Annotated in this window: 763 protein-coding genes, 1 tRNA gene, 10 pseudogenes and 4 riboswitches (1 of these 778 running past the window's edge); of the genes and pseudogenes, 420 read left to right on the top strand and 354 right to left on the bottom strand. The window is 69.0% G+C overall.

Features of this window, described 5'->3' with window-relative positions:
* Positions 1–364: 364 nt before the first annotated feature.
* The 3 genes from IG75_RS0108840 to IG75_RS0108830 form a co-directional block, all read right to left on the bottom strand.
* The gene (locus IG75_RS0108840) at positions 365–967 is read right to left on the bottom strand and encodes a GNAT family N-acetyltransferase (protein ID WP_210436766.1); all 603 of its coding nucleotides are present in this window, start codon (positions 965–967) and stop codon (positions 365–367) included.
* Positions 968–1,281: 314 nt separating this feature from the next.
* On the bottom strand, positions 1,282–2,013 hold the full coding sequence (locus IG75_RS0108835) for a dienelactone hydrolase family protein (protein ID WP_030520692.1): 732 nt from the start codon (positions 2,011–2,013) through the stop codon (positions 1,282–1,284).
* A 217-nt stretch (positions 2,014–2,230) separates the two neighbouring features.
* Positions 2,231–2,647 carry a phosphotransferase gene (locus tag IG75_RS0108830; RefSeq protein WP_051714343.1) on the bottom strand — a complete coding sequence of 139 codons (417 nt, stop codon included), beginning with the start codon at positions 2,645–2,647 and terminating at the stop codon, positions 2,231–2,233.
* Positions 2,648–2,776: 129 nt separating this feature from the next.
* Here IG75_RS0108830 and IG75_RS37255 point away from each other — a divergent pair, with 129 nt between their 5' ends.
* Positions 2,777–3,556: an aspartate racemase/maleate isomerase family protein gene (locus tag IG75_RS37255; protein ID WP_051714342.1), complete on the top strand. Its 780-nt coding sequence runs from the start codon at positions 2,777–2,779 to the stop codon at positions 3,554–3,556.
* Positions 3,557–3,785: 229 nt separating this feature from the next.
* Here IG75_RS37255 and IG75_RS39550 read toward each other — a convergent pair whose 3' ends face one another.
* The gene (locus tag IG75_RS39550) at positions 3,786–4,232 is read right to left on the bottom strand and encodes a YybH family protein (protein ID WP_162183780.1); all 447 of its coding nucleotides are present in this window, start codon (positions 4,230–4,232) and stop codon (positions 3,786–3,788) included.
* A gap of 166 nt (positions 4,233–4,398) precedes the next feature.
* A complete protein-coding gene (locus IG75_RS0108815; protein ID WP_030520688.1) occupies positions 4,399–4,935 on the bottom strand; it encodes a PadR family transcriptional regulator in 537 nt (178 codons plus the stop codon).
* 45 nt (positions 4,936–4,980) lie between these two features.
* On the opposite strand from IG75_RS0108815, the gene IG75_RS0108810 reads away from it, so the two are divergent.
* Positions 4,981–5,553 (top strand): peptide deformylase, encoded by a 573-nt coding sequence (locus tag IG75_RS0108810; protein ID WP_030520687.1) that lies wholly within the window; start codon positions 4,981–4,983, stop codon positions 5,551–5,553.
* Here IG75_RS0108810 and IG75_RS0108805 read toward each other — a convergent pair.
* Complete coding sequence (locus tag IG75_RS0108805) at positions 5,547–6,461, bottom strand: cutinase family protein (RefSeq protein ID WP_030520686.1); 915 nt, start codon at positions 6,459–6,461, stop codon at positions 5,547–5,549. The genes IG75_RS0108810 and IG75_RS0108805 overlap by 7 nt on opposite strands.
* 175 nt (positions 6,462–6,636) lie before the next feature.
* Positions 6,637–7,878 (bottom strand): oxygenase MpaB family protein, encoded by a 1,242-nt coding sequence (locus IG75_RS0108800; RefSeq protein WP_030520685.1) that lies wholly within the window; start codon positions 7,876–7,878, stop codon positions 6,637–6,639.
* Positions 7,879–8,584: 706 nt separating this feature from the next.
* Between IG75_RS0108800 and IG75_RS0108795 the strand changes: the two genes are divergently transcribed.
* Entirely contained in the window at positions 8,585–9,283 is a 699-nt protein-coding gene (locus IG75_RS0108795) for a class I SAM-dependent methyltransferase (protein WP_030520684.1), read from the top strand.
* A gap of 104 nt (positions 9,284–9,387) precedes the next feature.
* Here the strand turns inward: IG75_RS0108795 and IG75_RS0108790 are convergent, their stop codons facing one another.
* Both IG75_RS0108790 and IG75_RS0108785 read right to left on the bottom strand, forming a co-directional pair.
* Positions 9,388–9,987, bottom strand: a complete 600-nt coding sequence (locus IG75_RS0108790; protein ID WP_030520683.1) for a hypothetical protein — start codon at positions 9,985–9,987, stop codon at positions 9,388–9,390.
* 50 nt (positions 9,988–10,037) lie between these two features.
* The gene (locus IG75_RS0108785) at positions 10,038–10,946 is read right to left on the bottom strand and encodes an oxidoreductase (protein ID WP_030520682.1); all 909 of its coding nucleotides are present in this window, start codon (positions 10,944–10,946) and stop codon (positions 10,038–10,040) included.
* Between the two features lie 52 nt (positions 10,947–10,998).
* Between IG75_RS0108785 and IG75_RS0108780 the strand changes: the two genes are divergently transcribed.
* A complete protein-coding gene (locus IG75_RS0108780) occupies positions 10,999–11,607 on the top strand; it encodes a TetR/AcrR family transcriptional regulator (RefSeq protein ID WP_156058717.1) in 609 nt (202 codons plus the stop codon).
* Between the two features lie 65 nt (positions 11,608–11,672).
* On the opposite strand, the gene IG75_RS0108775 is transcribed toward IG75_RS0108780, so the two are convergent.
* Positions 11,673–12,179, bottom strand: a complete 507-nt coding sequence (locus IG75_RS0108775; protein WP_030520680.1) for a carboxymuconolactone decarboxylase family protein — start codon at positions 12,177–12,179, stop codon at positions 11,673–11,675.
* A 21-nt stretch (positions 12,180–12,200) separates the two neighbouring features.
* Here IG75_RS0108775 and IG75_RS0108770 point away from each other — a divergent pair, with 21 nt between their 5' ends.
* Both IG75_RS0108770 and IG75_RS0108765 read left to right on the top strand, forming a co-directional pair.
* Entirely contained in the window at positions 12,201–12,749 is a 549-nt protein-coding gene (locus tag IG75_RS0108770) for a MarR family winged helix-turn-helix transcriptional regulator (protein WP_245713442.1), read from the top strand.
* Between the two features lie 34 nt (positions 12,750–12,783).
* Positions 12,784–13,107 carry a hypothetical protein gene (locus tag IG75_RS0108765; protein WP_156058715.1) on the top strand — a complete coding sequence of 108 codons (324 nt, stop codon included), beginning with the start codon at positions 12,784–12,786 and terminating at the stop codon, positions 13,105–13,107.
* A gap of 85 nt (positions 13,108–13,192) precedes the next feature.
* On the opposite strand, the gene IG75_RS0108760 is transcribed toward IG75_RS0108765, so the two are convergent.
* A complete protein-coding gene (locus IG75_RS0108760; RefSeq protein WP_030520677.1) occupies positions 13,193–14,908 on the bottom strand; it encodes an aldehyde dehydrogenase family protein in 1,716 nt (571 codons plus the stop codon).
* A gap of 168 nt (positions 14,909–15,076) precedes the next feature.
* Between IG75_RS0108760 and IG75_RS0108755 the strand changes: the two genes are divergently transcribed.
* The 3 genes from IG75_RS0108755 to IG75_RS0108745 all read left to right on the top strand — a co-directional run bounded on the left by IG75_RS0108755 (position 15,077) and on the right by IG75_RS0108745 (position 17,810).
* Positions 15,077–16,300, top strand: coding sequence for a PucR family transcriptional regulator (locus IG75_RS0108755; RefSeq protein WP_051714340.1), 1,224 nt, complete (start codon positions 15,077–15,079; stop codon positions 16,298–16,300).
* 191 nt (positions 16,301–16,491) lie between these two features.
* On the top strand, positions 16,492–17,280 hold the full coding sequence (locus tag IG75_RS0108750; protein WP_030520675.1) for a crotonase/enoyl-CoA hydratase family protein: 789 nt from the start codon (positions 16,492–16,494) through the stop codon (positions 17,278–17,280).
* A 95-nt stretch (positions 17,281–17,375) separates the two neighbouring features.
* Positions 17,376–17,810 (top strand): hypothetical protein, encoded by a 435-nt coding sequence (locus IG75_RS0108745; RefSeq protein ID WP_030520674.1) that lies wholly within the window; start codon positions 17,376–17,378, stop codon positions 17,808–17,810.
* A gap of 16 nt (positions 17,811–17,826) precedes the next feature.
* Here IG75_RS0108745 and IG75_RS0108740 read toward each other — a convergent pair whose 3' ends face one another.
* A complete protein-coding gene (locus IG75_RS0108740) occupies positions 17,827–19,164 on the bottom strand; it encodes a lipase family protein (RefSeq protein ID WP_030520673.1) in 1,338 nt (445 codons plus the stop codon).
* Positions 19,165–19,615: 451 nt separating this feature from the next.
* On the opposite strand from IG75_RS0108740, the gene IG75_RS0108735 reads away from it, so the two are divergent.
* Positions 19,616–20,533, top strand: coding sequence for a hypothetical protein (locus IG75_RS0108735; RefSeq protein WP_245713441.1), 918 nt, complete (start codon positions 19,616–19,618; stop codon positions 20,531–20,533).
* Between the two features lie 80 nt (positions 20,534–20,613).
* On the opposite strand, the gene IG75_RS0108730 is transcribed toward IG75_RS0108735, so the two are convergent.
* The 4 genes from IG75_RS0108730 to IG75_RS0108715 all read right to left on the bottom strand — a co-directional run bounded on the left by IG75_RS0108730 (position 20,614) and on the right by IG75_RS0108715 (position 24,117).
* On the bottom strand, positions 20,614–21,057 hold the full coding sequence (locus IG75_RS0108730) for an SgcJ/EcaC family oxidoreductase (RefSeq protein ID WP_030520671.1): 444 nt from the start codon (positions 21,055–21,057) through the stop codon (positions 20,614–20,616).
* A gap of 101 nt (positions 21,058–21,158) precedes the next feature.
* Entirely contained in the window at positions 21,159–22,223 is a 1,065-nt protein-coding gene (locus tag IG75_RS0108725; RefSeq protein ID WP_081876690.1) for a fused (3R)-hydroxyacyl-ACP dehydratase subunits HadA/HadB, read from the bottom strand.
* A gap of 117 nt (positions 22,224–22,340) precedes the next feature.
* Positions 22,341–23,414: an alpha/beta hydrolase gene (locus tag IG75_RS0108720; RefSeq protein ID WP_081876689.1), complete on the bottom strand. Its 1,074-nt coding sequence runs from the start codon at positions 23,412–23,414 to the stop codon at positions 22,341–22,343.
* A 154-nt stretch (positions 23,415–23,568) separates the two neighbouring features.
* On the bottom strand, positions 23,569–24,117 hold the full coding sequence (locus IG75_RS0108715) for an SRPBCC family protein (protein WP_210436765.1): 549 nt from the start codon (positions 24,115–24,117) through the stop codon (positions 23,569–23,571).
* A gap of 163 nt (positions 24,118–24,280) precedes the next feature.
* Here IG75_RS0108715 and IG75_RS0108710 point away from each other — a divergent pair, with 163 nt between their 5' ends.
* Complete coding sequence (locus IG75_RS0108710; protein ID WP_030520667.1) at positions 24,281–24,919, top strand: TetR/AcrR family transcriptional regulator; 639 nt, start codon at positions 24,281–24,283, stop codon at positions 24,917–24,919.
* Positions 24,920–25,166: 247 nt separating this feature from the next.
* On the opposite strand, the gene IG75_RS0108705 is transcribed toward IG75_RS0108710, so the two are convergent.
* Positions 25,167–25,583 (bottom strand): RidA family protein, encoded by a 417-nt coding sequence (locus IG75_RS0108705; RefSeq protein ID WP_030520666.1) that lies wholly within the window; start codon positions 25,581–25,583, stop codon positions 25,167–25,169.
* A gap of 21 nt (positions 25,584–25,604) precedes the next feature.
* Here IG75_RS0108705 and IG75_RS0108700 point away from each other — a divergent pair, with 21 nt between their 5' ends.
* Positions 25,605–27,101 carry a carotenoid oxygenase family protein gene (locus IG75_RS0108700; RefSeq protein ID WP_373863791.1) on the top strand — a complete coding sequence of 499 codons (1,497 nt, stop codon included), beginning with the start codon at positions 25,605–25,607 and terminating at the stop codon, positions 27,099–27,101.
* A 4-nt stretch (positions 27,102–27,105) separates the two neighbouring features.
* Positions 27,106–27,981 carry a TetR/AcrR family transcriptional regulator gene (locus tag IG75_RS0108695; protein WP_030520664.1) on the top strand — a complete coding sequence of 292 codons (876 nt, stop codon included), beginning with the start codon at positions 27,106–27,108 and terminating at the stop codon, positions 27,979–27,981.
* Between the two features lie 87 nt (positions 27,982–28,068).
* Here IG75_RS0108695 and IG75_RS0108690 read toward each other — a convergent pair whose 3' ends face one another.
* Positions 28,069–28,401 carry a histone-like nucleoid-structuring protein Lsr2 gene (locus IG75_RS0108690; protein WP_030520663.1) on the bottom strand — a complete coding sequence of 111 codons (333 nt, stop codon included), beginning with the start codon at positions 28,399–28,401 and terminating at the stop codon, positions 28,069–28,071.
* 129 nt (positions 28,402–28,530) lie between these two features.
* On the opposite strand from IG75_RS0108690, the gene IG75_RS0108685 reads away from it, so the two are divergent.
* On the top strand, positions 28,531–29,499 hold the full coding sequence (locus IG75_RS0108685; RefSeq protein WP_030520662.1) for an MsnO8 family LLM class oxidoreductase: 969 nt from the start codon (positions 28,531–28,533) through the stop codon (positions 29,497–29,499).
* 3 nt (positions 29,500–29,502) lie between these two features.
* On the opposite strand, the gene IG75_RS0108680 is transcribed toward IG75_RS0108685, so the two are convergent.
* Both IG75_RS0108680 and IG75_RS0108675 read right to left on the bottom strand, forming a co-directional pair.
* The gene (locus IG75_RS0108680) at positions 29,503–30,414 is read right to left on the bottom strand and encodes an alpha/beta fold hydrolase (protein WP_245713439.1); all 912 of its coding nucleotides are present in this window, start codon (positions 30,412–30,414) and stop codon (positions 29,503–29,505) included.
* Positions 30,415–30,669: 255 nt separating this feature from the next.
* On the bottom strand, positions 30,670–31,560 hold the full coding sequence (locus tag IG75_RS0108675; RefSeq protein ID WP_030520660.1) for an alpha/beta fold hydrolase: 891 nt from the start codon (positions 31,558–31,560) through the stop codon (positions 30,670–30,672).
* 166 nt (positions 31,561–31,726) lie between these two features.
* Between IG75_RS0108675 and IG75_RS0108670 the strand changes: the two genes are divergently transcribed.
* A complete protein-coding gene (locus IG75_RS0108670; protein ID WP_030520659.1) occupies positions 31,727–32,638 on the top strand; it encodes an LLM class F420-dependent oxidoreductase in 912 nt (303 codons plus the stop codon).
* A 27-nt stretch (positions 32,639–32,665) separates the two neighbouring features.
* On the opposite strand, the gene IG75_RS0108665 is transcribed toward IG75_RS0108670, so the two are convergent.
* Positions 32,666–33,571 (bottom strand): universal stress protein, encoded by a 906-nt coding sequence (locus IG75_RS0108665; protein ID WP_030520658.1) that lies wholly within the window; start codon positions 33,569–33,571, stop codon positions 32,666–32,668.
* 162 nt (positions 33,572–33,733) lie between these two features.
* Here IG75_RS0108665 and IG75_RS0108660 point away from each other — a divergent pair, with 162 nt between their 5' ends.
* Positions 33,734–34,234 (top strand): GNAT family N-acetyltransferase, encoded by a 501-nt coding sequence (locus IG75_RS0108660; protein WP_030520657.1) that lies wholly within the window; start codon positions 33,734–33,736, stop codon positions 34,232–34,234.
* A gap of 6 nt (positions 34,235–34,240) precedes the next feature.
* On the opposite strand, the gene ku is transcribed toward IG75_RS0108660, so the two are convergent.
* Positions 34,241–35,152 carry a non-homologous end joining protein Ku gene (gene ku / locus IG75_RS0108655; RefSeq protein ID WP_030520656.1) on the bottom strand — a complete coding sequence of 304 codons (912 nt, stop codon included), beginning with the start codon at positions 35,150–35,152 and terminating at the stop codon, positions 34,241–34,243.
* Complete coding sequence (locus IG75_RS0108650; protein WP_036512330.1) at positions 35,152–36,258, bottom strand: lycopene cyclase family protein; 1,107 nt, start codon at positions 36,256–36,258, stop codon at positions 35,152–35,154. Before IG75_RS0108650 ends, ku begins: the two co-directional genes overlap by 1 nt.
* A gap of 140 nt (positions 36,259–36,398) precedes the next feature.
* On the opposite strand from IG75_RS0108650, the gene IG75_RS0108645 reads away from it, so the two are divergent.
* Positions 36,399–37,898: an MFS transporter gene (locus IG75_RS0108645; RefSeq protein WP_030520654.1), complete on the top strand. Its 1,500-nt coding sequence runs from the start codon at positions 36,399–36,401 to the stop codon at positions 37,896–37,898.
* 41 nt (positions 37,899–37,939) lie between these two features.
* Here IG75_RS0108645 and IG75_RS38150 read toward each other — a convergent pair whose 3' ends face one another.
* From IG75_RS38150 to IG75_RS0108630, 3 genes are all read right to left on the bottom strand, one after another.
* Positions 37,940–38,827: a DUF4564 domain-containing protein gene (locus IG75_RS38150; protein WP_051714339.1), complete on the bottom strand. Its 888-nt coding sequence runs from the start codon at positions 38,825–38,827 to the stop codon at positions 37,940–37,942.
* A gap of 168 nt (positions 38,828–38,995) precedes the next feature.
* The gene (locus tag IG75_RS37250) at positions 38,996–39,871 is read right to left on the bottom strand and encodes a hypothetical protein (protein ID WP_051714338.1); all 876 of its coding nucleotides are present in this window, start codon (positions 39,869–39,871) and stop codon (positions 38,996–38,998) included.
* 78 nt (positions 39,872–39,949) lie between these two features.
* Positions 39,950–41,428: an NAD(P)/FAD-dependent oxidoreductase gene (locus tag IG75_RS0108630; protein ID WP_081876688.1), complete on the bottom strand. Its 1,479-nt coding sequence runs from the start codon at positions 41,426–41,428 to the stop codon at positions 39,950–39,952.
* Positions 41,429–41,699: 271 nt separating this feature from the next.
* Between IG75_RS0108630 and IG75_RS0108625 the strand changes: the two genes are divergently transcribed.
* Positions 41,700–43,184, top strand: a complete 1,485-nt coding sequence (locus IG75_RS0108625; protein ID WP_030520650.1) for a cytochrome P450 — start codon at positions 41,700–41,702, stop codon at positions 43,182–43,184.
* 70 nt (positions 43,185–43,254) lie between these two features.
* On the opposite strand, the gene IG75_RS0108620 is transcribed toward IG75_RS0108625, so the two are convergent.
* Both IG75_RS0108620 and IG75_RS0108615 read right to left on the bottom strand, forming a co-directional pair.
* Positions 43,255–44,133, bottom strand: a complete 879-nt coding sequence (locus tag IG75_RS0108620) for a serine hydrolase (protein WP_245713438.1) — start codon at positions 44,131–44,133, stop codon at positions 43,255–43,257.
* Positions 44,134–44,209: 76 nt separating this feature from the next.
* Positions 44,210–44,419: a hypothetical protein gene (locus IG75_RS0108615; protein ID WP_030520648.1), complete on the bottom strand. Its 210-nt coding sequence runs from the start codon at positions 44,417–44,419 to the stop codon at positions 44,210–44,212.
* 324 nt (positions 44,420–44,743) lie between these two features.
* On the opposite strand from IG75_RS0108615, the gene recC reads away from it, so the two are divergent.
* From recC to recD, 3 genes are read left to right on the top strand one after another with little or no spacing between them, the layout of a single operon-like run.
* Positions 44,744–48,175, top strand: a complete 3,432-nt coding sequence (gene recC, locus IG75_RS0108610; protein ID WP_030520647.1) for an exodeoxyribonuclease V subunit gamma — start codon at positions 44,744–44,746, stop codon at positions 48,173–48,175.
* A 37-nt stretch (positions 48,176–48,212) separates the two neighbouring features.
* On the top strand, positions 48,213–51,578 hold the full coding sequence (locus IG75_RS0108605; protein WP_030520646.1) for a UvrD-helicase domain-containing protein: 3,366 nt from the start codon (positions 48,213–48,215) through the stop codon (positions 51,576–51,578).
* Positions 51,575–53,506, top strand: coding sequence for an exodeoxyribonuclease V subunit alpha (gene recD / locus IG75_RS0108600; RefSeq protein ID WP_051714337.1), 1,932 nt, complete (start codon positions 51,575–51,577; stop codon positions 53,504–53,506). Before IG75_RS0108605 ends, recD begins: the two co-directional genes overlap by 4 nt.
* A gap of 55 nt (positions 53,507–53,561) precedes the next feature.
* On the opposite strand, the gene IG75_RS0108595 is transcribed toward recD, so the two are convergent.
* Positions 53,562–54,269, bottom strand: coding sequence for a TetR/AcrR family transcriptional regulator (locus IG75_RS0108595; protein WP_030520644.1), 708 nt, complete (start codon positions 54,267–54,269; stop codon positions 53,562–53,564).
* Between the two features lie 180 nt (positions 54,270–54,449).
* On the opposite strand from IG75_RS0108595, the gene IG75_RS0108590 reads away from it, so the two are divergent.
* Together IG75_RS0108590 and IG75_RS0108585 are read left to right on the top strand one after the other, a co-directional pair.
* Positions 54,450–56,021 (top strand): succinic semialdehyde dehydrogenase, encoded by a 1,572-nt coding sequence (locus IG75_RS0108590; protein WP_030520643.1) that lies wholly within the window; start codon positions 54,450–54,452, stop codon positions 56,019–56,021.
* Positions 56,022–56,063: 42 nt separating this feature from the next.
* Positions 56,064–56,891, top strand: coding sequence for an SDR family NAD(P)-dependent oxidoreductase (locus IG75_RS0108585; RefSeq protein WP_030520642.1), 828 nt, complete (start codon positions 56,064–56,066; stop codon positions 56,889–56,891).
* Here the strand turns inward: IG75_RS0108585 and IG75_RS0108580 are convergent.
* The gene (locus tag IG75_RS0108580; RefSeq protein WP_030520641.1) at positions 56,875–57,681 is read right to left on the bottom strand and encodes a putative protein N(5)-glutamine methyltransferase; all 807 of its coding nucleotides are present in this window, start codon (positions 57,679–57,681) and stop codon (positions 56,875–56,877) included. The two genes, IG75_RS0108585 and IG75_RS0108580, sit on opposite strands and share 17 nt — an antisense overlap.
* Before the next feature lie 59 nt (positions 57,682–57,740).
* On the bottom strand, positions 57,741–58,367 hold the full coding sequence (locus IG75_RS0108575; protein WP_030520640.1) for an NUDIX hydrolase: 627 nt from the start codon (positions 58,365–58,367) through the stop codon (positions 57,741–57,743).
* A 106-nt stretch (positions 58,368–58,473) separates the two neighbouring features.
* Here IG75_RS0108575 and IG75_RS0108570 point away from each other — a divergent pair, with 106 nt between their 5' ends.
* On the top strand, positions 58,474–59,244 hold the full coding sequence (locus IG75_RS0108570; protein WP_030520639.1) for an SDR family NAD(P)-dependent oxidoreductase: 771 nt from the start codon (positions 58,474–58,476) through the stop codon (positions 59,242–59,244).
* A gap of 20 nt (positions 59,245–59,264) precedes the next feature.
* Here the strand turns inward: IG75_RS0108570 and IG75_RS0108565 are convergent, their stop codons facing one another.
* A complete protein-coding gene (locus IG75_RS0108565; RefSeq protein WP_081876687.1) occupies positions 59,265–60,596 on the bottom strand; it encodes an adenylosuccinate synthetase in 1,332 nt (443 codons plus the stop codon).
* Positions 60,597–60,627: 31 nt separating this feature from the next.
* On the bottom strand, positions 60,628–61,566 hold the full coding sequence (locus tag IG75_RS0108560; RefSeq protein WP_030520637.1) for a hypothetical protein: 939 nt from the start codon (positions 61,564–61,566) through the stop codon (positions 60,628–60,630).
* A 222-nt stretch (positions 61,567–61,788) separates the two neighbouring features.
* Here IG75_RS0108560 and galT point away from each other — a divergent pair, with 222 nt between their 5' ends.
* On the top strand, positions 61,789–62,910 hold the full coding sequence (gene galT, locus IG75_RS0108555; RefSeq protein WP_030520636.1) for a galactose-1-phosphate uridylyltransferase: 1,122 nt from the start codon (positions 61,789–61,791) through the stop codon (positions 62,908–62,910).
* 85 nt (positions 62,911–62,995) lie between these two features.
* Here the strand turns inward: galT and IG75_RS0108550 are convergent, their stop codons facing one another.
* A complete protein-coding gene (locus IG75_RS0108550; protein ID WP_245713437.1) occupies positions 62,996–63,874 on the bottom strand; it encodes a YdcF family protein in 879 nt (292 codons plus the stop codon).
* A 264-nt stretch (positions 63,875–64,138) separates the two neighbouring features.
* Between IG75_RS0108550 and IG75_RS0108545 the strand changes: the two genes are divergently transcribed.
* The 3 genes from IG75_RS0108545 (at position 64,139) to IG75_RS0108535 (ending at position 66,811) form a co-directional block, all read left to right on the top strand.
* Positions 64,139–64,990 (top strand): bifunctional 5,10-methylenetetrahydrofolate dehydrogenase/5,10-methenyltetrahydrofolate cyclohydrolase, encoded by an 852-nt coding sequence (locus tag IG75_RS0108545; RefSeq protein WP_030520634.1) that lies wholly within the window; start codon positions 64,139–64,141, stop codon positions 64,988–64,990.
* A gap of 137 nt (positions 64,991–65,127) precedes the next feature.
* The gene (locus tag IG75_RS0108540) at positions 65,128–65,610 is read left to right on the top strand and encodes a cation:proton antiporter regulatory subunit (protein WP_030520633.1); all 483 of its coding nucleotides are present in this window, start codon (positions 65,128–65,130) and stop codon (positions 65,608–65,610) included.
* A 10-nt stretch (positions 65,611–65,620) separates the two neighbouring features.
* Entirely contained in the window at positions 65,621–66,811 is a 1,191-nt protein-coding gene (locus IG75_RS0108535) for a cation:proton antiporter (protein ID WP_030520632.1), read from the top strand.
* A gap of 305 nt (positions 66,812–67,116) precedes the next feature.
* Here IG75_RS0108535 and IG75_RS0108525 read toward each other — a convergent pair whose 3' ends face one another.
* The 10 genes from IG75_RS0108525 to IG75_RS0108480 form a co-directional block, all read right to left on the bottom strand.
* Positions 67,117–68,133: a DUF5914 domain-containing protein gene (locus IG75_RS0108525; protein WP_030520630.1), complete on the bottom strand. Its 1,017-nt coding sequence runs from the start codon at positions 68,131–68,133 to the stop codon at positions 67,117–67,119.
* 5 nt (positions 68,134–68,138) lie between these two features.
* Positions 68,139–69,719 (bottom strand): FAD-dependent oxidoreductase, encoded by a 1,581-nt coding sequence (locus tag IG75_RS0108520; protein ID WP_030520629.1) that lies wholly within the window; start codon positions 69,717–69,719, stop codon positions 68,139–68,141.
* Positions 69,716–70,048 carry a lycopene cyclase domain-containing protein gene (locus IG75_RS0108515; protein ID WP_030520628.1) on the bottom strand — a complete coding sequence of 111 codons (333 nt, stop codon included), beginning with the start codon at positions 70,046–70,048 and terminating at the stop codon, positions 69,716–69,718. Before IG75_RS0108515 ends, IG75_RS0108520 begins: the two co-directional genes overlap by 4 nt.
* Positions 70,045–70,395, bottom strand: a complete 351-nt coding sequence (locus IG75_RS0108510; RefSeq protein ID WP_030520627.1) for a lycopene cyclase domain-containing protein — start codon at positions 70,393–70,395, stop codon at positions 70,045–70,047. The genes IG75_RS0108515 and IG75_RS0108510 overlap by 4 nt, the downstream gene beginning before the upstream one ends.
* A 128-nt stretch (positions 70,396–70,523) precedes the next feature.
* Positions 70,524–71,834 carry a glycosyltransferase gene (locus IG75_RS0108505; RefSeq protein WP_063834119.1) on the bottom strand — a complete coding sequence of 437 codons (1,311 nt, stop codon included), beginning with the start codon at positions 71,832–71,834 and terminating at the stop codon, positions 70,524–70,526.
* A gap of 564 nt (positions 71,835–72,398) precedes the next feature.
* Positions 72,399–73,382 (bottom strand): phytoene/squalene synthase family protein, encoded by a 984-nt coding sequence (locus IG75_RS0108500; protein ID WP_051714336.1) that lies wholly within the window; start codon positions 73,380–73,382, stop codon positions 72,399–72,401.
* A 4-nt stretch (positions 73,383–73,386) separates the two neighbouring features.
* Positions 73,387–74,901, bottom strand: coding sequence for a phytoene desaturase family protein (gene crtI, locus IG75_RS0108495; RefSeq protein WP_030520624.1), 1,515 nt, complete (start codon positions 74,899–74,901; stop codon positions 73,387–73,389).
* 15 nt (positions 74,902–74,916) lie between these two features.
* On the bottom strand, positions 74,917–76,041 hold the full coding sequence (locus IG75_RS0108490) for a polyprenyl synthetase family protein (RefSeq protein ID WP_174561230.1): 1,125 nt from the start codon (positions 76,039–76,041) through the stop codon (positions 74,917–74,919).
* Positions 76,042–76,117: 76 nt separating this feature from the next.
* Complete coding sequence (locus tag IG75_RS0108485; protein WP_030520622.1) at positions 76,118–77,005, bottom strand: MerR family transcriptional regulator; 888 nt, start codon at positions 77,003–77,005, stop codon at positions 76,118–76,120.
* Positions 77,006–77,127: 122 nt separating this feature from the next.
* Complete coding sequence (locus IG75_RS0108480) at positions 77,128–77,625, bottom strand: DUF6764 family protein (protein ID WP_030520621.1); 498 nt, start codon at positions 77,623–77,625, stop codon at positions 77,128–77,130.
* A gap of 249 nt (positions 77,626–77,874) precedes the next feature.
* Here IG75_RS0108480 and IG75_RS0108475 point away from each other — a divergent pair, with 249 nt between their 5' ends.
* Positions 77,875–78,540 (top strand): fasciclin domain-containing protein, encoded by a 666-nt coding sequence (locus tag IG75_RS0108475; protein ID WP_030520620.1) that lies wholly within the window; start codon positions 77,875–77,877, stop codon positions 78,538–78,540.
* A 576-nt stretch (positions 78,541–79,116) separates the two neighbouring features.
* Here the strand turns inward: IG75_RS0108475 and IG75_RS0108470 are convergent.
* Positions 79,117–79,467, bottom strand: coding sequence for a hypothetical protein (locus IG75_RS0108470; RefSeq protein WP_030520619.1), 351 nt, complete (start codon positions 79,465–79,467; stop codon positions 79,117–79,119).
* Positions 79,468–79,788: 321 nt separating this feature from the next.
* On the opposite strand from IG75_RS0108470, the gene IG75_RS0108465 reads away from it, so the two are divergent.
* The 3 genes from IG75_RS0108465 to IG75_RS36180 all read left to right on the top strand — a co-directional run bounded on the left by IG75_RS0108465 (position 79,789) and on the right by IG75_RS36180 (position 84,534).
* The gene (locus IG75_RS0108465; RefSeq protein WP_030520618.1) at positions 79,789–81,345 is read left to right on the top strand and encodes an AIM24 family protein; all 1,557 of its coding nucleotides are present in this window, start codon (positions 79,789–79,791) and stop codon (positions 81,343–81,345) included.
* A gap of 40 nt (positions 81,346–81,385) precedes the next feature.
* Positions 81,386–82,951 carry a phytoene desaturase family protein gene (locus IG75_RS0108460; protein WP_030520617.1) on the top strand — a complete coding sequence of 522 codons (1,566 nt, stop codon included), beginning with the start codon at positions 81,386–81,388 and terminating at the stop codon, positions 82,949–82,951.
* A gap of 131 nt (positions 82,952–83,082) precedes the next feature.
* Positions 83,083–84,534, top strand: coding sequence for a three-helix bundle dimerization domain-containing protein (locus IG75_RS36180; RefSeq protein ID WP_051714418.1), 1,452 nt, complete (start codon positions 83,083–83,085; stop codon positions 84,532–84,534).
* A 49-nt stretch (positions 84,535–84,583) separates the two neighbouring features.
* Here IG75_RS36180 and IG75_RS0108450 read toward each other — a convergent pair whose 3' ends face one another.
* Positions 84,584–85,504 (bottom strand): LLM class F420-dependent oxidoreductase, encoded by a 921-nt coding sequence (locus IG75_RS0108450; protein ID WP_030520615.1) that lies wholly within the window; start codon positions 85,502–85,504, stop codon positions 84,584–84,586.
* A gap of 57 nt (positions 85,505–85,561) precedes the next feature.
* Positions 85,562–85,780: a hypothetical protein gene (locus IG75_RS0108445; protein WP_030520614.1), complete on the bottom strand. Its 219-nt coding sequence runs from the start codon at positions 85,778–85,780 to the stop codon at positions 85,562–85,564.
* A gap of 303 nt (positions 85,781–86,083) precedes the next feature.
* Between IG75_RS0108445 and IG75_RS0108440 the strand changes: the two genes are divergently transcribed.
* Positions 86,084–88,189 carry an AMP-binding protein gene (locus tag IG75_RS0108440; protein ID WP_051714417.1) on the top strand — a complete coding sequence of 702 codons (2,106 nt, stop codon included), beginning with the start codon at positions 86,084–86,086 and terminating at the stop codon, positions 88,187–88,189.
* Between the two features lie 222 nt (positions 88,190–88,411).
* Positions 88,412–89,782 carry a metallophosphoesterase gene (locus IG75_RS0108435; protein ID WP_030520612.1) on the top strand — a complete coding sequence of 457 codons (1,371 nt, stop codon included), beginning with the start codon at positions 88,412–88,414 and terminating at the stop codon, positions 89,780–89,782.
* Positions 89,783–89,899: 117 nt separating this feature from the next.
* On the opposite strand, the gene IG75_RS0108430 is transcribed toward IG75_RS0108435, so the two are convergent.
* Positions 89,900–91,141, bottom strand: a complete 1,242-nt coding sequence (locus tag IG75_RS0108430) for a phthiocerol/phthiodiolone dimycocerosyl transferase family protein (RefSeq protein WP_051714334.1) — start codon at positions 91,139–91,141, stop codon at positions 89,900–89,902.
* 151 nt (positions 91,142–91,292) lie between these two features.
* Here IG75_RS0108430 and IG75_RS0108425 point away from each other — a divergent pair, with 151 nt between their 5' ends.
* Complete coding sequence (locus IG75_RS0108425) at positions 91,293–92,069, top strand: siderophore-interacting protein (protein ID WP_030520610.1); 777 nt, start codon at positions 91,293–91,295, stop codon at positions 92,067–92,069.
* A 16-nt stretch (positions 92,070–92,085) separates the two neighbouring features.
* On the opposite strand, the gene IG75_RS0108420 is transcribed toward IG75_RS0108425, so the two are convergent.
* Complete coding sequence (locus IG75_RS0108420) at positions 92,086–92,862, bottom strand: M50 family metallopeptidase (RefSeq protein ID WP_036512318.1); 777 nt, start codon at positions 92,860–92,862, stop codon at positions 92,086–92,088.
* A gap of 239 nt (positions 92,863–93,101) precedes the next feature.
* On the opposite strand from IG75_RS0108420, the gene IG75_RS0108415 reads away from it, so the two are divergent.
* Complete coding sequence (locus IG75_RS0108415) at positions 93,102–93,566, top strand: RsbRD N-terminal domain-containing protein (protein WP_030520608.1); 465 nt, start codon at positions 93,102–93,104, stop codon at positions 93,564–93,566.
* 3 nt (positions 93,567–93,569) lie between these two features.
* On the opposite strand, the gene IG75_RS0108410 is transcribed toward IG75_RS0108415, so the two are convergent.
* On the bottom strand, positions 93,570–94,787 hold the full coding sequence (locus IG75_RS0108410) for a PucR family transcriptional regulator (RefSeq protein ID WP_030520607.1): 1,218 nt from the start codon (positions 94,785–94,787) through the stop codon (positions 93,570–93,572).
* A 165-nt stretch (positions 94,788–94,952) separates the two neighbouring features.
* Complete coding sequence (locus IG75_RS0108405; RefSeq protein ID WP_030520606.1) at positions 94,953–95,477, bottom strand: DUF3558 family protein; 525 nt, start codon at positions 95,475–95,477, stop codon at positions 94,953–94,955.
* 269 nt (positions 95,478–95,746) lie between these two features.
* On the opposite strand from IG75_RS0108405, the gene IG75_RS0108400 reads away from it, so the two are divergent.
* Positions 95,747–97,186, top strand: coding sequence for an MDR family MFS transporter (locus tag IG75_RS0108400; protein WP_030520605.1), 1,440 nt, complete (start codon positions 95,747–95,749; stop codon positions 97,184–97,186).
* Here the strand turns inward: IG75_RS0108400 and IG75_RS0108395 are convergent.
* The 4 genes from IG75_RS0108395 to IG75_RS0108375 all read right to left on the bottom strand — a co-directional run bounded on the left by IG75_RS0108395 (position 97,170) and on the right by IG75_RS0108375 (position 102,421).
* A complete protein-coding gene (locus IG75_RS0108395; RefSeq protein ID WP_030525791.1) occupies positions 97,170–98,153 on the bottom strand; it encodes a hypothetical protein in 984 nt (327 codons plus the stop codon). The two genes, IG75_RS0108400 and IG75_RS0108395, sit on opposite strands and share 17 nt — an antisense overlap.
* 257 nt (positions 98,154–98,410) lie before the next feature.
* On the bottom strand, positions 98,411–98,962 hold the full coding sequence (locus IG75_RS0108385) for a DUF8020 domain-containing protein (RefSeq protein ID WP_030520602.1): 552 nt from the start codon (positions 98,960–98,962) through the stop codon (positions 98,411–98,413).
* A gap of 257 nt (positions 98,963–99,219) precedes the next feature.
* Complete coding sequence (locus IG75_RS0108380) at positions 99,220–101,022, bottom strand: hydroxysqualene dehydroxylase (protein ID WP_030520601.1); 1,803 nt, start codon at positions 101,020–101,022, stop codon at positions 99,220–99,222.
* A 13-nt stretch (positions 101,023–101,035) separates the two neighbouring features.
* Positions 101,036–102,421, bottom strand: a complete 1,386-nt coding sequence (locus IG75_RS0108375; RefSeq protein ID WP_036543822.1) for an NAD(P)/FAD-dependent oxidoreductase — start codon at positions 102,419–102,421, stop codon at positions 101,036–101,038.
* 267 nt (positions 102,422–102,688) lie between these two features.
* Here IG75_RS0108375 and IG75_RS0108370 point away from each other — a divergent pair, with 267 nt between their 5' ends.
* Positions 102,689–103,354, top strand: a complete 666-nt coding sequence (locus IG75_RS0108370) for a TetR/AcrR family transcriptional regulator (RefSeq protein ID WP_030520599.1) — start codon at positions 102,689–102,691, stop codon at positions 103,352–103,354.
* Here the strand turns inward: IG75_RS0108370 and IG75_RS36175 are convergent.
* Positions 103,309–103,941: a TetR/AcrR family transcriptional regulator gene (locus IG75_RS36175; RefSeq protein ID WP_051714333.1), complete on the bottom strand. Its 633-nt coding sequence runs from the start codon at positions 103,939–103,941 to the stop codon at positions 103,309–103,311. The two genes, IG75_RS0108370 and IG75_RS36175, sit on opposite strands and share 46 nt — an antisense overlap.
* Positions 103,942–104,032: 91 nt before the next feature.
* Between IG75_RS36175 and IG75_RS0108360 the strand changes: the two genes are divergently transcribed.
* The 6 genes from IG75_RS0108360 to IG75_RS0108335 all read left to right on the top strand — a co-directional run bounded on the left by IG75_RS0108360 (position 104,033) and on the right by IG75_RS0108335 (position 108,154).
* Complete coding sequence (locus IG75_RS0108360; protein ID WP_030520597.1) at positions 104,033–104,500, top strand: DUF4334 domain-containing protein; 468 nt, start codon at positions 104,033–104,035, stop codon at positions 104,498–104,500.
* A gap of 2 nt (positions 104,501–104,502) precedes the next feature.
* Positions 104,503–105,591: an NAD(P)-dependent alcohol dehydrogenase gene (locus IG75_RS0108355; protein ID WP_030520596.1), complete on the top strand. Its 1,089-nt coding sequence runs from the start codon at positions 104,503–104,505 to the stop codon at positions 105,589–105,591.
* 157 nt (positions 105,592–105,748) lie between these two features.
* A complete protein-coding gene (locus IG75_RS0108350) occupies positions 105,749–106,000 on the top strand; it encodes an acyl carrier protein (RefSeq protein WP_030520595.1) in 252 nt (83 codons plus the stop codon).
* 563 nt (positions 106,001–106,563) lie between these two features.
* Positions 106,564–106,875: a hypothetical protein gene (locus tag IG75_RS0108345; protein ID WP_030520594.1), complete on the top strand. Its 312-nt coding sequence runs from the start codon at positions 106,564–106,566 to the stop codon at positions 106,873–106,875.
* 124 nt (positions 106,876–106,999) lie between these two features.
* A complete protein-coding gene (locus IG75_RS37245) occupies positions 107,000–107,461 on the top strand; it encodes a hypothetical protein (protein ID WP_030520593.1) in 462 nt (153 codons plus the stop codon).
* Between the two features lie 81 nt (positions 107,462–107,542).
* Positions 107,543–108,154, top strand: a complete 612-nt coding sequence (locus tag IG75_RS0108335; protein WP_030520592.1) for a DUF305 domain-containing protein — start codon at positions 107,543–107,545, stop codon at positions 108,152–108,154.
* A 162-nt stretch (positions 108,155–108,316) separates the two neighbouring features.
* Here IG75_RS0108335 and IG75_RS0108330 read toward each other — a convergent pair whose 3' ends face one another.
* From IG75_RS0108330 to IG75_RS0108305, 6 genes are all read right to left on the bottom strand, one after another.
* Entirely contained in the window at positions 108,317–108,904 is a 588-nt protein-coding gene (locus tag IG75_RS0108330) for a TetR/AcrR family transcriptional regulator (RefSeq protein WP_051714332.1), read from the bottom strand.
* Positions 108,901–109,224, bottom strand: a complete 324-nt coding sequence (locus IG75_RS0108325) for a DMT family transporter (protein WP_030520590.1) — start codon at positions 109,222–109,224, stop codon at positions 108,901–108,903. The genes IG75_RS0108330 and IG75_RS0108325 overlap by 4 nt, the downstream gene beginning before the upstream one ends.
* 258 nt (positions 109,225–109,482) lie before the next feature.
* Entirely contained in the window at positions 109,483–110,154 is a 672-nt protein-coding gene (locus IG75_RS0108320) for an SRPBCC family protein (RefSeq protein WP_030520588.1), read from the bottom strand.
* A complete protein-coding gene (locus IG75_RS0108315; RefSeq protein WP_051714331.1) occupies positions 110,151–110,681 on the bottom strand; it encodes a (2Fe-2S)-binding protein in 531 nt (176 codons plus the stop codon). Before IG75_RS0108315 ends, IG75_RS0108320 begins: the two co-directional genes overlap by 4 nt.
* Positions 110,674–111,549, bottom strand: a complete 876-nt coding sequence (locus IG75_RS0108310) for an FAD binding domain-containing protein (RefSeq protein WP_030520586.1) — start codon at positions 111,547–111,549, stop codon at positions 110,674–110,676. The genes IG75_RS0108315 and IG75_RS0108310 overlap by 8 nt, the downstream gene beginning before the upstream one ends.
* Entirely contained in the window at positions 111,546–113,882 is a 2,337-nt protein-coding gene (locus IG75_RS0108305; protein WP_030520585.1) for a xanthine dehydrogenase family protein molybdopterin-binding subunit, read from the bottom strand. The genes IG75_RS0108310 and IG75_RS0108305 overlap by 4 nt, the downstream gene beginning before the upstream one ends.
* Positions 113,883–114,160: 278 nt before the next feature.
* Here IG75_RS0108305 and IG75_RS0108300 point away from each other — a divergent pair, with 278 nt between their 5' ends.
* Positions 114,161–115,327, top strand: coding sequence for an XdhC family protein (locus IG75_RS0108300; RefSeq protein WP_051714330.1), 1,167 nt, complete (start codon positions 114,161–114,163; stop codon positions 115,325–115,327).
* On the opposite strand, the gene IG75_RS0108295 is transcribed toward IG75_RS0108300, so the two are convergent.
* The 4 genes from IG75_RS0108295 to IG75_RS40180 form a co-directional block, all read right to left on the bottom strand.
* Positions 115,258–115,818: a nucleotidyltransferase family protein gene (locus IG75_RS0108295; RefSeq protein ID WP_030520583.1), complete on the bottom strand. Its 561-nt coding sequence runs from the start codon at positions 115,816–115,818 to the stop codon at positions 115,258–115,260. The genes IG75_RS0108300 and IG75_RS0108295 overlap by 70 nt on opposite strands.
* Before the next feature lie 20 nt (positions 115,819–115,838).
* Entirely contained in the window at positions 115,839–116,444 is a 606-nt protein-coding gene (locus IG75_RS0108290; protein WP_245713046.1) for a TetR/AcrR family transcriptional regulator, read from the bottom strand.
* A gap of 79 nt (positions 116,445–116,523) precedes the next feature.
* Positions 116,524–117,321, bottom strand: a complete 798-nt coding sequence (locus IG75_RS40185) for an ABC transporter ATP-binding protein (RefSeq protein WP_030520581.1) — start codon at positions 117,319–117,321, stop codon at positions 116,524–116,526.
* A complete protein-coding gene (locus IG75_RS40180; RefSeq protein WP_030520580.1) occupies positions 117,318–117,989 on the bottom strand; it encodes a FadR/GntR family transcriptional regulator in 672 nt (223 codons plus the stop codon). Before IG75_RS40180 ends, IG75_RS40185 begins: the two co-directional genes overlap by 4 nt.
* Before the next feature lie 176 nt (positions 117,990–118,165).
* Between IG75_RS40180 and IG75_RS0108275 the strand changes: the two genes are divergently transcribed.
* Entirely contained in the window at positions 118,166–119,923 is a 1,758-nt protein-coding gene (locus IG75_RS0108275; protein ID WP_036512306.1) for a 2-isopropylmalate synthase, read from the top strand.
* A gap of 12 nt (positions 119,924–119,935) precedes the next feature.
* Here the strand turns inward: IG75_RS0108275 and IG75_RS0108270 are convergent, their stop codons facing one another.
* Both IG75_RS0108270 and IG75_RS0108265 read right to left on the bottom strand, forming a co-directional pair.
* Positions 119,936–120,454 carry a DinB family protein gene (locus IG75_RS0108270; RefSeq protein ID WP_030520578.1) on the bottom strand — a complete coding sequence of 173 codons (519 nt, stop codon included), beginning with the start codon at positions 120,452–120,454 and terminating at the stop codon, positions 119,936–119,938.
* Positions 120,455–120,503: 49 nt separating this feature from the next.
* Positions 120,504–122,300: an acyl-CoA dehydrogenase gene (locus tag IG75_RS0108265; RefSeq protein ID WP_030520577.1), complete on the bottom strand. Its 1,797-nt coding sequence runs from the start codon at positions 122,298–122,300 to the stop codon at positions 120,504–120,506.
* Between the two features lie 334 nt (positions 122,301–122,634).
* Positions 122,635–122,722: riboswitch (Fluoride riboswitch) on the top strand.
* On the opposite strand from IG75_RS0108265, the gene IG75_RS0108260 reads away from it, so the two are divergent.
* The 3 genes from IG75_RS0108260 to IG75_RS0108250 all read left to right on the top strand — a co-directional run bounded on the left by IG75_RS0108260 (position 122,706) and on the right by IG75_RS0108250 (position 124,154).
* Positions 122,706–123,227: a fluoride efflux transporter FluC gene (locus IG75_RS0108260; RefSeq protein ID WP_030520576.1), complete on the top strand. Its 522-nt coding sequence runs from the start codon at positions 122,706–122,708 to the stop codon at positions 123,225–123,227. (Overlaps the previous riboswitch by 17 nt.)
* Entirely contained in the window at positions 123,227–123,592 is a 366-nt protein-coding gene (crcB, locus tag IG75_RS0108255; RefSeq protein WP_030520575.1) for a fluoride efflux transporter CrcB, read from the top strand. The genes IG75_RS0108260 and crcB overlap by 1 nt, the downstream gene beginning before the upstream one ends.
* Before the next feature lie 13 nt (positions 123,593–123,605).
* Positions 123,606–124,154, top strand: a complete 549-nt coding sequence (locus IG75_RS0108250; RefSeq protein ID WP_030520574.1) for a universal stress protein — start codon at positions 123,606–123,608, stop codon at positions 124,152–124,154.
* Between the two features lie 160 nt (positions 124,155–124,314).
* Here the strand turns inward: IG75_RS0108250 and cysC are convergent, their stop codons facing one another.
* Genes cysC through IG75_RS0108235 form a run of 3 tightly spaced genes read right to left on the bottom strand, consistent with a single transcriptional unit; the run spans position 124,315 to position 128,029 of the window.
* Complete coding sequence (cysC, locus tag IG75_RS0108245; protein ID WP_030520573.1) at positions 124,315–126,153, bottom strand: adenylyl-sulfate kinase; 1,839 nt, start codon at positions 126,151–126,153, stop codon at positions 124,315–124,317.
* Entirely contained in the window at positions 126,153–127,085 is a 933-nt protein-coding gene (gene cysD / locus IG75_RS0108240) for a sulfate adenylyltransferase subunit CysD (RefSeq protein ID WP_030520572.1), read from the bottom strand. The genes cysC and cysD overlap by 1 nt, the downstream gene beginning before the upstream one ends.
* A 32-nt stretch (positions 127,086–127,117) precedes the next feature.
* On the bottom strand, positions 127,118–128,029 hold the full coding sequence (locus IG75_RS0108235; RefSeq protein ID WP_030520571.1) for a helix-turn-helix domain-containing protein: 912 nt from the start codon (positions 128,027–128,029) through the stop codon (positions 127,118–127,120).
* 81 nt (positions 128,030–128,110) lie between these two features.
* On the opposite strand from IG75_RS0108235, the gene IG75_RS0108230 reads away from it, so the two are divergent.
* The 3 genes from IG75_RS0108230 to IG75_RS0108220 are packed head-to-tail and all read left to right on the top strand — an operon-like array spanning position 128,111 to position 131,247.
* Positions 128,111–129,274 carry a hypothetical protein gene (locus IG75_RS0108230; RefSeq protein ID WP_030520570.1) on the top strand — a complete coding sequence of 388 codons (1,164 nt, stop codon included), beginning with the start codon at positions 128,111–128,113 and terminating at the stop codon, positions 129,272–129,274.
* Positions 129,274–130,050, top strand: coding sequence for an SDR family oxidoreductase (locus IG75_RS0108225; RefSeq protein WP_030520569.1), 777 nt, complete (start codon positions 129,274–129,276; stop codon positions 130,048–130,050). The genes IG75_RS0108230 and IG75_RS0108225 overlap by 1 nt, the downstream gene beginning before the upstream one ends.
* Before the next feature lie 12 nt (positions 130,051–130,062).
* Positions 130,063–131,247, top strand: a complete 1,185-nt coding sequence (locus tag IG75_RS0108220; RefSeq protein WP_030520568.1) for a sulfotransferase family protein — start codon at positions 130,063–130,065, stop codon at positions 131,245–131,247.
* Between the two features lie 117 nt (positions 131,248–131,364).
* Here the strand turns inward: IG75_RS0108220 and IG75_RS0108215 are convergent, their stop codons facing one another.
* The gene (locus IG75_RS0108215) at positions 131,365–132,033 is read right to left on the bottom strand and encodes a PaaI family thioesterase (protein ID WP_030520567.1); all 669 of its coding nucleotides are present in this window, start codon (positions 132,031–132,033) and stop codon (positions 131,365–131,367) included.
* A gap of 224 nt (positions 132,034–132,257) precedes the next feature.
* Here IG75_RS0108215 and IG75_RS0108210 point away from each other — a divergent pair, with 224 nt between their 5' ends.
* The 3 genes from IG75_RS0108210 to IG75_RS0108200 all read left to right on the top strand — a co-directional run bounded on the left by IG75_RS0108210 (position 132,258) and on the right by IG75_RS0108200 (position 135,055).
* Positions 132,258–132,719, top strand: a complete 462-nt coding sequence (locus tag IG75_RS0108210; protein ID WP_030520566.1) for a thioredoxin family protein — start codon at positions 132,258–132,260, stop codon at positions 132,717–132,719.
* Positions 132,716–134,134 carry a serine/threonine-protein kinase gene (locus tag IG75_RS39815; RefSeq protein ID WP_051714329.1) on the top strand — a complete coding sequence of 473 codons (1,419 nt, stop codon included), beginning with the start codon at positions 132,716–132,718 and terminating at the stop codon, positions 134,132–134,134. Before IG75_RS0108210 ends, IG75_RS39815 begins: the two co-directional genes overlap by 4 nt.
* Before the next feature lie 99 nt (positions 134,135–134,233).
* Positions 134,234–135,055: an IclR family transcriptional regulator gene (locus IG75_RS0108200; RefSeq protein WP_030520564.1), complete on the top strand. Its 822-nt coding sequence runs from the start codon at positions 134,234–134,236 to the stop codon at positions 135,053–135,055.
* 33 nt (positions 135,056–135,088) lie between these two features.
* On the opposite strand, the gene IG75_RS0108195 is transcribed toward IG75_RS0108200, so the two are convergent.
* The 3 genes from IG75_RS0108195 to IG75_RS0108185 form a co-directional block, all read right to left on the bottom strand.
* A complete protein-coding gene (locus tag IG75_RS0108195) occupies positions 135,089–136,789 on the bottom strand; it encodes an FAD-binding dehydrogenase (RefSeq protein WP_245713047.1) in 1,701 nt (566 codons plus the stop codon).
* A gap of 68 nt (positions 136,790–136,857) precedes the next feature.
* Positions 136,858–137,544: a biliverdin-producing heme oxygenase gene (locus IG75_RS0108190; protein WP_030520562.1), complete on the bottom strand. Its 687-nt coding sequence runs from the start codon at positions 137,542–137,544 to the stop codon at positions 136,858–136,860.
* A 142-nt stretch (positions 137,545–137,686) separates the two neighbouring features.
* Entirely contained in the window at positions 137,687–139,774 is a 2,088-nt protein-coding gene (locus IG75_RS0108185; protein WP_081876683.1) for a threonine/serine exporter family protein, read from the bottom strand.
* A 282-nt stretch (positions 139,775–140,056) separates the two neighbouring features.
* Here IG75_RS0108185 and IG75_RS0108180 point away from each other — a divergent pair, with 282 nt between their 5' ends.
* A complete protein-coding gene (locus tag IG75_RS0108180) occupies positions 140,057–141,988 on the top strand; it encodes an acyl-CoA dehydrogenase family protein (RefSeq protein WP_030520560.1) in 1,932 nt (643 codons plus the stop codon).
* Positions 141,989–142,012: 24 nt separating this feature from the next.
* Here the strand turns inward: IG75_RS0108180 and IG75_RS37240 are convergent, their stop codons facing one another.
* The 4 genes from IG75_RS37240 to IG75_RS0108160 all read right to left on the bottom strand — a co-directional run bounded on the left by IG75_RS37240 (position 142,013) and on the right by IG75_RS0108160 (position 147,197).
* Positions 142,013–142,798 carry a phosphatase PAP2 family protein gene (locus IG75_RS37240; protein WP_245713048.1) on the bottom strand — a complete coding sequence of 262 codons (786 nt, stop codon included), beginning with the start codon at positions 142,796–142,798 and terminating at the stop codon, positions 142,013–142,015.
* Positions 142,799–143,064: 266 nt separating this feature from the next.
* Complete coding sequence (locus IG75_RS0108170) at positions 143,065–143,955, bottom strand: hypothetical protein (protein WP_030520558.1); 891 nt, start codon at positions 143,953–143,955, stop codon at positions 143,065–143,067.
* Positions 143,956–144,042: 87 nt separating this feature from the next.
* Positions 144,043–145,446, bottom strand: coding sequence for a DUF2252 domain-containing protein (locus IG75_RS0108165; protein WP_030520557.1), 1,404 nt, complete (start codon positions 145,444–145,446; stop codon positions 144,043–144,045).
* Between the two features lie 68 nt (positions 145,447–145,514).
* Entirely contained in the window at positions 145,515–147,197 is a 1,683-nt protein-coding gene (locus IG75_RS0108160; RefSeq protein ID WP_030520556.1) for a GMC oxidoreductase, read from the bottom strand.
* Between the two features lie 112 nt (positions 147,198–147,309).
* Here IG75_RS0108160 and IG75_RS0108155 point away from each other — a divergent pair, with 112 nt between their 5' ends.
* The 7 genes from IG75_RS0108155 (at position 147,310) to gcvP (ending at position 154,536) form a co-directional block, all read left to right on the top strand.
* A complete protein-coding gene (locus IG75_RS0108155; RefSeq protein ID WP_245713049.1) occupies positions 147,310–148,011 on the top strand; it encodes a CDP-alcohol phosphatidyltransferase family protein in 702 nt (233 codons plus the stop codon).
* Between the two features lie 43 nt (positions 148,012–148,054).
* A complete protein-coding gene (gcvH, locus tag IG75_RS0108150) occupies positions 148,055–148,453 on the top strand; it encodes a glycine cleavage system protein GcvH (RefSeq protein ID WP_030520554.1) in 399 nt (132 codons plus the stop codon).
* 150 nt (positions 148,454–148,603) lie between these two features.
* A complete protein-coding gene (odhI, locus tag IG75_RS0108145; RefSeq protein ID WP_030520553.1) occupies positions 148,604–149,089 on the top strand; it encodes an oxoglutarate dehydrogenase inhibitor Odhl in 486 nt (161 codons plus the stop codon).
* 62 nt (positions 149,090–149,151) lie between these two features.
* A complete protein-coding gene (gene ftsR, locus IG75_RS0108140) occupies positions 149,152–149,958 on the top strand; it encodes a transcriptional regulator FtsR (protein ID WP_030520552.1) in 807 nt (268 codons plus the stop codon).
* Between the two features lie 200 nt (positions 149,959–150,158).
* Positions 150,159–150,632 (top strand): bifunctional nuclease family protein, encoded by a 474-nt coding sequence (locus tag IG75_RS0108135; RefSeq protein ID WP_030520551.1) that lies wholly within the window; start codon positions 150,159–150,161, stop codon positions 150,630–150,632.
* A gap of 175 nt (positions 150,633–150,807) precedes the next feature.
* A complete protein-coding gene (locus tag IG75_RS0108130; protein WP_051714328.1) occupies positions 150,808–151,386 on the top strand; it encodes a MerR family transcriptional regulator in 579 nt (192 codons plus the stop codon).
* 101 nt (positions 151,387–151,487) lie between these two features.
* A riboswitch (glycine riboswitch) is annotated at positions 151,488–151,587 on the top strand.
* A 1-nt stretch (position 151,588) separates the two neighbouring features.
* Positions 151,589–151,694: riboswitch (glycine riboswitch) on the top strand.
* A 46-nt stretch (positions 151,695–151,740) separates the two neighbouring features.
* On the top strand, positions 151,741–154,536 hold the full coding sequence (gene gcvP, locus IG75_RS0108125) for an aminomethyl-transferring glycine dehydrogenase (protein WP_030520549.1): 2,796 nt from the start codon (positions 151,741–151,743) through the stop codon (positions 154,534–154,536).
* Positions 154,537–154,614: 78 nt separating this feature from the next.
* On the opposite strand, the gene IG75_RS0108120 is transcribed toward gcvP, so the two are convergent.
* Positions 154,615–155,967: a cation:dicarboxylate symporter family transporter gene (locus IG75_RS0108120; RefSeq protein WP_036513016.1), complete on the bottom strand. Its 1,353-nt coding sequence runs from the start codon at positions 155,965–155,967 to the stop codon at positions 154,615–154,617.
* 125 nt (positions 155,968–156,092) lie between these two features.
* On the opposite strand from IG75_RS0108120, the gene IG75_RS0108115 reads away from it, so the two are divergent.
* Together IG75_RS0108115 and IG75_RS0108110 are read left to right on the top strand one after the other, a co-directional pair.
* The gene (locus IG75_RS0108115; protein WP_030520547.1) at positions 156,093–157,646 is read left to right on the top strand and encodes a sensor histidine kinase; all 1,554 of its coding nucleotides are present in this window, start codon (positions 156,093–156,095) and stop codon (positions 157,644–157,646) included.
* Positions 157,643–158,356: a response regulator gene (locus IG75_RS0108110; protein ID WP_030520546.1), complete on the top strand. Its 714-nt coding sequence runs from the start codon at positions 157,643–157,645 to the stop codon at positions 158,354–158,356. Before IG75_RS0108115 ends, IG75_RS0108110 begins: the two co-directional genes overlap by 4 nt.
* A 7-nt stretch (positions 158,357–158,363) precedes the next feature.
* On the opposite strand, the gene IG75_RS0108105 is transcribed toward IG75_RS0108110, so the two are convergent.
* The 4 genes from IG75_RS0108105 to IG75_RS38995 all read right to left on the bottom strand — a co-directional run bounded on the left by IG75_RS0108105 (position 158,364) and on the right by IG75_RS38995 (position 161,206).
* Complete coding sequence (locus tag IG75_RS0108105) at positions 158,364–159,986, bottom strand: VWA domain-containing protein (RefSeq protein WP_245713050.1); 1,623 nt, start codon at positions 159,984–159,986, stop codon at positions 158,364–158,366.
* 158 nt (positions 159,987–160,144) lie between these two features.
* Positions 160,145–160,393, bottom strand: a complete 249-nt coding sequence (locus IG75_RS0108100) for a WhiB family transcriptional regulator (protein ID WP_030520544.1) — start codon at positions 160,391–160,393, stop codon at positions 160,145–160,147.
* The gene (locus IG75_RS0108095) at positions 160,390–160,974 is read right to left on the bottom strand and encodes an HNH endonuclease (RefSeq protein WP_036512293.1); all 585 of its coding nucleotides are present in this window, start codon (positions 160,972–160,974) and stop codon (positions 160,390–160,392) included. The genes IG75_RS0108100 and IG75_RS0108095 overlap by 4 nt, the downstream gene beginning before the upstream one ends.
* Positions 160,975–161,041: 67 nt before the next feature.
* On the bottom strand, positions 161,042–161,206 hold the full coding sequence (locus IG75_RS38995; RefSeq protein ID WP_156058709.1) for a hypothetical protein: 165 nt from the start codon (positions 161,204–161,206) through the stop codon (positions 161,042–161,044).
* Positions 161,207–161,540: 334 nt separating this feature from the next.
* On the opposite strand from IG75_RS38995, the gene IG75_RS0108085 reads away from it, so the two are divergent.
* From IG75_RS0108085 to IG75_RS0108070, 4 genes are all read left to right on the top strand, one after another.
* Positions 161,541–163,730, top strand: a complete 2,190-nt coding sequence (locus tag IG75_RS0108085; RefSeq protein ID WP_030520542.1) for a malate synthase G — start codon at positions 161,541–161,543, stop codon at positions 163,728–163,730.
* A 129-nt stretch (positions 163,731–163,859) separates the two neighbouring features.
* Positions 163,860–164,618 (top strand): NAD(P)H-dependent oxidoreductase, encoded by a 759-nt coding sequence (locus tag IG75_RS0108080; protein ID WP_030520541.1) that lies wholly within the window; start codon positions 163,860–163,862, stop codon positions 164,616–164,618.
* Positions 164,619–164,773: 155 nt separating this feature from the next.
* Positions 164,774–166,468, top strand: a complete 1,695-nt coding sequence (locus IG75_RS0108075; RefSeq protein WP_030520540.1) for a hydrogenase maturation protein — start codon at positions 164,774–164,776, stop codon at positions 166,466–166,468.
* Positions 166,469–166,624: 156 nt separating this feature from the next.
* On the top strand, positions 166,625–167,458 hold the full coding sequence (locus IG75_RS0108070; RefSeq protein ID WP_030520539.1) for an MHYT domain-containing protein: 834 nt from the start codon (positions 166,625–166,627) through the stop codon (positions 167,456–167,458).
* A 314-nt stretch (positions 167,459–167,772) separates the two neighbouring features.
* On the opposite strand, the pseudogene IG75_RS0108060 reads toward IG75_RS0108070, so the two are convergent.
* Positions 167,773–167,976: pseudogene (locus IG75_RS0108060) on the bottom strand (hotdog domain-containing protein); the annotation flags it as partial.
* 109 nt (positions 167,977–168,085) lie between these two features.
* Between IG75_RS0108060 and IG75_RS37235 the strand changes: the two are divergent.
* Positions 168,086–168,652, top strand: coding sequence for a hypothetical protein (locus tag IG75_RS37235; protein WP_051714327.1), 567 nt, complete (start codon positions 168,086–168,088; stop codon positions 168,650–168,652).
* Between the two features lie 34 nt (positions 168,653–168,686).
* Here IG75_RS37235 and IG75_RS0108050 read toward each other — a convergent pair whose 3' ends face one another.
* Both IG75_RS0108050 and IG75_RS0108045 read right to left on the bottom strand, forming a co-directional pair.
* On the bottom strand, positions 168,687–170,264 hold the full coding sequence (locus IG75_RS0108050) for an LVIVD repeat-containing protein (protein WP_030520536.1): 1,578 nt from the start codon (positions 170,262–170,264) through the stop codon (positions 168,687–168,689).
* Positions 170,265–170,526: 262 nt separating this feature from the next.
* On the bottom strand, positions 170,527–170,739 hold the full coding sequence (locus tag IG75_RS0108045) for a DUF397 domain-containing protein (protein WP_030520535.1): 213 nt from the start codon (positions 170,737–170,739) through the stop codon (positions 170,527–170,529).
* Between the two features lie 428 nt (positions 170,740–171,167).
* Between IG75_RS0108045 and IG75_RS0108040 the strand changes: the two genes are divergently transcribed.
* Positions 171,168–172,025, top strand: coding sequence for a phosphotransferase family protein (locus IG75_RS0108040; RefSeq protein WP_030520534.1), 858 nt, complete (start codon positions 171,168–171,170; stop codon positions 172,023–172,025).
* A 110-nt stretch (positions 172,026–172,135) separates the two neighbouring features.
* Here IG75_RS0108040 and IG75_RS0108035 read toward each other — a convergent pair whose 3' ends face one another.
* A complete protein-coding gene (locus tag IG75_RS0108035; protein ID WP_030520533.1) occupies positions 172,136–173,059 on the bottom strand; it encodes a phosphotransferase in 924 nt (307 codons plus the stop codon).
* Positions 173,060–173,470: 411 nt separating this feature from the next.
* Here IG75_RS0108035 and IG75_RS0108030 point away from each other — a divergent pair, with 411 nt between their 5' ends.
* On the top strand, positions 173,471–174,127 hold the full coding sequence (locus tag IG75_RS0108030; protein ID WP_051714326.1) for a GNAT family N-acetyltransferase: 657 nt from the start codon (positions 173,471–173,473) through the stop codon (positions 174,125–174,127).
* A gap of 57 nt (positions 174,128–174,184) precedes the next feature.
* Here IG75_RS0108030 and IG75_RS0108025 read toward each other — a convergent pair whose 3' ends face one another.
* On the bottom strand, positions 174,185–176,086 hold the full coding sequence (locus IG75_RS0108025) for a CASTOR/POLLUX-related putative ion channel (RefSeq protein WP_210436764.1): 1,902 nt from the start codon (positions 176,084–176,086) through the stop codon (positions 174,185–174,187).
* A gap of 256 nt (positions 176,087–176,342) precedes the next feature.
* On the opposite strand from IG75_RS0108025, the gene IG75_RS0108020 reads away from it, so the two are divergent.
* The 3 genes from IG75_RS0108020 to IG75_RS39805 all read left to right on the top strand — a co-directional run bounded on the left by IG75_RS0108020 (position 176,343) and on the right by IG75_RS39805 (position 177,760).
* Positions 176,343–176,678, top strand: a complete 336-nt coding sequence (locus IG75_RS0108020) for a hypothetical protein (protein ID WP_030520530.1) — start codon at positions 176,343–176,345, stop codon at positions 176,676–176,678.
* Positions 176,679–176,972: 294 nt separating this feature from the next.
* On the top strand, positions 176,973–177,317 hold the full coding sequence (locus IG75_RS39810; RefSeq protein ID WP_030520529.1) for a hypothetical protein: 345 nt from the start codon (positions 176,973–176,975) through the stop codon (positions 177,315–177,317).
* On the top strand, positions 177,314–177,760 hold the full coding sequence (locus IG75_RS39805) for a MerR family transcriptional regulator (RefSeq protein ID WP_030520528.1): 447 nt from the start codon (positions 177,314–177,316) through the stop codon (positions 177,758–177,760). The genes IG75_RS39810 and IG75_RS39805 overlap by 4 nt, the downstream gene beginning before the upstream one ends.
* A gap of 95 nt (positions 177,761–177,855) precedes the next feature.
* On the opposite strand, the gene IG75_RS0108005 is transcribed toward IG75_RS39805, so the two are convergent.
* Positions 177,856–178,329, bottom strand: coding sequence for a DUF3592 domain-containing protein (locus tag IG75_RS0108005; RefSeq protein WP_030520527.1), 474 nt, complete (start codon positions 178,327–178,329; stop codon positions 177,856–177,858).
* Between the two features lie 356 nt (positions 178,330–178,685).
* On the opposite strand from IG75_RS0108005, the gene IG75_RS0108000 reads away from it, so the two are divergent.
* Positions 178,686–179,330 carry a class I SAM-dependent methyltransferase gene (locus IG75_RS0108000; RefSeq protein WP_030520526.1) on the top strand — a complete coding sequence of 215 codons (645 nt, stop codon included), beginning with the start codon at positions 178,686–178,688 and terminating at the stop codon, positions 179,328–179,330.
* A gap of 167 nt (positions 179,331–179,497) precedes the next feature.
* Here IG75_RS0108000 and IG75_RS0107995 read toward each other — a convergent pair whose 3' ends face one another.
* The 7 genes from IG75_RS0107995 to IG75_RS0107965 all read right to left on the bottom strand — a co-directional run bounded on the left by IG75_RS0107995 (position 179,498) and on the right by IG75_RS0107965 (position 187,311).
* Positions 179,498–180,397, bottom strand: coding sequence for a hypothetical protein (locus IG75_RS0107995; RefSeq protein ID WP_030520525.1), 900 nt, complete (start codon positions 180,395–180,397; stop codon positions 179,498–179,500).
* Positions 180,394–181,458: a hemolysin family protein gene (locus IG75_RS0107990; protein WP_030520524.1), complete on the bottom strand. Its 1,065-nt coding sequence runs from the start codon at positions 181,456–181,458 to the stop codon at positions 180,394–180,396. The genes IG75_RS0107995 and IG75_RS0107990 overlap by 4 nt, the downstream gene beginning before the upstream one ends.
* Positions 181,451–182,845, bottom strand: a complete 1,395-nt coding sequence (locus IG75_RS0107985) for a hemolysin family protein (protein ID WP_030520523.1) — start codon at positions 182,843–182,845, stop codon at positions 181,451–181,453. Before IG75_RS0107985 ends, IG75_RS0107990 begins: the two co-directional genes overlap by 8 nt.
* Before the next feature lie 260 nt (positions 182,846–183,105).
* Positions 183,106–184,542, bottom strand: a complete 1,437-nt coding sequence (locus IG75_RS0107980; protein WP_030520522.1) for a GuaB1 family IMP dehydrogenase-related protein — start codon at positions 184,540–184,542, stop codon at positions 183,106–183,108.
* 49 nt (positions 184,543–184,591) lie between these two features.
* Positions 184,592–185,950, bottom strand: coding sequence for a DEAD/DEAH box helicase (locus tag IG75_RS0107975; RefSeq protein ID WP_245713051.1), 1,359 nt, complete (start codon positions 185,948–185,950; stop codon positions 184,592–184,594).
* Positions 185,943–186,881: a M56 family metallopeptidase gene (locus IG75_RS0107970; protein WP_030520520.1), complete on the bottom strand. Its 939-nt coding sequence runs from the start codon at positions 186,879–186,881 to the stop codon at positions 185,943–185,945. The genes IG75_RS0107975 and IG75_RS0107970 overlap by 8 nt, the downstream gene beginning before the upstream one ends.
* Positions 186,882–186,933: 52 nt before the next feature.
* On the bottom strand, positions 186,934–187,311 hold the full coding sequence (locus IG75_RS0107965) for a BlaI/MecI/CopY family transcriptional regulator (protein WP_030520519.1): 378 nt from the start codon (positions 187,309–187,311) through the stop codon (positions 186,934–186,936).
* A gap of 269 nt (positions 187,312–187,580) precedes the next feature.
* Between IG75_RS0107965 and IG75_RS0107960 the strand changes: the two genes are divergently transcribed.
* Both IG75_RS0107960 and IG75_RS0107950 read left to right on the top strand, forming a co-directional pair.
* Entirely contained in the window at positions 187,581–188,288 is a 708-nt protein-coding gene (locus IG75_RS0107960; protein WP_030520518.1) for a hypothetical protein, read from the top strand.
* Between the two features lie 219 nt (positions 188,289–188,507).
* Positions 188,508–188,921 (top strand): PaaI family thioesterase, encoded by a 414-nt coding sequence (locus IG75_RS0107950; RefSeq protein ID WP_030520517.1) that lies wholly within the window; start codon positions 188,508–188,510, stop codon positions 188,919–188,921.
* A 75-nt stretch (positions 188,922–188,996) separates the two neighbouring features.
* Here IG75_RS0107950 and IG75_RS0107945 read toward each other — a convergent pair whose 3' ends face one another.
* Positions 188,997–189,761, bottom strand: a complete 765-nt coding sequence (locus IG75_RS0107945) for an SDR family oxidoreductase (RefSeq protein ID WP_030520516.1) — start codon at positions 189,759–189,761, stop codon at positions 188,997–188,999.
* 193 nt (positions 189,762–189,954) lie between these two features.
* On the opposite strand from IG75_RS0107945, the gene IG75_RS0107940 reads away from it, so the two are divergent.
* On the top strand, positions 189,955–191,586 hold the full coding sequence (locus IG75_RS0107940) for an ABC-F family ATP-binding cassette domain-containing protein (RefSeq protein WP_030520515.1): 1,632 nt from the start codon (positions 189,955–189,957) through the stop codon (positions 191,584–191,586).
* Positions 191,587–191,668: 82 nt separating this feature from the next.
* A complete protein-coding gene (locus tag IG75_RS0107935; protein ID WP_030520514.1) occupies positions 191,669–191,902 on the top strand; it encodes a helix-turn-helix domain-containing protein in 234 nt (77 codons plus the stop codon).
* Between the two features lie 82 nt (positions 191,903–191,984).
* Here IG75_RS0107935 and IG75_RS0107930 read toward each other — a convergent pair whose 3' ends face one another.
* The 4 genes from IG75_RS0107930 to IG75_RS0107915 form a co-directional block, all read right to left on the bottom strand.
* Positions 191,985–192,947 carry an MvdC/MvdD family ATP grasp protein gene (locus tag IG75_RS0107930; RefSeq protein ID WP_030520513.1) on the bottom strand — a complete coding sequence of 321 codons (963 nt, stop codon included), beginning with the start codon at positions 192,945–192,947 and terminating at the stop codon, positions 191,985–191,987.
* A 12-nt stretch (positions 192,948–192,959) separates the two neighbouring features.
* Positions 192,960–193,400 (bottom strand): hypothetical protein, encoded by a 441-nt coding sequence (locus tag IG75_RS0107925; RefSeq protein ID WP_030520512.1) that lies wholly within the window; start codon positions 193,398–193,400, stop codon positions 192,960–192,962.
* Between the two features lie 201 nt (positions 193,401–193,601).
* Positions 193,602–194,018 (bottom strand): acyl-CoA thioesterase, encoded by a 417-nt coding sequence (locus IG75_RS0107920; RefSeq protein ID WP_030520511.1) that lies wholly within the window; start codon positions 194,016–194,018, stop codon positions 193,602–193,604.
* Positions 194,019–194,057: 39 nt separating this feature from the next.
* Positions 194,058–194,555 (bottom strand): cupin domain-containing protein, encoded by a 498-nt coding sequence (locus tag IG75_RS0107915; RefSeq protein WP_030520510.1) that lies wholly within the window; start codon positions 194,553–194,555, stop codon positions 194,058–194,060.
* Positions 194,556–194,625: 70 nt separating this feature from the next.
* On the opposite strand from IG75_RS0107915, the gene IG75_RS0107910 reads away from it, so the two are divergent.
* Positions 194,626–195,132, top strand: coding sequence for a MarR family winged helix-turn-helix transcriptional regulator (locus IG75_RS0107910; protein WP_030520509.1), 507 nt, complete (start codon positions 194,626–194,628; stop codon positions 195,130–195,132).
* A gap of 27 nt (positions 195,133–195,159) precedes the next feature.
* Here the strand turns inward: IG75_RS0107910 and IG75_RS0107905 are convergent, their stop codons facing one another.
* Positions 195,160–195,726 carry a TetR/AcrR family transcriptional regulator gene (locus IG75_RS0107905; protein WP_030520508.1) on the bottom strand — a complete coding sequence of 189 codons (567 nt, stop codon included), beginning with the start codon at positions 195,724–195,726 and terminating at the stop codon, positions 195,160–195,162.
* Positions 195,727–195,978: 252 nt separating this feature from the next.
* Positions 195,979–198,813 carry an aconitate hydratase gene (locus IG75_RS0107900; RefSeq protein ID WP_030520507.1) on the bottom strand — a complete coding sequence of 945 codons (2,835 nt, stop codon included), beginning with the start codon at positions 198,811–198,813 and terminating at the stop codon, positions 195,979–195,981.
* A gap of 348 nt (positions 198,814–199,161) precedes the next feature.
* Here IG75_RS0107900 and IG75_RS0107895 point away from each other — a divergent pair, with 348 nt between their 5' ends.
* The 7 genes from IG75_RS0107895 (at position 199,162) to IG75_RS0107860 (ending at position 206,247) form a co-directional block, all read left to right on the top strand.
* Complete coding sequence (locus IG75_RS0107895) at positions 199,162–199,761, top strand: Rv1476 family membrane protein (RefSeq protein ID WP_174561154.1); 600 nt, start codon at positions 199,162–199,164, stop codon at positions 199,759–199,761.
* A 369-nt stretch (positions 199,762–200,130) separates the two neighbouring features.
* Positions 200,131–201,291: a chaperone MoxR1 gene (gene moxR1 / locus IG75_RS0107890; protein WP_036512284.1), complete on the top strand. Its 1,161-nt coding sequence runs from the start codon at positions 200,131–200,133 to the stop codon at positions 201,289–201,291.
* Between the two features lie 32 nt (positions 201,292–201,323).
* On the top strand, positions 201,324–202,277 hold the full coding sequence (locus IG75_RS0107885; RefSeq protein ID WP_030520504.1) for a DUF58 domain-containing protein: 954 nt from the start codon (positions 201,324–201,326) through the stop codon (positions 202,275–202,277).
* Positions 202,274–203,275 carry a VWA domain-containing protein gene (locus tag IG75_RS0107880; protein WP_030520503.1) on the top strand — a complete coding sequence of 334 codons (1,002 nt, stop codon included), beginning with the start codon at positions 202,274–202,276 and terminating at the stop codon, positions 203,273–203,275. Before IG75_RS0107885 ends, IG75_RS0107880 begins: the two co-directional genes overlap by 4 nt.
* A gap of 225 nt (positions 203,276–203,500) precedes the next feature.
* Complete coding sequence (fabG1, locus tag IG75_RS0107875) at positions 203,501–204,217, top strand: 3-oxoacyl-ACP reductase FabG1 (RefSeq protein WP_030520502.1); 717 nt, start codon at positions 203,501–203,503, stop codon at positions 204,215–204,217.
* 114 nt (positions 204,218–204,331) lie between these two features.
* Positions 204,332–205,165, top strand: a complete 834-nt coding sequence (gene inhA / locus IG75_RS0107865; protein WP_030520501.1) for an NADH-dependent enoyl-ACP reductase InhA — start codon at positions 204,332–204,334, stop codon at positions 205,163–205,165.
* 23 nt (positions 205,166–205,188) lie between these two features.
* Positions 205,189–206,247 carry a ferrochelatase gene (locus IG75_RS0107860; RefSeq protein WP_030520500.1) on the top strand — a complete coding sequence of 353 codons (1,059 nt, stop codon included), beginning with the start codon at positions 205,189–205,191 and terminating at the stop codon, positions 206,245–206,247.
* Positions 206,248–206,294: 47 nt separating this feature from the next.
* Here the strand turns inward: IG75_RS0107860 and IG75_RS0107855 are convergent, their stop codons facing one another.
* Positions 206,295–207,080, bottom strand: a complete 786-nt coding sequence (locus IG75_RS0107855) for a GTP-binding protein (RefSeq protein ID WP_030520499.1) — start codon at positions 207,078–207,080, stop codon at positions 206,295–206,297.
* Positions 207,081–207,186: 106 nt separating this feature from the next.
* On the opposite strand from IG75_RS0107855, the gene IG75_RS0107850 reads away from it, so the two are divergent.
* On the top strand, positions 207,187–207,642 hold the full coding sequence (locus IG75_RS0107850; protein WP_030520498.1) for a Zn-ribbon domain-containing OB-fold protein: 456 nt from the start codon (positions 207,187–207,189) through the stop codon (positions 207,640–207,642).
* Positions 207,626–208,828 carry a lipid-transfer protein gene (locus tag IG75_RS0107845; RefSeq protein ID WP_030520497.1) on the top strand — a complete coding sequence of 401 codons (1,203 nt, stop codon included), beginning with the start codon at positions 207,626–207,628 and terminating at the stop codon, positions 208,826–208,828. The genes IG75_RS0107850 and IG75_RS0107845 overlap by 17 nt, the downstream gene beginning before the upstream one ends.
* A gap of 98 nt (positions 208,829–208,926) precedes the next feature.
* On the opposite strand, the gene IG75_RS0107840 is transcribed toward IG75_RS0107845, so the two are convergent.
* Both IG75_RS0107840 and IG75_RS0107835 read right to left on the bottom strand, forming a co-directional pair.
* Positions 208,927–209,742 (bottom strand): hypothetical protein, encoded by an 816-nt coding sequence (locus IG75_RS0107840; protein WP_030520496.1) that lies wholly within the window; start codon positions 209,740–209,742, stop codon positions 208,927–208,929.
* A gap of 64 nt (positions 209,743–209,806) precedes the next feature.
* Entirely contained in the window at positions 209,807–210,634 is an 828-nt protein-coding gene (locus tag IG75_RS0107835) for a DUF3097 domain-containing protein (RefSeq protein ID WP_030520495.1), read from the bottom strand.
* 102 nt (positions 210,635–210,736) lie between these two features.
* Here IG75_RS0107835 and IG75_RS0107830 point away from each other — a divergent pair, with 102 nt between their 5' ends.
* The 5 genes from IG75_RS0107830 to IG75_RS0107810 all read left to right on the top strand — a co-directional run bounded on the left by IG75_RS0107830 (position 210,737) and on the right by IG75_RS0107810 (position 217,277).
* Positions 210,737–211,168, top strand: coding sequence for an NfeD family protein (locus tag IG75_RS0107830; RefSeq protein WP_030520494.1), 432 nt, complete (start codon positions 210,737–210,739; stop codon positions 211,166–211,168).
* On the top strand, positions 211,168–212,400 hold the full coding sequence (locus IG75_RS0107825; protein ID WP_030520493.1) for an SPFH domain-containing protein: 1,233 nt from the start codon (positions 211,168–211,170) through the stop codon (positions 212,398–212,400). Before IG75_RS0107830 ends, IG75_RS0107825 begins: the two co-directional genes overlap by 1 nt.
* A gap of 118 nt (positions 212,401–212,518) precedes the next feature.
* The gene (locus IG75_RS0107820; protein WP_030520492.1) at positions 212,519–213,802 is read left to right on the top strand and encodes an ABC transporter substrate-binding protein; all 1,284 of its coding nucleotides are present in this window, start codon (positions 212,519–212,521) and stop codon (positions 213,800–213,802) included.
* Entirely contained in the window at positions 213,799–215,601 is a 1,803-nt protein-coding gene (locus tag IG75_RS0107815) for an ABC transporter permease family protein (protein ID WP_030520491.1), read from the top strand. The genes IG75_RS0107820 and IG75_RS0107815 overlap by 4 nt, the downstream gene beginning before the upstream one ends.
* Positions 215,598–217,277 carry a tetratricopeptide repeat protein gene (locus IG75_RS0107810; protein ID WP_156058703.1) on the top strand — a complete coding sequence of 560 codons (1,680 nt, stop codon included), beginning with the start codon at positions 215,598–215,600 and terminating at the stop codon, positions 217,275–217,277. Before IG75_RS0107815 ends, IG75_RS0107810 begins: the two co-directional genes overlap by 4 nt.
* A gap of 69 nt (positions 217,278–217,346) precedes the next feature.
* On the opposite strand, the gene IG75_RS0107805 is transcribed toward IG75_RS0107810, so the two are convergent.
* Positions 217,347–218,006, bottom strand: a complete 660-nt coding sequence (locus IG75_RS0107805; RefSeq protein WP_307686645.1) for a TVP38/TMEM64 family protein — start codon at positions 218,004–218,006, stop codon at positions 217,347–217,349.
* 290 nt (positions 218,007–218,296) lie between these two features.
* Here IG75_RS0107805 and IG75_RS0107800 point away from each other — a divergent pair, with 290 nt between their 5' ends.
* From IG75_RS0107800 to IG75_RS0107780, 5 genes are read left to right on the top strand one after another with little or no spacing between them, the layout of a single operon-like run.
* Positions 218,297–220,171 carry a methylmalonyl-CoA mutase family protein gene (locus IG75_RS0107800; protein ID WP_030520488.1) on the top strand — a complete coding sequence of 625 codons (1,875 nt, stop codon included), beginning with the start codon at positions 218,297–218,299 and terminating at the stop codon, positions 220,169–220,171.
* Positions 220,171–222,456, top strand: a complete 2,286-nt coding sequence (gene scpA / locus IG75_RS0107795; RefSeq protein ID WP_030520487.1) for a methylmalonyl-CoA mutase — start codon at positions 220,171–220,173, stop codon at positions 222,454–222,456. Before IG75_RS0107800 ends, scpA begins: the two co-directional genes overlap by 1 nt.
* Positions 222,453–223,445, top strand: a complete 993-nt coding sequence (meaB, locus tag IG75_RS0107790) for a methylmalonyl Co-A mutase-associated GTPase MeaB (RefSeq protein ID WP_030520486.1) — start codon at positions 222,453–222,455, stop codon at positions 223,443–223,445. The genes scpA and meaB overlap by 4 nt, the downstream gene beginning before the upstream one ends.
* Positions 223,446–223,502: 57 nt before the next feature.
* Entirely contained in the window at positions 223,503–224,138 is a 636-nt protein-coding gene (locus tag IG75_RS0107785; protein ID WP_030520485.1) for a TetR/AcrR family transcriptional regulator, read from the top strand.
* A gap of 1 nt (position 224,139) precedes the next feature.
* On the top strand, positions 224,140–225,732 hold the full coding sequence (locus IG75_RS0107780; RefSeq protein WP_051714324.1) for an FAD-dependent monooxygenase: 1,593 nt from the start codon (positions 224,140–224,142) through the stop codon (positions 225,730–225,732).
* Positions 225,733–225,772: 40 nt separating this feature from the next.
* Here IG75_RS0107780 and IG75_RS0107775 read toward each other — a convergent pair whose 3' ends face one another.
* From IG75_RS0107775 to IG75_RS0107765, 3 genes are all read right to left on the bottom strand, one after another.
* Positions 225,773–226,594 (bottom strand): amidohydrolase family protein, encoded by an 822-nt coding sequence (locus tag IG75_RS0107775; RefSeq protein ID WP_081876754.1) that lies wholly within the window; start codon positions 226,592–226,594, stop codon positions 225,773–225,775.
* A 123-nt stretch (positions 226,595–226,717) separates the two neighbouring features.
* Positions 226,718–227,785 carry a nucleoside hydrolase gene (locus IG75_RS0107770; RefSeq protein WP_030520482.1) on the bottom strand — a complete coding sequence of 356 codons (1,068 nt, stop codon included), beginning with the start codon at positions 227,783–227,785 and terminating at the stop codon, positions 226,718–226,720.
* 106 nt (positions 227,786–227,891) lie between these two features.
* Positions 227,892–228,659, bottom strand: a complete 768-nt coding sequence (locus IG75_RS0107765) for an MHYT domain-containing protein (RefSeq protein WP_030520481.1) — start codon at positions 228,657–228,659, stop codon at positions 227,892–227,894.
* A gap of 438 nt (positions 228,660–229,097) precedes the next feature.
* Between IG75_RS0107765 and IG75_RS36155 the strand changes: the two genes are divergently transcribed.
* From IG75_RS36155 to IG75_RS0107730, 7 genes are all read left to right on the top strand, one after another.
* On the top strand, positions 229,098–229,328 hold the full coding sequence (locus tag IG75_RS36155; RefSeq protein WP_051714323.1) for a hypothetical protein: 231 nt from the start codon (positions 229,098–229,100) through the stop codon (positions 229,326–229,328).
* Positions 229,329–229,383: 55 nt separating this feature from the next.
* Positions 229,384–230,286, top strand: a complete 903-nt coding sequence (locus IG75_RS0107755) for a Sir2 family NAD-dependent protein deacetylase (protein ID WP_051714322.1) — start codon at positions 229,384–229,386, stop codon at positions 230,284–230,286.
* 11 nt (positions 230,287–230,297) lie between these two features.
* On the top strand, positions 230,298–230,711 hold the full coding sequence (locus IG75_RS0107750) for a secondary thiamine-phosphate synthase enzyme YjbQ (RefSeq protein WP_030520479.1): 414 nt from the start codon (positions 230,298–230,300) through the stop codon (positions 230,709–230,711).
* A 28-nt stretch (positions 230,712–230,739) separates the two neighbouring features.
* Positions 230,740–231,828 carry a Gfo/Idh/MocA family protein gene (locus IG75_RS0107745; RefSeq protein WP_051714321.1) on the top strand — a complete coding sequence of 363 codons (1,089 nt, stop codon included), beginning with the start codon at positions 230,740–230,742 and terminating at the stop codon, positions 231,826–231,828.
* 82 nt (positions 231,829–231,910) lie between these two features.
* Positions 231,911–234,115: a molybdopterin oxidoreductase family protein gene (locus IG75_RS0107740; protein WP_051714320.1), complete on the top strand. Its 2,205-nt coding sequence runs from the start codon at positions 231,911–231,913 to the stop codon at positions 234,113–234,115.
* Between the two features lie 342 nt (positions 234,116–234,457).
* The gene (locus IG75_RS0107735) at positions 234,458–234,706 is read left to right on the top strand and encodes a hypothetical protein (protein ID WP_156058701.1); all 249 of its coding nucleotides are present in this window, start codon (positions 234,458–234,460) and stop codon (positions 234,704–234,706) included.
* 28 nt (positions 234,707–234,734) lie between these two features.
* Positions 234,735–235,724, top strand: a complete 990-nt coding sequence (locus IG75_RS0107730; RefSeq protein ID WP_051714319.1) for an oxygenase MpaB family protein — start codon at positions 234,735–234,737, stop codon at positions 235,722–235,724.
* A gap of 48 nt (positions 235,725–235,772) precedes the next feature.
* Here the strand turns inward: IG75_RS0107730 and IG75_RS0107725 are convergent, their stop codons facing one another.
* Positions 235,773–236,396 (bottom strand): TetR/AcrR family transcriptional regulator, encoded by a 624-nt coding sequence (locus tag IG75_RS0107725; protein ID WP_051714318.1) that lies wholly within the window; start codon positions 236,394–236,396, stop codon positions 235,773–235,775.
* A gap of 144 nt (positions 236,397–236,540) precedes the next feature.
* On the opposite strand from IG75_RS0107725, the gene IG75_RS0107720 reads away from it, so the two are divergent.
* Together IG75_RS0107720 and IG75_RS37230 are read left to right on the top strand one after the other, a co-directional pair.
* Entirely contained in the window at positions 236,541–237,497 is a 957-nt protein-coding gene (locus IG75_RS0107720; RefSeq protein WP_030520473.1) for an oxygenase MpaB family protein, read from the top strand.
* A gap of 35 nt (positions 237,498–237,532) precedes the next feature.
* Positions 237,533–238,429 carry an oxygenase MpaB family protein gene (locus IG75_RS37230; protein WP_051714317.1) on the top strand — a complete coding sequence of 299 codons (897 nt, stop codon included), beginning with the start codon at positions 237,533–237,535 and terminating at the stop codon, positions 238,427–238,429.
* A gap of 129 nt (positions 238,430–238,558) precedes the next feature.
* On the opposite strand, the gene IG75_RS0107710 is transcribed toward IG75_RS37230, so the two are convergent.
* The gene (locus IG75_RS0107710; RefSeq protein ID WP_051714316.1) at positions 238,559–239,527 is read right to left on the bottom strand and encodes an SDR family oxidoreductase; all 969 of its coding nucleotides are present in this window, start codon (positions 239,525–239,527) and stop codon (positions 238,559–238,561) included.
* 122 nt (positions 239,528–239,649) lie between these two features.
* Between IG75_RS0107710 and IG75_RS0107705 the strand changes: the two genes are divergently transcribed.
* Positions 239,650–240,240, top strand: coding sequence for a TetR/AcrR family transcriptional regulator (locus IG75_RS0107705; RefSeq protein WP_030520470.1), 591 nt, complete (start codon positions 239,650–239,652; stop codon positions 240,238–240,240).
* Positions 240,241–240,548: 308 nt separating this feature from the next.
* On the opposite strand, the gene IG75_RS0107700 is transcribed toward IG75_RS0107705, so the two are convergent.
* Both IG75_RS0107700 and gndA read right to left on the bottom strand, forming a co-directional pair.
* Positions 240,549–242,294 (bottom strand): N-acyl-D-amino-acid deacylase family protein, encoded by a 1,746-nt coding sequence (locus IG75_RS0107700; RefSeq protein WP_030520469.1) that lies wholly within the window; start codon positions 242,292–242,294, stop codon positions 240,549–240,551.
* A gap of 84 nt (positions 242,295–242,378) precedes the next feature.
* Positions 242,379–243,824: an NADP-dependent phosphogluconate dehydrogenase gene (gndA, locus tag IG75_RS0107695; RefSeq protein ID WP_030520468.1), complete on the bottom strand. Its 1,446-nt coding sequence runs from the start codon at positions 243,822–243,824 to the stop codon at positions 242,379–242,381.
* A gap of 385 nt (positions 243,825–244,209) precedes the next feature.
* On the opposite strand from gndA, the gene IG75_RS0107690 reads away from it, so the two are divergent.
* Positions 244,210–245,127, top strand: coding sequence for an alpha/beta hydrolase (locus IG75_RS0107690; protein ID WP_030520467.1), 918 nt, complete (start codon positions 244,210–244,212; stop codon positions 245,125–245,127).
* A 25-nt stretch (positions 245,128–245,152) separates the two neighbouring features.
* Here the strand turns inward: IG75_RS0107690 and IG75_RS0107685 are convergent, their stop codons facing one another.
* Positions 245,153–245,347 (bottom strand): hypothetical protein, encoded by a 195-nt coding sequence (locus IG75_RS0107685; protein WP_030520466.1) that lies wholly within the window; start codon positions 245,345–245,347, stop codon positions 245,153–245,155.
* Between the two features lie 426 nt (positions 245,348–245,773).
* Between IG75_RS0107685 and IG75_RS0107680 the strand changes: the two genes are divergently transcribed.
* The 3 genes from IG75_RS0107680 to IG75_RS0107670 are packed head-to-tail and all read left to right on the top strand — an operon-like array spanning position 245,774 to position 249,170.
* The gene (locus tag IG75_RS0107680) at positions 245,774–246,169 is read left to right on the top strand and encodes a hypothetical protein (RefSeq protein ID WP_030520465.1); all 396 of its coding nucleotides are present in this window, start codon (positions 245,774–245,776) and stop codon (positions 246,167–246,169) included.
* A complete protein-coding gene (locus IG75_RS0107675) occupies positions 246,166–247,077 on the top strand; it encodes a universal stress protein (RefSeq protein ID WP_030520464.1) in 912 nt (303 codons plus the stop codon). Before IG75_RS0107680 ends, IG75_RS0107675 begins: the two co-directional genes overlap by 4 nt.
* A gap of 56 nt (positions 247,078–247,133) precedes the next feature.
* Entirely contained in the window at positions 247,134–249,170 is a 2,037-nt protein-coding gene (locus IG75_RS0107670) for an erythromycin esterase family protein (protein WP_030520463.1), read from the top strand.
* Positions 249,171–249,383: 213 nt separating this feature from the next.
* Here IG75_RS0107670 and IG75_RS0107665 read toward each other — a convergent pair whose 3' ends face one another.
* Positions 249,384–250,256, bottom strand: a complete 873-nt coding sequence (locus IG75_RS0107665) for a universal stress protein (protein ID WP_030520462.1) — start codon at positions 250,254–250,256, stop codon at positions 249,384–249,386.
* 123 nt (positions 250,257–250,379) lie between these two features.
* Complete coding sequence (locus IG75_RS0107660) at positions 250,380–251,303, bottom strand: lysylphosphatidylglycerol synthase transmembrane domain-containing protein (protein WP_162183779.1); 924 nt, start codon at positions 251,301–251,303, stop codon at positions 250,380–250,382.
* 372 nt (positions 251,304–251,675) lie between these two features.
* On the opposite strand from IG75_RS0107660, the gene IG75_RS0107655 reads away from it, so the two are divergent.
* The 7 genes from IG75_RS0107655 to IG75_RS0107625 all read left to right on the top strand — a co-directional run bounded on the left by IG75_RS0107655 (position 251,676) and on the right by IG75_RS0107625 (position 257,665).
* Complete coding sequence (locus tag IG75_RS0107655; protein WP_030520460.1) at positions 251,676–252,257, top strand: CBS domain-containing protein; 582 nt, start codon at positions 251,676–251,678, stop codon at positions 252,255–252,257.
* Between the two features lie 393 nt (positions 252,258–252,650).
* Complete coding sequence (locus IG75_RS0107650; RefSeq protein ID WP_030520459.1) at positions 252,651–253,781, top strand: 4Fe-4S dicluster domain-containing protein; 1,131 nt, start codon at positions 252,651–252,653, stop codon at positions 253,779–253,781.
* The gene (locus IG75_RS0107645) at positions 253,768–254,259 is read left to right on the top strand and encodes a Crp/Fnr family transcriptional regulator (protein WP_051714314.1); all 492 of its coding nucleotides are present in this window, start codon (positions 253,768–253,770) and stop codon (positions 254,257–254,259) included. The genes IG75_RS0107650 and IG75_RS0107645 overlap by 14 nt, the downstream gene beginning before the upstream one ends.
* The gene (locus tag IG75_RS0107640; protein WP_030520457.1) at positions 254,256–255,110 is read left to right on the top strand and encodes an FAD/NAD(P)-binding protein; all 855 of its coding nucleotides are present in this window, start codon (positions 254,256–254,258) and stop codon (positions 255,108–255,110) included. Before IG75_RS0107645 ends, IG75_RS0107640 begins: the two co-directional genes overlap by 4 nt.
* Positions 255,107–255,880 (top strand): NADH-quinone oxidoreductase subunit B family protein, encoded by a 774-nt coding sequence (locus IG75_RS0107635; RefSeq protein ID WP_030520456.1) that lies wholly within the window; start codon positions 255,107–255,109, stop codon positions 255,878–255,880. The genes IG75_RS0107640 and IG75_RS0107635 overlap by 4 nt, the downstream gene beginning before the upstream one ends.
* Positions 255,864–257,156: a Ni/Fe hydrogenase subunit alpha gene (locus IG75_RS0107630; RefSeq protein ID WP_030520455.1), complete on the top strand. Its 1,293-nt coding sequence runs from the start codon at positions 255,864–255,866 to the stop codon at positions 257,154–257,156. Before IG75_RS0107635 ends, IG75_RS0107630 begins: the two co-directional genes overlap by 17 nt.
* The gene (locus IG75_RS0107625; protein WP_063834098.1) at positions 257,153–257,665 is read left to right on the top strand and encodes a hydrogenase maturation protease; all 513 of its coding nucleotides are present in this window, start codon (positions 257,153–257,155) and stop codon (positions 257,663–257,665) included. Before IG75_RS0107630 ends, IG75_RS0107625 begins: the two co-directional genes overlap by 4 nt.
* Here IG75_RS0107625 and IG75_RS0107620 read toward each other — a convergent pair.
* The gene (locus IG75_RS0107620; protein ID WP_030520453.1) at positions 257,638–258,240 is read right to left on the bottom strand and encodes a mycothiol-dependent nitroreductase Rv2466c family protein; all 603 of its coding nucleotides are present in this window, start codon (positions 258,238–258,240) and stop codon (positions 257,638–257,640) included. The genes IG75_RS0107625 and IG75_RS0107620 overlap by 28 nt on opposite strands.
* Positions 258,241–258,412: 172 nt before the next feature.
* On the opposite strand from IG75_RS0107620, the gene IG75_RS0107615 reads away from it, so the two are divergent.
* The 3 genes from IG75_RS0107615 (at position 258,413) to IG75_RS0107605 (ending at position 261,331) form a co-directional block, all read left to right on the top strand.
* Complete coding sequence (locus IG75_RS0107615) at positions 258,413–260,560, top strand: MMPL family transporter (RefSeq protein WP_030520452.1); 2,148 nt, start codon at positions 258,413–258,415, stop codon at positions 260,558–260,560.
* A 65-nt stretch (positions 260,561–260,625) separates the two neighbouring features.
* Positions 260,626–260,892: a metal-sensitive transcriptional regulator gene (locus IG75_RS0107610; RefSeq protein WP_030520451.1), complete on the top strand. Its 267-nt coding sequence runs from the start codon at positions 260,626–260,628 to the stop codon at positions 260,890–260,892.
* A 31-nt stretch (positions 260,893–260,923) separates the two neighbouring features.
* The gene (locus tag IG75_RS0107605) at positions 260,924–261,331 is read left to right on the top strand and encodes a DUF302 domain-containing protein (protein ID WP_030520450.1); all 408 of its coding nucleotides are present in this window, start codon (positions 260,924–260,926) and stop codon (positions 261,329–261,331) included.
* 16 nt (positions 261,332–261,347) lie between these two features.
* Here the strand turns inward: IG75_RS0107605 and IG75_RS0107600 are convergent, their stop codons facing one another.
* The 8 genes from IG75_RS0107600 to IG75_RS0107565 all read right to left on the bottom strand — a co-directional run bounded on the left by IG75_RS0107600 (position 261,348) and on the right by IG75_RS0107565 (position 271,395).
* On the bottom strand, positions 261,348–261,911 hold the full coding sequence (locus tag IG75_RS0107600; protein WP_030520449.1) for a CBS domain-containing protein: 564 nt from the start codon (positions 261,909–261,911) through the stop codon (positions 261,348–261,350).
* A 134-nt stretch (positions 261,912–262,045) separates the two neighbouring features.
* Positions 262,046–264,757 carry a cation-translocating P-type ATPase gene (locus IG75_RS0107595; RefSeq protein WP_051714313.1) on the bottom strand — a complete coding sequence of 904 codons (2,712 nt, stop codon included), beginning with the start codon at positions 264,755–264,757 and terminating at the stop codon, positions 262,046–262,048.
* Between the two features lie 10 nt (positions 264,758–264,767).
* Complete coding sequence (locus IG75_RS0107590; RefSeq protein WP_081876676.1) at positions 264,768–265,709, bottom strand: universal stress protein; 942 nt, start codon at positions 265,707–265,709, stop codon at positions 264,768–264,770.
* Positions 265,706–266,419 (bottom strand): DUF2267 domain-containing protein, encoded by a 714-nt coding sequence (locus IG75_RS37225; protein ID WP_081876675.1) that lies wholly within the window; start codon positions 266,417–266,419, stop codon positions 265,706–265,708. The genes IG75_RS0107590 and IG75_RS37225 overlap by 4 nt, the downstream gene beginning before the upstream one ends.
* Before the next feature lie 246 nt (positions 266,420–266,665).
* Complete coding sequence (locus IG75_RS38990; protein WP_051714311.1) at positions 266,666–267,697, bottom strand: Acg family FMN-binding oxidoreductase; 1,032 nt, start codon at positions 267,695–267,697, stop codon at positions 266,666–266,668.
* Positions 267,698–267,934: 237 nt separating this feature from the next.
* Complete coding sequence (locus tag IG75_RS0107575; RefSeq protein ID WP_030520444.1) at positions 267,935–269,674, bottom strand: sensor histidine kinase; 1,740 nt, start codon at positions 269,672–269,674, stop codon at positions 267,935–267,937.
* 68 nt (positions 269,675–269,742) lie between these two features.
* Positions 269,743–270,387, bottom strand: coding sequence for a response regulator (locus IG75_RS0107570; protein WP_030520443.1), 645 nt, complete (start codon positions 270,385–270,387; stop codon positions 269,743–269,745).
* Between the two features lie 141 nt (positions 270,388–270,528).
* The gene (locus tag IG75_RS0107565) at positions 270,529–271,395 is read right to left on the bottom strand and encodes a GyrI-like domain-containing protein (RefSeq protein ID WP_063045186.1); all 867 of its coding nucleotides are present in this window, start codon (positions 271,393–271,395) and stop codon (positions 270,529–270,531) included.
* Positions 271,396–271,811: 416 nt separating this feature from the next.
* Between IG75_RS0107565 and IG75_RS0107560 the strand changes: the two genes are divergently transcribed.
* A complete protein-coding gene (locus IG75_RS0107560) occupies positions 271,812–272,249 on the top strand; it encodes a pyridoxamine 5'-phosphate oxidase family protein (protein ID WP_030520441.1) in 438 nt (145 codons plus the stop codon).
* Positions 272,250–272,260: 11 nt separating this feature from the next.
* Complete coding sequence (locus IG75_RS0107555) at positions 272,261–273,256, top strand: zinc-binding alcohol dehydrogenase family protein (RefSeq protein ID WP_030520440.1); 996 nt, start codon at positions 272,261–272,263, stop codon at positions 273,254–273,256.
* Between the two features lie 105 nt (positions 273,257–273,361).
* On the opposite strand, the gene IG75_RS0107550 is transcribed toward IG75_RS0107555, so the two are convergent.
* Positions 273,362–274,228, bottom strand: coding sequence for a universal stress protein (locus IG75_RS0107550; protein ID WP_030520439.1), 867 nt, complete (start codon positions 274,226–274,228; stop codon positions 273,362–273,364).
* 320 nt (positions 274,229–274,548) lie between these two features.
* Between IG75_RS0107550 and IG75_RS0107545 the strand changes: the two genes are divergently transcribed.
* Positions 274,549–275,541, top strand: coding sequence for an Acg family FMN-binding oxidoreductase (locus IG75_RS0107545; RefSeq protein WP_030520438.1), 993 nt, complete (start codon positions 274,549–274,551; stop codon positions 275,539–275,541).
* Between the two features lie 132 nt (positions 275,542–275,673).
* Entirely contained in the window at positions 275,674–279,702 is a 4,029-nt protein-coding gene (gene otsB / locus IG75_RS0107540) for a trehalose-phosphatase (protein ID WP_051714310.1), read from the top strand.
* On the opposite strand, the gene IG75_RS36140 is transcribed toward otsB, so the two are convergent.
* From IG75_RS36140 to IG75_RS0107515, 5 genes are all read right to left on the bottom strand, one after another.
* Positions 279,681–279,938, bottom strand: coding sequence for a DUF1918 domain-containing protein (locus IG75_RS36140; protein ID WP_036512272.1), 258 nt, complete (start codon positions 279,936–279,938; stop codon positions 279,681–279,683). The genes otsB and IG75_RS36140 overlap by 22 nt on opposite strands.
* A gap of 200 nt (positions 279,939–280,138) precedes the next feature.
* The gene (locus tag IG75_RS0107530; protein ID WP_051714309.1) at positions 280,139–281,164 is read right to left on the bottom strand and encodes a 1-phosphofructokinase family hexose kinase; all 1,026 of its coding nucleotides are present in this window, start codon (positions 281,162–281,164) and stop codon (positions 280,139–280,141) included.
* Positions 281,161–282,666 (bottom strand): bifunctional aminoglycoside phosphotransferase/ATP-binding protein, encoded by a 1,506-nt coding sequence (locus tag IG75_RS0107525; RefSeq protein ID WP_063045193.1) that lies wholly within the window; start codon positions 282,664–282,666, stop codon positions 281,161–281,163. The genes IG75_RS0107530 and IG75_RS0107525 overlap by 4 nt, the downstream gene beginning before the upstream one ends.
* Positions 282,663–284,957, bottom strand: a complete 2,295-nt coding sequence (gene ppsA, locus IG75_RS0107520) for a phosphoenolpyruvate synthase (protein WP_030520433.1) — start codon at positions 284,955–284,957, stop codon at positions 282,663–282,665. The genes IG75_RS0107525 and ppsA overlap by 4 nt, the downstream gene beginning before the upstream one ends.
* 30 nt (positions 284,958–284,987) lie before the next feature.
* Complete coding sequence (locus IG75_RS0107515; RefSeq protein WP_030520432.1) at positions 284,988–285,542, bottom strand: flavodoxin domain-containing protein; 555 nt, start codon at positions 285,540–285,542, stop codon at positions 284,988–284,990.
* A 292-nt stretch (positions 285,543–285,834) separates the two neighbouring features.
* Here IG75_RS0107515 and IG75_RS0107510 point away from each other — a divergent pair, with 292 nt between their 5' ends.
* A complete protein-coding gene (locus tag IG75_RS0107510) occupies positions 285,835–286,815 on the top strand; it encodes an Acg family FMN-binding oxidoreductase (RefSeq protein ID WP_030520431.1) in 981 nt (326 codons plus the stop codon).
* Between the two features lie 332 nt (positions 286,816–287,147).
* Here IG75_RS0107510 and IG75_RS0107505 read toward each other — a convergent pair whose 3' ends face one another.
* Complete coding sequence (locus IG75_RS0107505) at positions 287,148–288,035, bottom strand: universal stress protein (RefSeq protein ID WP_030520430.1); 888 nt, start codon at positions 288,033–288,035, stop codon at positions 287,148–287,150.
* 337 nt (positions 288,036–288,372) lie between these two features.
* On the opposite strand from IG75_RS0107505, the gene IG75_RS0107500 reads away from it, so the two are divergent.
* The 3 genes from IG75_RS0107500 to IG75_RS0107490 all read left to right on the top strand — a co-directional run bounded on the left by IG75_RS0107500 (position 288,373) and on the right by IG75_RS0107490 (position 292,528).
* Positions 288,373–289,797 (top strand): wax ester/triacylglycerol synthase domain-containing protein, encoded by a 1,425-nt coding sequence (locus IG75_RS0107500; RefSeq protein ID WP_063834096.1) that lies wholly within the window; start codon positions 288,373–288,375, stop codon positions 289,795–289,797.
* The gene (locus IG75_RS0107495) at positions 289,794–291,182 is read left to right on the top strand and encodes a wax ester/triacylglycerol synthase family O-acyltransferase (RefSeq protein ID WP_063834095.1); all 1,389 of its coding nucleotides are present in this window, start codon (positions 289,794–289,796) and stop codon (positions 291,180–291,182) included. Before IG75_RS0107500 ends, IG75_RS0107495 begins: the two co-directional genes overlap by 4 nt.
* A gap of 242 nt (positions 291,183–291,424) precedes the next feature.
* On the top strand, positions 291,425–292,528 hold the full coding sequence (locus IG75_RS0107490; protein WP_162183778.1) for a GGDEF domain-containing protein: 1,104 nt from the start codon (positions 291,425–291,427) through the stop codon (positions 292,526–292,528).
* 91 nt (positions 292,529–292,619) lie between these two features.
* On the opposite strand, the gene IG75_RS0107485 is transcribed toward IG75_RS0107490, so the two are convergent.
* Positions 292,620–293,606, bottom strand: a complete 987-nt coding sequence (locus IG75_RS0107485) for an ABC transporter substrate-binding protein (RefSeq protein ID WP_051714307.1) — start codon at positions 293,604–293,606, stop codon at positions 292,620–292,622.
* A 363-nt stretch (positions 293,607–293,969) separates the two neighbouring features.
* On the opposite strand from IG75_RS0107485, the gene IG75_RS0107475 reads away from it, so the two are divergent.
* Positions 293,970–294,617, top strand: coding sequence for a LysE family translocator (locus IG75_RS0107475; RefSeq protein WP_030520425.1), 648 nt, complete (start codon positions 293,970–293,972; stop codon positions 294,615–294,617).
* Between the two features lie 271 nt (positions 294,618–294,888).
* Here the strand turns inward: IG75_RS0107475 and IG75_RS0107465 are convergent, their stop codons facing one another.
* Entirely contained in the window at positions 294,889–295,509 is a 621-nt protein-coding gene (locus IG75_RS0107465; RefSeq protein ID WP_030520423.1) for a TetR/AcrR family transcriptional regulator, read from the bottom strand.
* 87 nt (positions 295,510–295,596) lie between these two features.
* Here IG75_RS0107465 and IG75_RS0107460 point away from each other — a divergent pair, with 87 nt between their 5' ends.
* Together IG75_RS0107460 and ligA are read left to right on the top strand one after the other, a co-directional pair.
* Positions 295,597–296,559: a zinc-binding dehydrogenase gene (locus IG75_RS0107460; protein ID WP_030520422.1), complete on the top strand. Its 963-nt coding sequence runs from the start codon at positions 295,597–295,599 to the stop codon at positions 296,557–296,559.
* A 142-nt stretch (positions 296,560–296,701) separates the two neighbouring features.
* Positions 296,702–298,693 (top strand): NAD-dependent DNA ligase LigA, encoded by a 1,992-nt coding sequence (ligA, locus tag IG75_RS0107455; RefSeq protein WP_030520421.1) that lies wholly within the window; start codon positions 296,702–296,704, stop codon positions 298,691–298,693.
* 86 nt (positions 298,694–298,779) lie between these two features.
* Here ligA and IG75_RS0107450 read toward each other — a convergent pair whose 3' ends face one another.
* On the bottom strand, positions 298,780–301,023 hold the full coding sequence (locus IG75_RS0107450) for an ATP-binding cassette domain-containing protein (protein WP_030520420.1): 2,244 nt from the start codon (positions 301,021–301,023) through the stop codon (positions 298,780–298,782).
* 63 nt (positions 301,024–301,086) lie between these two features.
* On the opposite strand from IG75_RS0107450, the gene IG75_RS0107445 reads away from it, so the two are divergent.
* The 3 genes from IG75_RS0107445 to IG75_RS0107435 all read left to right on the top strand — a co-directional run bounded on the left by IG75_RS0107445 (position 301,087) and on the right by IG75_RS0107435 (position 303,790).
* Positions 301,087–302,091: a helix-turn-helix transcriptional regulator gene (locus IG75_RS0107445; protein ID WP_051714408.1), complete on the top strand. Its 1,005-nt coding sequence runs from the start codon at positions 301,087–301,089 to the stop codon at positions 302,089–302,091.
* 301 nt (positions 302,092–302,392) lie between these two features.
* Complete coding sequence (locus IG75_RS0107440) at positions 302,393–302,758, top strand: hypothetical protein (protein ID WP_156058699.1); 366 nt, start codon at positions 302,393–302,395, stop codon at positions 302,756–302,758.
* A gap of 120 nt (positions 302,759–302,878) precedes the next feature.
* Positions 302,879–303,790 carry a D-alanyl-D-alanine carboxypeptidase family protein gene (locus IG75_RS0107435; protein ID WP_030520417.1) on the top strand — a complete coding sequence of 304 codons (912 nt, stop codon included), beginning with the start codon at positions 302,879–302,881 and terminating at the stop codon, positions 303,788–303,790.
* On the opposite strand, the gene IG75_RS0107430 is transcribed toward IG75_RS0107435, so the two are convergent.
* A complete protein-coding gene (locus tag IG75_RS0107430) occupies positions 303,768–304,184 on the bottom strand; it encodes a hypothetical protein (RefSeq protein ID WP_051714306.1) in 417 nt (138 codons plus the stop codon). The genes IG75_RS0107435 and IG75_RS0107430 overlap by 23 nt on opposite strands.
* 227 nt (positions 304,185–304,411) lie before the next feature.
* Here IG75_RS0107430 and IG75_RS0107425 point away from each other — a divergent pair, with 227 nt between their 5' ends.
* The 8 genes from IG75_RS0107425 to IG75_RS0107390 all read left to right on the top strand — a co-directional run bounded on the left by IG75_RS0107425 (position 304,412) and on the right by IG75_RS0107390 (position 311,641).
* A complete protein-coding gene (locus IG75_RS0107425; RefSeq protein WP_156060975.1) occupies positions 304,412–305,095 on the top strand; it encodes a GntR family transcriptional regulator in 684 nt (227 codons plus the stop codon).
* Positions 305,095–305,880 (top strand): LamB/YcsF family protein, encoded by a 786-nt coding sequence (locus IG75_RS0107420; RefSeq protein ID WP_030520414.1) that lies wholly within the window; start codon positions 305,095–305,097, stop codon positions 305,878–305,880. Before IG75_RS0107425 ends, IG75_RS0107420 begins: the two co-directional genes overlap by 1 nt.
* On the top strand, positions 305,880–306,512 hold the full coding sequence (locus tag IG75_RS0107415) for a 5-oxoprolinase subunit B family protein (protein WP_030520413.1): 633 nt from the start codon (positions 305,880–305,882) through the stop codon (positions 306,510–306,512). Before IG75_RS0107420 ends, IG75_RS0107415 begins: the two co-directional genes overlap by 1 nt.
* Positions 306,509–307,426, top strand: a complete 918-nt coding sequence (locus IG75_RS0107410) for a 5-oxoprolinase subunit C family protein (RefSeq protein ID WP_245713054.1) — start codon at positions 306,509–306,511, stop codon at positions 307,424–307,426. The genes IG75_RS0107415 and IG75_RS0107410 overlap by 4 nt, the downstream gene beginning before the upstream one ends.
* A gap of 56 nt (positions 307,427–307,482) precedes the next feature.
* Positions 307,483–307,932: a VOC family protein gene (locus IG75_RS0107405; protein WP_030520411.1), complete on the top strand. Its 450-nt coding sequence runs from the start codon at positions 307,483–307,485 to the stop codon at positions 307,930–307,932.
* A 192-nt stretch (positions 307,933–308,124) separates the two neighbouring features.
* Entirely contained in the window at positions 308,125–309,444 is a 1,320-nt protein-coding gene (locus IG75_RS0107400) for an MFS transporter (protein ID WP_063834093.1), read from the top strand.
* Entirely contained in the window at positions 309,441–310,217 is a 777-nt protein-coding gene (locus tag IG75_RS0107395) for a D-glutamate cyclase family protein (RefSeq protein WP_030520409.1), read from the top strand. Before IG75_RS0107400 ends, IG75_RS0107395 begins: the two co-directional genes overlap by 4 nt.
* Positions 310,214–311,641 (top strand): aspartate ammonia-lyase, encoded by a 1,428-nt coding sequence (locus tag IG75_RS0107390; RefSeq protein ID WP_030520408.1) that lies wholly within the window; start codon positions 310,214–310,216, stop codon positions 311,639–311,641. Before IG75_RS0107395 ends, IG75_RS0107390 begins: the two co-directional genes overlap by 4 nt.
* A gap of 81 nt (positions 311,642–311,722) precedes the next feature.
* Here the strand turns inward: IG75_RS0107390 and IG75_RS0107385 are convergent, their stop codons facing one another.
* Both IG75_RS0107385 and IG75_RS0107380 read right to left on the bottom strand, forming a co-directional pair.
* Positions 311,723–312,190: a hypothetical protein gene (locus IG75_RS0107385; protein ID WP_030520407.1), complete on the bottom strand. Its 468-nt coding sequence runs from the start codon at positions 312,188–312,190 to the stop codon at positions 311,723–311,725.
* Positions 312,191–312,563: 373 nt separating this feature from the next.
* Positions 312,564–313,910 (bottom strand): MFS transporter, encoded by a 1,347-nt coding sequence (locus IG75_RS0107380; protein ID WP_081876671.1) that lies wholly within the window; start codon positions 313,908–313,910, stop codon positions 312,564–312,566.
* Between the two features lie 792 nt (positions 313,911–314,702).
* On the opposite strand from IG75_RS0107380, the gene IG75_RS0107375 reads away from it, so the two are divergent.
* Positions 314,703–315,602: an NAD(P)-dependent oxidoreductase gene (locus tag IG75_RS0107375; RefSeq protein WP_245713055.1), complete on the top strand. Its 900-nt coding sequence runs from the start codon at positions 314,703–314,705 to the stop codon at positions 315,600–315,602.
* Entirely contained in the window at positions 315,599–316,891 is a 1,293-nt protein-coding gene (locus tag IG75_RS0107370) for an MmgE/PrpD family protein (RefSeq protein ID WP_051714303.1), read from the top strand. The genes IG75_RS0107375 and IG75_RS0107370 overlap by 4 nt, the downstream gene beginning before the upstream one ends.
* A 34-nt stretch (positions 316,892–316,925) precedes the next feature.
* On the opposite strand, the gene IG75_RS0107365 is transcribed toward IG75_RS0107370, so the two are convergent.
* Complete coding sequence (locus IG75_RS0107365) at positions 316,926–317,729, bottom strand: SDR family NAD(P)-dependent oxidoreductase (protein WP_051714302.1); 804 nt, start codon at positions 317,727–317,729, stop codon at positions 316,926–316,928.
* A gap of 333 nt (positions 317,730–318,062) precedes the next feature.
* On the opposite strand from IG75_RS0107365, the gene IG75_RS0107360 reads away from it, so the two are divergent.
* From IG75_RS0107360 to IG75_RS38130, 3 genes are all read left to right on the top strand, one after another.
* The gene (locus IG75_RS0107360) at positions 318,063–318,749 is read left to right on the top strand and encodes an isochorismatase family protein (RefSeq protein ID WP_030520402.1); all 687 of its coding nucleotides are present in this window, start codon (positions 318,063–318,065) and stop codon (positions 318,747–318,749) included.
* A 152-nt stretch (positions 318,750–318,901) separates the two neighbouring features.
* Positions 318,902–319,276: a substrate-binding domain-containing protein gene (locus IG75_RS0107355; RefSeq protein ID WP_030520401.1), complete on the top strand. Its 375-nt coding sequence runs from the start codon at positions 318,902–318,904 to the stop codon at positions 319,274–319,276.
* A gap of 264 nt (positions 319,277–319,540) precedes the next feature.
* Positions 319,541–320,065, top strand: coding sequence for an ATP-binding cassette domain-containing protein (locus IG75_RS38130; protein ID WP_081876670.1), 525 nt, complete (start codon positions 319,541–319,543; stop codon positions 320,063–320,065).
* On the opposite strand, the gene IG75_RS37220 is transcribed toward IG75_RS38130, so the two are convergent.
* Positions 320,056–320,535 (bottom strand): hypothetical protein, encoded by a 480-nt coding sequence (locus IG75_RS37220; RefSeq protein ID WP_051714301.1) that lies wholly within the window; start codon positions 320,533–320,535, stop codon positions 320,056–320,058. The genes IG75_RS38130 and IG75_RS37220 overlap by 10 nt on opposite strands.
* 913 nt (positions 320,536–321,448) lie before the next feature.
* The gene (locus IG75_RS0107340) at positions 321,449–322,225 is read right to left on the bottom strand and encodes a methyltransferase domain-containing protein (protein WP_030520398.1); all 777 of its coding nucleotides are present in this window, start codon (positions 322,223–322,225) and stop codon (positions 321,449–321,451) included.
* Positions 322,226–322,410: 185 nt separating this feature from the next.
* Between IG75_RS0107340 and IG75_RS0107335 the strand changes: the two genes are divergently transcribed.
* The gene (locus IG75_RS0107335; RefSeq protein WP_156058695.1) at positions 322,411–324,987 is read left to right on the top strand and encodes an ATP-binding protein; all 2,577 of its coding nucleotides are present in this window, start codon (positions 322,411–322,413) and stop codon (positions 324,985–324,987) included.
* A 372-nt stretch (positions 324,988–325,359) separates the two neighbouring features.
* Here IG75_RS0107335 and IG75_RS0107330 read toward each other — a convergent pair whose 3' ends face one another.
* Positions 325,360–326,169, bottom strand: coding sequence for a FadR/GntR family transcriptional regulator (locus tag IG75_RS0107330; RefSeq protein ID WP_081876669.1), 810 nt, complete (start codon positions 326,167–326,169; stop codon positions 325,360–325,362).
* 130 nt (positions 326,170–326,299) lie between these two features.
* Positions 326,300–327,031: a FadR/GntR family transcriptional regulator gene (locus IG75_RS0107325; RefSeq protein WP_030520395.1), complete on the bottom strand. Its 732-nt coding sequence runs from the start codon at positions 327,029–327,031 to the stop codon at positions 326,300–326,302.
* A 287-nt stretch (positions 327,032–327,318) separates the two neighbouring features.
* Here IG75_RS0107325 and IG75_RS0107320 point away from each other — a divergent pair, with 287 nt between their 5' ends.
* The 11 genes from IG75_RS0107320 to IG75_RS0107270 all read left to right on the top strand — a co-directional run bounded on the left by IG75_RS0107320 (position 327,319) and on the right by IG75_RS0107270 (position 338,013).
* Positions 327,319–327,537, top strand: a complete 219-nt coding sequence (locus IG75_RS0107320) for a hypothetical protein (RefSeq protein ID WP_156058691.1) — start codon at positions 327,319–327,321, stop codon at positions 327,535–327,537.
* Positions 327,534–328,763 carry a CaiB/BaiF CoA transferase family protein gene (locus IG75_RS0107315; protein ID WP_030520393.1) on the top strand — a complete coding sequence of 410 codons (1,230 nt, stop codon included), beginning with the start codon at positions 327,534–327,536 and terminating at the stop codon, positions 328,761–328,763. The genes IG75_RS0107320 and IG75_RS0107315 overlap by 4 nt, the downstream gene beginning before the upstream one ends.
* Positions 328,760–329,551, top strand: coding sequence for an enoyl-CoA hydratase/isomerase family protein (locus IG75_RS0107310; protein WP_030520392.1), 792 nt, complete (start codon positions 328,760–328,762; stop codon positions 329,549–329,551). The genes IG75_RS0107315 and IG75_RS0107310 overlap by 4 nt, the downstream gene beginning before the upstream one ends.
* Complete coding sequence (locus IG75_RS0107305) at positions 329,548–330,771, top strand: acyl-CoA dehydrogenase family protein (RefSeq protein ID WP_030520391.1); 1,224 nt, start codon at positions 329,548–329,550, stop codon at positions 330,769–330,771. The genes IG75_RS0107310 and IG75_RS0107305 overlap by 4 nt, the downstream gene beginning before the upstream one ends.
* 64 nt (positions 330,772–330,835) lie before the next feature.
* The gene (locus tag IG75_RS0107300; protein WP_030520390.1) at positions 330,836–331,588 is read left to right on the top strand and encodes an SDR family NAD(P)-dependent oxidoreductase; all 753 of its coding nucleotides are present in this window, start codon (positions 330,836–330,838) and stop codon (positions 331,586–331,588) included.
* Between the two features lie 16 nt (positions 331,589–331,604).
* Entirely contained in the window at positions 331,605–332,483 is an 879-nt protein-coding gene (locus IG75_RS0107295; RefSeq protein ID WP_030520389.1) for a 3-hydroxyacyl-CoA dehydrogenase family protein, read from the top strand.
* Between the two features lie 9 nt (positions 332,484–332,492).
* Entirely contained in the window at positions 332,493–333,380 is an 888-nt protein-coding gene (locus IG75_RS0107290; RefSeq protein ID WP_030520388.1) for a 3-hydroxyacyl-CoA dehydrogenase family protein, read from the top strand.
* A 1-nt stretch (position 333,381) separates the two neighbouring features.
* Positions 333,382–334,158: an enoyl-CoA hydratase-related protein gene (locus IG75_RS0107285; protein ID WP_030520387.1), complete on the top strand. Its 777-nt coding sequence runs from the start codon at positions 333,382–333,384 to the stop codon at positions 334,156–334,158.
* Positions 334,155–335,222 carry an acyl-CoA dehydrogenase family protein gene (locus IG75_RS0107280; protein ID WP_030520386.1) on the top strand — a complete coding sequence of 356 codons (1,068 nt, stop codon included), beginning with the start codon at positions 334,155–334,157 and terminating at the stop codon, positions 335,220–335,222. Before IG75_RS0107285 ends, IG75_RS0107280 begins: the two co-directional genes overlap by 4 nt.
* Complete coding sequence (locus IG75_RS0107275) at positions 335,219–336,886, top strand: AMP-binding protein (RefSeq protein WP_030520385.1); 1,668 nt, start codon at positions 335,219–335,221, stop codon at positions 336,884–336,886. Before IG75_RS0107280 ends, IG75_RS0107275 begins: the two co-directional genes overlap by 4 nt.
* Positions 336,883–338,013, top strand: coding sequence for a CaiB/BaiF CoA transferase family protein (locus IG75_RS0107270; protein ID WP_030520384.1), 1,131 nt, complete (start codon positions 336,883–336,885; stop codon positions 338,011–338,013). Before IG75_RS0107275 ends, IG75_RS0107270 begins: the two co-directional genes overlap by 4 nt.
* A gap of 106 nt (positions 338,014–338,119) precedes the next feature.
* Here the strand turns inward: IG75_RS0107270 and IG75_RS38985 are convergent, their stop codons facing one another.
* Positions 338,120–338,284, bottom strand: a complete 165-nt coding sequence (locus tag IG75_RS38985; protein ID WP_156058689.1) for a hypothetical protein — start codon at positions 338,282–338,284, stop codon at positions 338,120–338,122.
* A gap of 29 nt (positions 338,285–338,313) precedes the next feature.
* Between IG75_RS38985 and IG75_RS0107260 the strand changes: the two genes are divergently transcribed.
* Together IG75_RS0107260 and IG75_RS0107255 are read left to right on the top strand one after the other, a co-directional pair.
* Positions 338,314–339,513, top strand: coding sequence for a thiolase family protein (locus IG75_RS0107260; RefSeq protein WP_030520383.1), 1,200 nt, complete (start codon positions 338,314–338,316; stop codon positions 339,511–339,513).
* Positions 339,510–340,352: a 3-hydroxyacyl-CoA dehydrogenase family protein gene (locus tag IG75_RS0107255; RefSeq protein ID WP_030520382.1), complete on the top strand. Its 843-nt coding sequence runs from the start codon at positions 339,510–339,512 to the stop codon at positions 340,350–340,352. The genes IG75_RS0107260 and IG75_RS0107255 overlap by 4 nt, the downstream gene beginning before the upstream one ends.
* An 81-nt stretch (positions 340,353–340,433) precedes the next feature.
* On the opposite strand, the gene IG75_RS0107250 is transcribed toward IG75_RS0107255, so the two are convergent.
* Positions 340,434–340,892, bottom strand: coding sequence for an SRPBCC family protein (locus IG75_RS0107250; RefSeq protein WP_030520381.1), 459 nt, complete (start codon positions 340,890–340,892; stop codon positions 340,434–340,436).
* A 163-nt stretch (positions 340,893–341,055) separates the two neighbouring features.
* On the opposite strand from IG75_RS0107250, the gene IG75_RS0107245 reads away from it, so the two are divergent.
* Together IG75_RS0107245 and IG75_RS0107240 are read left to right on the top strand one after the other, a co-directional pair.
* A complete protein-coding gene (locus IG75_RS0107245) occupies positions 341,056–342,159 on the top strand; it encodes a spore photoproduct lyase family protein (RefSeq protein ID WP_030520380.1) in 1,104 nt (367 codons plus the stop codon).
* Between the two features lie 26 nt (positions 342,160–342,185).
* Positions 342,186–342,389, top strand: coding sequence for an SDR family oxidoreductase (locus tag IG75_RS0107240; RefSeq protein ID WP_030525788.1), 204 nt, complete (start codon positions 342,186–342,188; stop codon positions 342,387–342,389).
* 68 nt (positions 342,390–342,457) lie between these two features.
* Here IG75_RS0107240 and IG75_RS0107235 read toward each other — a convergent pair whose 3' ends face one another.
* The 9 genes from IG75_RS0107235 to pcaH all read right to left on the bottom strand — a co-directional run bounded on the left by IG75_RS0107235 (position 342,458) and on the right by pcaH (position 351,432).
* Positions 342,458–342,904, bottom strand: coding sequence for a 6,7-dimethyl-8-ribityllumazine synthase (locus IG75_RS0107235; RefSeq protein ID WP_030520379.1), 447 nt, complete (start codon positions 342,902–342,904; stop codon positions 342,458–342,460).
* Between the two features lie 77 nt (positions 342,905–342,981).
* Positions 342,982–343,147: riboswitch (FMN riboswitch) on the bottom strand.
* A 68-nt stretch (positions 343,148–343,215) separates the two neighbouring features.
* Positions 343,216–343,962 (bottom strand): histidine phosphatase family protein, encoded by a 747-nt coding sequence (locus IG75_RS0107230; RefSeq protein WP_162183777.1) that lies wholly within the window; start codon positions 343,960–343,962, stop codon positions 343,216–343,218.
* A gap of 92 nt (positions 343,963–344,054) precedes the next feature.
* Complete coding sequence (gene ligD, locus IG75_RS0107225; RefSeq protein ID WP_030520377.1) at positions 344,055–344,993, bottom strand: non-homologous end-joining DNA ligase; 939 nt, start codon at positions 344,991–344,993, stop codon at positions 344,055–344,057.
* Positions 344,994–345,449: 456 nt separating this feature from the next.
* Complete coding sequence (locus tag IG75_RS0107220; protein ID WP_030520376.1) at positions 345,450–346,661, bottom strand: acetyl-CoA C-acetyltransferase; 1,212 nt, start codon at positions 346,659–346,661, stop codon at positions 345,450–345,452.
* 18 nt (positions 346,662–346,679) lie between these two features.
* Positions 346,680–347,459, bottom strand: a complete 780-nt coding sequence (locus IG75_RS0107215) for an IclR family transcriptional regulator (RefSeq protein ID WP_030520375.1) — start codon at positions 347,457–347,459, stop codon at positions 346,680–346,682.
* A complete protein-coding gene (gene pcaDC, locus IG75_RS0107210; protein ID WP_036512258.1) occupies positions 347,456–348,688 on the bottom strand; it encodes a bifunctional 3-oxoadipate enol-lactonase/4-carboxymuconolactone decarboxylase PcaDC in 1,233 nt (410 codons plus the stop codon). The genes IG75_RS0107215 and pcaDC overlap by 4 nt, the downstream gene beginning before the upstream one ends.
* A 42-nt stretch (positions 348,689–348,730) precedes the next feature.
* A complete protein-coding gene (locus IG75_RS0107205; RefSeq protein WP_156058687.1) occupies positions 348,731–350,089 on the bottom strand; it encodes a lyase family protein in 1,359 nt (452 codons plus the stop codon).
* Positions 350,090–350,093: 4 nt separating this feature from the next.
* Positions 350,094–350,717 carry a protocatechuate 3,4-dioxygenase subunit alpha gene (pcaG, locus tag IG75_RS0107200; RefSeq protein ID WP_030520372.1) on the bottom strand — a complete coding sequence of 208 codons (624 nt, stop codon included), beginning with the start codon at positions 350,715–350,717 and terminating at the stop codon, positions 350,094–350,096.
* A complete protein-coding gene (pcaH, locus tag IG75_RS0107195; protein ID WP_030520371.1) occupies positions 350,710–351,432 on the bottom strand; it encodes a protocatechuate 3,4-dioxygenase subunit beta in 723 nt (240 codons plus the stop codon). Before pcaH ends, pcaG begins: the two co-directional genes overlap by 8 nt.
* Positions 351,433–351,580: 148 nt before the next feature.
* Between pcaH and IG75_RS0107190 the strand changes: the two genes are divergently transcribed.
* A complete protein-coding gene (locus IG75_RS0107190) occupies positions 351,581–352,327 on the top strand; it encodes a CoA transferase subunit A (protein WP_030520370.1) in 747 nt (248 codons plus the stop codon).
* A complete protein-coding gene (locus IG75_RS0107185) occupies positions 352,324–352,980 on the top strand; it encodes a CoA transferase subunit B (protein ID WP_030520369.1) in 657 nt (218 codons plus the stop codon). The genes IG75_RS0107190 and IG75_RS0107185 overlap by 4 nt, the downstream gene beginning before the upstream one ends.
* A 25-nt stretch (positions 352,981–353,005) precedes the next feature.
* Here the strand turns inward: IG75_RS0107185 and IG75_RS0107180 are convergent, their stop codons facing one another.
* Complete coding sequence (locus tag IG75_RS0107180; RefSeq protein WP_030520368.1) at positions 353,006–353,914, bottom strand: LysR family transcriptional regulator; 909 nt, start codon at positions 353,912–353,914, stop codon at positions 353,006–353,008.
* A gap of 124 nt (positions 353,915–354,038) precedes the next feature.
* Between IG75_RS0107180 and IG75_RS0107175 the strand changes: the two genes are divergently transcribed.
* The 3 genes from IG75_RS0107175 (at position 354,039) to IG75_RS0107165 (ending at position 358,086) form a co-directional block, all read left to right on the top strand.
* Entirely contained in the window at positions 354,039–355,280 is a 1,242-nt protein-coding gene (locus IG75_RS0107175) for an MFS transporter (protein WP_051714298.1), read from the top strand.
* The gene (locus tag IG75_RS0107170; protein ID WP_030520366.1) at positions 355,277–356,458 is read left to right on the top strand and encodes a 4-hydroxybenzoate 3-monooxygenase; all 1,182 of its coding nucleotides are present in this window, start codon (positions 355,277–355,279) and stop codon (positions 356,456–356,458) included. The genes IG75_RS0107175 and IG75_RS0107170 overlap by 4 nt, the downstream gene beginning before the upstream one ends.
* Before the next feature lie 161 nt (positions 356,459–356,619).
* Positions 356,620–358,086, top strand: coding sequence for an aldehyde dehydrogenase family protein (locus IG75_RS0107165; protein ID WP_030520365.1), 1,467 nt, complete (start codon positions 356,620–356,622; stop codon positions 358,084–358,086).
* Between the two features lie 22 nt (positions 358,087–358,108).
* On the opposite strand, the gene IG75_RS0107160 is transcribed toward IG75_RS0107165, so the two are convergent.
* The 5 genes from IG75_RS0107160 to IG75_RS0107135 all read right to left on the bottom strand — a co-directional run bounded on the left by IG75_RS0107160 (position 358,109) and on the right by IG75_RS0107135 (position 364,347).
* Positions 358,109–359,554 carry an ABC transporter ATP-binding protein gene (locus IG75_RS0107160; RefSeq protein ID WP_051714297.1) on the bottom strand — a complete coding sequence of 482 codons (1,446 nt, stop codon included), beginning with the start codon at positions 359,552–359,554 and terminating at the stop codon, positions 358,109–358,111.
* Positions 359,551–360,354, bottom strand: a complete 804-nt coding sequence (locus IG75_RS0107155; protein ID WP_051714296.1) for an ABC transporter permease — start codon at positions 360,352–360,354, stop codon at positions 359,551–359,553. Before IG75_RS0107155 ends, IG75_RS0107160 begins: the two co-directional genes overlap by 4 nt.
* Entirely contained in the window at positions 360,351–361,280 is a 930-nt protein-coding gene (locus IG75_RS0107150; RefSeq protein ID WP_036512254.1) for an ABC transporter permease, read from the bottom strand. Before IG75_RS0107150 ends, IG75_RS0107155 begins: the two co-directional genes overlap by 4 nt.
* Entirely contained in the window at positions 361,277–362,812 is a 1,536-nt protein-coding gene (locus IG75_RS0107145; RefSeq protein ID WP_030520362.1) for an ABC transporter substrate-binding protein, read from the bottom strand. Before IG75_RS0107145 ends, IG75_RS0107150 begins: the two co-directional genes overlap by 4 nt.
* 218 nt (positions 362,813–363,030) lie before the next feature.
* The gene (locus tag IG75_RS0107135; protein WP_030520361.1) at positions 363,031–364,347 is read right to left on the bottom strand and encodes a ferredoxin reductase family protein; all 1,317 of its coding nucleotides are present in this window, start codon (positions 364,345–364,347) and stop codon (positions 363,031–363,033) included.
* A gap of 163 nt (positions 364,348–364,510) precedes the next feature.
* Between IG75_RS0107135 and IG75_RS0107130 the strand changes: the two genes are divergently transcribed.
* The 4 genes from IG75_RS0107130 to IG75_RS0107120 all read left to right on the top strand — a co-directional run bounded on the left by IG75_RS0107130 (position 364,511) and on the right by IG75_RS0107120 (position 367,675).
* Complete coding sequence (locus tag IG75_RS0107130; RefSeq protein WP_245713056.1) at positions 364,511–365,233, top strand: GNAT family N-acetyltransferase; 723 nt, start codon at positions 364,511–364,513, stop codon at positions 365,231–365,233.
* A 509-nt stretch (positions 365,234–365,742) separates the two neighbouring features.
* Positions 365,743–366,165, top strand: coding sequence for an Hsp20/alpha crystallin family protein (locus IG75_RS0107125; RefSeq protein WP_030520359.1), 423 nt, complete (start codon positions 365,743–365,745; stop codon positions 366,163–366,165).
* Positions 366,166–366,319: 154 nt separating this feature from the next.
* Entirely contained in the window at positions 366,320–366,502 is a 183-nt protein-coding gene (locus IG75_RS38980; protein ID WP_156058685.1) for a hypothetical protein, read from the top strand.
* 222 nt (positions 366,503–366,724) lie between these two features.
* The gene (locus IG75_RS0107120; protein ID WP_030520358.1) at positions 366,725–367,675 is read left to right on the top strand and encodes a helix-turn-helix domain-containing protein; all 951 of its coding nucleotides are present in this window, start codon (positions 366,725–366,727) and stop codon (positions 367,673–367,675) included.
* Positions 367,676–367,944: 269 nt separating this feature from the next.
* On the opposite strand, the gene IG75_RS0107115 is transcribed toward IG75_RS0107120, so the two are convergent.
* The gene (locus IG75_RS0107115; RefSeq protein WP_030520357.1) at positions 367,945–368,415 is read right to left on the bottom strand and encodes a MarR family winged helix-turn-helix transcriptional regulator; all 471 of its coding nucleotides are present in this window, start codon (positions 368,413–368,415) and stop codon (positions 367,945–367,947) included.
* 86 nt (positions 368,416–368,501) lie between these two features.
* On the opposite strand from IG75_RS0107115, the gene IG75_RS0107110 reads away from it, so the two are divergent.
* Entirely contained in the window at positions 368,502–369,071 is a 570-nt protein-coding gene (locus IG75_RS0107110; protein WP_030520356.1) for a YceI family protein, read from the top strand.
* A gap of 76 nt (positions 369,072–369,147) precedes the next feature.
* On the opposite strand, the gene IG75_RS0107105 is transcribed toward IG75_RS0107110, so the two are convergent.
* The 5 genes from IG75_RS0107105 to IG75_RS0107085 form a co-directional block, all read right to left on the bottom strand.
* Complete coding sequence (locus tag IG75_RS0107105) at positions 369,148–369,489, bottom strand: DUF3140 domain-containing protein (RefSeq protein WP_036512923.1); 342 nt, start codon at positions 369,487–369,489, stop codon at positions 369,148–369,150.
* A 17-nt stretch (positions 369,490–369,506) separates the two neighbouring features.
* On the bottom strand, positions 369,507–369,725 hold the full coding sequence (locus IG75_RS0107100; RefSeq protein ID WP_063045197.1) for a hypervirulence associated TUDOR domain-containing protein: 219 nt from the start codon (positions 369,723–369,725) through the stop codon (positions 369,507–369,509).
* 70 nt (positions 369,726–369,795) lie between these two features.
* On the bottom strand, positions 369,796–371,754 hold the full coding sequence (locus tag IG75_RS0107095; RefSeq protein WP_030520353.1) for an acetoacetate--CoA ligase: 1,959 nt from the start codon (positions 371,752–371,754) through the stop codon (positions 369,796–369,798).
* Positions 371,755–371,793: 39 nt separating this feature from the next.
* Positions 371,794–372,540: a 3-hydroxybutyrate dehydrogenase gene (locus IG75_RS0107090; RefSeq protein WP_030520352.1), complete on the bottom strand. Its 747-nt coding sequence runs from the start codon at positions 372,538–372,540 to the stop codon at positions 371,794–371,796.
* A complete protein-coding gene (locus IG75_RS0107085) occupies positions 372,537–373,937 on the bottom strand; it encodes an MFS transporter (protein ID WP_030520351.1) in 1,401 nt (466 codons plus the stop codon). The genes IG75_RS0107090 and IG75_RS0107085 overlap by 4 nt, the downstream gene beginning before the upstream one ends.
* A 141-nt stretch (positions 373,938–374,078) precedes the next feature.
* Here IG75_RS0107085 and IG75_RS0107080 point away from each other — a divergent pair, with 141 nt between their 5' ends.
* Positions 374,079–374,993 carry a LysR family transcriptional regulator gene (locus tag IG75_RS0107080; protein ID WP_030520350.1) on the top strand — a complete coding sequence of 305 codons (915 nt, stop codon included), beginning with the start codon at positions 374,079–374,081 and terminating at the stop codon, positions 374,991–374,993.
* 399 nt (positions 374,994–375,392) lie between these two features.
* A complete protein-coding gene (locus IG75_RS0107075) occupies positions 375,393–376,637 on the top strand; it encodes a cytochrome P450 family protein (RefSeq protein WP_030520349.1) in 1,245 nt (414 codons plus the stop codon).
* Between the two features lie 51 nt (positions 376,638–376,688).
* On the opposite strand, the gene IG75_RS0107070 is transcribed toward IG75_RS0107075, so the two are convergent.
* The 4 genes from IG75_RS0107070 to IG75_RS38975 form a co-directional block, all read right to left on the bottom strand.
* Complete coding sequence (locus IG75_RS0107070; RefSeq protein ID WP_051714294.1) at positions 376,689–377,909, bottom strand: styrene monooxygenase/indole monooxygenase family protein; 1,221 nt, start codon at positions 377,907–377,909, stop codon at positions 376,689–376,691.
* Positions 377,910–378,269: 360 nt separating this feature from the next.
* Positions 378,270–378,342 (bottom strand) — tRNA-Glu (locus tag IG75_RS0107065).
* Between the two features lie 280 nt (positions 378,343–378,622).
* Complete coding sequence (locus IG75_RS0107060) at positions 378,623–379,357, bottom strand: DUF7873 family protein (protein WP_030520347.1); 735 nt, start codon at positions 379,355–379,357, stop codon at positions 378,623–378,625.
* Positions 379,358–379,509: 152 nt separating this feature from the next.
* Positions 379,510–379,668 carry a hypothetical protein gene (locus IG75_RS38975; protein WP_156058681.1) on the bottom strand — a complete coding sequence of 53 codons (159 nt, stop codon included), beginning with the start codon at positions 379,666–379,668 and terminating at the stop codon, positions 379,510–379,512.
* A gap of 561 nt (positions 379,669–380,229) precedes the next feature.
* Between IG75_RS38975 and IG75_RS0107050 the strand changes: the two genes are divergently transcribed.
* From IG75_RS0107050 to IG75_RS38970, 9 genes are all read left to right on the top strand, one after another.
* On the top strand, positions 380,230–381,486 hold the full coding sequence (locus IG75_RS0107050; protein ID WP_051714292.1) for a sensor histidine kinase: 1,257 nt from the start codon (positions 380,230–380,232) through the stop codon (positions 381,484–381,486).
* Positions 381,483–382,109 (top strand): response regulator, encoded by a 627-nt coding sequence (locus IG75_RS0107045; RefSeq protein ID WP_307686493.1) that lies wholly within the window; start codon positions 381,483–381,485, stop codon positions 382,107–382,109. Before IG75_RS0107050 ends, IG75_RS0107045 begins: the two co-directional genes overlap by 4 nt.
* 223 nt (positions 382,110–382,332) lie before the next feature.
* A complete protein-coding gene (locus IG75_RS0107040) occupies positions 382,333–383,448 on the top strand; it encodes an XdhC family protein (protein WP_051714291.1) in 1,116 nt (371 codons plus the stop codon).
* Between the two features lie 28 nt (positions 383,449–383,476).
* Positions 383,477–383,995 (top strand): 2Fe-2S iron-sulfur cluster-binding protein, encoded by a 519-nt coding sequence (locus IG75_RS0107035; RefSeq protein ID WP_030520342.1) that lies wholly within the window; start codon positions 383,477–383,479, stop codon positions 383,993–383,995.
* On the top strand, positions 383,992–384,990 hold the full coding sequence (locus IG75_RS0107030) for an FAD binding domain-containing protein (protein ID WP_030520341.1): 999 nt from the start codon (positions 383,992–383,994) through the stop codon (positions 384,988–384,990). Before IG75_RS0107035 ends, IG75_RS0107030 begins: the two co-directional genes overlap by 4 nt.
* Entirely contained in the window at positions 384,987–387,080 is a 2,094-nt protein-coding gene (locus IG75_RS0107025) for a xanthine dehydrogenase family protein molybdopterin-binding subunit (protein WP_030520340.1), read from the top strand. Before IG75_RS0107030 ends, IG75_RS0107025 begins: the two co-directional genes overlap by 4 nt.
* A gap of 328 nt (positions 387,081–387,408) precedes the next feature.
* The gene (locus IG75_RS0107020) at positions 387,409–388,731 is read left to right on the top strand and encodes a cytochrome P450 (protein WP_030520339.1); all 1,323 of its coding nucleotides are present in this window, start codon (positions 387,409–387,411) and stop codon (positions 388,729–388,731) included.
* 50 nt (positions 388,732–388,781) lie between these two features.
* A complete protein-coding gene (locus tag IG75_RS0107015) occupies positions 388,782–389,627 on the top strand; it encodes a helix-turn-helix domain-containing protein (RefSeq protein ID WP_030520338.1) in 846 nt (281 codons plus the stop codon).
* A gap of 172 nt (positions 389,628–389,799) precedes the next feature.
* Positions 389,800–389,958 (top strand): hypothetical protein, encoded by a 159-nt coding sequence (locus IG75_RS38970; RefSeq protein ID WP_156058679.1) that lies wholly within the window; start codon positions 389,800–389,802, stop codon positions 389,956–389,958.
* 168 nt (positions 389,959–390,126) lie between these two features.
* Here the strand turns inward: IG75_RS38970 and IG75_RS0107000 are convergent, their stop codons facing one another.
* From IG75_RS0107000 to mbp1, 4 genes are all read right to left on the bottom strand, one after another.
* The gene (locus tag IG75_RS0107000) at positions 390,127–390,777 is read right to left on the bottom strand and encodes a hypothetical protein (RefSeq protein ID WP_030520337.1); all 651 of its coding nucleotides are present in this window, start codon (positions 390,775–390,777) and stop codon (positions 390,127–390,129) included.
* A gap of 83 nt (positions 390,778–390,860) precedes the next feature.
* A complete protein-coding gene (locus IG75_RS0106995; protein ID WP_030520336.1) occupies positions 390,861–391,361 on the bottom strand; it encodes a metallophosphoesterase family protein in 501 nt (166 codons plus the stop codon).
* A gap of 58 nt (positions 391,362–391,419) precedes the next feature.
* The gene (locus tag IG75_RS0106990; protein ID WP_030520335.1) at positions 391,420–392,112 is read right to left on the bottom strand and encodes a PhzF family phenazine biosynthesis protein; all 693 of its coding nucleotides are present in this window, start codon (positions 392,110–392,112) and stop codon (positions 391,420–391,422) included.
* A 205-nt stretch (positions 392,113–392,317) separates the two neighbouring features.
* Complete coding sequence (gene mbp1 / locus IG75_RS0106985; RefSeq protein ID WP_030520334.1) at positions 392,318–392,560, bottom strand: microaggregate-binding protein 1; 243 nt, start codon at positions 392,558–392,560, stop codon at positions 392,318–392,320.
* Between the two features lie 335 nt (positions 392,561–392,895).
* Here mbp1 and IG75_RS0106980 point away from each other — a divergent pair, with 335 nt between their 5' ends.
* Entirely contained in the window at positions 392,896–393,582 is a 687-nt protein-coding gene (locus IG75_RS0106980) for a DUF3159 domain-containing protein (protein ID WP_030520333.1), read from the top strand.
* A 78-nt stretch (positions 393,583–393,660) separates the two neighbouring features.
* On the opposite strand, the gene IG75_RS0106975 is transcribed toward IG75_RS0106980, so the two are convergent.
* Both IG75_RS0106975 and IG75_RS0106970 read right to left on the bottom strand, forming a co-directional pair.
* Positions 393,661–393,963 carry a hypothetical protein gene (locus tag IG75_RS0106975; RefSeq protein WP_030520332.1) on the bottom strand — a complete coding sequence of 101 codons (303 nt, stop codon included), beginning with the start codon at positions 393,961–393,963 and terminating at the stop codon, positions 393,661–393,663.
* Positions 393,964–394,032: 69 nt separating this feature from the next.
* Positions 394,033–394,836 (bottom strand): TetR/AcrR family transcriptional regulator, encoded by an 804-nt coding sequence (locus IG75_RS0106970; protein ID WP_051714290.1) that lies wholly within the window; start codon positions 394,834–394,836, stop codon positions 394,033–394,035.
* A 158-nt stretch (positions 394,837–394,994) separates the two neighbouring features.
* On the opposite strand from IG75_RS0106970, the gene IG75_RS0106965 reads away from it, so the two are divergent.
* From IG75_RS0106965 to IG75_RS0106955, 3 genes are all read left to right on the top strand, one after another.
* Positions 394,995–395,792, top strand: a complete 798-nt coding sequence (locus IG75_RS0106965; protein ID WP_030520330.1) for an ABC transporter ATP-binding protein — start codon at positions 394,995–394,997, stop codon at positions 395,790–395,792.
* A complete protein-coding gene (locus tag IG75_RS0106960) occupies positions 395,792–397,123 on the top strand; it encodes an ABC transporter permease (protein WP_030520329.1) in 1,332 nt (443 codons plus the stop codon). The genes IG75_RS0106965 and IG75_RS0106960 overlap by 1 nt, the downstream gene beginning before the upstream one ends.
* Before the next feature lie 62 nt (positions 397,124–397,185).
* Positions 397,186–398,445 (top strand): saccharopine dehydrogenase family protein, encoded by a 1,260-nt coding sequence (locus tag IG75_RS0106955; protein WP_030520328.1) that lies wholly within the window; start codon positions 397,186–397,188, stop codon positions 398,443–398,445.
* A 35-nt stretch (positions 398,446–398,480) separates the two neighbouring features.
* Here IG75_RS0106955 and IG75_RS0106950 read toward each other — a convergent pair whose 3' ends face one another.
* Together IG75_RS0106950 and IG75_RS0106945 are read right to left on the bottom strand one after the other, a co-directional pair.
* Positions 398,481–399,479: a HEAT repeat domain-containing protein gene (locus IG75_RS0106950; RefSeq protein ID WP_246872146.1), complete on the bottom strand. Its 999-nt coding sequence runs from the start codon at positions 399,477–399,479 to the stop codon at positions 398,481–398,483.
* Positions 399,480–399,487: 8 nt separating this feature from the next.
* A complete protein-coding gene (locus tag IG75_RS0106945) occupies positions 399,488–400,171 on the bottom strand; it encodes a HEAT repeat domain-containing protein (protein ID WP_030520326.1) in 684 nt (227 codons plus the stop codon).
* 200 nt (positions 400,172–400,371) lie between these two features.
* Between IG75_RS0106945 and IG75_RS0106940 the strand changes: the two genes are divergently transcribed.
* On the top strand, positions 400,372–401,184 hold the full coding sequence (locus IG75_RS0106940) for an SAM-dependent methyltransferase (protein ID WP_245713057.1): 813 nt from the start codon (positions 400,372–400,374) through the stop codon (positions 401,182–401,184).
* 74 nt (positions 401,185–401,258) lie between these two features.
* Here the strand turns inward: IG75_RS0106940 and IG75_RS0106935 are convergent, their stop codons facing one another.
* Positions 401,259–402,272, bottom strand: coding sequence for a YihY/virulence factor BrkB family protein (locus IG75_RS0106935; protein ID WP_162183776.1), 1,014 nt, complete (start codon positions 402,270–402,272; stop codon positions 401,259–401,261).
* A gap of 9 nt (positions 402,273–402,281) precedes the next feature.
* Positions 402,282–403,088, bottom strand: a complete 807-nt coding sequence (locus tag IG75_RS0106930) for an SDR family NAD(P)-dependent oxidoreductase (protein ID WP_030520323.1) — start codon at positions 403,086–403,088, stop codon at positions 402,282–402,284.
* Positions 403,089–403,246: 158 nt separating this feature from the next.
* Between IG75_RS0106930 and IG75_RS0106925 the strand changes: the two genes are divergently transcribed.
* Complete coding sequence (locus tag IG75_RS0106925) at positions 403,247–403,750, top strand: thioesterase family protein (RefSeq protein ID WP_030520322.1); 504 nt, start codon at positions 403,247–403,249, stop codon at positions 403,748–403,750.
* A 55-nt stretch (positions 403,751–403,805) separates the two neighbouring features.
* On the opposite strand, the gene IG75_RS0106920 is transcribed toward IG75_RS0106925, so the two are convergent.
* The 3 genes from IG75_RS0106920 to IG75_RS0106910 all read right to left on the bottom strand — a co-directional run bounded on the left by IG75_RS0106920 (position 403,806) and on the right by IG75_RS0106910 (position 407,041).
* Entirely contained in the window at positions 403,806–404,885 is a 1,080-nt protein-coding gene (locus IG75_RS0106920; protein ID WP_030520321.1) for a saccharopine dehydrogenase family protein, read from the bottom strand.
* 63 nt (positions 404,886–404,948) lie between these two features.
* Positions 404,949–406,223 carry a SpoIIE family protein phosphatase gene (locus IG75_RS0106915; protein WP_245713058.1) on the bottom strand — a complete coding sequence of 425 codons (1,275 nt, stop codon included), beginning with the start codon at positions 406,221–406,223 and terminating at the stop codon, positions 404,949–404,951.
* Positions 406,220–407,041 (bottom strand): alpha/beta fold hydrolase, encoded by an 822-nt coding sequence (locus IG75_RS0106910; protein ID WP_030520319.1) that lies wholly within the window; start codon positions 407,039–407,041, stop codon positions 406,220–406,222. The genes IG75_RS0106915 and IG75_RS0106910 overlap by 4 nt, the downstream gene beginning before the upstream one ends.
* A 1,186-nt stretch (positions 407,042–408,227) precedes the next feature.
* Between IG75_RS0106910 and IG75_RS37210 the strand changes: the two genes are divergently transcribed.
* A complete protein-coding gene (locus IG75_RS37210; protein ID WP_156058675.1) occupies positions 408,228–409,643 on the top strand; it encodes a hypothetical protein in 1,416 nt (471 codons plus the stop codon).
* 27 nt (positions 409,644–409,670) lie between these two features.
* Here IG75_RS37210 and IG75_RS36130 read toward each other — a convergent pair.
* Together IG75_RS36130 and IG75_RS0106890 are read right to left on the bottom strand one after the other, a co-directional pair.
* Positions 409,671–410,553: pseudogene (locus IG75_RS36130) on the bottom strand (LLM class flavin-dependent oxidoreductase).
* Between the two features lie 11 nt (positions 410,554–410,564).
* A complete protein-coding gene (locus tag IG75_RS0106890) occupies positions 410,565–411,149 on the bottom strand; it encodes an LLM class oxidoreductase (protein ID WP_030520316.1) in 585 nt (194 codons plus the stop codon).
* 133 nt (positions 411,150–411,282) lie between these two features.
* On the opposite strand from IG75_RS0106890, the gene IG75_RS0106885 reads away from it, so the two are divergent.
* Positions 411,283–413,592, top strand: coding sequence for a M28 family peptidase (locus tag IG75_RS0106885; protein WP_030520315.1), 2,310 nt, complete (start codon positions 411,283–411,285; stop codon positions 413,590–413,592).
* Between the two features lie 50 nt (positions 413,593–413,642).
* Here IG75_RS0106885 and IG75_RS0106880 read toward each other — a convergent pair whose 3' ends face one another.
* Positions 413,643–414,227, bottom strand: a complete 585-nt coding sequence (locus tag IG75_RS0106880) for a TetR/AcrR family transcriptional regulator (RefSeq protein WP_030520314.1) — start codon at positions 414,225–414,227, stop codon at positions 413,643–413,645.
* Between the two features lie 116 nt (positions 414,228–414,343).
* Between IG75_RS0106880 and IG75_RS0106875 the strand changes: the two genes are divergently transcribed.
* The 3 genes and pseudogenes from IG75_RS0106875 (at position 414,344) to IG75_RS0106870 (ending at position 416,436) form a co-directional block, all read left to right on the top strand.
* On the top strand, positions 414,344–415,123 hold the full coding sequence (locus tag IG75_RS0106875; RefSeq protein ID WP_030520313.1) for an SDR family NAD(P)-dependent oxidoreductase: 780 nt from the start codon (positions 414,344–414,346) through the stop codon (positions 415,121–415,123).
* A 55-nt stretch (positions 415,124–415,178) separates the two neighbouring features.
* Positions 415,179–415,715, top strand: a pseudogene (locus IG75_RS38115) (DUF1275 family protein); the annotation flags it as partial.
* 253 nt (positions 415,716–415,968) lie between these two features.
* Entirely contained in the window at positions 415,969–416,436 is a 468-nt protein-coding gene (locus IG75_RS0106870) for a nitroreductase/quinone reductase family protein (protein WP_030520312.1), read from the top strand.
* A 63-nt stretch (positions 416,437–416,499) separates the two neighbouring features.
* On the opposite strand, the gene IG75_RS39695 is transcribed toward IG75_RS0106870, so the two are convergent.
* Positions 416,500–416,655 (bottom strand): hypothetical protein, encoded by a 156-nt coding sequence (locus IG75_RS39695; protein ID WP_168165612.1) that lies wholly within the window; start codon positions 416,653–416,655, stop codon positions 416,500–416,502.
* Between the two features lie 145 nt (positions 416,656–416,800).
* On the opposite strand from IG75_RS39695, the gene IG75_RS0106860 reads away from it, so the two are divergent.
* The 3 genes from IG75_RS0106860 to IG75_RS0106850 are packed head-to-tail and all read left to right on the top strand — an operon-like array spanning position 416,801 to position 419,665.
* Complete coding sequence (locus tag IG75_RS0106860) at positions 416,801–417,310, top strand: SRPBCC family protein (protein WP_030520311.1); 510 nt, start codon at positions 416,801–416,803, stop codon at positions 417,308–417,310.
* Positions 417,310–418,479 carry a zinc-dependent alcohol dehydrogenase gene (locus IG75_RS0106855; RefSeq protein ID WP_030520310.1) on the top strand — a complete coding sequence of 390 codons (1,170 nt, stop codon included), beginning with the start codon at positions 417,310–417,312 and terminating at the stop codon, positions 418,477–418,479. The genes IG75_RS0106860 and IG75_RS0106855 overlap by 1 nt, the downstream gene beginning before the upstream one ends.
* 31 nt (positions 418,480–418,510) lie before the next feature.
* Entirely contained in the window at positions 418,511–419,665 is a 1,155-nt protein-coding gene (locus tag IG75_RS0106850) for an NAD-dependent epimerase/dehydratase family protein (protein ID WP_063834092.1), read from the top strand.
* Here the strand turns inward: IG75_RS0106850 and IG75_RS0106845 are convergent.
* Positions 419,609–420,064, bottom strand: a complete 456-nt coding sequence (locus IG75_RS0106845) for an SRPBCC family protein (RefSeq protein ID WP_036512239.1) — start codon at positions 420,062–420,064, stop codon at positions 419,609–419,611. The two genes, IG75_RS0106850 and IG75_RS0106845, sit on opposite strands and share 57 nt — an antisense overlap.
* A 221-nt stretch (positions 420,065–420,285) precedes the next feature.
* On the opposite strand from IG75_RS0106845, the gene IG75_RS0106840 reads away from it, so the two are divergent.
* Positions 420,286–420,774 (top strand): DUF4383 domain-containing protein, encoded by a 489-nt coding sequence (locus IG75_RS0106840; RefSeq protein ID WP_030520307.1) that lies wholly within the window; start codon positions 420,286–420,288, stop codon positions 420,772–420,774.
* A 14-nt stretch (positions 420,775–420,788) separates the two neighbouring features.
* A complete protein-coding gene (locus tag IG75_RS0106835) occupies positions 420,789–421,952 on the top strand; it encodes a hypothetical protein (protein WP_156058673.1) in 1,164 nt (387 codons plus the stop codon).
* Between the two features lie 42 nt (positions 421,953–421,994).
* Here the strand turns inward: IG75_RS0106835 and IG75_RS0106830 are convergent, their stop codons facing one another.
* Together IG75_RS0106830 and IG75_RS0106820 are read right to left on the bottom strand one after the other, a co-directional pair.
* A complete protein-coding gene (locus IG75_RS0106830; RefSeq protein ID WP_030520305.1) occupies positions 421,995–422,834 on the bottom strand; it encodes an SDR family oxidoreductase in 840 nt (279 codons plus the stop codon).
* Between the two features lie 924 nt (positions 422,835–423,758).
* On the bottom strand, positions 423,759–424,034 hold the full coding sequence (locus IG75_RS0106820) for a helix-turn-helix transcriptional regulator (RefSeq protein ID WP_030520303.1): 276 nt from the start codon (positions 424,032–424,034) through the stop codon (positions 423,759–423,761).
* A gap of 266 nt (positions 424,035–424,300) precedes the next feature.
* Here IG75_RS0106820 and IG75_RS0106815 point away from each other — a divergent pair, with 266 nt between their 5' ends.
* Together IG75_RS0106815 and IG75_RS0106810 are read left to right on the top strand one after the other, a co-directional pair.
* Entirely contained in the window at positions 424,301–425,104 is an 804-nt protein-coding gene (locus IG75_RS0106815) for a peptidoglycan recognition protein family protein (protein ID WP_156058671.1), read from the top strand.
* A 39-nt stretch (positions 425,105–425,143) separates the two neighbouring features.
* Positions 425,144–425,479 (top strand): hypothetical protein, encoded by a 336-nt coding sequence (locus tag IG75_RS0106810; protein ID WP_030520301.1) that lies wholly within the window; start codon positions 425,144–425,146, stop codon positions 425,477–425,479.
* A 100-nt stretch (positions 425,480–425,579) separates the two neighbouring features.
* Here IG75_RS0106810 and IG75_RS0106805 read toward each other — a convergent pair whose 3' ends face one another.
* Complete coding sequence (locus IG75_RS0106805; protein ID WP_030520300.1) at positions 425,580–427,517, bottom strand: potassium transporter Kup; 1,938 nt, start codon at positions 427,515–427,517, stop codon at positions 425,580–425,582.
* Between the two features lie 147 nt (positions 427,518–427,664).
* Positions 427,665–428,915 carry an MFS transporter gene (locus tag IG75_RS0106800; RefSeq protein ID WP_036512236.1) on the bottom strand — a complete coding sequence of 417 codons (1,251 nt, stop codon included), beginning with the start codon at positions 428,913–428,915 and terminating at the stop codon, positions 427,665–427,667.
* A gap of 482 nt (positions 428,916–429,397) precedes the next feature.
* On the opposite strand from IG75_RS0106800, the gene IG75_RS0106795 reads away from it, so the two are divergent.
* Both IG75_RS0106795 and IG75_RS0106790 read left to right on the top strand, forming a co-directional pair.
* Entirely contained in the window at positions 429,398–430,411 is a 1,014-nt protein-coding gene (locus tag IG75_RS0106795) for a hypothetical protein (protein WP_030520298.1), read from the top strand.
* Between the two features lie 109 nt (positions 430,412–430,520).
* Positions 430,521–430,802: pseudogene (locus IG75_RS0106790) on the top strand (hypothetical protein); the annotation flags it as partial.
* A gap of 26 nt (positions 430,803–430,828) precedes the next feature.
* On the opposite strand, the gene IG75_RS0106785 reads toward IG75_RS0106790, so the two are convergent.
* Positions 430,829–431,179, bottom strand: coding sequence for a hypothetical protein (locus IG75_RS0106785; RefSeq protein ID WP_030520296.1), 351 nt, complete (start codon positions 431,177–431,179; stop codon positions 430,829–430,831).
* Positions 431,180–431,492: 313 nt separating this feature from the next.
* Between IG75_RS0106785 and IG75_RS0106780 the strand changes: the two genes are divergently transcribed.
* The 4 genes from IG75_RS0106780 (at position 431,493) to mug (ending at position 434,344) form a co-directional block, all read left to right on the top strand.
* Complete coding sequence (locus IG75_RS0106780) at positions 431,493–432,605, top strand: serine hydrolase domain-containing protein (protein ID WP_030520295.1); 1,113 nt, start codon at positions 431,493–431,495, stop codon at positions 432,603–432,605.
* A 160-nt stretch (positions 432,606–432,765) separates the two neighbouring features.
* Positions 432,766–433,089: a hypothetical protein gene (locus IG75_RS0106775; RefSeq protein ID WP_030520294.1), complete on the top strand. Its 324-nt coding sequence runs from the start codon at positions 432,766–432,768 to the stop codon at positions 433,087–433,089.
* A gap of 38 nt (positions 433,090–433,127) precedes the next feature.
* Positions 433,128–433,670 (top strand): carboxymuconolactone decarboxylase family protein, encoded by a 543-nt coding sequence (locus IG75_RS0106770; protein ID WP_245713059.1) that lies wholly within the window; start codon positions 433,128–433,130, stop codon positions 433,668–433,670.
* Positions 433,671–433,756: 86 nt separating this feature from the next.
* Entirely contained in the window at positions 433,757–434,344 is a 588-nt protein-coding gene (gene mug, locus IG75_RS0106765; protein WP_030520292.1) for a G/U mismatch-specific DNA glycosylase, read from the top strand.
* 17 nt (positions 434,345–434,361) lie between these two features.
* Here the strand turns inward: mug and IG75_RS0106760 are convergent, their stop codons facing one another.
* From IG75_RS0106760 to IG75_RS0106750, 3 genes are all read right to left on the bottom strand, one after another.
* On the bottom strand, positions 434,362–434,634 hold the full coding sequence (locus tag IG75_RS0106760; RefSeq protein ID WP_030520291.1) for a MoaD/ThiS family protein: 273 nt from the start codon (positions 434,632–434,634) through the stop codon (positions 434,362–434,364).
* A gap of 4 nt (positions 434,635–434,638) precedes the next feature.
* Positions 434,639–435,736, bottom strand: a complete 1,098-nt coding sequence (locus tag IG75_RS0106755) for a WD40/YVTN/BNR-like repeat-containing protein (RefSeq protein WP_030520290.1) — start codon at positions 435,734–435,736, stop codon at positions 434,639–434,641.
* A 106-nt stretch (positions 435,737–435,842) separates the two neighbouring features.
* The gene (locus tag IG75_RS0106750; protein ID WP_051714287.1) at positions 435,843–436,841 is read right to left on the bottom strand and encodes a LysR family transcriptional regulator; all 999 of its coding nucleotides are present in this window, start codon (positions 436,839–436,841) and stop codon (positions 435,843–435,845) included.
* Between the two features lie 219 nt (positions 436,842–437,060).
* Here IG75_RS0106750 and IG75_RS0106745 point away from each other — a divergent pair, with 219 nt between their 5' ends.
* On the top strand, positions 437,061–438,308 hold the full coding sequence (locus IG75_RS0106745) for a Glu/Leu/Phe/Val dehydrogenase dimerization domain-containing protein (protein WP_081876665.1): 1,248 nt from the start codon (positions 437,061–437,063) through the stop codon (positions 438,306–438,308).
* 33 nt (positions 438,309–438,341) lie between these two features.
* On the opposite strand, the gene IG75_RS0106740 is transcribed toward IG75_RS0106745, so the two are convergent.
* The 3 genes from IG75_RS0106740 to IG75_RS0106730 form a co-directional block, all read right to left on the bottom strand.
* Positions 438,342–438,815, bottom strand: coding sequence for a DUF4760 domain-containing protein (locus tag IG75_RS0106740; RefSeq protein WP_030520287.1), 474 nt, complete (start codon positions 438,813–438,815; stop codon positions 438,342–438,344).
* A 196-nt stretch (positions 438,816–439,011) separates the two neighbouring features.
* On the bottom strand, positions 439,012–439,932 hold the full coding sequence (locus IG75_RS0106735) for a universal stress protein (RefSeq protein WP_030520286.1): 921 nt from the start codon (positions 439,930–439,932) through the stop codon (positions 439,012–439,014).
* Positions 439,933–440,135: 203 nt separating this feature from the next.
* Positions 440,136–441,047, bottom strand: coding sequence for a LysR family transcriptional regulator (locus tag IG75_RS0106730; protein ID WP_030520285.1), 912 nt, complete (start codon positions 441,045–441,047; stop codon positions 440,136–440,138).
* Between the two features lie 101 nt (positions 441,048–441,148).
* On the opposite strand from IG75_RS0106730, the gene IG75_RS0106725 reads away from it, so the two are divergent.
* Together IG75_RS0106725 and IG75_RS37205 are read left to right on the top strand one after the other, a co-directional pair.
* The gene (locus tag IG75_RS0106725) at positions 441,149–441,514 is read left to right on the top strand and encodes a YybH family protein (RefSeq protein WP_030520284.1); all 366 of its coding nucleotides are present in this window, start codon (positions 441,149–441,151) and stop codon (positions 441,512–441,514) included.
* Positions 441,515–441,867: 353 nt separating this feature from the next.
* Positions 441,868–442,175, top strand: a pseudogene (locus IG75_RS37205) (amino acid ABC transporter permease); the annotation flags it as partial.
* A 41-nt stretch (positions 442,176–442,216) separates the two neighbouring features.
* Here IG75_RS37205 and IG75_RS0106715 read toward each other — a convergent pair.
* The 4 genes from IG75_RS0106715 to IG75_RS0106700 all read right to left on the bottom strand — a co-directional run bounded on the left by IG75_RS0106715 (position 442,217) and on the right by IG75_RS0106700 (position 446,016).
* Entirely contained in the window at positions 442,217–442,690 is a 474-nt protein-coding gene (locus tag IG75_RS0106715) for an RDD family protein (RefSeq protein ID WP_030520282.1), read from the bottom strand.
* 139 nt (positions 442,691–442,829) lie between these two features.
* Positions 442,830–443,942 carry a CNNM domain-containing protein gene (locus IG75_RS0106710; RefSeq protein ID WP_081876663.1) on the bottom strand — a complete coding sequence of 371 codons (1,113 nt, stop codon included), beginning with the start codon at positions 443,940–443,942 and terminating at the stop codon, positions 442,830–442,832.
* On the bottom strand, positions 443,935–445,299 hold the full coding sequence (locus IG75_RS0106705; RefSeq protein ID WP_030520280.1) for a hemolysin family protein: 1,365 nt from the start codon (positions 445,297–445,299) through the stop codon (positions 443,935–443,937). The genes IG75_RS0106710 and IG75_RS0106705 overlap by 8 nt, the downstream gene beginning before the upstream one ends.
* A 141-nt stretch (positions 445,300–445,440) precedes the next feature.
* Positions 445,441–446,016 (bottom strand): TerD family protein, encoded by a 576-nt coding sequence (locus IG75_RS0106700; protein WP_030520279.1) that lies wholly within the window; start codon positions 446,014–446,016, stop codon positions 445,441–445,443.
* Between the two features lie 291 nt (positions 446,017–446,307).
* Here IG75_RS0106700 and IG75_RS0106690 point away from each other — a divergent pair, with 291 nt between their 5' ends.
* Complete coding sequence (locus IG75_RS0106690; RefSeq protein WP_030520278.1) at positions 446,308–446,706, top strand: MerR family transcriptional regulator; 399 nt, start codon at positions 446,308–446,310, stop codon at positions 446,704–446,706.
* 18 nt (positions 446,707–446,724) lie between these two features.
* On the opposite strand, the gene IG75_RS0106685 is transcribed toward IG75_RS0106690, so the two are convergent.
* Positions 446,725–447,426 (bottom strand): M24 family metallopeptidase, encoded by a 702-nt coding sequence (locus tag IG75_RS0106685; protein ID WP_030520277.1) that lies wholly within the window; start codon positions 447,424–447,426, stop codon positions 446,725–446,727.
* Positions 447,427–447,634: 208 nt separating this feature from the next.
* Entirely contained in the window at positions 447,635–448,372 is a 738-nt protein-coding gene (locus IG75_RS36120; RefSeq protein WP_245713060.1) for an alpha/beta fold hydrolase, read from the bottom strand.
* Positions 448,373–448,428: 56 nt separating this feature from the next.
* Between IG75_RS36120 and IG75_RS0106675 the strand changes: the two genes are divergently transcribed.
* Complete coding sequence (locus IG75_RS0106675; protein WP_051714286.1) at positions 448,429–448,887, top strand: winged helix-turn-helix transcriptional regulator; 459 nt, start codon at positions 448,429–448,431, stop codon at positions 448,885–448,887.
* A gap of 68 nt (positions 448,888–448,955) precedes the next feature.
* Here IG75_RS0106675 and IG75_RS0106670 read toward each other — a convergent pair whose 3' ends face one another.
* The gene (locus IG75_RS0106670; RefSeq protein WP_030520275.1) at positions 448,956–449,780 is read right to left on the bottom strand and encodes a helix-turn-helix domain-containing protein; all 825 of its coding nucleotides are present in this window, start codon (positions 449,778–449,780) and stop codon (positions 448,956–448,958) included.
* Positions 449,781–449,864: 84 nt separating this feature from the next.
* Here IG75_RS0106670 and IG75_RS0106665 point away from each other — a divergent pair, with 84 nt between their 5' ends.
* Positions 449,865–450,746: an NAD(P)H-binding protein gene (locus IG75_RS0106665; protein ID WP_030520274.1), complete on the top strand. Its 882-nt coding sequence runs from the start codon at positions 449,865–449,867 to the stop codon at positions 450,744–450,746.
* 43 nt (positions 450,747–450,789) lie between these two features.
* On the opposite strand, the gene IG75_RS0106660 is transcribed toward IG75_RS0106665, so the two are convergent.
* A complete protein-coding gene (locus IG75_RS0106660) occupies positions 450,790–450,981 on the bottom strand; it encodes a DUF4177 domain-containing protein (RefSeq protein WP_030520273.1) in 192 nt (63 codons plus the stop codon).
* A gap of 738 nt (positions 450,982–451,719) precedes the next feature.
* Here IG75_RS0106660 and IG75_RS40170 point away from each other — a divergent pair.
* A complete protein-coding gene (locus tag IG75_RS40170; RefSeq protein ID WP_245713072.1) occupies positions 451,720–452,049 on the top strand; it encodes an SbtR family transcriptional regulator in 330 nt (109 codons plus the stop codon).
* Between the two features lie 27 nt (positions 452,050–452,076).
* Here IG75_RS40170 and IG75_RS0106650 read toward each other — a convergent pair whose 3' ends face one another.
* Complete coding sequence (locus IG75_RS0106650) at positions 452,077–452,448, bottom strand: MmcQ/YjbR family DNA-binding protein (RefSeq protein WP_030520272.1); 372 nt, start codon at positions 452,446–452,448, stop codon at positions 452,077–452,079.
* An 84-nt stretch (positions 452,449–452,532) separates the two neighbouring features.
* Positions 452,533–453,282 carry a TetR/AcrR family transcriptional regulator gene (locus tag IG75_RS0106645; RefSeq protein ID WP_030520271.1) on the bottom strand — a complete coding sequence of 250 codons (750 nt, stop codon included), beginning with the start codon at positions 453,280–453,282 and terminating at the stop codon, positions 452,533–452,535.
* 50 nt (positions 453,283–453,332) lie between these two features.
* On the opposite strand from IG75_RS0106645, the gene IG75_RS36110 reads away from it, so the two are divergent.
* Positions 453,333–454,292 (top strand): NmrA family NAD(P)-binding protein, encoded by a 960-nt coding sequence (locus tag IG75_RS36110; RefSeq protein ID WP_081876662.1) that lies wholly within the window; start codon positions 453,333–453,335, stop codon positions 454,290–454,292.
* Positions 454,293–454,506: 214 nt separating this feature from the next.
* Here IG75_RS36110 and IG75_RS0106630 read toward each other — a convergent pair whose 3' ends face one another.
* Both IG75_RS0106630 and IG75_RS0106625 read right to left on the bottom strand, forming a co-directional pair.
* Positions 454,507–455,376, bottom strand: coding sequence for a sulfurtransferase (locus IG75_RS0106630; RefSeq protein WP_030520269.1), 870 nt, complete (start codon positions 455,374–455,376; stop codon positions 454,507–454,509).
* A gap of 303 nt (positions 455,377–455,679) precedes the next feature.
* Positions 455,680–456,669, bottom strand: a complete 990-nt coding sequence (locus IG75_RS0106625; protein WP_036512231.1) for an endonuclease/exonuclease/phosphatase family protein — start codon at positions 456,667–456,669, stop codon at positions 455,680–455,682.
* Positions 456,670–457,026: 357 nt separating this feature from the next.
* Between IG75_RS0106625 and IG75_RS40165 the strand changes: the two are divergent.
* Together IG75_RS40165 and IG75_RS0106610 are read left to right on the top strand one after the other, a co-directional pair.
* Positions 457,027–457,269 (top strand): annotated as a pseudogene (locus tag IG75_RS40165) (ABC transporter substrate-binding protein); the annotation flags it as partial.
* A 59-nt stretch (positions 457,270–457,328) separates the two neighbouring features.
* Positions 457,329–457,874 (top strand): annotated as a pseudogene (locus IG75_RS0106610) (ABC transporter permease); the annotation flags it as partial.
* 28 nt (positions 457,875–457,902) lie between these two features.
* Here the strand turns inward: IG75_RS0106610 and IG75_RS37200 are convergent.
* Positions 457,903–458,499, bottom strand: coding sequence for a TetR/AcrR family transcriptional regulator (locus IG75_RS37200; RefSeq protein WP_051714285.1), 597 nt, complete (start codon positions 458,497–458,499; stop codon positions 457,903–457,905).
* A gap of 102 nt (positions 458,500–458,601) precedes the next feature.
* Here IG75_RS37200 and IG75_RS0106600 point away from each other — a divergent pair, with 102 nt between their 5' ends.
* Positions 458,602–459,588 carry an SDR family NAD(P)-dependent oxidoreductase gene (locus IG75_RS0106600; protein WP_030520264.1) on the top strand — a complete coding sequence of 329 codons (987 nt, stop codon included), beginning with the start codon at positions 458,602–458,604 and terminating at the stop codon, positions 459,586–459,588.
* A 116-nt stretch (positions 459,589–459,704) separates the two neighbouring features.
* Positions 459,705–460,181: a hypothetical protein gene (locus IG75_RS39795; protein ID WP_030520263.1), complete on the top strand. Its 477-nt coding sequence runs from the start codon at positions 459,705–459,707 to the stop codon at positions 460,179–460,181.
* 48 nt (positions 460,182–460,229) lie between these two features.
* Here the strand turns inward: IG75_RS39795 and IG75_RS0106590 are convergent, their stop codons facing one another.
* The gene (locus IG75_RS0106590) at positions 460,230–460,841 is read right to left on the bottom strand and encodes a TetR/AcrR family transcriptional regulator (RefSeq protein WP_030520262.1); all 612 of its coding nucleotides are present in this window, start codon (positions 460,839–460,841) and stop codon (positions 460,230–460,232) included.
* A 101-nt stretch (positions 460,842–460,942) separates the two neighbouring features.
* On the opposite strand from IG75_RS0106590, the gene IG75_RS0106585 reads away from it, so the two are divergent.
* The 12 genes from IG75_RS0106585 (at position 460,943) to IG75_RS0106530 (ending at position 468,705) form a co-directional block, all read left to right on the top strand.
* On the top strand, positions 460,943–462,322 hold the full coding sequence (locus IG75_RS0106585; RefSeq protein ID WP_081876661.1) for a cytochrome P450: 1,380 nt from the start codon (positions 460,943–460,945) through the stop codon (positions 462,320–462,322).
* Between the two features lie 389 nt (positions 462,323–462,711).
* Positions 462,712–463,281, top strand: coding sequence for a hypothetical protein (locus IG75_RS0106580; RefSeq protein ID WP_156060969.1), 570 nt, complete (start codon positions 462,712–462,714; stop codon positions 463,279–463,281).
* Between the two features lie 6 nt (positions 463,282–463,287).
* Entirely contained in the window at positions 463,288–464,529 is a 1,242-nt protein-coding gene (locus tag IG75_RS0106575) for an SRPBCC family protein (RefSeq protein WP_030520259.1), read from the top strand.
* Complete coding sequence (gene gvpJ, locus IG75_RS0106570; RefSeq protein WP_030520258.1) at positions 464,526–464,927, top strand: gas vesicle protein GvpJ; 402 nt, start codon at positions 464,526–464,528, stop codon at positions 464,925–464,927. The genes IG75_RS0106575 and gvpJ (IG75_RS0106570) overlap by 4 nt, the downstream gene beginning before the upstream one ends.
* Entirely contained in the window at positions 464,927–465,718 is a 792-nt protein-coding gene (locus tag IG75_RS0106565; protein ID WP_030520257.1) for a GvpL/GvpF family gas vesicle protein, read from the top strand. Before gvpJ (IG75_RS0106570) ends, IG75_RS0106565 begins: the two co-directional genes overlap by 1 nt.
* Before the next feature lie 4 nt (positions 465,719–465,722).
* A complete protein-coding gene (locus tag IG75_RS0106560) occupies positions 465,723–465,989 on the top strand; it encodes a gas vesicle protein GvpG (RefSeq protein WP_030520256.1) in 267 nt (88 codons plus the stop codon).
* Entirely contained in the window at positions 465,986–466,315 is a 330-nt protein-coding gene (gvpO, locus tag IG75_RS0106555; RefSeq protein WP_030520255.1) for a gas vesicle protein GvpO, read from the top strand. The genes IG75_RS0106560 and gvpO overlap by 4 nt, the downstream gene beginning before the upstream one ends.
* Positions 466,312–466,704 (top strand): gas vesicle protein GvpJ, encoded by a 393-nt coding sequence (gvpJ, locus tag IG75_RS0106550; protein ID WP_030520254.1) that lies wholly within the window; start codon positions 466,312–466,314, stop codon positions 466,702–466,704. The genes gvpO and gvpJ (IG75_RS0106550) overlap by 4 nt, the downstream gene beginning before the upstream one ends.
* Entirely contained in the window at positions 466,701–467,489 is a 789-nt protein-coding gene (locus tag IG75_RS0106545) for a GvpL/GvpF family gas vesicle protein (protein ID WP_030520253.1), read from the top strand. The genes gvpJ (IG75_RS0106550) and IG75_RS0106545 overlap by 4 nt, the downstream gene beginning before the upstream one ends.
* Entirely contained in the window at positions 467,486–467,677 is a 192-nt protein-coding gene (locus tag IG75_RS0106540) for a gas vesicle protein (RefSeq protein WP_030520252.1), read from the top strand. Before IG75_RS0106545 ends, IG75_RS0106540 begins: the two co-directional genes overlap by 4 nt.
* Complete coding sequence (locus IG75_RS0106535; RefSeq protein WP_030520251.1) at positions 467,674–467,979, top strand: gas vesicle protein K; 306 nt, start codon at positions 467,674–467,676, stop codon at positions 467,977–467,979. The genes IG75_RS0106540 and IG75_RS0106535 overlap by 4 nt, the downstream gene beginning before the upstream one ends.
* 81 nt (positions 467,980–468,060) lie before the next feature.
* Positions 468,061–468,705 carry a LysE family translocator gene (locus IG75_RS0106530; RefSeq protein ID WP_030520250.1) on the top strand — a complete coding sequence of 215 codons (645 nt, stop codon included), beginning with the start codon at positions 468,061–468,063 and terminating at the stop codon, positions 468,703–468,705.
* A gap of 158 nt (positions 468,706–468,863) precedes the next feature.
* On the opposite strand, the pseudogene IG75_RS36095 reads toward IG75_RS0106530, so the two are convergent.
* The 3 genes and pseudogenes from IG75_RS36095 to IG75_RS40740 form a co-directional block, all read right to left on the bottom strand.
* Positions 468,864–469,657: pseudogene (locus tag IG75_RS36095) on the bottom strand (SDR family NAD(P)-dependent oxidoreductase).
* A 56-nt stretch (positions 469,658–469,713) separates the two neighbouring features.
* A complete protein-coding gene (locus tag IG75_RS0106520; protein ID WP_030520249.1) occupies positions 469,714–470,031 on the bottom strand; it encodes a DUF2795 domain-containing protein in 318 nt (105 codons plus the stop codon).
* A 91-nt stretch (positions 470,032–470,122) separates the two neighbouring features.
* Positions 470,123–470,836, bottom strand: coding sequence for a VldE C-terminal domain-containing protein (locus IG75_RS40740; protein ID WP_030520248.1), 714 nt, complete (start codon positions 470,834–470,836; stop codon positions 470,123–470,125).
* Positions 470,837–471,128: 292 nt separating this feature from the next.
* Between IG75_RS40740 and IG75_RS0106510 the strand changes: the two genes are divergently transcribed.
* The 5 genes from IG75_RS0106510 to IG75_RS0106490 all read left to right on the top strand — a co-directional run bounded on the left by IG75_RS0106510 (position 471,129) and on the right by IG75_RS0106490 (position 476,519).
* Positions 471,129–471,839 (top strand): TenA family protein, encoded by a 711-nt coding sequence (locus IG75_RS0106510; protein ID WP_030520247.1) that lies wholly within the window; start codon positions 471,129–471,131, stop codon positions 471,837–471,839.
* Positions 471,840–471,892: 53 nt separating this feature from the next.
* Positions 471,893–472,933 (top strand): ABC transporter substrate-binding protein, encoded by a 1,041-nt coding sequence (locus IG75_RS0106505; protein WP_208641726.1) that lies wholly within the window; start codon positions 471,893–471,895, stop codon positions 472,931–472,933.
* A complete protein-coding gene (locus IG75_RS0106500) occupies positions 472,911–473,765 on the top strand; it encodes an ABC transporter permease (RefSeq protein ID WP_030520245.1) in 855 nt (284 codons plus the stop codon). The genes IG75_RS0106505 and IG75_RS0106500 overlap by 23 nt, the downstream gene beginning before the upstream one ends.
* Positions 473,758–474,567, top strand: a complete 810-nt coding sequence (locus tag IG75_RS0106495) for an ABC transporter ATP-binding protein (protein WP_030520244.1) — start codon at positions 473,758–473,760, stop codon at positions 474,565–474,567. Before IG75_RS0106500 ends, IG75_RS0106495 begins: the two co-directional genes overlap by 8 nt.
* A 398-nt stretch (positions 474,568–474,965) precedes the next feature.
* Positions 474,966–476,519: an AMP-binding protein gene (locus IG75_RS0106490; protein ID WP_030520243.1), complete on the top strand. Its 1,554-nt coding sequence runs from the start codon at positions 474,966–474,968 to the stop codon at positions 476,517–476,519.
* A gap of 23 nt (positions 476,520–476,542) precedes the next feature.
* Here the strand turns inward: IG75_RS0106490 and IG75_RS0106485 are convergent, their stop codons facing one another.
* The 5 genes from IG75_RS0106485 to IG75_RS0106465 form a co-directional block, all read right to left on the bottom strand.
* Complete coding sequence (locus IG75_RS0106485; protein WP_030520242.1) at positions 476,543–476,905, bottom strand: cupin domain-containing protein; 363 nt, start codon at positions 476,903–476,905, stop codon at positions 476,543–476,545.
* A gap of 248 nt (positions 476,906–477,153) precedes the next feature.
* Positions 477,154–478,407, bottom strand: a complete 1,254-nt coding sequence (locus IG75_RS0106480) for an FAD-dependent oxidoreductase (RefSeq protein WP_030520241.1) — start codon at positions 478,405–478,407, stop codon at positions 477,154–477,156.
* A gap of 12 nt (positions 478,408–478,419) precedes the next feature.
* A complete protein-coding gene (locus IG75_RS0106475) occupies positions 478,420–479,046 on the bottom strand; it encodes a maleylpyruvate isomerase family mycothiol-dependent enzyme (RefSeq protein ID WP_030520240.1) in 627 nt (208 codons plus the stop codon).
* Entirely contained in the window at positions 479,043–479,873 is an 831-nt protein-coding gene (locus tag IG75_RS0106470; RefSeq protein ID WP_030520239.1) for a fumarylacetoacetate hydrolase family protein, read from the bottom strand. Before IG75_RS0106470 ends, IG75_RS0106475 begins: the two co-directional genes overlap by 4 nt.
* The gene (locus IG75_RS0106465; RefSeq protein ID WP_030520238.1) at positions 479,870–481,027 is read right to left on the bottom strand and encodes a cupin domain-containing protein; all 1,158 of its coding nucleotides are present in this window, start codon (positions 481,025–481,027) and stop codon (positions 479,870–479,872) included. The genes IG75_RS0106470 and IG75_RS0106465 overlap by 4 nt, the downstream gene beginning before the upstream one ends.
* Positions 481,028–481,090: 63 nt before the next feature.
* Between IG75_RS0106465 and IG75_RS0106460 the strand changes: the two genes are divergently transcribed.
* On the top strand, positions 481,091–481,900 hold the full coding sequence (locus IG75_RS0106460) for an IclR family transcriptional regulator (RefSeq protein ID WP_051714282.1): 810 nt from the start codon (positions 481,091–481,093) through the stop codon (positions 481,898–481,900).
* A gap of 48 nt (positions 481,901–481,948) precedes the next feature.
* On the opposite strand, the gene IG75_RS0106455 is transcribed toward IG75_RS0106460, so the two are convergent.
* Both IG75_RS0106455 and IG75_RS0106450 read right to left on the bottom strand, forming a co-directional pair.
* The gene (locus IG75_RS0106455; RefSeq protein WP_030520236.1) at positions 481,949–483,295 is read right to left on the bottom strand and encodes a DUF2252 domain-containing protein; all 1,347 of its coding nucleotides are present in this window, start codon (positions 483,293–483,295) and stop codon (positions 481,949–481,951) included.
* Between the two features lie 206 nt (positions 483,296–483,501).
* Positions 483,502–484,518: an alpha/beta fold hydrolase gene (locus tag IG75_RS0106450; RefSeq protein ID WP_030520235.1), complete on the bottom strand. Its 1,017-nt coding sequence runs from the start codon at positions 484,516–484,518 to the stop codon at positions 483,502–483,504.
* Positions 484,519–484,628: 110 nt separating this feature from the next.
* Between IG75_RS0106450 and IG75_RS0106445 the strand changes: the two genes are divergently transcribed.
* Positions 484,629–485,231 (top strand): helix-turn-helix domain-containing protein, encoded by a 603-nt coding sequence (locus IG75_RS0106445; protein WP_030520234.1) that lies wholly within the window; start codon positions 484,629–484,631, stop codon positions 485,229–485,231.
* 207 nt (positions 485,232–485,438) lie between these two features.
* On the opposite strand, the gene IG75_RS0106440 is transcribed toward IG75_RS0106445, so the two are convergent.
* Positions 485,439–486,812, bottom strand: coding sequence for an alpha/beta hydrolase-fold protein (locus IG75_RS0106440; RefSeq protein ID WP_030520233.1), 1,374 nt, complete (start codon positions 486,810–486,812; stop codon positions 485,439–485,441).
* A 522-nt stretch (positions 486,813–487,334) separates the two neighbouring features.
* Between IG75_RS0106440 and IG75_RS0106435 the strand changes: the two genes are divergently transcribed.
* Positions 487,335–487,643: a PepSY domain-containing protein gene (locus IG75_RS0106435; RefSeq protein ID WP_156058667.1), complete on the top strand. Its 309-nt coding sequence runs from the start codon at positions 487,335–487,337 to the stop codon at positions 487,641–487,643.
* A 180-nt stretch (positions 487,644–487,823) separates the two neighbouring features.
* Here the strand turns inward: IG75_RS0106435 and IG75_RS0106430 are convergent, their stop codons facing one another.
* The 10 genes from IG75_RS0106430 to IG75_RS0106385 all read right to left on the bottom strand — a co-directional run bounded on the left by IG75_RS0106430 (position 487,824) and on the right by IG75_RS0106385 (position 497,837).
* Complete coding sequence (locus tag IG75_RS0106430; protein WP_051714281.1) at positions 487,824–488,648, bottom strand: Mut7-C RNAse domain-containing protein; 825 nt, start codon at positions 488,646–488,648, stop codon at positions 487,824–487,826.
* A gap of 230 nt (positions 488,649–488,878) precedes the next feature.
* The gene (locus IG75_RS0106425; protein WP_081876660.1) at positions 488,879–489,796 is read right to left on the bottom strand and encodes an alpha/beta hydrolase; all 918 of its coding nucleotides are present in this window, start codon (positions 489,794–489,796) and stop codon (positions 488,879–488,881) included.
* 219 nt (positions 489,797–490,015) lie between these two features.
* On the bottom strand, positions 490,016–490,864 hold the full coding sequence (locus tag IG75_RS0106420; protein WP_030520229.1) for a mycofactocin-coupled SDR family oxidoreductase: 849 nt from the start codon (positions 490,862–490,864) through the stop codon (positions 490,016–490,018).
* Positions 490,839–492,461, bottom strand: coding sequence for a class I adenylate-forming enzyme family protein (locus tag IG75_RS0106415; RefSeq protein WP_081876659.1), 1,623 nt, complete (start codon positions 492,459–492,461; stop codon positions 490,839–490,841). The genes IG75_RS0106420 and IG75_RS0106415 overlap by 26 nt, the downstream gene beginning before the upstream one ends.
* Positions 492,461–493,162 carry an ATP-binding cassette domain-containing protein gene (locus IG75_RS0106410; RefSeq protein WP_030520227.1) on the bottom strand — a complete coding sequence of 234 codons (702 nt, stop codon included), beginning with the start codon at positions 493,160–493,162 and terminating at the stop codon, positions 492,461–492,463. Before IG75_RS0106410 ends, IG75_RS0106415 begins: the two co-directional genes overlap by 1 nt.
* Positions 493,159–493,953 carry an ATP-binding cassette domain-containing protein gene (locus IG75_RS0106405; protein ID WP_245713061.1) on the bottom strand — a complete coding sequence of 265 codons (795 nt, stop codon included), beginning with the start codon at positions 493,951–493,953 and terminating at the stop codon, positions 493,159–493,161. The genes IG75_RS0106410 and IG75_RS0106405 overlap by 4 nt, the downstream gene beginning before the upstream one ends.
* Positions 493,950–494,942, bottom strand: a complete 993-nt coding sequence (locus IG75_RS0106400; RefSeq protein WP_051714278.1) for a branched-chain amino acid ABC transporter permease — start codon at positions 494,940–494,942, stop codon at positions 493,950–493,952. The genes IG75_RS0106405 and IG75_RS0106400 overlap by 4 nt, the downstream gene beginning before the upstream one ends.
* Positions 494,942–495,817, bottom strand: coding sequence for a branched-chain amino acid ABC transporter permease (locus IG75_RS0106395; protein ID WP_030520224.1), 876 nt, complete (start codon positions 495,815–495,817; stop codon positions 494,942–494,944). The genes IG75_RS0106400 and IG75_RS0106395 overlap by 1 nt, the downstream gene beginning before the upstream one ends.
* Positions 495,814–497,016, bottom strand: coding sequence for an ABC transporter substrate-binding protein (locus tag IG75_RS0106390; protein ID WP_030520223.1), 1,203 nt, complete (start codon positions 497,014–497,016; stop codon positions 495,814–495,816). Before IG75_RS0106390 ends, IG75_RS0106395 begins: the two co-directional genes overlap by 4 nt.
* Positions 497,017–497,132: 116 nt before the next feature.
* Positions 497,133–497,837, bottom strand: a complete 705-nt coding sequence (locus IG75_RS0106385) for a TetR/AcrR family transcriptional regulator (RefSeq protein ID WP_051714277.1) — start codon at positions 497,835–497,837, stop codon at positions 497,133–497,135.
* 145 nt (positions 497,838–497,982) lie between these two features.
* Between IG75_RS0106385 and IG75_RS0106380 the strand changes: the two genes are divergently transcribed.
* On the top strand, positions 497,983–498,426 hold the full coding sequence (locus tag IG75_RS0106380; protein ID WP_030520221.1) for an RrF2 family transcriptional regulator: 444 nt from the start codon (positions 497,983–497,985) through the stop codon (positions 498,424–498,426).
* Positions 498,427–498,513: 87 nt separating this feature from the next.
* Here the strand turns inward: IG75_RS0106380 and IG75_RS0106375 are convergent, their stop codons facing one another.
* Entirely contained in the window at positions 498,514–499,734 is a 1,221-nt protein-coding gene (locus IG75_RS0106375) for a lipase family protein (protein WP_156058665.1), read from the bottom strand.
* A gap of 689 nt (positions 499,735–500,423) precedes the next feature.
* On the opposite strand from IG75_RS0106375, the gene IG75_RS0106365 reads away from it, so the two are divergent.
* Positions 500,424–501,944: an alpha/beta hydrolase gene (locus tag IG75_RS0106365; RefSeq protein WP_081876748.1), complete on the top strand. Its 1,521-nt coding sequence runs from the start codon at positions 500,424–500,426 to the stop codon at positions 501,942–501,944.
* Between the two features lie 175 nt (positions 501,945–502,119).
* On the opposite strand, the gene IG75_RS0106360 is transcribed toward IG75_RS0106365, so the two are convergent.
* From IG75_RS0106360 to IG75_RS0106335, 6 genes are all read right to left on the bottom strand, one after another.
* Positions 502,120–503,097, bottom strand: a complete 978-nt coding sequence (locus IG75_RS0106360; protein WP_245713062.1) for an ATP-binding protein — start codon at positions 503,095–503,097, stop codon at positions 502,120–502,122.
* A gap of 394 nt (positions 503,098–503,491) precedes the next feature.
* A complete protein-coding gene (locus IG75_RS0106355; protein ID WP_030520217.1) occupies positions 503,492–504,031 on the bottom strand; it encodes a GNAT family N-acetyltransferase in 540 nt (179 codons plus the stop codon).
* Positions 504,028–505,002 (bottom strand): ABC transporter substrate-binding protein, encoded by a 975-nt coding sequence (locus tag IG75_RS0106350; protein ID WP_081876656.1) that lies wholly within the window; start codon positions 505,000–505,002, stop codon positions 504,028–504,030. The genes IG75_RS0106355 and IG75_RS0106350 overlap by 4 nt, the downstream gene beginning before the upstream one ends.
* A gap of 28 nt (positions 505,003–505,030) precedes the next feature.
* Positions 505,031–506,110, bottom strand: coding sequence for a FecCD family ABC transporter permease (locus IG75_RS0106345; RefSeq protein ID WP_030520215.1), 1,080 nt, complete (start codon positions 506,108–506,110; stop codon positions 505,031–505,033).
* Positions 506,107–506,925, bottom strand: coding sequence for an ABC transporter ATP-binding protein (locus tag IG75_RS0106340; protein WP_051714275.1), 819 nt, complete (start codon positions 506,923–506,925; stop codon positions 506,107–506,109). The genes IG75_RS0106345 and IG75_RS0106340 overlap by 4 nt, the downstream gene beginning before the upstream one ends.
* Before the next feature lie 28 nt (positions 506,926–506,953).
* On the bottom strand, positions 506,954–508,234 hold the full coding sequence (locus tag IG75_RS0106335) for an MFS transporter (RefSeq protein WP_051714273.1): 1,281 nt from the start codon (positions 508,232–508,234) through the stop codon (positions 506,954–506,956).
* 434 nt (positions 508,235–508,668) lie between these two features.
* On the opposite strand from IG75_RS0106335, the gene IG75_RS38960 reads away from it, so the two are divergent.
* From IG75_RS38960 to IG75_RS0106315, 4 genes are all read left to right on the top strand, one after another.
* A complete protein-coding gene (locus IG75_RS38960) occupies positions 508,669–509,175 on the top strand; it encodes an alpha/beta fold hydrolase (protein WP_051714271.1) in 507 nt (168 codons plus the stop codon).
* Positions 509,176–509,944: 769 nt separating this feature from the next.
* Complete coding sequence (locus IG75_RS0106325; protein WP_307686587.1) at positions 509,945–511,069, top strand: cytochrome P450 family protein; 1,125 nt, start codon at positions 509,945–509,947, stop codon at positions 511,067–511,069.
* Positions 511,070–511,461: 392 nt separating this feature from the next.
* Complete coding sequence (locus IG75_RS38955; protein WP_030520211.1) at positions 511,462–512,592, top strand: radical SAM family protein; 1,131 nt, start codon at positions 511,462–511,464, stop codon at positions 512,590–512,592.
* A gap of 26 nt (positions 512,593–512,618) precedes the next feature.
* Positions 512,619–513,836, top strand: a complete 1,218-nt coding sequence (locus IG75_RS0106315; RefSeq protein WP_030520210.1) for a cytochrome P450 — start codon at positions 512,619–512,621, stop codon at positions 513,834–513,836.
* A 276-nt stretch (positions 513,837–514,112) separates the two neighbouring features.
* Here IG75_RS0106315 and IG75_RS0106310 read toward each other — a convergent pair whose 3' ends face one another.
* From IG75_RS0106310 to IG75_RS0106280, 6 genes are all read right to left on the bottom strand, one after another.
* Entirely contained in the window at positions 514,113–515,369 is a 1,257-nt protein-coding gene (locus IG75_RS0106310; RefSeq protein ID WP_063045203.1) for a patatin-like phospholipase family protein, read from the bottom strand.
* A 483-nt stretch (positions 515,370–515,852) separates the two neighbouring features.
* The gene (locus tag IG75_RS0106305) at positions 515,853–517,091 is read right to left on the bottom strand and encodes a globin domain-containing protein (protein ID WP_030520208.1); all 1,239 of its coding nucleotides are present in this window, start codon (positions 517,089–517,091) and stop codon (positions 515,853–515,855) included.
* A 421-nt stretch (positions 517,092–517,512) separates the two neighbouring features.
* On the bottom strand, positions 517,513–517,992 hold the full coding sequence (locus tag IG75_RS0106295; RefSeq protein WP_156058659.1) for a hypothetical protein: 480 nt from the start codon (positions 517,990–517,992) through the stop codon (positions 517,513–517,515).
* Positions 517,993–518,021: 29 nt separating this feature from the next.
* On the bottom strand, positions 518,022–518,498 hold the full coding sequence (locus tag IG75_RS0106290) for a GreA/GreB family elongation factor (RefSeq protein WP_030520206.1): 477 nt from the start codon (positions 518,496–518,498) through the stop codon (positions 518,022–518,024).
* Positions 518,499–518,828: 330 nt separating this feature from the next.
* Positions 518,829–520,364 (bottom strand): PucR family transcriptional regulator, encoded by a 1,536-nt coding sequence (locus tag IG75_RS0106285; protein WP_030520205.1) that lies wholly within the window; start codon positions 520,362–520,364, stop codon positions 518,829–518,831.
* Positions 520,365–520,449: 85 nt separating this feature from the next.
* Positions 520,450–521,064, bottom strand: a complete 615-nt coding sequence (locus tag IG75_RS0106280; RefSeq protein ID WP_030520204.1) for a TetR/AcrR family transcriptional regulator — start codon at positions 521,062–521,064, stop codon at positions 520,450–520,452.
* Between the two features lie 266 nt (positions 521,065–521,330).
* Between IG75_RS0106280 and IG75_RS0106275 the strand changes: the two genes are divergently transcribed.
* On the top strand, positions 521,331–521,921 hold the full coding sequence (locus IG75_RS0106275; RefSeq protein ID WP_156058657.1) for a hypothetical protein: 591 nt from the start codon (positions 521,331–521,333) through the stop codon (positions 521,919–521,921).
* Between the two features lie 118 nt (positions 521,922–522,039).
* Here the strand turns inward: IG75_RS0106275 and IG75_RS0106270 are convergent, their stop codons facing one another.
* The gene (locus IG75_RS0106270; RefSeq protein ID WP_210436759.1) at positions 522,040–522,399 is read right to left on the bottom strand and encodes an SbtR family transcriptional regulator; all 360 of its coding nucleotides are present in this window, start codon (positions 522,397–522,399) and stop codon (positions 522,040–522,042) included.
* Positions 522,400–522,449: 50 nt separating this feature from the next.
* On the opposite strand from IG75_RS0106270, the gene IG75_RS0106265 reads away from it, so the two are divergent.
* The 8 genes from IG75_RS0106265 (at position 522,450) to IG75_RS0106230 (ending at position 530,956) form a co-directional block, all read left to right on the top strand.
* Positions 522,450–522,866: an SDR family oxidoreductase gene (locus IG75_RS0106265; protein ID WP_307686595.1), complete on the top strand. Its 417-nt coding sequence runs from the start codon at positions 522,450–522,452 to the stop codon at positions 522,864–522,866.
* A gap of 186 nt (positions 522,867–523,052) precedes the next feature.
* Entirely contained in the window at positions 523,053–524,039 is a 987-nt protein-coding gene (locus IG75_RS0106260; RefSeq protein ID WP_030520200.1) for a phosphotriesterase family protein, read from the top strand.
* Positions 524,040–524,083: 44 nt separating this feature from the next.
* Positions 524,084–525,037 carry a phosphotriesterase family protein gene (locus IG75_RS0106255; RefSeq protein ID WP_030520199.1) on the top strand — a complete coding sequence of 318 codons (954 nt, stop codon included), beginning with the start codon at positions 524,084–524,086 and terminating at the stop codon, positions 525,035–525,037.
* 108 nt (positions 525,038–525,145) lie between these two features.
* Complete coding sequence (locus IG75_RS0106250) at positions 525,146–526,258, top strand: FAD-dependent oxidoreductase (protein ID WP_030520198.1); 1,113 nt, start codon at positions 525,146–525,148, stop codon at positions 526,256–526,258.
* A 13-nt stretch (positions 526,259–526,271) separates the two neighbouring features.
* The gene (locus IG75_RS0106245; protein WP_030520197.1) at positions 526,272–527,204 is read left to right on the top strand and encodes an alpha/beta hydrolase; all 933 of its coding nucleotides are present in this window, start codon (positions 526,272–526,274) and stop codon (positions 527,202–527,204) included.
* Entirely contained in the window at positions 527,201–528,142 is a 942-nt protein-coding gene (locus IG75_RS0106240; protein WP_030520196.1) for an MBL fold metallo-hydrolase, read from the top strand. Before IG75_RS0106245 ends, IG75_RS0106240 begins: the two co-directional genes overlap by 4 nt.
* A 23-nt stretch (positions 528,143–528,165) precedes the next feature.
* Complete coding sequence (locus IG75_RS0106235; protein WP_030520195.1) at positions 528,166–529,896, top strand: CocE/NonD family hydrolase; 1,731 nt, start codon at positions 528,166–528,168, stop codon at positions 529,894–529,896.
* Positions 529,897–529,993: 97 nt separating this feature from the next.
* Positions 529,994–530,956 (top strand): hypothetical protein, encoded by a 963-nt coding sequence (locus tag IG75_RS0106230; protein WP_030520194.1) that lies wholly within the window; start codon positions 529,994–529,996, stop codon positions 530,954–530,956.
* Positions 530,957–530,977: 21 nt separating this feature from the next.
* On the opposite strand, the gene IG75_RS0106225 is transcribed toward IG75_RS0106230, so the two are convergent.
* Positions 530,978–531,955 carry an alpha/beta hydrolase gene (locus IG75_RS0106225; RefSeq protein WP_245713063.1) on the bottom strand — a complete coding sequence of 326 codons (978 nt, stop codon included), beginning with the start codon at positions 531,953–531,955 and terminating at the stop codon, positions 530,978–530,980.
* A 216-nt stretch (positions 531,956–532,171) separates the two neighbouring features.
* On the opposite strand from IG75_RS0106225, the gene IG75_RS0106220 reads away from it, so the two are divergent.
* The 3 genes from IG75_RS0106220 to IG75_RS0106210 all read left to right on the top strand — a co-directional run bounded on the left by IG75_RS0106220 (position 532,172) and on the right by IG75_RS0106210 (position 535,152).
* Positions 532,172–533,224, top strand: a complete 1,053-nt coding sequence (locus tag IG75_RS0106220; RefSeq protein WP_030520192.1) for a hypothetical protein — start codon at positions 532,172–532,174, stop codon at positions 533,222–533,224.
* Positions 533,221–534,063 carry an SAM-dependent methyltransferase gene (locus IG75_RS0106215; RefSeq protein WP_081876653.1) on the top strand — a complete coding sequence of 281 codons (843 nt, stop codon included), beginning with the start codon at positions 533,221–533,223 and terminating at the stop codon, positions 534,061–534,063. Before IG75_RS0106220 ends, IG75_RS0106215 begins: the two co-directional genes overlap by 4 nt.
* Before the next feature lie 213 nt (positions 534,064–534,276).
* On the top strand, positions 534,277–535,152 hold the full coding sequence (locus IG75_RS0106210; RefSeq protein WP_030520190.1) for a phytanoyl-CoA dioxygenase family protein: 876 nt from the start codon (positions 534,277–534,279) through the stop codon (positions 535,150–535,152).
* Between the two features lie 5 nt (positions 535,153–535,157).
* Here the strand turns inward: IG75_RS0106210 and IG75_RS0106205 are convergent, their stop codons facing one another.
* Positions 535,158–536,051: a class I SAM-dependent methyltransferase gene (locus IG75_RS0106205; protein WP_030520189.1), complete on the bottom strand. Its 894-nt coding sequence runs from the start codon at positions 536,049–536,051 to the stop codon at positions 535,158–535,160.
* A 656-nt stretch (positions 536,052–536,707) separates the two neighbouring features.
* Between IG75_RS0106205 and IG75_RS0106195 the strand changes: the two genes are divergently transcribed.
* From IG75_RS0106195 to IG75_RS0106180, 4 genes are read left to right on the top strand one after another with little or no spacing between them, the layout of a single operon-like run.
* Complete coding sequence (locus tag IG75_RS0106195; RefSeq protein ID WP_051714265.1) at positions 536,708–537,694, top strand: ABC transporter ATP-binding protein; 987 nt, start codon at positions 536,708–536,710, stop codon at positions 537,692–537,694.
* Complete coding sequence (locus IG75_RS0106190) at positions 537,691–538,503, top strand: ABC transporter permease (RefSeq protein WP_030520187.1); 813 nt, start codon at positions 537,691–537,693, stop codon at positions 538,501–538,503. The genes IG75_RS0106195 and IG75_RS0106190 overlap by 4 nt, the downstream gene beginning before the upstream one ends.
* Complete coding sequence (locus IG75_RS0106185) at positions 538,443–539,642, top strand: sensor histidine kinase (RefSeq protein ID WP_081876652.1); 1,200 nt, start codon at positions 538,443–538,445, stop codon at positions 539,640–539,642. Before IG75_RS0106190 ends, IG75_RS0106185 begins: the two co-directional genes overlap by 61 nt.
* Positions 539,639–540,256 carry a response regulator transcription factor gene (locus tag IG75_RS0106180; protein WP_030520185.1) on the top strand — a complete coding sequence of 206 codons (618 nt, stop codon included), beginning with the start codon at positions 539,639–539,641 and terminating at the stop codon, positions 540,254–540,256. The genes IG75_RS0106185 and IG75_RS0106180 overlap by 4 nt, the downstream gene beginning before the upstream one ends.
* Positions 540,257–540,262: 6 nt before the next feature.
* On the opposite strand, the gene IG75_RS0106175 is transcribed toward IG75_RS0106180, so the two are convergent.
* The 4 genes from IG75_RS0106175 to IG75_RS0106160 form a co-directional block, all read right to left on the bottom strand.
* Complete coding sequence (locus tag IG75_RS0106175) at positions 540,263–541,270, bottom strand: NAD(P)H-dependent flavin oxidoreductase (protein ID WP_174561155.1); 1,008 nt, start codon at positions 541,268–541,270, stop codon at positions 540,263–540,265.
* A 109-nt stretch (positions 541,271–541,379) separates the two neighbouring features.
* The gene (locus IG75_RS0106170; RefSeq protein WP_030520183.1) at positions 541,380–541,823 is read right to left on the bottom strand and encodes a MarR family winged helix-turn-helix transcriptional regulator; all 444 of its coding nucleotides are present in this window, start codon (positions 541,821–541,823) and stop codon (positions 541,380–541,382) included.
* Between the two features lie 61 nt (positions 541,824–541,884).
* Positions 541,885–542,634, bottom strand: coding sequence for a class I SAM-dependent methyltransferase (locus tag IG75_RS0106165; RefSeq protein WP_030520182.1), 750 nt, complete (start codon positions 542,632–542,634; stop codon positions 541,885–541,887).
* 138 nt (positions 542,635–542,772) lie between these two features.
* The gene (locus IG75_RS0106160) at positions 542,773–543,798 is read right to left on the bottom strand and encodes an ABC-2 transporter permease (protein WP_036512219.1); all 1,026 of its coding nucleotides are present in this window, start codon (positions 543,796–543,798) and stop codon (positions 542,773–542,775) included.
* A gap of 491 nt (positions 543,799–544,289) precedes the next feature.
* Between IG75_RS0106160 and IG75_RS0106150 the strand changes: the two genes are divergently transcribed.
* Complete coding sequence (locus IG75_RS0106150; RefSeq protein WP_030520180.1) at positions 544,290–544,799, top strand: nuclear transport factor 2 family protein; 510 nt, start codon at positions 544,290–544,292, stop codon at positions 544,797–544,799.
* A 63-nt stretch (positions 544,800–544,862) separates the two neighbouring features.
* Complete coding sequence (locus tag IG75_RS41000; RefSeq protein WP_345703654.1) at positions 544,863–545,165, top strand: fluoride efflux transporter FluC; 303 nt, start codon at positions 544,863–544,865, stop codon at positions 545,163–545,165.
* 72 nt (positions 545,166–545,237) lie between these two features.
* Here IG75_RS41000 and IG75_RS0106140 read toward each other — a convergent pair whose 3' ends face one another.
* Positions 545,238–545,807, bottom strand: coding sequence for a helix-turn-helix domain-containing protein (locus IG75_RS0106140; RefSeq protein WP_030520178.1), 570 nt, complete (start codon positions 545,805–545,807; stop codon positions 545,238–545,240).
* 55 nt (positions 545,808–545,862) lie between these two features.
* On the opposite strand from IG75_RS0106140, the gene IG75_RS0106135 reads away from it, so the two are divergent.
* Complete coding sequence (locus IG75_RS0106135) at positions 545,863–546,837, top strand: alpha/beta hydrolase family protein (protein WP_063045207.1); 975 nt, start codon at positions 545,863–545,865, stop codon at positions 546,835–546,837.
* A 72-nt stretch (positions 546,838–546,909) separates the two neighbouring features.
* Here the strand turns inward: IG75_RS0106135 and IG75_RS0106130 are convergent, their stop codons facing one another.
* Both IG75_RS0106130 and IG75_RS0106125 read right to left on the bottom strand, forming a co-directional pair.
* Positions 546,910–547,995 carry an NAD(P)H-dependent amine dehydrogenase family protein gene (locus IG75_RS0106130; RefSeq protein ID WP_030520176.1) on the bottom strand — a complete coding sequence of 362 codons (1,086 nt, stop codon included), beginning with the start codon at positions 547,993–547,995 and terminating at the stop codon, positions 546,910–546,912.
* Positions 547,996–548,044: 49 nt separating this feature from the next.
* Positions 548,045–549,070, bottom strand: coding sequence for a Rieske 2Fe-2S domain-containing protein (locus tag IG75_RS0106125; protein WP_030520175.1), 1,026 nt, complete (start codon positions 549,068–549,070; stop codon positions 548,045–548,047).
* A gap of 172 nt (positions 549,071–549,242) precedes the next feature.
* On the opposite strand from IG75_RS0106125, the gene IG75_RS0106120 reads away from it, so the two are divergent.
* The gene (locus IG75_RS0106120) at positions 549,243–549,863 is read left to right on the top strand and encodes a TetR/AcrR family transcriptional regulator (RefSeq protein ID WP_030520174.1); all 621 of its coding nucleotides are present in this window, start codon (positions 549,243–549,245) and stop codon (positions 549,861–549,863) included.
* 201 nt (positions 549,864–550,064) lie between these two features.
* On the opposite strand, the gene IG75_RS0106115 is transcribed toward IG75_RS0106120, so the two are convergent.
* Positions 550,065–550,961 (bottom strand): NAD(P)H-binding protein, encoded by an 897-nt coding sequence (locus IG75_RS0106115; RefSeq protein WP_030520173.1) that lies wholly within the window; start codon positions 550,959–550,961, stop codon positions 550,065–550,067.
* A gap of 70 nt (positions 550,962–551,031) precedes the next feature.
* On the opposite strand from IG75_RS0106115, the gene IG75_RS0106110 reads away from it, so the two are divergent.
* From IG75_RS0106110 to IG75_RS0106100, 3 genes are read left to right on the top strand one after another with little or no spacing between them, the layout of a single operon-like run.
* Positions 551,032–551,874, top strand: a complete 843-nt coding sequence (locus IG75_RS0106110; protein ID WP_030520172.1) for a LysR family transcriptional regulator — start codon at positions 551,032–551,034, stop codon at positions 551,872–551,874.
* Between the two features lie 33 nt (positions 551,875–551,907).
* A complete protein-coding gene (locus IG75_RS0106105) occupies positions 551,908–552,744 on the top strand; it encodes a metalloregulator ArsR/SmtB family transcription factor (RefSeq protein WP_030520171.1) in 837 nt (278 codons plus the stop codon).
* Positions 552,741–553,340, top strand: a complete 600-nt coding sequence (locus IG75_RS0106100) for a dihydrofolate reductase family protein (RefSeq protein WP_030520170.1) — start codon at positions 552,741–552,743, stop codon at positions 553,338–553,340. Before IG75_RS0106105 ends, IG75_RS0106100 begins: the two co-directional genes overlap by 4 nt.
* Positions 553,341–553,466: 126 nt before the next feature.
* Here the strand turns inward: IG75_RS0106100 and IG75_RS0106095 are convergent, their stop codons facing one another.
* The 7 genes from IG75_RS0106095 to IG75_RS0106070 form a co-directional block, all read right to left on the bottom strand.
* Entirely contained in the window at positions 553,467–554,294 is an 828-nt protein-coding gene (locus IG75_RS0106095; RefSeq protein ID WP_081876744.1) for a MerR family transcriptional regulator, read from the bottom strand.
* 394 nt (positions 554,295–554,688) lie between these two features.
* Positions 554,689–555,027, bottom strand: coding sequence for a hypothetical protein (locus IG75_RS0106090; protein WP_030520168.1), 339 nt, complete (start codon positions 555,025–555,027; stop codon positions 554,689–554,691).
* Positions 555,028–555,210: 183 nt separating this feature from the next.
* Positions 555,211–555,951 (bottom strand): sterol desaturase family protein, encoded by a 741-nt coding sequence (locus tag IG75_RS0106085; RefSeq protein ID WP_081876650.1) that lies wholly within the window; start codon positions 555,949–555,951, stop codon positions 555,211–555,213.
* Positions 555,948–556,670: a FadR/GntR family transcriptional regulator gene (locus IG75_RS0106080; RefSeq protein WP_030520166.1), complete on the bottom strand. Its 723-nt coding sequence runs from the start codon at positions 556,668–556,670 to the stop codon at positions 555,948–555,950. The genes IG75_RS0106085 and IG75_RS0106080 overlap by 4 nt, the downstream gene beginning before the upstream one ends.
* A gap of 41 nt (positions 556,671–556,711) precedes the next feature.
* Positions 556,712–557,020 (bottom strand): hypothetical protein, encoded by a 309-nt coding sequence (locus tag IG75_RS40145; protein ID WP_245713064.1) that lies wholly within the window; start codon positions 557,018–557,020, stop codon positions 556,712–556,714.
* Positions 556,980–557,387, bottom strand: coding sequence for an LLM class flavin-dependent oxidoreductase (locus IG75_RS40140; RefSeq protein ID WP_245713065.1), 408 nt, complete (start codon positions 557,385–557,387; stop codon positions 556,980–556,982). Before IG75_RS40140 ends, IG75_RS40145 begins: the two co-directional genes overlap by 41 nt.
* 4 nt (positions 557,388–557,391) lie before the next feature.
* The gene (locus IG75_RS0106070; protein ID WP_030520165.1) at positions 557,392–558,210 is read right to left on the bottom strand and encodes a DUF1684 domain-containing protein; all 819 of its coding nucleotides are present in this window, start codon (positions 558,208–558,210) and stop codon (positions 557,392–557,394) included.
* 421 nt (positions 558,211–558,631) lie between these two features.
* Here IG75_RS0106070 and IG75_RS0106065 point away from each other — a divergent pair, with 421 nt between their 5' ends.
* Complete coding sequence (locus IG75_RS0106065; RefSeq protein ID WP_036512834.1) at positions 558,632–559,699, top strand: enoyl-CoA hydratase/isomerase family protein; 1,068 nt, start codon at positions 558,632–558,634, stop codon at positions 559,697–559,699.
* A gap of 214 nt (positions 559,700–559,913) precedes the next feature.
* The gene (locus IG75_RS0106060; RefSeq protein ID WP_030520163.1) at positions 559,914–560,654 is read left to right on the top strand and encodes a FadR/GntR family transcriptional regulator; all 741 of its coding nucleotides are present in this window, start codon (positions 559,914–559,916) and stop codon (positions 560,652–560,654) included.
* Positions 560,655–560,831: 177 nt separating this feature from the next.
* On the opposite strand, the gene IG75_RS0106055 is transcribed toward IG75_RS0106060, so the two are convergent.
* Together IG75_RS0106055 and IG75_RS0106050 are read right to left on the bottom strand one after the other, a co-directional pair.
* Positions 560,832–561,752: an enoyl-CoA hydratase gene (locus tag IG75_RS0106055; protein ID WP_036512211.1), complete on the bottom strand. Its 921-nt coding sequence runs from the start codon at positions 561,750–561,752 to the stop codon at positions 560,832–560,834.
* Between the two features lie 32 nt (positions 561,753–561,784).
* Positions 561,785–562,816, bottom strand: coding sequence for a phosphotransferase family protein (locus tag IG75_RS0106050; protein WP_030520162.1), 1,032 nt, complete (start codon positions 562,814–562,816; stop codon positions 561,785–561,787).
* Between the two features lie 236 nt (positions 562,817–563,052).
* On the opposite strand from IG75_RS0106050, the gene IG75_RS0106045 reads away from it, so the two are divergent.
* Genes IG75_RS0106045 through IG75_RS0106025 form a run of 5 tightly spaced genes read left to right on the top strand, consistent with a single transcriptional unit; the run spans position 563,053 to position 568,699 of the window.
* Entirely contained in the window at positions 563,053–564,546 is a 1,494-nt protein-coding gene (locus tag IG75_RS0106045; protein ID WP_030520161.1) for a class I adenylate-forming enzyme family protein, read from the top strand.
* A gap of 39 nt (positions 564,547–564,585) precedes the next feature.
* Entirely contained in the window at positions 564,586–565,764 is a 1,179-nt protein-coding gene (locus IG75_RS0106040; protein WP_030520160.1) for a thiolase family protein, read from the top strand.
* A 39-nt stretch (positions 565,765–565,803) separates the two neighbouring features.
* Positions 565,804–566,565 (top strand): SDR family NAD(P)-dependent oxidoreductase, encoded by a 762-nt coding sequence (locus tag IG75_RS0106035; RefSeq protein WP_030520159.1) that lies wholly within the window; start codon positions 565,804–565,806, stop codon positions 566,563–566,565.
* Positions 566,566–566,591: 26 nt separating this feature from the next.
* Positions 566,592–567,356, top strand: coding sequence for an SDR family NAD(P)-dependent oxidoreductase (locus IG75_RS0106030; protein WP_030520158.1), 765 nt, complete (start codon positions 566,592–566,594; stop codon positions 567,354–567,356).
* Between the two features lie 41 nt (positions 567,357–567,397).
* A complete protein-coding gene (locus IG75_RS0106025) occupies positions 567,398–568,699 on the top strand; it encodes an acyl-CoA dehydrogenase family protein (RefSeq protein ID WP_030520157.1) in 1,302 nt (433 codons plus the stop codon).
* Between the two features lies 1 nt (position 568,700).
* Here IG75_RS0106025 and IG75_RS0106020 read toward each other — a convergent pair whose 3' ends face one another.
* Positions 568,701–569,888 carry a thiolase family protein gene (locus tag IG75_RS0106020; RefSeq protein ID WP_030520156.1) on the bottom strand — a complete coding sequence of 396 codons (1,188 nt, stop codon included), beginning with the start codon at positions 569,886–569,888 and terminating at the stop codon, positions 568,701–568,703.
* A 1-nt stretch (position 569,889) separates the two neighbouring features.
* On the bottom strand, positions 569,890–570,318 hold the full coding sequence (locus IG75_RS0106015; RefSeq protein WP_030520155.1) for a Zn-ribbon domain-containing OB-fold protein: 429 nt from the start codon (positions 570,316–570,318) through the stop codon (positions 569,890–569,892).
* Between the two features lie 300 nt (positions 570,319–570,618).
* Between IG75_RS0106015 and IG75_RS0106010 the strand changes: the two genes are divergently transcribed.
* Both IG75_RS0106010 and IG75_RS0106005 read left to right on the top strand, forming a co-directional pair.
* The gene (locus IG75_RS0106010) at positions 570,619–571,209 is read left to right on the top strand and encodes a TRAP transporter small permease (protein ID WP_081876649.1); all 591 of its coding nucleotides are present in this window, start codon (positions 570,619–570,621) and stop codon (positions 571,207–571,209) included.
* Positions 571,206–572,714, top strand: coding sequence for a TRAP transporter large permease (locus IG75_RS0106005; protein ID WP_030520153.1), 1,509 nt, complete (start codon positions 571,206–571,208; stop codon positions 572,712–572,714). Before IG75_RS0106010 ends, IG75_RS0106005 begins: the two co-directional genes overlap by 4 nt.
* Positions 572,715–572,773: 59 nt before the next feature.
* Here IG75_RS0106005 and IG75_RS0106000 read toward each other — a convergent pair whose 3' ends face one another.
* The gene (locus IG75_RS0106000; RefSeq protein ID WP_030520152.1) at positions 572,774–573,994 is read right to left on the bottom strand and encodes a CoA transferase; all 1,221 of its coding nucleotides are present in this window, start codon (positions 573,992–573,994) and stop codon (positions 572,774–572,776) included.
* 112 nt (positions 573,995–574,106) lie between these two features.
* On the opposite strand from IG75_RS0106000, the gene IG75_RS0105995 reads away from it, so the two are divergent.
* The 8 genes from IG75_RS0105995 (at position 574,107) to IG75_RS0105955 (ending at position 582,607) form a co-directional block, all read left to right on the top strand.
* Positions 574,107–575,291: an acyl-CoA dehydrogenase family protein gene (locus IG75_RS0105995; RefSeq protein WP_030520151.1), complete on the top strand. Its 1,185-nt coding sequence runs from the start codon at positions 574,107–574,109 to the stop codon at positions 575,289–575,291.
* Position 575,292: 1 nt separating this feature from the next.
* Positions 575,293–576,498, top strand: a complete 1,206-nt coding sequence (locus IG75_RS0105990; protein WP_030520150.1) for a CaiB/BaiF CoA transferase family protein — start codon at positions 575,293–575,295, stop codon at positions 576,496–576,498.
* 29 nt (positions 576,499–576,527) lie between these two features.
* Positions 576,528–577,280 carry a 3-oxoacyl-ACP reductase FabG gene (fabG, locus tag IG75_RS0105980; protein WP_030520149.1) on the top strand — a complete coding sequence of 251 codons (753 nt, stop codon included), beginning with the start codon at positions 576,528–576,530 and terminating at the stop codon, positions 577,278–577,280.
* Positions 577,281–577,425: 145 nt separating this feature from the next.
* A complete protein-coding gene (locus IG75_RS39690; protein WP_168165610.1) occupies positions 577,426–577,575 on the top strand; it encodes a hypothetical protein in 150 nt (49 codons plus the stop codon).
* 27 nt (positions 577,576–577,602) lie between these two features.
* Positions 577,603–577,743 carry a hypothetical protein gene (locus IG75_RS38950; protein ID WP_156058655.1) on the top strand — a complete coding sequence of 47 codons (141 nt, stop codon included), beginning with the start codon at positions 577,603–577,605 and terminating at the stop codon, positions 577,741–577,743.
* Positions 577,744–577,828: 85 nt separating this feature from the next.
* The gene (locus IG75_RS0105965; protein WP_051714255.1) at positions 577,829–580,192 is read left to right on the top strand and encodes a CaiB/BaiF CoA transferase family protein; all 2,364 of its coding nucleotides are present in this window, start codon (positions 577,829–577,831) and stop codon (positions 580,190–580,192) included.
* Between the two features lie 3 nt (positions 580,193–580,195).
* Entirely contained in the window at positions 580,196–581,455 is a 1,260-nt protein-coding gene (locus IG75_RS0105960) for an acyl-CoA dehydrogenase family protein (RefSeq protein WP_036512208.1), read from the top strand.
* Positions 581,456–581,503: 48 nt separating this feature from the next.
* On the top strand, positions 581,504–582,607 hold the full coding sequence (locus tag IG75_RS0105955) for an acyl-CoA dehydrogenase family protein (RefSeq protein WP_030520145.1): 1,104 nt from the start codon (positions 581,504–581,506) through the stop codon (positions 582,605–582,607).
* Between the two features lie 38 nt (positions 582,608–582,645).
* Here IG75_RS0105955 and IG75_RS0105950 read toward each other — a convergent pair whose 3' ends face one another.
* Both IG75_RS0105950 and IG75_RS0105945 read right to left on the bottom strand, forming a co-directional pair.
* Positions 582,646–584,037, bottom strand: a complete 1,392-nt coding sequence (locus IG75_RS0105950) for an amidohydrolase family protein (protein WP_030520144.1) — start codon at positions 584,035–584,037, stop codon at positions 582,646–582,648.
* Positions 584,034–585,245 (bottom strand): CoA transferase, encoded by a 1,212-nt coding sequence (locus IG75_RS0105945; RefSeq protein WP_245713066.1) that lies wholly within the window; start codon positions 585,243–585,245, stop codon positions 584,034–584,036. Before IG75_RS0105945 ends, IG75_RS0105950 begins: the two co-directional genes overlap by 4 nt.
* Before the next feature lie 178 nt (positions 585,246–585,423).
* Between IG75_RS0105945 and dctP the strand changes: the two genes are divergently transcribed.
* Positions 585,424–586,710: a TRAP transporter substrate-binding protein DctP gene (gene dctP, locus IG75_RS0105940; protein WP_030520142.1), complete on the top strand. Its 1,287-nt coding sequence runs from the start codon at positions 585,424–585,426 to the stop codon at positions 586,708–586,710.
* A gap of 199 nt (positions 586,711–586,909) precedes the next feature.
* Here dctP and IG75_RS0105935 read toward each other — a convergent pair whose 3' ends face one another.
* Both IG75_RS0105935 and IG75_RS0105930 read right to left on the bottom strand, forming a co-directional pair.
* Positions 586,910–587,701, bottom strand: a complete 792-nt coding sequence (locus IG75_RS0105935) for an SDR family NAD(P)-dependent oxidoreductase (RefSeq protein WP_030520141.1) — start codon at positions 587,699–587,701, stop codon at positions 586,910–586,912.
* Between the two features lie 28 nt (positions 587,702–587,729).
* A complete protein-coding gene (locus IG75_RS0105930) occupies positions 587,730–588,755 on the bottom strand; it encodes a MaoC family dehydratase (protein WP_030520140.1) in 1,026 nt (341 codons plus the stop codon).
* A gap of 407 nt (positions 588,756–589,162) precedes the next feature.
* Between IG75_RS0105930 and IG75_RS0105920 the strand changes: the two genes are divergently transcribed.
* The 5 genes from IG75_RS0105920 (at position 589,163) to IG75_RS0105900 (ending at position 594,646) form a co-directional block, all read left to right on the top strand.
* Positions 589,163–590,317, top strand: a complete 1,155-nt coding sequence (locus IG75_RS0105920) for an acyl-CoA dehydrogenase family protein (RefSeq protein WP_030520139.1) — start codon at positions 589,163–589,165, stop codon at positions 590,315–590,317.
* Positions 590,318–590,348: 31 nt separating this feature from the next.
* Entirely contained in the window at positions 590,349–590,819 is a 471-nt protein-coding gene (locus tag IG75_RS0105915) for a MaoC family dehydratase (protein ID WP_030520138.1), read from the top strand.
* A complete protein-coding gene (locus IG75_RS0105910) occupies positions 590,816–592,012 on the top strand; it encodes an acetyl-CoA C-acetyltransferase (RefSeq protein ID WP_030520137.1) in 1,197 nt (398 codons plus the stop codon). The genes IG75_RS0105915 and IG75_RS0105910 overlap by 4 nt, the downstream gene beginning before the upstream one ends.
* A gap of 222 nt (positions 592,013–592,234) precedes the next feature.
* Entirely contained in the window at positions 592,235–593,050 is an 816-nt protein-coding gene (locus IG75_RS0105905) for a DUF1206 domain-containing protein (RefSeq protein ID WP_030520136.1), read from the top strand.
* 144 nt (positions 593,051–593,194) lie between these two features.
* Entirely contained in the window at positions 593,195–594,646 is a 1,452-nt protein-coding gene (locus IG75_RS0105900; RefSeq protein ID WP_030520135.1) for an MFS transporter, read from the top strand.
* 188 nt (positions 594,647–594,834) lie between these two features.
* On the opposite strand, the gene IG75_RS0105895 is transcribed toward IG75_RS0105900, so the two are convergent.
* On the bottom strand, positions 594,835–595,170 hold the full coding sequence (locus IG75_RS0105895; RefSeq protein ID WP_030520134.1) for a MerR family transcriptional regulator: 336 nt from the start codon (positions 595,168–595,170) through the stop codon (positions 594,835–594,837).
* 408 nt (positions 595,171–595,578) lie between these two features.
* On the opposite strand from IG75_RS0105895, the gene IG75_RS38945 reads away from it, so the two are divergent.
* From IG75_RS38945 to katG, 3 genes are all read left to right on the top strand, one after another.
* Complete coding sequence (locus tag IG75_RS38945; RefSeq protein ID WP_245713067.1) at positions 595,579–595,866, top strand: cold shock domain-containing protein; 288 nt, start codon at positions 595,579–595,581, stop codon at positions 595,864–595,866.
* Positions 595,867–596,012: 146 nt separating this feature from the next.
* Positions 596,013–596,417: a Fur family transcriptional regulator gene (locus IG75_RS0105885; protein ID WP_036512825.1), complete on the top strand. Its 405-nt coding sequence runs from the start codon at positions 596,013–596,015 to the stop codon at positions 596,415–596,417.
* A 35-nt stretch (positions 596,418–596,452) separates the two neighbouring features.
* Positions 596,453–598,684, top strand: a complete 2,232-nt coding sequence (katG, locus tag IG75_RS0105880; protein ID WP_030520131.1) for a catalase/peroxidase HPI — start codon at positions 596,453–596,455, stop codon at positions 598,682–598,684.
* A gap of 154 nt (positions 598,685–598,838) precedes the next feature.
* Here the strand turns inward: katG and IG75_RS0105875 are convergent, their stop codons facing one another.
* The 3 genes from IG75_RS0105875 to IG75_RS0105865 all read right to left on the bottom strand — a co-directional run bounded on the left by IG75_RS0105875 (position 598,839) and on the right by IG75_RS0105865 (position 603,590).
* A complete protein-coding gene (locus tag IG75_RS0105875) occupies positions 598,839–599,723 on the bottom strand; it encodes an aldo/keto reductase (RefSeq protein ID WP_030520130.1) in 885 nt (294 codons plus the stop codon).
* Between the two features lie 191 nt (positions 599,724–599,914).
* Positions 599,915–603,142 carry a protein kinase domain-containing protein gene (locus tag IG75_RS0105870; protein ID WP_307686636.1) on the bottom strand — a complete coding sequence of 1,076 codons (3,228 nt, stop codon included), beginning with the start codon at positions 603,140–603,142 and terminating at the stop codon, positions 599,915–599,917.
* A gap of 217 nt (positions 603,143–603,359) precedes the next feature.
* A complete protein-coding gene (locus IG75_RS0105865; RefSeq protein ID WP_245713068.1) occupies positions 603,360–603,590 on the bottom strand; it encodes a PhlB family protein in 231 nt (76 codons plus the stop codon).
* A gap of 1,344 nt (positions 603,591–604,934) precedes the next feature.
* Here IG75_RS0105865 and IG75_RS0105855 point away from each other — a divergent pair.
* Entirely contained in the window at positions 604,935–605,507 is a 573-nt protein-coding gene (locus IG75_RS0105855; RefSeq protein ID WP_036512205.1) for a hypothetical protein, read from the top strand.
* Positions 605,508–605,537: 30 nt separating this feature from the next.
* On the opposite strand, the gene IG75_RS0105850 is transcribed toward IG75_RS0105855, so the two are convergent.
* Positions 605,538–606,305 (bottom strand): IclR family transcriptional regulator, encoded by a 768-nt coding sequence (locus IG75_RS0105850; protein ID WP_030520126.1) that lies wholly within the window; start codon positions 606,303–606,305, stop codon positions 605,538–605,540.
* A 67-nt stretch (positions 606,306–606,372) separates the two neighbouring features.
* Here IG75_RS0105850 and IG75_RS0105845 point away from each other — a divergent pair, with 67 nt between their 5' ends.
* From IG75_RS0105845 to IG75_RS0105820, 6 genes are all read left to right on the top strand, one after another.
* On the top strand, positions 606,373–607,377 hold the full coding sequence (locus IG75_RS0105845) for a 2-dehydro-3-deoxygalactonokinase (protein ID WP_030520125.1): 1,005 nt from the start codon (positions 606,373–606,375) through the stop codon (positions 607,375–607,377).
* 38 nt (positions 607,378–607,415) lie between these two features.
* Positions 607,416–608,039, top strand: a complete 624-nt coding sequence (locus IG75_RS0105840) for a 2-dehydro-3-deoxy-6-phosphogalactonate aldolase (protein ID WP_030520124.1) — start codon at positions 607,416–607,418, stop codon at positions 608,037–608,039.
* A gap of 48 nt (positions 608,040–608,087) precedes the next feature.
* Positions 608,088–609,236 (top strand): galactonate dehydratase, encoded by a 1,149-nt coding sequence (dgoD, locus tag IG75_RS0105835; protein ID WP_030520123.1) that lies wholly within the window; start codon positions 608,088–608,090, stop codon positions 609,234–609,236.
* Between the two features lie 11 nt (positions 609,237–609,247).
* Positions 609,248–610,576 carry an MFS transporter gene (locus IG75_RS0105830; RefSeq protein ID WP_030520122.1) on the top strand — a complete coding sequence of 443 codons (1,329 nt, stop codon included), beginning with the start codon at positions 609,248–609,250 and terminating at the stop codon, positions 610,574–610,576.
* A 95-nt stretch (positions 610,577–610,671) separates the two neighbouring features.
* Positions 610,672–611,238 carry a DUF2165 domain-containing protein gene (locus IG75_RS0105825; protein WP_210436757.1) on the top strand — a complete coding sequence of 189 codons (567 nt, stop codon included), beginning with the start codon at positions 610,672–610,674 and terminating at the stop codon, positions 611,236–611,238.
* A gap of 101 nt (positions 611,239–611,339) precedes the next feature.
* Positions 611,340–612,428 carry a methyltransferase gene (locus IG75_RS0105820; protein WP_030520120.1) on the top strand — a complete coding sequence of 363 codons (1,089 nt, stop codon included), beginning with the start codon at positions 611,340–611,342 and terminating at the stop codon, positions 612,426–612,428.
* A gap of 34 nt (positions 612,429–612,462) precedes the next feature.
* On the opposite strand, the gene IG75_RS0105815 is transcribed toward IG75_RS0105820, so the two are convergent.
* Positions 612,463–612,972, bottom strand: a complete 510-nt coding sequence (locus IG75_RS0105815) for a CGNR zinc finger domain-containing protein (RefSeq protein ID WP_030520119.1) — start codon at positions 612,970–612,972, stop codon at positions 612,463–612,465.
* Positions 612,973–612,997: 25 nt separating this feature from the next.
* Here IG75_RS0105815 and IG75_RS39685 point away from each other — a divergent pair, with 25 nt between their 5' ends.
* Positions 612,998–613,162 carry a hypothetical protein gene (locus tag IG75_RS39685; protein WP_168165609.1) on the top strand — a complete coding sequence of 55 codons (165 nt, stop codon included), beginning with the start codon at positions 612,998–613,000 and terminating at the stop codon, positions 613,160–613,162.
* Positions 613,163–613,314: 152 nt separating this feature from the next.
* On the top strand, positions 613,315–613,959 hold the full coding sequence (locus IG75_RS0105805; protein ID WP_030520117.1) for an HhH-GDP family DNA glycosylase: 645 nt from the start codon (positions 613,315–613,317) through the stop codon (positions 613,957–613,959).
* Positions 613,960–614,021: 62 nt separating this feature from the next.
* Here IG75_RS0105805 and IG75_RS0105800 read toward each other — a convergent pair whose 3' ends face one another.
* Complete coding sequence (locus IG75_RS0105800; RefSeq protein WP_030520116.1) at positions 614,022–615,554, bottom strand: FAD-dependent oxidoreductase; 1,533 nt, start codon at positions 615,552–615,554, stop codon at positions 614,022–614,024.
* A 160-nt stretch (positions 615,555–615,714) separates the two neighbouring features.
* Between IG75_RS0105800 and IG75_RS0105790 the strand changes: the two genes are divergently transcribed.
* Together IG75_RS0105790 and IG75_RS0105785 are read left to right on the top strand one after the other, a co-directional pair.
* A complete protein-coding gene (locus IG75_RS0105790; protein WP_030520115.1) occupies positions 615,715–616,455 on the top strand; it encodes an SCO6745 family protein in 741 nt (246 codons plus the stop codon).
* A 268-nt stretch (positions 616,456–616,723) separates the two neighbouring features.
* Entirely contained in the window at positions 616,724–618,298 is a 1,575-nt protein-coding gene (locus IG75_RS0105785; protein ID WP_081876743.1) for an MFS transporter, read from the top strand.
* Between the two features lie 113 nt (positions 618,299–618,411).
* Here the strand turns inward: IG75_RS0105785 and IG75_RS0105780 are convergent, their stop codons facing one another.
* From IG75_RS0105780 to IG75_RS0105765, 4 genes are all read right to left on the bottom strand, one after another.
* Complete coding sequence (locus IG75_RS0105780) at positions 618,412–619,044, bottom strand: VOC family protein (RefSeq protein ID WP_030520113.1); 633 nt, start codon at positions 619,042–619,044, stop codon at positions 618,412–618,414.
* Between the two features lie 333 nt (positions 619,045–619,377).
* Positions 619,378–619,890: an OsmC family protein gene (locus IG75_RS0105775; protein ID WP_030520112.1), complete on the bottom strand. Its 513-nt coding sequence runs from the start codon at positions 619,888–619,890 to the stop codon at positions 619,378–619,380.
* Positions 619,891–620,108: 218 nt separating this feature from the next.
* The gene (locus tag IG75_RS0105770) at positions 620,109–625,574 is read right to left on the bottom strand and encodes an ATP-binding protein (RefSeq protein ID WP_030520111.1); all 5,466 of its coding nucleotides are present in this window, start codon (positions 625,572–625,574) and stop codon (positions 620,109–620,111) included.
* A 446-nt stretch (positions 625,575–626,020) separates the two neighbouring features.
* On the bottom strand, positions 626,021–626,743 hold the full coding sequence (locus tag IG75_RS0105765) for an IclR family transcriptional regulator (protein ID WP_030520110.1): 723 nt from the start codon (positions 626,741–626,743) through the stop codon (positions 626,021–626,023).
* Positions 626,744–626,871: 128 nt separating this feature from the next.
* Between IG75_RS0105765 and IG75_RS0105760 the strand changes: the two genes are divergently transcribed.
* The 10 genes from IG75_RS0105760 (at position 626,872) to IG75_RS0105715 (ending at position 636,502) form a co-directional block, all read left to right on the top strand.
* Positions 626,872–627,318, top strand: coding sequence for a nuclear transport factor 2 family protein (locus IG75_RS0105760; protein WP_030520109.1), 447 nt, complete (start codon positions 626,872–626,874; stop codon positions 627,316–627,318).
* Positions 627,319–627,368: 50 nt separating this feature from the next.
* Complete coding sequence (locus IG75_RS0105755; RefSeq protein ID WP_030520108.1) at positions 627,369–628,205, top strand: SDR family NAD(P)-dependent oxidoreductase; 837 nt, start codon at positions 627,369–627,371, stop codon at positions 628,203–628,205.
* Positions 628,198–628,980, top strand: a complete 783-nt coding sequence (locus IG75_RS40130) for an SDR family NAD(P)-dependent oxidoreductase (protein WP_030520107.1) — start codon at positions 628,198–628,200, stop codon at positions 628,978–628,980. The genes IG75_RS0105755 and IG75_RS40130 overlap by 8 nt, the downstream gene beginning before the upstream one ends.
* A complete protein-coding gene (locus IG75_RS0105745) occupies positions 628,980–630,419 on the top strand; it encodes an FAD-dependent oxidoreductase (RefSeq protein ID WP_030520106.1) in 1,440 nt (479 codons plus the stop codon). Before IG75_RS40130 ends, IG75_RS0105745 begins: the two co-directional genes overlap by 1 nt.
* A 19-nt stretch (positions 630,420–630,438) precedes the next feature.
* Positions 630,439–631,755, top strand: a complete 1,317-nt coding sequence (locus IG75_RS0105740; protein WP_051714393.1) for an MFS transporter — start codon at positions 630,439–630,441, stop codon at positions 631,753–631,755.
* Positions 631,756–631,850: 95 nt separating this feature from the next.
* The gene (locus IG75_RS0105735) at positions 631,851–633,047 is read left to right on the top strand and encodes a homogentisate 1,2-dioxygenase (protein WP_030520104.1); all 1,197 of its coding nucleotides are present in this window, start codon (positions 631,851–631,853) and stop codon (positions 633,045–633,047) included.
* Entirely contained in the window at positions 633,044–633,907 is an 864-nt protein-coding gene (locus IG75_RS0105730) for a hypothetical protein (RefSeq protein WP_030520103.1), read from the top strand. Before IG75_RS0105735 ends, IG75_RS0105730 begins: the two co-directional genes overlap by 4 nt.
* A complete protein-coding gene (gene fahA, locus IG75_RS0105725) occupies positions 633,904–635,088 on the top strand; it encodes a fumarylacetoacetase (protein ID WP_030520102.1) in 1,185 nt (394 codons plus the stop codon). Before IG75_RS0105730 ends, fahA begins: the two co-directional genes overlap by 4 nt.
* A complete protein-coding gene (locus IG75_RS0105720; protein WP_030520101.1) occupies positions 635,085–635,843 on the top strand; it encodes a CoA transferase subunit A in 759 nt (252 codons plus the stop codon). Before fahA ends, IG75_RS0105720 begins: the two co-directional genes overlap by 4 nt.
* Entirely contained in the window at positions 635,840–636,502 is a 663-nt protein-coding gene (locus IG75_RS0105715; protein WP_030520100.1) for a CoA transferase subunit B, read from the top strand. The genes IG75_RS0105720 and IG75_RS0105715 overlap by 4 nt, the downstream gene beginning before the upstream one ends.
* 49 nt (positions 636,503–636,551) lie before the next feature.
* On the opposite strand, the gene IG75_RS0105710 is transcribed toward IG75_RS0105715, so the two are convergent.
* Both IG75_RS0105710 and IG75_RS0105705 read right to left on the bottom strand, forming a co-directional pair.
* Complete coding sequence (locus IG75_RS0105710; protein WP_345703653.1) at positions 636,552–637,793, bottom strand: RNA polymerase sigma factor; 1,242 nt, start codon at positions 637,791–637,793, stop codon at positions 636,552–636,554.
* Positions 637,790–638,185: a YciI family protein gene (locus IG75_RS0105705; RefSeq protein WP_030520098.1), complete on the bottom strand. Its 396-nt coding sequence runs from the start codon at positions 638,183–638,185 to the stop codon at positions 637,790–637,792. The genes IG75_RS0105710 and IG75_RS0105705 overlap by 4 nt, the downstream gene beginning before the upstream one ends.
* A 128-nt stretch (positions 638,186–638,313) precedes the next feature.
* On the opposite strand from IG75_RS0105705, the gene IG75_RS0105695 reads away from it, so the two are divergent.
* From IG75_RS0105695 to IG75_RS0105610, 18 genes are all read left to right on the top strand, one after another.
* On the top strand, positions 638,314–638,682 hold the full coding sequence (locus tag IG75_RS0105695) for a hydrogenase maturation nickel metallochaperone HypA/HybF (protein ID WP_030520097.1): 369 nt from the start codon (positions 638,314–638,316) through the stop codon (positions 638,680–638,682).
* On the top strand, positions 638,646–639,521 hold the full coding sequence (gene hypB, locus IG75_RS0105690) for a hydrogenase nickel incorporation protein HypB (protein ID WP_051714253.1): 876 nt from the start codon (positions 638,646–638,648) through the stop codon (positions 639,519–639,521). The genes IG75_RS0105695 and hypB overlap by 37 nt, the downstream gene beginning before the upstream one ends.
* Positions 639,522–639,602: 81 nt before the next feature.
* Positions 639,603–640,658 carry an NADH-quinone oxidoreductase subunit B family protein gene (locus IG75_RS0105685; protein WP_030520095.1) on the top strand — a complete coding sequence of 352 codons (1,056 nt, stop codon included), beginning with the start codon at positions 639,603–639,605 and terminating at the stop codon, positions 640,656–640,658.
* A gap of 13 nt (positions 640,659–640,671) precedes the next feature.
* Positions 640,672–642,468, top strand: coding sequence for a nickel-dependent hydrogenase large subunit (locus IG75_RS0105680; RefSeq protein WP_030520094.1), 1,797 nt, complete (start codon positions 640,672–640,674; stop codon positions 642,466–642,468).
* 27 nt (positions 642,469–642,495) lie between these two features.
* The gene (locus IG75_RS0105675; RefSeq protein ID WP_030520093.1) at positions 642,496–643,410 is read left to right on the top strand and encodes a NifU family protein; all 915 of its coding nucleotides are present in this window, start codon (positions 642,496–642,498) and stop codon (positions 643,408–643,410) included.
* Positions 643,407–644,036, top strand: a complete 630-nt coding sequence (locus IG75_RS0105670) for a DUF5947 family protein (protein ID WP_030520092.1) — start codon at positions 643,407–643,409, stop codon at positions 644,034–644,036. Before IG75_RS0105675 ends, IG75_RS0105670 begins: the two co-directional genes overlap by 4 nt.
* Positions 644,033–644,680, top strand: a complete 648-nt coding sequence (locus IG75_RS0105665) for a DUF6084 family protein (protein WP_030520091.1) — start codon at positions 644,033–644,035, stop codon at positions 644,678–644,680. The genes IG75_RS0105670 and IG75_RS0105665 overlap by 4 nt, the downstream gene beginning before the upstream one ends.
* On the top strand, positions 644,677–646,002 hold the full coding sequence (locus tag IG75_RS0105660) for a hypothetical protein (RefSeq protein WP_030520090.1): 1,326 nt from the start codon (positions 644,677–644,679) through the stop codon (positions 646,000–646,002). Before IG75_RS0105665 ends, IG75_RS0105660 begins: the two co-directional genes overlap by 4 nt.
* A 13-nt stretch (positions 646,003–646,015) precedes the next feature.
* Complete coding sequence (locus IG75_RS40860; RefSeq protein ID WP_373863719.1) at positions 646,016–646,135, top strand: DUF6893 family small protein; 120 nt, start codon at positions 646,016–646,018, stop codon at positions 646,133–646,135.
* Between the two features lie 22 nt (positions 646,136–646,157).
* Complete coding sequence (locus tag IG75_RS0105650) at positions 646,158–646,475, top strand: hypothetical protein (RefSeq protein WP_051714252.1); 318 nt, start codon at positions 646,158–646,160, stop codon at positions 646,473–646,475.
* A complete protein-coding gene (locus tag IG75_RS0105645; RefSeq protein WP_051714250.1) occupies positions 646,435–646,953 on the top strand; it encodes a hydrogenase maturation protease in 519 nt (172 codons plus the stop codon). Before IG75_RS0105650 ends, IG75_RS0105645 begins: the two co-directional genes overlap by 41 nt.
* Before the next feature lie 3 nt (positions 646,954–646,956).
* Positions 646,957–647,199, top strand: coding sequence for a HypC/HybG/HupF family hydrogenase formation chaperone (locus IG75_RS0105640; RefSeq protein ID WP_030520087.1), 243 nt, complete (start codon positions 646,957–646,959; stop codon positions 647,197–647,199).
* Complete coding sequence (gene hypF / locus IG75_RS0105635) at positions 647,196–649,466, top strand: carbamoyltransferase HypF (RefSeq protein WP_030520086.1); 2,271 nt, start codon at positions 647,196–647,198, stop codon at positions 649,464–649,466. The genes IG75_RS0105640 and hypF overlap by 4 nt, the downstream gene beginning before the upstream one ends.
* Before the next feature lie 19 nt (positions 649,467–649,485).
* Entirely contained in the window at positions 649,486–649,809 is a 324-nt protein-coding gene (locus tag IG75_RS0105630) for a HypC/HybG/HupF family hydrogenase formation chaperone (RefSeq protein ID WP_030520085.1), read from the top strand.
* Entirely contained in the window at positions 649,806–650,918 is a 1,113-nt protein-coding gene (hypD, locus tag IG75_RS0105625; RefSeq protein WP_030520084.1) for a hydrogenase formation protein HypD, read from the top strand. The genes IG75_RS0105630 and hypD overlap by 4 nt, the downstream gene beginning before the upstream one ends.
* A complete protein-coding gene (gene hypE, locus IG75_RS0105620; RefSeq protein ID WP_030520083.1) occupies positions 650,911–651,990 on the top strand; it encodes a hydrogenase expression/formation protein HypE in 1,080 nt (359 codons plus the stop codon). Before hypD ends, hypE begins: the two co-directional genes overlap by 8 nt.
* A gap of 93 nt (positions 651,991–652,083) precedes the next feature.
* Positions 652,084–653,145: a Nickel transporter NicT gene (gene nicT / locus IG75_RS0105615; RefSeq protein WP_210436781.1), complete on the top strand. Its 1,062-nt coding sequence runs from the start codon at positions 652,084–652,086 to the stop codon at positions 653,143–653,145.
* Positions 653,142–653,918: a DUF6390 family protein gene (locus IG75_RS0105610; RefSeq protein WP_030520081.1), complete on the top strand. Its 777-nt coding sequence runs from the start codon at positions 653,142–653,144 to the stop codon at positions 653,916–653,918. The genes nicT and IG75_RS0105610 overlap by 4 nt, the downstream gene beginning before the upstream one ends.
* Here the strand turns inward: IG75_RS0105610 and IG75_RS0105605 are convergent.
* Entirely contained in the window at positions 653,888–655,225 is a 1,338-nt protein-coding gene (locus IG75_RS0105605; protein WP_030520080.1) for an MFS transporter, read from the bottom strand. The genes IG75_RS0105610 and IG75_RS0105605 overlap by 31 nt on opposite strands.
* Between IG75_RS0105605 and IG75_RS0105600 the strand changes: the two genes are divergently transcribed.
* Positions 655,219–655,620 carry an ArsR/SmtB family transcription factor gene (locus IG75_RS0105600; RefSeq protein ID WP_245713073.1) on the top strand — a complete coding sequence of 134 codons (402 nt, stop codon included), beginning with the start codon at positions 655,219–655,221 and terminating at the stop codon, positions 655,618–655,620. The genes IG75_RS0105605 and IG75_RS0105600 overlap by 7 nt on opposite strands.
* 46 nt (positions 655,621–655,666) lie before the next feature.
* Here IG75_RS0105600 and IG75_RS0105595 read toward each other — a convergent pair whose 3' ends face one another.
* Positions 655,667–656,029, bottom strand: a complete 363-nt coding sequence (locus IG75_RS0105595; RefSeq protein WP_030520078.1) for an ArsR/SmtB family transcription factor — start codon at positions 656,027–656,029, stop codon at positions 655,667–655,669.
* Between the two features lie 93 nt (positions 656,030–656,122).
* On the opposite strand from IG75_RS0105595, the gene IG75_RS0105590 reads away from it, so the two are divergent.
* The gene (locus IG75_RS0105590) at positions 656,123–658,099 is read left to right on the top strand and encodes a heavy metal translocating P-type ATPase (RefSeq protein ID WP_030520077.1); all 1,977 of its coding nucleotides are present in this window, start codon (positions 656,123–656,125) and stop codon (positions 658,097–658,099) included.
* Between the two features lie 103 nt (positions 658,100–658,202).
* On the opposite strand, the gene IG75_RS0105585 is transcribed toward IG75_RS0105590, so the two are convergent.
* A complete protein-coding gene (locus IG75_RS0105585; protein WP_051714391.1) occupies positions 658,203–659,177 on the bottom strand; it encodes an acyl-CoA thioesterase in 975 nt (324 codons plus the stop codon).
* A 341-nt stretch (positions 659,178–659,518) separates the two neighbouring features.
* Here IG75_RS0105585 and IG75_RS0105580 point away from each other — a divergent pair, with 341 nt between their 5' ends.
* Positions 659,519–659,692, top strand: a complete 174-nt coding sequence (locus tag IG75_RS0105580) for a CsbD family protein (RefSeq protein ID WP_030520075.1) — start codon at positions 659,519–659,521, stop codon at positions 659,690–659,692.
* A 109-nt stretch (positions 659,693–659,801) separates the two neighbouring features.
* On the opposite strand, the gene yczE is transcribed toward IG75_RS0105580, so the two are convergent.
* On the bottom strand, positions 659,802–660,473 hold the full coding sequence (gene yczE / locus IG75_RS0105575) for a membrane protein YczE (RefSeq protein WP_051714248.1): 672 nt from the start codon (positions 660,471–660,473) through the stop codon (positions 659,802–659,804).
* A 461-nt stretch (positions 660,474–660,934) separates the two neighbouring features.
* On the opposite strand from yczE, the gene IG75_RS0105570 reads away from it, so the two are divergent.
* The 3 genes from IG75_RS0105570 to IG75_RS0105560 are packed head-to-tail and all read left to right on the top strand — an operon-like array spanning position 660,935 to position 686,449.
* Positions 660,935–685,381, top strand: a complete 24,447-nt coding sequence (locus IG75_RS0105570) for a non-ribosomal peptide synthetase (RefSeq protein WP_082853945.1) — start codon at positions 660,935–660,937, stop codon at positions 685,379–685,381.
* Positions 685,375–686,157, top strand: coding sequence for an FkbM family methyltransferase (locus tag IG75_RS0105565; protein WP_030520072.1), 783 nt, complete (start codon positions 685,375–685,377; stop codon positions 686,155–686,157). Before IG75_RS0105570 ends, IG75_RS0105565 begins: the two co-directional genes overlap by 7 nt.
* 55 nt (positions 686,158–686,212) lie before the next feature.
* Positions 686,213–686,449, top strand: a complete 237-nt coding sequence (locus tag IG75_RS0105560; protein ID WP_030520071.1) for an MbtH family protein — start codon at positions 686,213–686,215, stop codon at positions 686,447–686,449.
* Between the two features lie 72 nt (positions 686,450–686,521).
* Here the strand turns inward: IG75_RS0105560 and IG75_RS0105555 are convergent, their stop codons facing one another.
* Entirely contained in the window at positions 686,522–687,721 is a 1,200-nt protein-coding gene (locus IG75_RS0105555) for a lipase family protein (protein WP_425594449.1), read from the bottom strand.
* Between the two features lie 179 nt (positions 687,722–687,900).
* Positions 687,901–691,161 (bottom strand): arabinosyltransferase domain-containing protein, encoded by a 3,261-nt coding sequence (locus IG75_RS0105550; RefSeq protein WP_030520069.1) that lies wholly within the window; start codon positions 691,159–691,161, stop codon positions 687,901–687,903.
* Between the two features lie 462 nt (positions 691,162–691,623).
* On the opposite strand from IG75_RS0105550, the gene IG75_RS0105545 reads away from it, so the two are divergent.
* Positions 691,624–692,274, top strand: a complete 651-nt coding sequence (locus IG75_RS0105545) for a class I SAM-dependent methyltransferase (protein WP_030520068.1) — start codon at positions 691,624–691,626, stop codon at positions 692,272–692,274.
* Between the two features lie 12 nt (positions 692,275–692,286).
* Here IG75_RS0105545 and IG75_RS0105540 read toward each other — a convergent pair whose 3' ends face one another.
* Positions 692,287–692,925 (bottom strand): HD domain-containing protein, encoded by a 639-nt coding sequence (locus IG75_RS0105540; protein ID WP_030520067.1) that lies wholly within the window; start codon positions 692,923–692,925, stop codon positions 692,287–692,289.
* 314 nt (positions 692,926–693,239) lie between these two features.
* Between IG75_RS0105540 and IG75_RS0105535 the strand changes: the two genes are divergently transcribed.
* Together IG75_RS0105535 and IG75_RS0105530 are read left to right on the top strand one after the other, a co-directional pair.
* Complete coding sequence (locus IG75_RS0105535) at positions 693,240–694,439, top strand: cytochrome P450 (protein WP_210436779.1); 1,200 nt, start codon at positions 693,240–693,242, stop codon at positions 694,437–694,439.
* A gap of 44 nt (positions 694,440–694,483) precedes the next feature.
* On the top strand, positions 694,484–695,302 hold the full coding sequence (locus IG75_RS0105530; RefSeq protein WP_030520065.1) for a mycofactocin-coupled SDR family oxidoreductase: 819 nt from the start codon (positions 694,484–694,486) through the stop codon (positions 695,300–695,302).
* A gap of 21 nt (positions 695,303–695,323) precedes the next feature.
* On the opposite strand, the gene helR is transcribed toward IG75_RS0105530, so the two are convergent.
* The 3 genes and pseudogenes from helR to IG75_RS40120 form a co-directional block, all read right to left on the bottom strand.
* A complete protein-coding gene (gene helR, locus IG75_RS0105525) occupies positions 695,324–697,528 on the bottom strand; it encodes an RNA polymerase recycling motor ATPase HelR (RefSeq protein WP_030520064.1) in 2,205 nt (734 codons plus the stop codon).
* A gap of 394 nt (positions 697,529–697,922) precedes the next feature.
* Positions 697,923–698,342, bottom strand: a pseudogene (locus IG75_RS40125) (MmyB family transcriptional regulator); the annotation flags it as partial.
* A 12-nt stretch (positions 698,343–698,354) separates the two neighbouring features.
* Entirely contained in the window at positions 698,355–698,759 is a 405-nt protein-coding gene (locus tag IG75_RS40120) for a helix-turn-helix domain-containing protein (protein ID WP_245713076.1), read from the bottom strand.
* Between the two features lie 101 nt (positions 698,760–698,860).
* On the opposite strand from IG75_RS40120, the gene IG75_RS0105515 reads away from it, so the two are divergent.
* Both IG75_RS0105515 and IG75_RS0105510 read left to right on the top strand, forming a co-directional pair.
* Positions 698,861–699,406, top strand: coding sequence for a YceI family protein (locus IG75_RS0105515; RefSeq protein ID WP_030520063.1), 546 nt, complete (start codon positions 698,861–698,863; stop codon positions 699,404–699,406).
* Positions 699,407–699,585: 179 nt separating this feature from the next.
* Entirely contained in the window at positions 699,586–700,398 is an 813-nt protein-coding gene (locus IG75_RS0105510) for a thioesterase II family protein (protein WP_081876640.1), read from the top strand.
* Here IG75_RS0105510 and IG75_RS0105505 read toward each other — a convergent pair.
* On the bottom strand, positions 700,369–700,971 hold the full coding sequence (locus IG75_RS0105505; protein WP_030520061.1) for a phosphotransferase-like protein: 603 nt from the start codon (positions 700,969–700,971) through the stop codon (positions 700,369–700,371). The genes IG75_RS0105510 and IG75_RS0105505 overlap by 30 nt on opposite strands.
* A 90-nt stretch (positions 700,972–701,061) precedes the next feature.
* Positions 701,062–701,928, bottom strand: a complete 867-nt coding sequence (locus tag IG75_RS0105500; protein ID WP_051714245.1) for an SDR family NAD(P)-dependent oxidoreductase — start codon at positions 701,926–701,928, stop codon at positions 701,062–701,064.
* A gap of 45 nt (positions 701,929–701,973) precedes the next feature.
* Here IG75_RS0105500 and IG75_RS0105495 point away from each other — a divergent pair, with 45 nt between their 5' ends.
* The 3 genes from IG75_RS0105495 to IG75_RS0105485 all read left to right on the top strand — a co-directional run bounded on the left by IG75_RS0105495 (position 701,974) and on the right by IG75_RS0105485 (position 705,623).
* Complete coding sequence (locus IG75_RS0105495) at positions 701,974–702,426, top strand: MarR family transcriptional regulator (RefSeq protein ID WP_051714243.1); 453 nt, start codon at positions 701,974–701,976, stop codon at positions 702,424–702,426.
* Between the two features lie 188 nt (positions 702,427–702,614).
* Complete coding sequence (ilvD, locus tag IG75_RS0105490) at positions 702,615–704,294, top strand: dihydroxy-acid dehydratase (protein WP_051714242.1); 1,680 nt, start codon at positions 702,615–702,617, stop codon at positions 704,292–704,294.
* A 96-nt stretch (positions 704,295–704,390) separates the two neighbouring features.
* Positions 704,391–705,623 carry a cytochrome P450 gene (locus IG75_RS0105485; protein ID WP_081876638.1) on the top strand — a complete coding sequence of 411 codons (1,233 nt, stop codon included), beginning with the start codon at positions 704,391–704,393 and terminating at the stop codon, positions 705,621–705,623.
* A gap of 43 nt (positions 705,624–705,666) precedes the next feature.
* On the opposite strand, the gene IG75_RS0105480 is transcribed toward IG75_RS0105485, so the two are convergent.
* Positions 705,667–706,749 (bottom strand): fatty acid desaturase family protein, encoded by a 1,083-nt coding sequence (locus tag IG75_RS0105480; protein WP_081876637.1) that lies wholly within the window; start codon positions 706,747–706,749, stop codon positions 705,667–705,669.
* Positions 706,750–707,075: 326 nt separating this feature from the next.
* Here IG75_RS0105480 and IG75_RS39545 point away from each other — a divergent pair, with 326 nt between their 5' ends.
* Positions 707,076–707,390 carry a hypothetical protein gene (locus IG75_RS39545; protein ID WP_168165608.1) on the top strand — a complete coding sequence of 105 codons (315 nt, stop codon included), beginning with the start codon at positions 707,076–707,078 and terminating at the stop codon, positions 707,388–707,390.
* Positions 707,391–707,465: 75 nt separating this feature from the next.
* Complete coding sequence (locus IG75_RS0105470; RefSeq protein WP_030520055.1) at positions 707,466–708,347, top strand: LLM class flavin-dependent oxidoreductase; 882 nt, start codon at positions 707,466–707,468, stop codon at positions 708,345–708,347.
* A 9-nt stretch (positions 708,348–708,356) separates the two neighbouring features.
* Here IG75_RS0105470 and IG75_RS0105465 read toward each other — a convergent pair whose 3' ends face one another.
* Positions 708,357–708,707, bottom strand: a complete 351-nt coding sequence (locus IG75_RS0105465) for a cupin domain-containing protein (protein WP_210436756.1) — start codon at positions 708,705–708,707, stop codon at positions 708,357–708,359.
* Between the two features lie 71 nt (positions 708,708–708,778).
* Between IG75_RS0105465 and IG75_RS0105460 the strand changes: the two genes are divergently transcribed.
* Positions 708,779–709,753 carry a GlxA family transcriptional regulator gene (locus IG75_RS0105460; protein ID WP_051714240.1) on the top strand — a complete coding sequence of 325 codons (975 nt, stop codon included), beginning with the start codon at positions 708,779–708,781 and terminating at the stop codon, positions 709,751–709,753.
* A 173-nt stretch (positions 709,754–709,926) separates the two neighbouring features.
* Positions 709,927–710,847 carry a DUF5995 family protein gene (locus IG75_RS0105455; RefSeq protein ID WP_245713077.1) on the top strand — a complete coding sequence of 307 codons (921 nt, stop codon included), beginning with the start codon at positions 709,927–709,929 and terminating at the stop codon, positions 710,845–710,847.
* Positions 710,848–710,919: 72 nt separating this feature from the next.
* Here the strand turns inward: IG75_RS0105455 and IG75_RS0105450 are convergent, their stop codons facing one another.
* The gene (locus IG75_RS0105450; RefSeq protein ID WP_030520051.1) at positions 710,920–711,411 is read right to left on the bottom strand and encodes a beta-class carbonic anhydrase; all 492 of its coding nucleotides are present in this window, start codon (positions 711,409–711,411) and stop codon (positions 710,920–710,922) included.
* 631 nt (positions 711,412–712,042) lie between these two features.
* Complete coding sequence (locus IG75_RS0105440; protein ID WP_036512194.1) at positions 712,043–712,657, bottom strand: TetR/AcrR family transcriptional regulator; 615 nt, start codon at positions 712,655–712,657, stop codon at positions 712,043–712,045.
* Between the two features lie 302 nt (positions 712,658–712,959).
* Here IG75_RS0105440 and IG75_RS0105435 point away from each other — a divergent pair, with 302 nt between their 5' ends.
* From IG75_RS0105435 to IG75_RS0105390, 10 genes are read left to right on the top strand one after another with little or no spacing between them, the layout of a single operon-like run.
* Positions 712,960–713,760 carry an SDR family NAD(P)-dependent oxidoreductase gene (locus tag IG75_RS0105435; protein WP_081876739.1) on the top strand — a complete coding sequence of 267 codons (801 nt, stop codon included), beginning with the start codon at positions 712,960–712,962 and terminating at the stop codon, positions 713,758–713,760.
* Positions 713,757–714,365 carry a carboxymuconolactone decarboxylase family protein gene (locus IG75_RS0105430; RefSeq protein WP_030520047.1) on the top strand — a complete coding sequence of 203 codons (609 nt, stop codon included), beginning with the start codon at positions 713,757–713,759 and terminating at the stop codon, positions 714,363–714,365. Before IG75_RS0105435 ends, IG75_RS0105430 begins: the two co-directional genes overlap by 4 nt.
* Positions 714,366–714,367: 2 nt before the next feature.
* Complete coding sequence (locus tag IG75_RS0105425) at positions 714,368–715,648, top strand: aromatic ring-hydroxylating oxygenase subunit alpha (RefSeq protein WP_030520046.1); 1,281 nt, start codon at positions 714,368–714,370, stop codon at positions 715,646–715,648.
* The gene (locus tag IG75_RS0105420) at positions 715,641–715,976 is read left to right on the top strand and encodes a hypothetical protein (RefSeq protein WP_030520045.1); all 336 of its coding nucleotides are present in this window, start codon (positions 715,641–715,643) and stop codon (positions 715,974–715,976) included. The genes IG75_RS0105425 and IG75_RS0105420 overlap by 8 nt, the downstream gene beginning before the upstream one ends.
* 31 nt (positions 715,977–716,007) lie before the next feature.
* The gene (locus IG75_RS0105415) at positions 716,008–716,850 is read left to right on the top strand and encodes a TauD/TfdA dioxygenase family protein (RefSeq protein WP_030520044.1); all 843 of its coding nucleotides are present in this window, start codon (positions 716,008–716,010) and stop codon (positions 716,848–716,850) included.
* Between the two features lie 38 nt (positions 716,851–716,888).
* Positions 716,889–718,163 (top strand): aromatic ring-hydroxylating oxygenase subunit alpha, encoded by a 1,275-nt coding sequence (locus tag IG75_RS0105410; protein ID WP_030520043.1) that lies wholly within the window; start codon positions 716,889–716,891, stop codon positions 718,161–718,163.
* On the top strand, positions 718,160–718,489 hold the full coding sequence (locus tag IG75_RS0105405; protein ID WP_030520042.1) for a hypothetical protein: 330 nt from the start codon (positions 718,160–718,162) through the stop codon (positions 718,487–718,489). Before IG75_RS0105410 ends, IG75_RS0105405 begins: the two co-directional genes overlap by 4 nt.
* Complete coding sequence (locus IG75_RS0105400) at positions 718,486–719,799, top strand: metal-dependent hydrolase family protein (RefSeq protein WP_030520041.1); 1,314 nt, start codon at positions 718,486–718,488, stop codon at positions 719,797–719,799. Before IG75_RS0105405 ends, IG75_RS0105400 begins: the two co-directional genes overlap by 4 nt.
* Positions 719,800–719,803: 4 nt before the next feature.
* Positions 719,804–720,124, top strand: a complete 321-nt coding sequence (locus IG75_RS0105395) for a hypothetical protein (protein WP_030520040.1) — start codon at positions 719,804–719,806, stop codon at positions 720,122–720,124.
* 12 nt (positions 720,125–720,136) lie between these two features.
* Complete coding sequence (locus IG75_RS0105390; RefSeq protein ID WP_030520039.1) at positions 720,137–721,579, top strand: aldehyde dehydrogenase; 1,443 nt, start codon at positions 720,137–720,139, stop codon at positions 721,577–721,579.
* 70 nt (positions 721,580–721,649) lie between these two features.
* On the opposite strand, the gene IG75_RS0105385 is transcribed toward IG75_RS0105390, so the two are convergent.
* On the bottom strand, positions 721,650–723,206 hold the full coding sequence (locus IG75_RS0105385) for an MFS transporter (RefSeq protein WP_036512190.1): 1,557 nt from the start codon (positions 723,204–723,206) through the stop codon (positions 721,650–721,652).
* 114 nt (positions 723,207–723,320) lie between these two features.
* Between IG75_RS0105385 and IG75_RS0105380 the strand changes: the two genes are divergently transcribed.
* On the top strand, positions 723,321–724,379 hold the full coding sequence (locus IG75_RS0105380) for an Lrp/AsnC family transcriptional regulator (RefSeq protein ID WP_030520037.1): 1,059 nt from the start codon (positions 723,321–723,323) through the stop codon (positions 724,377–724,379).
* 45 nt (positions 724,380–724,424) lie between these two features.
* Here IG75_RS0105380 and IG75_RS0105375 read toward each other — a convergent pair whose 3' ends face one another.
* The gene (locus tag IG75_RS0105375) at positions 724,425–725,309 is read right to left on the bottom strand and encodes an LLM class flavin-dependent oxidoreductase (protein WP_063834113.1); all 885 of its coding nucleotides are present in this window, start codon (positions 725,307–725,309) and stop codon (positions 724,425–724,427) included.
* A gap of 357 nt (positions 725,310–725,666) precedes the next feature.
* Here IG75_RS0105375 and IG75_RS0105370 point away from each other — a divergent pair, with 357 nt between their 5' ends.
* The 3 genes from IG75_RS0105370 to IG75_RS0105360 all read left to right on the top strand — a co-directional run bounded on the left by IG75_RS0105370 (position 725,667) and on the right by IG75_RS0105360 (position 728,964).
* Positions 725,667–726,887, top strand: coding sequence for a PP2C family protein-serine/threonine phosphatase (locus tag IG75_RS0105370; protein ID WP_051714389.1), 1,221 nt, complete (start codon positions 725,667–725,669; stop codon positions 726,885–726,887).
* 68 nt (positions 726,888–726,955) lie between these two features.
* A complete protein-coding gene (locus IG75_RS0105365; protein WP_081876737.1) occupies positions 726,956–728,524 on the top strand; it encodes a sensor histidine kinase in 1,569 nt (522 codons plus the stop codon).
* On the top strand, positions 728,521–728,964 hold the full coding sequence (locus IG75_RS0105360; protein WP_030520033.1) for a response regulator: 444 nt from the start codon (positions 728,521–728,523) through the stop codon (positions 728,962–728,964). Before IG75_RS0105365 ends, IG75_RS0105360 begins: the two co-directional genes overlap by 4 nt.
* A 22-nt stretch (positions 728,965–728,986) precedes the next feature.
* Here IG75_RS0105360 and IG75_RS0105355 read toward each other — a convergent pair whose 3' ends face one another.
* Complete coding sequence (locus tag IG75_RS0105355) at positions 728,987–729,355, bottom strand: STAS domain-containing protein (protein ID WP_051714236.1); 369 nt, start codon at positions 729,353–729,355, stop codon at positions 728,987–728,989.
* A 388-nt stretch (positions 729,356–729,743) separates the two neighbouring features.
* On the opposite strand from IG75_RS0105355, the gene IG75_RS0105350 reads away from it, so the two are divergent.
* Complete coding sequence (locus IG75_RS0105350; protein ID WP_030520031.1) at positions 729,744–730,163, top strand: ATP-binding protein; 420 nt, start codon at positions 729,744–729,746, stop codon at positions 730,161–730,163.
* Between the two features lie 456 nt (positions 730,164–730,619).
* Here IG75_RS0105350 and IG75_RS0105345 read toward each other — a convergent pair whose 3' ends face one another.
* The 3 genes from IG75_RS0105345 to IG75_RS0105335 are packed head-to-tail and all read right to left on the bottom strand — an operon-like array spanning position 730,620 to position 733,188.
* The gene (locus IG75_RS0105345; protein ID WP_030520030.1) at positions 730,620–731,282 is read right to left on the bottom strand and encodes a methionine ABC transporter permease; all 663 of its coding nucleotides are present in this window, start codon (positions 731,280–731,282) and stop codon (positions 730,620–730,622) included.
* A gap of 11 nt (positions 731,283–731,293) precedes the next feature.
* The gene (locus IG75_RS0105340) at positions 731,294–732,322 is read right to left on the bottom strand and encodes a methionine ABC transporter ATP-binding protein (RefSeq protein WP_051714233.1); all 1,029 of its coding nucleotides are present in this window, start codon (positions 732,320–732,322) and stop codon (positions 731,294–731,296) included.
* Complete coding sequence (locus tag IG75_RS0105335) at positions 732,319–733,188, bottom strand: MetQ/NlpA family ABC transporter substrate-binding protein (protein ID WP_030520028.1); 870 nt, start codon at positions 733,186–733,188, stop codon at positions 732,319–732,321. Before IG75_RS0105335 ends, IG75_RS0105340 begins: the two co-directional genes overlap by 4 nt.
* Before the next feature lie 133 nt (positions 733,189–733,321).
* Between IG75_RS0105335 and IG75_RS38090 the strand changes: the two genes are divergently transcribed.
* On the top strand, positions 733,322–733,777 hold the full coding sequence (locus tag IG75_RS38090; RefSeq protein ID WP_030520027.1) for a MetQ/NlpA family ABC transporter substrate-binding protein: 456 nt from the start codon (positions 733,322–733,324) through the stop codon (positions 733,775–733,777).
* Positions 733,778–733,844: 67 nt separating this feature from the next.
* Here the strand turns inward: IG75_RS38090 and IG75_RS0105325 are convergent, their stop codons facing one another.
* On the bottom strand, positions 733,845–734,774 hold the full coding sequence (locus IG75_RS0105325; RefSeq protein WP_030520026.1) for an NAD-dependent epimerase/dehydratase family protein: 930 nt from the start codon (positions 734,772–734,774) through the stop codon (positions 733,845–733,847).
* 127 nt (positions 734,775–734,901) lie between these two features.
* Here IG75_RS0105325 and IG75_RS0105320 point away from each other — a divergent pair, with 127 nt between their 5' ends.
* Positions 734,902–735,585, top strand: coding sequence for a TetR/AcrR family transcriptional regulator (locus IG75_RS0105320; RefSeq protein WP_030520025.1), 684 nt, complete (start codon positions 734,902–734,904; stop codon positions 735,583–735,585).
* A 72-nt stretch (positions 735,586–735,657) separates the two neighbouring features.
* On the opposite strand, the gene IG75_RS38085 is transcribed toward IG75_RS0105320, so the two are convergent.
* The 4 genes from IG75_RS38085 to IG75_RS0105300 form a co-directional block, all read right to left on the bottom strand.
* Entirely contained in the window at positions 735,658–735,867 is a 210-nt protein-coding gene (locus tag IG75_RS38085) for a Rossmann-fold NAD(P)-binding domain-containing protein (protein ID WP_305781591.1), read from the bottom strand.
* A gap of 140 nt (positions 735,868–736,007) precedes the next feature.
* Positions 736,008–737,453 carry an MFS transporter gene (locus tag IG75_RS0105310; protein WP_051714232.1) on the bottom strand — a complete coding sequence of 482 codons (1,446 nt, stop codon included), beginning with the start codon at positions 737,451–737,453 and terminating at the stop codon, positions 736,008–736,010.
* A complete protein-coding gene (locus tag IG75_RS0105305; RefSeq protein ID WP_030520022.1) occupies positions 737,450–737,773 on the bottom strand; it encodes a hypothetical protein in 324 nt (107 codons plus the stop codon). The genes IG75_RS0105310 and IG75_RS0105305 overlap by 4 nt, the downstream gene beginning before the upstream one ends.
* Positions 737,774–738,068: 295 nt before the next feature.
* Positions 738,069–739,109, bottom strand: a complete 1,041-nt coding sequence (locus IG75_RS0105300) for an alpha/beta hydrolase (protein ID WP_051714231.1) — start codon at positions 739,107–739,109, stop codon at positions 738,069–738,071.
* Positions 739,110–739,365: 256 nt separating this feature from the next.
* Between IG75_RS0105300 and IG75_RS0105295 the strand changes: the two genes are divergently transcribed.
* Entirely contained in the window at positions 739,366–739,866 is a 501-nt protein-coding gene (locus IG75_RS0105295; RefSeq protein ID WP_030520020.1) for an SRPBCC family protein, read from the top strand.
* A gap of 50 nt (positions 739,867–739,916) precedes the next feature.
* Here IG75_RS0105295 and IG75_RS0105290 read toward each other — a convergent pair whose 3' ends face one another.
* Positions 739,917–740,309 (bottom strand): hypothetical protein, encoded by a 393-nt coding sequence (locus IG75_RS0105290; protein WP_030520019.1) that lies wholly within the window; start codon positions 740,307–740,309, stop codon positions 739,917–739,919.
* A gap of 131 nt (positions 740,310–740,440) precedes the next feature.
* On the opposite strand from IG75_RS0105290, the pseudogene IG75_RS38080 reads away from it, so the two are divergent.
* Positions 740,441–740,732: pseudogene (locus tag IG75_RS38080) on the top strand (Ohr family peroxiredoxin); the annotation flags it as partial.
* An 18-nt stretch (positions 740,733–740,750) separates the two neighbouring features.
* On the opposite strand, the gene IG75_RS0105280 reads toward IG75_RS38080, so the two are convergent.
* On the bottom strand, positions 740,751–741,740 hold the full coding sequence (locus tag IG75_RS0105280) for a hypothetical protein (RefSeq protein ID WP_156058647.1): 990 nt from the start codon (positions 741,738–741,740) through the stop codon (positions 740,751–740,753).
* Between the two features lie 72 nt (positions 741,741–741,812).
* Positions 741,813–742,037: a hypothetical protein gene (locus IG75_RS0105275; protein ID WP_030520017.1), complete on the bottom strand. Its 225-nt coding sequence runs from the start codon at positions 742,035–742,037 to the stop codon at positions 741,813–741,815.
* 171 nt (positions 742,038–742,208) lie between these two features.
* Here IG75_RS0105275 and IG75_RS0105270 point away from each other — a divergent pair, with 171 nt between their 5' ends.
* Complete coding sequence (locus IG75_RS0105270; RefSeq protein WP_036512183.1) at positions 742,209–743,405, top strand: hypothetical protein; 1,197 nt, start codon at positions 742,209–742,211, stop codon at positions 743,403–743,405.
* A 46-nt stretch (positions 743,406–743,451) separates the two neighbouring features.
* Here the strand turns inward: IG75_RS0105270 and IG75_RS0105265 are convergent, their stop codons facing one another.
* The 3 genes from IG75_RS0105265 to IG75_RS0105255 all read right to left on the bottom strand — a co-directional run bounded on the left by IG75_RS0105265 (position 743,452) and on the right by IG75_RS0105255 (position 746,584).
* Positions 743,452–745,026 carry a DHA2 family efflux MFS transporter permease subunit gene (locus tag IG75_RS0105265; protein ID WP_051714229.1) on the bottom strand — a complete coding sequence of 525 codons (1,575 nt, stop codon included), beginning with the start codon at positions 745,024–745,026 and terminating at the stop codon, positions 743,452–743,454.
* The gene (locus IG75_RS36065) at positions 745,023–745,505 is read right to left on the bottom strand and encodes a MarR family winged helix-turn-helix transcriptional regulator (RefSeq protein WP_162183775.1); all 483 of its coding nucleotides are present in this window, start codon (positions 745,503–745,505) and stop codon (positions 745,023–745,025) included. Before IG75_RS36065 ends, IG75_RS0105265 begins: the two co-directional genes overlap by 4 nt.
* A gap of 155 nt (positions 745,506–745,660) precedes the next feature.
* On the bottom strand, positions 745,661–746,584 hold the full coding sequence (locus tag IG75_RS0105255; protein WP_030520013.1) for an alpha/beta fold hydrolase: 924 nt from the start codon (positions 746,582–746,584) through the stop codon (positions 745,661–745,663).
* Between the two features lie 205 nt (positions 746,585–746,789).
* On the opposite strand from IG75_RS0105255, the gene IG75_RS0105250 reads away from it, so the two are divergent.
* On the top strand, positions 746,790–747,116 hold the full coding sequence (locus IG75_RS0105250; protein WP_030520012.1) for a histone-like nucleoid-structuring protein Lsr2: 327 nt from the start codon (positions 746,790–746,792) through the stop codon (positions 747,114–747,116).
* 3 nt (positions 747,117–747,119) lie between these two features.
* On the opposite strand, the gene IG75_RS0105245 is transcribed toward IG75_RS0105250, so the two are convergent.
* The 3 genes from IG75_RS0105245 to IG75_RS0105235 all read right to left on the bottom strand — a co-directional run bounded on the left by IG75_RS0105245 (position 747,120) and on the right by IG75_RS0105235 (position 749,697).
* On the bottom strand, positions 747,120–747,998 hold the full coding sequence (locus tag IG75_RS0105245) for an SAM-dependent methyltransferase (RefSeq protein ID WP_051714226.1): 879 nt from the start codon (positions 747,996–747,998) through the stop codon (positions 747,120–747,122).
* Between the two features lie 292 nt (positions 747,999–748,290).
* Entirely contained in the window at positions 748,291–749,175 is an 885-nt protein-coding gene (locus IG75_RS0105240; RefSeq protein ID WP_051714224.1) for an SAM-dependent methyltransferase, read from the bottom strand.
* 66 nt (positions 749,176–749,241) lie between these two features.
* On the bottom strand, positions 749,242–749,697 hold the full coding sequence (locus IG75_RS0105235) for a hypothetical protein (protein ID WP_051714222.1): 456 nt from the start codon (positions 749,695–749,697) through the stop codon (positions 749,242–749,244).
* A 755-nt stretch (positions 749,698–750,452) separates the two neighbouring features.
* Between IG75_RS0105235 and IG75_RS0105230 the strand changes: the two genes are divergently transcribed.
* The 3 genes from IG75_RS0105230 to IG75_RS0105220 all read left to right on the top strand — a co-directional run bounded on the left by IG75_RS0105230 (position 750,453) and on the right by IG75_RS0105220 (position 753,503).
* Positions 750,453–751,346 (top strand): helix-turn-helix domain-containing protein, encoded by an 894-nt coding sequence (locus tag IG75_RS0105230; RefSeq protein ID WP_030520008.1) that lies wholly within the window; start codon positions 750,453–750,455, stop codon positions 751,344–751,346.
* A 249-nt stretch (positions 751,347–751,595) separates the two neighbouring features.
* Complete coding sequence (locus IG75_RS0105225) at positions 751,596–752,954, top strand: M20/M25/M40 family metallo-hydrolase (RefSeq protein ID WP_030520007.1); 1,359 nt, start codon at positions 751,596–751,598, stop codon at positions 752,952–752,954.
* A gap of 21 nt (positions 752,955–752,975) precedes the next feature.
* Positions 752,976–753,503 (top strand): YbhB/YbcL family Raf kinase inhibitor-like protein, encoded by a 528-nt coding sequence (locus IG75_RS0105220; protein ID WP_030520006.1) that lies wholly within the window; start codon positions 752,976–752,978, stop codon positions 753,501–753,503.
* Positions 753,504–753,558: 55 nt separating this feature from the next.
* Here the strand turns inward: IG75_RS0105220 and IG75_RS0105215 are convergent, their stop codons facing one another.
* The 3 genes from IG75_RS0105215 to IG75_RS0105205 form a co-directional block, all read right to left on the bottom strand.
* A complete protein-coding gene (locus tag IG75_RS0105215) occupies positions 753,559–755,391 on the bottom strand; it encodes an AMP-dependent synthetase/ligase (protein WP_030520005.1) in 1,833 nt (610 codons plus the stop codon).
* Between the two features lie 185 nt (positions 755,392–755,576).
* Positions 755,577–756,179 (bottom strand): GTP cyclohydrolase II, encoded by a 603-nt coding sequence (locus IG75_RS0105210; protein WP_051714220.1) that lies wholly within the window; start codon positions 756,177–756,179, stop codon positions 755,577–755,579.
* Positions 756,180–756,419: 240 nt separating this feature from the next.
* Entirely contained in the window at positions 756,420–757,922 is a 1,503-nt protein-coding gene (locus IG75_RS0105205) for a carbohydrate kinase family protein (RefSeq protein WP_030520003.1), read from the bottom strand.
* A 374-nt stretch (positions 757,923–758,296) separates the two neighbouring features.
* On the opposite strand from IG75_RS0105205, the gene IG75_RS0105200 reads away from it, so the two are divergent.
* On the top strand, positions 758,297–758,677 hold the full coding sequence (locus IG75_RS0105200) for a hypothetical protein (RefSeq protein WP_063834088.1): 381 nt from the start codon (positions 758,297–758,299) through the stop codon (positions 758,675–758,677).
* 13 nt (positions 758,678–758,690) lie between these two features.
* Here IG75_RS0105200 and IG75_RS0105195 read toward each other — a convergent pair whose 3' ends face one another.
* From IG75_RS0105195 to IG75_RS0105185, 3 genes are read right to left on the bottom strand one after another with little or no spacing between them, the layout of a single operon-like run.
* Positions 758,691–759,767, bottom strand: a complete 1,077-nt coding sequence (locus IG75_RS0105195; protein WP_063045237.1) for a quinone-dependent dihydroorotate dehydrogenase — start codon at positions 759,765–759,767, stop codon at positions 758,691–758,693.
* Between the two features lie 5 nt (positions 759,768–759,772).
* A complete protein-coding gene (locus tag IG75_RS0105190) occupies positions 759,773–760,039 on the bottom strand; it encodes a DUF5703 family protein (protein WP_030520000.1) in 267 nt (88 codons plus the stop codon).
* Positions 760,039–761,106, bottom strand: a complete 1,068-nt coding sequence (locus IG75_RS0105185; protein ID WP_245713078.1) for an NHL repeat-containing protein — start codon at positions 761,104–761,106, stop codon at positions 760,039–760,041. Before IG75_RS0105185 ends, IG75_RS0105190 begins: the two co-directional genes overlap by 1 nt.
* A 125-nt stretch (positions 761,107–761,231) precedes the next feature.
* Between IG75_RS0105185 and IG75_RS0105180 the strand changes: the two genes are divergently transcribed.
* Genes IG75_RS0105180 through IG75_RS0105170 form a run of 3 tightly spaced genes read left to right on the top strand, consistent with a single transcriptional unit; the run spans position 761,232 to position 764,299 of the window.
* Entirely contained in the window at positions 761,232–761,582 is a 351-nt protein-coding gene (locus tag IG75_RS0105180; RefSeq protein ID WP_036512174.1) for a hypothetical protein, read from the top strand.
* 20 nt (positions 761,583–761,602) lie between these two features.
* Entirely contained in the window at positions 761,603–762,163 is a 561-nt protein-coding gene (locus tag IG75_RS0105175; protein WP_030519997.1) for a WKL family lipoprotein, read from the top strand.
* A gap of 15 nt (positions 762,164–762,178) precedes the next feature.
* On the top strand, positions 762,179–764,299 hold the full coding sequence (locus IG75_RS0105170; RefSeq protein WP_030519996.1) for an MMPL family transporter: 2,121 nt from the start codon (positions 762,179–762,181) through the stop codon (positions 764,297–764,299).
* A gap of 4 nt (positions 764,300–764,303) precedes the next feature.
* Here IG75_RS0105170 and IG75_RS0105165 read toward each other — a convergent pair whose 3' ends face one another.
* The 4 genes from IG75_RS0105165 to IG75_RS0105150 all read right to left on the bottom strand — a co-directional run bounded on the left by IG75_RS0105165 (position 764,304) and on the right by IG75_RS0105150 (position 768,398).
* Complete coding sequence (locus tag IG75_RS0105165; protein ID WP_030519995.1) at positions 764,304–765,185, bottom strand: heme ABC transporter ATP-binding protein; 882 nt, start codon at positions 765,183–765,185, stop codon at positions 764,304–764,306.
* On the bottom strand, positions 765,182–766,264 hold the full coding sequence (locus tag IG75_RS0105160) for a FecCD family ABC transporter permease (RefSeq protein ID WP_030519994.1): 1,083 nt from the start codon (positions 766,262–766,264) through the stop codon (positions 765,182–765,184). Before IG75_RS0105160 ends, IG75_RS0105165 begins: the two co-directional genes overlap by 4 nt.
* 70 nt (positions 766,265–766,334) lie before the next feature.
* Positions 766,335–767,372, bottom strand: a complete 1,038-nt coding sequence (locus IG75_RS0105155; RefSeq protein WP_030519993.1) for a heme/hemin ABC transporter substrate-binding protein — start codon at positions 767,370–767,372, stop codon at positions 766,335–766,337.
* 51 nt (positions 767,373–767,423) lie between these two features.
* On the bottom strand, positions 767,424–768,398 hold the full coding sequence (locus IG75_RS0105150; RefSeq protein WP_030519992.1) for an aldo/keto reductase: 975 nt from the start codon (positions 768,396–768,398) through the stop codon (positions 767,424–767,426).
* A 257-nt stretch (positions 768,399–768,655) separates the two neighbouring features.
* Here IG75_RS0105150 and IG75_RS0105145 point away from each other — a divergent pair, with 257 nt between their 5' ends.
* From IG75_RS0105145 to IG75_RS0105120, 6 genes are all read left to right on the top strand, one after another.
* Positions 768,656–769,591 (top strand): undecaprenyl-diphosphate phosphatase, encoded by a 936-nt coding sequence (locus tag IG75_RS0105145; RefSeq protein ID WP_030519991.1) that lies wholly within the window; start codon positions 768,656–768,658, stop codon positions 769,589–769,591.
* A gap of 136 nt (positions 769,592–769,727) precedes the next feature.
* Entirely contained in the window at positions 769,728–770,429 is a 702-nt protein-coding gene (locus tag IG75_RS0105140) for a histidine phosphatase family protein (protein ID WP_030519990.1), read from the top strand.
* Positions 770,430–770,552: 123 nt separating this feature from the next.
* On the top strand, positions 770,553–771,137 hold the full coding sequence (locus IG75_RS0105135; RefSeq protein WP_030519989.1) for a DUF3090 domain-containing protein: 585 nt from the start codon (positions 770,553–770,555) through the stop codon (positions 771,135–771,137).
* Entirely contained in the window at positions 771,134–771,940 is an 807-nt protein-coding gene (locus IG75_RS0105130) for an SCO1664 family protein (protein WP_030519988.1), read from the top strand. The genes IG75_RS0105135 and IG75_RS0105130 overlap by 4 nt, the downstream gene beginning before the upstream one ends.
* Before the next feature lie 165 nt (positions 771,941–772,105).
* Positions 772,106–773,347 (top strand): cysteine--1-D-myo-inosityl 2-amino-2-deoxy-alpha-D-glucopyranoside ligase, encoded by a 1,242-nt coding sequence (mshC, locus tag IG75_RS0105125; RefSeq protein WP_030519987.1) that lies wholly within the window; start codon positions 772,106–772,108, stop codon positions 773,345–773,347.
* A gap of 164 nt (positions 773,348–773,511) precedes the next feature.
* A complete protein-coding gene (locus tag IG75_RS0105120) occupies positions 773,512–774,075 on the top strand; it encodes a TetR/AcrR family transcriptional regulator (RefSeq protein WP_030519986.1) in 564 nt (187 codons plus the stop codon).
* A gap of 32 nt (positions 774,076–774,107) precedes the next feature.
* On the opposite strand, the gene IG75_RS0105115 is transcribed toward IG75_RS0105120, so the two are convergent.
* Positions 774,108–774,686: a TetR/AcrR family transcriptional regulator gene (locus IG75_RS0105115; RefSeq protein WP_030519985.1), complete on the bottom strand. Its 579-nt coding sequence runs from the start codon at positions 774,684–774,686 to the stop codon at positions 774,108–774,110.
* A gap of 184 nt (positions 774,687–774,870) precedes the next feature.
* Here IG75_RS0105115 and IG75_RS0105110 point away from each other — a divergent pair, with 184 nt between their 5' ends.
* Complete coding sequence (locus IG75_RS0105110; protein ID WP_030519984.1) at positions 774,871–775,536, top strand: class I SAM-dependent methyltransferase; 666 nt, start codon at positions 774,871–774,873, stop codon at positions 775,534–775,536.
* Between the two features lie 12 nt (positions 775,537–775,548).
* Here the strand turns inward: IG75_RS0105110 and IG75_RS0105105 are convergent, their stop codons facing one another.
* Positions 775,549–776,184, bottom strand: coding sequence for a response regulator (locus IG75_RS0105105; protein WP_030519983.1), 636 nt, complete (start codon positions 776,182–776,184; stop codon positions 775,549–775,551).
* Positions 776,181–777,386, bottom strand: a complete 1,206-nt coding sequence (locus IG75_RS0105100) for a sensor histidine kinase (protein ID WP_030519982.1) — start codon at positions 777,384–777,386, stop codon at positions 776,181–776,183. The genes IG75_RS0105105 and IG75_RS0105100 overlap by 4 nt, the downstream gene beginning before the upstream one ends.
* 213 nt (positions 777,387–777,599) lie before the next feature.
* Here IG75_RS0105100 and IG75_RS0105095 point away from each other — a divergent pair, with 213 nt between their 5' ends.
* Together IG75_RS0105095 and IG75_RS0105090 are read left to right on the top strand one after the other, a co-directional pair.
* Complete coding sequence (locus tag IG75_RS0105095) at positions 777,600–778,637, top strand: ABC transporter permease (RefSeq protein ID WP_218028249.1); 1,038 nt, start codon at positions 777,600–777,602, stop codon at positions 778,635–778,637.
* Positions 778,634–779,320, top strand: coding sequence for an ABC transporter ATP-binding protein (locus tag IG75_RS0105090; RefSeq protein WP_030519980.1), 687 nt, complete (start codon positions 778,634–778,636; stop codon positions 779,318–779,320). The genes IG75_RS0105095 and IG75_RS0105090 overlap by 4 nt, the downstream gene beginning before the upstream one ends.
* Positions 779,321–779,422: 102 nt before the next feature.
* On the opposite strand, the gene IG75_RS0105085 is transcribed toward IG75_RS0105090, so the two are convergent.
* From IG75_RS0105085 to IG75_RS0105070, 4 genes are all read right to left on the bottom strand, one after another.
* Positions 779,423–781,024: an acyl-CoA synthetase gene (locus IG75_RS0105085; RefSeq protein WP_030519979.1), complete on the bottom strand. Its 1,602-nt coding sequence runs from the start codon at positions 781,022–781,024 to the stop codon at positions 779,423–779,425.
* A gap of 41 nt (positions 781,025–781,065) precedes the next feature.
* Entirely contained in the window at positions 781,066–782,316 is a 1,251-nt protein-coding gene (locus tag IG75_RS0105080) for a hypothetical protein (RefSeq protein WP_030519978.1), read from the bottom strand.
* A 5-nt stretch (positions 782,317–782,321) separates the two neighbouring features.
* Positions 782,322–782,873, bottom strand: coding sequence for a nuclear transport factor 2-like protein (locus IG75_RS0105075; RefSeq protein ID WP_030519977.1), 552 nt, complete (start codon positions 782,871–782,873; stop codon positions 782,322–782,324).
* A 136-nt stretch (positions 782,874–783,009) separates the two neighbouring features.
* Positions 783,010–783,210 carry a ferredoxin gene (locus tag IG75_RS0105070; RefSeq protein ID WP_030519976.1) on the bottom strand — a complete coding sequence of 67 codons (201 nt, stop codon included), beginning with the start codon at positions 783,208–783,210 and terminating at the stop codon, positions 783,010–783,012.
* Positions 783,211–783,588: 378 nt separating this feature from the next.
* Here IG75_RS0105070 and IG75_RS0105065 point away from each other — a divergent pair, with 378 nt between their 5' ends.
* The 5 genes from IG75_RS0105065 (at position 783,589) to IG75_RS0105045 (ending at position 787,971) form a co-directional block, all read left to right on the top strand.
* On the top strand, positions 783,589–783,990 hold the full coding sequence (locus IG75_RS0105065) for a carboxymuconolactone decarboxylase family protein (protein ID WP_030519975.1): 402 nt from the start codon (positions 783,589–783,591) through the stop codon (positions 783,988–783,990).
* 70 nt (positions 783,991–784,060) lie between these two features.
* Positions 784,061–784,936, top strand: a complete 876-nt coding sequence (locus tag IG75_RS0105060) for an LLM class F420-dependent oxidoreductase (RefSeq protein ID WP_030519974.1) — start codon at positions 784,061–784,063, stop codon at positions 784,934–784,936.
* A complete protein-coding gene (locus IG75_RS0105055; RefSeq protein WP_030519973.1) occupies positions 784,936–786,198 on the top strand; it encodes a glycosyltransferase family 4 protein in 1,263 nt (420 codons plus the stop codon). The genes IG75_RS0105060 and IG75_RS0105055 overlap by 1 nt, the downstream gene beginning before the upstream one ends.
* Complete coding sequence (locus tag IG75_RS0105050; RefSeq protein ID WP_030519972.1) at positions 786,192–786,923, top strand: class I SAM-dependent methyltransferase; 732 nt, start codon at positions 786,192–786,194, stop codon at positions 786,921–786,923. The genes IG75_RS0105055 and IG75_RS0105050 overlap by 7 nt, the downstream gene beginning before the upstream one ends.
* Positions 786,910–787,971, top strand: coding sequence for a glucosidase family protein (locus IG75_RS0105045; RefSeq protein ID WP_030519971.1), 1,062 nt, complete (start codon positions 786,910–786,912; stop codon positions 787,969–787,971). The genes IG75_RS0105050 and IG75_RS0105045 overlap by 14 nt, the downstream gene beginning before the upstream one ends.
* Before the next feature lie 21 nt (positions 787,972–787,992).
* Here the strand turns inward: IG75_RS0105045 and IG75_RS0105040 are convergent, their stop codons facing one another.
* Positions 787,993–788,859: an LLM class F420-dependent oxidoreductase gene (locus IG75_RS0105040; protein WP_030519970.1), complete on the bottom strand. Its 867-nt coding sequence runs from the start codon at positions 788,857–788,859 to the stop codon at positions 787,993–787,995.
* A 365-nt stretch (positions 788,860–789,224) separates the two neighbouring features.
* Between IG75_RS0105040 and IG75_RS0105030 the strand changes: the two genes are divergently transcribed.
* From IG75_RS0105030 to IG75_RS0105005, 6 genes are read left to right on the top strand one after another with little or no spacing between them, the layout of a single operon-like run.
* On the top strand, positions 789,225–790,007 hold the full coding sequence (locus tag IG75_RS0105030; RefSeq protein WP_030519969.1) for a GntR family transcriptional regulator: 783 nt from the start codon (positions 789,225–789,227) through the stop codon (positions 790,005–790,007).
* Complete coding sequence (locus IG75_RS0105025; protein ID WP_030519968.1) at positions 790,008–790,235, top strand: 4Fe-4S dicluster domain-containing protein; 228 nt, start codon at positions 790,008–790,010, stop codon at positions 790,233–790,235.
* Positions 790,236–790,242: 7 nt separating this feature from the next.
* Positions 790,243–791,622, top strand: coding sequence for an ABC transporter substrate-binding protein (locus IG75_RS0105020; RefSeq protein ID WP_030519967.1), 1,380 nt, complete (start codon positions 790,243–790,245; stop codon positions 791,620–791,622).
* Positions 791,619–792,467, top strand: a complete 849-nt coding sequence (locus IG75_RS0105015; protein WP_030519966.1) for an ABC transporter permease — start codon at positions 791,619–791,621, stop codon at positions 792,465–792,467. Before IG75_RS0105020 ends, IG75_RS0105015 begins: the two co-directional genes overlap by 4 nt.
* On the top strand, positions 792,464–793,231 hold the full coding sequence (locus IG75_RS0105010) for an ABC transporter ATP-binding protein (RefSeq protein WP_051714218.1): 768 nt from the start codon (positions 792,464–792,466) through the stop codon (positions 793,229–793,231). The genes IG75_RS0105015 and IG75_RS0105010 overlap by 4 nt, the downstream gene beginning before the upstream one ends.
* A complete protein-coding gene (locus IG75_RS0105005) occupies positions 793,228–795,930 on the top strand; it encodes a fumarate reductase/succinate dehydrogenase flavoprotein subunit (RefSeq protein WP_030519964.1) in 2,703 nt (900 codons plus the stop codon). Before IG75_RS0105010 ends, IG75_RS0105005 begins: the two co-directional genes overlap by 4 nt.
* Before the next feature lie 48 nt (positions 795,931–795,978).
* On the opposite strand, the gene IG75_RS0105000 is transcribed toward IG75_RS0105005, so the two are convergent.
* Together IG75_RS0105000 and IG75_RS0104995 are read right to left on the bottom strand one after the other, a co-directional pair.
* Positions 795,979–797,652, bottom strand: a complete 1,674-nt coding sequence (locus IG75_RS0105000) for an FAD-dependent oxidoreductase (RefSeq protein WP_030519963.1) — start codon at positions 797,650–797,652, stop codon at positions 795,979–795,981.
* Between the two features lie 6 nt (positions 797,653–797,658).
* Entirely contained in the window at positions 797,659–799,014 is a 1,356-nt protein-coding gene (locus IG75_RS0104995; RefSeq protein WP_030519962.1) for a cytochrome P450, read from the bottom strand.
* A 189-nt stretch (positions 799,015–799,203) separates the two neighbouring features.
* On the opposite strand from IG75_RS0104995, the gene IG75_RS0104990 reads away from it, so the two are divergent.
* From IG75_RS0104990 to IG75_RS0104965, 6 genes are all read left to right on the top strand, one after another.
* Complete coding sequence (locus IG75_RS0104990; RefSeq protein ID WP_030519961.1) at positions 799,204–800,100, top strand: SDR family NAD(P)-dependent oxidoreductase; 897 nt, start codon at positions 799,204–799,206, stop codon at positions 800,098–800,100.
* On the top strand, positions 800,097–801,182 hold the full coding sequence (locus IG75_RS0104985) for a TIGR03857 family LLM class F420-dependent oxidoreductase (protein ID WP_030519960.1): 1,086 nt from the start codon (positions 800,097–800,099) through the stop codon (positions 801,180–801,182). The genes IG75_RS0104990 and IG75_RS0104985 overlap by 4 nt, the downstream gene beginning before the upstream one ends.
* The gene (locus IG75_RS0104980) at positions 801,179–802,240 is read left to right on the top strand and encodes a phosphotransferase (protein ID WP_030519959.1); all 1,062 of its coding nucleotides are present in this window, start codon (positions 801,179–801,181) and stop codon (positions 802,238–802,240) included. The genes IG75_RS0104985 and IG75_RS0104980 overlap by 4 nt, the downstream gene beginning before the upstream one ends.
* 419 nt (positions 802,241–802,659) lie before the next feature.
* Positions 802,660–803,835 carry an LLM class flavin-dependent oxidoreductase gene (locus IG75_RS0104975; RefSeq protein ID WP_030519958.1) on the top strand — a complete coding sequence of 392 codons (1,176 nt, stop codon included), beginning with the start codon at positions 802,660–802,662 and terminating at the stop codon, positions 803,833–803,835.
* Positions 803,832–804,284 (top strand): MarR family winged helix-turn-helix transcriptional regulator, encoded by a 453-nt coding sequence (locus tag IG75_RS0104970; protein ID WP_030519957.1) that lies wholly within the window; start codon positions 803,832–803,834, stop codon positions 804,282–804,284. The genes IG75_RS0104975 and IG75_RS0104970 overlap by 4 nt, the downstream gene beginning before the upstream one ends.
* Positions 804,281–804,985, top strand: coding sequence for a CE1759 family FMN reductase (locus IG75_RS0104965; RefSeq protein WP_030519956.1), 705 nt, complete (start codon positions 804,281–804,283; stop codon positions 804,983–804,985). The genes IG75_RS0104970 and IG75_RS0104965 overlap by 4 nt, the downstream gene beginning before the upstream one ends.
* 60 nt (positions 804,986–805,045) lie before the next feature.
* On the opposite strand, the gene IG75_RS0104960 is transcribed toward IG75_RS0104965, so the two are convergent.
* Complete coding sequence (locus IG75_RS0104960; RefSeq protein WP_036512748.1) at positions 805,046–805,921, bottom strand: alpha/beta fold hydrolase; 876 nt, start codon at positions 805,919–805,921, stop codon at positions 805,046–805,048.
* 88 nt (positions 805,922–806,009) lie between these two features.
* On the opposite strand from IG75_RS0104960, the gene IG75_RS0104955 reads away from it, so the two are divergent.
* From IG75_RS0104955 to IG75_RS0104930, 6 genes are all read left to right on the top strand, one after another.
* A complete protein-coding gene (locus IG75_RS0104955; protein ID WP_051714217.1) occupies positions 806,010–806,597 on the top strand; it encodes a CGNR zinc finger domain-containing protein in 588 nt (195 codons plus the stop codon).
* Positions 806,598–806,663: 66 nt separating this feature from the next.
* Positions 806,664–807,386: a trimeric intracellular cation channel family protein gene (locus tag IG75_RS0104950; protein ID WP_051714215.1), complete on the top strand. Its 723-nt coding sequence runs from the start codon at positions 806,664–806,666 to the stop codon at positions 807,384–807,386.
* Positions 807,387–807,418: 32 nt separating this feature from the next.
* Positions 807,419–808,741: an amidohydrolase gene (locus IG75_RS0104945; RefSeq protein ID WP_081876633.1), complete on the top strand. Its 1,323-nt coding sequence runs from the start codon at positions 807,419–807,421 to the stop codon at positions 808,739–808,741.
* A gap of 65 nt (positions 808,742–808,806) precedes the next feature.
* Positions 808,807–809,187, top strand: coding sequence for a helix-turn-helix transcriptional regulator (locus tag IG75_RS0104940; protein ID WP_210436775.1), 381 nt, complete (start codon positions 808,807–808,809; stop codon positions 809,185–809,187).
* Positions 809,188–809,192: 5 nt separating this feature from the next.
* The gene (locus IG75_RS0104935; protein WP_030519950.1) at positions 809,193–809,603 is read left to right on the top strand and encodes a VOC family protein; all 411 of its coding nucleotides are present in this window, start codon (positions 809,193–809,195) and stop codon (positions 809,601–809,603) included.
* A gap of 129 nt (positions 809,604–809,732) precedes the next feature.
* Positions 809,733–812,123 carry an ATP-binding cassette domain-containing protein gene (locus IG75_RS0104930; RefSeq protein WP_030519949.1) on the top strand — a complete coding sequence of 797 codons (2,391 nt, stop codon included), beginning with the start codon at positions 809,733–809,735 and terminating at the stop codon, positions 812,121–812,123.
* Positions 812,124–812,131: 8 nt separating this feature from the next.
* Here IG75_RS0104930 and IG75_RS0104925 read toward each other — a convergent pair whose 3' ends face one another.
* On the bottom strand, positions 812,132–813,730 hold the full coding sequence (locus tag IG75_RS0104925) for a serine hydrolase (RefSeq protein WP_030519948.1): 1,599 nt from the start codon (positions 813,728–813,730) through the stop codon (positions 812,132–812,134).
* A gap of 261 nt (positions 813,731–813,991) precedes the next feature.
* Here IG75_RS0104925 and IG75_RS0104920 point away from each other — a divergent pair, with 261 nt between their 5' ends.
* On the top strand, positions 813,992–814,738 hold the full coding sequence (locus tag IG75_RS0104920) for a hypothetical protein (protein ID WP_156058643.1): 747 nt from the start codon (positions 813,992–813,994) through the stop codon (positions 814,736–814,738).
* Between the two features lie 558 nt (positions 814,739–815,296).
* Here the strand turns inward: IG75_RS0104920 and IG75_RS0104915 are convergent.
* Together IG75_RS0104915 and IG75_RS0104910 are read right to left on the bottom strand one after the other, a co-directional pair.
* Entirely contained in the window at positions 815,297–815,653 is a 357-nt protein-coding gene (locus IG75_RS0104915; RefSeq protein ID WP_030519946.1) for a hypothetical protein, read from the bottom strand.
* Positions 815,654–815,894: 241 nt separating this feature from the next.
* Complete coding sequence (locus IG75_RS0104910; protein ID WP_030519945.1) at positions 815,895–817,067, bottom strand: epoxide hydrolase family protein; 1,173 nt, start codon at positions 817,065–817,067, stop codon at positions 815,895–815,897.
* A 103-nt stretch (positions 817,068–817,170) separates the two neighbouring features.
* Between IG75_RS0104910 and IG75_RS0104905 the strand changes: the two genes are divergently transcribed.
* Together IG75_RS0104905 and IG75_RS0104900 are read left to right on the top strand one after the other, a co-directional pair.
* Entirely contained in the window at positions 817,171–817,746 is a 576-nt protein-coding gene (locus IG75_RS0104905; RefSeq protein WP_030519944.1) for a CGNR zinc finger domain-containing protein, read from the top strand.
* 256 nt (positions 817,747–818,002) lie between these two features.
* Positions 818,003–818,554: a dihydrofolate reductase family protein gene (locus tag IG75_RS0104900; RefSeq protein ID WP_030519943.1), complete on the top strand. Its 552-nt coding sequence runs from the start codon at positions 818,003–818,005 to the stop codon at positions 818,552–818,554.
* Between the two features lie 177 nt (positions 818,555–818,731).
* Here the strand turns inward: IG75_RS0104900 and IG75_RS0104895 are convergent, their stop codons facing one another.
* Together IG75_RS0104895 and IG75_RS0104890 are read right to left on the bottom strand one after the other, a co-directional pair.
* Complete coding sequence (locus tag IG75_RS0104895; RefSeq protein ID WP_030519942.1) at positions 818,732–819,154, bottom strand: RNHCP domain-containing protein; 423 nt, start codon at positions 819,152–819,154, stop codon at positions 818,732–818,734.
* Positions 819,155–819,159: 5 nt separating this feature from the next.
* Positions 819,160–819,504 (bottom strand): RNHCP domain-containing protein, encoded by a 345-nt coding sequence (locus IG75_RS0104890; RefSeq protein ID WP_030519941.1) that lies wholly within the window; start codon positions 819,502–819,504, stop codon positions 819,160–819,162.
* A gap of 619 nt (positions 819,505–820,123) precedes the next feature.
* Here IG75_RS0104890 and IG75_RS0104885 point away from each other — a divergent pair.
* Positions 820,124–821,347: a cytochrome P450 family protein gene (locus IG75_RS0104885; protein WP_030519940.1), complete on the top strand. Its 1,224-nt coding sequence runs from the start codon at positions 820,124–820,126 to the stop codon at positions 821,345–821,347.
* A gap of 149 nt (positions 821,348–821,496) precedes the next feature.
* Here the strand turns inward: IG75_RS0104885 and IG75_RS0104880 are convergent, their stop codons facing one another.
* From IG75_RS0104880 to IG75_RS0104870, 3 genes are all read right to left on the bottom strand, one after another.
* Positions 821,497–822,774 carry a cytochrome P450 gene (locus tag IG75_RS0104880; RefSeq protein WP_245713082.1) on the bottom strand — a complete coding sequence of 426 codons (1,278 nt, stop codon included), beginning with the start codon at positions 822,772–822,774 and terminating at the stop codon, positions 821,497–821,499.
* Between the two features lie 295 nt (positions 822,775–823,069).
* Positions 823,070–824,851 carry an acyl-CoA dehydrogenase family protein gene (locus tag IG75_RS0104875; protein ID WP_030519938.1) on the bottom strand — a complete coding sequence of 594 codons (1,782 nt, stop codon included), beginning with the start codon at positions 824,849–824,851 and terminating at the stop codon, positions 823,070–823,072.
* A 634-nt stretch (positions 824,852–825,485) separates the two neighbouring features.
* On the bottom strand, positions 825,486–838,232 hold the 3' portion of the coding sequence (locus tag IG75_RS0104870) for an amino acid adenylation domain-containing protein (protein WP_030519936.1). It continues 5,448 nt past the right edge of the window; only the last 12,747 of its 18,195 coding nucleotides appear in the window; the start codon falls outside the window, past its right edge; its stop codon occupies positions 825,486–825,488.

Here is an 838,232-nt window from a genome sequence, read left to right as displayed (position 1 = left end):
CGCCGGGCGGGTGTGACCGCGTTGCGCGATTCGCTGTCGCGATGAGGAATCGATAGGTACGACCGGCGATCGGTGGCCCGGCCACCGATCGCCGGTCGTGCGTGCTGGGGTCGATCGCCTGTCGGGTCGGCGGCGATCGATCACACGGCCATCTGGTTCGCGGCACCGGTTCGGGTGTCGCACCGGATGGCCGTCGTCGCGTCCGGCCGTGAGCGACTCACCGATGCCACGCGCGAAGGGCGCTTTCCGGAAAGGTGCCGGGTGTGTGAGGGACGACTCGGCATGACTTTTCTCGACAATGTTCCCGGACCCCGGGACGCCACCGTGCGCTCTCGGCCGCCGGCGACCCCGCGACCGCGTCTCGTCACCCGAGTGTCTTGATGGCGTCCTGTGCAAGTTTCATCGACACGAGCTCGGTGAATCCGGCGCGTCGAGCGAAACGCACCTTTTTGCGCTTGTACACCGTGAAGCCGAGCTTGGTGTAGACGTTGAGCGCCGCCGCGTTGGTGTCCTTGATGTCCTCGAGCACATACTCGCGATATCCGGGCAGGGCCAGCAGATGGCGTAGCAGCGCGGTCGCGACGCCGTGCCCCTGATAGGCCGGCTCCGTGGCGACGAACCCGATCTCGGCGAGGCCCGGTCGGGCGCCGTCGGATGCGGCCATGAACCATTTCCGGATGACCACATAGCCGAGCAGCCCGCGCACCGGCCCGAGGTGACGCCGGATCTCCCGCCAGCGCGGCGCGAACAGCGTCTGGTCACCCTCGGTGAGTGAGGCGAGGCCGGCGGGCTCGCCGTCGACGAGCGCGATGTAGAACCGTTCGAGCAGCAGCATGTGCTCGAACGCGTCGGCCAACTTATCGGTGTCGCGCGAGAACGCGATGAAATCTTCGGCGAAGGCGCGCACGTACACCTCGGTGATGCGGCGCCGGTATTTCTCGCCGAGCCTGTCTCCCCGTTCGACCACGACCATAGTTTCGACCATCTCTGCCCACTCCGCTTGTCGCACATCCGCATCGGGCCCGGACCGTATCCCGCGGCGCCACCGATATGGTCCCATGCCGGATATCGGCGACACCGAACAGCGGTGCCGGGAGCTGCCGTCGTCGGTGGGGTCCGGCCGTGGAGGTTCGGCTGATCGGAGCGTTGGTGGTCCGAGCGCCGGCCGGGATGGTTGTTCAACTGCCGGTCACCGCCGTCGAGGCAGGCTGGACCTGTTCTCGGTGAGGGGCCTCCCGGCCGACAGCTGCTATCGTCTGCTGCCGGCCCGGGGAGCCGGCGTCACTTCAGGTGCCGGGCGAAGAACCGGTTCCCGGCGTCCCCCTCGAACTGTGGGACGCCGGTGTGCCCGCCCATATTGGCGTGCAGCGTCTTCTCTGTGGAGCCGAACGCGTCGAACAGGTCCAGGGCCTGTTGCCGGTCGTTGTGTTCGTCGTCCCACTGCAGCAGGACCTGCAGCGGAATGGTGACCTGCCGGGCCTCCTCGAGGATGCTGCGGGGCACGAAACTCCCGGCGAACAGCAGAGCGGCCGAGATACGCGGCTCGACCGCCGCCAGCCGGACACCGATGGAGATCACCCCTCCCGAGTACCCGACCGGGCCGCCGATCTCGGGCAGCGAAAGGAGGGCATCCAGGGCTGCCTGCCATTCCGGGACCGCTCTTTCGACCAGCGGGAGAACGAGCCGGTCGACGATCTCGTCGCCGACCGCCTCGCCGGCTTCCAGCGCCCGGCGAAGGTCGGCGCGGGCCTGCTCGGCGGCGGCGGAACGAGGCCGGTCACCGCTCCCGGGGAGTTCGATGGTGGCCGCGGCGTAACCCTCCGCCGCGGCGTGCCTGGCCCGGCCCACCAGTCGGGGATGCATCATGCGCAATCCGCCGGGGTGGCCGACCAGGATCAGCGGCGCCGGTCCGGTCGCGGATCCGGGCGTCCACAGGATGCCGGGGATCTCGCCCAGCGTGAATTCGCGTTCGAGGACGCCGTCGTCGAGGCGTTGTTCGGAAGTGAATTGCATTGTCGTGCCTTTCGGGAGTGCTTTCGCGCGGCGCTCCCGGACGACCTATCGCCCGACCGTGACCCCGGAGGGGAGCACCCATGTCGATACTGTGTTCACGGGTACCACCTCCTCGTTCTCCTGCACGGCTTCCGGAAAGATAGCAGCGTTCGCCGTGGCCGGCCAACAGGTTTTCCGGAGGCCGGATTCCGTCCATGACTGTTCCCTTTCCGGACGCTCAGGTTTCCTCGGCGAGGATGTCGTCGATCAATGCCCGTGCTCGCTGATCGACGGGGTCGTGAGCGAGGGTGAGAAGCGTTTTCCAAGTGTCCCCGGGAATCCAGCGGCGCACCGACCACGGGAACGGATAGCCCGAGCCCGGTGCGCCGTCGGCCGGTACTACCGGAATCCGCAGGGGCAGCGCGGGCCCCAGCGCCGGCAGCCACCTGCTCTCCTTGGTGATGCCTGACGCGTAGGGTGCGGCGGTCGGCAGGCGTACGGTCAGTTCTTCGCCCAAACGGTAGGTGCGGTTGTCGTGGCCGTCGTGTGCGACCGGAGTGACCGGGAGCCGGCTCCACTGTGGGAACCGTGTCGCGATGAGCTGTTCGACCAAGCACACGTCGATACCGGCGCGGCCGTCGGATGAGTCGGTCACCAGGACATCGTCGGCCGTAGATCCCGCTGCTGTCACCTGGTCATGCGGGGAAGACAGGTGGTGTCGCCCTCGGAATGGAGGCGGGCGGGGGTCCAGCGCCCGCCGATCCGGGTGTGCGACCGTGGGGTGATGGCGACGTTGCGTTTCGGTGCGCTCTTCCCCACGGCGAATGCCGACATCGAGGACTTTCAGCGGCTGTTGGGGCGGGTGACACCGCCGGCGAGACTGGATGTAGTGGATCTGCGGTGGCCACCCGGCGTGGCCGCCGGCCTGGCGGACATGTCCGATGATCATCTGGCGGCCGCGGCGGCCGGGCTGGGCGATCCGGCGTTGCTCGCGAGCGCGCTGGATGGTTCCGCGGGCCGGTTCGACGCCGTCGCTCTCGCGGTCACCTCTGCCGGCTTCCTGCGCAGCGCCCACGACCACACCCGCCAACTCACCACCCTCGCCCGAGTCGCTCGATGTCGCGGCACGACCACACTGCGCGGCTTCCAGGATGCGGTCCGCCATCTCGGAGCCACCCGGGTCGGTGTGGCGTCGGTCTATCCCTCGCATTTCACCGACAAGTTCATCAACCACCTCGGTGAGGCGGACGCGACAGTCGTGCACCGCGTCGACGCGAATGCCCGCACCGACCACGACCTGGCCCGCTGGGGAGACGACCGCATCATCGACTTGGTGACCCGAGCCGCACATCCGGCGGCCGAGGTTGTGTTGCTGCCCGAAACCGCGTTGCACACCGACCATCTCACCGCGGCTCTCGCGGAGGCCGCCGGGGCACCGGTGCTGACCGCGACTCAGGTCACCATCTGGTCGCTGTTCCGAGCCCTCGGCCGCACTCCGGCCGCGACCGCCGCCGGACCGCTGTTCGGCCACGATGAACTCTGTCAGCGCATAGCATGTCCATGATCCGCGCTGCTTCTACCGCCTGGAACCGGAGCATTCGACACGCAACCATGCCTCGTGCCGGGTCGCCACCGAGTCCGGTTATCTCTCGGAGGGCACCAAGCGCAGCACCGCCGTGCACGACGGCGGCCGACACGATAGGCACCTCCACGCCCGTATCCGAGGCGACTGAGGCCGGAATCTTTGTCGCCGTGCCTTCGACCTGCTCAGGCGGTGGTGGGGAGGTGGCCGATCAGACCTCGACCGTTCCGGCAACGTTGGTGTTGTGCACCGAACATGCCCACCATGTCCCGTTGCGCTCGAGCAGGACCCAGGTGCCCCTGTTGGTGACGGAGAACTCCGGGGTGTGCAGTGTTTGCTCGACGTTGACGACTGCGTGTTCGGGTGTGAGGAGGCGTAGGGCGAGTATCTCGAAGTGGGCTCGCGCGTCCGGGCTGTCACCGAGGCGTTCGCGATGGTAGCCGTGCAGTTCTTCCCAGCCGCGGTAGATCGCGCCCGCCGGCGTGATGAAGACGATGTCTTCGGTGAACGGCTGGTCGAAGGCTGCTGCGTCTTTGGCCTCCAACGCGGATTCCAGTGTGCGGAACAGGGCTTCGATCTCGCCGGTCGTGGCCGTGTCGACATCGGAGATCCCGGCCGTGGGGCGGGCGATGGCCGGGGCATGCGCGCGAGAACTCACTCGCCGCACGCTACGCTGCCGCGTTCCACATCTGGTGTTCGGGCGACCCACACGATGGGCTGTCGGGGCCGCCCACCGCCGGGCGACCTGCCTCCCGGACCGCTGATCCGGGGTAACCGACGGGAAGAGCGTGGGGCCTGGGCGTCGTGGTCGGTATCCGCACCGATCAGCCGGGCTTGCCGATACCGGCCAGCACCTTTTCGTGCCATTCGATCTCGGTCCGTATCCGCAGGCGAGCGTGTTCGGCGATGAGATCGTCGGCGGCGCTCTGGTCGGGCCAGCGGCGGTCGAGCTGATGCTCCATCCGCGAGCCGATCGCACGGAGCGCGGCGATCCGGTCCTCGAGGTAGCCACGCAGCAACTCCGGATCGAGGTCGTCGCCGACGGCCAGCGCGAGATCGACCGGATCGGGCCGGATATCGACCTCGGTGAAGGCTTCGTCGCGTAACGCACGCAATTCCCGCAGGCCTTCGTCGGTGATCTCGTAGATGGTGCGCGCGGGAAGCGCGCCCTGCTGTTCGGTACGCAACGGGCGGACCAGGCCCTCGCTCTCCATCCGGTGCAATGCGCCGTACAGCGAGCCGGGTTTGACGCGCGACCACAGGTCGGCCCGATCCAGGCGGGCGTCCCGGCGCAATTGGTGGCCGTGCATCGGTCCGCGCCGGGCCAGGGCGGCCAGGACGAACAAGCGGGTCTCGTTCACCGAACCAGTCTGACACGAGTACTCGTATTTGAGTAGTCTGCCCGCATGACTGTGCGACCCATCCTCATCGCCGGCGACCCGCGGCTCACCACTCCCGCGGTTCCGGTGACCGTGTTCGACGACGAGCTCGCCGCCTTCGTCGCCGACCTGTTCGATACCAACACCGCCGCCGCCGGTGCCGGATTGGCGGCCAACCAGATCGGCGACCCGCGCGCGGTGTTCGTCTACGACCTCACCGATTCCGGGACCCGCTACCGCGGCCACGTGGTGAATCCGGTGCTGCGAACCTCCGAGCTGCCGGAGACCATGCCCCACCCGGAGGACGATCTCGAAGGGTGCCTTTCCGTTCCGGAGGAATGGTTTCCCACCGGCCGGGCGCACCGGGCCGAGGTGACGGGCGTGGATATGACGGGAGCACCCGTCACGGTCACCGGCACCGGATACCTGGCCCGCTGTCTGCAACACGAGACCGACCATCTCGCGGGAACCCTGTACCTGGACCGGCTGATCGGCCGGAATCGGCGGGCGGCCCGCAGGATGATCAAGGACCGGCGGTGGACCGTGCCCGGCAACAGCCGGCTTCCCGGCGCGCCGGACCGCGCCGCCGGTGCTCAGTAGTTCGTCGCCTCGATCAGGCGCTGCCGCAGCCAGGTCAGGGCGGTCGCGCCCGCGGGGTCGACGACATAGGCGGGATAGCTCTGGTGCGCACCGGATTTCAGGAAATCGTCGATCTGTTTCCGGCGCTGCTCGTAGGCGGAGGCATCGAACTCCTCGGCCAGCAGGCCGAGACCGCCCGCGGCCAGCGCGTCGCCCAACAGTGCGGCCACCTGCCGCTGATAACTGCCGATATCGGCCGGATCGGGATTCGACATCTGGACCACCAGTCCGGCCAGGCGCCCGGCGATATCGCCGTCGGGCATCGCGCAGTACAGATCGCCGTCGACACAGAAAGTGTACGTGCGCGGACCGAGTGCACCGAAACCGCCCGGCCGCGCCCCGACCGCTCCGGCGCCGGGCACCGCCGGGCCGATGAGGGTGTCCGCGGGCGAACGCCGGGGGTCGGCGATCAGACCCACCAGTGCGATTCGTTCCGCCGGCGCGGTGGCGGACCCGGCACCGATCTCGGCAGCGAGATCACCGGCCGCGTGCGCGCCCTGGCTGTAACCGAGGATCGCGATACGTGTCGCCGGGCAGGCCCGGGCCGCGGCCGCGACCATATCGCGCGCTCGATCGGTGGCCTCCTGCTTGGAGCGGCCGTATACCTCTCCCTCCCAGGGGAAGGCCGTCGCGGCGTAGGTGACATAGTCGACCGCCACATTTCCCGGCAGCCGGTCGACCGTCGCCGCCAGCATGCCGGTGCCGGGCTCGGTATCGGAGGTCTCCCAGGTTCCGGGGATCGCCACGACGTACAGATCGGGGCACGGGGTGGGTGTGGCCGCCGCCGACGGGGTTCCGCCGGCCTGGACAACTGCGGCTACGAGCGCGAACACGCAGGCGGCGACGCCTGATTTCCATCGTGTGGGCACGACTGCTCCATCCGGTCACACCGAGGGTGTAGCTGATCGAGTGAGGCGGGAGGCCGCGTCGGCGGAACTCCCGTGAGATGAGTCCGGCTCGGGTCCAGGGGTGGATGCCGGGGTGGCGTACACGCCCGCTCGCCCGCACGGAGAGGGTCCGTGCGGGCTCGACCGGGCTGCCGGGTCAGCGCGGTGGTTGGCTCATATCCCGGTTCATCATCGGGAGCTCGATACTGATCGGCATCCGGAGTTCGGCCAGATACCACAGGGCGAACTGGCGCAGGAACTCGTCGAACAGCCAGTACGCCTCCTGCGTCGGCGGGGCGACGGTGAGTATGCCTTCCCGGACCGCGATGAACGGGCCCCAGCTGAACCGCAGCAGCGGATCCCAAACCGGTTCACGGGCGATGGCCAGCTCGTCGGCGATCTTGTCGCCGAGCAGGAAACGCGTGAAAGAGCCGAGGACCCCCTTGCTCAGAATGGCGAGGTCGAGGTTTGTGCCCAGCCGCAGCAGCCGGTCGGCCAGTTTCACGCCCTCCGGGGTCGGCGCGAGGATCGGATCCAGGACCTGCGCGGCCTGGGAGTTCGCCTGATCCCACGAATTAGGGATGTACTCGTCGCGGACGCCGAGCAGATGCGCGGCGACCTGCCAGGAATGCAGGAAGGCGTCCGATTCGTGGACGGGGATCGGCACCTTCCATGCCGTGAGGTGACGCATCACGGTGGTGGGCAGGCTGTGCCAGGTGACCATGATGTCGTTCTGGCTGATCGGGATGTCCTCGTCGGCCGAGTTCACCCAGTGCGGCGACTGGGGCAGCAGATGTCGCACCGCGGCATGCACCAGCCGCGTTTTGACGCAGGTGACGACCATCTGCCCGTCCGGGCCGTAGGCGTTGCCGCTGCCGATGTCGTAACCGAGTTTGGCGGTTTTGGAGATCCGGTCCTTGAGGTCGTGGCCGCCCTTGGAGTAATAGACCGAGCGCGCCTCCTTGGGGATGACCGTGCTCATCATGCCGCTGGCGAGGCCGTACAACACGCCGAGGTAGAGACCGCGTTTCTTGTTGAAGTCCACAGCGGTGGCCAGTTTGCCGGGATCGGTCCACTGGGGGAGCTGCCGTGCGTATTCCATGAAGTCCCGCAGGTCCGGAGGTAGCCCGGCGGGTAACGGCTGACCGTTGCGGGTCCAGGTGCGCAGCAGATCGTTGACGGCGGGTACCGCACCGCGGTCGAGCAGGGAGGCGACCAGCTCATCGGCTTCGGGGTCCCAGACGCCGAGCGGGTCGACACCCGCGCCGCTGCCCGCCACCGACCCCTGCGGCGACCATGTCCACGGTTGCGCTCTGGCCGGGGTCGCGATGGCGAGTGCGCCGAACGCGCCCAGCACCCCGCCCGCTTTCAACGCATCCCGTCTGTTGAGTCGGTCCATGTCGCCACTCCTCGTCGAGTTCGAGCATCGCGGTGGCGCAGATGCGTCACCGGGTTGATATCGGAAGAATACTCAGTAACTTAGCAACTGTACAAGTGTCTTGTTCGCTGATTCGGTGATTTGCGTGGACTGTGGCCGTCTACGGCCATTGGCGAAACCGGTCGACCGATAATCGCCCGGTTTCCTGCAGATATGTCTCGTTCCAGGTCGGGCGCGTGGGTTCGACTACACCCGAGCGGGTTGGTCGGACCAGGGTGGTCGATCTTGCATCGAAGGGAGAATATTCGATAACCGCAGGTCACTGACTCAGACGGAAGGCTGGACACGTGGGCTCCCGCTCCTCCTCTGCGCTATTCGGCCATCGGCCTGAAGGGGATTCCGGCGGCGTTCTACCTGATCACTTCATAGTTGCGCGATACGTATCGTCCGCGTTCTCGGGGCGCGACCGGCCCAGCCAGTGGGTTCCACGTCGGTGGACCACCGGCCGGTACAGGCCCCCCGGGAGATCCCCATCCGGGTTTCGTGTCACCCGCCGGGAGGAATCGGCGGCCGTCGGCGTGCCGCGCGGCGTCGGTCGCCGGTGCCCGAGGCCACGCGGCACCACCGGCACAGGCGGCCGGGTCGTGGGGACCGGCGCTCGGTCGACCCCCGTTCTCCCGGCGGCGGTTACATGTACATGCGCCGAATCGGCTGCTAGTCGTGGAGTATGACGACACCCGGTGATTTCGAGTTCGAATCCGTTTATCGCGGTACCGGCCCGTTCGGGCCGGACGTGGCGCCGCCGTGGAGTATCGGGGAACCGCAGCCCGAACTCGCGGCGCTCATCGACCAGGGCAGATTCCACGGCGACGTACTCGACGCCGGCTGCGGTGAGGGCGCCATCTCGTTGTATCTGGCCGAGCGTGGTTTCACCACGGTGGGCCTGGACCTCGCGCCGACCGCGATCGAATCGGCCCGGGCCGAAGCCGAACGACGCGGCCTGGGCACCGCCACTTTCGAGGTCGCCGACATCACCTCGTTCACCGGCTACGACGGCCGCTTCGGCACCGTGGTGGACAGCACGCTGTTCCATTCGATTCCGGTGGCGGCGCGGGAGGGCTATCTGCGGTCGATCGCGCGGGCCGCCGCTCCGGGCGCGGCCTATTTCGCGCTGGTGTTCGACCGGGCCGGGTTTCCGCAACTCCCCGATGCGGGACCCGCGCCGGTCACCGCCGACGAACTCCGCGACGCGGTATCGAAATACTGGGTGATCGATGAGATCGCCCCGGCGCGGATCCACGCGAATCTGCCGGAGCGTCTCGATTCTCCGGCCGGCGAACCCCTGCTGCGGTTCGAGGACCTGCGCGACGAACCGAACGGCCGCAAATCGGTTCCGGCCTGGTTGCTCTCGGCGCATCTGGGCTGATCGGCCCGCGTCGCCCGCCGGTGCGCGATCCGGTGGCGCCGGGCGCGGCGCCACCGGATGCGGCCGATCGTGGCCGTGACCGGAACGCGGCCGGCCGACCGTGCTCAGAGCCCCTGCGGGCCTTCCGTGCGGAGGTCTTCGACCTTGCGCATGGCGGTGCGCAATTCCTCCAGCCAGCTCTGTGTGTGCTCGCCCGCCAGTTTCACCGTCCAGGCCAGCGCGTCGGCCCGGGATCGTGCGACGCCGGCATCGACGAGCGTATCGAGAACCTTGCGTTCCGGCTGGCGCAGGCGCGTCATCACCGGTACCGCCAGATGGGTGAACAGAATCCGCTCACCGTCGACCGAGACGCCCCAGGCCACACTGCGGCCGTAGCGCTGCTGGGCCTCGTCGGCGATCTGCATCCGCGCGGGCCGGGTGGTTTCCCGGAAGCGTGCCACCGCCCCCTGTTTCGTCGCCTCCGGAACCGTGCGGGTGGTCTCGTCCCCGCCGGCCGTCGTATCGGCCGCGGTAGTGTCCGGCAGGGGGAGTTCGCCGACCACCACGATCTCGTCCCGGTCTATCTCGATGGCGGGACTGCCGGTGAACCAGTCGCCGGGTAGCCGCCCCGCGAACCAGTCCGTGGCGTCCGCCGCGTCCGGTAGGTCGGCCTGCTGCCAGCCGCCGGGCCGGCCGAATCCGCGCCCTCGATGTCCATGTCCCATGGTGCACCTTCTCAGCTACAAGGATTACTTGATTACAAGATTACGCCGTTTCAGCTACCGGCGGTTCCGCTCACAGCGAACCGCACACCGGTCAGTTCTTCGGAGGCCGACCAGAGGCGTTCCTGCCGGCGACGGTCGTGTGAATGGGCGCTGGACCGCACCTGATCGGGATGGCCGCGGATCTCGAAGAGCCCGGCGGGGCCGTAGTAGTCGCCGCTTGCGGCCAGCGGATCGGTGGCCGCGCGCAGCGTCGGCAGCGCGCCCATGGCGGGGGTGCGGCCGAAGAGGCGGGCGATGGCGAGGTTCGGCAGCCGGAACGCGGCGGGGGAGTAACGGAACACCTCGGTGCTCGCCCCGCCGGGATGGGCGGCCAGAGCGCTTGCCCGGGTGCCGGTGAGGCGCCGGGCCAGTTCGTAGGTGAACAGCAGATTCGCCAGTTTCGATTTGCCGTAGGCGTTTCCGCCCGGCGCGGCCGGGTCGGCCGGGTCGATCCGGCCGAATCGGTGGCCGATACTGCTGACGGTCACCACGCGCGCGGCCGGCGCCGCGACGAGGCGGTCGAACAGTAGTCCGGTCAGCGCGAAATGGCCGAGGTGGTTGATGCCGAACTGTGCCTCGAATCCGTCCTCGGTCACGCCGGTCAAGCCGGTCACACCCGCATTGTTGATCAGCAGGTCGAGGTGGACGTAGCGGTCGCCGATCAACTCGGCCGCCGTCCGGACCGACCGGAGGGACGCCAGATCGAGTGGCACGGTATCGACCCGGGCGTCCGGTGTCCTCGCCGCGATCCGGTCGGCGGCCGCGGCGGCGCGGTCGGTATCGCGGCAGGCCAGGACGACGGTGGCGCCGTGCTCGGCCAGTGCGCGGGCGGTTTCGAATCCGAGTCCGGTATTGGCTCCGGTGATTACGGCGGTCCGGCCGCTCAGATCGGGGATATCGGCTTCGGTCCACATGGTCATGGCTCCCTTCTAAGATGAACGAGTCGTTCACATAAAAGTGAACCATTCGTTCATGTTGTCGGCAAGGCGAAGGGAGCTGGTGCGAATGGCCGGCAAGGGCAGGCGCGCGGATGCGTTGCGCAACCGCGAGGCGATCGTCGCGGCGACGCGGGCGCTGGTGGTCGAGTGCGGGCCCGGGATCGGTATGGACGAGATCGCCGCCGCCGCGGGGATTGCGGTGGGCACGCTCTATCGGCACTTTCCGTCCAAGAAGGATCTGATCGACGGCGCGGTGGCCGATCTCGCCGAGGCGATCGCCCGATCGCTGGACGCGGCGTCGGCCCGGGTCGAGACCGGTGCCGGGCCGGCCATCGACGAGTTGCTGGCCCTGCTGCGGAGTGTGGTGCTCGATATGAAACAGGAGCGGCTGTTCCGGTTCGCGGTCGCCGCGCTGGCCGAGGATGCCCTCGGGGAGATCCGGGATCGCGGTCGTCTCGGGGTGGAGCGACTGGTCGCGGCGGCGCATCGGGACGGCTCGCTCTACCCCGATATCACCACCGACGATGTGGTCCTGCTGTTGGCCACCGCGCCCGCCGATACGGCCCCGGAGCAGGACCGGCTCCGGTGGCTCGAATTGGTCCGGCGAGCGCTCACTCCCATTTCCCCGCGAGGGGGCGCATAACGACACGTCGACGGATGCGGCGAGTGTCTCCCGGCGGTGCTCGGTCAGCGCCGGGAGACCGGCGGTCATTCGGCGCGTATGAGGCGGTTGGCCAGTGTCGACATCGTGTAGGTGCCGATTCCGAACACGACTTCCAATGCGTTGCGTTCGGTGTACCCCTGCGTCCGGAGGGCGGCGAGGGCGTCCTCGTCCACGCCGCCCGCGGCCGCGAGGACATCGAGGGTGAATATCCGGATCGCCTCGAGGCGCGCGTCGGGAAGCGGTGCGGCCGCACGCAGTGCGGTGACGATCTCCGGGGCCGCGCCGAGTTTGCGGAGTTTGCCGGTGTGCATGGCGATGCACACATGACAGTCGTTGCGTACGGCGACGGTCATGATGACGACCTCCCGGGCCAGTGGATCCAGGGTGCAGCGTTCGAAAGCGGCGCTCATGGCGAGGAATCCGTTGAGCAGTTCGGGGGATTCGGCCAGTCGGCGGACCGCGTCGGGGATCGTGCCGGTATTGCTCTGCAGGGCCCGCATCGCCTGTCGGGCGGCGTGCGGAGCGGTCTCCAGGGTGTGGGCGCGGAACATGTCTCTCCTAAGATGGACAACATGGTTGACGATTACAAGCAGATGGTAAACCAGGTTGACGGTTATGCCAAGAGTGCGCCGGAGAGCTCGGGAGCGGACGGCCCGCCGCGCGCGGGTTACGAACTCGCACTCCTGCTGTTCGCCGGATTCCGGACGCTGATCGACGAATTGCACGCCGAACTGGCCCGACAGGGGCATCCGAATATGCGGCCTGCCCACGGTTTCGCCATGCAGGCGATCGGTGCCGGCGAGACCTCGGCCAGCGATATCGGCCGTCGCCTGGGAATTTCCAAACAGGCCGCCGGCAAAACAGTCGACCGGCTGGTCGCTCTCGGGTACGCCGAACGAGCGGAAGACCCGGCCGATACCCGGCGGCGCATCGTCCGGCTCACCACGCGGGGCTACGACGCGCTGGCCCGCTCGGCCGAGATCTTCCAGCAACTGCGTGGGAACTGGGCGCGTGAGCGCGGAGAAGATCGAATCCGTGCCATGGAGGACGATCTCCGTGCCCTGACGCCGCCGGTGGCGTTCCGGCTCGACGCCGCCGGGTGGCTGGGCCGACTGATCTGACGACCTGCTCCGATCCGTGGGTACCCTCGCGGTGATGCCGATGGCCGACCGATTACCCCAGCAAGGCACTCCGCTGTGCGACCTACCCGCCGATTCCGCGAGCGTTCTCGGTCTCGGATCCGGCGATCTGTGTATCCCGTATCGCCGCAGCCACGACGGAAGCTGGGGTTATCTCTGGGTCGACGGTTCGGCGTTCTCTTCGCATGGGGGCATCCCGCGCCTGCCCACGCTCTACGGGGGTTACATCCACCCGGGTTCAGCGGCACCCTCGCACCTGACCATGATCATCAGCCGCTGGAACGGCACCGCGGGCGCGCGTCCCTACACCGTTACGCAGTGGACGGGTCTCGCCGCCTGATGTCCGGGCGGCCCGGACGCAGCGCCGGACCCCGTACGGCGACCCGTGCCGCGGCGCATCCGCGGCGCGGGTCGCCCGGGAGCGATCAACCGCGCAGTGCGGAGGCGAAAATCGCGGGCAGGCGTGACCAGCGCGGATCGGCGGCGAAGTCGGTGAGCAGTCGCCCGGTCCGCGCGGCGGTCCGGTTGGAGACGAACCACGGTGGTTTGGGGGTCAGCGACCACTCGCCGTGTAGCACCGACCGCGGCGCGGGCCGGAACGGACCCCGCACCACAGTGCGCTCGATCCCATCGATCAACCACGCGTTGTGCACCACGCCGATCCCGCTCTGTACATCGTCGAGGGTATGACCCGGGTAGGCACCCCAGCTCGCGGTGGGAGTCAGATAGCCGACCGCGGTCCACGCGTTCACGGCGACGGTGCCGTACCGCAGCCGCTCGATCATCGTGTCGAATTCCGTGCCGAGCGCGTCGACGGTGCCCGGGTGCGCCACGATGTTCACGCCGAGGGTGCCGGTGAACTTCTCATTGGCCGTATCCACCGCGGCGCGGGCGAAGGCGGCCCCGCTGCCGGGCAGTTCCACGATGCCGAGGACAGGCGCGAAGTACTCCGAGGTGAACAGCGTTTCGTCCGTGTCCGGATCCAGCCCGGCCACCAGGAGCCGCTCGCCCCGGCGGCCGAGCCGGCGAGCGTCGGGATAGCTGGTGCGTGCCCCGGCGACCCGGTGGTCGCTACCCGGGTAGTAGGCGTGGCGGTTCGGCGCCCGATCGACGGCCGCGGTGAGGGCGGCCAGGAAGGCGTCCTTCTGCGGCCAGTCCGCGGATACGATCACCGCCTGCGTGGCCACACAGTTGTAGCCGCCGTTGTGCAGGCGCTGGGTAGCAATGTGTTCGGCCTGGAATTCCAGGTCTGCGGAACTCCATTCGCCGGGCAGCACGATCGTCGGGGACACTCCGCCGAGCTCGCTGGTGATGGGCTTGTCCAGCAGCGGGGTGCCGGCCTTCTTCCGTTCCGCCGCCTCCGGCCCCGTGCCCCACACGATGGCGTCGTGCGTCGCGGCGCTGCCGGTCATGTGGACGTGGGCGACCCGCTCATGGGTCACCAATTGCCCGCCGACATCGGGGCCGCCGGTGAGCACCCGAACCACGCCGAGCTCGATCAGCGGCGCGAAGATCTTCTCGAATACCGGCAGCAGCGGATCGGTGACCGGGTTCAGTTTCAGCGCCACCACGCGGTTGTGCGCGATGAGTTCGTAGATCGTGTCCAGCGGTGCGATCGAGGTGATGTTCCCCGCGCCCAGCACGGCGCCGATGCCGTGGGTGCGGGCGGGGTCGAGCTGGGCGAGGCCCGCGCCGGCCCGGGCGGTGGCCACGTCGACGCCCCGCTGCAGCCACACCTCGGCCCGGAAACCGCTGAGCAGGAGTTCGTCGTAGAGCCCCGCGGGGAGCGCGCGTACGGTCACCCGGCCGCCGGCGCTGCCGAACGTCGCGTTCGCGAGCGGGCTCACGCCGCGCTCCAGCGATTCGAGGGTCCGTGACACCGCGGTGAGGCTCGTCGCGAAGACATAGGGTCCCGACAGCCATTCCTCGCCCACCAGCGGGGACGCGGGAACGAGTCCTTTGATCCGGACCGCGGCCTCGACCCATTCACGGGCGTGCCGGCCGGTGAGCGTGCGCATCCGGTCGAGGAGGGCCCGCCGTCCCGCCAGCGGCAGGCGGGACCATTTCTGTTCGCCCGTGGCGAGTTCGGCGAGGGCGGTATCGATGACCGTATCGGCCGCGACGGCCTGTTCTGACTGCACGTGGGCACACTCCGTAGCTGAGATCCGGTGATCCGAGTACTGAACAGTGTGGCTGTGCCGGTGCCCGAAGGAAATGTGTCGGCGTTGCGTCATCCGCGGCTCGTCTTTGTGCACGGGCACAAATCAAGCGTGGTGCGGGTCACGCTCGGGTGACTAGACTGTTCCGGTATGAGTACGCCCGCGCCGCCGGCGGCACCCTTGGCCGCCGCGCTCGCCGATTCCGTCGAAGCGCTGACCGATGTTCTGGTCGGCCGGATCGCGGCGGCCGACCCGTCCTACGGGGAGTCCGGGCTGCTGACCGCGGATCAGCTGTACCGCACCTGTCTGGAAAACCTGACCGCGGTGATCGGGGCGCTCGCCGGAACCGGCCCGTTGCGGCTACAACCGGCCCGCGACGCCGGACGCCTCAAAGCCGAACAGGGGATTCCGGTCGCGAGCCTGTTGCACGCCTACCGGCTGGGCGGCCGGCTCATCTGGGAGGAACTGACCAACTGGTCGGCCGGTCCAGGGGATGCCCGGCTGCACGAGCTGGCGACGCGACTGTGGGAGCTCGTCGACCTGTACTCCGACGCGGCCGTCGAGGCCTACCGGGAAACCGAAGTGCTGCTCGCGCATACCGACGCGCAGATCCAGAGCCGGCTGGTCCGGACCCTGTTCGACGACCATTCCGGCAACCCCGCCCGTGTCCTCGACGTCCTGCGCACCCTCGGACTCCCGGAACGCGGTGCGTTCGCGGTGGTCGCCATCGATACCGAACCCACCGCGCCGCTGCCGGGGAGACTCACCGCGGCGCTGCGTGATATCGGCATCCGGTCGGTCTGGGATGCCCAGATCGATGCCTATATCGGGTTGCTGTCCGCGGCCTCCCCGGAAGCGTTCGACCGCGCCACGGCCACGATCTCGGCGAGCGTCACCGACCGGGTGGGTCTCAGCGCCGCCTTCACCACACCGCATGCCATCACGGCGGCGCTGACCGAGGCACGTCTGGCGTCCCGGTCGGTGCGGCCGGGGTCGGCCGCCACGGTCCGCTTCGGCGACGAACCGGTCGCCCATCTTCTCGTCGCCGTGCCCGAGGCCGGGCGACGGGCCGCAGCGCAGATCCTCGGCCCGCTGCTCGATCTTCCGGTCGCCGAGCGGGACGATCTGATCGGTGCGCTCGAATCCTGGTACCGATGCGGCGGTTCGGCCGCGGCCGTCGCCGAAATCATGCACTGTCATCGCAATACGGTGCGCTATCGGCTGCGCAAGATCCGTGACCTCACCGGCCGCGACACCACCGATCCCCGCCAATCGGCCGAACTGTATCTGGCGCTCGAAGCATTCGGCCTGCTCGGCGCCGAGTCCACCGGCGGCCGGGACCGTTTCCCCGGATCCGGCACCGTGGTGCGATGACCGAGCGTCCCCGGTCGGCCGTCGCATAGCGGAACAACACCGAACTCCCTCCACATCCGCGGTACCGCGGATGTGGTCCCGCGGCGCGTCGAGCACGTGCGGACGGAATGGGGACCCGATCGGTGTGGAACGGCCCGGGAGCACGCCAGAGGTCATAGGCTCGAGCGGTGACCGCCAATGAAGCGACAACCATGACCGGCGCACCCGTGCGAATCGAAAGGGACGGACCGGTGTTCACCATCGTCCTGTCCCGGCCGCAGGCCCGTAACTCGGTCGACGGACCCACCGGTACCGCCCTCTACGACGCGTTCACCGCCTTCGAGAACGACGATTCGGCGGCGGTGGCGGTGCTGTGGGGCGAGGGCGGGAACTTCTGCGCCGGAGCCGATCTCAAGGCCGTCGGGACCGACCGGGCGAATCCGCTGTCGGCGAAGGGCCGCGGGCCCATGGGCCCGACCCGCATGCAGTTGAGCAAACCGGTGATCGCCGCGGTCGCCGGTCACGCCGTGGCCGGTGGGCTGGAACTGGCGATCTGGTGTGATCTGCGGGTGGCTGCCGAGGACGCGGTGTTCGGTGTCTTCTGCCGGCGCTGGGGGGTGCCGCTCATCGACGGCGGTACGGTGCGGCTGCCGCGGCTGATCGGTACCGGGCGGGCGATGGACATGGTGCTCACCGGGCGGCCCGTGGCCGCGGCCGAGGCGCACGCGATGGGTCTGGCCGACCGTGTCGTCCCGGTCGGGGAGGAACGGCAGGCCGCCGAAGCGCTCGCCGCCGAGATCGCGCGTTTCCCGCAGACCTGTCAGCGGCACGACCGGCTCTCGCTGCTGCAGCAGGAGGGGTTGGGCGAGCAGGAGGCGATCGCCAACGAATGGGAGCACGGAGTCATCTCCCTGGCCGAGGCGGCCTCGGGTGTCGAGCGATTCACCGCCGGGGCCGGGCGCGGCGGCTCGTTCACCGATCTCGGCGCTCCCTCCGCCTAGATACCGCGTCCGGCGCAGCGGACGCGGTCAGGGCATCCCGGAACAGGGGCCCACCACCTCGGCCAGGCACCTGCCGGTGCATCCCCCACAGATCCGTGCGGTCACGGGCGAGGCCTCCGCACGGCCAGGACAAGGGTCTCGGCCTGGCGGTACTGCGCGCCTACAACGACTGGCATATCGACGAATGGTGCGGTGCGTACCCCGGCCGGATGATCCCGCAGGTCAACACCAATGCGCTCGATCGTTTCGGTGACGAGTTCCGTATTCAGTTGGCCTGGATGCGGCCTCGGACCGCGCGCCTCGCAGATTCATGTGCGCGATACCGTGCTGCGGGGAGTCGTCCAGCGCGCGGAATGAAGGGCGGGGTCGATCGAAGACCAGACGACGATCTGGCGCGGGTCTCGGCCGCGGTGCTGTCGGCGGCCATCGCCGGCTCGGTGGTCGATCCGCTGGTCACCGATCTCGACGACGACACCCTGCGGGCCACGCTGATCCAGCTCACCCGGCGGATGCTCGAGCTGCCGGAGTGACCGTGTCGACCGGCCGTCAGTTCATGGTGCACCCGGAGATCGGAATGCCGGCCAGGCGATCCAGGAGGTAGGTGATCGCATTGTCGGGACCGAAGCCGTCGATCATCTCCGGGCCGAAATGGTTCGGGATGGTGGTCCCGGGCAGCAGCGGCGGCAGCTCGTTGGTCCGGAAGGTGATCGTCGCGCCCTTGGCGCACCAGTCGTCGGCGAGTTGTCGGGCCTGGTCGTAGGGCACGGTGTCGTCGTTGCGGCCGCTGGTGACCAGCACCGGCGAGGCCGGGGTGAGGGTGCCCACCCGGAGCTCGGCCAGCGCCGGGGCCGCCTCCGGAATGGCTTGCAGGTGGGCGCTGAGCGGTCGGCCGTCGTTGGTCAGCGAACTGGTCTTCAGGAACGGGTAGTGGGTCATGACGTCGCCGATACAGGCATCGCTCAGCGCCGCCAGGGTGTCCCGGCCGTTCTGGGTGGTCACCCGGTCGACCGCCTTCTCCAGGTCGGGGTACCGCGCGAGCAGCCCGTTGATGGCGAAGCCGATCGCGCCGCCGATCAGGGCCCCGTCGATCCGTTCGAGGATCGCGGCGAGGTCGGCCACCGGGCCACCGGCCCACGTTCCTTTGAGGTTCAGTTCCGGTGCGTAGGCGGGCTGCATCTCCGCGGCCGCCGCGACCGCGCCGCCGCCCTGGGAATAGCCCCAGAACACCAGCGGGGTCTCGGGGCCGGTCCCGGCCAGGTTGTTGGCCGCCCGCGCGCCGTCGAGAACGGCGTGTGCCTCCTCGATCCGGTTCGCGTAGGTGTGGATTCCCGGGGTGCCCAGCCCGATGTAGTCGGTCACCAGGACGCGGGCGCCCAGGCGGCTCCACACCGCCGAGGAGGGGAGTTCCTGATTCGCCGACAGCGACGGCGACGGATCGGTGGTGATGGTGATACCGGTCGAGAAGGCCTTCGACATGGCGCACCGGTCACCCTGGCCCGAGGTGCCGGGCCCGATCACCACGGTCGGCCGCGGCCCCGCGCCCAGCCACGGGCCCGCGGCGTCGATGTAGGTTCCGGTGACCGCGACCGGTGAGCCGTCCTGCAGCCGGGTGGTGTACATGAGGTGTTCGGCCTTGCCCGGCCACCCCTGATCCGAGGGAAGGGTGGCCAGCAGGGACATCGGCTGGGTCCGGATGACCGTGCCGGGCTCGGCCGGGATCTGCTCGGGCGGGGTGTAGAACCCCTCGGGCGCCGCCGCGGCCTCCGGTCGATCGGTCGCCACCGCAGCTACCGCGGTGAGACAGGCCACGGCCACCGCCGCCGCGGTGACACGGCCGGTCCACCCGCGCAGTCCGGGCCGGAAACGCCGTCGTTCTCCGAACATCGATAACTCTCCATGCTGTCCGCCCCGGAACCCTTCTCCGAGTGCTGGGTCACCGCCGCGCCTCGTTATGATCTGCGTCATGCTGTGACTTACTGGACAGTAACATGCTTGTGGCGGTGCGGATACCGGTCGGTAGGCGAGTGGGCCCACTTCGGGTCGGTGGGTGCCTGGTGGGTTGAAAAGACTTGGTGCGCAATGTAAGTAAACCGCGGGGCCGCGGTCGTATCGGGTGCGACACGGGCGCTCGCGAACCCGGCCGTCGAGGGTGGGGCGGAACGCTCGTGACCGTCCGGTACGCGTTCGTACGCTCGTCCGGATGCGCCGTGCGGTGGACGCGACCACCCGTGGCCACCGGAAACCGGCCCGCCCGGCGCCGAACTCGGACCCATCCGAATCGATGCACGGATCCGAATGTGAAATGACAGCATCTCTTTCAGGCGGAAGGTGATAGATGGGCACCGGCAAGCACAGAGCAGTCAGTCCGCGTCGAACCCGGATGGGGTCCATGGTGGTGGCGGGTGCCGTTCCCGTCGTGCTCACCCTGGTGGGAACCGGCAGCGCCGGCGCCGAAGCGGACCATTACCGCCCGGCCGATTCGAGCGGGCACCTCGCCCCGGTCGCGGACGACGCGAGCCCGGCCGATCCCACCGCCGGCACCGGAGCGACAGGGCAGCCGGCCGACTCCGCGCAGTGGCCCGGCGCCGAAGCGCCGAATGTGCGTCCGTACCAGGGCGTCCGGATTCCCGACGACGTCCTGTCCTCGCTGCAGTGGGCGCGGCCGGCCCCCGCGAGCGACTATCTGGCGCCGGTGGACGCCCTGCACGCGCCGGCACCTGTCGCGCCCGTGCCCCCGATCGCGCCCCCGCCCGGCGCCTTGCGTTTCGGCGATGTTCAGGTCGACTCCCCCGAATGGCTGCCCCGGGAACAGGCCATCCAGATCAACGACGGCTCGGCGTCGGCCGAAGCGAACCTGGCCACCTTCCTCGATTCGGTCGGTATGGAACGCACCAGATCCGACCGGGTCGCCGGGCAGACCCTCGGTGCCGCAGCGATCGGCGCGGCCGCCGGAGCGGCTTTCGCGAGCCCGTTCGCCCTCATCGGCGCAGGTGTGGGCGGAGCGATGGGGCTGGCCATCGGAGCGCCGTTCGCGCCGATCGGACTCGCCGCGGCACCGCTGGGCGCCGCCTACGGTTTCGCCCTCATGGCCGCGCCGCTCGCCGGGATCGGGGCGGGCATCGGGGCGGGAATCGGGGCGGCCGCGGCGCTGAGCGCGCCGCCCCGGGCGCTCGGTCCCGCGCCGGAAGCGCTCGCCACCGCGCCGGAGGCGGGCCACCCGGAACCGGCCGCGGGCACACCGGTAGCCGGCTGAACGGCGCTCGGTTCGAAGTCGCCCGGATGCCGGTGGGTGCCTCGCCGATATCGTGCCGGGGTTGCGCGCCGCCCGGTTCGTCAGCCCGCCGCGGGCACCGGTGTGTTGTGCCGGGCGGCCACCCACCAGCGTCCCTGCTCCGCGACCAGGACATAGAGCGCGACCATCGCCGGATCCCGGTCGAGGAGGACACCGTCGGCGGTGCGCGCGCGGGCGGCCTTGTGGGCGATCGCGATATCGGGGCGCAGGAAGACGATATCGGTGACTTCGTACTCGACGTACTCGTCCTTCAGGAACCCGGACAGTCCGGCACGGGCGGCCTCCAGCAGTGCCGCACGGCCGGTGATCACCGTGCCCACGGCATTGCCGGCAGCGGCGTCGGCAAGGAAACCGCTGACCATGAGTTCGGCGTCGTTGGTGTTGTAACCGGTTTCGACATCCTTGATCAGCTGCTTGATCGCCGCGATATCGGCGGTGTGGTCGGTCCCGGAATCCGCGACGGCGGGTATTTCGTTCGTGCTCATGGCACAATCCTCGAACCTCGAGTCGACTCGAGGTCAACTCGTCCCGCCGGGGTGGCCGCACGCCGGTCGGCGCCTCCGAGGCGACGGCCGCCGGACCCGTCTCAGCGGAGCCGGACCACCGCGGTCGCGCGCCCGAAGATCCGGCGGCCGCCGTGCCGGGCGGTGAGTGCGACGGTCGCGGTCCGCTGTGCCGGATCCACCGCCTTCACCCGGCCGGAGTATTCGACCTCGGCCCCCTCCTCGGTGACGTGCACCGGACTGGTGAGGCGTACGGCATATTCCCGGACCGCGCCCGGATCGCCGAGCCAGGAGGTGACGAATCCGGCGCCGATACCGATGGTCAGCATGCCGTGCGCGACGGGGGACTCCAGCTCCGCCAGCCCGGCGACCTCGCCACTCCAATGGATCGGATTCGGATCGCCGGATACGCCGGCGTAGTTCACCAGATCACCCGCGGTCAGCCGCACGGCCCGGGGTGGGAGTTCGGTACCGACGGCTACGGTTTCGAACGCCCGGGTGTAACGGCTCACCGGTGCGGCCGGTATCGCGTCGACGGCCAGCTCCTCCCACAGGTCACCGGTCACCGGGGGCGGTGCGGGCCGGGCGCTTTCCGTATCGCCCGGCCGGAAACCGTGCATGAGAACCCCCGCGCCGATATCGGCGAGGTTCGACTCGACGCCGGTGCGGCCCACGATGCTGGTGTGCGAGACGAGCACCGGTTCGTCGTGACGGTCGGTGACCAGCGTTCGGAATCCCATCAAATCGCCGCCGAATGCCCGGCGGAACGATTCCAGGCGCACCTCGAAGAACAGCGCATCGGTGTGGCGGATCGGCCGGTAGTAGCGGACCACCTGATCGGTCTGCATGATCTGGCTCAGGTCGTAGCCGGTCATCACGGAGGCGAACATCTCCGATTGGGCGAGAAACCCCGGCACCGAGAAGAATGTCAACGGTGCGATGAGGCCGCCGTATCCGTACTCCGCGCCGGCGTCCTCGGACCAGTGGACCGGATGATGATCCTGGACCGCGCGGGCGAATTCACGGATCTTCTCCCGGCCGACGACGTAGTGGTCGCGGGGGCGGTACCGATATCCCAGCGGCAGTCCCGGTCCCGGTGCGGAAGGAGATTGCCGAGTTTCGGAAACGGCCGTATCGTCAGCACTCACGACGGCTCACTCTACCGATTTTCCGGGCGTCCGCAGGGTCCGCGAGCGGGGACGGCCGGACCCGGGGCACCGCCGATTGTGTGCTCGGCCGGGCGATTTCGCGTATCGGCATCGCCGTCAGCCGATATTCGCGGAGAGATCGGGAAGCATCCGCAGGGCTTGGTCGGCCCAGTTGTTCCACGCGTGGATACCGTAGGCGGGGAAGTCGTAGTGCACGTTCTGTGCGCCCAGGGTCGCCATCCTGATCTGGAAGGCGCGCGTATTCACCAGCGCCAGCGCCTCGAGGCCCATCCCGTTCACCGTGGTGATGCTCGGGCTGTCGGTCGCGGTGGGCAGGCCGCTCGCCGCCGACACCCAGAGCCGGGTGTTGTTCGCGACGAGGCGGGGTGCGGCCACGAACGGGTCGATCCGGAGCCATTTCGGATCCCAGGGCGCGGCCATCGAGTCCACGTTGTAGCCGCCGGCGTCGATCATGGCGACCCGGATCGCCTCCCGCATCCCGGGTGCGGAGATGTTCAGGTAGCCGGAGTAGGAGCCGGCGAAACTGAACTGGCCGGGATGGTCGCCGGCCAGGGTCAGGGCGGCGCTGCCACCCATCGACAGACCGAACACGCCGTTGCGCTGGGTGGCGAAACCGAGCCGGTCGCGCAGTGCGGCGGGCAGTTCACGGGTCAGGAAGGTTTCCCATTTATAGGTGTAGGACTTGCCGGGGCCGCCCGACAGCGCCTGCAACCCGCCGGAGCCCGACGACGAACCGGAGGCCGATCCGGCGGCCGAACCAGAGCCGGGTGCTACACCGAGAAAGGAACTCGGCGCATTCCAGTCGGTATAGAAACTGGACTGTCCACCGACCGGCATCACCACGTTGATATTCCATTTGGTGAATTCCCGGGCGATATCGGTATCGATCTCCCAGCCGCTGAGATCTTCGCGGGCGCGCATCCCATCCAGCGCGTAGACCACCCGGGAGGTATTGCCGTCGGCGGCGCGGAACACCCGCGATTTGATCGGGCCCATACTCGAGTCGACCCAGAAATCCGCTCCGGCGGGATCGAAGGCGGCCCGGGCGGGCGCGGTGCTGCCGCCGATCAGGAAGAGAGTTTGGGCGATGACCGCGAACGCGGCGGTGATCAGCCAGAGGGCGCGGCGGTTCAGGGCGTCCACCGGCGCCGGAGACAATCGGGTTCGCATCGCGGAGCAGGGCCTTTCGTCCGGGTGAGCACAGGGTCGAGGTGACCGGCCGGTGCCGGTCACGCGGATCCCGACCGGTGCCGAACAGCGCGCGGCCCCCGCCACGGTCTCGGCATACCGATCGGTCCGTCGTCGACGGAGGCGGGTTCGTTACCTATCTGTGATCTGATTCGCTCGGCGCGGGTCCCGGTATCACCGGTGACGGTCTGGTGTGAGCGGCCGTCACGGTGGCGATCCGGCGCAGTAGGCGGACACGGCGGGCCCATCGGGCGGGGTGGGCAACGGAGCCGGTGAGGGCGTGTTCTGCACGATCCAGGCAATCTTCCAGGAGGGCGTCGTGCAGCCACCGGTAGGCCAGGGGCCATGTCAGTCGCGCCCGACCTCGAGCATTCATGGCGAGCAGGTGAATCAGATCAGTGCCGCCGGGAGTGGGGTGGACGGTGAATTCGTGGAAGCCGTCGAAGCCGCGGGGTCCGGTGAAGCGGAAGCGCACCCAGTGGCCGGGGATGTAGTGCTCCACCGTGTACCGGATAGGGCCGTGCCCACCGACCGCGCCCGCTTCGAGCGGGCGGTCGAGCCGCATCGCCGGCCAGCAGTGCACCGGCCAGAGTGCGTCGTCCTCGTCGGCGAGGCTGTCCACCAGTGCGCCGACCGCGCTCACCGGTACAGGCAGGTGACGTCGGTGGATGTTGACGACAGCCATATTTATCTCCTGGTTTCGGGTCGGCACGGCGTAGCGGCCCGCCGACGCGCGGGGCCGGGGCGCGGGAGATCGACCGGGGGAGCCCGGTTCGGGCAGTCGGCTTCCGGCCGCCGAAGTTTTAGAGAGGCAACTCTAAAACGAATTAGAGCATATCCTCTACTACATGGGAAGGCCACCGAGGCACGATGTCGACCGGCTCCTGGACGCCGCCGCAGAACTCCTGGCCGGAGGCGGACCGGCCGCTGTCACCATGTCGGGGGTCGCCAAAGCCGCCGGCGCACCGAGCGGGTCGGTGTATCACCGCTTCCCGGATCGCCCCGCATTACTGGCCGCACTGTGGTCACGCGCGCTACGGGGATTCCACGACGAACTGTTCGCCGCGCTGAGTCTCGGAGAACCGCAGGAGGCGATCCGCCGCAGTGCCCGCGCGAGCCTCGAGTGGGCGCGGCGCAACCCCCGCGAAGCGCGCGTACTGCTCGCCGGAGCAAAAGAGCTGGATGAGCAGAACTGGAGCGAGCAGGCGCGCAGGGACACCGCGCGAGCCGACACCGCGCTCCACGACGCCCTGAGTGCCCTGATCGAGAAGAGCGGCGATACCGCTCCGGACGCGGCCGACCGGGCACTCCTCGCGGTAGTCGACCTGCCCTACGCCATCATCAAGCGATATCTGAGTGTCGGCCGGCAGATCCCCGACCACGCGCCCGCGCTCGCCGAGCAGGCAGCGGCAGCGTTGTTCGCTCTGAGACGGAGCCGGACAACCAACACCCGCTCGGTGCACCACAGCCACGAAACCGCGCAGTAGAGCAATCGGCTCCCCGGAAGCCGTGCGCTCGTCGACGTGACCGGCCACACATTGTTCGTCGGCCCGCAACCGTGACGACGTGGGCCATCCGGGGAAATCGGTGCGTGTCGTGTACGGCCGGCCGTAGGTCACCGTGTCGGCGTACCAGGCGTCCATGAAGTCGGGCAGCGCCGGCCGTGCGTAGGAAAACACCATTTCACTGCCCGGCCGCATCGCTCGGCGCCGCCCTCGGGACTGCAGCGGCCGCTCAGTCCTCGGTATCGCGGACCGCGGCGACGGCCTCGATCTCGACGAGTTGGTCGTCGTAGCCGAGGACGGTCACGCCGAGCAGGGTGCTCGGAACATCGTGTGCTCCGAAGGCATCTCGCACGACCTCCCAGGCCGAGACGAGGTCTGCCTGCGCCGCCGACGCCACGAGGACCCGGGTGCTGATCACATCCTCGAGCGAGGCGCCTGCCTCGTCGAGGGCGGTCCGCATGTTTTCGACGGCTTTGGCGGCTTGGCCGGCGTAGTCGCCGATCGCTGCGGTGGTGCCGTCAGGGTTCAGCGGGCAGGCGCCGGCGAGGAAGATCAGGCGTGAATCGGCGGGAGCTGTGGCGGCGTATGCGTATTCGGCCACGTCGGACAACGCATTCGATCGGATGAGGGTTACTGCCCGCGGCATGACGGCGCACGACCTTTCAGGATGAGATCGGTGATCACCGACCACGGTATAGGCCTCTTCCGAAAACCGGGCGCCGCTCGACCGGGCTATGCGGGCAGGCAACCATCGCGCTGCCACATGCCCAGGCGACCGACAGCGCCACCGATCTCCTGGGCAACGAGCGCGAGGCCTGCACTAGTACACAGCGCTGTTTTGGTGTCGTGCGAGAACGCCTTTGCGGTATCGGTTCCTACGGTGTTTCTCATGAGGTATCTGGAAGGTCATTTCGCGCCTGTAGAGGTAGAGGTCACGGCTTACGATTTGCCGGTGACCGGGCGTATCCCGGCCGAACTCGGTGGCCGGTACGTGCGCAACGGTCCGAATCCGATGGGAGTAGAAGACCCGGGCACCCATGTCTGGGGGATGGGTCCGGGCATGGTGCACGGCGTGCGGCTGCGCGACGGGCGGGCCGAGTGGTATCGCAACCGTTTCGTGCGTGTGCCGGGGTTCGCGCCCATGGTGCATGTGATCGGGCATGCGGGGCAGGCATTCGCCATGGCGGAGGGCGGCCTGCCGCCGGCCTTGTTGGACGACGAGCTGAACACCGTAGGATTTTGCGAGCTGGGAGCGACGGCGGAGGGGTTCACCGCGGGCGCGCATTCCAAACACGACCCACACACGGGGGAGTTGCATTCCCTGTCCTATATGCCCGGCCGTGAGTTCGTGCAGTACATCGTGACCGATACCGCGGGAGCGGTGGTTCGCGCCATGCCGATTGCTATGACACGGACCCCATTTCTGCACGATTTCGCGCTCACCGGCGACCACGTAGTGCTCTGGGATACTCCACTGGGTTTCGACGGATTCGAGTGCCGATGGCTGCCGGGGCACCCCACACGTGTGGGCGTGATGCCGCGGACGGGTGGTGAGGTGCGCTGGCACGAAATCGACCCTGTGCATGTCAGTCATACGCTCAATGCCTACGACGACGGTGATTCGGTCGTCGTGGACCTGGTCACCGCGCAAGGGCCGTTCGATCCCGCCGATCCCGGTGCGATCCGGCCGGTGCTGGATCGTTGGACCATCACCACCGGCACGGTCCAGCAACAACGCATCGATGACCGGCCGCAGGACTTTCCCCGCATCAACGACGCCTACGCCGCACGCCCGCACCGCTACGGCTACTCCGCCGCGACGGCACTGTACGGGATACCGTTCGCACCCGAGGGCGCGGCTTCGGACGAGGCCTTCACCAACGCGCTGGTCAAACACGATTTTCAGCGGGGTATCGCGGAGGTGCACGCGTTCGGGGCAGCAGAAGCGGTGGGCGAGGCGGTGTTCGTGGCCATCGGGCCGGGCGAAGACGAGGGATATCTACTCACCTACGTACACGATCCGCGCCGCAACGCCGCCGATCTGGTCGTGCTGGCCGCTCAGGACTTCACCGGTGAACCCGTCGCGCGTATCCATCTGCCCGCCCGCGTACCACTGGGCCTGCACGGCAACTGGTTGCCCGACCACCGACCCATGCCAGCATGATGGTGTGACCGATCCCCGACCGCCCTACCTCCGCATCGTCGCCGAGATCGAGCGGCGCATCGCCGCAGAAGAGCTGCGGCCGGGCGACCGGGTTCCCACCACCAGGGCCATCGCGCGCGAATGGGGCGTCGCCATCGCCACAGCCACCAAAGCCCTGGCCGCGCTCAAACACTCGGGCACCATCGAATCCGCCTCCCGCGTCGGTGCCGTGGTCGCTACGCGTCGGCTGCCCTCGCGAACCACCGCGGGGCTCGAACGTGAGCGGATCGTGCGCGCGGCGATGCAGATCGCCGACAGCCGCGGTCTGGCCGCATTGTCCCTGCGGGCAGTGGCCGCCGAACTCGGCGTCGCGACGATGGCGCTGCGCCGCCACCTCGACGCCGACGCCGAACTCACCCAACTGCTCGCGGATGCCGCGTTCGCCGAGATCGACTACCCCGAACCGGCCCCGGGGTGGCGTGCACATCTGCGCGTGGCCGCGCAACTGCAATGGGGTGTCTACCAGCGTCATCCGTGGGTGCCGCCGCTGGTATCCATCACCCGCCCGGCCACCCTGCCGGCAATGATCGCCTACGGACTGTGGACGCTACGCGCCTTCGACGGCCTGGAACTGGATTCCTCCACTCGGCTCCACGTCTATGCCACCGTGGTCAACTATGTGCGGGGCACAGCGATGAATATCGAAAGTGAAGCCCGCGCCGAAATGGACACCGGAATGACGAGCAAACAATGGGGCGTCGCCCGGCTCGCCGTCGACCGGCCGTTGATCACCCAGCTCACGGAACCGACCACCGAGGTCGACCTGGAATCACTGTTCGCGTTCGGACTGGAACGGCTGCTCGACGGCCTGACCGTCGTGATGACACCATCGAAGACTTGACGACCGCGGTCTTGAACGCGGCCCCGGGGGCCAACCGCGAACCGCTATCCGCGGCACCGAAGCCGGATCGCCCGAGACGGTGACGGGTTACGGGTTCGCCTTCTGATATGCCTCGGCGATCTCCGCCGAGATCCGACCCCGGCTCGACACTTCCAGCCCGTTCTTGCGGGCCCATTCGCGAATCGTCTGGGTCCGGGCATTGTTGCCCGCGGCCTGCGGCCGCTGTTTACTCTTCGCCCGGCCGCCGACCCGGCGCGCATGCGCAGACCAGGAACCGATTGTGTCGCGCAGCTTTTCGGCATTGTCCGCCGACAGGTCGATCTCGTAGGTGACACCGTCCAGAGCGAGCGTGACAGTTTCCTCGGCGATGGAAGTTCCGTCGTAGTCGTCGACCAGCTCGACGATCACCTTGCGCGCCATGCAGTCCTCCGAACAGTGGGCAAACTATCCGGACAATGGTAGCCATAGGGGCCTGCCCGCCCGGAACCCGGCAGCGGAGTCCGTTCCGGCGAACCGGAAGACCAGGGACGACTCCGGTGTTCCACAGACGTGGAATTGTCGTTGCTGGATCGGTCGCGGACCCGGGTGGGGGAACCCGAATCGGCCGCGTTGTCCCATACCGTCGAACGAGCTGTGGCGGCCGAGAAGTCGGGATATCGGCGCTTCTGGGTGGCCGAGCACCACGCCGTGCCCGGGATCGCCTCCGGGTCGCCGCCGGTCCTGCTGGCGGCGCTGGGTTCCCGGACATCGACGATCCGGATCGGATCCGGCGGCGTAATGCTGCCGCATCATCAGCCACTGGTCGTGGCGGAGCAGTTCCTCATGCTGGAGGCGCTGTTCCCGGGCCGTATCGATCTCGGCCTGGGCCGCTCGCCGGCGTTCACCGCCCCGGTGCGCCGGGCCATGCGGCAGGACGAGAGCGCACCCGACCGGTTCACCGCCGACCTGGCCGAACTACGCGACTATCTCGACGGCACCGGTCCGGTCACCGCGCATCCGGTGAGCGACCGGTCGATCCCCATGTTCGTGCTGGCCACCGGACAGGGATTGGCGGTGGCCGCGCGGCTGGGGCTGCCGGCGGTGCTCGGCGGTCCGCTGCTGGACAGCCCGGAATCGGCTGCGGCTCTGGCCGGTTACCGCCGGGAATTCCGGCCGAGTCCGCGGGCCGAACGTCCGCGGGTGACGATCGCGCTGGAGGTCACCGTCGCCGAAACCGATGAGCAGGCCCGCGCACTCGTCCTGCCCGAGGCCTGGGCGATGGCGCGGTCCCGGTCCACCGGCGTATTCCCGCCCTTGGAGCCGGTCGGCGAGAGCGCGTCGTGGACCGACCAGACGCGGCGCCGCGTCGAGGCGGCGGTGCGGCGTGCGGTCGCGGGTACACCGCAGACGGTGCGGCGCCGGATCGAGCAGCTCGCCGACCGGACGGGCGCCGAGGAACTGTTGGCGACCACCTCCACCTACGACCGCGCCGCGCTGGCCGCCTCCGATGCCGAGCTGGCGCGGATCATCGCCGGTTGAGTGTCAGGGCCGGGCGGGAATCGATCGGTTCCCGGCGATGCGCCGAATCTCCTCGACCACCAGTTCGGGTTCGGTGATCGGGACGTAGTGGCCGGAGGCCGGCGCGAGGACATGGCGACCGGCAGGCGATACCGCGGCCCGGTGGGCGTGGGCGGCGTTCGCCGCGGCACGGATCCGGGTGGTCATCCCGTCCCCGGCACGGCCGCCCGAGATCACCGTCACCGGGATGGCGCCGAGTTCGGGCGGATCGTCGCGCCAGGTGGCGAGGTCGTCGAGGAAGGTGCGGGCCTGGACCGACTGCGTGCGGACGATACCCGGGGCGAATGCCTCCCGTTCCATATCGCGCCGGACGTCCGCGGGGACCGCGTTCAGCATCGAGCGGTACATCAACCCGAGCAACCCGAGGCGCGCGAGGGCGCCGTGCACCGTCAGGGTGATGCGTTCCACCCGGCGGATGGCCGCGCTGAACAGCAGTTCGGCCGCCTCGTCGGTGGGGTCGACCAGAACGAGTCCGCTGATCCGTGCCGGGCGGCGAGACGCGGCGAGCCGGGCGATGACACCACCGGCACTGTGCCCGACCAGGACGAACGGGCCGGGTCCGAAGTGATCGAGGACCTCCACCAGATCGCCGGCGATCCGGTCCAGGGCGCGGCCGGCGGGGTCGGCCGGGCTGCGACCCAGCCCGGCCCGGTCGTAGACCACGGCCCGGGCGAACCGGCCGACCGCGGGCTGCACGAGACCCCACGACGACCGGGTCGCCGCGGCACCCGCCTCGAAGACGACGGTGGGCGCTGTCGTCTCCGGCGGACCGGGCAGGACCATGGCGTGCAGCCGCCGGCCCTCCCGCGTGGTGATCCGCTCCGGCACACCCTGGGTGTGCTGATCGGGTTCGGAAACGGAGTCCGTCTCGAGCAATTCGGGGGCACCTCATCGATTCGGCACCGCGGGCCGGACGACCCGGAGCGGCTGACAGCGGAGTCGGGAGCGCCGGTGGGGCGCGGAGGCGACGCTATCATTCGCCGGCCGCCGGCCGGGTACCTTCCTCGGCGCTGCCCTGCCCGGTACCACGCCGGTGACCGGTTGCGGCGCACGCTTTTCGATTCACCTGCTCCCGAATCGCGCCGAGGTATCAGCTGCCGAGCGGGCCGCTCCGGGTGGAGAGCCCGGGCGCTACCCGACGCGGGACGCGAGGAACTCGCGGAAGGCGCGCAGCGTCTCGGTCGGCGCCTCGAGCTGCGGGTAATGCCCGACGTCGGGCAGTTCCACCACATCGGGCTCGGCAACCACCTGGCGGTACCGGCGCACCATGCGCACGCCGGACACCGGGTCGCGCAGTCCGTCGATCAGCCGGACCGGCACCTGCGGGCGGATCAGCGCACCGACCCAGCGCTGCCGATGGGCGCGCCGCTCGGCCATATAACCCATGAGTTTGTGGCCGTTGCGCTTGCCGTGCTTACTGCACCACAGCATCCAGAACTGGTGCATCTGCTCGTCGTCCGGCCGCGACTCGGCGGCGAACACCGCGCCCAGGCTGTGGGCGAAGGTTTTCTCGTTGCCGAACCGGCCGACCAACGGTCCCAGCGGGCTCGCGAGCAGGTTCTGGATGGGCCGCGGCCGATGGGCTTCGGGGAAGAGGCCACCGTTGAGCAGACAGACCGATTCGATCACCAGGGACCGGTCGCCGGCCGCCCGGCGTTCGGCATCCCGGGCCAGCATTTCCTGGGCCACCGTGTCGCCGTAGTCGTGGGCCAGGATGTGGAACCCCTGCACCCCTTGTTCCCGGAGCAGCTGTTCGGCCAGGTCGGCCTGATCAGCGATCGTATAGTCGTAGTGCTGGGGTTTGGCCGACCAGCCGAAACCGATCAGGTCCGGAGCGAGGACCCGTTCGAACTGCTCGCACAGCTCCGGCCACAGGGCGTGCCAATCCCAGGAGGCGGTGGGAAAACCGTGTAGGCACAGTAGGGTCCCGGACGATCCGGTACCGCCCGCGCGCCAGAAGATCTGGTGTCCGCGATGGGTGAAACGCGCTCCGCTCGACCGCCAGCTCGCAAACTCGTCCATAGTCCCAGCATGCCCCGCCGCGGGGCGCCGGTCGAGTATGTCGCGGGCGCGTCGGCGCGACATCGCGACGCGCGGAATCCGCGGGATACAGAGGTAGGCTCGACGCCCGGAGGAGCCGCCGGCTCGGCCGGAGATCCGATCCGATCACTCGACGAGGAGGCACACCGTGCGTATCGGCATTCTGCTCAGTGAACGGTCCGGAGCCGACGCGCTGCGCCTGCTCGCCGACGATCTCCGCCGGGTCGCCGAGGAGGGGTTCGCTTCGGCGTGGCTCTCACATATCTTCGGCGTGGACGCGCTCACCGCGCTGGCGGTCGCGGGTAGTCAGGTGCCCGATATCGAACTCGGTACCGCGGTGGTGCCCAGCTACCCGCGCCATCCCGGGGCGCTGGCCCAGCAGGCGCGGACCACGGCGCTCGCGGTCGGCCCGGACCGGCTCACCCTCGGTATCGGCCTGTCGCACCAGGTGGTCATCGAGAACATGTACGGGTACGGGTTCGAGCGGCCGGCTCGTCATATGCGCGAATACCTCGCCGTGCTGGGCCCGCTGCTGGAACGCCGACCGGTGTCGTACAAGGGCGAAACGCTGAGCGGCAATCTGGAACTCGGGATCCCGGACGAGGGCCGGATTCCCGTACTGCTCGCCGCGCTCGGTACCCAGATGCTGCGGCTGGCGGGCCGTCGCGCCGACGGCACCGTGCTGTGGATGACCGGCCCGGCCACCATTCGCGACCATATCGCGCCGACGATCGGCGCCGCCGCCGCCGACGCGGGCCGGCCGCCGGCGCGTATCGTCTGCTCGCTTCCCGTGCTGGTGACCGATGATGTCGACGGCGCCCGGGAACGGGCGGCCACCACCTTCGCGATGTACGGCACCCTGCCGTCGTATCGAGCGATGATGGACCGGGAAGGCGCGGCCGGGCCGGCGGATCTGGCGATCATCGGATCCGAGGAGCAGGTGGCGGCCCGTATCCGGGATGTCTTCGACGCGGGAGCCACCGAATTCGTCGCCTCGGTCTTCGCCGGCGGGGCGGAGGCAGGTCGCACGCGCGCACTGCTGTCGGAGCTGGCCGGCTGACCGCTCGCCCCGGCCGGCGATGTCGCGTCAGGCCGGCCGGGTGATCATGACCGGGCACGCGGAGTGCTGGATGAGCGACTGGCTGGTCGAGCCGAGCAGCAGTCCGCGGAATCCGCCACGCCCCCGGCTGCCGACCACGACGAGTTGCGCGCGCTCGGACCATTCACGCAGATGCTGTGCCGGTGTGGAGGGGTACACCTCGCGCCGCACAGTGACCTCCGGATAGCGCTGCTGCCAGCCCGCCAGCCGTTCGGCAAGCACCGCCTGTTCGGCGGTCTGCAGATCCTCTGCCGGTATCTCGATCAAACCGGTGCTCGCGAATTCGGTGAAGGTCAGGTCGCTCCAGGTGTGGACGGCGACCAGATCGGTTTCGCGTTCGGCGGCCTCGGCGAAGGCGGCGGCGACCGCGGTGTCACTGACCGGGCTGCCATCGACACCGACGACCACCGGTCCGCCGGTGATCTCGTCCCCGTCCTCGCGGACCGCGACGATCGTGCCGCTGCCGTGCGCGGCGACCGCCAGAATTGTCGAGCCCAGATGGGAGACCGCGCCACCGCGCCGGGAGCCGAGAACCACCATATGTGCGGATTCGGAGAGTTCGATCAGCATCTTCGCCGGGCTGTGCTCCGAGAGTAGAGTGTCGACCTGCACCCGCGGCGCTGCCTCCCGGGCCACCTGCGTTCCGGTCGCCAGCGCCTGCTCACCGTGGGTTCTCAGCATCTGCACGGCTTCGTCGACCATGGGCTGGTAGGCAACCAGCCAGGTCTTGGCGGGGGTCGAATTCATCGCGTAGGCGAGGACCAGGCGACGGCTGCGCCGCGCCGCGACCGCCGCTCCCCAGCGGATGGCCGAATGTGCGTCGGGAGTACCGTCCACACCCACTACGACGGCAGCGGATACGAGCCGGTGTGGATCGTCTTCGTGTGCGGTCATAGGCCGAGTATCCCTCCGGCGGACAACCGCGGCGATATCCGCCGGGCGTGTCCGGCGAAACGGAATATGCTCGCGTCACAATATGCGCCACCTGGGTTTTCGTTCGCGGCGCGCCGTGGCGAAGGCTTGTCGAACGCGGCGGGATGTGCAGATCATGATCGCGTGCTGATATCGGATGGGGTGATCGGGCTACGGCCGATCGAGGTGGCCGATGCCGCCGCGCATCTGGCGGCTCAGGACCGGGAATCGATGCGTCGCGCCCCGGGCCCCGGAACCCCGAATGTCGTGGCCGATTTCGAACGCTGCGCCGACCAGTGGGCGCAGGATGGCCCGTGCAAGACCTTCGGCGTGGTGGACGCGCTGACCCATGCGCTGGCGGGGACCCTGGACCTGGCGGTGGAACAGGAATTCCTGGCGAAACGTCAGGCCGATATCGCCTTCGGCATCTACGCGCCGTGGCGGGGGCGGGGGGTCGCCGGCCGCAGCGTCGTGCTGGCGTGCCGATATCTGGCCCGGCACGATCTGGCAGACGAGGCGGTACTGCGGATAGATCCGGACAACAGCGCGGCGATGGCGCTGGCCCACCGGCTCGGATTCCACTACCACCACACCAGCGTGGGCCCCGAGGGCCACCGCCTCGACTGGTTCATCCAGGCGGTCTGATCCGGGTCACGCGCCCTTGCGGGTTCTCTTCTGTGCGGTCTTCCGGGTCTTCGGCTCCGCGGTTTTGCGCGGTTGCGCTTTCCTGGGCTGCGACTTCCGGGCCTTCTTCGGGGCCGCGGATTCCGTGTCCCCGCCCGCGCCGCTGGCCTCCAGACTGCGCTGCAACGCGGCCACCAGATCGACCACCTCGGCATCGGACTCCGCGGCGGCCGTCTCGGGGCGTTCGGGAGCCTTCCCGTCACCGCTGGCGACGGCCTCGTCCAGCAGGCGCTGCAATTCGACCTGGTATTCGTCGGTGTACTGGTCGGGGTCGAAATCGTCGGACATCGACTCGACCAGTGTCTCGGCCATCTTGATCTCCTGGGGCCGGGGTGTGCCGGCTTCCTCCAGCGATTCGAAGGAGACCGCGCGTACCTCGTCGGGCCACAGCAGGGTCTGCAGCACCAGCATGCCGTCCCGTACCCGCATGGCCGCGAGCCTGGTCTTCTGGCGCAGCGTGAAATGCACGAGCGCGGTGCGGTCGATACGTTCGAGGGTGGCGGCGAGCAGCACGTAGGCCTTGGGGGTATTCGAATCCGGTTCCAGATAGTAGGTCTTGTCGTAGAGGATCGGATCGATCTGATCGGACGGGACGAATTGCAGAACCGGGATCTCGTGTTTCTCGGCCACCGGCAGTTTGGCGAAATCGTCGTCGGTGAGGACGACTTTCTCACCCTCCGGTGATTCGTATTGTTTATCGATATCGGCGAATGCGACCGATTTCCCGCATATCGTGCAGACGCGGTCGTATTTGATCCGTCCGCCGTCTTTGGCGTGGACCTGATGGAATTTGATGTCGTGGTCCTCTGTGGCGGTGTAGACCTTCACGGGGACATTCACCAGCCCGAACGCGATCGAGCCTTTCCAGATTGACCGCATCACTCCATGATGACCGACCCGGACCCCCGGGGCGAGATCGGTCGCAGTCCGAGTGTCGCCGCCGCGAGCCGGGTCCGCACGGGGCCCGGAAGCCCGAAAAAGAGCCCGGACATGGCGGTGAGCATGCCGATCGGATCGTCGCGCCGCGAGAGATAGGCGCGTTGCAGTTCGATATCGAGATCGAAGAATGCGTCGAAGAAACGCGGGATCTCGGTCGGCGGCAGCGCCAGCAACGACCGCAGCCCGGCCTGCCGGAGCCGGTGGACCGCGCGCGCCGCGGTGGTCCATCCCGAGCCGCCGGCGGCGACGGACTCGGCCGCCGTCAGCGCGGCCGCGACGCTGTAGCCGGTGGCGGGATGCAGATACCCGCCCGCCGCGCCGAAGCGGCCGGCGCCGGGCCTGCCGCCGGCGACCGGGAAGCGCACCCGCTCGACCGGTTCGTCACCCGCGGTCGCGATATGCCGGGCCCGCAGCCGGCGGTGCAGGCGTCGCGCGAGTTCCTCCTGAGTGAGGGCGGGTGCGCCCACCAGGCAGGTTTCCTCGTACAGCACGGCGTCGGCACCCAGCGGTACCGCGTAGAGAAACGAGGGGGTAGCGCCCGGCGCGGCACCGTTGTCCGGTCGCCAGTCCATGAACAGTGCGGGCTCCGACGCGGTATCGCGGGCCAGTTTCAGGCCGTAGGCGGTCTGCTCGGCCCGGCCCGGACGACGCCGTAACCCGCGCGCGTCGACGACCCGGTCGGCGCGCAGGACCCGGCCACTGTCGAGCGTCACCGTGCGCCGGTCGAGTGCCACCGCCCGCCCCGGCACCACCGTGGCGCCGGTGAGATCGAGGGACTGCTGGAGCAGGGCGGTATCCAGTACGGAATACGCACGCGAGATGGTGTGATCGCGCAGGCCGTGCGCCCGGGGTCGTGCGACGGTGGCCGCGACGACGGAGCCGTCGAGCCAGTCGGGGAGTTCGTCGGACCAGGCGCCATAAGTCGCCCGCCAGACCCGCCGCGGATTCGGGTCCACGACGAGCACGGTCATCCCGCGGGCCAGACAGCGGTGGGCGAGCGCGCGCCCGGCCGGCCCGAGCCCGCAGATGGCGATATCGGCGCTCATCGTCGGATCGAAACACGGCCGCCGCGCGCCGTGCCCGCCGGGGTGGTGGTGATCGTCGCCGCTCGCCGCCGTGGCCAGGAACAGCCGCCGCGGTCACGCGTGTTACGACTGGGTGAACCGACGACCCGGAAGGACAATGGATGACGAACGTGGAGGCGGCACGGGCCGCACCGGATACGAGCGGCGGGCGGCGTGCCTGGTTCGGTCTGGCCGTACTCCTGCTGCCGGTGCTGCTGGTGTCCATGGATATGTCGGTGTTGTTCCTGGCGTTGCCCACTCTCACCGCCGATCTCGATCCGACCGCCGCCCAGCAGTTGTGGATCCTCGATATCTACGGGTTTCTCATCGCCGGTCTGCTGATCACCATGGGCAATCTGGGCGACCGGATCGGCCGCCGCACCGTGCTGCTCGCGGGCGCCACCGTGTTCGGCGCCGCCTCGGCGATCGCGGCCTTCGCGCCCAGTGCGGCGGTGCTCATCGCGGCCCGCGCGCTGATGGGGATCGGCGGGGCCACCCTGCTCCCGTCGAGTCTGGCGCTCATCTCCGACCTCTTCCCGGACCAGCGGCAACGTTCGCGAGCGATCGGGATCTGGACAGCGTTCTTCGCAGGGGGCTCGGCCGTCGGGCCGATCATCGGCGGCGTCCTGTTGCACCACTTCTCGTGGGGGTCGGTGTTCCTGATCAATGTGCCGGTCCTGCTGGTGCTGCTCGCGTTCGCGCCGCTGCTGCTGCCCGAGCACCGGGCCGCCGCGCTGGGACCGCTCGATCTGCCCAGCGTGGCACTGTCCATCGGCGGGATCCTGCCCGCGGTGTACGCGGTGAAGCACATTGCCGAGCACGGGCCCGATGTCGAGGCCCTCATCAGCGCGTTCCTCGGCGCGGCCGTGCTGACCCTGTTCGTACGCCGGCAGCGGCGACTTGCACATCCACTGGTCGATCTGTCGCTGTTCACCCGCGCCCGGTTCTCGGTCGCCATCGGGTCGAGTACCGCCGCGATGATGTCGCTGGCCGGGCTCAGCTATCTGAGCAGTATCTGGTTGCAGTCGGTGACCGGGCGCGACCCCCTGCAGGCGGCCGTGCTCGGGATCCCCATGGCGATCACCGTGTTCATCTTCTCGGTGAGCGGATCGGCGGTGGCCCGGCTGCTCGGCGTGCGGTGGGCGTTCGTCACGGCGCTGGTGACGGCCGCGGTCGGCAACCTGCTGGTGCTCGGTATCGGCGCCGACGGCGGCGCGGGCTGGTATGTGGCCGGGTCGGCGATCGCCGGTATCGGCTACGGCATTGTGTTCACGCTGGTCTCGGAGGTGGCGGTGGCCTCGGTCCCGCCGGAACGGGCCGGTTCGGCGGTCGGCATCTCCGAAACCAGTTTCGAACTCGGTAATGCATTGGGTCTGGCCCTGCTGGGCTCGCTGGCAGCGCTGGTCTTCCGCGCCGGGGGTGAGTTCGCGCCGACCCTCGGGGAGACGATCCAGCGGTACGCGGCCGATTCCGGACTGCTGGCCGCGGCGCGGGAATCGTTCGTCACCGGTGCGCACGCGTCCATCGCGGCCGGCGCCGGCGTGCTGTTGCTGATGGGGGCGATCGCCTTTGTGGTGGGCCGGGGTGACTGCCCGGCCGGTTCGCCGGACGACGACCGTTGAGGGTGGTGGCCGGCGGCCGGTGGACCGCCGGCCACCCTCGATCACTGCGCCGGCGAGGTGCCGTACGGGGTGGCGGCGAAACCGTCCGCCGCGCCGACCGCTCCGCCGATGGCTGCGCCGACGGCGGCCGCCGGCGCCGCGATCACCGCGTAACCGATGGCCGCGCCCAGGACCGGCCCGATGACGAGCCCGATCGGCAGGAACGGGATCCCGGAGATGAAGCCGGCGACCGCGCCGACCATGGCCGAGGTGCCGGCGAGAGGGGAGGCCAGCGTATTGGCCACCGAGGCGCCGATGGCGGCCGAGCCCAGAGTCTGCGCGGCGATCTTGTCCGAGCGGCTGCGTTCGACACCGACCGAGTCCAGGAAGGTGGCCAGCTGTGCCTCGGTCTGCGCGGCGCCGGTATTGATGTCGCGCACATCGAACGGCGCGTCCATTTCGACGTTCCCGATCCGCAGTTTGCCCGGCGGCGCTTCGATCGGCGCGACCGGCGCGACCGGCATGGGGGCGTGCAGTTCACCCTGCGGTGCGAGATAGGCGTGATTCGGCACCGGCCGCGTCGCGAGGGCGGGCATCGGGGCAACCGGGTCCGCGATCACGGCCGGCCGCAGGACCGCGGGAGTCGCGGGCGCGGCGTGGGTGAACGGAGCCGTGGCCGCGGTGAGCGTATCGGTGGCCGACCGGACCGCGACCCGCGCCGCCTCCTGCACGGCATCGGTGGCCGCGCCGAACGGGTCCACCGTGGCGATCGGGGCCGGGGGCAGCGCCGGCAGCGCGGCGGGGATCGGGGATGACGCGGGTGGAGTGGGGAGTGCCTCGGCATTGGCGGTGCCGGCGCCGATCAGTGTCGCGATGAGCGGGATCGCGCCCGCCGCGACGACCGAGCCTGCAGCACGCCGGGACGGACCGGTTGCCCTGTGCTTACCCATGGTCGCCTTTCTCCGGGAATTTGTCGGTTTGCCAGACATTCGTTCCGGAGCGCGGCGCGGATGGGTTCGGTCCGTTCAGCCGCCTTACAACACAGGTAGTGCCGGTTTTCCAGGTGGTGGGTAATGGTTGTCCGGTGGTTCGCCGACGAGCTCTCCGTGGGTGCTCGATTACAGCGGGGGCAGCGGGCCGAACGGCTGCGTGGTGAAACCGTCGGTCGCCCCGAATGCGGCGCCGAGCGCCGCGCCGGCGATCACGGCCGGCGCCGTGACCACTCCATAGGCGAGGGTGGCGCCGAGAACCGGTCCGACGACGAGTCCGGTGGGGAGGAAGGGCAGCCCGACCACGAATCCCGCGGCGGCACCGAGCATCGCGAACGGAATGGCCACCGGTGCCGCGACCGCGGCGCCGATCCCGGCGCCGATCAGGCCGGAGCTCATGGCCTGGGCGGCGACCCGGTCCGCCCGGCTGCGCTCGATACCGGACGAGTCCAGGAAGGCCGTCAGCTGCTCCTGGGTCCGATCGGCACCGGCATTCAGCTCCCGTGTATCGAACGGCAGGCTCATCTCCAGATCGCCGACCCGCAAAGTGCCGGGCGCAGTATCGATCGGTGTGGCCGGGCCGGCGGTGGGCGGTGTCACTGCGGGTGCCGGATTGTCGTCCACGGGCCGGATCCCGGGAATCGCCGCCGGGATCGGGGCCGCGGGCAGCAGCGGTGCCCCGGGGGCCGGATGGATGAACCGGGTGGTAGCCGCGGTGACGGCATCGGTCACCGACCGGGTGGCCTCCCGGACCGCGCCGGCGGCCGCGCCGAGCGGATTCACGGCCGGATCGGGTGCGGGCGGAAGCAGGCCGGGGGGCAGCGCGGGCAGCGGGGGTGGCGCCGGTAGTACCGCGGGAACGGCGGGTGGGGCGAGCGGAGCGGGATGAACATCGGCGTGGGCTGTCCCGGCGCCGATCAGTGTCGCGATGAGCGGGACTGCTCCCGCCGCGACGACCGATCCGGCGGCACGCCGGGAACGAACGGTTGCCCTGTGCTTACCCATAGGCGCCTCTCTGCGGAGATCATCTGGATTGCCAGATGTTAGCTCCGAGGGGGCGCCGAATCGGGGAGGTGAGCCCGGTCAGCCGACTTTACGATCGCCACCCGGTTTCTCGGGCGTGCCGGTGTCGACGGATTCGGCGGTGACGGCCGGAGTGCCGGGGGAGGGCGCCGGGGGCCGGCGACCCGCCGCGCCGCGCACGATCTCCTCGCCCTCTTCGCTGTCGCCGTACACCGCCTCCAGGGCCAGGCGGGCGAAGATCCACTGCTCGGTCGCTGCCATCTGGCCGCGAGTGCGGCCGAGGAAGGTGACGAACCACTGAAAGATCGTGGTGATCCGGCTGCGGTAGCCGACCAGGTAGTACAGGTGCAGGCCCAGCCAGGCCAGCCAGGCGATGAACCCGCCGAATTCCAGTTTGCCCACCTGGCAGACCGCGCTGAAGCGCGAGATCGTCGCCATGCTGCCCTTGTTGAAATAGGAGAACGGCCTGCGTTCCGGCGCTGTCTGCTTACCCGCCAGCTCCGCCTTGATCTGTTTCGCGGCGTAGGTGGCGCCCTGGATCGCGCCCTGGGCCTGGCCCGGAACGCCCGGTACCGACATCAGGTCGCCGACGACGAAGACGTTCGGATGCCCCTTGACGGTGAGGTCGGGTTCCACCACGACCCGCCCGGCCCGGTCGACCTCGGTACCATCGGACTGGTCGGCGATCATCTTGCCCAGCGGACTGGCCTGCACCCCGGCCGACCAGACCTTGCACGCCGATTCGATGCGGCGGCTGGTGCCATCGGAGTCCTTCACCGTGACCCCGTGCGCGTCCACATCGGTGACCAGGGCGTTCAATTGGATCTCCACGCCCATGGATTCCAGGCGCCGCTGCGCCTTGCCGCCGAGTTTCGGTCCCATCGGGCCCAGCACCGCGCCCGCGCCCTCGACCAGGATCACCCGGGCGTCGCGAGGATCGATGTTGTGGAAGGTGCCCTCCAGCGTACGGTCGGCGAGTTCGGCGATCTGCCCGGCCAGTTCGACCCCGGTCGGTCCGGCGCCCACCACCACGAACGTGAGCAGCCGGTCGCGCTCCTCCTGGGTCTGTGCCACCTCGGCCTGTTCGAACGAGCCGAGGATGCGGCCGCGCAGTTCCAGAGCGTCGTCGATGGTTTTCATACCCGGCGCGAAGGTGGCGAACTGGTCGTTGCCGAAATACGACTGCTGCGCCCCGGTGGCCACGATGAGGCTGTCATAGGGGGTCACCGTCGATTCGCCGAGCAGCACCGAGGTGACGGTGCGTTTCTCCAGGTCGATCTCGGTGACCTCACCCAGCAGCACCCGGGCGTTCTTCTGTTTGCGCAGCACGAGCCGGGTCGCCGGCGCGATCTCGCCGACCGACAGGATGCCGGTCGCGACCTGGTAGAGCAGCGGCTGGAACAGGTGGGTGGTGGTCTTGGAGATGAGGGTGACCTCGACATCGGCACGTTTGAGATGCTTGGTGCCGAACAGGCCGCCGAAACCCGATCCGATGACGACGACGCGGCGCCGGCCGTTCCCAACAGGTTGCGTGCTCATGACAGGTTGCGTGCTCATGGTCGCTCCTCGCCGGCGGTGGGGCCCGGTGCTGCCCTGGTGATCAATTGCTGACAACGCACACGGTAGTAGCAGTACCCGGGTACGACACAGTCAGACGCCCGTTGTTCACTCGCGGTGGTGCGGCAACTCACCACGATAGCCATTGCGCTGGGGTCTCGGCGGGAGGCCGGATGATACCGATTCGGTGGATTGGGCTGAGCCGTTGCAACAAAGACAATACGATGGGTGCTGTCTCTCAGGAGGTTTCGCCATGGTCACCGTCGACCGTGTCGCCGCGCATCGTGCGCGAGCGCGCACCGATACCGAGAATTCGGCGCTCATCGAGATCCCGCACCGAAGTGTGGTCGACCGGCTGCTGTTGAAGGTGCCGGATCGGCAGCGGACGCTGGCCACTCCGCCCCGCGGTAGCGACACGGTGGCCGTACGTGGCGACGCGGGCCTGCCGTATCTGGGGCGCACTTTCCACTACATGCGCTGGGGTCCGGCCGAACTGCTGGACAAATACCGCCGCTTCGGGCCGGTGAACATCAACAGTTCCATGGGGATGGACCGGGTGTTCGCCGCCGGGCCCGAAGCCATCGACGAGGTGGTCGGCCGGCGCCGGCGCGATTTCGGGCAGGGCTGGGACTACTTCATCGGGCCCTTCTTCCGCCGCGGGCTGCTACTGCTCGAATTCGATGAGCACATGTTCCATCGCCGGATCATGCAGCAGGCGTTCACCCGGGAACGGCTGGAGGCCCATCTCGCCGAGCTCACCCCGGTGGTACGCGCCAGTATCGGCCGCTGGGTGCCGGAGGGCAGGGATGCGAGCCGGACCGTGCGGTTGTTCCCGGCGATCAAGGAACTGGCCCTCGATATCGCGGGGGAGACCTTCATGGCGGTCGAGGTCGGTGACCGGCGCAAGGATCTCACCGACGCCTTCGTCGCCTGCACCCACGCCGGGCTGGCCCTGATGCGCCACAGTGTGCCCGGTGGGAAATGGCGCGCGGGGTTGCGCGGCCGCGCCGTACTCGAGGAGTACTTCACCGCGATGGTGCCGGAGAAAAGGCGCAGCGATGCCCCGGATTTCTTCTCGGGGCTATGTCACGCGCGCGCCGAGGACGGCTCGGTATTCAGTGACGCCGATGTGGTCAACCATATGATCTTCCTGATCATGGCCGCCCACGATACGACCACGACCACCGCCACGGCCGTGGCCTACTACCTGGGCAAACACCCGGAATGGCAGCAGCAGGTGCGTGCGGAGGTGCGGGCGCTGGATCTGGACAACCAGTCTCCGACGATCGCCGATCTGGACACCTTGCGCACGCTGGATCTGGTGGTGAAGGAAAGCCTGCGTCTCATGCCGCCGGTCCCCGGTATGGTGCGCCGCGCGGTCCGCGATACCGAGATCCTCGGTCACTACATTCCCGCCGGTACTCCGGTGGACCTCGGCTACCAGGTGAACCATCTGCTCGAGGAGTTGTGGACCGACCCCGAGGTCTTCGATCCGTTACGGTTCTCCGAGGAGCGGCGCGAGGACAAATCGCACCGGCTGGCCTGGATGCCGTTCGGTGCCGGTTCGCACAAGTGCATCGGGATGCACTTCGGCACCTTCGAGGTCAAGACGATCATCTCGGCGCTCGTCCGCGATTACGAGTGGAGCTTCCCGGACACCTATCGGATGCCGTGGGGCTTCACCACCATCCCGTTCCCGCGCGACGACGCCCCGATGCGGTTGCGGCGGCTCAACTGAGACATCGCCTGCGAAACGACTCCGGGCCCCCGTTGCGCAACGGGGGCCCGGAGTGCGCCGGTCGCGGTGATCAGCGTCCGGCCAGCAGTTTTTCCGCGATCGTCGTATCGGTTTCGGCGCCTTCCTGGTAGCCGCCCTCACCGTTCATCGCGGTCATGATCGCGAGCGTGTAGCGCTCACCCGGTCCGGCGAAACCGACCGAGTTCACCACCCAGCCGCCCTGCTCCTCCGACCATCCGTTCTTCAGGCCCGGCCGCATGGCCGGGCCGGCGCCCCACACACCCCAGTGCTGGTTGGAATCGACGCGGCGCATCAGATCGGTCAGGTAGCCGCGATCGTCGGGGTGCATCCGGTCCAGCACATTGGACATGAGCCGGTCCAGATCGGCCGCGGTGGTCTTCTGGAAACCCCAGTTCGGGCGCCCGTTGGGCGTCGGCTCGGGCCGGAGGCTGGTCATACCGTTGGCGCGAAAGGCATTGTTGAATGCCTGGCCGTCGAGACCGGAATGCTTGGTCCACAAGATGTCGGTGGCCTGGTCGTTGGAGGTGGACATCATCTGCTCCATGAGCTGCCGATCCTCCGGCGGCAGGGCGATGGCCCCGACCCGGGCACGGTTGAGCAGATCCGAGGCGATGGCCAGTTTGATGGTGGACGCCGTGAACACCATGTCCTCGGCATGCGGGCTGGCGTAGACCGCGCCGGTTTGGCGGTCACGGACGACGTAGCCGGTCACGCCGGGGCGGGAGTCCAGATACGCGTTCACGGATTCGATACGGGCGGCCAGATCGCAGTCGAAGCCGTTCGCGCAACCCTGGGTATGGGCGTGCGGTACGGCATCGGCCGAGGGCAGGCCGGCGGGCACACCGGCGAACAGAATCGCCGCGGCGGCCAGGACAGTGGCGGGTGCGGCCACGCGGGGAGCCGCACCGGTGAGCAGGGGGTAACGCACGAGGAAACACCTTGTCATATCGGCGCTCTGCGCGCACGTTTTCCCCGGACCGCCGGCGGACCCGCTTCCCGGACCGCTAGCGGACCCGCGCGGTGGCCTTCAGGGCGGCGGCGCGGCCGTTGAGGCGATAGCAGTGCTCGAATGCTTCGGTATGTTCCTCGCGCGGCCACGAGTGCAGTACGACCGTGCGTCCGTAGTGCCGGGAGTTGACGAGCTCCCACCGGTCACCGGACCGGCGGACGGTGAATCCGTCCTTCGGTATCAGGGGCACAACCAGCGCTTTCATCGAGGCGAACCAGCCTTTCGTGCGGTAACCGTTCCTCCCGGGGTTGCACTGTGACACAGCGCGTCCCCGAGATCGCGGCCATACGACCGCGTGTCGGTGACTCATGTGCGCTAAATCACTGTGCGCCGGGTGTCGATATCCGGTAAAAGCTGTTGGCGCTAGGGACATTCGGGGGATGATCCCCTGTCCCGGGGTTGTCCGCTCCGTCGTGGGGTCTTGGCGAGCGGTGTCGGACGGCGGGCGTATAAACGGGTGGACGATACGCCCTCCCGAGGAGTGCGGACGTGACGAAGGATGGTGATCGGACCGAGCGGAAGGGCGGAGATGGCGCTGCACATCCACCGTGCCGAACGCGCGGATACGCTGGTCGCCGCGCTGGCCGGGCTGCTCACCGAGCCACTGTCGGATCCGTTCGCCGCCGAGGTGGTCGCGGTGCCCGCCAAGGGCGTGGAACGCTGGCTGACGCAGCAACTCTCGGGTGTGCTGGGGGCCTCGGCGGCTTCCGGTGACGGTGTCGCGGCCAATATCCGGTTCCCCGCCCCGGCCGCGCTGGTCGAGGAGATATCGGCCACGATCAGCGGTTTCGGTCCACACGAGGACCCGTGGTCGTCCGACCGGGTGGTATGGACGCTGCTGCGGGTGATCGACGAATCGGTGCGGGAACCGTGGTGCGCCGTACTGGCCCGCCATCTCGGACTGGACGCCGGCGACCCGGTGCCGGCCGAAGCCGAGGCCGCGTCCACCGCGGGCCCCGAGCACCGGCGCGGCCGTCGGTACGCGACCGCCGCCCGGCTGGCCGCGCTGTTCGAGAGCTACACCGTCCAGCGACCGACCCTGATCACCGAATGGTCGCGCGGCGACGATACCGACGGCACCGGCCGGCCACTGCCCGACGATCTGAGCTGGCAGCCGGCCCTGTGGCGGCGGCTGCGCGAGGCGGTCGGCGCGCCCGATCCCGCCGAACGGCTGCACACCACCTGCGCGCGACTGCGCGCCGATCCGGGGGCGGTGGATCTCCCGCCGCGTCTGTCGGTCTTCGGCGCGCCCCGGCTGCCCGCCGCGCACCTCGCGGTGCTCACCGCGGTGGCCGAGCACCGCGAGCTACATCTGTGGCTGGCACATCCCAGCCCGGCCATGTGGGACGCGCTGGCCGGCACGGATCCACAACCGCAACGGGCGCGCGACGATTCGGTCACCCGGGTCCGGCACCCGCTGCTGGCGGGCCTGGGCCGGGACATCCGGGAACTCCAGCTGCGCCTGCCCGCGGCCGCCACCGACGTGCGGTATCCGGGTCCGGCGGGCGCACAGGTCCGAGCCGGTGCCCCGGCCGCGCACGCGGACGACGCCGCCGGCCGGGACGAGCCGCCCGCGACCCTGCTCGAACAGGTTCAGCGGCACCTCCGTGACGACCGCTGGCCGCCCGCGCCCGGAACCGCCGGGGCGGACGGCAGCGTGCAGGTGCACGCGTGCCACGGCCCGGTCCGGCAGGTGGAAGTACTCCGGGAGCGCCTGCTCGGCCTCTTCGCCGCCGATCCGACGCTCGAACCCCGCGAGGTGCTGATCATGTGCCCGGAGGTCGAGACATTCGCCCCGCTGCTGCGCGCCGCGTTCGGGCATCCCGGTCCGGCGGGCCCGGAAACCCGTGCCGATTCCGGCCATCCGGGCCATCGATTGCGGGTGCGTCTCGCCGACCGCGGCCGGGCGGTCACCAACCCGCTGCTCGGCGTGGTGGCGACACTGCTGGAACTGGCCCGCAGCCGGGTTACCATCACCGAGGTACTGGACCTGGCCGCCGGTGAACCGGTGCGCCGCGCCTGCGGTTTCGACGACGACGATATCGAGCGGCTGCGGGAATGGGCGGTCGAGGCCGGCGCCCGGTGGGGTATCGGCCGGCGGCAGCGGCAGGCCTTCGGTCTCGGCGATTTCGAGCAGAACACGGTGAACGCGGCGGTGGACCGGATCCTGCTCGGGGTCACCGCGGACGAGACCTCCGGAAGCTGGCTGGACCGGGTGCTGCCGCTCGACGATGTGGACAGCAACGATATCGATCTGGCCGGCCGGTTCGCCGAATACGTCGACCGGCTCGCCTCGGTGCTGCGAGATCTGCAGGGGCCCGGACCGGCGGCGCAGTGGACCGCGGTGCTGGACCGGGCCCTGGATCTGTTGACCGATGTGCCGGAGTCGCAGGCGTGGATCCGTACCGAGGCGCGCCGGGAGCTGACGGCCGCCACCGCCCACGCCGGTGCTGTCGAGCTGCGGCTGGCCGATCTCACGGGTCTGCTGCGGGAGCGCCTCGCCTCCGCCCCGAGCCGGTCGAACTTCCGCACCGGTGAGCTCACCGTGTGCGGCCTGTCCCCGATGCGATCGGTGCCGCACCGGGTGGTGGTGCTGCTGGGCGTGGACGACGAGATCTTCCCGCGCGGTGCGGGCATCGACGGTGACGAGGTCCCGGCCCGCGAACCGCTTCTGGGCGAACGCGATCCGCGCTCCGAAGACCGGCAGCTGCTGCTGGACGCGATCACCGCCGCCCGCGACACCCTGGTGGTCGTGCACACCGGCGCTGATCCCGTCACCGGCGCCTACCGGCCGCCCGCCGTGCCGGTCGCCGAACTCCTCGATGTGCTGCGTGCCCATGTCGGTGCCGCCGGAATGGCCGAGGTGCTCACCCGTCATCCGCTACAGGCCCATGATCCGCGCAATTTCGTCGCCGGACGGCCGTTCAGTTTCGACAGCGTCGCCTTCGCGGGCGCCCGGGCGGCGGGTGCGGCACCCACCCCGCCACCGGAACTGCTCACCCGCACCCTGCCCGGTACCGAGACCACCGAGATCGGACTGGCGGAACTGATCTCGTTCCTGGAACATCCCGTGCGCGGTTTCCTGTGGCAGCGGCTCGGTGTGCGGGTCCCCGACCAGGACGACGATATCGCCGACCGGCTGCCCATCGAGTTCGGCGGACTCGATACCTGGGCGCTGGGTGAGCGGATGCTCGCCGCGCGTCTGGCCGGCGCCGACCCGGCCGAACTGCGGGCCGCGGAATGGCGGCGTGGGATCCTGCCGCCCGCCGAACTCGGCCGCGCCGTACTGAACGATGTGGAACGCACCGTCGAAACCCTGGTCCGGGCCGCCGCTCCCGATTACAGCCAACCGCCGCGCGATATCGATATCTCGTTCGACCTGGGCGACGGGCGCCGCCTCACCGGAACGGTCGCCGAGGTGCGCGGGGAACTGCTGGTGCGCACCACCTATTCGCGGGTCGCGCCCAAACACCGGCTCGCGGCGTGGGTGTCGCTGCTGGCGCTGGCGGTCACCGACGAACGGTCGTGGCGGGCGGCGGTCACCGGCCGCGGCCGCTTTCCCACCCCGGCCTGGCGGGCCGAACTCACCGCGCCCGGTGCGGCCGAGGCGACGACGATGCTGCGCACCCTGGTCGCACTGCGCGATGCCGGTCTCACCGAACCGCTGCCCATCTCCACGGCCACGACCGCGGCCTACGCCGAGGCGCGGTACCGGCGGCTGCCCCCGGAGGAGGCGATCGCCGCCGCCGACCGCGAGTTCGGCGGCGGGGACAAGACCAGGGATTTCGCCGAGCACACCGACCGGAATATGCGGTACGTCTGGGGTCCGGCACCCGACCTACGCGACCTCACCACCGCCCCCGCACCGGCCGGGGAACCGATCGAGAGCACTCGTTTCGGGTCGATCGCCCGCCGCCTGTGGGTGCCGCTGCTGCGCGCCGAACAGCAGGGGGCGCCGTGACCGCCGGAGCCGCCCGGAGCCGTGAAAGCGAGCAGCTGTGACCACGACCGCGCCCGCCCCGCCGGCCGAGCCGGGCAATGCGTTCGAGCTCTGCGGCCCGCTGCCGCACGGCACCACCGTCCTCGAGGCGAGTGCCGGTACCGGCAAGACCTACGCCATCGTCGGGCTCGCCGTCCGCTATGTCGCCGAGGCCGGTGTGGACATCTCCCGGCTGCTCCTGGTCACTTTCAGCCGCGCGGCGACCCAGGAACTGCGGATGCGCACCCGCGACCGGTTCGTCGCCGTCGCCGCCGCGCTCGCCGACCCCGAAGCGGCCCGGACCGCCGCCGATGAATTGATCCGCCATCTGGCCGATGCGGAGCCGGAGGAGGTTTCCGCGCGCCGCACTCGGCTGCGCGCCGCGCTCTCGGATTTCGATGCCGGGGCCATCGCCACGACCCACAGCTTCTGCCAGCGCATGCTGGCCGAACTCGGCCTGGCCGGTGACCTCGACCCCGGTGCGCGCCTGGTGGAGGAGGCCGACGACCTCATCCGCACCGTCGTCGACGATCTGTACCTGGGCCGCTTCGCGCGAACCGCGGCGCCGTTCTCGGTGAAACAGGCTCAGCGGTTCGCGCTCGCCGCGGTGCGCGACCGGCAGGCCCGGCTCGCGCCCGATACCGACGAGGCGTCGGCGCAGCGGGTCGCCTTCGCGGCCGCGGTCCGTGCCGAAACCGAACGCCGGAAACGACTGGCAGGGTTGCGGGACTTCGACGATCTGCTGGTGTTACTGCGCGATATCCTCGCCGACCCGGCGCGCGGTCCGGCCGCGTGCCGGCGTATCCGGGACCGCTACCAGGTGGTGCTCGTCGACGAATTCCAGGACACCGATCCGCTGCAGTGGGAGATCCTGCGCCGGGCCTTCCACGGCCACAACCCGCTGGTCCTGGTGGGCGACCCGAAACAGGCGATCTACGCGTTCCGAGGCGCCGAGGTGCTGAGCTATCTGGATGCGGTCGGCCATGCCACCGCGCGCCGCGAACTCACCACCAACCGGCGCAGCGACGCGGGACTGCTCGCCGCGCTCGAACATCTGCTGGGCGGCGCGGCATTGGGCCATGACGAGATCGTGGTGCCCGCCGTCACGCCCACCCAGCCGTGGAGCCGGTTGCACGGTCCCGCCGAGTTGACCACAGCCATGCGATTGCGATGCCTGCCGCGGACCGGCGCGGGCCCGCGCGGCGCTTCCGGGTTCCCGAACATCCACCGGCAGCGGGCCCGGGTCGCGGCCGATGTGGCGGCCGATATCGTCGCCCTTCTCGAATCCGGGACGGTCCTCACGGATTCGCCGGGCACCCGGGCGGGGCGGGCGGCCTCGGACGACCCGGCCGGCGGCGCCCGGGAACGGGCGGTGGGCCCCGGGGATATCGCGGTGCTGGTGCGCACCCATACGCAGCTCGAGGTCGTGCGGGCCGCGCTGGAACGTGCCGGGGTTCCGGTGGTCCTGGCCGGCGGTAGCAGTATTTTCGCGACCCGCAGTGCCACCGATTGGCTGTGGGTGTTGCGCGCGCTGGAACAGCCGCATCGAGCGGACCGGGTCCGGCTGGCCGCGCTCACCCCGCTGTTCGGGCATACCGCCGCCGAGATCGACACCGGGGGAGCGGACCTGGTGGGGCGGGTCAGTGCCGAGCTGCGGGACGCGGCCCGGCTGTTCGCCCGGGCCGGTTTCGCCGCCGTGTTCGACGAACTGGCCACCGGGACCCGGCTGGCACCGCGGTTGCTCGCTGTCGAACACGGCGAACGCCGGCTGACCGATATCCGGCATCTCGCCCAGCTGCTCGACGAGATCTCGGTGACCGAGGGCCTCGGTCTCACCGCGCTCACCCGATGGCTGGCCGACCGGGTCCGTGATCCCGCGTCGGGCTCGGTTCCGGGCCGCAGCCGTCGGCTCGACCGGGATATCGCGGCCGTGCAGATCGCGACCGTCCATGCCAGCAAGGGGCTCGAATTCCCGGTCGTGTACCTGCCTTTCGCCTGGGACAGTTCCGCCGACCCCAAGCCCGCCACCCTGCTGATGCACGAGGACGGCGCGCGGGTGCTGGATATCGGTGGGCCGGATGCCCCCGGGTACGCGGCCCGCAAGGAACGTGCCGACAGTGAATCCGCGGGTGAGGAACTGCGCCTGTGCTATGTGGCCCTGACCAGGGCATGCTGCCAGGTGGTCGCCTGGTGGGCGCCCTCGTTCGGCACCGCGGCCGCACCGCTGCACCGGTTGCTGTTCGGCCGGGCGCCCGGGGCGGCGCAGCCGAGTGCGCGGGCCGCGGTCGCCGAGGACGCCGCGGTGGTCGACCGGCTCCGGGCCTGGGCGGCCGGGGCGGGTGAGTCGATCTCGGTGACCGCCGCCGACCCCGCCGCCGACCCACCGGCCTATCGGCCGCCGGCCGATACCCTGTCCGGTGCGGTGGCCGTCGCCGCTTTCGACCGGGAGATCGACGAGCACTGGCGGCGCACCTCGTATTCGGCACTCACCGCGGCCGCCCATCCGCCGGCCCCGGAGTCCGAACCGGTGGACGCCGCTGGTGTCGGCGACGAACCCGAGGCTCCGGCCGCGCCGGCGGCACCCGAACCCGGCCCCGGCGCACCCTCGCTCATGAACGAACTGCCCTACGGCGCCGAATTCGGCACCCTGGTGCACGGAGTGCTCGAGCATGTCGAGACCGAGGCCCCGGATCTGGTCGCCGAGGTACGCGCGCGGTGCGCCGAAGCGATCGGTGAAATGCTCTCCACCGCCGATCCCGAACTGCTGACCACGGCCCTGGTGGAGGTCCTGCGCACCCCGATCGGTTTCGGCGCCCTCGCCGATATCCCCGGCCGGGACCGACTGTGCGAGCTCGAATTCGAACTGCCGCTCGCCGGCGGTGACCTCCCGTCCGGTGCGGCCGCCACGCTGGGCCGCATCGCCGCCACCGTGCGCGCACACCTGGACCCCGGCGACGATTTCCACGCCTACGCCGACGAACTCGACACCCTCGAGGACGTACCGTTACGCGGATATCTCACCGGCAGTATCGACGCGGTGCTGCGCACCCCGGACCAGCGTTACGTCATCGTCGACTACAAGACGAACCGGCTGGGCACCGGCGACCTCACCGTCGCTCATTACACCCGCGACCGGATGGCCGCGGAGATGGTCCGCTCCCACTATCCGCTGCAGGCGCTGCTGTACTCGGTCGCGCTGCACCGGTACCTGCGCTGGCGGCTGTCCGGTTACGATCCCGCGGTTCACCTCGGCGGTACCCGCTACCTCTTCGTGCGCGGCATGATCGGGCCCGAAACCCCCGAGGGCGCCGGAGTTTTCGACTGGACACCGCCGCCCGGCCTGATCGTCGCCCTGTCGGACCTACTCGCCGGAGGTGCGGAGTGATCCCCATCCGGGTGGCGCAGCGGGGGACCGGGATCCTGCGCGAGTTCAACGAGGCCGGGGTGCTCTCGGCGGCCGATGTGCACGTGGCCGAACGGCTGGGCCGGTTCGGCGGGGAAGACCGGGAACTGGTCCTGTTCGCGGCCGCGCTGGTGGTGCGCGCCGTGCGGTCGGGGTCGGTGTGCCTGGACCTCACCCGGATGCGGGATATCGGTGTGGACGCCGACGAGGAACGGGCGGAGCTGCTGGTCGCGCCCGCGGACCTGCCGTGGCCCGACGAGGCACGAGTTGTCGAGGCATTACGGGAGAGCCCGCTGGTGCTGGGCGGTCCGGCCGGGCCGCTGCGTCCGCTGCGGCTCACCGATCCGTCCCGTGCGGGTATGGGCCCGCTGCTCTATCTGGATCGGTACTACCAGCAGGAGCAGATGATCCGCCGGGTGCTCACCGCCCGCGCCGCCGACCATCCGAGCACCGACCCCGCGGTGGTGCGCCGCGAACTGGACCGGTTGTTCGGCCCACCGGCCGGTGTCGTGGACCGGCAGCGCATCGCCGCCGCGCTCGCCGCCACCCACTGGACCACGGTCGTCGCCGGTGGGCCCGGTACGGGCAAGACGCACACCATCGCCCGGATCCTCGCGTTGCTCGTCGCACAGCACGCCGCGAGCGCCGCGCCACCGCGGATCGCGCTGGCCGCGCCCACCGGGAAGGCGGCCGCCCGGCTGCAGGAGGCCGTCCGGGAGCAGGCACCCGCCCTGGGTCTGCCGGAGCTGTCCGCCGCCACCCTGCACCGGCTGCTCGGCTGGCAACGCGGCCGTACCACCCGGTTCCGGTATCACGAACACAATCGGCTGCCCTACGACGTGGTGGTCGTGGACGAGACGTCCATGGTTTCGCTGACCATGATGAGCAGGCTGCTCGCGGCGCTGCGTCCCGATACCCGGCTCGTGCTGGCCGGCGACCCGGATCAGCTCGCCTCGGTGGACGCGGGCGCGGTGCTCGCCGATATGGTGGCCGCTCCGTTTCCCGGGACCGCCGACCCGTCGTTCGAGGAGGTGCTCGGCGGCGAACTCGCGGCGGCCCGGGACGCCGGGACCAAGGACGCCGACCCGCCCGATGTCGAGGCGCTCACCGAAACGGAGCGGGACCGCTTGCGCGGCGGCATCATCCGGTTGACCCGGGGTCGCCGGTTCGGCGGCCGGATCGCCGATCTCGCCGTCGCCGTCCGGGCCGGCGATACCGAGTCCGCGCTGGAATTGCTGCGGGCCGGCGGCGATATGCTCGAGCTGGTCGGTCCGGACGAGATCGCTGCCGTCCGAGCGGATGTCGTCACCACCGCGCAGCGGGTCACCACCGCTGCCCGCGCGGGTGACGCGGCGGCCGCGCTCGCCGCCTTCGAATCGCATCGGCTGCTGTGCGCCCACCGCCGTGGCCCGTACGGAGTGGAACAGTGGGACCGCACCGCCGCCGAATGGGCCGCGGCGGCGGGTTCGGGCCCCGAGAACCGGTACGGCACCTGGTATCCGGGCCAGCCTCTGCTGGTGACGGCCAACGACCACGAGGCCCGGATCTACAACGGGGACACCGGAGTGGTGGTGTGCCGCCCGGACGGGTCGCTGCGGGTGGCGTTGCAGCGCGGGGACCAGCCGTTCCTGGTCCATCCCACCCAGTTCCCCGCCGTCGTCACGGTCTTCGCCATGACCATCCATCGAAGTCAGGGCAGCCAATACGACGCGGTGACCATCGTCCTGCCGGAACCGGGTTCGAGTCTGCTCACCCGCGAGCTTCTCTATACCGCGATCACCCGCGCCCGCCGGCACGTACGCATTCTGGGTACCGAGGAGGCCATTCGCGCCGCGATCGACCGGCATGTCCTGCGCGCCAGCGGTCTCGGTCCGGACGACGTGAGCGCGGTGCCCGGCCCGGAACTCTGACTTCGCCGACCGGCCGCGTTGCCTCGTGGCGGCGCTCGGCGTGCCGGCGTCGCGGTCAGCTGCCGGGGGTGTCGCCCGGGGCAGCGGGGAAGATTCCGGGCAGGCTCATCGCGTAGTGCAGATCGCCGGTGTCGCCGAGGGTGGCGAGTACCACGCGGATCATGGTCAGCCGCGCCGCGGCCACGGTGTCCGGGTCGGGTTCACTACCCGGTTCGGCGGCGGCCGATATCCGGTAGACCACGTATTCGCACACATGCAGCGCCGCGTCGAGATCGAGGGGCGCGGGAACCGGGCGGCCCAGCTCGGTGAACTTGGTGCGGACGATGGCGCGGATCCCGTCCAGCGCGTTGTTGCGGTACTCCGACACCGGTGACCCCGGGTCGTGGAGTTCGGCGAACAGCGGCCGCAGCATGGGCCCGTGCCCGCGCGCCCAGTCGAGGTAGGCGTCGATGAGCCGGATCCCGAGATCCACTCCCTCACCGGACGCCTCGAGGGCGGCCGCTATCCCGCCGACGAGTTCGGCGTTGGAGACATCGAGGACCGCGTTGAGCGGTTCGGTGGCATTGGCGAAATAGCGGTAGAAGGTCGGGCGCGACAATCCCGCCTGCTCGATGATCTGCGCGACGCTCGACCCCCGGGAGCCGTTGCGGGTGAACACCTCGGCGGTGGCTCGCACGATCCGGGCGCGCACCTGATCGGCCTGTTCCGGCGTCTGCGGTGGCCGGCCGCGCCGCGGTGTCCTGTCGGTGTTCGAGGCGCTCACGCCGCGGCCTCCGGCGGGTCTGTGAAATTCCACAGCCTCCGGTGGTTCCGGACTGTTGCGCGGAACGGAGCCCTTGACACGGCGTACGGCACGAGGATTACCCTAACACCACTGTTCAATTAATCATTTCCGCTGTGGTTCTGCGGCCGCGGCGCGCGAACGCCCAGGAGAACGCCGACCATGACGACCGCCCAGCGTCCCACCGCCACCGGCGCACTGACCCCGGATCTGGTGAAACCGCTGCTCGCGCGGGCCGCGGCCGGCGGCGCCCCGGCCGTCACGGTGCACGCGCCGGCCACGGGGGAGCGGATCGCCGAACTGCCGCAGTCCTCGGTCGCCGATATCGGGGCCGCGTTCGACCGCGCGCGTACCGCGCAGCGCCGGTGGGCGCAGGTCCCGGTCCGTGAGCGGGCCGCGGTACTGCGACGTTTCCACGATCTGGTGCTGGCCGAACAGGACACCGTCCTCGATATCGTCCAGACCGAGACGGGTAAGTCCCGGGCGCACGCCTTCGACGAGGTAGGCGATGTCGCCGTCAATTCCCGGTACTACGCCGCCACCGCGCCCAAACTGCTCGCGCGCCGCAATCCGCGCGGTGTGCTGCCGGTACTCACCGATGTGCAGGTGCATCAGCGGGCCAAGGGCGTGGTCGCGGTGATCTCGCCGTGGAACTACCCTCTCGCGCTCGCCGTCTCCGACGCGCTACCCGCCCTGGTCGCGGGAAACGCGGTGGTCGGCCGCCCGGACAACCAGACCGCGCTCACCGCGCTGTGGGCGGTGGACGCGGCGGTCCGCGCCGGGCTCCCGGAAGACCTCTGGCAGATCGTGCTGGGCCGCGGCTCGGTGATCGGCGGTGAGGTGATCGACCGGGCCGACTACGTCGACTACACCGGTTCCAGCGCCACCGGCCGTACCATCGGCCGCCAGGCCGGTGAACGTCTCATCGGCTGCTCGCTCGAGCTGGGTGGCAAGAACCCGCTGCTGGTGCTGTCGGATGCCGACCCCGTCGCGGCCGCCCGCACCGCGGTCCGGGCCAGTTTCGCCTCCGCCGGTCAGCTCTGCGAATCCATGGAACGCATCTATGTCCACGAGGCCGTCCACGATCGCTTCGTGGACGAATTCGTCACGGCGGTCAAGGCGTTGAAGCTGGGCTCGCCGCTGGACTACTCCACCGATATGGGGTCGCTGACCTTCCCGCGGCAACTCGATACGGTCCGTGCCCACGTCGACGACGCCGTCGCCAAGGGCGCGACGGTGCTCGCCGGCGGCGTCCACCGCCCCGACCTGGGCCCGTACTTCTACGAACCCACCGTGCTCACCGATGTCACCGCCGAGATGACGGTCTACCGCGAGGAGACCTTCGGTCCGGTCGTCTCGATCTACAAGGTGGCCACCGACGACGAGGCCGTGACCCAGGCCAACGACACCCCCTACGGGCTCAATGCCAGCGTCTGGACCCGCAGCGCCGCCCGCGGCCGGGAATTCGCCGCGCGGATCAACGCGGGCTCGGTGAACGTGAACGAAGGGTTCATCGCCGCATGGGGTAGCGCCGACGCGCCGTCGGGCGGGATGGGCATCTCCGGAACCGGCCGGCGGCACGGCCCGGAGGGGCTGCTGAAGTACGTCGACACCCAGACCATCGCGGTGCAGCGGATGCTGCCGATCGCGCCCTTGCCGGGGATGTCGGAGGCGATGTGGGCGAAGACCATGACACTCTACTTCCGGGTCATGAAGACGCTGCGCCAGAAGTAGGCCACTTCCTCAGCTCACTGCGACGACAAGGATCCGAAAGCGATGAAACTGGATACGGTGGCCGGTAAGAAGGTGCTGATCACCGGGGCCGCCATGGGCTTGGGCAAACTCTTCGCCGCCCGGGCGGTGCGCGAGGGTGCTGCCGCCGTGATGCTCTGGGATATCAACGACACCGCGCTGCGCGAGACCGCCGCCGAACTGACCGCGGCCGGTGGCACCGTGCACACCTACACGGTCGACGTCTCCGACAGCGACGCGGTCGCCACGGCCGCCGCCGCGGTGCGGGTCGACGCCGGTGATATCGATGTCCTGGTGAACAATGCCGGAATCGTCCGCGGAAACACCTACTTCTGGGAAACGAAGGACCGCAACGATATCGACAAGACCATGGCGATCAATTCGCTGGCGCCGATGTATGTGACCCTGGAATTCCTGCCGGCGATGGTCGCCGGGACCACCGAGGCCCGGGTACTCACCATCGCCTCCTCGGCCGGGCTGGTGCACAACCCCCGGATGAGTGTGTACGCGGCATCGAAATGGGCGGCGCTGGGCTGGTCGGATTCGGTACGGATCGAACTCGAACAGGCCGGTCACGACCATGTCAAGGTCACCACCGTATGCCCGACCTATATCGATACCGGAATGTTCGCGGGCGCCAAGGGGTTCTGGCTCACCCCGATCCTCGACCAGCACAAGGTCGTCGATACGTCCTGGACCGCGATGAAGAAGGGCACGCCGCTGGTGATCCTGCCGTGGACCTCGCGCCTGAACAAGGCGCTGTCCGGTGTGCTGCCGCTCAAACTACGGGATCTGTTCCTGAACACCGTCGGCGTCTACCACTCGATGGACGAGTTCACCGGCCGGAAGTAGCCGCTGGACGCCTGCCCACGGCCACCGTGGCGTCGAGGTCCGGTGAGCGCACGATCCGGGCGGTGAGCCCACCGGCGGTGAGCAGATCCGTGGCGGCCGGCACCTGATCGATACCTATCTCGATAAGCAGAGACCCGCCCGGTGCCAGCCATCCGGCCGCCGCCGCCGCGGTGCGCCGGGCCAGCGTCAGACCGTCGGGTCCGCCGTCGAGGGCCGCCTGGGGTTCGTGTTCGCGAGCCTCCGGTGGCAGCCGCGCGATCAGGCCGGACGGGACATACGGGGTGTTGGCGAGCAGGATATCGATCCGGCCGCGCAGTTCTTCCGGTAGCGCGTCGAAGAGATCGCCCTGGTGGACCCGGCCGCCGATCGCGGCGAGATTGTCGCGGGCACAGGCCACCGCCACGGGGTCGATATCGGCGGCCACCAATTCCACCGGCCGCGGGCCGAGCCCGGTGCGCAGGGCCAGGCCCAGGGCTCCCGAGCCGCAGCACAGGTCGACCACCGTGCGTACCGGGTGGTCCGCGGCCAGCGTGAGCGCCTCGTCCACGAGCAGGGCCGAGCGTTGCCGCGGGACGAACACCCCGTCCCGGACGCCGATCCGGAGGCCACGGAACTGCACCCAGCCGAGCAGATGCTCCAGCGGAGTGCCTGCGATCCGGCGGGTCAGCAGGGCCGCCAGTTCCTCGTCCGAGGTCGCGGCTTCGCTCAGTAACCGCGCTTCCTCCTCCGCGAACACGCAGCCGGCAGCGCGGAGCCGCCGGGTGATCTCGGCGGTGTCGAAAGCGGTCATGGGCACAGTCTGTCGGCTCCGTACGCCGTGCGCACCGGAAATACCGGTGCGGCGGCCGGCTACCGGTCGGCGGTGAAGGACCAGACGGCGGCCGGCCGGCCGGTGGCCTTGGTACGGCGGCGCTCGTCGGTCTTGTGCAGCCCCGGTATACCGGCGAGCGTGCGGTTGAGGTTCGCCGCATCGGGCCGGGCGCCGAGCAAGGAGGTCGTGAGGTCGACCGCACGGGTTGCCGGGAACTCGTCGCCCAGCAGGGCCCGGGTCAGCGCCAGATCTTTCCAGAGCAGGCCCGACAGCAGGCCGCGCGCCGCGGCCACAATGCTGTCGTGATCGAAGGCCAGTGCCGGGGCGTCGTCGAACGAGGCCCACTGCGCGGGGCCGTCGTGCTGTGCGGTCACCGCCCACATGACGATCGACAGTGTGGGGCCGCGGGGATCGCGAGTGGGCTCGTCGAAGGTGACCAGCTGACCGACCGGGCCGATGGCGCCGCCGGGTACACCGAGTTTGGTGTGCACGGCCCGGCGCGCCGCCTCGGCGAGGCGTTCGCCGCGCCCCAGCAGGACACCGGGTAACGCGACGTGCCCGGTGAAGGGCTCGTGCGGGCGTGCCGCAATTCCGAAGGTGGCCGCGGCGTCGTCGGCCCAGAACCGCAACGCCACGACATCCACCGATACCGCCGATTGGTCCACAGCACCCATACTGCCGTATCCATCTCGACGCCCCGTCCGTGGGGTATTGTCATTCTTGTAATGGAGAATGATATTCTCTCGAGAATCGGGAAGTGAGAACGCGGATATGGGCGCACCCGGACCGGATGGAAAAGTAGCTGTGGTGGCCGGTGGTGCCACCGGGCTCGGCGCCGCGACGGCCGTCCGGCTCGGCGCTCAGGGTTGGCGTGTCGTCGTCGGCGACCTCCGCGAAACCGATGCCGCGGGCACCTCCGAGAAGATCGCCGCGGCCGGGGGCGTCGCCCTCGCGGTGGCCTTCGACCTGGCCGATCCGGTATCGGTCGCCGGCCTGTTCGAGCAGGCGATCCGCCGATTCGGCGGAGTGGACGCGCTGTTCAATGTCGGGGCGGATATGCGCACGCTGCGCCACGACACCGATGTCGTCGATATCGACCTGGAGATCTGGGACCGGGTGATGACGGTGAGCCTGCGCGGCTATCTGAGCACCATGAAGCACGCCATCCCGCTGATGGTCGGCCGAGGCGGTGGAGCGATCGTCAATATGTCCTCGGCGGCGGCCTTCCAGGGCGAGCCGACCAGGCCGGCCTACGCGGCCAGCAAGGCAGGGATCGGCGCGCTGACCCGCCATGTGGCGACACGATGGGGCAGAGAAGGGGTGCGCTGCAATGCCGTGGCACCGGGCTTCACGGCGACCGAGGCGATCCGATCCGCCCCCCAGTGGCCGGACCTGGAAAAGGCCGCTCTGGGCCGGATGCACAGTCCACGGGTGGGGGAACCGGCGGATATCGCCGCGGCGGTGGCCTTCCTGCTCTCCGACGACGGTGCCTGGATCAACGGGCAGGTCATCAATATCGACGGCGGCACGATACTGCGCTGAACGCCCGCGGCGGTGTGCGATCACGCTGTCCGCGCCGGCGTCGGCGCAGCGGTGGGGGGCCGGGCGCCCGGCTCACTCCGGCGCAGCAGTGTCTCGAACGATTCGGTGGCCCGCCGGGCGCGACGGCCCGGACCGTGCGCGGTGAGCACCACCGGGACGCCGAGGTGATGGTGCAACCAACCGGGGACGTCCGCGGGGAGGTCGGTGTACAGCGGGGTGGCGGCCGCGAGGATCTCGGTCAACGCCCGCTGGTGGCCCAGATCCTGCCAGGGGCCCGGCTCGAGTGAGTCCCGGATACCGTCCGCGGTGGCGTAGGCGGTGGCCGCCTTTCCGCCGGCGACCCTGTCCAGATGGGTGACCACGAGCCCGTCGACACCGCCGCAGACGGCTACGGCATATCGCAGCAGAACCGTATCGAGGGAGCCCTGCCGGAAGGCGCCCTGATAGCGACCCGTGCCGTTGTGCGGTTCCCGGTGCCGCAGCCCCGGTTCCTCGGTGGGAAAGGGACCGGCACCGTGCCGGGTCGTATAGGAGCGGGTCACGCCGAGGACGGCCGCGGTGGCGCCGATACCGGCCAGCAGGGTGCGCGCGTTGCGTGGCTCGACCGTCGACCAGGTGGTGTACGGATGGAAGCCTCGCCATTCGTCCAATAGGACCCCTTGCGCGCCCTCGAACACCAGGCGGCCGTGTCGCGCGAACCGCGCCAGTGCCCCGGGGCCGGTGATCCGCACCGCGGCACCGAAAGCCCGATACGCGTCCAGTAGGAGCTCGATCGGTTCGTGGTGGTGCGCGCTCGAGGCGAGCAGCGGTCGGTAGTGCTCGGTGAGCGCCCGCAGTTTCCGCCGGAGTACCGCGGGCCGCAGGCAGTCCGCGACCCGTGGCGCGTCGTGACGCAGTGCGTAGGCCGCGGTTTCCCCGATGCCCATCCCGCACGACCCGTGCCGGTCGGCGCCGCGTGCCTCCTCACGGGCCCGGTTGGCCGCGATATGGACGGGGGTGGTGAGGAGGGCGCGCCCGTCGACGGACAGCAGCGACAGTGGATCCGACACGCCCAGCCGGGCGAGCCGATCCGCTTCCGCGGCCAGCGCCAGTGGTTCCACCAGCATGTGCTCGGAGAGCAGCGTCGGCACCCCCGAGAAGCTTCCCGAGCCGAATTGGGCGAAGGTGTGGTGCCGGCCGGCCGCGACCACATTGTGCGCGGCCTGCGCGCCGCCGTTGAATCGCACCACCGCCGAAACGCCCAGTGCCGCCTCGGGGGAGCACAGCCAGTCGACGGTCGCCCCTTTTCCGGCGTCGCCGAAGCCGAGATCCACCACGATCAGATGCCGGCCGGTCCGCGTCCGGTCCGTCATATCCGCGCTCTTCCTATCCGGTGCGTTTCGTTCAGTGGCTGCCGCCGGGCAATGCCTTCGGCTGCGCGTGCAGCGCCCGGCCGACCACCTCGGCCTCGGCCGCCGAACCGATATCGCGCAGATCGGCCAGCCCCGTGTGCACGTCCACCCGGTTCTCCGACAGCCCGATCGTCAGCGCGATCAATTCGCAGACCGCCGCCGGGTCGTCGAGGCGCAGGAAGTTCTGGCCCAACAGCGCTCGCCAGTGCTCCGCGATCTCGGGATCGTGGTAGTAGGACGACTGGTTCGGCAGGATGTAGTGCACCTGCCAGCGCTGCGCGAGTTCGCGGTAGATCGACTCGACCGTGATGTCGGTGCGGAGGTGATCGCCGATCACGGCCCGGATGTGGCGGGCGGCCAGCCGGGGTTTGTTCAGTTCGTCGCCGATGAGGAACAGGTATCCCTTCTTGCCGCGCTTCTCCCAGGCATCGGTCACCACGTGTTCGGCCATGAAGTACGCCGCCAGCTCGTAACTCTCGGATTTCTGGCCGCCGCCTCCGCCTTCGAGCAGGACGGCCCGCAGCTGTTCGTCCATCCGGTTGTCGGATTCGAACTGGCCCACCTGGAGCGGGGCGCGGTCGGTATCGGCGTCGCCGATGCCGCCGAACAGGATCTGCGGATCGTCGGCATAACCCTTGTCCCGCAGCAGGCCGTGCAGTTTTCCGAGTTTGCCCTGCATGATCATCGGTACCTGCCCCATGGACCCGGTGACGTCGAACAGTACGGCGATCGGCAGCGAATTGCCGTGGTCGGCCGAATCCCGGCATTCGCGCGCCCGTACGCCGAACGGATCCAGGTCCGGGTGGACCTTCCAGGTGTCGTAGGGCTGCTCGCGCAGTTGCGCGGTGTAACCGAAATCGTCCATACCCCGGTGCGTGCGGTAGGCCTTGGCCGCCCGGTAGGCGCTGTGGTCCCAGTTTCCGTAACCCATCTCGAAGCTCCTTCACGTTTTAGTCCTCACGACTATAACGTGGCGGTGTCGACGGGTCCAGGCTTTTCCGAGGGGGCGCGACCACGGCGCCACTCGTTTCGGGCAAGGGCCCCACGGAGCCGATTTGCCGGTGAACCTCTGCCCACTGCGCCGCGCCACCGTGTCCGACCCGCCGATACCACGGACGGCCGGTCGCTGCGCGCGGCTCGTTATCGTGAACAGGTGCCCAGCCGCATCGTGAAGCGCACCGCGAAACTGGCCGACGGCCGGGATCTCATCTACTACGACGACGCCGACACCCGCCTGGGACCCGAACGCCGTATCGACACCCGCCGGCTCGAACCCAGACCGCCGACCGCGGTGATGCGCCAGGACGTCCTCACCGGCGAATGGATCTCCATCGCCGCGGCCCGGCAGAGCCGGGTGGTGCTACCGCCGGCCGATCGTGACCCGCTCGCTCCGCAGACCCCGGGCAACCCGTCGGAGATACCCGATCAGTACGACGTCGCGGTATTCGAGAACCGATCCCCGTCCTTCGGCCCCGCGCCGGCGAACGCGCCGGCCGGTACCCCGCCGGTCCCGGCCGGACCCGACGATATGGCCGCCCTCGGGTTCGACCGGGAACGCGTGGCGGTCGGACGCTGCGAAGTCGTGTGCTTCAGCCCGGCGCCCGAGGGGTCCTTCGGCGATCTCACCCCCGGCCGGGCCCGCACGGTGATCGAGGCCTGGTCCGATCGCACCGCCGAACTGTCCGCGCTGCCCGGGGTCGAGCAGGTGTTCCCGTTCGAGAACCGCGGCGAAGCCATCGGCGTCACCCTGCCGCATCCCCACGGCCAGATCTACGCCTACCCCTATGTCACGCCGCGGACCGCCCGGGTGCTCGATTCCGTGCGACGACTGGGTCCGGATCTGTTCCAGCGCATCCTGGACGGTGAACGCGCGGGCGGACGCGTCGTCCTGGCCGGGGAGCGGTGGACGGCGTTCGTTCCGTTCGCGGCCCGGTGGCCGATCGAGGTACATCTGCTCCCGCACCGGCACATCCCGGACTTCGCGGCCACCGATGAGGCGGAGCGGGACGAACTCGCCACCCTGTACCTGCGGCTGCTACGCGGGATCGACGCTCTCTACGAGGATCCGACCCCCTATATCGCCGCGTGGCATCAGGCGCCCGTCCACACCGGCCGTGAGACAGTCCGCCTGCATCTCCAGCTGACCTCGATCCGGCGCGGCGCGGACAAGATCAAGTACCTGGCCGGTTCCGAATCGGCGATGGGTGCGTTCATCGCCGATATCCCGCCCGATGTATCGGCTGCCCGGATCCGGGCGGCCGTGGCGTCGGTCTGAGTGATCGGGTCCCGGCCGGACCAGGCGGCTATCGGGAGACCGCCCCTCGGCTCGCCGAACCGAGGGGCGGTGCTCATGCGACGGGTCAGCGGCTGGTGCTGAGCTGGAACGTGCGCGTCGCATCGAGGTAGATGCTGTACTGAGCCTGTTTGCCGGGCGGGGGCAGCTGGGAGACCAGCTGGTTCAACGAGGTGGTAGCGCCCACCACCGGAATTCCCGCGACGTACAGATCGGCGACCGCGCGCCGGATATGGTTCGGTGAGGTCACCGCCACCGCGGTCCGGGCGCCCAGACTGTGCAGAATATCGGCACTGAACAGCGCGTTCTGGACCGTCGACCCGGCGCGGTTCTCCACATGGATCCGGTCGGCCGGGATACCCCGGTGGATCAGCCAGCCGGCCATGGCCTGGGCCTCGGTGATCCCGTTGCTCGGATTGTTGCCGCTGACGACGATCGGCGAGAACGGCGAGGCGATGGCCTGCAGCCAGGCGGCCTGCAGGCGTTCGACGAGTTCGGGGCGGGGCGAACCGTCGGGGAGCAGCCCGAAACCGAAGACCACGATCCCGGTCTGCGGCCCGACCAGGGCCGGAAGCGGGTTCGGGAGGGTGGCGATACCCGCGCCGACCGCGTGCAGGACGCCGTCGGTGCCGGCGGCCATCGTGCTGTCGACGGCACGCAGGCGGCCCATGGCATCGTTGAGGGCCGGGATATCGCCCGCGTAATGAGACCAGATCGCCTGAAGGGACAGCGCCTCCGCATCGGTGGGATCCCGCCCGATCAAATCGTGGAGCGCGGCCCGGCCGGCGACGGAATCGCCGTCGGTGAAGTGGCGCTGAGCAGAGTTGTACAGGGCGTCTGTTTCAGGGCTGGCCTGGGCCGGCGCGCCGGCGAACCCGGCGAGCGCGATACTCGTCGCGGCGGCCGCGGCCGCCACCAGATACTGCAAACCTCTTCGACTGTGCACTACGGCGACACCTTTCCACGGGTGGAGCGGGGTTCTCGCAGATGATTCGTTCGATGAAATTCGGGTGCGGCATGTGGCAACCCACCATAGGTCCGGTGTCGGCCGGAACCCGGTATTTGCGGCTGTCCGATCGGGGACATGTCCCGTGAAACCCCTGGCTACAGCTCTGCGGGGCGTATCGGTGCCATCGACACAGTAATAGCCGGCGGTATGCGGGGCCGCGGGTGGGGTCCCCTCGGCCCCCAACCGATAGGGTGGACATCCGTGGATACCGCATCGCTGACCGGGAAAGACCTCGCTGCCGCCATCAACGCCGATACCACCGCGCGGGCGCAGGCGCTGACCGAGCAGGCGGGCCGCGCCCCGCGGCTGGCGCTGGTCGTCGCCAACGCCGATCCGGCCAGTGCCTGGTACGTGAACTCGCTGAAGAAATCGGCCGCCAATCGCGGAATCGATTGCGATACCGTGGATCTCGGTGCGGACGCCTCCGCCGACACCCTCCGCACCGAACTCGCCGTGCGCAGCGCCGACCCCGAGACCGACGCCATCATGCTGCAGACGCCGCTGCCCCCCGGCGTGACGCTCGACGAGGTGTCCCCGGCGATCGTGGCCACCAAGGATGTCGACGGGGTGAGCCCGCTGTCGCTCGGACTGCTCACCGCCGGATCGGCCGGGTTCGCGCCCGCTACCGCCGAAGCGGTGGTGGAGTTGCTGAAACATCACGGCATCGAACTGGCCGGTCGGCACGTGGCCGTCGTGGGACGGTCGAACGTCGTCGGCAAACCGCTGGCGCAGCTGCTGCTTGCGGAGAACGCGACGGTCACCATCTGCCATTCCCGTACCGCCAACCTGCCCCAGGTGACCGCGGCCGCCGATGTGGTCGTCGCCGCCGCGGGCCGGATCGGGCTGGTGACCGGCGCGAATGTGCGGGAGGGGGCCGTGGTGATCGATGTCGGCACCAACGAGGCCGCCGACGGGAAGATCGTGGGCGATGTCGACGCGGAGTCGGTCCGGGGTATCGCGGCCGGGCTGAGCCCGGTGCCGGGCGGGGTGGGCCCGGTGACGACCGCGCTGCTCATGCGCCATGTCGTGCTCGCCGCCGAACGGGCGCGGTGACCCGCGCCGAGAACTGCTGCCGAAGGCGCTGCCGACGCGGGCCGGGCCGTCGTGAAGGTTCGGGGCCGGGCCCTATGGGTAGCGCTAGTGTGTGTGCGGCTATCGGTCCGCCCTCGCAGTCGAGTTAAGGTGACATCGTGAACGTCGAAGTGACACCCTTGCCGGGAATAGGCGTCCGCAAGGATTTTCCGCTTACCGCTGTACGCCGGCGGATCGGGGTCGTCGATCACAAGGACGGGACGATCGATCTGATCTTCACCAGGATCGGCGATCCCGACGCCACCACGCAGATTCCGATGACCGAGGCCGAGGCGGGCACCCTGGCCAACCTCCTGGGCGCCCCGCAGCTGGTGGGTCAGCTGCGTAACGAGCACCGGGATATGGACGGCGTGAACACCCGGCAGTTGCCGGTCAGTGAGAACTCGCCCTACGACGGGCGGACCCTGGGCGAGACGCGGATGCGGACCCGGACCAAGGCCTCCATCGTGGCGGTGATGCGGGCCGGGCAGGCGATGCCGGCCCCGGGGCCGGACTTCGTGTTCACCGGTGGTGACGTGTTGATCGTGGTGGGCACCTCGGAGGGGCTGGACAGCGCCGCGGATATCTTGAAAGACGGCTGAACCTGTAGCGATGAATGCGACCACGCTGGCGATGATCCAGCTGGGGGCGGTGTTCTTCGGGCTCGGAGTGCTCGGACGCATTGCAGCCCGGATCGGCATGTCCCCCATTCCGTTGTACCTGGTGGGTGGATTGGTGTTCGGGGAAGGAGGTTTCTTCGAACTACACGAGGCCGACGAGTTCATCCATCTCGCCAGCGAGATCGGCGTGGTCCTGCTGCTGTTGCTGCTCGGCCTGGAATACAGTGCGGCCGAACTGTTCACCGGGATGCGAAGATCCTGGATGGCCGGCCTGCTGGACCTGGTCCTGAACACCACGCCCGGTGTGGTGGTCGCGCTGCTCCTGGGGCTGGGTCCCACCGGGGCGCTGGCGATGGCCGGTGTCACCTATATTTCGTCGTCCGGGATCATCGCGAAGGTCCTGAACGATCTGGGCCGGCTCGGCAACCGGGAAACCCCGGTGATTCTATCGATTCTGGTCTTCGAGGACCTCGCGATGGCCGCCTATCTGCCGGTGCTGACCGCGGTTCTGGCGGGCCTCGGATTTGTGGCGGGCCTGCAATCGCTGGGCATCGCACTGCTCGCGGTGACCGTCGTGCTCGTGGTCGCGTTCCGCTACGGCAAATATGTTTCCGCGGTGGTGGCCAGCGATGATCGCGAGATCTTCCTGCTCAAACTGCTCGGTTCGGCGCTGCTGGTGGCCGGGGTGGCCTCCGCGCTGCAGGTGTCCGCGGCGGTCGGGGCGTTTCTGCTGGGGATCGCGATCTCCGACACCACCGCGCACAACGCGACCAAGATCCTCGAACCGCTGCGGGATCTGTTCGCCGCCATGTTCTTCGTGCTCTTCGGCCTGACCACCGATCCGCGCAGTATCCCGCCGGTGCTGGGGTGGGCGGTACTGCTCGCGGTGATCACCACGGTCACCAAGATCGCCACCGGCTGGTGGGCCGCCGCGCACGCCGGCTCCTCCCGGCTGGGTCGCGCCCGCGCCGGTGCGGCCCTGGTGGCGCGCGGCGAATTCTCCATCGTCATCGCCGGCCTGGCGGTGGCCGCGGGTGCGGTCCCCGACGAATTCGCCGCTCTCGCCACCACTTACGTGCTGCTGATGGCCTCGGTCGGCCCGATCGTGGCGCGTGTGGTGGAGCCGGTGCTGCGGATCGTCACCCGGCAGCCGAAACCGGAACCCGATACCGCCGACGAGTAGCCCCGGGATCTGATCAGAGCGCGGTGTCGCCGCCGTCGACCAGGTATCCGGTCTCGGTGCCGGAGGAGGCGTCCGCGGCGAGCGGGAACGCGATCGCCGCGGTGACCTCGTCGTCCGAACCGTTCGAGCGGGTGCTTGTTCTCCAGAAACTGGCTTGCGTCGTCGGACATTTCGGTGAGCGCAGTGGTGATGACGCCGGGACGTAGAGCAGCTGTCCGCATCCGGGTCGCCCCGCATTCGACGGCTGCGGCCGTGGTCATTGCGAGAGACATGCTTCCGCTATCCGGGCCGAGACGGCCCTGCCCTCATATTCTGTGAGTACGGAGCAGATATCGGCGTTCGGCGTAGGCCATGTCGTCGCGCCACAGCCGGGCCGCCGTCCGATCCAGGAGCGGGCGCACCAGCGGCAGTACCCGGTGCACATGCCGGAACCCCGGTCGTTCGGAACTCGCGATGGTCGCTTCCACGACCGCGGTGCGCGCTCGGCCCTCGGAATCGGTGCCGAGGGGCGTGGCGTGTGTTTCGACAACGCTACCCGACCCTTCTCCGTCCACGATGCGCATGACGATGGTGCGTGGATCCGGGCAACTGAACTCGGCGCGAACCGGCACGCCGAGCCGTCGGGTCACCCTGAATGTCACGTCTACCAGGAAATGGTGATTGTCGTCGGTGATTCCTTCGCGTGGAGGAGTCCGCGCCACCTCCAGGCGGGCGAACGAATAGGGATGGAACCAGGCGCCGTGCCACGGATCGAGCCGGTTGGCGATGATATCGCGTGGTTCGCATATCCCTACCAGCCGAGTCACCGCGTGGACAGTGGAGTCGGCGGGGCGTGGACCGATCACCGGCGCGTCGGTGGGTGTCTCTGCCCCGAGTGAATCCAATCGCACCCAGGCCAGCACCCCGTCGTCGAAACTCGGATAGCAATGCCACCGGGAGTTGCTGCTCTCGGCGCCCACCCGCAGACCGTGCCAGCGGCAGATCAGCGCGTTGTCGTCCACGTGCGCGGTCGTCAGAGATGCACCCAGATGGGGACAGGTGCCGGGGCCTGAGTGCAGGTTGCCTGCGTCGTCGCGCCAGACCACGATCTCCCGGCCATCGACCCGGGCACCGTAGGGGCGGCCGCGGCGGATCGCCCTGCTCGCGGCGACGGCGTACCAGTTACCCGAAGGGCGCTGTTGCGAGAAACGCAGTGCGGCGTCGATCAAGCCGGGATCGGCGTCGCGATAAGTCGGTTGCTGCCGCGACCACTTCTCTGGTGAAAACCGCTGTAGGGGTGAGTTCTTCGGCCACCTCCCGGCGGAGTCGGGGCGAGGGCTCATCGCCGTTACCTTTCGCGAGTAGCGAGGGCGCGCAGGAATACCGAGCGCCCACGAACGGGAACCGTGTACAGGTCATGTCCGGCAGCACCCCATTGGTGCAGGACGGTGTTGGCCGCCATCCATCCGGTCGTCGCGGCCCGCTCCATCAACGCCACCGGCAGATCGACCCGGATGCCGTCTCCGGCCAGGACCAGCCGTGCATGCGGGGTGGCGATTCCCGGGCGGGAGGCGAAATCCCCCGGGGAGAATCGGGGGCAATCCTGGCGCCACAAGATGGTTTCCCCGACGATATTCGCTGCGGCGGTCTCGGGATATATCGAGTGCAGCCGCATCAGCAACCGGTTGCGCAGTTCGGCCTGAGCGCGTGGCGGTGGTGTCGTATCGGCCACCGCGTAGGCGTGCAGTTCGACAACACTGCCGGCCGTATTACCGGCCCAGTCCGTGGCCTGTCGCTCATAACGGTCCAGCACACTGATGTTGTCGAGCGGTGGCGAACCGCCGGTGCCGAGGAAACACGCTCGCTCGGCACCCACGGGACGATCCAGCCAGAGCCGGTGCACTGCGAATGCCGGGGCGGTGGCCAGCCCGGACACTCGGGCGCGCCACGGGTCGTCCCCGAGCGTCGGTGATGCCGCGACGATACGACGGAGCCCGGCGATATCGGTGGCGAGCACCACCGCATCGGCTCGCAAGGTCGCTCCGGTGCTGTCGGCCAGCCGGAATCCTTCGCCCTCGGTGTCGATGCGGTCGACGGCAACGCCCAGATGGAAATCGACGGTGCCGGGCCGCGTCGACGTGGCCGGCCCGCTCAAATACTCCGCCAGCGGCGCCCACAGAGCCACGTCGAAATTATCCCGGGCGACGTCGAAGACGAGACCCTCGCTGGAACCGAGGAAATAGATGTGGAACATCAGCGCCAGCTCGGCGGCAGACATCCGCTGCGGATCGATGAAGAAGCTCCGGGAGAACACCTCGAACGCCAGATGCCGCGCGGCCGCCGGAAAATTGATATCGCACAGAAACGTCTCCGCGTCGAGGTGATCGAGCCGGGCGTAGATATCGGGCACCGATACCGCGGCCAGCGGCGCTGCGGCGCGCGCGTTCATCCGGACGAGGTCGCGGAGCCGGAAGGTGGGGCTGCGCAGCGCGAATGCCAGCGCATTCCAGGGCGGGGTGTGCGGCAACCCGCGGAAGGTGTCATGGCGGCCGTATGCGTCGACCAGTGGATAGTCCGTCAGCCGGCGCAGCCGTTCCAACGCAGTATCGCTGCGCATCAGCAACTTCCGAAGATTGTAGTACTGGGCGAAGAAGGCGTGGAAGCCGCGGTTCATGCCCACGGTGGTGCCGTCGGCTAGGCGTTCGCTCCACCCGCCCACGCGGCCGCCCAGATAACGCTCCCGTTCGACGACATCGACGTGGCAGCCACGCTCGGCCAGACCCGTCGCGGCCGTCAGACCCGCGATCCCGCCGCCGACGACGACCACTCGGGGCGGCGAGCCGTGCCGGCTGACATCGTGACGGCCCGGCGGCGCCGGGAAGTACACGCGTCGCCGGTCTCGCCCGTCTCCAGGACTTCCCGCAGTCACGACTGTGCGCCTGTCTGTCGCTGTCGTGTGTGTTCCCAGCCCAGTAGGACCGCGGTCACCAGGGCGAATCCGAACAGGAAATCTTCCACCGGAATGTTCCACGGAAACCGGAGTCGGAGAATGTGGTCTGGGTTGTACACCACGACCGACGCGTCGCGCCTGGTGAGCCAGCCGTCCACCAGGACCTGGAAACCGAGGACGATGAGCATCGTCAGCCAATAGGCCGGCCGCCGGAACAGCCCGGTACGCAGCAGCGCCGGCTCGGCGACACATACCACGATCACGGCGGCAACAGCGGGCAGGGTGTATCCGATTCCGGTGAAGTTCATCGCCCGGCCGTGTTCCCGACGTTGTCGAGTAGGCGGTGCCCCTTCGTGAGCAGCGTCTGCACGGCGACAAAGGTGAGCAGGGCGCAGATCGGCACAACGAGAAAGAACAGCAACTCTTCCAGCGGCATCGCGCCGGGCAAGAACACCCCGAGGATGTAGCGGTCGTCGAAGCCCCACACACCCGCGGTGATCGCTACCAGATCCCAGGCGATGAACAGCGCCGCGGCCGGCCACAACGCCCCCAGCAGCAACCGTGGCCGCCGATACACACCGGCGCCGAAGAACTCCAGTGGCGCCGTCGATGCGAGGCAGGCCAGTAGCGCGAGCAGGTAGTGCCAGCGATCCATGCGATCTCCTCAGCGGTGCGTGCGATCCGTCGATATCGGACTGTGGTGGGGGCCGGTTCACACCAGGGTGTGACCGTGCTGCCGCCAGGTGGTCGAAATCGGGGTGGAGGCCGTGGGTGCTGTGTTCATCAGCGTATTCGCCTGCGTGTCGAGCGGAGATCCGGCCCGGCCCCATCCGCGCCGAGTTCAGCGAGGACATCGGAGATGATGTCCAGCGGCGATATCTCCGCCATCTCGCGCGCCAAACCAGCGGCTGCGCAACGATATTCGCTGTTGCCCAGTATTCGGTCGACCGCCGCCGCCACGGCCCCGGGCCGTGGCCGTGCCGTGCCCAGATCGATTCCCGTTCCCGTGTATGCGACCCGTGCCGCGATTTCCGGTTTGTCGGCACTGTCACCGGCGACGATCAGAGGTACCCCGTGACGGAGGGCTTCTTGCACGCCGCCGTACCCACCGTTGGTGATCATCACGTCGACGTGCGGGAGCAGGTGAGAGTAGGGGAGGAAATCGGTGACGTAGGTGTTGGCCGGGATCGATCCGAGCGGGTCCCGCGAGCCACCGGTGCACGCCACGATCACCGTATCTGCTCGCCCGCCCAGCGCCTCGAGTGTGGGCCGCAGCAGTTGGCCGAGGTCACCGTTGTCCAACGTCCCCTGAGTCACGTGCACAACGGTTTTCGCATCGGACAGCACACCGCTCCAGCCCGTCTGCGGTATCGCCTGGGAACTGTCGATCGGTATCGGCCCTGTGAATACCACTGTCTGTGGCAGATCGCTGCGCGGATACTCGAACCCGGGCACCGTGAATTGGAGTAGCCGGTCTGCCAGAGCGGGCCAATCGAGCACGAACTTCGGGGCGGGCCCGAGAGCCAGCTCGCGCAGAATCGCATCGAGTCGTTGTTGAGCACCACGGAACATCATATGCTGGACAAACCAGTTCATCGCTGTGTGGTCACGATTCGGCCGCGGCTGCCATCCCATACCGAACGGTGCGGTGTCCGCGCTCGACAGCATCAGCGGAACGACTCCGCAGCACAGTACCGGAGGACGTGGAGCGGATTCGGACGCCAACAGCGGTATGACGCCGGTGAACATGACGTCGACGAACACGGCGTCGACATCTGTGCGTGCCAGCTCGGTGGTCACCGCCCGGAACTGTCCGACGAGGGGGTCGAGGTAACACGAAGACAATTCCGCGCGTCCCGTGCGCCATCGGCCGAGTAGACCGGCCGCCTCGGCGCGGCGATGCCCGGCCGATATCGCCGGCGCCTCGATCGTCTGATCGGAACACGCGATTCCCTGTAACGCGACGGTGTCCCGGAACAACGCACCGGTCAGAAATCGCACCTGATGGCCACGGCGCTGTAATTCCACTGCCAAGGCCAGCATGGGCCCGATGTGCCCCGGGATCGGAGTTGCCGCAAACAGATACCGTGCCATGCAGTAATTCCTTTGCTGATCATCCTCCATGCAGGCGTGATGCAGATTTCGGACCACCGGTTTGGCCGGACCGCGTGCGTCCGCCCGGACAGCGCGTCCAGGCGAACGTTCGGCCACCAGCGTCACACATCGACTGCGGCGTGTGCCGCACACGACTCACACCCATGGTGACCGTCCGGCCGGAACCGCTGCCGGACCCACTGGCCGTTGCCCGGACTGTCCGGTCGGGAAGTATTTCAGAACTCGATGAGACGACCGATACGACGCGCCGCTGTGGACGGCACACGCGTGTGCGAAGGCGGCACCGATCCTCTCTGCCCGGCGGCCGCTCTCCCCGGCTCCCTGCGCCGGCGCTACCACACGCCGGCCGCGAGTGCCACGAACCATCATGTCTTCCGGAACGGCGGATCCTTGGACGAGCCCGGCGGTGGTGGTGTTTCGTCACCGGAGTGCAAAACCGCCCCGCGTTGACGGTGTCGACGGTCGCGAGCCGGAATTCGCGCGCGGTGAGGCCGGGTGGGCCGGCGGCTACCGGTAGGCACCCGCGGATCGCGGCGGGGCCGGTCATCGAGGACCGATGAGGTCGGCGGCCGCTTGCGGTGCGGAGCCGCGATGATGGGGTCGGGTGGTGGCGTGTCGTGTACGCCAGGCGGTAACCAGTCCGGTCGTTCCGACCGTGATGCGTCGGGGCAGTGGGACGCGGGCGCGCCGGCCGAACACGGCGAAGTCGCTGTCTTCGACCCGGTCGAGTATCTCCGAGTAGAGGGTCAGCGCAGTGGCGACACACGGCCGGGAGCGAGGATCGAGCAACGCGATTCCACGGTGGGCGTATCGATATCGGGCGCGGGTCAGCGCATGCTGGTGGGCCAGGGCGCGCCGCAGCCTCGGGTCGGTCCGGCGGTGGTCGCGACACCAGTGCAACAATTCACGGTCCACGCCATAGGCAGCGAGTTCGTCGGCAGGGAGATAGATCCGGCCGCGAGCGAGATCTTCGTCGATATCCCGAAGGAAGTTGGTGAGCTGGAACGCATATCCGAGCGCCGCCGCGAACGGGGCGGCTTCGTCGCGCGGGGCGATGGTGCCGAGTACCGGCAGCACCTGAAGGCCGATCACTTCGGCCGACCCGTGGACGTAGCGATCCAGGGCGGCACGGTCGGGATAGTCGGTGATCGACAGGTCCATCCGCATGGACTCGAAGAATGCTTCGAACAGTTCCGGGGACAGTTGATAGGTGTCCGCGGTATGTGCGACTGCGGCAAGGGTCGGGTCGGCGACGACGTCGTGGTGGCGGAATCGACGGACCAGGGTCTCCAGGCGTGCGGCGCGTTCCTCGATTCCGAGGTCGGGCCCGGGGGTGTCGAGGATATCGTCGGCGCGGCGGGCGAATCCGTAGAGGGCGTGGATGGCGGGGCGCTGGTCGGGGGCGAGCAGGCGGGTGGCGAGAAAGAATGTTTTTCCGTGGCGGGCGTTGATGTCGCGGCATGCGCGGTAGGAGCGGCGCAGTGCCGGATCGTGGATGTGGGCGGCGTCGAGTTCTTTCCGGGTCATGGCGTCAGCCTTTGCTGGAAGACCGGGGCGGGGCATATGTGTGTGTGAAGCGGGGACCGGTGATACGGTCGGCTGCTAGGCGCCCGGAGATCAGCACCGGGGGGATTCCGACTCCGGGCACGGTGGAGCCGCCGGCGAGGACGACGTTGTCCATGCCGCGGATCATATTCGCCGGACGCAGCGGTCCGGTCTGTGAAAGAGTGTGCGCCAACGCGAATGGAGTGCCGGCGATCATACCCTGGCGGGCCCAGTCCGCCGGAGTGATCGTGTGCAGGATCCGGGTGCCGGTCAGGGGGCGGGGCAGCCGCTGGTTCACGGTGGCGAGTAGACCGTCGACGTAGGCAGGCCCGTCGCGGTCCCAGTCGATCGACCCATGTGCGAGGTTGGGTGCGGGTGCGAGGATCGACACGAGATCGCGCCCGGTCGGGGCGAGGGTGGGGTCGGTGGCAGTGGGCCGGGTGAGCAGCAGTGACGGGTCGCTCATGGGGCGGCCTCGCTCGAGGATTTCGTCGAATGTCTCTGCCCAGGCTGCACCGAACAGCAGGCTGTGGTGGGCCAGCTGCGGGCTGGGGTCGCAGCTGAGGTGTACGACGACGGCCGAGGGCGCGGCGATGGGCCGTTGCGGGCGGCGGGAACGATGGCCCAGCAGGCTGTAGGTGTGGTGGAGTTCGGTGGTACACACCAGCGCATCGCAGGTGACGCGGCGGCCATCGGAAGTGGTGACGGCCTGCACAGATGAGCCGGATCGCTGGACAGAGTCGACGGCGGTGTCGTATTCGAACCGCACTCCGGCCGCGGAGGCGGCGGCGGCCATCGCGTCGGGCAGGGCGCGCATCCCACCGAGGGGGAAGAACACGCCCCGGATGGTGTCCATGTAGGCGATGACCGCATAGGCGGCCAGCGCCTGTTGTGGCGCGACACCGGCGTACAGGGATTGGAAGGTGAACAGTCTGCGGAGGTCGGGGTCGTGCAGGTAATCGGCGACGGCGCTGTCCCAGCGGCGCAGCGCACCCGCCCGCACCAGACGTACGGTGTCGAGGGTGAGCAACGCAGCGGGCGAGTCGAAGTTGGTGGCGATGAATCGCTCGAATTCGGTATCGTAGAGGCGGGTCAGCCACGTCCGCAATCGCAGGTATCCGGCGGCCTCCCGGCCACCGGCGAGGTCGGTGATCGCGGCGGCCATGGGTTTTGCGCCGGTGTGGACATCCAGGGTGCGGCCGTCGGCGAATTGCGCGCGGTAGGACGGATCCACCGGTACCAGACGCACTCGGTCGTCTGTGTTCTCACCGACAGCGGCGAACACCTCATCGACCAGATCGGGCATGGTCAGTACCGTCGGCCCCAGATCGAGGCGGTGACCGGCGATATCTGCACGGGCAGCGCGCCCGCCCGGCACGGCGTTGCGCTCCATGACGGTGACGGCTCGGCCGCGGCCGGCCAGATGCAGTGCGGTCGACAACCCGGCCAGGCCTGCGCCGATCACCACGACGTGCTCGGTGCGGTCGGGGACGTGACGCATGAGGGGGCCTTTCTTTCAGAATGGGCGGGTTGTGCAGGCCACGGCCAGTTCTTCCAGCAGCGGGTGCCGGCCGGTGGGCAGGGGCAGGTCGGTCAGCGCGTGGCGAGCGGCAGTGAGGCGTTCACTGATCATCGCTTCGATACGTGCCGGAGCGCCCGTGGCGGTGATCAACTGCTGGACCCGAGCAGTCGCGGCATCGTCGAGTACCGGGGCGGCCAAGAGAGTGGACAAATCGTGGCGCAGGTACGGGGCGCCCATTTCGATCGCTGCCACCAGGACGGTGGTGGCTTTATGCCCGGTGATGTCGTTGTCGCCGGGTTTGCCGGTGATCTCGGGTGACCCGTAGATCCCCAGGAGGTCGTCGCGTAGTTGGAACGCCTCGCCGATCAGGCGGCCGTACCCGGCCAGCGTCTCGCACGTACGGGTGTCGCAGCCGGCCATGGCCGCACCCATGACCAGTGGCCATTTCACCGTGTAGTCACCGGACTTTGCGCGCGCGATCGCCAACACCGAATCCAGCGATGGTGCTGCGCGGATGTCATTGCCCAGATCAGCGAACTGGCCGGCCGCCAACTCGATTCGCATCCGATCGTAGTGCGGCCACACCCTGTCCAGCGCGGCGGCCGGGACACCGCTGTCCCGCATCATCTGCTCGCCCCACACCAAACACATATCGCCGAGCAGCGTGGCCGCCGACTCCCCGAACCGTTCGGAGGATCCCGGCATCTCATTTCTCCGGTGGTGATCGGCAAACTGCACATGTGCGCTGGCCAGGCCGCGGCGTCGGTGGGATCGGTCCATCACATCGTCTTGTAGCAGCGCGAACGCGTGCAGCAGTTCCAGCGCCGCGCTCGCCCGCAATGCGGCCGCGTCCTCTTCGGCGCCACACAACCAGCCCAGATACATGAACGCCGACCGCACGCATTTCCCGCGCCCGACGTACTGCCACAATACCTGTGACACGTCGATACCCGCCAGGTTGTCGAGACGACGGGCTGTGCAGAACTGCGCGAGCTCGGTGCGCACGAGAACTCGTATCCGCTCGCGCCAGCGCGGCCCGTCTTCAATATCCGCGCCCGGTAGCGCCGCGCCGCGCGAGACGGTTGCGCACTGCTCGTGTTGACCGTTTTCGGCGTGCATCAGCGCTCCTCGGTGTGCCGAGTGGGCAGCTCCCACGCCCACTCTACAAGTTTCGATGCAAAGACGATGCATATTCTCAGGGGACGTGTACCGTTCTTATGATCTCTCCGAGAGCCTCCTCGAGCGTGTCGACACGCTTCGCTATCGGGAGGAGGCCGACCATGACGGTGGTCCAGCCGGGCCCCGCCAGCAGTAGCCGCGAGGGGACACGACTACCGGCGGGTATCGGTGCGGGCGAGGCGGTATGCCGGGTCTGTGCCCACAGCGCCACCACCGGTCGCCGTGGCTGGCGGGCGATAGCGGCGGCGAGTGCACTGGCGGGCAGCGACGCGCCGAGCAGCACGGACGGGACCGATGCCTCGGCAAGTGCGGCGCGCAACACCTCCAGCGGCAGTATGTGGTTTTCGCCGGCGGTGCAGGCCAAGAGCACCGGCACCAGCCCGGCGGTGGGGTGCAGCGGTGGCACAGTCCGGTGCAGAGCGGTAGTGATCGCCCAGGACAGAACATGTTCGACTTCGATCAACCCCACGTCGTGGGCTTGTCGGTCCACGATCTCGGTGAACACCCGCCGGCACAATAGATTCCACGTCCGCACGACACCGTAGTGGGCGATATGACGGGAGAAGTGAGCCAGCAGATCAGCCGAGTCGAGTCGTTCGGCGGCCGCCATCACCGGACCCTTGTCGCCGAGTACGGGTTTCGGATCCGCTGCCGCGCGCGCTGCTTTCGCGGCCGTCATCGGACTGGCCCCGGCCCGGACGAGATCAACCATCCTGCCCAGCGCCGCGACATCGCCGGTGGTGTAGTGCCGGTGCTTACCCGGAGTGTGCTGTGCGGGCCCGAGGTCGTAGCGCTGAATCCAGCTGCGCAGGGTCGCCACCGGGACGCCGAGTACACGGGCGACCGTACTCACCGTGAAACCGACCTCCGGATCCCCTTCGGCATCGCTGTCGCCCTCGGTCACCGGCACTCCCCTTCTCGATCTTGGACGGGCTGCGGCCGACGGGGAAGCGGTCCGAGCCCCCTCTCCGCGACGTGACCCACCCGGGCCGACGCGTGCCGAACGAACTCACCGGCACGGCATGCTCACCGCATCGACAGGCATCCCTGGAAGGTCTGGAAGTCCCCGGCGAATCCGGGTCCTCCGGTGCAGGTGGGGGTAGAGGTCCCGGTGACTGTCACGGTCGCTCCGGGCCCGGCGATACCGATCGAGAGCCCCGGCCGCACCCCGGTGGTACTCACCTGCGCCCCGGGACCCACAGCGATCGCGGCCGGACCCGACAGGTACTGCGCGGCCGAACTGGCGTTGCCGCCGTTCGCCGCGATCGCCAGCGACAAGCTCGTCGCCGCCGCATCGGCCTGCGCGCTGCCGTCGATTCCATAGGCCGCGGCCGCGCCCCCGGCATTGCTGGTCGCCGAGCACGAAGCGCCGATATCGGCGGTGCGCACCACCGCCGCGCCGGGTGCGGGGCAGGCGGCCGTAGGCGCGGCACCGGCTGTGGGCGCACCGGCCACGGCGCACAGCGCCCCCGCGCCGGCGCCCAGCAGTACTCCGAACATGCGGGTGGTCGTGAAATGGAACATGACGGTCTCCCTCGTTGTCTGTCCTGACGCCGGCCGGTCCCGCTTCTGGACAGCGACCGGGCGATTCGAAGATTTTCGTCTGTAAGGCTTCACGCTACCCGCAAAGTGATGCAGTATCGATGCATCAGAGGATTTCGCTTCGTGGGGTGCACGACGGGACGAATCCACAGGCTGGATCGCACCACTGCCGCTCATGCTCGTAAGCCACGGGCCGGCCACAGCACCCCGCTTTTCCAGGAAGGGCACGATATGAAAATTCGCAAACACCCGGCGGTGCTGCTCGCGGTGATATCCGCGGCGGCGATCGCCGGCGCGGCATGTAGTAGCGATACCTCGACCTCGGAGACCACCACCACCGGCGCCGAGGAATCTTCGGCCACGATGCCCGCCTCGCAGGCCAACGGCGCCACCGCGGCGCCGATCGGTCCCGGATGCGCCGGCTACACCCAGCAGGTGCCCTCCGGGCCGGGCTCGGTCGAACAGATGGCGACCGAACCGGTGACGGTGGCAGCGTCGAACAACCCACTGCTGACCACCCTCACGAGCGCGGTTTCCGGCCAGTTGAACCCCCAGGTGAACCTCACCGACACTCTCGATGGAGGCGAGTTCACCGTCTTCGCGCCGGTCGATGACGCTTTCGCGGCTCTCGACCCCGCTACGGTCGAAACACTGAAAACAGATTCGGCGCTACTGACCACGATCTTGACCTACCACGTCGTGCCGGGCCGGATCGGACCCGACAAGATTGCCGGTACCTTCGCGACCGTCGAAGGATCGGAGGTCACCGCCACCCGCAAGGGTGATCAGATCACGGTCAATGACAGTTCGGTCGTCTGCGGCGGCGTCCAGACCGCCAACGCCACTGTCTACCTCATCGACAAGGTCCTCATCCCGCCAAGCGTCAACGGTTCATAGACGCCGCCACCATGCGGATGGGTTCGGATCCTCGGGCCCACCCGCTTCGGCGAGCCGACAGCGTGGCCGGCTCGCGTCACGGTGGAAGGCGCCTCCGGTTCGGCTTGGCCGCAGCGGTCATCGGATGATTCTGCGGCACCGGCCGGAGTTCCTGTCGCCTCGGCGGAATGCCGGGTCTGCGGAGGAACGGGACGGTGCCGCAGAGAACCGCAGAGCTGACGTGGGTCTGCCGTGGCACACACCGCGTTCGGGCGATCCGTACCACGGCAACGGCGGCACTGAAGGGGTGTCCGATGTCGGGAAGTTCTTGTCGTAGGTGTGCTCTGCTCCGTTTGGCCTGCATCGCTGGTCGGGCCCGTCTCGCTGCTGGAGTATAGGGGTCGGTCCCGGCACAGCGGCGACCAGTAGATCGGCGACCGGCCATGGTGGTGAGCCTGCTCTGGCGCCAGGTCCGTACGCTTCGTTCGTCTACTTCGAATCGCGAGCTCCGCCCCGTGGAGCCGGCGGCGCCGGAGATACAGATCCGCCGATCGGCCTCGCGGCGAGGAGGTCGATCGGCGGATCGGTGGGCCGCCCTCAGGCTGCGGCGGCGTGGCGGAGGGAACCGATCGCGGTGCCGACATCGTCGACGTCGACGACCAGACGGGTGTAATCGTGTCCCCGCAAATCGATGCGGACGGCATTGCCGCCGAAAAGGGTGTCCCAGTACTCTTTCCGGCCCTTGCCGCGAAAGGTACCCGCGGCGATCGCGCCGGGGAAGAATACGCCGGGGGCGCGAACCCAGGGCGGCCGGCGGTCGATTTCGGCCGGTTCGACGGCCACGATATTGGTGAGGTCGAAGGTGATGTGGTCGCACAGCGACAGCACTCGGTGTGCGCCGCGGACGTGAACAGTGACGGTGGTGCCGGTGATCTCGAAGTCCACCATGGGTTCCTCCCTGATGCCGAGTTCCGCTCGTCCGATTCCAGGATGCCGCCGTGGCCTGGCCGTTGGCTGTGCTCCGGCTGTGAAAATTCTCAGGTTCGCCGGCGGTTCACCGGAGACATCGTCGTCCGGCGCGGTGGCGTTTCGTCGCAGGTGGCGTGCTTGCGGGGGGCGTGTCGAATACTGCGGTGGCGCGGCGCGGGCGCTATCGGTCAGACTCGTCGGTGTGGATCAGAAGTCATACGGGTGGGCGGCCGGTGGCCGGGCCACCCGGGAGGCCGGGGAGTACCCGGTCCGGTATGTATCGGGTCGGGGTGATACGAGGTGACCGCGCTCGCTCCGGGGGAGAACCGGCCCGCGCCGGGTGACCGGCTGACGGTTACGGTGACCTGTTCCGCGCCGGTGGACGTTTCGGCACTGCTGCTCGCCGCGAATGGAAAGGTCAGGTCCGACGGCGATTTCGTTTTCTTCAACCAGCCGGCCGGGCCGGGCGTGACCTACCGGCACGGGCAGGGCGCCGGTGATGTCGTCGACGTGCAGACCCCGGGCCTGCCCGCCGATATCGAGCGGGTCGTGGTCACCGCGAGCCTGGACGGCAGCGGGCCGCCCACTTTCGGTGCGGTGGGGTCGCTCACCGCGACGGTGACCGGGCAGCAGGGCACGCTCACCTTCGCGGTGTCGAAGCTGAGCACCGAGACGGCGGTGGTCTGCGTGGAGATCTATCGCCGGGCGGGCGCGTGGAAGGTACGCGCGGTCGGACAGGGATATGACAACGGCTTGGCGGGTATCGCCACCGATTTCGGGGTGAACGTCGACGACGAGCCGGTCCCACCGGCCCCGCCCGCGTCCCGTACCGATCCCACCATGGTGGCCGAACCGGCTGCGGCGCAACCGTATCCGGCTCCGCAATATCAGGCGCCGCAGCATCAGGCACCCCCGTATCAGGCGCCGCAGTACCCGCAGCACCCCGGCCCGCCACCGGTGCCGCCGCCCGGGTACCCCGCCGCGCCGCCGGCTGCCGGATACTCGCAGGCGCCCGGTTATCCGCCGCAGCAGCCGTATCCACCTGGGCCGGCCTATCCCGCGCCGCCGGCCCCCGCGCACCAGCCCCCCGCATATTCTTCCCAGCAAGGAGCTCAGCCGATGCACAGCGAGCTGTTCGACCCGCGTCATGCCGAAGTGTCCGGGATGGGCATCCAGAAGCAGGGCAGCAAGATGATCAAGGTCGGCGTGAACGGCGAAACGCTGGTCCGCTCCGGATCCATGGTCGCCTACCAGGGTGATCTGCATTTCCAGGCGCTCGGTTCCGGAGGGATCGGCCGGGCGATCCAGCAGCGGCTCACCGGCGAGGGCGTGCCGCTGATGAAGGTGTCCGGGCGCGGTGATCTATTCGTCGCCAACGGGGCGGCCGATGTGCACATCATCGATCTGGACGGCACCGACGGGCTCACCATCAACGGGTCCAATGTGCTCGCCTTCGATCCCACCCTGGGTTACGACATCCGGATGGTGCAGGGCGCGGCCGGCTTCGCCAGTAACGCCGGCCTCTTCAACTGTGTGTTCACCGGCCGTGGCCGGATCGCCATCACCAGCCACGGCGGCCCGGTCGTACTGAATGTCGATCAGCCCACCTATGCCGATCCGCAGGCGGCCATCGCCTGGTCGTCGAGCCTGCAGACGAGCGTGAAACGCAATGACTCCTTCGGGCTGGGCCGGCTCATCGGCCGCAGCACCGGGGAGGGCATCACCCTGTCGTTCTCCGGCCGGGGTTTCGTGATCGTGCAGCCCTCGGAGCTGCCGCCCGGCGGCATGCTCGGCGGGACCGGCGGCGGGCAGGAGGCCGGGCAGAGCGGCGGCCTGCTGGGCGGTCTGCTCGGTTAGCCTCACCGCCGCCGCGGCGCCGGTGTGGTATCGACGTCCTATGGTGATGCGGTCCCGGTACGACGTAGTGATCGTGGGCGGCGGGCACAACGGCCTCGTCGCGGCGGCGTATCTGGCCCGCGCCGGACAGTCGGTGCTGGTGTTGGAGCAGGCGGCGGCGACCGGCGGCGCGGCCGTCTCGGCGCGGGTGTTCGACGGAGTCGATGTCCGGTTGTCCCGGTACTCGTACCTGGTCGGTTTGCTGCCGGACCGGATCGTCGGCGATCTGGGCCTGCGGTTCCGGACGCGCAAGCGGCGGATCTCCTCCTATACGCCGGCCGGATCGTCGGGTCTGCTGGTCGACAACCGGTCACCGGCGACCACCCGGGACAGTTTCGTTCGGGTCACCGGATCGGAGCGTGAGTTCACGGCATGGCAGCGGTTCTACGCGATGACCGGGGAGGTGGCACGGGCGGTTTTCCCGACACTCACCGAACCGCTGCCGACCGCCGACCGGCTGCGGCGGCGGGTGGGCGGCCGGGTGTGGGCGGAACTGTTCGAGCGTCCCCTCGGCGAGACGATCGAAGAGTATTTCGCCGACGATGTGGTGCGCGGGGTGGTGTTCACCGATGCTCTCATCGGCACGTTCACCCACGCGCACGATCCGTCGCTGGCCCAGAACCGCTGTTTCCTCTACCACGTGATCGGCGGCGGTACCGGCGACTGGGAGGTACCCGTGGGCGGTATGGGTGCGCTGACCGACGCGCTGGCCGACGCGGCCCGGGCCGCCGGGGCGGAACTGGTGACCGGTACAGAGGTGACCGCGGTGGCGACCGACGGGCGCACCGCGGCGGTGGATTTCGCCGGGGCGGCGACCGGGACCGTGGCGGCGCGGTATGTGCTCGTCAACGCCTCGCCTGCCGAGGCGGCCCGGCTCCTGGGTGAATCCGTCGACGGGAAACCCGAAGGCGCCCAGCTGAAGGTCAATATGGTGCTGGATCGGCTGCCGCGACTCCGTGACCCCGCGGTGGCCGCCCACGACGCGTTCGCCGGGACGTTCCATATCGCCGAGACCTATGAACAGCTGGCGCAGGCGTATCGGGAGGCGGCGGCCGGCCGGCTGCCCGCGATCCCGCCCGCGGAGATCTACTGTCACACCCTGACCGATCCCGGTATCGCGGCCGGTTCGCCGCGGCACACCCTTACGCTTTTCGGCTTACACACTCCGGCAAGGCTTTTCGAAGCCGATCCGGAAGCCGCGAAGCAGGCCGCGGTCACCGCGAGCCTCGACGCGCTCGACAGCGTACTGGCCGAATCCGTCCGGGAATGCCTGGCCCGCGATGCCCACGGTGCGCCGTGTCTGGAGGCCGCCACACCGGTGGATCTGGAACGTGCGCTGCGACTACCCGGCGGGCACATCTTCCACGGTGATCTGTCGTTCCCCTACCGGACCGGGCCCGGGGACACCCCCGCGCAACGCTGGGGCGTGGAGACCGGTCACGCGAATGTATTGCGCTGCGGAGCGGGTGCGGTGCGTGGGGGCGGGGTGAGCGGAATCGGCGGGCACAATGCGGCCATGGCCGTCCTCGAGGAAACCGCCGCCCAGCGGCCGGGAAATGCCGGGTGAATTCTGGTCGGAGAATCGGCGGCCACGCTCACTGGTGGGAGTATTCGAATACTTTGTGGCGGTAGCGTTGTCGGCTGTGGATCGGCCCCGCGGGTCGTTTCGATTCCATGTCCGGCGCCGAGGAGATATACGTGGCACTCGATACCGTCCCGAAGAGCAGGGCCTCCGAGGACAAAGCGGCTCGTGAGCAGAAAGCGATACGTGAACTCGCGGGCCGGTTGTCCGTCGCCTATTCCGAGGATCGCTCGCCCGACGAGGTGGATACCGCGATCCGGTCGGCGCACGAACGGTTCGCGGCAAGTACGGTGCGCGACTTCGTTCCCATTCTGGTGGAGCGGGTGGTGCGCCGGGAATTCGAATCCGCCGAGGAGGCCGGCGCCGCCACGGTGGTCACCACCCCCGGCGTCGCGCCCGTCTCGGTGCACAAGGGCACACCGGCCGCCGCGATCGAGCAAGCCGATACCGAACGCCCGCTGCGGACCGACCGCCGCGGGCTGTTCGCGCTGGCGGGCGCCGCGGGCGTGGCGGCGGTGGGCGTCACGGCATGGGCGGTGTCGCGACCCGATTCGGCGCCCGCCCCGGCGGCGCCGGTCGCGGGGGCGCCGTTGACGAAGGTCACCGGGGTGGTCGGTTCGGAGAAGGCCGCTTTCTTCGCCGACGAGCGGGTCGCCGGGGTGTTCGCCGCGCACGGCTACGACGTGCGGGTCGAGGCGGCGGGGTCGCGGGAGATCTCCACCTCGGTGGACCTGGACGGCCGGGCGTTCGCGTTCCCGTCCAGTCTGCCGGCGGCCGAACGGCTCAAACGCGAGGTGGGGGTGAGCACCCAGTTCGTACCGTTCTATTCGCCGATGGCGATCGCCACGTTCACCCCCATCGTGCAGTTGCTCGACGCGGCCGGAGTGGTGAAGTTCGACGGTCCGGCGCCCAGCCTGGATTTCTCCGCCTATATCGAGCTCGTACAGCGCGGTGTGCAGTGGGACGAACTGGCCGGCAACACCGCCTACCGGGTGGGAAAGAACATCCTGGTCAGCACCACCGACGCCCGGACCTCGAATTCGGCGGCCATGTACCTGGCGGTGGCCAGCTATGTCGTCAACGATCACGCGGTGGTGCGCGGCGCCACCGCCGAACAGCATGTGCTGCCCACCCTGCAGCGCCTGTTCCTCGCACAGGGCTACACCGAGGGCTCCAGCGCGGGGCCGTTCGAGGAGTACCTCACCGCGGGGATGGGACCGACCCCGATGACCTGGATCTACGAGGCGCAGTATGTGGCGGCCGCGGTCGAGGGACGCTTGCGGCCCGATTCGGTGTTGCTGTACCCGTCGCCCACTGTGCTGTCCCGGCACACCGTCGTCCCGCTCACCCCGGAGGGCGAGGAGATCGGTGCGCTGCTGCACAACGACGCCGAGTTGCAGTCGCTGGCCGCCGAGCACGGTTTCCGGACCGGGGATGTCGCCCGCTTCGACGAAGTGGTCGCCGAACACGACGTACCGGTGTCCCCGGATCTGGTCGATATCGTGGATGTTCCCGCCTACGAGACCCTCGAGCATCTGATCGACGGGGTGGCCGCCGCGTACCGGTGATCCGGCGTCCGGGCGGACGGAGCCCGCGGCCCCGTCCGCCCCTCGCCGGTCACAACTGTGTGGCGACCTCGTCGGCGATGAGCGCGAGATGGTCCAGATCGGTGAGGTCCAGGATCTGCAGGTAGATCCGCTGGGTGCCGATCTCGCGGTAACGCCCGATCTTGTCGACCACTTCCGCGGGGGATCCGGCCAGTCCGTTGCCGCGGAGTTCGGCCACCTCGCGGCCGATCGCGTCGGCGCGGCGCGCGATCTCGGCCTCGCCGGCGCCCACGCAGGCGACCAGCGCATTGGAGTACACCATGCTGTCGTCCGCCCGGCCTTCCGCGGCGACCGCGGCGCGTACCCGGTCGAACTGGGCGGCGCTGTCGTCCACCGAGACGAACGGGGCATTGAACTCGGTCGCGTACCGCGCGGCGAGCCGCGGAGTGCGTTTCGGTCCCTGGCCGCCGACGATCACCGGTACCGGCTGCTGCACCGGCTTCGGCAGGGCGGGAGACTTCACGAGCTCGTAGTACTTGCCGGTGAAATCGAAGGTGTCACCGAGCCGGGTCTCCCAGAGCCCGGTGATCACGGCCAGCTGTTCTTCGAAGCGGCCGAATTTGTCATCCGGGAAAGGTATCCCGTACGCGGTGTGCTCGTCGGCGAACCAGCCGGTGCCGAGTCCGAGTTCCACCCGGCCGTCCGACATCTGATCGACCTGGGCCACCTGGATCGCCAGCGGACCCGGCAGCCGGAAGGTGGCGGCGGTGACCAGTGTGCCGAGGCGGATCCGGCTGGTCTCCCGGGCCAGGCCGGCCAGCGTGATCCAGGCATCGGTGGGACCGGGCAGGCCGTCGACCGAGCCCATGTGCAGATAGTGGTCGGAACGGAAGAATGCCCCGAAGCCGAGGTCCTCGGCGGCGCGGGCCACGCTGAGCAGTGTCGGGTAGTCGGCGCCCTGCTGTGGTTCGGTGAAGATTCGCAGTTCCATAGACCTCATCGTGCCGCACCGGCCCGGGGACGGGCGCGGGTGGCATACCCCGGTGGGTCAGGCGGCCGGGCCGGTCATCCGGGTGGGCGATACTCGATCGGACCAGCCGCAGGGCAGTGAGCAACTGGCAATGACGAGGGTCTCGATCTCGCCGTTGTCGAATACGCGCCGGGTGGATTCGGCGCGGGCCGGATATCCACAGGACGCGCATTTGCCGAAATAGTCGAGGATCTCGTCGATTTGGGTGATGGCCACCCGGCGTCGGGTCTGGTGCATCGTGGTCCTCCGGATCGCAAACGAGTGGTATGCGGCCGAATGTAGTTCGCGCCCAATAACTGTACGGGCGGAGTGAGCTGTCGCTGGGAGTTCTCACACCGAGACGGTGGGCGAGCGTGGACAAGCTCCAACGGGTGCTTTCGGCAGCTGTGGTGAACACCGGGCAAACGGCTTCGTGACCTGTCACAGACCGTTGCTACTCGCTGGTAACAAATGCGGCGCCGAGCTATTGTGAGAGAGATTACAGATGGGTTACCCCGCCGGCCCAGTTGTTCGTTGCGGGCCGACGAGAAGTTGCGGGAGTTGGTTACCGACGTCATCGATATGGTCGCGGAGATCCCCGCAGCGCGTGCCGCTGTCTGGGAGCTGCTCCTCGACCCGCAGACCTATCCGCGGGTGTTCACCGGTATCGGCGCCTGCTCCAGGCTGGACCTGCCCGAGGCCGAGCCGGTATTCGAATTCCGGCTCGGCACGCCGGAGGCCGGAATCCGGGTGCTGCGCGTGCGCGTGGTCACCGGCCGCTGGTACGAGAGCCTGGAACTGCACGCGCCGGAGATCGGTAGTTTCGCGGCGTTGCGGATGTACGGAGAAGGCGACCGCAGCACCGTATCGATCACGTTCTTCGCGCCGGGGCGGGTGCATCGGCACCTCACCGAGCTGTCGAATTCGGCGATCCAGGACTGGACCGCCAAGGGGCTGCGCCGGATCGCCGATATCCTGCGCGGCGCGCGGACGTCCACGGTGGTCAACGGGGAAGGCTCGCTGGTCCGCCGCCAGCTCGAGGTGCTGCGCCAGGTCACCGTCAGCGGTGTGGTGCGTACCCGGCCCAATGCGGTGATGAAACAACTGCTGTCACTGAACAAATGGGGTTTCAACCTGGCGGGGGGCTATGCGGCCGGCGCCGCCTACGCGCCGGGCCGGCTCGCCGTGGTCGACGATCAGGGGTCCCGCACCTTCGCCGAGATGGACCGGCGCAGCACCGCCCTGGCCGGTGCGATGGCGGCCGTGGGACTCGGCGCGGGTGACGCGATCGGACTGCTGTCCCGTAATCACGCCGGCATGGTCGAAACCATGGTGGCCGCGGGCAAACTCGGGGTGGACGTCGCACTGCTCAATGCCGGCCTGTCCGCGCGCACCATCGAACAGATCGTGCAGCGGCACCGGCTCTCGGCCCTGTTCGTCGACGGCGACCTCGAACAACTGGTCCAGTATCTGCACGACGACCTGCCCCGGTTCAATACCGACCTGCGGCCGCCGTACCCCGGTCGATACACCCTCGAGGACTTGATCGAAATGGGGGAGAACGGGTTCCGTCAGCCCGCCCATCCCGGCCGGCTGATCGTGCTCACCTCGGGTACCAGCGGAATCCCCAAGGGTGCGCGCCGGCCGCATCCCAAGGGTTTCGGCACCATCGCCGCGCTGCTGTCGCGGATCCCGATGGAGATGGAATCGACCATGCTCATCCCGGCACCGCTGTTCCACACCTGGGGGCTGGCCGGGTTGCAGCTCAGTACCGCGTTGCGGTGCACGGTGGTGCTGCCGGAACGTTTCGATGCCGAGGAATGCCTGCGCGCGGTCGCCGAACACCGGGTGACCACCATGATCGTGGTGCCCACCATGGTGAATCGGATCCTCGATCTGCCCCCGGCGGTACGGGCCCGCTACGACACCTCCAGCCTGCGCCAGGTGATCAGTTGCGGGGCACCGCTGGCCGGAGCCACGGTACTGCGGTTCATGGATACCTACGGCGATATCCTCTACAACGTCTACGGATCCACCGAGGTCTCCTGGGCGACGATCGCCACCCCCGCCGATCTGCGCTTCGCGCCCACCACCGCCGGGCGGCCGCCGCTGGGCACCCGCGTATCGGTGCTCGGACCCGACCACAAACCGGTGCCGATCGGCGCCACCGGGCATATCTTCGTCGGCAACCACATGCTGTTCGACGGCTACGTCAATTCCGCGCCCCCCGACGAGGCGCACGGCATGCTCGACACCGGCGACCTCGGCTACTTCGACGTCAACGGCCGGTTGTTCATCGCCGGCCGGGACGACGAGATGATCATCTCCGGGGGCGAGAACGTCTTCCCGCGGCCGGTGGAGGAGGCCCTGGCGCATCTGCCCCAGGTCAGCGAAGTCGCCGTGGTGGGCGTCCCGGATCCCGAATTCGGCCAGCGACTCGCCGCGTTCGTGGTGAAACATGAAGGGGCGGGCCTTGATTCGGACATGGTGCGCACCTATATCCGGCATCGGCTGAGCCGGTTCTCGGTGCCCCGGGATGTGACGTTCATGTCGGCGTTGCCGCGCGGGGAAACAGGAAAGATCTTGAAATGGCTGCTCGCCGGACGACAGGACGGGGAACTCCCACCGTCCGGCCTGGGCGGGCTGGGGGTCACCGGGTCGGTGTGACGGTGGCCGCGGGCGGAAGCCGCGCCGCGGTGCGAATGCCGGTGTGATGCTGAGCTACCCGATGATCACGGCGACATGGAGTTATCCATGGTTGCCGGACGGGTCACGCGGATGTGCGTGCCGCCGCCGGGCGGGATAACGGGTGCGGGGGCCACGGCGGGCCGGGCGGCGAGGGGTAGATTCATCAGCCGCACAATCAATCGGTCGGGAGAGGCATCCTCCGTGGTAGTAGTTTCCGTGCTCACCGGACTGGCCGTGGCGTGGTTGATCGCCGGCCTGCACTGGTACCTGTGGCGGCGGCTCGTTCGCGACACCACGCGGGACGGATCTCGCTGGCGGATACCCGGCGGCATCGTCCTCGGGGCCGGCGCGATCGCGATGTGTGGCGCCTTCGCGGTGATGTTCGTGGAGGTGGACCGGGCCGACTGGCGCTGGCTGACCTGGCCCGGATTCCTGTGGGCGGCGCTGTTCCTCTACCTGCTGCTCGGCGTACTGGCCGGGGAGGTCGTCCGGCCACTGCTGCTGCGGGGCCTGGTCCGGCGTGACGCCGGCACGGCCGCACCGGTCGGTGGGGGCGAAACCTCCGCCGCGGCGCCCGGAGCCGTCGAATCGGGTGTGACACCGCAGCCGGTCGGCGCCGCGGTGGGAGAATCGCCCGGTCCGGGCACCCCCCGGCCTGCCCACCCCGGCCCGGCGGCCCCCCTCGGGACGGACCCCGGCGCCGCGGTATCCGGCGAGGCGCCGCCACCACCGGTATCGCGCCCCCTGTCGCGACGACTACTCGTCTCCCGGCTGGCCGCCGGGGCCACCGTGATCGCGGCCGGCGCGATCGTGGGGACCGGTACCTACGGGGTCCTGAACGGGCCGGTGGTCCGGCGGGTCACCGTACCGCTGGCGAAACTGCCCGCACAGGCCCACGGACTGCGGATCGCCCTGGTCAGCGATCTGCATCTGGGCCCGGCGCTGGGCCGCGGGTTCTGCGAACGGGTGGTGCGCACGGTGAACGACACCCGTCCCGACCTCATCGCGGTCGTCGGCGATCTCGCCGACGGCACGGTGGACGACCTGCGAGCCGAAACCGACCCGCTGGCCGCTCTGACCGCGCCCCTGGGCGTCTACTACGTACCGGGCAACCACGAATACTTCGCCGACGCCGACGCGTGGCTCGCCCGGGCCGGTGAACTGGGGATGAAGGTGCTGCTCAACGATCGGGTGCCGCTGCCGGATTTCGATCTCGCCGGGGTGGACGATCCGAGGGGGACCGCCATCGGCCGGGGACCCGATTTCGCGGCGGCTCTCGACGGCCGGGACACCGGCCGGGCCTGTGTGCTGCTGGCCCACCAGCCGGTCGTGGTCCACGAATCGGTGGCCTACGGGGTCGACCTGCAATTGTCCGGGCACACCCACGGCGGGCAGCTGTGGCCGGGCAATCTGATCGCGCGGCTGCCCAATCCGACCGTGGCGGGGCTGGAGTTGTACGGGGCGACCGCGCTGTATGTCACCCGCGGCGCCGGTGCCTGGGGTCCGCCGGTGCGGGTGGCGGCCCCGTCGGATATCACGGTGCTCGAGCTGGCCTCGCTCCAGGGGGTCTGAACACCCGGTGCCCGATCCCCGGTCCGTGTGCGCCGGAGCGGTGCTCGGGCTCGCGGTCTCGCGGCGGTGCCCGCTCGGCAACGACGCACTGGGACCATCGCCCCGGCTCGGCGTGGGTCAGAGGCGGGTGAGCAGATTTTCCAGCCGTTCGATCCGGGGTGTCTGCACCGGCGTGAACTCGGGGGGATGGTGGATCTCGACGCTGAGACGGTCGTCGTAGGTGGTGATGATGCTGGTACCGCCGCCGGCCTGCGGGGGGCGGCGTCCGGTCGGATCGGGTTTGGCGATCATGGTGGTGCGGAAGTCGTGGATCCGGAGGGTGGGCACCGACAGCCGGGGTAATCGGCCCCAGTTCGTGGTCATCACCGTGTCGAACGGGTTGGCGGGGGGCGCGGCCAGGGTGTCGGGGAGCTGGAGCGGGGTCTGCTGGATGTAGCCGGAGGCGAGGTCGGTGCGCAGGGCGTGGAACACTCCGTGCGCCAGGGCCGGGAGCGTGGCCTCGGCACCGGGACCGGGCCGGTAACCGGCGAAGCCCAGCACATTCGTTCCCTCCGTCGGGGCGATGGGAGGCCGGACCCGGCGGCGCAGATCCACCGAATACGAACACAGCAGTTCGCCGACCGGCAGCTGCCGTGCCTCGGATTCGGTGAGCAGCAGGGCGGCCGCCACCAGGCTGTGCACCGTCACCCCCGCCCGGTGCCCGTACGCGACAAGCGCGCCGGTCTGCTCCCGGCTCAGCCGGCAGCGCGTGGTCCGCAAGGGCGGGTACGGGTGTTCGTTCGCGTTGAGCGCATCCGCCGGGGGCAGCGGCGGAGCGGCCCGCGGCGGCTCGGTACCGCCCGAGACGGGCCGGCGTACGACTCCCCGGCCGGCGAGCAGATCTTCCACCGGCATCGGCTGCCTGGTGGGCGGGAGCGTGGGTGCCCGTCCGGCCGCGGCGGCCACATAGCAATGCCACAGCTGCTCGAGCAGGTGCAGGGCATGGGTGGCGTCGGCAATGCTGTGATGCACCAGCAGTGTGACGCCCGCGGTATCCCCCGAGCGCACCACGTGCAGTGTGCCCAGGGCTCGTCGCTGATCCGGTTCGGCGCCGGTGAGCAGCTGTTCGGGGTCGCCGTCGGCGACGGTCAGCACGATCTCGGGCGGACCGGAGGTGACCAGGGTGTGTCCGACCGGCTCGGTGGGCGCGAGCTGCGCTCCGAGGATGGGATGGGCCGTGACCAGCACTTCGAAGGCGGCGGTCAGCGCGCTGAGATCGATCCGCCCGGACATTCGGGCGCAGTATCCGACGAAGACCTCGCTGAATGCGAAGATCTGTTCGCTGGGCGCCAGCGGGCGGATGACGGTTGCCGCGGTCATGATTGGTGCCTTCGTCCGGAAGTTTGTGTGAGGTTAACCCAAAAACGGTTCCTTGCCGGATATTTCGGTCAGTAGGAGACGGACGCTACACAACCCGCCCGACCCGGCTGGTACGTTCGCTTAGGTAAGCCTAATTAATGAAGGAGGCCGGATGGCCAGAAAGCGCACGACCATGACCGTCGCCCGGACGGAGTGGCTCGGCCCCCATATCGTGCGGGTGTATCTGGGTGATCCCGGATTCGACGATTTCGATGCCAGCGAGTACACCGACGCGTATGTGAAACTGCTGTTCGACCGGCCCGACGGTGAGGTGATGCGCACGTACACGGTCCGTTCGGTGGACACCGCGGCCCGCGAGATCGCCATCGACTTCGTGGTGCACGGCGCCGAGGGGATCGCGGGCCCGTGGGCCGCCGCGGTACAGCCCGGCGAACAGGCCACGTTCTTCGGGCCCGGCGGGGCCTACGCGCCGCGCGCGGACGCCGACTGGCATCTGCTCGCCGGTGACGAGGCGGCCCTGCCCGCCATCTCCGCCGCCGTCGAGGCACTGCCCGAGGGGGCGCCCGCGAAGGTGTTCATCGAGGTCGCCGACGCGGCCGACGAGATCACACTGACCACCAAGGCGCTGGTGGACGTCACCTGGGTACACCGCGGTGGCGGCGCGCACGAGGTCGGCGACGACCGCGCCGGCGATAACGCACCCCTGATCGGCGCGGTCCGTGCGGCGCCGTGGCTGCCGGGCCGGGCGCAGGTCTTCATCCACGGGGAGGCGCAGGCCGTGATGCACAACCTGCGCTCCTACATCCGCAAGGAACGCGGTGTCTCGGCGGAGTTCGCCTCCATTTCCGGGTACTGGCGCCGGGGCCGGACCGAGGAGAGCTTCCGGGTCTGGAAGAAGGAACTCGCCGAGGCCGAGAGCGCCGGCTGAGCGCGGCCCGGCGGGATCAGTTCGCCGGGCAGTCCGCGCCGTTGGGGACCGGCAGGCAGATCCCCGCGGTCGCCGACAGCAGCAGGCCCGCCCCGGCCACGAGTGCGCCGAGGGCGACGGCCAGGAAGACGGCCACCCAGAGCAGGCCCGGCAGCCGGGTGAGCCGGGCCAGCTGATCGGCGTCGGTGGTGCCGTCACGCATCCGGGAGCGGGTGCGCTGCAGCTCCAGTACCGGGCGGCTGCCGGCCAGCAACAGCAGCCAGGTCGCGAGGTAGGCGAATCCGGCCTGCAGCGCATCGGAACCGAACCACGACACCCCGAAAACCAGTGCGCCGGTACTCACCACGGAGATGACGCCGTACACGTTCCGGATCATCACGAGCATCACGGCCAGCGCGGCGATCGCGGTCCACAGCATGAGGGTGATGCGCCCGGCGCCCAGCAGCGCGGCGAATCCGAGTCCCACCAGGGGAGGGGCCGGGTAGCCGGCCAGCGCGGTCAGGATCATGCCGAGCCCGTAGGGTTTTCCGCTGGACACCGTGAGCCCCGACGTGTCCGAATGCAGGGTGATGGCATTGAGCCGGCGTCCGCTCAGCAGCGCCACCAACGCGTGTCCGCCCTCGTGCGCGATGGTGACCACATTGCGGGTGATGCGCCACAGCGGGCCGTAGGCCACCAGTACCAGCGCCGCCACGGCGGTGGCGAGTACCAGCCACGACGGCGGCGCCGCCTGGGTCGTCGTGAGCCGTTCCGCGATGGAACTGCTGCGGTCTATCAGATCACCGGTATCCACCGCCGCACCTTAACCGGGGAGCGCGGCGGGGCGCGCGTCGTGGGCCGGACCCGTGGCGACCGGGCGGTGCCGGTGGGCGACGGCACGAAACCGAAGTATCTGTTGATGGGACGTCTCACTATCTTTGCCGACCCGAGTTCCGAGGTGGACCGAAGTCCGGGCGATGTGTCGGCCGGAGAAGGGTGGGTAACTATACGTTTGTCCATATCGGTTGCCGGTCGCTGGTGGAGGGAGCACGTATGTGCACGGGTGAGCAGTACGACCGTGAGCCGGAGGAGTCCGGGCAGGTGTTCGAGGTGCCGGATCCGGCGGAGCTGATGCGAATCTGGTCGGCCGACAGCGCCCGCCCGGCGGCGCGCGAACGGCCGGGAGCGGACTTCGAGACGGCCTTCCGGGTGGGACTGGGCATGGCGCTGGCACTGCTCGACGATTCGGATCCGTCCGGACGTCAGGTACTGGCCCGGCTCGAGGTGGCCGCCGCGCGCTGGGCGCGCGAGGAGGTGCCGCTCGAGATCATTCAGCATGCCCTGCATGAAGGGGTGAAAAGTGGTCTGGGCCTGCGTAGTTCGGCGGCGCGGCGGACCCTGGACGCCGCGGCCGGGAGCGTGGACGGATGTTTCGTCGTCGATGTGCTCGATACGCTCACCGCGGCGGTGTCGCGCGCCTATGTGGCGCAGGTACGCAGTGGCCGGGAGCGGGGCTAGGGGTCAGTTCGCCCGGTAGCTGCGTGCGACCAGCGCGGACCGCAGATACCACAGGCCCGACGGCTGCGTGGGATCGAAGCCGGTGAGCTGGGCGACCCGTTTGAGCCGATAGTCGATCGTATTGGTGTGGATGTGCATGAGACGCGCGGTGCGCTGCCGGTTCAGGTTGTTGCTGATATGGCGCTGCAGGGTCTCCAGCAGTTCCGGATGATCATCGAGCGGATCCAGGAGCGATCCCAGGTATTCGCGGCCGGGGCCGGGCCGGGTCAGCTGGTATTCCAGCGCCATATCGTCGAACCGGTACAGTCCGGGCACACAGTCGAGCCGCTGGACCATATCCAGCAGTTCGTGCGCCTGATCCGCCGCCGAGGGCACCTCCGCGGTGGGGGCCTCCACCACCGCGGCGCTGACCGGCACCTGGGCCGCGCGTGACAGCTGCGCGACCAGTTCGTCGAGCTGCTCACCGGTCAAGATGTCGGCGGGCAGCAGGACCGTGCCTCCGTCGACGCTCAGCAGCGACAGCGCCGAATCCTCGCAGCGGGTGGCCAGTTCGGCCTGGACGCGGCGCAGTTTGCGCCGCGCGACCACCTTGCCGTCCAGCGCCGGGACCGCTTCGTCCGGATGCGCCGGAATGGCCATCGCCAGCACGGTGTAGGCGGGGGCGATCTCGATCCCGCATTCGCGGGCCATGGTGGAGGTGCTGTGCCCACCCAGCAGCGCGGAGGTCAGGGTGTGCACGGCGGTGTGGTGTTCGCTCACCACCGACCGCAGTTCGCGGACGTAGGCCATGGAGATACAGACGGTCATCGTATCCAGCATTTCGACGACCAGCTTGGCCCCGTCGACCAGCGCCGAATAGTCGGTGACGGTCGCATTGGACACCACCAGGTCCAGGCCGAGCCGGAAACCTTCGTGCACCGCGTGATGGATGGTGTCGATCGGGACGCCTTCGCGCGCCCAGCCGGCGGCGGCGTTCTCCAGCCGACGGGTCTTCTCCGGAATGTCCTTACCGTCGAGCATGCTGACGGCGAGTTCGAGGCAGGTCCGGGTGATGGTGGTGACATCGCCGTGGATCGCATCGCCCGGCAGCGTGCCGCAAGGGACCACGTTCTCCACGAAATGGCCCACCATGTGACGGGACAGTGTGCGCACATCCTGTAGTGGCGCGGACATGGGCTGGCCGGATAGCGTCAGCTTGGTTCTGGTCGTGTCGACGGTCATGCTGCTGACTCCTTCTACCCCTGGGTGGCGAGACTGCGGCTCCACAGTAATGATCATGTGTCGTATTCCGGGCGGCTTTGCGAACTCGACTGGACGACCGTGCAGGCACCAACCTTCCGGCTTGTGACCGGTCACAGTGGTACGAGTTATGGTCGAACCCGCTGATCAGACCGGAAACGCGGGCGCAAGGGTGCTTGCCGCGCGCTCGGCTCGGGTACAGGCGTTCTCGGCTGCGGCCGGGGCGCTGTCGACCCGCACCCGCACCACGCCGCCGCCCGCGGTGGGCAGGGCGACGGTGCACGTTGTCGCGGTATCGGCGGCGCCGGTGTGCAGTAGCCGGCCGGTGCGGTTCGCGAGAGTGACCTCGGTGCGGGTGTCGCCGTCACCGGCGACCTCGTCCGGCGAACCGTCGGCGGAGAACAGCACGCGCAGCGCGGCCCGCTCGCTGCTCCACCCGCAGCCCGCCCAGCCCGGTTCGGTGGCCACATCGCGCCGGATCGAGCCGGGCGCGAACCCCGAATCGGTGAGCAGACCGGCGGGGAGACCACACGGATCCCAGATCGCCGCGGGGTCCGCGGGTTCGGCCGCGCCGCCACAGCCGGCGGTGAGAATCGCGAGGGCGACGGCCGGCCCACCGAGCAGGATTCGGCCCGAAACGCCGGGGCGGAGCGCACGTAGCGGTGTACACATGGCGCGGATGCTATCCACCGATCCCGTTGTGCCACAGCACACTCTGTGCGGGCTCACAGCGGCTCGGGAACCAGCGTTGCTCCGCTGCACAACACCGCACCCGGCATCGTTCATGGTGCCGATATAGATGGTGGGCCGCCGTCGCCGGGCTCGGCAAGGGACACTCCCGTCTCATCATGTGGAAATGCGGCGGCGCCCGCGGTGGTGTGGGGAATACGGTGACCCGGCGATCGTGTTGAGGTGTCCGGTCCGGAGAAAGAGGTGCGGCAGTGGTGGCGGAGACGGTGCGAACCGAAGTGGGGCTCCGCTCCGAACGTGGCCCGATCCTCGGATCGCTCATGCTGGCCACCGGTCTGATCGCACTCGATTCCACCATCATCGCGACCGCGGTGCTCACCATCACCGAGAGCCTGGGCGGTTTCGCCCAGTTCCCGTGGTTGTTCTCCGTCTATCTGCTCGCCCAGGCCGTCACGGTGCCGGTGTACGGCAAGATCGCCGATACGGTGGGCCGTAAACCGGTGCTCTTGTTCGGCATCGCCGTCTTCGCTGTCGGCTCGCTGCTGTGTGGGCTCGCGGGCAGCATGCTGTGGCTGATCGTGTTCCGGGCCGTGCAGGGTATCGGCGCGGGGGCCATCCAGCCCATGACCATGACCATCGCCGGAGACCTGTACACCCTGGCCGAGCGCGCGAAGGTACAGGGCTATCTCGCGGGCGTCTGGGCCTTCTCTTCGGTCTCGGGTCCGCTGCTGGGCGGCGTATTCGCCGAATACGTCGGCTGGCGGTGGATCTTCCTGGTCAACCTGCCGCTGTCGGCGTGGGCCGGGTGGATGCTGCTGCGTCACTTCACCGAGACCCCGGCCCGGCAACGCCGACGGGTGGACTACGCGGGTGCGGTGTTGCTGACCTCCGGGGCGGGTGCGCTCATCCTCGGGTTGCTCGAGGGCGGCCGCGCCTGGGCCTGGGACGCGCCGATCAGTATCGCGATCTTCGCCGGCGGTGCCGCGGTACTGGTGTTGTTCGTCCTCGTGGAACGCCGGGCCGCCGATCCGGTGCTGCCGCTGTGGCTTTTCACCCGCCGTGTCGTGGTCGCCAGTTCGGCGATCTCCGCGCTGGTGGGTGCGCTGCTACTCGGTCTCACGTCCTATGTGCCGACCTTCGCCCAGGGCGTTTTGGGCGCCGGGGCGGTGGTGGGCGGGCTGACGGTCGGCGCGCTGACCCTGGGCTGGCCGGTCTCGGCATCCCAGTCCGGCCGGGTGTATCTGCGGATCGGCTTCCGGCGCACCGCACTCATCGGCGGCGTCACGGCCACGGTCGGGGCCGTCGGCACCCTGTTCATCGGGCCCGCGACCTCCATTGCCCAGGTGGCGGCCACCTGTTTCATCATCGGTCTCGGCATGGGGCTGGTGGCGAGTCCGACCTTGATCGCCGCCCAGACCAGCGCCACCTGGGGCGAACGCGGGGTGGTGACCTCGGCCAATATGTTCGCCCGGTCCATCGGCAGTGCCGTGGGTGTGGCCGTATTCGGCGCACTCGTGAATTCGCGGGTGGGCGATACCGGCACCCCCTCGCCGGCAGCGCTGGCCGAGGGGGTGCATCTGGTGTTCGTGGCGGTGGCCGTGATGGCCGTGGCCATTGTGGTCGCCTCCGCGCTGATGCCCGGCCGCGCGGAAGCGGCCGGGCAGCAGCGAACCGTCACTCCCGGGCGGTGAGCACCTCCACCCGCTCCCCGGCATCGAATTCGATCACCTGGTGGACCCGGGAATCGCCGACCGGCCCGAGATCGGCGACGACGACCTCGCCGCGCTGAGCGATCGATTCGACCAGCGCCTCCTGGGGATTGCCGTCGGATCCGGCGATCAGGATCCGGTCCCCGACCGCGAGCGCGTCGGCGCGGACCCCGCTGTCGATCAGGCGCGGAGTGAAAACGCCGCAGTAGGTGCGGCCGGCGGAGTCGCCGACTCCGCGCTGGGCGATCGTCCACCAGACAGGTGTGGTGCTGTCGCCCGCGGTCCGGCGGTGCCAGCGCAGGACCCGATCCCGGCCCGCTTCGGCGGCGGCTCGGCTCTCGTGCACCGAGACATGCCGGCGCACGGGCGCGCTGCGCGGTTTCACGGTGCCCGCGGCACCGTCGACCACCAGGATCCAGGTGGCGGACTGTTCCTGATCGCGGGCCGCGTTGACGCGTTTGGCCAGTGCCTGACCCGGGGTCGCGCCGAGCCGATCGGCGACCTCGGCCAGGTTCTCCGCGAGCCCGAGCGCGCGCAGGAAGGCGGCCACCTCGATTTCGGCGGTATCGAGCCGCTGGGCCAGGACCGGCATGGGTGTGCGGTCACGCCAGGCGCCGCGCGCGATGTGCTCGTGCTCGGTGAGCCAGAGCGCGGACGGGCCGTGCCGATGATGGTCCAGTACGACAGCCCACCAATCCCATTGCGGATCGGCTGCCATCCGATCCTGGATCCAGCCGGCCCGGTCGTTCGCGCGTACCTTCTCCTCCGGCGGAACGAAGTTGCGCAGTGCCGCCTGGACGGCCGACGGCGTCCGGCCGAGTTCCGCGGCGATCTCGGGCAACCCCTTACCCGCCCGCAGTTCCGCGGCGATGGCCCGGTATTCCGATTCGCGCCACGACGTCCCGTGCTGACGCGGCGGCAGCAATCGTTCCTGTCCGATTTCACTCATCACAGAACCCCCGGTTCCGAAGCGCCGGAGTGGTTTCCCATGCGGCCGGTCCGCCGGCCGCATATTACCCCTCCGACTGTGTCCTACCTGCATGATTCTACGTGGGGGGTCCGACAGAAAACGGCCTCGCGGCGCCTGTGCGGGCCGGGGCCGTACGGAGATTTCTCGTTCCGGCGCAACGAATTCGGCGCGCCGGAGCCGGGTGGCGAGCCCGACTCGGCCCACCGGTTCCGGTGGGCCGCAGCCGAGTTCGTCGATCAGGGTGTGGAGTAACCGATCAGCGCGCCGACCCCCGCGCCGATCGGAATGGTGATCAGGGCGCCCACGCCGCCGAGGAAGAAGCCGAGTACGGCACCGATTCCGCCGCCGATCAGGGCACCGATCCCGGCATTGTGCAGTTTGCGTGACTCGGTGTCCGGGTCGGCCACGAGCTGGGCCACATGCTGCCCCGCCGGTGTGGACGCATCCGGTGTCAGGGTGAGGGTACGGCCGTCGGCCGAGATGGCCGACGCCAGCGGCGCGGTCTGCCCGGCGGCCGCGACGCCCAGCGGCAGCGTGGTGAGCACGCGGCCCGCCGGATCCGACAGGGTGACGGACGCGCCGTCGGCGGTGCGGGCGAAGGTGCCGGCGTCGAGAGTCGTGACGATCGCGGTGCCCGCCTCGTTCGGCGCCACGACATAGCCGATACCCTGCTCGGCGCCGCGCACGGCGACCTCGGCGGCCACGGGCTGCGCCTGCGCCGTACCCGCGGCGACGCCGAGGGCGCCGATCGAAATCAGCGCGGTGGCGGCGAGTTGCTTGATTCTCATGGTGTTCCCCACATGTTCTGCCGGCGCCCCAGCACCGACGGTCCCCAAGAAGCCGGATCTCGGCTCGGAACCCATTCTCACGGAACAAGATCGGGTCGACAATGCTTTACGCGAATCGGCGGCGCGGTGAATTCGGCCGCGCCGCGCAGTATCCGGCCGTCGCCGCAGCGCGCCGTGCGAGTTCGGCGGTGGAGACGGCTTCGTTTTCCGGCACGCGCGGGTGGCGCGACGCCGCCGTGCCACCCGCGCGCCTCCCACTACACGTCCAGGATGTGCGGGAGTCCGGCCCGGAACCGGTCCGCGTCGATCCTTTTCGCCGCCTCGAACGCGGGCAGGGCGACCAGCGGGAACACCGGCGCGTGCGGCGCGGGATCGTCCGCGGCGTCGATGATCGCATTGGCCGCCGACCGGCCGGATTCGTTGGCGCTTTCCATGGTCGCCAGATCGATATTGCTGCGCACATGATCTCCGCCGAAGAACAGATTCGGTATGGCGCAGTGCGCGGTCGGCCGATGATCGTAGGAACCGACGGTATTGACCAGTAGCGGGGTTTCGTTATGGGTGGTGCCGCCGGACCAGCTGATCCCCGGATCGAGATGCCAGGAGTGAATATCCTCGTCGCGCAGCCAACCGGTGCCGTTGTTCAGCCACAACTTCAGCTGTGCCCAGACCTCGTTCGCGATTTCCTGCGCGCTGCACTGTTTTGCGGGCCGGTGATGGAGAATTCCGGGGGTATCCCAATCGGAGATATCCACCGAGAAGCATTCGGCGACCGAACCGTCGCCGTACAGGTCGGCGAAATTCCCGACCCACATCGGCGCCTGCCGCAACGCGGTCAGGGCCCAGGGCGATCCCAGCGCCGCGATATGGGCCTCCGGGATTTCGGTGGGGCGGCGCAGATAGAACTGGATACCGACCATCCAATCGGTGAGCAGTTCGCGCATACCGGCCAGCCGGGGATCGGCGGACAGAATCGGATCGTCGAGCAGCGGGACCGTCTTCTCGACCGGCATGGCGCAGACATAGTGATCGGCGACCACGGAATTCGCGGCGCCGCCGCCATCGGTGACGGTGACCGACTCGATCCGGCCGTTCCCGTAGTTCAACCGGCTCGCGCGTTGCCCCAGGACGAACTGCACGCCGCGACTCCGCAGATAGGTCACCCACGGATCGATCCAGGCCGCATTGGTCGGGCGGTTCAATATCCGGTCCACACCACCGGAGAATTCGGGGATCAGGCCGGTTCCCGCCAGCACCAGGGCTTCGCCGATGGTGCCGATGGTGCGCGCCGAACTGAGATGAGGTTTCGCCGCGACGGTGATCCGGGTGAGCGCGTTGACCAGATAGGAACGGTAGGCCGGGGATTTTCCGTCGGCGCGCATGATCTGTTCCCAGGTCAGATACTCCCACTGCCCGAAGCGCCGTTCGGTGCTGGAGGTGAACCACATGAGCATCTGTTTGGCGAAGAAGGCCAATTCGTGCGGCGGCAGTTCCGGGATGAAGCTCAACGCGCCGATAATGCTGTTCTGCAGGCGTTCCGGGGTGATCTGGTCGAGCGCACCCACTTCCACCGGGGCGAAGATCGGCGGTTTGTCGCGAAATCCCGCCACCGTCCCCTCGACGCGGATCAGATTGTCGAGTACACCGTTCGGATTTCCCGGGAACGGGATACGCCGCATGGTGTCGGGAATGTTCTGGTAGCAGCCGGGAAAGAAGCGGAATCCGTGTTCGCCGGGCAGGTCCGCCCGCCCGCCGGTTCCGGTGCCGGGGACCGGCATACTGCGTGCCTTGCCGCCGAGGAAGGCGGGTTCGTAGACGGTCACCCGGAACCCGCGCTCGGCGAGTTCGTGCGCGGCGGACAGACCGGCCATCCCGCCGCCGAAGACGGCGACCTCTTTTCCGCCGGTGCGTAGGCCCGGGGTCCGGCGGCGGGGGGCGGCGGCATGCGCGGTACCACTCGCCGCCGATCCGGCCGCGAGGACCGCGGCGCCGGCGAGGGCACCGCGCAGGGCGGTGCGGCGGTCGATCGAGGCTGACTTCTTCGGCAGCTGATCCGACATGGTGAACTCCTGGTCAGGCGGTGGCGGTACCGGGGGAGGACGGGGGCGCGGCGGGGGGGGGGGCGCGCAGGGGGGTGCACGAGGTGCGGAATTCGCTCGCGGCCCCGCGGATCTCGTGTGCGATATCGGCCAGCACCGGCCTCGGGTCGCCGCGGTGGTGCCACAGCGCCCCGGCGGTGAGCCGCGCCATGCGGGCCGGAGTGTAGAGCTCGGCGGGACGCCGGGTGCGGGAGAAGACGCCGGTGGTGATGGCTGCCAGGGCCCGGTCACCGGTCGCGGTGCGGTACAGCTCGATTTCGAGCGGGCTCATCGCGGTGCCGCGGGCGAGCCGGTTGGTCCAGTGGTAGATCTCGCGGCATTCGCGTACCCGCCGCCGCTCCCATGCGGCGAGAGCGCGGTTCAGCCGGACGGGGTCGTCGAGGACCGGTGCCACGGCTTCGGCCAGCAGGCGTCCGTAGTGCAGGGCGTCGCGGATGCCCTGGGCCGTGACCGGATCCTTGAAATGACCGGAGTCACCGGGTAATGCCCAGCCCGGCCCGCTGGAACGGCGGAAATAGGAGGTGATATCGGTTGCCGACCGGACCCGTCCCACCTTCTCGCAGTCGCGTAGCCGCTCCCGCAGTGGAGGAATGCGGTCGAGCGCGGCGGCATAGCGCCGTTCGGCGTCACCGGGACGTAGCGGGCCCGCCTCGGCAGGCGGCTGGACCAGGCTCAACAGCAGGCCGTCGTCGCAGGGGAAGGCGGTGCCGAGGTCGGCGCCCGCCCGCCATTGTGCGGCGGTATCGCGCCGGTCGCCGTCAGGGGCGCGCCAGTAGGCGAAGTAGCAGTCGCGCCCGCTGGGTGCGGATTCGTACGGGGTCAGTGCTCCGGCCAGTTTCGCTACGGTGCTGCGGCGGCCGTCGGCGCCGACCACGAGTGCGGCACGGATTTCGACGAGCCGGCCGCCGGGATCGATATAGCGCACACCGGCACACCGCCCACCGTCCCAGACGAGCTCGGTCACCCGGCATTTCTCGCGGATCTCGGCACCGGCCGCGCGGGCGGTGCGCACCAGTGCGTGGTCGAGGCCGGTGCGGCGTACACACAGGGTGTAGTCGATCCCGTCGACCTGCGGGAACTCACTGGTGATCGCATATCCCGCCGCGGCGGCGTAGGCCCGGGTGAGTCGCGGCGCGCCCAGTTCCTCGACGGCCTCGAGTGCACCCAGCCGGGACAGTTCGGCGACTCCGGCCGGCCACAGCAGATGGGTGGACAGCGTATCGGAGGGAAAGCGTGTGCTGTCCAGTACGACGACCCGGTGGCCTGCCCGGGCGAGGGTGGCCGCGGTGGCGGAACCCGCACACCGGGCGCCGACGACCACGGCATCGGCTTGCTCGACCGCGCTGGGGGAGTCGGCCATGGGAACCGTCCTCGGTCATCGAGTCTCGGACGCTATGTCCGATTGATGGTGCGGTGCGCCGTCGTGATTGTCAACCGTCCGAGCCGCACTGTCCCGCACAGTTTTCCGTATGCTGCGACGGATCGCCTCGGCTGTCTCGAGAACCGTGTCGTGCCCGTTGGCGCGACGGCGGGAACCGGCCCGCGGGTACGAAGGCGGGCACAATGTCCCCATGGACCTTGCGAGCCGATATCCACTGCACCGCGCGATCGAGCCGGCGGGCGCCGGATGCCCTCGCTGACCCGCACCCCGCGGTCCGCCCGGAAACCGGACGAGGACCGCCGGGCCGAATTCGAGCAGCGGGTATTACGGGCGGTCGAGGATCTACTGGCCGACGGCACTCCGTTCACCGAGATCGCGGTCCAGAAGATCGCCGCCACCGCGCAGATGGCGCGCTCCACCTTCTACCGGTATTTCCCCGACAAGAGCCAGCTGTTGATCCGGACCGCCGACCTGGCCACGGCCGATCTGTTCGAGGCCGCCGAGCGGTGGTGGGGCGCCGAACACACCGACCGGGAAGCGGGGGTGCGGCGGGCGATGAGCGCGATGATCGCCGGATTCCGCCGCCACCGCTACCTGCTGCTGGCGCTGAGCGAGGTCGCGGCCTACGACCGGGATGTGGGCGCCTATTGGCGGGCCCGGGTGGCCACCTTCGTCGACCTGGTCCGCGTCCGGCTGGAAGCCGATCGTGCGGCCGGCCGGGTCGCGCCCGAATTGGAACCCGCGGCGACCGCGCTGGTGCTGGCCGCCATGGTGGAGCGCTCCATCACCACCGCGTTCGCGGTGCGGACCGGCATCGGTGACGCGGAGCTGGCGGCCGCGCTGGGCCGGTCCATCTGGCTGGTGGTCTACGGGGACGCCCCCGGCGGTGGCGGCCCGGCCGCGACGGTCTGATCGCGGCCGGCGCAGTCGTCCGATGGCTCGGCCGGCACCCGCTCGACCAAGCGCCGTGCCGCCAGCACCACGGCCGAGCGCTGGGTGCCGATCCGCGCGGGCGGTCCGGAGCTCGCGTGCACGGCGGTGCTGCGGGCCAGTTCGGTGAGCATGCGCAGGAGCATGGGCGCCGCGATATCGGTGGTGACCAGGCCCTCCCGCTGGCCGCGGCGGATTTCGGCGAGTTTGGGATCGACGGTGCGGCGCAGCACCTGGTCGATCCGTTCGTCGGCGGGTTCCAGTTCGGCCCAGGCCTGGAGCCGGGCATTTTCCGGGTGGGCCAGGAAATGGTCGAAGAGGCGCCCCACGTAGCCGGGGAGATCGTCGGCGCGCAGCGCGGTCTCGGCCGTGGTCTGCCGGGTCCATTGTTCGGTGACCGCGGCATAGAGCTCCGATTTGCCGGGGAAATAGGCGTAGAGGCGGTCCTTGCTGGCGTTCGCGGCCGCGGCGATGCGATTGATCCGGGCGCCGGCCGTGCCGTATTCGGCGAATTCCGCTTTGGCGGCAGCGAGAATCCGGTCCCGGGTTGCCTGGCCTGCCGCGCGCATACCCCGAAGCCTATCTTGCCGAACCAGATGGTTCGGAACTATCGTCGTTGCCGAACCAGTTGGTTCGCCGAATCCAGTCGATGGGACAGATATGAGCGCGGACAAACCACGGTGGCAGCAACTGCGGGAGCTGGCCGAGGGCGTTTCGGTGGCGGAGCTCGACGATCTGTGGGGGCGGTTGCGGCCCGCCCGCGCCGAGGAAATCCTCGGCCAGTGGCGCGGTGACGCCTTTCAGACCGGCCATCCGCTGTGCCGGGCACTGCCCAAGAGCCGCTGGTACGGCAAGACCTTCCATTCGCTCGGCGACGCCAAACCGCTCATCTGCCGTGCCGAGGACGGCACTCTCTTCTCCAACGTCGAACTCGGCCAGGGCGAGGCGACCCTGTGGAACATCGAATTCCGCGGTGAGGTGACCGCCACCATGGTCTATGACGGCCGCGCCGTATTCGACCACTTCAAATGGCTCGACGACACCACGCTGATGGGCATCATGAACGGCCGCCCGGAGCTGGTGCTCGCCGACGGCCAGTTCTTCTACTTCCTGCTGGAACGGGCGTAGCGATGCAGACGACGGCGGTCCTGTCCCGCGATCCGGCGGCACCGTTCTCGGTGGAAACGGTGGACCTCGACGCGCCCCGCGACGACGAGATCCTGGTGCGTATCGTCGCCGCCGGTATCTGCCACACCGACCTGGTCAATCGGGTGCTGGGCACACCGGATCGGCCGGTCCTGCTCGGCCACGAGGGCGCCGGGATCGTCGAATCGGTCGGGTCGGCGGTGACCTCGGTGGCGCCGGGCGACCATGTGGTCCTCACCTTCCGGCACTGCGGCGCCTGCCCGAACTGCGCGGCGGGGCGGCCGGCCTACTGCCGGAATTCCACCGCGCTCAATCATTTCGGTCGTCGGCCGGACCGCACCCCGCGGATCACGGTTGCGGGCCTGCCGGTACGGGACGGTTTCTTCGGTCAATCCAGTTTCGCCGGATACGCGCTGGCCAGTGCGGACAATACGATCGTCGTCGACCCGGCGGCCGATCTCGCCGTCGCCGCGTCGTTCGGCTGCGGCTTCCAGACCGGCGCGGGCGCGGTGCTGAACGCGTTGCGGCCGGAATCGGGGGCCTGGCTGGCGATCTACGGCGCCGGCGCGGTGGGGTCGGCCGCGCTGCTGGCCGCCCGCACGGTGCCCGGGGTCCGGACGGTCGTGGTGGAGACGGCGGCGGCCCGCCGGGAGCTGGCCCGGGAACTGGGTGCCGACGAGGTGCTGGATCCGGCCGCGGTCGATACGGTCGCCGCGATCGGTGAACTCACCGGCGGCGGTGCCACGCACGCCCTGGACACCACCGGGTCGCCGAAGGTGCTGGCCGACGCGTTCGCGGCGCTGGACACCGGCGCCACCGTGGTCGCGGTCGGGCTGGGCGCGGGCGTCCCGCGGATCGATGTGCGCGATCTGGTGTTGAGCGGCAAAACAGTTCGCGGTTGCCTCGAGGGCGACGCCGAACCGGCCACCTTCATCCCGCACCTGCTCGATCTGCACACCCGCGGGTTGCTCCCGGTGGACCGGCTGGTGACCCGCTTCCCCTACACCGAGATCGACAAGGCCCTTGCCGCGCAGCATGCGGGGGCAGTGATCAAACCGGTGCTCACCTGGTAGCCGACGGTTGGTGTTCGGTGTCCGGACATCTTCACGACGAAATCCGTTCGGACACCGAACATCCCGATGTCGTATCCGGGGTCCATGCTGCGGAGGCCGGGCGGACGGCGCCGTTCGCTCGGCGTGCCGGTGGCGGACAGTGGAAAGGTCGATCGCGATGCCCGATACCGTGCCGATCCGGGACTATGTCGCGGAATTCCTGCATACCCACTGCGATCTGGACTTCGACGAGATCGCGCCCGCGGCCACGCTGGACGATCTCGATGTGGATTCGCTGACGGTCCTGTCGATCATCGTGCTGGTCGAGAAGGAGTACGGGCTCGAGGTGCCCGGGCGGCAGGTCGCCGCCGCCCGGACCTTCGGTGATCTCATGGGACTGCTCGGCGTGCAGCCGGTCGCACGACCCTGACCCCGGCCCGGCCCGGCCCGGCCCGGCACGGTCCTTCCGGCCCGGCACGGGACGATTTCCGGCGGGCCGAGATGAGCGCGGCCCGAACCGGACGGCGACACCCACGTAGGCGACCGACCGGATCGCGGCCACGATCGGCGACGGTACCGCGCAGCACGGCGTGCCGGGTACCCGCTGGGTCTACTGCCCTCGGTGGCGATCCTGCTGCGCTTCGTGTTCGGGTGAGTGTGAATCCGCCGCGCCCCCGGTCCGGCGGTGCGGTCCGGCCTCGAGAGGGCGTGCTGGGCGGCGGGCATGTCGAGGCCGTGTTGTGACAGGTCGGTGACAGGCGGAAAGCCGCCCGGTTGATCCGCGAAATCGGATGCCGATCGATAGCGGGAAACCTCCAACGGGTGCGTGTCGCGTATACGACACGCCGCCGCTCACCGGCCCGACCAGAAAATATCGGTGAGTCTCACCCCATTGTGCTCCGATTTGCGCTTCAATAACCGGTCGGGTTCGGCTTTACGGAATCGGCATTCGCCGCCACCGCATCTACCGGCATCCGAGAGGGGCACGACGAGATGAGTACGATCCTCACCGCACTGCACGACGGCCTTCCGGCACTCCATGACCACTACGCCGTACTCGCCCAGCTGGGCGATCCCAGCCCCGAAGCGCCCCCGCTGTCGGACAAGGTCACCCAGATGACCAGGTACCTCACCTGGTTCGTCCTGTTGTCCGGTGTGACCTCGATAGTCTTCGGCGGCAGCAGGCTCGCCTGGGAGAAGTGGAACGGTGGTCCGCTGACAGCACCCAAGCAGATCGCGGGCGCCATGGCCGGCGGCGCGGTGGCCACCAGCGCGGGGACGATCATGAACGCGATCATGGGCTAGGGCCCGCCGGGTTCCGCCGTCCGGGCGAGGTCCCTCGGACGCATCGGCGGCCCTGTCGAGGGGCGCGGTGCGGCGAGAGCGAGCGGTAGGGGCCCGCCCGGCGGCGCGGTGTTAGATTCGAGCCGTGTACTCCGGTCTCGCGGGCACGTTGGTGCGCTGGTTGCTACCGGTCGTGCTGGCGGTGGCCGTTTCCGGTATGCACCACCTGCCCGCCCGAGCCGGCGGTGTGACGCATCATCCGGCGCCCGGCTCCCATGCGCTCGTCTCGGCGTCGCCCGCCCCGGATCCGGGACGGGCACGCGAGGAGCCGGCGCGGTCCTGTTGCCCGGCCCCGCCCGCCGCGCTCGCGCCGGCGCCGCGCGACGACCCTCCGGCCGATCACGGCACGGGCCACGACCTGCTGCATCTGTGCCTGGCCGTCCTGGTGGCGGCGCTGGCCTCGGCGCTGATCTTCGCGGCGCTGCGGTGGTACCTGTTCGCGAGGGAACCGATGCGCTCGGCCGCGCTCCGGCCGCGGGCCGTGGCGCGGCCGCCGCCTGTTCCGATATCGCAGCGCCTGGCAGTCCTGGGCGTGTTGCGGCTGTGATCGACGCCCGCCGGACCCGGTTTCCCCGGTTCGCGGCGCTGCTTCGACGCACGCAACACACCCGAACTCTCAGGAGCACCAATGATCGGAAAACCACGCACCGGGACCGCGCTCGCCATCCTCGCCACCGCGGTCGTCCTGACCGGCTGCGGCAACGGTGACGACAACACCGCCCCGGCGACCTCGGCGCCGGCCGTCACCGGTACGACGACCGCGCAGGTGGCCGGTGACCACAACCAGGCCGATATCCGTTTCGCCGAGGAGATGATCCCGCATCATCGCCAGGCCGTGGAGATGGCCGCGCTGGTGCCGTCTCGTTCGAGCGATCCGGCGGTGATCGATCTGGCCGCACGGATCCAGCAGGCGCAGGACCCGGAGATCACCACCATGACCGGGTGGCTGCGGGACTGGGGCGTCGCGGTACCCGAGGGCAGTGGGCACGGCGGAATGGACCACGGAAATATGCCGGGCATGATGACCCACGAGCAGATGATGCAGCTCGAGGCGGCCCGGGGTCCGGAATTCGACCGGATGTGGCTCACCATGATGATCGCCCACCACGAGGGCGCGGTGCGGATGGCCGGTACCGAACTGGCCGAGGGTGCCTCCCCCGACGCCAAGGCGCTGGCGCAGCAGATCATCGATGCCCAGCAGGCCGAGATCCAGCAGATGCAGGCACTGCTGAACGGCTGACACCGGGCGGTCCGGCGGGTGTGTCCACGCGCGCGCCGGACCCTCGGTCCCGCAGGGACAGCGCATAGTCGCCCGACCACGGATGCGGAGGCGCTTCCGACCGGTCGCGTCATCCGGGCAAGCCGCTCCGGCTGGATCGGGTGGTATGCGCCGAACAAGTGCTCACCCAGGAGAACCCTCGGGGTGACGATGGGCAGGAGCACGCCGGGTCTCCGGGGCGAGCCCGGTGAGTGCGGCGATCGGCGCGAGGAGCGCGGTGGTATCCGGGGCCGCCTCGGCCGTCAGCGCGTGCAGCAGCGCGCCGTCGAGGTAGATCGCGACCGCGCGGGCGGCGACGGGCCCGGTATGCGGGGTGAGGATATCGACGAGGCCGTCGAACCAGACCCGCGCCAGCGGACGCAGCTCGGGGAGCCGGGCCGCGGCGAGGTAGAGCTCGTTCACGGTGAGCAACTGCTCGGGCCGGGCCAGGTAGTCCGCGGTGAGCGCGGTCAGGGTCGCGGGCAGGTCTTTGCTGCCGTCGAGCGCCGCCGACCATTCCCGGAGCGCCTCGCGGGTGGCCACCGCGGTATCGGCGAGCGCGGCCTCGGTGAGGTCGGCTAGATCGGCGAAGTAGTAGGTCGTCGAGCCGACCGGTACCCCGGCCTCCGCGGCGACCAGGCGGTGGGTGAGGCCGGCGATCCCGTGCACCGGTATCAGGGCACGGGCGGCATCGAGGATGCGCTGGCGGCGATGCGGGTCGCGGGGGGTCAATGGGCGCCCGCGAGATTGAGTGTCACCACTCCGGCGACCACGAGGGCGACACCGGCGATCTTGGCGGCACTGAGCGATTCGCCGAGGAACAGCGCGCCGATGATGACGATCAGGGTGGTGCCCAGACCGGACCACACCGCGTACGCGAAGCCCACGTTCATCCCGCGCGCGATGGCCTGGGCGAGCAGGACGAAGGCGAGCGCGTAGGCGGACAGCGAGGCGATCGTCGGCCACAGCCTGGTGAACCCCTCGGTGGCCTTGAGCAGGCTGGTGCCCACGAGTTCCGCGACGATGGCCGCTCCGAGCAGTGCCAGCGACATGACCGATACCTCCGTGTGTGTACGTTTGTACATGGACAAAGGTACACACACGCGGAATGCGGCGGGTCGGCAGTGGATGCGGCCACCCCGGGCCGCCGCGCGCCGGGTCTCGCCGCGCCGGGTCTCGCCGCGCCGGGTCTCGCCGCGCCGGGTCTCGCCGCGCCGGGTCTCGCCGCGCCGGGTCGCGAGGGCGGGAGCAGAGGCCATCGCCTCGGCCGGACCGAAGCCGGCCGGATCGCGCCTATCGACCCCGCGACCTCACGCGGGTAGTCGGCGCCGGACGAGTAGCAGCAGGAGCACCACCACCGCCGCGCCCAGGCCCAGCAGCAGTTGCCGCTCGGCGGTGACGCCGGCGGCGGCCATCAGATCGATGGGTTCGGCGGCCGGGCGCGGGGCGATGCGGATGACCGGCGCGGGCCCCGGCTCCGGTGCGGCTTCTCCGGAGGTCGCCGGGGTGGCCGCCGCGGCCTGCCCGTTGCCCGGCGCCGTGGTGGTGATCTCGGCGGCGAGATTGTCGGCGAAGGTACCGATGAGGCTGCCCGCCACATCGGCGAGGGCGCCGCGTCCGAATTGGGCCGGTTTACCGGTGATCGCCAGATCCGTATCGACGAATACGTCGGTGATCCCGTCCGATTCGACCAGCCGGCAGGTGATCACGGCCTTGGCGGTGCCGTTGCCGCGGGTTTCGCGGCCGCCGCCCTCCAGCACCGCGACCTTGGCGGACTCGTCCTGGGAGACCACCTTGATGATGCCGTTGTAGGTGAGCCCCACGGGACCCAGTTTGACCTTGATCTTGCCGTGGAAATCATCGCCGTCGCGGGAGGTGAGTACGGCGCCCGGTACACAGGGCGCGATCCGCTCCAGATCCAGCAGTACGGGCCAGGCGTCCGCGGCGGGGACGGGGATCTGGAAGGTGTTCTCTAGTTTCATACGCGGTCCTTGGCGTCGGTGCCGGCTCTGGCCTGCGGGGTCGCGGGTGCTTCGGTACTGAGGGTGGTGGCGGCGTCACGGACGGCGCGGATGATGCCCTGGTAGCCGGTGCAGCGGCAGATGTTGCCGGACAGTGCTTCCCGGATCTCGTCGTCGCCGGGATCGGGTGTCTCCCGCAGGAAGGCGGTCGCAGAGACGACGAACCCCGGTGTGCAGAAACCGCATTGGAGGCCGTGATGGTCGCGGAAGGCCTGCTGGACGGGGGAGAGGGTGCCGTCGGTATCGGCCAGGCCTTCCACGGTCGTCACCTCGGCCCCGTCTGCCTGGACCGCGAAGACCAGGCACGCGCGCACCGCCGCCCCGTCGAGCAGGACCGAACAGGCGCCGCAGACACCGTGTTCGCAACCCAGGTGGGTGCCGGTGAGACCGCAGGTATCCCGGAGATAGTCGGCCAGGGTGCGGCGCGGGGGTATCCGGTCGCGACGCTTCACCCCGTTCACGACCATCGAGATCTCGATATCAGTCATTGCTCGCCTCCTCTACCGCGCGGTGCCAGGCCCGCGCGACCATGACCGCCCCGATCCGGCGCCGATAATCGGCGGAGCCGTGGATATCGGCCGGTACCGAATTCAGGCCCGCGGTCACCGCACGTCCGAGTTCGGCGGCGTCGACCGTGGCGGCCGGGCGCCCGATCAGCTCGGCCTCGGCCGCGGTGGCCCGCACCGGGGTGGGCGCCAGGCCGATGAGTCCCAGGGCGGCCCGTTCGATCCGGGAATCGGCGTCGAGCCGCACCGCGACCACTGCCCCCGCCATGGCGAAATCTCCCGCGCGGCGGGCGAACTCCTCGATCGCGAAACCGGTCCGTCCCCGCCATACCGGGAAGGTGACCCCGGTGAGCAGTTCGTCGTATTCCATGGCCGTGGTCCACATGCCGGTGAAGTACTCCGCGGCCGGAATCGTGCGCTGCCCGCGCGGGGAGAGGGTGTGCATCTGCGCGTCGAGGGTGAGCGCCACGGCCGGGTACTCGCCGGCGGCGTCGGCGTGCGCGATGGCCCCGCCGAGGGTGCCGCGATTACGGATCTGGAAATGCCCGATCAGCGGAGTCGCCCGGTGCAGCAGCGGCACGTCGCGGCGGATCCCGGCGTCGCGGCCGACCGCGGCGTGCGTGGTGCCCGCCCCGATCCACACCGTGTCGCCGCGGGTTTCGATCCCACGTAACTCCTCCAGTTTCCGCAGGTCGACCAGATGGTCGAAGACGGCGAGCCGCAGGGCCAGCATCGGCACCAGGCTCTGGCCGCCCGCGATGATCTTGGCTTCGTCACCGAGATCGGCGAGCAGGGCCACGGCCTCGGCCGCGGTGGCGGGTGCGTGGTATTCGAAGGCGGCGGGTTTCATGCGGTGACCTCCGGTGTGCCGCTCGCCTCGAGCATCGAGACGATGCGGGCGGGGGAGAGGGGGAGCCGGTCGATCTCGACACCGAACGGGGCCAGGGCGTCGGCGACCGCGTTGAGTACCGCGGGCGTCGCGCCGATGGCGCCGCCCTCACCGACTCCCTTGAACCCGCCCGGCCCGGTACTCGGGGTCTCGATATGGCCGAGTTCGATCTCGGGCACCTCGGTGGCGGTGGGCAGCAGGTAGTCCAGAAATGTGGTGGCCACGGGATTGCCGTCGTCGTCGTAGGCGAGGTGCTCGTAGAGTGCGCCGCCGATGCCCTGGACGGTACCGCCGTAGATCTGGCCCTCCACGACATTCGGGTTGATCATCGGCCCCACGTCCTCGCTGACCACGAAGCGCAGCAGGGTGACGTGCCCGGTCTCGATATCCACCTCGCAGGTGCACACATGGGTGGCGTTGGCCCAGATCATCAGCTGGTCGGCGCGATGGCGGCCGGTGGCCTCCAGTCCCGGGGGTACGCCGGGCGGGAGCAATTCGGTCTGGTAGTAGGCGATCTGCGCGATTTCGGCCAGCGACAGGGACTTCTCCGTATCCGGCACACCGGCCCGGCCGTGGGCGAACTCCACCTCCTCGACGGCGACGCCGAGCTGCTTCGCCGCGATCGCGACGATTCGTTCGCGCAGCACCTGCGCGGTCTGCCGGATGGCGCCCGCCGCCATCGAACCCGAGCGGCTACCGTTCGTCCCGCCGCCCTGCGGGGCGACGGCGGTATCGCCCTGGATGGTCTGCACCTCGGCGATATCGATGCCGAGCGCGTCCGCGGTGAGCTGGATCGCGGTGGTCTCCAGGCTGTTGCCGGCCGATCCGCCCGACAGGTAGACGTTCACCTTGCCGGTCGGTGCGATCCGGATCGTGGCGCCCTCGGTGCTCAGGAACGGGGTGGCACCGGTGGTGGGTTCCACATAGGTGCAGGTGCCGACACCGAGGTAGCGGCCTTGGGCGCGGGCGGCGGCCTGTTCGGCCCGGAAGGCGTCGTAGTCGAGGATCTGCAGCGCCTGCTCGAAGGTCTCGCGCGGTGAAGCGTCGGAGTAGGGCATCCCGTTCGGGTTGGCCACCGGCATCTCGCTGTGGCCGAGCATATTCCGGCGCCGTAGCTCGACCGGGTCCAGGCCGAGGCGGCGGGCGGCGGTGTCCAGCAGGAGTTCCCGGGAGACCGATTCGAACTGCCAGGGACCGCGATAGGCCACCCGGCCCACCGTGTTCGAGTAGTAGGAGGCGGTGCTGAAACCGGCTTCCGGTACCCGGTAGGGCCCGGGGAAGAGCATGCCGACCGCGATCGAGGAGGTGAGCGGCGACGGAATCGGATAGGCCCCGACGTTCTGGACGTGTTCGATGGTGGCGGCGAGAATGTGGCCCTCCTCGTCGAAGGCCATGGCGACTTCGCCGTGTTCGTGGCGGGCCATACCGGCCGCCATCAGGCTCTCCTGCCGGTCCTCGATCCATTTCACCGCGTGCCGGACGGTGCGGGCGGCCAGCATCACGCAGGTCTCCTCGCGCTGCGGCGCCACCTTCTGGCCGAAACCGCCCCCGGTATCGCGCACGATGACCCGGACCCGGTGCTCGTCGATTCCGAGCAGCCGGGAGCAGAAGCCGCGGACCTCGTGCGGTGACTGGGTGGAGATCCAGATCGTCATCTCCCCGGTGGGGGCGGTCCATTCCGCCACCACACCGCGGGTTTCCAGTGGCACCGGCGCGTAGGCCTGCTGATGGATGGTCTGGCGGACCACGTGCGGGGCGGCGTCCATGACGGCGGCCAGGTCGGCGGGGGCCCGCCCGGCGAGGCCGCCGGCCGAATTACCGGCGTGTTCGGCGTGCACGAGTTCGCCCGCGGTGGCCGCGGTTTCGTAGTCGACCACGGGTTCGAGCGGGTCGTAGTCGACGATCACCAGTTCGGCGGCGTCCTCGGCGATGTACCGGTCGGCCGCCAGGACCAGCACCACCGGATCGCCGACGAAGCGCACCTCGCCCTCGGCCAGCGGCGGGCGGGGCACCTCCGGGAAGCCGGGAGTGTCCAGGGCGTAGGAGATCTCGCTGACCCGGGGGTTGAGATCCGCCGCGGTGTAGACGGCGACGACCCCCTCGAGCGCGGCGGCCTCGGCGGTGTGGATGGCGGTGATCCGGGCCCGGGGCAGTGGGCTGCGGACGAAACAGGCGTGCACCATGCCGGGACGGGTGATGTCGTCGACGAAGGTTCCGGCGCCGGTCAGCAGCCGCAGATCTTCGATCCGGGGTACCCGGGCGCCGACGGCCGTCGTTTTCTCGGTAGTGCTCATCGTCGGCTCCGTCGCGTCGGAATGTGGTGTGGGGCGCTGCGAGACAGCCTGTTTCGACCCATCCGGCCGTTCCTCCGTTCGCGGGATGTCACGGGCACCGGCAACAGGGGCGCCCGGGTTTCGGCACGCCGATGCTGAGCACTTGTTTAGCATCGCCGTTCCGGCAGTGTCAATACAGGATATGCCGTCTTCAAGAATTGCAATGTCGATTTGCGGAAGTGGTATTCTCGCATGTTGTCCCTGGTTTTACGGCAATGTTGCGGTGCGGAGGTGGAGCGATGCGTGACCTGGCCGCGGACCTGGTCCGATGGCACGCCGAGGGTGTCGCCTACGCGGTGGCGACCGTGGTGGCGGTCCGGGGGAGCGCGCCGCTGCCGCTGGGGGCGGCGATGGCGGTCGACGGGGCGGGCGCGGTGCGCGGCAGTCTGTCGGGAGGCTGTGTCGAAGGCGCGGTGTACGAATTGTGCGCGCAGGTCCTGGCCACCGGAGAGCCGGCGCGGCAGACCTTCGGCTACAGCGACTCCGACGCGTTCGCGGTCGGTTTGACCTGCGGGGGCGAACTCGATGTCTTCGTCCAGCGGATCGCGCGCCCGCAGTATCCGGTCGTCGAGGCCGCGCTCGACCCGTCCCGGCCGGTGGCGCTGGTTCGCGACCTGGCCACCGCGGCACTGGCGGCGGTGACCGCCGAGGCGGTGATCACCGACGGCGGGGACTGGCCCGATCCGGTGGTGGAACAGGCCCGCGCGCTACTCCATCAGGGCGTGAGCGACCTGCGGACGGTCGGTTGCGGCCCGGTGTCCCGGGAAATCTTCGTCGCCGCATTCACCACGCCCCCGCGGATGATCGTATTCGGCGCGAATATCTTCGCGGCCGCGCTCTGCCGGGTCGGGAAACTGCTGGGCTATCACGTCACGGTCTGCGAGGGGCGGGCCGCCTTCGCCGACCGCGCCCGGCTACCGGAGGCCGACGAGGTGGTCACCGACTGGCCGCACCGCTATCTCCGCGCCACCGCGGTGGATTCCCGGACCGTCCTGTGCGTGCTCACCCACGACCCGAAGTTCGATATTCCGGTGCTGGTCGAGGCGCTGCGGCAACCGGTCGCCTATATCGGCGCCATGGGTTCGCGCCGTGCCGACGCCGAACGACGCGCCCACCTGCGCGGGGCCGGTGTCACCGAGGATCGGCTCGCGCGGTTGCGATCCCCGATCGGGCTGCAACTCGGCGGCCGGACCCCGGAGGAGACCGCCCTGGCCATCGGCGCGGAGATCGTCGCGCTGTGCCACGGCGGGTCGGCCCGTTCGCTGTCGGACACCCAGCGGCCGATCCACACCGTCGGCCCGGGAGTACGGGAATCCGACCCGGTGCCCGCCGTCGATCACCGCGTCAGATCCTGCGGGGTGTCGACGTCGTCGGGCGAGCCGGTTCCGTCACACGGCACCTGCTGAACCAGTTCGGAATTGGCGGCCAGGAATCTTCGTGCGCCGATATCATCGACCGCTTCGGCCGCCACCGCCGCGAAGTATTCGGCGCCGAGCAGCACCGGATGACCGGGACGGCCGTCGTAGGTGGCGGTCGCCAGGCGGCCTCCGCAGGCGAGCAGCCGGCGGACGGCTTCGGCGCCGAGCCACGGCATATCGACGGGGACGACCACGGCCGCGGTTTCGTGGACTGCCGCCAGACCGGTCGTCAGCGAGGAACCCATCCCGGTCGCCCACCGCGGATTGTGCACCACCGTGGCCCCGCGCACCCGCAGCTCGACCGCGCCGGATACCACGATCACCCGGGCGCAACCCCCGTCGCGCAACAGGCGCACGGCCCGGTCGACCAGCCGTTCACCCTCGAACAGCACCTCGGCCTTGGGCTTCCCGAAACGCCGGCCGGCGCCCGCGGCGAGTACCAGTCCCGCGGCGTCGATTCGTGCGGCTACGTCATCCATGCCGTGATCATCGCCGATGATCAGTTGCCGGGGGGATCGATACCCAGCAGGGCCGTCTGCACCTGGTGCAGCCGGTCCACGTCACCGCGCAGGCCGGTCACGTTGTCCTGGTAGAGGAATGCCTCGCCCAGGCGCACCAGGGAGTAGGCGAGCAGCGACCGTTCCAGCTGGGGTGTGTAGCCGTCCTGCTCCTCGGCCCGGGTGATGAGTTGTTCCACCGCGACGAGGATGCGCGGCTGGACCGGGCCGTCGCTCGCGGTGAGGATGCGCAGGCCCGCCAGCGGCTCGTTCTCGAAGTACTGGCGGAACGGTTCGTTGCCGGCCATCCAGCGGTTGACCCGGTCGAGCACGCTGAGGATGCGCCGGGCGCCCGAGTCACGCCGGCGGGCATCCGCGCGTTCGATGAGGGATTCGAATTCCCCGGCCAGCACGGCGCCGAGCACGCCGTCGCGGGAACCGAACCAGCGGTAGATGGAGGCGCGGCTCAGCTTGAGCCGGGCGGCGATCGCCTGGATATCGACCCGTTCTCCGGCCAGGAAAGCCTGCCGGGCCAGTGCTACTACTTCTTCGCGGGTGGCCGAGGCCGGGCGGCCGGGCGGTCTGGAAGTGCGGCTCGCGGTGGTCACCACGTTATGGTACACACATTGTTTCGTGTATCTAAAAACGGTGGACGACCTGGTCGTGGGGTTTCGAGTGTAGAGCGGATCAGGCCGGCCGGGCCAGCGGGGACCGCGCCGACCACCGGCCGCCCTCCCGGGCGACCTGCACCGGATGATCGAACGCCGCGGAAATGTTTGCGGTGGTGATGGTTTCGGCCGCCGGGCCCGCCGCGACCGTCCGCCCGTCCGCGATCAGCAGCGCATGGCCGGTCGTCGTCGGCAATTCCTCGAGATGGTGGGTCACCAGGACGGAGGCGAGTTCGGGATAGGTCCGGTCCAGCGCGTCGATCGTATGCAGCAGCTGTTCCCGGGCGGCCACATCCAGTCCGGTGGTCGGTTCGTCGAGTAGTAGCAGGCGCGGTGCGGTGATCAGCGCGCGAGCGATGAGTGTCCGGCCGCGCTCCCCTTGGGAGAGGGTGAGCCAGGAGCGTTCGGCTTTCACGGCCATGCCGACCGCGTCGAGTGCGACCGTCGCCGCCTCGATCTGCGCGGCGGTCGGTGTCCAGCGCAGCGGGGTGTCCACCGTTCCGGTGAGTCCGGTCAGCACCACATCGCGCACCGGCAACGGTGAGCGCAGCGGATGCCGCGGGTCGACATGCCCGATCGAGCGCCGCAGCCGCTGCAGTTCGACGCGGCCGAGCTGTTCGCCGAGCACCCGGACGGTGCCGGTGGTCGGGTGGGTCACGGCGCCGCAGAAACCCAGCAGTGTGCTCTTGCCCGCGCCGTTGGGGCCCAGCAGGGCCCAGTGCTCACCGGCGCACACCGTCAACGAGATGCCGTCGATGATCTGGTTGCCGTCGCGCCGGAAGGTGACATCGGTCAGCTCCAGAACGGGTGTGGTCACGAGAAGGCCTCCTTGATGGCGCGCAGATGATCGCGACCGAGTGCGGCCGCGGCGTCCGGGTCGCGGGCGGCGATGGCGGCGGCGAGCCGCTCGTGCGCCGCGTGGTCGGCGGGCGGCGAGGGCAGCGGGCGGATGTGCAGCATATCGATCATCGCGATCCGCAGCCGGGGCAGGAAGGTATCGAACAGCTGGATCAGTATGTCGTTGTGCGCGGCCACGATCACGGCCCGGTGGAAGGCCGTATCGGCATCGACGTACTCGGGGACCGAGACGCCCGGTGCCGCGCGGCCGGCCAAGGTGCGGCGGATCGTCCGCAGGTCGGCGGGGGTGCGCCGGTGGGCGGCCAGGGCGGCGGCCTCGGTCTCGATGGCCATCCGGGCTTCCACCACCGCGGCGATGGTCGCGCGCCGCACGACGATGTCCCAGTCCTCGGCGATATCCAGGGCGGTGACGAACACACCGGCGCCCTGCCGGCTGGTGAGCACCCCGCGCCCCGCGAGTTCGCGAATCGCCTCGCGCAGCGTCGAACGCCCCACCCCGAGCTGGGCCGCGAGGGTGGTCTCGCCGGGCAGTCGATGGCCGAGCGGCCATTCGCCGGCCCGGATGCGCGCCAGCAGCAGATCGGCCGTTTGTTCGGCCAGCGGATGCCGTCGTACCTGGGAAACCATATCGAACCTCGCTACTTGTCTGAGGAGTCGTGTACAGTCTGCCATATGTCGCACCCGGAGCTTCTCCTCGACCGCCACGGCGGGGCCTGAACGATCGGCCACCCCGCCGTGGGGTTGTCGTCGGCCGGTCACCGTCACGGAACGGCCGTACGCACAGGAAGACCGGGGAACACCCCATGAGCACACAGACCCACCCCACCATCGACACCCCCGCCGGAGCGATTCCCGGCGACGCGCCGGAGTGGTACCGGCAGCGGCATTCCCGGCTGCCCTCCCATCGATACCGCGATATCTACGACCGGGTCGACGTACCCATCACCGAACGCCACTGGCCGCGGGCCCGGATCGAGCGCGCGCCGCTGTGGGTCCCGGTGGACCTGCGCGACGGTAATCAGGCCCTGGCCGAGCCGATGGACCCGGAACGCAAGATACGGTTCTTCACCATGCTCGTCGCCATGGGCTACAAAGAGATCGAGGTCGGCTATCCATCGGCCTCCAAGGCCGATTTCGATTTCGTCCGAATGCTCGCCGATACCGGCGCGGTCCCGCCGGACGTGACCCCGGTGGTGTTCACCCCCGCCCGGCGCGATCTCATCGCGCGCACCGTCGACTCGGTACGCGGGATGGACAACGAGGTGGTGATCCACCTGTACACCGCCACCGCGCCGATGTGGCGTGACACCGTGCTCGGCAAGGACTCTCGTGCCGTCCGGGAGCTGATCCTGGCCGGTGCGCGGGACGTGCTGGAATTCGCCGCCGACCTGCCCCGCGTGCGGTTCCAGTTCTCCCCGGAGGTGTTCAACCAGACCGAACCCGGATATGTGCTCGAGATCTGTGACAGCGTCACCGAGCTGTGGGGCGCCACCCCACAGCGGCCGGTGACCTTGAACCTGCCGGCCACCGTGGAGATCGCGACACCCAATGTGTACGCCGATCAGATCGAGTACATGCATCGCTCGCTCGCCCGTCGCGACAGCGTGATCCTGTCGGTGCACCCGCACAACGATCGCGGTACCGGCGTCGCCTGTGCCGAACTGGCGGTACTGGCCGGCGCGCAGCGGGTGGAAGGGTGTGTATTCGGCAACGGTGAGCGCACCGGCAATGTCGATATCGCCACGCTCGCGTTGAATCTGCACGCCCAGGGCGTGGACCCCATGATCGATTTCTCCGATATCGACGAGATCCGCCGCACGGTCGAGTACTGCACTCGGCTGCCGGTCCACCCGCGCCACCCCTATGTGGGCGATCTGGTGCACACCGCGTTCTCCGGCACCCACCAGGACGCGATCAAGAAGGGTTTCGCCGAACACCGGGCCCGGGCGGCCGCTACCGGACGCCCCGAACGCGAGATCGAATGGCGAGTACCGTATCTGCCCATCGATCCGGCCGATATCGGCCGCAGTTACGATGCCGTGGTCCGGGTCAACTCGCAGTCCGGTAAGGGCGGTATCGCCTATCTGCTCGCCACCGAACACGGGCTGGACCTGCCGCGCCGGCTGCAGATCGATTTCGCCGGCCGGGTGCAGGGCCATGCCGACGGTACCGGGGGCGAGGTGAGTGCCGCCGAACTGCGCGCCCTGTTCGACGAGTCCTATATCGATGCCGCCGAGCCGCCGGATGTGCAACTGAAGGATCTGCGTATGAGGGGTGCCGACGGTGCGCCCGCCGTCGCCGTCGATCTGGTGGTCGGCGGACGGGCCCACCACAGCGAGCACCCGGGCACCGACCGGTTGGCCGCGGTGGTCGCGGCCCTCGGGGCGGCCGGGCGGGAGATCGAGGTATTGAGCCTGACCGGGCACCCCGTCGCCGGTCATACGATCGCCTACCTCGAGTACCGGCGCGGCGGGCGGACCGGATGGTCCTGTGCGCACGGCGATTCGGTGGAATCCGCCGGGGTGGCGGGGGTGCTGCGGGCGGCCGGAAGCCCCGCCTGACACCGGCGGGGCTCAGTCCCCGGTACGCCCGTCGATCCGTTCGCGCAGCAGGTCCGCGTGCCCGTTGTGGCGGGCGTATTCCTCGATGAGATGCAGATATACCCAACGCAAGCTGTATTCGGTCCCGTTGGGGTGACGACAGCGGTGGTCGAGCCCGAGCTCGGCCACCGCCGCATCCGCCAGCCGTATCTCGCGCCGGTACACGGCGAAATCGGTGGCCGGATCCGCGGATCCGGCATTGTCGATATCGCCGTCGGGGTCGGCGGCGGAACAGTAGAGGTAGTCCAGCTGTTCGCCGGCGGCGGCCATCCGCAACCAGCCGCGTTCCACCTCGGCCAGATGCCGCACCAGGCCGAGCAGGGACAGCGTGGACGGAGGCGCGCTGCGGTAGGCGAGCCGGGCGGCGTCCAGGCCGGCGCATTTGCCGAGCAATGTCTGCCGATGGCGGTCCAGCCAGGATTGCAGCATCGGGCGTTCCGGACCGGTGGACACGGTATCGGCGAGGTGTACGGCGGGTGCGATCCAGCTCATGTGGCCACCGTATCGGCGGGCGCCACTGCTTTCCGGGGCCGCGGGACCGTCAGAACCAGTTCTCGCGCATATCGAGGGTGGTGGTGTCGAGGTCGGCGAGGAGGTCCAGTTGCGGGCCGGTGCGGGGTAGCTCGTGACGGAAGAAGTAGCGGGCGGCGTGCCGTTTGCCGTCGTAGAAGTCGCCGTCGCGGCCATGGGCGGTGACCGTCTGCGCCAGCCAGATCCAGGCCACCACGTGATGGCCGAACGCTTCCAGATAGACCGAGCTGTTGGCCAGCGCGACCTCGACATTGCCGGCCGCGAACAGGCCACCGGTCACCGCGACCAGCCGGCTCCAGGACGCGTCGAGCCGGTCGGCGAGGTCGGCGGTCTCGCCGCCGAGTTCCCGAGCGGCCGCGAGGGTCTCCCGGATCCTGGTGTCGAGTTCGCGCAGGCTCGCGCCCGACTGCTGGGTCACCTTGCGGCCCAGCAGGTCCAGGCCCTGGATGCCGTGGGTGCCCTCGTGGATCGGGTTGAGCCGGTTGTCGCGGTAATGCTGTTCGACGTTGTACTCGCGGGTGTAGCCGTAACCACCGAGGACTTGGATGGCGAGATCGTTGGCGGTCAGGCACCACTGGGAGGGCCAGCTCTTGGCGATGGGGGTGAGGATGTCCAGCAGCAGGGTGAGCGCGCGGCGTTCGTCGTCGGAATCGGCGGTCCGCTGTTCGTCGATGAGCCGGGCGCAGTACAGCACCAGCGCCAGACCGCCCTCGGCGTAACTCTTCTGCGCCAGCAACATTCGTTTCACATCGGCGTGTTCGATGATCGGGCGCTGCGGGGAGGCCGGGTCGGCGGCGCCCTTGGTGCGGCCCTGGGGGCGGTCGCGGGCGTACTCGAGCGATTCGAGGTAGCCGGTGTAGCCGAGCGCTGCGGCGACCAGCCCGACTCCGCTGCGCGCCTCGTTCATCATATGGAACATGTACTTCAGCCCCTGGTGCGGTGCACCGACCAGATAGCCGACCGCGCCGGGGGAGCCGTCGGGCGTCCAGCGGCCCTCGCCGAAGTTGAGCACCGTGTTGACGGTGCCTCGGAAACCCATCTTGTGGTTGAGCCCGGCCAGTGCCACATCGTTGCGTTCGCCGCGGGAACCGTCTTCGTTCACGAGGTAGCGGGGCACCACGAACAGCGAGATCCCCTTCGTGCCCGCCGGCCCGCCGGGGATCTTGGCCAGCACCAGGTGCACGATATTGTCGCCGAGTTCGTGGTCGCCACCGGAGATCCACATCTTGGTGCCGAAGACCCGGTAGGTCCCGTCGTCGCGCGGTTCGGCCCGGGTGACGATATCGGCGAGCGAGGAACCGGCCTGGGGTTCGGACAGGCACATGGTGCCGAAGTAGCGGCCTTCCAGCATCGGCTGGACGAAACGCCGAACCAGTTCTTCGTCGGCGTGCGCGATGAGCAGATTGGCGTTGCCGATGGTGAGTAGCGGGTAGGCGCTGGTACCGGGGTTGGCGGCGTGGAACCAGGCGAAGGCCGCCTGGGCCACCGCGGCCGGGAGTTGCGCGCCGCCCAGATCCGCGTCCATGGTGGCCCCGACCATCCCCGCGTCGGCGAACGCCGTCAGTGCGGTGCGCACTTCCGGGATGATGGTGACCGTCTCGCCGTCGAAAGTGGGTTCGTGGGCGTCGTTGAGCTTGTTGTGGGTGGCGAAGTATCGGGTCGCCAGCTGCTCGCTCAGTTCGAGAACGGCGTCGAAGGTCTGGCGCGAATGGTCGGAGAAGCGCGGCCGCCGGGTCAGGTCCTCGACCGCGAGCCATTCGTAGAGCAGGAACTCGAGGTCGCGCCGGGACAGCAGAGTAGACCGCATAACCACCCTTTCGGTACAGGTTCTCGTCAGAGTATCAAATACCGGCGGAGATCACCGTCGGCGGATCTGCGCCTCGGCAGTGCCGCCGGATGGGGTCGAGGGTAGTGACACCGGCCGGGTGAGAGCTCGGAAACTTTGGGTCTCTCTGCCCCGGGCCGGCCCGGGGCAGTGGCGGCACGGCCGGAAAGCGTCCGGCCGAGCCGCCGGGTCGGCCGGTGCAGGGTGACGAGGTCACCCTGCACCGGATCGAGCTGCCGGTCCGCCACCGGTTGCCGAGTCCCCCCGGGCAGTGAGGCGAGCGAGACGCCACATATCCGTGACCGCCGCCGGTTATGCTGTCTGCGGCGATGGATCTCCGCCGAGACGCCCGCTGGGATGTCCGAACCGCCTCATACTCCGGGGCCGATGGTTCCTTCCCCGACGGAAGGAGTCTGTCCTGTGCCCGAACATGCCGATCCACCTCGCGCTCTACCCATCGATCCCGACACTCCGGCCTCTGCTGTCACCCCGCTGCATCTGCGGGCGTGGGCGGTCGTGTCGGTCGGGATCGGCGGGGTATTCGGCGCTCCGCTGCGGTATCAGCTCGGTGTGTGGTTTCCGCACTCGGCGGGTGGGTGGCCGGTTACGACATTCGCGATCAACACTGTCGGTGCGTTTGCGCTGGGTTGGTTGCTCGAAGGGCTGACGCGGCTCGGACCCGACAACGGCTGGCGTCGGCGGGCACGGCTGGGTGTGGGCACCGGGTTTCTGGGGGCGTTCACCACCTACAGCACCCTGGCCGTGGACACCGACCTGTTGTTACGGGGCCAGCACTGGTCGACCGCGGCCATCTACGCGGTGGGCACCGTATTGGCCGGGTTGGTGGCCACCACCACGGGTATCGCCGTAGGTGCGTGGATGCGGTCCGGGCGGGCGAAGGGTCTGTGATGACCACGGTGTGGATCGCGGTTGCCGGTAGCGCCGGCGCGATGGCCCGGTTCGTCCTCGACGGGGTCGTCAAGCATCGCCGCACGTCACAATTTCCCTGGGCCACGCTGGTGATCAACGTGACCGGTTCGTTCCTCCTCGGGGTCGTCACCGGTGTGGTGCTTTTCCACGGTGCTGCCCGTGAGCTCGAACTGATTGTCGGTGTCGGGTTCTGTGGTGGATACACCACCTTCAGTACCGCCAGTTTCGAAACTGTCCGCCTGATCCAGAACCAGCACTACACCGCGGCGGCCGCCAACGCGTTCGGCAGCCTGCTGATCACATTGGCGGCCGGCGGCGCCGGCCTGGCACTGACCGGACTATGAGGAGCTGGGAGTGATGACCGACCACGACGACCGCACACCCCCGCCCGCCCGTGGCGGGTGGCGGGCTCCGCACCGGATCGACGGCCCCACTTCGCCCACCGTGGCCCGTTGCCATCTGGTGGTCGGGTTCGACCGCCACCCCGCCGGTCACGCCGCCCTGTCCTATGCGCTCGACCTCGCTGCCCGGATCGGCGCCTTCCTGCACGTGGCGCATATCGTCGACACCGACGACCTGCCGATCGACCCCGATGCCGCGGACTGGGAACAAGCCGTGACCGAGGCGGTCGAGCAGGAACGCCGCGACGCCTGCGCGGTGCTGGAACGCGCAGTGGGTCCCTGGGCCTACTACAGCCGGCCGGGCCGCCCGGCGCGGCTGCTGGCCGGGCTCGCCGACACCTACGACGCGGAGATGATCATCATCGGCGCCTCGCGCGGCGGGCTGGTATCGCTGCTGGAGCGGCTGCTGGGGGAATCGGTCTCCACAAGCCTGGTCCACCACGCCCACCGGCCCGTGCTCCTGGTCCCCGTACCCGCCGTGGCTCGGAAACCGGACGGAGCGTGATCCCGCGACGTACCCGGCCGGCGGAACTGACAAAAAGTAGGAGCATCCGCCAGAACGCAGCCTGGACGGTGGTCGCTGCTCGACCCCGCTCGGGCGTCGCGGCCGAGCGCCGACGGAACCGGTCCGCCGGCGACACTCGCCGGTTCTCATCCGAGGCGGGTCAGGCGCTCTCCTCGCGGGCGAGCAGCGCCAGGATCGCGGCGGCCATCGCGGCCGGATCGCCGTCCTCCGGACGCAACACCAGCGCCGGTGCCGTGGGCGCCTCGTAGGGATCGTCGATTCCGGTGAAACCATGAACCTCCCCGGCCCGGGCCTTCGCATAGAGACCCTTGGGATCGCGGGCCTCGCACACCTCCAGCGGGGTGTCCACGAAAACCTCGACGAAGGGAATTCCCGCGGTGGTGTGGGTGTCCCGCGCCCGATCGCGATCGGCCCGGTAGGGGCTGATGAGCGAGACGATGGCAATGGTCCCGGATTCGGCGAACAGGCGGGCGACCTCGCCCACCCGGCGGATGTTCTCGGTGCGATCGGCCGCGCTGAAACCCAGATCCGAGTTCAGGCCGTGGCGCAGATTGTCGCCGTCGAGCAGGAACGCCGGACGCCCCGCGGCCACCAGGCGGCGCTCGAGCTCCACCGCTACCGAGGATTTCCCGGACCCCGACAGTCCGGTGAGCCAGACGGTCAGACCCCGGGTCGCGCGTTCGGACCGCTCGACCGCGCTCGCATGCCACACCACCCGGGATGAGGGCAGACTCGGCCCGGTGATCATCCCGGCGCCCACGGTATCGCCGGTGGTGTCGTCGACCAGCAGGAAACTGCCCGTGGTGCGGTTGCGGCGATACGGGTCGAACTGCAGCGGCTGCCGGGTGCGCAGCTGCACCCGGCCGATCTCGTTGAGCGACAGTGCGGTCGCGTCCTCGTCCCGGTGCAGTGTGTTCACATCGAGGCGGTAGTCCAGCGAGCGGATCTGCGCCGGCACACTGCGGGTGGTGTGGCGGACGGTATAGGACGCGCCGGGGCGCAACTGGGCCTCGTCGCTGAACCAGCACACCATGGTGTCCAGATCACGGCCGACCTGCGGGCGGTTGGCGGGACGGCAGAGCATATCGCCGCGGCCGATATCGAGTTGGTCGGCGAGGGCGACCGTGACCGCCTGCGGGGGGAACGCCTGCTCGAGCGGTACCCCGCCCGGACCCCAGATTCCGGTGACCGTGGTCGTGAGACCGGAGGGCAGTACGGTGATCTCGTCGCCGGCCGACCAGACGCCGCTGGCGACGGTGCCCGCGTAGCCGCGGAAATCCGGTGTGTGGCTGCGGATCACATACTGCACCGGCAGCCGCGCGTCGATGAGATTGCGGTCCGAGGCGATATGCACCTCTTCGAGGTGGTGTAGCAGCGGGGTGCCCTCGTACCAGTCCATGGTGGCGCTGCGGTGCACGATATTGTCGCCGTGCAGCGCCGACATCGGGATGAAGGTCAGGTCCGCGATCTGCAGCCGGGAGGCGAAACCGGCGAATTCCTCCCGGATCTCGGCGAACCGCTGCGCCGAATAGTCCACCAGGTCCATCTTGTTCACACACAGCACCAGGTGGGGGACGCCCAGTAGCGAGGCCAGGAAGGCGTGCCGCCGAGTCTGTTCGACCACTCCGTGCCGGGCGTCGACCAGGATGAGCGCGAGGTCGGCGGTGGAGGCGCCGGTGACCATATTGCGGGTGTACTGCACGTGCCCCGGGGTGTCGGCGATGATGAATTTGCGTCGTGGCGTCGCGAAATAACGGTGTGCGACATCGATGGTGATGCCCTGTTCGCGTTCGGCGCGCAGTCCGTCGGTGAGCAGCGCGAGATCGGGGTAGTCCTGGCCGCGCTCCCGGCTGGTGCGTTCCACCGCGTCGAGCTGGTCGGTGAACAGGGTTTTGGAATCGAAGAGGAGCCGTCCGATCAGCGTGGACTTACCGTCGTCGACGCTGCCCGCGGTGGCCAGGCGCAGCAGGGTGCTCATCAGAAGTAGCCCTCTCGTTTACGGTCTTCCATCCCGGCCTCGGAGATCCGGTCGTCGGCGCGGGTCGCGCCACGTTCGGTGACCCGCGCGGTCGCCACTTCCTCGACGACCTCGGCGGGGGTGGCGGCGGTCGATTCCACGCAGCCGGTGCAGGTGGCGTCGCCCACGGTGCGGAAGCGCACCAGCGCCTCCTGGGGTTCCTCACCGTCGAGCAGGGTGAGGAACCTGGTGTGCGCCAGCAGCATGCCGTCGCGCTGCACCACCGGGCGGCGGTGCGCGTAGTACAGCGACGGCAGTTCGATACCTTCGCTCGCGATATAGGTCCAGATATCGAGTTCGGTCCAGTTGGACAGCGGGAACACCCGGATGTGTTCGCCGGGGCGGTGTTTGCCGTTGTAGAGATTCCACAGTTCGGGGCGCTGCCGGCGCGGGTCCCACTGGCCGTACTCGTCGCGGAAACTGAAGACCCGCTCCTTGGCGCGCGCCTTCTCCTCATCGCGCCGGGCACCGCCGAAGACCGCGTCGAACCTGCCCTCGCGCAGGGTGCGCAGCAGGGTGGCGGTCTGCAACCGATTGCGACTGGCCCGGGGACCGGTGTCCTCGGTGACCCGTCCGGCGTCGATATCGTCCTGGACCCGGCCGACGAGCAGGCGTAACCCGTATTTCGCGACCGCTGCGTCGCGGTAGGTGATCACCTCGTCGAAATTGTGCCCGGTGTCGATGTGCAGGATCGGGAACGGGACCGGGGCCGGCCAGAAGGCCTTGGTGGCGAGATGCAGCATCACCACCGAGTCCTTGCCGCCGGAGAACAGCAGGACTGGACGTTCGAAGGTGGCGGCCACCTCCCGGAGGATATGGACCGATTCGGCCTCGAGTGCGGACTGATGCGAGAGCTCGTACGTACTCGCCGCCGACTTCGTGTGCTGGCTCACGCCTAAAAACTAGAACACGTTTCTATGCGCGGTCAACGGTTTGCCGGCGGTCGGCCGCCCGCCGCGGCGGTGACCGCGTCGGCGGCGGCCACGAGAGCGGCGCCCCGGCGGGCGATCTCCGCCCCGGTGATCGGTTTCCCGACGTACATGGTGAGCACCAGTTGCTGGCGGCCGTCCGCGTCGTAGGTCGGCGCGGCGAGCAGGCTCACCGGGTGTTCTTTGCGTGGGCGCAGGTCGGAGCCCAGATAGACCCGTTCGCCGAGGGTGGTGACCAGTTCGGCGACCGCGGTGCGCAGTTCCTCGGGCAGATCGTGTCCGGCCACCCCGGCGAGCAGCGAGTACAACCGGCGGCCCGCGCCGGTCATGCTCTCCACCAGGTAGCCGCGCTCACGGCATTCGGCCACGATATGGCGCAGCAGGGTCTCGTCCTGGTGCAGTGGGACGGTCGGCGCGGTGCCGCGCCAGGCGTCGAAGGCGGCCTCGGTGTCCCAGAGCACGTACATGAGCCCGACCGGCGGGGCGAACCGGTAGGTGGCCCCGACCTGCACCATTGCCGGGCCGGCGCTGTCCAGGACGCTGATCCGCTCGCCCACGACCGCGGAGGCGGTGCAGGTGGTGCCATAGGTCGCGCTCAGTCGTTCCAGCTCGGGGTGGGCGAGCGCGGCGATGGAGAAACTCTGCTGGGCCACCCGGCCCGCGGCGATCAGGGCCGGGCCCGGGCCGTATTCGCGGGTGCGCGGATCGCGGGTGAGGTAGCCGGCCGCGGTGAGCTCGGTGAGGATGCCCAGGCAGGTGGGCTTGGCCAGGCCCAGGTCGCGGGCCATTTCGGAGAGTCCCGTCCGGCGGCCGCGCCGGGCGACGACATAGTCGATCACCTGGACCACGCGCTGGGTGGGAGCGGAGCGCCTGCCGACTTCGCGAACCTCCGATATTCCTGCCGTCATTGACCACTCCTAGAACAGGTTCTAATCTTCTCGGTATCGCAATGTACCAGGGCGGTACATATATGGAACACCGGGAGTATCGTGCTGACCCAGCCGTTCGCGGAATCGATCGCCGCCGCCGAGGAAATCATCAAGAACGCCCCGCATATCCGCACCGCACAGGATCTCGCCGAGGGTTACGACTACCTCGCGGGCAGTATCCGCGCCGCCATCCAGATGTCGTGGGCCTTCGAACGGGACTTCCCCTTCTTCGTCCAGTCCACCGGGCCCTACACCAAGATGGGCCTGGACAACCCCGACACCCTCTACTGGCACGCCAACCTGCGGCCCGACGCCGAGTACGTGGTCACCGGCACCCGCGGGACCACCCGTGACCTGAGCTTCCAGGTACTCAACGGCAACTACTCGCCGACCGAGGTCCCCGGCGGGGAGACCGCCTTCGACGACCGCTCCATCGATATCGCCGCCGACGGAAGCTACGAACTGACCCTGGGCCCCGGCCCGGGCGGCCGCAACCATATCCGGCTCGCCGCGGATTCCACCATGCTCGCGGTCCGCGAGGTCTACGGCGACTGGGCGAGCGAGAAGGCCGGTACCGTCCGCATCAGCCGGGTCGACACCGTGGGCTCCGCCCCACCGGCCCTCACCTCCGACCTGATGGCCAAGCGCTACGAGGTCGCGGGCAAGATGCTGGTGTCCCGGCTGAAGACCTTCCTGGCCTTCCCCGAATGGTTCTATCTGAACCTGCCGGTCAACACCATGACCGAACCGCGGCGCACGCCGGGCGGGCTGTCCACCCAGTTCTCCTCGGTCGGTCACTACGACCTCACCGACGACCAGGTGATGATCCTGACCGTGCCGAAGTCCGACGCGCCCTACCAGGGCTTTCAGCTCGGCAGTATGTGGTACCTGTCGCTGGACTACATCAACCACCAGACCAGCCTCAACGCCGATCAGGCCGAAGTCGATCCCGACGGGATGATCCGGCTGGTGATCAGTGAACGTGATCCGGGCCTGATCAACTGGATCGAACGTACCGGCCACGATCGCGCCTACCTGCAGTTCCGGTGGCAGCGGCTGTCCCGGGACATGGCACCGGAGGATGGGCCGGCCGTGGAACTGGTGTCCTTCGACGAACTGCCCGACCGGCTGCCGTACTACAAGGAATCGCGCATCACCCCGGAGGACTGGAAGGCCCGGATCGCCGGTCGGCAGGCCGCGGTGGCGGAGAGGATGCTCGGCTGATGTTGTTGCAGGACAAGGTCGTCGTCGTCTCCGGGATCGGCCCGGGGCTGGGGCAGGCGATCGCGCTGCAGAGTGCGAAGGCCGGTGCCGATGTGGTGCTGGTATCGCGCACCGAGAAGCGGCTGCGCAAGGTCGCGGCCCAGGTCGAGGAACTCGGCCGGCGCGCCCTGGTGGTGCCCACCGATATCACCGACGACGCCGCCGCGCAGCAGCTGGTCACCGCCGTCCACGCGGAGTTCGGCCGGGTCGACGCGCTGGTGAACAATGCCTTCACCATGCCGCCGATGGTCGACCTCGCCGAGGTGGCCTTCGACGATCTGCGGACCAACCTGGAAACCAATGTCTTCGCCGCGCTGCGGCTGACCCGCCTGTTCGCCACCGCCCTCGCCGAGAACAAGGGATCGGTGGTGATGATCAATTCGGCGGTACTGCGGCACTCCCGGCAGCCCTACGGCCCCTACAAGATGGCCAAGACCACGCTGCTGGCGCTCGCGCAGAGCCTGGCCACCGAACTCGGACCGCGCGGCATCCGGGTCAATTCCGTGGCACCGGGCTGGATCTGGGCCGACACGCTGAAATGGTATTTCGACTACCTGGCCCAGGAACGTGGGGTGAGCGCGGACGAGATCTACACCGAGACCGCCGCCGATATCGACCTGCGCCGGCTGCCCGAACCCGACGAGATCGCCGACGCGGTCGTCTTCTTCGCCTCCGCAATGTCGCGGGCGATCACCGGAACCTGTCTCGACGTGAACTGCGGCGAATTCCACCACTGAGGAGAAAAGAAATTGAGCAGGGACAGTGTCGGCCGAGAAGATGTCGGGACCATCGACGATCTGCACGCCTCCGCCACCAAGGTGGTCGGACTCGACGATTTCGGCGACGCCGACTACCGCACCGGCCTGTCGGTGCTGCTGGAATCCTATGAGCGCGACGCCGAACTCACCCCGTTCGGCAACAAGGTCAATCGCGCGATGCTGCGCGGCGCCCTGATAGCCCGGGCCCTGAGCGAAGCCGGCTGGAAGCAGTACCCGCAGCACGCCGAGATCGCGATCGAACGACCGATCTTCGTGACCGGGTTACCGCGCTCGGGTACCACGGCGGTGCACCGCCTACTCACCGCCGACCCCGGCCACCAGGGCCTGGAGATGTGGCTGACCGAGATGCCGCAGCCCCGCCCGCCGCGAGAGACCTGGGAACAGAACCCGGTATTCGCGCGTCTGCAGGCCGGTTACGAGAAGCATCATGTGGAGCACCCCGAATTCATGGGTGTGCACCATATCTCCGCCGACCAGGTGGAGGAGTGCTGGCAGTTGCTGCGGCAGTCGGCGATGTCGGTCTCCTACGAGTGTCTGGGCTATCTGCCCCGCTACTCGGAATGGCTGCGCGAACAGGACTGGACACCGGCCTACGCCCGGCATCGCCGGAATCTGCAACTGATCGGCGTCAACGACCCCGACCGGCGGTGGGTGCTGAAGAATCCGAGCCATCTGTTCGCCCTCGACGCGCTGCTCGCCGTCTATCCGGACGCGCTGGTGATCCAGATGCACCGGGTGCCGCGCACCATTGTCGCCTCGGTGTGCAGCCTGAACGAACAGGCGACAGCGGGCTGGTCGGAGAAGTTCCGCGGACCCGTGGTGGGCGCCGCGCAACTGGAACTGTGGTCGCGGGGTGCGAAAACCTTCCTCGAAGACCGGAAGAAGCATCCGGCGGCGCAGTTCTGCGATGTGTACTACGAGGATTTCGTGACCGATCCGATCGGCACCGTCGAGAAGATCTACACGCAGTTCGGGATCGAGTTCACCGACGCGGCCCGGGAGCAGATGACTGCTCTGCACGGTGAATCCACCTCGGGGGCGGCGCGTCCCGTCCACAAGTACTCGCTGGACGATTTCGGGCTGACGCCGACGGAGGTGGACGCCGCGTTCGCGCCCTACCTCGACGTGCACTATCCGGGTGGAAACCGGGTCTGAGCGGTATCCGGCGGGCGGCGGAACGGGAAATCGTAGGCGCCGCCCGCCCGGTTCACCGTGCTCGGCGCGGTAGCCGGCCGGCCATCACCGGATTGCTGCGGTGGTGACCGGACGAAATCAGGGCTGGCCGGGCTTCAATACGATGAACAGGCCGTGGGCCTCGGCGCAGAGCCGGTCGCCGTCGTGCAGGGTGGCCTTGATCCAGACCTTGCGGCCCTCTCGGCGTTCGGCCCAGGCATGCAGCGCCAGTTCCTTGTTCAACGGTGTGATCGACCGATAGTCCACCGTGAGCGATGCCGTCCGGGTCACCGACCCGGAGTGCGCCGATCCGGCCAGCCCCATCAGATCGTCGAAGCCCAGCGAGATGTACCCGCCGTGGGCGGCGGCGTTACCGCCGAGGTGGAAGGTGCGGTAGGTGATCCGGGCCTGGACACCGTCGCGGTTCACCCGATCCACCTGGTACGGCGGCAGCGTCACGTTGCCCCGAGAGGGTAGATCGAACCGGGTCCACCCCGGCGCGTCCCATTCCTCGCCGACATAGGCGCCCAGCCGGTCGTTCAGCTTCTCCAGGATGCCGGCCGCTTCCTGCACCAGATCGTCCGGCGGCACCGCCAGCCGGGCACGGTCCATGAGCGTGCGCACCTGTTCGACGAAGTCGCCGTAGTGCGGGCCGCCGCGGCTGGTGTCGACAGTGCGGACCGCCTCCATCAACTCCGACATCGGCCGGAATCCGCCCTCGTGATGCTCGGCATCGGGCAGGACGTTCCCGGCCTCGTTTTCGCTCATGAGAACACGTTATCGTCACAGGTGCGGCCAGGTGGCGGCCGGGGCCGCCGTACGAGGTGCGCGACCGGGCCGCGCGGCACCGCCCCGGCCGCGTAGGCTGCCGGATATCGGCGGTCGGGGAGTGTGCCTTTCCTCCCGGCTGCCCGAGCCCGTTCGTATGCGGATTCCGGACGGGGCCAGTACGCACACGGGGCGGTCCGGGGTCGGGCCGCGGGAGGACGACCATGCCGACGACGCCCCTGACGCAGCAGAGTTTCCAGACGGTGGTGTCCACCAATCACATCGTGCTGGTGGACTTCTGGGCGACCTGGTGTGGTTGGTGCACCCGGTTCGCGCCGGTTTTCGAGGAGTCCTCGGAGTTACACCGCGATATCGTGCACGCCACCGTGGAAGCCGAGGCCGAGCCCGCGCTCGCGGCCGCCGGGCAGGTGGACCGGTACCCGTGGCTCATGGCCTTCCGCGAGGGCACGCTGGTGTACTCGAAGGCCGGGTTCCTGCCCGGCGACCAACTCGAGGAACTCGTCCAGCAGGTGCGCTGGATGGATATCGACGAGTTCCGGCGCGAGAACAACATCCCCCGGCCCACGGCCGCCGCGCCCTCGGCGCCGGCGCCGGCCACGGCCGGCCGGGCGGGTCCCGCGCCCGGACCGCAGGCCTACGGCTGGCCTGGTCTGCGCACCGCGTGAAAAGCGGCCTCGAACCGGGCCAGATCTTCGCCGGTTACCGGATCGATCGCCTGCTGGGCGCCGGGGGAATGGGCGAGGTCTATCTCGCCCGCGACCGTGACCTGCCGCGGCCCGTGGCGCTGAAGTTACTGACCCCCATGGCCGGCGACGACCGCGACGTCCGGGCCCGCTTCCTGCGGGAGGCCGATACCGCGGCGCGCCTGTCCCATCCCAATATCGTCGCCGTGTACGCCCGCGGCGAGGAACAGGGCCGGCTGTGGATGGCGATCCAGTACATCGAGGGCACCGATGTGGCGGCGGTACTGCGGCGCGGGCCGGTACGGCCCGATCACGCGGTGCGGATCACCGAGGAAACCGCGCGCGCCCTCGATCACGCCCACGCGGCGGGTGTACTGCACCGGGATGTGAAACCCGCGAACATCCTGCTGGCCTGGGGTGAACAGCAGCAGGTGTACCTCTCCGATTTCGGCATCGCCAAAGCGCTGGACCGTACCGACGGACTCACGCGCACCGGCGAGTTGTACGCGAGCTTCCACTACGCGGCGCCCGAACAGTTCGAGATGCGCCCCGATATCGACCGCCGCGCCGATGTGTACTCGCTCGGCTGCACCCTCTACTACCTGCTGACCGGGCGCCTGCCGTATCCGGCCGCGACCACCGGGGCACTGGTCAACGCCCACCTCAATGCTCCGGTGCCGCGGCCCTCGGCGGTGGATCCGCGGCTGCCGTCCGGCTTCGACGGTGTCATCGCCCGCGCCATGGCCAAGAACAGGGACGAACGGTTCTCCGGCTGCGGAGAATTGGCGCTGGCCGCGCGTCGCGCACTCACCGAACCGGCGGTAACCGTGCCGGCCGTACTCACCGTGCCGGTTCCGCCGCCCGCCGCGGGCGGGCCGGCCGGGCCGCGGACTTCGCGGCGCCGCCTGCTCGCGGGGCTCGCGGCCGTCGTCGTGGTCGCGGTGTTCGGTGCGACGGCCTGGTTCACCGGCCTCGTGCGCGGTGGGGATCATCCGGGCGCGCCACCTCCCGCCGATGCGAAAACCGCCGCCGAACAGGCGGCCTGCGCGTACACCGCGCTCGTCGCGAGCTACGACTACGACGACCCGGCGGGCTGGGAGCAGAAGGTACAGGCCGGCGCCACCGGCCAGTGGAAGAGCCAGGCCGCGACCGTACTGCCGATGGCCCGGGTACTGATCTCCGCCGACCCGGAGCGTTCCCGGGCGGGGGACGCCAGCTGTACGGCGACCATGACCGACGGCGACACCCGCGCCGACGTCCAGGTACAGATCACCACTCTCAACCAGGTTGCGGGCGAGGCGGAGACGGCGCGGGAGCTGTCGGTGTCCACGGTGATGGAGCTGGTGGACGGACGGTGGCTGTGCAGTGTTTTCAACGCCCCCTTCCTGCCGAGCTGAGCGGCCTGTGATGGTTTGCACAGGTACCGAAAGGGGCATCGTCGGTACGGTGCGGTTCGCTGCGCATATGCTGGCCGGGCTGCACGATGGAGGTAAGTCATGACGGTCGAGGTGCTGGCCGACCCGGAGCCGGGCGGGTCGTGGCGGGGTGCGCAAACCCCGGCCCGGCCCGCGCCCCCCGTGTCGATGATCGAGCGGATGACATTGATCCTGGACGCTTTCGAGCCGGCGACGCCCGTGCTCACGCTCCAGGATCTGGTGGAACGCACCGGGTTGCCGCGTTCCACGGTCCATCGCATCCTGGACCAGATGATCCGGTTGCGCTGGCTGGCGCACTATCCGGGCGGTTACCGGCTGGGCCTGCGCACCCTGGAACTGGGTGGGCTGGCCGCGGGCCACAACGAATTACGGGCGGTGATCGGCCCGCTGCTGCACGAGCTGTGCCAGCGCACCCTGTCGGTCGGGCATCTGGGAGTGCTCGACGGCCGCGATGTCGTCTATCTGGACAAGACCGGCGGCCGGCAGAGCGCGGCCGTCCCCACCCGGGTCGGCGGTAGATTGCCGGCGCACAGCACCGCGCTGGGCAAGGCGCTGCTGGCGAGCCTGGACCCCGGCGTGGTGGAAACCTCACTGCGCGAACAGCTTCCCCGGCTGACCCCGCGCACCATCGGTGATCGGCTGGAACTGCACCGGGAGCTGGCGCGGATCCGCAGCAGGCAGGGTATCGCCGTCGACAACGAGGAAGCGGTCGCCGGTATCGGCTGTGTGGCCGTACCGGTACGCCGCCGCGGGGTCACGGTGGCGGCATTGTCGCTGGCCACCCGGATCGGTTCCGGTCGCCCGGCCATCGATACCGGACGGCAGGCCCGGCAGCTGTCGGCGCTGGCCGCCGAGGCTGGACGGCTGCTCTCACAGGACTAGACCGGCCCGGCCGTGGCAGGCCGGGCCGGCTGTTCAGGCACGGCTCAGCGTGGTGGCGAGCGCACGGCCGGCGGTCCGGCCGGAGAATATGCAGCCGCCCAGGAACGTACCTTCCAGGGCGTTGTATCCGTGCACGCCGCCGCCGCCGAAGCCGGCGACCTCTCCGGCGGCGTAGAGGCCGGGCAGCGGGGTGCCGTCCGGTCGCATCACCCGGGAATGGAGATCGGTCTGCAGTCCGCCGAGGGTTTTGCGGGTCAGGATATTGAGCCGGACCGCGATGAGCGGGCCGGCGGCCGGATCGAGAATCCGATGCGGTTTGGCGACCCGGGCGGTGCGGTCCCCGAAGAAGGTGCGCGCGTTGTGGATCGCCGTCACCTGGGCGTCCTTGCTGAACTTGTTGGTGATCTCGCGATCACGGGCCACGATCTGGCGTTCCATTGCGGCGTGGTCCAGTTGCGGGCCGCGGGCGAGGCCGTTCATCCCGTCGACGAGTTCGCGCAGCGTATCGGCCACCACGAAATCCACTCCGTGTTCCTTGAACGCCTCCACCGGTGGCGGGGCGCCCTTGGTGAAGCGGCTGCGGACCGTGGTGAGCCGGTCCTTGCTGGTGATGTCCGGGTTCTGCTCGGACCCGGACAGCGCGAATTCTTTTTCGATGATCGACTGGGTCAGCACGAACCACGAATAGTCGTAGCCGGTCGCCAGGATCGCCTTCATGGTCGAATTGGTATCGAAACCGGGGAAGCACGGCGCCGGCAGCCGTCGACCGTTCGCGTCGAACCACAGCGACGACGGACCGGGAATGATCCGGATGGCGTGATCGGGCCAGATCGGGTCCCAGTTGTTGATGCCTTCGGTGTAGTGCCACATCCGGTCCCGGTTCACCAGGGCGGCGCCGGCCGATTCGGAGATACCGAGCATTCGCCCGTCCACATGGGCGGGCACCCCCGAGATCATGGTGCGCGGTACGGGGCCGAGCCGGTCCGCCGGCCAGTTCTGCCGGATGAGGTCGTGATTGTGGCCGATACCGCCGGAGGTGACCAGCACGGCCCGGGCGTGGAGTTCGAAATCGCCGACCACCGTGCGCGAGGACGCGACACCGCGGGCGAGTTCGGTGGGTTCGAGTACGCTGCCGCGTACTCCGGTGACCGCGCCGTCGTGGACGAGCAGTTCGTCGACCCGGTGGCGGAACGCGAAACGCACCAGGCCCTTGCGCTCGGCGTCCAGCACGGGATTCAGGAATACCTCGAGCACGCCCGGTCCGGTGCCCCAGGAGATATGGAACCGCGGTACCGAGTTCCCGTGCCCGTCGGCGAGGGCGCCGCCGCGTTCGGCCCAGCCGACCAGCGGGGTCACCCGCAGGCCGAGGTCGTAGAGATAGTCGCGCTTCTCGGTGGCGGCGAACCGGACGTAGGCCTCGGCCCACTGCCGGGCCCAATGGTCCTCGTCGTCGCGGTCGAACCCGGCCGAACCCAGCCAGTCCTGCAGCGCCAGCTCGTAGGAGTCCTTGATACCGAGGCGCCGCTGCTCCGGGCTGTCCACGAAGAACAGGCCGCCGAGCGACCAGAACGCCTGGCCCCCCAGGTTGTTGCGGTTCTCCTGGTCGAGTACGAGCACCCGGTGTCCGGCCTTGGTCAGCTCATAGGTGGCGACGAGACCGGCCAGCCCGGCCCCGACGACGATCACGGGGTACTCGTCGGCCGGTACCGGGTCGGCGGCAGAGGTTTCGGACACGGTTCACCCTTCGCTCACGGTGGCTACGGGCCGGAATGTATCAGACGACCAGGTCGGCCGGTCGCCGATCAGGAAGGGCGCCGGGCCGGGAATTCGGCGGCCAGTTCGGTGAACACCGCGCGGTTGAGTACGAAGGCGCGTTTGCCCTCGTCGAGGATGCGGCGCTGCTCGAGCTCGTCCACGCCGATCCGGTCGAGCAGCGCCCGGTAGTCGCGTTTGAACGCCGCGGGATTACCGATCTGCTCGAAAACGTAGAACCGCACTCCGTCGCCCCGGTGGGGTAGGTCCCACAGTTTTTCCGCATTGCCGCGGATCACCTGACCGCCGGAGAGATCACCGAGGTAACGGGTGTAGTGGTGGGCGATATAGCCGCCCGGCCATGTCCGGGCGCATTCCTCGATCCGCGCGGCGTAGGCGGCCGTGGCGGGCAGCGGGGTGAGATCTTCGCGCCAGCCGGGGCCGGCGAGATGGGCCAGGTCCCGTTCCAGTTCGGCGGTGCGGGCCAGTTCCGGTTTGATGAACGGGCCGGCCACCGGGTCGGTGGCGAGCGCGTCGGCATGCGACTCCAGGGCCCGGTAGATGAACCAGAGCTGACCGGTGTAGCGGCGATACGACTCGATCCCCAGTGACCCCTCCAGCATCTCGGTGATGAAGGCCGAGTTCTCCGCCTCCTCGTGTTCGCGGGCGGTGGCCTCCCGGATCCGGGTGGAGAACGAGGATACGGCCGGTTCGGCGGTTTCGGGGGCGTCCGGCATCGAGTGAACCTTCCTGCGAATGCGGTGCGGGCACCTCGCCCGGACCGATTGCGCCGGTCGCGCGGTGTGCCGGGCACACCGCGCGACCGGGCGGTCGACACCCCGACGATACCGGCTCCGGCTCCCTGTCAGGGTTTCTCCGTCAGCGGCCGTCGGGGCGCAGTGCGGCGGGGAGCGGTTCGGTCGGCGCGAGCCGCGCGTCCGCCGCGCCGACACCCACCGGTTCGCCCACGCCCACTCCCACCGGTTCCGCGAGACCGGCCGGTTCGGCGGGCACGAGGATCGGCATTGCTTCGGTGGGCAGGATGTCCTCGGTGGCACCCAGTGGTCCGGCGGGCAGGCCCACCAGATCCGCCGGCAGTGCCGGCATCTCCAGCATCTCGGTGGGCAGTGCCGACGGCGGGCCCGCCGGCGCCGGGTCCAGGTCGCGCGTCCACGCCCCTCGATCGAACTCCGGTACCGGCGCCGTCCCGCGCCCGGTCGGTTCGGGCACCTGCGGAGCGGGGGTCCGGGGCGCCGGCGCCCCAGCGGGTGTGGGCCGCTGCGGTGCCGCGAGTTTCGGCACCTGCGGCAGCTGGCCCGCCGCGGGGAAACCGGGAGGCAGCGCCACCGAGGTTTCCGGGTGGGTCGAATGCTGCACGGGGACGCGGAGGGGGTGGCGGCCCGGCGGGGTCGCCCGCCGCTTGCCCAGGTTCACTGTCGGGCGCCGTTTGCCCAGGTTCACGGTGGGCCGCTTCCTGCGCTTGACCACCGGGCGGCGCAGGTTGCCGAACTTGCGCAGGATCGGCGGGCGGCGCACCGTCCGGTCGAACCATTCACCGAGCGTCACACCGCCGGCCAGGGCGCAGCCGATACCGAAGGCGGCCAGCAGCTGGTTGGCGCCGCGCGCCAGTTCGTCGTTGAGCAGGCCGTACAGCCCCCGGTAGATGCTCAGGCCGGGCAGGAGCGGGGTGATCCCCGCGAGCGCCACGACCAGCGGCGGGGTCAGCGCGCGCCGGGCGAACAGGCCACCGACGAGGCCGATCGCGATGGCGGCCGCACCCGCGGCGACGACCGGACCGAATCCGGCGGTGATCACCATCAGGTAGCAGATGGTGCCCATGGCCCCGCTGCCCGCGGCCGCGGCCAGCGCTCGCCGCTCCGCGTAGCAGGCCAGCGCGAATGCCAGCGCCGCGACGGCACCGGCGACGACCTGGACCGGCAGGTTCGACAATCCGTGCCCGGGGCTCATGTCCAACGGAACCGTGGCGTCGAACATCTCGCCGATGCGCAGGGTCAGCGCGATACCGGCAATGATGCCGCCGGTCATCATCAGCAGTTCGAGCATGCGCGCGGCCGCCGTGATCGGCGCACCGGTGATCGCGTCCTGCACCGAACCCACCAGGCTCAAACCACTGAGCAGTACCGTGATTCCGGCCGCGATGATCAGCGTCGGACTCACCGAGATACCCAGGGGCCCGGCGAAGGCGGCCAGGACGACCGCGGGGACGGCCGCGATCGCGCCGCCCACCAGATGCTGGAAGAAGAACGGCAGGCCGCGCCGGTTGAGCGCCCGGTTGGTCCGGTCGATCAATGCCGTGGTGACGAAGCTGAGCGCCGCCACCAGGAACCCGCCGCCGAGCAGCAGCGAAATCGCGGCCGCCATGAGCGACCAGCCGAAGGTGGCCGTCCACCGCTTGTACGGATGAGGCGCGGAGGTGATGGCATCCAGGGCCTGACGCGCTTGGTCGGGCGGCACGACATCGCGGCGGATGCGGCGGGTGAGCCGGTCCACCGCGGCGAGCCGGGTGAAGTCCAGCGAGCGGTACTGCACGACGCGCATCGAACTCGCCGACGGCAGCCGCGCGCCGCGGTGCGCGTAGATGCGGATGGCGTTGTAGGTGACCTCGACATCGCAGGCCGACAGCCCGTATGTGGCGGCAATGAACCGCACCGTGGTTTCGGTATCGGTGACAGCCGAACCCGAAGCCAGCACGACCTCACCCATGCGCACCGCGAGATCGAGTACCTCGGCGACCGCGGCGTCATCGGAGAGATCGATGGGCTGCAGCGGTGCGGGGGCGGACACGATCGTGTCGGCGGTGGCGGGACGATCGGCGACCAGCTTGCCGATGGCGCCGGTGAGGACGGGCAGGCGCAGGGGATTTCGCCGGGAGTCGGCGTAACCGGACGGGTCCGGGGAGATCGGTGGTTGGGAAGTCGCTCCTTCCAGAATTCCTTGCGCAGCCATAGCCGCGAAGGTAGTGGCCGGAGGGGCCTCTTTTCCACCACAAACGGGGTCTGGAAAATGTGACGTTTGTTACGGACCGGTTTATTTGACATGCCGAGTGGAGAAAACGTCCCGATCACCCCGCTGACCTGGGCCGTCTTCACAGGCGCCATACCCGGTTGCGGGGGCGTTACACAGTACGTGTTCTGCGTTACACCGCCGCGTGTGCGTATCTCCGCCTTCGTTCCGTCCCTGCGCGGTGTGTGACGGGCCGCGCCGGCCGGGCCCGCTAGGGTCGGAAGTATGAGCACCGGCAGCACTTCGACAGCGCAACGTTTACGTGCGGCACTGGACGGGCCGTGGGGCGAGGTCCGGGAACAGGCCCGCACTCAGCTCGCGGGGCCGGAGTACACCGGCGATCCCGACCTGGATCTGCCCGAGGCGCGGGCCCGGGTGCTGGAGCAGATGCGGTCGCTGGCGAAACTCGATTACGCCGAACGGGGTTTCCGGCGGGAGAACGGCGGCACCGGGGAACCCGGCGCGGCCGTCGTCGGCCTCGAGATGCTCGCCTACGCCGATCTGTCGCTGTGGGTGAAGTCCGGTGTGCAGTGGGGGCTGTTCGGGGGCGCGGTGGAGAACCTGGGCACCGAACGGCACCGCGAGCACATCCGGCGGCTGATCTCGCTGGATCTGCTCGGCTGTTTCGCGATGACCGAATCCGGCCACGGGAGCGATGTCGCGAATCTGGAGACCACCGCGACCTACGACCCGGCCACCGAGGAATTCGTGATCCACACGCCGACCCCCTCGGCGCGGAAGGACTACATCGGCGGCGCCGCCGAACACGCGCGGATGGCCGCCGTTTTCGCGCAGCTGCGGACCCCGGCGGGCGAGCACGGGGTGCACTGTCTGCTGGTCCCGATCCGGGACGAGCAGGGCAACGATCTACCCGGTGTCACCACCTCCGACTGCGGGCGCAAGGGTGGGTTGCCCGGTGTGGACAACGGCCGCATCGTCTTCGACCAGGTGCGGATTCCGCGGGAGTATCTGCTCAACCGTTATGCCGATGTGGAACCGGACGGTACCTACCGCTCCGAGATCGACAACCCCAGCCGGCGCTTCTTCACCACCCTCGGCACCCTGGTCCGCGGGCGGGTCAGCGTCGGTGGTGCCGCGGCGGCCGGCGCCCGGGTCGCGCTGAGTATCGCGCTGCGGTACGCGCTGAAGCGCCGCCAGTTCGGCGATCCGGACAACGGCAACGAGACCTTGCTGCTGGACTACCGGATGCATCAGCGCCGGTTGCTGCCGCTGCTCGCGCATTCCTATGCGCTGGCGTTCGCGCAGAACGATCTCGTCCGCCGGATGCACCTGGTGCAGACCGGTCAGGATCTGGCACCCGGGGCGCAGCGGGCGCTGGAGAAGCGGGCCGCCGGCCTGAAGGTGGCGCAGACCCGCCACGCCACCCGCGCCATCCAGGAATGCCGCGAGGCGTGCGGCGGCGCCGGCTACCTGACGGAGAACCGGCTGGTGACCCTGAAGGCGGATACCGATGTGTTCACCACCTTCGAGGGCGACAATGTGGTGCTCACCCAGCTGGTCGCCAAGGAGATCCTGACCTCCTACGCCGACGAGATCCGCGACCTGGACGCGCTGGGCTGGGTTCGGTTCGCCGCGACCATGGCCGGTGATGTGGTGCGGAAACGGTCCGGGGTGCGCCAGCTCATCCAGACCCTGCGCGATCGCGGCGGCGAGACGGTCGACGAGGGCGATCTGGGGCGCCGCGATACGCAACTGGCGTTGTTCGCCGACCGCGAGGACTATCTGACCCGCACGGCCGCGCACCGGTTGCGGGCCCGCGCCGAGGAGACCGAGCCGTTCGAGGCGTTCAACAACGCCCAGGACCATATTCTCGCCGCGGGCGCCGCCCATATCGACCGGCTGATCCTCGAGGCCTTCATCGAGGGCATCGCCGATATCGAGGAGGAGGAGCCCCGCCGGCTGGCCGAAACCGTCTGCGATCTGTACGTGTACTCGATCCTCGAGGAGAACTCGGCCTGGTACATCATGCACCGGTTCATCTCGGTGGAACGGGCCAAGGCGATCCGGCGCGGGGTGAACGAACTCGTCGACCGGCTTCGTCCGGACGCGCTCACACTCGTCGAGGCGCTGGGTGTGCCGGAGTCCATGCTCGGCGCCGCGATGCTGGACGACGCGAGCGTGTACGAGCGGCACTAGTCGGCACGCGGGGCCCGGGCCGGTCTAACCGGAACGGGTCCCCGCGAGGCGGGCGAGGTGGACCGCCACCCAGTAGAGGCCGATGGCCAGCGCGATACCGGCCGCGGCGCCGCCGAGGACATCGGTGGCGAGATGATAGTCCAGCGCGACCATCCCGATGCCCGCCCCGAACCAGGCGACGGCCGTGAGCGCGACGATCACCGCACGGGCGCGCATCGAGCGCAGCAGCAGGACCAGTGTGGTGACCACTGCCACCAGGTGCACGGTATGGCCACTCGGGTAGGCGAGATAGTCGTGCAGGGGGCGTGACCACAATGGTTTCAACGCCCAGGCGTTGACCGCGACAGCGGTCTCCGGCACCAGCACCATGGTCGTGGTCTCCCACCATTTGCGCTGCCAGGCGAACCAGGCGGCACCACCGCACAGGATGGCCAGGACCACCCCGGTATTGGTCGCGAGGGTGAGTACCTCGGCGATCCAGGGCCGCGGATCCAATCGTGGATCGACCTGCTCGTTCACCGCGAGATCGAAGGTGGTCTCTCCGCCGCCCGGCGGGAACGACCACGGGAGGGCCACCGCGACGGTCGCGCCGGCGGCCGCGGTCGCCGCGGTGGTGAGCGGGTTCGTGGTGCTGCCGGGCCCGCGGACCCGCCGGGGTTCGGCGGTTCCTGCCGCTTCGGCGGTGCCGGTGTGGTTCGGGTGCGCATCGGCGGCGTCCGGTGTTCCCGGACGGTCTTCGCCCATGGGCTGGATACGGCCGGTGGGCCGGTTCGCGCCGAACGGATCCGGCGCCCCGGATGCTGTGCTCACGGTCCGACCCTAGTGGGCGCAGCCGGTCGAAGCCCATCCGCGATTCGCACGGAGCCGCCGACAGACAATGCGAACGGTCCGACGGCACCTATCGGTTCGGTCGCCGGAGTGGTCCGGCAGGAGTCGAGCCGCGAGTGATCGTGCCGTGGCCGTGTCCAACCCGGTCCTACCCATGAACACGGTCGCGATCGGCTACTCGTCTTCGCAGCCCGCGTTCCAATGTCCCGGGGACTACACCCAGGGCGCCGCCGTCCGGCCCGCGAAACTCACCCGGGGCCGTAGGTGAGGAAGGCGGTGATCAGGAACCACAGCATCCAGGCGATCGCGATGAACATCCCGAGTGCGAAGCCCGCGCGCATGGCGGCGCGGCCGAAGTCGATATCACCGACCTCACGCGGGTACAGCCGCCACGGGCTGTACCAGGGGGAGCGGAACCGTCGCGTCCCGGCGGCGCGTTCGTACTCGGCGAGATCCTCGGCGTACTGTTCGGCCTCGGCCTGGGCCGGGCCGCCGTGCCACAGGGTGACATCGATGGGGCCGAGGAATCCCTCTTCGAGCAGGCGCTGCGGCGCCGGGAGGTACGGCAGCATCCCCATCCCGCGGAACGACACCGCCACATCGTTGGCGGTCCAGCGGTGCGATTCGCGTTGGGCGAGCACGCCGAAGTACTCCCGCAGCCCGTTCCCGTCGTCACCGAGGATCACGTCGAAACTCGGGTCCTGCACCTTCTGCTCGATCTGCACGGGCGCGTTCTGCAGGGGCACGACCAGCGCGACACCGTGTACCGCGCGCTGTCCCAGCCCGCGGGCGGCCAGCCACGTCTGCAGGGCGAAGGTGTGTTCGCGGGATCGGTCCAGCGGTGAACGGTTGTCGCTGGTCTCGAGTTCGGCGCGCACCCCGTTGAGGGTCCAGTCGCCGGTCAGCGGGACCTGCAGGGTGCCGCCGTGTGGCGAACGCAGTCCCGCGACATCGATGACCACACAGCTGGTGGGCGTCCACACCACGGCGTCGAAATGGTAGGCCTCGCCCTGATGGACGAGGCCGCAGTTCACCGTCGCGACTCCCTGCGGGCTCCCCGCGCCGTCCCAGCCGCTGAGCCAATCGACCAGGGCACGTTCGGCAATGCTGTCGGTGCTGTTCTGTACCTGCACGAGCATGGTGACCGCCCTTCGCGTCCGAGCCGAGGCAATGGTGTCCGAGCCGAGGCTGTGGCGGCGCCGGCTGTGCGGCGCACCTCTTCGAAACTACCGGTCCGGCTCCTGCGCGGGAAGTTTACCGGCGCGAACCGCCGCGACGAGTTCGCCGTGATCGGCCTCGGCGCGGTCGGCGTAACGCACCGCGAACTCGGCGATCGCGGTGTCGAATTCCTCGTCTTCGCCCAGATAACCGCTGATCAGACGTGGATCCAGCGAGCGGGCGTGGGCACGGGCGAGCAGCGCTCCGGCCAGCCGGCCGTAGTCGTCGAGGTCGTGCGGTTCGAGTTCCTCCGGGGCGATCCCGCCCTTGAGATTGCGGAACTGACGGACGATGAACGGCAGCTCGCGGGTGCCGTCGGCGGTGGGTACGGACATGGTGGTCCAGCCGAGCAGAATATCGGTCTCGGTCTGAACCAGCCTGGCGCCCTGCACGATTCGCTTACCCTCGTGTTTCGGCGCGGCGCTGCCGAGTACGGGCGCCAGCGCCGAGGGTGCCGCCTGTTTGAGTTGCAGGACCAGTACCTCGCCCGAATTGCCGTGCAGCAGTGCGACGTAGCTGTGCAGACCGACGCTACCCGTACCGACGATGCGGAACGCGATATCGGCCACCGCGAACCGGCCCAGCAGCTCCTGCCGTGATTCCCGCAGCGACGTACCGTAGCGTTCGAGGGCATCGATGGCCGCGTCCTCGACCTCTTGGCCGACGGTCGTGAGGAGCGGGGGGTCGGCGACGAAACGGTGCCTGTCGATACCGGTTTCGTGGTCGTCGATATGGGTCCACTTCCGCACGACCTTGTCGCTGTTGTTCTTGCGGGCCTTCTTGGCGGCCTTCTTGAAGTTGTCCAGCAGATCCTCGGCCTCGACGCGGTCGAGGACGGATTCGTCGGCGAGCGCGGACCAGGTGGTCAGGAAGGGCCGTTCGGCGAGGACGGCCGCGACGCGCCGGTAGCTGCGTGCGGCGTCCGCGGCGGCGGTCCGGCATTCCTCCTCGCCCGCGCCGCCGACCCGTCCCGCCAGGACCAGGCTGGCCGCGAGCCGCTCCAGGTCCCATTCCCACGGGCCCGGCACGGTGTCGTCGAAATCGTTGATGTCCATGACGATCTCGCCGCGGGAGGTGCCGTAGAGGCCGAAGTTGCCGGCGTGGGCGTCCCCGCAGAGCTGGGCGGTGAAGCCGGTATCGGGGCTGCCCGCCAGATCGGTGGCCATCAGCCCGGCGGAGCCCCGGTAGAACGCGAACGGCGAGGCGATCATCCGGCCGATGCGCAGCGGGATCAGCTCCTCGATCCGACCGGCATTGCTCGCCTCGACGAACTCCACCACCGACGGTCGTCCGCCGGTGCCGACGGCGCGGTTCCGGACCGTGGGCGGTACCCGGTCGCGGACGGCCCGGCCGCGGGCGAGTACGTCCTCGGCGGGAGTGTAGGAGCGCAGCGGGATACGACCGGTGGACACGCGGTAACGGTACCGATCCGGCGGTACGTCCCGGCCCCGGGTGCGCGCGGGCCCGGGGCCGGTTCGGCTCAGCTCGCCCGCAGCGGGGTGAGGGGCAGGCGCAGCGCCCCGGGCGCCGCGGCGGGAACCGCCGGCCGCGTCGGCGCCACGGGAGTAATCCGCTGATACGGGGTGCCCAAACCCGGCCGGGTGTCCTCTTGGTTCTTGTTCGGCCAGAACGCCATGGCGCGTTCGGCCTGCGCGGTGATGGTCAGCGATGGGTTCACCCCGAGATTGGCGGTGACCGCGGACCCGTCGGCGATATGCAGGCCGGGATGCCCGTAGACCCGCTGATAGGGGTCCACCACGCCCGTTTCGGGCCGGTCTCCGATCACACAGCCACCGATGTAGTGCGCGGTCGCCGGAATATCGAGGACGTCGGTGTAGAGCCCGTGGGTGTCCCCGTCGATCTTGGCCGCGAACCGTCGGCCGACCTCGTGCGCCAGCGGGATCCAGGTCGGGTTCGGCTCACCCGTGCCCTGTTTCGTCGTCAATCCGCCGCGCCGCAGGAACGAGGTGAGCGAATTGTCCAGCGACTGCATGACCAGCAGGATCACCGATCGCTCCGAGGCGTGCCGGGCGTTGAAACTGCGCAAGAACACCACCGGGTGGGCCACCGCGGCGAGCAGGAAACGCAGGAACCGGAACGCCCCGCCGTCGATCACCGGGGCCGAGAGCGGGAACAGCGCGTTCTGCCCTTTGCCGTAGTGGCACACCTCGATATGGGTGTTCGCCTCGGGATGTATCGAGGAGGTGATGGCGACACCGGCCGCGAAATCTCGGCGCGACCGGCTCACCACCGCCAGGATCGCCTCGGAATTGCTACGGGTGAGTTCACCCAGGCGTGGGGAGAGCCCCGGCAGGACGCCCCGCTCCCGCATCCGGTGCAGCAACTGCTGGGTGCCCAGCGCCGCACCCGCGAACACCACCTGCTCCGCGGTGAAGGTTCGTTTGCGCTTGCGGATCCACCGGTCGGGCCGGGCGGTATCGACGGCGTAGCCGCCGCCGGGCAGCGGCCGCACCGCGGTGGCGGCGGTGAGCGGGTGCACGGTGGCACCGGCCTGCTCGGCCAGGAAGAGGTAGTTGGTGGTGGTCGTGTTCTTCGCGTTGTGTGGGCAGCCGGTCAGGCAGCGGGCGCAGTGCACACAGCCGCTGCGGCGCGGACCGGCACCGCCGAAATAGGGATCGTCGACCTCGGTGCCCGGGTCGTCCTCGTTGAAGAACACCCCGACGTCGGTGGAGTGGAAGGTCTCGCCCACACCCATATCCGTGGCGACCTCGCGGATCACCTCGTCGGCCGGGGTCGTCCGCGGGTTGGTCGTCACGCCGAGCATGCGGCGCGCCTGGTCGTAGTAGGGCGCGAGTTCGGCCTGCCAGTCGGTGATGTGCGCCCACTGCCGATCGGTGAAGAAGTCGGTGAGCGGTTCGTAGAGTGTGTTGCCGTAGATGAGCGAGCCGCCGCCCACGCCGACGCCGGAGAACACCGCGCATTTGCCGAGCAGGCTGATCCGCTGGGGCCCGGTGAACCCGAGTTTCGGTGCCCAGATGGATTTGCGGAGGTTCCAGTTGCTGCGCGGCAGCGTCTCGGCGTCCCAGCGCCGCCCGGCCTCGAGGACTCCGACCCGGTAGCCTTTCTCGGTGAGGCGCAGGGCGCTCACGCTCCCGCCGAACCCCGACCCGATGACCACGACGTCGTAGTCGAACTCTGACATGATCTTCCTCTCACCCGACTCGATGGTGAGATGGTTTCATACTCATTCTTTCATCGAATGACGCGGCGGGGTGTGCTGGCGCGGGTGGGCGCCATACGGTAAGCACACCCATGTGATGAGCGATTCGGGAACCGGCGGATCAGAGACCGCGGGCCGAGATCCCGGTGGTGCGCTCGCCGCGGTCCTGTCCGACCGGCTGCTCACCGTCCCCAACGTCCTCAGCGTGCTGCGGTTGATCGGTGTCCCGCTCTTCCTGTGGCTGCTCCTGGTGGAGCATGCCGACGGCTGGGCGTTCGTCCTGCTCATCCTGAGTGGGCTCACCGATTTCCTCGACGGCAAACTGGCCCGGCTGCTGGACCAGTCCTCGCGGCTCGGCGCCCTGCTGGACCCCTTCGTCGACCGGCTCTATCTGGTGACGACGCTGGTCGCCTTCGTCGTCCGCGGGCTGATCCCCTGGTGGGTGGCCGCCCTGCTGATCGGACGCGACGCGGTGCTGACCCTGACCCTGACGGTCTACCGTCGGCGTGACCTCGACCCGCCCGAGGTCATCTATCTGGGCAAGGCGGCCACGTTCGCGCTCATGTCGGCGCTGCCGTGGCTGCTGGCCGGGGAGATGGACTGGGCCGGCGATGGTTTCGGCGCCGCGTTCGGTGGGGCACTACTGATCTGGGGTACGGCTGTCTATGTGTGGACCGGTCTGCTCTACCTGGGCCGCGCCGTCGCCGTGGCGCGCCGGATTCCGCCGGCGCCCGCCGGAGGCCGTGCCACACACGGCGGGGATACCGGCGCGGCAGAGGGCGGTGGGCTCGCATAGAGTTGCGGGCATCGTGCACGACGACACGAGGAGAGGACATCACGTGAGCCGGGTTCCGGAGGATCTGCGTTACACCGCGGAACATGAATGGGTACGTCGGATCGAGCCCACCCGTGTCCTGGTGGGGATCACCGATTACGCCCAGTCGCAACTCGGTGACGTCGTGTTCGTGCAGTTGCCCGAATCCGGCGCCGACGTTGCCGCCGGGGACGGTATCGGCGAGGTCGAATCGACCAAGAGCGTTTCCGATATCTACGCTCCACTGAGCGCGAAAGTCGTTGCAGTGAACCAGGAACTGGAGGCGAATCCGGAAACGCTGAATATCGATCCCTACGGTGAGGGGTGGTTGTTCGAACTCGAGGTGGCCGATGCGACCGCATTGGACTCGAGCCTCGGTGAACTGCTCGATGCCGCGGGTTATCAAGGAGTTATCGGGGGCTGATCCAGCCTTCCCGGTTCTACCTGCACGGGTACGGCCCGGCAGGGTACGGTCAATGCCAACGGATGTGCCGCCCGGAGTCGGGGCCGCCCAGCCACGTCTTATCGCGGCATCTGCCTGCATGGTTTATGAGGTTCGAGGAGGAGAGAAACGGTGAGCGAGAACAAAGACCCGGGTTACGGGGAGACCGCGGCCGAGACGACGTCGGTCTTCCGCGCGGATTTCCTGAACGAGGTCGACGCATCGCGCTCCGGCGAGCCGACCGGTGAACAGCCGGTGCAGGGTGTCGAGGGTCTTCCGGTCGGGGCGGCGCTGCTCGTCGTCAAACGCGGCCCGAACGCGGGTTCGCGTTTTCTGCTGGACCAGCCCACCACCTCGGCCGGTCGGCATCCCGACAGCGATATCTTTCTCGACGATGTCACCGTCAGTCGTCGGCATGCCGAGTTCCGGCAGGACGAGGATTCCTTCCAGGTCGTCGATGTGGGCAGCCTGAACGGCACCTACGTCAATCGCGAGCCGGTGGATTCGTCGGAGCTGCAGAACGGTGACGAGGTACAGATCGGTAAGTTCCGGCTGGTTTTCCTCACGGGTCCGCGGACCCAGGAGGCCGGTTCGGCGGCCGGTGCGGGAAGTCTGTGAACAGCTGACGATCGGTGCGCCGGTCCGGGTGATCGGCGCCTCGGCATGAAAGACTCGAGATCATGACAGGCGCGGCGCAGCAGTGGGCGCACGGAGGGATGTCGATCGGCTCCGTGCTCGATCTGCTGCGACCGGATTTTCCGGATATCACCATTTCCAAGATCCGCTTCCTGGAAGCGGAGGGCCTGATCCGGCCGGAGCGGACGCCGTCCGGTTACCGCCGGTTCTCGGTCGCGGACTGTGAACGGTTGCGTTTCGTCCTGACGGCGCAGCGTGACCAGTACCTGCCGTTGAAGGTGATCAAGGAACAACTCGAGGCGATCGACAGCGGTGCCGCGACGCTCGGGGTGCGGGAAGCCCGTGCCCGGGCGCGGACCGCCCGGCCGGAGACGGGTCATTCGGAGCCGGACGACGGCACCGAGGTGCTGCCGCGCCCGCCGCGCCGGCTGGGTGTGCCACCGGGCCGCGTCACGCCGGACGATTTCGAATTCGATCACCAGATCCGGGTGACCCGGGCGGACCTGCTGGACCGAGCCGGGGTCGATGAGACATTCCTCAACGATCTGATCCGGGCGAACCTGATCACCCCGGGCCCGGCCGGGTTCTTCGACGCCGATGCGGTGACCCTGGCGGCGACCGCCAAGGCGATGGCCGAATTCGGTTTGGAGGCGCGGCATCTCCGGGCGTTCAAACTCGCCGCGGACCGGGAGGCGGCGTTGGTGGCGCAGATCGCGGCACCGATCGCCAAGAGCCGCGACGCCGGTGCCCGGGCGCGGGCCGAGGAGACGGTCCGCGAACTTGCCGCACTGTCGCTGACGCTGCACGCGAGCCTGGTGAAGGCGTCGGTGCGCAACTCGCTCGGCGGATGAGCCGAGCGTCCGATTCCCGCCGTCATCGGCGGAATCCGGTCTGACCTGCGGCCGAGTGGCCGGGGGGTACGCCGGTGGCAACACACCGATTCCGGTGTCCGTCAGCGATCGCGGCGCCGCGCCGAATTCGCCTAGACTCGTGGTACGGCGAGCCCTGCATCGGCGAGGGCGGGCAGCCGGGGAGTATGGGAGGCAGTGCGATGAGCGAAATGCGCGTGATCGGCATCCGGGTCGAGCAGCCACAGAACCAGCCCGTCCTGCTGCTGCGGGAGGCGGAGGGGGAGCGGTATCTGCCGATCTGGATAGGACAGGCGGAGGCCACGGCCATTGTGCTCGAACAGGAGGGCGTCACACCGATCCGGCCGCTCACCCACGATCTGATCAAGGTTTTGATCGCGGATCTCGGGCATACCCTCGAGGAGGTTCATATCGTGGACCTGAAAGAAGGCACGTTCTACGCCGATCTCGTCTTCGAGAACGAAGTGCGGATCTCGGCGCGGCCGTCGGATTCGGTGGCGATCGCCCTGCGCGTCGGCTGCCCGATCTACGCGGCGGAATCGGTGCTCGAGGAAGCCGGTCTGGTGATGCCCGACGAACGCGAGGACGAGGTCGAAAAGTTCAAGGAGTTCCTCGAGTCGGTCTCGCCGGACGATTTCAAAGCGACCGACAGTTGAGCACCCCCACTATTTTCTAGACCTCAACTACAGGTCGAGACTGTTACCGCGCGTCGCGTTTGGTTCGGCACTGCTGCGGCCGAGAGAATGGGAAGAGTAGCCTCATAGTCGACGCCGGGCCGTCGGCTATGGGCACTGATCGGCGGAGCAAGGGAGTAGTTCAGTGGCAGAGAATATGCGGGATATGCGATCGGAAGTGGGCCCGCCTCGGCGCTACGAAATACAACCCGGATTGTTCCCCGACGATTCGGTCCCCGACGATCTGGTCGGATACCGGGTGCCGACGGCCTGTCAGGTCGCCGGTATCAGTTACCGGCAACTGGACTACTGGGCACGGACCGGCCTGGTGGCGCCCTCCATTCGCGGGGCCGCGGGCTCGGGCAGCCAGCGACTGTATTCGTTCAAGGACATCCTGGTCCTGAAAATCGTCAAGCGGCTTCTCGATGCCGGTATTTCGCTGCAGAACATCCGTATCGCCGTAGACCATCTGCGTAGTCGCGGAGTAGAGGATCTGGCGAATATCACTCTGTTCTCCGACGGGACGTCGGTATACGAGTGCACCTCACCGGAAGAAGTCGTCGATTTACTGCAGGGCGGCCAAGGGGTATTCGGCATCGCGGTGAACAGTGCCATGCGGGAGCTCACCGGCGCCATCGCCGCATTCCCCGCCGAGCGCGCCTCGGAGACCAGCGAACGTCCCGAGGACGAATTGTCCTTTCGCCGCAAGGCGCGCCTGACCCGAAAAACCGGCTGATCGCTCGCCGGCGACCACAGGCCGGCCGGATGAGGGGAATGACACATACCGGCGGGTGGCTCCCGGGCTTCGCTGCTCACCGGGCTAGACTTGGCGGGCGCCGTAGCCGTGCGGGAGAGTCCCGGATCCTCGCCGGATCCGGGCGCCGAAGGAGCAGCACCTCCCCGTCAATCTCTCAGGCCCCAGGACCGTGCGGGAACCGGCGCCTCTGGAAAGTGGTGGCTGCGGGCCACCCGCCCAAGGTGAAAGGTGGACCGGAGCGAGATCCGGCCGCCGAAGCTCTCAGGCGCCGCGACAGAGGGGGAGGGCCCCGAGCCGACCGTGCCGGTCGGCCGCCCCACCCAGGGAGCCGCGGTGACCCAGACCTTCGCAGATCGTCATATCGGACCGGATGACCACGAGTTCGCGCGGATTCTCGGCGCGATCGGCGTCGGGTCGGCCGACGAGCTGGCGGCCGCCGCGCTGCCCGCCGGGATCCGCGATGATGATCCGCTGGCCGGGCTGCCCGCGCCGGGCACCGAACACGAGGTGCTCGCCGAGCTCGCGGCGCTCGCCGAATCCGACCATGTCGCCACCTCCATGATCGGCCTGGGCTACTACGACACTCTGACCCCGCCGGTGCTGGTGCGCAATCTGCTGGAGAATCCGGCCTGGTACACCGCCTACACGCCCTATCAACCGGAGATCAGCCAGGGCCGGCTGGAGGCGCTGCTCAATTTCCAGACCATGGTGACCGATCTGACCGGCACCGATGTCGCCAATGCGTCCATGCTCGACGAGGCCACCGCGGCCGCGGAGGCGATGACACTGCTGCGCCGGGTCAATCGCCGGGCTCCCGCCCGGCTGGTGATCGACCGCGACCTGTTCCCGCAGACCCGTACGGTGCTGGCCACCCGGGCCGAACCGCTGGGCATCGAGATCGTGGAGGCCGACCTGGCCGCGGACGGTCTGCCCGACGGGGAGTTCTTCGGTGTGATCCTGCAGGTGCCGGGCGCCTCGGGCCGGATCGTGGACTGGTCGGCGACGATCGCCGCCGCCCACGACCGCGGCGCGCTGGTCGCCGCCGGTGCGGACCTGCTCGCGCTCACCCTGATCACGCCACCGGGTGAGCAGGGCGCGGACGTATGTTTCGGGACGACCCAGCGTTTCGGAGTGCCGATGGGGTTCGGCGGCCCGCACGCCGGGTACCTGGCGGTGCGCGCCGACTACGCACGCCAGCTGCCGGGCCGGCTGGTCGGAGTATCCAAGGACGCGGACGGCGCCCCCGCCTACCGGCTCGCCCTGCAGACCCGCGAACAGCATATTCGCCGGGAGAAGGCCACTTCCAATATCTGTACTGCCCAAGTACTGCTGGCCATTGTGGCCGGTATGTACGCCTGCTACCACGGCGCGGACGGGTTGCGGGCCATCGCCCGCCGGGTCCACGGGCACGCCACGCGGCTGGCCGCGTCGCTCGGTACGGCCCTGGTGCACGACCGCTATTTCGATACCGTGCTGGCCCGGGTGCCGGGCCAGGCGGAGACAGTGGTCGCCAAGGCTGCCGCCCGCGGGGTGAATCTGCGCCTGGTGGACGACGACCATGTGACCGTGGCCTGCGACGAGGCCACCACCGCCGACCACCTCGCGATCGTGCTGGACGCGTTCGGTATCGCCCCCGCCGACCCGGCCACCGCCGCGATCGAAGACCGGGCCTCGGAGTTCCTGACCCATCCGGCGTTCACCCGGTATCAGACCGAAACGGCGATGCTGCGGTATCTGCGCGCGCTGTCGGACAAGGACATCGCCCTGGATCGCAGCATGATCCCGCTCGGCTCGTGCACCATGAAACTCAACGCCACCGCCGAAATGGAACCGATCACCTGGCCCGGCTTCGCGCGGTTGCATCCCTACGCCCCGGCCACCGATACGCCGGGTCTGCGGCGGGTGATCCACGATCTGGAGCGCTGGCTGGCCGAGATCACCGGGTACGACGCGGTGAGTCTGCAACCTAACGCCGGTAGCCAGGGCGAATACGCGGGACTGCTGGCCATCCGCCGCTATCACCTGGACCGGGGCGATACCCGCCGCGATACCTGCCTCATCCCGTCCAGCGCACACGGCACCAATGCCGCGTCCGCCGCGATGGCGGGCCTGCGGGTCGAGGTGGTGAAGTGCCGGGCCAACGGCGATGTGGACCTCGACGATCTGCGGGCCAAGATCGCCGACCACGCCGAACGCCTGGCCTGCATCATGATCACCTACCCGTCCACGCACGGCGTGTACGAGAACGAGGTCGCCGAACTGTGTGCGCTGGTGCACGATGCCGGCGGTCAGGTCTATGTCGACGGCGCGAATCTGAACGCACTGGTCGGCCTGGCCCGGCCGGGCCGGTTCGGTGGCGACGTCAGCCATCTGAATCTGCACAAGACGTTCTGTATCCCGCACGGTGGCGGGGGTCCGGGGGTCGGTCCGGTCGCGGTCCGCTCCCATCTGACGCCCTACCTGCCCGGCGATCCGCTGGTCACCGGGTCGCACGCGGTGTCGGCGGCGGAGTACGGGTCGGCGTCGATCCTGCCGATCACCTGGGCCTACATCCGGATGATGGGAGCCGACGGACTGCGCCGGGCCTCCCTCACCGCGATCGCGTCGGCCAACTATCTGGCGCGCCGCCTGGGTGAGTACTACCCCGTCCTCTACACCGGCGACAACGATATGGTCGCCCACGAATGCATCCTGGATCTGCGCGAGATCACCAAGCGCACCGGTGTCACCGTCGACGATGTGGCCAAACGGCTCGCCGACTACGGGTTCCACGCGCCGACCATGAGTTTCCCGGTGGCGGGCACCCTGATGGTGGAACCGACCGAGAGCGAGAACCTGGCCGAGCTCGACGCGTTCGCCGAGGCCATGATCGCCATCCGGCGCGAGATCGATCGGGTGGGCACGGGGGAGTGGCCGGCCGAGGACAACCCGCTGCGCAATGCCCCGCACACCGCGGCGAGCCTGGTCCGGGAATGGGACCACCCGTACAGCCGGGAAGTCGCGGTATACCCGCTGGGTCTCACCCACGACCGGCCCAAGGTGTGGCCGGCCGTCCGCCGGATCGACGGCGCGTTCGGTGACCGCAATCTGGTCTGCACCTGTCCGCCGCCGGAGGCCTACGCGGACTGACGCGTACGGACTGCGCCCCGGCGGGTGCCGTTCCGCGGAACGACACCTCGACCGGGACGCGACGGTCCGGGAGCTGCGTCAGGCCGGAACGAGGACCTTCGCGCCGTTCTCTTCGGCGGGACGCGATGGGTGATCGTCGACCATGGTTTCCTCGTCGAACGGCAGTTTCCGGTCCAGGACGTCGCGCACCTGACCGAAGTCCACGGTCTTCGTCCAGGTGCCGACCAGTAGCGTGGCGACCGCGTTGCCGGAGAAATTGGTGAGCGCGCGGGCCTCGGACATGAAGCGGTCGATGCCGACGATCAATCCGACACCGTCGAGGAGTTCGGGCCGATGGCTCTGGAGCCCGCCGGCCAGAGTGGCCAGGCCGGCGCCGGTGACACCGGCCGCACCCTTGGACGCCACGATCATGAACACCAGCAGGCCGAGCTGTTCGCCCAGGTTCAACGGCTGTCCCATCGCGTCGGCGATGAAGATCGAGGCCATGGTCAGATAGATGGCGGTGCCGTCCAGGTTGAACGAATAGCCGGTCGGTACGACCACGCCCACGGTGGTGCGCTGCACCCCCATATGTTCCATTTTCGCGATCAGCCGTGGCAGCGCCGATTCCGAGGAGGAGGTGGCCACGATGAGCAGGTATTCGCGGGCGAGGTAACGGCACAGTTTGAAGATCGACACCCGGGCCACCAGCCGCAGCAGGACACCGAGGACCCCGAAGACGAACAGCAGGCAGGTCAGGTAGAACGCGATCATCAGGGTGGCCAGCTGGACCACGGCTTCCAAACCCGTCCGGCCCACCACATTGGCGATCGCGCCGAACGCGCCGATCGGGGCCAGCCAGAGGATCATCGACAGGATTCGGAAGACCAGCTTCTGGATCAGCGTGACGCCGCGCAGGATCGGTTCACCGGCCGAACCCATGGCCTGCACCGCGAACCCGACCAGCAGCGCGACGAACAACGCCTGCAGCACACTGCCCGCGGTCAGCGAGGAGACCAGGGTCGTAGGAACGATGCTGTGCAGGAATTCCACGGTGCCGCCGGCTCCGTGCGCCTCTTCGGCGTACTTGGCGCCCTGGCCCGCCGACTCGGTGATGTTCAACCCGGTGCCCGGATCGAGCAGATTGCCGACCAGCAGCCCGATACCCAGGGCCACGGTGGACATGGCCAGGAAGTACCCGAGGGCCAGGCCGCCGACCTTGCCGACGGTGGCCGCCGCGCGCACCGAACCGATACCCAGGACGATGGTGCAGAAGATGACCGGCGCGATCATCATCTTGATCAGGTCGACGAACATGGTGCCCAGCGGTGCCAGCGCGCGGCCGGCTTCCGGCGCGAGCCAGCCGACCAGTATGCCCGCCAGAACGGCGACGATCACCGCCAGATAGAGCCAGTGGGTGCGATCCCGCCGTGTTCGAGTCCGGTCCTCCATGACCTGGTCTCCTCCCGAGTCGTAGTGCGCGGGCGGGGTGAACCCGGCCACCACGCCCTGTGCAATGGTGGACCGATACGTGACATCCGTCACGCTTTTGTGCATTTCGTTCAGCGGAGGAGCTCGTGCGAACCGGTCGATGGTCCCTGGCGGGACAGGTCTTCGTCCTGCAACTGGTGCTGTTGGCGCTGGTCACGGCGCTCTGGGCCGGGTACGCGGTGCTGGACGCCCGGCGTGAGGGCGATCGGACCGTAACTCGCGAGGTCACCGATATCGCGGTGAGCGTCGCGGCGGCGCCGTCCACCGCGGCCGCAGTGCGGTCCCCGGACCCGACCGCCCTGCTGCAACCGGTGACCGAACAGATCCGGCAGGCGACCGGGGTGGATTTCATCGTGGTGATGGCACCCGACCGCACCCGGTTCACCCACACCGACCCGGCGCGCATCGGTCAACCGTTCAGCGGGAATATCGACCGCGCGCTGGCCGGTGCCACTTTCACCGAGATCTATACCGGGAGCCTGGGCCCCTCCATTCGCGCGGTGACCCCGGTCTATGCCGAGGGGCGCGTGATCGCGCTGGTCTCCGCGGGGGTGACCCGGGCGGTGATCGGGGAACGCTTCACCGCGCAGTTGCCCGTCATCCTGGGTGTCACGGCCGTGGGCCTTTTCGTCGCCGCCGCCGGGTCGCTGTTGCTGAACCGCCGCTTGCGCAGGCAGACCCGGGGCCTGGCGCCCGCGCAGCTGTGGGCGATGTACGAACACCACGACGCGGTACTGCATGCGGTCCACGAGGGGTTACTGGTCTTCGGGCCCACCGGTGAGCGAGCGGAGGTGGTCAACGACGAGGCCCGCCGGTTGCTCGAACTGCCCGAGGGGCCGGTGACCCGCGCCGATCTGCCCATCTCATTGCGGGACCTGCACCGGCGGACCGTCCGTGACGAAACGCATGTGACCGCCGACCGGGTGCTGCTGGTCAACCAGGATGTCGTCGACCTGGGCCGCCGCGCGCAGGGCACCGTGACCACCATCCGTGACCACACCGAATTGCGCACGGTCCTGGGCGAACTCGATACCGTCCGGGGTTTCGCCGAATCGTTGCGGGCCCAGGCACACGAATCGGCCAATCGGCTGCACACTGTCGTCACCATGGTGGAGTTGGGTCGCTACGGCGAAGCGGTGGAATTCGCGACCGCGGAACTGGAGTTGTCCCAGGCGCTGATCGATCGGCTGCTGGCCGAGGTGGGCGATCCGGTGCTCGCGGCCCTGCTACTGGGCAAGGTGAACCAGGCGGCCGAGCGCGATGTCGAACTGACCGTGACCGCGGATACCGCGATGGATTCGGCGGCGCCGCTGTCCACCCGGGAGGCGGTGACCCTGATAGGGAATCTGATCGACAATGCGATCGACGCCGCGGCCGGCAGCCCCGACGCCTGGGTCGAGGTGACCGCCCGCGCGGACGCGACGGCGCTCACGGTCCGCGTGGCCGACAGCGGCCCCGGCATTCCGCCGGAGAGTTTCACCCGGGCCGCGCAACGCGGATACTCCACCAAGGCCCGGCACCACGGTCTGGGCCTGGCGCTGGTGCTCGGGCTGGTCACCCGCCACGGTGGCACCGTCGGCACCGAGACCGCTCCGGAGAGTGCGGTCACGGTGCACATTCCACGGGAGGAGCGCGCATGATCCGGGTGCTCATCGTCGAGGACGAACCGCTGATCGCCGATGCCCACGCGGCCTACCTCGGCCGCCTCGCCGGATTTTGCGCGGTGGGGCACGCCCGCACCGGTCGGGAGGCGCTGCGGTCCGTCGCGGCCGCGGCCGCCGCCGGTACGCCCATCGATCTGGTGTTGCTGGATATCGGTCTGCCCGATATGAGCGGCCTCGAGGTGGCGGCGACTCTCGTCGGGCAGCGGCCGCGACCGGACGTCATCGCGATCACCTCGGCCCGGGATCTGGCCATGGTCCGCGCCGCCGTGGCCCACGGCGTGGTGCTCTACCTGCTGAAACCATTCACCTTCGCGGCGTTCCGGGACAAACTGGAACGGTACCGCGAGTTCCACGGTGCGTTGCCCACCGGCGAAGCCGCCGCCACCCAGGACGATATCGACCAGGCCCTGGCGGTGCTGCGCACTCCCGCGCGGCAGACCGGCACACCGAAAGGCGTGGCGCCGGATACACTCGCCGAGATCACCCGCGCCGTCCGCGCCGCGCCGGACGGGCTCACCGCCGCCGATGCCGCGACCTCGATCGGAGTCTCGCGGATCACCGCCTGGCGCTATCTGGAGCGGCTCACCGAGGACGGCGTGCTGGACCGGCGCGCCGAATACGGCCGCACCGGCCGGCCCCGGACCCGCTATCGCTGGCGGGAATCCCGCGCCGGGCGGTCCGGCTGACCGCCGGTCAGGGTGTGGTGAGCGCCCCGACCACGGCGGTGCCGAACGCGAGGTCGTTACTGCTCGGCAGGACGGCATAGCTGCCGCCGGTGCGCTGGGTCAGCGTGCGCAGCGTATCGGTGCCCTGGCCGTCCCCGACGACGATGACGTCCACCCGGACGGGTGTCGCGGGATCGCCCGCGTCCTGGATGGCGGACAGGAGGTCTTCTCCGCTGAGCGTGGACTCGTCCTCGGGTCCGTCGGTGACGAGCAGGATCGAGTTGGTGCGTTCGGCGGCATAGGTCTCGATCGCGCCGCGATATGCCGCCAGCAACGCCGGATAGCATTCGTCGGTGCTGTCGGTGGTCGCCTCGATCTTCCCGAGCGATCCCATCAGGGTGCCGCGGTGCTCGTCGTCGAGGCGGGCGGTGCCGGCGATGACCCGGTACGGGTTGGCGCCGTCGACGTTCTTGCCGAATGTCCAGATACCCAGGCCGAAATCGGGCGGCATCACGTTCAGGGTGGAGGCCAGCGCGCCGACGGTGTTGGCCAGGCGGGTGAGATCACCTTCGGTGGTGCCCATGGAGGACGAGACGTCCACCAGCGCGGTGGCGTGCACCCCGAGTACCGGGTTGGTGAGCGCCTTGCGGAGCCGGTCCAGCGCGGCGCGCGGCGGGGAGACGACCTGCTGGGCCGGTGGCGCGGCGAAACCGGCGGCGATCAGGTCCCGCTGCTGTTCGGGCCGACGCAGGTAATCGGCGAACAGGCCGGCGATGAGATTCTGTGTTTCGTCCACCCAGGGCCCGGACATGATCGCGGCCGGGTAGTCGGCCACCGGTGCCGCCCCGACGGGGACATAGGCGGTCGCGCTGCCGTTGGCCGCGAGCTGCCGCTGGGTCAGGGGTACGGCGTGGACGGGGGCCTCGGCCGGTGCGGCGGACGAGAGCGTGGTCATCGCGGCGGAGATGTCGGCGGCTTCGGGTGCGGCGGCGGCCAGACCCGACACCGCCGATACGGCCTGACCGGATTTCGCGGCCTCCTCGGTGAGCGGATCGGTACCGGAGATCGCGCCCGCCACGGCGGCGGCGACGGCCAGCGTGCTGTCGCCCGGCGGCAGCGCCAGCTCCAGCCCCGCCCAGCCCGGGAGGCCGATCTGATCGAGTGAACCCTGCTGCAGCCGGGGCAGGTCCGCCCACGAGGTCTGGGTAGCGGCCAGTGCGTGCCGCAGGATCTCCGGTACGGCGAGCACGATGGGACTGGACGCGATCGACTGCGGGGTGCCCTCGATGAGACCGGGTACCCGCATGGACTCGATATCGCGGCTGGACACCGGTATCCACAGCCCCGGCCGGGGACCGAGGACGGGATTCCAGGTGGCGTTCGAGGTGAAGGCGGCCACCATATCGGCGGACGGCCGTTCGGTGACGACGACCTTCGCACAGTGGTCGCGGACCACCGACCGGGTCTCGTTGTATCGTGCCGCGATGGTGCGGACCGGGTCGGCGACCTCCGGATCGGCTGTCACGTCGAGGACGGCCTCGCCTTCCACGCACGTGCCCGCGGCCGCCGATCGGTCCGCGGAATCCGTGCCCAGTCGAGAACATCCGAAAACCAGTGCGACCAGGACCACCACGATAACCGCCGCGATCACCGGTCCCTTGCTCGATCTCCGGGAAGAACCGGTGCTGCGATGGGTACCCACGGGCAGTCAGTCTATGGTCCTGAACCACCCCGTGACGCACCACGGTCACGACTGTGGGGCCGCGCTCGCCGCACGGCCCCACAGCGCCCGGACCAGCTTCGATCCGGCTACTCCCGGATCATCGTGCCCCGGTCGAATTCCTGCCCGCCCCACACGCCGGATTGTCCGGTGCGCTCGGCGAACCTCCGGCATTCGGGCCGGATCGGGCAGCGCCCGCACACTTCCCGCGCATAGGCGAAGTCCTGGGACGGATAGGGAAACCACGCCTCGTGGTTCGGGTCGCCACGGCAGGCGGCCCGATGCCATCCGCGGCTGTCGGAGACGGGCAGCAGGTCTGCCAGAATCTCGACGGTCATCTCGATCCCCTCCTCTCGTGGATCGCCTCGGCGGTGGTTGTCGTCGCGAGTTGCCGCCAGACCCGCCGCTGCGCCCGGGCGAGCGGGTCGGGCGGCCGCGGCTGCCAGAGCAGCCGCATACCGGCCTCCTCCGGAGTGCGGTCGGCTTTACCGGTATTGCAGGTCACGCAGCACGCGATGAGGTTTTCCCAGGTATTGGGCCCGCCCCGGCTGCGCGGCCGGATGTGGTCGACGGTGTGCGCCCCCGCCCCGCAGTATCCGCACCGGTTCCCGTCACGCCGCAGGATCGCGGCGTGGGTGGCGCGGCCCTCGGGCCGGCGGACCGCGAGATGGGCCAGGTACCGGTAACGCACCAGGCGGATCGTCTCCGGCAGCATGATCTCGGTGTGCTGGGACCGGACCGGGAAATGCGGTTGCCGAATCACAAGGGATTCGGCGATTCCACTGGTCAGCAGTACCACCGCCCGGTCGGCCGGAATCCGGGCCAGCGCCTCGTAGCTGGCATTGAGCACCAGGACGCGGGTGCGTATCCAGTTGTCCGGAGTGAGCGTCGCCGGTTCGGCGACAGCGGTTGTCGGCATGGGTATCACCAGGTTTCGACGGCCCGGGACGGCCGGGACTACAACGGATGCGGGAGAAGGCGAGCGGTCAGCGCCGCTGCGGGAGGAGCCGGTCGATCGCGCGCTCGCCGACGGCGGGTTCCGGCTGCCGCAACGGTTCGCCGCGGACGCCCATCGGCCGTTTCGGTGCACTGATGCGTGCCGCGGAATCGGCGTTCGACCGGGTGTCACCGGCCGGTGCGACTGGATACAAGACCACTCCTCCCTTCTCTGTGTCGTAGCCCCGCCGGGGTGGCGGGCCGGATGGAATACATGGTGGCACAGGGCGGTAGCGGTTGTCGGCTCATTTTTTTCCGGCACCGGATCGGAGCGCCGCCGCGCGGCGGGCCGGAGTAGCCGGTGGACCGCCGCGGCCGCCGGGAACGCCGCCCGGCGGAGCCCGGATGGTCACGGCGGTCCGGAGTAGAGTCCGGACCGGGCCATCCGCGCCCCGCCCACGTGATCACCCGGCGATCGGAGCGCCGCTACCGGTCGGTAACATAAACATCGACTTTCCACCCGGTATTTCGCGGAAGTGAGGCACGTAGATGACAGAGCGGAAAAAGGTCGGCGGGCTCGAGGTTGCCACCGTTCTCCACGACTTCGTAGAGAACGAGGCGCTCCCCGGTACCGGCGTCGATTCCGCCGCGTTCTGGGCCGGCGCCGAGCGGATCATCACCGAGTTCGCGCCGCGCAATCGGGCCCTGCTGGCCGAACGCGACGAGATCCAGGGCAAGCTCGACGCCTGGCACAGCGAACACCCGGGCGCCAACTACGACAAGTCGGCCTACAAGCAGTTCCTGGTCGAGATCGGCTACCTGCAGCCCGAGCCCGCCGATTTCACCATCGGCACCGCCGGCGTCGACGACGAGATCAGCAGCACCGCCGGTCCGCAGCTGGTGGTCCCGGTGAGCAACGCGCGGTTCGCCATCAATGCCGCCAACGCCCGCTGGGGATCGCTCTACGACGCGCTCTACGGCACCGACGCCATCCCGGAGACCGGTGGCGCCGAGAAGGGCACCGGCTACAACCGGGTGCGCGGGGACAAGGTCATCGAATGGGCCCGCAATTTCCTCGACGACGCGGTCACCCTGATCACCGGCTCGCATATCGGCTCGACCTCCTACGCCATCGTCGACGGTGAGCTCGAGGTGGGCCTGGAGGACGGCACCACCATCGGTCTCGCCGATGCCGGTCAGCTGGTCGGCTACCTCGGCGACCCGGCCGCGCCGCGGTCGATCCTGCTGAAGAACAACGGTCTGCACATCGAGATCCAGATCGATCCGGAGTCGCCGATCGGCAGCACCGATACCGCCGGTATCAAGGACGTCGTCATCGAATCCGCGGTCACCACGATCATGGACTTCGAGGACTCCGTGGCCGCGGTGGACGCCGAGGACAAGACCCTCTGCTACCGCAACTGGCTGGGCCTGATGAAGGGCGACCTCGCCGAGAAGGTCACCAAGAACGGCAAGACCTTCACCCGGACCATGAACCCGGACCGGGTCTACACCGCCCTGGACGGGTCCGAACTGACCGTGCACGGCCGGTCGCTGCTGTTCGTCCGCAATGTCGGCCATCTGATGACCAGCGACGCGATCCTGGACGCCGAGGGCAACGAGGTGCCCGAGGGCATCCTGGACGGCATCATCACCTCCCTGATCGCCAAGCATTCGCTGCGCGACGATGTGGCGCTCACCAACAGCCGCACGGGGTCGGTCTACATCGTGAAGCCGAAGATGCACGGCCCGGACGAGGTGGCCTTCACCAACGACCTGTTCGCGGCCGTCGAGGATGTGCTCGGCCTGCCGCGCAACACCCTCAAGGTCGGCATCATGGACGAAGAGCGCCGCACCACGGTGAACCTCAAGGCGTGTATCAACGCCGCCGCCGACCGGGTGGTCTTCATCAACACCGGTTTCCTGGACCGCACCGGCGACGAGATCCACACCTCCATGGAGGCGGGTCCGATGATCCGCAAGGCCGAGATGAAGACCCAGCGCTGGATCCTGGCCTACGAGGACTGGAACGTCGATACCGGTATCACGGCCGGCCTGCCGCACAAGGCGCAGATCGGCAAGGGAATGTGGGCCATGCCGGATCTGATGGCCGGCATGCTCGAGCAGAAGATCGGTCACCCCAAGGCCGGCGCCACCACCGCGTGGGTGCCCTCGCCGACGGCGGCCACCCTGCACGCCACCCACTACCACCTGGTGGATGTGTTCAAGCGGCAGGCCGAGATCGCCAAGGGCGGGGCACGCGCGAGCGTCGACGACATCCTGCAGATCCCACTGGCCGCGGACACCAACTGGTCCGAGGCCGACAAGCAGCAGGAACTCGACAACAACTCGCAGTCCATCCTGGGCTACGTCGTGCGCTGGATCGACCAGGGCGTGGGTTGTTCCAAGGTGCCCGATATCTCCGATATCGCGCTGATGGAGGACCGGGCCACCCTGCGGATCTCGAGCCAGCTGATGGCCAACTGGCTGCGTCACGGTGTGGTCACCACCGACGAGGTGGTGGCGAGCCTGGAGCGGATGGCACCCGTGGTGGACCGGCAGAACGCCGGCGATTCCGGCTACCGCCCGATGGCGCCCGATTTCGCGGGCAGTGTCGCGTTCCAGGCGGCGAAGGATCTCATCCTCGAGGGGACCGCGCAGCCCAACGGCTACACCGAGCCGATCCTGCACCGCCGCCGCCGTGAGGCCAAGGCTCTGGCGGGTAAGAACGAGGCGTAACCGGCCCCGATACGACAGTGCGCAGTCCCCGGCTCCGCGAGCGGCCGGGGACTGTGTGTTCGTATACCCGGCGCGCCCGTGCGCGAGCCGCCAGGAATGCCCACGCCGGGCCGCGGTGTTACCCCGGACATGAAGGTTTTGATCGTCTACGCGCACCCGGAACCCGATTCGCTCACCGGAGCCCTGAAAGATGTGGCCGTCGAGCAGTTGCGGGCCGACGGCCACGAGGTGCGGGTGAGCGACCTCTACGCCATGGGCTGGAAAGCGCACGCCGACGCCGCCGATTTCGGCGTGGTCGAGGAGACGAACTTCATGCTGGCCTCGGGTGAGGCGTTCGCGAACGGCACGCTGAGCGAGGACATCCGGGCCGAGCAGGAGAAACTGCTGTGGGCCGATACCGTGCTGCTGCATTTCCCGCTGTGGTGGTTCGCCATGCCCGCCATCCTCAAGGGCTGGGTGGATCGAGTGTTCACCTGTGGTTTCGCCTACGGCGCGGGTGGTACCGCCATCCCGCGCTACGGCGACGGCGTACTCGCCGGTCGGCGGGCGATGCTGGTGGTGGCCGTCGGTGGCCGGGAACCCGCCTACTCCGACCGTGGAATCAACGGCCCGACAGCGGATCTGCTGTTCCCCATCCACCACGGCATCCTCTACTACCCGGGCATGGATGTGCTGCCGCCGTTCGTCGTACACGGCGCGATCCGGGTGGACGACGAACGTTTCGAACAGCTCGCCATCGACCTGCGCAAGCGGCTGGCGGAGCTGGACAGTGCCGAGCCGATCCGGTATCGGCGCCAGGGCGGCGGTGACTACGATCGCTCGCTCCGGCTCGAACCGGGACGCGAGAAGCCGGGGGCCGCCGGATTCGGGCTGCACATCGCCCCGTGAGATGTCGCGGCGGGCCGCCGCCCTCCGGAAAACGGTTCGCACAGTAGGGCGTCGGGGAGGGCTCGGGCTGCGGACGTCCCGGGGCAGGACTAGCTTGGTCGAGTCGAGACCGTATCCGGGGAACGATTCGGTTCCCTGTTCGATGGAGGAGAATTTTGCGAGTCCTGCTGGTCGCGAGTGCTTTCAACAGCCTCACACAGCGTGTGCACACCGAACTGCGCTATCGCGGGCACGAGGTCGCGGTCGAATTGGCGCTCGGTGACGATCCGCTGCGGGCCCGGGTCGCGGCGTTCCGGCCCGATCTCATCGTGGCTCCGATGCTGACCACCGCTGTCCCGGAGGACATCTGGACCGAGCACACCGTACTGATCGTGCATCCCGGCCCCAAGGGTGATCGCGGTCCCTCCTCGCTCGACTGGGCGATCAGCGAGGGCGCCTCCGAGTGGGGAGTCACCGTGCTCCAGGCGGTCGAGGAGATGGATGCCGGGCCGATCTGGGCCTCGGTGCCCTTCCCCGTCCCCGCGTGCGGGAAGAGCGAGCTGTATCGCAACGAGATGTCGGATGCCGCCGTGGCCGCGGTGCTGCTGGCCGTCGAACGCTTCGGGGCCGGGGATTTCGTACCGGAGCCGCTGGACTACGACCGGCCCGATGTCCGGGGCCGGTTGCGGCCCTACCATTCCCAGCAGTACCGCCGGATCGACTGGACGACCGACAGCACCGCCGAGGTGCTGCGCAAACTCCGCGCGGCCGATTCGCAGCCCGGCGTACTCGACGAACTCTACGGCCGTGAGTATTTCGTGCACGGCGGCCACCACGAGGACCGGCTGCGCGGTGAGCCGGGCGCGGTGATCGCCACCCGGGACGGTGCGATCTGCCGGGCCACCGTCGACGGCGCGGTGTGGTTGCCGCAGTTGCGGCGCCGCCGGACACCGGGCGGACCGGCCACGTTCAAACGGCCCGCGGTGGCGGCGCTGGGCGCCGATCTGCCCCCCGCCACCCCGGAGGTGCCGGTGTCGGCGGCCGCGGCGGCTGTCCGCGACACCTGGTCGGAGGTGCGCTACCGCGAGGAAGGGTCGGTGGGCTACCTCGAATTCGCCTACGCGGGTGGAGCGATGAGCACCGCGCAGTGCCGCCGGTTGCTCGCCGCCTACCGCGAGGCCTGTGCGCGGCCGACCCGGGCCCTGGTCTTCGGTCCGGCCCGGGACTTCTTCTCCAACGGCATCCACCTGCATGTCATCGAATCGGCCGCGGACCCGGCCCGCGAGTCCTGGCACAACATCAACGCCATGAACGATCTCGTGGAGGCGATCCTCACCACTACGGACAAACTCGTCATCTCCACGCTGCCCGGCAACGCGGCCGCGGGCGGGGTGATGCTGGCGCTGGCCGCCGACGAAGTATGGGCCCGCGAAGCCGCGGTGCTCAATCCGCACTACCGCCTGATGGGTTTGTACGGCTCGGAGTACTGGACCTATTCGCTGCCGCGGCGCGTCGGCGCGGCCGAGGCCGCCCGGCTCACCCGGGAGACCCTGCCGGTGGGCGCGAAAGCGGCCGCGGACCTCGGACTGGTGGATCGGGTGGGTTCCGGCGGCACCGCCGAGTTCGCCGCCTGGGTACGCCGGGAGGCGGAGGCGCTGGCCGATTCGCCCGAACTGGAAAACCGCCTGACCGCCAAAAAACAACTCCGCGAGGCCGCCGAGGCCGCCAAACCGCTGGCGGAGTACCGGGCCGAGGAACTGGCGCAGATGCGCCGGAACTTCTTCGAGGAGGGCGAGCCGTATCACGAACTGCGGCGGAACTTCGTGTACAACATCGTGCCGCCTGCCACTCCGGCATACCTGCGGAGCTGATCCGGAGACTCCGCCGGTTAGCTCAGTTGTGACATCAAGTGGCGAACGCACACCCCCGTGGGGTGAAATTTTTACTCTGCAGGCCCCCTCGGGGTGTGTCGAACTACTGTCCAGGTGGCCGTGGTTCGGAAATCGACTAGTACATCGGAGTTACACGTGCAGCTCGAGCACTTCAGCAATGGGTGGGTGACACCTGTCCTCGCCTATTTCATGTCGTTCATCGGGTCGGTGCTCGGTCTCCGGTGCGCGGTCCGCGCACGGTCGTCGGAGCAGGCCGGCGGCTGGCTGATCGCGGCGGCCATCGCGCTCGGCGGCGCGGGGATCTGGGTGATGCACTTCACCGCCATGCTCGGCTTCTCCATCGGCGGTATGACCATCCGCTACGACATGCCGATGACGCTGCTCAGCGCCGGTATCGCGATTGTGGTCGTCCTGATCGGGCTGGCGATCGTGGTGCGCGGTCATCGCGAGGTGATCGCCCTGCCGCTGGGCGGAGCGATCACCGGTATCGGGGTCGTGGGGATGCACTACCTGGGCATGGCCGCGATGAACTCCGGTGCCGAGATGGAATACAGCACCGGACTGGTGCTGCTGTCCATCCTGATCGCGGTGGTCGCCGCGACCGCCGCGCTGTGGTTCATGCTGCACGTGAAGGGCTGGGGCAACACCATCGGTGCGGGCCTGATCATGGGTGTCGCGGTGTGTGGCATGCACTACACCGGAATGGCCGCCATGAGTGCGCACCACGGTGACCACACCGCGGTGCCGGAGGGTGTCGCGCCGGTGGAGTTGCTCACTCCCCTGCTCACCACCGTCGCGCTGGTGGTGGTGGGCCTCGTCGTCCTGGTCGGCGTGGCCGAACTCGAGGTCCGGTCCACGGCCGCGGCGAAACAGGAGTACGAATCCGACGAGGTCACGACCCTCACCACCGATCCCGCGACGCTCGCCGTCAGCGGCCGGGAGTGGCCGCGGATGCCGGTGGACCGCTAGTCTGCCGCCTGTCGCAGTGGCCACATCGGGGTGGGACCCCGGTTGTCGCCCGCGGCCGCGCGGCCTAGTCTGGGCCGCCGTATCTGCAAGCCGAAGTGAGGATTGTTCGAATGGGTAGTACCGTCATCGATATCTTCGCGTTGATCATCACGCGAATCGGGGACTTCTGGACTTGGGCGTCCACCGGCTCGGCGGGTTTCCCGCCCCTGTGACCCGGTAGCGATTGCCGATACGGAGCCCGGACGCTGTGTGCGTCCGGGCTCCGTCGCGTTCACACGGGGTTCGGGGGAGGGCTGCCGGAGCGGTCCGCCGGTTCAGGCCGGTAGCGGGACGTTCTGGAGCGGGACCTGACCCCGGGCCAGTGCCTTGCCGCTGTCGCTGTCGGCAATGATCACCTGCCACAGCTGCTGGGTCCGTCCCTGGTGCAGCGGCTCGGCGGCGACCGACGCCCGCACTGCGGTGGCGGGGTGCAGGAAATCGGTCGCGTTGTGGACGCCGACCGCGAACTCGCCGCCGTCCTCCTGACGGCCATGGCCGGAACGTACCTGCCGATGTCTTTCGCGCATTTCGTGGCGGTCGACGCGGGTGCTGTGCGGTCTGCGGCGATCGGGCACCTAAAGTATGTCCATGGTCTCCGGGGGTGAGGTCGGCACACTGCGGCGGCCGACGGCGAAATGGTGGACGGCCACCACGGTGGTGTTGGCGGTACTCGTCGGAATCTGTTGTGCCGCCGTGATCTGGTTCGTCGCCTCGGACGGCGATTTCGGATATCTGCTGCTCCTCCTCGGGGCGCTGCTGGGCCTGGCCGTACTGTGGTCGATCTGCGCGGTGTTCGGGCTGATCAGGTACCGGGCCTGGCTGCCGAGCGCCGTGGTTCCGGTCCTGGTTCTGGTGGCGATTGCCATGGTGTACTCGGGCGCCGCCGAACAGGTGGGTTGGCGAGTGTCGAAGGCTGCGCTGGAAGAGGCTGCGGCGCAGTGTGCGCACCGCTCCGATCCCGGCCGGATCGGCGTGTACACGATCGAGTGGGTGGACCGGTCGGATTCCGGGTGCCATTTCTACACCAGTGGCGGGTTCCTCGATCCGGTCGGTTTCGCCTACCTACCCCAGGGGGCTCCGCCCGAGCGCCGGGGCAGTGAGACCACCTATCGGCAATACGACGGTTCGTGGTATCGCTTCGTCGTCTCCTGGTGACCGCTCGAATCCCGCGATGGCCGGAACTGCGTGTTCACGAACCCACAACCGACTGCTGTTCCGCGGGAGGCGAATACACCGAATCGTCCACGTGCAGCACCATGAAACCGTTGTCCGAGCAGGTGACGTACAGCGCGTTGCCGCGCCACTCCGGTGGCGACAGGCACCAGTCGGTGGAGACGTCGCCGAAGGCGAGTTTCCCGGTTCGCGAGCTCAGCGCCTGCGAGGGATCGAACTGGCCCTCGAGTACCGCGCGGGCCGCGCTGGGCGCGGTCATCGCGGGGATCCCCAGCAGCGAAGCCAGTGCATGTGGCGAATTGACGAGTTCGAGGTTGCGACCGGTGCGGGCCGGTGGATTGAAGTAGGCGATCTCCCGGATGGCCTGCGGGTCGCGGATATCGAAAACCCTTATCCCGGAGGAGATCCAGCCGCAGGCCAGGGCGGTGGGGTCCACGGGCCGGTCGGCCGCGCAGTAGTGCGATTCGTAGGCGAAGATCGAACCGCCCATGGATGAGGCGATATTGCTGTCCAGATTCTGCGGCAGATTGATCTCGAGTTTGATCTTCGCCACGACCCGCGGATCGGCGTCGTCGGAGATATCGATGAGTTTCACACCCCCGGAGCCCCCTTCGTCCACGGTGTAGACATGGGGTCTGCCGCCGTAGGTGACCGGAATGCTGTGCTGGGTGGCCCATCCGTCCGACCAGAACATCCGCCCGAGGTGATGGACCTGCGGATTCGGGTCGCGCCGCTGGACCGCGCTGATATCGAGCACGGTGATCCCGCTCAGCGCCGAGAGGTACATGCGGTTACCGTCCGGGCTCACCCCGAACCCGTGCGCGGTGAGCCCGGTCAGCCCCTGCCACACGACCCGCGGATTCGCCGGATCGGTGAGATCGACGGCGCTGAGGAATCCGGGTGTGATCCCGGAGGCCCAATAGGTGCGGCCGTCGGGGGAGAAGCCGCCCTCGTGCGTGGTGATCGGCAACGGCATACCCAGATTCGTGCCGGGACCGGGATTGAGCAATCGTGGATGCGCGCAGTCGGAAATATCGTAGACAGAGAGATATCCGGCGCCGACCAGTAGGGGAACGCCGGTACCCACCAGGAGCTTCCGCTCCCGGTTGACCTTCAGGCTCTCCCAGGTGCCGGCCACCATGGCGGGCTCGTTCAGGGTCGCCGTCGGTCGCGGATGCGCCGGATCGGAGACATCGAGCACCTGCACCCCGCCGTTCTGGTGCAGCAGGTTGCCGGGGAAGAACGTCCCCATATAGGCGCAGTGCTCGAAGCTGGTGGAGGTGATCCCGGCGCCGCGCCCGGCGAACTGGCCGACCAGCGACATATTGCACCGGTAACCCTGCGTACTACGGCCGCTGTCGCGGTCGGCCGCCGGTACATCGCCCTGGAAACCCGGCTCGGGCATCGACCCCGGCCCGCATTCGGCCCGAGGCACCGAGGTCCGGCCGACATCGAGGAATTCCCGTACCCGACTCTGGATATCGGATTGCAGATCCGCCGACGCGCTGCCCGGCAGCATGACCGCGGCGACCACACCCACCGCCCCCAGAACCAGTGCTCTGGTCCGGCGGATTCTTCCGAAGGGACGCCCCATTGCATCTCACGCTTCCCGGGCAACAGTGCCCGACCCGGTCAACCGGGAGGGTTCGGTACACAACCCGGAATTTGTTCAGTGATGGTAGCGATCGGGGGCGGGTGGGATTCGCGTTTTCACGGAATGCGCGAGCGGACGGACAGCCGCTTCCGGCGGTGCACTCGGCGGGTCCGTTCCTCCCGAGTGCACCGCGGCGCGGACCGGTAACTTCCTTCCGAACAGCGAGAGCTGTGGTGGAAGGCGTGTGTGGGCCGGGGGCGCGTCAGCCGAACGTGCCGGTCTTCGCGGCTTTCAGAAAGGCGTCCCATTCGATAGGGGTGAAGACGAGCGCGGGCCCCGTCGGATTCTTGCTGTCCCGCACGCCGACCCGGTCGTGTGTGAGTTGGGTAGCCTCGACGCAATCCCTGTTGCCACCACTACGACTGCGCTTGAACCACTGCGTTCGGAGTCGGCGGCGGAGCGCCGAGCGCCGGATTGTCTCGTCACCGATTTCGGGCGGACACGGATGTGTCGCTGCCGGGTACGGAGCCGGATCGGACTGGTGGCTGGTTCACCTTCGTGTGAGGCGCCAAGTCGGCGAAGACGTTCAACATCCGGTTGACCGCGCTGGATGCGGCGTGTGTGTACTGGCGGCAAAAGGGCCGGCCGCCGATCCGGACCGCTGTTCCGCACCGACCGCAAAGCTCGACCGTCGGTGGCGATCAACGACAGCGACCCGGCGGCGCGGCGGCGCTGCGTGTTGCTAAAGTGTTTCGTTCACTGCGGTTGCGTATGTCCGAGATTTCGGCCCTCGTTCTCGGACAGTGCCTCCGCTGAGCTCTGGAATGCGCGGTGACCGCGATTCGGGTCATCAACGTGCGGAGATGAACAAAAACGGTGGCGAGAGCAGGTTGTGTCGTGGAGTTGGCGGTTGGACGGCATCGCGTTCTGTTGAGCCGATTGCTGCCGGATGCCGAACCGGGGGATTTCGCTGTGTATGAGGGGCAGTTCCATCTGGTGGTGGTCGGCCCGGATCGGGTCGTATGCCTGCCTCGCACCGATGCCGCAGCGGCCCGGCTGCCGCGGCGAGCGGCTGTTCTGCGTGTTCTCGCCGACTTCGAGCTGGGTTTCCGTGTGCCGGTTCCGCTGGAGGAAGGTGGCGCGGACGGCATCGATGAGCAGCCGTTCCTGGTGTTGAGCCGTGTTCCCGGAGCTTCGTTGACCGCTGAGGTACTCGATGATCCGCTGGTGGCAGAGGTGGTCGCAGGCCAGTACGTTGGTCTGCTGGCCGGGCTGGCCAGAGCCGGTGCCGACGAAAGAGTGCGCGCGGCCCTGCCGGCTCCGGAAGACCGGTGGCAGCGGTTCGCGGGCGATGTCCGCGCCGAGCTGTTCGGGCTGATGTCCGCCGGTGGGCGTCGGCGGGCCGAACAGGAACTCGTCGCCGTCGAAGGTCTTCCAGACCTCGCGGCGGCGGTGGTGCATGGGGACCTCGGACCCGAGAATGTGCTGTGGGAGAGCATCGACGGGCTGCCGCGCCTGAGCGGGGTGGTCGATTGGGACGAGGTCGGTCTCGGTGACCCCGCCGAGGATCTTGCGGCCATCGGTGCCGGCTACGGCGTTCCCCTGTTGCGGCGCGTGCGCACACTCGGTGGCTGGATGGATGGAGAAACGACCGCCCGCATCGCCGCGATCGCCGGAACCTTCGCCCTGCAGCAGGCCCTCGCCGCCTACCGCGACGGTGACGCAGAGGAATTGACGGACGGTTTGCTGGCCTACCGCTGAATCGGGTCGCCGTAGTGTCGACCGGAATTCGGGCGGCTGTGCAGGTAGTGCCTGATGGGAGGTGGACCTCTGGATTCGGGTGTGCCTGCGCTCGGCGGAACGTCCCGGGCTTATTCCGCGTCTCCGGCCAATTCCTCGTACAACCCTGCCAACGCAGTGTGGTCGTCTTCGGTGCCGATGTGCGCGGCGGCGAACCAGCGTGCGTACTCGGCGATCTCGGAGAGCCGCCAGTCCAGCGCGAACAGCTCTACCATGCCGGGGTCGGGAAACAACAGGTCGGGCGCCACGGCGAGTAGGTCGGCGTAGTCCCGTTCGGGCGGTGCGAGAGCCAGCGACTCCCAATCGACCAGCCGCACCCCGTCGGCGGTCACGACCTGGTTGTCGTTGTGCGGTTCGCCGTGTGTCGGCACCCAGGAGTCCCGTCGGGAGAATGCTGTCTCCGCCAGTGCCAGGTAGCGATCGGTCCAGCGTTGGATCAGACCGATGTGCGCGGCAAGGGCCTGCCGTGCCTTCTCCGCCAGCGGGCCACTTGTCCAGGGCTCGGCGGTGCGCGCTCGCAACTCATCGGCGAACCCAGGGTCGACCTGCGGGGTCCATGACCGCAGATCATCAGGTGGAGCAGCACGATGCAGCGCATCCAACGCGCGAACGATTTCGCGGATATGCCGGGGCTCGCGGGCCTGCTCCTCGGTCGGGCTGCGGCCCCGCAGCCACGGCGTCACGCTGAGCGCACCGGACCCGACATCGACGCTGAACTGTCCGGACCGGGCCGGTAGCGGCGCACACACCACGTTCAACCCGGCGGCGGCCAGGGCAGCAGCTCCGGCGTAGGCGGACTCCAGCGACTTCGCGGTGTGCCGGGGCTCCAACTGATCCAACGTCACGAATACGGTGGTGCCCCCACCGGCCACCCGCCAATGGTGCGCGCCGAAACCCCACGGCAGGTAGTTGATATCGGTGATCTCGGGCAACCAGTGCGTAGCGACCGCCTGCGCGATCGCCTCATCACTGATGAACGAAGGTCGGGAAAGCACAAGACCGCATCTTAAGAGGCATACGGACAGACAAGCACGGGCTTTTCCGCTGCACCCGCCGAGCGCTGGCCGGGCGTTGGACCGGCGCCGTCGTACCAGGATTCGCGCACGCCTACGCGGTCCGGCGGGTGATCACCGGGTTCGCCGCGCTCAGCACACCGACGCAGCTCTATCCCCGCGGCCACCGCTGGCCGGCCGACGCGCTCCGATTCGAGTGGGAGAGATGGCCGAGGGCGCGGTGCCGGTCCAGTTGTCGCTGGTGCGTGCGCCGGTGCCGGTGCCGATCGGGCTGCACGGTTGCCGTGGGCACCTCGGTTCGACCGGGAGCGGCGATGGCCGGCCCCGAGGCTGTCGGAGTCGCGAACTATCGTTCGGTTCCGGTAACTCTGCCACGAGAGTGAGGACGCAGTCATGTCGACCCCGCCCGAGGTTCGCCCCGCGCGCCGTGACGAGATCGGCGCGCTGGCACGCACGCTGGCCGCCGCCTTCCACGACGATCCGGTGATGGAATGGCTGTGGCCGGATCCGCGCCGGCGGGCACTCGGGCTGCCCCGCCTGTTCGCCGCCCAGACCCGGCATCAGCACATCACCACCGGTGCGGTCGATATCGCGTCGGCACCCTCCGGTGCGATCAGCGGGGCCGCGCTGTGGGATGCGCCCGGGAGGTGGAAACCGTCCTCCTGGCGTGAACTCCGCATGTTCCCTCGGCTCGCCCGGGCCTTCGGCGGGCGGCTGCGCGTGGGGAAAGAACTGGTGGACCTCATGACCGAGGTGCATCCGGACGAACCGCACTGGTATCTCGCGACCATCGGCACCGATCCCGAGCGGCGCGGCCACGGTTTCGGGCAGGCACTGCTGGAGTCCCGGCTGGAACAGTGCGACCGCGAGGGCATCCCGGCCTACCTGGAATCCAGCAAACAGGCGAATATCGCCTACTACGAACGATTCGGCTTCGAAGTGACCGGGACCATCACTGTTCCGGGCGGCGGACCGGCCCTGTGGCCCATGTGGCGCGCACCCCGGCCCGTGCCGGACTCGCTGCTATCGACTGAAAGGGCCGAGGGGTAGGACAATTCATGCGCGCCCGCGTCACTGTGCGGGCGCCGCGTTCCGGTGTGCCAGAGGTCAGTCTTCGGCGACCACGATCACGCTGTCCAGCGCGGACAGGGTGATCGGGGCGTCCTTGGGCGGGTTGAGGGTGACACCGTAGGCGGGCGGCCGGCCCGCGTGGCGGTGGAGCCGGTAGCCGATTGCCGCCTCGCCGCGCAACCGCGCCGCATGGACGATGGTGGCGAAGTTGATCTCCATGCCGGGGGTGACGTAATCCGGGGCGGGTTTGAGGTAGATCTCGGATCCGCTGGGATCGAACAGGTCGGTGAATACGGCATGCAGGTGGCGGTTCTCGGCGAGCTGGGTCAGCAGCAGGCTGATCAGCTTACTGCTGACGATGAAGTCGTCGGCCTTGGTGACTTGCGCGATCTCCCGGTTGGCATCGTCGTTCATCTCGGTGACGATCGAGTACGGGTCGCCGAGCCGGACTTCGATGTCACGCAGGTGCAACAGGGTCACCAGGGTGCGGTCGTCGGCGTGGTGTTCGTCGAGTGTGTCGTCGGTGAGCACGACGACGTGTTGGTAGCTGCCCGGACTCAGCGCTTCCAGCGAGCGTCGGCTGGTCGGCTCGCAGGGCCGGTAGCCGACAGTCAAGTTGATCCGCGGACTGTCGGTGACCTCCTCGGGTGGCGGATGTGGGGCCGCGATGTCGAGCACCGAGCCGGGGGCGACGTACTCGTCGAGCAGGCCGAGAATGCGGGGGCCGCGCGAGTTCCACCCGATCAGCAGGGTCCGGTCGGGCACCGGGTCGGCGGCGTCCTCCGGGACCTGCACCAGGGCCTCGGTGACCACGGGCACCGCCTCGGGCGCCAATTCCACCAGAAGATCGTCCTCGGCGATCACGATGATCTGGTCGTCCTCGGCGATGACCGTGTCCATGGGCGGGTTCACCGCCACCGTCCCGCCACTGCGGCGCAGTCCTACCGGGCAGCTCGTGTTGTAGGCACTCAGCGCCTCACCATAGGTCCGGCCGGCCAGGGCGGGCTCTGCCCGCAGGTAGAGTCCGTTGCCGGCGAAGTCGAGCAGGTCCGTGCACACCGTGGACAGGCCCGACTGGCGATGCGACTGAACCACGATCCGCACCGTGATGTCCTCGGCATCGATCACCAATGTGTCCGGGTCGGTGGCCAGCCGGGCCGCGGCCACGTCCTCCGACTGACGCACCGCGGTGACGATATGCGGTCGCCGGGCCGGCCACGACCGGTTGTTCAGCAGTAGTAGGGCTTTGATCACGTCGATATCGGCATCGTCACCGGGCCGCGGCAGCACGATGATCGACTTGGCGGTGTCGAGGCTGACCAGCTCCAGATCGCTGCGCTCGAGGGGGCTGCCCGACCGGCAGGTCACCCGCGTTCGGCCGGTGTTGCCGACCCGGGCGCGGATCTGGTCCTCCATATCGACCTTGTCCCGATCGGCCAGGACCACCACGCTCGAGCGGCGAGTTCTCTGGTTCGCGGCGGCCAGCTCGGCCACCACGGTGAACACCTGATCCGACCAGCCCAGCACGACCGTGTGTCCGGCCTCGATCAGCGGGGCCCGGCCTTTGCGCAGTTCCGCGATCCGATGTTCCATCCCGGTCACGAGCACACCGATCAACGAGCTGACGATGAAGATCCCGCCGAGCGTCACCACCAGCATCAGCACCAGAAACGGCACGCTGAACACCGTCGCGTCGTCGCTGCCCATGGTCCCGGGATCGAGCGTGCGCAGCAAACTCATCCACGCCACACCGACCCAGCCGCCCTTGACTCCCGCCACATCGGCCGGTGCCAGCAGCGCGGCCAGGGCCGTGGTCACCGCGATCAGCACCGCCGACGCCAGACCGAGCCAACCGATCAACGCCGGAGTCCCGCGATCCATCGTCCGGTCGAACCAGAATCGCAACCGGTCACGCACCCTGATCCTGGCCACACTCACCTCTGCTCACCCTCACACACGCACAGCAACTCGTCGCCGATGAACGTAGCTTTCCACAGCGAATCACGCATCACTGAAACGACATTCAGGTTCCGGCGAACAGGTCGCCGGTGAGGATCGCCGCTCCGGCGCGGCCGATATCGCTCGAGTTCGGCTGGTCCGCCGATCCGAGGCACCCGGGCTGCCTCCGGCGGAGATCACCACCGCACCGACCCCGGGACCTGCGACACAGGCCCGACCCCGGCACGCATCGGCAATGATTCGAAACGGCTGCCTGCCCTGGCCGAGAAGCGCTGCTCTGCTGACTGCCACAACGGTTACCGCCCTGCAGCTCCTGCCCGCAGCGCCCGCGCATGCGAGTTCACCCAGCTGTGCAAAAGCCATCGATCTGATCAACGCCGCGATCGACCTCAGCGGCGGCACGATGGATGACGCCACCACGCGAGCCTTGTCGGACAGGCTGTCGGGCGTGGCAGCCCTGGCTGTCGGAGAAGAGAGGGAAGCTATCACCGGCTATGCCGATGCCTTGATCGATGAGACCGTCTCCGACCTGGGCCCCGCCACGGACGAACTGAACCGCGTCTGCGCCTGAGACTTCAGGGCATGGCGTAGGCCGTCCTCGGGCCCCGGTCGCACGGCAAATACCGCCACACCTGCTCGGCCCCGGGATGCACCTGATCCAACGCTGTCGGCGCCGTCGATGTCCCCAGCAGCCGCGGCACGAACAGCGCACGGACCGCGAGAAAACCTCGAACCACCGAGGCCTGCGACCTCGCCTTCTGGGTAGCGGCTACAGAAGACCGTGCCGCGTGCTGCGCGCCGCACGCATCCGGTACCCGGATTCGGGGTTGCCTCCTGTACCGGGGTACAGGCTTACCGTGGTGTCATGAACGTTTCTCCTGGTGGTGAGGGATGGGTGCCGCAGGTGTGCACCCTGCCCACGGTGGAGCAGCCGATCCGGATCGCGGAGTTCGATCGGTTCTTCGCCGAATCCGTGCGCTGCACCCACCGGCCGGATCCGGCGCGGTTGGAACTGGTGATCGATCCGGCCGCGGAGCCGGTGGCGCGAGACCTGGCAGGGCGGGAGTCGAGCTGCTGTGCGTTCTTCCGCTTCGGCTTCGCCCGCACCGGCTCCGGTGTGCTCATGGAGGTCGGGGTTTCCGGCGCGTACGTCGATGTGCTCGACGCGTTCGCCGCGCGGGTGGACACCGCGCTCGGTGGCCGGCGGTGACCGGGTTGCGCACGAGCGAACTGGCTGCGGCGGCCGGTGTGAACACGCAGACGTTGCGTTACTACGAGCGCCGGGGACTGCTGGCCCGGCCGGCGCGGAGCCCGGGTGGCCACCGGTTGTATCCGGAACAGGCGGTGACGGTGCTGCGGATGATCAAAGCCGCCCAGCGGCTGGGGTTCACACTCGACGAGATCGCCGGCCTGCTGACCACCACCCGGCGGTCCCGGCGGCGCGACGGCGGGCTGCGGGCGCGGGTTGCGGTGAAGCTCGCGGAGGTCGATGCGGAGCTCGCCGAGCTGTCCGCGGTGCGCGATACCCTGCGGGCCGCGCAGGACGCCGGATGCGACGACCTGCTCGTCTGTAGTGGAACGCCGGGCTGCCCGGTGCCCTTCGGCACCGGGTCCGCTCGCCTCGGGGCTGCTCGCGGTCGTGGTGGACGCTGAAACCACCGCGCGCAGGGGCGGAGCTGCGAGGGATTCGCGTGCGCCGCGGACGCTCTGCGGCGACATGGGCGGGCGGTGACCGAATCCCGTCGGGCCTATCGAATGGCCGGCTGTCGGATCCGGGATCGCAGCAGCATCATCCACGCGACCGTCCCGAGCGCGGCGGCGCCGAGGGCGGCGAAGATCAGCGGCAGGTAGGTGAGTCGGACGAAGAGGAACGCTTCGTCGACCATCGCGTGGTCCGGATCGCCGGGGTCGTAGCGGACCGGAACACGGTCACCGAGATCGGTATAGAGCGAGGAGGCCGCCGGGCCGCCGTCGAATCGGACTGTCTCTCCGGCGGCGGTGGTGAACTCGATGACGGTGGAGGTGCCCGCCGGACGGCTGCCCTTGGTGTTGTCGGTGAGCTCGTGACCGAACTCGACCGCGGTGCCCGTCGCGATCTGTGAATTCACCAGGAACAGCGCGTTGTAGCCAATCGGAACCGCGGCGAACAGGATCGCTACCACTCCCATCAGTGCGATGGCGAGCCGGTTGGAGTCGACGCCGGCGGCGAGAGAACGTTGCACGACAGTCCTTCCTGGAAGCCCCGCACAGGTAATCCTAGCGGGAGACCCCGTGGGCACCGCCGGTTACCGAGCCCGCTGCTCCGCCCGGAGGGGCCGGGCATCCCGGCAGCACGGTGAAGGGGCCTCACTGCCTGGATTCGGTCCACAACGTCACCGGCCGAACAGCCCCGTATCACAGCGGTTTCCCGGGACGACTGCCGAATCCTCTATTCCCTTTCGGTTTCGGGTGGCTCGGGTCTTGCGGGAAGCCGGGGTGATCGGGCGGGCGTAACCCCGATCGTCTCGATATGGGATACAGGCGCCGATTCGGGGGTTTCCCTGATGTGCCGGCGCGGCCGAGCTGGTTTCCTGAGTGCATGTCCGGCAACACAGCCCACGGTGAACTGGACCGTGTGGAACAGATCTTCGACCGTATCGCCGACGGATACGACCGCCAGATCGGATGGTCCGAACGCGTACTGCTCGGCGATGCGCGCCGCTGGGCGATCGAGCGGGCCCGCGGGACGGTGGTGGAGATCGGAGTGGGCAGTGGGTTGAATCTGCCGCTCTACGGCGCCGCGGTCGAGCGGGTGATCGGGGTGGACCTGTCCGAGCGGATGCTCGACCTCGCGCGCGCCCGTTCGGCATCGGTGCCGGTGGAGTTGCGGCACGGGGACGTCCAACAGCTGGATCTGCCTGCCGGCTCGGTGGATACCGTGGTCTCCACCTACACCTTCTGCACGATTCCCGACCCGGGCGCGGCCGCGGCGGCCGCGTGGCGGGTGCTGCGCCCGGGTGGGGTGTTCGTGGCAGTCGAGCACGGCCCGGCCCGCGCGCGACCGGTCGCGGCGCTGATGCGCCTGGCCGAGCCGCTGGCAGTACGGTTCGCGGCGGACCATCTCACCCGGGAGCCGGTCGGCTACCTCACCGCCGCCGGGTTCACCCTCGAACATTTCGCCCGCACCGGTCGCGGTGGAGTGGTGTTCCGGGTGCTGACCCGGAAACCCGAACAGATCAGCTGATCGCGGCACAGATCCGGCCGGCTCCGGGTGGGACCCTACGCGGGGTGGGTCCGGCCGAAGAGCAGGACGCGGATCGGGGCGGCAGCGTCCGGCCGTGCTGATCGGACCGCTGCCGACCGACCCGTCCATCGGCGCGGTGGCGGTGATGGACGGGTCGGACAGACCCGCTACTCGGAGGCTCGTTCCAGCAGGGAATCCAGTCTTGTGAGCAACCGCTTCCGCAGTAGGGCCGCCCGGTTCGCGATCTCGGCTTGGCGGCGCACATATTCGGCCCGCCCGGCGGGGGTTTCGATCCGTACCGGCTCGTATCCGTGTTCGCGAAGGTCGTACGGGCTCGCTTGCATATCGAGAGTCCGGGCGTCCAGCGCCAGCGCGAAACAGTCGAGGAGCAGATCCGAGGCAAGGAGCGGAGTCGCCTTGAAACCCCACTTGTACAAATCCATATTGGCGTGGAGACAACCCGGCTGTTCGGCGTGGATCTGATCATCGCGGGTCAGCTGCCGGTTGTTGCGAGGGATCGCGGCCGGGGTGAAGAACCGGAACGCGTCGAAATGGGTGCAGCGCACCGGCATCGATTCCACCACCGCGTCGGTACCGGCCGCGCCGAGCCGCAGCGGTACCGAATCGTGGCGGACCTCCCCGGTGCGGTACACCATCGCCCATTCGTGCAGGCCGAAACAGGACAGCTGAGCGGGCCGGGACGCGGTCGCGCGCAGCAGATCCGCGATATAGGCGAGGGTGCCGGCGCGGGACCGCAGAAATTCCGGATCGACGGTCACCACCGGCTCGGTGTCCACGCCGGGCTCGTCGATCCGCTGATATCCGCGCAGGCCGGCGTACTCGGCGGCCCCGGCCAGCGCCACCCCGAAACCGGGATGCCAGCGGCGCAGCCGGGCAGGTTTGTGGCCGTAGTAGGTGAACAGGAAATCGAGCACCGGATGTTTCGCCCCGGCGGCCCGCGCCCGCAGGTACGGGCCGGCCAGGGCGTCGAGGCGATCGCGGTGCGCCGCGGCGCGCATCCGCCACTCCGCCGCGCCGAGCACCGATCCGACGGCCGCAGCCGTCATTCGGCGACCCGGTGCGTGGTGTCGCGGACGGTACCGACGAACTCCTCGACGAGATCCTCGAGCGCGACGATGCCGACCGTATTGCCCCGCGCGTCCACCACCCGGCCCAGATGGCTGCTGGTGCGGCGCAGCCGGGCCAGCGCCTCGTAGAGGGTGGTGCCCATCAGCACGGTGGGCAGTGGCCGGATATCGGTGCGCGGGATCTCCGTGCCGGGGCCCGCGGTTTCGTCGGAGACCTTGTCCAGCACGTCCTTGACGTGCAGGTATCCGACCAGGGAACCGTCGGAGGCGCGGACCGGGTACCGGGAGAAACCGGTTTCGGCGACCGCGTTCTCGATATCGCCGAGGGTGGTGCCGCGGGCACGCAGCGGAATCGTGCGCACCTGCGTCAGCGGCACCATGACCTCGGCGACGAACCGATCCCCGGTGCCCAACGCCTGGGTGAGGCGGCGGTGTTCCTCCTCGTCCAGCAGGCCCTCGGACCGGGATTCACCGATCATCTCGGCCAGTTCGTCGCTCGAGACCGTGGCCTCGAGTTCGTCCTTGGGTTCGATACGCAGCATCCGCAGCGACAGGTTGGCCGCGAAGTTGTAGACCGCGATGAGCGGCCGGGCGATCCGCAACCACGCCAGGTGCAGCGGCACCAGTAGCAGCGCACTGCGTTCGGGGCCGGCGAGCGCGATGTTCTTCGGGATCATCTCACCCAGCAGAATGTGCAGGATCACCACGATGGCCAGCGCCAGCACGAACGACACCGGATGCAGCAGCGCTTCGGGCAGCCCGGCCAGTTCGAACGGACGCTCCAGCAGATGAGCCACCGCCGGCTCGCCGACCCGGCCCAGCAGGATCGAGCAGATCGTGATGCCCAGCTGCGCGGCGGCCAGCATCATCGACAGATTCTGCCCGGCCCGGATCACGGTGTCGGCGTTGCGTTTACCCTGCGCGGCCAGCGCCTCGAGCCGGTCGCGGCGAGCGGAGATGAGCGCGAACTCGGCGCCGACGAAGAAGGCGTTACCCGCCAGCAGGACCACGGTCAGGGCCACTCCGAAAAGGTCACCCATGGCGAACCTCCCGGCCGGTGGGCTGCTGTTCGCGCCGATCGATCGCCTCGGCGTCGGCGGGGACCAGCCGGATCCGGTCGATCCGGCGGCCATCCATCCGCTCCACCCGGGCCAGCCAGCCGCCCTGCCCGTCGCCGTGGCGGCGTTCGTGGCCGCGCTGCGGCAGCACCACGGTATCGCCGGCCACCGGGATCCGGCCCAGCCGGGTGAGCACCAGACCGCCGAGGGTTTCGTACTCGCCCTCGGGGGCGATGTACCCGGTCGCCCGGGTCACCTCGTCGATGCGCAGCAGGCCCGAACAATCCCAGCCGTCGGAGACCCGGCGCACCTCGCGTTCCTCTTCGTCGTGTTCGTCGCGCACATCGCCGAGGATCTCCTCGATGATGTCCTCCATGGTGACCATGCCCGCGGTGCCGCCGTATTCGTCGACGACCAGTGCGACCTGCATACCGTCGGCGCGGACCCGTTCCAGGACCTCGTCACCGTCGAGGCTGGCCGGAAGCACCTGCACCGGCTGCGCGATCTGCGCGAGGCCCACCCCGGCCCGGGTGCGCGCCGGATGGGTGAACGCCTGTTTGACGTGCACAACACCCAGGGTGTTGTCCAGGTCGCCGTCGATCACTGGGAACCGCGAGTAGCCGGTGCGTGCCGCCGCGGCGAGTAGATCACCGATGGTGTCGGTGCGGTCCAGGGCTTCGATCTTCACGCGCGGGGTCATCAGCTCCTCGGCGCTGCGCTCGCCGAACTGCAGGGAGCGGTCCAGCAGTTGCGCGGTGCGCTGATCGAGGGCGCCGTGCTGGGCCGAGGTGCGCACCAGCGAACCGAGTTCCTGCGGCGACCGTGCCGAGCGCAATTCCTCCGCGGGTTCCACCCCGAACCGGCGGACCGCCCAGTTGGCGGTGCCGTTGAGGAACTGGATCATCGGTTTGAACACCGCCGAGAACGCCACCATCGGTCCGGCGGTGGCCCGCGCGGTGGCCATGGGCGCGGCGATGGCGATGTTCTTGGGGACCAGTTCGCCGTAGATCATCGACAACGAGGTCGCCAGGATCAGCGCCAGGACCAGGGCGATACCGGTGGAAGCGGAATCGGGGACCCCGAGCACGGTGAACACCGGTTCGAGCAACCGCGCCAGTACGGGTTCGGCGATATAACCGGTGATCAGGGTGGTGATGGTGATGCCGAGCTGGGCGCCGGAAAGCTGGAAGGAGAGGGTGCGGTGCGCCTGCCGGACCGCCCGTGCCCGCACATCGCCGTCGCGCGCGTGCGCTTCGACGGTACTGCGTTCCAGGGCGGTGAGAGAGAATTCGGCGGCCACGAACAACGCGGTGCCGGCGGTGAGCGCCACGAACCCGATGAGGCTGAGGACGGTGAGTGCGACGGCCATCTCACCACCCTCCGGCGGGCATCGATATCAGCGATGGGGAAAAGGCCGGAGCGGGGAGGGTCGTGCAGCGGAGGACGCCGGGTCTGTCACCCGGCTCGATAGATGAGCCCTCCTGAGTGGCGCCCTCGGACGCGGGTGACAACTGGATCCTTTCGTCCTGATGATCGCGGCCGACGGCTGTCGGCGGTTCTCATGCTACCGCGACCGTGCGCGCGGGCGCACGGTCGCGTGGGCGGCGACGCGCGGCGGTGTGGCCGGGGTCACCACCCGCCCGGCAATGGACGGCCTTCGGCGAACCCGGCGGACGACTGCACCCCGACCACCGCGCGCTCCCGGAATTCCGCGAGATCACGGGCGCCGGCATAGGTGCAGGCGCTGCGCACCCCGGAGCAGATGTGGTCGATGAGGTCCTCGACGCCGGGACGCTCGGGATCCAGCAGCATCCGGGAGCTGGAGATGCCCTCCTCGAACAGCGCCTTTCGGGCGCGGTCGTAGCCGCGATCGGCGGCGGTCCGCGCGGCGACCGCGCGTTTGGAGGCCATACCGAAGCTTTCCTTGTACGCGCGGCCGTCCCGATCGACCCGCAGATCACCGGGCGATTCGTAGGTTCCGGCGAACCAGGAGCCGATCATGACGTTGGATGCGCCCGCGGCGAGGGCCAGGGCGACATCGCGGGGATGGCGGACCCCGCCGTCGGCCCATACGTGGGCGCCCAGGTCGGCGGCCGCCGCCGCGCATTCGGCGACCGCGGAGAATTGCGGCCGGCCCACTCCGGTCATCATCCGGGTGGTGCACATGGCGCCGGGCCCGACACCGACCTTGACGATATCGGCGCCGGCGGCGACGAGATCCCGGGTGCCCTCGGCGGAGACCGTGTTCCCGGCGACGAGCGGCACACCGAGGCCCAGGTCCCGGATCGCGCTCAGGGTTTCCAGCATCTTCACCTGATGCCCGTGCGCGGTATCCACCACCAGGACATCGGCACCGGCGTCGACCAGCGCCTTGGCCTTGGCGGGCACATCGCCGTTGATCCCGACGGCGGCCGCGATCCGCAACCGGCCCTCGTCGTCGACGGCCGGGGTGTAGATACCGTGCCGGACCGCGCCGGTGCGGGTGAGCACGCCGGCCAGGGTGCCGTCCGGGGCGAGGAGTACGGCCGGGCCGGAATGCGCTGCCTCGAGGCGGTCGAAGATATAGGACGCCTCGGCGGTCGCCGGAACGGTGACGAAATCGGTGGTGGCGACCTCGTGCAGCCGGGCGAAGCGATCGACATCGGCACAGGCTTCCTCGGTGACCAGCCCGACCGGCCGTCCGTTGTCGACCACCACGACCGCGCCGTGCGCGCGCTTGTGGATCAGCGCCAGCGCATCGGAGACGGAGTGGTCGGCGGTGAGCGTGACGGGGGTGTCGGCGATCAGCGACCGACTCTTGACGAAGGCGATGGTCTCGGCGACGGCACTGTTGGGCAGATCCTGCGGAAGCACCACGATTCCGCCGCGCCGGGCCACGGTCTCGGCCATGCGGCGGCCCGCGACCGCGGTCATATTGGCGACGACCAGCGGGATGGTGGTGCCCGAGCCGTCGGCCGTCGCGAGATCGACGTCGAACCGGGACGCGATATCGGTGCGGTTCGGAACCAGGAAGACGTCGTTGTAGGTCAGGTCGTACGGCGGGTGTTGTCCGGGGAGAAACTGCACTGCGCCCATGGTAATCGGGACGGCTCCGTGGCGTGGGGACCTGCCGGATTCACTTGGCTCGGCGGGGGCGGTGCGGCCGGCGGCCCGGTGCCGGTTTCCCGGCGCCGCCCCGGCCGCGGGCTTCCGGCCCGCGGAAGTGGCCGCGCGTGGCCGCGGGCGGTATCTCGGAAGTTTTCGCCGCTTCGGGGCCCGGTGGGGTACGCGCGCCGGTGAGCCGGCGGACCTCCCGGTCTCCCGGTCGTACGGTGTGTTCCACCACAGGAACCTCCGCCGCCCGCGTCAGCGCGGTCACCTCGGCCCGCTGGTCCGGGGTGACCACGGTGATCACCGTGCCGCTCGCACCCGCCCGGGCCGTCCGGCCGGCTCGGTGCACGTAGTCCTTGGCGTCGGCGGGCGGGTCGGCGTGAACTACCAGTGAGACCGCGTCCACATGGATCCCGCGCGCGGCGATATCGGTGGCGACGAGGGCGGAGATACCTCCGTCGGCGAAGGCCGAGAGAGTGCGGATGCGACGGTTCTGGGCCTTGCCCCCGTGCAGCGACGCGACCCGGATGCCCTGGTCGCGCAGTCGGCGGGTGAGCTTCTCCGCCCCGTACTGGGTGCGGGCGAAAAGCAGCGTGCGGCCGTCGCGGGCGGCGATCTCGGCGAGGACGGCCGGTTTGTCCGCAGGTTCGACATAGAGGATGTGATGGGTCGCGGGGGTGGTCTCCGGTTCCGGGGCCACGGTGTGGGTGACGGGATCGCGTAGGTATCGGCGGACCAGATCCCGTACGGATTCGTCGTCGAGGGTTGCGGAGAACAGCAGTCGCTGGCCGTCGCCGGGCACCAGGTCGAGCAGCCGCCGTACCTGCGGCAGGAACCCGAAATCGGCCATATGGTCGGCTTCGTCGACGGCGGTGACCCGGACCGCGTCGAGTACGGCCGCGCCCTGATCGACCAGATCGGCCAGGCGGCCCGGGGTGGCGATCAGCAGGTCCACCCCGCGCTGCAGCCTTTCCGCCTGCCGGGACACGGGGATCCCGCCCACCGCGGTGCCGAGCCGCAGACCCAGTGCGTACGGTTCCAGCGCCTGTTCGATCTGCAGAGCCAGTTCCCGGGTGGGAGCGAGGATCAGACCGCGTGGGGCGCGGGCGATGGCCGGGGCTCCGGCGAGGCGGGCGAGCATGGGCAGCCCGAAGGCCAGCGTCTTGCCCGACCCGGTCGGCGCCCGGCCGAGCACATCGCGACCGGCCAGCGCGTCGGGGACGGCCGCCGCCTGGATGGGCAGTGGATCGGTCAGGCCCTCTCGGCGCAATGCCTGCACCGTGAGTACGGGCAGGCCCAGTCCGGCGAAGGACGGGGGAGTGCGGGCGGCGCCCACGTGCGGATCGGCCGGGGTTCCGGTATCCGCGGACAGGCGATCAGGCACGGAACAACCGGCTCAGTTCGACCAGCCAGGGAATCGCGACGGCCAGGGTCGGCACCACCAGGATGGCGATCGAGGCGAGATAGGCGGCTCCGGCGATCCGGAGATCACCCAGCGGGCCGGCCAGGCGCTGGATACGGATCAGCGTGCTCGGCCCACCCACCGCGAGCGCACCCTGCGGCGCGGTCGATTTCGAGCACGCCACCAGGGCCCGGGCCAGTGGTTTCGGACCGGTCACCTTGACCGCGGAATCATCGGCGAGCAACTCGATGAGCAATTTCACCGAATCCAGTGCGGATTTACTCCGGACGAACCGCGGGAAGGCCTCGTGCGCGGCGGTGAACGCCTCCAGCACCAGATCGTGGCGGGCCCGCAGATGCGACCGCTCATGGCTGAGGATGGCGGTGAGTTCCTGTTCGGTGAGGTTGTCGAGGGTGCCCGCGCTGACCACCACCCGCCGCCGCAGCCCCGGCAGGCAGTAGGCGATCGGTTCGGTGGACGACAGGACCCGGATATCGGCGGCACGCCGGAACGGGCCGCTCTGGTCGAGCAGATCGACCAGCATGCGGTGGTGGGCGCGGCGGCGCCGGGTGTGGACCCCCACCCGGATCGAGGCGTAGACGAGCCGGGCGCCGATCAGCAGCGTGAGCATGAACACCGACACATAGGCCAGCCACAGGGGCAGGCCCAGCGCATCGATCTCATCGGTGGGCTTGGTGGTGGGGCGGCCGTCCGGCCCGGGGACCAGCAGTTCGGCGGCGATGGCGAGCCCGGAACTGAACGCGCTGAGTACAGCGGCCAGCGCGATCGCCTGCCAGAGCACCAGGGCGGCGCGCGGGACACGATAGGTCCAGGTCGCCCGGCTGAGTGATTCCGGGACGGGACCGGCGAGAAGCAAGGCAAGTACGGCGAAGGCCGGTGCTGCTGCGTTCATCGACTCTGCTCACTGCGTTGTGGGGCCAGGGTCCGAGGTCGTTGCGGCGCGGCTATCTGTCCTCGGTTGCTTCGAGCTTAGCGAGTGCGTCCCGTAGGGCCGCGGCCTCGTCCTTGCCGACCTGCTCCACGAAGTGCACCAGGGCCGCGGCCCGGCTACCGGCCTCGTCGGCCTGCTGTAGCGCATCCATCATGAGACCGGCCACCAGCTCGTCGCGGGTGTGTACCGGAGCGTACCGGTGGGCGCGGTCGTCGCGCCGCTGTACCACCAGATTCTTCTTCGCGAGACGCTGCAGCACGGTCATCACCGTGGTGTACGCGAGTTCGCGGCGCGCCGACAGGGCCTCGTGCACCTGCCGGACCGTTTGTGGTTCATCGGCCGACCACAGTTGGTCCATAACCGCTTTCTCGAGTTCACCAAGTCCAGCCATCTTTTGATTTTACGACGCCAACGACACTGTGCCGTACTACAGGGTGTCGTAACCGCGTGGGAATTGTCATAGGCCGTCGAACACCGGAAATGCCGGCCCCGTGGTGGGCGGGGCGAGCGCGCCCCAGCGGCCACGGCACACGCCGGACGGGCCGGGGGTGTCACGGATCCGTTACTTCATTCCCGGAGAGAAATACTTGCTAGGTCTGGTAAGGCTAACCTATCTTTCGATCAGGTCGTAACTGCGACGCCGATCTCGAGGAGGTTCGAATGTCCGAACTCGCCACTGTGCGCATCCCCCGTCCGTGCGAGGCGGCATTCGGGTCGGCGTGTTCCCGGTTACGGTCCCTGCAGCCGGAGCATCCCCGCGTCTATGCCGCGGCGGCCATGGCCGAACAAGGAAAACGGCGCTGGTGGGCGCTGTCCACGGGCCTGCGTGAGGGCCGGATCGACCTGATGTACCGACGGCACGCCGCGGAGATGATCAGTGCGACCGCCGCCTCGGAGGTGGTGGCCACCGCACTCATCCATGCCGTGCTCGGCCGGGTCGCCGCGTTATGGGTCGCCGACGGCCGGGCCTGGGACCCCGGGCTGGAGAATGTGTGGATCCACACCGACAACGACGGCGGTATCGACTGGACGGGCCTGGTCGACACCACCATCCGGGTGGTGGCCGGCGACCCGTTGGAGGGCTCGCCCGGCGTGGTCTCCCTGCCGTGCGAGCGGGCGATGTGGGTGTGGCTCGCCTACCGCTGCGAACCTTCGCTGCTGCTGATCCAGGGAGCGCTGGCGCGGTGTGCGGGACTGGGCCCGCGCCGGTTCTGGGCCCTGGTGGCCGAATCCGTTTCCGGGGCCACCACTTACGTTCCGGACCTGGCCCGGACCGATCCCGTGGCGGGTGCGCGCCGGGGGCAGGGGCTGCTGATGGCGCTGGAGGAGCGCGGTATGGCGATCCGGCGTGCCCAACGTGTTGCCTAGTTAGGTAAGCCTGCCCTATAGTCAGAGGCGGCGTACGGATCGCGCGAGAGTCCCGAGGGCTGCGGTGACCCCCGATCCAATGCCTGCGGCGGACTCCACCTTCGAGGTGGGGTCCGCCGCTCACTTTCCGCCGCTCGACCACCGGCCCGTGCTCCCCGCCGCGGGCCTGCATGCGATCGTGGAGCCATGACCGAACAGCAGACCCGCCCCCCGATGTCGATGGCCGATCTCAGCGCCGAACAACTCAACGAGGTCAGCAAGGGGACTTTCGCGGATCTGATGGGTCTGCGCGTGACCGAGCTCGGACCCGACCGTGTCCGCGGTGAATGGACTGTCACGCCGCAGCTGCATCAGCCGGCCGGTATCCAGAACGGCGGGGTGCTGTGCACCGTGGTGGAAACCCTGGCCAGCACCGGCGGCGCCGCCTGGTACGGCGAGCGCGGCGTGGTGGTCGGGGTCAACAACAACACCGATTTCCTGCGTGCGGTGCGCGATGGGAAACTGACTGCCGAGGCCACGCCGCTGCACCGGGGCGGTCTGCAGCAGCTGTGGCAGGTGGTGGTCACCGACGAGGACGGGCGGCCGGTCGCACGCGGCCAGGTCCGGTTGCAGAATCTGCCCCATCGCTCCTGAACACGAGCCGGCCCGGGGCCGGTAGAACAGCGAGGGCCGGGGCAGTGTCCACTGCCCCGGCCCTCCTCGATCGATTCAGATACCGCCGGTCGACAGCAGCCCGCCGTCGACCCGCACCGTCTCGCCCGTGATCCACGCCGCCTGATCGGAGGCCAGGAACGCGATCAGCCGCGCCACGTCCTCCGGCGACCCGAGCCGCTTCATCGGGTACACCTGCGCGGCAGCCTCCTCGTCCGCCGAGTACAGCGCGTCGGCGAAACTGGTCTTCACCACGCCGGGCGCCACCGCGTTGACCCGGATCTTCGGGCCCAGCTGCCAGGCCAGCTCCTCGGTGAGCCGGATCAGCGCGGCCTTGGAGGCGCCATACGCCGCGATGACGCCGGTGGAGCGGATACCGGCCACGCTGGCCACGTTCACCACGGCGCCGCCGTGCTCGCCCATCCACGCCTTGTACGCCTGCTGGATGTAGCCGAGCGCGGCCACGACGTTCACATCGAAGATCTTGCGCACCGCGTCCAGATCGGCTTCCATCAGCGCGCCGTACACCGGGTTGATCCCGGTGTTGTTGATCAGGATGTCCAGCGACCCGAACTCCGTGACCGCGCGCTGCACCGCGGCGGCACGTGCCTCGTCGTCGCCGGAATTACCGGCCAGGGCGACGACCTCGCCCTGGTGTCCCAGCGCCCGCAGTTCGGCGGCCGCCTTCTCCAGTGGTTCGGCCTTGCGCGCGGTGATCAGCACATTCGCGCCCCGGCTCAGCAGCTCGGCGGCCACCGCGTAGCCGATACCGCGGCTGGCTCCGGAGACCAGCGCGCTCTTGCCCAACAGATCGGTGCTCATATCCGGGCACGTTACCGTGCTCACCTGTGACCCCGGCGGGCGCGGATCACCCCGGCCGCCGGGGACGGGGCAGTGTCGTGGTCCGGGTAAAATCAGTGGTTCCGTGTCCGGAGACATCCGATGATCGGTGGATGGGCCCACTGTCGGGCGCACCGGGCCGCTGCCCCCAACCCGTGTTTCCTAGGAGATATCTGTGATCACCGCGACCGACCTCGAGGTCCGGGCCGGCGTCCGTACCCTGCTGTCCGCGCCCGGACCGGCGCTGCGGGTACAGGCCGGCGACCGGATCGGCCTGGTCGGGCGTAACGGCGCCGGTAAGACCACCACGCTGCGCATCCTCGCCGGAGAAGGCGAACCGTACGCCGGGACGATCATGCGGTCCAGCGATATCGGTTACCTCCCGCAGGATCCGCGCGAGGGAAATCTCGACGTCCTGGCCCGCGACCGGGTGCTTTCGGCGCGCGGACTGGACGCGCTGATCCGCGATATGGAGAAGCAGCAGGCGCTGATGGCCGAGCTGGCCGACGAAACCGAACGCGAACGCGCCGTCCGGAAATACGGCCGGTTGGAGGACCGTTTCTCCGCGCTCGGCGGTTATGTGGCCGAGAGCGAGGCCGCACGGATCTGCAACAGTCTCGGCCTACCGGACCGCGTGCTGGACCAGGCGCTGCGTACGCTCTCCGGCGGTCAGCGGCGGCGAATCGAACTGGCGCGCATCCTGTTCGCCGCCTCCGACGGCAGCGGCGGCCGGTCCGACACCACCCTGCTGCTCGACGAGCCCACCAACCACCTCGATGCCGATTCCATCACCTGGTTGCGTGGCTTCCTGCAGAACCACGACGGTGGCCTGATCGTGATCAGCCACGATGTGGATCTGCTCGCCGACGTGGTCAACAAGGTGTGGTTCCTGGACGCGGTGCGTGGCGAGGCCGATGTCTACAACATGACCTGGCAGAAGTACCTCGACGCCCGCGCGACCGACGAACAGCGCCGCCGCCGCGAACGCGCCAATGCCGAGAAGAAGGCGTCGGCGCTGCGCGCCCAGGCCGCGAAACTCGGCGCCAAGGCCACCAAAGCCGTTGCCGCGCAGAATATGGCCAAACGCGCCGATCGGCTGATGGCGGAACTGGATGAGGTCCGCGTGGCCGACAAGGTCGCCCGGATCAAGTTCCCCGAACCGGCCGCCTGCGGGAAAACACCGCTGATGGCGGAGAACCTCACCAAGGTCTACGGCTCGCTGGAGATCTTCACCGGCGTGGACCTCGCCATCGACCGCGGCAGTCGCGTGGTGGTGCTCGGTCTCAACGGCGCGGGCAAGACCACCCTGCTGCGGCTGCTGGCGGGCGCCGAGGAACCCACCGCCGGGGGACTCGTGCCCGGTCACGGCCTCAAGGTGGGGTACTTCGCGCAGGAGCACGACACCCTCGACGATACGGCCACGGTCTGGGAGAACATCCGGCACGCAGCACCGGACGCGGGCGAACAGGAGCTACGCGGCCTGCTGGGCGCCTTCATGTTCACCGGGCCGCAACTGGAGCAGCCCGCCGGGACACTGTCGGGTGGCGAGAAGACCCGGCTCGCCCTGGCCGGTCTTGTCTCCTCGGCGGCCAATGTGTTGCTGCTCGACGAGCCCACCAACAACCTGGACCCCGTCTCGCGCGAACAGGTCCTCGACGCGCTGCGCACCTATGCGGGCGCGGTGGTGCTGGTGACCCACGATCCGGGCGCCGCCGAGGCCCTGAACCCGGAGCGGGTGATCTTGCTGCCGGACGGCACCGAGGACCACTGGTCGGCCGAGTATCTGGAATTGATTCAGCTCGCGTGAGTTTCATCACAAGAACTCATTGCCGGATGGTCGCCGAGTGCTTAGCCTGAGAGTGACGCTGCTCGGCGACTCGGAGGAAGCCATGGGCGACAGGCCGGTACAGAGCAAGAGCACATTGGGCAAGGGCACCCGGGTCACGGGTAAGTCACGGGATCGCCTGCAAACCCAGTTGAAGAAGCAATACGAGGCGGGGGCGAGTATCCGGTCGCTGGCACGTGCGACCGGGCGCTCCTACGGGTTCATCCACAATGTGCTGACGGAGTCGCATGTGCAGCTCCGCAGCCGCGGCGGTGCAAACCGCCGTAAATCCCGCTAGCCGCATCGTATCCGCAGGCTCCGCCGCCGGGACGATACGCCCGGCGGCGGGTGGCCGCGTGTGGATCGGTCGGTGGCGATACTCACCAGCCGGATACGGCCCCGTCCCCGTACACCAGGAGGTTGGCGAGACTGGTGAAAATCGGCAGCCCGGTCTTGATCTCGAGATAGGCGAATTGCCCCTGCGGGTTGACCTCGAGGAAGTAGTACTCGCCGTCGAGGCCCACTCGGAGATCCAGGACGCCGAAACTCAGTCCCAGCGTGCCCATCAGCGTCGCCAGCGATTTGCTGACGGCGGCCGGTAGCAGGGTCGGAACGAAATCGACCGAGGTGTCCAGCCGGGAGTCGACGCGTCCGGCCCCGGCCCGGGAATCGATGCGCACCGCCCACTCCTGCCCGTCCACCCACACCACTCGCAGATCGCATTCCGGATCGATATAGCGCTGGAAGGTGGTGGGCGCCCAGCGGATACTGCCGAGCCGGTCCAGATCGGCGGTCCCGACCAGCCGGGTTTCGGAGAATTCGGCGCGGGAGGTGCCGGTCCGTTTGAAAACCACACGACTATCGCAGGTTTCGATGAAATCGCGTGCCTCGTCCGGATCGTTGGTGACCAGTGTGTCCGGGACCGCGCAGCCGGCCCGCCGCGCGGTATCGAGTTGCACGATCTTGCGATGGGCGATCCGGTCGTTGCCCGGATCGTTGATCCACTGGGCGCCCAGCGACCACAGCAGGCCCTGGACGAAAGCGTCGCATTCGGCCTGGCGGTAGGCGTTGTCGTCGGCGCGCACCCCGGCCGGGACCGAGCTCGGGTGCGGGCGCCGCCACCAGACGGATCCGACCTCGTCCAGGTCGTCCAGGCCCGCCAGTGACCGTTCGACCGCGGCCGCCCCGAGCCGGAAACTGCCCGGCTCGCGCGGGAAATCACGCAGATCCACGCGGAGCGGCGTCATGGCGTGCTGTTCGCGCAGGGTCGCCACCATGGCCGTGGCGTGCAGATCGTCGGCCTCGGAGACGATGAGGACCCCGCGGGCCTCCAGGGTGCTCATCGCGCCCGCCGTTCAGTCGAAGCTGTCGCTGTGGACGCCGTCGTCGCTGGTGTTGCGCGACCTGGTCTGGGCGCAGGTGAACGTCGCGGGGAATTCGGGGGTGCCGGCGAGGTCGAGTCGCCGGGCCCAGGATTCGGTGAGATGGCGCAGCTGCCGGTCACCGAAGGCCTCGGACGGCGGCGCCGCCAGGGTCATCGGCCGCTCCGCCACCTCGATACGGAGACGGCGGGTGAAATCGGCCGTGACGCCGGGCCGGATGTCCACGTGCACGCGCCGGCCGGTGGCGCACTCGTCGACGAACCGGATCGCCAGGACATCGTCGCGACAGAAGGTCCACGTTCCGTCGGCCACCCGAACTCGGATCTCCCGGTCGGATTCACCGACCAGGACACCGTTGAGAGTGGCGACCGCACCGCGTTCGGGGGTCTCGAGGAGGTGGAGGGCATCGGTCATCTGGGTTCTCCGATCTTGCCGGCGGTGTGCCACGACCCGAGCGCGTCCGGATCATAACGCCGCGCGGCGGCTCCAGAAGCCGATATCGCCGGATTTCCGCTGTTCGGATACCTGATCTCGCTTCCGCAGATTGTTCTGCGGCGGAGGCTGTCCGGTAGCTGTGCCGGCCGGGACCGTGTGCCGTCGTGGCGGCCCCGATGGTCAGAGTCCGAGCATGTCCGGATTCGTGGCCAGTTCACGGAACCGGCCGGGCGGATCGGCGACCAATCGGCGAGCGTCCAGATCCAGCAGGCCGCCGACCACCGACACCTCGGCGGAGAGGCTGCCGTCGGTGCGGATCATCTCCTGCCGGATGCGATAGGTCTTCCCGCTGCCCCATTCGAAAGCGCAGGTGACCCGGAATTCGTCCCCGCCGCGCAGCTCCCGCCGATACTTGATGGTGCTCTCCAGAACCACCGGTCCCACCCGTGCCGCCGCCAGTTTGTCCGCCTGCAGGCCCGCGGCGAGCAGGAACTCCCAGCGGGCGTGTTCGGCGTACTGCAGGTAGACCGCCTGATTGACATGGCCTTGGACATCGAGTTCGTAGCCGCGGACGGTTACGGGGACGGAGAAGGTCATAGCGGTGCGAACCCACCGCGGGGCAGGGTTGTTCCCGGTTCAGCGTCGCTGGGCGTTGCGCTCCTGCCACCATCGGGGCGCGTCGACGAAGTGGTTGTCGTATTCGTCCTGGGACGCGGCGAGTTCGTCCAGGGTGGCCTCGCCGCGCGCGATCCGCTCGAGCAGCCGGAAGTAACCGAAACGCTGGACGCCGGGCATGAGGGCGATCAGGATGCGCGCTCCGCTGTCGGGGGTGGCGCCGAAGGCGTGGACGGTCGTCTTCGGGACGACGGCGACGCCGCCCGCGCCGACGGTGAGGATCCGGTCCCCGGTCATGAGCTGCAGTTCGCCGTCGGCGACGTAGAAGAGCTCGTCGGACAGGGTGTGGAAGTGCGGTGTCGCGCCGTCGGCGCCGCGGTCCATGGTGACCTCCAGGGTGCTCACCGTGCCGTGCGCCTCTTCGGCATCGACGAGCAGCCGCATGGTGACCGATTCGGTACGCAGTGTCTCGGCATCGCCGGGCTGCCGGATCGCGGCGGGTTTCGGGGTGGCGGGCATGGTCGCTCCTTGTGATTCGCTGCCATATAGTTCGGTGCCTAACTATATGGCAGCGAATAGAATCTTGTCCATGACCGAATCCGGATCCGATGCGATCGATGCGATCGAACGACAGTGGCGGCGAGAACGCCCCGACCTCGATCTGGCGGCGATGGCGGTGTTCGGCCGCCTCGGGCGGCTCGCCGTGGTCGCCGAACGCGCGATCGAGACGGTTTTCTTCGCCCACGGCCTGCGGCGCGGCGAATTCGACGTCCTGGCCGCGCTGCGGCGATCCGGTGCGCCCTTCGAACTCAACCCGTCCGCGCTGGCCGACACCCTGATGCTGTCGCGGGCGGGTATGACGGGCCGCCTCGACCGGCTGGAGTCGGCGGGTTATGTGCGGCGGATCGCGGACGCGGAGGACCGCCGGGCGGTCCGCGTCGCGCTCACGGACGCGGGCCGGGAACTGGTCGATACGGTGGTCACCGAGCACACCGCGAACGAGACGCGGATGCTGTCGGCCCTGACCGTGGCCGAACGCGGCGAACTGGACCGGATCGCCGGCAAACTGCTCGCCGCACTGGAATCCGGGGACTGAGCGGGGCGCGGCCCCGTGCCGGCACGCTCAGGGGCGGCGGCGTACCGAAGCCTCCACCAGATCCAACACGGCGGTGAGGTTTTCGTTGGTGTGGCCCGAGGCGATCCGGGCGATGAGCCCGTCCAGCACCAGATCGAGATAGCCCAGCAGGACATCGGTGGGCACATCGTCGCGCAGGGCACCGGCCGCCTTACGCCGCTCCAGGCGGGCCAGGGTGGCCGCGGTCAGCTCCGCCGAACGCTGGGTCCAGCCGGCGCGGAACTCCGGGTCGGTGCGCAGCCGCCGGGCGATCTCGAGCCGGGTGCCCAGCCAGTTGTACTCCTGTGGGTCGGCGAGCATATCCCGCATCACCTGCACCAGACCCTGATTGGCCGCCACCTCGGCCATACGCTCGGCATCCTCCTGGGCGAGGGCGAAGAAGAGCGCGTCCTTGTCCCGGAAATGATGGAAGATCGCACCGCGGGACAGGCCGATGGCATCTTCCAGGCGCCGGACGGTGGCGCCGTCGTACCCGAACTCGGCGAAGCAGCGGCGGGCGCCGTCGAGTATCTGTGAACGCCGGGCAGCCAGATGATCGTCGCTGACCTTGGGCATCGTGCTCCTTCAACGGATATACGAACCCCGCGCGGCGGATTCACCGCGCGGGGCCATCAGATTACGAGCGAACGAACAAGTGACGTGCCGACGCCTCGCCCCGGTCGGGAGCGAGTCCTACGAGCTGCGCCCGTCTCGTCGGTGCGGACCCGTGGTGGACGCGCCGAAGGCGCGAGTCCCGGGTCCGCACCGACGAGAGCTCGAGGGCGCGACCACGCGCCGCCGGAGGCGGCGCCGTGCAACACAGCGTGATCAGGACCTGATCATGTTCCGCAGCACATACTGCAGAATGCCGCCGTTGCGGTAGTAATCGGCTTCACCGGGGGTGTCGATCCGGACCACCGCGTCGAACTGGATCGTCGAGCCGTCGTCCTTGGTCGCGGTGACGTGCACGGTGGACGGCGTGGTGCCCGCGTTGAGCTCCTCGATACCCGCGATATCGAAGACCTCGGTACCCGTGAGACCCAGCGACTTCGCCGATTCGCCCTGCGGGAACTGCAGCGGGATCACACCCATGCCGATCAGGTTCGAGCGGTGGATGCGCTCGAACGATTCCACGATCACGGCGCGCACACCCAGCAGACGGGTGCCCTTGGCGGCCCAGTCGCGGGAGGAGCCGGAACCGTACTCCTTACCGCCCAGCACGACCAGCGGGATACCGGCCTTCTGGTAGTTCTGCGAGGCGTCGTAGATGAACGCCTGCGGCGCGCCCTCCTGGGTGAAGTCGCGGGTGTAACCGCCCGAGACGTCGTCGAGGAGCTGGTTGCGCAGCCGGATGTTGGCGAAGGTGCCGCGGATCATCACCTCGTGATTACCGCGCCGCGAGCCCAGGGAGTTGTAGTCCTTACGCGCCACGCCGTGCGCGTCGAGGTAATCGGCCGCCGGGGTGCCCGGCTTGATGGCGCCGGCCGGGGAGATGTGGTCGGTGGTGACCGAATCGCCCAGCAGGGCCAGCACGCGCGCGCCCTTGATATCGGTGACCGGCTCCGGCTCCATGCCCATACCGTCGAAGTAGGGCGCTTTGCGGACGTAGGTGGAATCGTCGCTCCACTCGAAGGTGTTGCCCTCCGGGGTGGGCAGGCTGCGCCACCGCTCGTCGCCCTTGAAGACATCGGCGTAGGACTTGGTGAACATCTCCTGGCTGATCGCCGATTTGATGGTGTCGTCGATCTCCTGGGCCGAGGGCCAGATGTCCTTCAGGAACACCGGGTTGCCCTGGGGATCCTGGCCCAGCGCGTCGTTCTCGAAATCGAAGTCCATGGTCCCGGCGAGCGCGTAGGCGATGACCAACGGCGGCGAGGCCAGGTAGTTCATCTTGACGTCGGGGGAGATGCGGCCCTCGAAGTTGCGGTTACCGGACAACACCGCGGTGACGGTGAGATCGTTGTCGTTGACCGCCTTGGAGATCTCCTCCGGAAGTGGGCCGGTGTTGCCGATGCAGGTGGTGCAGCCGTAACCGCCCAGGTAGAAGCCGAGCTTCTCCAGGTACGGCCACAGGCCGGCCTTCTCGTAGTAATCGGTGACGACCTGCGAACCAGGGGCCATATTGGTCTTGACCCACGGCTTGCTGGACAGACCCTTCTCGACCGCGTTACGGGCCAGCAGTGCCGCGCCGATCATGACCGACGGGTTCGAGGTGTTGGTGCAGGAGGTGATACCCGCGACCGCGACCGCGCCGTGGTCGAGAATGAACTCGCCGCGCTCCTCGGAGACAACCCGCACGGGATTGGACGGCCGGCCTTCGGAGTTGAGCGCCGCGGACTGCACGCCGACAGAGCCGTGCGCCGCGGACTGCACGTCGACAGCGCCGTCGTCGGCGAAGGACAGCGTCGCCGGATCGGACGCCGGGAACGACTCCTCGACCGCTTCGTCCAGCTGTGAATGCGGCGTGGGGTGCTGATCTCGCACGTAGTTGTAGATGTCCTTGCGGAACGCGATCTTCGACTCGTCCAGCGCGATACGGTCCTGCGGGCGCTTCGGACCGGCGATGGAGGGCACCACGGTGCTCAGGTCGAGCTCGAGGTACTCCGAGTAGACGGGTTCGGCGGCCGGATCGTGCCACATGCCCTGTTCCTTGGCGTAGGCCTCGACGAGCGCCAGCTGCTCCTCGGTGCGGCCGGTCAGGCGCAGGTAGTTGATGGTCTCCTCGTCGATCGGGAAGATCGCCGCGGTGGAGCCGAACTCGGGGCTCATATTGCCCAGAGTGGCGCGGTTGGCCAGCGGGACCTCGGCGACACCCTGGCCGTAGAACTCGACGAACTTGCCGACCACACCGTGCTTGCGCAGCATATCGGTGACGGTGAGCACCACGTCGGTGGCGGTGACGCCCGGCTTGATCTCACCGGTGAGCTTGAAACCGACCACGCGCGGGATCAGCATGGAGACCGGCTGGCCCAGCATGGCGGCCTCGGCCTCGATACCGCCGACACCCCAGCCCAGCACACCCAGGCCGTTGACCATGGTGGTGTGCGAGTCGGTGCCGACGCAGGTGTCGGGGTAGGCCTGGCCGTTGCGGACCATGACGGTGCGCGCCAGGTATTCGATGTTCACCTGGTGCACGATGCCGGTGCCCGGGGGAACGACCTTGAAATCGTCGAACGCGCCCTGACCCCAGCGCAGGAACTGGTAGCGCTCGCCGTTGCGCTCGTATTCGAGTTCGACATTGCGCTCGAAAGCGTCGGCGCGGCCGAAGACGTCGAGGATGAGCGAGTGGTCGATGACCATTTCGGCGGGGGAGAGCGGATTGACCTTCTCCGGGTCGCCGCCGAGGGCCGAGACCGCCTCGCGCATGGTGGCGAGGTCGACCACGCAGGGCACGCCGGTGAAGTCCTGCATCACCACGCGGGCCGGGGTGAACTGGATCTCGATACTGGGCTGGGCGTTGGGATCCCAGTCCGCCAGCGCGCGGATATGGTCGGCGGTGATGTTCGCGCCGTCCTCGGTGCGCAGCAGGTTCTCGGCGAGAACTTTCAGTGCGTACGGGAGTTTCTCGGTGCCGGGTACGGCCGAGAGCCGGAAGATCTCGTAGGAGTTGCTTCCGACCTCGAGGTTGCCCTTGGCGCCGAAAGTATCGATACTTTTCGTCACGTCAGCTCCACTTGTCGGGTGTGCGGACGCCGTCGGCGGGGCTGTGCCGGCGGCGGTACGTCTCTGGCATGAGGTGCCGGCCCGGGAAGGCGCCGGTTCCCCGCGGTTCCCAACCCTAACAGTACGCTTGTCCTATGAAAATCGCGGGGCGGTATGTCGAGGCGGTCGGGCGGCGCGCCCGCCGTCGGGCGTGCCGGGTGTCGGGTAACCGCTCACGCGTCGCGTAATCTCCTCTCGAGCTGGTCCGAGTTAGCCGGGCGGTACCGACGGGTACCCCGGCTGTTCGTGCCAGTAGCGGATTCCCCGTCGCGTCGTCGGACGATGCGGCTCGACCAGACCGGATGGAAGATGACCGTCACCCACACCTCGGCCTTCTCCCTCAAGGCCACCAAACTGCCGGACGGGTTCGATTCGAAGACCCTCGAAGAGGTTCGGACCGATCTCGCCGACAATGGAGTGGCCACGCCAGCGGGCGACGATCAGAGTGAACTGGCCGCCATCGTGGCCGATGCGCGGGCGCACGGCATCGATCTGAGCGTCGTCGTGCTCGACGGCAATCCGGGGCACGACTCCGAACTGCGCGATCTCGCCACGGAGGTGGCCGGATTCCAGCACGGCACCGTCGCGGTCTTCAGCGACGACTGGATCGGCACCACCAGCGATTCGATCAGCCGGGTCCGGTTGGAGTGGGCCGAGGACAAATCCAAGTTCACCGGCGGAAAGACCGAACAAGCCGCCCAGACCCTGGTGCACCGCCTCGAGCAGACACCGACGGTGAGCTGGACCGAGATCACGATCGTGCTCCTGGCCGGTCTGGTGCTGACAGTGGGCGGTCTGTACTGGGTCAAGGCCCGCCGCGCGGGCGGGTCGCCGCCGCCCGTGGATGCCGCGCCGGGCCCGCGTACCCGGCGCACCGAAGATCCGGAGCTGGAACCGGCCGCACAGTAACCGCGGCCGCTCGCCCGGTATCGCCCCGGGCCGCCGCTCTCCCCGTCGTGCCGTGGCGACCCTCGGCGTCCCCCGGCGGCGTCGGCCGCTGGGGTGCCCGGGTGCCGCGCAACGAGGCCCGGTGCGCACCCCGGCTCGCGCCGGAGAGGTTTCGGCAACCGCTACGGCGGGCACCATGCCGTATCGGTACGTATGGTCGAACGGGAGTGGGTGACGGCGCCCGCTGTAACACCGGAAGCCCTGCCGGCCCCACCGGGAAACCGTCCGCGAACGACGGCGAATTTCCCGACAGTGGAGCCGGTTGCGGCATCCGCGGCCATCACCTGGAATAGTTGTGACAGCACGCACAGGACCAAGGCGAAAGCGGGGATGTTGGTGACTTCGACGGACGGTGTCAGCGGGGCAGATTTGGCGAAACAACCGCCGACGCCTGCTTCGAGCACCCTCGAGCGTGACGTCCAGACTCTCGAGAAGGCGATCTACGAGGTCAAGCGGGTCATCGTCGGGCAGGACCGGCTGGTCGAGCGGTTGCTCGTGGGGGTGCTCGCCAAGGGACACGTTCTGCTCGAGGGCGTCCCCGGTATTGCCAAGACGCTCGCGGTCGAGACCTTCGCCAAAGTCGTCGGCGGTTCGTTCTCCCGCGTCCAGTTCACCCCCGACCTGGTCCCGACCGACCTCGTGGGTACCCGCATCTACCGGCAGGGCCGCGAGGAGTTCGATACCGAACTCGGCCCCGTGGTCGCGAACTTCGTCCTCGCCGACGAGATCAACCGCGCCCCGGCCAAGGTGCAGTCGGCGCTGCTCGAGGTGATGGCCGAGCGGCACGTGTCGATCGGCGGCAAGACCTATCCGATGCCCGATCCGTTCCTGGTGATGGCCACCCAGAACCCGATCGAGAGCGAGGGCGTGTACCCGCTGCCCGAAGCGCAGCGTGACCGCTTCCTGTTCAAGGTGGTCGTCGACTACCCCTCGGTCGAGGAGGAGCGCGAGATCATCTACCGGATGGGTGTGACCCCGCCGGAACCGAACCGCATCCTGGAGCCGACCGAACTCATCCGCCTCCAGAAACTGGCCGCGAGCACCTTCGTGCACCACGCGCTGGTCGACTACGTGGTCCGGGTCATCTCCGCGACCCGCGCTCCGGCCGAATTCGGGATGCACGACGTGGCGAACTGGGTGGCCTACGGCGCCTCGCCGCGGGCCAGCCTCGGCATCATCGCCGCCGCCCGCGCCGTGGCGCTCATCCGCGGCCGTGACTATGTGGTCCCGCAGGACGTCATCGAGGTCGTACCGGACGTGCTGCGGCACCGGCTGGTGCTGTCCTACGACGCGCTCGCCGACGAGATCAGCCCGGAGGACGTGATCCAGCGGGTGTTGCAGACCGTCGGGCTCCCGCAGGTCGCGCCGCAGGCCGTGGCTCCTGGCGGCGCCCCGCCCGTCGCCGAGAACGGCAACCGGCCGCCCGCGCCGCCGCAGCAGTCTCCGGCGCCGCAGGTGCCGCAGACCGCCGGCACGAACCAGCCCCAGTGACCCGGCCGCCGGACCCCCGCGCCCGAGAGACCGTGCCCGACCCCCATGCCCCGCCGTCGTTCCGTTCGGGCGAGCTGACCGATCCGCATCTGACGGCTGCCCTGAAAACCCTGGAGCTCACCGTGCGCCGCCGCTTGGACGGCGTGCTGCACGGTGATCACCTCGGCCTGATCCCCGGCCCCGGTTCGGAACCGGGGGAGGCGCGGGCCTACCAGCCCGGTGACGACGTCCGGCAGATGGACTGGTCGGTGACCGCGCGGACCACCCACCCGCACGTCCGGCAGATGATCGCGGACCGGGAGCTGGAAACCTGGATGGTGGTGGATTTGTCCGCCAGCCTGGATTTCGGCACCGGTGCCTGCCAGAAACGCGATCTGGCGGTGGCCGCCGCGGCCGCGGTGACCCATCTGACGATGGGCGGCGGAAACCGGGTCGGCGCCGTGGTCGCGACCGGTGAGCAGATGCAGCGGATCCCCGCCCGCAGTGGCCGGGTCCACGCGCAGTCGCTGCTGCGCAGTATCGCCACCACTCCGCATCCGCGCGACGGAGTACGCGGTGATCTGCGCGGCGCCATCGAATCGTTGCGCCGGCCGCAGCGCAAACGCGGCCTGGCGGTCGTGATCAGTGATTTCCTCGGGGATATCGACTGGCAGCGGTCGCTGCGGGCCATCTCCGCGCGCCACGATCTGCTGGCCGTCGAGGTCCTCGATCCGCGCGATACCGAGCTACCGGATATGGGTGACGTGGTGCTGCACGATCCGGAGACCGGGCGGACCCGCGAGTTCACCGTCACCCCGCAATTGCGCGCCGATTACGCGGCCGCCGCACAGCGGCACCGGGACGAGGTCGAGCAGACCCTGCGCAGTTGCGGCGCCCCGGTGCTCACCCTGCAGACCGACCGGGACTGGATCGCCGATGTGGTCCGGTTCGTCTCCACCCGGCGCCACAGCCTCGGCGCCTCGACCCCGCGGGTGCCACGCCAGTGAGTATTTCGAATTTCGCCGCACCGATCTGGCTCGGATTTCTTGCTGTCGTTCTCCTGCTCGCGCTCGGCTATCTGCTGGTGCAGCGCAGCAAGCATCGCCGGATGCTGCGGTTCAGCAATATGGAGCAGCTCGAGAAAGTCGCTCCCAACCGGCCCAGTTTCTGGCGCCATCTGCCGATCGTGCTCGTGATCGTCGGCATGGTGTTCGCCACGATCGGCGCGGCCGGACCGACCGCCGAGAAGAAGGTGCCCCGTAACCGGGCGACCGTGGTGCTGGTCATGGACGTTTCGCTGTCCATGGAGGCCACCGACGTCTCGCCGAACCGGTTGCAGGTCGCGCAGGAAGCGGCCAAGAACTTCGCCGACGGTCTCACCCCGGGGATCAACCTGGGACTGGTGACCTACGCCGGTACCGCGTCGGTGCTCGTCTCGCCGACCACGGACCGGGGGTCGGTGAAGGCCGCCATCGACAACATCAAACTCGCCGAGCGGACCGCCACCGGTGAGGGAATCTTCACCGCCCTGCAGTCCATCGAGACCCTCGCCTCGGTCCTGGGCGGCTCCGAGACACCGCCGCCGGCCCGTATCGTGCTGATGTCCGACGGTAAACAGACCGTGCCCGATTTCGAGGACGTGGACAATCCGCGGCACGAATTCGTCGCCGCGCGGCTCGCGAAGACCAAGAAGATTCCGGTCTCGACGATCTCGTTCGGCACCAAATGGGGTGTGGTCGAGATCCCGCGTGAGGACGGCGGCACGGACCAGGTCGATGTGCCGGTGGACGACGAGGCGATGCAGGAGATCGCGCGATTGTCCGGCGGTGAGTTCTATACCGCCTCCAGCCTGCAGGAACTGTCCAGTGTCTACGACACCCTGGAGGAGCAGATCGGCTACGAGGTCACCCGGGGCGATGCCAGCCGTCCGTGGTGGCTGCTCGGCCTGCTGACCACGGTGGCCGGCGTGGTGGCGGCGTTGCTCCTGCGCCAGCGGCTGCCCTGACAGATCGGTGAGAAGCGCTGGTGGCGTGCGGATCCCGCCGAGATCCGCCCGGCCGGTGCACTGTCGCCGACGGCGGCGGGAATAAGTCGATATCGCGCTGCGGGCCGGGTGGAATCCGGCCCGCAGCGCTGTGTCCGCGTTGTACGACCTGCACAAGTTCCAGGGGGAAATCTCGGTGGACGTCCCATGAGAGCATCACCGAGGCAGCCAGGTAGGTTTGTCCCCATGTCGAACTTCACAGCACGCTCGGTCCTGGTGACCGGCGGTAACCGCGGGATCGGGCTCGCGGTGGCGCAGCGTCTGCACGCCGACGGTCACAAGGTGGCCGTCACCCATCGCGGTTCGGGCGCCCCCGAGGGCCTGCTCGGCGTGAAATGCGATGTCACCGACAGTGATTCGGTGGATCGGGCGTTCGCCGAGGTGGAGGCCGCGCACGGGCCGGTGGAAGTGCTGGTCGCCAATGCCGGGATCACCGATGACACGCTGCTCATGCGGATGAGCGAAGAGCAGTTCACCAAGGTGGTGGATGCCAATCTGGCCGGTGCCTTCCGGTGCGCCAAACGGGCCAACCGCGCGATGCTGCGGGCGCGCTGGGGCCGGATGATCTTCCTCGGCTCGGTCGTCGGGTTCTCCGGCCAGGCCGGGCAGATCAACTACGCGGCCTCGAAGGCCGGCGTGGTCGGTCTGGCCCGTTCCATCACCCGCGAGCTCGGCTCCCGGTCGATCACCGCCAACGTGGTCGCGCCCGGATTCATCGAGACCGATATGACGAAAGACCTGCCCGAGGACATGCGGGATATGGCGAAGAAGTTCATTCCGCTCCAGCGACTCGGTGCCCCCGAGGACGTCGCGGCGGTGGTCAGCTTCCTCGCCTCCGAGGACTCCGCCTACGTCTCGGGCGCGGTGATCCCGGTGGACGGCGGTATGGGTATGGGGCACTGACGCCCCGCATTCCTTCAGAACAGATCGAAAGCCGCGCCGATTCCGGGGTACCGGGTCGGCACCTCGACCGGGCGCGGCGGGATACGACACCACATTCAGGAGAATCGACAACTCATGGGCGGATTGCTCGAAGGCAAGACGATCCTCGTCACCGGCATCATCACCGATGCCTCCATCGCGTTCCACGCGGCGGCCATCGCGCAGAAGGAAGGGGCCAAGGTGATCATCACCGGCCTCACCGAGCGGTTGCGGCTGATCGACCGGATCGCCAAGCGGCTGCCGGAGGAGGTGCCGCCGGCCATCGGTCTCGACGTCACCAACGACGAGGACCTGCGCAAACTGCCCGATGAGATTCGCCGCCTGGCGCCCGAGGGGATCGACGGGGTCCTGCACTCGATCGCTTTCGCCCCCAAGACCCTGATGGGTCCCGACGCCCTGCCGTTCCTGGACGGCCCGAGCGCGGACGCGGCGAAATCGTTCGAGATCTCGGCGTGGAGCTACGCGGCGCTGGCCCGCGCGGTCCTGCCGGTGATGAACGAGCGCGGTTCGATCGTCGGTATGGATTTCGACCCCCGCACCGCCATGCCGTTCTACAACTGGATGGGTGTGGCCAAGGCCGCGCTGGAATCGGTGAACCGGTACGTGGCGCGTGAGGTCGGCTACGCGAAGAAGATCCGCTCCAACCTCATCGCGGCCGGCCCGGTCAAGACGCTGGCCGCCAAGGCGATCGCCGGGACCGCCACCGATGACGCGAAGCAGCTGAAGCAGCTCGACACCTACTGGGACGGCGCCTCACCGATCGGCTGGGACGGCGGCGCCGAAGTGGTCGGCAAATCGATCGTCGCGCTGCTGTCGGACTGGCTGCCCGCGACGACCGGTTCGATCATCTACGTCGACGGCGGCGCCAGCCACAACACCTGGTTCCCCGAGAACATGCCGCAGGACTGACGACCGGCCGGAGAGGAGACACCGTGGCCCGCGCGGCCGACGCACTGCTGCTGCTGTCCTTCGGAGGTCCGGAGGGACCCGACGAGGTGCTGCCGTTCCTGGAGAACGTGACCCGCGGCCGCGGTGTCCCCCCGGAACGGCTCGCCGAGGTCGCGCAACACTATCTACACTTCGGTGGGGTGTCGCCGATCAACGCCCTCAACCGCGACATCATCGCCGCGGTGGAGCGGGAGCTGGCCGCCACCGGCCCGCGGCTACCGGTGTACTTCGGTAACCGCAACTGGCATCCGATGGTGGAGGACACGCTGGCGCGGATGACCGCGGACGGAGTCCGGTCGGCCCTCGTGTTCCCCACCTCCGCGTGGGGCGGCTACTCCGGTTGCCGGCAGTACGACGAGGACATCGCCCGGGCCCGCGCCGCGGTGGGCCCGGATGCCCCGGAGCTGGTGAAACTGCGCCAGTACTTCGATCATCCGCTCCTCGTGGCCGCCTTCTCCGACGCCGTACGCGCGGCGCGGGACACCCTGCCCGCCGCGCATCGAGCGGTCGCCCGGCTGGTCTTCACCGCGCATTCGGTGCCGGTGAGTGCCGATGCCGCGGCCGGGCCGCCGGCCGACGGCGGGCGCCTCTACAGCCGCCAGGTCGGAGAGACGGCCCGGTTGTGCGCCGCCGCAACGGGTTTCGACGATTACGACGTGGTCTGGCAATCGCGTTCGGGTCCGCCGCATATCCCGTGGCTGGAGCCGGATATCGTCGATCACCTGGAAACGCTGGCGGACAAGGGTTTCGAGTCCGTGATCGTCTGCCCGGTCGGTTTCGTCTCCGACCATCTCGAGGTGATCTGGGACCTGGACAACGAGGCGGCCGAGAAAGCCGGCGAGCTCGGCCTGTCCTTCGCGCGGGCGGCCACACCCGGGACCGATCCACGGTTCGCCGAGATGGTGGTGGAGTTGATCGGCGAACACGTCGGCGATGTCACACCGCGCAGGCTGGGCACGGTGCCGGGCTACGGGTGCACCACCGATGGCGCACCCTGCGCGGTCGACTGCTGCGCGCCACCGCGCCGCACTGCGGGTCGGTGAGCCCGCCGATGCCGTCGAGCGCCGGGCGTGCGTTCCGGCGGCATCCGTCAATAGTCGAGGGCGTGCTCCGGTTGGCAGACGAGCATGGGTGACGGCAGATAGCGGACGATGGCGTCCAGGAGTGCGGCGTTGTCGCCGCCGTGCCGGGCCGCGTCGCACAGCACCGGGACGGCCTCACCGATGCGCGTGACGGAGCGGATCCGGTCGTGCAACTGGTCGGCCGGAATCTTTCGTGGTCCAGGGCCGCCGTCCGGAGCCTCGCCGTCCTGATCCGTCACCGCGGTCACCAGATCGCGGTACCACTGCTCGGCGAGTTGCCAACGGCTGCCGTAGAATTCGGCGGCCATCGGTTCCAGCGCCCACATCGGGACCAGATCGATGACGCCGTCGAACCCGGGTCCGGCGCCGAGCGGGAGGTGCAGCGGCAGCGGCCGTGCGCCCCGCGTCTCGGCGATCGCGCGGACGCAGCGGTCGAAGTCGGCGGCGGGATGATCGAGTCCGGTCACCAGGCACAGTCGCGCCACCTGATGGTCGTCGGCGACCCGCAGGATCGTCTCGAATCGCGGGGCGCGCGCCGTCGCGGCGTTCAGGACCACGATCGCGCCGTCGGCCACCCGAATGGCTCGTTCCAGCTCCGCGATGGGCGCATGGCTCGACAGTTCGGCGACGCGGATCGTGTATTCGCCGCGGCCGGGCACCTGATGAACCATGGTGGCCGCGGGGGTCGCCCCGTGAACGCGAAGCAGGCGCCGGACCACCCGCGTCGTCTCGGCGGGCTCTCCGACGATCGTGACGTTTCGGATCGACTGCGGGTCGACGGCTCTGGTACCCATCGTGGTTCACGGTACCGCTGCCGATACGCCGGTGGAGGCGATTTCCGCCCAGAAAATGGAACGTGTTCTTGTTCAAAAATAGAACGTGTTCCTATAGTGTCGGATTGTGCAGAAGGAACAACGCCCGGCGGTACCGGACTGGTTCACCGCGGACGACGGCACGCCACGTCTGGTGGGAAGTCGCTGCGATGTGTGCGGCACACCGTATTTCCCACGGAACACACTGGCCTGCCGCAATCCGCAGTGCGCGAGTCCGAAGGACGGCTCGGAACTGGCCGAATACCTTTTTTCGACGCGGGGCCGGATCTGGTCCTACGCGGATGCCCGGTACAAGCCGCCCCCGCCGTATGTCTCATCCGATCCGTTCGAGCCCTACGTCGTCGCGGCGGTGGAGCTCGAGGTCGAGCGGATGGTGGTTCTCGGTCAGGTCGTGCGCGGCCTCACGGTGGACGACCTGGCCGTCGGAATGCCGGTGGAGCTCACCCTCGGGGTGCTGTACACGGACGAGGAAGCCGATCACACGGTATGGATGTGGAGGCCGGTCGATGACCGACAGGAATGATCGCGATATCGCCGTCCTCGGTGCCGGTATGCACCAGTGGGGCAAATGGGGCCGAAATTTCGTCGAATACGGGCTGGTCGCGGCCCGTGCGGCACTGGCGGACGCCGGTATCGACCACCGCGACGTCGGCTATATCGCCGGCGCGGATACGATCCGCAACGGCTACCCCGGGTTCGTGTCCGGGGCGACGTTCGCCCAGGCGCTGGGCTGGTCGGGCGCGCGGATCTCGAGCAGTTACGCCGCCTGCGCCTCCGGTGCGCAGGCCATTGCCAATGCCCGCGCCCAGATCCTGGCCGGGCTGACCGAGGTAGCGCTGGTGGTCGGTGCGGATGCGGCCCCCAAGGGTTTTTTCCAGCCCGTCGGTGGCGAACGCCGCGACGATCCGGACTGGTTGCGTTTCCACCTGCTCGGCGCCACCAACCCGATCTATTTCGCGCTCTACGCCCGCCGCCGGATGGCGCTGCACGGTGCCACGCTCGACGATTTCGCCGCGGTGAAGGTGAAGAACGCCAAGCACGGACTGAACAATCCGTACGCCCGCTATCGCAAAGAGGTCTCGGCCGAGGAGGTCGCGGCCTCGGCCGTCGTCTCCGACCCGCTGCGCCTGCTCGACATCTGTGCGACCAGCGACGGCGGCGCGGCACTGGTCCTGACGTCGGTGGACTACGCCCGTCGTCACGGAATCAGCGATCCGGTGCGTATCCGGGCCTTGTCGACGGTGACGCCCACGTTCCCGAAAACCGTCCTCGACCTGCCGGATTTCGCGACGGACTCGGCCGTGGCCGTCGAACCCCCGCCGCATACGTTCCGGTCCGCCCTCGCGCAGGCCGCGTACGAGGAAGCCGGCCTCGGACCCGCCGACCTGTCCTTCGCGGAGGTCTACGACCTCTCGACCGCGCTGGAGCTGGACTGGTACGAGGAGATCGGGCTCTGCGAGCCGGGCGGCGCCGAGGAACTGCTGCGCAGCGGCGCCACGACACTGGGCGGACGCGTGCCGGTGAACCCGAGTGGCGGGCTGGCCTGCTTCGGTGAGGCGATCCCCGCGCAGGCGATCGCTCAGGTCTGCGAGCTCACCTGGCAGCTGCGCGGGCAGGCCGACGACCGTCAGGTCGAGAACGCCCGGGCGGGTATCGCGGTGAATCAGGGCCTGTTCGGCCACGGGTCGGCGATCATCGCTTCTCGCTAACCTCGGCTCCGGGGCTCGGGGCGTGCGCGCTCCGAGCCCCGGTTCGGCCGTCATCGCGTGAGGGGGCTCGCCGTGTGCGGCGGCGCTCCCTCCCGAAATCAGCGCGATTGCGGCGCGGCGGTGTGCACCGCGACGAGGCGGGCCGCGCGGATGGCGTCCCACAGCGGCCGCAGCAGGGTCTCGTGCGCGGTGGCGGCGCTGGCCGAGGTCGGCGCGGAGGCGGGCTCGCGCTGGGCCACGGTCAGGATCGCCGCCACATGGTCGGCCGAATCCAGGATCCGCTTGGCGCGCAACGGGACGCATTCGGGATAGGTGTGCCGTGAATAGTCGGCGAGTTCGGCCTCGATGAGTTCGCGCGGGTCGGCATCGCCGGCGCCGAGGCCGGTGGTGTGCAGGCGCATCAGTGCGTCCGCCGCATCCCGGACGGCTTCGCGCATCGCGTATTCGGCCTCGCCGAGCGACATATCGGGTCCGGCGGCGCGCGGCATCGGCACGCTGTAGACGGTCCACTGCAGGGTGTTCTCGTCCACCGGGTAGGGAATGAGCCCGGTGCCCTCGGCACCCGGGACCCCCAGCAGGATGCCCTCCCCGGCTTCCACGGCATCGGCGGCGAAGGCGGTCCCGGTCGGCAGGCCGCGGACATCGCCGGGCACCGGCAGCACCAGTCGCAGTTCCGCGCCGGGGACGGCCAGCTCCTCGCGAATCAGCTTGAGCAGCGGCATGACTCCGGTGCCGTTCGGGTTCCCGTGCGCGGACCACGGCAGGTCGGTGCGCCCGCCGGTGACCGGGTCCCCGGCCGCGAGCGTATGCCGCGGCGCCCAGGCGTGCAGCGCCTCGAGCACGTCGTCGGGCGCGCTGCGACCCGCGAGCCACGATCCGGCCCACAGTGTGAGGGTGGCACTGGGAGAGCACATAATCATCGAGCATAAAGGGTGTCGGCAACCGGCGGGCAGCCTCTGCGCAGGCTGTTTCCGGGGGTTAGAATGGTTCACCCGGCTCGGTCACGAAGTCGATCAGCCCTTCCACCGCGCCCAGCAGCGGAGCCTCCAGATCGCGGAACGAATTCACCGCCGAATACACCCGGCGCCAGCCCTCCTGCGGTGTGCCCCAGCCCAGCCGCCGGCACACTCCGGTTTTCCAGTCCTCGCCGCGCGGCACCCGCGGCCACTCCGGGATACCCAGCACCGCCGGTTTCACCGCCTGCCAGACGTCCACGTACGGGTGTCCGGTGACCAGCACGTGCTCGCCGAGCCCGGTGGTGAGCCGAGTCTCCTTGGATCCGGTGACCAGATGGTCGACCAGTACGCCGACCCGTCTCCCCGGGCCGGGTCCGAAATCGGTGAGCCGGACGCCGAGATTGTCCAGCCCTTCCAGATGTTCGACCACCACGCCCTCGACCCGCAGGTCGTGTCCCCAGACCCGTTCCACCAGCGCCGCGTCGTGCACGCCCTCGACCCAGATCCGGCTGGGCGCGGCGACTTTCGCCCGCAACCCCTCGACCCGGGTGGAGCCCGACGCGGAGCGGCCGGGCCGGCCCGGCGCGGGCGCCTTCGGCCGGACCAGCGTGACCGGCTTCCCGTCGATCAGGAACGCGGCTTCCCGGAGCGCGAACAGGCGTACCGCGCCGCGGGCGTCCTCCAGCTTCACGAAATCACCGTCGTAGCTGCGGTCGAATCCGACCACTGCGCCGCAGAACCCGCTGGCCGCGTCCTCGACCACCAGATCGGGGTCGGCGTCCACCCGCGGGACGGTGCGCCGGGCGGTGCGCGGGTGGCCGGAGAAGATGTCACCGTATCGATCGCTCACCGGCCCGAACGTAGCGCACTCGCCGCCGCCGTGGCGGTCGCCGGCCCGGGGGTGTCGCCGGTCCGGCCCCGGGACAGCGGATATCGCACTAAGGTGGGCGGTGTGGCCGCACTTGTCTGGTTGGTCGCCGGCATATTGCTGGCGGCCGCGGAGATGTTCGTCGGCGAACTGACTCTGCTGATGCTCGGTTCCGCCGCACTGCTCACCGCGGGCGTGAGTTTCCTCGGCGACACCGCGCCGGTGGTCGACGCGGTGGTGTTCGCCGTGTCGGCGGTGGTGCTGCTGCTGGGCGTCCGGCCGGTTCTGTTGCGGCGCTTCGGCACTCCGCCGCCCACATTGACCAATGCCGACGCTTTGCCGGGTAAGACCGCGCTGGTGCTGGAACCGGTGGGTGAGCACGCCGGCCTGGTGAAACTGGGCGGCGAGGTGTGGACCGCGCGTTCTCTGGACCCGGGGGAGCAGTACCCGGAGGGCGCGACCGTGTACGTGATGAAGATCGACGGCGCGACCGCCGTCGTCTGGAAAGGGCCGTAATGGCTGCACTGATAATCGTCCTGGCGCTGGTATTGCTGGTGGCGGTGGTCGTGTTCAAATCCATCGCGCTGGTGCCCCAGGCCGAGGCGGCGGTGATCGAACGGCTCGGCCGGTACTCCCGGACGGTCTCCGGGCAGTTGACCTTCCTGATCCCGTTCGTCGACCGGATCCGCGCCAAGGTCGATCTGCGCGAACGGGTGGTGTCCTTCCCGCCGCAACCGGTGATCACCCAGGACAATCTGACCCTGCAGATCGACTCGGTGGTGTATTTCCAGGTCACGCAGCCGCAGGCCGCGGTCTACGAGATCTCCAACTACATCGCCGCCGTCGAACAGCTCACCGTCACCACCCTGCGCAATGTGGTCGGCGGGATGACCCTGGAGGAGACGCTGACCTCCCGCGACCAGATCAACAACCAGTTGCGCGGAGTGCTCGACGAAGCCACCGGACGCTGGGGCCTGCGGGTGGCGCGGGTCGAGCTCAAATCCATCGATCCGCCGCCGTCGATCCAGGAATCGATGGAGAAGCAGATGAAGGCGGACCGGGAGAAGCGGGCCATGATCCTCACCGCCGAGGGCACCCGGGAATCGCAGATCAAGACCGCCGAGGGCGCCAAACAGGCCCAGATCCTGTCGGCCGAGGGCGCGAAGCAGTCGGCGATCCTGTCGGCCGAGGGTGAGCGGCAGAGCCGGATCCTGCGCGCCCAGGGCGAACGGGCCGCCTCGTACCTGCAGGCCCAGGGGCAGGCCAAGGCCATCGAGAAGGTCTTCGCGGCGATCAAGTCCGGTAAACCGACCCCCGAACTGCTGGCGTACCAGTACATGCAGACCCTGCCCATGGTGGCGCGCGGGGACGCGAACAAGGTCTGGCTTGTTCCCAGCGATTTCGGCAAGGCGCTGGAAGGTTTCGCGAAGAACTTCGCGACGCAGGGTGAGGACGGCGTGTTCCGGTACGAGCCGCCCGCCGACGCGGAGGCCCCCGGGAAACCCGACGACGATTCCGACGAGGTGGCCGATTGGTTCGATACCAGCACCGATCCGGCGGTGGAACGGGCAGTCCGCGCCGCGGAATCGGTCGCGCGGACACCGGTCGATACCGCCGCACCGGTGACGACCACCAAACCGGGTCAGCCCGCCGTCCCGGCGGCCCTGCCGCCGCAGCAGCCCGCACAGCAGCCCGGAATCGTGCCGCAGCAACCCGGCGTACCACCGCAGCAGCAGCCGGACCGGTAGCCGCTCGCCGGGGCCGATCACTCGGGTGACCATCCCGTGGGTTCGCCGAACAGCACGCGCCGCGCCGGCAGCTGGGTCATAATCGGAACCCACTGCCGGACAAGCGCATCGGGGGATCGTGAGAACACGTCGTGCCGTGCTGCGGACGGCCGCGCTCGCGCCGCTGCTGGTGGCCTGCTCACCGGATGTGCTGCTCGGCGACCGCGCGGTGGTACGGATCGCGGTCGCCTGGAGCGGACTCGAATTGACGGCCTTCCGGTCGGTGCTCGACACCACGGCCCTGCCCGCGCCGGTCGAGGTGGTGCCGCTGGGTGACGAGATCGGCACCGCGCTCACCGCACGCGGCCGGTCGGCCCCCGATATCGTCATGTTGCCGCAGGCCGGGCAGGTCCGGGATCTGGTCACCGCCGGGCGGCTGCGGGAGGTGCCGGCGGAGCTGTGGTCCGGCCCGGACGGGCCGCGCTACGGCGAGCAGTGGCGGCAGCTGTGCCACTACGAGGGCCGGGTCTACGGGGTCCCGTTCAAAGCGAGCGGTAAATCGCTGATCTGGTACGACCGGGACGGCTTCGCGGCGTCCGGGCTGGGCGATCCGGCCGGCTGGTCGGTCGACGACTGGCTCGCGGGGGTCCGCGAAACCGCCGGGGCGTCCCGGTGCCTGCTCGCCCTGGGTGCTGCGGACGGCTGGGTGCTCACCGACCTGTTCGAGAACCTGCTGCTGGCCGAATCGCCACAGGTGTATCGCGACCTGGGCTCCGGGTTGCGGACCTGGGACGCCGCGGCGGTGTACAAGACCTTCACCCGGTTGGGCGGGCTGTGGGGTATCCGGGACGGGTTACCGGGCGGGGTGGGCACCGCGCTGACCGAACAGTTCGCCGACGCGGTACGCGATGTCTTCGAACACCGGCGGGCGCTGGCGGTGGCGGCGCCGGATTTCGCCGAGCCGGTGGTGCGCGACGCGCTGCGGCGATCCGGCCGGAGCGAAGAAGCGGCCACGGTGCTGCCCTTCCCGGGCGTGCGGCCGGGCGGGGAGAATCCGCGCATCGTGGGCGGCGATGTGATGGTGCTGACGCGGTCGGCGGATCCTCGTGCGGACGCGGTGGTGGCCGCGCTGGCGGCCGAGCAGGCGCCGGTGCCGTGGATCGAACAGGTCGGCGGGTTCCTCGGACCCAATCTGCGCACCCGGGCTCGCTACTCGCGCTGGTCGGCGCCCACCGCCACCGCACTGGCCGACTGGCCGGATTTCGATCTGTCCGACCGTATCGGCGCGGTGGGCGGTCGTGACGGATTGTGGCGGGTGCTCACCGAATTCCTGATCACCGTCGGTGATACCGGCGGTGATGTCGCTGCCGCCGCCGCGACCGCGGTCACGACCCTGGGGCGTTTCGAAAGAGGTTGGCGATGACGGCGGCACCGGAATTCGAAGCACACGGCCTGCGGGTGGAACTGCCACTCGGGCCGATGCACGGACCGCTGGAGCCCGGGCGGCCGCCGCAACGCGGGATCACCCTGGTCGCCTGCCTGCCCGCCGTGCTGCTCCTGACGCTGCTGCTGGTACCGGCCGCCGGAACCGCCGTGCTGGCCATACGCACCCGGTGGTGGCCGGTGGTCGGTTGCGTGGTGGCGGCGGTCGCCTTCGTGGCCGCGACGAAGGCGGCCCGCCGCGGCGTGAATCGGCGCCTGTGGGCGGTTCCGGCGCTGGTGGCGGCGGTGTCGATCGCCGTGCTGTACTGGTCGGACGAATCGTACGCCCGCAGTCTGTACTGGATGGCGTTCGCGGCCGCGCTGCTGGTGACGGCGATGTTGCTGGCCTGGTGGAGCCGGCTCAGCCGGGGGCTGTGGCTGCCGCTCATCGTGCCGTTCGGTATCTCCGCGATCGTGTCCGGGGTCGCGTTCCGGCTGATCTTCCAGTACACCGGCGCACGGCTGGGTTTCGACGGGTTCCCGGGGTACCGCGCCTGGTTCGTGGTGATGCTTGGCTCGGCTTTTCTGTGGACCTGGCTCGGGTTCCTGATCGGGGTGTTCCGGGCGGGTATCCGGGCCCTGGAGCGCGACCCCGTGCGCTGGACCCGACTGCGGGAGAAGACCGGGCCGGCGCTGGTATGGCGGTTGTTCACGCTGCAGCGGCCGATAGTCCTGGTGGCCGGGCTCGTGGTGGGGGTCGCCGCGGCGCGCGTCTTCGACGTGGTGCTCATCGGCGTACCTGGCTCGGTCCAGTACCAGGTGGACAGTGCCACGGTGTCGTGGTGGCGGCTGGCCACCGACCCCGCCACCGCGGGCGAGGCCGCCGCCTACGCTCTCCCGCTGGCCGCATTGCTCGGGGTGGCGGCCTGGGCGCTGCAGACCGACCTCCGGGACCGTCGCGCGGGTTTTCCGCCCGCCGCTCATTCCGCCCATGAGCTGCATGCCGCGCCCGCGGACAGTACTTTCGCCGGGTGGGCCCGCGGCGTCGTGATCGGAGCGGTCTCGGTGCTCGCGGTGATACCGCTGGTCGTACTCGTGGTGGTGGCGTTCCGCGGGCCGGACGGCTGGTCGGCGGCCGCGTTCACCGATGTCTGGCGGGACCGGTGGCTGCTGCATTCGGTCGAGGCGACATTCTGGGTGGCGCTGCTCGCGACGATCATCGTGGTGGCGGCCGCCGCGCCACTGGCCTACCGTCTCGCGGTGGCTCCCGCCGGGTGGGTGACCCGCACCCTCGTCAGCGGGCTCGTGGTGCTGGCGGTACTGCCGGTCCAGGCGTACCTGGGCCCGCTGGACATCTTCATCGACGATCACGGCCTGTCCGGGACCCGGGTGCCGCTCGTGCTCGTGCACGCCGCGGCCGGGCTGCCGATCGCGGTGCTGATCCTGCGCGGCGCGGTCGCGGCCCCACCCGGTAGCCCGGCGGCGGACGCGTTACGCGGGCTGGCGGCCCCGGGCACGATCAGCCGCCGGCTGTTCGATTCGGCGGGTCCGGCGCTGGGCGCGGTAGCCGTACTCGAATTCGTCCAGGTGTGGAACGATTTCATCGTCGGCCTGCTGATCAGCGGTGCCGGGGCCTCACCCTGGTCGCTACTGCTGTGGGGGGAGGCGCGGCAGTTCGGTGAGAACGCCGCCCAGCTGGCGGCCGGTTCGCTGATCGCGGCACTGCTGCCGGTGGCGCTGGTGCTGGCGACCTGGCGGCGCTGGATCGTGCCCGGACTGACCGGGGGGGTGTTGCGATGAGAGAACCGCTACCGCGGACCTCGGTCGTGTCGGGGGTATTGAGCGGTCTTTCGGTGCTGGCCTCGGCCCTGCTGCTGGAACTGGGCCGCAACCTGGTCATGAATTCGTTCGGCGAGAGCGCCGAGGTGCAGCTGGTGGCTTCCGGACTGCGCTGGCTGGCGGTGCTCCTCGTCGTCCTGGCCCTGATCTACACCGGTTTCCGGCTGACCGACGAACGGCGGGACCGGCGCCGGTTGCGGCGCCGCCGCGATCTACTCGCGGACCTGGACGGTCCGCCGCTCACCGGTCCACCGGTCCCGCACCCGCCGCCGCCACCCGCTGCGCTCGCCGACAGCAACGATCTCGGTGATCATCCGGTCGCCGCCGCGCTGCACGCCCTGCCGGTGACCGAGTACGACGCCGCCACCGTGCAGGCGATCCTGACGGCGGTCGGGATGGAGCTGGCCCTCGTCGCGGAGATCGGGAGCTCCTCGGCCGGGGAGCAGCCGATCGCCCTGGGCGAACGATGGACCGCGACCGGTCTGCTGGAACAGCTGATCTCGGATCGGGTGTTGGTCTGCCACACAACCCAGCGTTACCGGCTCGACCGTGCGCCAGAGGTACCGGACCGCGACACCGCGATCGCCGGGCCGATGTGGCAGGCGGCCCTTTTCGCACTGCTGCGCCACAGCGCCGACCGGGCCACCGGCTGGGCCATCGGGGCCACCACGGTACCGTTCGGGCCGCAGGCCCGCCGCTGGTTCGCCGTGGAGGAGCCGCGCCTGCGCGCGCTGGTGCGTCAGTGCTGCCGTGGGGATTTCGCCGCAGCGATCCCACCGGCCACGGCCGCCCAGCTGGTTCGCATCGGTGACGCGCTCGGCACCTGGTATGCCGTCGGTCCGGCCGACAACAGCGAAATACACGCGGTCGCAGAGGATTTGATCGAATTGGGGCCGGCGGTGCTGGGTGGTCACCACCGGGCGATCCAGTTGCGCGCGGGAAGGGCCGACGAGCCACCACCGTGGCGGTGGCGACCGTGGTGGCGCCGGGCGAGCGGGGTCGGCGCCCGGGCCGAACACGCCGCCGGGCTGGCGCTGCTCGAATCGGCGGACACCCCCGCGAAACTGGCCACCGCCGTGGATCGATTGCGGGCGGCCTGGTGGCGGCTACCGCGTGAAGATCTGGCGAACCAGGTGCGTGTGCTGACCGACCTCGCGGTGGCGCATATCCATCAGGGCCGTCTCGACGCCGCCCAGGATCGGCTGGAGCTGGCCGCTCTGCGCGCCCGGGACGACGAGAACGCCGACGGCTGGGCCCGGGTACACGAGGTCGCGGGGGCGGTCGCCTGGGCGCGCGGTGAACCCCGCGGCGCGCTGCGCTGCTGGCAGCGCGCCTTGACCGTCTACCGGGAGCTGGCCGACGACAACGGTATCGGGCGTTGTCTGCAGCACCTCGGCGCCGCGGTGCTGGTCGCACCCGAGCACGGCGATCTGGTCCTGGACGTCGACCCGGCCTACGACGTCGCCGAGGTACTGCGCTGCGCGCACAGCTGGCTCGCCGAGGCCGGTCGGCGCAATCCCGACGCGGCCCATGTGGGCTACTACATCGATCACGCCGTCACGATCCGCGAAGCAGCCGAACCGCCGGACTTCGAGCGGTGGCCGCTGGAGGTCCGCGAGACGGCGGATCAGCCCTGACCCGCCGCCGGTGTGGACAGGACGCGGTACAGCCGCCAGGTCGGTTGGTTGTGGTGTAGCGCTCCGCGGTCAGTCGAGGACAGTGACCGGATCCGCCACTGCCGGTTTCCATCGCTGATCGATCACCAGGCCCAGCAGTCCGGCGGCGATACAGGCGATCGAGACCGCCACCATCACCGGATGGGTACCTCCGGTCAGCGCGTCGGCCAGGACGACGGTCGCGGCGGTGCCGGGCAGGATCCCGGCGACCGTCGCGCCCAGATACGGCCAGAAGCGGATCGAGGACAGGGCGCAGGAATAGTTGACCACCGAGAACGGTGCGAAGGCGATCAACCGGAGCGCGCCCACGGCGAGCCATCCCCGCCGGTGCAGGCGTTCGTCCACGAGTCGCACGGTGGGATGGTCCAGGTACGCGCCCACCCGATCGCGTCCGTAGGCGCGGGCCAGGAGGAATGCGGCGGCCGCACTGAGCACGGTGGCGCCCACGGCCACCGCGAGCCCGACCGCGGGCCCGAACAGCAGGCCCGAGGCCACCGTGAACACGGTGCGCGGGACGGGGGCGATGGTGATCAGGGTATGTGCCACGAAGAACAGCACCGGGAAATATGGGCCGGCCTCCTCGGCCCACTGCTGGATCTGCGCGGGGCTCGGCAGGGGTGTCAGCAGGGCCGCCGCGCAGACGAGCGCGGCGCCGCACAGGAGCAGGACCAGCCGCCGGTCGCGGAGCATTCGGGACACCGGCCGAGATTACCGGTCGCCCGGCAGTGGCTCGCCGAGCAGTGCGGGAGCGATCGGGCCGTGCCCCCGGGTGCCGGTGAACAGGCGTGACGAGGTTCGCCGCCGGGAGGTTACTCGCTGGTAGTGGTGGCCACGGACGATGCCGTACGGGCATCCCGCTAGCATCGGAGGAGCGGGCTGAATGCTCGTTAACCAAAGTATTCGCTGAGCTGGGCGGATGCCAAGGTACCCGCGCACACCAGTGGTGCGCTTGTACTGGAACGACAATGAGGGAACAGGGTATGCCGATTGCTGCAGAGCCCGCGGCCGGAGCTGATCCGTCCTCGTCCGCGGTGCCCGAATATCCCGCCTGGCGCAAGGGTGTGGCGGGAGTGCTGGCCAAGACCCGCAAGGTCGACGCGGCCGAACTCGGTGCGGAACCCGAAAAGCTACTGAACCAGTCCACCTACGACGGGCTGAGTATCGCGCCGCTGTACACGCGCCGAGACGAACTGCCCGAGCAGCCGCTGCCCGGCGCCTACCCGTTCGTCCGCGGCGGCGACGCCACCCGCGATGTCCACCGCGGCTGGTTCGTCAGTGCCCGGATCGGCGCCGCCGATGCCGCGGCCGCCAACCGGGAGATCACCGGCGGACTGGAGAACGGCCTGAGCGCCGTGGAACTCGGGGTCGGTGCGCACGGTCTGCCGGTGGCCGATATCGCCGCCGCGCTCGACGGTCTGCTCTTCGAGCTGGCGCCACTGGCCCTGCGTGCCGGGACCGATACCGCGGCCGCGGCCGCGGCGGTCTACGAGGTGCTCGACCGGTATCCGGCGCCCGATCGCGCCGCCATCCGGGTCTCTCTCGGCGCGGCACCCCTCACCAGCGCGTTCGCCGGAACCGAGGATATCGGCCTCGCCGAGACCACGGCCTTGGCCGTCGCTGCCGGGCAGCGGCCCGAAACCGTCCGGGCGATCACCGTGGACGGCACCGTCTTCCATGATGCCGGCGCCTCCGACGCCCAGGAACTGGGTGCGGCCGTCGCCGCCGGACTCGAATACCTGCGCGTGCTGTCCGGGGAGCTGCCGGTCCCCGAAGCGCTGCGGCAGCTGGAGTTCCGGTTCGCCGCCACCGACGACCAGTTCGCCACCATCGCCAAGTTCCGGGCCGCGCGGCGCCTGTGGGCGCGGGTCGCCCACGCGCTGGGCGCGCCGTCGGAGGGCGCGGCCCCGCAGCACGCGGTGACCTCGGCGGCCATGATGAGCCGGCGCGACCCCTGGGTGAACCTGTTGCGTACCACCCTCGCCGCCTTCGGCGCCGGGGTGGGCGGCGCCGATACCGTCACCGTGCTGCCGTTCGATTCCGCACTGCCCGCCGGTGAGCTCGGGGTCTCGGCATCGTTCTCCGAACGGATGGCCCGCAACACCCAGCTGCTGCTGCTCGAGGAATCCCATCTCGGGCACGTCCAGGACCCCGGCGCGGGTTCCTGGTACGTCGAGCGCCACACCGACGAACTCGCCGTCGCCGCCTGGGAGTTCATGCAGGAGATCGAAGCCGCCGGCGGCTACCGGGCCGCGCTGGACGCGGGTCTGGTGGCCACCCGGATCGCCGAGACGAACACCCGCCGGGAAAGCGATATCGCCCATCGCCGTACCGCCGTGACCGGGGTGAACGAATTCCCGAACCTCGCCGAGGCGCCGCTGTCGGAAGCCGCCCGCACGGCCGGCCCCGGCCGGCGCTACGGTGCCGCTTTCGACGCGCTGCGCGATCGCTCGGACGCCTACCTCGCGGCGCACGGCCGCCGCCCGCAGGCGTTGCTGGTGCCGTTGGGCACGGTGGCCGAGCACAATGTGCGGGTCACCTTCATCGCCAACCTGCTGGCGTCCGGCGGTATCGAATCCATCAACCCGGGGCCGCTCGCCGAAAGTGATATCGCCGTGGCGGCCCGGGAATCCGGAGCCGCGATCGCGGTGCTCTGCGGTACCGACGCGCGCTACGGCACCGATGCGGCCGGTGCGGTGGAACAACTGCGCGGCGCCGGAGTCGGGACCGTGCTGCTGGCCGGCCCGGAGAAGGTCCTGACCGGTATCGAGGAGGCCCGGCGTCCGGACGGGTTCCTGGCGGCCCGGATCGACGCGGTCACCGCCCTGACCGCCCTGCTGGAGAAGGTGGGAGCCTGATGACGACACAGCGAATCGAACAGGAGGTCGGCAGTTTCGCCGACGTACCGCTCACCGAGCCGGGTTTCACACCCGGCAAGGCCGACCAGAGCGCCCGTGACTCCTTCGTGCAGGAGGCGGCCGCGGCGAACAACTACGCTCCCGAGCAGCTGGTGTGGTCGACCCCGGAGGGAATCGATGTCCCGCCGGTGTTCACCAAGGCCGATCGTGATGCCGTCGCCGAAGCCGGTTTCCCGCTCGACAGCGTGCCCGGTGTCGCGCCCTTCGTGCGCGGGCCGTACCCGACGATGTATGTGAACCAGCCGTGGACGATCCGCCAGTACGCGGGTTTCTCCACGGCCGCGGATTCCAATGCCTTCTACCGTCGTAATCTGCAGGCGGGACAGAAGGGTTTGTCGGTGGCGTTCGACCTGGCCACCCACCGCGGCTACGATTCCGACCATCCCCGGGTACAGGGTGATGTCGGTATGGCCGGGGTGGCCATCGACTCCATCCTGGACATGCGCCAGCTGTTCGACCACATCCCGCTCGATCAGGTCAGCGTATCGATGACCATGAACGGCGCGGTGCTGCCGATCCTGGCGCTGTACGTGGTCGCCGCCGAAGAGCAGGGCGTGGCGCCGGAACAGCTGGCCGGAACCATTCAGAACGATATTCTGAAAGAGTTCATGGTCCGCAACACCTACATCTATCCGCCGAAGCCCTCGATGCGGATCATCTCCGATATCTTCGCCTACACCAGCGCGAAGATGCCGAAGTTCAACTCCATCTCGATTTCCGGCTATCACATCCAGGAAGCCGGGGCGACCGCCGATCTCGAACTCGCCTACACCCTCGCCGACGGCGTGGAGTATCTGCGGGCCGGGATCGACGCGGGCATGGAGATCGATAAGTTCGCGCCGCGGCTGTCGTTCTTCTGGGCCATCGGAATGAACTTCTTCATGGAGGTCGCCAAACTCCGGGCGGGCCGGTTGCTGTGGAGCGAACTGGTCGCGAAGTTCGATCCGAAGAACCCGAAATCGCTGTCGCTGCGGACCCATTCGCAGACGTCGGGCTGGTCGCTGACCGCGCAGGACGCCTACAACAATGTGGCCCGCACCTGTATCGAGGCCATGGCCGCGACCCAGGGGCACACGCAGTCGTTGCACACCAACGCGCTCGACGAAGCACTCGCGCTGCCGACCGATTTCTCGGCCCGGATCGCACGCAACACCCAGCTGCTGATCCAGCAGGAGTCCAACACCACACGGCCGATCGACCCGTGGGGCGGTTCCTACTACGTCGAATGGCTGACCCATCAACTCGCCGAACGGGCCCGGGCGCATATCGCCGAGGTCGAAGCGCACGGCGGGATGGCCCAGGCCATCGGCGAGGGCATCCCCAAGCTGCGCATCGAGGAGGCCGCGGCCCGGACCCAGGCACGGATCGATACCGGTCAGCAGCCGGTGATCGGCGTCAACAAGTACCAGGTCGCCGAGGATCACGAGGTCGAGGTCCTCAAGGTCGAGAACTCCCGGGTGCGCGCCGAGCAGATCGAGAAGCTGCGGCAGTTGCGGGCCGACCGCGATCAGGACGCGGTGGACCGGGCGCTGGGTGAGCTCGGCCGGGCCGCCGCGTCGTCCGCCGGCGGGATGGAGAACAATCTGCTGGCCCTGGCCATCGACGCCGCGCGCGCGAAGGCCACCGTCGGCGAGATCTCCGACGCGCTGGAGAAGGTCTACGGCCGGCATCAGGCCGAGATCCGTACCCTGTCCGGTGTGTATCGCGACGAGGCCGGCAAGGTCACCAACATCACCACCGCCGGGGATCTGGTGGACGAGTTCGCCGAAGCCGAAGGGCGTCGTCCACGCATCCTGGTTGCGAAGATGGGCCAGGACGGGCACGACCGCGGCCAGAAGGTGATCGCCACCGCCTTCGCCGATCTCGGCTTCGATGTCGATGTGGGCCCGCTGTTCCAGACCCCCGAAGAGGTGGCCCGCCAGGCGGCGGACAACGACGTGCACGTCGTCGGTGTGTCCTCGCTGGCCGCCGGTCACCTCACGCTGGTGCCCGCCCTGCGGCAGGCACTGGCCGATGTCGGCCGGCCCGACATCATGGTCATCGTCGGCGGGGTCATCCCGCCCGGTGACTTCGACGAGCTGTACGCGGCGGGTGCGGCGGCGATCTTCCCGCCGGGCACCGTGATCGCCGACGCGGCGATCGATCTGCTGCGCAAGCTCGGTGCCGCGCTCGGGCACGAACTCGGTTCCGGCGACAGTGGATCCGGGGTCGAAAGCCAGGGATGAGCACACGTGTCGTCGACGTGGAAGCACTCGCGCAGGCGGTCCGCTCCGGTGAGCGGGCCGCCCTCGCGCGGGCGATCACCCTGGTGGAGTCCACCCGGGCCGACCATCGGGATCAGGCGCAGCAGCTGCTGCTCCGATTGACCCCGGAAACCGGTGCGGCACTGTCGAACCGGGTGGGGATCACCGGGGTGCCCGGAGTGGGGAAGTCGACCTTCATCGACTCCCTCGGTATGCAGCTGATCGGGCAGGGGCACCGGGTCGCCGTGCTGGCGGTGGACCCGTCGTCGACGCGGACCGGCGGTTCGATTCTCGGTGACAAGACCCGGATGGCGCGGCTGTCGGTAGAGGAGAACGCCTTCATCCGGCCGTCCCCGACGGCGGGCACCCTCGGCGGGGTGGCGAAGGCGACCCGCGAGACGATCGTGCTGCTCGAGGCGGCCGGGTACGACGTCATCCTGGTCGAGACCGTCGGGGTGGGGCAGTCCGAGGTGACCGTGGCGAACATGGTCGATGTCTTCTGCTTCCTCACCCTGGCGCGTACCGGTGACCAATTGCAGGGCATCAAGAAGGGTGTGCTGGAGCTGGCCGATCTGGTCGCGGTGAACAAGGCCGACGGTAAGCACGAGATCGAGGCGAAGTCGGCGGCCCGGGAACTGTCCGGGGCGTTGCGGTTGATCCATCCGCACGATGCGCTGTGGCGGCCGCCGGTGCTCACCATGAGCGGTTTGGAAGGGGTCGGCCTGGAGAAGTTCTGGCAGACCGTGCTGGAACACCGCCGGGTGCTCACCGATGCGGGCGAGTTCGCCGAGAAGCGCCGCCGTCAGCAGGTCGACTGGACCTGGACCATGGTGCATGACCAGTTGCTTCGCCGGCTGGCGGACAACTCGAAGGTGAAGGCGCTGCGCGGCGAAGTGGAACGCGAGGTCCGGGACGGGACCCTGACCGCGGCGCTGGCCGCGCAGAAACTGCTGGACGCTTTCGACAGCTGAAAAAGTTTCCGGATTGGAAATCTTTCCATTCTGGAAAATTTATGTACCGTGGTGGGCATGGACGATGCCGAACCCGGATTACGGGAGCGCAAGAAACGGGAGACGCGCCTGGCGCTGAGTCTCGCCACCATCCGGCTGTCGATCGAGAAGGGCTGGGACGCGGTCACCGTCGAGGAGATCGCGGCCGCCGTCGGTGTCTCCGATCGGACCTTCCGCAACTATTTCGGCAGCAAAGCCGAAGCCGTGGCCTCCCGGCACCTGGACCGGATGTACGAGATCGGCCGGTTGCTGGGCGCCCGCCCGGCGTCGGAACCGCTCTGGAGCGCGATCACCGCCGCGGTCATGCACGGATACGAGGTGGGCGAGGGCGATACGCAGGCGAACTGGTCGGGCGATACCCGCTGGGCCGAGGGCGTGGGGGAGATCCTCTCCCAGTCCGCGGTACGCGGTGCCGTCCTGGAGGCCGACGCGCTCGCGCAGCGGGAACTGGCCGCGGCCGTCGCCGGACGGGTCGGCGCCGATCCCGACCGGGACCTGTATCCGAAACTGGTGGCCGCGGTGGTGGGTTCGGCCTGTGCGGTCGCCACCGAACACGCCCGCACCACCCGGCCGCCCGAATCCCTCGCCGCCGCGTTGCGCGCGGCGCTGACCCAGGTGGCCGCCGGGCTGCCCGAACCGAATGCCGGGAGTTGAGATGCGCTACGACGTGATCATCGCCGGGGCGGGGCCGGTCGGGCTGCTGCTGGCCTGCGAGCTGGGCCGGGCCGGGATACGGCCGCTCGTGGTCGAACGCCACGCCGACGCCGAGACCGAACCGCGGGCCAACGGCCTGGTGGGCCAGGTGGTGCCGCTGATGGATCGGCGTGGGCTGTACGAGCGGCTCAGCGGGACATCCGGTCCACCCCGGCCCAACGACCGGTACTTCATGTTCGGCGGACTGGCCCTCGATCTGAGCCTGCTCGACGACGGGCCGATCTACACCCTGCCGATCCCGCAGCGGGAACTGGTCGCCGCCCTGGGCGGATACGCCGCCGAACTCGGTATCGAGATCCGCCGCGGCGCGGCGATCGTGGCCGTCGAGAACGACGGCGAGGGGGTCGCGGTACAGGTCTCGGGCCCGGACGGCTCGGCATATCTTCGTGGCCGCTACCTGGTCGGCGCCGACGGAGCCCACAGCATCGTCCGCAAACAGCGCGGTATCGGTTTCCCCGGCATCGGATACGACCGCACGACCGCCCGCACAGTCCACGCCGCGATTCCCGCCGAGTGGGTGGACCCGGTATCCGGTGAGCTGCGGGTGCCCGGGTTCGGCCCGATCCGGCCGTTCTTGTCGCTGCGCACCGAATACGGTGGTTTCACCTACGCCCCGTTCGCCGGCCGGCCGCCGATGCTGTCCACTGTCGAATGGGACGAACCCCCGACCGATGAACCGATGACGCTGGCGGAGATGCGGGCCAGCATCTCCCGGGTCCTCGGCGCCGAGATCCCGCTCGGTGATCCCGAGGGGCCCGGACCCCATCTGCTGCGGCGGCTGCGCGGCGGGCACACCCGGGTGGCCGAACGGTTCCGCGACGGGCCGGTTCTCCTGGCCGGCGACGCGGCGCACGTGTACACCGGCGGTGGCGGGCCGGGATTGAACGTGGGGCTGGCGGACGCGGTGGAACTGGGCTGGAAACTGGCCGCGGAGATCGCGGGCTGGGCGCCGGCGGGTCTGCTCGACAGCTACGACCGGGAACGCCGGCAGGCGGCCACCCGGACGGAACTGGCCGCCCGGGCCCAATCGGCGCTGCTCGCACCCGGCGGGGACACCACCGCTCTGCGTACGGTGTTCGCCGAACTGCTCACCGATGAGTCCGCGGTCGCGCGGGTGGCCGCGGTGATCGCCGGGACGGATGTGCGCTACGACATGGGCGTCGCGAACCCGCATCCGCTCGTCGGCTACAGCGCCCCGGACCTCACGCTGCGCGTCGACGGCGCGGTGGTGCGCCTGGCCGAATTGCTCCGGGACTACCGCCCACTGCTGCTGGACCTCGGCGCCGGCGGGGCGTGGTCCTCGGCCCTCACAGGCCTGCCGAACCGGGTCGGCGTGGTGCGCGCACGCACCGAGGACACCACGGCGACCGCACTGCTGCTGCGACCCGACGGCCGGGTGGCCTGGGCCACCGATACCGCGCCGACGCCCGGCGAGATCGCCGAATGTCGTGCGGCGCTGATCCGCTGGGCGGGGGCCGGTACGCCGGAGGAGCCGGCCGCGCGGGTTGAGGTCGCGACGGAAAGACCGGCCTGACACCGGACCGCATCGGCGCCGGCCGCTGCCGAGATCTTCCTCAGGGCAGGCCGAACCGGTCGGCGGCATTGCGATAGCAGACCCGGCGTAACCAGTCGTCGCCCAGCTCGAGCCGTTCCAGGGCCTGGACGGCGTGCCGGTACGGGTACGGGATGTTCGGGAAATCGCTACCGAACATGATCCGGTCGCCGTGGTCGAGCAAACGGTGGCGGTCGGCCACCGGGAACGGGACGTCGGATTCGGTGAAATCGGTGAACGCCATGGTGGTGTCCAGCGAAACGCCGGAATGCCGGTCGGCGAGGTCGAGGAAGTCGCGGTATTCGGGCATGCCCATATGCGCCACGATCAGGGGCAGGCGCGGAAACCGCCGCAGCACCTCGGCGACCGGCTCGGGTCCGGTGAACGCGCCGGGCGCCGGGCCGGAACCGCAGTGGATGACGGTGGGTACGCCGGCGTCCTCGAGGAGGCCCCAGACCGGGTCGAGCAGCGGGTCACGGGGGTCGTAGGCGCCGACCTGGATATGCGACTTGAACACTTGCGCACCCTGGTCCACCGCCGCCGCCACGTAGCCCGCCGCACTCGGCTCGGGGTAGAACGTGGCGGTGTGCAGGCATTCCGGCACTTCGGCCGCGAATTTCGCGGTCCACTCGTTCAGCCATGCCGCCATCTCGGGCCGATGCGGGTACACCAGTGCGGTGAACGCGCGAATCCCGAAGCGGCGCAGCGTCTCCAGCCGGACGGGTTCGTCGGCGCGATAGGTGATCGGCCAGGGGCGCCCGGTGAGCGGACCGGCTTCGTCGAAATACGCCCAGACCTTGCGCAGCACCCGGTGCGGCATGAAATGGGTGTGCACATCGATCATTCCCGGCAGACCCAGCCGCTGCCGGAACTCCGCCAGATACGCCTCGTCGGCCGGAACCTCATGTGCACCGGAAGAGTTCACGTTCGTACCTCTCGATCGGGTCGGGCGGGAGCGGCCGGAATGTCATCGCCGCCGGGCGATGGGCTCGCCGACCGGCTCGCCGGGATACACGGTGCGCGCGTGATCGCCGATCCGGGCGATCATGCGATCGAAGAAACGCACGGGGTCGGTGCCGACGACGATATCGGCGTTGGGCGGACGCCCCCACATCCCGGCCCGGTCGGCGATGGTCGCGCCTCGCGTGAGTGTGCCCGTGAGCTCGACGTCCACGGTGGCGGGCCGGGTGCGCGCCAGCGCCGGGTCCAGGGCCACCGCGGCCGCGAACGGGTCGTGCATATGGGCCAGATAGCCGAGGTCGTACCCGTGGTGGAAATCGAAGTAGAAGCGGACCGCGTCGGTCAGGTATCGGATGATCGGATTGCTTGCCGCCGAACGCGCGGTGGGCGGGTCGGTGGGCGATACCTTCTCGATCGGATGACTACCGGCCCGTTCGGCCAGTCTGATCAGGTGGGCGGGCCGCATCTCGATGGTTTCGGTGATATCGAGGGCGCAGACCAGCGGACGGCGGTCCGGCGGGGCGGTGGAGAAGGCGTCGAAGACGATCTTCGCGGCCTCGGGGTCGACGTGGATGTTCCACTCGTTGGTCGGTGTGGTGTTGCCGGGATGGTCGAACGCCCCGCCCATGATCACGAGCCGGCGCAGCAACCGGGGCAGCTCGGGTTCCTCGCGCAGGGCGAGGGCGAGATTGGTGAGCGGCCCGGTGCACAGCCCGGTCAGCTCCCCGGGATGGCGGCGTACCAGATCCACCCACATCCGCGCCGCGCTGCGATCGGAGATGCGCCGTGTCGGGGCGGGGAGCTCGGCGTAGCCGACGCCGTGCGGTCCGTGGGTGTCCTCGGTGGTGCGCAAGGGGATCTCGAGCGGTTCGGCCGCCCCGAGGGTCACCTCGATCTCCGGGGCCCGGGCCAGCTCGAGCCAGGCCAGATTATTGATCGCGACCTGGGCCGCGGGCACATTGCCGGCGGTGGAGGCGATCCCCATGATCTCGGCGTCCGGGCTGGCGAGCAGATAGAGCAGGGCGAGGGAATCGTCCACGCCGGTGTCCACGTCCAGGATGATCCGCTGCCGCACCCCCTGATGCTATCGGGGGAGACGGCAGCGGATCCGGCACGGGTCGTGTCACAGTGACGCATTTCGGGCAATCGGCCGGAAATGCCGCGATGTGGACGACTTCCGGTCAGTCGCGGGTGGGCCAGTAATTGTCGGCGGCGGGGCGGCGCGTAAGGGCCGCGCCGCCGCTCACCTCGGTCAGGCCCAGGTGGAACAGCATGCCCACGGTCAGCAGGCTGACGCCGACGATCAGCGGGGTCAGCAGCTGCGCGGCGCCGGCGCCGGTGGGCGTCATATGGTGCTGTTCGCCCAGGTGCATGGCGTACATACCGGTGTAGTGCATACCGGCCACGGCGACGCCCATCACCAGGGCGGCGCCGACGGTGGCCAGCGTGCCGCGCACATTGAGGGTGAACCAGAGCGCGGCGGTCGCGGCGATCACCGCGATCACCATGGACAACGCCACGGTCGACCACTCGTAACCGATCTCCACATCGGTCTTCATGGCGTACATACCGGCGTAGTGCATCGCGCCCACACCGATCCCGGTGACCACGCCGCCGACCAGCAGGCTCTGGCCGCCCAGCCGGCGCCGCTGGGCCAGGCACAGTCCGAGCCAGACCACGACCATGGCGATCACGGCGCTGACCAAAGTGACGGGTACGTCATACCGGATCGCGGCGCCGTCGATCCGGAAACCCAGCATGGCGATGAAGTGCATCACCCAGATGCCCGTGCCGCCGAGGGCGACCGATGCCGCGATGAGCCAGCCGTCGAACGGTGATCCACTGTGTACGCGGCTCATGCACCGTAGCGCGAGCAACGATCCGGTGAACGACATGACGTATGCGACCACGGGGGTGAGCCAGCCATGGCTGAAGTGGTCGATCTCCACCGGTGAACCTCCTCGCTGGGGTGGAATCCCGCCCCCGCAACAGCGGAACACGAGCATTCCAAATTGGTGAACGTGCAGGAGGTGAATTTAGAGGAGTTATGTCATAAAAAACAAGGGCCGCAAAAAGGACATCGGCGCACCTGTGACACCGAATCGACGCGACGGCGTCCCCTCGGCCGCGTTATGACCTGGAGCACATTACCCGATGATCGGCTATCGATTCCGGCAATCGTTCGGCATGTCGTTTCCGGTTGCCGATGGCGCCCAACTGTTCTGGGTTCCGATGTCCGGCGCGGTGGCCGTGACACCGGTCCGTGTCCTGGTCGGCGCAGGTGATGGGGTCCGGAGCGGGAGTGTTCCCGCGGCCGGCTCGAGTTTTCGGTTGTGCTGTGCGTCACCGGCCCTCGGCGTAGGCTTCGGACAACTCGAAGGAGACCCATGCCTGGCATATCCAGCCGTCCCACCGCCGTCGAACACGATCTTCCCGAGGCCGATCTGGCCGAATTCGCCGAAATCCGCAGTGCCGAACGCGCCGAGGCCGCCCGCCGCAGCGCCGTGGCGGCCCGGATCGTGGCCGGCCACTCCACCGATGCCGCCGACTGCCGCAATCTGCTGGCCATGCTCGGTCTCGATGCGGAAGCGGGCAAACTCGCCGGCGTCCAGACCTGACCGGTGCTCTCCGGCCCCGGGTGAGTGGGGCCGGACCGGCACGTACGCTCGGGGCATGCCCGAAACGGCACTGCTCACCCCGCCGCGCCCGGACGCCCGGTCCGATGCCCTCGACGATCTCGTCGAGCTGATCGGCGATCGGTCCACGGTCGTGCTCACCGGCGCGGGGATCTCCACCGACAGTGGTATCCCCGACTACCGCGGACCGGATGCCCCACCACGGACGCCGATGACCTACCAGCAGTTCGTCGGCGATCCGGTGTTCCGGCAGCGTTATTGGGCGCGTAATCATGTGGGCTGGCGGTACATGGACGCCGCCCGTCCCAATGCCGGCCACCGGGCACTGGCCGAATTGGAGCGCCGGGGCACGGTCACCGGCGTGATCACCCAGAACGTCGATCTGCTGCACACCAAGGCGGGCAGCCGCCGGGTGATCGACCTGCACGGCAGCTATGCCCAGGTGCGCTGCCTGGGTTGCGGAGCGCGCATTTCCCGGATGGCGCTGGCCGAACAGCTGGAGCAGGCCAATCCGGGCTTCGCGTCCGCCTCGGTGACCGGGCTGGAAGTGGCTCCCGACGCCGACGCGGTGGTCGAGGACACCAGCGGTTTCCGCATGGTGGATTGTGCGCGGTGCGGCGGGATGTGGAAGCCCGATATCGTCTACTTCGGAGAGAGTGTGCCGCCCGAACGGGTCGCGGCCGCCTACGAAATGGTGGACGCGGCGGACGTGATCCTGGTGGCCGGATCCAGCCTGACCGTGCTGTCCGGTCGTCGTTTCGTACACCGGGTCGCCCGCGACGGCGGCACGGTGGTGATCGTGAACCGCGGCGCCACCCGTAGCGACGGCCTCGCCGACCGGCGGCTGGACGCCGGATGCTCACCGGTACTGTCCGGACTGGCCGAGCGCTACCGGATCCGTGGCGCGCGTCCCGCGGCCGGTCCGGCCGGGCCCGCGTAGGCTGCCCGGATATGCGCAGCACAGTGATCGCGGTGCACACCGGCCGCAGCGAAGTGGTTCATGACATCACCCCGCAGTGCCGGGCGTTCGTGAACGACGCCGGCGGCGACGGTCTCCTGCACCTCTTCGTTCCGCACGCCACCGCCGGGATCGCGATCCTGGAACTGGGCGCCCACAGTGACGACGATCTGCTGGCCGCCTTGCGTGACCTGCTCCCGGCCGACGACCGGTGGCGGCACGCGCACGGATCGCCCGGACACGGCCGTTCTCATGTGATGCCCGCCCTCATCGCCCCGTACGCGACCGTTCCGGTCCTGGACGGTGAACCGGCACTGGGCACCTGGCAGTCCATCGCGCTGGTCGATATCAATATCGACAATCCGGATCGTGAGGTGCGGTTGTCGTTCTTGACCTCCGCGGGATGAACGCGCTCGCCGGGTAACGTCGGCGGGTATGAGCAGTCTCGGAGTCGCCATCATCGGGTACGGGCTGGCCGGGGCGGTGTTCCACGCTCCGCTCGTCGCCGCCGAACCCCGGCTCCGGCCGGCCGCGGTGGTGACCGGCTCGGCGCAGCGGGCGGAGCAGGCGCGACAGGAGTACCCCGGGGTGCGCGTACTGCCCGATACCGACAGTCTTTTCGCCGATATGTCCGGGATCGATGTGGTCGTGGTCGCCGCACCCAACCGCGTGCACGCCGAACTGGCCCGGCGGGCGCTCGCGGCCGGGGCGGCGGTGGTGGTCGACAAACCCTTCGCCGTGACCGCCGCGGAAGCCGAGGATCTGCTGCGCTACGCCCGGGACACCGGGGGAGTGCTGACCGTTTTCCAGAACCGGCGCTGGGACGGCGATTTCCGGACGGTGCGCCGGCTGGTGGCCGAGGACGCGCTGGGCCCGGTGCGCCGGTTCGAATCGCGGTTCGAGCGCTGGCGTCCGGTGCCCAAGGGCGGCTGGCGCGAACTGGGCGGCCCGGCCGACGCCGCCGGCATTCTGTACGACCTGGGCAGTCACCTCGTGGATCAGGCGCTCACCCTGTTCGGCCCGGTCGCGAGCGTCTACTGCGAACTGGCCCGGCGCCGCCCCGGGGTCAGCACCGACGACGATATGTTCCTCGCCCTGACCCATACCGGCGGTGTGCACTCCCACCTGTGGGCGAGCGCGGTGGCCCCGCTACTGGGCCCCCGCTTCCGGGTCCTCGGGGACCGCGCAGGCTACGAGGTGCACGGACTGGACCCTCAGGAGGCGGCGCTGCGCGCCGGACACCGCCCGGGCGACGGGACTCCGTGGGGAGAGGCCGACGAAGCGGATTTCGGTGTGCTCGGTGCCGGTGACAACCCGGCACCGTACGCGACCCTGCCCGGCGATTACCCCGCCTTCTATGCGGCCGTGGCCACCGCCGTCCTGGATGGTGCGCCGGTACCGGTCGACCCCGCCGACGCCCTGGCGGGCCTGCGGGTCCTCGAGGCGGCCCGCGAATCGGCGGCGAAAGGTGTGGTGGTGCCCCTCGAAGGCGCCTCCGGATCGGCGGGCCCGGGGCTCTGGTGACCCGGGCCGCACTTGCGACAGATCTATTCGAATTCTCTCAATACACCTTTTGCCCGGTGTCTCAAAGAGTGATGATGGTGGAATGGTCGCACCGAACCTCGCCGCACCCGATACCGCCGTCCGGAACCTGCTGCGCACCTGCCCGTTGTGTGAGGCGGCCTGCGGTCTGGAGCTGACCGTCGACTCACAGGATCGGGTGACCGGTGCGCGGGGTGACAAGCTGGATCCGTTCAGCAAGGGCTTCGTGTGCCCCAAAGGAGCCAGTTTCGGGCAGCTCGACGGCGACCCCGATCGCCTCACCGAACCCATGGTCCGGGACCGTGCCACCGGCGCGTGGCGGACTGTGGGCTGGGCGGAGGCATTCGATCTGATCGCCGCGCGCATCCCGGCGATCCGGGCCGAGTACGGCGCTCAGGCGATCGCGCTGTATCTGGGCAACCCCAATGCGCATACCGTCGCCGGAACCCTGTACGCGCCGGCGCTGATCCGGGCCTTGGGGACGAAGAACGTGTTCTCCGCCAGCACCGCCGACCAGATGCCCAAACAGGTGGCCTGCGGGCTGATGTTCGGGGATCCGCTCGCCGTCCCGGTCCCGGATCTGGACCGCACCGATTACGTGCTGATGCTGGGCGCCAACCCTCTGGAGTCGAACGGTTCCCTGTGTACCGCGCCGGACTTCCCGGGCCGATTGCAGGCGCTGCGGGCGCGGGGCGGCCGCCTGATCGTGGTGGATCCCCGCCGGACCCGCACGGCCGCCCGCGCCGACGAGCACCTCTTCGTACGGCCGGGCACCGACGCGTATCTGCTGTTCGGGATCGTGCACACGCTCTTCGCCGAGGGGCTGACCGACGTCGGTATCGCGGTCGCGGGCCTGGACGAGGTGCGGGCCGCGGCCGCGGAATTCGATCCGGAGACCGTGGCCGCGCGTACGGGGGTGCCCGCCGAGACCGTGCGCCGGCTCGCGCGTGAACTCGCGGCCGCTCCGACCGCGGTGGTGTACGCCCGGATCGGCACCTGCACCGCCGAATTCGGCACGGTGACCCAGTGGCTGGTGGACGTGATCAACGTGCTCACCGGCAATCTCGACACTCCCGGCGGCGCCATGTTCGCGACGGCCGCGGTCCGCGGGATCGTGCGCACCAAACCGTTCCGGCCGGGCCGCTGGCGCAGTCGCGTCCGCGACCTGCCCGAGTCGATGGGTGAACTGCCGGTGGCCACCCTGATCGACGAGATCACGACCCCCGGCGACGGGCAGGTGCGGGCGCTGATCACGGCGGCCGGCAACCCGGTGCTGTCGGCGCCGAGCGGCGCTCGGCTGGACGCGGCGTTCGCCGGGCTGGACTTCATGGTGAGCCTGGATTGCTATCTCAACGAGACCACCCGGCACGCCGATGTGATCCTGCCGCCGCCGCGTCCGGTGCAGTCCCCGCACTACGATTTCGCGCTGCTGCAGTTCGCGGTCCGCAACTACGCCCGGTTCTCGCCGCCGCTGGTGCCGCTGGGGGACCGACCGTCGGAGGCCGCGGTCTATGTCCGGCTGGCGGCGGCGGTGAGCGGCCTGCCGCACAACCCGGCCACGGATTACGATCCGCTGGCCGCGTTCGACGAACTCGTCCTCGATACCACGCTGCGGCAGGCGGGTGTCGAACAGCGACGGCACGAGCTCACCGGTAGTACGAGTACCGAGCAGCGTCTGGACCTGATGCTGCGGCTGGGGCCCTACGGCGAATGGAACGGCGGGCACCTGAATCTGCGTACCCTGCTGGACAATCCGCACGGTCTCGACCTCGGTCCGCTGCGTTCGCGCCTGGCCGAAGTCCTGCGCACCGCCTCGGGGACGGTAGAGCTGGCGCCGGCGGCGCTGCTGGCCGATCTCGACCGCCTGCGTGCCCGATTCGCGACCGCGCCGGCGGAGATGGTGCTGATCGGGCGCCGCCATCTGCGTTCCAACAACAGCTGGATGCATAATGCGCCGCGGCTGGTAGGCGGGACGAATCGCTGCACCCTGCAGATCCATCCCGACGATATCGCCCGGCTCGGACTGGGGGAGCGGGCGCTGGTGAAATCCGCGGCCGGGTCGGTCACGGTGCCGATCGAGCCCACCGATTCGATCATGCCGGGAGTGGTGAGCCTGCCGCACGGCTGGGGGCATGCGACCAGTTCTCAGCAGGTGGCGCGGCAGCACGCCGGCGTCAACGCCAATGCGCTGACCGACGATTCGGTGCTGGATGTCCCGTCCGGTAACGCTGTGTTCAACGGCGTCCCGGTGTCGGTGACGCCCGCCTGATCCGGGTCGTCCGCGACCGGGGATCGAGAGTATGGCCGCCCGGGATTCGCCGACACTCTTCCATCGATCGAATCTTACTGATCGACGCCGTTTCGCCCGAACAATTGATAGCCTAGGGCTGGATTCACTATCACTGTGGATTTCGGTTCGCCGATGCGGTCCTCCTCGATGACGCGGGACCGCCCGCGCTAGGAGTCGCCATGTCCCAGGCTCGCGTTGCCCCGGCCGGTGGACCTGTTGCGGCCGTGGCGGATGTGAGCGTGGTCATCGCCGTCCAGGTCGGCAGTATCACCGATAACGTCGGCGCCGCGCCGTTGGCGGGTGCCGTCGGCGGACGGGGTCATGCCGCAACTCGCCACCGAACTGTCTGCCGCTGTGGACCTGGTGTGCCCGTGGCTCGCGCAGATGGAGTACCGGTCCACGGCCACGATGCTCGCCGCGAAGGTCACCGGCCGCGACGGCGACCTGTACACCGCCTACACCCTGACCCTGAATCGGGCCGCGCACTGGACCGTCACCGATGTGAGCGGGTCCGGGCCGGCGGCCGGAGCGGGGGAGACCGCACCCGGACCGGGGGTCCCGCCCTGCTGAACGTTCCACCCACTACCCAGGAGAACGTATGACCACCGCATCCGCGTCCGATACCCCGCGCAGCGGCGGGCACCCGGCCGCCGACGATCCGATCGAATTGGTCCCGCCGGACTCGCTGACCGCCGAAATGGTCGGGCACTGGACCTATCTCATGATGGAGGGCGCGGCCTTCGCGATGCAGGGGCTGCACCCGGTGATCCGCGAGGTCACCGACAAGTACTCGGTCGCCAAGACCGATCCGGCGGGGCGCGCCATCCGCTCCGTCGATTCCGTACTGCGCTGGACCTACGGCGGTATCGAGGCCGTGCAGGACGGCCGGCGGCTGCGGTCGCTGCACGCGCCGCTGCGTATGAAGGGCAGCGAGGGCAAACAGATCAGTGCCCTGCATCCGGGTGCCTACCAGTGGGTGATCGCCACCGCCTACGTGACCACCGCGAAGGCCGGACCGCTGCTGAGGGGCCGGGAGTTCACCGATGCCGAACTCGAGGAGTTGCTGCGCGACAATATCCGGATAGCCCGCATCCTGCAGGTTCCCATGAAGGGGTATCCGCAGACCCGCGCCGAGTTCGACGAGTACTACGAGTACATCGTGACCGAGGTACTCTCCGCCGACGACGAGGTGCGCGAACAGTACCGTCAGTTGCGGACCGGTGATCTGGACCAGTTCCGGGCCATGGGATTTCCCGCGGGCCGTATCGCGCGGTTGCTGGGGTACCCCATGATCCGCTTCAACTACCTGTCGATCGTCGGGCTGCTCGATCCCCGCCTGCGCACGATGATCGGCGCCGAGTGGACCGACGCGGACCAGCGGGCACTGGAACGCGCCTACACGGTGATCCGGTTCGCCTACCGGGTGCTGCCGGACCGGCTGACCTATTTCCCGATCGCCTACCACGCCCGGAAACATCATCAGCAGATCCAGAAGATGAGGAAGCGGGAACTGAAATCGGCCGCGTATACGGTGCGCCCGCGGCAGGAGACCCCGCGCGAGCCGATCACGATCGTGCCCGGCGGCTGATCCGCACCGGTCGGCGCCGCCGCCGATCGGCCCGCCCCCGAAGGCCGGTCAGTTGCTGCCGGGATGGGGATACATCAGCGGTGCGAGGTAGCGGCGGGCGAAGGCCCGGGCCGCGTCGGTATCCCCGAGCGGCAGCACCCCGCGCGGGTTGGAGATGAACGAGACGGTGAGCCGGACGAACAGTTCGGCCACCACCTCCGGGTCGAAACTGCCGAGCTCCCCGCGCTCCTGCCAATAGGTCAGGAACTGCGCCACAAGTCCGCGTCCCTGCTGGATGACATCGTCGTCGGTGAGGAAATCGGTGAGCTGGCCGGCCGCGCCGGAAACGCGCAGGCTGCGGGTCAGCAGTTTGGGTGCGGTGGCCTCACCGACGAACGCGGCGAACATATCCGCCAGCGCCCCGACCGGGCCGGCGGACCGGTGCATGGCGTCGGCGACGATCATTGCCAGCCGCTGCGATTCGGCCATGAGCGCGTACCGCACGATCGCGGATTTCGTACCGAAACGACGATAGACGGTGGCCACGCCGACGCCCGCGACCTCGGCGATCCGCACCATGGTCGTCTCCTCGAACCCGTGCGCGGCGAAACATTCGCGCGCGGCGTCGACGATCGTGCGGGATCTGGTGTCCAACTGCTGCAGTTCGGTCCACTGCGCAGCCGTTGTTTCCATTCGGATCAGCCTACCGCCTCGGCACCGCACCCGGCGTGGGCACCGGATCCGCGCGCCGGACCATGGTTTCCACGCCGACCGAATGATAGAATGGAGGCGTTCAATCTATCATTTCTGTTCTTCTTCCCGCCCCGAGGTGACGAGATGGCGACCCACGCAACGGAGCGCACCGCCGAAAAGTCGACCGACCCCCGAGTCCGGCCCGAGGTACTGCGTGAATTCCGCAAACATTCCGGCAGTGTCCTGGCCGGCGCCTTCGCCGGCGCCGCCTTCGACCAGGTAGCCCTGGTCCCGGTGGCCGCCGCCGTGGACCGGACCGGCCGGTTCGAGCAGAACTTCGCCGATCGCGGTGTCCGCAGCGGCGTCTCGGCGATGATCGCGCTGTGGGGTGATTCCGACGACCGCCGCGCCGAAGCCGAATGGCTCAAACTCAGGCACCGCGACGTCCGTGGGTCCGGCAGCGCGGCGTTCGGCGAGGTCAAGTACAGCGCGCTGAATCCCTTCACCTGGAGGTGGATCGCGGTGAGCGGCATCTTCGTCGTGCTGAACACCTTCACCCACTGCACCGGGACCGAACTGCGCCCGGAAGAGGAGGAGGCGGCCTATCAACAGTTGCGGGCCGCCTTCGCCGATCTCGAACTACCCAGTGCCGCCGGGAAACTGCCGGCCGACCTCGCCGAGGCGCGCACCTACTACGACCAGATGGCGACCCAGGAACTGGCCGAGAATCCCTTCCTCGTGCAGAAGTTCGCCGATCTGACGAAACTGCCGCTGCCCACCCTCGGGCTGCCGCCGCTGGCCCGTCGGGCCCTGACCCCGATGTGGCTGGCCCTGCGACCGGTGGCCGGGCACGTGATCCAGGTGTGCTCGTCCAAAGCCATGCATCCGGCCGTGCAGCAGCTCACCGGATTCGAACTCAAACCGCGCCACGACGCGGAATTCGCGCTCTACGTGTGGCTGTTGCAGCTCGCCTGGCGGACGCTGCCCGACCGGTTGCTGATGCAACCTCTTGCCTACAACCGCTTCCAGTACGAGAAGCTCGTGGCCGCCTGCCGCAGCTACGGTCTCGAATCCTTCGCGGTACCCGCCGACCGGCGCTGAGCGCTTCCGGCATCGACCATCGCCGAAGGGACACCGTGACAACGATCGATAACTCCGGCGACGCCGGAGCCCCGGAACTGCGCCCGTGGGGGCCGGAATCGCTGAGCTGGCGCCAGGGCATCGACTGGAAGACCGCCCTCACCGCCCGCGCGGTGCTGCTGCAGGTCGCGCATCCGGTGGTGGGGGCGGGGGTGGCCGATCATTCGGAATTCCTGTCCGACCGCTGGGCCCGGATCATCGCCACCGCCGCCGCCACCCGCCGCTTCAGCGGCCTGGACGGCCCCGACGCCGCCCTGGCCGAAGGGCGGCGGCTGCGCGAGCTGCACCGGACCATCAGCGGAGTGGACGACCGTCGCCGTAAATATCACGCGTTGAATGCCGATGCGTACCTATGGGTCGCGGCCACCGGTTACTGGGCGGGATCGGCCGTGCGGCGGCGGCACGGACAAGAATTCGCACCCGAGGTGGAGGATGCGCTCTACGTGGAGTGGACCGACCAGGCCCGGGTGCTCCGGATACCCGAACGCGTGATCCCGGCCGACCGTACGGCGTTCGACAGCTATTTCGACACCACGGTCGCCGACCTGCTCGAACGCAACCGGACCACCGACCTGCTCCTCGAACTGGACCGGCACCCGATGCCGCCGCACCCGCGTTTCCCGATGCCCCGCTGGGTCTGGAACATCCCCGCCGTACCGGTGGCCGCGCTGCTGCGGCTCACCACCGGCGGATACCTTCCTGCGCCGCTGCGCGACCGGCTCGGGATCGCGTGGGATCCCGGCCGCGCCCGTCGCTTCGACGCGCTGGTCGCCGCAGCGAACTCGGTGGACCGAGTCCTGCCGCGGGCCGCCAGGTATCCGTTGCGCAGCCGTACGACGCCGGCGGCGGGCTGCCCGCACGCCGGTGATCGGTCCCGGGTGGAGAGGACCTGAGCCCATGGCCTCGTCGTGCGCGGCGGAGACGATCGGGTTCTCACAGTCGACGATGCCGTGGGCGTTGCGGAGGTTCTGTCGAGCAGGGGTGATTTTCTCTGTGGGTTCCGGGGTATTCGGGTGTGCGCGTCAGCTCTGACCGGGCTCTCGCGGGGCGTTGTGCGGTAACCAGATCTCCTCGGCACGTTTGCTGGCCTGTGGGGTGAAGTAGTCGCCGGTCCCGAGGTCCTCCAGCAACGTCGGGTGCCTCGGTGCCCAGTCCAGAAGTGCCTGGGTGTGCTCGCTGGATACGGGCACGTCGAGGGAGAAAAATGTGGCCAGGAACGGGTTCCCGAGATGGTTTCGGGCCTGTTCCAGGGTCAGCGAGGCGGTGGGGATGTCGAGCATCCGCGCGATCTGCTCAGCGATGCTCTTGATCGTGACCGCGCTTTCGCCGGCGCCGTGGAGTACGTGGCCGGCAGGAGCCTTCTCCAACGCCGACCGGAAGAGGCCGGCGGCGTCTCGGCGGTGGATGGCGGGCCAGCGATTGGCGCCATTGCCGATATAGGCCGAGACGCCTGCCCTGCGTGCGGAGGCGATGAGTGCCGGAACGAAACCGTAATCGCCGGGGCCGTGCACGGTCGGTGCGAGTCGCACGACGCTGGCCCGGACCCCTCGACGGGCAAAGCCCAGACATGCCTGCTCGCCCGGGATTCGAAAGGCGGCGACCGAATCGGGATCCGGTGCGTCGTGCTCGGCGCTGATCCGGCCGGGCCTCGTCACCAAGGTGCCCGAGGTGCTGACGAACGGGTTTCCGGATCCGACGAGCGCCTGGCCGAGGGCTTCGATCGCGGCACAGTCGCGGCGGATGAGGTCGTCCGGATCGGCGTAGTCGCCGCCGTACGCCATGTGCAGGACGCCGTCGGCGGCTCGAGCGCCGCGGCGCAGGCTGTCGAGGTCGTCCAGGGAGCCGTGGTGGGGTGTCGCGCCCAGTGACTCCAGCCGGGCGGCGGTGGCAGCCGAGCGGGCCAGGCCGGTAACGGTGTGACCGGCCGCGAGGAGTTCGGCGACGACGGCGGGACCGGTTTGACCGGTGCCGCCGGTGACGAAGACATGCATGAAACCCTCTCAGGTTATGTCAGTAACTGGCGTAAAGAAGTGCCAGTCACTGACATTACGCGTAGCGCCATCTGATGGCGCAACATGACGCCAGTCACTGACATTTGCGGTAACCTCGGAAAGTGCCACGGAGCGGAGCAGACGCGCGACGCCGCCTTCGGCAGGCGGCGTTGGAGCTGTATCAGGAGCAAGGGTTCGACCAGGCCACCATCGCGGAGATCACCACTCGTGCCGGTGTGAACGAGCGGACTTTCTTCCGGCACTTCCCGGATAAGCGCGAGGTACTTTTCGACGGTGAAGCCGACCTCCGCGCCGCGCTGATGCAAGCGATCGCCGAAGCACCCGGGGGCCTGGAGCCGTTCGAGATATTGCTGTGCGCTTTCCGCGAATGCGCGCGGAATCTGGAGAACAACCGCCCGTTCGCCGAACCACGGTGGAAAGTCATCGCGGCGACCCCGGCGCTGCGCGAACGCGAGTTGGCCAAGCACGCGTGGCTCACCGACGCCGTGGCCGAGGCACTGCGGCAGCGCGGTGTCGGTGCCGGGCCGGCCGGGCTGGCCGCCCGGACCGGCTGGGCCGCCTATCAGCACGCGGTCCAAACCTGGATCGACAACCCCGCAGACAGTTTGGACGCGCATCTGTCCCAAGCCTTCGACGATCTACGCGCCCTCTCCGCGACCACCCCACCGTCGCAGGCAGGATCCGCACGCTGATACTCCTCGCCGGCGCTCACCACACATCGCAATCGGACTGCGTCACGAATGCCGGGCCGCCAGAGCCGTGTACGGAAAAATCCGCTCTACCAGACCACTACGCCGTATCCGTCCGTTTCAGGCCGATACTACGGAGACCCGCGGACCGACCGCGGCGGTCGCCTGCGGTGACCGACCGCGGCGATCAGCCCCTGGACGAACTGGCCCAGTCGTCGCCCCGGGCCGGCCGTGCGTGAGTGCGCTGTGGGCGACCGCCCGCGAGCAAGGCGCCGTCGGAAGCCTCGGCAGCCGGCCCGCCCGGAACTATTTCAGCGCTGCCCGGCCCGCAGGAAGCGTCCGGTGCGGGTGCTACCCAGGGCCGGGTCGGCGGTGCCGTCACCGAACACGTACCGCCCGCCGATGTACACCGCCGAGACGGCGGCGTCGTTGCGGTTGACCATCCGCTCCAGTCCGCCGTATTGGGCCACCGGACTCTCGGCGTAGGCGTCGAGCGAATCGTCGAGGCCCGCCGGATCGATGACGACCAGATCGGCGCGATCGCCTTCGCGCAGGCGGCCGGCGTCGATGTCGTACCAGTCGGCGAGCTCGCCGGTGAGCCGGTGCACCGCCCGCTCGAGCGGGATCACCGGAGTGCCGGCCTGTTCGGCGCGGTGCATCCGGCGCAGGAAGCGGAGCCCGAAATTGTAGAAGGCCATATTCCGCAGATGGGCGCCCGCGTCGGAGAAGCCGAGCTGGATCCCGGGATGGGCGGCGAAGCGGTCCAGGATCTCGGGCCGGTGGTTGGATATGGTGGTGCGCCAGCGCAGTTTGGTGCCGTGTTCGAGTACCAGGTCCAGGAAGGCATCCACCGGGTGCAGGCCACCCCGGTCCACACCGACCTGTCCGAACGTCTTACCCACGACGTCCTCGTCGGGGCAGCTCACGATCTGGGCGTCGAAGAAATCGCGGTGCCAGACCCGCAGCCCGAATTTCGCGTCGTAGTCCTTGCGGAAGCGGCGGCGGTAGGCTTCGTCGGCGAGCAGCGCGTCGCGCTCCACCCGGTCGGCCAGGTGCAGGGCCGCCGCGCCGGACCCGAACTCCTCGAAGATCACCAGATCGATACCGTCGGCGTACACCTCGAACGGCACGGGCAGATGCTGCCAGCGGAAATCCGCGCCGAGCGCGTTCACCAGCCGCGCCAGTGTGCCGATCAGGACGACGGCGAACGGGTTGGCCTTGATATCGGCGGCGGACAGGAGGCTGGTCTTGAGCTTGCGGCGCCCGATACCGAGACTGCTGAAGATCATCGCCCCGAGACTGCGCGGTGACGTGATGTCCGGCCCGCCCTGCAGAACCCGGCCGCGCCGGCGCAGGATCGCATTGAGGCGGCGGCGCTCCTTCGCCCGCGCATAGGTGGACGGCAGCGTACGTGAACGGCAGGTCTCGCCGTCGACCTTGTCGAACAGCAGTTGCTGCGCCGACATACCGAGGAATCCGGCGTCGAGCGCCTCGTGCAGCGCCGCCTCCATATCCGCCAGCTCCGCGCGGGTGGGGCGGACTTCCTTGCGGGTGGCGCGGTCCAGGCCGAGGCGGGCGGTCCGGATATCCGAATGTCCCAGCATGGCCGCGATATTCGGGCCCAGCGGCAACTGCTCGAGGGCGGACACGTATTCGCGAGCGCAGGTCCAGGTCTTGGTCTCGTCGAGCGTATCGATCACATGTCGGCGCGGAATGGCCTCCACGCGACCGAAGATATCGCCCGCGCCGGTGGGGTCGATATGCACGGTGGACAGTGAGCACGAGCCCAGCAGCACCGTGGTGATGCCGTGCCGCACCGATTCCGACAGCGCCGGGGACTTCAGGACCTCGATGTCGTAGTGGGTGTGGATATCGATCATTCCCGGCAGGACCCATTTGCCCGCCGCGTCCACCACATCCGGACAGCCGGTCTCGTCGAGTGGTTCCGCGGAGACGGTCACGACCCGGTCGCCGCGCAGTCCGAGATGGCGAATCGCGGAGGCCGCGCCGGTACCGTCGAACCAGCGGCCATCCTTGATGATCGTGTCGTAGCTCACACCTCATTGCAACTGGTCGGATGACCCGGAGTCAAGAGGAAGTGTGCGCCGCCGGGTGGACCGCCCCGCCCGGCGACCGGGTGTTCAGCCCGCCGACACCTCGGAACGGTCCTCGCTCCACAGCGTGTGGAACTTGCCCTCCGCGTCGACCCGCTCGTAGGTGTGCGCGCCGAAGAAATCGCGCTGGGCCTGGGTGAGCGCGGCGGGCAGCCGTTCGGCGCGCAATGCGTCGTAGTAGGACAGCGAGGAGGCGAATGCCGGCACCGGGATACCGAGCAGCGTGGCGGTCGCGACCACCCGACGCCAGCTGTCGATGGCCGTCTCGATCGCGTTCCGGAAATACGGCGCCAGGATCAGGCTCGGCAGTGTCGGATCGGTTTCGTAGGCCTCTTTGATGCGGTTCAGGAAGCGGGCCCGAATGATGCAGCCGCCGCGCCAGATGGTGGCCAGATCGCCGGGGGTGAGATCCCAGCCGTATTCGGCACTGCCGGCGGCGATCTGATCGAACCCCTGGGCGTAGGCCACGACCTTGGACGCGTACAGGGCCTGCCGGATGTCCTCGGTGAACTGCGCGATATCGGTGGGCTTGGCGGCGAGTTCGCCGGCGGCGAGCCCCACAGCCGCCGCGCGCTGCCCCCGCGCCCCCGACAGCGCCCGGGCGAATACGGCCTCGGCGATACCGGTCACCGGAACACCCAGGTCGAGCGCGGATTTCACGGTCCAGCGCCCGGTGCCCTTCTGCTCGGCCGCGTCCACGATCACATCGACCAGCGGCTTCCCGGTCTTCGCGTCGACCTGGTTCAGCACCTCGGCGGTGATCTCCACCAGGTAGCTCTCCAGCTCGCCGGAGTTCCACTGGGTGAAGATATCGGCGATCTGCTTCGGATCCAGGTCCAGCGCGGCCCGGAACAGGTGGTACGCCTCGCCGATGAGCTGCATATCGGCGTATTCGATACCGTTGTGCACCATCTTCACGAAATGGCCGGACCCGTCCGGGCCGATATGGGTGCAGCACGGGGTGCCGTCCACCTGGGCGGCGATGGACTCCAGCAGCGGTCCCAGCGATTCGTAGGATTCCGCGGGCCCGCCCGGCATGATCGACGGTCCGTTGAGGGCCCCCTCCTCGCCGCCGGAGATCCCGGCGCCGACGAAGTTGAGACCGCGGGCCCGGAGTGCGGCCTCGCGCCGGATGGTGTCGGTGTAGAGGGCGTTGCCGCCGTCGATGATGATGTCGCCGGTTTCCATGGCGCCCGCGAGTTCTTCGATCACCGCGTCGGTGGCGTCGCCGGCCTTCACCATGATGAGCACCCGGCGCGGCTTCTCCAGCGCGGCGACGAACTCGGCGATGGTCTCGGTGCGGACGAAATCACCGTCGTCGCCGTGCGCAGCGAGCAGCGCGTCGGTTTTGGCGACGCTGCGATTGTGCAGGGCCACGGTGTAGCCGTGCTTGGCGAAGTTGCGGGCGATATTGCTGCCCATCACCGCCAGGCCGGTGACCCCGATCTGTGCACGCGCTGCGGAGGAAGCCATGAACCAGCTCTTTCGTTCGACTGTTCCAACATTTCGGCGGGATCCGCCGGGTCGCGATGATCGTGGAGACCGGTCGCGCGCCCGGCGTGTGCCCTCTCTTCTTTCTACCGGGTGGCCCGGTCGGGCCGTACGCAGACCCGCCGACAACCGATCCGCACGGCCGGGCCGGGCCGGATAGCGGTGGGGTCGCCGTACCGGAGCATCCCGGCCGCGTGGCCGGGTGTCCTCGTACCGAGCGACTCCGGAGGTACCCGGACCCAGCAGCGGCTTTTCGTATCCGGTCGCGAGACTCACTGGCGCACAACGGATGAACCGTAGAACTCCGGCGGCGATCCGGTGCGCGAATGGGTACACCGGAGGAGTGCGGTACAAATTCTTGCTCACGATGCCGGCCGCGGTACTGGCTGTCGCGGCGTCCCTGTTCACTGTCCAACCCGCCGCGGCCGCCCCGGGGCCGCGGGTCGACGCAGAGAAACCGATCGACGGTCGCGCGATCCTGCTCGAGGTGTACTCACCCGCCATGGGCACCGTGGTGACCAATCGGGTCATCCCCGCGCCGGGTGGGGGACCGGCGCCCACGGTGTACCTGCTGACCGGGATCGGCGGCGGCGCCGACGGTATCTCCTGGTGGGACGATACCGATGTCCGGCAATTCTTCGGGGACAAGAACGTGAATGTGGTGATGCCGGTCGGCGGTGCCTACTCGATGTACACCGACTGGCACACCGACGATCCCGTGGTCGGCCGCGCCCGCTGGCAGACCTATCTCACCCGGGAGCTGCCGTCGGTCGTGGACGCCCGGTTCGGCACCACCGGACGCAATGCGATCGCCGGGGTGTCGATGAGCGGCGGGTCGGCCGTGGACCTCGCCATCCAGGCGCCGGACCGCTATGAGGCGGTCGCCTCCTATAGCGGATGTCCGTGGTCTGCCGACGCCGCGGGAATCGCGATGATCAGCGCGCAGGTGGTGCGAGGCGGTGCCGACCCGGGCAAGATGTGGGGTCCGCCGGGGTCCGCGGGCTGGCGGGCCCACGACGCGTTCGCGCACGCCTCCCGGCTGGCCGGAAAGACCGTATACCTGTCCGCGGCGTCGGGTATGCCCGGCGAGATCGACCGGGGCTGGGGGTTCCCGCCGGTCGAAGCCATTGCCGCCGCCTGCACCTCGGCCTTCGCCGACCGCCTGGGGCAACTCGGCATCGGCGCGGTGCACATCGACCGCCCGGCCGGCGCGCACACCTGGGGTCAGTTCGAATACGACCTGCACGATTCGTGGCCGCATCTGGCGCGGGCCATCGGCGCCTGACCGCCGAGCCGCCCGGCGGTCTCCGTCAGCTGCCGGGCGGGGTGGCGGGGGCGGCCCGCCCGGTCGCGGCTCTGTTACCCCGGCCGTCCAGACGATAGCCCGACCGAGCGGCTCCCAGTACCAGGACGGCCGAGAGCAGGCCGATGAGGATCCGGGGCCGCTCGGGCAGCAACTCGGCGGGCCGCGGCCACCGGCCGCCGGAGACCACCGAATCCGGCACCCGTGCGCCGTGGTCCGGGGCCGGCGATTCCGCCCGCGCAGTGTGCGGACCGGAAGAGGGCCGCCGCGCGGGTGGCCGTGGGGCCGGCTCCGGCTGGTTCATCGTCGCTCCCCTCGATACGAGTGCGTCGCGCATCCATAATGTTAACGAGAATTCTGGCCTTGACGGGAGGGGTGTGGCAGTATCGTTGCCAGTTGGAAACCATTCCTCGCTCGGTCAAGTGTCCAAGTGTTCTCACACTTGCCGAGCGAAAGTGATTCGGAGGTCGGCCGGGTGCGGGCGCGGCCGGACCGAACCCGCGCTCGCGGTGGACTTCCGGTTTCTCCGGCCATTGGGCCCATGAACTCGGTGACGTTCTTCTCTGATCCGTGGCGCGCGCGGGCGGGAACATCGAGAAAGGGGGCCGGCCCGGAAGGGGTGGTAAGGATGTCGGAGCAGGTGGCGACGCAGTGGTTGCGATATCAGATGATTCTCCGGCGTCTGTGGGCCCTGCGGCCGACCAACCCGAGTGCGCTGCTGCGCCCGGTCGACCGGATCGAGTCCGTCGTGTTGATGGTGGCCGCGCCGATCGCGCTGGCCGTGGTTCCGGTCGCCGGGACCGTCGGCACGGTGGTCTATGCGAACGGTGCGACGGCGGTGGCCGGTAGCTGTGCGGGTCTCGGGATCGTCGTCGTGGGCTGGCTGAGCGCATGGTGTCTGGTGTTCGCCAGTGCGCGCCTCGCCGCCCGCCGCCGGGACCGCTATTGGGACCGGCACTGGCGTTCGTTCGTCCGTGCGGCGGAGAACAGTCCGCACAGGGACACACAGGAAGGTAGCCCATGACCGACTCGGTTTCCCGCTCCGAAGAACACGCCGCCCCGCCGGTCGTCGCGGCGGTGGACGGTTCACCCGGTTCGAATCGAGCGGTGGCCTGGGCCGCCGTCGAAGCGAGTATCCACGGGTGCGGTCTGCACCTGCTCAACTCGTGGATACTGCCGGTCGGGTTCGGCCCTGAAGCCACCATGACCGAGCACGACCTGCGGGCGTTGCACGACGAGGCCGGCCGGCTGCTGGCCGGGGCCGAGCATGTCGCCCGGACCGCGGCGCCGGACCCCGGCCTCGTGATCACCACCGAGGCGCTCGACAGACTCGTCGTGCCCGCGCTCGTCGAGCGGTCGGATTCGGCGCGGATGCTGGTCGTCGGGAGCCGGGGGCTCGGAGCTTTCCAGCGGGGTCTGATCGGCTCGGTGAGCACCGCGGTCGCCCAGCACGCTCGGTGCCCGGTCGCGGTGATCCACGCGGACGCGCCGCTGGACGTGGCCGCGGCGACCCGGCCGGTGCTGGTGGGAGTCGACGGCAGCGGTAACAGCGTCCCGGCCGTGGAATTGGCATTCGACGAGGCGGCGCGCCGGAGAGTCGGATTGGTGGCCGTGCATGCCTGGAGCGATACCAGTGGATACGAGATCCCGCTCCGGCATTGGGATGGTGCGCGGGATTCGGCGAGCGCGCTGCTCGCCGAAAACCTCGCCGGGTATGCGGAGAAGTACCCGGATGTCCCGGTCGAGCGCCGTGTCACGGCGGACCGCCCGGTGCGTTCCCTGCTCGACGCGTCGGCGGATGCCCAGCTGGTCGTCGTCGGCAGTCACGGCCGGGGCGGTTTCACGAGCATGCTGCTGGGATCCACCAGTAACGCGCTGCTGCACGCCGTGGACACTCCGATCGTCATCGTCCGTGTGCGCGACCGGCGCTGACAGGGCACTCGCCGAGTAGGCCCGGCGTGTCGCTCGGAATACCGGAGGAGATCACTGTGCGAACACCGGAACAGCCGGATACCCGGTCACGGATCTTCGACGACCGTGGCGACGCCGGACGAGCGCTGGCGCGGCTGCTGGAGCGGTATCGCGGCGACCCGGAGGTGCTGGTGCTGGGGCTGGCGCGTGGGGGGATCCCGGTCGCCTGGGAGATCGCCGACGCCTTACAGGCACCGATGGATGCGATCATCGTGCGCAAGCTGGGCGCCCCGGATCATCCCGAATTCGCGATCGGGGCCCTGGCCTCCGGTGGGCGCGTCGTCTTGAACGACGACCTCGTGCGGGCACTGCGGCTGTCCGCCGACACGGTGCGGGAGATAGCGCGTGACGAAGCGGCGGAACTGGGGCGCCGTGAAGCGGTCTACCGTGCCGGTCGCGGGCCACTGGATGTGTCGGGCCGGACGGTGATCCTTGCCGACGACGGCCTCGCCACCGGTGCGAGCATGGTCGCCGCCATCGAAGCGATTCAGAGCGGCGAACCGAAGCGGATCGTCGTGGCCGTACCCGCCGCACCCGAGTCCACCTGTCACGAACTCGGTGTGACGGTAGACGAACTCGTTTGTGCGACAATGCCTTCGCCGTTCCGGGCAGTCGGGGAATCCTACTGGGACTTCACCCAGGTCACCGACGAGCAGGTCCGGCAACTGATGGCTACACCGACCGGCGGTGCTCCGTCGCGGCACCGGTCGGACGCCGAGATACTGCGCGCGGCGGCCGTCGACGCGCCCGGCGGCGTACCACCGTTCGACGACCTCGCCGATCTGATCGGTGACGCCCGGTTCGTGCTGATCGGGGAGAGCTCGCACGGCACGCACGAGTTCTATACCGCCCGCGCGGAAATCACTCGATGGCTGATCGAGGAGCACGGATTCACCGCGGTCGCCGCCGAGGCCGACTGGCCCGACGCCTATCGGGTCAACCGCTACATCCGTGGGCACGGGGACGACAGGGACGCGTCCGAGGCCTTGGCCGGATTCGAGCGGTTTCCGGCGTGGATGTGGCGCAATACCGTGGTTCGTGACTTCGTCGCCTGGCTGCACACCCACAACATCCGCTGCCGTACCGCCGGAGCCCCGGAGACCGGATTCTACGGACTCGATCTGTACAGTCTGCATCGTTCGACGCGCGAAGTGATTCGGTACCTGGAGGACGCGGACCCGCGCGCCGCGCGGCGCGCCGCAGCACGCTACGCGTGCTTCGATCAGGTGTCGGGCGACGACGGCGAGGCATATGGGTTCGCGGCGGCGTTCGGCGCCGGCCGGTCCTGTGAGAACCAGGCGGTTGAACAGCTCGTCGAAATGCAGCGGGATCTGCTGGCCGCGACGTTGGCGCACGGCCGGACGGCAGAGGAACAGTTCGACGTGCTTCGCAATGCCTGGTCGGTTCGCGACGCCGAGGCCTACTACCGCGCGATGTTCTCCGGACGCGTGCACTCGTGGAATCTCCGCGACCGGCATATGGCCCGGACCTTGGACGCGCTGGCCGCGCATCTGGTACGGCAGGGGGGATGCGGTGGCAGCTCACGTGAACCCCGGATCGTGGTGTGGGCGCACAATTCTCATGTGGGCGACGCCCGGGCCACCGAAATGGGTGCCGAGGGTCAGGTCACCGTCGGGCAGCTCGTCAGAGAGCGTCACGGACGCCACTGCTGCCTTCTCGGTTTCAGCACCGCTTCGGGGACGGTCACCGCTGCCCAGGAGTGGGGCGGACCGGCTTTACGTGAAACCGTACGTCCGCCACTCGACGGAAGCCTCGAGAGCCACCTGAGCGCAACCGGGAAGCCCGCGTTCCTGCTTCGGCTCGACCATCCGTCCGCGACGACGGAACTACTGGATATGCCGCGCATTCAGCGGGCGATCGGCGTCGTCTACAGCCCGGGGACCGAACGTCGCAGCCACTATTTCCATACCCGTGCGGCGCGGCAGTTCGATGCGCTCGTCCACATCGAGTCCACCACGGCTCTTCAGCCGCTCGAACCGGGTGGCCGCTGGAGTCCGGGCACCGTGCCGGAGAGCTACCCCACGGGTCTGTGAACGGTGGCTGTCCGCCGGTCGCGCGCGTGGGCCACCAAGACCGCTATCTCCGTCGCGATGCCCGTGGTCCGCTCGCCGTGGTCACCGCGACGGATGTGACGCGGGCGTGCCGGCGGAGTGCGCTGGGCATCACCACTCGGATCGATAGCCGACTTGTCACCGGTCACCTCCGCCGTCGCCGAGGTCGCGCGGAGGACGCGTAGGTCGGTGGGATCAGGCACGGGGGCGGGCGACGATCACCGGGGTAGCGGCGCCGTGCAGAACCGCTCGGACTACCGAGCCGAGTGTCGTTCCGGCGAATCCTCCGTTCCCGCGGGCACCCACCACCAGCAGCCGGCCCCTGTCCGCTTCCTCCAGCAGACGTCGTGCGGGGAGATCTTCGTCGACGACTCGGACGACCTCGATATCCGGATACTGCTCGGAGTGGCCTGCCAGGCATTCCGACTGCACAGCCTGTGCCCGTCCTGCGATCTCATCGCGGGAGACGTACCGGAAGAGCTCCGACCATACGGTGACGGCGACGAGGTTCGTCCGGCGGCGGGCGGCTTCGTCGAAGGCCGTATCGATTGCCCGGACGCAGTCCGCCGACCCATCGACCCCCACCACGACGGGACCGGGTGGTCGTCCCGGATCGACATCGGTCGTTTGGGGGACCACCGCTACCGGGCAGTGTGCGTGGTGGGCCAGGAAATCGCTCACCGAGCCGAGCAGAGTGCGCCCTGTCGCGTCACAGCCGGTGGTGCCCACGACGATCATGAGGGCGCCTTCGGAGTGGTCGACCAGTACGAGCGCCGGTGGCGGATCGGCGACCGTGGTCTCGATGTCGAGGTCGTCCGGCCGCTCGACCGTCGCCCGTACCGTTTTCTCGGCGGTGCGCAGTATGGCTTCACCTTCGGCGCGCATCGCGGCTCTGTCGAAGACGGCGCTGGCGGCCGGGCCGCTGTCGACGGGTGCGCCGACGGCATAGACGAGTCGCATCGGCGCCCGCCGTAGTTCCGCTTCCAGCGCTGCCCAGGCCAGCGCCCCGAAAGACGCGGACGATCCATCTATTCCGACGACAACGGCGGGTTCGCTGTGTGTGGGCATTTCGTCGAGCCTCCGCTCTGGCAGTGTGGCCGGGACGGACGCTATCCGAGTCTGCGGCCGGCGTCTGCGGCCGGTCGTCACCGGTCGCGGTGGACGAAATACTCTCGATGCGCGGACCGCGACTCACAGCCGGTGGCGATGCTTCAGCGCGCGATACGAGAAGAAGCCGAGTGCCGCCGGCAACCAGAAGGTCGCCAGCCGGAAAGTGAGAACCCCGGCCACCGCGGGGCCGGTCGGCACGCCGACCACCACCAGACCCGCGACCAGGGAAGCCTCGACCACGCCCAGCCCGGCCGGTGTCGGGCCGACGGCGCCGAGCGCCGAACCGGCCAGATATGCGGCTGCCAGCCGGCCCGGGGACACATACTGCCCGAAAGCATGCAGCGCGAACCCCAGTGCGGCGATATACGCGAGGTTCACGCTCAACTGACCGCCGAACAGCAGCGCCGCCCGGTGGGGTTGCCGGAGCAGGCGGAGCATCGAACGCAGGGTGTCGCGCGCGTCGCGGAGCAGCTCCGGCCGCCGCACCGCGGTCGCGACGATCAGCCCGGAGATCGCCAACGCGATGCCGGCACCGATCAGCACGGTCCGGCCGCCGGGCAGGGTGGCCGAGAACAGCTGCCCGGTCCCGCCGAGCCAGAGGCCCACCGCGGCCGATTCCGCGATGTGCAGGACCATACCGGTGCTCACGGTGATGGCAACCGTCGCGACGGCTGTGGCCGGTGGTAGGCCGGACCGCTCCAGATATCGTTCGTTCACCGCCGTCGCGCCGAGCCCATAGGGCAGCAGCAGATTCGCAAAGGAAGTCGCCAGCTGCACTTCCATTGTGCGAACGAAGACGAGCCGGCGAGGGCAGGCCCCCATCAGCGCCAGCGCGGCGGCCGCGTAGGTCGCCATCGACATGATCAGCGCTGCCGCCGGCCACGGCCAGCGCGCTTCCCCCAGGGCCGCGCCGGACCGGCCGAGCCGAGTGAGCTGCGGTAACAGGATATAGGTGGCCACAACGGTCACCGCGATCCAGGCGACAGTGCGCCAACCTAACCGCATGGTGATCTCCGGACGGGCCATGACCTCGTCTTTCCTCGTCGGCCTGCCGTGCTGAGACCGATCGGAACACCATCTTCTCGCGCGCCGGGCCGACGGGTGAGGTGCCCCGGTCACCGGAAAGGTGACCTCGGTCCTGTCGATACCGGACGAGTACCCGCCGGTGCGGCGGCCGGGTTGCGGGGGTGGCGCGGCGATGGCGCTGTCGGTGCGGCTCGGGCAGGCCGTGGCCGATGACATTGGTCCTCGTCCCGAAGCACCTTCTGCACTATCGGCCGTGATCGCCGATGACGAGTGTGGTGAGGAACAGTATGTTCCGCCGCTTCGGCAAAGGGGCTGCTGTGGGAACAGGCCCGCCGGAGGGAGCTGATCACCGTGCGTGCACGCGACATAATGAGCCGCCCCGTCGTCACGGTCCGCCGGGAGACACCGCTCTCGGAAGCGGTCGGACTCCTGACCGCTCACGGTTTCGCGGCGCTGCCGGTGGTCGATGACCGGGAGCGGGTGGTCGGCCTCCTGTCCGAGTCCGATGCCATGGCCGCGCTCGAATCCCGGAACGCCGCGGCGGTGGTGGGGGTGGCGATGTCGACCCCGGTGGAGGTGGTCGAGCCCACCACCGAGGTATCCGACGTAGTGAAGGCCGCGCTCGACCACCATCGCCGGTCGCTTCCGGTCGTCGCGGCCGGGGTGCTCGTCGGCGTCATATCGCGTAGCGATCTACTCCGTGCCTTCGCGTTGAACCAGGGTGTGATCGAAGCGCGGGTGTGCTCCCTGCTCGACGACTACTCGGGCAGCCAACGCGGATGGGAAGTAGAGGTAGCCGACGGGACGGTCACCGTCCATGGCTCCTGTGCCGATGAGGCCGAGCGGCGCGTCCTGACGGCCATGATCCAGACGGTCGCCGGTGTCGAAGCAGCCCGAGTGGTGGATACCGCGCACGTTCGGTCCGCCGGATGACGTTCCAGGACGGTCCCCGGCGGCGATCGGCTGCCCACCGGCCACAGCGCGACGAGCAGGTAGGCGTCCAGGTCCGCGGCGGGCAGTTGGCCGGAAATCTTGTAGTGCCGGAAGGTGCACTCGGGCTGGTCGTTTTCGCGCACGGCAGCGGCAGCAGCCGGCACAGTCCGCGCAACCGATTCGTTCATCTGTTCGCCGAGCCGGGAGCTTTGGAGCGGGTCGCCGAACTGGCCCGCGATTGGTTCGTCGCGCGGTTGGCGTCCGTACCGGCCCACCGGGGCGACCCCCGACGCGCACGGCGATGCCGATCGGTGACCTTCTTCTCTCGCGGGGGCTGTCCGACCGGTCCAGACTCGGAAGCGGGCGAGGTGTCCGGACCGATCGGAGGTGGTGATGATGCCGGGTGCGACGGCGATGATCGACCGTGCGGGCCTGGATCGGCTGGTGGAGGTGTTGCGTGCGCGCGGATACCGGGTGATAGGACCGCGTGTCCGCGACGGTGCGGTGGTGCTCGACGAACTCGAATCGGGATCCGAACTGCCCGATGGATGGGGTGTGGAGACCGCCCCGGGATACTACCGGCTCCGCCGTCGCGCCGACCATGCCGTGTTCGCGCATTCCGCCGGCCCGGGCTCTTGGAAACAGTTTCTGCATCCGCCGCGGCGCAGGATTTCCGCCATGGGCCCCGATCTCGAACCCGAACCGGCGGAGGCGGTGCCCGCCCGTTCGGCCTTTCTCGGTGTCCGCGGTTGTGACTTGGCGGCCATGGGCATACTGCGCCGGGTTCTCGGCGGTGGCGCCCAGCCGGATGCCGGGTTCACCGCGCGCACCGGCGATCTGTTCGTGGTCGCCGCGAACTGCACGGAACCGGGTGGTGTGTGCTTCTGCGCGTCCATGGGCACCGGGCCCGGGGTGACAGCCGGATACGACCTCGCACTCACCGAGCAGACCGGGCCCGAGCACCGATTCGTGGTCGACGTGGGCTCCGAGGCCGGCGCGGAGGTACTCGGCGAACTCGGGTCCGTGCGAGAAGCCGGGGACGCGGAGGTCGCGCAGGCCCGTGACGCGGTCTCGGCAGCGGCCGGGAAGATGGGCCGGACGATGCCGGATGTCGATCTACCGCGCCTGGTGCGCGACTCCCGGGAATCCCCGCACTGGCAGGATGTGGCGTCACGCTGCCTCACCTGCGGAAACTGCACGATGGTCTGCCCCACCTGTTTCTGCACGACCACCGAGGACATCACCGACCTCACCGGCGACCACGCCGAGCGCTGGGAGCGGTGGGCGTCGTGCTTCGAACTCGACTTCTCCTATGTGCACGGCGGAGATGTGCGGCAGAGCGGAGAAAGCCGCTATCGGCAATGGCTCAGCCACAAGCTCGGCACCTGGCACGAGCAGTTCGGCAGCTCCGGCTGTGTGGGCTGCGGACGGTGCATCGACTGGTGCCCGGCCGGCATCGACCTGACGGCGGAGGTGGCGAGCCTCGCCGCAGCGGCCGAGGAGACCACGGATGCCGGTTCTTGATGATCTGTCGGCGTTTCCGAGTCTGGCGGCCCTCGACCGGGAGGAGCTGCGGACATTGGCGCGGGCGGGACACGAGGTCACGTTTCCGGCCGGTCACCGGGTGATCCAGGAGGGGCAGCCGGCGGACCGGTGCTGGCTGATCCGCGGCGGGCAGATACGGCTCGACGCGCGGGTGGGCGGGCACACCGAAATCGTTCTGCAAACCCTGCACCGCGGTGACCTGCTCGGCTGGTCGTGGCTGGTGCCCCCGTACCGCTGGCACTTCGGTGCGCTGGCCACCGAGCCGGTGGAGGCGGTCGAATTCGATGCCACCGCGTTGAACCGGCTCTCGGCCGATGATCCGCGGTTCGGCCGGGCGCTACTGCTTGCGTTGACGGAGGTGCTGGTCATCCGGTTACAGGCCACGCGGGCCCGCCTGATCGACCTGTACCGCAACCCGGCCGACAAGCCCTGGCACCCCAGCTGCGGTGGATCATGACCAGCGTGGTGCGGTCCGAACTGTCCGCCGCGGAGGACGTGATGCTGCCGTATCGGGTGGTACGGCGCACACTACGGACCCGGGACACGGTCACGTTGCTGCTCCGGCCGGTCCACCGTCGGGCCGGACCTTTCCGTGCCGGACAGTTCATGATGCTCTACAGCTTCGGCGTGGGGGAGGTCGCGATCTCGCTCAGCGGTGACCCCACCGCCGAGGACGGGCTGCTCGAGCACACGATCCGCACTGTCGGCGCGGTGAGTCGCGCGCTGAGCGACACCTCGCTCGGCGGGCTGATCGGGGTACGCGGGCCGTTCGGCACCGGATGGGATGTGGAAGCGGCCGCCGGCGGCGACATCGTGGTCGTCGGCGGCGGTCTCGGGCTGGCTCCGCTGCGACCGCTCGTACTCGCTGTGCTCGCCGCCCGTGCCGACTACCGGCGGGTCACCGTGATCACCGGCGCCCGCTCGCCCGCGGAAGTGCTGTTCGGGCAGGACCAGGACCGGTGGGCGCACACCGATTCCGTCGACGTGCTGCGTACCGTGGACCATCCCTGCCCGGGCTGGACGGGGCGGATCGGTTTCGTCACCGAGCCGCTGGCGCAGCTGGATGTCGACCCGGCCCGGACCACAGGCTTTCTGTGCGGACCCGAGCCGATGATGCGATTCTGCGCCCAGACGCTGCTCGGCAAGAAGGTGCCCGGCGAACGTATCCGGGTATCGCTGGAGCGGAACATGAAATGCGGTGTCGCCCGGTGTGGGCACTGTCAGCTGGGCCCCCTGCTGCTGTGCCGGGATGGCCCGATCGTCGATTACGCGGTGGCCGAGCCGCTGCTGGCGGTGCCGGAATTATGAGCGCGCCACCGACTCTCGCGGTCTGGAAGTTCACTTCCTGCGATGGATGTCAGCTCACCCTGCTCGATTGCGAAGACGAATTGCTGGCGCTCGCGGGCCGGATCCGCATCGTGCATTTCACGGAGGCGTCGAGCGCGGTGGAGCCGGGCCCCTACGATGTCTCCCTGGTAGAAGGCTCGGTGAGCACCCCCGAGGAAATCCGGCGGGTCGCCGAAATCCGTGCGCAGTCACGCATTCTGGTGGCGATCGGGGCGTGCGCGACGCACGGCGGTATCCAGGCACTGCGTAATTTCGCCGAGATCGAGGAATTCACCTCGGTCGTCTACGCGCAGCCCGAATACATCGCGACCTTGTCCACGTCCACGCCGATCTCCGACCATGTCCCGGCCGATTTCGAGCTGCGCGGCTGTCCGATCGATCGCCGGCAGCTGCTCGACACGCTGTGCGCCTTCCTGGCCGGGCGGGCTCCCGATATCCCGAACACCAGCGTCTGCACCGAATGCAAACGCCGCGGCACCACCTGCGTGACCGTCGCCGAGGGGATTCCGTGTCTGGGGCCGGTCACCCAGGCGGGGTGCGGGGCGCTGTGCCCGGCCTACCATCGGGGCTGTTTCGGCTGTTTCGGCCCGATGGCCCGGCCCAATATCCACGCGCTGCTGCCGATTCTCCGGATCAACGGTATGTCCGTCGACGAGGTCGATCGTGCCTTCCGGACCTACGCGTGCGGCGCACCCGAATTCGCGGAGCACCGCTGTGACGACCCGGCGTAGAACACTGACCGTCGATTCGCTGGCGCGGGTGGAAGGTGAAGGGGCCCTGCACATCGTCGTGCACGACGGTGCCGTCGAGTCCGCCGAACTCCGGATCTACGAGCCGCCGCGCTTCTTCGAGGCATTTCTGCGTGGCCGGGCCTACACCGAGCCGCCCGACATCACCTCCCGCATCTGCGGAATCTGCCCGGTGGCCTACCAGGTGAGCGCCTGCAATGCTCTGGAACAGCTCTGTGAGGTGGAATTGGATCCACCGTTGCGCGAGTTGCGCCGATTGCTCTACTGCGGAGAGTGGATCGCCAGCCACTGCCTGCATATCTTCCTGCTGCACATCCCCGATTTCCTCGGATTTCCCGACGCGGTGGCGCTGGCCCGGGTCGAGCGGGAGCTGGTCGAGCAGGGGCTGGCGATGAAGAAAGCGGGCAATATGCTGCTCGAGCTCATCGGTGGCCGCGCGATCCATCCCGTGAACGTCCGCCTCGGCGGTTTCTATTCGGCGCCCGAGCCACGGGAATTCACCCCCGTGGCCGAACAGTTGCGCCGGGGTTTGGGCAGTGCGGTGAGTATTGCCCGGCGGGTGGCCGAGTTCGAATTCCCCGAGGCCGAACTGGACTGCGATTTCGTCTCGGCGACGGATGCGACGCGCTACGCCATCGAAACCGGCGAGGTCCGGACCAGCGGCGGTCTACTCTTTCCCGCCGACGGTTTTGCCGCTCACCTGGTCGAGCGTCAGGTGCGGCATTCCACGGCGCTGTACGCCACATTCGACGGCCGCCGCTACCTCACCGGCCCGCTGGCCCGGTACGCGCTGAACTCCGGTCAGCTGTCGCCGGTCGCCCGCCGGCTCGCGGCGGAGGTCGGGCTCGGTAGCGTCTGCCGGAATCCGTTCCGCAGCATTCTGGTCCGGCTGGTGGAGGTCGCCTATGCGATGGAGGAGGCCCTGGCACTCATCGCCGGCTACCGGCGCCCGCCTCGCCCGGCGGTCCCCGTGCGACCGCGTGCGGGTACCGGCTACGGCGTGAGCGAGGCGCCCCGGGGGCTGCTGTACCACCGGTACGACATCGGTGCCGACGCTCTCGTACGGTCCGCCACCATCGTGCCGCCGACCTCGCAGAACCAGGCGGTGATGGAGGAGAACCTACGCCGGATGGTGGGGGCCCACCTCGACCTGCCGGATCCGGCGCTGACCGAACTCTGCGAACGAACGATCCGCAATTACGATCCGTGTATCTCTTGTTCGGCGCATTTCCTGACCCTCGATGTGACGGGCCGATGACCACCGCGCGTGCTGTGGTCATCGGTATCGGAACCGGCTGTCGCCATGACGACGGAGTAGGCCCGGAGGTCGCGTCGCGGATTGCCGGCCTGCGGATTCCCGGCGTTCGGGTGGCGATTTCGGACGGAGAATGCACCGGCCTGCTGGATTTGTGGACCGGATCGGGCCTGGCGGTCGTGGTGGACGCGGTGGTCGATACTCCGCCGCGGCCGGGGCGGGTCCGGCGGGTGGACGAGCATCGCCTGCGCGGACCGTCCGCTGTGACGAGTTCGCATTCGCTCGGCGTGATCGAGGCCGTGCGCCTGGGCGAGGTACTCGGCCGGCTGCCGGACCGCCTGGTGATCTTCGCCGTCGATGTCGAACGGCATGATCTCGGACTCGGCCTGTCCGCGCCGGTGTCGGCTGCGGTACCGCGGCTGGTTGCGGCGATATCCGCCGAACTCGAGCGGTACGCGCGCGGCCGGCCCGGTGCGGCCCGGGCCTATCCGAGTGCCGGTGGTCCCGCGTAGGGGCGTTGCAGGGCGGCGAATTCGGGGGCGGTCGCGACGGTGACCAGTGCGTCCAGTAGTTCGGTGGCCCGGTGTCCGTCCGGTGGGGCGGTGAGCACCGGACCGGAGAATCCGTGACCGTCGACCGTGATGATCGGACTGCCACCGGGCCCACCGAGCGCCGTCTGGCTCGCGCGGTGCGCCTCGGCGACATCGGCGTCGTACGCGGGGTCGTCGAGTGCGAGGACGAGAGCGCGGTCCAGGCCGGCTTCGGTGAGGGCGTCGGCGACGGCCGACTCGTCCTCGAGGCCCGGATCGCGTGGGTGCAGCCGAGCACCCACGGAGAGGTAGAGCGGAGTGAACGACCCGTGGCCGGTGGACCGCACAGCTGCGGCGAATACCCGCCCGATCCGTCGTGAACGGGTGAGCATCGCCCGGTGACCGGCGTCGTCCGGGGAGCGCTCCTGGTCGAGCACTGCCAGGCTGAGCTGTTCAAGGGTGATGGTGTGCCGGTCTCCGGCGCTGGTCAGCAACCATCGCGCGGTGACCCAAGCGAAGGGGCATACCGGGTCCACGTACAGAGCGATATCGGCCATCGGTTCCTCGTTTCCGGTCGTTGTTCTCGACGGCAGTACCCCGGGCGGATGAACGCAAGCTCGACCACTTCCGCCGGAATATACCCCGGGGGGTATCGTCTTCTACCAATATACCCCAGGGGGTATCCATGGAAGCCACGGCGACGAGTCGTCGAAGACGAAAGGTGCGGCAATGACCGGTACGACCATCGACAGCGGGACTCTCGCGCCGCCGGCGGGTGGCCCGCTGGGCCGGATGGGTGCGGCGATGGCCGCGCACGCCCGGTGGGTGTTCGGGGCGTGGCTCGTGGTCCTGGTGGCACTGGGTGCGGCCGCACCCAGTGTTTTCACCTCGCTCGCCGGAGCTGGTTGGCAGGCCGATGGGTCGGAATCGGTGCAGGTGCGCGAACTGGCCCAGCAGCATTTCGGCGGGAACTCCTCGGCGGCGCTGCAGGTGGTGATCCATTCCGATACCGCGACCGTCGAGAATCCGGCCGTGCAATCTGTCATCGGGCAGGTCGGTGCGGTGCTCGCGGGAGATGACCGGTTCGGTGCGGTCGTCGCGCCGCAACCCGGTGCCACGATCAGCCCCGACGGGCACACCGGAATCCTGATCGCGGGCGCGAACGCCTCGACCGACGAGATGGTCAAGGCCGTCGACCAGCACAAAGAAGCGCTGACCGGTTTGTCGGGTGGGGGAGTCGAGGTCTACCCGACCGGCGCTTCGGCGCTGTGGAGCGACTTCAACGCGGCCAATCACGAGGCGATGATCCGGGCCGAGATGTTCTCCTGGCCGGTGACCCTGGCGATCATGGTGCTGGCGTTCGGTTCGCTGGTCGCGGCGGGGCTCCCGCTGCTGCTGACCCTCGCCGGCCTGGTGGCGTCGGCGGGTGGGCTCGTGCTGCTGAACCAGGTCACGCCGATCTCGGTGTGGGCCATGAACTTCGCGATGATGTTCGCGCTGGCCCTGGGTATCGACTACGCGCTGTTCGTCGTCGCCCGCTTCCGTGGCGCGCTGGCGAAGGCGGCCGGTGCGCGTGCCGCGGTGGCCGAGACGATGGACACCGCGGGCAAAGCGGTGGTGCTGTCCGGTTTCACAGTGCTGGTGAGTCTGTCGGCTGTGCTGATCGTGCCCGCTCCCGCGGTGCGCACGATGGCCGTCGGCATCATGCTGGCGGTGGGTTTCGTCCTCGCCGCCACGCTGACTCTTCTTCCCGCGGCGCTCGGCGCGCTCGGGTCACGGGTCGATGCCGGCTCCGTGCCCCGGATCGAGAACAGAGGCCATCGGTCGCGCGGCTTCGCGCGGTGGGGACAGGTGCTTCATTCCCACCCCTGGCCTTTCGCGATCGGCGGGTTGGTGGTGCTGGCCGCGCTGGCGGCTCCGGTACTGGGCCTGAAAGTCGCTATGCCCTCGATCGATGTCGTGCCCGCCGACGCGCCGGTACGCCAGGGCTACGAACTGGTGCAGCGGCAACTAGGTCCCGGTGCGCCGGGCGCACTGCAGATCGTCGTCCCCGCTGCCGACGCGCCGGAGACCGCACGCCTGGCCGCGGCCACCGAGGGGATCACGATGCTCACACCCGCGCAGTCCGCGGTGGACGGCTCGGGACTGGCGATGATGCAGGCGATCCCCGAGGTCGATCCCTCCGACGAAAGGATGGGCACGATCCTGGACCGGCTCCGTGAACGCCTGCCCGAACAAGCGTCGGTCGGCGGGGCGCCGGCGGAGAACCTGGACCTCCAGGCGGCCTTGGATCACTACCTGCCGATCATCGTCGGCGTGATCCTGATCCTCGGATTCCTCCTGCTGCTGGTCGCGTTACAGGCGCCGCTGATCGCGGCGGTGGGTACGCTCGTCAGCCTGCTGTCGACCGCCGCGGCGTTCGGCGTCGCCCGGTTGATCTTCCAGGACGGTCACGGCGCGAACCTGCTCGGCTTCGATCCGCAGGGCTTCCTCGACGGCTGGGGTCCGGTGTTCTTCTTCGCGATGATCTTCGCCATCGCCATGGATTACACCGTGTTCCTGCTGGCCACCGCCAAAGAGCATTACGAGCGATCCGGTGACCCGCGCATCGCCCATATCGACGGTCTGGCTCATTCCGGGCGGGTGATCTTCGCCGCCGCCGCGGTCATGGTCGCGGTGTTCTTCACCTTCGCGCTGGCCCGACCGCTGCCGCCCAAGGAGATGGGCATCATTCTGGGTGTCGCGGTACTACTCGACGCATTGGTCGTGCGGCTGGTCCTGCTGCCGGTCGCATTGCGTCTGACCGGGCATTTCGCCTGGTGGTCGCCGGCGTGGCTGCGCCGGGTCCTCCCGACGGTCAGTTTCTCCCATGGGTGAGGTCGAGCGTCTCGCTATACCCCAGGGGGTATAGTGGGGACGAAGAAAGAACAGGAAGGCGGGACATGGTCGGCGACGAGACCGCGATAAACGAAGTACTGAACCGATTGCGACGGGCCCACGGACAGCTGTCCGGAGTCATTACGATGATCGAGCAGGGCCGCGACTGCAAGGATGTCGTGACCCAGCTGGCCGCGGTATCGCGTGCACTCGATCGCGCCGGGTTCAAGATCGTGGCCACCGGCCTGCGCGAATGTCTCACCGATTCCGGGGAGAACGCGAACCCCATGACGGTCGACGAACTGGAGAAATTGTTCCTCGCCCTGGCCTGATCATCGAGAGCGCCCGAAAGGAGGCCGACATATGGAAATCGGTCTGTCCACTACTCTGCACACCAGCTTCGAAGAAGCCGTTCAGCGCACCCGTGCTGCCCTTGCCGAGCAGGGCTTCGGGGTGCTCACCGAGATCGATATGCGGGCCACGCTCGAGGCCAAACTGGGCGAGAAGATGGAGGATTATCTGATCCTCGGCGCCTGCAATCCGCCCCTGGCCCACCGAGCCGTCGGCGTCGACCGCCGAATCGGTTTGTTGCTGCCCTGCAATGTGGTGGTGCGTCGCGATCGCGATTCCGACACCGCGGTTCTCGTCGAGGCGATGAATCCGGAGGTCATGGTCCAGGTGACCGAGGAAAAGGCGCTGGAACCGGTGGCCGAGGAGGCCACCGCGAAACTGCGGGCGGCTCTCGAATCGCTGAATACCGGCGAGAACTGATCGGTCGCGGCGGGGATCACCGGCCGGCGGCGGTGTCCACGATACGGACTTCGCCGACGCCGGCGACCGTGCGGGCCATCGCGGCCACGACCCGCTGCTCGGATTCGTCGGCGAAGATTCCCTGGATCGTCACCACACCGTGGCCGGCGTCGATATCCCATTGGCGATGGCTGCCGGCGTAGTCGTCGAGCAGGGCTCGCACCTTGGCCTCCACCGCGGCTTCGTCACAGATGAGTGCCCGCAACAGGTCGCGGCGGGAGACCATGCCCACGAGTACACCGGCCTCGACCACCGGCAGCGACCGCACGCGGTGTTCCAGAGCGGACGCGGCCACGGCGGCGGCATCCGTCGTGGGCCCGACCACCTCGACCGGTACGGTCATGGCGGTTTCCACGGCGGCGGTGCTCGTTTCGGCGCTCATGGCGTCGGATTCGGACAGAATTCCCACCACGTGGTCCTCATCGTCCACCACCGGTAGCGCGGCGAAGCCGTGACCCGTCAGCAGGGCGACCGCCTCCGGAAGCGGAGTGTCCGGATGGACGGTGACCACCGGGCGGCTGAGAATATCGCGTGCGCGCATTGTGACGACCTCACCTGCTTACCGGGACGAACAGGAACCGCGACCGCGGTGTATTGCGAGTGGGAGCCGCCGCGGATCGCCTTTCCCGTCCAGACTCGCTGCCGGTGCTCGGGAGTACCAGTGCACGAATACCTCTATCCGGGGACCGAAGTCCCGGACTCGAAGTCATGGTGCGGGAGTCGCCGATCCGGCGTGGTGCGGTGGGCCGGTCGTCGTCGGCGGCGCCATCGCAGCACCTCGTCGGCGGCCCAGACCACGACGGGAAAGGGCAGTATCAGCGCGACCATCCACGGAGCGAGCCCGGTCGTGCCGAAGACCTGCTGTAGCGGTGGTGCGTAGACGAGTGCGGCAGCGAAGACGATCTCGAACGCACAGCCCGCCAGTAACAGCCGATTGCTCGTGAGACCGACCGAGAACAGCGACGCCCACTCGGTGCGGGCCGCGAACGCGGTGCCCAGCTGGCAGGCGACGATACCGGCGAAAGTCACGGTGGTGGCCTGGACATAGGCATGGTGCAGCGGCGCGCCCGGTCCCACCGGGTCGCCCGGTCGCCAGCCGGCGACGCACAGGACGACGAAGAAACCGGCGGTCACCAGGAGGGCCGAGACCACGCCGAGCAGAGCCCACGCCCGCACCAGCAGCCACCTGGTGATCACGCCCTCACGCCGCGGGCGCGGCGGGCGGTCCATGAGACCCGGCTCGGCCGGTTCCCGGCCGAGCGCGAGCGCGGGCAGTGTTTCGGTGCCGAGGTCGATCGCGAGGATCTGCAGGACCGTCAGCGGTAGCGGGATCAGACCGCCGGACAGTGCGAACAGCAGGAAGGGCACGACCTCGGGCACCGCGTGCGCGAAGATGTACAGCACGAATTTCCGGACATTGTCGAATACCCGGCGCCCTTCCTCGATACCGGTGACGATGGTGGCGAAATTGTCGTCGGTGAGGATCAGCGTTGCGGCTTCGCGGGCGACATCCGTACCGCCGCGTCCCATCGCGACACCGATATCGGCACGGCGCAGGGCCGGAGCGTCGTTCACGCCGTCCCCCGTCATGGCCACCACTTCGCCGTTGTGGCGGAGCGCGTCCGCGATGCGCAGCTTCATTTCCGGGGTTGCCCGGGCGAAAACGATTTCCCCGGGTTCGGCGAGGACAGTGTCCAACCGGTCGTCGGACATCGCGTCGACAGCGGTGCCGTCGATCACGCGGTCGGCCCCGAGGCCCACCCGCCGCGCGATCTCGGCGGCGGTCCGCCCGTTGTCGCCGGTGATGACATGCACCGTGATACCGGCGGCGTGGACGGCTCGCACGGCGGCGGGGACCTCCGGTCGCGGGGGATCGAGCAGACCGACCAGACCCACGAATGTCAGGTCCCGCTCGACGTGCCCGGAATCGGTGGGTGAGCCGGGATCCCAGGGGCGTGTCGCCACCGCGAGCACCCGTAGCCCCCGCCCGGCCAGCTCGTCGATCTGTGCCCGGACCTGCTGTGGTGTCGTGTCCGCCGGCCACCGGGCGCAGCGGGGGAGTACCTCTTCGGGTGCTCCTTTGACGTGCACACGAGGTGCTCCGGCGACGGAGTCCACCGTCGACATCATCTTCCGCTCCGGGTCGAACGCATTGAGCGCCGAGCGCTCGGCGTCCCGCTGTGCCGGAGACAGGCCGTGGCCGCTGTCCGCCGCGTAGTGCAGGAGTGCGAGTTCCATCGGGTCACCGCCGGCGTGGTCGCCCAGCTCCGCGGTAGCGCATCTGGCCACTATTTCGGCGGTCTCGCCCGGTTCGCCGGTGACCTCCGCGACCCGCATCGAATTCATGGTGAGGGTGCCGGTCTTGTCGGTGCAGATCACCGTGGTGGACCCCAGGGTCTCGACCGCGGACAGGCGTTTGACCACCGCACCGCGCCGCGCCATGGATCGGACGCCGGCGGCCAGCGCGAGCGTGATGGTGGGTAACAGACCTTCCGGGACATTGGCGACCAGCAGGCCGATGGCGAACAGGAAAGCGGATCCCAGCGACAGCCCGGCCAGCAGCCCGAGCGGCAGGAAGGCCGCGCCCGCACCCACGGCGACCGCGGCGATCAGCCAGGCGACCCGGCGCACCTGATGCTCGAGCGGGCTCTCCTCGGGGCGGATGTGCTGGGACAGGGCCGCGATCCGGCCGAGTTCGGTATGCACACCGGTGCCATGCACGAGCGCACGACCCGCGCCGCCCACACAGGCGGTGCCGGTGAAGACGAGTACGGGTGAATCCAGTGATCGGTCGGCATGGTCGGGGGCACCGGCGCGACGGTCCAGGATCTCGGATTCGCCGGTGAGCGCGGACATATCGACCTCGACACCTCCGTCGATCATCCGGGCGTCGGCGGGGATGCGTTCGCCCTCTTCGAGGAGCAGGACATCGCCGCGGACCAGCTGTCCGGCCGGCACCCGGGTCCGGCTTCCGTCGCGCACCGCCCACACCTGTGCGGGCAGGAACCGGCCCAGTGCGCGGACCGCGTGTTCGGCCTGGTTCTCCTGCCAGAAGGCGAGAACCGCGTTGAGCACGATGACAACGAGGATGGCGAGGCCGAGCGCGACCGCCCCGCTGCCGAGGGCGAGCACCGCCGCCACCCACAGCAACAGTGCGAGCGGATGACTGAACTGCCGGCCCAGCGCTGCCCACCAGGGCTGTCCGCGACGCAGGGGGAGTTCGTTGGGACCGTACAGCTCGAGCCTGCGCGCGGCCTCCCGGCCAGTGAGCCCTTCGGGGCCCGTCCGCAGGTCCCGCATCAGGGCCGAGACGGGCTCCCGTGGGTCGATCACCGTCTCGGAGCGCGCCCGCTCGGGCGGGCGCGCGGACTCGGCAAGGGAGGCCACGCCGGAGTTCTCAGGTGGTGTGGGCGACGAGGACCGGGCAGTGGGCGCGCTGGACCACGATATTGCTCTTGGATCCCAGGAGCAGTCCGCGGAAACCACCGCGTCCGCGACTTCCGACGACGATCAGCTGGGCGGACTCCGACCACTGGATCAGGTGCAGATCCGGTCCCGCCAGATAGGTCCGGCGGGTCACCCGGACACCGGGATATTTCTCCATCCAGTCGGTCAGCCAGCTGCTGAGCTCGGCGTCGGCAGCCTCCGCGATCGGTGGATCCTCGATCATGTCCGGCATCCCGGCGAACCAGTGAGCGCGTAGATCGTGCCAGGTGTGGAGCGCGATCAGGTCCGCACCGCGGGCGTCCGCCTCGGCGAAGGCGGCCGCCGCGGCGGCCGCACTGCACGGGGAACCGTCCAGGCCGACGACGACCGGCCCGTGCCGGTGCGCCGGCCGGCCGGGGGTGGCGCAGCATGCGACGACCACGTGGCCGTGGCCGTGGGCGACGACGGACAACAGGGTCGAACCGAGATGGGTGAGGGTCGATCCGTGGCCGGATGCGCCGAGGACGGTGAGGTCGGCCGTGGCCGAGAGGTCGATGAGCCGCCGGGCCGCACTCTCCTCGGACAGTTCGGTCTCCACCGGCAGCGACGGGTCGATGCGGAGAGCCTCTTCGCGTGCGGCCGCGAGTAATTCGGCACCTCGGCGGCGGAGGGTGTCGACCACGGGTGGTTTCACGGCGTCGTGGACTCTCCGGACGGCCCGAGCCGCGCGCAGGTTGTAGCCGTGCACGATCCGTAGCACCCGGTGGCGGTGCGCGGCTGTCTCGCTCGCCCACCGCACCGCCAGATCGGATGCCTCGGAACCGTCGACGCCGACAACGATCTGCCCGGGTCGCGGGGACGGGACATCGTCCACCGGTTCCGGTTCCCGCTGTGTTTCACCTACCCGGTTCATCGCCCGTCTCCGGGCACACGGCCCGCGGACGCGATGGTGATCCGGTCGTGGTGCGGCTGGAGTTCCGGTGGGGTCGTCACTCCCGCGGCCAGCAGGATGCGATGGGCCTGTTGAGCGGCGGCGCGCATCCGCGCGTCGTCGGCCTCGTCCGGCTCGATCGGAGAACGTTCGAGTCCCCGGGCGAGTACGCCGACGGCCTCACCCAGCGCGCGGACCGATGCGCTCAGGTCCGCGGCGTGCCCCTGGATCCGGCTCTGCTTCCGGCGCCGGGACCCGTCGGTGGACGGAGCCGACGCGCCGGACAGCAACCGGCACAGCGGTTCGGGCAAAACCCCGAAGACCCGGCCGAGCTGTCCCGGTGAGAACCTTCCGGCGAGTACCCCGGTCACCGCACCGGCGATGTAACCGACCTCGCCGCGCTCGATCCCGGCCTCGCGGGCGAACCGGGCCGCGAAATCCTCCGCGTCGTGCGGGAGCGGTACCCGGCTCGGCATCCAGCCGCTGTAGTAGGTCCCGCGCAGCAGTTCGGGCAGCTGGGCGGCCAGATGCGCCGCTCCGGCGACCCCGAGCTGATCACGGACTGTGTGCAACCAGGCCCGCAGAACTCGGTAGGCGCGGGGTTCGTCGGTCCCGAGGGAGGCCGCTACCGCGCGTATCCACTCGTGCGCTGTGCCCGCGGCCGCTGCCACGGGATCATGGAGATGAGACATCGGAGGTCCTCGCTTACGGTCGGGCTACCGCGGCGTCTCCTCGATCCGCTCTCCGGGTTGCGGAAATTCGTCGCGGACGCTGTATCGCCAGTCTCGCGCCGCGGAACAGCTCCGGACAGAGCAGAAAGTCACCGGTGGACGGGCCGACCTCGGGCGGCGTGCGGACTCCGGGCAGGCGGAAGGGTCCGCCGCTCGCGGCGCGCACCGGCGACGCGGCCACGGCTCGGCGCGTTCGCCGCCCGGGTGCTAGCGGATGCCCGCGTCGCCGGTGCCGAAGGCGTCGGGGTGGACGGTCAGGAAATCGGTCACCGGTCGGCGTGGGGTGGGCTCCTGGTCCGCTCGGTGGGGCGCGAGCCCCACGCGCAGCACCACCTGGGCCGTGCCGTGCCCACCGATCAGGGTCGAGGCGATGCGCTGGGTCGTGGGGAGTTCGGTGATATGGGTCAGCGTGCAGGTCGCCAGGCCGGCCGCGGTGCATTCGAGCAGGATCTCCGACAGTGCCTCACCGGTCCGCAGCCATGCGAGGCCGGACTCATCGGTGGTACCGAGCACCCATAATTGCGCGCGGTCTTCCTGTGCGCCGCCGTGTGCGGCGTGAGCCGGGGACGGGAATTTGCGCCCGACCGGCACCCGGGCGGCCTCCACCTCCGAGACCAGGGCCGTGGCGGGTACTCCTTCGGGAAGATTCTCGTGACCGGCCCACCATTGCAGTTCGCTGTGGTAGGGCATGTCGTAGTGCCGGAGCGCGGCCGAATGTTCCGAGGCCCGGCTCAGCCGGGTGGCCGCCTCCGCGTCGAGGACGTCCAGTTCGACCTCGTATTCACGGGCCAGGAGCCGGGCCGCCTCGGCCCGGCCGGACAGGTCGCCCGGGTCCATCAGCGGGAGACGGTCGGTGCGGCGGCGCTCGATGACCTCGGGGAGCGTGCGCAGCGCGGCCGGTGCGTCCGGCCACGGCGCGAAGGTGAGGATGGCCAGTAGGCCCGGGTCGTCGGGGTCGGGCATACGCTCGACTCCGGTCCGCCACCCGGCCGCCGCGAAGGCGGCGCGGGCGTGGTGCAGCATGGTGCCACAGCTGATCACGAGTTGGCGGCCAGTGGGATCGGCCGATGTGAGAAGCCGTTCGTCGTCGCGGTAGAGGTACAGCTCGCCGTCGCGATACACCCACTGCCAGGGCTGCGTGTTGTGCACCGACGGCGCGCGTGCCGCTACGCGCATGGCGTCGAACAAGGTGGCACGGCCGGGTGCGGAGGTGGCGCCGGGGACGTCGTTGTCGGTCATATCGCCAGTGTGGGGGCGTGGCCGCGGTGCCGGGCAGGGCCGGTCGACGGTACGTGGGGCACCGGAACCGTGGTCCCCGGGCCTCCCGTTTCACGACATTCGACCCTGTCGGCGGGGCCTCCCGCGTCGGTACCGGATCCCCGACGGCGTGATCGACGTGGGCGCAACCGATATCGGGATTCGGCCCGGCCCGGCCGAGTGGTCACGGGCCGGGCTCGACGGACCCGTGGGGTCAGGTCAGGGTAGCGGCGCGCTCCAGCACAGGACGGTGCCGCCGGTCGGTTTGCGGCCCACCGTGCAGTGCCCGCCGGCCCGCTCCGCCCGGACCCGCAGGTTGGCCAGCCCGCTACGCCGCCGGATTTCGGGCGACAAGCCGACGCCGTCGTCCGCCACCTCGAGAGTCACCTCGTCGCCCACGCGCAGCTCGACCGACAGTGTGGTGGCGTGGGCGTGCCGCACCACATTGCTGACCGCCTCACGCAGGACCGCCTCGATATCGTCGGAGAGAGGCGGGGCGAGGACGGTGACCGGCCCGCTGAGCCGGATCGTCGTGCGCAACTCGGTCTCGGCGGTCAGTTCGGTGACGATACCGTGCAGATGCCGGCGGTAGCCCGCCGATTCGGTGGTCGTGGTGCTGTGCAGATCGAAGATCGAGTGCCGGATCTCCTGCATGATCGATTGCAGGTCGTCGATGGTTTCTCCCAGTCGTGCGCGCACTTCGTCGCTGCGGGCGCGCTGCAGGGTGCCCTGGAGGCCGAGGCCCAGGGCGAAAAGGCGCTGGATGACGTGGTCGTGCAGGTCGCGGGCGATCCGGTCGCGGTCGGCGACCACATCCAGTTCCCGCATCCGGCGCTGGGTCTCCGCCAGCCGCAGGGCCAGGGCGGCCTGGTTGGCGATCACCGTCATCATGGCCCGGACGGCGGGATCGAAGGTATTGCCGCCGGGCGGCTGGACGGTGGCGAGGACACCGATGATGGTGTCCTCGGCGCGCAGGGGGAGCACGAGTGCCGGCCCGAAATCCCCGGAGATTCCCGGTGACACGTCGGTGGCCAGCTGATTCACAGCGATCGTCTGCCCGTGCCGGAACGCCTTACCCGATTGCGAACCGTGCAGTGGCAGCCGTCGTCCGCGTAATCCGTGGGCCTGCTCACCGGATACTGCCGCAATGGTCAGTTCGCGTACCTCGTGACCGGGGAGGTCGGGATCATCGGGCAATGCCACGAAGGTGCACGCGGCGCCGGTGAGAGTGCGTGCCCGCTCGGTGACCAGGTCCAGGATGTCCTGGGGCTCGCCGCCCGCGAGCAGTTCGGTGGCCACATCTCGGGTGGCCTCGAGCCAGTGCTGGCGCCGCCGGGACTGCTCGTAGAGGCGGGCGTTCTCGATGGCGATCCCGGCCGCCGCCGCCAGTGCCTGCACCACGACCTCATCATCCTCGGTGAATTCCTTGGCCCCGATCTTCTCGGTGAGATAGAGGTTGCCGAACACCTCGTCGCGCACTTTGACCGGCACCCCGAGAAAACTGTGCATGGGCGGGTGGTGTGCCGGGAAACCGACCGACGCCGGGTGTTCGGAGATATTGGTGAGACGGATGGGTTCGGGGTGTTGGATGAGCACTCCCAGCACCCCGTGGCCGCGGGGCAGATCACCGATCCGGTGCCGGGTGGCATCGTCGATACCTTCGTAGACGAATTCGGCCAACTCGTTACTGGTCGAATCGGTGCCGCGGACACCGAGTGCGCCGTATCCGGCGTCGACCAACTCGATGGCGGTGTGCACGATCGACCGGAGGGTGTCGTCCAGATCGAGGCCCGCGGTGATGGACAGCATCGCCTCCATCAGCCGGTCCATCCGGTCACGCACATCGACGATCTGGGCGATACGTTCCTGCACCTCGTCCAGCAGTTCGTGCAACCGCAGCTGGGACAGTGTCTCGGTCACCGGGGGCCGGTCACTCGTCGTGGGCACCGGGCGTTCCATACGCGATATTCTTCCACCGGCTTGGCGTCTGCCGCTACTTTCCGACCTGGTCACGGTATGTTCACGGGTTACCTGCGGTCGGGTGGGATCATCTTGGTGGCGAGGACCGCGGCCTGGGTCCGGCGTTCGACGCCCAGTTTGGTGAGCAACCGCGAGACGTAGTTCTTGACGGTTTTCTCGGCCAGGAACATGCGACCGGCGATCTGCCGGTTCGTGAGCCCCTCGCCCAGCAGTGCGAGCAGGGTGCGTTCCTGTTCGGTGAGCCCGGCGAGCGGGCCCGTCGCGGTTTCGGCCTCGGCCCGGAATTTCGCCATCAGCGCGGCGGCGGCCCGATTGTCCAGCAGGGATTTGCCGGCCGCCACCTCGCGAATGGCGCGTACGAGTTCCAGGCTGGTGATGTCCTTGACGACATAGCCGCTGGCGCCGGCCAGGATGGCGTCGAGCATGGCCTGGTCGTCGGTGAAGGAAGTGAGCATCAGACACCGGAGCCCCGTATTCGCCGACAGCAGTTCCCGGCACAATTCGATGCCGTTGCCATCCGGTAGGCGGACGTCGAGGACGGCGACATCGGGCCGCAGCGCCGGAATCCGGGCCAGCGCCTGGGAGACATTGGCCGCCTCGCCGACGACCTCGAGGTCGGTCTCCGCATCGATCAGGTCGGCGACTCCGCGCCGTACTATCTCGTGGTCGTCGACCAGGAACACCCTGACCATGGTCTCGCCTCTCTCGGGGATGAGTTGTTCTCAGCGTACGGAGTGCAGAGCCCCCGGGGCGGCGGCATGGGCCTCGCATTCGACGACCAACGGCACTTGACCGGCCGATCGTTCTGTGCAGGTCGCGCCGCGGGGACTGCCCTACCCGTGTGCGTGGGCCACCGCCGTCAGTGCCGCGACGAGGCGTTCACCGATCTGCTCGGCCGCCGGCCCCAGCGCGGGTTGCCCACTGCATTCCACGAGCAGTCGCGGGTCGGTCGTTTCGACGACAGTGATCGAATCGGCGTGGCGCACGGTGATATCGCAGGGCAGGAGTGGGGTGATCCGCCCATTGGCCCGGGCCGCGTACGCGGCGAGGTCCGGATCGAAGGCGCCGACAAGCAGGTGCTCGGCCGTCCCGGCGCCGGACCCCCGGTCCGGGTCGGCGGGGAGGGTCAATTCGTACACGATCTCGAAACCGCTGTCCCGCAGCACGGTACGGACCGTCCGGGCGACCGCCGCGACGGATGCGGGTATCCGCACGCTCAGCGTGGTGGAGGTGACCGGGACGCGTATCTCGGTGAGCAGGTCGGCGGGGGTGACGGCCTCGTCCGGCGCGATCCGATAGATCTCGGTGGGCGGTCCGGTGGCCTGGAGACCGGAGTGCCGGAGCCAGTCGTCGAGCGCGCGGTAGGCGGCGCCGATGCTCGAATAATCGCCGTAATGGCAGGTGCGCGCGTAGCACCGGGGCCCGGTGCGGCGGAGGGTGAACTCGCCGTTCGAGGTGCCCGGCGCCGCGGCCTCGACCGGAAGGATCAACTCGGCCTCGGTGGCCGCACCGGACCGGAAATCGCCGTGATAGGTGGTGGCGGGCGGGCCGACCGGCAGCAGGCCGAGGGTTCGGACGAGGCGATAGAGGTCCGTCATGCCGTCGCGGATGTCGTCACCGGCGCGGTCGCTCCGTACCGTCCGGCGGATGGTGAGAACGGTGTGCGGAGCAGACTCGTGGAGATCCACCTGGTATGCCATGACCCGCCGATCCTTTCGGCGCCGTCGGCCGCTGCGGCGGAGCGCGTCGGCCGTGTATCGGGTGCGCACGCGTGACCGAATTCGCCGTCGTGACCGGGGCGCCGTACTTGCATCCTCGATCTCGCTGCGCGCAACAATGCTTCGACGATATCCGGTGCCGGCCGGGCATCCCCAGGGTCGCTCGGCTCCCGTGCCGGGGACATTCGGCCCCGTCCGAGGGATATGGGACTTCCGTGGCCCGGAGGCGGGGAAGTGGCGTTCGAATCCGCCGGCCTGCTCGCGGTCGCGGTGAGCCGGGAAGGTACTTGGTGAGCGGTGGCAGAGGGCATTCGGCCCTGTCTGTTTCCTTGTCGGGGTGGTGATCTGGGGAGAGGTGCCGACAGAGGAAGCGGGGAAACGAGGTGATCGGTCCCGAACTGGCCCCGGGCTACGGCGGAGCTGCGCGGCGAACCGTGCAGCTGGAGCGCGCGGAAGCCCTGCGCCTGCTCGCCGCCGCCCCGTTCGGGCGCCTCGTGTTCACCGCCGACGCGCTACCTGCGGTGCGGCCGGTGAATCATCTCATCGGCGACGACGGGGAGGTGATCGTGCGGACCCAGCCGTTCGCCGGGCTGGCCCGGGCGGCGCTCGGCCGCCCGGCCATCGTCGCCTATCACGCCGACGAAATCGACCCGGTGCGGCGGATCGGATGGTCGGTGCTGGTCACCGGGCCGGCGCGGCTGGTCACCGCCGGTGGCCTCGCCGCGGAGTACGCGCGGCGGCTGGGCCCCTGGGACGATCCGGACAGCGGCGTCGTCATCGGTATCGAACCCACCCTGGTCACCGGGACGAGGCTGATCGCGGAGGTCGCGGTGTGAACCCGGTGACCATGCGGGCGTGGCGGGTGGACGCGCCTCGGAGCATCGACCGGAAACCGATCATCGCGCGACGGGAGCCGCTTCCGCGACCGGGGCCCGGTGAGCTACTCGCCCGTGTACTGGCCTGCGGTGTGTGCCGTACCGATCTGCACGTGGTGGAGGGCGACCTGCCCGTGCATCGGCCGCATATCGTTCCGGGGCACGAGGTCGTCGCCGAGGTTGTTGCCACCGCGGAACGGGATGACTTCACGGTGGGGGATCGTGTCGGCATCCCGTGGTTGCGACACACCTGCGGGGTGTGCGAATTCTGCCGGAGAGGTGCGGAGAACCTGTGCCCGGAATCGCGGTACACCGGATGGGACGCCGACGGCGGTTATGCCGAATATGTCACGGTACCGGCAGATTTCGCATTGGCGCTGCCGGCCGGATACACAGATCGGGAGCTGGCACCCCTGTTGTGCGCGGGCATCATCGGCTACCGGGCGCTCACCCGCGCCCTGGTACCCGAGGGCGGGGTACTGGGTATCTACGGATTCGGCGGCAGCGCCCACCTGACGGCTCAGGTCGCTCTCGCCCGAGGCGCTCGCGTCCATGTGATGACCCGCGGCGCCGCGTCCCGCGAACTCGCGCTCGGTCTCGGTGTGATGTCGGTACAGCACGCCGCGGATCCGCCGCCGGAGCGGCTGGATTCGGCCATTCTGTTCGCCCCGGCGGGCGAGCTGGTACCGCCGGCGCTGGAAGCCCTCGGGCCGGGCGGGACCCTGGCGGTGGCGGGGATCCATCTCACCGATATTCCCCCGCTCGACTATCGCCGCCATCTGTTCCGTGAGCGGCAGGTCCGCAGCGTCACGTCCAATACGCGGACCGACGCCCGTGATTTTCTCGCCTTCGCGGCGCGCCATCGGCTGCGGGTGACGACCCATCCCTACCCACTGGAGCGGGCCGACCGGGCCCTCGCCGATCTCGCGCACGGCCGTTTCGACGGTGCCGCCGTGCTACTGCCCTGATATCGGGAGACGAGTTCCGGTCCACGCGAACGGTGTGAAGGCGGCGCTGGACGTGGCGGGGCCGGCCGGGTGTTCCCGACCGCCGCCGCGTCGATAAGGATCCGCTCAGGCGCGGGGCCGGGCGATGATCAGCGGTACGGATACCCCGTGCAACACCGCCTGGCTGGTCGAGCCCAGGCTCATCCCGGCGAAACCGCCGCCACCGTGACTGCCGACGACAACCAGTTGCGCGTCCTCGGCCTCGTGCAGCAACCTCCGTGCGGGCCGGTCCTCGACGACGACGCGGGTCACCGGGACGTCCGGATACTGCTCGGTGTGCCCGGCCAGGCTCTCCGCCTGTAGCGCGCGGGCCTGCTCCTGCATTTCCGGTCGTGACCGGTACCGGAAAAACTCCGACCAGGTGGTGACCGCGACGAGACCGGTGCTGCGCCGGGAGGCCTCGGAAAAGGCGATATCGACGGCCTCGGCACTGCGGGGTGACCCGTCCACCCCGACCACGACGGGCGCGCCGGGGCGTTCGCCGTGTTCGGCGTAACTCTGCGGGACCACGGCGACCGGGCAGTGCGCGTGCCGCGCCAGGGAGGTGCTCACCGAGCCGAGCAGCCCCCGCCCGATCGCACTACGGCCGTAGGTGCCCACCACGACCAGGCGGGCGGTCCGGGATCTCTCGATCAGCGTGGGCGCCGGGTCCGGATCGACCACGATCGTGGTGATCTCCAGCTCACCGGCGATCTCGCGGGCGATCTTCGCGGCGGCGGCACACACGGACTCGCCGTCGGCTCGCAGCGCCTGATTGTCGAAGGCGACGACCCCGAGTCCGGGCCCGAAATCCAGCGGCGCCCCGACGGCGTACACCAGGTATAGCGGGTCGCCGTGTCCGGCCGCTGTCCGGGCCGCCCACTGGACGGCGGCGAACGACGCGGCCGAGCCGTCGACACCGACGACCACGGGGTCTTGGGTATGTGTGCTCACGGTGGGCTCACCTTCTCGCTCATCGGCTCCGGAAATCCGGGCCCGGCTATCGGACACGGTTTCTCCGCCGCTCCGGTTCCTCCGGATACAGCGAGGGTAAAGCGCGGACCACGCCGACGATGGGGGCCTTGGTCCCGGCCGGAAGAGACCAAAGTCGATTCTCGGCGGCGATATTCGGGTGCCGGTGCGGCGGGCCCGGGCCCTGATCCTCCGGGACCGGGGACCTTCGGCACTCTCGTGAGGCTGCCGGGGTCCGTCAGTATGCAGGGAGTGGGGTCGCGGCGACCCGGTGGTGTGCGCGGGGCAGCGGAGGTGTCGGCATGCTCGAGCAGAAGCCCGATGAGAAGACGGTGCGTGCGGTATTGGAGCGCGCCTGCCGCGCGCCGTCCCTGCACAACAGTCAACCCTGGCGGTGGCGTTGGGACGGCAGCACACTGGAACTCTTCGTCGACGCCGAACGGCTACTGCCCGGTACCGATCCCTTGAACCGCCAGGGCATCCTCGCCTGTGGTGCACTGCTCGACCATGCCCTCGTCGCGTGGGCGGCCGCCGGCTGGGATGTGCGCGTCAACCGGTTCCCGGAACCTCCCGTGCGGGCGAATCTGGCCGCCCTGTCGTTCGCGGGGCGGCGCGAGCCGTTCGAGATCGATGTGCTGTCCGCCGCCGCGATCGACAGCCGATACACCGACCGGTCGCCCATGGCCGCTCCCGGTGGCTGGGCCGAACTCGAGCCGGTGCTGCAGAGTCTGTGCCGGCACCGCGATACCGCACTGCATGTGGTGGACCCACGTCTCCGAGCCGAGCTGGACGGTCTCTCCCGGACCACCGCGAAACTGCGCCGACACGATCCCCGATACCAGACGGAACTGCTGTGGTGGGCCGGTGCCGGCACGCACGGCGGTGCCGGGATTCCGGCCGGTCGGCTGCCCTCGGCGGAACTGTCGGCCCAGGTGCCCGTCAACCGCAGTTTCCCGGTGGGTGCGCTGGGCGCGGCCGACGAGGACGTTCCCCCGGACGACGCGATGATCGTCGTACTGTCCAGCCGCGACGATACGGTCGAGTCGCTGCTGTGGTGCGGGGAGGCGCTGTCGGCGGTACTGCTGGAGTGCACCGTCGAGAACCTGTCGACCTGCGTTCTCACCCATGTCACCGAACTCGCCTCGGCCCGCGCGAGGGTCGCGGAACTGGCCGGTCCACGATTCCCCCAGATGCTCGTCCGGTTGGGACGTTCGCTCGCGCCGCCACCACCGCGCACCCCGCGGCGTGATACCGACGAGGTCCTCGAGGTCGTCGATATCTCTTCGGCGGGGTGAGCCGGCACGACGCTCGCGGCCACTGCCGGGCAGGCCTCGAGAGGGCGGCACCCAGGGCCGGGAGTTCCGGTCGGGCGAAGGAGCGGACCTTTGCCCCTGTCGGCCGGGCGCCGGGTCGTTCACACTCGATTCGTGGCTCACAGTGCTGCCGCGCCGCGGATCGATACGCGCCGCCACGACGCGGTCATCTTCGATATGGATGGGGTGGTGACCGACAGCGCCTCGACACACGCCGCGGCGTGGGCCGAACTGTTCGACGCCTTCCTCGCCGCCCGGCCGGCCGCCCCCGGACAGGACCGGTCACCGTTCACCGAGGCCGACTATCTGAAGTACGTGGACGGTAAGCCCCGCTATCGCGGTGTCACCGATTTTCTCGCCTCCCGCAATATCCGGCTGCCCTGGGGCGGACCGGCCGATCCCGAATCGGCCGAGACCGTATGCGGTGTGGGTAACCGCAAGGACCACCTGTTCCGCGAGCGTATCGCGCGCGACGGTGTCGTGGCGTTCGATTCCACCGTCGCGCTGGTTCGCCGTCTCCGCTCCGAAGGCATCCGGACCGCCGTGTTCACCGCCAGCCGCAATTGCGAGCAGGTGCTCGCCGCGGCCGGTCTCGCCCACCTCTTCGAGGTTCGGGTCGACGGGTTGGACGCGGAAAAACTCGGCCTTCCCGGGAAGCCGGATCCGGCCGTGCTGCGCGAAACCGCGGCGCGTCTGCACAGTGCGCCGGGCCGGGTCGTCGTGGTGGAGGACGCCGAAGCCGGTGTGGCGGCGGGCCGCCGCGGGGGTTTCGGACTGGTCGTGGGTATCGACCGGGCAGGTAACCGGGACAGACTGCTGTCCGCGGGGGCCGATACGGTGGTCGACGACGCCGCGCGGATCGGTGTGCGCGGCGGGTTCCGGCGGGTCGGTGAGGTCCCCGATGTTTTCGAGTACTGGCCGCGGTTCGCGGATCTGCTGGAGACCGAGAAACCCGCTGTGTTGATGGATTTCGACGGCACACTGGCCGAGATCGTCACCGACCCGGCCGCCGCCGAGATGGTGGAGGGCGTGGCCGCGACCCTCGCGGAGCTGGCCGCGCGGTGCCCGGTTGCCGTGCTCAGTGGCCGCGGGCTCGACGATCTGCGGGCGCGAATGCCCGTTCCCGGTATCTGGCTCGCGGGCAGCCATGGTGTCGAACTGATGGCACCGGACGGCACCCGCCACCTGCCCGGCGCACTACCCGGCACCGAGGCCGACCTGGCTCGTGCCGCCGCGGATCTGCGGGTGCGGCTCGGCGATATCGCGGGGGTCACTGTCGAGCACAAACGGTTCGCCGTGGCCGTGCACTTCCGGGCGGCGACGGACGCCGACGCTGCCGAGGTGATCGCCCTCGCCGGCGCCGCCGGGCGCGCCCGCGGTCTGCGGGTGACCTCGGGACGCAAGGTGATCGAGTTGCGGCCGGATGTGGACTGGGACAAAGGTGACGCGTTGCGCTGGATCCTGGAACGGATCGACGGACCGGTGGTCCCGTTGTACCTCGGTGACGATATGACCGATGAGGACGCCTTCGACGTCGTCGGGCCGGACGGGGTCGCCGTCGTGGTGCGGGCCGCGGAGAACACCGGCCGATACACCTCCGCCCACTTCTCGGTGGACGGCCCCCGCCGGGTCGCGGATCTGCTCGCCCGGTGCGTGCGGTTGATCGGCACCCGTCCGGCCGCGGCGGAATCGGAGACGTGGTCGTTCCCCTACGACGGCTACGACCCGGAACAGGAAAAGCTCCGAGAGGCGCTCTGCACCGTCGGCAATGGCTATTTCGCTGTGCGCGGGGCGGCCCCGGAGAGCCGGGCGGGACCTTGTCACTACCCCGGCACCTATGTGGCCGGGATCTACAACCGGCTCCGGGATCGGGTGAACGGCCGAACCGTCGACAACGAGAGCATGGTCAACCTGCCGAACTGGCTGCCGGTGAGATTCCGGATCGCCGACGGTGACTGGTTCGATGTCGATACCGCCGACCTGCTGGACTACCGGCAGCGTCTGGATCTGCGCCGCGCCGAACTGATCCGGTGGTTCCGGTTCCGGGACGGCGCGGGCCGTATCACCCGGATCGAGCAGCGGCGATTCGCGGCGATGCACCGTCCGCACCTGGGGGCCCTCGTCACGACTGTGACAGCCGAGAACTGGTCGGGGGCGCTCCAGCTGCGCTCGATGATCGACGGGGAGGTGAGCAACAGCCTGGTCGAACGCTACCGGGCCCTGTCCGGAGTACATCTGGACGCGGTGCGAACCGCCCGGTTGTCCGAGACGGCCGTACTTCTCTCGGCACGCACCGGCGACTCGCAGATCCCGCTGGCCGTGGCGATCCGTGACCTGCTGCGGGGTGCGCCCGCGAGGGCTGTGGAGGTGCGGGAACGCAGCCGTATCGGTCACGAGTACGGCGTCGAGATCGGAGAGGGCGGCTCGGTAACCCTGGAAAAGACGGCAGCGGTGTGCACAGGCCGGGACCGCGCCTCGTCCGGTCCCGCGGACCAGGCCGGACGCATGCTGGCGGCGGCGCCGGATTACGCGGCACTCTTCGCCGGCCACACCCGGGCCTGGGAGCGGATCTGGGGGAGGATGCGGATAGATCTCGACGACGATGCGGGGTCGGTGCGTGTGCTGCGGCTGCACCTGCTGCATCTGATCCAGACCTTGTCGCCGAACACCGTGGAACTGGACGTGGGTGTACCGGCCCGAGGGCTGCACGGCGAGGCCTATCGCGGTCACGTCTTCTGGGACGAACTGTTCGTTTTCCCGGTGCTGAACCCGCGTATCCCGGCGCTGACCCGCTCGCTGTTGCGCTACCGGCATCGGCGGCTCCCGGAGGCGCGCCGGGCGGCCGCGGCGGCCGGCGTGCCGGGTGCGATGTTTCCCTGGCAGTCCGGTGGCGACGGACGTGAGGAGAGTCAGCAACTGCACCTCAACCCGCTCTCGGGCCGATGGAACCCGGATCCGAGCCGCCGGGCGCACCATATCGGCGCAGCCGTCGCCTACACGGTGTGGCAGTACTACCAGGCCACCGGCGATCTCGAATTCCTCGCCGATCACGGCGCCGAGCTGCTCGTGGAGATCGCCCGGTTCTGGTCCGGGCTGGCCGATTACGATCCCCGGCGGGGGCGGTATGTGCTCTGCGGTGTCATCGGTCCCGACGAATTCCACACGGGCTATCCGCACGCTCCCATGGCCGGCGTCGACAACAACGCCTACACCAACGTCATGGCCGCCTGGACCATCACCTGCGCGCTCGAAGCCCTCGATACGCTCGCCCCGCGGGTCCGCGCCGAACTACTGGAGCGGCTCGGGGTCGGTCCGGGAGAGCCGGCCCGGTGGCGCGAGGTCGCCCATCGGATGTACGTGCCGTTCCACGACGGCGTGATCAGCCAGTTCGATGGCTACGAGCGGCTACGGGAACTCGACTGGGAGCACTACCGGCGCCGCTACGGCAACATTCAGCGGCTGGACCGGATACTGGAGGCCGAAGGCGACGATATCGGCCGCTATCGCGCGGGCAAACAGGCCGATGTGCTCATGCTCTTCTACCTGTTCTCCGCCGACGAACTCCGCGAACTGTTCACCCGCGCGGGCTACGAGCTGCCGGGGGAGATGATCCCGCGGACGATCGACTACTACACGGCACGGACCTCGCACGGCTCCACGCTGAGCGCCCTGGTGCATTCGTGGGTTCTCGCCCGGGCCCACCGCGATCGGGCCATGGAGTTCTTCGAGCAGGTGGTCCGTTCGGATGTTGCCGATATCCAGGGTGGGACCACCGGCGAGGGTATCCATCTGGCCGCAATGGCGGGCAGCGTCGATTTGCTGCAGCGCTGTTTCACCGGTCTGGAGATACGTCGCGACCAGCTCATCTTCTGCCCGTACTGGCCGAAAACCATGGGCACCCTATCTTTTCCGATGATGTATCGAGGCCACCGGCTGATCGTGCGCGTCGACGGCCGCCGAGTCGAGATCGGGTCGGAGCCGGGGAACGCGCCGCCGATCGAGGTGGTCTGCCGCGACCGGCCGGTGCGGCTCGAGCCCGGGGAGACGGTCCGGCTGGTCGATCGTCCGCCCGCCGGATCGCCGTATCCGAAGCGGGGGCAGGGAACTGCGACAGGTCGTCCTCAGGAGCCCGGCGCCGGGTAGTGCCTCGACGAGAAGTGATGCGCCACGACTTCCTCTTGCCCACGCAGTTCCGCGCTGGTGACCACTCGCGAGTCCGGTCCCGGAAAGGTGAGCGCGCGATTGCCGGTGTCTGCCCAGTGCACCAGATAGGGCGGGCCGCCGTCGGCGCCGTGTATCTCCTCGATCAAACCGCGCCGCACCGTCCCCCCGACCGCGTGTCCTTCGACGATCAGCCAATCCCCGGGTGCGGCTCGCATGGATCGACGACCTCCTCGCACTGGATCCGATCGCTGACGCGGCAGCCGAGCGACGACGCTGCGGGCGATCCGCCGGCCGACCTGCCGAAGTGCTTTCAGCTTCCGCCCGGCACGGAATGGCCGGGAGGCCCGATCGTCATCGACCGCGGGGCACTAGGTCCTCCGTCGAACGCGCTGGATGGGATCGGGTGGTCGCGGACCTACCTGTCGTGACCGGCTCCCACATCCGTATCGGGTCGATCGGCGCCCGCCGGGTCCGCCCGGTGCACGACACTGCGGACCCGCCGGACGAGCTCGTCGACGGTTGCGGGTTCGAAAACATCGGTACCCGGCAGCGATACCGTGGCGGCCGCCGCCGCGACACCGAACTCACAGGCGCGCAGGCAACCGTCGCCGCGGATGGTGCGATAGGTGAGGGCGGCCACGAGACTGTCGCCGGCGCAGGCGTCGCTGCGTGCCCGGCCGGGCAGCGGTGGCGCGGAGATCTGGTAATCGACGCCGGGTTCGGAATACACGGCCCCGAGCGCGCCCACGGTGGTCACGGCGTGCCTCGTCGCGCCGGATTCGAGCAGCCGGTGATTCGCCCGCCGGGCGTCGTCGAAGGATCGGATGGGCGAGCCGATCAACCCGGCGGCCTCCTTGCGGTCCAGCCGGATGAGGAATACGTCCTCGCCGGGTAACCGGCGCAGCTGCCCGCCCGTCACATCGATGAGTACCGGGATCCGGGCTTGGCGGGCCTGGCGGACCACGGTCGCCGTGAAATCGTCGGGGAGGCCCGGTGGGACACTGCCGGTGACCACGAGCGCCGCGCTGCCGGGTAGCCCGGCCCGGATCGCGGCGAGCACACCGGCCGTTTCCTGCTCCGTGATCGTCGCACCCGGCGGGACGATGTGGTAGCTGTGCCCGGTCCCTGTTTCGGCGACGACGAAGGCTTCCCGCGTTCCGCCTCCGACCGGTACCCGGCGCCTGTCCATGCCCTCGTCCGCGAGCAGATGGTCCAGCCGCAGCCCGGTATCGCCGCCGGAAACGTACAGGGCGGTGGCCGTACCCCCGAGCCGCCGGATACAGCGCGCCACATTGATACCGCCGCCGCCCGCGCGGACGGAGCGGACCCGCGCCCGGTTCTTGCCCTCCGCGATCAGCTCGTCCACTTCCAGGCATATGTCGACGGTCGGGTTCAACGTCACCGTGAGGATCCGTACCGCTCCGTCCGATGTGCAGCTCACGGCCGACTCCGGTGGTGCCCGCTGTCGTGCCACCGGCGCAACGCCTCGGCCGCGACGAGATCCGGCGATTGCCTGGTGTCGAGCACGACGGCGTCGGGCCAGGGTGCGGCGGTCGTGGAAATGGCATGCGCTATCGGCGGGGTGGCGTCGGATTCGCCGCGGGGCCGGTCGTGCAGCCGGTGGTCGGCGATGTCGCGAGGACATTCGCACCGTAGCTGCACCGGCTCGGCGCCGAGCGTGGTGGCGAGTTCGCGGGCCCGGCGCCGCTCGTCGGCGGCGGGCCAGCCGGCGTCCAGTACGACCGGTACTCCCATCTGTAACAGCGGGCGGGCCCGCTCCAGCAATTCGGTGTACACCCGGTGTCTGCTCTCCGGTGTGTACGCTCCGGCGTCGTAGGCGCCGGCTGCCCCGGCTATCTCGCCCGCGCGCATCAGTTCCCGGCGTATCGGATCGCTCGAGAGCAGATGCGCGCCGGTCGCTTTCGCGAGCTGTTCGGCGACCGTGGTCTTGCCCGTGCCGGGGAGCCCGCCGACCAGTGCGAGCCGGATCGCGCCGTACTCCAGGTGCTGTTCGACCAGCGTCAGGTGTCGCCCGGCCCGGTCTCGTGCCGCACGGTCGCCCTGGCCGTAGCGGATCACATCGACCTTCGCCCGCACCGCCGCACGATAGGCCCGATAGTGATGGTCCAGCGACGACGGTGCCTGGTCACCGCCGAGTTGCCGGTAGTCGGTGAGCAGGCGGGCCGCGTACCCGTGGTGGCCGAGGAATTCGAGATCCATCGCCAGGAAGGCGATATCGTCAAGACGGTCGATATAACGGAGCTCGTCGTCGAAATCCAAGCAGTCCAGGATCCGGAACCCGTCGGGTAGGTCGAAGATGTCCTCGGCGAGCAGATCGCCATGCCCGTCCACCAGCCACCCGTCCGCGATCCGCTGGGCGAACAGTCGATCCCGGCCGCGAACGTAGTCCAACGCGCGTTCCTCGATCGCGGCGAGGCGGGCGGGATCGACGACCGCGGTGGGCTGTCCGTGCAGTGGGCCGAGAACGCTCCGCCAGCGGTCGCGCAGGGCCGCGCCCGTCCCGGCGCGATCGATATCCGGGCCCCGCAGGGCACTCTCGTGGAACGCCACGAGAGTGGCGACCAGCGCGCGCAGATCGTGCACCGGACGGCCGGTCTCGGCGAGCAGAGTGGACAACCGGCGGCTGTCCGGCATCCGGCGCATGACCAGTACCGGTTCGTCCGCGCCGCCGATCGGATCGGTGAGATGCGCGAGACCGAGGTAGACGTCCGGGGCGAGCCGCCGATTGAGTTCGAGTTCGCGCCGGCACGCCCGTTCCCGGTCCTGCGGCGTGGCGAAGTTCAGGAAATCGGTGGCGATCGGTTTCTTGACCTTGTACGCGCGGTCGCCGACCAGGACGACCACACCGGTGTGCGTTTCCCGTAACTCGGCCGCCTCGATGCGGGTCACCGGCTCGGCGGAGTCGGTCGGTGAGAGGGTCACCGGGGGGCCGCCGCGGACCGCGCGTGGTCGAGCAGCAGACGGCGTTCGGCGGCGGCAACCGCGCGGCGGGCCGCGGGAACGGCGTCGGGCGTCACCGACACCGAGGTGATCCCCATCCGCACCAGGTGCTCGGTGAACTCCGGACGATTCGACGGCGCCTGGCCACACAGCGAGGAAGTGATGCCCGCGCCGCGGGCGGTCGTGACGATCTGTGCGATCGCGTCGAGTACGGCCGGATCGGATTCGTCGAACAGCTCGCTGCACTGTTCGGAGTCCCGGTCGACGCCGAGCATGAGCTGCGTGAGATCGTTGCTGCCGATGGAGACGCCGTCGATGCCGAGCCCGGCGTACTCCGGAAGCCAGTACATCACCGACGGTACTTCGGCCATCACCCAGCGATGCAGATGACGCTGACTCCCGAGCGGACTCGAATCGATCAGCTCCAGGCAGGACTCGAGTTCCCAGCGGGTACGGACGAACGGGATCATCAGGTGCAGGTTCGGTGACTGCTCGCGTACGCGCGCCAGCGCCGACAGCTCGAGCCGGAACACCTCGGGATCGCGGATGTAGCGGTAGCAGCCGCGGTAGCCGATCATCGGGTTGTTCTCGCGGGGCTCGTAGCGGTCACCTCCGGCCAGCCCGCGGAACTCGTTGCTGCGGAAATCACTGGCCCGGTACACCACCGGCCGGGGCCGGAAAGCGGTCGCTATGCGGTGCAGTGTTTCCGACAGGCGGGCCACGAACCGCTCCTGCTCGCCGTGGGCGATCAGATCACGTGGGTGCCGGTTGTCCAGAGCCCGGGTCAGCAGGGTTTCCGCGCGGAGTAATCCGACGCCGTCGACATCGGTCGCGGCGATGCGTTCGGTGGTTTCGGGAAGCGCGAGGTTGACGTACACCCGAGTGGCGGTCGGTTCCGCTCCCACCGTCGCGGCGGCGTCCGGCTCACGAGCCATGGTTTTCACACCTCCACCCGCGGCCGCGGCACGGATCTCGCCGGTGGCACCGTCGACCGTGACCACCGCGTGATCGGTGAGCGTCGTGGTGGCGGTGCGCGCGCCGACGACACAGGGTATGCCGAGTTCCCGCGCGACGATGGCGGCGTGGCAGGTCATACCGCCGCTATCGGTGACCACGGCGGCGGCGCGGCTCAATGTGGGCAGCCAGTCCGGGTTCGTCATCGGCGCGACCAGGATCTCGCCGTCGCGCAGTGTGTCGCCCCGGGCAGGGGAATCGAGGACCCGGACAGGTCCGGTGGCCGAGCCGGGAGCCGCCGCGAGCCCGCGGACCAGGATTCCGGAACCCTCCGGTGTACCGCCGGTGTCGCCGGCGCGCCGCCCGGGCAGGGTCGTGATCGGCCGAGCCTGCACCAGCCACAACCGCTCGGTGTCGAAGACCCACTCCACATCCTGTGGTGTGCCGTGGTGATGTTCCTGGACGGCCAGAGCCATTCGTGCGACAGCGACGGCCTCGGATTCGCGCAGGACAGGTGCGGCGGTGTCGGCCGCGGACAGCGCGACCCGCCGGTCACCGTCGGCGTCGGCCACCACGGCGTACTCCTGGTGGCCCCCGCGAGTGCTCAGCAGCGTCGGCCCGGCGGCGTCGAGCAGGTAGGTATCGGGTTCAGTGGCGCCGGAAACCACCACCTCCCCTTGGCCGCGCGCGGCCTCCACCACGACGCGGTCCTCGCGGCCGGTGGCCGGGTCGGCGGTGAAGGCGACTCCGGACACCCGCGCGGTCACCATTTCCTGCACCACCACGGCCATTTGCGGACGGTCGGTGATCTTGCGCCGCGCCCGGTAGGCCAGCACGCGCGGGGTGAAGAGGGAGGCCCAGCATTCGATCACCGCGTCCAGCAGCTTCTCCTCACCGCGCACGTTGGTCAGGGTCGCGTTCATGCCCGCGAAGGAGGCGGTCGCACTGTCCTCCCCGACCGCGGAGGAACGCACAGCGACCGGGGTATCCGTGCCGAGTGCCCGATATTCCGAGCCGATGACCTCGCGTACCGAAGGCTCGAGGGCGGTGTCGTGGATCAGTTCGCGCATCGCGCGGCACCGTTTCGCCAGTTCGGGCCCGTCGGTGACCGCGTCGAGCGCCGCGGCGTGCAGACGGTCCAATTCGGCACCGTGGCGGCCGTGGGTGATCACGTGTTCGTAGCAGGCACGCAGGATGACGAAACCGGGCGGAACCGGCAGCCGCGCCGCCACGAGTTCGCCGAGGTTGGCTCCCTTGCCCCCTGCTTCCGCCACATCGCCGATGCCTAGATGAGCGATAGGTGCAACATATCGGCCCATGGGTGCTCCTCCGGGGTGCGCAGCGATGTCTCAGGGATGAATGACGGTGACGCGGGCGCGGGGCAGGCCGAGCGAGTCACCGAGGGCCGTGGACCAGGCGATGATCGCGGGCCAGTCGCGCAAATCGCCGTAGCGTCCGCCCCCCATGAGCCGGTAGAGGGCACGGGCCTTGAACGACACCCCCGCGCGTTCGTAGTGCCCGGCGAACGCCCGGTAGTCCCGGGCGGCGACCTCCTTGCACAGTGCGCTGATCTTCGGCGGGACCAGCCTGCCCAGCCGGCGGCCGAGGGGGCCGCGCAGGGCCGGGCCGAGGCCCACCCCGAACAGCCGGAGGTCGGTGGTGGCGAGCTGGTCGCGGTGATGGCGTAGATAGTCGGCGGCCGCCGGGAGGAAGTCCATGTCGTGGATGGCGCTGCCCAGGATCACGGTGTCGAACCGGGACGGGTCGGGCGCGTGGTCGATATCGTGCAGTTCGACTTCGGCGCTGCGCTCCTCGAGATCGGCCGCGACGTATTCGGCGATATCACGGGTGGAACCCTCTTCGGTGGCATAGAGGACTGCGATATGCGGGCGCTTCGGTGTCATGTCCTCAGGGTCCAACGAGTCGCGGTACGGGAGGAGGGTCCTGATACCCCCGCCGCCGGGACCATGGACCCGAGCGCGGGCCGGGGCTCGCGCCGGGCCTACGGCACGAGCCTGTGGAGGTACTGCCGGAGGACACTTCGACAGGTGACCTTCGCCTGTCTCGGCGCGCTCGGGCGGCCGCGAAGCTGAGAGGCGAACACCTGCCCGCGACCACCCCGAGGGCCGGGGTGTGTAGGCGCCGCAGCTTTCTCCGGGCCGAGGGCGCGGACCGATTCGAAAGTGAGGACCTGTTATGACCGGGATCCACCCCGACGCCGAGGCCGTCCGCGCCGCCCTCGCGCTGGCCGTTCGCGCCCCGTCGGTGCACAATACGCAACCTTGGCAGTGGCGGGTGGGTGACCGGACAGTGCACTTGTACGCCGACGAGAGCCGGCGGCTGGCCTGCGCGGATCCGGACGGGCGCGACGAGATCCTCAGTTGCGGGGCCGCGCTGCACCATTTCCGGGTCGCGGCCAGGTCTCTGGGGTGGCGGACGATCGTGCACCGCATTCCGAATCCCGCGGATCCGGCGCATCTGGCCGCGATCGAGTTCGCCCGCGTGACGCCGACCGCGGAGGACGAGGAACTGGCCCGTGCGATCAACCGCAGGCATACCGATCGCCGACGGGTTTCGTCGTGGGAGACTCCGCCCGCCGATCTGGCCACGCTACTGGCCGCGGGTACCGAGGAGGGCGCCGAGGTGCGGGAGATCACTACCGGCCCGGGGCGCTCCACCCTGATGTCGGCATTCACCCGGGCGGCCGGACAGCATCGCCGCGACCCGTCGTACCGGGCCGAGCTGTCGATGTGGAGCGGGCGGCACGCGTCGGCCGACGGCGTACCCGCGCGCAATGCGGTACCGGTCGCGGACGACGATCCGTTCACCCGGGAATTCGCGGAAGCCACCCTCAGCGAATCCGGGGTGCAGGAGATGACCCAGGGCGGCAGTCTCCTCCTGATCCACACCCCTGCCGACGATCGTCTGTCCCGCCTGCGGGCAGGTGAAACCGGCAGCGCTGTACTGCTCGCGGCGACCGTGCTCGGCATGGCGACCTGCCCCATGAGCGAGGCCCTGGAACTGCCGGATACCCGGGCGGCGGTACAGGGCGAGGTACTCGACGGTATCGGGTTCCCACAACTGATCATTCGCGTCGGCTGGGCGGAAGTCGCCGCCGGCGCCGTGCCCGTCTCGCCCCGCCGCCCGCTCGCGGAAGTGGTCGACCGGCTGCGGTAACACCTTTCGTCGGCGGCCGGGGGTGACCCGGGCCGACCGGCTCGAGCACGCAGCGATCTATGAGCGAGCCGAGATCCTGACCCCGAGCAGGCCGAACGTCTGGTTCGTACGTCGCTGCGCGGCTTCGACACCGACGAGCAGATCGCCGAACTCGGTGCCGACGAGGAACTACGCAGCACGCTGGAACTGGATTCGATAGATTTCCTGACCTTCGTCGAACGCCTTTCCGCCGGCTCCCGGCGTATCGAGGAAAGCGATTATCCGAGGCTGGCCACGATCCGGTCGTGTGTCGATTTCCTGACCGGGTCGGGCTGAGCCGGCGTCGGGTGCGCTCATCGGGGACGGCAGATGAGCACCGGGCACCTCGAATGACGGAGCAGGAACATGACGGTCGGCCCGGGTGCCGCCGACGCACCGGTTGTGCGTCGGTCGGCGATGACCAGAAGTTGGGACGTGGCCGATCTGCGCGCCAGGACATGTGCGAGCGAACCGGAGACCGTGGTTTCGCTCGACCTGACCGCGGGATGTTCGCGGGCCATTCCCGCCGTCGAGCCGCCGATCCGGGACGGGGGTACCACCGCTGCGGCGCCGTACCGACCGCCCGGCATACCGCACCGAGGGCGTACCACCTCGAGGCCCGCGCCGAGGGCTTCCGCCAACTCGAACCCCTGGACCAGCGCCGGCAGTGTCGACTCACTGCCGTCGAACGCGGCGACCACCGGCCGCTCCCGCGGGATCGGATGGCCCGGCATACCCCGCCACACGGCCACCGGGGCGTATGCCCGTGCGACGACGCCCGTCGTCGTCGGGCCGGTTCGCCTCTCCCCGAACGCCGTCTGGGCACCCACCACCAGCATCCGGGCTCGGCGGCTGCGCTCCACGAGGACCACCGTGGCCGACCCGGTGGCGATTTCGGTGTCCGGCTCCGCGACGGCGGGTGCGGAGCAGCTGCCGATGATCAATGCGGTCCGGCGGACGACGACCGCCGCGTCCGGGTCCGGGATCGGGACCGGGTTCGCGAGGCGGCGCCCGTGGAACCACGGTCGCGCACCTGCGGCGTGCCGGTGTCCGGGAAGTGGAAGGACGTGTACCACCAGAAGCGGGGTGTGCAGTGCTCCGGCGATGTATGCGGCCCAGCGCGCGGCGTTCAACGACGCGGACGAGCCGTCGGTACCGAGGATCACCGGAGGTACCCGGTCGCCCTCGGGGCGTTCGTCCATGGCTAGGGAGTCGCTGGTACTCGACACGACTCGTGGTTGCCCGGTATACGCATGACGTCCTCCGAATACGTGGCCTCGAACTGTCCGGCTGCCCGATCGGGTGCACCGGTGAGACCAGCGTTCCCCTGACGCGGAACTGCGGGCAAGAGCCCGACGTCGGAGGTGCCGGGGCCGTAAGTCCTCCGGGCGACCGCGGGTCCGGGTCGTTGCGCGCGGTGCTCGTCACCCACTCGTCCGAATCGGTGACCTTTGCCTCTGCCGGCCGCGCGGTGACGGGAGCGACAGTAGGGAGGTCGACTCCGCAGGGATCGACTCCGATCGATGAAAGCGGCTGCGCATGGGCATTCGCGAGTCCCATATGACCCAGTCGGACCTGTTCACCTGGAGTATGGAACAGGATCCCGCGCTGCGGTCGACAATCGTCTCGGTCCTGGTCCTCGACTCGGAACCGGAGTGGGACCGGCTGGTGCGCGTCTTCGACCGGGGGACACGGGTCGCGCCCGGTTTCCGCCATGTACTGGCCGCGGCGCCGCTCGGGCTCACCCCGCCGCGCTGGCAGTACGACCCGAATTTCGATCTCTCCTGGCATCTCCGGCGTATCGCGCTGCCGCCACCGGCGGATCAGGCGGCCGTGCTCGAATTCGCCCGCAACGAGGTGATGACAGCGTTCGATCCGGTGCGACCGCTGTGGACCTTCACGCTGCTGTCGGGCCGGCCCGGCGGCGGAAGCGCGGCCGTGCTGAAAGTTCATCACAGCCTCACCGACGGCGTCGGCGGTATGCAGATCGCCACGGAAGTACTGGACTTCACCCGGGAGGGCACCGAACGCGGACCGGTGCGCGAACGGGAACCACATCGGGCGGCGCCGGTCGCCGATGTACTCGCGTGGAACTGGTCCGCCGGATGGGGGTTGGTGCGGGGTGGCGCCGCCGCGGTCGCCACCGCATCGGTGCGTGCCGCGGCCGATCCAGTGGGCGCCGTACGTGACGGTGCGGCGATGGTTTCCTCCCTGGCTCGCCTGGCCCGTCCGGTTACCGAGACCATGTCGCCGGTGATGATCGGACGTGGACTCGGCCGGCGGCTGACCGTGCTGGAAGTGCCATTCGCCCAGCTGGAGGAGCCCGCGGTTCGGGCGGGATGCACCGTCAACGACGTCTTTCTCACCGCGCTGTTGCTCGGATTGCGTTCCTACCATCGGCGTTACGACGTGTCGCTCACCCGGGTTCGGGTGACCGTGCCGATCAGTACCCGGACTGCCGAGGACCCGCCCGGCGGTAATCGCATCACCCTGGCCAGGTTCGCCGTTCCCGCCGACACCGACGATGTCGGGGAACTGATGTGGGCGGTGCGTGGCCTCGTGGAGCGTTGGCGCCGGGAACCGGCGATCCCCTGGTCCAACGCGGTGGCGGCGGTGTTCAACCGGCTTCCCGCCGGTGCCGTCGCGCAGATGCTCAGACATGTCGATTTCGTGGCCTCGGATGTTGCGGGCTCCCCGGTTCCGCTGTATCTGGCGGGCGCGGAGGTCGAGCGGATACACGCCTTCGGGCCGACCATCGGTACCGCGTTCAACGCGACGCTCATCTCCCACATGGGAACATGCGCGGTGGGGATCAACGCCGACACCGCGGCGGTGCCGGATCTACCGGAGTTCACCGAATGCCTGGCCTCCGGTTTCCGCAAGGTGGCTGCGTTCGCCCCGCAACCGAATCCGCGTCACGACGGGATGGTGGCACGCTCCGGAGAGCGTTCGGGCATATCGTGAACGAGCTACGGCCGCTCGATACCGGATTCATCGAGTTGGAGGACGCCGACCGGCGGATCAGTCTGGGCATCGCGGTGACAGCGGTGCTGGCCGGCCCGCCGCCGCGACACGAGGAGTTCGCGGCCCTGCTGAACACGCGAATTGCCGGAATGCCCCGGATGCGGCAGCGGGTGCGTCGCACCGTGCTCGACATGGCCGCACCGGAATGGGAAGACGACGCGGCTTTCGATCTGGGCCATCACCTGCGGTGGGTGGCAGTGCCGCGGCCGGGACGGGACAGAGCGTTGTGGGAGTTGGTGGCAGCCGAGATCGAGGAGCGACTCGACCGGGACCGTCCCCTGTGGGAGTGCGTGGCGGTGGAGGGTTTGGCCGATGATCGCTGGGCGGTGATCCTGAAGGCCCATCACAGTCTGGTGGACGGAATATCGGGGCTGGCCGTGTTCGAGACCCTCTGCGATGCGCTACCGGTGGACAATGGGCCGGCCCGCAGCACCGGCCGGGTACGGAAGCAGGCGGGAACCACGGGGTGGGCGAAGCTTCCCGCGGCGGTGTTCGGCGCCGTGCGCAGCCTCGTTCCGGTCGGTGCCGCGGTTCTCGAGCAGGGTCCGGTGTCGTCGCTGAACGGTCCGATCGGGCACCGGCGCCGGTTCACCGCGGTGCGCCTGTCGCTGCCGGTGGTTTCCGCTATCGGTGCCGCCTACCACGTGACCGTCAACGATGTCGTCCTGGCCGCGATCACCGCGGGATACCGGGACCTGTTGCTCGGGCGCGATGAGGAACCGGAGGCGCACCCGCTTCGGATTCTGGTTCCGGTCTCCATGCGTGCCGAACACGCGAAATATGTCATGGACAACCGGGTCTCGGCGGTGCTGCCCGATCTGCCGGTCGGCCGCGTCGACCCGGTCGACCGGCTACGCGCGATCCATATGACCATGAAAGCGCACAAGTCGGGCGGTGCGCCGCGTGCCGAACACCTCGTTCTCGGGTTGGCGCGCGGGCTACCGTTCGCTGCCGTGGCGTGGACGCTGCGGCTCGCGGCCCGGTTTCCCCAGCACGGGATCGCGGGGCTGGCGACCAATGTGCCCGGTCCCCGGCACCCGCTCACCCTGCAGGGCCGGCCGGTGCTGGAACTGTTGCCCGCGGTGCCGATCGCCCTGCGCCTACGGACCGCGATCGCGATCCTCAGCTATCACGATCACCTGGTGTTCGGCATCACCGGCGACTACGACTCCACTCCCGATATCGACGTGCTCGCGACAGGAATCCGTGGTGCAGTGCGGGAACTCGCCGAGCGGGCCGGTTGCGGTGGGGAGGCGGTCGGCCGTCCGGACCGGACGCCGTCCCGTCCATCAGTACCCGGGCCCCGGTCGCCGGATATGCGGTGAGCGGGCACAGTGCCGGGACTCTCGGGTCGGGTCCGGCCCCTGGGTAGCCGGGGAGCCGGAGCCGCCGGCTGCCGATGCGCCGGCCGACTCGCGTGCCACACCTCGATGTCTCTGCTCCGGCCGTTCCGGCCCGGGGAATAATGTCCGGTCTGGACTGCCCGGACCGGCCGGTTGGATTTCCGGAAATCCGGGAGTCGGTACGGGCTACGGTGGGCAACGCGGTCGGGACCAAGGGTGAGTCGATGAATGACAGCAAGACACTGCGGGCCTGGTGGAACGACCCGGTCGATTACGGCTGGCTGGTGCGCACGCTGGCGGCGCGATCGGCGCTGGGTCCGCTGAAAGTCCTGATCGGCGTCGCGGGCGCGGCGATCGCGGTGATGGGCGCCGTGATCGCGGGCACGCCGGTGGGGCCGGCCGGTGATCCCGGCATCGCCTCGACGGTCGGGGTGCTGTGCGGGACGCTGTGGGCGCTGCGCTGGTGGTTGCTGTCCTGGCCGAGCAAGACCGAATCGCTGGCGCTGATCGGCGGCGCGGATGTGCTGTTCACGATGGAGTTCCTCCAGGTCCCGGATCGGCTGTTCGGGGCGATGGGCGCGGTGCTGCTCGTGGTCACCGGCAGTTACCTGGGCTTCTTCCACAGTGCGCGGGCCCTGGCAGCGCATTCGGCGTGGTCGTTGCTGTCGGTGATCGTGTTCTCGGTGCGGATCGCCCTCGGGGGCGGCGATATCCGGTTGGCCTGCGCGGTCGGCCTGCTGCTGTTCGTCTCGGTGGTCAGCGCGCTACCCGCGTTGCAGATCCTCTACTGGCTGTTGCGCACCGAATCGCTGTCGGACCCGCTGACCGAACTGCTGAACCGCCGGGGTCTGGAGATCCGGCTGCCGCTGCTGGTCGACCGGTTTCCCGCGATCTGCGTCATGAGCTTCGATCTCGACCGGTTCAAGAGCGTGAACGACACCTGGGGGCATCGTGTCGGCGATACCGTCCTGGTACGGACGGCCCGGCGGTTACACACCGCCGCGGGGGAGACGGCGGTGGTGGCGCGCACCGGTGGCGAGGAGTTCGTGGTGGCCGCGCCGATGGACGCGGCGGCCGCGCGCGCCGAGGCCGAACGTCTGCGCCGTGCGGTCGCCGACCCACCGGAGACCGCGGTGGAGGTCACCGCGAGTGTGGGTGTCGCGGTCTTCGACGCGGCGGCCTGTCCCGGGTGTCCGCGCCCGACCCCGGATCGGCTGCTGCAATCCGCCGACGCCGCCATGTATCGCGCCAAACAATCCGGTGGGAACCTGGTGGTGGTCGACGAACTCACCCCACCGCGAGACCATCACCACCCGGCTCGCGGGTGACTGGCGTGCGAGGCGATCGCCGCCGTGGCGCGTACGGTCCGGGCGCGGATGCGTGCCACCCGGCGTCGCGAGAGCCGGCCCATGCGGGTGATCAGCGCTGGAACATCCCCTGCCATGTCTGCTGGTAACGGGTGACGGCGTCCGGGGTGAGGGCGGCGGTATCGGGGAAGGGGACGTCCTGGGCTCGTGCCACGGCGCCCTCGATATCGGGCAGGGCGGCGGCATAGCCGGTCGACAGCGCCGTCTGCCCGTCTCGGGTGACGAGGAAATCGGCGAGCACCTGTGCGGCGTTCGGGTGCGGAGCCGAGGCCAGGACATGGCTGTACCATGGTGTGCCCCAGGCGGGGCCAGGGAGTTTCCAGTCGACCGGTGCCCCGGCGGCCTGCTCGCGTACCAGCGGTTGCACCATCGGTGTCGCCACGATCTCCCCGGAGTTCAACGCCTGCGCCACACCGAGCGCGCTCGGATAGATGCGCGGCTGCTGCGCGGCCAGTTTCTCGGTGAAGTCGGGATCCCAATTGCGGTCGAAGAACTGATACTGGTCCACCACCGCGGCGAATCCGCTCGGGTTGGTCACGCCGATCCGGCCGCGTAGTGCGGGATCCAGTAGATCCGCCGGTGTCGCCAGGCCCCGCGGCAACGCGGTGGTGTTCCAGCCCAGCCCGAAGACCGCGGCACTGGTCAGGAAGAACCGGTCACCACGGACGCTGCGCTCCCGGCCGTAGGCCGGGTCGGCGAAGGACGGGCCGACCGGTTCCACGGAGTATGTGCCGGATTCGGCCGCGGTGGCCGTCCAGACCGGATCGGAGGTCATATGCACATCGGCGGTTCCGCGCCCGGTCCGGTGCTCGGTCTCGACCCGGGGATTGATCTCCACATCGGTGCCGCGGGTGAACTCCAGGGTGATGCGCGGGTACTTCCGCTCGAACGCTGTTTTCAGCTTCGCCAGGTTGTCCGGGTGCTGGGTCGAGTAGAGGTGGACGCTGCCCTCGGCCTCGGCGGCTGCCACCACCTCCGCCCACTCGCCGGATACCGGCAGATTCGCCGACGGCGCGGAGCCGCCGCAGGCCGTGCTCATCGCCGCGACAGCCGCGACGAAGCCGAGAACGAGAGTTCGTCGAGAAAGCGCGGGCACCGAGACCTCCAGGAACCAAACTGATATTAGTTCAATAACTTAGAAGGCCGGGAAAGTGCTGTCAATCACTTCGCGGGGCGGTAGCGCGGGATGCGCTGCTACCGGCGCCGGCCGCGCCCGCCCTGATATGGGCGGCTTCGGTCTCGCCACGGCCGGACATACCGGGCTCGCCGTGGCGTTGGCCCTGCCTACCCTCCACGCACTGGTAGTGGTCTCGTGGATCGGCCGGAGCCGGTGGGACCGGGCGGAAGCCTACCGCTGAACTGCCCGGTTTTCGTCCGCGGCAAGTGGCTGTATACAGGGGATATGCCGACTCCCCACTGGCAGCCGTTCCTGCTCGCTGCTCCGCTCATCGCGTTCACTCCCGGCGCGAACCAACTGCTGTCGTTGCGCAACGCGGTGCAGCAGGGCGCGGTGGATGCGCTGGTGGCCGTGTCCGGCCGGCTGTCGGCTTTCCTGTTGCTGGTGCTCGCGACAGCGGTGGGGCTGGGTGAATTGCTGATCACCTCCGAGCCGGTGTTCACGGCCGTGAAATGGTGTGGCGTCGCGTATCTGCTCTACCTCGGCGTCTCCATGCTCTACCGGAGCCGCCCTGCCGGCGCACCGGAGGCGTCCGGCAGCCCGCCGCCGGACGTGTCGTCACTGCGCCGGACACGCCGCCGGCTGACCCGGCAGGAGTTCACGGTGGCGCTCACCAATCCCAAGGCGCTGCTGTTGTTCGCCGCGCTCCTGCCCCAATTCGTCGACCATGCCGCAGGGGCCGTACCTGCGCAGCTGATCGCGCTGGGCCTCGGCTACCTCGTTATCGAGTTCGTCGCGGCGACGGTGTACGCGGGGGTGGGTGGAGCCCTCAACTCGTTCGATATGCCGCCCCGCACCCGACGCTATCTGGATCGCGGCACCGGCGTCACCATGCTCGCGGTCGCGGGCGGTCTCGCCTTCGCGCGTCGGTGAGCGGAGCGGCGCCGAACCCGGGCCGGTCTTGCCGGTGCGGTTCGAGGACCGGCGCCACCGCGCTCATACCGCGCGAACTTCGGTGAGCTGCCGTTCGCCGTGGAGGGCGGACGCGCCGTGAAGGCCGCGCGGCGGCCCGGACGGCCTCGTCGACGGCGTCGGCGCCCTGCTCGGCCACGATATCGATCACCGTACTGGTGGACGGATCCAGGATTTCGCGCGTGCTGCGCGGCGACACCGTCGTCATCGCAGACCTCGACGGCGTTGTCTATCAAGCGATCGGAAAGGTGTGCGACCGCCGACGTGAGTCCGGGTTCGTACCGGTTTCGTGGAACGCATCCACGACCAGGGCGGCGAAGCGGCGCGCCGAGGTCTCCCGGCGAGCCGGTGGCACCGCGGCCAGTCCGCGGCCGGTCAGCAGGACGAGCACCAGGTCGTCGATGACGAAGTCCCGTCGCAGCCGACCGGCTTTCTTGGCGCGGCCGGCCAGGTCCGCGAGCATCGAGAGCAGTGCCACGCGGTGGGCGGCGAAGCTGTCGGTCTCCGGGTTCGCGGACATGAACGCGTCCACAAACCCCTGGTTCCGGCCGTTGAGCACGGTGATCCGTTCGATGACCGAGCAGAACCCGCGCCACGGGTCGGCATCGGCGCAGCCGTCTTCCACGATCTGCCGGCACGATCGCATCTCATCGGCGAAGGCCGCATCGATCAGGGCCTGCTTCGCCGGGAACCGCCGGTACAGGGTGGCGGGCCCGACCTCGGCCCGGCGCGCGACCTCGCGCATGGTGATGTCGATCCCCTTCTCGGCGAACAGCGCGCGGGCGACCTCGAGGATCCGGTCGCGGTTGTCCTGGGCGTCGGCGCGGAGCATATGAGGCAATCGATCCGGCATGCTTCTCACTTCACGGAAGTGGACGGGGGCGTCCGTTACTTTCGGCCACAGTACCTCGGACAACGAGAGCACAAGAAGGAGACGACGGTGCGAGCAGTGGCGATCCGGCGATTCGGCGACCCGAGCGGTATGGCGGTGATAGAGACACCGGCACCGGTCCCGGCCCCTGGTCAGGTGGTCATCGAGACCGAGGCGATCGGAGTGGGTGGCGTCGACGCCGTGATCCGGCGCGGGACACTCAATGGATACGGGTTCACCGAGGGGCTGATACCCGGCAGCGAGGTCGCGGGCACGGTGACCGCGGTCGGCGCCGAGGTCGACCGGTCGTGGACGGGCCGGCGGGTGTGGGCATTCACCGGCACCGGTGGCGGCTATGTCGAGCAGGCGGTGGCCCGGGTCGGCGATATCGTCGAGCTCCCGGCCGGCCTGTCGCCGGTCTCGGCGGTGACGCTGGGCAGTGCGGCGCCGGTCGCGTACTTCGGGCTCGCCCACGCGCATTTCGCACCCGGTGAGTCCGTACTGGTGCGCGGGGCGGCGGGCAGTATCGGTATCGCGGCGGTGGAACTCGCGGTGCGCGCCGGGGCGAGCGCGGTCGCGGTCACGACCTCGTCGCCGGCCCGCGGCGATCGGCTCCGCGACCTCGGCGCGACACATGTCCTGGACCGGTCCGGGGGAGGAGATCCGGCTGCGCCGCCGTCCTACGACGTGATCATCGATATCGCCGGTGGGGCGGAGCTGCCCACGTTCCTCGACCGCCTCGCACCGAACGGGCGTTTCGTCCTGGCCGGCGTGGTGGCGGGTCTGCCGCCGGCGGATTTCGGCATGCGACTCCTGGGGGCGTTCCAGCAGTCCCGGTCGTTCGCCACTTTCAGCCTCGATACCGTCCCGGTGCCCACCCGGGACGCGGTCCGGGCCGAGCAGTTCGCCGCTGCCGCCCGCGGCGAACTGCACGCCGTCGTGCACGAGATCCTGCCGTTGGAGCTCGCTTCCGAAGCCCATCGCCGGATGGATCTCGGCATGGTGTTCGGGCGGATCGTCCTCACTCCCTGAGCGGTGAACCGCACGCCTCGGTCGCACCGGGAACCGCTGTCCGCGCGCTGAAGCCGGATCGGGGCAGGCGTGCCGTGCCGGCCGGGCGCGCTGCCACCACTCGGCCCACCGGGTGTCGGTGGGGCTCGGTAGCGTCTGGCTCGTGGAAACCGGTGAACGCATCCAAGAGCTCGCGGACCGTGTGGTGGCGCTGCGGGACGCCTATTACCGCGGCTCGCCGCTGGTCGCCGACGCGGAATACGACGCGATCGAGGACGAGCTACGGGGTCTGATCGAGGCGCACCCCGATCTCGCACCCGACCCGAACCCCTTGGAGCAGGTCGGAGCTCCCGCCGTGCTACACGCCCCGATCCGGCATTCGCGGCCGATGTTGTCGCTCGAGAAGGCGACCACCCCGGATCAGGTCGCGGCGTTCTTCGATCGGTTTCCCGGGCAGTCGGTGGTGGTGATGCCGAAGCTCGACGGTTTGTCCCTCGCCCTGGTGTTCGAGGACGGGCGGTTGGTGCGTGCCGTGACCCGCGGTGACGGCACCACCGGTGACGATGTGACGGTGCTGGTCCGCGCGTTGGTCGACGGGGTGCCCGACCGGATCGACGTCCCGGGGCGGGTGGAGGTGCGCGGTGAGGCGGTGATGCTGCGGTCGACCTTCCTCGCCTACAACACCGCGCACCCGGACAAACCGCTGATCAATCCACGCAATGCCGCGGCGGGCACACTGCGGGCGAAGGACCCGGCCACGGTCGCCGAGCGGCGGCTGCGGTTCTTCGGTTTCGATCTCGACACCTCCGCGGGCGGCGCCGCGGCCGACCTGGCCGAGGGGCTGCGGGCGCTGGGGATCGCGGGGGCGCAGATGCGGGTGTGCGCCGATGCCGAGCAGGCGCAGGCGGCGATCACCGTGATCGAACAGGGTCGCAACGACCTGGACTACGACATCGACGGCGCGGTGCTGCGACTGGCCGACCGCGACGCCTACGCCGCGGCCGGGACCCGGTCCAACAGCCCGCGGGGCGCGCTCGCGTTCAAGTTCGCCGCCGAGGAGAAGACCACATTGCTCAACGAGGTGATCTGGGACGTCGGCAAGACCGGCAAGATCGTCCCGGTCGCCTGGCTGGAGCCGGTGTTCGTGGGCGGCACCACGGTGACGAAGGCGACACTCGCCAATCAGCAGGTGATCCGCGCCCGCGATATCAAGGTCGGTGACACCGTGCTGGTACGCCGCGCGGGCGACGTGATCCCATTCGTGGCCGGTGTACTCGACGCCTCGAAACGTACCGGCGCCGAGCGTGAGATCGTGCCGCCCACCGGTTGTCCGTCCTGCGGGCAGCCGGTGACCGAACAGGGCAACAGCCGGGAACTGTTCTGCACCAATGTCGCCTGTCCCGCGCAGACGGTACGCAGGCTCATCCACTGGGCGTCGCGGCCGGCCGCCGATATCGAGGCGTTCGGCCAGGTGTGGATCGAGCGCTTGGCCGAGGCGGGCATCCTGGAGCGTCCTTCGGACTTCTACACGCTGACCACCGAGCGCCTGCTCGAGTTCGACCGGATCGGCGAGACCTCGGCCGCGCGCATGATCGACTCGGTCGACGCCGCCCGCCGGGTGGGCCTGCGCCGCGCGCTGATCGGCCTGGCGATCCCGATGGCCTCCGAGGGCACCGCCGCTCGCTTGGCCCGAGCGGGATTCCGCTCCCTGGAAGAGGTCGCCGACGCGGGCGAGGAACGACTCGTGGCCGTGGAGGACATCGGCCCGAAGGTGGCGGCTTCCCTGGTCGAGCACCTCACCCGCCTGCGTCCGGAACTGGAGCGGTTGCGCGCCGCGGGCGTGAGTCTGGACGTGCTCGACGAGGATCTACCACCGGTCGTCGCGGCGGGTGCGCCGCTGGACGGTAAAACGGTGGTGGTCACCGGCGCGATCAGCGATCCGCGCTCGGGGGAGAAGGTCGCCCGCCCGACATTCCAACGCCTCTGTGAGAGGGCGGGTGCCACCGTGGCATCCTCGGTGTCGGCGAATACCGACCTGCTCGTCACCGGTGCGGGGGTCGGCGAGAGCAAGCTGGCCAAGGCCGCGAAACTGGGCGTGGAGGTCGCCGACCAGGAGAAGATCTGGAACCTGCTCATCGCCGCGAACGTCGTCTAGAGCTCGCCGGGCCGACCACGCGGAACCGGCGAGCTGCCGCCCCCGAGCTTGCCGGTCCGGGCTCGTATCGCGTGACCGGCCGGTCATCACGTGAGACCATCGAGCGCCCGCGAGGTAGGCGTCGCGTGACCGGTGTAGTGGGTCACCGGTCCTTCGAAGAGCACCGTCCCGCCGTGTCTGCCCGGGCCCGGGCCGAGATCGATCAGCCAGTCCGCGTGCCGGATCACCTCGAGGTTGTGCTCGATGACGACTACGGTGTGGCCCGCGTCCGCGAGGGCGTCGAGCACCCGCAGCAGTGTTTCGATATCGGCCGGGTGCAGGCCGGTGGTCGGTTCGTCCAGCAGATACACCGCGGGTCGGGTGGCTTCCCGGAGTTCCCGGGCGATCTTGACCCGCTGGCATTCGCCGCCGGACAATCCGCTCAGCGGCTCGCCCAGCCGTAGGTAGCCGAGGCCGACTTCGGCGAGTCGTTCCAGAGCCCGGGTGATCGCCGGCTCGGGCAGTCGCTCGAGGGCCTCGGCGACGGTGAGCTCGTCGATATCGGCGATGGACAGGCCGTCGACGGTGTAGGAGAGGGCCTCCGGGGTGAAGCGTCGCCCGTGGCAGGTGTCGCAGACGGTTTCCTGGCCGTTGAGGAACGCGAGATCGGTGTAGACGACCCCGAGTCCGCCGCAGTCCGGGCAGCCACCCGCGGAGTTGGCGCTGAACAGCGCGGCGGCCACCCGGTTGCGCCGGGCGAAGAGTTTGCGGATGGCGGGAGCGATGCCGGTGTAGGTGAGCGGAGTGGATCGGCGCGTGGCGCTCACCGGTTTCTGGTCGAGCGCTATCACCTCGTGCCGGGCGGCGAATTCGGCGGCCAGGCTGGATTTCCCGGAGCCCGCGACCCCGGTGAGTACGGTCAGCACGCCGGTCGGGATATCGACGGTGACGCCGCGCAGGTTGTTACGGTATGCCTCGGCCACGGTGAGTTTGCCGGTCGCCTGCCGGGGATCCCGGCGTGCGGTCTTGTGCTGCCGCGCCAGTGCCCGCGCGGTCGGTGTCCCGGCGGCGCGCAGGTCGGTGAACGTGCCCTGGAAAACCAGCCGGCCCCCTTCGGAGCCGGCGCCGGGACCTAGTTCCACGATCTGATCGGCGCACGCCATCACGGCGGGATCGTGTTCGACGACCAGCACGCTGTTGCCGCTGTCGCGGAGCCGGGCGAGTAGCCGGGTCATCGACTCCACATCCGTGGGATGCAGGCCGACGGTCGGTTCGTCGACCACATAGGTCATTTCGATGAGGCTGGAACCCAGGTGTTTCACCGTTTTGATTCGTTGGGATTCGCCCCCGGACAGCGTCGTGGTGCCCCGGCCGAGGGTGAGGTAACCGAGGCCGATGGTGGTCATCGCGTCCAGCCGGGCGGAGAGCGCCTCGGTCACCGGCGCGACCTGTGGCGCCCTGATGGTCGCGACGAATCCGGCGAGCTCGCCGACCTCCATTCGGGCCAGCTCACCGATTGTGTGGCCCCGCACGGTGACGGCGCGTGACGCTTCGTTCAGCCGGTCACCGCCGCATTCGGGACAGCATTCGGAGCGGGTGAACCGGCGGATCGTCTCCTGTTTGCGCTCGGACAGATTGTCGGAGGTGTGCAGATGAATGCGTTCGAAGCGCTCGACGATTCCCTCGTAGTCCTTGGGCGGGCGGCGGCCGAGCCGGGCGGCGGCGGAACCGCCGTACAGCAGCGCGTCGCGCGCTGTCTCCGCCCACTCCCGCAGCGGGACGTCGGGGTCGAAGACACCGATTCCGGCGTACTGGTCGTACCAGTATCCGCCGTGGCCGAATCCGGGCAGCAGAATCGCGCCGTCGGCGAGGCTTTTGTCGAGGTCGAGGAACCGTTCGGTGGCGCTCACCACGACCTCGCCCAATCCGGCGCAGGCCGGGCACATACCCGCCGGTTCGTTGAAGGAGAAGTGGTCGGATTCCCCGAGCCACGGTTCCCCGATCCGGGAGTACAGCAGGCGTAGATACGTCCAGGTGTCGGTGATCGTGCCGACTGTCGAGCGGGCGTTGCCGCCGATGCGCCGCTGATCGATCACCACCACCGGCGACACCCCGTCGATCCGGTCGACCGGCGGCCGCGCCCACTTCGGCAACCGGTTGCGCACGAAGGGCGGATAGGTCTCGTTGAGCTGGAAGCCGGCCTCCGCCGCCACGGTGTCGAAAACCAGTGACGATTTACCGGAGCCGGAGCGGCCGACGAAGACGACCAGCCGGTGGCGGGGGATATCGAGGTCGAGACCGGCCAGATTGTGGGTGCGCGCGCCGCGGATGGTGATGCTGCTCGTAGCCATGTATTCGACGCTATGGACAGATGTGGCCGGCTCCTGACCGCGATTCCCGGAAGAATCGGACCGGTGGCGGATGTGACCGAACGAATGCTGGCGCTGTTGTCGACACTGCAGACCGGGAGCGCCTACTCGGGTGCGGACCTGGCCCGCCGGCTCGGTAGCAGCCCCCGCACGGTGCGCCGGGATATCGAGCGGCTGCGCGGTTACGGCTATCCGGTCGAGACCCGTCCGGGCCCGGGCGGCTATTACCGGCTCCGAGCCGGGCGCACGATGCCACCCCTGCTCCTCGACGACGACGAGGCGATCGCCACCCTGCTCGGCCTGGCCGCGCTCGGCGCCACCGGCCCCGCGACCGCCGGCGGGCTCGACGACGCCGCGACCCGCGCCTACGGCAAGATCGACCAGTTCCTGCCGGCCCGGCTGCGGCCCCGGGTGGCGGCGATCCGCGCCGGTCTGGACACGGGCCGGCAGGTCGCGCCCGGGGTGTCGCCGGAACACCTCGCGGCCCTGGCCGCCGCGAGCGCGGACCGGGAGATCGTGACCTTCACCTATACCGACGTCCACGGTGCGACGAGTTCCCGCCGGGTCCACCCCTATCGGCAGATCCATCAACACCTGCGCTGGTACCTGCTCGCCTGGGATACCGGTCGGGAGGATTGGCGGGTGTTCCGGGTGGACCGTGTCGGCGAGTTGCTGCGTACCGGTGCCCGGTACGAGCCGCGCCCACTCCCGGCCGATTCCGCTGTCGACTACCTGCAGCGTGGCCTCGATATCGGCAAGCAACGTGTCGATCTGCTGGTCGCGGCCCCGCCGGACCGGGTCGCGGATGTGCTCGCCTACCAGCATGCCGAGATCGCCGCGCACGACGACCGGCATACCGCTGTCACGGTCCGGCTGGACACCTGGCAGTGGCTGGTCGGCGCACTCGCCTTCCTGGAAACCGGTTTCACCGTGACGGCGCCCGCCGGCTTCCTGGCCGGATTCGAAACCTTCGCGCGGCGCCTGCTCACGGCGGTCGCCGACCGGCCGGACACCCGGCTCGACGACAACCGGCCGCATCGGCCCGGCTGAACGGTCACTCGCCGGAACGTAGCCCTTCGAGTCGAGGGCAGGATCCATTCGACGAGCCGCTCGACGGTCGCGCCCCCGCGAAGGCGCCGATTCTGCTGGTCGGCGCGGACGGTGGTTCGTACTGGATGCAGCCTCGCCGATCGATGTGGTCGATCTTCGCGCCACGCATGCCGACTGCTGTCGCGAAAGCCGACGCGGACGGCGGGCGGGGGCCGGGATATGCTGCCGTGCACGCGAGTTCACCGGTCCGGTGGACGAGCGGCCCTGTCATGTGATCAACCGAGAGGATGTGGCCGGTAGCGTGAGTAGCTATCTGGTTGTCCAGCTGTACTGCACACCCGCGCAAGCCGACTCCGTGCGGTCGGCCGCGGCCGGTGAATTGGCGAAGTTTCCCGAATTCGCCGAGGCCAGAACAGAACTGGCGCCGAAGGCCGAAGGCGAACAGCGGATGCGCCGGGAGTGGGCCGAGGAGCACCCCGGCCAGGATCCGGGTGACCGCACCTACTTCTCGCTCGAGATGACCTCCCCGGTCGATGCGCCGGAGTCGGTATTGCGGAAAGTGGAGGACCAGATCCTCGAGTGGATCGATACGACCTTCAACGACGAGGCGAACGATATCGCCGAGGTCCAGTGGGCGAGCTTCGCGGAGATCAGGCAGGACGCCTGACGGCTCCGCGCGCCGCCGCGGCCGGGGGCTGCCGCGTCCGGCCCCGGCCGGCCGGGTGAGCAACCGCGACTCCCATCGCAAATCCCGCTGTTCGAGGAGGTCGGCGGCCACAATGTGGCGATGCGAACCTATGTCCGTGTACTGACGGCGGTCGTCGCCGGAATACTCGTCGTTTTCGCGCCTACCGCTGCGGCGGCCCCGGTTCCCGGCGGCTCGGCTCAGCTTCCGTTTCCGCTGACACTGCAACCGGAGGGAGTGCGGGCGCCGGCGGCGGCGCTGGCGGAGGCCGGTACCGGATTGATCGTGTGGTCGCGGCAGCCTGATATCCGCGTCCCGATCGCCAGTATCACCAAGGTGATGACGGCGGTGGTCGTACTCGAATCGGGTGATCTCGAGCGTCCGGTCACGGTGCCGCGAGCGGCCGTCGACTATGCGGCCGCCTACGGCGGAAGTACCGCCGGTCTGGTTCCCGGGGAGGTGCTGACCGCGCGTCAGCTGCTGTACGCGATGATGCTGCCTTCGGGCTGCGACGCCGCCTATGCCCTGGCCGAGGCATTCGGACCGGGTCAGGACGCTTTCATTGCCCGGATGAACGCCGCTGCGCAGCGGCTGGGGATGCCGAACACGCATTTCAGCGATCCCAGCGGCCTGCCGGCCCCCGATGATTTCGCCACGTACTCCACTCCGGCGGAGCTGGTACGGCTCGGTCGGCACGCGATGGCCGATCCGGTCTTCCGGGAAATCGTCGGATCGCAGGTCCACCACCTGCCCGCCGGTCCCGCGAACCGGGACCACGTCTGGGAGACCACCAACGGGCTGCTCCGTGATTATCCGGGCACCACCGGGATCAAGACCGGGTCCACGGACGCTGCCGGGACCTGCCTGTTGTTCGAAGCCTCCCGGGGTGCGCAGCGGCTGATCGGCGTGGTCCTGAACAGCTCACCCGACGACCTGGCCGCCGCGGCGGGCGACGCCGCACGCCTCATGGACTGGGGTTTCGTGCCGATCCTCAGTGGGTTGCCGGTCGGCTGACCGGGCGGCCCTCTGTGCGCTGGTTCCGGAGAAGGAGGGCCGCGGCGCCGGCCAGGAGTACCAGGCCACCGGCGTCCACGGCCGCGACGCGCAGCAACTCGGGGCCCACCGGGCCCTCGGCCGGCAGCAATGCCACGAATCCCGCCATACTCACCGCGTTGGCCCCGATGGCGGCGGAGCGCAGCCGGGGCCGGAACACCGCGACGATCAAAGCCACTCCCAGGATCGCGAACAGCAGCCCCCGGTGCCGGAGCAGCAGCCGCAGGTCGGCGCCGCCGGGATCGATCCCGTATGCCGCAGCCGCCCGTTCCACCGAGAACACGGCGACAGCGGGGAGGAGGTGCAGGAGCGCGGCCGCGCCCAGCAGGAGGCGGCCCCAAGTATGGCTTCGCATGATGCTCCTCGAAGTCGAGTTCGCACCGATTCTCGGCGCCGGGCCGGCGGGGCGCTTCTGAAAACGTGCGGTGCTCCCGCGCTCGCGACGGCGAGACGGGGCGGTGCAGGCCGGTGATCGCGCGCCCGAGGGGTTCGGTGTTACGCCGCGGGTCGTTCGTGTAAACAAACCGGCGGATTCGCCGAAGAGGCTGGATTTCGGGTCTGCATTCAGTGTATACAGTGGATATGTCGTCTACGTCACAGGACTTCGAATTCGAGGGTGAGGACCTCACGTCCCGCCTGCGGATGTCGATCGTCGAGGGCATCTATCCGCCGGGTCACCGCCTGGTACAGGAAGAACTGGCCGACCGATTCGGTGTGTCACGTATCCCGCTGCGTGAGGCCATCCGCACACTGGCCGGTGAGGGATTGCTCCGATCGCTGCCCGGCCGCGGCACCTTCGTCACCGCACTGGATATCGAGGAGATCGACGACCTGCGCCGGCTGATCGAGCCCAGCTTCGCCGAGCATGTGACCGAACGCGTATCCCGCCGGGATATCTCGCGTTTCGCGGCGATGGCCGAGCAGATGGACAAGGTGGCCGAGACGGGCGCCGATTCGTGGTCACGCACCAACCTCGCCTTCCACCTGGATATGTACCGGCTGTCGCGACTGCCGTTGCGGTACGAGACCATCTCGCAGATGTACCACCGGCTCGAGCCGTACTCGCGCTTCTATGTCCACCGGACCTGCGCGTACGACCGGGTGCAGGACGAGCACAAGGCGATGGTGCAGGCGCTCGTGGACGGCAATGCCGAGGCGCTCGCCGAGCAGATCCTCGCCCATATCGAGGGCGGCCAGACCGGTCTGCACCGCGCCTGGGAGAACTCGCGCGACGAGATGCGCTCCTATTGGGCGGAGCGCACCTGATGACCGCGCCGAAGGTGTCCATCAACACCGACGTGGGCGAGGGTTTCGGGGTGTGGGGCGTACCGGACGAGTCGCCCCTGCTGAAGGAGGTGACCGCGGCCAATGTCGCCTGCGGTTTCCACGCGGGCGATCCGGATATTCTGCGGCGCACCTGCGATACGGCCGCCGAACTGGGGGTTTCCCTCGGAGCTCAGGTGTCCTACCGCGATCTGGCCGGTTTCGGGCGCAGGTTCATCGATGTGCCGGCGCCCAGCCTGGTGAACGACATCGTCTATCAGATCGGCGCCCTGCAGGCCTTCGCCCGGATCTCCGGTACGGAGGTCACCTATGTCAAGGCGCACGGCGCGCTCTACAACGCCGCGGCGCGCCACGAAGGGCACGCGGCGGCGATCGTCGAGGCGGTCGGACTGGTCGACCGCAGCCTGCCGGTGCTGTGCCAGTACGGGACCTGGGTGTGGGAGTTCGCCGTGACCGCCGGCCTGACCCCGCACGCGGAGATTTTCGTCGATCGCGGATACACCGACCAGGGTCTGCTCGTCGCGCGCAGTCATCCCGGCGCTCTGCTCGTCGATCCTGGTGCGGCCGCGTCGCGGGCCTGGGAGATGGTCGATACCGGCAAGGTCGTCTCGGTCGACGGCGTCCGGGCGACCGTGCTACCCGAGCGGGCTCCGGCGGTCGCGCTCTGTGTCCACAGCGACACCCCGGGCGCCGTGGCGATCGCGCGCGAGACCCGCGCGACGTTGGAGCGCAACGGTGTTGCGCCGGCTCCGATCGGGGCGCGGTGATGACCGGCGTGGACCTGCTCCGGGCGGGGGACCGGGGCTGGATGGTGGATCTGGCGCCGGACAAGATCGCATCGGTGGTCGCCTCGGCGCGCCGTCAGACCTGGTCCTGCCTGGTGCAGGATATCGTTCCGGCCGCCCGCTCGGTTCTCTTCCGCGCGCACAGCTCCGCGGATATGGGTCCCCTGGCGACCCGTATCCGGCACCTGATCGACACGGCCGACGCCGAGTGCGCGGTCCCGGCCGACCGCGACCCGGTGATCGTTCCCGTGCGCTACGACGGGGAGGACCTGGCCGGTGTCGCCCGAACGCTCGACTGCAGCGTCGACGAGGTCATCGAGGCACATGCGGGCGCCGAGCACCGCGTCGGATTCTTCGGGTTCGCACCGGGTTTCGCCTATATCGACGGACTGCCCGAGTCCCTGAAACTCCCGCGCCGCACCTCGCCGCGCCCACGCGTGGAGCGCGGCCTGGTCGCGATCGCCGGAACGCAGACGGTCGTCTACCCGGGGGGAACGCCGGGCGGTTGGCATCTGATCGGTTCCACCTCCGAAATCCTGTGGGATCCCGAGTCCGAACAGCCGAGCCGCCTGGCCGTGGGCGACCGGGTGGTCTTCCGGGCGGTGGCGCGGTGACCGCCGTCCTCGCCGATCGCGCCGGCCGTGCGCCCGCTGATCGTGACGCCGTGGTGACGGTCGTCGAGCCCGGTCCCGCCTCCACCGTCCAGGACCTCGGCCGGCCCGGTTTCGCCCATCTGGGGATCACGACGTCCGGCGGCGCGGACCGGTCGAGTCTGATGCTGGCCAACCGCCTGCTCGGCAATGTCGCGGGGGCGCCGGTGATCGAGTCGATGTTCGGGGGATTGACCGTCGCGCTGTCCACCGACCGGATGATCGCGGTCGCCGGGGCACCCACCGACCTCCGGATCGATGGTCGGCCGGTATCCGAACCGCGGACCCTGCTGCGGGCGGGACAACAGCTTCGGCTGGGGTTTTCGAAGTGGGGTCTCCGGACCTATCTGGCCGTCCAGGGCGGTATCGAGGCCGGTCTGGTCTTCGGTTCCGCCTCGGCCGATTGCCTGTCCGGGCTCGGCCCGCGCCCGCTGCGGCCCGGTGATCGACTCTCGCTGGGCGACGCCTACGGTGTACTGCCGGACGTACCGCTGGAGCTGGTCACGCCACGCACCGAACCGGGGCCCCTCGTCCTGCGCTTTCATTGGGGACCGCGCGACCGGCTCTTCTCTCCCGCGGACCGCGCGGCCTTCACCACGCGGTGCTGGGCCGTCGGCAATTCCGCCGATCGCGTCGGCGTCCGGGTCAGCGGTGTCCCGCTGACCATCGGATCGGTGGACCTGCCGAGTGAGGGGATGGCGCTGGGCGCCGTTCAGATCCCACCGTCGGGCGAGCCGATCGTCTTCCTGGCCGATCACCCTGTCACCGGGGGATATCCGGTGATCGGCGTGGTGACCGAACGCGACATCGACCGGCTCGCCCAGGCCCGCCCGGGTACCGCGGTGCGTTTCTCCGCTTTACCCCGAGGGGGCGCCTGACCCGGACACGACTCGAATCCCCAGCACAGCACAGCACTACCCGAAAAGAGGTACCCATGACCAACCAGACCGATCTCGTCCCGTTTCACCTGGCCATTCCCGTCGACGATATCGAGGCGGCCCGCAAGTTCTACGGCGGAGTGCTCGGGTTCGGCGAGGGACGTTCGGACACACGGTGGATCGACTGGAATTTCCGTGGCCATCAGGTGGTCACGCACCAGGTCGGCGACGGGCAGCCGAAGGCCCCGCGCGACGGGGTCGCCGGGACGAACCCGGTCGACGGACACGACGTGCCGGTGCCGCATTTCGGCCTGGTTCTCCCGGTGGACGAGTTCAAAGTACTCGCCGACAAACTGACCGCGATCGGCACCGAGTTCGTCATCGAGCCGTACGTGCGGTTCGCGGGCGAGCCGGGCGAACAGTGGACCATGTTCTTCTTCGACCCGGCCGGTAATGCGCTCGAGTTCAAGGCCTTCGCCGATCTCGAGCAGCTGTTCGCCGTCTGACCGTCGCCCGCGAGCAATCCGGGCGCAGGCCCCGGACACCATTTGGTGCGCCGGCGTGCCGTGGTCATCGGCAGGAGTCGCATTCCTGCCGATGACCGGCTCGGGAGCCTCACCGTGAGGCGATACACATTCGAAAACCTTCGGACCGATGGGCCGCTTGCCAGCTCCGCCCGCGATCACCTCGGAGTCTCCATGACCACAATACCCACGTCCTCCCGTATCGACGGTGACCACCCACCCGCGCCCCGGCGCATGCAACCGCGCCGGGCCGCGATCGCCGCCGCGGCCGGTACCGCCGTCGAGTACTACGAATTCGGCGTCTACGGCTACCTCGCCGTGATCATCGGTCCACTGTTCTTCCCCAGCGACAATCCGACCGCATCGCTGCTCGCGACGCTCGCTGTGTTCGGCAGCGCCTTCGTCATGCGCCCGCTCGGCGGGATCGTGCTGGGCCGGCTCGGCGACCGTATCGGCCGGAAACCGGTCCTGATCACCACGGTGGTGGGCATGGGGACCGCGACGGCTGTCGTCGGCCTGCTCCCGACGGCCGGGAGCATCGGCTTGCTGGCGCCGCTGGCGCTGCTGCTGGTCCGGCTCGCACAGGGGTTCTTCGCCGGCGGGGAAGTCACCGGATCGGCCACCTATCTGTCCGAGGCCGCGCCGCGGGGCCGGCGCGGATTCTTCGGCGCCTTCACCCCGGTCGGGGTGGCCCTCGGCGGCGGGGCCGCCGCCCTGGTGGCCGGGCTGACGACCACCTTGCTCGACGACGAGCAACTCCGGGACTTCGGGTGGCGGATACCCTTCCTCCTGGCACTGCCGCTCATCGCGATCACCCTCGCCGCGCGCAGCAAGCTCGAGGACTCCCACGCGTTCATCGACGAGACAACCAAGGACGCGCCGGCGAAATCGCCGCTGCGGGAGGTGCTGACCGAGCACACCGCGGCCGTGTTCAAGGTCATCGTGCTGTCGATCGGCTCGAACACCGGCTACTGGGTCGGGCTGATCTTCATGAACATCTATCTCACCACCTATCTCGGGTACCCGAAGTCGAACACGTTCTGGATCATGGGTGGTATCAGCCTGTTCGTCGCCACCCTGATGCCGATCTTCGGAGGCCTGTCGGATCGGTTCGGGCGCAAGCGGATCATTACCATCGGCTTCCTCGGCTACGCGATCCTCGTGCTGCCCACCATGATCCTCATGGATCGCGGCAGTTTCGCGCTCGCCGTCGGCGCGATGGTGGTGCTCGCACTGCCGATGCCGATCGTGCAGTCGGTGACCTACCCGACCTATGCCGAACAGTTCCCCACCCGCGTGCGATATACCGGCCTGTCGTTCGCGTTCAATATCGGCACCATCGTCGGTGGTGGACTGACGCCGTATCTCGCGACCTGGTTGATCTCGAAAACGGACAATCTGCTGGCGCCGGGCTTCCTGCTGATGATCGCGGTGGTCGCCGCGTTGCTCACCCTCCGCACTGTCCGCGAGTCGTCCCGGGCGGAACTCCGATGACCACACCGGCTCATCCGCGTGAACTGCGCGACCGGATCGCGCGCGGTGAGTGGACCACCCCGACGGCCGGCATCCTCGACGACTACCAGCAGGCCAATCTGGTCGTGGTCCCGGAATCGGCCGCGGCGGGTTTTCGCGCGTACTGCGCGGCCAATCCGGAGGTGTGCCCGCTGCTGGCGGCCACGGACCCGGGTGAGCCGCTCCTCACCTACGACGACTGCACGGTGGACATCCGTACCGCGCTGCCGCGCTACCGGGTGTGGTACGACGGTGTGCTCGTCGCCGAACCCGGCGACATCCTGGACCATTGGCGAGACGACGCGGTGGCGTTCGCGCTCGGTTGCAGCCATACGTTCGACGCACCGCTGCGCCGTATCGGAGTGCCGGTGCCGCGGTCGGCTCCGCCGGTGTACGTGACCGACCGGGCCACCACCGCGGCGGGGATGTTCGGCGGGCCGCTGGTGGTGAGCATGCGGCCGGTGCCCGAGTCGCTGGTCGACGCCGCCGCGGCGCTGACCGCCCGGTACCCCACCGGGCACGGCGCGCCGGTTCAGATCGGCAACGCGCCGGGGCTGGGTATCGCCGATCTGAGCGCACCCGACTTCGGAGTGTTCGCCGGCGTCCCCGCGGGCTGTCTGCCCGTGTTCTGGGCCTGTGGTGTGACGCCGCAGCTGGCGTTGCCCACGCTCGGTCTCGAATACGCGATCACACATTGCGCCGGCCATATGCTCGTACTGGATACGGTGCTCGACGACACCCGGAGTGCGCCGTGACCGGTGACCCCACCGCCCACCGCACCGAGCACGACCTACTCGGTGATCGGGACGTCCCGGTCGACGCCTACTTCGGCATCCACACCGCGCGGGCACTGGAGAACTTCCCGATCACCGGGGTTCCCATCGCCCGGCATCCGGATCTCGTCGTGGCGCTCGCCGCGGTCAAATCCGCTGCCGCACAGGCCAACAACGATCTCGGATCGCTGAACGACGAGCGAACCCGGGCGATCGTCACCGCGTGCGAGGACATCCGTGGGGGCGAGTTGCACGAGCATTTCGTCGTCGACGTGATCCAGGGCGGCGCCGGGACGTCGACGAATATGAATGCCAACGAGGTGATCGCCAACCGCGGTCTCGAGATTCTCGGGTACCCGCGGGGAGCGTACGCCCGGCTGCATCCGCTCGAGCACGTCAATCTCGGGCAGAGCACGAACGACGTGTATCCCACGGCGGTCAAGATCGCGGTGATCAGCGCGTTGCGTGGGTTGCGGGAGGCGCTGGCCCGGCTGCTCGCCGCCTTCGCGGCCAAGGCCGTCGAGTTCGCCGATCATCTCAAGATGGGCCGCACCCAGTTACAAGAGGCGGTCCCGATGACCCTGGGCCAGGAATTCGGTACTTACGCGGTCATGGTGGGCGAGGACATCGCGCGGCTCGCCGAGGCGGCGGATCTGGCGCGCGAGATCAATCTCGGCGGCACCGCGATCGGTACCGGGATCAACTCGCCGCGCGACTATCCCGCGCTGGCGTGCGCGCATCTCCGGTCGGTGACCGGTCTGGACCTGGTGACCGCGGCGGATCTCGTCGAGTCGACGCAGGACACCGGAGTTTTCGTGCAGATCTCGGCGATCGTCAAGCGCACCGCGGTCAAACTGTCCAAGGTGTGCAACGATCTGCGACTCCTCTCGTCCGGTCCTCGATCGGGTTTCGGCGAGATCCGCCTCCCCGCGGTCCAGGCCGGGTCGTCGATCATGCCGGGCAAGGTCAATCCGGTGATCCCGGAAGTGGTCAATCAGGTGGCCTACGAGATCGTGGGCAACGATGTGACGATCACGATGGCGGGGGAGTCCGGGCAGCTCCAGCTCAACGCTTTCGAACCGGTGATCGCGCACAAGCTGCTCGAATCGGTCACCCATCTCACCACGGCGGTCGAGACCCTCACCGCCCGCTGTGTCCGGGGCATCACCGCGGATGCCGACCGGATGCGGTCCACCGTGGAGCGCTCGGTCGGCCTGGTCACCGCCCTGAACCCGCATATCGGATACGAGGCCGCGACGGCGCTCGCGGCGCGGGCGCTCACTTCGGATTCGACGATCCCCGAACTGGCCGTCGACGCCGGACTGCTCACCCCGGACGAGATCGGCCGCATCCTCGCACCGGACAACCTGGTTCGTCGCACGCAGGGCGAGGCAGGTGTGCCGTGACCGGCCGGTATCCGGCCGTGGGAAGTGCCGGTGTTTCGCGGCGGGGCCGGTCGACGATCGGTCCGGTGACATCGCCATCGGTTACCGCCTCGTCGATTGGCGTGCCGCGGTGAGCTGCCGCAGCGCTGCTGCGACCACTGTGGTGCGCGAAGGGAGCATCCTCGCGCTGACCGGCGGCGAGACCCAATACCATCCGATCGGCTGGTCGGTCATGGGTAGCCACACCCGCTGTCCGGACTCCAGAATCCGGACGCCGGCATCTTCGAGTGCTGCGGGACCGGTCCTGCGCACCCTGTTGCCCGCTGCCGGGCCGACCAGAAAGACCCATTGGCGGTCGGTCCGCCGATAACTGATGATCGGCAGCGTGGTGATCGGGTCGTTCTCCTCGACGACCTGCCGCACCCGGGCACCGATACCGGCGGGCATGGCTACCGCCCCGAGCGACCTGGACGCGATCAACGCCACCCGCTGGTACGAGCACGACACGTCGAACCCCATACCGCGATATAGGTGGGCGATCTCCTGCTGACTGTGGCAGCTCTCGAACATTACGGTTTCCTCCGCTCGGATACTGCGGCCCCAGCCCCGAGCCAGGACTCGGGCTGCGGCTCGTGCCGCTCTGCGCTTTCCGGTGCGGGCAACGGGCAGGCGGTTCGCAGGCCGGCCGAACCAGCAGCTCCGGCACTGCGGTCTCGCTGGTCGGCGGCTCGTGCAATATCGTGCGCAACGAGGCCGAGTGGTCGATCATGATGATTCCGATCCATGAGTCGAACGGCCACGACAGTCGGCGCGCTGTGGTGTGGGAATCGCCGGGGCGGCACCCGACTGTGCCGGGGCCGCCCGACGCCTCCGCGAAGGGAGCTGCCGATTATGCGGTGATGCGTATCCGTCGACCGCGAGAATCCGCTCGCTCCCGGGTCGTCTACCGGCTTTTCGCCACAATGGATTCTTGAACAGTAATCTCCGAAGAATCACTCTCCGACGCGATATCGTCCCGGTATGATTCGCGAGCAAAATAAATAGCGATAAAGGAGATGATACTGACGATCACTATGTAGACCGAAAGCGGCCAGCTGGATCCGGACCAGGCGAAGAGCGCTGCCGCTACGAACGGCACCGGGCCGCTCCAGATCATCGAGCCAACTTGGTATCCGATCGCTGACCCGCTGAATCGAAGTCGGGTTTCGAAAAGCTCCGAGATGAAACTCGCCATCGGTGCGTACGCGGTCGAATGTACGATGGAAACCGCAATGATCATCGAAATTGTCGCTGCCACAATATTTCCGGTGTCGATCAACCAGAAGATGGGAAAAGCGGCAAGTGCGGCCATCGAACACCCGGCCAGCAACACCGGCCGCCGTCCGTACCGGTCGGCGAGGATTGCCGCCACCGGCAGCGTCGCGATCTGAAACAATGCCGCGATCATGATTGCGACCAGCATCGATCCCCTGGTCAAGCCGTCTATGCCGGCGCCGTAACTCAAAGCGAAAACGGTGGCCATGTAGAAGACCACGCTGTTGACCGCCATGGCCAGGATCGCGGTAACGGTCGGAACCTTCGCGGTACGCAGCACTTCGGCCGCCGGGAACCTCGACTCCTGCCGCTTGTCGCGCACCGCTTGGAACGCCGGTGACTCGGTGACCCGCAGCCTGATGTACAGGCCTACCAGCAGCAGTATCGCACTGGAGAGGAAGGGAATCCGCCAGCCCCAGCTCAGCATTGCCTGCTCGGGGAGGAGCTGGACGAAGTAGAACGCGGTGGTCGCGAGGACGAGGCCTGCCGGGACCCCGCACAGCGGCCAGCTGCCGTAGAACGCCCGCTTGCCCGCGGGGGAATGTTCCACGGCCATGAGGACCGCACCGCTCCATTCGCCGCCGATGGCCAGGCCCTGGAGCATACGAGTGACAACCAGCAGGATCGGCGCCCAGATCCCGATTTGCGCGTAGGTCGGCAGCGCTCCTACCACCGCTGTTCCGCCGCCCATCAGTACGAGGCTGACCACCAGCATGGTCTTACGTCCGAGACGATCACCGAAGTGCCCGAATACCGCGCCACCCAGCGGCCGCACCACGAAGGCGACGCCGAACGCCGCGAAGGAGGCGAGCGTACCCGCGAATGGATCCAGATCCGGAAAGAACAGTTTGTTGAAGACCAGCGCGGAGGCTGTCCCGAAGATGAACATGTCGAAGAATTCGATCAGTGTCCCGATGAAACTCGCGAAGGCGACCTTCGGGACCGACACGCTCTGAAGTGGATCCTGAGTGGCCATATCGGCGCTCTCCTTGCCCTGTGACTGCCACCACAACCTGGTGGCGTACGGCAACAGTAGGTTATTAGACAAGTATGTACAAGGTCCAACTTTTAACCAGAGGTGTTAGGCGGGGGTCATCGACTGCGTGCTGGTACCGACCGAGGGGCTGCTCTGTGGGTTCGGCGCGGCATATCGAGGTACCGCTACTCGCGAGCCGCCACCGGTGGGCTTGCCCCCTCGGCTCGGTGGGCCGGTCGACCGGGAAGGGATCGCTACCCACTGGTAAAAGTCCTACAAATGACATACTGTCTATCGAGCTACCCTATAGTCGATCATGGGCGACCGGCGTTATCGCCCGGAGGCGGAAGGACGACGTGACGACGACGATTCCTGCGCGAGACAGTCACGTGCGCACCGGCGGGCCGCCGGGGGCATCGACGCCGATTACGTCATCCGCCTCGCGGCAAAGCGCCGGCCCGGCCATATGAGAGCCCGTCCGCCGAGGCGGGGCCCGCGACGATGCGACGAACGAGGCGGACCAGACCGGCGGTGTGCTCCGCTGCACGGACATGGCTGCAGCGATCGACGCCGACGAGTCACCGACGAGACGTGGATCCTGTTGTCGGTGCCAATTCTGCCCACCCGCCAGGTGTCCGACGGCGGATGCTGTGCGGCGCCGCCGGGACACCTTTCGGTGCCGCGACCGAGGAACGCAAGCATATGACCAGAACACCTCCGATGGAGTCGAACAATGAGGCATATCTACGACATCTCCGACCTTCCGATTCTGCAGAATCGAGGTGTCGGCCGATGATGCGCGATCTCGGATTCATCGGAGTGGGTGCCATGGCCACCCCGATGGTGCGGCGATTCATCGAACGCGGGTGGACAGCTCACCTGGTCGATCCCGTCCGGGAACGAACCGCGGAGTTCGTCGACCACCCCCAGGTCGTGATTCACGAGGATGTCGCAGCGCTGGTAGACGCGACGGCCTATATCCTGCTCAGCTTGCCGACCCCGCACGCACTGTCCGAGGTCAGCGCACGCCTTGCCTCGGTGAACACCCGGTCTCCGGTGATCGTGATCAACACATCGACCACCGGAATGGCCGCAACGCGCGAGGCCGCAGAACGCTTGGCCGCAGCCGGCCTCGCTTTCGTCGATGCACCCGTAAGTGGAGGAGTCGTGGGCGCGCGCGAAGGCTCGCTCACCGTCCTGGTATCCGGAGCCGATGAACCTGTGCAGGCATGTCGGCCGGTGTTCGAGGTCATCGGCAGGCAGGTGCTACGGATCGGTTCCGAGGTGGGTCAGGCGCAGGCGATGAAAGTTGCCAATAATGTTCTGTCGCTCGGCGCGCTCGCCGCCACCGCGGAAGCCACCGCGCTGACCCGCAGGGCCGGGATTCCGATGGACATCGCAATCAGCGCGCTCGACGCCGGTTCCGGCCGCAACTCTGCCACGTCGGTGAAGTTCCCCCGCCATATTCTGAGCGGAAAGTTCGATTTCGGGTTTCCTGCCGAAGGGGCGCTCAAAGACGTATCACTGTTCACCGCGCTCGCCGCGGAACTGGGCGTCGCGACACCTCTGGCGCAGGCAGTCGTCGACTGCTGGCGCTTTGCCGTCGAACGCGGATACGGAGCAGAGGATTGCACTCGTATTGTCACGATGTACGAGCGTATGGCCGGGTTGTACCAAGAGGGCGAGCAGTGACACGGGCAAGGCGCGCAGACACCGGCGAACAACTGTGGCACGAGATCCGCGACACCGCGGAATCGGCCGACCATGTGTCCCTGCTGCGTGCGGCGGGATGTCTGGGGGTCGGACTCGCCGATATGGCCGGGTCCGCCCGAGAGGCGGTACATCGTAAGACCGCCGGCGCACTCGCCGCGGCGCCCGGCGCGTGCACTGTCGCCGGCATGGACAAGAGGGCCTATCTCACAGCCGCTGCCACGGCCAACGCTTATCTGATGCATGCCCGGCTGACCGACGACTCTTTCCTGGTGGCCGCCCATCCCGGGCTGGCCGTTATCCCGGCGGCGCTGGCCGCCGCCGAACATGCCTTGCACGCCGGATCGGCGCCGATCGACGGTGAGCATCTGCTCCGAGCGATTGTCGGCGGCTATGAATGTGCCTGCCTTGTCGCCGAAAGGCTGTTGCCGGAGGTTTCCCGCCGAGGGTGGCGGGTGACCGCAGTAATCGCTCCGCTTGCTGCCGCAGCCACAGTGGCGCTGGTCCTGCGACTGACCGACGAGGTCGCCTACTCGGCTCTGGGATTGGCATCGGCCGGTACCGGCGGTCCGCTCGGCGTGGTGTCGACCGAGGGTGACGGTTGGCGGCTGCAACCCGCATTGGCCGTCCAGGCCGGCGTGACCGCCGCGCTGGCCGCGGCCGCAGGTCTGCGTGCGGCTGCCGATACGTTGACGGCCGAGCACGGTTTTTACAGTCTGTTCGCCGGCCCACCCGGATCCGAGGAACGACATTCGACTCAACCGCCTGCCATTCATCGGGTGACGTTCAAGCGGTACCCGGTCGCGATGTTCGGCCAATCCATCTTCGACGCCATCCGGACCCTGCCTTCGATTGCCGGCGTCGCCGACCGTATTGCCATCGATGTGGCACCGTTCGCCGCGGAGTACGGAAACCAGCAAGGCGGTGTGACGACATCGATAGCCAGTGTCGAGGGCATCACAGTCGCGGCCCTGGAGCGGTTTCTTCCCGGACTGGAGATCGGGTCCGGAACTCACCGAGTGCCCATCCGGGTAGCAGGCGATCCGCTATTGCCGGACCTGGCCACCCGCATCGAGCTCACCCTGATCGACGGGCGGCGGTTCTCGGTGACCGGTGATGGAGACACCAGTGGATGGCGCACAGGCGATTTCGCTGGTCACTGCCGCGATATGCTCGGCGCAGAAGGGGGACTCCTGTGTGACGCCGCCGCGGCGCTGCTCGAGCCAACCGGGATCGACCGGTTGCTGGAGCTGTGGAAATCAACTCGGTGAAGCCCGGGCGATCCGCTGCGGCGGCGCCGTCGCCTCATCGAGAAGCAGTGGACGGGAGCGCCGAATCGGGAACGGTGACAGCACCTCCGTCGACCACTACAGTCGCGCCGGTTGTGCTCGCCGACAGCTGTGAGGAGAGATAGACTATCGCCGCCGCGATCTCGACCGGATCGACCGGGCGGCCGAGTGGCACTGTGTCGTCGATGCGCTTCCTGGCTGTCTCGGCATCCACCCCGTTCTGTATGCGGGCCCGCTCGACTCGTCCCTCGTAACGGTCGGTGGCCGTTGTTCCCGGAACGACCGTGTTGACCCTGATCCGGCGGCCGACCAGCGCGGCCGCGTAGTGGCGGGTCAGTGCTTCCACCGCCGCGTTGACGGCGCTGACATGCGGCGACAGTGGCCAATACCGCATCGAGGCAATCCCGGAGATGCTGACAATACTGCCACCGTCGCGGAGGTGCTCGAGTGCCGCCTGGATCACCGCTTCGTAGCCGAGCAGCTTCAATTCGAACAGTTCCAACCACGCGTTCCGGTCCGGATGGCCGTGGTCTATCGAGAAGCCGGACGCATTGTTCACCACACCGTCCAACGAACCGAATCGTTCGACCGCGGCCGTGACCGCCTGTCGTCCACCCTCTGCGCTCCGCAGGTCGACCTGCGCGAAATCCACTCGCGAATGTTCGGCGAGCTCGGCCCGTGCCCGATCGATCGACTGCGCGGTCCGCGCCGCGACGAGGACATCGGCGCCTTCCTCCAGCAGCATTCGGGTGGTCGCGAGGCCTATGCCACGAGTACCTCCGGTAACCAAGAAGACCTTACCGTGCAATCCGAGATCCATTGCTCCATGCTCCTGTCGTCATTGCACATGCTCGAATATTCGAGATCGCTCACATCGAGTAATAAGTTGGACATTAGCATAGGTGACTATTTTCGCCTACTACCGTCCCGGCTGGTATTCGGATCCGGGCGATGTACGGGCGTCAAACCCGTGGTTGTCGGTCTGTGCTACCGGGCAGGTGCGCAAGCGTCACTAGTTCTCCGGTGACCCGTTGACGACTGATCTACTGAGGGGATAATGTTGGACAAATAGAATGGGAGATTGGGTGGTGCGAACGGCTCGTCCCTCTCTCCGGTTCGCAGGAAGTCGATTGCACGAGCATGAGGAGCGCAGATGAACTCGGCAACCAAACCTTGGACCGGCGTTGTGCCCGAGGCGGATCTGGCCAGTTTCGGTCGGGAGTTCGCCGAGGAGGACCGTCCGCTCCGGGCCGGAACACGCCCGGCGATCCTCGTCATCGACATGACCCGGGCATTCGTCGATTCGACCTACTCGACCGGCTGGAGCCCCACCGGAATTCCCGCGGTCCATGCCAATGCAAGGCTGCTCGCTGTGGCCCGTCGGGCAGGGTTGCCGATTTTCTTCACCAAGGCGTACGCCGATCCGGACCACCGCCCACTTCCCGCGGAACGTGGTCGGTGGAAATTGAACGCAGCCCCCGAGCCTCTGGCCCCGGGAACGCCACCCGGCGACGTCATCGTCGATGAGATCGCACCGCAGCCGGGCGAGATCGTCATCAACAAGGGCGGCAAGCCGAGTGGGTTCTTCGGAACGCCGCTCGCGTCGCAGCTCGTGCACGCGGGTTGCGATACCACCATCGTCACCGGGATGACGACCAGCGGATGTGTTCGCGCGACGGTGCTCGACGCATTCCAATACAACTTTCACGTGATCGTTCCCCATGAGTGCGCGGCCGATCGGAGCCAGATATCGCATCAGGTGAACCTCTTCGATATGCATATGAAGTACGCCGATGTGGTGGGAGTCGACGACACGATCGAGTACATACAGAGTCTGTGAGAACCGTTGTCTCGTAGGGAGTAGGTCCCTTCGCATCGTCGGCGGACGGATCAGCGGCCCGACGTTCGCCGGGCCGCGATCTGATCCGGGAACGCGTTCCGCAGCGCAAGCTCGGTTGGCAGCGGATCCCGACGGTCGCGCCGAACTGCCTGATGGCCGAGGAAGGTGAGAAGTACGGTCTGGACATCGAACTGGTCGAGTTCAACCGCTACTCCGACATGCGGGTCGCACTGGAGAACGGCTCGATCGACTTCGGGACCGTCGGCCCCGGGGATGTCGCGTTGTCCGCCGACTCCAGGAAGTCGCAACTGGTCGCCCTCGCCGGTGAGGCGACCGGAGCCGATCTCTTGGCCAAACGCGCGGGGTCAGGGCCGCTCAGCTGGAAGGACCTGGCATCGGGCAGCATTCGTTTCGGCAGCTTCGGGGCAGGCATCGCCTGGGTCAAGACGCCTGTGACACTGGACCAGCACGGGTACGACATCGGTGAGACCGGGAAGTCTCCCGAAGAGCTGGGCAAGTCCGAATGACGACCGTTGTGCATCGCAGACGGGCGGACGGCCGGGGCGGCCGAACGATGAGTGCGTCGGCCGCACGGGTGAGTTGGACGGATCGTCGCGCCGGCCGCCTGGCGATCGGACTCGTCGTTCCGGCTGTTCTCGCCCTGATATTGCAGGTTCTGGCCGACCGCGGCCTCCTGCCGGGGACTGTTCCGGCTCCCAGTGTGGTCGCCGAGTCGATGTGGCACTGGGTCGCAGGAGCTCCGGCGCGATCGGCAGATCTGTCGCGGGCCGATGAACGCCGCACTGAGCGAGCCCGCCGTCGAGTTGAGCGCAGTGTCGCAGTCGTTCGACGAGATGGCCGTCCTGGAGGACTTCAGTCTGACGGTGCACAGAGGTGAGTTCGTTTCCCTCGTCGGACCGAGCGGGTGCGGGAAATCCACGATCCTGAATCTCATCGCCGGTTTCGCCCATCCGACGCACGGCACGGTCCGAGCGGGCGGCCGACCGGTCACACACCCCGGCCCCGCGACCGGCGGCGGTGGGCCTACGGTGTTGATCGCATCGTCCAGATCGGGTGCGTGGACCGCCCGGTCATGCGCTTGCGGTAGGCATCTTCGGGGGTTTCCTTCGTTGCGCCGTACTGCCACCACGCCTCCCGGTGCCGATGCGGTCGGGTGGAGGAGGACAGGAAGGTGCTGTTCAGGTGTGCTGTGCCATACCGTGCTCGGCAGGGGTGGTTGTCCGTACGCGAGACGACACCCTACTTTTGGTTCGGCCGGCCGCAATTCCGCGGCATCTATCCGTGTTCATCCGTGATCCCTGATGTCCGGAGGCTGCTGAGTGGCCGTTGCCAGTCCTGGCCATCCGATGCCGGGCCAGGATTTCGGCAGAATAATGGAGCCACGCAGGATCTGGCACACAAGATCGTCGTAGCCCTCGCTGATTTCGGCGAGATGATCCCATGCTCGGTGGCGCTGTACCGGATCGTCGCTGCCGTAGAGCGTCCAGTAAGCGCATGCCCACGCTTCGGCGAAGCGAGCGATCACCCCTCCGACCGATTCCGTGCCACGCGGAGACCCGGGAACCGGGCGTGGCAGCTGCCCGCTGATCCACGCATCGATCGCGCCCACCACCTCACTGATCTGCCCGTGAACGGCATGACCTGTGCGGGGATCGGTAATCCACTCCTGGTACAGGGCTCCGAGCGCACGGGCCCATCTCGCGATTGCGGAGTCGTTGTCGGGGTGGCCCTGTACCGCGCTGAGCAATTGCCCGGCAGACAGCAATGGTGCTTCCGGCCTGCTGGAAGCCCTCGTATGAATCGGAACGTAATGTGTACACACCGGGTTCACCGCTGATCCCGTGATTCGGCTATTCGGCCCTGTTCAGCGAATCCCGTTACAGCTGGTGCCGGATCCTCGAAAGTCACACGGTCCGATTCCATTATGGTTTCCCGCGCAACATGCCCCGGTGGATCGCTCGGGGCGTCGAGGAGACCGGTGACCAGGGCTGCCACACTTCCGAACCCGAATACCTCACTGACGATCTGCAAGTCGTGCAGGGTGAGCGGATTCGCGGTAGTCGCGCGGTTGATGCCGGCGCTGCGTGATCGCGTCATCGGTCGGTGGGTTCTGGTCACAGCGCACTCCCTTTCTTCGGCGATATGTCGACCGGCCATGTGCACCGAGCAGTGGCCCGGTCGTGGGGTGCACGCCGGGTACCCCATTCCGGGGCGGCGTCTGCATCGATGATCATCGGATACCTCCTGAGATCAGTTCCCGTATCTGGTCGCCGAGCCCGAGCGACCGCTGAGTCTCCTGGGTCGGCGACTCGGCGATACGTACGGTGCGAATCAACCGGCCCAGCCTGCGAACGGACTGATGACGAGGCGCTGATTCTGTTCGCCCTGGTTGGTGCCGGACACGGACCGCTCTGGGCTGCTGCGTGGGTTCGGACAGGAAACAGCATCAACCGGTAGGTAGACCTACCGGCATCCGTAGCCGATGCGATCGGCAGCCGGATACCGCGATCGACTACCGTGGCGCGGCCATCGCGGGTGGTGGGGAGGTCGTCGATATCGGTCGGTGAGCGCCTGGAAGGCGATAACTCGCGCAGCGCCGGGGGCGCGGCCCTCGGCGACGAGGCCGTGGACAAATGCCGTTGTATTCGAGTGGAAAGAATCCCGGGGTGAAGTTCCGCTTACGGCATCCTGTGGCCGAGCACAGCGAACATGGTGACAGAAAAATGATAGTCACCACTGGTGATGCCGATCTTCAGTTCCGAGAGCAGAGCCATCCACTCGTCTTCGGTGATCACTCCATCGGCGAGAGCTCGATAGATCACCGGCGCGAACAATATGCGTGCGGTTCTCGGATCGCAGATCATGGCCTCGGATCCGATGCTCGCGATCGAGAACCCGGCTGCGGTGAGCAGACCCCGGAGGAGTCGGCCCGAATAAGGGTTGGGGCCGAGGCTGCGCAGGACGGCCGCCAGGCGAGCGATGGTGCCGGGGTCGCCCGGATGCACGATAGCGGTGGCCCAGTCGCTGTCGACGAGCAGCGCGCGACCGCCCGGCCGCAGAACTCGCCCGATCTCGGCCGTGGCGGTCGCAGGGTGATCGAGATGCTGGTAGACGCGTTCGCAGCGGACTACGTCGAAGAAGCCATCAGGAAACGGCAGATGGTAGGTGTCACCTCGGACGAACCGCGCGCGGGATCCGGCGGCCGCCGCCCGCGAGTTCGCGACATCCACCATGGCGGGATTCGGATCGATACCCATTGCCTCGCCGTCCGGGCCGACTCGGTCAGCGAGTTCCAGCACCTCGGTGCCCGTCCCGGCACCGATATCCAAGGCACGGTCGCCGGAGCCGACCGCCGCGGCCTCATGCCCCCACCGCCGCAATCGTTGGATACCCGGTATCGCTGCTTGGAGGTCGAGGATATCGACCAGCGAGGTCATCGGGTCGTCCGTGTCCACTCCGACGGCGGCAGGATAAACGGGCCTCGCATCCATATGGAATGAGAAGGCCGGATCGAACCTCGCACGGCCGTTCGGCACAACTCCGACTGTAACCCCGAATCGGTCCGGACGGCCCGAAGCCGGAATCGTCTTCGATCACGCTCGGCCTGCTGGGCGGCTACACTATGATTTGTGTCGGCGATGTGCCGAAAGTGGCTCTGAATTCGATGTTGGCGACCGAAGGTTTCGTTGGTCGCGGCCCGGAGCTGGACAGGATAAGCACTTTACTCCTGGGTTCGGCCCGGTTGATCACTCTGGTCGGGTCGGGCGGAATCGGAAAGACCCGACTTGCGACCGAGACTGTCGGTCGAATCCGCAAAGCAAAGCGCATTTCGGTGCACAACGTGCGGCTGGCGCGTCTGTCCAAGGGGTGTGGTAAGGCCGCAGTAGAGGAAGAGGTCGCTGCTGCGGTCGTCGGTGCCGACTTCTCGGATCGATCGGCCTGGGACGCGATAGTCGATACGTTGACCGCGCCCGGCCCGGCCGGAAATCCCGTGCCGACGGTGCTGGTGATGGACAACTGTGAGCATGTGCTCGAAGAAGCCGGTCGCTTCATCGTAGACTTGCTGGAGGCGGTCGCCGGGTTGACAATCGTGGCTACGAGCCGCGAGGCGATCGGGTGGGTCGACGAGCATGTGGTGGTGGTTCCCCCGCTGACCAGGCAACAAGCTCTGGCGCTGTTCCGTATGCGCGCCGAGCTCACCGGCCATTCCGTCGGCGACAGAGAACAGCTCGCGATGGCACGGCTGATCTGTCGTCATGTGCACAATCATCCCCTGTACATACGTTTGGCCGCGGCACGGCTGCTTCGGCAACCGCTGGCGATGATCCTGCACGAATTGAGCGGTGAAGCAGCCGATAAACGCATGCGTTGGTCGCATGGTCCGCGATTGGGTGCGGAGCCGCGGCACCGGGGGGTCCGCGACGTCATCGCCTGGTCATACGATCTCTGTCTGGAAAAGGAACGAATACTTCTGGAACGGATGTCAGTTTTCGCCGCCGGGTACGACACCAATCCTGAAGATGAGACCTGCTCTGCCTGTGATGTCGGTACCGACTTGGAAGCCATTCAGGTGGTCTGTGCCGACGATCTTCCTCCGGAAGACGAGACGCGCGGGGAAGTGATGCCGTCTCTGGCGGCCGAGGAAATCGAAGACCTACTCGAGCGGCTCGTCGACCAGTGCCTGGTGACGCTGCACATTACGCCCACAACAGTGCGGTACTCCCTGCTGGAGAGTATTCGGCTGTTCGCCGAGGAGCAGCTGGCGCTGCGCTCTACTGACGTGGTCGATGAGCCTGCACGATTTGCCCGCCGGCACCGCGTGTACTACCGGGATAAAATTGCTGCAGCGCAGCGTAATTGGTTCAGTCCCATGGAGCAGGAACCACCGGACTGGGGGTACGCGGCGTGGGACAACATCCTCGTCGCAATAGAGACGAGCCGCGTAGCGGGTGAACCCGCGGTCGGTCTGAGAATATGTACGGGTTTGATATCCGTTCGAGCGCCTATCTTCAAAGGCTCGCTCCGAGAATTGCGTACATGGTGTGAACGCGCGCTGCGGGCGACGCGAGCGCAGGCTCGGGAAATGACCGGACTTCAGATAGAGGCAATGGCCCTGGTCGCTTGGGTTGCCCTCTGTCAGGGTGTGCACGAGGACGCCGAGCAGCTTCTCGAGGAATGTGCTGCTGCCTGCCTGCCGGACCCGGAGGCGCGACGGAGCTGGCGTCTGTCTCCGGAAACCGATAGGGGGCTTCCCGCTCCCCTGGAATCGGTGTGGGGAGTGGAGTTGATGACCCGGCACCGCGACCCGATAGCCATCACCGTGTTGGGGCGTGCCCGGGAAAAGTATCGCGCTCTCGGCGATCGCGCCGGTGAGGCGAGGAGTGAACTGGACGAAGCAATGGCCGCGAGCTTTCTCGGGTCCGCTCCGGTCTCCTTGGAGATCACGCGACGCCACCTCGATCGCATCACCGCGTCGGGAGCGCGGTGGGCGAGAACATGGGCCGAGATGGCTTGGGCGATCGCGTTGACCAGGCACGGCGACCCCACCGAGGCGCTTGCTGTCGTGCGGGCAGTCCTGGCGCAGCAGCTGCCCCTACGCGACCAGTGGGGTGCGGCGATGTCGGTGCACATCGTGGAGTGGTCATTGGCGCGGACTCTTGCCGATCTGATCGCAGCCGGAAGCTCGAGCCGGGCCGAACTCGTTGCACGCGCAACCGAGATCGCTCGACTCGCAGGGGGCGCCACAACGTTGAGGAGCAAGCTCAACATCACTATCGACCTCGGTCCCTTCGACGACGAAACCGAGAAAGCGACCGACGTCGCCCGCCGGGTGCTGGGACGCGAAGCATTTGTGGCCGCCGAGAAACAAGGGCGCCTGTTACAACCGGGACTGCACGAGGCGCAGCGACTGGCACTGGGCACTCTCTCCATCGACAAGATGCCGCTGGATCATCCCGCAAGGAAGAACACGCCATCCCATTGGGGCGAGTTGTCTGCGTCCGAAGACCAGGTCGCGATCCTTGCGGCGGCGGGGTGGACGAACTCGGCGATCGCGGCTCGCCGTGGTAATTCCGCCCGGACGGTCGATGCGCACATGGCTGCGATCTTTCGAAAATTGATGATCACCTCACGGCAGGACATCGTCGAACTGGTTCCCGCGGACAAGGTCGATCAGGTTCGGCGGGAGATCGGGAGAAGGCCACGCCGGCCTCGGTAGAGACCATCCGCCCACAGGGGTGTTCGCTGATGGGAGTGACCTGAGTAGGTGATATCGGGGAAGAAAACCTGACTTCGCTGATGTGGGCCCTACACCTAGTCGATGAAGATAGGAAGTGTCGGCAGATAGGTATCGGTCCCATTCAGAAAGGAGTGGTCCACCGCGCGAGAGACCCACGAGAGGATGATCACGACCCCTGCGGCGTACAACGAAGTGAGCCGAGTTCGGGCAACGATGCCCGGTGGGGTTGTGGTGTTCCCGAGTGGATCGTCCGGTGCGATAGGTCCGCACTTTCGGCATCTGTCGGTACGGCGGTTTCGCCCTCACGGACAGATCGAGTGTGGCGCGTGAGTAGGAAGCCCCAACCCCGCTCTATAGGCTTTCGGCGCTGGATGACGATGGTTCGGGCTGCCCGGGCTTCGTGTCGAGCGAAGGCAGCTGGTCGGCCTTGTCGAGGCCGGCGAGATGTACGCGTAAATAGCTCAGATGCTCCACGATGGCCGCTTCGGCGGCGTCTGGGTCCTTCGCGCTGATGGCGTCGACAATGGCCTTGTGGTGCCGAACAGTCGCTCGTCCGACCTCCGGTGAAAGATCCAGATAATGCACGGGTTCGGTCTCGTGGTGGAGAGCGGCGACGAATGAGGCGAGTACACGATTACGGGAAGCCTGCGCGATGAGTGAGTGGAACTTCTCGTCGAGCTTGGGAATGTCGGGATCATCGACAGAAGCGGACTTCTGCTGTTCGACCACTTCGTGCAGTTGTTCGAGTTCTTTCGCTGTGCGGTTGGTGGCTGCCAGTCGTGCTGCCGGGACCTCCAGATACTGTCGGATCTCCGCGACCTCGGAAAATGCGATGCTGCCGAGCTCGAGCAGGTTGTGCAGCGACTCGATAACCACCGTGCCCAGCGAATGATGGTCTACCGAGTTCACGAAGTTGCCACCGCGTGCACCGGGAACTTTGTGGATCAAACCCTGCGTCGTCAGAGATCTCAACGCTTCGCGCAGGGTCGTCCTGCTGACATTGAACTGTTTGGCGAGCGCGGTTTCGGGTGGCAGCATCTCACCGCTGTTCAGCTCGCCGGACAGCACCATCTGGCGGATACGGTCCTCGACCTGCTCGCGGGGGCGGAGTACCTTCTGACCAATTTTCCGCATCGGCCGTGAAGTCTGCGGATCAGACACACGACTCCCGTTCCTTGGCACCATACATCCACGATACCCGGTTATTGTCGAACATTGATCAGGGTGGTCGGTTATGAACGTGAGGTACGCCCGTTCGGCCGGGGTCGAGCGCGGGCTCGGCGTGCAGCGATCAATGCTTTCGATACGTGAGGATGTGTTCGCGCAGGTAGGTCAAGTGCTCGACGATCGCCTCTTCGCCCGCGTCGGGGTCGCGGGTCTTGATCGCACGGAGGATCGACACGTGTTGGCGCACCGTTTCACGACCGACTTCGGGCGAAAGATTCAGGTAATTCACGGGTTCGGTGGCGTTGTGCAGGCTCGAGACGAAAGACGCGAGCACCCGGTTACCGGACGCCCGGGCGATCGAAGTGTGGAACTGACGGTCGAGGTCGGGGATCTCCGGGTCGTCCACGGACGTGGTCTTCTGGCGATGCACGATTTCCGACAGCTCGGTCAGGTCTTTCTCGCTGCGATTGACGGCAGCGAGGCGGACGGACGGCACTTCTAGATTCTGTCGGACCTCGGCCACTTCGTCGAACTCGATGCTCCCGAGAGCCAGGAGATTGTCGACCGCTTCGGTCATAACGGTACCGAGTGAGCGATAGTCGACCGATCGAACGAAATTCCCGCCGCGAGCGCCGGGAACTTTGGCGATGAGGTGCTGGGAGCTGAGTGTCCGCAGGGCTTCGCGCAGGGTCGTTCGGCTGACGTTGAACTGCCGGGCGAGCTCCGTCTCCGGCGGGAGCATCTCCCCGCTCTCGAGTTCGCCGGACATGATCGCTTCCTTGAGGGCCTTCTCGACCTGTTGGCGGGGCTTCAGGACCGCTTGTCCGATCATCTTCTGCTCGACGCCGTTGGTCATTGACCCGCCCTTCGCTAGCCGATGTAAATGTTGGATGTTTGCTCTTGTGCACACGGTATCACGTGGCTATGACGTCGGTGGCGGCCGAAAAGGCACGGCATCCGCCGTACGCGCTGCTTGCGCTCCTTCGCGTTGCTCTGACCCGCGAGCCGAGGCAACTGAGAATGTAAATGTTGGACCTTGCGCACATTGTCTATTTTCCCTTAGTCTGATGGCATCACCGGACACGTGATGTTGCATCGTCGGCTCGCCGGGGCAAGCCGGTCTGTCCGGCGAGGAAGGAACCCATGAACATTTCGACAGAGCGGTCAACTGTCCCGGTGGGCCGGCCCGCCGGAACGAGTCTCGGCGGAGCGTCGATCGAGCCGCTCGGCTTCTTCGATTTCGGGGCGGCCGCCGTTCTCGCTTCCGGCCGGCCGTTCTTTCCGGGTATCGGTCCGCTGATCGGGGCGCTCTTCTCGACCCCGACGCCGGCTACCCGATACCCAGAGGATGTGAAGGAATGAACGACGAGTACAGCGGACCGCTGACGGGCCTGCGGGTGGTCGATTCGACCACGTCGTACGCGGGGCCCACCGCGACCATGTACCTGGCCGACCTAGGTGCCACGGTGATCAAGGTCGAGCGTCCCGGGTACGGCGACGACGCGCGAAGCTGGGGGCCGCCTTTCGTCGACGGTGCGTCGGCGTGGTTCGCGTCGGCGAACCGGAACAAGAAGTCGATCGTCGTGGACCTGCGCTCCGAAGCCGGGCGAGATGTGCTGCTGCGACTGCTGGATACCGCCGATGTGTTCTTGCAGAATATGAATCCTGCCAAACTGGTCGGTATGGGAATTGACGGCCACTCCCTTCGCTCCCGTAACCCCCGATTGGTCTACTGCGCGATGTCGGGCTTCGGATTGGACGGCCCGGACAGCGGCCTTCCCGGCTACGACCTGGTGGCCCAGGCGCGTTCGGGTCTGATGTCGGTCACCGGTGAAGCGGGGCGCAGCCCGCAGCGCGTTTCGACGGCGCTGTCGGATGTGGTCACCGGAATGTGCGCCGCGGTCGCGATCAACGCGGCCCTGGTGCGGCAGGCCCGTACCGGCGAGGGCGAGCTCATCGATGTCTCGCTGCTCGATACCGATCTGGCGCTCATGGCGCCCCGGATCGCGGCCTACCACGCCGGTGAGCCGGAGCCCGCGCCCAGCGGCGGCACCGATTCGGTACTCGCGGTCTACCAGCCCTTCGCGGCATCCGATCGGAGCCTGGTGGTGGCGATCGGCAACGATGCCATGTGGCAGCGCTTCTGCTCGGCGGTGAACCTTCCCGAACTCGCCGCCGACCCGGATCTCGCCGACAATGCCGGTCGCCGTGCCCACCGGCCGCGGATCACCCGTGCCGTGGCCGAGCGGATCGCCACCCGAACCGCCGCGGAATGGTTGCGGATCTTCGCAGAGATCGACGTCCCCGCCGCACCGGTGCAGTCGCTGTCGGAGGTGGTGCGGGATCCGCAGGTGCGGGCGCGCGGTGCGCTGATGCCGGTCCCGGGTTCGGGCGGCGAGCTGGTGAGCGTGCACAGTCCATTCCGGCTGGCCTCCGTGGCACCCCGTAACCAGCGGTTCCCGGATCTCGGGGAGCACACCCGCGAAATACTGCTCGACGTCGGTTTTGCCCGCGACGATGTGGAGGCGCTGCTGGAGGCCGGCGCGGTCGGCGCGGCCCGTGCCGAACGTGCGGAGGCCGTGTCGTGACGGTGCTACTGCGCGAAACATCCGGCCCTGTCACGACACTCACCATCAACCGGCCCGAGGTGTTCAACGCCCTCGACGCCGCGGTGCTCACCGCGCTCGTCGCGGCGGCGACCGAGGCGGCCGCGGACCCGGGTGTCCGCGCGGTCGTGCTCACCGGTGCGGGGGAGAAGGCGTTCAGCGCCGGTGCGGATCTGAAAGAGCTCGCGGGTATGGGACCCGACCGGGCCCGGGAGACGATGACCGGCGGGCAGCGGGCGTTCCGGACGTTGGAGCAACTGCCGGTCCCGGTGATCGCCGCGGTCAACGGTCTGGCCCTGGGCGGCGGGTTCGAACTGGTGCTCGCCTCGACGTTCCCGGTGCTGTCCACTCGGGCGTCACTCGGACTGCCGGAGTCCGGGCTCGGGCTCATTCCCGGTTACGGCGGCACGCAGCGTCTTCCCCGTGCCATCGGGGCGCGCGCCGCCGCGCATCTGATGCTCACCGGAACCCGGATCGATGCCGACCGCGCCTACGACCTCGGGCTGACCCCGGTTCCCCCGGTGCCTCCGGAGGAACTGCTGCCGACGGCCGTGGGAATCGCCGAGAAGATCGCGGCGCAGGGCCCGCACGCTGTGCGCTCGATCCTGCACGCCCTGGACGTCGGCCGTGACGCACCGCTCGAGACCGGCCTCGCGGTCGAAACGGGGCTGGCGGCCCTGGCCGTGGCGGGAGATGAATCGACCGAGGGCATCGGCGCTTTCCTCGAGCGCCGGCGGGCCCGGTTCGCCGACCCGGAGGCCGCCTTATGAGCGCCGGGCTTCTCGAGATGGACACCGATCCCGAGGCGTACCTGGCACTGCACGAACTGCTCGACGAACCGGCCGCCGATGCCGCACTGACCGACCGGGAACGTGCGGTCCGTGCGACGACCCGTGAGGTGGTGGCCCACGAGGTCGCGCCGCGGGCGGCCGAACTGGACGCGACCCACACCTTCGCCCACGAGAGTGTGCAGGCGCTGGCCCGAGCCGGGCTGTGCGGGCTGGTTTTTCCCGAACGCCTCGGCGGCAGCGGTGACAGCAATGTCGCCTATGCCGTGGCGATGGAGGAGATCACGGCCGGTTGCGCCGCGACGAGTCTCGTTTTCATGACCCAGATGCACGCGGCGTACCCGATCCTGATCGCGGGCAGCGAGGAACTCCGGCAGCGCTACATTCCGGGTCTACTGGACGGGTCGCGCTACGGCTCGCTGGGGATCACCGAGCCGGGCGCGGGCTCGGATGTCTCGAGCCTGACCACCACCGCCGTCCCCACGTCCGAAGGCTGGACGATGACCGGGCAGAAGACGTTCATCACCAGCGGCGATCGCGCCGACGTGATCATCTGCTTCGCCACCGTCGACCGCACCCGCGGCCGCGACGGGATCACCGCCTTCGTGGTCGAAGGCGGCTGGGAGGGAGTGGAGCGCGGGCAGCCCTTCCACAAGATGGGCATGCACGGTTCGAGTACCGCCGAACTCTTCTTCGACCACGTCGCGGTGCCGCGCGCGAATCTCCTCGGTGACGAGGGACGGGGCTGGTCGGTGGTGATGAATTCCGTGGTCAAATCCCGGATCAGCGCCGCCGCCCAGGGTGTGGGCCTGGCCCGTGCCGCGTACGCGCGCACGCTGGCCGCCCTGACCGCGCGCTACGGCCACCGGCTCGCCGACGAGCACACCTTCGCGCTCGCCGAGCTGCGCGGCCGGATCCTGCAGGGACGGTTGCTCTTGCACGCCGTGGCGCGCCAGGTCGATACGAACCCCCGGGTGACGCCCGGCCAGATCGGGGTCATGAAACAGGCCTGCACCGACCTCGGCTTCCAGGTGTCGGTCGAGGCGGTCCGCATCCTCGGCCCGTACGGCGATCTCGCCGAGCTGGGTGTCGAGCGCTGCCTGCGCGACGCCAAGGTCACCCAGATCTACGACGGCACCAACGAAATCCAGCGGCTGCTCATCGGCCGCGAGACCACCCGCGCGATGAAGGAGCTTCCGTGATGCGATACCTCCGCCTTCGCTCCGGCCTCCGCGGACCGCATGAACCCACTCCGAAGGAGCTTCTATGAATGCGTTGGACGGAAAGGTCGCGATCGTCACCGGCGCCGGCCGCGGCCTCGGCCGGTCCATGGCCTACGCCCTCGCGGAAGCGGGCGCCGCCGTCACGGTCGCCTCCCGGACGGCGGCCGAGCTGGACACCTTCGTCGCCGAGGTCCGCGGGGCCGAGGGCCGGGCGCTGGCCTGCCCGACCGATATCACCGACGAACAGTCGGTCCGGCGGATGGTGCAGGCCACCCTCGACACCTTCGGCCGGGTGGACATCCTGGTGAACAACTCCGGGATCGTCGCCTCCACTCCGCTGGTGGACCAGCCGGCCGACGAATGGGATCGGGTGATCGCGACGAATCTGCGCGGCACCTACCTGGCCACCCGCGCGGTCGGCCCCCATCTCATCGCGCAGGGCGGGGGCAAGGTCGTCAATATCGCGTCCAACTTCGCGTTGCAGGGCGTGGCGAACCACGCGGCATATTCGGCGTCGAAAGCGGGCGTCATCGCCTTCACCCGGTCGATGGCCATCGAATGGGCTCGGCACGGTATCCAGGTCAACGCCATCGCGCCCGGATACTTCGCCACCCCGTTGAACGCCGAACTCCGCGACGACGCCGAGGCCACGGAACGGGTGGTGCGGGCCATCCCGGCGCGCCGGATGGGCGAACCCGACGAGATCCGGCCCTGGCTGCTGCTGCTCGCCGGCAGCGACTCGAATTTCATGACCGGCGAGGTCATCGTCCTCGACGGCGGCCAGAGCGTCCGCTGAGATCCAGGAGAACCAAGTGAGCAACGAGAGCAAAACCGTCGCCATCCTCGGCGCCGGCACGATGGGTTCGGGAATCGCGACCGTCATGGCCCGCGCGGGCTACCGGACCGTACTGTTCGATATCGACGATGCGAACCTGCGGCGCGGAATCGATACCGTGCACGGCTTTTTCGACAAGAGCGTGCGGCTGGGCAAACTGGACGCCGACGCCGGCCGGTCCGCCAAGGACGCGCTCACCGGAACCACCGAGCTCGCCGAACTCGCGCCCTGCGATGTCGTGGTCGAGGCCGTTTTCGAGGACCTGGCGGTGAAGAAGGATCTCTTCGCCCGGCTCGACGAGATCGTCTCGGAGTCGGCACTCCTGCACACCAACACCTCGACGCTGTCGGTCACCGGTATCGCCTCGGGTTCGCGACGCCCGGAGCGGGTGGTCGGCACCCACTACTGCAATCCGGCGCCGCTGATGAAACTGATCGAGGTGGCCGATGGCCGGCACACCGCCGACTGGGCGCACAAGGCCACCATCGAATTCCTGGGCTCGCTGGGCAAGACGAGCGTGGTCACCAAGGACCGGCCGGGATTCATCGTGAACCGCTTCCTTATTCCGTGGGAGAACTCCTGCATCCGCGCGCTGGAGGCGGGGGTGGCCAGCAAGGAGTCGATCGATGCCGCCGTGCTCGGTTCGCTCGGCCATCCGATGGGGCCGTTCCGGCTGCTCGACATCGTCGGGATGGATATCCACCAGCAGGTGGCCACCCGGCTCTACGAACAACTGCGCGATCCGAAGTTCTTCCCGCCACCGATGGTCGAACGCATGGTCGCCGCCGGTGACCTGGGGCGCAAGACCGGCCGCGGCTTCTACACCTACGACGACACCCGGCTGTTCGGGTCCTGAGGAGAGAACATGAGTGAGTCCACTCCCGACTTCGCGACGGTCGGTGTCCTCGGCCTCGGCACCATGGGCGCGGGCATCGCCCAGGTGCTCGCCGCCTCGGGCCGCACGGTCGTCGCTGTCGAAACCGATACCGCCCGTCTCGACGCGGGCCTGGCAACGGTGGCCGCTTTCCTGGACGGGGGGATCGCCCACGGCAAGGTCACCGAGGCGGACAAGCGCGCAGTGCTGGACCGGATCACCGGCACCACCTCGGTCGCGGATCTGCATAGGGCCGACGCCGTGCTCGAATGCGTGACCGAGAACGCCGAGGTGAAGACGGCGCTGTTCACCGAGGTCGCGGCGGTGGTCGGGGACCGGGTCCCGCTGCTCACCAATACCTCCGCGCTGTCGGTCACCGACCTCGCGGCGGGGCTGCCCGACCCGGGCCGCGTCGCGGGACTGCACTTCTTCAATCCGGCGCCGATCATGCGCACAGTGGAGATCGTGCGCGCGCTGCAGAGCGAGGAGGAGTTGATCGATCGGCTGGTGGCACTCGTCGACACGCTCGACGACAAGGTCGCGGTGGTGGTCGACGACCGCCCGGGTTTCCTGATCAACGCGCTGCTGCTGCCCTATCTCAACGATGTCGTGGCCGAGTACGACGAGGGCCTGGCCACCGCCGAGGACATCGATACCGCACTGGAACTGGGTCTGGGCTACAAGACCGGACCACTGAAACTGCTCGACATGATCGGCCTGGACGTGCACCTGCACGCCACGGAGGCCGCCCACGCGGCGACCGGCGATGCCCGTTACGCGCCGCCGCCGCTGCTGCGCCGCATGGTGGCCGCCGGACGGCTGGGTATCAAGGCCGGCCACGGATTCCGCACCGCCCCGTCTCGTGAGGAGAACAACTGAGATGACCTACGACGATATCCGCACCAGCATCGACGGGCCGGTTCTCACCATCACCCTCGACCGGCCCGACGCCGGGAACAAGTTCCGGCACCAGACCTGCCTCGAGCTCTTCGACGCGCTGCAGAAGTTTCGGCTGGACCCGCAGTTGCGTGCGGCCGTCCTGACCGGTGCCGGCGACAAGTTCTTCTGCATCGGCGGGGAACACGACCCGGTCACCTCGCTGGACCAGTCCCAGGTGCTGCCGATCATCGATGTGTACCAGGCGATCGACACCATCCCGAAGCCGATCGTGGCCGCGGTCAACGGTTTCGCGGTCGGCGGCGGCAATGTGCTGCACACCGTCTGCGATCTGAGCATTGCCGCGGAGACCGCGGTGTTCCGTCAGGTCGGCCCGATGGTCGGCAGCTTCGACGCCGGGTACGGCAGCTGGTACCTGGAGGACACCATCGGCCGCAAACGCGCCAAGGAGATGTGGTACCTCAACCGCAAGTACACCGCCGCCCAGGCGCTGGATATGGGACTGGTCAACGAGGTGGTTCCGGCCGCCGAGCTGGCGGCCCGCGCCGCCGAGGTGGCCGCGGAGATCACCACCCGCAGCCCACTGGCCCTGGCCGGTATGAAGGGCGCGTTCTCGGCGCGCCACAACGGTGTCTCAGGGCAGGCGCGGCTGGCGCACGATCAGCAGCTCTCGCTGTACCTGCAGACGAAAGAAGCCCACGAGGTGAGCGCCTCCTTCGGTGAGCGGCGCCGCCCCGACACCGGAAGTTTCTGGTCGTGACCCCGTCCGATACCTGGCGGGGGCCCGCGCTCGATCGGGATCAGCGCGATCTGCGGGAGATGCTCGACGCCTTCGCCGCCGCGCACGACCCGGTGCTCACCGACGCACCGGAGCAGATCGCCGGACTGGTCTCCGAACTCGCCGCGCTCGGTGTCTGGACACTGGGCACCGTCGAGGAGTCCGGTGGTGGTGGCGCCGACAGGGCGACCACGGCACTCGTCTTCGAACGACTCGGCCGCGCCTGGCCGGCGCTGGGCTGGGCCGCGGCGCAGGCCCATACCGCCGTCGATGTGCTCGGCGCCGACGAGCGATTCGCCGAACTCGTCACCGGACTGCATGCCGGTACAGCCGCTGTCGCTGTCGTCGACGCGGCGGCGGCGCAGGTACGGCTCACCCGGGAAGACGGCGCCCTGCGCGGGATCGTGGCCCGGGTGGACGTCGCGGCCGAACGGCCGCATCTGCTGCTGCTCGGCGACACCGATCACGCGGTGTTGCTGCCGCCGGCCGCGCTGACTCCGGACCCACTGCGGCGCACCGGGTTCGGTGGCGCGCTGACCCGCGCCCTGGAAGTCGATGCCCGCCCCGGTGAGTACCACGACCTCGACGGTGTGGACACCGCGGCGGCCCGGCGACGGCTGCGCCTGGGCGCGGCCGCCGTGGCGGCCGGGATCGCGGGCGCGGCGGCCGACGCCGCCGCGGAGTACGCGGCGGGCCGCGAGCAGTTCGGCGCCGCCCTGACCGCGCTGCCCACCGTGCGGGGGGCACTCCTGGATCAGGCCGCGCGAGCGGCGGTGGGCACCGCGGCGGCCTTCGGCGCCGAGGACGAGGTCGCGGTCGTGGCGGCGCTGCGCGAAGCCTGCGAGGGCGCGATCGATGCCGCCGCAAGCGCTCTTCAGGCACACGGGGGATACGGATACCTGACCGAATACGGCGCGGAGCGACGCTTGCGCGACGCGATATCGCTGCGCGCCGCGACGGACCCGGGTGGGGCGGCCACCGCCGTCGCCCGGGCGCTGACCGGGCTCCCGTCCACTCCCACGGCAATCAGGAAGGACGCGTCGTGAGTGCATCCACGTTCAGACCGCTGACCGAGGTTCTCGACGGTCAGTACACCCCGGTCGACGACGCCACGGCCGCACAGTGGCGGGCGGCGGGCTGGTGGGAGAACCGCTCCATCCGTTCGCTGCTCACCGAGGCGGCCGAGCGGCATCCGGACCGGGTCGCGTTGGTCGGACGTCGCAGCGACGGCCGCCGCGAGACCCGGACCTACCGCGAGTTCGACCGCAACGCCCACCGTGCCGCCGCGGTGTTCGCCTCGCTCGGTGTGGGTGTCGGCGATGCCGTCGTGCTCATGCTGCCGAACTGGGTCGAGTACGCCGAAATGGTGTTCGGGATCAACGAGACCGGCGCGATCTACGCCGGTATCCCGGTCGCCTACGGGGAGAATCAAGCCGCCGCCATCCTGCGCCGTAGCAAGGCGAAAGTGCTCGTCATCCCGCGGCGCTGGCGCAGCAGCGAACACCTCGAACTGTCCCGCAGGCTGCGCGCCCAGATCCCCACTCTCGAGCATGTGCTCGTCCTCGACGACGACGGCACCGGCCTGCGCGATGGTGAATCGCTGTGGTCCGCTCATTCCGGCGTGCCGGATCGGGCGTTCGCCGACCCCGAGCCGGGCCGGTTGTGCTACCTCGGGTTCACCTCCGGCACCACGGGTGAGCCGAAGGGGGCCATGCACAGTCACGACACCCTGATCTACGCGGCCCGCCGGCAGGCCGAACACGTGGGGACCTCCCGGTGGGGAGACCCGATGGTCCAGCTCGTCGCCTCACCTGCCGGTCACCACACCGGCTTCGAATGGGGCATCGTCATGACGGTGCTGCTGTGCGGCACCGCGGTGCATGTGGACCGCTGGGATCCGGCCTGGGGTGCCGAGGTGATCAGAGATGAGGGGATCACCTCCTTCTTCGGGGCGCCGACCTTCCTGCAGGACATGATGCGCACGGATCTCGCGGGTGACCCGGACTGCCCGCTGCGCTGCCTGATCATCGCGGGATCGTCGGTGCCGCGAAACCTGCCGGCCCAGGCGGCTGCCGCGCTCGGCGCCTATATCGCCCCGGCCTGGGGGCTGACCGAGTGCAGCATCATGAGTTCCTGTACGCCGCTGGAGCCGGAGGCCATCCAGCGGACCGACGGGTCGATCTTCGCCGGCTCAGCGGTCATGGTCGTCGATGTCGACGGGAACGAAGTACCGGCGGGCACCGTCGGCGACCTGCTGATGCGTGGTCCCGGTGTGGTGTTCGGCTACTTCGACCGGCCGGACGCGACGGAGGATGCCTACCTGCCGGGCCTGTGGTTCCGGACGGGTGACCGGGCCAGTGTGGACGAGCACGGCTGGTTGTCGCTGCACGGGCGTACCAAGGACATCATCATCCGCGGCGGCGAGAACATTCCGGTCACCGATGTGGAGTCCGCGATCTTCGACCATCCCGACATCTTGAACACCGCCGTGATCGGTGTCCCCGACGAGCGACTCGGTGAACGGGTCTGCGCGGTGGTGGTCGTCAAGGAAGGCGCGCCCGCGCTCACGGTGGACTCTCTCGCGCAATACCTCCTCGCGCAGGGGCTTTCCAAGCACTATCTGCCGGAGCGCATCGTGAGTCTCGCCGAACTGCCGATGACGCCGAGCGGAAAGATCCAGAAGTTCAAGCTACGGGAGATGATCGCATGATCGACGCCGGACTCCCGCTCGCGGGCGTGAAGGTCCTCGACCTGTCGACACTGCTGCCGGGTCCGCTGGCCACGCTGATGCTGGTGGACGCCGGCGCCGATGTCGTCAAACTCGAACGGCCCGGCCGCGGTGACGAAATGCGGACCTACGAACCGAAATTCGGCGAGGCCAGCGCCAACTACGCGGTCCTGAACCGGGGCAAACGCGCCTACGGGGTGGACTTCAAGGACCCGGCGCAGCGCGACCGGGTGCTCGAACTCGCCGCCGAGGCCGATGTGGTCGTGGAGCAGTTCCGTCCGGGTGTGGCCGACCGGCTCGGCCTCGGCTACGACGCGATCGCGGCGATCAACCCGCGCGTGGTCTACTGCTCGATCACCGGTTACGGTCCGTCCGGCCCGCTGGCCCCGCGAGCCGGCCACGACCTGAACTATCTCGCGGAGTCGGGACTGCTGGGTGTGGTCACCGACTCCACCGGACGGCCCTCGCTGCCGGTCTCCGTGCTCGCCGATATCTCGGCCGGTACCTATCCGGCGGTGGTCAACATCCTGCTGGGGCTGCGGCAGGCCGAACGCACCGGTAAGGGCAGCCACCTCCAGGTGTCGATGGCCCACAACCTGCAGGTGCTGGCCTACGGCTATATCGCCGCCCACCAGGCCGGCGGCGCCTGGCCCCGGCCCGGTGCGGAGCAGCTGACCGGCGGAAGCCCGAGATACCACATCTATCCCACGTCCGATGGCCGCCATGTGGCCTGTGCCGCATTGGAACAGAAGTTCTGGGACCGGCTGGTCGAACTCGTCGGCCTGGACGAAAAGTTTCACGACGACGCAGGCCAGGAGCCGGCTGTCACCGCCGCGCTGGGCGAGGTCTTCGTCCGGCAGCCGGCCGCCTACTGGCGGGAACTGTTCGACGGCGAGGACGTCTGCACCGCCGTGGTCGCCACCTGGGACGAGGCGGTCGAATCCGCTCTCGTCGACACCGATGCGCCGGAGCGGGTATCGCGGCCCGGCGCACCGGGGGAGTCCTTCGCGACCCTGGCGAGCCCGCTGGACCCGGCCTTGCGGCGGGCGGGCGGCACCCTGCCGTATCCGGCGCTGGCGTCGCTGCCCGGCACCTCGCCCTGGCCCTGACCGACGCGGGGCGCTGCCCCGGCCGTCGGCGGCCACCTTTCACTACTTCGAACAGGAATTCGTCATGTGTGCTGCACTGGTCAAGGAATTCGGGCCGCCCTCGGCCCTAGTGGTCGAGGAAGTGCCCGATCTCGTCTCCGGCCCCGGCGAGGCCGTCCTCGCGGTCGGCGCGGTCAGCGTCGACTTCCCGGACATCCTGTCCGGACCGCGGGGTCGTGGAATTCGGCGTGACCGTGCCCGACCAGCACAGGGCGATCGTCCAACGCGGCACCGAAACGCTTCTCGTGGCACGGAGGAACAATGACCGAGGCGTACGTCTACGCGGCGGCGCGCACCCCGTTCGGGCGTTTCGGTGGCGCACTCGCCGGCGTACGCCCCGATGATCTCGCCGCGACTGCCGTGACGGGTGTTCTGGGCAAGGCACCCGCGCTCGACCCGGCCGAGATCGGCGATGTGGTGTGGGGCAACGCGAACGGAGCGGGCGAGGACAACCGCAATGTCGGGCGGATGGCCGCCCTGCTGGCCGGATTGCCGACCTCGGTACCGGCGACGACCGTGAACCGGCTGTGCGGCTCGTCCCTGGACGCGGCGATGTTCGCCTCCCGCGGTATCGAAACCGGTGACGTGGATATCGCGCTGGCCGGCGGGGTCGAGTCGATGACCCGGGCACCGTGGGTGCTGCCCAAACCGGCCCGCGCCCATCCCGCGGGCGATATGACCGCGGTATCGACCACGCTGGGCTGGCGCCTGGTCAATGCCCGGATGCCGGCCGAATGGACCGCGTCGCTCGGCGAGTGCAACGAACAACTCGCCGACCGGTTCGGTATCTCCCGGGAACGCCAGGACGAGTTCGCGGTGCGTTCGCACACACTGGCCCATGCCGCGTGGGAAGCGGGACATTACGACGATCTGGTGGTCCCGGTCCCCGATGCCGTCCTCGCCCGCGACGAGGGAATCCGGCCGGATTCCGATCCGGTGCGGTTGGCCCGGCTGAAGCCGTCGTTCCGGACGGGCGGGACGATCACCGCGGGCAACGCGAGCCCGTTGAGCGACGGCGCGTCGGCGCTGCTGCTCGGTTCCGCGGCGGCGGCCGACCGAATCGGCAGATCACCACTCGCGCGTATCGCGGGCCGGGGAACCTGTGCTCTCGATCCCCAGGACTTCGGGATCGCGCCCGTCGCGGCCGCCGAGGCCGCGCTCGCCAGGGCCGGGATCGACTGGCCGGATGTGGCGGCGGTGGAACTGAACGAAGCCTTCGCCGTCCAGGCGCTGGCCTGTGTCGACGCCTGGAAGATCGACCCGGATGTCGTCAACACCTGGGGCGGCGCGATCGCCATCGGTCATCCGCTGGGCGCTTCCGGCGCCCGGATCCTCGGCACCCTCGCCGGACGGCTGATCGCCGAGGGACAGCGGTGGGGAGTCGCCGCCATCTGCATCGGCGTCGGTCAGGCGCTGGCCGTCGTACTTGAGAACATCGCATCGGAATCGGAGACACGATGAATCTGCCAACCACAGTGGGGGTCTACGGGGGCGGCCGGATGGGCGCGGGTATCGCGCACGCCTTCCTGCTCGCCGGCGCCGAGGTGACCGTCGTCGAGGCGGAGCCGGACGCGGTGACCGCGGCCCGCGGCCGGGTGGAGTCGAGTCTGGCGACGGCCGCGGCGCGCGGCGCGCTCACCGGGGCGCCCGAAGCGGTGGCCGCCCGGCTCACGGTCACCACCGACGCCTCGGCCCTGGCAGCATCCGGTCTCGTGGTGGAGGCAGTCCCGGAGATCGCCGACCTGAAGGCGACCGTGCTGGGGCGGATCGAGAAGGAGGCCCCCGATGCCGTCGTGGCCACGAATACCAGCTCACTGTCGATCGACGGGCTGGCGGCGCAGTTGACGCGCCCGGCCACTTTCCTGGGCCTGCACTTCTTCAACCCGGTGCCCGCCAGTGATCTGGTGGAGATCGTGGTCGGCAGCAGCACCGGCGCCGCGGTGGTCACCGAGGCCCGGAGCTGGGTGGCGGCGCTCGGCAAGACCGCGATCACGGTCACCGACTCGCCGGGATTCGCCTCCTCGCGGCTGGGTGTCGCGATCGCCCTGGAAGCCATGCGGATGCTCGAGGACGGCGTCGCCTCCGCGGCGGATATCGACGCGGCGATGACGCTGGGCTACAAACACCCGATGGGGCCGCTGCGCACGACCGATGTGGTCGGTCTGGACGTCCGCCTCGCCATCGCCGAACACCTCGCCCGTGAGGTCGGTGCCCGATTCGAGCCGCCGGCGATTCTGCGGGAGAAGGTCGCCGCGGGACACCTGGGCCGGAAGACGGGCCAGGGCTTCTACACCTGGTGAGCACGCCGTGGCCGGGCGGCCGGTGCGCGGCGGACGCCGATCCGTCCGGTGCCGCGCCCGGCCGGCAGCCGGTGGCCGGCTTCAGCTCTGTGGTGTTCCGTTGGCGCGGGCTTCGACTGCCTCGACCGTCTTGTGGAACGCATTCCGCAGCATGCCTCGGCCGACCGACCCGACCACGGCTCCCAGCGCCCGGCCGGCCACATTCTTCCCCTCGCGGACCACGACGACATCCACGTCGGTCTTTCCGTCCGGGCGGGGTGTGAACTGGTAGGTGTGGCCGGAACGGCCACCCCACAGGTTGGAGTCGGTGGTCGTCATGACCACCCGATGCGGATTCGACCAGTCGTAGTGCAGGCGTTCCCAGATTCCGCGCGATCCCTCCGTGACGTCGGCTTCGGTGGGGCCGCGGGTGTGCACCTCGAGGTATTTGTCCGTGCTGTTCCCGAACAGTTCCTCGCGGCCCGGCCCGAAATCGGTGAGTGCGGCGACGAACTGTTCGGGTGTCGCGTCGGTCGTTTCCGTGAAGTGGAGAGTGGCCATGGGTGCTCCTGTGTTCGCGGTGGCTTCGTCTCGGTGACCAGGAACTACGCGTGTCCTTCCAGGATAGGAACCGAGCGGGGCCGGGGGAACGCCGGCGGTGTCGCCGGACACACGGGCCGCCGGTTCGCGCCGGAATGTCGGGGGTGTGGCGTAGGCAGGGGGCATGACAGCCTCCGCCGCGGTATCGGGCCCGGTCCGGCCCACACCGGGACCCCGCTTGCTGGACATCCGTCGCCTGTGGGCCGAACCGGACGCGCTGGCGAGCCCGCGCGGGCAGCAGGTGCGGGCGCGCTTCCCCGACGCCGAGATCATCCCCGTCGCCTCCCACTGGCAGATCGACCGGTTGCACGGCAACGCGGGCAATATCGACCGATGGATCCGGGTCAAGACCGAGGACCTGGTGCTCGGGGTCAAGAAATCGCTGACGGCCCGGGAGAACGGGCGTTCGGCGGACTGGATCGCCCCCTCCACCTCCAACGGCTGCGCGATGGCGTGTGCCTACTGCTACGTTCCCCGCCGCAAGGGCTACGCCAACCCGATCACGGTATTCACCAATATCGACAAGATCATCGGCTATCTCGGCCGGCACGTGCGCCGGCAGGGACCCAAGACCGTGCCGAACCAGTGCGATCCCCACGCGTGGGTCTACGACCTGGGGGAGAACAGCGACTGCTCGATCGACGCACTGGTCAGCGACAATGTCGCCGACCTGATCACGGCGTTCCGGGACTGGCCCACCGCGAAGGCCTCGTTCGCCACCAAATACGTCAACCGCGATCTGCTCGACATGGATCCTCGTTGGCGGACCCGGATCCGATTCTCGCTCATGCCCGAGGCCGACTCCCGGCTGCTCGATCTGCGCACCACGCCGATCCGGCAGCGCATCGCCGCGATCGACGACTTCGTGGCGGCGGGCTACGAGGTCCACGTCAACTTCTCCCCGGTCGTCGTCCGCCCCGGCTGGGAGGAGGACTGGGGCGAGCTACTGGAGCTGCTCTCCGACGGCACCGGGCCCGCCTTCAAGGCGCAGGCGGCCGCGGAGATCATCATGCTCACCCACAACGAACAGTTGCACGAGGTCAATCTCGGCTGGCATCCCAAGGCCGAGGACCTGCTGTGGCAGCCGGCCGTCCAGCAGGCCAAACGCTCCGGTTCGGGGATGTGGAACGTGCGCTACCGCAACAATGTGAAAGCCGCCGGGGTCGCTACCCTCACCGGCCTCATCGCCGAGCGGACGCCCTGGCTGACGGTGCGCTACGCATTCTGAGGTGTCCGGCGACCGAGCCGCCCCCGATGCCCAGTGCGCGGCGTGTTGCTCCGGAGTCGACGCTCCGCGACGCGGCGGAGCAGTCGAAGGCACAGATGGCCGCGGACAACCCGATGTCGCGCAGGGGAACCCCGGCCGAAGTCGTCCGGGTGGTGCTGTTCCTCGCGTTCGACGCCATCTACACGACCGGTGCCGAACTCGTCGTGGACGGCGGTGGTTCGCAGCTCTGAGAACTGCCGATTCCGATGACCGGAACGCCGCCGGGGGTCGGCCCACCCGGCGGCGTCCGGCATCCGGGTCAGACGGGGATCGGGGCCGCGGTCACCGTGGCCGCGATGGCGGCGGCCAGTTCCGCGCCCTTGATCTCGAAGTGGCGGGTGAAGTACTCCAGATGCTCGGCGTGTTCGTGGAAGTGATGCGGGGTCAGAACCGCCGAGAAGACCGGTACATCGGTGTCGAGCTGTATCCGCATCAGCGCGTCCACCACGGTCGCCGCGACGAAGTCGTGCCGGTAGATACCGCCGTCCACCACCAAGGCGCAGCCCGCGATGCCCGCGTACCGGCCGGTGGTGGCCAATTGTTTGATCCGCAACGGGATTTCGAAGGCGCCGGGGACTTCGAACACCTCGATATCGACGATGCCGCGTTCGGTGAGCCCGGCTCGGCAGGCCGCGACGGCCCGGCCGACGATCTCGGCGTGCCACCGGGCGGCGACGAGTGCGATGCGGTTCGGTGTGGGTGACATTCTGTTCCTCCTGCTCGCTGTGTCACCCAGGGCATGACGACGCGAACAGGAGACACCCGCGGGCGGGCACTCCGGTGCCGCGTTCTCTTTCATCCGGACTGTGACCGTCGGCTCCGGGATCACACCGGAATCTGCTCGACCCACGGCGTCCGAGGACACCGTGGCGCTCGCGGGCTCGTGCACCGGATCCGACCGGATGCCATGACCGCCGGTGGGGAATTCCACCCCGCCCTGAGAACGTGTACGAAACGGACAGTAACAATGCCGCGACCCCGGGACAACCCGGTGGCTGTCCACCCGGCCCCGGGCGGTCATGTGTGCGGGAGATGCGCGCGGTGGTCGTAGTACAGCAGGCGGTAGCCGCCGGCCTCCTCGGCCCATGCGGTGACCGAGGCGTTTCCGGCCAACCCCTGGGCGGCGACGGCGAGCGTCCCGGCGTCGTCGAGGTGCTCGAGCAGGCGGCGCAGCAGCAGGATCACCGCGTCGTGCGCGACGATGAGGACCCGGCGATGCCGGGTATCGGCGGCGATGCGATCGAGCACCCCCGTCATCCGGGCGGCGACATCGTGGAAGGATTCGCCGCCGGGCGGCCGGTAACCGAGCGGGTCGGCCTGTTCGGCCGCGTACTGCTCGGGGTAGCGCTCCCGGACCTCCGAGACGGGAATATGGGCCAGCGTGCCGCGGAACCGGTCGTACAGACGCGGGTCGGTCACCCGGCGGGGCAGCGCGACGCCGGCCGCCCGGAGTTCGGCTTCCGCGAGTTGCCAGGTCTGTACGGCCCGGCGATACGGGGAGCACAGGACGATTTCCGGAAGCTGCTCCGGCGGCAGCGCGGCAGCCCATCGCCCGAGGGCGACCGCCTGGCGCTTTCCGAGATCGGTCAGCTCGATGACCATATCGTCGGATTCGGCGGGGGTCGCGGGCCGGATACCGGCATTGATGGTGCTCTGGCCGTGCCGGACCGCGTAGAGCAGGCGGGGGCTGGGGTGGTCCAGATGCGTAGCGGAATAATCGGGCGCATCGGAAGTTTCGGGATCGGTGGTCGGCTGCGTGCTCATACCCAGAGGATGTACCGGGAGACGCCGTGGTGCCGGAATTTCCGGGATACCGCGGCGGAGGCACGGGCCGATCGCGAAACGCGGATCCGGCATTACGCGGGCATGCCCACCTCGTCCGGGGTCTTGTCGGTGCGCAGGCCTCTCCAACTCGGATGCCGGAGCCCTTCGCCGGTGTACTCGCGGTACTCGATATCGCCGACGAGCACCGGATCCACCCAATGCGGGGTCCCGGGACGGCCGAAGCGTCCCGGGGTCAGGGGGAACAGCGCCTCGGCGCGGGCGATCTCGTCGAGCCTGGCCCGCAGCGCCCGGCGCGCGGCCGTCGTGAACCCGGTACCCACATTGCCGATGTGCACCAACCGTCCGTCGGCGTCGTGGGCGGCGAGGATCAGCGATCCGAAGGTCGCGCCCGCCGAGCCGGTGCCGGCGGTCCAGCCGGCCACGACGGCCTCGGTGGTCTTGCGGATCGGGGTCTTGATCCAGGACCGGGAGCGGCTGCCGGGAAGGTAGGTCGAGTCGAGGCGTTTGGAGATGATGCCTTCCAGCCCGTTGTCCCGTGCCGCGGCGAGCAACCGGTCGGCGGGGGCGTCCACCCAGTACGGCGGAGTCTGCACCGGCGCGGTGTCCAGTGCGAGCGCCTGCAGGCGGTCGCGACGGTCGAGGTAGCTCAGCCCGGTCACGTCCGCACCGGCGTCGGCGAGGATGTCGAACAGGAACAGCTGTACCGGTACCGCACCGATCAGCGCCCGGCCCGGCCGTACCACGTGCATACGGCGCTGCAGTAGGCGGAACGACGGCACACCGGCCGGGGTCTGGGCGATGATCTCGCCGTCGAGCACCAGGTCCCGGCCACCGAGGTGGCCGGTGAGGGCGGTGACCAGGTCGGGATAGGAGCCGGTGATCTCGCGGCGGTTGCGGCTGTAGAGGCGGCAGTCCGCGCCCGCGCAGATCACGATGGCGCGGACCCCGTCCCATTTCATCTCCACCGCCCAGTCCGGGCCGTCCGGCGGGCGGCCCGAGGTGGCGAGCATCGGCGCCGGGACCGCCGCCCGGTCCGCGGGGCTCAGTGGCCGGTGCTCCGGCCGGCGGCCACGGCCCCGGGCGCGTTCGGGCGCCACCGCAGTGCCGCGGCCCTGCCCCGGCCGCGTTCGAACTCGCCCGCCATGCCTACCTCCCGCTCGACGAAGCCGGATAAAGCCTGGTCGGGCGCAGAATACGGCGTGTACACCCGGTGGCCGGGCAGACACGCGGGGTTGCGTTCCAAGCCGGTCGAGGATCCGGGAACCGGATCGGGCTTTCGGGTCGGGTCTCGGTGCGGCATTCGGAAACCCGTCCTACATCCGCCCCGCGCTATGAGACCGTCCGCCCGTGGTCCTGAGCCGACGCCCGGCGCTGCCCCGCCAACGGCTCTACGGCCCCGAGCCCAGGCCGGGCTCGGGGCCGGCAACGGCTTGTCCGGTCCTCGGGATGCTACCTGTGCGAATGCCCTAGGCGATGCGTTCGAAAACCGCCGCCAGTCCCTGCCCGCCGCCGATGCACATGGTTTCCAGGCCGTAGCGGCCCTCGCGGCGGTCCAGTTCGCGCAGCAGGGTGGCGAGGATGCGGGCGCCGGTGGCGCCCACCGGGTGACCCAGGGAGATTCCCGAACCGTTGGGGTTGAGGCGTTCGTCGTCGGGCTCGATCTTCCAGTTGCGCAGGACCGCGAGGGTCTGCGCGGCGAATGCCTCGTTCAGCTCGATGACCGACATATCGTCGAGCGTCAGATCCGCTCGCGCCAAGGCTTTCTCGGTCGCGGGCACCGGACCGATACCCATGGTGCGCGGCGGTACTCCGGCGGCGGCCCAGGAGGCGAGGCGGGCGAGTGGCCGCAGGCCCAGGGCGCGGGCGCGGGCGGCGGTGGTGACGATACAGAGCGCGGCCCCGTCGTTCTGACCGCTGGCGTTACCGGCGGTCACAGTGGCGTCGGGATCGACACCGCCGCGGATCGGGCGCAGTTTCGCCAGGGCTTCCACGGTGGTGTCGGCGCGGGGGTGTTCGTCGGTGTCGACCAGGATCGGGTCCGATTTCCGCTGTGGCACCGCCACCCCGACGATCTCGTCGGCGAAGCGGCCGGCCTGCTGGGCGGCGACGGCCCGCTGGTGCGACTGCACCGCCAGCGCGTCCTGCTCCGCCCGGCCGATGGAGTATTCGGCGCGTAGATTCTCCGCGGTTTCGATCATGCCGCCCGGGACCGGGAAATTGCTGCCGCCCGCGCTGATCCGGGCTCGGGCCAGCCGGTCGCTCAGGGCTATACCGTCGCCTTTGACGCCCCAGCGCATATCGGTGGCGTAGAACTCGGCCCGGCTCATGGATTCCGTACCGCCGGCCAGCACCAGGTCGCTGCCGCCGGTGGCGACCTGCATACACGCCTGCAGGACGGCCTGTAGTCCCGAGCCGCAGCGCCGGTCGACCTGCAGGCCGGGCACCTCGACGCCGAGCCCGGCGTCCAGCGCCGCGATCCGGCCGATCGCCGGCGCCTCGCCGTTGGGGGAGGCCTGGCCGAGGACGACGTCGTCGATCTGGTCCGCGGACAGGCCGGTGCGGTCGAGGAGTTCGGTGATCAGGCCGGCGGCCAGGGTTTCCGGGGCGACATCTTTGAACACCCCGCCGAACCGGCCCACCGGGGTGCGCAGGGGTTCGCAGATGACGGCGTCGATCATGGCATTCCTTCGTCGTACTCAGGCGCGGTTCTGTACCTGCGCGAGATCGGTGCTGATGGCCGCGGCCGTGGCCAGCAGCGGGGGCAGCAGGTCGGCCCGTACGCTCGCGGCGGTGTACCGGGCGGCGTGGGTGGAGATGTTCACCGCGGCGCACACCGTGCCGGTGTGGTCGCGGATGGGGGCGGCCATCGAGCGCAACCCCTGCTCGAGTTCCTGGTCGACCAGGCAGTAGCCGGATTCCCGGGTGCGGTGTACCTGTTCGCGCAGTTCGTCGGCGGTGAGGACGGTGCGGTCGGTGAGCGGGGTGAGGCTCACTTTCGCGAGGTACTCCTCGAACGCCGCCTCGGGGAGCCCGGCCAGTAGTACCCGGCCCATCGAGGTGCTGTAGGCGGGGAAGCGCGTCCCGATGGTGATGGAGACGGTCATGATGCGGCTCACCGGTACGCGGGCCACATAGACGATGTCCTCACCGTCGAGGATGGAGACCGAGGTCGATTCGTGTACCTGGTTGGCGAGGCTCTCCAGATGGGGCCCGGCGACCTCGGGCAGGCTCAGACTCGACAGATAGCTGTAGCCGAGTTCCAGTACGCGGGGGGTGAGCCAGAACAGTGAGCCGTCGGTGCGCACGTAGCCCAGTTCCACCAGGGTCAACAGGAAGCGGCGCGCGGTCGCCCGGGTCAGGTCGGTGGCCTTGGCGACCTCGCTGAGCGTGCGCCGGGGATGGCCGGCGTCGAAGGAGCGGATCACGGCGAGGCCGCGGCCCAGCGACTGCACGTAGTCCGGTGAGGGTTCGGTCATGATCGATGTGTTTCCTCGTCGGCGGGTCCGGCCGCGGTGTCGTCGGCCGGGCGGGACCCGACACCGTCGGCCAGTGCCGCCTTGCCGAGTCCGAAGGCGAGGTTACTGTTCGGCACACCCGCGTAGACCGCGGTGTGCAGGAACACCTCGGCGAGCTCGGCCGGCTCGAGCCCGGCCCGCAGTGCCGCGCGGATGTGCATATCGAGCTCGTGGGTGTTGCCCACGGCAGTGAGTACAGCGAGGGTGAGCAGCCGCCTGGTGTGCTGATCCAGGCCGGGCCGGCTCCAGATATCGCCCCAGGCGGTGCGGGTGATGAAATCCTGGAACGGCTCGGTGAATTCGGTGGTTCCGGCCACGGCGCGGTCGACGTGGGCGTCCCCGAGTACCGCGCGCCGCATCCGCATCCCCCGCTCGAATGCCGCGGTGCGTTCACTCCGGCCGGCGATATGCGCGGTGATCAGCGCCGACACCTGTCCGGCCTGTTCGACATTGGCCAGGTGGGCGGCGGGATCGAGCACGTGCAGTACGGAATTCGCGATCCCGTCGGCGAGGGCGCGCATATCGCCGGGTGTGGTGGCCGGGTCCTGGGCACCGGCGATCACCAGGGTGGGGGCCGTGATCCGGGCGAGATCGGGGCGCCCGTCCCACTGTGCGAGGGCGACACAGCAGGCGGCGTAGCCCGCGTCCGGCGTGGCGGCGACCATAGCCCGGCTGCGGGCGATGAGTTCGGGGTCCCGGGCGGCGAGGCCGGCGGTGAACCAGCGGCCCACCACGGCTTCGGCGAGAGATCCGGTGCCCTCGGCGCGTACCGCGGCAGCCCGGTCGAGCCAGGTCTGCGGGGTACCGAATTTCGCGGCGGTGCAGAGCAGGGTGAGGGTGTGGATCCGGGTGGGATGGTAGGCGGCGATCCGCTGGGCGACCGCACCGCCGAGCGACAACCCGACCAGGTGCACCGCGTCGCGGCCCAGCCGGTCCAGCAGCGCGAGTACATCACCGGCTAGTTCGGCGACGGTGTAATCGCCTGCCGGAGAGGGGGATTCGCCGTGCCCGCGCAGCTCGACCGCGAGTATCCGGTGGCCGGCGGCCAGCGCGGCGATCTGCGGGTCCCACATGGACCGGTCCGAACCGAGCGAGCCCAGCAGGACTACGGTCGGCGCGTCACCGGTGGGGCCGAAAGCCCGGTAGGAGAGTTCGACGCTCGTGGTCGGATCCGCTGCGGTCGACGCCATATCACCTGTTCCGTTCGGTTCGTTCTCGGTCGCGTCCCCGGGTTACTGTGGCCCGGCGGTTTCGTGGGTGGCCGGACCGTCGACCTCGTCACCGCGTTCGCCGAGGACCCGCGTGACGAAATCGGCCGCATGGCCCAGATATCCGGCGGGGTCCAGCAGTTCCCGGACCCGGTCCGCGCCGAGGTATGCGACGATCTCGGGGTCGCTGTCCAATGCCGGTGGGTCGGCGGTGGCCGCGGCGGTGACGATCTCGCGCGCCCGCTCGGTGTGTTCGGACAGTGCCGCGGTCACCCGCTCGGCCAGCAGCAACCCGCCGGTGACCGTGAGATTGCGCGACATCGCCGCGGGATCGACCCGCAGCCCGGTCAGGCTCTGGGCCAGCCGGTGGGCGGCGCCGCCGGTCAGGCGGAGCAAGTCGGTGACAGTTTCCCATTCGGCGTGCCAGGCTCCGGCGGCCCGCTGCATTTCGTGGTCCATCGCGCCGAGCGCGGTCGCGACCAGCCCGGGGACACGCCGGGCGGCGGCGCGCGCGGTGATCGCGGCCACCGAGTTCCGCTTATGAGGCATCGCCGACGAACCGCCGGGCGAATCCTCGCTCACCTCACCGATTTCGGTAGCGGACAGCGCCACGATATCGGTGGCGATCTTGCTCACCGCGCCGGCGGCCACGCCCAGGGCGGTGGCGAGTTCGGCGAGGGGTGTGCGGTCGGTGTGCCACGGCACCCGCTGCGGCGCCAGCCCCAGTTCCGCCGCGAGCGCGTCGGCGATCGCCGGACCGTGCGGGTACAGCGCCGCGAGAGTCCCCGCGGCACCGCCGAACTGGACCGGCAGGTCGGCCAGCGCGGCGGTGACCGAGCCCGCCGCCCGGTCGAGTGCGGCGCACCAGCCGGCCGCCAGCGCACCGAAGGTGGTGGGCAGCGCCTGCTGACCGAGGGTGCGCGCGGCCATCGGGGTGTCCCGGTGATCGCGGGCCAGGGTCGCGGCGGAGTCCGCCGCGGCGCGCAGGTCGTCGACGACCAGTGTGCCGGCCCGCTGGGCCAGCAGCGAGAGGGCGTTGTCGAGGATGTCCTGGCTGGTGGCGCCCTTGTGGACGGCCGCCGGTGGCACATTCGCCGCCGCGCAGGCCCGGCGCAGTTCGCCGACGAGCGGAATGACCGGGTTGCCGCCGGCCACCGCGGCACCGCCGAGCTGCTCGGGGTCCAGTCGTCCGGCCAACTCTGGTCCGGCCGCGTCGATGACGTTCGCGTATTCCTCGTCGAGCACCCCGGTGGCGGCCTGGGCGCGGGCCAGCGCGCACTCGACCTGGATCAGTGCGGTGATCCAGGCGCGGTCGGACAGGGTGGCGCCGAGCTCGGCCGCCCCGAAAAGCGGATCGAACAGCTCTCCACGCGGCACTCGGATCCTCCTAGAAGTGGAAGAACGGCGTCTCGGCGCCGTCCGGATCGGCGTCCTGTACGACGATGTCGAGGTGGTAACCCTCGGCGGTGGCGGTGGCGATCAGCTTGTGCCGCTGGGCCGCCGGGAGTGCGGACAGCACGGGATCGGCGGCGTTGGCGGACTCTTCGTCGGCGAAGTAGAGCCGGGTGACCAACCGGTTGAGCATGCCGCGCGCGAAGATCGACACGTTCAGATGGGGCGCTTCGGTTTCCCCGTCGCCGACCAGGGCCCCGGGTTTCACCGTGGTGAACCGGACGGTACCGGTCGGGTCGGCGGGGCACCGGCCGAATCCGCGGAAACCGGGGTCGGTCTGCGGGCGCGGGTCGTCCGGATGCTGGAATACGCCCTCGCGATTGGCTTGCCAGATCTCCACGAGCGCGTCCGCGACGGGGGTCCGGCCCCCGTCGCGGACTGTCACTGTGACGGTGATGGCGCCGTCCGTGCCGGGGGCCACCACATCGGGGCCGTCCGGCCAGGGCAGTCCGATGTGGAGGAAGGGGCCCACGGTCTGCGACGGAGTGGGGCCGAACTCCGCCGTGGTGAAATCGCCGGCGGTCACCGGATAGCGGGGGGCGAAATCGGTGTCATTCATCGTGGTCGTCGTCCTCCTCGAACGGGGTCGCGTCGCGGCCGCGCAGCACGATGTCGAACCGGTAGCCCACCGCCCAGTTGTCGGTGGTGGCCTCGTAGTCGAATGCGCTCACCATGCGCTGGCGGGCGCCGTCGGGAACCGAGTTGTAGATCGGGTCCTGGAAGAACATCGGGTCGTCCGGAAAATACATCTGGGTGACCAGGCGCTGGGTGAAGGCGCGCCCGAACAGCGAGAAATGGATATGCGCGGGGCGCCACGCATTGTGGTGGTTGCGCCACGGATAGATGCCCGGCTTGATCGTGGTGAACGAGTAGTGTCCGTCGCTGTCGGTGAGTACCCGGCCGACGCCGTCGAAATGCGGGTCCAGCGGGGCCGGCCATTGGTCGCCCTGGTGCCGGTAGCGCCCAGCGGCATTGGCCTGCCAGACCTCGACCAGGGTGTTCGGTACCGGTTTGCGGTCACTGTCGAGGACCCGGCCGTGGACGACGATGCGCTGCCCGGCCGCCTCGCCGCCGCGGGTCAGCGTCAGGTCGGCGTCCGCCGCGGCGACCCGGCCTTCGCCGAGCACCGGACCGGTGAGTTCGCCGAGTCGCTGGGGGAGCAGGATCAGCGGCTGTTTCGGGTGACGGAGGGCGGTGGTGCGGTAATCGGCGAAGTCGAGCGGTGCTTCCTCGTCCTTGTCGATACCGCGGTACCGCGGGGGCAGTTGGAGCATGCGCGACCTCGCGTTCGGGATGTGGACATTGCTACGGGATGCGAACAGCATAGGACCCGGTTCGGGCGGGATCAATCACCGTGCGCTGCGTTCACTATACGCACATGAGTTCACATTCCGCACAAATCTGGTTACTGTGGACCGCGTGATGGACAAAGTCATTGCCACAGCCGCCGAAGCGGTCGCCGATATCCCCGACGGCGCGTCCCTGGCCGTCGGTGGATTCGGACTGGTCGGGATCCCGGAAATATTGATCAACGCGCTGCTCGAACAGGGCGCCACCGACCTGGAGGTCGTCAGCAACAACTGCGGGACCAATGGCTTCGGCCTCGGTGTGTTGCTCGCGGCGCACCGCATCCGCCGCACCATCAGCTCCTATGTCGGCGCCAACGAGGAATTCGCCCGCCAGTACCTGTCCGGCGAACTCGAGGTCGAACTGACCCCACAGGGCACCCTCGCCGAGCGGATGCGGGCCGGGGGCGCCGGTATTCCGGCGTTCTTCACCCCCGCCGGGGTCGGAACCCAGGTCGCCGAGGGCGGACTTCCGCTTCGCTACGACGGCGCGGGTGGGATCGCGGTGGCCTCCCCGCCGAAGGAGACCCGGGTGTTCGACGGCGTCACCTATGTGCTCGAGCGGGGGATCGTCACCGACTACGCGCTGGTCCACGCCTGGAAGGGTGACCGGCACGGCAACCTCGTCTATCGCGCCAGCGCCCGCAACTTCAACCCGCCCGCGGCCGCGGCCGGCCGGATCACCATCGCCCAGGTGGAGCATCTGGTGGAACCCGGCGAACTGGACCCCGACCAGGTGCACACCCCGGGGATCCAGGTCCAGCGGGTTGTCCCCGCCGGGAAGGTCGAAGTAGGAATCGAGAACAGGACGGTGCGCGCATGACGCTGACCCGCGAACAGATGGCGGCCCGGGTCGCCGCCGAACTCGAAGACGGCCAGTACGTCAACCTCGGCATCGGGATGCCGACGCTGGTGCCCAACTATCTGCCCGGCGACATCACCGTCGTACTGCATTCGGAGAACGGTGTCCTCGGGGTGGGCCCGTATCCGACCGAGGACGAACTCGATCCCGAACTGATCAATGCCGGCAAAGAAACCATCACCGTGCTGCCCGGCGCCTCGTTCTTCGATTCCGCGCAGTCCTTCGGCATGATCCGCGGCGGCCAGGTGGATGTGGCGGTGCTGGGCGCCATGCAGGTCAGCGTGCGCGGTGATCTGGCCAACTGGATGATTCCGGGCAAGATGGTCAAGGGGATGGGCGGCGCCATGGACCTGGTGCACGGTGCCCGGCGGGTGATCGTGATGATGGACCACGTCTCGCGGTCGGGGGAGCCCAAGATCGTCGAAGAGTGCACGCTGCCGCTGACCGGTCTGGGCTGTGTGGACCGGATCATCACCGATATGGCCGTGCTCGACGTGACCGAGCGTGGACTGGTGCTGCTGGAAACCGCTCCCGGGGTCACCATCGCCGAAGTCCGGGCGGCCACGGGGGCGGTGGTCGAGGTCGACGATGCACTGGTCGAACGGGTCGGCTGAGGGCGATGCCGTGAGTTCGGCCTGTTCACAGGGCCGGCAGTTTGTCCATGGCCGTCCGGATCACCTCCAGGAAGAAGCGCTGAGCGGCGCTGCGTCCGGGCGCGTGCCGGGTGTAGGCGGCCACCTCGACCGGTTCGATGGACCAGGGCAGCGCGAAGATGCGCACGGAATGGGTCCGGGCCAGCGCGCGAGCGACCCGCTCCGGGACGATCGCGACGAGTTCGCTGTCCTGCACCACGTACGGCAGCGTCGCGAACCGGGTGACCCGGACCGCGATGCGGCTTTCCAGCCGATGTTCGACCAGCGCCCGGCGGGGACCCAGATGGCCGCTGCCGCCGTCCACCACCACATGCCGCTCTCGTTCGAGATCGGCGTGCGTCGGGGTGCCGGTGCCCAGCCGGGGGTGATCGGCGGCGACCATACCCGCGTATCCCTCGGTGAACAGGGGGGTCCGGCGCAGTCGGGGCGAATCGAGGACCGGGCTGGCCACGATGGCGTCCATCTCACCGCGGGCCAGCCGATCGGTCGCGGTGTCCAGGTCGAACGCCTGAACCCGCAGACCCGCCTGCGGCGCCTGGGTTGCGAGTTCGGCCAGAACCAGCGGCAGCACCGTCACCTCACCCAGATCCGAGAGGCCGAGGGTGAAGCGGGTGGGCCGATCCGGATCGAAGTCCGTGCTCGCGCCCAGTGTTTCGGTGACCTCGGCCAGTGCGGCGCGCAGCGGCGGGTACAGCCGTTCGGATTCCGAGGTCGGGACCAGCCCGCCGGGCCCGCGGACGAACAGTTCGTCGTCGAGCCGCCTACGCAATTTGCCCAGCCCGTAGCTGACGGTCGGCTGGGTCACGCCCAGCAGATCGGCCGCGGCCGTGACACTGCGCGTCTCGTAGAGCAGGACGAATGTCCGAACCAGATTGAGGTCCACATCGGATGCCATAGATCTCCTCTATTCCACTTCAGAAAATCATCTATTGGATTTCTGAGGAAGCGGAGCTTAGCGTGAGTGCCGTCACAAGCCGGGTCGCATCGTGGCGACCCGAAGATCAGAAGAGAACCCCATCATGAACAAACTGCTGTCGTGGCCGGCCGCGCTGTGCTGGCTCACCGTGCTCCTCGACGGGTACGACCTCGTCGTCCTCGGCGCGGTCATTCCGACCCTGATCGACGAGAACCACGCCGGGTTCACCGCGTCGGGCGCGACCTTCGCCGCGACCATCTCCCTGGTCGGCGTCGCCATCGGTGCCGCCGGAGTCGGTCCGCTCGCCGACCGCTACGGCCGACGCTCGGTGCTGCTGGCCTCGATCACCTTGTTCTCGGTGTTCACCATCGCGGTGCCGTGGGCCGGGTCGGTGGCAGTGTTCGGTGCCTTCCGGTTGCTCGCGGGGCTCGGGCTGGGCGCCTGTATGCCGACCGCGCTCACCTTCATGGCCGAGCACATGCCCGCCTCGCGCCGGGCCTTCGCCAGCACCTTCACCATGACCGGCTATCACTTCGGCGCGGTCCTGGCCTCGCTGTTCGCGCTCTGGCTCGTGCCGAACTGGGAAATCCTGTTCTATGCCGGCGGTATCGCCGGATTCCTGCTGCTGCCGCTGATGTGGTGGAAGCTGCCCGAATCGGATGCCTATCTGGCGGCCCAGGGCAAAACCGAACGTGTCGGCCCCACCGTGGTCCTGCAGCCGAAGTACCTGCGCACGACTCTCGGCGTGTGGGTCGGCTCCTTCATGGGACTGTTGCTGGTCTACGGGCTCAACACCTGGCTGCCGAAACTGATGCGCGACGCCGGCTACAATATGTCCACCTCGCTGACCCTGCTGCTGGTGCTGAACATCGGCGCCATCATCGGCCTGATCGTCGCGGGGACCCTGGCCGACCGGCGCGGCACCAAACCGACCATCCTGGTCTGGTTCGGCGCGGCCGCGGTGCTGCTGGCGCTGCTGAGCATCAAGGTGCCCAGTACAGTGCTGCTCAATGCGCTGGTACTGGTGACCGGCATCTTCGTCTTCTCGGCCCAGGTGCTCGTCTACGCCTACGTCACCCAGGCCTACCCGGCCGAGGTCCGCGCGACCGCGCTCGGTCTCGCCTCCGCGGTCGGCCGCCTGGGCGCCATCTTCGGGCCGAGTATCACCGGTGCCCTCATCGTGGCCGGTTCCGCTCATCCGTGGGGCTTCTACTTCTTCGCGGTGGTCGCCGCCATCGGGTTGCTGGCACTGGCGACGGTTCCCCGCCTGGCCGCCCGGCACTCCGAAGCCAAGGCACCGGCGCCCCTCACCGGACCCGACGATACGAAGGAGTACGCACTGTGACCACCACTCGGACCCAGGTAGCGATTGTCGGGGCGGGCCCGGCCGGGCTGTTGCTCTCCCATCTGCTGCACCGATCCGGAATCGACTCGGTGGTCATCGATATCCGCAGCCGGCACGATATCGCCACCACGATCCGCGCCGGAATCCTCGAAGCGGGATCGGTGCGCACCCTGGTCGACACCGGGGTGTCCGATCGGGTGATCACCGACGGCGACCGGCACGACGGTGTGGTGTTCCGGTTCGGCGGTGAGAACCACCGCATCGATTTCCAGGAACTGGTCGGCGAATCCGTCTGGCTGTACCCGCAGAATGATGTCTTCGCCGATCTGGCGGCCCGCCGGGAGACCGACGGGGGCGATGTGCGCTACGGCGTCTCCGATACCGCGGTCGACACCTCCGGCGCACGGCCCGTGGTGTCCTTCATCGACTCCGACGGCAGCCCCGGCCGGATCGAGGCGGACCTCGTGGTCGGCTCCGACGGCTCCCGGTCCATCTGCCGCAAGGCCTTCCCGGCCGGGACCCGCGGTGAATGGTTCCGCGAATACCCGTTCGCCTGGTTCGGGTTCCTCGCCGAGGCACCGCCCTCGCATCCGGAACTGATCTACGCGCAGTCCGAGCACGGCTTCGCGCTGGTGAGCCAGCGCACGCCGACGATGCAGCGGATGTACTTCCAGTGCGCACCCGGCGAGCGGCCCGAGGATTGGGACGACGACCGGATCTGGGCGGAGATGCGCCGCCGGGTGAACGGGAACGGTTTCGAGATCCAGGAGGGGCCGATCAGCGCGAAGATGGTGCTGCCGTTCCGCTCCTTCGTCACCGCCCCGATGCGTTACGGGCGGCTGCTGCTGGCCGGCGATGCCGCGCACACGGTACCGCCGACCGGTGCCAAAGGGCTCAACCTGGCGCTCGCGGATGTCCGCGTACTGCACGAGGCGATCATCGACTTCCTTGCCGGCGCCGGGGACGAGGCCCTCGACCGGTATACCGAGCGGGCTCTCGACCGGGTATGGAAGGCCCAGCACTTCTCCTACTGGATGACCACCATGCTCCACTCCGTGGAGGGGGCGTCGCCGTTCGATATCGCACGGCAGCGCGGCGAACTAGCGCTGGTCACCGGTTCCCGGCACGGCGCCGCCTATCTGGCGGAGGCCTATACCGGGTGGCAGCAGGCGGCCTGACCCCGACCGCTCGCCCGCCGGATTTCCGCGCGAGCACACAGCCGGTCCCGGTTCGCGCCGCCGGATGGGGCGCAATCGACACCGCCGGCGGGTGCGGCGAGGATACTCGTCCTCGCGGCCACTCTCTCCTACGCACGACACCGCACTTCAGGAGTTCCCCTATGACCACCACCGCCGATTCGGCCACCACCTCGTGGCGCGACGCGCTGTTCGACGGCACCTTCCGGCCCGTCTCCCGCACCCTGACCGTGGTCTCGCCGGCCACCGGCGCAGTGCTCGACACCGTGGGCGAAGCCGGGACCGCCGAACTGGAGACAGCGGTGCGCTCGGCGACGGCGGCGCATCAGGACTGGGCGGCCCGGACCTACGACGAACGAGTGTCCGTCCTGCTGCGCGCGGCGCAGCTGCTGGGCGAGAACCCGGACCGGCTCGGCTCCTGGCTGGTCGCCGAAGCGGGTTCGGGGCAGGGGAAGGCGGCCTTCGAAGTCGGCCTGGTGACGAGCGAACTGCAGGAGTCCGCGGCCCTGGCCGCGCACCCGTACGGGGAGATGCTGCGCTCCGGGAAACCGCGCCTGTCGGTGGCCCGCCGGATTCCGGTGGGGGTCGTGGGGGTGATCTCGCCGTTCAACTTCCCCGCCATCCTGTCGATGCGGTCGGTCGCCCCGGCGCTCGCCCTGGGTAACGCGGTGATCCTCAAACCGGATCCGCGGACCCCGATCTCGGGCGGGCTGGCCCTGGCCGAATTGCTGCGGGACGCGGGGCTGCCCGCCGGGGTGCTGCATGTGCTGCCCGGCGGCGGCGCACTGGGCGCGGCGATGGTCGAACACCCGCGGATCCCGTGCCTGTCGTTCACCGGCTCCACGGTCGCCGGCCGCCGGATCGCCGCGGCGGCCGGGCCGCTGCTCAAGAAACTGCACCTCGAGCTGGGCGGTAACAATGCGCTGCTGGTGCTACCCGATGCGGATGTGCAGGCGGCCGCGTCGGCGGGCGCCTGGGGATCGTTCCTGCACCAGGGGCAGATCTGCATGACCACCGGCCGGCATCTCGTGCACCGGTCCGTCGCCGAGGAGTACGTGGCCGCCCTGGCGGACACAGCGCGGCACATTCCGGTGGGCGATCCCACCGACCCGGCCAACGCGCTGGGTCCGATCATCGATGCCGGCCAGCGCGACCGGGTCCACGGACTGGTCACCGCGGCCGTCGAGGCGGGCGCGACAGTGGCCGCGGGCGGGCAGTTCACGGATCTGTTCTATCGGCCGACCGTTCTCACCGGCCTCACCCCGGACAATCCTGCCTGGACCGAGGAGATCTTCGGCCCGGTGGCGCCGGTCCTGGTCTACGACACGGTCGAGGAGGCCGTGGATATCATCAACGCCTCCGAGTACGGCCTGTCCGTGGGCATCCTCACCGGTGACGCGTTCAAGGCCTACGAACTCGCCGACCGGATCGTCTCGGGCGCCGTGCACATCAACGATCAGACCGTGGACGACGAGGCGCCGATCCCGTTCGGCGGGCTGAAGGCCTCCGGAGTCGGCGGCCGTTTCGGCGGGCCGACCGCCAACCTCGATACCTTCACCGAAACACAATGGATCACTGTGCAATCCGAGATTCAGCGGTACCCGTTCTGATCCGGCCGCGCACGCCGCGGGGTCACGCGAGCAGGGCCTTGGTCTCCAATGCGTGCGGGGCGGCCAGCACCTCCGCGGTGCGGCCCTGTTCGACGACGGCGCCATTACCGAGGACCACGATATGCGGGCAGTAGGCGGCGATCACGGCCATATCGTGGCTGATGACGAGTGCGCCGATGCCACGGGTGTGCCGGGTGCGCTCGATCAGGTCCATGATCGAGCGGGCGGTCCGGTCGTCGAGTGCCGAGGTTATCTCGTCGCAGATGAGGATGTCGGGCTCGGCGCCCAGTGCGCGAGCGATGGCGACACGCTGGCGCTGGCCGCCGGACAGCGCGCCGGGGTAACGGTGCAGCAGATCGGGTGCGAGGTCGACGCTGCGCAGCAGGCCGGCCGCGCGCTCGGCGATCTCGGAACGAAGGGTGTTCCCGGTCAGGCGGAGCGGTCGCGACAAAGTCTGCAGGACCGTGTGTTTCGGGTTCAGCGTGGACAGCGGGTTTTGCGGAATCAATTGGACACGGCGCCGGTCGCGCCGGGTTCGGCGGGACCGGCCGACGGCCAGCGGACGGCCGTCGACCACGAGGGTGCCGGTGGCCTCGGTGTGTAGTCCGGTGAGTACCCGCGCCAGCGTGGTTTTCCCGGCCCCGGACGGCCCGGCCAGTGCCACCGAGCCTCCGGCCGGGACGGTGAGATCCACGGAGCCGAGCAGGCGGGTGCGCCCGGCCGTCGCGGAGATCGCCACGGCGCCCAGTGCGGGCGGCCCGGCGCCCGGTGGCTCCGCGGCGTGGGCGGCGAGCCGGACCAGCGCGGTCCGTGATTCGCCCAGCTCGACGACCTCGTCGGCGAGACGGTGCAGGATCTCGGTGTGGTGCCCGGAGACCACCAGTGCGAGCTTATCCTCGGTGGCCAGTGAGCGCAGGAGGTCGGCGATCGCATTGCGCAGGTTTCCGTGGAGGCCGGCGAGTGGTTCATCGGCCACCAGGACGCCCACCTCGCGCACGAGGGCGAGGGCGAGTGCGAGTCGCCGCTGTTCGCCGCCGGACAATTCGCCGGGCCGCCGGCGTAGGAAGGATTCGGGCAGGTCCACCCGGGCGAGGGCGGCGCGGAGCATGCTGTCGCTCGGCCGGGCCGCTGCTTCCTCGAGCAGGGTGCGCACGCGCATGACGGGGTTGAGTGCGGCGCCGGGGTCCTGATCGACGAATGCGATGTTCCGCCGCCGGAAGTCCTGCCGCGCGGCAGGACTCAGGGCGAAGACGTCCTGCCCGGCGACGTGCACGGTGCCGCGCGTTCGGGTGGCGCCTTGGGCCAGGTGCCCGAGCAGAGCCCGCATCAACGTGGTCTTGCCGGTACCGGAAGGCCCGGTCAACGCGGCCACGGTGCCCGGCGCCACCCGCAGCGATATCGGCGCCAGCAGTTCGGCACCGGACAGCGCGTGGATCGACAGATCGTCGACGACTACACCGCCGCTCATATCGGCCGTTCCCCGGCAAAGGCGGTCACGGCACTGTTGACGCTCACTGCCAGCAGACCGATCGCCAGGCTCGGAGCCAGCACCGCCGCGGGATTGAGCAGGATTCCCGACGCGTTCTCCCGGACCATCACCGCCCAGTTGGCGGCACCCAGCGAGGTGGGCAACTGCAGAAACGACACCGTGCTGACGATGTAGATGGCTTCCACGAACCGCAGGCCGAGCTGGGTGAGCAGGGTGTGACGCAGATTCGGCAGCAATTCGCGGAACACCAGGTAACCCGGGCGTTCTCCGCGCGCGCGGGCGGCCTCGACGAAGCCCGTCCGCGCGACACCACTCGCGGCCGCGGCGAATACGCGTGCCGAATACGGTGTTCCGGCAACGACCGCGACAGTGATCAGGCCGGCGGTGCCGGACTCGGGCCAGGACAGCATGAACAGCAGAATCGCCAGCACCGGCGGCAGCAGCATGCACAGGTCCGCGGCGCGTTCGATCCACGCGCCGGCTCGGGTATACAGCGCGGCAGTCGAACCCAGGACGGCCGCGCAGGTGGTGACCAGGCCGGCGATGACCGCGGCGAGCACCAGCAACCCCCAGCCGCCGTGCAGCAGCTGGCTCGTGACGTCCTGGCCGACCCGGTCGCCGCCCAGCCAGGCGCTGCCGCTGGGCGTTTCGAACGCGATGCCCACGGGATAGTCGACCGGATGCGGCGCGAGGAAGGGACCGGCCACCGCGAGCGCGGCGATCAGGAGTGCGGGGGATACGGCCGCCACGACGCGCCGGCGGGTGAGCACGGGCATCATCGCCGGCCCCGGTTCGCCCAGATGCGGATGCCGTCGGCCGCCAGCAGGACACACATGATCGTCGTGCCGGTCAGCGCCACGATCGCGGCGACCAGCGCCGTATCGCGGTCGGAGACCGAACCGGCGATCAGCGCACCGACGCCCGGGTAGTTGAATATCGTCTCCACGACGAGAGCGCCGCCGAACAGGGTGCCCACGGAGGTCGCGAAGGACGCCGCGATGGCCGGGAGCGCGAACGGAACCACATGCCGGAGCAGGACCGTCCGCTCCGGTAGTCCGTTCAGGAGAGCGTTGTCGACATGGGGAGCCGTCGCCGCGTCGAGCACCGCGCCGCGGACGACACGTGCGTTCCATGCCGCCTGCGGTACCGCCAGTGCGACAACCGGCAGCACCAGCATTTCCGGGCTCGCCGGATAGCCCGATCGATCGGTGAAGGTCACCGAGGGAAGGAGACCCAGCCACAGCGAGAACACCAGCACGAGGACGATCGCTACGACGAACTCCGGGATCGCGGTGGCGAAGGCCGTACCCGGTCGCAGAACCCGGGCCGCGAAACCGGAAGGCCGCGCCGCCCACCACATCCCGCACAGCAGCGCGACCGCCACGGTGACCAGCATGGCGATCGAGGCCAGCAGCAGTGTCTGGGGGAAGTTCTCGGCCAGCAGCCCGTTCACCGACTGTCCATGAGCGGTGGTACCGAAATCGCCCGTCAGCGCCCCGGTGAACCAGGACCGGAAACGCTCCGGCAGCGGGCGGTCGAGACCCAGTTCGTGTTCTTTGGCGGCTATCCGATCCGCCGGTGCGTCTCGCCCGAGTACGGCGCGTGCGGCATTGCCCGGCAGCAGATCGACCACGAGGAAGACAAGGGCGAGCAGCACGAACAGCAGAACGAGCCGGCGCGCCACCAGACCGGCGACCTTCCTCAACTCGACAACCACGCTCGTTCGAGCTGCACCCGGCCGTACCCGCCGAGATCGGGCAGCCCCTGAACCGAGGCGGTGGCGATATCGATACCGTCGGCCATGCCCCAGACGAGGTAACCACCGCGGTCGTACTGGATCCGCTGGATCTCTCGGCTGGCCTCGACGAATTCGGTACCGGCGGGCGCGGCGAGGGCCCGAGCGTAGGCCTTGTCGAAGGCGGGATCCGCGAAACCCGTCTCGTTCCAGGCGGTCTGCGAGGTCATGACCTTGCTGGCGAAGAACACCACCGAGTCGTTGGTGCCCCAGTTGACCGTGTAGAAAGGCGCCTGGAGCCAGGTCCGGTCGTAGAAGTCGTTGGCCTCCTGGACGACGACCTCGATCGTCAGGCCGGCGTCTCCGGCCTGGGCGGCGAAAACCCGGGCGGATTCGACTTCGCCGGCGGCCTCCTGTTTCGTCACCAGCTGGTAGGTCTTCGACGTGTCGAATCCCGACTCCGCCAGCAGTGCCTTCGCCCGGTCGATATCGCGCGTGCGCTGCGGCAGGGACCGGTCGAAGCTCGGGTCCGCGGTACCGAGAACATCGTTGGCGACCGTTCCGTAACCCGACAGGACCTGGGCCACCATCGCGTCACGATCGACGATGAGACGTAGCGCCTCCCGCACCCGCGGATCGGCGAACGGCCCATCGGAGGTACGCATCGCGATGGCCACCGCGACATCGTCGGGCCGCCGGACGACCTTCAGATCACCCCGGCGTTCCGCAGTGCGCCCGGCCACCGCGCCGACACTGGAAGCCAGATCGATCTGACCGGCCATGATCGCGTTCGACATCGACTCCGGGCTCTCGAACAAGGTGACCTCGATCGCGTCGAGCAGGGGCGGGCCGCCGTGCCACGACTCGTTACGCACCAGCCGCGCGTTGCCGCGGTCGAAGGATTCGAGCCGGAACGGTCCGCTGCCCACACCCCTGGTGAAATCGGTGGTGCCCTCGGGTACCACGAATGTCATCATCCGCAGCAGCAGCGGCAGCTGGCTGTTCGGCGCGGCGCAGGTGAGCACCACCGCGTGGGGGCCCGTGGGACGGATATCGGCCGCCGAGGACACCGGAACCTTGGTTTCCCCGGCCATCTCGCGCAGCCGGCGCAGCGACCACACCACATCCGCCGAGGTCACCGGTCGGCCGTCATGGAAACTCGCGCCTTCGGCGAGAGTGAAAGTCCAATGCCGCTGATCCTTGTCCGCCTCCCACCGAGCCGCGAGTCGTGGGGCCACATTGGGGTCGGCGCCGGGCACGGTCAGCGGATCGTAGAGGAGCGACATGATCAGGAAATCGCTGTCGTTGCTCAGCGTGGCATGCGGGTCGCGCTCGATCTTCGACGACTTTCCCAGCGCACCGACGCGTAGCGTTCCGCCGGGCCTGGGCGGACCACTGGCGCCGTCACTCGAACCGGGAGAACCGTTTCCGCACGCCGCGACCGCCAGTATCGCGCTCACACCGAGGCCGGCTCGGAGCAGTCGGCGCCTGTTGATATCCACTACCCGACCTCGTCCGCTTGCCCGATCAGAGGTTAGCCTCTGCTAACTCGATTGAGGTTATCGTGCCGTGCACACCGGGACAACAGCTTTGGCCGGTCGGTGTGGACTCAGGCGAGCGCCAGGGCGAACCAGGCGCAGGCGGCGAGCAGGACGAAGGTGATCGCCCATACCGCGCGGGTGGTGTAGGTATGCCGCATATCCGGGCCTCCGGGATCGGATCAGACGAAGGTGAAGCGTTCGGTGTGGACGCGATCGGCCGGTACGTCCAGGGCGGCGAGAGCGTCCTCCATGGCGGTGACCATGGGTGTGGGTCCGCAGATGAAGTACTGCCGGTGTCGATATCGGTCGGGGAGGTGGCGCTGCAACAGCGCACGGTCGACGAACCCGCTCTCGCCTTCCCACTCCGGTGGCGGATCCTGGGGAACGGGTACGACGGTCAGATCCAGGCGCCGGGACACTCTGACGATTTCGTCGTCGAAGGTCTGCTCGTCCATGGTCCGTATCGCGTAGATCAGCAGAAACGGGCGACGGTCGCCGCGGTCGGCCATGGTGCGCAGAATCGAGATCATGGGGGTGATGCCGACGCCGCCCGCGATCAGCACGAACCCCGGGCCTTCGTGGCGATCGGGGGTGAACACGCCATGGGGACCGTCGAGGAAGGCGCGGGTGCCGGGGGCGATGTCGCCGACGGTGGAGGTGAAATCGCCGAGGGCTTTGATGGTGATCCGGACGCGGCCGTGGTCTTCGGCGCTGGAGGAGAACGAGAAAGGGTGGGCCGTGACGGCGAAAGGGGATCGGCCGACGGTCAGCCAGCCGAACTGCCCCGGCCGGAAGCGCAGGCCGTCGTGTCCGGCCGGGGTCAGGGTCAGGGTCCGGGTGTCACCACGTTCGGCGGTGTTCTGCTCGACCTGCCACGGCCGCCGCAGTCGCCGGATCGGTGCGACGACCCGCACCCACACCAGCAGCCCGACCAGCGCGACGGTCATCACCGTCCACAACCACACCTTCCACGCGTCGTCCAGGTAGTAGCCGACCAGCAGCATATGTGCGAGCGCCAGGGCCACCACCGCCACCGAGAGCACGCCGTGCAGCAGCTGCCACACCTCGTAGCGAATCCGCAGGCGCCGCCGCCATACCGAGGTCGCCACCACGACCAGCAGCAGCACCGTCGAAGCCACCGCGCAGCGGGCCCGCCACGGCGCCTCGGCGAGATTCAGCAGCGCCACGATGTCGACGCCCCCGATCTGGAGCAGGATCGGGTGGGCGAGGATGAACCCCAGTGCCACATAGGAGACCTGGCGATGGAACTGCACCAGGGCGTCCTCGCCGAAAGGTGCCGCGACGGCCCGGAAGCGGGCGACCAGCGCGAACTGCGCGCCGAGCATCGACATGCCCACGAAGCCCAGCGCCACCGAGAATTCCACCCAGAAGCCCCGGCCGCCCCCGGCGGGTCCGATCACGGCGAACACCAGCGGCACCACCGCCACCGCCACGTACAACGCGATCCATCCGATCCCCCGAACCACCACAGGCACCGCTACCTCCCGTCGAAGGGCGCTTAGCTGTGCCCGGCCGGCACGTCGTTCCACGCTAGCCCCACCCGGGAGCCGGACCGGGTCTTCCGGCTCCTCTGCGTGTCCGGACGCCCCGGCGGGGCACCCCAGGGGCGTGGTGCGGGCCGCCCGGCATACTCGGCGGGTGGCGAACGACGAGATCTGCGGTACCGCGGTGGCCCCGGACACCGCGGTACTGGACGACCCGGTGGGCGAATCGCTGGGCGGACACCATGGGCATCTGGCCCGCCGGATCGGCCGGGCCCGCACCTACCTGCCCGAAGTCGCGACCTTCGCCGCGGTCGGTGCGGATCCGGATGCGCGGGACTGGGCCGATCTCGCGCGGCTGCTCGGGCCGGGCGAACTCGCCGATATGTTCAGCTGTGCGGCGGCGCCGCCGTCGGACTGGGAAGAGGTCTTCACGCTCGCGGGCCGGCAGATGATCTTCTCCGGCGCCGGCCTGCCCGCGCCCGGGCCTGATCACGGGATGGTCGAACTGGGTGTGGACGACGTACCCGAAATGCTCGACCTCGTCGCGCGCACCCGGCCCGGTCCGTTCCGGCCGCGCACCCGGGAACTCGGCACCTACCTCGGTATCCGCGACAGCGGCCGGCTGGTGGCGATGGCGGGTGAACGGCTCCGGCCGCCGGGATGGACCGAGATCAGCGCCGTCTGCACCGCCCCCGAGGCGCGGGGGCAGGGCCATGCGGCCCGCCTGGTCCGGGCGGTCATCGCCCGTATCGAGGCCCGCGGCGAACGTCCCTTTCTGCATGTCGCGGAAGGAAATACGGGCGCAATCGCCCTCTATGAGCGGCTCGGCTTCCGGACCCGCGTATCCGTGACCTTCCGGGGGTACCGCATCCCGTAGCCTCCGCCCGCATTCTGCCCGGCCGGACCTGCTCGGGTAGGTCGTGCAGTAGCCGCCCCGGTCGTTGGGTTTGGCGGCATGCTGCTCGCCGGGCTGCCGCGCGCGACACCGTCGAAACGGTCCACCGTGCGTATCGTCGGCGGCACTGTGTTTCCGTGGGGCGGTCCGTCCGGCCCGGAGGCGGACGAGGAGTGGTTCCCCGGCCGCTGTGGTGCGCGGCCGGAGGGTCGCGCGGCCGGCGCTACGCGGCCGGGCGGGAGCCGGCCGGTCTCGTCGAGCCCGTTCGTGGACCCGCCGGTGGCCGAGGCTGCGACCCTCCGGCGGCGCGTCCCTCCGTATCGAAGCGGCAGTCCGTTCTGCCGAGCTGCTTCGACTGTTGGTTGCGTCATATTTTCTACTGACACCACTTGCACTGTCCTGTGGAGAGTGCTAAAAATTATCTCTGTCAGATGACACAGATAATCTTAGTTCCCTTCGACAGTGAATGGAGTGAACTGGAGGTGGCGACGATGCTGATGCGCACCGATCCCTTCCGCGACCTGGACCGCCTGACCCAGCAGGTGTTCGGTACGCCCGCACGCCCGGCGGTGATGCCGATGGACGCTTGGCGGGAAGGCGATGAATTCTATGTGGAACTGGACCTACCCGGGATCGACCCGGATTCACTGGACCTCGATGTCGAACGCAACGTGGTGACCGTGCGCGCGTCGCGGCCGGAGCTGAACGCCAACCGGTCCATGATCGCGGCCGAGCGCACTCGCGGAGTATTCAGCCGGCAGTTGTTCCTCGGCGAGAACCTCGATACCGAGGCGATCCGGGCCGACTACCGTGACGGCGTCCTGCGGTTGGTGATTCCGGTCTCGGAGAAGGCCAAGCCGCGCAAGATCGAGGTCGCACGCCACGACAGCGAGCCTCAGGCGATCACCGCCTGACGGTCCGGCCGGAGCATCCGTGCCGATGAGCGCGAGAGGATCCGGCCGGCGTCGCGTATCCGAACTGTCCTACTCCCTCCGGCGGCCGGGCCCGGCGCATGTGCCGGGCCCGGCCCCGCAACCAGGAGTCACCCACATGTCGGCCAGGAATGTTGTGACAACCACTACTGCTGCCGCTTCCGGGACCACCGGGTCCGTCACCACCGGCGACTCGTCACCTGCTCGGGTCGTCCAGGGCGCCGTTGACGTGCAATGGCCCGACCCCAGCCCGCTGCAGGGCTGGTGGACCGAGATCATGGACGGCGTCTCGATGCCCCGCCCCCGCAGGGCCGCCTGAGCCGCGGTTGTCCCGAAGGTGGGGCCGGCCGCGGCGAGATCCGCATGCCGGCGCTTCGGGCCGTCCGGTGCCCGGCGCCGCGGGAGCGTCCGGCCACCGGGCGGCCGGTGCCCGATCGAATCCGCATACCCGATTACCCCGAGTCCGTTACCCGAGTCCCTCTCCGAGAGCGCAGTGTTCCGGCCGCCGAACCGGCCGAGGGTCCCAAGAAATTTCGAGGCGGTGCGCTATCCGGTGTTCCACAGCGAAGACCTCGGTGAGATCGAGGCATTCCTTCGTACCGCATACCCCGGGGTGGTGATCGGTCATACCGGTCCCCGGCACACCTCGGTGGGCCTGCGCCGCGATGTGCTCGGCGCCGTCACCCTGGACCGGATCGCTCTGGGGTTCGACCTCTCCTACGGCATCGAGCAGACAGGCACGCTGTGCGTGGCGAGCGTGCACGCCGGGGTGATCGAGCACAGCGCTCCCGGCGACGGAACCGAGAACCTCACGCCCGGCCGGGTCGGGCTGCTCGGTGCGAACGAACTCCCGACTTCGGGAATCATCCGCGCCGGCCGCTACGACCTCACGCTGTTCGATTCGGCACTGCTGGACCGCGTGGCCGCCGGCGCGGGTGGGGCGCCGGTGCGGATCACCGCGCCGGGGCCGCGTACCCCGGCCGCCGCCCGCCGGCTCACCGAGGCGGTCACGCATATGAAGCATCTCGCCGCCGACCCCGCCACCGCGGGCAATCCACTGCTGGTCGCCACCGCCACCGACTATCTGGCCGCGACCGTACTGGCGACCGTGCCCACCACCGCGGTCACCGCACCGGGCGCAGCCGACCGCCGCGACGCCCACCCCGGCGTGGTGCGCCGCGCCATCGCCTACCTGGAATCGCATGTGCACGAGGACATCACCGTCGCCGCGGTCGCGGCGGCGGCGTTCGTCACCCCGCGGGCCCTGCAGCTGGCCTTCCGTCGCCACCTCGGCACCACCCCGCTGCGCTACCTGCAGCGGCTACGGCTGGCGGGTGCGCACGAACAACTCCTCGCGGCGGTCCCCGGGGACGGACAGACCGTCGCCTCCATCGCCCGTACGTGGGGCTTCGCCCACCCGGGGCGCTTCGCCGCCGCCTACTACCGCTGTTACGGACGCACCCCCTCCGAGGTCCTGCGCCGCGGCAGGTGAGTCGCGGACCCGGGTGCCGAACGGCGACGCAGGACGGAGGAGGTCTGCACAGCGGCGGAGGCTCGTGCGCGGGGCGAGTTCCGGCCGCCGAGTGGATGATTCGTGCGCATTCGGCGGGCAGCCCATCCAGAGGAACCCGCGGGTGATATCGGCCTGGGTGGGGCCCGGGCGATTCTGACGGCAGCGGCTGCCGTGCCCGGCGGACGACGCGAGGCGATGCGTCGAGCGCCCTGCCTACCGGGAGGGGTGAGTGCGCCCTGCCGGCGGGATCATCTGCTCTGGTCCGTGTCGTCGAGTCTGCCGAGGATGCGGCCGGCGATCGAGGCCAGAGCGTCCACCTGGTCGTCGGTGAGTGCGTCGAAGACCAGCTCGCGCACGGTGTCGACATGTCTCGGCGCGGCCTGTTCGATCGCGGCGCGGCCCTGCTCGGTGAGCACGATGTAAGCGCCGCGGGCGTCGTCCGGACAGTCTTCGCGCAGCACCAGCCCGCGTCCCTGCATCCGGCCCAGGTGGTGGGACAGCCGGCTCTTCTCCCATTGCAGGGCCTGCCCCAGTTCCCCCACCCGCATCCGCGGCTCGGGCCGGTCGGTGAGCTGGACGAGTACGTCGAAATCGGCCAGCGACAGGCCGGAGTCCTGTTGTAGCTGCCGGTGCAGGCGGGCGACCAACCGGGCGTGCATCGTCAGGTAGCCCCGCCAGGCCCGGCGCTCGCGCTCGTCGAGCCATCGCGTCTCGGTCATATGTCCAGCGTAACCTAGTAGTTGACATATCACCAATTGCGGCGCAGGCTTTATATGACACATCAACAAGCACTCGGAGGCACAGGATGACGACCGCGACGAACGTGAACGAGCTGAGCGGAACCTACGTACTGGACCCGACCCACACCCGGGTCGGTTTCGTCACCAGGCACGCGATGGTGACCAAAGTGCGCGGCGCGTTCAACGAATTCACCGGCAGCGCGTACTTCGACGGCGACAACCCGGCCAACTCCTCCGGGGAGGTGACGATCCAGGTGGCCAGCATCGACACCCGCAATGCCGACCGCGACAAGCATCTGCGCGGGCTCGACTTCCTGGGCCTGGACGAATACCCCGAGATCACCTTTCGCTCCACGGCGATCACGCCGACCGGTCCGGACGCGTTCGACGTCACCGGCGACCTCACCATCAAGGGCATCACCCGGTCCGTGACCGTCCCCTTCACGTTCGAAGGCCAGGCCACCGACCCGTTCGGCAATGTCCGGGTCGGTTTCGAAGGTTCGGCCACCATCAACCGCAAGGATTTCGGCATCACCTGGAACGCGGCGCTGGAAACCGGCGGCGTGCTGGTCGCCGACAAGGTCGTCCTGGAATTCGAGGTCTCGGCGATCAAACAGGATGCCGCGGCGAACTGACCACCGCCGGCCCGGAGGGCGCGAGCAGAGCGCGGTGGGGCGTGTTCACGCCTCCACCGCGACGGCTCCGCGGGCCCTACCCGGCGGCCTTTTCCGGATCGTGGCCCCAATTCATCAGTGAATACCGCCACCTGCTGTGCCCGGTGTCGCCGGCGGGGCGTTGTTCTAGGTGACGGTGCGCGTATCCGACGACCTTGCGCATATGGGCATAGTCGTCGGCGGTGAGATCCTTCGTCTTCTTCTCGAGCAGTTCGACGATGCGACGCCCACTGGAATGCCCGGTCGATTCGCCGCCCCCGGACGGCTTCTGCCCGACCGATTTCGACTCGTCGGTATCGAGCCACCGCCGTAGTTCCGCGGCCGTCATATTGACGGCGTCGCCGAACTGCGCGCGAGTTTTCTCGTTGTCGTCCGACACGACCGCCACCTCCGGTATCAGTCGCCCCGGGGGCGAAGAGCGTCGGGTTTGTGCACGGCGTCGCGGCCGCTCTTTGCGCTGCGCACCCGGTACTGTGGGTCCTCGTCGGAGGCGCGCACCGTGCGGCCGGCCGCCTCCGTATCGGAGGTGATGACCTCTTCCACCTCGCCTTCGGCGGTGCTGCCGTGGCTGTTCCATTCGACTTTGTCGCCGGTGCGGAAGGATTTCTTGCTCAAGACTGCCTCCTGCCTGTTCAGGCCCCCGTGCGCACGCCTTACCCGCGGAACGACGCGGGAAACCGGCAGCTCACCTCTGGGCGCGGCCACCGCCCGGCCGGATCGTGCGGTACCAGTCGAACAGCTCCGGACGGTCCACCGCGTTGCGGTCCACGATGCCGTCCGGGTCGGCGCCCTGGAACAGTTTCTTGATCGGTACCTCCAGTTTCTTGCCGGTGCGGGTGTGCGGGATGCCGGGAGCGGGAATGATCTCGTCCGGCACGTGCCGGGGCGAGACCTCGGTGCGGATCGTGGTGGCGATGAGCGCCTGGAGCTCCTCGGTGAGTTCGGCGCCGGGCGCCGGGACCACGAACAGCGGCATCCAGTAGCCGCCGTCGGGTTGTTCGACACCGATCACCAGTGCCTCGGCGATATCCGGCAACCGTTCGACCGCCTGGTAGATATCGGCGCTGCCCATCCGGATACCGTGCCGGTTGAGGGTGGAATCGGAGCGGCCGTGCACGACGACACTGTGGCGCTCGGTCACGGTGATCCAGTCGCCGTGCCGCCAGACACCGGGGAAGGTGTCGAAATACGCGTCGCGATACCGGGTACCGTCCTCGTCGCGCCAGAAGCGGACCGGCATCGACGGCATCGGCGCGGTGATCACGAGTTCGCCCACCTCGCCCCGCACCGGCTGCCCGGCCGGGTCGTAGGCGTCCAACGCGACACCGAGGAAGGGCGCCGACAGTTCGCCCGGCCATACCGGTACGGTGCGCACGCCGCCGAGGAACGCCGAGACCACATCGGTGCCGCCGCTGATCGAGGAGACGTGGACGTGTTCGCCGGCGTGCTCGCTCAGCCACCGCGCCGACGAGGCCGGTAGCGCGGAGCCGGTCACGCCGACGGTGCGCAGTGCCGACAGATCGTGATCGGCGCGCGGAACCGAGCCCGCCTTGATGCAGGCCAGCGCATAACCCGGGCTGATACCCAGGATGGTGGCGCCGACATCGGCGGCGATCCGCCACAGCGTGTCCGGGGCCGGCGCGGTGGGACTGCCCTCGTACGTGACGATAGTCGCCCCCGTCAGCAGGCCCGCGACCTGGAAATTCCACATCATCCAGCTCGGGCTGGTGTACCAGAAGAACGTATCGTCCGGGCCGATATCGGATTGCAGCGCCACGGCTTTGAGGTGTTCCAGCACTACACCCCCGTGTCCGTGCACGATGCCCTTGGGCGGGCCGGTCGTGCCGGAAGAGAAGACGATCCACAACGGATGGTCGAAATCCACGAGTTCGGTGGCGAGGTCCGGCCGCGGTGTCTCGGCGCCGCCGATCGCGTCGTCCCAGGAGATCGCATCCGGCACCGCGAGCCCGAGACGTTCGATCACGACCGTGCCGCGTACCGAGTCCAGGCCCGCGCGCAACGCGGCGATATCGGCGCGTTTGTCGTGCGCCCGGCCGCCGAATCGGTAACCGTCGGCGGTGACCAGGACGGTGGGTTCGAGTTGTCCGAGCCGGTCCAGCGCGGCTTTCGGCGAGTAGTCCTGTCCGCACGCGCTCCACACCGCGCCGATACTCGCGGTGGCCAGGAACGCGACGATCGTTTCCGGGATATTCGGCAGATATCCGGCCACCCGGTCGCCGGCCCGAACGCCCAGGGTGCGCAGCGTCCGGGCGAAAGCGGCGGTGTGGTCGAGTAGTTCGGCCCAGGAGATATCGCGGACCGGGGCGTCCTCGCCGACCGCTCTGATCGCGGGCCGGTCGGCGCGCGCCCGGCGGATCACCTGGTCGACATAGTTGAGCCGGGTTCCGGGGAACCACCGCGCGCCCGGCATCCGCGCATCCGCCAGTACCTCGCCCGCGATATCCCCGAGGGCGAAATAATCCCAGAGCGCGTGCCAGAACCCCTCGATGTCCTCGACCGACCAGCGCCACAGTGCGTGATAGTCGGCGGTGTTCGCACCCGTGCGTTGCGTGACGAATCGCGCGAAGTCGGTGAGGGCGGCCTCGGTGATGTCCTGTTCGGTCGGCACCCACAGTGGTTGCATGCTATTTCTCCTGCCGGGACGGCCGGCCGGAGCGCGCCCTCATCGCGCGCTCCAGCCGCCGTCCATCGTGTACGCCGCACCGGTGACCATCCCGGCTTCCGGGGCAGCGAGCCAGCTCACCAGTGCGGCGACCTCGTCCGGCTCGACGAGGCGTTTGATCGCGCTCTCGGTAAGCAGAACCTTTTCCAGCACTTCCTGTTCGGGGATACCGTGCGCCGCGGCCTGATCCGCGATCTGTTCGTCGACCAGGGGAGTGCGCACATAGCCGGGATTGACGCAGTTGCTCGTCACGCCGTGCGGGCCGCCCTCCAGCGCGGTCACCTTCGACAACCCCTCCAGCCCGTGTTTGGCCGTCACATAGGCGACCTTGTAGGGGGAGGCGCGCAGGCCGTGCACCGAGGAGATATTGACGATCCGCCCCCAGCCCTGCCGGTACATATGCGGCAGCGCCGCGCGCACCAGCAGGAACGGTGCCTCGACCATCAGCGTGAGCAGGTCGCGGAACCGCTGCGGCGCGAACTCGTCGATGGGGGAGATGTGCTGCACCCCGGCGTTGTTCACCAGGATGTCGGTGCGGAGGTCCACATCCTCCAGCGCCGCGACGTCGAGCAGATCGACCGCCCACGACTCGCCACCGAGTTCCCCGGCGACGGCCGCGGCGCCGGCCGCGTCGATATCGGCCACCGTCACCGTGGCGCCGCGCGCCGCGAGCGCCCGGGCGCATGCCGCGCCGATACCGCTCGCGCCACCGGTGACCAGGGCGCTGCGTCCCACCAGATCGGTCATCGCGCGGACACCTCGGCGGCACGCGGGGCCAAGCTCTCGGCATCGGCGCGATCGACGCTCTCCAGGTCGAGCCCCTTCGTTTCCCGTGCGGCCAGGACAGCGATCGCGCTGACCGCCGCCGCGCCCGCCAGATACCAGGCGATCGGCACCGCGGACCCGTAGGTATCGAGCAGCTTGACCGCGATGATCGGCGCGAGGGATCCGGCCACGATCGAGGTCACCTGATAGCCCAGGGATACACCGGAATAGCGCATGCGGGTCGGGAACATCTCGGCCATGATCGCGGGCTGCCCGGCGTACATGAAGGCATGGAAGACCAGTCCGATGATGATCGCGGACACGATGATCAGGTTGTTACCGCTGTCCATCATCGGGAAGGCGAAGAAGCCCCAGGTGGCCGCCGTCAGCGCGCCGATCATATAGACGGGACGGCGACCGATGCGGTCGGACAGGCTGCCGACCAGTGGAACGACCACGAAGTGCACGGCGTGCGCGGCGAGCAGCCACCACAGGATCACCGAGGTGTCGGCGTGCACCTCGACCTTCAGATAGGTGATAGTGAACGTGACGACCAGGTAGTACATGATGTTCTCGCCGAACCGCAGTCCCATCGCGGTGAGCACACCGCGCGGGTAACGGCGCAGCACCTCGACGACGCTCAGCGAGGTGGCCTTGATCTCCTCGGCTTCCCGCTGTGCGGCGACGAAGATGGGCGCGTCGGTGATTTTCGTGCGGATGTAGTACCCCACCAGCACAACCACCGCCGACAGCCAGAACGCGACCCGCCAGCCCCAGCCGAGGAACGCCTCGTCGGACAGCGTCGTGGTCAGCACCAGCAGGACGACCGTGGCCAGCAGATTGCCCGCGGGCACGCCGGCCTGCGGCCAGCTCGCCCAGAAGCCGCGGCGGTGACTCGGACTGTGCTCGGCGACCAGTAGTACCGCGCCACCCCATTCGCCGCCGACCGCGAAACCCTGGATGAAGCGCAGCGCCACCAGCAGGGCCGGTGCCCAGTAACCGATCTGGCCGAAGGTCGGCAGGCAGCCCATCAGGAAGGTGGCGGCGCCGACCAGGATGAGGCTGAACTGCAGCAGTTTCTTGCGGCCATATTTGTCGCCGTAGTGCCCGAAGACCACGCCGCCCAGCGGGCGGGCCGCGAAACCGACCGCGTAGGTGACGAACGCGGCGAGGATCGCGTCCAGGTCGCTGGTGCCCTCCGCGAAGAACACCTTGCTGAACACCAGCGTCGCGGCGGTGCCGTAGAGAAAGAATTCGTACCACTCCACGACGGTGCCCGCCATCGACGCGGCCACCACGCGCCGCAGGCCGGCGGCCGTTCCACCGGATCCGGCGTCCTTCGATACCGCCGGATCCGCTCCGGCGCTGTGCTCCCTCATCGCACTTCTCCTTCGTGCCCGGGGCCACATCGCCTCTGGTGATGTGACGGGCCCCACATTGCTTGGCTGCATCGAGTATTGGTGCAGACCGAGAGCCCCGCAATGACCATTACTGCAGTACGGATGTGCGAAAATGCAGAAATGAGCACGGCCTTTCCGGGTCGTCCCAGCGCGGACGACCTTCTCGTCCTGCTGGCCGTCGGTCGCTCGGGACGATTCGTCACCGCGGCCGACCAACTCGGCCTCAACCACACCACCATCTCCCGCCGGATCGCCGCACTGGAGCAGACCCTCGGCGGGCGGGTGCTCACGCGGGTGACCGGCGGCTGGGAATTGACCGACCTCGGCAGAGATGCCCTGGCCGCGGCCGAGGCGGTGGAGTCGGCGGTGAAATCACTCGCGGCGGACGCGGGCGGGAACCGGGTGCTGGCAGGCAAGGTCCGGCTCTCGGCAACCGACGGCTTCAGCGCCTATATCGCGGCCCCCGCCGCGGCGGCGGTGCGCCGGCGGCATCCGGATATCGCGGTCGAACTCGTGGCGACCACCAGGCGGGCGTCGCAACAGCGCTCCGGGCTCGACCTGGAGGTCGTCGTCGGCGAACCGCGGGTACGCCGGGCCACGGCGACGCATCTGGCCGACTACCGCCTGGGCCTCTACGGTTCGCGCGCATACCTGCGGGAACACGGCGCCCCGGCGACGATCGATGATCTCGCCCGGTATCCGCTGGTGTACTTCATCGATTCCATGCTCCAGGTCGACGATCTGGACCTGGCCTCCGGTCATGTCCCCACCATGCGGGAATCGGTGACCTCCACGAATGTCTTCGTGCACGTCGAGGCGACCCGTGCGTCCGCCGGGCTGGGCCTGCTGCCCTGTTTCATGGCCGATCGCCATGCGGATCTGGTGCGGGTCCTGGCCGATTCGGTGGCGGTGACCCTCGGTTACTGGCTGGTGGCCCGCACCGAAACCCTGCGTCGTCCGGAAGTCGCCGCGGTGGTCGCCGCGATCCGATCGATGATCGACGACCAGCGCGACGCGCTTCTCGGTGCCGGGTGAATCGTGCCCGGGCAGGGGTCCGCGTGCCGGAGAGCCCACTCGGCCGATGCGGTGTTGCCCGCTTGTGCCGGCCGGTTCGCCCGGCGCGGTCGAGGTCACCAGCCACGCACGCTCGAGCAACAGCCCGATGATCAGGTCCGGTTCCCGTTCGCGGCCGACGAAACGACTCGTGGGCGTCCCGGCATCACCGAGATCCGCCCGCCCCTGTGCCCCATGGCGGCCGAGCCTACTCGCCGGGGCGCCGGCCGTTGCGGCTGTCGCGGGGCCGAATCTGCGGCGGCCCTACCGATGTCGTCGATCTACCTACTGGGCCATCCTTGGACCGCCCGCGACCGTGCGACAGCCCGGCGGCCGCGGGCACAGCCCTGCACCGATGAGCACCGTCCTGTCGCTGGAGTCATCCACTTGCCCATACCCTCGGCCCTCACCGGCCAACACGCTTCGCCCGCCGGTCGCGACGAGCCCCGCGTCCCGCTGTACTCCGCCGAGTTCGCGGCCGATCCGCACGCCGCCTACCGCCGGATGCGCGACCGATACGGTTCGCTGGTTCCTGTCGAACTGGCGCCCGGCGTGCCCGCCACGCTGGTGGTCGGATATCGCGCCGCCCTGCGTATTCTCAACGACCCCGAGCGCTTTCCCGCCGATCCGCGCGCCTGGCAGCGCAGTATCCCCGCCGACTGCCCGGTGCTGCCGGTCCTGGAGTGGCGGCCGAGCGCGATCCGCAGCGCGGGCGCCGAGCACGCCCGCTACCGCGGGGTCAACACCGCCGGTATCGACGGTGTCGATCTGCACGCCCTGCACGGCGTGGTCGGGCGGATCGCCGTCCCGTTGATCAACGCCTTCTGCGAGACGGGGGTCGCCGATCTCGTCACCCAGTACGCGTTCCCGCTGGCGTTCGAGGCGATCAACGCGATGCTGGGCTGCCCGCCCGAGATCGGCCGGAAGGTCGCGGAAGCCACGCAAACGGTCTTCGACGGTGTGGACGCCGAACGCGGCAACCAGATGCTCAGCGCCGCGGTGCTCGAACTGGTCGAGTTGAAGCGGGCCGAACCCGGTGACGACATCACCTCGCGGGTGCTCGCCCACCCCGCGAATCTCGACGAAGCGGAACTCATCCATCAGATCGTCGTCCTCTACGGTGCCGGGATCGAGCCGCTGCAGAACCTCATCATCAACACCCTGCTGCTGATCCTCACCGACGACCGGTTCGCGGGCAGTCTGCTCGGCGGCGCGCTGGCCACCCGGGACGCGCTGGACGAAGTGCTGTTCGAGGACCCGCCGATGGCGAATTTCAGTGTCACCTACCCGCGGCAGCCGATCCTGATCGACGACGTCTGGCTGCCCGCGAACCAACCCGTGGTGATCAGCCTGGCCGGGTGCAACAACGACCCGGCGATCAGCACCGGCGACCATACCGGCAACCGGTCCCATCTGGCCTGGGGCGCGGGTCCGCATTCCTGTCCGGCCAGATCCGCGGCATACCTGATCGCTCAGGGCGCCATCGATCAATTGCTGGACGCCCTTCCCGATCTGCGGCTGGCCGTACCCGCCGACGCGCTGACGCGGCGGCCCGGGCCGTTCCACCGGGCCCTGGCCGATCTACCGGTGGACTTCCCTCCCTGCCCACAGCAGACCATTCTCTGAGACCCGCACCGGCTCCGTCGGGCCCGGCCGGGGACACCGGCGTCGGCACGATCACCCGAGTGGTGCGGTGTCCGCGTTGCGGGCGGCGGTGAAGCGGACCATATCGGCCGGCCGGGCGAAGGTGTCCGCGAAGGCGTTCGCCAGTGCGGGGTCGTGCTGCGCGGCCAGCATGAACTGCTGCATCTCGGCCGGCGGGTCGAGCACCGCCGCCGTCCACCGCGCGGCATGGTGCGCGGTGCCGGTGAGCCACGGCGTGGCGGCCGACACCATCCAGGACCGGTCGAACGGCCCATCCGGACAGGCCAGGATCGCGGCGGCGTAGGTCTCCGCGCAGTGGGCGGCGTTGTTCGCGCCCTGGGCGCCGCCGGGGTCCATCCGGCACACCACATCGCCGCCGCCGAGCACCGGCCGGCCGGAGGGCAGTGTTCCCACCGGCCGGCGCACGGCCGGCGGCACCGCACCTGTCAGCGCGGCACGGGCGTCGGTCAATTCGGCCGTGCGATAGCGATCCGCGAGATCGGCGGGCAGATAGGTTTCCAGCAGACGACGGGCCCGGCGCAACTGCTCCGACGGTGGGTGGTGCGGATCGAAGACATCGAGGGGTCCGCCGGGGATCGCCTCGATCAGCAGCATCTCGCACCGCCGCTCCTGGCCCGGCGAACCCGTGAGCCCGGGGTAGGAGATCACTTCCCCCAGGCCGGGAAGCGATACATAGATCCCGAGGTCGTCCGGGTCCGGCGTCGCGCCCTCGAGGTAGAGCACGGCCAGCTGCCGCGCGGGGCGTCCGGGCGCCGGCCAGCCGGGATCGGCGGGGAAGCAGGCGGCCAGCTCACCGGAGGCGCGGGTGACCACGGTCAGGTCGTATTCGCCGGCCCGCCGGTCGATTTCGGCCACCGGCGGATCGCCGATCTCCAGATCCCCACCGGCGTCGAGGTAATCGGTGAGCCAGCGCGCGAACACAGTACGCTGATCGACACTCTGCGCCGGCCGGGTGAATCGACCGGTCCAGCCCAGTATCCGCTGACCGTCCATCACCGCGGCCAGCCGGATACCGCGTATCTCGGGCGCCACGGACCGCCAGTGCCCCAGGCCGGCCGCGCTTTCCAGGTCCAGTGTCGCCGGGAACTTGACCTGGGTGCTGGTCACTGTGCCGTTCAGTACGGCGGCGGCGTCGCGAGCCGCCACCAGTGTGACCGGACGACCCGCGCGTAGCAGCCGATGTGCCAACGGGAGCCCGCATTCGCCCGCCCCCAGAATTCGGATATGTCCCATCACGCGCCCTTTCCTCTGACCCATTCGGCCGATTCCGACCAGATGATCCTCGGCGAATAGGTGGGAGGGGCACATCGGTATCCGCCGTGCGAAATCGCCGGCGCCGACTCCTGCTGACCGCCATGGCGGTGCGATCATCGCCGGGCGCGAGCGGTGCCTCGGTGGCAGTGGGGGATTTCCTCGGACGGGCCGACGCGGTGTACCGGATCGTCTCGCTGCCCTCGCGGTGCCGGTTCGGCTCCTCGCGGTGCTCGGTCGAGACGGCGGTCGCGCCGACCGGCAGCTCGACCGGGTGCCTGAGGCGCGGAATGCGGTCGAGACAGGCGGAGGGGCCGGGAATACCCTTCCCGGCCCCTCCTGATAAACGAGTGGGATTCGAACCCACTACCGTCGGAATGAGAGTCCGATGCTCTACCGGATGAGCTATCGTTCGTTCCACCTGTGATCGCCGAGTATGCGGGTGTGGGTCATGGTGAGTAACCCCGCGCGTTTCCTTTACGCCACAGCGGCAGGGAGAGCCGCCACCGGGAATCGAACCCGGATCTCGGGGGTGCATCGCGCACATCCGGCCGTCGAGCGATCGATGAAATTGTTGAGCTTGGAGCAAGAAGCTGAGTTTTTCGGCAGACCCTGGCAGCGCCTGCGCTGTGTGAGGATGAATTTCAGTCTCAGATTGCGCTCCATCCCCCCGCAGGGGGAGTCTGTGGTCCCGGCTACCCGAACAGGTAGTCGAGAATGGCCCGGCCGGGCTCTACGTCCGTCACGGGCGTCGCGTTCGCGGTCTCCCGGGCGACGCGCACCGCGTCGAGCAGCTTGCCGAGCCGGTCGTCGATATCGCCGACCTCCTTCGCCGGCAGCGCGCCGGAGAACTTCGTGGTGGTCCAGCGGCCGACCACGACGTCCTCGTGATACACCTCCACCTGCGCCGGGTGCTTATCGGTGGCCGGAGCCAGTACGTGGTTGCGCGGCACCTTCTTGGTCCGCACCGTCTGCGACGGCTGGGTGGCGTAGCAATCGCTGACCTCGTCGAACGACCAAGACTCCGCCGGATCCAGGGTGGGCAGCTTGGCGACGAACTTCTTCAGTTCGCTGAGCTGCTTCTCCAGGAACAGCAGGTAGGTGACCGGCAGGTCGCGCGCGACGGTGACGCCGTCGACGGTGACGTCGGCCTTCGCCGCGCAGTTTGCCGTGTCCTTCGTCGCGGTCACATCGAACAACCGTGTCAGGGTGCTCTTCATATCCGCGATCACCTCGCGCGTGCGCACCTGCACCCGCTTGGACTCCGATGGCAGCTCCTCACCCATATCGTCGAGCGGACGGTAGGTGCGGGAGATACCGGCCAGCAGATCGGCCTTGCCCACGCGCTGATAGGCGGCGGTGACATCCGCGTTCGCCTGCGACTTCGCGCCCTTCTCGATGGCGATGAGCTGATTCAGCTTGGTGGACAATGCTTTTCCCTCCTCCGGTCACCTCGTCGCGACCGGGAAGAACCGTAACCGAGTGAGGCCGGAGCATGCCACCGAATATCCAGCGCGCGATACCCTTCGGCCCGCGCGGCGGTCACGGCTGTGGATCCGCCGACCGGCCGGGCGGCATCCCGTCAGGCCCGGCCGGGGGCACGGTGGGATGCGGGCCCGGGATCACCCGCGGCGTGTCGTTTTTCGAGCCACATACTCACCGCCACTGCCACATACGCGGCGGCGGCCGCCAGTCCCGGCAGCACGAGCATCAGCGAAAGGAACGAGAGAAACGAAGACACGGGCCCTCCTGGAGCACACGACGGGAACTGCCGAGCCGGTGCGCCGCATTGCGTCACCGTCCTGCCGGGACATACCCATATCCGGACAGTGAAACGTGCACGGGCCGGAGACCGGAGTGACGGTCACCACCTGCGAGCGACCCGCCCTGATGACGATCTCGCCGCCGTCCCGGGACACCGGCAGGAACTGGCCGGCCACCAGCCCGCACAGGACGCCGAGGCCGACCCCGGCCAGTCGCGCCGGCCGGTCGTTGCCGTGCAGCGGTAGTGAATGCACGAATACCCCGCAGACGATCACCACCGCCAAGAGCAACCGAACGAGTCGCCAGGTGGTCGCCCGGCGGCGGCCCGGGTCGGTGGCCGGCACGATGGCGAGAATCGAACCGCTACCGATCGCGGCGACGAGGAACCGACTCATATCGGAACCGTTTCCCTACGAGAGAATTCGACCTCCGTAACGCTGGGAACGTCCGAACGCCGCAGGTATCGGCCGATGGACCGCTCCGTTGTCGACCGGTCGGTGGACATGTACGTCCTGTGCCGTCTGATAGGACTGAACGGGTGAACACCGCGCGGCGATCCGCTGAGCCGCGGCACCGGGGCCGCGAGGTCCGTACCCGATGGTTCGGCCTGTGGGACGGCTATCTCGCCGTGGCCTTCGCCGTCGCACTGCTTTTCCTGATCACCGGAACCGGCAGCCCCGCCGGTGGGCGCACGATCGCCATCGTGCTGCTCACCGCTCTCGTACCCTGGTACACCGCGCAGGGCAGACCCGCCATTCTCGCGGAGGACCGGGGCCGCGGGGCCGGATTCGCCGCAGGACTGCTCGTGGGCTTCGCGGGCGCGGTACTGGCCGACCAGGCGGCGACATTCGCGCTGTTCGCGGTCGCCCCGCTGTTGATCATGTCGCTTCCGCTGCCTGCCGGGTTTGCGGCGATACTGCCGGCCCACCTGTGGCCCCTCGTCTGTGCGATGTTGCGCGCCCGCAGCATCGACCGGCAGACGCTGGGGTGGCTGCCCTACCTGGTGCTCGGCGCCGTGTTCGCCACAGTGTTGGGCTTGTTCGTCTCCCGCGTCATCGAACAGTCGCGCCAACGGGCCGCGATGATCGACGAACTCCGGCGCAGTCGCGGCGAACTGGCACGTCTTTCCCACGAATCCGGAGTCGCGGCCGAACGCGATCGACTCGCTCGCGAGATCCACGACACCCTGGCCCAGAGCCTCACCAGTATTTCCGCGCTGGTGCAGGCCGCCGACGCCGATCTCGAGCACGCTCCCGAACGGGCCCGGCGCCACCTCGATCTCGCGCGCCGCGCCGCGAGCGAAAGCCTGGCCGAGGCGCGGGCCTTCGTCGCAGACCGCACTCCGCCGGTACTGGCGCGCCATTCACTCGTGGCCGCGGTGACCCGTGAGGCCGAAACCCACGCCGACCGGTATCAGCGTGAAGTCCGCTGCTCGGTGCGGGGCACAGAAGCGGCCGTGGCCACCCAGGCCGCGGTCGTCGTGCTGCGTGCCGTCCAGGAATCGCTGACCAATATCGCCAAGCACGCGCCGACGGCCCGCACCGTCACCGTCGGCCTGAACTACGGCGACGACCATGTGACCGCCGAGATCATCGACGATGGTCCCGGGTTCGACCTCATCCGCAGCGGCCGCACCGACCACGGCGACCCGGGTACCGGCCACGGCCTGGCCGGCGCCCGGACCCGGGCGGCCGCGATCGGCGGGCATTTCGAGGTCCACGGCGAGCCCGGAGCGGGAACCACCGTGCGGGTCACCGTCCCGTTCACACCGATGACACCCGAGGAGACCTGTTGACCGTTCGCGTGTTGATCGCCGACGATCACCCCGTCGTCCGCGCCGGTATGGCCGCCGTGCTGGGTACCGGCGAGGGTATCGAGGTGGTCGGTGAAGCCTGCTCCGGTGAGGAAGCGCTCGTCCGCACCGCGACGCTGCGGCCCGATCTGGTGCTGCTGGACCTGCGGATGGGTGGTATCGACGGCGCCGAGACGACCCGGCGAATCCGGCAGCAGGACGACCCGCCGCGGATCGTCATCCTCACCACCTACGACAATCCCGCCGACATCCTCGGCTGCATCGAGGCGGGCGCCGTCGGCTACCTGCTCAAGGGCAGCTCCCGCACCGATCTCCTCGCGGCCGTGTACGCCGCTGTTCGTGGTGAGACCGTGCTGACGCCTTCCCTGGCGCCCAAACTGTTCGAGGCGCGCGCGGCGGCCGACGAACCACAGCTGTCCACCCGGGAACGCGATGTGCTGGAACTGGTCGCCCGCGGACACAGCAATCCCGAGATCGCCGTCCGGCTCTACATCGCCGAGGCAACCGTGAAGACCCATCTGCTGCGCATCTTCAAGAAACTCGAGGTCGCCGACCGCACCGCGGCGGTGACCACAGCGCTGGCCCGGGGGCTCATTCGGCTGTAGCCGAGTGTTCCCACAGTCTTCCGCAATCCCGACACGACAGGTGCCGAGACCACCGGCGTTGGACGACGAGGAGACGGGACGCCGTCCCGGTGACGAATAGTGGCGGGTCCGCGGGGTACGCGGCGTGCATGACAGACGAGGCGGAATTCGCCGCATCGAACAGGTGTGCGGCTCTCACGATCGTGCCGGTACGGTCCGCCCTCGGCCATACCCGGTGCGCCCGATGACGGCGGCCTGGGAGGCAGCGCACCGCTGGTCGGCTGCCGGTGGGCGAGCTGTCCTGGCCCGCGTGGTGAACAGCTCCGCCGGACGCCCCGGGCAACCCGGAACGGCCATGGCCGTGTCCGTAGGGGGCCGGGTGGTGGGCAGCATCTCGGGCGGCTGCGTGGACGGCGAGCTCTGTGCCCGAGTGCCGGCGGTGCTCGACAGTGGCGTGCCGGCAACGGTCCGGTACGACGCTGCCGGTGACGATATGCTCGCCCCGTCTCTGCCCTGCGGTGGGTGGCTCGACGTTCTCGTCGAGCCGGTCGACCGTTCCCTTCGCGGCGTGCTCCCGCACCTGCTGGCTTCGCTCCGATGCGGCGAGCCGGTCGCGCTGGCGACCGTTCTCACCGACCGCGTCGCCGGGCAGGGACGACATGCGCTGGTGCAGGGCCCCGACGTCCGGGTCGATCTGCCGGTGGGCGACGGCGCCCTCGCGCAGGTGCGGGACCTGGCGGCGGCCGGCGCCACCGCGCCCCTCGACCTCGTCGACCGGTGCGGCCGGGAGCTGCGGATTTTCCTGCAGTCGTTTCCCGCTCCGCCCCGGATGCTGGTCTTCGGCGCAGACGACTTCGCTGCCGCGCTCACCCGGATGGGCCGATTCCTCGGCTACCACGTGACCCTCTGCGACGCCCGTCCCGCCTTCGCGACCGCCGCGCGTTTCCCGGCCGCCGACGAAGTCGTGGTGAGCTGGCCGCACGAATACCTGAACGCCGTCTCGGTGACGTCCTCGACCGTCATCTGCGTACTCACCCACGACGCGAAATTCGAGGTGCCCCTGCTCGCCGCCGCGCTGCGCACCGAAGCCGGATACATCGGCGCACTCGGCAGCCGGCGCGCCCACGCGGACCGGGTCCGCCGGTTGCGCGCCGCCGGGGTCACCGATGCCGAACTGGCCCGGCTGGCCGCCCCGATCGGCCTGGATCTGGGGGCGGAAACTCCGGAGGAGACGGCGGTGTCCATTGCCGCCGAGATGGTCGCCCGGCGCCGCGGCGGCACCGGTGCGCGGCTGTGCGATGTCGATTCGCCCATCCATCGCGGCGGCTTCGGCAATCCGGTCGCGCGGGTCGGGGTTTGAGCCGTAATACGGTGGTTAACCGCCGCGCATGGACGCTGCCGGCAAGCACAGCGAAATAGCCCTCGAAGTGGACGGACGGCAGCGGACGCTGCGCGTGGACAACCGCATGACGCTGCTCGACGCGCTACGCGAACGGCTCGGCGTCACCGCACCGAAGAAAGGGTGTGACCACGGCCAGTGCGGGTCCTGCACGGTGCTGCTCGACGGTCGCCGCGCCACCACCTGTCTCACCTTCGCCGCCGCCCACGACGGCGCGCGGATCGTCACCGCCGCCGGACTGGCCGACGGCGACCGTCTGCACCCCGTCCAACAGGCATTTCTCGATCAGGACGGGTTCCAGTGCGGCTATTGCACGCCGGGTCAGATCTGCTCCGCGGTAGGGATGCTCGAGGAGGTGAAGGCCGGCAACCCGAGCTTCGTCACCGACGATCTCGGCGGGGAAGCCGAACTGTCCGACGCCGAGATACGGGAGCGGATGAGCGGCAACCTGTGCCGATGCGCGGCGTATCCGAATATTGTCGCGGCGATCCGGCAGGCGGCGCGATGATCCCGTTCGAGTACCGGCGTGCGGACAGCACCCGGGACGCGGTGACCGCGGTCGCCGAGCGCCCCGGAGCGGCTTTCCTCGCCGGCGGAACCAACCTCGTCGACCATATGAAACTGGGTATCGCCGCTCCCGAGCTACTCGTCGATATCAGCAGACTGCCGTTGGACGAGATCGAGGAGACCGCGGACGGCGGACTCCGGGTGGGCGCGGCCGCGCGCAACAGCGATCTGGCGGCGCATCCACTGGTCCGGCTGCGCTATCCGGCGCTGTCCCGGGCGTTACTGTCCGGCGCCTCCGGACAATTGCGCAACCTGGCCACCACCGGCGGAAATCTGCTGCAACGCACCCGGTGCGTGTACTTCCAGGATGTGACGACGCCCTGCAACAAACGGGAGCCCGGCAGCGGCTGCTCGGCGCTGGGTGGCTACGTCCGCTATCACGCCGTGCTGGGTGCGTCCGATCAGTGCGTGGCGGTCCATCCCTCGGATATGGCGGTGGCCCTGGCGGCGCTGGATGCCCGGGTGGTGGTCGAGGACGTGGAGGGTGTGCAGCGTATCGCGGTCACCGACTTCTATCGCCTACCCGGCGACAGTCCCGAGCGCGATACCGTGCTGCGCCACGGCCGGCTCATCACCGGGATAGAACTGCCCCCGCCGCCCGGCCCGGTGTTCGCCGATTATCGCAAGGTGCGCGATCGCGCCTCCTACGCCTTCGCGCTCGTTTCCGTGGCCGCCGAACTGGCCTTCGAATCCGAGGGCGGCACTGTCCGTTCGGCGCGGGTGGCGCTCGGCGGTGTCGCGCATCGTCCCTGGCGCGCCCGCCGGGCCGAAGCCGAACTGACCGGCGCCCCGGCCACCACGGAGACCTTCGAGCGAGCGGCCCGGGCCGAACTCGCCGAGGCCCGCCCGCTGGAAGGTAACGAGTTCAAGGTCGAACTGGCCCGCCGCACGCTCGTATCGACCCTGCGAGACCTCACCGGGAAGGCACAGCGATGACGTCGATTCCGGCTACGTCCATGGGCGCGCCGCTCACCCGGCTGGACGGGTACGCGAAAGTCACCGGAACGGCCCCTTACGCGTTCGAGCATGCCGTGGACGACCCCCTGTACCTGCATCCGGTTCAGGCCACCGTCGCGCGCGGGACGATCCGCGCCATGGACGCCGGCCGCGCCGCGCGGCTACCCGGGGTGATCGCGGTGCTGACCGTGTTCGACGCCCCGGCACTCGCGGACATCTCCGACGGCGAGCTGACCGTCCTGCAGGACGACCGGGTGCATTTCCGCGGCCAGCCGATCGGTGCGGTGGTCGCCGAGAGCGCCGAAATCGCCCGGGAAGCCGCTGATCTGGTGTCGGTCGACTACCGTACCGAGCCGCACCACACCGAGCTGCGGCCCGACGATCCCGCGCTGTACGCGCCCGAGCAGGTCAACCCGTCCTTCCCGACCGACACCGAGGAGGGGGACGTCGCCGAGGCGCTCGCCGGCGCGGCGGTCCGTATCGAACGGACCTACCGCACGCCCACCGAACACAACAATCCGATTGAACCGCACGCCTGCATCGCGGTGTGGGACGAGTCCGGGGACCGGGCACAGGTGACGCTCTACGATTCGACCCAGGGTGTCCACGCCGTCCGCACGGCACTGGCTCCGCTGTTCGGGCTCGATCCCGGGCAGCTCCGGGTCATTTCACCCCATGTCGGTGGTGGGTTCGGATCGAAGGGCGCACCGCACGCGCACAATGTGCTCGCAGTGCTGGCGGCCCGGCGTATTCCCGGGCGGCCGGTGAAACTTGCGCTCACCCGGCAGCAGATGTTCTCCCTCGTCGGCTACCGGACCCCGACCGTCCAGCGGATCGAACTGGGCGCGGATCCGGACGGCACCCTGACCGCGCTCACCCATGAGGTGGTCGAGACGACCGCGCGGGTCAAGGAATTCGCCGAGCAGACGGCGGTCGCGTCCCGGATGATGTACGCCGTCCCCAACCGCCGGACCTCCCATCGGCTGGCGGCGCTGGATGTGCCGGTGCCGTTCTGGATGCGCGCGCCCGGTGAATGCCCCGGTATGTACGCCGCGGAATCCGCGATGGACGAACTCGCCAGCGCCTGTGGGATCGATCCGATCGAGTTGCGGATCCGGAACGAACCCGCCACCGACCCCGAGACCGGGAAACCGTGGTCCGGCCGGCGTCTCACCGAGTGCCTGCGCACCGGTGCCGACCGTTTCGGCTGGGCCGGGCGCGATCCGGCGCCACGTGCCCGCCGCGACGGTGACTGGCTGGTCGGTACCGGTGTCGCGGCCGCGACCTATCCGGCGGGTGCGATGCCGGGCAACAGCGCGCGGATCGAATTCGGCGCCGACGGCCGCTACACCGTCGATGTCGGCGCGGCCGATATCGGTACCGGCACCTGGACGGCGCTGACCCAGATCGCGGCCGATGCGCTCGATATCGACGCCGAGCGGGTCCGCCTGCGGATCGGCGATACCGACCTGCCGGAGGCCAGTGTGGCCGGCGGCTCCACCGGGATCTCCTCGTGGGGTTCGGCCATAGTCGCCGCCGCCCGGGAGTTCCGGCACGACCACGGCCGGGACCCGGCCGCCGGCGTCCACACCACCACACAGGCGCCGGAGAATCCCGATGCGGAGAAATTCGCGCTGCACTCCTTCGGCGCGCAGTTCGTCGAGGCACGAGTACACCGGTTCACCGGCGAGATCCGGATCCCGCGGATGCTGGGGGTGTTCTCGGTCGGCCGGGCCGTCAATCCGCGAACCCTGCGTTCGCAGCTGATCGGCGGTATGACAATGGGTATTTCGGGCGCGCTGCACGAGGAGAGCGTGCGCGACCACCGGTTCGGCCATATCGTCACGCAGGATCTCGCGTCCTACCACATCAGCGCCCACGCGGATATTCAGGATATCGACGCGATCTGGCTGGACGAGGTGGACGAGCACGCCAACCCCATGGGAGCCCGGGGCGCGGGGGAGATCGGTATCGTCGGGGCCGCCGCCGCGGTGGGCAACGCGATTCATCATGCGACGGGGGTGCGCGTGCGCACCCTTCCCATCACTGCCGACGCCGTGCTGACCTGAGCGGTCGCCCGCACCCGGGCAACGGTTGTCCGCCAGGATCATCGCGCAGTGCGTTCGGGTTCCGCGCGCAATCGCTTTCGCGACAGCGAATTCGTCGGGCCGACCGGTAGCAGCCGAGTGCTCTCGCCGGGGCATCCGGCGTGCGTGCAGCCGAATCCGTTCCGGCGCTGCGGTACCGGTGGGTTCGGACCACTCGGTCGACGAGCGGGCACGGCAGCCGTGCGTCTCGTTCCGGCAGGTCAGGAGATACCGCTCGGCGGGCACGGCGAGCCCTGTGATATCCGTAACGTCTCACAAGGACGCGACGGTTCGACGATGGAGGGGCTCGATGAAACCGCAGTACGTGTATCGCTGGGTCAACAACCACGGATTGATCGTCCTGTTCAAGAAGATGCGGCTGCGCCAGGGTGATCTGTTCGCCCGGTTGAACTGCAGTGCGGAAGGTATCGAGAACCCGTACGCGCTGATCGAGGAGTTGCGTGGGCCGGGCGGGTTGCGCCGGACGCTTCCGGTGTGGACGACCTTCGATCACGAGATGGTGCGAGACATTCTGCGCGACAATCGTTTCGGTGTCGGCATCCCGACGGTCTTCGGCACACCGCGGCCGGTGCGGCGCGCGCTGGCGCGCCGGCCGCTGCCGCCGAATCCGGTGGATCCGCCCTCGATGCTGGTGCTGGACCAGCCCGAGCACACCCGGATGCGCAAGCCCGTGGCCGCCGCGTTCACCCCGCGCGCGGTCGCCCGGTTGCGCGACCGGATCGAAACGGTCACCGAGCAGCTGCTCGCGACACTGCCCGACGACGGGCCCACCGATCTGGTGGCGCGGTATGCCGCCCAGGTGCCGATCGCCATCATCTCCGAGATGCTCGGCTTTCCGGACGCCGATCGCGAGATGTTCCTGCGCTGGGGCGACGACATCAGCCCCTTGCTGGATCTCGGTATCTCCTGGCGGACACATCAGCGTGCGATGGAATCCTCGGAGCGGGTACACCGGTATCTGTTGGACCACATCGACAGACAACGTGCCGAACCCGGCGACGATATCCTCAGCAGCCTGGTCACCGCGGGTGATCTGTCCACCGATGAACTGTGCGCCTCGGCGACCCTGCTGATGGCCGCGGGCTTCGAGACCACGGTCAACCTGATCGGGAAGGGCATCGTCTGGCTGCTGGGTCATCCCGACCAGCTGAACCGGCTGCGGGCCGAACCGGAACTCTGGCCCAACGCGGTGGAGGAGATCCTGCGGATCGATCCGCCGGTGCAGAGCACTGCGCGCACTACCCGCACGGAACTGGAGATCGGCGGTACCCGGTTGCGCAGCGGCTCGACGGTGGTGCTGTCGCTCGCGGGCGCGAACCGCGACCCCGCGGTGTTCGCCGATCCGGCCCGCTTCGATATCACCCGGGACAACGCGAAGAATCACCTGTCCTTCAGCAGCGGTATCCACGTGTGCCTGGGCGCCGGACTGGCCCGGACGGAAGCGGCGCACGCATTGCGCGCCCTGTTCGAAACGTTTCCCGATCTGCGCCTGACCGATCCTCCCACCCGGCGGCCCCTGTTCACCCTGCACGGTTACGAACACCTTCCCGCGCATACCGGCCCGCGCGCCCGCAGCCGCCGGCACACCGGCGGGCCTGTCTCCGTGGCGTAGCCGTAGCGCGCTGCGCCCGTTCCGATTTCCGGACGGCCGTACCATGAGGTATGCCCGTTGAGTCGGTTCACTTCGCCGGGGAGGCCATGGATATCGCGGTGCCGTCCAGGCCGCTGCGGGTGGCGGGGGTCGCGATGGCGGGTTTCCGCGGCCGCGTCTCGGATTCGGCGGATCTGCCGGTCGTTCCCTATCCGGCGGCGACCGTCTTCCTCGATTTCGGGGATGTCGTATTCGTCGACGAGGCCCGAGGTGCGCGGGTCGATGGCAGCTGGGTGCTCGGGCTCGGCTCCGTCGGTGTTCGGGGAGGTGGGCGCGAGGTCGATCTTCTCCAGGTGCGGTTGTCGCCGGTTGTCGGCTACGCGGTCCTGGGCGCCTCGCCGGGGGCGGATGCGCGCGTACTCACCCTCGAGGAGCTCTGGGGTCGTGACGTGGCGCGAATTCGAGAGCAACTGCGCGCCGCCCGTTCCTGGGACGAGAGATTCGCGCTCATGGAGACTGCGCTCCGTCGCCGGCAGGAGACGGGTCGAGCGGTCGACCCGGAAATCGGGCACGCCTGGCGGCGAATCGTGGCCGGCGGCGGGCGGATACGGGTCGAAAGGCTGGCGGCCGAGGTGGGGTGGAGTCGTAAGCGGTTGTGGTCGCGGTTCCGGTCCCAACTCGGGACGACTCCGAAACAGGCCGCACAGCTGGTTCGATTCGACCGGGCGGCACATCGCCTCTCCCGGGGACACAGCGCCGCTCTGGTATCCGCGGACGGCGGGTACGCCGACCAATCCCACCTGTATCGGGAGGCCGCCGCCTTCACCGGGCTGACACCCACGGCTCTCGCGGCCGCGCCGTGGCTCACGGTCGATCCGGTGGCATGGGTGGCTCCGGCGTACATCTCCCGGCACTGAAGACGTCCGGACGAGTTGTCCGCCGGCGATACTCGTCCTCGGCAGGCGGCGCGGGAACATTCCTTCAAGACACTCCCTGCTGCACCGGCGATGCTGGCAGCGAGGTCCGAACACACCCGGCCGGCGCACGACAGTGGCGCCGGCGCGGGCGGTGCTGTCGAGGAGGAACGGGATGAAGAACACAACCGGTATCGACCGGCTGCCACGCGGTGTCCGGCTGCTGCACGCACTGCAGAAGGAGCCGGACTGGCCCGCCATGACGGCGACGGAGCTGGCCTCCTACCGGGAAAAGATGTCGCCGAGCATCCCGGGGCGCCGCACGCGTTCGTGACGCTGCCGGGTGTGGCGCCACAGGCCGCGGCCGCGCGGCGGCAGATCACCGAATTTCTCCGCGCGCGCCTGGCCGCGGCGTCCCCGGCGGGACCGGCACCGGCCCGTGTCCGGTGACCACCACCTGTCCGGGTGTCCGTGGGTGCTCGGGGACGGGGACGAACGCCGCTCAGGAATGGGCGAAGGGGAATTCCGCACCGAGTCGGCCGGCGAACCGGAGCCGGGCGTGTTCGCGCATGCGGCGCCCGTAGACCGGATCGCCGGCGAGCACGGTGTACCCGGTGAATTCGCGTTCGATCAGCCCGGCCGTGTGCCCGAGGTAGACGTCGAATCCCGGGTACATCAGGCCGACGAACGGCAGGTCGTCGAAATCCAGTGCCAGCACCGGGTATTCGCCCGTCGAATCGGGTGCGCCGACGGCGAGGAGCCGGCGCGAATCGGAACCCCCCGGTAGCAGAAAGCATTCGCCGAACCGGTCGGCGAAGGGAAGGAATTCGGCTTCCCATCCGGCCCCCATCTCGTCGGCGACGATACGGTGCAGGGGGCGCGGAGCGAGCAAGCCGGTGGCGTCGAACCAGCCGTACCGCCGGAGCAGGCCGGTGTCGAAGGCCAGCCAGGCACGTAGGCCGGGGGAGAGCGGACGGCCGGACGGGAAGGTGGTGCCCGCCAGCACATCCGGTGACATCGGGGCCGGCTCGCCCACGACCCACGGGACATCGGCGTAGGAGAGTGCGGAGGCACCCGGATCACGGCGGACCCGCTCCAGGACGCGGTCGGTGAGAGCAACTCCGTGGGCGGGATCCGCCGGGTCGATCGACATGGCGCGAACATACTCGCGAGGACCGACCGATCACTCGAGGCGGTCATGCGGACCTACCGCTTCGCCGGTTCGCGGGCCGGGGTTCACTGGTGCGGCACAGTGTGCAGCGTTACCTCGCGCAATTCCCCGGACCGGATCCGTGCGGTCAGATAGGTGTGTTCGGGCTGCCGTCGGCGATCGGTCGGCGACCCGGGGTTGAGCAGGCGCAGACCGGTATCGGTGACGCTGTCCCAGGGAATGTGGCTGTGGCCGAAGACCAGCACATCGGTTTCCGGGAAGGCCGCCGCGCAGCGCCGTTCCCGGCCTTTCGCGGGCCCGGTCTCGTGCACCACGGCCAGCCGGAGACCGGCGAGGTCCGCCCGGGCGATCTCGGGCAGCCGGGCGCGCAGCTGCGGTCCGTCGTTGTTTCCGTACACGCCGATGAGCCGTCTGCTGCGTGTTTCCAACCGGTCCAGGAGCGCGAGGTCGACCCAGTCACCCGCGTGCACGACGATATCGGCCGTATCCACCTCGTCCCAGAGAACCGCGGGCAGGTCCCGGGCCCGCTTCGGTACATGCGTATCGGACATGATGAGCAACCGCATGGGTCCGGTGTAGCACCCGGACACTTCCGCGCCGCATCCGCCCGGGACATGAGAGCGGCTAGAGCACGACCGGATGATCGGAGACCACACGGCCGCCCAGATGTACCCAGCCGTCCGGATCGTGCCTGGTGAACAATTGTGAGCCCTGCCCCTGGGTGATGGTCAGGCCGCGACCCAGCCGGGCGGTGAGGGCGATGGCAGCGGCGCCGGTGGCCTCGTCCTCGGAAATGCCCATGGCAGGTGCGAACATACGGGAACGCACCGCACCGCGAGCCCGGTCGGTCCAGGCCCAGACGTAGTGATGGCCGCTGTCGAAATCGCCGGGCGTCACGGTGCCGAGGAGTTCGGTGTCGTCGAATTCGTGGAAGTCGAATTCGGGCGCCCATTCCGGCCGGGCCCGCACCCAGGTGAGACCGGCATCCGAGGTGACGGCCACCGGACCCGCGGGCACCTCGAGCGTCTCGATCGGCGTGCCTTGGTCGGCCAGCCACCAGGCCGTCCCGACCGTGGGGTGGCCGGCGAAGGGGAGTTCGACGGCGGGAGTGTAGATGCGCAATCGGGCGATCCGGTCGGCCGGCGCCTCGACCACGACCGTTTCGCTGTAACCGAGCCGGGCGGCCAGCGCCTGGTGGTCGGCACCTTCCACATCGCCGGCCCGGGCGATACCGAGGGGATTACCCCACCTACCCGCGGTGTCGGTGAAGACCCGGACGACCTCGACCTGCGTACTGTCTTGCTCTGGCGTGCGCACGGAGCCAGACTAGTCGAACGCGAGCACCGAACCGCGAGGCCCCGGAGCCGGCGCACGTATCCTGCGGCGGAGGCATGGCGATGTCTCACCGCTCGGGCCCACGCCGTCGGCCGCCCGGTATGTCACCAGGCGGCCGACGTCGGCCGGTATACCCGCCCGCACCCCGTGTGGAGATGCGCAAGGTATATCGGCCTCATATGGGTCGTTACCGGCCCTGATGCGAACGCTGGCGCGTCTCCTCCAGGTCGGCCTCGGAGCGGGCCTTCTCGGCCTCCGCTTCCTTCTGCGCGACCTCGCGTTGCGATTCGGCCTTGTCCTGCTGGGCGATGCCTTCGTCCCGCAGGTCGTTGTGCCCGGCCACGGTGCCCGCGACCTCCTTGGCCTTGCCCTTGACGCCCTCGACGGCGCCTTCCAGTCCTTCCCGGGGGCCAGTTCGATTCTCGGCCACGATATCTACCTCCGATGTCGATTTGTTCGGGTGGACAAGCAGCGCGTACCCCGCATCCGCGGGTTCAATCCGGATCGTCGGGGAGTTTTCGTGCGGGAAATATCGTGCTGAACGCAGGAGACGCCCGCACCGGCGCGGCCCGCGAACTGCGCCCGGATCCGCAAGCGGAGGCCACTGCGGACCCGCGAGCCCGCGGGTGGCCGGGTACCGCGTGAGCCGTGCGTGCCGCGTGCCGCGCTTACTCGAGGATTGCGGCGCCGGGGTTGAGTGTGCCGTTGCGGCATGGTTTTTCCTTGTTCCGAGCGCGAAAACCGATACGGGAGGACGGAATGACCATGACGGAACAGCATTGCGACCGGACGAGTGGCGCCCCGGCGCTGCCGGCGGCCCTGCCGACCGGACCGGCCACCGAGACCGATGCCGTCGAGCCGCGGCCCACACTGCTCGACCAGATGGGCGGGCCGTGGGGGTTCGTGTACTCGACCGTTCCGGTCGTGGTGTTCGTGGCGGCCGACGCGGTGCTCCCGCTGGCGGCGACGATCGGGGTCTCCGTCGCGGTCGGCGTGGCGCTCACCGTATTCCGGCTGGTGCGCGGTGAGCGGTTCTCGTCCGCGGCCGGTGGTCTGCTGGGGTTGGCGGTCGCCGTGGGGATTGTCGCGTGGACCGGGTCGGCGAAGGATTTCTTCGTCCTCGGCATCTGGGTGGCGCTGGCGGGTTTCGTCGTCGCATTCGGGTCGGTGCTGGTCCGGCGGCCGCTGACCGGTGTGATCTGGAACCTGCTGCACGGCGGCCGGCACGTGTGGCGTGCGGATCGGGCCGTGCTGCGTGCCCACGATATCGCCACCCTGGCCGCCGCGGCCGTGTTCGGTACCCGGTTCGTCGTCAAGGAATGGTTGTACCTCGCCGACTCGACGACCTGGCTGGCCGTCGCCAAGATCGCGATGGGAACGCCGCTCACAGTGCTGGCCGTGCTGGTTGTGCTCTGGGCGTTCCGGCGCACCACCAAGCGTCTCGGGAATTAGTGGCGGATTGCCGCGGCGCACGGCCGCCGGCGGAAGAGACGGCCCGTCGGCGCACGCCGGCGGGCCGCGCGGCGGTGTTCAGGCGCCGAGCAGCCGGATCTCGGTCTCGAGTTCGGCGGCCTGCACGGTCAGGGTGTTGTCGTCGGGGTCCGCGCCGATGCGGTCGACGAGTGCGGCCCGGGTGATGACGGGAAGCCCCTGTGCGGCGACGTCGGGATCTGTCTCTACCCGGACTGTGCCGCCGGCCAATGCCAGCGTGGCCTGTGCGTTCTCCGTATCGAGTAATCGGCGCAAGTCGTCGGGCGTGACCTGGGTGTGTGGTTGCCGCGGCGCGCTGCCGGCGGCCGACGGATCGTCCGGTGTGCGGTTCTCGGTAGTCATGGCCCCCGGTTGCCCGGCCGGGCCGGAGGGAAACCTACGCAGGTCGGCATCCGTTTCGGGCCCGGACCTTCACCTGCCGGCGATCAATTTGTCGACACCGTCGAGGAGGCACCGCAGTCCGAATTCGAAAATGCTCTCCGGTCGGGACGCCTCCAGGGCGTCCACGCCGAAGCGGGCGATCATCGGCAAGGTGCCCGCGGCCAGCGCCTGCCGGATCTGCGCGTCGCGTGCGCCCAGCCATTCCTCGCGGGTGTTCGTCGCGAACTGTTCGCGGGCGAGCGGATACGCCGAGCTCTGGGCGTGGCTCGAGACCATGATCGCGATCCGGACCATGGTGGGAAAATCGAGTCCGAGTTCGTCGACCGCGCGGATGCGCCAGTCGGTGTAGGCCATCAGTCGCGGGGCGATCGGCGGTCGGGTGGTGAGTGCGAAGAGCTGCGGAATCCAGGGATGGTCGAGGTAGATCCGCCATTCCTGGCGGGCGGACAGTTCCAGTTTGGCCCGCCAGCCGGGTGGGCCCGGTTTCGGGAGCGGATGGTCGCCGAAGATCGCGTCGATCATCAGCCGCCCCAGTTCTTCCTTGCCCGAAACGTAGCGATAAAGCGACATCACGCCGACTCCGAGTTCGGCGGCGGTATGACGCATGGACAGGCCCGCGTTGCCCTCGCGGCCGACCAGCTCGATCGCCGCGCGCACCACCCGATCGACGGACAGGCCGGGAACTGCCGGCTGCACCGGCGCGGCGGCCCGCTCCTGTTTCGCCGAGACGCGCTCGCGGTAGGCCCGCGCGCGGCAGGCGCGGGAACAGTAACTGGGAGGTCTGCCGCGCACCGCGGGCGCGAGTTCGCGGCCGCAGATCTGGCAGGTCGGCATCAGGGCCTCTTTTCGTCACGAAATTCGGTCGTTGACGAAAGTCTACACCGAACCTGAGTTGTGTCGAAAAATGAGCACAATTCAGCGAAATGCTAGGTCCAACATGGCGAAAGGCAACCGATTGCGCTGATCGGCAATGTCTTGGGTACGGTGTATTTATGACTCGTACGATGTACCCGGAGAAAAGTCCGGAGGCGGTGCGGACCCGCTACAGCGTGGAACTGCGTCGCGTGGTGAAGGTGTACGGCGCGGGCGCCACCGCGACCCGCGCGCTCGACGAGGTGAGCTTCGGCTTTCCGCGCCGTACCTTCACGGCGGTCATGGGACCGTCCGGGTCGGGAAAGAGCACGTTGCTGCAGTGCGCCGCCGGACTGGACCGGCCGACCTCGGGGTCGGTCTCGGTCGAGGGCACGGAGCTCACCACGCTCGACGAGACCGCACTGACGCGCCTGCGCCGTGATCGGCTGGGCTTCGTCTTCCAGTCCTACAACCTGGTACCGACCCTGACCGTGGCGCAGAACGTCACGCTGCCCATGGAGTTCGCGTCCCGCCCCGTCTCCGGCGATGCCCTGCGCGAAGTACTCACCCGGCTGGGACTCGAACGATATGCGCGCTCCCGGCCCGCGGAGTTGTCGGGCGGTCAGCAGCAGCGGGTGGCGATCGCGCGGGCGCTGCTCAGCGCTCCGGCGGTGATCTTCGCCGACGAGCCGACCGGCGCGCTGGACAGTCGCGCCGCGGCCGAAGTGCTCGGCCTGCTGCGGGAAGCCGTAGACGGCGCGGGGCGCACCATTGTGATGGTGACCCACGATCCGGTCGCGGCGGCAGCGGCCGACGCCGTGGTGTTCTTCGCGGACGGCCGGATCGTGGACAGGATGCACCGCCCTGGCGCGGAAGCCGTGGCGGCACGGATGGCGCGACTGGGCGAGCGCCCCGCGGTACACGGTGGCCGCCGGTGATGTGGCGGTTCGCGCTGCGCACAGTACGAGCGCGTGTATCGGCGTATTCGGCCTCGGCGGCGGTGATCGCGGCCGGAACCGCGCTGTTGACCGCCTTCGCCGCCCTCCTCGATTCCGGACGAGCGATACCGGCGGGCGGTGGCGAGTCGCTGTGCGTTCTGGCAGCGATCATGGGCGGCTGGACTGTTGTGGTCGTCGTCTTCGGGATCGCCTCCACGGTCGCTCTGGTGAACCAGCAGCGCGCCCGGGAGCTGGCCCTCATCCGATCGATCGGCGCGGTTCCCCGGCAGGTGCGGGTGATGGTGGTGGTGGAAACGGGCGCCGTCGCATTGCCCGCGGTGCTGGCCGGCGTGCTACCGGGGATCGGGCTCGGCGCATTCCTTCTCGCACGCATGGTCGCGCTCGGCGTGGTCACCGAAACGGCCCGGTTCGTCGTGCACGGACCGGCCCTCGCGGTGGGGGCGGGAGTTTCACTGCTCTCGGCCGCCGTCGCGGCGTTGCCGGCGGGTCGCCGCGCCGCGACGGTCGCGCCGGTTCTGGCGCTCACCGGCGCCGCGGGCGCGGAGGGCGTGCCGCGCTCCCGCGCGAAAGCGGTGGTGGGCGTCGTGTTCCTGCTGATCGGATGCGGCTGTGGAATCGGCACTCTGTTCATGACCGACGGGCCGTTGCTGGCTGCCGGGGCCGGGCCCGCGTGTATCGGTGTCGCGATCGGCCTGGCACTGCTGAGCCCTTGGGGCATTGCCGCGCTCGGACCGTTGGCGACCCGGTGTCGCGGCAACGCCACCCGCTTGGCCCTGCGTAATCTGGCCGCTCGCGCCGCCGACGCGGGGACGGTCGTCGGCGCGCTGACTCTGCTCATCGGAATCGCCACCGGCACGCTGTACATGCAGAGCACCGAGGACAGTATCGTCGGCCGCGCGCCCGGCGATATCGGTCCGCAATTCGCGGCGGCGAACTACATGGTGGTGGCGATGATCATCGCCTTCTGCTCGCTCACTGTGGGCAACTCGCTGGTCGCGGCCACCTGGAAACGGCGCAGAGAGTTCGGCCTGCTCCGCCTGACCGCCGTGACGCGGCGTCAGGTGCTGGGCATGGTCGTGGCCGAAAGTACCGCGACGACCCTCGTCTCGATGGTTCTCGGCACGATCGCGGCGGCGGCCACCGTGGTTCCCTACAGCATCGTCAGAACCGGATCGCCGGTCCCGGGCGGCCCGTGGTGGATGTTCCCGGCGATCATCGCGGGCGGCTTCTCCATCGCGTTCGCCGCCACCGTCTCGACCGGTTTCCGGGCCACCCGATTGCGGCCGCTCGCCGCCCTCACCACTCCATGATCCCGCGTTCCCGCGGCCGCTACCGGGGCCTCCTCCCGGTCGATATCGAAAGCAGGTTCACCATGACCGAGAATCGCGAGTTCGATCTCGTCCTGTTCGGCGCGACAGGTTTCGTCGGACAAACGACAGCGCGATATCTGGCTGAGGCGGCGCCCGTAGGCGCGCGGATCGCGCTCGCCGGGCGTTCGGCGGCGAAGTTGAGCGCGCTGCGCACCGGGCTGGGCCCGGCCGCGGCGGAATGGGAACTCGTCGCGGCCGACGCGGGCGACCCCGATGCGCTGAGCGCGCTCGCCGGCCGGACGGCTGTCGTGATCACCACCGTCGGTCCGTATCAGCGTTACGGGCTGCCGTTGCTGGCGGCCTGTGCGCGGCACGGCACCCACTACGCCGACCTCACGGGAGAATCGATATTCACCCGCACCGCGATCGACCGGTACCACGATCGAGCGGTCGCCACGGGAGCCAAGATCGTGAACTCGTGCGGATTCGATTCGATTCCGTCCGATCTGAGCGTGTATCAGCTGCACCAGGCCGTCGTCGCGGACAACGCCGGTGCCTTGGGGGAGACGACCCTGATCGCGACGATGAAAGGCGGTATCAGTGGCGGGACGGTCGATTCCGCGCGGGCGATGTGGGAAACGATCGCCGCGGAACCCGCCGCGCGCGTGGCGATCACGGATCCGTATTCGCTGAGCCCGGACCGATCGCGCGAACCCCGTCGCGGCGGGCCGTCCGACCACGCACTCGGACGCGCGAAGCGTATCGCCCCGGATCTGGACGGCTGGATAGGCACCTTCGTCATGGCGCCACACAATACGAAGATCGTCCGCCGCAGCAACGGTCTGCTCGGGTGGGCCTACGGGCCGGACTTCCGCTACCGGGAGGTGCTGAACGCGGGCGCCGCACCCGCCGCGCCGCTCATCGCTGCCGCCACCGCGGGCAGTGTGGTGGCGGGAATGGGCGCGGTGGCGGTGCTGTCCCGTTCGCGGTTCGGGCGCCGGCTGCTCGACCGGGTGCTGCCCGCACCGGGCACCGGACCGGACGAGGCAGCCCGCGCCGCCGGATGGTTCCGCACGGCGACCCACACCCGCACTTCGACAGGTGCGACGTATATGGCCACCTTCGCCGGGCAGGGGGATCCCGGGTATCAGGCGACCGCGGTGATGCTTGCCGAGAGCGGCCTGTGCCTGGCCTTCGACAGGGCACGCTCACCCGAGCGCGCCGGAGTACTCACACCTGCCACTGCGATGGGGGATGCGCTCACCGAGCGGCTGCGTGCGGCCGGAATGAGCATCGAGGTGACGGCCGGTCGCGCAGCCTGAGCGAACGCGGCCGGGACACCGCGCACCGAAAGAAATCAGTCGGCAGGGCGCTCTTCGAGCACACCGGCCAGCGCCGACGCGACGAGTGCCACGGCATGATCGGGGTCGCCGGCCAGCTCCCGCAGCACGCCCAGTGCCAGGTGTGCCGGCATCTCGGCGAGGGCCTGGGTGAGGCGTATCCGCACCGCCGGCTCGGTGGCATGCGCGGCGAGTTCCCCATTCATGGCGTTCATGATCCGATCCGCGAGTGCGGCGTCCAGCGCCAGTGCCCCCAGGACCTCGGCGGCGTCCACATCGTTGATGCCCTCCACCACCATATCGACGAGTACCGGGACGGCCGCCGGCTCGCCACGCGCCCCGGCGGCCAGGGCGGCGGGCCGGCGCACCGCCGCATCCGGATCGGTGAGTGCGCTGGTGAGCGCCGCGCTCGCGTCGTCGCCGGGTATCTCGGCGATCGCGAGTACCGCGCGCCGCCGGATCGCGGGATCCGCGGCGCGCAGGCCGGCCACGACGCCGGCCAGGCCGTCCCCACCCGCGCGGGCGAGCGCCCAGCGCAGGGCACCGGCGACATTCGGATCGGATTCGGTGAGGACCGCCCCGGCCAGCAGTTCGGTGGATACCGGCACCTCCTCGGCCGACGCCAGGACGGTCTGCTGCCGGCGCGCGGCACTGGGCGACTCGAGCCCGTGCAGGAGTTCGACAATGCGCAGGACATCCGGCCAGCCCGCCGGCGTCGAGGCATCGACGGTCCGGAGCCGGTCGAGGAGCTCCTGCTCCCGCCGCACCCGCGCCTCGGTCCGCCGGATGAGCGCGCCGACCAGCTCCGCGGGGGTGAAGGCGGGATCCTGCAGGGCCCGCCCGACCTCCCGCAACGAGAGCCCCAGCGAGCGCAGGCTTTCCACGTGGAAGATGCGCCGGATGTCCGCGGGGGCGTATTCGCGGTAACCGCCGACGGTGCGGCCGGTCGGCCGCACCAGTCCGAGGGAGTCGTAGTGGCGCAGCATCCGGGCGCTCACCCCCGAACGGCGCGCCACCTCACCGATCAGCACGCGGCCGGCCCGGTGCGTTCCGGACCGAGCGCGACGATTCGTTTCGCCTCGGCGACATCCGGATCGAAACCGGCGTCCGGGTCGCGCAGCAGCCGTTCGGTGGCGCGGGCATGCGCGCGCACCACCGGATCCGGGTCGGCCAGCCTCGCCTGCACGGCCGGCTCGGCGTGGTCGCCGAGGGCCACCAGTGCCCGGCTGAGACTCAGCTGGACCGTCCGGTCGCCGCGCCCGAGTTGTGTTGCCAGTTCCGCGGCCAGCGCCACCTGCGCATCGGCCGGCACGAGGACCACGGCCGCGCGCCAGGCGCTGCGGGCGACCTCGTCGTCGGCGTCGTGCAGCAGCGATCGGGTGATCGCCGGCCAGACGGATCCGTCACCGATCTTGGACAGGGTGTGCAGCGCCTGACTGCGGGCCTGCGCGTCCGCGGAACGCAGTTCCGCGCGCAGCACCGGTACGGTGATCTCGGCCGGATGGCGGGTCAGTGCCCAGGTGAGCATGTCGCGGACGTAGAAGTCGGGTTCGACAGCGCACCGAGCGACGAGCGCGCCGACCAGGCCGGGGCCGGGGTCGGTGCCGGCGGCCAGCGCCGCCTGGAGCCGGGTCGAGGAGTTCGGGGCGCACAACGCCTCGAGCAGGCGCGTATCGGGTGAATCGAATATCGGGTCGATGGGGACCACCTCCTGCGCTCAGTCAAGACCCTGTCACAGTGTCAGGGTCAAATACGGCAGGTCCGGTCGCCTCGCGCGGGAGTCGTCGGTGGCCCCGCCCCACCTCTGTTGCGGCACCGAATCGGTATGCCGGAATGTGTTGGGCGACTTGCCCGGATGGGGTATACCTGCGGGGTACCGATCTCACCACGTCACAAGGAGCATCCGCCGTGTCCGACGGCTCTATCGACCTGCGTACCGATGTCGCGCACCCCGCGCGCATGTACGACTACTTTCTGGGCGGCAAGGATTCCTACGATGCCGACCGGGCCGCTGCCGAACAGGCACTGCGCAATTTTCCGGCGGTCCGGCTGACCGCGCGCACCAATCGCGAATTCATGCGCCACGCCACCCGCTATCTGAGCGAGCAGGGGATCCGCCAATTCCTCGATATCGGTACCGGTATCCCGACCGAACCCAACCTGCACCAGGTCGCGCAGGGTCTGGCACCGGATTCGCGGGTGGTCTACGTCGACAACGACCCGATCGTTCTCGCGCACGCGCGGGCGCTGCTGGTGAGCTCCGAAAAGGGTCGCACCGCCTACATCCAGGCGGACGCGGGGGATCCGGAGGCCATCCTCGCCGCGCCGGAACTGCGCGCGACGCTGGATCTGTCGCAGCCGGTGGCGGTCTCGCTCATGGCCCTGCTGCATTTCGTACCCGGTGATGTCTACGAGATCGTGAACACCCTGATGGCGGCGCTGGCGCCGGGTTCGTATCTGGCGATGTCACATGTCACGACGGAGTTCGACGAGGGCCCCGACGACCCCGACGGCATGGCCCGGCTGTTGCAGGTCTATGTGGATCGCGGGATTCCGGTGCGGCCGCGTACCCGCGCGGAGGTGGCCCGGTTCTTCGATCAGCTGGAACTGGTGGATCCGGGTGTCGAGGTGATCCATCGGTGGCGTAACTCGGGTATCGAGCATCCGCAGAGCCATGACAAGAAGGTGTCGCTCTACGGCGCCGTGGGCCGGAAGGTCTGACAGCCCCGTCGCCCGGCGGCGCAGGCGGTTGTGGCCGGCACCGGTAGCGGTTCCGGCCGCCACGATGCGCGACTTCACCGGGCGACCGCACCGTGACCCGATTCGGTGACGGCCGGGACAGGCGGGTGCCCGCGGTCGTCGCCGCTGCGCTCCACGTCGGGCGGCGCGGGACGGCGGGCCCGTTGCGCATCGACCACTGCCCCGAGCAGTACCGCGAAATTCGTGACCCACAGCCAGACGAGGAAGACGACCGCCGCCGCCAGCGAACCGTAGACCTTGTCGAAAGAGTCGAAATGGGCGGCATAGAACGACAGTCCGGCGGACCCGGCCAGCCATACCGCGACTGCCAGCGCGCTCCCCGCGGTGAGCCAGTGGAATGGTTGCCCGGTCACATTGGGCGCCACCCAATACAGCAGTGACAGTGCGAAACTCACCACCAGGGCGAGCACGACCCACCGGAGGATCGCCCAGATCCCGTGCACGAACGGCAGGTCGGCGAGATCACCGCCGAATCGTCCCGCCATGCCGTTGGTGATCACGAAACCCAGGCCGGTGAACACCATCATCGCGATCAGGACCACGCTGAGCGATAGTTGCAGGAGTACCGTCCTGGGCCGGGACCGGCTCTCCGCCACGGAGTACAGGGCATTGGCGGCCCGGATGAACGCGCCGATATAGCTCGACGCTGTCCACAACCCCGACACCAGCCCCACGATCGCGATCGGCGCCGACCAGGCCCGGACCTGTTCGAGGTGGCGCACCGAATCGGCGAGCAGGGTCCGGCTGCCCTGCGGGCCGACGTGGCTCGCCGCCCCCGCGAGCACACCGGTCGGCTCGGGGCCGGCCAGGCCGAGCGCGGCGACGGTGAGCAGCAGGGCCGGAAACAGTGACAGCATGCTGTAGTACGTGAGGGCCGCCGCCCAGTCGGACAGCTCATCCGACCACGCCGCCCGCAGTGTCGCACCAGGATTCGTACCTCGCCGCGCCGCAGCAGCCGAACGCTCACCCCGCGATAACGCCGATCCATTCCCGGCAACACCTCCGGTTCTCTCGGCTACCCGCGCTGTGCGCTGCGCAAACGCGACCACCTGGGTGACTCACATGTGCGAGCCTCCGTCGACGCGCACCTCGGTCCCGGTGACGAAATACGCATCCGGGGAGCCGAGCATCGCCACCACCGCGGCCACCGCGTCGGGTCCGGCGAACGGCGCGCCCGCCGGCAGCGGCAATGCCGGCGCGGCCTTGGCGAACAGCGCGATATCGGCATCGACGGGCAGGCCGGGACCGAGGCTCTGGCCGGACGCGCCACTGCCGTCGGTCATCCCGGACGAGACCGAGCCCGGCTGGACGGCATTGAACCGGATGCCCTGCCGGCCGAATTCCATTGCCAGCGCATGGGTCATCGCCTGGATACCGCCCTTCGACGCGGCGTAGGCGGACATATAGGGGTGGGCGAACGCCGCGGAGGTGGAGCTGAAATTCACGACCGCCGAGGCGTTCCCGGCACGCAGCGCGGCGAGGGACTCGCGGGTGACCACGAAGGTGCCGACCAGATTGATCCGCAGCACCTGCTCGAACTCCGCGACCGAGGTCTGTTCGAAATGCGCCGACCGTAGGACACCGGCCGCATTGACCAGGGTGTCGAGTCCGCCGAGCCGGCGCAGGGCTTCCGCCACTCCGGCGCGGACCGACTCCTCATCCGCGATATCCATGATCGACGTGCTCAGCCGCGCCCGATCGGCGCCGGCTTTGTCCAGCGTGTCCTGGAGCCCGGCCGCGCTGATGTCCGCGGCGACCACCCGGCCGCCTTCCCGCAGTATGCGCAGCGTGGTGGCCTGACCGATACCGGATCCGCCGCCGGTGACGAGGACGCGGCGGCCGCTGTATCGCTGGAGATCGGTCATGGGAGGGCTCCTGTCGGAAGTCGTGGCTCGGCGGGCGGCGCGATCGGCGCGCCGCCCGACTCCCGAGGATGGGGGCCCGAGCCGACGGCGGGCCGCGGGATTCCGCTGAGTGGACGCTCGGCTCCGGAACCGGGCCGGCGCCCTCGAGAATCACGCGTATGAGCGATGGACTCCCCACCCCGGATCAGCTGACCGCGCTGCCCGGGACAGTGACGGGCACGGTCACCGCCGAGACATTGGACGGCGGCGACCATATGAATGTCGTGCAGTACCTGAGATGGGGCACTGAGGGGGCCGACGCGCTCGTCCGCGCGGTCGGCATCGACGACACCTACCGCGCCGAGCGGAAGATGGGCCTGTTCACGGCCCGGCACCACCTGTCCTATACCAGCGAACTACGCGAAGGTGATCGATTCGCGGTCGCCGGCCGGATCCTCGACCGCGGCGCGAAGGCCGTGCACATGATGACCTTCCTCGTCGACACCGGTCGCGGCCGGATCGCCAACACGCTGGAGATCCTGCTGGTCCACGTGGATCTGCGGCACCGGCGCGCGGTCGAGTTGCCCGCCGATATCGCCGACTCGCTGGACGAGCACATCGCACGCTCACGGGCGCTGCCCTGGCAGGCCCCGCTCTGCGGCGCCATCGGGATCCGGCGATAAGGGCACGAGCCGACCCCGCAGCGGGAACCCGGACGGCCGGAGTACCGTGCGCGGGCTACCGGGTCAGTCCGGCGCCGGCCGCACCCGCGGTGAGCGGCTCGAGACCGAACGCTTCGACCGGGCCCAGCGCGCCGGCGCCGCGCAAACCGCCGTCGAGCGCGGTCTGCGCACCCCAGGCGAGGATCGCCGCGGTGAAGTCGTAGGGGTCACCGCCGGCCAGGGTCACCGAGGCGAGGACCGTACCGGATTCGTCGGTCACCTCGGCCACCGCCCACGTCCGGGTCCGGGCCCGCGCGGTGGCCGCCGGGCCACCGGTCGAGCCCTTGACGATCCGGGTCAAGGCGTTCTCGGCCAGTCGTTTCACCGGGGTGACCCGGGCGAGTGAGCCGGTGAGCAGCGACGCGACCCGCAGACCGTGCGCCGCCCCGCCGGGCATACCGAGGTACACGTCGGCGTCACGCAGGTGCGGATAGGAACGGCTGAGCGCGAAATGTTCCGAACCGGGCACCGACGCTCCGGTGAGCTCTCGGCCGGCGACGTCGAAACTGCGGACCCGCGCGGCCGTACGCTCGGGCACGACCCGGCCGCCGCGCAGGGCGAAACCCTCTTCGAACAGCATGCCCGCCATCGACGCGCGCGTACCGCCACTGGTGCCGGGGTCGGTGATGAAGTAGCCGATATTCGCGCGAACCGCCTCCGGCGCTTCGGCCAGCGCGAGACCGGCGGCCAGATTCCCGGGCACGTAGTCGTACCCGAACGCGGTGAGCAGGCCGACGCCCGCCCGGCGGGCCGTGTCGTCGTGCTCGAAGACGGTGCGGATGAACGGGCCCTCGCCGGTGGAGTCGAAATAGTGCGCCCCGGCCTCGACGGCCGCGGCCAGCGCGGGGCGGCCGTAGCGGAGGAACGGCCCCACGGTGCTGATCAGCACATCGCCGGGCCCCAGCAGGGCCCGGACCGAATCCGGATCGGTCACATCGGCCACCGCGGTGTCGGCGCCGCCGACGTCCGCGGCCAATTTCTCCAGGGCGGTCGCATTGCGCGCGGCCAGCACGGGTGCGGCGCCCCGGCCGACCAGGATCTCGGCGATCAGCCGTCCGGTGTAACCGGTGGCTCCGAACAGAACGATCTTCGGCATCACTGGTACTTCCCTATCTGTGCTCGGTGGGGCAGGACATGACGTCGCGGTGCGTCCGCACGTTCACTCGAGCCGGTCGCGGAGATGTTCCGGCCCGGGCAGGTGCAGGGCCAGGAGCGCGGTGTCGTCGGTGACACCGGTACCGAACGAATCGAGCAGCGCGGTGGCCGCGGAGACGGTTCCGGTGGCGGACGCGGGAGCGAGATCGCGAGCGAAGTCGAGCAACGCCGACTCCCCGTAGAAGCCCTCGGCGGTCCGCGCCTCGGTGAGTCCGTCGGTGTAGAGCAGCAACGTGGCGCCGGCCCCCAGAGTGAAGGTCACGGTGGAGACCGCCGCGTCCGGGAACACCCCGACCAGTTGCCCGCCGGGGGTGTGCAGGTAATCGGCCGTACCGTCGGCGCGCAGCAACAGGGCCGGGGGATGTCCGCCGGAGGCGAGGGTGACGGTGGCGCGGGGACCGCCGGCATCGTCGGTCAGGGTGAGCCGACCGTAGATGACGGTACAGAAGCGGGGATGGCCGCGGCGGTGGTCGCGCACCATGGTGGTGTTCAGATGCCGCAGGACCGCGGTCGGATTCGAGTCGTAGACCGCGGCGGCGCGCAGCGTGTACCGGGCGAGCGAGGTGATCGTGGCGGCGACGGCGCCTTTGCCGCAGACGTCACCGAGAAAGAAACCCCAGGTCCCCGGGGAGATGGGGAAGAGGTCGTAGAAATCGCCGCCGACCTCGTCGGGGGAGGCGGCGTGGTAGTGCGCGGCGACATCGGCCCCCGGAACCGGCTCGAGTGCCGCGGGCAGCAGGGTGCGCTGCAGGGTCGCGTTCAACCGTTGCAGGCGTTCGCGGTCGCGTTCGACCTCGCGGCGTGCGCGCAGCAGTTCGGTTTCGTAGGCGCGGCGCTCGCGGGCGTCGAACACCGTGGTCCGGATCAGCAGCGGCTCCCCGTCGGCTCCGGTTTTCACCGTGGAGGTCACCAGGACGGGTAGCCGCGAGCCGTCGGCTGCCCGGAGTTCGAGTGCGATACCGCTGAGATGGCCCTGCATCCGCAGCAGCGGCGCGAAATGGGTTTCGTGGTAGAGCCGGCCCCCGACGGTCAGCAGATCGTTGAAGTGACGTCGCCCCACCAGGTCTTCGCGCCGGTAACCGAGCCAGTCCAGCAGCGTCGTGTTGATCTTGGCGATCCGCCCGTCGAGCAAGGTGGACAGATAGCCGCAGGGGGCGTTCTCGTACAGGTCTTCGACGTCGTCCTCCAACAGGGCGGTGAACTCCGCGCGTTGGTCCGGGTCATCCGGTTCGAACCCGGCGCGTTCCGGTCCCGGGCCGCCCGCGCGGCACATCATCATGATAGGTCGCGCACGAAGCCGGTGATCACGGCGGCGGTCTCCTCGGGAGCCGCCAGTTGTGGACAGTGGCCGGTCGCGGTGAGGGTCACCAACCGGCTGCCGGGAATCCGGGAATGGACGAATGCGCCGACCTCCGGCGGGGCGATCGCGTCGTTCGAGCACTGCGCCACCAGCGTCGGTACCCGCACGGCCGCGAGATCGTCGCGGTTGTCGGACAGGAACGTCACCCGCGCGAAGGCCCGGGCGATCTCCGGATCGGTGCGGCAGAACGTCGTCTCCAGTTCCTGCGCGAGCTCCGGCCGCTCCGGATTGCCCATGATCACCGGGGCCATGGCTCCCGACCAGCCCAGGTAGTTGGCATCGAGCGATTCGAGCAACTCGTCGATATCTTCGGCGCTGAAGCCGCCCCGGTACCCGCTCGCGGGGTCGTCGATGAAGCAGGGACTCGGGGCCAGCAGCACCAGGCCCCGGAACAACTCCGGCTCCGCCGCGGCGGCCAGTACGCCCATCATGGCCGCCACCGAGTGGCCGACCAGCACCACCGGCCCCCGATCGATCGCCCGGCACACCTGCCGGATGTCCTCGGCGTAACCGGCCATGGTCGAGTACCGCTGTGGGTCCCAGGCCGCCAGATCCGACCGGCCCGAGCCCACGTGATCGAACAGGACGACCCCGAACTGCTGCGCCAACAGGGGCGCCACCAGCCGCCACAGGCCCTGATCACAGCCGAAACCGTGCGCGAGGACCACCACCGGCGCTCCGGCGCGACCTGTCACGACCACACGATTTCTGTTCAGTACATCGACCACGCATTTCATCCTCGCAGAAGTACCCCCAACCGACCGCGCCCAGACGGTCGCCGCGGCGCACTTCGCTTTGCGTACCGCCGGCCGCGCGCCGGCGACCGATCGTCCCCGCCGTAATCGGCTCGATGTGCCCGCCGGCGGGCGTCGCTCCCGTCGCCCAGCGGTTTCGGGATCGGTCGGAACTCCGAACTCTTCCCATCCCGGGTGAGTCGTCGTCATCGCATGGCGGACCACGACGTTTCACACTGGTTGCATGTCTGTGTGCGTCATATCGTGGATGCCGGCCGAACTGACCCACAGTCCGGCCCGGCTGCGGTGACGACAAGCGGGGACATCGTTGAACGAGACTCCGAAAGTGGACACGGACGGGCTGCGGGCCCTGGTGACGACGCTCGAGACGCTGATCACCGAGGCCTCCCGCGTCACCGGAGAACTGAAGGCCGCCATAGCTTCCGCCGAGGCGACTTCGGCGCCGGGCCAGGCGGTCGTTGCCTCCACGGCGGTCACGGTATCGCCCGAACACGCTGTACCGGTGGGGAATCGGCTCGGTTCCGGCGGACCGGCCGGTGCCTCCGCTGCCGTACGCGCACCCGCCTCGACCCCGTGGGCTCGTAAACGGGCAGCCACCTCCGCGGTGGTTCGGCCCGCCCCTCCCGGTACGGCTGCCGCCACGGGCCTCCCGGCATCACCAGCGAAACCGACGATCCGTACCGAAATGCCTGCGGCCGCACGGCCGGCGCCGGTGGCCGGGCCGATACCGGCCGCATCCTCGACGGCCGAATCTTCGGCGGCGGCCGGGGCGCCGCGATCCGCTTCGCCGTCGTCCCCTGTCGTAGCCGACACGGGACCACGGCAAGCGCCGTACCCGGTCGATTCCCCGACAGCTCCGGTGCCGGCCGCCGACACCGTAAGGCCGGCGCACGAGATCCCGCCGCCGGCACCCTCCGGAACCGGCGGTACGCCGCCGACCGTATCCGGTGGGCAAGAAGCCGCTTCCGCGCCGCCGGGCCCGCCGGAGGCGCTGCTCGACACCCGTGCCGCTGCTGCGGACAGCAGCGTGGCCGCGGCGCGCGCCGATGCGCGAGCGCTCCGAGAGCGTGTCGAGCCGTCCGATGCCGCGGCCTGTTCCTCGTCGGACTCGGTACGGGGGCCGGTGGCTCCGCACGCCGAGCCGGTCCTGTCCTCAGGCCGAGCCGAGGTGTCGGCGCCCCCGAACCGAGCCCAGCTCGCGGCCGGGCCGGCCGAACGGCCGCGGATGGCCGCGCACAGCGAAACGGCCCGGCCCCCGGCCCCGGAGCCCCGCCCCGCGCCACGCACGATCGAGTTGCCCCCCGAGTTGTCGCTGCAACTGGGCCGGATCACGGTACCGGCCCGGGCCCGGCCGGTGCTGCGGTCGGACGAACCGGTGCGCAGAGAGGCACCGGCCGAGCCGGTACGCGGGGAGGTACCGGCGGAAGCGATGGGGACAGAGCCACTACCCGGGCCGATGCAATCGGAGCTACCGGACGAACCGGTGCGCACGGAGGAACCGAGGCGCCGGGAGCCGCTGGTCGAGCCGGTGCCCGCCGAGCCGCTGGTCGGGCCGGTGGCCGTGGAGCCGTTGGTCGAGCTGGTGCCCGTGGAGCCGCTGGTCGGACTGGTGGCAGTCGAGTCACCGGTCGAGGCGGTTCCTGCGGAGCCGTCGGTCGGGCTGGTGCCCGTGGAGCCGCTGGTCGGACTGGTGGCGGTGGAGTCACCGGTCGAGGCGGTTCCTGCGGAGTCACCGGCCGGACTGGTGCCCGCGGAGCGGCCCGTCGGGCCGACGGACGCGGAGCCGCTGGTGGGCCCGGAGTCACCTGTCGAGCCGGTTCGCCCGGACCTGCCGGCCGAGCCGGAGACAGCTCCGGCGTTGCACTTGGTGGATGACCCGTCCCCGCCGGATACACTCGCGCCGCCGGACGCGGAGCCGGAGCCGTACTCGCCGCCCGAGGCGCTGACCGTGGTGCCGGGAACGGGTGGCAACCCCGCCGACGCGGTCCGGCTGGCGAAGGATATGGCCCGCAGGCACGGCCTGCGGATCCGTGGCTTCGAGACGGCCGGGCTGGAAACCGAGGTAGTGCATCAGATCGCCGCGGCGCTGAACGATCTGCTCGGGAAGTACACCGTCGAGCTGTACGGCATCGAGGTCACCGAACAACGTGACGATACGATCCGCCGGGAGCGCAAGAAAGCGGCGGAGTCGGGTTCGGCCGAGCCGCCTCCGGTGTGGATCACCCTGGAACGCGCGGAGCTGGTGGGCCCGGGTGCCGTCGGCTCGGGACCGACCAGAAGGCGTTTCCGCCGGGCCGGCGCCACCGGCCGGCCGGCGTACACCGCGGTGGTCCGCGCATTTGCGGCCGCGCTCGACGAGGCAGGGGATTACCGGGCCCGTCAGGAAGCCTGGCGGATCCTGATGGCCGGTTCCCTCAGCGGCGGGCCGGATATCGGCGCGGGGCTGCTGGATCCCGGGCGCGCGCTGGTCGAGGGCTTCGTAGAGGCCGAGTTACACGGTAAACGGGCGGGTGAGGCGGCCAAGGAGCTGCACCGGGCACTCCTGAAAATGGCTCAGGCCGAGTCCGAGGAGTCCACGGCCTGACCCGGGACCCCGCCCGCTGCCGTGGTGTCAGGTATCGGCCCGGGCAGGTGTGGCCGCTCGGACGTCGCGAAGGCCGAGGTTGTCGCGCAGGGTGGTGCCGGTGTACTCGCCGCGTAGGACGCCGCGGTCCTGGAGTAGCGGGACCACCTTGTCGACGAATTCGTCCAGCCCCCACGGCACGAGATGGGAGCCGAGGATGAACCCGTCCGATCCGTTGTCCTGGACGAAGGTATCGATCTGTTCGGCGACCTGGGCGGGTGTGCCGACCAGTGGGCCGCGTTCGAACTGGTCGATCACCACTTCGCGGAGGGTGAGTTTCTTCGCTTCGGCCACCTCACGCAGGCGCCGCGCGGTGGCGAAGCGATCCTGATGGAGGAACGCGCGGCCCTGGATGATCGGCGGTGCGTCGGGATCGGGGTCGATATCGGGGATCGGACCCTGGGGGTCATAACCGGACAGATCGCGATTCCAGATCTGCTCGAGCAGGATCAGCGCGGTCTGCCCGGTGACCTGCTCATCGTGGACGGCGTGGTACTTCTCCACCGCTTCGGCTTCGGTGTCCCCGAGCACGAAACCGGCCGAGGGCAGAATCTCTATCTCATCGGCCGCGCGTCCCGCCGCCACCGCCCGGGCCTTGATCTCGCGGTAGAACTCCGCCGCCTCCGGTAGTTTGCCGTACGGGGAGAAGATCGCGTCGGCGTTGGCGGCCGCGAAATCCCTGCCCTGTGGCGAGGGCGAGTCCCTCGGCCAGGAAGAAGAAGTCGAACTTACCGCGCTCCGCGGTGCGCGCGGTGTGCTCGAAACTGTCGAAAGCGATCTGACTGCCGGCCTCGGGGTGCCACCACGCGGTGTGGTGGTTCACGCCGCCCAGGTAGGCGCCCAGGATGACCTGTTTACGGGGAGTGCTCATGAGGGCCTCGCTCAGGTGGTCGCGTAGCGGTTGGGAACGGTGGTGGGTAGTCCGAGCAGCGCGCGCAGCGATCCGTCCGGGTAGCCGGTGCGGAAGACACCGCGGCGCTGCAGGACGGGAACGAGCCGATCGGTGACGGCGGCCAGATCGTCGACCGCGACGCCGGGCCGCAACCGGAAACCGTCGAGGCCCCGGCCGCTCCAGTCGATGAGCAGCTCGGCGAGTTCGTCGGCGCTGCCCGCGAATACGGCCGCGTCGGAGGCGTACTCGGCGCCCGCCGCCTCGTTCAGGCGGGCCAGGCGCTGCGTTCCCGTCGCGTCCTCGGTATCGAGGAAGACGACGAGATCGGCGTAGACCCGGAGGGGCTCCCCGTCTCGGCCCACCGCCGCCGTCGCCGCGGCGATCTCGTCGAGTATCGAGGCGGGACCGGCTTCGCGGGTGGGCGTGACGAATACCAGATCGGTGCTGCGCGCGGCGAATTCGTAGATCAGTGGCGCGTGGGTTCGGATCGGAGCGGCGGCGACGGCGCGCGCGGCGATAACGAGTGGCGGGGCGCTTGCCGCGGCGGCCGTCCGTCCGCGAACCGGCGCTGTCAACGATTGGGATCAGTTCGAGCCCGGCGAAATACGGTCCTCGGGGACGCCGCGGTCCTTTCCGGGCGCGGGGCCGGCGAACGGTCGACCGTGCGGTGGCGACCGTACGTCGGGGGTACCGACATACTGTCACCTCGTGCGCGCGAGACTGATCGAATCTCCACACCGGGTGGCCGCGGGGCTGGTGGCCCTGCTCGTGTTGGCGGCCGCGGTGGCGGCCACCGTGGTCGCCGACGGACGCGGCCCTGGGCCGGTCGCGGCGACGGCGACCGACCGGTTCAGCGCCGAACGGGCCCTGTTCCACCTGCAGCGCTTCGCGACCGAACCGCGGCCGCTGGGCAGCCCGGCGAGCGACCGGGCCCGGGAGTATCTCACCGGGCAGCTGGAGTCGGCGGGCTTCTCGGTGCAGACCCAGCGCGGTGTCGGCGCGCGGGCGTCGAAAGGGCTCGCGACATTCGGACGGGTGGACAATGTGATCGCCACCCTGCCCGGCCGTGCTTCCACCGGGACGGTTCTCCTGGCCGCACACTATGATTCGGCCGCGACGGGTCCGGGTGCCTCGGATGACGGCGCCGCGGTCGCGGCGATGTTGGAGGTGGGCCGGCTGGTCGCCCGGCAGGGCGATCAGCGCAACGATCTCGTGCTGCTGTTCACCGATGGTGAAGAGGACGGTCTGCTCGGTGCCGAGACGTTCGCCCGGGAGCACCCGCTCGCCCGGGCGGGCGGTGTGGTGCTCAACTGGGAGGCCCGTGGTGTCGCCGGGCCGTCACTGATGTTCGAGACCTCGGTGGACAATGCCGCGCTGGTCTCACTGTTCGCCACCGCCGTGCCGCATCCACGAGGTGATTCGTCGCTGGTCGAGGTGTATCGGATGATGCCGAACTTCACCGATTTCACGGCTCTGTCCGAGGCCGGCTTCAACGGACTCAACTTCGCCTATATCGAGAACTCGTCCTACTACCACACCGCCGGCGACACCATCGGCAACCTCGATCGGGGCAGCCTGCAGCACCACGGCGAGAATATGCTCCACCTCGCCCGCGCGCTGGGTGCGGCCGATCTGGCCGAGGTGCGATCCGGCCACGACGCCACCTACTTCCGCCTCGCGGGCACCATGATCACCTATTCGAACGTGCTGGTCCTGCCCATCGCACTGCTCGCCGTGGTGGCGGTCGGCGCGGTGGTGGTGCTCGCGCGCCGCCGCGACTCGGCGGGATGGGGGCAGCTGCTGCTCGCCGCGGCGTCGGTGGCAGTGCCGCTGGGCGCGGCGGCGCTGCTCGGGCAGGGGATGTGGTCGGTGCTGGAGTGGCTGCGTCCCGCGTACCAGCAGATGGGTGGGTTGCTGCATCGTCCCCGGGTCTATCACTGGGCGCTGGTGGCACTGGCGGTGACGTCGGTACTCGGCTGGTATCTACCGGCACGGCGCCGGTTGGGGCCGGCCGCTCCGGCGATCGGCGCCCTGGTCTGGCCGGCCGGACTCGGTGTGGTGTGCGCGGTGGTGGCGCCCGGCGCCTCGTTCCTGTTCGCGCTACCGGCCCTGTTCGTGGCGCTGGGCACGCTGGCTGCGCTGCTGCCGGTGCGCTGGAGCCTGTGGCCGGTGACGGTGTTCACGCTGGGGGCATCGGCGGCCGCCGCGCTGCTCGGGCCGCTGAGCGGGGACCTGATCGACGGAGTGGGCCTGACGTCCGGCGGGGCCGCCGCGGCCGGTGCGGCGCTGTTCGTGGTGATGGTGCTCCCGCTGATCGAGTTGCTGCTGCCCGGCCCCGCCGCCCGCCGCCGAGTCACTGTCGCGGTGCCGGTGACGGCAGCGGTGGTGTCGGTACTCCTGATCGGCGCGGGAACCGTGGTCGACACCTTCGACGCCCGGCGTCCCGGCCGCGCGCACCTGGCCTATGTCCTGAACTCGGATACCGGTGCGGCGAGCTGGGTGAGCGAGGATATCGAACCGGCCGACTGGACGCGTACCTTCGTGGACAGCACCGATAGTGTCCGGCTCTCACCCGGATACGCCTCGGGCACGGTGTGGACCGGCCCGGCCGAGCCGATGGCGCTCGACGGCCCGATGGTCGAGGTTCTCCATCGCGACGGCGACACCGTCACCGTGCACGTGGCGTCCCGGCGCGCGGCGTCCGGACTGGTGCTGCGCGTCGATCATCGGATCGACCGGGTCGTCGCGGCCGTCGCGGGCGCGGCGCCGATCGAACTGGCCGTCACGGGGGAGCGGGCCGATACCTGGCCGGGCGAGATACGGTTCCGCGACCTGCCGCCGGACGGAGTCGACATCACCGTGCGCACTCCCGGCGCCGACCGCGTCCGGGTGACCGCTGCCGACGAAACCCACGGCCTGGCCGCGGCTCCGGGTTTCCGGCCCCGCCCGGACGATCTCGTCCCCTCGATCCGAGAGGACGGCGAGCGGATCGTGGTGACACGCACCGTAGACCTCTGATCGGGAGTCGGAGGGTGCGGAGACCCGTCCATCGGCGAGAACAGCGCTGCTCAGACCGCGCGCAGATAGTCGATCAGCAGGTCGAGCACTGCTTCGAGGTGGTCGGTCGACCCTGTCGCACGCAGGACCTGGACACCACCCTGGATGCCGGCGATGAACGCGGCGGCGGTGCGCCGGGCCGGGAGTTCGCGCCGGATCTGTCCGGTCTCCTGCATGGCGCGGATACCGCGCTCGATATCGCTTTCCCACTGGGTGAGCAGGGTGGTGACCACCTCGGAGGCACCCGGAGTGTTTCTGACCTGGTCCATCAAGGTGCCCAGCGGGCACAGCCGGCCCTGTGCCCGGTAGCGGGCGACCAGTGCGTCCCGCCAGCGGATCCAGGCCGTCCATGTGGTGAGTTCGGCCAGATGCGGTTGCTGGTCCAGGAGTACGCGGTCGGCTTCCAGCCCGGCGACCGCGAGAAGTAGTTCCTCTTTCCCGCCGGGGAAGTAGTGGAAGATCTGGCCCTTGCTGGTGCCGGTGATGGCTCGGACATCGTCGAGGGTGACAGTGCCGGGCTCGGCGCTGCGCAGATATGTCGCGGCGCCCTCGACGATGCGGTCGCGGGTGGCGCGTCCCTTGGCGGTCAACGTCATGCCGGAAGCCTACTGCCGGCCCGGTTTCGATACGGTTACAAGCGGCGTTCACCTGGAGACCGCGGCCGCTATTTCTGGACTTGCCGGTCCAAAAAAGGCGGATTAGCGTCGCCGGCATGAGTCGACGACTACAGGGACGGACCGCCCTGATAACCGGGTCCACCAGCAATATCGGACGTGCCATCGCCCTGGCCTTCGCCGCCGAGGGGGCCCACGTCGTGGTGTCCGGCCGTGACCGCGGGCGCGGTGCGGACGTGGTGGCCACCATCCGGCGGGCGGGCGGCCGCGCGGACTTCGTAGCGGCCGATCTGGACGGCTCGGCCGAGCGCAGCCACCGGCTCGCCGAGCAATCGCGGCAACTGCTCGGCGGCCGCATCGACATCCTGGTGAACAACGCGGGAATCTATCCGCCGGTCGGCACGGCCTCGGCCCGCGACGCGGATTTCGACCGCGTGTACGGGGTCAATGTCAAGGCGGCGTTCTTCCTCGTGCAGGCGATCGCGCCGGCCATGATCGAGGCGGGCGGCGGGGTGGTGATCAACCTCGGTTCCTGGGTGGCGCGGGTGTCGGTGGGCGCGGGTGCCCTGTACGCCTCGTCGAAAGCGGCGATGGAGGCACTGACCCGGGCGTGGTCTGCGGAGTTCGGCACCCGCGGGATCCGTGTGAACGCCGTGTCTCCGGGGGTGATCCGTGATCCCGCACTGGACCCTGACACCGAGTTCCCCGGCGAACATCTCATGCGCAATACTCCGGCGGGTGCGGCCGGTGGCCCCGACGCCGTCGCCGCCGCCGCGGTATTTCTGGCTTCCGGCGATGCCGCCTTCGTGCACGGAACCGTCCTGGACGTGGACGGTGGGCGGGTGAGCGTCGCCGAGGCGATACCGATCCCGGGGTGAGGTCCGGCGTGGCGGGCCGGGCGGATCGGGTGCCCCGCCGGAAAGGACCCGGTCCGTGCCGAAACCGGATGTGGATCGCAAGAAGGCTTTGTTCGATGCCGAGGCGAGGTTGTCCTGGGTGCTCGCCGGTCTGGCGGGCCTCATCGGCGCCGCGGCCTTCGCTCACACGGCGGGTTATTTCGTCACATTCACGACCGGCAACACCGAACGCGCGATCCTCGGGTACTTCCGCGACGAGGCCGATACGGCGGTGGCCGCCCTGGGCCTGATCGCGGTGTTCGTGGCATTCGGTGTGGGCGCTCTGAACACCTGGTTCCTCGCGAACGGCGAAGTGTCGGTGCCACTGAGCTATGTGACCGGCACACTGGTCGAGATGGTTCAGGGGATCGAACGCCATGTCAGCGGCGGAGATTACGCTGACTGGCTCGGATATTTCCTGCTCTACGCGAGTTTCGGGTTCGGAGCGCTGGCGGGCGGTCTGTTGAGCCTGCTCGTGGCGGGCTGGGCGATGCTCGTCACCGCGACCGGGGTATGCCTCGTTGCCACCGGATACACATATCTACATCTGGACCGGCACGGACCGCTCGCGGAATGGCCGACCTATGAGCACTGCTCTTCCGGCCGCTCGCGACGCCGGCCCGGCGAATCGGGTGCCGCCCGGACGGCGCCGTTGTACGAAGCGGCAATGTCGTCGAAAGGCTCGATAGCAATATTTTTCGGGGCGGGCCGGTACGCACTTCATGAATTCTGCTGCACGCCTTTACCGTCCGGTGGCGCCGAAATACTCTGGGCGCAAGGGGCCGCCGGACGGTCGGTGGCTCGGTCGTTTCCGAGAGCGAGGGAAAATGTCCGGCCCGTCGAAGAAACCTCTCGTTCCCCCGCGCTGGTTCGTCAGATCTTTCTGGGCGGGCCACCGCCTGGTCTACCGGCTCACCGCGCGCGGTCTGGTGCGCCCCGAACACCACGGCCGGATGGGAATGCTGCGGCTGCGGACCCGGGGGCGGCGCACGGGCCGGGAGCGCGCGGTGATCCTGGGTTATTTCCGGGACGGCGACGATTTCGTCACCCTGGCGATGAACGGCTGGGCCGAGTCCGCGCCGGCCTGGTGGCTCAATCTGCGGGCGGATCCCGCTGCCGAGGCCGACACCGTGGACGGTGTGGTGCGGGTCCGGGGCAGGGAAGCCACCGGCGCCGAGCGCGATCGTTTGTGGAAGGAGTTTCCACGCTACAAGGGCTGGGGCGGTGCGGATTTCGAATCGCACGCGGCATCGCGTTCCCACGACACCCCGGTGGTCGTGCTCGAGCGGGTGTAGCCCGGACGCCGGTGGCCGAACACGCGGCCACCGGCGTCCGAGGCGGGCGGAGTGCCGTCGCACTCAGTCCGGCGGCTCCTGCGTCTCGTCGGCGACGGTCACCTCCGGCGCGATCTCGCGCGTGGCCATCCCGCCGTCGCGACCTCGGTCGACCGGGCCCGGCCGGCCGCCTTCGGGCTCGTCGTTCTCGTTCTTCTCGGTGCGTTTCGCTTCGGTCAAGACCACTCCTTTCGCTGTGGCTTCGGCCTACCCCGGTTCCCGTGTTCGAAAAGGGGAAATTCGGGCGCGCGTCCGCGGGTTTGCGCCGGAGCACTCGGGGTACCGCGTTCGGGCTGCCGGGCCGACTTCTCGGAAGGGAGAGCGCGTGGATTACCTACAGAAGGCGAAAGAGGAAGTGGTCACCCTCGTCGGCCGAGCCGTGGGTTCGGTGTCCGGCGGAACCGGCAGGTGCGCCCTGACGATCGAGCGGCCGCGCGCGGTAGTGGAAGAATTCTGGCGTGACCCGGACAACCTGTCCCGCGTATTCGACGGGTTCGCCGACGTGCGCTCGACAGCCCCGGACCGTTACGAATGGACTGCGACGCCGGACGGTGCGGACGCGATCGGCTGGGAGAGCGTGCTGCTGACGGAGCAGAACGGACTACAGTTCGTCGACGCGGTGGATCCCGAGCGTGCGCGGATCGAGCTGGAATTCACCGACGCGCCCCGGGGCCGGGGCACCGAAGTGCGCATATCGGCGACGGCACCGCTGCCGCGGCAGCTCACCGGCGCGGCGATCTTCGCGGTCCTCTATCGCGCGCGTGCGCTGATGCAGACGGGAGAAGTACCCACCCTCGACCGGAACCCCAGCGGCCGGGCCGGACAGGAGGCATGATGCGTGCACTGTGCTGGAACGGGGTCAACGATCTCGCGGTCGAAACCGTGCCCGATCCGGGTCTGGTCAATCCGCACGATGTGATCGTGCGGGTGACGCTGACGACGACCTGCGGCTCGGACCTGCATTTCATCGACGGCTATCTACCCGGGATGCGGGCGGGCGACGTGTTCGGCCACGAGTTCATGGGGGAGGTGGTCGAGACCGGCGCGGAGGTCACCGCGACCAAGGTGGGGGACCGGGTGGTGGTGCCGTCGTTCATCGGATGCGGAACGTGCTGGTATTGCGAACACGACCTGTACTCGGTGTGTGACACCACCAACCCCAATGCCGCCCTGCAGCAACCGGTCTTCGGTCATCCGACCGGTGGTATCTACGGGTACACCCATCCGTTCGGCGGGTACCAGGGTTCGCACGCGAACTACATCCGTGTCCCCTTCGGCGATGTCAACTGCTTCACCGTGCCGGAGGGCATCACCGACGAACAGGCGCTGTTCTGCTCCGACGCGGTCCCCACGGGCCTCATGGGCGCCGACTTCTGCGATATCGCTCCCGGTGACACCGTCGCGGTGTGGGGCGGTGGCGGGGTCGGTCTGATGGCGGCGCACTCCGCCCGGCTGCTCGGCGCCGAGCGGGCCGTGGTGATCGACCGGATCCCGGAACGCCTGGCTCTCGCCCGGGACCGATACGACGCGGAGACGATCGACTACACCGCGGTGGACAGTGTCCAGGAGGCCTTACTCGAGATGACCGGTGGCAGAGGCCCCGACGCGTGTATCGACGCGGTGGGTATGGAGGGGCACGGAACAGGTTTGCAGCAGCTCTACGACCGGGCCAAACAATTGCTGCGCCTGGAAACCGACCGGGCGACCTCGCTGCGCCAGGCCCTGCTGGCCTGCCGTAAAGGTGGCGTCGTCTCGGTGCTCGGTATCTACGGCCTCACCGACAAATTCCCGATGGGGGTGGTGACGAACAAAAGCCTCACCATCCGGACCGCGCAGCAGCACGGGCAGCGGTACATGCCGCGGATGTTCGACTACATCCAGCAGGGCGATCTCGACCCCTCCCATCTGATCACCCACGATCTACCGCTGGAGGACGCGGTGCGCGGCTACGAGCTGTTCAAAACCAAACAGGAGGGTTGCATACGGGCGGTCTTCCGGCCGTGAACGCCGTTTTCCACCGACGGGCGCGAGTTCGATGAAGGTCGTGGTCACCGGAGCCACCGGCAATGTGGGGACCGCACTGCTGCGCTCGTCCGGGAACGGACCGGACCTGGTCGGGATCGCCCGCCGCCGTCCGCCACGGGGACGGGAGCCGTACGACAGGGCCCGGTGGGTCTCATGCGATATCGGGGATCCGGCGGCGGCGACCCTCCTGCCGAAAGCTTTCGCCGGGGCCGACGTCGTGGTCCATCTGGCCTGGGCAGTGCATCCGCAACGCACTGATCCGCCACTGACCAGGACAAACGCCACCGGAACCGCCAATGTTCTGCGTGCGGTCACCGAGGCAGGGGTGCGGCATGTGGTGTGCGCGTCCTCGGCGGCCGCCTACACTCCCGCCGCGCGGTGGAGTCGCGTCGACGAGCAGTGGCCGTGCGGTGGACTGTCCACGAGCGCCTACAGCAGGGGTAAAGCCGAGCTCGAGGCGCAACTCGACGCGTTCGAACGTCGGCAGCCCGCGGTACGGGTAGCCCGTATCCGGCCGTGTGCTGTCGTACAGAGCGACGCGGCCGCGGAAATGGGCGATTGGTTGTTCGGCCGGTGGCTGCCGCGCGCGGTGCTCGGCCGTCCCGGAGTGCCCGTTCCGCTGTGGAACGGCCTGCGCCTGCAGTTGGTGCATGCCGCGGATGTCGCCGCGGCCATCGGCTCGATCGTCGAACAACGCGCCACCGGCGCCTTCAACCTCGCCGCCGATCCCGTGCTCACCGCCACCGACCTGGCCGCGGTATTCGGGGGCTTCCGAGTGCCCGTGCCGCATCGGGTGCTGACCGTGGGCGCCGGCATGAGCTGGCGGCTGGGTGTGCAGCCACTGCATCCGGCCTGGCTCCGGCTGGCCGACCGCGCATGCCTGGTGGACGCGGGCCGAGCCGCCCGCGAACTCGGCTGGACACCGCGACACGACGCGGTCGCCGCCTGCGCCGAGCTCGCCGCGGCGATGCGCGCCGAACGGTCCGGTCCGAGTGCGCCCCTCGCGCCGGAGCATCCTGCTTTCCGATTGGGCAGACCGACCCACCAGAGCCAACGTCCGACCACCCGGGCCCCGGCGGCGGCAGGAGCCGGGCCGCGGACCGGCGGGTCAGCCCGGGGAACGGGGGGAGCGCCCGACGGCGAGGGCGGCGAAGCGCTGGAGTGATTCCCGGTTGCGTGGCACCAACGCCAAGTCCTGGACCGGCCCGGGGAGAAACTTCCCGGGGCCGTGGACAACGCGTTCGGTCATCGCTACTTCGGTTCGGTCGGGTCCGTGCTCGGTGAGGTCGAGCCGGATATAGGCCGCACCCGCCGGCCACAGCCGGGCCTCGAGTTCGAGGCGGTGTGGTGCGTCGACCGAGCGAACTTTCGTGGTGTCCTGCCGGGCCAGGGGCCAACCGCCCACGCTGTGATGGATACGGGTGCCCACCTGCGGCCACCCGGGGTCGACCTTGCGGATATGCGAAGCGCCGACCACCCACAGCCCGTACAGCCAGCCGTCGGCGAGGACCGCGAACGCGTCCTGTACAGGTACCGGTATCTCCACACTCGGTTCGGCCGCCATTGCTCCTCCGATCTTCCGAACCACCTCGGTCACCGGGGCGCGGCTTGCCGCGCAGCGAATGCGGGCGCCGTACCCGGGATCGGCAGCGCGAAACATCGATCCCGGCGGGGCGCGGTGTTCGTCCGGCACGGGGGTTTGCCGGTCGGAGTGCGGGGCACCCGGCGGGCAGGCCGGAGCGGGACCTGCCCGCTCCGGCGGCCAGGAGGAAAGGACGAGTGCCCGTGCCGAACCGAAACCTCACCACCGACCCGACCGCCCGCTCGCCGGTACAGCTCGCCGCTACGGTGGTCGGCGCGGTCTTCTTGCTGGTCGGAGTGCTCGGCTTCATACCCGGGATCACCACGGGCTACGGGGATCTCGCGTGGGCGGGGCACCATTCCCAGGCTCAGTTGCTCGGTCTCTTCAACGTGTCGGTGCTGCACAACCTCGTGCATCTGGCATTCGGTGTCGCCGGTCTGATCGCGGGCGCGCGACCCCGTGCGGCCCGGGCCTACCTCCTGGTGGGCGGCGCGATCTATCTGCTGCTCTGGCTGTACGGGCTGATCGTCGATCAGCACAGCGCCGCCGATTTCGTGCCACTGGACACCGCCGACAACTGGCTGCACTTCGGTCTCGGCGTGGGCATGGTGCTGCTCGGCGTCGCGCTGCCCCGGCACAGTGACGATGTGGGGCGCCACTTGTCCGATCGGCAGCCCGGCATCATCGAGTAGGAGCAGGACAGCGAGTGGATGGACGAGAACGAGCCGTACCCGAGCCGGCCGGGCCCGCCGCGCGGGACGCCGGTGAGCGAAACGGCCACGCTTCGCCCATGGTGGTCGGTGTGGTGGCCGATCCCGATCTCCCGGTGCGGCTGGCCCGGGAACTGGTGCAAAACCTGCCCGCGGAGCTGGCCCGTCGCGGTGACCCGTCGCGATGGCAGCTCGAGGTCCTCGACGATCCGTTCGAGGCCATGTACCCCGATCTGGAATATCTGATCGACAAAGCCGGACGGCACGTCCGCGATACGGCATGGGATCTGGCGCTGTGCCTCACCGACGTACCGATACGCAGCGACGGCGAGATCCTGGTGATGAGCTTGGATCTGCGCCACCGGGTGGCGCTCGTCTCGCTGCCCGCGCTCGGCGGCCTCGGCATACGGCAGCGGCTGCAGAAGGTGGCCGCGGTGATCGTCGCTGCCCTGTCGGCCCCGGACCGGAGGGCGGCCGGGCGGGTGGTGGCCGAGGCAACGGTCCACGTCCGGCGCAGCCGGGTCCGGATCGATGCGGAAGACAGCGGGGTGCGGGTGGTCTGCGGCCGGGCGGCGGGCTATCCCGCGTTGCTCGCGGGCATGGTGCGGGCGAACAGGCCCTGGCGGCTGTTCGTGGGCCTGTCCGCGGCGCTGGGTAGTGCGCTGGCCGGTACGGCGTTCGGGGTGCTGTATTCCAGTATCTGGCAGCTGGCGAACGCGATGGGCACTCTCCGCCTCACCGGGGTGGCGCTGGCCTCGGTCATTGCGTTGACCGTGTGGATCGTGGTGGGGCACGGACTCTGGGAGCGGCGCGGCCCCGGGAAGCCCGCCCACGGACACGACACCGCACTGCACAATGCCGGAACCGCTGTCACAGTGGGTATCGGCGCCGGGGTCTTCTTCGTCGTGCTGTTCCTGCTGACTCTGGCCGCCGTCTGCCTGGTGATCCCGCCGTCCTATCTCGCGAGCGTGCTCGGCGGCCCCGTCGGTTTCGCCGACTACCTCATGATCGCGGTGATGGCCAGTGCGCTGGGTACCGTGGCCGGCGCCGTCGGTTCCGGATGGGAGGACGACATCACCGTCCGCAAGGCGACATACGGGTACCGCGAACAGGAACGCCGTGGCCTGGTCGCCCGCGGCGACCGGCCCGGGCGATTTTGATCGCGGGTGGCAGCGGTGTGCCGGACCGCTCCGGCGGGGGCCTCAGAGAATCGGATTTCCCCCGGTCACCGCGACCCGCGCGCCCGAAACATAGCTGCCCTCGTCGGAGGCGAGCAGGACATAGATGGGGGCCAGCTCGGCGGGTTGCCCGGCGCGCCCGAGCGGCGTGCTGTCGCCGAACGCGGTGACCTTCTTGTCGGGCATGGTGGAGGGGATCAGCGGGGTCCAGATCGGCCCGGGGGCGACACTGTTCACCCGGATTCCCCTCTCGCCCAGGAGTTGCGCGAGACTCGCGGAGAAATTGGCTATGCCGGCTTTGGTGGCCGCGTAGGGCGCCAGGGTGGGGGAGGGGGAATCGGAGTTCACCGACGAACTGCCGATGATCGAGGCGCCCGGACGCATATGCGGTAGCGCGGCTTTCACCAGGTAGAAGTACGCGCCCATATTGAGTTTCCAGGTGTAGTCGAACTCTTCGTCGCTGATCTCCTCGAGCGTCTCGTGCGTCATCTGGTAGGCGGCATTGCTGACGAGCACGTCGATCGTGCCGAAGGCGCCGGCGGCGCGCTCGATCACGGACCGGCAGTGGGCCGGGTCGGACAGATCGCCCGGGACCAGGATCGCCTTGCGGCCCGCTTCCTCGACCAGTGCGCCCACTTCCGCGGCATCGTCGTGTTCGTCGAGGTAGGAGATCAGTACATCGGCCCCCTCCCGGGCGAAGGCGATGGCGACCGCCCGGCCGATACCGCTGTCGGCGCCGGTGATCACCGCCGATTTACCGGTGAGCTTGCCGCTTCCGCGATAGGTTTTCTCGCCACAATCGGGGACGGGTGTCATCACGGACTGGATGCCGGGTACCTTTTGCTGCTGTTCCGGGAAACCCATGATCTTGCTCCTTTCACGGCATAGGTCACCACCGTGGTGGTGTGGTGATCGAAGGGCGGATTACCGGACCGAGCCGTTCGAAACCGAGCGTGCCGAATCGGTACACGGGGGCGAGTTCCGGGCGTCGTGCGCGCCCCCGTCCCGCGTGGTGCGCGGACCGGATCGGCCGCGTGGACCGCGCGCCGGAAGGTTTGCTGGTTGCCGCGGGTCCGGCGCCGGCCGGCCGCACCGGCGCCCCCACGTCCTCGAATCCGGTGGGTTCTGTGTTCGTCGCTGGCACGCAGTAGTTCTCGATCGCCCGGCGGTCCGGCCCCGGAGCCGGCGGGAACACCTTGTCCGAACGTGTCGGACCCCGCTGTTACCGTGCTGTCGTAGTGCGAAAAGCGTTGTGTCTCAGTTCCGCTGTCCCTACCTTCGCGTCCCGGCCGTCAAACCCTTTGGTTCATCGATCCTTCCGGGCCTAGGCGGAGCGCGCGAAAATAATTACACTCGGCGTCAGGCTCTGGCTACGAGCCTGGGCGCAGGGGTCGGGTAGCTGGAAGGTGTCGGTGTGGGTGTCGAGCTTGTTCCGGGAGTACAGGGTTCGCCCGATCGGGCCGGTCACGGAAGCGACCGGGCCCGGGTACCCGCCGGTGCGGCTCCGCGGTCCGTCCGTACCGCAGCACGGCCGGACCCGATACGACGAATTCGCCCGGCCACACCGTGTCGACCCCGGAGAGGAAATCGAGTGGGAACTGTCGGGCTCCGCGGGGGAAGCGGGAACACCTCGCGAGCGTGGATCGGTCAGAACTGGAAACGCTCATGGGCAACGAAGCTCCGGACCGCCCCGTGGCTATGGCGGACTATCTGAACGCTGATCCCACCACGACGACCGTTTCGTCGTTCGTCGTCGAGGCACGTCGGCGCGGGGTCGATCCATCCCCTTTACTGGATGCCGATTTCCTTCTCCGCGGCGAGGACTAGGTCGCTCGGCCGGATGCCGAACACCTTGCAGATCTTGTACATCTGCGCCATGGTCATCGCTCGTTCGCCACGCTCGAGCCGGATGATGGTCTTCTTGTTGTAGCCGGTCTTCTCGGCCAGCGCTTCTTGACTCCAGCCGCGCCGCGCCCGCATCGCGCGTACCTCCGCGCCCAACGCCGCGTCCAGTCGTGCCTCCTCGGTGGTCGCTGCCTCCGACTCCGCGGGCGTCGCATCCATGTCGACCATTCTGGGATCGGGCAGGGTCTGAATCAAGTGCCCGATAGTTTCGGGTCCGCGGCAGAATCCCCGCCGTCAGGGTGTCCGAAATAGGCCTAATAGTGACTGAAAAAGGTTGAAAAGAGACCAATAAGGGCCTACGGTGAGTAGAGCGGTTGTCTATCACCGCAGTTCACGCCCCCGCAGCGCCGGTCGCGTCCGCACCGGTGAACACGGCCGGCCTTCCGGGGCGCCGACGACGATCGGCGCGAGGACAGGAGGGTCCGATGGCCTGGAGCGGAGACCCGGTATGGCTGGCCGATGTGCTACGCGGCGCCGGCCTACCGGTGATCGAACACGACGGCTGGCGCGAACGCGGCCACGGCGACTTCCTCGATATCCGCGGCGTGCTGTGTCATCACACCGGCGGCGGTGGCCCGAACGACTGGCGTATCGTCCAGGACGGTCGCCCCGATCTGCCGGGCCCGCTGGCCCAGTTGGTGCTCGAGAAGGACGGCACCTACCGGGTGATCGCCGTCGGGGTGAGCTGGCATGCCGGGCGCGGAAGCTGGCCGGGCTGGCCCACCGACAACGCCAACTATCACACCATCGGTATCGAAGCCGTCTCGCGTGGCACACCACCCTGGGATTGGACGCCGGCTCAGCTCGACGCCTACAAGCGCGGCTGCGCGGCCCTGCTCCGGCGCATCGGCCGCGGCGCGGGCGATTGCGTGGCGCACCGTGAGTACTCCAGTGAAGGAAAAATCGACCCGGCGGGCATCGAAATGAACGCCTTCCGCCGGGACGTCCAGGCACTCCTCGACGGAAAGGGCGAGCAGATGGCGTTTTTGGAAGAAAAGATCACCAACTATCACGGTGAGCAGGTCACCGTGGGGACCCTGCTCCATTACCTGGACAAACATGTGGGCCTCGCGCTGGATCAGCTCTCCGGCGCCGGGACCGCCCGCGGGGCGAACTTTCCCGGCTGGGATTTCCTGGGTGACCGGACCACCGCCGAGGCGCTGGGCGTCATCGGCGCGGCACTGAAGATCCCCGGATTCCGCGATCCCGCCACCGACGAACGCGTCTGAGGAAGGACGCGACCACCCTGCCGCAGTTGGGAGGACAGCATGATCAGCGACGTGGCATCTGTCCTCGGCGGCCTGCTCACCGGCGTCGGTGGGGTATGCGCGGCCGGGCTCCTGGGCAGGCGTAAACGGCGGGCCGACGCGGTCCAGGTACTGACCCAGGCCGCCGCTCAGATGGTCGAGCCGCTGTCGCGGCAGCTCGCCGCGATGACCGCCGAACTGGAAGCGCACCGGCGGGTCGTCGCCGACGCGGAACGACGCTGCCGTCTCGCCGCTCCTCAGCACGCCAGCTGGGACATCGTGGTCCGGTCGTCGCTGCTCGACCTGGGCGTCGACGTGCCGCCACCGCCACCGCTCACCAGGGAGATTTCCGAATGACGCGGCCAGGGGACGGCGCGGCCGGGAGTTACCGCGTGCCGGCGTCGGCGGCGGCACGCGCGATCCGCGAGCAGCGCGCCGCCGGGCGCGCGGATGCCGCTCAGACCTCGACCTGCGAGCCCATGATCACTGTCCGGTCGCGGGGCAGCCCGAAATAGTCGGCGGCGTCGGAGGTGAGGTAGGAGGTGGCGATGAACAGGCGTTTACGCCAGGGCGCCATCGTGGGCGCCGGGCCCGGCTTGAGTTCGATCTTCGACAGGAAATAGGACGCCCCCTCCACGGAGATCGGGCCCTCGGTCTGCGCGGGATCGAGCCGGCGCAGCAACTGCGGCACCTTCGGGGTTTCCATATAACCGTGGTGGACGGTGACATGGACGATGCCGTCGTCGGGGTAACCCAGCGGATCGATGCGGAGGCGGTCGGCATCGGGCACGCGCGGGACGGGCACGGTGTCCAGAGACAGGATCACGACGTGTTCGTGCAGTACCCGGTTGTGTTCGACGGTGGCGCGCATCGCCAGCGGAGTGGTGCTGCTGCCGCGGTTGAGGAACACCGCCGTACCGGGAATCCGGATCAGGGGCGGTCGGCGGCTGCGCAACTGTTCGACGAATTGCGGTAGTGGACCCTCCGCCTGCCGCCGCGCGGCGGTGACGATAACACGACCGCGCGCCCAGGTGATCATCACGGTGAATGCGGTGAGTCCGATCAACAGAGGCAGCCACGCCCCGTGCACCAGTTTGGTCAGGTTCGCCGCGACGAACAGCGCGTCGACGGTGAGCAGGGGGACCGCGCCGAGCAGCACGAGCCACAGCGGGGTACGCCATTTGGTGCGGGCCACGTAGAAGAAGAGCAGGGTCGTGATGGTGATGGTCGCGGTCACCGCCATACCGAAGGCGTAGGCCAGTGCCGCGGAACTGCGGAAGGCGAAGACCAATGTCAGAACCGACACCATGAGCAACCAGTTGATCCACGGAACGTAGATCTGTCCGATGGTGGATTCGGAGGTGTGCGCGACCCGCAGGCGCGGCAGGTACCCGAGCCGCACCGCTTGGGCGGCCACCGAGAACGCGCCGGTGATCACCGCCTGGGAGGCGATCACCGTCGCGGCGGTGGCCAGCAGCACCAGAGGTAGCCGGGCCCACCCGGGGGCGAGCAGGAAGAAGGGGCTGTCCACCGCGGCTTCGTCACCGAGGACGAGCGCGCCCTGCCCGAAATAGCTCAGCGTGCAGGCGGGCAGGACCAACCCCAGCCATCCTCGGGTGATCGCTTTCCGGCCGAAATGGCCCATATCGGCGTAGAGCGCCTCGGCGCCGGTGACCGCCAGTACGACGGCGGCCAAGGCGAAGAACGCGATATGGAAATGCCCGGTGGCGAAACCCAGCGCGTAGGTCGGGGAGAGGGCTTTCAGTATCTGGTGATGGCGGGCGATTCCGGCGATACCCAGGGCGCCGATGGTCAGGAACCACACGATCATCACGGGGCCGAACAGCCGGCCCACCGTGGCGGTGCCCCGCCGCTGGACGGAGAAGAGAGCCACGATGATCACGACCGTGATCGGGATGATCAGATCTTTGAGATCCGGTTCGACGATCCGCAGCCCTTCGACCGCGGAGAGCACCGAGATGGCGGGGGTGATCATGCCGTCGCCGAAGAAGAGCGCGGCGCCGAAGATCCCGGCCCCCGCGAGGAAACCGGCAGTCCGGCGGCCACGGGTGGCGCCGAGGCGGCGCAGCAGCGTGATCAGCGCCATGATGCCGCCTTCGCCGTCGTTGTCCGCGCGCATCACCAGGGAGATGTAGGTGAAGGTGACGATGATCATCACCGACCAGAAGATCAGCGACACCACCCCGTACACATTGGCGGTACCGATCGGCACCGGATGCGGATCCTGCGGATCGAACACGGTCTGGATGGTGTAGATCGGGCTGGTGCCGATATCGCCGAAGACCACGCCCAGCGCGCCCACGATCACCGCCGCACGCACCGGGCCGCGGCCGGCGGTGGGTGCGGGGGGACCGGTACGTGTTTCGCTGACCATGGGTTCGCTCCTCGTCGGCCGGGTCCGCACTATCGTGCACTGCCCGGCCCCGAGTCTGCGGGAGCGGCCGCCGGTGCGCACGTCGGGCCGGGCGGGCGGCCGGTGCGCGGGTCCCCGGCGGGCGAGGTCACCGGCCGGGGACCGCGGTCAATGCGCCGCGAGGGTCTGCTCGGCGGGCGCGACGGTGACCCGGCCCAGTGCGGTGACCAGGACCAGAGCGGCGATCACCGGAACGCAGGCGAGGAGCACGATCGTGCCGGTCGACGCGCCGAGCGCGATGAGAGCGCCCCCGATGATCGGTCCGAGCACCGAACCGAGCCGTCCCATGGACGATGCCCATCCGACACCCGTGGCGGCGGTGCGGTCGGGATACAGCGAGACCGCGAGCGCGGCCTGGCCGATCATGCCGGCCTGCAGGCCGAGGCCGACCCCGCCGAACACGATGAGCAGCAGTGCCTTGTCCGTGCCGAGGAAGCCGGAAACGATCAGGAAGACCACGGCCGCGACGGTGGTGCCCGCCAGTACCGAGGTCATGCGCAGGCGCAGCACGCCGAGCATGAGCACTCCGGCGCCGATGATGCTGCCGACCCCCAGCGCCGCCGAACCCAGCGGGGCCAGGCCCTTGCTGAACCCGTAGCTGGTGAGCAGGGTCGGCAGCCACGACGAGAAGATGTAGTAGACCGAGAAGGTGAGGAAGGAGAATCCCCACAGCAGGGCGGTGCGGGTGCGGACTCCGGGGTCGAAGAGCCGGGCCACCGAGGCGCTGTGCTTGGCGGCGGCCGGTTCGATCGTGCCCGTGACCTCCTCTTCGTCCGGTAAGCCCAGCCACAGCAGGGGGAACAGTACGGCGGAGGCGAGCGCGCCGATGACGAATACCGACTCCCAGCCGTAGCTGCTGACGAGCGTGCTTCCGAGCAGGCCCGCGATCAGCGCGCCCAGGGAGATTCCCATGGTGACGAACACCGCGATGGACTGGCGGAAGCGGGCGGGATTGAGGGCGGTCGCGTGGGCGACGGCCGCGGGGAGCACCGCACCCAGGCCGAGGCCGGTGACCAGTCGCAGGGCGGTCAGCTCCCAGATGGACGTGGCGGCGGCGGTGAGCAGCGACCCGGCAGTGAACACGAGTACGGCGGCGAGAATGACACGCCTGCTACCGAAACGGGCGACCAGTTGACCGACCGCGATATATCCCAGGGCGACGCCGAGGCTGGTGATCGAGAGCGCCGGCGTGAAATGCGACGCGGAGACACCCCATTCCTCGGACAGCGCGGGTATCGACAGGCCCAGGGCGATGGTGTCGTAGCCGTCGAGTACGACAGCGACGAAGGTCAGCGCGAGCACGACCCAGTTGGGGCGGGTGACGGTGCTCGGGGTTACGGCTGTGGGGCGTCCGCTCATGGTGGCGTCCTCGGCAATAGTCGGCGCTGGGCGCCTGATCGATAGGTTAGACCGGGGTGCGGTCGTGAGGGGAGGTGACCCTGTGCCCCGACCGCTGGGGCCGGGCCGGGTTCGGGGTGGAGATCAGGGCCATGGAGTGTGCTTTCGGTTCAAGGGTGTGCAGATGTAGTGGGGCGGCGCCGATCTTCCCGAAGGGATGGCTTTGCGCCAAGGCATGTGTAATCGCTTAGCGCTAAGACGTCAATGGGCGGCAGGGTCTCCGGCGAGCTCGCCGCGGCTGCGTTTTCGGCCGGAAACAGCGGAGACGCAGGTCACAGGCCTGGTGATGCCCGTCACGACAAGTGGAAAAATTTTCGGCGGCGGGCGTCGGTTCGGACGGTGCGCGCACCCGGCGGGCGCCGTTCGCGGTCGGTACTACGGTGTGCGGGGCACGCCCCGCTGTGTGGGCGTCGGCCGAGCTCGAGCGAACTGGAGGCTCCCGGATGAAGGCCCCGATCCCGCTACCGATCGTGCTGATCGGCTACGGACCGGTCGCGCGGAATTATGCTGCCGTGCTCCGCGCCCGCCGCGCCGAATTCCGCGGCCGGTACCTGGTGGACCCGTACGTGGTCGCGATCCGCGGGCGCGAGGGGGAGGTCCGCACACCCGACGGTGGCGTGCCGCCCGATCGGCACCTCTGGCAGGCTCGGACGCCGATCGAGGAGTTGCTGGCGCGCGCCGCTCCCACTGTCGTGGCGCAGGCTGTCCCGTCGCATCCGGACGGCGCCGCGGAAGCGCTCGCAGACGGACTCGCCGCGCTCGCCGCCGGGGCGCACCTCGTGACGGCGACCAAGTCACCGCTGCTGGCCGGCTGGTCCCGGTTGCACACGGTGGCAAGCGAATACGGGCGGGCTGTCCGGATCTCCGGGGCCACGGGCGCGGCGCTGCCCGCCGGTGACCTCGCCCGCGCCGGACTGCGCGGGTTCGAGGTGCAGGAGGTGCGTGGCTGCGTGAACGGTACGGCGAGTTTCGTCCTCGATCGGCTCGGCGAGGGCGTGACCCCGGCCGCGGCCCTCGATCTCGCCCGGGACCGCGGGATCGCGGAGGCGGATGCCGCGGCGGATCTGTCCGGGGCCGACGCGGCCACCAAACTCCGCCTGCTGTCCGGTCTCCTCTGGGGGTGGGATGTCGCCGCCTGCCGGGTCGAGGCGGAACCGATCGCCGACGGCACCGCCGCCCTGGCCGTGCGCGCCCACGCGCGCGGCGCGGTGCTGCGCCATATCGGGTCGGCCCGCGCCGATGCTCCCGGCCGGGTGGTCGTCGCCCTGCGCGAGTTCCCGCGGACGGCCGTGCCCTTCGGTGTCCTGGCCGGGCCCGAGAAGGCGGTCGAGTTCCGGTGCGGTGACGCCGGCGACATCACGGTCTCCGGGGGCCGGTCGAGCCCGCTCGGTGCGGCACTCGCGATGGTCAAGGACACCCTCGCGCTCGCGATCGACCCGGCGGCCGGGATCGGCTGAACCGCTCGCCGCCGTGGCCGGTCCGCTCACCGGTCGTCGAGCAGCCGGTACAGCGTGGCGGTGACAGCGGCGGTCGCGATCTCGGCCGCGAACTCCGGATCGCCTTCGGCTCGACGCCGGCCATCCCATCGAGCGGATCTCCGGCTACGACACCTGGTTGCAGCGCATGGAGACCGCGGTCCGGGCGCTACCGGACCGGCAGCGCCGGTACTCACTGCTGCCGCTGCTGGACAACTACCGCAAACCGCGGCAGGCGATACGCGGGTCCATCGCGCCGACCGAACGGTTCCGGGCCGCCGTCCGGCACGCGAAAATCGGTGCCGACAAAGACATTCCGCATGTGACACCGGAGATGATCGTCAAGTACACGACCGATCTCGGGCTGCTGTGAACCCGCGACGCCCGGCCGCGGCCGGACTACGCGGCCGCGCCGCCGCGGACGGGCTCGGGCCCGGCGGTATGGGGCCGCCGCATCCGGTCGACGATCAGGCCCGCCGCCGCCAGCGCGCCGGCGAGAGGCAATTCGACCGCACCGGCGACGGCGAGGGCACCCAGCCCGCCGTAGTAGATATAGCGGGTCGGCAGGGACAACTCGACCGGCCCGGCCTTCACATCGATGCCCCGGCCGGGGATCGCGACCTCGGCGCTGAGATGGGGCAGCGTGAGACTGGCCGCGGGTGCGGCCCGTGCCGGGGAACGATCGGCCGTTCGCGCCGGGGCGGCGGCGGACGGTCGGCCGGTACTGTTCGCACTACTGGGGGAAGGCATGGGACACGGTCCTCTCGTGGTCGATAACTGCCGATTCACCGACGGTCGACCGGACCGGCACCGCCGGGTCGCTCCTCATCGATGATCGCGCCCTGACCAGGTCGAAGGCAACCGCTCGCTTCGTCCGATCGGTTCCCGCCCGCCGCGATATCGGGTGCTGCGGCGGGCCCCTACCCCGGCGACCGCCGGCCCGCGGAACATTTTTCCGATACTCGGTGGGGCCGCTCGGCGGATAGTGAGGGCCGACCGGGTACCGCCCGCTACGGGCTTCCCGGATCGACCCGCACAGTATTCCTACGAGAGGACACCCGTTGTGACGAACCCACTCGAGCCCGCCCGGCTGCAGGCCGCCCTGGACGATATCCACCGCGCGGGGATTCCCGGCGTGTTCGCCGAGGTACGCGACGGTGATCGGCTGTGGCGTGGTGCGGCCGGGGTCGCCGATATCGAGACCGGCCGTCCGGTCACGGCGGATATGCGGCACCGGGTCGGCAGCATCACCAAAACCTTCACCGCCGCGGCGGTACTGCAGCAGGTGGAGAGCGGACAGCTCGACCTGGACACATCGATCGGTCATTACCTGCCGAAGCTGGTCCCCGGTGCCCGCGGTCAGGCCGTCACGGTCCGCATGTTGATCAACCACACCAGCGGTCTGGCCGAATATCTCCCGTACGCCTACCCGTCCCTCGCCGCCTTCCCCGCGGTGGCCGAGACACGGCCGGACAGCATGGACGAGAACCGGCACACGCGTTTCGATCCCCTCGAACTGATCGAACTGGGGGTGTCCGCTCCCGCGGTCGGGACGCCCGGCGGCACCCCGGGTATCTACTCCAACACCAACTACCTGCTCCTGTGCCGGCTCCTGGAACTGGTGACCGGCACGACCGCGGAGAAGTGCATCACCCGCAACGTCATCGAACGGGCCGGACTGCAAGACACCGAACTCCCGGAGAGTACCTGTGTCGATGGGCCGCATTCGCGGATTTACGAGGCATGGTTCGGGATGCTCGAACCCCCGCGCGATTACAGCGATTTCGATATGTCGTGGGTGGGGCCGGCGGCCTCGCTGATCTCGACCGTGGCCGACCTGAACCGGTTCTTCGCCCTGCTGCTCGCCGGTGAGATCGTGAACCGGGCGTCGCTGGCGCAGATGCAGCACACCGTCCCGGTCATCTCCTTCGAAGGCAAGACGATCGAGTACGGTCTGGGTTTGCACCGGATCGAGGTCCCCGGGCACGGGACGTTCTGGGGTCACGACGGTTCGGTCTGGGGCGCCGGAGCGATCTCGATGACCCGCGCCGACGGTGCCCGCCAGTTCTCGGCCGCGATCAACATGCAGCGCTGGAACCGGCTCGACGAGCGGGGCAGGCCGCAGCCGCATCCCATCGACGGCGCGCTCGCGGCGTTCTACCGGCTCGTCATGTGAGGTGTGCGGGCTCCGGCGGCGGGAAGCGTTGGCCCGTGCGCGATGCTGCCATTGCTGCGGCGGTCCCGGCGCTTTCTCCGGCGCGGCATGTATCGCTGCCGGAGGTGCCCCGGCATGATTGTCCGAGGGCGAGTACAACCGGAAGGAGCCGGAGAGCGCCGTGACGGACGAGGACGAGAAGCGGATAGCGCATCGCGCGCTGGTGGACAGCGTCCGGAACAGCGCGGGGAGCGCCTCCCTCGAACAGCGGGCGCACGCCTTCGCCGGTGCCGGACTTCCGCCGCCGCTGGACGCCCTGATCGGCAAGGTCGTCACCCGGGCCGACCAGGTCACCGATGCGGATTTCGCCGCGGCGAAGGCGGCGGGTTTCAGCGAGGACGAACTCTTCGAACTGGTGGTATGCGCCGCGGTCGGCCGGTCGGCCCGGCTCTACGAGGCCGGGCTGGCCGCCTTGGCCGCCGCCGACGCCGGTGCGGCCGAGTAATGCGTCTCGATATCCTCGAGCACGGGTACCGTCCGAGAATGAAGCTGCTGTTCGCGCTCATCCGAGTGTTCTCCGGGCATCCACTGCCCGATGCCGCCAAATTGACCTTCTACCGGCCCGCCTTCTACGGTGCCGCGGCGAAGAAGTTCACCCAGGCGGCGATGCGCGGGCCCGCGGCGTGGTCGGTCGCCGACCGCGAACTGATGGCCGCCTTCGTCTCGCAGGTGAACGGGTCGGCGTTCTGCCTCGGCGCGCATACCGCGACCGCCGGCCGGGCGTACCGCGACCCGGCGAAGGTGCGCGCGGTCCTCACCGACCTCGACTCGGCCCCGATCGAAGACGGGCTCCGGGCGACGCTGCGCATGCTCGGGGCGCTGACCAGGGAGGGGTCGATAAGCATTGAGGATATGCGTGCGGTGCTGTCCGCGGGTGTCTCGCCCGACCAGGTCGCCGACGCGCTGGCGGTGTGTGCCGCCTTCGATACCACCGATCGGCTCGCCGACGCCTTCGGATTCGAGGTACTCGATCCGGCGGGGTTCGAGGCAGGAGCGGCGTATCTGCTGAAACGTGGCTACCGATAGCCTGTGCGTCGCGGTCTCGGTCGGTGGCGATCCTCGGACGTAGCCGTCCGGCCCGCCGGGATCGCGCCCGCTGGCAGACTGGGCGAATGGCCCATTCCGCGGTAAACCGCCCGACACCGGCCGACCTGGCGGCCGCGGCCGGGACGACGATTCCCGATGTACTGGCACCGGATCTGCGAGTGCTGTTCTGCGGGATCAATCCCGGCCTGTGGTCCGGTGCGACCGGCCACCATTTCGCTCGCCCGGGAAATCGCTTCTGGCCCGCGCTGTTCCGATCGGGCTTCACGCCGCGCCTGTTCCGCCCCGACGAACAGGACGAACTGCCGGCGCTGGGGCTGGGCATCACCAATGTCGTCTCCCGGACGAGCGCGAAGGCCGACGAGCTGACGAAGGAGGAACTGCGCGACGGCGGCGCCGCGCTCGTCGAGCGGGTACGGCGCAACCGGCCGCGGATTCTCGCGGTGCTGGGCCTGGGCGCCTATCGCACCGCGTTCGGTCGGCCGCGGACGACCGTCGGGCGCCAGGACGAGACGATCGGCGCCACCGAGGTCTGGGTGCTGCCCAATCCGAGCGGGCTCAACGCCCACTACACCCTGGACGCGCTGGCCGCCGAATTCCGCACGCTGCGGGTGGAATCGGCGCGTGCGGTCGCGGCCGGCCGCGCTGCCGAGTAGCGTTCCGCCCGCGGCGATCACCCACCGGCGACCGAGGGAATGATCATGACCTCGGTGCCGGCGTCGAGTGGTGTGTCCAAACCCCGCAGTGTCCGGCATTCGTCGCCATCGACGTAGAAGTTCACGTAACGGCGTAATGCGCCACTCTCGTCGCGGAGGCGGCGCTCCAGCGCGGGCGACCGCTCGCGCAGCACATCCAGCACGGTGCGCAGCGTCGCGCCGTCGACGGCGAGTTCCCGGTCGCCGCCGACGTAGGGCCGCAGCGCGGACGGCAGGCGCACCTGTGCCACGGCGTCAGCCGACCACTCGGGCGCGTACGCATAGGACGTCGGGCAGTTTGTCGGCCACCAGCTGCCAGTGCTCACCCTCGTCGGGACTGCAGTAGACCTCGCCGTTGCGGGTACCGAAATAGATCCCGGCCGGATCGGCGTCGTCGGCGCACATGGCATCGCGCATGACCGCGGCCCAGAACGGTTCCCGCGGGAGGCCGCTGGTCTGCGCCGACCAGGTTTCGCCACCGTCGGCGCTGCGGTAGACGGCGCATTCGGCGTTCGGGGGAAAGCGGAATCGCTCCATATCGGCGACCAGCGGGAAGGTATAGATCACCCCGGGGCGCCGCGGGTGCGCGACGATCGGGAAGCCGAAGTTCGAGGCGGGTAGGCCGCCGTCGATCGACTGCCAGCTCGTGCCGTCGTCGGTGGTACGGAAGACTCCGCCGTGGTTCTGCAGATACATCGTGCTCGGTGTGCCGGCGTCCATGGCGACCTTGTGCACGCACTGCCCCCACTCCGGTAGCTCACCGGGCATGAAATCGGCGGTGACTCCTTTGTTGGTGGGTCTCCAGGACCTACCGCCGTCGGCGGTCTGATAGACGCCGCCGGTCGATATGGCGACCGTGATACGTTTCGCATCCGCCGGATGCGGGATGATCGTGTGCAACGCCAGCCCGCCGCCACCCGGCATCCACTCGGTGCGGTGCGGGTGGTCCCACAGGCCGCGGATCAGTTCGAACGTCCGCCCCGCGTCGGACGAGCGGAACAACGCCGGCGGTTCGGCGCCCGCGTACACCACCTCCGGCTCGGCCGCGGTCGCGGGCGCGATCTGCCAAACGCCCTGCAATGCCGCCCCGGTATCCGACGGGAACGCCAGCGGCGCATCGTCCGGTTCGCTCCACGTCCGGCCGAGATCGTCGCTGGTCACCATGGTCGGGCCGAAATGGCTGTCCAGCACTCCGGCGAGCACGCGCGGCGTCGTCCGCCGCGTATCGATCGCCAGTGCTTTCACATCCGCCACGGCGAACCGAGGCGGGCTCACCTCCCAGCTCGACCGGCCGTCGGTACTGCGCGCCAGGAACAAACCCTTACGCGTCCCGATTCCGAGCAGAACATCCATTGCCGACCTCCAGGTGTCACCGCCACGCCGACGCGTGCGAGCGTACCCCGCGGCTGTGACCCGGCTCACCGGAATGCGGCAGGCGAGTCGCGCGGGTCCGGGCCGATCAGTTCTGTTCGGGGCGCCGATCGGCCGTCCGCAAGGTATCCGCCGGGGACGGGAAGGGTTCCGCATTCGCCGAGGTGGGCAGCGCGGGCTCGGCGCCCAGGCCCTTCTCCGCGGCGGTCGCGCGGACCGCGTCGACGACGAGCAGCAATGCGGCACGCCGGGCCGTGTTGGTGCGGTAGGCCAGCGATACGGTCCGGGTGAGCACGTCGCCGAGGGCGACGATGTCCACCCCCGGCGGACGCAGTGCCAGACCCAGATCCGACACCAGGGTCACACCCAGCCCGGCCGCCACCATCGCCATGGCCGTCGCCTGCTCCTCCACTTCGTGATCGATCCGTGGTTCGAGCCCGACGGATTGAAACGCCAGCCGGGCGGCATGTCCGAAATGCGACCGGGCGGGCGCGAGGATCCACGGATGCTCGGCGAGGTCGGCCAGGGTCACGCTGGCCGACGGTACGGCTCCGGACGGGACCGCGGCGTAGATCCGCTCGACCGCGATGACGGCGCGCTCCAGGCCGCTGTCCCAGGTCATCGGGTAATTGGAATATTCGAGGACGAACGACAGATCCAGTGCCCCGTCGCGTACCGCGGCGGCGGTGGCCTCCGGAACGAGTTCTCGCGTCCGCACGGAGATACCGGGGTGGGTGCGCGCGAGGGCGGTGAGCGCGTCGGGCAGCAGGCCGGAGGCCACCGACGCCCACACACCGGCGGTGAGTTTCGCCGTCACCGTCTCGCCGGCGTCCTCGAGGGCCTGGGTCGCCCGCTCGACCGACGCGAGAATCTCCTCCGCGTGCTCGGCCAGCAGCACCCCGAGATCGGTGAGTTGCAGCCGGCGCCCCCGCCGCTCGAACAGCCGGGTGCCGACATCGCGCTCCAGCTGGGCGAGCTGCTGGGATACCGCCGACGCGGTGTAGTGCAGTGCGGTCGCGGCCGCCGTGACCGTGCCGCGTCGATGCAATTCACGCAACATTCGCAGACGGGCCAGCGACAGGTCCATGGTTTCGAGCCTAAACGTTGTGCAGCAACGCTGAACACCGCCGTGAACGAACCGTAAATAGACGAACGCGCAGGTGCGAATGCAGGCTGGTGACACCGGAATCGAGCCATCGGCCGGGGACGACGTGGTCCGGACAGGGGATTACGCACCCGGCGCTTCTCCGTGGGTGATGGTGTATCCGGCACGAACACGAAGAGGAGGTGGTTCGTCGTGACGACGATGCAGGACCCGGCGGGGGGCGCCGCGCAGATTACCGCGCAGACAGTTCCGGCCGTCCCGGCGGCAGTGGCCCTCACCCCCGCGGTCCGTCGTTCCGAGCCGTATATGCGCTTGCACTGGACGGATTCGCAGACGGGCGCGGTCGGTTACCTTGTGGTGCACACCCTGCGCGGTGGCCTGGCCACCGGCGGCACCCGGATGCGGGCCGGCTGTACGGTGAGCGAAGTCGAGGATCTGGCCCGGGGTATGGCCAACAAGACCGCGACGTTCGATCTGCCCATCGGCGGGGCCAAGGGCGGGATCGATTTCGATCCCAAGGATCCCCGCGCTGTCGAAGTACTGGAACGGTTCTGCGAGGCCATGCGTCCGTGGATCGATTCGCACTGGGTGACCGCCGAGGATCTGGGGGTTCCGCAGCATCTGATCGACGAGGTCTTCGAAAGGCTCGGCCTGGGGCAGAGCTACCATGCCGCGATTCGCCGGGCCGCCGATCCCGCCGCGACCCTGGAACGGGTCCGCCGCGGCCTGAACGCGGCGGTCGAGGGCGGGTTCATGCTGGGCGATGTGATCGGTGGCTACGGTGTCGCGCACGCCTGCCTCGCCGCCGCGGTCTGGTGGGGCCAGGTGCCCGCCGAGACCACGGTCGCGATCCAGGGTGTGGGCACCATGGGCGGGGCGGCGGCCTACTACCTGTACGAGGCCGGGATGAAGGTCACCACCGTGGCCGACGCCACCGGGACCCTGCACTGCCCCGACGGGCTGGACATCCCGGCGCTGCTGGCCCTGCGCAACGGGTACGGAGAGATCGACCGCTCCCGGTTGCCGGCGGGGATCGAGCAGCTGCCGCGGACCACGATCCTGGCCGCCGATGTCGACATCCTGGTCCCGGCGGCGATCTCCTACGCGATCACGCCGGACAACTCCTTCGATGTGCGGGCGCGGATCATCGTCGAGGCCGCGAACGCGGCCACCACCCCGGAAGCGGAGGCGATGCTCGCCGCCCGCGGTGTCCCGGTGCTGCCGGACTTCGTCGCGAACGCCGGGGCCGTGGCCTGGGCGTGGTGGTTGCTGCTCGGTCAGGTCGACGATACGCCGGAGAACTCGTTCGACCGGCTCCGCACCATCATGCACAGCAAGGTCGCCATGCTGCTGGCGGCATGGGCGGAGCAGGGCGTGACCCCACGCGAGACCGGCCACCGCTGGGCCGACGACCCGCCGCCACTCACCGAGCCGGTCGTCGTCCCCTGAACCCGGAGCCCGGATCCGCAGGTCGCCGCATTGTCAGCGGCCGGCGGATACCGGGCGCCTGATCTCCACGGCTCGCCGGGCCAGCCACTGGAAGTCGTCCCACAGCTCCGGTGCGTTGCGATCCGTACGGTACTTCTCCACGAGGGGCTGCACTACGTTCCAGCACGTCCGCAGCGAATCGCCCCAGGAGTCGGCCACGACATCGGGCGGTATGAACCCGCTCCGGCACATGATGCCCACGCAGTCGTAGCTGTGACACACTCTTTCGGCGCGCTGGATGTCCTCGTCCGACCACGACGCGAATTCCCGGGTCCGTAGGTGGCGCATGACGAAACGACGGTCCTGGCGCAGGGATTCGTCCTGGAGCATGTCGTAGACGGCTTTGAAGGCACTGGCATAGGTGGTTTTCCGCATCTCGACCACCTGCCATACGACCAGTACCGCGGCGACCAGGGCGATCAGCGCTGTCGCTACCCCGGCCGCCGCCGCGACCGCAGACGAGTCCATCCGGCACACCCCATATCACCGACGGCAGAACCGCCTCGAGCGTAACCGATGCATTGCCGGTCCGCGGTTCTCCGGTCCCGGTACGGAAATCGGTGAACCGTCTTCCGGCGCACATCATCTCGGATTCGGGCGGGGTGGCGTCGGGTGCGGCATCGGGAACGCCCTGGGTGCCGGCGCGGGGCGGCGGACCCGGTGCTCAGGTGTCGGTGTCGCGGTATACGACGATCGGACGGTCGGCGCGGTGCAGCAGGTTCTGGCTGGTGGACCCCATCAGCGCCCCGCGGAATCGCCCCCAGCCCTTACTGCCCACGATCGCCAACTGCGCCTCGTCGAGCGCGTGCAACAGTTCGCGCGCCGCCGAGCCGCGCCGGGACCGCTCCTCCACGTCCACGTCGGGGAAGTCCTTCCGGTACGGCGCGATGATTGTCGACAGGGTCTCCGCCTCGGAGCGGGCGATCAGGTCCCAGTCGATCACCATGGCCGTCGGTCCCAGGAGTTGCATTGCCGTGGGGACGGCGTCCCCGACCGCGGTGCCGTCGGACCACACCCGTACCGCGGTGACCGGGACCGAGAACAACTGTGCCCATTCGAAGGCCAGCCGGGTCGCCCCGGCCGACGGTGGGCTCCCGTCGGCGCCCACCACGATCGGGCGATCGTCGGGCCCGATATGCGCGCTGTCACCACGCCATACGGCCACCGGGCAGCGCGCGCTGCCGACCACCCGCAGCGCCGTGGACCCCAGCAGCCAGCGCTCCACCATGCCGGCGCCGGTGGCGCCGAGCACGATCAACGCGGCGTCCTCGGCGGCCCGGAGCAGGCCCGCGGCGGGGGCCTCGGTATCCGCGATCGAGGTCATCGTGACACCGGGTGCCCAGTCGCGCAGCGCGGATTCGGCCGTGGCCAGCAGTTCGGTGCGGTAGACCCGGTGTCGCTCGGCCAGCTCGGCGGGGTCGAGCGCGACCTCCGGCATCGGGCCCGGCGCGGGGGACGAGTGCACCAGACGCAGGGGGAGGGCGAGCTTGTCGGCGAATCTCGTGGCCCACTTGGCGGCCGCGAGCGAGGTGTCGGATCCGTCGATACCCACCACGATGTAGCTCGCCGCGGACTTCGCGTGCATCGGACTCCGCCTTTCGTCCCGAGGTTGCCGATCTCCCGCCTGGACTGTGCGTCCTCGACATGCGCGACGACCACTCATGGTGCTCCGTCGTGCCCAGGATAGGAGTCGGCACCGGCGCCGTGGTGGGTCGACACGCGGTGGTCCGCGCGGTCGCGCGCTCGGCGCATCGGTCGTTACTGCCGAAGTCACCCGCGGTGATACCGCTACCGAGGACCGTCGGGACCTTCGCCGGGCCCGGGCCGATGGAACGCCCGCCGACTGTGGACGAGCAGTTCACGTACCACGGGGCGGCCGGTGTCCTTCCAGATCAGGGCCAGGAACGCGGGTGTCTCGGCGCCCTCGAGGGTGAGGGTGACGAGCCGGTCGCGGTGGGCCGCGGCCATGGAATCGCTGAGGACGGCGACCGCGAGCCCGCGCGCGGCGAGATCGGCGATGGCGTCGGCCGCGCCGGCCTGGAGCGCGACCACCGGGCGGAGGCTCAGGGTCGCGCAGGCGCGGTCGAACACGGTGCGCACACCGGTACCGGGGGGCATGCACACGAGGGGGTGGGTGCACAGCTCGGCGAGGGTGATCCGCCGCCGCGCCGCCAGCGGATGTCCGGTGGGGACCGCCGCGACGAGCTGTTCCCGAATGAGGGTGAGCGCTTCCAGCCCGTCGGGTTCGGCGGTCGCCGTACCGATGAGAGCCACGTCCAGCGCACCGGCCCGCACGGCTTCGGCGAGCCGGTCGGAGTTGTCCTCGAGCAGCGAGATCTCCACACCGGGATGTGCGCGGTGGAACTCGGCGAGTGCGTCGAACAGCGGTGTGACGGTGCAGCCGACGACCATACCCACGGTGAGTGTGCCCCGGATCAGGTCGGTGACCTCACCGACCGCCTGGGTGACGGCTTCGGCGGCATCGAGGGCGGTGCGGGCGTGTTCGAGGGCGGCCTTTCCCGCGACGGTGAGGGTGGCGGTGCGTGCCGAGCGGTCGAACAGTTCGGCGCCGAGTTCTTTCTCCAATGCGCGGATCTGGGCGCTGACACCGGACTGGCTGATGTGCACCCGCTGCGCCGCCCGGGTGAAGTTCTGCTCCTCCGCGACCGCGACGAAGTATTCCAGCTGCCTCAGTTCCATAACTGGTAATTCTAGCTTTCATAAGAACCATCTGTTGGACTTCTGGAAATCTACCGGCCAGGCTGGAACACGTCGAATTCGACAACCACAGGAGGAAACTCATGCCCGAGTACGAGAAGGCGCTGCGGCCCGAAGACATCACGCGCCTGTTCGTCGAACGCTCCAATGCCGGTGACGCGGCGGGAGTCGCCGAACTCTACGAAGAGGACGCCGTCCTGGCCTATCCGCCCGGCAGCCGGACCGTCGGGCGGGCGGCGATCCGCGCGCTGTGGGAGAAGGTGCTGGCCGCCGGACCCCGCTTCGAGCCGGAAGAACCGCTGCCGACGCTGATCAACGGCGACCTCGCCCTCACCTCGACGCCGCCGAAGGACGGTACCGGTGCGCGTGCGCAGGTCGTCCGGCGCCAGTCCGACGGCAGCTGGCTGCGCGTACTCGACCAGCCGGAGTTCGTCGCGCCGACCCCCTGAGCCCGGACGCAGGTCCCGCCTCGTCGCCGTCGGAACCGGACCACCGACGGCGACGCGGGGGCATCGCCCGGCGCGCGGGTCTGCTGCCCGCGCCGCGGCCGGTGCGCTCACGCCGGTTGCACTCACGCTGAACATGAACGGCGACAACGATCTTCGCGACCCCTACATTTTGCCCCACCATCCATAGCGACCAGGGGGCCGGTCATATCTGCCGGCGCCGACTCCGCACTACCGGGTCGGCGCCGCGACCGGGACCGGGACCGATGGAGGGTCGATCGTTCACGAACACAGTCGCAGCGGTCGGCGCGGCCGGCCCCGCCGGGGCGTGAGCCGACGCGGTCGACGAGACCGATCTGCCGATCGCCCGGCGCCGGCACCCGCGGCGCCGGCTGGCTTCGGCGATCGCACTGGTGCTGGTCGCACAATTCGCGCACGGGCTCGTCACCAATCCCGGATGGGACTGGCCGCCTTCGTCGAGTACTTCACCGCCGACGCGGTCCTGAAAGCGCTCCGGGTGACCGTGGAACTCACCCTGTACGGCACCTTCTTCGGATTCCTGCCGGGTATCTGGCCGGCCATCGGGCGGCTGTCGCCCAATCCGGTCCTGCAGGTCGTCTCGTCGACCTACACCTGGGCGTTCCGGTCGATCCCGCTGATCGTGATCCGCGGTGCCCGGCATCCCGCCCCTGACCATGGCAGGCGCTAGGACGTCTCGACCACCTGGGTCCCGTCCGCCACCCGGTCGTGCCAACCCTGCTTCGTCGAGCTGGATGCGACGGTGACGGCGATACCGAGCGCGGCGAAGAACCAGAGGACGCCGCCGATGCAGGGCACCAGGTTGAGCAGCATATAGGCGTTGCGCAGGGCGGATTCCTTGAGGCCGGGTTTCGCCGCCCCGCCGGAACCGTTGACGTGCAGGCCGAGCAGCTTCTTACCGGGGGTGGAACCGGAGGTCACCTCGAACCCGACGAAGTACAGGAAGGCGAACCCGGCGCCGGGCAGGATGGACACCCAGCCGGGGGTGTGGGCGGTCTTGTTCAGCAACCAGAAGAAGATCCCGCCGACGATCGCCGCGACGATCCAGTCGATGAAGCGGGCCGCGGCACGTTTGCCCAGTCCACCCGGGGTGATCCCCGCGGCCGCGGTGAATCGGGGGTCGTATGCTCCGGTGGTCATCGTGCTCCTCCTCGGTAGCGGCCGCCCCCGGCGGTGTGGGCGCGGTGCCCGTCCGGGGGCGGTTCCACGATCTCATATCTGGTCGTGACGTTCGATACGGTCGTTCGCGGTGTGGTTGGGGCCGTTGATATCCGCGGTGTCACCGCGGTTTCCGTTCGCCGCCCGAATCGTGGTCGGCGGCCGTGGGCGGCACCGGGTCGCTGTCCGCGTGCCGCGGCGGTGTGGTCCGGAGCGGCGTCTCCGTGACCGGCCGGGGCAGCAGGCGTTGCAGGACATCGGTGATGGTGATCAGGCCGACCGGGTCCGCGCGTTCGGCAGCGGTGACGACCGCGAGGTGGCTGCGGGTTTCCCGCATGGTGTGCAGCGCCTCGTACACCTTCGTCGCGGAGGTCAGGGTCAGGACCGGGCGCATCAGCCGCCGCGCGGTGGTGCCCGGCCCGGCCTGCAGGCTGTCGCGAACGTGCAGGACCCCGTCGATCCGGGCGCCCTCGCGAACCAGCAGGCGCAGATGGCCGGACTCGCGCGAGATCGCCTGGATCGTCTCCGGTCCGGCGTCCGGGCCGACCGCGCTGGGATGGGCGTCGGGCCGGACGATATCGGCGACCGTGAGCTGTTCCAGTTCCAGCGCGCTGATGAGATTGCCGTGGTAGCGCTCGTCGAGGGTGCCCACGGTCGCGGAGTGTTCGACGAGGTGGCGCAGCGCGGCGGGGTCCTGACCGGCGTCGACTTCGTCCACCGGGGTCACCCCGACGGCGCGCAGGCACCGGTTGGCGGTGCTGTTGAGCGCGGTGAGCAGCGGGCGGGTGAACCACATGAAGACGCGCATCGGGACGGCCAGGATCGTCGCCGATTTCTCCGGATGCGCGATCGCCCACGATTTGGGCGCCATCTCACCGACTACCAGATGCAGGAATGTCACGACGATGAGCGCGAGGACGAAGCCGATGACATCGGCGACCCATACCGGCGCGCCGAGATCTTCGAACAGCGGGGTCAGCCAATGGTGCACAGCGGGTTTGGTGATCGCGCCCAGCGCCAGGGTGCACACGGTGATGCCGAGCTGCGACCCGGCCAGCAGTACCGACAGCTCCGCGGAACTGCGCAGCGCCGCGCGCGCGGCCGTGCTGCTCGCGGCGGCGTCCTCGAGCCGGTGCCGCCGGGCGGCGATGAGCGCGAACTCGACCGCGACGAAGAACGCGCTCGCCGCGATCAACCCCACCGTCACCGCCGCGACGATCCAGGGGTTACTCATCTGCGGTGGCCTCCGATTCGGGCCGCACGGTGACGAACACCGACGCGGGCACGTGCTTGTCGACGCGGCGGACCTCGGCGACCAGGATGCGGGCCGGCCGCGGCGGGTCGCTGAGATAGTCGGCCGGCTCCGCCGGCAAGGGGACGCGGACCTGATCCCCGACTTCGGGTAATCCACCGAAGGCGCTGATCATCAGGCCGGCGAGGGTTTCGTGATCGCCGCTGGGCAGGGTGCATTCGAGGAGACGTTCGACCTCGTCGAGGTGGATATCACCGCGCAGCAGCCAGCCCTCGCCCTCGGCGACGATATCGGCGGTCGTGCCGGGGTCGTGTTCGTCGGCGATCTCGCCGACGAGTTCTTCGGCGATGTCCTCGACGGTGACGATACCGGCGAAACCACCGTATTCGTCGACGACGAGCGCCATCTCCTCGCGGGCGGCGCCGAGCCGGCCCACCAGCTCGGGCAGCGGCAGCGATGCCGGGACCAGGACCGCAGGGCGCAACCGGGTCTGCGCGGTACCGGCGGGTGCGCCGTCGAGGAGGTCGTGCAGATGGATCACCCCGCGCAGGTCGTCGCTGGAATCACCGACGACCGGATAGCGCGTATGGCCCGTGCGCATCCGGGCGAGGACCTCGCGCACCGGGTCATCGATGTGCACCGTGTCGACCCGCGCCCGGGGGATCATGGCGTGTTCGGCGGTGCTGGTCGGGAAGTCGAGGATACGGTCGAGCAGCGTGGACAATTCGGCGGGTAGTTCCCCGGAATCACGGGATGCCGCGACGATGTGCTCGAGGTCGCGGGGGGTGGCCGAATGCTCGACATCGTGCACCGGTTCGATGCGCAGGGCACGCAGCAGCAGGTTCGACGACTGATCGAACAGCCGGATCAGCCATCCGAACACCTTCAGGTACAGCGTCGTCGAGGCCGCGAGCCGGCGGGCGACCGGCTCGGGCCGGGCGATGGCGAGGTTCTTCGGTACCAGTTCCCCGAACAGCATCTGCACCACGGTGGAGAACGCGATGGCCAGCACCGCCCCGATGCCGATCCCCACGGCGGCCGGCACCCCGGCTCCGCCCAGCAGATCCCCGAGCCCCCGGCCGATGAGCGGTTCGGCGACATAGCCGACCAGCAGCCCTGTCACCGTGATCCCGAGCTGGGCGCCCGAGAGCATGAACGACGTACGCCGGGTGACCCGCAGCGCCCGGCCGGCGGCCCGGTCGCCGGCCGCGGCACCGGCTTTCAAGCGGGACCGGTCCACGGCCATGAACGCGAATTCCTGGGCGACGAAATAGCCTGTCACCGCCGTGATGAGCAAGACGACGACGATGCCGAGGGCGATATTGAGTGCGGTCAGCATTGTCGCGTCCCGGTCCGGTGTCGGGGAGGCTCCTCGCCCCGGCGCGCGCCGGGGTGCCGATTCCTGCGCGATGCGCGTTTCATGAACTCTCTTTGCTCAGGGGACGGTTACTGGTGAACCGTGGAATGGTGTCGCCGGATGTCAGACGTTGACGCCGTAGTCGCGGGCGATCCCGGCGAGTCCGGAGGCGTAACCCTGCCCGATGGCGCGGAACTTCCACTCGGCACCGTGGCGGTACAGCTCGCCGAACACCATGGCGGTTTCGGTGGAGGCGTCCTCGGACAGGTCGTAGCGCGCCAGTTCCGCCCCGTTGGCCCGGTCCACCACCCGGATGAACGCATTGCGCACCTGGCCGAACGACTGCTGCCGGGCATCGGCGTCGTGGATGGACACGGGGAAGAAGATATTGGTGATCGTCGGCGGGGTGGCCGCCAGATCGACATGGATCACCTCGTCGTCGCCTTCACCCTCACCGGTGAGGTTGTCGCCGGTGTGCTCGATACTGCCTTCGGGGGAACGCAGGTTGTTGTAGAACACGAAGTGCTGGTCGGACACCACTTTCTGTTCCGGGCCCGTGGCGATGGCGCTGGCGTCCAGATCGAAATCGGCGCCCGTGGTCGACCGCACATCCCAGCCCAGACCGACCGCTACCGCGGTCAGGTTCGGCGCCTGCTTCGACAGCGAGACATTTCCGCCCTTGGCGAGACTGACACTCATTTCGGCTTCTCCTGATTCTCGAGACGTTATCGGCTGTCCGGTACCGCGGTCGTCGGGGCGGTCGCGAGGGGGCGTTCTTCGTTGCCCGGTGTTCGCGTGACCGGCTGTCCGGATACCTGCGCGAAGGTCGCCCGGCGCGCACACCGGTCGCGGCTCAGCACGCGCGGGGTGTCCTGCCCACCGGCCGTTCGGTGCCGGTGACGCTGCGCATTTGCCGAGTCCCTCGTGCGGACATACATCCGACACTAGCACGCACCACTGTATGGTTGACGGTGGCAGAAGGAGGTGCCCGTGCCCGAGTCGCTGCTCAGGATCGGTGAGTTCGCTGCCCGCGCCGAGGTCAGCGCCCGCACCATCGACTACTACACCGGACTGGGCCTGCTGGCGCCGGCCGAACGTACGACCGGTAACTACCGGCTCTACGACGCCGCCGATATCGCCCGGGTCCACCTCATCCGCCGGCTCGAGGCGCAGGGGTTGCCCTTGGAGGAGATCGCCACCGCGCTCACTGCGGGCCCCGGCGATATCGGGCATGTGCTGGACCGTATCGACGACGATCTGAAACTCCTGCACGCCGCCGCCGAAACCGCTCCGGCCGAGATCCACGGCCTGCTGACGGTGATCAGCGCCCGCATCCACTCGCTGATCACGGTGGCGCTGCAACTGCCACCCGATATTCCGGTCCTGTGAACCGATCCGGGTGTGGTGCTACGCGGGTGTCCGCAGATCCAGGAGCTGTTCGAAGAATCCACCGAAACCGCGGGCGCGATCGACGAGATGGATCTCCAGGATCCAATGGCAGGTGCGGCCGGTGGGGTCGGCGCGCCGCATGGGGATATCGGATCCGGGCGCGATATAGGACGTGACCTCGGTGCCGGAGATCTGCTTGTGCGGGAACTCCCCGATCAAGTGGCCCGCGATGGGGGCGGTGAAGGCCCAGCCCTGCTCGGCGGCCCGCGCGACGGTCCAGTCGTACAGTTGTGCGCCGGTGATCTCGGGATGGGTGTCGAAATGGTCGCGCACCCGGTCCCACAGTGGTTCGAGGGCATCGCGTACCGCGAGTTTGGCCGGGTCGTCGCCGAGTACGTAGGTGCGGCCGAAATCGGCCTCCCATTCGGCGAAGATCGGTCCGAAGTCGAGGAAACAGATATCGTCCGCGCCGATGACCCGGTCCGGCGGGTTCGCCGCGTAGGGCTCGAGGGTGTTCACGCCGGCGCGGACGATGCGTTTGTGCCAGAAGCGGCGGATGCCGAACATTTCGTGTGCGAGTTCGCGTACGGCGTCGCCGACCGCGGACTCGGTGCCGCCGGGGGCGAGGAGACCGCGGGCGACCACCTCGTCGAACAGGGCCGCGGCCTTGGCCTCGGCATCCAGCAGTGCTGTGATTCGCGCCGATTCGGCGGGGTCCACCTCCATGGATCCGACCCTAGGACATCGGAACCGCTACGCCGCGGGGACGGCGCGATCGCAGAGATCAGGGGATCGGGCGGTGGATGAATCCGCCGCGGTCAGCGTAGGAAGGGAACGACCTCGGCGAGCAGGGCGTCGGGGCGGTCGAGCGGGATGATGTGGCCGCAGGCCGGGATCAGCCGGCCGACGAGATCGTCGGCGACCGTGCTCAATTGCCGGTACAGAGCGTTACCCACGCTGTCGGCGCCCAGGGCCAGTGTAGGTACGCGCAGCCGGCAATCGGCGACCGCCGTGGCGATCTGGCGCGCGCGTTCTCCGGCATGGCACGGTAGTAGGCGAAACCGCCGCGCAGCGCCTCGGCTCCGGTATACGCCCGGAGGACAGCGGCGCGCAGGTCGGGCGGTATCCGTTCGGGCCGGGTGGTGCCCGCGGTGAGGAACCAGTCGATGTACTCGGTTTCGTGGCCCGCCAGAACTGTTTCCGCGAGACCGGGCACCGCGTGGAACCCGAACCACCAGGGTGGTCCGGCGGCCAGGAATTCCTCCGCACCGGGCAGGGGAGCCAGCAGGGATTCCATCAGGACGAGCCGGTGCACGCGCTCGGGATGCCGCAGCGCGAACAGGAACGCCGCGGGCACCGAGGCGTCCAGGGCCAGCACCGACGCGGCCGGGAGATCGAAGCCGTCGAGCAGGCCCGCGAGATCCGCGGCGAGGGTGCCCGCGTCGTAGCCGTCGCGCGGCCGGGCGCTGTCACCGAGCCCGCGCAGGTCCGGCGCGATGACGAGGTGATCCCGGGCCAGCGCCGGAATCACCTGGTCCCAGATGCGCCGGGTGTGTGGCCAGCCGTGGAGCAGCACGAGCCCGGGGCCGGAGCCGGAGACCGTCACAGCCAGGTCCACCGAATTCGCGTCGATCCGCATCTCCTGCGGTGGTGTGCCGGTCCGCATATCGCGCCTCCTGAGTAACCTTCGGTGATCACGTCACCGTAGGAAAGCGAGCGCGGGTGGAACAAGACGGCACTTTCGCGAAACCCGGTCACCCCGGGGTGACCGCCCGGCGCGGCGATCTGTTCGCACCGGACTGCCCGACCCGGCAGCTGCTGGACCGGCTCGGGACGAAATGGGTCTCGATGGTGGTCAAGGTACTGGCCGAGGACAGCCCGCGTCCGGTACGTTTCGCCGCGCTGCGCCGGCGGATGCCCGGCGTCTCGCAGAAAATGCTGTCACAGACCCTGCGGGGGCTCGTCGCCGACGGGCTCGTCACCCGGCACGTCGAACCGACTGTGCCGCCGCACGTCCACTACGCTCTGACCGAGCTCGGGCAGTCACTGGAACTCGTCCTCGCGGCGATGCGTGACTGGGCCGAAACACATATGCCGGCGATCAGTGCCCATCGTGTGGCGGGTGTCGGACCGGAGGATGCGGTGGTGGAGGGGCACGGGTCCGGCCGAACGTATATGTAGGGCCGGCCGGTGCCACACCCCGCATTCTCGAGAATGTGACGACGGATGACCCGCTGCACCGGTGCCGGTCAGCCGAGTCTCGACGGCCGGCAGGGCAGTACCGGAAGCCGGGTGCCGTCCAGGAACGATCTGGGGGAAACGCCCATGAGAGAACGGAATTCGGCGGACATATGGGACTGGTCGTAATAGCCGGCGCCGGCGGCCAGGTGTGACCACGAGGAGGTTCCGGCTGCGGCGAGCACCCTCCGGACCCGATCTATCCGGGTGTAGTGCTTCGGGGAGACACCGATCCCGGCGGTGAAGAGGTTGCGCAGCTGGCGTTCGCTCACGGCGAGGGCACGGGCCAGCGCGGGGACCGTACCGCCGGTGGGCTCCGTGGATACGGTGTCGACGGCGGTCCGCAGCAGCATCCGATGCAGCCGCTGGGTCGGGCTCTCCCGGATACGTTGCGGTAGTTGCTCTTCCAGGTAGGGCAGCAGCTCGTCGTGGCGCAACTCGGCCAGTTCGGGGGCGAGGCCGGCCGCCGGGCCCGGTAGTTCGGCGAGGCGGACGACCCGGTCGGTCAGGTCCCCGGCGCCGACCCCCAGCACCGGCCCGGTGGCGCCCGGCGCGAGCCGCAGCCGAAGGCAACCGAGGGGTTTGTCCGCGGTGGCGTAGGACGCCCGGGTGCGGGGTCCGAGGACGAGCGGTTCGCGCGAGCCGTGGTCCCGTTCGGTGCGCAGCACGATCATGGTGGTGGCCCACGGAATATGGGCGAAGGGTACGGCGAAGCCGCGGTTCGCCGGAATGCGGCCGAGTTCGGTGAGCCACGGACGCAGGGACGGTGGGGCGGGCGTCGTGGTCTCGGTGAGGTCGGTGGTCACGGACGGCAACTGGGCCGGCGAGAGGGTCACTCCTCGAGTGTATGCAGGTCAGGATGCTCCGATTGTGCCGAAATCTCCTATCGGTCCGGCCCCGGGCCAGGGCACGGTGGTGCCATGATCCTGATCACCGGTGCCACGGGCACCATCGGCAGCGAGATCGTCCGGCAGCTGGCCGCCCGCGGCGAACGAGTTCGTGCTGTCACCCGCAACCCCGGTGCGGCCTCGGTTCCCGCCGGAGTGGAGGTCGTTCACGGCGACTACACCGACGTGCCCGGCGTGGCCCGCGCGATGACCGGCGCCGAATCGGTATTCGTCCTCGGTGTGCTCGGGCCGGAACATGTCGAGGCCGACCGCGCGCTGATCCGGGCGGCCCGGGACGCCGGAGCCCGCCGCATCGTGAAGTTGTCCGCGATCGGCACCGGGGACCCCGCACTCGGGCGGGTCGGGACCTGGCATCTGCCCGGGGAGGAAGCTGTTCGCGACAGCGGCGTGGACTGGACCGTCCTGCGGCCCAGTTCGTTCGCCTCGAACACCCTCGCCTGGGCGAGCGCGCTCCGCGCCGGGCTCCCTGTCTCGAACCTCACCGGCTCGGGCGCGCAGGGAGTGGTCGACCCGCGCGATGTGGCCGCCGTCGCCACCGAAGCGCTGCTCTCCTCCGCTCATACCGGTCGGGTCTACACGCTCACGGGCCCGGAACTGCTCACCACACACGACCAGGCCGCTACCCTTGCCGCCGCGCTCGGACGCCCGGTCGAGGTGGTCGACATCGCCGAGAGTGCCGCCCGGGAACATATGCTCGCCGCCGGGGCCACCACGGAATTCGCGGACGGGGCGCTGGCCGGTCAGGCTTTCGCCCGGGCCGGCGGGAATGCCGTGGTGACCGGCGATATCGGCGAAGTCCTCGGCCGGCCGGCGCGTACCTACGCGGACTGGGTCGCCGACCACGTTTCGGCGTTCGGTGACGTGCCGGCGGTGCGCAACTGGCGTTCGTACTGATGCGGGCCGCGCGGGGCGTCGTCGTCGCCGCTCCGCGTGCGGGTCAGGCCCCGAGCCTCTTCAGGATGACACTGATCTCGATGGCCTGGCCCGACCCGAAGCTCGGGGCGAGGGTGCTGAACGCTTCCCAGCCCGCGCGCCCGAGTTCGTTGAGGTCCTCCTCGATCCGGGCATAGTCGAAGCCCTTCATCCGGAGTTTGTAGGTCAGCACCTTGTACTCCCATTGCACGGCCATGAACCGTCTCCCTTCGGTCGTCTCACCGCCGGCACCCGGGCCGGCCTGCACGGGTCATTCGAAACCATGCCGCTACGGCACGGTCAACTGCGGGCTGCCGGTGCGGACCGGGGCCGGAGAGCCCGTACGTAGTCGGCCGTGTTCCGCGGACAGAAGAGGCGGTGTGTCCCGGCCGCGGTGGGAATATATCGTCCGGGCGCCGCACGCAATAGTTTTAATTCCGATGTTTCCGATCGCGGCAATTCTGGTTGCGGTTGTGTGAACAGTGGATGAGGGGGCATGAGTACCCGGTCGGGGGGATGGCCGCGGGTCGATTTTCGGTACGATTCTGATCGTCGGCGCGATCGCGGTCCCGGGTGCGCTCAGTCGATTACCTCATGCGCGTATGTATTTCACGATGGAGTGGATGCCTGATCGGCGGCGGGACCGCAGCAGCCACCGATCCGAATGCGCGGACGGGAATTCCGCAGAGAATTACCGATCCGCGGGATCTCGATTATCCGGGACCATTCCATAAGCGCGCCGACGCGCGGCGTAACTACACCCGCATCCTCGCCGTGGCCCAAGAAGAGGTCGCCGCGCACGGCGCCGGCGCGTCCCTCGAACAGATCGCCCGGACCGCCGGGGTCGGTTCGGCGACGGTACGCGGGCATTTCCCCACCCGCCGGCGCGCTGCCGGAGGCCGTTTCGCGGGAGCGGATCGAGGCACTGCGGCTGCGCGCCGCCGTCCTCGCCGGCGTGGACGACAGCCGCAACGCGCTGCTGGAATGGTTGAGCGATCTCGTCGACTACTGCGTCTCCGCCCGGGGCCCGGCCGCCGCGCTGTCCTACGGCGGCGGCGCCGCCGCCGACCCGGTGCACGCGAACACCTGTGCCGCGTCCATGCGGGAAGCGGTCGAGCCCCTGGTCCGGCGGGCCGCTCGGGACGGTGCGGTGGCCGCCGGCACCACCGCCGGTGACCTCATCACCTTGGTTGTCGGTATCTCCCTGGCCACCGAGCACTTTCCCGACCCGGCCGCGGAGGCGGATCGGCTCTTCCGGCTCACCGTGGCGGGTCTGAGCCCGTAACGCCACACCTTCCGGGCGCTGCGGCCGCTACCCGGGGCCGGTTTCGTCCAGCCGGGCCACCAGTGTCTTCGGGGCGACGGTGCGGTAGGCGTCGACCACGATCTCGCCGATCTCCGCCCAATCGACCGGTACATCCAGATAGACCCCGAGCCAGCCGCGGTGCCCTACATAGGGAGGCCGGAAGAATCGTTCGGGTTCGGCGCTCACCATGGCCTCTTGGGCGCCGGGCGGCGCGGCGCACCAGAAACCCGGTCGATCGCTGTGATGGTGATCGGCGTAGGTGGCGAAGGTCTTCCTCCCCCGGATGAACCAGGTGGGTTCGCCATGACTGATCCGCTCGGAGGTCTCGGGGAGCGCAGTGCACAGTCCGCGCAGCCTGGTCAGTGGCGTTTCGGCCATGGCGTCACCCTAGCAACGTGCACCGACGATTTTCGTGGCACGCCGCCCGCCCGGGCTGCCGATCCGATGCCCGGACGGGCGGGCTCAGCTGCCCGCGCGCCGACGGTATCCGCGCTGCCGACAGGTCGGACCGCAGTAGCGGGCGGGCCGGCCGGTGGTCCGATCCCGCAAGCGGATACCGCATTCGGCGCAATGGCGGCCGCGCCCGGTTTCGTGACGACGAGGCACCGCATTGTCACGGAAGTCGGCTCCTTCCGTGACGGCCGTGGTCCGCACGACATCGAGCAATCGCCGGACGAGCCGGGCGCCGCGCGCCCGGCTGCGGTGCGCCGACCGGATCGCGGCGCCGCCGACGGTCAGCGCGGTCAGGTCGGCGACCTGTACCTCGGCGTCCACCGCACCGGCCCGTTGCGCGTGGTGCAACAGGCGTCGCAGCGCCTCGTCGAACTGTTGCGCCGCGGTCGTGAGCAGGGCATGTGGCCAGCTCTGATCAGCGGTCAGCGCATCGCAGATCTGTTTGCGACCGGCCGTTTTCTCGATCACCTCGAGCAGGAAACCGAACAGCGCGTCGCCGGGCGCGGCCGATTCGGCCCACCGGTCGGCCGCCCGGGCGAGACTTGCGACATGTTCGGCGAGTACCGCCTCGATCAGAATTTCCTTACTGGGGAAATGCCGGTACACCGTCCCGGCGCCCACGCCCGCGCGCTGGGCGATCCGGCCGATCGACACCTCCGGCCCGTCCTCGGTGAACACGCGTACGGCGGTCTGCAGGACGAGCTCTCGATTGCGCCGGGCGTCGGCGCGCTCACTGTTGGGCGCCGGTGGTGCTGTCATGTCACGTATTCCTTGTCCGGGAAAGGGAAACGGGCGAAGTATTCCGGATCATGTCAGTATCCACATTCGACGGAACGGACGCCGTGCGCGCCGATTCCGATTCCGATTCACCGATTCTCGTCACCGGTGCCACCGGCCGGCAGGGCGGCGCCACCGCGCGGCGCCTGCTGGCCGCGGGCCGGCCGGTGCGTGCCCTGGTCCGTGATACCGAGGCCCCGGCCGCGCTCGCGCTGGCCGCCGCGGGCGCCCGGCTGGTGCGCGGGGATCTCGACGACCTGTCCGGCCTGGCGCGCGCACTGGATGGTGTCGCCGGCGTATTCGGCATACCGCCCGTGGTGTTGGGGCCGTCCGGTGTCGATACCGATGTCGAGGCGGCGCGTGGCCGGGCGCTGATCGATGCGGCAGTGGCCGCGGGGGTCGAGCAGGTCGTGTTCAGCACGGTCGCCTCGACCTCGGCGCCAGTGCCGGACGGGGCCGGGAAGCGGGCGATCGAGGAGTATCTCCTCGACAGAGTCGCCGTGCCGACGGTGCTACGACCGGTCCGATTCATGACCAACTATCTCGGAGTCGCGGTGGCCGGTATCGACGGTATATCCCATGGGATGCATCGGCATCTGTTCCCGCCCCACGAGCCCATGCAGATCATCGCGGTGGAGGATATCGCCGAATTCGCTCTCCTCGCCTTCACCGACCCGGCCCGGTTCGCCGGACGCACACTGGAACTCGCGGGGGACCAGCCGACCCCGGTCGCGGCCGCCGCCGCGATCAGCGAGGCCACCGGAATCGCGGTGCGGTACGAGCAGCTCACCGACGACGAGGCCGCGGCGCTCGGCACCGAGATCGCCGCGGTGCGCACGAACTGGCGCGATGGTTACCGCTGGCACGCCGATATCGAAGCTCTCCGCGTGATCCATCCCGGCCTGCGTACCTTCGGTGACTGGCTCGCCGAATCCGGCGCCACCGTGCTCCGGGACCATCTCACCGCCGCCGGCGTCGAATCCGTGCGGTAGACCCGTGGGCGGCTCGGGGCGCTCGGTCGGCTCTCGTATCGCCACCGGTTTCCGCTCCGGGCATCGACCGCGCCTCGTGCCGGCCTTCGCTTCCGTCTGGGCCGGCCGGGCGCGCAACGCCTTCGCCGAGGCACCGAGCTCGCCATGACGGTGCCCGGTGTCGTGAGCGCGGGCGGTGCGCCGGAGCCGCGATCACGACGCCGAACCCGTGGGCTCAGACCTCCGGAACCGATGGGTCGCCGGTCTCTACGGGATTGGACGGATCCGCGCCCCACTGCGACCAGGAACCGGGAAACAGGCTCGCGTTCCGCCCGGCGGCGGTGAGCGCGGCGACAGCGATCGCGGCTGTCACGCCCGAACCGCAGTAGACGGCCGGCGGCCGCGCCGGGTCGCCGGCCGGATACCGGGCGAGGATCTCCTCGTCCGGGAGAAAGCGGCCGGACTCGTCGAGCAGTGCCGTCGCGGGAACATTGCGTGCCCCCGGGATATGGCCGGCCACGGGATCGACCGGTTCGTTCTCGCCCCGGTACCGCTCCGGGGCCCGAACATCGACGAGCGATCCCCGCGCGGCGATATCGGCCAATTCCTCCGCCGTCACGACATCGCGCGCACCGGTGTAGAGGTCCGGCCGGTTTACGGTGGCGTCGCCCGGCGCCGGGATCACCTGGCCGCTCTCGAGGGCACCGCCGAACTCCCGCCAAGCCGGCAGACCGCCGTCGAGGATGCGGACCTCCCGCAGTCCGGCGGCAGTGAGCACCCACCAGGCGCGCGCCGAACCGGCGCGATTCCAGTCGTCGTAGACCACCACCGGGACGCCGTCGCGGACGCCCCAGGCCCGCAGGCTCCGTTGCAGTGCCGCACCGCCGGGTAGCGGGTGGCGACCGCGGCCGGTCACCGAGTGGTCGGACAGTTCGCTGTCCAGGTCGACGTAGACGGCGCCGGGCAGGTGGGCGGCGCGGTAGTCGGCGCGCCCGTCGGGGCGGTCCAGCCGCCACCGCACATCCAGCAGCGTCACCTCGGTTCCGGACGCGAGCGTCGCCGCCAGTTCGGCGGCGGTAGTGAACACTTCGGCACGAGCAGTCATCGAATGGTCTCCACCTCTGCGGCTTGCCGTCACGGGCTGTTCCGCCACGGGCGACCGGTGCGGATCGGTCGGCGACGGCACAGCGGATGCTAGCAGCGGTTCGAGCGGGTACCGGCTGCCGTGATCCCGGCGTCGCGTCGTGACCGTCCTGTCATGATTCGAATCTGTGCGAGGCGAACTCGGCGCCGCACACCGCGGGAACACGCGAGTCCGTGACGGTCGTCACCGCCGGGCCGGCAGCAGGTCGGGCGACGATCGGAACTGCTCGCGAACGATGGGTGGGCTCAACTGTGCGCCGGTAGCTCATCGATGGCCCTCGGAGCCGGTGGCCTGTAGGTCTCCCCTCGACAGCTGGATCCGGGCTACCAGGGCCCGGTGATCCGCGCCGGGTAGCCCCACAGTTTCGACCGCCACCGCGCGGCCGCCCGCGGTCAGGATGTGGTCGATACCGACGAGCGGCGGCCACCGCTTATCGGCCGGGTAGGTGACCAGGTGCCCGGCCCCCGCCTGTACGGCGGCGTCGGCGAACCGGCCGGATGACAGGGCGCGGTACTGCGCATGGTCGTAGGTCGCGTTGAAATCACCGCCGACCAGCACCGGCCGGTCCGCGGGCGCCCGTTCGAGGATCGCGCGCAGCCGCGACAACTCGTCCGCCCACACCCGTGTCCCATACACCGGCGGTACCGGATGGAACGCGTACACCGCCACCGGCCCGACCTCCGGGATCGCCACGGTCGCCGAGAGCTGGTTCAGCACGAATCCGTCGTACTCGACGGTATCGGAGAGCGGGTGGCTGCTCCAGATCCCGGTCCCGGCCGCGGTCCGGCCGGGGGAGAGGTGGCGATGGGGCAATGCCTCGTCGAGTCCGGCCCGGCCGAGTGCCGCGACCGCAGCGGGGGTGAGTTCATCGACGGTGAGTATCTCGACCTGCCGGGCGCGTACTTCGTCGACCAGCGCTCGCGGATCCGCGCCGTCGAAGAGGAGATTGGCCTGCATCACGGTCACCGTGCGGCCCTGGTCGTCACCCTGACCACCGGTGTAGAGGGGAGCCTGGGTCCAGATCCCGGCGGCGGCGACCACCCCGGCCAACCCGGCACCGCCCCAGCGCCGCCCGGCGGCGAAGACCGCCACGCCGACGAGCGCGGAACCCATCAGATACGGCGCGCCCGAGGCCGCGAGCACCAGCAGGCGGGAGCTCGAGCGACTGAAGTGCAGACCCACCCCGGCGCCTCCGGCGAAGGTGGCCGTCCAGGCCAGTGCCCCGATACCCACGCGAACCGGATGCCACCTCATATCCGACAGCCAAGCACACGGCCCGCGCCGCGAATCAGGCCGTTCCGGCCTTCGGCGCGGGCCGGCCGACTCGGCGGGGTACGTGATGCCGGGCAACGGTCTGCCGCCGCGACATCGCCTCGAACACCGCTGCCGCGGTAGTGGTCAGGAGTTACCGGAGGTGCCCGGTCGGCCGGGTGCGGTCTGCCGCCGCGGCATTGCCTTGCATATCGCTGCCGCGGTGAGGGTCCGGTTGGCCGGAGGCGTTCCGCTCAGCCGGGCGGTACGAGTTCCGCGGCGATCGTGCGTCCCAGGCGTAGCGGCTCCACCGTGCGCTCGAGTTCGGAGTCGGCCAGCGCGCCGTCGTAGATCAACTGGATGCGGCGGGCGGTCTCGCCGGACCGGCCGACCTCGGCCGGGGGCGGGGAGCGACTGCGGATCGGCTACCTGCCCATCACCGACACCGCGCCGCTGCTCATCGCCGAGCGCGGGGCCGCGGACCTCGCCGAACCGGTGCTGTTCCGCAGCTGGGCGGCACTGGCCGAAGCGTTCCGCACCCGGCAGGTTGATATCGTGCATCTGCTCATGCCGATGGCGGTGCAGCTGCGTTTCGGCCTCGGCGCCGCCGACCGTTCGGCGAACACGGTGCAACTGGTCGTGATGAGTCCCTCGGATATGGTCTGCTGGTCGGCCTGCTGATCGCGGTCACCGTCGGTATCCCGCTCGGACTGCTGCTGGGGTTGCACGCGGTCACCGAACAGGCGGTCGCGCCGGTCGTGCAGTTCCTGCGCATGATCTCCCCGCTGTCCTGGGCGCCGATCGCGGTGGCGCTGTTCGGTATCGGGAACCAGCCGGTGATCTTCCTCGTCGCCGCGGCCTCGGTGTGGCCGATCGTGCTCAATACGGCGGCGGGGGTACGGGCGATCGACCCCGGGCTGCTGCTGGTGGCGCGGTCCTTCGGCGCGTCGCGCCGGGAGCAGCTCACCGCCGTCATCCTGCCCGCGGTCCGCGCCCAGGTGCAGACCGGTCTCCGGATCGGACTGGGTATCGCCTGGGTGGTGCTGGTACCCGCCGAGATGCTCGGTGTCCGTTCCGGGCTGGGCTACCAGATCCTCAACGCCCGTGACCAGCTCGCCTACGACCAGGTGATGGCGGTGATCGTGGTGATCGGCGTCATCGGCTACGCACTCGACACGCTCTCCCGGGTGGTACTCGACCGCCGCTGACCGTTGTCGCGGGAGCACCGGCCGCGGGTCATCGGTCGGCGAATCCGGCTCCGGCGCTACGGATCGCAGCCCGCATGGTGGTCACTCGTTCGGCAGGCGCCGCGGTGACCGCGGCCGCGACCGCGGCTCCCAGGCAGGCGCCGAGGTGGGTGGCGAGGACGGGCCACAGCGACCGGTCGGCGAATCGGTTCTGCAGCGATTCGAGGAGCACGGTGTGCGCGGATTGCAGCCGCGACATGAGAGACGAGGGAATCCCGCGGGCGCCGCCCATGACTTCGGCACGCACATCGGCCAGTTCGTCCGAGCGGTCCGTGGCGCCGTCGAAGGCATCGACCAGCGCGGCTGCGGCGGCCTGTACGGACTCCCACGGGCCGGCGCCGGGATCCAAGCGGTCGAGTGCGTCGAGTGCGGCCCGGATATGTCCTTCGAGGTGATGGAAGAGGACATCTTCTTTTGCGGGAAAGTAGTGGAAGAACGTGCGGCGCGAAATACCGGCCGCGTTCGCTATATCGGTCGCCGAGGTCGCGGTGAAACCGCGGTCGAGGAACAGGTCCGTTGCCGCGCGAATGATGGCCGCGCGGGTCTCCGCACGTTTCCGGTCTCGTAGCCCTGTCGTCTCGCCCACCGAAGCAGCCTAGCCTCTGCGCCGGTCGATGCATTAGTGCATAATTGCACTAATGCAGAAAAGGGCTCGGGTGGGAGCCCGGTGTGAATGTGGGAGGAAGCGATGAGCGAACTGGGTGGCCGGACTGTGCTGGTAACCGGAGCGGGACGCGGTATCGGACGGGCCGAGGCCCTGTACCTGGCGGCCGCGGGAGCGAATGTGGTGGTCAACGACCTGGGAGTCGATATCGACGGGACCGGCGGGGACGAATCCGTGGCCGCGGCCGTGGTAGCGGAGATTCGGGCCCGCGGTGGACGCGCGGTCGCCGATACGGGAAGTGTTTGTGACTGGGCCGACGCGGAAGCCATGATCGCGCGGGCCGTATCGGAATTCGGTGACCTGCATGCCGTGGTGAACAATGCGGCGATCGAGGCCAACCGGCCGGTGGACCGGTTCACCGAGAAAGAATTCGACGAGGTGGTCGCGGTGAAGCTCAAGGGGACCTTCGCGGTGAGCCGGCATGCGGCCGCCTACTGGCGCGACCGATTCGCCGCCGGGGACCGTCTCGACCGGTCCCTGGTTAATACCGCCTCGGGGTCCGGACTGCTGAATCCGCTGCCCACGCAGACGAACTACGCCGCGGCCAATGCCGGAGTCGCGGCGATGACGACAGTGCACGCCCTCGAACTACGACGACTCGGTGTACGCGTCAACTGTGTCAGCCCGTCCATGGTGCGCACCCGGCTGACCGAATCGGTGCCGACCATGGCCGAAACATCGGCTCCGGATACTTTCGATCCGAAAAACCCGATGGTCATTGCTCCGGTGGTCGGCTACCTGGTCGCGGGCGACTGTCCGCTGACCGGTCAGATTCTCTCGGTCCGTGGTGGTTCGGTCGCGGTGAACCACGGCTGGAGTCGCGGTGAGCAGGTCGACCGGGACTCGCTGTGGACCATCCCGGAGCTCGCGGCGGCCTTGACGGCGCTACCACTGGAGGATCCGTTCGAGCGGCTCGCCGACGCGCTCGGTGGTGCCCTCGGCACCGCCGGTCGCGCGCAGCTGGAGGCGCTGGTCGCCGCGCAGCTCGACGGCGCGATCCCGGCCGGATAGCACCGGGAAGTGATCAGGAATCGAGAAGCGCTGGTCGAAGGCATCGCAATAACGTCATCCGCATCGACATTCGCGCGGCAGCTCGCCGGGAACGCGAATTATCCGAGGAGGACGCGATGAACTGGAACGGGTGGCTTCGGCGGGCGCACCGGATGCTGGCGATAATCTTCACGGCGGCCCTGGTGGTCACCGTGGTGGTGTTGGCACTCCAGGGACCGCAGTGGGTGTCCTATCTGCCACTTCCCCCACTGGCTCTTCTCTTCTTCTCTGGTATCTACTTGTACGCCCGGTACCTCGTCACGCTCCGGCGGGATGGGGAACCGGCGGGTATCACGCCGCGGTCGGTGCAGTCGCCCACCCGTCCGTCCGGGAGCCGGGTCCGGCAGTTGCACCGCTGGTCGGCCGTCGCGTTCATGGCGACCGTGCTGGCCACCTTTGTTGCACTCGCGGTTCCGGAGCCCGTGGTCTGGGTGTCCTATCTCCCACTGATCCCGCTCGCGCTGCTCTTCTTCTCCGGGCTGTACCAGTTCGTTCTGCCCTATCGGAACGCGCGCTCCGCGGGCGCGTCGGATCAGCGGGCTGCCGCAGCCTGATACCCCCGCGGGTGCGGCAGGCGGCGGATGGGCGGTGTGTGCGGGTGGTCAGCGGTAGAGGCCGACCAGGGCGCGTGCGGCCGCATCGACGATCTCGTCCGCGGACGCCCGCAGGGTGCCGTCGAGCCAGGCGGTGACGAGTTCGGCCATACCGCCGACGAAGAGCAGGCCGGCGGTTTCGTCGGCGTTTTCGCTGCGGTCGCGCGGGCCGAAGAATTCCCGCGCCTCCAGCGCCGACTGATGGGCGAGGTGGCGCAGGAGTTCGGTGCGGCGCCGGCGCAATTTCGGTACCGCGACCGACTCCACGATGGCGACCCGGCCTTTGCGTGGATCGTCGAGCAGCTGTTGGACGAAGGCGCGGATCGAGGCCCGGGCGCGCGCGGCCGGGTCCGTGCCGGCGTGCTCGGCGGCCCGGCGGCTGATCTCCTCGATCTCCGCCGCGATCCCGTCCATCACCGCTTCGAGCAAGGCGTCGAGCCCGGAGAAGCTCTCGTAGAAGTAGCGCTCGCTCAGTCCCGCCGCGGCGCAGACGGCGGTCATCGTGGTCCGCGTGTCCGGGTCCGCCCATACGGTCAGACCCGCTTCGAGCAGCCGGGCGCGGCGTTCGGCGGCGCGATCGGCCGCGCTGACGCCCCGGTAGACCCCCGATTGCACGGCCACGTCCTCAGCATGCCACAGGACACGGCGAACCAAGGTTGACAGGATGCCCTTCCTGAATCAGGCTGGACGTGACCACCGCCACACCAGCACGAGGTGAGTAGATGAAGGCCGAGGCCCTGGAGCCACGCGAGGAAGCCGCTACGACGGGGCCGGCGGCCACGCGGCCGATCCCGGTACAGCACCGCGACGACCGCGGATTACCCCTGCTCGGGCAGGTGCTGGAGTACGCCAAGGATCCGGTCGCGCTGTGCCGCGGCCGCTGGGAGCGTTACGGCCCGGTCGCGCCGTTCCGCGCGCTCGGCAAGAACGCGGTGATGCTGCTCGGGCCCGACGCGTGCGGCGCGGCACTACAGAACAAGGACAAAGCGTTCGCCAACGAGCCGGCCTGGTCCGAACTTGTCGGCCCGTTCTTCCACCGCGGTCTCATGCTCATCGACTTCGAGGAACACCTGGCGCACCGGCGGATCATGCAGGAGGCCTTCACGAGAACCCGCCTCGAGGCCTACACCCAGCGCCTGCACCCGGCCATCGAACAGGGTGTGGCGGCGTGGGAGGAAGGCACCGAGTTCCCGTCGTACTGGAAACTCAAGCAACTCACCCTGGATATCGCCGCGGATTTGTTCATGGGCGGTGTGCAGGACACCGGGCAGGCCGAGATGGACCGGATCAACAAGGCGTTCATCGCCTGTGTGCAGGCCGCGGCCGGGATCGTCCGGATCAACGCGCCGTTCACCCGGTGGGGCCGGGCCTATCGCGGCCGTAAAGTGCTCGAGGACTTCCTCCGCCACTACCTGCCCGCCAAACGCGCCCGGCAGACCGACGATATCTTCTCGGTGCTCTGCCACGTCGAGAACGAGGACGGCGAGCGGTTCGGCGACGACGACGTGGTCAACCATATGATCTTCCTGATGATGGCGGCCCACGACACCTCCACCATCACCACTTCCACCATCCTGCAGTATCTCGGGCAGCATCCGGACTGGCAGGAGCGTTGCCGGGCCGAAGCGCTCGCGCTCGGGCCGGCGCCCTCGATGGCCGAGCTGGACAAGCTGGTCTCGATCGATCTGGTGATGCGGGAGGCGCTGCGCCTGCGGGCTCCGGTCCCGGTGCTGGTCCGGTACGCGGTGAAGGACACCGTGGTCGAAGGCGTTCGTATCCCCGCCGGTACCGACGTCATCGTGGGTATCCAGTTCACCCATCTCATGGCGGACTACTGGACCGATCCGCTGTCCTTCGACCCCGACCGGTTCGGTCCCGAACGCCGCGAGGACAAATCGCACCGCTTCGCATGGGAACCGTTCGGCGGCGGTGTACACAAATGCATCGGAATGTATTTCGGGGGTCTGGAGGTGAAGGCGATCATGCACAGGTTGCTGCGCGAATACCACTGGACCGTCGATCCCGGCTACGTGCCGCCGATGGACTACCACTCACTACCGTTCCCCAAGGACGGCCTGCCGATCACCTTGATCCGTAACTGAACCGCCGGCGGTCCGCCGCCCGGCGTAGTTCTCGGCGGAAGTCTCACCGCGGACTCGCCGCCGGGACCGCGGGTCTGCGCTCTCCGCGAATACGGGTTTTCCCGGCGGCGCATGGTGGAGCGGATCGGGGCCGGTTGTGCCCGACCACCCGAGCATGCGCCGGCGAAGGGTCGCTGCGGGGTCTCGCCGGTTCGCCGCCGTGTTCGTTTCTTGCCCTAGAAGCCTATCGACCATATGGGTAACCAGGAATACGCTGGATATCGTCCACCGTAACGTGGGTCTGTCCCATTTCTGGGGTCTCTGGTCTCGGCCGCTCCCGTCGTCAGGTGTAGCGGTACCCGAGGCGGCGAGGAGTAAGCATGAAAGGCGGAGCAAGAATTGCGTTAGGGGTGGGAATCGGATATTTCCTGGGTCGTACCCGCAAAATGCGCTGGGCGATGGGACTGGCGGGCGCGGCGATGTCCAAACGATCCACAGGGCTCGCCGGTGAGCTACTCGAACGCGGCACATCGACGCTGGGTGGCACCAAGGAGCTGACCAAGATCACCGATACCGTGCGGGGTGAGCTGCTGGGGGCGGTGCGGTCGGCGGCCGTGACCGCGGCGAGCAACCGCCTCGACGCGCTGAACGATCGGCTGCAATCACCCGTACCGACCGAGGACGAGGACGAGGACGAGGACGGCGGTGGCCGCGGGCGGCCCGCCGCGACGGAGGAGGACACCGAGCCCGAGCCGAACGCGGCGGACGAGACGGCCGACGAAACCCCGGACGAAGAAGAAGCCGAAGAACCCGCACCCCGGCCGCGTGCCCGCCGGACGACCGCGACCAAGTCCTCCCGGTCCGGCACTCGCACCTCGACCCGGTCGTCCGACTCCGGAGAGAGCGGCACCACCGCGTCGCGTCGACGGCGCGCCGGAGCCGATACCGACAAAGCGCCCGTGCGGCGGACGAGGCGGTGACCAGGTATGGCAAAAGTACTGCGTGATACCGCCTCGGGCGTCGGCAAAGCGGCCACCGGTACCGCCGGCCGGGCGACCGGGGCCGCGAAATCGGCCGGTTCGACGGCCCGGAAGACCGCGGAACAGGGAAGTCCCGGCGATCTGCTCCGGCAGTCGGTGCAGAATCTCGCCGGAACCCTCGCCCAACGTGCCGTCTCCAGCCTGTCCGGCGGAGTGTCGGGTGCGGCCGGTCGGCTGAACGAATATGCCGAGGGCCAGGGTGGCGGCAATCTGCTCGCGGCGCTGACGGGAGTCGAGAAGCTCTCCGAGGGCGCTTCCCCGATGCGAGCGGCCATGAGCGCGGGAGTGAGCAAACTCGGAAAGTCGGTCAAGGACACAGTGTCCTCTGCCAAGGACGCAATCACCGGCGGAGGCGGCAAGGGCGGCAAGGGGAAGAAACTCAAACTGGCCAATATCGTCGAGCACATCGATATCGGTGCCGAGGTCGAACTCGTCTACGACCAGTGGACCCAGTTCGCCGAATTCCCCAAGTTCACGAAGAAGCTCGAACAGGTCGAACAGGTATCCGATGAGAAACTCTCCTGGACCGGGCGCGTGTTCTGGTCGCGGCGGACCTGGGAGTCCACGATCCTCGAACAGGTGCCGTTCGAGCGGATCATCTGGCGATCCAAAGGGGCCAAAGGCTATATCGACGGCGCGGTCACCTTCCACGAACTGGGCCCGCACTTCACCCGGGTTCTGGTGGTTCTGGAATATCACCCGCAGGGCTTGTTCGAGAAGACCGCCAATATCTGGCGCGCGGCCGGGCGCCGATGCCGTCTGGAACTCAAGCATTTCGAGCGCTACGTCATGACCGAGGCGGTATTGCGCCCCGACGACATCGTGGGCTGGCACGGGGAGATCCGTGACGGCGAGGTGGTCGAGGACGACGAGAGCGCGCGACGCCGGGAGCAGGAGGAGGCCGAGGGCGAGGACACGGAGGGAGAAGGCGAGGGCGCGGAGGACGAAGGCGCCGCGGATGAGGAACCCACGGATGAGGACGAAGAGGACGAAGAGGCAGACGAAGAAGAGGCGGACGAGGACGAGGACGAAGAGCGCGGAGCGGAGGAGGGCGGCCCCGACGACGAAGAGGCCGAGGACAGCACGGAAGACGAGGACCGCGAGGCCCGGCCGTCGCGTCGCGCGCGTACCGACCGTCGTGCCGCCACACCGCGCCGTTCCCGCACACAGCGAGGAGCGAGGACATGACCATAGAACCCGCGGGTGGCGGTGGTAGTGGCGCAGTCGCCCGTCCGAATTCATCCGGCCTGGCCGAGGTCGTCGACACCATCCTCGACAAAGGACTGGTCGTCGACGCGTTCGTCCGGGTCTCGCTGGTCGGTATCGAACTGGTGACCATCGACGCCCGCGTGGTGGTCGCCAGCGTCGACACATATCTGCGTTTCGCCGAAGCCGTCAACCGTTTGGAGATCTCCAGTAACGAGCCCAAGGGACTCACCGACCTCGTGGGCGATGTCACCGAGGGTGCGGCCGAGCACAAGACGAAAGGAGCCATCGAAGCGGCGGGGAAAAAGGTGCAGGACTTTCTCGGGGACGTGCAGGACCAGCGCCAGACCTCCCGGGCCGGCAAACGAGGGGAGCGCTGATGTCCACCGCGAGCACCACCACCGAAAGCGATCGCGACCAGCGGACCGGGGTGTACGTCTACGGCATCGTGACCGCCGATGTGGAGCCGGAACCGCACGCCCAGGGCGTCGGTGACCCACCCGCCGAGATCGCCGTCGTCCGGCACGGCGATATCGCCGCCCTGGTCAGTGAGGTAACACTCGACCGCCCGCTGGGCATGCCCGACGATCTCACCGCGCACGCGCGCCTGCTGGACGGGACAGCCGCTGTCGCCCCGGTGCTGCCGCTGCAGTTCGGCGGTGTCGTCACCGATACCGAAGCGGTGGAAAAGGAGCTGCTCGCTCCCAACCACGATCAGTTCCGCAGCGCGCTGGACGATCTGGAAGGCCGCGCCCAGTACGTGATCCGAGGACGCTACACCGAGAACACGGTGCTCCAGGAGATCCTGGACGAGAACGCCGACGCGGCACGATTGCGCGCGGAGATCCGCGACAAACCCGAAGACGCCACCCGGAACGCGCGAATCGAGCTGGGCGAGATCATCAATCGAGAGATCGAGGCCAAACGCGCCGCGGACACCCGCCGGGTGGCGGCGGCCCTGCGCGATCTCGATCCGACCGTCCGGGAACGTCAGCCCACACACGAAGAGGAGGCGGTGCACCTCGCCGTGCTGCTCGACCTGTCCCGGGAGGACGATCTGCTGCAAGCGCTGACCGAACTCGGTGAGGAATGGGACGGACGGGTCCGGCTGAACCTGCTCGGCCCGATGGCGCCCTATGATTTCGTCACCGTCGGCGAAACCCCGGGGTGAGGACATGGGACTGCTGTCGTCGATCGTCCTGTTGCCGCTGGCTCCGGTCCGCGGGGTGATCTGGCTGGGTGAAGTGATCCAGGAGCAGGTCGATCAGCAGTGGCGCAGTCCGGCCGCCGTCCGGCGCGATATCGAGGAGATCGAAGAAGCCGCCGCGGCCGGCGACATCTCCGAGGACGAGCGGGACCGGGCGTTGCGGGAGGTTCTCTCCCGGATCAGGCGTCCTGGCGGAGGGCTCCCGCCTGCCGGTGAGCGGAGGCAGCCACCATGAGCCGCAGGTCGACCACCGACGACGCCGCGGATGTCGATCCGGAGCCGGACCACCCTCTCACCGCCAGGGAGGCCGCGGCGGCGGCGATCGAACACCTGCGGGAGCTGACGTCGAAATCGGTGGAGGGAGTGACCTCGATGGAGCCGCTCGACGACGGCAGGCTGGTCGAGATCGAGGTGCTCGAGGACCACCGCATCCCCTCGTCGGCGGATATGCTCGCGCTCTACGAAGTGGAGATCGACTTCGACGGGAATCTGCTGGCCTACCGCAGAACCGCGCGCTACGCGCGCGGTAGCACCGAGATCGGCGGAAGAGGCCGGCGATGACGGTGGTCGGAGGCGGTGGGTCCTATGAGCCGCAGCCCTACGGCGGCGGGCACCAATCGACCAACCTCGCCGATATTCTCGAACGGGTCCTCGACAAAGGGCTGGTCATCGCGGGCGATATCCAGGTGAACCTGCTCGATATCGAATTGCTCACCATCAAACTGCGACTGGTGGTCGCGTCCCTGGAGACCGCCAAGGCCGTGGGTATCGACTGGTGGGAGACCGACCCGTGGCTCAACAGCAAGGCTCGTACGCTCGAGCGGCAGGATCGTGATCTCGAACTGGAGAACCGCGAGTTACGGGATCGGATCGCCGAACTCGAAGCCGGCCGAAACCGGCGCGAAGCCGTCGAAGAGCGGCGCGAATCGCGGGAGAGCGATCCGCCGTGACCGGCGGGACCGGTGTCTGGCTGTATGCGGTGACGGCGGCCGCGGATGCCGCCGCGGGGTTCGACGGGCTCACCGGCGTGGCCGGTGAGCCGGTCCGGGTCGTGATCTCCGAGCCGCTCGCCGCGCTCGTGGGTTCGGTACCGCTCGACGTGTTCGGGGCGCAGCCGCTGAGCCGGAACCTGGAAGATCTGGACTGGCTGGCCGCCACGGCCCGCGCCCACGATGTGGTGGTATCCGCCGCGGTGCGCCGGGCCCCGTCGGCGCCGTTGCGGCTGGCGACCGTCTTTCTCGACGACGAGCGGGTGCGGGAGCTGCTGCGGGAAAGGCAGGCGGATCTGGAGGCGGCGCTGGTCCTGGTCAGCGGGCGCACCGAATGGGGTGTGAAGGTCTACGGAGATCGGGCCGCACTGACCGCGGCCGTGGCCGAGGCCCGCGCCGAAGACACCGCGAAAGGCGCGGGCGCCGCCTATCTGGCCCGGCGCCGCGCTCAGCTGTCTGCTCAGGAGACCGTGGAACACGATGCGGCCCAGCGTGCGGAGGCCGTCCATATCCGGTTGAGCCGTCGCGCCGCGGCCGGTCGCCGGCAGCCGACCACCGATCCCGCGCTGAGTGGTCGCAGCGATTGGATGGTGCTGAACGGGACCTACCTGGTCGACGACGAACGCGCCGGGGATTTCGCCGCGGCCGTCGACGCGCTCGCAGCCGAATTCCCCGGTATCCGGCTCGAACTCACCGGCCCGTGGCCTCCGTATTCGTTCGCGGGTGTGGAACGCGAGCCGCGGTGAACAGCGTCGACAGCGAGCGCCGCATCGCACTGGTCGACCTGCTGGACCGGGTGCTGGCGGGTGGTGTCGTGGTCACCGGCGATATCAAGCTCGCCATCGCCGATGTCGATCTGGTGCAGATCTCGTTGCGGGCGCTGATCTCTTCGGTCAGCACGCTGTACGGGCCCACACAGGAGCCACCCGGATGACCGAATTCGACGGTATCTCACCGCGTATCGACACCGATCCCGAATCGGTGGAACGCGGCCTGGTCACGCTCGTCCTCACCCTGGTGGAACTGCTGCGTCAGTTGATGGAACGGCAGGCCCTGCGGCGGGTCGACGCCGGCGATCTGAGCGAGGATCAGGTCGAGCGCATCGGCACCACCCTGATGCTCCTCGAGCAGCGAATGGACGAGCTGCGTGAGCATTTCGGCCTCACCCCCGAAGACCTCAATATCGACCTCGGCCCGCTCGGTCCGCTACTTCCGGAGAACCCCTCCGGCAGGTGAGCGGAACGGATTGCCGGTCATCGCGCGCCGGCCCACCGATTCCGGGGCACCGAACCCGCCGCCCGCGCATAGAATTCGCTGATGGTTCCCGCCGCCAATCTGCTGGCCTTCGTGGCCGCCGCCACCCTCATCGTCGTGGTTCCCGGGCCCGGCGTGCTGTTCACCATCGGGCGCGCACTCACTCTCGGGCGCCGCGCGGCGTTGATCTCGGTCCTGGGCCACTCGCTGGGTGTCCAGATCGCCCTGCTGTTCGTCGCGGTGGGATTGGGCGCGGTGCTGGCGGCCTCGGCCACCGCCATGGCGATCGTCAAGGTGGCGGGTGCGCTGTACCTGATCCATCTCGGGGTCCAGGCCATCCGGGAGCGGAAGGCGCTGCGCGAGGTGCTGGGTGCGCCCGTGGCACCGGCGAGTGGGCGCCGGGTGTTCCGGCAGAGCGTGGTCGTCGGCGTCACCAACCCGAAGGCGATCGTATTCTTCGCCGCGGTGCTGCCCCATTTCGCCGATCAGGCCTCGGGTTCGCTGCCACTGCAGCTGCTGGTGCTGGGCTCGATATTCCTGGTGATCGCGCTGATATGCGACAGCGCCTGGGCGTTGATAGCCTCCGCGGCGCGCAACTGGTTCGCGCGGTCGCCGAAGAGGTTGGAAGCGGTCGGGGGTGCGGGCGGGGCATTGATCGTCGGGCTCGGCGCGTCGGTCGCGGTGGAGCAGGGCGTCTCCGGTCGCTGAATATCGCGTGAGGCGTATTCACCGGTGTTGCGTCCTCAGCGCAGGACACCGGGTCCGCCCGGCTACCCCGCGATCTCATCGCCCGGTAACAGCGGGACCGAGGCCGCGGCCGCAATCGAGCACCTTGTCGTGGGCCGGTCTCTGATCCGGAGAGCAGGTCAGGAGCGGTGGGGGAGCGCGGCATTCATCACCCGGCTCGCGGTGACCTTGACCGAATCCGGCAGGACATGCGCAACCGTGGCCATCGCACGGGTCCCCAGCGAGCCACCGACGACCTTCTGCTTGTCCTGGAGCAGCGCGTCCACACCTTGTCGCGCCACCCGCGCCGGGTCCTCCTTGGGTCCGCGGCCCATCGGTGTCTCGAGGAGGCCGGCGCGGCGGAAGAAGTCCGTATCGGTCGGTCCCGGCATCAGCGCGGTCACGGTCACCCCGGTATCGCGCACTTCCTCGCGCAGCGCCTCGGCGAAGGACTGGATGAACGATTTCGACGCGTGGTACACCGCCTGTCCGGCGCCGGGCATCATCGCCGCGACCGAGGAGGTGAACAGCAGTCCACCGGTGTCACGCCGCACCATATCGCCCAGCGTCAGCTTGGCCAGGTGCACCGTCGAGCGCACATTGAGCGCGATGAGATCGAGTTCGTCGTCGAGGTCGGTCTCGGCGAAGTTCCCCCGCGACCGACCCCGGCGTTCAGCGCGACCGCGTCGAGCGGCCGTTCGTCCTGGGTCGCCGCGGAATACACCTGCTCCACGCCTTCCGGTGTGCGTAGATCGGCCTGAACCGCCCGCACCTCGATCCCGGGGCGACGGACGGTGTCGGCCGCGGTCTCGATCTCCGCATCCTCCGCGGCCATGACCACGTCATAGCCGCGTTCGGCGAACACGGTGGCGAGTTCCAGGCCGATACCGCTCGAGGCGCCGGTCACGAGAGCGAGGGGAGGTGTCGTGGTCATCTGCGGCGGCTACCCAGGTTCCTGCGGATCATGCCACCCGGCACGCCGGCATCCGGTCAGCTGTCGCGGTTGTATCCGAGTTCCTCGACGATCGGGTTGGGCGGAACCTCTATCTCCTGCTCCGCCAGACCCGGATGGTGGTGGGTACGCCGCTGGGCGGCCCGGTCCGCCGGCGACCGCCGCGGCTCGAGGTTCACCGACTGCAGAACTTCCTGCAGATTGCCGTAGGTCTCCGGTGGAATCGCCTTGAGCGCGCGCACCGTGTCGTTATCGGCGTGCGCCCGGGTCGCGCAGTGCACCAGTTCCGGTTTCTCGGCCGGAAAATCAGCGGCGGACAATGCCGCCCGGACTCGATCCGCGTCGGTTGCGACCATCGTCGTCCTCCTTGTTTCGCCTCGACGGTCGGGTGTGTGCGGTGGCGCGATACCCACCCCGCCCGCCACTAACCCGAATCGCGGAAGTGCGTCAGCAGGTCACGTGGATATCGGCGGTCGAGTCGAACGAGACGTGAACGTGGTCGTAGTGATTGGCGGTGGGATCGCCACGATCCTCCATATAGGACCAGCCGCTGCCGTCGTTGTACCGTTGCTGCCAGATCACATAGGTCACGCCGAAGCGCTCTTTGTTGGCCAGCACGAAGTCGGCGATCGCGTCGCCGCGGGCCGGATCGTAGGTCATGAAGTCGAGTGCCAGACCCGCGCCGTGATCGCCGTCGTAGCGGCCGTTGGCGCCCCCGATATCGCCGACGCCGAAGGTCTTGTCGATCAGGTTGCCCACCTGCGCCACCTGTGGACGCGCACCGGCGAGTTCGGTCGAGCACGCGATGACAGGAGGCGGGGGCGGCGCATGCCGTTTCGCGTAGCGGGCGGGCTCCGGAGGTCGGTCCGTCGTGGCCGCCGGTGCCGGTGTACCGGGCGGGGCCGGCGTCGTCTCCAGGGCCCGGCCGATGCCGGCCACCGGTATCGGCGCGTCCGCCGCGTGCGTCGGCGTCTCCGTAGTTTTTTTGTCGAGGTCGGCGGTGGGCACGGCCACCGCCTCGACCGCGGCCGCGGCGGGTTGGGCATCCGGGCCGGGGCGCGCCGTTACGGACAGTGCGATCACCGCCGTCGCCGCGATCGCGCTTCCGGCCAGCGGAGCGATCTTTCGGGCTCGGGCCGGTTTGCGGTGTTGACCAGGCATAATGGTGGCTACTCGTAACGCTCGACGACAAGATCACCGTTAGATTACGAAAGGGTCGCGGAAATGTCACGGTCGCTGACGCACATGGGTCACGGCCAGTCCTGTTCGCGCACGTCCGCGTAACTCCGCCGGTCGAGTGGCCACTCCGTGGACCGGACCTGAGACGACCTCCCGCCCACCGCACGCCGCTCAACTGTTATGGTCGGATTCGTTCTGACACGGGGTGCTCCGCGAAAGCGGGGCTGAGAACATACCCGAGAACCTGTCCAGGTAATGCTGACGAAGGAATGTCTTGGCTTCACGCGCGCACACCACCGAATCCGGCAAATTCACCGAACACCTCTGGGATCGGACGAAAGATCTGCGCGGTGCCATCGATGAGCTCGAATTCCTGCGCCGGCTCGGCGACGGCACCCTCCCACTCGAGGTGTTCCGCACCTACGTGGAGCAGGATTCGCTGTATCTCGCCGGTTATTCGAAGGTGCTGGCCCTTCTCTCGGCCAAGTCGCCCGACGCGCAGGCCGCGCAGTTCTGGGCGGGTTCGGCCGCCACAGCGGTCGCCGTCGAGGCGGAACTGCACCACGACCTGCTCAATGACAGCCGGCTCCCCGCGCGGGCGGACGAGCCGGAACCGTCCACGGCCTGCCTGGGATACGTCTCCTACCTCATCGCCACCGCCGCGACCGAGTCCTACGCCGTGGGCGCGGCAGCCGCGCTGCCGTGTTTCTGGATCTATGCCGAGGTCGGCCGTGACCTTGCCGCGAGTGCGGCGGAAGTCCTCGCGGCCGACCCCGGCCACCCGTACGCCCAGTGGGTGTCCACCTACGGCGCCCCGGAGTTCCAGGCGTCCGCGGTCGCGGCCCGGTCGTTCGTCGACGCGGCGGCCGAGGCGGCGAGCGAGCGGGATCGTGCGGCGATGGCGACAGCGTTCACAGTGGCCACCCGATACGAGCTGATGTTCTGGGACACCGCTCTGCATCCGCAGCCCTGGCCCGCCGCATGAGCGAGTCAGGCCCGGAGGCGGCAGCGCAGCGTGACCACGGAGGGCCCTCGCTCATGCTCGATCGACACCGCATGAGCGGCCGCCTGCGCCGCGTCCTCGCGGTCGCGGTCGCCACCGTGGCGGCGCTGTCCGCGCTCACCGCCTGCACCGCGGGGTCCAGCGACGGCGAGACCATCCGTTTCGCCCTGGACTGGACGCCGAACACCAACCACACTGGGCTGTTCGTCGCGCAGCAGCGCGGCTACTTCGCCGACGCCGGCCTGGATGTGCAGATCCTGCCGTACAACAACACCGCGGTCGATACGGTCATCGACGCCGGTAACGCCGAATTCGGTATCAGCACCCATAATTCGTCGACGTTCGCGCGGGCGTCGGGGGCGCATACGCTGTCCGTGCTCGCACCGCTGCAACACTGGGCGACGGGGATCGGGGTGAAGGCCGACCGCACCGATATCACCCGCCCGAAGGACCTGGACGGCAAAACCTATGCCGGTTTCGGCGACCCCGGTGAGGTGGAAGCGCTCCAGCAGGTGATCCGCAACGACGGCGGCCGCGGCGAATTCACCACCGTCACCCTGGGCACCTCGGCGTACGAGGCCGTCTACTCGGGCCGAGCCGACTTCACCGTCTCCTACCTCGGCTGGGAGGGCATCGAAGCCGAGCACCACGGCACCCCGATGCGGTACTTCCGCTACACCGACTTCGGTTTCCCGGACGCGTACGCCATCGTGGTCGACGCCAACCAGGACTGGCTGGCCGCAAACCCCGACCGCGCGCGAAAGTTCGTGCAGGCCCTGCAGCGCGGTTATCAGGTCGCCGCGGACGACCCGGACGCCGCCGCTGCGGACCTTCTCGCCGCCAACCCCGGCGCGTTCAACGACGAGGGCCTGGTCCTGGAGAGTCAGCGGATGCTGGCCGAGCAATTCATGAAGGGCCCCGACGGCCGGGTGGGCGCCCAGACCCGCGAGCAGTGGGCCGCGAATTCCGGTTTCCTGTACGAGAAGGGTCTGCTGACCGGTCCCGACGGCGCCCCGCTGACGGAGGAACCGGACTGGTCGACCTACTTCACCAATGATTACCTCACCGCCCCCTGACGACTCCGAGCGAGAGGCCCCGCCCGGGACGAATCCGGCCGCCCGGACCGTGCCGGGCCGATCGGCCGGGATCCGCTGGGCACTACCGTCCGTCGTGACGGTGGCGCTACTCGTCGTGTCGTGGCAGGTCTATGTCGAGGTCAGCGGTATCCGTCCGCAACTGTTGCCGTCCCCGGTGCGGGTCGTGGCGCAGGGGTGGGCGCACCGCGACGAGATCGGGGTCCATGCCGCCGCCACCCTCCAGGTGACACTGGCCGGCTTCGCGGTATCGCTGTGCCTGGCCTGGCTGCTGGCCGTGGTGGTCGACTTCTCGCCCTGGCTGCGGCGCGCGTTCGTGCCGTTGTTCGTCGCCTCCCAGACGCTGCCGATCATCGCGATAGCACCGTTGATGATCATCTGGTTCGGTTTCGGGCTGCTCCCGAAAGTGCTCGTCGTCGCACTCGTCACCTTCTTCCCGATGGCGATCGGGCTGATCGAGGGATTCGCCGCGGCCGACCGCGAGGCGGGCGCGTTGCTGCGCAGTATGGGGGCGTCCCGTGTGCAGGTGTTCCGTTACGTGCGGTTGCCGTCCGCGGTGCCGCGATTCTTCACCGCATTGCGGATCGGGATCACCTATGCGGTCGTCGGCGCGGTCTTCGCCGAATACGTCGGTGCCAGCGAGGGCCTCGGCATCTATATGAGTCTGCAGAAGAACTCCTTCCGCACCGACCTGGTGCTGGCGGCGGTACTGGTGACCGCGCTGCTCAGTATCGCGCTGTACCTACTGACCTTTGTGATCGAACGGCTCGTCGCACCGTGGTCCCGCGCGGAGAACAGGAGTCGGCATGACTGACGCGCGCGGGCACCGGATCGTCGTCGACGGCCTCACCAAATCGTTTCCGCGGCCCGGCCGGCACCGCCCCGACCGGCAGGTCCTCGGCGGTGTGTCGTTCACCGCGCAACCGGGTGAGTTCGTCTCCGTCATCGGCCCGAGCGGCTGCGGTAAGAGCACCGTGTTCACTATGCTGGCCGGCCTGGAGACCCCGGACTCGGGCAGTATCCGCTTCGGCGCGAGCGACGGGGAACCGACGGCACCGCACTGCGCCTATATGCCGCAGAAGGATCTGCTGTTCCCGTGGCGCACAGTCCTGGACAACACCGTCCTCGGCCTCCAGGTGCACGGTGTCCCGAAACCGGAGGCCCGGCGCCGGGCCCGCGAACTGTTCCCGGTCTTCGGGTTGTCCGGATTCGAGGACGCCCGGCCGTCCCAGCTCTCCGGCGGAATGCGGCAGCGGGCGGCCCTGCTGCGGACCGTGGTCCAGGGGCGCGAACTGCTGCTGCTGGACGAGCCGTTCGGCGCACTGGACTCGCTGACCCGCACCGAGATGCAGTCGTGGCTCCAGGATGTCTGGCAGCGGTACCGGTGGATGGTCCTGATGATCACCCACGACATCCGGGAAGCGGTGTACCTGTCCGATCGCGTGATCGTCCTGTCGGCGCGCCCGGCCACCGTACGCCGAGAGGTGCGCGTCGATCTGCCGCGGCCACGCGAGCTGTCGATGATCACGACACCGGAGTTCGTCGCGCTGGAGCAGGACCTGCTCGATGTGCTCCACGAGGAAGCGCGTCACGCGCTCGCTCAACGAGACCACTGAGCTCACCCTGGGAATTCGTCGGCCGGGCGTTCCACGACGCCCGGCTCACCGGCCTCCTGAGGGCGGCTGGAGCCCGGTGGTCGGTGTGCGGCGCTTCGTCGGTGTGGTTCGTGCCGGGCGTGCACGAGGAACGGGCCGAATCGTGATGACCGGTGCGTTCGCGGAGGGCGTCGTCCCCCAGCACGAGTGATTTGCCCGCGGCGGCAACTCCAGCATCGGACCCGTCCGACGGAAGTTGCCCGGGGCGATCGCCGGGAAAGGAACCGGGGGATTGCCACCGTGCAGTGGACCGCCGTAAGAATTCCGGCCCGCGGTGACCGGTTCAGCGAGACAATCGTCGGACCGCCGGAAGGTCCGCAGAATCGCCTCCCGGCGCACGCAGCATCCGTAGGAGGGCCATGTTCGTCCCGTTCAGTGTCTCCGATTTCCTCGATCGCGCCGAAACCGTGTACGGCGACCGGATCGGTATCGTCGACGAACCCGCCCAGCCCGCGCCCGGCCAGGGTTCGCTGACCTACTCCGGGGTCGCCGACCTCGCCCGCAGACAGGCGGCCCGCCTCGACGAACTGGGTATCGGGGCCGGGGACCGGGTGGCGCTGGTCAGCCATAATTCGAGTCGGCTGCTGACCTCGTTCTTCGGAGTGAGCGGCTGGGGCCGGGTGCTGGTCCCGATCAACTTCCGCCTGCGCCCCGACGAGGTGCGCTATATCGTCGAGAATTCCGGGGCCCGCGCCCTGTACGTGGACCCGGAACTCGCGGACTCGCTCGGCGAGGTCGACTGCGAGCACAAGTTCGTACTGGGCGCCGATACCGATCTCTACGCCGCGCCGGGGGCGGTACCGCGGCCATGGGAACCCGATGAATCCGCCACCGCCACCATCAACTACACCTCGGGCACCACCGCCCGCCCGAAGGGCGTGCAGATCACCCATCGCAGTATCTGGGTCAATGCCGTCACCTTCGGCCTGCACGCCACGATCAGTGACCGTGACGTATATCTGCACACCCTGCCGATGTTCCACGCGAACGGCTGGGGCATGCCGTTCGCGATGACCGGAGTCGGCGCCCGGCACATCGTCCTGCGCAAGATCGACGGCGCCGAGATCCTGCGCCGGGTGCGCGACCACGGCGTCACGGTGATGTGCGCGGCGCCAGCGGTCGCCGCCGCGGTGCTCGACGCCGCGCAGACCTGGGAGGGCGAGATCCCCGGACGCGACCGCGTGCGGATCATCATGGCCGGGGCACCGCCGCCGACGAAAACCGTCGCCCGCGTCGAAGAGGAACTCGGCTGGGAGTTCATCCAGATCTACGGCCTGACCGAAACCTCACCGCTGCTGACCGTCAACCGCGCCCGTGCGGAATGGGACGACCTCGATCCCGAGACCAGGGCCGCGAAGCTGACCCGCGCCGGTGCCCCGGCCCTGGGCGTCCGGTTGCGGGCCGAAGAACCCGAGGAGGGTTCGGGAGAGGTTCTGGCCCGGTCCAATGTGGTGATGGAGGGTTACTGGGACCGCCCCGAGGAGAGCGCGGCGGCGCTGGCCGACGGATGGTTCCACACCGGCGACGGCGGCGCCCTCGGTGACGACGGCTACCTGACCATCGCCGACCGCAAAAAGGACGTGATCATCACCGGCGGCGAGAACGTGTCCTCGATCGAAGTCGAGGACTGCCTGTTCTCCCATCCCGCCGTCGCCGAGGTGGCGGTGATCGCGGTACCGAGCGAGAAATGGGGCGAGACGATCAAGGCGCTGGTCGTGCTGACCCCGGACGCCGAAGCGAGCAATTCGACCGAGGCCGAACTGATCGCCTGGTGCAAACAGCGGCTGGCCGGCTACAAGGCGCCGACCTCGGTCGAGTTCCGGAACGAGCTGGCCCGGACCGCGACCGGCAAACTACAGAAGTTCAAATTGCGCGCACCGTACTGGAGCGGCCGCGGTCGCCAGGTCAACTGATATCCCTCGGGCGTGCGAGAACCTCACCGCTTGGCGTAATCCGCGACCCCCTGCCAGTCGATCATGACGCAGGGTTCGTCGCCGACGGTCCAGGCATCGTGTCCGGGCGGGACGATCATGAAGTCGCCGGGGCCGTATTCCTGCTTCTCACCGTCGTCCATGACCACAGCGAGGTGCCCCGAGACGCAATAGCCCGTATGGGGTGCCTGGCAACTGTCGGTCCCGGCGATCGGCCGGACATGTTCCGACCAGCGCCAGCCTGGTTCGAAGACCGCCCGGCCCACGGGGCCGGCGTCGAGGTTGACCAGGTCCATCTTGCCCTTGCCTGCCTCGAATGGACGGGTTTCCTCGGGTGAATCGAAGTTCTTGCGTACCAGACCGGACATAATCGTTCTCCTCGGTACTACGAATCCCCGTTCCGGATGGGTCGGATTTCTCCTGCGAGCCCGGGGCTGCCGATATCGATACAGCCGAGCCGTTGGTGTGATAGGCATCACATTTTACCGGCGTGGCTGTGGCGGCGGCAAGGCAGCGGGCCGCCACAGCCGTCAGAGCCGGAGGCGCGGTGGTGGAGGACGCCCGTCGGCGGATCGGTTCGCGGGCCGGACCTGTCGGTGCTTCCGGCACCGGGCGACTACGCGGGGCCGGCACTCACCCGGTCGGCCGAGGCGAGCGGTATCGGCTCGAACATCGGGGGTTCGTCCGCGGGGAACAGTGCTGTCGGACCGTAGACCCAGTCGGTGAACGAGTAGTCGCCGACCGCGCGCTCCCGCAGCAGCACATTGCGCTGCGCGCGCCGGATCCCGTCGAGATGCCAGAGTTCACCCCACACCCGGGCCGTCAGCACCACCCGGCGGCAGTGTTCCGGCCGGACCGCCTCGTACGCCGCGAGCGCCCCCGCCCAGTCGACGACCCCGTCGGCGTCCCGCAGGCGCCGGACGTGTTCGGCGAGCACCCACCCGTCCTCGATCGCCATGATCGCGCCCTGCGCCATGTACTGCAGCGGCGGGTGGGCGGCGTCGCCGAGTAACGCGATCCGTCCGTCGACCCAGGTGCCGATCGGGTCGCGGTCGTACATCCGCCACCATTTGTCCCGCCACATATGCGGTAGCCGATCCTGGACGAAATCGCAGGTCGCGGCGAAGGCGGTATCGAGTTCGTCAGGAGTGCCCCAGTCGTCGAGCCCGGCCACGGCCTTCGGGGATTCGAACACCGCCACCTGGTTGAGCAGATCGCCGCCCCGCAGCCCGTAGTGGACGAAATGGCAGCGGGGACCGACGTAGACGACCACTTCGGAGAGGTCCACCGGCCGGTCCACCTCCGCGATCGGCACGGTACCGCGGTAGGCGACATAGGCCGAGGACACCGGACGGTCGTCGGTGAACAGTGTGCGCGCGACGGAATGCAACCCGTCGGCCGCGATCACGATATTCGCCTCGTGGACCGCGCCGGCCTGCGTGGCCGCACCGGCTTTTCCAGCGTCCTGCGTGTAGGAGACGACGCGCTGTTCGGTGAGCAGTTCGACACCTGCCTCCCGGCACGCCTCCAGGAACAGCGCGTGCAGATCACTGCGGTGGATGACCAGATACGGGAAGCCGTACTCGCGCTCCAGATCGCGCAGGTCGAGCGAGGTCAGTTCGCTTCCGTCGACCGCGTCCCGCATCACCATCCGGTCGGGCACGACCCCGCGGGCTTTTACCTCGTCCAGCAGACCGTAGTCCTCGAGAATGCGGGTGCAGTTGGGCGCGAGTTGAATACCCGCCCCGACCTCACCGAACTGTTTCGCCTGCTCCAGGACCCGCACCCGCAGGCCGAGCCGGGACAGTGCGAAAGCGGTACTCAGCCCGCCGATGCCGCCGCCGACGATGACGACGTCAGGGGTGCTCACGATGAGCCTCCTCTACAACCAGGGGCCGAGGTCGGGGACGCCGGCGAGGGAATGGGGACGACCGGCGAGGTAGGCGGCGACCTCGGGTAGCGGACCGTCGGGGATTTCGTCGAGTCCGCGTTTGTCTCGGATATCGGTGACGAGTGCGGACAGGAATTCGTCGGGAAGGTCGGCGAAGGTGGTGCCCGTGCCGAGATCGACGGCATGGACACACACCTCGCGCGCCCGCAGCCACGGGATCTCCGTGGCCGGGACGGTCCGCCCCTGCGCGGTGACGACCTCGTTGTGCCAGTCGTCGCCGTGCAGCGCCTCCATCGCGACGGACAGTTTGCGCACCGCCTTGTTCAGCCAGTTGGTCAGCTCGCTCGCGGCCAGTGCGGCGCCCGATTCGATATCGGCATTGCGCTGGTCGGGCGAGGAATACATCGGGGTGTGTTCGCCGGTGCGGGCCCAGTGCACCAGATTGCCGAGCGCGTCGGCATTGGCCGCGACATGCGCCACCAGATGTTTACGCGTCCACCCGGGCAGGCCGCTCGGGGCCGACATCGACTCGTCGTCGAGCAGGGCGGTCTGCGTGAGGAACAGCCCCGTCCCGTGCTCGGCCCACTTCAGCGAGGCGGCGTGGGTCCGCCCGGTCATGAGGCCTTCACGACCTTGTTCGTGCACGCCCCCAGCCCGGCGATCCGGGTCACCACGGTTTCCCCGCCGACCAGATACACCTTCGGGTCCCGGGCGTGACCGACCCCGGCCGGTGTCCCGGTGGCGATCAGATCGCCCGGGTTCAGCCGGATCACCGTCGACACGTACTGCACCAGGTGCACCGGGTCGAACAGCAGCGTCCCGGTGTCATCGTGCTGCATGACCTGCCCGTCGACCAGCGTCTCCACCTCGAGCGCCGGCCGTACCCCGCCGACCTCGTCCGGGGTGACGACATAGGGTCCGACCGGGGTGGAGGAATCCCAGATCTTGCCCTGCGTCCATTCGATCGTGCGGAACTGCCAGTCCCGCACCGACACATCGTTCATCACGGTGAACCCCGCGATGGCGTCCGCGGCTTCGGTCTCGGTGGCCCGCCGCACGGGCTTGCCCACGACCACCACCAGCTCGACCTCCCAGTCCAGCGCATCGGTCTCGGGCGGTTTCACGATCGGATCGTTCGGCCCGATGAGGCTGTCGGCGAACTTCGGGAAAAGCGTGGGGTAGCTGGGAAGGTCGCGCCCCATCTCCTTGATGTGGTTGGTGTAGTTGTGCCCGACGCAGACCACCTTCGACGGGTTCGGTACCACCGCGGCGAAATCCGCACCGGCCGCCGGCCAGGTCCGCCCGGTGGCCTCGGCCGCGATCGTGGCCCAGTCGTCCCGGGCGAACAGCGCGCCGAGGTCGTCGTGACCCAGGTCGACGAGCGTGTCACCGTCGAGGCGCACCGCGCGGGTGCCGCCGTCGACGCGAAGGGTGGCGAGTTTCATCGGGTGATCTCCTGACGGTCGAGCCGGAGCGCCTCGAAAACGGGCGCATCCGAGAAACGGAAAAGGTCCAGGGCGCCGGAATCGGAATCGGTGCCACCGGCTTCCGATTTGGCGGAGAAGGGTTCCCACGAGGGGACGACGAACAGGTCACCGCGGGTGACCGACCAGCTTTTGTCTCGCACGGTCACCGTGCCGGACCCGTCGAACACTTGATACACCGACGACCCGGTCTCCCGGACCGGCGCGGTTTCCGAACCCCGGGTGACCCGGTGGAATTCCGCCCGCATGGTCGGCAGCACATCGGTGCCGTCGTGCGGATTCGAGAACCGCACCGCCGCGTGCCCGGGTTCGACGGTCCCGCCGTATCCCTCCTTCTCCAACAGCAGCTGATCATTCAACGCGGCATCCGTGTGCTCCCACTTGTAGGCCAGCAGCGGGGACCCCGGCGCCACCGCACCCACCGACAGCGGCCGCAGCCCCGGATGTCCCCACAACCGCTCCGACCGCGACCGCTCCGGCGTGATTCGCTCCGCGTCGCTGATCTCCGCGCGGCCGAATTCGAAGAACTGCGATTCCACGAGGTACTGGAACGGGATGTCCAGCCCGTCGATCCAGGCCATCGGCTCCGAGGTGGCGTTGTGGTGCGCGTGCCGGTTCCACCCGGCCTGCGGCAGGAAGTCACCCCGCCGCATCGGCACCGCGTCGCCGGTGGCCGTGTCCCCGGTACCACCCACCACGGTCCATACTCCCGACCCCTCCACCACGAACCGGAAGGCGTGCTGAGTATGCCGGTGCTCCGGAGCATCCTCTCCCGGCATCAGATACTGGATCGCCGCCCACAATGTCGGCGTCGCGAACGGGCGCCCACCGAGGGCCGGATTCGCCAGCGCGATCGCTCGCCGCTCACCACCGCGGCCGACCGGCACGATATCGCCCGCCCGCGCCGCCAGCCGCAGCAGATTCTCCCACCGCCACAGATGCGGCACCGCCCGCGACCGCGGATGCGCCGGCATCAGATCACCGATCTCGGTCCACAGCGGGACCAGAAGCTCCTGCTCGAAGCCGCGGTACAGCTCCTCGAGGGCGGGGGTGACGTCCGGCTGGTCCGGCGCCGCGACCGCCCGCAGACGGACGGGGGTGTCAGTGGTGCTCATATCGCCTACAGTGGCCCTTGCCGAGTCAGCAGAACAGGTAATTCTGGAGAGCAGAACAGGAAGATGGGCAACACGGAACCGAAGACGCCACCGGCCTACGTCGTCACCAGCGCGGACCACGCGCTACGGGCAGCGGTGATGCTGCAGCTGGAGGGCGGGCTGACGGTCAGCCGGGTCGCCGAACGGCTCGGGGTGGCGCGGTCGACAGCGCATCGGTTGTTGCAGACGCTGGTGTACCGGGATTTCGCGGTGCAGGACGAGCAGCGGGTCTACCACCCGGGCCCGGTGCTCGAGCTGGCCACGCACTCGCAGTCGCGGACCTCGCGGCTCCGGGCGGCCGCGCTGCCGCATCTGCAACGGCTGGTCGATCTGGTGGGGGAGTCGGCGAACCTGACGATCCGAGCCGGGGATACGGCGCGGTTCATCGCCAGTGTGGAATGCCGGCAGGCGCTGCGAGTGGGGTCCCGGGAGGGGATGGTGTTCCCGGCCCATCGCACCACCGCCGGCCTAGTCCTGCTCGCGGAACTCGACCCGGCCGAGTTGGACGAGCTCTACGACAAGGCACGATATACGGAGCGTCCTGACGAACGGCCGGACCTGCCGAGTCTGCGCACCCAGCTCGCCACAGTGCGCCGGGCGGGGTTCGCGTTGAACGACGGGCTCTCGGAGCGCGGAGTGGTCGCGGTCGGGGTCCCGGTGCGGGACGCGGACGGGACCGCGCTGGCGGGCCTGTCGGTATCAATGCCCTCGGTCCGCTACCTCCCGAATCAGCTGCCGACCCTGGTCGCCACCCTGCACCGGGCCGCCGGTGGAATCGAAGCGAGCCGCGGCGCCGATCGAGGTGCGGCGCCGGAGCCCGGGCGGCACGAGTAGGCGAGGCCGACTCCGCAGTCGGCCCCGCACTCGTCACCGCGGGGGTTGTCAGAGGATCGGTGTCGATCGCTCCAGTCCGGGGATCTCGCCGTTACGGAATGCATCGACGAAAAGCTCGTGGTCGGTGCGCGTGCGAAGAGCGTAGGACTGGCCGAAATCCACCATATCGCACACGAATTCGTTCTCGTCGGAGCCGATGGCCGCCATGATCGCCTCCTCGCTCTGGAAATCGACCAGTGTCTGATCGGAGTCGGCGTCGGAGACACAATGCATACCCGCGGTTGCCTGGCCGAGGTATTCGATCACCGGCTGCATCTCCTCCGGCTCGGTGAGATCGGACCAGTCGAGATCGCTCACGTAAGGGGAGAGTTCGGAGACGATATAGCCGTCCCCGCCGATCTCGGTGTAGCCGAGCCAGGGGTCGGCGTGGGCCTGGAGGGCGCGCTGGGACACTGCGGTGCGGTGCCCGTGGTGCCGGAAATAGTCCCGGATCCGCTCGTCTTGCACGATCCGGCTGGGCGCGGCGATATTCCCCTGTTTCATGGACAGGATCACATCGTTCTCCAGCGCCTCGGTCTGCCCCTCCACGAGGATGTTGTACGCGGGCAGCCCCGCGGACCCGATCCCGAATCCTTTGCGACCGACGATATCTTTCACCTGGTAGGTGATGCTCCGGAACCGCTTGTGCTCCGGGATCGTCTCGAGGTATCGGGTGAAGGCATCCAGTACCAGGGTGCGTTCCTCCTCCTCCACACAGCGGACATCCTTGCCCGGCCGGAATCGGCGTTCGTAGTTCTCGACCATCGTGGTGCTCGCCAACAGCGCAGTGCGGGTGTTCATCCGGGCGTCGAGCAACACATCGTGCACGGGGCCCGTGGTGTTCCGCAGATGCAGTTTGAAATCCTGCTCGTTCTGGGTGCCGTCGTGAAAGGCGCGCACCATGCGCACATAGGAGCGCACATATGTCGCTGTCAATGCCTCGATATCGGCATCGGAGACGGCCTTGCGGCGGGCCAGCAGCGCGACGCTGGCACAGAAACGTTTGATATCCCAGGTGAACGCGCCGAGATACGCTTCGTCGAAATCGTTGACGTCGAAGACGAATTGTCCGGCGGAATCCATATAGGTGCCGAAATTCTCCGCATGCAGATCGGCCTGGATCCAGATCCGGCCGGTGCGCTCGTCGGCCCACCGATCCTCGGTGGCGGCCATATCGTTGTAGAACAGGCAGGCGGACCCGCGGTAGAAGGCGAACGGGTTATCCGCCATCTTGCGGAATTTCTTACGGAACGCGTCCGGGTCGGCGGCGATCATCTCGCCGAAGGCGTCGGTGAAGACGTCGACGATCTCGGCCTTGCGGTCGTGTGCGGTGTGCTCGCTGAACCTGTTGTCCATACCCACGATTCCGGGCCGGTCCTCTCGTCGTGCTGGTGTTGCCGCCCCGGCTCGGCGCCAGGGCGGCGATGGATCCGATCGTGCCAGAACCCCTTCCACCGCGCTCGACTCCGGCAATCGGCCGGTGGACCGGTAATGCCCTCGACCCCGCCGACGGACCGATCGCCGCAGCCACCGGCATGATCGGGCAGAACACGAATGTGAGGTCAGCGGTGGAGGAAGCGCAGCAGTTCCGCGGTGACGAAGCGGGGGTTCTCCTCGACGAGCCAGTGCCCTGCGTTCGGCACATCCACCGCGCGCACGATATTGCTCAGAGAGGGCGTGACGGTGGCTCGGACCGGGTCGAGTTGTCCCTGGGCGGTCATGAGCAGGGTCGGCACCTGTGTCGGCGGTACCGCGCCGGTATCGCGGACATCTTGGTCGAGAGCGCGGTACAGCTCGAAACCACCGGTCAGGGCCTCGGGTCGGCTGTACGTCCGTGCGTATTCGTCGATTTCGGCATCGGTGAACGGGGAGCGGTCCGCGGTGCCGCCGAAGGCCGTCCCCCCGAACGAGACCTGCGGGTAGAACAGCGCCAGGTATTCCCGGACGTCGTCGCCGACGACGGCCTCCGGGATCCGGCGCTGGGAATGGAAGGCGATATGCCAGCTCATCGAACGGTAGGTGGACGCGTCGATCGCGGGCCCCGGCAGGGGCAGCTCGAGGTAGGCGAGGCGGGCGGTATCGGCCGGGAACTGGCCGGCGTACTGGAACGCCACCGCCGCACCGAAATCGTGTCCGACGACCCGGGCGTCACGGATTCCGAGCCGATCGGCGATCAGCGTGTGGATATAGCGCGCCAGGGTGGCTTTGCTGTAGTCGGCCGGGGAGCCGGTGCTGTCGCCCAGCCCGGTGAGGTCGACGGCGTAGACGGTGTGGTGCTCGGCGAGTTCGGGCATGATCTCCCACCAGCCGTACCAGGTCTGCGGCCATCCGTGGATCAGCACTACCGGTGTGCCGCTGCCTCCCGTCACGTAGTGCATGCGGACGCCGTCGATATCGGCGAATTCGTGCCGGAAGGTCTGCGTGAACTCGGGGTCGCCCCGGGTGGCGGCGGCGTACCGGGGGACCTCGGCAGCGGTGGTCGTGGCGCAGGCGGCGGTGCCGGCGGTGAGCAGGAGCGTGAGTGTGAGGGCCGCTACCGTGCGCGCGGGCAGGAGTAGGCGGTGTGCTGAGGTGATCATGGCATCGGTGTCCTGGTGGTCGGGGAGCCGGTCTGCGCCGGAACGCCTTCAGCCTCACCGACTCGCTGTCGTCCTGACACGAAATCTTGCCGTTCCGGCAAGATGGCCACGTGGACCACGAAACAGGCGATGTGCTCGATGCGGTGGGGCCCCGGCTGCGTGCGCTGCGCCGCGACCGCGGCATCACCCTCGCCGAGCTCGCGGCGACCACCGGGGTGTCGGAGAGCACCCTGTCCCGGCTGGAAAGCGGCCGACGCCGGGCGACCCTGGAATTACTACTGCCGCTGGCGCGCACCTACGACGTTCCGTTGGACGACCTGGTCGGTGCCCCGCGCACCGGTGACCCCCGGATCCACCTGAAGCCGATCCGGCGGTACGGAATGATGTTCATTCCGTTGTCCCGGCGGCCGGGCGGGGTGCAGGCGTTCAAAATGATCATTCCCGCGCAGCCGAAACCACAGGATCCGACGCCGCAGACCCACGCCGGCTTCGAATGGTTGTACGTGCTCAACGGTCGCCTGCGGCTGGTGCTGGGTGAGCGCGACCTGACCCTGCCGCCCGGTGAGGCCGCCGAATTCGACACCTCCCTGCCGCACTGGCTGGGCAGCGCCGACGGTGGCGTGGTCGAACTACTCATCCTGTTCGGCCCGCAGGGAATGCGTGCGCATGTGCACCCGGGCAGATATCGGCCGGAGTCGGGCGCGGGCCGCTGATCGGTTTCGAGGTGGACGTGGTCTACGCGATAGGTGCCTGCGACACCGAACGGCTCGAAGCGATCCCGCCATCGACATGGCGCCGGTAGCAGCATGCCTCCCTGGCGCTGGTCCGATACGCGACCCGGATCTCGAGGGTGAGCACGGGTCGCCGCCGCTTTCTTTCCGTACCTTTCGAGGGCATCCTCCGTCGCGTGTCACCGCTGTTCACGCAGCCCCCGGCATCGCACTGGAGGATGACACGGCAGCCGCCGGTCGCAGCCGCGCGAGGATGCCGTCGAGGTCGATGGTGAACATCTCGGGCCGGAAGACGTGACTGCCGGAGACCTCGTGCCATTCGTGCGGGATGCCGACGTCGGTGAGGCGTGCGCGGAACTCCCGCTGGCCGGCGAGCACCTGGGTCTCGTTCACGCTGTCGAACCAGTTGACCGGGTCAGGACTGGTGCCGGCGACCAGGAAGATCCGCTTGTTCCGGTAGCTTTCGATCCGCTCGACCGGGTTGTCGGCGCTGACCCTGGCCTGATTCCAGAACGGCGCGCCGTAGACCGTGCCGCCGCCCAATTCCACGGTCGCCGACGACAGGTTCGCCCAATGGACGACCAGCCCGAAATCGCGACGCAAACTCGCCGGGCCGGAATGGCTGCTGACCGAGGCGAAGTGGCCGTAGTACTTCGCGGTGTACTTCAACGCGCCGAAGCCACCCATCGAGAACCCGGCGACCGCACGGCCGTCGTACTCGGCATAGGTGCGGAAATTCGCCTCGATCCAGGGCAGCAGCTGGGCGATGTGGAACGTCTCCCAGTTGCGCGGGCCGACGAACGAGCTGACCGGGTTGGAATACCAGCCCGCGCGCCCGCCGTCGGGCATCACGACGATGATCGGCTTTCCGGCGGTCAGTTCGCGGATACCCAGGAAGTCGAACTGACGGAAGTCCTCGCCGCCGCCATGCAAGAGGTAGAGGACGGGATAGGTGCGTCCACTGGTCAGGTAGTCGTCGGGGAGCAGGACGTTGACCCCGGGGTTCCAGCCGATCGCGCTGGTCTGGAATCGGTAGTACCACATACGCGGGTCGCTCTCGTTGCGGTCCACGATCGTGAGTCCGAATCCGTCGCTGCGCCCGACGAATATCACCAGGATCTCTCCGGCGCCGATGACCTCGGGATCGTCAAGACCGTTGACGGTGGCGATGAGTGGGGAAAACGCGGCGTCGCCGTAGAAGCGTGACGCCAACTCCGAGACCGTGTCTCCGGCGAGGACCTTGTATCTCGTCAGGTCGGGAACGATCAGCTGTTGTCCCGCTTCGATGGTGTCGGGGTCGGTGAGATCGCTGGCGCCGGCGATCAGCCGGTGTAGTCCTGCGTCGCCGTAGAAGCGTAAAGCCAGCGCCGCCAACGTATCCCCGGCGGCAACCTCGTACCTGGTGTAGTCGGGGATGATCAATTGTTGGCCGACATCGATGGTGTCGGGGTCGGTGATCGCGCCGGCGGTGGCGATCAGCCGGTGTAGTCCTGCGTCGCCGTAGAAGCGCAATGCCAAGGCCGGCAACGTTTCCCCTGCGACAACGGTGTGTGTTCTGACCATTTGAATCACCCCTTCAATAGCCGATTGCTCTAGTGTCCAACGTGGGTAATTCGTTGTCCAGTAGTTCACAAGAACTTGTTGTTCAGCGGAAACGTTGCCGGACGGCGAGATTCGGCGGCGAGTTCGGCGATGAACGGAACGTTACTCGGTGTGACTGCAAACACTCCAGGCATCGGGATATCGCGCATCTGTCGGTAAGACAGCGAAAGCCGTCCCGGGCAGCGGCGCCAACGTAGTGCCGGGCTCGGTCCGTGACCGGGTTCCACGGCTCGGTCCGGACCGGCGTTCGGACAGGCGACGCCCGCCGCTGTCGCATCGTCGGCCACCGGCCACCGGCCACCCCGGTCCGTGGTATGCGCCCGCTTCCCCTGGATCGGGGTGCACGTCGAGATGTGGAAGATGCGTAGGCCGCCCCAGAGTGGGTAACTCAGCAGGCGCAGTACTTCCTACCAGCGCAAACGACGCAATATGCGGTAACCGCGGTATCGCGGATCCGGCTACCGATATATCGAGGAGGACTCATTGATGTACACGATCGGTCACCACAGCGGCGGGGTACGCCGGTTGTGGGCAGGCGCGGCGCTCGCGGTAATTCTCGTCGGGGGTGGTTCCGCCGCGGCGACCGCGCAGCCCGTGCCCGAGGACCAGCAGTCGCTGGAGGCGGCGCGGCAGGCGCTGATGGGGGCGACGGTCGAGTCCGTCGAGGTCGACCTGTCCAGCGGTGCCCCCGAGTTGGAGGTCGACCTCCGAACCCGTGACGGCGCCGGCTACGAGGTGACGGTCGATCCGAGCACCGCTACGGTGCTGTCCGTCGAACCGGACGACGACTGATCCGCGTCCGGGCGGCGGCGGTCGGCGGACCGCTCTGATGGTGCCGCCGAAACGCCGCGCCGGGTGGCGCCGAGAGCGGAATCGGCGACCGCAAAACGGGTCCGGCGTAGGCGCTCGGGTAGTGCCCGGTGCACACCGGCCATGGGGCCGGGGCAGTTAGCAGGCCGGGGAAGTCGTCGATCACCGAAGGGTGCCCGGAACTCGGGCGTCCTCCGGTGGAGGTGTCCGCCGGACCTTCGACATGATGCGGGCGACGAGTTCGTCGAGGCGGTCCTGGTGGGCGCCCGCCCAGTAGACCCGGGCGCAGCCGGTGCACCGGCGGAAGGTGTCGTGATAGCGGCGGGTGAGGGGAGGTAGCCGGTCGATCACGTCGGCCTTCGCTACGCCGGCCAGGGGTTCACCGCAGCGGAGGCAGCGGGTGAGTGGAGTCAGATGGCCGGAGAGGTCGAGGCGGTCGATCACCTCCACCACCTGATCGACCGGAAGGTCGGCGCGCACGAAGAGGCCGTGGGTGACGATACGGCGGGCGAGCAGACCGCGGTCCCTGGTGAGCAGGATGCGGTGGTCGTTCCTGGCGATCTCGGCGAGTCGCGCGTCTTCGGCGTCGAATTCACAGCGGACGTCGAGACCCATCAGCCGGAGCAGTCGAGCGGCGCCCCCGAGATTGACGTCGACGAGTAGGCGCGGTTCACGCAGCGGGTGCGGGCGCACCCGGGTCAGTGCGGCGATATCGAGGCTCTCGAACACCGGGTACACTGCGAGCCGATCGCCCGGGCCCGGATGGTGCCCGAAGCCGACCGATTCCCCGTTCACCAGCAGAAGGTCGATTTCGGTGTGCGGGATACCGGCCGCCTCGACGATGTCCTTCACGGTCTGATGGGGCCGCACCGGGCGCTGCAGTACCGAGAACCGGGACCGCGGGGGCAGGAAGTCGTTCAGCTCGGCGTAGACACGTAACTCGAGGCTGTCGTGTCCTTCGACGATATTGCCGGTGTACGTCTCCATGATCGAACTCCGTGCGGGAATCCACTCCACTCGAAACCGTGCGCAGTCCCGAAGTCTACTCACGGATTCCGGCTCTGCTTCTCGGCGGGAGGACGCCGTTCGCGGGGGCTGTGCGGGGAAGACGCCGACCCTGTGCAGCGCCGGACGTCGGAGTCCGCTCGTGGTCGAGCCGGGGGAGCGCGACGCCTCATCAGGCGTCCGACCGAATACCGGACGCCTGATGAGTACCGTCAGTGGGCCCCGAGTACATCCAGGATCATCGGACGGGCGGTGGCGAGTGCCCGGCCCCAATAGGGCCAGGTGTGGGTGCCCTCGACGACGTCGATACGGGCCGGGATACCCAGCGCCGCCACCCTGTCGCGGAAGATCTGCGTGCCCACCGCCGCTGTTGCTTCCAGCCCCATGGCGTTCACCGTGTTACCGACCCCGAACGGCACATCGGGTGCCCCGGGGCTGCCGTTGCCGGTCGAGATGTACATCGGCAGGCCGCGCAGGAGTTCGGCCTGCACGGTCGGATCGTTGCGGCTCCAGGCCGGGTCACCGACCGGGCCCCACATATCGTCCACATTGAACCGGCCTTCGTCCCACATCGCGGCCCGAACCGCCTCGTTCCACAGGGGGAAGGTCGGGTTCAGGAAGCCGGAGAACGATCCGGCGAACTTGAACTGGTCGCGGTGGTACGCGGCCAATGTCAGGGCGGCCCCGCCGCCCATGGAGGCGCCGACGATGGCCTTGTTGGTCCGCGATACGCCGTATCCGGCAAGGAAATTGGGCAATTCACGGGTGAGGAAGGTCTCCCACCGGTACGTCTCCGCCTGGCCGTTGGTTCCGCTGGGCCGGTACCAGTCGGTGTAGAAACTGGAACGGCCGCCGACCGGGAACACCAGGGTGACATTGTCGCCCGCGAACTGCCGCAGGGCGTCGGTATCACTGGTCCACTGACTGTGATCGGCCGGTGCGCGAAGGCCGTCGAGAACGTAGAGCGCCGCACTGCCACCGCGCGCCGCCCACTGCACCTGAACCTTGATCGGTCCCATGCCGGACGGTACGAAGAGTTCCTCGTATCCACCCGCCGGGGCCCGCAGCACCGGAGTGCCGATCGGGGCCGCACTGACCACTGCCCCGCCCACACAGGTGGTCAGGACCATCGACGCAACAACCGCAGCGACTCTCCGCAGCCGCTTCCGCACCACCCACCGACTCCTCGTTCGCACCCGCTACTCCTCATTGGTCTCGGATACCGGACGGGTGAGCACGCTACCGAAGCAACCCGGATTCGCCCGCGTGCCGCACAGGCGGCTGCCGAATTGTTCCGCTTTCGCCGCAACAAGGCCCTTCCGGGCGTGCGCCTCGCGAACCCGCAGGTCTCACGGCATCCGGGCAGTCCCACCCAACCCCACGTCGATCACCGTTCCGGTGACGTAGCGCCCGGTCTCGCCGACGAGATGGCCGACGGCGTCGGCGACCGCTTCCGGCGGGCACCACGGGATCCGCATGGGGCTCATCCGCGCATAGCGCTCTTCGACGTCGTGGCGGGAGGGATTGTCGAGATCGGGGGCGAACAGGGAGTACAGGGCCGGATTGTGGAGCATCGGGGTGTCCACATTGGTGGGGCATACGATATTCGCGGTGATCCCGCTTTCCGCGTATTCGAGGGCCACGGATTTGACGAGCCCGATAACGCCCCATTTCGATGCCGAATAGTGCGCGAGGTTCGGGGTGCCCTGCCGGCCGCTCATCGAGGAGATGGCCACGATCCGGCCCCAGCCGGTGGTCATATGGGGGAGTGCCGCCCGGAGGCAGTGGAAGGTGCCGGTCAGGTTGGTGGCGAGCATATCGGCCCACATGGTGTCGGAGAGCTCGGTGACCGGCGCGAAGCCGACGATGCCCGCGGACGTGACGAGAATATCGATACTGCCGGTCCGGGCGGCGACGGTCCCGGCGAACGCGGTGACAGCGGCGGAGTCGCGGACGTCGAGCAAGCCGGTGTGGCAGGTCCCGCCGTCCGCTTCGATCAGCCGCGCTGTTTCGGTGAGGTCGTCCTCTGTGGCCAGCGGATAAGGCGCGGTATCGCCGGGCGCGCAGAGATCCGCGAGCCATACGGTGGCACCACGCCGGGCCAGTGCCCGGCCGATGGCGCGACCCTGTCCCCGTGCGGCGCCGGTGACGATCGCCGTGCGCCCGCCGAGGTCACCGCTGGTTGCGTCGTCCGTCATCGTCATCTCCCGCACTTGTCCCGACCAACTGCTCGACCTGCGCTTTGGCGATCTTCCCGCCCGGCGCCAACGGCATGCTCTCCAGCACGCGCAGCCGTTCCGGCAGATACTCCCGGGTGATGCCCTGTGCACGCAGCCAGGTGTTGAGATCCGCGAGCGACAGCCGATCGGTTCCCGGAGCCAAGGTGATCGCCGCGCACAGCCGCTCCCCGAACAGCGGATCGGGTACGCCGACCGCGGCGACCATTTCCACGGCGGGATGTTCACGGATGAAATCCTCCACCTCCAGTGCGGAGATGTTCTTGCCGCCGCGGATGATCAGATCCGCCAGGCGGCCGACCACGCGCAGCCGGTCGGAGTCGTCGACTTCGACGATATCGCCGAGCCGGATCCAGCCGTCATCGGTGAAGAGTTCGGCGTTGGCGGCGTCGTCGTTCCAGTAACCGGGAGACATGAGCGGTCCGCGGACCGCCGGTTGCCCGCGCCGGACACCCGGACCCGGGGGGCCGTCCTCGAGGATGCGGACGTTCATCGCCTCGATGAGCCGGCCACCGGTGCCGAGCCGGGTTTCGTCGTCGTCATGGACGGTGGTGGCGCTCGCCGCGCCGGTTTCGTTGGAGCCGTAGAACTGGAGTACCAGCGCGCCGGTGGCTTCTTCGAAACGCCGCGCCTCGGCGTAGGGCACGGCCTCACCGCCGGTGAACATGATTCGCAGCGCGCCGGCCCGGGAGACCGCTCGGTCCGGGGTCTGCAGCATCATCCGGAACTGGGTGCTCACACAGGCGAGGATCGTGGCGCGGTACTCGGCCATCAGATCGATGGCGACCGCCGGATCGAAGCGGTGCATCACCAATGCCGGACGGCCGAGGAGCGCGGGCAGGAAATGCGAGGTCCACAACCCGAATCCGAACGGCGCGGGCACGAATGCGGCGACGATCTCCAGGGCGCCCATCTCCGCGTTCCGGCAGGCGATCGCGGCGAACGCACTCCACCGTCGTTGGGTCTGCATGACGAGTTTCGGCCGGCCCGTGGTGCCGGAGGTGCTGTTGAGCAGGCATACGTCGTCCACCGAGAATTGCCGGACGGGCGCGGTGCGGCCCGTGCGCTCCACGACGCCGTCGGTGCCGACCTGTAGCCCGTCGACGATCACCAGGTGTGCCGGGTCGGTGTCGCGCGCCCGCAGTTCTGCCGACAGGTCCGATACCGGGACACCCCGGTTCTCGCGGGCGGTCACGAGCACGGTGGCCCCCGAGGCCGACATCAGATGCGCGACTTCCGCCGGGCCGGACCGGGCCCCGACGGCGACCGCGAGGACTCCCGCGCGGTAGGCGCCGACGAGCGTGGCGTGGAATTCCACGGTGTCGGGCAGATACACCGCGACCGCGGGGATCTCGCCGAGTGAGAGCAGCGCCGCGCAGACCCGGTCGGCGAGGCGATCGTAGTCGGCCCAGGTGGTGGACCCGGCCGGGCTGATGTAGGCGGGTTCATCCGCGCGGGTGCGGGCCCAATGGCGGACCAGATCGCTGACGGCGTAGCCGGTGTATGCCTCCGGGTCCGCTGCGAATCCGGGGAGATCGGCCAAGGACGCGTGTTCCATCACAGAGCTTCCTCGAGCATCCCCATGGCGGCTCGGTAGGCGGTGTCGAGTGCGCCGGGGTCGTCCTGCGGCGCGGAGAGCGAGCCCCGGATCATGACGTACCCGCGGTCGACGATCCGGGACACCCGGTACAGTGCCGGCTCGGCGACGAGCACCGTGATTCCCGAATCCGCCAGGCCGCGAACGTGGTCGAGCAGTTCCCCGGCGATCTTGGGGGAGAGTCCGGTGGTCATCTCGTCGAGCAGTAGCGCGCGCGGCCGCACCAGCAGGGCCCGGGCGAGCAACAGCATCTGTTGCTCCCCGCCGGAGAGGACACCGGCCAGCTGTTTCGACCGCGTCCGCAGGATCGGGAAGCGTTCGTAAGCCGTATCGAGCACATCGTTACGTGCGCCCAGCAGCCGCGCCCCGATCTCCAGGTTCTCCCGAACCGTCAGGCGCGGGAACAGTTGCCGCCCCTGCGGGACGAACGCGATCCCGGCGCGCAGCCTCTGCTGGGCGGGCGCGCCGCTGAGGTCGTTGTCGTCGACGGTGACGGTTCCGGTCGCCGGTGTACTGCCGAACAGCGCGGACAGCAGGCTCGATTTACCGGCGCCGTTCGGCCCGACCACCGCCGTGACCTCCCCGGATCGCGCCTCGAACGCTGTCTCCCGGACCGCGACGGCCTTTCCGTAGTGGACGCCGACTCCGCGGGCGGTGATCATCGGGCCTCCTGAGTGGTACCGAAGTACACGGAGCGCATCTCGGCGCTGCGCATACAGTCGTGCGGGCTGCCGGTGAACGCCACGGCACCATCGGCCAGCAACACCACCGAATCGGCGAGTTCGGCGATCAGGTCGACATTGTGATCCACCAGGATCACCGAATGTCCCGCGTCACGCACCTGTCGGACCGCATGGGAGATCGCCGCGATGCCGTCGGTATCGGAGCCGGCGAAGGGCTCGTCGAGCAGCAGCACCCGGGGTCGCGCGGCCATGGCGCGGGCGATTTCCACGAGCCGCTGGGAGCCCAGGCCGAGGCTGCCCGTCGGTACGCGTCCGGTGGGGACGCCGTATTCCGCGGCCACGGCGGCCGCGGTGTCGAGTACCGAGCGGGGCGTGCCCGCGAGCCCGCGCAGGAACGCCCGCACCGACGCCCCGTACGAACCGATGGACCGGCCGACGATACCGGGCACGATGTTCTCGACCGGGGTCGATTCCAGGGCCAGCTGTGGGTGCTGGAATGTCCGGGCCAGTCCTGCTCGCGCACGTGCCGCGGGCCCGGCGGGCAGGGCCCGGCCGTCCACGTGCACTGTTCCCGCGTCGGCGGATTGAGTGCCCACGATGCAGTCGACCAGGGTGGTCTTTCCGGCGCCGTTGGGGCCGACCAGGCCGAGGACGCTGCCGGCCGGCAGGTCGAAACCGACCTGGTCCACAGCGGTGACGCCGCCGTAGTGCTTGGTCAAGCCCCGCACCGACAGCAGGGGCGCGGGGTCCGCGGGTGCCATCACTGTCATCTCCTGTCCTGATTCCGGGACGGTACGAACCGTTCCACGGCCCGATGGGTCCAGCCGATGACGCCGCCGGGGGCGAGCAACAGGATGACCAGCACGACCACCGCCAGCAGCAGTTCGCCCGACCCCTGATAGCCGGGCATGTTCAGGCTGACGCCGACCACGATCAGCGCCCCGAGCGGAGCACCCCAGGCCGAACCGCGGCCACCGATGATCGGCATGAAGATGGCGAGGAACACCAGGTCCAGGCCGAAGGTCTCCGGGGTCACCGCCTGCACCGACGCGGTGAACAGGGCCCCTCCGGTGGAGGCGATCGCCGCGCCGGAGGCCAGGGCCACCACGGTGAGATGGGTGGGGGAGATACCGGTGGACTGCACCGCGGGCGCGTTCTCGCGTGCGGCGGACAAGGCGATACCCCAGGCCGATCGGCGCAGGCGGTCGATGAACACCGAGACCACGCACACGAACGCGATCGCGGCCACCACCTGGGCATAGCGCGGGGGTTCCCAGCCGAACAGCGCGGGCACCGGAATACCGGAGATCCCCGACGCCCCGCCGGTGAGCGTGGTGGCGTCGCCCAGCCAATGCTCGAACGCGATGGCGAACAGCAGGGTCACGGCGGCGAGATAGAACCCCGACAGCTTCCTGGTCGCGACCGCCAGCACGAGAGCGACGGTGGCGGCGATCACCATGCCCACGAGCCAGCCCCACCACGGCGACAACCCCTGTTTCACCGAGAGGTAGGCCACCGCGTACGCGCCGATGGCCGCATAGGCGCTGTACGCCATGGACAGCGAGCCGGCCAGTACGAAGGGCAGGTACATGCCCAGTGCCACCAGCGCATAGGTGGCGGCCAGGAAGACGAGGTCCTGCCGGTACAGGCTCGGTCCCATCCACAGCAGCACCACGGCGACGACGGCGAGACATACGCCGAGTTCCCCGAGTACGGTCCGGGCGGCGGGTTTGGTGGTCGCGATCGCGGAAACGGCCATCACACACGCACCTTTCGTTGGAACAGGCCTTCGGGCCGGAACGCGAAGAACACGAGTGCGACGAGGAAGATGGCGATCGAACTGCCGGTGGCGCCGAAATAGAAACTGCCGAAAACCTGGACCCAGCCCAGTGCCAGCCCGCCGACCAACGGCGCCCACGGTTTCCCGGTGCCGCCGACGACCAGTGCGAGGAAACCCGTGAGCGTCCAGGACAATCCGCTGGTGAACTGGGCACCCGATTTCGCCGCGAAGATCACTCCGGCGATCCCGGCGATTGCGCCGGAGAGCCCGAACGCCCACAACCGGACCCGGGTGACGTTCACACCGATCATCCGGGCCGCGTCGTGATTGTCACCTACCGCGCGCAGCAACTGCCCGGTGGTCGTACCCCGTAACCAGAGAACCGTGGCCACCAGGACCACCACGGTGATCAGGATGATGGTCGCCGTCGTGCCCTGTACCGAGACCGGGCCCAGGTGGAAATCCGGCAGTGGTAACAGGTTCGCGACCGAGACCGGGGTCCGGCCGAAGATCGTGCCCGCCAGTTGCTGAATGGCGAACAGCGTCGCGGTCACCGCGACCAGGGCCGGGAGTTCGGCGCCGCCGGACCGGCGTTGTACCGGCCGGACCACCACGATCTCGGTCACCAGCGATATCCCCACGGCCGCCACGACTCCCAGTACCGCGCCGGCGACGATCGGCACACCCCACTGAGCGGACGCGTATCCGGCGAATAGGCCCGCGGCCATCGCGTACGGTCCCGCGGCGAAATTGAAGAACGACGCGCCCACCACGACCAGGTAGATCGACAAGGCGACGAGCGCGAAGAAACAACCGATCTCGGCGCCGGCCAGCCACAACTGTGGATCGCTCATCGATCGGATCCCTTCGGTGTGCACTCCGGCTGGTACTCGGCCCAGGGGCCGGCCGGGGTGTTGTCGGCGCCGAATTCGATGAGCACCAGCCCGCAGGCCGAATCCGGGGCGATATGGTCGTCCGGCGCGAACGACAGGGTCAGTGGCGCCTGGCCGAAACTCGCCGGAATGCCGCGGACCTGCTGCAGGGCCTGGTTGAGGAGCTGCCGATCGGTATGGGTTCCGGCGAGTTCGATGGCCCGCGCGAGCAGCATCACCGAGTCGTAGGCCTGGGCGTCGTATGCGGTGAGGGAGTAATTCGGCCCCTTGACCGTGCGCAGCCAGTTCTGTAATTCGGTGGTCCGCGGATTGTCGTCGCTCAGGCTGCCCATATAGACCAGGCCGTCGAGGGAACCGGGTGCGGCGAGCTTCCACGACTGCGGCTGGTTTCCGATCGACGCCAGGGAGAACCGTTGCAGTCCGGGCGCCAGCCGATGCACCGTGTTCTGCGCGAGCAGTTCGAAGTTCCCGCCGACGCTCGCGACGAGTACGACGTCGGGATCGCTGGCGAGTAGCCTGCTCACCCCGGCGGTGAGATCGGCCGCGTCGACGGCCGCCTTCTGGGTGCCGACGATATCGACACATCCGCGCAGCTTCGGGTAGAGCGTATCGAGGATGCCCGCGATCGCCGGACTCGAATCGGCGAGCACACCGAGCCGCTTCCTGCCCTGCGCGGCGAAGGCCCCACAGTAGACATCGGCGTACTGGGCCAGCGGATTGGGGACCATATAGGCGAACTCGTTACCGGGCGGACCGGCGACCGCGTCGGTCAGTGCCGTGGGCGCGATGGTGACGACCTCGGTGGATTGCGAAATCTGTTTGGCCTGGAGGGCCGATCCGCTCCCGGTCGCCAGGATGACGGCGGACGCGCCCTGGTCGACCAGTTTGCGAATGATCGACGGGGTGTTGGTCGGGCTGCTCTCGTCGTTCTCCACCACCAGCCGGACCTCTTTGCCGCCGATTCCGCCCGCGGCATTGAGCCGATCCACCGTGGCGCGGACGGTGTCGCCGGCGATCGTCGAATACGACGCGCCCGGCCCGGTCGAATCCTCGTCCATGCCGATGACGATGTAGTCGTCCACCGGTTCACGGACCTGAGCACATCCCACCGGCAGCAGAGCCGCGGCCAGCACCCAGGAAAGAATCCGGGTACGTCTCATGAGACCACCACCAATCAAGCATGCGCTTGGCCATAGCCAAGCAATTGCTTGAGAGTGTGTCCTGCGCCACTGCTTCTGTCAACGGGTTGCCGCGAAACGGGGCGGGCGAAAACGGGTTACGGTTCGTCGACCAGGCGTTTCGACAAATCCTCCAGTCGGTGCTCGATACGGTCGAGCCGATCGGTGATCGCCGCGGCGTCGCCCGCCGGGGCGCCGGGCGCGCGGATCTCCGGCGCGGCGCCGCCGTCGACGAACGCGGCCACCACGGTGTCGGTCACCTCGTCGCGCCGTTGCGACAGATGTTCCCGGTGGTAGCGAATCGACCACCACACGCCCTCGCGCAGCATTCGCGCGAACTCGACCGGGTCGAGCCCGGCGCGCAGTTCCCCGCAGGTACTGGCGCGGGTCGCGGCGTCGATCCAGAACGTATGCGCTTCCCGGACCGCGTGCGCGATCTCCGCGGGTGCGCCCGGTCCGTGGTAGGCCTTCTCGTTCTGGTAGATCTCGGTCGCGTACGGATGTGCCTCGGCGATCTCGATCGAGGAATAGACCAGGGCGCGCAACTCTTCGCGCATCCCGTTCACGTGTGGAAGCACCGATCGGTAGCGGGCATTCAGGTCGGTCAGGAAATCGTCGAGGATCGCGAACGCGATCGCGTCCTTGGAAGGGAAATGATGGTAGAGGCTCCCGGACAACATCCCGACACCCTCGGCGATATCCCGGACGCTGGTCCCCGCTACTCCGCGCTCGACGAAAAGCCCGGCAGCGACGCGTTTGATCTGGTCTCGGCGGCTCACCACCCGCCCATGCTTACCGTCCATGACGACGCCTGTCGAGCGGCCGTCCGCGCGGGGTGGTGTCGCGTGCGAGGGGGCCCTCGGTGGAGACAGTGCCGAACCGGTGATCCCGGGTACATCCCAACCGAAAAATTGGTGTTTCAAACACCGAATATCGTAGGGTCGTGCTGTGCAACTGTCCCGGTTCGCCGATCTCGGCCTGCGCGCGATGATGCGCCTCGCGGTGAGTGGCGCCGCGGCCGAGCGGGTGACCGTCAAACTCATTGCCCGGCAGGTCAACGCCTCCGAACACTATGTGGCGAAGGCGGTGAGCAGACTCGCCGAACTCGGTCTGGTGGCGGCGCATCGCGGCCGCACCGGCGGTGTCTTCCTGACCGAGCTCGGCCGCACCGCCACGGTCGGGCAGATCGTGCGCGGTCTCGAGGGTGGAGCCCAAGTGGTGGAGTGCGGTGGGGATACGCCGTGCCCCCTGGTCTCGGCCTGCCGCTTGCGGCACATGCTGGGTACGGCACAGGAGACGTTCTTTCGCGAACTGGACAATTACAGCCTGAGTGATCTGGTGGACAGGCGAACTGTGGAATTACTGCACGTCCCGGTCGTCCCGGCCCGCTGACCGCCGGCCGTGCCTCCGGCCGACAGTTCAACTGTCCGCAAGCCGGTCGAGGAAGCTCGGCCGTCGGTGTTCGCGGCACCACGCGTCCTACTGCGCCGCACACCCCGGGGCCTGCGGGGTGCCGGCGAAGCGGTCGGCGAGGAAGTTCATGCCGCCGAGTGCTTCACCCGCGCCGGCTCCGAGATGTCCCGGGAACAGCGAGCGAGTCGCGGTGAGGGTGGCGCCCGCGGCGCAGTAGGCATCGACAAGGGCGGTGTAGCCGGCGACGGGGATCTTCTCGTCGGAGACGCTGTGGTACAGGTAGAGCGGCGCGTCGGGGGCGGTACCACCGAGTTCATTGGGGACGGCGGCCGCGCGGAAAGCGGGATGCGTCGGCAAGTTCGGCACCGTGGCGAGGTCGTCGATGTGGGTATCCGGGTACTTCTGGGCCAGATCCGCACCGCAGGCGGATGTATCCGCGGTGTGCAGGGCACTGCGTCCTTGGTCGTTCAGCAGATCGGCCAGCCTGGAATCGGGTTCGTTGCGGGCCAGTCCGAGCAGGATCAGTATCGCCCCCGCCTCACCGTCGGCGTGTTCGGCCATGGACGGGATATCGGTCGGGACGCCGCCGGCGCTGACACCGGCGAACCCCACGTCGGGTGCGTATTCCTGGCGCAGCTGCGCGGCCCATAGTGTGGCGAAGGCTCCACTCGAATACCCGTAGGCCCCGATCGGGCCGGCGGCATCGAGGCCGGCCGGAGCGAAGGACCGGGCAGCCCGGATTCCGTCCAGGACTCCACGCCCGGAGGTCACCCCGTCGAAGAGCCGCGACTGCGGCCCTTCGTAATCGCTGACCACGACGGCCCATCCGCGCCGCAGCGCGTCCGCGATGAACGGCGCATCCTGCGCGACGGCCGCCATATCGGTGTCGTTGCGTCCGCCGCGCAGGGTGAACGACGGCGCGCACCGGGTGTCGAGACTGTTCTCGGGTACCTGGTACGACAACACCGGCCGCGGCCCGTCCGAGGGCACCGGCGGCACCAGCACCGTCGTGACGTTCAGTTGCGGCTGCTCGTCCGAATCGGTGGTGCGATAACGCAGTTGATACGCGTCCACCGGTAGTGGCAGGCCGAGCAGGGGGATCGTCCGTGACCCGAGCACCGTTCCGTTCGGATGGGACGCGAGGTCGGCCGGTGCGGCATAGAAAGGATCCTCGCCGGGTGGCGGCACCGCGGCTCGCGCGACCGGCATCGACAATGCGGCCGAGAGCGCGACCGCGGCGAGCGCGAGGACTGCGAGCCAGAGCCGACCGATCCGCCGGAGCAGCACCGGTGGCCGGCGTATGCCGTCGACCGGCAGGCCGAATCCACTGGTCGCCGGACATACTGTCCGGCCTCCGTTTTTCCGATATGTCGACAGAGTCTGTTCGGGTTTCATCATGCCTCCCGCGTCCGGTGGGCCAACCCGCAAGGACTCCGGGCCTGCGCTGACCGGCCATGTCACAGTTGGGACAAGATCACGATAGCGTAACGACTGACTGCACGATAGCATAACGATTGCTAGTTCCGTCTCGGTCGATCAGCAGCTCACGAAGGAATCGTGCTGGTCGCACGGGCGGAGGTCGGTGACGAGATGGTCACCGAGCGCTACGGCGGCATCCGGTTGAGCCCGCTCGCCGGCTCGACCGGAGGGCTGCCGACCGGTGCGGCCATCCGCGTGGCGGAGACGCCTCGCTGGACGGAGCCGATACCGGTGCGCACGCGGGCCTCGACACGCCGGGTCATTGTTCGGCAAACGCCGTCACCACACGAGACTGCGATCCTTGCTTCACGCCGGCTTCGCACAAACAGATTTCAGGGCCCCGACCGCCGTGATCGTGGTGAGTCATGGGTGACGCCCCGGAAGCCCCGGTTTCGTTGGGGCGGCCTCGGCAAACCACACCAGCGCCGGCACGAGACCCGAGATGTCCGAGCGGCGGAAACAGGATGCGGACACAGATGTCGCGGACAGGAGATCCGATGCCGATTCGATGGATTCGATGGCTTGTACCCGGGGTCATCATGGCGGCCACATTCGCCACGGTGCCCATGGGGTCGGCGAGCGCCGACCCGATCGATGACATCCCGGGTGGGCTGGAGTCGTTCTACCACCAGCAGTTGGACTGGGGGCCGTGTGACGACGCGGCGCTCGATGGTGCGGGGGCGCAGTGCGCGGGTGTTGTCGTGCCGCTCGACTACAGCCGACCGGACGCCCGCACGCTGACCGTGGCGATTTCGCGTATCCCGGCCACCGACCCCGACCGCAGGCACGGGATCATGCTGTCCAACCCCGGTGGTCCGGGCGGTCCGGGCCTGGGCATGATGGTCGACCTGCGGGATCGGCTCACGCCGGAGGTCCGTGCCCGATACGACCTCATCGGCATGGACCCGCGTGGTATCGGCCGCTCGGATCCGGTGAACTGTGCACTGCCGCTGCCCACCATGTTGTTCTCGGCCGGTTTCGACGCCTTCGGCTTCGCACGCGACACCGCACTGGCCGCCGCACTCGCGGCATCCTGCATTGCCCCCGACCCCGAGAAGGCCCGCCAGATCACCACCCGCAATACCGCCCGGGACCTGGACATCATTCGTAGCGCATTCGGTGAGCGCCGGCTCAACTACTACGGCGGTTCCTACGGCACCTATCTGGGCGCGGTCTACTCGCAGATGTTCCCGCAGCGCACCGACCGGATGGTGCTGGACAGCGCCATGGACCCGGACCGCTACTGGATCGGCACGTACCAGGACATGGGTGCGGTCAACGAGGCCGGGCTGGACGACTGGGCGATCTGGGCGGCGCGTCGCGACGCCGACTACCACTTCGGTAGCAGCGGGCCACAGGTCCGCGCTTTCGTCGAGGACATGATCCGCCGCGCCGCCACGCATCCGGTCATCGGCAACGGCTATCTCATCGATGAACACACCGTGCCGATGATGCTGTTGGCGCTGTTGTCGAACCCGCAGAAGAACGCCGACCTCGCCGAGGTCGTGCGGTTCGTGGCCGACGCGGTGTCCGGGCTGCCCGTCGATATGGAGCAGCTGAAAACGAAGATCAGCGGCGGCGTTCCGATGAACGTATCGGGCATGGCCGCGGTCCTGTGCGGCGACCGGGCCGCACCCCGGGACCCGGCCTGGTATCGCCGCAACATCGAAAGCGTGCGGGCGACCCAGCCGGTGTTCGGTGCGTTCGCCAACAACATCACCGCGTGCGCGTTCTGGCCGGACCCGGTCGAGGAAATCACCGCTGTGCACAATTCGGCGCCGGCCCTGATCCTGCAGGCGACAGGTGACACCCGCACTCCCTACCGGCAAGGTCTTGCCCTCCACGAGGACCTGACAGGGTCACGAATGGTCACGTTGGCGGACACCCGCGTGCACGGTGTCCTCCGCGCCGACCTGAGCCGCTGCGTGAGCGAGGCCGTCAACACCTACTTCCGTGACGGCACCCTCCCCGATGCCGACATCACCTGTAGGCCCGACCCCGGCTCTCTTCCCGACTAGGTCTCACCGACTTCTCGGCCCGGACAGCGGGTCCGTCTAACTGCCCGGGCAGTGACCCGTGCTCCGCGGTTGCCCGTCGATTGCGCAATGCCCTATCGCCTGCGACCACCGGTCCGAGGACGTGGAAACTGCCTCGAAAAGAGCGCTGGTCGCAGGCGAATCGGCGTCCGCGAGATCAGTGAGTCGCCAGTGCGGTGGACTGCCCGGAGCGTAGTCCCGGTCGCAGGACGAAGTCCGGATCGATCTGGGTGATCACGTCCCGGCCCGCCCAGGCTTCGGCGTTGCGGATATGGAATTTCACCGTGTGGTGGTGGTAGGTGTTCCAGTCCCGATCGACGGTGTCGAGTGCGGTCCGGATCTCGGTGAGGGCCTTGCGGTTCTCCGGTTCGAGGTCGGTGATCGGCCGGATATCGCCACGTTCGGCGGCCCGCACATGTGCGGAACGTCCTATCCAGCACAGCAGGTCGTCTCCGACCTGTTCGCGCAGGAACTCGAGGTCGTGCTCGTCGGAGATCTTGTTACCGATCACCGCGATGCGGATGCCGAAATCCTTGGCGTAGTCGAGGTATTGGCGGTAGACGCCGACGCTGCGCAGTGTCGGTTCGCATACCAGCGCGGTCAGGTCGAAACGGGTGAACAGGCCCGACGCGAACGAGTCGGCGCCGGCGGTCATATCGACCACGACGTACTCGCCCGGGAGATCGACCATATGGTTGAGCAGCATCTCGGCGGCGCCGACTTTGGAGTGGTAGCAGGCCACACCCAGCTCCTCTTCGGAGAACCGGCCGGTCACCATCAGCCGCGCGCCCTCGATCTCCCGTACGCAGGCGGAGTAGATCGGGTTGTCCTCCACCACGCCGAGCAGCCGTGACCCGTTTCCCGGCGGGGTGGTCTTGAGCATCGCCTCGCCGGAGGGAATGCGCGGATTGCTGCCGCGTAGATAGTCCTTGATCAACGGCAGCTGGTCGGCGAGGGTCGGCAGTGCCGCCGATTCCTCCTCGGTGGCACCCAGCGCGGTCGCCAGGTGCTGGTTGATGTCGGCGTCGATTGCCAGTACCGGCACGGCCTGCGCGGCCAGCTGGCGAATGAACAGTGAGGACAGGGTCGTTTTGCCGCTGCCGCCCTTTCCGACGAAGGCGATTTTCACCGCCACACTTCCTTCCCGTAGGTAACGAAATTCATATTCGATAATGCGGGGGTAATGTATCGGATGCCTCGTCGGGCGTGCACGCCGGGCGGTGCCGAGAACACTCGGAAGCGCACTCGCAGTGAAGTTTTCGTTGCTCGCGGAGAACGTGGTCGATCGGCCCACCAGGTCCGGGAGATCACCACCCACCGCACCCGTCGTCGATGTGAGCGTCTCGTGAGTGCGATGACGGCGTAGAGCCGGACGGCGCGCTACTCGCCCGGCCCGACGCTGTCGTACTCGGTATGCCCCCGGCCCGGTCCGAGCCGTTGTGAACGGTGTGCTCGGCCGCTGAGGATCGGGTGACAGCCCCCCGCGGCGGCCGTAACCGATAGCGATACGGGAATCACCGTGTCCGACCTCAGGGGAGCGGAATCTCCAAGTGGACGGTCTGGAACCCCTGACCGCCATCGCGTGCGTCATGGATTATGTGGCCGTGCTCGAGCCAGAATTCGAGCGCGCCCGGGGTTCTGGCGTCGGTATGCAGGTAGAGGCGGTCGAAGTCCGCTGCATTCGTGACGTACTCGATCGCGGCCCGCACCAGGCGGTTGGCAAGTCCGCGCCGTTGGTGCTCGGGCCGGACGTAGACACGGAACAGTTGGGCCGTGCGCGGGTCCGGATATTGCTCGGTCAGCCACCGCGGATGGGGTGGGTGGCGTGGGCCCTGCGCCCGGATGGCCGTGGTGGCGACGATGCGGCCCTCGTGTTCGGCGACCCACAGCCGGTTGCGCGGATGGTGCAGGTAAGCGGTCGCCGGGTCGATGACATCCGCGTGGTGTTCGGGGAGATACCCGATGCCGAACACCTGGTAGAAGGTGTCGAGCATGACACTGCGGGCCCCCGGAAGATCGTCTTCGCCGGCGAGGCGGATCCGGTACCCGGTGGTGAGGGATACGGTCAACGCAGTGCTCCCAATTCTCGGTCGAGTACTTCGATTCCTTCCACGGCGACCGGTCCCGGCCCGGTGTAGCCGAAGGGCACGACGATCATGCGGTTGTCCCGGATGGCCGGCAGGCGTGCGAGTTCGGGCCGGTCGCGCAAGGCCCGCCGAGCGGAATCAGGGGTCTGGTCGCCCTGGGTGAGCAGGACGATGAGGTCCGGGTCGCGGTCGATGAGAGCTTCGGTGTTGATTTCGGAGTAGCGGGTCGCGTTGTCGCCGAAGACGTTCTCCAGTCCGAGTATGTGCATCTGGTGGGACACGGTGCTGGTGCTGCCGTAGGCGCTGACCTTGTTTCCGTCCCGGGAGATGATCAGCGCGGCGGCTCGTAGCGGCGGGCGGGTGGCGTTGCGGTCGGCCACGGTGTCGACGCGCCGGCGCAACGAGGTGACCTCCGCGTTCGCCGCCGCGCTGGTTCCGAAGAGCTTTCCGTAGACTTCGATATCGGCGAAAATATCGTCGAAGGTGCCCGCCGCGTCGCGGCAGTAGCCGCGGGTGACCAGCAGCGGGATGTTCACCCGAGCGAGGTCGTCGGCGGAGACGGCGGCGCCTTCGAAGCTGACGACGACATCGGGGCTCCGATCGATGATCTCCTCGCGGGCGATCTCACCGGTGCGGGAAGTGGTTTCGATACCGGTCAGCTCGTCGGCGTATTCGCCGGGAAATGGCGCCGATTCGAAAGTCCGGGTGACAATGCGGTCGGCGGCTCCGGCGGCGGCGATCAACGGGGCGGCGACGGAGCCGACGGTGACGATACGTTGCGGAGGGGCCGTGAAGGTGACATCGCGTCCGCAGCTGGAGACGGTCATCGGGAAGCCCTCCGCGGCGGGGCCGGTAGCGGCCGTCGGGCTGCCGCACCCGGTCAGGAGCGCGGCGGCGAGTAGCGCGACCCCGGGTAAGGCCCGGCGCGCGCCGCTGCGTCGTCGAGTAAACATTGTGGTGTATTCCTTTCAGGGAACGGGATCAGTGCGGCGATTGCCGGAATCGGCGCACCAATAGGAGGAGAAGTGGGGCGCCGACCACCGCGGTGACGATGCCCAGTGGAAGTTCCCGGGGCGCGAAGGCGAGCCGGGCCACGACATCGGCCACCACCAGAAACAGTGCGCCGAGCAGGGCGGACAGGGGCAGCAGACGCCGGTGCCCGGCACCGACACACAAGCGGGCGACGTGCGGGACGATCAGGCCCACGAACCCGATCGCTCCCGCGACGGCGACCACACCACCGATGGCCAGGGCCACGATGCCGAGGGTGATCACGCGCAGCCGCCCGGGGGACAGGCCGAGTGCGCGCGCGGTGTCGTCACCGGCGGCGAGCATGTCCAGCCGGGTGGCGAGCAGGACGAGTGCGAGGATCGCGGCAACGGTCACGGCCGTGGTGGTGGCGACCGAGGGCCAGGCGGCCGAGCCGAGTGAGCCCAGCAGCCAGAACAGCACGGTGCGGGCGCCCTCCTGATCGTCGGAGGCGAAGATCAGGAAACTGGTGGCGGCAGAGAAGAGGTAGCCGATGGTGACCCCGCCGAGCAGCAGCCGCAACGATGTCATCTGCCCGTTGAGATGGGCGATCGCGAACAGAAGTGCGGTCGCCAGCACGGCTCCGGTGAACGCGCTGGCGGCGAGCGCCCCGGCGGCCACCGAACCGCCGAACAGCAGGGATACCGCCGCGCCGGTGGAGGCGCCGGAGGTGACGCCGAGGATATGCGGATCGGCCAGTACATTGCGGACCAGGGTCTGCAATACCGCCCCCGCCACCGCGAGCGCGGCGCCGACCAGCGCGCCGAGCAACACTCGGGGCACCCGTACCAGCCACACGATCGAATCCTGGGCTGTGCTCCAGTCGGCGGTCGCGGGCATACCCACGGTGTGATGGCCGATAATGCGCGTCACCGTGAGTGGCGGGACCGATACCGGGCCGAGCCCGGTGGCGATCAGGAGCACCAGCACCAGTGCGATACCGAAGCCGCCCAGCCACCACAGCATCCGGGCACGGTCGCGTGCATGGCCGAGGTCGTCGACGGTGTTTTCCTCCGGCAGCGTGGCCGTCATCCGCCGACCTCCTGTGCCCGAGCTCCATTCCGGCCGAGAGGATTTCCGGCGCCCTCGCGATCGTGTGGGCCGAAGAGCAGCTGGGTTCCGCCGAACGCGGTGCAGCGGTGTACGCGCACCCCGTATACGGGTTCGATGATCTCCGGTGTCAGCACCTGGTCGACCGGCCCCGCGGCGACCACCCGGCCGCGGCGCAGCAGAACAAGTGTGTCGCAGTAGCGTGCCGCCAGGTTGAGGTCGTGCAGTACCACCAGGGCGGTAGCGGTCAATTCACCGACCAGGCCGAGCAATTCGTGCTGATAGCCGATATCCAGATGGTTGGTGGGTTCGTCCAGCAGCAGATGGTCGGCCTGCTGGGCGAGTGCGCGGGCGATCAGGACCCGTTGACGCTCCCCGCCGGACAACTGGGCGACAGGACGGTCGGCCAGGTGCCGCGCGCCGACCCGTTCCAGGGCCGCCGCCGCCGCGATCCGGTCCGCGCGGGAATAACCGCGCAGCGAATGAGCCCACGGCGCCCGGCCGAGGAGGACGGTGTCGGTGACCGTGGCCGGTGTCTCCGGCGGCGCTTCCTGGGCCACCACCGCGAGGCGGGCCGCGAGGGCTCGGCCCCGCAGCGTCTCGACCGGGATATCGTCGATGCCGACGACACCGGAATGCGGGCGCAGGGCCCGGTAGATGGTCCGGAGGAGAGTTGATTTGCCGGATCCGTTCGGGCCGATGAGCCCGACGGTGCTGCCCTGTTCCACGACCAGATCGATATCGTCGAGGACGGGATCGCCCGCGTACGAGAATCTGATACCGGCGGCGCTGATCATTGCCGGACCGCCTTCGTTGTCGGGAAGGTCATTGTGCGGTTCCGCCTTTCCTTGTGCGGCCTTGTGCGGGCAGTGGTATCCCGGCGGGCAGCAGTCCGCGCCCGCGCAGCCCGAGGACGCCGATCGCCGAGGCCGCGCCGATCGAGGCGCAGCACACGGCCGGTGGCCAGGCGAACGGGCCGCCGTATCGGTCGACCAGAGCGCCCACCCCGGATGTGGTGGCTACTGTGAAAACTCCCGAGGCCAGATAGAAAGCGCCGAAATAGGTCCCGGTGAGCGCGTCGCCGGCGAAGCGCGGAACGGCCTCGTTGACGAAGGGCTGGACCATCGCCACCCCGACCGCGAGGACGACGGCGCCGGCCAGTACCGGTAGGAGGCCGATCGTCACCGCGAGTGGGCCGGGTTCCGGCGGCGCCGGCCCGAGCGCCGCCAGTGGAGGGAACAGGAACGCGGCCCCCAGCAGCGCCATCCCGGCCGCCATGGCAGGCCCGCGATCGGGCCGGCGGCTCAATACGCGGGTGATCGGCACCTGGCAGGCCAGTACCGCGGCTGTCTCCACGAGGAACAGCGCGGCGACCGCCTTCGGTCCGGCGAGTTGCTGCACTTGCAGGGTGAAAAGAAAGTAGATCTGGCTCTGCAACGCGAACAGTCCCATGAGAGCCGCGGCGAACCACCAGAACACCCGATCGGTGAACAGCCGGCCCAGATCCGCGATGAGCGTAGTCCGCGCGGCCGGGACAGGGCGCGCGGGCAGCAATGCGAGCTGGGCGACGGTCAGTATCGCGAACACCGCCGCCGCGGCGACCGCGGTGAGCCGGAAACCCATGTTCATCATGAGCACGCCGACCAGTGGTCCGACCGCCGAGCCGGTATTTCCCATCACGTTGAACAGGGCGAAGGCCTGCGCCGACCGATCACCGCCGGCCCGCGCGATGTATGCCCGAACGGCAGGATTGAACAGTGCCCCGGCGAATCCGGTGAGCACGGAACCGAGCAATACCACCGGCAGTGAACCGCCGACCGCGAACAAGGCGAATCCCGCGGCCCGGATCGCCGCGCCCACGATGATGACACCGCGGGCGCCGAGCCGGTCCGCCGCTGCCCCGCCGACCAGGAACAAGCCCTGTTGGCTGAGATTGCGGACGCCGAGTACCACCCCGACCACGGTCGCCGAGAGCGCGAGGTCGTCGAGCAGGTAGTCGGCCAGGAATGGAATCAGCATGTAGAAGCCGATATTTCCGAGCAGATGATTGCCCAGTAACAGGCGTACGGACAGTGGGAAGGCCCCGAAGGAACCGAGCCCGCTCACCGAGCGCGCTCGTGCGGCGCCGGAACAGCCACGGGGGACCGGTCACTGGATCTGCGGTCGGCGACGGTACTCGGGAACGCGAACCGGGCAGGCGAACAAGCGAACTCAGTCACGGCACCCGATACCGCTCCAGCCGGATGGATTCCTCATCACACACCCTCTCACATCGAGAGATAATGATAACCGTTTCCAATTCGGGGCGGTAGGTGAGGCGCTATCTCTCCCTGTGCGGCGGGCAAGTGTTCGTTGCGTGCCGGGGAGCGCGGACCATGGTCCGAGAGCGCCGACAACGTCCAGGCGGGATCATCGCGGCAGTATCCGCGATGGCCGGCAGGCATTCGAGGGCGCGGCAGATGCTGTGCCACCGGTCATGCGGCGACACAGTGATATGACGGCCACCCCTGCGTGCGGAGGCCCGCAACGCCGGCGCCACTGTGGTGCTGCTGCACGGTGGCGGGCCGGATCATCGCAGTCTGCTTCCCCTCGCCGGTCGGCTCGCCGACACCTACCGCATCGTCCTTCCCGGTATGCGCGGGTACGGGCAATCGCCGTGTCCGGATCCGGCCGCCCACACCTGGTCCCGCTACGCCGAGGACGTCACAGCGCTGCTCCACCACCTCGGCGCCGAACGGGCGTCGATCGGCGGGATGTGCCTCTGCTCGACCATCACCGCTCGTGCGGCGACGGCCTATCCGGAACGCTTCGCCGCCGCGATTTCGATCAGCCTGGAGGACATCGAGGACGATGCGGCGGCTTTCGCCGAAACCGTCACCGCCCGCGGTGTCGAGGCGGCCTGGGCGCCGATCCTGCCGGGGTTGGTTCCGGTGATCGGGACGCTGGTCCGAGAGGCTATCCCCCGCGGCAATCCGGCCGGCATCGCCGCCGCGGCCGCCATCGGCCGCGACCGCGCGTCCGCACACCGGCCGAACTCACCGCACTGACCGCGCCGACGCCGGTGATCCCGGGTGTCGACCACCGTCATCCCACGCGGTTCGCCGAGAAAGTCACCGGATTGCTGCCGGACGGCCGTCTGGAGCGCGGTGTGTTCCCCGACCGAATCGATACCGCGGATGATCTGGCCGCGGCTCTGGCGCCCTCGATTCGGCAATTCCGCGCCGACACTGTCGGTCGCCGAGAACAACCGCCCGTTCCGCCCGGTTGCAACGAGACGGCCACCGGTCCCAGAATTCGCAGCCATAATTTTGGCGGAAATGTGACATGTAAAAGATGTCGTCAACTGTCTACGCCTCCGGATGTCGAAGTGAACTCCTCGGGCAGGTGGCCGGATGGTTCGAGATTTCAGCAATATCGGGTGGGTGACAACGGAACGCATTGCCGCCGAGCGTGTTTGGTCGGCGAGGCAACGCATGGGCTCTAACCAGGCGCTTTGGGAGGACTGGGGCCGCTGGCCGACCGCCCCGGCCGGATGCCGGTGCAGCGTGGAGTGGCCGATCGCACCGGCGTCTCGCTTGCGGTGGATCTGTCACACCAATACTGTTCCGACACAGGAGATGTCCTATAGAGGACAATCTCTCGGATCTGTCGCTGTTGTCTTCATTGGAGTTCCCGGCATTGACCAAGTCTCTACCTTCGTCCGAAACCGATACCGCCGGATGCCCCTACTCCGTTCAAGGTCCGACCGGTGCCCCGCCTCGGGTTGCTCTGTACACCGAGGAGTATGCCGCCGACCCGCATCGTGTCTTCGGGGAGATGCGTGACCGGTATGGAACTCTCGCGCCGGTGGAGCTGGCCCCTGGTATTCCGGCCACGTTGGTGCTCGGTTACCACACCGCGATCGATATCTTCAACGACCCCGAGCACTTTCCGGCCGACGCGCGGTCGTGGGAGAAGACCGTTCCGGCCGACCACCCGCTCATGCCCATGATGGCGTGGCGTCCCAATGTGATGCGTAGTACCGGACGGGAACATGCCCGGTACCGGCAGGCGATCACCGCCGCTCTCGACGGGGTCGATCTCTTCTCCATGCACCAGAACGTCGAAGAGGTTGCCGCGCCGCTGATCAACGGCTTCTGTTTGGACGGCCGCGCCGAGGTGATCGGTCAGTACGCCTTCCCGCTGACGTTCCAGGTGCTCAACGCCATGCTGGGTTGTCCCGCGGATCTGGGGCAGCACATCGCTGCCGGGATGGCCGACATGTTCGAAGGCGGCGCCGCCGCCACCGACGCGGACGCCAGGATCAACGAAGCACTTCTGGAGCTGGTCGTACTCAAACGCGCCGAACCCGGCCGCGACATCACCTCTCGTCTGGTGGGCCATTCGGCCGGGCTCGGGAATGCGGAGATGGTGCATCAATTGGCCGTGCTCTACGGGGCGGGGATAGAGCCGCTGACCAATCTGACGGTCAACACCCTGCTTCTCATGATCACCGACCCGCGATTCACCGGCACCTCGTCACCCGGCGCGGCCCCTACGACCCGGGACGCGCTGAACGAGCTGCTGTACACGGATCCGCCGATGGCGAACTACTGCCTCAGCTACCCGAGGCAGCCGATGATGCGGGACGGAGTCTGGTTGCCCGCCGATCAGCCGGTCGTCATCGGAATGTCGGCGTGCAACAACGATCCGGTGATCCATTCGGGCCAGTACACCGACAACAACGCGCATCTCGCATGGGGTGCCGGCCCGCATGCCTGCCCCGCCAAGTCGATCGCCTATATGGTCGCCCAGAACGCGATCGATCAGTTGCTCGACGCGCTCCCCGAAATGCGGCTCGCCTGCTCGGTCGACGAACTGCGCTGGCGGCCGGGGCCTTTCCATCGCGCGCTCTCCGCGATGCCCGTGGAGTTTCCACCCTCGCCGCCGCTCGGTCTGTGACCTCATCGCGGTGCAGTCACGTACGGCTGCACCGCGATGATCCGCGCAGTTGCGCGTATGCCGTGCGCCCGGTATCGCTGCCGGAGCACTTAAAATTTCAACACTGAATGCCGTTGTGTCGCAATATATCCGGCGAGACGGGCGTGGCTCGCCAAGAGCGCCAGTGATAGCGTGGAACGATCACGCTGTAGCAGGCTTTGTCCTAGAATCATTCGTAGCGCTAACGAGCCCAGAACCATAAGACCGCTTCGTATCCGCATTCTCGCCAACCATCCGCCGATCCCATGGATCGGCAGCGCATCGGCAGCACTGTCGATTTTTCGACATGTCCGACTCGCCGGTGACATCCAGCAGCGCGCAAACCCTTGCCGCATCGCACCGAGGAGGATGTCGTGTCTCAGCCCGTTTTCTTGGACGTCAGGCCGAGTAAGGAACGCATTTTAACCAGAGCATTCGAGCTCGCGCAAGAGGATCCGGCATTGGCGGAGCGTTTGTTGCGTGTGAACGAAGTAGCCCGAGGTATTCGTACGGTGGAGGTCTGGGTGACCGACGCCTGTAATCTGCGGTGCAAGGGCTGCTGGTTCTTCGAGCACGATATGGACAAGCAGAGCGTCGAGATTCGTGATCTGGACACGATCCGCGCCTTCGCCGAAGACCTGCGCGATTCCAAGAAGATCACCAGTACGCTACTGATCGGCGGTGAGCCGGCGCTGGTCCTGGATCGAGTCCGCGTGTTCGCGGAGACGATTCGCAATGTCACCGTGGTGACGAATGGGACGCGGCCGATTCCCTATGACGGGCTGGAAGATCTCGCCATCGCGGTCTCCCTGTGGGGCGGTGGTCCGGTAGACGACGAGTTGCGTGGTCATGGGCCCAACGGCCGGCGAATGAGCGGGTTGTTCGGCAAGGCGCTGCGCACGTATGCCGGCGACCCGCGGGCCACCTGGGTCTACACGCTCAGCGAGGCCGGGATGCCGTACCTCGAACGAACCGTCGAGGCCATCGCCGCAAACGGCAACCAGATCAACTTCGGGTACTACAGCGACAACGGCACCGATCCCACTGCGCGACTACACAATGAAGAGCGGGCGATCGAGGAAATGACCCGCATGCGTGAGACCTACCCCGACACCGTCATCGGTGATCCCTACTACTTCCGCACGCTGGTGACCGGCCGCACGCATTGGGGTACCTTCGGCGCGGAGACCTGCCCCAGCATCAGCAACGATCACCCGGCGCATGCCCAGCGCCTGACCGAGGGGCACCCTATCGTCGGCCGCTTCAACGCGTACCGGACCGATCACAGTGTCCAGTACTGCGCCACCACCGGAGACTGCGACAACTGCCGGGACAGTCAGGCCGTATGGAGCTGGCTGCTGGTCAATATGCACCGCTTCCTCGGCGACCGCGATCGGCTGAACACCTGGGTGTCGTTGGCGGAGAACTTCTATCGCCAGTACTACTGGTCCAGTTACCATCCCGCCCGGCAGGCATCACCGGCCGAATCGGCGGTCGGTGCCTAGCGAAGGCGATCCCGACCATGGTCACAATGTCTCTGGAGAAGGCGCGGCTCTTCTCGGATGTCCTTCGCGGCGACCCCGGCGCCCGGATCCTCTGGGCTCGGCCGGGGGCCGACCGGCATCGGCAATACGAGAAGGTCCGCGCCCGAGGTGCTCTGGCGACCAGCCGTCGCGGCCTGCTGTTCACCGCCGCCCACGGCTCGAGCCAGCAGGTGCTCACCGGCGGCGACTTCGGACCGGCGCCCATCGGGGCGTCGGCCCGACGCCGTAACGCGGCCGGCGATATCACGCTGGTACATCCGGTCGACGACTCCTTTCTGAAGCTGGAACCGCCGCGGCACACGGAGCTGCGGTCCCTGGTCGCTCCCGTGTTCCACCGGCGCGAACTCGCCGACCTCGGTCCCCGGATCGAAAAGATCGTCGGGCACTGCCTGAACGAGCTTCCTCGGGGCGGGGTTACGGATCTGATCACGAACTATGCCGAAGCCGTTCCCATGGCGATGATCTCGCAGATCCTCGGGCTGCCGGATACCGAGGCTCCGCGCTTCGCGGCCTGGGGCAACGTGCTCGCCTCCTTGCTGGACGGTGCCCGAACAGCGGAGGAACGGCAGCGTTCCCGTGCCCTCGTCAGCGAGATGACAGCGTACTTCAGGGATCGTCTGACCCACGCCGACCCGGAGGGCCCCGGGCTCATCGCCGGTCTGGCGCAGCAGTGTCCGGCCCAACTGAGCCTGCGCGAGGCCATCGCCACGTGCAGCATGCTGCTGGTCGGCGGCTTCGGCACTACCACGCATCTGCTCGGAAACACTCTGCACACGCTGCTGCGGCAGCCGCACCTGCGCCCGGCCGATGGTGATTACACGGCGGTGATCGAAGAGTCTCTCCGCTACGACACCCCCGTCCAGTACGTCGTCCGGGTCGCCAAGACCGATACCCGGCTCGCCGGACGGCCCATCACCGCGGGAACGCCGATCGTGGTGCTCCTGGCCGCGGCGAATCGTGACCCGGAAATCTTCACCGACCCCCACGTATTCGATCCCCTGCGCCGGGAACCTCATCGCCATCTCACCTTCGGTGCGGGGATCCACTTCTGTATCGGCGCCGCGCTGGCCCGTGCGGAAGCGGCTATCGCTGTCCAACGCTTCTTCGAACGCTATCCGAACGCGCACGTCACGGGGAAGGTGACGCCGCTGCGGTCCCGCGCGCTCCACGGGTTGCGCCGGCTGCCCGTCGTCCTCGAGGAGTGATGTGAGGGGTTACTCTTCGCCGTGTCGAGCCGCCGGAGCGGGCGCGCCGGCGCGGCGTTCGAGGCACCGCCTCGGCCGCTACACTTCCGGCGCGAGATCGGCATGAACAGCGAACGCGGCCGCGCCTGTCCGGTCCGCCGGACCGAGGGCACCGGCTACTGCGTCGGTTCGGGGCCATATCGGTGACGGCCGGGGCCGGTCCGACCGTTGGTCCCCTTCCTGCCGGTCATGGGGATTGTGCCCCGTGGCCCTCGGTGACCGGATTGTCGGGAAGGTTCACATGCTGCTCTCGTGCGTGGTCGATACCGGTTGTCGCGGCCCGACCCACCATGGCAGCCGGTGTGCCGGCGCGCCGGCGAGTGCCGCGTCGGCGTGACGACGACCGAGTTCGATGGATGACTCGATGAATTCGCGGTCGAAGTACAGGTAGCTGAACAGGTCGCCGCGGCGCGGGCCGTCGCCGCCCAGCGCGCGGCCCAGCATTCGCAACTCCGCCTGTCGCAGCGTCGTCCCGATTCCGCTCTGATGACGGCGTTGCTCGGCGAAAACCTCTTCGGCCAGGTTGCCCAGGGTCGCTCGCGTGGGCGGTGTGAGGGGGAGGAAGGGAATGATCTTCTTCGGCAGCTCGGTCGTGGTGGCGCATTCGGTCGAAGCCACCAATGTGTTGACTTTGGCCAGCGTGCGCACATCCTCGATCATCCGGTCGACCAGCGCGGCATCCATCAGCCGCACGATGACGTCGTCCACGTCGGGCGGCAGGTTGTTCGCGGGTGCCGGCGATAAGGGGTCGATCACCGGGTGGGTTGCCACCACCACGATCGCATCGGTACCCAGCGCGATCGCGGGTTTGAGTGGTGCGTTGAGTCGTATTCCGCCGTCCAGATACCAACCGGCCCACGGTGGCGGATCGCTGACGTGTACGGGCGGGAACACGACCGGAATCGCCGCAGAGGCGAGCACATGCTCGGCCGTGATCTCGGCGGCCACGTAATCGATCGGCCGTTCATCGTCGGACGGCGGCAGCGGTACCGTGCCGGCGCGGTCGACGAACACCACGGTGCGATTGTCCGCACCGGATGTCGCGACCACAGCCAACGTGGCCCGCCCGTCGGCAATATTGCGGCGCAGCATATTCCAATCGATGGCGGTGCGGGCCGTGTGGTGCAGGGGAGAAGTATCGAGCAGACTGGTCAGTTGTACACCCGGTATACCCAGCAGCTGACCGGCGGCGCGGCCGGCGAGGCGAGGCAGGCCGATGGCCGGGGACCGGAACACGTCGCCGACGGTGATATCGCGCCACACCTGCAGCGCCCGCTGGGCCTGCTCGTCCGGCGGCAGATGGGACAGGGCGGCGAAGACCGTCGCGTTGATGGCTCCGGCGCTGGTGCCGATGAAACGCACCGTGTCCACACCCGCGTTGCGCAGGCGCGGCACCAGCACCGAGAGCACGCCCGCCTCGTAGCCACCGCGCGCTCCCGCACCCGCGACGACAACACTCACCCGGCGGGGAGGGGTACCGGACCGGTCGATCATCAGTGACCTCCTTATGCTCCAGTGAAGTTCCTGCTCAGCAGTGCGTCGGAAAATACATGCCGCATTCCCGGAAGTGAATGCCCAGGTCCTGGCACGTCGCCGACGCCGGAAACGGGTACCGATCGCGTGCCAGGATAGGAGCAATTCACCCTGTGGGCCGTCAGCGAACGGGCCCGCGCGTCGAGGCGCCGGTGCCCTCTTCGCGGTCGATCGGCGACTGTCGGGCCCACGCTTCATCGGAGCGATTCGCGGCAGACGGTCCGGCTACCGGCTGTGGTGCCGCCCCGATCACCGCTCTTTCGGTCGGGTCGAGACCTTTATCGTGACTCGGCGATAGGCGGATTCATGGTGCCCGGATGGCCCCCGTACTCGTCGAACTCGAGGGCCGCGATCCCGACACGTGGTGCTGCGACGCCCGCCGCGCACTGCCCGCGTCACGCCCGGCTCCGGCGGGCACACCCTTGATCGAACCGGACCGGTATCTCACTGCAGCAACCAGTCGTCGGGGCTGAACAGTTCGAAGTGCACTCGCGTGAGCGGAACTCCCGCGGCGGTCAGCTGGGCGCGCACCGACTGCAGGAACCCGGCCCCGCCGCACAGGTAGATATCTGCCTCCGGCGGCAGGTCGAGCGCGGATACGGTGAGTGTGCCGGGCCGGCCGGCGCCGGAAGGCTGCTCGTACCACAGCTCGAGGTCGGCGTTCGGTAGGGCGTCGACGAGCTCGCGCTGGAGCGCGCGCAACGGGTGGGTGTCCGGGTTGCGGTCGGCATGCGCGACGAGTACCCGCCGCCGGGAGGCGCCGACCGCGAGGTATTCGAGGATTCCGATCATGGGCGTGATACCGATTCCGGCCGAGATCAGTACCACAGGTGTGGTCGCGGCGGTATCGAGGGTGAGGTCGCCGAAGGGCAGGGTGATCGCCAGGTTGTCGCCCACCGTGACCTGCGTGGCCAGCCAGTTCGAGACCTCCCCGGCCGGTTGGTCCGCGGTGGCGGCCACCGGCCGCACGGCGAAGGCGAGCCGCCCCTCGCGCGCTGCGTGGACCAGGCTGTATTGGCGCAGTTGGCGTGCCCCGTCGGGGAGCGTCGCGCCGACGGAGACGTACTGTCCGGGAATGAAGTCCGGGAGCGGATCGGCGGGATCGGCGGCCTCCACGACGAAGGTGACCACCCCGGACGGGTCGTCGATACGCTCGGTGACCACTGTCTCGCGGAACACATCGCCGGGCCCGACCCCGGCCCCCTTGTAGAGTGCGCGCTCGAATTCGATGAGGGTGTCGGCCATCAGCCAGTAGACACGATCCCACGCCGCCGCGACCTCCGCGGTGACCGTCTCGGTGCCCAGCACCTCGACGATCGCGGCGAACAGATGTTCGTGCACCACCGGATACTGTTCGGCGACGATGCCCAGGGAGGCGTGCTTGTGCCCGATCCGCGCGAGCATCTCGCGGGGATGCGGTAGCGCCGAATCCACCAGGTGGGTGGCGAAGGTGGCTATCGACGCGGCCAGCGCCCGCTGTTGTGCGCCCTGTGCCTGGTTGCCGCGGTTGAAGAGACCGGCGAGCAGATCGGGGCGGGCGGCGAACAGCTTTGTGTAGAACAGGGCGGTGATGTCGTCGATGTGCTGGGCGATCACCGGCAGGGTCGCGCGTATCACATCGGCGTGATGTGCTTCCAATTCCGCGGATAGGTCCAGGGTCGCCGATGGCGAGACGGTGGTCATCATGTACTCCTCGTCGAGCTGACCGCGGCTCGAATGCCGCACTGCCACGCTATCGAAACGGGGTGCTGAAAAGCGTTGTCCACCAGCGTGAATTCAAATACGCGCGCCGTTGCGGAATATGTAGCGCGCGTCACCGTACCGTCGTCGAGCGGCGTTTCGCCGACGATGCCCGCCGCGGGCCGATATCGGTTTCGACGTCCGCCGTACCCTCATCTCGGCGGCGTCCGCTCGGCTTCCCGGGCGCACCGAACCGGCGTGGGTGAGGGTCATCCCGAGATCCGGATCCGGCTGTACGCCATCGAACGGCACTTCGCCGAGCACCTCGGCGGCCGCCGCGGCGCCTCGTGGGCGTGACCGGCGTGCAGAACGGCGGACCGTAGGGCGGCGCGGGGTCGGGCATCGCGGCGCCGCGGAGTCTTCGCTACCGGCCTCCGCTGTCCCGTATCGGCGCCACCGGATGGACGTCGGGCACCAGGATCGTCGTGTGCCACCGGTCGTCCTCCCACATCTGTGCCGGGAGGACCGAGTCCGGTCTGCGCTCGAGCGGTGCGGCCAGGGCGATCACCAGGGTGGTCCGTTCGATCAGGCGGCGTCGTGCCCGGTGCATCGGGCCGGAGATCTCCAGCACTCCCGGGCCGGGACCCAGTGTGGCGGGGACATCCACGCGCAGCGGCGCCGGTTTCCACGTCGTGGGATCGTCGCCGCGCCGGGCGAGATAGGTGCGCGGAGCGTCGGCGGTGCCGAACGAGAGCGCGGCCAGCGCCCGGTCGGCACGGGGGAGGCCGAAGAGCTCCCAGAATCCCGCGGACAGCCAGGTACGGACCGGCAGTGCGATCGTCCGGTTGTCCCGGACGATCGCTGGGGAATCGATATGGACAAGGGTGATTCCACTCGTGCGCACCTGCATCCTCGCGCTCGATCGAACGGCCCTCATACTGAGTGAGAAGCGCTCGTCACAGTGTGCCCGTAGGGGACGGCCTCGAGCAGGGTGACCCGGAACTCGGTGCCATTGGGTACGCGGTAGGTGCGCTGTTCGCCGCGCCGGGCTCCGGTGAGCGCGGCTCCGAGGGGCGAGTCGGGGGAGTAGACCTCCAGATCGTCGTGGTCGCCGGCGCGGCTGCCGAGCAGGAATGTTTCGGTGTCGGCGGTGTCGTCGTAGCGGACGGTGAGCACCATCCCGGGTTCGGCGATACCGTCATCCGGTGGGTCCTGCCCGAATACGGCGTTGTTCAGCAGGTCCCGGATATGCGCGATACGAGCCAGGCGCTGGCGCCGAGCGGTGAGGCGGTCTTCCGGGTCGGCGTTCTCGGCCTGCCCGGCGGCTTCGGCGGCGAGCAGTTCGGCCAGTTCGGACCGGAGTTGTTCGTGTGCGTGTGGTGTCAGCCATACAGGCGAGCTATTGGTCATATCCGTCCTACAGGATTCGATCGGAAAGGAGTTCTGCCGTCGGGGCCGGGGGAGGAGAGGCCGCCCCGACGGCAGAACTCCGTGGAGCCGGGTACTCACGACACCGGCTCCACGGATGGGGGAGATAGCCGAGGGTTCAGCGGGGTATCGGGTTCTGCCCCCGATACCGTGCTGCTCGTTCGCGGTCGAGCCGACTCGTTGCGCGCGCCATGCTCACCTCCACGTCGAACGATGCGCTGTCACAGCCATGATGGCCCGGGTGGCGACGGGGCGCATGTCCGTCTGGCACAGTTTCGCCCCCGTGAGTTGTTCGTTTTCTACAACCGGTGCTCAGTCGTCCTCGAAAGCCGCGAGATCGATCGTCATGGCGAGCCGGGTGCGTGCGTCTTCCAGCTCGAGGACCGCCACCTCCCGCATTTTCCGCATGCGGTTGCGGACGGTGTTCGGGTGGACGCCGAGGCCGGCGGCGGCGACCACCGGATCGCCCTGGGCATCGAGCCACGCCCGCAGGGTCGCGACGTAGTCCGTGGCGTGCGCGCTGTCGTACCGGCGCAACTCCGCGACCGGCCCGCGCGCCGGTATCCGGCCGGTCCGTGCCGCCGCCCGCAACCGCTGGAGCAGGATCTCGCCCCACGATTCGTCGTAGGCCGGGTACGCGCTACCCGCCGATCCCTGTTCGTGCAGTGCCAGGCACTCGTCCGCCTCCTGGCGGGAGGCCGGCAGGTCGGCGGCGGTGGCGGGTCCGCCGATCCCGGCCGACAGTGTTACGCGGGCCGGGAGCGCCGTGCGCAGCGCGGTCACCCAATTCCGTGCCGTCTGCACCCGGTCGCTGGGCAGGATCGTGTAGACGGTGTTGTCCGACAGGGTGCTGCGGCCCGGCCGCGACCAGCCGAAACCGAACGTGGCCTGCTCGAAGGCCAGCAGCAGCCCGGCATGCCGTTCCGCCGCGATCTGCGCGCGTACCGCCACGACACGTAAAGGGGCCGACGCCAACCCGAGCCGGCCGACCACGGTGGTGGCATCCGGACTGCCCTCCAGCAGCCGGATCACCAGCTCGGATTCGACCTGGCGTTCCAGGTCCGCGCTGGCCCGCGACCGCAGCAGATGCAGGGCCACCGTCCGGGCCCCGTCGGCCAGTGCGGCCCGTCGGGCACCCGACATCGGTTCGGTGCAGGTCACCCACAGCGAACCCAGCAGTTCCCGGCCCACTCGCACCGCGACCACCATCCGCCCGTCGAGCCCGTGCCCGGGGTCCGGTTCGACGAATACTGGTGTGTCGGAGCCCGCCAGATGCGCAGGGACACCGCGTGATTCGAAGAGTTCGCGCAGAGCAGCGGGTTGCCGGCGTTGCAGCACAGTCTCCTGCAGCGCTTGGTCGGCCACCCGCCCCAGCGTGGAATGAGCCATCACGCGCGCCAGCGGATCCTCGATCGTCACCGCGCCGTCGACTGCGGTGGCCAGGCTGTCCGCCAGCGCGAAAAGATCCGTGGGACCGCGCCCGGATGCGGTTTCCCGCCCCTCCAGTACCAGCCCGTAGACCACCCCGGCGAGCTGGCTCCACGACACCGCGGGATCGACCATCAGTACCGCGACCCCGTCCTCGTGTCCGATCGCGGCCGCTTCGCGGTCGGCGCCGGCGCCGCCGCGCACGAGTACCGCGACCGCTTTCGCTGCCCGCGCCCCGGCCACCGCCGACCGGACGGAACCGGCGCCTACGGCGAGGAGGATATCGCCGGTCGCTTCTTCCGCCCCGGTCGCGTCGAACATCGCGACGCTGCGGATCACGGTCGCCCGCGATACCGGGCAGCAGCGCAATCGCACCCCGTACCCGCCCAATACGTTCACGAGATGGTCCAACCGAACCATGAACGACTCCTGTTCACCCTGGTCTCGTCACCGTGGCCGCGCCGGCAGTGGTATCCCGATGCTGATGCCGGGCCGGCGGCCGGGGTCAGTCGCGGCCGATGGACCCGAACCAGCTCTCGGTGAGGACGTCGAGCATCTCCGCGTACCCGACCCCCCACTGTCCGGGAGTCCAGTGCCGCGCGACGTGGTCCAGTTCGGTGATCGCGAGGACACCGCGGAACCGGCGCGTCCCGGCCGGAAACCGCCCGGCCCGGTCGAGGCCGTCCTCGATATCGCCGATCGCCTCGTTCATCCATTCGTCGAACAGCCCGCGGATCTCCGGATCGACCGCCGCCGCCTCGAAGGCCGTGGTGGTGTAGGGCCGGATGGTGTCCCAGCGCTGCGCGCTCGCGTCGAGCCAGGCGCGAATCCGCTCCCGGGACCCGTCCTCGACCACCGCGACCAGTTCCCGCTCCGTCGACCCGTGTGCGGCGGAGGGGACCCGGTCCAGCGCGGCGTTGAGCCGCTCGGTGATCAGTGCCTTCATCAGGTCGACCTTCGACGGGAAGTACGCGTAGAAGGTCACCCGGGTGGTGCCCGCGGCCGAGGCGATATCGTCGACCTTGGTGGTCGCGTAACCCTTCGATACGAACAGTTCGAGGCCGGCCTCGAGCAGGAGTTTGCGGGTCATCTCCTTCTGGGCCTCACGAAGCGTCGCCATGGCCCCAGGGTAGAGCACGACGGTTGCGTTCCGTTCCTCGTGCTCGCGCTGAATACATACTGATCACCCGCTTGACAGAATATCAATTGACCTGACGGCCTGCTCGCTCGAGAAGTGATAGCGCCCTCCACTCCCGCAACGACACCTTTCGCCCGGAGTTCCGGACCCACGGGCGCCGAACATTGTGGCCGGGAATGGTGTCGGAGGGCCGGGATACCCTCGGCCGTCGCCACCACCCGGGGCGCGACGGATCGAAGGAGGACCCGATGAGTCCCGAGCGCACCGTGCGCGAGGTCGTGGATCTGATCGTCGAGCTCGGACTCGTCGAACCGGAAACGCCCGCGCAGCGGACCTTCCTGGGCAGGCAGTTGCTGGTGGAATCGTTCGACGAGCCGCTGAGCTACTACGGGCACACCGAGCAGAGCGCGGTACTCGCCCTCCTCGACGAGCTCGGAATCCGGTACACCTTCGACTACAAGACGTTCCGTCACATCGGTGAGAGCAGCCGTGACGAACGTCGGGAGTGGTACGAATCCGAACTGCAGTCGATCGCGGCATGCAGCCGTGGGATGGTGGCCATCACCGACGTGCGGCTGGTGGAGAACGACGAGGAATGGAAGCTGCTGTTCGACAGCAACGGAGTGACCGAGTCGTGGCCGGTGTACCCCGGTGACGACGAGGACCTGGAAGCCGCGCTCGTTTTCGCCACCTATGTCACCGGGATCCACACCGGACTCGTCGAACAATTCTGTTCCGTGGAACCCCTCGACGAAGACGTCAGCGGAGAAGCGGTTTTCGGCGATCCCGAAGCGCTCAACAGGCTGGGAGCGCAGTTCGGTCTCACCTTCGGAGCCTAGGCGCGTGACCGTTTCCGGTTGCCCGGCGTCCGGCCGGGGCATCGCCGTCGAACCGGCGGACGTGCCCTCCGTGGCGGAAGCGCGGCCCGCTTCGCCGAGCCGGGTCGATCCGCAGCTTTCAGGGACTGTGTGCCCGGAGACCGTCGAGGAGGATCGACAACAAGCGCGGGCCGCGCGCGTCGGGCTCGGCATCGTCCAGCCGCGATAGCCGGCTGCTGAGCACGATGACGTCGTGGGCCCCGGCGTCGGCTCGGACGGTGCCGGCCGAGCGGCCCACGGCCGGCAGTAGCTCCACCGCCTCACCGATCGGACCGAGGCTGTGGGCGTCGAGGTCGCGCCAGGTCGCCGCTTCGACCGCGGTGAACACATCGCGTTCGACCCGCGCGTAGGCGGCCACGCGCTCGAGCCACGCCGCCAGCGCATCCAGCGGCCGGTGCGCCTCCAGGAGTACCGGCGCCGCAGCGACCAGCTCCCGCACTTCCCGGTGATACACCTCGGCGAGGAGGTCCTCACAGGCGGGGAAGTGCCGTGACCATTCATGGCAAGGTCGTCGAGATCACCGACGCCAGTGGCGGAATCGGCGAGGCGACAGCTCGTCATCTCGCCACATCGGGAGCGGCCGTTGTCCTGGGCGCCCGCCGCACCGATCGGCTGGACCGGCTGACCGCCGAGATCGAGGCCGCGGGTGGCCGGGCCGTTGCCACCCGGGTGGACCTCACCGATCCCGGCGATCTCCGGGCGCTCGTCGACCTGGCCGTCGAGCGCTTCGGCCGGCTCGATGTGCTGGTGGGCAATGCCGGAATCAGCAGGCGGAAGGGACCCGGCCCTCCGGCCCACTCGCCAGGACTGAGCCCGGGGGCGGGCGCGGCCGGTCCGGGCGCGGGCCCTATCCCGACCACCAGACCCTCGACCTGTGGTACTCGGCCGTACGTGCACGTAGCTTAATTTACATATCGATCATTAACTTGACACTATGTAAGCCGATGTGGCACCGTTCCTGAGGACGGCGTGACCGCAGTCACCAGCCCGACCGCGGCATATCGGCCGGAAGCGCCATTCGGAGCGCGAGGCCCGCCGCCCGACGGAGAAATACCTCGACGTGCGCTACGTCGGAATCGAAAGGAAGTGCCTGTGACCGGCGACCGGACTGCTTCGAGCAATACCGCCAACACCGTGCTCGGCCCCGTTCCGGCGCACGAACTGGGTGTGGTCGCCGTGCACGAGGCGCTGCTGTCGGTGATGCCGGGGGCGGAGTACGCCTACGACATCACTCCGGACCGGGCGGAGATCTTCGAAACGCTGGCGGCGAAACTCCGCGAATTCCGCGCCCACGGCGGCGGCACGATCGTCGACAGCACCGGGATGTTCCACGGCCGGGACCTGCGAATGTACGAGGCGCTGTCGCGGGCGACGGGCGTGCACATCGTGGCCTCGACCGGAATGGGGCCGGAGGAGATGCTCGGCGGCTATTTCCTTACGCCGCAGACCGACCCGCCGACGCCGTGGCCGGCCGAGAAGTTCGGCGACCTTTTCATGAGGGAGATCACCGAGGGAATGGTGGTCCCCCGGGTCGAGCGGCGGGGCGCCGCGGGTTTGGTGGCCACCACCGCGACGCGCGAAGGCATGACGGCGACCGATGAGAGTTTGTTCCGCGGTGCCGCCCGGGCCGCTCTCGCCACCGGGGTTCCTGTTTCGATCCGTTACGGCGCCGACGCGGTGCACGACCTGGAGATCGTCCTCGACGAGAAACTGCCGGCCGACCGGGTGGTCGTCGGCGGACTCGACCGCAAGGACGCGGTCGTCGCCGCGGCCGCCCATGAGGTCGCCCGCCGCGGCGCCTACGTCGCATTGGACAACATCGGATCCACGGGGGCCGGCCACGTCGGCGATCAGGAGCGCGTGGCACTGGTACTCGATCTGGTCGAAGCCGGATACGGAAGTCGAATTCTGCTGTCCGGCAATGTGATCGGTGTCGCGACGGGTCAGCCGGGCCGGGAGGTGCCGTTCGGTGACGTCCTGTCCAGATTCGTTCCGATGCTCACCGCCCAGGGGCTCGGCGCGGAGGACCGCCACCGGATCCTCGTGGACAACCCGCGCGACCTGCTGTCGGTCCGCTGACCGCCGATGACCATCCCATTCCGTCTTTTCCGAAGGTGAGTGTTGTGTCGAGAGTGAACACCGTGCTGGGCGCGATCCCGGCCGAAGAGCTGGGAATCGTGGCCGTCCACGAGCACATCGGATACGGCATGCCCGGGTCCGAACTGGATACGACATGGTGGAAGACCCCCGAGCAGCGGTACGCCGAGACCGTGCCGAAACTGCGGAAATTCCATGAGTACGGGGGCGGGACGTTTGTCGACGTCACCGGGATCTGCAACGGGCGTGACGTCGACTACTACAAGTCACTGTCCGCGAAGACCGGCGTCCACATCGTGGCGTGCACCGGTTTCGTCGGTGGGGATACCGCGCTGCCGTTCTTCGCCAGGGCGAGCGTGGAGTATCTGACGGAGCATTTCGTGCACGAGATCACCGTCGGTATCGGTGATACCGGCAGTCGCGCCGGCGTCATCAAGGTCGGGGTGAGTCGCGGTGGGCGGATGACCGAGCTGGACAAGCGCATCTACCGGGCCGCCGCCCGGGCCGCACGGCGCACCGGTGTGCCGATCCTGACCCACCTCGCCATCGACGCCGAGAACGCGATCGCGATCTTCCACGACGAAGAACTCCCACTCGATCGAGTGCTCTTCGGGCACGCCGACGACGGAGTGAACGCGGAGAAGACGCGGGACACCTGGATCGCCGAACAGGGCGGGCGGGTCGGCTTCGACACCTTCGGCTACGACACCGAACTCGAGGATCCGCCGTTCTGGGCCCGCCCCCGCACGGAGCGCCTGGACCATTTCCTGCGGTTCATCGGCCAGGGTCATCTCGACAAGGCCCTCGCCTCGGCCGACGCCAACTGCAGTCCACTGGGCTGGCCGGGGGTGAAGGGCCACACCGTGAACTACATCTTCGAGGACCTCATCCCCGATCTGCGGGCGGCCGGGGTCGACGAGGCCACCATCACCACCCTCTTCGTCGACAATCCCGCCGCATTCCTGAGCATCCAGGCCTGAGCGACCCGCCCGCGTATCCGGTGCGACGAGACGATCGTGCGCGCCGCGGTGTGCTGTGCGTGCGTATCCATCCCGGCGCGACGAGGCGCCCATCCAGAGAGAAGAACCATGCAAGCCTCGGACCTCGAGAACCTGAAGATCGCCATCGTCGGTGCGGGATACGCCGGCGCGGCGGCGGCCAAGGCCCTCGGCGTGCTCGGCGCCGATGTCGATGTATACGAGCGGGCCACCGAGATCCGCGAGGTCGGCGCCGGAATCGGACTGCGCCCGGCCACGATGGACCGCTTCCGTCAGTGGGGGATCTTCGACGCGATCGCCGGCGTCAGCTCGCCCAGTGACTATTTCGAGATCCTCACCGCCGGATGCGATCCGATCATGCGGGAGCAGTGGCCGGGGATGCACGACTTCGCCGAGCAGACCAGGACCCACCTGATCCACCGCGGCGATTTCATCGATGCGTTGCTGGGCGTGCTTCCGGCCGGCGTGGTGCACCTCGACCACAGGCTGGAGACCATCGAGGATCACGGGGATCGTGCCGCACTCACTTTCGCCAACGGGGCGACCGTGGAGGCCGACCTGGTGATCGGCGCCGACGGCATCAAATCGGTGGTACGCCGGCAGCTGTTCGGTGACAAGGAACCGGTGTTCTCCGGTGAGCACGCCTACCGCGCGGTGATCTCCGCCGACGACGCCCACGGAATGGTGGTCGACGACAACCTCCGGATGTACATCGGACGGGGGACCAAGGTCTACCTGCTGCCGCTGCGCCACCGCAACCAGGTGTCCTTCGACATCACCGCGCTCTGCTCGGACAGCACCTGGGCGCCGGAGGTCACCTCGGACGATATCGTCGCGACCGTCGAGGGGTTCGACGACCGGATCGTCGCCATCGCCCGCGGGCTGGAGATGGACACGGTGAACGTGCGCGCGGTGTACGACATCGACCCGGTCGACACCTGGCATTCGGATTCGGTCGTGCTGGTGGGAGACGCGGCCCATTCGATGCTGCACCACCAGGGCCAGGGTGCCAATTCGGCGATCCTGGACGCCGGTGCGCTCGCCGATGCCCTGCGGGACGCCGATTCCGTCGCGGCGGCGCTCGCCTCGTACCAGGCCACCCGGAAGCCGGTGACCGATGAGCTGCAGCGCATCTCGCGTCAGGGGTGGACCGAGGACGAAGTCGAGGACGTGTTCCCCGGTCAGCAGACCACCGCGAAATAAGGAGGCCACCGATATGCCACTGCATCCCGAGATCGCCCGCGCGATCGCCGAGTTGCCCGCGCCGCCGGAGGGGCCGCTGGACCCGGCCGTCCTGCGTGCGGGCGAAGAGGCGCAGGTGCCGCCGGTAGCGCAGCGGTTGCCGCTGCACGCGGTCGAGGACGCGACCGCCCGCACACCGGCGGGGGAGGTGCCGGTACGGATCTACACGCCGGTCGCGGCCGAGTCGTACGGGCTACTCGTGTATCTCCACGGCGGCGCCTATTTCCTCGGCAGCCTCGATACCCACGATCACATCGCTCGGCAACTGGCGAAGGAGAGCGGCTACAAGGTCGTCTCCGTCGGGTATCGCCGCGCACCCGAAGCCGCGTATCCCGCCGGTCTGCAGGACTGCTACGGGGTGGTCCAGTGGGTGGCGGACCACGGCACGGATCTGCACTGGGACGGCACCGGACTCGCGCTGGCCGGCGACAGCTCCGGTGGCGGGATGGTCGCGGCGGCCACCGCGATGGCACACGACGACGGATTCGATCGCCTCACCCACCAGGTGCTGTTCTATCCCTCCCTCGACCTCGGGTTCGACCGCGACCGCTACCCGTCGCTGCGGGAGAACGCGCAGGGCTACGGACTCGAAACCGCCGCGCTGAAACCTTTCAACGCGTTCTACCTCGACAGCGGCGCCGACCCGGCCGACCCGCTCGTCTCGCCGATCGGACGAGACGATCTCACCGGGCTGCCTCCCGCCCTGATCATCACCGCCGAGTTCGACCCGATGCGCGACGAAGGCGAACTCTACGGTGAGCGGCTGGCGAACGCCGGGGTGGACGTCACGGTCTCCCGCTACGCGGGCGCGAACCACGGATTCGTCCAGAACTTCGCCTGGCTCCCCGAATACCGCGGGGTGTTCGAGGAGACGGCAGCGTTCCTGAACCGCCGGACCGGATCGTGACGAGGGACGCGGAGGTCCATCCGCTGTTCTCGCCGTGGGGCCGGTTCGGTCTCTACAGCTTCTTCATCGACGCACCCGAACCGGCCATCGTCGATACGGGTATCGCCTCGACGCCGGCCGAGGGTATGGCTCCCGCGTTGCGGAAGCTCGGGCGCGATATCGCCGAGGTGCGCTGGATCCTGCTGACCCACGGTCATATCGACCACATCGGCGGGGCATTCGCCCTGTGGGAGCTGACCGGACGGCGCGCGCAGGTGGTGATCCACGAGGCCGACGCACCCATGCTCCGGTCTCGGCGGGCCCACGTCGACGAGTACCTGGCGGGTCGTGGGCAGTATCTGGACGATCCCGCAGGGGTGGACGAACAGATCCAGGTGACGAATACGGTGATCTCCGGTGAGATGGAACCGTCTGTGCTCGTCGCGGGCGGCGAGACGCTTTCGCTGGGCGGGGATGTCACCGTCTCGGTGCATTCGGTTCCCGGGCATACGGCCGGTTCGGTGGCCTATGTCCTCGATGGGCGCGACGATGTGTTCGCCGGTGACGCCGTGCAGGTGCACGGAGCCGCCAACGGCTTCCCCGGGTTCGCGGACCCGGACGCCTACCGCCGGAGCGTGCGTTATCTGCGTGACGAGATCCGGCCGCGGCGCCTGTATCTCGGGCATCCGTACCGGCGGGTGAACGGCGAACCCTACGGGGTCGAGCTCGACCGCGACCAGGCCCGTGAGGCGCTCCAGCAGAGTCTGGAGATCGAAGGCCGGGTGCACGAATCCGCGCACCGCTGCCTGTGCGGCGGGCTGCCCGAGACGGATTCGGTGTACTCGCCGTTCGCGAGCGTGGCGGCGGACCTCGGGTACGCCGGTGACCCCACCCTCGAACCGTCGCCGTTCTTCACCTCGATGCATGGCTATCGCACGGGATTCGACCCGAAGCACTGACAGAGAAAAGGAGTCGCGGACTCATGGCCGAGTACCGGACCTTCGATGCCGCCGGGCAGACCATCCACCTCCGCAAGGACCTGCGGGTACCGATGCGTGACGGAGTCGAGCTTGTCGCGGACGCCTACCACGGTGTCGCGGACGCGCCGCGGCCCGCGCTCGTCGCACTGAGCCCGTACGGCAAGGAACTGCAGGCACTCGCGCTCACCACGCCCCCGCAGCGGCGCCCCAGCCCGCTGTGGGACGGCTGTATCGAAGCCGGTGATATCGCGCGTGTCGTCGGCGAGGGCTATGTGCACGTCATCGGTGACCTGCGCGGTTCCGGGGGGTCCGAGGGCGAGCACATCGGCAACTACAACGCCGGCGGGGTATCGCTGGGACAGGACGCCTACGACTTCATCGAATGGGTCGCCGAACAGCCGTGGTGCGACGGCAACGTGGGCATGATCGGTATCTCCTACTTCGGCTCGATGCAGGTGCTCGCCGCCGCCGAACGCCCGCCGCATCTCAAGGCGATCTTCGTCTCCGGCGGTCACTACGACTTCTACGAGACCACCTATCACGGCGGCATCATGTGGTTCATGCCGCGCGCCGCCCGCGAGGGCCGCGGCGGTGATTCCGGCTGGGCGTTCACCGACGGGGTCACATCGCGCATGCTGGAGACGTATTCGCCCGAGGAGATCCGCACACGTGTCGCCGCGCGTCTCGCGGACCCGGATGTGGCCGCGTGGCCGAATCTGGTGCATGTGCTGAACTACCCGAAGCATCACGAGGCGTGGTTCGACATCGTGATGAACGAACTGGACGGCGAATGGTACGAGGAGCGCAATCCGATCACGCTGGCTCCACGGATCGATATACCGGTCTATCTCCAGATCGATCAGGGGCGCGGCTGGACGATGGACGGCACCATCGAACTGTTCGATGCGCTGCGGGGACCCAAGAAACTCGATATCGGCCCGTACCCGCCGATGCAGTCGCGCCCCTTCGTCGAAGAGCATGACACGATGTTCCGCTGGTACGACTACTGGATCAAAGGCATCGACAACGGTGTGATGGACGAGCCGGCGGTCACCGTCTTCGTCGAGGGCTCCCGCGAGCGGGTGACCGGCGACCAGTGGCCGCCGAAGGACATCGAATACCGGTCGCTGTACCTGCGTCCGCGCGGCGGACTGTCACCGGAGCCCGAACCCATGGGCGCCGAATACGCCGCCCCGGAAGGCTTCTACCAGGCTCCGCTCACTGTGACCGACAAGGTCGAGATGCTGCGCTGGAGCACCGCGCCGTTCGAGGAACCCACCGAACTCATCGGCCCCGGCGCCGCGCACCTGTTCGCCGAAATCGACCAGGACGATACGAATTTCATCCTGCGGCTGTGGGACGAAGACCGCGGCGGCGCCCGGCAGCTCATCACCTCCGGCTATCTGAAAGCGTCACATCGCGAGCTCGACCCGTGCAGCACCGAGGGCGATCCGCGCCATCCGCATACCCGGGCGGTCCCGGTGGAGCCGGGCGCGATCGAGGAATATGTGCTGCGTCTCTACCCGTTCGCCGCGACCTTCCGGCCGGGGCATCGGCTGACGGTGGAACTGTCCAACAACGAACCGTGGCAGGATTCGCACAACGCCCTGCTACCGCCGGACGCCTTCCATCTGCCGGTGGGCCGTCCGGTCACGCACAAGATCTACCGCGATGCGGCACACCGGTCCCGGCTGGTGCTGCCGTTCACCACTCGCGCCGCGGCGAGCGGGTAGGAGACCACGCTGATTATCGCGCGGCAGAGCGGGTAGGCGCACAAGAGGTGCATCGTGGCACCCGCCAGAAAATCGACACCGGAGGAACGATATTCGTATGACTTCGCGTGAAACCACCACCCTGCTGGCGCAGCTGCGTGCGATCCGTGAACTGACCGATACCGAGATCCAGATCGCGGAAACCCGTATCGGGCAGGCACGGACGGAGGCAGTGCGCCGCGAATTGTCCGAGAACGCCGAAAACGCCCGGGCCCGGGCCGAAGCCGTCGGCGCCGCCATTCGTGAACTCGGCGGCGTACCCGAGGTGATCGGCCCCTTCCTCGGCCGGGCCACCGCCGTGGTGAAGGCCCTCATCGAACAGGCGCAACCGTTCGACGAAGCACTGCTGGGCGATCTCACCCTGGAACACCAGCTCCTCGACCGCGCGCGGTACGTCAAGGCCCTGGCGACCAGCGCGGGGCGCAGCGATATCGTGGCGTTGGCGCAGCGACTGATCACGGCGCACTCCGCGACCGTGGACTGGTTGACCACTGTCCTGGCCGAGGAGGCGCTCGGGGGTCCGGCCGCGCTGCGCCGCACGCCACTACAGGCCGCGGCCGGGGCTGCCGTGAAGTTGGTCAATCTGCCGGTCACCTGGTCCGCACGCGGTGTGGACCGCGCGCTGGACACCGTCCGGGCCACCCCGCCCGCGCTCGGTGAACTACTGGCCCGGGGCGCGCACGCCGGCGATATCGCCGCCCGGACCCTGACCGCCTCCCGCGATGCCGCGCTCGAGAGCGCCGAACAGGTGACCCGCCGGGAAGGCGCGGGTGCCGCCGCCGGTTCCCTGCATTCGGTCCGCGCGGCCACCGGTGTGCTCGAACCGGGGGAGCTGCCCGTCGCCGACTACGACCAGCTCAATGTCGGCCGCGCGGTCGCCGCGGTCAAGGAGCTGACCGACCCGGCCGATATCCGCGCGATTGTCGCCTATGAGGAGGCGCACAAGAAGCGGCACGGTGTGGTCTCGGCGGCGCAGACCCGGCTCGCGGTCATCGCCCAGGAAGCGGCCGGTCTGAACTGACCGCCGTGTTCGTCGCGGCGCTCAGCCGGCGATCGACTCCATCCAGTCCCGCACCGCCGCCTGATAGGCGGCGGTGTTGCGGGCGAGATTCACCGAATGCCCGCTTCCGGGCAGCACGAAGGTGCGCAACCGCGCGGCCGGGGAGAAATGCGGTGCCTCGGCGGCCTGCAGGGTCGCCGTATCGGCACAGACCCAGGAGCACAGCACATCGTCGCTACCGTTGACCACGAGGACCGGAGCGGTGATCTGGGTGGACATCGGCGGCAGGGTGGAGGTCAGCCCGTCCGGATACTCCGTCGCGGCGAACACATCCTTGGTGGCTTCGTCCACGGCGACGACCTCGGGGTCGGCGGTCGCAGGCGAATGGAACGATTTCTCGCGCGTGCCCGGCCGGGTGGTGAGGTACCCGCTGTCATAGCCGCCGCCGGTGAAGGCGGCATCCTGCTCGGCCGGCTGATAGGTGCCGATGATGCCGAGCGCGCCCGGAATGTTCAGGCCGTGCGAATAGCCGGTCAGGAGCACTCCGTCGACATCGTGATGGGTGGTCGCCTCCAGCACCGCCACCCCGGAACTGAGCGAATGCCCACCGATAACCACCTTCCCGAAGGGCCGGGCGCCGGCGAGACCGGTGCGCAGCGCCCCGATGATTTCGTGCAGGGCCTGCGCGTCCCCGGTGGCGGTGACTCCGGTGCTGACCGGCCGGCTGCTGGCGCCGGTCCCGAGCCGGTCGACCACCAGCGTCGCGTATCCGGCGGCATTCATCGCGCGCCGGAAGTTGTAGATCTCCGGGGCGTGCGGGAAGTCCCAGTACGTACCGTTGTAGTTGGACCCCGGCATCAGCACCATGACGGTATCGGTGTCACCACCCGCCGGTGTGCACAGTGTCGTCGCCAGGGTGCCGCCGGCGCGCAGGGGGAACGCGGTCGGCGCGCACTGTCCCGGGTCTGGTTCCGCGGCGTGGGCCATCCCCGGCGTCAGGATTGCGAGAACGGCTACCACAGCGGCCGATATGCGTACCGTCGGACGACGCATACGCCGCGATCGCCGCGGACGGCCGAGCGGAAACCTGCGAGCAGTCATGTGCCCGGGACCCTAATAGGAGTTGCCTTGGCGTGCAACGGCTGTGGTGACCAGAGAGCCGGAAACCGGTGCAGGAGCGGGTTGACGGATTCGCGCGTGCCTCCGCGACAGCCGACCGAGCGCTAGGATGCGAGCGTGAAGAGGCGGGCCGTCCATTTGGTCGGAAGCTATCCGGCCGTCGATACCGAAACCGCCATGCGGGCCATGCTCGATGCCGCGGCGCCCCGGCTGCGTACCCTTCCGACCGGGGAGACCGGTCGCTACGAGTTCTATATCCGACCCATCATCGAGAATCTGGCGGCCCAGGGCGTACTGGAAGTGACCCGCGTCAGGGAATGGCGGAGCAGCCGGGACCGCACCCGCTACCGCGTGCCACGCGGGAGCGCACTGACCGCCGAGTCCCTCGACCTCGGGTACCGGCGGGAAGCCGAAGAGGCGGTGCCGGTGTACACGCGACTGCGCCGAGCCCGTGATCTGTCCGGAACGGCACTGCAGATCGGGATGCCCACCGCCTTCACCCTCGCCTTCGTCGCGCTGGGCGCGAGCGGAGTGCTGCGGCACCGCCGTGCCTTCACCGATGCCACCGTGCGGGAGATCACCGCCGTGCGCGAACTGGCCGGACCCGATGTCGTCGTCCAGCTCGAGGCCACCGCCGAACTGGTGCTGATGGCGATGGCGCAGCCGGCGCACGGATCGGCCGACCGGGCGCTGGGTTTGGCGCGCGGGCCGGCGGAGCTGGCGGCCGCCGCTCCGGTGGGCACCCGGTTCGGGGTGCACCTGTGCCTCGGCAGCCTGCACAACAAGGCCCGCGCCACCCTGCGTGACACCCGCCCGCTGGTGGACCTGGCCAATGCGATCGCCCGGCAGTGGCCGGCGGACCGGCCCTTGGAATTCGTGCACGCCCCGCTCGCGGCCGGTGCGATTCCGCCGCCGCTGCGGCCGGAGTTCTATACCCCGCTGGGCGATCTGGCACTGGGTACGGGCACCGCCTTCTATGCGGGCCTGGTGCACGATCTGCCCACGGAGCAGGAGCAGCTGCACGTATTGTCGGTGGTCGAAGCAGCACTGGGGCGGCCGGTGGACGGTGTCGCCTGTGCATGCGGACTGGGGCGGCGGACGCGCCCGGTGGCCGACGCGCTCATGCGGCGCGCGGTCCGCATCGCCGCGGAGGGAGCAGCGCAGACATGAATTCCGACGGGGTGGCCGCGAGCGGTCGCGGCGGGGTCACGGGGCCGCAGCCGGAGATCGAGCGTGTGCCGCAGGGGGTGGATCCGCACGAGCCGCGCTCGGCTCGGGTCTACGACTATCTGCTGGGCGGAAAGGACAACTACGAGGTCGACCGCGCGCTCGCCCATCGCATTCTGGCGGTGGCTCCGGAAACCAGGTCACTGGCGTGGTTCAGCCGGAAATTCCTGCTGCACGCGGTCCGTACGGCCGCGACGGCCGGGGTGCGTCAGTTCGTCGATCTCGGCTCGGGGATCCCGACCTCGCCCAATGTGCACGAGGTGGTGCACGAAACGCATCCCGCGGCGCGGGTCGCCTATGTCGACAACGACCCGGTGGTGTTCGTCCACTGCAACGCCCTCATGGGCAATCACCCCGGGGTGACCGCATTGCACGCGGACGTCCGCCGTCCCGCCGAACTCATCCGGCGGCTGGAAACCGAATCGGGTATCGATTTCGCGGCACCGGTGGCCATCACGCTCGTCGGTGTCCTGCACTACGTCATGGACGACGAGAATCCGGCCGAACTCGTCGCCCGGTATCGCGAGGCCATGGCGCCGGGCAGTTATCTGGCGTTCACCCACGGAGCCGATATCAGCCATCCCGAAATCATCGAGCGCACCTCCCAGGATGCGAGAAACAGTTCCGCTCAGGTCCGGTACCGATCGCGCGAAGAGGTGACGACGTTCCTGGACGGTCTCGAGAACACCGGTCCCGGCGTGGTTCCCCTACAGCAGTGGCTCGCCGACGACCTACCGGAAACCAAGCTGGTGCTCTACGGGGCTGTCGGTCGGAAGCGCTGACGGCTCGACGATCGCCGCCACCGGACGAACGGTCGCGCGGCTCGCCGGTGCGCACCCGGGGCCGGTAACAGCCGGTTCCGCGCAGTCGGCCGGCGCCGGCGGGCCGATGCACGACAAGGGTGGTGGCCGGATCGAAGCTATTGCGGAACCTGCAGAGCGCTAACACAATTGGGTTCGGTCCATCGACGGGCCCGAATCGCTCGAGGAGCAGTCGTGAACCCTGCACAATCTCCGCCTCCGGTCGATGTCATCACCTCTCTGGAGGATCTGCGCGGCGATCTGGCGCGCCGTCATCCGGCGACCACCACCACCTCGGACGCGGTCGACCCGGCCACGGTCGCCGCCGATCTGTCCGCTCTCGAACGCGACGGTTACGTCGTCTGGGAAAACCTGCTCACCCTCGACGACTGCGAACAACTCCGTGGCGCGCTCACCCCGTTCCTCGAGCGGACCGGCCGCAACACCTTCGAGGGGCAGCGAACCCGGCGGGCCTACAACCTGCTCGAGAAGACTCGTGCCTGCGACGCGCTCGTCGAACATCCCCGGGTGCTTGCCCTGCTCGATCGGTTGTTCCTGCCGAATTATCTGCTCTCGCAATTGCAGGCCATCGATATCCATCCCGGCGAACACGCGCAGATGCTGCACCACGATGACGGTTTCTACCCGATCCCGCGACCCCGGCCACCGTTGAGCGCCGCGACGATGTGGGCGATCGATGCGTTCACCGAGATCAACGGCGGCACGGTGGTGCTGCCGGGCAGTCATCGCTGGGGTTCCGAGCGCGGCCCCGCCGAAGCCGATGTCCGGACAGCGATGCGGATGCCGGCCGGCTCCTGCGCGTTCTATCTCGGCACGCTCTGGCACGGCGGCGGTGCGAATCGCAGTACCGGCGCCCGCCTGGGGGTGACCGTGCAGTACTGCGAACCCTGGTTGCGGCCGCAGGAGGCATACACCCTGGCCACGAGCCGCGAGACCGCGCGGACGGTCTCGGAGAACATCCGGCGGATGCTGGGTTACAGCATCCACCCGCCGTTCATGGGTGCCGTCAACGGGATGCACCCCAAGCGGCTGCTCGACCGGCCGGTGTGACCGGTCTATTCGGACGCCGCCTCGGCATCACCCACTTTGCGCAGCGCGATTCGATACAGCACCAGATGCTGTTCCTCGAACTGCCGGATGGACGCCTCCAGGTACCGTTCATAGGCCTCGGTGACCCGGGCCCCGGCCAGCGTCTCCGCCTCGGCGCGCCGGGCCCGGAGCCGCCGTAGCCATTCGGCGCAGGTGGTCGCATAGTCGTGGCGGTCGTTGACCACCGAACGGATTTCGAACAACTTCTCCGACGCGTGGGCGAGTTCGGCGAGCCGCGGTGGATCCGACTCCGGGAAGATCTCGTCGGCCAGGAACTGCACATCGGTGATCGAGTTCTGGTCCAGTGGACGGTTGCCCTTACCGATCGTCTGGACCACCAGACCGCCGCCGGGACGCACCATACTGTGGCAATAGGTGAAGAAGGCCCGATAGGTGGCGGTGCGTTCGCGGCGCGACAGCCCGAACCGCACGAAATGTTCGAGCGCTCCGATACAGAAGATCGTGTCGTAGGGGGTGCCGGGCCGGTGATCCTGCCAATGTTCCAGGCGCACATCGGTGCGCTCCGTCGCATGGGTGCGGACGTGGCGGTACTGGTCGCGGCTGAGTGTCAGGCCGGTGACCCGGGTCTGTGCGTGCCGGTCGGTGATCGCCCGCATCAGGCTGCCCCAGCCGCAGCCGATATCGAGAATCCGTTCGGTGCCGGTGAGCCGGGCCTGTTCGATCAGGTAGTCGAGCTTGCGCTGCTGCGCGCGATCGAGGTCGTCGCCGTCGGCCCACAGGGCACACGAGTAGGTCAGGCCCGAGTCGAGCCACAGCCGGTAGAAGTCGGTCCCGATATCGTAGTGATGTTCGACCGCGTCCGCCGAGGCGCCCTGGCGTGCGCCGATATCCGATGTCATCACAGACCTCCGAAGTCTCTTGGTGCGCCGGTGTCTTCCGGCAGGGGTTTTCCGGACCGGCACCGCCGGCCGATCGACGGGCTCGGTGGATCGCCGACCGAGATCCGGGCCGCGGTGCCGGTGGGTACACGGCGCGCGAGCCGGTCGGTCGGGTACGGGATTCTTTCCGGGAGCCGGTGACCTCGAGGCGGGTGCGGGACCGTGGCGTGCGGTGTCCGTGCCTACCGAGTAGTAATTCCGGAACGGGTGCTGCTCACCGGAGCTCCGAGTGCGGTGGGGTGGGGTTTGCCGGTACGGCAGAGGATCTCTCGACCGGTCTCGCGGTATCTCCTGTTCGCGAGCGGGGAGTGAGCGGATCGGGTCGGCGCCGTAGTCGATTCTACGTGCGCGCGGTGGGGCCCGTCCAGATGCTGCGCGCGTCAATTGGCTTGCGGGAGCGCGGATATCGAATATTCTTCGCTGCTGCGCGGGTCATCGGCTGCCCGGCGAGAGGACAGCTCGATGCCCGGCTTCTCGAAGGTCGACCGCCGCTGCCCGGGCGGAGACCGGAGCGGCCGGGTGATGACTTTTGTCATCTCCGGACCATGAGAAACGCACGAGTATCCCGTGACTGCGCTTACTACAGATCCCGGCCCGGCTCGGTGATCGTAGAGGTCATGAACAGCGCACATCCCGATCCACCGCAACTGCCGGGGCGGCCGGTACACGATATCGTCGTCGCGCGCGGTCTGCGCCGGACCTACGGCACCGGAGAGACCGCGTTCGAAGCGGTCCGCGGTATCGACCTACAGGTCGCCGAGGGTGAGGTCTTCGCCCTGCTGGGCACCAACGGCGCGGGCAAGACCTCGACGCTCGACATCTTGGAGGGACTGGCCCAACCCTCGGCCGGTTCGGTCGAAATCTTCGGCCTCGATCCACACCGCCACCGTGACCAGGTACGCGCGCAGGTCGGCATCATGCTGCAGTCCGGGGGTCTGCCCGCCGAACTCACCGTCCGCGAAACGCTCGAGATGTGGCGGGGGACCTGTAGTAATCCGGTGAGCAGCGCGACGGTTCTCGCGCAGGTCGGCCTGGTCCATCGCGCCCATGTCCGGGTCGGATCCCTCTCCGGTGGTGAAACGCGGCGGGTCGATCTGGCCTGCGCCCTGCTCGGACAGCCGCGGTTGCTGTTCCTCGACGAACCGACCACCGGACTCGACCCGGAGAGCCGCCGCGGGACGTGGCGACTGTTGTCCGAGCTCAAGAGCGCGGGGGTGAGCATGGTGCTGACCACGCACTATCTGGACGAGGCGGAAGCGCTGGCCGATCGGATCGCGATCATGCACCGGGGCGAGATGGCGCGGACCGGAACCCTGCGCGAGATCGTCGACGGCCATCCGGCCCGGATCGCCTTCGATCATCCGGGGCTGCCGCTACCCATCCTGTCCACCACCCGCATCGACGCGGGAGCCCGGGTCATCGTCAGCACTCACGACCTGCAGGGTGATCTGTCGGTGTTGCTCGGCTGGGCGGAGGAACAGGGCGTACGGCTGGGTGGGCTGGAGGCCCGCGCCGCGTCCCTGGAGACGGTTTTTCTCGATATCGCAGATGATTCGGCCGCCGCGCCGGCGGCCGACCCCGAACTGATCGGAGCTCGCCGATGACCACGACCGCCGCATCCGCCACCGGTTTCCGCCGCCGTCCGCTCGCCGCGCTCGCGAAGGCCGAATACCTGCAGTTCCGGCGGAACAAAACGCTCGTCTATCTGGCGACGGTCTTCCCGGTCGGCATACCGGTGGCCCTGTTCTTCATCGCCCGCCGTGGCGATACCTCCGCCGCGGATCTCGCGGTGCTCACCTTCGAAATGCTGGCGCTGGTGACCCTGTTGTTCGTGCAGTACTACTCGGTGCTGTCCATGGTCACCACCCGCCGCGGCGAGGGCGTACTGAAACGACTGCGGACGGGTGAGGCCGCCGACTGGCAGATCCAGACCGCGCCCGCCATCCCCGGGGCGCTGGTCACCCTCGGTGGCACCGCCGTGGTCGCGTCGGTCGTCTACGGGGTGGGCGCGCCCGCGCCGGTGAACCCCGTGGCGATTGCGCTCGCTCTGGTGGGTGGGATCGTCCTGTTCTCCCTCTTGGCGCTGGCGACCAGTACGTTCACCAAGAACGCCGAGGCCGCGCAGATCACCTCGCTGCCGGTGATGACGATCGCCATGCTGGGGATGACATCGATCCGCGGGATGCTGCCGGATCGGTTCGCGCAGTTGGCCGACTGGACTCCCTTCGCGGCCGTCGCCGATCTGGTTTCCCTCGGTGTCGCCGGGAAATCGGCCCTCGCCGATGCCGGTGCCGTCCGCGGTTTCGCAGGGACCTTTGCCGAGATGGGACGTCCGTTTGCGACACTGGCGGTATGGACCGTCCTGGCGTTCGCGCTGATCCGCCGGAGTTTCCGCTGGGACGACCGCGGGTGAGCCGCTGGACCGCCCGATGGCGCGCACTGCCGGCGGGGGCGAAATTCCGCCTCTACACCGGGATCACTTTCCAGAGCGCGCTGGTCGCGGTGGTCGCCGCCATGGCGGTCACCGCACGCTCGCCGTGGGCGGCCGCCGGAATCGTGCTCGCCGGTGTCGCGGCGGTCTTCGCGGTGGAGGCCCGCGCCGAATTCGCCGTATCGTCGCAGTGGTCGTCGCGCGGGTGGGTCCTGCCGGTCGCCGTCGCGACGCTGGCAGGGGTATGGGTCGCCGCTGCCGTGGTCGCCCGGACAGCGGACGACGAAGCCGCGGTTGTTCCCGCCCGGATGGCCGGCGTGTACGTGGCGGTGCTGGTCGTGTTCGCCCTCGTATCGTTTCTCCGGCACCGATGGTGGATTCTGCCGGCGCTGAGTGTGGTGACCGGGTTGGTGTTCGGCTCGTCGCCGGCGACGGCGCTGAGTGGGATCGCGGTGACCTTCGTCGCCGGCGGTTTCGTCATCGCCACGGTCTGGCTCACGAGGTGGGGGTTGCGGGTCGTCGACGAAGTGGAACACGCGAAGGTTGTCGAGGCCGAACTGCGCCTGGCGCAGGAGCGATTGCGATTCGCACGGGACCTGCATGATGTGGTCGGCCGCGGATTCTCGGCGATCGCCGTGAAAAGCGAACTCGCCGGTGTGTTGTCGCGATCCGGCGATACCGACCGGGCGGCGAAGGAGATGGACGAGGTCAAAACACTCGCCGTCGAATCGATGGGGCAGATGCGCGAACTGGTCCGGGGCTATCGCGGGATCGATCTGCTCGGTGAGGTGGCCGGTGCGCGCTCGCTGCTCGCGGCCGTGGGTTGTGAGCTCGACGTCGAGGGTGATCCCGCGACGGTCCCCGCACGATTCCACGAGGTCGCGGCCTGGGTGGTGCGGGAGGGTACGACCAATATCGTCGAGCATTCCGCGGCCACGTCGGCGACTCTCGCGTTCGGTGGTGCCGGTATGTCGGTGCGCAACGACCGTCCGCGCGGCACGCCGGGCCGGCATTCGGGATTACGTGGTCTCGCGGAGCGGCTCGCGGCCGTCGGCGCGAGCCTCGCCGTCACCGCGACCGCCGACGAGTTCGTCCTGGAAATCCGCTGGGAGAAACAATGATCCCTGTCTTTCTCGCCGACGACGAAACGCTCATCCGCGCGGCGCTGGCGACGATGCTCGATCTCGAGCCCGATCTCGAGGTCGTCGATCATGTCGGCTCCGGGGAAGAACTCCTGGCCGTATGGCGGCATCGTGCGGCGGGCGAGCCGCCCGCGGTGGCCGTCATCGATCTGCAGATGCCCGGTATCGACGGGATCGAGACCGCTACGCAGTTGCAGCGGCTCACGCCGGGCGCCGCCACGTTGATCGTCACCAGCCACGGCCGGCCCGGCTACCTCAAACGGGCGCTGGCCGCGGGTGTCCGGGGTTTCCTGCCCAAGACGACCTCGGCGGCGACGCTGGCCGCAGTGATCCGCACGGTGCACGGCGGCGGCCGATATGTCGATCCGGAATTGGCCGCGGAAGCCATCAGCGCCGGTGACACCGTGCTCACCGCACGGGAAGCCGATGTTCTCGAATATGCCCTCGACGGCTCGTCGGTCGAGGACATCGCCCGGCGAGCGCACCTGTCGCCGGGGACCACCCGCAACTACCTCTCCGCGGCCATGGCCAAGCTCGGGGTCTCCAACCGGTACGAGGCGGCCCTCAGGGCGCGGGAGAAGGGCTGGATCTGACGAGCGTCAGTCGCTCCCCGGGCCGCGCGGCGTGCCGCTGTCGAACACGGTCCCGGCGCCGTGCGCCCACCGGCCCAACAGCCGATCGGCCCCGGTGCACAATGCGGCGATGACCTCACCGGCCGGGAGGCTGCGGGTGAGGGCGCCGACTCCCTCACCGGCGTCGACCGGGGCGCGGCGGGGGTCTCCGGTGGCGGCGGCCGCCGCCACCTCGTCGCGGGCCGCACCGTCGGCGGACAACGCGGCCTCCCGCTCCGCCCAGTTACGGGTGGTCTCGTTGGCCAGTACTCGGGCGGGATAGCGGTCGGGCCAGGGGAGCCGCTGTCCCAGATCGAAGACCCGGGTGACCACCGTATCGGTGGCCCGGGCGCGTACCAGCGCGGCGCGAGCGGGTTCCGGGGTGAGGGCTTCCGGGCAGGCCGACAGGCAGGTGCCGAGCCAGGCACCGGCCGCCCCCGCCGCGAGCACGGCCGCCAGACCCCGGGCGGTGGCGATACCACCGGCGGCGAGGACGGGAACCGTGACCGCGTCGAGTACCGCGTCCAGTACCGCGAGTGTGCCCAACCGGGTTTCGCCGTGGCCGCCGCCCTCGCTGCCGCGCGCGACCAGGACATCCACTCCGGCCGCCGCGGCCCGGCGGGCATGGTCCGCGTCGTAGACCTGGGTGACCGCCGCCGCCCCCACCGCGTGGACCCGCTCGACCCAGGCCCACTTCTCGGTGAAACCGACCGAGACGAGCGCCGGCCGCGCGGCCAGGGCCGCATCCAGCAGGGCGGGTTCGCGCTCGAGCACCCAGCCCACCATGCCGATACCGAAGAGCATGGGCGCCGGAACGAGTTGCGTGAGTTCGTGTTCCAGGGCCGCGGCCGATCCGGTGCTGCCCATGCCGATCATCCCGAGCCCGCCGGCCGCGGACACGGCGGCCGCAAGCCGCCCCCCGGCCACTCCGCCCATCGGGGCGTTCACGATCGGGACCGATAAACCCATCCGGTGTGACCACGGTGTTCCCGGCACCCACAGCCTCCTTCTCGTCCGGGCGCCCAGGCGGCCCCTCGTGGAGGCGACATTACGGGAGCCCGTATCCCGGCCGACCGTGCTGCCACCTGGATGGCGGCGGCATGGTTCAGGGGGTGGCTCGGCCGGTGAACGCGTCCACGACGGCCGTACCGATCCGGCGCTGTACCGGGTCGGCGGCCGGCCCGAACAGGCGTTCGTCGACATCGGTGACCACCTGCTGGGCGGCCCGGAGCAGGTGAGTTCCTTCGGCGGTGAGTTCGATCGCCGACGCCGAGCCGGCGCGGGCCGTACGGTCGTGGACCAGTCCGGCGCCGACCAGGGCCTTCACCGCCGTGTGCACACTCTGCACGCTGATCCCCGACATCCGCGCCAGTTCCGAGAACGACGCACCCGGGACCCCGGAGATATGGCCGAGCAGGCCCAGGCGGCCGACGGTCAGATCCAGTGTTGCCAGGGCGGCGTTGAGTTCGGTCTCCACTCGCCGCGCCAGTGTCAGCACGATGATCGAGGCGCTGGCCGGCGGGGGTGTCGGGCCGTTGTCGGTACTCACCGATCCAGTGTCGCGCACCGACGCCGATACCTCGGCCGGCAGGCACGTCTGTCGTGCCGGGTCAGCGGACCACGTCGAAGAGATGCCGGGTGGAGAATGCGACGAACGGATGCCCAGCGCGCATCTCCCGGTCCAGTTCCACAAGGGCGTCCCGGTAGCGATCGACGGAGAAATCCGGCACCCACCACACGCATTTGCGCAGGATCCATACGACGGAGCCGATATCGGAGAATTCCATCCGGCAGCGCGCGGTGCGCAGATCTGCCACGGTCAGCCCCGCGGCTTCGGCCGCCGCGGCTTCCCGGGCGGGGTCGCGCTGCGTGCGCTGCCCGGGCTGCGGACCGAGAAAGCGTTCGATGAGTTCGAACGCCGAACCCGGGCCCACGTGCTGGGCGAAATAGTGTCCCCCGTCGGTGAGGACACGGTGGATTTCGGTCCAGTCCGGGCGTACGGGATGGCGGGCCGTGACGAGGTCGAAGCTGCGATCCGGGAAGGGCAGCGGACCGCCGGGCGTGGTCTGCACCACGGTGGCGCCGCGTCCGCTCAGCCGATGCCAAGCCCGTTCGACGTTCGGCGGCCAGGATTCGGTCGCGTAGATCGCCGGCGGCAGGACCGGGGCCTCGGCCAGCACTTCACCGCCCCCGGTATCGATGTCGAGGGCCGACCGGGCGGCGGCCAGTCGCCGGCCGAGCTCGCGAGCGTAACCCCAGGGCGGCCGCTCCTCGATGGCGCGGCCGTCGAGCCAGGCGAAGCTCCAGCCGTCGATATCGGCGGCTACGGCTTCGGTCACGAGATCGTCGAAGGAGCGCATCCGCGGATGGTCGCAGTGGGGCCGGAGATGGGCAAAGCATTTTCGACGTGTACCGCCGGCCCTGATGTGAAACATCGTCCGGTCAGGCGTTTTTCGCGTCGGCGACAGCCGGCTCGGAGACGACCGGTGCGGCTCTGCTCAGCCCGCCTCGGCGCCCGCGGGCCGCCGGTTGTCCGATCGTCGCTGCGCGACGAGGAACACCCCGATCGCGACCGCCGACCACCCCGCGAGCACCAGCCAGGGGCCGAGATGCTGATGGTCCGGGAAGTAGACGGCGGTGTGCTGCGCGTTCACCGACGCACCCGGTGGCAGCCACCCGCCGATCGTCGCGAGCAGGCGGGGAAGCAGCGGCCACGACACCGAACCACCGGAGGTCGGGTTGCCGAGCAGGATCATGATGCCCCAGGTCGGCAGTATCGCCCATCGTCCGAACAGGGCCTGGAACATGGTGAAGACCATGCCGCAGGTGAACATGGTGAGCGCGAGCACCGCCCACGACCGGAACGGGAGTTCGAGCGCGCCGAGGAGCCAATCGACGGTTGCCACGATGGCGAAGCCGCCGAGCAGCGCGTATACCGCGGTGCAGGCGATACGTTCGCCCGCGTGCAGATCACGGGCGTTGACCCCGAGTTGGACCGCGCCGACGAATCCGACGACGACCGCGGCGATCGTCATGTAGAAGATGGTGAGACCGTGCGGGTCGCCGTCCTGCAGCGGATTCAGATCGTCGACCCGCACGGTGTACCCGGCGTGTTCGGCGATGGGCGGCAGACCCTGCGCGAGGGCGGTCGCCACCGTCTGACCGGAGGCGCTGGACAGATCGAGTGTCACCGTGTTGTCGGCCGGAGAGGTTCCGACGACGGCGAATACTTCCTGGTCCTGGAGCGCGGCGAGCGCGGTCGCGCGGTCGGCGAAACGGTGGACCCGCAGCGAGCTGCCCATCGCCGTCGTCAGCTCGGCTTCCAGTTGCGCCGCCTGTGCGGCGGGCATCGATCCGACCACCGCGATGGGCACGTATTCCGGCTTCGGGTTGGCGGTGGCATAGGTGTAGGAGCCGGCGAAAAGGGCGGCGGCACAGGCCAGGATGCCGATGATCACGGTGGCCGGGAAGAACCGCGACCCGCGCAAGTCGTGCCACCGGCGTTTCGCGAGACTCCCGGTCATCGCGCGGCGGGTCGCATACCCGGCCGCCGGTCCATCACTTCCCGGTAGGATGCGCGCATCCTGCCACCTTTCGCGAGCAGTCGAATGTCCAGCAGTCCGGCGGGAACTCCCGGCCCTTCCGGCCCCTTGTGTCGACGAGACCCGGGACCGTTCGCGAACCGGTGGGCCGTATACGGGGCCCGGCGGAAAGACCGTCCGGCAGCCTCACCATAACGCGCACCGGCGGTCGTCCGGTCGGCTCACATGCCGCCGCGACGAACCTGTTGTCCGGCGGCCGGTTCGACGAGGCACTGATCCGCCCGGTGGAGCTTCTCGTCGGGAAGCGTGATGGCGGCCCGGTGCGGATCGGCACTCCTCGGTAGCTCGCGGGCGGCGACTTCGGTGAGCCGGGCCGTCCCCGCACGGTGGTGATGTGATGTGATGCGATACGAGCCGGTTCGGCCGGGGCCGGCGTAGCGCGACGGATACCGGCCGCCGAAAGAGGAGGCCGTATGTCCGGATCACCGTCACCCGAGGCCGACCCGGCCCAGCGCCTCACCGTGCTGGAAGCGATCGAGGCGATCAAGGCGCTCAAACACCGCTACTTCCGTGCCTGCGATGCCAAGGACCCCGTGCGTTTCCGGGCGTGTTTCGTGACCGAGGGTGCTGTGCTCGACTACGGCGAGCTGGGGGTTTCGGACGCGGATGGAATGGCCGCGGTCTTCGAATCCATCGCCCTGCGGCGGGTCGACGGGAAACATGTGGTGCTCGATATGCACCACGGGATGCACCCCGATATCACCGTGCACGCCGACGGTACCGCCTCCGGGCAGTGGACCATGCAGTTCCGTCAGGTGAACCTGCTCGACCACACCGATACGCTGTCGACCGGCGAATACGAGGACTCCTACGTCCTCGAGGACGGCCGCTGGAAGATCGCCGCCTCCCGGTTCCGCCGCCTCTGGTCCATCACCCGGCCCGTCGACGACACGTGCCGGATCGGCTGGTACCCGGCCTCGTGACGCCCGGCTCGGTCGCGTCCGGTCGCGGAGCAGGAGCTGGCCCACACCGGCCGGAGGGTTTCCGTGGACGGTCTTCGTCATCAATGTCGGCGGCAGTTTCCTGCTCGGTGCGCTGATGGTGGTGATCACCGAACTGCGGCCGGCGCATTGTCTCACCGGCGTGGGCTACCGGCCGTGTGGGCGGTGCTCGTGGGCACCGGATTCTGCGGCGCCTTCACCACATACAGCACCTTCTCCTACGAGACCGTGCGACTGACCGAACAGCGCGCCTACCGGCACGCGATCGGCTATGCCGCCTTCAGCGTCGCCCTCGGGTCGGTCGCGGCGGCCCTGGGCTACGCCGCCTGCCACGCGCTCTTCGGCTGAATCGTCGGTCCGGCCGCACTGCTTTCGGGCCCGGTAGTCGCGGAGTCCGATGTGCCGGGCCGGCCGGTGTGCTCACGAATTCTGCGCGATATCCGTCGCCGGATCGGGGGCGGGCCGGCCGCCGACCGGAAAGAGGACGGGGCTCAGCAGATACTGGACGCGCCCGGGCCCGGGCGGATTCCGCAGGCGCGGGAGCAGCACCGCGCGCAGCTCATCGATCAGCTGTGCGACCTCCGCCGGGCTCAGCCATATCGCATGCTGCCGATAGCCGACCAGATCGGTGACGGGGTCGGCGTTTCCGCTGTCGAGGTAGGTATTGAACTCGGCGAGCAGGGTGGCCATCGCGGCGGCGAAAATCGCGCGGTGGTCCTCCGGTGTTGCCGAAGCCGCCGTTTCGGGGTCGACGACCGCCGCTTCCCGGCGCAGGCGGTAGCTGCGCTCCACGGCGCCGCGCACGCGCTGTTCACCGGCGACCTCGAGGATGCCCGCGGTAGCGAGGATGTCGACGTGCCGGTAGACGGTGGCCTTCGAAACGTCGGGCAACCGCGCGCACAGTTGCGCGGTCGTGTGGTCGTCGCCCGCGGACATGGTGTGCACGATCCGCAGTCTGACCGGGTGGGCCAGCAGCTCCAGGGAGTTCACAAGGGCAATGTTCTCATCTGTGCTACCTTTCTCAAAATAGAGAAAGGTGGCCGGGGTGGTCAGGGACGACATCGTGGAACGGGCCGAGATGTGGCGGGCGCCGGAGTATGCCGATCCGATGGCATTCACCGAGTGGGAGACAACGGTGGGATCCGGGCAGTTCGCCGTCCCGGGATCGGTCACCGCGCCGCGCGGTGCGGGTCCGTTTCCGGCGGTAGTACTGCTCGCCGGCGGCGGACCATTCGACCGGGACGGCACCGCCGGACCGAACAAGAACCTGAAGGACATCGCGTGGGGGCTGGCCGGTCGCGGGGTGGTGGTGCTGCGATTCGACAAGGTCACCTACGCCCATCCCGAGGCGGTTGCCGCGACGGCCGGCTTCACACCCACCGACGAATACGTCCCCCACGCCGTGGCGGCGGTGAGGTACCTGCGCGCCCTCCCGGATATCGACGCCGGTCGTGTCTTCGTGGTCGGCCACAGTATGGGTGGCAGATTCGCCCCGCGGGTGGCGGCCGCGGACCCCGGGGTGGCCGGTCTGGTCGTCCTGGCCGGGGACACGGTGCCGCTGCAGTGGTCGCTGGTGCGGGTCGTCGAACACCTGGGGCGGGTCGATCCGGCGGCCGCTGCCGGCCTGCCGTCGGTCGAGATCGTCACGGCACAGGCGGAACTGGTGGACAGCGACGACCTTTCCCCCACCACGCCGGCCGATCGGCTGCCCTTCGGGATGCCCGCGCCGTACTGGCTGGACCTGCGCGCCTACGACCCGGCCGCGGCGGCCGCGACCCTGAATCGACCGATGCTGTTCCTCCAGGGTGAACGCGACTATCAGGTGACGGTGGCCGCGGACCTGGCCGGCTGGCGTACCGCACTCGCCGATCGCCCCCGGGTGACGATCCGTACCTACCCGGCCGTGGACCATATGTTCTTCCCCGGCGAGGGCCTCTCCCTGCCCGCGGACTACACCCGGCCCCACCATGTGGACGTCCAGGTCATCGACGATATTGCCGACTGGGTGGTCGCACAGTGAGCGCGTCGTGGGCCACGGCCGGTGACCGGCGCCGGACCGCTCGGGCGATCCGGTGGGCCCGTGGCGTACCGCTCAGCCGGCGAAACGCCCGGCGAAAGCGCGCAGCGGGAGATCGGCGCTGGTGATGATGCCCGGCCGCGCGGCAACAACGGATCGCAGGGAGTTGAGGGCCGGTAATCCGGTGACGGTCATCCCGATCGACGCGAAGTTCTCCGGATTCGACAGGTCGAAGCCCTTCCGGGGGAAGATCATATGTTTGCTGTAGATGCTGGGATCGCCGGTGATCTGGGTGATGTAGCAGCCCTTGATATTCCACGCGGGGTCGGTATACGGGGTCATCTGCCATTCGAGATGGGTTTCCACCCGCGGCACCCCGTCGACCAGACCCTGGTATTTGATGTAGTTGGCGCCGAGTGAGCCCTTGGGCAGGAAATACCAGCCCAGATCGACGTCCTTCGTGCAGGCGCCGAGCTCGTAGTGGAAGGTGACCTCGTCCAGTTCGAGGTCGAAGGCATCGGCCATCAGGTAGACCGAATCGGCGAAGACCGCGGTGTATTTGTGCAACGAGTCCGGGATGGCCGGATCGTCGACCGGGCGGCCGTATCCGACTGCTTTCCAGGTGTCGACGGAATGGTGACAGGAGACGTCCACCGATTCGGTGACGGTGATGTTCTCGATCGCGGCGACGTCGGCGGTGTGCACGATCCCGAGGATCTGGGCCAGGCCCGGATTCATACCGGTGCCGTAGAAGGTGGAATTGCCGCGCTCGCACGCGGCCCCGATGATCTCACTGACCTTGCGCCCCGACGGGTGGGAGTGGTTGGTGTCGCGGTGGAATCCGGTGATCCAATCCGCGGTGGTCACCACATTGATGCCGGCCTCCAGCACCTTCTCGTAGAGATCTTCGTCGGGGAAGACGCCATGGAAGGTGAGGACATCGGGGCGCGCCTCGAGGATCTGCTCGACCGTACCGGTCGCCGTCACCCCGATCGGTCCGATGCCGACGATCTCGCCGGCGTCCCGGCCGATCTTGTCCGGGGTGTAGCAGTGCAGCCCGACGAGTTCGAGATCCGGATGGTCGCGGATGCGGCCGATCATCTCGGTGCCGAGATTGCCGGTCGCGACCTGGAATACCCGGATCTTGCCGGAGGTGCTCATGGATGGGCCTTTCTGTCTGCGGGTCGGGGCTGCTGGTTCGGGCCCGCGGTCATACGCCGGCCGCCTTCGCGTCCGGTGCGGGTTCGGCCGCGCCGGTGTCCGGGTAGAACTGCCGGGCCCATTCGCGCAGTGCCCGGAAGCCCGCGTATTCCTTGCGCGACAGCGCGGGCGGGTCGGAGTAGCGCTGATGCGCCCAGATGTGGATATCGGCTTCGAACTGCTCGATCACGAAACCGGCCATCGCCGTGCCGTAGGAGGTGGGCTCCGGGCTCTCGTCGCCGGGCCTGCGGCCGATCCACACGGTGAACCGGACATCGGAGGTGCGGTCGTCGACCGGGGTGACCGCGGGCATGGTGCGGTTGTCGATCATGCCCCAGCTCTTGGTGATCGAACATCCGAGTCCGGCGTTGATCGATTCGACACCACTGTTGACCTGGTCTTCGGCAACGCCCTCGTCGAAGGCGATGGTGAAATCGACGTAGGAGACGGGCCCGGAGAAATCGTGGCGGGTGAACTCCGGCACGAACGGGGTCTTGTGCACATACTTGAAGTGCGCGAAATCGACACCGTTCTCCATGACGTACTGCGGGTGCAGCTCGAGCCCGGGCCGGTACAGCGTGGCCGTGGGCACCGGCGGGTAGTAGTCCGCGGCGGTTTTGCCGTCGCCGAACGCGGTGAAGATATCGGGGACCTCGAAATGCGGTGGCCGGCCGTCGATGTCGTACCAGATCCAGACGCCTTCGTTGCGCTCCACCACCGGGTAGCCGCGGAGGCGGCGGCCCTTGTTCGGGTGGCTCTCGTAGGGGATACAGACATTGCGCCCCTCGCGATTCCACTCCCAGCCGTGAAACGGACAGACGAGGTTCTCGCCCTCCACCCGGCCGCCGTAGCCGAGATGCGCGCCCAGATGCTCGCAATAGGCGTCGAATACGGTGATCTGCCCCGATGCCGATCGCCAGGCGACCATTTCGCGGCCGAAGTACTTCATCCGGTGTACCGCACCGACGCCGATCTCGCGGCACCAGGCCACCTGGAACCAGCCCGTCGGCTCCATCGGTAGTGGTGGTTTTGCCATCGCGATCCTCCAGGAATCGAGGGCTGTAGCGGGCGCGGCCACGGCACCGTGGGTGCGTCGGTATATGACGCCGGTCACGTGGCGCTCCCGAGCATAGAACCCTCTTTGAAAGATTACAAGAGGGCTATGTGAAACTAGATATGCCTGCTCAGGGCGGGTAAAGTCGTCCATCGTGACGGAAGCGGTGGTGGGCGGGAGACGAGCGAACCGGCGTGGGATCCAATCCCGGGAGAGCATGCTCGAGGCGGCGATCGCCTCACTGGCCACCGGTGATCCCGCGGCGGTCTCCGGTAATCGGATCGCCCGCGATATCGGCGCCACCTGGGGAGTGATCAAGTACCAGTTCGGCGATATCGACGGCCTGTGGGCGGCGGTCCTGCGGTACACCGCGGACAAGCGCGGCGACCTGCCCGCCGGGATCAAACCGGACGGCACCCTGCACGAGCGGGTGGCCGCCATGATCGACGCCATGGCCGGCGGGCTGCGCAGACCGGAGTCGCTGGCCATCGAAACACTGCGCGCCGCCCTGCCCCGCGAGCACACCGAACTCGAGCGCGACTATCCGCGCACCGCCGCGGAACTGGCCTCGTGGAAACCGAACTGGGACAAGGCCTGTCAGCGCGCGTTTGCCGATATGGAACTCGACCCGGACAAGGTGCGGCAGGTGGCCGCCCTCATCCCGGCGGCGATGCGCGGGATCACCTCCGAACGCACCCTGGGTACCTACGGCGATCTCGACGACGCGCTGAAAGCCCTGATCGGCGGCATAGTCGCCTACTTGGAGCGCCCGTGAACGCCGCCGGGCGCGAGACCTTCGGTCCGGGCCGCATCCACCGGTGATTGCGGATCGAGGCGCGCGGCGCTGTCCTCCGGTCGTCCGAGAAGGGTTGTGGAGAGCCCGCGTGCCCGGCGGCCCGCCCGGCCGTCGGCAGCCGGGCGGGTGCGGTTCACGGGTCCGCCCACCGAATGATCTGCCGACGGTGTCCGGCCGTGATCAGGCGAGCACGGCGGGAGCGAGAACCGCTGTACACCACTGACGGAAGGTGGTGGGAGTCGTGGTCTGCGGGGTGCGCGGCACACCGTTGTCGAGGCCTTCGTCCTTGGCCCGCATCATATCGACCATGCCCTGGACGAAAGCATCGCCGGCGCCGAAGCCCGCCGTGGACGCGGCCAGGTCGTCGAGTGTCACCCGGTGGTAGCGCACCGGCCTGCCCAGCACCTCCGATATCGTCTGTGCCATCTCGTCGGGGGTGAGGTCCTGTGGGCCCAGTACCGGAACCTCACCGGTCCCCGTCCACGATCGGTCGAGCAGCAGCCGGGCCGCGGCCGCGGCGATATCCTCGGTCGCGGCCAGCGGTGCCGGCAGGTCGGCGGCCAGGGTGCCGGTGAACACGCCCTCGTCCCGAATGGAATGCACCTGGCGCAGTACGTTGTCCATGAACGACGGATTCGCGAGCGCGCGATAGTGGACGCCGGAGCCGGCGATGAGGTCGTCCATCGCCAGTGAGGCGGTGACGAGGCCGGCGCGGTCCACGACCGGGGTGCCGCGGCCCAAGGCCGAAACTCCGACCACATGCCGGACACCGTGTGCGGTGAACGCCCGGGCCGCGGCGCGGGTGAAGCCGGAATACGCGACGTCCAGGCTCGGTGCCGTGGGATCCGGTGGGACGAGCCAGAACACCGCGTCGGCTCCGGCGAAGGCCTGGTCCACGGTGGCGGGGTCGTCGTGCGAGCCACGGACGATATCGACCCGGTCGCGGACCGGGCCGGCGAGCTTGGCCGGGTCGCGCACGATCACGCGGAGGTCCTCGCACCGGGACGGGGCGCGTTCGAGGAGGATCCCGAGAAGACGGCTGCCGATAGCGCCCGTGGGCGTGGTGATCACGATCATGATCACCACCCTGCGTGCGCGCCGTGCTCGCCGTCCAATACCTCCTGGAGCGGATTGATATCTTCAGGGTATGGATCTCGACCTGCGTAAGCTCCGCTACTTCGCCGCGCTCGCGGAGCATCTGCATTTCGGCCGGGCCGCCGAGTCCCTCTTTATCGCTCAACCCGTACTGAGCAGGCAGATTCGCGCGCTCGAACAAGAACTCGGCTGCACGCTGCTCGAGCGCACCACCCGCAGTGTGCAATTGACGCCGTCGGGCGCCCAGCTGTACGAGGAGGCGCGGGGGCTGTTCACCACCGTCGATTCCGCTGTCCGGCGGGTGCGGGAGGTCGACCGCGGGGTGGAGCGCCTCGTCGTCGGATTCGCCTCCGGGTTGCGCGTATCCCCGGCCCTGCGGGCTTTCGCCGAGAGCCGGCCGGAGGTGGAAGTGGAGTTGTTCCAACTGAAGTGGTGGGAACGGGAACTGCCGTTGCGTGACGGCCGGGCCGATGTCGGGTATCTGCGCCGGCCTTTCGACGGCGCCGGGCTGCGCACTGTCACGGTGGGCACCGAGCCGAAAGTCGCGTGCCTGCCGGTCGCTCATCGGCTCGCCGGGCCGCCGATTGCCGACCGGCCGCTGCGCGAGGCGGATCTCGCGGGGGAGCCGGCTATCGGTGCGCAGGTCCGGCGTACGGCATCGATCGAGGAGAAGTTCGAGCTCGTCGCGTCCGGCCACGGTATCGCAGTGGTGCCGCGGGGGGTTGCGCGGGCGTACTCGCGGCCCGACCTGATCTACCGGCAGGTGCTGGACGCCGCACCTGTCGAGATCTGCGTCGCGGTGCCGGAGAACCGGCGCGAGCGGCGGGTGCGGGAGTTCGCGCAGATGGCGGCCGCTGTCTTGCGGAAAGCCTGGGAAGAGGAAAATATTCCTTGACTTGAATATTCACTTTGGTGAATACTCGGGATCATGGATCGGATCGCCTCGGCATTGGGGGATGGGGCGCGGTGGCGTCTCATCGAGCTGCTGGCAGAGCGCCCGCGGTCGGTGGGTGAGCTCGCCGAGCTGACCGGTCTGCGGCAACCGCAGACCACCAAGCATCTGCGGACTCTCGCCCAGGCCGGTCTGGTCGCGGTGTTCCCGCTCGGGCAGCGGCGGGTCTACGCCATCGAGACGCAGCCGCTGGAAGCCTTCGCGCGGCGCCTCGCGGAGCTGGTCGATACCGCCGGGGCGCAGGCGGGGGAGCGTGAGGTGATCGCGCGTTACCGCGCCGCGATCGATGCCGAAGCCACGCGAGCGGATCGGGACCGGTGGGCCGACGGGCGCAGCTTCTGCTTCGATCGGATGCTCCCGGTACCGCGCGACGTCGTCTGGCGGTACTGGGTAGAGCCGGACCTGCTCGGGTCCTGGTGGGCTCCGTCGCCGATGACGGTCACCGACTGCGTTCTGGAGCCGGCCCCGCGCGGCCGCGTCGTCCTCGACTATCGCGATGCCGAGGGGCGGCGCTACCGCTCGGCGGGCGAGGTCACCGCGGCAGCCGAGCCCGAGCGGCTGGAATTCCGGCTGTCGGTTCGCGACCCGGCGGATGCGGTCCTGTTCACCGGGCACTACGACCTGACTCTGACCCGGGCCGCGGAGGGCACCCGCCTGCGGCTCGGTCTGACGCTCACCGACACCGACACCGAAGCAGTGCCGTTCATCGCCGGAATCGAAACCGGCTGGCAGCAGGTGCTGGACAACCTCACCGCCGCCGTCGGCGGCACCGATATCACTGCGCACGACAACGAGAAGGACGCGCGACCATGACCGATTCCACCCGACGTTCCGTCACCGCGAATATCAATCTCACCCTCGACGGGCGCTACAGCGGACCGGGCGGCCCCGGCGATCTGGGCGCGATCGTCTCCTATGCCGCGACCGAGGTGGCGCGGCGCCACCTGAGCCGCATATGGGACGGGGCGACGACGGCGCTGCTCGGCCGCCGCAACGCCGAGGGGTTCCTCGGTTACTGGCCCACCGTCGCCGCCGACGACGGTGCCGACCCACGCGACCGCGGATATGCGAAGTGGCTGGTCGACACGGAAAAGGTGGTGCTGTCCAGCACTTTGGACGACGCACCCTGGGAGCGAACCCGGATCGTGAACGCCCCGGCTGCCGATGTGGTGCGCGAACTGAGGGGTGCCGGCTCGGGCGATATCCTCGTCAACTGCAGTGCGAGCATCATCAAACCGCTGCTGGTCGCGGACCTGCTCGACCGACTGTATCTCATGATCACGCCCGAGATCGCGGGCGGCGGGCAGCGGCTGTTCGACGACGGCCTGCCCGCTACGAAGTGGACGCTGACCCGGCACGAGGTCGGCGAACTCGGCGAGATGGCGATGGTCTACGACCGCGCCCGGTGACGCCGGCTCCCGGTTCCTCCGGGTGTGCCGCGCGGTGATGCCGGTGTCCGCCGGTCGACGGGTGCCGGACGATGCGCAAGCGATTCGGCCGGATCCGGTGGAATCACCGGCCCGGGAGGCAAGGGCTCAGTGGTGCTGCCGGTTCGGGATCCGGCCGATCAGGTGGACGGCCTCTTCGAGCGTGTCCACCCGGCGTGCGCCCGCGGGAGTGGTGCGGGCAGTCCAGCCGGGCCCGGCCAGCAGCAACTGCGCCGGTGTCCGGCTTCCCGGGGGGAGTGGCCGGTGAGCCGCGGTCCGCGGCGTCTGGGACCAGAGCACCACCACCGGACGGTGGTGTGCACCGGCCACGGCGTCGGCCAGCGCGCTGCCGGGTATCGAGGCGCCGAGCAGTACCGCCGGGATGCCGTTTTCGGCCAGTGCGGCGCGCAGGACTTCGAGCGGAAGGGCATGACATTCGCCTCCGGCGCAGGCCAGCAGCACCGGGGCGACGTGTCCGTCGGCCCGTACCTGAGGCACCGCGCGGTGCAGGGCGGTGGCGATCGCCCCGGACAGCATGTGCTCCACCTCGATCAATCCCTGCCCGCGGCGCTGCCGGTCGACGAGTTCGGCGAAGACCGGCCGGCACAACCCATTCCATGTCGCCGTCACGCCGAAGTGCGCGATATGGGCGGTGACAGTGTCCAGCAGTCGGGTGATGTCCAGTCGAGCGGCCGCCGCCATCATCGGCTCCACGTTCCCCGGCGCGGGGTGGGCGTGGAGCGTGGTCCGAGCCGCCGCGGCCGCGTGACGTGGGCCGATGCCCGCGCGGACCAGGTCGACCATTCGCCTGAGCACCGCCACATCACCCGGGGTGTAGAGGCGGTGTTCACCGGGCCGGTGCGGCCGGGGCGTCAACTCGTAGCGCTGGTTCCAGCTGCGCAGCGTCGCGACCGGAACGCCGAGGTTTCTGGCCACCGCGCCGACTGTCCACTCGGTGTCCGTATCGGACCGGGTCACTGTCTCGCCTCTCCGGCTACCGGCCGTCCGGCGGCGGGGCCGCCCGGCGTTGATCGGACGGGTGCGCTCGCGTGGGGCCGGTTTCAGCCCATCGTCAGGCATCCCTGCCAGGTCTGGAAATCCCCGGCGAAGGCGGGACCGCCTCGGGCAGGTGCGGACGGTCGAGTCGAGATCTCCGTCGGTAAGTCTCCACACTACCCGCAAAACGATGCAGAATCGACGCATCAGGAGAGTTGGTTCGGGAATCGGCACCCGAAGCGATCGCCGGTGTCCTCGGCGCCGCGGACGGCGCCGAGGTCGCGGTGCCCGATCCGGCGATCCGGCCGTGCGGGTCTTCCCCGCGGGTCGCTGCTCACCCCTCGGACGATGCCCGGATCGTGGTGATGCCCCTGCCGCCGGGCACCAGTGTGGGTTGTGCCGCGGGCGTGTCCGCCGGGCCCGCTTCGACCAACCGTCGCCAGCGATTCGAAAAATTGGAGATACCCCAGCCCTGTAACCGGTCATAGGCCTCGGTCAGATCGGACCGGCACAGCAGGCCGGCTGCCCGGGCCGCGGCCACCGCTTCGATATACGCCGCTTCGGCGGATAGCAGCTCATCGACCACACGAGCCTGCTCGTCGAGCAGATCTTCGATACGGCAGGCGATCTCGTGCGGTGCCGTGCTCGTGTCCTGACCGGGAAATCGGTGCATACGCCATCCTCGGAACTGTGGGGTGTGGAACCTGCGGAAGAACCGGCTGCCGGCGGTGCACGTCGAATCCCGAACCGCCCGAACGCCGTGAAGCTGTGGGTTCACTACTACCCTGTGGCGGTTTGCGCTGTGCAGCCGGTACCGGGTGACCACTGGCCCGGAAGGCGATACCGCGGCCGGGCGTCAGGCGGCCTGCGGCTTGTGCAGGGCCTTCGCGGTGGGGGAGTTGGGGATCGAGGCGGGATCGGGATACGTGCCCAGGACCCGGTCCGCGGTTCCGGCAGTCGTGACGGCGAACCAGTAGTGCTCGTTCTTGAAATGGTGCAGACGGTGATTGCGGCGTACCGCGCGCAGGATCGCGCTGTGCGGCTGGTAGTCGGTGTGCACCAGGAGGTGGGTCCATTCGTAGACCAGTCCGAGGACGCCCACGGTGGTGAGGAAGGTCAGGCCCAGGCCCGGCCGGCCGAAGGCCAGTAGTGCGACCGCCACCAGGATGGGCAGCAGCCAGAGGAAGGTCTGCCACGGGATGAAGACCAGTTCCCGGATCCGCGGATCGGCATGGTGTTCCCGGTGTTTACGCGCCAGTAGCGAGTCGATCCGCCAGCGGCCCAGGGTGCGGGGCCGCCAGTGCAGCACGCAGACATGGATGACCCATTCCACGAACGGGAACGCGGCCACCATGAGCACCGGAATCAGGGCATCGGTGAGTTGCCAGTCGCCCACCAGGACGCGGGCTGTGGCGGCGGCGATCAGCAGCGCGGCGATCACCCAGGGCGAGGGTGCGTGACGGAACGAGGCGAACACGTCCGCGAGCGACTCCGGTGCGCGGCGAGCGGCCTTCGCCTCGTCGGCGGCCAGACGCCCCTCGGCGAGACGGTCGATCCCGGTATTACGGCCACGCCGGGCGATATGCGAGAGGTTCATGGCGTCTGTTCCAATCGGTGCAGGAGGTTGTCGAATTCCGCGGTGGCGAGGGACAGCAGCGCGTCGGCCCGGGTACGGGCCGAGTCGACGTCACCGGCGACGACGGCCGCGGCGAGCGCGCGGTAGCGCTCGGGCTGTCCCACCTCGGTGTCCATGACGCCGGCGAGGGCGGCCATGGCGGGTTCGTAGACGGTGCGCAGCTGGTTGAAGAGCAGGCGGTAGACGATCGAATCGGCGGCGTCGACCAGGTGGTCCCAGAAGGCGAGCGCGGCGAGCTGGCGCGCCAGCGGATCGTCTCGGCCGGCGAGTGTGTCCACCGCGGCCGTGAGCGTCGGCCTGCCGGCCGGACCGTGCCGGCCGGCGGCGAGGCCGGCGACCTCGCGGCCCAGTGTCGCCCGGGTCTCCAGGATGCTGCGTACCACGGAGTGGTCGAGCCGGCCGCCGCGCAGGATCAGTCGCGGCAACAGTTCGAGGCCGCCGGAGCGACGTGGATCGCGGACCGTGGTGCTGCCGCCCTGGCGAATCTCCACCAGCCCTGCCCGCGCGAGCCGCTGGACCGCTTCCCGGACGGTGGGCCGGGAGACGCCCAGCGCTTCTGCCAGCTGACGTTCGGCGGGCAGGGTCGAGCCGGGCGCGAGTTCGCCGGTGAGGACGTCGTCGACGAGCTGCTCGTAGATCTCGTCCGGAACCGACCGGCGGGCAATCCGCTTCAGTGCCATACCTCGGACGGTAGACCCGTTATTGGTAAGAGGTCAAGTGGTCAGACCAGTTCGGTCGACGGCTGCCAGCCCAACTCCGGTGCGATGTACTCGACGGTGTCGTGCAATATCTGCTCGTAGTCGCCGCGATGGAATTCGTATGGGAGTTCCAGCCGCAACTCCGTGGTCCCGGCGAGGACCGGATCAGCGCGCAGCCGCTCCAGGATCTGCTCGGCGGTGCCGACCAGATCCGGAGCGAACAAGATCCGCCGCTCGCCCTGCGGGGCGCGGGTGCGCTCGGATCGCCCGGCCGCGTAGCGGCGATAGCGTTCACGAGTGGTGCGATCGGCGCTGTCGAACGGGACGATCACCCGGCCCACCGCGACCCGAGCCGGGCGGGCCGGGTCGATGCGGCGGCGATATTAGCCGCCCGCCGGACAATATATCGGCCATCGCCAGATCCTCGGCCAACCGGAACGGGCTCTCGTAGCCGATCGGGATCACGGCGGTTCCCAGTTGGATACGACGGGTGCGCTGTCCGGCCGCGGCCAGGAATACCGCCGCCGACCCGACGCCGTGTTCGAGATGGCGCTGCCGGACCCAGGCGCCGTCGACACCGAGCCGTTCACCGAACTCGAACAGGCGCAGGGTGTCTTCGAGCCCGGCGGCGGGATCCTCGTCGGGGTAGTTGCCCGGCGTGAGGAACGACAGGTTCGCGAGGGAGGTGGGCGCACTCATCGGGTCAGCTGCGCTCGTAAGGGATCTTCTCGCCCGCCTCGATCGCGACCGGGAGCCGGTTCTCCGCCGGAGGCAGTGGGCAGGTCGCCAGATCGGTGTAGGCGCACGGCAGATTGACGGCCCGGTTGAAGTCCAGAATCACCGTCCCGGCGGCGTCCGGCGGCGGGAGTTGCAGCACGCGGTTGGCGGCGTAGGTGGTGACGCCGGAGGTCGTATCGTTGAAAAGGACGGTGAGAGCGCCCGGGGTCTTCCCGGGAAAAGCGGTGAGTCCCAATGTCTGCCCGTCCCATTCGAAGTCGATCCGGCCGGGGGCGTCGTAGACGTGTTCGAGGCCTTCCACGGCCGCTCCGACCGTGGTGGGCCGTGGCTCGGCGAACGCGGTGTAGCGTCCGGCGACCACCCATTTCGGATCCGGTGCGTAGGTGGGCGTGCCACGGAACCCGGTGCGCAACGGGTTGTCCGGGTGCCGCGGGCGCACGATATCGTGCCCGCCGCGTGTGGCGACCTCGATCACGGCGTCGCCCCATACCGCCTCGACACCTCCGCGTTCCGCGATGACCCCGAACCGGTACGTGCCGCGCCGGACGGTTCCGTCGATCACCAGTTCTTCGTCCTCGTCGAGAACCACGGTGACGCCGTCGGTGCCGGTGGACCAGCTGCCCGGTGCGTCGGAGAACCGCTGCGGTGTCGCGGTGAGCCAGTGCAGGCCGGTCACCGCCAGGAATCCGTGCGGGTCGGCCAGCCGTGCCTCCTGCTGCCGATGCCAGTCCTGCCAGTCGGCGAGGAACGTGTCGTTTCCGGTGTCCGCGGTCTGCGTTGCCATGTGGTGCTCCTCCGAGGTCTCTCCGCCGGGCCGCCCGTTCGCCGTTACCGAGGGGCCGGCGGCTGTCACGCCCGCCGGCGACCACCGGTGGCGTCCGGCCGGATACCGTCCCCGAGGGCCGGCCGGCCGACGCTCCCATGGCGACCCGCAGTTGCTGCTCTCGATCCAAGCGCGCGCGGCGCCGACCCGACAGGATTGCGATCAGCCGGAACGCAAAGCGCACACTCCGGATCTGCGCGTGCGCGGGTCCGGAGCCTGCCGCTCCCGTGACGGACAAGCGGATGGGAGTTGCCCCGCCGGCTGCCCGGCAGCGACCGCGCGGCCTTCGCGCAGGAAGGGCGGGCGATGGGCGCTCCGGGCAGGCGATCGCCGCGGACCGGGTCCTGCTACGTTCCGAGGGACGAAGTCAGGGACGGTGGATATGGACGTGCGAACGCTTACCGCGGCGGAAGTGGCCGGTGGCGCTCTCCCGGAATCGGCCTTGGACCCGGAGTCGCTGCTGGAGCCCGTGCTGATCGTCGATCTGGACGGCGCCGACGGTGCGGCCGCGCGAACCGCCGCGGGCCGTATTGCCGCGTGGGGGAGCCTGGCGGTCGGGATCTGTTCCGGCGGGATCGCCCCGGACCTGGCGCCCCTGACCGCCGCGCTGGACCTGACCTATGCCACGGCCGAGACAGCGGATCGCTCGGTCGTGGGTGTGGCGGACCTCGAACGCGCGCGCACCGAATTCCTCGCCTGTGTGCAACGGTGTCCGCAGGCGTCCCATATCGCCCGGCAGGTGTTGCGCGCCTCGGAAGCCCTACCGGTGCCCGCGGCGATCGATGTGGAATCGCTGGCGTACTCGACGCTGCAGGGCGGCGCCGAATTCGGTGCCTGGCTCGGTGAACGGCGCCGGTTGGGCCGGCCGCTGCCGCCGCCCCCCGATACCGCTCCGGTCCTGCTGTCGGCCGCGGGCGACACCCTCCGGATCACCCTCAACCGTCCGGAACGGCGCAATGCCTACGGGACGGCGTTACGGGACGGCCTGGTCGAGGCACTGCGTACCGCGGTCGTCGCCGAAGGGTTCGGGCGGATCGTCCTGGACGGTGCGGGGTCGTCCTTCTGTTCCGGCGGAGATCTGGACGAGTTCGGCCACACACCGGATATCGCGACCGCGCATCTGATCCGTACCCGCGGTGGTGCCGCCCGGTTGATGGCCCGGCTCGCCGACCGTATCGAGGTCCGATTGCACGGGCACTGCGTCGGAGCCGGGATCGAGATCTCCGCGTTCGCCGGACGGGTGGTCGCCGCGCCCGATACCGTCGTCCGCCTGCCCGAAGTGGCGATGGGTTTGATTCCCGGGGCCGGGGGCACGGTGAGCGTGCCGCGCCGGATCGGCCGCTGGCGTGCGTTGCACCTGTTCGTGACCGGTGTGGCGCTCGGCGCCGAGCGGGCGCGGGAGTGGGGGCTGGTCGACGAGATCTCCGCGGCGGCCGGGCCGGAAGTGTAAGCCCGCGTACGGAGTAACGGCCGGATCGTGCGAGGGCCGGGGCGCTGTGCGCAGCGCCGCGGCGGGTTCCGGCGCGCGTGCCGGCTTCTTGCGGGATATGGGCCTTTCAATATGGTGTTCGGACCCAAAATAAGGTAAACATAATCATAGATTGTTGGGGCTTCGAACTCCAGTGGGTGCGGGGGAGCGGCCTTACCGTATGGAGGTACGTGTCATGGGACAGCCAGGGCTTCGTCCGCAGAAGACCGCGATGCTGGTCGCACAGCGGATCGTCGAGGGCATCAACAAACGGGGCAACAAGGTCGGTGACAAACTGCCGCCCGAGCGCGTGATGCTCGAGGACTACGATATCGGCCGGGGCACGCTGCGCGAGTCACTGCGCTTCCTCGAGCTACAGGGCGTCATCGCGCTCAAGCCCGGCCCCGGCGGCGGCCCGATCGTGCAGCAGCCCGACGGTATGGGGCTGGCGACGGCTATCACGCTGCTGCTGCAATTCGAGAACGCGCCCTTCCGTACGATCGTCGAGGCCCGCACGGCCCTGGAACCCATGATGGCCAAACTCGCCGCCGACCGGATCAGCGAGGAACAACTCGCGCGGCTGAAGTACTCGGTCGACACCATGCGCGAAAACCTCGAAGACGAGGAGGTTTTCGTCGAGATGAGCCGGGTCTTCCACGACACCATCGCCCAGGGCTCGGGTAACGCGCTGTTCGGTTACCTCATCCACGCCCTGCTGGACATGCTCGACGGTTCGGCGGTGGGAATGGAGTATCCGGAACGGCACCGTGTCGCGACCTGCGATATCCACGAGAAGATCTATCGCGCGGTCGCCGCCGGGGACGCCGCCGCGGCACTCGCGGCCATGGAGGAACATATCGACGCGATCTGGCGCTACGAGGAGAAGCACTATCCCGAAGTCCTCGACACGCCGATCGCATGGGGTACCCGCGGCTGACGGCGGACCGACCGAGGACCGCACACCGAAGGCGGAGGCAATCGTGGTTGCCTCCGCCTTCGGTTGTGGTGGGTATCCGGCCGGCCGAGAGCCATCGCCGCAGGCCGTACGGCGAGACGAGTGTTGCCCCGCTGCCGCGTCGGCCGGTCGGCGACCTGCCGGCTATGCCGCCGAGGCTCACGGACGGTACGGGTCCGCCCGTTGCACCGGCGGCGCCGACTTCCAATCCGGCAGGCCGAGTTCGGTGGTCCCGACCGGGCTCTTGCCCCCGGACAGGTACGTCCACTGCGCATGACCGAGCTGATGGATGGAGAAACACGCGTCGAGCGCGGTGGAGAAACCCATGGCGTCCTGGCTCTGGTTCACCGATTCCTTGACCAGTAGTGCCGCCATACTCGGCACCTGGGCGATGCGGCGCGCGAATTCGAGTGTGCGCTCATCCAGTTCCGCGGCGGGGAAGATCTTGTTGACCATGCCGAGGGCCCGCGCGTCCTCGGCGTCCAGGCAATCACCGGTGAGTAGCAGCTCCTTGGCCTTGCGCGGACCGAATTCCCAAGGGTGGCCGAAGTATTCGACACCGCACATCCCCAGCCGGGTCGCCACGACATCGGCGAACTGGGTGCCCTCGGCGGCGACGACGAGGTCGCAGGCCCAGGCGAGCATGAGGGCCGCGGAGAAGACATTGCCGTGCACCTGCGCGATGGTGATCTTGCGGAGTTTCCGCCACCGGCGGGTGTTCTCGTAGAAGTAGTGCCATTCCTGGTGAAGGCGGGATTCGACCGCGTCGTAGGTGGCACCGGTACAGGTGAACGACCAGTGCTGATCCGGGCCGGGTTCGCGTTCGGCGCGGTACTCGGCGCTGCCCAGATCGTGGCCCGAGGAGAACGCGGGGCCGGCGCCGCCCAGGATCACGACGCGGACCGTATCGTCGGCCTCGGCGCGCAGAAATGCCTCGGTGAGTTCCACGAGCAGCCCGCGGTTCTGGGCATTGCGATACTTCGGGCGGTTCAGCACGATCCGGGCGATGGTTCCCTCGTCGTGGGTTTCGTATCGCAGGTACGTGTAGTCCACCGGAGTGTCGAGTGGGCCTTCGGCCATGATGAATGTCCTTTTCTGGTCGGGCGGCCGGACTAGGGCCGGATGAGCCGGAGGGCCTGGTCCAACAGTGCCTGGGCGACACCGTGGAAGCGGCGGCCGAGGGCGGGATCGGTCTTCCCGGCGCAGGCACGCGCGTGGGTGCCCTCGAGGATGATGGCGAGCCGGTAACAGGCCAGCACCTGATACCAGTCGAAGCCGGACAGGTCGCGGCCGCTGCGGGCGGCGTAGCGGGCGATGAGTTCGTCGCGGCCGGGCAGGCCGTCGAGCTGCCGGGCGAGCCCGACGGTGCGGGTCTCGGCCGGATCCGGCCAGGTGGCCAGCAGATGTCCCAGGTCCAGCAGCGGGTCGCCGACCGTGCCCAGTTCCCAGTCGACCACAGCCGCGACGGCCGGACCGTCGCGATGGAACATCACATTGCCGAAGTGGTAGTCGCCGTGGATGATTCCTTTGCGCCACTGGCTCGGCCGGTGGGTTTCCAGCCACCGCCCGCTCTCGTCGACGCCGTCGAGTTGCGGACCGGGCCAGCCGTCGAGGTCGTGATAGGAGTCGAGCTGGCGGCGCCAGCGGCCGACCTGCCGGTCGAGCCATCCGTCCGCGCGGGCGAGCTGAGTGTCGCCGAGGACCGCGGGATCCACCAGCCCCAGGGCGGCGGCGCTGTCGACCATGGACAGGCCCATCGCATGCTGTAGCTCGGGGGTGGAAGCGTGCGGTTCGGGGACTTCGGTGGTGGCGGTGAAGCCGTCGACCGCCTCCATGACGAAGAAGACGCAGCCCGCGACGTCGAGGTCCTCGCAGACGGCGACGAGGCGGGCATGGGGTACCGCGCTGCCGGCGAGGGCGGCGAGCAGCCGGGCCTCCCGGCGCATGGTCTCGTCGCTGTTCGCGCGTTTGTGCAGCGGTGGGCGGCGGAGCACGTAATCGGTGCCTTCGCGGGTGAACCTGACCAGGATGTTCTGGGTGCCCCCGGTCAGTGGGACGACCTCGGTGACGGGCCCGGCGCCGACCCCGCTGTGGTCGAGCCATGACGTCAATACGGTGACGTCCACCGGGTCCTGATCCCTCATCGATCCACCTCGTGCCTTCCTGCAATCTGCTGCGACGGCGGGCCGGCGCAGCATGCGACCGGGGGTTCCCGATCACGGAGCTTACACATTTCCTACGAACCATAATCATAGTTTCTTCAAATTCCGGCGCATAGTTGTTATCGTTAGCCGCGGACGGGCCCCGGTGCTTCCTGCCGTGTACGACTCGGCACCTCGGGTGCACATCAACAATCCAAGCGTTCTCACCAGGTGGTGCAATGGGTATCGAAATGGTTCTGGACATGGCCGCATCGGTCCATCCGGACAGACTCGCCATGGGGCGTCGTGCGTCGGGGACGACCTACCGGCAGCTCGACGTTCTCGCGTCCGGCGGTGCCACGGTCCTGGCCGAACACGACGCCGCGCACCTGGTGTTCGTCGGCGTCAACGGGCCGGTGCTCCCGGTCCTGACCTTCGCCTCGGCCCGGGCCGGCGTGCCGCTGGCCCCGTTGAACTACCGGCTGGCGACCGATCAGCTCCGCGATCTCGTCGGGCAGCTGGAGCGACCGCTGATCGTCACCGACCCGGCATACCGGGCGAAACTCGAGGGCACGGCCGACGTCGTACTCACCGGTGCGGAGTTCCTGGAACTCGCCCGCTCGGCCGAACCCGCGCCTGCCGCGACCGCGCCCGATGACGCCACGGCGGTCGTGCTGTTCACCAGCGGCACCACCTCCGCGCCGAAGGGTGTGCTCCTGCGACACCAGCATCTGCTGTCCTACCTGCTCAACACCGTCGAGTTCGGTGCTGCGGCCGAGGACGACGCGACGCTGGTGAGCACTCCGCCCTATCACATCGCCGGAATGGGCGCGGTGCTCAGCAATGTGTACGCGGGCCGCCGGATGGTGCACCTGCCGGATTTCACACCCCAGGCCTGGCTGGACACCGTGCGGGGCGAGGGGATCACCAGCGCGATGGTGGTCCCGACCATGCTGGCGCGAGTGGTCGAGTATCTCGACGGCGCGCCCGGGAACGCGCCGGAACTGGCTTCGCTGGCCTACGGCGGGGCGCGGATGCCGCAACCGGTGCTCGAACGCGCTCTCGCGGCCTTTCCCGACACCGGATTCGTCAACGCCTACGGGCTGACCGAGACCAGTTCGACCATCGCTGTGCTGGGTCCGGAAGACCACCGCGACGCCCTGGCCGATCCGCGCCTGCGTGACCGGCTGTCCTCGGTGGGGCGGGTCGTACCCGGCATGGAGACACAGATCCGCGACGAGGACGGTGCGGTACTGGCCGATGGTGCGACCGGCCTGCTGTGGGTACGCGGCGCCCAGGTCAGCGGGGAGTACATGGGGAAGGGATCGGCGCTCGACGCCGACGGCTGGTTCCCCACCCGTGATCGCGGCCGGATCGAGGACGGCTACCTCTACATCGGTGGCCGGGCCGACGACACGATCATTCGGGGTGGGGAGAACATCGCGCCGGCCGAGATCGAGGACGTACTGGCCGAGCACGACGAGGTGCGCGAGGTCGCGGTGATCGGAGTTCCGGACGACGAATGGGGGGAACGGATCTGCGCGGTGATCGTGCCGACGGCCGCCGAACATCCCGACGCCCAGGCGATTCGCGTGTGGTGCCGGGAACGCCTGCGCGGTTCCCGGACGCCCGACGAGGTCGTGTTCATGGACGAACTGCCCAGGACCGACACCGGAAAACTGGTGCGCCGCGATCTCGTCGCCCGCGTCACCGCACCGGTCACGGGCCGATGACTCCGTTCGCAATCAGGTCCACATCTTCTGGAGGAACCCATGCGTAGTGCCGTGCTCGTCGACGTCGTCCGTTCGGCATCGGGCCGGGGTAAGGCCGGTGGCGCCCTGTCCGCGGTCCACCCGATCGATCTACTCGCCGAGGTCTTGCGCGCACTGGTCGCGCGCAGCGGGATCGACCCCGTCCTGATCGACGATGTCATCGGCGGCTGTGTGAGCCAGGCATCCGAGCAGGCCGGCAATATCACCCGATCCGCCGCGCTGGCCGCGGGACTGCCCGAATCCGTGCCCGCCACCACCGTGACCCGGGCGTGCGGTTCCAGCCAGCAGGCGGTGCATTTCGCGGCCCAGGGCGTGATCGCCGGCGCCTACGATGCCGTGATCGCCTGCGGTGTGGAATCCATGAGCCGGGTCCCGATGGGCACCGCGCCGATGGGCCAGGATCTGGTGGGCGTGGCCCTCGGGCAGCGGTATCCGGAGGGCTGGATCGGCCAGGGTGTCGCCGCCGAGTTGGTGGCACAGCGGTACGGGCTGACGCGCGCGGATGTCGATGGGTACGCGCTGGAATCGCATCGGCGCGCGGCCGCCACTGCCGCCGCCGGGCATTTCGATCGCGAGATCGTGCCGGTGGCGGTGCCCGGTGGCGTGCACGAGGCCGACGAGACGATTCGCGCCGCCACGACGCTGGAGAGCCTGGGCGGGCTGCGCGCCTCCTTCCGTGCGGAGGAGTCGGCGCGGCGTTTTCCCGACCTGGACTGGATGATCACACCGGGTAACTCCTCGCCGCTCACCGACGCGGCCGCCGCGACCCTGATCATGGCGGAGGAGGAGGCCGCGCGCCTCGGGTTGACTCCCCGGGCCCGGTTCGTCGATTTCGCGGTGGCCGGCGACGACCCGCTGTACATGCTCACCGCGCCGATTCCGGCCACCCGGCAGGTGCTCGATCGCGCCGTCCTGAAACTGGACGAGATCGACGTCTACGAGGTGAACGAGGCCTTCGCGTCGGTACCGCTGGCCTGGGCTCGCGAATTCGACGCCGATCTCGCGCGCCTCAACCCGGCCGGTGGCGCGATCGCGCTGGGACATGCGATCGGCGCGTCCGGCGTGCGCTTGCTCGCCACCATGGTCGGCGAGCTGGAACGTACCGGCGGCCGTTACGGCCTGCAGACGATGTGCGAGCACGGCGGTATGGCCAACGCCCTGATCGTCGAACGGATCTGAACCACTCGGCAGAGCGGCCGAGGAGAAGAAAGGCACAGTGTGAACATCAACGGCAAGGTCACCCTCGTCACCGGGGGTGCGTCCGGACTGGGGCTCGCGACCGCGCGCCGGCTCCTCGGCGAGGGCTCGAGGGTGGTGCTGCTCGATCTGCCGACCTCCGACGGCGCGGCGATGGCCGCCGGGCTCGGTGCGAACGCCCTGTTCGCGCCCGCGGATATCACCGACGAGTCCGCCGTGGCGGCCGCGCTCGACACGGCCGAGGATTTCGGCGAACTGCGCGCCGTCGTCAGCTGTGCGGGTACGGGGCGGTCGCTGCGGGTGGTCGGCCGCCAGGGCGTTTTCCCGCTCGAGGTCTTCACCCGGGTGGTGACGATCAACCTGATCGGTACCTTCAATGTGATGCGGCTGGCCGCCGAGCGCATGGCGCGGCTCGAACTCGACGGTGAAGAACGCGGTGTGCTCGTGACCACCGCGTCGGTGGCCGCGTTCGAGGGCCAGATCGGCCAGGCCGCGTACGCCGCGTCCAAGGCCGGCGTCGCCGGGATGACCCTGCCGCTGGCCCGTGACCTGGCCTCGCTCGGTATCCGGGTCGTCTCCATCGCCCCGGGATTGTTCGACACCCCGCTGCTCGCCGGACTGAACGAAGAGGCCAAGGCATCCCTCGGGGCGCAGACACCGCATCCGAGCCGGCTCGGCGATCCGGCGGAGTTCGGTTCGCTCGCCGCGCACATCCTGTCCAATCCCATGATCAACGGCGAGGTCATCCGGCTCGACGGTGCCATCCGGATGGCACCGCGCTGATGACCCCTCGGCAAGGAGGTTCACTCATGACGGATCCGGCACTCCCCTTGGCGGGCAAGGTAGCCCTCGTCACCGGCGGCAGTCGCGGCCTCGGCCGGGAAATGGTGCTCGCGTTCGCCGCGGCGGGCGCCGACACCGTCATCGTCAGCCGCAAACTCGACAGCTGCGCGCAGCTGGCCGCGGAGGTCACCGCCGCCACCGGGCGCCGGTCGCTGCCGCTGGCCTGCCATGTCGGGGATTGGGACGCACAGCAGCAACTGGTCGATCGAGTCTACGAGGAGTTCGGTCACGTCGACATCCTGGTCAACAATGCCGGAATGTCGCCGCTGTACGAGAGTCTCGCGGATATCTCCGAGGCACTGTTCGACAAGGTTTTCGACGTCAACCTCAAAGGTGCCTTCCGGCTGACCACCCTGATCGCACCCCGGATGGCCGCCGGCGACGGCGGATCGATCATCAACATCAGTTCGATCGCGTCGGAACGGCCCACTCCGGGCGATCTGCCGTACGCGGCGGCCAAGGCGGGCCTGAACATCCTGACCAAAGGATTCGCCCAGGCCTACGGTCCTGCGGTGCGGGTCAACGCGATCATGGCCGGCCCGTTCCTCACCGATATCAGCAAGGCCTGGGATATGGACGTGGTGGGCGAGAAGCTGAAGGAACTGCCGCTCGGACGTGCCGGTGCGCCGGACGAGATCGTCGGCGCCGCCCTCTACCTCGCCGGTCCGGGCGCCACCTACACCTCCGGCGCGATCATCCCGGTCGACGGCGGCCGTACCGCGATGCGCTGATCCGTTCGTCACCCGCCCGCATTTCAGAAAGGAACCAGGATATGAGCTGGGGATTCGAGACCGACCCCGAGTATCAGCAGGTGCTCGACTGGGCCGACGAGTTCGTCACCCGGGAGGTCGAACCGATCGACCAGATCATCACCCACGCATGGGATCTGCGTGATCCGCTGCGGCAGAGATTGATTCCGCCGTTGCAGGACAAGGTCCGGGAGAAGGGGCTGTGGGCCACCCACCTCGGACCCGAACTGGGCGGGCAGGGGTACGGCCAGCTGAAGCTGGCGCTGCTCAACGAGATCGTCGGGCGCACGCATTCCGGGCCCATCGTGTTCGGTTGCCAGGCACCCGATTCCGGTAATACCGAGATTCTCGCGCACTACGGCACGCCGGAACTCAAACAGCGGTATCTGCGCCCGCTCATCGAGAACGAGATCGTGTCCTGCTATGCGATGACCGAACCGCAGGGCGGCTCCAATCCGGTCGAGTTCGAGACGACCGCCGTGCTCGACGGCGACGAGTGGGTGATCAACGGCGAGAAGTGGTTCGGCTCGAATGCGCGATTCGCTTCGTTCTACATCATCATGGCCGTCACAGACCCGGACGCGGCACCTCATCGGCGGTTGTCGCAGTTCATCGTCCCGGCCGAGACGCCAGGTGTGGAGATCGTCCGCAATACCGGTGTCTGGGGACACGACTACGAGGTCGGCACCCACGCCTACACCCGATGGACCGATGTGCGGATTCCCCGGGACCACATCCTGGGTGGTGTCGGACAGGGTTTCGAGGTGGCCCAGACCCGGCTCGGTGGTGGCCGTATCCACCACGCCATGCGTACGGTCGGCCTGGTGCGGCGCTCATTGGACATGATGCTCGAGCGAGCGGTCTCACGGACCACCCGCGGCAGCCGGCTCGGCGACAAGCAACTCGTTCAGGAGATGATCGCCGATTCGTGGTTGCAGCTCGAGCAGTTCCGGCTGCTGGTGCTGCGGACCGCGTGGCGGATCGATCGGGAGAACGACTACCGCAAGGTCATCACCGATATCGCGGCGGTGAAGGCCGCCATGCCCAAGGTACTGCTGGATGTGACCTCGCGGGCCGTGCAACTGCACGGTTCGCTGGGCGTATCGAAGGAACTCCCGCTGGGCAAATGGCTTTTCGAGGCCTATCACATGGGTCTGGCCGACGGCGCCACCGAAGTCCACAAGATCGGCCTGGCGCGGCAGCTGCTCCGGGACGCGGCGCCGCACGAGGGCCTGTTCCCGAGCTACCACCTGCCCGCTCTCCAGGAGCAGGCGCGGGAGAAGTTCGCGGCCGAGCTGAGCGAACTCGGGCTCGGCCGCGCCTGATTCAGCCGTCCCGGCTGATGACGAACGCGACCGATCCGGCCAGTCCGTTGGAGACGGTGACGACGGAGCGGGAGGCGCCGGGGACCTGGCGTTCTCCCGCTCGATCGGTCACCTGGTAGGCGGCCTCGGTCAGCTGGGTCATCCCGTGCAGGCGGCCCTCGGCCAGGCAGCCACCGCCGGTGTTGAGGGGCAGCGAACCGGTGCGCCGGGCCCGGCCGGTACCGATGAACTCCGGCGCCTCGCCGCGCCCGACGAAACCCAGGCCTTCCAGCCAGGTGAAGGCGAAAATCGAGAAACCGTCGTAGAGCTGCGCGTTGTCGATCTCGTCGCGGCCGATACCCGCGGTATCCCACAGCCGCTCGCCGGTCCGCGCGGCGCCGTCCAGGATGCTCTCCAGTGTCATCGGCGCGCCCGTGGGTCCCACATGGTTGCTCGTCGCATAGCCGGTGATCAGCGCCGGCGGGTTGCGCAACCCGCGAGCGCGTTCGGTGCGGGTGAGGACGATCGCGACGGCGCCGTCGACGGGCAGATCGCAGTCGAACAGGGTGATCGGGTCCGCGATCATCCGAGCGCCCAGGTACTCGTCCCTGCTCAGCGTTTTTCCCCGGAAGTACGCGTGCGGGTTGTGCTGGGCGTTGTCCCTGTTGTCGACGACGAAGTCGGCCAGTGCGTCCCGGGACGCACCGGCGAGGTCGAGATAGCGTCGCGCCACGGTCGCGGCCCAACCGGCCGGCATGGAGAATCCGTACGGGGCGAAGAACTGATCCTTCCCGCCGGCGTATGTGGCCGTGTAGTTGGAATACCGTCCCACGGGCATATGCAACGCGCGATAGAGCACGACGTGCGTGCAGGCCCCGGCGACGAGTGCGTTCACGGCGTCGATGGCCGCGTGGGTGACCATCGGCGCGGTATTGCCGAGCCAGGTGGCCCGATCGCGGATGCCCAGGGCTCCGGCCAGATGGCCCGGCGTCATGACGTCGACGCCGTCCTGGTTGCCCTTCTCCCCGCCGTATACCGGCATGGCCGGGGTGGTGGCGAGACCGTCGATCTCGGCACGGGTCAGACCGGCGTCGGCGAGGGCGCGGTCGGTGGCCTCGACGGTGAGTTCGGCCAGTGAGCGCGGATTGCGCCGGATGAGTTCGGTGTAGCCGATTCCGGCGATCGCGACCTGGTCGCGGAATTCCCACATATCACGCACTCCTCGGGCGTAGCCGGGGCACGATCGAATCCGGCGCCAGCTCCTCGAATATCACTTCCAGCGGCATCCCTATCGCCAGCTCGTCCGGGCTGGCCTCGAGCAGATCGGCCGTGAGCAGCAGACCGGGCTGTTCTACGAGTTCCGCGATGCCCACCAGGTAGGGGAGCGATCCGGCGAAACCGGGAGCGGGCGCGTCGTGCATCACCGTGTAGGAGTACAGCGTCGCGCGACCGGACACATCGCGCCAAATCAGCTCGGCCGATGTGCACCGCGGACAGAATGCTGCCGGTAGATGCACGAAATGGTCGCATCCGCGGCAGAACTGCAGGCAGAGCCGGCGCTCCCGGGCCGCCGCCCAGTAGGGGGCCGTGATGTCGTCGGCGAGCGGTAGGGGTTTGGCCGCCGGACTCGGTGCGGTCATACGAACTCCTCGGCAGTACAGGGTCCCGAAATCCAGATAATGGTGATCATCTATTTCGATTGTGGGATGCGAGTCGTGCTCCCGTCAAGCCGCTCACCTGCGCGTCCGCTCCAGCTGAGCCGTCGAAGCGGTCCATCAGAGGCAAATGATTCGCATGAAAGCTTGACTTTCGACCGAAATCAGGCGAATGATATTCACGTCTTCGGTGACGTGGATCACGACACAAACGGTCGTGGTTCGGTCCGTGCGGTTTCTGCCGGGCGCCACCGCATTCCATCCCCTCAATCCTGCGGAGTTCATATGAGCGCATCGACGCGCGCCGCGAGCGCACGGCCACCCCGGCTGCGGCTCCTGATCGAGGTCCCGGCAGTCATCGTGCTCTTTGTCATGATGCTCCACGTGACCGCCAATGCCCTGCTCCGGGCGTTCGCCGCCGCACCGATCCAGAACACGCTCGAGATCACGCAGTACATCTACCTGCCGATCATCGCGCTGCTCGGGTTCATGGCGGCGCAGGCCCGCGGTGAGCACATCGTCGCCGACCTGGTCACCCACTACTTCCCGCGACCGGTCCGCCGGGCGGTGCTGGGCGCGGGCTACCTGGCCGCGCTGATCGTGATGGCCGGGTTCGCCTGGTACGGCCTCGAAGAGGCACTGCACGCCCGGGATATCGGTCAGACGGCCGGGGTGTCGACGGTGGTGTCGTGGCCGGTGCTGTTCCTGGTCCCGCTCGCCTTCGCGGTACTCGCGGTCCAGCTCGGCGTCGCCGCGGTGCGGGCGCTGCGCGGTGCCGAGGACGCGGACACCGCGGACGGTATCGACGACGAGATCGAGGCCGTAGCCGCCGCGGCGGCACCGACCGGCACGACAGTGGATTCGGAGAAGAAATGACCACCACCACCGCCCCCGCCGCTGCGGGCGGCCGTCCGATCGAACCGCCACCTGTAGGTCCGGGTCGTCGGCACACCCTCCGATCGTGGACCGTGTTCGGCGTACTCGTCGTCGTGCTCGCCGGCTCGGCCGCGGCCGTCTTCATGCCGCTGAAACCGCAGGCGATCGGCTGCGCCGCGCTGGTGATGATGCTGGCACTGCTGCTTCTGCGCGTACCGGTCGCGATGACGATGATCATTCCGTCCTTCGCGGGCCTCTACGCGCTGCGTGGCGAGAAGACGGTGGTCAGCGCATTGTCCTCGCTGCCCTACGACCAGGTCGCGAGCTGGACGCTGAGCGTCGTGCCGATGTTCGTGCTCATGGGACTGCTGATGTGGCGGTCCGGTCTCACCGCGAATCTCTATACGGTGGCCCGGCACTGGCTCGGCTGGCTACCCGGCGGGCTCGCCGTGGGCACCAATGTCGCCGGAGCGGGACTGGCCACCGTCAGCGGGTCGACGACCGGTACCGCCTACGCACTCGGTCGTATCGGTATCCCGGAAATGCTGAAGGCCGGCTACGACCGCCGGTTGGCGGTGGGCGCGGTCATCGTGGCCGGGCTACCGGGGCAACTGATCCCGCCCAGCATCCTGCTCGTGCTCTACGCCGGAATCGCCGAGGTGCCGGTGGGCAAACAGCTGCTGGCCGGGATCGGCCCGGGCATCCTGGTGGCGATACTCTTCAGCCTCGCGATCGTCGGCTTCGCCGTCTTCGGCAAAGATCTGGCCGGCCCGAACCGTGGCCGGGGTGCCGATCAGGTCTCCTGGAAGGAGAAACTCACCAGTCTCGCGCAGGCCTGGCCCGTGCCCGTACTGATGCTGGTGATCGTGGGCGGCATGCTGTCGGGCATCTTCACCGCGACCGAGGCCGGTGCCGCGGCGGCGCTGTGCTCGGTGGGTGTGGTGCTGCTGTGGAAGCGCGGCACCGGTGGCGCGTTCCGCGCGCTCGCCGACGGTGCCGTCGGCACGGTGTCCACCGTGGGTGCGGTATTCCTGCTGCTCGTCGGTGTCGAGGCGCTGTCGCGCATGATGACCCTCAGCGGTATCAGCAACGGCTTCGCCGACCTGATCGCCGGGATGGACCTCGGCCGGGTGGAGTTCCTGCTGCTGATGGTGGTGGTTTACCTGCTGCTCGGCGCATTCATGGAACCGCTGCCGATGATGGTGCTGACCATCCCGATCCTCATCCCGACCCTGGAGGCGCTCGATATCTCGCTGCTGTGGTTCGGCGCCTTCACGGTGTTCATGGGGGAGCTGGCCATCCTCTCGCCGCCGGTCGGCGTCCTGGCGATGGTCATCCACTCCATCGCCAAGGATCCGGAGGTCAACCTGGGCCGCAATATTCCGCTCAAGGATGTTTTCGTCGCGTCCCTGTGGTTCCTGCCGATGGCGATCGTGGTGGTGCTGATCCTCATCTTCTTCCCGGAGATCGCGACCTTCCTGCCGGACCGGGCCGGCGCCGGCTGAGCGGGGCGCACCGAACGGAACGGCCGGCGAGGATATCCTCTCCGGCCGTTCGCGGTTCGCTAGCCGCCCAGAACCCCCGCCTCCGCGAGTGCGGTGATCTCGTCGTCGTCCATCGAGAGCACCTCGCGCAGCACCGCCCGGCCGTCCGCGCCGAGCGTGGCGGCCGGCCCGGTGCGCAGATGTGACCCGTCGAACGAGGCCGGTTCGGCCGCGGCGAGATATTCGCCGATCCGCGGCTGGGTCAGCGGGGAGAAGAGCGGATTGGCTTCCAGATCGCCGGAGCGGACCGTCTGCTCGAAGGTGCGGTATCGCTCGTGCAGTACCGAGGTCGCGGCCAGGGCCCGGGCGACCTCGTCGGCATCGTGCGCGCGGAACCAGCGGGCGAACAGCGCGGTGAGCACATCGCGGTGTTCGTAGCGGTCGCTCTCCCGCCCGAAGTCGGCGCCCAGGGCGGATTCCAGTGCGGTGACGGGCTGCTCGGTCCCGGTCACTGCCGTCAGGTCACGGAAATGCCGCGTGGTCAGTGCGACGACCATGAACCGCGCGCCGTCGGCGGTGGTGAAATCGGTGCCGTAGGTGCCGTATACGGAGTTTCCGGTGCCGGTCCGGCCGCTCCCGTTCACCTGCACCTCGGTGAGATAGCCCAGCGCCCCGGCGGTCGCGAGCGCGACATCTTCGAGCGGGAGGACGATCCGAGCGCCCGCTCCCGTGGCCGCACGGCGGTGGACTGCCGCGATGACCGCGAGCGCGGCGTGCAGCCCGGCGGCGACATCCCATGCGGGGAGTACGTGATTGACCACGCCGGCGTGGTCGAGTGGGCCGGTGATCTGCGGAAATCCCAGGGCGGCGTTGACGGTGTAGTCCACGGCGGGTCGCCCGTCGTGACGACCCAGCAATTCCAAGGTGATGACATCGGCGCGGGCGGCGGCCAGTGTGTCGTGGCTCATCCAGCGTCGGCCGCCCGCGTTGGTCACCAGGATGCCGCCGCCATGACCGGGTGCGGTCACCAGGCGCCGGACGATCTCCTGACCCGCCTCGCTGCGCAGATCCAATGCCACGGACCGTTTCCCGCGGTTGAGGCCGGTCCAGTAGATCGATTCACCCGTCTCGGTGAGCGGCCACCGGTCGATATCGGCGGCGCCACCGAGCGGATCGATCCGGATGACCTCGGCGCCCAGTTGTGCCAGGGTCAGACCGCACAGCGGAGAGGCGACGAAACTCGAGATCTCGACGACGCGCAGTCCGTCCAACGGGCGCGAGGCGGGGTTCGGTCGGGTCATCGGGGAGCTCCTCGTTCCGTGCGGCGCGTCTGATCAGGCGCGTTGGTAATTAATGATAATAAATCACACCATAGTATTGACATGCATCATTGGCGGGCGCGATACTGCCATCATGGCCACTATTTCGGCAGTCGGTCCGGAAGATTTCGCTGACATCCTGGCGCAGACGCGCGAGTTCATCCGCAAGGAAGTGATACCGCGTGAGCAGGAGATCGCGGATACCGACAGCATTCCCGACGATATCCGCCGCAATGCCGCGGCGATGGGCCTGTTCGGCTACGCGATCCCGCAGGAGTGGGGCGGCCTGGGGCTGGACCTGACCCAGGACGTCGAACTGGCCATGGAATTCGGCTACACCTCGCTGGCCCTGCGGTCGATGTTCGGCACCAACAACGGTATCGCCGGGCAGGTTCTGGTGGGGTTCGGGACCGACGAGCAGAAGGCGCAATGGCTCGAGGGTATCGCCTCCGGTGCGGTAGTGGCCTCGTTCGCGCTGACCGAACCCGGCGCCGGATCCAATCCGTCCGGGTTGCGTACCAAGGCGATCCGTGACGGCGACGACTGGGTGCTCGGCGGGGAGAAGCGTTTCATCACCAATGCCCCGCTGGCCGATCTCTTCGTCGTCTTCGCCCGGACCCGGCCCGCCGACGAGAACGGCACCGGTATCGCGGTATTCCTCGTCCCGGCCGATACGCCGGGGATCGAGGTGTCGCCCAAGGACCGGAAGATGGGCCAGGAGGGCGCTTGGACGGCCGATATCCGTTTCACCGATGTCCGCGTTCCGCATTCGGCGCTCGTGGGCGGCAGCGAGGATGTCGGCTACCGGGCCGCGATGACCTCGCTGGCCCGGGGCCGGGTCCATATCGCCGCGCTGGCCGTGGGTAGCGCCCAGCGCGCACTCGACGAATCCGTCGCGTATGCGGCCACCGCTACCCAGGGCGGCACCCCGATCGGCGATTTCCAGCTGGTGCAGGCCATGATCGCCGATATCGCCACCGGGGTCATGGCGGGGCGGGCCATGGTCCGCGAGGTCGCGGCGGCCTATGTCTCCGGCGCCGACCGGCGGATCGGCCCGTCCGCGGCCAAGCTGTACTGCACCGAGATGGTCGGTCGTGCGGCGGATCTGGCGGTGCAGATCCACGGCGGCACCGGATATATGCGGGAGGTCACCGTGGAGCGGATCTACCGCGATGTGCGGCTGCTGCGGTTGTACGAGGGAACGAGTGAGATCCAGCGCCTGATCATCGGCGGCGGTCTGGTCAAGGCCGCGCAGCGGCAGGCGGGCGGAGGTCGCTGAGATGGCATCGGAACCGGGGCACGAAGCCGACCTGCCGCTGGCGGGAATCACCGTGGTCGGCCTCGAGCAGGCCGTGGCCGCCCCTATCGCGACCCGGCATCTCGCCGACCTCGGGGCCCGGGTGATCAAGGTCGAGCGGATCGGGGAGGGCGATTTCGCCCGGAACTACGATACGGCCGTCCACGGTCTGGCCTCGCATTTCGTCTGGCTCAACCGCGGCAAGGAATCGCTGTGCGTCGACCTCAAGTCCGCCGCGGGCCTCGCCGCGGTGCGGGCACTGATCGCCGGGGCGGATGTGTTCGTCCAGAATTCGGCACCCGGCGCCGCCGAACGGCTGGGGCTGGGTGCGGAGGAGCTGCGCGCGGACCATCCCGAACTGATCGTGGTGAATATGTCGGGATACGGGACGTCGGGGCCGTTCGTGGACCGCAAGGCCTACGATATGTTGGTCCAGGCCGAGACCGGGCTGGTCTCGATCACCGGCACGCCGGAGACGGCCACCAAGACCGGAATCCCCACCTCCGATATCGCTGCCGGGATGTACGCGCTGTCCGCGATCCAGGCGGCGCTGTTCCGGCGGGAACGGACCGGCGTGGGCGCGATCATCGATGTCGCGATGTTCGACGCGACCGTCGAATGGCTCGGGCATTCGATCTATATGCAGATGTACCAGGATGTGCAGATCCGGCGAATGGGGCTGTCGCACGCCTCGATCGCGCCTTACGACGCTTATCCCACCCGGGACGGCCAGATCCTCATCGGAGTGCAGAACGACCGGGGCTGGCGCACGCTGGTGACCGAGGTGTTCGAACGCCCCGAACTCGCCGACGATCCGCGCTTCGCGACGAATATCGAACGCGTACGGAATCGGGCCGCGGTCGACGAACTCGTCGGCGCGCTCACCCGGGTCTTCGATACCGCCGATCTCGACGGCCGGCTCGCGAAAGCCGGGATCCCCGCGGCGCAACTCGGCGATATGAAGAGCCTGATCGCCCATCCCCAGCTGGCGGCCCGGGACCGCTGGCGCGAGGTGCGGACCGAGGCCGGGCCGATCCGGGCGGTATTGCCGCCCATGACCTTCCGCGATGTGGAGCTGCGGATGGGCGCGGTGCCGGCGCTGGGTGAGCAGACCGACGCGGTACTCGCCGGGATCGGATACAGCGCGGGGCGGATCGCGGAGCTGCGGTCGGCCGGAGTCGTGCAGTAGCGCGGCGCCGGATTCGCGGGACGATACGGATGGGAGTGGCAGTGGGGCTGCTGGAAGAAAAGGTCGCCGTCGTGACGGGGGCCGCGCAGGGAATCGGGCTGGAGATCGCGCGCACCTTCGTGCGTGAGGGTGCCAGGGTCGTGATCGCCGATATCAACGAGGAGGCCGGCGCGCAGGCGGTGACCGCACTCGGCGGCGCGGATATCGCCCGGTTCGTCCGCTGCGATGTCCGCGACGGCGCCGCGGTGGAGGCCGTGGTCGATACCGCCGAGGCGGCCTTCGGCCCGCTCGGGGTGTTCGTCAACAACGCCGGGATGACGCGGGACGCGACGATGCGCAGAATGAGTGAGCAGGACTTCGACGACATCATCGCCGTGCACCTGAAGGGTGCGTGGAACGGCACCCGGGTGGCCGCGGATCGAATGCGCGCGCACGGGTCAGGGGCGATCGTGAACATCTCCTCGTTGTCGGGGAAGGTCGGGCTCGTCGGGCAGACCAACTATTCGGCGGCCAAGGCGGGGATCGTAGGTCTCACCAAGGCGGCGGCCAAAGAGGTCGCCTTCAAGAATGTGCGGGTGAACGCGGTACAGCCGGGCCTGATCCGGACGCCGATGACCGAGGCCATGCCCGAGCGTATCTGGGAACAGAAGATGGCGGAGATCCCGCTGGGTCGCGCGGGTGAGCCGGGTGAGGTCGCCTCGGTGGTGTTGTTCCTGGCCAGCGATCTGGCCGGCTATATGACCGGCACCGTGCTCGAAGTGACCGGTGGCCGGTTGATGTGACCCCCTGCGCCCGAGGGCGTGGGAAGGGGCGCACCCTTGCCATAATCTATGACTATCATTATGGTGAACTGAGTAACGTTTTGTACCCGTGCCGGAAGTCGTGAGTCCCGCGCCCGCCGGTGCGGTCCTCGATGAAGGAGCGGATATGTCCGAGACAACCCTCGGCACCCAGGCCACCAACGGAAGCCGGTTGCGCTGCAACGAATGTGGTTCGGAGGCGATCGTCACGACCGCGGCCGGTTCCGCGCTGACCTGCTGCGGAGTCGCCCTCGAAATCACTTTCGCGGGCCGCTGAGTCCGCCGACCTACCGAGGAGAAACCCATGAACGAGACCGGTAAGCGCTACACCTGTGGCACGTGCCAGACCCAGGTCATCTGCGTGAAGAAGGGCGAGGGTCGTTTCAACTGCCACGGTGCGCCGATGGAGCTGCTCACCGCCAAACCGCTGCCGTCGTCCGATTAGGACCGGCCCCCGAAAATCTCGCTGCCGGACGGGCGCCCGAGGGGCGCCGATCGGCGCGGCAATCGTGTAGAAGAAGGAGCCTCCCATGGCCGGTCCCCTCGACGGACTCGTCGTGATCGATGCCAGCTGGGGTATGCCGGCGGCCATCGCGACGATGATGCTCGCCGACTACGGCGCCCGTGTCGTCAAACTCGAGCGACCCGGCGGCCCGGACGACGCGGATTCGGTCCTGCGGGCGACGACCGATCGCGGTAAGTGGAGCGTCGAAGCCGATCTGCGCACCGAAGCGGGCCGGGCCATCGCCGAGCGGCTGGTGTCCGGCGCGGATGTCTTCGTCGAATCCTTCGGTACGGGCCGGGCCGAGGCCCTCGGCATCGGCTACGACCGGTGGCACGGGGAATATCCGGAACTGGTCTACTGCTCCGTCACCGGGTACGGCAACGACGGACCGCTCGCCTCCCGGCCCGGCTACGAGGCACTGCTCAATGCCCGCCTCGGCCAGACGGCCGAACAACAGGGACACCGCGACGGCCCCGTTTTCCTGGGGCATCCGACGGTCTCCTACGGCACCGCGTTCATCACCACCCTCGGCATTCTCGCGGCGCTACGCGCCCGGAAGATCAACGGCACCGGGCAGAAGGTCGACACCTCGCTGCTCGACGGGATGCTGGCGATCTCCTCGATGAACTGGTGGTGGAACGAGCAGGACATCTCCTACCTCGCCCGCAGCGGCAACCAGAAGGGATTCGGCAGCAAGCGGTTGATCACCGATCCGTTCCGGTGCGCCGACGGGAAATGGTTGATCCCGCACACCGGCGGCCCGGGTTCCTACAAGCGCATGATGGATCTGCTCGGTTTCGGCGAGCAGACACAAACGATCGCCGGACCGGAGATGGCGGTGCCGCTGAACGAAGTGGAACTCGATATCGCCCGCAACAAGGTGCCGGAGGCGTTCCGGACCCGCCCGCGCGACGAATGGCTCGAGCTGTTCCACGCCGCCGATATCGCCGCACTGCCGGTCCTGCACCCCGAGGAGACCTTCGCCGATGACCAGGTGCGGTTCGCCGGAGTCGCGATCGAGGTGCCGGACGCGCGGCACGGCACGCTCCGCCAGATCGGCCCGGTGATCCGTTTCGAGAAATCGGCGCCGGCCGTTCCCGCTCCGGCGCCTCCCGTCGGGGCGCACAACGAGCGCCTCGACGAGGTCACCCGTTCGCCGCGGTGGGCGCCCGCGCCGACCGGCGAGCGGGTGAGCGCCCCGCTGGAGGGCGTGCGGATCCTGGACTTCAGCTCCTACTTCGCGACCGGGTTCGGTGCCCGGCTGCTGTCGGATCTCGGTGCCGATGTCATCAAGGTGGAACCCCTCGCCGGCGATCAGATGCGCCCGCTGGGCGACCTCTTCGAAGGTGCCAACCGCGGAAAACGCACCATCGCGCTGGATCTGCGCACCGCCGAAGGACAACAGATCGCGCACCGGCTGGTCGCCGAGGCCGATGTGGTCATGCAGAACTACCGTCCCGGTAAGGCCGAGAAGATCGGTCTCGGGTACGAGCAGCTGGCGGCGCTCAACCCCGACCTGATCTATGCCTATCTGCCGGGATTCGGCTCGGCCGGACCGAAATCGGCGCTGAAATCGTTCGCGCCGCTGGTCTCGGGACTGGTGGGCCTGAACTTCGAGGGCGCGGGCGAAGGCAACCCCCCGATTCGCCGGGTGATCGGCAACGAGGACCTGTACAACGGATTCCTCGGTGCGGTCACGGTGCTGCTGGCACTGCACCACCGGGCCAACACCGGTGCGGGACAGTATGTCGAGAGCCCGCAATTGCATTCGAGCCTGTTCGTCATCAGCGAGCATGCGGCCACCCTCGACGGCGCCGCGGTCCCCGCGCATCGGCTCGACGCCGAGCAGATGGGTCTGTCCCCGCTCTACCGGCTGTATCGCACCGCCGACGGCTGGATCGCCGTGGCCGTATTCGGTGACGCGGCCTTCGGTCGGCTCACCGCGGCGCTCGACCTGCCGGACCTGGCCGCCGACGCGCGGTTCACGAGCACCCGTGCCCGTGCCACGAACGCGGCCGCGCTCGCGGAGACGCTCACTGTTCGGTTCGCCGAACTGAAGAGCGCGCAGGCCTTCGAACTGCTCGACGGCCACGAGGTGCCCGCCGAGATCCCGCTCGACTACCCGATCATGCCGGAGCTGCTCTGGGAGGAGTGGGCGCTGGACTCCCAGCGCGTGGTGGAGCATCACCATCCCGAGTACGGCTGGTCGCGCGAGGTCGGCATGGTGATCCATCTGTCCGAGACCCCCGGCCGGTTCAAGGGCGGTAGTCCGCGACTCGGCCAGCATTCGGCCGAGATCCTGACCGACCTCGGCTACACCCCCGACGAGGTCGCCGCCCTGCTGGCGACCGTGTGCACACTGCCCACCGCGGCAGCAGAGGAATCCTGAACCATGGACATCACCTATCCCGCCGAGGCGGAAACCTATCGCGCCCGCGTGCGCGAACTGCTCGAATCGAAACTGCCCGAGAACTGGCGGGGCATCGGCGCGCTCGCCGCGGCCGAGCAGGAAGAATTCCTGACGACCTGGCGAAAGGTGCTGGCCGACAACGATTTGCTCGCGGTCTCCTGGCCCCGGGAGTTCGGTGGCGCCGGTCTGTCGAGTATCGAGCAGGTGGTGCTCAACGAAGAACTCATGCGGCTCGGCGTGCCCGACGGAACCGAGAACGACACCCTCGGCATCAAATTGCTCGGCAACACCATGACCGTCCTCGGCACCGCGGAACAGAAGCAGTACTTCCTGCCTCGGATGCTCTCCGGTGAACATGTGTGGTGCCAGGGCTATTCGGAGCCCGAGGCCGGTTCGGATCTGGCGGGTATGCGCACCCGGGCGGTGCTCGAGGGTGACGAGTGGGTGATCAACGGGCAGAAGACGTGGACCTCGCAGGGTCACCGGGCCAACTGGATCTTCGTGATCGCGCGCACCGATTCAACGGTGGCCAAACACAAGGGCCTGTCCTTTCTGCTGGTACCCATGGACCAGCCCGGCGTCGAGGTGCGCCCGATCGTCAACGCCGCCGGCCATGTCGCCTTCAGCGAAGTGTTCTTCACCGATGCCCGGACCCATGCCTCTCATGTGCTCGGCGGGGTGAACGGTGGCTGGAACACCGCCAACACGCTGCTCGGATTCGAACGCGGCGTGCGGGCCACCACCGACGCCGTGCGCTTCGGGCGCGAAGTGGAACGGCTGATCGAACTGGCCCGCGAACGCGGTCTCACCGCCGATCCGCGGATCCGCGCCGAACTCGCCTGGTGCTGGTCGCGGGTGCAGACCATGCGGTTCCGCGGCTATCGCGCACTGACCAAACTGCTCAACGGCGGCTCCCACGGTGTGGACGGCTCGTTCTCGAAGGTGATCTGGAGCGAGTTCTTCCAGCGCCTCACCGAGGTCGGAATGCAGATCCTCGGTCTCGAAGTGCTCACACCGACCGGCGGCGGCAACGACGGCATGCTGGTGACCCCCAACCCGGGCGCCGACAATTCGTCCCGGTGCTGGACCGATATCGCACTGTACGCGCGGGCCGCCACCATCTACGGCGGCAGTTCACAGATCCAGCGCAACATCATCGGCGAGCAGTTGCTCGGGCTGCCCAGGGAACCCCGCCTCGACGGCGGCCCCTTCCAGGACATCGGCCGCCGCAAGAGCGCCTGACCCATCCTTTTCCGCCCTCGCGGCGGAACGCCGAGAACGGAAGAAGACGTGTACTTCGCCTACGACTCCGACCAGGAGGAGTTCCGGAGCTCGCTGCGCCGGCTCCTCACCGAACGCGCCCCGATGGCCCGGGTGCGTGAGATCGCCGAGCAGGGCGCCCATGACGCCGCGACCTGGCGGTTGCTGGCCTCGAATATGGGGGTACCGGGCCTGCATGTGGCCGAGCGGTTCGGCGGTGGTGGGTTCAGTTTCCTCGAAACCGCGCTGGTCGCGCAGGAACTGGGCCGAGCGCTGACCCCGGTGCCGATGGTCACCACCACCGGCGCCATCGAGGCGGTACTCCGGCTCGGTAGCGCGGCTCAGCAGCAGGAACTGCTGCCCGGTCTACTCGACGGCCGGGTGATCGGCACCCTGGCGCTCAGCGGGGCGCAGGACACCGAGGCCGGTGCCGCGCGGGTGCGGGCAGCGGGTGACCCCGCCGCACCGGCGCTCACCGGTCGCCTCGATTACGTCGCCTTCGGACATGTCGCCGATCTGCTGGTGGTGCCGGCCGCGTCCCCGGCCGGGGACGTCGTGGCCCTCTACGTCGTGGACCCGCGGGGCCCGGGTGTGCGGACCACGGCGCGGCCGTCGCTGGACCCGACCCGCACGGTGGCCACCGTCGAGCTCGCCGAGGCCCCCGCCCAGCTGCTGGGCGCCGACCGGGACGCGATCGGCCGGGTCGTCGATATCGTCCGCACGCTGCTCGCGAACGAGGCACTCGGCGCGGCCGAGGCGGTGCTCGCGATGGCTGTGGACTACGCGAAACAGCGGATCCAGTTCAATCGTCCCATCGGCTCCTTCCAGGCCGTCAAACACAAATGCGCCGATATGGCGATCGCCATCGACGCGGCCCAGGCCACCGTGATGTACGCGTCGCTGTGTGCCGCCGAGGACAATGACGAATTCCACCGCGTCGCGGTGATGGCCAAGGCGCAGGCGGCGGAATGCCTGAATCTGTGTGCGGCACAGAATATTCAGATCCACGGCGGTATCGGGTTCACCTGGGAGGCGGACCCGCACCTGTACTTCCGGCGGGCCAGGGCCATCGAACCGCTGTTCGGTGATCACGCGCACCACACCGAGCTGCTCGCGGAGCTCGTCGGAATCTGACCGGTGGGTGGCCCGAGCGGTCGCGGGCCACCCACCGCCTATCGGGCGAATACGATCCGTCCGCCGATGATCGTGGCCCGTACCGCGGCCGCGTCCGGTTCCGCGAGCTGGCGCGTGATCGGCCGGTCCAGCAGGACGAGATCGGCGGCCGCACCCGGTGCGATGCCGCGCGCCGGGCCGCCCGGGTCGCGAAGCGGCGCGAGGTAGCGCCCGAGCGCCGCCGCCGGCCGCAGGGTTTCCTCCGGGCCGACGACGCGACCGTCGGGCGTGCGCCGGGCCACGGCGGCGGCGACCACTTGCCAGGGGTCGAGCGGACCGTATGGGGCGTCACTGGACAGGGCCAGGCCCACGCCGGATTCGGCCATACTGCGGCACCGGTAGAGATCGGGGAGGTCGGCCGGGTCCACCCGGCGCAGATAGTCGTCGCCGCGATCGGCGAGGAAGCCCGGTTGCGTCACCACGGTGAGGCCGAGACGCCGCAGGACGCCCAGGGATTCGGCCGGTACGACGGCGCCGTGCTCGATCCGATCGCCCGGAATCGTGCCGGTCTCGTCGAATACCGCGAGCAGGAGGAACAGCGCTTCCCGGCTGACACAGTGCACGGCGACGGGCCGGTCCAGCTCGTGCGCGCGCCGGACGGTGCCGACGAGTGTTTCGATATCGGGCAGGCCGGAATCCGCGAGGACGATCTTGTACGGCCCGGCGGCCACCCCGGCCGCACAGGTCCGGCCGAGCGGTACGCCCAGTAGCGTGAGCCGCTGGGGCACGCATCCCGAGGTTGCCGCGGTGATCAGAGCGGCGAGGGATTCGTCGGTCAGATCCGGTGTGGCGTCGGTGATCCCGGTGATTCCGTAGCGGGCCAGTCGCGCGCCGACCGCGGTGAGATCGGGCGGTCCGGTATCCGGTAGCCGCGAACGCAACCACGTGTCCGCGCGCCATAGACGACCGGTCGGCCGACCGGCCGCATCGCGCTCGACGCCCGGTTCGCTCGCGGAGTCCAGGCCGACCCGGGCAGCGGCGGCCGAGTTGAGTATCCACAGCGCGCCGCTGCGATGCTGGACGCGCACCGGCCGGGCACCGTGCAGGGCATCGAGGGCCGCCGAATCGAGCAGGCCCGCGACGGTTTCCACATAGCCGACTCCGCGAATCCAGTCGTCGCCCGGGGCGGCGGCGAGCGCGCGGGCGAGCTCGGCGGGGGTACGCACTTGCGGTGGTCCGCAGCGGACCGAGTCCGCGTCGGCCGCGAGCGCGTGCAGGTGCAGGTGATGGTCATGCAGGCCCGGCAGCAGGGCCCCGCCCTCGGCGTCGAGTACCGGAACCCGGGCCGCGGCCGGATCCTTACCCAGCGCGGCGACGACGCCGCGCCGGAGGAGCACGTCGGTGCGCCGCCCGCCGGGCAGTTCCGCGTCGCGGATCAGCAGCTCCGTCATCCGAGCCGTACACCCAGTTCGGCGAGCACCGCGGTGGTGTCGCGGCCGCTGTCCGGCGCGCTACCGGTGGCCTCGCGATGCGTCGGCGCGACGATATGTGCCCCATCGATCGGCACGGTCGCGGTGGCTCCGGGATCGAGTGTCGCGGCCACCACCGCCGCCATCGAGATATCCCAGAGCCGGCCGGTGCCGTCGGCGGGGGCCGACATGGCGAGTACGGCCGCGGTCAGGCCGGTCAAGGGATCGGCGATGGCGTCACCGACGAATAGGGGTGTGTCGTCCGGTGTCCGGGCCACCAGGCCCGCGGTCGCGGCGATATCGTCGCCGAAGCCGATCCGGTTCGCGGCCCGGCCGTGCGCCGTGATCGAGACCCAGGTGCCGCCGGCATCGGCGAATGCCTGGGCGTCGAGTCCGAACCGGGCCAGTGCGCGCGGGCGGGACGCCTCGATCACGATATCGGCGGAGGCCACCAGGTCGCGCAGTGCGCGGCGTTGCGCGGGGTCACCGGGATCGAGGACGACGGATTCGTGACCGCCGTGCAACAGTCGGTAGAAGCCCGGTTCACCGCGGCGGGCGCCGTCGGGCCGGGTGGGGGTTTCCACCTTGATCACGCGCGCACCCGCGAGCCCGAGGAGGTGGGCGCACAGCGGGCCCGCCCACAGTGCGCTGAAGTCGACCACGCGGAGACCGTCCACCGGCCGGAACCGCAGCGGCTGCGGTGGTTTCGCCGATACCGGGGCGAGGGGTCCCGCGGCCACACCGAGTAACTCCGCGCGCTCGGCCAGTTCGGCGCCGGTGTGGGTGCCCAGCCACTGCGCCACTCCGGGCCACGGATCGTCGACCGGATCCCGGCAGATGAGCGCGGCGAGCAGTACGGGATCATCGGGCCGTGCGCAACTGACCGCGGCCCAGCCGTCGGCGGTGGGCAGCAGGCGGCAGGCCCGTCCGGCCGAGCGTGTGCCGCCGCGGGTGAACCCGGTGAACGCGGCCCGCTCGGTGAGCAGGCGGGCGCCGTCGAGCCGGACCCGTCCGCCGGTGAGCGCCGCGATCCGGGCGGTGTGCTCGCGGGCGACCGTGGCCGCGGCCCCCGGTGGGATCAGCGCGGGGCCGCCCGGGAGACCGGTGAGTGCGGGAACTCCACTCTCGGTCCAGTCGAGGATCCGCCGCGCCGCGGTGGTCGCGGCGGGCGCAGCCGGGATATCGGACACGGCGCCGATACTACCTGCCGCTAATAATGATGCGCATAGATCTTGACAACTCACTAATCCAGACGCATGATTACCATCATCAAAGTGAGCCGCCTCACTTTTCTCGCGACGGCTGTGTGACCGAATCATGTTCGCGCACACCATTTTCCGGCCGTCGGGCTCGTCAAAGGGAGATCCAGTGACCAGATTCTTCACCCGCACCGGCGCAGTAGTCCGTGCCGGTGCTTTCGCCGCGGCCGGTGCGCTGATGCTCGCCGGGTGCGCCGAAACGGGCGTCGGGGGCGCGGGCGGTGGTGGTACGAGCGTCGCCTACGGTGCCACCAAAGCCGAGTATCAGGCAGCTCTGGCCGATATGGACCCGATTCTGCTGCACACCCAGTCACCGGGCGCCAAGGGGTCGGTCGCCGGTTCGTTCGTCGAGAAGTATGTCGCGGCGGTGGAGGACTGGTCGGGCGGGAAGATCACCTTCGACCTCGCGTACTCGGACGCGATCGCTAAATCCACCGAGATCGACGACGCGGTCAGCGACGGCCGCCTCGATATGGGCCAGGTACTGACCGTATACGAGCCCAAGGAATTCCCGGCCTCGGCCGCGCTGCTCGACGCGGGAGTCCTCTCGGACCAGAGTGTGGTGACCGGTGTGCTGCAGTCCAACGCCTGGCCCGCGGAGGTCGCGTTCGCGACGCCCGAGATCGTGTCGGAGTTCGCGGACAAGGGCCTCGAATTGATGCTGCCGGCCTACAACGCGGGCATGAACGCCCTGTTCTGCACTCAACCGGGCACCGGCCTGGCCGACTTCGCCGGGAAGAGCGTGTCGGTCGGCAGTACGGTCGCCGGCGAACAGGTCTCGGCGCTCGGCGGCACATCCACCTCGGTGGCCTACACCGAAGCCTACGAAGCGCTGCAACGCGGCGTCATCGACTGTTCGATGGTGAGCCCGTCGGCCGCGACCATCGGCGGGATCGTCGAGGTCGCGCCGAATGCGATTATCGACCCCGGCGCCGGGCTGGCCGTGCCGACCGGGAACATGGTGTTCAACGCCGATCTCTGGGCGAATCTGCCGCGGGCCGCGCGGCAGTTGCTGTGGGACCGTCTCGACGTCTTCCTCACCGCGGCGATCGAGGACAAGATCTGGCCGGTCACCGCCGGCGCGGTGAAGAAGATCAAGGGATACGGGGGCTCGGTGGTGCCGTTCTCCGACGACGCCCGGGCGGCGATACGACGGGTCAACGATTCGATCGTCGAGAAGCGGGCCGACGATCCGGCGCTGCTCGACGGCCGGGCCTTCGTGGATTCGGTGCGGGAGAAGTCCGGTAGGTGGAGCGATATCGTGGCCGAACTCGGCTACACCAACGACACCGACTACAACGGCTTCGCCGAGTGGTACAAGCCGGGGAAGATCGATATCGGCCCGTATGTGCAGCGGGTCTTCCAGGAGATCCTGCTCGACCGCCGTCCCGCGTGACGAGCATCGATCCCGGCTCACGGCCGGGATCGATGCGGTCGCGAGCCGTCGGCCGGTGGTGACCGGCCGCGCGGGGAACCGAGACTGGCGGATCTGCGGTCGGTACCGGCCCGGCCACTGCGGCGCGGCGATCACGCCCCATGAAAAGGCCCCTGGGAAACGCGTTCTGTTTCCCAGGGGCCTACCGCTGTAGCCGGAGTCAGAAAGCGCTGCGGCCGCCGTCGACGGTGTAGATACCGCCGGTCACCCAGTTGGCCTCGTCGCTGCCCAGGAACACCGCGATCGAGGCCAGATCGTCCGGTGTGCCCAGGCGGCGCAGTGGGAAGCGGGCGGCGGCGTCGGCGTCGAGCGCGGCCTGATCGGCGTCCGGCTCGGCCGCGCCGCGTTCGACCCGGGACCGGTACACGAGGGGAGTCGGAATGGTGCCCGGGCAGATCGCGTTCACGCGCACATTGTCCGGCCCGTATGTGACAGCCATCTGTTTGGTCATCGCGATCACGCCGCCCTTGGCGGCGGCATAGGGGAAGATCCCGGGCAGTCCGATCAGGCCACCCATACTGGCCTGGTTGATGATCGACCCGGTGCGCCGCTCGATCAGATGGGGGAGCGCGTATTTCGAGGTCAGCCATACGCCTTTGAGGTTGATCGCGACGACCCGGTCCCACTCCTCCTCGGTTGTGTCGGCGGCATTACCGGCGCCGTTGATCCCGGCATTGGCGAACACGATGTCGAGACAACCGAATTCGCCGAGCGTTGCGGCGATCATGCGCCGCGAGTCGGCGTCGGAGGTGACATCGACGGTCACCGGTAGGGCGTGCCCACCGGCCGCGGTGATCTCCGCGGTGACGGAGTCGGCCGCGGCCGGGTCGAGATCGGCGACGGCGACCGCGGCGCCCTCGGCGGCGAAGCGGAGGGCCGAGGCCCGGCCCAGGCCCGACCCCGCGCCGGTGACGAGTGCGATCTTGCCGGCCAGACGTCCGGTCGTGGTCATGGTGATACCTCTTGGAAGTAGTGGGTGATCAGGCGAAGAGGGCGGTGAAACGCCAGTCCAGGACGGAGGCCGGGGCCGCGTCACCGCGGTGGGCGTAGACGCACGACCGCAGCTCCACGAGTCCGCCGCCCGTATCCAGCGGTTCCGCGGACTCGACATGCAGACAGCTGGTGAGGATGTCGCCTTCGTGCACGGGCCCGGTGTGGTCGCAGGAATACCAGCCCAGCACGGTCACCAGGTTCGGGAGCGCGCGGGTTGCCTGGGCCAGGGCCAGACCGATGGTGTGGCCGCCGTAGACGAGTCGGCCGGCGGTGCCGACACGTGCGTCGTGGTGGGTGGCGGCGATATTGAGGGTCAGCCGGGCCAGTTCGGGTGCGCCGGTGACGACATCACCGCTGGAGATGAACGTGGTGCCGGTGAGCGCGGGGTCGAAATGCGGGCCGGGCACCTCCCGGCGGTAGGCGGCCAGGTCCAGGCCGGCCGGGACGTGCCGCGAGACCGGCTCCCCGGCGCCGATCGCGGAGAGGTCGTCGGCGTGGACCGTACGCTGCGGCGAACCGGAACCGGCTGTGGGCGCGTCGAGTTCGCGCAGCGGGAGCATCGCACAGCGATGAAAATCGAGCACAGTGGCACCGTGCTGGTCGGTCGTGCGGATCCGCAGGGCGGCCAGCCCGGTGGGCCGGCGCCCGGGTCGGTGCGAGTTCTCTTTCAGACCCACGACCTCGGTCGTGGTGTAGAGGGTGTCGCCGAGCCGGGGGAACCGGTGGAACCGCAGCCCGCGATAGAACAGATTCGCCCTCACGTGGTGGGTGGCGAGGGTGGACTGGCCGATCGCGAGATCGGCGACCAGGCCGGGGTGGGCCACCGGGCCACCCGCCACGACCGTCGCGAGGTGGTTGTCGAGTGCGAGCCGCAACCGATCGCCGAGGATGCTCTGGTGAACGGCGGCGAGCCCGTCGGTGAGTGTGATCGCCGGGGCGGTGTCGAATATCGCGCCGTGGGCGAGTTCGTCGAAATACGGGCCACCCACGAAACGTACGAGGTCAGTGGCCATTTCCGGCTCCGCTCATCGCCGGGTGCGTCGGACGGTCACTGTGGCCGCTTCGTCCGGTATCCGCCCGGCGATGCCCGCACCGGGCGGCGTCTTCGAGGCCGAAGATCACCGGGGCCGCGGTGTCGGCCGGAGTCCTGCACGTCTTGTGCTCGTCGAATCCGGGGGCGACCACATCGGCTCGCCGGCGTAGGTGTCTCATGGGCGGTTCCTTTTCGATCGTGCCGAACTGCGGGATATTCGTCGTCGAGGTCTGCGGCGCGCCGGCCCGGTCCGGGGGCGGCGGCTACCAATCTAACCGAGACCCTGCAAATGCTTATCATGATTGACATTTATTTTCCGTTGGCCGACTATGGCCGTAGACATCCACGGGCTCGGGCGGGCCCCGCGACACGGTGAGGACATCGCGCGTGAGCTATTACCTGAACGACGAAGAAGCGCTCCTGGTGCGGACGGTGCGTGAGTTCATCGATCGGGAGGTGAAACCGTCGGTGCAGGAGGTCGAGCACGCCGACCGGTACCCCGAGAACTGGATCGAGCAGATGAAGCGGATCGGTATCTACGGTCTGGCGATCCCCGAGGAATACGGCGGCACACCGGTCTCCATGCCCTGCTACGTCCAGGTGACCGAGGAACTGGCCCGCGGCTGGATGTCCCTGTCCGGGGCGATGGGCGGCCACACCGTCGTCGCAAAACTGATCGGCTTGTTCGGCACCGAGGAACAGAAGCAGCGTTATCTGCCGCCCATGGCCACGGGGGAGATCCGCGCGACCATGGCATTGACCGAGCCGGGTGGTGGTTCCGATCTGCAGGCCATGACCACCACGGCCCGGCGCGACGGCGACGAGCTCGTGATCAACGGTGCCAAGACCTGGATCACCAACGCGCGCCGGGCGGGCGTGATCGCGCTGCTGTGCAAAACGGACCCGGCGGCGACTCCGCGGCACCGGGGTATGTCGATCGTGCTCGTCGAACACGGCCCGGGCCTCACCGTATCCCGCGACCTGCCGAAACTCGGCTACAAAGGTGTGGAGAGCTGCGAACTGTCCTTCGACGGCTACCGGGCTCCCGGGTCGGCGGTCCTGGGCGGAGAACCCGGTAACGGGTTCCCGCAGATGATGAAAGGCCTGGAAACCGGCCGTATCCAGGTGGCTTCGCGGGCGCTCGGGGTCGCCGCGGCCGCACTGGAGGATTCGCTGGCCTACGCCCAGCAGCGGGAGAGTTTCGGCGAACCCATCTGGAAGCACCAGTCGGTGGGCAACTACCTGGCGGATATGGCGACGAAACTGACCGCGGCCCGCCAGCTCACCCGCCACGCCGCCGAGATGTACGACCGCGGCGAGCGCTGCGATATGGAGGCCGGTATGGCCAAGCTGTACGCCTCCGAGGTGGCGATGGAGGTCGCCCTGAACGCGGTCCGCATCCACGGCGGCTACGGATACTCCACCGAATACGACGTCGAACGTTATTTCCGCGACGCCCCGCTGATGATCGTCGGCGAAGGGACGAACGAGATCCAGCGCAATGTGATCGCGTCGCAGCTCGTGGCCCGGGGCGGGCTGTGAGCGGCCGCTGCCCGGACCGAGGTCTGGTCTCGTGAAGGTTTTCCAGGGGATCGACGAGGTGGCGGCCGCGGTCGGCACTCATCTCGGGTACAGCAGCTGGCTCGAGGTGACCCAGGCCCGGGTGGACGCTTTCGCCGCGGCGACCGGCGACCGGCAGTGGATCCACGTCGATCCCGTCCGGGCGGCGTCCGGGCCCTACGGCACCACGATCGCGCACGGCTATCTGACCCTCTCGCTGCTCCCGGCGCTCGGCGGCGAGATCTTCGATATCGCGGGTGTCCGGATGAAGGTCAACTACGGGGTGAACAAGGTCCGCTTCCCCGCGCCGGTACCGATCGGCGCGCGGATCCGCTGCGGAGCCCGGCTCGAATCGCTCGAGCGAACGGCGAAGGGCGCGAACCTGATCACCGCCTACACCATCGAGATCGAGGGCGCGCGACGTCCGGCGCTGGTCGCCGAGACCGTTCGCGTGCTGGTCGGTCCGGAAAGCGAGCTCTCATGACACGTGCGGCATTGGTGGCCCCCGTCCGGACGGCGGTCGGCCGGTTCGGCGGCGCACTCCGGGAGGTGCCGGCGGTGACGCTGGCGACCACGGTGGTGAAGGAAACCGTCGCCCGGTCCGGTATCGACCCGGAACGTATCGACGAGGTCGCGATGGGGCAGTCGTACGCGAATTCGGAAGCTCCGTGTATCGGCCGCTGGGCGGCCCTGGATGCGGGCCTGCCCCTGTCGGTGGCCGGATTGCAGACCGATCGCCGGTGCGGGACCGGGCTGCAGGCGCTGGTCACCGCGGCGATGATGGTGCAGACCGGCGCCGCGCAGGTCGTGGTGGCCGGCGGCGTGGAATCGATGAGCACCATCGAGCACTACACGACCGGGGCTCGCTGGGGCGCGCGGTCGGGCGGCCTGCAGTTGTTCGACCGGCTCGACCGCGGGCGCGAACGGTCACAGCCCGAATGGCGGTTCGGCCCGATCAGCGGAATGCTCGAGACGGCGGAGAACGTCGCGGCGAAATGCGGGATCACCCGCGAGCAGTCCGACCTGCTCGCCGCGGAGAGTCATCGCCGTGCCGACGCCGCCTGGGCGGCGGGACGGTTCGACGCCGAGGTGGTGCCGGTCGAGGTCGCCGACCGCAAAGGCCATATGACGGTATTCGCCCGGGACGAGGGCATCCGGCCGGACACCACGGCCGATACGCTCGGGAAGCTGCGCGCCGTGCGCCCCGGCGGGGTCGTGACCGCCGGAAACGCGAGCCAGCAGAACGATGCCGCGGCGGCGGTGCTCGTGGTCGCCGAGGACCGTCTGGACGAGCTGGGACTCGAACCCATGGGTTTCCTGGAGGGCTGGACGGCCGCCGGATGCGATCCGGCGCTCATGGGACTCGGGCCGGTGGCGGCAGTGGACAAGCTGTTCGCGGCCACCGGATACGGCTTCGCGGACTTCGACCTGGTCGAATTGAACGAAGCGTTCGCGTGTCAGGTGCTCGGCGTCCTGCACGAGTGGGGCTGGGAGGACCGGGACCGGTTGAATGTGAACGGTTCCGGAATCTCGCTCGGCCATCCCATCGGGGCCACCGGTATTCGCATGCTGACCACGGCATTACACGAGTTGCGGCGCCGCGGCGGTGGCCGCGCGCTGCTGACTATGTGCATCGGCGGTGGCCAGGGCATGGCGGCCGCGGTGACTTCGGCCTGAGCCGGCCGGGGGATGGCGCGAACGCGCCATCCCCCGGAGGCGTACCGTTTCGCCGCCCCGTTCCCGGGTATCTGCTGAACGTTCCGTTCGCTCGAGGAGGCGTGGCAGCGAACAGGCGAGCGCGAGAAGCGGTTTCGGGTCGACGCCGATCCGGGGCCGGGCTCGCGTGGGACCGGTTCCGGTACTGCCCGGTCGCGCGCCTCCGGTACGAAGAGAGGCCAGATGACCCAGGTTTCCACATCCAGGCCGGTTTCCGCGGCGCGCCGTGTCACCGACAGTCGCATGTTCGAGCGACTGGCCCGTGCCGGTTACGTGATGGCGGGGCTCGTGCACCTGCTGATCGGCTACCTCGCCGTGCGCCTCGCCTTCGGTGGCGGCGGCACCACCGATCAATCCGGTGCCATGGCCGAGCTGGCCGCCAAACCCGGCGGCGTTCCCGCGTTGGTCGTCGGTATCGCCGCCTTCGTTTTCATGGCGCTGTGGCGGCTCACGGAGGCGGTACTCGGGTCGCGCACCCGTGGTGACGAGGACCGCAAATCCGATCTTTTCCACCGCGGCAAGGCGTTCGCCGTGGCCCTGGTCTACTTCGGCTACGCGATCACCGCGTTCGGCTTCGTCCAGGGCAGCGGAAGCTCGAGCGGCGGTAAGAACGCCGGGTTGTCCGCGCGCATGATGCAGAGTGCCGGCGGCAAGATCGCCCTCGTGCTCGTCGGTGCGGTGATCATCGGGGTGGGTGCGTACCACATCTACAAGGGCGCCACCCGGAGGTTCCTGAAGGAACTGCGCACCGACCGTGCGCTGCTGCGCCGGTTGGGAACCGTCGGGTACCTCAGTAAGGGCTCGGCCATCGCGGGGGTAGGTGTGCTCGTGATCGTGGCGGTGTTCCAGTCCGATCCCGGTAAGGCCAGTGGCCTGGACGCCGCGCTGAAAACGCTGGGTGCGCAGCCGTTCGGCCCCGTGCTCCTGGTCGCCGCCGGACTCGGCATAGCCGCCTACGGTCTCTACGATTTCGCCTGCGCCCGCTACGCCCGGATGTGATCGGCGCGGACGCTCGTCCCCGATACCTGTCGCGCCCCACCCTGCCGACCGGCAGGGTGGGGCGCTGGGCTGTGGCGGCCTCGTCCCCCGTCCCGGCGTGTGTCGCATGGTGGCGAACCGCGGCGGATCCGTATCTTCGGTGACGTGAACCCCACCGAGCTGCCCCGTCTCGGGTCGGCCGGCGGCCGCTGGATCGTGCTGGCCACCGTGCTCGGCTCCTCGGTGGCTTCCCTGGACGCCACTGTCGTCAATATCGCGCTGCCCCGTATCGGCGCCGCGCTCGATACCGATGTCGCCGGATTGCAGTGGACCCTCAACGGCTACACACTGACCCTGGCCTCGTTCATTCTGCTCGGCGGTTCCTTCGGGGACCGCTTCGGCAGGCGCAAGGTTTTCGTCGCCGGCGCGGTGGGTTTCGCCGTCGCGTCGCTGCTGTGCGGAGCGGCCGTGAACATCGAGATGCTGGTGGCCGCCCGGGTGCTACAGGGCGTGGCCGGGGCCATGCTCACGCCGGGCAGCCTCGCCCTCATCTCCGCCTCCATCGACAATCGCGACCAGGGCGCGGCGATCGGGCTGTGGTCCGGGTTCAGCGGGGTGGCGGGGGCACTCGGGCCGTTCCTCGGCGGCTGGCTGATCGAGGTGGCGGGCTGGCGGTCCATCTTCTTCCTCAACGTGCCGCTGGTGGCGATCGTCGTCCTGGTTTCTTTGCGGCATGTGCCCGAGAGCCGCGATCCGAATGCGACCACCCGGCTCGATCTCCCCGGCGCGCTGGTGGTGGCCGCGGCGCTCGGCGCGCTGACGTTGGGGCTGATCGACGAACTACCGGTGCTGGTGGGCGCGGGCGGGGTGCTGTTGGCGGTCTTCGTCCTCATCGAGATGCGCAGTGACCACCCGCTGGTACCGCCGGCACTGTTCGCCTCCCGGGTTTTCACGGTGGCCAACCTGGTCACTCTCGCGGTGTACGCCGCGCTCGGTGGAGTGTTCTTCCTGCTGGTACTGGAACTGCAGGTCGTCGCGGGGTATTCGCCCTTGCGCGCGGGGCTCGCGACGCTCCCGGTGACCCTGCTGATGCTGGCACTGTCGGCGCCGTCCGGCCGGTGGGCCCAGCGGCACGGGCCCCGCCTGCCGATGACATTCGGGCCGTTGCTCGCCGCGGGCGGGCTGATCCTGCTCCAGCGGGTGGGTCCCGGTGCCTCCTATCCGCTCGATGTACTGCCCGGGGTGCTGGTCTTCGGTCTCGGGCTGTCGGTGCTGGTCGCCCCGCTCACCGGCGCGGTCCTGGGCGCCGTGCCGGCGAGCGAGGCCGGGATCGCCTCCGGAGTGAACAACGCGGTCGCGCGGACGGCGCAGTTGCTCGCGGTGGCGGCTCTGCCGGGGCTGGCCGGGATCTCCGGTGCGCTGGATGATCCCGCGGTGTTCGATTCCGGTTTCGGTGTCGCCATGTGGATCTGTGCGGGTTTGTTGCTCACCGGCGCCGCGCTGGCCGGGGTGCTGTTGCGGCCGCCGCGGCGAGCACCCGAACCGGAGCGGGTGGACTGCCTGCCGCAGTGCGGAGTCGTGGGCCCCGCGGTCGCTCCGGCGCGGGCCGTGCGGTGAGCGGTCTACCGCGGACCGATCAGTCGGTCGGTTTTGCGTGTCGATGCATGATCGGAACGATCCGGGGTAGACGCCGCATATGCATTCGACACCCCTCGCCGAGGCGGCCGGCGTGTACACCGGTGGCGCCCCATGGACCCGGAACCCTGCGCCGCGAGCGCGCGTGTGCTCCGGTGCGATCCGTGTGACTACGGCGTGCCGCGCAGATTGTCGTTGTCCAGACGTAAGCGGTCGTTGTCGGCGTGCAGATCGGCATTGGCATCCTCGAGGTCGAGGATTCGGCCGATACCCGTGAGGTTCACGCCCGCGGCGGCGAGTTCGGTGATCCGGCGCAGGCGAGCGAGGTCGTTACCGCTGTAGCGGCGGGTGCCGCCGTCGCTACGTGCGGGGTTGAGCAGACCGTGGCGTTCGTAGAGCCGTAGTGTCTGTACGCCGATGCCCGCCAGGCCCGCTGCGACCGAGATCCCGTATACCGCCTGATCGGGATCGGGCAGGTGTCGCCCCGAGTCGCGCTCGTGATCCATGCACTCCTCTTCCTCATCGTCGTACACGAGGTTTCCTACCTTATCAACTTGCACTAGGTAATTGTCGGTGCTATAAGAAATCTGTGTTTTGAGACAAAGATTATCTAAGTCCGATCATTATGAACCGAGTTCGCGGCAGGCGGCTACCCGACGAGAAGCCGAGGGCTCCGGTCCGCCACACCTCGCGCCGTCTCGCCCGCGGATATGCCGCGCCGACGACGAACGTCCTTTGTCCATCCGATTCGCCAGTTTGGAGATGTATCCGGTCATGCCCGCTACCGAAATATCGACAGCATCGACACGAGAACGCACGCAGTCCCGCTCGGAGGCCCGGGTGGTCTGGCCGGAGCCCAGCCCGCTCGACGAGTGGTGGAACCGGGTCATGGGCGCCTCGAAAGCGGGCGTCCGGTGACGGCGCCCGCCTCTCCGCGACTGGAGAACGAATCCGGCGCCTTGCTGCCCCGGCCGACGGCCGACCGCTCCTCCCTCCGGACCGGCCGGGTGATCTGGTACGACGCCCAGAAGGGCTTCGGCTATATCGATCCCGACGACGATATCGCGCCGGTCTTCGTGGAGTACCGGAGTATCGACGCCGACGGGTACCGGGTCCTCTTCGCCGACCAGCGTGTGGAATTCTCCACGGTCGCGCGCGCCGGCGGGGCGGAGGCCGTAGGCGTGCGTCTCTGTGACCGATGAGCTCGTGCGACGAACAGGATCGACCCTGACATGACGAACAAATCACCGTGACCAGCGCAGACGGTCGAACACGCAGCGAATGCTTGACTCATTCCAGAAAAGAGACCAGACTTTCCGCTGTGCATGCGGCCGTGGATTTCCAGCAGATGCTGCGGGGAGTTTCGCTGCGCGTGACGGCTCCGCGAGTGGCGGTGCTGAGCGCGGTGTACGACCACCCGCATGCCGATACCGATTCGATCATCCGCGCCGTGCGGTCGCGCCTGTCGGCGGTCTCGCACCAGGCGGTGTACGACTCGTTGCACACGCTCACCGCGGCCGGACTCCTGCGTTGTATCCAGCCCTCCGGTTCGGTGGCCCGTTACGAGTCCCGCGTCGGTGACAATCACCATCACGTCGTATGCCGGACCTGCGGTTCGATCGCCGATGTCGATTGCGCAGTCGGCGCGGCCCCATGCTTGACAGCCTCCGACGACCACGGTTACTCGATCGACGAAGCCGAGGTCATCTACTGGGGTCTGTGCCCCGACTGTGCGGCATCGCACCGCACCTGATCGCAGCTCCTGCCACTTATTCAGGAAGGAAAGTCGTGACCTCCGATAGTCGTCCACCCGCTCCTGACACCGGAACTCGCAGCGCGAGCGAGAGCGAGAACCCGGCGATCCCCTCGCCTACGCCCCACACCGACCACCGCCCACGCACCATTACGGACTGGTGGCCGGAGCAGATCGATGTCTCGGTGCTGCACGCCCATTCGTCCAAAGCCAATCCGCTCGGCGAGAATTTCGACTACGCCGCGGAGTTCGCGAAGCTCGACGTCGAAGCGCTGAAAGCCGATGTCGCGGCGGTGCTCACCGACTCTCAGGACTGGTGGCCGGCCGACTACGGAAACTACGGCGGCCTGTTCATCCGGATGAGCTGGCACGCGGCGGGTACCTACCGGATCGCCGACGGCCGCGGTGGCGGCGGTCAGGGCGCGCAGCGGTTCGCGCCGCTCAACAGCTGGCCCGACAATGCCAGCCTGGACAAGGCCCGCCGCCTGCTGTGGCCGGTGAAGCAGAAGTACGGAAACAGTATCTCCTGGGCCGACCTGATCGTGTTCGCCGGCAATGTCGCGCTCGATTCGATGGGCTTCCAGACCTTTGGATTCGGCTTCGGACGCCCCGATATCTGGGAACCGGAAGAGGTCTTCTGGGGTCCGGAGGACACCTGGCTCGGCGACGAGCGCTACAGCGGTGACCGGGAACTGGCGAACCCGCTGGCCAACGTCCAGATGGGTTTGATCTATGTCAATCCCGAAGGCCCCAACGGGCGGCCCGATCCGGTGGCCGCCGCCCGGGATATCCGGGAGACCTTCGGCCGGATGGCCATGAACGACGAGGAGACCGCCGCGCTCATCGTCGGCGGCCACAGTTTCGGCAAAACCCACGGTGCGGGCGATGCCGACCTGGTCGGCGCCGAACCCGAGGCCGCACCGATCGAACAGCAGGGCCTGGGCTGGAAGAGCAGCTACGGGACCGGCAAAGGCAAGGACGCCATCACCAGCGGTCTCGAGGTCGTCTGGACCTCCACTCCGACCCAATGGGGCAACGGCTTCCTGCAGAACTTGTACGGCTACGAATGGGAGCTCACCAAGAGCCCCGCGGGGGCGTACCAGTGGAAGCCGAAGGACGGCGGCGGCGAGGGCACGATCCCGGATCCGTTCGACGGGCCCGCGCGTACACCCACGATGCTGACCACGGATCTGGCGCTGCGCGAGGACCCCGTCTACCGGGAGATCACCAGCCGCTGGCTGGAACATCCCGAGGAGTTGTCCGAGGCGTTCGCCAAGGCGTGGTACAAGCTGCTGCATCGCGATATGGGCCCCATCAGCCGGTACCTCGGCCCGTGGGTTCCCGAGCCGCAGCTGTGGCAGGACCCGGTCCCGGCGGTCGACCACGAACTGATCGACGACGAGGATATCGCCGACCTCAAGGGCAAGATCCTCGATTCCGGCCTGTCGGTGCCGCAATTGGTCAAGACCGCGTGGGCTTCGGCGGCGAGCTTCCGCAGCACCGATAAGCGCGGCGGCGCGAACGGCGCCCGGATCCGGTTGGAACCGCAGCGGAACTGGGAGGTCAACGAACCGTCCGAACTCCGGAAAGTCCTGCCCGTCCTCGAGCGGATCCAGCAGGACTTCAACGGGTCGGCCGCGGGCGGGAAGAAGGTGTCGCTGGCCGACCTGATCGTCCTCGCCGGTTCGGCGGCGGTCGAGAAGGCGGCCCGGGACGCGGGCCACGAGGTGACCGTGCCGTTCCGGCCCGGCCGCACCGACGCCACCCAGGAGAACACCGATGTGGAGTCGTTCGCGGTCCTCGAACCGCGGGCCGACGGGTTCCGCAACTATGTGCGCAACGGCGAGAAGGCGCCGCTGGAACGCCTGCTGGTGGATCGGGCCTACCTGCTCGATCTCACGGCACCGGAATTGACGGTGCTGATCGGCGGTCTGCGCGCACTCGGCGCGAACCACGGCGGCACCAAGCACGGGGTGTTCACCGACCGGCCCGGTGTGCTGACCAACGACTTCTTCGTCAATCTCCTGAACCAGGACACGGAGTGGAAGGCGTCGGAGTCGGCGGAGAACGTCTACGAGGGCAGCGACCGCCGCAGCGGTGAGACCAAGTGGACGGCCACCGCCAACGACTTGATCTTCGGGTCGCATTCGGTGCTGCGCGCCGTCGCCGAGGTGTACGCACAGCGCGATGCCGGTCGTAAGTTCGTCGACGATTTCGTCGCCGCGTGGGTCAAGGTCGCCGAAAACGATCGCTACGATCTGCGCTGATCGGTGCCGCGGATCCGGGCAGTCCCGTACGGGGCGGCCCGGATCCGTTTCCGGCGGGGCCGGCAACGAGTTCGCGCGCGAGCCGGGCCGGGTCGCTCTCGTCGCACCCGACGGGACATCGCGTCGGGTGGCCGGCGACCGGTGAGCCGCCCGCTCAGGGTTCGGGGATCTCGACTCCGAAGTTCTCGCGGGTGATATCGGCAGGCGCCGGGCCGCCGCGGACACCGGTGTCGAGCGCGTCGATGGCGTCGAGTTGGGCAGTGGTCAGGTCGAAATCGAACACGGCGAAATTCTCGGCGATCCGCGCGGGCCGCACCGATTTCGGGATCACCTGGCGCCCCTGCTGCAGATGCCAGCGCAGCATCACCTGAGCGGGTGTCCGGCCGTGCGCCGCCGCGATCTCACCGATCACCGGGTCGTCGAGAGTGGAGTCGGCTGATCCGTCGCGATAGAAAGTGATGCCGCCGATCGGCGACCAGGCCTGGTTGAGAATGCCGTGCTCGGTATCGGCGGCGAGGAGCGCGGACTGCCGGAAGTACGGATGCACCTCGATCTGGTTCACCGCGGGCACGACCTCTGTCTCGGCGAACAGCCGGGTGAGGTGCTCGGGCATGAAGTTCGAGACACCGATCGCCCGGACCCGGCCGTCGGCGTAGAGCTTCTCCAGCGCCCGGTAGGCCTGGACGGTCCGGTCGAATTCACCGGGCAGCGCCTGGTGCAGGATCAGCAGATCGATCTGCTCGATGCCCAGTTTGCCGGCGCTCTTGTCGAAGGCGTGCAGGGTGGCCTCGTAACCGAAATCGGTGATCCAGACCTTGGTCTCGACGAACACCTCGCCGCGGGAGAGTCCGGAGCGGCGGAGCGCCTCACCGACGCCCCGCTCGTTGCCGTACACCGCCGCGGTATCGATATGCCGGTAGCCGGTGGCCAGTGCCGACTCCACTGCCGAGGTGGTCTCCGCCGGCGGGGTCTGGTAGACGCCGAACCCTAGCGCGGGTATCTCGACACCGTTGTTCAGGGTGAAGTTCGGAATGGTCATCTGTTCGACCCTAGGCGGCCACGGGGCGCGAGGGCGTCGTAGGCGACCGGTGGGTCGTGTCACCCGCATAACGATGCGGCGCACGATTACCGGGCGGGGCCCGGTCACTCGCTACGCCGGGTGGCGTACAGGTCACCACCTCTGGACGACCCTGGGAATGGACACCGTGCGCGACCGTCGGCGGCCGGGCTTCAGTGTCGCGCGTTCGCCACCACCCAGGCCGCGATCTGGGCACGTGAGGTGAACCCCAGCTTGGTCAGGATGTTCTCCACATGGCCCTGGGCGGTGCGCTGGGAGATCACCAGCTTGGTCGCGATCTGCTTGTTGCTGAGCCCTTGGGCGACCAATTCGGCGACCTGACCTTCGCGCCGGGTGAGATTCGCCGCACGGTCTGCCGGGCTGCCGGCGGAGGTGGCCGGTTCGCCGAGCGCGTAGGCCACGGCGGCGTCCATGCCCATGGTCTGTCCCTGCTGGCGGGCCGCCTCGAACCGCCGGTCGCCCAGGGCCGCCCGGGCGTCGTGCTCGCATTCCGCGTGGAAGGCGGCCATATTGTGGAAGACGGTCATGACGCGGGAACCCGACGGCCACAATCCCTGTGCGGCGCCCATCAGCACCGCGGCGCGTTCGGCTTCGGTGCGGGTGTCGACGACCCAGGCCAGCCCCTCGAGACAGAACATACTGATCACCGTGCTGCTGCTCAGGCTGTTGTTGACCCGCAACCCCTCCTGCAGCAGCTCCCGGGCCCGCACCCGGTCGCCGTCCCGCCAGACCGCGATTCCCATACCGCGCAGGGCGGCCGCGCGATGGAGCATTTCACCGCGCGGCTCGGTGACGGTGAGTACCTCCTGGTAGTACTCGCTCGCCCGGCCGGTGTCTCCGCTCAGCTCGTACGCCCAGCCGGTCAGGGTGAGTGCGCCCATCCGCAGCGGACCTGGCGAAGCGGCGTCGGTGAGTTCCACGACGCGTTCGAAATGGGCCGGTGCGGCGTCGGGTTCACCGCGCGCCATGGCGAACAGCCCTTCCAGATAGGCGATCTGCGCGCGGCACATCGGCTCGGTCTCCGGCCCGGTGAGGTCCTGCGCTTCCGCCAGGGCTTCCGCCACGGCCGGGAACTCACCCTGTGTGGTGGCCAACTTGCCTGCTGCGCACAGAGCTCGGATCCGATCGGGGACCGAACGCCACCGGGGCCGGGCGAGCGCGCGCCGTAACCACGAACGGCCCTCGCCGTAGAGGCCGCGGAAGTTCCAGAACTCGAAGAGTTCGGCGGCGGTCCGCACCCCGGCATCCGCCGCCGCCTCGGTGTCCTCGGCCAGACAGTATTCGAGCGCTTCGCGCAGGTTGGGTTGTTCCCGAGCGAGCCGGGCGATCCAGCGGGGCTGTTCGGCGCTGATCCAGCCCGCCGTGGACTCCGTGCACAGCCGCTCGTACCACTCGTGGTGCCGTCGGCGCAGTTCTCCTTCCCTACCGGCCTCCCGTAAGCTCTCCCGGCCGAAGTCGCGCAGGGTCTGCAGCATCCGGAAACGCACGGCGCCGCCGGTTTCCTCCCGGATCAGAATCGATTTGTCCACCAGCGCCGACAGCACGTCCAGCACGCTGTCCGGGCCGGGGTCTATATCGCAGACGCCCTCCGCGGCATCCAGTTCACAGCTCCCGGCGAACACCGAAAGCTGGGCCCACAGCCGCTGTTCGGCAGGAGTGCACAGGTCGTAACTGGAGGCCATGCACAGGCGCAGGGTCTGCTGGCGGGTCGGTGCGGTGCGGCTGGAGCGGGTGAGCACCGGGTTGCGGATATCGATGCGTTCCAGAATCTGCTGCGGTGTCATGGTGCGCAGCCGGGCGGCCGCCAATTCGATGGCCAGGGGCAACCCGTCCAACCGCGCACAGATCTGCGCCACAGCGTCCTTGTTGCTCTCGTCGAGTTCGAAACCCGGGACCGCCGCGGCGGCGCGTTCGGCGAAGAGGGTGACCGCGTCGAAACGGGGCAGGCCGAGCAGTGTGGGCACCCGGCCCGGGTCGGGAACCAGTAGCGGCGCCACCCGCAGCACCGCCTCACCGGCGATGTTCAAGGGTTCGCGGCTCGTGGCGAGGATTCGCAATCCCGAGCAGCCCTTCAGCAGGACTTCGTCCAGTTCCGCTACCGCGCGCACCAACTGCTCACAGTTGTCCAGCACCAGCAGTGTTTCGCGCGGGCACAGGTACTCCACCAGCACATCGAGCAGCGGCCGGCCCGTTTCTTCGCGTACCCCGACCGCGTCGGCCACCACATCGACCAGGATCGCGCGGTCGGAGACATCGGTGAGGTCGACCAGCCACACACCATCCGAGAAGTCCCGTCGCACCTGTGCCGCCGCCCGCAGCGCGAGTCTCGTCTTTCCCACACCGCCGGTTCCGGTGAGGGTTACCAGCCGGGAGTTCGTCAGCAGGTTCTTCACCTCCATCACTTCGCTGCGCCGGTTCACGAGACTGGTCAGCTCCAGGGGGATGTTCCCGCTGTGGTCGGCGCCGATCGCTTTACGCTGGGGCGGTATCCGGGGCTTGTCCACGGGTGCTTCGCGGGCGGGTTGCTCGTGCAACGCCATCTCGTCCACGGGGTATCCGTGCCGCTCCTGCAGGCGGCGGATGTACTGGCCCAGGGCCGTGGCCGACGGACGCTTCCGGCTGTCCCGGTTCATCGCCGCTTCCACCAGGTCACTGATATCGGCGGCCACGCCGCTCTCCCTCAGGTCCGGCAGCGGCTGGGTGGTGATCCGCAGGAACTGGGTCACCATCTTCTCGCCGCTGCGCCGTTCGAACGCCGCGTGTCCGGTGAGTGCGCAGAACATGGTGGCGCCGAGCCCGTACACATCGGCGGCGGGAGTGGGTGGTTCGCCTTCGAGGACTTCGGGGGCGGTGAATGCCGGCGACCCGGTCACGGTGCCCGCGGCGGTGCGGAAACCACCCGCGATGTGCGCGATACCGAAATCGGTCAGCGCGGGCTCCCCGTAGTCGGTGAGCAGGATATTGCCCGGTTTCACATCCCGGTGGACGACGTCGAGCCGGTGTGCGCTCTCCAGCGCACCGGCGATCTTCACGCCGATCTGCAGCACGTCCTCGGCGGCCAGCGGCCCGTGGTCGCGAATCCAGGTGTCGAGGGAGCCCAGCGGATAGAACGGGGTCACCAGATACGGCCGCCCGCGGGCGGTGACGCCCTCCTCGAGCACGGTGACGATATTGGGATGACCGGTCAACCGGCCCATCGCGCGTTGCTCCCGGGCGAAACGGGCACGATTGTCCTCGTCGGATTCCGCGGTCATCAGTTTCACCGCGACCGTCCGATCCAGCGGTTCCTGCTTGCAGCGGTAGACCACACCGAATCCGCCGCGGCCGACTTCCGCCGCGTCCTCGAATCCGGCAGCGTCCAGTTCCGTCGCGACGGTCATCGTCGACTCGCGGCGTGTGCGTACGGGGTCGTCGCCGTTCATGGGGTGGGCGCGATCCACCGAGTCTGGTTGTGGGCACCGGGTAACATACGCGTCCCTCTCGCCACCTCAACTCTATCGCCGGGGCACTCCGGCGGCGAGGCGTTGTGCCCGGGAAGGTCGCGGCGGGTCGCGGCGCGGACCGCTCATCCCGGTGCCGGGGGATACACCGGGGCGGTCATTCCGCGGCGAGAGCCGGCTGGCCGCCACTGATCACGAATACCGGGAAGCGGTCCCCGCGCGGTGGCGCCTGGAAGTGCACCCGGACCGGCCGGCGCCCGGTACGGGGCAGTTCACCGTGGATCGTCGTGTAGACCCACGGCCCCTCGTCGAGTTCCACGATCGCTATCGCGGATTCCACCGCTTCCGCGCGAGCGTTCGGCGCACAGGCGACCTTCCGCCAGCACACGATGGATCCACTCCCGGTGGAGGGGACACGCTCGAAATCGTCGCACCGGCATGCCGAGCACCGGGTGACCGGCGGGGCGAACAGTCTGCTGCAGCTTCCGCACCGACGGATCATCAGTGCGGCCTCGGTGCATTCCGCGTACAGATCACTGCAGTTCGGGATGTGGTCGGAATTCCACTGGTGCATTACTGCCCTCGATGTGATGGTTGCCGATTCGTACGGCTTCCAGAGTCTGGTATCGGGCGCGAAAATGCGCCGGTCGAACGGCCCCGGGTATACCTGTTTCCGGATAATGCCTGGTCAGAGCGGTGTCGGGTTGCTTGCGGGGGCCGTTCAGTGGGAGTGATGGGGGTCATACCCGGTACCTCACCGGGTGGCGCTGCCGCGCCGGGCCGGTCTTCGGGTCCGCCACATCGGGGACATGCGCTCACGCACGCCCCGAATGTACTGTTCCAGAATTCCGTGCCGGTGCGTCCGTTTACGCGTAGTCCGGCGCGGGGAACTCCTATACCGCCCGCAACCGCGGTGCCGAATCGGTTGATCCTTCTGTGATCTTTGCGTCGTCCGGCAGGGCGTCGTCCGGTACGGGGGCTCCGGCGCCGAACCGCGCACAATCGGGTCCGTCGCCCGGTATGCGAAACAACTCCCGATCGTCCGTATCGACAATCTTCGATAAATGGTTCCGCCGCCATTCCGGGGGTGATATGTGTGAAACTCACGCGAAATACGTGCCGGAGAACGGCAACAGCCCGCCGAACGTGATCCGGCGGGCTGTTTTCACAGGATTCCCTGCTCATGCGCAGCGCATACTTACTCGGCAGAGAAGCTCGACAGGGTTCCGATGCCACCGAAGATGTCACCGAAGGCGCCGAAGAAATCGCCGAGGGCGCTGAAGTCCATTGAACCCATGATAATGCTCCTGTCGTATCCGTTGCTTCGGCGATGCCGTCTGCGCCGCCGCACACCTTGGTACTGGTGTTATCCGAACGTTATAGGTATCGAGGGTTAAATCAAACTGAATTGTGATCCATCCGACACAATCGGATCGGATCGCTGATAATTACATGCATGTCAGTAGATCCGAGCCCGATGAGATAACAAGATCGTGTCGCGGACCGATTGCGTGAATTTCTCATATATTGCGGTGTCGAGCGCAAACAATGCATTTCGCACAGGTAATTATGTGTTGTTCTGGGGCTCTTGCTTTTCCGTCGCGTGGTGGCCCGCCGGCGGCGGCTCTCCTCCTTCGGAAGTGCCCGCGATCGTCCGTTCGGACGACGCGCGCGCCCGCCGCGCGACCGTAGCTTTGCGGCAGGTACACACCGGACCAGTAGAGGACGTCAGATGCTCGACACTGTCCTGAGTAATCCGGTCGCGATGATGATCGTGGCCTCCGAGGCGGGCCTGTGGGTGCTACTCGCCGCGGGACTCACCGCCCGGTATCCGCTCCGGTTGCGCGCCGTCGGTGCGGCCCTGCTGTGGGGTATCCCGTTGCTGGACGTGGCGCTCATCGTCGCCGCGGCGATCGATCTACGCCGCGGTGCCGAGCCGGGTGTCGTCCACGGACTGGCCGCGATCTATCTCGGGGTGAGTGTCGCGTTCGGTCCCGCCCTGGTGCGCTGGGCCGATATCCGCTTCGCCCATCGCTTCGCGGGCGGGCCGGCGCCGGTGAAACCGCCCAAAGGCAGCAGGGGGCGGGTCGCGGCGGCCTGGCGTGAATGGAGTCGAGTGGTACTCGCCGCGGTGATCGCCTCGGCCGCGCTCGTGCTCATCGTTCTCACCGCTGCCGATGGCGCGCAAGCCGGCGAGTTGTACTGGTGGATCGGCCGGGCCTGGGCCGTCACCGGCCTGTGGCTCGTCTTCGGGCCCGTCTGGGAGGAGTTGTCGGCGCTCGGGAGGGCCGAGCAGCGATCCTGACCGGACGCCTCGCCGTGTGGGCCCGGCAGGTCAGGTCGCCAGGTAGCCCAGCGAGGCCGAGATCCGGCCCGCGGCGCGGCGCACCACCGGCACCAGGCCGCGCATCCGCTCGTCGGGCATGTACGGGGTGGTCGCCGATACGCTGACCGCACCCACGATCGCGCGGGACGCGTCGCGTATCGGCGCCGCGACACAGCGGATACCGGGTTCGTTGTCCTCGAGGTCCATGGCCGCACCGGTACGGGCGTAGGTGTGCATACGGGCGAGGAAGTCCTCGGGGTCGCCGGACTTCGCCCCGGCCGGAAGTCGCGCTTCATCGGCGGCGTACTGCTCGGCCCAGCGATCGGCCGCGTCGAGCAGCAGCGCCTTACCGACGCCCGCGCGGGTCAGCGGCATGCGGTACCCGATCCGCGAGCGCATCTCCGCCCCCCGCGAGCCGGGGAGTTTGTCCAGGTAGAGCACCGAACCGCCGTCCTCGACCGCCAGGTGCACCGTATCGAGCACCGTGGCCGACAATTCCTCGAGCACCGGTCGCGCCACCAGCGGTAGCGGGTTGCCGTGCAATGCCTTGAAACCGAGTTCGATCAGGGCCGGACCCAGGGTGTAGCCCCGGTTGTCGTGGCGCAGAAAGCCCTGGACGACCAGTAGTTGGGCGAGCCGGTGGGTGCTGCTGCGGCCGAGGCCGGTGTGTTCCACGATCTCGCGTAACCCGCGCGCACCGTCGCCGACCGCGCGGATCACGGCGAGGCCACGGGCGAGGGTCTGGGTGCCGGGCGGGATGGTGTCGGGAGCGCTCACCGCTCCAGAGTCCCACAAATAGGGATCAGGATGGAAATAACGGGACGTCCTGTTCATAGTGACCGTCATGACACCGGACCGACCAGGGCTCTCGACGCCGCGCCTCATCGGACTCGACTGGGGCACGACATCGATGCGGTGCTGGTTGCTCGGTGACAACGGCCGGATCCTGGACACCCGGCGGCTCGCCGGCGGGCTGCTCGATATGGCCGCGGGCATCGATACCGCTGATCCGGACGCGCGGGCGCGCGCGTACGAAGCGACCTTCCTGGACGTGTGCGGGGAGTGGCTACGTGCCGGCCCCGATGTTCCGGCGCTTGCCTGCGGCATGGTGGGCAGCGCACAGGGCTGGTACGAGGCCGGGTATCTCGATGTGCCGGCGCGGCTCGACATCACCGGTCCGGCGCTGGCCCGGGTGCCGGTGGCCGGGGGCGCCCTGCACCTGGTGCCCGGTCTACGTGTCCCCTCCGACCCACGGCGCGATAGCGCCGGAGATGTCCTGCGCGGTGAGGAAACGCAGGTCATCGGTGCACTCGAATCGATCGACCGACCGGATACCGAGCATGTCCTGGTGCTGCCGGGAACCCACACCAAATGGATCCGGATCGCCGACCGCAAGGTACTGTCCTTCACCACGGCCATGACCGGCGAGTTGTACGGCCTGGTCACCCGGCACGGTCTGCTGAGCCATACCGGGGCCACCGCGCGCCGCGACGATGCGGCTTTCGCGCGCGGTCTGACGGCCGGGTTCTCGTCCCGGGAACGCGGGCTGGCCGCCACGCTGTTCGGTGCGCGGGCGCTGGTACTCGACGGCCTGCTCGAACCGGCCGCGCTGGCGGACTACCTCTCCGGCGTTGTCATCGCCGACGAAGTACGGCATCTGCTACCGCAGTACGGCGGCGCGGACCAGATCATTCTGTGTGGCGCCGCCGATCTGTGCCGCCGATACGCCACCGCCCTGCGGGCGCGGGGGATGCGCACGCAGGTGGTGGACGAGGATGCCGCCGCAGCGGGGCTGTGGTCGATCGCGGTCGGGGCCGGGCTGGTCACGGCGGGTGCGGACGCGCGATGAATGGCCGGCAGCAAATGAACACTATCGAGGAGTTATTCATGGTGGGCACATCGGAGGCCACCCCATCCGGGTTGATCGCCATTCTGCGGGGCATCACCCCGGGCGAAGTCGTCGAGGTGGGCTCGGCTCTGGTCGAGGAGGGCTTCCACGCCCTCGAAGTGCCACTGAACTCACCGGACCCGTATCGGTCCATCGAGTTGCTGGCGAGGCGCTTCGGCACGGTCTGCCCGGTCGGCGCCGGTACGGTCCTGCGTCCGGAGGAAGTGGAGCGGGCCCGCTCGGCCGGTGCCGATATCATCGTGTCCCCCGACACGAATATCGAGGTGATCGCGGCCACCCGCAGCCTCGGTATGCGCTCGTACCCGGGGGTCGCCACGCCCACCGAGGCGTTCGGCGCCGTGCGTGCCGGGGCGCGCAGCCTCAAACTGTTCCCGTCCGAAGCGCTGGGAATCTCCGGGATGCGCGCCGTGCGCGCCGTCCTGCCCGCGGACGTGGAGCTGATCCCGGTCGGTGGTGTGGACGAGACCAACCTCGCGGACTGGCGCGCCGCCGGAGCCGGCGGGGCCGGTATCGGCACTGCGGTCTACCGGCCCGGCGACAGCGCCCGCGAGGTACGCGCCCGGGCCCGCCGGCTGTCGAAGATCTGGGCGGCCACCCCGTAGTACCCGCTCGTCACCGGACAACGCTGTCCGCTGCACAGGAGGAAATCAATGAAGATCGCGTCGATCGAGACGTTCACGGTGCCGCCGCGCTGGCTGTTCGTGCGTATCGAAACCGATGACGGCACCGTCGGCTGGGGCGAGCCTGTACTGGAGGGCCGCGCCGCTTCGGTCGCCGCGACGGTCGAGGAACTGTCGGACTATCTGATCGGCCAGGACGCGGGCCGGATCGAGGATCTGTGGACAGTGCTGTACCGGGGCGGCTTCTATCGCGGCGGCGGCATCCATATGAGCGCCTTGGCCGGTATCGATCAGGCGCTGTGGGATATCAAGGGCAAAGCGCTGGGCGTGCCCGTGCACGAACTGCTCGGCGGACGGGTCCGCGACCGGATCAAGGTCTACTCCTGGATCGGTGGTGACCGGCCGGACGAGACCGCGAAGGCGGCGCGCGGCGCGGTCGACCGCGGTTTCGCCGCGGTGAAGATGAACGGCACCGAGGAACTGCAGTATCTCGATACCTGGGACAAGATCGACCGCTGCGTGGCGAATGTGGCCGCGGTCCGGGATGCGGTCGGGCCGAATATCGGAATCGGTGTCGATTTCCACGGCCGGGTGCACAAGCCGATGATGAAAGTGATACTGCGCGAACTGGAACCGTATCGGTTGATGTTCGTCGAGGAGCCGGTGCTGTCCGAGCACGTCGACAGCGTGGTGGATGTGCTGCGGCAATCGCCGATTCCGATCGCGCTGGGGGAGCGGTTGTTCTCCCGCTGGGATTTCAAATCCGTCATCGCCTCGGGGGCAGTCGATATCATCCAGCCCGACCCCTCTCACTGCGGCGGAATCACCGAAGCCCGCAAGATCGCGCATCTGGCCGAGGCCTACGATGTGGCGCTGGCGCTGCACTGCCCGCTCGGCCCGATCGCGCTCGCGTCCTGCCTGCAGATCGACGCGGGGTGCTATAACGCGACCATCCAGGAACAGAGCCTGGGCATTCACTACAACACCACCAACGAACTGCTCGACTACCTGGTCGATCCGGCGGTGTTCACCTACGCCGAGGGCCAGGTCCGGATTCCGTCCGGGCCGGGCCTCGGCATCGAGATCAATGAGGAATATGTGGCGGAGCGGGCGGCTGTCGGACACCGGTGGCGCAACCCGATCTGGCGTCACAGTGACGGTTCTTTCGCGGAGTGGTGACCATGAAGACAATGCTCGATAAGCGGCCCGCGGCATCCGGTCTGGCCGCCAAGGCCAGTAAAGCGCGAATCCTGATCGCGGTCATGCTGTTCGTGACAGTGGTCATCAACTACATGGACCGTGCGAACCTGTCGATCGCGGTACCCGCCATCGCCGACGAAATGGACCTGTCTTCGGCGCAACAGGGCCTGCTGCTGTCGGCCTTCGGCTGGACCTATGCGGCGCTGCAGATCCCGGGTGGATGGTTCGTCGACCGCGTGCCGCCCCGCGTGCTGTATCCCGTCTGCCTGCTGCTGTGGTCGCTGGCGACCGTGTTCATGGGAATCATCGGCGGTTTCGTCGCGCTCATCGCACTGCGGTTGCTGGTAGGGGTTTTCGAGGCCCCGGCCTACCCGATCAACAACCGCGTGGCCACCGCCTGGTTCCCGGAGCGCGAACGCGCCTCTGTCATCGGGTTCTACACCTCGGGTCAGTTCATCGGCCTCGCGCTGCTGACCCCCGTCCTGTCGTGGCTGCAGTCGGTGCTGAGCTGGCACTGGGTTTTCATCTTCACCGGTGGGGTCGGTGTGGTGTGGGCGCTGGCCTGGTACCTCGTCTACCGCGAGCCGCGTGATTCGCGTGCCAACGAGGCCGAGATCGCGCATATCCGCGAGGGCGGCGGCCTGGTCGATCTGACCTCGTCGCGGCCGGAGCGTACCCGGATCACCCGGACCGATATCGCCACGGTGCTGGGGCGGCGGAAACTGTGGGGTGTGTACCTGGGGCAGTTCTGCCTCACCTCCACCCTGTGGTTCTTCCTCACCTGGTTCCCGACCTATCTGGTGAAATACCGCGATATGGACTACATCAAGTCCGGGTTCCTGGCCTCGCTGCCGTTCATCGCCGCGGTGATCGGGGTGCTGTTCTCCGGGGTCTTCTCCGATTTCCTGCTGCGGCGAGGCATTTCGCTCGGTATCGCGCGCAAAGGGCCGATCATCGCCGGTCTACTGCTGAGCACCACCCTGATCGGTGCGAACTTCACCGATTCCACCGCGCTGGTGATCGTGTTCCTGTCGGTTGCCTTCTTCGGCAACGGATTGGCCTCCATCACCTGGTCGCTGGTCTCGGCGCTGGCGCCGGAACGGCTCATCGGAATGACCGGCGGAATGTTCAATTTCATCGGCAACCTCTCCGGTATCGCCACCCCGATCGTGATCGGATTCCTGGTCACCGATGCCAGTTTCGCGCCCGCGTTCGTCTACATGACCGTGGTGACGCTGCTCGGTATCGCCTCCTACGTCCTGCTGGTCGGGCGGGTCGAGCGGGTGCGGGAATCGCGTTCGGTGCCGGAATCCGTCTAGGGGCCGGGCTGCGCGCCGATGAGGGGCGCGCAGCCTCCCGGCCGGGGGAATCCACCGCGTTGTGACAGTGCGGCGGATCGGAAATGATCCCCCGTGTGTCAACCACAACGGATACGTCACTCGGCTCGGAGACCAAGCGCGGGAAGGGATTTCTGGATCTGGCAGGCAGCCGGCAGCTGGCTGTCGCCGTCCTCGCCACCATCACCGGCTTCTACTACCTGCTCGTCGCGATAACGAACTGCACCGATACCGATACCAACCGCCGGGGTGTCGCCGCGGTGCTGTCGATGGAACAGACCATTCACAACGCCGGCACCGACTGGCGGGCGATCGGCAACGAGACCGTCGCGCTCGTCGCCTACGTCCTTATCGTCGGCTGGGAATTCCTCATCGCGTTCGTCCTGCTCGCGGCGGCCGTCGTGTGGGTGCGCGCCCTGCGCGGACGGGTGGGAGCGACAGCTACCGCCGCGAAACTTTCCGGCCTGGGCTGGACGCTGGCCGTCCTGCTGTTCGCGGGTGGCTTCCTGACCATCGGCGGTGAATGGTTCCGGATGTGGGCCAACGAGGATGTGAACGCCTCGTCGGCCGCGCTGCAGAATTTCCTGATCGCCGGGGTGGGCCTGATTCTGGTGCACCTGCCGCGGTCGGCGGAGGCCGGCTGACGGTCGGCGGCATAGGTCCGACACGACCGCCGCGTTATCCGGGGGGCGCCCACGAGAGGTCGTAGTCTCAGCGCATACACCCGCTACGAGAGGGAGGCGTCATGCTCTTCGATCGACCGAAGACACCGCAGCCGGCGGTTGTGCGCGTGGTGGGACGGGTCCGCGACGGATTGGGCGGGCTCTACCGGCGGCTGGTTCCCCCACATTTCGCCCTCCTCGAGTTGGTCGCCGGGGACTGGCTGTCCCAAGCGATCCACACGGCCGCCGCCCTGGATATCGCGGGTGCGCTCGCCGCCGGTCCGCGCGACGGCACCGACCTCGCGCGGGCGGTCGGCGCGGACCCCGATGCGTTGCGGCGGTTGCTGCGCCTGCTGACTTCGCACGGTATCTTCGCCCGCCGCCGCGACGGTCGTTACACGCTCACACCCATGGCTCAGGCGTTGCGTACCGACGCGCCTGTCTCGCTGCGGGACGCGGTGCTGTTCTACGGTGGCGTGACACATCGCGACCACTGGAATCATCTGGTGGACGTGGTGCGCACCGGTCGGCCGGCGGTCCCTGCCCGCGCCTTCTTCGATCTCATCCGCTCCGACCGTGCGCTCGGCGATTTGTTCGATCGCGCGATGTCCGATATCGATGGCCTCGGGCAGAATGCAGTGCTGGCGGCGCACGACTTCACCCGCTACCGCACGGTCGTCGATATCGGCGGTGGTCGCGGCGCCCTGCTGTCGGAGATACTGCGCCGCGCGCCGGGTTGCGCCGGAGTGCTGTTCGATCTACCCGAGGTGGTGGCCGATACGGCGGAACTGTGGGCCCGGGCCGGGGCGGTCGACCGGTGCACCACGGTCGGGGGGTCGTTCTTCGACGCCGTCCCCGAGGGTGGCGATGCCTATGTGCTCAAGCACATCCTGCACGACTGGCCCGCCGAACAGGCGGGGCAGATTCTGCGGACGGTACGCGCGGCGATGGCCCCCACGGCCCGGCTACTGGTGATCGAACTCCTGCTCCCGCACCGGCATCGCCCGCATCCGGGCAACTACGTCGATCTCGAGATGCTGGTACACACCGGCGGGCGGGAACGCACCGAATCCGAATATCGTGACCTGCTCGCCGGAGCCGGGTTCGCGCTGATCTCCTGCACACCCACGCTGTCGATGGAGAACGTGCTCGAAGCCGTCCCGGTGCCGTGACACCCGGGCCACGGCCTGGTGTGCCGGAAGCGGGTCACCCCGCCCGGCGGGCGGACCTGGCCCGGTGCCTTGCCACATTCACCCGGTTGGCGCACCGTTCGGAGCAGAAGCGGCGCCGTCCGTTGCGGGAGATGTCGACGAACACCCGCGGGCATTCCGCCCGTCGGCACTGCCCGATCCGGTCGGGCGCGGCGCAGTACAGTTCGGCCAGCCCCGCGGCGGTATAGGCCTTCACGCGTTCCTCGATCGGCGCGTCCTCGGCGGCGTAGTGCAGATGCGGGGCGCGTCCGTCGTGGGTCGAGATGTAGGGGCGGCTCGTGGTCTCGGCCAGCAGCGCGTTGATCGGCTCGACCCCGGGTGCGCGGAACACCGTGTCGAGCCGGCGGGTCCAGCGGAGTAGTTCGGCCGCCTGCCGGGAACTCACCGTCCCGATCGGTGTGTAACCGGCCTCGGCCAGCAGTGCGGCCAGATCCTGATCCGGTGGCGCGTTCACGAGCCTGGCCGCCAGGTCGGCCGCGGCGCCGCCGTAAGGGTTGAAATGCATAGAACCATTACAGCAGACTCGGGTCATGACCATCACCTGCTCCGCGTGCTCCTGGCCCGAACCCGCCCTGATCTCCGAACACGGTGCGGTCCGCTACTGGCGCTGCGTATGCGGTCAGTGGCTGGTGAGCGAAGCGGATGCGGTCACCGCATCACCCGGCGGCAGCGACCTGGCGGGTGTGCAGGGTTGACGGCTCGCACGCTGTCCGGCAACCGGGCTGTTCACCGTGAGAGCAGGGCGCCGCTGGATCGTGCCGCGACCGGCCCGGGCGGGGAGCGGACCGGCGGAAGTGTGTGGGCGCGCGGGTCGCGGGTACCCGCGCGGCAGAGACGAGGAGGAGTGATGAGCCACCGAAACGTTGTGCGCGCCCTACTCGACCGAGCGGGCACCACCTACGCCGCCGAAGCCGGGATCAGGCTGGACGACAAACCGGCCCCGCTGTTCCAGCTGCTCGTGCTGACCGATCTGCTCAGCGCCCGCATCTCGGCCGATATCGCGATCTCCGCCACAGCGGAGCTGATGAACAGCGGTTACCGCACCGCCCGGAAGATGGCGGACGCGGACTGGCAGGACCTGGTTGATGCGCTCGGGCGCGGGCACTATCGCCGCTATGACGAGAGCACCGCCTCTCAGCTGGGCGCCGCCGCCACCACGGCCGTCGAGAAATACGACGGTGACCTGCGCAAGCTCGCCGACGAAGCCGATCACGACACCGGCCGGGCAGCGGAGCTGATCCAGGAGTTCAAGGGAATCGGCCCGGCGGGTGGCGATATCTTCCTGCGCGAGGTGCAGGATGTGTGGACCTGGGCGCGCCCCTATTTCGACGAACGGGCCGTGCGCGGGGCCGCCAAGGTCGGGTTGCCCACCGATCGAGCGGAACTCGCTCGCCTGGCGCCGCGCGATCGGTCCGCCGAATTCGCCGCGGCGCTGGTGCGGATCGGCATCGATGACGACGCGGCGAACGACGTGCGTTCGGCGACCGGCTGACCTCCCGCGGCGCGCACCGGCGGCCACCCCCGGCGGCTACTTTCGGTCTCCACCCTCGACGGTCAGTCCTCACCCGCGTCGTGCGATTCCAGGGGTCTGGTCGCCGGGCCTTCCAGGACCTTGCCGTCGATATCGAAGCGCGATCCGTGGCAGGGGCAGTCCCAGCTGGTTTCGGCATCGTTGAAGGCCACGAGACAACCCAGATGGGTGCATACCGCCGATACCGAGTGCAGCCGCCCGTCGTGGTCGCGATAGACGGCGCTGCGGCGCCCGGACCTGCGCATCACCGCTCCGTTTCCCGGGGCGAGGTCCGCGGCGGAGTCGACGAAGGTATGCGGGCGGAGCCGGTCGCCGACGAGATGGCGGCCCACCTCCAACCCGGACGTCAGCAGGCTCCCGGCCTCGACCTTCGGATGCAGGCGGCGCGGGTCGTAGATCTTCGCCCAGGGAGTCGGTTCGCCGGCGAGTTCGGCGGCCAGCAGGCGCCCGCCCATGATCCCGTGGGTCATCCCCCAGCCGCCGAAACCGGTGGATACGTATACGTGCCGGGCGCCGGGATGGAAGCGGCCGATATAGGGCATCCCGTCGGAGGTGGTGTTGTCCTGGGCGCCCCAGTGGTAGGCGAGGGAGTCCACCGGGAAATGGTCGCGAGCCCACTGTGCCAGCAGGTCGAACCGGTCCGTGGTCGAGGCCGTGCCCGGCCGTAGATGCTCGCCGGTGATGATGAGCAGCCGCCGGTCCGCGCCGTACGGAGCGGTGCGCACCGAGCGGGTGTTGTTCTCCGGCGTGATGTACATACCCCGCGGGTCGTGCTCGGCGGCGATCACGCCGGCGACGGCCAGCTCGCGCCGGGGCTGCAGCCTGGCGAAGAGCAGTGCTCGATCGAAGACCGGGTAGTGGGTGGCGACCACGACGTCGCGCGCGCGGACCACGGCGCCGGACTCGGTCGTCAACCGGCAGGGGTTGCCCTCGTCGAGGGCGACGACCCGCGTGCGTTCGAAGATGCGGCCGCCACGCGCGATCAGGGCCTCGGCCAGGCCGAGCAGGTAGCGCCGCGGATGGAATTGGATCTGGTCCGCCACACGGACGGCCGCCGCCACCGGAAAAGGCAGACCGGTCTCGGTGACCAGGGTGGCCGGCAGCCCCGCGTGCCGCGCGGCATCGACCTCGGCGCGGATCTGGTCGATCCGTTTCTCCTCGGTGACATAGGTGTAGGCGGGTGCCCGTTCCAGTTCACAGTCGATACCCAGTTCTGCGGCCGTGCGGTCGAGATGCTCGACCGCGTCCTGCTGCGAGCGGGCGTACAGGCGCGCGGTCTCCTCGTCGAACGAAGAACGCAACATGTCGTAGACCAGCGTGTGCTGGGCGCTCACCTTCGCCGTGGTGTAGCCGGTGGTTCCGCCGACTATCCGGTCGGCCTCGAGTATTACGACCGAACGCCCGGTGGCCGCGATCTCCCAGGCGCTGCAGATCCCCGCGATGCCCGCGCCGACCACCGCGACATCTGCCTCGACATCGCCGGTCAGCGGCGGATACGACGTCGGCCCGGTGGAATCGATCCAATACGACTCGGCTGTTCCGATGGGTGAGTTCACGGCGCGCGGATACCCCGAACCCGGCCGGCCACACCCGGCACCGCGCGCCGAGTATCGGCCGGTCGGCGGTCCGGGCGCGGCAGTGCGGTGCGCGCGGCTTCCGTACGGCGTAAAAGGTGGATACGGTGGGGCGGATATCCGGGCAGTGGAAGGAACGAAGATGTCGGTCGGCGCCACGGTGAACGCACATATCCAGCAACTCGGCGGTGGTTTCATGTTTTCGAGGGAGGCCCGGGAGTACGCCGCCGAAACCGGTGTGGACGAATTCTTCGGTCCCTATACGCGCGGCCGCGGGGGTGTGCTCGGTGAGGTGGACGCCGAGGTGGTGACCGCGGCGTTCGGGTTCTTTCCGGCCCACTCGATCCGCGCGGCATGGGAGTCGGTCCCGATGCCCGCCGCGAAGGCCGCTCACCGGTACGCGCTGGCCTGTCAGGACTTCGGCCGCCGGAAGCTCGCATCCTTCGACGAGGCGCCGCGCCTGGCCGAACTGCTGGATGCCGTTGTCGCGGCGGCGGATCCGGCCGGACTCCCGTTGTTCGCGGGGTGGCGCGCCGTACCCCTGCCCGGTGACGCGCCCGGCCGCGTCATGCAGCTCGCCCACCTTCTGCGCGAACTGCGCGGCGGACTGCACCTTCTCGCCGTGCGGGCCGCCGGGATCACCCCACTGCAGGCCGTGCTGATCTCCGGGTCGCCCCTCAACGACGGCCCCGGCCAGGCCCGCTGGTACGGGTGGCCCGAACCGTTCGAGGAGATCTCCGCCGAGATCCGCGCCGCCTGGCAGCGTGCGGAATCGATCACCGACGACCTCATCGCCCCCGCGTTCGCGGTCCTCGGCGACGACGCGGGAACCGAACTCACCCGCCTGGTCGCCGCTGCCCACACCGCAACCTTCGCCCGCTGAGGCCGGCCGGTCGCGACGCCCGGCACCCGACGCCGCGGGACCCGCCACCTGCTCTCGGCGCTCTTCCCGCCGGTGACGGTACCCACGGCCGTGGCGGGGTACGTTGTCCCTGCCCGTGGCGCCCGAGCAGGTCCCGGCCGGCGCGGAAACCACGGGCCGGCGTCGCCGAGCCGCAGGTCACCGCGCATCTGCGTCGCCGAGTCCGATGGCCCGCGAGTGCGTAGCGCATCGGATGTCTGCGTCACCTGTGAGAAAGACACCGCACGATATGAGTCAGTCCGAGTCGGCTATCCGCGACGATTCCCGAACCGCCCCTACGCCGGCCATTGCCGATTCCGGGCCACGCAGCCGCTGGTGGGTGCTGGCCGTGGTCTGTGTCGGCACGATGATGACCTTCGTCAATGTCTCGTCGACCATCGGCGGCCTGGCGATCATCCAGTCCGATCTGCATGCCGGTTCCGCGGCCGCGGTATGGATCAGTAGCGCCTACAGCCTGGTGGTGGCCAGTCTCGTACTCGGTGCCGGAACCCTGGCCGACCTCGTCGGCCGCCGGCTCGTCTTCGCCACCGGCGCAATCCTCTTCGCGGTGGGAAGCGCCACCGCGTTCGCGTCGCACAGTACGTCGGCGCTGATCGCCGCGCAGGTGGTCATGGGCGTGGGCGGGGCGATGGTGCTGCCCGCCGGTCTGGCCATCGTCAGCCACGCCTTCGCCGATCACGAACGCACCGAGGCGATCAGTATCTGGGCCGGCAGCTCAGGTCTCGGGCTGGCCGTCGGCCCACTCGTCGCCGGTGCCCTGCTGGACACCTTCTCCTGGCACTCGATCTACATGATCAATGTGGTGCTCGGGGCGATCGCTGTGCTCGGTGCTGTCACCCTCGTCGCCGAGAGCCGCCAGCCCGGCCGCACCCTCGACCCCGTCGGTATCGCGCTGGGCACGCTCGCGGTGGGCGCCCTGACCTACGCGGTGATCGAGGGTGGCGCCTCGGGATACACCGCCGGCCATATCCTGGTGGCGTACGCCGTACTGGCGGTCTCCCTGGTGGGCTTCGTCTGGTACGAGGCGCGCCATCCCGATCCGATGCTCGATGTCACGCTGTTCCGGTCGGCGTCCTTCAGTGCGGTGATGGCCGGCGCCGCCATCACGATGTTCGCGTTCACCGGGACCGCCCTGGTCACCGTGCTCTATCTCCAGCACGTACAGGAGACCACCCCGCTCGGCGCGGGAATTCGCCTGCTGGTGATGTTCGTACCGTTCATCCTCGTCAGTGCCCTCGCCGGTCGTCTCGTGCATCGCACCGGCTTCAAAACGATGCTCACTCTGGGCCTGCTCGTCATGGCCGCCGGGGTCTTCGCCTTGCTGGCCGCCCCGCCCGAGCCCGGGTTCGCACGGGTCTGGCCGGGCCTGCTGCTGGTGGGGATCGGCAGCGGGATGCTCGTGGCGCCGTCCACCGCGGCCGCCGTCATCAGTGTTCCGCTGCACCAGGCCGGTATGGCCAGTGCCGCGGTCAATATGTTCCGCCAGGTCGGTAACGTCCTGGGCGCCAGCATTCTCGGCACCATCCTGACCACGCGGTTCGCCACCGAGCTCGCCGGTGATCTGCACCGGCAGAACCTTCCCGACGAGACCGTCGGCAAGATTGTCGAGGCCGCCGGCGAAGGCGATTCGTCGACCGCCTCGCTGCCCGCCGCCCTCGCCGACCGGATCACGGCCGCGGTGCACGAGGCATTCACCTCCGCCGACCATCTCGCGCTCACCGCCGCCGGTGCCGTCCTGCTCGTCACCGCCTTGCCCGTGCTCGCCTTCGTCCGGCAGCGACCGGCGCATATCGCCGCCGACTGAGCTTCGACGAAGGCCGCCGGCATCGGGGTCCACCGCACCGGATGCCGCGGCGCCGAACCCATTCCGCGCGCCGCTACCGGTGGAATCCGCGGCCGTCGCGAGCCTCTTCGGGCTCACCCGGCTGTGGACTCCCAGACGAAGCCGTCGGGATCGGTGAACGAACCAGCGGTGCCGGCGATGACGATACGGTGCGAACCGTCCCCGTCCGGGGAGACGCCGGCGTCCTTCGCCGCGGCGCGGCGTCCGTAGAGTGCCAGCTTCACCGGCGAGTCGGGGGTCGCGAATTCCACGTACTTGCCACCGAAGCTCTTGGCCACCGTCAGGCCGCGTTCGACATAGAACCGCTTGCCGGCCTTGACGTCGCCGACCCCGAGCAGCAGCACGACCTCGTCGATGTCGCGGGTGACCGGCCCGGTGTCCTTCTTCTGCGAGGTCGTGATCTTCCAGATCGCGCCATCGGGTGCCCGGAGGACACCTCCGTAGCCCCAGAAGCTCTTCGCGGCCGGCTTCAGGGTGGTGAAGCCGGCGCCGAGCGCGCTGTCGACCAGACTGTCCACGTTCCCGGGTTGCGACACCACCAGGGAAAGGATGTAGCCGCGGAATCCGTTCGTGGGGTCTTGTCCGGCGCGGAAGTCCAGCCCGGCACCGAGGCCGAAGGCGGCGGCGTAGGTGGCTCGGGCGGCATCGGGGTCGGGAACCTCGAGGTGGACGGTGAGGGCAGTGGTGGTGTGTGTCGAAGCGTTCATGCTGCTCACGCTAATTCCGGGCCGGTCACCTGCGCTTCTCGATTCCTGATCAGTGCGCTCCGGTGGACTGTGACGGTTATTGCAGTGCATGGAACTCGTCGGGCCGCGCACCGTCCGGGCCCGCCGGATGCGGGCCGCCCACGAGTCTCCCGCCTGGGTGGCCGAGGTCGTCGATCGGGCACCACCCGGATCGACGAGCTGCACACCCACGTGCGGAGCAAGCGGTGCTGTCCGGTGCTCGGAGCAGGCGACGAGTCCTTACCGTGGTCGGGGCCGGTACCTCCCTGGAGGACGCTGTGGTCTACTCGCCGATACCCCGAGCACATGTACGACTCAGTCGGTTACGAGAGTGGTGACCACGGGGGTCACGCCGGTGGTCAGGTCCAGGACCGGGCAGTGCGCCTCGACCGCGGTCTGAAGTTCGGCGTAGCGCTCGGCGGTCTCCGGTCCGGCGATCCGCACCCGCACTCGCACGGCCTGGAACCCGGCGCGCACCCGGTCGTCGAGACCGAAGAAGCCGCGCACGTCCAGGTCGCCTTCCGCCTCGACGGACAGGTCGTCGACCACGAGGCCCAGTCGCTGGGCCCAGAACCGGTAGGTGACGATATGGCAGGAGATCAACGCGCCGAGATAGACCTCGACCGGATTGGCGGCGGTGTCGTCGCCACCGAGCGCCGGTGGTTCGTCCACCGGGAAGCGGTGTGCGCCCGCGGTGATCGTGCTGCCCACCGCGCCTTGTGGGGCGCCCGCGGCCCGGAAGAGCACCGTGGCGGCGGCGGGGTTCTCCCGTACGGCCTTCGCGGTGGCGTCGGTGATGTCGTTGAGCGCTGTGGTGCCGGTGGTCATGGTCGCCGACGGTAGGTCCGGCGCGGGCGGTCGGCCAGGATTGTGCTCGCGCTGAGGCCAATCCGTGCCGGACCGCGCCGGGCACCGGGGCGCGCAGCAGAACGGCCGCTGCCACAGGGCAACGGCCGCGGGGGTACGAAAGCACATCGGGTGCCCCGCCGCGAAAGCGGGGCACCCGATGCTCGGTGGGATGCCGTTCGAGGACGACCGGCCGGAAATCAGCCCGCCAGATGTGCCTCGATGGCCTCGATGATGCGCGGACGCAGTTCGGCGGCCCGGATGACGGCGTCGACCGAGCCGACCTCTACCGCGCGGTGGATATCGTGCACGCGGTCGAACTCGGCGGCGACCTCACCGAGTTTCTCGGTGCGGACCGTGGACCGCAGCTCGTCGAGTTCGGCGGTGAGGGTGGCGCGGTCGGTGCCGGAGGCGTTCGCGGCGCGGGCCTCCAGATCCCGGACCCGCGGGTCCGACGCGGTCCGCTTGTCCACCTCGCCGGCGAAGACGACCGCGGCGGCGGGTGCGCCACCGAGCACCGAGGCGAAGGACCCCTCCAGCGCGAGCACGGTCATATTCGGGTTCAGCGTCTTGGAGAACACGACGAACGCGCCGCCGTGGTACCGCGAGATCACGGTGAACACGATGGGGCCCTCGAAGTTGACGATCGCGCGGCCGATCTCGGCGCCGTACTCGAGCTGCAGTTTGCGCATCGATTCCGGGGAACCGTCGAAGCCGGACAGATTCGCCAGCACCACCAGCGGCCGGTTGCCGCTGGCCGCGTTGATCGCCCGCGCGGCCTTTTTCGACGACCGCGGGAACAGGGTGCCCGCGGTGTAGGTGTCCGGGCCGTCGGTGGCCGGGAAACCGCGCCGCGGTACGCCCCGCGACTCGATACCCAGCAGGCACACCGGGATTCCGCCCAGATGTGCGTCCTGGACCACCGAGGTCTCGGCATCGGCCATCCCCGCCCACCGTTCCAGCACCTCGTGGTCCTGGTCGGCCACCGCCCGCATGACCGTGCGGATATCGAACGGCTTCTTACGGTCCGGGTTGGCCGTGGCGGAGAAGATCTCACCGACCGTGGTGAAACTGCTGTCCGCCATGACATGCGGGAAACCGGAGATGTCCCGATCCACCGGGTCGGTGGTCGGCGCCCGGCGCGGCCCCTTCTCACCGGGGACGACATAGGTGTGATCGTAGTGCGACATCAGCACGGCCCGGGCGGCGTGCAGGTTCGGCGCCCAGTACTGGGCCTGCCCGTTCGGGCCCATGACCCGGTCGTAGCCGCCGATCCCGAAGTTGTCCTCGGCCGAGACGCCGCCGGAGAAGTCCAGGGCCTGCTTACCGGTGAGGACCATGGCCGAATCCGGGGTCATCACCAGGATGCCCTTGGTGTGCATCAGCATGGTGGCTTCGGCGTTCCAGTACGGCTGGGCGCCGACATTGATCCCCGCGACCACGATATTGATCTCGCCGCCGTCCTGGGTGAACTCGACGATGCGCTTGAGTGCCGCCGCCACCCAGTCCATGTTCTCGGTGCCCGAGGTCATCGAGATCCGGGCGCCCGAGGACAGCGCGTACCACTCCAGCGGGACCTGCAACTTCTCGGCCAGATCCAGCGCGGCGATCACCCGGCGGCATTCCGGCTCCGACAGCGCGCCCAGCGATTTGGTGGGATCGCCGAGGAGCGCCACCCGGGTGACACCCTCGGGGTGCCGCTCGGTCACGGTGGTCACCACACCCGCCACCATCGCCGCGGTGTTGCGGCCCTTGGGCCGGTCGACCGGCACCAGCGTGTGGTCGGTGTCGAGGTCGTATTCGGTGAATTCACCGAGCAGGCCGGTGAGCTCGTACGGGTACACCGTGTTGCGGCTGCTGGCGCGCAGCACCTTCTGCCGGTAGGCGTCCAGCGGCTCGACCGGATCGTCGGACCGCTCGCCGACGGTCAGTTCGGTGCCGCCGGTGGCGTCGAAGGAGATCCGCAGGGCCAGCTTCACCAGATCACCGGTCCGGGCGTCGCGCTGACGCGCGATGAGCAGAATCTCCTCCAGGCCCGCACCCGTGGTCGTGGGGCGCACCCGCTCGACGATCGCCTCCAGTTCGCCGCGGGTGATATCGATCGGCGGCCAGACGTACATCACGATCCGGTTGGTCTGCAGCCGTTTGGACGACGGCCGCCCCGCCTGCGCGCGGCGGATGGAGTCCAGGCAGGTGGCGATGGTGCTCTCGGCCGTCGGCAGGGTGACCAGCCGGCCGTCGTGGTCGCGCAGCGCGGTCAGGTCCCGGACCTGGGCGAACGCGACGAGGCGCTCATCGGCCGGGTTCTCCTTGGCGACACACCGGAACAGGTACACCTCCTCGTTGTCCGAGGACGGCAGCTGGGTCAGGTCGAACTTGTGCAGCCGCTTCATCTGCATCCGCTGCGCGATATAGGGGTGCAGACCGCGGATGAGACGTTCCTCGTCGAGGCCGGTCGCCGACGGACGGAACGTGAAGTGGTAGTGCATGACCGCGTTGTCGCTACCCGCGACGGTGGCGGTGATCCGGTGTACCTGGTTGGACACCGGCTGTGCGTTGAGCACCTCCTGCAGTGCCGACGCCATGGCATCGAAGTCCTCGGGCTGGTTCTCCCAGGACAGGTAGATATCGGCCTCGATGGAGGCGGAGCCGGTCGACAGTTCGGCCAGTCCGGCCACCACCCGGGGGAGGGAGTCGAAGCTGACGGCGGCCGATACCAGGCTCACGCCCTTGCGTTCGGCGACGACGAAGGTATAGTCGCCGGCGTCGCGGGTGCGGACGTCGGTGAGGTCCTTGTTGCCGTAGTAGCGGCGGGTCAGCACCTCCAGCATGACGGTGTTGTCCGCGGAGCCGCGCGAGAGCCGCTGGCCCAGCAGGCGCACCAGAGGTTCGGTGGCGCTCACCATCTCGGCGATCCGCGCGGTCCGGTCGGACGCCTGCGGATGCGCGTCCAGATAGCTGAGGTGCTTGCGCGCGTCGGTGTAGACGCGGGCCCGGTTGCGGCGCAGCACCGGCTGCCCGTACCAGGCGAAGACCAGGCCGCGGGTGAGATCCGCGATCACCGGGAACCGCACCTGGGTCGCGGCGACGAGCCGCTCCAGCGCCAGGCCGACGGGTTCGCGCAGCACCCGGTCCGGCATCGGCTCGTTCAGCCATTCGCGCAGCAGTGCCGAGACGACCTCGACCGTATCGGCGGGCCGCTGCTGGGCCAGGAAGATCCGGAACACCGCGGCCTCGAGGTCGGACGTACGGTCCAGCTCGGTGACGCCGTAGTGCCCGAGCGCCTGGGCGAGCTTCGCGCGGTAGGACTCCGGGAGGCCGGCCCGCTCGACGTCCAGGCTCTGCAGATAGGTGTGGAAGTACTCGCGGGCACTGTGGACGTGACCCGGGGTGGGATCGTCCTCCCAGGACCGATTGTGGCTCAGTTCGGCCAGGTCGGCGAAGACCTGCACCAGTTCGAGCTCCTCGGCCAGCGGCCGGCGATTATCCGCCACGGCCGCGCGCCGGGCCGCGAGGTACTCGTCGAGAACCCGGCGGTCGTCGTGCGGGTCGACATCGAAGCCCAGCAGCAGACTGCGCAGATCCTGCTGGCCGCGGACCATCCGCTGGTGCGGCTGCGGGTCCGATTCGGCGGGCAGATCCAGTTCGACCGTGGCGGTCGCGGTGTCGGCCTCGGCCTCGTCACCCTCGTCGGCGAGCGGTTCCAGCCGCAGCAGCGGTGCCCCGGTTTCCACCTGGGTGCCGACCGAGACATTGCATTCCTTGAGCCGGGCCCGGAACGGCGCCCGCAGCACCGTTTCCATCTTCATGCTCTCCAGCACCAGTACCGGTGCGCCGGCCTCGACCTCGGCGCCGACCTCCAGCGGGGTGGCCACGACCAGCGCGGGCGCGGGGGAGCGGACGACGCCGCCCTCGTCCCGGCTGACCCGGTGGGTCACACCGTCGACGTCGACGAGGTGCACCGGCCCGTGGGTGCCGGTGATCAGGCGGTAGCGGACGCCGTTGACCACGAGCTGGCCGGTGTGCTGATCGAAACGTTCGAGATCGACGTCGGCGGTGCGGATATCGGTGCCCGCCTCGATACCGACCCGGAACCGGTGCGCGCCGATCCGGGCCACCCGGACCCGGTAGCCCGCACCGCGCAACTTCAGGTCGAGCGGACGTCCACTGTCGTGCTGCACCTGGGGACGGCCACCAGAGGCGGTGGACAGCAGCCGGTGCTGTTCGACCTGCTCCTCCTCCTCGTAGGCGTCGATGGCGGCGGCGGCCAAGGCGATGGCGGAGTGCCGGTGGGAGATGAGCCGGCCCTCACCGCGTACCCGGTCGATCCAGCCGGTGTCGGCGCTGCCGTCGATGACCTCCGGCTGATCCAGCAGGTCGAGGACGAAACTCTTGTTGGTCGCGCCGCCCTCGATGATCACCCGGGTTTCGATGACCGCCCGGCGCAACCGGCCCAGCGCCTCGTCGCGGTTGCGGCCGTAGGCGATGATCTTGGCGATCATCGAATCGAAATCGGCGGGGATGGTGTCGCCCTCGCTGACACCGGTATCCACGCGGATACCCGGGCCGGCCGGCAGGTCCAGATGCGCGATCCGGCCGGGGGACGGGGCGAAGTCGCGGTCGGGGTCCTCGGCATTGAGCCGGGCCTCGATGGCGTGCCCGCGTTCGGCCGGCGGTTCGCCCTCGAGCCGGCCGCCGGAGGCCACGTGCAGCTGCGCGCGAACCAGGTCGAAACCGGTGGTGATCTCGGTGATCGGGTGCTCGACCTGCAGGCGGGTGTTGACCTCGAGGAAGGCGAACAGCTGGTCGCCCGGGTGGTAGAGGAATTCGACGGTCGCCGCGCCGCGGTACCCGACCGCGACCGCCAGCCGCTCGGCCGACGCCTTGAGCTCGGCCGCCTGCTCGGGCCGCAGCACCGGCGAGGCCGATTCCTCGATGACCTTCTGGTTGCGCCGCTGCACCGAGCAGTCGCGTACACCGAGCGCCCAGGCGGTGCCCTGGCCGTCCGCGATCACCTGGACCTCGACGTGGCGGGCGCCGGTGACCAGCCGCTCCAGGAATACGATGCCGCTGCCGAAGGCGCGGGCCGCCTCCTGGCTGGTGCGCTCGTAGGCATCGACGAGCTCGGCCTCGTTGTTGATCACGCGGATACCGCGGCCGCCGCCGCCCGCGGTCGCCTTCAGCATCAGCGGGTAGCCGATCTCGGCCGCGGCCGCTGCGGCGGCTTCCACCGTCTCGACCGCGCCGCGGCTCCAGGGCGCCACCGGCACGCCGACCTCTTCGGCGATCAGTTTCGCGCCGATCTTGTCGCCGAGTTTGCGCATGGCGTCGGGGCTCGGGCCGATGAAGGTGACGCCGATCTGCTCGCACAGTTCGGCGAACGCCGGGTCTTCGGCGACGAATCCCCAACCCACCCAGGCGGCGTCGGCGCCGGTCGCCAGCAGCGCGCGCTCGAGGGCCTTGAGGTCGAGGTAGGGGCGGGCCGCGGCGGGGCCGAGGTCGTAGGCGATATCGGCTTCCCGGACGAAGGTCGCGTTCCGGTCGACATCGGTGTGCAGCGCGATGGTCTGGATCGGCTGCCCGGTTTCGGCCGCCAGATCCCGGACGGCGTGGACAAGGCGCATCGCCGCCTCTCCCCGGTTCACGATGGCGATACGACTGAACACTATCCCTGGCTCCTTCGTCTGTGGGGCACGGTCACGGATGAGCCGTTTTCGGCTCGGCTCTGCGTAGTGTGCACCCGCGGGACCACTATGTGCACAGCGTGCGGGTGCTACTCGCCCGTATTTTCGGCGGGCGGGTGGATCGGCCGGGTCGTGAGTGACCGAGTGATCCGGAGAACACTTACCCGAAAGACATGTCGCAATCCACCGACACGGCGCTACAGTCACCGATCGTTGAATTGAGCGGAGGCTGTCCGCGGACGACCTCGGCGGCGACTTCGCGCAGGTGACAGGGTGTGAGCGTTCCGGCGCGCGCTCCTTTTTCCGATCCGGCGGCGGCCGCGGGCTCCCGCCCGGCCGCGGCCCGTGTGCGGTGAACACCTCCCGGGCGCGGGCACCGGATGACCCGGCAGCGCGGCATAGCGGGTCGTTCCGGGCCGGCGCCGGGTTCAGTGCAGCAGCGTGCCCAGTTGCCGGGCCGCTTCGCGGACCGCGATCGCGAGGGCCGGCTCGTCGTCGACCTCGAAGACGGAGATGCCGATGGTGGCTTCCGGTTCGCCACGGCGGCGGGGTACGAGCGCCGAGATACCGAACATGGTCGCCACGACCTCGCCGCGAGTGAGGGCGTAGCCCCGGTCGCGCGCGGTCTCGACCTCGGGGCGTTCGCCGGGAACCGCCGGCAGTGCGGCCAGCATCGCCAGGCCCGCCGAGCCGCGGTCGATGGGATGGATCTGACCCGGCCGGAAGGCCACATGGACCTGTGCGTTGCGTGGTTCGACCACCAGCAGCGCGCGGACCTCCGTCTCGTTCTCGCGGAGTACCAGGTGGACGGTGGCGCGGGTGCGGTCGGCGAGTTCCTCCATCACCGGCCGCGCGACCGTGCGCAGATCCTGTTCGACCGGCTCGGCGAGGGTGACCAGACCCGCGCCCAGGGTGACGCGCCGGGTGTCGTCGCGGCGGCACAGGCGGTGGGCTTCCAGGGTGCGGACCAGCCGGTGCGCGACGGTCCGGTGCACGCCGACGGTATCGGCGAGATCGGTGATCGACAGCCCGTGTGGATGTCGGGCCAGGGCCTCCAGGATCTCGAGCCCGTGGTGAAGCGTTTTCGACATTCCCGAGTCGAGCTGGACCCCGGCGGCGCGTTCGCTTCCGGTGGCGGTGCTGTGGTTCATCACGTCCTTCTTGACTTTTGTGAGTGGCGACACCTAGCCTTCACTCATATCGCACAGTGCGTGCGATTATCGCACACCGAGCCGGTGGGGGCAAGCGGAGGCTCTGCGATCACGTCGAGGAGAATTCGATGACCACGGTTTCGATCGGCGACCTGCCCGATCCGGCGACGGTCGCCGCGGTCCACCAGCTGTACGGCTTCCAGAGCCACCACATCGACAACGGCCGGGCCGCCGACTGGGCGGCCACCTTCACACCGGCCGGTGAGTTCCACTCACCGAGCTATCCCGAGCCGGTCACGGGGACCGCGGCGCTCACCGAGTTCGCGCGCGCGTTCCACGCAGCGGCCCGGGCGGCGGACGAGGTACATCGGCACGTCGTCACGAATATCGCGATCCGGCGACTGGACTCCTCGACCGTCGAGGTCGGCGCCTACCTGCAGATCGTGGCCACCCCGCGCGGCGGGGCCGCGCGCCTGGTGCGGATGACCACGCTGGAGGACCGCCTCGAACTCACCGGCGACCGCTGGTCGGTCGCCCACCGGCGCGTCTGCCGCGACGACGCGCCACCGCGGTAGGCCGCGGCGCGACCCCGCACGGATTTCCACACGATTTCGGAGGACAACAGATGAGCACCACCACCGAGCAGCTCAACCCCGGGCGCACGGACGCGGCACCGATGACCGCGCACTACCCGGAGATGGCCGGCAAGGTCGCCGTGGTCACCGGGGCGGCCCAGGGGATGGGCGCGGTATTCGCGGCAGGCCTGGCCACCCGAGGGGTGTCGGTGGTCGCCGCCGATATCAACGAAGATCAGGTCGTCGCGACCGCGCGGGGGATCGGGTCCGAGCTCGCCGCGCATTCGCTCGCCGCCGAACCGGGACGCGTGGTCGGGATGCGCGCGGATGTGACCGTCCCCGCCGATCACGAGAGACTCGCCGAGCGTGCCGTCGCGGAATTTGGGCGAATCGATTTCTGGATCAACAACGCCGGTATCTTCCCGTTCGCGCTCGCCGAGGACATCTCGTCCGAGCAGATCGGCGCGACCCTGAAGGTGAACGTCGAAGGCGTGCTCTACGGCGCCCAGGCCGCGGCCCGGCACATGGCGCCCGGCGGCGCCATCGTGAACATGTCCTCGGTCTCGGCGCTACGAGTGCGCAAGGGGCGCGGCGCCTACTGCACGTCGAAAGCCGCGGTGGCGCATATGACCGAATCGCTCGCCGTCGAACTCGGTGACAAAGGAATCCGCGTCAACTCCATCGCACCCGGCTATATCGACACCGCGATGACCCGCTGGGTGCAGGACGATCCCGCGGCCCTCGCGCACGCGCTCGAGGTCGTCCCGCTGCACCGGCTCGGCTCTCCCGAGGAAGTGTTCGGCCCACTGCTGTTCCTGCTGTCCGACAGTGCCCGTTACGTCACCGGGCACAGCATCGCCGTCGACGGTGGGTCCCGCCATGTCTGACCGGCCGACCTATCCCGGCGTGGTCCTGGTCACCGGCGCCGCCGCGGGCATGGGCGCCGCCCATGCCCGGGCGCTGGGCGCGCTCGGCAGCCATGTATGCCTGGCCGACGTCGCCGACACCGAAGAGCTGGCGGCGGAGATCGTCGCCGCCGGCGGGTCCGCCAGCACCCACCGCCTCGATGTCGCGGACCGGGAGGACTGGACCCGGGTGGTGGACGAGATCGGTTCCCGGCGCGGCGGACTCGGCGGGCTGGTGAACAACGCGGGTATCTCGCGGCGGCTCGAGTTCATGGACACCCCGGACGAGATCTGGGACCGGACCCTACGGATCAACCTGTTCGGCCCGTTCTACGGAATGCAGGCCGTGGCACCGCTCATGCGGGATTCCGGCGGCGGTTCCATCGTCAACATCTCCTCCGTCTCCGGGCAGATCGGCTACTTCTCGCCGGCTTATTCCGCCAGCAAATGGGGGCTGACCGGGTTGTCGAAATCGGCGGCCGGTGGCCTGGCGAAATGGAATATCCGGGTCAATTCCGTCCATCCCGGTCTGGTGGGTACGGCGCTGGTGAGCGGCTCGGGCGCGTTCGTGGAGTCGTCGCTGCGGTCCATCCCGATGGGCCGGATGGGTGCGCCGCAGGAGATCACCGACGCCGTCCTGCACCTGCTGTCGGACCGGTCCAGCTATATGACCGGCAGCGAGGTCACCGTCGACGGCGGCCTGGTTTCCAACGGTCTGTACCACCGCATCGTCGCGGAGACCGAGGGGAGCCTGTAGTGGACGACGCATTCGATGTCATCGTGATCGGTGGCGGCGGGGCCGGGCTGGCCGCGGCGGTCTCGGCCGCCGAGGACGGCGCCTCGGTGCTGCTGTTCGAATCGGAACGGGAACTGGGTGGTTCCACCCAGCTGTCCGCGGGCCTGTTCACCGCGGCCGGCACCAGTGTGCAGCGTGCGCTGGGGATCGAGGACTCGGCGGAGAAGTTCTTCCAGCACTACATGGATCTCAACCAGTGGGTGCTGCGCCCGGGCCTGATCCACACCTTCTGCGAGCAGGCCGCGCCGACGCTCGAATGGCTCATCGGCCTAGGAGTCGAGATTCCCGCCGTGGAATCCGGTAACGCCCACCAGCCAGGTCTGGCCCGGGCGGGCGTCGAGGATGTCTGGCGGGCGCATGTCCCCAAGGATCAGGGCTACGGCCTGGTCCAGGTCCTGGACCGGGCACGTCGTGGGCACGGTGTCGAGGTGGTGCTCAACACCCGGGTGGAAGAACTCCTGGTCACCGACGGCCGGGTCACCGGGGTGGTGGCCGACGGTATCGAGGTGCGCGGCGGAGCCGTGGTCGTGGCCACCGGCGGATTCGCCCAGGACCCCGGCTTCGTGGACCGTTACTTCCCGGCGGCTCGTGCGGCAGGCGAGGCATTGTTCGTCGTCGCGGCACCGGGCAGCCGGGGCGACCATCTTCGCTTCGGCGCCCAGGTCGAGGCCGCCCTGGCCGGGCACGAGTGGGGTCTGCTCATGCCGACCGTGTACTTCCAGCGACACCACCACTGGCAATCGGGTTTCCCGCCGCCGTCGCGGCTGTACGTCAACCGGGACGGCCGGCGATTCATGGACGAGGACGCGCCCTACGCGGTATCCACCGGGATCCTCGACCAGCAGGGCGGCTCCGCCTGGATGATCTTCGACGAGAAGGCACGGGTGGGGCTCCCGGCCGGTTACACCGATTGGACCCCCGAGCGGGTCGCCGAGGAGGCCGCGGCCGGGCGCACCGCCCGGGCCGATACCTGGGACGAACTCGCCGCGGCCATCGAGGTTCCGGCCGCGACGTTGAAAGCCGGTGTCGACCGGTGGAACGCCCAGTTGCCGGCCGGCGCCGACGATGATTTCCGTCGCCACGTCTCGCTGGCCGCCAAGCACAGCGATACCCGGCTCGAACCGATCACCGAGGGACCGTTCTACGCGGCCGAGATCCTGCCCGCCGAACTCGTCTGCACCCATACGGGTCTCGAGATCAATTCCGATACTGCCGTCCTCGACGCCACCGGACGTCCCGTTCCGGGACTCTTCGCGGCGGGCGAGGCCGGAGGCGGGGTCCTCGGACTCCGCTATGTGGGCGGCGGCAACGCCGTCGCCAACGCATTGACTATGGGGCGCATCGCCGGTCGCGCGGCCGCGGCCGAGTCGCACTCTCGCACGAAAGCACAAGGTAACTGACATGTTGGGACACGAGCTGATGCCCAAAGAAGCGCACCGCTCCGATTCGGCCGCCGGTGGCTCCGCGGGCCAGTCGTCGGTGAAGGTGGTCCGCGCGGCCATCGTCGGTACCGTTGTCGAGTACTACGACTTCGGTATCTACGGGTACATGGCGACCGTGGTCGCCACCCTGTTCTTCGTCTCGGAGAACGAAACGGCGGCGCTGCTGGGCACCTTCGCGGCGTTCGCGGTGGCGTTCTTCCTGCGGGTGCCCGGCGGGATCTTCTTCGGCCATATCGGTGACCGGTACGGCCGCAAGAGCGCGCTGTCGTGGACCATCCTGCTGATGGTGGTCGCCACGGTGCTGATGGGGTTGATGCCGACCTACGTCACGCTGGGCGTCTGGGCCACCGCGGCCCTGGTGCTGGCCCGGTGCCTGCAGGGTTTCGCCGCCGGCGGCGAACTCGGCGGTGCCAATGCCTTCGTCTCCGAATCGGCGCCGCGGCGCTGGCGCGCGACCCAGACCTCGATGGTCAACTCGGGCACCTATCTCGGGTCCCTCGTCGCCTCGCTGGTCGCGCTCGCCCTCACCTCGATCTTCTCCGAGGAGACAATTCTGGCGTGGGCGTGGCGTATTCCTTTCCTGCTCAGCGTGGTCATCGGTGTCGTCGGTATCTGGATCCGCAACCATATGGAGGACACCCCGCAGTTCGAGGAACTCGCCGAAAAGGGTGAGACGAAGAAACTGCCGGTGATGGAACTGCTGCGCACCTCCGGCGGCGCCGTGGTCAAGATTGTCTTCCTGGGTGCGCTCATCACCGGTGGTTACTACATCGCCTCGGTGTACGCGGCGACCTACCTGCAGACCGCGGGCGGTCATTCCTCGACGCTGGCATTCCTGTCCACCTCGCTGGCACTGGTGCTGGGTGTGATCACGCTGCCGATCGCGGGCTACCTCGCCGACACCTATGGGCGCAAACCGGTACTGCTGTGGGGCAGCGTCGCCGCGGCCCTGCTCGGCGTTCCGATGTTCGTGCTGATGGCCGGGGCGGGCGCCTGGCAGGCGGTGGTCGGCCAGTCGGTGCTGTTCATCTGTGTCTCGGTCGTCAACGGTGCCTCGTATGTGACCTACGTGGAGATGCTGAAGGCCTCGGTCCGCTACAGCGGTCTGGCGCTGGGCAACAACATCACCAATATGCTGCTCGGCGGGACCGCGCCGTTCATCGCGACCTGGCTCATCGACGTGACCGGCAATTCGCTGGCGCCCGCGGGCTACTTCGTGTTCTGCGCGCTGCTCACGCTGGGCACGGTCTTCTTCGTCGAGGAGACCAAGGGCATCGAACTGCGGGTGGACTGAGCGCGTCGCCGCCGCGGGCCGGCCGAGGTCACTCGCGGCGGCACCGTGCGCCCACCGTTCCCCGATCCACATCCGTTTCCACGAGGAGGCAGGTCATGGCGTACTACCGCCAACTCGGCAACGTTCCGCCGAAACGCCACACCCAGCACCGCGACGACAGCGGCCGGCTCTACTACGAGGAGTTGATGGGGGAGGAGGGTTTCTCCTCGGATTCGTCGCTGCTCTATCACCGCGGGATCCCGTCGGCGATCTCCGGCGCCGAGGTGTGGGAGGTCCCCGACCAGACCACCACGCCCAACCATCCCCTGAAACCTCGGCACCTGAAATTGCCCACGCTGTTCCCGGCCGGAACCTGGGCGGATACCGATGTGGTCACCGGCCGCCGGCTGCTGCTCGGCAATGCCGATGTGCGGATCTCCTATGTGGTCGCGGCGAAGGAGTCGCCGCTGTACCGCAACGCCCTCGGTGACGAGATCGTCTATGTCGAATCCGGTGCGGCGCGGGTGGAAACAGTGTTCGGCGCCCTGGCGGCGCGGCCGGGCGATTATGTCGTGATCCCGACCTCCACCACCCACCGCTGGATTCCGCAGGGCGACGAACCGCTGCGCGCCTACGCGATCGAGTCGAGCAGCCATATCGTGCCGCCCAAGCGGTACCTTTCGCGGTTCGGGCAGCTGCTGGAGAACGCACCCTATTGCGAGCGCGACCTGCACGGCCCCCGCGACGTCCTGCTCGCCGAGGGCGTCGAGGTCGAGGTACTGGTCAAACACCGCACCTCCCGTGGCATCGTCGGCACCCGCATGGTGTACCCGCGGCACCCGTTCGATGTGGTCGGCTGGGACGGGTGCCTGTATCCGTACACGTTCAATATCGACGACTTCGAGCCGATCACCGGCCGTGTCCATCAGCCGCCGCCGGTGCACCAGGCGTTCGAGGGAACCGGGTTCGTGGTGTGCAATTTCGTCCCGCGCAAGGTCGATTACCATCCGCTGGCCGTCCCGGTGCCGTACTACCACTCCAATGTCGACTCCGACGAGGTCATGTTCTACTGCGGCGGGAACTATGAGGCGCGCAAGGGTTCTGGTATCGGACTCGGGTCGGTGTCGGTGCATCCGGGTGGGCACGCGCACGGGCCGCAGCCCGGCGGTATGGAACGTTCGCTCGGTCTCGAATCCGTCGCGGAGACCGCGGTCATGGTCGACACCTTCGCCCCGTTGGAACTGGGCGAGGGCGCGCTCGCGTGCGAGGACCCCGAGTACGCGTGGTCGTGGCTGGGGGAGGTGAGCGCGTGATCCCCGCTCTGCTGCGTGGGCTGTGTGACGACGCGGCGCTCTTCCCACCCGGGAACGCGTCGCTGCCCGCCGCGCTGGCCGCGCACTCGCGCTATCGGGCCAGTGTTTTCGCCGCGCTCGTCGGACCGTTGATCTTCCCCATCCCGCGGCTCGCCGAACTGGCGCCACGAGCACCCGGATCGTTGCCCGTGGTGTTCACCGCCCCGGAGGGGCCGGAGACCGTTGCTCCGGCGCTGGAGCAGGCGGCCGCGATCGACGGGCTGACGGTGACGGGTCTGGAGATCGCTGCCCCGGCGCGGCTGTCCGCGACGGAATTCTTCGCGGCGCTCGAACCGATCGGCGGCCGGATCGCGGGTCTCGAGGTGTACGTCGAGGTGCCGCGGGACGACCGGCGGCCGGACTTCCTGGAGCGGCTGGCCGGCTCGCCCTACGCGGCGAAGTTCCGCACCGGCGGCATCGTTGCCGCGGCGTATCCGGACGAGCGGGAACTCGCGGCGGCACTACGGTCGGCCGTCGCCGCCGGGGTCCCGTTCAAGGCGACCGCCGGGCTGCACCACGCCGTCCGCAATACCGATCCCACCACCGGGTTCGAACAACACGGCTTTCTCAACCTGCTGCTCGCGGCCCACCTGGCTCTCGCCGGTGCCGATACCGGTGCGCTCGAGGCAGTGCTGGCGAACCGGAACGGCGCCGCGATCGCCGCCGAGCTGGCCGCGCTGTCGGAAGCCGAGGAGAAAGCTGTGCGGGGTGCCTTCCGCTCGTTCGGAACCTGCAGTATCCACGACCCCCTCACCGAACTGGTGGATCTGAACCTGCTTCCGGCCGCCCTGCGGCCCGTCTCCGAAAGATCAGCGTCATGACCGTCATCGATATCCCCGCCGATTCCCCCTTCGGGCTCGACAATCTGCCCTACGGCGTCTTCTCCACCCCCGGCACCGCGCCGCGCGTCGGTGTCCGGGTCGCGGATACGGTCGTCGATCTGGTCGCCGCCCTGGGGGACAAGGTGTTCGCGCGTCCGTCGCTCAACGATTTCATGGCCCTCGGCCCCCAGCGGTGGGCAGCCGCCCGTACCCGGATCACCGAACTGGTCCGGGGCGAGGTGCCCGCGGACGCCGTGCTCGCGCTCGCCGATGTCACGATGCATCTGCCCATCGAGGTCGCCGACTACGTGGACTTCTATGCCTCCGAACAGCACGCCACCAATCTGGGCAGACTGTTCCGGCCCGATTCGGCGCCGTTGATGCCGAACTGGAAACACCTCCCGGTCGGCTACCACGGGCGGTCGAGCACGGTGCTCGTATCCGGCACCGATATCGTCCGCCCCTGCGGGCAGCGCAAATCGCCCGCCGAGCAGGTCCCGAGCTTCGGCCCGTCCCGGCGGCTGGATATCGAGGCCGAACTGGGATTCGTCGTCGGGGTGCCGTCCGCGCCGGGCACCGTGATCACGCCGGACGAATTCGCCGAGCACGTCTTCGGCGCGGTGGTGGTCAACGACTGGTCCGCCCGCGATATCCAGGCCTGGGAGTACGTGCCGCTCGGACCGTTCCTCGGGAAGAGTTTCGCGACCTCGATCTCGCCCTGGGTGGTGCCGCTGGCCGCCCTGGAAGCGGCGCGGATCGACACCCCGGTCCAGGACCCCGAGCCGCTGCCTTACCTGCGCGGTGCGGAGAAATGGGGGCTGGATATCGCCCTCACCGTCGAATGGAACGGGCAACTGGTCTCCCGGCCGCCCTACGCCCAGATGTACTGGTCGCCCGCGCAGATGCTCGCCCACACCACGATCAACGGCGCCGCGGCACGTACCGGTGACCTGTTCGCCTCCGGCACCGTCTCCGGCGACCACAAAGATCAGCGCGGCGCCTTCATCGAGCTCACCTGGGGCGGGGCCGAACCGATCGAGGTCAACGGTGAGGCCAGGACCTTCCTCGAGGACGGCGACGAGATCGCCATCGCGGCCACCGCCCCCGGGCCCGGGAGCGCCCGGATCGGTTTCGGTGAAGTGCGTGCCCGGATCCTGCCCGCCACGCAGGCGCACCGATGAGCGCGAAGGTGGCGGCGTCGGCCGCCGCGGCCGTTGCCGATATCGCCGACGGCGCGACGCTGGCGGTCGGCGGTTTCGGGCTCTGCGGTATCCCGGACGCATTGATCGCCGCGATCGCCGCGGGTCCTGCGACCGGTTTCGAGGTCTACTCGAACAACTGCGGGGTCGACGACTACGGCCTCGGAATCCTGCTCTCCGCCAAACGGATCGCGCGGGTGACGGCGTCCTATGTGGGAGAGAACAAGGAATTCGCCCGGCAGTATCTCGCGGGCGAACTCGAGGTGGAGCTGACCCCGCAGGGCACGCTGGCCGAACGCCTGCGGGCCGGCGGCGCGGGCATCCCCGCCTTCTACACCCCGGCCGGGGTGGGCACGCCGATCAGCGAGGGCGGTCTGCCCTGGCGGTACCGGGCCGACGGCTCGGTGGCGGTGGCGTCCCCGCCCAAAGAGGTGCGGGAATTCCACGGTAGGCGCTACGTCCTGGAAGAAGGGATCCTCGCCGATTTCGCGCTGGTGCACGCCGTCGTCGGCGATACCGAGGGCAACCTGGTGTTCGACAAGACCGCGATGAATTTCAATCCGCTCGCCGCGATGGCCGGGAAGGTGACCATCGCCCAGGTGGAACGACTCGTCGAACCCGGCGAGCTGGATCCCTCGCAGATCCATCTGCCCGGTGTATTCGTCCAGCGCATCGTCCGCACCGGGCCGCAGGACAAACGGATCGAGAAACGGACAGTCCAGGAGGCGTCGGTATGAGTTGGACCCGGCAGCAGATGGCGCGACGGGCCGCGGCCGAGATGCGTCCCGGTGAATATGTGAACCTGGGCATCGGCCTGCCGACCCTGATCCCGAACTATCTCCCGCCGGAGGTGCGGGTCGTCCTGCACTCGGAGAACGGCATCCTCGGCACCGGGCCCTATCCCACCGCGGACGCGGTCGATCCCGACCTGATCAACGCGGGTAAGGAAACCGTGACGGTCAACGCCGGTGCGGCGTTCTTCGATTCGGCGCTGTCGTTCGGCATGATCCGCGGCGGGCACATCGATACCGCCGTCCTCGGCGGTATGCAGGTCTCGCGCACCGGTGATCTCGCGAACTGGATGGTGCCGGGCAAGATGGTCAAGGGCATGGGTGGTGCCATGGACCTCGTGCACGGCGCCCGCCGCGTCATCGTCGTCATGGAGCACACCGATCGCACCGGCGGCGCCAAGATCGTCGAGAAGTGCACCCTGCCGCTGACCGGGCAGGGCGTGGTGCACCGGATCATCACCGATCTCGCCGTCATCGATAGAGAGGACGGCACCCTGGTGCTGCGCGAACTCGCACCGGAAGTGCGGGTGGAGCAGGTGCGGGCGGCGACCGGTACCGATCTCGCCGTCGACCTCCTCGCTACCGGCGCCAGGAGCGCGCGGTAACGGTCTGCGTAGGTGGCCGGCCGGGGAGGGCCGGTGGGTGCACCGGACGTCATATCAGTCGCGCGAGTCCGGCATTGAGGTATCGCTGTTCGGGCAGGCTCGTGGTGAGTGTGGCCGCGCGGCGGTAGTTCTCCGCTGCGGCGGGCAGGTCACCGGCCATCTCGAGCAGGTGGGCACGCACCGCGTAGAGGCGGTGGTGCCGGCGCATCGCAGGGTCGTCGAGTAACGGTTGGGTGAGCCGCAGCCCCAGGTCGGCGCCACCCGCCATGGCCACCGCGACTGCCCGGTTGAGGGTCACTGCGGGACTCGGTGCCACCCGGTCGAGCATGGCGTAGAGCACGCAGATCTGCGGCCAGTCGGTGCTCGCCCAGGTCGGTGCCTCCGCGTGTACCGCCGCTATTGCCGCTTCCAGCTGGTAGCGCCCGATATGACCACGGGGGAGCACGTTTTCGAGCAGGGCGATACCCTCCGCGATGGCGTGATGATCCCAGCGGTCGCGGTCCTGTTTGGCCATCGGCACCAGCTCGCCATCGGAATCGGTGCGGGCGGCGGCCCGGGCGTGAGTGAGCAGCATGAGCGCCAGCGCGCCGGTCACCTCGTCGTGGTCGGGCACCGCATGGTGCAGTTCCCGTGTCAGACGCAAGGCCTCCTGCGCCGGCCCCGGATCGTGGACGAATGCGCCGGTACTCGCGGTATGGCCGACGGTGAACATCAGATGGCAGACGTCGAGCACTGCGGCCAGCCGTTCCGGTAGGTCTGCGGGTGCCGGCAGTTCGAACCGGGCGCTCGCGGCGCGCAGGGTCGCCCTCGCCCTGGTGAGGCGCTGCGTCATCGTCCGTTCCGGGACGAGAAAGACCGCGGCGATCCGGTCGACCGACAGGCCGGCGACGGCACGCAGGGTCAGCGCCACCTGTGAGGGGCGGGTCAGGCTCGGATGGCAGCAGAGCAGGAACAACCGCAGCGTGTCGTCACCCGGCTCCGGCTCGCTCTCGTCGGCGGGCGGTGCCAGATGGGTGTCGGCGGGGCGCGCCGCCGCGACCGCTTCCTCCCTGCCGATCCGGGACCGGTCGGCCCGCATGTGGTCGATGAGCCGCCGTGCGGCCACCCGGATCAGCCAGGCGCGCGGATTGTCCGGTATCCCGTTGCGCACCCAGTCCGCCGCGGCGGCCTCCGCCGCCTCCTGCGCCGCGTCCTCACAGTCACCGAGGTCACCGTGCCGGCGCAGCAGGGCGGCGAGGAGGTACGGGGCCTCCCGGCGCCATACCTCCGCCATCGCCGGCTGTGAACTCACCGGTCGTCGCCACCGGGCCACATGGTGGGCCGCAACTCCACCGTTTCGCCCGGTCCGGCGAAAACAGTGGCGATCTCCTCGGCGCGCGCGTGGTCCTCCACATCGATCAGGAAGAACCCGGCCAGGTGTTCCTTGGCCTCCGAGTAGGGTCCGTCCCCGGCCACCGACCCACCGTCGGCATTCCATCGGTAGAGGCGTGCGGAGTCGGGTGCGCCCAGGGCTTCGCCGCCGACGAGTTCGCCCTTGTCCCGCATCTCGGCGAGCAGCCGTTCGAAGTCGCCGGATATGCGGTCGCGCTTCTCCTGCGGGAGGTCCTGGAATTCGGCCAGGTAGTCGCCGGTGGGGTGACCCCACGGCTGGGGGTTGGAATGGATCAGAACCACGTATTTCACAACCGACTCCTTCTGCGGGCGTGGATGGACCCTACGACCATCCTCACCGAGAACGTCGGAGCCGGAGCGTTGATGTCTACATCGATCCGGCTTAGCATCCAGTTATCCCTCGACGAGTCGAGATGATGATGCACGAACTGGCGATTGCGCAGAGTGTTGTCGACGCCGTGTGCGACCACGCGGCGGGGCGTGTGGTGTATCGCGTGACCGTCGAGGTGGGTGTGCTGACCGCCGTGGTCCCCGATGCGCTGCGATTCGCCTTCGATATCGCCGCCGAGGGCACCGCCGCGGACGGCGCGAGTCTGGATATCCGGTGCGTACCGGGTGCGGTGCACTGCCGCGCCTGCGGTGCGGACTTCACCGTCACCGAGCTGCTCCTGCTCTGCCCGTGCGGAAGCGCGGATGTAGTGATAGGGGCGGGCCGGGAACTGCGGATCCGCTCGATGGAAGTGAGCCGAGAATGTGCGCAACCTGCGGATGTGGAAACGATACGGTAGGCGTGATCACGGTCGGGCCCGACGGATCGGCCGATCCCGGACACGAACACGGCCGGGACGGGCCGCCGCATACGCACGGTCTCGGCGACGAGCACGGACACGGCGGCCAGGAGCACATACCCGACGGCGGGGCCCCGCACACCCACCCGCCGGCGACCGAGACGGTATCGCTCGAGGAGAAAGTGCTCGCGCGCAACGACCATCTGGCCCAGCACAACCGGGAGTGGCTGCGTGGGCGCGGCATTGTGGCCTTCAATATGACCAGTTCCCCGGGTGCGGGCAAGACCACGCTGCTCGAGCGGACGATCCGCGCGCTGCCCGGTACCCCGATCGCGGTGATCGAGGGAGATCAGGAGACGGTACGCGATGCCGAGCGGATCGCGGCGACCGGAGCCCGGGCGGTGCAGGTCAACACGGGGGCCGGCTGTCATCTGGATGCGGAGATGACGCGCCGGGCACTGCACGCGCTGGATCCGGGGCCCGGCACGTTGCTGTTCATCGAGAACGTCGGCAACCTCGTGTGCCCGGCTCTGTTCGATCTCGGTGAGTCGCGGAAGGTTGTGCTGATCTCGGTGACCGAGGGGACGGACAAACCGCTGAAGTATCCGCATATGTTCGCGGCGGCCGGCTTGGTGCTCGTGAACAAGATCGACCTGCTGCCCTATGTCGATTTCGATCTCGCCGCCTGCACCGACTACGCGCGTGCGGTCAATCCCGGCCTCGAATTCCTCCCCGTCTCGGCGACCACCGGCGCAGGGCTCGACCGCTGGTACGAATGGCTGGCGGAGCAGCGCCGGGCGGCCGCGACGAGTCTTGAGGGTGCCGGACACCCCGTCTAGACTGTTGTGATCAGAGTCACAATCCGTGGTCTATGAGCCGGAACGGCCAGTCCCCGCTTCGACTCCGGAAGGTGGCAGCGTATGCCAACTCAGGAAGCGGTCCGAGCCGAAGAGACCTTGATCCATGTGCTCTGGATCAATGCCGGTCTCAGTTGCGACGGCGATTCGGTGGCGTTGACCGCCGCCACCCAGCCCAGTGTCGAGGAAATCGCCCTCGGCGCCCTCCCCGGTCTTCCGAAAGTCGCGGTGCACTGGCCGCTCATCGATTTCGAGTGCGGTCCCAATGGTGGTGCCGACGATTTCCTCGAATGGTTCTTCCGGGCAGACCGTGGCGAAATCGACCCGTTCGTGCTGGTCGTGGAGGGGTCGATACCGAACGAACAATTGCACGAGGAGGGGTACTGGTGCGGATTCGGCAACGATCCCGCCACCGGCCAGCCCCTCACGACCAGCGAATGGCTGGACCGCCTCGCCCCGAAGGCCACGGCCATCGTGGCGGCCGGGACCTGCGCGACCTACGGCGGTATCCACGCCATGGCCGGTAACCCGACCGGTGCCATGGGTGTGCCCGACTATCTGGGCTGGGACTGGAAGAGCAAGGCCGGAATCCCGATCGTCTGTGTACCCGGCTGCCCCATCCACCCGGACAATCTGTCGGAGACCCTCACCTATCTGCTCTATACGGCCACCGGTCAGGCGCCGATGATCCCGCTCGACGAGGCACTGCGCCCCAAGTGGCTGTTCGGCGCGACCGTGCACGAGGGTTGCGACCGCGCGGGCTACTACGAGGAGGGCGATTTCGCCACCGAGTACGGCTCCCCGAAATGCATCGTGAAACTGGGGTGCTGGGGGCCGGTGGTCAAGTGCAATGTGCCGAAGCGCGGGTGGATCAACGGTGTGGGCGGCTGTCCGAACGTGGGCGGTATCTGCATCGGCTGCACCATGCCCGGCTTCCCCGACAAATTCATGCCGTTCATGGACGAGCCGCCCGGCGGGAAGATTTCCTCCACCGCCTCGGGCCTCTATGGATCGGTGGTCCGCAGCCTTCGCAACATCACCGGTCGTACCGTCGACAAAGAGCCACGCTGGCGGCACAGGGGCGAGAAGCTCGAGACCGGCGCGATCCGAACCTGGTAGGAGGGATCCGGCGATGACACAGATCATCCCCGAGCCGTCGCATCGGACGATCGAACCGGACAGCCTCGTCGAGATGGCGTGGGATCCGATCACCCGCATCGTCGGCAGTCTCGGTATCTACACCAAGATCGATTTCGACAACAAGGAAGTCGTGGAGTGCCACAGCACCTCCTCGATCTTCCGCGGCTATTCCGTGTTCATGCGCGGTAAGGACCCGCGCGACGCCCATTTCATCACCAGCCGTATCTGCGGGATCTGCGGCGACAACCACGCGACCTGCTCCTGCTATTGCCAGAACATGGCCTACGGCGTGCAGCCGCCACATCTGGGCGAGTGGATCGTGAACCTGGGTGAGGCGGCCGAGTACATGTTCGACCACAACATCTTCCAGGAGAACCTGGTCGGGGTGGACTTCTGCGAGAAGATGGTCGCCGAGACCAATCCCGGCGTGCTCGCGGTGGCCGAGCGGACCGAAGCCCCGCACGCGCAGGCACACGGCTACCGCACGATCGCCGACATCATGCGCGCGCTGAACCCGTTCACCGGCGAGTTCTACCGGGAAGCCCTCCAGGTGAGCCGGTACACCCGCGAGATGTTCTGCCTGATGGAAGGCCGGCATGTGCACCCGTCGACGCTGTACCCGGGCGGTCCGGGCACCGTGGCGACGGTCCAGCTGATGACCGATTACATGACCAGGCTGATGCGCTATGTCGAGTTCATGAAGAAGGTCGTGCCGATGCACGACGATCTGTTCGACTTCTTCTACGACGCGATACCCGGCTACGACAAGGTGGGTCTGCGGCGCACACTGCTGGGCTGCTGGGGCTCGTTCCAGGACCCCGAGTTCTGCAACTTCTCCTATGCGGACATGGAGGACTGGGGTCGCAAGATGTTCGTCACCCCGGGCGTGGTGGTCGACGGCAAGCTGCTCACGACCTCCCTGGTCGATATCAACCTGGGCCTGCGGATCCTGCTGGGCAGTTCGTACTACGAGGACTGGACCGACCAGGAGACATTCGTGGCCACCGACCCGCTGGGAAATCCGGTGGACCGGCGGCACCCCTGGAACCAGCACACCAATCCCCGGCCGCAGAAACGCGACCTGGAGGACAAGTACAGCTGGGTCATGTCGCCGCGCTGGTTCGACGGCACCGACCATCTGCCCCTGGACACCGGCGGCGGGCCGCTGGCCCGGCTGTGGTCGACGGCGCTGGCCGAGCTGGTCGATATCGGATACGTGAAGTCCACCGGCCACAGCGTGCAGATCAACCTGCCCAAGACCGCGCTCGCTGGCCCGGTCACGCTGGAATGGAAGATCCCCGCGCACGGCAGCAACACCATCGAACGCGATCGCGCCCGGACCTACTTCCAGGCGTACGCCGCGGCCTGCGCGCTGCACTTCGCGGAGAAGGCGCTCGCGGAGATACGGGCCGGGCACACCAAGACGTGGGAGGAGTTCGAGGTGCCCGAGGAGGGCATCGGGTGTGGTTTCACCGAAGCGGTGCGCGGTGTGCTGTCGCATCACATGGTGATCCGGGACGGGAAGATCGCGAACTACCACCCGTATCCGCCCACCCCGTGGAACGCCAGTCCGCGCGACAGCTACGGCACGCCGGGTCCGTACGAGGACGCGGTGCAGGGCCAGCCGATCTTCGAGGAGAACGACCGCGAGCACTTCAAGGGCATCGACATCATGCGTACCGTCCGCAGTTTCGATCCCTGTCTGCCGTGCGGTGTGCACATGTACCTCGGGAAGGGGCAGAGCCTGCGGAAACTGCATTCGCCGACGCAGACGGCCACACCGGAGTGAATTTGGTACCGGCGACGGGAGAGTGAGGTGAACGCATCCCCGCACGGGCAGGACGACACAACACCTGACGGGCAGCGCTGGCGCGCGGCGGGTGACCGGATCGACACGCTACTGGAGGCCAGTTCGACGGGCGGCGCGGTCGCCCGGGAACGGGCCGAGGAGCTGGTGCGCGAGGTGGCCGGGCTGTACGGCGCGGGACTGGTCCGCGTGGTCGAGCTGCTGGACCCGGGGTCGGTCGAACTCCTGGCCCGCGACGATCTGGTCGCGAGCCTGCTGCTCGTGCACGGGCTGCACCCACACGATGTGGAGGCCAGGGTGCGGTCCGCACTCGACAGTGTGCGGCCGTATCTCGGTTCGCACGGCGGCGATGTCACCCTGGTCGGCATCGTCGACGGGGTGGTCCGCCTGGAACTGACGGGCAGTTGCCGCAGCTGCCCGTCCTCGTCGGTGACCTTGGAACTGGCCGTGGAGGACGCGGTACGGACCGCCGCGCCGGAGATCGAGGCCATCGAAGTCGTGGCCGCGCAACCGGAACCGGCGGGGCTGATCTCCACCGACTCGCTGTTCTCCCGGGTGCGCGCCGACGACCATGCGGCGGGCAGCTGGGTGCCGGTCCCCGAACTGGCCGAACTGGCTGCCGGTGAAGTGGGCGGATTCGCGGTGGCGGGCCTTACGGTGCTGGCCTGCCGGGTGGGTGAGCAACTGTTCGCCTACCGGGACCACTGCCCGGCCTGCGGGCATTCGCTCGCGGGGGCCGCGCTGCACCGGCGGGCCGGATACCCGGTCGGTGACGCCGTCCTGCGCTGTCCGACCTGTCGCGCGCATTTCGATGTCGTCCGGGCCGGTGCGCGTCTCGACGGCGACGGTCATCTCGAACCGCTCCCGGTCCTCGTCCGGTCCGGTGAACTGTCGGTGGCCGTGCCGGTGGGGGTGGCGGGGTGAACACGCCGTCGCGAGTGCTCCGGCGGATCACCGCCGAACGCCCGCCCGCGCCGCGGGTGGGCGAGCGCTGCGAGATGTGCGCCGAGCCGATCGCCGGCGCCCACCAGCACGTCGTGGATATCGAGGGCCGGCAGCTGATGTGCGTGTGCCGCGGGTGCTATCTGCTGTTCGTGGACCAGCAGGCGGCCCTGCGGTACCGGGCGGTGCCCGACCGCTATCTCGCCTTCCCCGGGTTCACGATCGGCCCGGCGGAGTGGGACGCGCTGGACATACCGGTGGGGCTGGCCTTCTTCTTCCACAACTCCGCGGAAGATCGGACCGTGGCCTTCTACCCGGGCCCCGCGGGCGCGACCGAATCGGAACTGCCGCTGGACCGGTGGCATACGATCCTGCGACGGCACCCGGAGCTGGACGTGCTCGCCGCCGATGTCGAGGCCCTGCTGATCCGCGTTCCCGGCAACGATGTCGACCGGGCGAGCTGCCTGCTCCTGCCGATCGACGCGTGCTACGAATTCGTCGGCCGGATGCGCCTGCTGTGGCGCGGTTTCGACGGTGGCCAGGATGTGCGTGACTATCTGGACGAGTTCTTCGCGGCCGCCTCGGCCCGGGCCCGGGACGCGCTATGAGCCCCGTACACTCGACGACGTTCGCGGTGCTGGAGATCGCGCCGCAGCCGTACTCCGCCGCGCCGATTCTGTCCGCCCGGGTCGGTATCGCCTCGCTGGCGGACGAACCCGTCCACGCGATCGCCCTGCGCGCGCAGGTACGGATCCAGCCGTCACGCCGCCGGTACTCCGACGAAGAGGGCGCCGGCCTGACCGACCTGTTCGGCGCGCGTGACCGCTGGCGGGATACCCAGCGATCCTTCCTCTGGATGCACTGCGCCACCATGGTTCCCGGGTTTTCCGGCGGTGCCGAGGTGGATATGCCGATGCCGTGCACCTACGACTTCGAAGTGACCGGATCGAAATACCTGCACGCCCTGCGCGAGGGCTCGGTGCCGTTGCTCTTCCTGTTCAGCGGCACGGTGTTCATCAAGGGCAGCGGTGGCTTCGCCATCCAGCAGATCCCGTGGGACCGCGAGGACACCTTCGATATGCCGGTGGCGGTGTGGCAGGAGCTGATGTCCGCGCATTTCCCCAACACGGGCTGGGTCCGCCTGCACCGGGACACCCTCGACGAGCTGGCCGCCTACAAATCCGGCCACGGCCTGCTGGGTTTCGACGACGCCGTGACCCGGCTGCTGGCGCGCGCGAAGGAGCTGCCGTGACCGCCGAACCGCTGGCCCGGGCCCGCGCCGTCGCCGACGCGGTGCTCTACGAGGGCTATCTGCTCTATCCCTACCGGGCGACCACGCGGAAGAATATGGCGCGCTGGCAGTTCGGGGTGCTGGGACCGCCGGGGGCGGCCGCGGCGGGATTCGGCGAGGAGTCGTCCCTGTCGGCCGGGTTCCTGCTGGATCCGGCTGCGGATCCGGTCCTGACCTGGACTGTCCGGTTCCTCCAGCTCCAGCGGCGGCAGGTGATGGGCGACGACGGCCGGCCGCGCCCTGAACTGTCCGTCGGCGCGCGTTCGTGGATTTCCTGGGACGAGGCCGTCACCCAGGAGATCGTCGTCGGCCCGATGGCCGCGGAATCGCTCGTGCGTCCGCTGACCGTCCCCGCGGGCGTCGATACCGAGGAGATCGCCGACGCCGCGGGCCGGGTGGCCGGGACCCTGGTGCGAACCCGGCAACCGCTCGCCGGTGAATTCGCGCTGGCCGTCGAGCAGGCCGGCGGCTTCCTGCGGCTCACGGCGGAGGTTCGCAATGTGGGTGCCCCCGCGACCGGCAGCCAGGACGCTCTCGCCCGTTCGCTGATCGGCGCGCATATCCTCGGGCAGCTCAGCGGTGGACAGTTCGTCTCTTCGCTGGAACCACCGGCGGCGGCCGCGCCGGCGGTCGGACACTGCGCGTCGCACCGGTGCTTCCCGGTGCTCGCCGGCCCGCCCGGTGATCACAGCCTGCTGCTGATCTCGCCGATCATCCTCTACGACCACCCCGAGATCGCCGCGCAGAGCGCGGGGGAGCTGTTCGATTCCACCGAGATCGACGAGATCCTCACCCTGCGGGTGATGACGATGACCGACACGGAGAAGGCGCAGGCCCGGGCGACCGACCCGCGCGCGGCCGAGATCATCGACCGCTGCGAGGCCGTATCGCCGGAAGCGATGCGGCAACTGCACGGTGTGCTGCGCGAACCGGGTCCCGACCGGCCCCACCCGGTACCGGAGGTCCCGGCGGGGACAGATTGGTGGGACCCGGTGGCCGACGGCGCCGTCCGTCCGGATCGCGACGCGGTGCCGGTGGCGGGTGTGCTGGTGCGCCGGGGCAGCCGGGTCCGGCTGCACCCGTCCCGGCGAGCCGACGCCCAGGATCTGTTCGTCGACGGTGCGCCCGCCCGGGTCGTCTCGGTGCACCAGGACGTGGACGGGGAGTCACACGTCGGGGTCGTGCTGGACGACGACCCCGCGGCCGAACTGCACGAATGGTTCGGCCGATACCTCTATTTCGCGCCCGATGAACTGGAGCCGCTCGACGATCCCGAGAAGTGAAAGGAAGTACGTGATGCAGACGGTGGGAGTTGTCTCGACAGCGGTGGTGGCAGTACTGGCGGCAGCGGGTGTCTACCTCGGTGTGCGCTCGGTACCGGACCTCCGGAGATATCTGAAGATCCGGCATATGTAGCGGCGGATCGGAAGGAGCCAGGATGCAGGACCCGAGAGAAGAACCACAGCAGGAACGCGGCGAGCCGGGCTCGCGCGATACCGGCGCGGACACCGTGGCCGGTGGACGCACCGAACGCGAGCCGGGCGATATCGGCCACGAGGAGGTGACCTCCGCGCACGGCCAGGACGCCGAGCAGGAGGCCGAGTTCACCTCGGAACCGCCCTCCGGTAGCGAACCCGCCGTTCCGCCCTACGAGGAGCGCAAACCGACGGCGAACGAGCCGGAGGAGACGGCGACCGGGAAGGTCGACGACCAGGATGTCGGCGGGGCGACGACGCCGACCGAAGGAAAGGGCTGAGCCGACGGATACCGTGCTGATCGCCGGGATCGGCAATATCTTCCTCGGCGACGACGGTTTCGGACCCGAGGTGGTGCGGCGGCTGCCGGAGCGCCCGGCTTCCGGTGTGCGGGTGGTGGACTACGGCATCCGCGGTATGCACCTGGCCTACGACCTGCTCGCCCCCTGGGACGCGCTGGTGCTGGTCGACGCCGTGCCGGATCGCGGTACGCCGGGACGGATCGAGGTGCTCCGGGCCGAACCCGGCCGCGCCGAGACCGCCGCGCTGGACGCCCACGCCATGGATCCGGCGGCGGTGTTCGCCGGCGTCCGGGCGCTGGGCGGCACCGTGCCCCCGACCGTGGTCGTCGGATGCCAGGTCGAGTCGGTGGACGAGCGGCTCGGGCTGTCCACGCCGGTCGGGGACGCGGTGGACGCGGCCGTGGACACCGTGGGTCGCGTCGTCGCCGAACTGCTCCGCCCACATCAGGAGGTGTGAACCATGTGCCTCGGTATCCCCGGCCGGGTCGTCGCGGTCCCCGACGGCTACTACCGCCAGATCGCCGTGGTGGATGTGTCCGGTGAACAGCGGCGGGTGAACATCGGCCTGCTCGAGGACGATCCGGTGCGGCCCGGTGACTGGGTGGTCATCCATATGGGCTTCGCGGTCGAGAAGACCGACGCGGCCGGCGCGGCCGAGGCGATGGCGGGGTTGCGCCTACTCGGCCGGGGTGAGCAGCCGTGACGGCCGACCGGGCGCGGCGCCGGTTCGTGGTGCGCGGTGTGGTACAGGGTGTCGGGTTCCGGCCGTTCGTCTACACCACCGCGGCGGAGCTGTCGCTGAGCGGCCGGGTGTCCAACGACAGCAGCGGGGTGTTCATCGAAACCGAGGGGACCCCCGCCGACCTCGCGGAGTTCGAACGGCGTCTACGGACCGCCCCGCCGCCGCTGGCCGTGGTGGACTCGATCGAATGCCGGGAGCTACCGGTCCGCGGCGGTACCGGATTCCGGATCGCCGACACCACCGCGGGCGGCGGGCGTACGCTCGCCTCACCCGATATCGCGATCTGCGCGGACTGTGCCGCGGAATTACGCGATCCCGCCGACCGGCGCTACCGCCACCCCTTCGTCAACTGCACGAACTGCGGTCCGCGATTCACCATCATCGCGTCCCTGCCCTACGACCGGGCGCGGACCTCGATGGCCGATTTCCCGATGTGCGAGCGCTGCGCCCGGGAATACCACGATCCCGCCGATCGCCGTTTCCACGCCCAGCCCATCGCCTGCCCGGAGTGCGGCCCCCGCCTGTACTACGCCGGGCCGGGCGGTGGCGAACCGCTCGCCGCCGCCCGTGCGCTGCTGCGCGCCGGCGGCATCCTCGCGGTGAAGGGCGTCGGCGGTTATCACCTGGCCTGCGACGCCACGAACGAGACCGCGGTGGCCGAGTTGCGCCGCCGGAAACGCCGCGGCGGAAAACCTTTCGCCCTCATGGCGCCGGATCTCGCGGTCGCCCGGGGGATCGCCGGGCTCGACGGTGACTCCGCGACACTGCTGACCGGGCCGCAGCGCCCCATCGTGCTGCTCCCGCGGGGTGCCCGGCAGGTCGCCGGATCGGTCGCGCCGGGCAACCCGGATCTCGGTGTGCTGCTGGCCTATACTCCGCTGCACATCCTGCTCTTCGGGCTCCCGGGTGATCCGGCCGGTCCCGATGTGCTGGTGATGACGTCCGGCAACCGCAGCAGCGAACCGATCTGCTATCACGACGCGGACGCCCGGGAGCGCCTCGCCGGGCTGGCCGACGGATGGCTGTGGCACGACCGCCGGATCCTGGTGCCCTGCGACGATTCGGTGGTGCGCGTCGTCGACGGTGCCGAGACACCGGTGCGACGGTCGCGTGGATATGCGCCGCTGCCCCTCGCGTTGCCCGTGCCGGTGGCGCCGACGCTCGCCGTGGGCGCCGATCTGAAGAATGTCTGCGCGGTGGCCGACGGCCGGTACGCCTGGTTGAGCCAGCATGTCGGAGATATGGACGATCTGGCCACGCTGCGGGCCTTCGACGCCACCGAACGGCATCTCCGGGAACTGACCGGTGTGCGCCCCACCCAGCTCGCCGCCGACACCCACCCGGGCTACCGCTCCACAGAGTGGGCGCGCCGCGCCGCCGGCGACCGCCCGGTACGTACCGTGCAGCACCATCACGCGCATATCGCCGCGGTGATGGGGGAGCACGGCCTCGGGCCGTCCGACACCGTGCTGGGAGTCGCGTTCGACGGCACCGGGTTCGGCCCCGACGGCGCGGTCTGGGGTGGGGAGTTCCTGGCCGCCGGGTACAAGGGCTATCGCCGGCTGGCGCATCTGAAATATGTGCCGCTGGCAGGCGGCGATACCAGCGTGCACCGGCCGTACCGGATGGCGCTGGCGCATCTGTGGGCGGCGGGTATCGACTGGCGGCCCGCGATCGCGTCCGTTCGCGCCTGCCCGGCGGCCGAACGCGCGGTGCTGGCCCACCAGTTCGAAACCGGTCTGGGATGTGTGCCGACCTCGAGTATGGGCCGGCTGTTCGACGCGGTGGCCTCGCTGGCCGGGGTCCGCCACACCGTGGACTACGAGGCGCAGGCCGCCATCGAACTCGAAGGTTTATCCCGGCGCGGCGATACGGGCGGCATCGAGTACCGGTTCGCGATCGATGCCGACCGCGACCCGGTGCCGATCGATCCCGCCCCGGTGCTCGCGGCGGTGGTAGCCGATACCGCGGACTCGGTACCGGCCGCGGTGATCGGTGCCCGTTTCCACGCCGCGCTCGCGCGGCTGGTACTGGAGACGGCCCTGGCCCACCCCGGACCGGCCACGACCGTCGCCCTCTCGGGCGGTGTGTTCCAGAACGCGCTGCTGTTGTCGGCCACCCGGCGGCTGCTGCGGGCACACGGTTTCACCGTGCTCACCCACCACCGGCTGCCCCCCAACGACGGCGGTCTCGCGTTCGGTCAGGTGCTCGCGGTGGCCGCGGGCTGAGTGGAGAAGGAGGACGATCATGTGCCTGGCAGTTCCCGGAAAGGTACTCAGCCTCGAGGAGCGCGACGGCACTCTCATGTCGGTCGTCGATTTCGGCGGCGTGCACAAGGACGTATGCCTGCAATACATCCCGGATGCCGCGATCGGCGACTACGTCGTCGTGCATGTGGGGTTCGCCATCAACCGGCTGGACGAGGAATCGGCACTGCGGACTCTGGCCGAATTCGAACACCTCGGTGTGCTGAACGAGGAGTTCGCCGACGGATTCGCCGTCGCGGCCGCGCAGGCGGGAGTGGAGAACCCGGAAGCGCCGCGGCAGCGCGACCCCGAGGAGGAGCCGTGAAATATCTCGACGAATTCAGTGACCCGCAATTGGCGAAGAAACTTCTCGACCGGATCCGCGCCACCACCGACCGCCGGTGGGCGATCATGGAAGTATGTGGCGGCCAGACACATTCGATCATCCGGCACGGAATCGACCAGTTGCTGCCGGACCGGATCGAGATGATCCACGGTCCCGGCTGCCCGGTATGCGTCACCCCGCTGGAGGTTATCGACAAGGCCCTCGAGATCGCCGCCCGGCCGGGGGTGATCTTCTGCTCCTTCGGCGATATGTTGCGGGTTCCGGGCAGCGAGAAGGATCTCTTCCACGTCAAGAGCGAAGGCGGGGACGTCCGGGTGGTCTACTCGCCGTTGGACGCCCTGGAGCTGGCCAAGGCGAACCCGGACCGGCAGGTGGTCTTCTTCGGGATCGGCTTCGAGACCACCGCCCCGGCCAACGCGATGACCGTCTACCAGGCCCAGCGACTCGGTATCGAGAACTTCTCGCTGCTGGTGTCGCATGTGCTGGTACCGCCGGCGATCGCCGCCATCATGGAATCGCCACAGTGCCGGGTACAGGCGTTCCTGCTGGCCGGGCACGTGTGCACGGTGATGGGCACCCAGGAGTATCCGCCGCTGGCCCAGCGCTACCGGGCCCCCATGGTGGTCACCGGCTTCGAACCGCTGGATATCCTCGAGGGCATCCGTCGCACGGTGGCGCAGCTCGAGGCGGGTCGGTACGAAGTGGAGAACGCCTACCCCCGCGCGGTATCGGAGGCGGGGAATCCGGCGGCCAAGGCCATGCTCGACGACGTCTTCGAGGTCACCGACCGGGCGTGGCGGGGGATCGGCGTGATCCCGGACAGTGGGTGGCGGCTGTCGCCGCGGTACCGCGACTACGATGCCGAACACCGGTTCGCGGTGGGCGAACTGCACGCGGCCGAATCGGCGATATGCCGGTCCGGGGAGGTGCTGCAGGGCCTGATCAAACCCAACGAATGCGCCGCGTTCGGCACACAGTGCACACCACGCAACCCGCTGGGCGCCACCATGGTCTCGTCGGAGGGCGCGTGTGCCGCCTACTACCTGTACCGCCGGCTGGACCAGCCCGCGGAGGTGGCCCATGCGTGAGGATCCGATGACCCCGGCGGTGACGATCGATGCCGACGCGTGGGTCTGCCCGATGCCGCTGCGCGACGCGCCGAACATCGTGATGGGGCACGGTGGCGGCGGGGCGATGTCGGGTGAGCTGATCGAGCACCTCTTCCTCCCGGCCTTCGGCGCCGCCGCCGATGCCGGCCTGGGGGATTCCGCGGTCGTTACGGTCGACGGCACTCGCCTGGCCTTCTCCACCGATTCCTTCGTCGTGAAACCGCTCGTGTTCCCCGGCGGCTCGATCGGCGAGCTCGCGGTGAACGGCACCGTCAACGATCTGGCCATGGCCGGTGCGCGACCCCTGGTGCTGTCCACCGCGTTCATTCTCGAAGAGGGCACCGCGCTGTCGGAGATCGCCCACGTGGCCGAGGCACTCGGCACCGCGGCATCGGCGGCCGGTGTCTCCCTGGTGACCGGCGACACCAAGGTCGTCGACGCCGGCCACGGCGACGGCATCTTCATCAACACCGCCGGTATCGGTGTCCTCGCCGACGGCGCCGATATCCGGCCCGAGCGCGCGGCCCCCGGCGATATCGTCGTGGTCAGCGGTGAGATCGGGGTGCACGGTATCGCGGTGATGAGTTGCCGCGAAGGCCTGGAGTTCGGGACGACGGTGCTCAGCGATACCGCGCCACTGGCCGGTCTGGTGGCCGCCATGCTGGAAACCGGTGCCGATCTGCACGTACTGCGCGACCCGACCCGCGGCGGGGTGGCCGCGACGCTGAACGAGATCGCCCGTGCCGCCGGCACGGGCATCGCGCTGGAGGAGACGGCACTGCCGGTACCGGCGGCGGTCCGTGATGCCTGCGGGCTGCTCGGCCTGGACCCGATGTACGTCGCCAACGAAGGCAAACTTGTCGCCTTCGTACCGCCCGCGGACGCGGAACGGGTACTGGCGGCGATGCGCGCCCATCCGCTCGGGGCGCATGCGGCGGTGATCGGCCGCTGTGTCGAGGAGCATCCGGGCATGGTGGTGGCGCGCACCGGGCTCGGCGGTACGCGGGTGGTCGATCTGCCCGCCGGGGAGCAGTTGCCGCGGATCTGTTGACACGGCGGGTCCCCGGGGACCACCGCCCGGAAGGAACGAGGTACACCGACGGTGCGGAAATCGGTGGCGGCCGTGCGCGCGGGATGGTCGGATCTGGACCTCGCGCAGCGCCGCAGTGCGGCCGGGATGATTCTCTCGATCGTCGCCTTACACCTCATCGGCTTCGCGACACTGCTGTTCCTGGTGGTTCCGGGTGGCTATCTGGTGGACGGCGCCGTTTTCGGTGCGGGTCTCGGAATCACCGCCTACACCCTGGGTATGCGGCACGCGTTCGACGCCGACCATATCGCCGCGATCGACAATACGACCCGCAAACTGGTGGCCGAGAACCAGAAACCGCTGTCGGTCGGTTTCTGGTTCTCCCTCGGGCATTCCACCATTGTGTTCGTGCTGGTCGCCCTGCTGGCGGCCGGGGTGAAGGCGCTCGCGGTCAATCTGCAGGACGACAATTCGCGGTTGCAGCGGTGGACCGGCGTTTTCGGTACAGGTGTTTCGGGGACCTTCCTCATCCTGATCGGGTTGCTGAACCTGATGTCGCTGATCGGGATCTGGCGCGTGTTCCGCGGTATGCGGGGCGGGGTGTACGACGAGGCCGAACTCGAACGCCGGCTCGACGACCGCGGCGCACTGAACCGCGTTTTCGGTCCGCTGATGCGCGCGGTGCGCCGGCCCTGGCAGATGTATCCGGTCGGGTTGCTGTTCGGGCTCGGTTTCGACACCGTCACCGAGGTGGGTCTGCTCGTGATCGCCGGTGGCGCGGCGGCCACCGATCTGCCCTGGTATGCGATTCTCGTACTGCCCGTCCTGTTCTCGGCGGGGATGTCGCTGTTCGACGCCCTGGACGGAACGTTCATGAATTTCGCCTACGGCTGGGCGTTCGCGGGCCCGGTTCGCAAGGTCTACTACAACTTCGTGGTCACCGGCCTGTCGGTCGCGGTGGCCCTGTTGATCGGGGCACAGGAGATCATTTCGATCCTGACCGAGAAGCTCGATCTCACCACCGGCCCGCTTGCCTGGATCGGGGCGCTCGATCTCGGGGCGATGGGGTTCATCATCGTCGGTCTCTTCGTTCTGACCTGGGCTGCCGCCGCGGCCGTCTGGCGGTTCGGTGACGTCGAGCAGCGGTGGCGGCGCGGGGTGCCGGTGGACCCGTGAGCACGCCCGCCGACGCCCGCAGCACCCGGGGAACCGAGATGTTCGCCCGGTACGCCTACGCGCCCAACCGGCTCGGCTACTGCGGCCCGGCCGAGATATCGGCCCTGCGCGGCGGCGCCGCGGACCGGGTGCGGGCCGCGGCGCGCCAATTCACCGGGGCCTGGCCCTACCTGCGGGTGATGTCGCGCATGACCGGTATCGCCGATCCGCTCGATCACCGGCTCGTCGAGTCGTACTGGATCGGCGGCGGCGTCGGCGCGGGACTGGATCCGGCGGCATTCGTCACCGAGCTGCTCGCCGTGATCGGCCCGGCCGCGGGACACTATTGGAAGTACCTCGCCGAGGAGTCGCTGGCCGGCGAGGCGGCGGCCAACCACTGCTTCCATGTCTTCGGTGTCTACCCCTGGAGCCGGCTGCTCGATCGCGGCGGGGAGCAACCGATCCGGGTGCTCGACTGCTGTCGGATCAGCTGGGGCACAGTGACGGCCCGGCACGGCGACGAGCTGACGGTGCGACGCCGCCGGCTGCGCTTCGACGAGGGCCGGTTGCTGTTGAGCGAGCCCGCGGCGCTGTCGGTACCCGTGTGGGAGGACGGGTATTCCGCCGTGCCCGACGCGGCTCCGGGGCAGCTCGTCGCCCTGCACTGGGACCGGCTGTGCGGTCCGCTGACTCCGGTACAGGTACGCACGCTGGCCGTGACGACCGCCCGGCAGCTGCGGGTCACGAACCGGAGGCCGGCACATCAGCCGACCGGCGTGGGCCACCGCCGGTGATCGTCGTCGATGACGAAGGTGTGGGTGTGCCGGTAGCTGTTCGCGCCCACCGATACCGCGTCGTGGACATGCCCGGGATCTATCCGGCCGTCGTGGACATGGCCGAGCGCGGCGGGATCGTGCCGGGGCCAGCACCGCATCGCCGCGACCAGACCGGCGCCGGCGACGAGGGCCAGCACGATCCAGGTGGTGGTGAATCCCGTCGAGGTGGCGAGCTGTCCCGCCAGCGGGTAGGTGATCAACCAGCACAGATGTGAGAGCGAGAACTGGGCCGCGAAGAGGGCCGGCCGGTCCTTCGGATGCGCGGAGCGCCGCAGTACCCGCCCGGCGGGAGTGATCGCCATCCCGGTACCGGCGCCGATGACTGCCCAGACCGCGAGGGCGGCGGTCCGGCTCCCGGGCTCGTACAGCGCCATCGTGACCGCCATCGCGATGCCGAGCACAAGGGTCCCCGCCCCGGCGAGCACGATCGAGCGTTCACCGACCCGGTCCAGCACCCGGGGCAGCGCCAGGGCTGCGAGCATCGTGCCGAAACCGTTGGCCGCCAGCAGCACCGCGACATCGGCAGGCGAGCCGCCCAGCACGTCGCGAACGTAGTTGACGGTATTGACCATCACCACCGACCCCACCGCCGCCACCACGAGGTTCACCCCGAGCAGGCCGCGCAGCCGCGGGGTGGCGGCGAAGACCCGCATACCGGCGGCGGTCCGGTCCCATATCCCGGTCACCGCGCGGCGGACGGGATCCGGAATCGCCGTACCCGCGACGAGTATCGCGGAGGCGAGGAAGCCCAGTGCGGTCCCGGCGAACAGCCGGTGGAAATCCAGCACGGTGAGTAGTAGTGCCGCCAGCACCGGGCTGAGCAGGCTCTCCATCGTCGCGGCGAGTTGCGACGCGGACAGCGCCCGGGTGTAGTCGCGTTCGCCGGGCAGGATATCGGGCAGGGTGGCCTGGAAGGCCGGGGTGAATACGGCCGACGCCGTCTGCAGCACCGCGATCGACAGATAGACCTGCCACACCTCGTGCACGAACGGCAGGGTCAGCGCCGCCGCGACGCGTACCAGGTCCAGTGCCACCAGCAACCCTCGTCGCGGCAACCGATCGGCGTAGGCCGCCGCCACCGGGGCGACAGTGACGTACACGGCCATCTTGATCGTCAGCGCGGTGCCGAGGACGAGGCCGGCGTCCGTGCCGGCCAGCTGATAGGCGAGCAGCCCCAGCGCCACGGTGGCCAGACCGGTGCCGCACAGGGCCGATACCTGCGCCGCGAACAGGCGCCGGTAGGCCCGGTGGGCGAATAGTGACAACCCTCGACTCCTCGATCCGTGCCGAGCAGGCAGAATATGTGCTCGTGTACGCACACGATTCTAGTAGCCATTGGTCCGAGCTTCCGCCCCCGGATCTCGTCGATGCCGCATCGACGGCACTGCGGATGCTGTCCGATCCCACCCGGCTGCGGCTGTTGTGGCTACTGAGCGGCGACGACGAACTGGATGTCGGTTCGCTGGCCGACCGGGTTTCGCTGGCCCGGCCGGCGGTTTCGCAACATCTGGCCAAGCTGGAACTGGCCGGGCTGGTGGTCCGGCGGCGGGCCGGCCGGCGCATGCTCTACCGCACCCGGGGTGGCCATGTGCGCCGTCTCCTGGTCGAAACGTTGAACGCCGCCGAACATCGGGTGCGCGGAATACCGGATCACGACTGAGGTCCCGCGCCCACCGGAAGCGCCGGGCTGCTCGTTCCGGCCGGACTCAGCCGGCCGCTTCGGGGCGGTCGGCGAGGCCCAGGCGGAGGTGTTCGCTGTGGTAGATCGCCTCGTCGAGCAGCTGGGCGACATGACTGTCGTAGAGGCTGTAGACGATGCTGCGCCCGCTGCGGGCGCCGGTGACCAGACCCAGGTTGCGCAAAAGCCGTAGCTGGTGCGATACCGCCGACTGCTCCATCCCGACCGCCGTCGCCAGCTCGGTCACCGGAAGGGGTCCCTGGCGCAGTTCGCTCAGGATGAGTAGCCGGCTCGGCGTGGCCAGCGCCTGCAGCGTGGTCGCGACGCGGGCCGCCGCGTCCCCGTCCAATCGCGCGATCGGGCGGTCCCGGCCTTCGACCCCGTGTCCCATAAGCAGACAGCATATCAACCAGCATAAATGAAGACGTCTTCATGTGTTCTGTTATGGTCGGTGGATCGTTCGTTCCCGCTGTGGAGGTGACCTGTGGCCGTTCCGACGCGTCCGCCCACCGATTCGGCGCGCGTGCCCGCCGCGGTGGTCGTGCGCCGGACGAAACTGTTCGAGCTGCCCGAAACCCGGTGGGCGGCAACAGCGGTGGTGCTCTTCGCGGCCGGAGTCGCGACGCAGCTGACCGGCGGTCCGGCCTGGTCGTGGTGGGCGCTGTACCTGGCCTGCTACGCCGCGGGCGGCTGGGAACCCGCCGTGGCCGGTCTGCGCGCGCTGCGGGAGCGGACGCTGGATGTGGATCTGCTGATGGTGGCCGCCGCGCTGGGCGCCGCGGCGATCGGGCAGGTCGGGGACGGCGCGCTGCTGATCGTCATCTTCGCCACCTCGGGCGCGCTGGAGGCCTTCGCGAGTGCCCGGACCGAGGATTCGGTGCGCGGTCTGCTGGATCTGGCGCCGGATACCGCGACCCGGGTCACCGCGGACGACGAGGAGGAGACGGTGCCGGTCGCCGAGCTCGGGATCGGCGATACGGTCGTGGTGCGCCCCGGTGAACGGATCGCCGCCGACGCCACCGTGGTATCCGGCGGAAGCGAGGTCGATCAGGCCACCATCACCGGAGAGCCGCTGCCGGTGGACAGATCCGTCGGCGACGAGGTCTTCGCCGGCACCCTCAACGGCACCGGCGCCCTGTGGATCCGCGTCGACCGCCTGGCGCAGGATTCGGTCGTCGCCCGGATCGCGGCCCTGGTGGAGCAGGCGAGCCGCACCAAGGCCCGCACCCAGCTATTCATCGAAAAGATCGAGCAGCGCTATTCGGTGGCGATGGTGGCCGCCACCCTGGCGATATTCCTGGTGCCCCTGCTGTTCGGTGAGTCGCTGCAGCGGGCGCTGCTGCGCGCGATGACCTTCATGATCGTGGCCTCCCCGTGCGCGGTGGTGCTGGCGACCATGCCCCCGCTGCTGGCCGCCGTCGCGACCGCCGGGCGGCACGGGGTACTCGTCAAATCCGCCGTCGTGATGGAGCGACTCGGGACCACCGACCTGCTCGCGTTCGACAAGACCGGAACCCTGACCCGCGGCGTTCCCGAACTGGTCGAGATACGGTGCACGACCGACTCGTTCGACTCCGACGAGGTCCTGCGGCTCGCGGCGGCCGTGGAACGGCCCAGCGAACACCCGCTCGCCGCGTCCATCGTCCGGGCCGCTCGCGCGCGCGGGCTCGACGTGCCCGCGGCCGGCGAATTCGCCGCCGAACCGGGTCGCGGAGTGAGCGCCCGCGTCGGCGCCCACCGCGTCGGGGTCGGATCGCCGGCGGCGGAGGCCGTGCCCGGCGCGGATACCGAGACGGCCGGGGCCGCGGTCGCGGCCCTGCAGGCGCGGGGTTGCACCGCGGTCGTGGTGACCTGCGATCACCGGCCGATCGGCGTCCTCGCTCTCGCCGACGAGATGCGCCCGGAAGCCACCGCCGCGGTCGCGGCGGCGCGGCAGCTGACCGGGGCGAACCCGGTGCTGCTGACCGGCGACAATCGGGTGGCCGCCGAGCGTTTGGCCGCCCGGGTCGGCATCACCGACTTCCGGGCCGAGTTGCTGCCCGCGGACAAGGTCGCCGCCGTCCGGCAGTTGCGGGCCGGTGGCGCCGCGGTGACGGTGGTGGGCGACGGGGTCAACGACGCGCCCGCCCTCGCCGCCGCGCACGCCGGTATCGCCATGGGCGGCGCGGGTTCGGACCTGACGCTGCGGACCGCCGATGCCGTGGTGGTCCGCGACGATCTCACCGCCATCCCCGCGGTGCTCGCGCTGGCCCGGCGGGCCCGGCGCATCGTGGTCGCGAATCTGGTGATCGCCGCGTCCTTCATCGCGGTGCTGGTGGTGTGGGACCTGGTGGGCACCCTGCCGCTACCCCTCGGCGTCGCGGGACACGAAGGCTCCACGATCATCGTGGGTCTCAACGGCCTGCGCCTGCTGCGCGGCGCCGCCTGGCGGCGAGCGATGGGAGCCGGCCCGGCCACCTGACCGGTGGCCGCCGCCCGCGCTGCCGGCGGATCGCCGTCCCTCCGCGCTTCGCCGGTAAGTACACACACTCCGACCCGGTTCGGTAACGCGGGCCCGGCCGGACTCAGCCCGGAAGCGGCGCGCGGAAATGGCTGGGCTCGGCGTCGGCCGGTAGATCGGCGGCGGTGGCGAACGGTTCGACCTCGGCGCGCAGGTCCACGAGGTGACGGGCATGGGCCGCCAGGGACCGGTCCTCGTCGGAGACCGGTGTCCACTGCTGGATGGGTCGCGCCTTGCCGGCGGCGTCCACCGCCACGACCACTGCCAGACCGTGCGCGGCGAGAGCCGGTTCGTCGGAATGCGGATCGGTCGCGGTCACGTGCACGCTGATGTGCATACTGCGCGGGCCGGTATGGATCAGCCGTGCGGTGACCTCCACGATATGGCCGATGACGATCGGCCGGTAGAAGCGGATCCCACCGAAATAGGAGGTGATCACATGCTGGCCGGCCCAATCGGCGCCGCAGACATAGGCGGCCTCGTCGATCCACCCCATCGTGCGGCCGCCGTGCACCTTGCCGCCCCAGTTGATATCCGAGGGGGCCGCCAGAAACCGTAGCGTCGCACTCGGGGCGGTGGAGGCGGCGGTGTAGCGCTGCGTGGCCATGGCCTCCTCGATGCGCTTGCGGACCGAGATCCGGGCCCGGGCCTGCCGGTGGCGCTGCAATTCGAGAATCGTGGCCGGTTCCCACTGGGGTACCGCGACCGTCCGCCGCGCCTCGTCGACGGCGACGAAGATGGTGAGGCACTGCGCCGTCTGGACCGGTTTCTGCCGGGTGGGGTCGGTCGAGTAGACGCTGACCAGAATATGCATGCTCGTCCGGCCGGTGTGGACGAGGTTCGCGTGCAACTCGACCAGTTCGCCGACCGCGATCGGCCGGTCGAGGTGGATATTGCCCACATAGGCGGTGACGCAGTAACGGCCGCTCCACTGGGCCGCCGCGGCATAGGCGACCTTGTCGATCCATTCGAGGAGCTTGCCGCCGTCCACCGCGCCCGCGATACCCGCGTCGGCGGGTTTGACGAGGAAGCGGTGGATCGCCTCGGACCGTCTACCGGACGCGGCCGGGGTCGGGAGGGGGTCGATGGTTGTGGCGTTCACGGGCCTGCCGATCTGCTCGGGTGGTGGGGAGGTACGGGTCCCGACTCCGTTGTCGTCGGAGCAGAATAGGCAGGTGCGGCGCTACGGGCGAGTAGGACACCGCCCGCGGCCGGGAACCCGGCGTTTCGCCCGCTGTACGCAGGTCCCGGCGGGATACACGGGCGGCGCGGTGTCCCGGGAAGTGGCGGGGGCGCGTGTTTGAGGGGGCGAACGGTGGTTATTCGCCGGACGATCGGCCGGACCGCCGGCCGGTCGCATCCGACGAGAGGGGACAGGCGATGAGTGCGAAGGACAAGCTCGACAACAAAGCCGAAGATCTCGCCGGTCAGGCCAAGGAAAAGCTCGGGAAGGCCACCGGCGACGAGGAGACGAAGAACGAAGGCAAGGCCGACCAGACCAAGTCCAACCTGAAGGACGCGGGTGAGAAGGTGAAGGACGCCTTCCGCGACTGATCGAGCCTCCGAACGGGCGACGCCGGGACACCGGCGTCGCCCGTCCGGTATCCGGACCGGGCCGGAGCCGCGGCTCCGGCGCGCGGACGCGGTGGTGGATCACCCGGGGTCACGCGCCGGAGGGGACCGGCCCGTCCTCGCTCCCCGCGGGCCCGGGAACCGCCTCCGCGTCCGGCGACCGCCGGGGCGACGGGGTGTCGAATCCGGGTAACCGGCCGGCCACCAGTGGGATCATGAGCTGGATGAGGGGTCCGATGGCGACCGCGTAGACCACGGTGCCGAGACCGACGCTGCCGCCGAGTAGCCAGCCGGTGCTCAGGACCGCCACCTCGAGAATCGTCCGGACCCGGCGGATGGGCCATCCGGTCCGGCGGGCGAGCCCCGTCATCAGACCGTCGCGCGGACCCGGCCCCAGCCCCGCGCCGATGTACAGCACACTGGCCAGGGCGTTGAGTACGACCGCGAGCACCATCGCGCCCACCCGGACCGGCATCGACTCCCAGTGCGGGAGCAGCCAGAGCCCCGCGTCGACCGAGACACCGACCAGGACCACGTTGCTCACCGTGCCCACACCGGGCCACTGCCGTAGTGGAATCCAGGCCAGTAATACCACCGCGCCGGTCAGTACGGTCACCGTGCCGAAGCTCATCGGCACCTGCCGGGTGATTCCCTGATGGAAGACGTCCCATGGGTCCAAACCGACTGCGGCGCGGATCATCACGGCCATCGAGAAGCCGTACAGCCAGAGCCCGGCGAACAGTGCGGTGAGACGTCCGATCACGGCACGAGCCTTCCTGTATCTGGCCCCTTCGTACAGAGCCACCTGCGCACGACTGGATACTTTCCTGGCCGAGTGAGTGGCTTGCGGCATTCCTTCCGCCGGGCCGATCCGGGTAGGCCGGCGGCGCGCCGGGTAGGTGACCACATCGCGGAGGGTCTCCGCGGCACCCACTTCCCCTGTGGTCTGGGCTGAACCATGTTCGGCGGATGCCGCACCGTTCCCGCGTGTCGGATGGTCGGCGCGTCTATGGGCAAAACGCCGGACCCGGTTGCACGGCGCGCGGGCGATGTGCATAAATTGTCCGGCGCACGATCTGATAGCTGTTTGCTCTTAAAGGTGTTCGCGTGGCAGGGGCGTGGACACCGCTTCGTCACGACGAAGTCGTACCCAGGCTCCGAACGCAGCAGGGGGCGTTTTCTGCTGTGCTCCGGTGCCTCCGAGTCTGAGCGGAAGGTCGGAAGATGAATTCGAGATCGGCCATGGCTGTCGACCACGAACTGGATCTCATCCCGTTGTCGCGGGCGCAATACAGCATGTGGCTGGCGGACCATCTTCCGGGCAGGCCCAACGTCAATATCGCGCATTACGTCGATATCGAAGGTGATATCGATATCGACCTGCTCACCGAGGCGGTCAATATCGTCGGGCGGGAATCCGAATCACTCGTCGTACGAGTAGTCGAACACGACGGCCGCCCCTATCAATTCGTGGACCGCAGTATCACCTATGCCGACGCCCTGCTGGATCTGTCCGATGCCGACGACCCCCACGCCGCGGCCATGGAGTGGATGCGCCGTGATTACAGCACCAAGGCCGTCGACCTCGGCCGTGATCGGCTGGCCGTCGGCAAACTCATCAAGATCGGCGAGCAGCGATACCTCTGGTACGGCCGCGCACATCATCTGATCATCGACGGATACGGCGCGTTCAATTTCATGGGCCGGGTCACCGAGCACTACAACGCGATCATCGAGGGTAGACAGACCCCGCCGCTGGTGGCGGCGGATCTGCGGGATATCGCCGAGGCCGATCGGGCATACCACACGAGCCCGCGCTTCGAATCCGACCGGGCGTACTGGCGCGAGAAGATATCCGGTCTCCCCACCCCGGTAAGTCTTTCGGGGCGAGCCGCGCGCTGGAGCGACGACGATCGGGTGGCCGGCCGGCAGCTGCCGGACCGGCTGTCCGAATCGCTGGAGCGATTCGCGGAGAGCCGGCGGGCCTCGCCCGCGCAGGTGGTGATCGCGGCGTTCGCCGCGTTCCTCGCCAGGATGACCGGTGCCGACGATGTGGTGCTGTCGATGCCGGTGAGCGGCCGGGTGACCCGCCGCCTGCGGCACGCCGCCGCCATGCTGGCGAATATGGTGCCGATCCGGTTCGCACTGACGCCGCAGACCACGGTCGCGGAATTGGTCGGTGCGGCGGTATCCGAGCTCGTTTCGGCGATCCGGCATCAGCTCTACCGGTTCGAGGATATGCGCCGCGAGACCGATATGGCCGATACGGCGGCCAATTCGTTCGGTCCGGTCGTCAACATCCTGTTCTTCGACAGCGAGATACGCCTCGGATCCGCTGTCGGGCGTTATCGCGCTCTCACTTCCGGCGCGCTCGACGATCTGCAGCTGAACCTCTACCGTCCCGGCGCCGACGGGCCCCTGCTGCTCGAACTGCACGGTAACCCTAATCTGTACAGCCAGGACGAACTCGAACTGCACACCACGCGGTTCGTCGAATTCCTGCAGCGCCTGCTGGAATCGCCCCTGGACACCCCCGTCCTCGATATTCCCCTCACCGATTCCGCGGAAGAGCAGCGCGTTGTCGGCGAACTCGCGGGCCGCGACGGTGCGGTCGCGGACACGACATTGGTCGGCCTGCTGACCGACCGGGCCGCGGCCACTCCCGACGCGGTCGCCGTGACCTGCGGCTCGACCTCCCTGACGTATCGGGAGCTGGACGAGCGGTCCAATCGGTTCGCCCGCACCCTCATCGCGCGCGGCGCGGGGCCGGAAGCCCTGGTGGCCATCGCGATGCCGCGGGACGCGGATCTGATCGTCGCCACCCTGGCCGTACTGAAATCGGGGGCCGGGTATCTGCCCCTGGATATCGCGCACCCCGCCGACCGGCTCGACTACGTGCTCACCGATGCCGCGCCGGTGCTGGTGGTCACGAAGCCCGCCCTGCGCGACGATGTGCCGGGCGATTCCGACCGGCTCGTCGTATTCGACGACCGCACCGGATTCGCCGGCGACAGTGCGCCGGTCACCGATGCCGAACGGTCCCGCCCGCTGCGGCCGGACAATATCGCCTACGTCATCTACACCTCCGGCTCGACCGGTCGCCCGAAAGGCGTGCCGATCGGCCACCGCGCGGTGGCGTCGTACCTGATCAATGCCTGCGCCGAGATCGGGGTCCGGGCCGGCGATGTGTGGACGCTGTTCCACTCCTTCGCATTCGACTATTCGGTGTGGGAAATCTTCGGGCCGCTGGTCTCCGGGGGCCGGGTGGTCGTGGTGGACACCGCGACCACCCGGTCGCCGGACGATGTCGTACGCCTGGTGGCCCGCGAGAAAGTGACCGTGTTCAACCAGACTCCCTCGGCCTTCCAGCAGTTCGCGGCCGCACGGGAGCGGTACGCGGCCGGCGAGGAGACCGCGGGGCCGTTGGCACTGCGGTCGGTGATCCTGTCGGGAGAGCGTCTGGATCCGGCGGGGCTGGCCGCCTGGTACGAACACGAGCCGCGGGTGCCGGTCGTGGCCAACAGCTACGGGATCACCGAGACCACCGTTTTCGTCACCTATCTGCCGCTGACTCCGGAGATCGCGGTGCCGGGTGCCCCGAGCGCGATCGGCACGGCCCTGCCGGGATTGCGTACCTATGTACTGGACGAGCGGTTGCGGCCGGCACCGCTGGGGGCCTGGGGCGAGATCTATGTTTCGGGGGCGCAGCTCTCGCGGGGATATCTCGGGCGGCCCGCGCTGAGCGCCGCCCGTTTCGTCGCCGACCCGTTCGGCGCACCGGGGGCACGCCTCTATCGCAGCGGAGATATCGCCCGCTGGAACGAGCGGGGCGAACTCGAGTATCGCGGCCGGGCCGATCAGCAGGTCCAGTTGCGCGGGTTCCGGATCGAACTCGACGAGATCCGCACTGTGCTGCTGGCCGACCGCGCGGTGGCGTCGGCGGTCGTGGTCGTCCATCGGCCCGGCACGGAGGCGGCGCGGCTGGTCGCCTATGTGGTGCCGGTCGGCGATCCGGGCGCCGGCGTCGCCGACACCCTGCGCGAGCGGGTGGCCGGGGTCCTGCCGGAGTACATGGTGCCGGCGAGTGTCGTCGTACTGCCCGAACTGCCGTTGACCGTCAACGGCAAGATCGATCACCGAGCCCTGCCCGAGCCGGTATTCGATTCGGCCGCGGCCTATGTCGCGCCGAGTACGGTGGTCGAGGAGACGATCGCCGATGTGTTCACCGACGTCCTCGGCGTCGAACGGGTCGGCGCACTGGACGACTTCTTCGCGCTGGGCGGCAATTCACTCACCGCCACCGGCGCCGCCGTCCGGATCGGCGAACTGACCCGCTGCGAGGTCTCGGTGCGCGATCTGTTCGGCGCACCGACCGTGGCCGGCCTCGCGGCGCATATCGCGGCCGCGCACCGCCCCGCCCGCCCCACCCTGCGCGCCCGGCCGCGGGTGGACCCACTTCCGCCGGCCCCCGCCCAGAACCGGATGTGGCTGATCAACCAGGTCGACCCGGACTCGGCGGCATACAACATCCCGCTCGTGGTGCAGCTGACCGGCCACCTCGATGTGACCGCGCTGCGGGCTGCTCTCACCGATGTACTCGAGCGCCACGAGGCACTACGCACCGTGTTCCCGGCTGTCGAGGGTGCGGGGTCCCAGGTCGTCCTGCCGGCCGAGGAGGTGGTCGCCGGTCTGGATCTGATTCCCGAGACAGCGGACGGAGCGGATATCGAGCACCGGATCCGGGAACTCGCGGCGCGCGGTTTCGATGTCAGCGTACGGCCGCCGCTGCGCAGCGCCCTGTTCGCTTCGGCCGACCGGCGCCGGCACGTCCTGGCCGTCGTCCTGCACCACATCTGCTGTGACGGATCGTCGCTGCGGCCGCTGTCGGCCGATCTGGCGACCGCCTACGAGGCCCGGGTGCAGGGAAAGACGCCGGACTGGCAGCCGTTGCGGGTGCAGTACGCCGACTACAGTCTCTGGCATCGCGAACTGCTCGGGGACGAAGCCGATCCGGATTCGCCGGCAGCCCGCCAGCTGAACTACTGGACAGGGCAATTGGCCGGTAAGCCGCCGGTGCTGGAACTGCCCGCCGACCGGTCCCGGCCGGCCCAGCGGTCGCTGCGCGGCGACCGCACCGAGACCGCGATCCCGGCCGAGGTCTTCCGCGGGATCGAAGGGCTGGCCCGGTCGGTGAACGTCACGACATTCATGGTCGTGCATGCCGCGCTCGCCGTACTGCTCGCCCGGCTGTCGGGCTCCGACGACATCACCGTCGGCACCGCCGTGGCCGGCCGTGGCGAGCCCGCGCTGGAACCACTCGTCGGGATGTTCGTCAATACCGTGCCGTTGCGCACCGAGGTCCGCCCGGGCGAATCGTTCACCGATTTCCTGGCGCGGGTGCGCACCGTCGATGTGGACGGCTTCGCCCACAGCGATCTGCCCTACGAGCGGGTCGTGGAGGAGGTCGACCCCCGGCGGTCGGCCGCGTACGCCCCGCTGTGCCAGGTGTATCTGGCCTTCGAGAACATGGAACGGCCCGGTCTGGAGTTGCCCGATCTGACCGTGGAGATCCTGGACCCGGGGACCGGAACGGCGAAGGTGGACCTCGTGGTCACCGTCGCGGAGAACGCCTCCGCCGGTGGCGATGTCGCCCTGCGCGTCGACTACGCGACCGATCTGTTCGATCGGCGCACGGTCGCGGAATTCGCGGCCCGGCTGAACCGGGTACTCGAGGCGGTCGTAACGGATCCGGGCATCCGGGTCGGTGCGGTGGATGTGCTCTCCGGAGCGGAACGGGCCGCGCTGGTCCCGGCCGCGGGCGCTCCGGCGGCGGCGCCTCGACTCCTGGCCGAGGTGCTGGCGGTATCGGACGGCGACGCGGTGGCGGTGATCGCGGGCGAGCGGACGGTCACCTACGGCGAACTGGACGCGCAGTCGAACCGGTTGGCCCGCGAGCTCATCGCGCGGGGTGTGGGCCCGGGTGACCACGTCGCGCTCGTACTGGGTCGTTCGGTCGAGTTCGTGGCCGGTATCCGGGCGGTGGCGACGACCGGCGCGGCCTTCGTCCCGGTGGATCCGCGGAACCCGGCCGAACGTATCGCGCTGATGCTCGCCGACGCCGCGGTCCGGATCGCGGTGACGGTCGAATCCACGCGGGCACTGCTGCCCGAGTCGATCGCGCAGCTGGTACTCGACGATCCGCACACCGCGGCCGCGCTCGCCGCCGGATCGGCGGCGCCGGTGACCGATCGGGAACGGATCCGGCCCGGCCGTGTCCTCGATACGGCGTACGTGCTGTACACCTCGGGCTCGACCGGTACTCCCAAGGGAGTCGCGGTGACGCACGAGGGTCTGGCGAACTTCGCCGCCGAACAGCGCGAGCGCTACCGGGTGGATCCCTCCGCGCGGGTATTGCAGCTGGCGGCGCCCGGATTCGACGCGGTCGTCCTGGAACTGCTGATGGCGCACGCGAACGGTGCCGCGCTCGTCGTCTCGCCGCCGGATGTCTTCGCCGGTGCGGAACTGGCCGAACTCATTCGCGCCCAGCGGGTCTCGCACGCGTTCGTGACACCGGGTGTGCTGGCGACGATGTCACCGGAGGGCCTGGACTCCCTGCGGGTGCTGGTGGCCGGCGGCGAGACGGTCCCGGCCGAGACGGTGGCCACGTGGGCGCCCGGTCGCGAATTGTTCAACGGATACGGCCCGACCGAAACCACCATCATGGTCGCGATCAGCGATCCTTTGTCGGCGGGCGACCGGGTGACGATCGGCGGACCGATCCGCGGGATCGACGCCGTGGTCCTCGACGCGGGATTGCGGCCGGTTCCGGTCGGGGTGACGGGTCAGCTCTTCGTCGCCGGTGTCCAGCTGGCCCGCGGATACCTGCGGCGGCCCGCGGCCACGGCGGCCGCGTTCGTCGCGGCGCCCTTCGGTCCCCCCGGTACCCGGATGTACCGCACCGGCGACCTGGCGCGCTGGACCGCCGACGGGACGCTGGAATACGCCGGCCGCACCGACTTCCAGGTCAAGATCCGCGGCCAGCGCATCGAGCTCGGCGAGATCGAGGCCGCGCTCGCCGCGCATCCGGCGGTGTCGGTCGCGCATGTGGTGGGTGTCGGCGGCGACCACGGTGCCCGGCTGGCCGCCTACGTGGTGCCGGCGAGCGACGGGGTGGATACCGCAGAGCTTCTGGCGCACACCGCGCAGCGTCTGCCGGCGCATATGGTCCCGGAGACCGTGCTGGTGATCGACCGGCTGCCGCTCTCGTCGGTCGGCAAGATCGATCGCGCCGCCCTGCCCGCGCCGGTGTTCGGTGCGACCACCACGGAATTCGTCGCGCCGCGCGACAGCGTGGAACAGACCGTGGCGCGGGTGTGCGCGGAGGTGCTCGGTATCGAGCGAGTGGGCGCCCTCGACAGCTTCTTCGACCTGGGCGGCAATTCGCTGTCGGCCACCCGGGTGGCCGGACGGCTCAGCGCCGAATTCGGGGTGGATATCGCCCTGCGCACGGTATTCGACGCACCGACCGTCGCCGCCCTGGCCGATCGGCTGCGCACGAGTGCCCCCGCCGGTCGGCAACCACTGGTTCCGCAGCACCGTCCGGAGCGGATCCCGCTGTCGCCGGCGCAGACGCGTATGTGGTTCCTCAACCGGTTCGACACGGCATCCCCGCTGTACAACATTCCGCTGGTGCTGCGCCTGTCGGGCGATCTCGACGTGGCGGCCGTCCAGGCCGCGGTCGCCGATGTGCTCGGCCGGCACGAAGCGCTGCGCACCCGCTACCCGGACAGCGACAGCGGACCACACCAGGTGATCGTGCCGGTGGCGGACGCCTGCGCGCCGCCGGAGCCGGTGGTTGTCGCGGCCGATACGGTCGAGGCCCGGATCGCCGCGGCGACCGGGGCCGGCTTCGACGTCACCCGTGAGGTTCCGTTCCGGATCACGCTGCTGCGCAGTGCGTCCGACGACCACACCCTGGTCCTGGTGGTCCACCACATCAGCTTCGACGGCTCGTCGCTCGCCCCGCTCGCCGCGGATCTGATGACCGCCTACCGGGCCCGGCACCGGGGCAACGAGCCGCAGTGGGCACCGCTGCCGGTGCAGTACGCCGATTACACACTGTGGCAACGGGAACTGCTCGGCACCGAGGACGATCCGCACAGCCCCACGGTCGCGCAGACCGAGTACTGGCGCTCGGCCCTCGCCGGGCTGCCCGAGGTACTCGACCTGCCCACCGACCGGCCCCGCCCGGCCCGGCAGAGCTTCCGGGGCGCGACCTACTCCACGGCACTGCCCGCCGACCTCCATCGTGCGGTGATCACGCTGGCCCGCCGCCACGACACGACCGTGTTCATGGTGATGCACGCCGTCTACGCCGCGCTGCTGGCCCGCCTGTCCGGGTCCGGTGACATCGCCGTCGGGACACCGATCGCCGGCCGCGGCGAACCCGGCCTCGACGGCCTGGTCGGAATGTTCGTCAATACGCTGGTGCTGCGGACCCGGGTCGCGCCCGGTGCGTCGTTCGCCGCGGTTCTCGACCAGGTCCGCGCGGCGGATCTGGCCGCGTTCGAGAATGCCGATATCCCGTTCGAACGGCTGGTCGAGGTGCTCAATCCGCCCCGGTCGACGGCGCACGCGCCACTGACACAGGTGGGGTTCTCGTTCCAGAACATCGAGATCCCGGCCGTGCGGCTCGACGGCCTGACGGTCACGGCCCGGATGATCGATCCGGCGGTGGCCAAATACGATCTGCACCTGAATCTGGTCGACACCTTGTCCGCAGACGGTGGCGCCGGCGGCATGACCGTCGAATTCGGATATGCCACCGACCTGTTCGACGAGTCGTCGATCCGCTCGATATTCGACCGCTACCAGCTGCTGTTGCGCGCGGTCCTCGCCGATCCCGCCGTGCCCGTCGGCGATATCGATCTGCTGACCGGGGCCGAACGGCAGGCGCTGGCCGAGCGGTCGGCCGGCGCGCGCACCGTCGCCGGCCCGGCGACGGTGGCGGATCTGTTCGCGGCACAGGTCACGGCAACCCCGCGGAATACGGCTGTCATCGACGCCGCGACCGGCGCACGACAGGACTATCAGGACTTCGGGCAGCGGGTGAACCGGTTGGCCCGCGCTCTCATCGACCGGGGCGTGGGGCCGGGGTCGGTGGTGGCGGTCGCCATGCACCGTTGCGCCGACCTGCTGACCGCGCTGTACGCGATCCACGCCGCCGGTGCCGCCTACCTGCCCCTGGACCCGGAACACCCGGCCGACCGGACCCGCTCGGTCTGCGCGACCGCCCGGCCGATCGCCGTGCTGACCCGGGGTGACGACGCGGATCTGCCCCCCGAGGTGCCGCGGTGGCCGATCACCGAGCTGCCGGTGTCGCAATTCGATCCGGCGCCGGTCACCGACGCGGACCGGATCAGGCCACTGCATCCCGACGATCTGGCCTACGTCATCTACACCTCCGGCTCGACCGGTGTGCCCAAGGGCGTGGCCGTCCCGCACCGCGCGGTGGTGAACCAGCTGCGCTGGCTGCGCGACCACTACGGCCTCGACGGTTCCGATGTGCTGATCTGGCGTACACCGGTGACCTTCGACCTGTCGGTGTGGGAACTGTTCGCCGCGGCCCTCTGTGGCGCGGCACTGGTGGTCGCGGACGCCGACGCCCACCGCGACCCCAGGGTGCTGGGCCGCCTGCTGGCCGAATACCGGGTCACCACGGTCGATTTCGTACCGTCGCTGCTCGCGGCATTCCTGGCCACCGCGCCGGGCCGCGAACTCCCGGATCTGCGGCGCGTCCTGTGCATCGGCGAAGCCCTGCCTGCCGAGACGGTCCGGCGCTTCACCGAGTCCGGTACCGCGCGGATCGACAATCTGTACGGGCCGACCGAGGCGGCGGTCAGCGTCACCTCCCACCGTGTCGGGGAGGTCTCCGACACCTCCGTGCCGATCGGCGTACCCGAGGCGAATGTGGTGGTCCGGGTGCTGGACGCCCGGCTGCGTCCGGTCCCGGACGGTGTCACGGGCGAGCTGTACCTGGGTGGAGTGCAACTGGCCCGCGGGTATCACGAGCGTCCGGTCCTGACCTCGGCCACCTTCGTCGCCGACCCCTCGGGCAGCGGCACCCGGTTGTACCGTACCGGCGACCTGGTGCGCTGGGACGCCACCGGCAGCCTGTGCTACGTGGGCCGAGCCGATACCCAGGTGAAGCTGCGTGGTCTGCGAATCGAACCGGGCGATATCGAGGCCGCGCTGGTGGCCCATGCCGCCGTGGACGCCGCGGTCGTACAGGTACGTACCGATCACGGCGAACAGCGCCTGGTCGCCCATGTGGTCGCGCCACCGTCGTGCGACACCCAGGAGATCCGCGCCTCGCTGCGGGAACGGCTGCCCGCCTATATGGTTCCGGCCACGGTGATCCGGATCGATACGCTCCCGCTCACCGCGAACGGCAAGGTCGATCATCGTGCGCTGCCGGCACCGGATCCGGCCCTGCGCACGGCCGAGTTCCGGGAGCCGCGGGGTCTGGTCGAGCAGACGGTGGCGGGTGTCTTCGGCGAGTTGCTCGCGCTGCCGGAGATCGGCGCCCAGGACGATTTCTTCGAACTGGGCGGTAATTCGCTGCTCGCGACGCGCGCGCTGAGCCGTATCGGCGATATCCTCCAGGTCACCGTCGCGGTCCGGGTGATCTTCGAAGCGCCCACGGTCGCCGACCTCGCCGAGCGCATCACCCGGTTGCGGGAGGTACCGGACCTGCCGGCGCCCGCGCCCCGTCCACGCCCGGATCGGGTACCGCTCTCGCCGGCGCAGACCCGGATGTGGTTCCTCAACCAGTTCGATCCGGCGGCCGCCGGGTATATCGTCCCGCTGGCGATCCGGCTCGACGGTGTACTCGATCTCGAGGCGCTCACCGCGGCCGTCGCCGATGTGGTCGAGCGGCACGAGAGTCTGCGTACCGTCTACCCGGCCGTGGACGGTGTGCCGGCCCAGGTGGTGCTGTCGGTCGAGGAGGTCGCCGCGCAGGGGGATCTGGTCCCGGAACCCATCGCCGAGTGCGAACTGCCGCGGCGGCTGGCGGAGTTCTTCGGCCGCACCTTCGATGTGGCCGAGGGCGTGCCCCTGCGGGTCGGGCTCTTCCAGCTCTCCGAATCGGTGTGGGTGCTCGCGCTGTCCGCACATCACATCAGCTGTGACGGTTTCTCGGTGGCACCACTGGCCGCCGATCTGATGACCGCCTACCGGGCGCGTTCCCTGGGCGGCCGGCCGGAGTGGGCGCCGCTGCCCGTGCAATTCGCCGATTTCGCGCTCTGGCAGCGCGAGGTGCTCGGGGCGCCGGATGATCCACAGTCGCGTGGTGCGCGCGAGATCGCCTATTGGCGCACCCGGCTCGCGGGTATCCCCGATGTCCTGGATCTGCCGACCGACCGGCCGCGGCCGCCGCGGCGGACCCAGCGCGGCGCGTTCGTACAGGTCACGATTCCCGGTGACCTGCACCGGCGGGTGCAGACACTGGCGCGCCGCGGCGGCGCCACCACGTTCATGGTGGCGCACACGGCACTGGCGGTCCTGCTGTCCCGGCTCTCCGGGGGCGACGACATCACCGTCGGTGTGCCGCACGCGGGCCGCGGCCACCGCTCGCTCGACGGTCTGGTGGGGATGTTCGTCAATACCCTGGTGATGCGGACCCGGGTCGCGCCGCACCGGAGTTTCCGGGAGCTGCTGGAAGAGGTCCGGCGGGCCGATATCGAGGCCTACGACCACGCCACCGTTCCGTTCGAACAACTGGTGGAAGCGGTGAACCCGGTGCGTTCGGCCGCGCATACGCCGCTGTTCCAGGTGATGCTCGCCTATCAGAACATGGACCGGGCCCACATCGAACTGCCGGAACTCACCGTGGACGATATCGATCCGGGCGACGACGCCGCGATCTACGACCTGCTGCTGATGATGTCGGAGAGCCACGGCGCCCAGCACGAGCCGGTCGGGATGACGCTGCGCCTCACCTACGCCACCGACCTGTTCGACGAGGACACCGCCGCACGGTTCGCCGCGCAGTTCCTCCGCGTACTCGAGTCCGCGGCGGCCGACCCGGAGGCGGCCGTCGGCGATATCGACCTGCTCGACGCGGCCGATCGGACAGTGCTGCACCAGTGGAACGCCTCCGGCGCCCCCGTCGTCACCGGCCGGACCCTGGTCGATCTCTTCGACGACCAGGTGGCCCGTACCCCGGCCGCGCCGGCGCTGCGCGATCCGGCCGGCGCCGTGCTGACCTACCGGGAGTTCGACAGCCGGGTGAACCGGCTCGCCCGCTGGCTGACCGAGCGCGGTGCCGCCCCGGAAACCATTGTGGCTGTGGCGATCCGGCGTTCGGTCGACCTCGTCACCGCGCTGTACGCGGTGGTCAAGACCGGGGCCGCGTTCCTCCCGATCGATCCGGACCATCCGGCCGCGCGTATCGGCCGGGTGCTCGCGGCGGCCCGGCCCGTACTGGTGTTGACGACTTCCGCGGACGGAGGGGAGCTGCCGGCGGAGTACACCACCGAGCCGATCGACCGGGCCGACCTGAGCGGCTACCGCGACGCCCCGCTCACCGATGCGGACCGCCGGGCGCCGCTGCGCCCGGACAACGCGGCCTATGTGCTGTTCACCTCCGGTTCCACCGGCCTCCCGAAAGGCGTCGCCCTGACCCACGCCGCGACCGCGGCGCAGCTGGCCTGGGCGCAGCGGCAGTGGCCGCACGACGGATCCGATGTGGTCCTGTACAAGACCCCCGTCACCTTCGATATCGCGGTGTGGGAACTGTTCTGGCCGTTGCAGACCGGTGCGCAGCTCCTGGTGGCCGCTCCGGACGGCCACCGCGACCCGGCCTACCTGGCGGGAATCATCGCCGAACACCGGATCAGCACAGTACATTTCGTCCCGTCGATGCTCGATGTCCTGCTCGACACCACCGCGGCGGCGTTACCGTCGGTCCGCCGGGTGTTCGTCGCCGGTGAAGCGCTGGCCCAGCGCACCGTCGACGAGTCGGCGCGCGTCTTCGGCAACGCCGAGGTCGTGAACTGGTATGGGCCGGCCGAGGCGGAGGTCGTCACCAGCCACCCGTGCCTGCCCGGGGAAAGCCCGCGCGCGACCGTGCCGATCGGGCGGCCGGTCGCCGGTATGCGGGTGCATGCCCTGGACTCCCGGCTGCGGCCCGTTCCGTTCGGCGTGACCGGCGAACTCTACGTCTCGGGTGTGCAGACGGCCCGCGGTTACCACGGCCGCCCCGACCTCACCTGCGCCAGGTTCGTCGCGCACCCCTTCGGCGCGCCGGGGGAGCGGCTGTACCGCACCGGCGATCTGGTCCGCTGGACGAGGTCCGGCGATCTGGAGTTCGCGGGGCGCGGCGACTTCCAGGTGAAGGTACGCGGGCAGCGGGTGGAGCCCGGGGAGATCGAAGCCGCGCTGTCCGCGCTGCCGGAGGTCGCGCGGGCGGTCGTCGTCGCGACGACGGAACGGATCGCCGGCTACGTGACGCTCGTTCCCGGTGCCGAGGCCACGGGCCGTGAGCTGCGTGACCGGATCGCGCGCACGCTCCCGGCCTATCTCGTGCCGGCCGCCGTACAGATCCTGGCGGCGATCCCGCTCACCGCCAACGGCAAAGTGGACCGTGCGGCCCTGCCCCGGCCGGTGTTCGAGGACCGGGCCGAATATGTGGCACCGCGCAGCGAGCGGGAAACCGTGCTGGCACGCATCGTCGCCGGGCTGACCGGAACCGATCAGGTGAGCGTGACGGCCGATCTGTTCGAGATCGGTGTCGACTCGCTGTCGGCCGCGCGGATCGCCGCCCGCGCCGAGGCGGCGCTGGGTGTCGAGGTCGGTATCCGCGATATTTTCGATGAGCCGACGATCGCCGGCCTGGCGCACCGGCTCGCCACCCGCACCCGCGGCGCCGCCCTCCCGCTCACGGCGCGCGAGCGTCCGGCCGCCGTCCCGCTGGCCGCGGCGCAGCGCCGGATGTGGTTCCTCAACCAGTACGACACCGGATCCGCCGCCTACAACATCTGTTTCGCGGCCCGGCTCGGCGGTGCGCTGGATCTCGCGGCACTGCGGGCCGCTTTCCGGGACGTGACCCTCCGGCACGAGCCGTTGCGGACGATCTACCCCCTGGTGGACGGTGAACCGGCCCAGGTCGTGCTGGACGCCCCGGCCGCAGGGGCCGAGCTGCTGCCGGAGGCCGAACCGGTGGCCGACGAGACCGAACTGGCCGACCGGATCCGGCGGGTCGCCGAAACCGGCTTCGATGTCGCGGTCTCGGTACCCGTCCGGGCCGGGCTGTACCGCACCGCGGCCGGGGAGCACGCACTGGTCCTGGTGGCGCACCATATCGCCGCCGACGGCGCCTCGATGCCGGTGCTCGCCCGCGATGTGTTCACCGCCTATACGGCCCGTACGCGCCGGCAGCCGCCGCAGTGGGAACCGATGGCGGTCCAGTACGGCGACTACGCGCTGTGGCAGCAGGAGCGCCTGGGCGCCGAAGACGATCCCGAATCGCTGATCTCGCGGCAGATCGCCTACTGGACAGAAGCGCTCGGCGACAGCCCCGACCTGCTGGACCTGCCGACCGACCACCCTCGCCCGGCCACCGTCACCACGGCCGGCGGCAGCGTGCGCTTCGCTATCCCGCCGCGGCTGCACGGCGCGATCGTGCGGCTGGCACAGGACGAGGGCGTGACGACCTTCGTGGTGCTGCACGCGGCGCTGGCGATCCTGCTCGCCCGGACGGCGCACACCGACGATGTCTCGGTCGGTACCCCGGTCGCGGGCCGGGGGCACGAGGCGCTCGACGAGCTGGTCGGGATGTTCGTGAACACCGTCGTGTTGCGCACCCGGATCGCCGAGAACAGGTCGTTCCGCGCACTGCTCGCGGACGTGCGCGATAGCGACGTGGCCGCCCTCGCGCACGCCGATATCGCCTATGAACGGCTCGTCGATGTGCTCGATCGTCCCCGGTCGACCGCGTACACTCCGCTGTACCAGGTGATGTTCGGGCTGCAGAACACCGGGCCGGCACGGTTCGACCTGCCCGATGTGGAGGTCACACTGCTCGATCCCGGGATCGCGCAGGCCAAAACCGATCTCACCGTACTGCTGAACGAGCGGGCCGACGGTGATCGGTCCGGGGGTATCGACGGGGAGATCGTCTACGCCACCGATCTTTTCGCGGACCGGACCGCGCAGGCGCTCGCCGATCGGTTCGTGCGGATCCTCGAGTCGGTCACCACCGACCCGGCCCGGACGGTCGGGGGGATAGACCTGCTCACCGCGACGGAAGCCGACGAGCTGGTACCGGCGGTCGGCGCCGGGGCCGAAACCCCGTACCTGCTGCCGGATCTGCTGGCCGCGGCGGTTGCCGCGTACCCCGCGCAGGTCGCGCTGATCGGGGAGACCGAAACCCTGACCTACGCCGAGCTCTACCGGCGCGCCGACCTGCTGGCCGGATATCTGGTGTCGCGCGGCGCGGGCCCCGGCGTTCATATCGCGCTGGCGGTACCCCGTTCGGTGGACTACCAGATCGCCATGTGGGCGATCTCCCGGACCGGCGCCGCCTTCGTCCCGGTGGATCTGCGGTACCCGCGGGAGCGGATGGCCCAGATGATCGCCGACGCCGGCGTCGCCTTGGGTCTCACGGTCGCGGCCGCGGTGGCCGCGCTGCCGGACGGGGTCGAGTGGTCGGTACTCGACGATCCGGCCACGGCCACCGAAATCGCGGGGCAGCCGGGCCTTTCCGCGAGCGCGTCGGCGCCGCCGCGTGCCCGGACCGGGGACACGGCGTACCTGATCTACACCTCCGGTTCCACCGGCACGCCGAAGGGAGTGGTGGTGACCCACGAGGGGCTCGCGAACTTCGCCACCGCCCAGCGGGTGCGTTATCGGGTGGACCGGACCGCACGGGTGCTGCACGTGGCGGCACCCGCCTTCGACGCGGTACTGGTCGAAACATTGATGGCCTGTGCGGCGGGCGCCGCGCTGGTGATCTCGCCGCCGGATGTCTTCGGTGGCGCCGACCTGGCCCGGCTCATCCGCAACCACCGGGTATCGCATGCCTTCCTGACGCCGAGTGTGCTGGCGACCGTATCGCCCGCCGATTTCGCATCGGTACAGATGCTGGCGGTCGGCGGTGAGAGGGTGCCGGCCGAGCTGGTCGCCACCTGGGCTCCCGGACGTCGGTTGCACAATATCTACGGTCCGACCGAGACGACGATCGTCAGCACGATGAGCGCGCCGGTGCGTGCCGGTGGCCCGATCGATATCGGCGGCCCGATCCACGGCGCGCAGGCCGTGGTCCTGGACTCCCGGTTGCGGCCGGTACCGGTCGGCGTGGCGGGTGAGTTGTATCTGGGGGGTCCCGGGCTGGCGCGGGGATATCTGAATCGGCCGGCGCCGACCGCGAGCGCGTTTGTGGCGAATCCGTACGGCGGCGCGGGAGCGCGGATGTACCGTACCGGCGATATCGTGCGCTGGACTGCCGGCCATACGCTCGAATATGTCGGCCGCAGCGATTTCCAGATCAAGATTCGCGGTCAGCGCATCGAACTCGGCGAGATCGATGCCGCGCTGGTCGCGCAGCCCGGTGTCACCTCGGCGGTCACGGTCGCCCGGCCCGGCCCGGACGGCCGGTCGCTGCTCGCGGCGTATCTCGTGGGTGAGCCCGGCGCGGAGCTCGCCGCGACCGCGGTGCTGGACCGGCTCGCGAGCGTGCTGCCGGCCCATATGCTGCCCGCGACGGTCACCGTCCTGGATCGGATGCCGCTCGCGTCGACCGGCAAGGTGGATCGTAAAGCGCTGCCCGAACCCGTATTCGAGGTGCGGGAGGCGGACGCGGTGGAACCGGCCACCGATCTGGAACGCACCGTCGCTGCCGCGTTCGCGGACGTGCTGGGGATGCCGTCGGTGGGGGCGACCACGTCGTTCTTCGCGCTGGGCGGCGATTCCATCATGTCGATCCAGCTCGCCGCGCGGCTGCAGGCCGCCGGGTTGGTCGTCCGGGCCCGCGATATCTTCGAACGCCGCACTGTCCGGGCCCTCGCACAGGTCGCCGCGACCACGAGCCGGGCGACGCTCACGGAATTGCCCGGCGGCGGCGTGGGGGATATTCCGAGTACGCCGATCGTGACCTGGTTCGGTGAACGCCTCGGCGCGGCCCGGGGATTCGCCCAGTCGATGCTGGTGCGGCTGCCGGGGGACGCCGCCGTCGCCGAGGTCACCGCGACGGTGCAGGCCATGCTGGACCGGCACGATATGCTTCGCGCCCAGCTGCGCGACGGCTGTCTGCGGGTACTGCCGGCCGGTTCGGTCGATGCGGCCGAAACCCTTCTCGTGCAGACCTTCCGGGCCGGGGACGGACCGGGTGGTGACGGTTTCACCGCGGTGGCCGAGGCCGCGCTGGCCGCGGCCACCTCCCGTCTCGATCCGGCCGTCGGCCGGGTCGTGCAGGTCGTCTGCCTGTTGCCCGCGGCGGGGGTCGACGCGGAGGGCCGGGCCCTCGTGGTGATCCACCACCTGGCCGTGGACGGCGTCTCGTGGCGCATCCTGCTGCCCGATCTCGCGACCGCCTGGCAGCAGATCGGGGCAGGTCGGCCGGTGGATCTGCCGGCCCCGGGCACCTCCATGCGCCGCTGGGCGCACGCCCTGGCCGAAGCGGCGGCGGACCGGGCCGGTGAACTCGACCTGTGGCAGCGGATGAGCGCGGCTCCCGACCCGCTGCTGGGGCGGGCGGCACTCGACCCGTCCGTGGACACCCAGGCGACGGTCCGGCAGCTGGAGGTGTCCCTGCCGGCGGAGATCACGAGGGTGCTGCTGGAGGTGGTGCCCGAAGCCGCCCGTGCCACAGTGGACGACGCATTGCTCGCGGGGCTGACGGTCGCCCTGGGGCGCTGGCGCGCGCGCCGCGGAAGCACCCATCGGGGCGCGAAGATCCTGCTCGAGGGCCATGGCCGCGAGGAGCAGCTCGTCCCGGGCGCGGACCTCTCCCGCACCGTGGGCTGGTTCACCAGCGCTTACCCCGTCGCGCTCGACCTGTCCGGGGTGGACTCCGCTGATCCGCGTGCCGTGGTGAAAGCGGTCAAGGAGCAATTGCGGGCGATCCCGGACAAGGGGATCGGATATGGCCTCCTGCGCTACCTCGATCCCGCCGCGGGGGAGCGGCTGGCGGGCGCGCCGGAGCCGCAGATCGCCTTCAATAATCTCGGCCGGGCCGGTGTCGATCTCGCCGCGCTGTCGGGACTGGCCTGGGTGCCGACCGGGGAGGAGTTCGACCAGCGCGGCGCGTTCGACGCGGAGATGCCCGCGGCGGCGGTGATCACGATCGATGTGCACACCGCCGAGACCGCGGCGGGCCCCGTGCTGTCGGCGCAGATCGGCTACGCCGCGCGGTTGCTGGACCGCGCGGAGGTCGCCGAACTGGCCGGCGACTGGTTGGATGCCGTCCGCGAGATCGCCGCCGCGGCAGGCCGCGACGACGACTGGGGTCTGTGCCCCGCCGATGTTCCGCTCGTCGCGGTCGGCCAGGCCGATCTGGACGTCTTCACCGAACGCTACGGGCCGCTCACCGATGTGTGGTCGCTGGCGCCGCTGCAGGCGGGCCTGCTCTTCCACGCCGAATTCGCCGCCGGTGAGCTGGACGTCTATACCGCCCAATCGGTGCTGACCCTGGCGGGCACGGTCGACGAGGACCGGCTCGAACGGGCCGCGCGAGCGCTGCTCGACCGGCATCCGAACCTGCGCGCGGCCTTCACCCGGACCGGCGACGGCGTCGCCGCGCAGATCGTTCCCGCCACCACGGCGCTGCGCTGGTACCGCGCCGAGACCGGCGGAGACACCGCCGAACTCGATCGGTTGATCGAATCCGAACGGGCCGTGGTGTTCGACCCCGTCGATCCGCCGCTGCTGCGTTTCCTCGTGGTGACGGTGGGGCCGGGGGATGTCCGGCTGGTGCTGACGGCGCACCATCTGCTGCTCGACGGCTGGTCGCTGCCGCTGCTGTGCCGGGAGCTGATCGGTCTCTACGCGGTGGGCGACCGCACCGATCTGTTGCCGGCCGCGCCGTCCTACCGCGACTATCTGGATTGGCTGGACCGGCGCGACCACGAGGCCGGTGTGCGGGTATGGCGTGAGGCCCTGGGGGAGTCGGTCGAACCCACCCTGATCACCGACCCGCATACGGCGACCGTCGCCGATATCCCGGTCGATCTGCCGGTCGACCTCGGCCGCGCCACCACCGGGCGGCTGACGGAGTTCGCCCGGGAGCACGCGGTCACGATGGCCACTATCGTCCAGTTCTCCTGGGCGGTGGTGCTGGGCAATCTGCTGGGCACCGAACGAGTGGTCTTCGGTAGCACCGTCTCCGGGCGGCCCGCCGATCTGCCCGGTGTGGAGTCGATGATCGGGCTGTTCATCAATACGATCCCGGTAGCGGCCGAGGTGACCCGCACCCGGACCGTCGCCGAACTGCTGACTCGTCTGCAGGCCGACAGCACCCGGCTGCTCGACCACCACTATCTCGAACTGTCCGAGATCACCGCCGCCGCGGACAACTCACACCTGTTCGACACCCTGGTGGTGTTCGAGTCCTATCCGGTCGACAGCAGCGGTCTGGGCGAGACCGATATCGACGGAATGCGGGTGCTCGCGGCCGAGGGTCGCGACGCGGCGCACTATCCGCTGCTGGTCCAGGCACACCAGACCGACGAGCTGCACGTCCGGGTCCGCTACCAGCGCGCCCGGATCGACGATCGGACGGCGGCCGAGCTGGCAGACCGGCTGGCCCGCGTCCTGCACGCGATCGCCGGGAACGCGGAGAGACCTGTCGGTGCGATCGATCTGCTGTCGGCCGACGAACGGGCGGAACTGGTACCTGCCTCGGGTGGCGCCGCCGAGGCACCGCGTTCGCTGTCGGAACTGCTTGCGGCGGGGGCGGCACGCGACCCCGGGGCCGCGGCCCTCATCTCGGACGGGCAGACGGTCTCCTACGCCGAACTCGAGGCCCGGTCCGACCGGCTGGCGCGGAAGTTGATCGACTGGGGCGTGGGCCCGGGCGACCGGGTCGCGCTGGCGCTGCCCCGGTCGGTGGAGTTCGTGGTCGGCCTGTGGGCGGTGACCAAAACGGGTGCCGCGCTCGTGCCGGTCGATATCCGCAACCCTGCGGAACGGGTCGCGCTGATGGTCGGACACGCGGATATCCGAGTCGCGCTGACGAGCGGATCCGCGCGCGGGTCGCTGCCGGATCCGGTGCGGCCGCTGGTTCTCGACGACCCGGAGACGTGGGCTTCCCTCGCGGAATACCCGTCGGGTCCGATACTCGACGCGGATCGTGTGCGCACACCGCATCTCCGGGATACGGCCTATGTGCTCTACACGTCGGGCTCCACCGGGGTGCCCAAGGGCGTGGCGGTGACGCACGAGAGCTTGGCGAATTTCGCTGCCGAGCAGCGGAAACGTTTCGCCGCCGACAATGGGTCGCGGGTGCTGCAGGGTTCGGCGCCCGGATTCGACGCCCTGATCCTGGAAATACTGCTGGCGCATAGCAACGGCGCGGTGCTGGTGTTGCCGCCGCCGGAGGTGTACGCGGGCGCCGAGCTGGCCGAACTGATTCGCGCACAGCGGGTATCGCACGCCTTCCTGACCCCCAGTGTGCTGGCGACACTGTCCCCGGAGGGCCTGGATTCGCTGCGCGTGCTGGTGGCGGGGGGTGAGGCGGTGACTCCGGAGACGGTGGCCGTCTGGGCGCCGGGCCGGTGCCTGCTGAACGGATACGGACCCACCGAGACCACGATTCTGGCCTGTATGAGCGGACCACTGCGACCCGGTGCCGCGGTGACGATCGGTGAGCCGCTGCGCGGGATGGAAGCGGTGGTGCTGGATGCCTGGCTGCGGCCGGTACCACCCGGGGTGGCGGGAGAGCTGTATCTCGCGGGCGTACAACTGGCGCGCGGCTACCTGAGCCGCCCGGTGACCACGGCGGGAGCGTTCGTGGCGAACCCGTTCGGTGCGGCCGGAACGCGCATGTACCGCACCGGTGACCTCGTGCGCTGGACCCACGAGCGCACGCTGGAATACCTCGGCCGCCGGGATTTCCAGGTCAAGATCCGCGGCCAGCGCATCGAACTCGGTGAGATCGAAGGCGTCCTCGCCGGCTGCCCCGGTGTCGACCGGGCCGTCGTCGTCCTGCGGCCCGACGAGCGCGGCCGCAAGCGGCTCGCCGGGTATCTCGCCGGTGCCGACTCGGTGGACCTGGCGGCGGTGCGCGCGGCCCTCCGGGACCGGCTGCCGGCGCATATGGTGCCCGAGGCGCTGACCCTGCTGCCCGAGCTGCCGCTCACCACGAGCGGCAAACTCGACCGCTTGGCTCTCCCGGCACCCGAATTCGGCGCCCGCCGTGCGTGGGTCGCGCCGGGTACCGACGCCGAGCGGGCGGTGGCGGAGGTCTTCGCACGCGTCCTGGACGTCGATGAGGTGGGCGCCGCGGACAGCTTCTTCGAGCTGGGTGGTAATTCGCTGTCGGCGACCCGGGTGGCGGCGCAGTTGAGCGCCGCGACCGGGGCCCGGGTCGGTGTCCGGGACCTGTTCGAGGCGCCGACCGTGGCCGAACTGGCCGCTCGGCTGACCGTTCTCGACCACGAGCACCGGACGCCCCTGGTGGCGCGGACCCGCCCCGCGCGGGTACCGCTGTCCCCGGCCCAGCAGCGGATGTGGTTCCTCAACCAGTTCGACACCTCGGTGGGCGCCTACAACATTCCACTGGTGATCAGGCTGACGGGCGAGCTCGATATCGACGCGCTGCGCCGGGCCTGCGGCTTGGTCGTCGAACGCCACGAATCACTGCGCACCGCCTTCCCCATGGCCGAGGGTGTCCCGTATCAACTTGTGGTACCGGCCGCCGAGGTCGTACCGGAGTTGCGGCCGGTCCCGGTGGCGGAGGATCAGCTGATGCGGCGGGCCGTTGCCGCGGTCACCACCGGTTTCGATGTGACCCAGGCACCGCCGCTGCGGGTCGAACTGTTCGAACTGGGCGAGCGTGACCACGTGCTGATGGTGACCGTGCACCACATCTGCGCGGACGGGCAGTCGATGCTGCCGCTCGCCCGCGATGTGGCGGTGGCGTACGAGGCGAGTAGGCAGGGCGGCGCCGCGCCGTGGCCGGAGTTGCCGGTCCAGTACGCCGATTACGCGCTGTGGCAGCACGAGATCCTCGGTGCCGAGCACGATCCGGATTCGCTGGCCTCGCGGCAACTGCGATTCTGGAAACAGACACTCGGCGGGCTCCCCGAACTGCTCGAATTGCCGACCGATCTGCCCAGGCCGCCGGTGGCGTCGCTGCGCGGGCGCGCCGTCGAATTCGAAATCTCCGCCGGGCTGCACGCCCGGATCGGCGCGGCGGCCCGCGCCGGGAACGCGACGGTTTTCATGGTGCTGCACGCCGCGTTGTCGGTCCTGCTGGCGCGGCTGTCCGGGGTCGGCGATATCGCGATCGGCACCCCGGTGGCCGGTCGCGGGGTGCGGGAACTCGACGATCTGATCGGTATGTTCGTCAATACGCTGGTGCTGCGGTCGCGGGTGGCGTCGCGGCAGACGTTCGCCGACCTGCTCGCCGGTATCCGGGAAACCGATCTGGCCGCGCTGGCGCACGCGGATGTACCGTTCGAACAGGTCGTGGAGGCGCTGAACCCGCCGCGGTCGACCGCGCATCTGCCGCTCTACCAGGTGACGCTGGACGTCCAGAACCTGAGCCGGGCCGCGGTCCGGCTGCCCGGTCTCACCGTCGAACCGGTCGAGGACGGTTTCGAACAGGCACAGGCGGATCTGAATGTGAAGCTCGCGGAGCGATTCGACGAGGCGGATCGTCCGGGCGGCCTCGTGGGCCGGCTGACCTTCGCCACGGACCTGTTCGTCGAGGAGACGATGCGCAGGTTCGCGCAAGCCTTCGTGCGAATCCTCGAGGAGGTGACGGCGGATCCGGAGGTCGTCGTCGGCGATATCGACCTCGTCGACGACGCGCAGCGGCACACGCTGCTGGCTGCGGCCGGACACAGCGGCGCCGTGATCCCCGAGACAACCCTCGCGCACCTGTTCGCCGCGCGGGTCGCGGAGCGGCCCGACGCCGTCGCGGTGACCGACGGTCGTTCGGTGCTGACCTATGCGGAGCTGGATCGGCGCGCCGGTCTGATAGCCGCCCGGCTGGCCGAGTCCGGGGCGGGCCCGGAAACGCTGGTGGCCGTGGCCCTGTCCCGTTCGGCGGACCTGGTCGCCGCACTGCTGGCCGTGGTGCGCACCGGCGCCGGATATCTGCCGCTGGATGTGGCCTACCCGGAACAGCGGTTGCGGTTCGTGCTCGACGACGCGCGCCCGGTGGCGGTGCTCGCCTCGGCGCAGACGATATCGGCGGTGCCCGAGTTCCCGGCTCCGGTGCTGCTCGTGGAGGACTGTGCGGCAGGGGACGCGGATCCGGCTCCGGTGCTGCCGGTCGCCCGGCCGGACAACACGGCCTACGTGATTTATACGTCGGGCTCCACGGGCCGCCCCAAGGGCGTGACGGTGAGCCATCGCGAAGCGGTCACTCTGTTCACCGAAATCACCGGGCGTTTCGATCTCGGCCCCGATGATGTGTGGACCATGTTCCACTCCTACGCTTTCGATTTCGCGGTGTGGGAGATGTGGGGCGCGCTGCTGACCGGTGGCCGGCTGGTCGTGGTCGACTACGAGGTGTCCCGCACGCCGGACGCCTTCGCCGAGCTGGTCGCCCGCGAGGGAGTGACCGTCCTGAGCCAGACACCGTCGGCGTTCTACGGATTCGCCGAGGCGGACCGGGAGCGCCGGGCCGCCGGTCGCGGCGGACCCGGCCTCGCGCTGCGGTATGTCGTGTTCGGCGGTGAGGCATTGGACCCGGCGCGGCTGGCCGGATGGTTCGCGGCGCACGAGCCCGGATCCCCCCGGCTGATCAATATGTACGGGATCACCGAGACCACCGTGCACGTGACTTTCGGCGAGGTCACCGGACCCGATACCGCGGGGATCGGTACCCCGCTGCCGGGTATGCGGGTCTACGTACTCGACGAGCGCATGCGCCCGGCGCCCATCGGAATGCCCGGTGAGATCTATGTGGCCGGGGGGCAGCTCGCGCGGGGTTACCTGGGCGCCCCCGTGACGACGGCGGGCCGGTTCGTGGCCAACCCGTACGGGCCGGCCGGGGCCCGGCTCTACCGGTCCGGCGATATCGGCAGGTGGCAGGACGGCGAGCACGGACTCGAACTGCGCTATCTCGGTCGCGCCGATGCCCAGATCCAGTTGCGCGGCTACCGCATCGAATTGGGCGAGGTCGAATCGGCGCTGCTCCGGCATCCCGGTGTCGTGCGCGCCGCCGCCGCGGTGCACCGGCCCGGACACGGAATCGACCAGCTGATCGGTTACGTGGTGGCCGCCGAGGACGGGCGGCTCGATCCCGCCGCGGTCCGGGCGACGGCCGCGGAGGTGCTGACCGGATACATGGTTCCGGCGGCGATCACGGTGCTGCCCGATCTGCCGTTGACGGTCAACGGCAAACTCGACCGTGCGGCCCTGCCCGCACCGGAATCCGGCACCGCCCCGAGCGAGTTCGTCGCCCCCCGGACAGGGACGGAGAAAGCGATCAGCGAGGTCTACTCCGAGGTGCTGGGTGTCGAGCGTGTCGGAGTCTCGGACGGGTTCTTCGATCTGGGCGGCAACTCGCTGCTGGCCACCATGGTGGTACGCGAACTGAAGGCCCGCGGGGTGACGATCGCGCTGCCGTGGATGTTCGACGACGCGACACCGGAGGCACTGGCGCGCCGGGCCGACGAGGCCGAGGGCGGGTCGGGCCTGCAGGTGCTGCTGCCACTGCGGGCGAGCGGATCCGAGCCGCCGCTGTTCTGTGTGCATCCGGCGGGCGGGCTGGCCTGGTTCTACGGGGGGCTCGTGGAACACGTGCACGCGGACCGTCCCGTCTACGGCCTGCAGGATCCGCATGTGGTGGCCGGCGAACCTCCGGCGGAATCGGTGGACGAGCTGGCCGAACGCTATGTGAGCGAGATCCGCCGGGTTCAGCCGGACGGTCCGTACCACCTGCTCGGCTGGTCGCTCGGCGGGCAGATCGCGCATGCCGTGGCGGTCCGGCTCCGGGGCGCGGGCGCGAAAGTCGGTGTGCTGGCGCTGCTGGACAGTGCGGTGGACCTGTCCGGTGACGTCGCCGCGCCGGAGGCGGCGGGCGATCGGCTGCCGGGCCGGTTGATGGCGGATCTGCTCGGTGGCTGGCGGGAGCTGTTCGACCTCGGCGACGACGTCCGTGCCGATACCCATGAGCAGGCCTGGGCGGTCGTCCGGGAACAGGTACTCGGTACCGCGATGTTCACCGCCGAACAGGTGGACCGGGTGATGACGAGTTTCGAGACAGCCGCGGCGATCGCCGACCGGTACCGGCCGGCGGTCTTCGACGGTGACGTGTACTTCTTCACCGCCGGAAAGGACCACGCCGATCACGAGGCGCTGGCGCGCTCGTGGCGCCCCTATGTGACCGGGGAGATCCACAACCGGGTGGTCGATGTCCGGCACCTCGAGCTGAGCCATCCCGAGGCACTGACCGTTGTCGGTGCGGTAATAGAAAGGGCCGTAGCGCAATGCTGAACACACAACAGACGCTGAAACTCGACGACGGCAGAGTGGTCGACTGCCCGAGCCCGGCGGAGGCGAAATTTCTCTGGGGTGAGATCACCTCGGCGACCGGTTTCTACCGGCAGGCCGCCGCCCGGCTACGGCCGGGGGACCTCGTCCTCGATATCGGCGCGAACATCGGGCTGGCAGCGATGCTGTTCGCCGATGTCTGTCCCGGCGCCCGGGTGATCGCGGCCGAGCCCGTGCCGGCGACTTTCCGCTGCTTGCAGAGCAATCTGAATGCTCATGTCCCACACGCCGTGCCGGTGCGGACCGCTGTCGGCGCCGAGTCCGGCGTCCTCCCGCTCACCTGGTATCCACAGGCACCGGCCAACTCCGGCCTGTACGCCGATCGGGCCGAGGACGACGAGGCCACCCGGGTTTTCCTGCGTAACAGCGGCCTCGACGACGAGGCGATCGACCTCATCACCGCCGGCCTGCACCAGGGCGAACAGATCGATGTCGAGGTGACGACGGTGTCGGCGATCCTGGACGAATACGGGCCGGATGCCGAGATCGGTGTGCTGAAGGTGGATGTGGAACGAGCGGAACTCGATGTGCTGCGGGGTGTGGCCGCGCGGGATTGGCCGCGGATACGCACGGTGGTGGCGGAGGTGCACGACACCGCCGGGCGCCTGGCACAGTTCCGCGAGCTGCTGAGCACCCACGGCCTGACCACGCGGACCCGGCAGGACCCGAGTCTGCGCGGCACCGACCTGTACGAGGTCTACGCGAGCCGGGCCGCGTGATCCCCGGCGCACTCGGTGGGCGACAGAACGACAACGACGATCCGGGAGAGATGATATGAGCACGAACCCGTTCGACGACGCGGACAGCCGCTTCCTCGTACTGGTCAACGACGAGAACCAGCATTCCCTGTGGCCGGCCTTCGCCGAGGTGCCGCACGGTTGGCGGATCGTCTTCGGTGACGCCGGCCGGGCCGCCTGTCTCGACTACATCGAGCGGAACTGGACGGATATGCGGCCCAGCAGTTTGCGTGAGGCGGTCACCGCCGATCAGGGGCCGGCCACCGTTCGCTGAATCGGCAGGGTCCGGCGGGCCGCGGGGCGCCGAACAGGCCCCGGCCCACCGGGGCCGGGGCAGGGACATAGTTCAGCAGTTCGACGGTGCCGGGTCGCCGCGGAAACGGCCCTCGAGCCATGTCATTACGGCGGGCAGGCCGAGGACCGCCGCGGACAGATGTTCCGGCGATACGGTGAGTTCGGCTTGCAGTGGTACACCGGCCGCGCAGTAACGCTGGTTCGTGCGGACGATGGAATCCACCGGAATCAACGGATCGGTGGCCGAATGCCATTCGAAAACGGGCATATCGGGTACGCCGTCGAATAATTCGAGGCTGTTCTCCTCGAGCACCGCGCGGGCGTCCGGGCTGTCCACCAACGACATACTGCTGGCGAATTCGGCGACACTGCGTCCGGCCCCGGTGGCCAGTATTTCGTTGACGCATCCGTTCGCGAGCGTGTTACGGGTCAGCAGTCCTCGCGTGTTCATCGACTCGCTGATCGGGAAACGGTTCGGATATTCGCGTTCGAGGCCGATTCCGGCCGCCATCACGAGGCCGAAGGCCGGATGTGGGCCGGTGTTCACGGCTTCGATCATGCGCACCAGATTCATCGGCACACCGCCGATCGCCGCACCCGCGATATCCAGTTCGGGCGCATAGTCCGGGGCGAGCGCGGCCGCCCAGGCGGTGGCCATGCCGCCGCCGGAGTAACCGGCCATGGCGACGCGGCTGTCGCGCAGGCCCAGGCCGGCCGCGCGGACCGCACGGATGCCGTCCAAGGTGATCTGGCCGCCCAGCCTGGCCGCACCATAGGCGGACGTCGGACCGAGATGGTCGGGCAGCGCCACACTCCAGCCGCGGACCAGCACCGCGTTCAATGCCGCGGCCTCGCGGACCTGGAGGGTGGGGTCGGGACTGTAGAGCACCCGGGAGACGGCACAGCGGGTGCCGAGCCCGTTGATGATGTGCTGATAGGACAGCAACGGTCCCCCGGGAGCGCGCCCCTGCGGCGTGAGCACGGTGGTGGTCGCCGCGATCGGTCGGCCGGTCGAATCGGCCGAGCGGAATTTCACCAGGGTCACCGTGGACCCCGGGAACATGGGCAGCGGGGCCATCTTTCGGGTTTCCAGCACCTCCCCGGGCGATTTACCGGAGATATCGTCCGGCGCCGCATAAAACGGATCAGGGTCGGGTAGGGGGTAGATGGGCGCGGCCACGGCCGGGCTCGCGCCGATCACGGATACCACGGCAATACTGCCGAGGAGTACGGCGCCGAAGGCGCGCACCAATAGATTTCGATCTGATCTCGGAATCTGCACGCGACAAGTATCAGGGATCGTCGCGCGAATTCGTGAACGCGCGCGTTCCAGTCTTGTTGTGTCGCGTATTCTTCCGGATCACCGCGGCGGAGCGTCGCCGAAATATCGGGAGTCGGCGCCGGACCCGCGCGCAGGTCCGGCGACTCCGTTTACCAGGTGACGTTGATGGGGCCGGGACTCCACAGCCCGGAATGTTCTTCCCGGGCGACGCTCGGCGCGGCCGGGCGGGCCGAGGTGTCCACAGGCATCAGCCGCTGCAGCTGCCCCCAATCATGATTCCAGTCGTCCTTCAGATAGGTGGCCAAGGTCTGGGAGCGCAGCAATTGGCGGCTCCAGCCCAGCGGCCCGCCACCGTCGTGGCGTTGCCAGAGGTTGGTGGTGTTCGCGGCGGGACGGTCGGGCAGGATGCGCCAGCCGGGCGCCTGGGCGATGCCGTCCTTGTGATCGAACGGGCGCTGGCACGGGAACTGCAGGCCTACCGCCCAGTCGAGCAGCACCGGCTGGTCGGAGCCGATCACCTCGTGGAGCGTGCGCGTCTGCGGAATCCGCGGCGGGGTCAATGCGATCCACTGCTCGGGATCGAGCGTTCTGTCCTCGGCGACGATCCGGACCACATCGGCCCGGTCCGGAATCTCGTCGAGCGGAACGCGTAGATTGCGCCACGACGGCGTCGGGCCGATATCGATGGGCATCACCTGCCCGAGCGAACGGGCCCCGGACGCCGGATCCGTGACCCCGTACTCGATATCGACGGGTTGTCCCGGCATGACCTCGCCGTCCTGGGTGATCGCCCGGAACCGGCCCGCCGCGGTGATGGCCATGATCCCGGCCCGGTCGGCCGGGTCGGGCAGCCGGTACCAGCCGGTGGTCAGTTCGGCCGATTCCTGCTGACCGGCGGTACCGAGTACGGGGGTGGTGTTCGACAGGCCGAACGGCAGTGGCGCCCCGCCGGTCTGGGTGACCGAGGTGCCGTCGGAGGTATCGCTCAGGGCATCGGCGAGGCTGTTGTCGTCCGCGGGCTGATCGTCGTCGGACGTGACGTCGGCGACCCCACCGGGAACGAAGCCGGCGGCATCCGCCGCGAACGTCGTGGCGGCGTCACCGGTCAGCGGCGGGAGCATCGAGGTGTTCGGGTCGGATTCGACCAGGACATCGTTGGCCAGTCCGCACGGCTTCCCCAGTACGGCATCGACATTCGAGCGCGCCAGGGAGAACGCCGGATACTGGGTGGCCGCGGCGGTGGCGAACGAACCCACCTGGAAGATCACGATCACGGCCGCCGCCACCGTCAGCGGCGGAATCTTCACCAGCCGCCAGGCCCGCGGCGAAACCCGGTGCGGGGTACCCGGTTCCGGCGCCCGTAGATGCCACCATCCGGCGAGTGCCAGGCACAGCACCGCCACGGTCAGGAAGATCTCGCTCATCCCGACACCGCCGATCGCCGGAGCCGTATCCCACCACGGAATACCGTGGCCGGAGGCGTAGAACCATTTGTTGACGCCGGTGAAGATCTGTGCCAGCGCCACCGCCACGATGGCGGCGAACAGCGCGCGGTACCGCGGCGCCCGCATCACCTTCGGACCCACCGCCACCGCGGTGACCACGGCGACGGCGCCGGCCAGCCCGGCGAAGACACCGTTGTGGTGGGTGAACTTCGTGGGCACGGTCGCCATCAGCAGCATCGCCCCGAAGGTGATTCCGAGCAGGCGTTTCGCCGGGCCCGAGGTGACGAAGGGAATGCGCCCGCCCTTGCGCAACAGTACGAAGGCGCACACCAGCAGCCCGAGCCACATTGCGACGACCCCGAAACGGCGTCCGATCGAACCGTCGGCGGTGGCGGTGAACAGCCGCTGATAGGCCTGGTAGTCGTCGAACCAGGGCACCGACGGGCCGACCGCGTTGTGTACCCGGGTCATCTCGAACATCGCCGACAGCGGTTGGACACCGAAGGCGAAGACCAGCACCAGGGTTCCGGCCGCGGCCAGCGGGGCCAGTAGTGCTCCGTAGGCGGAAATCCGCGCGGACCACCCGATCTCCGCGCCACGACGTGCGGTGGCCGCTGCCACAGCGCGGGCCCGCTGGATACCGAACCGGACCACCGAGCGCGCACCGGCCGCCAGCGGCGCGAAACAGATCACCCCCGACGGCGCCGCGGTGAGACTGAATGCCGCGATCAGGATCGCGATCGCATACGGGAGCAGGCGCCTGCCGGCGATGGCGTGCTCGACCAGAACCCAGGTGAGCAGGACGGCGACCGCGATCACCGGTTCCGGTCGCAGCCCGTTGTTGTAGGGCAGCCAGATGGCGAGGAAACCCAGCGCACCGGTGCCGACCACAATGCGGTCGCGGCGCAGCCCGGCGCCGAGCCGCGGTATCACCTCACGGCTCAGGGTGAGCCACGCGAGCACCCCGGCCAGCAGGGTGGGCAGGCGGACCCACGGGCTGGCGATACTGATCTCGGTCAGCTGCGCGATCACGTCATAGGGCGGCGTACCGACCGGGTTCTCCGGCACCCCGAAGAACCGGAAGTAGTTGGCCATATAGCCGGAGACCAGCGAGGTGCGGGCCATACCGAATTGGTAGCCGTCGTCGGAGGTGGTGGAACCGATGAAATGCCACAGCAGCAGGGTCGCGAGAACACCCGCGTCGATACCGGTGAAAGTGCGCCAGCGTTGCGGTAGGAGGCGCCGGATCCGGCGCCCGTCGGACCGGTCGAGCCGTAGCAGTGCGACCAGGGCGACCGCCGCCAGCACCACCGCCAGTACGGTCGCGGCGCGCTTGATGAACGTCGGTGTGACCGAGAACCGGCTGTCGACCTCCACCTCGACACCGGCACCGGCCGAGCTGGTCAGATCGCTGAACACCCCGACCACCTGCGGCCGGAAGTCGCCGGCCAGGAAGAGCGGTTCGGTATCGGTGCCGGTGAGCTCGGCTGTGGTTGCGGCGCTGTCGGAACGGACCGTGAGCGTGGCGTCACGGAGTTGCTCGAGCGGCACACTGAATATCGACTGACTGCGCAGTACCACTTCGAGGCGGGCCGGCCGCCCGTCCTGCGCGGGCTGTACCCGGGCGACGAATCCGTACTTCTCGAGGTCGGGCGCATCCGCGGGCATGGTCGCCGCGACGAGCCCACCGGTCTCGGCCAACTGGTCGAGTGCCGCGCCGGGAACGGTGACATCGAAGGTGAGCGGCGCATAGGACACCAGAGGCGCGGTGATACTGCGGGTCGATCCCTGCTGCGGCCAGGCGAAAGTCGTCTTGTCCACATGTACCGGGAGCAGCGGTACCGCGACGGCGAGCACCGTCGCCAACAGACCGGCGACCAGGGCGATCCACTTCGCCCATCTACCGTTGGCCGGCCCCGGTGGTGGTGGTTGCTCGCCCGTGGGCGCCTCGTCCGCCCACACCATGGTGTCCGTCACGGGGCGCGATCGTATCGTGACGCATTCGTAACCGGAGGAATCGGGCGCTTGATTCTCAGCCCGCGCTCAGGTGGGTAATTTTTCGCGACCGTGTGAACAGCGAGGACGGCGATTTCCGGTGTCCGGCGGATCCGGGCGGGGCGTTGGATCCGGTCGTTCGGTCGGGTACCGGCGCCGGGCCACCGTTGAGCAGGATGGGACGCAGGGTGACCGCGGCGACGGTCCGCGCGAGACCACCGGTCAGGACCGGCGTAACCGATCAGCGACGAATGGTCGTCGCGCGGCCTGTTCGATACCGCCGCCGTCGCTCACGAGGACGACCTCGGGGAGGGGACGTCGAGCGGTCCACGGGTGTCGCCGGTTCGGAGGGCGCACTGGAAGGATTCGAGCGCCGCCCGGGCCCGCTGCGGGGAGAGACGGTCTCGCGTGGGCGGCGGGCACAATGCGGGGATGCTCTTGTCGCGACTCGACCGGTTCAACCGGCGTCATCCGTGGAACCACAACGATTACTACGGCCGCTGGGTCGCCGGCCGGGTGGTCGCGTCGGGAGCCCGTGAGGTTCTCGATATCGGCTGCGGTACCGGTAATCTCGCCGCTCTGCTGCGGGATCGCGGTCTGACGGTCACCGCGCTGGAACCCGATGCCGCGACCGCCGGGATCGCGGCGCGGCGGTTCGCCGGCGACCCGGCGGTGCGGGTGGTCCGGGCCGGCTTCGCCGAGCGGGAGCCGGGGCGGCGCTGGGGTGCGATCACTTTGGTGGCGGTGCTGCACCACCTTCCGCTGGTAGCCGCCCTGCGAGAGTTGCGGGAGAGTGTCGCCCCGGGCGGGCGGTTGGTGATCGTCGGCTGCTTCCGCGCGGCGTGCCTCGTCGACGGGATCGCCGCCCTACCTGCCGTGGTGGCCAATCCCGTTATGGGCATGATCCGGCACCCCGCGCCCGCCGAGGCGCTGCCCCCGCATATGTCGGCACCGGTCGCCGATCCGCGGGAGACGCTGGCCGAGATCCGTGCCGCCGTCGCCGCCGAACTACCCGGTGCGCGGATCAGGCGCCGCCTGTTCTGGCGCTACAGCCTGGTCTACGACGCCCCTGCCCGCGAATGAGCGTCGTGGCGCCTATTCGGGCCAGGGGCCCGCCTCGATGGCGTCCACGAAATCGGTGCGGGTGAAGCCCGGCTGGAAACGGGCGAGCACATCGGCATTGATGGTGCCGAACGTGGTGTCGGGTCGATCGGCGAAACCATGGGCGAAGGCGGCCAGGATCTGCCTCTTGAAATCTGGTCGCGGATGAGCCGCGACGACCGCGCGGATATCACCGGGGTCCAGGTCGTGGTAGCCGATACCGAGGACATCGGTGGCGACACCGGCGTTCACCAGCGCGATCTCGGGTTCCATATGTTCGGGGATACCGGGGGTGGTGTGCAGGGCGATGGCCGTCCAGACCTGCTGAGCCGCCGCGGTGTCCACGCCGTGGGCGGTGAGGAAACGGCGCGCTTCGTCGGCGCCGTCGACTTCGAATCGCTGATGGGTGGTGCGATAGGCGTCGGTCAACCCCAGATCGTGGAAGAGCGCGCCGATGTAGAGCAGTTCGGGGTCGGGATCCAGGCCGCGCCGCCGGCCCCACAGCATCCCGAACAGGTACACCCGCCGGGAGTGGTGGAACAGTAGCGGCGAGGCGCTGTCGCGCACCAGATCGGTGGCCTCGGCCACCATCCGGCTGTCGGGTATCACAACTCCTGCGATGGACTCGCTCATACCGAAACCTCCTGTACACGAGGTGGTCCTGTCGTTGCCCGGAATGTCGAGAAGTCCGGCACAGCCGGTGTTTCCTCGGTGTGCCGGTGGTCCTGTGCCGCGGGTGCGGACTGCCTGCATCTCGGAGAAAGGGCAGGCCGAGGGGTGGAACGAGCATAGATCGCGGGCGGGCCGGGGGAGTCGTGGTCGATCGGCGTGTGACGCGAGAATCACATTATTGTTTTCCGGCATGCAATGTTTCCGTAATAGGTAACGTTATTGTCGTCGAATCGGTGCCGCGGCCTGTGCCGCCGCGGCACCACAGCTCGAAGGAGATCGCCGTGGGTGAGGACGAGTCCGTCTACTGGGACCCTTTCGACCGCGCGATCGCCCACGACCCGTATCCGATCTACCGACGGCTACGCGCGCAAGCGCCGCTCTACTACAACGAGCGGCACGACTTCTACGCCCTCGTCCGCTACGACGATATCGACCGGGCGCTGCTGGACTGGAAGTCCTTCTCGTCGTCGCGCGGCCCGATCCTGGAGATCATCAAAGCCGGGGTCGAGATCCCGCCGGGCACCCTGCTGATGGAAGATCCGCCGGCGCACGACATCCACCGCGGGCTGCTGGCGCGGGTGTTCACCCCGCGGCGGGTCCTGGCCCTGGAACCGCAGATCCGCGCACTGTGCCACCGCGCGCTCGACCGGCTCGCCGGTGCCGGCCGCTTCGACCTCATGGCGGAGTTCGCGAACGAGGTGCCGATGCGGGTCATCGGGATGCTGCTCGGTATCCCGGAACAGGACCAGCAGGCGGTCCGTGATCGGGCGGACGCGAATCTGCGAACCGAGCCCGGGCAGCAGATGCGGGTCTCCGAGCGGGCGATTCCGAACGCGGACCACTTCGCGGAGTACATCGACTGGCGTGCCGAACATCCGTCCGACGATCTGATGACCGAACTGCTGCACGCCGAATTCGAGGACACCCGGGGCGTGCGCCGGACCCTGACCCGGCAGGAGATCCTGACCTATGTGTCCGTCGTGGCCGGAGCCGGTAACGAGACCACCGCCCGGCTGATCGGTTGGCTGGGTTCGGTGCTCGCCCACCATCCCGATCAGCGCGCCGAACTGGTCGCCGACCCACGGTTGATTCCGAACGCCATCGAGGAAACGCTGCGGTTCGAACCGACCGGCCACGCCATCGCCCGCTACGTCACCACCGACGTCGACTGCTACGGCACCACCGTGCCCGCGGGGAGCGCGATGATGCTGCTGGTCGCTTCGGCGAACCGGGACGAGGATCGCTGGGCCGATCCCGACCGCTTCGATATCCATCGCCGGATGGCCAATCTGCGGACCTTCGGTTTCGGCACCCATTACTGTCTGGGCGCGTCGCTGGCCAGGCTCGAAGCGAAAGTGGCGCTCGAGGAGTTCCTGCGGCGCTTTCCACGCTGGGAGGTCGATCGGGACGCGGCCGCGCTGTCCTCCACCTCGACCGTCCGCGGCTGGGAAACCCTGCCGATCACCGTGGGCTGACGGCTCCTGTCCGCACCACGTCCCCGACGACCCGAGGAGAAGAGATGGGAAAGCTCGACGGCAAAGTCGCTTTCATCACCGGCGCGGCCCGCGGCCAGGGCCGCAGCCACGCGATCCGGCTGGCACAGGAAGGCGCCGATGTGATCGCGGTGGACATCTGCGACCAGCTCGGGTCGGTGCAGTATCCGATGGGCACGGTGGAAGAACTCGACCGGACCGTCCAGGAAGTGGAGAAACTGGGCCGGCGCGTCGTCGCCCGGCAGGCCGACGTCCGCGAGGTGACCGCGCTGCAGCAGGCCTTCGACGAGGGCACCGCCGAACTGGGCCCGGTCGATATCGTGCTGGCCAATGCCGGGATCGGCGCGGGCGGGGCAGTGGCCTCGGAGGACCAGGAATGGGACGAGGTCGTCGGCGTCAATCTGAAAGGTGTGTGGAACACCGGACGCGTCGCGATCCCGTCCATGCTCGCCCACGGGCGGGGCGGGTCCATCGTGCTGACCAGCTCCACGGGTGGCCTGATGGGTGTCGGTATCCCGACCGCGGGCTTCCTCGGTTACACCGCGGCCAAGCACGGGGTCATCGGATTGATGCGGTCGTGGGCGAATTTCCTGGCGCCGCACAATATCCGGGTCAACAGTGTCGCCCCGACCGCCGTCCGTACACCGATGGCCGGGGACGGCAATCTCCAGGCCATCATGGAGCACGCCCCGGAACTGGCACGGGCACTGTCCAATGCGATGCCCGTCGATCTGGTGGAACCGCTCGATGTCTCCCATGCCATCGCCTGGCTGGTCTCCGACGAGGCCCGCTATGTCACCGGTACGGTCGTGCCCGTCGATGCCGGCCAGCTGAACAAGCGGTAGGAACCGGGGCCCGCCCGGTGGTCACCGCCCGTTCGGCCGTCCCCCGGCCGGGATCGGTGTCCCGGTGTCGGTGAGCCCGTGCAGTGCCGCCGGCAGCGGCTGCCGGTGCAGGACACCGAGTCGCTGGGTGGCCCGGGTGAGGGCCACGTACAGTTCGGCCGCGCCGCGCGGTCCGTCGGCGAGAATCCGTTCCGGCTCCACGACCAGGACGGCGTCGAACTCGAGGCCCTTGGTCTCCGACGCCGCGACCGCGCCCGGTACATCCGGTGGGCCGATCACCACGCTGGTGCCCTCGCGGCCCGCTTCGGTTTCGACGAACTCGGCCACGGCGTCCGGCAATTCGTCCGCGGTCACCTGCCTGGACCACGGCCGGACACCGCAGGCGCGCACCGACTCGGGTGGCTCGATCCCGGGCGCGAACTCGGCCAGCACCGCGGCGGCGACGATCATGATCTCCGCCGGGGTGCGGTAGTTCACCGTCAGCGACCGGTACACCCACCGGCCCGGTACATACGGCCGCAATACCGCGTCCCACGACCGCGCACCCGCCGCCGACCGGCGTTGCGCGAGATCGCCGACGATGGTGAAGGACCGGCCCGGGCAGCGTCGCATCAGTACCCGCCAATCCATCTCGGACAGTTCCTGGGCCTCGTCGACGACCACGTGCCGGAAGGTCCAGTTCCGGTCGGCGGCCGCGCGTTCGACGAGTTCGCGGGTATCCCGTTCGAGGAAGCGATCCGCCAGGTCCTCGGCGTAGAGGAGGTCCTGCGCGAACAGGTGGTCCTCGTCGTCCATCATGTCGGTGCGGTCGATCATGATGTCCAGTACTCCGGCGGCGTATTCCGCCTCGGCCCGGCGTGTCCGGTCGGCGGCTCGCTCGTCCGGATCGCTCCCACCCAGCAGGTCGGCCAGCTCGTCGAGCAGCGGCACGTCCGAGACGGTCCAGGCCGCGCCCGCGGCGCGGAACAGGGCCGGGTCGGCGCCCGCCGCGCGCAACCGCTCGGGGGACGAGTACAGCGACGCCAGCAGGTCCTGCGGGGTGAGGACCGGCCAGAGCACGTCCAGTGCCCCGGTGAACGCGGAGTTGTCCGCGAGTTCGGCGACAAGGTCCTTCCGCATGTCCTCCCATGCCGCTTTGTCGTCGCGGGTCAGCCATCCCCGGCCGATCCGGCCGATCGCCCGTTCGGTGAGCACATAGGTGATGATCTCGCGGAACACCGTCCGGGCCTCGTTGTGCGGCAGTTCGCTCGCCCGCGCCTCCTCCCGGGCCCATTCGGCGGTTCCGGCATCGATGCGCACGGTCACATCCGCCAGTTCGATGGGCAGCGGTTGTTCCGGTAGCCGCTGCCGATCCGCGATCGCCGCGGCGAGTACGTCCAGCATTCGCAGCGACCCCTTGACCCGCGCCGCCTCCGGCGCGTCTTCGGCCGTGACCCGCAGGCCCGGCACGAAGTCACCGGTGGTCATGAAGACCACATCGGATTCGCCGAGCGAGGGCAGCACCCGGCCGATGTGGTTCAGGAAGGCCGGATTGGGCCCGACGACCAGCACACCGTGGCGCTGGATCTGCTCCCGCCGGGTATAGAGGAGATACGCGACACGGTGCAGCGCGACCACGGTTTTCCCGGTACCGGGACCGCCCTCGATCACCAGCACACCGGGATGGTCCAGCCGGATGATCTCGTCCTGTTCGGCCTGGATCGTGGCGACGATATCGCGCATCCCCTCGCCACGCGGCGCGGCGACCGCCGCGAGCAGGGCGGCATCCCCGCGCGCGTCGCCCTCGGGGCGCCCCAGCACCTCGTCGGTGAACTCGACCAGCCGGCGCCCGCGGGAATGGAACTGGCGGCGCCGCCGCATGTTCTCCGGGCTGGCGGCGGTCGCGACGTAGAAGGGGCGCGCGGCCGGCGCCCGCCAATCCAGCAGCAGGGGTTCGTACTCGTCCGCTTCGTCGTACAGGCCGATCCGCCCGATATAGGAGGCCTCGCCCGCCACCGAGTCCAAGCGGCCGAAACACAATGTGTTGTCCGCCACGTCCAGTCGCTTCACCTCTCTGGCCAGCGCCCGTACCTCGGCATCACGTTCCAGCAGCGTGGTGCCGTTCCCCCGCAGTGCCGCGTGGTATCTCCCCTTCGCCCGGGTGCGTTCGGCATCGAGCCGGGCGTAGAGCTCGTCCACGTAGGCCCGCTCGGATTGCAGCTCGTCTTCGTATCCCCGGTCCGCCATATGCCCTCACTTCGTTCGACGATCGCTGCGTGGTCGCGGCGGCCGGGTGCGCTCCCCGGCTTCCGACCGGACGATTCTGCGGTATCACCCGGGCCTTGCCGCAAGGCCCCGGGTGCGCTATAGATTGATGGTGGAAGGGACTGGAATCGTTTCTTCCATCATCGGCCTCATCTGCCGACGTCTTCCGGGGACCACCACCGAATTAGAGCCCCGCATCACACCCGTGTGATGTCGTGTCGTGCCCCGCCGAGGACATGGTGGGGTTCCATGGCGCATTCCCCGGGGAGCGAGCCGCCCGGCGAAGGCCGAACCTGCCGCATCGGGAACGTACCGCGGCTATCGCACACCTCGCCTGGCCGGCTGCCGCGCCGTCCGGATGCGCTCGCCCCGCGCGCTACTGCCCGGCGGCCCGCGGTGGCACCAGGCGCAGCGTCTGACCGGAGGCGGGAGCGCGCGCCACGAGCCAGACCACCACGCTCTGCTCCTGGCCGCTCTCCAGCGTCTCGAACGGTACGTCGACCGCACCCAGCTGCGGGTGGTCGAAACGCAGGGTCGGCGTGACCGGGTGACCTGGGCCCTGCGGACGCCAGCGTGCCGCGAACTCGGGAATCCGGTGCAGGGTGTCGATGGTCTCCCGCAGGCCGGCGTCGCCGGGCCAGCGCAGACTCGCGCGGCGCAGGGTCTCGGCGAAGGTATCGGCGGCCGCGGCCCAGTTTCGCAGGGTTTTCCGTGCCATCGGATGCCCGTAGACGTAGCGGGCGAGATTCACCGTGTCCCGGTCGTCCAGCAGACCCAGCGGTGTGACGAAATCCTCCCAGGCCGCGTTTCAGCTCAGCACATTCAGGCGCCTGCCCAGGACGAATGCGGCGGTGGGCGCCAGGGCGCGCAGCACTGCCTCGATCGTCTCGGGTACCTGGTCCTGTGCGTCGGTGGACTCCGGGCAGCGCGATTCGTTGCTGCTGGTCAATGCGAGCCAGCCGAAGGTGCTGCGCTCCCGCTCGTCGAGCAGCAGGGCGGTGGCCAGCGCTTCCACCACCGCTATCGAGGGATTGGTGTCCCGGCCCTGTTCGAGCCGGGCCAGATAGTCGGCACTGACGCCCGCCCGGACGGCCACCTCTTCGCGCCGCAGCCCCGGGGTGCGCCGGCGCCCGCCCGTGGGCAGCCCGATATCGCTGGGTCGAAGTTCGGCGCGGCGTCTGACCAGGAACTCCGCGAATGCGCTTCGGGTCATAGGACCATCGTGCCCTGTTCCGGCCCGCGCAGCCGCGCCTTGTCAGGTCCAGGATAACGGGGGTCTGGTAACCGGACTCCGGTCCGGCGATGGTCGATGGCATGACCACACCACCGGAAACCACCAGTACCACCCTGCGTCCCGGCGCCTGGGCACTCGACAGCGCGCACTCCTCCGTCGCCTTCACTGTGCGGCATCTCGGTATCGCCAAAGTGCGTGGCGGCTTCACCCGCTTCGAGACCGAGTTCGTCGTGGACGAGTCCGGCGCCGCAAGCCTCGGCGCGACCGTTCATCTCGACTCGTTCGACACCGGCAACCCCGACCGGGACGCCCATATACGCACCGCCGATTTCCTCGATGTCGCCAATCGCCCGACCCTCACCTTCCGGGCCGTCGAACCGGTCCGTATCGCCGAATCGTTCACCGTCACAGGTGAGGCCACGCTGGGCGGAGTCACCCGGCCGATCACACTGGACGTCGAATGGGGCGGAATCGGGGACTTCGGTCCCGGCGGTGAACGGCACGCCGGTTTCTCCGCGACCGGCACCATCAAGCGCACGGAGTTCGGTGTCGGGGGACCGCTGCCCGGGATGCTGAGCGACGCGGTCAAGATCGAACTGGAGATTCAGCTCATCGAGCCGAAGTAGGTCGGACCGCCGCCGCGGTACCGAACCGCTGCCGCCGGGTACGGATGGAGCGGGCGTCCGGCTCGCCGCGGCTCCCGCGCGCCGCCTGTACTCGCATTCCCCACCTCTGTGGGACGCTCGATACCGGACCGGATCGATGAGGTCCGCGGGCGTCGGTGGCGAGCGGGAGGAAGAGATCAGTGCCGAATGGTGGCGAGCAGGAGCTCTGGCTGCGCGAACTGAAGCCGGGCCGCGCCGGATATCCGGCATTGGTCTGCTTCCCGCCCGGCGGCGGTTCGGCCACGAGCTACCGAGGCCTCGCAGCGAGCTTCGGGCCCGGCCCGTCGGTCTACGCGGTGCAGTATCCGGGACGCCAGAACCGGATCGGTGAGGAATTCGTGTCCTCGATCACCGATCTCGCCGACCATATCGTCGCGGCCACCGATTCCCGGGTTCCCGGAAGTCCGGTGCTGTTCGGCCACAGCATGGGGGCCACTGTCGCGTTCGAAACGGCTCGACGGCTCGAGGCGCGCGGGCGGACGGTTGCCGCGCTGTTCGTCTCCGGGCGCCCGGATCCGGCATTCGCCGATCGGGGCACGCTGCACCGCGGGGCCGACGCCGACCTGATCGGCGAGCTCGAGCGACTCGCGAACGACCCGGCCACGGTCACGATCCTGCGCGACGAGCCCGCACTCGCCGAAATGGTGCTGCCCGCGGTGCGCAACGACTACCGAGCGGTCGAAACATACCGGTACCAGGAAGGCGAGCGGTTGCGCTGCGATATCGTCGCCCTGCTCGGACGCTCCGATCCGACCACGACCCCGGAGCAACTGGCGCGGTGGCGTGATCACACGAGCGGTGACTTCGCGGTCCGGCTGTTCCCGGGCGGCCATTTCTACCTCGACGAGCACGCGCGCGAGATAGCGGATCTCCTCACCCCGGTCCTCGCTGCCGGCCGCCCGCCGGCGACTCGAGGTTCGGCGTCACCCGAGGACGGTCCGCTCCCGGCGTAATACGGCCCGGGCCAGTTCGGCGGGGGTCCCGGTGGTGGTGTCCACCACCGTGTCGTAGGGGTGACCGTGCGCGTGGACGGTCGGCAGGTGGCCCCGCGCCAACCCGGCCGGGTGGCCGCGAGCCAGTTCCCGCCGGTCGGCGACAGCCGGCGGGCAGGTGACCCGGACCAGTTGGACCTCCAGGCCGGACAGGGCGTCGAGCCACATGGATAGCAGATCCGGGGTCAGCAACATCTCGTCGACGACGAGATGATCGCCGCCGTGGGCGAACGCGGCGGCCGCGGCACACGCCGAGCGCAACATCCGGCGTCCGACGCCGCCGTAGCGGATGACCACCGTCGGCCGGCCCTCCGCGTCGTGGCCCGTCCGGTCGTACCAGAAGCCGTCGCGGCTGCGCGGGCCGTCCCGGCCGCCACCCCAGTTCGGCGGAACCAACGCGAAGAGAGTGTCGATTCCCCAGTACACGAACGGCGTATCGCTCTCGTCCTGGATGGCCCGGGCCAGCGTCGTCTTACCGGAGCTCGATATTCCGTTGAGGAAGATGACCCGGGCGGGGAGTTCGGGACTGCGCACCGGACCACGGTAGCCGTGCGGGCTCGGAGTTCCCGGAAGAATTCACGGCCCGGGAGGCCCGGTCCGTATGCGATACCGGGCCGGGACGGGTCACATGCCGCGCGCGAATCGTGCGCTCCGCCCCGCCATCGAACGATCCGGGAAGGCGATATCGACGAGGGCGGCCATCCGGCCGAGGAGCGGTCCGACGTGCCGCGGCCGATCGGTGAGTGTGCGGCAGACGATCTGCGCGCCCTGCTCGGGAGTCAGCGCCGCGGTGTCGCGGTAGCGCGCATTGGGCGCGATCATCGGGGTGCGCACCAGCGGCATGTACACCGAGCTGAAATGAATTCCGTCGAGCAGCGTTTCGGCGTGCAGGTCGGCGGTGAGCGAATCCAGCGCCGCCTTCGACGCGACATAGGCGCTGTAGCCCGGGCCGCCGAAGAGGTTCGCCACCGACAGGATGTTCACGATATGTCCTGCCCGGCGTTCGCGCATACCCGGCAGTACCGCGAGCATCAGCCGTAGGGCGGCGAAATAGTTCAGCCGCATGGTGCGCTCGAAATCATGGAACCGGTCATAGGATTCGTCGAGCCGGCGCCGGATGGACCGGCCCGCATTGTTGATCAGGATGTCCACGCCCCCGTATTCGGCCAGCACCGTGGCGACCGCGGCGTCGAGCGCCGCGAAATCGTTCAGGTCGCAGGGGTGGACGCCGGCCGTTCCGCCGGCGGCGCGGATCTCCGCGGCCACCTCTTCGAGCTCCTCCTTCCGGCGGGCGACCAGGGCGACCCGTGCCCCCGCCGCGCCGATCCGGACGGCCGCGGCGCGGCCGATGCCCGAGGAGGCTCCTGTGATCAGCACGGTCCGCCCGGCCGCGACGGCGGACAGATCGGGTGACCGGCGCAGGCGGGGCAGGCCGACGTGGGTGTCGAGGCCGTGACCGATCTCGGAGAGCAGGCGCGGGATTCCATGCATAGTGATGGATCATAATTTATATAACTAGCGATGTATATTGCCGTGATGGATGCTGCCAGCCTGCACCTGGTCGCCCGGCGTCTGCGCGCGATCGCGTTCGTCGCGACGGGCAATACCGGCCGGCGCCGGATACCACCGAGCGAATACGCCGTCCTCGAGGACGTCGCGCTGCACCCCGGGTCCTCGATCCGCGATATCACCGAGCGGACCGCCATTGCGCAGAGCCTGGTATCGCGGATCGTCGCCAGGTTCCGTGATCAGCGCCTCCTGACCACGGCGCCGGACCCCGGCGACGGCCGGCGCGTGCTGGTCACCGTCGAACCAGGGGTCGTGGAGGATGTTTTCCGGGCCCGGGGGCGGGCGCCGATCGACCTCGCGCTCGGTAGCGAACTGCCCCACCTGTCGCCGGATCGGCGCCGCCGGATGATCGAACTGCTCGACGAACTCGGCGAACTGATCAATGCGCCCGGGGCGAGCATGGAGACCGGTGAGCGGTGAGGGCGGCGGGGCGGGCACGAGGTCGCGCCGCGCGGTTCCACCCTCACCGTGGGTGAGCCCGGGTGCGGCGGTGTGCCGACCGCCCCGCCTCCGCGGGGAAGAGGTGCGGTCGCCGGGCGTGGTCCGGCGGTGTTCCGGGTCCGTAGGAGGATGATGGCCTCGTGGCTTCCGAACCGAATACTCCCGATATGAAACCGCGCAGCCGCGATGTCACCGACGGGCTGGAGAAGACCGCGGCCCGCGGCATGCTGCGCGCGGTCGGTATGGGCGACGACGACTGGGGTAAGGCCCAGATCGGCGTGGCCTCCTCGTGGAACGAGATCACGCCGTGCAATCTGTCGCTCGACCGGCTGGCCGGCGGATGTAAGGACGGCGTATTCGCCGCCGGTGGTTTCCCGATGCAGTTCGGCACCATCTCGGTCTCCGACGGTATCTCGATGGGGCACGAGGGAATGCACTTCTCCCTGGTCTCGCGCGAGGTGATCGCCGACAGTGTGGAAACCGTGATGCAGGCCGAACGGCTCGACGGGTCGGTGCTGCTCGCGGGCTGCGACAAATCGCTGCCCGGCATGCTCATGGCCGCGGCCCGGCTGAACCTGGCCAGCGTATTCCTCTATGCCGGTTCCATCCTGCCCGGTATCGCGAAACTGTCCGACGGCAGCGAACGCGAGGTGACCATCATCGACGCCTTCGAGGCGGTGGGCGCCTGTTCGCGCGGCCTCATGAGCCGGGCCGATGTGGACGCGATCGAGCGGGCCATCTGCCCCGGTGAGGGCGCCTGCGGTGGAATGTACACGGCGAATACGATGGCCAGCGCGGCCGAAGCGCTGGGGATGTCGCTGCCCGGCAGCGCGGCGCCGCCGGCCACCGACCGCCGGCGGGACGGCTATGCCCGGCGCAGCGGGCAGGCCGTGATCGAACTGATCCGGCGCGGTATCACGACCTCCGACATCCTGACGCAGGAGGCATTCGAGAACGCCATCGCGGTGGTGATGGCGTTCGGCGGATCCACCAATGCCGTACTGCATCTGCTGGCGATCGCGCACGAGGCCGGCGTGGCACTGAGCCTCGACGATTTCGCCCGGGTCGGCCGGCGCGTCCCGCATCTGGCCGATGTGAAACCGTTCGGCCGGCACGTGATGACCGATATCGACCGGGTGGGCGGTGTGCCCGTGCTGATGAAAGCGCTACTGGATGCCGGACTTCTGCACGGTGACTGCCTCACCGTCACGGGCCGGACGGTGGCCGAGAACCTGGCCGATATCGCGCCGCCCGATCCGGACGGCAAAGTGGTGCGCGCGCTGTCGGCGCCCATCCACCCGACCGGTGGTATCACCATCCTGCGCGGTTCGCTCGCGCCCGGCGGCGCCGTGGTGAAATCGGCCGGTTTCGAATCCGATGTCTTCGAGGGCACCGCACGGGTTTTCGACCGGGAGCGGGCCGCGATGGACGCCCTGGAAGACGGGACCATCTCGGCCGGCGATGTGGTGGTCATCCGCTATGAGGGGCCCAAGGGCGGCCCCGGGATGCGGGAGATGCTGGCCATTACGGCGGCGATCAAAGGCGCCGGACTCGGCAAGGATGTCCTGTTGCTGACCGACGGACGGTTCTCCGGCGGTACGACCGGTCTGTGTGTGGGCCATGTGGCCCCGGAGGCGGTCGACGGTGGCCCGATCGCATTCGTCCGGGACGGGGACCGTATCCGGCTCGACGTCGGCGCGGGCACCCTGGACCTGCTCGTGGATTCGGCGACCCTCACCGGCCGTGGTGAGGGCTGGGCTCCGCTGCCGCCCCGCTACACCCGCGGCGTGCTCGCCAAGTATTCGCGACTGGTGGGCTCGGCCTCCAACGGTGCCGTATGCGATTGAGCCCGTGGCGGATTCGGCCGTCACCGAGGTGTAGGGTGCGCGGCCGGGGGTAGGCTCGTCGTGGACGCTCCGAGACACCACCAACCGGGGGTGACCATGACGACGAAGATCGCAAACACAGTGGGCGGACTGATGTCCGCGCTCACCACACCGGCCGGGCAGGCCGACCCCTATCCGCTGTACCGGGAGCTCCGCGAACTCGGTCCCGCCGCCCACACTCCGGACGGGACGCTCGTGGTCAGCGGTTACCGGCTCGCCGCCACCCTGGCGCGCGACCATCGGCTGCTGAAGCGACCGGAACACGGACTCGCCGCCGCCGGGTTCGCCGACTGGCGCGAACATCCGGGCCTGCGCCTGATGTTCACCAGCATGCTGGTGCGCAATCCACCCGATCACACCCGGCTGCGCAGGCTGGTCTCGGGCGCTTTCACCGCGCGGCGAGTGGCCGGGTTGCGCCGGGCGATCGCCCGCACCGTCGACCGGCTGCTCGGCGATCTGGCCGGGCCGGACCCGGTGGATTTCGTCGACGCTTTCGCGTTCCCCTTGCCGGTCACGGTAATCGGTGAGCTGCTCGGGGTGCCCGAAGCGGACCGGCTCCGGTTCCAGCCGCTGGTGCGGGACTGGGCGGGGGTGCTCGACCTACTGGACGGCCCGGGCGTCGCCAGAGCCGACGACGCGGCCGCCGAGATCAGCGACTATCTGCGCGACCTGGCCGCGCGGCGGCGCGGGGAACCGCGCGACGACCTACTGTCGGCCCTGGTCGTCCCGGCCGCCGACGGCGCGCGTTTGGACGACGACGAACTGATCACCATGGCGGCCCTGCTGTTCGCCGCGGGATTCGAGACCACCACCGGGTTGCTCGCCAACGGCCTGGTCGCGCTGCTCGAACACCCGGACCAGGCGGCATTGCTACGGGAGAACCCCGAGCTGGCCGGTTCGGCGACCGAGGAGCTGCTGCGTTACGACTCACCGGTGCAGCTGCTCACCTCCCGCACCGCGCCGGAGGAACTGCACAGCGGTGGTCTGACACTGCCCGCCGGACAACGCGTCGTCCTGCTGCTGGGCGCGGCCAATCGGGATCCCGAGGTCTTCGCCGAACCGGACGTCCTGCGCCTGGACCGGGAGGGCGAACCGCCGCTGTCGTTCGGCGGCGGCGTGCACTACTGCCTGGGGGCGCCGCTGGCCCGGCTGGAAGCCCAGCTCGCTTTCCCCGCGTTGCTGCGTGCGTTCCCGGGGCTGACGCAGGCGGGGCCGGCGGTGCCGCGGAAGGGACTGGCGCTGCACGGCCTGACCGCCCTGCCCGTCACCGCCGGCTCACGGTCCCGCTGAATACCGCCCCGAGCCGGAAGCAGCCGCTCGCGCGGATCGCCGGCTATCCGGACCGCTCGGGTCCGGCCGCCCGGCCGACGGTGTGCAGGTGTCCGAGGGCCCGGGCATAGGAATCGAACAGGCCCGTCTCGCAGTAGGGCACGCCGATCTCCGCGCAGTATTTCGCGACGATCGGCTGGGCCCGCCGCAGGTTCGGCCGGGGCATGGAGGGGAACAGATGGTGTTCGATCTGGTAGTTGAGGCCACCGAAGGCGGTATCGATCACGACCCCGCCGCGGACGTTGCGGGAGGTGAGGACCTGGCGGCGCAGATAGTCCGTCGTATCACCGGCCGGGAGTACCGCCATACCTTTGTGGTTGGGCGCGAACGTGGTTCCCATGTAGAGCCCGAACAGACCCTGCTGTACGGCGATGAAGCCGAGTGCGTGCAGTGGCGGGAGCACCAGGAAGACGACGGTGAGGTAGCCCACGGCGTGCGCGGCCAATAGCGCGGCCTCCAGGCCGCGCCGGGGGATATCGCGCCGCACGATCGCCCGGACACTCGAGAAGTGCAGGCTGAAGCCCTCCAGGAGCAGCATCGGGAAGAAGAGCCAACCCTGGTAGCGGAAGATCACCCGGCGCAGGCCGCGTCCGGCGCGTGCCCGGACACTCGAATGGGCCAGCACACCCATGATGTCGGGATCGGCGTCCTCGGTATTGGGATGCGCGTGGTGACGGTTGTGGTTGCTCGTCCACCAGCCGATACTCACGCCGATGGCGAGATTGCCGAAAATCGCGCCGAGCAGATAGTCCGCCCGCCGGCTGCCGGCGATCTGCCGGTGCCCCGCGTCGTGGCCGAGAAAGGCGAACTGAGCGAAGAGCGCGGCGAGGAAGGCCGCCGTGGCCAGCTGCCACCACGAGTCGCCGATCAGGACGAACGCGGTCCATCCGGCGGCCAGTGCCAGTAGGGCGGCCCCGCCCTTCCAGAGGTAGTACCGGGGGCGCCGGTCCAGCAGACCCGCGTCGCGCACCTGCCGCAACAGCACCGCGTAGTCGCTGTGGCGTGCGGCGCGGGCCGGGACCTCGGGAGGCGCGGGGGCCTCGATCCGGTCGACAGGAACATCATGTGTGGCGGCGTTTGCCGTCATTTCCTCACCGATCTGTGCACGGGTGTCGCTTCACCGGCCGACGGATCGGCAAAACGCGCGCCCGCCGTCCTTGCCGACTTTCGCGTTCACCCTACCCGTGTCCCGGGCGCCCGGCCGCCCGGGACACCCGATCGGGCGAGCGTGCGCGCGGCCCGGGTGGAGGAGGCATCTCCGGGACGCTCCCACGCTGGGGAGAGGGGCCGATGTGCCGCTCGAGGGCGGCCCGCGCGGAGTCCACCGCGAAATTCTGTGCCGTCGGAGAAGTTCACCGAGATCTGCTGCGGGGTAGCCTCTTCTGAGGTGGATCGACCACTCGGGGAGGTATCGTGCTTTTCCTATCTGCTTCGGCAGTTCTCGTCGGCCTCGTGCTGACCGATCTCTTCGGATTCGGGGTGGGCGGCTGGTTCTTCGCGATCGGGGTGGTGCTGGCCGGCGCGGCCGCAGTGCGCAGGTTCCGGCAGAGCCGGGCTCCGCTGCGTGCCACCCGCCGGCGTGGCGCCACCGGTGCGGCCGCGGCGGGCGGCTGGTACATCGGAAGCGGGGGCGGCGGAGGCGACAGCGGCTGCGGTGGGGGTGGTGGCTGTGGTGGCGGAAGTGGCTGTGGTGGCGGAGGTGGCGGCTGTGGTGGTGGTGGGGGGTAGTGCGGTCCGTCTCCGGCTCGGCGAAAACTAGAACCTGTTCTTGCTAAGCGGGCTCGGTTGCCCGATGCTGGGGCGATGGATATCGGGATCGCACTACCCACCATGTGCCGCGGCTACGACCGGGCGGCCACCGTCGATTGGTGCCGGCTCGCCGAGCAGGGGCCCGTCGCCAGTATCTCGTGCGGCGAGCGGATGACCTTCCACAATCAGGAGATGTGGACGACCCTCGCCGCGGCCGCCGCGGTCACCGAACGGGTCCGGATCTTCGCGAATCTGTCGGTGCTGCCGGCCCATCCGGTGGCGTTGGTCGCCAAACAGGCCGCGACGATCGATGTGCTGTCCGCGGGACGCTTCGCTCTCGGCGTAGGCGTCGGGGGCCGTGGCGACGACTATCGCAGTCTCGGTGCGGGATTCGAGCGCCGCCACGATCGGCTGGATCGCGCGGTCGCCGAATTGCGCGCGCTGTGGGCCGGGGAACCGGCCGTCGCCGGAGGTGATCCGCTCGGGCCGCCGTGCGTGCAGCCCGGCGGCCCGCCCGTGCTCGCCGGCGCCCTCGGCCCGAAATCGCTCGCGCGCGCCGCCCGGTGGGCCGATGGGGTCGTGGCGTTCAGTGTGGGCGGGGTGCCCGCCGAGATCCGCTGGTCCGCCGAGGCCGCGCGTCGCGCCTGGGCCGAGGCGGGCCGGGACGCGCCGCGCCTGGTGAGCGGGTGTTTCTACGCGCTCGGTGTGCCCGGGCCCGAGGAGGTTCTGCGCGATTTCACCGCGGAGTACCTGGGCTTTCTCGGTGGCGAGGCGGCCGCGGGAGCGGCTTCCTCGATGAAGACCTACGACGCCGCGGCGTTGCACCGCACGCTGGACGCCGCCGAGGAAGCCGGGCTGGACGAGTTCATCCTGGTCCCGAGTGCGGTTCCGCTCGCCGTCCTGGAAGAGACGCTGGAACTGATCGCGTCCCGCTGACGGGGGTGATCAGCCCTCGGGATAGAACACGAACAGCACACAACCCGTCACGGTCTGCGGTATGTGCCAGGATCCGGCCGGTGCGTGGATGAACGACCCGGCCGGGTAATCGCGGACGCCGTCGTTGAAGGTGCCGGACACCACGAACACTTCTTCCGGCCCGGGCCGGTGCACATCGACGCCCTCCCACCGGCTGCCGGGTGTCATCTCCAGAACATGGGCCGAGGCACCGTCCGGGCCGGACCACAGTGAGCGCAGTCGGATACCGGGAAACAGCTCCCGGACGGGCGCGTCGGCCAGGGCCGACCAGGCGTAACCGGGCATGGCCGGGCCATTTTCGGAGTGCGGGGTGACGGTCATACGGCCAGCATGCCGAGCCGGGATCGTAAGGTGCCAGTGTCAGGAAAGTCATCTTCGAGTACTTTTCTGTCATGACTGATCGGTGGGCCGGCCCGGCCGGACTGCATCGCGTCGCCGCCCTGGTGACACCGCCGCAGGCCCCGTTCGAACTCGGGTGTGTGGCGGAAGTCTTCGGTACGCCGCGCGAGGGGCTGCCCGGCCGTTACGACTTCCTGGTCTGTACCGAATATCCGGGCGAGGTCACGACCACCGCCGGGTACACCATGTGGGTGTCGGCGGGCCTCGAGGCCCTGGCGACCGCGGATACGGTCGTGATTCCCGGCTGGCTGCCGTTCACCGCGGAGGTGTCACCCGCCGTGCTGGAGGCGTTGCGCGCGGCCGCCGCCCGGGGAGTGCGACTGGTCTCGATCTGCACCGGCGCGTTCGCCCTGGCACAGACCGGTCTGCTCGACGGACGGACCGCGACGACCCACTGGGCGCGCACCGGCGAACTGCGTGCTCGCTTCCCCCGGGTGCAGGTGGACCCCGGTGTGCTGTATGTGGACCACGGGAACATCGCCACCAGCGCGGGGGCGGGTGCCGGTATCGATCTGTGCCTACATCTGGTACGCAGCGATCACGGCGCGTCATACGCGTCCGAACTCGCCCGGCACATGGTCATGCCACCGCACCGGGAGGGCGGGCAGGCCCAGTTCGTCCCGGCGCCGGTTACCCCGCACGCCACCGGTGAGTCCGTCGCCGCTCTGCTGCACTGGAGCATCGCCCACCTCGATCGGCCCATCACACTGTCCGATCTGGCCGGCCGGGCGGGGGTCTCGCCGCGCACCCTGGCCCGCCGATTCGAAGATCAACTCGGGACCAGCCCGGGGCGCTGGCTGCTGACTCAGCGGGTCACCGCGGCGCGCCGGCTGCTCGAGGAGACCGATCTGCCCGTCGAGGCGATCGCCGCCCGGGTCGGGCTCACCTCCGCCACCAATCTGCGGCGCCGGTTCCACACGCTGCTCGGCACCACCCCCGCGGCCTACCGGCGCGCGTTCCGCGGCTGACGCGCAGGCCGACCGGCCGCTCCCACGGGCGGGAGGGCGGCTCGTGGCGGCGGCTGAGCTAGGCTCGGGCGCGCGCCCGGCAGGGCGGCTCACCCGAAACACCGCTGTTCCGGATCTATCGCATATGGCCGGTTTCACGGCTCAGTCGTCCGCCGAGTGAAAGCGAAACAGGTATGTCCAGCCAGCGGCCGGTGCGGTCGAGATACCTCGTCCTCGTCTTCGCGACCGTGTTCCTGGTCGATATGGCCGCGCTGACCGGTGGGGGGCGCGCCGCGGCGTCCGAGCTGGATACTGCCTGCGGCACAGCGTTGTCGGCCGCGGAACTCACCGAGATCGTCGAGCTGTCCGATACGTCAACGGATTACGACGAGAACTCCGGTTCGTCGCTGGACCGGCTGGAACGGGCGGTCGAACGGCATCGGCGGATCACCGAGATCCTGGTGGCGCACCGGGATCGGCGTGGACTGCTCGCCCTGGGACTCGACGCGGTCGAACAGGCCGCGGTGATGCCGCTGCAACGCGATCCGGCCGCGTTCGACGACCCGGAGTGGGCGCATCGCATCAGCCTCGATCTGCTGCTGCGGTTTCTGCGCACTGTGCACGCGGAATTCACCGGTGCGCCCAGCGAACCCCAGTGGAACCACTATTTCCGGCTCGCCCACCGCTGCGAACTGTCGCCGGCCCGAGTCGCGATGGCGGGCTACAACGCCCACCTCACCGTCGACCTGTCCAATGCCGTCGCCGCCACCCGTGCCACTGCGGCCAACGCGCCCGACCACTTCCGGATCGTCGACGCGATCGCGAGTCACGGAGCGCTCATCGTCGATCTCACCCGCGAGCTCTACGGCGGCGATCTCGGGCCGCTGTGGCGGTTCTACTTCCTCGGGGAGGGGCTCGATGCCGTACTGGGTGCGGGCGTGGCCACCGGTCCGCTGTTGCGGCTGGCCGATCTGGGCGCCAATGTGGTGATCTTCGGCAACGGTCTGGCGCTGCAGGACCCGGCGGCCGAACCCGCGGTGCGCGCGGAGATGGATGTCTTGTGGCGCAGCGCCGACGCCGCGTTCGAGGTGCTCACCGCGAACGGCGCGTTGTGAACGGCCGTGCCGCGCGCACCATCGGGTGCGCGCGGCACGGAGCATGGCCGGGAGCGGTGGCCTCGGAGTGGGTCAGGCGCCGACTTCGTCGAGCCGTCCGGTGGCGACATCGAAGACGAAACCGCGCAGCGACGAGGTCTTGGTGATGAACGGACTGGTTTCGATTCGCCGGAGCGACTGCCGCACATCTTCGTTCAGATCGGAGAAAGACTCGGCCGACCAGGTGGGTTTGATACCCGTCTCGTCCTGGATGCCGCGTTTGAAATCGTCATCGGTGAAGGTGAGCATTCCGCAATCGGTGTGGTGGATCAGGATGATTTCGGTGGTGCCCAGCAGCCGCTGGCTGATCGCCAGCGAGCGGATCTCGTCATCGGTCACCACCCCGCCCGCATTACGGATGACATGCGCCTCGCCGTCCTGCACACCCAGGATCCGGTAGACGTCCAGCCGAGCGTCCATGCAGGCGACCACCGCGACATGCTTGCTGGGCGGCAGGGGGAGCGGACCGCTGAACTGTTCCGCGTAGCGCGCGTTGTTGGCCAGGTAGTCATCGGTCACCGTCATAGGTACCGACCTCCGTTCGTCGACGTCTCGATATGCGAATGTCCGCATTCACATTCCCAAGCTGTCGTTCGCGATCACGACCGATAGAACCGGGCAGAGTCCAACCCTGGCGTGTCGCGAACTGTCCGCGTCGCGCCGAGCGCGGTGAGCTCCCACAGTACGTGGCCACGGGCGCCCCATCCGGTCACCGCGCCGCGTGCCCGCCAGGACGGGTGCGCGGCGCACAGCGTCGCGAATCCAGGTGCCCGGCGGCTCTGCGGCGCCACGCCCGACCTCGGGGCACGACGCACGAAATCGGAACCCATTACCTCCGCCGGGTTCTCGCGGCCCGCCGGTCGGTCACCTGCGGTGGATCCACCGCCGCTCATCGGTTCGGCCCGGAGAACCGGGCAGCGCGGTGCCGCGGCCGCGAAAGCGTCGGAGTCGGCGGATTCGACGGCGCCGGCGGTGATCATGAAACGCAGGCCGGGCGGGACCCGTGTGGGAAAGTGCGCAATCCGGCTCGCGCTCGGCCATCGGCAGCTCCACCAGCGAGACCCGGCGTCCGCGCCGTCCCGCGGCGCCCGCGGAGGTGCTGCCGGGCGGTGGGCTCGATCCGTTCCTGGTGGAGCGCCGCGCCGAGGGCATGACTCTACTCGGCCGTGCGGCGGCGCTCGCCCTCCGTTTCGCGCAGGAAATCCTCGACGACGGAAGCGATCTCGGCGTGGCCGGTGTCTATGCCGAACGATTCCTCCATCCGCAGGAACCGGGAAACGCTGGACATGAGCATCACCAGGGTGACCGGAGTCCAGTTGCCGGGCTCGTGCCCGGCGAGCGCGCGGGTGGCGATATCGAGTTGCAGCGCGCGAAATCGTTTCGACGACTGTGCGATCTCGGCCCGGATGGACGGGCGGTGGGTCGCCATGGAGACGAACTCCATGGTGAGCGAGGTGCGCGACTGATCGTGGACGGCTTCCCAGAGTGCCCACAGCGGCTGCTCGGCATCCGCCGCGCCGAGCAGCCGCCGATAGCTGCGTTCGGACCCGCGCCGGAACAGTTCGACGAACAGATTGTCCATGGTGCCGAAGTAGTAGTAGACCAGCGCGGCGTTGACGCCGGCCCGCGCTGCCAGGCGGCGGGAACTCACGGCGGCGTAGCCGTCCTCGAGCATCACCTGCTCGGCGGCGTCGAGCAGCGCCGAGCGGGTGGACAGGCTTTCGGCATCCGCCGCTGCCCCGGCCGGCTGATCCGCGGCTCGCTGGGTCATGGCACCTCCATCCGCGGGGTCGCTGTCGGGTGGGCCGAACCGCTCCGGCGCTCGGGCGTCGAGACGGCTTGCCCGATGTGTCGATCATAGGGAAACCCCACGCCGGTCCCGCCGCCGGTCCGGCGCAGGTCGTCGCGGCGGGGCCGGTCGTCCGCGGAATTCCGGCCCTTGACAGCGTCTTTCGTCCGACCGTATAACTTTAATCAGTCGATTAATTAATCACTCGATTAAGACCGTGGGTGACGGAGATACCCGTCGGTGGCGGCCCGTCCGTGTCGCAGGTGAGCAAGAGGAGCGTCTCGATGAAGAGTCCGGCGAATCGTCCGCAGCCCCTCGCCGACCCGGCTCGATCGGTCCCCGCCGGCCGGGTCGCGGTCGTGACGGGCGGAGCCTCGGGGATGGGCCTGTCGGTGAGCCGTTCGCTGGCCGAGCGCGGGGACCGGGTCGCGATCCTCGACCTCGACGGTGCGGGCGCACAGCGGGCCGCCGCGGAACTGAACACGAGTGGCGCCGCGGCGATGGCCTGCGAAGTCGACGTCAGCGATCGTGCGGCGGTCGACGAGGCGCTGCGCAAGGTACGGGCGGAATGGGGTCCGGTGCAGGTGCTCGTCACCAGTGCCGGCGTCTTCGCGTTCGAGCCGTTCACCGAGATCTCCGCCGAATCGTGGCGGCGGGTCATCGACGTCAATCTCAACGGGACGTTCCACTGTGTGCAGGCGGTCGTCGGCGATATGGTCGCGGCGGGCTGGGGCAGGATCGTCACCATCTCCTCGTCCAGCGCCCAGCGCGGATCACCGAAAATGGTGCACTACACCGCGTCCAAGGGGGCGGTGATCGCCATGACCAAGGCGCTGGCCCGCGAGTACGCGGCGTGCGGGATCACCGTGAACACCATTCCACCCTCGGGTATCGATACGCCGATGGCGCGCGGTTCCCAAGCGGCCGGCCATCTTCCGGACAACGCCACCATGGCGCGGGCGATTCCGGTCGGCTACCTCGGGACCGGCGCGGATATCGCCGCGGCCTGCGTGTTCCTGTGTTCGGAGGAGGCACGTTTCATCACCGGGCAGGTACTCGGCGTCAACGGAGGTTCGGTCATATGACCGCGACGGAACCGCGGGTCGAACCCGTGCCGATCGAACGGTGGAGCATCCGGGCCCGGGAGATGCTGTTGGGCCGGGTCCGGCGCGCCGACAAATATCTCTCCGCCGAACCGGGCACCGTACGCATGCCGAATATCCTGGGCATGCTCGGCCACCATGAGGAACTGGGGGCGGCGTGGCTCGCCTACAACGGGGTCCTGCTCGACCGGCCGCTGCTCGAACCGCGGTTACGCGAACTCGCCGTGCTGCGAGTGGCGTGGCGGACGCGGTCGGCCTACGAGTGGGGCCAGCACGTCCGGCTGGCCCGTGAGCTCGGCATCACCGAGGAACAGATCGAGGACGTCGCCTGCGGGGAGACCGCAGGCTGGCCGCAGCTGGAGCAACTGGTGGTGGCGGCGACCGACGAACTCGTCGACCGGTACCGCGTCGACGACCCCACCTGGGCCGGCCTCACCCGGTATCTCGACACCCGCCGGCTGCTCGAGCTGCTGTTCGTCGTCGGGTCCTACCTGTGCCTGGCCCTGGTGTGCAACAGCGTCGATCTGCGGCCCGACCCCGACTCCGACACCGGGGTGCCGCCCGCAGTACCCGATTGGGAGGAATGATCATGGCGCAATGGCCGAAACCGGTGGAAGGCAGCTGGACCCGGCACTATCCGGAACTCGGGACCGGGCCGGTGTCGTTCGAGGACTCCGTCTCGCCGGAATTCTACGAGCTGGAGCGGAAGGCGATCTTCGAACGGGCGTGGCTGAACGTGGGCCGGGTGGAGCAACTGCCGGCGGTCGGTAGCTATTTCACCAAGGAGATCCATATCGCCCGGACCTCGGTGGTCGTGGTGCGGGACCGGGACCGGCAGGTGCGCGCGTTCTACAATGTGTGCCGGCACCGGGGGAACAAACTGGTGTGGAACGAGGTTCCGAGCGCGGAGACCGCCGGGACCTGCCGGCAGTTCACCTGTAAATATCACGGCTGGCGGTATGGGCTCGACGGAGCGTTGAATTTCGTTCAGCAGGAGGGCGAATTCTTCGACCTCGACAAGTCGGAATTCGGGCTCGCGCCGGTGCACTGCGAAGTGTGGGCAGGCTTCGTCTTCGTGAATCTGGCCCCCGAACCGCCGCAGACCCTGCGCGAATTCCTCGGACCGATGGTGACGGCGCTGGACACCTATCCGTTCGAGAAGATGACCGAATGGTACGAATTCCGCGCACACAACCAGAGCAACTGGAAACTGTTCGCGGACGCATTCCAGGAGTACTACCACGTACCCGGACTGCATTCCCAGCAGGTGCCCGGCGAGGTCCGCAACCCCGAACCGAGCTTCGAATGCGCCCATTTCCAGCTGGACGGCCCACATCGAGTCGTGAGTACCGGCGGCGCCCGGCGCTGGACCCTGCCGCCGGAATTCATGTACCCCATCGAACGGGTCACCCGCAGCGGGTTGGTGGGACCGTGGGAGTCACCGGATATCGGTGACCTGCCGGCCGGACTCAATCCGGGCCGGGTCGAGCCCTGGGGGATCGATAATTTCCAGATCTTCCCGAACCTCGAGATCCTGTTCTACCGCGGCTGGTATCTGATCTACCGGTACTGGCCCACCTCCTACAACTCCCATCTCTTCGAGGGAATCCTCTGCTATCAGCCCGCCCGGACGGTCCGGGAACGGGTGGAACACGAAGTGTCGTCGGTGGTCTTCAAGGAGTTCGCGCTCCAGGACGCCGGCATGCTCACCGGGACCCAGACCGCGCTGGAATCGGCGTATCGCACGGCGGGGATCACCGGCTATCCGGTCAACGATCAGGAAGTGCTGGTCCGGCATTTCCACAAAGTGATCGCCGATTGGGTCGGCGAGTACCAGGGCGAGCGGGTCGGGGCGTGCGGCGATGAATGAGAACCTGCTGCCACCGGCCTTCGCGGAATTCGAGCGGTTCGCCCGGACCTGGTGCCTGGCCACCGAAGCCGAGCGCTGGGAGCGCCGGCTGAACAGTTCCATGGACGAGATGACCGAGTTCTACGAGGCGTTCTTCCCGCGTCTGGACGAGGCCATCGTCTACTGCGACAAATTCCCCCTCGACGACCTTCCCGACGACGCGCTGCACCTTCTCCAGCTGATCTATTCGCTGGCCATGGTCGCCATGGCTATCGAAATATTCCTGCAGCCGCGGCCGGTGGACAGCGCCGACGCCGAACTCGAGCGGATCAGCGAGCCGTGGCCGTGACCCCCGTACTGTCCCACCGAAGGGAGCCGCGATGAGCACACTCACCGTGGACCGGCTGAACCACGAGATCGGCGCCGAGATCACCGGCGTCGACGCGGACCGCCTGCTGACCGACCCACACCTGCCCGCCGCGGTCCTGCGGGCGCTGGACGAGCACGGTGTCCTGGTCTTCCGCGGCCTGCACCTGGAACCCGAGGCGCAGGTCGCGTTCTGCCGGGAACTCGGCGAGATCGACACCTCGGCCGGGCACCATCCGGTGCGCGGTATCTACCGGGTGAGCCTGGACACCACCAAGAACTCGTCGGCGAGTTATCTACGCGCCACCTTCGACTGGCATATCGACGGATGCACCCCGCAGGAGGACACCTACCCGCAGATGGCGACGGTCCTGTCCGCGAAAGCGGTCGCCGACAGCGGCGGCGAAACCGAATTCGCCAGCACCTATGGGGCCTACGAACGCCTGACTTCCGGGGAGAAACGGGAACTGTCCGCGGTTCGCGTCCTGCATTCGCTCGAGGCCTCGCAGCGCCTGGTCACCCCCGATCCGGAACCGCGCCAACTCGAGTATTGGCGTCGCTGGCCCACCCGCGAACATCCGCTCGTCTGGACCCACCGCTCCGGCCGCCGGTCGCTGGTGCTGGGCGCGTCCACCGATCACGTGGTCGGACGGGACCGTGCCCGCGGCCGCGCGCTGCTCGACGATCTACTGGCCCGCTGCACCGCGCCCGAACGCGTCTACCGGCACACCTGGTCGGTCGGCGACACGGTGATCTGGGACAACCGCGGTGTGATCCACCGGGCCGCGCCGTACGCGCCGGATTCGCCCCGAGAAATGCTGCGGACCACCGTGCTGGGCGACGAACCGATCCAGTAGCAGCCCACCCGAAACCATTCCCGCAAGGAGCACCACCCATGCCACGCTGGCCCAAACCCCCCGAAGGCAGCTGGACCGAGCACTATCCCGAACTCGGCACCGCCCCGATGTCCTATGAGGACTCGATCTCCCCCGAGATCTACGAGAAGGAACGGGAGGCCATCTTCAAACGGGCGTGGCTGAACGTGGGCCGGGTGGAGCAGGTACCCCGGGTCGGCAGTTATTTCACCAAGGAGATCCACGCGGCCCGGTCCTCGGTGATCGTGGTGCGCGACAAGGAAAAGCAGGTCCGCGCTTTCTACAATATCTGCCGCCATCGCGGAAACAAGCTGGTGTGGAACGAGATCCCACGCGAGGAGACCTCCGGGACCTGCCGGCAGTTCACCTGCAAATATCACGGCTGGCGCTACGGACTCGACGGGGAACTGACCTTCGTCCAGCAGGAGGGCGAATTCTTCGACCTCGACAAGTCCGATTACGGTCTCGCGCCGGTACACTGCGCGGTCTGGGCCGGTTTCATCTTCGTCAATCTGGCACGGGAACCGGAGCAGACGCTGCGCGAATTCCTCGGCCCGATGGTGACGGATCTGGAGGGCTATCCGTTCGACCGGCTGACCGAGCGCTATTCCTATCGGTCCGAGGTGGGCGCGAACTGGAAGCTGTACATGGACGCTTTCCAGGAGTTCTATCACGCGGCGGTCCTGCACGGTAACCAGACGCCGGACAATTATTCCGCCGCCGCCCAGGCCGCCGGATTCGAAGCGCCCCACTATCGGCTGGAGGGCCCGCACCGCCTGGTGAGCACCTCCGGAGTGGTGACCTGGGAACTCGACCCGTCCATGCGCAAACCGATGGAGGACATCACCCGCGGCGGCCTCTTCGGGCCCTGGGACGTACCCGACCTGGGCGAACTGCCCAGTGGCGTGAATCCCGCGAAATGCGATCCGTGGGGGCTGGATTCGTTCCAGCTGTTCCCGAATTTCGTGATCCTCATCTGGTCGGCGGGCTGGTACCTGACATACCACTATTGGCCGACCTCGCACAACACCCATATCTTCGAGGGCAACCTGTATTTCGTACCGGCGAGGACCCCGCGCGATCGCGTCGCCCACGAGATGACCGCGGTGACGTTCAAGGAATACGGCCTGCAGGACGCGAGCACCCTCGAGGCGACCCAGATGACACTGGAATCGCGAGCGGTCACTCATTTCCCGCTGTGCGATCAGGAGATCCTGCTGCGTCATCTGCACAAGACCGCGGCCGACTGGGTCGAGAGTTATGACAACGAGAAGACGGGGGCGAACCGGCGATGACCCTGCTACCCGAAGAATTCGCCGACCTCGAACCTTTCGCCGCGAAGTGGTGCCTGGCCACCGAGGGGGAGCGCTATGCGAAGCGGCTGGCCTCCACCATGGCCGAAATGCAGGAGTTCTACAACGCCGTCACCTCGCGCGCCGAGGCCGCGCTGACCCATCTCGACCATATCGGGCTCGACGATATGCCCGACGACGCACTGAACCTGCTGCACCTGATGTATTCCATGATCATGGTGTCCTTCCCGGTGGAGGTGTGGAAACAGCCGTGGATCCCGGATGCGAGCCAGGCATCGATGGACTGCGTGATCGAGCCGGCGCCATGACCGGCGCGACAGCGAACGGGAACGCCGCGGCATTCGTGCTGCGGGCCGCGCGGTGGCTGGATATCGAAGCGGGTGTGGTGCGCACGCCGGCGGTGATCGTGGTGCGCGACGGCCTGATCGAGGCGATCGACCCACCCGAGACGCCCGCGGCGGCGACCGTGCTCGACCTCGGCGACTGCACTCTGCTGCCCGGGCTGATGGATATGGAGATCAACCTGTTCATCGGAGGGCCGGAGAACCCCACCGGGCTGCCGCAGCCGATGCACGGCGTCCAGGACGACCCCGTCTACCGGAGCCTGCGGGCCACGGTCAACGCCCGCACCACGCTCATGGCGGGATTCACCACGGTGCGCAACCTCGGCCTGATGGTGAAAACCGGCGGCTACCTGCTCGATGTGGACCTCGGGCGCGCGATCGACCAGGGCTGGTTCCCCGGTCCACGGATCGTCTCCGCCGGTCACGCCATCACGCCGACCGGCGGCCACCTCGACCCGACCATGTTCCAGCGCCTGGCCCCGCACATCATGCCGATGAGTGTGGAGGAGGGGATGGCCGATGGCGTCCCGGCGGTGCGCCGGGCCACCCGCTACCAGATCAAGTACGGCGCCGGGGTCATCAAGATCTCCGCCTCGGGCGGGGTCATGTCGCACAGCACCGCCCCCGGCACCCAGCAGTACTCGGATGAGGAACTCGCCGCCATCGTCGACGAAGCGCACCGTGCCGGTATCAAAGTGGCCGCGCACGCGCACGGTGACGCGGGGATCCGCGCCTGTATCCGGGCCGGCGTGGACTGTATCGAGCACGGTTCGCTGGCCGAGGACGATACCGTGCAGATGATGGTGGACCACGGCACTTTCCTGGTTCCCACCAGTTATCTGTCCGAGGGCCTCGACGTCTCCAAGGCGCCACCGGCGCTGCGACGTAAAGCCGAGGTGGTTTTCCCGAAGGCCCGCCGCATGCTGAGCCGGGCCATCGAGGCCGGGGTGCGGATCGCCTGCGGCACCGACGCCCCGGCCGTTCCGCACGGGAAGAACGCCAAAGAACTGTGGGCGCTGGTGGACCGGGGGATGACCCCGGTCCAGGCCCTGCGCGCGGCCACCGTGACCAGCGCCGAGCTCATCGACGCCGATGACCGGGGTCGGCTCGCGCCCGGTCTGCTCGCCGACATCATCGGGGTGCCCGGCGATCCGACCACCGATATCGGCGTGCTCGAGGATGTGCGCTTCGTGATGAAAGACGGGGTCGTGCACAAGAACGAACCGGTCGGGTCCGCCCTCCCGGCGCACGCACCCGCCCTGACGAACGGATAATAGGATGCCCAGAGGAATTCTCTACGTGGAATCGTGGCCGAACTCGCCGGCGGAGACCGCGGAATACCACCGCTGGTACACCGACGTCCATATCGGTGAAATGCTCGCCATCGAGGGCATTGTGGGTGCCCGCCGCCTCGAACCGCTGGCCGGCGACGGCGGCTTCATCGCCCTGTACGAGATCGAGGCGGACGATCTCGAGGCCGTGCAGGCGCGAATGGGTGCGCGGGCCCGCTCCGGGGAGATGTCGAAACCGGTGGGGGTCCGGTCGGATCCGCCGCCCACCGTACGGCTGCTCCGTGAGATCAGCACCCATACGCCGTGAACGGAGCCCGTCGTGCGTGAACACCGGCAGCTCTTCCTCGGTGGCGAATGGCGACCGCCGAGTACCGACCGCACTTTCGAGGTGATCTCACCACACACCGAGGAAATACTCGCCCGGCTCGCGGCCCCCGCGCCCGCGGATATCGATCGCGCGGTCGACGCGGCCCGGCACGCGTTCGACGAGGGACCGTGGCCCCGGCTCGACCCGGCCGAGCGGATCCGGATCGTCCGCGATCTCGCCCACCGCTATACCGACCATCAGGAGGAGATCGCCCGGCTGGTCACCGCAGAGATGGGGGCCCCGATCACTTTCTCCCGGTCGGCGCATGCCCGATTGCCCGGAGTGATGATGCGGGCGCTGGCCGATCTCGCGGAAACGTACCCCTGGGAGGAGTACCGGCCGGGCTACTACGGTCAGGAAATCCTCGTGCGCAGCGAACCCGTCGGGGTTGTCGCCGCCATCGCGCCGTGGAACATGCCGATGCTCATGGCGGTGGCGAAACTGACCCCCGCGCTGCTGGCGGGGTGCACCGTCGTAGTGAAACCCTCGCCCGAGACGCCACTGGATACCTATCTGCTGGCCGGGCTGATCCAGCAGAGCGAGATACCGGCCGGGGTGGTGTCGATCCTGCCCGGCGACCGCGAGATCGGCGAGTATCTGGTGGCCCACGACGGTATCGACAAGGTCTCCTTCACCGGTTCCACCGCGGCCGGGCGCCGGGTGGCGGCAGTGTGCGGCGCCGCGCTGAAACGGGTGAGCCTGGAACTCGGCGGCAAATCGGCGGCCGTGGTGCTCGACGACGCCGATCCGGAAACCGTCGCCGCCGGAATACAGGTGGCCGGCTTGATGAACAGCGGCCAGGCCTGTGTGGCCCAGACCCGGGTCCTGGTACCGCACCACCGCGCGCCCGAATTCGTCGACGCTCTCACCGCGATGGTCGCGGATCTACGGGTGGGCGACCCGTTCGACGAGGACACCCGGGTGGGCCCGCTGGCCAGTGCCCGGCAACAGCAGCGCGTGCGCGGGTACATCGAGAGCGGCCGCGCCGAGGGCGCCCGCCTCGTCATCGGCGGTCCGGGCCGGCCCACCGGCCTCGACACCGGCTGGTATGTCCGGCCGACGCTGTTCGACGGGGTCGACCCCGGTATGCGTGTGGCCCGCGAGGAGATATTCGGGCCGGTCCTCACGGTGACCACGTACCGGGATATCGACGATGCGGTACGCCTCGCCGACAGCACGGACTACGGGCTCTCCGGATCGGTGTGGACGCCGGATATCGACCGCGGTCTGGCCCTCGCGCGGCGGGTCCGCAGTGGCACTTTCGGCATCAACCAGGCCTACCGGATGGATCCACACGCGCCGTTCGGCGGTGTCAAGGCCAGTGGGATCGGCCGCGAGTTCGGGCGAGAGGGATTGCAGAGTTTCCTCGATACGAAGTCGATTTCGGTGCTCTGACCACAGTCGGATCCTCTCCGTCGGGGCGGGAGGGTGGGAGTTCCGCGACCCCCGCCCTCCGACTGCCCGATCAGCCGACAGGGGCGGTCGTGCCTTCGTCGAGGGTGCTGTCTGTTCCCGGGCGGGTGGGAAGGAAATCCCTGCCTCGGATGAGCAGGACGGCACAGACCGCGCCGAGTACCGCGACCGCGCCGCTCACCACGAACAGAGTGTCGAGCGCCTCGGCGAATGCCGCGTGGATCGCCTGGGCGGCCGCCGCGCGATCGGGGCCGGGCAGGGACGCAAGGACGGCCGCCGCCCGGCCGTCGTGGACCGCATCGGCCAGTTGCCCGGTTCGTTCCGCGAGTTCGGGGCGGTCGGCGAGATGGCCGGTGAGGCCGTCCCGCAGGCGAGCGGTGAACAGGCTTCCGTAGCCGGCGATCCCCACCGCGATCCCGACCTGGCGGCACGTGTTGTTGAAGCCGGAGGCCATACCCGAGTGCTGGACCGGCACCACTCCCACGGCGGTGGAGGCCAGCGGTGGGTTGACCAGGCCGCTGCCGATACCGCAGAGGATCAGTCCGGGGATCAACCGCGTCCAGGACGAACCGGCGTCCAGGCCGCTCATGGCGAGCAGCCCGACGCCGACGAGCAGCAGGCCAGGGCCGATCAGCCCGCGCACGGGCACCCGTCCGGAAAGGCGGCCCGAGACAGTGGCCACGACCATGGTGAACCCCGACACCAGCAGCAACCGCACGCCGGTTTCCAAAGCCGAGAATCCCTGGTCCTCCTGGATGTAGAGGACCAGGTAGAGCAGCATGGCGAACAGCGACCCGTTCATGGTGAAGGCGGCGATCGATCCGCCGAGGAAGGTGGGGGTGCGCAGCAGCGACAGATCGAACATCGGCTCCGCGGTCCGCTTCTCGATCAGAACGAAGGCGATCGCCAGCGCTGCCGCCAGTGCGAGCGAACCCGGCACCACCGGATCTCCCCACCCACGTTCACCCGCCGCGATGAAGCCGTAGACCAGCGCGAGCAGGGCGCATGTGAAGGTGACCAGGCCCGCTCCATCGAGTGGCCGGGCGTGCGGGGCCCGGGACTCGTCCACCCGGCGAACGGTCGCCAGCAGGGCGAGTAGTCCGATGGGCAGGTTGACCAGGAAGATCCCGCGCCAGCCGATCGACGTGGTGATCAGTCCGCCCAGGATCGGACCCAGTGCGGTGGACACGCCGGTGATCGCGCCCCACGCGCCGAACGCCGTACCCCGGTCCCGTCCGTGGTAGGTGGCGGCCAGCAGCGCCAGCGACGTGGCGAACAGCATGGCCCCGCCCACACCCTGGAGCGCGCGCGAGACGATCAGCACCAGCGGGCCGGTGGCGAGTCCGCACAGCAGTGAGCCGAGGGTGAACACCACCAATCCGGTGCCGAAGACGCGCCTGCGCCCGAAGCGGTCGGCGAGCGAACCCGAGGTCAGCAGGAGCGCGGCCAGGGCGAGGGCGTACGCGTCGGTCACCCACTGCAGTGCCGAGAAGCCGGCCGAGAGCGACTGCTGGATATCGGGGAGCGCGACGACCACGATCGTGACGTCGAGCAGCAACATGAACGTGGCCGCGCAAACGACGACCAGCGTCCACCATTTTCTGTGCACGGGGAACTCCGACCTTTCTCTCCGATGTCGCGGACCACCGTGCCGGTGCGCCGCGTCGTCTCCGAAGTGTGCGACCGGTCCCGAAGCGAGGTCTTCCGTGGACAGTATCTGTGTATGATTCCGCTGGTGACGGAGAGTTCTGCGGGGAAATCCGCCATTATGGATCGTCTGGATGAGCAGATCGCTCGATCTGTGCAGGTGTCACCCCGCGTTCCGTTCAGTGTGATGGCCGAGGTATTGGGGGTGGCCGAGCAGACCGTGGCGCGTCGGTACCGCCGGTTGCGGCGGGAAGGGCTGATCCGGGTCACGCTGAGCCTCGACCCGCGGGCACTCGGGGTCACCGTGTGGTCGATCCGGGTACGCTGCCGCCCCGAGCATGCCGACGCGCTCGGCGAAGTCCTGGCCCGCCGCGAGGACGTCTCCTGGGTGTCCATCCATTCCGGGGGCTGGGAGATCGACTTCAATCTGCGTGCGGTGCGCGAAGCCGATACCGAGGAGTTGCTGACCCGGATCCTGCCGAAGGTGGCGCCGGTCTCGAGCGTGGCGCCGTCCGCGATCCTGCACACATTCGTCGGCGGCGCGTCCACCGACTGGGCGGGCTGGCGGGACGCACTGAGCCGGGATCAGGCGGCCGCACTACGCGAACACGCCGCCGAGCCGTCCGCGGGCGGTGCGGAGACGGTGGAGCTGAAACCCGCGGACCGGCCACTGCTCGAAGCCCTGGCCCGCGACGGCCGTACCTCGTACGCGACGCTGGCCCGCGTGACGGGCAGTACCGCGGGCCGGGTCACCCGCCGGGTCGAGGCCCTGGTGCGTTCGGGGCTGGCCTATTTCGACGTCGATATCGCGCCGGCGGCCACCGGGCAACACCACTGGACCACACTGTGGATGACTGTCGAGCCCCGTTACCTGCAGGAAGTGGGCGATATTCTGGCAAGGCATCCGGATATCCCGTTCGCCGCCGCGGTCACCGGGCCGGCCAATCTGACGGCCAACCTCACCACGGTGAGTCTGGACGCGGTCTACCGGTTCGTCACCACCACGCTGGCGCAGGCACCTGGTATCACCGGATACGAACTCGTGCCGCTCACCCGGCGTACCAAGTACGCCGGCGCGCAGATCGCCGGTGACCGGCTGGCGCCACCGTCGGCCCCGGCCCGGCGCCGCCGATGACGGCGTCGGCACCGAGGCTCTGCGCCCGTGCGGGCTGCACCTCGGTTACCGCGCCACTGCCGGTGCAGCGAGCCGTGCGCTGCCGAGCGCATCCGCGAGGAGATGGATCTGCGCCGGATCCTCCGAGCAGGGGAGCAGGATCAGGTCGTCGGCACCCGCCTCGGCGATCCGGTCCACTTCGTCGCACAGATGCGCCACATCGGTGAGCAGGTCGGGCCGGACCTGCTCGAACATCTCCGGGCCATAGTAGTTCCGCGCGTAGGACCGCGCGGCAGCGGACGCATCGGTTCCGAGCCGGAAATAGCGGACGGCCAGTACCCGGGGCCGGCCGGGCCGGGCGAGCCGAGCCCACTCCGTGCCGACGATATCGAGACCGGTCCGCAGGAGATCGACACTGAACGCGGGGGCGACCCAGCCGTCGGCGAGTGTTGCGGCGCGCACGATCCCGGCGGGCACCAGACCCGCGAGCAGCACCTGGGGGCGACCCGGCGCCAGTGCCGGAACCGGCCCGGCCGCGCCGGCGAGTTCGCCCCGCCAGGCCCGCCGCATCTGTGCCAGCGCGCTTTCGAAGCGAGCGCCCCGGGTCGTCATGGCCATATCGCTGACCGCGTAGTCGTCCGGCCACGCGCCCATCCCCAGGCCCGCGGTGAACCGGCCGTCGCCGAGCCGATCGAGGGAGGCGATCTGCCCGGCCACCACGAACGGGTTCCCGCGGTAGCCGATGTTCAGCACGGTGCTCACCAGCTCGGCGGTAGCGGTGTGCGCGGCGGCGACCGCCAGTGTCACCAGTGGGTCGAGGCTGTCGTAAACGAGCCGATCGGTGGCTCCGAGTGCGGCGAACCCCGCGCGTTCACCTTGCGCGGCCCAGGCCCCGATCGTTTCCGGGGTAGCCCCCGGCACCGCTGAGGGCAGGCCGATTCCGATCCGCACCGTTGTCTCCTCCGACATTCACACGCTCGTAAAAACCCGTCCCGCAAGCGATCTCGGGCCTCACCGGGTCGCCCACGCTAACACGCGACCGCCGCCGCGTCCCGGGTATGCGACCACGCGGACCGGACCCGTCCGGGTCCGGTGGCGTCGGTCGCGCGTGACTGCCCGGTCAGCGGCGCCGGACACCGCCCGTTCACCGGGGTGGACAGCCATCCGTTACGATCATGACTGCCTCTCGGTCCAGCAACCGGCCGCTGAGTCTACGAGCGTGCGCTGAGTCGCCGTCGTTTCCTGTGTGATCGGAGGCTGGGGTGTCGATGCGTGCTGGCGAGTTCGGCGGTGACCTTGCGCGGTGATATTGCCGGGGCGGATCTCGGTCCGGCCGACAATGCGGGCTGGTTCGAGCGGGAACCCTTCGTGCTGCTGGTGGAAGATGATCCCGGGGACGCCCTGCTGGTCGAAGAGCTGGTAGCCGACGCCGAACGGGGGATGCGCCTGGAATGGGTGCGCACCCTGTCCGACGCGGCTGCGCGGCTCAGCGTCGAGGTGCCCGACTGCGTCCTGCTCGACCTACGGCTGCCCGACGCCCAAGGGCTGGAAGCGGTGGCCCGGATCCGCGCGCACAACGACCGTGTCGCGGTGGTGGTGATGACCGGGCTCGACGAGGAGAGTACGGGGCTGGCGGCCCTGGCCTCCGGGGCGCAGGACTATCTGGTCAAGGGCCGGGTCGAGCCGGAGTTGTTCGCTCGCGCGGTGCGCTATGCCATTCAACGTAAACAGGCCGAGCGCACCAGCGCGGCCCTGCAGGCCAGCCAGATGCGGGCCCAGGAGAACGCCCGCCTCGAACGGGGCCTGCTGCCGACCCCGCTGCTCGGTGCCGACCGGGCGGTGGAGGTGGTGGCGCGGTACCGCCCGGGCCGGGCTCATTCGCTGCTCGGTGGCGATTTCTACGACGTCGTCCAGGATCCCGACGGCATCGTGCACGTCATCATCGGCGACGTCTCCGGACACGGACCCGACGCCGCCGCGACCGGTGTCGCGCTGCGCCTGGCCTGGCGCACCCTGGTCCTCTCCGGCGTGACCGGTTCGCGGCAGTTGCGCTTGCTGGAGCAGGTCCTGCTGGCCGAGCGGACCGACCGCCAGACCTTCGCGACCGCGACCGGCCTGACGCTCGATCCGTCGACGAGACGGGTCCTGGTGCGGCGCGCCGGGCATCCGGGCATGCTGCACCACGGCGACGGGGGTCTGTGCTGGCTCGAGGTGCCCGGCGGGCCGGCCCTCGGTTTCATGCCCGGCCGGGCCGAATGGCCGGCCGCGGAGGTCGAGTTGGCCGGGGGAGCCGGCCTCATGCTGTTCACCGACGGTCTGTTCGAGGGCCGGGTGGGCCGTGACGACCGGCTCGGGGAAGCCGGTCTGCTGGAGGTCGCCCGGACCGTCCCGGTGGACCGTCCCGAGGCGTTCGTCGACGAGCTGATCGGACGGGTCGAGGAGCTGGCCGGGGCGGCGGGCGGTCTCGACGACGACCTGGCCATCATTCATGTGTGCTGGAACGACGGGCGAAAGGGTGAAATCCGGTGACGAACGCCGACTCCCGGGTGGTGGGCCGACTGACCGCGCAGGCGTGGTTCCAGCTGGTCTTCGCATTGATGATCCTGGTGGTACTGATCGGCGCGGTGGCGGGCGCGCAGGTCATCTCCAACACCAACAAGGTCACCGACCGGCTGGCCCGGCAGGCTCTGCCCGCTTCCGCGGAGGCGTACCGGCTGCAGAGTGCGTTGATCAACCAGGAAACCGGTCTACGCGGTTACGCGATCGCCGCCGACCCCCAGTTCCTCGAGCCCTACATCGAGGGCTCGCGGGAGCAGGAGCGCGCCGTCGCGCGGCTGCGTGAACTGCTGTCCGACCGGCCCGAACTGATCGCCGACCTCGATGTGATCGAACGCGGGGTGCAACAGTGGCGCACCGAATACGCCGGTCCGCTCGCGGCCACCACATCACCGGAGAAGGCCCGGGCACTGGCCGCGACGACAGCTGTGCGCGCCAAGGGCGTCTTCGATCAATTGCGTGCCGCGTTCACGGTGCAGAACGAAGGGCTGGCCGCCGCGGTCGCCGCGGACAACCGGGCGCTGGAACACGCGCGCACCATTCGTGACGTGGTACTGACCGGGATGGTCCTGGTCTTCCTGCTGACCGGAACCGTGCTGACCGTTCTGCTGCGCAGGCTCGTGGTGCGCCCACTGGCGGCGCTCACCGAATCGTCGCTGCGGGTGGCCGACGGCGAGTTCGACCATCACATCGACGCCCGCGGACCGGCCGATATCGTGCAGGTCGCCGCGGCCGTGGAGGATATGCGGACCCGGATCGTCACCGAATTGGGTTCCACGCAGTCGCAGAGCACCCTGCTGCGGCAGCAGAAGGCCGAGCTGGATCTGCAAGCGGACGAACTGCGCCGGTCCAACGCCGAGCTGGAGCAGTTCGCCTATGTCGCCTCCCACGATCTGCAGGAGCCGCTGCGCAAGGTCGCCTCGTTCTGCCAGCTGCTGGAGAAACGCTACGGTGCCCAGCTCGACGAGCGCGGTAAGCAGTACATCGACTTCGCCGTCGACGGCGCCAAACGGATGCAGGTGCTCATCAACGATCTGCTCACCTTCTCCCGGGTGGGCCGGGTCAGCGAGGGTGCGCAGCCGGTGCGGCTCGGTGAACCGCTGGACAAAGCACTCACCAATCTGTCGGGCGCCCTCGAGGAGGCCGACGCCGTGGTCGAGCGGCCGGACGATCTTCCCGAGATCATGGGCGAGCCGACCCTGCTGACCATGCTGTGGCAGAACCTGATCAGCAACGCGGTCAAATTCCGGCGGCCCGACCACGCGCCGGTCGTCCGCATCGAGGCCGCGGCCTACGCCGATGATCCGGCGCTGCGGCTGTTCTCGGTCACCGACAACGGTATCGGCGTCGCACCCGAATTCGCGGAGAAGGTATTCGTCATCTTCCAGCGGCTGCACGCCCGCGACGAATACAGCGGCACCGGTATCGGTCTGGCGGTCTGCAAGAAGATCGTCGAATTCCACGGCGGAACCATCTGGCTCGACACCGAGAACACGGTCGGAACCCGGATCTGCTTCACCCTCCGCACCGTCGAGGCCGAGCCCGGTGCCGAGGACCCGGTAGCGCCCGCTGCCGCGACCGTACCCGTACCCGAAGGAGAAACCGTATGACCGACCCCGGCCAGCCGATCGATATCCTCCTCGTCGAGGACGACCCGGGCGACGAGTTGATGACCAGGGAGGCCTTCGAGGACAACAAGATCGGGAACACGCTGCACGTGGCCCACGACGGGCAGGAGGCGCTGGACTTCCTGTACCGCGCCGGCCCCTATGCCGACGCCCCCCGTCCCGATCTGATTCTGCTCGACCTGAATCTGCCGAAATACGACGGCCGGCAAGTGCTGGAGAAGATCAAGGCCGATTCCGACCTGTCGCATATCCCGGTGGTCGTCCTGACGACCTCCGCCGCCGAAGAGGACATCCTGCGCAGCTACAAACTGCACGCCAACGCCTATGTCACCAAACCGGTCGATCTCGACCAGTTCGTGGCGGCGATCAAGCAGATCGACGACTTCTTCGTCCAGGTGGTCCGGCTGCCCCGCGCTCGTTAGCCACGGGGCAGCCGGCCGCAGCTCAGGACGCCGCGGGGTTCACCCCCGCGGCGAGCGCGTCCGCCAGCGATTCGTGCACCGACAGCAGCTTGTCGAGACCGGTGAGTTCGATGGGCCGGCGGACGGCGTCGGATACGACCACGCGCAGGCCCGCACCGGGCGCGGCCGCCTCGGAGATCACGAGCAGCACGCTCAAACCGGCCGACCCGAGGAAACCGACCTCCGACATATCCACGACCAGTGGGTCCCCGCCGCGCTGGGCATCTTCGAGAGCGGCCTGCAATTGGGGCGCCGAAGCCATATCGACCTCGCCCTGGACCGTGACGATCGCGGTTCCGTCATTCGCCCGCACCGCTACATCGAGCAGTCGGGGCGCGCTGTCGCCGCTCATCGCCGCTCCTCCGGCTCGCACTTCGTCACTTTTCCACCTCTGCAGTATCGAGGCCCCGCCGCGCGGACGCGACCGGGGCCGGCACAGATCTTCGTAACGAAATCTACCCGATCGCGAAATACTAGTCACCGGCGCCGGCCGGGCCGTCGAATGCGTAATCCATGCCACGTTTGAGCCGGGCGTAAGGGTGATCACCGGGCGTGATCCACAACGCATCGGGCAACCGGGCACGGGTCCCGGAACCATCCGCGGGACCGCTCGAATGCCCCGGGGACGAATGGGTATGGCTAGCAGTGAGCACAGAGTCCCGACAGGACAGCAAGCCGAACGCCACGGACCCGGTACCGCCTACGCCGTCCGTCCGGCGAGACCTACAGGAGGCGATCAGGTGACGACGACCCGCCCGTCCGGGCTGGACAGTCCGCCGACCCGATGGGAGTTGCAGTTTCCGGCGAAAGCCGACCGGCTGGCCGAGGTCAGGCACCGGACACAGGAGTGGCTGGCGCACTGCCCGCTCGGCGAAGATCAGGCCTATGACGTGCTGCTCGCCGTGGGGGAGGCCTGCGCGAACGCGGTCGAGCACGGCCACCGCGGTGACGGCGGCACCATCCGGTTGCGCTTCGAGCGTGAGGCCGGCGGCCTGCACATCACGGTGGCCGATCACGGCCGCTGGAAGAGTCCCGACCCCGGCCCGGACCCGGTCCGGGGGCGCGGGATGGCCATCATCCGCGCGCTGGTTCCGGAGGTGGAGGTCATCATCTCCGCCAGCGGCACGACCGTCGAGATGCGGATCCCGCTGCCCCGGTGAACACCGCTCGCCGGCCGCCTCGATCGCGTCGGTAGAAGCGCCAGAAACCGAAATCCTCGAGCGGCAGCACCCGCACCGTGGTGAAGCCCGCGGCGATCGCGTAGTCACGCAGGATGCGCTGCCGAATAACGGTGCCGGCACCGGGGCGGGCTCGACATCCCGTCCGGAAGACAGACGACAAGGCGTCGCCGGTGCGACCGATCCGCGCTATGTCGTCGTGCTGGTGCCGCCGCCCGAGGCGGTGGCCGCGCGGGAAGCGGGCCGGGCCGAGAACGCCTATGTAGCGTTCACCGTTTCCGTGCTCGACACCGTGCTGCGCGAGACGACACCGCGGGTGGGGGCCTGGATCGAAATGTCGGATCTCACCGTCGACGAGACCGTCGAGGAGATTCCGGCCGGTGCGCAGCCGGTCCGCCGCCGAGCCAGGACCTTCGCGCACCGGCCTGTTCTCGGCGGTCAGCGGCGCAGGACCTTGCGGGCGGTCCAGTTGCCGAGGAACTGGATACCCTGTACCCCGGCGATGATGATGAGGGTTGCCACCAGCGTGACCTCCCAGTCGAACCGCTGGTATCCGTACACCAGGGCGAAATCGCCGAGCCCGCCGCCACCGACCGTGCCCGCCATGGCGGACATGTCCACGATGGCGATGATGACGAAGGTGTAGCCGAGGATCAGCGGGCCCAATGCTTCGGGAATGAGCAGCGTCAGGATGATCCGCAGTGGTCCCGCGCCCATGGCGCGCGCCGCCTCGATCACCCCGGGATCCACCGTGACCAGGTTCTGTTCCACGATCCGGGCGATGCCGAAGGAGGCGGCCACGATCATCACGAAGGCCGCCGCTTCGGTGCCGATGGTGGTACCCACCACTTCGAGCGTGACCGGGCCCAGCGCGGCCAGCAGGATGATGAACGGAATCGGGCGCACGACATTGACCAGCACATTGAGCACCCAGTTGATCGGGCTGTTGGCCAGCAGCCCGCCCTTGCGGGTGGTGTAGAGCGCGGTGCCCAGGAAGAGCCCGACGAGGCCGCCCACCACGAAGGTGAGCAGCACGAGATAGATGGTGGTGCCGACGGCCTCGGTGAGGATCGGCCGCAGTTTGTCCCAATCGGTCTGCATATCGGTCCTCGCTACCGCTGGTCCAGTTGGGCGATCACCTTCTCGACGGCCTCGTCCGGGCCGTCGAGTGCGAGGGTGATACTGCCGAAGGTCTTGTCCTGCAGAGTGCTCACTCCGCCGTACACCACCTCGAAGCCCACCCCGGCCCGGGCGGCGGTGGCGAGAGTGGGGCCGATACCCCGCGCGTCGTCGATATCGACCGTGACCAGCCGGCCACGGTGCAGTTCGTCGAGGCGGCGCAGTTCCGCGGGGGCGGGGCGGTTGTGCAGCACCGTATCGACGAACGAGCGGGTGGGGGCCGACTGCGGAGTGGCGAACACGTCGAAGGTCTTCGCCAGTTCCACGATCCGGCCTTCTGCCAGCACGGCGACCCGATCGGCGACCGCCCGGATGACATCCATCTCATGGGTGATCACCACGATGGTCACCCCCAGTTCGGTATTGATCTTGCGCAGCAGGCGCAGCACCTCACCGGTGGTTTCCGGGTCCAGTGCCGAGGTGGCCTCGTCCGCCAGCAACAGCGACGGCGAGGTGGCCAGCGCTCGCGCGATACCCACCCGTTGCTTCTGCCCACCCGAGAGCTGGTCCGGGTAGCTGCGGGCCTTGTCGGACAGTCCGACGAAGTCGAGCAGTTCGGCGAGGCGCTCCTTGCGTTTCGCGCGCGGCCAGCCCGCGACCTTCAGCGGGTACTCGACATTCCCGGCCGCCGTCCGGGAGCGGAACAGGTTGAACTGCTGGAAGACCATGCCGATATCGCGGCGGATCTGCCGCACCCGTGCCTCCGGGACCCCGGTGATCGGGGTGCCGGAGATCTCGATGGTGCCGCTGGTGGGTTTCTCCAGGGCGTTGATGAGCCGTACGAGGGTGCTCTTACCGGCTCCGGAGTAGCCGATCACGCCGAAGATCTCGCCCTTTTCGATCCGGAGATCGATATCGGACAGTGCCGTATCCTCGCGCTTGCCGGTGCGGAAGACCTTGGTCACCGCACGGAATTCGACCGCGGGGACCGCGGACTCCGAGCCGGTCGAGGTGTCGCTCACTTGCCGTCGCGGATCGTCTGCTGCACCCGCTGCAGAATCGGCTCCAGCTCCGGGCCGCTGCGCCGGACCTCGACCGAGGTGCCCTTGGAAGATTCGGCGAGGGCCTGTTGGACCTCGGCATCGTGCCAGATCTCGACCAGTCGCTGATAGGTCGGGTCCGCCTTGTCCTCGGCGCGGGTGACGAACGCGTTGATGTACGGTTCGGCGCCCGGGCTGGACGGATCGTCCTTGTACAGGGCCGAGAGCGGATCGACACCGGACCGTTCCAGGTAGGTGTTGTTGATGACGGAACCGTCCACCGAGGCCAGCGACAGCGCGGTCTGCGCCGCGTCGACCGGGGTCACCTTCACCTTGGACGCACCTCGGTCGATATCGGCGGGGGAGGGCGCCAGGGTGTCCGAGGACAGTTTCACCAGGCCCGCGGCCTCCAGAACGAACAGGGCGCGTGCCTGATTGGAGGGGTCGTTGGGAATGGCGATCTCGCCGCCGGCGGGGATATCGGCCACCGACTTGTGCTTCTTCGAGTACAGGCCCAGTGGAACGATCTGGGTGGCCCCGATCGGGGTCAGGTCCGCATTGTTGGCGACATTGTATTCGCCGAGGAACTGCAGGTGCTGGAAGAGATTGACGTCGATCTGCCCCTGCGCGAGGGCGATATTGGGCTGGGAGTAGTCGGAGTAGTTCGTGATCTGGAGGGTGATCCCCGCATCCTGGGCTTTCTGCTCGAACACGTCCCACGCCGGATCGCTCTCGGTGGTCCCGATACGCACCACATCGTCGGAGCCGGCATTACCGCCGCAGCCGGTGAGGGCGAGTGCCGCAGCGATGGTCAACGCCGGTATCGCCAGTACCCGTGGGAATTTCAACGCCTGCTCCCGAATGCTCGTGGCCGTATGGACTCGACCATCCAAGCGGCGGGTGCGCGGGCCCGGCAACGGTTGGGATTGTGCTGAACGAAATTCTGGCCGGAACCGGACGCGACCGCCTGGTTTGCGCACAATGCGAGGTCTGCGTCGTTTCGCCGTTGTTCCGGTCCTGCTCGCGCTGGCCGCGCTCCTGCCCGCCTGTGGTGCGGACCGCGACGCCGGCGTGGTGCGGCTGACCCCGATCGATCCGACCCTGACCGCGCAGTCCCTGGACAGCGTGGACGCCGCCTTCGTGGACGATACGTTCGCCGTACCGGCCGAGTTCACCGCCGATGATGTCATCTACACCGACGATCCGCAGCGTCCGGAACTGACCCAGTACATCAATATCTTCGCCGCCCGCGCCGAGGGCAAGGGCGACCCGACGCTGCTGGTCCTGGCCCAGCTGTACCACGACCCCGCCGTAGCGGCGGCCATCCGGGCCGAATCCGGTGACGACGGGATCTTCAAGTATAACGAGCCGGCCGAATTGCGGGCCACTCTCGCCGAACTGGAAGCCACGTTCCGGGATCGCTCCGGACCGCGGTGAGTCCGTCGGCGTATCCCACCGGTCCCGGCCGTGCGCGGACGGCGGAAGCGTAGCTGCGGGCCCTCACTCAGCCCACCGGTGTGCGCACGCCGGTGATCATTTCGCGCAGCGCCGTGTCGATCGGGGCCGGTCCGAACCCGAAAGCCTCGGTGGCGGCGGTGGAATCGAGCACGAACGGTGCGCGGAGCTGGTACTGGACCTCGACCATCTCCCGCGCCGCGGGTTCGACCAGGCCCGCCAGCCGGAGCAGGGCACCGGGCATGACTCGGACGCGTGCTCGCGGTGCACCGGCCAGCTCCGCGGTGCGTTCGGCGAGTGCGCGGACCGACAGCGGGGGCGCGGTCGGCACATGCCACGGCCGGCCCCACGCCTTCTCCTCGGCGGCGACGGCCACCAGTAGCTTCGCCACGTCCGATACCTGGGTCCAGCTGTGCGGGGCATCCGGATCGGCCGGTATCGACGCGGTGCGGCCGGCCATCACCTTCGGTAGCACCATGACGCTGAACGGTGAAATCGTCCCGGCGCCGAGATAATCGGACCCGCGCACCTCGGCGGTGCGGATCCGGCCGGCCTCATGGGCCGCGAGCGCGGCGGTCCACACCTCGGCCCGTACCCGGCCCTTGACCGAGGTGGGCCGCAGCGGGAGTTGTTCGGTCATCGGACCGTCGACGGGGCCGTAGCCGTAGAGATTGCCGGTACTCACGAGGACCGCCCCGGTGAGCTCCGCGGCCCGGATCAGGGCCGCGCCGAGCGGTGGCCATTCGCGCACCCAACGGTGGTACGCCGGGCCGGCGCAGCTGTACAGCGCGACGGCGTCACGCGCGTGGCCGGCGAGCGCGGGGGCGTCGGTGGCATCGGCCGCGATCCGCTGGATCCCGTCCTGATCGGGCCCACTGCCGCTTCGGGTGATCAGCCGTACCTGTTCGCCCCGGCCCGCCAGTAGCCGCGCAACGGACGAGCCGACGGGACCCGCTCCCACGACAACGTGAAGTGGCATGGCGCAATACCTTTCGCTATGGAGAACACTGTTCTCGTTTGTTTCGAGAGTAGAGGATCGAGCGCTGTCGGTCAAGAACACTGTTCTCGTAATGGACTGTCGTTCTCGGTCGTGGCATACTGCACCCATGTCCGCTCCCTCGCTGCGTGCCCGAGTCCGGTCGGAGATGGTCCGGGAGATCAAAGAGGTGGCGCGTGCCCATATCGCGCGGGAGGGAGCGAACCTCTCCCTGCGCGGCGTGGCTCGGGACGTCGGTATCGTCGCATCGGCCCTGTACCGCTACTTCCCGAGTCGCGACGCGCTGCTGACCGCACTGATCACCGATGCCTACGAGGACCTGGCGGCCACGGCCGCCGCCGCCGAGGCCGGGTGCGCGCGCGACGAATTACGGGAGCGCTGGATGCGGACCTGCCGGGCGGTCCGGGGATGGGCGCTCGCCCATCCGGCCGAATACGGTCTGCTCTACGGGAATCCGGTGCCCGGTTATGCGGCCCCGGTGGAGACGGTGGCACCCGCGGCGCGTGTGGTGTTACTTCTCGCCGATATCGTCATCGACGGATCCGAGCACCTCGAGCCCATTGCGGAGGCGACCCCCGAGACTGTCCGCGGCGACCTGTGCCGCCTGATCGAACAGTATCCGCGAGAGATACCGGAGGAACGGCTGGCCCGGGTACTGGCCGGCTGGACCCAGCTGTTCGGACTGATCGGCTTCGAGGTTTTCGGCCGCCTGGACACTGTGATCGAGGACCGTGCGGCATATTTCGACCACCAGATGGCGGTGATGGCCGATCTGGCGGGCCTGCCCCGGTAACCGGTGGCCCGGCCGATCAGCGCGCCTACGGCCCGGTGCCCGGCGTGGCGATCCGGTGTCCGCTCCGTGCCGTCAGAGCCAGTGGCGCTCGCCGACCTGCTCGATCAGCGCGCGTCGTCCGGCGGGTACGGACAGGTCGGCCCGGATTTCGGCATCGTCGATATCGCAGCCGAGTACCGTCGCACCGCGCTCGCGCAGCAGTGCCGCGGTCGCGGCTCCGATCCCGGAGGCCGAACCGGTGACGACACAGGTTCGGCCGGCGACCGTTGCAGGGGAGGACATCGCGCTCGCTTTCGGGTCTCGGTGCCCCGGTTCGCTGCGGTCGGGGTCATCAGCACCGTACGCCCGTACCGGCATCACGCGCCGCACCGGAGCTCGGGCCGGCGCCGTCGAGGAGACCGAAATCGACCATTTCTCGTTCCTCAGTTCACCGCCGGCGCGGGCGCCGGTTCCGAGCGGTCCGGCGTCGGTGCCGGGTAGGGCAGCGCCAGCGTGACCGCGGCCAGGACCAGGGCCACCACCGCGATCGCCGACAGCATGACGGTGCTGCCGCCCAAGGTGTGCGCGCGGAAGAACACTGCGGACAGCAGCGCGAGACCGACTCCGTTGCCGATCTGTTCGATGGTGGGCAGCACGCCGGAGGCCTCGGCCAGCTGCCCGTCGTCCAACCCGGACAGCATGATCGGCTGCAGCGGCACCGCGAACACCCCGGCGCCGAAACCACACAGGACAACCGGTGCGGCGCACAGCAGCATGCTCACCCGGCCGTCGACGATATTCACGTACGCGACGCCGATCGTCACCCACACCGCGAACAGCGCCAGTCCGCCCGCCGGTGCGCGAACCCCCCAGCGCTGAACCAGTAGCGGCGACAGCAGGGCACCCGCCCCGGCGCCGAGGGCGAATGGAGTCATGGCGATTCCGGTGCGCAAGGGGGAGAAGTCCAGAACATCCTGCAGGGTGATGGAGATGGCGAAGACGAATGCGGTGAACAGTCCGAAGAATCCGGTGACCACGACGGATCCGATCGCGAAGCCGCGGTCGCCGAACAGGTCCAGGCGCAGCAGCGGACCGGCGCCGCGGCGGGCCACCTTGCGTTCGTGCCGCAGTGTGACCGCACCCAGCGCCATCGCGGCCGCGATGATCAGGCACGGCACCGGTTTCCACCCGCGCAGATGGATTTCCGAGAGGGCGTAGAGCAGGCCGAACAGGGTCGCGGCGGAGAGGACCACACCGGTGAGGTCCAGCGATGCCCGCTGCCGTGGGGTGCCCAGGCGCAGGAATCGCCAGGCCAAGGTGAGGGTCAGGATGCCCAGCGGCAGGTTCATCAGGAAGATGCTGTGCCAGCCGAAGCCGCCCGGGTCGGCGGTTACCAGGGTGCCGCCCAGGATCGGGCCGAGCAGCCCCGCGAAGCCGGAGGTGGCGCCGTAGAGCGCGAATACCCGGGTGTGCAGATCCCGCGGGAAGAGGGCGGTGAGTATCGCGATGGTCTGTGCCGCCATTCCGGCCCCCGCCACTCCCTGCGCGACGCGGGCCGCGACGAGTTCGTTTGCGCTGTCGGCGGTCCCGCACCAGACCGACGCCGCGGTGAACGCCACGACCGCGGCGAGGAACATCGGGCGGCGCCCGGTCAGCGCACCGGCCCGGGCGGCCGGCAGCAGGGTGCAGGCGAAGGCCAGCGAGTACCCGGACACGATGAGCAACTGCTGCGCCGAGGACGCCCGCAGATCCGCGGTGATGGCCGGCAGGGCGGTATTGACGATCGTCACGTCGATCATCTGCATGAACACCGACAGCAGGCAGCCGGCGAACGCCGCCCAGGCCCCCGGGCCGGGGACGGTCCGGGCGGCTGCGGTACCGGCGGTCACGACCGGGCCTCCTCGGCGACCAGGACGTCTCCGGTGGACCCTTCCGGACGTGCGTCCCCGGCCCCGTTCGCCGGCACCCTGGCCGGTGCCGGGATGCCACCGCTGCCGGTCCGGTACGCGGTATGACCGTTTCCGCTCGTTCCGTTCTCGCCGCCGCCCGGCGCGGTAGCGGATTCGGCCGCGCTGTTGCCGTTCGCGGCGCGCAGCGCCGCCGCGGACCCGGCGGCCGGATCGGTCGTCAGGATCAGCTCGGCCGATTCCGGGGAGTCGGTGCCTCCACCGAAGCGGCACCCGATCTCGACGATGGCAATGTCCGACATCTGTATGTCCTCCCGAATTCCGGGTGAGCCGCGGTTTCCCACCGGGCGATCTGAAAGCAGGATTGCGTGCCACGAACGTCGCCGGAATTACTGGATACAATAGAAATGCGATTGAGATGCCGAAGAATCGGAAAATTTCCGGTCCGCTTCGGTATCGGGGCCGACATTACCGATCGGTTGCCCCTGACCGGAACGGGTTGTTGACATCCTTCCGTCACCGCACAACATCGCCGGTGCTCGATTGTGATGTCACCCAGCTGTTTTGAATGCCGGTTACCGGCCTCGGCCGCGGAACTCATCTACGCAGTGCCGCAGCAAAGAGCGGCCAGGAATCGTGCAGGTCGCGCTGCCAATAACCCCAGGAATGAGTGCCGCCGGGCCGCAGGGTGACGGTCGCCGGTATATCGAGTTCACGCAGCCTGTTCCGCAGTCGTACCGCGCAGCCCGCCGCCACTGTTTCCAGTAGTCCGCCGACCAGTAATTGGTCGGCGAGCTTACCGGGATCACGGTGGATACCCGGCCCGTCCAGGGTGTCCAGCGGCCCGGGGGCCCCGGTCCCGGCGGACAGGTGAAGGGCAGTCCCGCGCAGCGCCTCGGGATGCAGGAACGGATCGTTGTCGGCCCAGGCGCGGTCCTGTGGCGGGCCCCACATATTGCGTGGGTCTCCGCCGCCGGCGCGGACCACCAGCTCGACGATGGCGCGGCCCTGTGGATCGCTGGTCCGGACACAGCCGCTGTAGGAACCCAGCGCCCGAAAGTGGCCAGGCGCGGCGAGTGCCAGCTGCAGCACGGAGGCGGCCCCCATGGATATTCCGGCGAGCGCCGCGGCGCCGGTGCCGCGGAAACGGCCGTCGATCAGGGGCGGGAGCTCGCGAGTGAGGAAGGTGGTCCACCGTTGCCGTCCGAGTACCGGGTCATCGGCCCGCCAGTCGGTGAAGTAGCTACCCGCGCCGCCGAGCGGATTGACCACGGTTACCTGTTCGTCCCGGAAGAACTCGGTGAGATCGGTGCGCTCGAACCAGTTTCCGCCGTCCGCGCCGCCGGTGATCCCGTTGAGCAGGTACAGCGTGGGTGCCGGTGCCGCGGGATCGGCGGGCGGCAGTACCCGCACCCGGACCACCCGGTTCATCGCGGCGGAGTACACCGCGAGTTCTACCGCGCGCCCACCGCGCGGCATGCTATCGACGATCCCGGCCGCCGGGGCCACGGCGCCGGGCCGATCCGGGTCCGGTGGTGCGGCCGTCCCCGGACCGGGCGTCACGGGCACGAGGGCGGCGATGGCGGCGGTGACGAGCAGGGCCCGCCCCGGACGGCGCGGCCGGCGAGGGTGTGGCATCGCCGGAAGCTAATTCTCGTGATGCGCGCGGCGCCGCCGAACCGCTGGATTCTGTGAAGCGGGCCAGAGCGGCCCGTTGTTTCCTGCGTCCGGTCCCAATGCCCGGCCGGGCACCGAGCGCTATGGACAGATGACTGGACAGGTGTAACCATCGGTGTACAGCCGGGAGTGTGGCTGTACCGACCGACGAGAGGATCGTGCGCATGAACGACCGGAAACAGGTGGGCGGAAACGGCGGTGGCCGGCGATGAGCACCCTGCATCCGTGTGAGCGCGTCGGTCTCGAATTCATCGATAACGCTCCCTTGCGCTTCAGCAACAGCGTGGACCTCGCCATCACGCCGGCCCAGCTGTTCGAGGTGCTGGCCGACGCCGAGTCCTGGCCGCACTGGGCGAGCGTGATCACCAAGGTCACCTGGACCACTCCCGAACCCCGGGGTGTGGGTACCACCCGGGTGGTCGATATGCGCGGCGGAATCGTCGGCGACGAGGAGTTCCTGGTCTGGGAGCCGAACACCCGGATGGCGTTCCGCTTCAACAGCAGCTCGACCGGTGCGCTGGCGGCGTTCGCCGAGGACTACCGCATCGTGGAGACTCCCGAGGGTTGCCGACTCACCTGGACCCTGGCCCAGCGACTGGCCGGCCCTGCCCGGTTCACCGCCTTCCTCGCCACCCCGGTGATGAATCTGGCGTTCCGGCGCTTCCTGACGAACCTGCGCCGCTATACCGATCAGCGCTTCGCGACCGCGTCATCGTGAGCGGCCGGGCCGCGGGCACCGTTTCCCGGTGCCCGCGGCCCGGAGTCCGCTCAGCCCATCAGCAGTGAACCCGCCAGCCAGGCGGCGAGAACCAGGGCCAGCCCGAGCAGTGCGCCGGGGTACAGTGCTCGCCCGCTGCGCGCGGCATTGACGGTGGTGGCGGCGCCGACCAGGAAACCGAAGCAGCCGCCGAGGACGATGATCCAGTTCCCCGTGCTCGGATCGGCGCTGCAGTCCGCACGCCCTTCGCACACCCCGGTGGCGAGCAGGAACCAGGGTGAAATCGCCACCGAGACGATCGCCAGCGTCGCGAGCAGGAACCACAGCAGTGCGGTGATCACCAGGTCGGGTTCTCGGGGCGCGGGAATCGGCGCACCACGACCGTAGACGTCGTCGGGGATGGGGGAGACAGGGTAATGGGTGGAGGTCTGGTCAGGGAACATATGCCTCGCGATCGCTCGAACCGATTGGGGGCCGCCGGATGATACTCAGAACTTTCCCCTGTGCCGCAACTGATCCGGCACCGCGCGCGACACTACACTGCGCACAGTTCCGCGGCATTCGCTGCCGCGGGGGAGCCAACCCCGAACTGCTCTTCGCCGCCGGTTACGCGGCCTGCTTCCATTCCGCGCTGCGCCTGGTCGGTTCCCAGGCCGAAGCGAATGTGAACGATTCGGCGGTGGGTGCCAAGGTCGGTATCGGGAGCACCGACGGTGGCGGCTTCGGGCTGACGGTGGTCCTCGAGGTTTCCCCACCTTCCCGCGGACGAAGCTCAGGCGCTGGCCGACAAGGCGCATCAGGTGTGCCCGTACAGCAATGCCATCCGCGGCAATATCGATGTCGAGGTGCGGGTCGCGCGGGACTGACCGGCGTCCGGACTCGCGTCAGCTCTTGGCGGGCCCGGGATCTGCGGTCGCGGCCGGCTCGGGACCGCCGTCCGGAGCCGGGGCGGGACTCGGTGCCGGAGCGGACGCCGTGGCGGCGGGTTCCGGCGCCGGAGCGGTCCGGGGACCCACTTCGGGCTCGGAGCCGGTGGCCGTATAGTTCGACGCCGTCTCCCGGGATACGGTGACCCGCCAGGGCATCCGCGCCCCGGTGGCGGTCCGCGGCATGGTCGCCACCGCGATCACCGCCGAACCCACCGCGATGATCACCGCCGCGATGGCGGAGGTGGTGATCGTACTGCTGGCGACGTATTCCACCTGGTTCAGGCCCGCGACCGGTTTCGAGCCGTCGTTGACCGCCCAGTTGATCCAGGAACCGAGCTGGCCACCGAGATCCCAGCTGCGGCCCGTCATGTTCTTGAGCTGCTTCTGGCGGGCGGCCAGATACAGCATGTTCGCGATCACCAAGAGAGCGGTGAGGACCGCACCGCCGGTGGCGATCCGCGCGAAACGCTCTGAGTTGGTGGCGATATGGATCGCGATTGCCGCAATGGTGAGGGCGATCATACTGCTGGCGGCCACTGCCCATGAGCCGGTGAGGTCGGCTGCGGGCGGTGGGCCGTGCGAGGACCAGACGCTCAAATAGCGAGTGGTGGAATCGACCTGGCCGAACGGGGTCGCACCGGCCATACCGTCCGGCCCGTGCGCGACCATCCAGTGCTTGAACATGAGGATGAAGACGATGACACCGCCCAGTGCGGTGATCACATATCCCCATTTGCCGGTCATCGCCGGCGCGGTGCGGATGTCCTCGGCCTGTTCGGCCACCCGCCGCAGTCCGGCCCGGGCAAGGGTCCGGCGTCGTTCCCAGACTTCCGCGCGGGCACCGGCGGATGCGGACGAGGCCGGCTGTGGTGTCGCGGTGCGAACCGTGCTCGACGAAGTGTCGCCGTCACCGCCGCTCGCTCCCCACGGGCTCGGTTTGACCATCAGCCCAGTCTAATTCTGCGCCCACCATTGGGAACACGCCGCGAAACGGCGATGGGCCGGCGCGACTTCTCCTCAGGCGGCGTCCGACTGCCGGCCGTTGGCCACCAGATCGACCACGATATCGCGGACCACGGTCTGGATCTGCTGGGCGTGTTCGTGGAGCGCGTCCGGGTCGGGCCCGCCGTCGGCTGGCGTGGTTGCGGTGATCTCGACGAGATCGTTGACGATATGACAGAGCGCGATCAGGCGTCGCACGATGTCCCGCCGCTCGGCCGGCGGTAGTACTTCGAGGTTCACGTCCCTGTCATCGTCGGTGGTCCCGGAGTTGTTTCGCCTCCGCCCGCCCGCACGACCCCGGCCACCGCGGGCCGGTGGGCCGGCGACGCTCGCGCCGCCTGGCGGCCGGTCACCGGGTGATCGGCTACGGTGAGGCCCGATCGGGTCGGGACCACAGCCGGGAGAACGACAGTGACGATGCGCCGGGCGCTTGTATCGATGGTGAGTGCGCTGTGCCTTTTCGCGGCCGCGTGCGGCGGCGCGCACGACGACGCGGACCGGCCCGGGCGCGGCAGCGTCGTCTCGGTGGCGCCGGTCTTCGAGATGACCGCCGCCGAGACCGGTGACTATCTCGCCGAATGGCGATATCCGGTGACCGGGGCGAACGGTGTCCGCGCCCACCGGGTCGTGTACGAAACCGTCGCGGCCGACGGAACGCCCACCACCGCCAGCGGCCTGGTGGTGGCCCCGGATACCAGCGTGCAGCGGTTGCGTCTGGTCTCCTACGCGCACGGAACCACGGTGCGCCGCGACGAAGCGCCCTCGGCGGACGGCGAGACCGAACGTGCCCGCACCGTCCAGTTCGCCGCCGCCGGTTACGCCGCGGTCGCCCCGGACTATCTGGGTCTCGGGGAGGGCCCCGGTTTCCATCCCTACGCCCATGCCCCCACCGAGGCCTCCGCCTCGGCGGATCTGCTCCTGGCCGCCCGTTCGCTGCTTGCCGACCAGGGCCGTGACCTGGATCCGAACGTTCTGGTGACCGGGTTCTCCCAGGGCGCCCAGGCCGCCCTGGCACTCGGCCGGGAGCTCAACAGCGGCGCGGTCGAGGGTTTCGCCCCGGCCGCGGTCGCCGCGGTCAGCGGTGCCTACGCTGTCCAGGAGGTCCAGGCCCCGGCCGCGCTGGACGGCCGGGTGGAGGGCCGGCAAGCGGTGCTGTACCTGGGCTATTGGATCACCGCGATGAATCGGATCTACCACCTCTACGACGATCCCGCCGATGCGTTCCAGCAGCCCTACGCGCAGCGGATCGACGGGCTTTTCGACGGGCACCACGATGTGCTGGCCGTAGCCTCGGGCCTCCCGGATACCCCACAAAAATTGCTGACCCCGCAATACCTGGAACTGGCACGCAACCCCACCGGCGCCGCACTGCAGGCCATGGCCGACAGCGATACCGTCTGCGACTGGACCGCGAAGGTGCCGGTTGGTCTGTTCGCGGCATCTGGAGACCGCAGTGTCCCCTTCGAGAATTCGCTGCGCTGTACGAAAGCCGAACTGGGCGCCTCCGCCGAACTGATCGACCTCGGCGATATCGACCACGGTGCCACCGTCCGGGAGGCGCTTCCGCGGATTCTCGACTGGTTCCGGAAAACGCAACCGCCCGCCTGAACCGGGGTGGTTCGGGCGGGCGGTGTGGGTCCGGAGTGCCGGGAGATCAGTGCATGAGCACCGGGGCCGGCGTATCGGAATCGGACTTCGCCACCGCGCTTGCCTTACGCGGAAGCAGGACGGAGAAGCCGAGGGTGACCAGGCACAGCGCGAACGCCACCCAGAAGGTGCCGGCGTAGGCGTCCGACATCTCCCCGAGCATGACGGTTTCGAACTTGTCGCCGAGGCTCGCGATGTACTGCAGCACCGACGGATCGGGCTGTTCGCCGGTCCGCTGGGCCTCCATCATCGCCTGCCCCGCCGACACGGCCTCGGAGTTCTGCATCCGGTTGGTCAGCACCACCGAGATCACCGCGACACCCACCGAGCTGGCGATCTGCTGGATGATGTTCAACAGAGTGGAACCGCGCGCGACCTGTGCCTCGTTCAGCGTGCGCAGGGCGGCCGTCATCAGCGGCATCATCGTGAGACCCATACCGAGACCCATGACGAACAGCACGCCGAGCACATAGAAGTAGGAGCTGTCGGCCTCGATCTGGGTGAGCCCGAACATGGTCGCGGTGAGAACCGCCAGACCCACCGGAACCACCCGGCCGACCGGCAATTTGTCCACCAGCATGCCGGCGATCGGCATGGTGAGCAGCGATCCGATACCCTGCGGCGCCACCAGCAGTCCGGCCAGCAGCGCGCTCTCGCCCCGCACCTGCTGGAAGTAGGTGGGGATCAGCAGCAGTCCGCCGAAGAACGACGCGGAGAACAGGAACATCGTGACGGTGGCGACGGTCAGGTCGCGATTCTGGAACAGCCGTAGATCCAGCAGCGGATTCTTGGGTTTGAACGAGTAGAACACGAACGCGACCACCAGCGCTCCGCCGACCAGCATGGTCGCCCACACCTTCGGTGTGGCGACGGTGCCCTCCTCCGGGATGGAGGAGATGCCGTACAGGAACAGCGCGAGACCCGGCGACAGCATCAGCATGCCCACGAAATCGAAGGCTTCACCGGCCTGCGGCTCGTCCTTGGGCAGGATGAACCAGGCGTAGCCGAGTGCGATCACACCGAGCGGCAGGTTGATCAGGAAGATCCAGTGCCAGGACGCGTCCTCGATGAGCCAGCCACCCAGGATCGGGCCCAGGATCGGGCCGAGCAGCATGGGCACACCCAGGATGGCCATCAACCGGCCCATCCGCTCCGGTCCCGCGGCCTTGGTCATGATGGTCATACCCAGCGGCATGAGCATGCCGCCGCCCAGGCCCTGGATCACCCGGAATCCGATGAGCGCGCCGATGTTCCAGGACAGCGCGCACAGTACCGAACCGGCGGTGAACAGCACCAGGGCGGTCATGTAGAGCCGTTTGGTGCCGAAACGGTCGGCGGCCCAGCCGGTGAGCGGGATGACGGTGGCGAGCGCGAGCGTGTAGGCGGTGACCGTCCAGGCCACCGTGGAGTAGTTGGCGACGTCGAATTCGGTTTGGAACGTCGGCATGGCGACGTTCACCACCGTGATGTCCAGAATGGACATGATGGCGCCGAGAACCACGACACCGGCCAGTTTCAGGACCGATGCGTCGATTCTGTCCGGAGCCCCCGCGTCGGTCGCGGGGGCTGGGCTTGCGTTCACGAATTGTCTCCTGACGATGCGGGGGGGCACGCCACGACGTTGTGTATGGCCCCGGACTCGAGCACGGCGGTGAGGACCCGTTCGAGGTCCTCCCGTAAAGCCTCGGGCAAGCGGTGGACGACCGTATCGATCGTCGCGCGGTGGACGGCGATCTGATCCCAGGCGAGCCGTTGCCCGTGTTCGGTGGGACCGACGAGCTTGACCCGGCGGTCGGTGGGGCTCTCCTGCCTGGTGAGCAGACCGAGGCGTACCAGCCGGTCGACATTGCGGCCGGCGGCGGTCATCGACAGGCCGAGTTCGCCCGCGATGGTGTGGATCGGTTGTGGCTCGTGGCGTCGGACAACAGTGAACAGCACCCGGGCCTGCGAGAGGGTCAGGTCGAGTTCGGCGAGCCGGTCGACGCCCTGCCACCGTCCGGGGTCGCAGACGGCGAGCACGAAGTGCTCGATGAGAGTGCTCGTCTCCGACTCATTTGCCACCGCGCGATCATATGGGTACCCGTAATAGTTGCGGAAGCGGGAATATCTCGTCTGTGACCGGAAACATAGCGGAGCGAGTGGTCGCATCGCACCCGAGTAGGGCGCTACGGCGGGCCCGGGGCGAAAAGATCACGCTCTCGGCCCGAAACGCCGAGTCAGACTTCGCGAGCCGTGTCGTCCGCGAAGAAGTCGAGCAGTAACTGTGCCACTCGTGCGGGCTGTTCCAGGTGCAGGAAATGTCCGGCGCCGGTCACGGTCACGGTCCTTCCACCCGCCGGTGCCAAGACCTCGGCCACCCCGGCCGTGAATGCCGGATGCAGGGTGGTGTCGGCGCCGCCGTGCAGATACAGCATGGGCACGCGCGGCGCGTCGGCCCAGTGCCGGTGGAGGCCGGCGTAGCGAGCGGACGGCTTTCCGGCGATCCGGACGAAGGCGCGGTAGTAGGACAGCGCCGCGGTCCGATGCGCGGCGGTCGGCAGCGCGGTCAGGGTATGGGCGATATCCGTCTCGGCCCCGTACCCCGGCGACCAGTCGTGCCACAGCCGGGGGATCAGCCGGTCGAGCGAGCGTTCGGAGATCCCCGGTAACTGGTTGAACAGGATGTACCAGCTGAACCGTAGCTGCCGCAGATACGCGCTCACCCCGGCGTCCCGGCGTGGGCGCATGGCCGGAACCGGCGGTACCGCCAGCGACGCGACCCGGGGGAACGGGCAATCCGGTTGCGCCGAAATGGTATTCGTGGTCAATGCGCCCCAGTCGTGACCGATGAGTACCGCGTCCGCGGGGGCGCCGAGTGCGCGATACAGTGCGATCGCGTCGTAGGCGAGCGCTCCCAGATGGTAGTCGCTGTCCTCCGGCACCGCGGTCGGCGCGTAACCCCGGGTGAAGGGCGCGACCACGCGGAAACCGCGGGCGGCGAAAGCGGGGCCGAGATGACGCCAGGTCCAGGCGCTGTCGGGAAAGCCGTGCAGGCACAGGGCGAGCCGGGCCCCGGGATCGCCCCAGGCGAGTGCCGTCATCGACAGGTGCGGTAACCGGTATTCGACGGTCTCGGGCAGATCGGCCTGGTGTGCGCCCATGGTTCGTCCTCTCGTTCGGCCCCGCACGGTAACCCGGGTGGATCGATCGCGCCCCGGCGTCGGCGGCCGCAACCGGAGCGGTATGCTCACATCCCCCGGACGAGGTCGCTGTGCCGGCGTTGCGGGCAAGCCCGGTCATTCGCACAGCCGCGGGGTAGCTGATGTCATATCTGGCAAGGTAATCGGTGATCGGAGGAGCAAGCCCATGGCGCGCAAGGTCGTCATCAGTTTGATCGATGACCTCGACGGCGAATCACCCGCGGCCGAAACTGTGGTGTTCGCGTTCGAGGGCGTGACGTACGAGATCGACCTGACCGAAGCCAACGCGGGGGAATTGCGCGCAGTCTTCGGTAAGTGGACCCCGTTCGCCCGCAAGGCCGGTCGGGCCGCGCGGATGAAACGGGAACGGCCGGTGCGGTCGGCCTCGGCGAAGGTGATCCGGGAATGGGCGCTGCGCAACGGACACGAGGTGTCGACGCGCGGCCGGATACCGGCCGGAATTCTGGCCGCGTTCCGCCACGTCAACGGGTAACCGTTACCCGGGTCGATTCCGGTGGTCGGTGCTGTCGTCGGCCGGCTTGTAGGCGACACCACCGACCATGACCTGCTCTTCGGGATATCGGGGCCGCAGCGGCGGGCCGGCGGGCCACCAGTCGTCGAGTTGGACGAGGCCCGGTTCGATGAGTTCGAGGCCGCAGAAGTATTCGAGGATCTGCTCGGTGGTGCGATACCAGCCCGAGCCCAGACCCTTTTCGGTGAAACGGCGTTCGAGCTCTTTGGCGAGCGCGTGCTGCTGTGGATCGGCCGGGCCCGGATCGTGGAAATGGCTGATCGCGAGATAGGACCCCGGCGGCAGCAGGTCCACATATCTGTGCATGATTCCGACCGGGTCGAGCTCGTCGTCGACATGGTGGAGCAGCCCGCACAGGATGAGCCCGATCGGCCGCTCCATATCCAGATAACGGGTCACGTCGGTATTGCGCAGCAGGGTTTTGCCCTCCAGGAGATCGGCGGGCACGAAATGGGTGTTCTCGTTCTGTTCCAGCAGCACCCGGCCGTGTGCGTTGCATACCGGATCATTGTCGACATAGACGACCCGGGCGTCCGGGTTCTGCTGCTGGGCGATCTCGTGGGTATTGGCGACAGTGGGCAGTCCGGCGCCGATATCGAGAAATTGGTCGATACCGGCGCTGCCCGCCAGATGCCGGGTGACCCGGTGCAACCAGCGCCGGTTCATGATCGATACATCGCCCTGCCGGGGCGCGACCTCGAGGATCGCGGCGTAGGCGGCGCGGTCGACGTCGTAGTTGTCCTTGCCACCGAGGCTGTAGTCGTAGACACGGGCGATACTGGCCCGGGTGGTGTCCACGCCGACCGGTTTGCGAACGCCGGTCCGGTACGCCGGTTCGGCCATCTCGACCTTCTCTCTGCGCGAAAGAAAAACTGGCTGGAAATATGAGTCGGGTCACCAAAGCGTAGAACGCGGTGCCGGAGCGAGCAATCGGCGCCGATCGAACTGCGCGAGAGAATGGTTCGCGTCGTCGGAGTGGGCCGAGCCTAACCCGGATAGGCGCGCTCGGCACGATATCGGGCCGAGCTGTCCTGTTTGGGAAAACAACTGTGCCTCAAGTGGGTTCGTTGTTGCCCGATCGTGGCGGTCGCCGGGTGGAAACCCGGCGCCGTGCACCACCGGACAACGAGGCGATTCAGCCGTTTCCGTCCACACTGTGCAATCGGACTCTTTCCACGGGGCGTTTGTATCCGACGCCGCCGATGATCACCTTTTCCTCCGGAAGCCGCGGCCGGGTCGCCGGTCCGGCCGGCCACCAGTCCTCGAGTTCCACGAGGCCGGGCGCGATGATCTCCAGGCCGTCGAAGTACTCGAGTTGCTGGGCGCGGGTGCGGTACCACCCCGAACCCAGCCCCATTTCCGTGAACGCCCGCTCCAAGCGCTCGGCCAGATCGTGCAGTTCCGGGTTCTCGTCGGCCGGGTCCCAGAAGTTGGTGATCGCGACATACGAGCCCGCGGGCAGCCGGGAGATGTATTCGCGCATGACCCGCGCCGGTTCGAGATCGTCGTCGACGTGATGCAGCAGCCCGCACAGGATCACCGCGATCGGCCGGTCCATATCCAGGTACTGCAGCACGTTCTTGTTCTCCAGCAGCGTGTTCTCCTCGAGGAGATCGCCGGAGACGAAATGGGTGTTCTCGTTCTGTTCCAGAAGCACCCGGCCGTGTGCGTTGCACACCGGATCGTTGTCGACATAGACGACCGTGGCCTCGGGGTTCTCCTGCTGCGCGATCTGATGGGTGTTGCCCACCGTCGGCAAACCGGCGCCGATATCGAGGAATTGATCGATGGCGGCCGGTCCGGCCAGATACCGCACCACGCGGTGGAGCCAGCGCCGGTTCATCCGGGAGACATCGCCCTGCCGTGGTGCGATCTGCAGGACCTGATCGAAGGCGACGCGGTCGACGTCGTAGTTGTCCTTGCCGCCGAGGCTGTAGTCGTAGACACGGGCGATGCTGGGCCGGGTGGTGTCCACCCCGACCGGGACACGAACCCCTGTCCGATGAGCCGGTTCGGCCATGAATACCTCTCTCTACGTTGCGAATCGAACAGGGCGATGTTATGCCGTCGACCCGGCGGCGTCCCCTCAGGCGTCCGTACTGCGCTCGAGGACCTTGCCGGGCAGCCAGCCGCCGCCCAGATGCGTGACGCGCCACCAGTCGATATCGATCACCAGCGCGGTGACCGGTGTGGCGAAGAACGGTTCGATCTGTGGTTCCTTGCGCAGCAGTGCCCGGAAGGTCTCGTCCTGGTCGGCCCCCTCGCGCAGGGTGACCGTGCCCAGGCCCTGGGCGAAGGGATCCGCTATTCCGCCGGGCACCACCTTCACACCCACATTGGGGTTGGCCTTGAGTTGCTCCAGGGTCCGGCCGCTGTTCTCCAGGATGAGGGTGAGGCGGAAGAGGTCGTCGTCGAGGTTGGCGAAGAAGGCGCTCGTGGCCCAGTTGACGCCGTCCTTGGATGTCGCCAGGTCGATACTGGAGTGACCGAGGACTTCGGAGAGTTTCGTGCGGATCTCGGTGGTGGTGACTGTGTCGGGCATTGGGGGCCTCCAACTGGTACTGGTGCTCGTTCTGGGCACGCCGGATGGTGCGGTGACGGGAAAGGGGGCCGGACACCCACCGCACGGAAGGGCCCGCAGGGCGGCCCGTGGTGCGGCACTGCGTGCGGCGGTCGGTGGAAGATGCTCGCGGCCGGATCCTGTTCGTCGGAACGTACGGTGGAAGCGGGCTGCCTCGGCAGGAACGGCCGGTTCCGGTTGACTGCGGACCACCCTATCGGGCGGCGCCCGATCCGGCCGGATGAGAACATCCGCCGGTGGCGGGGGGAAACGTTGGCGGCCAAGGCTTTACGCGCGGCCTCGGTTCGATCGCACCGGTTCGCGAGGGGGTTGCCGCCGCCGGGCGGTGCGGCCGGTTCGTGTCCCCGGGCCGCACGGACACGCGCTATGCTGGAAACAACTCCAGTGGTACTCGCTCCTGCTGCCGATGCCCTCATCGGTGTCGTCTCCCGGGTCGTCGCGGTACAGGTGAAGCCGGACGTCGTGTCGTGGGGGAGTTTACGCAAGGAAACCTGATACCGCGTGCAAACAGGAAGATGCTACGGGTATGCGGCACTGTAGGATTCGATCCGCACGTTCGCGGCAGCCGATAGCCGCGCAGGTGCCGGTCCCGCTCGGAGCGGGCGCGTTACCGGAATATGCGCTTACCGGATAGTAGGATTGCCTGCCGACCGGTGCGGTTCGGCGGTGGCGGGCGCCGTACGATGCAGCACAGCACGAACTGGCCAGAGGCGACCATGACACACGAGCGTGATGATTCCGATATCCCGGATACGGCGGAGGCCGATCGTGGGCCGACCGTGTTACGTATCTCGCTCGGCAGCAGATTGCGCCGTTTGCGGGAGGCGTGCGGGATCAGCCGCGAGGACGCCGGCGACCACATCCGTGGTTCCCATGCCAAGATCAGCCGGCTCGAGCTGGGCCGGACCCGGTTCCGGGAGCGTGATCTACTCGACCTGCTGAAGCTCTACGGGGTCGACGATCCGGAAAAGCTGACCGTCTATGTGGATCTGATGAAGAAGGCGAACGATCCGGGATGGTGGCAGCCGTTCAACGATGTGCTGCCGAACTGGTTCGAGAACTATATCGGCCTGGAGCAGGCCGCGACGACGATCCGCACCTACGAGGCGCAATTCGTGCCGGGTCTGCTGCAGACGGAATCCTACGCCCGGTCGGTGATCACGCTCGGTAACGACGACGAGACCGAACGCCGGGTCGGTATACGGATGCGCCGCCAGGACATCCTGAGCCGTGCCGCGGCGCCGACGCTATGGGCGGTCGTGGACGAAAATGCCCTGCGCCGCCCGATCGACGGCTATCCCGAGTTGCGGGATCAGATCGAATACCTCATCGCCGCCTCCGATCGGCCCAATGTGAAGATCCAGGTGCTGCCCTATTCGGTGGGCGGCCATCCGGCGGCCGGTGGTTCGTTCAGTATTCTCCGGTTTCCGGAGCCCGAGCTGCCGGACATGGTCTACATGGAGCAACTCACCACCTCGCACTACCTGGAGAAGAAGCCGGACGTCGAGGTGTATATGACAGTGATGAACAAGTTGAGCGTTATTGCGCTCACCCCGGGGGAGAGCCGGGACTACCTACGTAAAGTGCTTTCCGAACTACCCGCCGAGTAGGTCGGAGCGCAGCGGGGGAGTCGTTCCGGTCTCCGGTGCCGGGCGGGGGAGCGGCGTATCGACCGGCCGGACCATGCCTCGCGTACTCGGGGCCTCGCCACTCCGCACGGCACGTCCTCTCGAACAAGGAATCCAGAATCAGAAACTTAAAAATGCCCATACGTAGATATGCGCATTGATGCATGCATCCCCCTCTGAGTCGGCCGCACCGAAGGGAAACAAGGACTCCCGAGATGGTAGGAAGGGGTCGTGGCCGCTACAGGTGAAAATTCGGGTTCTGCTCGTTCTCGTGCCGTGGCAGAGGTGGTGGAGCTGGTCAGCACGCTGATCCGGTTCGACACCTCCAATACCGGCGATCTCGCGACCACCAAGGGCGAACGAGAGTGTGCCGAATGGGTGGCGCGGCAACTGGAAGACGCCGGATACACCACCGAATATGTGGAATCCGGCGCACCGGGCCGCGGCAATGTCTTCGCACGGCTGCCGGGCGCCGATCCGAGTCGCGGCGCGCTGCTGATGCACGGGCACCTCGACGTGGTGCCCGCCCAGGCGGCGGACTGGAGTGTGCACCCGTTCTCGGGCGCCGTCCAGGACGGTTACGTGTGGGGTCGCGGCGCGATCGATATGAAGGACATGGTGGGGATGATGCTGGCGGTGGCCCGCCAGTTCAAGATCGAGGGGACGGTGCCGCCCCGGGACCTGGTCTTCGCCTTCCTGGCCGATGAGGAGGCCGGCGGGAAATGGGGATCGCATTGGCTGGTGGAGCACCGGCCCGACCTCTTCGAGGGCGTCACCGAGGCGGTGGGCGAGGTCGGCGGTTTCTCCCTGACCGTCCCGCGCCCGGACGGCGGTGAACGGCGCCTCTATCTGGTGGAGACGGCGGAGAAGGGGCTGGGCTGGATGCGGTTGCGCGTGAAAGCGCGCGCGGGCCACGGTTCGTTCCTGCACGAGGACAACGCCGTCACCATCCTGGCGGCCGCGGTGGCGCGCCTGGGCACCCATACGTTCCCGCTCGTGCTCTCCGATTCGGTCGCCGAGTTTCTGGCCGCCGTATCGGAGGAGTCCGGGCTGGAGTTCGATCCGGGCAGCCCCGATATCGAGGGCACGCTGGCCAAGCTGGGGTCCATTTCCCGGATCATCGGCGCGACCCTGCGTGATACCGCCAACCCGACCATGCTGAACGCGGGGTACAAGGCGAATGTCATTCCGCAGACCGCGGAGGCGGTGGTGGACTGCCGGGTGATCCCGGGCCGGCAGGCCGCGTTCGAACGGGAAGTGGACGAACTCATCGGTCCGGATGTGGAGCGGGAGTGGATCACCAAACTCGACTCCTACGAAACGACCTTCGACGGTCATCTCGTGGACGCGATGAACGACGCGATCCTGGCCCACGACCCGCAGGGCCGGACTGTCCCGTACATGCTCTCCGGAGGCACGGACGCGAAAGCTTTCGCGCATCTGGGTATCCGGTGTTTCGGGTTCGCGCCACTCCGGTTGCCGCCGGAGCTGGATTTCGCGGCCCTGTTCCACGGTGTGGACGAACGTGTTCCGGTCGACGCGCTCGAATTCGGCACCGAGGTGCTGGAACACTTCCTGTTGCACAGCTGATCCGATTCGAAAGAGGAGAACATGGCCGACAACCCCTACGACGCCCTGCCTTCGGTTCCGTCGTTCACCCTGACCTCCACCGATGTGTCCGACGGTGCGCCGTTGGGCAACGCTCAGGTCAGTGGTGTCTTCGGTGCCGGCGGTGCGGATGTGTCGCCGCAGCTGAGCTGGTCGGGATTCCCGGCGGAGACCAAGAGTTTCGCGGTGACGGTCTACGACCCCGACGCGCCGACGGCTTCCGGTTTCTGGCACTGGGCGGTGGCGGATATCCCCGTATCGGTGACGGAGCTGCCCGCCGGGGCCGGCAGTGAGGGCGGCGAATTGCCGTCCGGCGCGGTGACGCTCCGTAACGACGGCGGGTTCGCGGGCTACGTCGGGGCGGCCCCGCCTGCCGGACACGGTCCGCACCGCTACTTCATCGTGGTGCACGCGGTGGATGTGGACTCGCTGGGCGTGCCGCCGGAGGCTTCCCCGGCGTTCCTCGGATTCAACCTGTTCTCGCACACTCTGGCGCGGGCGATTCTGGTCGGCACCTACGAGCAGAAGTAATTTCGCGCGGCCCGGTGGTGCCCCGGCGGTATACCCGCCGGGGCCACCGCGCTGTTCACCGGGCTCGTACCTCGATCACGGTCTCGGGTGGTGAGTCGGCGCAGAGCGCTTCGATCTGTGCCGCGTACTTCGTGGCGATCGGCGCTCGTTTGAGCGACATCTTCGGGGTGAGTTCGTCACCGCCGGGTTCCCAGACCGTATCGACGATGGTGAATCGTTTGATCTGTTCCACCCGGGACAGTTTCGCGTTCCCCGCCGCGACCGCCGCCCGCACGTCCTCGATGACCTCGGGTCGTCGCGCCAGCTGCCCGATATCGGCTGCCGCGGCGTCGATCTCTTTGGCCCGTACGGCGGCCATATCCGCATCGAGCACGATGAGTGCGGTGATATAGGGCTGGGCTTCGCCGAGCGCAACGACCTGGCCCACCAGCGAGGAGGCCGCTTTCACGGCGTTCTCGATATTGCTCGGCGCGATGTTCTTGCCGCTCGCGTTGATGATCATCTCCTTCTTGCGGTCGATGATCCGGAGATAGCCGTCGGGGTCGAGAGTGCCGATATCGCCGGTGTGCAGCCACCCCTGCGCGTCGAGCGCCTCCGCGGTTTTCTCGGGCATACCGCGGTAGCCGTGGGTGACGATCTCGCCGCGCACGAGGACCTCACCGTCGTCGGCGAGGCGCAGCTCGACGCCGTCGACCGGGCGTCCCACCGAGCCGGGGCGGGGTTTGTCCAGTTCGGTGTAGGTGGCGACACCGCTGGTCTCCGACATACCCCAGACCTCGGAGACGCAGAATCCGAGGCCCAGGAAGAATTCGAGGGTTTCCGGTGGAATGGGCGCGGCGCCCGAGGACGCGACGCGCAGGTCCGCGAGGCCGAGGGCGGCACGCACCTTGCCGAGGAGCAGTTTCTCGGCGACGCGGTGCTGCAGACCTAGTAGTGGGCCGCGGCCGGTGCCGGCGAGATCGGCTCGGGCGGCGGCGATTCCGGTGGCCACGGCCCACTTCGCGACGGCTTTCTTGGCGCCGGTTTCGGCGGCCAGTTTCGCTTCGACGCCGCCTTTGATCTTCTGCCAGACCCGCGGCACGCCGAAGAACACCGTCGGCCGGGCGTCCGGGAGCGCGGCGGCGATCTCCCGGGGGTCGGGGACAGTGGTGATCTGGATACCGGTGACGAGGTTGATGGCGTGCCCGGAGATGCGGTCGGCGACGTGCGCGGCGGGCAGATAGGACAGGGCACGGTCGTCGAGCCCGACGTCCATGGGGCCGCTGTTCAGCGCGATGATCTGAGCGAGCACATTGCGGTGGGTGAGCTCGACCCCCTTGGATGGGCCGGTGGTGCCGGAGGTGTAGATGACGGTGACCAGGTCGCCGGGTTCGACGGCCCGCCACGCGGCCTCGAAGTCGAAATCCGGGTCGGGGGCGGCTTCCAGGTCCGCCAGAGTGGTGGTGCCTTCCGCGGGCCCGTCGACGAGGACGATGTGGTCGAGCGTGACGCCCGCGGCGCGGACGGTGCCGAGGAACTGCTGTTCGGTCACGACGATGTTGTTTCCGGCGTTGGTGAAGGCATGCGCGACCTGCTCCGGGGAGCAGGTGTTGTAAACGGAGAACGGGGTGGCGCCGACGTGCAGGGCGGCGGTGTCGACGAGGTTGAATTCCGGCCGGTTGGTGAGCATCACGCCGAGGGTGTCGCCGCGGCCGAGGCCCAGTGCGGACAGTCCGGCGGCGATCACCCGGACCCGCTCGCCGTACTCGCGCCAGGTGATCTGCTGCGTGCCGCCGACGGTGCGCAGCGCGACGGCGTCGGGTCGCAGGGTGATGGTCTGCTGGAAGGCCGCAGGCACGGTGTCGACGAGGGCGCCCGTGCGGTGCCGGTAGACGATTTCTGTGGTCATGGTCCGATCCCGGTGCTGGATGCCGCGGACCGGGTACCACCGGTACCGCCGAGACGGTCGCCGCGGCAGTGATGTGGATCACTATGTTACCGAGTATTCGGTGTCCAGGATGCGAATTCGCCAGCGTGCGCGGCTGTCGCCGGCGCCGCGGGCGGATCGTCGCCGAGCGAGATCTGCGGTGGTGTTCAGGCCCCGGGGTTCGTGGTCGGGATCCAGTGGCCGCGATGGCGGCGCTTGGCGTCGAGATAGGCGGCGGCGCGGTCGCTCAGCGGTTCTGTGTAGAGCGGTTCGGGGAGAACTGTCAGTCCCGCCTCGCGCAGTGCGTGTACTTTGTCGGGATTGTTGGTGAGCAGGCGTACCCGGGTGAGTCCGAGTTTGAGCAGACTGTTCGCGGCGTGCTGATAGCCGCGGCAGTCGTCGGGATAGCCGAGATTGCGGTAGGCGGTGAAGGTGTCCACACCGGCACGCTCGGCTTCCCGGTAGCCGAGCGCTTTGGCGATGAGCCCGGCGCCGCGGCCTTCTTGTTCGAGGTAGACCAGGACGCCGGCCCCGGCGTCCTGGATGAGGTCGAGTGACCTGTGGAGTTCGGGTCCGCAGTCGCAGTCCTGGGAGCCGAGGGCCTCGCCGTAGAGGCAGCGGGAGTGCACCCGGACGAGACAGTCGTCGTCCGGATCGCCGAAGATCAGCAGGTGGCCGAGGCCGGGATTGCCGTCGACGGCGAGTACGCGCAACCGGCTCTCCCGTCCGTTCCGGGTGAATCGGTGCCCGGTTTCGGCGGCTGCGCTCAAGTTCGATACTCCTTCGGTGGTTGTGCGGTTCCGTGAACGAGGCCGATATCTCCGCCGGAATACGGGTGTTCCGGCGGTCTCGCGCCCGGTGGAGGGCCTGCGCAGCGCTCGGCCCGCCGATCGGGGTCGCTGCCGTGCGATGGCGGGCCGATAGGTGACTTTACGCCCGGTTCGTCCGGTACGCACTCTGTGCGCGGCGAGTCGGTGAGGTCGGCCGGCCGCAGGGCGGATGTGTGCACCTCAGTGTTTTTCGGCGGTGAGGCGGATGATCCGGTCCACCTCGTCGACGGTCGGCATGGCGCCGGGCACATCCCCGGCGAAGGACTGGGTGGCGACCATGGCGGCGGTGGCCCAGTTGTAGTCCTGTTCGTCGGCGATGCGACGCGTATCCGCGGCGGGTTTCGCCGCTGTCAGCAGCCGGTAGACGAGAGCGGCGGAGAAGGCGCCACGCGAGCCGGGGACGTCGGTGAGGGCAGCGGCCTGGAAACGGGGGATATCGAGCGCGATCCGGTCGGAGCGAACCGTACAACCGAAATCCTCTACGACACAGACGGTTCGGGTGCCCAGCATCTGGAGTTGCTGGGCGATATGCGGGCCCGAGCGGGCGGTGATCTCGGGAACCATGCTGTCGAGTTCCTTGGTGGAACCGATCAGGTAGTCGACGGTGGACAGGTACCGGTAAAGGATCTGGGGGGAGTCGATCTCGGAGGCGGTCAGCAGAAGCGTGGGCCGGTCGGGCAGGGCCTGGACCGTGGCCAGGACCTGTTCGATCACGGGCAGGGGTGGCTCCAGGGTGACCAGCACGGCATCGGTCTCGGTGAGCGCGGCGCGTACGGCGGGCCCGATCAGTTCGGTGCCGGTGAGCCGGATGCGGTCGTCCTCGCAGAAGATCGTGCCGGTGATTCCGGTTCTGCTGACGATGAGCGCGGTAATGGGCGTCGTGGCCTGGGGGACCACCTTGACCAGGGAGGTGTCGACCCGCTCGGCGCGCAGGTAGTCGAGGATCCGCTGGCCGGCCGGGTCGTCGCCGATGGTCGTGACGAGGCGGACGTCGATACCGAGCCGGGCGGCGGCGACCGCGCGGTTGAGTCCTTTGCCGCCCGGGTTGTCGCTGAACCGGCCGCGGGCGAAGCCGCGGGCGTCGGGGATGGTGTCGACGCGGTAGATGTGGTCGATCACCGCGTCGCCGACGACGGTGAGGGTGCCGACGGTGCCGCGGGGCCGGTGCCGGGTGGTTCCGGGGGCGGCGCTGTCGTCCCGATAGACGGTGCCGGTGACCAGGAGCGCGGCCAAGGCGGTGAAGGCCCGGCGTTCGGGGGTCGCCCGCAGGGAACGGACGGTGGGGGCCGGGGGAATGGGGTCGGCGCCGGCGATTTCGTGGAGTCTCCGCCAGTGTGCGGAGAGGTATTCGCGCCGGGTGCCGAGGTCCTGGGAGTAGAGCGCGGTGGGATCGATGCCGGTGGGGGCGGTTTCGCGGAGGAGCCCGAGGGCCAGTTCCGCGTCGGTGATGACCCGATGGGTCGGTGGCAGCCGCCGGGCATGTTCCCGGACGACGGGCGGGACGGCGGCGAGGGGAGTGGTCCCGTGGGTGGCGGCCCAGCGCCGGACCACCGGGAGGTCGAGGAGGGGATCGACGTCGATTTCGGTGGTGTTCAGGCGGTCGGAGCTCAGGCCGGACCTCTTGCAGAGCCGGGTGAGGATATTGCGGATGGCGACGATGGCCGTGTCGTCGTGGGGGACCATTCGGCAGCCCTTTCTGCTGTGCCGCCACCCCCCGGAGGTTTCAGCCGCGCGGCGATTGGCAATAACCATAGTGCAAACGGCGTTTGACATTGGCATTGACCCGCAGAACTGTCAAATGACACATTCGGGGTAGCTTTTCCCTCGATCAGAGGAACGGGAGGGCCTGTGATGACAGCGACGACAGCCCTGCTCTGCGGCCACCGTTACGGAAAGCGCCGGTACGCCGGTCGTGCAGGCGCCGATCCGGAGACATCCCCAGTCGGGGCGCGCTGAGCGCCCGCGCAGATTCGTCGTTCATCCCCCCGACGGCAGCGATGCCGTGCCGGCCGTTTCTCCGGCCCGGTCTCGGTGCCGAGCCCCCTGAGGAGGCAGCTGTGACCATCCATATCACCGACTGGCTGATGACCAGCGGTATCTCCCCCGAATTCGCCGAACGCGTGCAGACCCGCCACGGCTCGTGGTGGCGGCTGAGCTGGCTGCCCGGCCGTGATCTGTCGTTCGAGCAGGCCTATGCCGGTATGGCCGTGGACGAGTCATTGTCCGATCCCGCGCTGGTGTACGACGAGACGGCGCTGGCCCGTGCCGCCGAGTCGGTGGATCTGCTCGGGCTGGTCTGGGAGCAGGTGGTCGTGCTGCTGGCGAACCGGGTGGAGGCCCGGCTGCTGGAGTCGCAGTTCATGCACGATCGGCTGCCGCCGGGCGCGGTTCCGCACCGGGGCGGCCCCGGCGCCATCCGAAGCGGCTCCGCCGCGTGAGTGGCCGGTCCGCTCAGCGGTGCGCGGCGTGGCCGGCGCCCACGGCGTCGGCCAGGCTGCGATAACCGCCGGCCCGCAGCCGGGCCGCGATACCGCGGTGGATGCTCCGGGTCCACAGTGGCCCGCCGTAGATGAAGCCGGTGTAACCCTGCAGCAGCGAAGCCCCGGCCAGGATTCGTTCCCACGCCTGCTCGGGGGTTTCGATCCCGCCCACCGAGACCAGCACCAGCCGGTCGCCGACCCGGGCGTACAGCCGCCGCAGCACTTCCAGCGAGCGGTCGGCGACCGGCGGGCCGGACAGTCCACCGGCCCCGATCGCGGCGACCTTGTCGGGGTCGCTGGCGAGTCCGGTGCGGCCGATGGTGGTGTTGGTGGCGACGATACCGGCCACGCCGAGTTCCACCGCCAGATCGGCGGCCGCGTCGATGTCCTCGTCGGACAGGTCCGGGGCGATCTTCACCAGTACCGGGACCCGCACGCTGTCGAGCACGGCGGTGAGGACCGGGCGCAGTGATTCCACGGCCTGCAGATCCCGCAGCCCCGGGGTATTGGGCGAACTGACATTGACGACCACGAAATCGGCGAGCGGGCCCAGCAGCCGAGCGCTGGTGGCGTAGTCCTCGGCGGCGTGGGCCGCGTCGACCACTTTGGTCTTGCCGATGTTCGCGCCGATCGGCACGTTCGTCTTCCGCTCGTGCAGCCGGGCGGCCGCGGCCGCGGCGCCGTGGTTGTTGAAACCCATCCGGTTGATGAGGGCCCGGTCGTCGGGGAGCCGGAACAGGCGGGGTTGCGGGTTGCCGGGTTGGGCGGCGGCGGTGACGGTCCCGATTTCGGCGAATCCGAAGCCGAGTGCACCCCAGGCGTCGACGCCGGTCGCATCCTTGTCGAATCCGGCGGCCATCCCGAGCGGAGCGGCGAATTCCACCCCGAAAGCGGTGGTCCGGAGGATGGGATCGTCCACGCCGAACACCCGGTGCAACAGGGCCCGGGTGGGGGCGAGCGCGGTGGCCGCGCGGATCACCCCGAACACGAGACGGTGGATGCGTTCCGGCGGGACCAGGAACATGACCCGCAGCAGTAATCGATACAGCACGCTCATAGCTCCACGGAATGCCCCGCGGGGCTGGTCAGCGCGGTTTTGCGGCGGCGCAAGAGGACGCGGCGGCTGCCGTCGGTGTAGGCGCGGACGCGGGAGAGTTCCCAGCCGCCGTACTCGGCCTGGATCGCCAGCCGCATCGAGGCGGTGACCCGGGTGACATCGGGCGGCAGGCGCAGCGGTATGTACTCGTAGTCGTCGCCGCTTGTCTCCCAGGTGGCCGGGAGCGTGGTGCGCGAGGTCGCTGCACGTCGAGTGGATGCCATCACTGCCCTCTCTTGCGCTGGTCCGCGGGGATGCGCTGCAGACCCGGTTCGGTCGCGGAGCCGATGTAGAGATCGCCGGTCGTGTCGTCGGCGGTCACCGCGTTCGGCTGCCGGATCGTCGGATATCGGCCCACCTCGCGCGGTGTTCCCGTCGACAGGTCGTAGCCGACGATCTCGTTGCTCTGTGTGCACGTCGCCCATACGGTGTCAGAACGCCGGTCGTAGGCGAGTGCGTAAGGCGACGATCCTACCGGGTAGCGCTGACGCAGCACGAGTGGATCGGTGGTGAAGACCAGGAGCTGGCCGCTGTCGGGATCGGTGACGACGACCCGGTCGTAGGACGCTTCGACGAGGTTCACGGCCCCGGCCCCGGCCCGGAGCGCGAGCCCGAGCCGCTCCGCACCGGCTGTTATCTCGGTGAGCAGGGTCTGGCGGCGGTCCAGCACGGCGAGGGTGTCACCGGTGAGGGCGATCGCGTCGGCGGACACCAGACCGGACACGGTCCGCTGGACGCGGCCCTCCCGGTCGAGGAACAGGACCCGGCCGTCGGCGGTGCCGGCGATCAGGGTGCCGTCCGGGCGGGAGCGCACACTGCGCAGCGCGCCGTCGACGGGAATACGGGTGACAGCGCGGGTCGCGGCGTCGACGCGCAGGATCGCGCCGTCGGCGGCCGCGAGGATCTCCCCGGCGGTGCCGGCGGCGATCGCCGCGGCCGGGGCCGGTAGCCGTACCCCATGGGTCGTGGGCGGCTCGGTGGCCGGGGTGAAGACCGTGAGGGTGGTGCCGGCGGGGTCGAGGCCGGCGAGGTTTCCACTGCCCGCGTCGCCCACGAGGGCGGTGAGTGCGGTCGGGGCCGGATAGACCCGCCCCGCGGGGGCGGTGGTGATCGGTGGTGAAACCGCCGGTGTCGCCGGTTCGCGGGTGGGTACGTCGCCGGGGCCGGGCTCGCCGTCGCCCGAGCAGCCGGTCAGCGCGACGACTGCGGTGAGCAGTAACGCGGCGACGGTACCGCGTGGTCTCCGGCGCCGGACCCGGTGCTCTGTGTCCGGAAACGACCGATGCTGCATTCGAATATCTGATCACGACGGGGTTGGCGGCGGTGCCAGCGGGGTATGTGGGGTGTCGGCAGCCGGGCTCCGGTATGGGCCGGGTTAACGTACGGATCAGACGGTGCGGAGGTCAGGAGTTGACGATGCACGAGGTGCCGGGTTTTTCCGCCGACGAGGTGACCACGGGCCCGTTCGCGCACGGATTCGGTCGTACCGGTGACGGGCGCTCGTTCGCGTTCCGCACGGTGCGGGCGACACTGCGCCTGGAGGTCTATCGGCCCGATCTCCATCCCGAGGAGGTGCCCGGGCCCGAGGACGTGGTCGCCGTCGCGGAAACCCATGTGACGGATACCGATCTCGACGACACCCGCAGTGTGGTGGCACTGGTGCGCGATCTGCTCCCCGCCGCCGAGCCGCCGCCGCGAGGCCGTAATGTTCCGACCGTGCGGGCGTTGCTGGCCCGGATCGGGTCGGTGATCGAAGGTATGCAGTGAATGATGGTATTCATGACGTGATGCGGTACACATCTGTTTTCCGGCTGGTGCGCGGTGCGCGCGCCGGATTTATGTCACTCGTCATTCTGCTCGTGGCAGCGGTTTCGGTGACCGCCTGTGGGTCCGGGGTCGACGAGGAGGCGGTGGCGGCGGCGCGATCCTCGGCGAAGGCCGCGCTGTCCTCGTCCGCGGCGGCGACCTCGCAGGAGCTCGCGTCCCGCTCGCTCCCGACGGCCGCCGAACTGGACGGGCAGATCAAACGGGCGCTGGATCCGGCGCTGCCGGATTCCGAGCGGACCGCGCTGATCGAGGATGGGGAGGCGTTCGCGCAGGCGATCCCCGATATGTACAAGGCGCTGCAGGACAATCCGCGGGCCGTGTACGGGGTCACCGATCCGGTGTTCGACAACCACGACGGTACGGTGACCGCGACCTTGCGACTGGACAAGGACGGCTCCGGCACGGCCGTCCGTACCACCGTGGTGCATTTCATCTATCTCGACGGCGCGTGGAAGCTGTCGCGGACCGATCTGTGCGGGATCCTGCGTTCGGCCGATTACCGAACCGCGGCGTGCGGCTAGGCGGCGGGCGCGCGGATGTACCCGGCGGAATCCCAGCGGTGGGGTCGTTTCGTGTACCGGCACCGGATCGCGGTACTCGTGGTCTTCCTGGCACTGGTGGCGGCATCGGGTCTGTACGGCCGGGATCTCGCGGACCGGTTGACCCAGGAGGGGTGGTTCGACGAGTCGAGCGAATCGGTGGCGGCCTCGAAACTGGCCGATGCGACCTTCGGCCGGGACACCGACAGTGATGTGATCGCCCTGTACACCGCGCCGCCGGGGCGCACCGTGGACGATCCGGAGGTGCGGGCGGCGGTGACCGCCCAGCTGGCCGGACTGCTGCGCGACCATCCCGACCGGGTGCTGCGGATCGACAGCTACTGGGACAGCGCACTGTCGGGGCAGTTCGCCGACGATTCACGCACTCACGCGTTCGCCAGTATCGGCCTGCGGGGTGAAGGGTCGGCGACCGTCGACAACTACCAGGCGATCGTCGGCGAACTGGCGGCCGGCGGTCCCGGTACCGGCCCCGCCGGTACGACGGTGCAGGCGGCGGGCCTGCAGCCGGTGGTGGAGGGCATCAATACCGGGATGCAGGACGATATCCGGCGGGCGGAGATGATCGCGCTGCCGCTGGTGGCGATCCTGCTGTACTTCGTGTTCGGCGGCGTGGTGGCCGCCATGCTCCCGGTGCTGATCGGCGGGATGACGATCCTGGGCACCCAGGGCATTATGCGGCTGCTCACCGGCTATATCGAGGTGAACGTTTTCGCCAGTGCCGTGGTGACGCTGGTGAGTCTGGGCCTGGCGATCGACTACGGGCTGTTCACCGTCACCCGGTTCCGGGAGGAACTGGCCGCGGGTCGCGCTGTGGAGGAGGCGGTGGCGCGGACGGTCGCCACGGCGGGCCGCACGGTGCTGTTCTCGGCGGCGATCATCGCGGTGAGCCTGGGCGCGCTGTTGATCTTCCCGAACGGAGTGCTGCGGTCGGTGCCCTACGGCGGAATCAGTTCGGTGCTGCTGGCGGCGGTGCTGTCGGTGACCGCGCTCCCGGCGATGCTGGCGATCGCGGGCCCGCGGATCGATCTGTGGCAGTGGCGGCGGTTCGCGCGGGCCGGTACCGAGGCCGAGATCGATCGCGGGATCTTCTCCCGGCTGGCGGGGTGGTCCATGGCGCGGCCGTGGGCGGTGATTGTTCCGGTGGTACTGGGCCTGCTGCTGCTGATGGTGCCGTTCCGGCATATCGAGTTCGGGGGTCTGAGCGAGAAGTATCTGGCGCAGGACAATCCGGCGCGGATGGCGCAGGAAGAGTTCGACGCGCTGTTCCCGGGTTTCCGGACCGAACCGCTGCGTCTGGTCGTGACCGGTGCGGACGCGTCCCAGCTGAGCGATATCCGCCTGCAGGCCAATGCCACTCCAGGATTGACGGGTCCGTTCGAACCCGCCGCTCCCACCCGTGCCGGGATCAATGTGCTGCAGGCGGGGCTCGTCGACGATCGGGCCGCCGACACCGCGATCGCGGTACTGCGCGGTATCGAGGAACCGGACGGTGTGCGGGTGATGGTGGCGGGCGTGCCGGCGCTGGAACGCGACAGCATCCACGGCCTGCTCGACGGGTTGCCGTTGCTGGCGGCCGTACTGGTGGCGGCGGCGCTGGCGCTGATGTACGCGGCGTTCCGGTCGCTGATCCTGGCGGTGAAGGCGGTGGCGATGTCGGCGCTGAGCCTGGGTGCCACGCTCGGCATCCTGACCTGGATCTTCGTGGAGGGGCACGGGGCGCGGCTGTTCGATTTCACGCCGGGGCCGTTGATGTTCGCGGTGCTGGTGCTGATCGTGACCGTGGTGTTCGGGCTGTCGACCGACTACGAGGTGTTCCTGCTGTCGCGGGTGGTGGAGGCGCGGGCCGCGGGAGCCGACCCGCCGGAGGCCATCCGGTACGGGATCGCGCACACCGGTGGGGTGATCACCTCGGCGGCGGCGATCCTCATCGTGGTGACGGGCGCGTTCGGTTTCTCGGAGCTGGTGATGATGAAGTACATCGCCTACGGCATGATCGCGGCCCTGGTGCTGGACGCGACGGTCGTCCGGATGCTGCTGACCCCGGCCGTGCTGAAACTCGTCTGGCGTCCGGGATCACGCGCCGCCCGGCCGCAGTGACGCCTCAGCCGCGTGCGGGGCGGGCGGGCAGCACCAGTTGCGCACCGGTGTCCGGGTGGTCGAGGACCTCGACCGGGTACCGGTAGACGCGGCTGAGCAACTCACCGGTGAGTACCTCGCGCGGGGGCCCGGCGGCGGCGACGCGTCCGTCGTCCAGTACCGCGACACGGTCGGCGTAGGCGGCGGCGGACGCCAGATCGTGCAGGACGACCACCACCGCGGCACCGGCCGCGGCGCGGTCCGCGGCGAGGGCGAGCACGGCTTCCTGATGCCCCAGGTCCAGGGCGGCGGTCGGTTCGTCCAGCAGCAGGGTCGCGGTGTCCTGGGCCAGCACCCGGGCCAGTGCGACGCGCGCGCGTTCCCCGCCGGACAGGCTCGGGAACGACCGGCCGGCGAGGTGAGTGCTGTCGGTGGCGGCCATGGCGGCCGCGATCACCTCGTCGTCGCGGCCGGCGTGCGGGGTGCGCTGCCAGGGTGCGCGCCCCATGGCGACCACCTCCGCGGCGCTGAACGGGAAGCCCACCGTATGCGACTGCGGCAGTACCGCGCGGCGGCGGGCCATATCGATGGGTGTCCACCGGTCGAGCGGATGGCCGTCGAGTTCGACGCTGCCTCGGCCGGGGTCCAGTTCCCCCGCGAGTACCGCGAGCAGAGTCGATTTTCCGGCGCCGTTGGGCCCCACCAAAGCCACGACCTCGCCGGCGGCGACCTCGAAATCGACGTCGTCGAGTACCCGCCGTGTCCCGCCGCCGCCCCCGTGCCGGTCCAGGGTGACTCCCCGGGCGCGCAGCGTGACGCGGCCCGGTTCCGGGGTGCCGGGCAGATCGTGACCGCGCCGCAGCAAACCGGTGAGCCCGTCGCGCAGTGTGGTGGTTTCCGCGGTCATGCCCAACCTCCCGCCCGGGCCCGGGTGCGGCGCAGCAGCCAGAAGAAGAACGGGGCGCCGATGAGCGAGGTGAGCATGCCCAGCGGTAGGTCGGCGTTGTCGACCAGGGAGCGGGCGGCGACATCGGCGGCCAGGAGCACCACCGCACCGGTGGCCGCGCTGACCGGGACCAGGGCCCGGTGGCCGGGGCCGACGACCATCCGCACCACATGCGGCACGATCAGGCCGACGAACAGGATGATGCCGGTGAAGGCCACCCCCGCGGTGGTCAGCACGGCGACGATCACGATCACCGTGCGTCGCAACCGTTCCACGTCGACGCCGAGATGGCGGGCCGCGGATTCACCGAGCGCGAGCAGGTCCAGTCGGGGCGCGACGAGGACCGCGGCGGCGATCCCGGCGGCGGTCAGGATCGCGACGACCGTGACCGCATCCCAGGTGGCGCCGTTGAGGCTGCCGAGCTGCCAGAACACGATCTGGTCGCGTGCCGCGGGCGAGGCGACGAACAGCAGGAACGCGATGAGCCCGCCGGCGAACGCGTTGATCGCGACACCGGTGAGTACCAGTGTCACCACTTCGGTGCGACCGTTCGCTCGCGACAGCAGGTACACCAGGGCGGTGGTGATCAGTCCGGCGGCGAATGCGGCCGCCGCGACCGACCAGGCGGCCACGAAGGCCCCGCCGAACACGATCACCGTCCCGGCGCCCACCGCGGCACCCGAGGACACTCCGATGACGCCGGGTTCGGCGAGCGGATTGGCGAAGACACCTTGGAGCAGCGCGCCGGCGGTGGCCAGGGCAGCGCCGACCAGGATCGCCAGGACCACGCGTGGGAACCGGACCTCCCACAGCGTGACCTCCCCGGCCGGGTGGGCGGGCAGCGGGCCACAGGCCAGGCCTATCCGGTGCGCGACGCTGCCGGCGACCTCGGCGGGCGTGGTGGGGACCTGCCCGATGGCGGCGGAGGCCAGGGCCAGTACAACCAGCGCCACGACAGCGACGGTGAAGGCGAGGACCGCGCGGCGGCGCGGGTGACCGGTATTCAGGGGTGCGGGTGGTTTCTCCAGGTCGACGGTCATGCCGCATCCAACGGCATGACCGAGGGTCCTCCGTGGTTACGCTGCGCTGCCGCCTCCGGGCCCGCCCCGCTCATGCGCCGGTCCGGCCGTATACGGCGTCGGACAGCGCGGAGATGACACGGCCGGTATTGGGCCCGAACGACAACAGCACCGCGTCGGACATATCGACGATCCGCTTGTTGCGGCCCGCCGGCGTCTGCGCGATTCCGGGGATCCGGGAGATCCCGTCGACTCCGCCGATCGATTTCATTCCGTCGGTCATGACCAGCAGCACGTCGGGAGCGGCCGCGATCATGGCTTCGCTGGTGATGGCGGTGAACGGTTCGGTCAGCCCGGCCCGCTGCCCGGCGTCCTCGGCATCGAGCGCGGCGATGAGTGCGTCGGCGCCGGAGCCGGGCCCGGCCAGCATGGTGATGGCGCTGGAGCGCAGGTACAGGAACGCGATGCGCAGCCGCGGATCCGGGGCGGGGACGGCGGCGGAGGCGGCCGCGATCTCGTCGCTGGTACGGCGGCCGAGCTCCTGACCGCGCTGCGGCACCCCGAGGGCGGCGGCGACCGCCTCGATCTGTGGGACCACCCCTTCCATGGTGCGTTCCGGGTCGAAGTAGACGACGGTGACCCCGGTGGCGCGCAACTGTTCCCGGACCGCCGGAGATGCGCTGGTGGTGTCGGTGAGGAACACACTGGGTCGCAATGCCAGGATCGATTCCACATTCAGGGCGCCGTTGCCGCCGGTAACGTTCGGCAGGTGCGCGACGGCGGGGAACGCCGCCGCGGTGCTGCGGCCGACCAGGTTCTCGCCCAGGCCCAGCGCCCAGACGATCTGGGCGAGGGTGCCGTACCGATCGGCGGCGACGATCCGGCTCGCGTCGGCGACCGTGACATCGGCGCCGTCGAAGGAGCGGACGGTGGCCGGCAGAACCGGCGTGGGCGGCGGAGTGATCGGTACCGGATCCAGGTCGTCGAGGACCGCGGTGGCCGGACCCTGCTGGGTGGCGGCGCCGGCGGGTTCGGGGCTGTCGCAGGCGGCGGTGAGTACGAGCAGGCCCGCCGCGAGTCCTGCCAGCAGTGCGCGCGCCCGTCCGGAGCGGACCCGGTGATACCTCATGAAGGCAAGGCTAATCCGTGCGGGTGTGGCCGGTGCTCGCCCGCCCCCGCACTACGGGGTGGAGCTCACATCGTCGAGGGCGGCGGCGATCGCTCGCGGCAGTTCCAGCGTTTCGGCGGCCAGGACCCCGGTGAGCTGACCCATATCGCGGGCGCCGACGAGCATGCTCGCGACCCCGGGCCGGTCCCGCACCCACGCCAGCGCGACCGCCAGCGGGGAGGTGGCCAGTCCGTCGGCGGCGGTGACCAGGGCGTCGACGACGGCGGTGGCGCGGTCGTCGTCGAGGCGGCCGCGGATCTCGGCGGCGGTCGCCTCGTCGGCGGCGCGGGAGTCCGCCGGTACGCCGTCCCGGTATTTCCCGGTGAGGATGCCGCCCGCCAGCGGCGCGGTGGCCACCAGTCCGGCGCCGTGGTGCGCGGCGGCCGGCGCCGTATCGTCCTCCGCGCCGCGGGTGAGCAGCGAATACGGGGTCTGTACTGCGGTGACCGGGCTGACCGCGGCCAGGCTGGCCAGCTGCCAGGCGGTGAAGCCGCGGACACCGGCGTAGCGGGTGCGCCCGGAGGTGATCGCGTATTCCAGGGTCGCGGCGATCTCGTCGAGCGGGGTGCTCGCATCCCAGGCGGTGATCTGCCAGAGGTCCACGTGGTCGGTGCCCAGTTCCAGCAGTGTGCGGTCCAGCTGCCGGAGCAGGCTGCGGCGCGAGCAGTCGACCGTGATCCGCGCCTGCCCGGGCGGCGGCGGGTCGCTGCCCGCGGGAACCGACGGGAAATACGGGACCAGGCCCGCACCGGCGCACAGAACGAGCTCGTCGCGCGACACCAGATCGCCGAGGAGGTCGGCGAGGATCCGTTGCGCGGCCCCGCCGGCATAGGCGGGGGAGGTGTCGACGAGAGTGCCGCCGGATTCGGCGAACGCGATCAGTTGCGCGGCGGCGGTATCGGGGTCGGTATGGCTGCCCCAGGTATGGGTGGCCAGCCCGATCCGGGAAACCCGCAGCCCGCTGCGGCCGACGGTGCGCTGTTCCATCACCGAGTCTCCGTGTCCGGCACGGTTCGACAAATCCTCACGGCGCCCAGCCTAGAGCGTGTTCGCGCGGTGGCGGTCCGGGACGAACCGTCCGCTCGGCGTGTCCGCCGCAGCGGCGGCCGCTGCGCGGGAGCCGGGGCGGGCACTGTAGGGTCGCTGCCGGTCGTCGCCGTGCCCGGCTGCGGCCGGGGTGCCGTAAGACCGAAGGCGGAGCGGGTTTTCGGCGTTGTACAGGAGGATGTGTGGTTGGCGAGTCGATGACCTGGGTGCAGGCGTTGGTGCTCGGGTTGGTGCAGGGTCTGACGGAGTTCCTGCCGGTGTCGTCGTCGGGTCATCTACGGATCGTGTCCTCGTTGTTCTTCGGGGAAGACGCGGGCGCGTCGTTCACCGCGGTGACCCAGCTCGGTACCGAGGCCGCGGTGCTGTTGTTCTTCGCCAAGGACATCTGGCGGATCGTGCGGGTGTGGTGCGCCACGGTGTTCGAGAAGCTGACCGCGCGGTCCCGGGAGAATGTGCCGGTCAGCGAGATGGTCACCACGAAACTTCCGGTGGTCACCGGAACCGGTCCGGCCGGTTACGACCCCGGGGCCGAGGCGCAGCGCGAACTCGATTACCGGATGGGCTGGTATGTGATCATCGCCACCGTCCCGATCGGTGTGCTGGGGCTGGTCTTCAAGGATCAGATCCGCACCGGCGCCCGGAATCTGTGGCTGGTGGCGATCATGCTGATCGTTTTCGCGCTGGTGATCGCGGCGGCCGAACACTTCGGCCCGAAACAGCGGCCGCTGGAACAACTCACCACCCGTGACGGGCTGGTGATGGGCATCGCGCAGTGCCTGGCGTTGATCCCTGGGGTGTCCCGGTCGGGTGCCACCTCCAGCGCGGGTCTGTTCCTCGGTTTGAAACGGGAGGCGGCGGTGCGGTTCTCGTTCCTGCTGGCGATCCCGGCGGTCACCGCGTCCGGACTGTTCAGTCTCCCCGATGCTTTCGAACCCGCGGGTGAGGGACTCAACGCCTCGGGTGCCCAGCTGCTGGTGGCGACCCTGGTGTCGTTCGTGGTGGGTTACGCGTCGGTGGCGTGGCTGCTGCGGTTCGTGGCGAAGCATTCGTTCTACTGGTTCGTCGGCTACCGGATCGTGCTCGGCGTCGTACTCATCGGTCTGCTCGCGGGCGGGGTCGTTTCGGCCACATGACCGACAGAGACGACGCTGCCGCGGCGGCCGATTCCGGTTTCGCCGCAGGTGCGGCCGGGCCGGACCCCGGAGGTGTTCCGGCTGTGCGCGGACTTGCCGATGAGCTCCGCCCGACCGCGCCCATTAGGCTGGCCGCATGACGGTGATCCTGCTGCGACACGGTGTGTCGACCTCCAATACCGGCGGCACTCTCGCCGGCCGCAGTCCCGGTGTGGAACTCACCGACCGCGGTGGCGAACAGGCCCGGGCCGTCGCAGACCGGCTCGCGGGCCTGCCGATTTCGCGGATCGTGACCTCGCCGCTGCTGCGCTGCCAGCGCACCGTATCGCCGCTGGCGGCCGAACTCGGCCTGGAACCGGTGGTCGACGACCGCCTCGCCGAGGTCGATTACGGCGAGTGGACCGGTCGCCGGATCCAGGACCTGCTGCAGGAGCCGCTGTGGCAGGTGGTGCAGCGGCATGCTTCGGCGGCGGTCTTCCCCGGCGGCGAGGGGCTGGCGCAGGTGCAGGCGCGGGCGGTGTCCGCGATCCGCGAACACGATCGCGCCCTGGCCGAGCTGCACGAGGGGGACCAGTTGTGGGTGGCCTGTACCCATGGTGATGTGATCAAGGCGGTGCTCGCGGACGCGCTCGGCATCCATCTCGACGGATTCCAGCGGATCATGGTCGAGCCCGCCTCGCTCAGCGTTGTCCGCTACACCCGCACCGCGCCGTTCGTCACGCGGATGAACGACACCGGTGCGGACCTGTCCGGTCTGGCGCCCGCACCGAAGGCCGAGTCCGGCACATCCGGACCGGTGCCCGGTGGGGAGATCGGGGCAGGAAGGAAAGACGGATAATGGGTATGCCCGATACCGGCGAACGCGCCACCTCTCGGCGGCATCGGGCGAATCGGCGTCCGCGCCGGGATACGGCGCAGCGGGGTACCGCAGCCGAACAGGGTCACGTATCAGGAGGTGCATGTGTCACGAGCAATCCATGTTTTCCGCACCCCCGAACGTTTCGTCGCCGGAACTGTCGGTGAGCCGGGCGATCGCGCGTTCTACCTGCAGGCGGTGGAGGAACCCCGGGTGGTGAGTGTGCTGCTGGAGAAGCAGCAGGTGAAGGTTCTCGCCGACCGGATGGGCCTGCTGCTCGACGAGGTGGCACGGCGATTCGGTGCCGAGGTGCCGCCGCAGGCCGATCAGGTCAACGACAACGCGCCGCTGGTCACGCCGATCGATGCGGAGTTCCGGGTCGGCACCATGGGGCTGGGCTGGGATGCCGACGCGGGTGCGGTGGTCGTCGAATTGCTGGCGATCACCGAGACCGAGGTGGACGAATCGGTGGTCCTCGACGATACCGACGAGGGCCCGGACGCGGTCCGGGTGTTCCTCACCCCCGATCAGGCACGCGAATTCGCGCTGCGGTCCACCCGGGTGATCGCGGCCGGCCGGCCGCCGTGCCCGCTGTGCGGCGAACCGCTGTCGGCGCGCGGGCACATGTGTGTGCGCACCAACGGGTACAAGCGCGGTGAACTGTTCGGCGCGAACGATCTGGAGGAATGACCGTGCCCGGCACCGTGGACGCGCTGCGCGCGGGTGAACTGACGGTGCTGGGCCGGGTGGGGGTCGCCAGCAATGTGACCCTGGTCTGTGATCTCGCCACCGGTGACGGCGATCTGCGGGTGGTGTACAAGCCGGTCCGCGGTGAGCAGCCGCTGTGGGATTTCCCGGACGGGACCCTGGCCGGGCGCGAGGTTGCCTCATATCTGATCTGCGGTGCGCTGGGCTGGACGGTGATTCCGGAAACGGTGTTACGGGACGGGCCCTACGGTCCGGGAATGGTTCAGCGCTGGATCACCACCCGCGAACCGCGGGAACCGCACAGCGCCCGGCTGGATCTGATCGATCTGTGTCCGCCGGAGCGGGTACCGGACGGTTTCCGGGAGGTGCTGCGCGCCTACGACGGCGCCGGGGACGAGGTATCGCTGGTGCATGCCGACGATCCGCGGTTGCGGCGGATGGCGGTGCTGGATGTGCTGTTGAACAACGCCGACCGTAAAGGCGGGCACGCCCTGGAATCGGCCGACGGCGAGGTGTACGGCGTCGACCACGGGATCTGCCTGCACCAGGAGAACAAACTGCGCACGGTGCTGTGGGGATGGGCCGGGGAGCCGATACCGGCGGATCTGCTCGCCGATATCGCCGCGTTCACCGAAACCCTGCCCGGCGAGCTCGCCGACCGCCTGGCCGAACATCTCACCGACCCCGAGATCGATGCCCTGCTGCGCCGGGCGAAGCGCCTGCTCGACGAACCGGTGCTGCCCTACCCCGAGACGTCACGTCCTATTCCGTGGCCCGCTTTCTGACCCGGTGACCGGCGCCGGCGCCGGATTCGCTCTGTCTGAAGCCAACGGTTGCCTTCTCCCGGCGGCCGCGTTCGCGCAGGTCCACGGGCCACCGGCGATCATGGTCGCGGCGCAGGTGGCGGGGTGGGCGGGGCGCGGCGGGTGGAGACCTCTACTCTCGAAGGTATGCAGTCCTGGTCCGACACCCCGATCCCCGCGGTCCCCGGAACAGGGCCACCGTTGCGGTTGCACGACACCGCCGATTCCTGTATTCGCCCGGTGACCCCGGGCAAGACAGCCACCATGTACGTGTGCGGGATCACCCCGTACGACGCCACTCATCTCGGTCACGCCGCCACCTACCTGACTTTCGATCTGGTGAACCGGGTGCTGCGCGACGCCGGCCGCGCGGTGCACTACGTACAGAACGTCACCGATGTCGACGATCCGCTGTTCGAGCGGGCGAATCGCGACGGGGTGGACTGGCGGGACCTGGGCACCGGCGAGATCGAACTGTTCCGCGAGGACATGGCGGCGCTGCGGGTGCTGCCACCGCGGGAGTACGTGGGCGCGATCGAATCGGTGGAGGAGGTCGTCGAGCTGGTCGGCAAACTGCTGGCCTCCGGCGCCGCCTACACCGTCGAGGACGACCGGTACCCGGATATCTATTTCCGTACCGACGCCACCGAGCAGTTCGGGTACGAATCGGGCTACGACCGCGCCACTATGGAACGCCTGTTCGCCGAACGCGGCGGTGACCCGGACCGGCCGGGCAAGCGTGATCCACTGGATGCCCTGCTGTGGCGGGCCGAACGTCCGGGGGAACCGTCGTGGCCGTCGCCGTTCGGGCCGGGGCGGCCCGGCTGGCATATCGAATGCGCGGCGATCGCGGTGAACCGGCTGGGTACCGAATTCGATATCCAGGGCGGCGGCAGCGATCTCATCTACCCTCATCACGAATACTCCGCCGCCCACGGTGAGGCATTGGCCGCGGGCCGTCGCTTCGCCCGCCATTACGTGCACACCGGCATGATCGGGCTGGACGGGGAAAAGATGTCCAAGTCCAAGGGCAATCTGGTGCTGGTGTCGAAACTACGGGCCCGGGGCGTGGATCCGGCGGTGATCAGGCTGGGCCTGTTCGCCGGCCACTATCGCGCGGACCGGATGTGGACCGACAGCGTACTCACCGAGGCCGATACGCGGCTGCGGCACTGGCGGCAGGCCGCCGCGGTGGCCGCCGCGCCGCCGGCCGCCGATACCGTGGCCCGGCTGCGCACCCATCTCGCCGACGATCTGGACACACCGGCCGCGCTCGCGGCCCTGGACGCCTGGGCGCACGACGCGCTCGAGTACGGTGGCGCCGACCCGGCCGCGGGCGCGGATATCGCCACGGCGGTGGACGCGCTGCTCGGCGTACGTCTGCGCTGACCGGGCGCGGTGCGCGCTCGGCTTCGGGCACCCGACCTTTGGTCCGACGGTGGACCGGCCGCGCCGGTGGTGACCTTTCACCACTCCCGGCCGGACGGGGTCGCGCATGGGGTACTGTTCGATCCTCGAAATCCCCACCCGTTCACCGAAGAGATCGGCGCCGCATGTCTCGTATCGTCAGTAAGGACAACTACTTCGACACCGGCCTGGAGGTTCTGTCCGAGCTCGGTTTCCGGCACCTCAACATCGGCGTGCTGTGCCGGCGGCTCGGGGTGACCAGCGGATCGTTCTATCACCATTTCGGGAGCTGGCAGTCGTATGTGGATGCGCTGCTGGACCATTGGGAGAATCGGCAGGTACTGATCCTGCGCACATTGAATTTCGACCCGTCCACGCCCGATGAGGCGATCCGGGCCCTGTCGGATCTGACGCTGGGCCTGCATCACCGGGCGGAGGCGGCGATCCGGGCCTGGGCGGCCAACGACGAAGCGGTCGGGGTGGCGCTCAAGCGGGTCGACGAATCCCGGCGCCGCACCGTGCGCAAGACGATCACGGGTGTGGTGGGCGACGAGCGGATCGCCGCCGTGGACACCGAACTCGGGATGGCCCTGCTGATCGGCTACCAGCAGATGGTGGCCGCGGGTCAGCAGGTGTGCCTGGACGAACTCCTCGGTGAGTACGCCCGGCTGGTCTACTCCCACGTCCGCCGTCCGGCCGTGAGCGGCTAGGGCCGCGGTACCCGGTTTCCGGCCGGCCGAGGTCATTCGAGGACGAGCAGCGCCGCCTTTTCCAGCCGGTCGGCGATATCGGCGTACGACTCGTAGCCCATGCCCGCGCGGACCAGGGCCCCCGCGTACAGCAGTTCCAGCGATTCCACGGTTTCGGGGTCGGCTTCGGGTTCCAGGGCCCGGGTGATGCGCTGCCGGATCTCCATACCGATCCGGGTCCGGAGATGCTCGACGTCGGGATCGCGACCCAGCAGCGCGCTCGTCACCGCCCCCGACAGTTCCTGTTCGTCGGCCACCAGCAGGGCGATACCGCGCAATTCGGCCAGTACCCGCACGGTGGGGTCGGCGTCGTGGCTGACCGGGCTCTCCGAAGACCGGATCCGGCGCCAGAAGATCTCCGCCACCAGATGTTCCTTCGAGGAGAAGTACGTGTAGGCGGTCGCGGTGCCCACACCCGCGGCGGTGGCGACCATGCGAATGGTGAGTCCGGCGAAACCTTCGCGGGACAGCACTTCCATCGCGGCTCTGGTGAGTTTGTCCACGGTGTCCGCCTGCTTGCCGCTCAAGCGCCGCCGAGTGGCCTCGAGAATTCTGGAATCGCCTTCGGACATGTGTCTAGATAGTAGTGTCGGTGCAGTGCCGGATCAACTTCCGCGCAGCCTGCAGCCCGTGAAGTAATGTCGGTCACCGTCGTACCCCGCGATCCGGAAGAGAGTCCCGACCTCCGATGATGCGAAATATTCGCCTATGCTCCGGCCTCCGCGGGCCCTGTGTACCTGTTTCGAAGGAGGCCTGATGGCCCTGTCGGCCCCCGCTCCGCAGCTGACCGACGAGCAACTGTTCGACCACGCCCGCCGGGCTACCGGATTCATGCCGGAAGAGGAGGGCCGCGCGCTGCACGCAGCGGCCGTGAAGTACTGCCACGGCGGGGTGATCACCGAAATCGGCACCTACTGCGGGAAATCGACCATCCTGCTCGGCGCCGCCGCCCGCGCGCAGGACGGGGTCGTCTTCACTGTCGACCACCATCACGGCTCCGAGGAACACCAGCCCGGCTGGGAGTACCACGACACCTCCCTGGTCGACCCGGTCACCGGCCGGTTCGACACCCTGCCCCGGTTCCGGCACACCATCGACACCGCGGGCCTGTCCGATACCGTCATCGCGATCGTCGGGACCTCCGCGCGGGTGGCCGCCACCTGGCGGACCCCGATCGACTTCCTGTTCATCGACGGCGGCCACACCGAAGAAGCCGCCGACCGTGACTACCGCGGCTGGGCCAAATGGGTGGTCCCCGGGGGCGGACTGGCCATCCACGATGTTTTTCCCGATCCGGCAGACGGCGGCCAGGCACCCTACGGTATCTACCGGCGGGCGGTCGACAGCGGTGAATTCCGGGAGGTATCGGTGACCGATTCGCTCCGTGTGCTGGAGCGGGTCCGCCCGGGCACACCTTCCTGACGCCCGCGGCCTTCACCGCCGGATCAGGCCCGCTTCGGTGGCCGCCGCGACGGCGGCCGTACGGGAATCGACACCGAGCTTGGTGTAGATCCGCGCCAGATGGGATTTTACGGTTCCCTCGGTGAGGTGAAGGTCCGCGCCGATCGCTCGGTTGGACAGGCCTGCGGCGACCAGGGTGAGGACCTCGGTTTCACGACGGGTCAGTGCGGCTCCCGGCGTGCGCAACCGGTTCAGCAGCCGGTCGGCGACAGCGGGGGCCAACGCGGTGCGTCCGGCGGCGGCGGTCCGCACGGCGGCCGCCAGGTCTTCGGGCCGGGCGTCCTTGAGGACGTATCCGGTGGCTCCCGCTTCGATCGCCGGCAGGATATGGGCTTCGGAATCGAAGGTTGTCACGATGAGTACCCGCGGACTTCCGGGCCGTGCGGTGATCCGGGCGGTGGCCTCGGCGCCGTTCATGCCCGCACCGAACTGTAGGTCCATCAGCACCACGTCGATATCGCCGGCGCCCGCGCGGCCGACCGCCTCCTCGGCGGTGGCTGCCTCGGCCACCACCGTCACGCCGGGTTCGGTCTCGAGCACGGCGCGCAGCCCCGCCCGGACAACCGGGTGATCATCGGCAAGCAACAGCCGGATCCGGGTCCCGGTCACGCGGACGCCCCGACTCCGGCGCGTGGAGGACCGAGAGGTAGCCGGGCAGTCAGTGTGGTGCCTTCTCCCCGCGCGGAATCGACGGTCAGCTCCCCGCCGAGCGCGCGGACGCGATCGCTCATCGACGCGAGCCCGAAGCCGCCGCCGTCTCCGTTCGCGGAGGAGCCGGCGGGGTCGAATCCGCACCCGTCGTCGGCGATGGAGAGGACGACCCGGTCTTCGAGATATCGCAGGACGATATCGGCGCTCGCCGCGGCCGCGTGGCGGACCGTGTTCGCCAGCGCGGACTGGGCGATTCGTAGCAAGGCGACCTCGTACGAGGTCGGCATCGGGACCGGGTGCCCGTCGCGGTGGAAGCGGGCGGTGATCCCGTGGCGGGCACCGGTGGCCACGCAGAGGCGTTCGAGTGCATCGGCCAAGGAGGCTCCCTCCAGCGCGGGTGGGGTGAGGGCGGCCACGAACCGGCGTGCTTCGGCGAGGTCGTCGACCGCGGTCTGGCGCGCTTGGCCGACATAGCGCAGCGCGCTGTCCGGCGCCCCGGGCAGTACCCGCTCGGCGGCGCGCAGGAGCAGCTGGATACTGGTCAGGCCCTGAGCCAGGGTGTCGTGGATCTCGCGGGCCAGCCGCTCCCGCTCGGCCAGCACCCCGGCAGCGTGTTCCGCGGCCGCGAGCTCGGCGCGGGTGGCGGTGAGTTCCTCGATCAGCCGCCGGCGCCGTTCGCTTTCGCGATAGAGCGCCTGATACCCACGGACCACCGCGATGGCCACGGCCGCGCCGAGTGCGGGGCCGATAGCCATCGGTGGGCCGAACGTGGCCTGGTGGGCGGCGAAGCCGAGTGCGGCTATCACGGCGGTGACCGCGACGGCGGCGGTTCCGGCGCGTCGTGGCAGCAGATGCAGTTGGAGGAAGTACAGCGGGAAGGCGACCCAGACACCGTCGGCGGATATCACGAGCAAGGCAAGCCAGGCGCAGACGAGGACGGCCAGCCATACCGTCGCGGCCCGCCCGGAGCTGCGCACAGCGGGCAGCATCGATCCGCTCGCGTACACCAGCCCGCATGCCGTGGCCGTCGCCGCGACCGCAACGGCGTGCGGGTGGTGGCCGGCGACCGCCCGCCCCACCGCGAGTACGAGCAGTGCCAGCACCAGCAGGTGCAGGGACCAGGCCAGGCCTCTGGGGGTGAAAGTGTGGGTGGTGTTCACGGTCCCCCCAGCCTAAGCAGCAGTGTGCGGGGCTGCCTCTGTCGAAAGTAGGAACCGTCGCTGTGCCTTCGGACCGGTCGTTCTCCGTCCTGGGGCAGATGTGCGCGCGGGGCCGGGCGGCGAGGGTGGAGACACCACCCCCTCACGAAAGGGCTGCCGCCCGTGTTCGTCGCCTGGAGAGACCTGAAGTTCGCCCGCGGGAGATTCGCCCTCATGGGCATAGTTATCGTGCTGATCAGCTTGTTGATCGGAGTGCTGTCCGGCCTGACCGCCGGCTTGGCGCAGCAGAATATCTCCGCGATCACCGGTCTGCCCGCGAGCAAGATCGTATTCGGCGAGGACGGCACCGGCGCCGAGCTGTCGTACACCGAATCCCTCATCACCGAGGACCAGTGGCGGAGGTGGTCGGATACCCCCGGCGTCGACACCGCCGAACCGCTGGGGGTCGGCATCGTCACCGCGAAAGCGGGAAGCAGGACCGCGGGCGTCAGCGTGTTCGGCGTCCGGCCCGGTTCGGCCCTTGCCCCCGCCGGTGAACTGATCGGTGCGGGGACAGCGGTACTGTCCGGCGCCGCGGCCGACGACCTCGGCGTCGAGCCCGGCGAAACCCTGACATTCGCCGGCCGGACACTGGTGGTCGCGGCGGTGCGCGGTGCCGCCTCGTTCGCGCACACTCCCGTTGTCTGGACCGGGCTGGACGCCTGGCGCCGTACAGTACCCGCGGCCGAGGGCCACGGTGCACCGATCGCGACCGTTATCGCGCTGAATACGGACGCGGAGGTGGACGTGCGGGCCGTCGACAAGGCGGCCGGGACGACAACGGTCTCGACCCGCGATTCGCTGGCCGCGATCGGGTCCTACACCTCCGAGAACAGTTCGCTACAGCTGATGCGCGGGCTCCTGTTCGTCATTTCCGCGCTGGTCGTCGGCGCGTTCTTCACCGTGTGGACCATTCAGCGCAGCCGTGACGTCGCCGTCCTGAAAGCGCTGGGCGCATCGACCGCACGGTTGATCGCGGACGCCCTGGGCCAGGCGACCGTCCTGCTGGCCGGCGGCACTCTGCTCGGTACCGGCTTGGCGATCGGGCTGGGTGCCGCCGTACGCGGCGCGTCTGTGCCGTTCCTGCTGACGCCCGCGGACGCCGCGGTGTCGGCCGCGTCGCTGATCGTGCTGGGCCTGCTCGGCTCTGCCCTGTCCATTCGCCACATCACCTCTGTCGACCCATTGACCGCTCTGGAGTCCGTGCGATGACCCTGAATCTGACCGCTGTCACCCTGTCCTATCCCGACGGGCCGGTGCGTATGACCGCATTGGACAACGTGGACCTGGACGTCTCCGCCGGCACGCTCACCGCTGTGGTGGGTCCCTCCGGATCCGGCAAATCCAGCCTGCTGGCCGTAGCGGCCACTCTCATCACTCCGGATTCGGGGACGGTGACCGTGGACGGTCTCGAGACCACCGGCATGTCGCGGCGAGCGCTCGCCGCTCTCCGTCGGCAGCGGATCGGGATCGTCTTCCAGCAGCCGAATCTGCTGCCCGCGCTCACCGCAGCCGAACAGTTGACCGTCGCGGCGCGCTTCACCGGCGGCAGCACCCGGGGCGTGCACGACCGGGCCCTGCGGATACTCGATTCGGTCGGTCTGGCCGACGCGGCCGGACGGCGTCCGCACCAGCTCTCCGGTGGCCAGCGTCAGCGGGTGAGTATCGCCCGAGCGCTGATGAACGACCCCGCCGTGCTCCTGGTGGACGAGCCCACCAGTGCGCTGGACCGCGAGCGCGGCGCGGCCGTCGTCGATCTGATCGCCCGCTCTACCCACCGTCGCGGGATCGCTACCGTCATGGTCACGCATGACCCGACCCACCTCGCGGCGGCCGATCGAGTCGTGGAGGTACGCGACGGCCGACTGCACTCTCCGGCGGCCGTAGGGTCCTGACCGGGCCCCCGGAGTGCATGCAGCGGGTTGGGGCCGGCCTCGCCCGCTCGACGGCCGGAACGCGCCGGGATATCCCGCGGCCTGCGCCTGTACCGCAGAGTGTCAGTCCGCCCGATGGTCGGGCGCGCGCTCCGCGGCGTACTTCCTGGCCCAGGTGTAGTCCGGTTTACCGCTGGGCGACCGCACGATCGTGTCCGTGATCCATACCGCGCGGGGCACCTTGTACCCGGCGAGGTGGCCGCGGACGTGGGCGCGCAAGCCCTCGGGGTCCAGTGCGCCCCCGGTGAGGCTGACGACCACGGCGACCTGCTGACCCCAGCGTTCGTGCGGTACACCGATCACGGTGGCGTCGTAGATATCGGCGTGCGATTTCACCACGCCCTCGACCTCTTCGGCGAACACCTTCTCCCCACCGGTGTTGATCACCATATTGCCGCGGCCGATCAGGCTGATGGTGCCGTCGTCCTCCAGCCGGGCCCGGTCGTCGGTGACGACGATGCGCTGCCCGTCCACGACCTTGAACAGTTTCGCGGTGCGCTCCGGATCCTTGTAGTAGCCGAGCGGTACCGCGCCGGTCTTCGCCAGCCAGCCCTCTTCGCCCGGTTCCACCGGACGTCCGTCGTCGTCGACGACCACCGCGCCGCGCCCGATCGACACCCGCGGTTTCCGTGCCGGGTCCGCGTCGCGCTGCGCGAATCCGATACCGCCGAAACCGGTTTCGGAGGATCCGATGGAATCGGAGACGAACAGGTTCGGGATCAGGTCCAGCAGCGCGTTCTTGGTGGGTTGGGTGAGCAGGGCGGCGCCCGAGGCGATCATGAACAGCCCGGTGGTGTCGACGGGGTCGGCGCGGTAGGCGTCGATGAGCGGGCGGGCCATCGCGTCACCGGTGACGACCAGGACGCCGGGATGTTCGGCGGCCACCGTGCGCCAGACGTGGGCGGGATCGAACCGGGGCACGAAGATCACGCAGTTACCGGACCACAGCGCGATGAAGGTCGGCATCATGGCCGCCAGATGCATGAGCGGCGGCAGGATCATCCAGGTGGAGGGTTCACCCGCGGCGCCCGTGCGGGATTGCTGGTATTCGTCGGTGACGGGTTCGTTGCTGTAGAAGTCGATCCCGCCGCCGAGGACCCGCCACATGTCCTCCTGTCGCCACAGCACGCCCTTGGGCATACCGGTGGTGCCGCCGGTGTACATGACGAAGAGATCGTCGGCGGTGCGCGGCACCTCCGGCCGGGTGGTGGGTGCGGCCGCGGTGACCTCGGCCAGGCAGTCGACCCCGGGGTCGGCCGGGGTGCGGTCGTCGGCCGCGCACAGCAGGTATTTCAGCCGCGGCGATCGCTGTGCCGCGGCGCGTACCGCCTCCCCGTAACAGGCGTGGTACACCAGATATTCGAGGTCGGCGTTGTCGTAGAGGTAGGCGAGTTCCTCGGGTCCGTACCGGAAATTGATATTCACCGGTACGGCGGCCAGTTTGAAGCAGGCGATCAGCGTCTGCATCGTCTCGATGCTGTTGTGCATCTGGAACCCGATATGCGTGCCGCGGGTGACCCCCTGGGCCGCGAGGTGGTGGGCGAGCTGGTTGGCGCGTTCTTCCAGCGCACGGAAGGTCACGCGCCGACCCTCCTCGATCAGCGCGATCCGGTCGGGCACGGCGTCGACCGAATGTTCGAACAGGTCGGCGAAATTATTGGCCATATCAGTCCTGCGGTGGGCCGGGCACCGGGTGCCCGGAGGGGTCAGACAACGGTGAGGGGCAGTGGGATACCACGGTCGGTGAACCGGAAGTCGACGCCGGTGCTGAAGCGGGTGATCGCCACCTCGGGTGCTTCGGCGAACGGTTCGTCGGCGCGCGAGATCTCGGCGGTCCAGCCGTCGGGTCCCTCGTCGACGACCCGGCTCCGCAGATGCGGGTCGACCCCGCGGACCAGGGCGTCCAGTGGGCCGAGACGGTCGGGTTCGATCATCGACAGCCAGCCGTGGTCGGTGAGCGCGCCGCTGCCGGCGGGGAACCGGATCCGCAGGACACCGATGCCGGGCTCGACTTCGACATCGGTGTAGTGCCGCGGATTCAGCGCCGGATGTACGCGCAGCACTTGGGCGAGCGCGTCCAGATCGGTGCCCAGTCCGAGACTTGCGCGGATCCGTTCGGAGGCCACCCCGGCGATTCCGGTGAACTGTTTGCGCCCGATCTCCACTGCGGCGTCGTCGTCGGTGCGTTCGTGCACCGCGATCATGAACCCGAGCACCAGCAGATGCTGCTGTAGGCACACCTCCTCGGCGATGCGGACCAGGGCCGAATGCGAGAAGTCGGCGAACCGCAGATCGCTGAGCAGCGGCCCGCTGTAGTCGGCGTGGCCCTCGTCGCCCGGGTCGATATCGGCCAGCGGTAACTGCGCGGCCACCGACTCCGCCACCAGCGGCGCGTTGCGGGGGACCTCCGGCGGGGTGTGCGATTCGTCGATGATCACCGTCCACGCGCACATGGGATGCCGGTCGGCGGGGACCCGCGGCGGGCGGTGGATGGGCCGCACCTGGGCGTACTTGTTGGTGGCCAGTGCGGTGGCGTCGAAGGTGGGATCCTCGATGTCGTGGCACATGGCCGTCACATAGTCGGGACCCATCGGTTCGACGTCGACCAGGGCGCCGCAGTGATCGAGCCAGAATTCGCCGTGGCGGGCATCGTCGACGCGGAACCGGAAGTCCATGAACTGCGGTGGCGCGCCGATATCGAGCTGTAGTCCCTTGAAGATGGTGACCACGTCGTCGCCGGTGTAACCGAGTGCCCGCTGCATCCGCCGGGTATAGACCGGGCTGGACAGCTGCCATTCCTCGATCGCGACCTCGGCCATCCCTTCCCGGCCGAACGCGGAGATGCAGTGCGCCATCCCGGACCGGTCGATCAGCTGCCCGCACAGCAGCAGTTCGGGCACGAGGACGGCCAGCTGCTCCCGGGTCAGCTCGTGGAACCTGCTGGTGGGTACGGACATCGGGGTCACCAGAGGGAGGCCGGCGAGGTGCCGATCCTGTACCACCCCGGCAGCCGGCCGGAGGTGGCCTTGGCGATCCGCGCGTTCATCCCGTCCGACATCGCCTTATCGGTCATCATCTCCAGGAACAGCGCGGAGACATTGCCGTAGTCGAAGAAGTCGCGTTGCCACGACCACTGGTAGTCGCCGCCGTAGCGGAACCAGCTGCCGCCGATCCCGTTCACCGTGTACTTGCTGCCGTCGGCGCGCGGCGTGGTGTCGTAGACCTGCTTCCAGAAGCCGATCACGTCGCCGCTGCGCTCGTCGATAACGAACTGCTGATACGGGTACTGCCAGCCCTCCAGGCCCTCCATCTCCTGGCCGAGCGCGAGATCGCGGATCTCGTCGCGGCCGACGGCCATGAATTCGTCTTTGGGGCCGTAGTTCCAGCCGTAGGTGGCATCGGGGGTGTACATATCGGCGAGCGGCTTCCAGTCGCCGAGCTTCTCACATCGTTCGTTCTCCGCCACCCAGCGGCGCACCATCTCGTCGAGTTCGGCGCGGTCGAAACCTGTCATGGATATGTCCCTTTCGAAAAGGATTTGTGGGCTGGATCGATCGGTATCGGTGTTCGTGGGCGATCGGTCGACATGCCGAGGCGGACGCCGAGGCGCAGGCGGCGGTGTGGCACCAGCGCCCACGGCCCCGATCTGCTCAGTCGGTGTCGGCGACAAGCAGCAGGGCCTGGGTGGGGCAGTAGCGGACGGCATTGTCGACGTCGGCTTTCAGCTCCGGGCCCGGGTTCGGGTCGAGGATCTCCACCTGGCCGCGTTTGGGTACGGAGAAGACGTCCGGTGCTTCGGCGGCACAGACGGCGTGTCCCTGGCACAGGTCCAGATCGGCCACGATTTTCATGATGTGTGCTCCCTCGGCGTGGAGTGTGCGGGGCGGTTTCCCGGGGCGGCGGGGCGTAGCGCTCCCGGGTCGGAACCTGCCCGGTCCGAGAACGAGTTCCTCCCGGGCGACGGGCGGTCGGCCCATCGGGAAGACACATAGCTGGACATGTGTCTGGACGCTACCATCGACAGGTGTGCCCGACAACGATTCAGCGATTTTCCCAGAATCGGCGCCGGCGCCGAGGCGATTCACGAATGTCGCGGGAGATGCTGTCCTGACGGTTTCCGGCTGCAGGAACGAGAACATGTTCTTGCGTGGTGGCGAGCGTCCGAATTATATTCCGTACACCTGTCCAGACACTTCCGGCGGAGCGGATCCGGCGGAGAAGGAGCAGCCATGAGCGACCCCACCCCCGAGTCCACCGTGCGTGAACGCGGGCTGGCCAAGATGGCGGAGGTCTACGGATGGGAATTCAAGGACGGCCCCGGCGACCATTTCGCCGTCACCGCCGACCACCTGTTCGCCGATATCTGGTCCCGCCCCGGCCTCACCCTGCGGGACCGCAGGCTGCTGCTACTCGGCGCGCTCACCGCCCAGGGCCTGTTCGATGTCGCCGGTATCCAGGTCGGCGCCGCCCTGCAGAACGAGGAACTCGACGAAACCCAGCTGCGGGAGATCGCGCTGTTCCTCTGCCACTACGTGGGCTGGCCGGCCGGCACCTCACTGGACCACGTGATCGGCGCCCAACTCGACCAGCACGCCAAGAAGGCGAAGAAAGCCGCCGAGAACGGCCGCTGACGACCACGATCTTCCACCCGCCGGGACGCGCCGCGGCCCGCCGGCCCCACCACAGACAAGGCACACAGGTATGCGTTTCGGCATCGTTCTGTTCACCAGTGACCGCGGGATCGCCCCCGCCGCCGCGGCCCGGGCCGCCGAGGACCACGGATTCTCCTCGTTCTACGTCCCCGAGCACACCCATATCCCGGTGAAACGCGAAGCCGCGCACCCCCAGACCGGCGACGCGTCGCTGCCCGACGACCGCTATATGCGGACCCTGGACCCGTGGGTCGCGCTCGCCACCGCCGCCGCGGTCACCGAACGGATCGAACTGGCCACCGCGGTCGCGCTGCCGGTCGAACACGATCCGATCACCCTCGCCAAGACCATCGCCTCGCTCGACCACCTCTCCGGCGGCCGGGTCACCCTGGGGGCGGGTTTCGGCTGGAATACCGACGAGCTGGCCGATCACGGCATACCCGGCAACAAACGGCGCACGGCCCTGCGGGAATACCTGGAGGCCATGCGGGCGCTGTGGCGTGAGGACGAGGCCGCCTACGACGGCGACTTCGTGAAGTTCGGGCCCAGCTGGGCCTGGCCCAAACCGGTCGACCGCACCGTTCCCGTCCTGATCGGCGCGGCCGGTACCGAACGGACCTGCGCCTGGATCGCGAAACACGCCGACGGCTGGATCACCACCCCGGGGGAGAACGATATCTCCGGCAGCCTGGCGACGCTGAAGAAGGCGTGGGCCGACGCCGGCCGCGAGGGTGCGCCGCGGGTGGTGGCCCTGGATTTCAAACCCGACGCCGAACGCCTGGCGTCGTGGTCCGCCGACGGTGTCACCGATGTGCTCTACGGCCTGCCGGACAAGGGCGAACCGGAGGTGCGTGCCTATCTCGAACGGCTGGCTGGCAAACTGCGGAGCATGAATTCGATCACCGAGACGGGCGAGGACAGCTAGTGCGGATAGCCCTGTTGTCCTACCGCAGCAAGCCTCATTGCGGTGGGCAGGGGGTCTACGTGCGCCGCCTCAGCGCCGGACTGGCCGAACTCGGCCACGACGTGGAGGTCTTCTCCGGTCAGCCCTATCCCGCCGACCTGGATCCGCGCGTAACCCTGACCGAGGTGCCCAGCCTGGACCTCTATCGCGACGACGACCCGTTCCGCACGCCGCATCCCCGCGAAATCCGGGACCGGATCGATCTGCTGGAACTGGCCACCATGTGGACCGCCGGTTTCCCGGAACCGCGCACCTTCAGCATGCGCGCCGCCCGGCTGCTGCGTGGACGGGTCGACGATTTCGATGTCGTGCACGACAACCAGTGTCTGGGCAGCGGGCTGCTCGATATCGCGAAACGGCTGCCGCTGGTCGCCACCGTGCACCATCCCATCACCAAGGACCGTGAAGTGGATCTGGCGGCGGCTGTCTGGCGGCGCAAGCCCCTGGTGCGCCGCTGGTACGGCTTTCTGGGAATGCAGGAGCGCATCGCCCGGCGGATCCCCGATCTGCTCACCGTCTCCTCGTCGTCGGCCACCGATATCGCCGACGATTTCGGTGTCGACCCCGGCCAGCTGAATGTTGTGCCGCTCGGCGTGGACACCGAACTGTTCGCGCCGCGTGGTCCCCGGGTGCCCGGCCGGATCGTCGCCGTCGCCAGCGCCGACAAACCCCTGAAGGGCATCACGCATCTACTGCAGGCGCTGACCCGGCTGCGGATCACCCACCGGGTGGAACTGCAGCTGGTGGCGAAACTGGAGCCCAACGGGCCCACCGAGAAACAGATCGCCGAACTCGGCCTCTCCGATATCGTCACGGTCCGTCCCGGGCTCAGCGATACCGAACTCGCCGAGGTGCTGGCGTCGGCGGAGATCGCCTGCATCCCGTCCCTCTACGAGGGTTTCTCGCTGCCCGCGGTGGAGGCCATGGCGTCGGGGACCCCGCTGGTGGTCAGCCGCACCGGTGCGCTCCCGGAGGTCGTCGGCGAGCCGGGCGTCTGCGCCGAACTCACCGAACCCGGCGATTCCGCCGAACTGGCCCGGGTGATCGGGCAGCTGCTGGATTCCCCGCAGACCCGGCAGCGGATGCAGACCGCCGCCCGGGACCGCGCCGTCTCGGTGTTCAGCTGGGAATCGGTGGCCGCACAGACCGTGCAGGTGTACGAGCGGGCCATCGCCCGGCACACCGGCTCGCCGGAATTCATCACAGGAGGCGCCTCGTGCTGACCGTCGACTTCGACCGTGCCGGGATCGGTCCGGGCACCCGGGTCATCGATGTGGGCTGCGGGGCCGGCCGGCATTCGTTCGAGGCCTACCGCCGCGGCGCCGATGTGGTCGCCTTCGACCAGGACGCCCCCGAACTCGCCGAGGTCGCCACCATGTTCGAGGCCATGGCGCAGGCCGGGGAAGCACCCGCCGGGGCGAAAGCCGAAGCCGTCCACGGTGACGCGCTCGATCTGCCCTACGGCGCCGGGGAATTCGATGTCGTCATCGCCTCGGAGATCCTGGAGCACGTCCCCGCCGACGACGCCGCCATCGCCGAACTCGTGCGGGTGCTGCGGCCGGGCGGGCAGCTGGTGGTGACCGTGCCGCGGTGGCTGCCCGAGCGGGTGTGCTGGGCGCTGTCGGACGAGTACCACGCGAACGAGGGCGGGCATATCCGCATCTACAAGGCGGACGAACTGCGGGACAAGATCACCGCGCGCGGTCTGCGGCACACCCACCGCACCCATGTGCACGCCCTGCACTCGCCGTACTGGTGGATCAAATGCGCGGTGGGCGTACACAAGACCGAACATCCGCTGGTCCGTGCCTACCATCGGATGCTGGTGTGGGACATGATGAAACAGCCGGCGCTGACCCGGACGGCGGAGCGCCTGCTCGACCCGCTGGTCGGCAAGAGCGTGGCGTTGTACTTCAGCAAGCCGGCGGTGACCCGTGCCGGCGGGTGAACTCCCGTCGGTTCCTTCGGTTCTCACCCGCCGTCAGATCCTGCAGACCGCGCAGTCCATCGCCGCCGCGCAGGAACCCGACGGCGCGGTTCCGTGGTTCCCGGGCGGTCACACCGACCCGTGGGATCACATCGAATCGGCGATGGCACTCACCGTCGCGGGGCTGCGCGACGAGGCCGTCGCCGCCTACACCTGGTCGGCGCGCACCCAGCGCCCCGACGGGTCGTGGCCCCGGCAGTTCCGCGCCGGTGAGATCGAGGATCCGGCCACCGATGTGAACTTCTGCGCCTATCTCGCCACCGGTGTCTGGCATTATCTCGCGATCACCGGTGATACCGCGTTCGCGGCCGATCTGTGGCCGGTGGTGGCCGCCGCGATCGACCTGGTCGTCGCGAGCCAGGGCGAGCACGGTGAGATCCATTGGCTGCGCGACGGCGACAAGGTCCTGCCCGAGGCGCTGGTGACCGGTTCGGCCAGTATGTATCACAGCATCGGGGCCGCGTTGGCGCTCGCGCGCCGGTTCGGGGACCCTCGCCCGGAGTGGGAGACCGCCCGCGACCGGCTCGGCCGCGCATTGCGCGACCACCCGGAGGTGTTCACCCGCAAGGACCGCTATTCGATGGACTGGTACTACCCGGTGCTGGGCGGGGCGCTGCGCGGACAGCCGGGGTACGACCGTATCGCCGAACGCTGGGACACCTTCGTGGTCGGCAATATCGGTATCCGCTGTGTCAGCGACCGGCCCTGGGTCACCGGCGCCGAGACCTGTGAACTCGTGCTGTCCCTCGACGCGCTGGGTGACCGGGACCGGGCGCTGGGCCTGCTGGCCAGCATCCAGCATCTGCGGGAGACCGACGGCTCCTACTGGACCGGGCTGGTGTACGCGGACGGGAAACGCTGGCCGGTGGAACGCACCACCTGGACCGGTGCCGCGGTGATCCTGGCCGCGGACGCCCTGTCACGGGCGACTGCCGGCAACGGGATCTTCCGCGATCTCGCCGCCGACGCCGTCCCGGGGCGGGCCGTGCCGGTGCGGGTCACCGGCTGACGCCCGGGACGGCGCGACCGCTCAGAGTTCGGCGAGCTTCGGCACCACCGGGGCGAATGTGTCCACCCAGCCGGCCGGGGAGCCACCGGGCGGCATGACGATCGCGGTGTGCACGCCGAGTTCGGCGTAGCCCGCCATCTGGCGGACGAAATCATCGTGTGCGGTGGGGTCCGGGCTGCCCGCCAGCACAGTTTTGCGGATCCGGTCGTAATCGGTGCCCAGATCGTCGCAGTGGCGGCGCAGCACATCGAGTTTGTGCGCCACTTCCTCGGTGCTCGAGGCGAACAGGTTGCAGGCGTCGCCGTAGCGGGCCACCAGCCGCAGTGTGCGCTTCTCCCCGCCGCCGCCGATCAGCACGGTGGGCCGGTGCAGCGGCTGCGGTGAACAGAGGGTTTCCGCCAGCTGGTAGTGCTTGCCCTCGAAGGGTCCGTTGTTCTGCGGATCCCACATCTGCGCGCAGATCCGCAGTGCCTCCTCCAGCCGGTCGAACCGTTCCCCGAGGGGCGGATACGGCACCCCGAGCCCGTGGTGTTCCCGGTCGAACCAGGCGGCCCCGATCCCGAGCGCGGCGCGGCCGCCGGAGAGCACATCGAGGGTGGTGACGATCTTGGCCAGCAGGCCGGGGTGCCGGTAGGTCACGCCGGTGACCAGCAGGCCCAGCTCGATTGTGGAGGTGTGCGCGGCCATGTACCCGAGGCTGGTGTAGCCCTCCAGCATGTTCGCCTCGGCGGGCAGCCCGGTCGGTTCGATCTGGAAGAAATGGTCCATGAACGACAGCCAGGTCGCCCCGGCCGCCTCCGCCGCCGCCCCGACGAGTGCCAGTTCGCCGGCGATGGCGGCGGTACCGCCGTCGATCTCGAAAATCGGAATGTGCAACCCGAGTTCCATCGGATTCGTCTCCCCTTGCCGTGGTGGATTATCCGTCGAGCACACGCTACGACCTGGAGAGCACTCCAGGTCAAGCCGTGGCGGGCGGGTCGGGAGGATGTATCCGGCCCGATACCACGGCGTCCCGGTACCGGTTCCGTCGCGTTGCCCGGCCACCTGCCGCTGCGGTTCCCGGGCGCGGGGACGATCATTCGAATCGGTCTGATCCCAACCCCGGCGGCCCTCGCGCAGGTGGCGTAATGGCGAGATCGGCCCGGATCCGCGCTGGTCGCGTCCGTCGGCGCCCGGCGAATTGCGCCGGCCCGTCCGGCGGCCGCCCGTCGGCGGGCCCGGATCGTCCCGAAACGCCGCTATCGTCAGCGTTCATGCAGGTCAGCGATACGAACACCGCGCGGGCAGGCGGTACGGCCGGTGTCCGCCGGCTCCGGGCCGACCAGGCCCGGCGCATTGCCGATATCCTCCGCCACCAGATCCACGCCGGCACCCTGGGCGATACCCTGCCCAGCGAACAGCGGCTGGCCGCCGAGCACGACACCTCCCGGAACACCATCCGCGACGCCCTGGCGCTGCTCCGCGACGAAGGCCTGATCGACCGCGCGCCGCGCGTGGGCACCCGGGTGACCGCCCGCAAATACGACCACGGCCTGGACGCGCTGCTGGGCCTGCAGGAAACTCTGGAGGGCCGCGGCACCGTCCGCAACGAGGTGCGGGCCGGCCAGCTCATCACCGCGCCGCCGGCGGTGGCCCGGCGGCTCGGGGTCGCTCCGGGCGAGCAGGTCGTCTACCTGGAGCGGCTGCGGTATCTCGGTGAGCAGCCGCTGAGCCTGGATCTCACCTACCTCGCTCCCGAGATCGGTGTGCGCGTCCTCGACCACGATCTCGCGCACACCGATGTCTTCGTACTGCTCGAACAGCTCAGCGGCCGGTCCCTGGGTTCGGCCGACCTCACCGTGGAGGCGATACCCGCCGACCGGCACACCGCCGCCACCCTCGACGTCCCCGACGGAGCACCGCTGCTCATGCTCGAACGCCTCACCCGGCTCGACGACGGAACCCCCGTCGACCTGGAATACGTCCGGATGCGCGGTGACCGGATCACGCTGCGCGGCAGCCTGTCCCGCGGCATCCCCGAATGGAAGGTCCTCTAGATGGCATTGGCGAACCAGCGCACCGATATCCCCGTGACCATCGACGAATCCCTGTGCATCCAAGGCTGCACGCTGTGTGTCGAGATCTGCCCGCTCGACTCCCTGGCCATCAACCCCGACAACGGGAAAGCCTTCATGCACGTCGACGAATGCTGGTACTGCGGGCCCTGCGCCGCCCGCTGTCCCACCGGCGCCGTCACTGTCAACATGCCGTATCTCCTGAGGTAGACCTCTCATGCCCACTCTGAAACGCCTGGCCGTCCTGGCCGCCACCGCGGCACTGGCCCTCACCGGGTGCTCGCTGGAAGAAGCCACCGCCGGCGATACCGTCACCGTCGTCGTCGGCTACCAGTCCAAAACCATCAACACCGTCACCGCGGGCACCCTGCTACGCGCCCAGGGATATCTGGAGCAGCGGCTGCGGCAGATCACCGACAACGGCGGCCCCGCCTACCAGGTCGAATGGCAGGACTACGACACCGGCGCCCCGATCACCGCCCAGATGGTGGCCGAGAAGATCGATATCGGCTCCATGGGCGACTATCCGCTGCTGATCAACGGATCCCGCACCCAGGCCGGGGAACGGTCGCGCACCGAATTCCTGTCCGTCACCGGCTACAACCCCAAAGGCGCGCTCAACATGGTGGTCGTCCCGCCGGACTCGCCGCTGACCGGGGTCGGTGAGCTGGCCGGGAAGAAGGTGTCGGCCAGCGTCGGTTCCGCCGGCCACGGCACCCTGGTGCAGGCCCTCACCCGCGCCGGGGTCGATCCGGTGGCCGGTGTGGAGGTACTGAACCAGCAGCCGCAGGTGGGCGCCTCGGCGCTGGAATCGGGTCAGGTCGCCGCCCTGTCCCAGTTCGTGGCGTGGCCGGGGCTACTGGTGTTCCAGGACAAGGCGAAACTGCTGTATGACGGCGCCGAACTGGATGTGCCGACCTTCCACGGCGTGGTCGCCCGCGAGCACTACACCGCCGAACATCCCGAGGTGGTGGACGCCTTCCTGCAGGCCCAGCTCGACGCCACGGAATTCCTGTGGCAGCAGCCGCTGGAGGCGGCGCGGATCGTGGCCGAGGATTCGGATCTGCCGCAGGAGGTCGTGTACCTCTACAACGGCCCGGGCGGCACCTCGTTCGACACCACCCTGAAACCGAGCCTGATCTCGGCCTTCAAAGACGATGTGCGGTACCTGAAGTCGATCGGCGATTTCGCCGACCTCGATATCGACGGCTTCGTCGACGACCAGCGCCTGCGCGCGGCTTTCGCCGCCCGCGGCCAGGACTACGAGAAGGCGCTCGCCGATACCGCCGACCACACCGCCGGTTCCGGTACCGAACTGTGGCTCGACGGCCAGGACACCACGCGCCCCGCCGGTGACCCCACCGAGTTGCTGCGCGCCGTCGCGGCCGCCCGCGCCGCGGGTTCGACGGTCCGCGCCGCCTATATTGTCGACTCCGAACTCGGCACCCGCTGGTTCGCGGACAAGGCGGTCTGGCTGCGCGACGGAAACACCTTCCTGCCGTTCACGACGCAGGCGGCAGCGCTTCGCCACCGCCAGGCTCATCCCACCGCCGTCCCGGTGACCTACGACCAGGCCGTCGCCGAGGTCCGGTCATGACCGCGGCCACCACCCTCGCTGCCGCCCCGGCTGCGGCGACGGCCCCATCGCGCCGGCCCGGGCGGTCGGTGTGGCCGGGCCGGCTGCTGCGAGTGGGTTCCGTGCTGGCCGCGATCCTGCTCTGGCAGGTCCTGACCACCGCAGATATCCGGCTGTGGCTGCGGTTCGACACCCTGCCCTCGGTGACCGAGGTGATTGCCGCGTTCGGCCGCCAACTCGGCACCGATGTCTACTACCTGGATCTGGCCCAATCCCTGATCCGCATCCTCACCGGCTTCGGTATCGCCACCGTCCTCGGGGTGACCAGCGGTATCGCCCTGGGCCGGTCCCGCCTGTTCGCCGGAATCCTGGGCCCGCTCACCGAGCTGGCCCGGCCCGTCCCGGCCATCGCGGTCGTGCCGATCGCCATCCTGCTGTTCCCCGACGACGAAGCCGGCATCGTATTCATCACCGGCCTGGCCGCCTATTTCCCGATCATGGTCAGCACCCGCCACGCGGTCCGCGCGCTGCCCACCCTGTGGGAGGACTCGGTGCGTACGCTCGGCGGCAACCGGTGGGATGTGCTGCTGCGGGTGGTGTTCCCCGGTGCGTTGCCGGGGATCTTCGGTGGACTGTCGGTCGGGATCGGGGTGGCCTGGATCTGCCTGGTGTCCGCGGAGATGATCTCCGGCCGCCTCGGTGTCGGCTACCGCACCTGGCAAGCCTACACCATCGTCGATTATCCGGGTGTCTTCGTCGGGATCGTCACCATCGGCGTCCTCGGTTTCGGCACCTCCGCGGCGATCGAACTCCTCGGCCGCCGGGTCACCCGCTGGCTGCCGCGGGGAGAGGAGAACAACCGATGACCACCACCCTCACCACCGAAACCCCCGCGTCCGGTACCGGCGCACCGGGAATGAGCCTGCGGCTCGACCAGATTTCGCTGTCCTACACCGGTGACCCGGTGATCGACCGGCTGTCGCTGGATGTGCGTCCCGGCGAAATTCTCGTGCTCACCGGCCCCTCGGGGTGCGGGAAGTCCACGGTCCTGCGTGCCCTGGCCGGGCTGCTGCCCCCCGACTCCGGCCGCGTCCTCGCCGACGGCGACCCCGTCACCACCACCTCCCGTGACCGCGCGGTGGTGTTCCAGGACAACGCCCTGCTGCCGTGGCGCAGTGTGCGCGCCAATATCGAACTGGCGCTGCGGTTGCGGGGTGAACCCAAGGCCGGGCGCCGCGCCGCGGCCGACCGCTGGATCGAGGAGGTCGGGCTCACCGGGTTCGCCGATTTCCTGCCCAAGAGCCTGTCCGGGGGTATGCGGCAACGCGTACAACTCGCCCGCGGCCTGGCCGGCGCGCCGCGCGCGGTGATGATGGACGAACCGTTCGGCGCCCTGGACACCCAGACCCGCGCCACCATGCAACGGCTGCTGATCGAGACCTGGCGCACCCACCCCACCACCATCGTGTTCGTCACCCACGATGTGGACGAGGCGTTGCTGCTCGGCGACCGGATCGCCGTCCTGGGCCGTGCCGGGAAACCGCTGCGCGCCCTGATCGATGTACCGAATCCGCGCGCGGCCGCCGATCGGCAACTGGAGCGCGACCGACTCGTGGAGGCCCTGTCGTGACCGCACCCACCTTGCTCGCGGCTCCGGATATCGCCGACACCGTGCGTCTGGACTGCGATGTGCTGGTCATCGGCGGCGGTACGGCCGGCACCATGGCCGCGCTGACCGCCGCCGAACAGGGCGCGCACGTGCTGCTGCTGGAAAAAGCGCATGTCCGGCATTCCGGTGCGCTGGCCATGGGTATGGACGGCGTCAACAATGCCGTCATCCCCGGGAAGGCCGAACCCGAGGACTACGTCGCCGAGATCACCCGCGCCAACGACGGCATCGTCGACCAGCGCACCGTGTACCAGACCGCGACCCGCGGGTTCGCCATGGTGCAGCGGCTGGAGAAGTACGGCGTCAAATTCGAGAAGGACGAATACGGCGAGTACGCGGTCCGCCGGGTGCACCGCTCGGGCTCGTATGTGCTGCCGATGCCCGAGGGCAAGGATGTGAAGAAGGCCCTCTACCGGGTGCTGCGGCAACGGAAGATGCGGGAGAAGATCCGGATCGAGAACCGGCTGATGCCGGTGCGGGTGCTCACCGACGGCGGCCGGGCGGTCGGGGCGGCCGCACTGAACACCCGGACCGGTGAGTTCGTCACGGTCGGCGCGAAAGCCGTGATCCTGGCGACGGGCCCGTGCGGCCGGCTGGGACTGCCGGCGTCGGGCTACCTGTACGGCACCTACGAGAATCCCACCAACGCCGGCGACGGCTATTCGATGGCCTATCACGCGGGCGCCGAACTCAGCGGTATCGAATGTTTCCAGATCAATCCGCTGATCAAGGATTACAACGGTCCCGCCTGCGCCTATGTCGCCAACCCGTTCGGCGGGTACCAGGTCAATGCGCAGGGGGAGCGGTTCGTCGATTCCGACTACTGGTCGGGGCAGATGATCGCCGAGGTCAAACGGGAGATCGACTCCGCCCGCGGACCCATCTACCTCAAGGTGTCGCATCTGCCCGATGAGACGCTGACCGCGCTCGAGGACATCCTGCACACCACCGAACGCCCCACCCGCGGCACCTTTCACGCCAACCGCGGCCACGACTACCGCACCCACGATATCGAGATGCACATCTCCGAAATCGGGCTGTGTGGCGGACATTCCGCCTCCGGGGTCTGGGTGGACGAGAACGCCCGCACCACGGTGCCCGGCCTGTACGCGGCCGGTGACCTGGCCTGCGTCCCGCACAACTACATGATCGGGGCCTTCGTGTTCGGCGAACTCGCCGGCGCGCACGCGGCCGCCACCCTGACCGAGACCGCGGCGCCCGCCGAACTGCCCGCCGACCAGATCGCCGCCGCCCACGAACTGGTGTATCGGCCCCTGCGGCATCCCGACGGCCCACCGCAACCGCAGGTCGAATACAAACTGCGCCGGTTCGTCAACGACTACGTGGCGCCGCCGAAAACCGCCGCGAAACTGTCGCTCGCGGTGGAAACCTTCGAACGGATGCGCGGTGATCTCGCCGAGATGGGCGCCCGCACCCCGCACGAACTCATGCGCGCCGCCGAGGTGTCGTTCATCCGTGACTGCGCGGAAATGGCCGCCCGCAGTTCGCTGACCCGGACCGAATCCCGGTGGGGTCTCTACCACGAACGCGCCGACCTCCCGGAACGCGACGACGAGACCTGGCGCTACCACCTGAACCTGCGCAAGGCCGCCGACGGCACCATGGAGTTCCTCAAACGGCCGGTCGCCCCGTATCTGGTGCCCGTGCCCGGTCTGGACGACTTGCCGTCCCAGGGCGAACCGGTGCCGGTCGAGCAGCCCGAACTCGTCGGTCACCGCCGCGCCCCGAGCGCCGCGGCCCCCGTACCCCGGTCCGCGGTCCCCGAGCCGGCCCCGGTCGCCTCACCCCGTTTGCTCGCGCTGCTGGCGCTGGACGCGCCCACCGCCGGGCAACTGGCGGCCTACCTGTCCGATACCGACGAACGGGTCCGGGTCGCCACGATCGCGGCACTCACCGAGAACACCCCGGATGGTTTCGCGGCGTTGCTGGTCGGCGCGCTCGACGACGGCGCGGCGCCGGTGCGGGCCGCCGCCGCGGCCGCGCTGCGCGAACTGGTGGAGGTGCTGCCATCCGCCGAGGGTCTCGCCGAACGGCTGACGTCGCCCGACCCGGTCGTGCGGGCGGTGGTTCTCGACCTGCTGCGCGCGGCGCGCGCCGGCGCGGCCGCCGACTACCGCGCGGCCCTGGCCGACTCCGACCATCGGGTGCGGATCGCCGCGGTGCGGGCACTGGTCTCCCTCGACGAATACGATGCCCTGGCCGGCGCGGCCGCCGACATCAACCGTGAGGTGCGGATCGCCGCCGCGCAGGGTCTGGCCACCATCGGCACCGGTGGCGCGGATACCGTTCGTGGGCTGGTGTCCGATCGTGACCCGCTGGTCCGGGCGGCGGCGCTGGCCGCCTTCGCCGATATCGGCGCCACCGAATCCGATGTCGCGTCCTGTGCCGCGGCGTTGCGGGACACCGCCTGGCAGGTACGGGTGGGGGCGGCCAAAGGACTCGCCGGCGCCGAACCCGGCTCGGCGGTCCCCGAACTTGCCGCCGCGCTCACCGACCCTCATCTGGATGTCCGCAAGGCCGCGGTCCTCGCCCTGGCCTCGTGGCCCGGCCACGAACCGGCCCGGGAGTTGCTCCGCCACGCCGTCGATGATCCGGACGCCGATGTCCGTGCCTACGCCCGCCGCGCCGTGACGAACTGAACCCGGCCGGCCCGCGCCCCCTCTCGATTCAGCGCGGGCCGGCCGGGTTCAGCCGCGGCGTGCCGTGGCGAGCAGTTCGGCCACGGTCGCCAGCTTCACCCGGGGGCGTCCCGCCGCCGCGCCCGCGGCGCGTTCGGCGCGATCCACCGCCTGCCACGCGGTGCGGTCGACCACATCGGGTTGCCGGGTGCGCACCAGATCCGACAGCGCCGCCCGGTCCCGCACCGGGATGGGCAGCACACCGTCCCGGAAATCGTCGAGGATCGCGGCCACCGTCTCCGCGGCATCGGCCCGGTTGGAGCCGATGACCCCGCGCGGCCCCCGTTTGATCCAGCCCGCCGCGTACACCCCGGGCACGGGCACGCCCGCCGCGTCGACCACTCGTCCGTCGTTTGTGGGCAGCACCCCGCGCTGGTCGTCGAACGGCAGATCGCCGATCGGTTCACCTCGGTACCCGACCGCCCGCACCACCAGCGACGTGTCGAGCTCACCGGTATCTCCGGTCGGCCGCGCGGTGGGTGCGGCGACCGGGCCGGTGAGTTCGTTGTGTACGTACCGCAGCGCCCGCACCCGGTCCGTGCCCACGATTTCGGTGGGGGAGACGCAGTACCGGAATACGATCCGTTTGTTGCCCTCCCGCGGCGAGCGGCCCGCGAACTCTTCGGCGGCCGCGAGTTTCAACCCGAGTTCGTACGGTGCCTCCGTGCCCGCCCGGTAGGCCTGCGCGGCCTCGTCGAACACCAGATCGCCCGGGTGCACGACGATATCGACGCCGTCGAGCTGTCCGAGTGCCCGGAACTCCGGCGCGGTGTAGGCCGCCTGCAACACCCCGCGGCGGCCGAGGATCACGACCTCACGGATCGCGCTCTCGCGTAACGCGGCCAGGGCGTGATCGGCGATATCGGTGCGGGCCAGCTCGTCGGGGTCCATGGTGAGCACCCGCGCGATATCCAGGGCCACGTTCCCGTTACCGACGATGACGGCACGTGCACCGGAGAGATCGAATACCCGGTCGGCGTAGCCGGGGTTCCCGTTGTACCAGGCCACGAATTCGGTGGCCGAGACACTGCCCGTCAGGTCCTCCCCGGGAACATCGAGGCGCCGGTCGGCGGGCGCGCCGACCGCGTAGATCACCGCGTGCGCGCTCTCCCGCAGTTCGGCGTGGCCGATATGGGTCCCGATCTCGGTGTTCAGATACATCTGCAGCGCATCGCGTTTGAAGGCGGACGCGAACATATCGGTGACGCCGCGGGTCTGGGCGTGATCCGGCGCGACCCCGTAGCGGGCCAGGCCCCAGGGGGTGGGGAGCCGGTCGAACATCTCGACTTCGACCGTTCCCGCGCCGAGCAGTTGTTCGGCGGCGTAACAGGCGGCCGGGCCGGTGCCCACGATCGCCACCCGCAGGGTGCCGAGGTCTTTGGCCAGGCGCCGCACCGGCGGCGGGGCGGACATATCCGGTTCCAGTGGGTGCCGGGCGAAGAAGCCCGCGTTGACATCCCGGAATCCGTCGAGATGCGCGGGCAGGTCCTCTTCGGCGTAGATGGCATCCACCGGGCACGCCTCGTAGCAGGCCCCGCAGTCGATGCAGGTGTCCGGGTCGATGTAGAGCATCTCCGCGGACGCGAACCGGGGGTCGCCGGGGCGCGGCCGGATGCAGTCCACCGGGCATTCGGCCACGCAACTGGCGTCGTTGCAGCAGCGCTGGGTGATGACGTAGGCCATCGCAACTCAGGCCTTCTGCCGGCGGCGGTACCGCACCCGGCACGGCTGCTGCAGCTGCACGACCATCTTCGAGTGATCGTTGCGGTAGGACTCCGACGGCTGCACCATCTCGAATTCCCAATCCCGCAGCAGCACCGAGAAGATCGCCTTGAGCTGCATCAGCGCGAACGCGGCGCCGACGCAGCGGTGGCGTCCTGCCCCGAACGGGATCCAGGTCCAGCGGTTGACCAGGTCTTCCTGGTTCGGGTCGAGATAGCGGCCGGGATCGAAACTGTCCGGGTTCGGGAAATCCTCGGGCAGCCGGTTGGAGATCGCCGGAGTCGCCGCCACATGGTCGCCGGGCTCGATCCGGTTCCCGCACACCTCGAACTCGCCCTGGGCGACCCGCATCAGGATGATGAGCGGCGGGTGCAACCGCAGCGTCTCCTTGAGCACCGCCTCCAGCCGGGGAATCTGGCGCAGGGCGTGGAAACTGACTTCCTGGCCGTCGGCGTAGAGCTCGTCGAGTTCCTTCACGACTCCGGACAGCACTTCCGGATGCCGCAGCAGTTCGATCACCGACCAGGCGGCGGTACCCGAGGTGGTGTGATGGCCGGCGAACATCATCGAGATGAAGATGCCGGTGACCTCGCTGGCGCTGAAATGCGGGGTGCCGTCCTCTTTCTTCACCGAGACCAGCACATCGAGGAGGTCGCGGTCCTCCTTGTCGGCGGGCGGGTTCGCGATCCGCCCGTTCATGATCTCCTGGACGAGTTCGACGAGCGCGGCCCGGGATTCGTCGCGGATCCGGAAGCTCTCGATCGGCATGTACGGGTCCACATAGGCCAGCGCGTCGGTACCGCGTTCCAGGTTGTGGTAGAGGTGCGCGAACCGGCTGTCCAGTTCCTCGCGGAACTTCGTCCCGATCAGGCAGGCCGAGGAGGTGTAGATGGTGAGTTCGGCGAAGAAGTCGAGCAGATCGATCTCTCCTTCTTCGGCCCAGCCCGCCAGCATCCGGTCCACCTCTTTTTCGATGGTCGCCGCGTGGCCGCGCATCTGGTCACCGCGCAGCGCGGAGTTGTGCAGCATCTCCTTGCGCCGTTCCGGGCTGGCGTCGAATACCACGCCCTCGCCGAAGATGGGCTTCATGAAGGGGTAGGCGGCGGCCTGGTCGAGGTCCTCGTCGGCGGCGCGGAAGAAGAATTCGTTCGCTTCGGCGCCGGTGAGCAGGACGACGTGGCGTCCGGCGAGCTCGAACTGGCCGACGTCACCGCATTCCTCCCGTACCCGGCGCATCAGCGCGATCGGGTCGGTACGGAATTCCTCCAGGTGGCCGTGCTCGTGCTCGCCTCCGGACACCCGCGGCGGTTTCACCGAAGTCATGTGGAAATCCTTCCCCAGATTACTGTCCAGGATCTATGGTAGACACCTGTCTGGACAGTACTACGGTGTGTTGCGCCCAAGCAAGACGTGCCACCTCGCTCCACCCCCGCCGCGCAGTCAGGATGCCATACTGTCCGGACACCTGTACGGAATAGTGTTCGGCCGAGAGAAGTGAGCGAGAGCAGGTCCATGAGCGGAAACCAGACCCTGTGGGGACGCGGCGCCGTGGTCGTCGGCGCCACCAGCGGCATCGGCTACGCGGTCGCGCACGCCCTGGCCGGACACGGCGCCGGAGTGGTGGTGAACGGACGAAACACCCCCGCGGTCGAACGCACGGTCAACTCCCTGACCCTCGCCGGTCACCGCGCGATCGGCGTCACCGGCAGCGCCGCGGACGAATCCACCGCCACCGAACTCGTCGACACCTGCGTGCGCGCCTTCGGCGCCATCGACGTGCTCGTCAACTGCGCCGGGATCGCCGAACCCGCCGGCTCCTCCATCCTCGACGTCAGCACCCGCGATTGGCGGGCCCTGCTCGACTCCCACCTCACCACCACGTTCAACACCTGCCGTGCCGCTGCCCCGAAAATGGTCGCCCAGGGCCGCGGCAGCATCATCAACACCAGCTCCTTCGCCTACCTCGGCGACTACGGCGGCACCGGGTACGCCGCCGGGAAAGGCGCGGTCAACTCCCTCACCCTCGCCATCGCCGCCGAACTGGCCGAACACAAGGTGCGCGCCAATGTCGTATGCCCCGGCGCAAAAACCCGGCTCTCCAGCGGATTCGTCTACGAAGCCAAGATCATGGAACTCTACCGCCGCGGCATGCTCGACGAGCTCAGCAAGGATGCCGCCCTCGACGCCCCACCCGCCGACTACGTCGCCCAGCTGTACCTGTACCTCGCGGGGACGGCCGCCGAGCGGGTCACCGGCCAGATCTTCATCGCCGCCGGCGGATTCGTCGGCCGCTACGACCGCCCGACTCCCGCGATCCTCGGCTTCCGCGACCACAACGACGCCCCGCCCTGGACCCAGGACGAACTGCACCGCATGATCGGCGGCCACGACACCGAGGCCGGACAGTGACCGAATTCCCCGAACTCGGCTGCTACGGTCTCGCCGGCCACGCCACCGACCCGCATATTCTGCTCGACGAAGCCCGCGCCGCGGAACGGCTCGGCCTCGGCGCCATGTTCCTGTCCGAACGGTTCAACACCAAAGAAGCGTTCGCCCTCGCCGCCGCCGCGGGCGCGGTCACCACCGACCTCGGCATCTGCACCGCCGCCACCAACCACAACACCCGCCACCCCCTGATCACCGCCGCCGCCGCGGTCACCCTGCACCGGCTCACCCGCGGCCGCTACAGCCTCGGTCTCGGCCGCGGATTCGGGGCGCTCTTCGACGTCATCGGCCTGCCCCGGGTCACCTCCGCGCAACTCCGCGACGCCACCGAGCTCTACCGGCGCCTCTGGCACGGCGACACTGTTGTCGGCCACGACGGGCCCGCCGGGAAATACCCGATCCTGCATCTCGACCCCACCTACGACGAAGCCATCCCGGTCACCCTCACCGCGATCGGCGCCAACACCCTGCGTCTGGCCGGGCAGATCGCCGACGCCGTCGTCCTGCACACCTTCTTCACCGACGACACCACCGCCCGTGCCGTCCGGACGATCCGCGGCGCCGCCGCGGACGCCGGCCGCGATCCGGCAGCCGTCCGCATCTGGTCGGTGCTGGCGGTGGTCGACGACGCCCAGGGCGAATCGGCCCGGCTACGCAAACTGGTCGGCCGCCTCGGCACCTACCTGCAGGGTTACGGCGACATCCTGGTCCAGGTCAACGAATGGGACGCGCAGGCCCTCGCCGACTTCCGGGCACATCCCCTGGTCACCGGTGCCGGAGGCGCCCTCGATGCCGTAGCCGACGACACCTCCCTCGCCGCCGTCGAAGAACTGCTCCCCGCGGAGTGGACGGCCGCCTCCGCCACCGGCACCCCCGAACAGTGCGCGAGCCGGATCGCCGACCAGTTCGCCGCCGGCGCCGACGGCGTGATCCTGCACGGCAACACACCCACCGAACTCGCACCCGTGCTCGACGCGTGGCGGCGCCACCGCGACCCCGGCCGGTTCGCCCATCTGCCACCCAACCCCGGCAGGAGCCACCGATGACCGGCCCGACAGATATCGCCGGCCTCACCCCCGAATGGCTCACCACCGTCCTCGGCCGCCCGGTCACCGCGGTGACCGCCGAAGCCGTCGGCACGGGACAGATCGGCGCCGTGCACCGGTTGCGGCTGACCGGCGACGGGGTCCCGCCACGACTCCTGGCGAAACTCCCCGCCGCCGACCCCGGCGTACGCGCCATGCTGGCCGGCGCCTACCGCCAGGAAGTCCGCTTCTACACCGAGATCGCCACCACAGTCGCCGTCCGGACCCCGCGCTGCCACCACGCCGAGATACACGGCGACGGCGCCGAATTCGTCCTCCTGCTGGAAGACCTGGCACCGGCCCGCCAAGGTGACCAGATCGGCGGCTGCTCCGTCGCCCACGCCCACCCGGCCGTGGCCAATCTCGCGGGCCTGCACGCCCCCCGCTGGTGTGACGAATCCCTGCTCGATATCGAGGGGTTCAGCCGCAACGGTCCGGAAGAAGCCGGTACGTTGCGCGAACTCTACGGTCCCACCACCGAGATCTTCCTCGACCGACTCGGGGACCGCCTCTCCGCCGCCGACCACGAGACCGTACGCGCCTGCGGTGCGGTCATCGCCGACTGGCTGGTCGCCCGTCCTGAACGCTTCGGTCTCGTGCACGGCGACTACCGCCTGGACAACCTGCTGTTCGACGCCGCCGACCCGCCGCAGGTGAGCGCCGTCGACTGGCAGACCGTCAACCTCGGCCTGCCCGCCCGCGATCTCGCCTACTTCATCACCACCGGCCTGGACCCGGAGCTACGACGGGCCGCCGAACAGGATCTGGTCGCCACCTACCACCGACGGCTCACCGAACTCGGCGTCACCGGCTACACCGTCGAGGACTGCTGGCAGGACTACCGCTTCGCCGCCCTGCAGGGTCCGCTGGTCGCGGTGTTCGGCGCCGCCTACGGCACCCCCTCCGAGCGCGGCGACGCCATGTTCGCCGCCATGATCCGCCGCAGTTGCGCCGCCATCCGTGACCTGGACTCGCTCACCCGGCAACCGGCCCCGCTGCGGTCGCCCGCTACCGGTTAGCCACAGCGGCGTAACCGCGCGGTGTTCCGGCTGTCGCGGGCCATGCCTGCCGACTTCTCGGAGGCCTGTCCACCACCGAACTCCGGCGCGGGCGTCACCGGCGTGCTCGTCGACCCTGCCCGGCGGCAGGTCCGTGAACGCTTCGACAGAGAGCAGGTCACCCCGCGGCCCCGGCCACACAGCAGGTGTGTGAACAGGGATGGCGGAACGAGCCATGCGCGCTCGCCGGCCGGATGAATCAGAGCCGGTAGCCGGTACGTCCGGCCGGCGGGCGCAGGTCCGGGCAGGGGAGTGCAGCGCCGCGATCCGCCGCACGGTTCCCGTACTCCGCGGTCGGTGATAGCACCAGGAATAACCCTGCCGCCCCCGCCGTTCAGGTAGATGCAAATGCATAGAAACTACGGTGGGAGTGACACACGATGCAGTTCGGAATCTTCTCGGTCAGCGATATCACCCGCGACCCCGTGACCGGCGTGACGCCCAGCGAGGCCGAACGGATCGACGCGATCGTGCAGATCGCGCGGAAAACCGAAGAAGTCGGCCTCGACGTCTTCGCCATCGGCGAGCACCACAACCCGCCGTTCTTCTCCTCCTCACCGACCACCCTGCTCGGCCATATCGCGGCCACCACCGAGCGACTGATCCTCACCACGGCGACCACCCTCATCACCACCAACGACCCGGTGAAGATCGCCGAGGACTACGCCATGCTGCAACACCTGTCCAAGGGCCGCATGGATCTCATGCTCGGCCGCGGCAACACCGGCCCCGTCTACCCGTGGTTCGGTAAGGACATCCGCGCGGGCCTGCCGCTGGCGTTGGAGAACTACAACCTCCTGCACCGGTTGTGGCGCGAGGACGTCGTCGACTGGGAAGGCAACTACCGCACCCCGCTGCAGGGCTTCACCGCCACCCCGCGTCCGCTCGACGGTGTGCCGCCGTTCGTCTGGCACGGCTCCATCCGCACCCCGGAAATCGCCGAACAGGCCGCCTACTACGGCAACGGCTTCTTCGCCAACCACATCTTCTGGCCCACCGCGCACTCGCTGCAGCTCATCGAGTTCTACCGGCAGCGTTTCGAACACTACGGTCACGGAACCAAGAAGCAGGCCATCGTCGGACTCGGCGGACAGGCCTATATCGCCAAGAAATCCCAGGACGCCTGGAACGAATTCCGCCCCTACTTCGACGAAGCCCCCGTCTACGGTCACGGCCCCTCCCTGGAGGACTTCGCCGAAATGACCCCGCTGTCGGTCGGCAGCCCGCAGGAGATCATTGACAAAACCCTCACCTTCCACGACACCTTCGGTGACTACCAGCGCCAGTTGTGGCTGATGGACCACGCCGGACTGCCACTGAAAACCGTGCTGAACCAGCTCGATCTGCTCGGCGAGGAAGTCGTGCCGGTCCTGCGCAAAGAGCTGGAGGCCCGCCGCGACCCCGAATCGGCCCCGGCGCCCACCCATCGGGCGCGCGTCGCCGCCGAATACGGCGACGAGCCCGCCCGGCAGGCCCGCCCCCACGCCAACCAGGGCGACAATCTGGCCGGCACCAGCCCCTACCAGGACACCGCGAAGACCCTGGCCGACAAGTGACCAGAACCAGCGGACGGCTCGCCAACGACGCCTGGGAAGCGGTGCTCACCGCCCACGCGGTACTGATGAAACAGTTCGCGGCCGAGGACGTATGGCAGGGACTCACCATGCGCGAATACGACGTCCTCTACACGCTGTCCAAATGCCCTGAACCCATCCGTCCCGCCGAACTCAACCGGCACGTCCTGCTCACCCAGCCGGCGCTGTCCCGGATGGTGGACCGGCTCGTCGACCGCGGCCTCGTGCAACGCACCCCCGACCCGCACGACGGCCGCGGGGTCCGGCTCTCGCTCACCGACGAGGGCCGGACCCGACAGCGCCGCATCGGCGGCCGCCACGCCGTCGGCGTCGCCCGCGCCCTCACCGGCGCCCTCACCGACGACGAACTACGCACCCTCGAACAGCTCTGCGGCAAACTCGCCGACACCACGCAAAGGAACGAGATATGAACACCACCAACGGCCAGGGCACGACCCCCTACCGGCTGGTCGTGGTCAGCGGCGGCACCAGCAACCCGTCCTCGACCCGCATGCTCGCCGACCGGGTCGCCGCCCGCGTCGGCACCCTCGCCGGCCGGCGCGGCGCCACCGCCACCGTGCACGTCATCGACCTCCGCGAACTCGCCACCGAGATCACCACCGCGCTGGTCTCCCAGCTCATGGGCCCCAAGATGACCGCCGCGGTCGAAACACTCGCCGCCGCCGACGGCCTGATCGTCGCCGCCCCCGTCTACAAGGCCGCACCCAGCGGACTGCTCACCTCCTTCTTCCACGTCCTCGACAACGACCTGCTCATCGCCAAACCGGTGATCCTGGCCGCCACCGCCGGCAGCTCCCGGCACGCCCTGGTCGTCGACGAACAGATGCGCGCCCTGTTCGCCTTCCTGCGCACCATGACCGTGCCCACCTCCCTTTTCGCCGCCTCCGAAGACTGGAGTGACACCGACCTCGACAAACGCATCGACCGCGCCGCCCTCGAATTGGTGCTGCTGATGGAGAGCGGTTTCGCGCACAAGGTCAAAGACGAATCGTGGACCAGCTACCAGCACAGCTTCGGCAGCGCCGGCGGCAACGAAACCACCGTCGACCTCGATACCGACCTCATGCGGCTGGCAGCCGGTGGGAGTGCGCCCGTGAATACCCGCCCCTGACGGATGCGGCCCGTCGGTGGACGCGTTGTGGCCCCGCGGAGTGGATCGCCCGGCCGACCATCAGAGCCCGGAATCGGGTAGCCGGTCGAGGAATGCGGCGATGAGCCGGGCGATCTCTCCCAGATGGGTTTCCAGGGCGAAGTGGCCCGTATCGAACAGATGCAGTTCGGCGTCCGGGAGGTCGGTCAGGTAGGCGTGCGCGCCGGGCGCGGGAAAGAACGGATCGTTCGCCCCCCAGGTGATCAGGGTGGGCGGGGCGTACTTCCGCAGCCAGCCCTGCCAGGCCGGATAGCGGGCGATATTGGACCGGTAGTCGAAAGCCAATGCCATCTGCGCCTCCTCGCGCCCGGGCAGGCCCAGGAAATACTGGTCCAGCAACCAGGATTCGGGGGACAGTGTGGTGACCTCAGGGACTCCGGTCTCGTACTGGCTGCGGGTGCCCGCCGGGGCCAGCAGTCGGCGGATCGTGTCTCGGGCGCCCTCCTGCTCCGGACGGAGCGAAATGAACTCCCGCGCGCCGTCGGACAGCCCTGCCTCGTAGACGTTTCCGTTCTGCACGATCAACCCCGTGACCCATTCCGGGTGGCGCTCGGCGAGCCGGAAGCCGATCGGAGCGCCGAAGTCGAAGACATACATGGCGAAACGGTGCAGGCCGAGCTGCTGCACGAACGCCTCGGTGATATCGGCCAGGTGATCGAAGGTGTACTCGAAATCTGCCGGCGTCGTGGTGTTCCCGAAACCGGGATAGTCGGGCGCGACGAGCCGGTAGCGATCGCCGAGCACATCGATCAGCCGTCGGAACTGATGAGAGGCGGAGGGAAAGCCGTGTAGCAGCAGCAGCGTCGGCGCCTCGGCGCGACCGGGCACGGATTCCCGATAGAAGACACCGACGCCGTCGACATCGAGGTAGCGGTGATGAACCAGCGGCAAGCTCATGGATTCACATGCTTTCTTCTCAAGTAGATGCATTAGCTGTAGTCGAACCGCGTCTAACGTGTCAAGACAGTGAAGTAGCATTAGCGGGATGAACTCGGCAGCATTCCCGGTGGGCGAGCAACTGGCCCTGGATCTGGTGAACACCCGCCCGGCCCAGGGTGACCTCCTGAGTACTCCCGATCAGTTGGCCGACTGGCTCCGGCAACAAGCCGATCGGCTGCCGGAAAACCCGCCCGAATACCCGACCACCGAGGCGTTGCGACAGGTGTGGCAGGTCCGCGACCACATCTCCACGGTGCTCGAGGCGTTGCTGTCCCACCGCCGCCCGCCGGCAGCCGCCCTGCACGGATTGGCCGATGCCCAATCCGCCGCCCCCGCCGTCCGACATCTGGTGTGGGACGGCACCGCGCTCACGGCCACAGTGCGCCGAAGCGGCCCCAGCGGCACGCGGCTGGCCGCCGCCCTGGCCGAAGCCGCCGTCGACCTGCTCTCCGATCCGGCGATCGCCCGCCTCAAACAATGCGAAGCCGACGACTGCGTCCTGCTGTTCATCCCCGCCCATCCCCGCCGCCGCTGGTGCTCACCACAACGCTGCGGCAACCGAGTCCGCGTAGCCCGCTACTACGACCGCCACCACCCGGGGAAGATCCCCGAGACCGGCAGCGTCATCGACTGAACCAGCGCGTCCGCACGACGCACGTCACCACCGAGAACCCACCGTCGCGCGTGTTAGTTTGCTGCGGTGGCCGCACCCGCCGAAACCATCGACCAGGTCACGCGATATCTCGACCTCGCCGGCGTCTTCGCCTGCGCGATGCTCGGCGGCGCCGTATCCCGCACCGAAAAACTCGACCTGTTCGGGTTCCTCGTCGTCGGTATCGTCTCCGGCCTCGGCGGCGGCATCATCCGCGACACCCTGCTCCAGCAAGGCCCCCCGGTAGCACTCACCGACTACGCCTACCTGCCCACCGCCGTGGCCGGCACCCTCATCTCCTTCCTCATCCACCTCAGCGAACACGCCTGGGACCGCCTCTTCACCGCCCTCGACGCCGCCGTCATCGGGTTCTGGGCGGTCACCGGCGCACAGAAAACCCTCGCCGCCGGGCTCGGCTGGCTCCCCGCCGTACTGCTCGGCATCACCACCGCCGTCGGCGGCGGCGCCACCCGCGATGTTCTCCTGCGACGGGTCCCGGCCGTCTTCGGCGGAAACGGTCTCTACGCCACCGTCGCCGCCGTGGTCGCCGGCACCATGGTCGTCTGCACCTATCTCGGCGCTCCCGCGATCGGCATCGTCGCAGGCATCGCCTTCTCACTGGCTCTCCGACTCGCCGCCGTCCGGTACGGCTGGGGCCTGCCCAACGGCCTGGACTGGCAGCCGCACACCCGCCTGGCCGCCGCCGTCCGCGGCGTCCGCACCACCCGTCGCGGCCGTACCCGCGACACCGGTACCGAAGACAGCAGCTGACCACCCGACCCCCGAGCAGAGAGGCACTACCGATGAATCGTGCCGCCGCAACTGTTCTGACCGGCCTGGACGCCGCCCGCGCGGAGATCGAGAACCACTACCGCGATCTGCACGCCCACCCCGAGCTCGGCATGAGCGAACACCGCACCGCCGCGCTCGTCGCCACCGCGCTGCGCGACTACGGCTACGACGTCACCACCGGCATCGCCGGCACGGGAGTCACCGGCGTCCTCCGCAACGGCCCCGGCCCCGCCGTGCTGCTGCGCGCCGATATGGACGCCCTGCCGGTCGAGGAAGCCACCGGCCTGCCCTACGCCTCCACCGCCACAGTCGACCGTGGCGGCGTCCCACAACCGGTCATGCACGCATGCGGACACGACATCCACATCGCCTGCCTCCTCGGATCCGCCCGCCTGATGGCCGAGGCCCGGCACGCCTGGCACGGCACGATCATCACGCTGTTCCAGCCCTCGGAAGAGAATGGTGACGGTGCTCGCGCCATGGTCGCCGACGGACTCACCGGGAAGATTCCCGCCCCCGACGTCGTCCTCGGCCAGCACGTCCTGCCCTATCCCGCGGGCACCATCGGCACCTGCCCCGGACCGTTCCTCTCCGCCGCCGACAGCCTCCGTGTCACCCTGCACGGCCGTGGCGCCCACGGCTCCCAACCCCAGGCCTCCGTCGACCCGGTCGTCATGGCGGCGATGTGCGTGCTGCGCCTCCAGACAGTGGTTTCCCGGGAAATCGCGCCCACCACCCGTGCGGTCGTCACCGTCGGCAGTATCCACGCCGGCACCGGGCCCAACCTCATCCCCGACGACGCCGTCCTCGAGATCAATGTCCGCACCTATGAGCCGGAAGTCCGCGAGCACGTCCTGAACTCCATCGAACGGATCGTGCGCGCCGAAGCTGCCGGCGCCGGCGCCCCACGTGAACCCGAATTCGAGCGGATCACGACCTTCCCGCCGACCGTCAACGACCCCGAAACCACCCGCCGGGTCGCCGCGGCCTTCGCCACCGCCTTCGGCGCCGCCGCCCACCGCATCGAGCCACAGACCGCCAGCGAGGACATCAGCGAAATACCCGCCGCGTTCGGCGTCCCGTTCACCTACTGGGGGCTCGGCGGCACCGACCCGGCCGCCTTCGCCGAAGCCGTCGAAAAAGGCACCCTGTTCCAGGACATCCCGGTCAACCACAGCTCCCGCTTCGCGCCCGCGCTACAACCCACCCTCGACACCGGAGTCACCGCCCTCGTCGTCGCCGCGCTCGCCTGGCTCGACCCCGGGGACGACACCGGCAACCCACCGGCGGGAACTGGGCAACCCGGGCACGATATGGAACGATCGGCCACGTGACCAGCAGACCCACCGCGGATCAACACCTCCGCGATCTTGCGCTGTTACGCCGCGTCCGCGACCGGATGGACCGCGAATACGCGCAACCACTCGACGTCGAGGCGCTCGCGCGCGGTGTCAACATGTCCGCCGGACACCTCAGCCGCCAGTTCCGGCTCGCCTACGGCGAATCCCCGTACGGCTACCTGATGACCCGCCGCATCGAACGCGCGATGGCCCTGCTGCGCCGCGGCGACCTCACCGTCACCGAAGTCTGCTTCACCGTCGGCTGCTCCTCACTGGGCACCTTCAGCACCCGCTTCACCGAACTCGTCGGCATGCCGCCCAGCGCCTACCGGCGCCAACAAGCCGACGCCACCGCCGGCATCCCGTCGTGCACGGCCAAACAGGTGACCAGACCGATCAGGAATCGAGAAGCCCCGGTAACCACCCCGCAGTTAGCGTGATCGGCATGGACATCACCATTCACGCCAGCTACCTGCCCCAGGACGATCCCGAGGCCGCCATCGGGTTCTACCGCGACACCCTCGGCTTCGAGATCCGCAACGATGTCGGCTACAACGGCCTGCGCTGGATCACCGTCGGCCCCGCCGGCCAACCCGGAACCTCCATCGTGCTGCACCCACCCGCCGCCGACCCCGGCATCACCGACGAGGAACGCACCACTATCGCCGAAATGATGGCCAAGGGCACCTACGCCGGCATCAACCTCGCCACCGAAGACCTCGACGGCACCTTCGAACGCCTCCAGGCCGGTGATGTGGAAGTGGTCCAGGAACCGACCGAACAGCCGTACGGCATCCGCGACTGTGCCGTCCGCGATCCCGCGGGCAATATGATCCGCATCCAGCAACTGCGCTGACCGGAGGTCCACCCACCGATCCGGCACGCATACCGGCCCGTCCTACCGGACGGGCCGTTCCGGCAACACCCGACCGCTCGAGCCGAGCCGGCCGATGTCGACGACCGCTACCACCGCAGAGGGAGACAGATGAGCACCGCCACGAAGACCGGCACCCGGGCGTCCGCGACACACGCCGCCGACAGCCACGACCTCATCCGGGTACAGGGCGCGCGCGTCAACAACCTCAAAGACGTCAGCGTGGAGATCCCGAAACGGCGGCTCACCGTGTTCACCGGCGTCTCCGGTTCGGGCAAGAGCTCCCTCGTCTTCGCCACCATCGCCGCCGAATCCCAGCGGATGATCAACGAGACCTACAGCGCCTTCGTCCAAGGTTTCATGCCCACCCTGTCACGGCCCGACGTCGACCTGCTCGAAGGCCTCACCACCGCCATCATCGTCGACCAGGAACGCATGGGCTCCAACCCCCGTTCCACCGTCGGCACCGCCACCGACGCGAACGCCATGCTGCGCATCCTGTTCAGCCGGCTCGGCGACCCGCATATCGGTTCACCCAACGCCTACTCGTTCAATATGCCGTCGGTGACCGCCAGCGGCGCCATCACCGTTCAGCGCGGCTCCAAAACGGTCGCCGAGAAAGCGACCTTCAGCCGCCTCGGTGGCATGTGTCCCCGCTGCGAAGGTATGGGGTCGGTCACCGACTTCGACCTCACCGCGCTCTACGACGACAGCCTCTCCCTCAACGAGGGCGCCCTCACCATCCCCGGCTACAGCATGGACGGCTGGTACGGCCGCATCTTCCGCGGCTGCGGCTACTTCGACCCCGACAAGCCGATCAAGAAGTTCACCAAGAAACAACTGCACGACCTGCTCTACAAGGAGCCCACCAGGATCAAGGTCGAAGGCATCAACGTCACCTACGAAGGTCTCATCCCGCGCATCCAGAAGTCCTTCCTGTCCAAGGACGTCGACGCCATGCAACCGCACATCCGGGCCTTTGTGGAACGCGCCGTCACCTTCACCACCTGCCCTGAATGCGGCGGCACCCGCCTCACCAAGGAAGCCCTGGCCTCCAAGATCAACGGCAAGAACATCGCCGATCTGTGCGCCATGCAGATCAGCGACCTCGCCGACTGGGTCCGCGAACTCGACGAACCCTCGGTCGCCCCGCTGGTCAACGGCCTGCAGCATCTGCTCGACTCGTTCACAGATATCGGGCTGGGCTACCTCTCACTGGAGCGCCCCTCCGGCACTCTGTCCGGGGGAGAGGCCCAACGCACCAAGATGATCCGCCACCTCGGCTCCTCGCTCACCGACGTCACCTACGTCTTCGACGAACCCACCATCGGCCTGCACCCGCACGATATCCAGCGGATGAACGACCTGCTGCGCCAGCTCCGCGACAAGGGCAACACCGTCCTCGTCGTCGAACACAAACCCGAAGCCATCGAAATCGCCGACCACATCGTCGATATCGGTCCCCGCGCCGGCAGCGACGGCGGACAGATCGTCTTCGAAGGCACCGTCGACGGCCTCCGTGCCAGCGACACCCTCACCGGACGCCACCTCGACGACCGCGCCGCCCTCAAGAAATCCGTGCGCACCCCCTCGGGCGCCCTCGAAGTCCGCGGCGCCGACTCCCACAATCTGCGTAACGTCGACGTCGACATCCCGCTCGGCGCCCTCGTCGTCGTCACCGGCGTCGCCGGCTCCGGCAAGAGTTCCCTGATCACCGGCTCGGTTTCCGGACGCGACGGCGTCGTCACCATCGACCAGGGCGCCATCCGCGGCTCCCGCCGCAGCAACCCGGCCACCTACACCGGACTCCTCGACCCCATCCGCAAAGCCTTCGCGAAAGCCAACAACGTCAAACCCGCCCTGTTCAGTTCCAACTCAGAAGGCGCCTGCCCCACCTGTAATGGCGCCGGCGTTATCTACACCGACCTCGGTGTCATGGCCACCGTCGAATCCACCTGCGAGGAATGCGAAGGCAAGCGGTTCCAGGCCGCGGTCCTCGAATACACCCTCGGCGGCCGAAATATCGCCGAAGTACTCGACATGTCGGTGGCCGAAGCCGAAGAGTTCTTCGGTTCCGGCGACGCCCGCATCCCCGCCGCCCACAAAATCCTCGACCGGCTCGCCGACGTCGGGCTCGGTTACCTGCGCCTCGGCCAGCAACTCACCACACTCTCCGGCGGTGAACGCCAGCGCATCAAACTCGCCACCCAGATGGCCGAGAAGGGCGGAATCTACATCCTCGACGAACCCACCACCGGCCTGCACCTCGCCGATGTCGAACAGCTCCTCGGACTGCTCGACCGGCTCGTCGACTCCGGTAAATCGGTCATCGTCATCGAACACCACCAGGCCGTGATGGCCCACGCCGACTGGATCATCGACCTCGGTCCCGGCGCCGGACACGACGGCGGCCGCATCGTCTTCGAAGGGACCCCCGCCGATCTGGTCGCCGCTCGCTCCACCCTCACCGGCGAACACCTCGCCGCCTACGTCGGCGCCTGACGCCGCGATCAGCGCACGAACGTACCGCACCCGTCGGAGTCGTAGAACTCCAACCACAACCGGTCCCCGTCGAACCGGGCCTGCGAAACACTGCCCGGATTCGCGCTCTCACCCACCGGGGAGAAGACGAACGTGTCACCGTCGCGATGCCGCAACGGCATCGCGACGTGCCGCGGCCCCATCGTCAACAGCAGCGCGTCACCGTCCACCGCCACCGCCGCCGGGCCGAAATAGTCGTTGCCGTACTCACCCGCATAGTCCTCCAGCGGTCGTGCCGGCGCCGGATTCGGCGGCGGTGGGGCCCCGACCAGCTCACCGACCGGCGCGTTCAACTGCTCGAACGCCTTCGAATACAGCTCCCACCAGTTCTGCCGCACCTCACCGAACTGCACCAGATCGGCGAACTCGGCGTTCAATGTCTCCGGCACCCCGATCGGCGCGGCATTGGTCAGCGTCACGATGCCCACATTCGCGGACGGAATCATCGTCATCGCGGTCGCCGCACCCTGATCGAACGCCCCCGAATGACTCAGCACCACCCGGCCCGCCGGTGAATTACCCACATTGAAACCGAACCCGTACTGACCCGCTCGGGCATCCACCTCGGCCGGCGGTGACGACACCGACTGCGGTGTCAGCGCGGGGAGCAGCGCCTCGGGCGCCACCACCTGCGCACCACCGTGCTTCCCGTTCGCCAGCACCATCATCATCCACTGCGCCATATCGGTCACCGACGAACTCACGCCGCCGGCGGGGGACTGGGCGTCCGGCTGCCGTCCCGGCTGCGCCGGACGATACTTACCGTCCACCAGCACATGCCCGGACGCGTGGTCGCCCGCCGCCACGAAATCGGCGTACCGGGAACTGGTCGACGACATACCCAGCGGACGATAGATGGCCTGCTCCGACAGCGCCGACCAGCGCTGTTTCGACGCATCGGCGACCGCGATCGCCGCCGCCGTGAGCCCGAAGTTCGTATACGCGTAGGAATCGCGAAACGGAGCCAACGGCAGCATCCGCAACCGCTGAAGAATCGCGGTCCGGTCGAACCCCAGATCCTCCAGCTTGTCCCCGGCGTGCTCGGGCAGCCCCGAACGGTGCGCGTACAGGTCGCCGATGGTCACATGGTCGCTCACATACGGGTCTTGCAACGCGAACCAGGGCGCCGGTTCCCGAACCGGCCTATCCCACTGGACCACTCCTTCTTGGACCTGACGTGCGACCACCGTGGCCCCCACCGGTTTGGACAGCGACGCCAACTGGAACACCGTCTCCGGTTTCACCGGCTGCCGCCCGTCGACGTCCCGGACCCCGAACCCCTTCTGAAACACCACCTCGCCGTCGTAGACCACGGCGACCGCCATCCCCGGAATATCGGTGTCGCGCATCAACTCCTCGGCGCGGTATTCGAGCATGCCCAGAATATGGTCGACCCGTCCGCGCGGTATGGCGACGCCGGCCGCCTGATCGGGCCGCAGATCCGATGGCGAAGTCGAAGGCGCGGCCGCCCCGGGGACCGGGGTCGGTTCCCGGTCCCCGCACCCCGATACCAGTCCAGCGGCAGTCACCACGGAGACACAGAGAACTACCAGCCGACGTCTGCGCATAGCTCGCCTCCGGGAGGTCGTCGCTGACACGAGCCCAGTTCGGTCCCGAGCCTAACCCCCGCCTCCGCCCCCACCCGGTACGCGGCAGGCTGTGTTTCCGCCCTGCCGTGGGGCAGGGGAGTGGGCGTTGCCACGGCAGGGTGGGCTGGTTCAGCGCCGGACACCTGTTCCGGCCGCAGTAGCGCCCGGCGCTGACGAAACTGCGCACTGGTTTCAACCACTGCAGATCATGTGCGTGAATAGCGATGCTGATACTTAGATATGCGCATCTCACTACTCCACCCCAATACCACTACACGTAGGTCAACAAACCTAAAGACAAAGGAAGAGGCTATTTACAGGAGAGGAGGGGGTTTCGAGATCCCCGATGTCAGGAAGAATGCAGATGCGGTGGATGCAGCCACGGGCCGCTGGAGTGGACACACATTGTGGGCGTCGACCGACGGGCTCGCGTACAGCCTCTACTGGGACAGCGGCCGGTTCTCACCGCTCGCGGGCCGTTCCACGGCGGATACGAGCAACCTGTCGCATGCGGACAGCTCCCGGACGACCGCAGCGGAGCGGTCGATTCCGGTGGCCGGGGAAGCGCCCCACTGGAAAGATCGCGCCGACATCCGGAACATCACGGACAGGATGCTGGCCATGGGGCGGATCGTTCCTGAACTGGGGGAGGAGGTCGGTGATCTGGTGGCGAAATCGGCCACTCTGACCGCAGGTATCGCCGAGCTGCGCGCCGCGGGATGGACCTTGGAATACGGCGTCGAGGGGGCAGGCAGCTACACGGACCGCGAGCGGCGCAAGATCACCGTGGACGGCCGGTATCGCCATTCGTATTTCGCCGACAAGACGACCGCGACGGTCGCCGAAGAGGTGGCACTGGCTTCCTACGACAGTTCGGTGTGGGATGCGGGGCACCGGGGTGGGCCGGTGGAGGTTTGGCTCGAAGGGCCGGGCGTCCGACGGCGGTGCGGATCACACGGCACCCTAGTATTCGACCGGCGCGCGTGAGGCGCGGCATATCGCCGATATGCGGTCAGCTCGTATCGGGTCGGTTGTCCGGGTTTGTATCCGCCCCGTTCGTATTACGTCATGTGACGAATTGGCGAGTGGGGGATTTTATCCCGTTGAAAGCGAATCGATAAGTCCAACAACGAAAGCTACGCCCGGCGCCGTACGCCGGCAGCAGACGCCTCGGGGTCGTCTGCCGAGACCCGTGGCGGCAGAGTGATCGTCAGGTACTCGACGGCAATCGGCCGCTATGCTGCCGAAACCCACCCGCCCAAGAACGCCGATAATCTACATTATGTCAACTAAAGCTCCGCGTATTGCATCGGATCGAATCAGGCCTACCTCCCCCGAGCACCTCGGCGCCGGCTCTGAATCTGTATGTACGCCGCCACCGTCAGGAATTGATCGGTACTTGTGGGCGCCGGAGGGAAACTACTTATCGGTCCCAGCGTCCCGCCGACGCCGAATCCGCAGGGTCACCAGCAAAGCCCTGCACAAGCCTCGGATAATCAAGGAAGCGCGACCCCGATCCCGCATGAGAGATCGGTGATCGATCGGTCAGTGTTGGGGCGTCAGCGTGATGGCGCCGATCAGCACCCCACCCAGATACGCCGGGCCCTCGTACCCGCCATGTCCGTCGCCGATCAGTACGACTCGGTGACCGGGAAATAGGTCCACGTAACCACCGTCGGGCGTCGAATGAATTGGGTAACGCCCTATCAACACCAGGTCACCGCCCTCGACGCGCCCGTCGCGTTGCAGGAGCACGATGCCGGACGACCACGTCGTGGACGTATAGGCCCCGGGTTCGACGTCGGCGAACGCTTGACCGACCGTGCCGAAGAGAGTGGCGGCACACACGGCCACAGCGATCGCAGCTATCCGGATTATCGCTGGTCTGGCGCGAATGGACATCGTCAACTCCTGTCGCATCGGGTTGCCAACTCTACGCCTGCCGGCCCTGATCCGGCCGAATATGCACGAATCGAATTACCTCAGCACCACTCCCCGCATATGCCACAGCCGAGCGCTTCCTTACAGCGGCGAAATGGGTGATGTCATTGTCTGTAGGCAATCAACGGCTTCGCGGCGTGCAGACAGCGATGCGGGCGGTCACTACGCGAAGCGTGCGCGGAGTTCCGGCGCGCGGCCGCGTTCACCGATCGGCGGCCAGCACGGCCGCGAGTCCTTCTTGCAGGTCCTTGACGAAATACTCGGGAACCTCCAGCGACGGGAAATGTCCCCCGGTCTCGGGCGACCTCCATCGGACGATCTGCCCGTACCGCTCCTGCGCCCAAGGGCGCGGACACTTCTCGATGTCGCGGGGATACATTGTGATTGCCGACGGGACGTCGACCCGGAGTTCGGGATCCAGCGAGTTGTGGCTTTCGTAGTAGATGCGGGCCGCCGATGCCCCGGTACGCGTCAGCCAATACAGGGTGACGTCGTCGAGAACCCGGTCTATGGAAAGCGTCTCGAACGGGCTGTCTTCGGTATCGCTCCACTCGGCGAACTTGTCGAGGATCCAGGCGAGAAGCCCGACCGGTGAGTCGACGAGCGAGTAGCCGATGGTCTGCGGGCGGGTCGCCTGCTGCTTCGCGTACGCCGCGCGGTGGCGCCAGAAATCGCGGGTTTCCTCGGTCCATCTGCGCTCGGCCTCCGTCAGACCGTCCGTTGTCAACCCGGGCGGTGCCTCCGCGAACAGGGTGTGTATGCCGAGAACGTGCTCTGGGAACCTGCCGCCGAGAACCGTGGTGATGTTTCCTCCCCAGTCGCCGCCATGGGCCGCGAACTTGCTGTAACCGAGCCGGCCCATCAGTTCTACCCATGCGGCCGCGATCTTTTCGGTCCCCCACCCCGTGGTGGCCGGCTTATCGCTGTAGCCGAAGCCCGGAAGCGATGGCACCACGACGTGGAACGCCGGCGCGTGTGCATTTTTCGGATCCGCCAGCTCGTCTACTACATCGATGAACTCGGCGATGCTGCCCGGCCAGCCGTGCGTCAAGATCAGCGGAGTGGCCTCCGCACGAGTGGATCGGCGGTGCAGGAAATGGATTCCCAGATCGTCGATGGTCGTGCGGAACTGCCCGATCCGGTCGAGGCGCTTTTCGAACGACCGCCAGTCGTACCCGGTGCGCCAGTAGTTCACGACATCGACGAGATCGGCGAGCGGAACACCCTGTTCCCACCGGCGCGGACCGGGCGCGGCCCCATGGACCGTCTCGGCCTCCGGTAGCCGCGCCGCGGCCAACCGCGCGCGCAGGTCGTCGAGGTCGGCGTCGGTTGCGTGGGATTCGAACGCTTGCACGTCGCTGCTCGGGCGGTGCATGAGACCTCCTGGTTGTCGAGGAACCGGCTATGACCTATCAAGAACCGGCTAAGGCGGTTCTAACATGTATTCGGGCGGACGCGCAACCGGCTAAGGTGGTTCCATGCCTGCTGGGTTCCCCGACTTCCGCCTCGGTAGCGTGCTGGCGACCAGCTTCACGGCGACGCTGACGGAGCGGCGCGGCGACGCTGTGGAGCGCATTCCCACACCGCAGCGCCTCGTCGACTGGCTGGCGGTGAACGGCCTGACCGTGGAGTCCTGCACCACTGCCCAGCTCGAACTCGCCCGGGAACTGAGGGAGTCGATTCACGCCGCCGCGACAGCGGCGGCGGTCCGAGAAGCTCTCCCCGCGTCTGCCGTTCAGATCATCAATGACCGCAGCATTCGGGGTCGGGCCGCCGCTGTCCTGACGCCCGAGGGCACTCGGCGATGGCAGCTCGGCTCGGCTTCCTGCGTAGAAGATGCCCTGGGCGTGATCGCCGCCGACGCGATCGGCATCATCGCAGGCGAACGAGACGGAAAATTGGCCCTGTGCGCCTCGCCGACCTGCCGGGCCGCCTTCTTCGATACGAGCCAAAGCCGCACCCGCAAATGGTGTGACATGAACACGTGCGGAAATCGTCAGAAGAAGGCGCGCTTCAATGCCAACCAGCGCAAAAGTCCCAGATCAACGGCGTGATCGTTACCGGTGTGCCCGCCGGTGTCACCGCCTCGTTCGTCCAGCGACCGATCCGGACCACACTCGGTAAACTCTGTTCGTCCTCCGGCTACGGCAGGAGGACGGCAACTGTCCGGCGGTGTGGCGGTGATCGAGCAGTGGCCGTCGGGGCCTTCCTGACGGTCGCAGCGCCGCGGCAGTTACCCGGCCGAGCTCCCGATGTCCACGGAAAGCCTCGTCCCGATGAGTTTCGAGCGCCTGGCGGGTCTACCCGGTTATGAGGAGACTGATCTACGGGTTCAGCGTGTCCCTGGACGGCTACATCAATGATCGCGACGGCAGTATCGACTGGACCGACCCGGACGACGAACTGCACCAGTTCCACAACGACCGCTTCCGCGACGTCGAGGTCTCGCTGCACGGTCGCCGGCTGTACGAGCTGATGGCCGAGTACTGGCCGCATGTGCCCGATGACGCGCCACGCATCGAGCGTGAGTTCGCCGCGCTCTGGACCACGAAGCCGAAGGTCGTCTTCTCCCGGACGCTCACCGAGGTGCACTGGAACAGCACTCTGGTCGCCGAGCACGCGGTCGAGGAGGTCCGCAGGCTGAAGGCCGGCGGTGACGGCGTCATGGAGGTCGGTGGCGCGAGCCTCGCGGCCTCGCTGATGCCGCACGGGCTCATCGACGAGTATCAGCTGTTCCTGGTGCCCGTGGTGCTCGGAGGCGGCACACCGATGTTTCCCGCGCCGGCCGAGCGCCTCCAACTCCGATTGGCCGAGACGAGGCACTTCGGCAGGGTGGTGATGCTCCGCTACCTCGCCGAGTGAGTTCCGTTCAACCACCGCGGCTCGTCGGGCGCGACGGTCACCTCTGCGGTGCGACCGTCGATGGCGAGCTCGGTGCACGCCGTCGACGAGACGGGGCCTACGGTGACGCGCGAAGACCTCCGGGACCGAATGGGTGTGGTTCTCAACCCATATCGTCCCCGGAGGTCTTCGTTCGGCTCAGCCGGCCGCGAAATCCCGCTCGGCTACAGGGCGCACCCGATCGAGGTACGAGATCGGACGCACAGCGACGCGGACGAGCGCGAGAGGGTTGTCGTCGCCTGCCGAGCGGTTGGCACCCATCGCGCCGCACGCGGCGCACCGATGGATGATCACCCATTCGCCGGTGCCGCGCACGGAGATGGATATGGCATCCATGCGTCCGCCGCACGTCGCCGCCCGATCGCCTGGGATCTTCCGGTCGACGTGTCTGCTGCACAGGCACGTCGGGCAGTGATTCCGGTGCGCCGTTCCCGGTGCCTGCATGGATACCTCCGAACGGCAGCCGAGACAACGGAACGATGTCCCGCGTCGCGCGGGCGCGTCCCGGTGGACCGGTTTGGCCCGTTGGGGGCGGCCACGGCCGGCGTTTCTGCGTGACATCGCGCTCACCGCACTTGGAGTTGTGCGAGATGTTCGAGCGGGAAGGGCGGTTGCGCCAACGGTTTCACCGCGATGCGGATCAACAGGAGTTGGTTGTCGTCCTCGGCCACCGGAGCCGCTTCGAGGTGATTGCAGCCGGTGCAGCGTTGGATCAGCATCCAGTCGCCGTCCCGCAGTACGGCCACCGCGATCGGGTGTGTACGCGCACTGCATCGCCCGTGTGTACCGGACAGGCAGTTGGGGCAGTGCGAGCGCGGCTCGGCACCCGGTGCGGCGACGGATACCACGAGTCCGCAGCGTATGCAGGTGAAGGTGGATAGTTGTGGAATCGGCGTGCCACTGTGGGACACGGGAGTTCTCCTCTGTGAGATCAATGGGACGGCATGTGCCGAGTCCGATCGATCCCGCGGAAGACTCACACCGGACAGGGAATCCGATGTCGGTTACGGATCACCGATCCGAGCGGTTCGCGGGATCGCGTGGGAGCTCGGCGGCCGTCCGGGGCGTATTTGACATGGTCCACCACCTTCGAGTTCGGAGTTGCCGGCACCGGGCCGGGTCTGCTTCACCATAGGCAGCACCGCCGAGGACGCGCCATCGAATTACTTCCCCGACGTCGGCATGCCGCCGACACAGCTGAGCTCACGAGCCAACACGCAGCTGTATCGACCGGGCCGGGGCCCGCACCTCCGGTTGCCCTACGACACGTCGCGCGGAGCCGTCTGCGCGCTGATTGTGCGGCCGGACGGTGTCCGAACCGGTCTGCGCCGACGCTGTACGGATCGCAGCAGAAGATGTGCTCGTCCACTCGCCTCTCCCGGCTTGTCGCGCCGAGCGAAATGCCGGATTTTCACCGGAATTGGTAGAGACCAATGGGATTCGGCAGTTAGGTTGGTGTGGGGCCTCAGCGGCCGAGGGGGGCGCAACGCATGCCTCCGCCCGCCGATTCACGGTCAGATCGGAGTTCACATGAGCAATCACAGCGACCCCATCGTCATCGATCCAGAGGGTTCCGATATCCAGGGTGAGATCGCCCGGATCCGCGCGCGGGGTCCGGTCACCAGAGTCGTGCTCCCGGGCGGGGTTCCGGCGTGGTCGGTGACCGACGCGGCTGTACTGAAGGCGGTACTCTCCGGCTCCGAGGTTTCCAAGGACCCGCACCAGCACTGGCCGGCGTTCCGGAACGGGGAGATCGGTAACGACTTCCCTCTCCTCAACTGGGTGAACACGCGTTCGATGTTCACCGCCTACGGATCCGAACATCGTCGCCTCCGTAATTTCGTGGCGCCGGCTTTCACCAACAGGCGTACCGCGGCGCTGGAATCCCGTATCCGGGCGATTGCCGATGATCTGGTGGCCGGCCTGGATGCCGCGCCGGAGAGCGATCCGGTGGACCTTCGCGAGCGTTTCGCCTATCCCCTACCGCTCCGTGTGATCAACGAGTTGATGGGGGTCCCCGAGCATTTGATCGGACCGCTGCGGACCTGCGTGGACGGTATCTTCGATATCGCGCTGAGCGCGGAGGCCGCGGTAGCCAACTACGAGGAGATGATCGGGCTCCTGCAGAGCCTGGTCGGGTATCGCCGCGAGAATCCTGCCGACGATATGACCAGCACGCTGATCGCCCACGCCGACGATCCCGCGAAGGATTTCGGCGTCGAGGAACTCGTCGGAACGCTGTATCTGACGATCAATGCCGGCCATGAGACGACGGTCGACCTCATCGACCAGTCGATATACCTATTGCTCACCAATCCGGACCAGTTGGCCGCCGTGCTCGACGGGCGTCTGGGCTGGGCGGATGTGATCGAGGAGGTGTTGCGGTTCGAGCCGTCCATCGCGCATGCCCCGCTGCGGTACGCGGTGCAGGATCTCGTCCTCGGCGGGGTGGCGATCGCCGAAGGTGATCCGATCCTTTCCTGCCCCGCCGGCGCCAACCGGGATCCCGCCGTCTATGGCGACAGTGCGGACGAGTTCGACCCGGCCCGGGAGAACAAGGAGCATATGGCGTTCGGGTACGGTGCGCACCGGTGCCCGGGCGCGCCTTTGGCCCGCCTGGAGGCCCAGGTGGCCCTTCCAACGCTCTTCCGGAGGTTCCCGCAGATGAAACTCGCCGTCTCTCCCGAGGAACTCGGCACGGTGCCCGGTTTCATCGCCAACGGGCACGATCGCCTGCCGGTGTTCCTCAAATAGGCGTGGTGGGTGCCGTAGGCATCGATCCGGCCGGGGCGGCGGGCGGGCGCAGTGTTGTCGCAGCACCGCCCGCGCCCCGGCTTTCAGCTATCGATGCGATTCACCATTCCGCGGAGCGCCTTTTCGATATTTCGATGTGGGCGGTGATTTCAGGCGCTCAGCGGAGGCGAAGGAGGAAATACGACCGGCAACGCCGTCAATGCGCGGTGGAAGGGGCCGGGACGCCACACGAGGCGTTCCAGCGGCACTTCCAGCTGCAATTCCGGAAGGGCGTCCAGCAGTTGGTCGATGATTTCCTGCGCCAGGAGAAGCGAGAACGGCCGGGCGTGCGCGGGGCAGGCGTGTGGTCCGGTGCTCCACGCCAGGTTCCATCCGTTGTCGATGAATTCGCCGGTGTTCTTCTGCGGGTCGGTATTGCAGGCGGCCATGCTGATGATCACCGGCTGGTTGGCGGGCAGGAACTGGCCTTCGACGTAGATGGGTTGGCGGGGGTAGGTGATGCAGTAGTTCGCCATCGGGGGGTCGGTGGCCAGCCGCTCCTCCAGTGCGGTCTTCGTCGTCAGGTGACCGTCCCCGCCGTAGCTGGTGTACCGCTCGTCGGTGAGCATCAGCACCAGGGTGTTGGCGATCAGGTTGACGGGTGGCTCGACTCCGGCGGCGAACAACAGGACCAGCTGGTTCACCACTTCCTCGTCGGACAGCCCGGCCGGGTCCTGGATCATCTTGGTGGTGACGTCGTCGCCCGGGTGCGCGCGCTTGAGGAGTGTCAGTTCGAGCAGGGCCTGACCGAAGGCCATGTTGACCTGCTCGGTGTCGACACTGTCGAACATCTGGGCGCTGGCCGCGGCGACCCGCTGGCCGATGTCTTCGGGACAGCCGAGGACCTGGCACAGGACCGAGAAGACCAGCGGAAGGGCGTACTGGTTCAGCACGTCGGCGCGGCCGGTCTCGCAGAAGGTGTTGATGAGCGGGAAGGCGGATCGCTCCACCATGGGGCGCACGGTGTTCAGGTCGATTCCCTGCTCCAGTGCCTCGACCACGTTTCTGCGGAGCCGCCGGTGCTGTTCACCGCTGGTGCGGATTGCGTTGGGCCGGTATTCGACCATCGGCTTGATCGGGCAGTCGTCGGGAATCTCTCGCTGCCAGATGCTCGGATCGGCGGGAAAGCGGTCGCCGTCGCTGAGTATGCCCTTGGCGGTGTCGTAGTTGATGACCAGGGTGGCGGGCACTCCGGGCCACATCTCGACCGGAACCAGCGCGCCGTAGGCTTCGCGCATCTGACGGTAGGCCCGGTGGGGATCGGCGGCGAACTCTTCGCTGTAGATCGGGACCCGTGGGCCGTTCTCGATGCTGTAGATCGGGGTTCGAGTACCGTCCGCGAGCGGTGAGCCGGTGACAGCACCCTGGCGGGTGTACTGCGGATACACGTAATCTCCTTGATATCGGTTTGCGGAGGAATACTAGCCGAGGCGAGTGCCGGGTGAGGGCTGCCAGGTGGCTATGTTGTTCTCCGCCAACGGATTTGTGGTTTATTGCGGGCAATCCGAACACATTTCGCGGTCGGTGTATCGGCCGATATCGCCCATATTCGCCCGAATGACCGCTCCGGCCGCGCTTCGGACACCGTCGCATTCACCACATCGGTGGAGTCGTGCGGGTGTGACGAACGCCGCGGGCAGGGCACCCCGGCGGGGTGTCCTGCCCGTGTGCGTGTCCGGAGGATCAGCCGCGGGGCCGATCGTGGCAGCGCGAGTCCCAGGCGGCGGCCAGGTCATCGGCCAGCACCGGGGCGCCGAGCATCTCGTCGTCGAATTCGAAAGCGGCCAGCAGGGCGGGCAGGTGGTCGGCGAGGGTGTCGATGGCCTCGTAGAGCAGTCCGCTGCGCAGTTGCTGTTTGACCGCCTTCACGGCGGCCACGTCGAGTAGTCCGTGGGTGAGGTACCACGACGCGTGCTTGTCGATCTGGTCGAGGGCGAAGACGTCACGGACGGCCGCGATCTCGGGATGGTCGGCGTGTTCGTCGAGGACTCGCAGAGCCTGTTCGACGCAGTAGGCTTCCGCGAGTTCCAAGGCGTCCGGGATGATCTCCAGCCGAGCTTCGAGTGCCGGGTTGCTCAGGTGCGGTTGTGCTTCCTGGGCGATGGTGAGTGTCCGGGCGTGGAACAGGCGTGCGCGGTCTGCCGGGTCGGCGGGGTCGTGGAGGATGGGTGTGGGCGGCTGGGTGCCGGTGAATTGTTTGGCCAGTACGCGACCGGCGACCGAGCCCATGACGGAGACGTCGCCTTCGCCGGTCATGGCGGCGTGACAGACACCGAGGTAGCTGGCGACCCGGTTGGCGCTGAACATGCCTTGGGCGGCCATTTTCACGCGGCAGTCGGTGACCGTCTGCAGTGCGTGCCGTTGGATGAAGTCCTTGGCCAGCATGACCGACACGACGGTGTCGCGGGCGGTGAGGTCGCTGCCCGCGAGCAAGGTTTTCACGGAGTTGCCGTAGAGGGTGCGGGCGACGGTGCCGGCCAGATCGGTGAGCAGTGTGTCACGCACATGGGGGATGTCGAGCATGTACGGCTTGTCGGTCGGTGTCATCGGAACCACTCGCCTGCTCGCGTAGTTCAGGGCGATGTAGAGCGATGCGCGGGCTTCGGCGTTCAGGCAGGAGGACAGTGCCAGGCGTCCGACGGTGAGCTGGCTGATCGCCGAGGCGAATGCGCGTTTGCGGCTGGCCTCGTCACGCCAGGTGAGTACGCCGTCGTCGTCGATGGTGGCGAGGTCGTTGCTGAGCCAGGCGTCGCGTTCGACCCGGAGGTTGTCGAAGCTGATGACGGAGTTGTCCATGATCACCAGTGGCTGGTGGTCGAGTTGGGTGATGGTCACTCCGGGGGCGGGTGTGCCGTCGGCGCCGCGCAGGCGTGCGGTGAACAGGTGGACGCCCTGGTCGACGCCGGCGGCGTCGATGAACCGTGCGCCGATGACGCAGACCCGGGCCACTTCGATCCCGACGCTGGGCATGAATTTGCGTGCTCTCGGGTCCGGGGTGTTGAGCACGAACCCGTCGCCGTCCCAGGTGGCGGTGGTCCGCATGAACTGGATGTTGGAGCCGCACTCGTATTCGGTGAGCAGCATGACTCCGACGCTGGACGCGTCGTCGAGGTCGAGGAGGTAGGGCGTGGCGGAGTCGGAGTCGGTGAGGGTGGCCAGGCTGCCCGAGGCCAGGTTGTAGTGGCCGGAGATGAGTGGGATCAGGTCCGTCGCCAATACCGCGCACTGGTCGAACACGGCGAACAGTTTGGGTAGGTCGGTGGCGACGGCGCGGGTGCCGATCTGCCTGACGAGGTCGCCCAGCTGGTCGTAGGCGTTGAGACGCCGCTGCTCCTGACTCTGCTGCTCCGTGACGTCGTAGTCCGGGTTGATCAGGATTTTCTGCAGCTGCTGATGGAACTCCGGACTGCCGTGCCGAATGATCTCGGCGAGCGAAGTCTGTTCCACATACGCGTCGGTAGCCATAACCGCCTCCTACTAATTTCCGGTCCCAGCGGTCACTCGTTCACCGTTGGGCATACTGGGCCATCGCTACCGGGCACCGGCGCAGGGCACCGGGCGGTCGCCGCGCTTGCGCGCGGGCACCGCCGGGGGCCGAAGCGCCGGGCCGGAGGATCACCTGTCAAGAACTCGTCGCGCCACACACCTTCACGTGGGGCTTCTTACCGCGGCCCGGCCGATGGGAGTCGGGTACCGCGCGCCGGTGTGGGTGTGCGGTACCCCGATGCGTGGCCGGGATCGGAGAGATGGTTCCGGCCGCCGCCGGTCCGTCGGGGGTGGCCGGTGGGACGGGCGGTCCGCCGGGATCGGCCGGGCGGTGACGTGGGTGCTCCGCCGGGCCGATTTTGCGGTCGCTTCAGCGTGCGGCATCATCGTTGCCGCAGAGTTGCCGTTGACCGACCGGGACACGGAAAGTATTGTGCCACAATCGTTCTTCGGTCTCATGGGGAAGAATCACAATCATTGGTCTAGGCCGATGACCTGGCGTTCTGGGGATTACCGGCTGACCTGGACGTATCGGGAGACGGCAACGCTTTTCGCCTGGCTGTAAATTCGCCAGGAAAATTACCCTACGTAACGGTCGGTATTGTCTACGGATTCACCGATCGAGCCGTTCGTCGAGGATTCGGGCGATCTCCTCGACCGCCGCCGGATCGGTCATGGCCAGGTGAGCCGCCTCGATATCGATATTCGAGATCTGCCCGCCGACGACCGGCGCCCACCCCGCCCAGCCGGCGGCATCGGGACGACGGTCCACCGTCGCCGTGAAATACAGCAGGTCGGCGTCGAGAACCTGGGGCCGCCAGATACTCGCTGCCCGCATGGACTGGTTGTAGGCGTCGGTCATCCGCTGGATCATGTCGGCATCGACCGGGAAACCCTCGCCGAGGTGTCGCCTGATGAGGTCGGCCGCCTCCTGGGGGGTCGCGTCCTGGTCCACGAAATCGATGCCCAGGACCGGGCCGAGGTTGCTGATCAGTTCGCCGGCGGTCACCGTGACGACCTCCGCGGGATCTATGCCGGCGGCTTCGGCGTCCAGCAGGGCCAGCAGGGCGACCTGCTCCCCCGCCGCCCGCATCTCGACGGCGATCGCATGCGCGATCTGACCGCCCAGCGACCAGCCGAGCAGATGGTAGGGACCGTGCGGCTGGACGGTCCGGATCTCGGCGAAGTACCGGCGGGCGGTGTCCTCGATGGTGGCCGGCCCGGGGAGTTCGCCGCCGATCTGGGGTGCCTGGATGCCGTAGATCGGCCGGCCGGGCGCCAGGTACTCGGCAAACGGGCGGTAGCTCCAGGCCAGACCCGAGGCGGGATGGACACAGAACAGTGGTGGCCGGTCACCGTCGGCCCGGATCGGCAACAGGACGTCGAAACCGAAGGTGGCGGCCGCATCGGCGGGAGCGTGGCCGGAGCGCATCCCCGATTCGATACGTTTGGCCAGATCGGCCGGGCTCGGATCGGACAGGATCCAGCTGACCGGAACGTCGTAGTCGAGTTCCTTCTTCAGCTCGCTGACCACTTGCACCGACCGTAGCGAGTTACCACCGAGGGCGTAGAAATCGTCGTCCGCCCCGACGCGGTCCACGCCGAGTACGTGCCCGTAGGCGCGGACCACTTCACTTTCCAGCCAGGACGCCGGTTCCCGGTACTCACCGACCGCGAACTCCGGTTCGGGCAGCCGCGCGCGGTCGAGTTTGCCCGAGGCCGTGTAAGGCACGGTGTCGAGCACCATGACCGTGCCGGGCACCATGTAGCCCGGCAGTTCGGTGGCGGCGTGGGCGAGGACCACGGCAGGGTCGAGGGTGACGCCGTTCGCGGGGACGAGGTAGGCGACGAGCTGGTCCCCGGCCGTGGCGGTGTGCACCGCCACGATGGCGCGGGCGACGCTGTCGTGTTCGGCCAGTACCGCCTCGATCTCGCCGAGTTCGATACGCAGGCCGCGCAGTTTCACCTGGGAGTCGGTGCGGCCGAGGTATTCCAGTTCACCATTGGGGAGGCGGTGCGCCAGGTCGCCGGTGCGGTAGAGCCGTTCGCCCGCGGTGAAGGGGTCGGCGACGAACCGTTCCGCGGTGAGTCCGGGACGATCCTGGTATCCGCGGGCGGCCTGGTCACCGGCCAGGTACAGGTCCCCGGCCACTCCGGGAGGTGCGGGTTGCAGCCGGCTGTCGAGGACATAGGCGCGGACGTTCCACACCGGCGTGCCCATGGGAACGTTGCCGTGGTCGGCGTCGGTGACCAGGTGTTCGGTGGCGTGCAGGGTGAATTCGGTGGGCCCGTACACATTGTGCAGTTCGGTATCGGGCATCACCCGGCGCGCGGCGGACACAACGTCCTGGCCGAAGGCCTCACCACCCACGAGCAGCGCCCGCAGCGAGGTCAGCGATGCAGCGGGGGCCGTGTCGGCGAATGCCGCCAGCATGGAGGGCACGAAGGAGGTGAGGGTGACCCGGTGGGCGGCGATGGTGTCGGCGAGGTAGGCGGGATCGGTGTGCCCGTACGGTTGCGCGATGATCATCCGCGCCCCGGCCATCAGGGTGGCGAACAGTTCCCACACCGAGACGTCGAAGGTGGCGGGGGTCTTTTGCAGGACCACATCCTCCGGTTTCAGGGAGTGGGCTCCGATGATCCAATGCAGTTGGTTGAGCACCGCGCGGTGCGATACGGCCACGCCTTTGGGTCGCCCGGTGGAGCCGGAGGTGAACAGAACGTAGGCGGTGTTCTCCGGTCGCAGCGGCGCGCGGCGTTCACGGTCGGTGACGGGCGAGTCGTCGAAGCCGGAGAGGTCGAGCCCGTCGAGGGTGGACAGCACGACGACGGGGTTCGCGGTGGCCAGCATGTAGTCGATACGTTCGGCCGGGTGGTCCGGGTCGATCGGAACGTATCCGCCGCCGGCCGCGTGCACCGCGTGCATCGCGGTGACCTGATCCAGCGAGCGCGGCATCCGCAGCGCGACCAGCGTTTCGGGGCCGACGCCACGTGTGATCAGCAGCCGGGCGAGGCGGTTGACGCGGGACGCGAACTGCGCATAGGTGAGTGTCTCGTCCGCCATGGTGACTGCGGGCAGGTCGGCGTGTCTGCGCACCGAGGCGGTGAACGCGGAGGCGAGTGTTTCGTCCCGTCTGAGGTGGTAGGCGGTGGTGTTGCACCAGATCAGTTCGGCGTCGCGTTCCGTGGGATCGAGCAGGTCGACGTCGTGGACGGGCCGGCCGGGGTCGGTGGCCATCGCGTCCAGTATGCGCAGCAGGCGGTCGACTATGCCGGTGGCGGACGCTTTGTCGAACAGGTCGGTGGCGTAGGTGAGTCCGCCGCTGATACCGGTCGGTGCACCGGCGGCGTCATAGGTGTCGGAGACGGTGACCTGCAGATCGAACAGAGAGGTGCCGGTGTCGGCTTCGACGGCCGAGACCGACAGGCCCGGTAGTTCGAAGTCGGTGGTGGTGAGGTTCTGGAAGGCCAGCATCACCTGGAACAGCGGGTGGTGTGCGGGGGTGCGTACCGGGTTGAGTTCCTGGACGAGCCGTTCGAACGGGACGTCGGCGTGCCCGAATGCGGCCAGGTCGGTGCCGCGTACGTGTTCGAGCAGCTGGGTGAAGGTCATTCCCGCGGTGAGCCGGGTGCGCAGGACGAGGGTGTTGACGAACATGCCGACGAGGTCGTCGAGTTCGGGTTCGCCGCGGCCCGCGTACGGGGTGCCGATCGCGATGTCGTCGGTGTGCGCGAGCCGGGCCAGGGTGGCGGACAGGGCCGCGTGGAAGACCATGAACAGGGTGGTGTTGTGGGCCCGGGCGACTCGTTCCAGTTTCGCGTGCAGTTCGGCGTCGAGTTCGATCGGCATAGTGGCGCCCGCGTAGGTCGGGGCGGGCGGACGCGGCCGGTCGGTGGGTAGTTCCAGCAGGGCGGGCAGGTCGGCGAGCTGCCCGGTCCAGTAGTCGATCTGGGCGCGCAGCAGCGAATCGGTATCGTGCTCGGTACCCAGGACGGTGTGCTGCCAGATCGCGTAGTCGGCGTACTGCACGGCCAGCGGCGGCCAGGCGGGGGGTTCCTGGTGCAGTCGGGCCGAGTAGGCGGCCATCATGTCGCGGGCGAGCGGGCCCAGTGATGATCCGTCGCCGGAGATGTGGTGCAGTACCACGGCCAGGATCCACTCGTCGTGGTCGAGCTCGTACAGCCGCACCCGGAACGGGACCTCGGTGGTGAGGTCGAACACCGTGGAGACGAAGGTGGAGAGCCGGTCCACCAGTTCGGATCGGTCGACGGGGGCGACGGCCATGGGTGGTACGGCGTCGGCGGCGGGCAATACGACCTGCGCGGGTTCGCCGTCGTGGTGCGGGTAGACGGTCCGAAGTACTTCGTGACGGGTCATGACATCGTCGACGGCGGCGTGCAGGGCGTCGACGTCGAGCTGCCCGGTGAGGCGGATGACGATCGGGATGCTGTAGGCGGCGGAGTCGGGTTCGAACCGGTTCAGGAACCACATCCGCTGCTGTGCGTAGGACAGCGGGACATGGTCGGGGCGAGGCTGGGCGGTGAGCGCGACCCGGCCGGTGTCGGCGTGCGATTCGGCGCGGGCGGCGAGTTTCGCGACCGTGGGTGCTTCGAAGATCATCGCGACGGGCACGGACGCGTCGAGCGCGGCGCCGATGCGGGCGGCGACGCGGGTGGCGATCAGGCTGTTGCCGCCCAGTTCGAAGAAGTCGTCGTCGGCGCCGACCGGGCCGTCGGTGCCGAGTACTTCGGCGTACACCCCGGCCACGATCTCTTCGACCGGTGAGGACGGCGCCCGGAAATGCCTGGCCTGCAGGACCGGCGCCGGGAGGGCCTTGCGGTCGAGTTTCCCGTTCGGTGACAGCGGTATCGTGTCGAGCACCATCACCGCGGCGGGCACCATGTAGGACGGCAGTGCCGCGGCGGCCTCGGCGACCAGTTCTTCGCCGGCGATACTCGCGCCCGGCGCGGGCACCACATACGACACCAGCAGTACGGGCCCCCCGCCGTCGCGGCGTGGCACGGTGACCGCGAACGAGACGTCCTCGCGGGCGCCGAGTACGGCGTCGATTTCGCCGAGTTCCACCCGGAAGCCGCGGACCTTGATCTGGAAGTCGTTGCGGCCGACGAATTCGAGGTCGTGGTCGGCGTTCCAGCGGACGACGTCGCCGGTGCGGTACATGCGTTGCCCGGGTTCGCCGTAGGGGCAGGCGACGAACCGGGCGGCGCTGGTCGCGGTCCTGTTCAGGTAGCCGCGGGCCAGACCGGGACCGGCCAGGTACAGCTCCGCGGGTACGCCGACCGGTACCGGTTGCAGCCGGGAGTCCAGGACGAGGGCTCGCATACCCGCGCGCGGGGCACCGATCCGGACCCGGTCGCCGGGGAGCATGTGCGGGGCGGCGGTGGCCACGACCGAGGTTTCGGTCGGCCCGTACAGCACCCGGAATTCGCGGGTGCCGGCGCGGTCGGTACCCGACCACCGGTTCACCAGATCCGAGGGCACTTCCTCGCCGCCGGACATGACGACCTGTAGATCATCGAGTCCGGTGGGGTCGACGGAGGCCAGCGCGACGGGGGTCACGAAGGCGTGGGTGACGTGCTGGGTGCGCAGCAGGTCGGCGAGTTCGCTGCCGCCGTACATTCCGGCCGGGGCCAGCACGAGGGTGGAGGCGCCGCCGGTCGCGAGCATGATCTCCAGCAGGGAGGCGTCGAAGGACGGGGAGGCGAAATGCAGTATGCGGGAAGTGTGGCCGGTGTGATGGGCGGCGTGCTGGGCGGCGAGGAAGTCGGCGATGGCGCGGTGCTCGACGGTGACGCCCTTGGGTACACCGGTGGAGCCGGAGGTGAAGATGATGTAGGCGGTGTCGGTGGCGCGCAGTGGTGCGCGCCGGTCGTCGTCGGTGACGGGGGCGCCGGACAGGGTGTCGATCTGCGCGGCGACGGTGTCGTCGTCGAGGACGAGCCAGTTCACGGAGTCGGGGAGGTCGGGGCGTGCCGCCGCGACCGTGACGCCGAGTGCGGCGCCGGAGTCGGACACCATCTGTTCGATGCGGCTCGTCGGGTAGCGGGGGTCGACGGGCACATAGGTGGCGCCGGATTTCACGACCGCCCACCAGGTGATCACCGAGGCCACGGACCGGGTGGCGGCGACGAGTACCGGGTTCTCCGGTTCGGCGCCGTACCGGATGAGGGCGCGGGCCAGCCGGTTCGATCGGATGTCGAGTTCGGTGTAGGTGAGCGCGGTGTCGCCGGCGACGAGGGCGAGACCGTCGCCGTTGTCGCGGACGGCGGTGGCGAACGCATCCGGTAGCAGGGCGGGCGCGCCTTCGAGGCGCGGTCCGACCCGGGAGACGAGCGTGGTGTGTTCGTCGGTGTCCAGCCAGTCGATATCACCGACCTGTGTCGCCGGATCGTCGGCGACTGCTTCCAGGACCCGGATCAGTCGCTGGGCGAACCCGGCCACCGTCGACTCGTCGAACAGGTCGCGGGCGAACACCAGCATGCCGGAGATGCCCTGCGCCGCGCCGCCTGTGCCGTAGTTGTCGGAGACGACGAGTTGCAGGTCGAACTGGCACATGCCGGTGTCGACGTCGGCGCGGGACACGGTGACGTCGGGCAGCACCACATCGACCGACGACAGGTTCTGGAACGCCAGCGCGATCTGGAACAGTGGATGCCGGTCCGCGGAGCGTTCCGGTTTCAGTTCTTCCACGACCCGTTCGAACGGTACGTCGGCGTGTTCGAAGGCCTGCAGGTCGGTTTCTTTCGTGCGCGTCAGCAGGTCGGCGAAGGGCTCGCCGGGGTGGACGGGGGTGCGCAGGACCAGGGTGTTGACGAACATGCCGACGAGGTCGTCGAGTCCGGGTTCGCCGCGGCCGGCGACGGGGGTACCGATGACCACGTCGTCGCTGCTGCTCAGCCGGCCCAGTACTGCCGCGAGGGCGGCGTGCAGGACCATGAACAGGGAGGTGCCGTGGGAGCGGGCCAGTTCGGTCAGTTTGCTGTGCAGGTCGGCGCCGATATCGAGCGGGACGCGGCCACCGGCCAGGGACGCGACGGCGGGGCGGGGCCGGTCGGCCGGGAGATCGAGGCGGTCGGGCGCGCCGGCCAGGGTGGTGCGCCAGTACTCCAGTTGTGCCGACATGAGCGAGGCGGGGTCCTGCGCGGAGCCCAGGGTCCGGCGCTGCCACAGTGCGAAGTCGGCGTACTGCACCGGCAGGGGTTCCCACAGCGGCGGGTGCCCGGCGGTGCGGGCGGCGTAGGCGCGCATGACGTCGCGGGCCAGCGGGCCCATGGACTGGCCGTCGCCGGCGATATGGTGCACCACCAGAACCAGCAGGTATTCCGTGGTGTGCCCCGCGGTGTCGAGGGCGAACAGTTCGACGCGCAGCGGCACCTGCACGGTGACGTCGAAGCCGCGGCGCATGAATTCGCCGACCACGTCGGGGATCACGGACGGGTCGACGTGTACGGGGTCCAGGGTGATCTCGGGTTCGTCGAGGATCACCTGTTCGGGTTCGCCGGCGGTCTCGGGGTAGATGGTGCGCAGTACTTCGTGGCGTCCGGCGACGTCGCGTAGTGCGGTGGCGAGGGCTTCGGTATCCAGGTCGCCGGTCAGCCGCAGCATCACCGGGATGTTGTAGGCGGCGGAGTCGGGTTCGAAGCGGTTGAGGAACCACATCCGCTGCTGTGCCAGCGACAGCGGGACGGGGTCGGGGCGCACTCCGGCGGTGAGGGGTACCCGGTCGCCGCCGGTGAGGGTTTCCGCGTGCGCGGCGAGACCGGCGACGGTGGGTGCTTCGAACATCGACCGCACCGGAACCCGCACGTTCAGGGTGGCTCCGACGCGCGCCACGACCAGTGAGGCACTGAGCGAGTCGCCGCCGAGTTCGAAGAAGTTGTCGTCGGCGCCCACCCGGGTGATGCCGAGCACATGGCGGAAGGCTTCGGCGACCACGTTTTCCACCGGTGTCGAGGGCGCCCGGTACTCATGGGTGGCGAAAACCGGTTCCGGGAGCCGGGCGCGGTCCAGTTTCCCGCTGGAGTTCAGTGGGAGTTCGTCGAGGACGAGGACCGCGGCGGGCACCATATAGGCAGGGAGGGCTTCGGTCAGGGCGGCGGTCAGTTCGGTACCGGAGACGGTGTGGCCGGGGGCGGGCACCACATAGGACACGAGCACTGCCGGCCGGTCTTCGGTGCGGCGCGGCACGGTCACCGTGAACGCCACATCCGGGCGCGCGCCGAGGACGGCGTCGATCTCGCCCAGTTCGACCCGGTTGCCGCGGATCTTGACCTGGAAATCGTTGCGTCCCACGAATTCCAGTTCGTCGGTGTCGGTGCGGCGCACGATATCGCCGGTGCGGTACATGCGGTGGCCGGGTTCGCCGAACGGGCAGGCCACGAAGCGGGAGGCGCTCAGCCCGGCGCGGCCGATATAGGCGTCGGCCAGGCCGTCCCCGAACAGGTACAGTTCGCCCGCGACCCCGGCCGGTACCGGGCGCAGCCACGTGTCGAGGACCACGGCCGCGACCGGCCCTACCGGCCCGCCGATGGTGATCGGTTCGCCGGGGGTGAGCGCGGCGTTCGCGGTGGCCCAGATCGTGGTCTCGCTGGGACCGTAGAGGTTGACCATGGCGCGGTCGGGTGCCCACCGCTCGACCAGTTCGGGGCCGACCGGTTCCCCGGCGCTGGCGAGCACCCGCAGCTCGCCGAGGCCGTCGTGCGGGAGGGTCGCCAGCGCGGAGGGGGTCAGGAGGGTGTGGGTGATGTGTTCGCGCCGCATCAGGGCGGCCAGTTCCGGTCCGCCGTACACATCCGGTGGCGCGATGACCAGGCGGCCGCCGGAGCCGTGCGCCATCAGCAGTTCGTACACCGAGGCGTCGAAGTTGGGTGAGGCGACCTGTAGGACGGTGGCGGCGGGGCCGACACCGAGTATCCGGCGTTGCGCCGCCACCACATCGGGGAGGGCGCGGTGGGCGACCAGCACACCCTTGGGGGTTCCGGTGGACCCGGAGGTGTAGATCACGTACGCCGGATGCGCCGGACGGATCGGGCCGCCGCGGTCGGCGTCGGTGACCGGCGCGGACAGTGCCGGGTCGGTGCCGGCGACCGCGGTTTCGGTGTCCACGATCAGCCAGTCGACATGGTCGGGCAGCAGCGGCCGGGAGGCGGCGTCGGTGACACCCAGGGTGACGCCGGAGTCCGACAGCAGGAATTCGATGCGGTCGGCGGGCAGGTTCGGGTCCATCGGCAGGAACGCGGCGCCCGCTTTCGTGGCGGCCCACACGGTGACGATCGCGTCGAGGGAGCGGGGCAGCGCGGCCGCGACCAGGGTGCCCGGGCGGCCGCCGCGGCGCAGCAGTAGCCGGGCGAGATGGTTCGCGCGGGCGTCGAGCTGCCGGTAGGTCAGGGCGAGCGGACCGGAGGTGACCGCGATGGCGTCGGGGTCGGCGGCCACGGTGGCGGCGAGCAGGCCGCCGAGGGTGCTCCCGGGGAGGTGCCGCGAGCGGGGGGCGGGCAGGACCGGGTCCTGCCGGTTACGCAGGGCGAGCTCGCCGAGCCGGGCGGCGGGGTCGTGGGCGATGCGCTGCAGCAGTTCGACGAAACGGTCGAGGATGCTGTGTGCCTGGGCGGTGTCGAAGGCGTCGTCGAGGAACCGCAGGGTGATGTGCAGGCTCTGCCCGGTCTCGTGCTCGGCCTGTTGCGGGGCGACGACCAGGCTCAGCGGGTACGGGGTGGCGTCGACGCCGGTGATCTCGTCCACGCGCAGGCCCGCGGAGTCGACGAGTTGCTGCAGGGCGGGGCGGTCCACGGGGAAGGACTGGAAGGCGATCGCGGTATCGAACAGTTCGGTTGTGCCGGCGCTGCGGTGGATATCGGGGAGCCCGACGTAGTGGTGGTCGAGCATACGGGCGTGCTGGGCCTGCAGCTGTGTCAGCAATTCCCGCAGTGAGGCCGCCGGGTCGAGCTGGACCCGGACGGGGATCGTGTTGAGGAACATGCCCAGTGTCTGATCGACGCCGGGCAGTTCGGGGGGGCGTCCCGACACCGCGGAACCGAAGATCACGTCGGTTTCGCCGACGAGGGTGCGCAGGTTCAGCGCCCACGCGGCGGCGACGGCCGTGTTGACGGTGACGGCTGTGTCGGCGGCCACGGTGCGCAGGCGCGCGAGCTGATCGGCCGGTAGTTCGGCGGTGACCTCGGCGGCCGTGGCATCGGTCGGGCCGGTGCCACGGGCGACGCGGGTGGGCGAATCCACGTCCGCGTAGGCCTGCGCCCAGGCGGCTTTGGAGGCGGTGAGGTCCTGGCGGGTGAGCCAGGTCAGGTAGTCGCGGTAGGAGGGGGCGGCGCCGGCGCCGCCGATGTGTTCGGGTGCGCCGTAATAGTCGAGTAGTTCTCTGAGCAGCAGCGGCATCGACCAGCCGTCCAGGATCACATGATGGTTGGTGATCAGCAGCCGGGCCGCTCCGGATTCGGCGCGGATGAGGGTGAAGCGGATCAGCGGCGGAGCCGACAGGTCGAACCCGGCGGCCGCGTCGGCGGTGGCGATCCGATCCCATTCGGCGGTGAGGTCGTCCCCGCGGACCGCGAGATCGACCTCCTGATACCGGACTTCGGCGCGGTCGAGCACGATCTGGCACGGTCCGGCGGCGGTTTCCACGAACGCGGCGCGCAGGATGTCGTGCCGGTCGACCACCGCCTGCGCGGCCTGCCGCAGGCGTTCACCGTCGACGCTGCCGGTGAAGCCGATCACCGTCTGCACGGTGTAGTTGTCGCCGGCGTCGGGATCGAAGGTGGAGTGGAAGTGGATCCCGGATTGCATGGGCGACAGCGGCCACACATCGGCCAGGGCGTCGTAGCGCTGTTCCAGATGCTCGATATCCGATCGGTTGAGAGTGACGAGCGGGAAGTCCGCCGGCCGGTAGGCGCGGTCCTCGATACGGTGCGCGCCGCGGGGCAGGTCCTCGACGGTCACGGCGTCGGTGTCGTGCCGGGCCATGGCGGCGAGGGCGGCGACGGTTTTGCCCTCGAACACATCGCGCGGGGTGAGGGTCAGCCCGGCCGCGCGGGCCAGCGCCACCAGCCGCATGGAGACGATGCTGTCGCCGCCGAGGGCGAAGAAGTTGCTGTCGGCGGAGACGGTGTCGAGGTGCAGGACTTCGGTGAACAGTTGCGCCACGACCTGCTCGGCGGGTGTGGACGGCGGCCGGCCCGGGGTTTCCTCGGCGCGGAACGCGTGCTCGCGCAGCGCCCTGCGGTCGATCTTGCCGACCGGGGTCAGGGGCATCGCGTCGAGTTCCACGATCGCGGCGGGATTCATGTAGGGGGCGAGCGAACCGGCGAGGTCGTCGCGCAGTGCCGCCACATCCACGGTGGTTCCGGGGGCGGGAACGACATAGGACACCAGGACCGGTTCGCCGGCCGGGCCGTCCTGGGCGACGGTGGCCGCCCGAGCCACGGCGGGGTGCCGGGTCAGGTGGGCGTCGACCTCACCCGGTTCGATACGCAGGCCGTGGATTTTGACCTGCTGGTCGCTGCGGCCCAGGTATTCCAGTTCCGGGCCGGAGGGGCCGCGCACCCACCGCGCCGAGTCCCCGGTGCGGTACATGCGGTCGCCGTGGGGTGAGTGCGGGTCGGCGACGAACCGGGAGGCGGTGGTGTCCGGACGGTCGTAGTAGCCGTGAGCCAGGCCGGGGCCGCCGAGATACAGTTCTCCGGCGATTCCGGCCGGTACCGGCCGCAGCCACATGTCGAGCACCGCGGCCGTCACGCCGCGGATCGGGCCGCCGATGGTGACCGGTTCGCCGGGGCGCAGCGCCGCGGATCCGGTGGCCCAGATGGTGCATTCGGTCGGCCCGTAGTGGTTCATCAGCCGGCGGCCGGGCGCCCAGCGATTCACCAGGTCGGATCCGGTGGCCTCGCCGACCACCGCGACCGTCTCCAATGCGGGCAGGACGGCCGGATCCATGGTGCCCAGCACCGACGGGGTGATGATGGCGTGGGTGACCCGCTGGGCGCGCAGCAAGTCTTGGAGATCGCTGCCGCCGTACACCTCCGGCGGAGCCACCAGGAGGCAGGCGCCGCTGCTGTGGGCCAGCAGTAGTTCCGAAACGCAGGCGTCGAAACCCGGTGAGGCGACCTGGAGAACCACCGAATCGGTGGTCGCGGTGAATGCTTCGGCCTGGGCGGCGACGACATCTGCCAGGCCCCGGTGGGCGATATGCACCGCTTTCGGCTTACCTGTCGACCCGGAGGTGTAGATGAGGTAGGCCGCGTTGCCGGGATGCAGGCCGGCGGGAGTGACCGGTTCGGTGCCGGATTCGGGTGTGCGGGTGAGGTCGGCGATCAGCCAGTCCACCGTGGCCGGAAGATGCGGGACGACCGTCTCGACGGTGATGCCGAGCGCGCTGCGGGAATCGGCCAGCAGTTCCGCGAGGCGTTCGGGCGGGTTGGCGGGGTCGAGGGGCACGAACGCCGCGCCGGTGCGGGCCACCGCCCACATCGCGACGGTCAGTTCGGCGGACCGCGGCAGCGCCAGGGCCACGAATGTTTCGGGGCCGGCGCCGCGTTCGATGAGCCGGCGGGCCAGGGCGTCGGCGTGCTGTTCCAGTTCGCGGTAGGTCAGGGTGGTGTCACCGGAGCGGACGGCCGTCGCGTCCGGGTGGCGGCGCGCGGTGGCCGACAGGATGTCGTGCAGGGTGCGTTCGCCGACCGGTGGCGCGCCGTGTACGAGCAGTTCCGCGCGTTCGGTGGCGCGGGCCGCGGACACGGCGGCGACCCGGCGACCCGGATCGGTGACGAGCCGGGTCAGCAGCAGTTCGAACCGTTCGAGCAGGGTGCGGGCGGTGTCGGTGTCGAAATGGTCGGTGGCGAAACGCAATGTCACCGTGTAGGTGCTGTTCTCCTCGGTATCCGAGGCGTCCCGCGCCGGCGGGGTCACCTGCAGGCTCAACGGATACGGGGTGGCGTCCTGGGCGTCGATGTCGACGAGCCGCAGGCCGGCGGCACCGAGATCACGGGACAGTCCTTCGCGGTCCAGCGGATAGGATTCCAGCACGGTCACCGTGTCGAACATATCGGCGATGCCGGTGGCCCGTTGCAGTTCGGCCAGGCCGATGTGCCGGTGATCCAGCATCGAGGCCTGTTCGGATTGGACGCGGGTGAGCAGGTCGGCGACGGTCTCGTGGGGGTCGGTGCGGACCCGCACCGGCAGGGTGTTGATGAACAGGCCGACCATGTACTCGACGCCCTGGATATGGGGCGGACGCTCCGAGACCGTGTTGCCGAACACCACATCCGATCGGCCGGTCAGAGTCGTGAGTAGCAGCGCCCACGCGACCTGGATGGCGGTGTTGGCGGT

Source organism: Nocardia rhamnosiphila NBRC 108938 (assembly GCF_000720425.1).
Lineage (GTDB): Bacteria > Actinomycetota > Actinomycetes > Mycobacteriales > Mycobacteriaceae > Nocardia > Nocardia rhamnosiphila.
Note: the sequence above shows the minus strand (reverse complement) of the source record. Positions and strands in the feature narration are given on the sequence as shown.

Excerpts from the sequence above, each read along its gene's own strand:
- IG75_RS0108835 (WP_030520692.1), bottom strand. The coding sequence starts at position 2,013 with ATGCAATTCACTTCCGAACAACGCCTCGACGACGGCGTCCTCGAACGC.
- IG75_RS37255 (WP_051714342.1), top strand. The coding sequence starts at position 2,777 with ATGGCGACGTTGCGTTTCGGTGCGCTCTTCCCCACGGCGAATGCCGAC.
- IG75_RS0108810 (WP_030520687.1), top strand. The coding sequence starts at position 4,981 with ATGACTGTGCGACCCATCCTCATCGCCGGCGACCCGCGGCTCACCACT.
- IG75_RS0108800 (WP_030520685.1), bottom strand. The coding sequence starts at position 7,878 with ATGGACCGACTCAACAGACGGGATGCGTTGAAAGCGGGCGGGGTGCTG.
- IG75_RS0108795 (WP_030520684.1), top strand. The coding sequence starts at position 8,585 with ATGACGACACCCGGTGATTTCGAGTTCGAATCCGTTTATCGCGGTACC.
- IG75_RS0108790 (WP_030520683.1), bottom strand. The coding sequence starts at position 9,987 with ATGGGACATGGACATCGAGGGCGCGGATTCGGCCGGCCCGGCGGCTGG.
- IG75_RS0108785 (WP_030520682.1), bottom strand. The coding sequence starts at position 10,946 with ATGACCATGTGGACCGAAGCCGATATCCCCGATCTGAGCGGCCGGACC.
- IG75_RS0108780 (WP_156058717.1), top strand. The coding sequence starts at position 10,999 with ATGTTGTCGGCAAGGCGAAGGGAGCTGGTGCGAATGGCCGGCAAGGGC.
- IG75_RS0108775 (WP_030520680.1), bottom strand. The coding sequence starts at position 12,179 with ATGTTCCGCGCCCACACCCTGGAGACCGCTCCGCACGCCGCCCGACAG.
- IG75_RS0108770 (WP_245713442.1), top strand. The coding sequence starts at position 12,201 with ATGGTTGACGATTACAAGCAGATGGTAAACCAGGTTGACGGTTATGCC.
- IG75_RS0108765 (WP_156058715.1), top strand. The coding sequence starts at position 12,784 with ATGCCGATGGCCGACCGATTACCCCAGCAAGGCACTCCGCTGTGCGAC.
- IG75_RS0108755 (WP_051714340.1), top strand. The coding sequence starts at position 15,077 with ATGAGTACGCCCGCGCCGCCGGCGGCACCCTTGGCCGCCGCGCTCGCC.
- IG75_RS0108750 (WP_030520675.1), top strand. The coding sequence starts at position 16,492 with ATGACCGGCGCACCCGTGCGAATCGAAAGGGACGGACCGGTGTTCACC.
- IG75_RS0108740 (WP_030520673.1), bottom strand. The coding sequence starts at position 19,164 with ATGTTCGGAGAACGACGGCGTTTCCGGCCCGGACTGCGCGGGTGGACC.
- IG75_RS0108735 (WP_245713441.1), top strand. The coding sequence starts at position 19,616 with ATGGGCACCGGCAAGCACAGAGCAGTCAGTCCGCGTCGAACCCGGATG.
- IG75_RS0108730 (WP_030520671.1), bottom strand. The coding sequence starts at position 21,057 with ATGAGCACGAACGAAATACCCGCCGTCGCGGATTCCGGGACCGACCAC.
- IG75_RS0108720 (WP_081876689.1), bottom strand. The coding sequence starts at position 23,414 with ATGCGAACCCGATTGTCTCCGGCGCCGGTGGACGCCCTGAACCGCCGC.
- IG75_RS0108715 (WP_210436765.1), bottom strand. The coding sequence starts at position 24,117 with ATGGCTGTCGTCAACATCCACCGACGTCACCTGCCTGTACCGGTGAGC.
- IG75_RS0108710 (WP_030520667.1), top strand. The coding sequence starts at position 24,281 with ATGGGAAGGCCACCGAGGCACGATGTCGACCGGCTCCTGGACGCCGCC.
- IG75_RS0108705 (WP_030520666.1), bottom strand. The coding sequence starts at position 25,583 with ATGCCGCGGGCAGTAACCCTCATCCGATCGAATGCGTTGTCCGACGTG.
- IG75_RS0108700 (WP_373863791.1), top strand. The coding sequence starts at position 25,605 with ATGAGATCGGTGATCACCGACCACGGTATAGGCCTCTTCCGAAAACCG.
- IG75_RS0108690 (WP_030520663.1), bottom strand. The coding sequence starts at position 28,401 with ATGGCGCGCAAGGTGATCGTCGAGCTGGTCGACGACTACGACGGAACT.
- IG75_RS0108675 (WP_030520660.1), bottom strand. The coding sequence starts at position 31,560 with ATGGACGAGTTTGCGAGCTGGCGGTCGAGCGGAGCGCGTTTCACCCAT.
- IG75_RS0108665 (WP_030520658.1), bottom strand. The coding sequence starts at position 33,571 with ATGACCGCACACGAAGACGATCCACACCGGCTCGTATCCGCTGCCGTC.
- ku (WP_030520656.1), bottom strand. The coding sequence starts at position 35,152 with ATGCGGTCAATCTGGAAAGGCTCGATCGCGTTCGGGCTGGTGAATGTC.
- IG75_RS0108650 (WP_036512330.1), bottom strand. The coding sequence starts at position 36,258 with ATGAGCGCCGATATCGCCATCTGCGGGCTCGGGCCGGCCGGGCGCGCG.
- IG75_RS0108645 (WP_030520654.1), top strand. The coding sequence starts at position 36,399 with ATGACGAACGTGGAGGCGGCACGGGCCGCACCGGATACGAGCGGCGGG.
- IG75_RS38150 (WP_051714339.1), bottom strand. The coding sequence starts at position 38,827 with ATGGGTAAGCACAGGGCAACCGGTCCGTCCCGGCGTGCTGCAGGCTCG.
- IG75_RS37250 (WP_051714338.1), bottom strand. The coding sequence starts at position 39,871 with ATGGGTAAGCACAGGGCAACCGTTCGTTCCCGGCGTGCCGCCGGATCG.
- IG75_RS0108630 (WP_081876688.1), bottom strand. The coding sequence starts at position 41,428 with ATGAGCACGCAACCTGTTGGGAACGGCCGGCGCCGCGTCGTCGTCATC.
- IG75_RS0108625 (WP_030520650.1), top strand. The coding sequence starts at position 41,700 with ATGGTCACCGTCGACCGTGTCGCCGCGCATCGTGCGCGAGCGCGCACC.
- IG75_RS0108615 (WP_030520648.1), bottom strand. The coding sequence starts at position 44,419 with ATGAAAGCGCTGGTTGTGCCCCTGATACCGAAGGACGGATTCACCGTC.
- recC (WP_030520647.1), top strand. The coding sequence starts at position 44,744 with ATGGCGCTGCACATCCACCGTGCCGAACGCGCGGATACGCTGGTCGCC.
- IG75_RS0108590 (WP_030520643.1), top strand. The coding sequence starts at position 54,450 with ATGACGACCGCCCAGCGTCCCACCGCCACCGGCGCACTGACCCCGGAT.
- IG75_RS0108585 (WP_030520642.1), top strand. The coding sequence starts at position 56,064 with ATGAAACTGGATACGGTGGCCGGTAAGAAGGTGCTGATCACCGGGGCC.
- IG75_RS0108580 (WP_030520641.1), bottom strand. The coding sequence starts at position 57,681 with ATGACCGCTTTCGACACCGCCGAGATCACCCGGCGGCTCCGCGCTGCC.
- IG75_RS0108570 (WP_030520639.1), top strand. The coding sequence starts at position 58,474 with ATGGGCGCACCCGGACCGGATGGAAAAGTAGCTGTGGTGGCCGGTGGT.
- IG75_RS0108565 (WP_081876687.1), bottom strand. The coding sequence starts at position 60,596 with ATGACGGACCGGACGCGGACCGGCCGGCATCTGATCGTGGTGGATCTC.
- IG75_RS0108560 (WP_030520637.1), bottom strand. The coding sequence starts at position 61,566 with ATGGGTTACGGAAACTGGGACCACAGCGCCTACCGGGCGGCCAAGGCC.
- IG75_RS0108535 (WP_030520632.1), top strand. The coding sequence starts at position 65,621 with ATGAATGCGACCACGCTGGCGATGATCCAGCTGGGGGCGGTGTTCTTC.
- IG75_RS0108525 (WP_030520630.1), bottom strand. The coding sequence starts at position 68,133 with ATGAGCCCTCGCCCCGACTCCGCCGGGAGGTGGCCGAAGAACTCACCC.
- IG75_RS0108515 (WP_030520628.1), bottom strand. The coding sequence starts at position 70,048 with ATGAACTTCACCGGAATCGGATACACCCTGCCCGCTGTTGCCGCCGTG.
- IG75_RS0108510 (WP_030520627.1), bottom strand. The coding sequence starts at position 70,395 with ATGGATCGCTGGCACTACCTGCTCGCGCTACTGGCCTGCCTCGCATCG.
- IG75_RS0108505 (WP_063834119.1), bottom strand. The coding sequence starts at position 71,834 with ATGGCACGGTATCTGTTTGCGGCAACTCCGATCCCGGGGCACATCGGG.
- IG75_RS0108500 (WP_051714336.1), bottom strand. The coding sequence starts at position 73,382 with ATGACCCGGAAAGAACTCGACGCCGCCCACATCCACGATCCGGCACTG.
- crtI (WP_030520624.1), bottom strand. The coding sequence starts at position 74,901 with ATGCGTCACGTCCCCGACCGCACCGAGCACGTCGTGGTGATCGGCGCA.
- IG75_RS0108490 (WP_174561230.1), bottom strand. The coding sequence starts at position 76,041 with ATGCACGCCGAAAACGGTCAACACGAGCAGTGCGCAACCGTCTCGCGC.
- IG75_RS0108480 (WP_030520621.1), bottom strand. The coding sequence starts at position 77,625 with ATGTTCCATTTCACGACCACCCGCATGTTCGGAGTACTGCTGGGCGCC.
- IG75_RS0108475 (WP_030520620.1), top strand. The coding sequence starts at position 77,875 with ATGAAAATTCGCAAACACCCGGCGGTGCTGCTCGCGGTGATATCCGCG.
- IG75_RS0108470 (WP_030520619.1), bottom strand. The coding sequence starts at position 79,467 with ATGGTGGACTTCGAGATCACCGGCACCACCGTCACTGTTCACGTCCGC.
- IG75_RS0108460 (WP_030520617.1), top strand. The coding sequence starts at position 81,386 with ATGGTGATGCGGTCCCGGTACGACGTAGTGATCGTGGGCGGCGGGCAC.
- IG75_RS0108450 (WP_030520615.1), bottom strand. The coding sequence starts at position 85,504 with ATGGAACTGCGAATCTTCACCGAACCACAGCAGGGCGCCGACTACCCG.
- IG75_RS0108445 (WP_030520614.1), bottom strand. The coding sequence starts at position 85,780 with ATGCACCAGACCCGACGCCGGGTGGCCATCACCCAAATCGACGAGATC.
- IG75_RS0108430 (WP_051714334.1), bottom strand. The coding sequence starts at position 91,141 with ATGACCGCGGCAACCGTCATCCGCCCGCTGGCGCCCAGCGAACAGATC.
- IG75_RS0108425 (WP_030520610.1), top strand. The coding sequence starts at position 91,293 with ATGGCCAGAAAGCGCACGACCATGACCGTCGCCCGGACGGAGTGGCTC.
- IG75_RS0108415 (WP_030520608.1), top strand. The coding sequence starts at position 93,102 with ATGTGCACGGGTGAGCAGTACGACCGTGAGCCGGAGGAGTCCGGGCAG.
- IG75_RS0108410 (WP_030520607.1), bottom strand. The coding sequence starts at position 94,787 with ATGACCGTCGACACGACCAGAACCAAGCTGACGCTATCCGGCCAGCCC.
- IG75_RS0108405 (WP_030520606.1), bottom strand. The coding sequence starts at position 95,477 with ATGTGTACACCGCTACGTGCGCTCCGCCCCGGCGTTTCGGGCCGAATC.
- IG75_RS0108395 (WP_030525791.1), bottom strand. The coding sequence starts at position 98,153 with ATGAGTGAAATCGGACAGGAACGATTGCTGCCGCCGCGTCAGCACGGG.
- IG75_RS0108385 (WP_030520602.1), bottom strand. The coding sequence starts at position 98,962 with ATGAGAATCAAGCAACTCGCCGCCACCGCGCTGATTTCGATCGGCGCC.
- IG75_RS0108380 (WP_030520601.1), bottom strand. The coding sequence starts at position 101,022 with ATGTCGGATCAGCTGCCGAAGAAGTCAGCCTCGATCGACCGCCGCACC.
- IG75_RS0108375 (WP_036543822.1), bottom strand. The coding sequence starts at position 102,421 with ATGGCCGACTCCCCCAGCGCGGTCGAGCAAGCCGATGCCGTGGTCGTC.
- IG75_RS0108370 (WP_030520599.1), top strand. The coding sequence starts at position 102,689 with ATGCCCTCGCTGACCCGCACCCCGCGGTCCGCCCGGAAACCGGACGAG.
- IG75_RS36175 (WP_051714333.1), bottom strand. The coding sequence starts at position 103,941 with ATGCGCGCGGCAGGCCAGGCAACCCGGGACCGGATTCTCGCTGCCGCC.
- IG75_RS0108360 (WP_030520597.1), top strand. The coding sequence starts at position 104,033 with ATGAGCGCGGACAAACCACGGTGGCAGCAACTGCGGGAGCTGGCCGAG.
- IG75_RS0108355 (WP_030520596.1), top strand. The coding sequence starts at position 104,503 with ATGCAGACGACGGCGGTCCTGTCCCGCGATCCGGCGGCACCGTTCTCG.
- IG75_RS0108350 (WP_030520595.1), top strand. The coding sequence starts at position 105,749 with ATGCCCGATACCGTGCCGATCCGGGACTATGTCGCGGAATTCCTGCAT.
- IG75_RS0108345 (WP_030520594.1), top strand. The coding sequence starts at position 106,564 with ATGAGTACGATCCTCACCGCACTGCACGACGGCCTTCCGGCACTCCAT.
- IG75_RS0108335 (WP_030520592.1), top strand. The coding sequence starts at position 107,543 with ATGATCGGAAAACCACGCACCGGGACCGCGCTCGCCATCCTCGCCACC.
- IG75_RS0108325 (WP_030520590.1), bottom strand. The coding sequence starts at position 109,224 with ATGTCGCTGGCACTGCTCGGAGCGGCCATCGTCGCGGAACTCGTGGGC.
- IG75_RS0108320 (WP_030520588.1), bottom strand. The coding sequence starts at position 110,154 with ATGAAACTAGAGAACACCTTCCAGATCCCCGTCCCCGCCGCGGACGCC.
- IG75_RS0108315 (WP_051714331.1), bottom strand. The coding sequence starts at position 110,681 with ATGACTGATATCGAGATCTCGATGGTCGTGAACGGGGTGAAGCGTCGC.
- IG75_RS0108310 (WP_030520586.1), bottom strand. The coding sequence starts at position 111,549 with ATGAAACCCGCCGCCTTCGAATACCACGCACCCGCCACCGCGGCCGAG.
- IG75_RS0108305 (WP_030520585.1), bottom strand. The coding sequence starts at position 113,882 with ATGAGCACTACCGAGAAAACGACGGCCGTCGGCGCCCGGGTACCCCGG.
- IG75_RS0108300 (WP_051714330.1), top strand. The coding sequence starts at position 114,161 with ATGCGTGACCTGGCCGCGGACCTGGTCCGATGGCACGCCGAGGGTGTC.
- IG75_RS0108295 (WP_030520583.1), bottom strand. The coding sequence starts at position 115,818 with ATGGATGACGTAGCCGCACGAATCGACGCCGCGGGACTGGTACTCGCC.
- IG75_RS40180 (WP_030520580.1), bottom strand. The coding sequence starts at position 117,989 with ATGGTTTCCCAGGTACGACGGCATCCGCTGGCCGAACAAACGGCCGAT.
- IG75_RS0108275 (WP_036512306.1), top strand. The coding sequence starts at position 118,166 with ATGAGCACACAGACCCACCCCACCATCGACACCCCCGCCGGAGCGATT.
- IG75_RS0108270 (WP_030520578.1), bottom strand. The coding sequence starts at position 120,454 with ATGAGCTGGATCGCACCCGCCGTACACCTCGCCGATACCGTGTCCACC.
- IG75_RS0108265 (WP_030520577.1), bottom strand. The coding sequence starts at position 122,300 with ATGCGGTCTACTCTGCTGTCCCGGCGCGACCTCGAGTTCCTGCTCTAC.
- IG75_RS0108260 (WP_030520576.1), top strand. The coding sequence starts at position 122,706 with ATGGTTCCTTCCCCGACGGAAGGAGTCTGTCCTGTGCCCGAACATGCC.
- crcB (WP_030520575.1), top strand. The coding sequence starts at position 123,227 with ATGACCACGGTGTGGATCGCGGTTGCCGGTAGCGCCGGCGCGATGGCC.
- IG75_RS0108250 (WP_030520574.1), top strand. The coding sequence starts at position 123,606 with ATGACCGACCACGACGACCGCACACCCCCGCCCGCCCGTGGCGGGTGG.
- cysC (WP_030520573.1), bottom strand. The coding sequence starts at position 126,153 with ATGAGCACCCTGCTGCGCCTGGCCACCGCGGGCAGCGTCGACGACGGT.
- IG75_RS0108235 (WP_030520571.1), bottom strand. The coding sequence starts at position 128,029 with ATGACGGCAGGAATATCGGAGGTTCGCGAAGTCGGCAGGCGCTCCGCT.
- IG75_RS0108225 (WP_030520569.1), top strand. The coding sequence starts at position 129,274 with ATGTTGTTGCAGGACAAGGTCGTCGTCGTCTCCGGGATCGGCCCGGGG.
- IG75_RS0108215 (WP_030520567.1), bottom strand. The coding sequence starts at position 132,033 with ATGAGCGAAAACGAGGCCGGGAACGTCCTGCCCGATGCCGAGCATCAC.
- IG75_RS0108210 (WP_030520566.1), top strand. The coding sequence starts at position 132,258 with ATGCCGACGACGCCCCTGACGCAGCAGAGTTTCCAGACGGTGGTGTCC.
- IG75_RS0108200 (WP_030520564.1), top strand. The coding sequence starts at position 134,234 with ATGACGGTCGAGGTGCTGGCCGACCCGGAGCCGGGCGGGTCGTGGCGG.
- IG75_RS0108190 (WP_030520562.1), bottom strand. The coding sequence starts at position 137,544 with ATGCCGGACGCCCCCGAAACCGCCGAACCGGCCGTATCCTCGTTCTCC.
- IG75_RS0108185 (WP_081876683.1), bottom strand. The coding sequence starts at position 139,774 with ATGGCTGCGCAAGGAATTCTGGAAGGAGCGACTTCCCAACCACCGATC.
- IG75_RS0108180 (WP_030520560.1), top strand. The coding sequence starts at position 140,057 with ATGAGCACCGGCAGCACTTCGACAGCGCAACGTTTACGTGCGGCACTG.
- IG75_RS0108170 (WP_030520558.1), bottom strand. The coding sequence starts at position 143,955 with ATGCTCGTGCAGGTACAGAACAGCACCGACAGCATTGCCGAACGTGCC.
- IG75_RS0108160 (WP_030520556.1), bottom strand. The coding sequence starts at position 147,197 with ATGTCAGAGTTCGACTACGACGTCGTGGTCATCGGGTCGGGGTTCGGC.
- ftsR (WP_030520552.1), top strand. The coding sequence starts at position 149,152 with ATGACAGGCGCGGCGCAGCAGTGGGCGCACGGAGGGATGTCGATCGGC.
- IG75_RS0108135 (WP_030520551.1), top strand. The coding sequence starts at position 150,159 with ATGAGCGAAATGCGCGTGATCGGCATCCGGGTCGAGCAGCCACAGAAC.
- IG75_RS0108130 (WP_051714328.1), top strand. The coding sequence starts at position 150,808 with ATGCGGGATATGCGATCGGAAGTGGGCCCGCCTCGGCGCTACGAAATA.
- IG75_RS0108120 (WP_036513016.1), bottom strand. The coding sequence starts at position 155,967 with ATGGAGGACCGGACTCGAACACGGCGGGATCGCACCCACTGGCTCTAT.
- IG75_RS0108110 (WP_030520546.1), top strand. The coding sequence starts at position 157,643 with ATGATCCGGGTGCTCATCGTCGAGGACGAACCGCTGATCGCCGATGCC.
- IG75_RS0108100 (WP_030520544.1), bottom strand. The coding sequence starts at position 160,393 with ATGACCGTCGAGATTCTGGCAGACCTGCTGCCCGTCTCCGACAGCCGC.
- IG75_RS0108095 (WP_036512293.1), bottom strand. The coding sequence starts at position 160,974 with ATGCCGACAACCGCTGTCGCCGAACCGGCGACGCTCACTCCGGACAAC.
- IG75_RS0108085 (WP_030520542.1), top strand. The coding sequence starts at position 161,541 with ATGACAGAGCGGAAAAAGGTCGGCGGGCTCGAGGTTGCCACCGTTCTC.
- IG75_RS0108080 (WP_030520541.1), top strand. The coding sequence starts at position 163,860 with ATGAAGGTTTTGATCGTCTACGCGCACCCGGAACCCGATTCGCTCACC.
- IG75_RS37235 (WP_051714327.1), top strand. The coding sequence starts at position 168,086 with ATGGTCTCCGGGGGTGAGGTCGGCACACTGCGGCGGCCGACGGCGAAA.
- IG75_RS0108050 (WP_030520536.1), bottom strand. The coding sequence starts at position 170,264 with ATGGGGCGTCCCTTCGGAAGAATCCGCCGGACCAGAGCACTGGTTCTG.
- IG75_RS0108030 (WP_051714326.1), top strand. The coding sequence starts at position 173,471 with ATGTCGACCCCGCCCGAGGTTCGCCCCGCGCGCCGTGACGAGATCGGC.
- IG75_RS0108020 (WP_030520530.1), top strand. The coding sequence starts at position 176,343 with ATGATTCGAAACGGCTGCCTGCCCTGGCCGAGAAGCGCTGCTCTGCTG.
- IG75_RS39810 (WP_030520529.1), top strand. The coding sequence starts at position 176,973 with ATGAACGTTTCTCCTGGTGGTGAGGGATGGGTGCCGCAGGTGTGCACC.
- IG75_RS0108000 (WP_030520526.1), top strand. The coding sequence starts at position 178,686 with ATGTCCGGCAACACAGCCCACGGTGAACTGGACCGTGTGGAACAGATC.
- IG75_RS0107995 (WP_030520525.1), bottom strand. The coding sequence starts at position 180,397 with ATGACGGCTGCGGCCGTCGGATCGGTGCTCGGCGCGGCGGAGTGGCGG.
- IG75_RS0107990 (WP_030520524.1), bottom strand. The coding sequence starts at position 181,458 with ATGGGTGACCTTTTCGGAGTGGCCCTGACCGTGGTCCTGCTGGCGGGT.
- IG75_RS0107985 (WP_030520523.1), bottom strand. The coding sequence starts at position 182,845 with ATGGCCGTCGCACTCACCGTCCTCAGCCTCATCGGGTTCGTGGCGCTC.
- IG75_RS0107970 (WP_030520520.1), bottom strand. The coding sequence starts at position 186,881 with ATGAACGCAGCAGCACCGGCCTTCGCCGTACTTGCCTTGCTTCTCGCC.
- IG75_RS0107965 (WP_030520519.1), bottom strand. The coding sequence starts at position 187,311 with ATGGCTGGACTTGGTGAACTCGAGAAAGCGGTTATGGACCAACTGTGG.
- IG75_RS0107960 (WP_030520518.1), top strand. The coding sequence starts at position 187,581 with ATGTCCGAACTCGCCACTGTGCGCATCCCCCGTCCGTGCGAGGCGGCA.
- IG75_RS0107950 (WP_030520517.1), top strand. The coding sequence starts at position 188,508 with ATGGCCGATCTCAGCGCCGAACAACTCAACGAGGTCAGCAAGGGGACT.
- IG75_RS0107945 (WP_030520516.1), bottom strand. The coding sequence starts at position 189,761 with ATGAGCACCGATCTGTTGGGCAAGAGCGCGCTGGTCTCCGGAGCCAGC.
- IG75_RS0107935 (WP_030520514.1), top strand. The coding sequence starts at position 191,669 with ATGGGCGACAGGCCGGTACAGAGCAAGAGCACATTGGGCAAGGGCACC.
- IG75_RS0107930 (WP_030520513.1), bottom strand. The coding sequence starts at position 192,947 with ATGAGCACCCTGGAGGCCCGCGGGGTCCTCATCGTCTCCGAGGCCGAC.
- IG75_RS0107925 (WP_030520512.1), bottom strand. The coding sequence starts at position 193,400 with ATGACCGATGCCCTCCACCTCCTCGAGACCCCCGAACGCGGTGCGGTC.
- IG75_RS0107920 (WP_030520511.1), bottom strand. The coding sequence starts at position 194,018 with ATGACCTTCTCCGTCCCCGTAACCGTCCGCGGCTACGAACTCGATGTC.
- IG75_RS0107915 (WP_030520510.1), bottom strand. The coding sequence starts at position 194,555 with ATGCCCGCCACCCCGAAACCCGCCGCGATCCGGCAGCCCGGCGATGCC.
- IG75_RS0107910 (WP_030520509.1), top strand. The coding sequence starts at position 194,626 with ATGACCGAATCCGGATCCGATGCGATCGATGCGATCGAACGACAGTGG.
- IG75_RS0107905 (WP_030520508.1), bottom strand. The coding sequence starts at position 195,726 with ATGCCCAAGGTCAGCGACGATCATCTGGCTGCCCGGCGTTCACAGATA.
- IG75_RS0107895 (WP_174561154.1), top strand. The coding sequence starts at position 199,162 with ATGACCGTCACCCACACCTCGGCCTTCTCCCTCAAGGCCACCAAACTG.
- moxR1 (WP_036512284.1), top strand. The coding sequence starts at position 200,131 with ATGTTGGTGACTTCGACGGACGGTGTCAGCGGGGCAGATTTGGCGAAA.
- fabG1 (WP_030520502.1), top strand. The coding sequence starts at position 203,501 with ATGTCGAACTTCACAGCACGCTCGGTCCTGGTGACCGGCGGTAACCGC.
- inhA (WP_030520501.1), top strand. The coding sequence starts at position 204,332 with ATGGGCGGATTGCTCGAAGGCAAGACGATCCTCGTCACCGGCATCATC.
- IG75_RS0107855 (WP_030520499.1), bottom strand. The coding sequence starts at position 207,080 with ATGGGTACCAGAGCCGTCGACCCGCAGTCGATCCGAAACGTCACGATC.
- IG75_RS0107845 (WP_030520497.1), top strand. The coding sequence starts at position 207,626 with ATGACCGACAGGAATGATCGCGATATCGCCGTCCTCGGTGCCGGTATG.
- IG75_RS0107840 (WP_030520496.1), bottom strand. The coding sequence starts at position 209,742 with ATGTGCTCTCCCAGTGCCACCCTCACACTGTGGGCCGGATCGTGGCTC.
- IG75_RS0107825 (WP_030520493.1), top strand. The coding sequence starts at position 211,168 with ATGGCTGCACTGATAATCGTCCTGGCGCTGGTATTGCTGGTGGCGGTG.
- IG75_RS0107815 (WP_030520491.1), top strand. The coding sequence starts at position 213,799 with ATGACGGCGGCACCGGAATTCGAAGCACACGGCCTGCGGGTGGAACTG.
- IG75_RS0107810 (WP_156058703.1), top strand. The coding sequence starts at position 215,598 with ATGAGAGAACCGCTACCGCGGACCTCGGTCGTGTCGGGGGTATTGAGC.
- IG75_RS0107805 (WP_307686645.1), bottom strand. The coding sequence starts at position 218,006 with ATGCTCCGCGACCGGCGGCTGGTCCTGCTCCTGTGCGGCGCCGCGCTC.
- IG75_RS0107800 (WP_030520488.1), top strand. The coding sequence starts at position 218,297 with ATGCCGATTGCTGCAGAGCCCGCGGCCGGAGCTGATCCGTCCTCGTCC.
- scpA (WP_030520487.1), top strand. The coding sequence starts at position 220,171 with ATGACGACACAGCGAATCGAACAGGAGGTCGGCAGTTTCGCCGACGTA.
- meaB (WP_030520486.1), top strand. The coding sequence starts at position 222,453 with ATGAGCACACGTGTCGTCGACGTGGAAGCACTCGCGCAGGCGGTCCGC.
- IG75_RS0107785 (WP_030520485.1), top strand. The coding sequence starts at position 223,503 with ATGGACGATGCCGAACCCGGATTACGGGAGCGCAAGAAACGGGAGACG.
- IG75_RS0107780 (WP_051714324.1), top strand. The coding sequence starts at position 224,140 with ATGCGCTACGACGTGATCATCGCCGGGGCGGGGCCGGTCGGGCTGCTG.
- IG75_RS0107775 (WP_081876754.1), bottom strand. The coding sequence starts at position 226,594 with ATGATCGATGTGCACACCCATTTCATGCCGCACCGGGTGCTGCGCAAG.
- IG75_RS36155 (WP_051714323.1), top strand. The coding sequence starts at position 229,098 with ATGCCTGGCATATCCAGCCGTCCCACCGCCGTCGAACACGATCTTCCC.
- IG75_RS0107755 (WP_051714322.1), top strand. The coding sequence starts at position 229,384 with ATGCCCGAAACGGCACTGCTCACCCCGCCGCGCCCGGACGCCCGGTCC.
- IG75_RS0107750 (WP_030520479.1), top strand. The coding sequence starts at position 230,298 with ATGCGCAGCACAGTGATCGCGGTGCACACCGGCCGCAGCGAAGTGGTT.
- IG75_RS0107745 (WP_051714321.1), top strand. The coding sequence starts at position 230,740 with ATGAGCAGTCTCGGAGTCGCCATCATCGGGTACGGGCTGGCCGGGGCG.
- IG75_RS0107740 (WP_051714320.1), top strand. The coding sequence starts at position 231,911 with ATGGTCGCACCGAACCTCGCCGCACCCGATACCGCCGTCCGGAACCTG.
- IG75_RS0107735 (WP_156058701.1), top strand. The coding sequence starts at position 234,458 with ATGCCGCAACTCGCCACCGAACTGTCTGCCGCTGTGGACCTGGTGTGC.
- IG75_RS0107730 (WP_051714319.1), top strand. The coding sequence starts at position 234,735 with ATGACCACCGCATCCGCGTCCGATACCCCGCGCAGCGGCGGGCACCCG.
- IG75_RS0107725 (WP_051714318.1), bottom strand. The coding sequence starts at position 236,396 with ATGGAAACAACGGCTGCGCAGTGGACCGAACTGCAGCAGTTGGACACC.
- IG75_RS0107720 (WP_030520473.1), top strand. The coding sequence starts at position 236,541 with ATGGCGACCCACGCAACGGAGCGCACCGCCGAAAAGTCGACCGACCCC.
- IG75_RS0107710 (WP_051714316.1), bottom strand. The coding sequence starts at position 239,527 with ATGCATGTCTTCGTCACCGGCGGCACCGGTCAAACCGGTCCCGCCGTC.
- gndA (WP_030520468.1), bottom strand. The coding sequence starts at position 243,824 with ATGGCTTCCTCCGCAGCGCGTGCACAGATCGGGGTCACCGGCCTGGCG.
- IG75_RS0107690 (WP_030520467.1), top strand. The coding sequence starts at position 244,210 with ATGCCGGCCGCGGTACTGGCTGTCGCGGCGTCCCTGTTCACTGTCCAA.
- IG75_RS0107680 (WP_030520465.1), top strand. The coding sequence starts at position 245,774 with ATGTCGGAGCAGGTGGCGACGCAGTGGTTGCGATATCAGATGATTCTC.
- IG75_RS0107675 (WP_030520464.1), top strand. The coding sequence starts at position 246,166 with ATGACCGACTCGGTTTCCCGCTCCGAAGAACACGCCGCCCCGCCGGTC.
- IG75_RS0107665 (WP_030520462.1), bottom strand. The coding sequence starts at position 250,256 with ATGCCCACACACAGCGAACCCGCCGTTGTCGTCGGAATAGATGGATCG.
- IG75_RS0107660 (WP_162183779.1), bottom strand. The coding sequence starts at position 251,303 with ATGCGGTTAGGTTGGCGCACTGTCGCCTGGATCGCGGTGACCGTTGTG.
- IG75_RS0107650 (WP_030520459.1), top strand. The coding sequence starts at position 252,651 with ATGATGCCGGGTGCGACGGCGATGATCGACCGTGCGGGCCTGGATCGG.
- IG75_RS0107645 (WP_051714314.1), top strand. The coding sequence starts at position 253,768 with ATGCCGGTTCTTGATGATCTGTCGGCGTTTCCGAGTCTGGCGGCCCTC.
- IG75_RS0107640 (WP_030520457.1), top strand. The coding sequence starts at position 254,256 with ATGACCAGCGTGGTGCGGTCCGAACTGTCCGCCGCGGAGGACGTGATG.
- IG75_RS0107635 (WP_030520456.1), top strand. The coding sequence starts at position 255,107 with ATGAGCGCGCCACCGACTCTCGCGGTCTGGAAGTTCACTTCCTGCGAT.
- IG75_RS0107625 (WP_063834098.1), top strand. The coding sequence starts at position 257,153 with ATGACCACCGCGCGTGCTGTGGTCATCGGTATCGGAACCGGCTGTCGC.
- IG75_RS0107620 (WP_030520453.1), bottom strand. The coding sequence starts at position 258,240 with ATGGCCGATATCGCTCTGTACGTGGACCCGGTATGCCCCTTCGCTTGG.
- IG75_RS0107615 (WP_030520452.1), top strand. The coding sequence starts at position 258,413 with ATGACCGGTACGACCATCGACAGCGGGACTCTCGCGCCGCCGGCGGGT.
- IG75_RS0107610 (WP_030520451.1), top strand. The coding sequence starts at position 260,626 with ATGGTCGGCGACGAGACCGCGATAAACGAAGTACTGAACCGATTGCGA.
- IG75_RS0107605 (WP_030520450.1), top strand. The coding sequence starts at position 260,924 with ATGGAAATCGGTCTGTCCACTACTCTGCACACCAGCTTCGAAGAAGCC.
- IG75_RS0107600 (WP_030520449.1), bottom strand. The coding sequence starts at position 261,911 with ATGCGCGCACGCGATATTCTCAGCCGCCCGGTGGTCACCGTCCATCCG.
- IG75_RS0107590 (WP_081876676.1), bottom strand. The coding sequence starts at position 265,709 with ATGAACCGGGTAGGTGAAACACAGCGGGAACCGGAACCGGTGGACGAT.
- IG75_RS37225 (WP_081876675.1), bottom strand. The coding sequence starts at position 266,419 with ATGTCTCATCTCCATGATCCCGTGGCAGCGGCCGCGGGCACAGCGCAC.
- IG75_RS38990 (WP_051714311.1), bottom strand. The coding sequence starts at position 267,697 with ATGACCGACAACGACGTCCCCGGCGCCACCTCCGCACCCGGCCGTGCC.
- IG75_RS0107575 (WP_030520444.1), bottom strand. The coding sequence starts at position 269,674 with ATGGAACGCCCGGTGCCCACGACGAGTGACCGGCCCCCGGTGACCGAG.
- IG75_RS0107570 (WP_030520443.1), bottom strand. The coding sequence starts at position 270,387 with ATGGTCAGGGTGTTCCTGGTCGACGACCACGAGATAGTACGGCGCGGA.
- IG75_RS0107565 (WP_063045186.1), bottom strand. The coding sequence starts at position 271,395 with ATGGCATACCAGGTGGATCTCCACGAGTCTGCTCCGCACACCGTTCTC.
- IG75_RS0107555 (WP_030520440.1), top strand. The coding sequence starts at position 272,261 with ATGCGGGCGTGGCGGGTGGACGCGCCTCGGAGCATCGACCGGAAACCG.
- IG75_RS0107545 (WP_030520438.1), top strand. The coding sequence starts at position 274,549 with ATGCTCGAGCAGAAGCCCGATGAGAAGACGGTGCGTGCGGTATTGGAG.
- IG75_RS36140 (WP_036512272.1), bottom strand. The coding sequence starts at position 279,938 with ATGCGAGCCGCACCCGGGGATTGGCTGATCGTCGAAGGACACGCGGTC.
- ppsA (WP_030520433.1), bottom strand. The coding sequence starts at position 284,957 with ATGGGCCGATATGTTGCACCTATCGCTCATCTAGGCATCGGCGATGTG.
- IG75_RS0107515 (WP_030520432.1), bottom strand. The coding sequence starts at position 285,542 with ATGACACCGAAGCGCCCGCATATCGCAGTCCTCTATGCCACCGAAGAG.
- IG75_RS0107510 (WP_030520431.1), top strand. The coding sequence starts at position 285,835 with ATGACCGGGATCCACCCCGACGCCGAGGCCGTCCGCGCCGCCCTCGCG.
- IG75_RS0107505 (WP_030520430.1), bottom strand. The coding sequence starts at position 288,035 with ATGGACGAACGCCCCGAGGGCGACCGGGTACCTCCGGTGATCCTCGGT.
- IG75_RS0107500 (WP_063834096.1), top strand. The coding sequence starts at position 288,373 with ATGGGCATTCGCGAGTCCCATATGACCCAGTCGGACCTGTTCACCTGG.
- IG75_RS0107490 (WP_162183778.1), top strand. The coding sequence starts at position 291,425 with ATGAATGACAGCAAGACACTGCGGGCCTGGTGGAACGACCCGGTCGAT.
- IG75_RS0107485 (WP_051714307.1), bottom strand. The coding sequence starts at position 293,606 with ATGAGCACGGCCTGCGGCGGCTCCGCGCCGTCGGCGAATCTGCCGGTA.
- IG75_RS0107475 (WP_030520425.1), top strand. The coding sequence starts at position 293,970 with ATGCCGACTCCCCACTGGCAGCCGTTCCTGCTCGCTGCTCCGCTCATC.
- IG75_RS0107465 (WP_030520423.1), bottom strand. The coding sequence starts at position 295,509 with ATGCCGGATCGATTGCCTCATATGCTCCGCGCCGACGCCCAGGACAAC.
- IG75_RS0107450 (WP_030520420.1), bottom strand. The coding sequence starts at position 301,023 with ATGGCTACGAGCAGCATCACCATCCGCGGCGCGCGCACCCACAATCTG.
- IG75_RS0107435 (WP_030520417.1), top strand. The coding sequence starts at position 302,879 with ATGCGAACCTATGTCCGTGTACTGACGGCGGTCGTCGCCGGAATACTC.
- IG75_RS0107430 (WP_051714306.1), bottom strand. The coding sequence starts at position 304,184 with ATGCGAAGCCATACTTGGGGCCGCCTCCTGCTGGGCGCGGCCGCGCTC.
- IG75_RS0107425 (WP_156060975.1), top strand. The coding sequence starts at position 304,412 with ATGTCGTCTACGTCACAGGACTTCGAATTCGAGGGTGAGGACCTCACG.
- IG75_RS0107420 (WP_030520414.1), top strand. The coding sequence starts at position 305,095 with ATGACCGCGCCGAAGGTGTCCATCAACACCGACGTGGGCGAGGGTTTC.
- IG75_RS0107415 (WP_030520413.1), top strand. The coding sequence starts at position 305,880 with ATGACCGGCGTGGACCTGCTCCGGGCGGGGGACCGGGGCTGGATGGTG.
- IG75_RS0107405 (WP_030520411.1), top strand. The coding sequence starts at position 307,483 with ATGACCAACCAGACCGATCTCGTCCCGTTTCACCTGGCCATTCCCGTC.
- IG75_RS0107400 (WP_063834093.1), top strand. The coding sequence starts at position 308,125 with ATGACCACAATACCCACGTCCTCCCGTATCGACGGTGACCACCCACCC.
- IG75_RS0107395 (WP_030520409.1), top strand. The coding sequence starts at position 309,441 with ATGACCACACCGGCTCATCCGCGTGAACTGCGCGACCGGATCGCGCGC.
- IG75_RS0107385 (WP_030520407.1), bottom strand. The coding sequence starts at position 312,190 with ATGTTCGAGAGCTGCCACAGTCAGCAGGAGATCGCCCACCTATATCGC.
- IG75_RS0107380 (WP_081876671.1), bottom strand. The coding sequence starts at position 313,910 with ATGGCCACTCAGGATCCACTTCAGAGCGTGTCGGTCCCGAAGGTCGCC.
- IG75_RS0107375 (WP_245713055.1), top strand. The coding sequence starts at position 314,703 with ATGATGCGCGATCTCGGATTCATCGGAGTGGGTGCCATGGCCACCCCG.
- IG75_RS0107365 (WP_051714302.1), bottom strand. The coding sequence starts at position 317,729 with ATGGATCTCGGATTGCACGGTAAGGTCTTCTTGGTTACCGGAGGTACT.
- IG75_RS0107360 (WP_030520402.1), top strand. The coding sequence starts at position 318,063 with ATGAACTCGGCAACCAAACCTTGGACCGGCGTTGTGCCCGAGGCGGAT.
- IG75_RS0107355 (WP_030520401.1), top strand. The coding sequence starts at position 318,902 with ATGGCCGAGGAAGGTGAGAAGTACGGTCTGGACATCGAACTGGTCGAG.
- IG75_RS38130 (WP_081876670.1), top strand. The coding sequence starts at position 319,541 with ATGAACGCCGCACTGAGCGAGCCCGCCGTCGAGTTGAGCGCAGTGTCG.
- IG75_RS0107325 (WP_030520395.1), bottom strand. The coding sequence starts at position 327,031 with ATGACCAACGGCGTCGAGCAGAAGATGATCGGACAAGCGGTCCTGAAG.
- IG75_RS0107320 (WP_156058691.1), top strand. The coding sequence starts at position 327,319 with ATGAACATTTCGACAGAGCGGTCAACTGTCCCGGTGGGCCGGCCCGCC.
- IG75_RS0107315 (WP_030520393.1), top strand. The coding sequence starts at position 327,534 with ATGAACGACGAGTACAGCGGACCGCTGACGGGCCTGCGGGTGGTCGAT.
- IG75_RS0107305 (WP_030520391.1), top strand. The coding sequence starts at position 329,548 with ATGAGCGCCGGGCTTCTCGAGATGGACACCGATCCCGAGGCGTACCTG.
- IG75_RS0107300 (WP_030520390.1), top strand. The coding sequence starts at position 330,836 with ATGAATGCGTTGGACGGAAAGGTCGCGATCGTCACCGGCGCCGGCCGC.
- IG75_RS0107290 (WP_030520388.1), top strand. The coding sequence starts at position 332,493 with ATGAGTGAGTCCACTCCCGACTTCGCGACGGTCGGTGTCCTCGGCCTC.
- IG75_RS0107285 (WP_030520387.1), top strand. The coding sequence starts at position 333,382 with ATGACCTACGACGATATCCGCACCAGCATCGACGGGCCGGTTCTCACC.
- IG75_RS0107270 (WP_030520384.1), top strand. The coding sequence starts at position 336,883 with ATGATCGACGCCGGACTCCCGCTCGCGGGCGTGAAGGTCCTCGACCTG.
- IG75_RS0107260 (WP_030520383.1), top strand. The coding sequence starts at position 338,314 with ATGACCGAGGCGTACGTCTACGCGGCGGCGCGCACCCCGTTCGGGCGT.
- IG75_RS0107255 (WP_030520382.1), top strand. The coding sequence starts at position 339,510 with ATGAATCTGCCAACCACAGTGGGGGTCTACGGGGGCGGCCGGATGGGC.
- IG75_RS0107250 (WP_030520381.1), bottom strand. The coding sequence starts at position 340,892 with ATGGCCACTCTCCACTTCACGGAAACGACCGACGCGACACCCGAACAG.
- IG75_RS0107245 (WP_030520380.1), top strand. The coding sequence starts at position 341,056 with ATGACAGCCTCCGCCGCGGTATCGGGCCCGGTCCGGCCCACACCGGGA.
- IG75_RS0107240 (WP_030525788.1), top strand. The coding sequence starts at position 342,186 with ATGCCCAGTGCGCGGCGTGTTGCTCCGGAGTCGACGCTCCGCGACGCG.
- IG75_RS0107235 (WP_030520379.1), bottom strand. The coding sequence starts at position 342,904 with ATGTCACCCACACCGAACCGCATCGCACTCGTCGCCGCCCGGTGGCAC.
- IG75_RS0107230 (WP_162183777.1), bottom strand. The coding sequence starts at position 343,962 with ATGAGCACGCAGCCGACCACCGATCCCGAAACTTCCGATGCGCCCGAT.
- ligD (WP_030520377.1), bottom strand. The coding sequence starts at position 344,993 with ATGCTCGCCACCTCGGGCCGCCCGCCGGACGGCCCGGACTGGGCGGTG.
- IG75_RS0107220 (WP_030520376.1), bottom strand. The coding sequence starts at position 346,661 with ATGATCGACGCCGTCATCTGCGAACCCCTGCGCACCCCGGTGGGCCGG.
- IG75_RS0107215 (WP_030520375.1), bottom strand. The coding sequence starts at position 347,459 with ATGACCGAACCCTCACCGGACTACGTGCAGTCGCTGGGCCGCGGCCTC.
- pcaDC (WP_036512258.1), bottom strand. The coding sequence starts at position 348,688 with ATGGCGTCGACCGCAGCGGATCCGACCACGAGCGTCGAACTCTCCTAC.
- pcaG (WP_030520372.1), bottom strand. The coding sequence starts at position 350,717 with ATGAATGACACCGATTTCGCCCCCCGCTATCCGGTGACCGCCGGCGAT.
- pcaH (WP_030520371.1), bottom strand. The coding sequence starts at position 351,432 with ATGCTCCAACTGCCCCCGCGGTACCGCGGTATCGACAAGGACGAGGAA.
- IG75_RS0107190 (WP_030520370.1), top strand. The coding sequence starts at position 351,581 with ATGGACAAAGTCATTGCCACAGCCGCCGAAGCGGTCGCCGATATCCCC.
- IG75_RS0107185 (WP_030520369.1), top strand. The coding sequence starts at position 352,324 with ATGACGCTGACCCGCGAACAGATGGCGGCCCGGGTCGCCGCCGAACTC.
- IG75_RS0107180 (WP_030520368.1), bottom strand. The coding sequence starts at position 353,914 with ATGGCATCCGATGTGGACCTCAATCTGGTTCGGACATTCGTCCTGCTC.
- IG75_RS0107175 (WP_051714298.1), top strand. The coding sequence starts at position 354,039 with ATGAACAAACTGCTGTCGTGGCCGGCCGCGCTGTGCTGGCTCACCGTG.
- IG75_RS0107165 (WP_030520365.1), top strand. The coding sequence starts at position 356,620 with ATGACCACCACCGCCGATTCGGCCACCACCTCGTGGCGCGACGCGCTG.
- IG75_RS0107160 (WP_051714297.1), bottom strand. The coding sequence starts at position 359,554 with ATGAGCGGCGGTGTAGTCGTCGACGATCTGTCGATCCACGCGCTGTCC.
- IG75_RS0107155 (WP_051714296.1), bottom strand. The coding sequence starts at position 360,354 with ATGATGCCCGTGCTCACCCGCCGGCGCGTCGTGGCGGCCGTATCCCCC.
- IG75_RS0107125 (WP_030520359.1), top strand. The coding sequence starts at position 365,743 with ATGCTGATGCGCACCGATCCCTTCCGCGACCTGGACCGCCTGACCCAG.
- IG75_RS0107115 (WP_030520357.1), bottom strand. The coding sequence starts at position 368,415 with ATGACCGAGACGCGATGGCTCGACGAGCGCGAGCGCCGGGCCTGGCGG.
- IG75_RS0107110 (WP_030520356.1), top strand. The coding sequence starts at position 368,502 with ATGACGACCGCGACGAACGTGAACGAGCTGAGCGGAACCTACGTACTG.
- IG75_RS0107095 (WP_030520353.1), bottom strand. The coding sequence starts at position 371,754 with ATGCAACCACTGTGGGTGCCGACCGAACAGGACATCACCGAGGCCGCC.
- IG75_RS0107090 (WP_030520352.1), bottom strand. The coding sequence starts at position 372,540 with ATGACCGATCTGGTGGGACGCAGCGCCCTGGTCACCGGTGGCGCGAGC.
- IG75_RS0107085 (WP_030520351.1), bottom strand. The coding sequence starts at position 373,937 with ATGAGGGAGCACAGCGCCGGAGCGGATCCGGCGGTATCGAAGGACGCC.
- IG75_RS0107080 (WP_030520350.1), top strand. The coding sequence starts at position 374,079 with ATGAGCACGGCCTTTCCGGGTCGTCCCAGCGCGGACGACCTTCTCGTC.
- IG75_RS0107070 (WP_051714294.1), bottom strand. The coding sequence starts at position 377,909 with ATGGGACATATCCGAATTCTGGGGGCGGGCGAATGCGGGCTCCCGTTG.
- IG75_RS0107040 (WP_051714291.1), top strand. The coding sequence starts at position 382,333 with ATGACGGCGGCCTGGGAGGCAGCGCACCGCTGGTCGGCTGCCGGTGGG.
- IG75_RS0107035 (WP_030520342.1), top strand. The coding sequence starts at position 383,477 with ATGGACGCTGCCGGCAAGCACAGCGAAATAGCCCTCGAAGTGGACGGA.
- IG75_RS0107030 (WP_030520341.1), top strand. The coding sequence starts at position 383,992 with ATGATCCCGTTCGAGTACCGGCGTGCGGACAGCACCCGGGACGCGGTG.
- IG75_RS0107025 (WP_030520340.1), top strand. The coding sequence starts at position 384,987 with ATGACGTCGATTCCGGCTACGTCCATGGGCGCGCCGCTCACCCGGCTG.
- IG75_RS0107020 (WP_030520339.1), top strand. The coding sequence starts at position 387,409 with ATGAAACCGCAGTACGTGTATCGCTGGGTCAACAACCACGGATTGATC.
- IG75_RS0107015 (WP_030520338.1), top strand. The coding sequence starts at position 388,782 with ATGCCCGTTGAGTCGGTTCACTTCGCCGGGGAGGCCATGGATATCGCG.
- IG75_RS38970 (WP_156058679.1), top strand. The coding sequence starts at position 389,800 with ATGAAGAACACAACCGGTATCGACCGGCTGCCACGCGGTGTCCGGCTG.
- IG75_RS0107000 (WP_030520337.1), bottom strand. The coding sequence starts at position 390,777 with ATGTCGATCGACCCGGCGGATCCCGCCCACGGAGTTGCTCTCACCGAC.
- IG75_RS0106995 (WP_030520336.1), bottom strand. The coding sequence starts at position 391,361 with ATGCGGTTGCTCATCATGTCCGATACGCATGTACCGAAGCGGGCCCGG.
- IG75_RS0106980 (WP_030520333.1), top strand. The coding sequence starts at position 392,896 with ATGACGGAACAGCATTGCGACCGGACGAGTGGCGCCCCGGCGCTGCCG.
- IG75_RS0106975 (WP_030520332.1), bottom strand. The coding sequence starts at position 393,963 with ATGACTACCGAGAACCGCACACCGGACGATCCGTCGGCCGCCGGCAGC.
- IG75_RS0106970 (WP_051714290.1), bottom strand. The coding sequence starts at position 394,836 with ATGCCGACCTGCCAGATCTGCGGCCGCGAACTCGCGCCCGCGGTGCGC.
- IG75_RS0106965 (WP_030520330.1), top strand. The coding sequence starts at position 394,995 with ATGACTCGTACGATGTACCCGGAGAAAAGTCCGGAGGCGGTGCGGACC.
- IG75_RS0106960 (WP_030520329.1), top strand. The coding sequence starts at position 395,792 with ATGTGGCGGTTCGCGCTGCGCACAGTACGAGCGCGTGTATCGGCGTAT.
- IG75_RS0106955 (WP_030520328.1), top strand. The coding sequence starts at position 397,186 with ATGACCGAGAATCGCGAGTTCGATCTCGTCCTGTTCGGCGCGACAGGT.
- IG75_RS0106930 (WP_030520323.1), bottom strand. The coding sequence starts at position 403,088 with ATGACCGATCTCCAGCGATACAGCGGCCGCCGCGTCCTCGTCACCGGC.
- IG75_RS0106925 (WP_030520322.1), top strand. The coding sequence starts at position 403,247 with ATGAGCGATGGACTCCCCACCCCGGATCAGCTGACCGCGCTGCCCGGG.
- IG75_RS0106920 (WP_030520321.1), bottom strand. The coding sequence starts at position 404,885 with ATGCCGAAGATCGTTCTGTTCGGAGCCACCGGTTACACCGGACGGCTG.
- IG75_RS0106915 (WP_245713058.1), bottom strand. The coding sequence starts at position 406,223 with ATGATGATGTGCCGCGCGGGCGGCCCGGGACCGGAACGCGCCGGGTTC.
- IG75_RS0106910 (WP_030520319.1), bottom strand. The coding sequence starts at position 407,041 with ATGAAATGCGTGGTCGATGTACTGAACAGAAATCGTGTGGTCGTGACA.
- IG75_RS0106880 (WP_030520314.1), bottom strand. The coding sequence starts at position 414,227 with ATGACGTTGACCGCCAAGGGACGCGCCACCCGCGACCGCATCGTCGAG.
- IG75_RS0106875 (WP_030520313.1), top strand. The coding sequence starts at position 414,344 with ATGAGTCGACGACTACAGGGACGGACCGCCCTGATAACCGGGTCCACC.
- IG75_RS0106870 (WP_030520312.1), top strand. The coding sequence starts at position 415,969 with ATGTCCGGCCCGTCGAAGAAACCTCTCGTTCCCCCGCGCTGGTTCGTC.
- IG75_RS0106855 (WP_030520310.1), top strand. The coding sequence starts at position 417,310 with ATGCGTGCACTGTGCTGGAACGGGGTCAACGATCTCGCGGTCGAAACC.
- IG75_RS0106850 (WP_063834092.1), top strand. The coding sequence starts at position 418,511 with ATGAAGGTCGTGGTCACCGGAGCCACCGGCAATGTGGGGACCGCACTG.
- IG75_RS0106845 (WP_036512239.1), bottom strand. The coding sequence starts at position 420,064 with ATGGCGGCCGAACCGAGTGTGGAGATACCGGTACCTGTACAGGACGCG.
- IG75_RS0106830 (WP_030520305.1), bottom strand. The coding sequence starts at position 422,834 with ATGGGTTTCCCGGAACAGCAGCAAAAGGTACCCGGCATCCAGTCCGTG.
- IG75_RS0106820 (WP_030520303.1), bottom strand. The coding sequence starts at position 424,034 with ATGGATGCGACGCCCGCGGAGTCGGAGGCAGCGACCACCGAGGAGGCA.
- IG75_RS0106815 (WP_156058671.1), top strand. The coding sequence starts at position 424,301 with ATGGCCTGGAGCGGAGACCCGGTATGGCTGGCCGATGTGCTACGCGGC.
- IG75_RS0106810 (WP_030520301.1), top strand. The coding sequence starts at position 425,144 with ATGATCAGCGACGTGGCATCTGTCCTCGGCGGCCTGCTCACCGGCGTC.
- IG75_RS0106805 (WP_030520300.1), bottom strand. The coding sequence starts at position 427,517 with ATGGTCAGCGAAACACGTACCGGTCCCCCCGCACCCACCGCCGGCCGC.
- IG75_RS0106800 (WP_036512236.1), bottom strand. The coding sequence starts at position 428,915 with ATGAGCGGACGCCCCACAGCCGTAACCCCGAGCACCGTCACCCGCCCC.
- IG75_RS0106795 (WP_030520298.1), top strand. The coding sequence starts at position 429,398 with ATGAAGGCCCCGATCCCGCTACCGATCGTGCTGATCGGCTACGGACCG.
- IG75_RS0106785 (WP_030520296.1), bottom strand. The coding sequence starts at position 431,179 with ATGCCTTCCCCCAGTAGTGCGAACAGTACCGGCCGACCGTCCGCCGCC.
- IG75_RS0106770 (WP_245713059.1), top strand. The coding sequence starts at position 433,128 with ATGAAGCTGCTGTTCGCGCTCATCCGAGTGTTCTCCGGGCATCCACTG.
- mug (WP_030520292.1), top strand. The coding sequence starts at position 433,757 with ATGGCCCATTCCGCGGTAAACCGCCCGACACCGGCCGACCTGGCGGCC.
- IG75_RS0106755 (WP_030520290.1), bottom strand. The coding sequence starts at position 435,736 with ATGGATGTTCTGCTCGGAATCGGGACGCGTAAGGGTTTGTTCCTGGCG.
- IG75_RS0106750 (WP_051714287.1), bottom strand. The coding sequence starts at position 436,841 with ATGGACCTGTCGCTGGCCCGTCTGCGAATGTTGCGTGAATTGCATCGA.
- IG75_RS0106745 (WP_081876665.1), top strand. The coding sequence starts at position 437,061 with ATGCAGGACCCGGCGGGGGGCGCCGCGCAGATTACCGCGCAGACAGTT.
- IG75_RS0106740 (WP_030520287.1), bottom strand. The coding sequence starts at position 438,815 with ATGGACTCGTCTGCGGTCGCGGCGGCGGCCGGGGTAGCGACAGCGCTG.
- IG75_RS0106735 (WP_030520286.1), bottom strand. The coding sequence starts at position 439,932 with ATGCACGCGAAGTCCGCGGCGAGCTACATCGTGGTGGGTATCGACGGA.
- IG75_RS0106730 (WP_030520285.1), bottom strand. The coding sequence starts at position 441,047 with ATGGAACTGAGGCAGCTGGAATACTTCGTCGCGGTCGCGGAGGAGCAG.
- IG75_RS0106725 (WP_030520284.1), top strand. The coding sequence starts at position 441,149 with ATGCCCGAGTACGAGAAGGCGCTGCGGCCCGAAGACATCACGCGCCTG.
- IG75_RS0106715 (WP_030520282.1), bottom strand. The coding sequence starts at position 442,690 with ATGACCACCGGAGCATACGACCCCCGATTCACCGCGGCCGCGGGGATC.
- IG75_RS0106710 (WP_081876663.1), bottom strand. The coding sequence starts at position 443,942 with ATGAGTAACCCCTGGATCGTCGCGGCGGTGACGGTGGGGTTGATCGCG.
- IG75_RS0106705 (WP_030520280.1), bottom strand. The coding sequence starts at position 445,299 with ATGCTGACCGCACTCAATATCGCCCTCGGCATCGTCGTCGTCTTGCTC.
- IG75_RS0106700 (WP_030520279.1), bottom strand. The coding sequence starts at position 446,016 with ATGAGTGTCAGTCTCGCCAAGGGCGGAAATGTCTCGCTGTCGAAGCAG.
- IG75_RS36120 (WP_245713060.1), bottom strand. The coding sequence starts at position 448,372 with ATGCGGACCGGCACACCACCGCAGGAGATGCGGATCGACGCGAATTCG.
- IG75_RS0106665 (WP_030520274.1), top strand. The coding sequence starts at position 449,865 with ATGATCCTGATCACCGGTGCCACGGGCACCATCGGCAGCGAGATCGTC.
- IG75_RS0106660 (WP_030520273.1), bottom strand. The coding sequence starts at position 450,981 with ATGGCCGTGCAATGGGAGTACAAGGTGCTGACCTACAAACTCCGGATG.
- IG75_RS0106650 (WP_030520272.1), bottom strand. The coding sequence starts at position 452,448 with ATGGCCGAAACGCCACTGACCAGGCTGCGCGGACTGTGCACTGCGCTC.
- IG75_RS0106645 (WP_030520271.1), bottom strand. The coding sequence starts at position 453,282 with ATGACAGCACCACCGGCGCCCAACAGTGAGCGCGCCGACGCCCGGCGC.
- IG75_RS36110 (WP_081876662.1), top strand. The coding sequence starts at position 453,333 with ATGTCAGTATCCACATTCGACGGAACGGACGCCGTGCGCGCCGATTCC.
- IG75_RS0106630 (WP_030520269.1), bottom strand. The coding sequence starts at position 455,376 with ATGACTGCTCGTGCCGAAGTGTTCACTACCGCCGCCGAACTGGCGGCG.
- IG75_RS0106625 (WP_036512231.1), bottom strand. The coding sequence starts at position 456,669 with ATGAGGTGGCATCCGGTTCGCGTGGGTATCGGGGCACTGGCCTGGACG.
- IG75_RS0106600 (WP_030520264.1), top strand. The coding sequence starts at position 458,602 with ATGAGCGAACTGGGTGGCCGGACTGTGCTGGTAACCGGAGCGGGACGC.
- IG75_RS39795 (WP_030520263.1), top strand. The coding sequence starts at position 459,705 with ATGAACTGGAACGGGTGGCTTCGGCGGGCGCACCGGATGCTGGCGATA.
- IG75_RS0106585 (WP_081876661.1), top strand. The coding sequence starts at position 460,943 with ATGAAGGCCGAGGCCCTGGAGCCACGCGAGGAAGCCGCTACGACGGGG.
- IG75_RS0106575 (WP_030520259.1), top strand. The coding sequence starts at position 463,288 with ATGGCAAAAGTACTGCGTGATACCGCCTCGGGCGTCGGCAAAGCGGCC.
- gvpJ (WP_030520258.1), top strand. The coding sequence starts at position 464,526 with ATGACCATAGAACCCGCGGGTGGCGGTGGTAGTGGCGCAGTCGCCCGT.
- IG75_RS0106565 (WP_030520257.1), top strand. The coding sequence starts at position 464,927 with ATGTCCACCGCGAGCACCACCACCGAAAGCGATCGCGACCAGCGGACC.
- IG75_RS0106560 (WP_030520256.1), top strand. The coding sequence starts at position 465,723 with ATGGGACTGCTGTCGTCGATCGTCCTGTTGCCGCTGGCTCCGGTCCGC.
- gvpO (WP_030520255.1), top strand. The coding sequence starts at position 465,986 with ATGAGCCGCAGGTCGACCACCGACGACGCCGCGGATGTCGATCCGGAG.
- gvpJ (WP_030520254.1), top strand. The coding sequence starts at position 466,312 with ATGACGGTGGTCGGAGGCGGTGGGTCCTATGAGCCGCAGCCCTACGGC.
- IG75_RS0106535 (WP_030520251.1), top strand. The coding sequence starts at position 467,674 with ATGACCGAATTCGACGGTATCTCACCGCGTATCGACACCGATCCCGAA.
- IG75_RS0106530 (WP_030520250.1), top strand. The coding sequence starts at position 468,061 with ATGGTTCCCGCCGCCAATCTGCTGGCCTTCGTGGCCGCCGCCACCCTC.
- IG75_RS0106520 (WP_030520249.1), bottom strand. The coding sequence starts at position 470,031 with ATGGTCGCAACCGACGCGGATCGAGTCCGGGCGGCATTGTCCGCCGCT.
- IG75_RS40740 (WP_030520248.1), bottom strand. The coding sequence starts at position 470,836 with ATGCCTGGTCAACACCGCAAACCGGCCCGAGCCCGAAAGATCGCTCCG.
- IG75_RS0106505 (WP_208641726.1), top strand. The coding sequence starts at position 471,893 with ATGCTCGATCGACACCGCATGAGCGGCCGCCTGCGCCGCGTCCTCGCG.
- IG75_RS0106500 (WP_030520245.1), top strand. The coding sequence starts at position 472,911 with ATGATTACCTCACCGCCCCCTGACGACTCCGAGCGAGAGGCCCCGCCC.
- IG75_RS0106495 (WP_030520244.1), top strand. The coding sequence starts at position 473,758 with ATGACTGACGCGCGCGGGCACCGGATCGTCGTCGACGGCCTCACCAAA.
- IG75_RS0106490 (WP_030520243.1), top strand. The coding sequence starts at position 474,966 with ATGTTCGTCCCGTTCAGTGTCTCCGATTTCCTCGATCGCGCCGAAACC.
- IG75_RS0106485 (WP_030520242.1), bottom strand. The coding sequence starts at position 476,905 with ATGTCCGGTCTGGTACGCAAGAACTTCGATTCACCCGAGGAAACCCGT.
- IG75_RS0106475 (WP_030520240.1), bottom strand. The coding sequence starts at position 479,046 with ATGACCGGGCGGACCCACGCCGCCTCGCTGAAGTGGGCCGAGCACGGG.
- IG75_RS0106470 (WP_030520239.1), bottom strand. The coding sequence starts at position 479,873 with ATGAAACTCGCCACCCTTCGCGTCGACGGCGGCACCCGCGCGGTGCGC.
- IG75_RS0106465 (WP_030520238.1), bottom strand. The coding sequence starts at position 481,027 with ATGAGCACCACTGACACCCCCGTCCGTCTGCGGGCGGTCGCGGCGCCG.
- IG75_RS0106460 (WP_051714282.1), top strand. The coding sequence starts at position 481,091 with ATGGGCAACACGGAACCGAAGACGCCACCGGCCTACGTCGTCACCAGC.
- IG75_RS0106455 (WP_030520236.1), bottom strand. The coding sequence starts at position 483,295 with ATGGACAACAGGTTCAGCGAGCACACCGCACACGACCGCAAGGCCGAG.
- IG75_RS0106450 (WP_030520235.1), bottom strand. The coding sequence starts at position 484,518 with ATGATCACCTCAGCACACCGCCTACTCCTGCCCGCGCGCACGGTAGCG.
- IG75_RS0106440 (WP_030520233.1), bottom strand. The coding sequence starts at position 486,812 with ATGGTCAGAACACACACCGTTGTCGCAGGGGAAACGTTGCCGGCCTTG.
- IG75_RS0106430 (WP_051714281.1), bottom strand. The coding sequence starts at position 488,648 with ATGGAGACGTACACCGGCAATATCGTCGAAGGACACGACAGCCTCGAG.
- IG75_RS0106425 (WP_081876660.1), bottom strand. The coding sequence starts at position 489,796 with ATGGTCCTGACCACCTGTGTGGGCGGGGCAGTGGTCAGTGCGGCCCCG.
- IG75_RS0106420 (WP_030520229.1), bottom strand. The coding sequence starts at position 490,864 with ATGACGGACGACGCAACCAGCGGTGACCTCGGCGGGCGCACGGCGATC.
- IG75_RS0106415 (WP_081876659.1), bottom strand. The coding sequence starts at position 492,461 with ATGGAACACGCGTCCTTGGCCGATCTCCCCGGATTCGCAGCGGACCCG.
- IG75_RS0106410 (WP_030520227.1), bottom strand. The coding sequence starts at position 493,162 with ATGATCACCGCCCGCGGAGTCGGCGTCCACTACGGAAAGGCCGTCGCG.
- IG75_RS0106405 (WP_245713061.1), bottom strand. The coding sequence starts at position 493,953 with ATGACAGTGATGGCACCCGCGGACCCCGCGCCCCTGCTGTCGGTGCGG.
- IG75_RS0106400 (WP_051714278.1), bottom strand. The coding sequence starts at position 494,942 with ATGGCCGTTTCCGCGATCGCGACCACCAAACCCGCCGCCCGGACCGTA.
- IG75_RS0106395 (WP_030520224.1), bottom strand. The coding sequence starts at position 495,817 with ATGAGCGATCCACAGTTGTGGCTGGCCGGCGCCGAGATCGGTTGTTTC.
- IG75_RS0106390 (WP_030520223.1), bottom strand. The coding sequence starts at position 497,016 with ATGAGACGTACCCGGATTCTTTCCTGGGTGCTGGCCGCGGCTCTGCTG.
- IG75_RS0106385 (WP_051714277.1), bottom strand. The coding sequence starts at position 497,837 with ATGGACGGTAAGCATGGGCGGGTGGTGAGCCGCCGAGACCAGATCAAA.
- IG75_RS0106365 (WP_081876748.1), top strand. The coding sequence starts at position 500,424 with ATGCCGATTCGATGGATTCGATGGCTTGTACCCGGGGTCATCATGGCG.
- IG75_RS0106350 (WP_081876656.1), bottom strand. The coding sequence starts at position 505,002 with ATGTTTACTCGACGACGCAGCGGCGCGCGCCGGGCCTTACCCGGGGTC.
- IG75_RS0106345 (WP_030520215.1), bottom strand. The coding sequence starts at position 506,110 with ATGACGGCCACGCTGCCGGAGGAAAACACCGTCGACGACCTCGGCCAT.
- IG75_RS0106340 (WP_051714275.1), bottom strand. The coding sequence starts at position 506,925 with ATGATCAGCGCCGCCGGTATCAGATTCTCGTACGCGGGCGATCCCGTC.
- IG75_RS0106325 (WP_307686587.1), top strand. The coding sequence starts at position 509,945 with ATGCGTGACCGGTATGGAACTCTCGCGCCGGTGGAGCTGGCCCCTGGT.
- IG75_RS0106315 (WP_030520210.1), top strand. The coding sequence starts at position 512,619 with ATGTCTCTGGAGAAGGCGCGGCTCTTCTCGGATGTCCTTCGCGGCGAC.
- IG75_RS0106310 (WP_063045203.1), bottom strand. The coding sequence starts at position 515,369 with ATGATCGACCGGTCCGGTACCCCTCCCCGCCGGGTGAGTGTTGTCGTC.
- IG75_RS0106305 (WP_030520208.1), bottom strand. The coding sequence starts at position 517,091 with ATGACCACCGTCTCGCCATCGGCGACCCTGGACCTATCCGCGGAATTG.
- IG75_RS0106290 (WP_030520206.1), bottom strand. The coding sequence starts at position 518,498 with ATGACCAATAGCTCGCCTGTATGGCTGACACCACACGCACACGAACAA.
- IG75_RS0106285 (WP_030520205.1), bottom strand. The coding sequence starts at position 520,364 with ATGGTTCGGTTGGACCATCTCGTGAACGTATTGGGCGGGTACGGGGTG.
- IG75_RS0106280 (WP_030520204.1), bottom strand. The coding sequence starts at position 521,064 with ATGGCGACGCTTCGTGAGGCCCAGAAGGAGATGACCCGCAAACTCCTG.
- IG75_RS0106275 (WP_156058657.1), top strand. The coding sequence starts at position 521,331 with ATGAGTCCCGAGCGCACCGTGCGCGAGGTCGTGGATCTGATCGTCGAG.
- IG75_RS0106250 (WP_030520198.1), top strand. The coding sequence starts at position 525,146 with ATGCAAGCCTCGGACCTCGAGAACCTGAAGATCGCCATCGTCGGTGCG.
- IG75_RS0106245 (WP_030520197.1), top strand. The coding sequence starts at position 526,272 with ATGCCACTGCATCCCGAGATCGCCCGCGCGATCGCCGAGTTGCCCGCG.
- IG75_RS0106235 (WP_030520195.1), top strand. The coding sequence starts at position 528,166 with ATGGCCGAGTACCGGACCTTCGATGCCGCCGGGCAGACCATCCACCTC.
- IG75_RS0106230 (WP_030520194.1), top strand. The coding sequence starts at position 529,994 with ATGACTTCGCGTGAAACCACCACCCTGCTGGCGCAGCTGCGTGCGATC.
- IG75_RS0106215 (WP_081876653.1), top strand. The coding sequence starts at position 533,221 with ATGAATTCCGACGGGGTGGCCGCGAGCGGTCGCGGCGGGGTCACGGGG.
- IG75_RS0106205 (WP_030520189.1), bottom strand. The coding sequence starts at position 536,051 with ATGACATCGGATATCGGCGCACGCCAGGGCGCCTCGGCGGACGCGGTC.
- IG75_RS0106195 (WP_051714265.1), top strand. The coding sequence starts at position 536,708 with ATGAACAGCGCACATCCCGATCCACCGCAACTGCCGGGGCGGCCGGTA.
- IG75_RS0106190 (WP_030520187.1), top strand. The coding sequence starts at position 537,691 with ATGACCACGACCGCCGCATCCGCCACCGGTTTCCGCCGCCGTCCGCTC.
- IG75_RS0106185 (WP_081876652.1), top strand. The coding sequence starts at position 538,443 with ATGGACCGTCCTGGCGTTCGCGCTGATCCGCCGGAGTTTCCGCTGGGA.
- IG75_RS0106180 (WP_030520185.1), top strand. The coding sequence starts at position 539,639 with ATGATCCCTGTCTTTCTCGCCGACGACGAAACGCTCATCCGCGCGGCG.
- IG75_RS0106165 (WP_030520182.1), bottom strand. The coding sequence starts at position 542,634 with ATGCGCTCCTTCGACGATCTCGTGACCGAAGCCGTAGCCGCCGATATC.
- IG75_RS0106160 (WP_036512219.1), bottom strand. The coding sequence starts at position 543,798 with ATGACCGGGAGTCTCGCGAAACGCCGGTGGCACGACTTGCGCGGGTCG.
- IG75_RS0106150 (WP_030520180.1), top strand. The coding sequence starts at position 544,290 with ATGTCCGGATCACCGTCACCCGAGGCCGACCCGGCCCAGCGCCTCACC.
- IG75_RS0106130 (WP_030520176.1), bottom strand. The coding sequence starts at position 547,995 with ATGAGCACCTCCGGCAAGATCCGGGTATTCCAGGTCGCGACCGGCAAT.
- IG75_RS0106125 (WP_030520175.1), bottom strand. The coding sequence starts at position 549,070 with ATGGCAAAACCACCACTACCGATGGAGCCGACGGGCTGGTTCCAGGTG.
- IG75_RS0106115 (WP_030520173.1), bottom strand. The coding sequence starts at position 550,961 with ATGATCGTGATCACCACGCCCACGGGCGCTATCGGCAGCCGTCTTCTC.
- IG75_RS0106110 (WP_030520172.1), top strand. The coding sequence starts at position 551,032 with ATGGATCTCGACCTGCGTAAGCTCCGCTACTTCGCCGCGCTCGCGGAG.
- IG75_RS0106105 (WP_030520171.1), top strand. The coding sequence starts at position 551,908 with ATGGATCGGATCGCCTCGGCATTGGGGGATGGGGCGCGGTGGCGTCTC.
- IG75_RS0106100 (WP_030520170.1), top strand. The coding sequence starts at position 552,741 with ATGACCGATTCCACCCGACGTTCCGTCACCGCGAATATCAATCTCACC.
- IG75_RS0106090 (WP_030520168.1), bottom strand. The coding sequence starts at position 555,027 with ATGCACCGATTTCCCGGTCAGGACACGAGCACGGCACCGCACGAGATC.
- IG75_RS0106085 (WP_081876650.1), bottom strand. The coding sequence starts at position 555,951 with ATGAACCTCTCGCATATCGCCCGGCGTGGCCGTAATACCGGGATCGAC.
- IG75_RS0106080 (WP_030520166.1), bottom strand. The coding sequence starts at position 556,670 with ATGGCACTGAAGCGGATTGCCCGCCGGTCGGTTCCGGACGAGATCTAC.
- IG75_RS40140 (WP_245713065.1), bottom strand. The coding sequence starts at position 557,387 with ATGAGTGCGCCCACCTCCCTCGCGAACCTGTCGTTCCTCACGCCGGGC.
- IG75_RS0106070 (WP_030520165.1), bottom strand. The coding sequence starts at position 558,210 with ATGGCAACGCAGACCGCGGACACCGGAAACGACACGTTCCTCGCCGAC.
- IG75_RS0106065 (WP_036512834.1), top strand. The coding sequence starts at position 558,632 with ATGGACGTGCGAACGCTTACCGCGGCGGAAGTGGCCGGTGGCGCTCTC.
- IG75_RS0106060 (WP_030520163.1), top strand. The coding sequence starts at position 559,914 with ATGGGACAGCCAGGGCTTCGTCCGCAGAAGACCGCGATGCTGGTCGCA.
- IG75_RS0106055 (WP_036512211.1), bottom strand. The coding sequence starts at position 561,752 with ATGGCCGAAGGCCCACTCGACACTCCGGTGGACTACACGTACCTGCGA.
- IG75_RS0106050 (WP_030520162.1), bottom strand. The coding sequence starts at position 562,816 with ATGAGGGATCAGGACCCGGTGGACGTCACCGTATTGACGTCATGGCTC.
- IG75_RS0106045 (WP_030520161.1), top strand. The coding sequence starts at position 563,053 with ATGGGTATCGAAATGGTTCTGGACATGGCCGCATCGGTCCATCCGGAC.
- IG75_RS0106040 (WP_030520160.1), top strand. The coding sequence starts at position 564,586 with ATGCGTAGTGCCGTGCTCGTCGACGTCGTCCGTTCGGCATCGGGCCGG.
- IG75_RS0106030 (WP_030520158.1), top strand. The coding sequence starts at position 566,592 with ATGACGGATCCGGCACTCCCCTTGGCGGGCAAGGTAGCCCTCGTCACC.
- IG75_RS0106025 (WP_030520157.1), top strand. The coding sequence starts at position 567,398 with ATGAGCTGGGGATTCGAGACCGACCCCGAGTATCAGCAGGTGCTCGAC.
- IG75_RS0106020 (WP_030520156.1), bottom strand. The coding sequence starts at position 569,888 with ATGTGGGAATTCCGCGACCAGGTCGCGATCGCCGGAATCGGCTACACC.
- IG75_RS0106015 (WP_030520155.1), bottom strand. The coding sequence starts at position 570,318 with ATGACCGCACCGAGTCCGGCGGCCAAACCCCTACCGCTCGCCGACGAC.
- IG75_RS0106010 (WP_081876649.1), top strand. The coding sequence starts at position 570,619 with ATGAGCGCATCGACGCGCGCCGCGAGCGCACGGCCACCCCGGCTGCGG.
- IG75_RS0106005 (WP_030520153.1), top strand. The coding sequence starts at position 571,206 with ATGACCACCACCACCGCCCCCGCCGCTGCGGGCGGCCGTCCGATCGAA.
- IG75_RS0106000 (WP_030520152.1), bottom strand. The coding sequence starts at position 573,994 with ATGACCCGACCGAACCCCGCCTCGCGCCCGTTGGACGGACTGCGCGTC.
- IG75_RS0105995 (WP_030520151.1), top strand. The coding sequence starts at position 574,107 with ATGGCCACTATTTCGGCAGTCGGTCCGGAAGATTTCGCTGACATCCTG.
- IG75_RS0105990 (WP_030520150.1), top strand. The coding sequence starts at position 575,293 with ATGGCATCGGAACCGGGGCACGAAGCCGACCTGCCGCTGGCGGGAATC.
- fabG (WP_030520149.1), top strand. The coding sequence starts at position 576,528 with ATGGGAGTGGCAGTGGGGCTGCTGGAAGAAAAGGTCGCCGTCGTGACG.
- IG75_RS39690 (WP_168165610.1), top strand. The coding sequence starts at position 577,426 with ATGTCCGAGACAACCCTCGGCACCCAGGCCACCAACGGAAGCCGGTTG.
- IG75_RS38950 (WP_156058655.1), top strand. The coding sequence starts at position 577,603 with ATGAACGAGACCGGTAAGCGCTACACCTGTGGCACGTGCCAGACCCAG.
- IG75_RS0105965 (WP_051714255.1), top strand. The coding sequence starts at position 577,829 with ATGGCCGGTCCCCTCGACGGACTCGTCGTGATCGATGCCAGCTGGGGT.
- IG75_RS0105960 (WP_036512208.1), top strand. The coding sequence starts at position 580,196 with ATGGACATCACCTATCCCGCCGAGGCGGAAACCTATCGCGCCCGCGTG.
- IG75_RS0105950 (WP_030520144.1), bottom strand. The coding sequence starts at position 584,037 with ATGACGGAGCTGCTGATCCGCGACGCGGAACTGCCCGGCGGGCGGCGC.
- IG75_RS0105935 (WP_030520141.1), bottom strand. The coding sequence starts at position 587,701 with ATGACCACGACCGGACGTCTGGCCGGCAAGATCGCACTCGTCACCGGC.
- IG75_RS0105930 (WP_030520140.1), bottom strand. The coding sequence starts at position 588,755 with ATGGCCACTGACCTCGTACGTTTCGTGGGTGGCCCGTATTTCGACGAA.
- IG75_RS0105910 (WP_030520137.1), top strand. The coding sequence starts at position 590,816 with ATGACACGTGCGGCATTGGTGGCCCCCGTCCGGACGGCGGTCGGCCGG.
- IG75_RS0105905 (WP_030520136.1), top strand. The coding sequence starts at position 592,235 with ATGACCCAGGTTTCCACATCCAGGCCGGTTTCCGCGGCGCGCCGTGTC.
- IG75_RS0105895 (WP_030520134.1), bottom strand. The coding sequence starts at position 595,170 with ATGGATCACGAGCGCGACTCGGGGCGACACCTGCCCGATCCCGATCAG.
- IG75_RS0105885 (WP_036512825.1), top strand. The coding sequence starts at position 596,013 with ATGCTGCGGGGAGTTTCGCTGCGCGTGACGGCTCCGCGAGTGGCGGTG.
- IG75_RS0105875 (WP_030520130.1), bottom strand. The coding sequence starts at position 599,723 with ATGACCATTCCGAACTTCACCCTGAACAACGGTGTCGAGATACCCGCG.
- IG75_RS0105870 (WP_307686636.1), bottom strand. The coding sequence starts at position 603,142 with ATGACCGTCGCGACGGAACTGGACGCTGCCGGATTCGAGGACGCGGCG.
- IG75_RS0105855 (WP_036512205.1), top strand. The coding sequence starts at position 604,935 with ATGCTCGACACTGTCCTGAGTAATCCGGTCGCGATGATGATCGTGGCC.
- IG75_RS0105845 (WP_030520125.1), top strand. The coding sequence starts at position 606,373 with ATGACACCGGACCGACCAGGGCTCTCGACGCCGCGCCTCATCGGACTC.
- IG75_RS0105840 (WP_030520124.1), top strand. The coding sequence starts at position 607,416 with ATGGTGGGCACATCGGAGGCCACCCCATCCGGGTTGATCGCCATTCTG.
- dgoD (WP_030520123.1), top strand. The coding sequence starts at position 608,088 with ATGAAGATCGCGTCGATCGAGACGTTCACGGTGCCGCCGCGCTGGCTG.
- IG75_RS0105830 (WP_030520122.1), top strand. The coding sequence starts at position 609,248 with ATGCTCGATAAGCGGCCCGCGGCATCCGGTCTGGCCGCCAAGGCCAGT.
- IG75_RS0105820 (WP_030520120.1), top strand. The coding sequence starts at position 611,340 with ATGCTCTTCGATCGACCGAAGACACCGCAGCCGGCGGTTGTGCGCGTG.
- IG75_RS0105815 (WP_030520119.1), bottom strand. The coding sequence starts at position 612,972 with ATGCATTTCAACCCTTACGGCGGCGCCGCGGCCGACCTGGCGGCCAGG.
- IG75_RS39685 (WP_168165609.1), top strand. The coding sequence starts at position 612,998 with ATGACCATCACCTGCTCCGCGTGCTCCTGGCCCGAACCCGCCCTGATC.
- IG75_RS0105805 (WP_030520117.1), top strand. The coding sequence starts at position 613,315 with ATGAGCCACCGAAACGTTGTGCGCGCCCTACTCGACCGAGCGGGCACC.
- IG75_RS0105790 (WP_030520115.1), top strand. The coding sequence starts at position 615,715 with ATGTCGGTCGGCGCCACGGTGAACGCACATATCCAGCAACTCGGCGGT.
- IG75_RS0105785 (WP_081876743.1), top strand. The coding sequence starts at position 616,724 with ATGAGTCAGTCCGAGTCGGCTATCCGCGACGATTCCCGAACCGCCCCT.
- IG75_RS0105780 (WP_030520113.1), bottom strand. The coding sequence starts at position 619,044 with ATGAACGCTTCGACACACACCACCACTGCCCTCACCGTCCACCTCGAG.
- IG75_RS0105775 (WP_030520112.1), bottom strand. The coding sequence starts at position 619,890 with ATGACCACCGGCACCACAGCGCTCAACGACATCACCGACGCCACCGCG.
- IG75_RS0105765 (WP_030520110.1), bottom strand. The coding sequence starts at position 626,743 with ATGAACCACAGCACCGCCACCGGAAGCGAACGCGCCGCCGGGGTCCAG.
- IG75_RS0105760 (WP_030520109.1), top strand. The coding sequence starts at position 626,872 with ATGACCACGGTTTCGATCGGCGACCTGCCCGATCCGGCGACGGTCGCC.
- IG75_RS0105755 (WP_030520108.1), top strand. The coding sequence starts at position 627,369 with ATGAGCACCACCACCGAGCAGCTCAACCCCGGGCGCACGGACGCGGCA.
- IG75_RS40130 (WP_030520107.1), top strand. The coding sequence starts at position 628,198 with ATGTCTGACCGGCCGACCTATCCCGGCGTGGTCCTGGTCACCGGCGCC.
- IG75_RS0105740 (WP_051714393.1), top strand. The coding sequence starts at position 630,439 with ATGCCCAAAGAAGCGCACCGCTCCGATTCGGCCGCCGGTGGCTCCGCG.
- IG75_RS0105735 (WP_030520104.1), top strand. The coding sequence starts at position 631,851 with ATGGCGTACTACCGCCAACTCGGCAACGTTCCGCCGAAACGCCACACC.
- fahA (WP_030520102.1), top strand. The coding sequence starts at position 633,904 with ATGACCGTCATCGATATCCCCGCCGATTCCCCCTTCGGGCTCGACAAT.
- IG75_RS0105720 (WP_030520101.1), top strand. The coding sequence starts at position 635,085 with ATGAGCGCGAAGGTGGCGGCGTCGGCCGCCGCGGCCGTTGCCGATATC.
- IG75_RS0105715 (WP_030520100.1), top strand. The coding sequence starts at position 635,840 with ATGAGTTGGACCCGGCAGCAGATGGCGCGACGGGCCGCGGCCGAGATG.
- IG75_RS0105695 (WP_030520097.1), top strand. The coding sequence starts at position 638,314 with ATGCACGAACTGGCGATTGCGCAGAGTGTTGTCGACGCCGTGTGCGAC.
- hypB (WP_051714253.1), top strand. The coding sequence starts at position 638,646 with ATGTGCGCAACCTGCGGATGTGGAAACGATACGGTAGGCGTGATCACG.
- IG75_RS0105685 (WP_030520095.1), top strand. The coding sequence starts at position 639,603 with ATGCCAACTCAGGAAGCGGTCCGAGCCGAAGAGACCTTGATCCATGTG.
- IG75_RS0105680 (WP_030520094.1), top strand. The coding sequence starts at position 640,672 with ATGACACAGATCATCCCCGAGCCGTCGCATCGGACGATCGAACCGGAC.
- IG75_RS0105665 (WP_030520091.1), top strand. The coding sequence starts at position 644,033 with ATGAGCCCCGTACACTCGACGACGTTCGCGGTGCTGGAGATCGCGCCG.
- IG75_RS40860 (WP_373863719.1), top strand. The coding sequence starts at position 646,016 with ATGCAGACGGTGGGAGTTGTCTCGACAGCGGTGGTGGCAGTACTGGCG.
- IG75_RS0105650 (WP_051714252.1), top strand. The coding sequence starts at position 646,158 with ATGCAGGACCCGAGAGAAGAACCACAGCAGGAACGCGGCGAGCCGGGC.
- IG75_RS0105645 (WP_051714250.1), top strand. The coding sequence starts at position 646,435 with ATGTCGGCGGGGCGACGACGCCGACCGAAGGAAAGGGCTGAGCCGACG.
- IG75_RS0105640 (WP_030520087.1), top strand. The coding sequence starts at position 646,957 with ATGTGCCTCGGTATCCCCGGCCGGGTCGTCGCGGTCCCCGACGGCTAC.
- IG75_RS0105630 (WP_030520085.1), top strand. The coding sequence starts at position 649,486 with ATGTGCCTGGCAGTTCCCGGAAAGGTACTCAGCCTCGAGGAGCGCGAC.
- hypE (WP_030520083.1), top strand. The coding sequence starts at position 650,911 with ATGCGTGAGGATCCGATGACCCCGGCGGTGACGATCGATGCCGACGCG.
- IG75_RS0105595 (WP_030520078.1), bottom strand. The coding sequence starts at position 656,029 with ATGGGACACGGGGTCGAAGGCCGGGACCGCCCGATCGCGCGATTGGAC.
- IG75_RS0105580 (WP_030520075.1), top strand. The coding sequence starts at position 659,519 with ATGAGTGCGAAGGACAAGCTCGACAACAAAGCCGAAGATCTCGCCGGT.
- IG75_RS0105570 (WP_082853945.1), top strand. The coding sequence starts at position 660,935 with ATGAATTCGAGATCGGCCATGGCTGTCGACCACGAACTGGATCTCATC.
- IG75_RS0105565 (WP_030520072.1), top strand. The coding sequence starts at position 685,375 with ATGCTGAACACACAACAGACGCTGAAACTCGACGACGGCAGAGTGGTC.
- IG75_RS0105560 (WP_030520071.1), top strand. The coding sequence starts at position 686,213 with ATGAGCACGAACCCGTTCGACGACGCGGACAGCCGCTTCCTCGTACTG.
- IG75_RS0105550 (WP_030520069.1), bottom strand. The coding sequence starts at position 691,161 with ATGGTGTGGGCGGACGAGGCGCCCACGGGCGAGCAACCACCACCACCG.
- IG75_RS0105545 (WP_030520068.1), top strand. The coding sequence starts at position 691,624 with ATGCTCTTGTCGCGACTCGACCGGTTCAACCGGCGTCATCCGTGGAAC.
- IG75_RS0105540 (WP_030520067.1), bottom strand. The coding sequence starts at position 692,925 with ATGAGCGAGTCCATCGCAGGAGTTGTGATACCCGACAGCCGGATGGTG.
- IG75_RS0105530 (WP_030520065.1), top strand. The coding sequence starts at position 694,484 with ATGGGAAAGCTCGACGGCAAAGTCGCTTTCATCACCGGCGCGGCCCGC.
- helR (WP_030520064.1), bottom strand. The coding sequence starts at position 697,528 with ATGGCGGACCGGGGATACGAAGACGAGCTGCAATCCGAGCGGGCCTAC.
- IG75_RS40120 (WP_245713076.1), bottom strand. The coding sequence starts at position 698,759 with ATGACCCGAAGCGCATTCGCGGAGTTCCTGGTCAGACGCCGCGCCGAA.
- IG75_RS0105515 (WP_030520063.1), top strand. The coding sequence starts at position 698,861 with ATGACCACACCACCGGAAACCACCAGTACCACCCTGCGTCCCGGCGCC.
- IG75_RS0105500 (WP_051714245.1), bottom strand. The coding sequence starts at position 701,928 with ATGCATGGAATCCCGCGCCTGCTCTCCGAGATCGGTCACGGCCTCGAC.
- IG75_RS0105495 (WP_051714243.1), top strand. The coding sequence starts at position 701,974 with ATGGATGCTGCCAGCCTGCACCTGGTCGCCCGGCGTCTGCGCGCGATC.
- ilvD (WP_051714242.1), top strand. The coding sequence starts at position 702,615 with ATGAAACCGCGCAGCCGCGATGTCACCGACGGGCTGGAGAAGACCGCG.
- IG75_RS0105485 (WP_081876638.1), top strand. The coding sequence starts at position 704,391 with ATGACGACGAAGATCGCAAACACAGTGGGCGGACTGATGTCCGCGCTC.
- IG75_RS0105480 (WP_081876637.1), bottom strand. The coding sequence starts at position 706,749 with ATGACGGCAAACGCCGCCACACATGATGTTCCTGTCGACCGGATCGAG.
- IG75_RS0105470 (WP_030520055.1), top strand. The coding sequence starts at position 707,466 with ATGGATATCGGGATCGCACTACCCACCATGTGCCGCGGCTACGACCGG.
- IG75_RS0105465 (WP_210436756.1), bottom strand. The coding sequence starts at position 708,707 with ATGACCGTCACCCCGCACTCCGAAAATGGCCCGGCCATGCCCGGTTAC.
- IG75_RS0105460 (WP_051714240.1), top strand. The coding sequence starts at position 708,779 with ATGACTGATCGGTGGGCCGGCCCGGCCGGACTGCATCGCGTCGCCGCC.
- IG75_RS0105455 (WP_245713077.1), top strand. The coding sequence starts at position 709,927 with ATGTCCAGCCAGCGGCCGGTGCGGTCGAGATACCTCGTCCTCGTCTTC.
- IG75_RS0105450 (WP_030520051.1), bottom strand. The coding sequence starts at position 711,411 with ATGACGGTGACCGATGACTACCTGGCCAACAACGCGCGCTACGCGGAA.
- IG75_RS0105440 (WP_036512194.1), bottom strand. The coding sequence starts at position 712,657 with ATGACCCAGCGAGCCGCGGATCAGCCGGCCGGGGCAGCGGCGGATGCC.
- IG75_RS0105435 (WP_081876739.1), top strand. The coding sequence starts at position 712,960 with ATGAAGAGTCCGGCGAATCGTCCGCAGCCCCTCGCCGACCCGGCTCGA.
- IG75_RS0105430 (WP_030520047.1), top strand. The coding sequence starts at position 713,757 with ATGACCGCGACGGAACCGCGGGTCGAACCCGTGCCGATCGAACGGTGG.
- IG75_RS0105425 (WP_030520046.1), top strand. The coding sequence starts at position 714,368 with ATGGCGCAATGGCCGAAACCGGTGGAAGGCAGCTGGACCCGGCACTAT.
- IG75_RS0105420 (WP_030520045.1), top strand. The coding sequence starts at position 715,641 with ATGAATGAGAACCTGCTGCCACCGGCCTTCGCGGAATTCGAGCGGTTC.
- IG75_RS0105415 (WP_030520044.1), top strand. The coding sequence starts at position 716,008 with ATGAGCACACTCACCGTGGACCGGCTGAACCACGAGATCGGCGCCGAG.
- IG75_RS0105410 (WP_030520043.1), top strand. The coding sequence starts at position 716,889 with ATGCCACGCTGGCCCAAACCCCCCGAAGGCAGCTGGACCGAGCACTAT.
- IG75_RS0105405 (WP_030520042.1), top strand. The coding sequence starts at position 718,160 with ATGACCCTGCTACCCGAAGAATTCGCCGACCTCGAACCTTTCGCCGCG.
- IG75_RS0105400 (WP_030520041.1), top strand. The coding sequence starts at position 718,486 with ATGACCGGCGCGACAGCGAACGGGAACGCCGCGGCATTCGTGCTGCGG.
- IG75_RS0105395 (WP_030520040.1), top strand. The coding sequence starts at position 719,804 with ATGCCCAGAGGAATTCTCTACGTGGAATCGTGGCCGAACTCGCCGGCG.
- IG75_RS0105380 (WP_030520037.1), top strand. The coding sequence starts at position 723,321 with ATGATTCCGCTGGTGACGGAGAGTTCTGCGGGGAAATCCGCCATTATG.
- IG75_RS0105365 (WP_081876737.1), top strand. The coding sequence starts at position 726,956 with ATGATCCTGGTGGTACTGATCGGCGCGGTGGCGGGCGCGCAGGTCATC.
- IG75_RS0105360 (WP_030520033.1), top strand. The coding sequence starts at position 728,521 with ATGACCGACCCCGGCCAGCCGATCGATATCCTCCTCGTCGAGGACGAC.
- IG75_RS0105355 (WP_051714236.1), bottom strand. The coding sequence starts at position 729,355 with ATGAGCGGCGACAGCGCGCCCCGACTGCTCGATGTAGCGGTGCGGGCG.
- IG75_RS0105345 (WP_030520030.1), bottom strand. The coding sequence starts at position 731,282 with ATGCAGACCGATTGGGACAAACTGCGGCCGATCCTCACCGAGGCCGTC.
- IG75_RS38090 (WP_030520027.1), top strand. The coding sequence starts at position 733,322 with ATGCGAGGTCTGCGTCGTTTCGCCGTTGTTCCGGTCCTGCTCGCGCTG.
- IG75_RS0105325 (WP_030520026.1), bottom strand. The coding sequence starts at position 734,774 with ATGCCACTTCACGTTGTCGTGGGAGCGGGTCCCGTCGGCTCGTCCGTT.
- IG75_RS0105320 (WP_030520025.1), top strand. The coding sequence starts at position 734,902 with ATGTCCGCTCCCTCGCTGCGTGCCCGAGTCCGGTCGGAGATGGTCCGG.
- IG75_RS38085 (WP_305781591.1), bottom strand. The coding sequence starts at position 735,867 with ATGTCCTCCCCTGCAACGGTCGCCGGCCGAACCTGTGTCGTCACCGGT.
- IG75_RS0105305 (WP_030520022.1), bottom strand. The coding sequence starts at position 737,773 with ATGTCGGACATTGCCATCGTCGAGATCGGGTGCCGCTTCGGTGGAGGC.
- IG75_RS0105300 (WP_051714231.1), bottom strand. The coding sequence starts at position 739,109 with ATGCCACACCCTCGCCGGCCGCGCCGTCCGGGGCGGGCCCTGCTCGTC.
- IG75_RS0105290 (WP_030520019.1), bottom strand. The coding sequence starts at position 740,309 with ATGTTCCCTGACCAGACCTCCACCCATTACCCTGTCTCCCCCATCCCC.
- IG75_RS0105280 (WP_156058647.1), bottom strand. The coding sequence starts at position 741,740 with ATGGTCAAACCGAGCCCGTGGGGAGCGAGCGGCGGTGACGGCGACACT.
- IG75_RS0105255 (WP_030520013.1), bottom strand. The coding sequence starts at position 746,584 with ATGGGCGCACACCAGGCCGATCTGCCCGAGACCGTCGAATACCGGTTA.
- IG75_RS0105250 (WP_030520012.1), top strand. The coding sequence starts at position 746,790 with ATGGCGCGCAAGGTCGTCATCAGTTTGATCGATGACCTCGACGGCGAA.
- IG75_RS0105245 (WP_051714226.1), bottom strand. The coding sequence starts at position 747,998 with ATGGCCGAACCGGCGTACCGGACCGGCGTTCGCAAACCGGTCGGCGTG.
- IG75_RS0105240 (WP_051714224.1), bottom strand. The coding sequence starts at position 749,175 with ATGGCCGAACCGGCTCATCGGACAGGGGTTCGTGTCCCGGTCGGGGTG.
- IG75_RS0105235 (WP_051714222.1), bottom strand. The coding sequence starts at position 749,697 with ATGCCCGACACAGTCACCACCACCGAGATCCGCACGAAACTCTCCGAA.
- IG75_RS0105230 (WP_030520008.1), top strand. The coding sequence starts at position 750,453 with ATGACACACGAGCGTGATGATTCCGATATCCCGGATACGGCGGAGGCC.
- IG75_RS0105220 (WP_030520006.1), top strand. The coding sequence starts at position 752,976 with ATGGCCGACAACCCCTACGACGCCCTGCCTTCGGTTCCGTCGTTCACC.
- IG75_RS0105215 (WP_030520005.1), bottom strand. The coding sequence starts at position 755,391 with ATGACCACAGAAATCGTCTACCGGCACCGCACGGGCGCCCTCGTCGAC.
- IG75_RS0105205 (WP_030520003.1), bottom strand. The coding sequence starts at position 757,922 with ATGGTCCCCCACGACGACACGGCCATCGTCGCCATCCGCAATATCCTC.
- IG75_RS0105190 (WP_030520000.1), bottom strand. The coding sequence starts at position 760,039 with ATGGCATCCACTCGACGTGCAGCGACCTCGCGCACCACGCTCCCGGCC.
- IG75_RS0105185 (WP_245713078.1), bottom strand. The coding sequence starts at position 761,106 with ATGCAGCATCGGTCGTTTCCGGACACAGAGCACCGGGTCCGGCGCCGG.
- IG75_RS0105180 (WP_036512174.1), top strand. The coding sequence starts at position 761,232 with ATGCACGAGGTGCCGGGTTTTTCCGCCGACGAGGTGACCACGGGCCCG.
- IG75_RS0105175 (WP_030519997.1), top strand. The coding sequence starts at position 761,603 with ATGCGGTACACATCTGTTTTCCGGCTGGTGCGCGGTGCGCGCGCCGGA.
- IG75_RS0105170 (WP_030519996.1), top strand. The coding sequence starts at position 762,179 with ATGTACCCGGCGGAATCCCAGCGGTGGGGTCGTTTCGTGTACCGGCAC.
- IG75_RS0105165 (WP_030519995.1), bottom strand. The coding sequence starts at position 765,185 with ATGACCGCGGAAACCACCACACTGCGCGACGGGCTCACCGGTTTGCTG.
- IG75_RS0105160 (WP_030519994.1), bottom strand. The coding sequence starts at position 766,264 with ATGACCGTCGACCTGGAGAAACCACCCGCACCCCTGAATACCGGTCAC.
- IG75_RS0105155 (WP_030519993.1), bottom strand. The coding sequence starts at position 767,372 with ATGAGGTATCACCGGGTCCGCTCCGGACGGGCGCGCGCACTGCTGGCA.
- IG75_RS0105150 (WP_030519992.1), bottom strand. The coding sequence starts at position 768,398 with ATGGAACAGCGCACCGTCGGCCGCAGCGGGCTGCGGGTTTCCCGGATC.
- IG75_RS0105145 (WP_030519991.1), top strand. The coding sequence starts at position 768,656 with ATGACCTGGGTGCAGGCGTTGGTGCTCGGGTTGGTGCAGGGTCTGACG.
- IG75_RS0105140 (WP_030519990.1), top strand. The coding sequence starts at position 769,728 with ATGACGGTGATCCTGCTGCGACACGGTGTGTCGACCTCCAATACCGGC.
- IG75_RS0105130 (WP_030519988.1), top strand. The coding sequence starts at position 771,134 with ATGACCGTGCCCGGCACCGTGGACGCGCTGCGCGCGGGTGAACTGACG.
- mshC (WP_030519987.1), top strand. The coding sequence starts at position 772,106 with ATGCAGTCCTGGTCCGACACCCCGATCCCCGCGGTCCCCGGAACAGGG.
- IG75_RS0105120 (WP_030519986.1), top strand. The coding sequence starts at position 773,512 with ATGTCTCGTATCGTCAGTAAGGACAACTACTTCGACACCGGCCTGGAG.
- IG75_RS0105115 (WP_030519985.1), bottom strand. The coding sequence starts at position 774,686 with ATGTCCGAAGGCGATTCCAGAATTCTCGAGGCCACTCGGCGGCGCTTG.
- IG75_RS0105110 (WP_030519984.1), top strand. The coding sequence starts at position 774,871 with ATGGCCCTGTCGGCCCCCGCTCCGCAGCTGACCGACGAGCAACTGTTC.
- IG75_RS0105095 (WP_218028249.1), top strand. The coding sequence starts at position 777,600 with ATGGGCATAGTTATCGTGCTGATCAGCTTGTTGATCGGAGTGCTGTCC.
- IG75_RS0105090 (WP_030519980.1), top strand. The coding sequence starts at position 778,634 with ATGACCCTGAATCTGACCGCTGTCACCCTGTCCTATCCCGACGGGCCG.
- IG75_RS0105085 (WP_030519979.1), bottom strand. The coding sequence starts at position 781,024 with ATGGCCAATAATTTCGCCGACCTGTTCGAACATTCGGTCGACGCCGTG.
- IG75_RS0105080 (WP_030519978.1), bottom strand. The coding sequence starts at position 782,316 with ATGTCCGTACCCACCAGCAGGTTCCACGAGCTGACCCGGGAGCAGCTG.
- IG75_RS0105075 (WP_030519977.1), bottom strand. The coding sequence starts at position 782,873 with ATGACAGGTTTCGACCGCGCCGAACTCGACGAGATGGTGCGCCGCTGG.
- IG75_RS0105070 (WP_030519976.1), bottom strand. The coding sequence starts at position 783,210 with ATGAAAATCGTGGCCGATCTGGACCTGTGCCAGGGACACGCCGTCTGT.
- IG75_RS0105065 (WP_030519975.1), top strand. The coding sequence starts at position 783,589 with ATGAGCGACCCCACCCCCGAGTCCACCGTGCGTGAACGCGGGCTGGCC.
- IG75_RS0105060 (WP_030519974.1), top strand. The coding sequence starts at position 784,061 with ATGCGTTTCGGCATCGTTCTGTTCACCAGTGACCGCGGGATCGCCCCC.
- IG75_RS0105040 (WP_030519970.1), bottom strand. The coding sequence starts at position 788,859 with ATGGAACTCGGGTTGCACATTCCGATTTTCGAGATCGACGGCGGTACC.
- IG75_RS0105030 (WP_030519969.1), top strand. The coding sequence starts at position 789,225 with ATGCAGGTCAGCGATACGAACACCGCGCGGGCAGGCGGTACGGCCGGT.
- IG75_RS0105025 (WP_030519968.1), top strand. The coding sequence starts at position 790,008 with ATGGCATTGGCGAACCAGCGCACCGATATCCCCGTGACCATCGACGAA.
- IG75_RS0105020 (WP_030519967.1), top strand. The coding sequence starts at position 790,243 with ATGCCCACTCTGAAACGCCTGGCCGTCCTGGCCGCCACCGCGGCACTG.
- IG75_RS0105015 (WP_030519966.1), top strand. The coding sequence starts at position 791,619 with ATGACCGCGGCCACCACCCTCGCTGCCGCCCCGGCTGCGGCGACGGCC.
- IG75_RS0105010 (WP_051714218.1), top strand. The coding sequence starts at position 792,464 with ATGACCACCACCCTCACCACCGAAACCCCCGCGTCCGGTACCGGCGCA.
- IG75_RS0105000 (WP_030519963.1), bottom strand. The coding sequence starts at position 797,652 with ATGGCCTACGTCATCACCCAGCGCTGCTGCAACGACGCCAGTTGCGTG.
- IG75_RS0104995 (WP_030519962.1), bottom strand. The coding sequence starts at position 799,014 with ATGACTTCGGTGAAACCGCCGCGGGTGTCCGGAGGCGAGCACGAGCAC.
- IG75_RS0104990 (WP_030519961.1), top strand. The coding sequence starts at position 799,204 with ATGAGCGGAAACCAGACCCTGTGGGGACGCGGCGCCGTGGTCGTCGGC.
- IG75_RS0104980 (WP_030519959.1), top strand. The coding sequence starts at position 801,179 with ATGACCGGCCCGACAGATATCGCCGGCCTCACCCCCGAATGGCTCACC.
- IG75_RS0104975 (WP_030519958.1), top strand. The coding sequence starts at position 802,660 with ATGCAGTTCGGAATCTTCTCGGTCAGCGATATCACCCGCGACCCCGTG.
- IG75_RS0104965 (WP_030519956.1), top strand. The coding sequence starts at position 804,281 with ATGAACACCACCAACGGCCAGGGCACGACCCCCTACCGGCTGGTCGTG.
- IG75_RS0104960 (WP_036512748.1), bottom strand. The coding sequence starts at position 805,921 with ATGAGCTTGCCGCTGGTTCATCACCGCTACCTCGATGTCGACGGCGTC.
- IG75_RS0104955 (WP_051714217.1), top strand. The coding sequence starts at position 806,010 with ATGAACTCGGCAGCATTCCCGGTGGGCGAGCAACTGGCCCTGGATCTG.
- IG75_RS0104945 (WP_081876633.1), top strand. The coding sequence starts at position 807,419 with ATGAATCGTGCCGCCGCAACTGTTCTGACCGGCCTGGACGCCGCCCGC.
- IG75_RS0104940 (WP_210436775.1), top strand. The coding sequence starts at position 808,807 with ATGGACCGCGAATACGCGCAACCACTCGACGTCGAGGCGCTCGCGCGC.
- IG75_RS0104935 (WP_030519950.1), top strand. The coding sequence starts at position 809,193 with ATGGACATCACCATTCACGCCAGCTACCTGCCCCAGGACGATCCCGAG.
- IG75_RS0104930 (WP_030519949.1), top strand. The coding sequence starts at position 809,733 with ATGAGCACCGCCACGAAGACCGGCACCCGGGCGTCCGCGACACACGCC.
- IG75_RS0104925 (WP_030519948.1), bottom strand. The coding sequence starts at position 813,730 with ATGCGCAGACGTCGGCTGGTAGTTCTCTGTGTCTCCGTGGTGACTGCC.
- IG75_RS0104920 (WP_156058643.1), top strand. The coding sequence starts at position 813,992 with ATGCGCATCTCACTACTCCACCCCAATACCACTACACGTAGGTCAACA.
- IG75_RS0104915 (WP_030519946.1), bottom strand. The coding sequence starts at position 815,653 with ATGTCCATTCGCGCCAGACCAGCGATAATCCGGATAGCTGCGATCGCT.
- IG75_RS0104910 (WP_030519945.1), bottom strand. The coding sequence starts at position 817,067 with ATGCACCGCCCGAGCAGCGACGTGCAAGCGTTCGAATCCCACGCAACC.
- IG75_RS0104905 (WP_030519944.1), top strand. The coding sequence starts at position 817,171 with ATGCCTGCTGGGTTCCCCGACTTCCGCCTCGGTAGCGTGCTGGCGACC.
- IG75_RS0104900 (WP_030519943.1), top strand. The coding sequence starts at position 818,003 with ATGAGGAGACTGATCTACGGGTTCAGCGTGTCCCTGGACGGCTACATC.
- IG75_RS0104895 (WP_030519942.1), bottom strand. The coding sequence starts at position 819,154 with ATGTCACGCAGAAACGCCGGCCGTGGCCGCCCCCAACGGGCCAAACCG.
- IG75_RS0104885 (WP_030519940.1), top strand. The coding sequence starts at position 820,124 with ATGAGCAATCACAGCGACCCCATCGTCATCGATCCAGAGGGTTCCGAT.
- IG75_RS0104875 (WP_030519938.1), bottom strand. The coding sequence starts at position 824,851 with ATGGCTACCGACGCGTATGTGGAACAGACTTCGCTCGCCGAGATCATT.